The following is a 903,965-nucleotide window of genomic DNA, read 5'->3' as shown; positions in this document are numbered from 1 at the left end:
TCATCCCTCGACTTCTGGGTATGGCGAATGAACTGGTCCAGGCGGCTGATTTCCGCACCCAGTTCGTAGAATCGCCCCTGTTGGGCATCGAGTTTTTCCTGGGCGACGCCGCGCCGCCGCCCCAGCTCCTCCAGCTGAATCTGGCAGGCATGCTCCTCGCCACTGAGTCGCCGGAACCTTTCCTCCGACGCCTCCAGGTCACACCTGAGCCGATCGAGCTGCCGTTCCAAGGTGCGCCAGCGCAGCCCGAGCAGTTCGAGCTTGAGCCGGCGTTCCTCGTCGCGCAGGGCTATGAATTTCTCCGCTTTCCTGGCCTGACGCTGCAGATGCCCCAACTGCCGCCCGACTTCCTCGCGCAAATCGGCCAGGCGCTCGAGGTTCTCGCGGGTATGGCGCATCCGTTGCTCGGTTTCGTGCCTGCGCTCCTTGTATTTGGAAATGCCGGCCGCCTCTTCGATGATTTCGCGCATTTCCTCCGGCTTCGCCTCGATCAGCCGGGAAATCGTGCCTTGCTCGATGATGGCGTAGCTGCGTGCCCCCAGGCCGGTGCCCAGGAACAGATCGGTGATGTCCTTGCGCCGGCAGCGCGCGCCGTTCAGGAAATAACTCGACTGCCCATCGCGGGCCACTTGGCGCCGGATGGCGATCTGCTGATATTTGGCGAATTCGCCGCCGGCGCGCCCGGAAGAATTGTCGAAGACCAGTTCCACCGATGCCTGACTCGCCGGCTTCCGGGTACTGGAACCGTTGAAGATGACGTCCGTCATAGTTTCGCCGCGCAGATGACGCGCCGAACTTTCCCCCATGACCCAGCGCACCGCATCGATGACATTCGACTTGCCGCAGCCGTTCGGGCCCACCACCCCCACCAGGTTTCCCGGCAAGGGTATGGTCGTCGGATCCACGAAGGACTTGAAACCGGCGATCTTGAGCTTTTCCAGTCGCATGGGGATTCAGGACGCTCGCCTCCGGCAGCGGGGCGGCGAATTGTTCGTGGCAGGGCAAACCGGCTATTATACAGACCAACGCCGGCACCTGCCCGAGTGGGCGGCACCGGATGCACCACAGCAATGCACGAATACCGCCCGATGCCTTCCCGACCCAGCAAAACCCTGGAAACCTTCGACAACCCCCGTCCGGAACACGACTACACGATCCGCATCGAAGTTCCCGAGTTCACCTGCCTGTGCCCCAAGACCGGCCAGCCGGACTTCGCGACGATCCTGCTGGAATACGTGCCGGACCGGCAGTGTGTCGAACTCAAATCGCTCAAACTGTACATTTGGTCGTTCCGGAACGAAGGGGCTTTTCACGAAGCCGTGACCAATGCCATTCTGGACGACCTGGACCGCGCCTTGCGTCCTCGGTTCATGCGCGTCACTGCGAGATTCAACGTGCGCGGTGGAATTTACACCACCGTGGTCGCGGAACGGCGCGCGCCAGGCTGGGAACCGGCGGCCCCGGTTGCCCTGCCCTGAGCGTCATCCCAGTTTTTCGCGCAGGCTTTCGCGCCAGGACTCGGACAGCGCATCCAGTCTCAGCAGCCTCAAAATGACTTCCTGTTGCCTCGGCCCTTTTATCTGGGCCAGCATGGCCTCGCGCACGCTGACACCTCCAGGGGCCACTGCCGTACGCACCAGCCGGTCGCCGACCCGGAGTTCCCCTTCCTCCAGCACCCTCAGGTAGAAGCCCACCCGGCCGGAGACGAGGAAGCGTTTGGGAAAGGTATTATCGCCCACCTTGACGCCGAGCTTGAAACAGGGGACCCGTGGCTGCGTCACCTGGAACCGCACCGGTCCTACCCGGAACTCGTCGCCTATGTGCACTTCGTCATCGCCGCCGCCGGCGAGGGTCAGATTCTCCCCGAAATAACCGTAGGGCAGAGCCTCGATCCCGAGGTCCTTCTGCCAGTAGCCGTAGTTATCGGCGCTGTAGGCGTAAACTGCCTTGTCGGGTCCTCCATGGTTTTCCCGGTCGACCTGTATGTCGCCCTCGATGCCAGCCACTCCGACCCTGACGGGACGATCGACGGGCATCTTGTAAATGCCCGTCCCGACCCGGCGGCCGGCATGTTCGATCTGGCGCTCGCTGCCGATGCTGATCGCTACGATGTTCATGGAGCCGAACTCCGGTCGATGACTTCCCGCACCGGCCCAAAGCTGCGCCGGTGAGAGACACTCACGCCCAAACTGGACAAACGATCGACGTGCAGCCGGGTGGGATAACCCTTGTGCACCCCCAGCGCATAGCCCGGACACAGCCGATCCAGCACCTGCATTTCCCGATCTCTGAAGACCTTGGCGAGAATCGATGCGGCCGCGATCTCGGCCACCGACGCATCCCCACCGATCACGGCCTCGCCTGGACAATCCAAGGGGGGATAACGGTTACCGTCCACCTTGATCCAATCCGGCGAAACGGGCAGAGCGGCAACCGCTCGGCACATGGCCAAATGAGTGGCCCGGAGGATGTTGAGCCGGTCGATTTCGGACACTTCTGCGCGCCCCACTGCCCACGCCAAGGACTCGGAGCGGATGCGGCTAGCCAAAACCCGTCTGCGCTCGGCACTCAGCCGCTTCGAATCAGTGAAGCCGGCGGTGTCCTGGCCGGGAGCGAATATCACTGCCGCCGCGATCACCGGGCCCGCGATACAACCGCGCCCCACCTCGTCGATGCCCGCAATCCGACGCATGCTCCACCTTCATCCCGGCACTCAGCGGATGATACTGCGGCCCTTCGCCCTCAGAAAATCCACCATGCAGGCAACCTCAGGTCCATCCTCGCTCATTTCCTCCAGCAGGCGGATCGCCTCTTCGAGTTTGAAGCCGGTCTTGTAGACGATTTTGTAGGCTTTCTTGATCTGCCTGATCGCCACGGAATCGAAGCCGTTCCGCTCCAGCCCGACCGCATTGATGCCGTGCGGCTTGGTCGGCCGCCCGCCCACCATCACGTAGGGGGGGACGTCGCGGGAAATCACGCTGCCCATGGCTGAGAAGCTGTGCTGTCCTATCCGGCAGAACTGGTGAACCAGGGAGAAGCCGCCGAGGATGGCGTCGTCATCCACCCTCACATGGCCCGCCAGAGAAGCGGCGTTGGCCATGATGACCCGGTTTCCGATCACACAGTCATGGGCCACATGGGTATAGGCCATGAAGAGGTTGTCATCACCGATGCGAGTGACCCCCTTATCCTGCACCGTGCCGCGATGGAGAGTCGCGAACTCGCGTATGACGTTCCGGTCGCCGATTTCCAGCGCGGTCGGTTCACCGCGGTACTTTTTGTCCTGCGGATCCTCGCCGACCGAAGCGAACTGGAAAATACGATTGTCGTTGCCGATCCGGGTAGCGCCCTGAATGACCACATGCGGCCCTATGACCGTACCCGAGCCGATACTGACGCCGCTACCGACGATGGAATAGGCACCGATTTCGACGCCTTCCCCAATCTCCGCCGCCGGATCAACGATCGCCGTCGGGTGGATCAAGAGCCCTGCTCCGCCGCTGCACACATGATCTCGGCGCTGGCCACGAACTCGCCTTCGACATCGGCACGACAGGAGAATGCCCAGATGTTCCGCTTATGGCGCAGATACGTCGCCTCGAGCCGAAGCTGGTCGCCCGGCACGACGGGGCGCTTGAAACGCACTTTGTCGAGCCCGACCAGATAGTAAGTCGCCCCTTTTCCGAGCACATCGGGCGCCGTCTCCGAGGCGAGCAGGCCGGTCGTCTGCGCCAGCGCCTCGATGATCAGCACTCCCGGCATGATGGGCACATGCGGGAAATGCCCCTGAAAGAACGGCTCGTTATAGGTGACATTTTTTATGGCGAGCAGCCGGTTTCCAGGCTCGCACTCCAGCACTCGATCGACCAGAAGAAATGGGTAACGATGAGGCAAAAAGTCCTTGATCGCTTGAATATCCAATACTTTTTCCTTCTCGGGTTTCGTCGTCAGGCCAGCAACCCGAATCCGGACTATTTCTTGCCCGACGGACGGTAGCTTGCAACGAGCTTCTTTTCCACTTTATCCGTCACGTCGATGCTTTCCGCCGCGTACACCACGCCATCGGTCAGCAACAAATCGAACCCTTCTTCCTTGGCGAGCGACTGGATCGCCTCGAAGATTTCCTTCTGAAGCTGCGCCAGTTCCTCGTTCCTCCGCAAGTTGAAATCCTCCCGGAATTCGTCCTGCGCCCGCTTGGCTTCGCGCTTGCGGTTCATCAGATCGCGCTCCTGCTCCTTGGTGATCTCCCCGCCTTTCGTCAGGCGCTCTTCCAGAGCCTTGATCTCTTTCTGCTCCGCGACCAGTTTCTTATCCCTGGCGGAGAATTCCCGTTCCAGCTCCTTCTTGGCGGCTTCGGCCTGGGGCGCTTTCTCCAGCAACCGCCCCACATTGACGAAGCCGATCTTGACGTCCGCTGCGCTGGGTTCGGCAAAGGCCGCCGCCGACATGAGCAAAGGCAATAGAACTTTCCGTACCATATTCCTCTCCGATGATGAATGTTGACCGGGACTGAAATGCCGCCGATTCGGGAACCTGCCGCCACCAAGCCGCAAGGGGCTTTTGGCCAGGCTTGCGCAGACGCCGGGAAACCCAGCGCATTATACAAAAATAACCACCCCTGCCCGAGACACGGGCTCACATGCCCTGGAATCCGGAACCGAAATTGAATTGAAAATGCTGAATGCGGTCCCCGCTCTGGGAGTTGAGCGGCTGAGCGATCGAGAACATCAGTGCACCGAAGGGCGACAGCCACTTGGCAGAAATGCCCGTCGAAAAACGCAGATCGGAAAGCTGGGGCGAGTTCGCGAACACATTCCCGCCGTCGACAAAGGTCCCCAAACGGACGCTCTTCAGTTTCTCGCCGGCGAAGGGCACGGGGAACAACAACTCCACCGAACCGGTCAGTTTGCTGTTGCCGCCAAAAGCAAAGCCTCGGCTATCCCTGGGGCCCAGCGAGTTCGGCTGGTACCCGCGCACGGAATTCGGGCCGCCGGCGTAAAAATGCTCCCAGAACGGAAGAACGCTGTTGCCGCCACTGCCGTAGCCGCCCCCATAGCCAAAATCACCGTTCAGCCACAGCGTCAGATCCTGGGCCAGAGGGAAATACTGCTCCAGCCGCACGTTCGCCTTGTAATACTGCAGGGTACTGAACGGCAGCGCAAACAGCCCGCTCAGCCGCTGCGCACCACCGCTGGTTGCGAATATCGCGCGATTCAGGGTATCGTGAGTCCAACCCAGTGAAGACGAATAGGTCGAATATTCGCTACCGTGGTCGGTGATGAACGCTCTGATTTGATCGGATGACTGGGATGTCGTCTTGAGCTTGGTATTGCTGTAGTCGAGGTTGGTCCGAATGCTGTCGAACTCGCCGATGGGCAGGCCCCAGTTGCCGCCCACCTGGAACACGTTGGTGATATAGTTGGCGACATAATTCGAATAACCCGTATTGGTATCACGATAGCTGATATCGAACCCACTACTGATACCATCCAGCGTAGCGTAAGGGTTGAAATATCCCAGCGCATAGATCGTATTGATCTGGCTGTTGTTGAAATTGAAACTGACACGCTTACCGCTGCCGAAGATGTTGTCCTGGGTCACCGCTGCGTTGAAGATGATGCCCTGGAACTGGGAATATCCCACACCCGCCGTCAGATTGCCGGAGGACTTTTCGGTGACACTGTAGTTGACGTCGATCTGGTCCGTCGTCCCCGGCACCGCGGGCGTCTCAACGTTGACGTCCTGGAAATAGCCGAGACGCTCGAGCCTGGTCTTGGATCGCTCGATCTTCGTGGTCGACGCCCAGGCTGCCTCCATCTGCCGCATTTCCCTGCGCAGCACCTCGTCACGCGTTTTGGTATTACCCTGGAAATTGATCCGCCTCACGTAAACCTGTTTGCCCGGATCGACGAAGAAAGTGATGTTTACGGTTTTCTTCTCCTGATTGATGTCGGGCACCATGTTAACGTTGGCGAAGATATAGCCCTCCTCGCCGAGACGGTCGGAAATGCCCTTCTGGGTTTCCGTCGCCAATTTCCTGGAAAAAATGTCCTCCGGTCCGATACGCACCAGGGGGACCAGTTGTTCGGGCGGCACAATGGTCTTGCCGGTCAGCTTGACCTGCTCCACCTTGAAGACATCGCCCTCCTTGACGTTGATGGTGATATATATTTCTTTTTTGTTGGGCGTGATCGAGACCTGGGTGGACTCGATTTCGAAATTGATGTACCCCCGATCGAGATAATAGGAGCGCAGCCGCTCCAGATCGGCCGACAATTTCTGCTTGGAGTACTGATCGTCCTTGGTATAGAAAGACAGCAGATTGGAGGTACTCAGCTCGAAATCCTGGGTCAGTTCTTCATCACTGAAAGCGTTATTGCCGATGATATTGATTTGTTTTATACGAGCCACGCGGCCCTCGGCGATGTTGATATTCACCGCGACGCGGTTGCGGGGAAGCTCCGTCACCTGGGAATCGATTTTAAGGCTGTATTTGCCGCGACTGTAATACTGGCGCCGCAGCTCCTGTTCGACCTTGTCGAGAATCTGCCGGTCGAATACCTTTCCCTCCGCCAGCCCGATTCCCTTGAGCGCCTTCAACAGATCTTCGCTGCCGATGTCGTGGTTGCCATCGATCTTTACACTGGCAATGGAAGGACGCTCTTCGACGTAGATGATCAACCTGCCGTCATCCTCGTCCAATCGGACGTCCTTGAAAAACCCCGTCTTGAACAGTGCCCTGATCACCTCTGCCGACTGCTTCTCGTCAAGAGTGTCACCTTCCCGCACCGGCAGGTAGTTGAACACCGTACCCTCTGAAATCCGTTGCAGCCCTTCGATCCGGATATCCCGGATAACGAATGGCTCGAACGCAAACAGCACGGAAGGCCAAGCCAGGATCAGCAGCCACGCGCGCAGGCGGCGCACGGATTTCACCGCTCCTGAAAATGCAGCAAAACTATCGTTCAAGGGCCTGGCCGGAAGCTTTGATATGGGGCATGCAGAACTTTGGAACCCGTCGGTCATTCGCTTCGCAGATCTTCCTCGAGTTGTTCGAGGCTGATATGCCGGATTATCTTCCCTTTGGCGTAGTAGATGACGTATTCGCCGATGTTGCAGGCGCGATCGCCGACGCGCTCAAGGGCCCGCGCCGACCACATGATGTTGAGAGAAACGGGAATGGTGCGGGGATCTTCCATCATGTAAGTAATCTGCTGACGCAGAATGGTTTCGTACTCGCGATCCGCAAGACGGTCGTCCTGCACCACGCGGAGGGCGGCATCCACATCGATGCGCGCAAAGGAGTCCAGAGCGCTGCGCAGAAGGTTACGCACATGTCTGGCCAATTCCTCAATCTCGGAAAGCTGGTTCTTGCGGGGAAAATGTCCGACCATGTCCAGGGCGTGGCGCGCGATCCGTTTCGCCTCGTCGCCGATCCGCTCCAGATCGGTGATGGTCTTGATGACGACCACGACCAGCCTCAAGTCCCGAGCGGTCGGCTGGCGCCGGGCGAGGATCTGGGTGCATTCGTCGTCGATGGAGACTTCCATCGTATTGACTTTGTAGTCGTCCGCGATGACACGTTCGGCAAGTTCGGCGTTGCCTTCCAGCAGCGACCTGACCGCCAAAGCCACCTGCTCTTCCACCAGCCCGCCCAAGGTCAGAACCCGGCTGCGAATGTCCAGCAATTCGTGGTCGAACTGTTTGGATGTATGCTGATGCGAGTGCTCAGGGTCGACGAAGGACGGCATGGCTGGAGCCTGTCTCGGATGGCGGAACTGCGGACGAATGGGCAACGATTCTACCAACTCGGCTGGCGAGGTAAAAGACGACGAGACATGGAGCGTATCCCAATCTTCCGGAAATTCACGGCTATCCTATAGAATCGGGGCCTTCCGCTGAAACTCGGACTCCATTCTTGCCTTCCACCCGGCATGCCCCCTCTACAATACCTGCAAAATCCGGAGGCTTCTGAAAATATGACGTTTTCATTAACGCGGCACCGGCCATATCGCTGCGGGCGGAAGATATGAAAATACTGGTCACCGGCACCGCCGGTTTCATCGGATCGCACCTCGCACACGCGCTGCTGGACCGGGGCGATGAAGTCATCGGGATAGACAATGTCAACGATTACTACGACGTCAGCCTCAAAGAAGCGCGCCTCGACCGGCTTCGCGCCCGCCCCGGTTTCACCGAGGTGCGCATCGCTTTGGAGGAGCGCGAGGAGCTGTTCGCGACGTTCACCCAACACCGTCCCGAGCGTGTGGTTAACCTGGCGGCCCAGGCCGGTGTGCGATATTCCCTGCTAAATCCGCGCGCCTACGTCGACGCCAATATGGTCGGCTTCTGCAACGTCCTAGAAGCCTGCCGCCACCATGAAGTGGAGCATCTGGTCTACGCATCGTCCAGTTCGGTTTACGGTGCCAACACCGCCATGCCGTTTTCGGTACATCACAACGTCGACCATCCGGTCAGCCTCTACGCCGCAACCAAGAAAGCCAATGAACTGATGGCCCATACCTACAGCCATTTGTTCGGGCTTCCCACCACCGGCTTGCGATTCTTCACGGTCTACGGTCCGTGGGGGCGGCCTGACATGGCGCTGTTCAAGTTCACTCGCAGCATCCTGGCGGGGCAGCCGATCGACGTCTACAACTACGGCCATCACCGGCGGGATTTCACCTATATCGACGACATCGTGGAAGGCGTGGTGCAGACCCTGGACAAAGTCGCCACGCCCGATCCGGCATGGCGCGGCGATCACCCCGACCCCGGCACCAGCCGGGCCCCCTACCGGCTGTACAACATCGGCAACAACGAGCCGGTCGAGCTTTTGCGCTTCATCGAGGTGCTTGAGCGCTGTCTCGGACGCAAGGCCGAAATGAACCTGCTGCCCATGCAGGACGGCGACGTGCCCGACACCTATGCCGACGTGGACGATCTGATGCGCGATACCGGTTATCGGCCGGCAACCCCGATCGAAACCGGCATCGCGCGCTTCGTCGAGTGGTACCGGGATTATTACGGCGTCCGCTGAACTGATGGCTACACCAGTTCTGGGCTTCGCCGCCTTCAGCGGCACTGGAAAAACGACCTTGTTGAAGCAGCTTATCCCCCTCCTGAAACAAACAGGCCTGAAGGTCGGTGCCATCAAGCACAGCCACCACAGCTTCGACGTGGATCACCCCGGCAAGGACAGTTTCGAACTGCGCGCTGCCGGCGCTACGCCGGTGATGATCACTTCATCGAAACGCCGGGCCATCATCATGGAACGCGAGACTCCTCAGGAGCCCAGCCTCGCCGAGGAGCTCGCACACCTGGAAGACTCCGGCCTGGACCTCATCCTGGTGGAAGGGTTCAAGCACGAACACTACCCCAAGATCGAGCTGCACCGTCCTGCCCTGGGCAAACCCCTGCTGTTTCCGGACGACGACTCGATCATCGCCCTGGCGACGGAGGATCCAAAACCCGGTGATTGCCTCCCGATTCCGCGGCTCGATCTCAACGATCCGCGCCAGATCGCCGATTTCATCCTGGACTGGCTGCGGCTGCGCAGCGGTTCGAACCAACCCCTGAGACCCTGTATCCCATGAAACGCAAAGGCATACTCGTCACCGGTGGCGCCGGCTATATCGGCAGCCATGTCGTCAAAACCCTGGGCGAGGCGGGCGAACGCCTGGTCGTGCTGGATAACCTGTCGACCGGCTTCCGCGATGCCGTCCTGTACGGCGACTTCATCGAAGGCGACACCGGCGACGGCGCCCTGCTGGACAAGATCATGCGCGACTACGAGGTCGAGGCCGTCATGCATTTCGCCGCCCACACCATCGTGCCCGAATCGGTCGAAAACCCGCTGAAGTATTACGGCAACAACACCTGCAAAACTCGCACTCTGCTGGAATCCTGCCAGAAGGCCGGGGTCAGCCATTTCATCTTTTCCTCGACCGCGGCCGTCTACGGCATCCCGGAGGGCGAATTTGCGCTGGAAACTTCGCCGCTTGCGCCGATCAACCCTTACGGCAGCTCCAAACTGATGAGCGAAATCATGCTGCGCGACCTGTCCGCCGCCAGCCCCTTGCGCCATGTGGTGCTGCGCTATTTCAACGTGGCGGGTTGCGATCCGGAAGGGCGGATCGGCCAAAGTACCGCCAAGGCCACGTTGCTGATCAAGGTCGCCGCCGAGGTCGCCACCGGCAAACGCGATCGCCTGTGCATCTTCGGTACCGATTATCCGACACCGGACGGCACTGGCATCCGCGATTACATCCACGTATCGGACCTGGCCGATGCCCATGTCGCCGCCCTCGCCTATTTGCGCACTGGCGGCGAATCCAAGACGCTCAACTGCGGCTACGGCCACGGCTACAGCGTGAGGGAGATCATCGACACCATGAACCGCGTCAACGGTACTCCCATCAGGGTCGAAGAGCGACCGCGCCGGCCCGGAGACCCGCCACGCCTAGTTGCCGGCGTGGGACGCATCCGCGAAATCCTGGGATGGACGCCACGTTACGACGACATCGAACTGATCGTGCGGACTTCCCTCGAATGGGAGCGCAAGCTCGCCGCCCGGGACGGCGCCTGAGGTCCGTCAACGGGAAAATCCGGCCCGGTAACTGGCGACCACTGCCCGGAATGCGATGGTGTCGTAAAGCGAGTGGATCAGAATGGGAACGAGCAGATTGCGTTCGCCGCCGACATCCAGGGCGAAACCGAGGTAAATGCCGGTCAGGCCGGCCAGCAGGGCGTACAAAGGGGAAACCCAATGGACCAGGGCGAACACCAGGTTGCTGAAGACCAGGCCGCCCAGCCAGCCCCAGTTGGCTTCGAACCAGGGCTGGAGAAATCCCCGGAACAGGATTTCTTCGGTGACACCGGCGAGGAAGCCGAGGAACAGCAGGTCCGCCATGCCACAGGCCGCGAGAAAAGGCCCCAGGCGATCCACCAGCACCTGTTTGATTTCCCTCAGGCTGGCGACGTGGGTGCTATAGGACCACTGGAATATCAGGCATAGCGGCAAGGTTCCGGCCAGCCCGTAGACCAGTCCGTCCAGGTCGAAACGTAGCGTAGCGACCGGATCGATCCCCGCCAGTCCGCCGAAGCCGAACGCCAGCAGCAGCAAGCCGCCTTCGAACACGACCGCGAACTTGAGAAAACCGCCGTGAGGCGTGCTCACGTCTCCACCCCGCCGGCATCCGGGTCTTCCACCCGAAGACTCAGGTGTTCGGGCTTCGCCGGACTGTCCAGGTGCCGTGCCAGGGCGAGCAGGAATACGTCCATGACACCGTGATAGGACAAGACATAACGCACGAAAAACCGGAAGGCCGGATGGAAAATGCTGTCCCGCTCGGTGATCGTCAGAACCGTCCCTGCATCGCCGTCCGCTTCCAGTTCGTACACCCAAATCCCCCGCAATGGCAGATGTTCGCCCGCCAGACAGGTGACCAGGCGCGAGGGAGGCACGGCTTCCAACACCCGGAACCGTACCTTCGCCCCCATTGCACACACTTCATCCCAACTGGGAAAGCCATCGACGTCCGGTGCCCGATCCACGACGGCGAGGCCCGGCCTCCATCGCGGAAAACCCTCGAAATCGGTGATGATTTCCCAGACCCGCTCCGGGGTCGCCGGCAGCCGGATCCGGCTCGCCGCTCGATGGGTTTTAGGCAGGCGCGTGCCGGCCACGACGAGAACACCCAGCGCCAGCAGCACAAACCCCACGAGGAGCAGGAGCGTAGTCATTCTCGGGAAGCCGGGTACCGCTCCTCTTGAGACCAACGGCTGAAGGGCAGCGCAGAGAGACAGGTGTTGTAATAGCGCGCGTCGTGGGTGACCTCCTCGCCCGCCCATTCCGGCAGCTCGAAAGCTTCCTCGGGATGGTCGAGCTCGAGTTCGGCCACCACGAGTCCTGCGTTCTCTCCTTCGAACACATCGACCTCCCACACCCTGCCAGCCACCGGGACGAAATAGCGCACCTTTTCGATCAGCGGCTTGCAGCTCAGCTCCTCGAGCATGGATTCGCCGTCGGCGACTGGTATCTCGTATTCATATTCGTGCCGCTGGGCTCCGATCGTAGCGCTCTTGATGTTGAGCCAGGCCCTATCACCGCTGATCCGGACCCGCACCGAACAGCGTTGTTCGTCATTCAGATAGCCCTGGCAGATACGCATGGAATCGCTCACCGCCTTACGCCAGCCGTCGCCACGCACCAGAAACTTCCTTTCGATTTCAAACCCCATAGTTCACCGCCTTCCCTGCCTGCCACGCCACCAACGGCGCAGCTGCTTCTCGTTAAAGAACAACAGCGCCAGCCCTGAATATCCGCCCCCGGCGAGCCAATTTCCGTGGTAGACGGAACCTACCGCCGCCATGAGGGAAAACAGGACGATGATGTCTTTCAGGGCCGCCACCAGACGATCATGCTCGTCCATCACCACTCCTCGCCCACCGCTGGGCAAAAACCTCTCACTCTTTGCCGCCTTCAGGGTTCATTGGCCGCCGATTTCCCCGCTTGCAGGATGCATCCACTCTTCCCAGTAGGGCGTGGGATGAAACCGCTCGTGGAGGAAGTCCACGAAAGTGCGCACCTTGGCCGACAAATGCTTGCGGTGCGGGTAAACGGCATGAATGTCCGCCGCCGCCGGCACGTAATCGGTCAATACCGCCTGGAGCCGACCCTTGTAGATGTCCTGGCCGACCATATAAGTCGGCAGCAGGACCAAACCCAGACCGCTGATCGCCGCCATGCGCAGGGCATCCGCCGAGTTCGCCTCCAGCGTGCCGGAGACCTTGATGACCGTCGACTTGCCGTCCTGCGAGACGAATTGCCACTGGTCGCGCGGCGGCATGCTGGAATTGCTCAGGCAATTGTGCTTCTTGAGGTCCTCCGGGGTCTGGGGCACGCCGCGTTTCTCGAAATAGGTCGGCGCGCCGCAGACAATTCGCTGGGAAGTACCCAGTTTGCGGGCGATCAGGCTGGAGTCCCGCAGCTCGTCCAGGTGAATGGCGAGATCGAAACCTTCTTCGACCAGGTCGACATAACCCGCCTGTAGCACCAGCTCGACGTTGACGTCCGGATAGATCTCCAGGTAAGCCGCGATCGCCGGCGCCAGATGGTAGGCGCCGAAAAAGGGCGTCGCATTGAGCTTGAGCGTCCCTCGAGGCTCCGTCTGTAGACGTGTCACGGCCAGCTCGGTTTCTTCCAGGTCGTCCAGGATCTGCAAACAGCGATCCAGATAGACCATGCCGACTTCGGTCAGGCTCAAGTGACGCGTAGTCCGGTTCAGGAGCCGGACCCCGAGGCTGTTTTCGAGCTGCATCACATGCTTGGTCGCCATAGCCCGCGACAGCCCCAGTTCCTTGGCGGCAGCCGCGAAGCTTCCCGCTTTCGCGACCTTGGTGAATACGACCATGCTCGTGAGTTTGTCCATGTCCCGTCCCGACTAAAGTTCTATTTATTGAAACAATTCGTAAATTTTATTGGATATTGTAAACCATGACGTGGTTTCCTATAGTCAGTTCAAACCCTACTGACCATGGAGAAACCCCGTGCGTACTCAAATTTTCTCGCTGGTGGCCGTCTTCGGCCTTTTGACCACCCCGGGATGGGCACAGGAAGACATCCGGACCATCGCTGCCAACAACGCCGCCGAGTGGAACCAGGCGTTCGCTGACGGCAAGGTCGAAGAAATCGTTTCGCTGTACACAAGGGACGCCATTTTGGTGCAGCCGAACGGAAAAGTCTCCCGGGATCCGGTCGAAATCCGCAACTTCTGGCGGACCTTGATCAACCAGGGCGCTTTCAAAATTGATATCGTAGATGTTAAAGGCGAAAAAGACGACACCATCGTTACGACCACCACGCTGTCCGATTTGAAGACATTGCAGGATTCGCACCAGACGCTCCGCTACCACTACGACGGTGTGCTCTACAGCGTACTCAAACGCCAGAGCGATGGCAGTTGGAAAGCCCAGGTCCAACAATGGTCGGAACGATCCCGTGGCTGAAGCCGACAACGCCGGTTCCTTCTTGCGCAGAACGAGCTTCCCCTGAAGCTCGTTTTTTCTTTCCCCGGGCCAAGCGGCTCGTCTCATGGATTCCTATCCTTGACGACCGCTGCCAAGGCCCGTTTTTCCCAGTAAAATACCCGGGATTTATCCACCCGAAGGCACCCTGCCGTTCGGGCGGTGACTTTCCACCACCCACCCAATAAGGAGACTCGCCATGACCCATGAACTGCCTGCTCTGCCCTATGCCAAAAACGCCCTGGAGCCGCATATTTCGGCGGAAACGCTGGAGTACCACTACGGCAAACACCATCAGGCCTATGTCACCAATCTGAACAACCTGATTCCGGGCACCGAGTACGAAAACCTGTCTCTGGAAGAGATCATCCGCAAAGCGCCTGCCGGCGGCATCTTCAACAATGCGGCCCAGATCTGGAACCACACCTTCTATTGGAACAGCCTGTCACCGAACGGCGGCGGCGAGCCCACCGGCGCACTGGCCGAAGCCCTCATCAAGAGCTTTGGCTCGTTCGACAAATTCAAGGAAGCGTTCACCCAATGTGCGGTGACCACCTTCGGCTCCGGCTGGGCTTGGCTGGTCAAGAACGCCGACGGCAGCCTAGCGCTGGTCAGCACCAGCAACGCCGGCTGCCCGTTGACCTCGGGGCAGACGCCTCTGCTGACCTGCGACGTATGGGAGCACGCCTACTACATCGATTACCGGAACGCCCGCCCGAAATATGTGGAAGCCTTCTGGAACCTGGTGAACTGGGAATTCGCCGCGGCCAATTTCGGCGGCTGAGGACTCCCTCTGGGCATACGAGAGCCCTCGTCCGCACGGACGAGGGCTTTTTTGTGCCCGCCGATGTAATAGAATTCGCATCGACGACATCCATTTGCTTGAGGATTCAACCGTGCCTTCCGTCCTGGTGACCGGCGCCAACCGCGGACTCGGTCTCGAATTCACCCGCCAGTACCTCGACGCCGGTTGGCGAGTGATTGCCACCTGCCGCCAGCCCCATGATGCCGCCGAGCTGCGCGAACTGGCCAAGCGCTACGAACATCTGGCCATACATGCCCTCGACGTGCGGAACTTCGTTGCGATCGATCAGCTGGCCTCGGCCCTTGCCGGTCAACCGATTGACGTCCTCATCAACAATGCTGGCGTCTATGGTGACAAACCCGGCAACGGTTTTGGAAACATCGACTACGGAGTGTGGGAGGACGTCTTCAAGACCAACACCATGGCGCCCGTAAAAATGGCGGAAAGCTTCCTGCCGCATCTCGAACGGGGGAACCGCAAACTGATCGTGGGCATCACCAGCCTGATGGGTAGCATGGGCGATAACACCAGCGGCAACGCGATCTGTTACCGCTCCAGTAAGGCGGCGCTGAACGCCGCATTCAAGAGCCTCTCCCTCGACCTCAAACCGCTCGGCATAGGCGTGCTGATCCTCAACCCCGGCTGGGTATTGACCGACATGGGTGGGCCGAGGGCGACGACGACGGCGGAGACAAGCATCGGCGGCATGCGGCGGATCATCGACGAATACACGCCCGCATGGTCCGGACGCTTCTTGAATTTCGACGGCCGGGCCTTGCCATGGTAACCGGTCTTCGAACTCAAGGATGCCTTCATGCCGAACAAACCGCTTTCCGTCCCGACCCTGCTCCTGCTGGCGGGCATGGCCGCTGCCGTACCGTCGGCGCAAGCCGACGACTATGGCGCCACCACGACGCTCAAGCTGGGTAGTGGCCTGTCAAACCTGACCCTAGGTTGGCTGGAAATTCCCAAGAGCATGATCAATACCAGCAACCAGACCAATGTCCTGTTCGGCATCTCCGGAGGACTGTTCAAGGGGCTACTGCACACGGTCGGACGTACGCTCACCGGCGCCGTGGACTTCCTCACTTTCCCGGTACCGACCCAGCCAATCACCCATCCGGAATTCGTCTGGCAGAAATTTTCCGACGAAACCAGCTATGGCCCGGCGTTCACCTCCGGAATCCTCAGTGACCCGAAGCCGGCCCCAGCCCCAGCAGCCCCGCCTTATTCGAAGATGTAGGGAGGTCGGACATGGAACAATGCGAAGCGTTCCTTTGCCGCCTCGCCCGCGAACGGGTGAGGGAAACGATTATGGCGAACCGTTGCGATCACGCGATACCTCCTCGTATCGCACCCGGCGGGCGCAAAAAAGTGCAAATCAGCCTCCTCGCCGATTTGTCGTCATCCGGGGCGGCTGGGCGCCATGATCGTTAGCGGAACTGCCGCCGGCAGCGCCGGACATAGGCGGAGGCATGCGTCCTGACGAAATCGTCCAGGCTCCAGCCGCGGTAAACCAGCAGATGCTCACTGCACGGGGGGATCAGATAGACTTGGGCTACCTGACAACCCAGCTCGGCGGTTGAAACCGTAACCCTGGTCCTTGTATAGAAGCTGTCTTCGAAGCGGTCCAGGCGGGCCAGAGCCTGAGGATCGAGCCCGAGAAACAGAGTGCCGACGGTGACTGCCCCGGTTTCGCGCCGCAAACCCGGATAGATGCGGTGGCGCAGACGGTAGCGCGCGTGGTCAAACAGCCACGCCGGTACGGCAGCGAAAGTCCGGCCTGTCACGGCGGCCATCACTTCCGGCAATTGCAGAGTGCCATAAGCGAACAGCGAAGTTCCCATTGTTTCCCGAGTCCGACTAGATTCAGCCCCTTCCGGCAACAACCCAGCCCACCATGATCAAGCCGATAATCCGATTCTTACTCAAAAGCCTTTATCGGATCCAAGTCAAGGGCATCGAACATTTCCATAGCGCCGGAGAGCGGGTGCTCATCGTCTCGAACCACGCCTCGTTCCTGGACCCCATCCTGCTCTGGGCCTTTCTGCCGGACGAAATCACCTTCGCGATCAATACCCACATCGCCGAGACCTGGTGGGTCAAACCGGCTCTGCGGCGGGTCCGGACCTTCCCGATGGACCCCATCAATCCCATGTCGGTCAAAGCCCTGACCCATCACCTGCGCCGCGACCGGAAAGCGGTGGTGTTTCCCGAAGGCCGCATCACCGTGACCGGCTCGCTGATGAAGATCTACGACGGCTCGGGAATGGTGGCGGACAAAGCCAACGCTGCCGTGCTGCCGGTACGTATCGACGGCGCCCAGTACACACCCTTCTCCCGTCTCAAAGGCGTGGTCCGCCTGCGCTGGCTGCCCCGGATCACCATCAACATCCTGCCGCCGCGGAAGATTACGCCGCCGCCCGAGGCTCAGGGCGAGGAGCGCCGACGCCATGCCGGCCTGGCTCTGTCAGACATCATGAGTGAGATGATGTTCGCCACCGGCAATCACCGTGGCACCCTGTTCTCCGCCCTGCTCGATGCCCGCAACGTGCACGGCGGCAGGACCTGCGTGCTCGAAGACACCGAGCGCAAGCCCGTGAGCTACGACCATCTGATCGCCCGGGCATTGTTGGCCAGCGAAAAACTCGAACACCTGACCGAAGCCAGCGAAACCGTCGGCATCCTGCTGCCCACCGCCATCGGCACGGTGGCCACACTCCTGGGACTGCAGCATGCTGGCCGCATACCCGCCATGCTCAACTTCAGCACCGGCAGCTCCGTACTGTTAGCGGCCTGCGACACAGCCGCCATCCGGACGGTCCTGACCTCGCGGCGTTTCGTCGAGGCGGCCAAATTGGGAGACACCCTCGCCCAGCTCGAGACCCGGGTGAAGGTGATTTATCTGGACGACATCTTCGGCAGCATTCCGGCCCTGGACAAGCTGCGGGCGTTCGTGAAAGGGCGCCTGGCCGATTACCTCGGTCGCGACCGGGCGTCGGCAGACTCGCCGGCGGTGATCCTCTTCACCTCGGGATCGGAAGGGCCGCCCAAGGGAGTCGCGCTGTCGCACGCCAACCTGCTCGCCAACCGCGAGCAGTTCGCCGCCCGCGTAGACTTCGGTCCACAGGACGTGATCCTCAATGCCCTGCCCCTTTTTCACTCTTTCGGCCTCACCACCGGCACCCTGTTGCCGTTGCTGTCGGGTACGCGGGTGTTCCTCTACCCCTCTCCGTTGCATTACCGGATCATTCCCGAGGTGGCCTACGACATCAACGCCACCATCCTGTTCGGGACCAATACCATCTTGTACGGCTACGGCAAACACGCTCACCCCTATGACTTCTACAGCATCCGCTACGTATTCGCCGGCGCCGAAAAGGTACAACCCGAAACCCGCCGCCTCTGGGCCGACAAATTCGGCATCCGCATCATGGAAGGTTACGGCGTCACGGAAACCAGCCCGGTGCTGGCGGCCAACACCGCGATGCATTATCGGGAAGGCACGGTCGGCCGCCTCATGCCGGGCATCGAATATGCGTTGGAACCGGTGGAAGGCATCGCCGAAGGCGGACGGCTGCACGTGAAAGGGCCGAATGTCATGCTTGGCTATCTCCATGCCCAGGCGCCGGGCCGGATCGAACCACCGGCCTCGTGCTTCGGCCCCGGCTGGTACGATACCGGCGACATCGTCAGCGTCGACGCCCACGGCTATGTCACCATCAAGGGGCGAGCCAAACGCTTCGCCAAGATCGGCGGCGAAATGATCTCGCTGGCGGTCATCGAGGAACTGGCGGCCAGGGTGTGGCCGGATGCCCAGCACGCCGCCGTCAACCTCCCCGACCCGCGCAAAGGCGAACAGATCGTTCTGGCGACCAGCCAGCCGCGGGCCGACCGGACTCTGCTTTTCGAGCGGACACGTGCCGAAGGCCTAGGGGAACTGTATCTGCCCAAACGGATTCGGGTTCTGCCTGCCCTGCCGCTGCTCGGCTCAGGCAAGATCGACTACCCGACACTCACCGCCCTGCTGGCGGCGGAGACCGGGGAATGATCAAGGGACTCGCACCGCTGGTCGTTGCCCAGTTTCTCTCCGCTTTCGCCGACAACGCGATCCTGTTCACCGTCATCGCCATCGTACTGCAGGGTAACACACATGGAGACTGGTACATTCCGGCCCTGCAGAGCGTGTTTCTGATTGCCTACGTGACGCTCGCACCCTGGGTTGGCATCTGGGCCGACCGGCTGCCCAAACCCCAGGTTCTGATCATCGCCAATCTGATCAAAACGGCCGGGGGATTCCTGTTGCTGGCCGGGATCGAGCCACTGATCGCCTATTCGTTGGTCGGGGCCGGCGCGGCCCTGTACAGCCCCGCCAAATACGGCATCCTGCCAGAAATCGCCGACGAGGCTCATCTGGTCAAGGCCAACGGCTGGGTGGAGGGGGCCACCATCGCCGCCATCCTGCTCGGAACCGTCGGTGGCGCCAAGATCGCCGACCGGTCGATCCCGGCGGCCCTTATGGTCATTTGTGGCTGCTTTCTGCTGTCGGTCCTGGTCGGACTGCTGCTGCCCCGGCTGCCGGCGCGCTACCGTACCGAAGTCTCAGCCATCCGTCAATGGGTGGCACAGAGCAGGGCTTTGCTGAAATCCCAGCGGGCTCGGCTGGTCCTGCTTGGACTGGCCATGTTCTGGGCCGCCGCCGCGACTTTACGCGTCGTCCTCGTCGCCTGGGCACCCGCGGTGCTGCACACCCAAACCGCCAGCGACATCGCCGAACTGACCCTGTTCACTGCCATCGGCATCATCATCGGTGCCGCCCTTGCCCCACGCTGGATTCCACTGGCGGAAATCCGCCGCAGCCGCTATGCAGGCTATGCGATGGGGCTCATGCTCGGCCTTCTTGCAGCCTCGTCCGAACCCTGGCCGGCCCGCGGCGCCCTCCTCGGCATCGGCATCGCCGGGGGCTTCTTCGTGGTGCCACTCAACGCTGCCATCCAGGACATCGGCCACCGCAGCGTCGGCGCCGGCATCGCCGTCGCCATCCAGAATTTTTTCTTGAATGCCGCCATGCTCGTCGCCGTCGGTCTTTACACCGGCGCCGCCGCACAAGGCGCAGATCCCGTCATGGTGCTGCTGGCCATGAGCTCCATCGTGCTTTGCGGCGTCATCCAATTAGCCATCCGGCTCCCCCCCAAAGCCGCGGACGGCTGAGGACCGTGCGGCAAAGCGGCGGCAAGACCGAATCTATAATATGATTAAGGCTCTGAAGACTTCAGCCCTCGAAGCATCCATGCCATTCCCGACCCGCCGATTGCCCTTACTGCTCCTGCTGCTTGCGCCGCTTGCCTGGGGCATCGATTCGCCCGATGCGGGGAAGCTCCAGCCGGTACCCGATCCGCCCGACATCCCGGGGCCGGTCCAGAGCGGAGAGGAACTGGAGCCGGACGTCACCATCATGCGCAAGGGCGAAGATCTCTACGAGGAATACCGCATCAACGGTAGACTCTACATGATCAAGGTCAAACCCAAGATCGGTCCGCCCTATATCATGATGGACAAGGACGGCGACGGTAACATGGACGTCCGGACGACCGACATGGCTCGCAGTATGGACATCCCGCAGTGGGTCCTGTTCAGTTGGTAACCCCCTGGCGATCACGGCAACACGTCTTTTTTAGGATTCCCGCGCTTGAGAAACCTCATCGACTCGCGGCTCGAGCAGCTCGCCCGCGCCGGACAGGTGCATTTGCTGCGAAAAGGATTGAAAGGACTGGAAAAGGAGAGCCTGCGGATCACGGCCGCCGGCGAAATTGCACGCACGCCGCACCCGAAGGCTCTGGGCTCGGCACTGACCCATCCTGCCATCACCACCGACTATTCCGAGGCGCTGATCGAACTGATCACCCCGCCTTTCGAAGACAGCGCCGACACTCTGGCGGCAATGGAGGATCTCCATCGCTTCGTTCACGCCAACATCGGCGATGAACTGCTGCTGGCGACCTCGATGCCCTGCCGGATCGAAGGCGACGAAAGCATTCCGATCGCGGTCTACGGCAGTTCCAACATCGGTCGGATGAAGCACATCTACCGGCGCGGCCTGGGTTACCGCTATGGCCGGGCCATGCAGGCCATCGCCGGCGTCCACTTCAATTACTCGGTGAGCGAAGAACTCTGGCCGATCCTGCAGGCCATGGCCGGCGACCGCCGGTCCCTGGCCGAATTCGTCGCCGACCGCTATTTCGGCATGGTGCGCAACATCCAGCGTTTCGGCTGGCTGATCCTGTACCTTTTCGGTTCATCACCCGCCATGTCCAAGTCCTTCCTCGCGGGGCGGGAAACGCCGCTGGCAGCGAGTTTCACCGAATTCGATCCTGCTACCTGGCACCGTCCCTACGCCACTTCGCTGCGCATGAGCGATATCGGTTACCGCAACGACAATCAGGCCAGCCTCGACATCTCCTTCAACCGGCTGGACGATTACGTCCGCGATCTCAGCCATGCCATATCAACGCCCTATGCGCCCTACCAGACCATCGGCGTCGAAGTGGATGGCGAATATCGCCAGCTCAATGCCAACCTCCTGCAGATCGAGAATGAGTATTACAGTACCGTGCGCCCCAAACAGATCGCCCGTTCCGGCGAAATGCCCACCCTGGCGCTGAAAAAGCGTGGTGTCCGTTATCTCGAACTGCGCTCGGTGGACCTCAACTGCTATCATCCGGCCGGAATCAGTCTCGAGCAGTTGAGGTTTATGGAAACCTTCCTGCTGCTGTCCCTCCTCACCGACAGTCCGCCGATGAGCACGGAGGAAAAGAAAACCGCAGCCAACAACTTGCTGGCCACCGCTTGTTGTGGGCGCACGCCGGGCATGACACTGATCCGGGATGACACCGCAGTGGATCTTCGAGCCTGGGCCAAGGAGCTGTGCGAATCCATGGCGCCAATCGCGGCTGCGCTGGATGACGACTCGACCGGCCGAGTGTTTTCCGCCGCTCTGGAGCAGCAATATGTAGCGATCGCCGACCCCGAACAGTATCTGCCTTCGGCCCGCATGCTGCGGGAGATGCGGGACAATCACGAATCCTTCGATGAATTCGCGCAACGACTGTCGCTGCAGCACGCCGAGCGCTTGCGCAACCCTCCACTACCCCCCGAAAAAACCGAGGCCATGCGGCGCATGGCCGAAGCATCGCTGGTGGAACAAGAAGCCATCGAGGAGGGCGACACGCTGGCCTTTGCCGATTACCTGGAGCACTATTTCGCCCAAACCTGAAAGCTTGCAAGCGATTCGTGACCCCTATGACGCACATCGAAATCGACACACTCCAGGCCGAACTGGCTGGCCGTTCCCCCCGCGCCGTTCTGGAAGCGGCATTGAGCCGATTCGAGCGGATCGCGGTATCGTTCAGCGGGGCGGAAGACGTCGTGTTGGTCGAAATGGCCGCGCGGCTGCGCCCGGGCATTGAAGTCTTCACCCTGGACACAGGACGCCTGCACCCGGAGACCTACCGCTTCATCGAAGAAGTGCGCGGGCGTTTTCCCATCAGCCTCGAAGTACTATCGCCGGACGCCACGGAACTGGAAGCAATGGTGCGGGAAAAGGGGCTGTTCAGCTTCTACCGGGACGGCCATCGAGAATGCTGCGGCATCCGTAAGGTCGGCCCCCTGCGCCGCAAGCTGGCAACGCTCGACGCCTGGATCACCGGCCAACGTCGGGACCAGAACCCGACCCGGCAGGCGGTCCCTGAAGTGGAAACCGACCCCGCCTTCGCGAGCGAAAGTCACCCTCTCGTGAAATTCAATCCGCTGGCCGCCTGGACTTCCGCTCAGGTATGGGACTACATCGCCGCTTGCGAGCTCCCGTTCAACGCTTTGCACCTCAAAGGGTATGTCAGCATCGGCTGTGAACCCTGCACCCGCCCGATCCGCCCCGGCCAGCACGAACGCGAGGGCCGCTGGTGGTGGGAGGACGCGCTGAAGAAGGAATGTGGTCTGCACATCGGCGACGCTTCCAAGGTTTGACGACCCGAAACTACCGCACAGGCAGCGTCATCCCGGCAAACAGGGCTTCGATTTCCTTCGGTTCACGCAAGGCCAGCGCCCGCTCCACCACCTCGCGGGTCAGATGCGGCGCGAACAACGCGATGAAATCGTAGAGAAAACCGCGGACGAAGATGTCCCGCCGCAGGCCGATGTTGGTCACGCTGCTTTCGAACAGATGCGAAGCATCGAGCGCCACCAGATCCGCATCGGTTTCGGGGTTGTATGCCATCCTGGCGATGATACCGACGCCCAGCCCCAGCCGCACATAGGTCTTGATGACGTCGGCATCGACGGCGGTCAGGGCCAGTCTTGGTTTGATACCCGCCTTGTTGAATGCCTGATCCAGATGCGACCGGCCGGTGAACCCGAAAACATAAGTGACCAAGGGGTATTCGCCGAGATCCTGCAGCGTCAGGCTGGGCTTCTCAGCCAACGGATGGTCCTTTGGCACCAGAGCGATCCGGTTCCACCGGTAACACGGCAGCATAACCAGGTTGCCGAAGAGTTCGATCGCCTCGGTCGCAATGGCGAGATCCACCAGACCGCGCGACGCCTCCTCGGCGATCTGGACCGGCGTACCCTGATGCATGTTGAGCTTGATGCCCGGATAGCGCCGCATGAATTCGCGCACCACCGGCGGAAGGGCATAGCGGGCCTGGGTATGGGTGGTGGCGATGGACAGCGAACCGACCCGGTTGTCGCGGAATTCCTGGGCGACGCTGCGTATGTCCTGCACCTTGCTGAGAATCTGTCCGGCGAGTTCGACGACGTACTTACCGGCCGGCGTGATTTCGGTCAGGTGCTTGCCGTTGCGGGCGAAGATGGAGATTCCCAGCTCCTCCTCCAGCAGCTTGATCTGCTTGCTGATACCCGGCTGGGACGTAAACAAGGCATCCGCGGTCGAGGAAACGTTGAGATCGTGCTGGGAGACCTCCCACACATAACGCAGCTGCTGCAGCTTCACCGCTGAACCCCGGAAATCGAGCCCGCCCGCGTCTGGTACCGATTGGGCCAAGACGCGCGCGGGTACGGCAAAGTGCGGGCAGAAAGGTTAGCGCTCAAGATACTGCAGCTTGCCCGGCTTGCCATTCCACTCGTCGGCATCCGGCAGGGCCTCCTTCACCTCGGAAATGGTGGGCCAGATCTTGGAAAGCTCGGCGTTCAACTGGATGAACTGCTCCTGGCCTTCCGGCAGTTCATCTTCGGAATAGATCGCATGAGCAGGGCATTCGGGTTCGCACAGCGTGCAATCGATGCATTCGTCAGGATCGATGACGAGAAAATTGGGCCCCTCATGAAAACAATCCACCGGGCAGACATCAACGCAATCGGTGTATTTGCATCTGATGCAGTTTTCAGTCACAACAAAGGTCATCTGAGCAATCCTAAAGGTGAAGGTCGTTCGCTTGAGTAAAGCGTTGTCAATTCCGGAAGCGGCCATGTCCGGTCCCGCATCGTGGGCACGCATTTTACATGCGCGCCACTTTTTCCCCAAACCCGAGCTCACCCCTCCGATGGCGTTGCACCGAGCCACTCCACCCATTGAACGAACAGTTCGGGATCCAGAGCGGCCACCGCGGAACGCCCCCCCATGTCCGCCGCGAGGGGCAGCTCCCGGGCGAGACGGGTCGCTTGGCCGCCGGCCTCGGCCAGAATCAACATGCCAGCCGCATAGTCCCACAGCTTCTGGCCGCCGTGCAGATAAAGATGGTAACGCCCCGCCGCCAGCCAGCACCATTCGAGGGCCGTGGACCCGAAGTTGCGTTGCGAACTGAATGGCGGTTCATCCACCAGCCGGCGTCGCAAGGCACGATCCAGGCGCTTGAAATCGACCACGGCGATGCAGCGCGGGAGGGATAGACCGACACGCCGCGGCAGCAGACGCTCGCCGTTCACCCACGCTCCCTCGCCGGCCCTGGCGGAGAAGCATTCGCCACGCACCGGATCGTACACCAGGCCGAGCACCGAACGCCCTTCCCGGACCAAGGCCAGCGATATCGAAAAGAACGGAATCCCGGCGGCGAAATTGCTGGTCCCGTCCAGTGGGTCCAGACACCACAGGCCGGCCCCGGCACCTGCCATGAGCCTCTCCTGTTCGTCCCGGCTCATTTCTTCTCCGAGCACATCGAGGTCGGGCGTCAGCTTGCGAAGCTCTCCGACCAGCCGCTCCTGCACCGCCAAATCAGCCTCCGTGACGATGCTGCCGTCGGGCTTGACCGACCGCTGGGACCGGGCGAAACGGGGAAGCAGTTCCTCGCGAGCGGCCTCTCTCAGCAAGGACTCCAGGGCTGCGATTTCGGGAAGCATTTTCCGCTCAGTCCTCTCCTAACGTTCAGCAAGTTTACGCAAAAAATCGGGGGATACGACGATCCGTGGTGGATAACCACCCGTCATTACGGGTGATGGCAACCACCCGCGCCGGCAGACACAGCCAAACCCCCGTCATCATGCGGCTTTCAACTGGCCTAAACAGTAGCACGGTCTTCGCTTTTAGGGGAAACACCGAAGCCCGTATCTCAGACGAAACCACCATGAACACATCGACGATCGCCGATAGCATGCCGCCGGCCGGATTTGCTGGCTTGCGCGCCCATTGGAACAACGACCTGGTCTCCGGCTTTCTGGTCTTCCTGATCGCTCTGCCTCTTTGCCTCGGCATCGCCATGGCTTCCGGCTTCCCCCCGATGGCCGGGATCATTTCCGCCGTGATTGGAGGAGTCCTGGTCTCCCGGATCAACGGCTCCCATGTGACCATCAACGGCCCTGCTGCCGGGCTCATCGTGGTGATCCTTGCCGCGACGCAAACGCTGGGCCAGGGCGACGCGATGCAGGGCTACCGTTGTACCTTGGCCGCCATCGTGGTGGCTTCGGTGCTGCAGATCGCGCTGGGCTTGTTCAAGGCGGGGCGCCTCAACGCCTATTTCCCCGCCTCGGTGGTCCACGGCATGCTCGCCGCGATCGGCATCATCATCATGGCCAAGCAGATCCACGTCATGGTGGGCGTTAAACCGGGGGCTTCCAGCGATGACCTCCTGGCGACGATTGCAGAGATTCCCCACAGCCTCCTCAATCCCAACCCGGAAATCGCGCTGATCGGCGCCGTGGGCCTTTTGATCCTCATCACCTGGTCACTGATGCGAAGCCGCCACCTGAAAATGGTGCCGGCGCCGCTATTGGTCGTGATCGCCGGGATGGCCCTCGGCAAATACTTCGATCTGGATCATGAACATATTTATATGTTCCATCCCGACAACCCGATTCTGCCACACCACGAATACACCGTCGGCCCCAAGTTCCTGGTGACCATTCCGGAAGATTTCACCGCAGGATTCTATTTCCCGGATTTTTCCAAGGTATGGACGGCAGAATTCTGGAGCGCAGTGATCAGCATCTGCCTGGTCGGCAGTCTGGAATCACTTCTCAGCGCGGTAGCCGTGGACAAACTCGACCCTTACAAGCGCTATTCCGACCTGAACCGCGATCTCACCGCCGTCGGCGCCGGAAATCTGCTCTGCGGCATGATCGGCGGGCTACCGATGATCGCGGAAATCGTCCGCAGCTCGGCCAACATTACCAATGGAGCCAAAACCAGCTGGGCCAATTTCTTCCATGGCGCTTTCCTGCTCCTGTTCGTCGCTCTGTTTCCGCGCGTGATCCACGAGATTCCCCTGGCTTCGCTGGCGGCGCTGCTAGTGTACACCGGCTTTCGCTTGGCATCGCCCCGGGAATTCGTCAAGACCATGGACATCGGTTGGGAGCAGTTGACGCTGTTCGTGGTCACCATTTTCGGGGTGCTTGCCACGGATCTCCTGATTGGCGTCGGTATCGGCATCCTCGCCAAACTGGTCATCCACATGCTGCGGGGCGTTCACCCCAAGCATCTGCTCAAGATTTCCTACCACGTCGAAGAGCAACCGGCCGATACCTTCGTGATCCATGTCGACGGCTCCGCGATCTTCTCCAATTTCATCGCGCTGAAGAGCGAAGTCACGGATCTGCCCATCGGCAAAACGGTCATTTTCGACCTGTCGGAGGCCGAGTTCATCGACCACACTGTGATGGAATTCATCGACCATTTCCGGCACGACTATGCACAGCGGGGCGGCCGCTGCGAGATACGGGGCCTGGAATCCCACGTACCCTATTCGAACCATCCCCTGGCCGCGAGAAGGCGCAAAGCGCCGGCGAATGTCCCTGGCAAAGGGAAGTTGGGCAGGCAAACCGGCTGAAAGCATTGATTCTTTGCACCGCCGCCAGTCGCCATTGCTGGCACTGGAGCGGCAAAGGGTCTGGGCTATAATGCCCCCCACCCCCTTTCCCCATGTCTGTCGTGAAACCTCTGGTCTACCGTGCGGCCCAGCTTCGGGGCTGGGCACTCCTCGGCCTGCTCGTGCTGATCCTTGCTGTGCTGGTGGGCATGATCTGGCGCAACCTCGATCGCTTCGAAACCATCCGGGCCCACGTCAGTTACGCCCACCGCATCATGCAGACCGGCCTGGACCTCCAAAAGGCGCTGACCGACTCCCTGCAGGACGACGAAAAGCCGATCCGGCCCGGGCGCTTCGATGCCCTCGTCCGCGATCTCAACCAACTCCGCCAGTCCGACCAGCATTTCGATCCCGACACACCGCGCAAGCTCCAGATCGTCGAAACCTCTCTCGCCGATCCCCTGCTTAGCCAGCTGGGCCCACACCCCCGGCGGACCCGCCTGTTGCTCGCGCTGCAGATGATGAGTGAGATGCTGGATGCCGAAACCGCCCGCCGGGAGGAGTTGCTGGAAGACATCAGCGCGAAGACCCGCAAAGAGGTCACCCTCGCCAGTCTCACGCTCGCCGCCATCCTGCTGGTGACCGTATTATTCCTGATCCGGCGTATCCTGACCCCCTTGCGGAACTTGCGGGAGCTGCTGTCTCGAATCGCCCTGGAGGACTTCTCGCCAATCTCCACCCGCAACCTGGACCCGGTGCTGCTGCCGGTCTTCAACAGTTACAACGAAATGGTGAGCCAGCTCGCCGAACTTCAGGAAACCAAGCGGCGCTATGCCGAATCCTTGGAAGCGGACGTACGCTCCGCTACTCAAGCCCTGCTCGAACAGCAATACAGCCTCGCAAGGGCGGAACGCTTCGCCGCACTGGGCGAACTCGCCGCCGGCATCGCGCACGAACTGCGCAATCCCCTGGCGGGTATCCAGATGAGCTGCAGCAACCTCAAAAGCGAAGTGGGCAACCCGGAACATGTCGAGAGGCTGGAGCTCATCATCGACGAACTCAAGCGTATGGGCCGGCTGCTCAACGACCTGCTCGCTCGGGGCAAGCATACGCCGGCGCCGGCACGGGATTTCAACCTGGCCGCGATGCTTCGCGATCTGGTGGCGTTGACGCGCTATCAGGTGCCATCCCATATCACGTTGAACTATGAAGTGCCGGACGGTCTCACCTGCCATCTGCCGGACAGCAGCTTGCGGCAGGCTCTGCTGAATCTGATCCTGAACGCTGCCGCGGCAATCGGGCCGGCACCCGGCAAGATCGGCATCATAGTGCGTACCGAAGGCGAGCAATTGATCATCCGGGTCTGCGACAATGGCCCCGGATTTTCCGACGAAATCTTGAAACATGGCGTACGTCCATTCGGAACCGGCCGCCCTGGTGGCACGGGACTCGGACTCGTCATGGTACAGCGCTTCATCCGCGAAGTGAACGGACGGATGCATTTGGCCAACCGGGCCGAAGGAGGCGCCTGCTGCACACTCATCATCCCCCGCCACATCGTTTCTGCCGGAGAAAAAGCCACCCATGGCCTATAGCTTGTTGATTATCGAAGACGAGAAACTGCTCGGCTCGGAACTGGTCCGACACTACGAACGGGCCGGCTGGGACGTCGATTGGGCCAAGACGCTGGCCGAAGCGCGCAACCTGTTCACCAAGAAAGCGGTCGACCCGCTGCTGGTACTGTCCGACCGCAGCCTGCCGGACGGCAACGCGCTGGACCTGATGGAAGAGATGCGCGGCCAGGGCAACACATCGGAATGGCTGCTGCTGACCGGCTACGGCAGCGTGCCGGATTCGGTACGCGCCCTGCGTCTGGGAGCCTACGACTTCCTGGAAAAGCCCTGCGAACTCGAACGTCTCGACCTGGTGGTCGCCAGCGCGACGCGCTCCGCCCAGGCGCAGCGCCGTCTGCTCGAACAGGCGCAGGAACGGCACCGCCGCTATTCGCCGGAAGCCTACGTCGGCCGCAGCGAAGCCGCGCAGCGGGTACGCGACATGCTGGAGCGTCTCACCCGGGTACCGTTCAGCGCCCTGATCATCGGTGGCGAAAGCGGCACCGGCAAAGGACTTGTCGCCCACATCCTGCACTATTCGGGCAAACGCGCCCAGCAACCCCTGATCGAACTCAACTGCGCTGCCCTTCCCCACGACCTGCTCGAATCCGAGCTTTTCGGCCACGAGGCCGGTGCTTTCACCGGCGCCATCGGTCGCCACCGCGGCCTCATCGAGCAGGCCGACGGCGGCACCCTGTTCTTGGACGAGATCGGGGAAATGCACCTCGACCTGCAGGCCAAGCTGCTCAAGGCGATCGAAGACCGCAAGATCCGCCGGCTGGGCTCGGAAAAGGAAATCAGCGTCGACGTCCAGATCCTGGCGGCCAGCAACCGCGATCTGGAAGAGATGGTGCGCAACGGCAGCTTCCGCAGCGATCTTTTCCACCGCCTGAGCGTCTTCCGGCTGCAACTGCCGCCACTGCGTCAGGTCAAGCAGGATCTGGAAGAACTGGTGCCGCTGCTGATCGCTGAATTCAACGCCAAGGCCGGAAAGCAGGTAAAAATCGTTCCCGACGAAGCATGGACCCTGCTCCGGAACTACGACTGGCCCGGCAACGTCCGCGAACTGCGCAACGTCATCGAGCGCTGCGTGCTGTTCGCTGACGGCCCTGTGTTCCCGGCACAATGGCTGCAGCTGCCGGGACACAGCAACGCGCCGCATCCTGCGCCGGCGGCGTCGGGAACCGAGTGCATCGTGCTGCCTTTGGACGGCAGCATGGCGCTGGACGACATGGACTGCTACATCATCCGCACCACGCTCGAACGCTATGGCGGCAATGTCACCGCCGCGGCGCGGGCGCTGGGTGCCACCCGCGAGACCCTGCGCTACCGCATCCGCAAGTACGGCCTCAAGGAAACCGCCTGAACCGCCTGCAGTCTTGTCGGATTCCCGACAACCGGTTGCACGATTAGGGTGCACGGAACACAGAGGAACCCTCACAAAAGCTCGTCATCTTCGGATTCTCAAGGCTCGGGCCCAACGGCACGGGATATGCTGGATATCGGACAAGGACCACCGCGCCAGGGAACGGCCCCGCCTTCATCGACGACCGGAGGACATGCCGATGACCACGCTCACCGCAAGCCGCCTGCACAAGGCCAAGACCTTCCTGATACTATGGGGCAGCGGCTGGAAACGCCGCAAGCTGCCGTCCGCGACTTCCTACCGGATCGAATGGCAGGATCCCGCATCCGGCGCATGGTACAGCGACCGGGCCGCCCTACGCCTGGCAAAGGTCCAAGCCCTGGCCCTTTATGACCGGCCGGAGTCAACCCGCGGGGGTTACTGCCGGCGCTTCTGATGCCCCGGCGCGCAAGGAGCCGTACACAACCAGATCACGCCCCAGCGGCTGGCAGCCGCCATCGGCGAGCCGGACGGACGCAAGTCCAGTGCCGCCATTGCCGCGGCCGCCCTGGAACTGGGGGACCACGGTGATCACGCAGTAATCCGCCAGTGCCGGGTCGAGGAAACGGCCGGTCAAAGCGGCATCCCCCTCCACCAGGAGCGAACGGACCCCCAGGCCAAGGACGGCCGCCAGCACTGCGGCAAGGTCGGCTTCACCCCGAGCATCGGCGGGTACCACGACGGCATCGCCGGCAGCCGCGGGCGTACCCGCCACGGCGAAGCCGAGTGGTGGTTTCGAGCCGCCGCATAATGCCAGCCGAAGCTCCGGACCGGCCGCCGTCAGCACCCCCTCATGAACGGCCCGCAGGGCACCGGCCAGCTCGCACGCCTCGCCCCCGGTCGTCTCTGCCTCCCCGCCCTCCAGACTCTGGACCCGGCTCAATGTCACGAACGGCCGCCCTGCTGCAACCGGGCCTTGGGCCAGGCGGTCGCACAGGGCATCGAGGAACGCAAAGCGCGGCCGTATCCGCTCGAACGACAGCATGTGCGACATTTTTTCGACCTTGGCCCGGAGATAACGGACGTTCTCCGGATGGCTGGGGGCTTCGATCGGCACCCGTGCGGCGATGGGGATGCCATAGCGACGCAGTTCGTCGAGCTTCTTGGGATTGTTGGTCATCAGCCGCACGCTCTTGACGTCGAGGTCTTCCAGCATCCGGGCCGCGACATAATAGTCGCGCTCATCGGCCTGATGGCCCAGGCGCAGATTGGCCTCCACCGTATCCAGACCTTCGTCCTGCAGATTGTAGGCCCGCAGCTTCTGCACCAGGCCGATCCCGCGGCCTTCCTGGCGCAGATACAGCAACACCCCGCACTCCGCCGCGCCGATTGCTCGGAGCGCCAGCTCGAGCTGCTCGCCGCAGTCGCAACGGCGCGAACCGAACACGTCGCCGGTCAGGCATTCGGAATGGACACGGGCCAGCACGTTCTCCCGACCCCGTACCTCGCCTTTCACCAAAGCCAGATGCTGCTTGCCGTCCTGAGCGCCGCCGTAGCAATGGATGATGAAATCGCCGAATCGGTTGGGAAGGCGGGTGCTGACGAGTTCGTGAACGACGGAGGAAGTCCGGGTTTTCATGCAGGCGGTGGATTCCGAAAAGAGAGCGGCTGAACGGCACCGGAACCAAACTCCGGAAAGCGCGCTCAAGGTGAAAATCTACGCTTATACACAAGTTTGGCGGCGCATGCCAAGGCGGGAGCGCGGAATCAGCCTGCCGCGAGGATTTCAGTCAAGGTAGCGAGGGAATCCACCGGCGCTGCGCAGACCCGCCCACGGCAGACATAGGCCACCGGCCCCTGAGGCGCCGGCCCCCGTGCCGCCAGCGCCGGCGGCAACCCGGCCGCGTCGGGTGGAATGGCATAGACCAGGGCTTCGGGAGCGATTTCACGGGCCTTGGCACACCAAGGCCGCAGCGCTTCACCTTCGCCCCGCAGGATGACCAGCGGCGGCGGAACGAACCATTCCCGCGCCGCGTTCATCAAGGCCCCATGGGCGTGGGGGTATCTGGCCATGGCACCGCTCGCCGCCTGCAATCCCCGTTCGGCCGCCTCGGCATACCTCAGGTCTCCGGTCAAACCAGCGAGCCGGAGCAGCGCACGGATTGCGATGCCGTTGCCGGACGGCATGGACTCGTCCATCCAGGGCTTGGGGCGCTGAATGAGCGCTTCATGGTCGGTGGCGGTGAAGAAGAATCCGCCATACTCGGTATCCTGGAAGCGCTCCAGCAACCGGTCGGCCAGGCTGACCGCCCACGCCAGGTCGCCCGTACACCAACGCGTCTGCAACAGCTCCAGAGCGGCGTCCAGCAGGAAGGCGTAGTCGTCGAGATAGGCGTCGAACCGCGCGCGCCCGTCCTTGTAGACCGACATCAGCCGGCCCCCGACATCCATGGCCCGGCGCACGAACCCAAACGCCCGGTCCGCGGAGTCCTTGAATTCTTCTCGCTCCAGCAGGCGGCCGGCCACGGTCATACCTCGGATCATGAGGCCGTTCCACGCGGCGATGATCTTCTCGTCCCTGCCGGGCCGGACCCGCTGCTCTCTTGCCTGACGCAGGCAGGCCCTGGCCGATTCGAGCAGCCCCGCCACCTCGTCGCCGGTCTTCGCGCAATCCGCCGCGACGGCTTCCAGAGACCGGGCAATGCGCAAATGCCAATGGCCCTCGAAATTCGGCGGCCCATCCAGCCCATAACGACCGGAAAACACAAGGTACTCATCTGCGGACAGCAGCCCCTGGATCTCACGGCGATCCCAGACGTAAAACCTGCCCTCCCTGCCCTCCGAATCCGCATCGAGCGCCGCGTAATAGCCGCCTTCCGGCGACTGCATCTCGCGGATCACCCATTCGGCGGTGTCGGTCGCGACGGCGGCATAGAGCGGTTCTCCAGTGTAGACAGCCATTCGCGCATACAGCTCGAGCAACGGGCCGTTGTCATAGAGCATCTTCTCGAAATGCGGAATCTCCCAGCGCTCGTCCACCGAATAGCGGGCGAAGCCGCCGCCGAGATGATCGTAAATGCCGCCGCAGGCCATGCTGTCGAGCGTCTTGCGGACCATGTCGAACCCTTCGCCGTCCGAGCGCAGCAGGAATTCGAGGTTGGACGTATGCGGGAACTTGGGCGCACCGCCGAAGCCACCGTGGGCGGCATCGAAATTCGTTCGCAGCGCCTGGTGCGCGTGCGCCAGCAGTCCAACATCCAGCCGCACGGTACCGCTGTGTTCGCGGCCCATGGCCTCCAGGGCCTCGCGCAACACCTGACCGTTCCGGGCAAGGTCGCCCCGGTGTTCGGCATAGAAAGCAGCCAGTTGGTGCAGTACGGACACGAAGGCCGGCATGTTGTAGCGCGGCTCCTTGGGAAAATAAGTGCCCGTGAAGAAAGGCACCAGATCGTGAGGGTTCAGACATACCGTGAGCGGCCAGCCACCACCACGGCGCGACAACATCTGGTGGACGCTCTGATAGATGCGGTCGAGATCGGGTCGCTCCTCCCGATCCACCTTGATGTTGACGAACAACCGGTTCATGACTTCCGCCGTCGCCTCGTCTTCGAAAGACTCGTGCGCCATGACATGGCACCAGTGACAGGCGGAATAGCCAATGGACAGCAGGATCGGCCGGTCGGAGCGCCGGGCTTCTTCCAGTGCCTCCGGCCCCCAGGGATACCAGTCCACCGGATTGTGTGCATGCTGCAGCAGGTAAGGACTGGTTTCGCCTGCCAGGCGGTTGGAACGCTGTGAGTCGAGCATGCTAAGGCGGCCTCACGGAAATAGGGAGCCCCAGTGTACCAGTTCCGCATTATTCCCGAGTATCCCGCTGGGATTCAAAAGTCCGTGTCCCTCCCTTGGCGAAGTCTGGCGGACCAAACCGGACTCTCCCCCGCCAGAGGACCGGGCGGTCGGATGGCTTATTGCACCAGCGCCAGCAGCACACCCGCCGCCACGGCGGAGCCGATGACGCCGGCCACGTTCGGACCCATGGCGTGCATCAGGAGGAAGTTGTGAGGATTGCTCTCCTGGCCCACTTTGTTGGCCACCCGTGCCGACATCGGCACGGCGGAGACGCCGGCCGCGCCGATCAGGGGGTTGATCTTGTGCAGAGTGAAGCGGTTCATCAGCTTCGCCATCAGCACCCCGGCGGCCGTACCGAAGCTGAATGCGATGGCACCGAGCACCAGGATTCCCAGGGTCTCCGGGCGAAGGAAAGCATGGGCACTGAGCTTGGAACCGACCGAAAGCCCCAGAAAAATGGTAACGATGTTGATCAGCTCATTCTGGGAGGTCTTGCTCAGGCGTTCGACCACACCGCATTCACGCATCAGATTGCCGAGGCAGAACATGCCGATCAAAGGCGCGGCCGAGGGCAGCAGCAGAGCGGTCAGGATCAACAATACCACCGGGAAAATGATTTTCTCGGTCTTGCCCACCACGCGCAGTTGCGACATTTCGATCAGGCGCTCTTCCGGCGTGGTCAAGGCGCGCATGATGGGGGGCTGGATCAGCGGCACCAAAGCCATATATGAATAGGCCGCGACGGCGATGGCGCCGAGCAGGTCCGGCGCAAGCCTGGATGCCACGTAGATGGCGGTCGGGCCGTCGGCCCCGCCGATGATGGCGATGGCGGCCGCATCCCTGAAACCGAACTGCAGGCCAGGCACCAAGTTCAGTGCCAACGCGCCGAACAGGGTGCCAAAGATACCGAACTGTGCGGCCGCCCCCAACAGCAGGGTCTTGGGGTTGGCCAGCATGGGACCGAAATCGGTCATGGCCCCCACACCCATGAAGATCAGCAGCGGGAATATCCCGGACTTGATGCCGAAATACAGATACGAGAGCAGCCCGCCTTCTTCGGCGATGCCGGCCACCGGGATGTTGCTGAGCACCGCGCCGAAGCCGATGGGAAGCAGCAATAAAGGCTCAAAGCCTTTACGGATGGCGAGGTAGATGAGCAGGAACCCCACCGTCATCATGACCACCTGTCCCCACTGGAAATTGGACAGACCGGTGCTGCTCCACAATTCGACGAATCCGTTCATGGACCAGCCCGCCTCAGCCCAGCGTGACCAGCACGTCGCCGGTATTGACGGTATCGCCCGGCTTGACGGCGATACCCACCACGACGCCGCCGCTGCGCGCCCTCACTTCGGTCTCCATTTTCATGGCCTCCATGACGACGACCACCTGGCCTTCGGCGACCTTCTGTCCCTCGGTGACGTTGATGCGCAACACATGCCCCGCCATCGGCGCATTGACCGACTCGCTGACGGCCCGCGCGGCGAGGATCTGCGCTGCCGCGGACGGCGAAGCGGCACCGGTCGTCGGATGAATCGCCCCGATGCTGCCGCCCGGGGCCACCTCGACCTGATAACTGCGGCCGTTGACCGTGACGGTATAGAGCCTGGCGCCATCGGGCGCCGCGGTCGCGCCGGTGACCTCGGCCACCGGCGCGGCGGGCTCGGTGCCGGGCGGTGGCTCGAAGGCCGCCGGATTGCCCCGGTTCTGCAGGAACCGCCAGCCGACCTGGGGGAACAGCGCGTAGATCAGCACGTCTTCGACCTGCGGGGAGGACAGCTTGACTCCGTGCTCCCGGGCCAGGCGCTTCAATTCGTCGGTCAGCTTCTTCAGTTCCGGCTCGAGCAGATCGGCGGGACGGCAGGTGATGGGCTTGTCCCCCTTCAAGACCCGGGCCTGCAATTCGGCATTGACGGGTGCCGGGGTGGCACCATACTCGCCCCGCAGGACGCCTGCGGTCTCCTTGGTGATGGTCTTGTAGCGTTCACCGGCGAGCACGTTGAGGACGGCCTGGGTGCCGACGATCTGCGAGGTCGGCGTGACCAGCGGGATGAAGCCCAGATCCTCGCGGACCTTGGGTATCTCCTGCATCACTTCGTCGAAGCGATCCAGCGCCCCCTGCTCCTTGAGCTGACTTTCCATGTTGGTGAGCATACCACCGGGCACCTGGGCCACCAGAATGCGGCTGTCCACCCCTTTCAGGCTACCCTCGAACTTGGCGTACTTTTTCCGGACCTCGCGAAAATAGGCCGCGATTTCCTCCAACAGCCGGATGTCCAGGCCGGTATCACGCTCGTGTCCCTGGAAGATCGCCACGACCGCCTCCGTTGGACTGTGGCCGTAGGTCATGCTCATGGACGAAATCGCGGTGTCGACGTTATCGATACCGGCCTCGACCGCCTTCACGATGGCGGCCGTGCTCAAACCCGTGGTCGCATGGCACTGCATGTGGATCGGCACGCCGACTTCCTGCTTGAGACGGCCGACCAGCTCCTCGGCGACATAAGGCTTGAGCAAGCCCGCCATGTCCTTGATACAGATCGAATGGGCACCCATGTCCTCCAGACGCTTGGACAGATCGACCCACATGTCGATCGTGTGCACGGGGCTCACGGTATACGAAATGGTGCCCTGGGCGTGTTTGCCCATGGCTATGGTCGCGCGGATGGCCTTTTCGAAGTTGCGGAGGTCGTTGAGCGCATCGAAGATGCGGAACACATCGACCCCGTTTTCGGCCGAGCGTTCCACGAATTTCTCCACCACATCGTCCGCGTAGTGGCGATAGCCCAGTAGATTCTGGCCCCGCAGCAACATCTGCAGACGGGTGTTCGGCAAAGCCTTCTTCAGCGTCTTCAGGCGCACCCAGGGGTCTTCGCCCAGATAACGGATGCAGGCATCGAAGGTCGCACCGCCCCAAGCCTCCAGCGACCAGAAGCCGGCCTTGTCCAGCTTGGGACAGATCGGCAGCATATCCTCGAGACGAAGGCGGGTGGCCAGCAGAGACTGATGTGCATCACGCAGGACGACGTCAGTGATGCCCAAGGGGGTTGCCATGCAAAAACTCCTTAGATGTGCCTTACTTGTTCTGGTAACGGTGGATCGCCGCCGTGATCGCGGCGACGATCTCCGCTTCGTCCTCCCCTCCGGCACTCCTGACGGGTATGGCGCCCGCGGGCTTGAGGGCGACCGGCTCGTCCGGCGAATAACGGCCGATCAGCCGCGAAGTCACGTGGATGACTCCCACCAGCAGAGCCAGAAACAGGAACACGATGGTCATACCGATGAGCATGAGCCTGCTCCCGGCCAGCAAGAGCTCTGGGATCGACGATTCCATGGGGGAAGTTTCAGGTTAGCGACAAAACGCCGGAATGATAAAGCGCTCCGGCGGGAAAGTCGAACTGCACCGCCCGCCGGCCCTGCCCATGATGTGAATTCGGCAGCAGCGGAAGGCGTCTTCGGGCGCTATCGGTTGAGCTGGAGCATGTTCTGCTCGTCCCTCGAACCCCGCGCCTCTTCATGACGCTGCTGCGGCTCCTTCGGCTTGAGCGTCAGCTTGGCGATCCCGGTCCAACTTGCCATGAACAGCAGCATAGCGATCGTCGACACCGCCATCGCCGCCGTCAGCCGATCCGGATTTTTCGCCCAGAACAGCACCCACTTGGGCTTGATCAGACTGACGATCACGCCGATCAGGAGCAGGGCGGCGGCGAAAACCACCAGAATTCTCAAAATCATCACCTTGGTCGCCAGGTCCATACGTTCGTCCTCGAAACGAGAAAAGCGCGATTAAACCGGATTCGACGAATCCACGCCACTCGCGGCGGGCGCTCGGCTGTGAAACGCGACACGCCCGCCTGCCTCGCCGCAGCGGACTGGACACGGTCTTTTCGACCCCCGTAGGCGACGACAAGCGGGGATTGACACCCGAGTAAGGAACTAGGAAATTAGCTGTAAACGCGTCAACTGGTAGAATCATCCAGTTGACTCCCATCTCTATCAGGTAACGCATGATGAATCGCAAACAGACTGTCGGCGTGCGCGTCGGTTCGGTACAGATCGGGGGCGGCGCGCCCGTCGTGGTCCAGTCCATGACCAACACCGACACTGCCGACGTGGCGGGAACCGTCCGCCAGGTCATCGACCTGGCCCGGGCCGGTTCGGAACTGGTGCGCCTCACCGTCAACAACGAAGAAGCCGCGGACGCCGTGCCACGCATCCGGGAAGAACTGGACCGCCTGGACTGCAACGTGCCGCTGGTCGGCGACTTCCACTTCAACGGCCACAAACTGCTGGAAAAGTACCCCGCCTGCGCCGAGGCGCTGGGCAAGTTCCGTATCAATCCGGGCAACGTCGGCCGAGGCTCCAAGCGCGACCCCCAGTTCGCCCAGATGATCGAGTTCGCCTGCCGCTATGACAAACCGGTCCGCATCGGCGTCAATTGGGGCAGCCTGGACCAGTCGGTACTGGCCCGTCTGCTCGATGAGAACGCCCGGCTCGCCGAGCCACGGCCGTTGCCGGAAGTGATGCGCGAAGCCGTGATCACCTCGGCGCTCGAAAGCGCGGAAAAGGCTCAGAATCTGGGGCTGCTCAAGGACCGCATCGTGCTGTCGTGCAAGATGAGCGGTGTGCAGGAGCTGATCTCGGTCTACGAAGCCCTGTCCAGCCGCTGTGACTATGCCTTGCACCTGGGGCTGACCGAAGCCGGGATGGGTTCCAAGGGCATCGTCGCCTCCACGGCCGCGCTGTCCGTACTGCTGCAGCAGGGCATCGGCGACACCATCCGGATATCGCTCACCCCCGAGCCCGGCGCCGACCGCAGCCTAGAGGTCATCGTCGCCCAGGAAATCCTGCAGACCATGGGATTGCGATCGTTCACCCCCATGGTGATCTCCTGCCCCGGCTGCGGCCGCACCACCAGCGACTATTTCCAGAAACTGGCCCAGCAGATCCAGTCGCACCTGCGCCACAAGATGCCGGAATGGCGCAAGCGCTACCATGGGGTGGAAGACATGCACGTGGCCGTCATGGGTTGCGTGGTGAACGGCCCGGGCGAAAGCAAGAACGCCAACATCGGCATCAGCCTGCCGGGCACGGGCGAGCAGCCCGTCGCCCCGGTGTTCGAGGACGGCGTGAAGACGGTGACATTGAAGGGTGACCGCATCGCCGAGGAGTTCCAAGAACTGGTCGAGCGCTACATCGAGACCCACTACAGCAACCGGGCCGAAGCTTAGGCGCCGGAGTATCGGCGGGGGGCGCTGGAAGCCTCCAGGCGTTCGAGCTCCCTGTCGCTGAATCCCGCGCGCCTGCGCAGCTCGAGATTGAACGGTCCGCGCGCCTGGCCGCGCAGATGGCGTTCCACGAGAGTGAAATACTCAACTTCCGGATCGATCCCGCGCTGAGCGCAAATCCACTGAAACCAGCGCGAACCCAGGGCCACGTGCCCGACCTCGTCATGCAGGATGCGTTCGAGTACTGCGACGCTGCGTGCATCCCCCGCCTGCCGCAGCCGCTCGATCATGCCCGGCGTCACGTCCAGCCCCCGCGCCTCCATGAAGCGCGGCACCAGCGCCATGCGGGCGGCGACGTCGTAAGCCGTTTCTTCCGCGATGCTCCACAACCCGCCGTGTGCGGGCAGATCCCCGTAATCGGCTCCGAGTTCGCGCAGCCGCTCCCGCACCTGGGCGAAGTGTTCCGCCTCCTCCGCAGCCACCCGCAGCCAATCACGGTAATAATCCTGCGGCAGCCCGCGGAATCGGTAGAGATGATCCCACGCCAGCTGGATCGCGCTGAACTCGATATGGGCCACCGCGTGCAATAGCGCCACCCGGCCGTCCACGGTGTTGATGCCGCGGCGCGGCAGGTCGCGCGGATCGACCCGCGGCGGGCGGTCGGGAAAACGGGCGAAGCGGGTCGGCAGCGGCTCGTCTTCGATTCCGAAATCGAGTTCATCCGCGCGGCAGGCCCGCCAGGCCTCATGGGATACCGCCAATTTGGTTTCGACCTCGGGCGAGCCGAGGCAATGCTCGGCATAAGCCCAGATGTTCCCGGACCCGGCCCCCCTCATGCCATTTCCAGGTCTTTCACTTTCGCCGCTCGCTCGGCATAGGCCGGCGTCTGGTCGAAGTTCAGGTAGCGGTAAGTATCGGCCGCTTTCTCTCCGATCTTGCCGGCATAGGCCATGTACTCCTCCACGCTCGGAATCCGGCCCAGAATGGAGCAGACCGCCGCCAGTTCGGCCGAGGCCAGGAATACCTGGGCGCCGGCACCGAGGCGGTTGGGGAAATTGCGGGTGGAGGTGGACACCACCGTGGCGTTGTCGGCCACCCGCGCCTGATTGCCCATGCACAATGAACAGCCGGGCATTTCGGTGCGGGCGCCGGCCTTGCCATAGGTGGCGTAGTAGCCTTCCTCGGTGAGCTGAGCCTGATCCATGCGGGTGGGCGGGGCGATCCACAACCGGGTCGGCGTGGGCTTGCCGAAAGCTTCCAGCAACCTGCCGGCGGCGCGGAAATGCCCGATGTTGGTCATGCAGGAGCCGAGGAAGACTTCATCGATGTGAGTCCCGGCGACCTGCGACAGCGGCTTGACGTCGTCCGGATCGTTCGGACAGCACAACAGCGGTTCGGTGATCTGGTTCAGGTCGATCTCGATCACTTCGGCGTACTCGGCGTCCGGGTCCGCTTCCAGCAATTGCGGATCGGCCAGCCAGGCTTCCATCGCCGCGATGCGCCGTCTTAGGGTGCGCGCGTCACCGTAGCCCTCGGCAATCATCCAGCGCAGCAGGGTGATGTTGGAATGGAGGTATTCCTCGATCGGCGCGCGGTTAAGCTTGATGGTGCAGGCGGCGGCCGAACGTTCGGCGGAGGCATCCGCCAACTCGAAGGCCTGCTCGACCTTGAGATCCGGCAGTCCCTCGATCTCCAGGATGCGACCGGAGAATACATTCTTTTTACCCTGCTTCTCGATCGTCAACAGCCCCCGCTGCAGCGCGACGTAGGGAATCGCATGCACCAGATCGCGCAGGGTGATGGCGGGCTGCATCTCGCCCTTGAAGCGCACCAGCACCGATTCCGGCATGTCCAGCGGCATCACGCCGGTGGCGGCGGCGAAGGCCACCAAACCCGAACCGGCGGGAAAGGAAATACCGATCGGGAAGCGGGTGTGGGAATCGGCGCCGGTGCCCACCGTGTCCGGCAACAGCATGCGGTTGAGCCAGGAATGGATGATGCCATCACCCGGCCGCAGCGACACGCCGCCCCGATTCATGATGAAGTCCGGGAGGGTGTGGTGGGTCTCGACATCGACCGGCTTGGGATAGGCGGAGGTGTGGCAGAACGACTGCAGCACCAGGTCGGCCGAAAAGCCGAGGCAGGCCAGATCTTTCAGCTCGTCCCGGGTCATCGGGCCAGTCGTGTCCTGTGAACCCACCGTGGTCATCACCGGCTCGCAGTAGGTGCCGGGCCGGATTCCGGCCACCCCGCAGGCCTTGCCTACGATCTTCTGCGCCAGGGTATAGCCTTTTCCAGTCTCGGTCGGCGCCCTGGGACGGCGGAAGACTTCGGAAGGCGGCAGCCCCAGAGACTTGCGCGCCCGGTCGGTCAGACCGCGGCCGATGATCAGGTTGATGCGCCCGCCGGCCCGTACCTCATCCAGCAGGATGTCAGTCTTGAGCGTGAACCGGCACAGTTCGACCCCGCTCTCGCGGTTCCGCACCACCCCTTCATAGGGATAGATGTCGATCACATCGCCCATCCGCATGGCGGTGACGTCGCATTCGATCGGCAGGGCACCCGAATCTTCCAAGGTGTTGAAGAAGATCGGCGCGATCTTGCCGCCGATACAGACCCCGCCCTGACGTTTATTGGGAACGTGGGGAATGTCTTCGCCGATATACCAGAGTAAGGAATTGGTGGCGGACTTGCGCGACGAGCCGGTCCCGACCACGTCGCCCACATAGGCCACCGGGAAACCCTTGGTTTTGAGTTCGGCGATCTGCGCTTCGGCATCGTAAATCCCCTCGCGCGGCACCTTCAGCATGGATTTAGCGTGCAGCGGGATGTCCGGCCGTGACCAGGCGTCCTGAGCCGGCGAGAGGTCGTCGGTATTGGTCTCGCCCGCTACCTTGAACACGGTCACGGTCAACTTCCCTGGCACTTCCGGACGGGAAGTGAACCACTCGGCGTCCGCCCAGGCACGCAATACGGCCTGGGCATGAACATTGCCCGCTTCCGCTTTGACCTGTACGTCGTGGAAGGCGTCGAACATGAGCAGCGTACGGGACAGGCCGTGCGCCGCAACCGGGGCCAGTTCGGAATGATCCAGCAGCTCGATCAGCGGCGCGACATTGTAGCCGCCCAGCATGGTGGCGAGCAGTTCGGTGGCCTGTCGGGGCGATAGGATCGGGGAAACCGCCTCCCCCCGGGCGACGGCCGCAAGAAAACCCGCCTTCACGTAAGCCGCTTCATCCACTCCGGCCGGCACGCGGTTGCTCAGGAGATCGAGCAGAAACGCTTCTTCGCCGGCGGGCGGCGCCTTCAGCAATTCCACCAGGGCGGCGGTCTGTTCGGCAGTCAGCGGCTTGGGCACGAGGCCTTGGGCGGCACGTTCGGCCACGTGCTCTCGGTATTCGGTCAGCATGTTAAACCCCGGTCATGAAGTAAAAGGAATCGGCCCGCCCTTCTAGACAATCGGCTACGGCAAAGCAACGTCGCTCCGGCAGGAAATGCCGGAGCCCGGAAGTCATAGACGACACGGGCCTGACACATCCCTGTGGGCCGGATGCCGGCATCACGACTCCCGTAGCAGCCGTAGCCGGGCTCCACCGGGCCGTGAGTCCGCAGGGCATCTGGAAGTGGGCGGGAAATATTGAGGCTATTATATGGAATAACCCAGCCGAAACGGCAGGTAACCACCATGACGACGCTCTACATCAGCCATCCGCTCTTTCTCCGCCATGACACCGGCCCCGGCCATCCAGAGGGCTCGGTCCGCCTTGCCGCCATCGAAAGCGCGCTGGCCGCTCCGGAATTCCGGGGTCTGCGGCGTCTCGAGGCCCCCCGTGCCGAGCCCTCCCGGCTCGAACTGGTCCATTCCAGAGGGCACATCGAACGGGTGTTCGCCGCGATTCCGCGAACCGGCCATCACTTCGTCGATGCCGACACCGTGGTCTCCCCGGAATCGGGGGAAGCCGCCCTGCACGCAGTCGGTGCGGTGTGCCTGGCGGTGGACGAGGTGATAGGGAAACGGGCGCGCAACGCCTTCTGCGCGGTGCGTCCGCCGGGACATCACGCCGAACCGGACGCAGCCATGGGCTTCTGCCTCTTCAACAACATCGCCATCGCCGCCGCCCACGCCCTCGCCAACCACGGTTTGCAACGCGTTGCCATCGTGGATTTCGACGTGCACCACGGCAACGGCACCCAGGCCGCGTTCAGGCGCAATCCGGCGGTCCTGTATGTCTCGACCCACCAGTATCCGTGGTATCCGGGCACGGGCAGCGCAATGGAAACCGGCGTCGGCAACCTGGTCAACATCCCTCTCCCAGCGGGCACGGACTCCGCGGCCTACCGCGAGGCCGTCACGGCTACCGCTCTGCCCGCCATCGACCGCTTCTGCCCCGAGCTGATCCTGATTTCCGCCGGCTTCGACGCCCACCGCGACGACCCGCTGGCGGATCTGGCACTCACCGAGGACGACTACGGCTGGATCACGGCGGAACTCATGAAGCTGGCGGACCGCCATGCCGGTGGCCGTATTGTGTCCGCGCTCGAAGGCGGCTACGCCTTGCCGGCCCTGGGCCGCAGCGTCGCGGCCCATGTCCGGGCGCTGCTTCTCCCCCGCCCTGAGTTCGTGGCTGCAGCGGCAGGCTAGACCGAACCTCGCCCGATGGCGAAATAATCGAAGCCCTGCGCCTTCATGTACGCCGGATCGTAGATGTTGCGGCCGTCGAAGACGGCGGGGCGTGTGAGGGTCTGCCTGATTTCGTCGAAATCAGGGCTCCGGAACACGTTCCATTCGGTGACCACCGCCAGCGCATCGGCGCCTTGCAGGGCCGATTCCGGCGAATCGCACAGAATGAGGTCCGCCCGCTCGCCGTAGATGCGATGGGCTTCCTCCTGCGCCACGGGATCGAACGCCCGCACCTTCGCCCCCGACCGCCACAGCGCTTCCATCAGGGTGCGGCTGGGTGCTTCGCGCATGTCGTCGGTGTTCGGCTTGAAGGCCAGCCCCCAGACGGCGATGGTCTTGCCGGCCAGATCGCCCTGGAAATACGCACTGATCTTCTCGAACAGCTTTTCTTTCTGACGGTCGTTCACGGCTTCCACCGCCTGCAGCAACTCGGCGGGATAGCCGGCATCGCGGGCGGTGCGCTCCAGGGCCTTGACATCCTTGGGGAAACAAGAACCGCCATAGCCGCATCCGGGATAGATGAAGTGGTAGCCGATGCGGGGATCGGAACCGATCCCGACGCGGACCTTCTCGATGTCCGCGCCGAGCCGCTCGGCGAGGTTGGCCAACTCGTTCATGAAGCTGATCTTGGTGGCCAGCATGGCATTGGCGGCATACTTGGTCAGCTCGGCGGAGCGGATGTCCATGCACACCATGCGGTCGTGGCTACGGTTGAACGGGGCATAGAGGGCGCGCAGCAGCTCAGTGGTGCGCGGGTTGTCGGTGCCGACCACGATCCGGTCCGGCTTCATGAAGTCCTCGATGGCCGCACCCTCCTTGAGGAATTCCGGGTTGGAGACCACGTCGAACTCGATGACCATACCGCGCCGGGCCAATACTTCGCTCACGACCCTGTGCACTTTGTCCGCCGTCCCCACCGGTACGGTGGACTTGTTGACGACGATCCGGTATTCCCGCATCCGCTCGCCGATACTGCGCGCCACCGCCAGCACGTATTGCAGATCGGCCGAGCCATCCTCGTCCGGCGGTGTGCCGACGGCAATGAACTGGAACAGGCCATGGCTCACGCCGAGCTCGACATCGGTGGTGAACTGCAGGCGGCCGGCGGCCATGTTCCGTTTGGTGATGGCGTCGAGGCCGGGCTCATAGATCGGTACCTCTCCTCGGTTGAGGCGTTCGATCTTGCCGGCGTCGATGTCGACACAGACCACGTCATTGCCGACTTCGGCCAGACAGGCACCGGTGACCAGTCCGACATAGCCGGAACCAAAGATAGTGACTTTCATACCGTCTCCTTGGAAAGGTGAAAAAAGACTTTAGGCGAAGCGGGCCAGATCGGCCTGAATGTCGGCGAGGTTCTCCAGGCCTACCGCGATGCGTACCAGGCCGTCGCCGATGCCGGCCGCGATCCTGGCTTCCGGACTCAAACGGCCGTGGGTCGTGGTTGCTGGATGGGTGATGGTGGTCTTGGCATCCCCCAGATTGCCGGTGATCGACAGCAGCCGGGTGCTGTCGATCAGACGCCAGGCGGCTTCCTGTCCGCCCTTGACCTCGAAACTGACAATGCCGCCGAAGCCCGACTGCTGACGGGCGGCGAGTTCGTGCTGGGGATGGCTGGCAAGTCCAGGGTAATGCACCCGCTCGACCCAGGGCTGCGCCTCCAGCCAGCGGGCCAGACCGAGCGCATTCTCACAATGGGCTTTCATCCTGAGTCCCAGCGTCTCCAATCCTTTGAGGAACACCCAGGCATTGAAGGGGCTCATTGCGGGACCTCCGGTACGCAGAAAAGGATAGATCTCGGCGTCGAGCAGATCGCGCGCACCGACGATCGCCCCCCCCACGCAGCGGCCCTGGCCGTCCAGGTACTTGGTGGCCGAATGGATCACGATGTCCGCGCCCAAAGCCAGCGGCCTTTGCAGGGCCGGGGTACAGAAGCAGTTGTCCACCACCAGCAGGCAGCCGCCGGCGTGGGCGATCTCCGCAAGCCGGGGGATATCGGCGATTTCGGTCAACGGATTGGAGGGCGTTTCCAGGAACAGGAAGCGGGTCTCGGGGCGGATGGCCGCTTCCCAGCCTGCGTAATCGGTGAGACCAACGAAAGTGGTCGGCACCCCGAATTTGGCGAGAAAGTTCTGGAATAGCAGGGTGGTGTTGCCGAAAACGGCGCGCGAGCACACCACATGATCACCCGCTTTCAACAGCCCGAACGCGGTACTGGCGATGGCGGCCATGCCAGACCCGACCGCGACGCAGCGCTCTCCGCCTTCCAGCGCCGCCAACCGTTCCTCGAAGGTACGCACCGTCGGGTTGGTGAAACGCGAATAAATATTGCCCGGCGCCGCGCCGGCGAAGCGCGCGGCCGCTTCCGCCGCGCTACCGAAGACGTAGCTGGAAGTGGCGAAGATCGGTTCCGCATGTTCCTGCTCCATGGTCCGGCGCTGCCCGGCGCGCACGGCGCGGGTCTCCATGGCGAATTCGTTCCAGTTCAGATCGTCCACGGCTCCCTAGCTCCTTCAGACGGTGTTGTAAAGATCGATCGCGGTCGCGGCTGCTTCACGCCTGGCTTTGGCATGGTCCGACCGGTGCTCGCTCAGGCGATCCAGATAGTCCTGGTCGATGTCGCCGGTGACGTAGTCCTTGTCGAAGCAGGAGGTGTCGAACCGCGGGATCGACGGATTGCCTCGCTGCACCGACTCGACCAGGTCAGCCAGATCCTGATAGATCAGCCAGTCCGCGCCCAGCGCTTCCCGTACCTGTTCGTCGGTCCGGCCGTGAGCGATCAGTTCCTCGACTGCCGGCATGTCGATGCCATAGACGTTGGGGTAGCGCACCGGCGGCGAGGCCGAGGCAAAATACACCTTACGGGCGCCGGCATCACGGGCCATCTGGATGATCTGGGTCGAGGTGGTACCACGCACGATGGAATCATCCACCAGCAGCACATTCTTGCCCTTGAACTCCAGATCGATGGCGTTGAGCTTCTGCCGCACCGACTTCTTGCGCAGAGTCTGCCCTGGCATGATGAAGGTGCGGCCGATGTAACGGTTCTTGATGAAGCCCTCGCTGTATTTCACTCCCAGCCGGTTGGCAAGCTGCAACGCCGAGGTACGACTGGTGTCCGGGATGGGGATGACGACGTCGATGTCGTGCTCGGGACGCTCCCTGAGAATCTTGTCGGCCAGCTTGTCGCCCATGCGCAGCCGGGCTTTGTAGACGGAGATGTCGTCGATGATGGAGTCCGGCCGGGCGAAATAGACGAACTCGAAGATGCAGGGAGAATAGATGACGTGTTCGGCGCACTGGCGGGTATGCAGGGTGCCGTCCTTCTCGATCAGGACCGCCTCGCCGGGCGCCACATCCCGTACCAGCTCGAAGCCGAGCACGTCCAGGGCCACGCTCTCGGAAGCGATCATGTATTCCTTGCCGAGCCGCCCCTCGCGCTCGCCGAAAACCAGCGGGCGGATGCCATGGGGATCACGGAAGCCGACGACACCGAATCCGGTGACCATCGCCACCACGGCATAGGCACCGCGGCAGCGCCGATGCACCGCGGAAACGGCCCGGAACACATCGTCCGGCGATACCCGCAGCTTACCGATGCCCTGCATTTCATGGGCGAAGACGTTGAGCAGGACCTCCGAATCCGAATCGGTGTTGATATGGCGCTGATCCTGTCGGAACAGCTCGCGTTTGAGCAGGGCCGCATTGGTCAGATTGCCATTGTGGGCGAGCGAGATGCCGTAAGGGGAATTGACGTAGAACGGCTGCGCTTCGGCGGTGCTGGAACAGCCGGCGGTGGGATAACGCACGTGGCCGATGCCCATCGTGCCCTTCAGCTCCACCATATGGCGGGTGTGGAACACATCACGCACCAGACCGCTCTCCTTGCGCAGATGCAGCCGCTCCCTCTCGCAAGTCACGATACCGGCGGCATCCTGACCGCGATGCTGAAGCACAGTGAGCGCCTCGTACAGTTCCTGATTGACCTCATCGTTGGAAACGATACCGGCAATTCCGCACATAGCCTGAACCTGTAAAGCGATTGAACGAAGGGGTATTAAGGATAGGCCACCTGGCCTGCGATTTCAGCCGGCAGCAGCGTCTTGATCCACAGCGCCATGGACTGAAACGGTGGAATGAGGCGCGACTCCCGCCACCAGGGGTCCCGTGGCAGTGGAGTAAAACCGGCCAGGAGCACCATGACCGATACTAACAGCACGCCGCGTGCCAGCCCGAACACCAGCCCGGCCAGCCGGTCGGTGCCCCCCAGACCGGTGCCTGTCACCAGCCGGCCGAGCAGAAAACCGGTGAAACCGCCCACCATCAGGCTGACCAGGAAGATGGCCACGAAAGCCATACCGAGCCGCAGCGAGGGCACCGAAATCAGGGTTTCAAGATGGACCGCCAGATCCGGGCTGAGAAGCAACCCCAGCCAGATCGCCGCGGCCCAGACCGCCAGCGAGAACACTTCGCGCACCAGGCCGCGGACCAAGCCGACCAGTGCGGACAAGCCCATCACCGCGATGATGAGATAATCGGCCCAGGTCAAATCACCCGCGACCGCCGTGGCCGGCCCGACCTGCGGCAACATCGCCTAGCGGGCGCGGGATGGCACCAGATAGCCACGGATGCCGGCGACCGCCTCGAGCTGGCGCAGTGCCTGCTCGGCCTTGGCCTTGTCGGGTTCGGGCCCGATCCGGACGCGGTAGGTCACCTTGCCGGTGCTACCGTGAATGGTTTCGGCGTAGGCGGACAGCTTGTTCTGGCGCAGCTTCTCGACCAGCGCCTTGGCATTGGCCTCTTCGACGAAGCTTCCGGCCTGTACCAGCCAGGCCGTCGCGGCCGGTACCGCCAGCGGCGTGATTTCCGGCTTGCGGGCCGGCGGTTCGGCCGGTATCGCCTTCACCGGGGGCCTGCTTATCTTGTCAACCGGCGCAGCGGTTGCCACGGGGGGTTTCTTCGCTGCAGATGGCCTGGCCGTGGGTTTCACCGTCGGGGCCGCTTCCACGGGCGCCATATCCTCCTCGACGACCCCCTCGGCCGGCACCTCTTCCGGCTCGACCGGCTGGCCGGCTTTCTCCTGCTGCGCCACCACACCGCGCTTTGGCGAAGGCGGCGCCGCACTCTCCCCTCCGGCACCGTTTTCGCCACCCGTAACCGGAATGATGCGGTCCGCTCCTTCGGCCTCCACCGGCTCGACGGTTTCGACCTCGTCCACCGAGCGGGGCAGTTCGACCGGCTGCTCCTCCATATCCTTGGGCATCGGCGGAATTTCGGCCACTTCCGGGCGAGACGGCCCGTCCGGCTTCTCGTCGAACAGCATCGGCACGAAAATCACGGCGAACGCGACGATGACCGTTGCGCCGATCAGCCGTTGTTTCAACTGTTCATCCATAGGTTTCCTCAAACTTTGGAAGGGTTGGCTTGGCTTCGGGCCAGATACTCGGCGACCAGGAAAAAGGAGCCGAACACCAGAATGATCGATTCATTCTCGGCATTTCGGCGGACCCTTGCAAACGCCTCGGCGGCATCCGCGAAGCCCTGTTGCACACGACTCACGCCGAGCGCCGAGAACACCGGCAGCAGGATTTCCGGTGTCGCGGCGCGCGGCAGTTGCAACGGCGCGAGATACCAGTCATCCACCAGATCGCGGATGCACTCGACCACGCCACGGATGTCCTTGTCGCGCATCATGGCGAATACCGCGTGCACCGGGCGTCCTTGCTTGAACTGCCGCAGAAACTCCGTGAGCACATGCACCGCATGGGGATTGTGGGCGACGTCAAGCAGCACTGTGGGGCCGCCTTCCAGGATCTGGAACCGCCCCGGCAAATGGACGCTGGCCAGTCCCGCCCGAACGGCGGCTTCCGGTACCGGAAGCCGGGGCCGGATGGCCTCGATCACCTGCAGCACCGCAGACATGTTGAAATACTGATGATCGCCCCGCAGACAAGGCTCGGGCAGCGCCGTGTGGGTTTCGCCGCGTCCGTACCAGATCCAGCCGTCGTCTTCCCGCCGGAAGGAAAAATCGCGCCCCTGTATCAGTAAGTCCGCCCCGATCGCCTCCGCATGCCGCAACACCGTGGCCGGAGCATCGGGATCACCCAGAATACAGGGTCGCGCCGGCCGGAAGATACCGGCCTTTTCCAGGCCGATGGCCTCGCGGGTTCCCCCCAGCCATTCCTCGTGGTCGATGCCGATACTGGCGATCAGCGCGGCGTCGGCATCGACGATGTTCACGGCATCGAGCCGCCCGCCGAGACCGACCTCGAGGATCTGCGCATCGAGTCCGGCGCGGCGGAAGATGTCCAGCGCCGCCAGCGTGCCGAACTCGAAGAAACTCAGCGTCGTATCGCCGCGCACCGCTTCGATGCGATCGAAGGAAGCGCAGATGGCCGCGTCCTCGACTGGCATCCCGCCTATGCAGATGCGTTCGTTGTAGCGCAGGATGTGGGGCGAGGTATAGGCGCCGACACGATAACCGGCCCGGCGCAGGATGGTGTCCAGCGCTGCGACGCAAGAGCCCTTGCCGTTGGTACCGCCGACGGTGACGGTGAAAGGCCGGTCCTGAGCCGGATTGAGTGCGCGGTAAACCCTGCGAACCCGTTCCAGACCCAGATCAATGGCCTGGGGGTGCAGGGTCTCCTGCCAAGACAGCCACTCCCCGAGAGTCGAGAAGCGCATCAGCTATTCGGCTTCCGGGTCGTCCACCGGCAACGCGGAAAGATAGCGGGCCAGATCGCCCTCGCCGCCGCCCTCCCCGATCGCCGGCAGCGGCGCCTTCGGCGCGGCGGGAGCGACGCCAGCCCGGCCGTCCCGAGTCAAAAGCGCCAGCAGCGCGGCGATGCGCTCCCGCAGATCGCGGCGGTCAACAATCATGTCGATGGCGCCGTGTTCGAGCAGGAATTCGCTGCGCTGGAAGCCTTCCGGAAGTTTCTCCCGCACCGTCTGCTCGATCACGCGGGGACCGGCGAAACCGATCAGGGCGCCCGGTTCGGCGATGTTGATATCGCCCAGCATGGCAAAGCTGGCCGAAACCCCGCCCATGGTCGGATCGGTCAGGACGGAAATGAACGGAATCCTCGCCTTGGACAAGCGCGCCAGAGCGGCGCTGGTCTTGGCCATCTGGAATAGCGACAGCAGCGATTCCTGCATACGGGCGCCGCCGCTGGCGCTGAAAACGACGAATGGCGCACCATGCTCGAGGCTGTGGTTGACGCCGCGCACGAAACGTTCGCCGACCACCGAGCCCATGGAGCCGCCCATGAACTCGAAATTGAAGGCTCCCGCCACGACGGGCAGACCCAGCAGCTGACCGGCCACCACGATCAGCGCATCCTTTTCGCCGGTCGCTTTCTGCGCCTGCAGCAAACGGTCCTTGTACTTCTTACTATCCTTGAATTTGAGCGGGTCCTGGGGTGCCAGTCCTTCACCGATTTCCAGCCGGTTGCCCGGATCGAGAAACAGGTGAAGACGCTTGCGTGCGGAAATGCGCATGTGATGCGAACACTTCGGACAAACCTCGAGATTGCGCTCGACTTCCGACTTGTACAGGATCGCATTACAGCTCGGGCACTTGCACCACAATCCCTCGGGCACCGTACTCTTGGTTGATGCCTCGGTGCGGATCTTGGAAGGGACGAGTTTATGGAACCAGCTCAAAGTCATGATTTCTCTCGGATTCAGGCATCCATCGCGCGCCGCATGGTGGCGAGCAGGTCGATGATGTCCTTACGCGCCTGTTCGGGCCGGTCCTGAGCCGCCGCGATCTTTTCCACCAGGGCACTGCCCACCACCACGGCATCAGCGAACCGCCCGATGGCCGCCGCGGTGTCGGCATTTTTGACGCCGAAACCGACCCCGATGGGCAGATCGGTCAGCGACCTGATGTGGGCGATCCTGCTTTCGACTTGGCTGAGGTCGAGATGCGATGCACCCGTTACCCCCTTGAGTGATACATAGTACAGATAGCCGCGAGCGAGCGCTGCCATCCGCCGAACCCGCATGTCGGAACTGTTGGGCGCCAGCAGGAAAATCGGATCGATTCCGGCCCGGTGTAGCAGCGGCACGAACTCACCTGCCTCTTCCGGCGGCATATCGACGGTCAGTACGCCATCCACGCCAACCGCCCTGGCGCAGTCGGCGAACCTCTGGTAGCCCATGCACTCGACAGGGTTGAGATAGCCCATCAGCACGATGGGTGTCGCCTGATCGGTCCGGCGGAACTCGGCCACGAGATCCAACGTCTTGCGCAAGCTCATGTGATGGACGAGCGCGCGTTCACTGGCCTTCTGGATCACCGGTCCATCGGCCATGGGATCGGAAAACGGCACCCCGAGCTCGATGATGTCGGCCCCGGCTTCGACCATGGCATGCAGGGCCGGCACCGTGAAACCCGGCTCCGGATCGCCGGCAGTGATGAAAGGAATCAGGGCCTTGCGCTTGGCTTCACGCAACACTTGGAAAGTCGAGGTCAGACGGCTCACAGAACGATACCCTCCCGGGTGGCGATGGTGTGGATGTCCTTGTCGCCACGGCCGGAGAGGTTGACCAGGACGATCTTGTCGGAACCGAGGCTCGGCGCCAGCTTGAGGGCATAGGCCACGGCATGACTGGATTCCAACGCCGGAATGATGCCCTCCAACCGGGTCAGGGTGTGGAATGCCTCGAGCGCCTCGGCGTCGGTCGCACTGACATAGGTCGCACGGCCGGAATCCTTGAGCCAGGCATGCTCCGGCCCGACGCCGGGGTAATCCAGGCCGGCGGAGATGGAATGGGTCTCGATGATCTCACCGTCTTCGTCTTCCATCAGATAGGTTCGGTTGCCATGCAGCACGCCGGGACGGCCGGCGCTCAGCGGCGCCGAATGACGACCGGTCTCGATGCCATCACCGGCGGCCTCGACCCCGTACATGGCAACTTCCCGGTCGTCGACGAAGGGGTAGAACAGACCGATGGCATTGGAACCGCCCCCCACGCAGGCGACCAGCGCATCGGGCAGGCGCCCGGTCATCTCCAGCATCTGGCTGCGCGCCTCGCGGCCGATCACGGCCTGGAAATCGCGCACCATGGCGGGGTAGGGATGGGGACCTGCCACCGTACCGATGATGTAGAAGGTATCATCGACATTGGTCACCCAATCGCGCATGGCTTCGTTCAAAGCGTCTTTGAGCGTTCTGGAGCCCGATTCGACCGCCACCACGGTGGCACCGAGCAGTTTCATACGGAACACGTTGAGCGCCTGGCGCTGGACATCGACCGCACCCATGTAGACCACGCATTCCATTCCCAGTCGGGCGGCCACGGTAGCGGTGGCGACGCCGTGCTGGCCGGCACCGGTTTCGGCGATCACCCGTCGCTTACCCATACGCTTGGCCAAGAGGGCCTGACCGACGGTGTTGTTGACCTTGTGCGCACCGGTGTGATTGAGGTCTTCCCGCTTGAAGTAGATCTGTGCACCACCGAGCTCACGGCTCAGGCGTTCGGCATGGTAGATCGGCGAAGGACGGCCGACGTAATGGCTGAGATCGTGATCCAGCTCGGCGAGAAACTCCGGATCCTTCATGTAGCGATGGTAGGCGGCTTTCAGCTCCTCCAGCGGCTCCATCAGGGTTTCGGCGACGAAAATGCCGCCATAAGGTCCAAAGTGACCGCGGTCATCCGGCAGGTTATAGGGCTGAATCTCTTCTCGCATAGTCAAATTCGTACACCTCGCGTAAAAACGCCGCCATTTTGTCGTGGTCCTTGATTCCCTTCCGCTCCCTCTCCACCCCACTCGATACATCCACCGCGTAAGGCTTCGCCGTTCCCAGGGCTACTCTCACATTGGCCGGGGTGAGCCCGCCCGCCAGGATCAACGGCAGACCGCAATCGGTTTCAGCCCTGCGCCAGTCGAACGTCATCCCGGTTCCGCCCTGCTCTCCCGGCTGGTAGGCATCGAGCAGCAAACCGGCGGCACCGGCATACCGGCGTGCTTCGGTCCCGACATCGACACCTGGCTTCATCCGCAAAGCCTTGATGAACGGCCGGCCGAAGTCAGCGCAATACTCCGGGGTTTCTACGCCGTGAAACTGCAACAGATCGATCCGCACGCCAGCGCAAATCTCCCGAACCAGCGCCGGCTCGGCATCCACGAACAGACCCACCACGGTGACGAATGCCGGGACGGCCGCGGCGATGGCCTGCGCCTGACCGATGCTCACGTTGCGCGGACTGGGACCGTAGAACACCAGACCCAGAGCATCGGCACCCAGAGCCACTGCGCAAGCCGCATCCTCGACCTGCGTGAAACCACAAATTTTAACCCGAGTTCGCCCTGAGAGATATGCCGGTATCATGATTCAACGTCCGGGTCGTAGCGGCGGGCATCCGCCGGCAGATGCGCGAAAATGGGATCGCGCACCAGCCCGAATTGTTCCGGATAACACACACCGCCCAGGTACAGCCCGTCCGGCGGCGCCGTGACGCCGCCTCGAGCGCGGTCCCGCATGGCCAGCAGTTCGCCGACCCAGGCCGGATCGCGCTTGCCCGCCCCCACTGCCATCAGCACCCCGGCAATGTTGCGCACCATGTGATGCAGGAAGGCATTGGCTGCGATTTCCATGACCACCCTGTCACCTATCCGACGCACGTGCAGGAAATGCACGTGACGGAAAGGGCTGCGGGACTGGCACTGCTGGGCTCGAAAGGACGAGAAATCATGTTCGCCGATCAGATGGGCCGCTCCTTCCCGCATCCGCTCGACGTCCAACGGCGCATGGCACCAGGTGAGCTGGCGGGGCCGCAAAGCGGAACGCATGGGGCGATTCAGTATCTCATAGCGGTAGTAGCGGGCGATCGCACTCAACCGGGCATGGAAATGGGGCTCGGTCTCCCGCACCCATAGGATCCGCACGTCCTCCGGCAGCGCGGTATTGGCTCCCAGCAGCCAAGAGCGCTCACTACGCCGGCTTTCGGTGTCGAAATGCGCCACCTGCTCAATGGCATGGACACCCGCATCGGTACGTCCCGCACACACGACCCGGACCGAAGCATCAGCGACCCGGCTCAAAGCCCGCTCGACCACGGCCTGAACGGTGCGCTTACCGTTCTGCCATTGCCAACCGGCGAAGCCGCTGCCATCGTATTCTATGCCTAAGGCGATCCTCATGTTCCGGGCCCGATTCGAGGCGCGCTATCGTACCAGAAACGGTCCCTCCCGCTTTATCCACAGATTCTGTGGATAATTCTGTGAACCCCCTGCAGACGGCCTTCGCAACCCTTTGATTCAGCAAGACACGGCCGTCCCTGACAAAATCAAGACAGCGACGGCACAGGTTTTCTGGGGCCTGTATCGGCGAAGCAGGCACGGCTGTGCCGATACAGGTGGAATCGGGCTTCTTATTTGGCTTTGTTCAGACCCGTGTCCTGGATCGCCTGTTTGCAACGCGAACTGACCTTGGCTTCGTTCTTTTCCAGGCACGCCAACAGCCGCCCTTCGCCGGGATCGACATTGGCGCAGAATTTGTCCAGATCGTCGTCGCACTCCGCAGCCACATAGCTCAGAGCGTTGACTTCACGCTGAAGCTGGGCCGCGGCATCGTAGATGGAATATTCGCACCGTGTGGAGAGCTTGTCCTGGTACGCGTAAAGACAAGCCAGTTGGCGTCCGTCTCCGGGCATCACATCCTTGCAGAACTTGTCCAGTTCGGCCTTGCAGCCGGTCTTGAAAGTGGAAACCGGGTCGTCGACCCGAGCCTGCTCGGCGGGCGCGGGGCCTTTGGTTTCGGCCTTCTTCGCCGCACAAGCGGGCTGCGTCAGGAATGCCGCCAACAGCAGACCGGCGAACAGAGAGCGTGCACTGTGCATGAGATGTTCCTTTTTATGGGTGATGTGAGGAATCGCGCCCCCCTTGCCCGCAAGTTCCGGCCTGAACCGGCCCTTCCGCTGGCGGCGCACGTCCGGCATTGTAGCCAGACACCCTGGAAAAACCTATCCGGCTTGAAACAGGCTCCGTCCGAACGGCCGGGGACTGCCATTTTTGCAAAATGAAGGAAGGGGGTGGAAAATAACCCAGCGGCACACTCAGCCATGCCAGGTCCGCTTCCCTTCCGCCAAACGCACGAGGAGTCCACTCAAGGTTTGTCAGCCATCATGAAGCCCCCCTCCGAATCCACCATCCGGCTGCTCAACCGAGGACTGTTCGTCGCCGGGACAGTTCCTTTTCTCTCACTTGCACTGGGCAGTTTGACCCACGGCCTGGGTGCCAATCCCGTCGAGACCATTTCCCACAGCAGCGGCCTTTGGACATTGAGGCTCTTGCTGGGCACCCTCGCCATCACACCTTTGGCCAAATTCCCCGGCGGACACTGGCTCATTCGCCTGCGTCGTACAACCGCCCTTCTGGCCTTCTTCTATGCCTGCCTCCATGTTTCTAACTATGTGATTTTCGACCATTTTCTCGACGCGCGCGAAATCTGGCGGGACATTATCAGGCGCCCCTTTCTTGCTGCCGGTATGACGAGTTTCCTGATCATGGTTCCATTGGCCGCCACCTCCAGCCGGGCCCTGGCCCGACGTCTCGGCCACAGAAACTGGCGCCTCCTGCACCGATGGGCGTATGTCTCGGCCGCGGCCGGCATATTTCATTATTTCTGGCTGGTAAAACGGGACACGTCAGGACCAGCCTTCTACGTCGCGATTCTGGCGGTCCTGCTGTGCCTGCGACTGGACGATGCGAGCCGGCGGCGAGCCAGCCACCCCTCCACCGGTCCGCGACAGCCCACGATTGCGAACCCCTCGGCACCGCAACCGACGGATTAGCGGCGGAACCCGGTAAGCAGAACCCTCTCCCTCAGCTGGTCCTATAATATAATTTCCTTTGAATGCCATACAGTAAACATGCTCTGCTTTAACCGCATAACGAGCCGCTTACGTATCGGACAAACCTGAAAAACAAAACCGTGCCATGCTTCCTGTCATGATCGGCGGCGGTTCCCAAGACCCTATGAAATCCCAAGTTTCATGTCATGGAAACCACTTGACGGCGCCGGCACCCCTTTCAACCGCCGGCCCTCAATGCTCCCGAACGCCACTGGCGTCCTCATTCCAGATCGGGTTATCCCGGTCCTCGGGATCGAGTTTGACCACGTCCTCCGGAAAAATATGCCAGAACGAACGGTCGATCGCGCCCTCCTGATAATGGCCTTCTTTCCGTCCGTGAAAAAATGGGCACCACCAGTTCTCCACCAGCTTGACCAGATAAGCATGCCATTCGAACAATCCCACGCTGAAAGGACAATACCAAGTACAATTAAGTACCCAAAACAACCTGGACTGGGTGGGACTGAGCCTGTAGCCAGGCCGCATGACGATCTGGTTTGACAGCTTATATCGGAAACTGGCTCGATCAGGCAAAAAGTCTTTCAACGTCTTTACGTTTTCCGCCCCCATCAGCTTAAGATGGAAATAACTGATATAGGCGCTGATTATCACAAAAGGCAGAGTCAGGATAGGCAGATAAATCATGAATACCCCGAAGATGCGCGTTGCATACGGGATTTGACCATGGTTTTTACCGATCACGACGCGGTTCCCGCCAATCCCTGACGAGTCACAAGTTTCGCACTTTTTCATTTTGAGCCTCAGCCAAAGCGTTCTAGTTCTTATCCGTGCAGCCCAGTCAGGCCCGGGGCGGCACCACATATCCTCTGTTTCCGATCCCGACACAGATCGCCAGCCGGTCGCTGCAGAGAACCTATGAGATCGAAAGCTCTGCGTCAAGCCAAAATGGCCAGACCGCAGGACAATGATAGAACCGACCGGCGGCGAGCACCGGGGAGGGACAGCGCCAGGGCGGCGCCGGAGCCGACGAGCTGCGGACAGGTGTTTGCACCGAACGATGCAAAGCCGCTTTTCCCTTGGCCGCCTCCTGCATTTCTGGCTAGGATGGAGGTCACCCTGACGTTCAGGAGGATTACTGCATGCCCTTCTTCAAAGCATCGAGCAATTTGCTACCGGTGGCCGCATCGTCGCTACCCACCAGCACCATCACGGTCATGTGATCGCCCATTCGAATGCACTCGATCACTGCCAGGGTCTTGTCGGTCCAAGAACGGACGGAATCGGCGTCCTTACTGATCCTACCCGTCGTCTGCGCCGACATGAGCGACTCGCCCCGGCTCACGCAGTCGGCTTGGCTCAGGTTCGACTGCATGTGATCCCAGTACATGTTAGGGGTGGCCAAGACGGCTCCAGAAGCGCCCAGCAGGGCGGCCAACATCAGAAAAGATTTCGCAAACATGGTCGGTCCTCCTCGTCTTTACATTCAAAAAACAGGATCCGCTTCGGGAGCGTTTGCCGGTAGAAGCGAAGGCTCGCCTTGCAATCTGCATATCACGTCAACCTTGACGAAGCTGCCCAGCGGGAACGTGGGCGACGCCGGCATTGGCCCGTTACTCACGATCCCGCCCGACTTTAAATGTCAGGCTTCGAATGAATTATAGCCACGCAAAGTATCAGGCTTGTGGCTCGGCGAGTTGCCGTCGGCATGCCGCTCCTTGTAAAGGAGATAGATGAAAACCGCCATCAGCCCGATCAGAATCCAATATTTCAACCAAAACAAGAACTTCAGTTTGGCCAGAAATGCCGGATGGCCGAGGAGATAAGCGTTGAATTCAGCGAAGAAATTTTCGAACATAGTACCCGACCTCGCAGATCTGCCAGCCAGTTACCCGGCTTATTTTGCCGCCTTGCGCGCCGATTCGAGGGAATCGGCGGCAGGGACTCAGGGGGACGCGATGCCGGTACGTGCGCAACCTCCTTGCTTTGCTTCGCCGTGGACGCGCCTATCGACAAATTAGACCATAGCCAGTTGCTACCAGTTCCGACATCGCGTCGTCAGGCCGGTACGATACTCCCCAAAAGTCCCTGCCGCCGCCGTGTATAATCCAGTCCCGGCCAGCAGCATCGCATCCGGGCTTGGCCGACCCCGATTTTTGAGTGGAGTGGATCGCTATGAGCCAGTTCCTGAATGATTTGGAGGTACGCCTCTACGGCTGGGGTGAAGGCGCGGCCAATTGGATCACGCTGACACCTCTTCGCTATGAATCGGCTTTCCTGGGCGAGTCCGTGTACATTCCGGACGAGTTTGTCACCGATTTCGCGTCGGTGCCGCGACTTCCACTCGCCTATCTGCTGGCTGGAGGACGGGCGATCCGTCCCGCCGTCATCCATGACTATGCTTACCAAACCCACAGACTCCCTCTGGAGAAGGGTGGCACCCGCCCGCTGACCCGTGAGGAAGCGGACAACATCTTCAGGGAAGCCATGGAGGCCGACCCCTGGTCCGGCACAGGACCGTGGACACAAAGGCTCATGTGGCAAATGGTCCGCTGGTTTGGATGCCCGATCTGGGCCAGGCATGGCGATCGCCAAAACGCCCTCAACCCGCTATGGAGCCGGACTGGCTGGCCGGATCTGGCCCGATGATACGAAACAGCTGCGCAGAAATGAAAAAGGCTTGCGGGAGCGCGCAAGCCTTTGAATCTTGGTAGCGGGGGCAGGATTTGAACCTACGACCTTCGGGTTATGAGCCCGACGAGCTACCGGACTGCTCCACCCCGCGATTGAGAACAGCAATTATACCCGCGCTTCCGAGATTTGCAAGCCCTGTTAGTCACATCCTTGGGCAAGCCTCTTCAGTACCGGGGACTCACCTTCCGATCCCAAGCCCATGCGGGCTGCATCGGCCAGCGTGTGACGTTCGAGTGCGGCTAGGAAATCTTTCCGCGCTTCGTACAGGATGGCCTTGAGGAAACAGCCTCGGTCGATCCGGCAGTGACTGGCCTTCGGATCGAAACATTCGACCAGATTCATGTTCGGCTCGGTCAGACGTACCACCTCGGCGATGGTGATGGTGTCGGCCGGACGCGCCAGCCTCAGCCCACCGCCTTTGCCGCGCATCGTCACGAGCAGGCCGGCATTGGCCAGGGTGTTCACCACCTTCACCAGGTGATTCCGCGAAATCCGGTAGTACTCGGCGATTTCCGGGATGGTCGCCATGCCGGGTTCCGGCAGGCGGACCAGATAAATCAAGACCCGCAGCGAGAAATCCGTGAACTGGGTCAGTTGCATGGCTGATACCTGTTTGGACAGCTGACGATAGCATAACACGTGCTCGCAGGAGGGCTTGACACGAGCTCGTGTCGATCCTAAATTTGTATTTGCTATGCATCTTATAACAGTATTCGACCCCGGTGCATCGCATTCGCATAAATCGACTAGGAGAAGCTCATGACCGAAAAGAAACTCGCCGACTGGTGGAACGAATCCCATGCCTCGCTCTATGAAAAACTGGGAGGAGAAGCCGCGGTGAATGCCGCCGTGGACATCTTCTACCGTAAGGTACTGGCCGATCCCCGCATCAACCGGTTTTTCGAGGGGGTCGACATGGAAAAACAGGCCGCCAAGCAGAAGGCATTCCTGACCATGGCATTTGGCGGGCCCCACAATTACACCGGCATGGACATGCGGCGCGGACACGCGCACCTGGTCAAGCAGGGCTTGAACGACTCCCACTTCGACGCCGTCATGGAACACCTGGGCGCCACCATGAAAGAGCTGAACGTACCCGACGAGTTGATCGCCCAGGCGGCGGCAATCGCCGAGAGTACCCGCAACGACGTCCTCGGCCGCTAAAGCGCGGAATCGACAGGAGCGCCACCATGACGAGCATCACCTATGGCGGAAACACCTATCCCCTCGACAAGCACCAGTCCGTCCTGGATTGTCTCGTCGGGCACGGCGCGCCTGTCCCCTTTTCCTGTCGTAGCGGGGTCTGCCAGACCTGCCTGATGCGTGCCGTCCGCGGTGTCCCGCCCGAGGACTCGCAGCGGGGGCTGAAAGACTCGCTGAAGCTCCAGAACTATTTCCTTGCCTGCGTCTGCCACCCGACCGACGACCTCGAAGCGGCGCTTCCCCAAGAGGTCGTGTGCTCACTACCTGCGACCGTCACGGCCCTGGAACCGCTCAACGGCGAGATCATGCATGTGTCGCTTGAATGCCACGCCCCATTGGAATACCGGGCCGGGCAATTCATCAATCTGTTTCGCGACCCCACGCTCGGGCGAAGCTACTCCCTGGCCAGCGTGCCTGGGCATGACGAACATCTGCATTTGCACGTGCGGCGACTCCCGCAGGGAAGAGTCAGCGGCTGGATACACGAGGAGCTGCGCGCCGGCCAGACCGTGGAAATTCGGGGTCCAAGCGGTGACTGTTTCTATGTTCCCGGCCGGCCGGAGCAGGAGATGGTACTGATAGGCACAGGTTCCGGCCTGGCCCCGCTGTACGGCATCCTGCGCGATGCCCTGCGGCGAGGACACAGCGGGCCGATCCGCCTGTTCCACGGCAGCAGGAATCGGGCGGGTCTTTATCTGACCGGCGAGCTGAGGGAACTGGCGAGGAACCATTCGAATTTCGAATACGTGCCCTGCGTCTCCGGCGAAGAACCGGCACCGGGCCTGGAGGGAGGCCGCGCCCACGAGATCGCGTTCCGTGAGATCGGGGATTTCAAGGACAAACGGCTGTTCCTCTGCGGCCATCCGGAGATGGTGAGCGCTGCGAAAAAACGTGCATTCCTGGCAGGTGCCGCGATGAAAGACATCTACGCCGATCCGTTCAACGTGAACGCCGCGCCCTAGATCCACTCAGTTCCCACTCCAGCAGCGCTTCGTAGATCGGCAGATCGTGCAGACGGGCGGTGACCGCCTGCGCCGCGAAGCAGGCCGCCAAAAGCGGCAGGATGAGCGCATAGTTGCCGGTCATTTCGATCATCAGCACCACCCCGGTAAGCGGCGCCTGGACCACGCCGGTGAACAGAGCCGCCATCCCGGCCACCGCGAAAACCCTGGGCTCCACAGACAGCACCGGCGCCATCTGCTGGATGAGCATTCCGGAACCGAGCCCGAGCAGAGCGCCCAGCAGTAGTATCGGCGCGAAGATGCCGCCAGCCGCCCCGGTGGCGTAACTGCCGATGGTCAGAGCAAACCGAGCAGCGAAGTAGAGCGCAACCCGACTCAGCTCCAGGCTGGCTTCACCGTCCAATATCCGGCCGACCAGCCCCTGACCGCCGCCCAACAGATCCGGCGCCAGCCAGCCAACCAGCCCGACCGAGCCGCCCCAGCCCAACCAGAACACTTTGCGCGGTCCCGGACGGTCCGGGTGCAGCCGCTGTACCACTAGCAAAGCGCGATTGAAAGCGACACCAAGTAAACCGCACGATATACCCAGCCCGACGAACACCGGCAGCGTCGTCAGCGAGGGAGTGCCGGGAATCTCGACCCGGAACGCCGGCAACTCCCCCAAGGCCAGACGACAAACCGTGTCCGCGGCGACGCAAGCGACCGCCGCGGCGAAAAACACCGGCGACGAACATCGTTCACGCAACTCCTCGAGCACAAATATCAGCCCCGAAAGCGGCGCATTGAAAGCCGCCGCCAGACCGGCCCCGGCCCCGGCCGCGATCAACGCGCGACGTTCGTCGGGGGATGCCGAACATGTCGTAGCCATGCCCTCTGCAACCGCCCCACCCATCTGCACGGTCGGCCCTTCCCGCCCCAGAGCGAGTCCTCCCCCTATGCCGATCAGCCCGCTCAGAAACTTGACCACCAGCACTCGGGCCCAGCGGAACCCGCGCAAGCCCATCAGCACCGCCTTCACTTGCGGGATGCCGCTGCCGGCCGCTTCCGGCGCGAACCGCTCGACCAACCAGGCTGCCAGGAATACGCTCAGGGCCGATGCCGCTGCAGCGACGGCCAGCCCCGGTACACCGTAGCCGTGCGCGTAGTCCTGCAGTCGGGCGCGCCATGCTTCGCCGGCATCCATCCCGAGATGAAAGCCCACCGCGGCGGCGCCGGCCAGCAGACCCACCAGCAAGGCGCGCGGAAACATGTGCCGCCGCTCCCGATTCCGGCGGACGAACCGCTCTGCCTCAGTCATCCAGGAAGACATAGTGAAAATCGAACTGGATGTTGTGCGTCCAGACATCGGCGGTACCCGACGTACCCGCCATGTATTGGCCCAGATAGCCGAAATCCATGCCCAGATTCCGGCTCAAGCGATAGGAAATACCGGAGAGGATCCGGTTCTGGCATAATCCGGCCGGCCCGAATAGGCTGTAATTCGGACACACCATGAGTTCGTCCCCCATGTAAAACTCCACCCCCTCGGCCACGAAGCGTATGGGATGACTCCAGGTCACTGCCTCGCGGAAGCGGATGCCGACTTCACCACCCTGTTGCAGCACCCGCTCCTCGAGCCGGGTCCTGCTGACCAGCTTCCATCCCCCTGCTTCATCGGTGAGCACCGCCTCCACATACGGGCGATTTTCCTGATAAGCCGGCTGGCCCACCGGATGCAGCCAAGTGTGAGCGTAACCGATGCCGAGAAAGAATCGGGGGTCGACTTGATAGCCCACCCCCACCCAAAGCAAGTCCTCGTACATGCGCCAGGCATTCGGCGGATTGTCGTCGCGCAGGCGGACCTGATCCCGCACATACCACTTGAATTTGCGCCAGTCCGGAGACATGCTACCCAGACTGCCCAGTAGGCTCAGCGAAGTCCAGGCACCGGCCATGCCTTCGATTCCGCCGGCACCGGCCGCTTGACACGCTGCCATCAGCAGCGACGCTCCAAGCGAAAAACCGGCCGTCGAACGCATCCCACCCGCCTCTCTATTCGAACCGCTGAATCCCGTGCATGCTCGTTCTCCGGGCCGTGTTTGAAATGGAACGGCCTAAGGACTTTACTTTGGAGACTCACCCCGCCGCCTTCGAAAATACGCGCTAAAGGGTAACCCATATGCCCCGTTCCCCCTTCAGACACTGGCCCATCGCCTGCCTCACCAGCATCCTGCTGAGCTGTGGCGGCTGCAGTTCCGGAGCCCAACAGGCCAAACCGGCATCCGCCGCGGACGAGGCGCTGAACCGAATCGAGCACATCGTCGTGATCTACGCCGAGAACCGCAGCTTCGACAACCTTTATGGTCTCTTCCCCGGCGCCAACGGAATCGCCAATGCCAGCGAAGACTCCAAGCGGCAGATCGATCATGACGGCTCGCCCCTGCCCTATCTGCCGCCGGTCTGGCTGAGCGGCGATGCCAGACCCGACCCGGCCTTCCCGGCCCGACTGCCGAACGGCCCGTTCCGGCTGGACGCGCCGCCCGTCGGCATGGCACTGTCGCAGAAAACGCGCGACCTGGTCCACGCCTTCTACCAGAATCAGGAACAGATCAACGGCGGCCGCATGAACCGCTTCGCCGCCGTATCCGATGCCGGCGGCCTCGTCATGGGCTATTACGACGGATCGAAGCTCCCGCTGTGGGACATTGCCCGGGAATTCACCCTGGCCGACAATTTCTTCATGGGCGCTTTCGGCGGCTCGTTCCTCAACCATTTCTGGCTGGTCTGCGCTTGCACACCGGTGTTTCCGGACGCACCGCCGGAACGGGTCGCCCGGCTCGACGCTTCCGGCCGCCTGCTCCGGGCACCCGACTCTCCGCCCAGCGCTCTGCAGGGGCCCGCCAAATACACCGCCTCGCGCATCACGCCGGACGGCTACGCGGTGCTCAATGAACAGCCGCCTTACCAGCCCAGCGGCATCCCACCCGCGGCCGGCGGCGACCGCCGTCTGGCCGACCCGTCCAAACACCCCTTGCCACCGCAGTCGTTCAAAACCATCGGCGACACCCTGAGTGCGAAGGGCGTGACCTGGGCTTGGTATGCCGGCGCATGGAACGCCGCCGTCGAAGAAGGCATGCGGGATACGCAGCCGCGCCAAGTGATCTATGGCAAGGGGGAGGACTCGCCGAATTTCCAGGCCCACCACCAGCCTTTCAATTATTTCGCCCGCTATGCGCCGGGCACACCAGAGCGGGCCGAGCACTTGAAGGATGGCGCGGACTTCCTGGCCGCGATCGAAGCCGGCACCCTTCCCCAGGTCAGCTTCTACAAGCCGCAGGGCAGATTGAACGAACATCCGGGCTACGCCGATGTCCTCGCCGGGGATGCCCATATTGCCGGCTTGGTCCGCAAGATCCAGGCAAGTCCGCTCTGGCCGACCACGGCGATTATCGTGACCTATGACGAAAACGGCGGTTTCTGGGACCACGTTGCCCCGCCCAAGGGCGACCGTTGGGGCCCTGGTGTCCGCATCCCGGCAATCGTCGTGTCTCCCTTCGCCCGGCGGGGGTACGTGGACCATACGCCGTATGACACGACCTCGATCATCAAATTCATCACCCGCCGCTTCGGTCTGGAACCATTGCCAGGCGTGCGCCCGAATGCCGGGGATTTGACCCACGCCTTCGATTTCGGCTCATGATTCCGCGCGGAGCATCACAGCCTGCCAGGCAGATCAGCCCAAGACCGGCTCCACTGGGCAAAACCGACCGGAGGGCTTTGCCCAACACCCCGCCCGCGGCGCCCGTGACGCACCCCCATGGCTTTGGTTAAAATATTAAAATTGTCCGTGCCGTCCTGCCCATAGTTATGGGCGCTCCCCGAGCCCTCTCGGACATCTCCTCATCGCACAGATTCGAGCTTTCATGACGAAATACATCTTCATCACCGGCGGAGTCGTTTCGTCGCTGGGTAAAGGCATTGCTGCATCCTCCCTCGCCGCGATCCTCGAGGCGCGCGGGTTGAAAGTCACGCTGACGAAGCTCGATCCCTACATCAACGTCGATCCGGGCACCATGAGCCCGTTCCAGCACGGCGAGGTGTTCGTGACCGAGGACGGCGCCGAAACCGATCTCGACCTGGGCCATTACGAACGCTTCGTCCGCACCACCATGGGCAAGGCGAACAGTTTCACCACCGGCCAGATTTACGAGAACGTGATCCGCAAGGAACGCCGCGGCGAATATCTCGGCGCCACCGTGCAAGTCATTCCCCACATCACCGACGAGATCAAACGTGGCATCCGCCTCAGCGCGGAAGGCTATGACGTGGCGCTGATCGAGATCGGCGGCACTGTGGGCGACATCGAATCCCTGCCCTTCCTGGAGGCGATCCGCCAGATGCGGGTCGATCTGGGCGAAGAACGCTCACTGTTCATCCACCTGACCCTGGTGCCTTACATCTCCAGCGCCGGCGAGTTGAAGACCAAGCCGACCCAGCATTCCGTCAAAGAGCTGCGCACCATCGGCATCCAGCCGGACATCCTGATCTGCCGTTCGGACCGGCCGATCCCGAAGAGTGAGTGCCGCAAGATCGCGCTGTTCACCAACGTGCAGGAAGACGCGGTCATCGCTTCAGTGGACGCAGACACCATCTACCGGATTCCCGCCCTGCTGCACGAGCAGCAGCTCGACGAAATCGTTGTCCGCAAGCTGCGGCTCGATGCCGGCCCCGCCGACCTGAGCGAATGGCATCGCGTGGTGGATGCGCTCAAGCATCCGGAACGCTCGGTCACCGTCGCCATGGTCGGTAAGTACGTCAACCATTCCGATGCCTACAAATCGCTGAGCGAAGCGCTGGTCCACGCAGGCATCCACACCCGCACCGCGGTCGACATCCGCTTCATCGAGTCCGAGGAAATCGAGGACCACGGCACGGGCATGCTGGCAGGGGTCGATGCCATCCTGGTCCCCGGCGGCTTCGGCGAGCGCGGCATCGAAGGCAAGATCGCGGCGGTGAAATACGCCCGTGAGCACGGCGTCCCCTACCTCGGCATCTGCCTTGGGATGCAGGTGGCCGTGATCGAATTCGCCCGCAACGTGGCCGGCCTGGAGGGTGCGCACAGCACCGAGTTTCTGCCATCGTCGCCGCATCCGGTCATCGCCCTCATCACCGAGTGGAAGACCGAGACCGGCGGCATCGAATACCGCAGCGGCAATTCGGACCTGGGCGGCACCATGCGGCTGGGCGGACAGAAATGCCGGCTGGTACCCAATACGCTGGCCCATGCCACCTATGGCAAGGACGTGATCACCGAACGGCACCGCCATCGCTACGAATTCAACAATCACTACCTCAAGACGCTGGAAGCGGCGGGGTTGCGGGTTTCCGGCAAATCGCTGGACGGGCGCCTGGTGGAGATGGTGGAGATTCCCGGCCACCCCTGGTTCCTGGCCTGCCAGTTCCATCCCGAATTCACCTCCACGCCGCGTAATGGCCATCCGCTGTTCAGCGGCTTCGTCCGCGCGGCCTGCGCGCACAGCGAGGATACGGCACAGCCGCAGAGCGGCGGGGTCCAATCATGAGCAACATCGAAACATCGGTCCGGCCGTTCGAACTCTGCGGCTTTCCCGTCGGTCTGGAACACCCGCTGTTCCTGATCGCCGGCCCCTGCGTCATCGAAACCGAGCAGCTGGCATTGGACACCGCCGGCACCCTCAAGGAAATCACCGGCGCGCTGGGCATGCCGTTCATCTACAAGTCCTCCTTCGACAAGGCCAACCGCTCCTCCCATACGAGCTACCGGGGGCCTGGCATCGAAGAGGGATTGCGCATCCTGGCCGAGGTCAAAAGCCAGATCGGGGTGCCCGTGCTGACCGACGTGCATGAGGACACCCCTTTGCAGGAAGTGGCGTCGGTGGTGGACGTGCTGCAGACCCCGGCCTTCCTGTGTCGCCAGACCAATTTCATCCAGAACGTCGCCAATATGGGCAAGCCGGTCAATATCAAAAAGGGCCAGTTCCTGGCGCCCTGGGACATGAAGCACGTCTCCGCCAAGGCGCTGGCCACCGGTAACCGGCATATCATGGTGTGCGAACGCGGGGTCTCCTTCGGTTACAACAATCTGGTCTCGGACATGCGCTCGCTGACCATCATGCGCGAGACCGGCTGCCCGGTGGTCTACGACGCCACCCACTCGGTGCAATTGCCGGGCGGCCAGGGCACCGCTTCCGGCGGACAGCGCGAATTCGTGCCGGCACTGGCGCGGGCGGCGGTGGCAGTGGGCATCTCGGGCCTGTTTATGGAGACCCACCCCGAGCCCGACCGCGCCCTGAGCGACGGTCCCAATTCCTGGCCGCTGGACCGCATGAAGGCTTTGCTGGAGCTGCTGTCGACCCTCGACCGCACTGTCAAGGCGAGCCCTCTGCTGTAATCCGGGCCGCATAACATCGGCGAGCGGGATGCCTTCTCGTGCCGTCGTCCCGTCCCCCAACGCATACCCAATGGTGATCCCATGAGCAAGATTGTCGACATCCTGGCCCGGGAGATTCTGGATTCCCGCGGCAACCCGACCGTCCAGGCGGAAGTGATCCTGGATTCAGGCGCGGAAGGTAGCGCCATGGTGCCCTCCGGCGCATCCACCGGCGCCCGCGAAGCCATCGAACTGCGCGACGGCGACGCCTCACGCTATGGTGGCAAAGGTGTGCTCAAAGCCGTGGCGAACATCCGCGGTCCGATCAAGACCGCCCTGGCCGGCATGGACGCCGCCGACCAGGCGGCAATCGACCGGCGACTGATCGAACTGGACGGCAGCGACAACAAGGGCGTGCTCGGCGCCAACGCCATCCTGGCGGTATCGCTGGCGGCCGCCCACGCTGCCGCGGCCGACGCGAAACAGCCGTTGTACGCCTACCTCAACCGCAACGGTGAATTTCTGCTGCCGGTACCGCTGATGAACATCATCAACGGCGGCGCCCATGCCGATAACAGCATCGACATGCAGGAATTCATGATCCTGCCGGTGGGCGCACCCACTTTCCGCGAGGCGCTGCGTTACGGCGCAGAGGTGTTCCACACCCTGAAAAAAGTGCTGTCGGACCGGGGCCTGGCCACCGCCGTGGGTGATGAAGGAGGCTTCGCGCCGAACCTGCCTTCCAACGAGGCCGCCATCGGTATCATCCTGGAAGCCATCGAGAAAGCCGGCTACCGGCCCGGCGAGGACATCTGTCTGGGACTGGACGTCGCCAGCTCGGAGTTCTATTCGGACGGCATCTACACCCTGGCTTCGGAAGGCAGGCAGTTCACCTCGGAAGAGTTCTCGGACTATCTGGCCACCTGGGTCGATAAATATCCCATCATCAGCATCGAGGACGGCATGGCGGAAAACGACTGGCACGGCTGGGGCATCCACACTGACAGGCTCGGCCAGCGCATCCAGTTGGTGGGCGACGACCTGTTCGTGACCAATCCGGCCATCCTCAAACAGGGCATCGAAGCCCGGATCGCCAATTCGATCCTGATCAAGGTCAACCAGATCGGCACTTTGACCGAAACCCTGGAAGCCATCCATATCGCCAGGGAAGCCGGGTACACGTCGGTCGTGTCCCATCGCTCGGGCGAAACCGAGGACGCCACCATCGCCGACATCGCTGTCGCCACCTGCGCTGGCCAGATCAAGACCGGCTCGCTCAGCCGCTCCGATCGCATCGCCAAATACAACCGGCTGCTCAAGATCGAGGAAGAGCTGGGTGACAAAGCGCGCTACGGCGGCCGCAGCGTCGTCAAAAACCTTGCCTGAACCGTGGCTGGGCGCCCGGAGCCGGGGTGAACAAACTGACCGCATTCCTCCTCGTGCTGATCGCCCTGCTCCAGTACCGGCTGTGGTTTGGCGATGGCAACCTGCGGGAAATGCAAAGGCTGCAGGAACGCATTGCGGAACTCACCGAGGAAGGGGAGAAACGGCGGCAACGCAACGCGGCCCTGGAAGCCGAGATCATGGACCTCAGGAAAGGCACCGATGCCATCGAAGAATATGCGCGCCGCGACCTGGGCATGATCAAGGAAGGCGAAACCCTGATACAGATCATCGACGCGGCGCATCCCTCGCCCAGTCTCCAGCCGGCGCCGCCGGCCCGCAAGCCGGGCAAGTCCGCACCTCCGGCTCCGGCCGCGACTGAGCCGAAGCGGAAAGAAGCCAAAACCCCGGAACATGAACGCTGACCCGAAGAACGACGAAGCCGACCCACGCTTCTGGATTGTGGTTCCCGCCGCCGGCATAGGCAAACGGATGGGTGCGGATATCCCCAAGCAGTACCTGGAAGTGGCGGGTAAGCCGGTGCTGCAGCACACGCTCGAACGCCTGCTCTCGGTCCGCCGCATCACCGCGGTCATGGTCGCACTGGGCGCGGACGACGAGTTCTGGCCAGAGCTGCCATGCTCGCGCGAGCCGCGGGTGCTGACCACCCAAGGCGGCAGGGAACGCGCGGACTCTGTGCTGAACGCACTGACCGCCCTGGCCGACCGCGCCGCGGACGGCGACTGGGTGCTGGTCCACGACGCGGCCCGCCTCTGTATCACCCGTGCCGACGTCGAGCACCTGATGGAAACCCTGGAAAACCACCCCGTGGGCGGCATTCTGGCGGTGCCGGTCACCGACACCCTCAAAACCGTCGAGAACGGAGCGATCCAGGGCTCCCCCGACCGCAACCGCGTCTGGCGCGCCCTCACCCCGCAGATGTTCCGCTACCGCCTCCTCAAGGAGGCGCTGGCGGCAGCGGCCCAACGCGGGCTGACGGTGACGGACGAAGCCAACGCGCTGGAGCTGGCCGGCCTGGCGCCCGAGGTGGTCGAAGGGCGCCCCGACAACATCAAGATCACCCGGCCGGAGGATCTCCCCCTGGCCGCCTTTTATCTGGAGCGACAATGTTTCGAATAGGCCAAGGTTACGACGCCCACCGTTTCAAGGAAGGCGACCACGTGGTGTTGTGCGGCGTGAAGATCCCGTTCGACCGGGGATTCGCCGCGCATTCCGACGGCGACGTGGCACTGCACGCCCTGTGCGATGCCCTGCTGGGCGCGGCCGCCCTCGGCGACATCGGCCGCCATTTCCCGGACACCGATGCCCGCTACCAGGGCATCGACAGCCGCGTATTGCTGCGCGAGGTGCGACAGAAAGTCGCCGGTGCCGGCTACACCGTCGGCAACGTGGACGTGACCGTCGTGGCCCAGGCTCCGCGGCTGGCCGCCCATATTCAGGCGATGCGTGCAAACCTCGCTCAGGACCTGGAGATTCCCCTTGACTGCGTCAACGTCAAGGCGACGACCACCGAAGGCATGGGATTCGAAGGCCGCGGCGAAGGGATTTCGGCGCACGCCGTCGCCCTCCTCACCCGCCGATGACCGAGCACCCCGACCACGCCGGAGTCGGTGATCTGCCGCGGGCACACGGCGTACTGAACTGCCGAGGCCGTCTCCGGGTGTCCCCGGAAGACTTCCGGGTCGACGAGATCCTCGGCTTCGAACCCACCGGTCAGGGCGAACACGCCTTCCTGCACATCCGCAAGACGGGGGAGAACACCGACTATGTGGCACAGCGGATCGCCAGGCTGGCCGGGGTCAAACCGATGGACGTGGGCTATGCCGGTCTCAAGGACCGCCATGCCGTCGCCTCCCAGTGGTTCAGCGTGGCACTGGCAGGCAGGCCCGCCCCCGACTGGAGCGCCCTGGAATGCGAAAGCATCGCCGTCCTGCGCCATACGCGGCACGACCGCAAACTCAAACGCGGCGCCTTGGCAAGCAACCGCTTCCGCATCCTCGTACGGGGACTCGAAGGTGCGTGCGACGGCCTGGAAGCCCGTTGCGCGGCGATCCGCGCGGCCGGCGTGCCGAACTATTTCGGCCCGCAGCGCTTCGGCCACGGCGGCCGCAATCTGCAGGAAGCACTGCGGCTGTTCGCCGAGCCACGCCGCCGTATCGACCGCAACAAGCGCTCGCTGTACCTGTCGGCGGCGCGCTCCTACCTGTTCAACCGTATCCTCGCCCATCGGGTCGGGCACGGCAGCTGGAACCGGGCAGTGGAGGGCGACGCCTTCATGTTCACCGGCTCCAACGGCTTCTTCCTGGCCGACAACCGGGATGAAGACATCCAGCGGCGCATCGAAGCGCTGACGATCCATCCCAGCGGAACGCTGTGGGGAACGGGTGACCCGGTGATTTCCGGCACGGCCCTCGAAATGGAGCGGGCGGCCCTGGCACAATGCGCAGAATTCCGCGAAGGACTGGAACGCTGCGGGCTCGAAACTGCCCGGCGGGCCCTGCGGCTGCCGGTGCCGGATCTCGCATTCGCATGGATCGAGGATTCGGCCTGCGAACTGACGTTTTCCCTCCCTGCCGGCGCCTATGCCACCACGGTGTTGCGGGAACTCGTCGAATTCGACCCGCAAGGCTGGCCGGACACCTGATTTTTCGAAAACACCCTCTCGGAGGACTTGAGCCATGTCCGTCACCATTTACCACAATCCGCGCTGCAGCAAGTCGCGGGAAACCTTGAAACTGCTCGAGGAGCGGGGCATTGAACCCGTCATCGTCGAATATCTGAAAACCCCGCCCGACGCGGCGAAGCTGCGCGAGTTGGTGGGGCTCCTGGGAATCTCGCCACGCCAGTTGCTGCGCAAGGGCGAGTCCCCCTACAAGGAGCTGGGGCTGGCGAATCCGGAACTCGACGACGAAACACTGATCGAAGCCATGGTCAGCCATCCGGTGCTGATCGAGCGCCCGATCGTCGTGGCCAATGGCAAAGCCGCGCTGGGCCGCCCGCCGGAGAACGTACTGGCCATCCTCGACTGACCACCTTCCCAACTCCCGACCGACATGACCGAGTCCCAACGCAGCAGCGCCGAAATCCTGATCCTCTATTACAGCCGCCACGGATCCACCGCCGACATGGCGCGCATGATCGCCCGTGGCGTGGAAGAAGTGCCGGGCGCCATCGCCAAGTTGCGCACCGTGCCGGAGGTCTCACCCGTCACCGAAGCGATGGCGGCGGCCGTTCCGTCCGAGGGGCCGCCATATGCCACGCTGGACGACCTCAAGCATTGCGATGGCCTGGCCCTGGGCAGCCCGACCCATTTCGGCAACATGGCCGCGCCGCTCAAGCATTTCCTGGACAACACCAGTGCCCTGTGGTTTTCCGGCGCGCTGTCAGGCAAACCGGCCGGCGTGTTCACTTCGACCGCTTCCATGCACGGAGGCCAGGAAGCGACCCTACTGACCATGCTGCCACCACTCCTCCACCACGGCATGATCCTGGTTGGCATCCCCAGCAGCGAAGCCGCCCTGCACAAGACCCGCAGCGGCGGCACGCCCTACGGCCCCAGCCGCCACACCGGCGACGCCTCGCCGTTGAGCGACGAGGAACGGGCCCTGTGCCGTGCCTTCGGTGCCCGCTTGGCGCGGGTCGCCAAGGCGCTGAAAAATACCGGCGATTAAGTCCTTAAGGACATTCGCACCCACCGCCATGGCCCAGCAGATTCCGCTGCATTTCGCCGTCGATCCGCTGCAGACCTTCGAAGCATACTGGGCGGGACCGAATGCGGAAGCGGCGGAGGCCGCACGGCGCAGCGCCCGGGGCGAAGGCGAGACGCTGCTCTATCTTTGGGGCGAGACCGGTCTGGGCAAGACCCATCTCGTCAACGCCGCTTGCCGCGAGGCCTTCCACAGCGGTCGCAGCGCCGCCTGCCTGCCGCTGGCGCTGGTCGGCGAGTGCGGCCCGGCCGTGCTCGAGGGCATGGAAAACCAGAACCTGGTCTGCCTGGACGACATCGACACGATCGCCGGGTGCGACGACTGGGAACGGCGGTTGTTCGGCCTGTTCAACGCCTTGCGCGATGCCGGGAATACGCTGCTGGTCACTGCCGCAACACCGCCCGCCGAATTGCCCATCGCCCTGCCCGACCTCAAGACCCGTCTGGCCTGGGGGCTCGTCCTTCGGCTCCATCCGCTGACGGACGAACACAAGCTGGCCGCACTGGAACGGCGGGCCGGCATGCTGGGGCTCGAATTGAGCCCCCAGGTCGGCCGGTTCCTGCTGTCGCACTGCCGCCGCGACATGGCTTCGCTGCAGGCACTGCTGGAAGATCTGGACCATGCCAGCCTGGCCGCAAAGCGCCGGCTCACCATCCCTTTCATCAAAGGCTACCTGGAAGACATCGCATGAACCTACTCGTGATCGGCACCGGCGCCATCGGCAGCTTCTATGGCGCCCTGCTCGCCAAGACCGGCCACCGGGTGTCGGTGCTCGCCCGCTCCGACTATGAGACCGTGAAGGCCAAGGGCATCCACATCCGCAGCGCAACATTGGGGGACTATACCTTCCGGCCGGCGGCAGTCGTCCGCTCCGCCGCCGAACTCGAAACCAAGCCCGATTGTGCGCTGCTGTGCATCAAGGTGGTGGAAGGCGCCGACCGGGTCGGCTTACTGCGCGAGGCCATCGGCCCCGGCACGAGCATCGTCCTGATTTCCAACGGCATCGACGTCGAACGGGAAATCGCCGCCGCCTTCCCCGACAACGAAGTCATCAGCGGGCTGGCCTTCATTGGGGTCACCCGTACCGCGCCTGGTGAAATCCAGCACCAGGCTTACGGGCGGCTGATGTTGGGCAACTATCCCGGCGGCATCTCGGATCGCGTCAAGACCCTGGCCGCCGCTTTCGAAGAAGCCGGCATCGATGGCATCGCCACCGAAAACATCACCACCGCCCGCTGGCAGAAATGTGTCTGGAACGCCGCCTTCAATCCGCTGTCGGTGCTCTCCGGCGGCCTCGACACCCTGGACATCCTGTCAACCCAGGAGGACTTCGTCCGCGCGATCATGCAGGAAATCCGTGCAGTCGCCGCGGCCAACGGCCATCCTCTGCCGGAGGACATCGTCGAGAAGAACATCGCCAGCACCTACAAGATGCCGCCGTACAAGACCAGCATGCTGGTCGACTTCGAAGCCGGCCGGCCGATGGAAACGGAGGCCATCCTCGGCAACGCGGTACGCGCCGGGCGGTGCGTCGGCGTGGCGATTCCGCATCTGGAATCGGTTTATGCCCTGATGCAGCTCCGCGAGCTAGGCTCCGTGAAAAACCGGCAAGAAACCGCCCGACCACTGCCGCCGGCTGCATGGTCCGGCGGCCGGAAAAGCTAGCTCAGCTTTTCGTACAGACTCAGGACGATCTCCACGACGATCAGGATGACGATGTACCACTCGACCCGCAGTGCTTGGCGGTGGTTCACCAGATCGAGGTAAGTCTCGGCGGTGCGCGAGATGAGTTCGAGCTTGCGTGACAGAGCCCGGTCCCGGTCGCGCAGTTCGTATTCGGTCGCCAAGCGTTCGTAAAGCTGGTCGAGCTGGGGATCGTCCCAGACGATCTCCGGTTTCTCAGCGACCTCGACCCGCCCCACCATGCGCCCCATGATGGAGAGGGCCTTGCCGATCTCGTTGAGGATTTCCCGCTTGCCCCGCGGCGGTCCGGCGGCGTGGGTCAGACGCTGGGCGATCTGTTCGATGCGATCGAACTCTTCCGCCACGTTGCGTTCGTAGTAGGACAGGACACAGCTCTTGGCCAGCACGTGGGCGACGACCTGCAGGCGGGCGACCGATGCCTCCCGCAACACCAGCCGGCCTTCGTTGTCCAGCCGCTCCGGCAGTTCCGGATGGATCAGGAGATCGACCTCCTCCAGCTCCGGTTCCGCCAGCGGGTTGTGGACGGTCGGACGCAGCCCTTGGAGGATTTCCGTTTCCTGCTCGGCACTGAGCCCAACCAGAACGACGACGCCGAACCGGAAGGTGATCCGGTAGCCTTCCCGACCGACCACCAGGGTCAGGGGCCCCAAAGCAACCGCCCCGCCCCGTTCGATCTCGCGGTAGTCGATACGGCTGCCGAGAAACCAGGCACGGACGCGGATCACCCGTTCGTTGGCGGCGGCCATGACGGGGAACTCAGGGTGCCAACGGCCGTATGCCCACCGCCTCCCGGATCCGCTGCATGAACGGGACGGCATGGGCCCGGGCCCTGGCGGCGCCGGCCCGCAGTTCCTGCTCAATCCTTTCAGGCTCCTGGATCAGCGCTTCGTAGCGCTCGCGGGCTGTTGCAAGGTGATCGTTCAAGTACTCGTACAGCCTGTTCTTCATCTCGCCCCAGCCGATGCCTTCGGCATACCAGCGCCGGGCTTCCTCGACCTCGTGTTTGCTGGCGAAGGCCCGGTAGATCGAGAACAGGGTACAACCGGCGGGATCCTTGGGTTCGCCCGGCAGCTGGGAGTTGGTTTTGATTTTCATGATGAGCTTGCGCAACTGCTTTTCCGGCGCGAACAGGGGAATGGTGTTGTCGTAGCTCTTGCTCATCTTGCGGCCGTCCAGTCCCTGGAGCACCGCGGTTTCCTCGTTGACCACGGCCTCCGGCAGCACGAAATGCTCACCGAATATGTGGTTGAAACGCTGACCGATGTCGCGGGCCATCTCTATATGCTGGACCTGATCCCGGCCTACTGGCACCTTGTGGGCGTTGAACAAAAGGATGTCCGCTGCCATGAGCACAGGATAGTTGAAAAGCCCCATGGTGATGCCCTTGTCCGGGTCGGCCTCATCCGCCTCCTGGTTGGCCTGCACCGCCGCCTTGTAGGCATGGGCACGATTCATCAGCCCCTTCGCGGTCACGCAGGTCAGCATCCAGGTCAGTTCGACGATCTCCGGAATGTCCGACTGGCGGTAGAACACGGCATTCTGGGTATCCAACCCCAGAGCCAGCCAGCTTGCGGCGATCTCCAGCGTCGACCGCCGCACCCGCTCCGGATCGTGGCATTTGATCAGGGCATGATAATCGGCGAGGAAATAGTAGGGCTGTACGCTCCGGTCATGGCTCGCCTCGATCGCTGGGCGGATGGCACCCACGTAGTTGCCGAGATGGGGGGTTCCGGTGGTGGTGATGCCGGTCAGGACGACTGATTTGCTGCTCATGTGGACGAAAGGGTGGCAAAAACGGCGCGCCGGCCGGCGCGGGCGGCACTATGACACAAAACCCCAGGCGCCGCCACCGGCATCCGAGGCTCAAAACCACCATAGCACGCACCATTCGTTTAGAATACGCCCCGGGGACAATCATTAGGGGGCGAGCCTATGCCGTATTTCATCGAGAGACGCCGCTCTCGACGCATATCAGTCAGCTATCCGATCAAATACCGGATCGCAGGCGAGGACGAGGAACACGCCGGCGTCTGCGTCAACATCAGTGGCTCCGGCATTCTGTTCCGGACCGATGAAATCATCGAGCCGGGCCGCGCCCTGGAAATCCGCATCGAGCCAGACAACCGGCTCACCCCTCCCCTCACAGCCAACATCGAAGTGGTACGCTGCACCCCGGCGCCGGAGCCCGGCTTCCAGCACGTGGCCGGCGCCATCAAGGGGATCAAGAGCAAATAAAACCGCATGTACAGCGTTACCAAAGAGATATTTTTCTGTTACGGCCACCGCCTGATGCACCATACCGGCAAATGCCGGCATCTGCATGGTCACAGCGTCCGGGCAGCCATCACCGTATCCGCTGAGAGCCTGAACTCCCAGGGGATGGTTTGCGATTTCGCCGACATCTCGGCCGCCGCCCATGCTTTTATCGATACCCAGCTCGACCACAACCTGCTGCTGCACCGGGACGATCCGTTGCTGCCTTTGCTGCGGCAGGCGGGCGAGCGGGTCCTCGTGCTCGACCAGCATCCGACGGCGGAGGCGCTCGCTGAGATGATTTACTGGGATTTGCAACAGAAAGGCTTCGCGGTGCAAAGCGTCACACTGTGGGAAACCTCGAGCGCCTGCGCCACCTACCGCGAGGAGGACCAGCCGTGAGCCGCTTCCTGCCCCGCAACCGCTCCTACTGGCTGGCCAAGCTGTGCGAGGCGAATTACGAACGGTTGTTGGCGCTGGTACCGGATCTCGATCGGGTGCAATCGGCGCTGAAGGCATCGGTGCATGGCAAGCCCCCCTTGCATATCCGTGTGCTGGAGCGATCTCCCTACACCTTGACGCTGGAGCTGACGCATGCTTTCAACCGCGCCATGGAAGAACTGCGTGAGCCCGCCGTCCGGATCCGGGTCTATCTCGACGCCCGGTCCGTCGAAGTGCTCAGCGACCACTGCCGCCCCGAGGTGCGTGAGGCCCTGCGGGACGAAGCGACGCCGCAGCGGGTGCTGGACTACAAATGGTCGCTGAACTATTTCCTGGCGCGCTGGCTGGATTACTGCGTCGACGCCCGCTACCGGCTGTCATCCAGCCCGCCCGACCTGTACCCTTGGAGGGACAGCTCGGCGCCGGCCTGACTTCAGCGCCGCAGAGCACGCTTGAGAGCTTCCGCCTTCTCCAGGGCCACATCGACGGTTTCGGCCAGAACGTTGAAATGGCCCATCTTCCTCCCTGCCCTGGCACTGGCCTTACCATAGAGATGCAGGACCGCGGCGGGCTCGCTCAGGATCAGGTCCCAGGCCGGCTCGTCGTCACGCCAAATGTCCCCGAGGAGGTTCACCATGACCACGGGGCTGAGCAGGCGCGTGTCCGCGGGAGGAAGCTGGCACAGCGTGCGGACCTGCTGCCCGAACTGACTCACGGCGCAGGCATCGAGGGTGTAATGGCCGCTGTTGTGGGGCCGCGGCGCGATTTCGTTGATGACCAGACCGCCATCCTGCAGCACGAAAAACTCCACTGCCAGCACACCGACATAGTCCATAGCCTCCGCCAGGGCACAGGCCATCTCGCAGGCCCGCGCGGCGATGGCCGGGGTCACCCGCGCCGGTACGATACTAATGTCGAGGATGCCCGCCTCATGCCAGTTTTCGGCGACGGGAAAGGTTCTGACGAGATCCGTCGAGGTCCGTGCCACGATCACGGAAATTTCGGTCTCGAGGTCCAGCCGCTTCTCCAGCACGCAAGGGCGGCAACCGAACGCTTCGAAAGCGCCATGGACGTCTTCCGGGGTAGTGACTCGCGCCTGCCCTTTACCGTCGTAGCCGAAACGCGCCGTCTTGAGAATCCCCGGCAGCAGGGGCGCGAGGTCGCCGGCCAGATCCTGCGCGGTTTCCACCGCCCGGAACGGCGCCACGGCCAGACCGGCACCGGCGATGTAGCGTTTTTCGGCGATCCGGTCCTGAGCGATGGCCACACAGGCCGACGACGGCGAAACCCGTGTCCTGGATTCCAGGAAGCGCAGGCTGTCGGCGGGAACATTCTCGAACTCGATGGTCACCGCCGCGCAGTTCGAGGCCAGATCCTCGAGCGCGCCCTCGTCGTCATAGCCGGCGCGGATGTGGCGGTCCGCCACCATGCCGGCGGGGCTCTGAACATCGGGGTCCAGCACCGTCACCCGATAGCCCATGGACCGTGCTGCCATCGTAAACATACGTCCCAGCTGGCCGCCACCGAGAATCCCCAGCATCGCGGGAGGCAGGATGTGCGCCATCAGCGCGCCTCCGGCAATTGTGCCGCCAATACGGATTCGGCCTGCTGCCGGCGGAACGCATCGAGCCGAAGCTGCAGGGCCGGGTCGCCGTTCGCCAGCAGGGCCACCGCGAACAGTGCGGCGTTGACCGCTCCCGCTTCGCCGATGGCAAACGTCGCCACGGGTACGCCCTTGGGCATCTGCACGATCGAATACAGCGAATCCTGTCCGCCGAGATGCTTGCCGGGCACCGGCACACCCAGCACCGGCACGGTGGTCTTGGCCGCCATCATCCCGGGCAGGTGCGCCGCCCCGCCCGCACCGGCGATGATGCACTTGAGGCCGCGGGACCTGGCCTGCTCGGCATAGTCGAACAACAGGTCCGGCGTCCGATGGGCCGATACCACCTTGGCCTCGCAGGAGATGCCGAACTCCCCGAGCTTGCGGACAGCGTGCTGCATGACCTCCCAGTCGCTGGTACTCCCCATCACGATACCGACCTGAACCATTAGGGTACTCGTTGCCGTAAAAAAAGTTCTTATGATACCCCAGCGCATCCTGCATCCCAACTCCATATCCCACGCCCGTCAACGGTACCGTCCGGTTAATACGCCGGTAATCTGGTAAAATCTTGTTTTTTATTCCAAAACATTCTCCACAGCGATCTGTTATATGCCTGATTCCCTTCACACCGTGCGTTCCGGACAACGCTGGATCAGTGACACCGAGCCGGAATTGGGACTCGGCACCGTGATCGGCGTCGAGTACAACCGGGTGACCGTGTCGTTCATCGCCACTGGTGAACGGCGCATCTATGCAGTCGGTAATGCTCCGCTGACCCGGGTCCGGTTCGCCGCCGGCGATCGAGTGGAAAGCGTGGACGGCTGGTCGATGCGGATCGAGAAGGTCGAGGAGAAAGACGGTCTGCTGGTCTATCTCGGCAAGGATGCGGACGGAATGGCACGTACGCTGGAAGAGATCGAGCTCAGTCCGTTTCTACAGTTCAACAGGCCGCAGGACCGGCTGTTTTCCGGCCAGATCGATCCGGCCGAGATGTTCCGCCTGCGCATCGAGACCGGCGAAAAGCTCGCTCGTCTCGAGCAGTCCCCGGTGCTGGGTCTCGTCGGCGCCCGTACCGCGCCGATTCCCCATCAGCTGTACATCGCCCACGAAGTCGCTTCCCGGCATGCGCCGCGGGTGCTGCTGGCGGACGAAGTCGGCCTCGGCAAGACCATTGAAGCCGGGCTGATCATCCACCACCGGATCCTCACGGGACGGACCGAAAAAGTACTGGTCCTGGTACCGACCATGCTGCTTCACCAATGGCTGGTGGAGATGCTGCGGCGGTTCAACCTCCGTTTCAGCCTCATCGGCGACGACGCCTACGAGGACGCCATCGAAGAAGGCAGCCCGTTCACCGACGTGAACCTGGCCCTGAGCAGCCTCGATTTCATCCTCAAAGATCCCCGGCGCCACCGTTATGTACTGGACGTCGCCTGGGACATGGTGGTCATCGACGAGGCTCATCATCTGGAATGGACGCCGGACGGGCCGAGTCCAGCCTACGCCTTCGTCGAAATGCTGGCCCGGCGCACGCCCAGCCTGCTGCTGTTGACCGCGACGCCCGAGCAGCTCGGCAAGCTCGGCCACTTCGCGCGTCTGCGCTTGCTTGATCCCGACCGTTTCTTCGATTTCGAACAGTTCCGACGGGAAGAGCAGGAATACACGGCGCTGGCCGAAGTCATCAACAAGCTGCTCGACAGCCCCCTGCTCGATGCCGAGACTTTCGATCAACTGCAGCATTTCTTGCGCCACGATCGCGCCGAAACGCTGGTCGGAGACCTGGATGACCCGGAACACGCCGCCGCGGCCCGCGATGCACTGATCCAGCTCCTGCTGGACCGTCACGGAACCGGCCGCGTGCTGTTCCGCAATACCCGCAACACCATCCATGGCTTCCCCTCCCGCCTGCTGCACGGGCGCCCCCTCCCGCTGCCGGAGCATTACCGGATGCGTACCGCCTCGCTCGAAGCCCGGTTGTGGCCAGAAACCTCCAGTGCGGACCCGGAATGGTGGCGCCACGATCCGCGCGTGCCCTGGCTGCTCGACACCGCCCAGCGCCTCAAGCCTTCGCGCTCGAAGCTCCTGGTCATCTGCCACCGGCAGCAGACGGCAGTGGACCTGGAAAACGCGCTGAGAACACTGGGCGGCGTCCGCGCCGCCGTGTTCCATGAACGGATGTCGATCATCGCCCGGGATCGTGCCGCGGCCTGGTTCGCGGAAGACGAGGAAGGCGCCCAGGTGCTCATCTGCTCGGAGATCGGCAGCGAAGGGCGCAATTTCCAGTTCGCCCACCATCTCGTGCTGTTCGATCTGCCCCTGGATCCAAATCTGCTGGAGCAGCGGATTGGCCGCCTGGACCGTATCGGCCAACGCCACAGCATCGACATCCATGTACCCTACTTCGAGGATTCGGCCCAGGAAATCCTGTTCCGCTGGTACCACGAAGGACTGGACGCCTTCCACCGCCCTGCCGCGGCCGGGGCTGCGGTGTTCGCCCGGCTCGGCGAAGAACTTCGGCGAGTCCTGCTGACACCGGACACCCCCGCCGGCGAAGCCCTGATCCGAGACACCCGGAACCTGGCCGAAACCATAGAAGCCGAACTCCACGCCGGCCGTGACCGTCTGCTGGAGCTCAACTCCTGCCGGCCGGAGCCGGCCAACCGCCTGGTCGAGGCCGTCACCGCCTGGGACCGGGACGCTGCCTTGTGGCCATGGCTGGAAGCGGTGTGTGACGCTTACGGCGTCGTCGTCGAGGAGCATTCCACCGACTGTTACATCCTCCGGCCCGGCGAACACCTGCGGGTCCCCAAATTCCCGGAGCTGCCGGAGGACGGTGTGACCGTCACCCTCAGCCGGGACGTTGCCCTGGCGCGCGAAGACATGCTGTTCCTGAGCTGGGAACACCCCCTGGTGCGTGGAGCCATCGACCTGGTCCTGAACGGCGAGCACGGCAGCGCTTCGCTCGGCTTCGTGTCGCACCCCGCCCTCGCCCCCGGCCAGATGCTTTTGGAAACCTTCCACCGGATCGAATGTGCGGCTCCGCGCCGGCTGCAACTCTTCCGGTTCCTTCCGACGACAAGGATGCGCACGCTGCTCGACCACCGCGGACAGGACCTCGGCCGGCTGGCGGCAGCGGAATTCTACGAGCGCCCCCAGTCCTTCGAACCCGAAAAGGTGCGGGCGTTCGTGCGGAGCCAGAAACCGAATCTGGAAAAGCTGCTGGCCATGGCCGACACCCGGGCAGGGGCTCAGCTGCCTCGAATCGTGGCCGACAGCAGCCAGCGCATGCTCAATGAAATGGAGAGCGAACTCAAACGGCTGGCTGCGCTGCGAAGCGTCAACCCCAGCGTCCGCCAGGAAGAGCTGGACAGACTCAAGGACGATGCCGTCGAGATGCACGAATACCTGCAAGCCGCACAGCTGCGACTCGATGCCGTGCGGCTTTTGGTCACGGTATAGCGGGCATGAAAAAAGGGAGCAAAGCTCCCTTTTTTCACCCGGCGCCTGGTGTCAGTCGGCGCTGACGACGATTCGTCGCGGCTGAATCGCCGCTTTCTTGGGAATCACGATCTCCAGCACCCCGTTGTTGTAGCGCGCGGATATGCCATCGGCGTCGGCGGTATCCGGCAGCGAAAACCGGCGGTAGAAGCTGCCGTAGACCCGCTCGATACGCTTGTAGCCGGAACGCTCCGTACGGGCCTCGGTATTCCGTTCACCGCGCAGCGTCAAAACGCCCTGCTCCATCGAGACGTCGATGTTGTCCGGGCTGACGCCCGGGAGATCGGCGAGAAGGACGTAACGGTCGGCTTCCTCCTTGATGTCGACGGCCGGCGTCCATTCAGCCGTCGCTGCGGAATCCGGACCCTGGCGTCCTTCGAAGGAACGCTCCAGTTCCCGCTGCAGTTGATTCAACAAACTCCACGGCTCATTGCGGCTGATTGTCATGACGCATCTCCTATTTTGATTTGGCCTATCTGCGTTATGGCGCGCTAGCCGGCCGATTTCAACGGAAGCATCGCGCGCCTTTGTTGGGAAACGCCGTCGTGATCAGTTCTTGACGCCGTTCTTATGCACGATGTTGATGCCCTTGAGCAGGTTGAGCGCTTCGTTCAGCGGATAGTCCTGCAGGGCGAGCGCCTCGTCGACCTTCTCCGACTCCTTGTCCTTCGCATCCCCGCCTTTCTTGGCCTTGTCGTTGCTGAGATGACCGGTGAGATCGGCCTCCTTGATGGGGGCGAACTCCGACTTCGCCGCCATTTCCAGCTTGACCCGGGAGATCGGCACGTCCGGGGTGATGCCTTCGGCCTGGATCGAACGCCCCGACGGCGTGTAGTAGCGCGCCGTAGTCAGCTTGACGGCGCCGCCGTTGCTGGTCGGGAGGATGGTCTGGACCGAGCCCTTGCCGAAGGTCTTCTCACCCATGATGACCGCCCGTTTGTGGTCCTGCAGCGCGCCCGCCACGATCTCCGAGGCCGAGGCCGAACCGCCATTGATCAGTACCACGATGGGGGCACCGCCGATGACATCATTCGGGGTCGCGGAGAAGCGCATCTTGGCATCCTCTACCCGGCCATCGGTGTAGACGATCAGGCCGCTTTCGAGGAAGGCATCGCTGACTGCTACCGCGGCATTCAGCACCCCACCCGGATTGTTGCGCAGGTCGAGGACGAGTCCTTTCAGCGGGCCCTTCTTCTTCATCTCGTCGATAGCCTCGATCACGTTGTCCCCGGTCTTGGACTGGAAGCTGGTGATGCGCAGATAACCATAGCCATCTTCCAGTATCCTGCTTTTGACACTCTTGATCTTGATGATATCGCGGACGATGGTGATCTTGAGCGGCTGCTCCACACCTTCACGGACCACGGTCAGTACGATCGGGCTGCCCGGTTCACCCCGCATCATCTTGACCGCATCGTTGAGGGACATGCCTTTCACCGGCTTGTCGTCGAGGCGGATGATCAGGTCGCCCGCCTTGATGCCTGCATGGAACGCCGGCGTGTCGTCGATCGGTGCGATCACCTTGACGAAGCCGTTCTCCATCCCGACCTCGATGCCAAGCCCGCCGAACTGGCCGGTAGTCCCGACCTTCAATTCGTTGTACTGCTCCTGGTCCAGGTAGGTGGAGTGCGGATCGAGTCCCGACAGCATCCCCCGGATGGCGTCCTCCAGAAGCTTGTCGTCCGGTACCGGCTCGACGTAGTCCTGCTGGATGCGGCCGTAAACCTCGGAAAATGTCTTCAACCCCTCGAACGGGATATTGACCGCCCCCGCGGGCGTGGATTTTTCCTCCGCCCAACTCGCCGCCGACACCACACCGACCAACAAACCAATCTTGAGCGCACGCATGCCCGTCACTTTCACCCTATTCAAAAAGATACCGCAACAAATTCCGCTACAAACCCCGTTCCTGGCGTCATTCAATCCTTGCACCACTGCGACGGATCAATGGGCTGGCCATTCTCCCGAATGCCGAAATACAGGCCCGGCTCCGTTTGTCCGCCGCTGGAACCGACGCTGGCGATGACCTCTCCGGACTCCACCCAGTCGCCGACGTTCTTGTAGACACTCTGATTGAATGCGTACAAGCTCATATAGCCATCGCCATGATCGACGATGGTAAGCAAACCATACCCGCGAAGCCAATCGGAAAAGACCACCCGCCCTTCCGACACCGCCTTGACCGGCGCACCTTCCGGCGCCCTGATCACCACTCCATCCCAGCGCCCCGACATCCGCTGGCCGCCGAACTGCGCCACCCGCTCGCCCGTCGCCGGCCAGCTCAGCTGGCCCTTGCGCCGCGCGAACGACCTTGGCGCCGCGAGCGAAGCGGTGAACTCCGTGACGATTTCGCGCAGGGAGGATACCAGAGCTTCCAGCCGATGCTCGCTTTCCTTGAGCCGGATCAGTTCGGCATCCTTTCCCTGGTGCTCCTCGCGGAGCCGGGCCAGCACCTCCAGCCGCTGCCGGCGGGTTTCATCCAGTTCGACCTTTTCGTGTTCGATGCGTTCCCGCAGGGCCTCGAGACGGCCGGCGTCGGCCGATGCCTCATCCTGCAGCGCCCGGACCTGGGCGACGTCCTTTTGCAGCGCCTCGAGACGGGCGTAATGATCCCGGTTCAGGTAACCGTGGTACGCCATCATGCGGGCCAATCGCCCCGGCTCATCAATGTTCAGCACCAGCTTGAGCCATTGCCGGCCGCCCAGCGCATAGGCGGACCGCGCCAGCGAAGCCAGCGCCTTGTGCTGCTTGAGCACCGCCTGCTGCAGCTCGGCGAGACGACGGTTGGACTCCGCCGCACGCCTGGCCTGAACGGCCGTTTTGTCTTCCAGCAGCCGGAGTGTGTGCACCAGATCGCCATACCGCTCCTCGACCCGCCGCAACTCGGCGGACACGCTGCCCTGACGGGCTTCGATCGTTTCCAGGTCTTTCTCCGCGGACGCGATCCGGTCGCGGATCGCCTTCAGCCGCCCGGCGACGTCGCCATCATCCACGGGAATCGCCGGACCGGATGCCAAGGACATCAGGAGGCCAGCGAAGACCAGCACCTTCACCGGCGGCTGTGTCCTGGACAGACCCGGTCGGTTGCTCCCGAGCCCCCCGGCAACGGCGGAAGAGAGAAAGCGAGAGCATCGCAAGGCGGCTTTCACGTCGAAAGATCACAGACAGGCACACGGCGGCGCCGGTTCAACGTATAATTTTCCGATTCAACGACCGCCGCGGACGAAGTCGGGCCCGATAGCCTGATAGAATGCGGGATGCGCACGAAACTAAAAACATTAGTCTAACCAATTTTTGAGGTGGCGTCGTGCCTGCCCCTATGCAAGATGGCCGCGATACCATGCCACTCGGGTGCGAATAACATGCAAACTGACCTCATCACCGACGAATCGGAGATCCGCCTCGCCGCCCACAGCCTGAAGGCCATGGCGCATCCCTTGCGGCTCAAGATTCTCTGCACCTTGAGCACAGGGCGCATCAGCGTCCAGGACCTGGTGGAACAGGTCGGCACGACCCAGAGCAATGTCTCTCAACACCTCGCCATATTGCGAGACAAGGGCATCCTGAATTCCCACCGAGACGCCAACAAAGTCTATTACTTCGTGGAAGACGAAAGGATGCTGCAGCTCGTACGCATGATCAAGGAAGTATTCTGCAAACACTAAAAAACGCCAGAACAACCGGCAGCTGCCGGACCCAGATCCCAAAATCCCAATTTTCGGAAAAGTGAGGAAGAAATGACCCGGTTGCTCGAATTTCTCGGCAATCACTGGATGATGGCCGGCGCGCTGCTCGTCGTCACCGTCCTGCTGATACAAGACCTCCTGGAATCGCTGTTCCGCAAGCACAAGGTGCTGACACCGGCCGGTGCCGTCCAGCTCATGAATACGGAAGACGCGCTGGTGGTCGATGTCCGCGAGCCGGCGGAATTCACCGAAGGCCACATCGAAGGCGCCTACCACATCCCCTTGGGAAAGCTCGAAGAACGCGCCTCAGAACTCGCCCAATACAAGGACAAGCCGGTCATCGTCACCTGCCAGCAGGGCACCCGTTCGCCCTCCGCATGCAAAACCCTGACGAAGCAAGGCTTCAGCCGGATCTACGAGATGCGCGGCGGCATGCTGGCATGGGGAGACGCCCATTACCCCGTGACCAGGAAACGCAAGAAATCCTGACACCTGTTTCATTCACCACTCGGCCATTGGCAAAATCATGAGCGAAGAAAACCAGCAGCCCGAAAGACAGTTCGCCATCCAGAAACTCTACATCAAGGACGTCTCCTTCGAGACCCCCAACTCGCCAGCCGTCTTTACTCTGAAGTGGGAACCGAAAGTCGAATTCAATATCGGCTCCAAGGTCCAGCAGCTCCAGGAAGGACTGTTCGAAGTCAGCCTCTCGGTCACGATCACCGTGAAGCTGGAAGACAAGACCGCCTATCTGGTCGAAATCTGCCAGGCCGGCATTTTCACGATCAGCGGTTTTCCCGAACAGGAAATGGGACCGTTGCTCGGCAGCTATTGCCCCAACATCCTGTTCCCCTATGCCCGCGAGGCGGTCTCGGACCTCGTGAACAAAGGCGGCTTCCCGCCGATGCTGCTGGCGCCGATCAATTTCGACGCGCTGTACATGCAGCAGGTTCAGATGGCCCAGCAGCAGGCCCAGCAGGCCACGCCGCACTGAAGCCGGTGGTTGCGCCCATGACACCCCGCATCAGTGTTCTCGGCGCCGGCTCCTGGGGGACGGCGCTGGCCCTGCTCATCGCCAGGAACGGCGTGCCCACTCTGTTGTGGAGCCACCGCCGGGAACACGCCCAAACCATGGCGGCAGAACGCCGAAACGCGCGCTACCTGCCCCATGCCGCATTCCCCGAAACCCTGGCAGTGACAGCGGACCTGGCCGAAGCGGTCGCCGCGGCCGGCGATGCCGTGCTCGTCGCCGTTCCCAGCCATGCCTTCCGCGCTACACTCGAGCTCTGCACCCCGCATCTGCAACCGGAAGCCGGTCTCATGTGGGCCACCAAGGGGCTGGACCGCACCCGCGGCTGTCTGCTGCACGAAACCGCCCGCGAGATTCTCGGTCCGGAACGTGAGCTCGCGGTGCTGTCGGGACCGACCTTCGCCGCCGAAGTGGTCGCAGAACTGCCCAGCGCCATCACCGTCGGCGCCAGTAGCGAAGCCTTCGGCGCCAAGATCGTTTCCTGGCTGCACAACGCCTATTTCCGCGCCTACACCACCGACGACCTCATCGGCGCCCAGTTGGGAGGCGCCTGCAAGAACGTGCTGGCGATCGCCGCCGGCATCTCCGACGGCTTGGGGTTCGGCGCCAACGCCCGGGCTGCCCTCATCACCCGGGGACTGGCCGAGATGATGCGGCTGAGTCTCGCCCTGGGCGCCAGGACCGAAACGCTCATGGGCCTGGCCGGCGTCGGCGATCTGGTGCTCACCGCGACCGACAACCAGAGCCGCAACCGCCGCTTCGGCCTGGGGGTGGGCAAAGGCCGGCCACGGGAGGAAATCCATGCCGAAATCGGCCAGGAGATCGAAGGCATCCTGGCGGCCCGGCTGATCCACGAACTCGCCGGCAGGAAGGGCGTGGACATGCCGATCACCGCCCAGACCTACCGCGTGCTCTACGAAGGCTTGCCACCGGAGGAAGCGGTGCGCAATCTGTTGCTGCGGGAACCCAAGCCGGAATGGGGCTGCTAACGCTCCGAGGCGGACGCCGCGCCCGCGAAGCCGCATTGACGCCAGGCCTCGAAACACACCACCGCGACGGCATTGGACAGGTTCAGGCTACGCGAGCCCGGCCGCATCGGCAGCCGGATCCGCCGGCCCGCCTCGAACCGGGCGAGCATCGCCGCCGGCAACCCGCGCGACTCTGGACCGAATAGGAAAGCATCACCAGGCCGGTAAGTCACGTCGGCATGGCCGACCTCGCCCTGGGTCGTCAGTGCGAATATCCGCTCCGGTGCGACTGCCGCCACGAAACCCTCCCAGTCGCGATGCCGGGCCACCTCGGCCCATTCGCGGTAATCCAGACCCGCCCGGCGCAGACGCGCATCGTCCATTTCGAACCCCAGCGGCTCGATGAGGTGCAGGCGGGCGCCGGTGTTGGCACAGAGCCGGATGACATTGCCGGTGTTCGGCGGAATCTCCGGCTCGTACAGCACGATGTGGAACATCACCCCTTATTTCACCGGCAAAGCCGGTATCGGTGTCAGCTTCCAGATCTCACGGTTGTATTCGGCGATGGTGCGGTCGGTGGAGAACTTGCCGCTGGCGGCGGTGTTCAGGATGCTCATCCGCGCCCAGCGCTCCTTGTCACTGAACGCGGCCGCAGCCGCCTTCTGCGCCTCGACGTAGCCGGGGAAATCGGCCGCCGTCATCCAGGGATCGTGAGGACTGCGGATCGATTCGATGATGGGGTCGAAAATGCCGGGCTCGAAACGGCTGAAAAAGCCACTCTCCAAGAGTCCCATGACCCGTTTCAGCTCTTCGTTCGTCTCGATGATGGCGCCGGGGTCGTAGTTGCTGCGGCGGCGTTCGACCTCCTCGGCGGTCAAGCCGAACAGGAAGAAATTTTCCTCGCCTACTTCCTCCCGAATCTCGATGTTGGCGCCGTCCAGCGTTCCGATGGTCAGGGCGCCGTTCATCATGAACTTCATGTTGCCGGTGCCCGAAGCCTCCTTGCCCGCCGTGGAAATCTGCTCCGACAGATCGGTGCCCGGACAGATTACCTCCATGGCGGTGACCCGATAGTTCGGCAGGAACAACACACACAGGCGATCGTTCATTTCGGGATCGCCGTTGATCGTTCCGGCGACGTTGTTGATGAGCTTGATGATGCGCTTCGCCATCACGTAGCCCGGGGCCGCTTTGCCTCCGAACAGGACACAGCGGGGCGTCCAGTCCTGGAGATCGCCCCGCTTGATGCGGTCGAACAGATGGATCACGTGCAGCACGTTGAGCAACTGGCGCTTGTATTCGTGGATACGCTTGACCTGGACGTCGAACATCAGATCGGGATTCACCAGATTCAACCCCAGCTCGCGGTTCTTGAAGTCGAGCAGCCGCTCCTTGTTACGCCGCTTGATCGCCATCCACCGCTGCCGGAACGCCGCATCCTCGGCGAACGGACGCAGATCGGCCAGACGGGTCAGATCGGCGATCCACTTGTCGCCGATGGCCTCGCTGATGAGGCCGGCCAGTTCCGGATTGCAGGCGGCCAGCCAGCGCCGGGGGGTGATGCCGTTGGTCTTGTTGTTGAAACGCTCCGGCCACAGCTCGTGGAAATCCTTGAACAGACCATGCTTCAGCAGATCGGAATGCAGGGCCGCGACGCCGTTGATCGAAAAGCTCCCGACGATGGCGAGATAAGCCATCCGCACCTGCTGTTCGTGTCCCTCTTCGATCAGCGACATCCGCGCGAGCCGGTCGATATCGCCGGGCCAGCGCGCTGCGACCTCGCCCAGGAAGCGCGCATTGATCTCGAAAATGATCTCCAGCAAGCGGGGCAGCATCTGCCGGAAAAGCCGCACCGGCCATTTTTCCAGCGCCTCGGGCAGCAGCGTATGGTTGGTGTAAGCCATGGTGCGGTTGGTGATGGCCCAGGCCTCGTTCCAGTTCAGGCCGTGCTCGTCGATGAAGAGGCGCATCAGCTCGGCCACCGCGATGGTCGGATGGGTGTCGTTGAGCTGGAAGCAGTTTTTCGCGGCGAACGCCGAGAAATCCTCGCCGTGATCCGCCACCCACCGGCGCAGGACGTCCTGAAGGCTGGCCGAGGCCAGGAAATACTGCTGGCGCAGCCGCAGCTCCTTGCCGTTCTCGCTGGCGTCGTTCGGATACAGCACCATCGAGATGTTTTCCGCCAGGTTCTTGGCACGGACGGATTCGGCATAGTCGCCCGCGTTGAACTCGCCCAGCTTGAATTCGTCGGTGGCGGCGGATTTCCAAAGCCTCAGGGTATTGACCGTGCCGTTCCGATACCCCGGCACCGGAATGTCGAAGGGCACGGCCAGCACGTCGTCGGTGTCGAGCCAGACCACCTGCCCCGGCCGCGACGCATCGTTGGAAAATTCGGTGCGGCCGCCGAACTTGACCCGCACCGTCAGCTCCGGCCGCTCCTGCTCCCATACGTGACCGTTCCGCAGCCAGTGGTCCGGCTCCTCGACCTGGTAGCCGTTGACGATCATCTGCCGGAACATACCGTATTCGTAACGGATGCCGTAGCCCATCACCGGAAGCTGCAACGTGGCGCAACTGTCGATGAAGCAGGCCGCCAGCCGCCCCAGACCGCCATTGCCCAGACCGGCATCGAACTCCGAATCCGCCAGCTCTTCCAGGTCCAGCCCCAACTCGTTGAGGGCCTGATGGATCGGCTCCTCGAGCCCCAGGTTCAGCATCGCGTTGCTCAAGGCGCGACCGAGCAGGAATTCCAGCGACAGGTAATAGGTCCGACGGCAATCCGCCTGATGGTAGGCATATTCGGTGTTCCTCCAGCGCTCCATCAGGCGGTCGCGCACCGTCAGCGCCAATGCCGAGTAAGCGTAGTGAACCGAACGGCAGTCCCGTCCCCGTCCCAAAGTGCAGTTGAAATGCCGGCGGATGTCGGCGCAGAGGTGCTTGGCCTTCATTCCCAGACCGGGCATTTCGGTCAGGAGTTCGGTCGGGTTACTGGTCTTGAACTTGCGTGTGAGCATGAGCGGTCACCTCCCGTGTGAGAATGGGATGCGGATCTTCCCCGCCGCACGGGACGGAAAAGTCCGATGGATGTTGCCGACAGTTTGAGGGAAGCGGGTTACAGCCATTCAAACGTCGAGATTCAACTCGCTTATTTTACGGGTCAGGGTATTCCTCCCGTAACCCAGCAGCTTGGCTGCCTCCTGGCGGCGGCCCCGGGTGAACTGCAGGGCGGTGCTGATGAGAATGCCTTCGGCCGAATCGATGGCCTCCTTGGCCACGTTGCGGTCACCGCGCCGCAGACGGGCATCGATCCATTGGGTGAAGCTGTCCTGCCAGTCGCTCGAAACCGCGACCGGCTCCGGCCGGGCCTTGAGCAGCTCCGGCGGCAGGTCGTCCAGGTGTACGTCCTTGCCGGCCGCCATGACCGTGATCCAGCGGCAGGTGTTCTCCAACTGCCGGACATTGCCCGGCCAGTCCAGCCGGCACAGGTAGGTCTCGACTTCGGGCAACAGCGTCTTGGTCTCGACGTTGAGTTCCAGGCTGGCCTCCTTCAGGAAATGCCGGAGCAGCAGGGTGATGTCCTGGCGCCGCTCCCTGAGCGGGGGGATGTGGATGCGGATGACATTGAGCCGGTGGAACAAATCCTCTCGGAAGCGCCCCTCCGCCACCAGTTGCTCCAGGTTCTGGTGCGTCGCGGCGATGATCCGGACGTCCACCTTGACCGGGGCATGGGCGCCGACCGGAAAAAACTCGCCCTCGGCCAGCACGCGCAGCAGACGGGTCTGCAATTCCGCCGGCATGTCGCCGATCTCGTCCAGGAACAGCGTGCCGCCGTCGGCCTGCTCGAACCGCCCGGCCCGGCGGGCCTGCGCACCGGTAAAAGCGCCGCGTTCGTGGCCGAACAATTCGGACTCCAGCAGATCCCGCGGTATGGCGGCCATGTTGAGTGCGATGAACGGCTTGTCCGCGCGCGGACTGTGGCGATGCAGGGCACGGGCGACCAGCTCTTTGCCGGTCCCCGACTCACCGTTGATCAGCACCGTGATGTTCGAACGCGCAAGCCGGGCGATGGCGCGGAACACCTCCTGCATCGCCGGCGCCTCGCCGATGATCTCCGGAGTCTTCTCCGGCAGGCCCCCCTTGTCGTCCGCCTCCGCGGTCGCCGTCCGCTGACTGTGGCTGCAGGCCCGTGCGACCAGATCCACTGCCTCGTCCACGTCGAACGGTTTCGGCAGGTACTCGAATGCACCGCCGCTGAAGGCGGACACCGCGCTCTCCAGATCGGAATGCGCGGTCATGATCACGACCGGCAGATCGGGAAATCTGGTCTGCAACTGCTTCAGCAGCTCGATGCCATCCAGCCCCGGCATGCGGATATCGGTCAGCACCGCATCCGGCCGGTCCCGGTTCAGCGCTTCCATCATGCTGTTGGCGGTCGAGAAGGCGCGGGTCTGGATAGACGCCTTCTGCAGCGCTTTTTCCAAGACCCAGCGGATCGACCGGTCGTCATCGACTACCCAAACCTGGAACGTTCGCTTCATGGTCCTCCTCCAAAGGCAGAAATATGGAAAAAACGGTGTTGCCGGGCACACTGCTGCACTCGATCAGGCCGCCGTGCTGGTTGATCAGGCCCTGCGCGATCGATAGCCCCAGGCCGGTGCCCTCGGCCCGCCCGGTGACCATCGGGTAGAAAATATGGTTCAAGAGTTCCGGCTTGATGCCGGGACCGTCGTCGATGATGTCGATTTTCACCGCCATGCGATGGCGCCGCTCACCGATCGTCACCTGCCGGTCGATACGGCTGCGGATGATGATCCGGCCGTGCATGCCCAACGCCTGGGCGGCATTGCGCACGATGTTGAGAATGGCCTGGATCAGCTGATCGGCGTCCCCGAAGATTTCCGGGATGCTCGGATCGTAGTCACGCACGATCCGGACACCGGCGGGTACCTCCACCTGCACCAGCTGGGTTACCCGGTCCAGCACCCGGTGGATGTTGAGCCAGGCTTTCTGGGGCAGTTTGTTCGGCCCGAGCATCCGGTCCAGCAGGGACTGCAGGCGATCGGACTCCTCGATGATGATCTGGGTATATTCACGCAACTCGTCGTGCAGCTCCCGCTCCAGGAGCTGCGCCGCGCCGCGCAGCCCCCCGAGCGGATTCTTGATCTCATGTGCCAGCCCCTTGAGCAGCGACTTGGCCGCATTCTGCTGCGCCAGCAACTGCTCCTCCATGGAAATCCGCAAGTGCCTGTCCACCTGCTGAACCTGAACCAGCACCCCGCTGGCCTCGTCCTCGGTGATCGGCGAGATGTGCAGGTTCACCGTAATCACATGCAGAGGATGGACGAGGGTGACGTTGCGCTTGGTCAGGGAAATACCGGTGTCCAAGGCATGCCTCATATCCGGCTCCACCGGCTGTTCGCTGCACGGCAGCACCAGACGTGCGCGGACGCCCAGGACCTGACGGGCGCTGACGGCCAGCAGCATCTCGCCGGGCATGTTGATGTAAGTCAAGGTCAGCGTATTGTCGAACAACAGTACGCCATCTCCGAGGTTGTCGAGGATGCGCCGGAAGAAAGAAGGTGTGTCCGATGCCGTCATGTCAGGACCCGCAGCAAGTAATGCGCCATGCCTAAGCGTTCGCCGGGGCCGGCTTTTTCGCGAATTTCCGCGTCCGGCATAAGGTTGAGCCTCAGAACGTGCACGCAATGCGTAACCAAATGCACCGATATGGTGCACCATTCTTTCGGACTTGTCGCGCTCCACTGATGATTCGTTCTGTTTCCTGATCGCGGCCTGCCCGCATTGCCGCGCCGGAGCGGCCCGCTTACCATGCCAGCATATCCGCCGCCATCCGGAGTTTTTTCGTGGATCCGCAACCCATTTCCCTGGAAGTCTTGCGAGAGAAATACGCCAAACATGGCGAATGCTGCGCCGAAGAGATTTTTGCGCGGGTGGCACATGCCCTCGCCGCCCCGGAAAGAGTGCCAGACGAATGGCGCCCCAGGTTCCTGTCCGCGCTCCGCTCGGGCTTCATCCCCGCCGGCCGGATCATGTCCGCCGCCGGTACCGGCATGCAGGCCACCCTCATCAACTGCTTCGTCCAGCCGGTAGGCGACTCGGTGTCGGAACCAGTCGACGGCAAACCGGGCATCTACACCGCCCTGGCGGAAGCCGCCGAAACCATGCGGCGCGGCGGCGGCGTAGGCTACGACTTCTCGGCCATCCGGCCCAAAGGAGCGCGTGTCCACACCACCGAATCGCGGGCCTCCGGGCCGGTGTCCTACATGCGTGTTTTCGACCGCTCCTGCGAAACGGTGGAATCCGCCGGCTCCCGCCGCGGCGCGCAGATGGGAATACTGCGCTGCGAGCACCCGGACATCTTCGAGTTCGTCCGGGCCAAGGACCGGCCGGGTGAGCTGACCAACTTCAACCTCTCGGTCGCGCTGAGCGATGACTTCATGCAGGCCGTGGAAACCAATGGCTCGTGGGAGCTGACGCACCGCGCCGAGCCCTCCCCCGAACAGCAGTGCGAGGGCGCCCACCTGCGCCAAGACGGGCTGTGGGTCTACCGCAGCGTTCCGGCGCGGGAGCTGTGGGACCTCATCATGCGCTCCACCTACGACCATGCCGAACCCGGCGTGCTGTTCATCGACCGGATGAACCGGGAAAACAACCTGAGCTATTGCGAACGCATCGAAGCCACCAATCCTTGCGTCACGGCCGACACCTGGGTGATGACCGCCAACGGTGCGCGGCAGGTGCGCGACCTCATCGATCAGCCTTTCGAGGCTGTCGTCGACGGTCAATGCTATCCGACCGAATCGCGGGGCTTCTTCTGCACGGGCAAAAAACCGGTACTGCGCTTGAGTACTGCTGAAGGGCATAGCCTCCGCCTGACCGCCAACCACCCCGTGCTGCGAATCGCGAAGATGACTCGCTATGTGCGCGAAACGGAATGGGTGAAGGCCGGAGAACTCCGCCCCCATGACCAAATCGTGCTGCACGACCATCGCGCTCTATCCACTTGGGATGGCGCGCACACCGAAGCGGAAGGCTACCGGATCGGATTGCTGCTCGGCGGCGGCACGCTCACACAGGACAAAGCCGTTTTGAGCATCCGGGACGCGACCGCATCGAAGGTCGCCAATGGCGGCCGGAGCGTCCCCGCCGCCGCCGATGTCATGCGCGCAGCGGAACTAGCCGCATGCACACGGCCCCACCATGCCGACTTCAACGGCTGGCAATCGACCATAGAGGGACGCAGTGAATACCGCATGGCGACCGGCGCCCTGCGGACGCTGGCGCTGGAACTGGGGCTGACACCCGGCAACAAGCGCTGCACCGCCGCGATGGAAACCACATCGTCCGCCTTCTATCGCGGCATGCTGCGCGGCCTGTTCGATGCCGCCGGCTCGGTGCAGGGCTCGCAACAAAAAGGTATCAGCATCCGTTTGACACAGACCGATCTCGGCAACCTGCAGACCGTGCAACGCATGCTGCTGCGCCTCGGCATCGCTTCCACGATCCATCGGAATCGCCGTCCCGGCGGGATGAAGGCGCTGCCGGACGGCAAAGGCGCTGCGAACGAATATGCCAGCCAGGCGCGGCACGAACTCATCATCAGCGGCGAGAACATCGTGCGTTATTCCGAACTGATCGGATTCGCAGACAGTGACAAGATGGATCGGCTGACCGCCTTGATGCAGCGCTACCCACGCCAGCCGAATACGGAACATTTCATCGCCACCGTGCAGTCACTGCGAAACGATGGCATGGAAGCAGTCTACGACGTCACCGTGGCTGATGTGCATGCCTTATAATTGATACCCCATAGCTGTGCTCAATATAAGCATGCGACTCTTCTTTTATGTAGTCACAGTATCCATATCCGCCTGACCGATATTCATCCATTATTTTTTTCCACCTGTCCTCTCCTATATAGCGACATATTTCATAAGCATGCTCTACCCAGCGACCATGGATCGTCGCTACGATAATTCCACACGGCGACAAATATCGACTTAAATAAAGTAGCGAGCGCTTAATAGTCTCTCGTCGCATATGGGTAAATAACGATCCAACCCATATCACATCAAATGTACAAGGGAAAACCACGTTTTCAAGTTTCGGCAATGATGGAATAGGCATTGCTCCAAAAGTTTTTTCGCAAAACCTAACACCATCCACATCAAGGTCACAAGCATATATCGTGGCTTCAGGGAAAAATTTTGTGATGTGCCTCAAGACTCGACCGTGGCCGCAAGGTAAGTCGAGAACCCGTTCTACACATGAAAGCCGAGACGCCAGCGCAGCAAGTGCAATATTATCTATTGCACTCTCCCCCACACTAAAGTACCATTCATTAAACATAGCATCGTTGGGAGATATGTTGTCATCGATTCTTGATGAACGATAATTCCTGTAACATTGACTGATATATTCAAGACTAGTCATAATATCATATTCCGTACTGATATATTTATATGGATGATATTTCCAGACGCTGCCGAAAAGGGGATCGGGAAAGTAGTATCCCCCCCTAAAAAAATAGAGCTGTTTCCAAATTAAAGGCAACTGATCATAAAGGCTCGGCGGGCTCTAAACTAAAGCGCAATACCGAACGAATTGTGGAGAGATCCTCCCGTTCGCCCCGATCCCGTTCAGCTTGGCGCACCCACCTCCGCAATGTCTCTTCAGTGCAGCCGATCTTGCTGGCAATGGAGCTAATCGCCGCCCACTGCGGCTCCGAGTCCCCTGGGTAATCGTTTATTCCCCTGGGAATGCGGGCGTCCCACTTGCTGATAAAGCGGCCAAGATAGCCGCGATCCCAGCAAAAAAGTGGGGGTGTGAACGGTTACGAAACAACTCCATTGAGTTCTTGATGCAATTTACAGATAGAAGCTTGCCCAGGCGACCATTATTCCAACCAAAATCCCTGTAATGATCTCAAATGTCGTATGTCCCATCCGCTCTCGCAGCAAGTCGGTGTCTTTATCAAATCCCACGAGACGGTTAATTACCGTTGCATGTTTGCCGACTTGGCGACGCAAATTGTTGGCATCCATGATTACGACGAAAGCGATAGTGACTGCGGCCCCAAAGGCTGGATGGCTCATACCTTCTCGAAAAGCTATGAGCGCGGCCGTGCTGCTGACTATGGCGCTGTGATTGCTGGGCAGGCCGCCGTAACCGATCTGACTGAATGCCAGACGGCGGGCGCGGCAACTGTTGATGATGAATTTCAAGGTTCCGGCGGTGAGCCAAGCCAGAAAAGGGGTGATAGCGTAGGCGACGTCCATAGAATCATACAATTGTCGGCCAAAGCGCCCAGATACAAGCGCCGATCCAGAGCACCACCGTCAGAGCGAGCTGCCAGTCGCTGAGCAGGGCGTCCGTGGGGGACTCTCCTCCGTCCAGCACTTCGATCACATACCAGTAGCGGAACAACCCGAACAGCACGAAAGGTATGGTGACCACCATCCCGGGCTTGGCCGATATCACGAACAAACTGTAGAACACGAGTGCGCCGGTCGCCGCCATTTCGGCGTAACGGTCCACCAGCGCCACGCTATAGCGCTCAAGCACTCTGCGCCCTTCCGTGCCGCTGAAGGCGAGCTCCTGCCTCCGTTTGACGGCAGCGAGATAGAGGGCCAGACACAGGGTCGTGACGAACATCCAGGGGGAAACCGGAACGGCGAGGGCCTGGGCGCCGGCATAGACGCGCAGCACAAAGCCGATGGCAATCGTGAAAATGTCGATCACCGGCTGATGCTTGAGCACGAGCGTGTAAAGAAGATTCAGCGCGAGATACGCCGCGATGACCTGCACCACGCCTGGCGCCACGAAATACGCCCAGATCAGCGTACTGTAGAGACCGGCGAGCAGCAGCCCCGCCTGAGGCGGCGAAACGATGCCCGCGGCCAGGGGGCGGGTCCTGGATTTGGTGGGATGCCGGCGGTCACGCTCGATGTCGTGGAGGTCATTGACGATATAGGTGGCCGAAGCGGCGAGGCTGAACAGCAATGCAGCGAGCAGCGACTGACCGATGGCGGACGGGTTTAGAAACTCGCCGGAAAATATCAGGGGGGCCAGAACGAAGGCGTTCTTGACCCACTGGCGGGACCGCAGCAGCATGAGCAGCCCGACGAGACTGGATTTACCCGTGTTGCACACCGTGGCAGAATTGGAGGTCGTCACAGCCCTTCCCCTTGACGGACACCTGAAGAACCCTCCCTCACCCCAACCCTCTCCCAGAGGGAGAGGGGGTCAAAAGCTTTATGGTTTCGGTTGCATACTGCGCTTCGAGTAACTGGCATATACAGGAATAGGAAATTGGATGAAGGGTATGAAGACGGCGCTATGGTATTCACTTTTCGCGCTCATCGCCACCGCGGCCAATATCGGCAGCCAGGATGCCGCCGAACGGCTCTATCGGCTCTTCTGCGATCCGGGCCAGCTTCACTGCTTTGCGGGTCTGGGTATTCATAGTGTGACGGCCTCCGTATGGGTGGGTACGGCGGTCGGATTGGTGGTCAAATACGTGCTCGACAAGAAATACATCTTCCGTTTCAAGGTGAAGGGACTGGGGCACGACAGCCGCACCTTTGCCTTGTATACGCTGATGGGGCTGGTGACGACCGGGGTTTTCTGGGGATTCGAGTTTGGGTTCGATTACCTGTTCCAAACCAGGACGCTGCGCTACGCAGGCGGGGTCATCGGCCTCGCCCTGGGCTATTGGATGAAATACCACATGGACAAACGTTTCGTGTTCCGGCAGGGGGCTAAATGCGGCTGACGGGATGGGGACGGAAACCCGTCGTCGAGGCCGAAGTGTTCGCGCCTTACTCGATCCCGGACCTTCGGTCGCGGTTTCCGCGCGCTCGATTCCGCGGCATCCCGCGTGGCAACGGGCGCAGCTACGGGGACAGCGCCCTGGCGCCGCAGGTGTTGAGCAGCCGCCGGCTGGACCGGTTCCTGGCATTCGATGCGGAAGCCGGGGTGCTGCGGTGCGAAGCCGGCGTGCTGCTGGCGGACATCCTCGAGGTGTTCGTGCCGCGCGGCTGGTTTCCGCACGCAACGCCCGGTACCCGGCTGATCACCGTCGGCGGGGCCATCGCCAGTGACGTGCATGGCAAGAGCCATCACCTCGAAGGCTGTTTCAGCCGGCATGTGGAGCGCTTTTCGCTCATGCTGGCCGACGGCCGGGTGGTCGAGTGCTCGAGGACGCAGCATGCGGATCTGTTCCGGGCCACCTGCGGCGGCATGGGTCTGACCGGTTTCATCCTGGAAGCCTCGCTCCGGCTCAAGTCCATCGAGAGCGCCTATCTGCGGGAAACCACCTTCAAGGCCGAAAATCTCGATCACGCCTTATCCCTGTTTTCCGAGCATGCCGGCGCCCCCTACTCGGTCGCTTGGATCGACTGCCTCGCCACCGGTCCGAGGCTGGGCCGCTCGCTCCTCATGACCGGCGATTTCATCGACGACGGCCGCCTGCAGGGGACCGTAAAAAAGCCGCTTTCGGTTCCCGTCGATGTACCGGGCTTTGTTTTGAACCGCTACAGCGTGGCCGCGTTCAATGCGCTGTATTACCACCGGGTGAGAACGGCGCGGCGCGAGCGCATCGTGCATTTCGAGCCGTTCTTCTATCCGCTGGACGGCATAGGCCACTGGAACCGGATTTACGGCAAGTCGGGTTTCACCCAGTACCAGTTCGTGATCCCGAAGGCGTCGGGGGCGGCTGGCATCACGGCGGTCCTGCGGCGGATCGCGGCTTCCAGGAGAGGCTCGTTCCTGGCGGTGCTGAAGGCCTTCGGCCCGGCCAACGACAATCCTCTGTCCTTTCCCATGGAAGGCTACACCCTGGCCCTGGATTTCAAGTTGGAGCCGGGCCTGTTGCCGTTTCTCGAGGAACTGGACCGCGTCGTTCTGGAGCACGGCGGGCGCTTGTACCTGACCAAGGACGCGCGCATGAGCGGAGCCACCTTCCGCGCCGGTTATCCGGGTTGGGAGGAATTCCAGGACGTGCGCCGGAAATACGGAGCGGACGCAGTGTTCCGCTCGTTGCAATCGGAACGTTTGGGACTTTGAGCATGCAAAAAATATTGATCGTCGGCGCCACTTCCGCCATCGCCCAAGCCACCGCACGGCGCTTCGCCCGGCGCGGCGACCGGCTCTACCTGCTGGGCCGCGATCCGGACAGGCTGGATGCGCTGGCCCAGGACCTGCGCATCCGGGGCGCCGGGCCGGTGGGCTGGGCATGCTTTCAGGCGGAAGACTTCGCCACCCATCCCGCCTTGCTCGACCAGGCATACGAGACCCTCGGCGGCATCGACGTGGCCCTGATCGCCCACGGCACCCTGCCCGACCAGCGGGCTTGCGAGCAAAGTTTCGAGGCGGCGCTGCGGGAACTCAACGTCAATGCCATCGGCACGGTTTCCCTGCTGACCCATCTCGCCAACCGGATGGAGAACCAGGGGAGCGGAACACTGGCCGTCATCAGTTCGCCCGCGGGCGACCGCGGCAGGCAGAGCAATTACGTGTACGGCGCGGCCAAGGCCATGGTCACGGTGTTCTGCCAGGGGCTGCGCAACCGGCTGTTCCGCAGCGGCGTACACGTCCTCACCATCAAACCCGGTTTCGTCGACACGCCGATGACCGCGGCCTTCGACAAGGGCATGCTGTGGGCGCAGCCAGACCAGATCGCAGCAGGCATCGAAAGGGCCATCGACAAGGGCAGCGATTCGGTTTACCTGCCGGGGTTCTGGGCGTTCGTCATGCTGGCGATCAAACACATCCCGGAGGGAGTCTTCAAGCGCCTGAAACTTTGATCCCGACGGCGGAACATGCCGTTGGAGCGCTGCGCTTACCCGGAAAGGCAAGCACTGTAAGTCACGGTCCCGTTTTCCTCCACCACGGAGATATCGTCCTTGACCGACAGGCCGGTGACACCGTCGGAGTAATAGTCTCCGCTTTCAGACGCGGTAACCTTGGGTAGCGAAACCGATCTATCGCCCAGGTCCACGACCGCCGTGGCGCGGTCCTGCTGAAACCACACCCGGAACTTCCGGCCGCCGTCGCAGTAACAACGGACATAACGGTCGGACCGTATTTCGTACTGCTCCATGCCAACGCAACCGGAAACCAGAACGCCGATCGCCGCACCGACTACCCAGCGCATAATATCTCTGGAATTCACGAAAACGTTTCCTCCTTTCCTTATCAAGTCCTGGGGCCGTGAAACCCCACCCGCAAGCACTCATTTCTGCTCCGGTAAGTCGTCCTGCTCGATCGTCTCCCTGAAGCGGCACAGGCCGCGGTAGACCATGTAGCCGACCCAGGGCACACTGAGGCCGGTCATGAATTCCACGTTCACGAAATAGAGGCCGGCGGCTTTCAAGCCCTTGAACAGTTCGTTGGCCAGCGACACGCCGTAGTAGGTGATAGCGACCGCCGACAGCCCTTCGACGGTCTGCTGCAGGCGCAGTTGCAGCTTGGCGCGGCGGTTCATGGACTGCAGCAGGGATTGGTTCTGCTGGGCCAGCTTGACGTCGATGCGGGTGGTCAGCAACTGGTTGGCATTGGCGATGCGGCGGGAAAGCTGCTCCAGGCCGTGAGCGACCGCGTTGCAGGTCTGCATGGCGGGCGATAGACGCCGCGTCAGGTATTCGGTGAAGGTCGGGAAGCCGGGGATGCGTTCTTCGCGCAGTTGCTCGAGCCGGGTATTGACGATCGCGTGATAGGCACGGGAGGCGTCGAATCTCGAATAGCTCGCCGATAGCAGGTTCTCGACTTTCGCGGCCAGTTCGGTCAATTCGGCCTGGATTGCTTCGTCGGTCTCGCCGCCGCCCCGCGCCAGCCCCGCGGTGAGATGCAGGAGGTCACGGTCGGCGGTGCGCAGTTGCGGAATCAGCTTGCGCGCTTCCGGAAACGCCATGAGCGCGAGCATCCGATAGGTCTCGATCTCCAGCAGGCGCTGCACGGTCCGGCCCGCCTGCCCCGGCGAAAGCGACTCGTCGACGACCAGGAAGCGACTGTAGCCGTCCGCATGGATGCGGAAATCGGTATAGGCACGGCCGGCGCCCCCGGCGATTTTGGCCGCGATCACCCGGTTTCCCTCGAAAACGCGGCTCAAGTCCTCTTCGGTCCGGAAACGGCTTTCCTCTTCCTTGGGTATCAGTTCGACATGCGCCGCGACCAGCAAAGTGCCCGGCAATTGGTTGAGCCAGTCGTGCGGCAAGGCGTTGCACAGAGCGTTCTCGAACGCACCGATGCCTTCCGTCCGGCCACCCTCACCACAGACGACGCGCCGGCCGAACCAATAGCGGGTGAATTCCTGGTGACGTTCGATCTGGACCCGCACCTCGCCGTTGTCGAAATAGATCCGTCCCCCCGACTCCGGCGCGGCAATCCTCCAGGCGCGGCAGAGTCTTGCGATATGCGCATGCTCGTTGGCCCGGTCTTCGGGCGTCACCAGCATGATCAGCTGCGACACCTGTTCCGGAGCGAACAGATTTTCGTAAGCCCGCGCGTGAACTTCGTCGTTCAGCTCCCGGCGGTCCGCATGACTGTGAGTCGGTAGCATAAGCCTCAATTCTTGATTGTGTTGTTCGAATTCCGCGGTCGAGCCGGCATCAGGGAGTGACCCTGACCGCCAGCCCGCGTTCCCGGATTGCAGCGCCGAATGCTTCCAACGCCTCCGCCGGCAATCGCGCCAGCCGCACCGATTCCGGCTGCAAGGAGGGCCGCGCCAGGCCGTACAGCAAGACGCCATGCACAGGGATCTCATCGCAAACCAGAGCGGACAGGAAGGCCAGATAGGCCTCTTGTTCGGGACCGGAAGGCGGCGCACCGTCCATCGCAAACATGCAGGTCTGGAGCCAAGTCGGGCAAAGCTTCGCGCAGGCCTCGATACGGCGCCTGACGGTTTGCGGCTTGAGATGGGCATTGTTGATCCGGCGGATGCCCTCCGCGGTGGCGCTGTCCAGCTTGAACCAGACTTCGCCGCCCAGGGCCGCCCATTGCTTCAGGCCCTGCTGGACGGGCAAGCGCTCGATGCCACTGCCGTTGGTGATGAGAACGAACCCGGTCCGTCCGGGCAGACCGAACCGCCCTGCCACTCTTCCGATCGCTTCGATGACCTGCTCGAACTCCACCGCACCGGTCGGCTCGCCGTTGCCGGAAATGGCGATGTCACGAATCCGCCGTTGGTCGTCCGGTACGCCGTAACGCTCGAAAAAATCCCCTTCGAGCACATCGGCCAGAAAACCCTCCAGCTCTCCTGCGAGCAGAGCGACATCGACGGCCGGCGCACCGCCACGGCGCAGGCCGGGTACTTGGCAGTAGATGCAGCGCCAATTGCAGGCATTGTTCGGGTTGAGATTGATGCCGAGCGACAGACCACCGGATCGCCGGGACAAGACCGGATAGACATAGCGCAGGCCGGCGCTGTCGCGGCTGTGATCGGAGACGGAAAGTCGATGGGATGCGGACACGCTCGAAGATACCCGGCTGGTTCCGGTCAGAACCCTTGAAACAAAAATTCCACCGCCTGGGTAATTTCCATGCGGCAGGCGGATAGCGACGTCACCGTCACTTTCAGGATTCGCACGGGGACGGTGGCGGGCTTGGGCGTTTCCAGAATGCATTGGTCGCCCTCGACCGTCACTATCGGGATCAGATTGGCCGGAACGATGGATGCCGGAAAACGGCTGCGTCGGCGCAACGGAACCACGACGTGAGTGTCCGGCCCGCTCAACACCTCGGTTTGCACATCGAGCAAATGGGCACATCGGCGGGTTGCGAACCGCTGTTGCGATAAACGTCAAAACGCGCCATTTCAGAACATCCGCCACGGTTCCAGCGGCAATCCTTCCTGCTCCACCAAACGGTTATAGTCTGTAGGCTGCGACAAACCCGGCTTGCCCACTTTACCAGCGACGCTCCCGTTCGGCACGCACCAGATCACGCAAAAATCGCTAGAGGCCGCACGCTGCGGCGTTTCCACGACGGAAGTTCGGCCATCACCGGCACGATGTAGGCGATAGGATTGCCGTTACGCAAGACCTGTACCGATTCTCCCGCCTCAACGAGGTCGAAATACTGCTTGGCATGATTGCGAACCTCGGTTAACGTGGCTTGTTTCACGGCAACCTCCTCCAGAGGTACAAAATGGCATCATTATAAGTGTACATTCGCGGAAACCGCCAAGCACTCGCTTCTGCCGCAATATTTGAGATGGCTGCCACAGCCGCTGCTGCAGTCGCTGGCGCCGAAACCCGGCGCGACGACGATGCCTTCGGTCGTCTGGTTCACCACGCATTCGCCGTCCTCGAACAAACGAACGCCCACCACTTCGGCAGATTCGACCTCCAGCAGGTAGTCGATATGCCAGCGCAGTTTCTTGTCCCGGCTCAAGTGACGATCAATGCGCGCCGCCAGGTTGCGGCAGGCGCTGCCGGTATAGACGTAGCGGCCGGCCGGAAACAGGAATTCGCCCAGCCGGCCGACGATGATCCGCGCATCGGCCGTCAGCACGATGTCGAGCTGGTAGACCGTCGCCGCTTGCATGTCAATGGGCCTCATCCCAGTTGTCGCCGGTGCCGATGTCGACCACCAGCGGCACCGCGAGTTCGGCGGCGCGGCTCATGTGCTCACGCACGGTGGCGGTGGCTTCGGGCACGAAATCCTCGGCCACCTCGAACACCAGCTCGTCATGCACCTGCATGATCATCCGCAGCGGAGCCCGGCTGGCTTCGATCCAGGCGTCCACGGCGATCATCGCGCGCTTGATGATGTCGGCGGCCGTTCCCTGCATGGGCGCGTTGATCGCCGTACGCTCCGCATACTGGCGGCGCTGGCCGTTACGGGACTGGATGTCCGGCACGTGGAGGCGGCGGCCGAACAGGGTTTCGACATAGCCCAACTCGCGCGCGGATTCGCGGGTACGGTCCATGTAGGCGCGCACGCCGGGATAGCGGGCGAAGTATAGGTCGATGTAGCCTTGCGCCAGCTTCTGCTGGATGCCGAGCTGCTTGGCCAGTCCGAAGGCGGACATGCCATAGATCAGCCCGAAGTTGATGGCCTTGGCGGAACGACGCTGGTTGCTCGTCACCTCTTCCAGCGGCACGCCGAACACCTCGGCGGCGGTGGCACGGTGGACGTCGGCATCCTCGGCGAAGGCGGCGAGCAGGTTCGCATCGCCCGACAGATGCGCCATGATCCGCAGCTCGATCTGCGAGTAGTCCGCCGCCAGCAGCTTGTGGCCGGGTGGCGCGATGAAGGCCTGGCGGATGCGGCGGCCTTCCTCGGTCCGCACCGGGATGTTCTGCAGATTGGGATCGGACGAAGACAGCCGCCCGGTCGCCGCCACCGCCTGGTGATAGGAAGTGTGGACCCGGCCACTAACGGGGTTCACCTGCTGCGGCAGCTTGTCGGTGTAAGTGGACTTGAGCTTGGACAGCGAGCGGTATTCCAGGATCAACCGCGGCAGCTCGAAGGTCTCGGCCAGATCCTGCAGCACCGACTCGTCGGTGGAAGGCTGGCCGGTCGGCGTCTTCTTGATGACCGGCAGTCCCAGCTTGTCGTACAGGATGGTCTGGATCTGCTTGGGCGAGCCGAGATTGAAGGTCTCACCGGCCACGGCCCGGGCCTCGGCCTCGACCTCCGCCATGCGCAGTTCCAGCTCGCGGCTCTGTTCCGCCAGCTTGTACACGTCCACCAGCACGCCGGCGCGCTCGATGCGCGACAGCACCGGCACCAGCGGAATCTCGATGGTTTCGTACACCGCCCGCAACGAAGGTATGCTTTTGAGCTGGGGCCACAGCACCTGATGCAGGCATAGCGTGATGTCGGCATCCTCGGCGGCATAGCGGCAAGCATCCTCGACCGAAACTTGGGCGAACGGGATCTGCTTGGCACCCTTGCCGGCGACATCCTCGTAATGGAGGGTCTTGCGGTCCAGATAGCGCTCGGCCAGCGAGTCCATGTCGTGCCGGGTGGCTGTGCTGTTCAGCACGTAGGACTCGAGCATGGTGTCGTGGCGAATGCCGCGCAGCATGATGCCATGATTGAGCAACACGTTGGCATCGTACTTGAGGTGTTGACCCAGTTTGGCCTTGCCCGGGTCCTCCAACAGCGGCCGCAGGCGCTCCAGTACCGTGGCCCGGTCGAGCTGGGGGGGTGCGCCGGGGTAGTCGTGCGCCAGCGGCACGTAGGCCGCTTCGCCCGGCTCGACCGCAAAGGACAGACCGACGACCTCGGCGCGCATGTAGTCCAGGCTGCTGGTCTCGGTATCGAAGGCGAACAGCTCGGCCGCTTCGAGTTTCTCCAGCCAGCGGTCCAATGCGACCGAGTCCATGACCGCCTGGTAGCGTGTTTGGACTTTCGGCGCCGCGGCGACGGCAGGAGCGGCCTTCAGATCGTCCGCTTCGGCATCCAGTTGCCGGAGCAAGGTCTTGAATTCCAGCCGGGTATACAGCTCGCGCAAAGCGGCCTTGTCCGGCGGCCGCCGCTCCAGGGATTCCGGCGCCAGCGGCAGCGGGATATCGCAACGGATGGTGGCCAGTTCGCGCGAGAGCGGGATCAGCTCCAGGCTGGCGCGGAGGTTCTCGCCGATCTTGCCGCCGATTTCTCCGGCCCGCGCGATCAGTGCATCGAGCGAACCGTATTCGGCCAGCCATTTCGCGGCGGTCTTGGGCCCGACCTTGGGCACGCCGGGAATGTTGTCCGAAGTGTCTCCGACCAGGGCGAGATAATCGACTATGCGCTCGGGCGGGACGCCGAACTTGGCGATCACGCCCTTGACGTCGAGCCGGCTATCGAACATGGTGTTTTCCAGGGTCACCCGGTCACACACCAGTTGCGCCATGTCCTTGTCGCCGGTGGAAATCACCACCCGGAAGCCCCGCTCCACCGCCTGCCTCGCCAGGGTGCCGATGACATCGTCCGCCTCCACCCCCGGCTCGATCAGCATCGGCAGGCCCATCGCCCGCACCGCCTGGTGCAGCGGCTCGATTTGGCTCCTCAGGTCGTCGGGCATGGGCGGGCGGTGCGCCTTGTAATGCTCGAACAGTTCGTCGCGGAAATTGCGGCCGGGGGCGTCGAACACCACGGCAATGTGGGCGCCGTCGTAGGACTGCAGCAGTTTGCGCAGCATGTTGATGACGCCGTAGACGGCCCCGGTCGGCTCGCCGCGGGAGTTGGTCAAAGGCGGCAGGGCGAAGAAGGCGCGGTACAGAAAGGAGGAGCCGTCGACGAGGACGAGGAGCGGAGAGGTGTCGGACACGGGCATGCTCGAGGGAAGTCGCAGAGCCTCAAGATATACGATCTTAGCCGGCAGGCGAAGCCTCGAAGCCACATTGACACGTCATCCGCGATCGGCCGGTGCTACACTGGGCCGACGTCAATCAGCGCTCTAGCCAACCCCTGCCGCATTCCCCGACATCCATCTTCAGGAGTACCCATGTCCCGTATCGGCATCATCCTCGCTCTGGTCGTATGCGGCATCCTTCCGCCCGGTCATGCTTCCGAGGACAAAAAAATGCTCGTGCCGAACGGCACGGACGAAGACTATGCCCGGTCGCGGCGGCGCCTGATCGAAACCAATCTGCCACTGACACCCGAGGAGGCCGCCCGGTTTTGGCCCATCTATGACCAATACTGGAAAGAACTCTCGGCACTGACGGCACAGCGGGAGGCCTATTACGTCGAACTGGGCAGCAACTTCGACTCGATGACGGATGAACTTGCGAAAACAATCGTGTTGGGGCACATCAGCCTCGAAGAAGACCGTTACCGCCTGCTAAGAGCGTTTTTCCCGAAATTTGCAACAGCGATCTCGGACAAGAAGGCAGCCCGTTATTACCAGATTGAAGCCAAGATCCAGGCGGCGGTCAATGCCGAAATCGCCGAACGCATTCCCCTGATCAAGTAAACCTCGTGCGGAACCATCTGATGTCGTCCATCGGAGCCGCCGGACTCGCGTTGACCGCCACTCTGGCAGCGGGATGTGTCGCTTCCGGAAACCCGCCTCCCAAAGCGCAGACCGGCGCGGTGACCGTGGCCACGGCAGCCCCCGGGGCCAAGACAGTGACCGGGTCCGCTGCCGATCCGACCTTCGCGCCTTCGTGGCAGGCATTCCGTGCCTTCGCCAAGCAACGCGTGGCGGTGATGGAAGCCCACCTGCGAAACGCCGACCCGGGAACGAAAACACGGCAAGGGAATACCGCTCCTGCCGATGCCGAAGCGCCAGCGGCTTTTGCCCACCCTCCCTCTTACGAACCCTTCGAGACTTACGGCAGCCAACGCGCTGAAGTAGTAACCGAAGCGTTTTTCAAAGGCCGCTACAACCGCTCCCGCGCCCGGTTGCCCGAAAACGTCGAGAAATGGCGCTCGCAAGCCGACATTGGCAACCCCGGCCCGGACTTGGCCAACTTCCCCAACAGCGCATTCACCCTTCCGGCCGGGCGCGCCTATGTGGAATTCGTGCCGTTCACCTATTACGGCACTTCCCAGTCGAGCCCGGCGCAGTACAACACAGAATTCCTGCTGCGCTACGGCCTGACCGACGACATCGAGCTGCGTCTGTTCGGCAATGGCGTCGCCTGGCAGGGCGGCAGTAATGCCGCCTGGGGCTTTGCACCCATCGCTTTCGACACCAAGATCAATGTCTGGCTGGAAAAGCCGGAGTATTTCCTGCCGGCTCTGGGGGTCGAAGCCTACCTCCAGACCCAGTGGCTGGGCTCTGCACCTTTCGATTCGGGCACCCAGCCTTCGATCAGCTTCAATTTCGACCAGTCGCTGCCGTTCGACATCGACCTCGAATACAACCTGGGTGTGACGCGCACCCAACAAACACCGGGGCAGAACGAATGGGAATTCGTATTCCAGTGGGCCTTGCAGCGTGACCTCTTCGACAAGGATTTCGCCGCCTTCATCCATGGCTACTACAATGCCATGACCCTGCCGCGGCTCCCCGACGTCCAGGCTCCCGTGGCCGACGATCTGACCCAGGATGCCGTCGGTGCCGGCCTGATCTGGACGGTCAACAGCCGTTGTGCGATGTGGGCGCAGAGTGCCGCCGGCACCACGCGGAACTCCCCTTCCCTGATCAGCTCGATAGGACTCGCCCTCGCCTTCTGACGCCTAAAGCCGGGCCACGCCGCCGTTTCGACCCGCTCTCGCCCTGCTGTCAGTCTCCTGCATCGCGGCCTCTGTATTGGACAGAATGGCGGGGCAGCACGGCGTTCAATTCCGGCAGCCAGCCCTCCAGCGCGGCGAACTTCGACCGGACCCTGCCGGTCAAAAAATACAACATCGGCACTACTCGCTGGATTCCCGGCCTGCTCTGCACGGTCGGTGTCGACGTCGCATTGTGAAACCCGGCGCCGAGGCCGACCGGCGGGACCAACGCGCGCCTTGCCCCGACTCGGGTCGAAATGACAGAATAGCCGGTCAGATCGCAGCAAAGCGGTGAACCCTTCGTGCAGACCGGGGCGCCCCACGGCCTGCGCTTTTGTTGAGTCCCTAGGAAAACCATAACCATGAACGAATTCTGGATCGCCCCCTCGATTCTCTCCGCCGACTTCGCCCGCCTCGGCGAGGAAGTGGACAACGTCCTCAAGTCGGGCGCCGACATCGTCCATTTCGACGTGATGGACAACCACTACGTCCCGAACCTGACCATCGGACCGCTGGTGTGCGAGGCACTGCGCAAGCACGGTGTGACCGCGCCGATTGATGTCCACCTGATGGTCAAGCCGGTGGACCGCATCATTCCCGATTTCGCCAAAGCCGGGGCCAGCTACATCACTTTCCATCCGGAAGCCTCCGAGCACATCGACCGCAGCCTGCAGCTCGTCAAGGACTCAGGCTGCAAGACCGGACTCGTGTTCAACCCGGCGACGCCGCTCAATTATCTGGACCATGTCATGGATAAGCTGGATATGATCCTGCTGATGTCGGTCAACCCCGGGTTCGGCGGCCAATCCTTCATCCCCTACGTGCTGGATAAAGTCCGCGAATGCCGCCGCCGCATCGACGCCAGCGGCCGCAACATCCGCCTGGAGATCGACGGCGGCGTCAACGCCAAGAACATCCGCGAGATCGCCGCGGCGGGCTGCGACACCTTCGTGGCCGGTTCGGCGGTATTCGGTGCGGGTAAACCTGAAGACCCGAACCGTTACGACTCCATCATCCGCGCCCTGCGCGACGAACTGGCCCAGGCCCGCGCATGATCGGATTCCGACCCGAGCTGGTCGCCTTCGACCTCGACGGCACCCTGGTCGACAGCGCGCCCGACCTGGCCTGGGCGGTGGACGCCATGCTGGAGTCGCTGGGCCGTGCCCCGGTCGGACTGGAGCGGGCGCGGGGCTGGATCGGCAACGGTGCGGACATGCTGATCAAGCGGGCCATGACGGGAGAGATGTGGCCGGAATCGGAACCCGAGGATTTCCGGGAAGGCATGCGCCTGTTCCTGGAATTTCACGAGGCGCATCTGTGCGAACGGGGCGGCCTGTTTCCGGGCGTGCTGGAAGGCCTCCGCGACCTGAAGGCCGCAGACTATGCCACGGCGGTCATCACCAACAAGCTGGCCCGCTTCGCCGAACCGCTGCTGGAACGGCTCGGGGTGACCGAGTACCTCGACTTCATCGGTTCGGGGGACCTGTTCGAGCGTATCAAGCCGGACCCGCTGCCGCTGCTGAAAACGGCGGAGCGGTTCGGGGTCCGCCCCGAGCGCTGCCTGATGGTGGGTGATTCCAGTAACGACGTGCGGGCCGCCCGCGCCGCAGGTTATGCGATACTGTGCGTCCCTTACGGCTACCGGGGGGAAGTCGCCACGCCGGAACAACTGGGGGCGGACGGCATCCTGAACTCCATCGGCGAGCTTCCCGCCCTTTTGAACCGAGCGACATGACGGCCTTATTCGGATTCGATCACCAAGAACGATGGCGCGGCGCGGACTGAGCACAGACGTTTGATCGTCACTGCCGCCGTGCCGTACATCGTTTCGTATCGAACACCGGAGTTCTCATGACCCCCGAACAATTCCAGGCTTATGCTGCGCAAGGCTACAACCGCGTCCCGCTGGCGCGGCGTGTGCTTGCCGACCTCGACACCCCCTTGAGCGCTTATCTCAAGCTCGCTGACGGGCCCTATTCCTTTCTGTTCGAATCGGTCCACGGGGGCGAGCAGTGGGGCCGCTATTCCATCATCGGGCTGCCCTGCCGGACCTGCATCGAAGTACGCGGCCATGAGGTCACCGTATTGAAGGATGGCGCTCGCGCCGAAACCCTGACGGTCGAGAACCCGCTGGCATGGATCGAAGCTTACGGCTCCCGTTTCAAGGTTCCGGACATCGAAGACCTACCCCGCTTCACCGGCGGCCTGGTCGGCTATTTCGGGTACGAAACCATGGCCTATATCGAGCCGCGCCTGGCCAAAACCAAACCGGACCCTATCGGCTCGCCCGACATCCTGTTGATGGTGTCGGAAGAAGTGCTGGTGTTCGACAACCTCACCGGCAAGCTGCTGGTCATCGTCCACGCCGATCCGAACGAGGCCGGCGCCTACGGCAAGGCCCAGGCCCGGCTGGACGAACTGGTGGGTGAACTGCGCAGCCGCCGGATCCCACCCGCGCCGCCGCGCCCGCCGCGCACGGTGGACGAGGCCGATTTCGTCTCCGGCTTCACCCAGGAAGGCTTCGAGGACGCCGTGCGGCGGGTCAAGGAGTACATCGTCGAGGGCGACGTGATGCAGGTGGTGTTGTCGCAGCGGCTGAGCATTCCCTATGCCGCATCGCCCCTGGACCTCTACCGTGCCCTGCGCTGCCTCAACCCCTCGCCTTACATGTACCAGCTCAATCTGGGGGATTTCCACGTGGTCGGCTCCTCGCCGGAAATCCTGGTGCGACTGGAGGACGGCACGGTCACGGTGCGCCCCATCGCCGGCACCCGCCGCCGGGGCCGCAGCCCGGAAGAGGATCAGGCGCTGGAGCGGGAGCTCCTGGCCGATCCCAAGGAACTCGCCGAGCATCTGATGCTGATCGACCTGGGCCGCAATGACGCCGGCCGGATTTCCGAGACCGGCAGTGTGCGGCTCACCGAGAAGATGGTGGTCGAGCGCTATTCCCATGTCATGCACATTGTTTCCAATGTGACCGGTAAACTCCAGGCCGGCAAGGACGCCTACGACGTACTGGCGGCGACCTTCCCCGCCGGCACCGTCAGCGGCGCGCCGAAGATCCGGGCCATGGAGATCATCGCCGAGCTGGAGCCGGTCAAGCGGGGGGTCTATTCCGGCGCGGTGGGGTATATCGGCTGGTCCGGCAACATGGACACGGCGATTGCCATCCGCACCGCCGTCATCAAGGACGGCCAGCTCCACATCCAGGCCGGCGCCGGCATCGTCTACGACTCGGTACCGCGCAGTGAATGGGAGGAAACGATGAACAAGGGCCGGGCCATTTTCCGGGCAGTCGCCATGGCCGAAGCCGGCCTCGAAGGAGGCGAGAACCTATGAGCACCCGCGTCCTGATGATCGACAATTATGATTCGTTCACCTACAACCTGGTGCAGTATCTGGCCGAACTGGGCGCGGACGTCCAGGTGGTGCGGAACGACCAGATCACGGTGGAAGAAATCGAGCGCATACACCCGGACAAGATCGTGATTTCGCCTGGCCCCTGCACGCCGAAGGAAGCCGGCATCTCGGTGGAGACGATCCACCGCTATGCCGGACGCTATCCCATCCTCGGGGTCTGCCTCGGCCACCAGAGCATCGGCCATGCCTTCGGCGGCAACATCGTCCACGCCAAGCGCATCATGCACGGCAAGGTGTCGATGGTGCGCCACCGCGACGTCGGCGTATTCCGCGGTCTGAGCAACCCGTTTCAAGCCACCCGCTACCATTCGCTGGTGATCGAACAGAGCACCCTGCCCGACTGCCTGGAAGTTACCGCCTGGACGGAGGACGATGACGGCGGCATCGAGGAAATCATGGGTGTGCGCCACAAAACTCTGGATGTCGAAGGCGTCCAGTTCCATCCCGAATCGATCATGACCGAGCAGGGCCACGACCTGCTCCGCAACTTCCTGCACCGGTAACAGCCCATGGAAATCCCCGAAATCCTGGAAACCCTGCTGGCCGGCAAGGACTTGAGCCCCAGCGCCATGCGCGAGACCATGCGCAAGATCATGAGCGGCGGCGCCACGCCGGCCCAGATCGGCGCCTTCCTGATCGCCCTGCGCTGCAAGGGCGAAACCGTCGACGAAGTGGCCGCTGCGGCCCAGGTGCTGCGGGAAATGGCGACCAAAGTGCCGGTATCGGGCCCCCATCTGCTCGACACCTGTGGCACCGGCGGCGATGCCAGCAAGACCTTCAACATCTCCACCACCGCGGCCTTCGTAGTAGCGGCGGCTGGCGGACGGGTCGCCAAGCACGGCAGCCGTTCGGTGTCCGGGCGCTCGGGCAGCGCCGACGTGCTGGAAGCCGCCGGCATCAACATCGAACTCACCCCGGATCAGGTCAAGACCTGCATCGAAACGCTCGGGGTCGGCTTTTTGTTCGCCCAGCGCCACCACGGCGCGATGAAATACGCCATCGGGCCGCGCCGGGAACTCGGCGTCCGTACCCTGTTCAATCTCCTGGGCCCCCTGACCAACCCCGCCGGCGCGCCCAACCAGCTGGTCGGGGTCTACACCGACCAGTGGGTGGAAGGTCTGGCGCGGGTGCTGCAGCAATTGGGCAGCTCGCACGTCCTGGTCGTGCATGCCGAGGACGGCCTGGACGAGATCAGCATCGCTGCGCCCACCCATGTCGCCGAGCTGAAAAACGGCCTGATCACGAACTATTACGTCCAGCCGGAACAGTTCGGCTTCAAGCGCGCCGCCTTGAGCGAACTCGCCATCGACACCGTCGCCGCCAGCCTGAAGATGATGCGGAGCGTGCTGGACAACGTGCCCGGCCCCGCCCGCGATATCGTCGCCTTGAACGCCGGCGCGGCCATCTATGCCGCCGATCTGACCGACTCGCTGGAAGCCGGCGTCCGCCGCGCCGAAGCCGTCATCGCCGACGGCTCGGCCCGTGCCAAGCTCGAAGCGCTGGCCGCCCTTTCCCGCCGATTCGCCACTGTCTCGACACCATGAGCGACACCCCCGATATCCTGAAAAAGATCCTGGCCCGCAAGGCCGAGGAAATCGCCGACCGCACAAAAGCGCTGCCGCTGTCCGAGGTGCGCGAACGGGCAGAGCAGGCTGATCCGGCACGCGGCTTCGTCCGCTCGCTCCGGGCCAAGATCGAAGCCGGCCAGGCCGGGGTGATCGCCGAAATCAAGAAGGCTTCCCCCAGCAAAGGCGTGATGCGGGAAGATTTCCAGCCTCAAGCCATCGCCCGGAGCTACGCCGAGGGTGGCGCGGCCTGCCTGTCGGTACTGACCGACCGGGACTTCTTCCAGGGCAGTGAGGACTACCTGCAGCAGGCCCGCGCCGCCTGCGCGCTGCCGGTGCTGCGCAAAGACTTTACCATCGAGCCTTACCAAGTGTATGAGGGGCGGGCGATCGGCGCGGACTGCATCCTGCTCATCGCCGCCGCCCTGGACGATCCGCAGATGCGCGATCTGGCCCAGCTTGCCACCTCGCTCGGCATGGACGTGCTGGTGGAAGTGCACGACCGCGCCGAACTGGATCGATCATTGCCTTTGGAACTCCCGCTGGTCGGCATCAACAACCGTAACCTGCGCAACTTCGACGTCAGCCTCCGGACCACCCTGGACCTGCTGCCGCTGATCCCGAAAGACCGCACAGTGGTCACCGAAAGCGGCATCCTGGCGCCGCCAGACGTCGCCCTGATGCGTAGTCAAGGGGTCCACGCTTTCCTGGTCGGCGAAGCCTTCATGCGCGCGCCCGAGCCCGGCGTCGAGCTGCAGCGGCTGTTCGCTTAGACACCTCTCACTCCGATCTTTCCGGCCATCGAAGAGGGCTCACCATGCATGTCACCGTTTCGGAAATCCTCAAACGCTTCCAGCCGGAAGGGCTGATCACCAAGTGCATCGGCCCCGACGCCACCATTACCCAGGTCGCGCCGATTGAGGACTGCGGGCCCGGCGACCTGGTGTTCATCGACAAACCCAAATACATGGGCGACGTGCTCCAACGCAAACCGGCGGCCGTCCTCACCACACCGACCCTCGCCGCCGAATTCGGCGAATCGCCGGCATTGGCCGTGCTGGTCGCGCCCAACGTCCGCCTCGCCATCGCGCTGATCAAGCAGGTCTACGCCGACCGCGACGTGCGCGACACCGAATGGCCGCGCATCCACCCGTCTTGCGTGATCCACGACAGCGTGGAAGTGCCTGACGACGCCATCATCGGTCCGGGCGTGGTGATCGGCGCCGACGTAGTACTGGGCCGCGGCGTGGTGCTGATGGCCAACGTGGTGATCGAGCGCGGCGCCCGGATCGGCGCGGAAACCGTGCTGCATCCCGGCGTCACCGTCTGCATCGACTGCGAGATCGGCGCCTGCTGTATCCTCAAACCCGGCTGCGTCATCGGCTCGGAAGGCTTCGGCTTCGCCCAGGATGCCCGGCGCCGCAATTACCGCATTCCGCACACCGGCAAGGTCATCATTGAAGACCACGTGGTGATCGGCGCCAACACCACCATCGACCGCGCCACCTATGGCGCGACCCGCGTCCGCAGCGGCACCATCATCGACGCACTGGTGCACCTCGGCCACAACGTCGAGATCGGGGAGGACTGCATCCTCTGTGCCCACACCGGGCTGTCCGGCTCCACCCGCTTCGGCAAGCGCGTTATCGCCACCGGCCAGACCGGCACCATCGACCACATCACCGTCGCCGACGACAGCGTGCTGCTGCACCGTGCCGGCCTCAACACCAGCATCAAGCAGCCGGGCATGTACGCCGGCGGCCCCGCCCAGCCCTTGCAGCAATACCTCAAGAACATGGCGGTGATGCCGCGCCTGCACGAAATCTGGACCCGGCTGAAGAAGCTGGAAAAAGCCGTCGCCGAGCTCGGCTCAGCCAAATAAAGTCTCCCCGCCGCAAGGCGACGGGGATTCCCTACCGATCAGGGCATGAATCGGACCAGCACCAGCTAGGCTGCTTACAGCAGTACATGGCTCCCCACCTGGACCACGTCGACCGCGTTGCAGCTGACGCCGTTCCGATAGGGCTGGACAGCTTCACTGCCGTCGCGGCGGAGCCGTTCCCACACTTCAAAACACCGCTTGGGCGGCTGGAATAATGCAGCCTACGGGGCCAATCCCAAAAACGCAAAAGCCCCCGCAGCGGGCGCTGCGAGGGCTCATTTTCGCCGGGAACCGCGGCTTTATGGCTTGGAGATCGTGATGTTGACCCAGGCGCCCTTGGCCGGCACTTCCCAGACTTCGCCGGTGGTGGTGAGCTTGGGTTTACCGTCGACCTCGCCCATACTCCAGTCGTCCACTTCCAAGACGTTACCGACATACAGCATATAATAGCCGGTCTTGGGGAGGGTGATGGACTTGCTGATGGAACCAGCGGTGCCGTCGTTCAGTGCCAGCCCTTTGAAAGCCGTGGGATGCATGATGAGCTTCTTCGATGCCTCGTACTTGTCGGCATCGTAGCCGGAATCGACGTAGTACATGGTGTAGCTGTCCGGCTTCATGGGATAAAGCTCGGGGTCGACTCCCGCGGGCGCGGTGTGATCGGCTTTGGCCGGCAGGCCCTGCACGGTCCAGTCGGCATGCTGGACGATCACGTGACCGATAACGACGTCGGAGTCCGCGGGCAGCGCAGTCTGGCCTTCGTCGAGGTCCTGAGTGCCCGCCCAGAACAGAGGACCGCCCTCGGGCCGCCAGAACAGGATGAAACCCGGATGGGCGCCTCTCAGGCTGGCCTCCTGCGCATCGCGCTGGACGCTGAGGGTGATCTTGTCGCCGGCCTTGCCGTTGAAGAAGGACCATTTGCCGGTATGGGTCCAGCCGCGCCAGATGTCCTGGCCGTCGCTGACCGGCGTAATGGTGTCGTCGTTCCACTTGACACCCGTGGTCGGGTCATAAAACGAAGTCTTGCCGACCGCCAGCGCGAAGCTCTTGTTGTAACCGGAGAAGTCACGCGGCGGTCCGTAGACCGGCGTCCCCGGTCCCGGCGGCGAAGAAACCTTGAAGTTGATGACCGGACTGGAATAGGTGCCCGGATTCTTGAAGGTCTCGACGACCTCCGCCACGCCCGAGTCACGCCCGTCGCAGTTGGAGTCCACCCCGTCCAGCGTCGCTTCGGTGGCGCCCGGATGAACCTTGGGGTCGAAGTCATTGCAATCGACGTCGGCATGATAGCTGTCACCGTCCCGGTCCAGCATATCGAGACCCGCAGAGTTCGCATTCCCTTTCAAGGCGATCTTGGACAGCACGATGCCGTTCTTGGTCTTGGTCTTGGCCTGGCCAGTGACCGGGACGTTGAAGTAGCCGTGCAGGCTGCCGATCGCGACGTCGACCGGGAATTGCGGCAGATTGATGCTGGTGTTCTGGTCCTTGTAAAGCCGCGCCAGGGCCGGCTCGCCGGTCCATTTCAGCTTGAGCATGATGGCCTTGGCGTTCCAGGTAAATTTCAGGATGCCGCCGCCGGGCACGTTGATCACCGCCATGCCGCCCTTGGCGCCGAATTTTTTCTTGGTGGCATCGCCGAGCCTGCCCGTTGCCAGGGTCTGGCCCTGCACGACAGCCGACCAGGTCGTGTCCGGGGTGATGTCGGCCATGCCGACGTGTTCATTGAATTCGAAGTGTCCGTCCAGTACCAGCAACTCGGTGCTGACTTCCTGGCCTTTCTTGAGCTTTTCCGAATAAGCTTCCGAATAGCTCAGGTGGGCGACCGCGGTGACGTCGTGAGTGCCGCCATGGGCGGCGGCCAGTTGCGGCATGGCAGTGATGAGGCCGGCGGCCAATAAAGAGTAACGATGCTTTTCGTTCATGGTGTCTCTCGTAAGGTGTTGCAACGACCCTCCAGGTATCAAGGCGTACCCTCGGATCCCTCGATGCTTCCCTGCAGGGCCTGGATCGGCGCCAGTCCCTGAGCGGTACGGCCTTTCCTGCCCACCGCCGGTATTTCCAGAAATTCGTCGTCGGCCAGGCCGTCCCCGTCGGCATCGCTGACGGACTGATGATCGCCGACATGGCCGTTCGGCACGCTGAGCGCCGGGTGATCGAAAGGCGCCGCTTCGTCCCGCACCCGCTCGTCGGTGAGCGACTTGAGGAAGGCGACGAGGTCGTCCTTCGGGCCTTGCTCGTTACCGATGATGTCGCTCAAGGTGGGCATCTCGACCACCTTGTCGCGGCTGGCGTAGTTACCGACCCTGATGTAGAAGTCGATGACCTGATTCAGGGTGAGAGCGGAACCGTTGTGGAAATACGGCGCCGTCAGCTCCACGTTGCGCAGCGTAGGTATCTTGAAGGTGCCCTGCACGCCGGCCCGCAACAGACTGCTGCGCCCGGCTTCGGCCTTGGCGGCTTCCGCGGCTGCCACCGCCTGGGTCGGGATCATGGCCAGTTTGGGAAGAACACAGCCTGCGCTGCCCCGCGGATCGGGCTGCAACTGGTCGTCCGGGAAGCCGTAAGGATCGGACCTGGAGCTCTTCACGAACGGCGCGGTGAACAGACAGGGCCGGACTTTCAGTTCGTCGAAGACGCCGTCGCCGTTCCCCACCAGCTCAGCCAGATACTGCTTGGCAAATGACAGCGGCTGTGAGGGATTGCTCGCGCTGTCGTTCCCAAGCCCGGGATCGAACGAATGATGGGTGACGCCGGTGTTGACGAAACCCACGTCCATCAGCCGCGTATTGCCCAAAGGATCGTTGGTGCGGTCCACCAGGGTGTAGCTGTTCGGAGCGAGCTTGACAGCCTTACCCTTCACCAGCCTCACGATCTCCGGGCTGGCAGCCGTCGATGCCAGCGGTCCGGTATGGCAGAGAATGCAGTGGGCATTGATGAAATGCTGCAGCCCCCGGAGCTGCGCGGCGGTCATGGCCTCAGGAGCCTCGATCAGATAGTCGGGATTGGGACAGCCCGCCGCCGGATGCAGCTCCTGCCCGTCGAAGCAGATCTGAACCTTGGCGGAATCCACGGGTGCCTGGTCGGAAATCAGCGTGCGCAGGTAGGCCTGCACCGCCACACCGAAATAGAGGGCGAAATTGGCCTCCATCTGGGTATACGGCTCGGAGGCCCCGGCCGGCATGCCGAAGATCTCCTGGTTATTGCGGGGCGCCTTGCCCGACCAGTACGGGCTGCGGAAAGCCTTCTTGATCAGAGCCGCGTAGGTCTGGGTCAGCCCCCGGCCTTGCGCCGAGCGGTACCCGGCGAGTACGCTGTCTTCGGCATGGACTTCTTGCCGTTCCAGTGCGCGGCGCTGCAGCAGTTTGCGGCCGACGTCCGGGAAGGTGCGGCCGTTGCAGGACATTTCCTGGTTGTTGATCGGAGGACCCACGGCCTGGGAGGCGAGCGAAGAGTTCTCCAGCCGGAGGGGCTTTTTCTTCGGCTTACCGTTCACCACCACCCAGACGCCGGCCCCGGTATCGCGCAGCCCGTCGCCGTTGACACCATTGAACACGCTGTTGGCCCGGCCGTCCCAGAACTGGCGGTGAAACAACGCCGCGTTGACGACGGTCGGAGTATTGCGGGGCTCGACCTGGCGAGTGCGGATGCCGCCAACGTGGTAGACGCCGTCATGGCCAGCGCGAACGCAGTCGTCCAGTGTCTCGCCCGTCTTGCTTACCCCCCTGAACTCGCCCGCATAGGTGCCGGAAGACGACATGACATTGTCGGTTTCGGCCGTCATGCCGGAATCGCTGTCGCTGGGATCGGCGAAGCGGACGAAGGGAAAGTCGTCGGCGGTGAGCTGGTAGTTCGGCCCGCCCGCCCCACCGGAAGCCATGGGTTTGAAACCCGCGGACAGTTGGGGATACAGAAGATTGCCGGCGGCATCGGTCAAATGCCGCTTGCCACCCGGATTCAGCGCGTTTTTCGTCCGCACGTCCGCGCCGGCGTGGAAATGGCAGCTCGCACAGGCCATGCCATCGCTGCCGACGTTCATGTCCCAGAACAGCGCCTTGCCGAGCACCAGCAGCGCCTTTTCGTTCTTCACGACCTTGCCCAGACCCGGAATGGGCGGCGGCCGGACGTCCTTCAACGAAAAAGGAAAAACCAGCGCCCCGTGCGCGGATGCGGCCGGGGGATAGCTGGCTGCTGCCATCAGCAGGGTGAGTAGAGTTGCCGAGCCGATCGCCAGCAGGCTCGAAGAGCCGGGGCGCATGGAATCATGGCGGACATGTTTGAACATGCCTCAATCTAAGGCAAATTCGATACCATCATCAAAAAAGACTAATAAACAGCGTGCTACCCAACGCTGGCGAGAAATCCGGGCCATCGATTGCGTAATTTCCCGCAATCACCGCGTCATCTCGCTCAGCAGACACCGCACCTCCCGGTCCGCAAGGCGGACCGGGAACAGCGCATGATTTCCCCTCTCAAAGAGCGAGTGACTATCTGTCGTCCGGGTTCACCAGCCTGAACACCAGAGCAGTCGCGCCGCTCCCCGCCAGGTCGGACAACAAGTAGATCCAGAGGTTGGACCAAGCCGACAGCCCCATGGTAGAAATCCCTACGGCGACTGCTGGATTAAAGGCTCCGCCGGAAATGTTGCCGACGGCAAATGCCCCGGTCATTACCGTCATGCCTATCGCCAACCCATAAAACGAATTGCCCGCCGTACCCTTTGCCGTGGCGGCATTCAGTACGACGTAGACCAGTGCAAAGGTGAACAGGAACTCGGCTACCAAAGCAGGCCCCACGGCCGGCGCCATGGCGGTCACCTCCGCCCCTGCCTTGAGGAATTTGACGACGGCGGCCGCGAGGCCGCGCCGATGATCTGGCTGACCCAGTAAGGGGTGACGTCCTTACCGCGGCAGCGCCCGCTGATCCTACCCTCAGCGTGACGGCCGGATTGTAATGGCCGCCTGAGATGTGACCCCCGGCGAAAATCATGACCATCAGCGCGGAACCGATCGCAAGGGGCGGAATGACGCCACCCGCGCTGGCGATCACGGTGCACCCGCCGGTAAGTACCAGGAAAAATGTGCCAATCAATTCGACGATGTATTTGTTCGTTGCCCGCCTAGTGATCTTGGAATCATCAAGACATCCGGAACCAGCTCCGGATGTCTGAACCGGACTATAGCAACGGAAACGTTAGAGCCGTCCAAATGCGATCCAGTGGTGGTCGCTCACCACAGCAACCCGGCAGGAGCCAAGCCCCGCGGCATCCAGTTGCAGCCGCACTTCATCCGGGCGATAGGCGGCGTGCAGGGAGTTGCGGAAATCCCGCCGCAGGAGGGGCGGGGCATCGGCCGCATGGCGTTCGACCAGTTCGTCGAGGCGTGCCAGCGTGTCGGGCCGCAGCAGGTCCATCACGAACAAGGCCGCGCCCGGTCTCGCATGGCGTTTTGCGGTCTCCCACAATACCGAAGGGGCCGCCAGATGGTGCAGCAGCGAATTGGAGATGACGGCGTCGTAATCCCGGCCAGGCAGCTCGGCGCCGGGGAGGTACCCCCGAATCAGCCGGACACGATCTCGCAGGCGCGCCGCATCCACGGCCCGCTGCGCCAACGCCAGCATCGCCGCGGCTCCATCTATGCCGTCGAGCCGGCAGGCGGGATGGGCCCTGGCGAACCGCACCAGCACGTCGGCCGGCCCGCAGCCGAGATCGAGGCAGATGCCGAAACCCGGCTCACCGGGAAAGCATTCGGTGAACAGGGCGACGAAACGGTCGTGCGCCTCGGAAAAATCCGCTTGCGCATAGGCCAATGCCTGCGCTTCGTCCTCCATCAGTTCGGGTTCTGGTTTTCGTTCCATTAAGAGGCGGCTCGTCTGGCCGCGGCTTGGAGGATGCCTTATTCTTGCGCGCCCCGGGAAGATTTGCCATGTTGACCGAAACCTTCAAGCGCCTGTTGCCGGAAACCCCGGCCTTCGTCTACGACCAGACCGCCATCGACCAGATCCTGTTACGTTTCAAAGAGGCGACCGGAGAGTCCGGCCCGAAGCTGCTGTATTCGGTCAAGTCGTTTCCGTTCCTGCCGCTGTTGCGGCGAATCGCGCCTTACGTCGATGGCTTCTCGGCCAGTTCGCTATTCGAGGCGAAGCTCTGCGCCGAGGCGCTGGCAGGACGGGGCAGCCTGCACATCACTACGCCGGGATTTCGGCCCGGCGAGATCGAAGAAATCGGCAGGCTCTGCGATTTCATCAGCTTCAATTCACTGGGACAGTTCGACCGCTGGGCGGAACGGGTGGAAGGCACGGCCAGCGTGGGACTGCGAGTGAATCCGCAGCGGTCCTTCCTGCCCGACCCCCGTTACGACCCCTGCCGCCCCTATTCGAAACTCGGAGTTCCGCTCGACCACCTGGCCGGCGCCGGGCGTATGGAACGGCTGCAAGGACTCCATTTTCATACCGTCTTCGACTGCGCGGGTTTCGGTCCCCTCGTGGAAACACTGGCCGAGCTGGAGAACAAGCTGGGAGAAGATCTGAAACGGTTGCGGTGGATCAACCTGGGCGGCGGTTACCGTCTGGACCGGGAGCTGGAACACATGGCCGGCCTTTCCACCCGGCTGCAGCACGATTATGGCTTGGATGTCTATTTCGAGCCGGGCAAAGCGGTGACCGGCCCAGCCGGCTATCTGGTCGCCAGCGTCATCGACGTTTTCGGCAGCGGAGGAAAGACGGTCGCCATCCTCGACAGCAGCATCAACCATCATCCGGAAGTATTCGAATACCAGCGCAGCCCCCGCCTGGCCGAGTCCTGCGGGGAAGGGGAAGAAAGGGCGATCCTGGCCGGCGCCACCTGCCTGGCCGGGGACCTGTTCGGCGAGTATACCCTCCCGGTGCCCCCCCGCATCGGGGACCGCCTGGTCTTCAAGGATGTCGGAGCCTACACCCTGGTCAAGGCCAACCGCTTCAACGGCCACAACCTCCCCTCGATCTACCGCTGGGACGGAAAGGTGCTTTACCTCGAACAGAGCTATGGCTACCAGGACTACCGGCAACAGTGGGCCGGCGAGCCCGGCCGTCAGTGAAAGTCCACGGGATCGACGTCCAGCGACCACCGCACGCGTCGCTCCGGTGCCTCCTGCAGCCGGGCCAGGGCGTCCGTCAAAACGGTGTGCAATGCCTCCCGCCGGTCGCTCTTGAGCCAGAGCTGGGCCCGGTAGCGCCCGGCCTGCTTCGGCATCAGCGCGGGCGCCGGCCCCAGCCAATGCACCGCGCTGCTCTTGCCACCGGCCTCCTCCCTAAGGCGCGCGAGGAAATCCATCGACAGCGCGAGTTCCTTCGACTCCGCGCGCCACAAAGCCTGATGGCCGAAGGGCGGCAGGCCGGCCGCCTCGCGCTCGGCGAGCTCCGCGGCGGCGAAACCGGGGTAACCTTCGCGTAGCAGCCGCTGGAGCAACGGATGATCCGGATGGCGGGTCTGAAGCAACACCGTGCCAGGCTTTTCGCCCCGCCCGGCGCGGCCGGCCACCTGCACAATCAGCTGGGCGGTATGCTCGGCCGCCCGGAAATCGGTGCTGTAAAAACCCGCGTCCACATCGAGGATTCCGACCAGAGTCACGCCGGGGAAATGATGCCCCTTGGCCAGCATCTGGGTGCCCAGCAGTATCCGCACTTCGCCCTGCTGCACCCGCTCCAGCATCCGCTCCAGGCTGCGGCGACCGCGGGTGCTGTCCCGGTCGATCCGCACCACGCCGACGTCCGGAAACAGCCGCTGCAAAGCTTGGTCGACCCTTTCGGTACCGACCCCCAAGGGTCGCAGGTCCTCCTGGCCGCAGGCCGGACAACGCCCCGGCAGAGCGTGCTCGGCGGCGCAGTGATGACAGCGCAGCCGGCTTTCCCTGGCGTGCAGCACCAGGTTGGCATCGCAGCGCCTGCATTGCGCGACCCAGCCGCAGCCGTGACAGACCAATGCCGGTGCAAAACCGCGGCGGTTGAGGAACAGTAGTACCTGATCACCCGCGGCCAGAGTATCGTGCATCGCCGCGATCAACCCTTCCGATAGCCCGTCCTGCAAACGGCGCGAGCGGATGTCGAGCACGCGGTAGCGCGGAGCGACCGCGGCGCCGACCCGGCCCGGCAAAACCAGCCGGGCATAGCGCCCTCGCTGAACATTGCGGATCGACTCCAACGAAGGTGTAGCGGATCCGGCGACCCATGGAATGTCCGCCATGCGGGCGCGCATCACGGCCACGTCCCGCGCCGAAAAACGGAACCCCTCCTGCTGCTTGAACGAGCGATCGTGTTCCTCGTCCAGAATGATGATTCCCGGCCGCCGCATCGGAGCGAACACCGCAGACCGTGTCCCGAGCAACACTCCGACCGCCCCTCGCTGAAAACCCAGCCAGGCGGCGGCGCGCTCGGTTTCGTTCAAACCGGAATGGAACACGGCCAGCGGCGCTTCGATGCGCTCGCGCAGCCGCCGCTCCAACTGCGGTGTGAGGCTGATCTCGGGTACCAGGACCAGCGCCTGCCTGCCGCGGGCGATGACCCGCCGGATCACCTCGATATAGACTTCGGTCTTGCCGCTCCCGGTCACTCCTTCGAGCAGGAAGGCGCCGTATCGGCCGAGGTTCGCCGATATCGCTTCGACCGCGGCCAGCTGAGCGGGGTTGAGCTGCAGGGGTGGGCAGGCAGCGCAGGGAATCCCGCATTCCGGCAAATCCGCCCATTCCGCCCAGCCGCGCTCGACCAAACGCCGGGCGGCGTCGCGCACCGTCCGGGCCGAACCCGCCAGTTCCGCCAGACGCGATGCCGGCAGCGGCTGCCCCCGACCACGCAAGGCTTCGAACAGCCTGCGCTGAACCGGAGCGCGACTGAGCATCGCCGGATCGAGGGCAGCACCGGCCGGCGTGAGGACCAGCCCATTAGGGCGGGCGAGCTCAGCCGCCCCTCCTTTCCGTAGATGCACCGGAAAGGCCGACTGGATGACCTCCCCCAGCGGATGATGGTAGTAGTGCGCGGCCCATCGCAGCAGCTTCAGATCAGTCGCGGACAGCAGCGGCTCTTCGTCCAGCACCGCCCCGGCCTGGCGCAACCGCTCGACATCGCAACCAGGCGTTTCCGCAACCGCAATGAGATAACCCACGCGGATCCGGCTGCCAAAAGGGACGCTCAACCGGATGCCGGGGAGCAAATTTTCGAGGGGGACGCCCGCCGGCGCGAGGTAGTCGAAACAGCGGTAGGCCGGGATGGGAACGGCGACTCTGACGACTGTTTCCATACGGCCATTCGTCATAATCCGCCGTTAGGCTTGCAACCGGCTATGCTTCGCGGCCGACACAGACTTATCCACAAATCCTGTGGATAAGTCTGTGCAAGGGAACCGGGATAAGCCCGCGAGCCCGCAATTTTTCTGGGGTGAGGTCAAACTGTCGAGGTCTTGACCAGACGGGCATAGGCATCACAAAAACAAAGGGTTAGATAAATCCTGAGCGAACTTGCCGGCACGATCGGCAAAGCAATTTCAACTTAGCCTGGCATTTCTGTACACTGTGCATAAGTCGTTGCAGAAACACGTTGATTGGGGCCTGATCTGTCAAGATTCATGAACAATTTTTGAAAGCACTTGAGCCGCTGCAGGAGAAGCCATGCACCACCGCCACCTTCAGGTACTGCGCACGGATGCCTCGGGAATGCCGCTCGAATGGATAGGCTACCAGGAAGCCGCCAAGCTCTACTATCTGGAACAGGTCGCCTACGGCTGCGGCAGCATCCTGTTCCGGCTGCGCGGCGGCATCAACGCCAAGACGGGGCAACGCAGCCGGATCGAGGTGAATTCGATCGTGGCGACCTTCGGCCATGCCAACAGCGGCTACAAGGTCGACATGGGCTACGTGCCGCCGCTCAACAACGCCGCCCTGTTCCGGCGTGACGGCCACATCTGCCTCTATTGCGGCAATCTGTTCCGCCACAGCGAGCTGTCCCGCGACCACATCCAGCCCACCAGCCGGGGCGGTTCGGACACCTGGAACAATGTGGTGACCGCCTGCAAGCGCTGCAACAACCACAAGGCGGGCAGAACACCGGAGGAGGCGAAGATGCAGCTGCTCGCCATCCCCTTCACGCCCACTCATGCCGAATACATCTACCTGCAGGGCCGCCGGGTACTCGCCGACCAGATGGAGTTCCTCAAGGCGCATTTTCCCCGCAAGAGCCCGCTGCACCAACGGCTGAGCTGAGACCGCCCACGCCTCAAGGCGCGGCGGCGATCACATCGCTGATTCGTGAGATCTTCAAGGCGTTGGTGCCACCGGTGCGGCCGGTCAGATCACCTTTGGTCATGATGACCAGATCGTCCATCGTCACCAGATTGCGTTTGAGGAATTCTTCGGCGATTGCCCGGTTCAGCACGTGGTGATCCGAGATGTCCCGCTCATTGAAAAAGATCGGATAAACCCCCCGGAACAGCGTCACCCGCCGGCACACGGCCTCGTGTGGCGTGAGGGCGAAGATCGGGATGCCGGAACTGATGCGCGACATCCACAGGGGCGTCGACCCCGATTCCGTCAGGGCGCCGATGGCCCGAACCGGCAGGTGGTTGGCGATATACATCGCCGACATGGCAATGGCCTCGTCGATGCGGTGGAATTTCTGGTCCATGCGGTGGCTCGATTGGCGCGTCCGTGGATATTTTTCCGCTTCCTTGCAAACCCGCACCATCGCCGCCACGGTACGGTCCGGAAACTTGCCCGTGGCCGTTTCGGCGGATAGCATCACAGCATCGGTGCCGTCGATCACCGCGTTGGCTACATCCGAGACCTCGGCCCGCGTCGGCAAAGGATTCTCGATCATCGACTCCATCATCTGGGTGGCGGTGATGACGACCTTGTTCCGGCTGCGTGCCAAGTTGATCAGCCTCTTCTGCTCATGCGGCAGACGGGCGTCGCCGATCTCCACGCCCAGGTCACCGCGCGCCACCATGATGGCGTCGGAAGCGTCGATGATCCCCTCGATCACGCCGTCCTTGATGGCCTCCGCACGTTCGATCTTGGCCACCAGTCCCATGTTACCGCCGGCCCGACTCAACAGTTCGCGGGCTTCCAGTATGTCTTCCTTCGAGCGCGGAAAGGAAATCGCCAGATAGTCGGCCCCGATCTCCACGGCAGTCTTCAGATCCGCCTTGTCTTTTTCGGTCAGGGCCGGCGCCGAAAGACCGCCGCCGAGCTTATTGATGCCTTTGTGGTTGGACAGTACGCCGCCCACAGTGACGACGCATTTGACACGGGTTCCTTCGACCGATTTGACCTTGAGCTCGATCAGGCCGTCGTTGAGCAGTAGGGTATCGCCTGCTTCGACGTCCGTCGGTAGCGCCTCGTAAGCGCAGCCGACCTGGGTTTCATCGCCCTGGTCCGGCGGAAAGGCGGTGTCCAGGTCGAAAGACTGGCCTTCCTGCAGCACGACCTTGCGGTCGCCCTTGAAGCGGGCGATGCGGATCTTGGGCCCCTGCAAATCGGCCAGGATGGCGACATAGCGATCCATACGCCGGCTGATTTCCCGCACCCGCTCGGCGCGGGCGCGGTGTTCGTCCGCCGTGCCATGGGAGAAATTCAGCCGGACCACGTCGGCACCGGCATTCAGGATTCTCTCGAGCATCTCCGGAGACTCGGAAGCCGGCCCCAGCGTGACGATGATCTTGGTACGGCGAATACCCGTTGTCATCTGGCATTCATCAGAGCGACCGTGGTGTCCAGCATGCGGTTGCTGAAACCCCACTCGTTGTCGTACCAGCTCAGCACTTTCACCAGATTGCCGACCACCTTGGTCTGGGTCGAGTCGAAATTGGAGGAGGTCGTCGTATGGTTGAAATCGCTGGAGACCAGCGGCTGGTCGTTGTAGCCGAGGATACCCTTCAGCTCGTTCTCGGAAGCGGCCTTGAGGACGGCGTTGATCTCGTCCTTGTCGGTTTCCCGGGCGGCGATGAAGGTCAGGTCCACGACCGATACGTTGGCAGTCGGCACCCGGATGGCAAAACCGGAGAGCTTGCCATCCAGCTCCGGCAGCACCAGCCCTACGGCCTGCGCCGCGCCGGTCTTGGTCGGGATCATATTCAGCGCTGCCGCCCGTGCCCGGTACAGATCCTTGTGATAAACGTCGGTGAGTACCTGGTCGTTGGTGTAGGAATGCACGGTGGTCATCAGTCCGGACACGATTCCGATCTTTTCCAGCAGCGGCTTGACCAGCGGCGCCAGGCAGTTGGTGGTGCAGGAGGCATTCGAAATGACGGTATGGGCGGCTTTCAGGGTATGGTCATTGACCCCGTAGACGATGGTCGCGTCGCACTCGTTCTTGTCGGCCGGCGCGGAAATGATCACCTTCTTGGCGCCGGCTTCGAGGTGCACCAGGCATTTGGCCTTGGTGCGGAACGCTCCGGTGCATTCATGCACGACGTCCACGCCCAAGGCCGCCCACGGCAGCCTGGAAGGGTCCTTCTCGGAAAAAACCTTGATGTGGTCGCCGTTGACGATGATTTCGCCCTCGCCGACCTCCACGGCTCCCCGGAACGGCCCGTGCACGGTGTCATGGCGGGTGAGGTGGGCGTTGATCTGAGCATCGCCCAGGTCGTTGATGGCGACGATCTCCACATCCTTGCGCCCGGTTTCGTAAATCGCCCGCAGGATGTTGCGGCCGATGCGCCCGTATCCATTGATTGCAATCTTAATCGTCATTGCCCTGCTCCAGAAGTTACTGAAAAAGTGAGGAATGATTTAACGCGCGAGAGCCCTCGAACCCTTGACGACCGGCGGAGTGAGATGGGCGAGAGCGTTCGAGGCCTTCCCGGCCTGACGCCGGCGGGCCTTCGGCGAGGGAGAATCGAGCATTCTCCGGGGAATCTGCCAAAACAAAGCATCGCCAATATAGCAAAGCGCCGGGGCGAGCGTCCAGTTCTTGCCCTCCGCGCGCCAGGGCTGATAGCTTAAATCAAAAAACCAGTAAGCGGCGCCGATCCAGATGCAGGAAACCTTTTATCGTTCGCGCGAACTCAGACGCGAGACACGCCTGCTCGGCGGGGCGACCTACAACCTCAGCCGGGTGCTGCTCGGCCGCCGCAGGCCCGATCCTCTGTTCGTCCCCATTCGCAGCATGCTTTATCTGGCCGTGGTGGATGACCTCGAGATCGTGTTCGTGGACGGCGCCGGCCCCCGCCACATTCAAATGGCCTGGCAAATGTTCCGCCCCGGCCGGCGGAGCAGCCTGGATGCCCCGGTCCCTTTCGAAGTGGTGTATTACACGACCGAATCGCTCCTGCTCCTCCCCCGCATCCAGAGTGAGTTCCTGCGCGCGCTGGCGCAACTGAAAAACCGGGACGACCGGGGACGGGAAAGCGCGGACATCGTCCCCTTGGCCAAGCGCCGCTGAATCCTCCAGCCTGATTCTTTTGTCGACTTCCATGTCCCGACCACCGACCGCGTTGCCTGCCGCTGCCCTGAATACCATCATTTCGTCGGACGACCTCCCCTTCGTTTCTACCGCCGAACTGGAGCCGCTCGACCATATCCTGGGTCAGCAACGGGCGCAGGAAGCTATCGACGTCGGCCTGGCCATGCGCCGCCCCGGCTACAACCTCTATGTCATGGGCGATCCGGGCACCGGCCGCCTATCGCTGGTGAAACGGCTGCTCGAACGCCGCGCCACCAGAGAGCCCACCCCCTGCGACTGGCTGTACCTCAACCGTTTGGACAATCCGCGCGAGCCGGTCGCCGTATCCCTCCCCGCCGGCATGGGCCGCCGCTTCGCTGCCGACGTCGAGACCTTTGTCGACAGTCTGCTGGCCACCTTTCCGGCGGCATTCGACAACCCGGCCTACCAGCGCCGCCGCACAGCGATCGACCGGGAGTTTTCCCGGCGCTTCGACGAAGCCGTGGAAGCGGTGGGCAGGAAGGCCGAGCAACGAGGCATCCTGCTATTCCGTGACGGCGACGACATTTCCTTCGCACCGCGGGGGGATGGCGCACCACTCGATGAAGCGGCTTTCGCGGCGCTGCCGGAGGCGAAGAAGGCGGAATTCCACGCTCAGGTACGAGAACTCGAGGACGACCTGCACGAAGCGCTGCTGGAACTCCCCCAGTGGAAGCGGGAGGCCACCGAATCGCTGCGGGCGCTGAACCGGGAAACCATCGAGCAGGCGGCGGCGCCCTTGCTGGCGCGCCTGAGCGCGCCCTACGCCGGCTGCGCGGCACTCATCGCCCATATCAACGTCCTGGGCAAACATCTGGACAGGACCGTGGCGGAATACTTGCTTGACGATCGCGGCCAGGATCCGCGTGAGGAAGCGAACCGCCGCAATCGCCTGCTGGACCGCTATGCCCCTTGCGTCCTCGTCAGCCACGATCCGGAGGGCGGATCGCCGGTGCTGTTCGCACCCAATCCGAGCTATCCCAACCTGTTTGGCCGGATCGAACCGCCCGGAGAACAGGATGCCTCACATGCCCATGCGCGGCTGATCTTTCCCGGCCTCCTGCACCAGGCCAACGGCGGTTGCCTGATCGTGGAAGCCGAGCAGCTGGTGAGGGATGCGGAAGCCTGGCCGGCGCTCAAACGGGCACTCAAGACCGGTCAGCTCCGCATCGAGCCGTTCCCGGCCGATGCCACCGCCGGGGCCAGAGTGCAGACCCTGCTGCCAGCGCCGCTTCCGCTTGAAGTCAAAGTGGCCCTGGTGGGTACGCGGGATCTGTATTACCTGTTGGAAGCGGCCGACCCCGATTTCAAGGAGCTGTTCCGGCTTCCCGTGGACTTCGACGATCACTTCCCCCTCACCCCGGAGTCGATGCTGGACTTCGCACGTCTGATCAAGAGTCAAGCGGCACAAGGTGGGCACGCCGACGTTTCTGCCTGCGGCATCGCGGCGCTGCTGGAATACGGCGCCCGTCTGGCCGAACACCAGAGCCGGCTGTCGGCGCGGGTGGGCGACATCTGCGAAGTCCTGGCCGAAGCCGACCTGGAACGACGCAGGGATGCCGCCACCACCGTGCGGGCCGAGCATGTCCGCCGCGCCCTGGCGGCGCGCGAACGGCGTCTGGACCGGCTGAACCAGGAACTGTTGGATGACGTGATGGAAGGCGTCCTGCTCATCGCGACGGAGGGGGAGAAGGTCGGCTGCGTCAACGGGCTGACCGTACTGGAGGCGGGTGAAACCTGCTTCGCCACGCCGGCCCGCATTACGGCGACCGTCTCCCCAGGTGAACGCGGCGTGGTGGACATCGAACGCGAAGCCGAGTTGGGCCAAGCCATCCATTCCAAGGGCGTGCTGATCCTTTCCGGCTGTCTGGCTTTTCGCTATGCCCATGACTTTCCGCTTGCGGTCTCGGCCCATCTCGCCATCGAACAGTCCTACGGTTACATTGACGGCGACAGCGCATCGCTCGGGGAGTTCTGTGCTCTGGTGTCGGCTCTCACCGGCATCCCGATCCGGCAGACTCTGGCGGTCACCGGCTCGATGAACCAGCACGGCGAAGTGCAAGCCGTGGGCGGCGTCAACGAGAAGATCGAAGGCTTTTTCCGTCTCTGCCGGGCGCGTGGCTTCACCGGTGACCAGGGCGTCATCATCCCGGCCGCCAACGTCCGCAATCTGATGCTCAAGGCCGAGGTGAGCGATGCCGTAAGTGAGGAAAGGTTCACGGTGTATGCGGTTCACACCGTGGACGAAGCCCTCGAACTGATGACCGGGAAAGCGGCGCGCACCGTGAACCGACTGGCCGTTTCCCGCCTCAAGGCATTTGCCGACTATGCCGAAAAGAAGGACTGAAAGCGCCTCAGGCCGCCTGCCTCGCCTCGCGGATATGCGCCAACGCATCCGGAAGAACCACCTCCATCGACACCGGCAGATGGTCGGAACAGGCGAAGTCGATCACTTCCAGCCGGTTGACCTGCAGCGAGGGCGTCACCAGGATGTGGTCAAGCATCTTGTGCGGCCGCCAGCTCGGGAAGGTCTTCAAGCGGCAGACCGGGTCGCTCAGATGGGTCGCTTCCAGCAGCAGATCGAGTTCCGGCGTATTCGGCTCGCAATTGAGATCCCCCATTAGCACCACATAGGGCAAATGGCCGATGAGATCGCTGATGAAGCGTAACTGTTTGATGCGCGCGCGGCGGCTCAAGGCCAGATGCGCTACGCAGACAAAGAGTGCATTGCGGGGATCATGGCCGAAACGGGCCAGCAGGGCGCCGCGTCCCGGCATGCCCGGCAGCGGGTAGTCGTGGACGAAGTCGGGGCGGAACCGGCTGAGTAGGCCGTTGCTGTGCAATGCCAGCCTGCCGATCCGGCGGTTGACCTGATTGTGCCAATAAGCAAAGCCCGCGTGCTCGGCCAGATACTGGGTCTGGACGATGTTGTGACTGCGCATTCCACCCCCGTCCACTTCCTGCAGACCGGCGATGTCGAACGGCTTGAGAAGCTGGGCGATGCGGTTCAAATTCGGCAGGCGTTTGGTCGAAGGCCACACATGCCGCCAGCCCCCGGTGATGTAATCGCGGTAGCTGGAAGTGGAAATTCCGGTCTGGATATTGAAGCTGGCCAGACGGAGCACGACGGTTGCCGCATCCGCATTCGCCGGCGCGGGGAGCACATCCCCGACACGTTCCCGGACTGCCAGAGCTCCCCCCATGGACATCCCCTTATTTTATTTTGCCGGCTTGCCGCTTTCTTTGGCGATCAAGTAGTTGGTGATGGCGATCATGTTGGAATAGGACTTGGCGAGCGAACCGGACACGCGGTACTTGCCGTTCACCACCAGCGTCGGTGTACCGCTGATGCCGTAACGGGCTCCCATGCCCTCGGCCTGGCGCATCTTGGCATCCACTGCGAATGACTTGTAGGCCTTCTGGAAGGCATCCTTGGTGACGCCGTGTTCGGTAAAAAATTTGGCCTGCTCGTCTTCACTGGCCAGCGCTAGTTTCTTGACCTGGATGGCCTCATAGAACAATGGATGCAGCTTATCCAGGACGCCCAGAGCTTCAGCCGTGTAGAACATCTTGGCGTGTGCCGCCCAACGGTCGTTGAAAACCGCGGGCTGGCGGATGAAAACCACGTTGTCCGGCTTGGTCTTCAGCCAAGCGTTCAAGTCCGGCTCGAAGTGATAACAATGCGGACAGCCGTACCAGAAGAATTCGAGGACTTCGACCTTGGACGGATCCGAGGTCGGCTGGGGCGGATTGATCACCTCGTAGTCCTTGCCCGCGGTGTACTCTCGGGTTTCCGCGGGAGCCGCAGACAGCAACGAGGAAAACAGCGCCAGAAACGCCACTCCCAGACCGGTGCGCCACATGTGGATGCCTGTATTCACGAATTCTCCTCCGAATCAGGCCGCCCCGCGGCCCGAAGCTCATGCGATCGATTAAGCTTGAAAAGGCCCGGCGATGCCGGCCTTTGCGATCATTTCAAAACCGAAACGAAATCCGAAACCGCGCCGAGGTCCTCATCGCTCAGTTTCCCCGCGATGTCGCGCATCATCTGGTTCCGGTCGTTGCGCCGCTCATCGGCCTTGAACTCGCGCAAGGCCTTGGCAACATAGGCCGAATACTGACCGCGCAAGGCTGGGAAACCGGCTTCCCCATTGCCCTCGCCATGCGGACCATGGCAAGCCGAACAGGCGGGAATACCCTTCGCCAAATCTCCGCTGCGGTAAAGGCGTTCCCCGGCGGAATAATCGCCTTCTTCCTCTTCGATGTGCACGGTACCCTGGGCGAACCAGGCGCTGAGGTCGGCGATGTCCTCGTCGCTCAGCGGCTCGGCAATGGCCGCCATGGTGGATTCGCCCCGGTTCTGGGACCTGAACTCCCGCAGCTGCTTGGTCAGATAGGCGGCATGCTGGCCGGCAAGCTTAGGAAAGATCGGTGCGTTGCTGTTGCCGTCCTCACCGTGGCAGCCTGAGCAGGTCTCGGCCTTCTTTCTGCCCGCCGCGGGATTTCCCTCCGCGTGCGCCCCGGGCCCCGCCGCCAGCGTCACCAGACCGAAACCCAGCGCCAGCGCCTTGATCATCATTGTTTTCATCAGCGGATTATCTCAAAAAATAGCAGGCCATGGTCATCCGGCCGCACTCAGAAAAAACACGCGAATCAAATAGGGATCGTCCAGAAAAGTCAACACCACGCACCCATCCGGGGTACTGCAGTGTAGAATGGTTCGATCAACACCGCGTTTGTCCTCGTGAAAATCCCCCCCGTATCGATACGTTACCTGCGCAGCGTCCTCGAATTGAAGGACGCCCCCCCGGATCTGGGCTGCGAAGTCGCTTTCGCAGGCCGTTCCAACGCCGGCAAGTCCAGTGCGATCAACACCCTGGCCAACATCGGCCGGCTGGCCCGGGTCAGCAAGACGCCCGGAAGGACCCAGATGATCAACTTCTTCACCATCGACGATGGGCGGCGGCTGGTCGATCTGCCGGGTTACGGCTATGCCAAGGTACCCGGTGAAATTCATAGGCGTTGGGAGGCCGCGTTGGAGTGGTATCTGCGCTACCGGCAGTCGCTGCGCGGCGTGTTCCTGCTGATGGACATCCGCCACCCGTTCACCGAGATGGACGAAGTCATGATCGAATGGTGCGCCCACCGGGGCATCGCCCTGCATGTGGCACTGACCAAGAGTGACAAGCTGAGCCGTGGCGCGGCGCTGAATACCCGGCTCATGGCGAAAACCCGTCTGGGGGGCTACGGTTCGCCAGACTTCAGCGTCCAACTTTTTTCTTCTCTCAAGAAGACCGGCACCGAGGAGGCCTGGGAAGTGCTGGGCCGCTGGCTCGACCTGCCGCGGCAGGACCAAGAAAAAACCTCCGGAGTTTAAGGGGGACACTCCGGAGGGCGTGATGGCCCGGCTAGAGGGGGCCGGGGTTGCATAGGCTACTCACAAGGGAGACGATGAGTAGAATGCGCGTCGAATCCAGACGACTTATTCCTATTGATCACGGCGGAGCGAAAAAGTTCACTCCGTTTCGGTCACCATGATTCGACCCATACCGGCTGCGAGTTCGAATTCGAACGGCGCCGGAATGTAATCGAGCCGCCATTCCGGCGAGAGGTCCCGCAGCGGCGCCCTGCCCTGAACGTATTGGTAGATGTCATCGACCCGGAAATACTGACGGTTCCATGGATCCTTGTTGAACACCAGCAGCGCCTCCTCCCCCGGTTTCCGCCCCGCTTTCCACATCATCAGGATTGCCGGATTCGGGTGCGGCAGAAGCTGGGTGATGCTGTCTTCCTGGAACACCGGACAGCGAGCCTTGACCTCGTTGACCGTCCGGATGAACCCGGTGAGATCGCAGGCCGGCGGCTCCCAGTCTTCGGGCCGGGTTTCGACCACGTGCAGCGGTCGCCGGAATCCGAACTCGTAGCCGACCGGCATCATCACTCCGCCGGAGAACAGCGCGGCGAACAGGTAACGTTGCTTCAAAGCGTCCACGTTGCCGTGCGCCTCCTCCATGAGCCTGGGGGTATCGTGGCTCTCGGGGAAACCGATCGAAGGCGCGACCTCACGGGTGAGTTGGTACTGCTCCAGCAGCCAGGGGCTGGAAAAATCCCACCACTTGGAACTGTTGAAGATGGCATCGAAACCGGCCAGGGCGGTCCGCCGCGTCTGGGCCGGGGAACACCCCAGGGTCTCGGCAACGAACACGGTTTCCGGCCATTCCCGCTTGATCTCCCGAATCAGCCGCTCCCAGACTTCCGGCGGCAACTGATAAGCCGCATCGCAGCGGAACCCGCTGAAGCCCAGCCGGCACAGGAAGCGCACGATTTCGAGGCAATAGCGCACGAGTGACTCACGCTCCGCCCTCTGATGAAAATCAAACTGTGCCAGATCCTCCCACACCACCCGCTGGCCATCCTGATCACAGGAGGGATGGGCGATTTGTCCGTTCTCCCTGACAAACCACTCCGGGTGGGCACCGGGTAAAGGCGAGTCGTAGGCGCAGTGATTGATGACCAGGTCCACCATCACCCTCATGCCCAGCCGGTTCGCGGCGCGGATCATCGCCCTCACCTGCTCCTCCGCGGAAGGCCGGGCATCGAGAAAAACCGGATGGATGCCGAAATAATCCTTGATCGAATACAGGCTGCCGGAACGGCCGGTCTGCTGGATCGGATTGACGAATATCCAGTCGAAGCCCATGGCCGCGGCCCGTTCGAGATGAGGCGTCCATTGCCGGAAACGACCCGCCAGCCTGGGAAACAGATTGTAGATCCTCATGGCCAGCTATTTTTCCCGGATATAGTCGTAAATGTTGAGATAGTCCTGACCCGGATGGTTCCAGGAATAGTCGTAGCGCATGGCATTTTTCATCAGCTCGCGGAAGTGATCCGGGTACTGGTAGTAGCAGGCGATCGCCCGCCCCAGCGCCGACTCCAGTCCGCGCTCATCGTAATCGCGGAATACATAGCCGTTGCGCTCGTGCAACGGGCGGTGCGAGAAGTCCTTGTCGATCACAGTATCCGCCAGCCCGCCGATTTCGCGTACCACCGGAATGGTACCGTAGCGCATGGCGATGAGTTGGGTCAGGCCGCAGGGTTCGAAGCGGCTGGGCACCACGATCATGTCCGAACCGGCATAGACCAGATGCGCCAGCTCTTCGTTGTAGCCGATTTCCAAATGACAGTCCGGATTGTCGTTGAACTGCCGCTTCAGGCCCCAGAAATAGCCGTTGATCGCCCCGTCGGGACTGGAGCCGAGCAGGACAAACTGGCCACTCTGCCCCAGCGTATAGAACAAGGCGTGGCGGATCAGCTCGATGCCCTTCTGCGGATCGAGGCGGCCGACGAAGGACACGATGGGCTTCTCATTGTCGGCGAGCAGCAGCCGGTCGCGCAGCGCCTTCTTGTCGGCATATTTGCCTTCGATCGTATCCACGTTGAAATGCACGGGGATATGGGGGTCTGTCTCCGGATTCCAGACATCATAGTCGATCCCGTTCACCACCCCGCCGTACTTCATGTGGTGGATGTGCAGGGTCGGCTCGAGTCCGAACGCCTGACCCTGGTCCTTGGCTTCCATCGCATAGCGCGGCGACACCGTGGTCACGAAATTGGCATAGACAATGCCGCCCTTCATCAGATTGATGGCATGGGGATTATGGTTGTCGCGGAGGCGGTCGTAATGGAAATAGTATTCCGGGCGGTTGAGTCCGGAGGCGTGCAGCACCTGTGCGCCGGTGACGCCCTGGTGCTTGAAGTTGTGGATGGTGAAGCAGACCCGCGGGTGGCGCATCCCCATCGGCTGATAGATTTCGTACAGATAGACCGGCACCAGTGCCGTCTGCCAGTCATGACAGTGGATGACGTCGGGATGCTTGCCGGACTTCCACAGAAACTCCATCGCCGCCCGCGAAAAAAAGGCGAAACGGAGAATGTCGTCGTGGAAGCCGTACACCGCGCCGCGGTTGAAGAAGTTGTCCTGGGAGTGAGGTTCGATGAAAAAGCATTTGCGCCCGTGCACGAAGCCGAAGTAAACGGAGCAATGGATAGCCCCGCCGTACCACGGCACCCAGAGGTCGTCGAAGGTGCGCTGCAGACCCCAGATTTGGTCGTAGCGCATGCAGTCGTACTTGGGCAGGATGATCTCGACGTGGTTGCCGCGAATCTCCAGCTCCCGCCCCAGCCCGAACACCACGTCCGCCAGCCCGCCGACCTTCGCCACCGGCGCCAGTTCGGGCGTAATGTGGACCACGAACAGCGCGGGCCGGTGCTGGATGTGAGGCTGCTGCGCCGGCTGCGGCCCAACCTCGGGCCGGCTTTCCGGCATCTCGGCGGCAACCGGCGGCGACCATTCGGGGGCATGGGGGGATTCGGGTAGATTCTCTCCGGGCACCTCCGCCTGACTCGGGGGCGGCGGCATTTCCGCTTCCACCGCAGCGGTGCCGGATTCGACCCGGCTGTCCGCGGTCGTGCCGGCCGCTTCCGGCAAATCCACCGGTTCAGGAACCGTTTCCTCCACGGGCTCGACCGGAGCCGCCGGCGCCTCGGCTATCGGGTGGATCGGATCCCCGGCAGCCTCGGATGCCGCAGTCCGGGCTGCTGCCGGTGGCGGTGAGGGTATGGCGGCCGTGATGGCAGGATTTTCCGTCCCGCCGCGTTCGGGCGAAGCGCTGCCGCTGGCGGGATCAGCTTTGCCGGGCGCCGTGATGTTCGTGGTGCCGGCAGCCTGCGGCTTCGGCTTGGCTGGCATCTCCGGTACCGACGGCGCCGCCTGGACCGGCTTGCCTCCTTGGGCGGATGCTTTCGTCGACCCGGACTCTGGGGCTTTTGGCGCTTTGGGTTTGCGAGCCATGTATGTCCTCCGGATGGCCTTTATCGAATTCATTCGGGCAAGGCGTGCGTTCCAATGCCGCTGGCGCCTACCTTGACCGCTGGTTGACTGTGCATAATACGCTGCTTCGCCGCCGAACCTTCACCGGATTCCTGGAGAATCCAGGCGAATCGACAGTAACAAGGAAACCCACCATGCCCCCTAGCAAGTTCACAGCCATCCTGCTCTGGTCCGCTATCGCGCTGCTCGGCGCCTCCGCGCTGGGAGGAATCGCGATCAACCGCGGCGAATCGGTCAACAGCCTTTGGTTCGTGACCGCGGCGGTATGCGTCTACGCCCTCGGTTATAGATTCTACAGCGCCTTTGTTGCAAGCCGCGTGCTGATGCTGGATGCCAGCCGTGCCACGCCCGCGGAACGCTTCAACGATGGCCGTGATTTTGTGCCCACCCATCGCTGGGTCGTGTTCGGCCACCATTTCGCCGCCATCGCCGGCCCCGGACCGCTGATCGGCCCAACCCTGGCCGCCCAGTTCGGCTATTTGCCCGGCACCCTGTGGATATTGATCGGCGCGGTGTTCGGCGGCTGCGTGCAGGATTTCGTGGTATTGGTATGCTCGATCCGCCGCGACGGCCGCTCGCTGGGCCAGATGGCCCGCGACGAGCTGGGCCCCATCGGCGGCTCGGCGGCACTGGTCGGCGTCATGACGATCATGATCATCCTGATCGCGGTGCTCGGCCTGGTCGTGGTCAATGCCATGAAGCACAGCCCGTGGGCGACTTCGACGGTGGCGGCGACGATTCCCATCGCAGTGCTGATTGGTCTGTACATGCGCGAGATCCGCCCCGGCCGGGTGATCGAGGCCACACTGCTCGGGGTCGGCCTGTTGATCCTGTCAGTCGCCGGCGGCGGCTGGATCGACCACCATCCGATAATCCGGACCGGGTTCGACCACGACGCACCCACCCTGGCGCTGATGATCATCGCCTACGGCTTCGCCGCTGCGGTGCTGCCGGTATGGCTGCTGCTGGCCCCGCGCGACTACCTTTCCACCTTCATGAAGCTGGGCACCATCGCCGCCCTCGCCATCGCCATCCTGATCCTCCATCCTGACATCAAGATGCCGGCGCTCACGGCCTTCATCGACGGTACCGGCCCGATCTTCGGGGGCAAGCTGTTCCCGTTCGTGTTCATCACCATCGCCTGCGGCGCGGTGTCCGGTTTCCACGCCCTGATTTCCTCCGGCACCACTCCTAAGCTGCTGGCCAACGAGGCCGATGCGCGCTTCATCGGCTACGGCGCCATGATAATGGAATCTTTCGTAGCCATCATGGCGATGATCGCGGCGACCGTGCTCGATCCCGGCGTCTATTTCGCCATCAACAGCCCAGCCGGCGTGGCCGGAAAAGAAGCCGCCGACGCGGTGGCGACGATCTCTTCCTGGGGCTTCCCGGTCGATGTAGAGCAAATGGCGACATTGGCACGGGAAATGGGGGAGGCGAGTCTATTCGCCCGCACCGGCGGCGCGCCCTCCCTGGCGGTGGGTATGGCCAGCCTGTTTGCCAGCGCTTTCGGCGACGGCCTGCTGTCGCTGTGGTACCACTTCGCCATCATGTTCGAGGCTTTGTTCATCCTGACCACGCTGGACGCCGGCACCCGCGTCGCCCGCTTCATGCTGCAGGATCTGCTGGGCAACTGGCTGCCGTCCTTGGGACGGACCGGCTGGTACCCCGGTGTACTGCTCACCTCGGCGCTGGTCGTCGCCGGGTGGGGTTATTTCCTGTACATGGGCACCATCGACCCGCTGGGTGGCATCAACAGCCTGTGGCCGCTGTTCGGCATCGCCAACCAGATGCTGGCCGCCATCGCCCTGTGCGTCGCCACCACCAGACTGGTCAAGACCGGCAAGGCTACCCACGCATGGATCACCGCTCTGCCGCTGTCTTGGCTGATCGTGGTCACCAGCAGCGCCGCCTGGGAGAAGCTATTCAGCCCCGAACTGCGCGTGGGCTTTCTGGCTCACGCCCGCGACCTGACCGACAAGCTGGCAGCTGGCCTGCTTTCGGCGGACCAGGCGGCCAAAGCACCCCAGTTGATCTTCAACGATTATCTCGATGCTGCCCTGACCGCGGCTTTTCTGGGGCTGAGCTGGATTCTGGTGGCCGATACCGCGAGGGTCTGCTATTGCGTGTTCACGGGGCGCCCGCATCCGCCCAGCAGTGAGGCGCCCCACATTCCGAGCCGGCTGGCCGAAAACTGGGTCAGAGACTGATCGGGCGCACTAATTGCTCGAGTGTAACGACAAAGAATGTCAGACCGTCGTGCCGTAGGCTCCTGCGGCATCCAGTTACAAGGACGTGAAAGCCCCGCCATCCCCGGATACAAGACTCCGGTCCCGGCCGGAACGAAATGCAGGGACGTTGCTTTCCCTATGCGCAGCAACTTTATCGGGACAATCAAATCGAGTTCACGGTGACGATGATCCATACAGGCTTGAACAAGTTCCGCCTCCTGCTCTCTGTGTTTGTGGCAATGGCTGCGCTTTTCGCGCCCGTTTGCATCCACGCCCAGGAATCGGGCGGGGGGAAACCGCTCGCCGCCCAGGTCAAGGAGTGGCAGGCGCTGCTCGATCGCTACGAGAAAATCCTTGCCAAAGGCGATGCGGACGACGACCGACTGGTCGAGATTCGCGCCGAACTGGCCGCTCTGCGTCTGGAAGCGCGTTCGGCCGCCGATCTGGCTCGGCCGCTGGTGCAGTCTGCCAGGGACGAACTGGCGGCACTCGGCCCCCCCCCCGCCGAAGGGGAGCCACCGGAAGCGGCGGGACTTGCCGCCAAACGCAAGGCCATCGGCGAACGCTTGGCGAACATGGAAGGCAGCCTGAAAGAAGCCGATCTGATCATCACCCGTGCCGAAGGCATGAGCCAGCGACTCCAGTCCATGCGGCGCTCGCGTTTTACCGAGCGGGTGCTGAGCCGCGGCCCCTCGCCACTATCCCCCTCGGTATGGCGCAAAGGATTTCAGGAAATCGCCGAAGGCGCCGCAACCCTGCGCCGGGACTTCGCGGCCTGGCTGGCCAGCGACGTCGCCGCCGCCCAACTCGGCCAGATGCGCTGGCAATTGCCTCTGGCTGTGCTGATGGCGGTGCTCATTGCCTGGCCACTGCGGCTCTGGTTCGTCCGGCGCTTCGGTTACGTTGAGCTTACCGCCGAGCCAAGCTATGGTCAGCGGCTATGGACCGCGGTGGTCACGGGCGTCATCCGCACTCTGATTCCCTCGGTGGCGGTTATGGCGATCTATCTGGGATTCACCGCCGGCGATTTGATGTCGGAACGCGTTCAGAACATCGTGGAACCGTTGGCGGCCATGCTGGTGACATTTTTCTTCGTCGTGGCGTTCTGCCGCGCGGCGCTGGCGCCGGGGGAACCTCTGTGGCGGCTGGTCGCGCTCGGTGACCCCAGCGCCAGGGTTATCGCCCGCATCGTTACCGCCATGACGGCGGTGTTCGCCATCGACGCGGTCGTCAATACCTGGGGCAAACGGTTCGAGTGGTCCGTGGAACTCATGGCCTTGCACAACTTCGTGACCGGCCTGTCGATCGCGCTGCTGCTGCTGGTGCTCCTGCGGCGGCGGATTTGGGAATCCGAGCTCGGCACCGCACGGTGGCGTGGGCTGCGTTATGCGCTGACCTTGCTCGTCTATGCCATTCCCATCGCCGCATTGCCGGGCTACGTGGTATTGTCGCGGCTGCTCGCCATCCAGCTCGTGCTTTCGATCGGACTCTACGTGCTGATCACCGTGCTGGCCAAGATCGGCGATGAGTTCGTCAACCATACGCTGAGCGAACACGCCATCGTCGGCAGGCATCTGCGCCGCAATCTCGAAGTCTCCCCTGAGGGCATCGATGCCCTGAATTTCTGGATCACCGGGCTGGTCCGCCTGAGCATCGGCCTGGCCGGCATCCTGGCGCTGCTGGTCTTGTGGGGCGCGGGCGGCAGCGACCTCAGCGCCTGGTTGTACGAGGCGGTGTTCGGCTTCAAGGTTGGGAACATCACCGTGTCCCTGGCCGACCTGGCGTTCGGCCTGATCCTGTTCGGGGGAACGCTGGTTCTTACCCGCTTCGTCCAGCGGACTCTCGAACACCGCATCCTGCCACGCACCCGCATCGATCCGGGGCTGCAGCACAGCATCCGCACCGCCGTCGGCTACCTGGGATTCACCCTGGCCCTGATCACTCTGGTCTCGGCAGCCGGCTTCGATCTGTCGCAGCTTGCCATCATCGCCGGCGCGCTTTCAGTCGGCATCGGCCTCGGACTCCAGAACATAGTCAACAACTTCGTTTCCGGATTGATCCTGCTGGCCGAGCGGCCGATCAAGGTGGGGGACTGGATCGTGGTGGGGGAGATTCAGGGCTATGTGAGGAAGATCAGCGTGCGCGCCACCGAAGTGCTCACCTTCGACAGCGCCTCGGTGTTCATCCCCAATTCCGAACTCATCGCCCACCCGGTGACGAACCGGACCTACGCCGACAAGGTGGGGCGAATCGTGATCCCGGTGAGCTTCACCTACGGCACCGATGCGCGGAAGGTCTGCGAAACCTTGATGCGGGTTGCCACGGCCCATCCCAAAGTCCTGCGCCAGCCCGGTCCCTTCGTGTTCTTCAAGGAATTCGGGTCGAGTTCGATCAACTTCGAAGTCATCGCCTTTGTCGCCGACGTCGATACCATGAAGTCGGTGACCAGTGAACTCTGCATTGAGATCGACGCGGCCTGCCGCCGCGAGGGCCTGTCCATGCCCTACCCGCAGCGCGACGTGCACCTGGACTTCGACCCGGAGCAATTGTCCTGGCTGCTGGCAAAGCTGGGTGAATCGCCGCTCAGCCCTGCCGCCCCCGGAGTCCCTCGGTCAAATGGGGCCTGATGGCTTCCAGCATGCACTGATGCAGACGTGGGCTGGCAGTCAGCACATTGCCACTGTCCATGTAGCCGTCGCCACCGGCGAGATCAGTGACGATCCCGCCGGCTTCCTTGATCAGCAGGACACCGGCCGCGATATCCCATTTCTGCAGTCCCAGCTCCCAGAACCCGTCGAGACGGCCGGCTGCCACGTAGGCGAGATCCAGCGCCGCCGAACCGGCCCGGCGGATGCCGGCGGTGTCGCGGATCAGCGCCTTCAGCATGCCCAGATAGGCGTCGAGATGGGTCTGGTCCTTGAAAGGAATGCCCGTGCCAAGCAAGGCGCCGGTCAGGCCGTTCACCTTGGTCACCCGGATGCGCCGGTTGTTCAGGCTCGCCCCACTGCCCCGTTTGGCGGTGAAGAGATCCTGCCGCATGGGGTCATAAATCACCCCGGCCTCCGGAACGCCTCGGTGCAGCAAGGCGATGGAAACGGCGAACTGCGGAAATCCGTGCAGGAAGTTGGTGGTGCCATCGAGCGGATCGATGACCCAGACGTATTCGTTGCCGGTGCCGCCCTGCCAACCGCTTTCCTCGCCCAGAAAGACGTGGCCGGGATAGGCCTTGCGCAGAATCTGTATGATTTCCTGCTCGGCCTGACGGTCCACCTCGCTGACGAAATCGTTCCGGCTCTTGGGCGCGATCTTCAGCGTGTCGACCCTGTCGACATAGCGGACGATCAAATCGCCGGCGGCGCGTGCCGCACGAATGGCGATGTTCAGCATGGGATCCATAGCGACCTGCCCTAGTTCTGTCGAAAAGCCCGATAGCCTACCAAAATTCTGATAGTATTTTCCGTTCTCCAAAGCAGCCCGAGCGCAAAACTCGACCGTGCTCTCCGATATACGCATCGTACTGGTCGAAACCACCCATCCCGGTAACATCGGCGGCGTCGCCCGTGCCATGAAGAACATGGGCCTGAGCGACCTGGCCTTGGTCTCGCCAAAAATCTTCCCCTGCGAACAGGCCACCGCGCGCGCCTCCGGTGCCGACGACCTGCTGGCGGCCGCCCGCGTGGTCGGCTCACTGAAGGACGCCATCGCGGACTGCCAGTTCGTCATCGGTGCCAGCGCGCGTCTTAGAACCATCGCGTGGCCGGAGCTCGACCCTCGAACGGCCGCAGCGAAGATAGCCGGCCTCCCCGAGGGCACTCGCACCGCCATCATATTCGGGCGCGAGCATTCGGGGCTCACCAACGCGGAACTGGAGCAATGCCACTCCCTGTTGCACATCGCTTCGAACCCCGAATTCAGCTCGCTCAATCTCGCCTGCGCGGTCCAAATCGTCGCCTATGAGCTCTACCTCGCTGCCGGCCAGGGCGGTTCCTGCCGTTCCGGGTCCGCTCTGGCGGACGGCGAACAGATGGCCTCTTTCTTCGAGCATCTGGAGCGGACACTGTATGACATAAGGTTCCTGCACACGCGCAGGTCATCACCCTCGATCATGCGCAGACTGCGCCGCATCTTCAACAGCGCGCAGATCGAAGCCCAGGAAATCCATCTGCTGCGGGGCATTCTGACCGCGGCCCAGCACAGCGCCACCGGCGACGGAATTCCCGATGCTGAAAAAAATTAGAGAAGAATTCAATTGTATCTTCGCCCGGGACCCTGCGGCCCAGTCGTTTTTCGAGATACTGACCGTCTATCCCGGCGTCCACGCCGTGCTGATCCACCGCTTCAGCCACTGGCTCTGGAACCATGGCTTGCGCTGGCCCGCCCGGGCCCTGTCCTACCTCGCGCGCTGGGCGACCGGCATCGAGATTCATCCCGGAGCAACGCTGGGCCGACGGCTGTTCATCGACCATGGCATGGGAGTCGTCATCGGAGAAACCGCGGTGATCGGGGACGACTGCACGCTCTACCATGGCGTGACCCTGGGCGGCACCAGCTGGCAGAAAGGCAAACGCCATCCAACGTTGGGCAATGGGGTAGTGGTCGGCGCCGGTGCCAAGGTTCTCGGCCCCATTACGGTGGGCGACGGCGCACGCATCGGTTCCAATTCTGTCGTGCTGCGCACCGTCCCGGCCGGCGCCACGGTGGTCGGCATTCCGGGCCACATCATCAATCCGGACCGCAGGGCCCAGGAAGCCCAACGCATGGCCATCGCCAGCAAGCTTGGCTTCGACGCCTACGGCATGACGCCGGACATGCCGGATCCGGTCGCCCACGCCGTCAACCACATACTCGACCACATCCAGGCGCTGGATCAGCAGCTCGCAAAGCTCAAGGAAGTGCTACGGGAGCGCGGGATCGACCTGGAAGAAGCCCCACTGCCCGAACTGGACGACTGCCAGCTCGACCCCGGCGAGCCCGCTGACGTGACCGTCAACAGTCCCCGCAGGGGGTGAGCTTGTGCCCCTCCGCGATCCAGACCTGCAAGCCCTTCTCCAGATGGTAGACACGCTCGTAGCCCAGCTCCTGCGTGAGCATCTTCCCGACCATGGCGGTGCGATTACCTGAACGGCAGACCAGCACCACCGGCCGCCCGGCATCGGGAACTATCGTCCTGAACTGCCGCAGCCAGCCGGCAGTATCGTAAGCCCCTTTGGAATCGAAGAACGTCAGTGGCTTACTCCCCTCGATCACACCGGTCTTGCGCCATTCTTCGGGGGTCCGGACGTCCACCACCGGCACCCCCTGAACACTCAGCGCCTCCAGCTCATCGGGGGTGATACCGACGAGCTCGGCGGCGGGAACCGGGGCCGTCGGTAACGTCATCGCCAGGATGGCGGCTCGCAGCCATTTGCTCATGTTCGCCTCTTGGGTTTCAAAGGACCCTGGCCGGGTTGGTTTGACCGAAGTGAATCACGAATTTCTGATTTTTCCAAGCTGTGGACAAAATGCATTTTTGCGGGCCGGTAGCGGCGAATGACTGACGCCGGCGCGCGCCTCCGCACCCCGGGAAACGACGGCTGCGATTGCCTTGCTCTGCCCGCCACGAAAACGCATCACGCTGTTCTACAAAGATTTTCGGCTCAACCGATGCCACTCCATACCCGGTCATGGGCAGGAAATCAAGGTCTTGACGACTATGAAAGTCGATGCTGCTACCGCCCGTGATATCCACAGAATCTGTGGATAACTTTGTGCGCAGTTTGTCGGTGACCGACTGCACGCCGGGCTGTTCAACCCCTCCGGCGATTTGCGAAAATCCCGGTCATGCCTCTGTCACATAGCCTTGTCTGAAGCCATTCCATGTCCGACTCCCCTTTTGATTTCGACCGTAACGTCATCGAGGCCAGCTTCACCATCCCCGTGCTGGTGGATTTCTGGGCACCCTGGTGTGCGCCCTGCCGCGCCCTTACGCCCGCACTGGAAGCGGTCGCTAGGCGGCTGGCCGGCCGCTTTGAACTGGTCAAGGTGAACACCGAGGAACACCCTGAAATCGCCCGGCAATATGGCGTGCGAGGGATTCCCAATGTCAAGCTTTTCGTCGACGGCACCGTCGCCGACGAATTCACCGGCGCCCTGCCTGAATCAGCCCTGGAAGACTGGCTGCAGCGCGCCTTGCCCAGCCCTTATCGGGGCCAGTTGAAACAGGCCGAGGCGCTGATCGGCGCCGGCCGGGCGGCAGAAGCCGAAACGGTGCTGCGCCGGATCCTTGCGGCCGAGCCAACCAACGGCCCGGCCGCCGTGCTGCTGGCCCGGCTGCTCCTCAAGACCGACCCGGACCAGGCCCTGGAAACACTCAAACCCATCGGACCGGATTCCGACCAGAGCGACGCCGCTGAGTCCCTGCGCACCCTCGCCCGGCTGTTCGGCCTGCTGGAACATCCGGAGCGGCTGGCCGAGGCACCGCCCAAAACGGCCTACCTCGATGCGATTCAGAAGATTCGGGAAGAACGTTACGAGCCGGCGCTGGATCAACTGATCGAACTCGTGCGCAAGGCCCGCGACTACGACGAAGGCGGCGCCCGCAAAGCCTGTGTGGCCATTTTCCGGTTGCTGGGTGATGGTCATGAACTCACCCGCCGCTACCGGGGACTGCTTTCCAATGCCCTCTATGTCTAAGTTCGGAACCGGATTCATGACCACCGTGATGCTGATGAGTGCCGCTGTCACGGCAGCTCCGTTGCACCCCCCCGCGGAAACCGGCCCGTTCCGGCCACCCGAACTGGTCGAGGTCGCACAACTCGATCCCATGATCAAGTTGGACGTGCGCTATGCCACATCCAACAACTTCGTCCACAAGCCAGTCTATGCCGAGCCGCGGGTCTTCCTGCAACGGCCGGCGGCCGAAGCCGTGGTCAGAGTCAACGCCCGGTTGAAACCGCTCGGCTACGGCCTGATCCTGTTCGACGGCTACCGCCCCTGGTCTGTGACGCGGATGTTCTGGGAGTCGACCAGCGGCAGCCAGCGGATGTTCGTGGCCGATCCCCGCGAGGGCTCGCGCCACAATCGCGGCTGCGCCGTCGACTTAAGCCTCTACGATCTGAAAACCGGGCAGGCTGTGGCCATGCCGTCCGATTACGATGAGATGACCGAGCGCGCCTACCCCACCTATGAAGGCGGTATGGCGATGGCCCGTGAACACCGCGACCGGCTGCGGGCCGCGATGGAGGCCGAAGGCTTCAGTGTTCATCCAAGAGAATGGTGGCATTACGACTATGCCTTGTGGCGGGAATATGCCATCCTCGACGTACCGTTTTCCGCCCTCGGACACTGAACATTCCTGACGCCCTGCCGCCCGGGTCCTGCGGGGAACGGGACCGGACCCGATGAGGCCGCGGCCGGGCGCCGACCATCACTCGAACCGACCCAGGGGACAGCCATGTTTCCGCTGCGTGACATCAACCCGGCCTTGCGCCGCCCCATCGCCGTCATCCTGATCGTGCTGGTCAACGTCAGCGCCTGGGTACTGGTACAAGGATTCGGACAGGATCCGTCTCTGGCGCACTCACTTTGCGAGTACGCGCTCATACCGGGCGAACTGCTCAGACTGACGCCGGTCGGCACCCTCATTCCGGTCAGTCGGAATTTCGCCTGTCAGCTCGAAGGCGACGCTTCGGTCTGGACCCTGGTCACCCACATGTTCCTGCACGGTGGCTGGTTCCACATCATCGGCAACATGTGGTTTCTGTGGGTGTTCGGCGACAACGTGGAAGACGCGATGGGACCGCTGCGCTTCGTCGCCTTCTATGTGCTCTGCGGCCTGGCTGCGGCGGCGGCGCAGATCGCCTCCGACCCGGCTGCGGCCGTGCCGATGGTCGGCGCTTCCGGCGCCATCGGCGGCGTCATGGGGGCCTACGCCCGCCTCTACCCCCGCACTCAGGTCATTACCCTGATATTCCTGGGATTCTACTGGACCACCGTTGCCGTCCCGGCCTTCGCCATGCTAGGTTACTGGTTTTTCATCCAACTCATCAGCGGCCTGCCCGCTCTCGGCGGCACTAGCGGCGGAGTGGCGTTCTGGGCCCATGTCGGCGGTTTTCTGGCCGGCCTCCTTCTGGTTGGCCCGATGCACCGGCCGGATTATCTCGCCCGGCGAGCGCATCTGATGGAACGCAGATTTTTCGACTGAGAGCCGTCCCGCAATACCGACACAAAAGAGGTCATTTCGGACCCAATCCGCTGCTTGCTTCCTGCTTCACCGAGGCCGGTTTCGCCACGCTCTTGCGAGCGCGGCCAGAGCCTTCCTCTCCACAGGCTGACACGAGGGCAAGGTTTCTTGCCGCATTCAATATCCCGCTCATGGCGTGTACCACAGTCCGGGCAAATCCACTGCCGCACGGATAGCGGCATCTTTAATCTTGTATCGAGCCGCAGACCGAGCAGGTCTTGCTGGAGGAATACCAGTGGTCTGCGACCACCACCAAGCCGCCTCGGCGTTCGGCCTTGTACTCCAGTTGCCGCCGGAATTCGAAGAAGCTCATGTCGACGATGGAGCGGGCCAAGTGCCGGTTCGCCATCATGCCGCGCACGTTCAGGTCCTCGATGCCGATAGTGTGGAATCGACGTGCGAGGTTAGTCGTGAGCTTGTGCAAGGCATCTTGCCGGATGTTGGCGATCCGGGCATGCAACCGCGCCAGCTTTGTCCTGGCCTTCTGGCGATTACTGGAGCCTTTCTGCTTGCGCGACAGACTGCGGGAGAGCCGTGCGCTGAACACGGTAATGATTTCCAGCACGTCCTTGGCCAAGTCTTCCTCGAAGGTCGTGTCCTCGCCTTGATTAATGATCACCACTTCGACGTTCTTCGCCTCGCAAATGGTGAAGACCAGTTCCGCGCCGAAGCGCTTTGATGAAACGCCAAGGAGTCAACCGAAGCAATCCGCCTGTGAACGTGGCAGGGACGGCTCTTCAGATACCCATGTTGCTCAGTGTCACCATCAAGTCGTTGAGTATGCCGGTCAGCCGTGGATGCTCGACTTCGAAATGCGCAATCGCCTCTTTGAGCTCCGTCATCAGATGCCCATGATGCTCTTCGCTGCCCCCCTCCTGCAGCCGCTGCTCCAGCGTTCCGATCAAAGACTCCAGACGTGCCTTGGAAGCGCTATCGGCCTCCAGCGCCGCCACCTGCGCCCGCAACTGCTCTAGGGTTTCCAAGAGGTCTTTCTCGCTCATTTCCGTCTCCATCTCCATGATGAGGTGCACGATGACGGGCTAGTTTACGGGCGCCAGCCCCCTTCGACCAGAGGGAAAACCCGTCCCGGCATGGAGGGTTGTATTTACAACAGACGGAGGTGTTGGGTATTCTGAAGCGCGCTCTATGGCAGCAACCATCCGGGATTTTTTCCCTTGGCAGGACCTGCCGCGGACTGTCATCCTATCCGCCGCCGTTCCTGCCACGGCAGACGATGAAAATTCCCGGTCAACACCCGAAAACAGATAACAGAGAAACGCAATGGATCACAAGAAGACGTCTATCCGGACAACCGCTCTGGCCACCCTGGTGCTCGGCGCCGTGGCCGCCCCAGCCTTCTCGGCTCCCGTCGACCAGGCGACCTACAACGGCTTCAAGATCTACAAGCAGCAGCGTTGTGAAACCTGCCACGGCGCCACCGGCGAAGGCAGCGCGGCATTCCCTAACCTGCTGAACAGCCTCAAGAACCTGAGCAAGGATCAGTTCAAGGAAGTGGTTCTGAAAGGCCGCAATGCCATGCCTCCGTTCGAAGCCAACAAGAAGGTGGCAGAAGGCATCGATGACCTGTACACCTACATCAAAGGACGCTCGGACGGCACCGTGCCGGCAGGCGAACTCGAGAAACCGCAGTAAGCCTGCTTTTTCATCGCTTGCTCCATCCAGCTGCGCCCCGCATATCGGGGCGCAGCCCGCTCAGACATCGCGCCAAATCCTCGTCCCCCTCAACGCCTGACCTTGACCGAAGTCCGCGAAGACTTGACGCGCGCTGGAGACGATTTCGCCTTGACCGGCTTGCGTTTGGCATGCGTGGACGCCCCCTTCTGCTTTCCAGGGGAAGGGCGCGCAACCGACACTTTGGCACGATGTCCGTTTGTCTTACCTGCGGCCGCCCGCCCGGCTTTCTTCGGAGCGGCGTAAGCCCGGCTCTCACCAGGCCGCGTCAGCAAACGCGGCACGTATCCCTGGTCGAAACCGGCGAACCGCACGCTGGATTCCCGCCCTTCGATCTGGGCGAATCCGTCATCAAGAATGTCGCGCATGTGAGCATCCCGGCGGAATGACGAATTGCCGCCGAACACCACGCCTACCAGGCGGACACCGTTACGGCGGGCCGATGCCACCAGGTTGAAGCCCGAGGCATTGACGAAACCGGTCTTGATGCCGTCCGCGCCATGGTAGTTCTCGAGCAGATGATTATGGTTGTGGAAGCTCCGCCCCCGGTACTGAAAGCGCGAAGTGGAGAAATACGGATAGAACTGGGGAAAATGCTTCAGCAGGGCCTTGCCGAGCCGGTACATGTCGCGCGCCGTCGTGACCTGCGCCGGATCCGGCAACCCCGAGGCGTTGCGGAACACGGTCTGATTCATGCCCAGCTCGCGCGCTTTTCGCGTCATCATCGCGGCGAACGCCGGCTCCGAGCCGGCCAGTCCTTCACCCAGCGTCACGGCGGCATCGTTGGCGGAGCAGGTAACCAGGGCCAGAATGCCTTCTTCCACCGTCAGCGGATCACCCGGCCTGAGGCCGATGCGGGACGGAGAGCGGGAGGCGGCGTAGCTGGAGGCGTAGAAGGTATCATGCAAGGAAATTCTGCCCTGCACGAGCGCCTCGAACACCAGATAAAGGGTCATCATCTTGGTCAGGGAGGCGGGATGCCTGACCTCATCGGCATTGCGCTCGTACAGCACCCGATCCGATTCGACTTCCATGACCAGGGCCGAATAGGGACCGGCAACGGCTGCACCGGCGGCCCAACCCATTACAGCGACAACGATAATCCCTACGAAATGACAAAGACGGCGCGACATCACTCAAGATTTCCGATGAACTGACAAAATATTCCTTGATTTTCATAGTCTCCCCCGCCGCGAAAAGGGCAAGAGGCGAAAGGCAGGGTCAACCCCGGCGCATGACCCGCTGCTTCTCCCGCTCCCAGTCGCGTTCCTTCTCGGCAGCCCGCTTGTCATGCTGCTTCTTTCCGTGTGCCAGACCGATTTCGAGCTTCGCGCGGCCCTGTTTCCAATACAGCGACAACGGCACCAGAGTGTATCCTTTTCGCTCCACTTGTCCGATCAGTCGGCTCAACTCCTCGGCGTGCAGCAGGAGCTTGCGGGTACGGGTGGGATCAGGCTGCACATGGGTCGAGGCTGAAGGAAGGGGCGAGAAATGCGCGCCGAACAGCCAGGCCTCGCCATTCTTCAATACCACATAGCTTTCCTTGAGCTGCGCCTTGCCCGCCCGCAAACTCTTGACCTCCCAGCCTTCCAGCACCAGACCCGCTTCGAAGCGTTCCTCGATGAAATATTCATGGGTGGCCTGGCGATTCTGGGCGATGTTGGCGCTTCCTGCGGCGCTTTTCTTGCGGCTCATGACGGTGGAATTTTTTAGGTTCGGTCTGGTTTGCTATTCTTTGACAATTTTACCCTACCGGCGACCATGCTCCGAACCCTAACAGGCATGTTTCGACCCGCCGAAGCCCTACCCACGAGGATACCCATGACCGATCAACGATTCGTTCACGCGCAATGGTCGTCGCAACTGGCTTTCATTTTGGCTGCGAGCGGGTCGGCCATCGGCCTGGGCAATATCTGGAAATTCCCCTACCTCACCGGAGAAAACGGTGGCGGCGCCTTCGTGCTGGTGTACCTGCTGTGCGTCGCCGCCATCGGCGTCCCGATCATGATCGCCGAAACCCTGCTCGGGCGGCGCGGGCGGCAGAGCCCGATCAACGCCATGCGGAGCCTGGCCGAGACAGCCAAGGCCAGCCCTGCTTGGCAGTATGCGGGGTGGTTGGGCGTGATATCGGGCTTCCTGATCCTGTCGTATTACAGCGTCATCGCCGGCTGGGCCATGGCTTACATCTTCAAGATGAACAGTGCGCTGTTCAGCCATATCACCCCCGAAACCGCGGCACGCTACTTCAACGAATTCCGCACCGATCCCCAGATACAGGTGATCTGGCACACCCTGTTCATGGTGGCCACCATGGCGATCGTGAGCCGCGGCGTGAGCGGCGGGCTGGAGAAAGGCACGCGTTACTTGATGCCGATGCTGGCGATCATGCTGGTCGTCCTGGTCCTCTATGCTTTGGGCAGCGAAGGCTTCGGCCGAGCCGTCGCCTTTCTGTTCCTGCCCGATTTTTCCCGGCTGAGCGGGGAAAGCGTGCTGACCGCCATGGGCCAGGCATTCTTCTCGCTTGGACTGGGGATGGGCTCGATCATGGTCTATGGCTCCTACCTTCCCGGCCATGTTTCCATCGCCCGCTCGACGATCGTCGTGGCGGCCGCCGATACCGCGGTCGCCCTGTTTGCGGGCCTGGCGATCTTCCCCATCGTGTTCAGCAATCACCTGGAACCCGGCATGGGCCCGGGCCTGATTTTCCAGACCTTGCCGATCGCTTTCGGCGCCATGCCGGGAGGATCGTTCTTCGGCACTGTGTTCTTCGTCCTGGTGTTTTTCGCCGCGCTGACCTCGTCGATCGCCATGATCGAACCGGCGGTCGCCTGGCTGACCGAAAACCGGGGGCTCAGCCGGGAAGCCGCGAGCGCTTGGAGCGGCCTGGCCTGCTGGGGACTGGGCCTGGGCACCCTGCTGTCTTTCAGTTCCTGGTCGGACGTTCGGTTATTCGGCCGGAATGTGTTCGAACTGCTCGATTTCCTGACCGCCGACGTCATGCTTCCCTTCGGTGGACTCCTGGTCGCGGTGTTTGCCGGCTGGGTGCTGCGGCGCCAGGACACCGAGGAGGAACTGGAAATGGCCGATCCCCGGGCTTACCAGGCTTGGCGGTTCCTGGTCCGCTACGTCGCCCCCGCCGGCATGGGCATCGTTTTCCTGAAGGCGATGGAGCTGATCTGATGACCGACGCGCACCGGCCGATCCAAGTGGAAGTGGCTTATGCCCGACCCGACGTCCAGGTCATCATACCGGTCTGCGTCGCAGAGGGAGTCTCCGCTGCAGAGGCCATCCAGACCTCCGGAGTGCTGGAGAAATTCCCGGAAATCGATCTGGCGGTCAACAAGATCGGCATCTTCGGCAAGGTCTGCGGGCTCGACCAGCCCTTGCGGCAAGGCGACCGGGTGGAGATCTACCGGCCTTTGATCGCTGACCCCAAAGAATCACGCCGCCAGCGGGCAGCCAGGAAGGGCGAGGGGAAAGCCTAGCCGTTGCCGAACCAGCTCTTGATGTGTCCCCACAAGGTCTGGTCGCGCTCGATCTTGGGAATATCGACGTTGACATCCTTGCTGGTGTCCAGGGAAGGCAGTTCACCAGGCTTGAAATCACCCTGCAACCCCACCAGCTCGTCGTGATCGAACAGCAGCGAAATCCGGCGCTGCACGCGTTCTTCTCCGCCCGGCTGGTTGGAATAGACGTAGTCCCAGCGATCGTCATGGAACGGGCTCACCGTGAGCGGCGACCCCATGATGAAGGTCACTTGGCGCCGGTTCATACCCGGCTTCAGCTGGTCCACCATTTCCTGCGAAACGATGTTCCCCTGATGAATGTCCAGGTGGTAAAGAAAGGGGATTCGGTCGACGTAGGTGCAGGCGGCCAGCGGGAGAGTGGCGATCAGGGAGAGTATGGTACGATGTGGGGGCATGACGGAATGAAATCGCAGCCGGGTTCGAGCGGCACCGTGCCGCATCATACCCGATCGAGGATTTTGAAGACATAGCGCGCTCGAACCCCATGGAAACGCAAGACATACGCAACGCCGGCCTCAAGGTCACCCTGCCCCGGATCAAGATCCTGGAAATGCTCGAGGAGCAGTCAGACCAGGATCGGCATCTGAGCGCTGAGGACGTGTACAAACGGCTGATCCAGCAGGGCGAGGAAATCGGGCTGGCGACGGTGTACCGGGTGCTGACCCAGTTCGAGGCCGCCGGCCTCGTCAAGCGCCATCATTTCGAAGGCGGCAATTCGATCTTCGAGTTCAACCGCGGTGAGCACCACGATCACATCGTCTGCGTCAAATGCGGACGGGTCGAGGAGTTCAGCGACGAGGTGATCGAAAGCCGGCAAAAGGAAATCGCGAAAAATCTCGACTTTTCCCTGACCGACCATTCGCTCTGTCTCTACGGCATCTGCGCGCATTGCCGCACGGCTGCCACCCAGCCCTGACCTTTTCCCCAAGGTTTCCCACCCCTCCATGTTCAAGCCGCTCGTCCTGTTCATCGGTCTGCGCTATACGCGCGCGAAACGGCGCACCCGCTTCATTTCCTTCATCACGCTGACCTCGGTACTGGGCATCGCGCTGGGGGTCACGGCGCTGATCACCGTGCTTTCGGTCATGAACGGTTTCGAGGCGGAGCTGCGCGAACGCATCCTCGGCATGACCTCGCACGCGTCCATTTCCGGTCCGGGCGGCAATCTGGGCGACTGGCGGGTCCTGGAGCCGGCGCTTTCGGAAGACAAGCGGATCCTGGGATGGGCGCCCTACATTGAAGGCCAGGCCATGCTGAGTTCAGAACGGCGCGCCAGCGGCGCAATGCTGCGGGGCATCCTGCCGGAGTACGAGCCGCAAGTCTCGGACGTGGCGAAACACATGCAGCTCGGCAAACTCGCCGACCTGGCGCCCGGCCAGTTCGGCATCATCCTGGGCGCCGAGCTCGCGGCTTATCTCGGCGTATCCACAGGAGACAAAGTCACGGTCATCACGCCCCAGGTCACCGCGACGCCGGCGGGCATCCTCCCGCGGCTCAAGCGCTTCACGGTCATCGGCACGTTCCAGGTCGGTATGTTCGAGTACGACCGGAACCTCGCCCTGATCCAGCTCGAAGACGCGGCCCGCCTGCTGCACATGGAGGGTGAGATCAGCGGACTACGGCTCAAGCTCGACGACCTCTTCAACGCTCACCGCATCGCCCGCGATCTCGGGCCGAAGCTGCCCGGCGACTACTATGTCACCGACTGGACCCAGGCCCACACCAACTTCTTCCGCGCCATCAAGACCGAGAAGCGGGTGATGTTCATGATCCTCCTGCTGATCGTCGCCGTGGCGGCGTTCAACATCGTTTCGACCCTCGTCATGGTGGTAACGGACAAGCGTGCCGACATCGCCATTCTTCGCACCCAGGGCATGACACCCGCCAGCGTGATGGGCATCTTCATGGTGCTAGGCACCGTGATCGGCGCCGTGGGCACACTGATCGGCGGCATCGGCGGCGTGCTCCTGGCCTTGAACGTCTCCGAGATCGTGAGCTGGATCGAAAATCAGCTCAGCATGAAATTCCTGTCCGCAGATGTGTACTACATCAGCGACCTGCCCTCCAAGCTGAACTGGACGGACGTGTTCCAGATCACCAGTATGGCTTTTCTACTGTCCTTGCTGGCCACGATCTATCCGGCCTGGCAGGCCTCGCGGGTACGCCCGGCGGAGGAGCTGCGGTATGAATGAGCCCGTGCTGGAATGCCGCGCCCTGCACAAGCGTTTCGTCCAAGGCATCCTCGACGTGGAGGTTCTGCACGGGGTGGACCTGCGCATCCGGCAAGGCCAGCGCCTGGCCATCATGGGTGCCTCCGGCTCCGGCAAGAGCACTCTCCTGCATCTCTTGGGCGGGCTGGACAGCCCCACCAGCGGGAAGGTTCTGATGGATGGCATAGACCTGGCCGCTCTGAATGAACGCCGTCTGGCAGAGCTGCGCAACAAGACTTTGGGCTTTGTCTACCAGTTCCATCATCTGCTGGGTGAATTCACGGTGCTGGAGAATGTCGCCATGCCGCTTCTGATCCGCGGGACCGCCATCTCCAAAGCGAGGGAAAGCGCCACGGCGCTCTTGCAGCGGGTGGGTCTGGGAAAGCGCCTTGAACACAAGCCGGGGGAACTTTCAGGCGGCGAGCGGCAGCGGGCGGCGATTGCCCGGGCATTGGTGACGCGTCCGAAATGCGTCCTGGCGGACGAGCCCACCGGGAACCTGGACAGCAAGACGGCGGAGCAGGTCTATCAGCTCATGCTGGAGCTCAACCAGGAATTCGGCGTGAGCTTTCTCATCGTGACTCACGACGCGTCATTGGCTCACAAAATGGATGAGGTCCTCCACATGGAGGACGGGCGGCTGATCCAGCCGTGAGCGGGCTTAGAGCTTGTCGGCGTGGTGGAGGTGCAGCAGCTTCCAGTAGGCCCGGCAGCTCAGGTTCACTAAATAATGGCTGTTCAGCGGCTTGGACCGCAGTTTGCGAAACTCCCAATGCTGCCGCACCGAGCGCCGCCAAAGCCAGCGGATGGAGAAATAGCCCAGCACGGCCCCCAGGTTCATGAGCGTGAAACAGCCGACCAGGAGTGGGGCCCCCAGGCTCCATGCGGTTTCGATGCGGAAGAACGAGGAAAACTCGGTAAAAGTAAAAGAATCCAGCCCCAGGACCCAGGTCCCGACCAGGTAGGCGAAATAGTACATCGGCACCCAGGTCAGGGGATTGGTAATCCACACCAGCGCCACGGCGATCGGCACGTTGGCGTCGAAATAGATGGATAGGATCGCGGCAATGATCATCTGCCAAGGCAGGGGCGGGGTGTACATCGCCCACAACCCCACGGCGAATGCCCGCGACACCGAACGCCGGTTCAGATGCCAAAGATTCGGGGCATGCAGTCTTTCCCCGAGGAACTCGAGACTCTTGATCTCCCTGATCCGTTGCCGATCCGGCATGTAACGCTTGAGAATCTTCTTGGGCATGAGGCGTCTTGTACTGATGAGGTTGTCAGCCGGGGCGGCTATTGTACGTGCTCCGTTTGCAAAGATGAACGCGGGCGGCGGCGGCATGGCGGCGCTGCTGGGCTTCGTAAGCGGCGTGATCGCCGTGCAGACGCTGCCGGACCTGCCGTCGCCGGGACTGCTGGCCGGCTTCGCCATCGCAGCAGCAATCCTCTTCTTCTACCGCCGGTTTCTCGGCTGCGCGCTGCTGCTGGGCTTTGTCTGGGCCTCGGCCTTCGCCCTCCTCCGCCTGCATGACGACCTGCCCCGAGAGCTCGAAGGCCGGGACATCCGCGTCGAAGGCACCGTCGCCAGCCTGCCGGAGCCGAATGAACGGGGCATGCGTTTCGAATTCGACGTCGACCGGATCGTCGGTCCGGCGGAATACCGGGTTCCCGAGCATCTCCGGCTGACCTGGTACGACCCCGGACATACTGTCCGCGCCGGCGAGCACTGGCGTCTGACCATCCGCCTCAAACGCCCGCACGGCATGCTCAACCCCGGAGGGATGGACTACGAACTCTGGCTGTTCTCCCGAAACATCCGCGCCCTCGGCTATGTACGCGAGTCTGCCGGCAACGTGCTGTTGAAGCCGGCGAACCCCTGGCTGCCAGGCGCCTGGCGTCAGGCCTTGTCGGATCGCATCCATGCCGCCCTGGCCGGCAGCCCCTTCGACGGCGTGATCCGGGCGTTGGTCATGGGCGCAGAAGATGCCATCACCCCGCCCCAGTGGGAGGTGTTGAGGCGCACCGGCACCGCCCATCTGATCGCCATTTCCGGCTCCCACATCAGCCTGATTGCCCTCCTCGCTTACGGCGTCACGGCAAGAGCCACCGCCCTGCTGCACGTGATGCGCTGGCCGCCCCCCGCCCTGGCGGCCAGGGCGGCGATCACCGCGGCAGCCGCCTATTCCGCCCTCACCGGCTTCGCGATACCGACGCGGCGGGCGCTGCTCATGATCGCAATCACCATGGGCGGCGTCATCGCCCAGCGCCATCTCCGCCCGGCCCATACCCTGGCATTGGCGCTCGCCGCCGTCGTCCTGCTCGACCCCCTGTCCGTGACCTCGCCGGGGTTCTGGCTGTCCTTTCTGGCAGTCGGGTGCATCCTCTATTTGCTGACTGGCCGGCTGCACCGCGCCAATCTCGTGCAAGGACTGGCCTGGACCAACTGGGCCACCAGCCTCGGCCTCGCGCCGGTGCTGTTGTTCTTCTTCGGCCAGATCTCACTGGTATCACCCCTGGCGAATCTGTTCGCCGTTCCGGTGCTGGGCTTGGCGATCACGCCTCTGGCGCTGTTCAGCGCCCTGATGCTCCTGGTCTGGCCCGCTGCGGGGACGGTTTTGATGGAACTCACGGAAACGCTCGTCGCCTGGACCTGGAAAGTCCTGGAATGGCTCTCCGCCCCGTCCTGGGCGCAATGGCAGCACGCCGCCCCACCGTTTCCGATCGCTCTGCTCGCGGCCTTCGGCGCAACGGTACTGATGATTCCGCGCGGCATTCCGGGACGCTGGCTGGGCCTGTTCCTGCTGCTGCCGGCTGCAACCCAGGCCCCGCCTCCGCCGCCCGAAGGCAGCTACCGGCTCACCGTGCTGGATGTCGGCCAAGCGCTGGCCAGCGTTGTGGAAACCCACGCCCATACGCTGGTATTCGACACCGGCGCACGCCTGAGCGACAGCTTCGACATGGGCACGGCGGTGCTGGGGCCCTATCTCCGCAGCCGCGGCATCTCGGCCATCGACACCCTCGTGGTCAGCCATGGCGATAACGACCACATCGGAGGAGCCGCAGCACTGCTACAACACTTCCCGGTTGCTGCGGCACTGAGCAGCGTACCGGACAAACTTTCGCATCCCGACGCAAGACCCTGCCAAGCCGGGCAAAGCTGGCAATGGGACGGCGTGCGGTTCGAAATGCTGTGGCCGCCCGCCGCCGAGGGAGGTACCGGAAACGACGCCTCCTGCGTGCTGAAGATCACCGCCAATCAGGGCAGTGCACTGCTGACCGGCGACATCGAACGCGGCGCCGAAGCCGGGCTGGTTACGCGCATTGGGGCCGCGCTGGCGAGCGCGGTACTGGTTGCGCCACATCACGGCAGCAAAACCTCGTCCAGCCCGGAATTCTTGAGCGAAGTGCGGCCATCCGCCGTTCTGGTTTCGGCCGGCTATCGCAACCGCTGGGGATTCCCGAGTCCCCAGGTGATGGAACGCTACCGGCGCTTCGGCATCCGGGTATTCGACACCGCCAGTGGCGGCGCACTGACCGTCCTGCCCGCTGCCGACGGCTCCGGACCCGAGATCGTTCCCTACCGTCTGAGCCATCGCCGCTATTGGCACGACGCTGCGCCTAGCAGCCTGTCGGACTTAACCGTCTGGCATTCTGAAAGGCGATAATCGCGAGAATCTTTTTTGACAGCGAGCCTGCCATGAGTAACTTCCGTCCGATAGACCGTAGCACAGGATATTTGCTGCCGCCCGCGGTGGACGAATGGCTGCCCGAACGCCACCCGGCGCGCTTCGTGGTGGAAGTCACCGACAAACTCGACCTGTCTTCCATGACCCGCGCCTACCGCGGTTCGGGCTCGGCGTCCTATCACCCGGCCATTGCTTTGCCTCTTGATCTACGGCTACGCCACCGGCGTGTTCTCCAGCCGCAAGATCGAGCGTGCCACCCATGACTCGGTGGCCTTCCGCTTCATCGCCGCCAACAGCCACCCCGATCACGACACGCTGGCCACCTTCCGCCGCCGCTTTCTCGAGGACATCGAGCGCCTCTTCGTCGAAGTGCTGATGCTGGCGCGCGAGATGGGCCTGTCGAAACTCGGCACGGTGGCGCTCGATGGCACCAAGATTCACGCCAATGCCTCGCGCCACAGTGCGCTGTCCTACGAACACGCCAACAAGCTCGAAGCGAAGCTGCGGCAGGAAGTGGCCGAACTGCTGGCGCTGGCGGAAGCCGAAGATCGCTCGGACGTGCCCGACGGCCTGTCGATTCCGGAAGAGTTGGCAATTCGCGAAGCGTGCTGGCCGACAGCGGCTATTTCTCCGCGGCCAATGTGAATGGTTGCGCAGCCGCCGGGATCGCACCACTGATTGCACTGGGGCGCGAAAAGCATCACCCGGGTTGGAAGAAGCGCTTCGAGGAAGCCGGGCCCGCGCCCGGGAATCCCACGCCGATGCAGACAATGGCGCATCGACTGGCAACCCCAGAGGGCAAACGCTTGTATGCGCTGCGCAAGCAGACGGTGGAGCCGGTGTTCGGCATCATCAAATCGGTGATGGGATTCCGGCAATTCTCCTTGCGCGGGCTGCAAAAGGTCAAAGGCGAGTGGCATCTGGTGACGTTGGCCTGGAATGTGCGGCGGATGTTCGCCCTGATGCCCGCCTAAAGCAGGGGCGGGATCACTCGACCGCCATTTCAGCCATTTCATCGGCTCGATCATCTTGAAAATCCAACCCTCCGCTTCGCCTTAACATGCAATTCTCAACCTTCAGTCCGACAGGCTGCTAGGACAGAATCCCCTCTTGGCGCAACGCCTCAATGAGGTCGGCCACATCCCGCCCCTCCACCGACAGCACCAGCCGCCCCTCGCCCGTACCGAGATCGGTATGCGCCAGCGGACACAAACAAATCAGCCCGGCGTGGTTGACAAGTTGCGCCGCCCGGATCAGCTCGGCTCCGAGGCCTTCGTCTTCGAGCACCGTCGCCGGATGACCGATATCGAACAGCGCCCGCTCGAGCCGATAAGCCATGTCGTGCCGCTGAGGGCCGGTGAGCCAGACGGTGACGGCCTTCTGGCCGAAGCGGGCGGCGCGCTCCTCGGCGGTGACCTTGCGGAAGCCGGTCTCACCCTGCACCGGCCCTAAGATCATGCCGGCGCCGACGGTGGCGTTGGTCAGCCGGTCGATGAGAATGAAAGCGCCGGTGCCCTTGCAGCGGGCGTAAGCGTCGAACGCCAGCGGCGCGCTCAAGGCCAGCTCGCACAGACCGATCTCGTTGAGGTGGAGCTGGCCGGCGGGGTGCCGTTCCAGGGTGTTGACATCGATCCGGTGGCGGATGGCGGCCACCGAGCCGGTGAGGGTCCGGGTGGCGTGCTTGAGGAGGTATTGCTTCCCCGGAATCAGCGGGGCTTCGGTCATCCACACGAGGTGGGCCTGGAAGCGGCTGTCGAGGTGCGGCAGGCGGTCCGGATGCACCAGGAGATCGCCGCGGCTGAGGTCGATTTCATCTTCCAGGGTGAGGGTGACGGCCTGGGGCGGGAAGGCGGCCTCCAGCTCGCCGTCGTAGGTGACGATGGACTGGATCCGGCTGCGGGTCTTGGCCGGCAGCACCAAGACCGGATCGCCCGGCTGGAACACCCCGGCGGCGACGGTGCCGCTGTAGCCGCGGAAGTCGAGGTGGGGGCGGTTGACGTACTGCACCGGGAAGCGCGGGTCATCGAAGTTGCGGTCCTGGGCGATCTCGAGGGTGTTGAGCAGCTCGAGCAGAGGCGGCCCGCCGTACCAGGGCATGGCCGCGCTCTTGTGCACCACGTTGTCACCGTGCAGGGCGGAGATCGGGATGAAGCGCACGTCATGCAGCTCGAGCTTGTCGGCGAAGGCGAGGTAATCGGCGCGGATGCGGTCGAACACGGCTTCGCTGTGGTCCATCAGGTCCATCTTGTTGATGGCGACCAGGACGTGCCGGATCCCCAGGAGCGAGACGATGTAGCTGTGGCGGCGGGTCTGCACCTGCACGCCGCGGCGGGCGTCGATCAGGATGATGGCCAGGTCGCAGGTGGAAGCGCCGGTGGCCATGTTGCGGGTGTACTGCTCGTGGCCGGGGGTGTCGGCGATGATGAACTTGCGCTGGGCCGTGGAAAAATAGCGGTAGGCCACATCGATGGTGATGCCCTGCTCGCGCTCGGCCTGCAGGCCATCGACCAGCAGGGCCAGATCGAGTTCGCCGCCGGTGGTGCCGGATTTCACGCTGTCGCGCCGCACCGCGCTGAGCTGATCCTCGTAGATCATCTGGGAATCGTGCAGCAGCCGCCCGATCAGGGTGCTCTTGCCGTCGTCGACGCTGCCGCAGGTGAGGAGCCGCAAGAGCTCCTTCTGCTCGTGCTGGGCCAGATAAGCATGGATGTCGGTGCCGATGAGGTCGGATTGGTGTGACATAGGCGTGATCGATCAAACATCGCGAAATAAATTCATCATTCCCCTCCCTGCCCCCCGCCGCGAGCGGAGGGGGGCGAACGCGGTTCGTCCCCAGGGTTCCGGGCAGGACGGGCCGGAACCATCGGGGCGGGGTGAGGGAAGTCGTCATGGCCATCGGGGCAGCTGCGACAGCCTTGGGCCATAACGGTCAGAAATACCCTTCCTTCTTCTTTTCTTCCATGGACCCGGCCTGGTCGTGGTCGATGAGCCGGCCCTGGCGCTCGGAGGTCTTGGTCAGCAACATTTCCTGGATGATCTCGGGCAAGGTGGCGGCCTCGGATTCGATGGCGCCGGTCAAGGGATAACAGCCCAGGGTGCGGAACCGCACCTTCTTCCGCAGCGGCACTTCGCCCGGCAACAACGGCATGCGCTCGTCATCCACCATGATCAGCATGCCGTCGCGCTCGACCACCGGCCGCTCGGCGGCGAAGTACAGCGGGACAATGGGGATGTTTTCCAGGTAGATGTACTGCCACACGTCGAGTTCGGTCCAGTTGGACAGGGGGAACACGCGGATGCTCTCACCCGGGTTGATCTTGCCGTTGTACAGATTCCACAGCTCAGGGCGCTGGTTCTTGGGGTCCCAGCGGTGATGCCGGTCGCGGAACGAGTACACCCGTTCCTTGGCGCGGGATTTCTCCTCGTCCCGGCGCGCTCCGCCGAAGGCGGCGTCGAAGCGGTACCGGGCCAGCGCCTGCTTGAGCGCTTCGGTCTTCATGATGTCGGTGTGCTTCTTGCTGCCGTGCACGAAAGGGTTGATGCCCTCGCGCACCCCCTCTTCGTTGACGTGGATGATGAGGTCCAGCCCCAGCTCCCGCGCCCGCCGGTCGCGGAAGGCGATCATGTCGCGGAACTTCCAGGTGGTATCGACGTGCAGCAACGGAAACGGCGGCTTGCCCGGGTAAAACGCCTTCATCGCCAGATGTAGCATCACCGCCGAGTCCTTCCCGATCGAGTACAGCATCACCGGCCGCTCGAATTCGCTCACCACTTCCCGAAATATGTGGATGCTCTCGGATTCCAGGTGCTTCAGGTGGGTCAATCTGTGGGGATTCATGGGGGGGTACAGCCGAGGGAACATTAGGTTCGGTGAAATTCAATAAGAATACCACAACGCCCATCTCGGCTCATGCCGAACATTCCGCCAGTCAACCAGGCCATTGACTCCACCCCGCCGAAGCGTTATATGGCGACCTGAGGAGCCGAATTTCAACATCACGGCCCCGTGACAATCACCCTGACATTTTGGTGGGCCACAGCAAAAATCCGAAGCGACCTACAACACGGAGGATGACATGATGAGAAACTTCGAACAGGTCAAGGATGTTCTGGATCATGGCAAAGCGCTCCACGATCAGATTCGGGACTACTACAAAAACCTGAAAAAACAAACGGATGAGTCGGAAATCCGGTTGAAAATGGCTCTCGACTATCTAAGCTGGCACGAACACGAACAGAAGGAAATGCTGGAGCGTTTCGAGGAAAACGCCCGCAGCGCCGTTCTCAATACCTGGCTGCAGTTCGCCCCCAGCGACCATGTCGAAGAACTGCTGGTAAAGGCCACGCCCCGTCCCGGCATGACTGTCGACGAATTGGTGCAAGTGGCCTGCGCGTTCGACGACGCGCTCGTAACCCTCTACAAGGAAGCAGCGGCGGAAATGGATGATCCCAAAGCCCGGGACGTCTTCAACAATCTGGCCGAGGCAAGCGAAAAGGAAAAACAGCGCATCGTCCGCGACACGCAGCAGATGCTCCACGAAATCTGACGCACGCAGTGGAATGGGCCGTACACCTGTCGCCCAAGCCGACGGCTTTTCTGATATAATGCGCATTGGTCGGCCGCGCGGGAAACTTTCTCCAAACCGTGCGGTCTGACATGTTAACTCGGGGGCGACATGGCTTCGACGTGGATCGCGAAACCTGAGGGGCATGCCGAGGTGCAGATAACCTCGTAAATCAATCTGCAAACCAAATAAACGCCAACGACGACGTTTACGCACTGGCCGCTTAAGCCGGCCGGCCTCTGATCAGCAGCTCGCTTACAAGCGGCTGATTGGGGGTAACCCAATTGTAAGCTCGCGCTGAAGCCTGTCCGGAGCCGAAGCGCTAAAACCCAACGGAATCGCCGTTCGTCTTCCCTGCCACCCGGGTAGCGGCCGGTTAAATCAATAGAGTGGCTACGCATGTAGAACCGATGGCAGAGGATTTGCGGACGCGGGTTCAATTCCCGCCGCCTCCACCAAGATTCCAAAAACCAACCACTCTCGGTTGGTTTTTTTTCGCCCGTTTCCCCCTGTGTTGGCGCGGATTCCGGGCATGGCCTCGCGAGCGCCACCCCTCCAGCCCCTGCGTTTTTGTCCCTACGGGCGCCTCTCTGTTCTCCGTTTTCTCTGGTGGTCTCGCGAGCGTTCTTGAGGCCACTGGCTTTGGCGGCGCGGGTTTAGAGGCTGTCGGTTGTGGTTGGCAACTCCTGTAGCGGTGGCGACCGAGTGCCAAGCGGCCACAAAAAAACCGCCCGCAGGCGGTTGCTGGCGCTGGGTGCGACGCGCTTACCCTGGTGGCGCGAGCACGCGCATCTGGTCGCCCCAGGCGTTGGGCCAGGGGCGGCGCATCACCTTCTCCAGCACGGCGTCGGGCGAACCCACCAGCCGTTCCACGACATCCGGGGCCAGGAGCGTCAGCCGCATGACCCGGCGCACCTGCGTCACGTCCATGCCTTCGGCCTTGGCGATCTCGGCCACCGATGCCGCCCGCTGCTCATCCAGCAGGCGTTGCCAGTGGTGCGCCAGTCCGAGCGCCCGCATCAACGCGGTGTCTTGCGCGGCCGACCGGGCTTCCCGCTCCCGGGTGGCCTCGGAGAGAAATTCCTGCGGCGCGTCCAAGGGCGTGATGACCTGCTTCTTCAGCCCCCGCTTCACCAGCGTCCAGGGCACGAAGGTTTCCAGTTGCACGCCGCCTGCCGGGTTCGGCAGTTGATAGGTGACCGGATCACCCTTGAACCGGCCCCGGTGCTTCTTGCTCATGCGTCCTCCTCAAAGCGCTTCACGATCTGGCGTTGCGCCTCCCAATCCACCGGCAGCGGGTTGCGCTGGAACCAGATCAGGTTCATCCGGCGAGGCTGCCGCCCGGCCATCAGCAGTTCGAGGATGTCAGGCGCGAGCAGGGTCAGGCGCATCAGCTCGTTGGGCACCGAGGGGTGCAGTCCTTCGGCCCGGGCAATGTCTGATCCACTCTTCATCACACCGGTGTCCACGAGGTGCTGCCAGTAGAAACCGCGTGCCACCCCCTCCAGCAGCGTCACATCGTGAACTTGGCGGTCGTCGGCGGCCACCCGCCGCGCGCCCCGGCGGCGAAACGTCAGGGGCACGAAGGTTTCCAGTATGTCGTCCATCAGGCTTCGACCTCCACCAGTTCCGCGCCGATGCCCCTTGGGGCGAACTCACCGATCAGGGCGTCCCAGCCCAGTTCCCGCCACTTCACCTTGATGCCCTGCACCTCGCCGACGTGGACGAGGTCGATGCGCTCGATCATCAGGTTGGCGATGCGGTGGCGCTCCACCGGGAACAACTGATCCCACACGTCGTTGAGCCGCCCCATCGCCATCACCGTGGTGGCCTCGTCGATCTGACCACCGTTGCGCTGGATATGGCGCACCACCGACGCAACAGGAGGACGGATTGATCACCAGCACCGGCGTCGCCACGTGGGCGCGGCTGGTCAACGGCAACGAAGTCACGGCTTTGGATCTGGATTGCAGCGGTACCGACGGCGATGGCGATGTGAAGCTGGCCAGCACCAACCTCTATCTGGGCGGTGACGCCCGGATGGTGTCGGCCATCCTTGGGTAAGCCGTGCCTGCCGTGTCTAACGAGGTGACCCTGGTCGCCACGTTGCCCGCGCTCGCCGTCACCGTAGTCGTCGGTCCGCCCCTGGTCGATCTGCTCTTCGATCAACCTGCCGCCACCGACGCCAATTTGGTGTTCGGGGCCAACTACATCGCGCCGCGCGACGATGTGACGGTGCAGGCCACACTGCCGCTGCCGGTCGTCACGATCAAGTTCATCCCACCGGCACGGGCCGAGTTGTTAGCCCAGCTCCCGGGCCTGACGGTGCAGTCACTGGTCTTGCGCCCGAGCGTGCCCTTGAATGTGGGGGCTGGTGCTGGCGCAAGCCTGCCCGGCGTCGTGTTCACCGGAGAGGTCAGGTACGCGTCGCACACGCAGCGTCCCACGGTAGGTCGGACTTCGCACCTCTGGCAGGTGGCGAAGCAGACGGAGGACGGCGCGAAGCAGGGCCAGCAGGATACGGCTGCGACGCCCGCAGGCTGGAAGACGTTCTGGCGGCGCACGATTGCCGCGCCTCAAGGCGTCGATCATCGGTTACCTCCGGTCTTGGCCTCGCTGCCTGCGCAGCATCGAACGGGCCAGCAACAGGCTCGGCCCTTCCACGACTTGACGTGGTTCGCGCATCAGGATGGCACGTATCTCGAATTGGCTCGACTGAGCTTGTTTCAGAACGCGTCCCGCCTGCGCGATGCGACGGGGTTTCTTCATCAAGACGGCGACCGCACCAAGCGCGCGGGACGGGTGAGCCCTTGGCAAACCGCGCGGCAGCTCACCCAGCGCCAAGGGAGTGATTTTCAGAGCGCGAGTCCATCAGCGATGGGATGGCGCGGCCGGTATCAGGATGCCGTGCCACCACCGCCGGGGATCAGCATCTGGGTGATCCCAGAGCCGCCCGCGCCTCAACCTTGCTACACGCCGAGCGCCCACCTGCTGTTCGCGGCATTGGCCCCTGCGGACAGCCACTTGCTGTTCGTTTGTGAAAACCACATTGACTCGCCACCTCCCGATGGGGAGCCGGTGGTCGTTCCTGTTCGGAGGGTGTACTTCGTGATCAACAACGTGAGCCTGCACCGGGTACCGGATGGCGCCGAGGTGCCGGTGCTCAGCCTGTCGCTGTCGCTCGATGCGGCGTCCTGGGCCTGGGGCTTCGAGGCCCAACTGCCGGCGAAGGCGGAACCGTTGGTCGTGCCGGGAAGCGGCACCCGGCCGGTCGAGCTGATCGCCACCGTCAACGGTACCGACTTCCGCGTGCTCGCCGAGAACATCAGCCGGGAGCGCAGCTTCGGCGAGGCCGCTGTCCGCGTCTCGGGGCGCGGACACAACGCCGTGCTGGCCGCGCCTTACGCGCCGGTGATGACCTTCTCGAACACCGAAGGCCGCACCGCGCGGCAGCTGATGGACGACGTGCTCACGCTCAACGGCATCCCGCTCGGCTGGACTGTCGATTGGGGGCTCACCGACTGGAACGTGCCGGCGCGCGCCTTCGCCCGCCAGGGGACGTGGATCGAGGCGCTGGCCGGCATCGCCGCAGCAGCGGGCGGCTACCTGCTGCCGCACGCTTCCACCCACACGCTGCGGGTTCGGCACCGATATCCCGTGGCGCCCTGGGAATGGGGCACCGTTACGCCCGACTACGTGTTGCCGGTCGACGCCGTCGCCCGGGAGTCGCTGCGCTGGATCGAGAAGCCCGCCTACAACCGGGTGTTCGTCTCCGGGCAGGACGTGGGCGTGCTCGGGCAGGTGACCCGTGCTGGCACTGCTGGCGACGCGCTGGCGCCCATGGTCGTTGACGCCCTGATCACCGAGGCCGCGGCCGCGCGCCAGCGCGGCCTCGCCGTGCTGGCCGACACCGGGCAGCAGATCGAGGTGAGCCTGCGCCTGCCGGTGCTCGCGGAGACCGGAATCATCGAGCCGGGTGCCTTCGTCGAGTACGAGGACGGGAGCGTGACCCGCTTGGGCCTCGTGCGTTCGACGCAAGTCGAGGCCGGGATGCCGGAGGTCTGGCAGACGCTGGGAGTCCAGGGCCATGCATAACCTCTACGAGCAGTTCCGCCAGTTGATCCCCGACCCGCCGCTGCAGGCGGGGACTGTCATCGAGACTGGTTCCGGCGTGGTCACCGTGCAGTTGCCCGGTGGCGGCCGGATCAAGGCCCGCGGCACCGCCGCCATCGGCCAGAACGTGTTCGTCCGCGACGACATCGTGGAAGGCATCGCACCGACCCTGATGCTGGAGCTGATCGAGATCTGAAGCGGCGCTGATCCCGCATTCATCCCTGAGACCCGCCTTGATGCTCACGCGTCGGGCGGGTTTCGCATTTCTGGAGACCACCCATGACCGAACCTGACCACAAGCCGGCCCTCGTCGAGAACATGCTCCTCTTGCGCAAGGAGGACTTCGACGAGTTGCTCGACCTCGCCGCCCAGCGCGGGGCCGAGCGATACCTCGCCCACCTGGGCCTGGAGAACGGCAGCGCCGCGCGCGACATCCGCGAACTGCGCGACCTGCTCGACGCGTGGCGCGACGCCCGTCGCACCGCCTGGCAGACCATCGTCAAGGTGGTCACGACCGGCATCCTGGCCGCGCTGCTGGTCGGCGCCGCCATCAAGCTGAAGCTGGTGGGAGGCGGCCAATGATCGAGACCCTGCTCGGTGGTCTCCTGGGCGGGGCCTTCCGTCTCGCGCCGGAGATCCTTAAGTGGCTCGACCGCAAGGGCGAGCGTAGCCACGAGCTTGCCATGCAGGACAAGGCGCTGGAGTTCGAGAAACTGCGCGGCGCCCAGCGCATGGCCGAGATCGGCGCGGGTGCCGATGCGGCGTGGAACGTCGGCGCCATCGAGACGCTGCGCGAGGCGGTCGCCGCGCAAGGGCACCGATCCGGCGTGCGCTGGGCCGATGCCTTGTCCGCCAGCGTGAGGCCGGTGATCACCTACTGGTTCATGACGTTGTACTGCGCCGCCAAGACGGCGGCATTCGCGGCAGCTGTGACTGCCGGTGCTGGCTGGGGCGAGGCCATCCTGCGCGCCTGGACAGAGGCCGATCAGGCGCTGTGGGCCGGGGTGCTGAACTTCTGGTTCCTCGGCCGCGTGTTCGACCGGGTGCGCTCGTGATCGCTGTACCGCAAACAGCCATCGACCTGGCCAAGCTCTTCGAAGGTTTCCACCGGGTACCGAAGTCCGATCCAGGGCGCGCGCATCCGTACATCTGCCCGGCGGGGTATTGGACGATTGGCTACGGCCATCTCTGCGATGCCGCACATCCGCCGATCACCGAGGCTGAAGCCGAGGCCTATCTGGCCCGTGACGTGCAGACGGCGGCCACCGCCGCGCTGCGCTACTGCCCGGTACTGGCCACGGAGCCCGAGGAGCGGCTGGCGGCCATCGTTGACTTCACGTTCAACCTCGGGGGCGGTCGCTTGCAGACCTCGACCCTGCGGCGACGGGTGAACCAGCGGGATTGGCTGTCAGCAGCCACCGAACTGCAACGGTGGATCTATGGCCGCGGAAAACCGCTGCCGGGGCTGGCCTTGCGCAGAGAGGCAGAAGTGTGTCTCCTATGTGCCTGATGCACTTCGTGTTTGCCCGCTTCAGCGCCGTGCCTCGAAACGCAAGAAGTCCGTGAAACGCCTTGATTCATTGATCTCGTCATGGGGCACCAGCAGATACTTCCAGGGCTTTCCCTGGATGGTCGACGTGTACTCCGAGGCGTGCTTGCACCACTGCACGGCTGCAGCGGCTTTGGCTTGAACCTCCTGTGAGTCGATGTCGCCCCGTGCCTTGGTTTCCACCATGAAGATCGTGGAATTGGTTTCGGCAACGAAGTCGGGGACGTACTCCGGCTGCTCAGTGCCGAGCTTGTAGTAGATCTGGAACTGCCCCTTTGCGGGTTTGAACCACTTGTTGGCGTCGCGTTCCAGGATGACGGCAAAACGCCGCTCGGTGTCCGAGTCGAACTTCTGCAGGGGGTACAGGCACTTGGTGAATCCGCCGAACAGCATCTGCTTGATACGCCCCACGTCCTCCACCGTTTCGCGGAAATGGCGCGGGGCTTGTCCCGCCGTGGCCGTGTAGTTGCACGGCTTGAGTGCCGTGAAGCCGCGACTGACCTGCACCTCGAACTCGGTCGCCTCCTCGAAGAAGTGCGCCATCATCTGGGCGTGGATTTCCCGCGCAATCAAGCGGCGCTCACGGTCCAACACATGGATCACCTCATCCGGCGTGAGATAGCTTTGCAGATGCTGCACCATCTGCCCCGCCAGGTCGTAGAGCAAATCCGCCTGGGTGAAGTAGTCGATGTCGTCGAAGTCCACCAGCGCGTGGACGATGTAGTCCTCTGGGCGCTGCTCTTTCAGGCCGATTTCCGAAGCCAGCGTGAACTGCTCGTTGGTGCGCAGCATCTGGCCGACGATCTCCCGCTCACCCGGTTGCAAATGGAGCTGACTCACGTCGAGCCGGAACGGGCGAAAACCGGTCGTGACCTCACCCTTGGGCACCACGGAAATGCGCGGGATGTCGATGGTCTGCTGAACGACGATCTCCGTCGTCTTCGCCACAACGACCGAAAGGTCCAGGGCGGGAACGGCCCCGTCCACTCCTGCCAGCAGGTTGCCCTGCATCGGGCGCAAACGCTCCGCCACTTCCGCCTGAATGACCTTCTGCACCTCCGGTGTGAGCAGTGCGCCACTGGTCGGCACCAAGTCGCGCTGCGTCTCCAGCTTGCCGATAACCTCGATCACGACGCGGGCTGCTTGCTTCTCCGCCTCGGTGGCGAACACCGGCTTCGGCGCCGCTGTCACTGCGGCCTCATCGGTTGCGCCCGAGGGGGCTGTTTGCAGGACGGGCGTGTCGGTCAAGCCGAGGCGAGCTGCTGCGCCGGATACCACCTGCACGCTCACCTTCTTGTCGTCCGCGCTCGGTGCGTCAAGGATCACCTGCTTCAACCGGATCGGTGAATCGCCACGGTTGGCCTCGTCGATGATTTCCTGAAACTTGTCGTGGGCAACAATGTTCAGGCGATCCACTGCCGCCACGCCGGTACGTTTGCCATAGGGCAGCCGCAGGCCGCGCCCGATGCTTTGCTCGATGAGCGTGCGCGCGTTGGCAGCGCGCAGCGGCACGATGGTGTAGAGGTTGGTCACGTCCCAGCCCTCCTTGAGCATGTTGACGTGAATCACGATCTCGGTCGGCTCGTCCACGCTCTCCACGGCCAGCAGGCGCGTGATCATCTCCTCCTCTTCTGCGCCGGTACGGCTGGAATCCACCTGGATCACCTTGCCCGCGTAACGCCCTTCGTAGAACGCTTCTGACTCCAGAAGCGCCAAGAGACTCGCCGCGTGCGTGGTATCGCGCGCGATGACGAGCATGAAAGGCTTCACCGGCTTCACACCGTTTTCGCGGGCGTAGGTGACAAGCTCCACCTTCGTGGTTTCGTGCAGGCGCACGCCGTCTTCCAGCTTGGTCTTCTCGACTTCCTCCGGCGTATGGGCCTTGGCGTCGAAGTTGCGCTGGGTGACCACGGCAGGCTCCTTGACGAAACCGTCCTCCATCGCCTGTGCCAGTGGGTAGTCCATCACCACGTTCTTGAACGGCACCGGCCCGCGGCTTGACTCCAAGAAGGGCGTCGCCGTCACCTCCAGGCCAAACAGCGGCTTCAGTTCGTTGATGGCGCGCACGCCCGCGCTGGCGCGGTAGCGGTGCGATTCGTCCATGAGCAGCACAAGGTCAGGCAGATTCGCCAGATGGTTGAAGTAGCTGTCGCCCAACACCTCGCGCATCCTCTTGATACGGGGCTCCTTGCCGCCGCGCACTTCGGAGTTGATCTTGGAAATGTTGAAGATGTTGATGCGCACATCAAAGCCCAACCCCAAGGCGCCGTCGTCCACCGCCGCGCCGCTTTGGTCGTAGTTGTCGCCCGTGATGATCAGCGGCGGGCGCTGGGCGAATTCGGCAATGCCCTTGAACACGTACTTGGGCGTGTTGCGCGTGAAGTCCGTGATCAGTTTGTTGTAGATGGTGAGGTTGGGCGCGAGCACGAAGAAGTTGTTGATGCCATGCGCCAAGTGCAGATAGGCGATGAACGCGCCCATCAGTCGTGTCTTGCCCACACCCGTGGCCAGCGCGAAGCACAGCGAGGGGAATTCGCGCTCAAAGTCCTCCAGCGTGGGGAATTCGGCCTTCAGCGAGGAAAGAATCGACGTGACATCGCGCTCGTGGCGCAAAAGATCGGGCGAGGCTTCGAGCGCGCGAGCCAGCCGCTTGAGCGATTCCTCCTGCGGCGGACGAAGCGAAAGACGACCGGTGACGGCGTGCAGGACGCGGCTGTTCATTATTCGTTCTCCCCGTTGTGCTGATCGAAGAGACCGCCCTGATTCAAGCTCGCAGCGGTAACCTTCCTGTTCTGGGTTTTTCTGGCGGCCTCGACTGCCGCCGCAGGCTCAACCGGATCGGGCTTGGCCATCGGCAGGTTGGCCACGTTCAGGCTGTAATCGTCGTGACCCCATTCGCAGCGGGCCAGCACGGCCTTGGGGATTTTTTTGAGCGTCAGATTCGGCCAGCGCTCGGCCGCCTGCGCCGCCGTCACGCCACGAAAGGCGCTGCACATGACGAGCAGGCTGCGCTCCCCGCCCACCTCGTCGGACAGCGCCTGCAACTGCTCGGCGGAGAGGTTCTGCGTGGTGACGTAGATGAAGTCGCGCTCGCTGGAGTGCCCGTGCTGCCACCAATGCACCTCGGACGGCGCGTAGGTGAAGCCCTCCAGCTTGGCCAAGGCTTCCGCCAGCATCGCCGCGTTGTATTCGGGGTTGATGATCGGGTTGCCCCAGCGGTCGTTGACGATGAGCGTGGGCGCCAGCCGGTAGTAGCGAAAACCGCCGCCGCCTTTCCAGCCCACGGCCTGGGTGATGCCGCCCGGGTCCTCACCGTCGATCACTTTCTTCAGGCGCGGAATGATGTGCGTGTGGCAGTGCTCGCCCAGCTCCACCATGATCCAGCGCCGGCCCATTTTGTGCGCCACGGCGCCGGTCGTGCCGGAACCGGCGAAGGAGTCGAGGACGAGGTCGCCGGGGTTGGTGGCCAGATGAATTATTCTGCCTAATAACTTTTCTGGCTTTGGCGTATCAAAGGGATTTTCCTGGTTGAATGCTTTTACTTCGTCTCTAGCTTCGTGGTTATTCCCAGCGTCGGTATGGAGCCATACGGTAGGGCTCGGCGTGCCGCTTTCCACTATATCGCACAGAAATGTTTTCCGGGAAGGTGATGCCTTTCCATCTTTGCCAAACCAAATTTCATTATTCTCATCCATCCGACGGAGACTTTCTTCGGAAAAGCGCGGATAAGTTCCTGGCGGTGGACTCCACACAACCCCATTCTTAAACGTAAAAGTAAATTTTCTGTTTAGCTCTGATCCGCTCTTGGCGTGCAACGGAGTTGCTTTCCATGGGCCTTTCGGATGGTTGTCGGGGTTCTTATAGCGCGCATTCATTTCTTCTGTGCGCCGCATTTTATTTGGCTTCCATAACATTTTGTTTTTGGCATACACCAAGACATGATCGTGATTATCCGAAAGCCACTTTGCATCATTAGCTATTGTGTATTTCTTTTGCCAAACGACATTGCAAACAAAATTCACCCGTCCAAAAATCTCATCACACAAAACCTTGAGGTAATGACATTCATTGTCATCAATCGTGATCCACAACGAGCCATCCTCCGAGAGCAGCCGCTTGATGATTTCCAGCCGGTCGCGCATCAACCCCAGCCAGATAGAGTGCTCCAGCCCGTCGTCGTAATGGGTGAAGGCGCTGCCGGTGTTGTAGGGCGGGTCAATGAACACACATTTCACCTTCCCCGCAAACTCCGCCTCCAGCGCCTTCAAGGCCAGCAGGTTGTCGCCAAAGATCAAGCGGTTATCGAAAATGTCGTTTTCCGTCACGCGGTGCTTGGCGTGGTAGGACTTCTCCGGGTCTTCGAGCAGGATGCGCGGTTCCAGCTTGGGGCGCTTGTCCTTGCCGATCCAGGTGAGTTCAAGTTTTTGTTTGCTCATGCGGGGTTCAACTCAGTTGGGCGATGCGCCAGACGGCGGTAGCGAGTTTGGCGAGCGCGTTCTGGCGCGCCTCGATGCGTTCGGGCGTCCAGTCGCTGTTTTCTTCGGCTAGCGTGCGCGTCAGTGTCAGGCTGCTCGCGGCGAGCACGGGGCGCTTGTCGGCGTAGGGTTGGTTGGCGATGTCCTTGTTCTTGCCAGCCTCCAGCATGACCATGTTGCCGAGGCGATAAATGAAGGTGTCCAGGTCCCGGTCGGAAAACGCTTCCCAGCCCCCCTGCGGCGACTGCGGCAACACGTGCTCGATGGTGTAGGCGGCGGACTCGGGATCGAAATCGATACCGCCCGCCTGCCGTTCCAGCTTGCACAGGATGTAGCGCACGATTTTGGCGTTGCGGCTTTGCGTGGTCTTGATGCTCTTGTCGGCGAAGTCGGTGCAAAAGGCGTCATCGCCACGGTAGATCGGGCGCAGGGTTTCGAGCACGTCGGCAAGGATCTTCGCTTCGCCTTTGTGCAGCCTCAGGGCGGCGGCATGGTAGATGCGCTCCTGTTCACCCGTGTGCTGCGCGCCGATGACGTTGTAGCGAAAAGCGATGACCACGGTGGCGCGCAGCAGGGCCTCGAAGTCGGCATCCCCGAGCTTGCGCCGTGCGGCCATCAGCATGGGATAGGGCTGGCGCACCGAGAACATGCGCAGTTCCTTCGCGCTCTGCTTGCACGCGGGCGGCCATTGCGAGCCTTCGGGCTGGGTCAGCGCGAGGTAGGCATCGATGTCCTCGTCCATCTCGCGCAGCAGGTTGAACACCGCCTCGCGGTTCTGGATGCGGCTGCGTATGGTTTTGAACAGTTCGGACTGGCGGGCAAAGCTCTGCCGACTGTTCCAGTGCATCCGCAGAAAGTCGGGGAAGCTCTCCTGCCCCAAACGGCCAACCATTTTTTCCCACTGCCGTTCGAGTTCGTCCAGTTCGTGCGCGGATTCGTTGCCGCGCGCGAGCACGGAGAACAGGTAATTCTTGAGCAGATCGGTGGCTGATAGGCGCACGCCACGCGCGTTGAGTGTCTCGAATACCTTGTAGGCGTTGAGTTCGTCGGCCACGGTGATGACGGTGAAGAAGAGCTTGTCGCTCATGGTGTCGATGAACTGCGCCAGCGCCATGCCTTGATCCGGCGCGTTCTTGGCGTGGTCACGCAAGCGGCGCTCGAACCATTCAAACCCTTTGCGCATGGCGTGGGTGGAAGCGGGGAAGCCACGCTGTGGCAGGTGCTCGGCGAGTGTGACCAGATAGTCGCGGTAGTAGGCGTCGTTGTTGCGGTTGAGCGCGAGTTTGTTGCGCGTCACCAGGGTTACGGGGTCGAGATAGCCAATATAGGTGGCACGCAATTGATCCAGCCGTTTTCGATTGTCTGCGGCGTTCTTGCCTTCGCTCACGAGCTTGCCGAGTAGGCGCATGGCGGCGAGCACGACAAGGCTCAGGGTGGTCAGCCGCTGCTGGCCATCGATGACTTCAAATTCCCGGTTGTCGGCGGTCTGCAATACGAGATAGCCCATGTAATGCGCCGGCTCGCCATCGGGGGGGAGCGTGCCGAGTAGGTCGGTCCAAAGATCTTCCCAGTGCTCTTCATCCCAGGAGTAATCGCGCTGGAAGCGCGGGATGCGATAGGTTTGGCCATTGCCGAGCAGTTCGCGGTAGGTGCGGTTGGCGGTGCTGAAGTTGGTGGCGGCCATGTGTGTACTTTCCTATTTCAGTTCCCATTCAATGGTGAACAGCGTCCGCTCTTCGACCTGCTGTTGGAGCTGCGCCTCCAACTGGCTGATGAGGTCGTTGCGCTGTGCTTCGACTTCATCCTGCCGGGCAAACAGCTCCCGGCGCAGTTTGCTGCGCTTGCTTTCCAGCTCGCGCTGCTTCTTTTGCCAGGACAGCTTTTCTTCCAGCGTCGGCGCGGTGGCGGCGGTGCGGCGCACCTCCTTGATCTCGCGGTCGATCTCTTTGATCTCCTGCTCCAGCCCGAGCTTCAAGTCGTCCGCCCAGGCGTCCAGCTTCTGCACTTCCTGCTCGAAGTAGCCGAGGTTGCGTTGATTGATCTCCCGCAACAGTTTGCTTTTTCGGTTCTCGACGTCTGCCGACAACGAGGCGTTGCCCACTTGGTGGAACAGACCCGCCGCTCGTGTGCTGGCAGGCAGGCGCAGCAGCTTCTCCGGATCGTCTTCTGCCAATGTCACACCGTCAGTGGTGGTGGCTGCGACCAGAAGATGCTGTTCCTGATTGCCCAAGGCTTCGACGATGAGCAGCTTGCAGGTGAGCCACCCGGCTTTGCCGCGGTAGGGCTCCAGGGTGCTGACCTTGGTGCCATGCTCGTCATAGTCGAAGACGAGTTTTGCCTCATCGAGCTTTCGCGACTTGGCCTGCTGCAAGACCCACTGCGCCAGCGGATGGTGGATGCGGTACAGGTGAGCCTCGCCGGAACGGCGCGGCAGTTCGTAGCGGCCCAGCGCTATGCCCGAGAGTCCGCTGGCCTCAATGCCATCCGGCGCGCGTCTTAGATTGAATCCGTCGTCGTCGAAGTCGGCGCAGTCACCCAGTTCGGCGCGAGTCAGATTCATCAGCATGCGTTCGAAGCGATTACGTGCACTGCGGCTGTCTTCGGCGCGGATGCGGAGCTTGTCCTGCACTTCTTCGTCGAAGTTTTCCAGCAGCAGCTGCCGTGTCTTGACCATCGCCTCGTTGATTTCGCTCGACAGATCGAGCTGGAGCTGCTCGAAGCTGGCTTTGATCTCTTCGGGCTCGCGGCAGTTTTGATAAATCTCCGCAATCCGACGCTCGAAATCGACACCGGAGCCGATGGCGCCCAACACCTCGTCGCTGGCACCGAAGACGCCCTCGAAAAGCTGGAACTTCTGTGACAACAACTCATAGACGCGCTTGTCTGCTTCGTTGGACAAATCGACGAAATTCACCACCACCACGTCGTGCTTCTGGCCGTAGCGGTGGCAGCGCCCGATGCGCTGTTCGATGCGCTGCGGGTTCCAGGGCAGGTCGTAGTTGATGACCAGTGAGCAAAATTGCAGGTTGATGCCTTCTGCGCCCGCTTCGGTAGCGATCATCACCGTTGCGCGTTCCCTGAAATGTTCGACCAGTGCGGCGCGGGTGTCTGCGGTCTTGGAGCCCGTGATGCGGTCGGTTCCCTCGTGGCGTTGGAGCCAGTCCTTGTAAATGGCCTGCGCACGGGCGTCGCTGTTGGTGCCATTGAAGAGGACGATGCCGTCACCGTAGGGCGTGTCGGCCAGCAGGCTCATGAGGTAATCCTGCGTGCGTCTGGATTCGGTGAAGATGATGGCCTTCTTGGCTGCGCCCAACCGATCCAGCTCGGCGAAGGCCTTGTCCAGAGCCGTGAGCAGGGCCTTGCCCTTGGCGTTTTCTCGGATGCTCGTGGCCAGCGTCTTGAAGTGGCGCAGCTCGTCGATCTCGCTCGTGATGGCGGCGCGTTCTTCCTTGCTCGGCCCGGCGGCATCTGGCGGCGTGTCGTCATCGCCCTCGACGAACTCCTCGGCGGTTTCGTCCAGCGATTCGTAGTCCTCATCCAGTTCTTCGGTCAGATCGACCACGGGTGAGGCATCGAGCACACCTTGCAAGCGTTTGGCCATCGTTTCCAGCGCGCCCGCGATGGCGTGCGTGCTGGACGCCAGCAGTTTCCACAGGACGAGCGAAATCAGTTGCCGCTGGCTCTGCGGCAGCGCCTGGAGGTTGGGGCGGCGCAAGTACTCGGCGACGAGACGCGAGAGTTCCTGTTCCTCGGTCGACGGAGTGAACTCCTGCACGATGGCCTTGCGCGCCGTGTACGAGACATAGGGCTGCACCTGCTTGCGCAGCGTGCGTTTGCAGACGGCTGACAGCCGTTCGCGCAACGCGCTGAACGCTTGATCGCGGCCATTGGCGGTGAACTGCGCGCGGAAGCTGTCGAGGTCGCCGAAGACGCGGTCGTCGATGATGCTGACGAGGCCGTAGAGTTCCAGCAGCGAGTTCTGCAAGGGGGTGGCCGTGAGCAGCACCTTGGAATGGACGTGCCCCATCGCCTCCTTCAGCGTCTTGGCGATGACATTGCTGGTCTTGTAGACGTTGCGCAGGCGGTGCGCTTCGTCGAGGACGACCAAGTCCCACGCGATTTCTTTGATGTCCTTGGCTTTGGCCTTGGCGAACTGGTAGGAGCAGATGATCGGCCCGGAGGCCATCAGGAATGGGTTCTGACGCTCCTGTTTGCGGATGGCGTTGTAGTTCTTCGCTTCGAGGATCAACCCTTGCAGGCTGAACTTGTCCTGGAGTTCCTGATGCCACTGTTTGCGCAGGTTGGCCGGGACGATGATGAGAATCTTGCGCCGCCGCTCTGCCCAGCGTTGTGAAATGACCAAGCCTGCCTCGATGGTCTTGCCGAGCCCCACTTCGTCGGCGAGGATGACGCCGCGAGAAAGAGGGTTGCGGCAGGCGAAGAGGGCGGCATCGACCTGATGCGGGTTGAGATCGACTTGCGAATCGACAAGCGTCGAGGCCAGCGACTCGACGGTGTCGGCCGCCGCGCGGCGGGTGAGCAGCCATGCGACGTACTGGCTTTGGTGTGGCGTCAGGAGCGGTTGCGTCATTTCCTTCCCTTGGGTTTTGTCTCGTTGATACTGGCGGCGATCCACCGATCCAGCTCAGAGCGCCGGAACCGCCACGTCCCGCCGAGCTTGAACGCCGGGATTTCCCCGCTCGCGGCGAGCCGGTAGACCGTGCGCTTGCCCGCCTTCAGATAGGCCGCAACCTCGTCCAAGGTCAGGATGTCGCCATCAGGCTCTGCCATTGCCGTTCCTATGCAGACGTTGAATTCTGATTGCCAAGTTTTGCAAATTCTCCCACAAGCGGGCGACGCCGACCAGTCGGGAACTGCACCCGGCCTGCGAGCGGTTTTCAGGGTGGAACGTGCGACGGAGCGCCTGCGCACTGGCAGGCAGTCTCAGCATCGAAACGGCCAAATTCTCTAGGCGCTTACCCTCAAGAGCTTCGCGTTAATATTTGGTCATAAGGGTCGGGAGCGGTTCGGTTCCCGCTCCCGCCACCAATCCCCAGTTTCACCCAGTCCCACGAACCCGCAAGCATCCAGACTTCGCGGGTTTTTCCTCGGCGCCACCCGTTGCACCGTTTCCCAATTGAGCCGTTCGCAGCCTTGGAGGCAGAGGGTGTTGTGGTAAGGAGCGGAGGCAGCGTGAGCCTTTGGACAAGGCGATGATCCGGGACGGACGGCAGTTTCTTTCAAGGACGACAAGCGGAGCCCTCTTTGAAATGCACTGGTCCCTGAGTCTGCCGTCATTCTTCATCGTGCCAGCAGAATCCATCTCGTGACAACAGTTCCGCCGAGGCTGCCGGCCCCCAGGTACCGGCCGCATACAGCCTGAGTCCGGCCGGGTCAGCCGCCCAAACCTTCAGGATCGGTTCCACCCAGCGCCATGCCTGCTCCAGCTCGTCTTGCCGGACGAACAGTGATTGGTTGCCTCGGATAATATCCATCAGCAGGCGTTCGTACCCTTCCGCCCTTCGTGTTTTATCGTTGAAAGCACCGGCAAAATTCAGATCGAGATATACCTGCCGCAGCTCCATCGTGTCCCCCGGCTGCTTCCCATACAGATAAAGGCGGATGTATTCGTCCGGCTGCAGACGAATCACCAGCTTCGCCGGCACAGCCGCGGCACCCGGCGCCAAAGGGAAGATCTGGTGAGGAACATCGCGGAAATTGATCACGATTTCCGCAAGCCGCTTAGGCAGGCGTTTGCCGGTGAAAAGATAAAATGGCACCCCCGCCCACCGCCAATTGGCGATCTCAGCCTTGATCGCCACGAAGGTTTCGGTCTTGCTGTCTGGCGGTATGCCGGCTTCTTCGGTATACGCCACCACCGGGTCTCCCCGCACTTTGCCGGCACGGTATTGTCCGCGTACTGTTTTCTTGAGCACATCCTCGTCCTTGAAAGGTACCAGGGATTCCAGCACCTTGAGCTTCTCATCGCGGATTGCATTGGAATCGAGGCTGACCGGGGGCTCCATGGCAATAAAGCAAAGCAATTGCAGCAGGTGGTTTTGCACCATATCCCGTAACGCGCCCGTGCCTTCATAAAACCCGCCGCGACTGCCGATTCCGACCTCTTCGGCAATGGTGATCTGTACATTGCTGATCCATTCCCGCCGCCACAAAGGTTCGAACAGCGCGTTGCCAAACCGCAGCGCCATCAGATTCTGCACCGACTCTTTGCCCAGATAATGGTCTATCCGGTAGATCTGGTTTTCCCGAAAATGCTTGCCGACCGCGTCGGTGATCGCGTTGCTAGAGGCGAGATCGTGCCCCAGAGGCTTCTCCAGGACGACCCGGCAGTCCGGCCGGTTGAGACCCTGGCGGGCCAGATTGTCACATACGGTGGTAAATAACGACGGCGCGACCGATAGGAAGAACACATTCACCTCGGCCGGATTGCCCTCCAGGATCTCCTTCAGGACTACGTACTCGGCGGGCTCGCCGGCATCCACCCGGACATATTGCAAGCGGGAGCGAAAAGCCGACCACAGGCCGTCGTCCCAATCCGCCTTGGGGACGAACTCCCGGGCTTTTTCCTCGATCTTCGCCAGATACGCCGATTGGGTCAGGTCCTGCCGGCCAAGACAATAGATGCGCCCATCCCGAACCAGCAGATCGTTCCTGTCACATTGATACATTGCCGGCAGGAGCTTGCGGGTCACCAGATCGCCGGTACCGCCGAAAAACGCCAGATTGAATGATTTGGGAAGTTGGAGCTGACTCATGGCTTGATCCTCTATATTGAGAGATCGATCATCAGCCGGCCTGATCCAGGATGACATCCGATGCCCTTCCCGGAAGACCGGACTTCTTCCGACCTCCAATGCTATTCGCCGCACCCCCCAACGTCCAATCGAATCGATGCCATCGGTTTCGCCAATGGCATGTGCGAAACGTGCCCGGACGCTGGCTCAGATAGTCCGATTCCCCTCGTCGTTACTCTTCTGTCGTCCTCTATCCGTACAACATCCTCGCCGCCGACATGACCCGACGTATCACTTGGCGAGGCATCGTTTACGAGATGGTGTCTCCCAGCGAAATCAAGGTGGTCCGACCGTTAGACCCTGTGGAATAACCCCTCCGGTCATGATCGAGACCGGCCTTTTAAAACGGCACGTCGTCGTCGAATCCTTCGTCGAACTGGCTGCTTCCGGCGCCGCTCCCGGCGGTACTGCCTCCGCCATAACCGCCCCCCGAACTGCGCGGCCGGGAGCCGCCGCCCGCCGGCGGCGCATCCCAGTCGGGTTCGCCCGCCCCCGTTCCGCCGCCGCCCATCCCTCCACCGGCACGGTCGAGCATCTGCATTTCATTGCCGATGATTTCGGTGGTATAGCGGTCTTGGCCGGTGTTCTTGTCCTGCCATTTGCGGGTCCGAAGGCTGCCCTCGATGTAAACCTTGCTGCCTTTCTTGAGATATTCGCCGGCGATTTCCGCCAAGCGGCGGTACAACACCACGCTATGCCATTCGGTACGCTCCTGAGTCTGGCCGGTCTGCTGATCTTTCCAGGATTCGCTGGTGGCGATGCGCAGATTGGCGACCGCGCCGCCGCTCGGCATGTAGCGCACTTCCGGGTCTGCGCCCAGGTTGCCGATGAGTATGACTTTGTTGACGCCTCGACTGGCCATGCTTGATTCTCCGTTGTATACCTTGAGCTGGCGGCTAGGCGCTCGCCGTTTCGTTGAGCAGTGCTTCGAGCCGGCGCCGGTCCAGCCGCTCGCGCTCGATTTTGAGATAGGCTACCCCCTCATCGGGAACGACCACGGCGTCGGCAATGCCGGGGACGCCGCGCAGGCGGGCCGAGAGATCAGCCGCCGCCGCGGCGCTGATTTCGCCGAGATTGACCATGAGACTGCTCAGATGCCGCGGCTTCTGCATGCCGAAGGCCACCGCCAGCCACAGCAGAGCGATGCCGGCGCAGAACAGGAACACGGCCGGAATGCCATAGTGTCCCTGAATCCACCCCGCGCCGGCACCGCCCACGAAGGCTCCGAGGAACTGGGTGGTGGAATAAACCCCCATGGCCGTGCCCTTGAGGTCGGCCGGAGCCACTTTGGAAACCATCGAAGGCAGGGTGGCTTCCAGCAGGTTGAAGCCGGTGAAGAACAGGTAAAGCAGCGTTCCAAGACCCAGAAGCGTCGGCGTGAGACCCGCAAGACCCACGTCGACGGCGGCGGTAAGCAGAATGAAGGACAGGAAAACCGGCTTCATCTGCCGCTTCTTCTCCGCCACGATCACGAATGGCACCATGCTGACCATCGACAGCACGAACACCGGCAGATAGATTTTCCAGTGGTCCGGCGTATCCATACGCAGTTCATCGCGCAGGATCAGTGGCAGGACGACAAAGGTCGCGGTCAGAATGGCGTGCAAGGTGAAGATGCCGAAATCCAAACGCACCAGTTCGGGATTGGTCAACACACTGGAAAAACGCGCGGGCTGAGCCTCGGTGTCACGGTGAAAACGGACCCGCTGCGGTGTCGGAACGGCGGAATAAAGGACGACGATGCCCAGCAGTGCCAGCCCGGCCACGCTCCAGAAGATGCCCTTGACGCCGATCCATCCAGACAGCACCGGCCCCGCGACCATCGAAAAGGCAAACGAAATCCCGATGCTGATGCCGATCAGCGCCATCGCCTTGGTGCGGTGCTCCTCCTGGGTGAGGTCGGCGGCCAGCGCCATGATCACCCCGGCGACGGCACCCGCCCCCTGCAGCGCCCGGCCCGCAACGATGCCGTAGATCGAATCGGCCACCGCCGCCATGACGCTGCCGGCAGCGAACATCAGGAGGCCGATGACGATGAGCGGCTTGCGGCCGAAGCGGTCCGACCAGACACCGAAGGGAATCTGGAACACGGCCTGCGTCAGGCCGTAAGCGCTGATGGCCAGGCCGATCAAGGCCGGTGTCGCGTCGGGCAAATCGCGCGCATAGATCGAGAACACCGGCAGGATCATGAACAAACCCAGCATGCGGAACATATAGATTGCCGCGAGCGAAATGGCAGCCCGGATTTCGGTGCGGGTCATCGGGCTGTCGATGTCGATGGTGTGGCGCACGAGTTGCGTCTCCTTGAAGGGCGCTTCCAAGCGCTTAATGGTACCAGCTTCGCCGCGCCCTGGGGCGTACCCGTCGACGGACCAGGGCTACATCAGGACGCCTTTCACCGGCTCGGGTGGTGCCGGGACCCCGGATTCACCGAGCTGCTGTCTGAGGTCGATCTCGATGGTGCGACACAGAGCCGACATGGGCGTGTCGTTGACATGATTCTCGAATGGATCGCGCAATTCCGAGCCGAGCCGCTCGATGGTCACGAACACGAAAGCCAGCAGCGTCTCCATGACGATGGCCACCGCGTCGAAGCGCTGGTCGGTCTGGATCAGACTGAACGGAATCAGACTGGCGACCAGCCACACGAAAGCATGGGTGTGGAACCGGAAACGATCGGGGAAAGCGGTGCGTTTGATGCGTTCGCAGCCGCCCTGGATGTCGTAGCACAGATTGAGGGAGTCGTCGATCTGCAACAGGATCTGCTGCTCAGCCCAGTCGGTGCCGACGACTTCGGCGAGCCTTTGAGCCTGGCGTTGGATCAACTGCGTCGGCACATTGCGCGCATGCTGCAGGTGTTCGATTTCGTCGTCATCGAGCCAGTCCTTCAAGATTCGCCAGCCTTCCTCACCCACTCCGCCGGAGCGCAAGCCAATGCGCAATGCGTTGGCGTAGGCGATCTGCCGGTGTATCAACTCCCGCTGCAAGGCCACCGCCTGCGCTTCGTCGGTGATCGCCGCAATGCGCCTGGGCGTCAGCAAGGTCGTGACCTGGCGTCCGAACGATCGGCTCACGTTGACCAGTTGGCCCCACAGCCGTCGCGCCTCCCACCAGCGCTCGTAGCACTGGTTGACCTGGAATCCGAGGAAGATCGACATGGCTGTGATCAGAACACTCAGCGGCAGCAACGGGAGCGCCGTGTGTTCCATGTGGGTGTACTCGTAGATGAACTCCGCCAGCAGCGCCAGCGCCAGAAAATAGAGCAAGGCGGGCCAGTCGCTGCGCAAAGCCCGCCACAGGGTGGTGCCGCTTCGGACGATCATGACGCTATCCTCGCTCGGGAAAGGCGCCGGTAAGTGAGTTTCTCCAGACCGACCGCCCAGAAGATCACGACACCGCCCGCCAGGGTCAGCAGCCACTCGTCCAGTCCGATCGGCTCGGAATGAAACAGCCAGTGCATGACCGGGGCGTAGATGAAGCCGGTCTGCGCCAACATCATCGCCCCGATCCCACCCCAGATCCAAGGATTGGAAAACATGCCCAGCTTCAGCATCGAATGGCTGAGGGAGCGGCAGTTGAGCAGATAGAACGCTTGACCGACGCAAAAGAAGTTGACCGCTGCGGTACGTGCCTTGTCGACGCTCTCCTCGTGCGTCAGCTCCCATTCGAACAAGCCGAATGAGCCCGCGCACAGCAGCAGCCCCACCCAGAGGGTGCGGAACATAAGCCGGCGGGTGAGGATAGGCTGCTCGGGGTTGCGCGGCGGCCGCCGCATGATATCCGGCTCCTTGGCTTCGAAGGCCAAGGGCAGGCCGAGCAGCACAGCGGTGGTCATGTTGATCCAGAGGATCTGCCCAGGCAGGATGGGCAGGGCGATGCCCGCGGACACCGCGATCAGGATGACCAGGCCCTGGCCGATGTTGGTGGGGAGGGTCCAGGTGATGAATTTCACCAGGTTGTCGTAGACACCCCGTCCCTCCTCCACGGCAGCCGCGATCGAAGCGAAGTTGTCGTCGGTCAGGACCATGGCGGCAGCCTCCTTGGATACCTCGGTGCCGGTGATGCCCATGGCTACGCCGATATTGGCCTGGCGTAGTGCGGGCGCATCGTTCACCCCGTCCCCGGTCATTGCTACGATGTGACCACGGGTCTGCAGGGCTTGGACGAGGCGCAGCTTCTGCTCGGGCGCGACGCGGGCGAATACCGCCGTCCGCTCCGCGGCCTCGGGCAGCGCCGCGTCCGGAATCTTGGCCAAGGCTCTGCCGTCGATGGCGCTTACGTTCGCCCCTTCGCCGTTCAGGCCGATCTGCCCGGCGATCGCGACGGCAGTGCCGAGGTGGTCGCCGGTGATCATCTTCACGCCGATGCCCGCGGCGCGGCAGGAAGCGACGGCCCGGACAGCCTCCGGTCGGGGCGGATCGATCATACCTTGAAGGCCAAGGAAGCTCAGGCCGGCGCTCACGTGCCCGTGCTCCACCGTGGGGTCGTCGGACAACCGTTCGCCCCGGGCGAACGCCAGGACGCGCAACCCTTGGGCCGCCATGGCGTCCACTTCGCGATGGATGGCGTCCGGATCGAGCGGTTCCGGCGCCATACCCCTGCCAAAGGCCGAATCGCAACGGCTCACAATGCTTTCCACGGAACCCTTGAGGTATACATGGCGGGTATTTTCGGCCCTGTTGTGGTGAAGGGTAGCCATGAACTGATACGCCGATTCGAAGGGAATGGCATCCAACCGCGGGTGCGATTCGGCCATCGCACCCTGATGCAGCCCCGCCTTGTAGGCGCAGACCAGCAGCGCCCCTTCGGTGGGATCCCCTTCGATTCGCCAGATGGCGTCCTCGCGCACTAGCCGGGCGTCGTTGCACAGCAAGCCGGCTTTGAGGGTTTCCAGCAGGACAGGGTATCCGGCGGGATCGATCTCGCTGCCTTCACGCAGGAATTCGCCCTCCGGGGCGTACCCGGAGCCGCCCACCGTGAACCGGTCTCCGCCGGCATAGACGGCTTTGACGGTCATCTGGTTCTGGGTCAAGGTTCCCGTCTTGTCCGAACAGATGACGGTGGTGCCGCCCAGGGTCTCCACTGCCGGCAGCTTACGGATGATGGCATGGCGGCCGGCCATGCGCCGCACACCGATGGCCAGCGTGATGGTCACGGCCACCGGCAGTCCTTCCGGAATCGCGGCAACCGCCAGCGCCACCGAGGCGAGGAAAGTCCCGGCCACATCTTCCCCGCGCCAATACCCAGCCAGGAAGGTGAGCGCCGCGAGCGCGACGATGAACCACATCAGCACCCGGCTGAAATGACCTATCTTGCGGGTCAGAGGCGTTTCCAGTTCGCCGGCTTCCCGGATCATCCGGTTGATGCGCCCGATCTCGGTGGCATCGCCGGTGGCGACGACGATTCCGACGCCGGTCCCAAAGCTGACCAGGGTGGAGGAATAGGCCATGTTATGGCGGTCCGCCAGCAGGGTATCGACCGGCAAAGGGGCGCATCCCTTCTCGACCGGCACCGATTCACCGGTCAGGGTCGATTCATCGATCTGCAGTTCCTTGTGACGCAGCAGACGCAGGTCCGCCGGCACCTTGTCGCCGGACTGCAGAAACACGATGTCGCCCGGCACCAGATCCTCCGCCGGCACCACCCGCCGCCCCCCCTCCCGCAGGACCGCAGCACTTTGGCTGAGCGTCCGCGCCAGCGCATCGATGGAACGCAGCGCGTTGATCTCCTGGATGAAACCGATCACCGCATTGATGAAGACGACGCCGAAGATGACGGCGGAATCCACCCAGCTCTTGAGGAACCCGGTCACACCAGCGGAAACCAGGAGGATGTATACGAGCGGGTGGTGGAATTGGCACAGGAACAGGGCGATGGCGCTTTTGCCCCGCTTGGGCGTGAGACGGTTGGGACCGTGGCGCTCACGCCGCCGTTCGGCTTCGCTTTCACTGAGCCCTCGCCCGGCGTCGACGCCGAGCAGCTCCGGAACGGAGTCGGTCGGAACATGATGCCAAGGGTGCGGATTCGGTTCGTGCATGACATTCCTCCGGGATGGGGCGGAAAGCCGTGATGGTACACCAAGCGCCAGGCGGCCGTCCGGCAGGCCCGGCCGGCTTCGGACGCCGCTGCGCCGCTTTGCCAAAGCGCCACCAAAACCCTTATATTCGGGCGTTTAACCAAGCGGCTAGCGCATGGACGTCATCAGCATCCGGGGCGCCAGAACCCACAACCTCAAGAACATCGACCTCGATCTTCCCCGCGACAAGCTGATCGTGATCACGGGGCTGTCGGGCTCGGGCAAGTCCTCACTGGCCTTCGACACGATTTACGCAGAAGGCCAGCGACGCTATGTGGAATCGCTTTCGGCCTATGCTCGCCAGTTCCTGTCGATGATGGAAAAGCCGGACGTCGACCACATCGAAGGGCTGTCACCGGCGATCTCCATCGAGCAGAAATCGACCTCGCACAATCCACGCTCCACCGTCGGCACCATCACCGAAATCTACGACTATCTGCGCCTCTTGTTCGCGCGCGCCGGGATTCCACGCTGCCCGGAACACGGGGTATCGCTGGAGGCGCAGACCATCAGCCAGATGGTGGACCACATCCTGGCCCAACCCGAGGGATCGCGCTGGATGCTGCTGGCGCCGGTGGTGAGCGAGCGCAAAGGTGAGCATGTACAGGTGCTGGAAGATCTGCGCGGACGCGGCTTCATCCGGGCGCGGATCGACGGCGCGGTGTACGAACTGGACGAGCCACCCAAGCTCGACCTGCGCAAGAAGCACAGCATCGAGGTGATCGTCGACCGCTTCAAGGTGCGTGCCGACCTGGCGCAGCGGATAGCCGAATCGTTCGAGACTGCGCTCAAACTGGCCGATGGCCTTGCCATCGCCGCTTCCATGGATGACGAATCCGTGGAAATCATCTACTCGGACAAATACGCATGTCCCCACTGCGGCTATTCGCTGAGCGAGCTCGAACCGCGGATCTTCTCGTTCAACAACCCGCGCGGCGCCTGCCCCGAGTGCGATGGCCTGGGCATAAAGCAGTACTTCGATCCCGCCCTGATCGTCCACAATCCGGAACTGAGCCTCGCCGGCGGCGCGGTGCGCGGCTGGGACCGGCGCAATGCCTATTATTACGGCATGATCCAGTCACTGGCCGAGCACTACGGCTTCGACCCGGAAGAGCCGTTTTCCAGCCTGCCCCTGCATGTGCGGGAGGTGATTCTCCACGGCAGCGGCAGCGAGGTGATTCCGTTCAAAGTGCTATCGCCGAAGGGAACCGCGCTGGTGCAGCATTACACCTTCGAAGGCGTGATCCCGGTGATGGAACGGCGCTACCGCGAGACCGATTCCACCCTCGTGCGCGAGGAACTGGCCAAGTACCTGTCAAGCAAGCCCTGTCCTGCCTGCGAAGGCACCCGCCTCAACCGGGCCGCCCGCCACGTCTTCATCGGCGACACCAACTTGCCGGGCCTCGCCCAACTGCCGGTCCGACGCGTGCTGGACTTTTTCGACGGACTCGAACTGAGCGGACGGCGCGGCGAGGTGGCGGCCAAAATCGTCAAAGAGATCCGCGCCCGGCTCCAGTTCCTCATCAATGTCGGTCTGGACTACCTCAGCCTGGACCGCAGCGCCGATACGCTCTCGGGAGGCGAAGCCCAGCGCATCCGCCTGGCCAGTCAGGTCGGCGCCGGCCTGGTCGGTGTCATGTACGTGCTGGACGAGCCTTCCATCGGCCTGCACCAGCGCGACAACCAGAGGTTGCTGGACACGCTGATCCGGCTGCGCGACATCGGCAACACCGTGATCGTAGTCGAACACGACGAGGACGCGATCCGACTGGCCGACCACGTGGTCGACATCGGTCCCGGCGCCGGCGTGCATGGCGGCCGGATCATCGCCCAGGGCACGCCGGAAGAGGTGATGGCCGCGCCGGCATCGCTCACCGGGCAGTATCTCTCCGGTCAGCGCCGCATCGCCGTGCCGGCCCGGCGCAATCCGCCCAACCCCGAACGCCGGCTGACGGTGCGCGGCGCCAGCGCCAACAACCTAAAATCGCTCGACGTGTCGATCCCGGTCGGGCTGCTGGTCTGCGTGACCGGCGTCTCGGGATCGGGCAAATCCACTCTGATCAACGACACCCTCTACCCCGCCGCCGCCCGCGAACTCAACGGCGCCTCGCTGACACCCGCAGCCTGCGCCGGGATAGAAGGGCTGGAGCACTTCGACAAGGTGGTGGACATCGATCAGAGTCCGATCGGGCGGACGCCCCGCTCCAATCCGGCGACTTATACCGGATTGTTCACACCCATCCGAGAGCTGTTCGCGGCGACCCCGGAAGCGCGCTCGCGCGGCTATACGCCGGGCCGCTTCAGCTTCAACGTCAAGGGCGGACGGTGCGAAGCCTGCGCGGGCGACGGCGTCATCAAGGTGGAAATGCACTTCCTGCCCGACGTGTTCGTGCACTGCGACGTCTGCAAAGGCCAGCGCTACAACCGCGAAACCCTGGAAATCCGCTTCAAGGGCAAGACCATCCACGAAGTGCTGGCGATGACCGTGGAGGAGGCCGCGGCGTTCTTCTCGGCCATCCCCGCGGTGGCGCGCAAGCTCCAGATGCTGATGGAAGTGGGCCTCTCCTACGTCACCCTCGGCCAGAACGCCGTCACCCTCTCCGGCGGCGAAGCCCAGCGCGTCAAGCTCGCCCGCGAACTGTCCCGGCGCGACACCGGCAAAACGCTCTACATCCTCGACGAACCGACCACCGGCCTGCATTTCCACGACATCCAGCAGCTCCTCAACGTCCTGCACGAACTGCGTGACCGCGGCAACACCGTCATCGTCATCGAGCACAACCTGGACGTCATCAAGACCGCCGACTGGATCATCGACCTCGGCCCGGAAGGCGGCGAAGGCGGCGGACGTCTCGTGGCCGAAGGTACACCGGAACAAGTCGCGGCGAATCCAGATTCGCATACGGGGAGGTTTTTGGGGCCGTTGTTGGAGCGGGGGCGGTGAGTTAGCCAGCGTAGGTCCGATTAGCGCAGCATAATCGGACGAATGGCTGACATCCGGCGATAATGCTTACGTCAAGAACGGAAAACGGGCATGCCCAATTATCGACGCGCGTTCGTGCCCGGCGGTACTTGGTTCTTTACGGCCAATCTGCTGCAACGCTACGGCAACGATCTGCTGGTCCGCGAGATCGGCTTGTTACGCGAAACGGTGAAGCGGGTGTGCTCGCATCACCCGTTTCGAATCGATGCCTGGGTGGTATTACCGGATCACTTGCATTGCGTGTGGACCTTGCCGCCCGGCGATAGCGATTTCAGCCTGCGGTGGCGATTGATCAAGAACGGATTCTCGCGTGCATTGCCCAAAACCGAACGCCGGTCGGATATCCGCAAGGCCGCCGGGGAGCGAGGAATCTGGCAACGTCATTATTGGGAGCATTTGATCCGAGACGATGCCGATTATCAGCGGCATGTGGATTATGTGCATGTGAATCCGTTGAAACATGGCCACGTCATGCGTGTACAGGATTGGCCTTATTCCACCTTTCACCGGTACGTTGCGAAAGGGATTTATCCGGCGGATTGGTGCGGTGATATAGGTGTTTCGGTGGGTGGCGGTGAATGACTTTCGTCCGATTACGCTGCGCTAATCGGACCTACCTGAAGTTGGCGCATGGCGATGGGTGACGCAATTCTGGACGAGAGACACGATGTGATTTGCCGCTGCAGCGGCACGACGGCCTGGCAAATCAGGCGGCAGTTCGATAAGGGCTTAACCGATATCGATGGGATATCGAGGGCGACGGGCGCGTGCTCTGGTTGCGGGGCTTGCGATGCCGATATCATGGCGCTGCTGGCCGAATACCTTTTAACCGTTTCCCCAAGCCCCAACTGATGCCTGAACCGCCCTGCTTCCCTCTTGCCGGCCCAAACAGCGGATGGCTACAATCCTCCCTCCCGCCATTCTCCGTAAATTAGAAAATGAGCTACAAAGCCAGCCTCGTTAAATTCGCTATCAAGTTGACCCCGAAATTCCTGATTTTGTGGATCGCTAACATTATTCTCAAGGGCATTGCGGAGCTGACTTATTTTGCCTTTGACATCGATACACGAAAAGCTTACATCGCAGTAAACCTTGCCGGTGAATCGGAAACGATCGAAGTCTGGCTTGAAAACTTTTATATCATCGCCGACGGGACATCCCATCAATTCGTCATCCAGCAGGGCCGGTCCAACCGCCTCTGGCTGAACAATCTGCTGGCCCGTGTCGCGGGAAAGGCCTGGAAAATTCCTGAGCTGCCGCAGTATTCGGCGCAGCTCAAGCTTGCTGCGGAGCTGCTGGCGGCGAAAGGCTGAATCCCATCCTCATCCCCGCCCTTCCCCCGCCGGAAAGGGAGCCCCCCCTCCCGGCGGGAGTCGGAAGAACTTACCTCCATGGCATGACCCGAGCCGGAGACCGTTCACTCCTGACGCCGTCACGGGAATGCGCAGGGCGGTCATGCGGCGTTAGACTCGTAAACCAGACTTGCGGCCCGTCAATCACCCGCCACCGTCATGGTCTCGATCAGAATCGATCCGGTGCGAATATTGCCGCGGAGGTCGACGTCATTGCCGATGGCGACGACGTGACCGAACATGTCCCTGAGATTGCCGGCGATGGTGATTTCCTCCACTGGAAACCGGATTTCACCGTTCTCCACCCAGTAACCCGCGGCGCCACGCGAGTAGTCGCCGGTGACGATGTTGACGCCCTGCCCCAGCAATTCGGTGACGATCAGCCCGGTGCCCATGCGCCGGATCAGGTCCTCGAAGGCTTCACTGCCCGAGTCGACGATCAGATTGTGCACGCCGCCGGCGTTGCCGGTCGTCTGCATGCCCAGCTTGCGGGCCGAGTAGGTGCTCAGCACATAGGATTCGAGCACGCCGTTCCGGACCAGGTCGCGCGCCCGCGTCGCCACGCCCTCGGCATCGTAGGGGGCACTGCCCAAGCCGCGGAGAAGGTGCGGCTGTTCGTGGATGTGGACGAACTCGGGGAAGATGCGCTGGCCCAAGGCGTCCAGCAGGAACGAGGACTTGCGGTAGAGATTGCCGCCACGGACCGCTGCGATCAGATGGCCGATCAGGCTGGAAGCCACGTCAGCGGCAAACAGCACGGGGCATTGCCGGGTCGACAGGCCCCGCGCGCCCAGCCTGCGCACGGTGCGCTCGGCAGCCTTGCGTCCCACCGCCTCGGCGGATTCCAGTTCGGCCGGGTCGCGCGCCACGGTCCACCAGTCGTCCCGCTGCATGCTGCCCTCGCGCTCGCCGATCACCGAACAGGACAAACCATGACGACTGCTGGCATAGCCGTGCAGGAAGCCAAGGCTGTTGCCCAGTACCCGTACGCCTTCGAAGGCGTTGAGACTGGCGCCTTCCGAGTTGGTGATCGCGTCGGAATAACCACGCGCTGCATTTTCACAGGCCAGGGCCAGTTCGATGCCCTGCTCCGCGTCCAGTCTCCAGGGATGGTAGAGGTCCAGATCCGGGATGTCCTTGGCCAGGAGCTCCGCGTCGGGCAGGCCGGCGCAGGGGTCCTCGGCACCATAGCGTGCGATCCGGCAGGCCGCGCCTACGGTGTCCACCAGCGCCCGTTCGCTGAGATCCGTGGTACTGGCCGAGCCCTTGCGTTGTCCGTAATAAACCGTGATCCCGACGCCCTGGCTGCGGTGGTGCTCGATGGTTTCCACCGCGCCCAGCCGGACCGTGAGCGACAGGCCCTGGTCGACGCTGCAGGCGACTTCGGCGGCACTCACGCCCCGCCTGGCGGCTTCATCCAGGCAGAAGCGGGTCATCGATTCGAGCCGTTCGATTTCGGTTCTGGTATCAGACACGGGTGCCTCCTACGGTCAATCCGTCGATTTTCAGGGTCGGCTGGCCGACGCCCACAGGCACACTCTGCCCGTCCTTGCCGCAAGTGCCCACTCCGGGGTCGAGTTCCAGGTCGTTGCCGACCATGCTGACCCGCGTCAGCACATCCGGTCCGTTGCCGATCAGGGTGGCGCCCCGCACGGGCCGGGTGATGTGGCCGTCCTCGATCAGATAGGCCTCGCTGGCGGAGAACACGAACTTTCCGGACGTGATGTCGACCTGGCCGCCTCCGAAATTGCGTGCGTACAGACCTTTCGCCACGGAAGCGATGATCTCCTCCGGCGAATGCTCACCCGGCAGCATGTAGGTGTTGGTCATGCGCGGCATGGGCAGGCACTGGTAGGACTCGCGGCGGCCGTTACCGGTGGGCGCCACGCCCATCAAGCGGGCGTTGAGTTTGTCCTGCATATAGCCCTTGAGGATGCCGCTTTCGATCAGCACGGTCCGGCGGGTGGGCGTTCCTTCGTCATCGATGCTCAAGGAACCGCGGCGGTTGGGGAGGGTGCCGTCATCCACCACGGTGCATAGAGGCGAGGCGACCCGCTCGCCGACCCGGCCGCTGAAGGCGGACGTGCCTTTGCGGTTGAAATCGCCTTCCAGACCGTGGCCGATGGCCTCGTGCAGCAGGATGCCAGGCCAGCCGGGGCCGAGCACCACCGTCATGGTACCGGCCGGAGCGTCGCCGGCCTCCAGGTTCACCAGCGCCTGGCGCACCGCTTCGCGGGCATAACCCAGCGCCCGTTCCTGTTCGAAGAAAAAACCGTAGTCGGTACGTCCGCCGCCGCCGGCACTGCCCTGTTCGCGCCGGCCGCCGGCCTCGACGATGACGCTGACGTTGAGCCGCACCAAAGGCCGCACGTCGCCGTGCATCGCGCCGTCCAACCCGAAAATCAGCACCGCGGAATAGCCTCCGGAGAGGCTGACGAACACCTGTTCGACGCGGGGATCGGCGCGGCGGGCCTCGGCGTCGAGGCGGCGCAGCAGATCGATCTTCGCTTCCGCCGGCAGCGATGCCAGCGGATCGACCGGGGCGTACAGCCGCGGCACGGACTGGACGCCGGGGACGGCAATACGGCCGGCCTGCCCGCCACGGGCGATGCTGCGGGCGTTGCCCGCCGCCTCCAGCAATACCGACAACGCCAGCTCGTCGCTGTAGGCAAAACCGGTCTTCTCGCAGGAAACAGCGCGCAGCCCAGCCCCTTGCTCGATGCCGTAGGAGCCTTCCTTGACGATGCCGTCCTCCAGCGACCAGGACTCGAAATGGCTGGACTGGAGGTAGACGTCGGCATCGTCGATCTCGCTGCCCGCCAGCCGGGCCACGACCTTTTCGATGTCCTGCGGGGTCAGCCCGCAGGGTTCCAGGATCGCCCGTTCGGCGATCGCCACGATTTCAGTTGTCATGATGATTCAAGCCCTTGCTTAACGTGCCCATAACGCGAAGCCTTTCTTCGTCCCCCTCTCTCGCAAGCGGAAGAGGGCCGGGGTGAGGGGAGCGATCATGCGCAATGCAGACGCCGGTGTTCGAGCACAGGAAAGGATGCGCGCACCTGCGCCAGACACTCCCGGTCGATCTCGGCGCAGACGATGCCGGCGCCGGTGGGCAGCGACGCCAGCACCTTGCCCCAAGGATCGACCACCATGCTATGGCCGAAGGTCTCGCGCCCGTTCAAATGGAAACCGCCCTGGTTGGACGCCACGGTGTAGCAAAGATTCTCGACGGCGCGCGCCCGCACCAGGATTTCCCAGTGCGCCGCGCCGGTGCGGGCGGTAAAAGCCGCCGGCACGGCGAGGAGATCCAGCCCTTGCGCCGCCATGCGGCGGAACAGTTCAGGGAACCGGAGGTCGTAGCAGACGGCTATTCCCAGCGCGCCGAATGGCGAATCCAGCACCAGCGGCTCGGTGCCGGGTTCGATGGTCTGGGATTCGCGGTAGGTCTCCTCGGTCCCCGGCACCAAAACGTCGAACAGATGGATCTTGTCGTAGCGGCCGACCCGTCGCCCTTGGTCGTCGTAGACCAGGCACGATGCCCGCACCCGGCCGTCCCCGGCGCACATCGGGATGGTCCCGCCAACCAGCCAGACCTTGTGGCGCTCGGCCGCGCCGGCGAGAAACTCCTGGATCGGGCCGCCGCCCTCGGTTTCCGCCACACCGAGCTTGTCGGTTTCGGTCATGCCCATGATGGCGAAATTTTCCGGCAGCACCACCAGCTTGGCGCCGGCCTCGGCGGCCTGCTTGACGAGCCGGGCAGCCTCCAGCAGATTCGACCCGACTTGCGGTCCGGAAGCCATTTGAACCGCTGCACAAATCATTTTTTTCATTCCTTATCTCTCTACCCGTAATTCAATCGATTCTTGGCCGTCCCGCCGTCACTCCCGCGACGTGTCGCCCGAGGCCTTGGTGATGACCGGATTGTCCAGGCTGCCTCGGACCAGATAGCGTGTCTGGGTCAGACGCTCCACTTGTCCATTCATCATCTTGTCGGCGACGAACACGCCGGCCCCAACCGCCGCGCCCACCGCCGGTCCGAGGGGGCCGCCCATGAGAACGCCGGCAACGGGCAGGGCGATATTGGTGTTGGGAATCACCGTCACGACCTGGTCGACCTCCCGGGTCGCCAGCTTCACGCCGCCATCGATCACGATCTTGGCCGCTACGCCGTCGATCACGAACCCTTTGGTCTCCGCCCTTCCATGGGCGATGTCCAGTTTGCCGGCGATGCCGTCGTAAGCCATGCCGGCGCCGAACAGGTCAGAGAAATCCAGGCTGAGACGCCGCCACAAGGCATCGACGTTGAACAGTCCGAGAAACCGGCCTATCCCCACGTCCACCTTCAGCAGGGCCCCCTTGCCCAGTTTCATGTCGACCGTGCCCGCGAGATTGGCGGAGGATACCCCGAACGGCGTCTCTGCCCAGGTCAGGGTGTAGTCCACATCCGCCGGTGTATCCCGCACGAACTCCGGGTAGCCGAGCTCCGCCGCCAACATGCCCGAATCCTTCACTTTGAGCTTGCCGGCGATATGGGTCCGATCGGTACCGCCCTGGCGCGTCCATTCACCCCGCTCGACGACGAGTTCATGATTGTCGGAACGCAGACTGGCCGAACGCAGCACGATGCCGCGCGCCTGGCTGTCCACCTCGGCCTGCAGCCGCCCTACGTCGAAACCATGCCAGAGCACGTGGCGGCCGACCAGCCTCAAGGACGGAAAGTTGCCTGGATGGAGAGTGTCCAGCCAGGAGTCGGTCGAAGCGACCGCTTTTTCGTCGAGCCGGGACAGCTTGACGAAATCGAGGTCGGCCTTGATGTTGGACAACCGCCCGGCGACGATGTCGGCGTCGAATCCGCCCTTGACGTAAGCCGAGTCGATCATGCCCCGGAGGCCACCCGCACGCCCGACCGCCTGCACGACCACCGATCCTTTCGCCTTGCCATCCCACAGCAATTGTCCGACCTGCACGTCCAGCGCCTTGACGTCCATCCCGATACCCTCGCGCCCAGGGTCGCCGGCGACGAAGACGTCGGCCCAAGGCGCCAGATCCAGGCTCGGCGACCGGACCACGACACGTAAGCCGGGGCCGTCGGCACTCTTCGGCAACCCCGTTCCGACCGCGAGCTGCACACCCTTCAAGCGGTAGTCTCCCCCCCCCAGATCGAGCCGCGCCGCGACGTCGGCGCCATAGCTCAGGTCGATCCGCGTGGCGGCCTCCCCAAGACGAGTATCGAGGCGGAACATCCGTCGTTCGCCCTGCGCCTTGCCCAAAGGTGCCGGCAAGATCACCTTCGTGCCGACGAGATCCGAACTCAGACTCAGCGGCACACCATCGTCCGGCTCCTTGGCAACGGGCAGCCTGACGCTCACGGTCAGGGGAATGGCCCCCGCCAGATGGCGCCAGAGGGGGTTCGGAAACCTGTCCCTGAATGTCGCCACCGGGAACTGTCCGCTCACATCCACGTCCAGACCATCGCCGCTGCGCCGGGCCCGGCCGGCTACAGCCTTGTGCAACCATTGTCCCTGGAGCCGGCCGGACACCAGCCCATCCTCGGTGAATCCCAGTTCGCCGTCGATCTTCTCGACCGGCTCGGCGAGGCCGGTGAGCTCGACACGGGTCCGGCTCAGCCGCGCGGTGCCGTCCAGCTTGAACGGCGGCGCCTTGCTTTCCATCGGCACTTTCATGGCCAGATCGAGCAGCACGTCCCCCTCGACCGTCATCACCGCATCCACTTTATCGGCCACCGGACGAAGCGGGGTAGTCCGGAAAAACTCGAGGCACTGCGCCACGGTAGCCGATACCCGACCCTCGATGCCGATGACCGCGTCCTTCGCCAAGTCAGCAACCTTGGCTCTGGCGCCACGTATCTCGCCACCGGCCAAACGGCCACCGGCCGCCGCGATCTCCATTCCTGACCCGGAGAAACGAACCGTCCCTGCGGCATCCTCCAAGGCAGGCCACGCCGGATCGTAGCGCAGGCGCACACCGGAAAACCCGACCTCGGCTTGAAACATCCCCTCGCCATTGCGAAACGGAAACGCCGCCAGCGGTCCTTCGAAGCGGAGGCGGGCGCCATCCAGCCGACCGTGCTCCAGACTCTGGCCCAGCCAGCGGCCCAGCAGCGGAAACGCCTTGGCCGGGAAATAACGCTTGAGGCGGGGGATATCCGCCGCCCCGGTTTCTGCCCGCAGATCGACCCGGAGCCCCTGCCCCGCCTTCCGGCTCAGGCCGAACGCGGCGGACAGGGACCAGTCGCCGGTTTCCAGCCTTGCCCGGTCGGCGCGCACGGCCCAGCCTTCACCGGTCCGCTGCCACGCCACGGCCATACCGCCCCGCTGCACCCGGATCGGCTCGGCCAGCATACTGGCCAGATCCAGCACACCATTCTGCATGCGTATCACCGCCAATCCCCGCTCGTCGCTGCCGCAGATGCGGCCGTCGAGACCGGCGGCACCAGGCAGACCGTCGCGGGCCGGAAGCGCAACCCCGCCAAAGCGCGCGCAGAACCCGAACCGTGGGCTCCCTGCGCTTTCATAGCCGAACCGGAGGGCTTCGACCCTCCCCCCCGGCGCGGGACCGGGCAAGCCGAGCATAGGCCACAGCGGCTGGAGGTCGTCCAGGGCGACGGTGTCGGCGATGGCAAAAGCCGATGCGATGCGGGCATCCGAGCCGCGGGTCACCGCCAGGGCCAGTCGGGACAATGGCCATTCATGCCCCGCGGACACCACTTTCAACCCTTGGGCGTTCATCCGCCAGCCGCCCGCCTCACGGTGCCAGAACACATCGCCGGCAATGGCGGCCAGTGCCAAGCCCGGCGCGTTGCCGTACCCGCCCGCCAATCGCTCGATATGAACGTCGCGACCGCCGACGCGCGCCGCCAGCGACTCGATGCGGCCCGCCGCAAGCTCTGCCCAAGCCCGCACGTCCGCCAGTCCAGACCCCAGCCGCAGACCCGGCGGCAGTTCATCGTTCAAGGCGGTGAGCGCCAGATCCTTGGCATCGGCATAGAGACGGCCCGACAGTGTAATGGATTCGAACAAGTCGCCGCGCAGGTCGAAACCGACCCGCACGGTGTCCGCCAGCGCCGCCGGCGGCTTCAGCTTCATGCTCAGCCGGTGACGGTCACCCCGGGTGATCAACAGCAGATCGACCTCGCCCAGTTCCAGCCTGGCGCCGCCCCGCTGCAGGTCCTGCCAGTCGATCCGGCAGTCCCTGATCCGGAAAGAACCCAGCGTCCGCAGCCAGTCCGGAATCGTCTCGATCGCATGCAGACCGACGATGCCGAGGCTGCCGTCGGCGAGACGGCGCAGGGACAGCGGGGTCCCTCGCAGCTCCAGCCAGGCCACGCGCAGGTCGCGCGCCATCAGCGAGGCCATGGCCGCTATGCCGAACCGTATCTCGGCGAAACGCAGGGCTTCGGCACCCATGTCGTCGAGGACCGAAACATCCCGCAACACCAGTTCCAGCGTTCCGGTCCACAGCGCGGCCGAAATTTGGCCGATCCTGATGTTTTCGCCGCCGAGCCGCCCTATCCGCTGCTCCAACTGCCCCTTGAACGCGTCGATGCCGGGGACCAACCACAACCGGAACAGTGCTGAGCCGGCGGCGAGCCCGAGCAGTGCGGCAAGTGCTCCGTAACGGACGGCGCGGGCGGAAACGCGTAAAATTCTTTTCAAAAGACCGGTGGCCGCAAGGAAATATCGACAGGGATCATCGGTGGATTCTCCCATGCCGGCCGGCTGCCCGCAAAACAACGCCGGCACGGCGGGAAGCGCTCACCTAGAGGATCACGACATCGTACTGTTCCTGGTTGTACTGGGCCTCGGCGCGGAACTTGATCGGGACGCCGATGAAAGATTCGAGTTCAGACAAGGTGTCCGCCTCCTCGTCCAACAGCCGCTCCACCACTTCGTTGGACGCCAGTACCAACAGCTCCTGGACCTGGTATTGGCGCACCTCGCGGATGATTTCACGGAAGATGTCCAGACAGGTCGTTTCCGCGGTTTTCAGCACCCCGCGCCCGCCGCAGGCAGGGCAAGGCTCGCACAGCACCTGCTCCAGACTCTCGCGGGTGCGTTTGCGGGTCATCTCCACCAGGCCCAGGGGCGACACCTCGCTGATGGTGTTCTTGGCCGGGTCGCGCTCGAGATGCCGGCTCAGTGCCTGCAGGACCTGAGCCTTGTGATCCTCGTCCCGCATGTCGATGAAGTCGATGATGATGATGCCACCCAGATTCCTCAGCCGGAGCTGACGGGCAATGGCCTGGGCCGCCTCGAGATTGGTCTTGAAGATGGTTTCCTCGAGGTTGCGCCCTCCGACGAAGGCGCCGGTGTTGACATCGACCGTGGTCATCGCCTCGGTCTGGTCGAAGATCAGATAGCCGCCGGACTTGAGCGTCACCCGCCGCTCCAGCGCCTTCTGAATTTCTTCTTCCACGCCGTAGAGGTCGAACAGCGGCCGCTCGCCGGCATAATGCTCGATCATCGGAGCGATCTCCGGCACGAACTCCTTCGCGAACTTGGTAAGCCGCGCGTGGGTTTCCCGTGAATCCACCCGGATCTTGTCCACCCGCGTGCGGCGCAGATCGCGCAGCACGCGCATGCTCAGGGGCAGATCCTCGTGCAGCAGCATCCTGACCTTCGCGGTCTTGATCCGCTGGGCGATGGAGTTCCAGAGCTTGAGCAGGAACAGCATGTCCGCCCGCAGCAGGGACTCGTCCACGCCCTCCGCCGAAGTCCGGGCGATGAAGCCGCCGGTGCCGTGCTCCCGCTGGAAAGCCTCCACACAGGCGCGCAAGCGCGCCCTTTCCGCTTCGCATTCGATCCGCTGCGATACACCGGAAGTCTTGGCAAACGGCATGTAGACTTCATAAACCGACGGCACCGAAATCTCGGTGCTCAAACGGGCGCCCTTGGTGCCGATGGGGTCCTTGACGACCTGCACGGCGATCTCCTGGCCTTCCTTGAAGATGGCTTCGATCTTGTCGGTGCCGGCCTTTTCACGTTCCGCCGCGCTCAGGTCGGAGATGTGCAGGAAGGCCGCCCGTTCGAGGCCGATGTCGACGAACACCGCCTGCATGCCGGGCAGCACCCGGCAGATCTTGCCCTTGTAAATGTTGCCGACCAGACCGCGGCGGCGGGTCCGCTCGATCAAGACCTCCTGAACGACCCCGTTTTCGATAATGGCGACACGGGTTTCCGGCGGCGTAACGTTGATGAGTATCTCGTCGCTCATGGCGCGGCTCCGGCCAGGAGGTGCGCGGTCCCCAGTCCCAGCTGCTGTAGCAGACGGGCCGTTTCCAGCAGCGGCAGGCCCATGACGCCGGAAAAGCTGCCCTGAAGTTCGGCCACGAACAGCTCTCCGCGGCCCTGGATGGCATAGGCGCCCGCCTTATCCGCCGGCTCACCGCTGGCCCAGTAGGCGTCGATTTCCTCCAGGCCGATGTCGCGGAACCGTACCCGGCTGACGCTCAACGCCTGCCAGTGGCAGTTGCCGCGGCGCAGAGACACCGCACTGAGCACTTCGTGGGTCCGTCCCGACAGCCGGCCCAGCATCTCCCGTGCATGTTCCGGTCCCTGCGGCTTGCCGAAGATTTGCCCGTCGAGCACGACCTCAGTGTCGGCCGCCAACACTGCCGCGTCGGACGGCGCCATGCTCTGTCCCTGCGCGGACTTGTCGGATGCCACCCGGCGCACATAATCCTCGGCGGCTTCCCCGCGCCGGGGCACCTCTTCCACCTCGACTCCGAGCACCTCGAACGGCAGGCCGAAGCGGCCCAGCAGCTCACGGCGCCTGGGCGAGGTCGAGGCGAGGATCAGCTTGAGGTCTTTGGGCTGCATGGACTCAGCGATGGTAAGGGTGGTGATTGAGGAGGGTCCAGGCCCGGTACAACTGTTCGGCGACGATGACCCGCACCAGGGGATGCGGAAAGGTCATCCGCGATAGACTCCAGCTTTCCGCAGCGCGCTGCCGGCAGACTTCCGACAGCCCGTCCGGTCCGCCGACCAGGAGGGCGATATCCCGCCCGTCGCGCTGCCAGCGCGCCAGGGCGTCGGCCAGTTCGCGCGTACTCCAGGACTTGCCGGCGGCGTCCAGCGTGACGATGTGCGCATTGCCGCCCACCGCGGCCAGCATCCGCTGACCTTCGTCGGCGACGATGCGCTGGATGTCGCAATGACGGGTACGTTTACCCGGCGCGATCTCACGCAGCGCCAGAGCACATTCGCGCGGCAGGCGACGGGCGTACTCATCGTACCCCGCGGTGACCCAGGACGGCATGCGCTCGCCCACGCAGACCAAGTTGAGCTGCATCAGGCGGGGTCAGGCCACTTGCAACATGTTTTCCAGCGCCCCGCGGGCCTCGGCGGCGATGGCGGCGGAGACCTCGATCCGGTTGACCACATGGCCTTCGACCAGATTCTCCAGCACCCAGAGCAGATGCTGCGGGTCGGTCCGGAACATGGTCGAGCACATGCACACCGTGGGCGAGAGGAAATGCACCGATTTGCCCTGCGGCTGGACCTCGCGGGCCAGGCGGTTGACCAGGTTGAGCTCCGTACCCACCAGCCAGCGCGTGTTCGGCTCAGCGGCCCGGACGGTGTTGAGGATGTATTCGGTGGAGCCGATGTACTGCGCCTTCCGGCAGACCTCGAAGCTACACTCGGGGTGCACGATCACCCGGGTGTCGGGATACTGCTCAAGGAAACGGTCGATGTGTTCGGGGCGGAACATCTGGTGCACCGAGCAGAAACCGGCCCAGAGGATCATCCGCGCCCGTCGGATCTCGTCTTCCGTCAGGCCGCCCAGGGGTTTACCGAAATCCCAGGTGACCATCTCCTCCAGCGGGATCCCCATGCGGTGGCCGGTGTTGCGGCCCAGGTGCTGGTCGGGGAAAAACAGAATCTTCCCGCGCCGGGCGAAGCTCCACTCCAGGATCTTCTGCGCATTGCTGGAAGTGCAGACGATGCCGCCATGGCGCCCGCAGAACGCCTTGAGATCGGCCGCCGAATTGATGTAAGTGACCGGTGTCACCTCGCTTTCCGGATCGAGCACCGTCGCCAACTCGCGCCAGCAGCGCTCCACCGCGACCAAGTTCGCCATATCCGCCATCGAGCAGCCGGCGGCCAGGTCCGGCAGGATGGCGATCTGGTCAGGCCGCGACAGGATGTCGGCGACCTCCGCCATGAAATGCACGCCGCAGAAGACGATGTATTCCGCCTCCGACTGGGAGGCCAGACGGGACAGCTTCAGCGAATCGCCGGTGAAGTCGGCGTGCCGGAACACCTCGTCGCGCTGGTAATGATGGCCGAGGATCACACAGCGCTTGCCCAGCGCCGCCCGCGCTGCCCGGATGCGGGTTTCGCACTCGGCATCGTCGAGCATCGCGTAATCGTGTATGGATAAAGCGGTTTCACTCATGGACTTCGTCAGCCGGTCTGGCGGAAGGAATAACCAAGTGGACTAGTATGCTATGACAACTGGGAGCCGGCGCGGTTCATTTCGGCTTCGCCAGTTCGATGAGGATGATCTCCGCCTCGTTTTCGCCTACGTTCTCGATGCTCATCCATTGCCCGGACTCCCAGAACACCTGGCCCGGTTCGTAGGTGTTGGACTGGCCGCCTTCCTCGACCCGCACGCGCCCACGCACCACGTAGCGCGGCCCCGGCCCTTCGTGGGTATGCAGCGGCGTCTTGTAGCCCACGGGCAGCACCACCCGCGCCACCCGCACGTCGATGCGCGGCGGCGCCGGCTCGAAACCTTTCTCCAACAGCTCCTGGCGGGAAAAAGCAGCCTCGGCGGCAATGGCCTGGCCATCCAGGCCGGCGGCAGCGGCCAGCAACAGAAGCGGCCAGCTCGTGCGTGATTTCATACCCCTCCCCCCTCAGACACCCAGTTCCTCGACCTGCGGAACACGCGCGCGCCGCTGCAGCCACATCACACCAAACAGGTCCACGATCCCCACCCACAGCCGGTGCCAGGTGCCGTACTTGGAGACGCCCGAAAGGCGGGGGCGGTGATTGACCTCGACGGAGATGACCGGCGCACCCGCCCGCTGGGTCAAGGCTGGCAGGAAACGGTGCATGTGGTCGAAATAAGGAAGCTCCAGAAACAGGGCGCGGGAAAAAACCTTGAGGCCGCAGCCGGTATCCGGCGTGTTGTCGCGCAGCAAACCGCCGCGCACAGCATTGGCGATACGGGAGGAGAACCGGCGCCAGCCGGTGTCCTTGCGCTTCCGCCGATAGCCGGCCACCATGCCGCGGCCGGTTTCGCCGCCGAGCTGGTCCAGGGCTTCGAGCAGGCGGGGGATGTCCGCGGGGTCGTTCTGGCCGTCACCGTCGAGGGTGGCGACCCACGCCCCCCGCGCCGCCTGGATACCGGTGCGCAGCGCCGTACTCTGCCCGCAGCAGCGGACATGCCGGAGCACGCGCAGTCCAGGCACCGATGCCTTCAGCGCACGCAGCTTCTCCAGCGTCCCGTCGGTGCTGCCGTCGTCGACGTAGATGATTTCATAATCCCCCAGCGGCGACAGCGCCTGGGTGATTTCGCCGATGAGGGATTCGAGATTGTCTACTTCGTTGTGGACGGGAACGACGACCGAAAGGCGCATGGATATACCTTGGAATAGGGACGCTTAATGAGGGCTCAGACGTAATGGACGGCGGGCTCGCCGGGAATGACTTCGCCCACGGCAAAGGCGCGCTCGCCCAGCCTGCGCAGGACCTCCAGGGTACGCGCCTCGTCCTCCGCCGCCACGCCTACGATCATGCCGACGCCGCAATTGAACGTCCTGAACATCTCGGACGTCTCCACCCCACCCTGCCGTTGCAGCCAGCGGAAAATCTCAGGCATCGTCCAGCCAGCGGTGTCGATCCGGGCCGCGGTGCCGGCCGGCAGCACGCGCGGTAGGTTCTCGGTGATGCCGCCGCCGGTGATGTGAGCCAGGGCATGGACCTCCACGGTTTTCAGGAGTTCGAGCAGCGGCTTGACGTAGATCCGGGTCGGCTCGAGCAGCCAGTCGCCCAGGGCGCGGCCGGCCACCGGCGCATCCAGCCCCAGGCCGGAATGCTCGACGATCTTGCGGATGAGCGAATAGCCGTTGGAATGCGGCCCCGAGGACGCCAGGCCGACCAGCCGGTCGCCCGGCCTGACCCGGCTGCCGTCGATGATGGCATCCTTTTCCACCACACCGACACAGAAGCCGGCCAGATCGTAGTCGCCGCCGGCGTACATGCCCGGCATCTCCGCCGTTTCGCCGCCGACCAGGGCGCAGCCGGCCTGCTCGCAGCCCTGGGCGATGCCGGCGATCACGGCAGACGCGACGTCCACGTCCAGCTTGCCGGTCGCGTAGTAATCGAGGAAGAACAGCGGCTCGGCGCCCTGCACCACGATGTCGTTGGCACACATCGCCACCAGGTCAATGCCGACGCCGCCGTGGCGACCCGACTCGATAGCCAGGCGGAGCTTGGTGCCGACCCCATCGGTTCCCGCCACCAGCACCGGCTTGCGGTAACGCTCCACCGGCAACTCGAACAGCGAACCGAATCCCCCCAATCCCGCCAAGACGCCGGGCCGGGCCGTCTTCCGCGCCGCCGGTTTGATGCGCTCCACCAGGGCATTGCCGGCCGCAATGTCGACACCGGCGCTCTTGTAGTCGAAAGAAAGGGGATTTTCGGTTTTCAAGGAGACTCCTGCGTGAAGATCGGGCCGTGCGACCCGTCGGCCGTCTCGTGAGTCACGACGGCGACTTGTTCGGAATAAGGATGACTGAGTAGTTTATCACCATCCCCCCGCCTCCGTTACCATCGGCTCCAGGCTTGACGACCATCCGCCATCCGGAGATTATCGAAGCCCCGTAAGGAGCGCGACCATGCGGCCAGAACACATCCCCAACATCATCAGCACCCTCCGGATATTCCTGGTCTACCCGGTGGTCCACCTGATGCTGGCGGAGCGCTATACGGCCGCCTTGGCGCTGTTCGTGGTCGCCGGCCTGTCTGATGCGATCGACGGCTACCTCGCCAAACGTTATGGCTGGCAGTCCCGGCTCGGCTCCTACCTGGACCCGCTGGCAGACAAGCTGCTCCTGGTCTGCTGCTTCGTCGCCGGCGCCTGGCTCGGCCTCCTCCCCGTCTGGATGGCCGCCGCCGTACTCCTGCGCGATGCCGTGATCGTCGCCGGCGCCATCGCCTATTACCTGCTGCTGCACCCCTTCGACGGCCAGCCCATCCTCGCCAGTAAGCTGAACACCCTGCTGCAACTGGCGTACATCGTCGCTATCCTCTTCAACCGTGGCGTCTCCGAACTGCCCCCGCTCCTGCTCGACACCCTCCTCGCCGCCACCCTAACCACCACGATCGCCAGCGGAGCGATCTACGTCTACGTCTGGGGACGGAACTATCGGCTGGAACGGGCACAGGGACGAAGATGAGATTTTAGAGGGGTGCTGCCGGCGGATCTCCGGATAGGCAAGGCGGCTGCTCCGCGCGGGCTTCCCCGGATCGAAGCTGCGCGGGCTGCCACATCGATGATCGAGTTCGCCCCAAACCCTTACGCCGTCACCCCAAGCCGCGCAAGCCCAAAGGCGTCAAAACCGCCCCCGTGCAGTGATCTGGCGGTGGATACCACCGGGCGCGTAGGCTATGGCATCAAACAACCCCCCCCTTCAGGCTCACCGTCCGGTGGACAAGGCAGAGCCTGCCGCCGAATGTCGGAAATCGAATACCCTACCGGCGTGGCGCAACAACACCGTGGCTCGCTCCGCCTCACGTGCCGGCGCAGTTCTCGAGCCACTCCATTCCATCAGCGCCCGACAACACCCACGGGGCACGCCGTGTTTCTCTCGCCATGTTCGTCTCCGATTCGGTTTCCGGAATCAGAATGACGAACATACGCGAATTCGTCGGTTATTTGATGGAACGAACTACTAGCGGGGCGGGAAAGGCTGCTCGAAGAAAGACAAACCTTCGTGGCGCCGGCGACCCGGGTTAGATTGAAGCCACGATCTTGTCCGAAACCATCCGCGGGTTTCGGCTCGGACGCGAAAGACGGCGGTGGCTGGCCCACCGGCGTTGGTACGAATAACCCAGGATCCTCAGACGACGCCGGGCTCACCGCTGAATTTCACCAGCACATCCTCGTCGCGGACGATGTACTGGCAGGCCAGGCGATAGCGCGGGGGCTTGTCGTTGACCACCGCTTCTTCGATCTCCGCCTTGGAAAGCTTCCCCGCCGCCAGCAGGGTCGCACGTTCCTTCTCGGAGAGATCCTGCGCCATGAAGGGTTTGTCCGATAGCGACACCACTTCTATCACGCAGGAACCGCAGTTGCCGTCCTCGCATTCGAAGGGGAGGGGAATCTTGTTCTTCTGTGCGACTTTGAGAAGAGTGTGGGTATCGCCGGCCACCGCGTAGACGGTGACGTCCTTCGGCAAAAGCGGGGAGGAAAAAGTCACGTTAGCCATGTTGTTGTCCTTGATCGACCAGTTTGAAAGGAAACCGGGCCGGCGGGGTGAATCCGGCGCCCGCCAGACAGTGTATCGGAAAAAACCGCATAATTAGCAATGTTTTTTTCTTGCGCCCGCTGCCATGGCGCTGTCCTGCCGGACTCCGGACAGGGCCATGGCGCGCGGATCGACCTTTTCCAGCCTGCCGCGTGGGTGAAGGGGGCACCCGCGCGGACAGGAGGAAAAGACCTACATGCCGCGAATCAGCGAATGATGTCGAAGCTGTAGTCGGTTTTGGCGGGAATGTTGGTGTTGGCGTCGATCGCCTCGAACATGCGATCAAGGATCCAGACCAGTACATTCAGGCCGCCTTGATAGCCCCACACCGGATAACGGTGTTTATGGTGGCGATCGAAGATCGGGAAGCCGATGCGGATCAGCGGCGTTCCGGTATCACGCTCCAGGTACTTGCCGTAGGTGTTGCCGATCAGGAAGTCGACAGGCTCGGTGAACAGGAGCGAGCGCATGTGCCACAGATCCTTGCCCGGATAAACTTTGCAGTTCTTGCCGAACGGCGAGGAATCGAACAGTGCCTGCATTTTGGTTTCCCAGGCCTTGCTGCCGTTGGTAGCGAGGACATGGGTCGGCTCCGCACCCAGTTCCAGCAGGAATTCCGCCAGACCGTAGCACAGATCGGGATCGCCGTAGATGGCGAATTTCTGGCCGTGGATGTGAGCGGTGGAGTCGGCGATGGCATCCACTAGACGGCCCCGCTCCTTCTCCAGTTCCGCCGGAATCGGTTTGCCGGTCAGGCGCGAGATTTCCATCAGGAACCTATCGGTCCCCTTCACGCCGATCGGATGATTCAGGGCAACGACCTCCTGGCCATGCTCAGCGATGAACGGAAGGGTCTTCTCCGTGCAGAACTCTTGCATGGAGATGGTTGCCTTGGCGTGCAGCGCGTTGGCCGCCTGCTCCAGGGTGGTACCGCCATCGTACATGCGGAACTCGCCGTCAGTGGGGGTATCCCACACGTCGCTGTTATCGCCGATGATGGTGTAGTCGATGCCGAACAGATTGAAGATGCGCTTGATCTCGCGCAGGTTGCCCACGGTATAGCCGTCGAAACCGCCGAGGAAGTTAATCGACTCGTTGGGCTGGCGCACCAGCGGCTCGACGGTACCGGCCTTGCCGTCCCAGAAGTGCTGCAGGATACCTTTCATGACGTTGTCGTAGCCGGTGATGTGGCTGCCGACGAAGGCCGGGGTATGGGCGAACGGAACATCGAACTCGGCCGGAATGCTGCCTTTCTCCTTCGATGTCTTGATGAAGGCGTTCAAGTCGTCGCCGATCACTTCCGCCATGCAGGTGGTGGACACGGCGATCATCTTCGGCTTGTACATGTTGTAGGTGTTGGCCAGACCGTCGATCATGTTGTTCAGGCCGCCGAACACCGCCGCGTCTTCCGTCATCGACGAAGACACGCAGGAAGTCGGTTCCTTGAAGTGGCGGCTGAAGTGCGAGCGGTAGTAAGCCACACAACCCTGAGAGCCATGGACGAAGGGAATGGTGCCTTCGAAACCGACGGCCGCGAAGACGGCGCCTAGCGGCTGGCAGGCTTTGGCGGGATTGACGACCAGCGCTTCACGGGCAAAGTTCTTTTCCTTGTACTCCTCGGTCTTGGCCCATTCGCGAACCTCCTCGACCTGAGCGTCGGGGGGCATGAATTCGAACTCTTTCCTCTTGTTCTCGAACAGATTCGTATACTCCGGCTCGCGGAATAGGTTGAAATGATCGAGAACCTTCTCTGCATTCTGACTCATGGCTTAACTCCTAAAAACGTCGGTTGGTAGGGTGCGCCCGGCGGGCGCACCTTTGGAGCCTCGAACATGGTGCGCCAGGCGCACCCTACTGACCTTCTCTCCGGCTACGGCTTAAGCCGCGCTCTTCCACGGGGCCTTGGTCAAACCCCAGACCGGGTTATTGATGGCCATGTCCATATCCCTGGCGAAAATGGCGAAGCCGTCATAACCGTGGTAGGGGCCGGAATAGTCCCAGGAATGCATCTGCCGGAACGGTACGCCCATCTTCTGGAACACGTACTTTTCCTTGATGCCGGAACCGACCAGGTCGGGCTGGATGGCTTCGACGAACTTCTCGAACTCATAGCCCGTCACGTCGTCATAGATCAGCGTGCCGTCCTTGACGTAGTGCGTGGTACGCTGGTAGTCGTCGTTGTGGCCGAACTCGTAGCCGGTACCGACGATTTCCATCCCCAGGTCCTCGTAGGCACCGATCACGTGACGCGGACGCAAGCCCCCTACGAACAGCATGACCTTCTTGCCTTCCAGACGCGGACGGTACTTCGCGATCACCGCATCCATCAGCGGCTGGTACTTGGCGATGACACGCTCCGCACCTTCCTTGATCTTGTCGTCGAAGAAGCTGGCGATCTTGCGCAGCGACTCAGCGATCTTGGTGGGACCGAAGAAGTTGTACTCCACCCACGGCACACCGTACTTCTCTTCCAGGTGGCGGGAGATGTAGTTCATCGAACGGTAGCAGTGCAGCACGTTCAGCTTGGCCTTCGGCGTGTTTTCCAGCTCGGCCAGGGTGCCGTCACCGGACCACTGGGCGATTACGCGCAGCCCCATTTCTTCCAGCAGGATGCGGGAAGACCAGGCGTCGCCGCCGATGTTGTAGTCGCCGATGATGGCGACGTCATACGGCGTGGACTGGAACTCGGGATGCTTGTCGCCCGCCTTGTCGAACACCCAGTCACGCACCGCATCGTTGGCGATGTGATGGCCCAGCGATTGCGAGACGCCGCGGAAGCCTTCGCAGCGCACCGGCACGATGGTTTTGCCGTTGTATTCCTTGGACTTCTTCTTGGATACGGCCTCGATGTCGTCGCCGATGAGGCCGATCGGGCACTCGGACTGGACGGTGATGCCGTGGTTCAGCGGGAACAGCTCTTCGATTTCGTCGATGATCTTTTCCAGCTTCTTGTCACCACCGAAGACGATGTCCTTCTCCTGGAAATCGGAGGTGAACTGCATGGTGACGAAAGTGTCGATGCCGGTGGTGCCGATGTAGTAGTTGCGGCGCGACGCCCAGGAATACTGGCCGCAGCCGACGGGACCGTGGCTGATGTGGATCATGTCCTTGATGGGACCCCAGACCACCCCCTTGGAACCTGCGTAGGCGCAGCCGCGGATGGTCATGACGCCGGGGATCGACTTGATGTTGGATTTGACCCCGCAGTCGGGCTTGCCTTCTTCGAAGGTGCCAAGGTGCTTGGCGCGGCGCTTGGCCGTCTTGTCGGGATAAACCTCAAGCACCTCTTTGATGAGGTCCTTGTTTCTCTGTTTGACTTGCTCAACTGTGAGGCTCATTTTTTTAAGCTCCTGATTGAGTGGGTGAAAAACGACCAGATGGCCCAGGGGCGGCGCGCGGCCGGATGGCCCGCACGCCGCTGTGCCGCCGATCTCCTTATGCCGCCAGCTCGGCTGCGGTCTTGCCGACCTGCGATTCGTCGACCTGAGCCATGACGCCGTGCTCCATCAGCAGATCCTCCAGCTCGTCCATGGTGATCGGGGTCGGGATGATGCCGTTGCCGGAGTTGGCGTGGATCTTCTGCGCCAGATTGCGATAGTGACCGGCCTGCACCGAATCCGGGGCATACTCGATCACGGTCATGCGGCGGAGCTCTGCGTGCTGCACGATGTTGTCGCGCGGCACGAAGTAGATGAGCTGGGTACCGAGCTTCTTGGCCAGCGATTCGGCCAGCTCCAGCTCTTTGTCGGTCTTGCGCTCGTTGCAGATCAGCCCCCCGAGGCGCACACCGCCGGAGTTGGCGTACTTCAGAATACCCTTGGAGATGTTGTTGGCCGCGTACATGGCCATCATTTCGCCGGACATGACGATGTAGATTTCCTGTGCCTTGTTCTCACGAATCGGCATGGCGAAACCGCCGCAGACCACGTCGCCGAGCACGTCGTAGGAGACGTAGTCGATGCCGTCATATGCACCTTCTTCTTCCAGGAAGTTGATCGAGGTGATCACACCGCGGCCGGCGCAGCCGACCCCGGGCTCCGGACCACCGGATTCCACGCAGCGGATGTCGCGGAATCCAACCTTCATGACGTCTTCCAGCTCCAGGTCCTCGACGCTGCCGGCGTCAGCGGCCAGGGACAGGATGGTGTCCTGGGCCTTCGCGTGCAGGATCAGACGGGTGGAGTCGGCCTTCGGGTCGCAGCCGACGATGAGGATCTTCTGGCCCATTTCGGCCAGAGCAGCCAGGGTGTTCTGGGAGGTGGTGGACTTACCGATACCGCCTTTGCCGTAGAACGCGATTTGTCTCAGACTTGACATGGTGTTTCTCCAAATGAATCAGGATGATCGATGCTTCATGGCCAGCAGCATTCAGCCGATGTTGGAACTTCCGACCCGCCGTATGAGGAAGGCGCTTTCTTTTTCTTATTCTTGTCGCCGCCACTTTTACGGCAGTGAACACTGCACGCTTATCTCCGAAGCAACCGGTGTGCCACCCTTTCGTATGCCACACCTAACGGCTTGAAATTCCAGTAGACACGCCCCATGGCTGGACGCCAGTCGGGCGTTCGGGGGATGTTCACAACGCTACAAAACCTCACTGTTTGTAGGGAACGGCACAAGTTGCCTGGGCACTACGGATCTCCCGCTGCCAAGCTCAAACCTTTGAAAAAACCGGCCACCGGAAAACCGGGCAGAGAACGGCACATCGATTGCTAGATTTTGGAAGAAGGTCTCCATAATCCATCGGGGCATCGACGGCTTCGGTGGAGTTCCTAGGGACCTTGGAAGACGCAGCCGACTCAACCGGACTGGAAAACCTAAAAACCTTAGGAGAAGCCCATGCAAATAGGCGTCGATACTGAAAGAGCGGTGGACGACAGGCGGGTCTTCGTCGTCGACGACGATGAAATCACCCGTGCCGCCTTGCAGTTCATGCTGCACGACGAAATCGAGACCCATGAACTAAGCAGCCTCGAGGCCGCCTATGCCAAAGCGGCGGACTGGAAACCGGCGGTATTGCTGCTGGGTCTGGGCGTGGTCAGGAGCCGGGGCATCGGCGTACTGGAAGAAATCCGTGCGCAGATGGAAGACATCAAGATTATCGTGGTGGCCGATGCTGCCACCGATCCCTTGGCGCAGGAATGCCTCAAATTGGGGGCGAACTCCCTGCTGACGAAACCCCTTACGATCGAAAAAGCCCGCCAGAAGGTGGATATGCAACTGGGCCGCAAGGTCAAGCTCGCCGTCCCGGTCGTCGTCACCTGAGTGCTTCGGCCGAAAAACCGGGCGGTTCGGGCCGCCACGCGTAGTTTAATGCAATGAAGTCGATTTCACCGTAGACCAACATTAAGGAGCGTCATGACCACTATTAGCGAAACTCCCCTCGCGTCCCTGGAAAACGAAAACCGGTTGTTGAGCCCGGTCTTCAAAGGCGCCACCGCCCAGCCGGGTGTCTTCGGCTTCCGCGGAATGATCGCCCTGAAGTTCGCCCAGCAAGTGAGCGATGAGGCTCGCCCGCCCGAAATCAAATTCGATCAGGTGATGACGGTGGCAAAAGCCGGCGAATCCACCCTTCCCTTCCTGGCTGGCGTTGCGCTGTCGCTGGAACATCTCGACCTGCTCATGGACGTGCTGGGGGACAAGCTGTCGCCTGCCGGCAAGTATTTCTTCTTCGCCGGCAACCTGGACATTTCCAAGCGCTACCAGATCACCCATCGCGGCGCCAGTTTCTGGGTGCTGCCACTGGATGAGGCGACCGTATACAACGAACTGCTGGAGCTGTTCCGCATCGAAAAGAACGACCTGAAGAAGCTCGACACCGCCGGCAAGCTGGTCGCCATCGCGGATGCCGCAGCAAACTTCGACGAGAAGTTCGATGTGATCAGTTTCGAAGAGGGCCTGAAGATTATGGGCCCGATCCGGATCCCGGATAACCGTCCGGTGTGAACCTTAAAACGGGACGCCGCGCGGCGGCGTCTCCCTCCCCGGCAAAGGTCAGCCATGTTCACCAAAGCCTGTGATGAAAGCGAACTGAAAGAAGGCAAATACGAGGTTGTCGCGGTCAATCGCACCCTGATGCTGGTGGTATGGCCGACCGGGTCCCGGCCTCGCGCCTTCCAGGGGATGTGCCCCCATGCCCGGGAGCCGCTGGCGGATGCCCGCTTCGACGGCAGGACCCTAACCTGTGCGCACCATGATTGGGAGTTCGACAGCGACGGCGCCTGCATTAAGGGCAAGCGCTGCACCCTGGCCGAATATCCGTTGAAGATCGAAAACGGCGAAGTCCTGATCGAGACCGAAGGGGTTTTACCCAATTATTTGAGTTAGACGAAGGCAAGCACGATTTTCGCACATAGACCACAACCACAAGGGGGAACCATGACCTACCAAGTGATCAAATCGGCTCTTAAATTGTGTCAAGGCACGCGCAAAAGCAGCGGTGAACCCTGTAACGGTACCCTGTATACCTGCAAGGTCTGCGGCGCCACCGGCTGCAAGCAGTCGCGTGACGATCTCTGTTCGGACCAGGCTTTCAACGTGCTGGAACACTGCCTCAAATGCGGCGCGATCGGCCAGGCCGAGGCCGTCTCCCCTGGCGATTACCGTCCGTACCAAGTCTGGGCGAGCTGACACCACAGTGGCTCTCGTCCACTTCTACGAAAAACCCGGCTGCGCCAACAATGCACGCCAGAAGCAGATGCTGCGGAAGGCCGGGCATGAGCTGATCGTCCACGACCTCCTGGCGACGCCCTGGCGTGCCGGCGAATTGCGGCAGTTTTTCGGCGACCGCCCGGTGGCCGAGTGGTTCAACCGCGCAGCCCCTCGCATCAAATCGGGGGAAGTCGTCCCCGAATCCATGGACGCGGAGGAGGCGATCGCCTTGATGCTGTCAGACCCTCTGCTGATCCGCCGTCCGCTCATGCGGGTCGGGGAGCGGCGGGAGGCCGGCTTCGATCCGGAATCGGTCCGAGTCTGGATCGGGCTCGGCAGCAACCGGCAAACGGCCGATGCCGATCCGGAAAGCTGCCGCCGGCCTCATCCCTGCCCTCCACTCGAGGATTCCGCCGACGAATGAGAGACACCGATACTGGGCGCATACCGGCCTACCACGAACGCACCAAACACCGGCTGGAACGCTACGCGGCGGGACCCGAGACCCTGGACTGGAGCGCCCAGCCCGATCCATTCCGGACTTTCGAAGGCACCGACAGAATCCTGCTTCCCCTGCAGGCGGATCGTCTCGATACGTCGTATCCGGATCTGCACCGACCGGACGCCGTCCCGCCTCGCGCCTTGACGCTGGATTCAGTCGGCCTGCTGCTCGAACTGTCCCTGGCTCTATCCGCCTGGAAGGAATACGGGCCGGACCGCTGGTCGCTGCGCTGCAATCCATCCAGCGGCAACCTCCATCCCACCGAAGGGTATGTGGTATGCCAGAACCTCGAAGGACTGGATGACGGCATCTACCACTACCTTAGCCGCGACCATGCGCTCGAGCGCCGGGCACGGGCTACTGCCGCCCCCCCAGGCAGTCCGTCCAGGCTGCTGCTCGGCCTCAGTTCCATCCACTGGCGGGAGGCATGGAAATACGGCGAAAGGGGTTTCCGTTACTGTCAGCTTGACACCGGCCACGCCATCGGCGCCCTGCGCTATGCCGCTGCCGCCCTGGGGTGGGGCTTGCGGCAGGTGGACACGGCCGACGCTGACACCATCGCCCGGTTGCTGGGGCTCGACCGCGCGGGCGATTTTTTGGGCGCGGAAGCGGAAGAAGCGGAGCTCCTGCTCGAAGTGGTCATCGGGCAGGCCGCACCGCCGGCCCTGCCGGTGTTCGCCGACCTGGACTGGGCCGGCAAGGCGAACGTCCTCGACCCGCATCCCATGTACCACTGGCCCGTGATCGACGAAGTCGCCGATGCCAGTCGCGGCCCCCTTGAAACAACCCCGCCCCCGCCCGAAACGGATTATCCGCCTCGTGCTGATCTGCCGGCCGTTGCCGCCGCTGCGGTGATCCGTCAGCGCCGCAGCGCCCAGCGCTTCGACCGCCGCTTCGAACTGGCTAGGACGGATTTCTATGCCCTGCTGGACGCGCTGCTGGTCCGGCCCGGCGTTCCCTGGGACGTCTGGAACCATCCACCGGCGCTGCATCCGGTCCTGTTCGTCCATCGGGTCACGGGGCTGGCGCCGGGGCTATATGCCCTTCCGCGCAGCCGGGATGCCGAAACCAAGCTACGCGCTGTTTTGCGGCCGGATTTCGCCTGGACCAAACCCTCTGACTGTCCGCCACACCTGCCGCTGTTCCTGTTGGCTGAAGGCAGCTGCGTCCCGCTGGCGCGCACCATTGCCTGCCACCAGGCCATAGCCGCCGACAGCGCTTTCGCGCTGGGGATGCTGGCGGAATTCGAAGACATCCTGAGCATCGCTCCTTGGCGTTATCGCCAGCTTCACTGGCAAGCGGGACTCCTGGGCCAAGTACTCTATCTGGAAGCCGAAGCCCGGCGTCTGCGTGGTACCGGCATCGGCTGCTACTTCGACGACGCCTTCCACGAACTGCTGGGGCTGTCCGGGAAGGCGTTCCAGTCGCTGTACCACTTCACCGTGGGCCAACCGCTGGACGACCCGCGGATCACGACCGAGGCACCCTACCCCCGAAACCGGGCCTGATCGCCCTGGTGCGAGTTCCACCGCCCAGTCCGAAGTGACAGGGACCGCTACCTGCCGCCGAAAGTGAAGACCGGCTCCGGACGCAGGGTCTTGCTGAAGATCGACACACCGTCGAGGTCCTTGAGATCCACCGTGAGGCTCTGATCCACCCGGTTGATGTTGACCTCGCCGAAGAACTGCAGGCCGGCATAGGGAGACAGGTTGACCTGCCCTGCCGGAGGAGCCTTGGAGAACACTACTTGGGGACCGAAAGTGCCGTCGGTGCTGTTGGGGCCGAAGGTGCCGGCGTTGAGCGGACCGGCGACGAATTCCCAGAAAGGGGCGAAATCCTTGCTGGCGGCATGTGCCGGATCGTAATAGTGCGCCGCAGCGTAATGGACGTCGGCGGTCAGCCACACGATGTTCTTGATGCGCTGCTTTTTGATGAATCCGAGCAGACGTGCGATTTCCAACTCACGCCCGGCAGGGGGGCCGTCGTTGCCGTTGGCGATTGCCTCCCATCGGGCGCGGCCCTGGGCGTCGGTGCCGTCTGCAATGTTCAATCCGATCGGCATGTCGGCCGCGATGACTTTCCATGTCGCCTTCGAATTCTTCAACCCCTGCTCCAGCCATTGCAGCTGGGCATCTCCCAGGAATGCCGTCTCGGGCCCTTCCTGGTTCTGCAGGTTATAGGTATTGGGCCCCCGGTAATTGCGCATGTCGAGGACGAAGACATCGAGCAGGGGACCGTAGGAGAGCTGTCGATAAATCCGGTCGGACTCCTCCACTGAATACGGACGCATCGGCGCATACTCGTGGAACGCCTCCGAGGCCCGTGCCACCAGAAGCGGAACGTCTTTGACCATATAGCGGGGATCGGCGCTCAGATCCTTGGCGTCGGACCAGTTGTTGACGACCTCATGGTCGTCCCATTGCCAGATCTGCGGAACCTCGGCATTGAACCGGCGGAGGTTGTCATCGAGCAGATTGTATTTATAGCGGCCGCGGAATTCATCCAGCGTCTCTGCGACTTTCGCGACTTCCGGCGTGACGATGTTGGTCCATACCTGGCCGTTTTCTGCCGTGACCTCAGGCTTGATGATGCCGTCGGAATAGACGGTGTCCCCGCTGTGGATGAAGAACTGCGGCTTCACCTGGCGCATGGTCTCGTAGATCTTCATCCCGCCGAAAGCGGGGTTGATGCCCCAGCCCTGACCGGCGGTGTCGCCGCCCCACACGAAACGGATGTCGTCACGCCTGCCGATGGTGTGGAAATGCCCCGCCACAGGCTCGCTCCGGCTGCGGGCATTGGTCAAATCCTCGAACCAGACCTTCACGTAGACGTCCCGACCCGCCGGCAAGCCGGTCAGATCCTGGCGGGCGGTATAGTCGGAGCCTTCCAGGGCATAGGGACCGCGAACGGTTTTCGAATCGGCGAAATCGGCGCTGAAAGCGTATTCCACCATCATGCGCGCGGGACGGTCCGCCCGGCTCCAGATCACCGCCCTGCCGGGGGCAGGATCCCCGATCTGAATCCCCTGTTCCATCTGCGGAACCGAATTCTCGGCATTGACGGAAGCACAGGCGGCCAGGGCCAGAACCAGGCAGGAAACGATCGCTTGAATAGAATTTTTCCGGTACCCGAAGCTGTCAGCGGTGGGCGGGCGAAACGCGGAGACAGGGCTCATGGGACTCCTCACTGCAGTTGATCGAAGCAAGGGAACCTAAACCCAAATTGAGTCAAAACGATGACCTTGCCATGACGATTGAGTGATGGACTGCCGCCTGGCACAAAGCCCCGGACAGACCGGTCCGCCCGGGGCATTGGCCATCAATGGGCCTGAACGCCGCTGTGGACGTTGACGCTGGTCTTCGGCTGTGCCCAGGCGAATTCCGCATCCGGCTTGGTAGCCGAGATCGCCTGTTCCTTCATCAGCCTGTCTGCCAGCATTGCCAGGCAGTCTTCCAGGCTCTGGTTCGGATCGTTGTCTGGATCCTCGAAGCGGTCCAGAGAGATTTCCGGCCCCTCCTCGTCATCTTCCAGCATGTAGATCAGGAACAACTCTTCCTTCCCCGGACGCCCATGAATCGTGGCCCTGAATCTTTCCCCGCGATACCCAAATTCCCCAACCATGTTTTTCTCCTCGCTCCTCAGCGTATACCAGTTGCGCCGGACACCCGGACCGAATGCCCTCGATAAAATTATACTATAAATAGTATGGTTATTTGCCAGCGGCGCCGCTATCATGGGCATTCGTCGAAAACTTTTTGCGGAGCTGGCCAAGTCAATGGCGGACCAAGACAGCAACGGTTCCGGACCCTTGTCCTTCTTCAAAGCGCAGCACCGGGCCTTTGCCGAAACGCTGAAAACGCGGCAAGGCACCGGCGGGCTCATCGACGGCCTGCTACTCCAGGCCTGGGACAGCTTCGAGCACAACATCGCCATCCAGGCAGAAGGGCAACCTCCGCTGGCCTGCCACAAGGGTTGCGCCACCTGCTGCACGTTGCGGGTCACCGCCACGGCACCCGAGGTGCTGATGATCGGCCGCTACGTCCGCTGGAGTGACGGCAGATTCAAATCCATCGGCATCGACCTCCCCGCCCGCATAGCCGACGCCGATGCCAAGACCCACGGCCTGGACGAGGCGCAGCGGGTCGCGCTGCGGCTGCGCTGTCCCTACATCGAGAACGGGATCTGCCTGATCTACCAGGTCCGCCCCTTGGCCTGCCGCGGGCACGCCTCCTACGATGTACACGCCTGCGTCAAAGCCGCCGCCGGCCGCGCCGGCGAAATCCCCTATTCGGGACCCCACAGGGTGGTGCGCGGTCTGGTCCAGAACGCCATGCAGTCCTCGCTGCGCGACGCCGGACTGGCGTTCGGCCTCTATGAGCTCAATCACGCCGTGTGCATCGCCATTCAAAACGAGAACTGCTACGCCGAATGGCTATCCGGAGCAGATGTTTTCGCGCCGGCGGCCATCACCGACGTGGGCATCGACGAAATGGCTCGCATATATGACGCGATCCAGGCGAGTTGAACACACCGTTGCCGGTCCCGGACCGCTCGCCCGGCACGGTCATGCACTGCCTCAAGCCGCCTGTCGCGCGGCTTCGGCACCCAGCAACTGTCGCACGAAATCTTCAAGCGGCAGGTCGATCCGCCGGATGTTCTGCTCCTCCAGGAAACGCGCTTCATTGCGGGTCAGGTCATCCGGCAGCACGGCCCAGTGGAGGTCCGACGAGCGCTTCATGACCTGCCGGGCGTAGGTCCGCTCCAGCTGAGTGCGGAAGCGGCAACCCAGGAACAAAAAATGACGTCCGCTGCGTAGCTGTTTCACGGGCTCCGGAATCGGCGTCTGAATGTCGATTTCCGTCAACACTTCGACATAATCCGAATCGGACAGGATGAAGTTGGCGGCCGGCGCAATGCTGCCCAGCGGCTTGTAGAGCAGGAGCGTCCAGTTCGCAGCATCCGCCTCCGCGGCAGGACTGCCATCGGCGTGGAAATAATGCACCCACTCGCCGAAATGCTCGGCGCGGCTCACCCCCTGGACCTGTCCGAAATCGGACCGCCCGGCCAGTGCCGCTGCCATACTGGCGTCATACCAGGCATCGACGATCAACGGCAACGGCTGCCCCGCCAGATACCGGTGCAGACCGGTAGGTGCCGGCGCCGCGGCAAAAGCCTCCTTGAGCAGGCCGACCAGGGTCTTGCGATGCTTGAAGTTTTCTATGTATTGACCCGCCGCGGTGAGATTCCTGCGGATCTTGTGGGGCACGGTCACCTTGGCGGTGATCAGCTCCACCAGGGTTTCCGGAGCACTGGGTACGGCGCTGCCGCCGTCCAGATCCAGCACGCCGGGACCTAAGTACGGAATGACCTGGCCGCCGGCCAGTCCAGCCTGAATCTCCGTGGGTATCGTTGCCGTCATGAGAATTACCCCGCTGATGAAAGGGCGGCCTTGAGCGCATCGACTTGCGGACGCGGCAGGCGGAACATGCCCCGCCCGCCCGCCAAGGCCTGGTAACAGTTGGAAGTGTTCTGGCTCAGAAAGTTGAACCAGGTCTGTGCCTCGACACCCGGCGGGCGCTCGCCGATTTCCATTACCGTACCATTGGGTGCGAAGCGGACATGGATCAAGGACTCGATCTTTTCTGTAGTCGTCATGGGTGGTTATCCTCTGTTTTTAGGTTTCAGTTCGATGGTGATCTCACGGGAGCCCAGGACCGCCTGGCAGGACAGCCTGGACAGGGTTTCCGTACCTCGCATGTTTTCGAGCTTTTCCCGCTCGTCGGAGCGGATCTTGGACAAGCTGCGCCCGCCGTTTAGCACCAGCACGTGACATTCGCCGCAGCGGGCATGGCCACCGCAGCGGGGGACGATCGCATCGCCCGTCAGCAGCACCGCGTCCAGCAGACGGCTGCCGCTGCTGATTTCCACTGTCTTGCCGGAGGGCAGGACGGTCACGCAGGCCTTCCCGTTTCGCCGGATTCCGGTGCGCAAATAACCGGACATCGTTTTCCGCTCACAGATAAATCGCGGCCCCGGCGCCCACGTTGATGGATGAATCCTTGGCGGTCTGCACGATGAAGCCGATCTGGTCTTCGGTGAGGTGACAATGGAACGGCAGGGCGATGGCCCGGTCCGCCAGCTTTTCCGTCACGAAGAACTGGCCCTTGCGGTAACCCAGGTCGACGTAATAGCGCTGGGTATGCAGGGGCGAACAGAAAGCCACGGATTCCACCTCCGCCGTCGCCAGGTCCTGGATGATCACGTCGCGGCTGGAGCGGGTGAAGCGCGTGCCCAGATGCACCAGGTAAACCATCCAGTGCAGTTCATCGACCTCCGGCGCCTGGTAAGCCGGCTTGATGCCTTCGAAGGATTGCATGAAGGCGTCGTAATAGGCTTCGACGTCCTTGCGCCGCTCGAGTATCCTGTCCAGCCGCTCCAGTTGAGCCAGTCCGAGGGCCGCATTGATGTCACTCATTTCCGCCCGGTATGGCGGCAAATCGCCCAACACCACCGACTTGCGTTCGTCCAGGCGGCGGTTGCGGTAGCCGCGCAAGCGGAGCGCCAGATTCCGGTCGTCGGTCACCACCATCCCGCCCTCACCGCTGGTCAGTGCGCTGGGCTGGGTGAAGTCGAAGATCGAACAGTCACCGAAACTGCCGACCAGCTTGCCCTGGTAGCGCGAGCCGATGGCCTCGCTGGAATCCTCGATCAGAATCAGGCCGCATTCGTCGGCCAGCGCCCGGAGCTGCGCCCACAGTGCCGGGTGGCCATTGACGTTGCTGGCGAGGATGGCCTTGGTCTGCGGTGTGACGGCGGCGGCCGCCTTGTCCGGCACGAGGGTGCAGGTCCAGTAGTCAATGTCCACGAACACCGGCTTCGCACCGGCCAGCGCGATGGCGTGAGCGGTTTCGCGGAAGCCGAAAGGGGGAGCTATGACTTCGTCGCCCGGCCCGATTCCATAAGCCTTGAGCGCCAGCAGCAGCCCCATCGTGGCGCTGCTCACCGCCACGGCGTATTGCCGCCCCAGATAGTCCGCGAAAGCGGCTTCGAAATCCTCGACCACCGGCCCGCCCGAAAGGCCAGGCGATTTCAACACTTCCTCGACTGCCCCCAGTTCGGTGAGGCTCATGTCCGGATCGGAAAACAGGATGCTCGGCTGGACGCTCATGTCGCCGCTCCCTTGGATTTCTCGGCCAGAATCAGGCCGGTGGCACGGTTCAGGTCGGCAGTCACGTGGGCACAATGATCGGCGGCATCGAGTAGATACAGATTGAACCGGGTCGTTTCGAGCACCGGCGTCTCCGTATCGATGTCGGCGGCATCGCAACGGGTCACGGACAGACCGGGAAAAGCCCGGCGCAAGGCGGAGACCTGCTCCGCCGCCGTGGCCTCGGTGCCGAGCTGGTTCCGAATCCGCTCGAGCGTTTCCGTCGTGAGCGCCATGGTCAGTCGTCGCTCCCCGCGAGCTTCCTGGCATCGACCGTGATCGGCAACGTCGTGCCTTCGGCCATTTCCGGAAGGACGAGCTGCCAGCCGTTGGCCAGCGTCACCGTGCCCCCCCACATTTCCGGTTTCTCCTGGGACACGATCGGCTCCTCCAGGTCTTTCTTGGGGACATAGGCGGACAGTTCGCCAGCGGCGTTTCTACGAATCATTACCTTCATGAAGACTCCGGGTCAGAGGTTGAAAAAATCGATCGGTCGTTTCAATATCGGCCGGGGATCACGCCGCCTCAGCCAGCAGGCTGCGTACGATCTCCGGCAACAAGCTGCACACGGCATCCACCTCAGCCACTGTGGTGTAACGGCTCAATGAAAAACGGAGGGTGGCCAAAGCTCCCTCCGTCCCCAGCCCCATCGCCATTAACACGTGGGAAGGTTCCGTACCACCCGCGCTGCAGGCCGCTCCAGCAGATGCGCAGACCCCGGCACGGTCCAGCTTGACCAGCACCAGCTCGGCTTCGACATTCCCGAGATTCAGGCTGGACGTCCCGTCCACCCGAGGCGCACCGGCACCGTTCACCGAAGCCCCTGGCAACGCAGCGAGCAGGCGGCTTTCCAGGCGGTCACGCAGCCGGGCGATGTCGTCAACACCGTTCGCCAAATGTTCAGCCGCCAGTTCCGCCGCCACGCCCAGCCCCACAATGGCCGGTACATTCTCTGTGCTGCCACGGCGCCCTCGCTCCTGGTGGCCGAACAGCAGCGGCGGCAGTTTGCGGCCCTTCCGCACGAACAGCGCGCCAATGCCTTTGGGGCCATGCAGTTTGTGTCCGGACAGGGAGAGGAAATCCAGCGGCACCTTGCTCAAATCGATGGGCAGCTTGCCTACGGCCTGGACCGCATCGCAATGGAACAGCACCCCCCGGCTCGCCGCCAGCGCCGCCGCTTCCGCGATGGGAAACAGCACGCCGGTTTCGTTGTTGGCCCACATCAGGCTCAACAAGCCGGTATCGGCGGTGAGCGCGGTATCCAGCATGGCGAGGTCGAGCCGCCCCTGCTGATCGACCGGCAGACGGATCACTTCGAGCCCCTGCGCTTCCAGATGCTTTAGCAGAAGCAAGGTTGCCGGATGCTCTACTGCGCTGGTCACCACCCGGCGCTTGTCTGCCGCCAAGGCCAGTGCGCCGAGGATGGCCTGCTGGATGGATTCGGTACCACCGCTGGTGAACACGATCTCTGCCGGAGAGGCGCCCAGCAGCGCGGCGAGCTTGGCCCGCGCAGCGGTGACCTCCATTTTTGCGGCATCGCCCAGATGATGCTTGCTGGAGGGGTTGCCATAATGCATCTGGAGGCAGGCCGTCATCGCCGCCACGCATTCCGGAGCCGGCCGTGTCGTGGCGTTGTTGTCCAGGTAAATCGAAGTCTCGCTCATTGCCAGAACCGCCTGTTCGGGTCTTCGTTCAGCAGCGCCAGGATCTGCTGCAGCGAGCGGTACTCGCCGTGCATGATCCAATGTCCGATCGTGTGATCCTTGTGGTACAGCCACCAGCAACCACGGTTCGGCTTGAACTCCAGCAGGGCGATGTCGATGACGCCGCCGTTGGGATCGATGTTGCGAGAACAGCAGGAACTCTGGATCAAATAGCCGTCCTCGGTCGGATGCACCTCGGGAGTGACGTAGCGGTAGCGCTTGCGGGCCTGGATGGCACGCTCGATGCGTTTCAGATCCAGCTCGTTGGGTTGAGGATTCGCTATCGCCTGAATGCTGCCCATGACGCCGCCTCCGTACTGGCTGACCCGGCTCACCGCCGCCATCCGCTAGAGCAGTCCCGCCACCTGGACCGTTTTCTTTTCCGAGCGCAGTTCCTCCTCGAAACAGCCAACGACATAACCACCAGGAAATTCGACCAGATACACCGGGATGTTGGCTTCCTCGTGATGGCCGATCTGGACGATTTCGCCCTCGGTGCCGGCCGCGACCAACAGAGCCTCGGGCTCGTGATCGGGATAGCTGCCGTCGTTGAAGATATCGACTTCCGTAGAAACCTTCTGTCCCCACTGATAGATCGGAGCGCGTTGGTCGATCATGCGGCTTCCTCTTTGGGTTCGGCCGTCTGCTTCGGCGGCGGCGGATTGTCGACTGACTCCAGTTCCCTCCCCTTCATACCGACCGCGTAACCCCGTTCGGGGAAGTCGACCGCATAGATATAGAACTGCTGGAGAAAGGTATTGATGCTCTTGACGTAACCGACCTCGCCCTTCTTGACCAGCACTTCGCCGATTTCGGCACCGGTGAAAGTGCCGTCGTTGCGCACTACCTTCTTGGACTTGACCTTTTCGCCGAAATTGAATTTCGGCGGGTCGTTCAATTCCATACTATCGCTGTCTCGACTGATATCACCCATGGCTATCCCCTCGATTCATCTCTAGCAGGCCTCCGGCAAAACGCCGCCGGTCTGTGGTTCGTTAAGCCGCTGCGCCACCAGCTCCCGCACCGCCTGGTCGGGGTCGGCGCGCAGGGGCTCCAGGTCGGCGAGCTCAAGCCGGCTGGCGACCTCGTAACGCAGACGCCAGTCGGGGTCCTTGACGAGCTGCCTCAACTGCTTGTTGTCCATGCGTCTGACCGCCGCCAGCCGGACCGGCATCTCCGTATCCGCCGCCAGCGTTGGCAGCCATTCCGGCGCAATGCGCTGCGCCACCACTTTACGCACCTCCGGGTCGGGATCATGGACCATCTTCACCAGCAGACCGGGTGGCAGGCGCCGTGCCACGATCTGCCTGACGAAATAATCCTCGTCCGCGATCATCGTAGCCAAATCGCCCGGCTCCAACCGCTCGGCCACTCTGACCCGGACGTCCCGGTGCGGATCGCGCCGGAGGATTTCGAACTGCTTGGAGCGCACGGGCAGGCGTTGGGCCACGCTCTGCCGGACGGTCTCGTCCGGATCCCCGACCAGCCGCGGCAGGTAGAACAGCTCCACATGCTTGGCCGCCACCGCCCGGGTCTCGAAATACGGGTGATCCAGATAAACCTTGGCCAGATCCGGATTCCACCTGAAGAACCGGTCGATACGGCGGGCGTAGCGATCGTGCACACAGGCGTGACCGAGATGGCAGCGACCTTCGGTCAGCCCTTCCCGCTGCTCGCAGCGGCTACAATCCAGCAGATTGCCCTGCCAGTCGCGCGCCTCCTCGATCTCATTCCTCGTCGTCCCCATTGGCCTGCCTCTCCAGGACGCCCATCAATACTTTGCCGCCGAGCTTGTCCGTAGGATCCAGCTCCAGCAGTTTCTCGACCGCGGTCCGGCCTTCTTCCAGGTTGCCTAAGCGCATCTGCAAATAGGCATAGCCTTTGAGTGTGAACAGGAAAAACCGCGGCAGGATGGCCTCGAAGCTGGTGAAATTTGCATCCGTCGGCTTAGCCTCCCGCCAATCGGGGGACATGCCATTGTCGAGCGCCGCCTTCACCAGGCACTCTTTGGCGATTTCCAGAGCGTCGGCCAGCCGATTCTTGTAGAAGTAGAACCGGTACTTGCCGATGTAGACCGCCGCATGCCCCGGCGCAAGCTCCCAGGCCGCCTGCAGATGCCCCAGCGCCACCTCGTCCCGGTGGTAGTTCTGTCCGGCCAGATGCAGATGCCGCTCCGCTTCGGCAGGCAGACCCTCGCCCAGGCACTCGGCAGCCGCCTCGCCCAAGACCGGCTCTGCCTCCAGTACTGCGCTGTGGGCCATAACCATTGCCGCCGGGTCTCAGGCGCTCTTGATGGGAATGCTGGCGATTCCCACGGAACCCTCGCCCGGAACCGGTGCAGATGCGCTGCTGCCGCAGCTTCCGCAACCCGTCGCTTTCGGGTCGATGAATACCAGACCGCTCTGCAGCGGGGTGTCCTTGAAGTCCATGGTCACACCCTGCAGCAGCAAGCGACTCTCCGCGGGCAGGAACAGCTTCAGCCCCTGGACGGTGACGACGGCATCGCCCGGCAAGGGCGCGGCTTCGATGCTGAACTCCGAAGCCAGGCCGGAACAGCCCCCAGGACTGACAACCAGCCTGAAACCGGCGTCGGGGCCGGCGCCGCCGAAACGCACCATGCGCTGAATGAACTTTTCCGCACTCGGAGTGATGGTCAGATCCATGAATGTTCCCCTTAAGCCGCTTCGTATCGCGGGTAGTTATCGTCAATGATGCAGGTGAGGTCGATGGGACACACCGCCACACACTGCGGTTCGTCGTAATGACCGATGCATTCCGTGCACTTGGCCGGGTCGATCACGAACAGCCCGTTGCTCGTTTCCGAAATGGCCTGGTTCGGACACTCCGGCTCACATGCGCAACAACCCGTGCAGTTTTCTTCGACTATCTTGTAAGCCATGTTTCAAACTCCTGGGGGGCACCCTCATCCCCCCTTCTCCCACAGGGAGAAGGGAGCTTAGAGCCCCTCCTCTGTGGGAGAGGAATTGGGGTGAAGGAACCCGCCTTTCTCAACTGCCGTCTCAAGCCGCGATCAGAGCGCCCTGGCGGATCACCGCATCGCCCTTGGCCACGTGCTCGATTTCGCCGGACGCGACCTTGTCGAGATACTCCTTGAAGTAGGCGATCGCCGACTGCTCGATGAACTGACCGGCATATTGGTCCACCGGATCGATACCCGCCGCCTTGAGGTCACTCTTCGGACAGCCACCGATCTTGGCCACGAACACTGCATGGCAGTCGTTGATGGCGCGGATCACCGTGCCCAGCGCATCCTCCTCGCCGTAGCCGCCCTGGCAGTACAGGTCCACCCGGCGGTGCCCGACGAACTTGGCGCCTGCCGTAGACAGCTCGTAGATCTGGAACTCGCTGGCATGGCCGAAGTGCTCGTTGACTTTGCCGCCGCCCTTGGTCGCTACAGCGATCAGCATCTTAATGTCGGAATGCGCCCCGGCTAGGGTCTGCAGTTCTTCCCGCTTGGCTGCCACCACCGCTTGGCGTTCCTTTTCCACGGCTTCCTGATATGCTTTGCGGGCGTCAAGGTCATAGTTGACTTCCATCGCCATGATCTTGTCCGTGGTGAACTCCGCGCTACGGTCCTCGCCCAACAGGCCCACCGCATCGGCGCGGCACTGGCGGCAGTGGCGCATCATGTTCATTTCGCCTTCGCACTTGTCCTGCAAGGCCTTGAGCTCCTGCGCCGTCGGGCCACGCTGACCGGTCAAACCGAACACGGTGCCGTGCTCCGGCGCCGAGATCAGCGGCATGATGTTGTGCAGGAAGGCGCCACGCGACTTCACCGCCTTGTTGACCTCGACCAGATGCTCGTCATTGATGCCGGGGATCATCACCGAGTTGATCTTCGACAGAATCCCGCGTTCGGTCAGCATCTCCAGGCCCTGCAACTGGCGTTCGCTGAGAATCTTCGCCGCATCCACGCCGGTGTAGCGTTTCTTGTTGTAGTAGATCCAGGGATAAATCTTGGCGCCCACCTCCGGATCGACCATGTTGATGGTGATAGTGACATGATCGATGTTGTATTGAGACAGCCGGTCGACGTGATCGGGCAGGGCCAGACCGTTGGTGGACACGCACAGCTTGATGTCCGGGGCGGTCTTGGCGATCAACTCGAAGGTCTTGAAGGTCTTTTCCGGATTGGCCAGCGGATCGCCGGGGCCGGCGATGCCGAGCACCGTCATCTGCGGGATGGTGGAAGCCACCGCCAGTACCTTCTTCGCCGCCTGTTCCGGAGTCAGTTTTTCGCTCACCACGCCCGGCCGGCTCTCGTTGGCACAATCGTACTTGCGGTTGCAATAGTTGCACTGGATGTTGCAGGCCGGTGCCACCGCCACATGCATGCGCGCATAGTGGTGGTGCGCCTCTTCGCTGTAGCAGGGATGGTTCTTCACCTTCTCCCAGATTTCCGGCGGCAGATCATTCTCGCCCGCTCCCGAGCCGCAGCTCGCCTTGCCGGAACCGCCCGAAGTGCCGCAGCCCTTGTGCTCTGCGACCTTCTGCATGATCTCATCGACATTCACCGCGGCGTTGATGCCAGCGGACTCCGACCCCGTATGGTTCTGCACTGTTTGCATTGCTAGACTCCTTAAATTCGTTTGCCCGTCGCTGCTTCGTCCCGCCACGCCCCTTGAATTCGTTCGCTACCCACCGGCTTGAAGCGCCCGGTGCGGAACACTGGTAGACACTCACGACCAGACCCAAGCAATCGGCGTACCACAAATGGATATCTCGCAAAAACAATCCTTTGATTGCATAACCACACGATTTGAGTGTGTTTAGTGGAGCACAAATCCACTGCAGGCGGCCGGCCTTGTCCGGAATGCGACAAACGGGGCGCTGAGTTGGTTAGGAAAGTGGGCGTGGATCATGAACGCGCAGCTCTGAGGTATGGCGACACGGCGCCGGCTCATGTCGATAAAATCCTTGCCATCGACTTGAGCCACCGGCAATCTGCGGGGGAAACCGCTCCCCTTCCGCGGCCGTTGCACTGACGCAGGCACGCTAGCAGCGCATTCACGCCCGGCGATGGCCTTGAACGAAGCGCCGCCACCGGCACGCAACCCAAGCACTGACCACTTCGGGAGACACCATGAACAACCGCGTCGAAATCCGCTACTGCACCCAATGCCGCTGGTTACTACGTGCGGCCTGGATGGCGCAGGAGCTGTTGACGACCTTCGATCAAGAGATTGGCGAACTGACCTTAAAACCCGGGACGGGCGGCATCTTCGAGGTATGGGCTGACGACACGCTGATCTGGTCGCGCAAGGAGCAGGGACGCTTTCCGGAAATCACCGAACTGAAACGGCTCGTGCGGGACGAGATTGCCCCCGGCAGGAGCCTGGGGCATGCCGACCGAAAAGAAGGGCCGGCACAGGATACGGACGCATCAGCGGCACCCGCCAAACCGTCGGCAGGATAAGCGCCCCCGCCTTATCGCTGCGACGCCTGAAGCAGCCGCCGCGCCTCCTTGCGCATGGCGCTGCGCTGGAACAGAAGCTTCCAACGCGCGCCGCCACACTGGCGCCACAACACCACCGAACGGATGCCGGCCAGGAGCAGCGCACGGATACGGTTGGCGTTGGCGCTGTTGGTGAGATAGGACGGCTGGCCATTGACCATGACGCGAGGCCTCAGCTGGCTGACCGTGCGCTGATAGAGGTCGGCCAGGTTGGCGTAGACGGTGTCGTTGAGCTCGCCGAAATACTCGGCCTGCTCCTTGACCTGCTCGATCCCGGTGCGGAGGGTCTCGAGCATGCGGCGGTCGCTGACGAGCTTGCGCTCCAGCAGGATCAGGGTGGCGCCATAACGCGCCAGTTCCGCATCGGGGGGCTCGAAGCCCGCGAGCTGGCGATCCAGGAGCTGCAATCCCGTCTTGAGCCGTTCGATCCCGCCGTAAACGGCCGGCACGTCATCGGCATCGATCGCGAACACGCTGCGGACGACGGCGTCCAGGTCGCCGGCATCCGCGGTGCCCCGCTGGGCGATCTGTTTGACAAGGTAGGTGGCCTGGGCCAGTCCGGCCAGCGCGATCACCTGGTTGGCGAGCGTCTTGATCATAACCCGATTTCCTAATCCTCTTCCCGACAAGGCATTTTGCGCCGGTTGTATTTGACGGCGTTGCCTTTGGCCAGATGCACCGGATACTTCTCTGCATTGCGCTTCATCTTATCCCGAATGGCGGTTTCCAGATCGATCCCCAGCTGGTCGGCCAGGCGGATCAAATAGATCGCCACGTCCGCCACCTCTTCGGCCACAGCCTGCCGGAGGTCGGGATCATCGCCCACGACCAGCGACTGTTCTGGCGTCAGCCACTGAAAATGCTCCATGAGCTCCGCGCTCTCCACCGCCAGCGCCATAACCAGATTCTTCGGCGTATGGAACGGGTCCCAGTGCCGCTCGGCGGCGAATTCGCGCAACTGTTGCTGTATCTCGGGCAGGTCCATGACCGGCTTTCTCCTTCTTCGATGCCTTTGCTTGATTCCGCTCAACTCGTCAAAATAACTCCGACCCGCCACGTCCAGGACACTCCTCGTCATGGCATCATGTGGGCCAATTTAATGAATGAAGGCACGGGAGCTTACCGACTATGGACCGACTGATAGCCGACCTGCAGAAAACCATTCAGGCGCTCGAAACCATCAGCACCACCATGCCGGCGCTCGCGGAACAAAGCGACGAGCTGCTGGACCAGTTGTTCCAGCAGAAAATCGATCTGGTGGCCGCCTCGCTCAACTCCGAAGCCCCCTCCTACCAGCAGGCATTACAAGCCATTTCATCGGCGGCCGGCAAGGTGGAAAAGCTAACCAAGAACCCGGCGGATGCCGTGGACACCTTCAAGTCCGTAGAAAACGCCATCGCCAAGCTGGCGCGTCTGCTCGATCAGGTCGTACACATACCATGACAGGGTGCCACCACCCTGTATGTCCGCCTATCCAGGCCGATACGTACGCACGCCTGGAACGGCGGATCGGTCGCTGCCATCTGAACCAGCGACTGGGCATCGAGCAAGATTTCGAGGCCCGCATCTTCGGACAGGGTCGCAATTTTTTCCACATCGAGAACTGGAACCGCCTGCATACCCTGCTGCGGCGCATGCTCAAACTGAGCCTCCTTTATCAGCCCGGCCAGCGCGCCGCCCGCCGCATCGAGATCCGCCGCAACGAGTTCACACTGCCGCACCTGCCGGAAGCTTTCGAAGGTTATACCCTGCTGCACATCAGCGACCTGCACCTGGACATGGCCCTCGATCTGCCGGACGCCCTGATCCGCGCCATCGACCAGGCCGGGCATTACGACGCCTGCGTACTGACCGGCGATTTTCGCGCCCGCACCTTCGGGCCCTACGGGAGCGCCATCGCTGGCTTTGCGCGGGTGCGCCCACATATCGAGAAGCCGGTGTTCGCCATCTTGGGCAACCACGACACCATCCGCATGGCGCCGGAGATCGAAGACTTGGGTGTGAGCATGCTCCTCAACGAAGCACGCGAGATCAGCCGGGACGGCGCCTCCATCTTCCTCGCCGGCGTCGATGACCCGCATTATTACCGGGCGGACAACATTGAAAAAGCCGCCGATCCGATCCCGAAAGGCGCCGTCTCCATCCTGCTGTCCCACTCGCCCGAACTATACCGCCATGCCGCCTACGCCGATTTCGACATCATGCTCAGCGGCCACACCCATGGCGGCCAGATCTGCCTGCCCGGCGGCATTGCCCTGACATTGAACGCCCGCTGTCCCCGCGCGTTCGGCCGCGGCTACTGGCGCTATCACCGCATGCAAGGCTACACCTCGGCTGGCTCCGGAGTTTCCATCCTGGACGTCCGCCTGAACTGTCCCCCGGAAATCACGCTGCACCGGCTGTCGCGCCAGCCGGCTCAATAAGGGCGGTTGCGGATGCGAAAACGGTAAAGAACGGCCGACAAAGTCAGTTCAAGAACGATGAACACGATGACGAACCAGGCAATGTAGCTCCATTCCAGTCCGAAGCGCCCCTGCACGGCCAGCAGCGGCAACAGCGATTCCGGTATCTGGTCGAGGCCCAGCGCCATGCCGCTGGGAACGATTCCAAGCCGCCGCTTGAGAAAGCTGGATAACAGGTCTCCAGCCAGCGATGCCGCACCGACCAGCGCCCCGAGCTGCCATGGCTGCCCCAGCAGCGGCGCGGCTGCCGCCGCTGCGCCTATGCCGCAAACCAGCCCTCGCCAGGTCTTGCTCGGACCGAACCATGGCCGCCCGTCCGGAAATCGGCAGCCGCCATCCACCGGCCAGCCGAAGCGCTCACCCAACAGCTTACGCAGCAAGATAGGCATGCCGTTCGCCACCATCAGCAGGATGAGCAGGCGAGCGGTCAGTCCCGTGGTTTCAGCGCCCATGTCGTTGCTTCCATAAATTCGCTACGATGCCGATCATAATCCGAACCACCCGGGACGTATCCCAATGATCGACTCCGATTCCCCCCATTGGGAGCTTTTCGAGCACATGGCCGACATCGGCGTGCGGGGCTTCGGCGCCACGCCGGAAGAAGCCTTCGCACAGGCGGCACTGGCGCTGTCGGCGGTGATCTGTGACCCGACTTCGATCCGGGCATTGGAAAAAGTCGAAGTGGAATGCGAGGCCGCCGACCTGGAATTGGCGTTGGTGGACTGGCTCAACGCCCTCATCTACGAAATGGCGGTGCGACACATGGTGTTCGGGCGGTTCCGGGTCGACATCGCCGGTGGCCGACTCAAAGGTGTCGCCTGGGGCGAGCCGCTGGACCCGCAGCGCCATCGGCCCGCGGTGGAAATCAAGGGCGCCACCTACACCGAACTCAAGGTGGAACGCGAAGCGGACGGCGGGTGGCGCGCGCAGTGCGTGGTGGACGTGTAACCGGGAGGATTGCCATGAATATCGACCGTCTCGAACAGCTCGACGCCTGCAGCTGGCGCCTGAATCCGGAAGCCGGAATGCGCGTCCCCGTCATTTTGTATGGCGACGAGGCGCTGGTCCGCGCCATGGACGACAAGGTGCTGGAACAGGCCGCCAACGTCGCTAGACTGCCTGGCATCGTTCAGGCCAGCTATGCGATGCCCGATGCTCACTGGGGTTATGGCTTTCCCATCGGCGGCGTGGCGGCTTTCGATGCCGGCGCGGGCGGCGTGGTTTCGGCCGGCGGCGTCGGCTTCGACGTTTCCTGCGGTGTACGCACCCTGCTCACGGGCCTGAAGCGTTCCGCCGTCGAACCGGTTAAAACCAAGCTGGCCGACGCCCTCTATGCCGATATCCCGGTCGGGCTCGGCAGCCACGGCAAGATCCGGCTGGACCTCCAGAACCTCGATGCCATGCTGAAAGGCGGCGCGCAATGGGCGGTGGAACAGGGCTGGGGCGAGTCCCATGACCTGACCCGCATCGAGGAACACGGTCGCATGGAAGGCGCCCGGCCGGACAACGTCTCGGCCCGCGCGAAAGAACGCCAGCGCGCGGAAATGGGTACCCTCGGCTCAGGCAATCACTACTTGGAAGTTCAGGAAGTGGCCGAGATCTTCGACCCCGGGACTGCCCAGTCCTTCGGCATCGCGGCGGGCGATCTGGTCGTCAGCATCCATTGCGGCTCGCGCGGTCTGGGCCACCAGATCGGCACCGAATACCTGCGCCTGATGCAGGGTGCGGCCAAGCAATACGGCATCGCCCTGCCCGACCGCGAACTGGCCTGCGCGCCGATCGAGTCCGAAGTCGGGCAGGACTACCTCGGCGCCATGCGCGCCGCCATCAACTGTGCCCTTGCCAACCGGCAGATACTCACCCACCTCACCCGACAAGTGTTCGCCCGCGTGCTGCCCACAGCCCGGCTGGAGCTGCTGTACGACGTTTCCCACAACACCTGCAAATTTGAGGAGCACCTCGTGGCCGGCGAGCGTCGCCGCCTCTACGTCCACCGCAAGGGCGCGACCCGCGCCTTCGGGCCTGGCCATCCAGAGTTGCCAGCGGTATTCGCGGAAACCGGCCAGCCCGTGCTCATCGGCGGCTCCATGGGCACGGCTTCCTACATCCTGGCCGGCACGTCGCGGAGCGAGATGCTGTCCTTCGCCTCCGCCTGCCACGGCGCCGGCCGCAGCATGAGCCGCCACCAGGCCACCCGGACCTGGCAGGGGAGGCAGGTGATCGACCAGCTCGCCGAACGCGGCATCCTCATACGTAGCCCTTCGTACCGAGGCGTCGCCGAGGAAGCCCCAGGCGCCTACAAAGACGTTCACGCCGTAGTACGGGCCTCCGACCGGGCCGGGCTGGCGCGGCTGGTCGCCCGGCTGGAACCGATCGTGTGCATCAAAGGATGAGAGGGGCCGGCGATTTGAAGCCTCATCAAGACTCTCCCACGGCATCGCCAGAAAAAAAAAAAAGACCCTGGCGGCGACATTCGCCAGCCGGGTCCTAAGAGGGGCATTCCCTTCCCGGACACACGCCACAGAGAAACAAGGTTCCGGCAAGGAAATAACGCCGGAACCGCCGACCAGGGGCTGCCAACAATGGCCTCACCGGACAACTTCCGGACGAGCCCCGATACCTGGAACAGGCTATCACAATACGAGAATGATTATCAACAACACCCCTACTGTTCAATTTCAGGAAACATAGATTAGAATCTTTACATATTGTTCATTATCTGGGCGATGTATAGACTTCCAACCTGTCGTCCTCAAGCTGGTCCCGGGTAGATAGGTCCGTCGTATGAATACCGTTCAGGCAATTCCTCTGTTCTCACAAGCATTTCAGGACGTTTCGAGCTATATCGCCGGTATCCGAGCACCGTATACGCTCCAGGACATCCAAGGCTTCAATGCGGCGTACAAGCGGGCCTACCCTTCCCTTAGCCGGGAGGAAAAACGCAGGATCGAGGCGTTCGTGGATACGATGATCGAGCACTTGGCCCAAAAGGAACTTGCGAGCAAAATTTTCGGCGTCGTCTAAAAAGACGCCGCCTACGCTCAATCCGGCGCCGAGTCCCGAGCCGGGTCTTACTCCGTATTGGTATACTGCTTCGCCGTCCCGATGACCGAAGGGGTATCGGCCCATGTGGATCTCCATCTCAACCGCTATCACGGCTCCGCATGGCTCGCCCCCTGGGTCGGACCGTTCCGCTGGCGTACCGTCTCGCACACTTCCAGCGTTTCCTGGCGCCGATGTCTTTCCTCAGGCGTTCGTATTGCAGAACAGCCAGACGCAACAACGTCTTGGTGCCGCGGTACCGTTCTTGCAGCGCATGACCGAAACTGCCGAGTCCGCCTCACGAAAACCCTGCCGGAATCCCCCCTGGAATGCATACGGAAAAACGCCAGCCGATAAAAATAAGATCAAATGAGGAGACACTTATGACGATTTTTCACGCGCTTCCATCAGGCCCTATCCGGAAAGGATTGGGGAGCACTTTAGTGCTGCTGCTGAGTGCGGCCGCTCTTCTGACCGGCTGCGGCGATGAGTCGAATAGCGGCACTGCCGTCAACGAGCCAGTGCAAAAATACGAAAAAGATACGACGCTCGCCGGAACTGTAACCGGCCAGAACGGCGCCATCACCAATGGCAAAATCCTGGCCACTGACGAAAAAGGCAACGTCATTTCCATAAGTACCCTGGAAAATACCAGCCGGTATTCCATCGTGATCCCGGCCGGTACCCTTTTGCCCATCCTGCTGCAGGTCCATCCCGACGCCGGGGTCGAAAATGGAAAACCGCTCACTCTGGCCATTGCCGATGCATCGATGACCAACTACAACATTAACCCGCTGACTACGGCGATAGCCGAAAAAGCCAAATCCCTGGGCGGCTATACACGGAAAAACCTGATGGCCGCGGCCGTACTCAGCACCTCCATGCCGGACGAGGACAAAACATCTTCGGGCTTCCGCGGAGATCCGACCAAAAATTACGGCGGTTGGCACTGACCCGGCCGGGGCTCGATTTTCGGAAGATGAGGTACGTCCCTGCACCTCAAAAGACGGGATTGTGAATGTTACTGCTGTTTGGCCTTGGCAATCTGCTCGTCGATTTCCTTGGAGGTTTCCTGATAAGCCTTCTCCGGAATCGCTTCCTTATGCGTATTCTTGAAGACGAACACGAGAGCGATCACAAAAACTATCAAGCCGCCAATATATAACCAAAAGTTATCTTTTTCTTGTTCCATGTCGACCTCCTCAAGTTCATTTTCTAGGATGACTTTGGCACTCACTCATAACCAGAGCGCCAAAGTAATCCTAACCATGCGATGATGACACCATCATGACTGTCATGATAAGAACTCATGACGAACCGATGACGGGCAAGCGCATGTGTCACTTACTTATCAGGGCATCCAACGCAAAAAGGGGGCCCCTCACCTCGCTGAACATCCGACATTCCGTACTACAGGCGTAGGCGACTTGCCTATCCTTGGCAACGCACCCGCTCCAAATCGAGCAGGGTTAAGCGGCGGAATCTTGCGTGGGCCGCCAGAGTAAGGCTGCAAGGACACCCCCGCCACTTCGGCTCACATCTCCTAATGCGAGTGCATTGCATTTCTTGTCGGGAAGGCGTTAAATCAGCACGTGAGCCGGAGTGGTTCCCGGCTCATAGGAAATCCCAAGTTTAATGTCCCAAAAACCACGGGCGGCGGCTGGTGGCTTTCCCTTTTCTTGCCACCGATCGCAGCTCTCGTCGCTACAAAGCGATGGCGAATCTTTGAGAAGCGGCCGGCCGACCAGCGGAAGGCGACTGGTTGCCGGAAGAGGCCCCCCATAAATGGACTGGCGCGAGAAACTTCACCGATTCTTCAAACTCCGAGCGATCGAGCAGACCTCCCCGGAAATCGCAACGGCGGAGCATGAGCGGGAATGCCAGACCTATTTCACCGATGTCGTCACCCCGAGCTTGGAGGCGTTCTCCAGCGAACTGCGTGCATTGGGGCGGACCGCATCACTCAGTCTGCAGAAGCGCCGTGCGCACATCACCGTCAAAGATCTGACCCGCACGGAATTCGAATGGGCGGTCGAATCCAAGTGCGGTCCTCATGGATGGGCGGCCTACCCCGTGGAGACCGTTCACTCGGGCAGAGGTAAGCAGATCGTCGAAGGAAGATTCGATACCCCTCATTGCGAAGCCGCTCATCTGCTGGACCTCCTCACGACGAGCTATATCTGGAGAATCCGGCAACCCGACCACTGAAATCGGAATTCGGCTCACCACGGCTGCGGCCATGGTATTCTCTTGCACCCCATGGTTCCGTGTATTGAAACCACTCTCCGGCGAGCCTTATAGAAAAATAATTCGTCTACGACGGTTGAAAGTCAAGATTCAGCTCAGCAAGAATAAAGTGCGTATTACGCAAAGCCGGCGTGAACTGTTATAAATAATATATATAATTGTATAGGTAACATTGACCTACCCATAGCCCTTCAGGCTGACCTTCTAACGCTCAAGAATGGGGTGGAGGCAAACCTGATTGCGCAGCCCGTTCCACCGGTCGCGGTATGGTATCTGCTGGCCAATCTCGGGGAGTTCATCCTGCGGCGTCGCTATCGAACGGCTCGGGTCGCCGATCTCTTCGTACTCCACCCACCGAAACCTCCTCCTCATCGACGCCCATCGTCTCGACTGAAAACGAGGCAGCACCCGGGTTCCACGGTCACATTGCCGGAATTGTTGCAGTTTGTTTTGGCATGGTGTCCCGCCAGTGTCCCATGGACGAAATAGACCGGCTGGAAGTGGCGCCCCGGATACGATTCGAACGTACGACCTTCCCCTTAGGAGGGGGACGCTCTATCCTACTGAGCTACCGGGGCATATGAGTTGGCAGCAGACTTCCGCCTGGGCGAAAGCTTTCTGCGCATTTTAGCCTTTACAAACAGGGTTTTCCAATCGAGATGCCGGGAAAAGCCGCTGCGCTTTGCCGACCCGCTGTCCACGAACAAACAAATGATCCGGTCGATTCATCGGCGCAGCCCCTCTTGAATCCAGGGCAGAACGCCAGAAACGGTCGCCGCGAAGCTCACGGCATCCGTCCCCCGGCCAATGCCGAACCGGGGGATGGTGAAACGGTCCGCCGGGTCTTTCCATACGCCGGAACGGGTGAGCACGGCGCCTCGGAAACCCAGGCGCCGGCACAGCGGGATGTGTTCTGGCCTCCATCCTCCGTTGGGAAAGCAGAAATAGCCGCCATAGCCCGGTAAGGTTTGGAGGACTTCCAGCGACTGCACCAGCGTCCGCTCCGCTTCGGCCGGACTCAGGCCGGTGAGAATCTGGTGGCGATGAGTATGAGAGCCGAAGCGAACCAGACCGCCCGCGGCCATCTCACGGATTTCCTCCTCACTCAAGGGCCGATAGGCTTCGATCGCTTCTCCCGGAATCAGGCCAGCCCGGGGATGCTCTCGCAGCAGGGTGTCCATCGCATCATCGATGCCGTCCGGGTGCGTATTGACCTTGAAATCTTCCTTGATGCGCTTGAGTACAGCAGGCGCGACCCGGCCGCCCAATGCAAGCTGCAGACGATCGAACCAGAACAGACGACGGCTGCCAATCGCCCCGGTGACGAGAAAGATGGTGGCGGCGAATCCGAATTCCCGCAGGATGGGGAAAGCGACGCGGTAATTGTTGGCATAGCCGTCGTCGAAGGTCAGAGCGACCCTGGGCCGGCCGTCATCTTCCTCCTCCCAGGCACGCTCCAGAGGAACGACTCGGTAATACTGGGACAGGTGTTGCATCTGGCTTCTGAATTCGGAGGCCCGGACCTGCAGCCAGTCGCCTTCCGCCAGCACGACACTGTCCTCCATGACACCGTGATACATCAGCACGGTTACACCTTTGCGGTTGATCTGCCGTGCGATGGCATTGACACCGGCCAGGGTAAGCCCCGAGGCCAAAATACGCTTGAGCATGGTCTTCTCCCCCCGCGATGATTTCAGCCCCCATCGCTTCCGGCCCGCTTGAGCTCCAAAGCCAACCGGTAGAGGTCCTCCCGGCGCACGCCGGTGATTCGGGCAGCCAGTCCGGCGGCGCTCTTGACCGAGCATTCTTCCAGCAATAGCTTCAACACCCGCAAAGCCTCCGGCGACGGCCCGGTTTCGGCCGGTTCGGGCTTGGCTCCCTCGATCACCACCACGAATTCGCCCCTGCGGTTTTCCGTCGCCCGCTCCATGAGCGCCGGCATTTCCGCCGCTGCGCCGCACAGGAAACTCTCGTGCAGTTTGGTCAGCTCGCGCGCCACCACCACCCGCCGGTCCACGGGAAAAACCGTTGCGATGTCGGCGATGCAATCGCGGATGCGGTGACTGGCTTCGTAGAACACCAGGGTGCGCTCATCGGCGACCAGCGATTCGAACCACCGCCGCCTGGCGGCGCCGGTGCGTGGCGCAAATCCCTCGAATGCAAACCGCGCCGTGGCCAGCCCCGAGGCGGACAGGGCGGCCACGAGGGCGCAAGCACCGGGCACCGGTGTTACGATGATCCCGGCGGCACGGGCGCGGGTCACCAGCGGAAATCCCGGATCGTTGATCAGCGGCGTACCGGCGTCGCTGATCAAGGCGATGCGCTGGCCGCCTTTGAGTCTGTCGATCAGGCGATCGGATGCCTGCTGCTCGTTGTGCTCGTGCAGGGCGAACAGCGGCCGGTCGATGCCATAGCGATCCAGCAAAGGCCGGCTGTGGCGGGTATCCTCCGCGGCGATCAGATCGACCGACCTGAGGATTTCCACGGCCCGGAAGCTGATGTCGCCTAGATTGCCGATTGGCGTGGCAACTAGGTATAGTACTCCGTTTATCCGCTCAGACGCCTGCATTTTCTAAATGGAATCAAAGGGTTCGACATGCGCATAGTCAATCGAGTCGCCGCCCTGGCGATCACCGCCGCCCTGGCCGGCTGCGCCAGCTTGAAGCCCGCAGCGAATGATCCGGCCGCCAGACTGTCGGCGGAGGCGCAAACCCGGCTGAGGGCCGGAGATTTCTCCGGCGCTGGCCAGCTCTACGAGAAGGCGGGCGGCATTTCGAACGTACCGGACTATTTCCGTTTGCGCGCCGCCGACGCCTACCTGCGCGCGGGCGATTCGGCGGCCTCGCGGCGGCTGCTGGGATCGGTCGACCCGCGCCATCTGGACACGGATGATCATATTCTCTACGGGCTGCTCAACGCGCGCATCGACCTCAACGCCGGGCGCGCCCGGGAGGCGATGGCCAGGCTGGACGGCCTGGATTACTCGCAGATGACCCCGGCCCAGAAAGGGCATTATCACACGCTGCGCGCCTCGGCCTACAACCAGCTGGGGAACATGGTGGAAAGCGCCCGGGAGCGCATCGCCGCCGCCCCCCTGCTGAGTTCGCCGGACGCTGTGCAGAAGAACAACGAGGCGATCTTCGACACGCTCAGCCGGCTTCCCGATCCGGTTCTGGATCGTCAGTCCGAAGGCGCGATGGGAGTGTTCGAAGGCTGGGTGGCGCTGGCCCGGGTCGTTCGCCATACCGCCCCGGATCAGCGCGCCAAGGCCATCGCCGACTGGGCCGCACGCTATCCAAACCATCCGGCCCGCGGCGCTTTTGCCGACTCTCTGACACGGCGCAGTGACCTGACTGCGGCCGAGCCGGCGGGCGCGACCGCGGAAACCAAACCCGCCGTCCAGATCACTCCGCTGGCTGAACCCGGCGGCAGCCGCTCAGCCCCGGTAGTCGCGGTGCTGCTGCCGCTGTCCGGCCCCTATGCCGCGCCAGCTGAAGCGATCCGAACCGGCATCGATGCCGCCCATGATGCCGACACCGCCCAGAATAAACCCGCCTTACGCTTCTACGACACCCAGGCCGGGGACGTGCCGGACCTGTACCGGAAGGCGCTGGACGAAGGCGCAACCCAGGTCATTGGCCCCTTACTGAAGGAAGACGTCGCCGCTCTTGCCAACAGCGGAGAGCTGCCGACACCGGTACTGGCGCTGAACGAGAATCCGGGTGTCAGCGCATCCCGGTTGTTCCAGTTCGGCCTCACACCCGAGCAGGAAGTCGAACAGGTGGCGGCGAGCGCCCGCCTGGACAACCGCCACACGGCGCTCATGATCGCGCCGTCGTCGGCTTACGGCCAGCGGGTGGCTAACCATTTCAGCGATTACTGGCGCCGGGCCGGTGGACGCATCGCGGCAGTGAAAACCTATACGGCGGGCAGCAACGATTATTCGACGCTCCTGGAAGACGTCGCTGTGCTGGTGGGACAAGGCGGCCAGACCACGCCGATCCCTTACGAAAACGTGGCGGACTTCATTTTCCTGGCGGCCGACGAGCACGACGGGCGCATCATCAAGCCCTATCTCGAGTCGCTGGGCGTGAACCTGCCGGTGTACGCGATGTCCTCGCTCTATTCCGGAAAACCCGACCCTGGGCTGGGCCGGGAGCTGAACGGCGTGGTGTTCTGCGACATTCCCTGGCTGCTGGATGAAACCGCAGGCGACGCCTTGTCCGAGCGCGCACTGGAAGCCAAGGTCACACAGACCCCGCAGAACTACCGCCGGCTGATCGCCATGGGAATCGACGCCTACCGGCTCGCCGGCCGCCTCGACGAACTGCGCTCGGGCGAGCGCTTCGAAGGCGCGACCGGTATACTCAAGGCAGGCGAGGGTAACCGCATCCGCCGCCAGTTGAGCTGTGCCCAGTTCGAGGGCAACTCGCCGCGCCTCATCGGGCGTGCGCCCTCGCAGTAATGGCAGTCACGGGCGGACGCCAGCCGCTGACCGGCTCCCAGGCCGAAAGCTGGACCGCGGAATACCTCATGGCCCGCGGCCTGCGCCTGATCGAGCGGAATTACCGCTGCCGTCTGGGGGAAATCGACCTCGTCATGGCCGAAGGCAGCACTCTGGTGTTCGTAGAAGTACGCTACCGCAGCAGCAAGCGGTACGGCGGAGCGCTAGAAAGCGTGGACCGCCACAAATGCCGGCGGCTCCTGGCCGCAGTGCAGCACTACATGATCGAGCGCCGAGTGACGGGCGCCGTCCGGCTGGACGTGGTTGCGGTATCGCCGGGCGCCGCCGGCCCGGAAGCGGAGTGGATCAGGAACGCCATCGAAGCGCAATGAACGCACACGAACGCATCGAGCGCCATTTCAGCGCACACATCGAAGCCACTCAGGAAGCCCTGACCATGCTCGGGGACCTGATCGAAATCGCCGCAGCAAAGCTGGCCCACTGCCTGCTGTCCGACGGCAAGATCCTGTGCTGTGGGAACGGCGGCTCGGCTGCCCAGGCCCAGCATTTCTCCTCGGAAATGCTCAACCGTTTCGAGCGCGAGCGGCCGGGCCTGCCGGCCGTGGCGCTGACCACGGACACCTCCACCCTCACATCCATCGCCAACGACTACCACTTCGACGAGGTGTTCGCCAAACAGGTGCGGGCACTGGGCCATGCCGGCGACATCCTGGTCATCTACAGCACCAGCGGCATCTCGCCCAGCGTGCTGGCGGCCGCGGTAGCGGCCCACGACCGCGACATGAGCATCATCGCCCTGAACGGCCGCGACGGCGGCACCCTGGCACCGCTGCTGCGCGATACCGACGTGGAAATCCGCGTGACCGCGCCCAGTACTGCCCGCATCCAGGAGATCCACCTGCTGATCACTCATTGCCTGTGCGATCTGGTGGACCATCAGCTGTTCGGCGAATAGCGGTGGGGAGAATGACGATGACCGTCCCCGAAGAATTCTTGCGCGGGCTGGAAAAGCTGTTCCCGACCGGCAGCCGGCATACCGACCCGGCCGAGTGCTGGGCGTACGGGTACGACAACAGCAAGCGGCAGGCACTGCCCGATGCCGTAGTGTTCCCCCGCTCGCACCAGGACGTCGTGCAGCTGGTGAAGCTGTGCAACCGCTACCGCGTCCCGCTCACCGCCCGTGGCCGCGGCACCGGCACCACCGGCGCCACCGTACCCATCGCGGGCGGCGTGGTCGCTTCGCTGGAACGCATGACCCGGATCATCGAGATTTCGCCCGACAACCGCTTCGCCGTGGTCGAGCCCGGTGTCACCAACCAGGCGCTGCAGGACGCCGTCAAGCCGCATGGTTTCTTCTGGCCGCCCGATCCGACTTCCGCCGAATTCTGCAGCATTGGCGGCAATCTCGCCTACAACTCGGCCGGCCCCCGCGCGGTGAAATACGGCACGCCGCGGGAGAACACCCTGGGACTGCGGGCCGTGACCGGGGCCGGCGAGGAGCTGCGCTGCGGTGTCTACACCACCAAGGGCGTGGTGGGTTACGACCTCACCCGCCTGATCATCGGTTCCGAGGGCACCCTGGCCATCATCACCGAGGCGACCCTCAAACTCACTCCGCTGCCTTCCGCCAAACGCACCCTGCGGGCGATCTACATGGACGTCGCGTCCGCCGCCCGCGCCATCGCCCGGATCATGGCCCAGCCCGTGATTCCCTGCGTGCTGGAATTCATCGACGGCAATGCCATTGCCCTGGTGCGCCGCCATGCCGCCGTGGACCTGCCGGAAGACGCCGCCGCCCTGTTGATGATCGAAGTGGACGGTTCGCCCGAAAGCCTGGACGCCGCCGTCAAATCTCTGCGCGCGGCCGCCACCCTGGAGGGTCTCGTCGAATTCCGCGCGGCCCGCACCGCCGCCGAAGTCGACGCGCTGTGGAGCATCCGCAAAGCGCTGTCGCCCTCGCTGCGGAAGGTCGCGCCGAAGAAACTCAACGAGGATGTGGTGGTGCCGGTGACCGAACTGCCGGCCCTGATCGCCGGCCTCGACGACCTGTCGAAGAAGCACGCCATTCCCATCGTCAATTTCGGTCATGCCGGCAATGGCAATATCCACGTCAATCTGCTGTTCGACCCGGACCGGGCCGACGAGAACCAGCGCGCCCATGCCTGTCTCCACGAGATGTTCGCCCTGGTGCTGAAACTGCGCGGCACCCTTTCAGGCGAGCATGGGGTCGGGATCGAAAAGCGGGATTATGTCAGCAAGGAGCTGGACCGCACCTCGCTAGCCCTGATGCATGCCATCAAGCGCCAGTTCGATCCGAACGGCATCCTCAATCCCGGCAAGTCCATTCCGGCGGAAGAGCCGTCGCCACCGGCATGACGACGAAGCTGGCCGGCAAGTTCGGCGCCTTGTGGCGCACCCTCCGGACGGCCACCGGGGACGATGCCTACGAGCGTTATCTCGAACACTGGTGCCGCCACCACGACGGCGAAGGCCAGCCGCTGAGCCGCAAAGCCTTCTTCCGGGCCGAGCAGCAGCGCCGCTGGAGCGGCGTGCGGCGCTGTTGCTGAATACCGGGTCAAAGCTTGTTCTTGATCCGCTCGTAAGCGTTCTTGATCTCCTCGCCCAGTACCTGAACGCCGGCCCAGACGTCTTCCGAAGCGTCCTTGGCCTCGTCCACCGCGCTGGCCACCCTGGCCTTCAGCTCCTCGAGCTGTTGTTCGGCCTTTTCCCACTCATCGCGGACGTTCATGCGCGCCAGATCCAGTTGCACGACGATCTCGTCGCGCTGCTGCAGCAGTCCATCGCGGAACTTTTCCATCTCTTCTTTCAGATTCATCGTGCATACTCCTCGTCCATTCAGCCCTCCGGCATCGCCTCGAACGGCGCCGGACCGGTGACAACATAACAGCTTAGCACCGGACGCCGCCAGCCCCCTCCCAACAGCCCGCATCGGTCGGGAAAGGGCAACGGTGCATTTCATACCCTGCCGGCACCGGCCGGTTGCGCCGGCACCGGGTCCGCATATCTAATGGGCGCAGTTTTTTGTCTTCATTCAAGGACACCCCGATGATCCATCAACACACCACGCTCGAACGCCTGCCCGAGGCTTACAAGGTTCTTTTTACCGGCTTTCTGCTGGTCATCGGCATCGGTCTGCTGATGGCCGGGGGGCAAATCATGCTGACCCACGGTAAGGCGGACGGCAAACCGGGCCTTTCCATCAACGACATCATTTACAGCTATTACGGCAACCGCACGGGCTCCAAACTGGAAACCATGCTCAAAGGCCAGATGAAACCCATGGCGCCGGACGATGTGCGATTCGAGTTGATCGAATGGGCGGAAGACGGTGCACCAATGACCGAATGGTCGTCCAAGATCAAGCCGCGGCTGGATCAATACTGCGTGAGCTGCCACAACGCAGACTCCGGCCTGCCGGATTTCACCAAGCCGGAAAACGTGCAGAAGGCCGCCGAAATCGACCGCGGGGCCTCCATCACCTCGCTGACCCGGGTATCGCACATCCATTTGTTCGGCATCGCCTTCATCTTCATGTTCGTGGGCTGGATCTTCGGCTTGGCCGAATTCCCGCGGAAATGGAAGTTGATCCTCATCGCCACGCCCTTCGCCTTCCTCATCATCGACGTCCTTTCGTGGTGGCTGACCAAATTCTTCTCCATCTTCGCCTGGCTGACCATGATTGGTGGCATCGGCTACAGCCTAGCCTCGACGGTGATGATTCTCACCTCACTGGCGCAGATGTGGCTGCCCCGGCCCCAATGGCTGAAGTACTGGACGTCGGAACAGCCGGTATCCGCTGACCGGCCATGAGCGGGACTCTCCCCGTCTGGCGATCCGGCTGTGCACCATGAGCCATGCCGTGCGAGAAGGTGTCTTCCGCTCCGAAAGCCGATGACATCAAACCGCCTTGGCACCCCAGCGACCGTTGTGGCACGATACAGCGGTTTCGTGCTGCGGCTTTCGGCCTCTCCCTGGGCGCATCGGTCCCTCCGAAGCCAAACCGTTGAGTCGGGAAAAACTTGTCCACCGGGAGCGACGGCCAGGACCCAGAGGCCAGGGATGGCGAACTGCTTTTTGCCGTCCCCCTGCCCCGTGTACTGGCGATGCCCATCGCCGCGACGGCTCGAGTCAACGGCTTTGTCCAACGGGCCGGACACCGCGGCCTCCGGTACTTTTTTGAGCTGCAAGCATCATTCATGACCGTGAACTCCAACCGTTTGGCGTATACGGCGGCCACTGGCGGTCATCCCTCAACTCCCCAGCGGCAGACCGGCCATGATCATGCCGACGCCACCGGCTTCGGGCCGCCCTCCGTGCACGACGGAGAGTCAGTTCGATCAGCGGTGCCACGAGTGACCTGCGTCCCATGACCTGCCCCGATTCATAATCTTGAGGCCGAATGCCATGCTCTCAACCGGGGGACGGAATGACGCCCGCCGCGGATTGATGGACATGACGACAGTTTTGTTCATGAGGCTCGATCCGGAAGACATCCCATTCGAAACCTGCATTTAACAACTGAAAAAAAAACCGTTTTCGGCAGGCTTCCCGCATGAACCAGATCGTCCTCATTGCCCTGCGCAGACCGTACACCTTCGTGGTTCTTTCGATCCTGATCGTTTTGTTCGGGATCCTGTCGGTACTCAAAACGGCGACCGACGTCTTTCCGCCCATCAAGATACCCGTCGTTTCCGTGGTCTGGTCGTATGCCGGACTGCTGCCTCAGGATGTGTCAGGACGCATCACGTACTATTACGAACGTGCCTTGACTTCGACGGTGGAGGGCATTGCCCGCATCGAAAGCAACTCCTACTACGGCATCAGCATCATCAATATCTATCTTCAGCCCGATACCAATCTTGCCGGCGCCGAGGCTGAAATCACCGCGGTTTCACAGACAGTCGTGAAACAGTTGCCCCCCGACATTTCGCCGCCGCTGATCATGCGTCTGGAAGCGTCCTCGGTGCCGGTGGCCATGCTGCAGGTGACTTCCGACACGCTGTCGCCGTCGGAACTCTACAATCTCGCTTATGCGCGCATCCGGACGCTGCTGGTCACGATCCCCGGCGCGATCCTACCGCAGCCCTACGGCGGCAAGCCTCAGCAACTGCTGGTCTCGCTCGACAAGCAGAAACTGCTCGCCCACAACATCACCGCCACCGACGTCCATAATGCCTTCGGCGATCAGAGCATCGTGCTGCCCGCAGGCGACATGAAGATCAAACAGACCGACTGGATGGTGCAGACCAACGCCACTCCGATGCAGGTCGAGGATTTCAACAACATCCCGATCAAGCGAGTCGACGCGACCAACTCCACGATCTATCTGCGCGATGTCGCCGATGTGCAGATCGCCGGCCCCCCCCAGATCAACGCCGTGCTGGTGGACGGCAAGCAGGCCGTCATGATCGTGGTGATGAAAAGCGGCGATGCATCGACCCTGGACGTGGTCGATGGCATCAAAAAAATGATCCCGCGCATCGAGCAGATCGTTCCGGAGGGCGTGAAGATCAAACTGCTGAACGATGCCTCGATCTTCGTGAAGGATTCGATCAAGGACGTTCTGCACGAAATGGGAACCGCCGCCTTGCTCACCGGGCTGGTCGTGCTGCTGTTTCTCGGTTCCTGGCGCCCGACGGTCATCATCGCCACCTCCATCCCGCTGGCCATCCTGACCTCCCTCATCTGTCTGCACCTCTTGGGGGAGTCGATCAACATCATGACCCTGGGTGGACTGGCGCTGGCAGTCGGTATTCTGGTGGATGACGCAACGGTGATGATCGAGAACATCGATACCCACCTGGAACTGGGCAAACCGCTCGAAACCGCTATCATCGACGCCGCCAACCAGATCGTCGTCCCGACGCTGGTGGCCACCCTTTGCATCGTTACGGTATGGTTCCCGCTGTTTGAGCTGAGCGGCGTATCGGGGTATCTCTTCGCGCCGATGGCCGAGGCTGTGATCTTCGCCATGCTCGCCTCCTTCATCCTGTCGCGCACCCTGGTGCCGACCATGGCGAAATATGTGCTGGTGGATCACAACGCGCCGCATTCCGCTCATCATGCGGAGCGGCCACCAGGCTTCCTGGGCCGGTTGCAGAAGAGCTTCGAGCGCGGTTTCGACCGCTTCCGGGAAAACTACAAGGCGCTGCTCGAACAGGCGATAGCCCATCGCGGCGCTTTCATCAGAACCTTCCTGGCGTTCACGGTCGGCTCTCTCGTCCTCTATGACTTCAACGGACGCGATTTCTTCCCGGAGATCAAGTCGGGAACCATCCAGATGCACATGCGGGCGCCGCTCGGCACGCGTATCGAGGTAGCCGGACGCATCGCCTCGCTGGTCTCGAACGATATCGCGAAGCTCTTGCCCGGTCAGGTCGAAGGCGTGGTCAGCAATTGCGGTCTGCCGGTCGGACCGCACAATCTGGCCTTCATTCCGACCCCGACCATCGGCTCCCAGGATTGCGATCTGACCATCAGCCTGAAAAATGAAGCCTCGCCCGTCTGGGACTACCGGCGCATACTCCGCAAGGGCTTGAGAGAACGCTACCCGGGAACCGAATTCACTTTCCAACCGGCCGATCTGACCGCGAAAATCCTCAACTTTGGTTCGCCCTCGCCGATCGACGTCCGTGTCAACGGCACGGAGATGGAAGCCAATTACGAATACGCGCGCAAATTGGCGAGCGAGTTGCGCAAGATCAGCGGCGCCAGCGACGTGACGATACAGCAGACCATGCGTACGCCGACGCTGAACGTGAACGGCAATCGCAGCCTCGGGCTGGGCATCGACCTGACCCTGAAAGACATCACCGACAACCTCCTGATGTCGACCTCCGGCAGCCAGCAGGTCGACCAGGTGTTTTGGCTCGACCACAAGACTGGCCTGTCCTACCAGGTCAATATCTACCTGCCGCAGCCGCAACTCGCCAGCATCAACGATCTCCTGACCATCCCGGTCGACAAGGGCGATATGAACCCGACCGGAAATGACATGCAGCTGCTCGGCAATGTCGCCTCCCTTTCCGTGACCGGCACGCCGGGAGTCGTCACGCACATGGATATCATGCCGGTGTTCGATATCTATGTGTCAGCCGAGGGGCGTGACCTCGGCGGCGTACTGGCGGACGTCGAGAAAGCCGTAAAAAACATGGAAAAAGATCTGCCCCGCGGCACGCAAGTCGATATCAAGGGACAGGCCGAAACCATGGCCAGCGCTTATTTCGAACTGCTGGCCGGTCTCATCGCCGCGATCGTGTTGGTCTATCTGTTGCTCGTCATCAACTTCCAGTCCTGGCTCGACCCCTTCATCATCATTACCGCCTTGCCGGGCGCACTGGCAGGTATTGCCTGGTCGCTGTTCATCACCCACACCAATATTTCGGTACCGGCACTGACCGGCGCCATTATGTCGATGGGTACGGCGACCGCCAATTCGATCCTGGTCGTTTCCTACGCCCGCGAGCGGCTCGAAGTGCATGGCGATGCGCTGAAAGCAGCCGTCGAGGCAGGCTATGCGCGCATACGACCGGTGTTGATGACCGCTTCGGCCATGATCATCGGCATGCTGCCTATGTCGCTGAGCAACTCTCAGAATGCGCCACTGGGTCGCGCCGTCATGGGCGGACTGCTGCTCGCCACCTTCGCGACGCTGCTTTTCGTGCCCTGCGTCTATGCCTTGATTTACAGCAAACGATCCGCCCGCCGTAAGGAGAAAAGTTGATGCCCAAGATTCTGCACGAACCGCGCGTAGCACTGGCGATCCTGCTTAGCGTCGTTTATGTCGGCTATCAGTTTTATGAACGCAAACGAGACGCCGATGCCCTACGCGAAGAAACACTCCGGGAGGCCGTGCCGACCGTCGCCGTCACGCATGCCCGGCCGATCGCGCCGACTGCAACCATCTCGCTTCCCGGCAACATCGATGCCTGGTATGAGGCGCCGATCTACGCCCAGATCCCGGGCTATGTGAAGATGTGGTACAAGGATTATGGCGCGCGTGTAAAGCAAGGAGATGTACTTGCAGAAATCAGCCAGCCGACGCTCGATGCCGAGTTTTCACAGGCCAAGGCGGATCTGGAGTCGCAACGCGCCAAATACAATCTCGCCCTGGTTTCACTGAAACGCTGGCGGGCGCTGCGCGAATCGCATGCGGTGTCGGAGCAATCGATTTCGGTGCAAGAAGCCAATGAACGGTCCGAAGCCGCCCAGGTCAAGGCAGCGGAAAACAACGTCAATAATTTCCTGGCGAAGATGCGCTTTAAAACCATCGTCGCCCCTTATGACGGCGTGGTGACGCAACGTAACGTCAACGTCGGCGATTACATCAACAAAGACGGTTATATCAGCAGCACCAACGGCAATACGGTCAGCAATCTGTTTTCCGTGGCCGACATACACAAGATGCGCCTTTTCATTTCCGTGCCGAGCACTCTGGCGGAAATACTCAAACCCGGCCTCACCGCCGACGTCGTCGTACCGCAGTATACCAACCGCCACTTCACTGCCAATTTCCTGACCGCCGCCAATGGCATCGATCCGAACACCCGTACCATCGTCACCGAATTCACGATCAACAATGAAGACGGTGCCTTATGGCCTGGATCGTACGCCACGGTCACCCTAACGGTGCCGAACGATACCCATATTCTCAGCATTCCCGCCAGTGCTCTGGTATTTCAGGAAGCCAACACGCAAGTCGCCGTGGTGACAGATGACGACCGCATTCACTTCAAACCGATCCAGGTGAGCAAGATTCTCGACGGAACGGTGGAGTTGACCGAAGGTGTCTCTCCGGATGAACGCATCGTGAACAACCCCAGCGCCGCCCTCCTCGAGGGCGACAAGGTGCGCATCGTCACACCGGCGCCGGGCTACGATCTTTCCGGCGAGGAAGGGCTTCCGAGTACCCGGGAAGCCGCATCCCCGGCGCCGGCCAAATGACGGACATGCGCTTGCGGGTGAAACCGGCCATATCACATATTTTCCGTATGCGCCTGCGGCGCGGCGGTCTGATACCGCTGATGCTCCATTTGTCGGCGTGTGTCGACGGCCCTGCCGTGGATCTGGCCCCCCCTTACGAACCCGCCCGGTTCGTCGTCCCCGACTCGTGGCATGGGTCGAGCCCCTTCGTCGAAGCGAAGCCATCCGATGGCGAACTGCGCCCGGACTGGTGGAAGCTTTTCAACGACCCGGTCCTGAACCGGCTGGAAGAACAAGCCATGGCGGCCAACCCCGATCTGCAGGCCGCCGCGGAGCGCTTCGTCCAGGCCCGGGACATGATGATGAAGGTGCGCTCGCGCCTGATCCCGCAGTTCGGTCTCGAGTTCGGCGCCTCGGACAATCGGCAATCCATCAATACCCTGTTTCGCGCTCCCAATGCGCCGATCGAACAGTCGGATTTCTACAGCGGCGGACTCGCCTCCTGGGAACCCGACTTCTGGTCGGCGATCCGCAACCGAGTGCGGGCAGAGATATACCAGGCCGAACAGCGCGCTGCCGAGTATGGACTCGCGCGCCTCAGCCTGCAGGCGGAAATCGCGGCGAATTATTTCACCCTGCGCGGCTACGACGCACAGGATTCCGTCTATAAACAGTCGATCGCCTACTACAAAAAATCGCTGGAGATCGTCGATGCCCAATACAAAGGTGCCATCGTGCCGCAACTCGATGTCGCGCGCGCCGAATACCTGCTGCACAGCACCGAAGCGAAAGAACTCGATATCCAGAGCAGACGTCAGGTGACCGAACACGCGATCGCCATTCTCGTCAACAAGGCGCCGGCCGCTTTCAGTATCGCGCCGCTCGACGAGCTCCCCTCGCCAGACTTCAGGATTCCGCAGAGCATTCCGGCCACGCTGCTCGAACGCCGGCCAGACATCGCCCAGATCGAACGCCAGATGGCGCAGGCGAACCGCGCCATCGGCATCGCCCGCGCCGCGTTCTTCCCGAATGTAGTATTCAAGGCCGGCGGAGGATACGAAAACGACAGCATGAATCTGATCGCGCTCGCCAACAGTTACTGGTCTTATGGCGCTTCCATTGCAATCCCGCTGTTTCAGGGCGGTCTACGCCGCGCCCAACTGCAGCAGTCCTGGGCGGCCTATCGCGAAACCGAGGACAAATACCGTGCGACTGTGCTCAACGCCTTTCGCGAAGTCGAAAATGGCCTGAGCCTGACCAATCGGCTGAGCGTGGCGGCCGACCGGCAGGACGAAGCCGTCAAAGCCGCGCTAAAGACGCAAAATCTGACCATGGAGCTTTATCTGGGCGGTTTGATCAGCAGTCTCGACCTCATCTACGCCCAGATCAACACACTGACGGCGCGCATCGACGCCGTGGTGCTCAAGACCGAACGGCTGAAAAACACGGTCGCCCTCATCCGTGCGCTCGGTGGCGGCTGGAATCGCAAGCAATTGCCCGCCGACGATCAGATTCAGCCTTTCGGCGTTTTCGAAGAATACGGCAGCGCCGGGAAACCCAAGCCTGCCGGTGGCATCGATGTTCCGGCGGAGAACAACAACCTGCATAACGACTTGACCCGACCGTTCAGGCAATAGGATGCCGGGAAGCTTCTCCGGTGCTGCGACCGTACCCTGCCCACAGGGTAGAGACTGTCTCACTCGTCATAGACCCGCTTGACCAGCTCCCGGAACCATTGCGGACGGGCGATCACGACATAGATGCCGATGATGCTGGTGATGGGCATGGGTCCCACGCCCAGCAGGGTGAGGAGGAGCAACACGAAGATGCATTTCCAGCGGGAAGCGTTCATGATTCAAACCTCGGCTTGCCTGTTGAGTGATACGGTTCATGATCGTGCAAGATCGGCATCCGGAAAAGCGCCCCGGTCCATTTCGTCATGCGGATCGAAATACATGTTCTCTTCGAAAAGCTCAGCAGAAGATCCCTCCCCGCCCCCGCTCTCGCCACCCGAGTTCACGGTGGACGGCGGCACGGCCGTGGTCCGCGGTCACTGGAACCTGCGCGGGCTGATAGCGGCCCCGCCGGATCTGCGGGAGCGGCTGCGCAGCGCGGCGGGGCGACCGGACCTGGCATGGGATCTGCGTGAAGTGAGCCTGCTCGACAGTGCCGGAGCCTTCGTCCTGTGGCAGTCCTGGGGAGAGCGGCTGCCCGAACGGGTATTGCTGCGCCGCGAACAGCAATCCGCATTCCGCCGCTGGCAGGCGGGTGGAATTCCTTCAGTGCGGGACGGCCGGCGGCCGCCGGTGCCGATGCGCCGGCGAATCGTCGCCGCGATCGCGGGGCTGGGCGACCACCTGCTGGCGGTCCTGGCCCTGCTCGGCCAGCTGCTACTGGACCTGGCCCATCTAGCCCGCCATCCGGCAGCCATTCCTTGGCGGGAAATTTCCGCCACCATCCACGAAACCGGCGGCCGCGCCCTCGGCATCACGGCACTGGTGGGCTTTCTGATCGGCGTAGTGGTCAGCTACCTGTCCTCGCTGCAGCTCAAGACCTTTGGCGCACAGGTCTACATCGTCAACATCCTGGGACTGAGCATCATCCGCGAACTGGGGCCCCTGCTGGCGGCCATCCTGGTCGCGGGCCGCTCCGGTTCTTCGATGACGGCGCGGATCGGCGTGATGCGCGTAACCCAAGAGCTGGATGCCCTTGCCGCCATGGGCATTTCCCAGTCACTGCGGCTGATTCTGCCGAAGGTCGTCGCCCTGGTGGTGGCCTTGCCGCTGCTGGTGGTCTGGACCGACGTGGTCGCCCTGGCGGGCGGTGCCGTCTCGGCCCATCTGGAACTGGAAATCGGCTACCACCAGTTCTTCCAGAAACTGCCCGCAGCAGTCCCGGTCGCCAACTTTGCCATCGGCCTAGGCAAAGCTGCCGTGTTCGGGCTGTTCGTCGCACTGATCGCTTGCCATTACGGACTGCGCATCGAACCCAACACCGAAAGTCTCGGCAATGAAACGACCAATTCGGTGGTGGTTTCCATTACTCTGGTGATCCTGATCGACGCGGTGTTCGCCATCCTGTTCCGGGGTGTGGGGATACGATGACGGACGGCGAAGTCATACGGATGGCGCATGTGTGGACCCGTTTCGGCGAGAATCTCGTGCATCGCGACATCAGCTTGAGTCTTGCGCGCGGGCAGATCCTGGGTGTGGTCGGCGCCTCCGGCTGCGGCAAGACCGTCTTGATGCGCGAAATGATCGGTCTGCAGACGCCGAGCCAAGGGCAGGTCTGGCTGCTCGGCGAGTCACTGGCGGAAGCCGACGCACGCCGCAAGCAGCAGCTTCGCAACCGCTGCGGTGTGCTATTCCAGGGCGGCGCCCTGTTCAGCGCGCTGAGCGTGTTCGACAACATCGCGTTCCCCCTGCGCGAACTCAAGGCTTTGGACGAAGAGCTGATCGCCCGACTGGTCTGCATGAAGCTGGCCATGGTCGGTCTGGGGGCGACCGATGCCCTGCTGATGCCGGCGGAATTGTCCGGCGGGATGGTCAAGCGCGCCGCCCTGGCCCGGGCCCTGATCATGGAGCCCGAAGTGGTATTCCTGGACGAACCCACCTCCGGCCTCGACCCGGTGCTGGGTGAGGAGTTCGTCAACTTGCTGGGGCAGCTGCACCGTGAGCTGGGCTTCACCGTCGTCATGGTAACCCATGACCTGGATACTCTCAGCGACCTGTGCACTTGCGTGGCCGTGCTCGCCGAGCAGCAGTTGGTATCCTACGGCTCGCTGGACGATGCGATCGCCTGCACGCATCCTTTCGCCCGCGACTTCTTCCACGGCAAACGCGCCCAGAGAATCCTGGGAAGGTCCGACTGAAATGGTGAGGGAGACCTACGCCCTGCTGACCGGCCTGTTCGTGGTCATCCTCGGCAGCGCGCTGATTGGCATCGCCTTGTTTCTCGGCGACTACGGCAGCGAGCGCGATGTCTATGTCGTCTCCACCCAGGGCGCGGTATCCGGCCTCAACCCGGAATCCCTGGTCATCTTCCGCGGCGTACGGGCCGGCAAGGTGACCTCGATCAGCTTCGCGCCCCACGATCCCCGCACCATCCTGGTTCGGATCGAAGTCGACAAAGGACTTCCAATCACCCGCGGCACCTACGCCACCCTACGGGTACAGCCCCTCACCGGACTGGCCCAGATCGACCTCAGTGACGAAGGCAACGACCCGGAACCCCTGCGGACCGACCCTAAGAACCCGGCCAATATCCCGCTGCGCCCCTCCCTTCTGGACAAACTGACCGGCTCGGGGTCGGATATCCTCACCCAGGTCGCTCAGCTCATCAACCGGCTGAACACCTTTCTCGACGACGGCAACCGCCAGCGAATCGCCCATACCCTGGCAAACCTGGATACGGCGACGGCCGAACTGGCGGGCCTGGAACGGCGCATGGAAGAAGCAATGGAACGCATCCCCTCCCTGGACGACAGACTGAAGCAGGCGCTGGCGGACCATTCCGCCATGGCCCGCGATGTCCGCGAAACCTCCCGCCGGATCAGGGAACTGAGCGAAAGCGCCCAACGGGTCGTGGATATCGGAGCGGCCGCGGGCGACACCCTGGTCCGCAGCCGGCTGCCGGAACTGGACGCGCTGATCGACGACGCGGCGCGCACGGCGGCCAGTCTGCGCCGGCTGTCGAAAACACTGGAACAAGACCCGCAGACCCTGCTGCTGGGACCGGCGCCGGGTCTCCCGGGCCCGGGGGAGCCGGGATTTCAGGAGCCGAAATGATGCGATGCCTTTCCTGGACACTGATGCTCTCGCTCGCCGTATCCGCCTGCAGCCTGTTGCCGGAGCGCCCGCCCCAACCGGCGCTGCACGATTTCGGTGCCGCCGGCGCCGCCGCACCGGCACCCTGGTCTTCAGTCGACGTCGACGCCCCGGACTGGCTTCAGAACGACCGCTTGCAGTACCGCTTGCTCTATGCCAAGCCGACCGAACTGCGCTCCTATACCCTGGATCGCTGGATCGCTCCGCCGCCCGCGCTCCTGGAACAACGGCTGAAAGCCGGCCGCAGCGCCAATGGCTACCGTTTGCGCATCGAACTCCAGGCATTCGAACAGGTGTTCGATCGCCCCGGCAGATCTCATGTCATGATCCGCCTCCGCGCCGAAACGCCGGCGGCCGCCAAGACATTCCAATTCGAGCAACCCACGGCCAGCCCGGATGCCGCCGGAGCAGTCCAGGCGTTTGCGCAGACGATCAGCCGTGCCATCGACCAGCTCCGGGCGTGGCGGCCGAAGAACTGAGGCAGTGCCTGTTTCCCTCCTTTGAGGAACCTTTCCCGCCACAGCCAGTCTGATCAGATACGCCCCCGTCCTCCCCCGTTCGGCGCGAAGCGTCCGGTACGCCGCAGCAAAAGTACCTCCCATCCACCTCGCATTGCCGGCGCCCTGGGTCCGGAAGCGCGACCGATCCGCACAGGTCCAGTACTCTATGTCACATGGTTTGATGCATCTTTCCTTTTGGCCGCTGTTGTTCGCGACCTTGGCTTTGACACATGTCACCATCGTCAGCGTCACCATCTTCCTGCACCGTCACCAAGCCCACCGGGCACTGTCTCTGCATCCCCTGGCCAGCCATTTTTTCCGGTTCTGGCTCTGGCTGACCACGGCGACGGTGACCAAGGAATGGGTGTCCATCCATCGCAAGCATCACGCGCGCTGCGAGACCCCGGATGACCCGCATAGCCCCCAAGTCCTCGGCATATTTGCCGTCCTGCTGCGGGGTTGGATGCTGTATCGCAAGGAAGCGAGGAACACCGCGACCCTGGCCCAGTTCGGCAACGGCACGCCGGACGACTGGCTGGAACGCAAGCTGTACAGCCGCTTTCCCGACCTGGGAATAGCGCTGATGCTGGCCTTGGATCTGCTCCTGTTCGGCGTCACGGGCTTGGCGGTGTGGGCAGTGCAGATGCTATGGATCCCGTTCTGGGCGGCCGGCGTCGTCAACGGTCTCGGCCATTACTTGGGCTACCGCAATTTCGAAACCCCCGATGCGTCCACCAATCTGTGGCCCACTGGCCTCATCATCGGCGGCGAGGAGTTGCACAACAACCACCATGCCTACCCAGCGTCGGCAAAGTTTTCGACCCAGCGATGGGAAATCGATATCGGCTGGCTGTATATCCGGCTGATGACCCTCTTGAAGCTGGCCAAGATCAGAAATATGCCCCCCAAGACCATCATCCGTAAGGCAGAACCGTCCGTCGACATAGACACCGTCAAAGCCGTGTTGCGCAACCGCGCACACATCCTGAGCCTGTACGGCCGCTGCGTCATCGTCCCCGTATTGCGGTCGGAGCAGGCGAAATCGCCGAGAGCCGATCGACGCCTACTCCGGCGAACGCGTCCCTTGCTGCTGCGCGAATACATCAAGGTGGACCCGGCCGCCTGGCAGAATTTCAGCCGGATGCTGGAAAATAGCCAAACTTTGGCGACGATCTTCCAGTTCAAGCAGCAGCTCAAGGCCGTATGGACCGATTCGTTCGCGAGCCACGAGGAGCGCCTGGAACGCCTGCGCGCCTGGTGCCTCCAGGCGAAACAAAGCGACCTTCCCTGGTTGCAGCATTTCGCCGACACCTTGAGCGGTTACCGCCTGCAACCTGCCCATTGACTCCATCCACGAGAAAAGCCGGGGGGGCACCGCCACCTTAAATGTCATCTGAAAGTCGCCTCCCGCAGCACGTCGAACTCGTCGAAAGCGAAGCGCAGGCTGAGGGAGAGGTTGAGCACAGCGGCCAGGCTCATACTGGCAAAGATGCAGAGCATGATGGCGATCTGGTATTTCACCGCCACCCAGGGTTCACTGCCGCCGAGAATCTGGCCAGTCATCATGCCCGGCAGGGACACCAGTCCGAGGGTCGCCATGCTGGCTAAGGTCGGGTTGACGGATGCCTTGAGCGCCTCGCGGAAATACGGCCGCACCGCTTCGCGGCGGGTCGCACCCAGCAGCAGATAGGTGAGGTATTCGTTCTCATTTTTCCGGATCGCGGAATAGAACCGTTCCAGGCCGATCACATTGCCCTGCAGACAGTTGCCCAGGATCATGCCGGCCAGCGGCACCAGATAACGCGCGTCGTAGATCGGCTCCGGCTGGATCACCAAAAGCAGGAGATAAGCCACCGAGAACGCCGTTCCGGCCGCGATGGCCGCAAGCGTCGAAAGGAAAAAGTGCCCGATGCGGAGACCGGCCCGGCGGAGAATGGTGAAATCGGCCGCTACGAGCATGACCATGATCCACAGGACGTTGAGAGCTGGCGCATTGATCGCGAACAGGTATTTGAGATAGATGCCGACCAGTGCCAGTTGCACGCTCATCCGGACGATGCTCAGCCATAGTTCGCGCGAGAGGCGCAACCCCGCGGCCCGCAGCAGCAGCCAGGGCAATACGGCGATGCCATAGAGCAGCATCATTCTCGTTTGGGATATGTCGACGGTGTCCATCATCCCGCTGCGGCCAAACGGCCGTCCTCCAGTTCGAACACGGTATCGCAATGGGCGATCCAGTCCGGATCGTGCGCCACCGACAGTACGGTGAGGGCCGGATCGGTGAAAAAATCCTGTACCGCCCGCTTACTTTCCGGGTCCAGCGCGGAAGTCACCTCGTCCAGCAGATAGAGCCGCTTGCCGAGGAGCTGGGCGCGGGCCACGGCGATGCGCTGCTTCTCGCCGCCGGAAACCCGGCTGCAGTGCTGGTCCAAGATCGATGGCGCGAGACCGAGCCGGACCAGGGTCTCGGCCAGCCTGCCGTCGGAAGGCGCCTTGCCGCGATGGGCCTTGAACCCAAACGGCAGCAGCAGCGCCTCCCGCACCGTGTCCGCGCCCAACACAGGTTCCTGGCCGATATAGGCGGCGCAAGCGCGAATCGCGCCGATGGTGTCCCGGTCGAGAGTCCTACCTGCGAAGCGGACCTCACCCTGCGCCACTGGGTAGACCCCCAGCAGGGTCTTGAGCACCGAGCTCTTGCCCGAGCCCGATTTGCCCTTGAACACCGCCTTCTCGCCTTCGCGGATGTCGAAGCTCAGTGCGCGGAGAATCGTGCGCCCTTCCACAGCCACCGACACGCGGTCGAACCGGACCAGTCCGGTCATCGGCGCACCTCTGCCAGCCTTTGTTCAAAAACCATCGATACTCCCGTTATTTTCGGCTTCGCCGGACGGATGCCGGGGACCGCCCGAAGATCGCGGCCGCAGGCGGCAATCGCGGCGGGATTATAACGTTCGACCAGCGCAAGAACCCGAAAGCCCTCAACACTTCGGCAGGACGTCTCGCGGCAAAGGGGGACGGCTGGTATCCTCAGTCGCCACCGTCCTCAGGAGATCCGTTCATGAAACAGTCGGCACAGCGCATTCTGCATTACTTTCTGATCGGCGTGCTGGGCGTCCTGCCCATCGTCATCGTCCTGCAGGTCGTGATCTACGTGGAAAACCTGCTGAGAGACTTCGTGGTGAGTTTTTTTAGCAGTTACCGGAACCTGTTCATCCCCAGTGTCATGTTCACCGTAGCCGTGCTGTTCCTCACCTATTTCGGCTACCTGCTGCAGCACGGCAAGGCCCACCTGCTCTATTTCGTGGAAAAACTGGTCATCCGCATCCCGCTCCTAGGCACCCTTTACCGGGTGACTCAGAAACTGGTGAACATCTTCCGCGGCGATGGATCGACCAAGCTGCGGGAAGTCGTCTACATCGAATATCCGAAGGAGGGTCTGTGGGTCCCGGCCTTCGTGACCAACCGGATCGGGGACCAGTACGTGATCTACGTACCGACCTCTCCCAACCCCACCTCCGGCTTCACCGTGATTCTCCACGAATCGAAGATCAGGCGATCCCGCATGACGATCGAGGAAGCCTCGAGCTTCGTGATCAGCCTGGGGGTGGACATGCCCAGGCCGGACGAGGCGGCCGAACTCCGGTAGGCCGGGCATCTTTTTCCTCTCCTCCACGATTGACATTGTCGCTCAAACCTCGTAGAAAGCATTTCCCATGTTTCCAGTAAGGTTTAACCGTCATCGACAACAATAAGACCGGCGAGTGAGCCATAGCAGGGCTGGCGCGTCGGATCCAAAGGCTGACTCAGGCTTCGAGGAGGACGCATGGCTACGACCGCACGCCCGGACACGTTCTACGAAGTGATGCGCCGCCAAGGGGTGACCCGGCGCAGTTTTCTCAAGTTCTGCGGCTTGACCGCATCGGCCCTCGCACTGGGGCCGGAATTCATCGGCACAATCGCCCACGCCATGGAGACCAAGCCGCGCACGCCGGTGCTATGGCTGCATGGCCTGGAATGCACCTGCTGTTCCGAGTCCTTCATCCGCTCCGCCCACCCGCTGGCCAAGGACGTGGTGCTGTCCATGCTCTCGCTGGACTATGACGACACCCTCATGGCGGCCGCCGGCTTCCAGGCGGAAGCCATGCTGGAAGACACCATGCAGAAGTACAAGGGCCGCTACATCCTGGCCGTGGAGGGTAACCCTCCGCTGAACGAGGACGGCATGTTCTGCATCGTCGGCGGCAAACCCTTCGTCGAGCGGCTGCGCTATGCCGCCAAGGACGCTGCCGCCATTATTGCTTGGGGTTCCTGCGCATCCAACGGCTGCGTGCAAGCGGCCCGCCCCAATCCGACCCAGGCCACACCGATCCATAAGGTCATCACCGACAAGCCCATCATCAAGGTGCCCGGCTGCCCGCCCATCGCCGAGGTCATGACGGGCGTCGTGACCTATATGCTGGCCTTCGACAAGATTCCCGAACTCGATGCCCAGGGCCGGCCCAAGATGTTCTACGGCCAGCGCATCCATGACAAATGCTACCGCCGCTCCCACTTCGACGCCGGCCAGTTCGTCGAGCACTGGGACGACGAAGCCGCGCGCAAGGGCCACTGTTTGTACAAGGTCGGCTGCAAGGGACCCACAACCTACAACGCCTGCTCGACGGTGCGGTGGAACAACGGCGTCTCTTTCCCGATCCAGTCCGGCCACGGCTGCATCGGCTGCTCCGAGGAGAATTTCTGGGACAAGGGCTCGTTCTACGACCGCGTCACCGGGCTCAACGTGTTCGGCGTCGAAGCCAATGCCGACAAGGTCGGACTGGTCGCCGCCGGCGCTGTGGGCGCCGGCATCGCCGCGCATGCGGCCATCTCGATCGCCAAGAAGAAAGACCACGAGAAAGAAACTCAAGAATAAGCCTCGGGGAGCACCATGACCGCCATTCAAACACCCAACGGTTTCACCCTCAACGACGCCGGCAAGCGGATCGTGGTCGATCCGGTCACCCGCATCGAGGGCCATATGCGCTGCGAAGTGAATGTGGACGACGACAACATCATCCGCAACGCGGTCTCCAGCGGCACCATGTGGCGCGGCCTGGAGGTCATCCTGAAGGGCCGCGACCCGCGCGATGCCTGGGCCTTCACCGAAAGGATCTGCGGTGTCTGCACCGGCACCCACGCCCTGACTTCGGTGCGGGCGGTGGAGGACGCGCTGGGGATCGACATTCCGGAGAACGCCAACTCCATCCGCAACATCATGCAGCTCACCCTGCAGGCCCATGACCATCTCGTGCATTTCTACCATCTGCACGCGCTGGACTGGGTGGACGTGGTCAGCGCGCTCAATGCCAATCCGAAAGCCACCTCCGAACTGGCGCAGAGTATTTCGCCCTGGCCCAAGTCGTCACCGGGCTATTTCCACGACATCGCCAGCCGGCTGAAGAAGTTTGTCGAGAGCGGCCAGCTTGGCCCGTTCGGCAACGGCTATTGGGGCAACCCGGCCTACCGTTTGCCGCCGGAAGCCAATCTGATGGCAGTGGCGCATTACCTGGAGGCGCTGGATTTCCAGAAGGAAATTGTCAAGATCCACACGGTCTACGGCGGCAAGAACCCGCATCCGAACTGGCTGGTCGGCGGCGTGACCTGCGCCATCAACGTCGACGGCGTCGGCGCTGTGGGCGCGGTCAACATGGAACGCCTCAATCTGGTGTCCTCCATCATCGACCAGACCATCGAGTTCATCGAACAGGTCTACCTGCCCGACCTCCAGGCGATCGCCAGCTTCTACAAGGACTGGCTGTATGGCGGGGGTCTGTCGGCCACCAATGTGCTGTCCTATGGCGACATTCCGGAAAAAGCCAACGACCGCTCGGTGAACAACCTACTGCTGCCGCACGGCGCCATCATCAACGGCAACCTGAAGGAAATCCACGAGGTCGACCTGAAGGACCCGGAGCAAATCCAGGAGTTCGTCACCCATTCCTGGTACAAGTACGACGACGAGGACCGCGGACTGCATCCTTTCGACGGCGTCACCCAGCCGAACTTCGCGCTCGGACGCAACACCAAGGGGACCCGCACCCACATCGAGAACCTCGACGAAAGCGCCAAGTACTCGTGGATCAAGGCGCCGCGCTGGCGCGGACACGCCATGGAGGTCGGCCCGCTGGCCCGCTACGTCGTCGGCTACGCCAAGGGCATCCCGGAAATCAAAGAGCCGGTGGACAAGCTGCTCACCGATCTCGGCCTGCCGCTGACCGCGCTGTTCTCTACGCTGGGCCGCACCGCCGCCCGCGGCCTGGAAGCCCAGTATTGCGCGCATCTGATGCGGCATTTCCAGGACAAACTGATGAACAACATCAAGGCAGGCGATCTGGCCACTGCCAACACGGCTCGGTGGGAACCGGACAGGTGGCCCAAGGAAGCCATGGGCGCGGGCACAACGGAAGCGCCGCGCGGAGCGCTGGGGCACTGGATCAAGATCAAGGACGGCAAGATCGACAACTACCAGTGCATCGTGCCCACCACCTGGAACGGCTCGCCACGCGACCCCAAGGGCAACATCGGTGCGTTCGAGGCATCCCTGATAAACACCAAGGTGGAAAATCCGGACCAACCCCTGGAAATCCTGCGCACTCTGCACAGCTTCGATCCCTGCCTGGCCTGCTCGACCCATGTCATGGACAAGGACGGGCGGGAAGTCACGCGAGTCAAGGTGCGCTGATCGCGTTAGAAAACCCGAACAAATTCAAGGAGATAACCATGCGTCCTATTTATTGGTTCGGAACGGCGAGTCTGTTGGCGCTGAGCCCCGTCGCGCTCGCCCATACCGGCGCGCATCCCGTCGAGGGCTTCGTGTCCGGCTTCATCCATCCCTTTCTCGGCACCGACCATCTCCTGGCCATGATCGCCGTGGGGCTGTGGGCGGTCACCGTTGCGCCGCGGCGGGTGTGGCTGCTGCCCCTGGCGTTCATGGCGGTCATGGGGCTGGGCGGATGGCTGGGCGCAGCCGGCACTCCGCTGGCTCACACCGAGACCGGCGTCGCCGCCTCGGTCGTACTGCTCGGACTGCTAGTGGCGGGCAAGGTCCGCCTATCGCAGTTCACCGCCTTGAGCCTGGTCGGCCTGTTCGCACTGTTCCACGGCTATGCACACGGGGCCGAGATCGGCCTGGATGCCAAACGATGGACTTATGCCGTAGGCTTCATCACCGCCACCGGCCTGCTGCACCTGACCGGCGTCATCCTGGGCGTGTGGCTGCTGGCAAAGCCGGCTTGGTACCGCAGCTGCGGCGCGGCGATGGGCGCCATGGGGCTGGCGCTGCTGACGCAAACATTGTGAGGTCTGCGGCCATGGCGAGCGTCGATAGTTTTAGCGAACCGGTCTACGTCTACGAGAAGCCGGTACGGCTGTGGCACTGGGTTAACGCCCTCGCCATCGTCGTGCTGGTGGTCACGGGCTTCCTGATAGCCTGGCCGCCGGTGGTGACTTCCGGCGAGGCCAGCGACCACTACTTGATGGGTTACATCCGCTTCGCTCACTTCTCCGCCGGTTATGTGCTGGCCGTCGGCCTGATCGGCCGCGCCTACTGGGCGCTGGTGGGCAACCGGTATGCCCGCGAGCTGTTCGCGCCGCGCATCCACGACGTCCACTGGTGGCAGGCGCTGCTGCACGAGGTCCGCTGGTACCTGTTTCTGGTCGAAGAGCCCCGCAAGCACGCGGGCCACAACCCGCTTGCCGGGCTGGCCATGTTCCTGTTCTATGTGCTCGGGAGCCTCTTCATGATCGCGACCGGCTTCGCCCTATATGGCGAGGGGCTGGGCACGGGAAGTTGGGCCGCCAATGCCTTCGGCTGGGTGCTGCCCGCCCTGGGCGGTAGCCAGCAGGTCCACAGCCTGCATCATCTGGGCATGTGGTACCTGGTGATCTTCACGCTCGTCCACGTCTACGTGGCGGTGAGGGAACAGCACTTGTCGCGCCAGTCCGTCACCACCACCATGATCGACGGCTGGCGGGTATGGAAGGACGAGCGTCCGTGATCCGATGCTTCCCCGCGTCCTGATCTTAGGCATCGGCAATCTGCTATGGGCGGACGAGGGCTTTGGCGTGCGCGTCGCCCAGGCATTGCAGCGGGATTACGTTTTCCCTGAGAACGTCACCGTGATGGACGGCGGCACCCAAGGGCTGGCGCTGATCCCTTACGTCCAGGAAAGCGAGGTACTCATCGTCGCCGACGCGGTGGATTTCGGCCAGGCACCGGCATCGCTGCTAGAAGCCCGGGACGAGGACGTGCCCGCCTACCTGCATTCAGGCAAGACCAGCCTGCACCAGGTCAGCTTCCAAGAGGTGCTGGCCTTGTGCAAGCTGATGGGGCAAGGGCCTGAGCGACTTTACCTGGTGGGCGTGCAGCCGGTCGACATGGAGGACTTTGGCGGCAGCCTGACGCCGCCCGTCAAGGCGCAACTCGAACCCGCCATCGCCAGGATACTCGCCTTCTGCGCAGAACTCGGCCTGCCCGGCTGGCGCCGGCCCGCTGGGGACTGCACGGCCGATGCCCTGGAGATGACGCAGTACGAACGCCAGCGACCTTCGGCCGAAGCCGCTTGCCGCATCGGCGATGTCCGCTTTCTACCAGGCGATCCACGCAAGACGACCCACCCCGCCCGGGACTCCGACATCTCCAAGGATCTTCCATGCAAGACGATTTTGCTTTCATAGCGACCGGAAACACACCGCTCATCCGCCCGCCTGATGACCCCGAATGCGCCTATCCACCCATGCCGGAAGCCATGGCGACCTTCACGCCGCCACTTTTGCACGCGCTGAGCCGGGAGGAAACCGGCGGCGGACGCGCCGTGCTGCGGACAGTGATCGAGCGGCTCGGCGGCGCCCCGGGCCGCGTCAATCTCGCTGCCCGCGATCCTGCGAGCAGGCGCTTTGTCGACGAAGTGCTCGGCGAAGGCGAGGTGCTGATAAATATCGCCGGGCCGCGTGATCGGCTGGTGATCCGGGAATCGGTGTTCGCAGGAGTCTGGCGCATACAGCATTACGTCGACGGTCGGTTGCGGCGGGACGACGTCGAAACCGGGCCTGCGCCGGAGGCAGTGTACGAATGGGCCGAGCGTCTGACCGCCGATGAGCCGCCGCAGTGTCCTCAAGTCTTTCCGGAAGGTTTGATGAATGCCCCGGCGTTGCTGACGGAGATCTTCGACCATTCGGCAGACTGTTCGGCCGATCGTCCTCATGTCATCAACCTGTCGCTGCTGCCGCTGACACCGGAAGATTCAAAATTCCTGATCGACACGCTGGGAACCGCAGGCCTTTCCATTCTGTCCCGGGGCTACGGCGATTGCCGCGTGAGCCTGACCCGCTTGCCAAAGGTGTGGTGGGTGCAGTATTTCAACTCCCCCGGCCAACTGATCCTCAATACGCTGGAAATCACCGCGCTGCCTGCCATCGTGCCGGCCGCGCCGGAAGACCTCGAGAACTCGCGGGAACGGATCGCTGAAGCCCTAGCGCAGTTGACATGAGCCCAGGCTCGGCGGCTTGCATCCGTCGAAACCTTGACCCCCGTCAAAGAAGGAGCCAGAGAGTCTCTATATATTGTCAACGCTGGCTTAATACAGCGTCACCAAAACAATATGAGGAGTAACCATGAACGACGCCAAAGAAGAGAAAGATTATTTCTGGTTTTACATCGCGGGTCTGGTCATCGCAGTCGTCGTGACGCTCGCCATGGTCAAGAGCAGTGAACACGGCAAATACGTCACTGCCGCCAAAGCCATTGAGGAAGACGCAGCCAACTCCGCCTACAAACACGCTCCTTGATCCAAGTCCTCCGACGCGCATCTTCCGCGTCGGAATGTGTACCTTCGCGTGGAGCGCCTTGCGACAAGCACGAGCCGTAATCGACAGGGATGTCGCCTACTACCTACCACATCGGCTGCTCCACAGCCCCGAGCCGGCTATTCCGTCAAGGTGGGTTTCTGGTACCCCCCGTGCAGCGATGGCACGGCATATCGCTGTAAAGTCTCATCCAGTTTCAGCGCAGTAAGCTCGCCGCCCCACAGGCAGCCCGTGTCCAGACAGTAACAGTCCCTACCGGCGAAATAGCCGAGCGTGGACCAGTGCCCGAACACGATCGTAGCTCCCGGCGGCGTTCGGCCCGGAACTTCGAACCAGGGAACCAGGGAAGCCGGTTGCCGCCCCGGCGCCCCCTTTTGCCTGAAATCTAGCCGGCCACTCCGGTCGCAATAGCGCATGCGGGTCAAGGCATTGGTGATGAAACGGAGCCGGTCCCATCCGGCCAGATCCTCAGACCAGAGGTCGGGCTGGTCGCCGTACATCTGCCGGCAAAATCCGGCGATGTCCCCGCCCGCGAGGACCGTCTCGACCTCGCCGGCCCGGGCCAAAGCCGTTTCCGCACTCCAGCAAGGGGGGATACCGGCGTGGACCAGGCAATAGCCGCCCTCCCGGTGCACCAGCGGGCGGGTACGCAGCCACTCCAGCAACTCGTCCCGATCGTCGGCTTCCAACACATCGCCGAAGGTGTCCTTGTGCTTCACCCGGGAGACCTCACAGGCCACCGCCAAGAGGTGCAGGTCATGGTTGCCGAGCACCGTGACCGCCGCGGCTCCCAGCGAGCGGATAAACCGGAGGGTTTCCAGCGACTGGGGCCCGCGATTGACCAGATCACCCGTAAACAGCAGGCGGTCCGCGGCCGGATCGAAGCGGATCAGATCCAGCAGACGCATCAGCTCTACATAGCAGCCTTGGACGTCGCCGATGGCATAGACGGCCACCTCAGCCGGAACCTCGCCTACAGATCGAAGTGACACTTGCCTTACCGCTATGCGACGGCATCCGATGAACCCTCCAAGCATGAATCCTGGAAATACCCGATAACCAGGGCCGGCTATTCTAGTACGTCTGCGCTGCGTTGGCGTCATTAAGATGGCATCTTTGTGCCCTGGTCAAAAAGACGGATATATAATCGGTCACTTCTCAATACGAATCGCCGGATGCATGACGCCCACCCGCAGGCGATTTTCTCCCCACCAATCCGATGAACGAACCGAGGCATCGATAAGTGCGTATTCACATCCTAGGTATCTGCGGCACCTTCATGGGCGGACTCGCCATCATGGCCCGCCAACTCGGCCACACCGTCACGGGATCGGACCAGAACGTCTATCCGCCCATGAGCACTCTGCTGGAGCAGCAGGGCATCGACCTCTGCAACGGCTACAGCCCGGACAATCTCCATCCCCTCCCCGACCTCGTCATCATCGGCAATGCGCTCTCCCGCGGTAACCCGGAGGTCGAGGCCGTGCTGAACATGGGGCTGGCCTACACTTCAGGCGCACAGTGGCTCTACAACTATGTGCTCAAGGGGCGCTGGGTGCTGGCGGTCGCGGGCACCCATGGCAAGACAACCACTACCAGCATGCTGGCCTGGATACTCGAACACGACGGGCAAAAGCCGGGCTTCCTGATCGGCGGCGTGCCGCTCAATTTCGGCGTTTCCGCCCGCATCGGCGAAGGCCGGTTTGTCGTGGTGGAAGCAGACGAATACGATACCGCGTTCTTCGACAAGCGCTCCAAGTTCGTCCATTACCGCCCGCGCACCACGATCTTGAACAACCTCGAATACGACCACGCCGACATCTTCCCCGACCTCGCTGCGATCCAGCGGCAGTTCCATCACCTGGTACGCAGTGTGCCGGGCAATGGCCTACTGGTGGTTCCGGAGCGGGACGAAAACCTGGCCGAAGTGCTCAGGATGGGATGCTGGACACCGGTTGAGAAAACTGCCCTGGGACCCGACACCGCCGCCGACTGGCAGGCATACCCGCTGGCCGAAGACGGGAGCCGGTTCGACGTGGTGTTCCGCGAAAAACGGCTAGGCACAATCCATTGGCAGCTCTCCGGCCGCCACAACATGCTAAACGCGCTGTCCGCCATCGCCGCGGCCCACCATGCCGGCATCGAACCGGTGGCGGCCATTTCCGCCTTGAGCCGGTTCCAGAGCGTCAAACGCCGCCTCGAGGTGCGCGCCGAGATCCGCGGCATCACCCTTTACGACGATTTCGCCCATCATCCCACGGCGATTGCGACCACACTCGAAGGATTGCGCTCGCGGGTCGATGGCGCACGCGTCATTGCGGTCGTGGAACCGCGCTCCAACACCATGCGGATGGGCGTACATGCCGACACGCTCGCAGCATCCCTGGCGCCCGCCGACCTCGCCGTCCTTTACCAGTCTCCCGACCTTGGATGGGATGTCGCGAAAATTGCTGGTGCCTCCAACCGGATCATCACTTGCGACAGCATCGGCGCCATCGTGGAACGCTTGCGGCAAGAATGCCGGGCGGGCGATCACGTGGTCTTCATGAGCAATGGAAGTTTCGGCGGTATCCACGAGAAGACCGAGGCCGCGCTGCGGGAAGACTGACGCACGGTGCTCTTGCCCGACGCCTCTGCTACGCCTAAAGTCGGGGACAACATCGGCGAGGAGCGATCCAATGGTTCGATACATCGCATTCTGGGTCCTAGTGGCCTGCGTCGTCCCCGCATGGACCACCCTGCCCGAAACCCTGCGCCTTTCCGGCGAAACCGGCCTGGTCGGGTTCAGCGTCGGCGGTCGGGCGATAGCGTTTTCGTCCATCGGCGAACAGGCTCAAGTGTGGCTGCGCAAGCCCCCTGAAGGCTCCGCACCGGAAACCTCGCCGCTCAGGCTCAAGGTCGTCCACCTGCTGCGAGACGCCATTCCGATGGAAATCTCGACCCGGCTCCCGGCTCGAACTCGACGTCTGGCTGCCCGAATGGCGCCCCTAGCTGGGGGAGACGGTGACCCTGCAGATCAGCCGCCCACCGCCCCTCCCGGGCAACACGCTGACGATCGAAAGCAACACGCTTGAGACCCGGCCGGGCAACCGTGCAACCGACTCCGAACTAGCGCTGAGCATCCTGCTGTCAGCCATGCATCAAGGGCTGCTCGGCCTGTCCGACATGGGAATCACGGGCTATGACTCCAACGCGTATCGGCTCAACTGGTATACGGACCGGAGCGGCCCTCTGCTGCCCGAGCCTTGGGTCATCTCGGTTCCGCTGTTTGCCTACCGGCTGCTCATGCTGGCCTGGGCCCTATGACTGGCCTACGCGCTGATCGAATGGCTGCGCTGGGGGTGGGGATGCTTTGCCACCGGAGGACTCTGACGGCAGAGCCCCAAAAGAGAAACCGCCGCCGAACCACGGCGTACCGCTGATGCTACAGGCTCGAATGAGCCATGGCAGGTTTGAATGAGGCTATTGAAAAGGCTTTACGCCCTCGAAAATGAACTCGCGTAGAACCGTGACCATCCTCTCGCAGGCTTCCGAACCCAGGCTGTCCGGAAGCACGAGCGTACCGGCCTTGTCCAACAATTGCTGAAGTTCGTCCTCCCCGTGAACGACGCTGATGCCGGAACGGGTCATCAGCCACTTCGCCGTAAATTCCTGATGATCGTTGCGATGCTCCCCCAGATCGGCGCGCCGCGGCATGACGATCAGGGGCTTGCCGTGCTCGGCCGCACTGATGACGGTTCCCATGCCGGCATGCGCGACAATCACTCTCGCCCGCTTCAAGAGCTCCAAGTACTCGTCCGCACTCAGCACCTCGGCCCATTGCATCGCTGCCGGCCGCCAGGCGGTACGGCCAATCTGCCCGAAGACTTCCGTCTGAGGATTCCTTGCGGCCCAAGCGTCGACGGAGCGGGACAGCCGATCGAACGGTACCTGGGAACCCACCGTCAGAAAAATCAAAGGACCGCTCCGATGTAATGCGGCCCTTCGGGGCGCGCGAGGTGTGCCCATTGGGTCAGCCACAAATCCGCATAGCGGCGCACGAGGCGACCGGACAGCGACATTCTGCCCACGTTGGCGATACTGTCGACCCAGACGGTACGCGCACCCAGCAGCCTGCCGAAACGCAAAGCGAAATAGCCTGGCGCGGCACCGGTCGAGATCACGACATCGGGCCGCTCGCGGAGAATGATCCAGAACAATTCGCAGATCAGCAGCGTCCCCCGCAGCCAATCCTTCTTGTTGGCATCCGTTACCAGATAAAACCGCGCGCCCGGCGGGATACTTTTCCGATAATCCGAAAAATGGGTCGCTACGAACGCCATGTCGCCCCCGAGGAGGGCATCCCGGAGCCGCATCAACTGCATCCAGTGCCCGCCGCCGGACGCAACCGCAAGGATACGCGGCCGCTTGCTTCGGTTATCCATCGATTGGCTGTTGCTCCTTCGATAATCCATGAAAAGGAAAGATCAGTTCGGCACTATCATCCGCGCCCGCTTCCAATATCCGAAATAATCAAACTGCAGTGGTGCGGTATCGTTATAAAGGTACATCGCCATCGACCAATAGTGTGGAGACGAGGCATTTGGAACGAGGGTGGCACCAACCGCATTGGCGACTAGTGTCCCATTGATCCACGCCTTGAAATAACCTTGCCCACCTTTCGCAATGGGACGGTCATCAAGATAGGCATCGATAACTATATTGATATCCTGCTGCGGCAGCAATCCTGTTATTATCCCAAGCCGCTCGTGCTTGAGCTCCGGCCCTATACTGCCGTCGATATGTATCGCCAATCGCTGGCTGTTGGCCGGATCGGTGTCGACTACCATGCCAATCGATGGAGGGAAATCGTCCGGCTTTATCTGCCAAATAAGCCCTGGATGGCTGTCGCGAGGCATAAATGTCCAGGGCTTGGTCAAATCGGACCCTCCGAATCGTACACACAGGTCCCAGACGAACCTTTGCCTGGAGGGAACATAGTAGCTGTTCATCTGGGATCTAAGAGCTCCCTCTACCACACCATCACCGGCTTTATAGCCGACAGCCGTGTAGCCATCGATCTTGAACACCCGTCCCGGGATACCGGCATCGGTGACGGTCCAGCCATTGATGACCTTGGCTTGGCCCGCCGCGGCATCCCAATAATTGATCGTATCGAAGTCGGCGATACCTATGGTCGGATTGACGAAAGGGACCGATCCGCCAAAGTCGAAAGTGCGTGGCTTGCCGCTCAGGTCGATGCGCTGGGTCTGGCTGCCGACGATGATGTCGTACGGATCGGAAGCCACAAAAACCGAACCGGTGATGGTGGCACCCGCCTCCGGTGTGGGTGTCGGAGTCGGCGAAGAAACCGGGGTCGGCGTGGGAGTCGGTGTTGGCGTCGCCGTTGGAGTCGGAGTCGGTTTAGCCTTGGATCTCTGAGCTTTGACTTTCGCTGCCGTGGCAGCTTGCAGCGACGAAGCCAGCACGATGAATACGAAGACACCGGCGACGCGCCGAAAAACGTGGCGACGCGACGATGAGACACTGCCCGATAACAACAAGTCTGGATTCCCGCCCATGCTACCCCCCTTATTTAGGTCCTGATGACTTTCGCCCGTATATACGGGCCTCGGCGACCCGATCGGCGGACCAGTCGCCGTATTTTCCAAGTTAGATGCAATTAAACCGCCAAAAATCCGGCCGTCCCTAGCCGCCTGCCGCCGGCCGGTTGGCAAGGATACTCCGGTAAACGGCATCGAGCTGGCATAACACGCTCGGAATTGCATAGTAGTTCAGCACGCGGCGAAATGCACTTTCGCGCAGCCTCCGGCGTAGCGCGGCATCCTGCAGAACCAGGACCAGCGCCTCGGCCAACGCTTCCACGTCACCCGGAGGCACCAGCAGACCGCATTCTCCGTCGGCGAGGAGTTCGGGAATGCCTCCGACCGAAGTGGCCACGACTGGGACACCGCCCGCCATCGCTTCCAAAATGCAAACGGGCAGCCCTTCGAAGTAGGAGGGAAGGGCCAGCACCCGGGCCGCCGACAATTCGGCGTCCTTCTCGGCATCCTTGATCCAGCCCGGCAGCTTAATGGCATCGGAGACTCCCAGGTCCACCGCAAGCCGCCTGACGGCCTCCATTTCGCCGTCGCCGGCAAGCGTGAACACGGTGTCCGGGACACGTTTCAGCACGACGGGAATGGCCCGAACCAGATCGAAGACGCCTTTCTTCTCGCGCAAACGCCCCAGGAACAGCACCTCCGGCCGCCCCGACTCGCGTTCCTCCGGCAGGGCATCGTGAACGGCCACCGGATTGCCTATGACCCGAATGCTCGCCCGCGGCTCGATAACCAGCAGCACCTTGGACCAGGCTTCGGTGAGGGCGATCACGGAGGCGGCACGTCGCAGCGTCCTCCGTACCCACCATTTCGCCGCGGGGCCGCACTCGCTGTCATAGAACACGCCGAATTCGCCGCTGTGGACGTGGAAAACATAGGGGATGCCGAACAGGTCCGCCAACGCGCAAAGCACCGACTTTCGCCAAAAACTGCCGCGCGAAGCGCTATGGGCATGCACGATGACCAGACGGCGCGCCAAGAGCCAGCCCAGCAACCGCCCTCCCGCCACCGCCATGACACGAAGCTGGGTTAGAAGGCCGGGCCCCTCATACGAGCACAGACGCTCGATTTTCCAGCGGGAGACGAAATCCGGTTGGAGACAGTCCTCGATCACCGCAGCAATGCCGCCAGTCGTCCCCGGCCCGATCACCAAAACTTTGCGCATGGTTCGTCTTTCCTCGAGGACCCCTTCATGCGGCCAGAAAACGTGACAACAACCTTGCACCGCGCGGACTCCAGTTCGACATGAGTGCCGCTTCGTCGGCGCTCAAAGGCTTCGCCACGAGCGTCACCACCGCGCCGAGGAGCAGACAGACCGCAACGCTCGTCGGCATATCGAAGCGGACCAGCGGGCCTGACCAGACCAGTACGCCGGCCCCCACACCATACCAGGCAGCCAGACGAAGCATCCCACCCCAAGCCAATTTGAATGGGTATCCCCGCCGCCGCAGGGCAAGGATGATGCCGAAATTGAAAAAAGTTTCCGAGGCTATGACGAGCATGATCAGTTCGGTCAAGTTTCCGCCCGAGGTCAAGAGGAGCACCGCCATGACCGGCACTGCGAGCAGCCACACCCCCCAGCGGACATACAGGTCGGTGGCCAGCACCGCATTGCAGGACAACTCGACCACCCTGCGCAGTATCGTCAGAGCAGTGCCGACCAGCATCAGCGCAATGACGGGACCCGCCTCCCGGAAACGCTCTCCGCCCAGGAGCGCGGCTCCCATCCCGCCGAAGGCGATGAAATAAAGGATGACCGGCATGAGCAGGACCATGGACGATTTGAACCAGCCCCCTACCCGCACCATGAAACCGCCGAAGTCCCGGCGCCGGCTGAAAAAGGCGATCAAAGCGGGCTGAATGACGCTGCGCAGGAGATCGGTCGGCAGATAACGGCGCACCTGATCGGAAAAATTGGTGCTGAAACCGAAAACCGCGGCCGCTTCAGCCCCAAGGATGCGGGCGACGATGAGGGTCAGCATCTGCGAGCCGTAAGCGAAGGCGAGGAGGTAACTGATGTAGGTATTGACCGCCAGCTTGAGAAGCTGCTTCCGGCCCGGCGGCGTCCAATCCCCCGAAGACGCCACCCGGTAACGCAGTGACCACATCTCATACAGCAGGAGCAAGGCGCCCAATCCCGTACTCCCAGAGGACGCCATCAGTTCGTAGTGCACGGCATCCAAGGCGGTGATCTCACGCCCTGCAAACCAGTCGGATGCCAGCAGAGCGGCCAGCGTTCCCGAACGAACCACCTGAGCCGCCTGGGCGGCACCCTGGCGCATCAAGGTACCGAGCATCTGCTCGCGATAGAGGCGTCCGAATCCCTCCACGGCCAGGACGGCGCCGGCAAGGGACAATACCGGCGCCGCCGCCTCCATCCGCAGCAGTGCCGCGACTGATTCGGCATGGAAGAACAAAACGGCGCCCGCACAGAAATAGAAGGCCATTTGCAGCCCGGCGAGCCGACCGATGATGCCTACGATCGCCCTCCCCTCGGCATGCAGACGGTACTCGGGAAGTATCCTGGCAGCCACCCAATCCAACCCCGGCGTCGAGAGCGCAAGCCCCGTTTCCATGGTCGCCAGCGCGGCCATGTAGGTCCCGTAGGACTCTAGCGGCAGAACCCGGGCCGCCAGCGCGAACGCCGAAAATGTGAGCAGCGCGGAAACGGCCCGGCCCGAGAGGTAAGCAAATGCGCTACGCCGGAGCGCGGCGGCACCGTAAGGGTTGCCGGAATCGCTCATCGCGCTTCGCCTGCGGCCAACTGCCGGTATTTTCCGGCGAGGTTCCGCGCGATCACCTCGTAACTACGCAAAGCCGGTATCGCCCGCCGTCCGGCCTCGCCCATGCGACGCGCGGCCGCGGGGTCCCGCAGCAATTGCAATATGCCAGCAGCGAAGCCTTCAGGCGTCAGCGGCACGCAAATCCCCCCACCGGTTTCGCCGATCAGATAGGCCTGATCGGGAAGGTCGTTGGCAACCACGGGAACGCCCCAGGCCATGTATTCAATGACCTTGGTGGGCGAAGCCACTTCCAGAGAAGGCGTACGCGCGCAAGGCGACAGTCCGATCTCGGCATTCCGCAAATAACGGCGCGCCTTCTCTCCCGGCAACCAGCCCGTGAACAGGACGTGGTCCTGCAAGCCGAGTTGTCCCACCAAACCGTCGAACCAGAGCCTTTCGATCTCCTCCTCGGCATCCCCCACGCATACCAGCAAGGCTGTGGGGAACTCGTCGCGCACGGCGGCCATCGCTTCGAGCATGACCTCCGAACGCCGCGCCCGTTCCAACGCCCCTAAATAGACGATGACCCGCCGGCCCGCCAAGCGCGGGTCGTCCGCCGGAGGGATGTCCTCGATCCGGTCGGGAATCGTAGCCCCCATTGGCACCGGCGTCATGCGCGCAGCCGGCAGACCGTGGCTCGCCAGCAGCGTCCGCATCGCATCGCTCTGCACGAAAATATGATCCGCCGCTGGCAGGACTCGGCGATACAACAACCAGGCGGAAAGACGCCCGCGCAGCCGGAACAGCAGGCGCCGGCCGGCTCCGACCAGCCTGGAAGGATCGGGCGACCCGCGCTCCGACCAGTATTCCGGAAAAGGAAACGACATCCAATAATAGAACGGCTTTCGCCACAGCCGGGCAGCCCAAAGACCGATCAGTGCTCCGACGATCCGGTCCCGGACCTGAACCGCGGCATAATCGGCACGCGCCAGCCGGAACAAGTCCAGTGCAAGCATCAGCCGCGCCCAGATCCGGCCCCATCGGCTGCGGGCGGTCCGCGTGAACACCCCGCCCGCCTCCCAGGCATGTTCGCCGACCTCGCCTTCCTGTAAGGCGACGACGTCCGAGTACACACCGAATTTGGGCAGATAGCGGCCGAACAGGGTCGCCACGTCGACCCGGAAGGTGGGAAACGGCTCACGCGTGAGATAGAGCAGTCTGATGTTCATGGCGTGGCAAAGCGTTCTCGGGGGACGGTTTCGTCCGGTCCGCCCGAACCAGCCAGGCGAGATAACCCAAAGTGAAGGCGAACAACAGCTCGTGGCTCGGACTGTTCATGAGGCTGTTCGAATACCATAGCGAAAACGCGTTGGCGGCAAGGCAGACCCTCAACGCGATCAGCCGGCCGCGTTCAGCTCCGTCCCCGCAGCGGGAAAGCAGCCTGCCCGCGGCGAGCCAGGCGGTGGCGAGCACGCCCAGAAACAGAGCGGTACCGACAACGCCCGAGTCCCAAAGCAGAGTGGATGCCGTATTCAGGTTGATGGCCATGCCGGGGTATTTCCGGTTGAGGTGTCCTTCCACCAGCGCGCCGCTCCCCGCATAGGAGGCACCCATTCCATGCCCGAACAGGGTTTCGACCGGATTGTGCAGCCCATGTTCATGGAACCAGAAGGTGAGGACGGTGGTGCGGTTGAGGCTGGCCTTGTTGCCGTAGTAGCCCGCCGAACCGAAATTGTAGTCGATCGTGTTCTGTACCATCTGTTCCGGCGACTTCCCCTGGATGGTAAACACCGAGAAATACAGCCAGGCCAGAGCGACCGTCAAAAGCGCCCCGGCCGTCAAGGCCGCTGCGGCAACCGCGGGATTGCGGCGGATTTCCCGCGAAAACACCAGGAGGAACATCATAGGGAGCAGCACCAAGGCAATCTTGGTTTCTCCCAGGAACAACGGCACGCCGAGCTCGACCACCAATACCGATGTCCACAGGGCTGACAAAACCTGCTCCCGCCATGCGGTCAGCAGATAGGCCAGGCAGACGACCAGGAACATAACCATGGTTCCGTTTTCTCCTCCGCCTTCGAAATTCGGCTCGAAAGTCCCCGCCACGATGTCGATGGGAACGATGCCGCCCCCCAGCCCCACCCGAAGCGGCACCAGAACGATCCTTTCGTAAAGTGCGACCGGCAATTGCAGGATTGCGGCGAACAGAAGAAACCCACTCCAAGCGCGGAAATGGCGCCGCCACACCGGCGTTACCGGAGCCGTCGCCAGCACCACGGCGAGTCCCAGCATCTGGTAGGAGCGCTTGACGCCGGCCATAATTTCCAATATAGGTCCTTGGCCCAGCAGCGACGTGCCTGCCGATAATGCCACCAGCGCCAGGAACAGCACGAGGAAGCCGGGCAGCCGGACCCGTGCCCGCCAGCGCCCCAGCAACAGCGGGAACAGGCCGGCCGCCAGCAGAAAAAAGCCCAGCATGGACAAGGCCCAGGAAATCTTGGTCATGCGGGGAAACATCAAGAGCACAGCCCCGTTGACCACCAGCGTGCCGGCCAGCAACAGCCAGACCGCGACATCGATCCGGGACATAAGAAAGATGCTCAGCAGACCGCCCACGAAAACGGCGAGAACGATGGGCTGGCTGATCGAGGCAAGCCAGCCCGCAAGAACGGCAACGGCCGTCACGAGACCGATTTCCCAAGGCCGGTAACCGGGCATCGTCTCCCGCAAGCCCTGGGGTACGCCGGAACGCCAGCGCATGCCAGGCGGCGTCATGAGGTCAGGACCGCGCCCAGCACCTCGACGCCCGCGCCGGAAAGCTGGTCCGTGAGTGCCGCGGCATCGCCGAGGCGGGTCGCATCGCGCCGGACCACGATGATGCAGCCCGCGGCGCGCGTCGCCACGATTCGGGCATCGGCGCTCTCCAGCGCCGGCGGCGTATTCAGCAGCACGATGTCGTATTGCTCCGCGGCGGCATCCAGAAGTCGAATGAAAGACGCCCGGCTCAGCAATTCCTGGGGATTGGGTGGCGGCGCACCGGCCGGCAGCACGCTCAGATCGCCGAGGGCCGGAATGCCGCTGGTCGCCTTCTCCGGACTGTGGCGCCCGGCCAGGACACCCGACAAGCCAGGGTCGCCGCGCAACTTGAACAGACGGTGCAGCTCCGGCTCCCGCAGGTTCGTATCAATCAGCAAGGTCCGCTCCCCCAACTGGGAAAACGCCACGGCGAGATTCGCCGCCAACCGGCCGCACCCTTCACCCGGCCGCCCCGACGTCAGGGCGAGCAGCCGCCGGTGGCCATCGAACCAGCGCAGCATGAGGATGCTGCGAAGGTCCCGCAGCGCCTCGCCTTCCGGCCCCGGCGGACAGAAGGCCGCGATCAGTTCCGCATCGACGCTGGTATCCGAGTCGGGCAGGCAAGGATGCGCGAACTGGCGCGCCAGAGCCTGACGCAGATCGTCCTCGCTGATCAGTCCCAGACGCAGCGCCGCTTCGCCAAACCTCAGCCCATCCTCCCTCTGCTTTACTCCGATGGCCTCGATGTCCTTTTCCGAGAGCTTCCCGGCATGCAGCAGGAGCTGTCCCAACTGGACATCGCTGCGAGGCAACGCCGGGCCTTCGGATGAAGGGGGATTTTTCATGGCATTCGTCGCGGAAGGTCCTTGTCATCCCTGGAGGGCGGACGGAACGGCAAGCCGGAAGAAGCGCGGCCGCACCGTCCTTTCCGGAGGCATTTCGGCCAGGAGGGGGAGGCCCAGCTCGTCGATGACATCTTCCGCAGAACGGATACGCCTGTCCTTGAACTCGAACAGCAGGACGAACGCCAGCCCCAGCCCGCTGCCCAGGATGACTGACAGCGCCAGATTCAGTGCCACCTTCGGTTTGCTGGGCTTGAGCGGGGGCACGGCCGGCGACAGGACGACGATGTTGGTCCCCTCCAGCCGGCTCTCCAACTGCAACTGACTCGCCCGCTGCAACGCGGCATCATAGACCCGCTGGGCATTCTCCACCTCCCGTTGGAGCACGCTCAGTTTGTCCTGCTCGGCACCCCGTTCGAGTATGCGTTTCCGCTGTTCGGCCACGGCACGTTCAAGGTCGGCCACGCGCTGACGGGCGAGTTCGGCGGCGCGCTCGATGGCGCCCGTGGCGTTTGCCACCTCGGCGGCAAGCTTTTTCCGCAGACTGGCGGCCTCGGCCGCCACGGCGCGACGCTGCGGATGGTTCCAGTCATAGCGCGAACCGACTTCGGCGAGCCGGGCCTCGGCGCGCGTCAGCTCGGCCTTCAACGCCTGTAAGGCCGGGTTCTGCAACAGATCGGGAAGTGCGTCCACCCCGCCACGCGCCGTTGCCTCCCTCATCTGCCGGACCCGCGCCTCACCGTCGTACATCTGGCCCTTCGCCGCCGCAAGCTGGGCGGACAGATCGGACAAGTGAGCAGTTTCCACGTCCAGCTTGTCGCCGGCGGCGAGCACGCCATGCGCGACCTGGTAGCTGGACAGTTCGGCCTGCGCTTTTTCCAGCGCGCTCCGCAACGCCAGGACCTGCTCGTCGAACCAGGCCGCTTGGCGCTTCACCGGCTCCAGCTTGAGTTCGACATTGGCACGGATGCTGGTCTGGGCAAAGGCGTTCGCCACGTCGGTGGCGAACGAGGGATCGGACGCGGCGAAAGAAATCGTGATGACGTCGCTTTCCCGCGACGGCGAAACATCCAGGTCTTCCAGCAGCTTGTCCGCCGCCCAATCCCGGAATACCGCGCAAGCGCCCGTCTTCCTAGCGACTTGTTCGAAGCGGTCGCGGTAAGCGGGAACCTCCGAGAGCTTCAGCGCATCCGCGACGCGTGCCGCCACGGCGTGGCTGCCGATGATGTCCACCTGGGTCGCGAGGTAACCGGCCATGAGATCGGACGGAAACGCCGAGCCGGTCAGCGGATCGCCACCCTTGTAATCGATCACGACGGTGGTCGATGCGGTGTAGGTTTTTGACATCGCGACACTGGCCACCAGCGTGGTCAGTACGGTCACGGCCAGCGTCCAACCGAAAACCCGCCAGCGCGCGAGAAAAATCAGGATGAGCCGGTTGGCGCTCATGGATCAGAACCACCGCTCGCGCAAATACAGCACGTCATCCGGCTGCAGGACATAAGAACCGTCCACCGATGTTTCTTGCTCCACTCCGTTGGCGTCGCGCCGCTTGACGATCGGCGCGGGCCAGGTGTCGGTCCCCCGGGGCGTCAGTCCACCGGCCGCGGAAATCGCCTGACTGACCGTCATGCCGCGCTGGAGCCGATAGGCGCCAGGCCGCTGAACCTCCCCGTAGACATAAAACTGCGGCGCCTTTGGAACGAAGAGGGTATCGCCGGCCGCCACCTCGGGATTCTGGCTGGGATCACCGTCGAACAAAGCCTTGAGATCGATGACCCGCTTCTCGCCGCTGGCACGCAGCAAGGTGGCGGTATCGCCCGCATCGACGGTCGTCACACCCCCGGCAGCGGCCAGCATGTCCATCACCCGGCTCTGTTTCTCGATCGGGTACTTGCCGGGATTCTTGACCTGCCCCATCACCGCGACCTCCCTGGCCTTGAACTGGGAGACCACCACGGTGACATGCGGATCACTGAGGTACCCCCCCTCGCGCAACTTGCCGGCGATGCGCCCTTCCGCTTCGGCGGCGGTCAAATCGCCGATGGCAATGGGACCGGTGAGCGGAAACGTGATGTTCCCCGTCTGGCTGATCCGGGTTTCCATGGCCAGCTCGGGATAGTTGAACACACTGATCCTCACCACATCGCCCGGCCCGAGCCGGTAGTCCCCTGCCCCGGATAAAGGCGCATCGCCTGCCACGCCCCCCCAGCCGGCCATCAGTCCGAGGGCCAAGACAATGCAGGACAAAGCCGCGTTCACGGCGGAACGAATCTTCCGGGACATCCCGATTCTCCTGTCTGTCAGATTGCACGTCCGGCGAATCGATCGGCCTCTGCCTGTCAATAGGCATTCTTTTGCTTCAAGACCACACCCACCGTCTTCAACAAAATCCACAGGTCCAGCCATAGCGACCAGTTGCGCAGGTACTCCAGATCGTAGCGAATCCGCTCCGCCATCTTCTCGACCGTCTCGGTCTCGCCCCGCAGGCCGTTGACCTGCGCCCATCCGGTGATGCCTGGCTTCACTTTGTGGCGCACCATGTACCCCTTGATCAGCCCACGGTAAAGCTCGTTGTGCGCAACCGCATGGGGGCGCGGTCCCACCAGACTCATGGTGCCCTGCAGCACGTTCAGGAACTGGGGCAATTCGTCCAAAGAAGTCTTTCGCAGGAACGCTCCCAAGGGCGTCACCCGGGCATCCCCCTGTTTCGCCTGGATCACGGTGCCGCCATCCTCGCAAACCGTCATGCTGCGGAACTTGTAGACGAAAATCGGCTCGCCGTCCTCGCCGTAACGCCGCTGCTTGAACAACACCGGCCCCGGCGACGACAGCCGTATCGCCAGAGCGATCACCAGCATGACCGGCGCCAGCAACACCAGCGCCACCGTGGCTCCCACGATGTCCATCAGACGCTTGCTCAAACCCCGTATCCCGATGAAAGGCGATTCGCAGACCGCCATCACCGGAATGCCGGCCAGCGTGTCCCAGCGCGCCTGAAGCAGGTCCGTCATGAACAGATCGGGAACGAAATACACCGAGACCGTCGAATCCTTCAGGTTGTCCAGCAATTCGAGAATCCGCGGCTGGCGGGCGATGGGCAAGGTGATGTAGACCGCATGCACCTCATGTTGCCGGAGAAACGCGGGCAAATCGGCGGTACGCCCCAGCACCGGCAGGTCACCGGGGTCCGCGGTGCGGTCCGCCGGCCGGTCCTCGAAAAACCCGAGGACGTCCGTGCGCAGGAAAGTGTGGTTCCGGATCGCCTCGGCCAGTTTCACTCCCATCTCCGTCACCCCGACGATCACCGCTTTGCGATGAGCACCATACCGACGGAAATAGATCCTGACCATCGGCCCGACCGCAAGCTGCCCGAACAGCAGGATGAATGGCGTAGCGCCGGCCCATGCCAAAAAGCCGGGCTCGTCCAGGAAATCTTCGATACCTGCAATATAAGTCAGCAACGCGACCAAGGCCAGGGTAACAAGCCATCGGGCCAGGGTGTCGAACGCCGTCTCGAAAAAAGAGCGTGCGGTCAGCCTGTCGTTCAACCGCGTCACCTTGAAGGTGTAGGAGACGATGATGAACACCAGAAAAAACATTAGGATGTTCGCTCCCTCCAGCGGATACTCTTCGAATCTCAAGCTTGCCAGGAATACCCCGGAAGCGACCACTGGCGCGAACAGCGTCTTGAGCAGAAAAACCAGAGGGCTTTCAAATACCGAAGGAGCACCGGTCTGATTCATAAGTTATTACCCCCATATCGCATTTTACTACAACAGAAATAGCTTCGCCGGTGCTCATGCGGCACCCATAAAATCCATTTATGCTCCAGAGTGCAACCTATTGGAACCGCAAAACACGAACCTGACAAACCCTCTGGCCACCTGTCACCCGCCTTACTCCCTTGTAGATGTGATTTTATGGCCGTGGCGCCAGCGCCAAAGGAGCCCCAAGCAACCCTTGATTTTCCTGGCGGCGCGCTTTGCCTTGCCAACAATCAAACCGGGCAGGTTAAGGCCTATCTCGATCCATAAAAATGGGATTGGATCGGCCAACCAATACCTCAGCATGGCCACGTCCTGAGCATTCATCTGCCATGGAGTAAACACTTTCAGTAAAAAGGAATAAGGGGAGCTGAATGTTTTCATTGCCGCCACGGGGCATTCATTACCGGCTTGATCGATCCCGAGCCCAACAAAATTGACCCCTGCCACCATGGCAAAATCCATGTTGTACCAGAATCTTGGATTGCACTCAATCAGATAAACTCTTTTCCCATTCACCGCCAGCCTGGCATCGAAACAAATCACTCCGTCAAAATTGAGGTGACGCGCCACCGTTTGCGCCAGTTCGGAAAGGAAATCGTGCTCAATAAAACAGATACCACGCTTTCGCTTATACACAACCTGGTGTTTGCATACCCCTTCGACACAAAACAAACTGATACAAACGTCCTCTCCTTCCACAAACTCCTGGAGAAGAATGGGACTGTAGTCGATTTTACCCAGATCCATATCGGCCGACAGGCCTTCAAGCTTTACGACACCCTCACTGCCATAACCGTCGACAGGCTTCGCGATCAATGGAAAATGAAGCTGGCCGGAATCATACATCGATCTCAGCTCAGCAGGATCGGCAAGCAGCACACTGGACGGATGAGGCATACCCAAATCCAGACAAAGGTCAACGAACTTACCTTTGTCGTTCAGGGTATCAAAAACTGAAGGGGGTGGAACAGGGAAGCATTTAGAATGCAGACGATCTCTAATCTGCCCAAGCAGCCTGGTAGTATCACCACAACCTGGAATGACATAATCTATGTCCAAAATGGAACTCAGGCTATTGATTATATCAACCAACTCCGAAGAATTTTCCTCCCCGAAGTCGCGAGGATACAAGACGAAGTCTTTACAATATCGGGACCAGGCCAAGAATTTCGCCCGCCCACTTCCAAGGATGAAAACGGATGCGCCAGCCTGGGCGGCGCACCGCAGCACACGGTACTGAAATGGCGTGTTAGACGCCATCAGCAGTAACGAAGGTTTCTTGATGCTCGACGGACTTCCAACGACTCCGGACTCGATACACATAATCAGCGGCTCCTGTCAGGATTAAAACCTTAACGCGACACCCAGAGCGACACCGTCGTACTCGTAGTTGAAAAACACCCGGTTCACCTTTCTTTTTTCATACCGGTACGTCAGAAAAACATCAATATACTCCACCGGCCTGTAGGTGATACCGGCCTGAGCCGCAAAAAAATCGTCGACGCGGCGCGATACCAGAGCATCGGAAGAATTAGCACTGCTATCCCCGACGTAATCCCGGCTTTCCCAGGAAAATTCGCTTGCAACTTCGACTTTTCGGCTCGCCCCCCATTTCGACGACAACTTGACGCCGTTGCCGACGAAATAGCTCGACGCGACATCCTGGTAAGCTTCGAGATTTTGCCAGCCAGAAATCTTTACGCTCGTTTTGTCCGTCGGCAACCACTCCACGCCCATGCGCCAAATACAACCGGAGTAGTCAAACCAAGGCGCCTGAGCGAAGGTCTGGGCGAGATACCCTATATATCCATCGAAACGGGTCTTGGCGGAAAACACATAACCGCCAACAAACTTCACAGCGTTGAGATCATACTCGTCGAAGCTGAATTTAGCCGGGCTTCTCTGTGGATAAAACCCTGCTCCATGACGATACTCGATTCCTGCCGAATTCCCGGCGGCGTTCTGGTAGACGACCTCCACCGTCTCGCTCAGTTCCTGGACGTCGTTCTGCCTCCGGTTGCGCACGCTGTGGCTGATTTCGTCCCACCGCACCCCGACTCCGGCCCGCCAGTCCGGGGAAAACTGATATTTCGCCTTTCCGAAATAAGCCATGTTGGTCAACATGTCCTTGCGCGGGATGACGTAGTTTCCGAATGCGTTCAGATACTGCTGATATTCGGCGCCGACCTGGGTCGACCAAGCCATGGAAACATCCCATATCCAGGACACGTCATTGAGGGTGGATAGATTCTGCAGCGCCGTGTTCCGGACGAAAATATTGTCATCAACGCCAAGATTCATGTTCACTCGATGAGGCCCGGAATACCAGTTCACCTTGGCGCCTGCCGAAATGCGGTTGATGAAATCGGATTTGCTGCCGCCTTTGGCCACGTTATCGATCAACGTGTTCGCTTCGGCGGCGGTGAGACTCGAAGGAAGGCGGAACACGTTGGTGTCGTAGGCAAAGGTATTGGATACGAACGGTTGGAACCAATCGGTCTTGTCCGCCAATGCCCAGGCCGGCCCTGTCACGCAAGCGAGCAAGCATCGCAGGAGCAGCGGGAAGGCGCTAGCCGGGACGGGAACCATTTACGGAAATGTCCTTTGGAAAGAAGACCGTCCATTCGAGCGAAAAAGCGCACGGCCGAAATCGCGACGGGCGCCCTCATGGCCAGGCCCCGTCGATACGGAAAAAGGGGCCACCCCAGCGCTGGCGAGACACTTCACGTACGCCGGGGTATGATAATAAAGTTAAATTACCGGAACCATTGCCATCGACGGCCAAACTTGCGCCAAAGCCCTCGATGCGAAGAGACTAATGCCTTTGCTCCGCGCTGGAACGAACCTTAGCTGAGATCATGGCCAAGAGCACATCGCCATCGCGCCCACGCACCGTGGCCGAGGCGGTCGATAGACTCCTCGAAGAATTCGACGAGCAGCAGAAGGCCGAAGTGGCCTTGACCTTCAAGACCGCGCTTTACCTTCTGCACTTCAGCCTCGGCAGCCACATACGCAAAACCTTCGGTCTGTGGGCGCCGGACAGCGCCTTGCGACGCGACTGCGGGCGTGCCCTCGGACGCGACGACCTGCCGCCGGACGAAGCATCCGACGTCATCGTCGAAGCGTTTTGGGAACGACTGCAGCCATACCGGGACCGCCAAGCCTGACGAACCGGCATCAGACCGGCGGCCGAAACTGGTACAGCCAGGTTTCGGTGAGGGCGTCGCCATTGCCCTGGATATAGAGGCGCAGCTCGACTGGAGCGGTTCCGTCGGGGATCAGATCGAAAATCGCCCGCCAGCGGCGGGTATTGGGAATCGGCTCGATGAAAGCCCCCTGAATCGCCCCGCGGGAAGCCGTGACCACCGGAGATGCCTTCACGGTGTCGCCCCACAGCGGCTCCAGCGCCGCGCCGGCGAATTCCACCACGAACTTGTAGACTCCGCGAGGCCGGGGCTTGCCAGGCTGGCCGCCCCGACCGATGCGGGTCGCGACGCAGCGGGCAACGGCAGCCGGATAAGGTTCGTCGGCCAACCAGTGCAAGCGATACCGCAAACGGTAAGATGAACCGGCCTTGGGCGCCGCTGCAGGACGCCAGTAAACGCCGATGTTGTCGTGGATCTCGTCGTCCGTGGGCAGTTCGACCAGTTGCACCGCCCCTTCTCCCCAGCCGCCCAGCGGCTCGACCCACAGGCTGGGCCGGCGCTCGTAGTTCACGCCGTCGAGATAATTCTCGAACATCCGGTCACGCTGGAGCAGACCGAATCCCTTGGGGTCGTGATCGACGAAGCTCGATGTCACCGGGTATGGCTGATTGATCAGCGGCCGCCAGATGCGTTCGCCGGCCCCGGTCCAGATGGCCAGGCCGTCCGAATCATGGACTTCGGGCCGCCAGTCCTCCAGCCTCCGCTTCTCCGATTCGCTGAACCAATACATCGAGGTCAATGGGGCAAGGCCCAGTCGCTTGACACCCCGGCGCATGAACACCGCCGCCTCGACCTCTTGCACCACACCCTCTTTCCGCCAGGTGAGGAAGCGGTATGCCCCGGTGACGCTGGGGCCATCCAGCAACGCGCAGATGACGACCGGATCGGTTTCTGCCGTGGCGCCTTCGATGTAGAACTCGGTGAAATCGGGGAATTCTTCCGGCGTCGGCTCAGCCGCGTCGATGACGACACCGCGCGCCGACAGGCCATACTGGTTAAGCGCGCCGATGGCACGGAAATAGGATGCCCCCAGGTAGGCGATCCAGTCCTGCGTGCGCCAGTCGGAGCGGGTTCGTGCCTCTTGCAGACGGAAGCCGGCAAATCCCGATCGTTCCGGCATTTGCCGGGCAGGACTGTCACCCGGCATGTCGAAGTACTCGGCACTGTAGTAGATCTGGCGCGATTTCCCGTCCTCGACGGCGTGGATCTTGACGGGTTTTTGGAAAAACTGGCCGAGGTGGAAGAACGTGACCGGATAGACGGACGGTCCTTCGGCGAACAATGCGTCCTCGCTCCGGAAACGGATCTGGCCCCAGGCTTCGTAGTCCAGTTTGCGAACGACCTCGGAGACCACCGGCGGTGGAGAATAGGGGCGGAAAGCGAGCGCTTCCGCCCGCCTAACCAGCATTTCGTAACTGAAGGGCAGGGGTGGGCTGAACTTGAGCCCTTTCGGCTCTGCCCAGCTCCGCCCCATGCCCCCCACAAACGGAGCGGTCAGCCCGAGCGTCGCGCCCAGGCGCAGGAAATCGCGTCGACTCGTCTTTCCGATCATGCGTAACTCATCCCTACGGAAGAAAATAGAAGGCGATGGCGAGGATGACGTAAACCGCCAACAGGTTAACCCCCTCCATCCAATTCGACTCGCCATCCATCGCGATCAAGACCACCGCCGCGACCGCGATCGCGACGGCGACGACTTCGAAGGTGGAAAACACCAGATCCATCGGCTGCCCCATCACATAGCCCGCGAACACCAGCAGCGGAGCAACGAACAAAGCGATCTGAATGCTGGAGCCGATGGCGATGTTCATCGCCAGATCCATGTGGTTCTTGGCCGCCATCATGACCGCCGTGCTGTGCTCCGCCGCGTTGCCGACAATGGCGACGAGGATCACGCCGATGAAGACGTTGGTCATGCCCAGGTCGTGCGCCGCATGCTCCACCGCCCCCACCAGCAGCTCGCTCATCCAGGCGACGAGCGCGGTGGCGACCAGCAGGATCAGCAACGATTTGCGCATACTCCAGGCCCCTACGCCTAGCGCCTCGTCGGTTTCTTCCGGGGACTCACCGACGTACAGATGACGGTGGGTGCGCAGGGTGAACACCAAGCTGAGGATGTAGGTGACGAACAACACCAGGGCGATTTCCAGGCTCAGTTCCCGTTCATGAGGCTCCGGATGCCCCTGGACGACCAGATGGAAAATCGCGGGCACCACCAGAGCGATCGCGCTGAGCGCGGCCAGCGTGACGCCGAGGCCGGCGGCGGTACGGTTGAAATATTGGGTTTCATGCTTCAGCCCGCCGACCACCACGCTGGCACCGAGCACGAGCAGGATGTTGCCGATGATCGAGCCGGTGATCGATGCCTTGACCACATCAATCAGACCCGCCCGCAGCGCGACGAAGCCGATGATCAGTTCCGCCGCATTGCCGAACGAAGCATTGAGCAGCCCCCCCAGCCCCGAGCCGAGATGTTCGGCGAGATATTCGGTGGCCTTCCCCATCTGGCCCGCCAAGGGAACGATCGCGAGCGCGGACGCCGCGAAAATCCATACCGGGTCCGCATGGACCCACTCCAGTACGATGCTGACCGGCACAAAAACCAGCAGCAATGCCATGTAATCGACTTCGAATATCCCGACTCGCATACCTTCCAGCTTCGACCTTCTTGAACAATCCGCCCGTCATTGGACCTGGCGCTCGACGCCAAATGATCCCACAAAACGGAGGGCTTGCCGCAAGAACATCTCGGGCGGTAAGGAGCGGGGAACTGCAGCCGCAGGCGACGGCAATCAGCGGGAGCGCTGGTAAGTCCCGATCAGCGTGGCCTGGCCGAGCACGTGCCCAGCCATGGCCTGCTCGAGTTTCGCCTTGTCCGGCCGGTGCAGATCGGGCAAGACGGTATCCAGCGCATACAGTTTGTGGAAATAGCGGTGGCGGCCGATCGGCGGGCAGGGACCGCCGTAGCCGGTGCGCTTCCAGTCGTTCAGGCCCTGCAGCGTTCCGGCGGGCAGCGACTGGACGGCCTCGGGCAAGCCCGGCACTGCCGGGGGCAAGTTGTATAGCACCCAGTGGACCCATGTCATTCGGGGGGCTTTGGGATCGGGGGCATCGGGGTCATCGACAATGAGCACCAGACTGCGGGTTCCAGCTGGCAACCCCGACCAACTGAGAGGCGGCGAAATGTCGTCGCCGTCGCAGGTGTATTTTCGCGGTATCCTGCCGTCCGGCGGGAAAGCGTCCGAAGTGATGATCAAAGCCATGGCCGTGTCTCCCCCTGCCGCTTCGGCGGCCGCACTTCCGGTCCAGACCAGCGGGAGATGGATGAGCAGCGCGAGCATCCCACTGCGGAAAACACAACGCTTCATTTTCACTCCCCCGCTTGGAACGATTCCAAGAGCCGATCTTCCCATTACAAGGGCGACGGATTCAAGGCGGTTGCGCCCGAACTCACTCCACCCGTGAGATGCCCGACGCCCGTCCGCTCTGCTGCGGCGACCAGTAGCCCCAGTCCGCTCCGCGCCAGCGGGCAGGAATCAGGTCCCAATACAACAACGCGCAGCGGAACACGGAATGGCAGGTCTTGCGCCAAAGTCCGCTATCCAGTCGGCGATGGTCGCGGGCATAGACCGGCAGCGAAGGTTCGAACCGGATCCGGTAGCCCGCCCGCTTGATCCGCCAGATCAGTTCCGAGTCTTCGTTGCACACCAGCTCCGGATCGAAGCCGCCCACCGCGATCAGCGCATCCTTCCGGACCAGCATGTTGGACCCGGTGGCCGCGGGAATTCCCAGCCAGTGTGAACATTGCTGACCATAGCCGAACCAGCGGTAATACGCCGCGAAACGGTCGCGCGACAGTTTCGGCCCGTAGACCACGGCCGCGTCCATCACCCCCTCCAGGGCATCGAAATAACCTTCCGGAAACACGATATCCGCATCGGTGAACAGCAGCCACTCGGTAGAGGCCAGCTCTGCACCCAGTTGTCGCGCCTGGGTGATCGTGCTCCTGCGCCGCAACACCTGCGTCCGGACGGGACGCACCCGCGGGATGATATCCGGCGTCTCGTCATCACTGGCATCGACGACGATCAGATGCACCGCTTGGGGCAACGACGCCAGAAACGCTTCGATATTGCCGGCCTCGTTGCGGGTGGGTAGAACGATGGTGATGGATTCCAGATTCATGGCTCGCCCTCTTGGTATAATTAGTTTCCAAAATCACGAAAAGACCCAAACTCCATTGGATAACATACCGATGTTACGAAACGGCCGACTTCGACGGCGGGCTTTGTGTGCCCACTCCCCTGACCTATAATTCGCCTCCAGATTAACGTAAAACACCGCGAAGCGTCTCTTTGTCCCCTTGCGGGAGAGGGCGGGGGTAAGGGGAGCGCTCATTGCGAGCAGCCGCGCTCGTGCGATACGTCGCTGTGTCGCGCACCCTTCGGGCGCAAAGCATGCGCGACTGCCGGGAGCGAAGTTGAACCTGCGGAAGCATGGCTGGAGGGCTGGTCCCAAAGGCGGGATCCGTCAATCGGCGTTCCTGGCGCATCGTCATCATCCAGGGCGGCTGCTCGCCATGATCGTTAAACCGTGTCGTTCAACCGTAGGAAGCATTAAAGTGAGCAACTCTTTCATTTTTACTTCGGAATCCGTCTCCGAAGGTCACCCCGACAAGATCGCGGACCAGGTTTCCGATGCAGTGCTGGATGCGATCCTGGCGCAGGATCCCAAGGCGCGCGTCGCCGTGGAAACCCTCGTGAAGACCGGCATGGTCGTACTCGCCGGCGAAGTCACCACGTCCGCATGGGTGGACACCGAGGAACTGGTGCGCAAGGTCGTGCACGAAATCGGCTATGACAACCCCGAGATCGGCTTCGACTGGCAGAGCTGCGCCGTCCTGACCGCCATCGGCAAGCAATCGCCCGACATCGCCATGGGTGTCGACGAATTCGACAGCCACGAACAGGGAGCGGGTGACCAGGGCCTGATGTTCGGCTACGCCACCAACGAGACCGACGTGCTGATGCCAGCACCGATCACCTATGCCCACCGCCTGGTACAGCGCCAGTCCGAAGTCCGCAAACACAAGGTACTGCCCTGGCTGCGGCCGGACGCCAAGAGCCAGGTCACTTTCCGCTATGAGGACGGCAAGCCAGTGGCGGTCGATGCCGTGGTGCTCTCGACCCAGCATGCGCCAGACGTGGCGCAGAAGGACATCCGCGAAGCGGTCATGGAAGAAATCATCTACCATGTCCTGCCGAGGGAGTGGCTGCACAAGGACACCAAGTATTTCATCAACCCGACCGGCAGCTTCGTCATCGGCGGCCCCGTAGGCGACTGCGGCCTGACCGGACGCAAGATCATCGTCGACACCTATGGCGGCATGGCCCGCCACGGCGGCGGCGCCTTCAGCGGGAAGGATCCGTCCAAGGTCGACCGTTCCGCCGCCTACATGGGCCGCTACGTCGCCAAGAACATCGTGGCCGCCGGCCTGGCCGACCGCTGCGAGATCCAGGTGTCTTATGCCATCGGCGTGGCCGAACCGACCTCGATCAGCATCGAGACCTTCGGCACCGGCAGAATTGCCGAGGAGACGCTGGTCAAACTGGTGCGCGAACACTTCGACCTGCGTCCGAAGGGCCTGATCACCATGCTGGACCTGTTACGGCCGATCTACCGTCCGACCGCCGCCTACGGCCACTTCGGCCGCACCGAAGGCACTTTTACCTGGGAACGGACGGACAAAGCCGAACTGCTGCGCGAGGCGGCCGGCCTGCCGATCGCCTGATTCAGATCCAAAGATTTGAGCCGCCGGCTTTCGGCGGCATTGTCCGCGCCGAGGAGCGCTGCGACGGCCCAGCGAGAGGCCGCCAGGCTCGGCAGGGACAATCGGTTTCCCAACGGCGCTCTGTTTATCTCCACCGGCCGCGGCGGCCGACGGGTAATCAGAGCCGTAGCGCCGGTGGAGAACTGATGAAGAGGTATTTATTGATATGAACGCTGTAGCCAACGCCGCATTCGACGACTATAAGGTCGCCGATCTCTCCCTGGCCGGTTGGGGCCGCAAGGAAATCGCCATCGCTGAGACTGAAATGCCGGGCCTCATGGCGATCCGCGAGGAATACCGGGCCACCCAGCCGCTCAAGGGCGCCCGCATCGCCGGCTCCCTCCACATGACCATCCAGACCGCGGTGCTGATCGAGACCCTGGTCGCGCTGGGCGCGGAGGTCCGCTGGGCCTCCTGCAACATCTTCTCGACTCAGGACCATGCCGCCGCCGCGATCGCCGCCGAAGGCATCCCCGTGTTCGCTTACAAAGGCGAGAGCCTGGAAGAGTACTGGGAATACACCCACCGTATCCTGGAATGGCCGGGCGACGTGGGACCCAACATGATTCTGGACGACGGCGGCGACGCCACCCTGCTGGTGACCTTGGGCGCCCGCGCCGAGCAAGATGCCTCGCTCATCGCCAACCCGACCTGCGAGGAGGAACAGGTGCTGTTCGCCGCCATCAGGAAGAGGCTGGCAGCCAAGCCGGGCTGGTACTCCAAGATCCAGGTAGGCATCAAGGGGGTCACCGAAGAAACCACCACGGGCGTACATCGCCTGTATGAGATGCAGGCCAAGGGACGCCTGCCGTTCCCGGCTATCAACGTCAATGACTCGGTAACCAAGTCCAAGTTCGACAACCTGTACGGTTGCCGCGAATCTCTGGTGGATGGCATCAAGCGCGCCACCGACGTGATGATCGCCGGCAAGATCGCCGTGGTGCTGGGCTACGGCGACGTGGGCAAGGGTTGCGCCCAGTCCCTGCGCGGCCTCGGCGCCACCGTATGGATCACCGAGATCGATCCGATCTGCGCTCTGCAGGCGGCGATGGAAGGCTATCGGGTCGTGACCATGGACGATGCCTGCGACAAGGCCGACATCTTCGTCACCGCCACGGGCAACGTGGGCGTTATCACCCACGACCACATGGTGAAAATGAAGGACCAGGCCATCGTCTGTAACATCGGCCACTTCGACTCAGAAATCGAGGTCGCGAGCCTGAAGCAGTACACCTGGGAGAACATCAAGCCACAGGTGGATCACATCATCTTCCCCTCAGGCCGCCGCATCATCTTGCTGGCGGAGGGCCGGCTGGTGAACCTCGGCTGCGCTACAGGACATCCGTCCTTCGTGATGTCCAACTCCTTCACCAACCAGACGCTGGCCCAAATCGAACTGTTCTGTCATGGCGGGAAATACAGGAACGAAGTGTATGTATTACCCAAGCATCTGGACGAGAAGGTGGCACGGCTGCATCTGAAGAAGATCGGGGCGGCGCTGACGGTGCTGAGTCCGGAACAGGCCGCCTATATCGGCGTGCCGGTGGAAGGCCCCTACAAGCCGGACCATTATCGTTACTGACGAGGCAATGGCCTTGCCTCCGGAGCCTCCCCGGCTCCGGAGGCCGGCCTTTCGAGCCTGCCCCATCCGACGGCCTGCCTCGTGCAGGATTTCGTTTTTCTTCAACATGAAAGCCGCAGCAATCTTGCTCACTCTCTCCCCTGGGAGAGGGCCGGGGTGAGAGGGAGTGCAATGAAGACTCAACTGAAATATCCACGGGAACTCAGCTTCGAATTCTTTCCGCCAAAAACCCAAGATGCGGCGGAGAACCTGCGCCGCACGCTCAATATGCTCGCGCCGCTCAAGCCGCGGTTCTGCTCCGTGACCTTCGGCGCCGGCGGCTCGACACGTGAGAAGACTTTCGAAACGGCGCTGGAGATTCAGCACACCACTGGCATCGAGTGTGCGCCACACCTGTCCTGCATCGCCTCTACCCGCCAGAGCATCCGCGAAATCCTAGAAGCCTACCGCTCGCACGGAATCCGCCACATCGTGGCACTGCGGGGAGACACGCCCTCCGGCATGCTGTCGGCGGGCGAATTCCGGCACGCCAATGAACTGGTGGAATTCATCCGCGCCGAAACGGGGAATCATTTCCACATCGAAGTGGCCTGCTACCCGGAAGTCCACCCGCAGGCAGCCAGCGCCGAGAGCGACCTGAAGAATTTCAAGCGCAAGGTGGAAGCCGGCGCCGACAGCGCCATCACCCAGTATTTCTACAATCCGGAAGCCTATTTCCGGTTCGTCGACGACTGCGAACGGCTCGGCATCGGTATTCCGATCGTGCCAGGCATCATGCCGATCACCAATTATTCCCAATTGGCGCGGTTTTCCGACCTCTGCGGCGCAGATATTCCACGCTGGATCCGCAAACGGCTGGAAGCCTACGGCGACGATCGCAAAGCGATCCGGGCCTTCGGCTTGGAGGTGGTGACGGAACTGTGCCGGCGACTGCTGGAACAGGGGGCTCCTGGCCTGCATTTTTACACGCTGAATCGGGCCGAGGCCTGCCTCGAAATCTGGAAAGCGCTGGGCTTGGCCTGAGCAGACAGGCGACCCCGGTAGGCGCTCCCGGATCGAATCCAGGGCGGGCTGGCCCAGTCAGCCTTTTGAAAATCAAGCAGCGTCGGCGAGGGCGTTCCGCAGCTTCTTCATCGCGCTGCTCTCGAGTTGGCGGATACGCTCGGCGGAGACGTTGTAGCGCGCCGCCAGATCGTGCAGCGTCAGCTTGTCTTCACTGAGCCAGCGGCTGGCCACGATGTCGCGGCTACGGTCGTCGAGCTGGCCGATGGCTTCCTGCAGTTTTTCCTGCTGGCGATTTTCCCATTCGCTGTGCTCGATGAGCAGCGCCGGGTCGCCTCCTTCCTGCTGAAGATAATGGATGGGCGCATGGCTCTCGCGGTCGTCGCCGTCATCCTCACCGTGCGCTTCGAGCGCCATGTCCGGGTTGTTCAGCCGGTTTTCCATCTTGTAGACATCATCGACATCCACGCCCAACTCTGCCGCCACCGCCGAGGCTTCCTCGGGGGTAAGCCAGCCCAGCCGGTTCTTCATCTTGCGCAGATTGAAGAACAGCTTGCGCTGTGCTTTGGTGGTCGCAATCTTGACGATGCGCCAGTTTTGGATGATGAATTCATGAATCTCAGCGCGGATCCAGTGGACCGCGAACGAAACCAGCCGCACGCCCACGTCCGGGTCATAGCGCTTAACGGCCTTCATCAGGCCGACGTTACCCTCCTGGATCAGATCCGCCAGCGGCAGGCCGTAGCCGAGATAACCCCGCGCGATGTAGGCCACGAAACGCAGATTGGCCAGCACCAGGCGCCGGGCTGCCTCCAGGTCCTGCTCATCACGGAAGCGGATGGCCAGTTCCCGCTCCTCGTCGGCATCCAGCCGTGGCAGACGATTCACTGCAGCGAAATAATCGTCGATGGAGCCCAGCGGCAAATGGGTCGGGAGAGTCAATTCGTAAGTCATGGAATGCCCTGTTGTGATGGTGATGGGTTTTAGCACTCGCCCCATTTGAGTGCTAAAACTAGCGCAAGTTCCCGACTTCGGCAAGTACTCAGCCTGCCGCTCAGTCGGGCCGCACGTCCTGCAAATGGCGGATGAGCACGACGAATGCCCCGGCTATCCCTAAGAAACAGGCGATGCCGATCAACGCCGCGGTCTCCTGGAAACCGAGAAAGGCCAGGGCAAAATCACTGCCGTAAAGGACATTGAGCTGGTGGATGGGCGCCCGCACGATCAGCAGCATCACGCCGACGACGATCCAGGCGCCGATGCTGCCGAGAAATCCGTACCAGAAACCAGTGTAGAGAAACGGCCGGCGGATGAATCGGTCGGTCGCGCCGAGCAGCTTCTGCACGACGATTTCCTCGCGGCGGCCGTAAAGTTCCAGACGGATGGTGTTACCGATGATGAATACCACCGCCGCCGCCAGCAGCGCCCCGAGAACGCCGAAACTGCGCTCGGCGACCTGGAGCAGGGCATGGAGACGGTGCATCCACTGAATGTCACTCTGCACCAGGTCGACTTCGGGCAGGGCTTTGAGTTCGGCCACGAGGCGTTCGACCTGCCCGGGCTGGGTCAGCGAGTCCTTCGGACGTATGCCGATCACCACCGGCAGCGGGTTGAAGTTCAAAGCGGACAAGGCTTCGCCGAATCCACTGTAGGTTTTCAATTGTTCGATTCCGGCCTCCTTGGTGACGAGCCGCGTCTCAGCGATCTGGACATGGCTTTTCAAACGCTCCGCCAACCTGCGCCCGACATCGTTGGACAGATCCGGCTTGAGGAAAAGGGAAATCTCGTTGGTTGCCTCCAGGTCCCCGCCGAGCATGCGGAGGTTCTTCACCAGCACGTGGAAACTGGTGGGCAGCGCCAGCGTGGCGGCGATGACCAGGAGCGTGAGCGCCATGGCGAAAGGCGTACGCCGCATGCGCCGCAGCGCCTCTTTCGCGGTCTGCAGATGCGAAACCAGGTAGCTCTGCAGCCGGTCGACCGGGCTCGGACCGCCGCGCCGCCGGGCAGCAGACGCGCCGCCCTCCCGCTGAGCACGCCGGCGCTGCCGTTTCATGCGTTCACCTCCGCCAGACTTCCGCGCTGAAGGCGCAGGATCCGCCCCCCACACCGAGAGATCAACTGCTCGTCGTGGCTGGCGATGAGCAGGGTGACGCCGAGACCGTTGAAATCGCGGAAGATGTCCATGACCTCCCGCGCAGCCTCCGGATCGAGGTTCCCGGTGGGCTCGTCGGCGAGGATGAAGTCCGGCTTGTGGACGATCGCCCGGGCGATGCCGACGCGCTGCTGCTCTCCCCCGGAGAGGGTTTGCGGCAACCGCTTCTCTTTGGACAAAAGCCCTACCTTGCCAAGCGCCGCACGCACCCGACGGCTGACCTCGCCTGGATTGAACCCGGCGATGACCAGCGGCAGAGCCACGTTGTCGAACACGGAGCGATCGTACAGCAGCTTGTAATCCTGAAAGATCAGGCCGAGCTTGCGCCGAATATGAGGGATCTCCCGATTGGAGGCGCGGGTGATGTTCCGGCCGTCCAGCACGATCTGGCCGCGCGTGGCCCGCTCGATCACGGCGACCAGCTTGAACAAGGTGCTCTTGCCGGCCCCTGAAGGCCCGGTCAGGAACACCCACTCGCCGCGCCCGATGTGGAAGCTGACATTGTGCAGGGCTTCGCCGAACTCGGGATAGCGCTTGTAAACCTCTTTGAATTCCAGCACGGGCTCAATGCAGGCGGGCGGTCCCGCTCGTCCCATCCTCGGCGAACAGAGCATCGATGAACTGGACGGCGTCGAAGTCGCGCAGATCGTCAATGCCCTCCCCGATGCCGATGAAACGTATGGGAATGCCGAACTGGCGTGCCAATGCGAAGATCACCCCGCCCTTGGCGGTGCCATCCAGCTTAGTCAACGCCAAGCCCGTCAGGCCGACCGCCTCGTTGAACAATTTGGCCTGGGACAGTGCGTTCTGGCCGGTGCCGGCGTCCAGCACCAGCAACACTTCGTGCGGTGCGGTTTCGTCGAGACGTCCGATGATACGCTTGATCTTGCTCAGCTCTTCCATCAGATTCGACTTGGTGTGCAGCCGGCCTGCGGTATCGGCGATCAGAACATCCACCCCGCGCGCTTTGGCGGCCTCCACGGCGTCGTAGATCACCGAAGCCGAATCGGCTCCGCTGTGCTGGGCGATCACCGCGATCTTGTTGCGTTCTCCCCAGGTCTGGATCTGCTCAACCGCGGCGGCGCGGAAAGTGTCCCCGGCGGCCAGCATGACGCTGTGGCCCTCGTTCTGCAACCGTTTGGCGAGTTTGCCGATGGTCGTGGTCTTCCCCACGCCGTTGACCCCCACCACCAGGATGACGAAGGGCCGGACCTCCGGTGGAATGACCAGCGGTACGCTGCAAGGGCGAACGATGTCGAGCAGACGGCCACGCAGACGGTTGCGTAGGGTTTCGCCGTCGACCGGCTCCTGCTTCTCCAGTCCTTCGGCCAGATCGGCGACGATTTCCCGTGTCACGTTGACGCCGACGTCGGCCATCAGCAACTGCTCTTCGATCTCATCCAGCAACGCGCGGTCGATACGTCCCCGGCCCAGGGTAGCCAGCAAACCGGTCAGGCCGCTGCGGGTCTTGCTGAGCTGGCCGCGCAGGCGCTCGAACAGGGTCTCCGGCGCAGGCGGCGGTGGTACCGCCACGACCGGAGGACACGGCGGCACCGCTGCGGGAACAGCGGCGGCTTCCAGCCGGCTGCGGCGCAGGTAGACATTGATATGCACCAGGTTGAGCAGCAGCAGCGCCGCCACGGCCTGGTGGGCGACGGCGACCGCCACCGGCAGCCGCAGGAGGACGCTCAAGATACCGAGACCAATCTGGAGCAGCAGCAGGAAGCTCAGCAGTACCGCCGGTTTGCTGATCGGCGCCGCATTGCGGTTGGAACTGGCCCCCATGGCCAACACGCTCAGCACGAGGAACACCACCACGGCGCCGAGCCGGTGCGCGAAATGGATGGCCGCCCGTGCCTCGACAGGCAATATCCCGCCCGGATAGTCGGCGGCAATATTCGGCCAGAGCGTGAAGCCGCGCCGCCAATCCACCTCCGGCCAGGGCTGACCCAGACAGGTAGGGAAGTCGGGACAGGCGAGGCCGGCGCGCTGGGCCTCGGTCCAGCCGCCCAAGGCAATCTGGGCCAATAGCAGCACCAGACCCAGACGGGCCACGATGCGCAAACCGGCAACTCCCCGCACCGCCCTCTCGTCCACCCTCGGCTCGACGCACAGATACAGCCAGTAAGCGCAGCCAAGGGTCAGGAATCCGCTGAACAGGTGGGCGGCGGAAACCAGCGGCATCAGCGTGGCATAGTGTCCCCACAGCCCCAGTCCGGCCTGTACTCCCACCAGGAACAGCAGCACTGTCAACAAAGACGCCGCCCTGCCGCGGTGCGCCGGCAGCCGCCAGGCCATGGCGATCAGGATCAACACCAATAGGCCGAACGCCCCGCCGAGATACCGGTGAACCCGGCCCAGCCACAGCCATTTCAGCGCCTTACCCCCGACCGCCGCCATCATCGCGGTGGACTGCTCGTCCACGACGGGCGCACCGTAGCAGCCGGGCCAGGCCGGACAGCCGAGTCCGGCGTCGGCGATACGGAGGAAGGCGCCGATGAGCAGCGCACCCAAGAGGAGGATCAGACCGAGAAAAGTGAGCTTCCTGAACATGGCATGTTGTTGTCAGTTATGGGCCATCCGGCTTCAGCCGATCCGGGAGGCGCGGAGCAGATGCTTGAGATCCTTCAGCACGCCGTAAGGATCGAAATCCGCATCGTAATACATCATAAGGTTGCCGAGCGGATCGAGCAGGAGGATCTGCCCCGGCTGCAACGGCCCGCCTGCCGCTTTTTCCAGCTTTTCCCGCAGGGCAGGCGCGAGTCCGGCCACTGCCAGGAATTCGTCCTGCTGCAGCCAGTCGGCCAGCGCCCCAGCAGCCCCCGGATCGGTCAGTAGGAGAAGACGGCGCACACGCGGAATTTCCTTGTTCAGCATCAGCCGCATCTGCCGGGTCTTGTACAGGTTCTGGCGGCAGACTTCGGCGCACGGGCCAGCGGCGACACTCACAACGATCCAGCGGCCCTTGAGCTGCGCCATCGATTCGGAAGACGTAACCGGAGCCGCCAGCAGTTCGCTGTAGTTCAACGGGACGACGGGGGTGACGAGGTGCCCGACGTTGCCCAGATCACCCATCACCCACTGCGGATGGCGGGCCAGATACCAGGCCACGACGAACGGCACGATGCAGATCATGGCGATGATGATGATGGTGCGCTGATTGCGCCGCTGAGTCGAAGTGAGTGCCATGGTTGTGAGACGATTCATGAGATCATGGAGAAGCATTCGGACCCCGCACCGCACCTGCCTTGAATCCATGGCGTAGAAACAGTCCCAAGGCGATGGCGGCGAAGGAAAACCACTGGATAGCGTAGCCCGTGCTCTGGCCCGGATCGACGTTGGCCGGCTTCCAATCGCGCAGGTAACCTTCGGCCTCCCCTGCATCCAGCAGCAACTGGTAAGGCAGCAGGCGGTAACCGAGGCGCTGCTCCAGCGCTTCCCGCTCCAGAACCTGTACCATCGCCGGCCAGCCTGGCGCCGGGATTTCCGCACCCTTCAGCTTCAAACCCACGACGGGGAAACGCTCCACCAAGGCGGTCAGCTCGACGGTGGACATCCGGATCGGCAGATCGGGCAGCCGCCGGCGGTCGGCACCTGCGGGAATCCAACCGCGATTGACCAGCACCCCCACGTCCGAACCCGCGAGCCGGAGCGGAGTGAGGACATGATAACCGGCCTTGCCGCCGTGAATCTGGTTGTCCAGCAGGAACTGATGCCCGGCATCGTATTCCCCCTTCACCACCACCCGCCGATAGCGTGGCGGCTCGGCCTCGGATTGCTCCAGTCGCAGCAAAGGCTCGGCCGACTGGCTGGCCAACTGCACCTGCAGCGCCCGCTTCTCGGCGGCCCGGTTGAGCTGCCAGACCCCGAGGGCGCAGAACAGAGGCAGCGCCAGCGCGATCCCGATGACCGCAATCCCCGTGGGTTTGAAGCTATAATGGCTCATTTCCCAACCGTGGCCGGTGTTCCGCATCCGCCGCCCTGGAATCCGAACATGCTGCCTAAAATCCTCATCGTGCTGGTCCTGGTCGTGATCATCGCCAGCCTGGGTTCCGCCTTGTTCTATCTGGTCAAGGACGGCGACCGCCGTTCACCCAGAACCGTGCGCGCCCTGACCGTGCGCATCGGCCTGTCGATTGCGCTGTTCCTGGCACTGCTGCTGGGGTATGCGCTGGGCCTTCTGCGCCCGCACGGACTTCGGCCCAGCACGCCGGCCCAAACCGCAGCCAATCCGCACTGAACAAAGTCGCAACCCGCCAAAGGCCGCATATGATACCCGCTAGCCTGTCCTTTTCCCACGCAAGCGCACGGCTCGGCCGCTACGCTGCCGCAAAGAGATAACCTGATGCTTCCGATTCTGCGCCTTTGTGGCGGATTGGTACTCGGCGCCGCATTGACCGCCTGCCAGTCCGGAGAAAACGAAACCCTGCTCTCGGGCGATGTGCAGGGAACCACTTACCACATCAAGATGGTGCTCGACGGCCTGCCGCTGGATCAAGCGGCATTGAAGCAGGCCGTGGATGCCGTTTACAACGACATCGACCTCAAGCTGTCGAACTACCGGGAAGACTCCGAAATCTCCAGGCTCAATCGCGAAGCCACGACCGACTGGCTGACCGTCTCGCCGGAAATCGCCGAATTGGTCGACATCGCCCGACAGGTGCATGACAAGACCGACGGCTGTTACGACCTGACGATCAAACCCCTGTTCGACCTGTGGGGCTTCTCGCGCCATCAGAACCGCGTACCGACCGATGACGAAATCGCCGCGGTGCTGCCGCACATCGGCATGGATAAGTTGGAAGTGGACGCTCCCGGCCGGCGTTTGCGCAAGAAAGACCCGGCCCTGCGCATCGATCTTTCCTCCATCGCCCAAGGCTACACCGTCAGTCGCGTGGCCGGCCTGCTGGAAACGAAGGGAATTGAAAATTACCTGGTCGAAATCGGCGGCGAAATGAAAGTCAAGGGTCGCAAGGCCAACGGCAAACCCTGGCGCGTCGCCGTGGAAAAGCCGACCCCCTACACCCGCGAAGTCGAACGGATATTGGATATCCACCAGACGGAGGGAACCGCCATCATGACCTCAGGCACTTACCGCAATTTCTTCCAGGAAGGTGACAAGACCTACTCGCATATCCTCGACCCGAAAACCGGCCGCCCGGTGACCCACCACCTGCTGTCGGTCACCCTGTTGCATGCCGATCCCACCTGGGCCGACGCATGGTCCACCGCGTTGCTTTGCCTGGGCGAGCAAAAGGGCTACACCACCGCTGAACGGGAAGGGCTCAAGGCATTACTGATCTACGGCGAATACGGCGAGTTGAAAGAGCGGTTTACTCCGGCCTTCGGTGCTGAAATGCCGACGCCGCCGGCATCGCCTCTGCCCGCCCAATGAAAAGGCTCGCCTTTGGCCCGAGGTTGGAACCCTTCGGCAGTCCACACATTCATATCAGCCAGTCTTCCAATCTGAGGCCCGGTACCCGGCTGAATTCCCTCGTGTTGTGAGTGACGAGGATGAGGTCATTCGCGAGTACAATGGCGGCGATCAACAAGTCGTTGGCACCGATGGTCCGGCCCTCTTTCTGAAGCAAGGCCCTGATTCCCGCATGGCACTCGGCAGCCCGACGATCGAAGGGATAGCTGGCGAGATGCCTGAACTCCTCGATCCGGCTACGGGCCCGCCCGTAATCGCCCGAAAGCTCGGCAGCCAGCAACAACTCGGCCCACACGACTTCGCAGATGCACATCTGGCCAAGAGGACGCGCAGCAACCCTTTGCCTCAAGATGGCATGACGGCCGCGTTCGAGAGCGATGCAAACGTTTGTATCCAAAAGATAACATTGCGTCATAAGACTTCCACCTCATCGAGAGGCGGTTGCGCCGGCCGCTCGGGAAACTCGGGGCAGGTACCCCATACCCGCTCAAGCCAGTTTTCGGTATCGCTCGGAAGCGGAGCGTTACCGGACACACCGTAGCGAACCTCAAGAAACTCGACGAAATCGAGCACCTCGCGAGCGGCATGCTCCGGCAGATTCAACGTGCGCCGATAAATCGTCTCAGCCAAGGTCATGGCGTTTTCTCTTCAATGCGATAACAAAAAACTCGCGGGAACTCCCCTTCGGGAACCGGCGCTAATCGCTGATCGCCCCCCGCAATCTCTTGATCTCGCCGTGCCTGGATTTTTCGTCCAGGCGCTTCTTCTTCGCCGCCAGCGACGGCCGGGTCGGCTTCCTTGGCTTGCGCTGCGCCAGCGCTTGCAGGATCAGCCCGCGCAGCCGGGCGAGCGCGTCCTCCCGATTCTTCTCCTGGGTACGGAAGCGCTGAGCCTTGATGATTATGACCCCTTCGGCGGAAATCCGCCGGTCGCGATGATCCAGCAACCGCGTCTTGCAGGTTTCCGGCAGGGAGGAGGCGGCGATGTCGAAGCGCAGGTGCGCCGCGGTAGCCAGCTTGTTGACGTTCTGCCCGCCGGCGCCCCCAGAGCGGACGAAACCGATTTCGATCTCCGCCAGCGGGATCGAAACCTGGGCGTTGACGATCAGCCGCTCCACCGGACCCTGGCCTATTCCAGGCCCTGCGACTGCAGGTACTCGTCGTAGGTGCCGCTGTAATTGACCACACCCTGCGGCGTCAGCTCGATGATACGGGTTGCCAGGGAGGAGACGAACTCGCGGTCGTGGCTGACGAAGATCAGGGTGCCGGGGTAGTGTTCCAGCGCGGTGTTGAGCGACTCGATGGATTCCATGTCCAGATGATTGGTCGGCTCGTCCAGCACCATGACGTTGGGCTGGCGCAGTATCAGCTTCCCGAACAGCATGCGGCCCTGCTCGCCGCCCGACAGCACCTTGACCGATTTCTTGATTTCGTCCGCCGAGAACAGCAGCCGTCCGAGTGTGCCGCGTACCGTCTGCTCGTCATCGCCCTCCCGCTTCCACCGCGACATCCAGTCGAACAGATTCATGTCCTCGGCGAAATCGGCGGCATGATCCTGGGCGAAATAGCCGAGGTTGACGTTCTCCGACCATTTCACCGCCCCCTCCGTCGGAGTCATCTCACCCACCAGCGTGCGCAGTAGAGTGGTCTTGCCGATGCCGTTGGGGCCGATCACCGCCACCCTTTCGCCCACCTCGACCATCAGATCCAGACCGCTGAACAGCGGATCGCCGCCATAGCCCTGACTCAGACCTTTCGCCTCCAGTGCCAGCCGGTACAGCTTCTTGTCCTGGTTGAAACGGATGAACGGGTTGACCCGGCTCGAAGGCTTGATGTCCTCCAGCTTGATCTTCTCGATCTGCTTGGCACGGGAAGTGGCCTGCTTGGCCTTGGAGGCATTGGCCGAAAAGCGGCTGACGAAGGACTGGAGTTCTGCGATCTGGGCTTTCTTCTTGGCGTTGTCGGCCAGCAGGCGCTCCCTGGCCTGGGTCGAAGCAACCATGTAGTCGTCGTAATTGCCCGGATACACCCGCAGCTCGCCGTAATCCATGTCCGCCATGTGCGTACAGACGCTGTTGAGGAAATGGCGGTCGTGGGAAATGATGATCATCGTGCTGGTCCGCTCGTTCAGCACGTTTTCCAACCAGCGGATGGTGTTGATATCCAGATTGTTGGTCGGCTCGTCCAGCAGCAGGACGTCGGGATTGGAAAACAGCGCCTGGGCCAGCAGCACGCGCAGCTTCCAGCCCGGGGCCACGGCGCTCATCGGCCCGTTGTGCTGCGCCAGCGGAATGCCCACACCCAACAGCAGTTCGCCGGCACGGGCTTCCGCCGTATAGCCGTCATATTCGGCAAAGGCGGCTTCCAGCTCCGCCGCCCGCATGTAGTCGTCCTCGCTCGCGTCCGGATTGGCGTAAATCGCGTCGCGCTCGGACATCGCCGCCCACATCTCGGTATGCCCCATCATCACCACATCCAGCACCCGCCGGTCCTCGTAGGCGAACTGATCCTGGCGCAGCTTGCCCAAGCGCACGTTGGGTTCCACCGAAACATTGCCGGCGGTCGGCTCCAGATCGCCGCCGAGGATTTTCATGAAGGTCGACTTGCCGCAGCCGTTGGCCCCGATCAGGCCATAGCGGTTGCCCTCGCCGAACTTGACGGAGACGTTTTCGAACAGCGGCTTGACGCCGAACTGCATCGTGACATTGGCTGTAGAGATCAAAATGCTTACCGAGAGGAAGGAATGAGAATGTATGGCCCCGACCCCGGCACCGGCCGAAGCGAAGGAGGCAGCGCTTGGCTTGCAGCTCGGCTCACATGGCAGCCCTGGAACGGGATTTCAAGACGGCTGGGGCCTTTTTCAAGCACGTAAGGATATCTCAAGTTCGTACTTCCGGGATGGGTAACTCACTATTTGAGCCACTACGGCCCGTATCGTGTGACTCGGCGCAACCCGGTCTGGAGATGAGTCCGGTCGGCAACCGCGCTTTCACTTTCTTCGGACACACGGAAACCCACGACCATGAAACGAACCACCCTGCTCCTCACCGCCGCCCTGGCCAGCTTCGGCGCATCCGGCGCCGACAAGGCCATCGCCACATTCGCCCTGACCTACCGCCTGAACACCTCGACCTACACGGACGTGGTCGTCATCGACCAGAACGATGGCGACGGCGAATACAGCGGCTATGATGCCAAATCGGGAAAACGGCTCTGGGCGGTGAAGAACGGCCCGATGCTGTGCGCGTCGATCGTCGACAAGCCGATATACGGCCTGAGCTACTGCTTCCCCTACGACAAGAAGTTTTCTTCCAAGGCTTTCGTGATCCACACGATTTGCGACGATGGCGTCATTCTGGATTATTGCACCGGCATCCCAGTGACCGCTTCGGTGACACGGAGCAAGAACGCTACCAGCGCCGCACAGGCGCTGAGTGAGGAGGAGGTCGAGAGCGAAGAGCAGGGCGTTGGTGAATAAATCGGCTGGACGCGTCATTCTATGTGGTCCATCCAGACTGAAGAGAGAGTAGCGCGTGTCGAAGCCGGGGTTATCGAAGAGCCAAGCGGGCAAAGCCGAAGATAAATACCGGGTGACGAACTGGCCGGATGACGACCGTACGCTGGTGCGGCGAGGCGATATGACGGTGGGGTTCGAGGAAGACTTCTTGCGTCGTCACTGGCACGGGAAAGCGACCGGCAACCGGGGGAAGCCGTTGAAATACGCGGATACAGCGATTCAAACCTTGCTGATGCTCAAGGCGGTGTTTGGATTGCCTTACCGCGCGGTGGAAGGTCTGGCGGGTTCGCTGATGCGCCTGATGGGCGTGGCATTGCCGGTCCCGAATCATACCCCAATGTCGCGGCGCGCGAAGCGCCTGGAGGGGGCCATGCCGCGGCGGGAACGGCCGGGGCCGGTGCATCTGGTGGTGGATTCGACGGGGCTGAAAATCGACGGCGAAGGCGAGTGGAAAGTCCGCCAGCATGGTGCAGGCCAGCGCCGGACCTGGCGCAAGGTTCATTTGGCGGTGGATGGCAACGCCAAGGACGTGATCGGCGTGGAGGTCACCCCGGTCGAGTGGGCGGATGGCGAGGTGTTCGAAGGCTTGGTGGAGCAAGTCGAAGGCCCGATTGAACAGATCGACGGCGATGGCGCTTATGACACCTGCAGTGCCTAGGAGGTTGCCGTCTCGCGGGAGGCCCGGTTGGTTGTGCCGCCGTGCGATAATGCTGTTCCCTGGGAAGACGGTCATCCGCGGAACGACGCGCTGCGGCAAATCGCTGAGCAAGGCATGGCGGCGTGGAAGAAAGCGACGGGCCCTCACTGCCGCAGCCTCGCGGAAAATGCCATGGACCGCTTCAAGCAACTGTTCGATGGCAGCCTGGCCTCCCGCCTGTTCGAAACCCAAGTGACCGAGGTTCATGTGCGGATCGCCGCGATGAATGTCATGACCTACCTCGGCATGCCGATTTCAATGCGGGTTGGGCGCGTTCCCCCCTGACGAAAGCTGGGGTGAGGGAAATATGTTGCCTTTGGTTAATTTATGCACCAACGCCGTTCAACAAGTGAGGCAAGCTTGGATGGCCGGGAGGATGTGGAAAACCGCGGTAACCGGAACAAAAAACAGGGCGCATCGCGTCTACACCCCGAATACGCGCACCCATTGAAATCCAATTCGTCAGTGAGATGAACCGCACCGAACGTTTCTACAAGATCGACCAGATGCTGCATGAGCGGAAACTGGTTCCGATCGGCGCTTTTCTGGAAGCGCTGGGCGTGTCCCGAGGGATGAGATCGGCCGGCTCATCGGCGAATTCCTGGGAAGAGGGAGGCTGGATTGATAGCGTCAGGCACTACTCCACGGAGGAATCCCGAGACTCCTGCCTGCATGTCGCCCCGACGCTTTCTTGCTCGCTATCGTTATACACCCAGGCCATGAATAACTGATACCCCAACGCCAGCATGACGGACCCCAGAAACAGACCGATGATGCCGCCGGTCGCCATGCCGCCGAGGGCGCCCAGCAGAATCACCGGCATCGGGGCGTCCACGCCCCGCCCCAGCATGAAGGGCTTGAGTATGTTATCGACAGAACCGGCAACGATTGTATAGATGGCAAACATTATCGCCATGATTGTGGAGTCGTTGGTCATGAAGACATAAATGACCGTCGGCAGCGATATCAAAAGGGCGGGAACTTGCATGATACCCAGCAGCAAAACCAATAATGCCAGAATCCCCGCGGCTGGAACGCCGACCAGGATAAAGCCGGCACCCAGCAACAGCGCCTGAATGCAGGCGATGCCAATCACGCCTTGCGCCACGGCGCGAATGGTCGTCGTCGAAAGCCTGACCAGGGCATCCCCTTGCTCGGGACCCGCCATCCGGTTGGCGATGGCTCTAGCCGCCGCGTGGCCGGACGAGGCATAGGCCATCCAGACGCCCGCAAGCACCAGGGAAACCAGGAACTTCAATACCGCGGAGCCTGCACTGGCCGCGTAACCCAATATCTCTTTGGTGACGGTGCGAATCTTGGGCTCGAATTTCGCGGCCACGGCACCGACATCATCGTATGCGGCCGACCAAAGCGCGTACAGTTTGTCTCCCAGCAAAGGCCATTCCGCAACAAAAGCGCGGGGAGCCGGCACTTTGAGGCTGCCGTCCCGGACTTGCCGTACCAGGTCGGTCGCCGAATCCGCGAAGGATATGGCAAGAAGCGCAGTGGGAATCAGCACGCACAGGAGTATCACTAGTACCAGGACAGTCGCGGCACGGCCCTGCTTGTCCCCCATTCTGCGGGCCAACGAGACCTGCATGGGATGAAACGCCACCGCCAGTATGACGGACCACAGCATCAAGCCGATAAATGGCTTGAATATCTGATAGCAATAAATGACCAGAAAACCTATCAGCCCAACCCTGATGAACAGATCTATCAGCTTGTGCGAGATCATTTTTTCCAGCATTCCGTCGGACGCACGGGGTTCACTTGTGTTCATTTGCGAGGCTCCTTTAAGGTTTCGGTTCGAGGCCGCGTCATTCCAACCGTCCGTCCTGGCGGTTTGGCCATACGGCCGGAGCTCCCGCCGGCCACGGTCGGACGCCCCATCCCCGGTCGGCTCGAGTCCCATTTTCTCAAGTTCACTGCAGGTAAAACCATGGCCATCATGATCCGCCCCGCCGAGATGCGTGACGTCGAAGCAATGGTGGAACTCCTCGGCGTCCTGTTCTCCATCGAGGCGGATTTCACCTTCGATCCGGACCGCCAGCGCCGGGGACTCGCCCTGTTGATCAGGAACGACGCGGACCGGGTGCTGGTAGCGGAATGCGAGGGCCGGGTGATCGGCATGTGTTCGGTGCAGACGCTGATTTCCACGGCGGAAGGCGGCCGGGTGGGGCTGGTCGAAGATATGGTGGTGGCGCAGGAGGTCCGCGGGAAAGGCATCGGGCAGCGGCTGCTGGGCGAAATCGAGCGCTGGGCGGCCGACTCCGGCCTCACCCGTCTGCAACTCCTGGCGGACCGGACCAATGAACCGGCGCTGGCCTTCTACGACCGGCAGGGCTGGCAGCGGACGGCGCTGGTCGGTTTGCGGAAAACGCTGCGCCACGTGACTTGAGCTCAGGTCAGTTGCGTTTCCTCCGGCATCCGTGGAAACTGCCGCGCTTCTCGAACGACTGGAAACGCATGGATACCGCAGATTCGATTTTCGGAGGGCTCGTTTTCGTTTCCGCTGCGCTCTGGAGCCTCGTCCTGGCGCTGCCGTGGCTCCCCTGGCTCAACCGGGAAGTGCTGCGAACCGCATCCGGCGGGCATTGCTACGATTTGCACGACGTGACGGTGGTGATCCCGGCGCGGGACGAAGCCGAGGTGATCGGGCAGACGCTAGCGGCGATCAAGGATCAAGGCAGTGGTCTGCGCGTGGTGCTGGTCGACGACGGCTCGAGGGACGGCACGGGTGAGGCGGCGAAAGGCATTGCCGGCCTGGACCTGACCATCCTGCGGAACGAGTCGCTGCCGCCGGGCTGGAGCGGCAAGCTGTGGGCGCTGGAGCAGGGCGTGGCCCGGGTCGGCACCGCATACACCGTGCTGCTGGATGCCGACATCTTGTTACAACCGGGCGTCCTGGGTGCGCTGCGGGAGAAGATGCGCAGCGAAGGCATTCAGTTCGCATCCCTGATGGCCTCGCTGCGGATGGAGAACTTCTGGGAAAGGCTGCTGATGCCGGCCTTCGTTTATTTCTTCAAAATGCTGTACCCCTTCGCCCTGGCCAATTCAGCGGACCGCCGCTTCGCCGCGGCGGCGGGCGGCTGCATCATGCTGGAAACTCGGCTGCTGGAACGGATCGGCGGGTTTGCCGCGATCCACGGCGCGCTCATCGACGACTGCACCCTGGCGAAAAAGGTGAAGGCAACGGGCGCGAGAACCTGGCTCGGACTGTCGCGGGCGGTGCTGAGCCTGCGCCGCTACGACACGCTTGCCGACGTGTGGGACATGGTCGCCCGCACCGCCTTCACCCAATTGCGCTATTCGGCCTGGCTGCTGGCTGTGTGCACGCTGCTCATGCTGATCCTGTTCTGGCTGCCGCCGGCGGGCCTATTGGCATCGGGGTACGGATACGGGGTCACGTTCGCCGCCGGCTGGGCGGTGCTGCTGATGGCGGGCACTTATATACCCATCCTGCGCTTCTATGACAGAAGCCCGGTATGGGGACTGCTTATGCCGGTCATCGCCGGTGCTTATCTGGCCATGACCTGGAGTTCGGCACTGCGTTACTGGCGCGGCGAGCGCAGCCGCTGGAAGGGACGCGTCTATTTAAGCGATGACGCAACCGGCTGAGGCGACAAGCGCCTGCTCAGCCACAGCGCATAGCCCAGGTAACCGACCACCGCCAGATTGATGGCTAGGGTCGAGAGTTTGAGCCAGGACACGCCTTCGGCCAGTTCGTAGAGCTCGAAAGGAACGTAGATGCCGCCGCAGGCCACGCCGAACCATTCGGCCCAGCGCCGTTCGCGCCACAAGCCATAGGCCTCGATGAAGCGCAGCGCGGCGTAGCCGAACGCCAGGGCGGCCAACCCCCGCAGCCGCTGGTCCGACAGGTTTTCCAGCAGATCGAGAAAAATCCGCGGATAGCGACTGGCCAGGTTGAGGTGGGTATGCCGCACCAGTTCGTCGGCGACGGGCTCCAACCCGCGATGCACCAGCCCGATCACCCCGAAGCCGGCCAGGAGCACGACGAAGCCCTTGGCGGCTTCCAGGGCGGCGACAACGCGGACACCGTGCCTGCCCTGCGTCATGAAGTCTCAGCCACGTCGCTCGCCGGCGCGGCCTCCGCCTGTTCCTGTTCCCAGCGGCGGAAATCTTCGAGATCGGACTTCACTTGTCTAAATGTCCAGGCCAGCAGTACGGCATCGTCAGTGAAACCGAGGCTCAGAATGAAATCCGGGATCAAGTCCACCGGCATCACGAAATAGACCACGGCGGCGACGATCAGGCTGAGACTCTGCCAGGGCAGAGAGTACCGCTTCTGGGCACAGGCTCTGAGCAGCCGCAGACAGGCCATGAGCGAATCCCGCACCTCGCTCAACGGCCCCTGCTTGGCCTCGGCCTTCCGTGAGGCCCTGTCCAAGAGTGACGAGAGTTTGCCGGGATCGCTTACGTATTCGTTCGCCTTGGATCGCGCCTTGGCGAACGCCGCACTGTCGTGGACGGTCTTTTCCAGGAGTATCATCGCCATGCCCTCTTGCGCGGTGGTTGCGGCTTGACAAGGCCGGAGCCCGGGCGCATCGTTCCCCGCCACTTCGATTTATCCAGATTCTACCCCCGATGAACGACCAGAACACCGGTCTGCGCGTGGAATGGGATCCCGCGCTGATCCGCAAGTATGACCGCAGCGGCCCGCGCTACACCTCCTATCCGACCGCCGACCGCTTCGTACCGAGCTTCAACGCCGCCCGCTACGAGGAATGGCTGAACTGGCGCGCCGCCGCGGCAAATCCTTCGCCGCTGTCGCTGTACTTCCACATCCCCTTCTGCCAGACGGTTTGTTTCTACTGCGCCTGCAACAAGATCGTGACCGCCAACCGCGAGCACGCCGGCAAGTACATCGACTACCTGGAAAAGGAAATCGAACTGCAGGCGAGGCACCTGGGGCGGCATCGGGAAGTACGCCAACTGCACTGGGGCGGCGGCACGCCGACCTTCCTGAACCACGAACAGATGCGCCGGCTGATGCAGGCCACACGCGAGCATTTCGAGTTGGCCGAAGGCGAATACTCGATCGAAATCGACCCGCGCAAGGTGGACGAGGCCACTATCGCCCTGTTGCGCGAAATCGGCTTCAACCGGATGAGCTTAGGGGTGCAGGACTTCGACCCCGAGGTGCAAAAGGCCGTCAACCGCATCCAGAGCGAGGCGGAAACGCTGCGCGTCCTCGACGCCGCCCGCGCCGAAGGTTTCTGCTCGGTCAGCATCGACCTGATCTACGGCCTGCCCAAGCAGACGGTGAGCGGCTTCCGCCACACCCTCGACCGCATCCTGACCGCCGATCCGGACCGGATTTCACTCTACAATTATGCCCACCTGCCGCATCTGTTCAAGCCGCAGCGCCAGATCCGCGACGAAGACCTGCCCAGCGCCGACAGCAAGCTGGAAATCCTGCAAAATGCGATCGCCCACCTGACCGGCGCTGGCTATGTCTACATTGGCATGGATCATTTCGCCAAGACGGACAACGAGCTGAACCTGGCCCAGCGCGAAGGCCGGCTGCAGCGAAATTTCCAGGGCTACTCTACCCATGCCGATTGCGACATGGTCGCCCTGGGTGTCACCGCCATCGGCAAGATCGGGCCGACCTACAGTCAGAACTTCCGCACCTTGGAGGACTACTACGCCCGGCTCGACCAGGGCGTGCTGCCCATCATGCGCGGGCTGGAATGCGATGACGACGACCTGCTGCGGCGCGCCGTGATCCAGGCCCTGATGTGCCAGTTCGAACTGGACTTCGCCCACCTCGGCCGCCAGCATGGGGTGGACTTTGCCCGCTACTTCACCGCCGAACTCGGCGACCTCGAACCGATGGCCGAAGACGGACTGCTGGAGCTGGGACCGAACCGGCTCACGGTCACTCCCAAGGGGCGCCTCCTGATCCGCAACATCGCTATGGCGTTCGACCGCCACTTGCGCCAGGATCAGGAGCGACGGGCCTATTCCAAGGTCATCTGACCCCCGATCGTGTCACACTTGCCGGTGGTATCATCGGGCCTCATCCCGAAGCGCGAAGGTGTGAACGATGTATGACCATCTCGAGACCGCCGACCACCCCGAGAACCTGAAGCGCGTAGTCATCGACCCGGTGACCCGCGTCGAAGGTCACGGCAAGGTGACCCTCCTGTTGGACGACGACAACCACGTCCGCCAGGCCCGGCTCCACATCGTCGAATTCCGTGGCTTCGAACGCTTCATCCAGGGCCGCCCTTACTGGGAACTGCCGGTGCTGGTCCAGCGCTTGTGCGGTATCTGCCCGGTGAGCCACCACCTCGCCGCGGCGAAAGCCATCGACCAGGTCGTCGGCGTGGACCGGCTCACACCGGCCGCGGAGAAGCTTCGTAGGCTAATGCATTTCGGCCAGTTCCTGCAGTCGCATGCCCTGCATTTCTTCCACCTGGCGACGCCCGACCTCCTGTTCGGCTTCGACAGCTCGGCAGGCCGCCGCAACATCTTCGAGGTGCTGAAAGAATATCCGGACGTGGGCTTGGAAGGCGTCCGCATGCGCAAATACGGCCAGGAGGTGATCCGGCTGATTTCCGGCAAGCGTATCCATGGCAGCGCCGCCATCCCCGGCGGGATGAACAAGGCCCTGACGGCGGAAGAAAGGGATATCCTGCTGCAGGACATCGATCAGGTCCTCGGCTGGTGCCGCAACGCACTCGCGCTGATCCGCCGGATTTACCTTGCCAATCGCGAGCATCATGAACGCTTCGGCCTGATCCGTTCCAATTTCATGGGGCTGATCCGCGACGACGGCGCTTTCGAAATCTACCACGGCGGGCTGCGGGCCAAAGACGCCTCCGGCCGGACGATCTTCGACAATCTCGACTACCGGGGCTACACCTGCATCCTGCGCGAAGAGGTGCGCTCCTGGTCTTACATGAAATTCCCCTATATCGAGGCGCTGGGCAAGGACGACGGCTGGTACCGGGTCGGCCCCCTGGCCCGCATCAACAATTGCGACTTCATCCCCACCCCCCTGGCCGAAGAAGCGCGGCAGGACTTCCTGGCCCAGAGTGGCGGCGGACCCGTACACGGCTCGCTGGCCTTCCACTGGGCCCGGATGATCGAAACCCTGCACTGCGCCGAGAGCATCCGCGAACTGCTGCACGATCCGGAACTGCTGGGCACCGACCTCGTCGTCCACGGCGAGCGCCGGCCGGAAGGCATCGGCGTGATCGAAGCGCCGCGCGGCACCCTGTTCCACCATTACCAGGTCGACGAAAACGACCTGGTCACCGGCGCCAACCTGATCGTCTCGACCACCCACAACAACCAGGCGATGAACGAATCGATCCGCCAGGTGGCCGCCGAATACCTCGACGGCCGGACGATCACCGAAGGGCTGCTGAATCATATCGAAGTCGCGATCCGCGCCTACGACCCCTGCCTGTCCTGCGCCACCCACGCCCTGGGCAAGATGCCGCTGGTCATCGAGCTCATGGACGCCGGCGGCCGGATGCTTGACCGCCTGCACCGGCGGGCGGACGGCACGGTTTTGCACTGAGGTGGCGGGACTGCTGGTGTTCGGCTACGGCAACCCGAGCCGGGGTGACGACGCGCTCGGGCCGCTGTTCCTCGAGGCGCTGCAAGAACGCCTGGCCAGCTCGCGGAGGGCGGGTATCGAATTCCTGCAGGATTTCCAGCTCCAGATCGAGCACGCGCTCGACCTCGCCGGACGGGACCGGGTGCTGTTCGTGGACGCCCATTTCGGCTGCCCGCCGCCGTTCCGGTTCGAGCGGATAACGCCCCAGCGTGACGACAGCTACACCAGCCACGCCGTCAGCCCGCAAGCCCTGCTGGAAGTCTACCGGCACATCAACGGTGAAGAACCGCCGCCTACATATCTCCTGAGCATCCGCGGAGAACGGTTCGGCCTGGGGGAGAGCCTGAGCCGGGAGGCGGCATTGAATCTGGAATCTGCGCTGCGCTTCGCCGAAGCGCTGGTCGGCGATCCGCCTGGCGCTGCTTGGGAGATCCTTGGCCGTTGAGCGGGGTCAGAAATACGGCTTTTCCTTGGCCTGATTGTAACGCTCGATGCTGCTGGTGATTTCCAGCCGCGCCTCGTCGATGTCGCCCCAGCCATTGATCTTCACCCATTTACCCGGTTCGAGATCCTTGTAATGCTCGAAAAAATGGGCGATCTGAGCCAGTTGCGGCTCAGGAATGTCGCGGTAGGACTTGACCTTGGAATACAGCGAAGAAAGCTTGTCGACCGGCACGGCCAGCACTTTGGCATCGCCGCCGGCCTCGTCCTGCATCTTGAGCACGCCGATCGGCCGGCAACGCACTACCGAACCGCTGAGCAGACGGCAAGGCGCGATCACCAGCACGTCGACCGGATCGCCGTCCTCCGACAAGGAATGGGGGATGTAGCCGTAATTGCACGGATATTGCATAGCCGTGCCCATGAAACGGTCCACGAACAGCGCCCCTGTCTCCTTGTCGACCTCGTATTTCACCGGATCGCTGAACGCCGGAATCTCGATGATGACGTGGATGTCCTCGGGCACCTGCCGGCCGGAACTGACTTTCATCAAAGCCATGACTTCTCTCCAGAAATGAGCACATGGCCCATTATAACAGTCGGGAAAAAGGGACGCTGGCAGCAAAAACCATGGGTGGGTCGCTCTATTGCCATCAGCGAACGTCAACAGGGGCAGCGCAGTGTCGCTGGCTCACGACGGCATACGTGATCCCACGGCCACCTCTGCGGCAGTTGAGGCTTGCAGCAAATAGGAGCGATCGTCCCCCGAAGTTTGCAACTTGATGATTTTCCTTGATACGGCACGTATGGCAGTTTCCTCAGCTAACGGCTTCGGGGGCTGTTTCCATGACAGCGGCATAACCGATGCTTGCACAACCGGTGGAACTTAAAGATCCCCGTCGCAGGCTCAAACCTTCAAGCCCAATCCGGGTCAGCGACTTACCCGCGATGGTGGATCCATGCTCAGCACCGACCACACCGGCACTTCAAAAGGGGATTTCCCATGAAAAGTCTTAATAGCAAAAACCTTCTATTGCTTGTCCTGCTCCAAACTCCCGGCTGGAGCCATGCCTATTCCGTGGATAACGGGAACATCTACGACGGCAACGGTCAAGCCGTGCAGTTGCGCGGACTCAACTGGTTCGGCTTCGAAACCGCTGACCACATTGCTCACGGCCTGTGGGCGCGCAACTGGAAGGACATGATCGCCCAAATGAAATCCCTGGGATTCAACGCCGTGCGGTTGCCGGTCTGCCCGGCTACGCTCGACGGCGTCGCCGTCAACAACTTCAATGCGACGCTGAACGCCGATCTTTCCGGCAAGAATTCGCTGCAAGTCCTGGATGCCGTCATCGCCGAATTCGATCGCTTAGGGTTTTACATCCTGCTCGATCATCACCGACTGGACTGCAACGACGGCATAGCAGAACTTTGGTACAGCCCGGCCTACACCGAGCAGCAATGGATCGACGACTTGAGCTTCATGGCAAGCCGCTACAAATCCGTTCCCCATTTCCTGGGCATCGACCTGAAGAACGAACCGCACGGCGCCGCCACCTGGGGCACCGGCAACGTCGCCACCGACTGGAACAGGGCTGCGGAGAAGGCCGCCGCGGCGGTGCTCGGCGCCGCCCCGGACGTGCTGGTTTTCGTGGAGGGCGTCCAGGAAAACCCTATCTGCAGCGGCACGATCAACCATTGGTGGGGAGGCAATCTGGAACCCCAGGACTGCCATCCCCTGGCCATCCCGGCGAACCGGCTGGTACTGTCGCCTCATGTCTACGGGCCGGACGTCTATGCCCAGCCGTATTTCGGCGCCGCCGACTTCCCTGCCAACATGCCGGCCATCTGGAACGCCCATTTTGGCCATTTCAAGGACAAGGGTTACACCGTCGCCATCGGGGAAACCGGCGGCAAATACGGCCACGGCGGCGATCCTAAGGACAAGGCGTTCCAGAATGCCCTGGTCGATTACCTCGTCGGCAAAGACATCAGGCATTTGTTCTACTGGGCTTGGAATCCCAACAGCGGGGACACCGGCGGAATCCTCCAGGACGACTGGACCCATGTCTGGCAGGACAAGGTCGACCTGCTGAGCCGCTTGTGGGGAGCTGCGACGCCCTCGCCGACGCCGGTGCCGACTTCGACGCCCGCGCCGACTCCCGCCTGTGCGGACGGAATCGACAACGACGGCGATGGCGCCACCGACTATCCCGCCGATCCCGGCTGCTCCTCTGCCGCCGACACCGACGAATCCAACCCGGTCACTACGCCTGCGTCACAGAGTCTCCCGGCTAAGCTGACGGTCAGCTCCGACTGGGGCACAGGCTACTGCACCGACGTCGCGGTGACCAATGGCACCTCCACCACGGTGAAATGGAAGACGTCTTTCGCCGTGCAGGGAACGATCAACAACCTGTGGAACGCAGCTTACACTCAGACAGGAAGCCAAGTCGACGCCTCCGGCCTCAACTGGAACGAAACGCTCCAGGCCGGCGCCACCGCAACTTTTGGATTCTGTGCCGACCGGCCCGCCCCCAAGGCGGCATGTGCCGACGGCGTCGATAATGATGGCGATGGCCTTAGCGATTATCCGGCCGATCCGGGTTGCACCTCCACCGCCGACACCGACGAAACCAATCCACCCGCAGGCGGGCTGAAGACGACGCTGACCGTTCAATCGGATTGGGGCGCTGGCTATTGCGCGCAGGTCGACGTCCGCAACGCCGGTTCGGCACCGATCGTCTGGCAAGTCAGCCTCGCCATTGAAGGCACCATCGACAACCTCTGGAATGCCGTCTATACCCAATCCGGAAATCTGCTAACCGCGAGCGGCCTCGACTGGAACAAGACGGTACCCGCCAACGGTACGGTTCAGTTCGGATTCTGCGCCGTGCGTTGAAGCCGGAAGGGGGAGCCTCGGCCCGGTCAGTTCCCGCGGGGACTTGGAGTCCCCTCGGGTTTCGCAATACGCTGGGGCTTTTGGAAAGACGCTAAGCGCCGAACAGAACGATGCGGGCCATCGCGTAATACCCCTTGAGCCTGGCGAGCACGCCGGGCGCCGGATGCAAGGGATAAACGCCGGGCATCGCCTGGCCTTTCGCCAGCCTAGCGATCTTGCGCCGCACCGGCGCGTCGAGCTGGCCGTTGGCCGCCAGCTCCATGAACAATGCCTTGACATTGCCCAGGTCGAAGAAATCGCGCTGCCAGCTCCATTGGTAGTCGCCGCCGTAGCGGAACCACGAGCCGCCGAGTCCGGCGACCTCGTAGTGGCTGCCATCGGGCCGCCGAGCCGGCGATACCTGGCGCCAGAAGCCGATGACCTCGCCCTGGGCATCGTCGATCACCACGTGGTCGTACGGGTAGCGCCATTGTTCGAAACCCTCCATGTGGAAGCCCAGTGCCCAGTCCATGATCTGCTGCCGTCCGCGGGCTAGGAATTCCTGATCGGGCCCCATGTTCCAGCCGTATTCGGCGTCCTCGGTGTACATCGCACCGAGCGACTGGACCCAGTCGCCGGCGCGCTCCGCATCGCGGTTGGCGGCCAGCCAGCGCGCGACCATTTCTTCCAGCTCGGCTCGTGGGTAGGCGGGCATGCAAAATCCTCTTCTGTCGTGATTGATCGAAAGCTCCGCATGGCGCGGACCCGTTCGCGTAAAGCGAAATATTCGACGCAGGCCGGGGCGTCTTAGCGTCCGATGATGGCGGCCTGCTGGTCGGCATGATACGACGAGCGCACCAGGGGAGCGCTTGCGACGCTGGCGAAACCCAGTTCCCGCGCATACGCTGCGAGTTCGTCGAATTCCGCCGGTGGAACGTAGCGCACCACGGGCAGATGGTCCCGGCTGGGCTGCAGATACTGTCCCAGCGTGAGCATCTCGCAGCCATGGCCGCGGAGATCGCGCAGCACGTCGCGCACCTCGTCCAGGGTCTCGCCCAGGCCGAGCATCAGCCCCGACTTGGTCGGCACGGCCGGCACCTTGTCGCGGAACCGCGCCAGGAGCTCCAGCGATTGGCGGTAGTCGGCTCCGGGCCGCGCCTGGCGGTACAGGCGGGGGACGGTTTCGATGTTGTGGTTGAATACATCGGGTGGGTCGGCGGCAAGCAGGTCGAGGGCCACCGCCATCCGTCCACGGAAATCGGGGGTCAGAATCTCGACGGAAAGCGCCGGACACCCCGAGCGCAAAGCCCGGATGCAGGCGGCGAAATGCCCCGCGCCGCCGTCGCGCAGATCGTCCCGGTCGACCGAGGTGATCACCACGTAGCGCAGCCTCAACAGGGCGATGGTTTCCGCGAGACGCTCCGGTTCGGCGGGGTCGGGCGGTGCCGGGCGGCCGTGGGCGACGTCGCAGAAAGGGCAGCGGCGGGTGCAGATGTCGCCGAGGATCATGAAGGTGGCGGTGCCGTGGCCAAAACATTCCGCCAGATTGGGACAGGCCGCTTCTTCGCAGACGCTGTGCAGACCGCGCTCGCGCAGCAGCCGCTTCACGCGTCGGACTTCCTCGCCCGCGCCTGCCCGGACCCGGATCCAATCGGGCTTGCGTAGAGGGGCGACGGATTCGACCTTGACGGGGATGCGCGAAAGTTTTTCCGCGCCCCGCTGATGGGACTCCGGCGTCTGGCGCGAGGGCGCCTGATTGTTGTCCAAAGTTTTCATGCCGCGATTTCCTCGTCGCCAAGCTGGACCATCAATTCCCGCACCAGTGCCGCCGCCGGTTCGAACACCTGTGCAGCGACGCCCAGATCGGCCAGCCGCGTCACCGCCAAACCGGCATGACCGCAGGGATGGATCCGGCCGAAGGCCTCCAGTTCGGGACGGACGTTCAACGCGACGCCGTGATAACAGCAACCGCGGCGGACACGTAAACCGAGCGAGGCGATCTTGGCGCCATCCACATAAACCCCCGGGGCATCGCTGCGCGCCTGCGCTTCGAGGCCATACTGGCGCAACAGGCTGATGACGGCTTGTTCCAGCGCACTGACCATCCGCCGCACGCCGAGTTTCCGCCTTTGCAGGTCCACCAGCGTGTAAAGCACGAGCTGGCCGGGACCATGGTAGGTCACCTGGCCGCCGCGGTCGGTCTGGACCACCGGCACATCGCCGGCATCGAGGATATGGGCGGGATCGCCGTTCATACCGAGCGTGTAGACGGGCGAATGCTCCACCAGCCACAGTTCGTCGGCCGTGTCATCGGCACGCTGCCCGGTGAATTCCTGCATGGCTCGCCAGACCGGTTCGTAATCGGCGCGCCCCAGCATGCGGATACGGAAAGCCATCCGGGTTCAGTTCAGCAGAAACAGGGTGGCCAGCCCCAGGAAGATGAAGAAGCCCATGCCGTCGGTGATCGCTGTGAGCAACACGCTGGTGCCGATGGCGGGGTCTAGATCCAGCCGGGCCCGGATCAACGGGATGAACAACCCCGTCACCGCCGCCACCAGCAGATTCAGCGTCATGGCTGCCGCCATCACGGCCGCCAGCTTCGGCTCGCGGTAAAGCGCATAGGTCAGGACGCCGATGACGCTACCCCAGACGATCCCGTTGATCAGGCCGATAGCGATTTCCTTGAACACCAGCCGCCGCACGTTGGACGAATCGACCAGGCCGAGAGCGAGCGAGCGGACAATGAGGGTGCTGGTCTGAGTGCCGGTATTGCCGCCGATGCCGGCGACGATGGGCATGAGGGAGGCCAGCGCGACCACCCGGCTGATGGTCTCATCGAATAGATCGATGACGCGGGTACTGGCGAAAGCCGTCAACAGGTTGATTCCCAGCCAAACCCAACGGTTCTTGACGCTCTTCCAGATGCCGGCGAACAAGTCCTCCTCCTGGAGCAGACCGGCCTGGGCCAGTGCCTCCTCGTCGGACTCGTGGCGGATGTAATCGACGATGGCGTCGATACTGACGCGGCCAACGAGGCGCTGCTGATCGTCCACCACAGGCACCGAAAGCAGACCGTAGCGTTCGAAGGCACGGGCAGCGACGGACGCATCGTCATCCAGATGGAACATGACGACATCTCTGGACATGACGTCCGCCACCCGTGCTTCGGGGCTCCGCAGCAGGAGGCGCTTGAGCGAGAGCACGCCGCGCAGCACCCCCTGCTTGTCGACCACGAACAGCTTGTCGGTGTTCTCGGGCAGGTCGCCGCGCTGGCGCAGATAGCGCAGCACGACTCCCAGCGTCGTGTCCTCCCGGATAGCCACCATGCCGAAATCCATGATCGCGGCGACGGTGTCCTCTTCATAGGACAGGACCGATTCGAGCTGGGCACGGGTCTGGTCGTTGAGTGACTTCAGCAGCTCCTGCATGACCTCATCGGGAAGGTCGGGAGCCAGATCGGCGATTTCGTCCGTATCGAGCTGCTCGGTGGCATGCAGCAGTTCATCCCGGTCCATGTCCGAAATCAGTGATTCGCGCACCGCATCCGAGACATGCAGCAGGATTTCGCCGTCCATTTCAGGATCCACCTGCGCCCACACGGCCAGACGTTGCGCCTGCGGCAGCGACTCCAGCACGTAAGCGATGTCAGCGGCGTGGAGCGAATCGAGCTTCTGCCTGAGTGCGACCTGATGCTGCTTGTGCATCAGGTTTTCGATCAGCTCGTGCCGGGACATCGGCTGATGCTGCAGTATCGTCTCCTCCAGTTTCTGTTTTTCCAGCAGTTCCACCACTTCGCGCACGAGCCGGCGCAGTCTTTCGTCGCTGGTTTCGATGGTGGAATCGGACATGGCTGGCAACGGATGTCGGTGATCACTGCGCCGACGGATCTGCCGGCGGATGGAAGGGCGCCCGGGCTTATACCATACCCGGACGGAACTGTCGTTAAAGAACCATGAGCACGCCGGGCAACGTGCCGATGCGCTGGTAGATTGCCTCGATCTGGGCCTGACTCGATGCGACGATCGTCACCGTCACCGCCACGAACCGGCCACCGCCGCTGGCCCGGACGCTGACGCCGAGTTCTTCCAGCTCCGGCGCAGCCAGTCGCACCGCGGCTTCGACCGAAGCGGCGAAGTCGCCTTCCGCCGGACCGAACACCTTGATCGGAAACTCGCAGGGAAATTCGAGCAGGGTATCCAGGCTCATGCCGTGACACCGCGCTTGAACCTGCGCTTGAAATCCTGGTACAGCGCACTGACCCGCTCCCAGACGAGCCCGGGGCGGCCCCGGCCAACCGGCCGGCCGTCCAGCTCGACCACCGGCAGCACTTCCCGAGTCGAACTCGTGATCCAGATTTCCTCGGCCCCGGCAAACTCTTCCAGCGGGATCGCCTGCTCCCATGCCGGCAGGCCCTCCGCCCGAACCAGCTCCAGCACCAGGTCGCGGGTGATACCGGGAAGCAGTTCAGGCCCCTTGGGCGGGGTGACGATCACGCCGCCGATCACGGCGAACACATTGCTGGCCGTCCCTTCCGTGATGTGACCCTCACGAACCAGCACGGCCTCGGCACAACCCCGTTCGACCGCTTGCTGCCGCAACAGGACGTTGGGCAACAGGGTGATGGCCTTGATGTTACACCAGCGCCAACGAATGTCCTCCAGCGTGATTGCGCGCGCGCCGGCCGCCGGGACCGGCGTGATCGGCGAACCCATGGCGAAGACCGTGGGCCGAACCCCCACCGGGATCGAGTGGTCCCTGGCAGGACCCACGCCGCGCGTCACCTGCAGATAAACCGCCTGATCGCCCCCCCCGTCGATCAGGCGGCCGATGATTTCCGCCCACTCGGACCTCACCAGCGGCGATGTCATGCGGATACCTCGCAGGCTGTCATCCAGCCGGCGGAGATGCTCCTCCAGCCGGAGCGGCCGCCCGCCGTAGACCGGGATGACCTCGTACACCCCGTCGCCGAACAGGAATCCCCGGTCCAGGACAGACACGCGGGCCTGATCCAGCGGCAGAAACTCGCCGTTGAGATAAACCAGAGGGCCGCTCATGACGGAACCCCGCGATCTAGCCTTGCCGCTGTTTCAGCCACAGCAGGACATGGTCCAGCGCCCGACGGAAGATGCCGCCCTCCGGCACCTCCTGCAACGCCACCAAGTCCCGCTGGAGGATAGTCTCGTTGTTGAACGTGACCTGGATGTTACCCAGTTTATCGCCTTTCCTAACCGGTGCCATGGCATTGGTGTCCACTTCGATCGCCGTCTTCAGATTCTGGAACTGCCCGCGCGGAAAGGTCGCGTACAAATCCTCGTCCACGCCGACTGGCACTTCGGTCTGCTCGCCTTTCCAAATGCGGGCCTTGGCGAGTTCTTCGCCGCCCTTGTGAACCGGTTTGGTTTCGAAGAAGCGGAAGCCGTAGTTGAGCAGTGCCTGATTGGCGTTGGCGCGATCAGTGTCGCTCTTGGATCCCAGGACCACCGAAATCATCCGATCGCCGTCACGTAAGGCGGAGGTGATCAGGCAGTAGCCCGCCCCTTCGGTATGGCCGGTCTTGACGCCGTCCACCGTGGGATCGCGCCACAGCAGCCGGTTGCGGTTGACCTGCTTGATACCATTGAACACGAACTCCTTGATGGAGTGCCAGGGATAGTACTGCGGAAACTCCTTGATCATCGCCCGGGTCAGTGTCGCGAGGTCACGGGCGGTCGTATAGTGGTCGGGGTCGGGCAGCCCCATGCTGTTCTTGAAATGGGTATTGGTCATCCCCAGACGCTCCGCATTCTGATTCATCATCTGGGCGAAGACGGACTCGTCACCCGCCACATGCTCGGCCAAAGCGACGCTGGCGTCGTTGCCGGACTGGACGATCATGCCCTTGAGCAGATTTTCCACCGAAATCTGGGCACCGACCTGGGCGAACATCCGCGACCCCTCGGTCCGCCAAGCCTTTTCGCTGACGGTCACCATGTCCTCCAGCTTGATGTGTCCCTTGGCAAGCTCGCGGAACAGGATGTAGGCCGTCATCACCTTGGTCAGACTGGCGGGCTCCAGCCGCTCGTCGGCATTGCGCTCTGCCAGCACCCGGCCGCTGTAGAAATCCTGCAGCAAATAGGCCTTGGCTGGCAAATCAGGCGGGGCGGGAATCAGCGGCGGCTCCGCCTGGAGCGGCAGACACCATCCGGCGAGGAGGACAAGAGAGAGGAAAACATGCCATCGGGCGTGAATCAGGAGGGCTTTCACGTTCATCCGCCGTAGGGTTGGGTTGATTTGCAGTGCCGTTAGTTTAACACGCCCCCCCGCCACGGACAGACGAAAGCCAGGACGGGCGGTTTCGCCCCCACGGATACCCCCAGCACCGGGGCGGAGACACCGGACCAGTCCCGAAATACAGGGCAGGCCGCAGTTTCGTGGGCTCAGCCCGGCAGCAGCTTGCGATGCGTCTGCACGGACATGAGGATGCCGAAGCCGGCGAGCAGGGTCACCATGGAAGTCCCGCCGTAGCTCACCAGCGGCAGCGGCACACCCACCACCGGCAGGATGCCGACGACCATGCCGGTGTTGACGAAAACATATACGAAAAACGTGAGGGTCAGGGCGCCGCTGAGCAGGCGGGTATAGGCATCCTGCGCCTGGATCGAGATGTGGATACAGCGGCCGATGATGAACAGATAAATCGCCAGCAACCCCAGACAGCCGAGGAGGCCGAACTCTTCGGCCACCACCGCGAAGATGAAATCGGTCGACTTCTCCGGCAGAAACTCCAACTGGGCTTGGGAACCCTGCAACCAGCCCTTGCCATAAAACCCGCCGGAGCCGATGGCGATCTTGGACTGGATGATGTGATAACCGCGGCCCAAAGCATCCGCCTCGGGATTCAGGAACATCAATACCCGATCCCGCTGGTAATCGTGCAGGAAATGCCAGACCACCGGCAACAGTCCCGCCCCGGCACCGCCGAGCACCAGTAGGTAGAGCCAACGGATTCCAGCGAGAAACACCACCACCGCTCCGGCCGTACCGACCAGGATAGCCGTCCCCAGGTCGGGCTGCTTGGCGATCAGCCCCACCGGTATCGCGATGAACACGCCGGCCACCGCGATATGCCGGAATGCCGGCGGAACCGGACATTCGGCCAAATACCAGGCCACTGTCATCGGCACCGCCAGCTTAAGGATTTCCGAGGGCTGGAACCGCACCACCCCGAGGTCGAGCCAGCGCTGCGCACCCTTGCCGATCTCGCCCATGACCAGCACCGCGGCGAGCAGCAACACCCCCGCCCCGTACAGCAGCGGGCTGTAGAAACGGAAATGGCGCGGATGGATCTGAGCGATGGCGAGCATGACCGACATGGCCAGCAGCAGACGGATTCCCTGCCGCAGCAGCACATCGAAGCTCTGCGCCGAAGCGGAATACAGGATCACCAGAGCGACCCCGGACAAGGTGATCAGACCGGCGAACAGCGGGATGTCGATGTGGATCCGCTTCATGATGCGTTCGAAGCGGGTCTCTCCGGCAAGGAAACCGGCCAGTCCGGAATCGTATCTCATGGCACACTCCCGTTCAGATAGCGCTCCATCACCGCGCGGGCGACTGGCGCGGCGACCGAGCCGCCGTGCCCGCCGTGCTCGGCGAGCACGGCCACGGCGATGCGGGGCTGTTCGGCCGGCGCGAAGGCGATGAACAAGGCATGGTCCCGCATCTCTTTCTTGACCTCCGATTCCCGGTATTTCTGCCCCTGGCCGACGGAAAACACCTGCGCCGTCCCGGTCTTGCCGGCGACATGGTAGGAAAGGCCGCCGGCGATGCTCTTCGCGGTGCCACGGGCACTGTGCACGACGTCGATCATCGCCTGGATCACCGTGTCCCAGTGCTCCGGCGCAATGGCCAGGTCGTCCCCGCGGGGTTCCTCCGGCGCCGCGCCGGCCCCGCCCTGCACCCCATCCAGCAGCCGCGGGGTAACCACGTGGCCCCGGTTGGCCAAAATGGCGGTGGCCCTTGCCAATTGCACCGGCGTCACCCCCACATAGCCCTGACCGATGCCGGTGATGACCGTCTCTCCCGGAAACCAGGGATATTTGCTGCGCTTCTTCTTCCACTCCTTGGAGGGGTAGACGCCCGGCAACTCACCCGGAATGTCGATCCCGGTGCGCTTGCCGAAACCGAACCGCCCCATGAATTCACTCAGCTTGTCGATGCCCAGGCTCAGCGCCAATTTGTAGAAATACACGTCGCAGGACTGGGTGATTGCCGATTTCAGATCGACGGCACCATGGCCGCCCTTGCGCCAGTCGCGGTACTGATGTGAAGAGTTGGGCAACTGGAAATAGCCTGGGCAGGACACTTTGCGATCGGCGGAGAGATCCCCGACTTCGAGTCCCGCCAGGCCCTCGAACGGCTTCACCGTCGACCCCGGCGGGTAGACCCCGCGCAAGGCACGATTGTACAAAGGGCGGTCCGGCGAGGATTGCAGGCGGTCGTAGTCCGCTTTGGGAATGCCGTACACAAAGGGATTGGGATCGAAGCTCGGCTTACTGACGAAGGCCAGCACCCGGCCCGTCGCGGGCTCCATCGCCACCACCGCGCCGTTGTAGTCGCCCAGGGCGTCGATCGCCGCACGCTGCAGGCTGATGTCCAGCGACAGGCGCAGATCGGCCCCCGGCACGGGCGGTACCGTATCGAGAACGCCGATCGAACGCCCCTGGACGTTGGTTTCCAGCTCCTGGTGGCCGGTCCGGCCATGGAGCAGCGTCTCGTAGGTTTTTTCGATCCCACTCTTGCCGATGTGGTAGGTGCCGCTATAGAGCGAAGGATCGAGTGTCTTCAGGTCGGCCTCGCTGATGCGGCTGACATAGCCCACGGCATGTGCCGTGAGTTCGCCGTAAGGATAGGTCCGGATCATGCGCACGGCGATCTGGACACCGGGAAAGAACGGCTGCTTGACCGCGAAACGCGCGATCTGTTCTTCATCCAGCCGCATCTTGAGAGGAATACTCTCGAAGCTCTTGTGCTGGGATTGAAGCTTGCGGAACCGGCGCACGTCCTCGTCGCTCAGCCCGAGCAGGGTCTGGAGTTCCGCCAGCGTGGCGTCCAGGTCGTCGATGCGTTCCGGCACCAGTTCCAGACTGTACGAAGGCACGTTGTCGGCCAGCACCTCGCCGTTGCGGTCGTAGATGATACCCCGCGTAGGCGGCAACGGCGCAATCTTGACGCGGTTGTCCTGTGACAGGGTCGCGTAGTGTTCGTGACCGACGATTTGCAGATAAACCAGACGCGCCACCAGCGCCGCCACCGCCAGCAGCAGCAGGACCACACTGAAGGCAATGCGGGACTGGAATACCCGGACGTCGTTCTGGAGCCTTCGTTTAGCGCGGATGTTCATGGCTTGGGCAGGGCCGGGGCAGGCTTGAAGCTATGCCGCGCCGCAACGGCGCCGCAGCCCGTCGAGCACGGCCCGAACCAAAGGCCAGACCAGGCCGCCGGACAATGCCGCGAACCAGTAGCCTTCCGGCGCACTGGCCGGCCCTCGGATATGGCGGGTCCACAGGATGAGCAGGAGCCCCAGGCCGAGCAGCAGCACGACGGCCAAAACCTGCTGAACCATCGAATAGAGCTGGAAACGCCGGTGAAAACGCACGCCGACATAGATGACCAGACTGTATGCCAGAGCCTCTTGACCCAGCAGCCGCCCCGTCAGCGCATCCGCCAGGAGACCGGTCAGCCAGGCGGTACCGACGCCGACGCGGTCGGGAGCCGCCACGGCCCAATAGATCAGCAGCAACAGAATCCAGTCCGGATTCCACAGCGCCCAGCTTTGCGGCAAGGGTACGATTCGCATCGCCATCGCGGCGGCCAGGCTCGCGAAAATCACGATGCGGGGGGAAGTCCGCCTAGCGGGCCACATGCGGAACCGCTGCGCCAGGGGGGGCTTCCCCCGCCTTGTCCTGAGCCTGGACGTCGCTGCGGGTCCATACCAGCAGAACCTCGCGGATGCGATCCAGCGGGGCGACCGGCTCCGCCGAGACCTTGGCGAGCGAACTGCCGGTGTTGGAAATGTCCACCACCGTCGCCACCGGATAGCCGGCCGGGAACACGCCGCCCATGCCGGAAGTCACCAGCCGGTCGCCCTCCTGGATATCGGCGCTGCCGCTCAGATACGGCAGGATCAGCCGGTCGATCCGGCCGGTGCCCACCGCAATCGTCCGCAGGCCGTTGCGCTCGACCTGGACCGGGATGGCATGATTCGGATCGGTGATCAGCATCACTTCGGCACTGACGGGCGAGACGCGCAGCACCTGCCCCACCACGCCGCGGGCGTCGAACACCGGCTGACCGACATGGACGCCGATGTTCGAACCTTTGTTGGCCAGCACCAGGTGCTCGTAGGGCACCAGGTTGATGGACAGCAGTTCGGCGATCAGGAAATGCTCGCCGATTTTGATCGACGCCCCCAACAGCGCCCGCAGACGGATGTTTTCCTGCTCCAATGCGGAGAATTTCGCCAGCCTGGCCTCCAGGCGGAAGCGATCCTCCTTGAGCCTTTGGTTTTCTTCCAGAATGCTGGTGTAGCCGGACACGTTTTCCCGGATCCACTCGGCGAAACGCACGGGCGCACTGACGAATTGCTGCAAAGGATAGACCGCGGCATCCAGCCCGCTGCGCAAAGCGCCGATCGCTCCGCGACGGTCAGCCGCGAGCAGGACCAGGGAAGCGATGGCGAAAACCAGCAGCCGGAAATTCTGGGCCGGCTTCTTGGTGAATGCGAGTTTGATGGCGCGCCCCTCTCGTCGCAACGCTGATGGGGAACGAAATTATTCGAGGAAGAAGGGGGTACCGCCTTTCTGGTCCAGCAGCTCCAGCACTTTACCGCCGCCACGGGCGACACAGGTCAGCGGATCCTCGGCCACCACCACCGGCAGGCCGGTCTCCTCGGCGATGAGCCGGTCGATGTCCTTCAACAAAGCGCCTCCCCCGGTGAGGACGATGCCCCGCTCAGCCACGTCGGCACCCAGTTCCGGCGGGGTCTGCTCGAGCGCCTGCTTGACTGCCTCCACCACACCCGCGAGCGGCTCCTGCAAGGCTTCGAGGATCTCGTTGCTGTTCAGGGTGAAGCTGCGCGGTATGCCTTCGGCCAGATTCCGGCCCATGACGGCGATTTCCTTGACCTCGCTGCCTGGATACGCCGAACCGATCTCGTGCTTGATGCGCTCGGCGGTGGCCTCGCCGATCAGGGTTCCGAAATTGCGCCGGACGTAATTCATGATCGCCTCGTCCAGGCGGTCGCCGCCGATGCGGACCGAAGCCGCATACACCACGCCGTTGAGCGAGATGATGGCGACTTCCGAGGTACCCCCACCGATGTCGATCACCATCGAGCCGCGGGCCTCGCTCACGGGCAGGCCCGCGCCAACTGCGGCAGCGATCGGTTCTTCGATCAGATAGACCTCGCGTGCCCCGGCACCCTCGGCGGAATCCTTGATCGCCTTGCGCTCCACCTGGGTCGAGCCGCAGGGCACGCAGATCAGGACCCTGGGACTCGGCCGCAGCAGCCGGTTCGGGTGGACCTTATGGATGAAATACTGGAGCATCTTTTCCGTCAGGGTAAAGTCGGCGATGACGCCGTCCTTCATCGGACGGATGGCGGTGATGTTGCCCGGCGTGCGTCCGAGCATGGACTTGGCCGCGGCTCCCACGGCGGCGATGGACTTGGCCCCGCGGTTCTTGTCTTCCCGAATGGCCACCACCGAGGGCTCGTTCAGGACGATGCCCTGACCTCTGATGTAAATCAGGGTATTGGCCGTGCCCAGATCAATCGACAGATCGTTTGAAAAATAACCGCGCAGACGCTTAAACATCGGGAACCGGCCTGGCAAAAAGTATACTCTAGCAACGGGGTGGGGGGGCCAGCAAGAGATGCGGTATGATATGAATAATATCGCCCATCAACAGGATACGCTCATGTCGCTCAGCGCCGCAGAAGTCAACAAAATCGCATGGCTGGCACGTCTCGCCATCGACGACGACAAGGTCGAAGCCTACGCCCGCGATCTGTCGCAGATTCTCGGCTTCGTCGAACAGTTGGGCAGCGTCGACACCAGCCGGGTCGCGCCGATGGCGCATCCCTTGGACGAGGCCCAGCGCCTGCGCCCCGACACCGTCACCGAGACCGACCAGCGCGCCCTGTTCCAGGCCCATGCGCCCCTGGTCGAGGCCGGACTCTATCTGGTACCCAAGGTCATCGAATAAACCCGTGCCGCCTTCCCCTTCAAACATTCGCACATTTCGGAGCGCCACCGCATGCATCGCAAGACCATCGCCGAACTGGCCGCCGGTCTCGAACGGAAAGAATTCAGCAGCGTCGAACTGACGCAAACCCATCTCGCTCGCATCGAGCGGCTCGACCCCATCCTCAACAGCTTCATCACGACCACCCCGGAAATCGCCCTGGCCCAGGCCCGCGCTGCCGACGAGCGCATCGCGAAAGGCGAGGCCGGCCCCTTGACGGGCATCCCCATCGCCCAGAAGGACATCTTCTGCACGAAGGGTGTGCGCACCAGCTGCGGCTCCCGGATGCTGGACAACTTCATTTCGCCCTATGACGCCTGCGTGGTCGAGCGCTTCAGCGCCGCCGGCGCGGTCATGCTCGGCAAACTGAACATGGACGAATTCGCCATGGGCTCGTCCAATGAGACCAGCTACTACGGTCCGGTGAAGAATCCATGGAACACCGGCACGGTACCCGGCGGCTCCTCCGGCGGCTCGGCCGCGGCGGTCGCTGCACGGCTGGCGGCGGGCGCGACCGGCACCGACACCGGCGGCTCCATCCGGCAGCCCGCGGCGTTCTGCGGCATCACCGGCCTCAAGCCGACCTACGGCCGGATCTCGCGCTGGGGCATGATCGCCTTCGCGTCCAGCCTGGATCAGGCCGGCCCAATGGCGCGCACCGCCGAGGATTGCGCCATCATGCTGCAGACCATGGCCGGTTTCGACGAGCGCGACTCGACCTGCGTCGACCGTCCGGTGCCGGACTACTGCGCCGCCCTTGCCAATAATCTGGACGGCCTGCGCATCGGCCTGCCCAAAGAGTTTTTCGGCGAAGGACTCGATCCTGCCATCGCCAGCCTGATCCAGGAGGCCGTGGACGAGTACAGAAAGCTCGGCGCCACCGTCAAGGAAGTCTCGCTGCCCAACATGCATCTCTCGGTCCCGGCCTATTATGTGGTCGCCCCGGCGGAATGCTCCTCCAACCTGGCCCGCTTCGATGGTGTGCGCTTTGGCCACCGCTGCGAAAACCCCGCCGATCTGGCCGACCTGTACACCCGTTCACGTGGCGAAGGCTTCGGCGCCGAGGTCAAACGCCGCATTTTGATCGGCACCTACGCACTGTCAGCCGGTTATTACGATGCCTATTACCTCAAGGCCCAGAAGGTCCGCCGCCTGATCAGCGAGGACTTCCGCCGGGCTTTCGAGGAGGTCGACGTCATCATGGGACCGACCGCACCTTCGGTGGCGTTCGAGTTCGGCGCCAAGAGCGCGGACCCCATCGCCATGTACCTGTCGGACATCTACACCATCGCGGTGAACCTGGCCGGTCTGCCCGGCATGTCGATCCCGGTCGGCTTTGCCGACGGCCTGCCCGTCGGCATGCAGATCATCGGCGGCTATTTCAGCGAAGACCGCCTGCTGAACGTGGCCCACCGCTACCAGCAGGCCACCGACTGGCACACCCACGTCCCGACCGGCATCGCCGATTAACCCAAAGCTTCCAAGGTGTAACCGAACATGGAATGGGAAACTGTCATCGGGCTGGAAATCCACGCCCAGCTCGCCACCCGCTCGAAGATTTTCTCCGGCGCCCCCACCGCCTACGGCGCCGAGCCCAACACCCAGGCTTGCGCCGTCGATCTCGGCCTGCCCGGCGTGCTGCCGGTGCTCAATCGTGAAGCCGTGCGCATGGCGGTCAAATTCGGCCTGGCCATCGGCGCCGAGATCGCGCCGGTGTCGGTGTTCGCCCGCAAAAATTACTTCTACCCCGACCTGCCCAAGGGCTACCAGATCAGCCAGTACGATCTGCCGGTGGTCGCGCGCGGCAAGCTCAACATCAACGTCGACGGGAAAGAGCTGACCATAGGCATCACCCGCGCCCATCTGGAGGAAGATGCCGGCAAGTCGCTGCACGAGGACTTCCACGGCTATACGGGCATCGACCTCAACCGCGCCGGCACCCCGCTTCTGGAAATCGTGTCCGAGCCGGATCTGCGTTCCGCCAAGGAGGCAGTAGCCTACATGAAGAAGCTGCACGCCCTGGTGCGCTATCTGGAGATCTGCGACGGGAACATGCAGGAAGGCTCGTTCCGTTGCGATGCCAATGTGTCCGTCCGGCCCAAGGGCCAGGAAAAGTTCGGCACCCGCGCCGAAATCAAGAACCTCAACTCCTTCCGCTTCGTGGAAAAAGCGATCAACCACGAGATCGCTCGCCAGATCGAGATCCTGGAAGGTGGCGGCGAGGTGATCCAGGAAACCCGGCTGTACGACTCGGTCAGGGACGAAACCCGTTCCATGCGCAGCAAGGAAGAGGCCAACGATTACCGGTATTTTCCCGACCCGGACCTCTTGCCGCTGGAAATCAGCAGCGGCTTCATCGAGGAGGTCAAAGCCACCCTGCCCGAATTGCCGGACGCCAAGCGCGAGCGCTTCAAGGCACAGTACGGCTTGAGCGATTACGACGCGGAAGTGCTGACCGCCAGCCGGGAACTGGCCGACTTTTATGAAACCGTGGTCGGTGAAGCCGCCAGCGACCCCAAGCTGTGCGCCAACTGGCTGATGGTGGAACTGTCCGGCCTCCTCAACAAAGATGGGCTGGAGATCACCGAGTCGAAGATCGACGCCGCGGGGCTGGCCGGACTGATCCGCCGCATCGCCGACGCCACGATTTCCGGCAAGATCGCCAAGCAAGTGCTGGAAGCCATGTGGAACGAAGGTGGCAGCGCCGACGACATCATCGAGAAACAGGGACTCAAGCAGATCACCGACACCGGAGCGATCGAGGCGATCATCGACCAGATCATCGCAGCCAACCCCGATCAGCTCGCCCAGTACCGCGCCGGCAAGGACAAGCTGTTCGGCTTTTTCGTCGGCCAGGCCATGAAAGCCACCCAGGGCAAGGCCAATCCGGCCCAGCTCAACGAACTGCTCAAGAAGAAGCTGCAATAACACAAAAAAACAACCGGGGGGAAGCTTCGGACTCCCCCGCAAGACCCGAGGCGATGCCGCCAGACCTTCCGCCCAGCCAGCGGGGTGGCTACCCTAGGCGAATCATCCACTCTCTGCCGCGAAGGATGAGACACCGAGGACCTCCGCCATGAAACGCAAGCCCCCCGCGACCCGGCAATCCTATCCACAGGCGCACTGGCATCTGCTCGAACCGTGGCAGATCACTGCCTGGCTCAAGGTCGACCCGCAGACGGGGCTGTCGCAACGGGAGGCCGAGCAGCGGCTCGCCGAACTGGGGCCGAACCTCATCATCGAGCAACGGCCCCGCGGCCCGCTGGCCATGCTGCTGAGCCAGTTCGCCGATTTCATGATCGTGGTCCTGATCCTGGCCGGCATCGTTTCCGGCCTGGTCGGCGGGATCGCCGATACCGTAACCATCGTAGTGATCGTCGTCCTCAACGCAGCCATCGGCTTCATCCAGGAATACCGTGCCGAACGCGCTATTTCGGCCTTGCAGAGCATGGCCGCGCCCACCGCGCGGGTCGTGCGGGACGGGCAGCATCACGAGGTGCCGGCCCATGAGCTCGTTCCCGGCGACCTGGTGCTGCTGGAAGCCGGCAACATCGTACCGGCCGACATCCGCTTGCTGGAGACCGCCCAATTCCGGGTGGAAGAAGCCACCCTCACCGGCGAGTCCCAGCCGGTCGGCAAGTCCACCGAAGCGATCCGCAATCCGGACGCAGCGCTCGGCGAGCGCCGAAACATGGCCTACAAGGGCACGATCGTCACCTACGGGCGGGGCCTGGGCAGCGTGATCGCCACCGGCATGGAAACCGAACTCGGCCGGATCGCCCGGCTCCTGCACGAAGAAAAGGAAAGCCGCACGCCACTGCAGAATCGACTGGCCCAGCTCGGCAAGCGACTGGCGCTGCTGGTGCTGGCGATCTGCGCCATCATCTTCGTGGTCGGACTGCTGCGGGGCGAACAGCCGATACTGATGTTCCTCACCGCCGTCAGCCTCGCGGTCGCCGCCATTCCGGAAGCCCTCCCGGCCGTCGCGACCGTCTCCCTGGCGCTGGGCGCGCGGAAAATGATCCGGCAACACGTGCTGATCCGGCGCCTCCCGGCGGTCGAAACGCTGGGCTCGGTCACCTATATCTGCTCGGACAAGACCGGCACCCTCACCCAGAATCGGATGCGGGCCGAGGCTTTCTATGCCGACGGCCGGACGACCACCGCGCTGCCGGAGCCGATACTGCGGGCCATGGCCCTGAACAACGACGTCCGGCTCGACAAAGAAGGGCGTCTCCTGGGGGACCCCACTGAAACCGCACTGTACGAAGCGGCCGCCGCGGCAGGCTATCCCGGCACGCAGATTGCCGCCTCGTCCCCGCGCACCGCGGAGATTCCCTTCGATTCGGAGCGCAAGCTGATGACGACGCTCCATCGCGAAGGCGAAGGACTGATCGCCTATACCAAGGGCGCGCCGGAAAAGCTGTTGCCGCGCTGTCGGACGGCATGGAGCGCCCAAGGTCCCCGCCCCATCCAGATCGGGGAGTTACAGGAGATTGCCGAAGGCATGGCTGCGGACGGGCTGCGGGTGCTGGCTCTGGCTTACCGAGAATGGCCGGAGCCGCCGGCGGATCTGCACCCTGAAACCGTCGAAACCGGGCTGTGCTTCCTCGGTCTGGTCGGGCTCATGGACCCGCCTCGGCCCGAAGCCGCGGAAGCGGTGGCCTTGTGCAAAACGGCGGGGATCAAGCCGGTCATGATCACCGGCGACCATCCGGCGACCGCACGTGCCATCGCCCGCCGGCTGGGCATCGCCGACGAGGACGATGCAGTCCTGACCGGTGAGGAACTGGCCCGGCTGAGCCTGGCAGAATTCGAGAAACAGGTGGAGGAAATCCGCGTCTACGCCCGAGTCGCCCCGGAGCAGAAGATCAAGATCGTCCGGGCGCTGCAGGACAAAGGCGAATTCGTGGCGATGACCGGTGACGGCGTCAACGACGCCCCCGCCTTGAAATGCGCCAACATCGGCGTAGCCATGGGTAAGATCGGCACCGACGTGGCGCGGGAGGCCGCGCACATGATCCTCCTGGACGACAACTTCGCCTCCATCGTCGCCGCCGTCCGGGAGGGACGTCGGATCTTCGACAACATACGCAAGTTCATCAAATATACGATGACAAGCAATTCGGCGGAGATATGGACTCTATTCCTCGCACCATTCCTGATGCTGCCGATCCCACTGTTACCGATCCACATCCTTTGGATCAATCTGGTCACCGATGGCCTGCCGGGCCTGGCGCTGACGGCCGAGCCCCCGGAACGCGGCATCATGGAGCGCCCTCCGCGCCCACCGCAGGAAAGTATCTTCGCGCATGGCATGTGGCAACACATTCTCTGGATCGGACTGCTGATGGGAGGCATCTCCCTGCTGTCGCAGTCCTGGGCCTACCATACCGGTTCGGAACACTGGCAAAGCATGGTATTCACCGTCCTGACGCTGTCGCAGATGGGGCATGTCCTTGCCATCCGGTCGGAGCGGGAATCGTTCTTCGCCCAGGCTTTCTTCTCGAACAAGCCACTCCTCGGCGCCGTGCTGCTCACGTTCCTGCTGCAGATGGCGGTGCTCTATGTCCCGCTGCTGCAGCCCATCTTCAGGACACAGGCATTGGAACCCCACGAGCTGGCGGTCTGTCTGCTCCTCTCCACCGTGGTGTTTTGGGCGGTGGAACTGGAGAAATGGATGCGTCGGCGCGGATGGATCTACCGGGAAGATCGCCAAACCAACCCCTGACAGATCATTCCGGTGCCAACAGGAGTTCGACTTCGCCCGGCGCCGACGACGATCCGATACGGAAGCCCCGCATTTCCAGCACTCCCTTCGTGCTCAGGGAAACGATGAGATGCAGCGCATCGGGGTAAGCGGCGAATTCCAGGTCGACCGGGGAAGGAACGGCTGCGGCCGTGGGATGCGAATGGAAAATCGCGAACAGCTCCTCCCCTCGCTCCCGCATGGCGCGCAGCGCGTCGATCTGCCCCTTCGGATCGAGCAGAAAGCGGCATTCCGGGCGTTCGGCGACGTTGGGTACGGGATAACAGCGCATCCTCCGTCCTGCGGCGGCACCGATCAGCCCGCACACCTCGCGCTCCGGCGAAGCCTGGGCCAAATGCAGGATTTGGTTGACCAGATACCTGGGGATCACACACTGTTCCTTGATCACTGAGATTGTCTCCCGTAGCGGATGTTCAAAACGTCTTGCCCGACGGCGCCGTCCGGATATGCGCTTCGATGACGCCGAAGCCGCCGGGGCGGTCGCAGGCAGTCTGCAGCACCTGGATGCGCCGGACCGCCCCCTTGTACGCCAAGTTGCGTCCGCCCGCCCTCGCCGACACGGCAACATCGTAAATCCCGGCTCCCAGCCCGAGGAAAGGCAGTTCCACCCGAAAACGCCCCCGCCCCCTGGTCAGGCATGGCCGGCCGCCCGCCGCCAGCGTGCTGGCCACGAGCAGACCTGCCGTGTTCCAGAATTCGAGCCGCAGCTCCACGAACTCGAAATTCCGCTCGGCCCGGTATTCCAGCTCGAACGCCAGCGGCTGGCCGGGAACAGCCTGAAGGGACTCGGGGGCCGGCCCGGGAAAGTCCAGCCCGGCCGAAGCGTCGGGGGGCCTGGCCGGCAGGACACCGCAAGACTTCAGATCGCGATTGAAATAGCCCACTGCCTCATAGTATTTCCCCAATACGGCTTCCGGCCGTCCCTCGGCCATGGCCTGGCCGTCGAACAGCAGCAGGCAGCGGTCCGCCACCTGGCGCAGATTCATCTCGGAATGAGAGACGAACACCAGAGCGCTGCCCTCGCGCTTGAGGGTCTCGAGCCGCTCCAGACATCGCAACTGGAATGCGACGTCGCTCACCGCCAGCACTTCGTCGATGAGCAGGACATCAATCGGCATACAGGTGGCGATGGCGAATTCCAGACGGGCGTACATGCCGTCGGAATATTGCTTGACCGGGCGCTCCAGCGCCGCCTCCAGTTCAGCGAAGGCGACGATTTCGTCCAGTCTGGCGTCGGTGTCGCGCTTGGACAGCCCCAGTTCCGCGCACTTGAGATAGACGTTTTCGCGCCCGCTGTACATCGGCTGGAGCCCGTGCCCCAAGCGGATCAGCGATTTCACCGCCCCCCGCAGCTCGACCCGGCCGGCGTCCGGACGGTATTCGCGGCCAAGCATCCGCAGCAGCGTGCTTTTGCCTGCGCCGTTGGGTCCGATCAGGCCTAAGCATTCGCCCGCCGCGACGGTGAGGGATACGTCCCGCACTGCCCAGAATTCGCCGGCGCGCAACACCGGCGCCGGCCGTCGCCCGACCAGACGCCGCCCCAGATCCTGGGCGGAATGCCACAACGAATGACCCAGGGAGCGGGAAAACTTCTTGCCGATCCGGTCGGCCAGGATAGGGGGGGAACTCACGGTCGGAACGGAGAATGTCGGTTAGAATGCGCGGCTTTCGCCGTTTTGCAACTTAAACCAGGCCCGGCCACAGGTAAAGCCTTGACATCCCCCTCATCGATCCTGCTCTACTGCCGCCGCGGCTTCGAAAAGGAGTGCGCAAGCGAAATCCAGGCCCACACCCTGGCGGCAGGAGTTTCCGGCTACATCCGAGCAAAGGAGAACTCGGCCCATGTGGTCTTCGTGGCGCACGAGCCCAATGTCCTGGCGACCCAGGCCGCCAGCCTGCACTTCGATGCGCTGATATTCGCCCGCCAGCGGATTTTCGCCATCGGCCCCTTGTCCGACCTCCCGGTCGACGACCGGATCACCCCGCTCATCGGTGCGGCAGCCAGCCTGCAGCGACATTATTCGACGCTCTGGCTGGAAACCGCGGATACCAATGAGGCCAAGGAACTGGCCGTTTTCACCCGCAAATTCGAGCATCCGTTCGCAGCTGCCGCGGCCGACTTACTGAGCGGCGGGCCGCAGGCCCCGCGCCTGCACGTCTTCTTTCTGACTTCGACCGCCGCGTACCTCGGCTACACCTTGCCGGGCGATTCAGCTCCGTGGCCCTGCGGCATCCCCCGCCTCAAGTTCCCCCGTTCCGCCCCCAGTCGCTCCACCCTCAAACTCGAAGAAGCCTTCCTGGTGTTCGTCGACCGGCCCGAAACCATGCTCAGGCCAGGCATGAGCGCCGTCGATCTGGGCGCCGCCCCCGGTGGCTGGACCTGGCAACTGGTGCGGCGCCACATCCGTACCACTGCGGTCGATAACGGCAACCTGGCCCCGGTGCTGCTGGACTCCGGTTTGGTGACCCATTTGCGCACCGACGGTTTCCGCTTCCGGCCTTCCAGGCCGGTCGACTGGCTGGTCTGCGACATGGTGGAACAGCCCTCGCGGATCGCTCGGCTGGTGGCCGACTGGGCGGCCGACGGCGCCTTCCGCTATGCCGTGTTCAATCTAAAATTGCCGATGAACAAGCGCTACGAAGAAGTCGAACGCTGCCGCGACCTGATCGAGGAACGGCTAGCCGGGAAAGGGGTGTTCCACCGCCTGAGATTCCGCCAGCTCTACCACGACCGGGAAGAAGTGACGGGATTTCTCAATCTGGTGTCGTAGATCAAACGTTACCGACGGGAAGGGGCTTAAAACTCATGCGTTCACTACCCCTGAGGTCGCCGATGCGCAGAACCGCCGCTTTCACCCTGATCGAACTCATGATTGGGATCGCCCTCGCCGCCGTCCTGCTCACCGTGGGCATACCCGGTTTCCGCGATCTGATCCTGGATAACCGCATGGCAGCCCAGATCAATTCGCTGGTGGCCGACTTGAGCTATGCCCGCAGTGAAGCCGTGAAGCGCAACAGCACGGTCACAGTATGCAAGCGGAACACCGGCGGCACCGCCTGCGACGACTCGAAGAATTGGACGGACGGCTGGATCGTGGTGGCCGATGCAACCGTACTGAGAATCCATGACCCGGTTTCTTCGTCGCTGACCATGACCATCAAGTACACCGGCAGCAACCGGGTGGTTTACGGCGGCAACGGGTTCCTGAGCGGTGTGGACAACGGCACCTTCATCTTCTGCGACAGTCGCGGTTACACCAAGGCGCGAGGCCTGGTGCTGGCGATGACGGGACGCTTGCGGACCACCCGCGACGACGACGGCAACCAGATTCAGGAAAAGGGTAGCAATGGCGTCAATCTTTCCGAAAGCGACTGCCAATGAAGCGGTCTCACCCTAACGGCTTCACCCTGATCGAAGTGCTCATCAGCGTGTTCGTCTTCGCGGTGGCGCTGTTGGGACTCGCCGCCCTGCAGATCACTGCCCGCAAAACCGCGTTCGAATCCGCCCAGCGCAGCCTGGCAGCAGCCATCGCGCAGGACGTGCTGGAGCGGATGCGGCTGAATACCCAAGCCCTGGCCCATTACGCTGCGACCCTCGATGCGAACACCACGTTCAGCGACTCGCTCGACTGCACGACTCCGGCTAACCTCGCGGCCTGCGACCGCCGCGACTTCCAGCGCAGTCTGCTGGGCGCCACCGAAACCACCGGAACCGGCGCGAACACCTCCAAGGTGGGTGGGTTGGCCAACCCCACGCTGTGTGTGACCAGCAGCAATGCGGGCGGCTCCGGCCAGTACACCGTGACCATCGTCTGGCGCGGGCGTGAGCCGTTCTTGCCCGAAGCCGGCTCGGAAAACGCCTCCGACACCTGTGGCAACGGCCAATACGGGGCCCACAACGAATACCGCCGGATCTTCCGGCTCAGCACCTATATCTGCCGGGAAGGCATCAGCGGAGGATGCGTCTGAAATGAAGATTCCGACCCGTGACGACCCGCCGGGGTTTTCCACGGTGGAACTGCTGATATCGATGGCGCTGGGCCTTTTGGTGGTCGGCGCCATCGGCAGTCTGTTCGTGCAGCACAAGACCAATTATCGCCAGAACGAACAATTCGCGCTGATGCAGGAAAACGGGCGCTTCGCCCTCAACCTGCTGACCAGCGACCTGGCGCTGGCGGGATTCTGGGGTGGCGCCGATTGCAACGACCTGAGCCGCTGCCCTTCCGCCTCGGCCATCAGCGTCCAGAATGACTGCGGAACCAACTGGACGACCACGACGACGTCCTCGTCTCCGGCCACGCACTACCTCATGGCTCCGTCGGCGGACTCGATACCGGCCGATTGGCCTTGCTTCAACTCCAACGACTATCTCAAGCCTGGAACCAATCTGCTCGCCCTTAGGCATGCCGAAGGTAAGCCCGTCCATTGTCAGACCGAAGAGGACAAAAGAAACGACCGTTTCGCTGGATTGATCTATCTGCGAACCGGCGGCTCCAGCGGCAGCCTCATTCAGTCTCCGGTTCCGCCCGACTGTCCGGTCAGTTTCAGCTCCGCGGCCTATTGGCGGTATATCGTCCATATCTACTACATCGACACGAAACTCCGCCCTGCTATCTGCGCTAGTAAGCCAAACGATGGCCGCTGCATTCCCCGCTTGATGCGAAAAACCTTGACCCGTGAAACCAAAGACGGCAAAACAACGCCAAAAATCGAGGACGAACCGGGCGAACTCGTCGAAGGCATCGAATACTTCCACATCGAATTCGGCATCGACGACCCCGACCTCGACGTAACCAACGACTGCGACAATATGGACGGCGTTCCGGATTTCTACCTTTTGTCCAGGGAAGACTACGGTGCCATCACTCCCGCCCACCTCGACGAGCTCGACTGCGCCGTCAGCGCCAGGGTTCACGTGTTGGTGCGTAGCATGGAATCGGATTCAAACTACACTGATGACAAGACTTATACATTCGGCGCAGTGACCCTGGGGCCGTTCGGTGACCACTTCCGCCGAAAAGTGTTCACGACCACGGTGCAGTTGCGGAACCAGCAATATCACTGAATCCTTCGTGGCAAGGGAGAGACCCGGTGACCCGGCAAAGAAGCCCACAGAACGGCGCGGCCCTGGTCGTCGGCCTGCTGTTCACCATCGTGCTGACAATACTGGGCATCGCGGCGATCCATTCCAGCAGCACCAGCGTCCGCATGGCACGCAACGCCGAGGCTCGCATCAACGGCCTGCAGCAGGCTCAGGCGGCTTCCGACTACGTCGCGGCGGAAGCGATCGATCTCAACCTGGACCGGATGGGCAACAATGTACGTTGCACCGTAAGCTATCCCTACGGCACCTGCAACGGCCTGTCGCTGCCGGCTCTTCCGTCACCGCTGACCACACCGCCGGTACACGTCCGGGTCCGCGGCAGCGTCGCGTTCGGCTCTTCCAAGAGCGAGGAGGGCAACAAGGTCTTCGAGCGCGTCATCGACAGCGACTACGATGGCACGACCGCCGGATCGTCCACCGATGCCACCCGCGCCGGTGTGGTATCCGCCGTGCGCAGCACCATCGTCTCCAGCGGCTCGGTGCGCTACGACAGCGAAACTCCCGACCCGACGCCGACACCCGCTCCCGGCCCTTAGCCCTACCCGTCAAATCCCGAGAAGAACAATGAAAATCCGACCCGCCCTCGTCTTGCTCTTGATCGCCGCCCCCTTCTGCGTCAGCCGGGCGGACGATACCGACATCTATTTCGCTGGCGGCGGCACGCTGGGCGGGAAACCGCTGGTGATGTTCAGCCTGGACTACCGCTCGAACCTGGGCGCACCGGTATGCCAGGGAAGCGGTGAGGAAGATGATGATGAACACCATGACGAAAGCGGTGCCCAAAGCGGCGATGACCTGGGAGGCGTCGATGAACATGAAGACGACGATCACGAACACGGCGACGACTGCCGCTCGCTGAGGACGACGGTGTCCCCCAGTTCGGGAACGACCTATCTCCCCTCGAGCGGCGACGTCACTCATTTCGACCTGATCCGCGCCGCATTGCGCAAGACCATGGACGATCTCGGCACTGAACTCGCCGACGTCAAAGTGGGGCTCATGATCAACCACAACGACTCCACCACCGGCCAGTGCGGCGCCGGCCCCAGCGGCCAGTGCAGCAACGGCGCCTACGTGCTGAGAGGCTTCAGCACCGACAAGGCGCGCTTCCACGACGCCCTGGCCCGGATTCCCGTACCCCAGGGCAACCTGGCCCACGACTTCCAGGGGAAGGAGCTCTATTTCGAGCTGTTCCGCTACCTGACCGGCCAGGCTATCTTCAACGGCCACAAGGGCTGGCAGGACTACGGCGACAGCAACCGGAACGACAACCTCGACGTCGACAACCCCGGAACGAGTTTCGACGACCGGCTGCTCAAATGGGACAGCAGCATCGAAAACGGCACCAATTACGTGAGCCCACTGGTGGATAACTGCTCCAAAGTGTTCATGATCAACTTCATGTTCCAGGTCTCCAACAAGGACAACGACTCCGACAACTCGATCAGGCAGAGCAAAGGTTCGGGCGGCATGAACGGCCTCAATCCCGGCACCAGCAACAGCGCCTTTGCCAACGTCATCCGCTGGATGCGCGACGCCGACCTGGCGGACGGCACCTATGGCAGCGCCGGCAACCTGGAAGACGTGCAGAACGTCACCTCGTATTTCTTCGTCGCTCCTACGCACATCAACACCACGACCAACAGTTACGCGACCGCCGGCGGAACCAACCATGCGCTGCCGCTGAGCACCGATCCCACTGTGCTGATCGCCTCCCTCAAAGAGGTCTTCAAGGAAGTGCTGAGCGTGAGCACCACCTTTGTCTCGGCCGCCTCGCCGGTCAACGTGTTCAACCGCACGGAGTCGCTGAATCACGCTTTTTTCTCCATCTTCCAGCCGGAACAGGCGCCCCGCTGGAACGGCAATCTGAAACGGCTCAAGCTGGCATCCGATCCCACCACGCATCGACTCCAGGTCCTGGATGCCTCCAGTCCGCCGATCGAAGCGATCTCTCCCATCGACGGCAGGATCAAGCATGAAGCGCTCACCTACTGGACCAGCGCATCCGGCTTCGACGTGCAGACCTATGCCGATACCACCAAGGGCGAGGTGGTGGGGAAGGACGGTCGCAGCGTGGGCCGCGGCGGCGGCGGCCAAAGAATCCCTGGATTCCTGACGAATTCGCCCGGCGACAGCAACTCCACCAGCGGCGCCCGGAAGCTCTATACCGAACCCGACAGTCTGATCAACGGCACGGCGACGGCCCTGCGCGCACTGAACGCCGATTCGACCACTGCGGCCGCGCTATGGAACACGCTCCGTCTGAACGGGGCGAAAAGCGGCGAGGTGTGGAGCAATGCCGCGAGCTACAGCGCCGCCAGCAGCGACGATCAGGCCACGGCCGTGAAACTGCTCAAATTCGCGCGGGGACAGGATGCCAACGACGAGGACGGCGACGGCAACTACACCGAGGCCCACCCCTGGGCATCGCCCGCCAACCAGGCCAAGCGTAAATGGCTGATGGCCGATCCACTGCATTCGGCTGCCGTGCCGCTCAACTACGGCGCACGCAGCGGCTATTCGCGGGACGTTCAGGACGTCCGGATCCTGGTCTCCGGCAACGACGGCTTCCTGCACATGTTCCGCAATTCGGCTTCGGGAGGCACCACCACTGAAACGCCCAGCGGCGTCGAGGATTGGGCCTTCATCCCCCGCCGGCTGCTCGGCAATCTAAAACCGCTCTCGGACAACGGTGCGGCGACCTCCCATGTTTACGGGCTCGACGGCACCGCGGCGGTCTATGTCAACGACATGGACCGCGACGGCACCGTGAACGGCGCCGACCAGGTCATCGCCTTCATCGGCATGCGCCGCGGCGGCAAGGGCTATTACGCGCTCGACATCACCGATCCCGACACCCCCAGGATGCTCTGGACGATCGAGAAAAACGACGCCAGCGGAAACTTCAACGAACTCGGCTACACCTTCTCCGATCCCACCATCGCCCAGCTCGACTGGGGCGAAGGCCGCAAACCCGTGCTCATCTTCGGCGGTGGCTACAGCACCCACAAGGACGAAGCCAGCGCCGCGAACGCCCGGAACGCGGCGATCGGCACCGACGACACCGAGGGCAACGCGATCTACATCGTCAATGCCAAAACCGGCGCGCTGGTCTGGAAAGCAGTCAAAGGATCGGGGGGCACATCGGCGACAACGTTCCAGCATGCCGGACTGGCCGACAGCATTCCCTCCAAGGTCACGGCGATCGATACCGACGACAACGGTATGGTGGACCGCTTGTATGTCGGAGACACCGGCGGGGTGCTCTGGCGCGCCGACCTGGCCTATGTGAAACCGGACGGCACCACGTCCTACAACGAGCCCGCCCACTGGACCCTCACCCCCGTGCTCTCGGTTGGGCGCCATGCCGGACAGCCGGACCGGCGCTTCTTCCACCGCCCGGACTTCGTGCCTTCCCCTGCCGGCTCAAGCCGCTTCGATGCCGTGCTGATCGGCTCCGGCGACCGCGAGCACCCACTCGATACCAACGTCCAGAACCAGTTTTATATGTTCAAGGATACCTACCTCACCAGCGGCTCGCCGCCGACGGGACCGGTCAAGACCCTGGCAGATCTCGATAATCTGACGAGCTCGACCACCGTCCATGGCGACAAATCCGGCTGGTACATCGACATCGGCAGTTCAGCCAGTGGCGAAAAAGTGCTCTCCAGCTCCCTCACCTACAATGGCTCGGTCTATTTCAGCACCTATGCGCCTCAGGGCGGTAGCGTTTCTGGACAGTGCGGACCCAACGAAGGCGAGTCGCTGACGTATGTCATACGTCTTGCCGACGCGGCCGGCGTTTTCAACTTCAACGTGGCGACCACGGCCAACGAGCGCTTCACCGCCACCGGCCGGGGCTTGCCCAGCGACCCCGTCACTGTCGCCGTCAGCGGTAAACTCTACATCACCGCCGGCAACCTGCCGGCGAATCCAGACCTGTCTAGGCCGGTCGGCAATTCCGGCATCAACCGGCTCTATTGGTACGAAAAGGAGTGAACGGACATGACTGAATGGAGCGAAAACCGGAGCGCTTTCCTCCGGCCGGCAGGCGGCGGGGGATTCTCACTGATGGAACTGATGATCACGGTGGCCATCATCGGCATCCTCGCCGCCATCGCCTACCCGTCGTACCAGGAACACCTCGTCCGGACCCGCCGCGCCGACGGCAAAGCCGCCCTGCTGCGGGCCGCCGCACGCGAGGAACAGTATTTTTTGGACAACAAGACCTATACGAGCGACGTCACCAGACTCGGTTTCGCATCCAACGGGAAATCCGACGAAGGCCATTACGTCATTTCCGTGACTGCCGCAGACGCCAATGGCTTCACGCTGCAAGCGACGCCGCAGAGTCCGCACACTGACGCACGCTGCGGCAATCTCACTCTGAACTCCGTGGGTGTGAAAGGAAAGTCCGGCTCGGGTTCCGTTGCCGATTGCTGGAACTGGTAGAAACGGGAAGGACGGTCGGCGGCAGAAGTCCCGCAAGCCACGCCTTCCCAAAGGTGATCGAGCCAGGAGGGGACATATGCAATCCATCGTCGCGACTGCGGGGACAAGCGCTTCCAACGACCCGAAACGACGCCCTAGGCCCACGACGACCCGGGCTTACGTGGGTTTTGTCGCACGGAAAATGCAGTAGCGTACCATACCTTCGTTGAACACCTTCCATTGCGCCAGTGCCACCTTGTAGTTGGCGGTCTGGGCCTTTTTACGCAGACCTAGCCAATGCATGACCCATTGCATCGGGGCAGTCCAGCGCGCGGTGAGATACATGCGACGGGACGAGGGCAGGGTTTCCCGGGTCGCATCGGTGATGAGGACCCCACAGAAACCGCATTCCTCCATGCCGGCCTGGAACTCCTCGACGGTGGAGAGGTTGGGCACTGCCCAGCCGTTCAGGCAGTCCATCACCGCCCGCCATTCGGCTTCGTCGAATTCGCGCCGGGTGGCATAGCCGTCACAAGCGATCAGGGTGCCGCCCGGTTTGAGCACCCGGTAAGCCTCGCGGAAGAAATCGCGTTTGTCGGTGGCATAACAACTGCTTTCGACGGCCCAGACCACATCGAAGGAAGCGTCCGGGAACGGGGTCTGGCAGAAATCCGCCACCTGGAATTCGGTCTTGTCTGAGACACCATGCCGCCGCGCATTGCGCCTGGCGTGCTCGACCTGTTGCTCACTGACGGTGATACCGGTGGCGCGGGCGCCGATGTGCTTGGCCAGCCAGATGGAGCTGCCGCCGATGCCGCAGCCTGCGTCCAGTACGTGGTCGCCTGCCTTGATCTCGGCAATCGCAGCCATGATGCGGTTCTTGTTGATCAGGGCCTGACTGTGGGTCTTGATCCCCTCTTCCCAGTAACCATAGTGCAGCGCCAGGTTTTCATTGTCGAACCAGGCGGTGCGGTAGTCCCAGTAGCAGTCGTCGTAGTGCTTGGCGGTATCGATACGGATTTCGGCTTCGGAAAATTCGGCGCCCTTGCGCAGGGAGTCGTTGCGGTAGTCTTTGTTGGGTTCGAGGTAATACATGAGTCATTCCAGAGCTGCTCGCCTTGCGCCCGATACAGCAAAAGTGTGAAGTGTACCCCGGAATTCCCGACCAAGGCATGCCAGCATAGAGTTCCGGGTGCAGCAGCCGTTAAAATGAGGGGTCGTTCTTCCCAAACTTCAAACCCGCCGCATCGAGCGGCCAAATCTATCCCGACATGAAAACTCCCCGAATCGGCTTCGTCAGCCTTGGCTGTCCCAAGGCCCTGGTGGACAGCGAGCGCATCCTCACCCAATTGCGCGCCGAAGGCTATGGCATCGTGCCGACGTATCAGGACGCCGACCTGGTGGTGGTGAACACCTGCGGCTTCATCGACGCCGCGGTCGAGGAATCGCTGGAGGCGATCGGCGAGGCGCTGGCGGAAAACGGCAAGGTGATCGTCACCGGCTGTCTCGGTGAACGGCCAGAGGAAATCCAGGCACGCCACCCCGCGGTCTTGCAGGTGACCGGCGCCCATGCCTATGAAGAAGTCATGAACGTGGTGCACGAACACCTTCCGCCGCTGCACGATCCCTTCATGGACCTGGTACCGCCACAAGGCGTCCGGCTGACGCCGCGCCATTACGCCTATCTCAAGATCTCGGAAGGCTGCAATCACCGCTGCAGCTTCTGCATCATCCCCGCGCTGCGTGGAGATCTGGTGAGCCGGCCCATCGGCGAGGTCATGACCGAAGCCGAGCGGCTGGTCGCCGCCGGCGTGAAGGAAATCCTGGTGGTATCACAGGACACCAGCGCCTACGGAGCGGACCTGGGCTACCGCACCGGTTTCTGGGGCGGACGGCCGCTGCGCACACGCTTCCAGGAACTGGTACGGGCGCTGGGCGATTTGGGTGTCTGGGTCCGGCTGCACTACGTTTATCCATATCCGCACGTGGACGAAGTAATCCCACTGATGGCGGAAGGACGACTCCTGCCCTACCTGGACATCCCGTTTCAGCACGCCAGTGCGCGGGTCCTTAAAGCGATGAAACGGCCGGCGGCGGCGGAAAACACCCTCGCCGCCATCCGCCGTTGGCGTGAGGTCTGCCCGGAACTCACCTTGCGCAGCACCTTCATCGTCGGCTTCCCGGGCGAGACTGAAGACGAGTTCCGCGAACTGCTCGATTTCCTGGAGGAAGCCCAGCTCGACCGGGTTGGCTGCTTCGAATACTCGCCGGTGAAAGGCGCTGCGGCCAACGCCCTGCCCGATCCGGTGCCGGACGAGGTGAAAGCCGAGCGCCATGCCCGTTTCATGGAGGTACAGGAACGCATCAGTGCGGCGCGGCTACGGGCGAGAATCGGACGGACCGAGACGGTGCTGGTGGACGAAGTGGTGGACGAGGGCGCGGTCGCCCGCACCCGGTCCGATGCCCCGGACATCGACGGGCAGGTGTTCATCGATGGCGCCACCCGCATTGAGGTCGGCGAATTCGTGAACGCGACCTTCGAGGACGCGGACGAGCACGATCTGTGGGCCCGCCTGGCCGACTGAGAACCTCGCGCGGCCCCGCTCACTGCGGGGCCGCCAGCCTTGCCAAATCAGTGGTGATGACCGCCGGGGCCATGGACATGGCCGTGTTCGAGCTCTTCGGGCGTGGCGTCGCGGATGCCGGCGACTTCGACGTCGAAATGCAGGGTCATGCCGGCCATGGGATGGTTGCCGTCCAGCACCACCTCGTCTTCCAGCACTTCCAGCACGGTCACGATCTGCATGCCTTCGTTGGATTCGGCATGGAACTGCATGCCAGGCAGGATTTCGTCGACGCCCTCGAAGGCGTGCCGCGGCACCGCCTGAACCAGGTTGTCGTCGTGCAGGCCATAAGCCTCTTCCGGGGGAATGGTGACTTTGAAACTGTCGCCGACGACCCGGCCGGTCAGCGCCTCTTCGAGGCCGGAAATGATGTTGCCCAAACCGTGGATGTAAGCCAGCGGTTCGTCCGCGCTGGAACTATCGAGGACGTCTCCCTCGTCGTTGGTTAGGGTATAGTGGATGAGAACAACCTTGTGGGGGGAGATTTGCATGGGAACACCTGCTGAGATTGGAGTCGCCATAATAGTCTTTTTCCTCGGATCCAGACAGGTTTTCGTTGTCGCGGCCGATGGCGGCCGGTTCCCCCCGTCCTTCGCCACCGACCGTCTGCTGGTCCTTTTCGAGTAAACGTCCGCTCCTTCCCGATGCCACCTTCCCGCGTGACGCCGCCCTGCTCCCTGCGCGCGGCCGTCCTGCTCTGTTGTGTCTTTTCCGCGGCGGCGCGTGCAGGCGACGAGGCCGGGACTGCTTTCGACATGCCGGTGCAGCAAACCGGGGTCGTGCTCGAACCCGCACGGCAGCGACTCGCCGGCATCGAAACGTGCATCCTGGAGGCCGTCGAGTACCAGCCCGAAACAAGGTCACTGGGCCGGATCGTGGACATCCAGCCGCTGCTCGAGCTGCGCTCGCGCTACCGCGCTGCCCAGGCCGAGGCCAAGATCACCGATGCCGCGCTGCGGCTCGCCCGCAAGAACCGTGACCGGCTCGCCAGCCTGCACAGCGAAGCCATCGTCGCCACCCGCGAACTGATCCATGCGGAATCCCAACTCGCCGCCGACGAAGCGCGGGCCGTGACGGCGCGCCAGCATGTCCGGGAATTGCAGGAGGAAGGTCTACAGGCTTGGGGCGCCGAGCTGTTCAAGGCCGCCGTGGCCGGGGACTCCCGTTTGTTCGACGACCTGCTGCAACGGCGCCGGGTTTTGATCCTGGTCACCTTGCACTACGACCAGGCCCTGCCTGCGGGCGCCTCCCGCATCATGGTGGCGCGTGAGGGTGACCGGCAGGCGGCGCAGCCCGCCGAACTGGTCTCGGCGGCCCCGCGGACCGACGACATCGTGCAGGGGGAAACCTGGTTCTTCCACACCGATGCCCGCAAGCTGCGCACTGGCATGCGCATCGAGGCATGGATACCGACATCCGGCGAAAAGCTGAGCGGTGTCGTCATCCCCCGCTCGGCGCAGATCTGGCACGAGGGCCGGACCTGGGTGTACCTGCAGACCGGGGAAGACCGTTTCGTCCGGCGGCCGGTCGACGCTCATCGCGACTACGGCGACGCCTGGTTCGTCGAGTCGGGGATCGCGCCGGGCGAGTCGCTGGTGACGCGGGGAGCGCAGTTGCTGCTGTCGGAGGAACAGCGCCACGTGATCCCGGAAGAGGAAGACTGATGTTGGGACCGCTGGTTCGTTTCGCCGTGCACCGCAGCGGCGTCGTGATCGCGCTCGCCGTGCTGCTGGCAGCCTACGGCCTGTACCGTGCGGCGACAGCGAAATTGGACGTTTTTCCCGAATTCTCCGCCAAGCGGGTGGTGGTGCAGACCGAAGCTCCGGGCTTCACCACCCGCCAGGTCGAGATCCTCCTGACCCTGCCGATCGAGCGCAAGCTGGCCGGGATCGTCGGGTTGGAAACCCTGCGCTCGGAGTCGATCCAGGGTCTGTCGGTGGTGACGGCGGTGTTCGGTGAGGAAACCGATATCTACCGCGACCGGCAATTGGTGAGCGAGCGCCTGGCACTGTTGGCCGGGCAGCTTCCGGAAGGTGCCGGCACGCCGGTCCTGCTGCCGCTGTCCTCCTCCTCGGCGACGGTGCAGACGCTTGGTCTCACCTCCGAAGCCCTCCGCCCGATGGAACTGCGGACCGTGGCGGACTGGGTGGTGGCGCCACGCCTCCTCGCCGTGCCAGGGGTGGCCGACGTCAATGTCTTCGGCGGCGAAATACAGCAGTTGCAGGTGCAAGTCGACCCCGCCCGGCTCAAGCGCTTCGGCCTCGACCTCAATGCCGTGAGCCTGGCGGTGCGTCAGTCATTCCGGACCCAGGGCGCCGGCTTCGTGGAAAACGAGAATCAGCGGCTGGCCTTGCAGGTCACAGGACTGCCGCTGAGCCCGGAAAGCCTGGGCAACGTCATCCTTCATCGTTCGCCTGGTGCGGTACTCAAGCTGCGGGACGTTGGGACGGTCGCTTTCGGCCCCCGGCCGCCGATCGGTGCAGCCGCGGTCAATGGCGCCGCCGGGATCGTCATGATGGTGATCGGGCAGCATGGCGCCAACACCTTGGAGGTATCGCGCGAAGTGGAACGCGGGCTGGCAGAACTCACCCCGGTGCTCGCCAGCCAAGGCGTGACACTGCATCCCCGGCTGTTCCGCCCCGCCGACTACATCGAGCGGGCACTGGACAACCTCACCGGTCATCTGCTGGCGGGCGGCCTGCTGGTGATGGCGGTGCTCTACGCCTTCCTGTACAACGTCCGTACCGCCGTGATCTCCGCAGTCGCGATCCCGCTTTCGCTGCTGGGTGCCTTCGTGGTGCTCGAGGCCTTCGGCGTCAGCCTGAATATCATGGTGCTGGGGGGACTGGCGATCGCCCTGGGCGAAGTCGTCGACGACGCCATCATCGACACCGAGAATATCTTTCGCCGGCTCCGGGACAACTGCGCCGCCGCATCGCCCCGGCCGGCGCTCGCGGTTGTTTATGAAGCCTCCATGGAAGTCCGCGGCTCAGTGGTCTATGCCAGCTTCATCGTGGCCCTGGTGTTCGTGCCGCTGCTGGGGCTGGGCGGTGTCGCCGGCCGTCTGTTCGCACCGCTCGGCTATGCCTACATCGTCGCCATCCTGCTCTCGCTGGCGACGGCGCTGACGGTTACGCCGGCGCTTTGCGTCGCCCTGCTGGCGCGTTCGCAAGAGCTGACGGAAACGCCACCGCTGATCCGCTGGCTGCAGCCCCGTTACGGACGCTGGCTGCGGCGGACCGCGAAACGGCCAGGCCAGCTCGCAGCCGGCAGCCTCGCGGTCTGTGTCCTGGCCGTGATGCTGGCACCCGGCATGGGCGGCGACTTCCTGCCGCGCCTGCGCGAGGGGCACTATATCGTGCACACGGCCAGCCTCCCCGGCACCTCGCTCCAGGAATCGCTGCGCGTCGGCGGCCTGATCGTCCGCACCCTCCTGCAGATCCCCGGTGTCGCATCGGTCTCACAGTGGGCAGGGCGGGCCGAGCGCGGCGCCGATACCTATGGCAGCCATTACAGCGAATACGAGGTACGCCTCCACCCGCTGTCCGGCAGCGAACAACAGGCCGTGCTGGACCGGCTGCGCGACAGGTTGGGCGCCTTCCCCGGGATACGGGCCGAGGTGAACACCTTCCTCACCGAGCGGGTCAACGAAACCATCTCAGGCTACACCTCGCCGGTCGCCGTCAATCTGTACGGCGAAGACCTGGATCTGCTGGACCGGAAAGCACGCGAGCTCGCCGCCGAAATCGGCAAGATGATAGGAGCCGCGGACGTGCAGTTGCGCTCGCCGCCCGGCTCGCCACTGGCGGAAATCCGGCTGCGACCCGACCAGCTCCAACTCTGGGGCCTACGACCGGCCGACGTCATGGATGCCGTCGATACTGCTTTCGCCGGCCGGACCGTTGGCCACTTTCCGCTCGGCCAGCGCATCGTCGAAACGTCCGTCATCCTCCGGCCGGATTTCCGGCAATCGCTCGGCAGCCTGCGCGAACTGCCGCTCAAAAGCCAGGACGGTACGCTCGTGACCCTCGGCGAGGTGGCCGAAGTCTCCGAAACCGGGGAGCGCTACAACATCCTGCACCGCGGCGGCCGCCGCATCCAGACTGTAACCGCCGGCGTCGAGGGACGCGACCTGGCCTCGTTCCTGGAGGAATTGCGGACCCGGTTGGCTACGGTACTGGGGCATTCGGCCGGCGTGTATGCGGAAATAACCGGCGCCGCGATCGAACAGGGCGTCGCCCGGCGCGAACTGATCGCCCGCGCCTGCCTGGCCGGTGGCGGCGTACTGGTGCTCGCCTATCTCGCCATAGGCCGCTTACGCCATACCGCCATTGCCCTGGCCAACCTGCCGTTCTCATTGGCCGGCGGAGTGCTGGCGGCAGGGATTTCCGGCGCCAGCCTTTCGGTGGGCGCGCTGGTCGGTTTCGTGACTCTGTTCGGCATCACCGTCCGCAACACCATCATGCTGCTTTCGCATTACCGTCATCTGGTCGAGAGGGAAGGGCAAATATGGAATCTCGATACCGCTGTGCGGGGCGCCCAGGAGCGACTGCCTTCGATTCTGATGACGGCGCTGGTGACCGCGCTGGCGATGCTGCCCATCGCCCTCGGCAGCGACAACCCGGGACGGGAAATCATGGGGCCGATGGCGGCCATCATCATCGGCGGCCTCTTCTCTTCCACCTGCCTCAATCTCGCGTTGCTGCCGGCAATGCTGCTGCGCTGGGGAGGCTCTTTCGAAAACCGGTAGAATGTCGCCCGTGAGACCGAACCGTCCCCTTTTGCCTCGAGGATCGACCGCTCGATGATCAAAAAAATCCTGGCGGCGTTGCTCGTCCTGGCCACCGTATTCGCGTTCTCATGGCGCATGGGAGTGCGTCAGCGCCTGGCGAACGAAGCAAAGCTCGCTCAGACACGGACGTCGGTACCGGCGGCGACCGTCAGTCCGGCGCCCAGCCCCATACCACTCGCCGCACCGGAGCAGCAAACGGCGCCCGAGCCCCCTGCCGAAGCCCGGAATCCGGTGGATCTGCTGAAAGAGCCCGCCAAGATTCACACGAGTGGACAGAAAAAGGTTTGCAAAAAGATCTTCGGCCTTGAGACCTGCGCCGATACCGAATGGAACATCGACGTGGTCACCGAAGGCCAGCCGTCCGTCACCCGCAATGGTGAGCTTTTCCACGTCTCCCTCCCCCTCCGCTTCACCGGCGAAGCAGCGGCCTCCAGCGAGGACTTCCAGAGCCTGAAGGTGGACGGCCGGAAATTCACCGGGATGGTGGACGCCTGGGCCGACGTAGGCATCGATCCCGCCGACGGCTGCACGATCAATGCGGTATCGACCGGCATCGAATGGCGGGAAAAACCGGAAATCGAGCTGGTGGGCGGCCTGCGGGTGAAGGTAGGCGATCTTGTCGAAAGCCATTTCGAGAAGGCTCTGCAGGAAGCGGTCGAGTCACTGAAACTGCAGGCGACCTGCGAAATGGTGAAGCAACAGATCGAACGGCTGTACCCAGGGAGCGGAAACTGACGCCGTATCAGAACTTGAGCGGCGCCTTCCCTTCCTGCTCCCACAGCACGTCGCAGCCGTGCTTCAGCGAATCCTTGAGCAGCCCGATAAGCGGGAAGGCCCGCACCCGCAGGTTCGGCTTTTCTTGCCTTTCCTCTTCCTCGTCTTCGGACGAAGTGGAGACCGGAGCCGCTTCGGCCGCCAGCGCCTGTTCGAGCTTCTCGAGCGCTGCCGGGATATCCCTGGCCAGCAGGGCGCCCGGCACCGTACCGGTATTTCCCATCATCCTAAGCAGCTGCAGGGCGACGTCGCCGAACATCGTCACCCGCCCGACTTTGCTCTCGAAGGTTATCAACATGAACGTGCCGGTATGTTAAATGGTTATAGCCGTGGAGCTCATCGGCCAAGCTTCAGATACCTTGGATTAATCACTTTCAGATAAAAAAAGGCCACGATGGAAGCCAGACTGCCAACGACGGCGAGGGGGTAAACAAGGCCCCACACGTTTCCGGTACGCACCGTCCTAACGCCCTCGGCAATCCATTTCTGCCAATGCTGCACAGGACGCGGCAGCTTATTCCTGAGCATCCATCCCGCCAGTCCAACGACCAGGACGGCGGCCGTCCACCCAGGTGCACGCAATACTCCATCGATTTGATCGGCATAGACGTTCAATGTTTGATAGACGAAAGCCCATATACCCAGCAGGACGGCCAGCCCCAATCCCGCCCCCAGCAATTTCCCTTTCGTATCCGTCAAGCGGAACAGCTTGAAAAACATATCGCCGCCCACGGCAAGGCAATGGGTGAGTCTACGGCTATCCAGCACGGAACTCGCCATGACGGAATAAAAACGCCACGGGAAAGGCGGCGGCTTCTTCAAGCCTTCGGATTGGTTAAGAAATCTATCACACAAGCAATAGCCATCATACATCAGAGCGTTGGCTTCGATATCGGCGAAGGCATCCAGATCGGTACGTATCGCCGAGAGCAGATAGATTTGCCCGTGGTCTGCACCGGTCTGATTGTAGTCGCTGCCGTCGGGAGGCGGAGAGAAACTCCGAAAATACGGCGTGCCGCCAAAGCCATCCCTGAGATGCCAGAAACGCGTATCAACGGGGTTACCGCCCGTCTTCATGTCCAGTTCGTGGACGATCAGGTCTCTCACCCGCTTCATCAACACATCGTTTGAACGCATGAATACGGAAGCCATACCGCTTGCGGGGCTGCGGTCATGGTGCAGCTGCCCGCTTGCATCGCTGCATATGATGTGGGTACATTTTCCATCATAAAGCGCCGTCAAGCCCTGGTTGTCGAACACACCGCCATCCACCAATTCGATGACGTCTTTTTCTCCGTATAAATCGTGAATCGCAAACGGAGCAAATAACGCCGGCACGCAGGCGGATGCCGCAACCGCATCGGATAGGGTCAGCCTGTTCAGTATGGCCGCACGCTTGTTGTTTTGCTCAGGTGATAAGTTAATGTCATTGGGGTTGGCAAAACTTGTTTTCGGATAGCGCTCCGATGAAATCCCGCCGACGTAGGATGCCGTAAACACCCAGTTGTCGCCGGAGTTCAGCGTCGTGGCGTTGATATTCAATACAGGAATCTTGTGCTCGGCAGCCAGGTTATACAAGGCAATATCGAATCCGGGCTGTTCGCCCTTGGGGATGATTTTTAGGTCTTTGAGAAATATGTCTCTGCAATCTTTGATGCTCAGTGCATCTTGCAGCCAGTCCCGCAAGGTCTCTTTCCCCGGTCTTTGGATGGGGCGGTAAAATGTTTCGTTATATAACTCCGACATACGGTCGCTGCGCGAATAATCATCGCTAATGAACATCTTCGCATTCTTGATGGGATTCAGCAGGGCCCGCATGCGTAAATTGGTCTGGACCCCATTCAAGAATTCGGTTTCCAGCTCCTGGACCATCTTGACGTAGGCTCCGGGTGTCGACGGTATAACCCCATCCGTGCGCTTGTGTTCCAGCAATTGTTTCACCTTCAAATAATACATCGCGCCGATGATCGAACCGCCGGACACGGTAGAGAGTATCTGCACATGCCGCAATAAATCGAGCTCTGCCATTTTTGCCAGAACGCCGAGATGGAACAGCGCGGCTCGAAATCCTCCGCCGGACAGAGCCAAACCCAGTTTATCGGTGTTTCCGATCGTAAAGGGAGCATTATCGTTCATAGGAACGGCCTCCAGCGAAATAGGGTGTGATGGCTATCAGCCAGCGACGAGAGGGAAATCACTGACCAAGGCGGTGTAATTGCCTTTCCTGCCGGCGTCAACATCGGCCTTCGTCCCGGCGAGGTGGTGGTGCTCGGCCCAGTGGGCCGGATGCCGGAGTAGGCGTGTCAAGCGCCCCTGCAGTAGCGAGGCCTCCTGGCGGAGGCGCATGTCTACGTGGAACTTGCCGCCTTCAGGGTTGCCGTAGCACAAACGTCCGACGCCCACGTAGCCCAGGTCGTTGACGCTCAGTTCCAGGAACTCGTTTACCTTGACCGGAACACCAAAGCGCTTCAAAGGCAAATACCTCGGGATAGTCACGAGCATCTTTACCCACCTGCTCAGCAGTGTCGGCGGCACGTGGGGTACGATGTCGTCGCCGAATTCTATACGGTGGAACGGAAACGCGACCGGAACCGCATCGGCGAAGGTCTGGTCACCAGAGCGCGGTGCGGCGAACGTGTAAGTGGCCGCGACCTTGAATCCGGCGGCGAGCAATGCCGGTGTCGCTAGCGTGGCTTCAGCGCCGCCCTGACTGTGTCCCGTGAGATACAAGGGCTTGTCTTTGCCACCGTTTTTCAATAACACGTCAATGACTTCGGGCTGGACGGCTTTCAATTCGGACAGGAATCCCGCGTGGACTCTGCCGGGGAGCTCCACCTCATGGTCCAATCCGAGATGTTCTTTGCCGAGTTTGAACGGCACCGGTGCCGCCCGGAAATTCTTGAGCCAATCCTCGATCGAATCTTTGGCGTTCACGGCGTTGTTGAACTCGGTCTTGGTACCCATGTAGGAAACGATATTCTTGTCCGGATACCGGAATACGCACGCCACCGATGTGTCCCCTCCTCGTAGGGGCGCCAAGGAGGCCGGATCGGGTTTGTGCCCTTGCTGCTCGATCCACTGGAGCGCATCGCCTTCCTCGGAGGCGAGAGCGAACGCTTTGGCATAGGTATAGCGGCAAATTTCGAGCGACAGCCGCGCGTATCCTCGATCGAATGTCGACATATCCCCTCTGCATTGGCAAGCGCCGCGGAAACCTATTCCGGCCGGCGTGAATTATTGGATCAGCCCTTCGGCCTTCATCGCAGCCTGAACCGCCGCCCGCGCCTGGTTCCGCTCAAGGTAGGCGAGGATGCGCGGCCATTTCGAGAGGTCGATTTTGAGGTGTTCGCACCAGCCCAGCACGGTGAAGAGATATGCGTCGGCGATGCTGTAGGGCTCTCCCATCAGCCAGGGACCGCCCGCTTCCAGCCGGTCTTCCACGTAGTCCAACCGCCGCGACAGCAGAGCGAGCGCGATTTCCTTGCTGGCCTCGGGCGATTCCGGATTCCAGAACGGCCCGAAGGTCTTGTGGATCTCGGTAGAGATGAAGGCCAGCCATTCCAGCAGACGGTAACGCTCGAACATACCCGCCGGCGGCATAAGACCAGCCTCGGGCTTCAGGTCCGCGAGATATTGCAGGATGACCTGATCCTCGGTCAGTACCTGACCGTCGTCCAGCTGCAATGCCGGTACGTAGCCCTTGGGGTTGACCTGGAGGAAATCGGCGCCGGCCGAGGTTTTCTTGGTGCCGAGATCGACGTTCTCCAGTTCAAAATCCAGGCCCGCTTCGCGCAGCACGATGTGGGGCGCCAGGGAACAGGCGCCGGGGAAATAGTAGAGCTTCATGGGCGGATCCTCTTTCGGTTTGATTGAAGGGGGCGGCCGTCAGCCACGACCGGCCATGCTGACGGGCATGCGCTTCGCGCCCCAGTCGCCCGGCGCGGCCTCGAACACGCCGGCACAGCGCGTGCCGCAGCGGTTGCAGCGGCCTTCCGGCGTGAGGTTCCATTCCGACAGCTCGTACCAGTCGCGGCCGATCAGCATCTGTCCGCAGTGGTGGCAGTAAGTGCTGTCGCCTTCTTTGTGATGAATGTTGCCGACGTAGGCATAGCGCACACCGTTCTTCATGGCGATCCGCCGCGCCTCGAGCAGCGTCGCGGGCGGCGTGGCGCTCTTGTTCAGCATCTTCCAATCGGGATGGAAGGCCGAGAAATGCAGTGGCACGTCCGGCCCCAGCTTCTCCACCACCCACTGCGTCAGCGCCTCCAGCTCCTGTTCGGAATCGTTTTCATCCGGAATCAGCAGGGTGGTGATCTCCAACCAGACCTGCGTTTCATGCTTGATGTATTCCAAGGTTTCCAGCACCGGCTGCAGATGGCCGCCGCAAATCCTGTGGTAGAAGTCTTCGGTGAACGCTTTCAGGTCGATGTTGGCGGCATCCATGTAGCGGTAGAACTCGGCGCGCGGCTCGGCGCACTGGTAGCCGGCGGAAACGGCGACCGATTTGATGCCGAGCTCGCGGCAGGCACGCGCAGTGTCGATAGTGTATTCGTGGAAAATGACCGGATCGTTGTAGGTATAGGCCACGCTGCGACAGCCCAGTGCCTTGGCGGTCCTGGCGATCGCCTCGGGGCTGGCGCGGTCCAGCAGCGAATCCATTTCGCGCGATTTACTGATGTCCCAGTTCTGGCAGAACTTGCAGGCCAGGTTGCAGCCGGCGGTGCCGAAAGAAAACACCGGCGTTCCTGGCAGGAAATGGTTGAGCGGCTTCTTCTCGATGGGATCGACGCAGAACCCGCTGGAACGGCCGTAAGACAGCAGCACCACTTTGCCGCCGACGTTGCCCCGCACGAAGCACAGACCGCGCTGACCCTCGTGCAGCTTGCAGAAGCGGGGACAGACGTCGCACTGGACGCGGCCGTCCTCCAGGAGATGCCAGAACCGGGTGGGAAAGGCTTCGACAGCATCGGTATTGGTGTCCATGACGCACCCCCGGAACAACGGAAAGTTGACAAGCAGAGCTACAGTATGAATTCTGTAGCCGCCAGGCAAGTGTTTCTTCTTCATAATGCAGGAGGGCGCCATGCGATCCGTTCGAGCTCCCGCCGTCGCCGGTCTGTTTTATCCCGCGGACCGCCGCCAGCTCCATGCCATGCTGCAAGGCCTCCTCGGTGAAGCGAAGGCCGTTGGACGCCCGCCCAAGGCATTGATCGCCCCCCACGCCGGCTACGTTTATTCCGGCCCCGTCGCCGCCAACGCCTATGCCTTGCTTAAACCTTTGCGACACAGCATTCGCCGCGTCGTGCTGCTGGGCCCCTCGCACCGCGTCGCTTTCCGTGGGCTCGCTCTGAGCAGCGCCCAAAGCTTTTCGACCCCCTTGGGCGAAATCCCCCTGGACCTCAAGGCCCAGGCGGCGCTCACCGCCCTGCCTTTCGTACAGATCCTGGACCAGGCTCACATGCTGGAGCACAGTCTCGAAGTCCACCTGCCTTTCCTGCAGGAAGTGCTCGAAGATTTCAAGCTGGTACCGATCGTCGTGGGCGATGCGGAGCCGGGCCAGGTCGCCGAGGCGATCGACCTGGTGTGGGGCGGGGACGAAACCCTCATCGTCGCCAGCTCGGATTTGAGCCATTATCACGACTACGCGACGGCCCGGCGGATGGACCGGGCGACCTCCGACGCCATCGAGTCGCTGCAGCCCGAGGACATCGGCTTCGAAGACGCCTGCGGACGGCTACCGATCGCGGGCCTCCTCATCGCCGCACGCCGCCGGGGTCTTTCGGCGAAAACGGTCGATCTGCGCAATTCCGGCGATACTGCCGGTTCCAAGGACAGTGTCGTAGGATACGGAGCCTATGTCATCGAATCAGGGCACTTGCCCGCTTGAACCCGGACACCGGCGGTACCTACTGGACCTTGCCCGTGCGTCGATCCGGCACGGTCTCACAACCGGCTGCCCCCTCCCGGTCGAGCTTGCGGACCTGCCTCCGCAACTCATGGAGCGGCGCGCGACTTTCGTCACACTGAAGAAAGGCGATGCGCTGCGCGGCTGCATCGGCTGCCTGGAAGCGATCAAGCCGCTCGCCGTCGACGTAGCCGACAATGCCTTTTCCGCGGCTTTCCGCGACCCGCGCTTCCCGCCCGTCACAGCCGAGGAAGTCGACGCGCTGGCCCTCCATATCTCCCTCCTTACGCCGCCACAGCCCATGAGTTTCAGCTCCGAGCGCGACCTGATCCGACAACTCAAACCCGGCGTCGACGGTCTGATTCTTCAGGAAGGCCCCCTGCGCGGCACCTTCCTGCCTTCCGTGTGGGAGGCCCTGCCACGGCCGGCGGCGTTCTTGCGCCAGCTCAAGCTCAAGACGGGGCTGCCGGAGGATTACTGGTCCGACACCTTGAAAGTTTTCCGGTACGGCGCCGAAACGATCGAGTGACATGGATTTCAGCAACGACTTTTTTCCGGAAGGACCGGGCCGCCATGAAAACCACCGACAGGGTCCAAGCGCCTCACCGCCAGCGACTGGGGGCACTGTGAAGCCGCTCGAATGGGCCGGGCGGAGGCTTGCTGCATGGGCCAAGCGGGCCGCCTCCTGGAGCGGGACCGCGCTGGAGACCGTGCGGCAGACCGTCCGCTCGGCAGCAGGGAAAACGGCAAAAACGATCACACCGGCGATCGAAGCGACCAAACAGGCAGCCCGCGCGGCGGGTGAAAAGGTGGACCCCGCCGCAGTGGGCGGCGCCGTAGCGGGTCTTGCGGCGGGGGAAGCCATCGGCGGCGTGATCGGCGGCGTCCTCGGATCCGTGGCAGGACCGGGCGGAACCGTGGTGGGTGCCCAGATCGGCGCTTTCGCCGGCCAGACGGTGGGGGCGAAGATGGGTTACGACCTCACCCACGAGGCCTTACATCCGGAAGCCGCCGATCCGCAGATCGACGCGGGAAAGCACCTGGGGGACATCGCCAGGGCCGTCAGCCGAAAGGCGGGGGAAAAAGCCGGGGAAGCTGCAGGAATCGCTGCGGGCACCGCCATCGGCGCATCGCTGGCGGGACCTGCGGGCGGCCTGGTGGGCGCCGTGGTCGGTGAGGCGCTGGCCAGCGAGGCCGGGGCCAAAGCCGCCACGGAAGTCTGCCGCCAGATGCAAGGCGAGGCCGGGGACGAACCTGTTGCCGGGCAAAACGCGGCCAAGGCGGGGGTAGGCGATTGGTTGGGCCAGGTCGCCCGCGACTACACCGGGGAAACCGTCACGGCCGCCGTTTTGGGTGCAGTGGGTGGCAGCCTGGCAGGCCCGGCCGGCGCCGCCATCGGCACGCGGGCCGGGGTCATCGCTGCAGCGCGGATCGACTGGTCGTTCAAGCAGACGCCGGCGGCCGAAAATCAGGTCAAGCCCAAGCGGAAGAGAGGGAAGCGCGACGGCAAGAAAGAAAACGGCCCGGAGCCGCCTTGACGATCATTCCAAGCAGCCGGGTTCGCCCCCTCTCCGGTCTTTACAAAGCGGGAGAGGAGGAAGAAGAACCGCTTCACATTAAAGCACCGGCCACCGGTCGGGAAACCAGGGCGGGGAGCAGTTTGGCGAGGCGATGCAGCAGCCATATGCACAGCTCGAAGTCAGTATCCAGAATACCGGCTTCGATGCTCTGCTCTGTTTCCAGGGCAGCCAGCCCGTCCGCATACGCCTGCCGAAGCGCCGTGATCGGTTCGCCGTGGCGGCGGGTCTGGGCACGGAATTCGGCGATTCCTGCCAGATCCAGCGATGCGACCGCTGCCGCCGCCAGCGCCAGCAGGTGCTCCAACCGGATGCGCAGAGGATGGGCTACGGCGCCAACCGGTTCGGGCACCGTATCGAGGTGGAGGGAAAACTCGGCACACGCTTCGGCGATATGCCACACGATGGCGAGCGCCGTCCGGAACCGGTGCAGACGGACGGTTTCCGGCGGCCCGAGGCCGTCGCGCAAGGCCAGCTTCAGACAGAACGTCTCGATGGCGGCGGCGAGCCGGACGAATTCAGGCCCCAGCAGGTCGGTATCCGGGTCGGCGGACGGCTCTCCTCTGTCTAATCGGCGCGGCGCCACCCGCACCGAACCGAGCAGCCTCCCCAGTTCCTTGGCGAGGAGATCAAGCGCGGTGGAAGGATCCGCAAGTGCATGGCTGGACAGGAAAGCCGGTTCGCCCAGCATCTTTTCCGGAGCCGGTGGCCAGAAGCGGTCGAGCAGGCGGGCGCAGGTGGAGAGGAAGGGGGAAAGCACCAGTGCGGGCAGCAGGTTCGAAAACAGGAAGGCCACGGCGAGCTGGCCGGACGACGAAGCCGTCAGCGCCGCCGACAAAGCACCCACCAGCGGCACTCCGCAGCGCTCGCCGACGAACAACGCCATCATCAGCAGACCGCTGACGAGGCAGAACAGGTCCTCGGTACGGACCAGGCGGATGGCGTCGCCCTTCAGGCCGAGCGCCAGCATGGCCCGCAGCGGAATCGCTCCCAAATTGCTGCCGTAAATCATCGGCAGCGCGGCGGATACCGGCATCGCACCTGCTCCGCACAAGGTGATCACCAGCATTGTCGCTCCCGCATTGGACTGCAACAACGCCGCCGCACCAAAGCCACAGACGAAGGCAACCCAGGGTGAATCCCGGGCGGCATCCAAACCTTGCCGGAACCAGGGTTCGTTCTTCAGCGGAGCGGCCTCCGCCCCGATATTTTCCAGCGCCAACAGCAACAGACCGACGCCAAGCAGGGCAGCGGCGATGGTGCTCCACGGCTTCAGGCGCACCGAACCCAGGGCGATGCCGGCCCCCCCCACGAAATAGGCTACCAGCGGATGGATGTCGATGACGGCGAGAAAGGTCAGGGCGGTGAGGCCGACGTTGGACCAGACCACAGCGAGGCGGGCCGCCGGCGGCTTGATCAGGCCGCTGCCGAGCATGCTGGCCAGAATGAAGGTCACGGCGGTGGCGCTCTGGGTCAGCGCACCGATCATGACACCGAGCAGCGAAGCCCGCGGCGGGGTGTGGGTGGCCGCCCTGACCGAGTGGCGAAAACCGCCGCCGCCCAGTTCGGAAAGGCTCTGGCCGACCAGCCTGAGTCCGAGAAAGAACAGGCCGAGGTTCAGGATAAGCTGATCGAGGGATGCCATGTGGTCACCAGCCAGACTGCCCCGCTCCGCTCCGGTAACCGCACGCGGCGGCATCCGGCGCCTAATTCTTGCAACTGCTGCCGGTTGACGGCTTCACCCAGTCGCTGGCGGGCAGATCACCGCAGGGTGTGATGAACCCCCGCTTCAGCATCCGAAAACCGGTCGGGACGACCAAACCGGGGTTGCCGTAATCGACGGTCCGGAAATAGTCGCAGTTGGAACCCTCCCAGCTCTCCGGCATAGCGTGATTTTCCACCCCCGATAATGGTCTTCCAGGTCCTGGCTGACGATGGGCCTATGCTCCCAGAGCAGCACGACCGGCTTGCCCTGGCTTTCGCCGATGGCGATACGGTTTCCAGCGTGTACAGGTGATCACGAGCAAGGCCACCGGGCCTTCGGCTGGCGGAACCGAATCGCGGGCTTTCATCTCCGGATACTGGATATTCGGCGCGAGTGAGCGCTTCCTGCCGACATACGCACAACGCGTATTTGTTCTTCATTCTTTTCACCATGGCGCAGAATGACGATCTTGCCCGGACCGGCAAGCGCATGGAAGGAAGCCGTCAGCATACCGGCCAGCAAGCCTAGTGCCAAGCAGCGGAATCCGGGCCGAAGCTCACCCCTTTTTCTCACCCGCCATCGAAAACTCTCCCGTCGACTGGAGGGTAGGGAGGAATCTGCGAAAACCTCCAGAGTCGTCAATCTGCCTTAACAAACTTCCGGTACCGTTCTTGGTAAGTTTCATCGGTTCGGTTTGTTTTAGGGAATGGACCGCCCCCCCCACTGCCGGAATCTCTTCATGAACCCCGAGACCGCAAAACCCGCCACGGCCGCGGAGCATTTCTTCGACCGCGAACTGAGCTGGCTCGAATTCAACGATCGCGTCCTGCAGGAGGCGCTGGACGCACGCACGCCGCTGGTGGAGCGCCTGAAGTTCGTGGCGATCTTCAGCTCCAACCTGGACGAATTTTTCATGGTCCGCATATCCGGTCTGATCGAGCGGGAACGGGCCGGCGCCGCCGGTTCCGCACCGGCTGGCATGGCGCCCTCGCAGCAGCTCGACGCGATCCGGACCCATCTGGCCAGGCAAACCGCCCTGCAGCACCGGCTGTTCGACGGCGAACTGCGGGAGCTCATGAAGCAACACGGCATCCTTCTGCTCGACTACGCCGCGCTGGACGAGCCGCAGCGCGGCGCGCTCGAAGCGCATTTTTCCGGGCAGGTTTTTCCGGTGCTCACACCCTTGAGCGTCGATGCGGGCCATCCGTTTCCGCAAATGTCGAACCTCAGCCTGAACCTGGCCGTCATCGTCGAAGATCCGGTCAACGGGCTGCGGAAATTCGCCCGCATCAAGGTGCCGGACACCCTTCCAAGATTCGTCGCATTGCCGCAAGGCCCAGACCAGGCGGGCTGGACCGGGGTCCCGCTGGAACAGCTCATCGCCGGCAACCTGGCGCGGCTGTTCCCCGGCATGATCGTCCGCGGCCACCACATGTTCCGCATCACCCGGGACGCGGATTTCACCGTCCGCGAGGACGAAGCCGAAGACCTGATGCTTGCCATCGAGGAAGAAGTCGGCAAGCGTCATCTGGATGGCTTCGTCTGCCGCCTGGAAATCGAGCGTTCGATGCCGGCCGAGCTGCGCGAGTCGCTGATGGAAGAGCTGGAGGTGTCCAGCCGGGACGTCTATGAATTCGACGGGCTGCTGAACCTCAGGGATCTGTTCTATTTCCTGTCACTCCCGCTGCCGGAACTGAAAGACATGCCATGGACGCCCGTGGTGCCGGCCCCCTTCCAGGCGGCGCCCGATGAATCCGGAGAACCCCGCGCCACGCTGTTCGACGCGATCAAGAGGGGGGACGTCCTGGTTCACCATCCCTACCATTCCTTCGCCGCCACGGTGCAGGAATTCATCACTCAAGCCGCGCATGATCCCCAGGTGCTCGCGATCAAGCTGACCCTGTACCGGACCTCGGGCGATTCGCCCATCGTCCGCGCACTGATCGCCGCCGCGGCGGCCCGCAAACAGGTCGTCGCGCTGATCGAGCTGAAAGCGCGCTTCGACGAAGAGAACAACATCGCCTGGGCCAACCGGCTCGAAGACGCCGGGGCGCACGTGGTCTACGGCGTCGTCGGACTGAAAACCCATACCAAGATCGCCCTGGTGGTCCGCAAGGAAGAAGAAGCACTGCGCCGCTACGTGCACGTCGGCACGGGCAATTACAATCCGAAGACCGCCAACCTTTATACCGACCTCGGCCTGTTGAGTTGCCGCGACGATCTGGTCGCCGATGTCGGCGACCTCTTCAATTACCTCACCGGCTATTCCCGCCAGGACGCCTACCGCAAGCTGCTGGTCGCCCCGCTCACCCTGCGCCGCCGCATGTACGAGCTCATCACGCGGGAGATGGAGCATGCCCGCAGCGGCGCCGGCGGCCACATCGTCGCCAAGATGAACGCGCTGGTCGACCCGGAGATGATCCGGCATCTGTACGAGGCCTCCCGCGCCGGCGTGCGGATCGAATTGGTCGTGCGCGGCATTTGCTGCTTGCGCCCCGGCGTCCCCGGTCTCAGCGAAAACATCCGGGTAATCAGTGTCGTCGGACGCTATCTGGAGCATTCGCGCATCTTCCGCTTCAAAAACGGCGGTGCCGACGAGTACTACATCGGCAGCGCGGACTGGATGACGCGGAACCTTGACCATCGCGTCGAAGCGGTCACGCCGGTGGAGGACGCCGCCGCCGTCCACCACCTCGAACAGGTGCTGGCTTTCCTGCTGAACGACAACCGCCACGCCTGGGATCTGCAGTCCGATGGGCGCTATCTACAGCGCCAGCCCGCAGAAGGCGAACCCGAACGGGCTGCGCAAGCGCTGTTGATGGAAGGCGCCCGGCTGGGCGAATTTTAAGCCCGATCCTTGACAGGAACGGGCGTTTAGGCCCTTTATCGGGAAAGTTGCCGATACACCCTCCCCGACCCGGAGTTCCCCATGGCAAGCAAGACATCCGACCAGAAAAAGACCGCACCGGCGCCCGACATGCCATAGCACACCCGCACCGGCATGAGTCCGGAGATTCTAAAGGCCGCCTTCGCTGACAATCTCAACTTCGCGGTGGGGCGTCCGGCGGAAATAGCCACGCCGGAGGACTGGTATCAGGCCATCGCATTTTCGGTGCGCGACCGCATCATGCACCGCTGGGTCCGCCAGTTCGAAAAGCGAAACGCCCCCGACGTGCGCCAGGTCGCGTACCTGTCGGCGGAATTCCTGCCTGGTCCGCATCTGGGCAACAGCCTGCTCAATCTCGGCATCACCGACAACGCCCGCAAGGCGCTGGCGGGACAGGATCTCGACCTGTACATCGGGCTGGAGGAGGAACCGGGCCTTGGCAACGGCGGTCTGGGGCGACTCGCGGCCTGTTACCTGGACTCCCTGGCGACGCTGTGCTATCCGGCGACGGGCTATGGCATACGTTACGAATTCGGTATCTTCGACCAGTCCATCAAGGACGGATGGCAGGTGGAGGTCACCGACAAGTGGCTGCTGCCCGGCAACATCTGGGAAATCAAGCGGCCGAACTTCGCCCAGGTCGTGAAGATCGGCGGACATACCGAGACCTATACCGACGAGCACGGCGCCTTCCGGGTACGCTGGATACCGGACCGCGTGGTGGTCGGCGTGCCCTACGATACGCCGATCGTCGGCTATCTCTCCGACTCCTGCGTCCTGCTCCGGCTGTGGAGCGCGGAAGCGGCCCAGTCGTTCGACTTCGCCGACTTCAACCGGGGCGACTATTACGGCGCGGTGGAGGAGAAAGTCTTTTCCGAGAACATCTCCAAAGTCCTTTACCCCAACGATGAGCAGCTCGAAGGCAAGCGCCTGCGGCTGGAGCAGCAGTATTTCTTCGTCGCCTGCTCGATCAAGGATATGATCCGCCTGTGCCTGCGGCGGGGCTCGACGCTGGAGCGCTTCCACGAGATGTTCTGTGTCCAGCTCAACGACACCCACCCAGCCATCGCCGTGGCGGAGCTGATGCGGCAATTGGTGGACAAATATGCCATGCCGTGGGAGCGGGCCTGGGACATCACCCGCAGGACATTCTCCTACACCAATCACACGCTTATGCCGGAGGCCCTGGAAAAATGGCCGCTGCCACTGTTCGGCTCGGTGCTGCCCCGGCATCTGGAAATCATCTACGAGATCAACCGCCGCTTCCTCGACGAGGTCCGCACCCGTTTCCCAGGGGACGAGGGCAAGATCGCACGGCTGTCGATCATCGATGAAAGCGGCGAGAAATACGTGCGCATGGCCAACCTCGCGATGGTCGGGAGCCACACCGTCAACGGCGTCGCCGCATTGCACTCCGAACTGGTGAAGACCCAGCTGTTCCCGGACTTCCACGACCTCGACCCGAAGCGTTTCCAGAACGTGACCAACGGCGTCACGCCGCGGCGCTTCCTGGGACTGAGCAATCCCGGCCTGACCCGGCTGATCGACGGTCGTATCGGCGACAGTTGGCTGTCGAACCTGGACCGGCTCAGGGAGCTGGAGGCTTTCGCCGGCGATGTGGGGTTCCAGCAGGACTGGATGCGGGTCAAGCTGGAAAACAAGACCCGGCTGGCCAGAATCATCCGCGACCGCACGGGTGTCGTGGTCGACCCAAGCTCCCTGTTCGACATTCAGGTCAAGCGCATCCACGAATACAAACGCCAGCACCTGAACGTGCTGCACATCATCACTCTGTACCAGCGCATCAAACACGACCCCAGGCTGCAGATCACGCCACGGACCTTCCTGTTCGGCGGCAAAGCCGCACCCGGCTACTTCATGGCCAAGCTGATCATCAAGCTGATCAACTCCGTCGCCGAGACCGTGAACCAGGACCCGGCCGTGCGCGATCTCATCAAGGTCGTGTTCCTGCCGGACTACAACGTCAAGCATGCACAGAACATCTACCCGGCAGCCGACCTGTCCGAGCAGATCTCCACCGCCGGCAAGGAGGCCTCGGGCACCGGCAACATGAAGCTGTCGCTGAACGGCGCGCTGACCATCGGCACACTGGACGGCGCCAACGTCGAAATCCGCGAAGAGGTGGGGGCGGAGAATTTCTTCCTGTTCGGCCTGACCTGCGAGCAGGCAGCCCGTCTCAGGGCCGGCGGCTACAATCCCGGCGATTACTGCCACGGCGATCCGGAACTGCGTGGGGTCATCGAATTGATCGACAGCGGGTTGTTCTCACACGGCGACAGGGATCTGTTCCGGCCGATCACCGCACACCTGCTGGAACGGGACGATTACCTGCTGATGGCAGACTACCGGCCTTACGTCAACTGCCAGCAGGAAGTGGATCATGCCTACCGCGACCGCCACCACTGGACGCGCATGTCCATCCTCAACGTCGCCCGCATGGGCAAGTTCTCCTCGGACCGGGCGGTACGGGAGTACGCGGATAACATATGGAAACTGAAGCCGTTTGCACCCGAAGCCTGAAAAAAGCAGAGGAGGAGCAGCCGATTCAGCCGGGACCGGCGAACTTGCGCATCAGCGCCGCTCTGACATGCCCCGGGACGAAGGCCGAAACGTCGCCGCCGAACTTGGCGATCTCCCGGATGACCGAGGAGGAGAGGAAAGCGTAGCTTTCACCGGGGGTGAGGAAGATCGTTTCGATCTCCGGGCCCAGCGAACGGTTCATGCCCGCCATCTGGAATTCAAACTCGAAATCGGACACGGCGCGCAGACCGCGCAGGATGACGGTGGCCCCATGGGTCCGGGCACAGTCGACCAGCAGCGAATTGAAACCCACCACCTCGACGTTGGACATCCCGGCAACGGCTTCCCTGACCAGCTTCAGGCGCTCTGTGAAATCGAACAGAGGGGTCTTGGCCTTGCTCTCGGCCACCGCCAGGATGATGCGGTCGAAGATGCGGCTGGCGCGGCATACCAGGTCCACATGCCCCAGGGTGATGGGATCGAAAGTACCGGGGTAGATGGCCGTGACGTTCAAACGCGGGACTCCTCGAGACGCTGATACAGACGGTAGGCGACATCGCCGCTGGCTTTCTCCCGCAGCAGCGTCCAGTTGGCCGGGATTCCTTCGGGCGCGGCTCCCGCCTCGGATTCCACATAAATCCGGGCGCATGGCTTCAGCCAGCCGCCATCCTCCAGTCTCCGACAGCACGGACCGACCTGGCCGGTGCGAAAAGGCGGGTCGAGGAAGACCAGGTCGAATGTCTCCGGTTGGCCTGAGAGGAATTTCAAAGCTTGGGCGCACACCACGTTGATATGCCCTGCATCCAGCATCGCACAGGATTGTTTCAAAACCGCGCAGACCTTGGGATTGCGCTCGACCTGGACGACGCGGGCCGCGCCCCGCGAGGCCGCCTCGAAACCCAGCGCCCCGCTGCCGGCGTAAAGATCGAGGCAGACCGCGCCGGCCACGTGGTGTTGCAACCAGTTGAAGACGGTTTCCCGCACCCGGGCGGGAGTGGGGCGCAGGCCGGGCTCCGGCGCGAACCGGATCCGGCGGCTGCGCCACCGCCCGCCGATGATGCGCAGCTCATTGCGCACTTTTGGCGGAGGAGCTCGCGCCCACCAGTACCGTCTGCAGGCGGTCAGGATGGATGCGTGCCTGCCAGACCCGGCGGACCTCGTCCCGCGTCACGGCCTCGATTTTGGGAATGTAAGTCGCCAGGTAGTCGAGCGGCAGACCGTAGAACGCCATGGAGGCGATCTGCTCGACCAGCTTCTGGTTGCTGTCGAGCCGCAGCACGAAACCGCCGACGATGTTCTTTTTGGCCGCCTCCAGTTCCTTGTCGCTCGGCCCTTTGTCGATGAAGTCCGTGAGGGTCTGCAGGAGGACCTCCAACGCCTCGTCGGCCTTCTCGTTGCGGGTCTGCAACCCCATCAGAAACGGCCCTTCGACCCGTAACGGATAGAAGTGGCTGTGGGCACTGTAGGACAGCCCGCGCTTCTCCCGCACCTCCTCGCTGATCCGCGACACCAAGCCGCTGCCACCGAGGATGTGGTTACCCACGTACAACGGAAAATAGTCCGGATCGTTGATGCGCATGCCGGGCTGGCCCGAATACACGTGGGTCTGCTCGGAAGGGAAGACGCGCCTGAGGGTCCGCGCCGGCTGGTCCATGGGCACCGGCGGCAGAGGGGCGGCTGCCTCGCCCGGCGGCAGGCCCGACACCAGCTCGTCGGCGATCTTTTCCGCCTGCGCCCTCTCGATGTCCCCGACCAGCACCACCACTGCGTTCCGGGCCACGTAGAACTTGCGGTAGAAGGCTTCGAGGTCGTCCCGGGTGAGCTTCTCCACGGTGGCGATATGGCCGTCCTTGGGGTGGGCATACGGGTGATCGCCGTACATCGCCTCGAAGAAGGCGATACCAGCCAGGTCGGCGGGTGACTCCTCGCGCTGTTTCAGCGCCAGCAGCACACGGTTCTTTTCCCGTTCGAAGTCTTCCACGGCGAAGCGGGGTCGGGCGAGAATGACCTTGGCAGTCTCCAGCGCCGGCTCCAGCAGGTTCGGCTGGGTCAGGCTGCGCAGCGAGAGCGAGGCATTGTCCCGGGATATCCCGGTGCCCAGTACCGCACCGACGCCGTCCAGACGCTGGGCGATGACATCGGCATTCCAGTCGCCCGCCCCTGTGTCCAGCATCGCGGAGGTCAACGCGGCCAGGCCGAATTGCTCACCGTCGCGGGCACTGCCGGCGTCGAACACCACGCGGACGTCCAACAGCGGCAGGCCCTGAGTCCGGGCGAAATACACCCTGGCCCCGTTGGCCGTAGTCCAGGTCTGGATTTCCGGCAAGGCGAAAACGGCCCGCAGCGGCAGCAGGACGAACAAGAGAACGAGGGCGAAGCGCTTAACGGACATGGCCGCCTCCCATGCCTTCGGCACCTTCCTGGATCTTCACCCCTTCCGGGATCGGCTGTGGTTCGAGATGGGCGATGGTGAGCCCGTCGTCGATCAGGTATTTCCGGGCCACTTCACGTACCTGCTCGGCCGTCACGGCATTGATCTTATCCACGTATTCCTCCACTTTGCGCCACCCCAGACCCACCGTCTCGGCCATGCCAAGCTGCATCGCCTGATAGAACACCGAATCCCTCTGATACACGTTGCTCGCCAGCACCTGGGCCTTGACCCGGGCCAGCTCGTCTTCGGCGACCGGCTCCTCGCGCAGCCGGCGGATTTCTTCCCGCAAAGCCGCTTCCAGCTCCGTCACGGTCTTCCCCTGCGCCGGTGTCCCTTCAAGGGTGAACAGCGGCGACAGCCGGGCATAAAGATCGTAGCCGGCTCCGACGCCCGCCGCGATCTGCTGCCCGCGGACCAGGCGGCTGGTCAAGCGCGCGCTGTTGCCGCCGTCGAGAATGCCGGCTGCCACTTCCAGGGCGTAGGCTTCCCATTCCGCTCCAGCGGTCTTGAGCGATGGGACCTTATAGCCCAGTTCCAGGTGCGGCAGCTTCGCCGGCACCTTGACCACCATCCGCCGCAAGCCGAGCTGTGGCACCTCGCCCTGTGGCTTGAGTTCCGGGAGCTTGGCAGGCTTGAGCGGACCAAAGTACTTGTTCGCCTGCTCGAACACCCCTTTGGGATCGACGTCGCCTACCACCACCAGCGTGGCATTGTTGGGCGCATACCAGTGCTGGTACCAGGTGCTCAGATCGTCCAGCGAGAGGCCGGCCACGTCCTCGGGCCAGCCGATCACCGGATTGCGATAAGGGCTGTTGGTGAAAGCGACCGCTTGGAAATGCTCTTCCATCCGTGCCTGGGGCTGGTCTTCGGTGCGCAGGCGCCGTTCCTCGATCACCACCTGCTGCTCCTTGACGAATTCGTCCTGCAACAGCCTGAGATTGCGCATGCGATCCGCCTCTAGCTCCAGACTCACCGGCAAGCGGCTCCGCTCCAGGGTTTGGAAATAGGCCGTATAGTCCTGCCCGGTGAAGGCGTTTTCACTCCCCCCGTTTGCTGCGATAATGCGGGAAAACTCCCCCGGCGGATGCTTCTTCGTGCCCTTGAACATCATGTGTTCGAGCATGTGCGACACGCCGGTGATACCGCCGTATTCGTAGCTCGATCCGACCTTGTACCAGACCTGCGACACGGCGACCGGCGCGCGGTGGTCCTCCTGAACGAGCACCTTCAGGCCATTGGCCAGGGTGAATTCATGCACCTGGGGCGGTGCCGCCGGCACCGCCAGAGGCAGCGCCATGAGCAGAAATCCGAGTCTCGGGATCGACATTGAACTGAACTCCGTTGATGAAGCGGCCGGCGTGGCCGTCGTGAAGCCGGGGCATTTTAACCCAACCGATTGTTGAGCGATGACGACGAATTCCAGCGCCAAACCGGCTGGCGGCATCTCCTGGCGTACCTATCTGGCTCTGTGCAAGCTGAAAGTGGTGGGCCATATCGTGTTCACCGCCATCATCGGCATGTTCCTCGCCGTGCCGGGCGTGCCGCCACTGGACACCGCCTTCTGGGCCGCACTCGGCATCGGCTTCGCCGCAGCCTCGGCGGCGGCGCTCAACCATTTCCTCGACCGCCACGCCGACGCCGAGATGGCCCGGACCCAGAACCGTCCGTTGCCCGCCGGCGACATCCGCCCGGCCCAGGTCGTCGCTTTCGCACTGGTGCTGGGCATCCTCGCCATGGCGATACTGTTCGCCTTCGTGAACGCGCTGACCGCCTTCCTCACCTTCCTGTCCCTGATCGGCTATGCAGTCATTTACACCGTCTATCTGAAGCGGGCCACCCCACAGAACATCGTGATCGGCGGCGCCGCCGGGGCCGCGCCGCCGGTACTGGGCTGGTGCGCCATCACCGGATCGGTGCATCCCTACGCCCTGCTGCTGTTCTTGTTGATCTTCGTCTGGACACCGCCGCATTTCTGGGCCTACGCCATCGCCAAGCGCGACGACTACGCCAAGGCCGACATCCCGATGCTGCCGGTAACTCACGGTATCGCCTTCACCCAGCTCCACATTCTGCTTTACACCATCCTGCTGTTCCTGGCCGGCCTCATGCCTTATGTCACCGGCATGAGCGGGGAAGTCTACCTCGTCGCCGCCTTGATCCTTGGTGGCATCTTCGTCTACTACGCCCTCCGCTTAAAGCGCAGGGCCGATCCCCGCCTCGCGATGCAGACCTTCGCCTATTCGCTGGTCTATCTGGTCGGCATATTCACGGCACTGCTAGTGGATCATTACATCGCACTGTGAACGGTCGACTTGCCTGCCGGCCGTGGATGCGGCACTGCCGACGGCAGGCATCGGCGGTTCGCGGCGCCTTACCCCGAGCGCCCGTTTTTCGGGTTTCTGCCATGGTTGCCCATGTTCCCAGGATTCGGATTACCATTGCCGGATTCTCCCCGGTCGAGAAACGATGTACACCCAATTCTTCCGGCTCACCGACGCGCCGTTTTCGATCGCGCCGAACCCCCGGTTCCTCTACCCCAGCGCCAAACACCGCGAGGCCTTGGCCCATCTCATTTACGGGATCAAAGAGGAGGGCGGCGGCTTCGTCGCACTCACCGGCGAAGTCGGTACCGGCAAGACTACGCTGTGCCGTTGCCTGATCGAGCAGTTGCCGGAAAACGTCGACGTCGCCCTGATCCTGAACCCCCGCCTCGATGCCGTCGAACTGCTTGCCTCCGTCTGCGACGAGCTGCACATCGGCTATCCGCCGGCAGGCGCCAGTCTCAAAACCCTGATCGATGCCCTGAACGAGCATCTGCTCGCCGCCCATGCCAAGGGACGGCGGACGGTGCTGGTGATCGACGAGGCGCAGAATCTCAGCTTCGACGTGCTGGAGCAGATTCGTCTCCTGACCAATCTCGAAACCAGTGAGCACAAGCTCCTCCAAATCATCCTGATCGGCCAGCCGGAACTGACCCGGTTGCTGGAACAGAAGCAGCTGCGGCAGCTCGCTCAGCGTATCACTGCGCGCTACCATCTGACGCCGCTCACCCGCGCCGAAACCGTCGACTATATCCGACACCGGCTCACGGTCTGCGGCTGCCCGGCACCGCTGTTCACACCGGCGGCGCTGGCGGCGGTTCACCGGCTGTCCGGGGGAATTCCGCGTCTGATCAACATCATCTGCGACCGGGCATTGCTGGGCACCTACGCTCAGGGCAAGTTCCAGGCGGACCGTGCCACGGTCCGGCGCGCGGCCCGCGAAGTCCTGCCGGAGAATCCGCTTCCCCGCTTCTGGCGGCAGCTGCTCGTGGGCGTTGCGGTCATCGTCGCCCTGGGCGCTATGGGGGTCGTGCTCATCGGCCGCACGCCCGGCGGCAAGACCGTATCGTCCACCCCGGAAGCGCCGGCCATACCCGCCACCTCACCAATGGCAGCGCCGGACGCACTCGATGCCGCCGCGCAGAAACCGATGGCACCGGCCGCAGCAACCGGCCGCGCCCGGTTCGAAGACTTACTGAAATCGAAAGGCGTGGACGAAGCCGCGGCCTTTGGCCGGATGTTCGCACTCTGGAACATCGAAGCAGACGCCGGCCAGCCGTGCGCCAAGGCCGAGCGTCAGGGTCTGCGCTGTCTCAGGGAGGATTCCGGCTGGCCGGGCCTGCGCTCGCTGAACCACCCGGCGGTGCTGGAATTCACCCTGCCCGGAGGGGAAAAGCGCTATGGCACGCTGACCGGCATCGCCGGAGGTCTGGTGACCGTGGAATTCGGCGGTGAGCCCGCGACCCTGCCGCTGACGGAAAACCTGCCGTTCTGGGAAGGCAGGTTCACACTGCTGTGGCGTCCGCCGGTGGCGGATGTCACCCTAGTCAGGCCGGGACAGTCCTCACCCGCAGTCAAATGGCTGCGCCAGCATTTCCCCGCGACGAACAAACCCGCCGACCCGCAACGCTTCGACGAAGCACTGAAAGCCCAGGTGGCGGCCTTTCAGAAACAGCATGGCCTGATTGTCGATGGTACCGTCGGACCGCATACTTTCATCCGTCTGCTCAACGAAACCAAGCGTGCCGACGCGCCGCACCTGGAATGACCCCTTCGCCCGGTTAGATCGATGTCCTATATCCTCGATGCGCTCCGCAAATCGGAGCGGGAACGAAAACTCAGCCAACCCGCCTCGCTGGACAGCGTGATCTTCTCACCGGAACCGGCGGGAAGACACCCCTGGCTGCCGTGGGTCCTGGGCGTGGTAGCCGTGGCCAACGTGGCGGCGTTGGGCTATTTTCTGGGGCTGACCTCGGGCACCCCCACGCAGCCCCAGGCCACGACAGACCAGTCGCCGCCAGCTCCGGCCCAGGAAAATCCTCCACGAGCTGCGACCGCCCGGCAGCCGCCCGCGGCGACGGCGCCACCGTTCGCCCGGCGGTTCGGCGGTGCCGACGCGCCCCCCGGAGGACCCCATCCGCGCCTAGCCGCTCCGGCGGCCAGGCCGGCCATGCCACCGCCCGCCGCGGCCCCGGCCGCCGCAGGCAAGCGACCGGCAACCGAGGCCGCAGAGGCAGCGGACGAGGACTCCAAAGACGAAACAATGACGGGGGAAACCGACGACGATACGGCCGAAGTGGACGACGAGCCGGAAACCGATGAGCCTGTGCAGAAAGCACCAATGCCTGCCACGCCCACACCGCGGCGAAATGCGGTTCCCTTGCTCAGCGAAATGCCACCGTCATTTCAGAGCCGGCTTCCTCAGCTCAAGATCAACCTGTTCGCCTACGGTTCACACCCCGATGAGCGCTTCGCCGTCATCAACATGAAGCGGCGTTCGGCAGGCGATACCGTCGCCGAAGGGGTGCGTCTGGAAAGCGTGGACGAGGACAGCCTGACCCTGGTCTTCGAGGGTCAGCGCTTCCGCTTGGAACGCCCCTGATGCCGCTGCACGCACCGCAGCCGGAAACGATTCAGGCGACGAATGCGGCCACCAGCATCATGGCCGCAAGCCACCCCAAAGCCAGGCTGAAACCAGCGATCAGCCCTTCGAACACCGTGGCCAAAAGACGCATGCCAAACATGAGTGGACCCTCCGAATGGGTTGGCGGTTTGCGGGGCTTACAGAACCAATCCCCGGCTGGATGGTAGAAGAGGTTGTGGAGGACTGTCCAGAAGGATGACGCCTGCTGACCTGACCGAAAATGCCGGTTTTCATCCAAACGTCACCGACTCTTAGCCAATCTGTCAATTCCGCTCCGTATCTTCTGCCGAACGTCTTTATCAAGTTCGCGGGAGATCTACGTTGGGAGCACCGGAATCACGCACGAGTCGGCCGGGCCGGCTCACGGCATTCGTCGCGAGAGACGAGGCGACGATCGTTGCTGCACAGAAACTGCGCTACCGCGTCTTCGCCGAGGAAATGGGGGCGCGCCTGCACACGCCCGTCGACGGTCTCGACATCGACGAATTCGACGCCTATTGCGACCACCTGGTGGTCGTGGACAATCGCGAGCACCGCGTCATCGGCAGCACCCGTCTGCTGAGCGACAGCCAGGCCAAACGGCTGGGCCGCTTCTATTCGGAAGGCGAATTCAGCCTGTCCGGCGTTCTCGCCCTGAAAGGAAGATTCCTCGAGGTCGGCCGCACCTGCGTAGACCCGAACTACCGCGGCGGCGCCGTCATCGCCTGCCTGTGGGGCGCCCTGTCGGAATATGTCACACAAGGGGGCTTCGACCACCTGATGGGCTGCGCCAGCATCCCACCGGGGCCGAGCGGTTTTGCGGTGGACGCGGTCTACCGCAACATCGGCGAAGAGCGGCTCGGACCCACGGAGCTGGGTGTCCGGCCCCACCATCCGGTCCCCGCCTGGAAGCGCTGCCAACGCGACGAAAGCGGCGTCCCCCCCTTGCTGCAAGCTTATCTGCGACTGGGTGCCTGGATTTTCGGCGAACCCTGCTGGGACGAGGATTTCGACGTCATGGACGTCTTCGTCCTGCTGAAGATGGAACGCCTGCAAGGGCGCTATGAACGCCACTTCGTCGGAGGCGAGCGGAATGCCGCACTTCAGACAGGCTTATAGGGCCCTCCTGGTGGCGGCCGTCTGCGTGGCTGGCATGGCGGCCGTGGTGCTGCTGTTCCCCCCGCTGCGCATCCTGGGGGAAAGCCGCGCCCAGTGCCTGCGAGACAAGGTGCAGATGGCCTGGTTCCGCGGCTTCCTGCTCATCCTCGGCGTGCAGGTCGAACGGCGGGGCCGGTGGAACCCGAACGCACCGCTATGGGTCGCCAACCACATTTCCTGGCTGGACGTCGTCGTCATCGGCGCCCAGGCTCCGCTGACCTTCATTTCCAAGCAGGATGTCGCCGGCTGGCCGGTGTTCGGCTTCCTCGCCAGCCGCACCGGCACCCTGTTCCTGCGACGGGGCGACCGTGAAGATACCCAGCGGCTCGGTGAGCGGATGACCTGGCTGCTGCGCCAGAAACGCACCCTGCTGCTGTTCCCGGAAGGCACCAGCTCCAGCGGAGAGACCGTGCTGCGGTTCCATCCCCGCCTGTTCCAGCCGGCAAAGCGCGCCGGCGTGGCAGTGCAGCCGGTCGCACTGGCTTATCGGGGCGAGGCCGCCAAGATTGCCCCGTTCGTCGGCGATGCATCGTTTCTTCCACATCTGCTGCAGATGCTGCGGGTTCCACGAACCGTGGCCGAACTGAGTTTCGGCGCCGCCATCGAGAGCGACCACCTCAACCGCGACGAACTGGCCCACGCGGCCCGTCAAACCGTCGTCGGGTGTCTGGGGAAAGGCGAAGCGCGGCGGCAGGTCGCCTGAATCCACGTCCTGGCCGATTCCCGGCCCCCCGGCGTCTCGAAGAGGGCTTGCATCCATGACGTTTTGGCCCGAAAATGCCAGCCATCTACGCAATCACAGCCCGCTGCAGGCACGCCTTTAGTCCAGGGAGCGGGCCGGTGATCACCTACGAGGAGCCGCCCAAGTGAGCAGTGACAAAATCCTTCACGTGACCGACGCTGAATTCGAAGACAAAGTCCTCAAGGCACCCGGACCGGTGCTGGTGGACTACTGGGCCGAATGGTGCGGCCCGTGCAAGATGATCGCGCCCATCCTTGACGAAATCGCCGGCGAATACGAAGGCCGCCTGACCGTGGCCAAGCTCAACATCGACGACAACCCGGCGACCCCTCAGCGCTACGGTGTACGGGGCATTCCCACCTTGATGGTATTCAAGGGCGGTGAAGTGGTCGCCACCAAGGTGGGCGCATTGACCAAATCCCAGCTCGCGGCCTTCCTCGAAGGTAATCTGTAATCTCCCGGGCATTCGCCGTCATTCCTCGGAAGCGAGTGCCCTATTCGTCCGAAGCATCGAGCGCCCCGTTTTTCCCCTGAGCCGGCAGCTTTCTGCCGGATTAACCCTGACCCCAAGTCCAACGGCCTTCCTGGCCAATTCTCCCGGACTTTTTCCATATCCCGATAAATTCCTTAATGGAAACGCATGAACCTCACTGACCTCAAGCGCAAGCCCGTATCCGAACTGATCGAAATCGCCGAATCCCTGGACATCGAAGGCGTCGCCCGAACCCGCAAACAGGACCTGATCTTTTCCATCCTGAAGAAACTGGCAAAAAGCGGCGAAGACATCTATGGCGACGGGGTGCTGGAAATTTTGCAGGATGGCTTCGGATTCCTGCGCTCGCCGGACAGCTCCTTCCTCGCCGGACCCGATGACATCTATGTCTCGCCGAGCCAGATCCGGCGCTTCAGCCTGCGCACCGGCGACACCATTTCCGGCAAGATACGGCCGCCCAAGGACAGCGAACGTTATTTCGCCATGCTCAAGGTCGAGCAGATCAATTACGAACCGCCGGAAAACGCCAAGCACAAAATCCTGTTCTCGAACCTGACACCGCTGTTCCCGGTCCAGCGTTTCGTGCTGGAACTGGGCAACGGCACCACGGAAGACCTGACCGCCCGGGTGATCGACCTGGTCGCCCCCATCGGCAAGGGCCAGCGCGGACTGATCGTATCGCCGCCAAAGGCGGGCAAGACGATGATACTGCAGAACGTCGCCCATTCCATCGCAGAGAAGAATCCCGAGTGCTATCTGATCGTGCTGCTCATCGACGAACGGCCGGAGGAAGTCACTGAGATGCAGCGCAGCGTCAAGGGCGAGGTCGTCTCCAGCACCTTCGACGAGCCGCCCGCGCGCCATGTGCAGGTCGCCGAAATGGTCATCGAAAAGGCCAAACGCCTGGTCGAACACAAGCGGGACGTGGTCATCCTGCTGGATTCCATCACCCGACTGGCGCGCGCCTACAACACCGTGGTGCCATCCTCGGGCAAAGTGCTGACCGGCGGCGTCGACGCCAATGCCCTGGAACGCCCCAAGCGCTTCTTCGGCGCGGCCCGCAACATCGAAGAAGGTGGCAGCCTGACCATCATTGCCACCGCCCTGATCGATACCGGATCGCGTATGGATGAAGTGATCTACGAAGAATTCAAGGGCACCGGCAACATGGAACTGCACCTCGAACGCAAGATCGCGGAGCGGCGCATCTACCCCGCCATCAACATCAACCGTTCGGGCACACGTCGCGAAGAATACCTCGTCGATCCGGACGAACTGCAAAAAAGTTGGATTCTGCGTAAGATACTGCAGCCCATGGACGAAATGGCGGCCAACGAGTTCCTGCTGGGCAAGCTCAAGGATTCGAAGACCAACCGCGAATTCTTCGACATGATGAAACGCTAAGGCATTGGCTTTCAGCGATCCCGGATCAGAACCGCAGGGTATCCGGGATCCCGCACCACCGGGGTGGCGATGAGATCCAGGACGCGCTCCGGCGTCAGGATCGCGGCGGCATCGATGCGGTCCGAGTCTCCCACCTCCCGGAAATAGCCCAGAAAACCGAAGCGGTTGACCGCTTCGAGCAGATCGATCCTGCCGACCCAAAGCGGGATGTCGTTTTCCGCCAGTACGAACCGGCTCGGCCACAGCCGCAGCACCATCCAGCGCCCGCCGTTTTCGGGTCGTAACATACGCAAAGTGTCTTCGCTTTCCTCGTTGAAACGCGCCAGTACCGGCCAGTCCTCCGGTCTCGCTCGGGGATTGAACCATTGCAGTCCCGACCGCCAGGACAACGGCGTCGCCATGCGCCAGCCCAGCTTTCCGAGGTTCTCCCGAATGGCTTCCAGAGTGCTCGCCCACTGAATCGGCAGAGGCTGATGCGGCCGCCCCAACGGCTGCAGCCGGCAGGCCGGCAGTCGTCTCCAACCGTCCGCGAGCCACTCGGCGGTCGTCATCCGCTGCACGAGCGGGGCGTGCACGAATTCCGCCGGCCCGTGCCGCATGGCTTCGACGGCCAGCACCAACGTCAGGCAGGCCGTCACCAGCGATGCAGCAGCCGGCGACGACGCTTTCGCTTCGCAATGCCTGCGGCAGGCGATTCCCAGCGGAATCAACCAGGCCAGACCGATCGTCAGAGCGAACAGCACCGCAGGTAATTCGCCGCGGTCCAGGTAAATGCGGGCAAACCCCAAGGCCGCAACCAGCGCCGCCGCCACGGCGTACACCACCCGCCCCCCGACCTTCCGGAATGCTGGCGCCAAAAGAACCGCGACAAAGCCAAATGCCACGCATCCGCGCAACACATGGGGGTCGAACGGCGGGGAGGCAAAGACGTGGTCTCCCATCCAGCCCAGCGAGAGCGCAAAGATCGCTGCAATCACCCCATGGGCAAGGGCGACGAACGAACGCTGGTAACCCAGCCAAAGCCCCAGGACACCGAGCTCGAGCAGCAGGGCGTCGCGGCTCCCCAGCGACTCCAGCACCGTGAAGCCATAATCCGCCGCCGGCGTGCGCCAAGCGGCGAACGAAACGGGTAGCGGCGGAACCGTGAGCAACCGTGCCCCGGCGAAAACCACCGCGAAGATGAGGCCGCCGACCAGCGCCAGACCTCCGTAGTCCCGCCGCTCGGAATCGAGCAACGGCAGCGTGATGCGACCGAGCAGACGATGGTCCCTGGCGATGCGGAACATCAGCAGGATCAGGTCGCGAGTTCTGGGTTGAAGGATCGCATAAACCCGTACCGTCACCCACACTGCGAACCAGAGCAGTGCGATGAGTGCGAGCCCGAGGCCGACCAGCCGGGCCGTCGTTCCCGAGGCCAGTTCCAGCGATGCGCCGAACAGGACACCAGGAGCCAGGAACAGTGGAACCCACAGGGCCGCCGCCACGGCGCTGTAGCCGACGAAGCGGCCCGGCGGCATGCCGGCCATGCCGGCCACCAGCGGTACGATGCCGCGCACGGCGCCGAAGAACCGGCCGAACAGGACGCTATGACCGCCGTAGCGGCGGAAGAAACCGACACCACGCTCCAGCACGGCCGGGAACCGGCTGAATGGCCAAGTGGTCCGGATCCGCTGGCGATGGCGCCAACCCAGCCAGAAACTGACGCCATCCCCCAGGAGAGCACCACTCAATGCCCAGGCATAAGTGGAAACGAAATCCATCGTACCGCCACCCACCAGCGTGCCGAAAGCAAAGATCAGGATTGTGCCCGGCAGCAGCAGGCCGACGACCGCAAGCGATTCGGCCAGAACGATGGCGAACACCGCCAGCCCGGCAAGATGCGGGTGCTGGTCAACCCACAGGTGGACGGCTTCCAGGCTCAAAGCCCGGCGAATACCCGCTCGGCCGCGGTGAGGGTACGGTCCAGGACCTCGTAGTCGTGGGCCGCAGACACGAAACCTGCCTCGAAAGCAGATGGCGCGAGGTAGACACCCTCTTCCAGCATGCCATGGAAAAACCGCCGGAAACGCTCCTGGTCACAGGCCATGACCTGGTCGAACCGCCTCACGCCCTCCTGTTCGGTGAAGAACAGGCCGAACATGCCGCCGACCCAGTTGACACTCAGGGGAATCCCCGCCTGCTCCGCCCGGACCCGCAAGCCTTCGGCTAAGTGGCGGGTCTTTTCCGCCAGCTCGTCGAAAAACTTCGGCTGCGAGATCAGCTCCAGGGTCTTCGATCCGGCCGCCATGGCCACGGGGTTACCCGACAGCGTGCCGGCCTGGTACACCGGCCCCGTCGGCGCGAGCTGCGCCATGATGTCGAGCCGCCCGCCGAAAGCCCCGACCGGCATGCCGCCCCCGATGACTTTGCCCAGTGTGGTCAGATCCGGACATACGCCGTAATGCGCCTGCGCACCCCCCAACGCCACCCGGAAGCCGGTCATTACCTCGTCGAAAATCAATACTGCGCCGCTTGCATCACAAACGTCGCGCAGGGTCTCCAGGAATCCCGGAACCGGCGGCACACAGTTCATGTTGCCCGCCACGGGTTCGACGATGATGCAGGCGATCTCGGCCCCGTGACGCGCGAAGACCTCCCGCACTGCGACGGCATCGTTGTAAGGCAGGGTCAGGGTGTGCTCCGCCAGGCTGGGTGGTACACCGGGCGAGCTGGGCACGCCGAGGGTGAGAGCGCCGGAACCGGCTTTGACCAGGAGCGAATCGGAATGGCCGTGGTAACAGCCCTCGAATTTCACGATCTTGTCGCGACCGGTGCAGCCGCGAGCCAGCCGGATGGCGCTCATGGTCGCCTCAGTACCGGAACTGACCATCCGCACCCGGTCCAGCGACGGCACCAGTGCGCAGACCGTCTTGGCCATGGCGGTTTCGGCCACGGTGGGCGCGCCGTAGCTCAAGCCCCGATCGACCGCGGCATGCACTGCCTTCAGCACCTCCGGGTGGGCATGGCCGAGCACCATAGCCCCCCAGGACCCGACGTAGTCGATATAGGCCTTGCCATCCACGCCATAAAGATAAGGGCCTTCGGCGCGTTCGACGAACACTGGCGTCCCCCCCACGCCGCGGAAGGCGCGAACCGGGGAGTTCACGCCGCCGGGGATGAAGCGGCAGGCATCGGCGAAAAGAGTGGTGGAATCGAGCATGAACTGGGTTCTCCGAAAAGGTCGAAATCAAGCCTTGGGCAGAGTGACACCGGTCTGGCCCTGGTATTTGCCGCTGCGGTCCCGGTAGGAGGTTTCGCAGACATCGTCGGCGCCTAGGAACAATACCTGGGCAACGCCTTCATTGGCATAAATCTTCGCCGGCAGGGGTGTGGTATTGGAAAACTCCAGGGTCACGTGCCCCTCCCATTCCGGCTCCAGGGGCGTGACATTGACGATGATGCCGCAGCGGGCATAGGTCGACTTGCCCAGGCAGATGGTCAGCACGTCGCGGGGGATGCGGAAGTACTCCACCGTCCGGGCCAGCGCGAACGAATTGGGCGGAATGATGCACACGTCCGAAACCAGGTCGACGAAACTGTTCTGGTCGAAGTTCTTGGGATCGACGATGGCCGAGTTGATGTTGGTGAATATCTTGAATTCGTTGGAGCAGCGGACGTCGTAGCCATAACTCGAGGTGCCGTAGGAAATGACACCGGAGGATTCACCGTGCCGAACCTGATGCGGCTCGAACGGCTCGATCATGCCGTGCTCCCGCGCCATCTTCCGTATCCAGCGGTCTGATTTGATGCCCATGTCGATCCGGTCAGTTGTTCACTACAGTGATGGTCGGGAAGCGGCCGCTGTAGTCCTTGGCCTTGAGCGCCAGCCGTGCCGCGGCCTTGCGGGCGATGCTCCGGTATATCCGGGCTGGCTCGCTGTCCGGCGCCGCGATCACGGTCGGCCGGCCGCCGTCGGCGTCTTCGCGGATACTGCGGTTCAGCGGCAACTGACCGAGCAGTTCGGTACCATACTTATGCGCCATCTTCTCGCCGCCGCCCTCGCCGAAGATCGGTTCGGCGTGTCCGCAGCGGCTGCACACATGGATGCTCATGTTCTCGATGATGCCGAGGACGGGGATGCTGACCTTCTCGAACATTTTGAGGCCCTTCTGCGCGTCCAGCAAAGCGATGTCCTGCGGGGTGGTGACGATGACCGCGCCGGACACCGGGATCTGCTGCGCCAGCGAGAGCTGAATGTCGCCGGTACCGGGCGGTAGGTCAACGATCAGGTAATCGAGGTCCTCCCACAGGGTATCGTTCAACAGTTGCTGCAAGGCGCCGACGACCATCGGGCCGCGCCAGATCATCGGGGTATCCTCGTCGATCAGATAGCCGATGGACATGGATTGGAGACCGTGCGCAACGATAGGGCGGATTTTCCTGCCTTCGGTTTCGGGCCGCCCGGACACCCCCAGCATCAGCGGCTGACTGGGACCGTGGATGTCGGCGTCGAGAATACCGACCCGCGCGCCTTCAGCGGCCAGGGCCAAGGCCAGATTGACCGCCGTGGTCGACTTGCCCACCCCGCCCTTGCCCGAGGCGACGGCGATGATATTCCGCACCCCCGGCATCGGCTTCAAGCCCTTCTGTACCGCATGGGAAACGATTTCCGAGACGATGTCGATCTCGACCTCGGCGGCGCCGACCGCCGCCTGGATCGCGGCTTTCGCAGCCTGCGCCAGTTCATCGCGGCAGGAACCGGCGGGATAGCCCAGCGCGATGCTAAGGCTCACGCGGTCGCCGTCCACGCTCATCTTTTTCACCGACTTGGCGGCGAACCAATCGACGCCGAGATTGGGATCGACGAAGTTTTTCAGGGCGGCTTCGACATCCGCCTGGGTAACGCTCATTCTCGATGGCTCCTGACCAAAAATTTCCAGTATGGGTTCGCTGTAGTTTACCCGCAAACGGTGCCGAAGGACTGGGAAACACCGGTCGGTGACACTGCGTTGCTTAGCACACGCCTTTACCTGCCTGGCGATTTCACATAAGTTGTGAGAATGGCCGTTTGACCGACCCGAGGAAGAGGACACCGACTCATGAGCAACTTGCCGGCTGGGCTGAAATACGCCAAGACCCACGAATGGGCCCGCCTGGAAGCAGATGGAACCGTCAAGGTCGGAATTTCCGACCATGCCCAGGAAGCGCTGGGGGATCTGGTCTACCTGGAACTGCCGGCCGTCGGCCGCCGCGTGCGCGCCGGCGAGGCCTGTGCGGTGATCGAATCGGTGAAGACGGCAGCGGATGTCAACAGCCCCTTGAGCGGAGAGATCGTCGCTCGCAACGAGGCGCTGGCCGATGCGCCGGAGCGCGTCAACCAGTCGCCATACGAGGCCTGGCTGTTCGCCGTGAGACCTGAGGACATTTCCGAACTGGACCGGCTGTTCGACGCCGAACACTACCGGGCCATCGCCGAAGGGTAAAAAGGGGCCGTCCGGTCCCGGGGAACACTACTGCGAGAGTAGACCCTTCACCGCGTCGTATTTCGGCGCGCCGCCCTGATCGCGGTATTCCAGCAATCCCCACGCCCCCCATTTCGAATAGGGCTCGACGCTGTTCCACAGATTGTAGAGTCCGCCGCCCGCGGCGCCCCAGTCGTTCAGGTGCCGGGTATAGACCGGACCCATGCGGCCGTCGCGGTTGGCGGCGAGGAACAGATCGGTGACCGCATTGTCGTTGGCCACTTCGCCGACGCCCGCCAGATGCTGTCCGCCTTCGTAAGCGACCAGTTCCAGGCCGTATTCCGCGGCGGCGACCTTGTACTGCAGCATCTGCCGCCTTGCTTCCTCCAGCGCGCCGCCGGTCGGCCCGTTGGCGAAGGAGCCGCCCTGCAGGAGTTCGGCGAATAGGCTGGCCAGCCCGCCGTCCGCCTGACCGGTCCATGCGTCCATGACCGTCTGATTCTCCGGCAGACCGAGGTAATAGCCGAAATAGGGCGCGATGGCCAGCGCGCGGATGCCGTGCTGCACACATGGGGTTCCGCCGTTCTCCGCCGCCCATAAGGGGCAATCCAGCGCCTGTGTGGCGGTCCAAGTATTGGACGCCTGAGCGCCCAGGACGCACACCACCCGGTCGAACGCTGCGCCCCAGACTTCTTTCCAGATGTCGCAGATCTGGGCGGTGCGCATGCCATACCATTGCAGGCGCTTGCCGAAGGGTGTGTCGCTGGCGCCGGCCCAACGCGTGAGCGCCTGATTCTCCATCCAGCTCCCGGCGGAAAACGCGCCGTTCCAGGCCTCGTTGCTGTACTCCACGTACACCTTCCGGCTGGCCGCGAGTGTGTTCTTCACCAGAGCGGCGAAACTGCGCACATAGCCGTCGTCCGCATGGGTCGGCATGTTCACCCAGATATCGGCGTTCAGCTGATTGCCGAGCGCCACCGCCATCTCCACCGGACCGCCATCGCCGCGCTCGGACACCCAGGTGACGTCGTCGGGCAGGGTACGGTCGGCCCACAGTTCGACCTGCGAGTTGTTGGTGTTCTGGAACGCCATGAAGCGGACGGCTTTGAAACCCGCCAGGTTGCGCAGGAAGCGAGGGTCGAACGGTTGAGTAGGGTAAACCTGCTCGAACGACCGGCACGAGCCACCGCTTGCACAGCCGCTCTGCGCCGCCGAGGGGTCGCAGTACGCCGCCGGATCGTTGCTGCAGACTCCGCCGGCCTGCAGCACACGCAGGTTCCTGATGTGATTGCCGGTCTTGTTGGGATCGGTGACCTTGATGGAGACCTGGATCCAGGTCTGGATCCCATCGGTCGAGACGTCGATGACATCGCGGCCGGGTGAGGACAGCAAGGCATTTCGGCTCGCGCCGCGGCCATACGCCAAGGCGCCTTCGCCATCATAGAGGACGATGAACCGTCCGGCGGGGTTGGCGGAATTCAAGCCGGTGGGGACCAGGGTCGCGACCGATGTGTAGTTGGTGCCGGTAGCCGCACCCTGGGCGGGATCGGGCAGCGAGCGCGGGTAGCCGTTCGAATCCAGAATCAACTTAGCCTGCTCCCTCGTGTTCCAGGAACTGCCGCCGGGTTCGACGAAGGCGCTGCAGTTCGGATCCTGGTAGGCATCACACTGGGTCAGCCAGGGTTCGGACAGCTTGAACAGATTCAGGAACGGCACCTCGGTCCCATAATAGGACAGCCCGGTGATGTTGATGCCGATCGGGTTGGCTGTCGGCGTCGGCGTCGGCGTCGGCGTCGGCGTCGGAGTCGGAGTCGGAGTCGGAGTCGGAGTCGGAGTCGGAGTCGGAGTCGGAGTCGGAGTCGGAGTCGGAGTCGGAGTCGGAGTCGGAGTCGGAGTCGATGAGCATTGTGCTCCATTGAGCGTCATGCTCGCAGGAATTCCGTTGGTCCCGGTATGACTGGCATCGAATCCGAACTCGATGACACCTCCGCTCGCTACGTTGCGGTTGGACTCGAGGTTACGCACTTTAACCGTGGCTCGCTTTTGCGACCATCGGGCGTTCCACAGCCGGGTGATTCTTTGTCCGTCGGGCATGTTCCACGAAATGGTCCATTCGCTCAGTGCATCGCCCATGTTGGTCACCTTCACGCTGGCGCTGAAGGCGTCCGCCGACTGGCTGGTGACAGTGTATTGGAAACCGCACGTATAGGCCGCCCACGTCGGTGACACGGCACAGACACAGGAGCCCAGCGCCAGCAGCCAAAGTGGCCTCCTGAGAAAACCGTTTCGCTTCATATCCATGACTCTCTCCTCTGCGCAGGCCGTTTGCACGGCATTCCCCGACGGCTGTGCGGCCCCTGGTCCACAGAATGCCGTCCCCCAGTCATCGCTCTTCACTCGTTAAGCATAGTCCCCTTTTTGCGTTCAGACGGAGGGCCTGGCCACAACACGGTTGTAACCTCTGCGTGTGATAGTGGTTGATTGCAACTTTGGCTTTCGTTTTCGCAGGAAATCTATGGCTGGACAAAATCTCAAGGGCTTTGCCCGCCTTTACGCAGCATTCATCAATTCCCTCGCCGGATTCCGCGCCACCTGGCGCCATGAAGAGGCTTTCCGCCAGGAGTGCTGGCTGGCCCTGGCCGGTGTGCCGCTCGGTTTGTGGCTGGGCGAATCGGGGATAGAGCGGGCATTCCTGGTGGGGGTGTTGATCAATGTCCTGATCGTCGAACTGCTCAACACCGCCGTCGAGGTAACGATCGACCGCATCGGCATCGAGCGGAACAACCTGTCCGGCCGGGCCAAGGACATCGGTTCCGCGGCGGTGCTGAGCTCGCTGGTCCTGGCCGGCGGCGTCTGGCTCCTCATCTTGATTCGCTGAAACACTCCCGGCAGACTAAGCCATTTCACTCTGACGACAGCAGGACGATACCGGCATGAGCGCTCTCATCTGCGGCTCCATGGCCTATGACACCATCATGGTGTTTCAGGACCGTTTCAAACACCACATCCTGCCCGATCAGGTCCATATCCTGAACGTCTCGTTCCTGGTGCCGGAACTACGCCGCGAATACGGTGGCTGTGCCGGCAACATCGCCTACAACCTCAAACTGCTGGGCCACGACCCGTTGCCGATGGCCACCGTCGGCAGGGATTTCGGACCGTATGCCCAATGGCTGGCGTACTGTGGCATCCGGCGGGACTACATCCGGACGATCGAGGACAGCTACACCGCGCAGGCCTATATCACCACCGATATGGACGACAACCAGATCACCGCTTTCCATCCGGGGGCCATGTCCTTTTCCCATCTGAACGATGTGCCGACCGATGCCGGCATCCGCCTCGGCATCGTGGCACCCGACGGCAAGGAAGGCATGCTCCAGCATGCGCGCCAGTTCGCCGATGCCCGCATCCCCTTCATCTTCGATCCGGGTCAGGGGATGCCGATGTTCGATGGGGAGGAGCTGCTCAAGTTCGTCGAACTGGCGAATTGGGTCACACTGAACGACTACGAGGCGCGCCTGATGCAGGAGCGCACCGGCCTGAATCCGAGCCGGCTGGCCGAACGGGTCGATGCTGTCATCGTCACCCGTGGGGCCGGCGGCTCCCTTATCTACGCCGCCGGAGCCTGCCATGAAATCCCCGCCGCACGCCCCACCGCCGTGCTCGATCCCACCGGCTGCGGCGACGCCTACCGGGCCGGGCTGATCTACGGCCTGCTCGAAGACCTGGACTGGGTCACCACGGGCCGCATTGCCTCGCTCATGGGCGCGATCAAGGTGGAAACCGCCGGCACCCAGAATCACAGTTTCTCGCTCGAGTCGTTCCGGGAACGCTTCCGGGAAAACTTCGATTACGCCTTCTGACCGTGCAGCAGACCCGCCGCCTCCTCGAAATCATGGCCCGCTTGCGGGACCCGGACACAGGCTGCCCTTGGGACCGCCAGCAAGACTTCGCCAGCCTGGTCCCCTACACGCTGGAAGAAGCCTATGAGGTCGCCGATGCCATCGAAAGAGGCGATTTCACCGATCTGCGTAACGAACTGGGCGATCTGCTGCTGCAGGTTGCGTTCCATTCGCGGATGGCGGAGGAACAGGGGCTGTTCGATTTCGAAGCCGTCGCTGCCGCGATCGCCGACAAGCTGGAACGCCGCCATCCGCACGTCTTCGCCGGCGTTGACTTCGCCAGCGATACGGAAAGGCTGCGCTATTGGGAGACGTCCAAGCTCGAAGAACAATCGGAGCAAACCGGCCAGCCCCCCGGCAGTATTCTCGAGGGCGTCGCCACCGCCCTGCCGGCCTTGATGGAAGCGCAGAAACTGCAGAAACGCGCAGCCCGCCATGGCTTCGACTGGGATTCACCGGCCGAGGTATTGGGCAAGGTCCGCGAAGAACTGGATGAACTGGAACAAGCCGTCGCCTCGGGCGATACGGCGCATGTGCGAGAGGAAATGGGCGATTTGTTGTTCGTACTGGTCAACCTCGCCCGCCATCTGGACGTGGACGCCGAAACCGCGCTGCGGGAAGGCAACCGCAAGTTCCGCCGGCGTTTCCGGTTCATCGAAGCATGCGTGGAGCGGGCCGGCAAGCAACTGGCCGACTGCACCCTGGCCGAGCTCGATGCCTTCTGGGACGAGGCCAAGCGGGCCGGGCACTGACCTTGGGCCTGGCGCTCCGCCACGCGCACCGCTGGGATCTAAGCCCCCGGGAAGCGGCCGGCCTGCAGGCCCGGCTCCGCCCGCTGGTACTGGCCGAAGACGCGCTTCCTGCCGAAATCCGCGCCGTGGCCGGCGTGGACGTAGGATTCGAAGACCGGGGCAGGATCACCCGGGCCGCGGTCGCCGTGCTCGATTTTCCCAGCCTCCGCCTCATCGATCAGTCCATCGTTCGCCAGCCGACCTGTTTCCCCTATATTCCCGGTCTGCTGTCTTTTCGCGAACTGCCCGCGCTGCTCGAAGCGCTGGAGCGGCTGAATTTCCTACCCGAACTCATCCTGGTGGACGGGCACGGCTATGCGCATCCGCGGCGTTTCGGCATCGCCTGCCACCTCGGGGTGTTGACGGAAATTCCGACCATCGGCGTCGGCAAAACCCGCCTGGTCGGAACACATGGAGAATTGGCGGAGGAGCGGGGAAGTTGGATACCGCTGATCGACAGCGACGAAATCGTCGGTGCGGTGGTGCGGACCCGCCGGGGCGTCCAGCCGGTGTACGTCTCAGTGGGGCATCGGCTGAGCCTGTCGACCGCGGTGGACTGGGTATTGCGCTGCGCCCCCCGCTACCGCCTGCCGGAAACCACCCGGCAGGCGCACCGTCTGGCTTCCGACTGAAGCCGGAGGTTACTTCTTCAGCTCGCTGTCGCGGTAATGGGGATCGACCCAGCAGCGAGGCAGTTCCTCGCCGGAGGGGAACACCAGATCCGACTTATCGAACTTCTCAGGGTCCTGCAGCTCTTCCCCGTAATGCAGGCGGCCGGGCACCATTTTGTGCATCGGATTGAACAAATCGCCGAGGCCGAGAATCTCGACCAGATGTCCATTCTGTTTTTTCTTGAGAAACATAGGTTTTCTCCATCTATGGCTGAAACGGCAATCCGAAGGCGATGCGCATGTCGACGATCGATCCATCGGTCCCGCGCAAAGACTACTCCCACCGCGAAAACATTTTCAACACCGCGTTGTTTCGACATCGGCCGTGCAGTCTTGGCGGCATCGATTCGTCCCCCCCTGAAGAGACCGATGCCTGTCGGCCTCGCCGGTGTGCCCAGGCGGCAGGGGCTAGGCGTCGATCGCCACGATCCGTGGAATGTGGCGCCCCCCCTCGAATCCGGTCGCGAGGAAGGTTTCGACGATCTTCTTGGCCATGTCCAAAGTGACGATGCGCTGACCCATGGCGATACAGTTGGCGTCGTTGTGCCAGCGGGTGAGGTAGGCGGTTTCTTCGTTGAAGCAGTAGCCGCAGCGGCAGCCTTTGACCCGGTTGGCGACGATGGCCTCCCCGTTGCCGCTGCCGCCGAGCACGATGCCGCGCTCGACTTCGCCGCGAGCCACGGCCTGCGCGCAGGGGCGTATCCAGGTGGGATAATCGGTACGTTCGTCGCTGAAGCAGCCGTAGTCGACGACTTCATGGCCGAGCGAAGTCAGCCAGGCACGAAGCTGTTCTTTGTAATCGAAACCGGCGTGATCGGATGCGATACCTATTTTCATGTGCGGGTTCCTGTATAGGGTTGGGGTCTGACGGCCCGGTCACAGATGCGCCAGGACAGCCTCGGCATTCGAGACTTCAAACTTGCCGGAGGCTTCGACGCCGAGGTATTTGACCACGCCGTCGTCGACGATCATGGCGAAGCGGTGGCAGCGGATGCCCATACCATTGGCGGTCAGGTCGCGGTCCAAGCCAAGCTTTTTCGCATAGTCGGCGCTGCCGTCGGCCATCATGCGCACCTTGCCGTCGGCCTTTTGCTCGCGGCCCCAGGCTGCCATCACGAAGCCATCGTTCACGGCCATGCACCAGATTTCGTCCACGCCCTTGGCTCTGAGCTGATCGTAATTCGCAATGAAGCCGGGCAGGTGCTTGACCGAACAGGTAGGGGTGAAGGCGCCGGGCACGCCGAAGATCACGAGCTTCTTGCCTTTGGCCTGTTCGCCGACATCGAGTACCTTGGGGTTCATCGGACAGGCGGTGGCCGGATCGAACTCGGTGCATTCGGTGAGGCTGCCCGCGGGTAGACGGTCTCCAACTTTTATAGTCATGGGATTTCCTCCTGGTGTTTCGTCAGCGGTCTGGGACAGGCGGGAGGATGGCGCAAGCGGTGCCGGAAGTCAAAAGGGAGAAGATCTTAACCTTATGATTTTCATGGTATTGACTCATGCACCCGCAGTTCCGACGCTGTGATACAGTCACGGTCTGAAAAAATTTTCCAAAACGAGAACACTCGAGGAGGAAGCCATGGAAATTCCACCGAAACTGCGCTGGGGCATCCTCGGTGCGGCCCGCGTCAATGAGCGCCTGATGCCTGCCATCGTCGAAGCCTCGAATTCCGAACTGGTGGCCATCGCTAGCCGGCGTCCCGGCGCCGCAGCAGAAACCCTGGCCAAATACGCACCGCACCAGCAGGGCGTGCGCTGCTACGACCAACCCGAGGCACTGCTCGCCGATGACGAGGTCCAGGCAGTGTATCTGCCGATGGCCAATCACGAACACGCCGAATGGGCGGTGCGGGCGCTGCAGGCCGGCAAGCACGTGCTGTGCGAGAAGCCCATGGCGCTGACGACGGCGGACATCGAGACTATCGCCACAGCCGCCAGCGCACGCGGCCTGACGGTGATGGAAGGCTTCATGTACCGCTTCCACCCGCAACATGCACGGGTGCGGGAGCTCGTCCGCTCCGGGGCGATCGGCGAGGTCCGCTATACCCGCGCCAGTTATTCGTTCATGATGCGTCCGGCTCGCCGCTACCGCCTGGCGCACGACGTCCGGCACGGCGGCGGCGCGATGTGGGACATCGGGCCTTATGCGGTGCATTCCCTGCGCTGGTGCTTCGAGCAGGATCCGATCGCGGTCACGGCGATGGCGAAATATGTCGAAAGCGGCGCGGACATCGCCACCAGCGGCGTGATCGATTTCGGCGACGGCCGGCGCGGCCATTTCGACATCAGCTTCGAATGCGCGCGGCGCTCGGAGTACGAGATCACTGGCACCCTGGGCGGCGTGAAGTGCCACACCGTTTGGCAGAATCCCGGTGACATCCCGGTCATCTCCTGGTGGACCGAGGACGGCCGCCAGTGCGTCGAGCAGCTGCCGGTCGCCAACCATTTCCGGCTGGAGATCGAGCATTTCGCCGACTGTGTGCTGAATGGCAAGCCGCCGCTGCTGTCGCCGGACGATGCCAAAACGAATTGCCGGACCCTCGTGGCCGCACTGGAATCCGCGGCCACCGGCCGGACCGTGAGATTGGACGACTGAATCTTTGATCGCCTATCAAAGGAACTCCATGAAAAAATTCATCAACACGGTCGAGGACTTCCTGGACGAAAGCCTCCGCGGTTTCGCCAAGGCCCACGCCGACATCGTCGATTTCAGCCCCGAACCCCGCTTCGTCTCCCGCAAGGCGCCGGCCAAGGCAGGCAAGGTGGCCCTGGTCTCGGGCGGGGGCTCGGGGCATGAGCCGCTGCACACGGGATTCGTCGGCCTCGGCATGCTGGACGCCGCCTGCCCCGGGCAGGTGTTCACCTCACCGACCCCGGACCAGATGCTGGCGGCCGCCCAGGCGGTGGACCACGGCGGCGGCATACTGTTCATCGTCAAGAACTACGCCGGTGACGTGATGAACTTCGAAATCGCCGCCGAGATGCTGGACATCCCCCATGACTCGCTGCTCGTGCACGACGACGTTTCCCTCCCGGAAAACCGCGGCATGGGCAGGCGCGGTATTGCCGGAACCACCATGGTGGAAAAGATCGTCGGCGCGGCGGCGGAAGCGGGCTACGACCTGGCGGCCTGCAAGGCGCTGGGGGAACGCGTGGTCCATGCTACCGCATCCATGGGCGTCGCCCTGACCAGTTGCACCGTGCCGGCCCTGGGCAAGCCGATGTTCGAACTCGGCGAGGGGGAAATGGAAATGGGGGTCGGCATCCACGGCGAGCGCGGGCGGGAGCGCATGGCGCTGGGTAGCGCCAGTGAGATCGTGGACTACATCGCCGCCGTCATCGACGAGGAACTGAAGCCGCAAGCCGGCCAGCCGGTGCTGCTGCACGTCAACGGCTTCGGCGGAACGCCGTTGATCGAACTGCATCTGATCTACGAGCAGGCACACCGCCACTGGAGCGAACGTTCACTCGACATCGCCCGTTCTCTCGTGGGCAATTTCACCACCTCGCTGGACATGGCCGGCTGCTCGCTCACCCTGACCCTGCTGGATGAGGAAATGCTCAGACTGTGGGACGCGCCGGTGCATACGGCCGCCCTGCGCTGGGGCTGTTGAGGAATCGGCGGGTTACGAACTGCCTATTGGCAAGGCGGATGCCGACAGGCGATCCGCCGACACGGTCCCACCCTACCGCGATTTTCCGCTCAGAACCTCGGCGATGGCCGAAATCATCAACTGGCTGCTACGGGCGCCGGCGTCGACGTGGCCGATGACGCGCTCGCCCAGGAAGGAAGCTCGACCCTTGGTGGCCAGCATGTCGCGGGTGGATTCCATGCCCGCCTCGGCGGCGCGGCTCACCTCCTCCGCCAGTTGCCCCGGGGCAATGGCATGCTCCGCCGCCGATTTCAGCACGTCCGCCACCGGGATCAGCACGTCCAGCATGGTCTTCTCACCCCGCTCCGCTTTGCCGCGCGCCTTCATCGCTTCCACGCCCTGACTGAAGGCTTCGGCCAGGTTCGCCGGATTCATTTCCCTGCCCTTCATCGCCTTGCCCATGGCGATGAACAAGGTGCCGTACAGCGAGCCCGACGCCCCGCCCACCGACGCCATCAGGGTCATGCCGATTTGCTGCAGAGCCGCCGGCCACTCCAACGCGGCCAGACTTTCCGCCTGCTTTGACAAAGCCCCCAGCCCTCGCTGGAGGTTGACGACATGATCACCGTCGCCGATCGCCTGATCGAGAGCGGTCACCTCCTCGGCATGGCTCTGGATAGCCGAAGCGGCGCTTTCGATGAGGCTGGGGATGAGCTGGGGAGTGGTCGGCATCGGATCACCTTGACCTACAGAGGGTGGAAGCGGAAGCGTTTGGTGACTTCGATCAACATATCCAAGGCCGATGAATATCGGATCATCGGTCTTTTGCGTGGCAGTCTCGCGACAGCCGTCTACGGTCGCATTCCGGCATCACGCGCCGCATAAACCCGTCGAACAATGGCACAAGGATGCCACATTGCTCTAAGCGGAACCACGGGCCATTCCCCATGGATCGAGCTTGGCACAAAACCCGGTAAACCCTGCCGGAAGGCCCGCCGATGGGCCGTTCCTCACGCAGGACCTAAGGCTTGAGCGCGGCCGCCTCGCGCGCCAGGCGGGTGATTTCCGCCCAGTTGCCGGCAGCGACGAGGTCTTTGGGGGTCAGCCAGGAGCCGCCGACGCAGACCACGTTGGGGAGCTTGAAGAAATCCGGAGCGTTCCGGGCATTGATGCCGCCAGTCGGGCAGAACCGCACCTGCGGGAACGGCCCACGGAAGGATTCCAGCATCTTGACGCCGCCGGCGGCCACGGCGGGGAAGAATTTCATCACGGTCAGCCCGCCTTCCAGCACCTGCATCACTTCGCTGGTGGTAGCGACACCCGGAAAGAACGGCAGCCTGCTGTCGACGATGGCTTTGAGCAGGGTCGGCGTAGTGCCCGGTGAAACCCCGAACTGAGCACCCGCAGCGATCGAGGCTTCGAGCTGGGCGGGGGCAGCGATGGTGCCGACGCCGACGATGGCATCTGGCACTTCCTGGCGGATCGCCTTGACGGCGTCGAGACCGGCGGCGGTGCGCAGGGTGATTTCCAGCACGCGGATACCGCCCTCGACCAGGGCACGGGCCAGCGGCACGGCATCTTCGGGGCGGTCCACCACCATCACGGGCATGACGCTGGTGGCTTCGATGATCTGATCCAGATTCATGGTTTTTTCCTTGCGGTTGCAGGGACGGGCCTTAGCGGACGCCGTCGTCGAAATTGAAAGTGAAAGCGCCGCGCTCCGGTGTGTCGGCCAGATGGCGGAAGCCGCTGAACAGCTCCCTTCCGCAGCCGAACTGGTTGCCGGACAGATCGTCGGTCACCGGTTCACGCAGCGACCAGCGGTCGGCCGGCACTTCGGCTTCCAACTTGCCCCGCACGGCGTCGAGCAGAATGGTGTCGCCGGTGCGCAGTAGGGTCAGCGGGCCGCCCATGGCGGCCTCCGGGGAGATATGAATTGCCGCCGGTACCTTGCCGGAGGCGCCGGACATACGGCCATCGGTGATCAGAGCGACCTTGAAGCCGCGGTCCTGCAGCGAGGCCAGGGCCGGCGTGAGCTGATGCAGCTCGGGCATGCCGTTGGCGCGGGGCCCCTGGAAGCGCAGCACGGCGACGAAATCGCGCTCCAGCTCGCCGCGTTTGAAGGCGGCGATCAGCTCGTCCTGGCTTTCGAACACGATGGCGGGCGCCCGCACCACCCGGTTCTCCGGCGCCACCGCCGAGACCTTGATGACACCGCGGCCGATATTGCCAGTGACCAGACGCAAGCCGCCGTCCGGACTGAACGGCTCGCTCGCCGGGGCGAGCACCTCCGGATCGTGGCTCTTCTCAGGCGCATCGCGCCAGGCCAGCGTACCGTTGTCCAGCCAGGGCTCTTCCGCCCAGCGGCGCAGCCCAGGGCCGAGGATAGTCTGCACGTCCTCGTGCAGCAGGCCGGCATCGAGCAGCTCCCGCACCAGGAAACCCATGCCGCCGGCGGCGTGGAAATGATTCACGTCGGCCTTGCCATTGGGATATACGCGGGCCAGAAGCGGCACCACGGCCGAGAGGTCGTTGAAATCGTCCCAGTTGACCTCGATCCCCGCGGCGCGGGCGATGGCCACCAGGTGGATGGTGTGGTTGGTCGAGCCGCCGGTCGCCAACAGCCCGACGATGGCATTGACGATCACCCGTTCGTCCACGATATGGCAGAGAGCGGGCGCCGTGGCATCCTGGGCCAGATCCGCCGCCACGCGGGTTGCCGCACGGGTCAGAGCATCGCGCAAGGGCGTGCCGGGATTGACGAAGGACGAGCCCGGAAGTTGCAGCCCCATGATCTCCAGCAGCATTTGGTTGCTGTTGGCGGTGCCGTAGAAAGTGCAGGTGCCGGCACTGTGATAGGAAGCCATTTCCGACTCCAGCAGCGCATCGCGGCCGACCTTACCTTCGGCGAACTGCTGCCGCACCTTGGCTTTTTCGGAATTCGAGATGCCGGACACCATCGGGCCGGCCGGCACGAACACACCGGGCAGATGGCCGAAGCGCAGCGCGGCGATGAGCAGGCCCGGCACGATCTTGTCGCAGACGCCGAGATAGAGATTGGCATCGAACACATGATGCGACAGCGCCACCGCGGTGGACAGCGCGATCACATCGCGCGAGAACAGCGACAGCTCCATGCCGGTCTGACCCTGGGTCACGCCGTCGCACATCGCCGGCACGCCGCCGGCGACCTGGGCGGTGACCCCGGCTTTGCGCGCCTCCGCCTTGATGATCTCCGGATAGTGCTCATAGGGCTGATGCGCCGAGAGCATGTCGTTGTAGGCGGTCACGATGCCGAGATTCGGCACCGCCGCGGCCTTCAGCACCAGCTTGTCGTTGGCGGGGGTCGCCGCATAGGCATGGGCCACGTTGGTGCAAGCGATGTGTGAGCGCTCTACACCTTTCTGGCGTGCACGGTGCATGAGATCGAGGTAAGCGGCGCGGCGGTCGTGGCTGCGGGCGCGGATGCGGTCGGTCACGTCGACCAGTGTGTGGTGCAGGAACATGGGTTCGTCGATGCTCTTCTTCTGTGGGGTGCGGGGAAATCACCCATCGCCGGAGATAAAACTTCCGCATTTAATCCAAGGCCGAAACGAGTGTCAAGAAACGGCAACACACTGTCTTCTTCCATGGAATTTTCCGTTCGGGTAGTCCGTGGGAACCGATCAGCCGGCGCCGGATTCAGCGTCGAGCCCGCCCGCCAAAGCAAGGAAGGGATTGGGCGGGTCCGTAGTCGATGACGCGGCAACATGGGAGAGATGGCTGGATTTGGCCAACCAAACCCGACATCAAAATGGCAAAGGCGAGACGATGGCCGATCCAGAAGGGGAAATCCTGACGCTCGACGAAGTCGCTGCGTAACTCAAGGCGGGAAAGCGAACGGTTTATCGCTTGGTACAGGAGAGCAAGATTCCGGCGTTCGAGTCTGGGTGGAACATGGCGCTTTCGCCGCTCTGATCTCGATCGCTGGATTGCAGAAAACACCGTCAAGCAGAAGCCGGACGCATGAGTGAGCGTTTGCCATACCGGCCGCGGCATCAAGCCCGTGACAAGACGGATGGAGGGTAGCCATTGATGACACCGCAGCTTCTGACGCCACATCAGAGCCAGTACATCGCCTGGCTGCTGACACGCCGCGCGGCTGGCGATACGGTTGAGTCACTGGCATCGACGCTGGTGGATTCGCAGGTTGACCTCAATCCTCACCAAGTCGAGGCGGCACTGTTCGCCTGTCGGAACCCGCTCTCTCGCGGCGTGATCCTTGCCGATGAAGTGGGTCTTGGCAAGACCATCGAAGCGGGTCTTGTCATCTCGCAACGATGGGCTGAGCGCCGCCGTCGCATCCTGATCATTGTCCCGGCCAACCTGCGCAAGCAGTGGCACCAGGAGCTGCAAGACAAATTCGGCCTGCAAGGAGGCGGGGGTGAGGGCCCAGTGTTCACCACCGAAACGGAGAAGGAGGTGGCGCGGGTGGTAATGGACGTCATCGGTCAGTACGAGGTCAGGCGCGATCGGGTGCCCACCAGCAACGCGCTGTTGAAGCCGGAGGTGCAAAAGAGGATCCTTGCCGAAGTGGCGGAGCGATTAAAGCCGCGGCAAGGCGAGTGGCTGTCCGGCGTGGACGAATCGGCTCCCACGGTCGATCTTGCCGCTGTGGTGGCCAAGACCACCGAGATCCTGGTACAGCAAACCATCGATATTCCGCGCATCAGCGTAGTGCCCAAGGGCGAGGTCACGACGGGCTTCCACCCGTTCACGCTGGACGTGAGCCAGCTTCACCTCCAGCCGGGGACGCGTGAAATCGTGATCCACAACCTGCACACCAACGAGCAGGACACCCTGGCATCCGAAATCGGGCCCAAGGAACAACGACCGGAGGACTACATCGTCCACGCCCTGGTGGATTTTGACGACATCGACTATTTCACTCAGGCCGATCTGCTCTACGACCTCGCCAGCCAGATGGTGCGGCACCTGCAAAGCTACCTGACCCCGGATGAGGTGATCCGTGTGCCGGATCGGGAGCGGCGTTTGATTGCGCGCGAAATTCACGCGCAGATGATGGCGCACTTCTGGGAGGAGGCCACTGAGTACGAAGCGCAGGTCAGTCGCGGTTTCACGGAACTCAAGCCGTGCAATTACTCTACTACCGCGGAGCAGAGGGTACATCATTTCCGCGAGACCGTTCTTGATTCCAGCCGCATCAAGCAGATGCTTTTCGGCGGTTTTGCGCGCTGCCTGTATCCGCTTCAGAAGTTCGACTCGGACACCGAGCGGCGCTTTGCCATCATTCTGGAGCGCGACGCCAACAAGTGGTTCAAGCCTGCCAAGGGGCAGTTCCAGATCTTCTACAAGCTGGGTACCGAGCAGCCGGAGTACATCCCCGACTTCGTGGCCGAAACCGATTCCATGATCTTCATGGTGGAAACCAAGGCACGCGGCGACATCAACACCCAGGAGGTGCAAGCCAAGGCCGCTGCCGCCGTGCAGTGGTGCAAGCACGCCTCGGCTTACACGGCGAGCATCCAGGGCAAGCCCTGGAAGTATTTGCTGCTACCTCACGATGAGGTCAAGGAATCGCGGCGGCTCACCGACTTTCTCCGGTTTGGAATCACGGCCTGATCGACCATTCGCCATCCCATCTTCGCCGCTTACAAGCTGGGGGCCGTAGCGAATACCCCCGGACCCTTGGCGCATTCGAACGAACCCATCGCTCGACAGTCCGCATTACGGCGACTAACATTAAATAATTTTTGGCCGGGCTTTTTCGTTGTGAGTCCGGCGCGTCATCAGCCCCCGGCCGGATGTGCGACGGCGGGGCCATAACAAGAGGATGTCAGCGGTGAGTCAGCTCCCATTTCCCGAATCATTCAACATGGTGTTCTTCGGCGGCGCCGGCGACTTGGTCACGCGCAAGCTGTTGCCCGCAATGTATCAGTGCCACAAGAACGGCCTGCTGGTCGAAGCCGGCCGTATTCTCTGCGTCGACCGGCAGGATCTGAGCGAGGAGGCATTCCTTGAACTGGCCCACGAAAAGGCGCGCCAGTTCATCCCCGCGGCCGAATGGGATGCGGCGGTGTGGGCCGGATTCCGCCAGCGCCTGGCCTATCTGCGCATCGATGCCACCCAGCCCGAACAGTATACGCCGCTGAAGGAACGGCTGAAAAAAGCGCCCGCTGCCGTCACCGTGTTCTACCTGTCCACCGCGCCGTCTCTGTTCGCCACGATCTGCGCCCATCTGACCCGGCAGGGACTCAACGGCCCCAACAGCCGGGTCGTACTGGAAAAGCCACTGGGGCACGATCTGGCTTCTGCCAACGCGATCACCGCCGACGTGGACCGTTACTTCCACGAGAACCAGGTCTATCGGATCGACCATTACCTGGGCAAGGAATCGGTGCAGAATCTGATGGCCCTGCGCTTTGGCAATGCCTTGTTCGAGCCGCTGTGGCGGCGGATGTGGATCCGCGACGTCCAGATCACAATTGCCGAGGATGTCGGCATCGGCAGCCGCGCGGGTTTCTATGACAAGACTGGCGCGTTGCGTGACATGGTGCAGAACCATCTGCTGCAGCTGCTGTGCTTCGTGGCGATGGAACCGCCGGCCAGCCTGGATTCCAATGCCATCCGCAATGAAAAACTCAAGGTGCTGGAGTCGCTGGTGCCGTTCACCGAAGAGGACGTGCATCAAAAAACCGTGCGCGGCCAATACCGCGCCGGTGTTTGCGGCGGTAAAGCAGTGCCGGGCTATCTGGAAGAGGAGGGCATTGCGCCGGGTAGCCACACCGAGACCTTCGTCGCCATCAAGGCGGAGATCGCCAACTGGCGATGGGCGGGCGTACCGTTCTACCTCTTCACCGGCAAGCGGCTGCCGGAGCGGCTGGCGGAAATCGTCATCCACTTCCACGACGTCCCGCACCCCATCTTCCCGCTGCCGAAGAGCGGCGCCTGCGCCCCGGCCAAGCTGGTGATCCGCCTGCAGCCGGACGAGTTCATCCGCCTGTACCTGTACGCCAAGCAGCCGGGGGATTCGATGGAACTGCAGCCGGTGTCGCTGGACCTGAACTTCGCCGAGCAGTTCAAGGTACGCCGTGCCGAAGGCGGCTACGAACGCCTGCTGCTCGATGCCATCCGCGGCAATCAGGCGCTGTTCGTCAGGTATGACGAACAGGAGCAGGCTTGGCGTTGGGTCGAGCCCATACTCAACACCTGGGCTAACGATCCGAAAGGCCCGCTGCCTTACGCGGCGGGAACCTGGGGACCGGCGGCATCCCGGGATCTGTTGAAACGCGACGGCATTTGCTGGCACGAGGGGAAATGAAATGACCGAGATTCGATGGTTCGACGACAACGCAAGCCTGGCCCCGGCGCTGGCCGCGGCGGTCGCCGAGGATCTGCGCGCCGCCTTGGCGACCGCTCCAGCGGCCACCCTGGCCGTCTCGGGCGGCCGCTCGCCGGTGCCGGTTTTCGAAGCCTTGCGCGAAGCCGATCTGGACTGGGCACGGGTCGTCGTCACGCTGGTCGATGAACGCTGGGTACCGGAAACCGATCCCGCCAGCAACGCTGCCCTGGTGAAGACCCATTTGCTGCAGGGCAAGGCATCGGCGGCGCGCTTCCTGCCGCTATATACGGGGGATGCTTCCGCGGCAGCGGGCGAGGCGAGCCTGGCCGAAGCCTTCGCCGAACTGCCCCGGCCGTTCGCGGCGCTGATCCTCGGCATGGGCGACGACGGCCATACCGCCTCGCTGTTCCCGGCCAGCCCCAACCTGGAAGCCGGTCTGGCGCTGGGCGGCACGGTCGAGAATACCCCGCCCTGTCTGGCTCAGGTGGGCGCGGTCGCGCCGACCGAGCGCATCAGCCTCACCCTACCCTGGATCCTCGACGCCCGCCACATCTACCTGCAGTTCGGTGGACCGAGTAAGGTGGAGGTGTTCAACGCCGCCCAGGCCGGCCCCAACCGGCAATATCCCGTAAGCTTCGTGCTGGCCCAGACCCAGACGCCGGTCACCGTGTTCGCGGCCCGGAGTTGAAGCGGTTCAGGGGCCGAGAAAAGAGTTCAGGCGTTGCGCCGATGCGGCGGCGGTTTCGAGGCCCTCGTTCAGCACACCGAGCCAGGAGGGATCGGCGGATCTCGACAACATGCGGGCGCCAAGGAGGAACAGCACGGCGGCGAACAGCCGCTTGAGCCCCTGCATCGGCAGGCGGTGGGCCAGCGCCGCCCCATACGGCGCGGTCAGCACGCTGGCGGCGCCGATGCCGAGGAAGGCCGGCCAGTAGATGTAGCCCAGACTGTGGGCGGGCAGTGACGGATGGTTCCAACCCAGGATGACGTAGCTGAGGGTGCCGACGACAGCGATCGGAAAACCGCAGGCCGAGGCGATGGCGACGGCATGGCGGATATCCTGCCGGCAGCGGAGCAGGAAAGGCACGGTGATGCTGCCGCCGCCGATGCCGAACAGCGCCGACAAGAGACCGATCACCAGCCCGCCGCCGGTCAGCACGCTGAGCGCAATGGGCTTGTCGTTCGCCGTTTGTTTCCGCCTGCCCCGGTACACCTGCACCGCCACCAGCATCAGGAACACTGCAAACAACTGCTTGAACCGTCGGGTGGGCAGGTGGTCGGCGACAACCGAACCGGCGATCGTCCCCAAGGCGATCCCCGGTACCAGCCGCCACACCAGCGGCCAGACCACGGCGCCGCGGCTGTGGTGGGCGCGGACCGAAGAGACCGAAGTCACCACGATGGTGGCCAGCGAGGTGGCGACCGCCATGATCATCAGGATGCTTTCCGGCACGCCCTGGCCGGGGAACAGCCAGACCAGAAAGGGCACGATGATGGCGCCGCCGCCGATGCCGAACAGGCCGGAAGCGACGCCCGCAATGGCGCCGAAGGCGAGATAGAATGCAAGCGTGGTATACATATCACTCTTGTAGCCGTGCTGGAACGAACCTCGAGCATGGGAAAAGCGATTGAATCGGAGAGAGAGGCCGGATCCGTTCTTCCTCTGGGAGACGGGCCGGTGATGAGGGCCAGCCGCCTTTCCGAGCCATCCAACTGCGGATTTAGGTTGAATCCTTACGAGTCGAGCCGATGAAAGCCTTTCTGGTCGGCGGCGCCGTCCGCGACCGCCTGCTCGGCCTGCCGGTCCGCGAGCGCGACTGGGTGGTGGTAGGCGAGTCGCCCGAGGCCATGATCGCGCGCGGCTTCCGCCCCGTAGGTCGCGACTTCCCGGTGTTCCTGCACCCTCAAACCCATGAGGAGTATGCGCTCGCCCGTACCGAGCGCAAGACCGCGCCGGGTTACCGCGGCTTCGTGGTGCATGCCGAACCCGATGTCACACTGGAGCAGGACCTGGAACGGCGCGACCTCACCATCAACGCCATGGCGGAAACGGCCGACGGCCGGCTCGTCGATCCCTTCGGCGGCCGGCGCGACCTGGAAGCGCGGCTGCTACGGCACGTCTCTCCCGCTTTCGCCGAAGATCCGGTGCGCATCCTGCGCGTTGCCCGCTTCATGGCCCGGCTGGCGCCGCTCGGTTTCCGTGTGGCGCCGGAAACCCGGACGGAAATGCGGCGCATGACCGAGGCCGGCGAGGTTGACGCCCTGGTGCCGGAACGGGTCTGGGCCGAACTCGCCAAGGCACTGGCCGAGCCGGCACCCTCGGCCTTCTTCCGGACCCTGCGCGAGTGCGGGGCCCTGGAACGGCTGTTCCCGGAAATCGAGCGGCTGTTCGGGGTGCCCCAGCCGCCGCAGCATCATCCGGAGATCGACACCGGTGTACACACGCTGATGGTATTGGACCAGGCCGCGCGCCTCACCGCCGACCCTTCCGCACGTTTCGCCGCCCTGACCCACGACCTCGGCAAGGCGCTCACGCCGCCGGAACTCTGGCCCAGCCACCGCGGCCACGAGCGCCTCGGGCTCGACGCCCTGAACACGCTGTGCGACCGATTCCGTGCACCCAACGCCTACCGCCGCCTGGCGGAAAAGGTAATGCGCTACCACGGTCTCTGCCACCGGGGGTTGGAGCTGCGTACCTCGACCCTGGTCGATCTGCTGGACCGGCTGGGCGCGCTCAAGCGTCACGACGACACGCTGGAACCCTTCCTGCACGCCTGCGAGGCGGACGCCAGAGGCCGGGCCGGCTTCGAGGAGCGGCCCTATCCTCAGGCCGAGTGGCTGCGGCAGGCGCGTCGCGCAGCCGTCTCGGTGGACAGCCGTCCGCTGATCGAACAAAGGCTGCAGGGTCCGGCGTTCGGACGGGCCTTGCGGCAACTGCGCATCGCCGCGGTGCGGCGGCTCCGGGCCGCGCCGTCCGACGATCGCCTTCCTCTCCCGCCGGACAGCGGGAAGTGAGTTCGCTGCATGACTTCGTGTCATTCGCCGGTCAGGCGCCGCTCCGCCTCCCGGTATTTTTCCGCGGTGCGGGCCAGGATGTCCGGGGGCAAATGGGGCGCCGGCGGCTTCTTGTCCCAGTCCAGCGTCTCCAGGTAATCGCGCACGAACTGCTTATCGAAGCTCGGCGGGCTGATCCCAGGGTGGTAGCCGTCGGCCGGCCAGAACCGCGAGGAATCCGGGGTCAGGGCCTCGTCGATCCAGTGCAACACACCACCCTCGTCCACCCCGAATTCGAACTTGGTATCAGCGATGATGATGCCGCGTTCCAGCGCATAGGCCGCCGCTTCCCGGTACAGCCCCAGGGCCACCTCGCGCATCCGTTCGGCCAGTTCCCGCCCGATCAGGCCGACCACCTGGTCGAACCCGATGTTTTCGTCGTGTGAGCCCATTTCGGCCTTGGTGGACGGCGTGAACAACGCTTCCGGCAGCCGCTCGGCCAGCCGCAGCCCCGGCGGCAGCACGATGCCGCACACGGAGCCGCTGCGCTGATAGTCCTTCCAGCCCGAGCCGATGAGATAACCCCGCACCACGGCTTCCACCGGCAACGGCTTAAGGCGCTTGACCACCATGGCCCTGCCCTCGACCTGCCCACGCTCGGCCGCATCGGGCAGCACCGCCGCCAGCGGCGTCGCGGAAAGGTGGTTGGGCACCCGGTCCTTCAACCGGTCGAACCAGAATCGCGAGAGACGGGTCAAGACACGACCCTTGCCGGGAATGGGGTCGGGTAGAATGACGTCAAACGCCGACAGCCGGTCCGTCGTGACGATCAGCATCAGATCGTCGCCGGCCTCGTAGATATCGCGCACTTTTCCCCGCGCTTTCAGCCGCAGTGAAGACAGGCTGGATTCGAACAATGTCTCAGGGGCGGTCATCGAGCTGACTCTTCCAGACTTTAAGGACAAACATCAATCATGTAAGGTGTAAAGATTTATGGCAAGTATCGAGGGACGGTTTTTCAGGTGAGCTGGCTCGGTAAAATCTTGGGAGGCACCTTCGGCTTTCTGCTCGGCGGTCCGCTCGGCGGCTTGCTGGGCGCCGCCATCGGCCACAAGCTGGACGGCGGCAAGGACAAGTACGCCCAGATCGAATCCGACCTGTCGCCCGGCGCCCAGCACCGCATCCAGATGGCCTTCTTCACCGCCACGTTCTCGGTGATGGGCCATGTCGCCAGGGCCGACGGCCGGGTGTCCGAGGCCGAAATCACCGTGGCGCGGACGGTGATGAACCGCATGGACCTGTCCGAAGGCATGCGCCGCACCGCCATCGACCTCTTCACTCGTGGCAAGCAGCCGGATTTCCCGCTCCGGGAAGCGGTCGAGCAATTCCGCAAGGAATGCCATCGCCGCTACGCCCTGATCCGGATTTTTCTGGAAATCCAGCTCGAAGCCGCCTTCGCCGATGGCCCCGTCAACCTGGCCGAGGAACGCGTCCTGATCGGCATTTGCGACCAGCTCCGCATTTCGCGCTTCGAGTATCACGCCATGAAGGGACGCCTGGACGCGGCGATACGCTTCGCCCGCGCCTATCAAAATTCTTCCTACGGAGGCCACCGGAGCGTGCCGCCGCGCCGCCGCGAGGATACGCTGGAAGACGCCTACGCCATGCTCGGCATCGAGGCATCGGCCGGCACCGAGGAAATCAAACGCGCCTACCGCAAGCTCATCAGCCGGCATCACCCGGACAAGCTGCTCGCCAAGGGAATGCCCGAAGAAATGGTGCGCATCGCCAACGAGAAAACCCAGCAGATCCGCAAGGCTTACGAGGTCATCGCGGCGGCGAGAAACCTCTGAGCCTCAAATCGGCAAGACACTTCCGCCGCTCGCCACCACCACGGTGAGCAGTCCGAGGACCAGATTGATGCCGACCAGACGGCGGATCATGCCCAGGGCTTCCGCCCCCTTCGCCCAGTCCTCCGCAGCCACCGCGGCTTTCAATACCTTGTACGGCTTGGCATAGAGCACTCCGAAAATCACGGTCATGGTAAGAGCGATGAGCAACATCAGGGGTACCGGCCACCCCATCTGCCTGAGCCCACCATAGGCATGGATCAACCCGAAGCCGGTGAGGAACAGCAGGACGATGGCGTCCGCAGCAAGCCGGCGGTGACGGGGCGCAAAACCTGATGCGCGAAAAACATTCCGCCGACCCAGTGGACGGCGGAAAGGACGTGTAAGGAAGGACGTGTAAGGAGAGAGTCATTGATGTCATTGGATTTCTAAAAAGTTTAAGGTAAACCCACACACTGATTTCCTACCCCCTCTGGCCTTACTTCCAGGTTTGGGCTCTTTGACGCAAGGTACCCCAGTGGCTGGTCCAGCACAAAAGGATATAGCACAGCCAACGACGATAGTGTCGGAACGGATACCACTTTGCCCACGTAACGGAGCGCCGCTTCAATCAGCCAGCAGACTGCCTCTTCGTTGCTCACGATGACGGGCTGCAATCGCGCCAAGCGCTTTCCCTTTTCTACTCGCTCGATTGCGCCCCAGCTCGCCTGCGACTGCAGCACCATGTTGGTCATCCGGTAGGTGCCTTCACGCTCGCCATAGATTTCGCTCATTCGGCGATGGACTTCCGCCGAAGCACAATCACCCTGCAGCGCCGAGAGGCGCCCCACCAGCTCCGCCACCTTGCCGAAGAACGGATAGGTGGCAATGGCCATGCCCCAGGTCAGAGCAGCGATAGGGACGCTCGAGTCGGCCTTGAAGATTGCGACGCCACGCTCGGCGAAGTCAGCGAGTTCGTGGCGTGGCGCAAGCCACAACCGATTCAGTACGGTCCGTGTCTTCTTTCGTGCTGCGACACCCAAATCTGCAGCGTCCAGCAACGTGTTCAGCTCATCGAGCGTGCCGAGTCCTGCACGCACCCTGAGCGCCGCAGCCGCCCATTCGAGCGGTATGAAGCGGTCGAAACCAATTTGCGGCGCCCCTCCCTGGGCGCCACCGCTGAGCGGCCCGCCGTTCGGCGGTCCAAATCCGCTCCCGGCGGATTTGTGCGGTGCTGACGGCGTCATTCGATTCAATTGCGGACTCCATCCCTGGAGTCCGTCCCTCCGGGACCCGCCGCTCGGCGGTCCAAATCCGCTCCCGGCGGATTTGTGCGGTGCTGACGGCGTCATTCGATTCAATTGCGGACTCCATCCCTGGAGTCCGTCCCTCCGGGACCCGCCGCTCGGCGGTCCAAGTTCGCTCCCGGCGAACTGGTGCGGACTCCATCCCTGGAGGCCACCCCTTCGGGGCCAGCCTGGCGGCTGTCCAAATCTGTTCCAGGCAGATTTGTCACATAACTCACTTTGACGAAGGGCACGATCAGCTCCTCCACGGAGATGCCGCCGTGAACCACGACTTGGGTCTCCTTCGGCACAAACGCCCCCCGCCCTCCTGCGAATAGCGGCATGAAGTTCGCCGGTAGTCCAGCGACATTCAGACGGAAGGTCTCCGGATTGGCGGCCGCCGTCTCCGCAATCACAGCCTCGCTGCGATAGGTCCTGACGCGCTCCCCGCGCAGTTCCGACGCGACTCCCTGGCTCGGGCGGCCAATGCCCACCGCTTCAACGTTGCCGTGGTCGGAGGTACAGTAGACGTGGAATCCGTTGTCCAGCAGCATCGAGAACAGACGATCCACGAAGCCCGACTCGCACCAGCTAGCGATCTGGGCAGCAATGCCCCGCTTTCCGAGCACCGCCCCATGGATGATCTCGTCGACGGTGTCCACGACGAGGCCGGCCACCTTCACAGTCGGATTGCTCAGGGCTGCCTCAAGCGCGGGGAGGTCATCGGTGCGCTTGATTGACTTGCGGTACAGAACCTCGTTTGCGCGAAGACCATGGTCCTGCCAGAACCGATTCCATTGCGCAGGTTCCTGAGAAGTTGACTCGATGCTGTCGGCGAACTCGCGCGGGCGCAGGCCAGAGAACAGCGCCTGCCGGGACACCGATGTCAGGGTTGGCAGCCACGCAAAACAGGCGTTCTCGTCGAACATCAGCCGTTGCGACCGTTTGATCACGGTCTCCCGGATCTGAATCCACTGGTCTACGGCCAGCCCGTCGAATACCAGCAGCGCGATCTTCTCCTCACCGTTGCCTCGGCGCATCGCCAGATACCGTGGCACGTGGTGGACCATGATCGGCCGCGTGAAGGCCGGCAAGGACAATAGATCCGCGTAATGCTTCCCTACCCATTCACGCAAGCAATCGTCGGCAGAGCTAACCAGGTCTCGCATCGAGTCCTTGATGCTTTCCGCCCGGGCCGCATCCAATCCATGAAAACGCGAGATGACTTCGCCGAGCCGACGCGAGAAATGGGTCCAGTCGCGGTGTGGGGACTCGATGGTCGGCATTTCCGCCTTCAGGTTCTTGATGCCTTCGAGTACCAGGTTCCGCATCGCCGCCGGGTCCTGCACGACACCGGCCTTGGCCCATTCCGGCAGGGTGGCCGGCACGCCCTGCACCACCAGCGGGTGCAGCGTGCCGTCCAGGAACATCGAGTCGACGATCACGCGGACGTCATGGTGGTCGAAAGGCAGGTCGAGTTTTGCGACGTAATCGGGCGGTGTGGGTTCACCCGTGCGGGTTCCAGTGACTCCCAGCCTGGTGAGATAGCGAAACCAGGCTTCCTGCACGACACGGATGGTGATGCTCTTGTTTGCAAACAACTCGGCGATAGGTATGCCTTTGACCAATTCGCCGGGAGCGAATTGGGATGCCGGAACGGCGGCCCCGTCAGGGGCGGATGCCAGGGATGGTGTCCGCAACGCGTCATGCTCACCGACCACTTGCCCCACGTGCTGCGCGAGCACGGGTGGAAGGGCCGCCTCGCGGTAGTGCAGACGAAGGAGCTCACGCCAAAAGTCCTCCGGGCGCGTGATCAGGTGAGGGCTGATGCGAAAGATGTGCGTCAGCACGAACTCCTTGGTCGCGGCTTCGCCCAGCGCTTGATGGGCGTGCCGCGCCTGCGCTTCGAACAAGGAGGGCAGCATCTCGCTACCCAGTTGCCTCACCACGGCATAGCTCAGCTTGGGGAGCAACTCGGCGAGACTTAAAGAGAGCTTCCGTGCCTGACGCAGGTAGTCCCAAGGCAAGTCGCTGACGTTCGTGCCGGGCAGATGCAGGATCAAGGCGCGGGATGGCCCCGGCTCACCGCGATCCCACGCCGCCCGATAGCGCTCTTCGTACTCCGCCCGGAAAGTGATGCTGTCCTCGAAGGGCAATACCTCAAAGCCACGCTCGCGCAGTCCCGACAACACTTGGCTCTGCAGCAGCACATCGTCCGGGTCGGCGACGATCCAGAGCCGGGCCAGATCGACGGGAAACTCCTTGAGGATGCGGTCAACCCAGGCAGTCATGCTGGCGCACCTCCCGGGTGACCAATGCGAAGCATTAGCACCGCGTTGAGATCCGGCGTGCAGGCTGCAGCAATCGCCAGCGCTGCCATACGCGCATCAAACTCAGCTTCGAGCCGTTTGCGGCGGTGCTCCCTGACCGCGGGAAGGCCTATGCGGCCGATCGCCTGGTAACGCGCCTCGAAGGCGTAGCGCGCCCGTTCGCGCTCTTCGGCGAGCCAGGTGCGGTGCTCCTCCAGCAGATCCCTGAAGAGCCTCTCCCCTTGCACTTTGGCCGCAGCCAACGACGTTTCGAAGCAGGCCAAGGCGTTCTCCACCTCGACCTTTGGTGCGAGCGTCACGTTCTCGGTCAGCAGCAAATCCCATATCCGCTTGGCGGTCGGCACGAAGGCGCGGCCATCGTCGGTGACAAACACGGGCAGGAATCGCCGCTGGTTGAAGCTCTCGGAGAGATTGGACGCGCTGATGCTGATCTCCCACAGCGACCACACGCCATGCACCGTATCGGGCAGGCCGGTCACCGCTGCAATCGGCAGCGGCTGGCCCGCCACGCAGCGCGGCAGCTCGCTGATGACTGCGCGGGCGCGTGGATCTTCCAGCGTGATCCACTCCATCTCAGGGTTCTGTTCGGCGGTGCGCGCGTCGAAGCAGACACGGGGAGATTCACTCGCGACATCCATGCCGCTCGCCCCAAGGGGCGCCTTCGGCGCGCAAATCGGCAATCCTGCCGATTCGTCGCTCCCTACCCCATCCGGCCAACGAATTCGCCAACCATCCCCTTCTCTGACAGCCATGCCGCCACGCAGAGGCAACCCGGCGGTGATCGCGCGCTCCAACCAGTACTGCGCCGGATGATCCCGCCATTTGCGGGCATCATCGGCTTTCAGCGCGTGTTCTTCGTTCAGCAGATCGATGCCTTTGCGGCTGGCTGCCACCTTCTCCCGAATCTGGTCGATGACCGCATCGCATTCCTTGTCGATCGATGCTGGATCTTGCAGCCCGTGCAGGAACAGTTCGTCGAAGATCGGCTCCACCTCCACCGAGTCCATCACATCGGCCGCCTTGTCGACGCCGAACTCCTGGGCAATGACAGCGAGCTTTTCCTCCAGCACCTCGCGCACCCGGTGCTCCACCGTGCCTTCCAGCACGAAGTTGATGGCGCGCACGACATGAGGCTGACCGATGCGGTCCACGCGGCCGATGCGCTGCTCCAAACGCATCGGGTTCCACGGCATGTCGAAGTTGACGACGACATGACAGAACTGGAGGTTCAGTCCCTCACCGCCGGCGTCGGTGGAGACCAGTATTTGAGCACCGCGTGACAAATTCGCCGGGAGCGAATTTGGACAGCCGCCAGGCTGGTCCCGAAGGGACGGACTCCGGGGATGGAGTCCGCAAAAGGCCTGCTGCGCACGGGTGCGCGCATCCAGGTCCATGCCGCCGTTGAGCAGCGCCACCGAAAAGCCCCGTCTTTCCAGGAACTCCGCCAGCATGGCCTGGGTGGGCACGAATTCGGTGAAGACCAGCACCTTGAGCTGCGGGTCGTTCTCTTCCTGCTGGAGTTTGTAGATCAACTCCAACAGCGCTTCCGCCTTGGCATCCGTTCCTTGTCGCTCGGTTTCGCGAGCCAGCTCCAACAGCATCTCGACTTCCGACTTCTCCCGCTCCCAGCCGCTGGCCTGCACGGCGATGTCGAGCTGGGATTGGCCGTCGAGCTCTGCCCACTCATCCGGGTCAACCGCCTCGACAAAATCGCTTGGAGCGATTTTGGACAGCCGCCAGGCTGGCCCCGAAGGGGCCGGGTTCAGGGATGGATCCGGCAGCAGGTTCGCCTGCGCAGCAGGCGCATCCAGCAGGGCCAGGCGTTTTTCCAGGGTGGCGCGGATGGCGGCTGTACTGGACGTCACCAGCCGCTGCATCAGGATCATCAGGAAGCCGATGTGCCGCTGCTTGGCGGCCATCGCCTGGTTGTAACCGTGCCGCACGTAGTCCGTCACCGCCTCGTAGAGCCGCTGCTGGGCGGCATGCCTGTCCTGCCACGCCACGGCCTGGAGCCGGGTGGACCGGGGCTTGAATAACGGTTGGCCTTCCGCGTCAATGGCGGCCCGCTTCTCGGTGCGGATCACGAACGGGCGTACCCGGTCACGGTTGATGCTGCTTTCGTCCGGAAACGCCTCGCGATCCAGCAACTGCATCAGCCGCAGGAACTGGTCCGTCTTTCCCTGGTGCGGCGTAGCGGACAGCAGCAGCAGATAGGGCGCGGCCTCGGCCAGGGCGGCACCCAGCTTGTAGCGGGCAACCTGCTCGGTACTCCCGCCGAGACGGTGCGACTCATCGATGATCACCAGATCCCAACCGGCCGAGATCAGGTCCTCGAAGCGCTCGCGGTTGTAAGTGGCGAGTTGCTCCAGGCTCCAGCCGCGCCGGCCCTCGATGGGTTTCACCGAATCCAGCGAGCAGATCACCTGGTCGTGCATGCGCCAGAGGTTTTCGTCGTTCACCCTCACCCCCGGCCCCTCTCCCAGAGGGAGAGGGGAGGAAAAGGAACGGAAGGCGGTGAGTTCAGATGGCTCGATGAAGCGGAAGTGCTCGCCGAAGTGCAGCCGCATCTCCATCTGCCACTGGCGCACCAGGCCTTTCGGCGCCACCACCAACACCCGACGTACCATGCCGCGAAGCTTCAACTCGCGCAGGATCAAGCCCGCCTCGATGGTCTTGCCCAGTCCCACCTCATCCGCCAGCAGGTAGCGGATGCGGTTTTGGCTCATGGCTCGGTTTAGCGCGTAGAGCTGGTGCGGCAGCGGCTTGACGCTCGTCTGCATCGGCGCCAGCAGCAGGTTGTCTTCCATCGCTTCCAGCAGCTTGGCCGCCGCTGCTGTATGCAGAATCTGCTCCACGGTCGGGCGCACGCTGGTCAGCGCGCCAAGATCCTGCGCGCGGGCGCGCACCACGGCATCCTTGGCCGGTAGCCAGACGCGGAAGACGACCTCGCCCCACAGTGCCTCTCGGTCGATCACCCGGCAGGGTGACGCCTGTCGGGCGTGCCAGCACCAGTCACCGATGTCCCAAGCATTCATGTGCTGAGTCGGCTGACAGGATACTGGGGCAAGGCCTTGTTCCACGTCTTGATATTCATGACAGCACAACCAGCCACGAACGACCTTTCCCACGGCTTGTCGTCCGGGCCGGTTGTTGGAATCTGCCGTTTCAGTGCGTCGGTCCGGGCCAACAAATCGGCATCGGACAAAGTGCTCGCGCCGATCAGCACCAAGTAGTAAATGGGCTTCGTCGCTTGACCTGATGCCCATTCGTACAGGAAAGAGTCCCGGTACTTCGTTTTCAGATCGGCATCCAGCGCTCCACTAAGGAACTTTTGCAGGAACTTCTTCTGATCTTTGGGCTGCGCCGCAGGATGTTCCGGGTCCTTGAACTCGATGAACAGAACCCGGTCATCCAGTTCCACGATGAAATCCACCGCTTTCATGCAGTGGCTCAGGCCGTGGCTTGCCTCGTCATCGAACTTTCGCCCTACTGCATTAGCCGGCAAGGCGATCTGCAAATCCCCCTCGGCCAGAATCGTCATTCGACCAACCCTCCAAGGCTGCGCTTCAGTTCGCGGTCGTAGAGATCGCTGAATGTCCCGGCGATCGCATTGGGGTCGATACCGGTGTAGCTGTCGCTGGCGTTAGCCACGACCGCCTTCTGTGCGTCGCGATACAGGGAGATATAGCGGATGGCATCGCCCTTTTTCTGACGCAAGTCGAACTCCTTGAGCAGCACGTAATTGTGCGTGGTCAGGAAGACCTGAACCCCAAGACGATGCAGTTCCAGGATGATTTCGACGACATCGCCCATGAGGGATGGGTTCAGGTTGGCTTCCGGCTCATCCCAGAAGAGAACAGAGCCAGACAGCAGCGTGCCGTTCTGGATCAATAGCCAAACCAGCGCGAGCTTGCGCATACCTTCGGCGAGTAAGGTGAACTCCAACTCGCCTTGGCTGTTCTTTAGAAAAAAGTGCTCGCCCTTGGCTACCACCTTGCCTTCCATGGCCTTTTGAATCGTCGATAACAGCCGTTGGCGGTTCGCAGCGATAGGGCCCTTTAGCGTCGGAAGAAAGGCCTTCTTGATGATGTCGACATAGACTTCCTCGAAGGCAATTTCCCGTTTCGAGGCTGTAGCGAGAAAACCGGGAGCATGTGCGAGCATTTCCTTGACCGGAATGTAGGCGGATTCCAATCCGGCTCCCCGCCACTTCGTTTCACCCGTGACACGCACATCCTCCACGTCGGCTTTCTGGTTGTCGATGACCGCCTTGAGCTTGGCGCCATCATCTCGCGTGACTGTGATCTCGGCGGCGGGCAAGCCCCGCTGTCGTCGTATTAGACGTGTCATGCGCGCCTGGTAGGGATTGAAGACGCCAAGCAGCTTGCGGGCGAAACCCTTTTCCTGATCTTCACCCGTGGTAATCGCTGTCGCGGCATAGAGGATCTTGAGCAAATGGGTCTTGCCCGTGCCGTTGGCACCAATAATGACATTGACCCCTGGCGATAGCGCTTGGTCCAGTTTGGCAAAGGCCGTGAAATTTTCCAGCCTGACGTGGTTGATCTTGCTCATAGTCCGCTCTCCATTCTTGTCAGCGCCTGGTCATACCAGAGCAGCAGCTTCTCGTCTTCCTGCAGCGCCTCGTCCGGGATCTTCTGGGCCACCTTGATGATGGTCTGGTAGTCGCGCCTAGCCCAGGCCGCCTTGAAGCCGGCGCGCAGCACCTCCAGCCGGAACTCCTTGAGCCGGCGCCCGGTGGCGGCCAGGTAGGTATCGAACTCCTTGAGCACTTTCTCGCGTTTCTTCTCCAGGTCCTGCGCCTTGTTCGGATCGGGCACGTACCAGCGATCCTTGGCCTTGGCGACCAGACGCGGGTCGTTCTTCTCCAAACCGCGCAGCTCTTTGAAGTTCGACGAAAGGTAAGCGTGGATCTGGCTGGGCACGTCGCCGGTGCCGTCGTACTTGAGGAAGTTGTCCTCCAGCAGCGCGGCCAACTCGGGCTTGCTCTCGTGCTTCTTCCAGCCGGCGCCGAGCTGGGTGATGAACTCGGGGTGCAGTTCCTGGTAGGTCGAAGGACGTCGCTTGAGGAAGTCAGCCAGCCAATCGATGGCGCTGCGCTCGTCGGAGACGAACAGCTCCATCTGCGGCGCCTGCGCCATCTGGGCGCGCTTCTTGTCGTATTCGGCCACCTGCTCGGGTAGGAAGATCATGCCGTCGCGCTCGACAAAGCGTTGAGCAAGACCAGATTGGAACTCCTGAGATGACATGGGCACCGGTGTATTGTGCCGCACGAACCAGGCCACCATGCGGTCGAAAAGAATGCGCGGGTCGCGTTCGATGATGAATTCCAGCGCGCCATTCTTGACTTTGGTCACCGAAAGGTTCTTGAGATGCGTCTGCACGAAATCCCAGGCCGAAGCCTCGCACGCACCGCGCTCGGCAAAGCGCTGTTCCAGCCCGCCGTTGGGCTTGTAGGCCGAGATCACCAGGTCTTGCTTGACGGCCACCGCCGTTGTGACAGCCTTGAAGCTACCTTGCTGCTTATCGAGAGCTGACACATTGGCAACGACAAAGCCCGCCTCCTGCATGGCGGTTTGTAGGCTGTTCCACACGGCAGCCTGCGTGTTTGAGAACACCACGGTCATCCAGCGGCCGGGCTTGAGAACGCGGAAATATTCTTTGAAGCAATCAGCCATCAGCTTGCGGTAGTCGTCCACCGACTTCTGAGCGGCTCGATTTTCCTTTGCGCGATCTACGATGGCATCCAGCTTGGCTTGCGTTATCACGCCGTGCCACGCCTCGACCAGGAAATTCAACTCAGCATAGGACAGGTTCTCGCCGAAGGGCGGATCGGTGAAGATGTAATCCACCGCGTCGTCGGGCAGCGGCAGCCGGGCCGCGCTGCCGGTGGACACTGCCGTTTCGCCAGCGCCGGGTTTCAAGTTGCGGAAGGCCTTGACTAGCCGATCCAGCTTTCCTCCGAGGTTGTAATTCGGGGATGGCTCGGCACATTGTGCTGGCACATAGTACACGCCTGTTAGATATTGATTGACGTGTGAGTACGCTCGCAGACGATAACGATTTAGAACTGAGAAACCCCAAATCGCCTGCTCCACCATGAACAGCAGAAACGCCCGGAGGCGCGCATCGGGGTGGGAGCGCGCCTTCTCCCACAGCCTGCCCATGGCTTGCGCAGCGCGGGGCAGGAACATGTGGTGTGTATGGGTGATGCCCTTATCACGCATACGCGGCGCTTCCCACATGTCAGCATAGGGAAATTCAACGACGGGAACTTCGGGTGGCAATGACTGTGCGTCAATCTTCGCTAGCAAGGCCAGATCATTGGCGTCGGGCTTCTTCTCGTAGCGGGAGCTGCCAATTCGATAGGACATCAGCGTCGGCTCGCGCTTCGGGGTCGAAAGCGTCTTTCCGGTGGCGCGGTCGAGCTTCGAAACATAGAGCCGCTCAAGCTTCTTCTTCGTCAACTCCACGCCACAGTGTGGGCACGGAAAAGCATCGCGGACCCGCTTGCTTTCCTCGTCCAGTGCTTCATCCAGAAAATTCACCTCACCAGCGCACTCTGGACAGGTGAAGACTTCGCTCCACACCGTGTACTCGATCCGCCCTTGGTCTTGCCATCGGTGTGCATGGTTTCGTACATCCAGCCGATTTCCTGCTCGACCTCATCGAGCAGTTGTTTGCCTGCGCGGGCGAAGGCCTCCACGTCGAACGGCAGGTTGTAGTTGGCGGCAATGAAGGTGGCCGCCGGCGACAGGTCGTTGAGGATGACGCGACGCGCGCCCCACTTGGGCGCTGGCTTGCCTTGCTTCTTCCATTCGATCTCCAGTTCATGCCGGTAAGCATCCGGCGCGCAGCCGCACCAGGCTGCGGCCACGCCGGTCATGCCGGATCCCGCGAAGCCGTCGAGCACGAGATCTCCAGGTTCGGTGTAATGCAGGATCGACGGCACGATGGCCAGGTGCGGCACCTTGGTGTGGTAGGAATGCGCCTTGTAGATCGGATCGGTCTTGCCGACCGAGACGTCGATGGCCAGCGGCTCACGCGAATACTTCACCGCTGGGTCATAGGGCGTGCCGTAGTGCTTGATGAACTCTGCCAACCACGGATTCGGACATGCCGTGTAGTACGGCGGATCGGACATGGCCAGGATCGCCTCATCCGTCCCCTGCGGGAAGCCTTCCTGCTGGCGGAATTCTGGGTCCTTCAGCTTATCGGCCAGCAGTTTTAGGTAATGTTCGCGACGCGCCTTGTCGCTTGGAAAAACCTGCCCCAAACACTCGACGGGGCCCGAGGCGGTTCGAGGTTGTTCCTGGAAGATGTCGTTCACGGCTGGTTTTCCTTCCAAGGATTGATGACGCGAATCCCGGGCAGATCGAAATCGTCCAGATTGCGGGTCACCAGGGTCAAGCCATGTTCCAGGGCGGTAGCGGCGAGCAGGCTGTCGATGGCGGGTAGTGGACGCGCGGCCATGGCGCAGAGCCGCCCCCAACGGTCGGCGGTGCGCGCATCGATCGGCAAAATGCGTCCCGCGAAATACTGCGGCAGGTCGTTTTCGAGCCAGTCAAGAAAGGCCGTCTTACGCGTGCCTTCCGCGATCGCTTCGATCCCCTTGCGCAATTCTCCCAGCGTGAGTACGGAAAGGTAGAGCGATGGGGCCGGCCGTTCGGTGAACCAGCCCACCACCGCCGGGTGAGGTTGTCGTTTTTTCAGTTCGGAAAGCGCATTGGTGTCGATGAGATAGCTCAAAGCTCGACCTCGCGCGTCAGACTCTGGTCGCGTGAAAATTCGACGTCATCCGCGCCATAGAGCGGAGAACACCGCATGAACTCCACGAGTGACTCGCGCCGCTGGGTCAAACGGTCGTAGTCCTCCCGCGAAAGCACCACCACCGCCGGCTCACCGCGCAAGGTTATTTCTTGCGGTTCGTGCTCCATCGCCAGCCGCACGACTTCACTCAAACGCGCTTTGGCGTCTTGCAATGCCCATTCACGCATGGAAACCTCCACAAACAGACTAGTCAGTCTGGTCATTTTAATGCAGAAATATTCACTCCACCACGAACCGCAGTTTGCTCGCATCCCTTCCCTTGCAGCGCTCGTTCATGAACGACTCGAAGCGGCGGCGCAATTCGTCAGGCGTCGCCGGCGAGCCGCCAGTGAGCAGGGCCTTCTTAATGTCATCGCCGGTGACCACGATCTTCTCAAGGCCGGACAGCGCCTCCTGTACGGCGGCAACGAACTCCGGAGTTACCGGGTCGGGCAAGGCCTTCGAGGCCAGGAAGCCCTGGATCAGGTCGCGCTGCGTGGCCTTCAGCAGCTCGAAGTTGGCCTGGATGATCGGGTCTTCCAGGTTGTCGACCAGCGTCTGTTGCCAACCTTGGACCAAGCGGTCGAGCTCGTCGTCCAGCGCCTTGAGGACGTTGGCCGCCGGAAGCCAATCGCCCTGCTCGTTGGCGGGGCGATAGCCGCAGTGCGGACAGACCGGGCTGGCTTCCAGCTCCCTTTCCACCAGGGACGCGCAGCTCTTGAGCTTGTCCAGCTTGTCTTCGAAGGTGGTGAGCTGGCCGGTGGGCATGAGGGAGATGCCGGCCAGGGCGCGCAGGGTCACAATGCGCGGGTCACGGCGCAATGCGGACTTGGTCTTGTCTTCCGCCACGCCGAGCCGGGCCTTGCTGTGTTGCGCCACGTAGGCGGTGATGTAGTCCTTCTTGAGCGTGGCCAGGCGCTGGCGATACTCGGCGGCATGCTGCGCACTGCGGTCCTCGGCGAGCTTGTCGAGGATGTCCTTGCGGGCAGCCTGGGCCTGCTGCACCCAGGCATGGTCGCCGGGCAGCACCATTTCGGCTTGGGAGAGGTAGGCGGCAACATTGCCCAGCTCGGCAACCAGGTCACGCAGTCTCTCCACTGCGGCAAGCACATCGAGGTTCTTCTTCTGAGTCTCGATGTCGTCCTGGGTGATGCGCAAGTTCTTGAGCTTGCCGACAGTGTTGTAGGGCGACAGTCCTTCCAGGAAGCCCTTGAGCGCTTCCAGCCGTGTGCGCCAATCGCGCAGCTCTTCTTCGCGCAGCAGGGACTGGCCCCAGAAGCTGAGGCGGTTCTGCAGGTCGGTGCCGACCGTGAGCACACGCTGTACCAGCTTGGCCACGGCATCCAGCAGTTTCTTGACCGGTTCTTCCTTGCCTTGCGTCGCCATCTGGGCAAGGCCGGACGGCAGGCCCAGCAGCTCGAACAGCGCGCGCAGGACGGCGACATTGATCTCCTTGGGCGGCTCGATGTGCTTGAACTGGATCTGGTCGTCCAGGGATCGTTCGGCCAGGAGCGAGAGCTTGCCGGCGTCGATCTTGTCGCCGGTAATCGCCAGCACGATGTCGCCCGAGTAGACCAGCGCGCCCAGCACGATGATCAGAAGGTCTGGCTCCAGTCTGTACTTGGTTGGGTAGAAATATTCGATGTCTCCAGCAACCGGAACGAGCAGCTCGCTGCGGTTGAGCACCTGCCCGTGGCCTTTGGCCTTGAGCCGGTTGAGCACTTCCTGGGCGTACTTGGATCGCGTGGGCTCGATGCGGTCGCCGTCCAACATCTCCAGCGCGTCCAGGATGGCGATGGCGTCCTTGGTGCGCGTTCCACCCGCCAGCGCCTTCAGGGCGTTGGTGATGAGCTGCTTGCGGTTGGATTCGGTGACCAGGACAGAGAAGGTCGGATATTCCGGCGCAAGATCCGCGAAATGGGTGCCGAGAGCCAGACCTGAGGTGACGTTGACGATGTCGCGGAAGTTGGCGCGCTCGTCCGGGCCCAATCGGAGCTTGTCGCGCATCGACACGCCCTTGGCCCATTCCGAAAGGCGTCGGGTCTTGCCCTGGTAGGTGACCTCGAAGGCGGTCATCTGTTTGTCCTGCAGCCACTTGCTCATGTCGCTTAAGGCGCGACGGGCCTTGTCCAGGTAGACGGCCTTTGCCGCGCAGCTGGCCGTGGAAGCAAGTTCCTGGGCAGCGGCGTAGAACGCCAGATGGCGCTTGATGGCGTCGTCCAGCCCCTTCAGTCGGAAGAACACCTCGTCCGTCTTGTTGTCGTCGCGGAAACGGGGCGGCTCGAACGGCTGGATGAAGTAGATGTAGAAATCGCGCTCGGGCTGGGCGGTCGGCCGATCGTTGGGCGCCCCTAGGAAGAGGTAGCCGTTGCGCTCCACGCGGCGGTCCTGCCACTCGACCTGGTGCTGCCATATCTTGTAGCCGGTAACGTAGGCATGCTCATCGGTGCATTCCATGAGCTGCATCATGGCGCTGTAGTAGGCACGATCCAGGGCGTCGTCGGACAGCGCTTCGGCGCGCTTTTCGATCTGGGCGTCGTAGTCGACGTCCTTCTTGAGATCGAGGTAGTACTGCTCGGTATCTGGCGCTTTGGAGATGAACTGGCCGTTGACCGTCTTGACGATCTCGCGCAGCGTCGTCTGCACGGCGGTCAGCAGGTCGTCGGAAGGCTCGCCGCCCATGTCCTCGATGCCGGGCTGGTACAGACAAAGCGTGTCGCGCAGTTCCTCGGCCGTTGGGCCCACCGGCACGTAGATGTCGCCGCCGGTGGTCAGGCGGTGTACGGACAGCCCCTTGATCACCCGCATGGCCATCGCCTTGTAGGGCGGACGGGTGAAGGCCTTTTGCACGCGCTCGCCCAGCGCCTCCGCAACCTTCAACACCGGGCCGATATTCGGGTCTGAGCGCAGCACCGAGTTGGAGGTGACCGTGTCCCAGAACTTGTCGTAGCCGATCAAGCCGGGGCGATCGGTCGGCACCTCCTCATCCAGGAGAGCCTGGATCTGGTCGCGCAGGGTGACCAGCGCGCCACGCTTTTCGGTAAAGATCAGCCGCTCGAAGGTGCCGATGTAGTCCGGGTGAACGGGGAAAAGGCGGACATACTCATCCATCCGCTCGTTCATATTGCTGTAGAACTTGGCGAAGGGCGTGAGATAGGTGCGGATCTTGTGTTGCTGGTCGGCCGACTTCTTGAGCAGGCGTTCGGCCACCACAAAGCTCACGTCATGGCGGGCAAGCAGCACCTGGGTGAAGCGCTCGCTCACGCGATACAGGCTGTCGGCCACGTGCTGGAAGCGGCTGCTGTCGAAGATGGCCTCCTGCACGCCGGCCACGAAGCGGAAGCGCAGGTGCTTGGTGACCTCGCCGATCTCGCGCAGGAAGGACAGATCCAGCACCAGATCATGGTCCTTGCGGGAGCGCAGGTATTCAAGGAATTCATCAACGACGAGGAGGACGCCGTGGTTGGGGTGCACCTCGTCGAACGCGGCCATCATCTCTTCGAAGGCGGCCTTGTTGTTGACCACCTTGTCGGCCGGCGGGAAGGAATAGCTAACACCCTGGTTCTCCAGGAAAATCTCGAGCTCCTGCGTGATGATGTCGCGCAGGGACATCTGGCTGGAGATCTCGATCCGGTGCACCTTGAACTTGCCGGCGATCGCACCGGCAGCCTCGGCGACCTTGGGGTGGCGGATCATGGGGACGTAGGCGGCGTCCTCGGCGATCAGCGACAGCACCGACATCAAATGCGACTTACCGGTGCCATAGTTGCCGACCACGAGCACACCCTTGTGGTCGACCGATTCGTCGAACGAGAGCTGCGGGATCATCTGCTTGGTGATCCGCTCGGCCATGTCGTCGGAGATGACGTAGGTGGCGACGAGCTTCTTTGCCTCATCGGGCCGATTGGCGTCGAGCAGCTGAATGACCGACTCGATCGGCTCGAACTGAATGAGATCCCCGTAGCGCATGCGTTTTCCCCCTTTACTTCACCGTTTGCTCACCCCCTCCCTGGGGTTCGCCCTGCGGGCCGCACTCCGTGCGTCCAAATTCGCTCCCGGCGAATTTGTCAATTTCGAACGGGACCAGGCCATCGAGGCCGTAGTCCTGATATTCCGGATGCCCCATTTCCGCATAGATCAGGCGGCCATCACGTAGCTCTCCCGGCCACACCGCCACAACACGAAGGGCTTTGGCGTGGCGCTTGAGCAGATCCAGCGGATCGAGCTTGAGCATTTGGTCGAACAGCAGCTCGATGTTGTCGAGCAGGAGCAGATCGCCGCTCGCGTAACTCTGGGCCAGCTCCCGCATGACGACATTGGCCTGGAGTGCCCGCTGCCGCAGCGGCAACGCCGCGAGGCGCTTTCCCAGCGCGGCTCCGACATTCATGACCTTCGCACCGCGCCGATTGGCAAGCATTGCCAGCAGTCGGGTCTTGCCGCACCCAGGGCGCCCAACAAGCAGGATCAGCTTGCTTTGTAGTGCACCAGTTTCATCAACAAGAGAATCAAGCCGCGACAGCATTTCCTGGTTTCCGACGACTCACAGAATGCTTCAATATTCATCTAGAGCCACTAAACCGCCAAGTCGCCCCACAGCGTCTGGATTGCCGCCAAGGCAGCCAGGGCGGCGGTTTCGGTGCGCAGCACGCGCGGGCCGAGGCGGACCGGGGTGAACGCTGCCGCCATCGCCATATCACGCTCGGCATCGCTGAACCCGCCCTCCGGGCCCGACAGCAGGGTCACCGTACCGGTGGGCGGTACCAGATCGCGCAGGCCACGGGAGGCATGGGGATCGAGGAAGATCCGAAGACCCGCGGCCGTCGGCAGCCACGCACCCAGGGACAAAGGCTCCAGCACTTCCGGCACCCGGTTGCGCCCACTCTGCTCGCAGGCGGCCCAGACCACCCGGCGCCAGTGCTCCAGGCGCTGCGCCTTGCGTTCGCCATCGAGCTGCACCACGCAGCGTTCGGTGAACAAGGGAGTGATGGCGCCAACGCCCAGTTCCACCGCCTTCTGGATCGCCAGGTCCATACGCTCGCCGCGCGAGATGCCCAGCCCCAGCCGCACGTCGAGGAGGGATTCGCGGTCGTCCGGCCGGTGCTCGCCTACCGTCAGACTCACGGCCTCCCGGTGACAGGTTTCGATCCGCGCGGCGAACTCGCCGCCTTCTCCGTTGAACAAGGTGAGCTCGAAACCGCGCTTGAGCCGCAGGACCGTGCGGAGGTAATGGGCGCGCTCCTCGTCCAGCACGACATCGGCACCCGATGCCAGCGGCACCGGCAGATACAGACGGGAAATGCGCATGGCCCTCAGTCCTCCGTCGCCAGCAGCAATCCTTCCCAGGCCACCTCCGCCATGAGGCGAATCTGTTCGGGGGTGATGACGTAAGGCGGCATGAAATAGATCACATTGCCTAAGGGGCGCAGCAACACGCCACGCTCCAGCCCATGCCGGTAGACCCGAAGGCCGCGCCGCTCCTGCCAGGGATAGGGGTCGCGGGCCGCCTTGTCCTTCACCATTTCGATCGCCACGATCATCCCGCGCTGGCGGACTTCGGCGACATGGGGATGTTCCTGGAAACGCGCCGCGGAATCCGCCAGGCAGCGCGCCAGTTCGCGGTTCCGCCCCAGCACGTCAGTCTGCTCGAACAAATCCAGCGTCGCCAAAGCCGCCCGGCAGGCCAGGGGGTTGCCGGTGTAGCTGTGGGAATGCAGGAAGGCTCTCAGCGTACCGTAGTCGTCGTAGAAGGCGGCGTAGATCTCCGGGCGGGTCAGCACCGCTGCCAGCGGCAGATAGCCGCCGGTAAGGCCCTTGGACAGACACAGGAAATCCGGGCTGATGCCGGCCTGTTCACAGGCGAATAAGGTGCCGGTGCGGCCGAAACCGACCGCGATCTCGTCGGCGATGAGGTGAATGCCCAGGCGGTCGCAAGCCTCACGCAGCAGACGAAGGTAATGCGGATCGTACATGCGCATGCCGCCAGCACATTGCACCAGCGGTTCGACGATCACGGCGCAGATTTCATCGGCGCCGCGCTCCAGAATCGCCAGCATGTCACGGAAGCGCCGCTCGGCATAGCCGGCTTCGCTCTCCCCCGGCTCGCGTCCCCAGGCGTCGGGACTGGGCGCGGCTACGGCCTCCATCAGCAGCGGCCGGTAGGTCTCCTTGTACAGCGGAACGTCGCCCACCGCCAGCGCGCCCAGAGTCTCCCCGTGATAGCTGTTCTCCAGGGTGACGAAGCGGGTCTTGCCTGGGCGGCCCAGGTTGCGCCAATAGTGGAAGCTCATCTTCAGCGCCACCTCGACCGCCGCCGAGCCGTTGTCGGCGTAGAAGCAGCGCTCCAGCCCCGGCGGCATCAGCGCAACCAAGCGTTCCGCCAGCCTTATGCCCGGCTCGTGGCTGAAGCCGGCGAAGATCACCTGCTCCAGCCGCCCGAGCTGATCGGCCAGGGCGGCGTTGATCGCGGGATGGCAGTGCCCGAACAGGTTGACCCACCAGGAGCTGATCGCATCCAGATAACGTCTGCCGTCGAAATCCTCCAGCCAGACACCCTCGCCGCGCCGGATCGGGATCAGCGGCAGCGACTCGTGGTCCTTCATTTGGCTGCACGGATGCCAGAGCACCGCGAGATCGCGCTCCATCCATTCGCGGCTGGCGGATGTCATACCCGCTTCACTTGACTCGCATGCCGGGCCGGGCGCCTTCGTCCGGCGAAAGGAGGAAGATGTCGGCGCCTCCCGGCCCCGCTGCCAGCACCATGCCTTCGGACAGGCCGAACTTCATCTTGCGCGGTGCCAGGTTGGCGACCATTACGGTCAACCGGCCGATCAGGTTTTCGGGTGCATAGGCTGACTTGATACCAGCGAACACCGTGCGGGTCTCGCCGCCCAGGTCCAGTGTCAGCTTCAGCAGTTTGTCCGCGCCCTCGACGTGCTCGGCGTTGACGATGCGAGCGACGCGCAGATCGACCTTCGCGAAATCGTCGATGGAAATCGTCTCGGCGATCGGATGTATTTCGTGCTGCTGGTGCTCGGCGTGGCGCACCTGGGAATGCGGTTCCGGCAACCCGGCCGCCGCCTGCAGATTTTGGCGGTTGGCTTCGATCAGGGCATCGATCCGTTTCGGATCGATGCGGGTCATGAGGTGTCTGAAGGCATGAATACGCCTCGGCCGTTCGGACAAATCGCTCCAACGAAACGGCCGGTCCAAACCGAACAACTCTTTCGCGACCTGTCCGGTCAGATGGGGAAGAATCGGTGCCAACAGCACCGACAGCACATAGAACGAATCCAAAGCGTGGGAGCAGATTTCCTGCAGCTCCGCCAAACGACTCGAATCCCTGGCCACTTCCCAGGGCTTCCGGTCATTGATGGCTACATTTATCTCGTCGGCCAGCCGCATAATTTCACGGATGGCTTTGGAGTAATCCCTGTTTTCATAGTAAGTGGCGATTGCGATACCTTCGCTCACCGCGCGCTCTGTCAAGGCTTCTTCGAAACGCTTATCCGGATGCCGTAGTTGACCATCGAAATACTTTGTAATGAAACCCGCGCACCGGCTGGCGATATTAATGTACTTCCCCACCAGATCGCTGTTCACCCGGGCGACGAAGTCTTCCAGGCTGAGGTCGATGTCCTCCATCGTGCCGTTCAGCTTGCAGGCATAGTAATAGCGCAGCCATTCCGGATCGAGGCCATGGTCGAGATAACTCTGGGCGGTGATGAAAGTGCCCCGTGACTTGGACATTTTCTCGCCGTTCACGGTCAAAAAACCGTGGGCGAATATTTTGGTCGGGAGCCGGAAATCCGAATATTCCAGCATCGCCGGCCAGAACAGCGCATGAAAATAGAGGATGTCTTTGCCGATGAAATGGTACAGCTCGGTTTCGGTATGTTTGTTCCAGTACTCCGAGAAATCGAGCCGCAGGCGATCGCAAAGATTCTGAAAACTGCCCATGTAACCGATGGGGGCGTCCAGCCAGACGTAGAAATATTTGCCCGGCGCATCCGGAATCTCGAAACCGAAATAGGGAGCATCACGGGAAATATCCCAATCCGAAAGACCGGCCTCGAACCATTCGTTGAGTTTGTTGGCGGCCTCGGCCTGCAAATGACCGGAACGGGTCCAGAACTTCAGGAATTCAGTACAGGTCCCCAGTTTGAAGAAATAATGTACAGACTCCTTGCGCACCGGCGTGGCGCCGGATACCGCGGAGTAAGGGTTGATCAGGTCGGTGGGCGAATAGGTGCTGCCGCAGACTTCGCAGGAATCGCCGTACTGGTCCTTGGCGCGACACTTGGGACATTCGCCCTTGATGAAACGATCGGGCAGGAACATTTCCTTGACCGGGTCGAAATACTGCTCGATCGCCCGCGATTCGATCAGGCCGCGGGCCTTGAGCCTGCTGTAAATCTCGACCGCATGGGCGCGGGTTTCCTCCGAATGGGTCGAATAGTAGTTGTCGAACTCGATGTGGAAGCCGGTGAAGTCGCGCAGATGCTCAGCATGGACGCGGGTGATCAGCGCCTCCGGCGTGATCCCCTCCCGCTCCGCCCGCAGCATGATGGGGGTGCCGTGGGTGTCGTCGGCGCAGACGTAGCGGCAATCGTGGCCCCGCATCTTCTGGAAACGCACCCAGATGTCGGTCTGGATGTATTCCACCAGATGGCCCAGGTGGATCGGGCCGTTGGCATAGGGCAGGGCGCTGGTGACGAGGATTTTTCGCTGGCTGGTCATGGAAACGAAGAACTGGGAAAAGGATCGAATAGGTCATTATCCCATAATCGACCGCGGCGGCTCCGGCGAGCACTCGGGCCGCCCTGCTCACTCCACCGTCACCGACTTGGCCAGATTGCGCGGCTGATCGACGTCCGTGCCCTTGATCAGGGCGACGTGGTAAGCCAAGAGCTGCAGCGGCACGCTGTAGACGATGGGCGCAACGACATCATCCGTCTCCGCCACCCGGAGAATCCGGACGCCGGGCACGTTTTCGATCGGCGCCTGGGCATCGGCGAACACATAGAGCTCGCCGCCGCGTGCATGGACTTCCTGCAGGTTGGATTTGAGCTTTTCCAGCAGCTCGTTGTTGGGCGCCACGGCGACCACCGGCATCTCGTCGTCGATGAGCGCCAGCGGCCCGTGTTTGAGTTCACCCGCGGGGTAGGCTTCGGCGTGGATGTAGGAGATTTCCTTGAGCTTGAGCGCCCCTTCCATGGCGACCGGATACTGCACGCCGCGGCCGAGATAGAGCGCATGGTGCTTGTCGCCGAACAGCTCGGCCCAGGCCGCGATTTCGGTCTCGAGCTGCAGCACATGCCGGATCTGCGCGGGCAGGGTCTCCAGCTTGCGGACGATCTTCGCCTCCTGTTCGGCGGCCAAGGCATGGCGGCGGCCCAGCGCCAGCACCAGGAGCAGGAGGGCGGTCAGCTGAGTGGTGAAAGCCTTGGTCGAGGCCACACCGATCTCCGGACCGGCCCGTGTCATCAGGCTGGAGTCTGATTCGCGCACGATCGAGCTTTCCGGCACGTTGCAGATGGCCAGGGTATGCGTGTAACCGAGGTGCTTGGCGGCTTTCAGCGCGGCCAAGGTATCGGCGGTCTCGCCGGACTGGGAAATGGTGACGAACAACGTGCCGGGCCGCACGACCTGCTTGCGGTAGCGGAACTCGCTGGCCACTTCCACGCTGCAGGGCAGGCCGGCCAGCGCTTCGAACCAGTAACGCGCCACCTGGCCGGCATGGTAACTGGTTCCGCAGGCGACGATCTGCACCGCCTTGACGTGCTCGAACGCGGCCTCGGCCCGTTCGCCGAATGCCGAAGGCGACACCTTGCCCCGCTGGATGCGGCCGCTCAGGGTCTTTTCGACAGCGACCGGCTGTTCGTGGATCTCCTTCTGCATGTAATGGCGGTATTTGCCGCGTTCCACCGAATCCGGAGCCAGCCGGGTTTCGTGGACCGGGCGCTCCACCCGCGCGCCATCCATGCCGTAAATCCGGACCGATTCGGTGGTTAATTCGGCGATGTCGCCTTCTTCCAGGAAGACGAAGCGCTGGGTTTCGCCGACCAGGGCGAAGACGTCGGACGCGATGAAGTTTTCGCTTGCCCCCAGGCCGACCACCAGCGGACTGCCCTTGCGGGCGGCTATCAGCCGGCCCGGATCACCGGCACTGACGACGCCGATGGCATACGCGCCTTCCAGGACGCCGACCGTGGCCCGCACCGCCTCCAGCAAGGTGAACCCCTGTTCCAGGAAATCATGGACCTGGTGGACCACGACTTCGGTATCGGTCTCCGACAGAAACTCGTAACCCTTCTGCTGGAGCTGCCGCCGCAGTGCGTCATGGTTCTCGATGATGCCGTTGTGGACCACGGCGACCCGCTCGCGGCAGACATGCGGATGGGCGTTGCGCTCTGACGGCACGCCGTGGGTGGCCCAGCGGGTGTGAGCGATACCGGTTTCGCCTTCGACCAGAGCGGATTCGAGTGCGGCTTCCAGCTCACGCAGCTTGCCCGGACGGCGCAACCGCTCCAGCGAACCGTTCGCGGCGATCACCGCGATGCCGGCGGAATCGTAGCCGCGGTATTCGAGCCGCCGCAGACCTTCCAGCAGTATCGGGGTGACGTTGCGGTGCGCCACCGCGCCGACTATTCCGCACATGGTTCTTTCCTCGCTTTTTCCGGACGTTTCCAGCCTTCCACGCTGAGCTGTCTGGCACGGCTGAGCGTCAGGCAGTCTTCCGGGGCATCCCGGGTGATGGTGGAACCGGCGCCGATGGTGGCATTTCGCCCCACCCGGACCGGGGCGACGAGCTGGGTATCGGAGCCGATGAACGCGCCGTCCTCGATGATGGTCCGGTGCTTGTTGACCCCGTCATAGTTGCAGGTGATGGTGCCGGCACCGACGTTGACACCGCCGCCGATGCTCGCATCGCCGATGTAGCTCAAATGGTTGACCTTGGAGCCGGAGGCGATGTCGGATTTCTTCACTTCCACGAAATTGCCGATATGGACCTCCTCGGCGAGCACGGATTCCGGCCTCAGCCGGGCGAAAGGTCCGATCCTGGAACCCGCACCGATCACCGCGCCCTCGATCACGCTGTTGGCGAGGACCACCACGCCCGGTCCTATCACAGTGTCCTTCAGATAAACGTTGGGACCGATGCGCACCTCGTCGCCCAAGGCGATCCTTCCTTCGAGAATCACGTTGACGTCGATTTCCACGTCACGACCCAGTTCGACGATTTCACCTCTCAAGTCGAAACGCGCCGGGTCGTGCAGGGTCACGCCCCGCTCCATCAACGCATGCGCCTGGCGTCCCTGAAAGATTCGCTCCAATTCGGCCAGTTGCCGGCGATCGTTCACGCCGAGCACTTCGTCCGGGCTGGCCGGATGCGTCGCATCGACGAAATAACCTTCCGCTACCGCCATGCCAATGATATCGGTGAGATAGTACTCGCCCTGGGCGTTGTCGTTCCGCAAGGATTTCAGCCAACGCTTCAGCGCTGCACCTTCGACCGCCAGGATGCCGGTGTTGACCTCGCGGACGGCACGTTCTTCCGGCGTGGCGTCCTTCTCCTCGACGATGCGCAGCACCTTGCCGGTGGCGTCCCGAATGATGCGGCCGTAACCGGTCGGGTTGTCCAGCTCGACCGTCAAAAGCCCTAGGCTCCCTTCACCGGCATGGTGCAGCAGGGTTTCCACCGTTTCCCTTTTCAGAAGCGGGACATCGCCGTACAGAACGAGGACCTTCGAATCGTCACCGATCCGATCCACGGCCTGCATCACGGCGTGGCCGGTCCCTTTGCGCTCCTTTTGCTCGATCCAGGTCGCCGGCAAATGCCCCAGCGTGGCGAGCGCCTGCTCACCGCCGTGGCCGTAAACGATGACCGTTTCGCGGACTTCGAGCGCCGCCGCCAGCCGGTAGACATGCTCGAGCAGGCAAAGGCCGCCAATCCGGTGCAGAACCTTCGGCCTAGCGGAACGCATGCGCGTCCCCTGGCCCGCCGCCAGAATGAGAGCAATGACTTCCACTCAGGTCTCCTCACGAGGATCAACGAAAAAGCGGGTTTTTTCGCCAACAAAAAAACCCGGCAAAGATGAAGCATATCATCACCTTTACCGGGCCTTTGACCGCGGGAGGGCCGATTAAGCCCGGCCCTTGCGGTAATTCTCCAGTGTCCGCAGCTGCGCCACCGCCTCCGCCAACTGCGCCTGGGCCTTGGCGTATTCCAGGCGGCCGGAGCGGTCTGCCAGCGCTTCCTCGGCCGCCCGCTTGGCTTCCTGCGCCGCGGCTTCGTCGATGTCTTTTGCGCGCACCGCGGTTTCCGAAAGGATCGTCACCAGGTACGGCTGCACCTCCAGCATGCCGCCGGAGACGTAGAACGACAACGGCTCCTGCCCCTCGCTCTTGACCCGGACCTCGCCCGGCTTCAGCGGGGACAGGAAAGGCGCGTGCCTGGCGGCGATACCGACCTCGCCTTCCTGGGCCGGCGCCACGACCAGCTCGGCCTGCCCGGAAAAGATCTCGCCTTCCGCACTCACGATGTCCACATGCATCGTCATGGCCATCTCAGTTACCTCCTATGGCGACCGGTCAAGCGGCCAGGCGTTTGGCTTTCTCCAGCGCCTCGTCGATCGAACCAACCATGTAGAACGCCTGCTCCGGCACATCGTCGTAGTCCCCATCGACGATCCCCTTGAACCCGGAGATCGTATCCTTGAGCGGAACGTACTTGCCGGGCGAGCCCGTGAACACTTCGGCCACGAAGAACGGCTGCGACAGGAAACGCTGGATTTTGCGGGCGCGCGAGACGATCAGCTTGTCGTTTTCCGACAGCTCATCCATGCCGAGAATGGCGATGATGTCGCGCAGTTCCTTGTAGCGCTGCAGGGTGCTCTGCACCCGGCGGGTGGTCTCGTAATGCTCATGGCCGATCACCAGCGGATCGAGCTGACGGCTGGTGGAATCCAGCGGATCCACTGCCGGATAGATGCCCAGTTCGGCGATCTGGCGCGACAGTACGACGGTCGCGTCGAGATGCGCGAAGGTCGTCGCCGGCGATGGGTCGGTCAAGTCGTCGGCCGGAACGTACACGGCCTGGATGGATGTGATGGAGCCGGTCTTGGTGGAGGTGATGCGTTCCTGCAGAATACCCATTTCCTCCGCCAGGTTGGGCTGGTAACCCACGGCCGAAGGCATGCGTCCGAGCAGCGCCGACACTTCCGTACCCGCCAGGGTGTAGCGGTAGATGTTGTCGATGAACAACAGCACGTCACGGCCTTCGTCGCGGAACTTCTCGGCGATGGTGAGGCCGGTGAGGGCCACGCGCAGACGGTTGCCCGGCGGTTCGTTCATCTGGCCGTAGACCAACGACACCTTGTCGAGAACGTTCGACTCCTTCATTTCATGGTAGAAGTCGTTGCCCTCACGGGTACGTTCGCCCACGCCCGCGAACACCGAGTAACCGCTGTGCTCGATGGCGATGTTGCGGATCAGCTCCATCATGTTGACGGTCTTGCCCACGCCGGCGCCACCGAACAACCCGACCTTGCCGCCTTTGGCGAACGGGCAGATCAAGTCGATCACCTTGATGCCCGTTTCCAGCAGCTCGTTGGCGGCCGCCTGATCCTGATAGGACGGTGCCTTGCGATGGATGCCCCAGCGCTCCTTCTCGCCGATCGGTCCCTTCTCGTCAATGGGATCACCGAGCACGTTCATGATACGGCCCAAGGTTTCCGTACCCACCGGTACCGAGATCGGCGCACCGGTGTTGGTCACGGCGACGCCGCGCCTCACCCCGTCGGTGGAACCCATGGCGATGCAGCGGACCACGCCGTCGCCCAGCTGCTGCTGGACTTCAAGGACGAGGCCGCCCTCATCCACCCGCAGCGCGTTGTAAATCTTCGGTAAGGATTCGCGCGGAAATTCCACGTCGACCACCGCGCCGATGATCTGTACGATTTTCCCAGAACTCATTTCTGCCCTCTTCGGATATCTGTTGACTTGTTCCGCTAGACCGCAGCCGCGCCGCCGACGATTTCGGCGATTTCCTGCGTGATGGCCGCCTGCCGCGCCTTGTTGTAGATCAGCTGCAACTCTTTGATGAGTTTGCCGGCATTGTCGGAGGCGCTCTTCATGGCGACCATGCGGGCGGCCTGCTCGCAGGCGTTGTTCTCGACCAGCCCCTGGAACACCAGGGACTCGAGGTAGCGGGCGATGAGCGCGTCCAGTACGCTCTTGGCGTCCGGCTCGTAAAGGTAGTCCCAATGCCCCTTGAGCTCCTCGGAAAGCTCTTCCGCCTTGATCGGAGCCAGGCACTCCAGCTTCGGTTTCTGTGTCATGGTGTTGACGAACTCGTTGTGAGCCACGTAAAGCTCATCGATCTCGCCCTCGCCATATGCGTCCAGCATGACCTTCAGGACACCGATAATGCCTTCCAGGTGCGGCGTGTCGCCCAGTCGGACGACCTGGGCGGCTATGTCCGCTCCCACGCTGCCGAAGAACGATGCACCCTTCTGCCCGATCACGCCCAGGCGGACGTCGATGCCCGCTTCGCCCCAGGCCTTCATCCGCCGCAGCAGCAAGCGGAACAGGTTGGAGTTCAGGCCGCCGCACAGACCGCGGTCGGACGACACCAGCACCACACCCACCCGCTTGACGGGACGCTCGACCATGAACGGATTCTTATACTCCGGGTTGGCCTGGGCGAGGTGCTTGATGATCCGGGCGATCTTGCGCGCATACGGGCGGGTCGCCTGCAGCCGGTCCTGGGTGCGGCGCATCTTGCTCGCCGCGACCATTTCCATGGCGCGCGTGATCTTCTGGGTGTTGCGGACGCTCGCGATCTTTATACGGATTTCTTTGCCGACGGCCATGGCTGCACCTTTACCAGGCGTGAGTCGCTTTGAACTTCTTGATCGCTTCGTGCAAGCCGGCCTGGATCGCGTCGTTGTAATCGCCGGTGGCGTCGATCGACTTCAACAGTTCGGCACACTGCGACTTCATGTACTCCTGCAGGGCATCCTCGAAGTCGCGCACCTTGCTGACCTCGATGTCGTCCAGATAACCCTCATTGGCGGCGAACAGGGAAACGGCCATCTGGGCGATGCTCATCGGCGAATACTGGTTCTGCTTCATCAGCTCGGTGACCCGCTGGCCGCGTTCGATCTGCTTGCGGGTCGCCTCGTCCAGGTCGGATGCGAACTGAGCGAAAGCCGCGAGTTCGCGGTACTGGGCGAGATCGAGACGGATGCCGCCACCGAGTTTCTTGATGATCTTGGTCTGCGCCGCGCCGCCGACGCGCGACACCGACAAACCGGCGTTCACGGCCGGACGGATGCCTGCGTTGAACAGATTGGTTTCCAGGAAGATCTGGCCATCGGTGATCGAGATCACGTTGGTCGGCACGAAGGCGGAAACGTCGCCGGCCTGGGTTTCGATGATGGGCAGGGCGGTCAGTGAGCCGGTCTTGCCCTTCACCTCACCCTTGGTGAGGCGCTCGACCTCTTCCGCGTTGATCCGCGATGCGCGTTCCAACAGGCGCGAATGCAAATAGAACACGTCGCCCGGATACGCTTCACGGCCCGGGGGACGGCGCAGCAGCAGCGAAATCTGGCGGTAGGCCCAGGCCTGCTTGGTCAGGTCGTCATAGATGATGAGCGCATCGTCGCCGCGGTCGCGGAAATACTCGCCCATCGCACAACCGGAATAAGGGGCGATGAACTGCAGCGCTGCGGATTCGGAAGCCGAGGCCGATACGACGATGGTGTGCTCCATCGCGCCATGCTCCTGCAGCTTGCGCACCACGTTGGCGATCGAGGACTGCTTCTGGCCGACGGCGACGTAGATGCACTTAACGCCGGTGCCCTTCTGATTGATGATGGCGTCGATCGCTATGGCGGTCTTGCCGGTCTGACGGTCACCGATGATCAGCTCGCGCTGACCCCGGCCCACCGGGATCATCGAGTCGATGGCCTTGAGACCGGTCTGCAGCGGCTGGCTCACGGACTGGCGCGAGATGACGCCCGGCGCGATCTTCTCGATCGGCGAGAACGCCTTCGCATCGATCGGCCCGGCGCCGTCGATCGGGTTGCCCAGCGCGTCGACCACACGGCCGAGCAGCGCCTCACCCACCGGCACTTCCAGAATGCGCCCGGTGCATTTGGCCGTGTCGCCTTCGGAAAGATGCTCGTAGGAACCGAGCACCACGGCACCGACGGAGTCGCGCTCCAGATTCAGCGCCATACCGTAAGTGCTGCCCGGAAACTCCACCATTTCCCCTTGCATCACGTCTTGCAGACCGTGGATGCGGACGATGCCGTCAGTCAGGCTGACTATGGTTCCTTCGCTGCGTGACTCAACGCCGAGATCGAACTTCCCGATCCTCTGCTTGATGAGTTCACTGATTTCAGACGCGTTCAATTGCATGATACTGTCTCATTTTAATTGGAGAGTCGTTTCGCCAGTCGCTGGAGCTGGCCACGGATGGAAGCATCGACGACCCGGCCGCCGGCGCGCAGGATGACGCCGGCGATCAGGGATTCATCCACGGTGACGTGAAGGCGCCCCTTACGCGACATCCACTTTTCCACCAACGCATTGAGATTCGTTTTTTCGCTCTCTTCGAGCGGATAGGCGGTAATGACGTCGACATCGACGTAACCTTCCTCCTCCGCCCGGAATTCGGCGAACATGTCGGCGATCGCCCCGACCAGCCCCAGGCGGCCGTTGCTCGCCAGAAGACGAATGAAATTCTCGCCTTCCGGAGTGACATGGCCTTTGCAGAGGTCCAGGAAGTTGGCGATGAACTTGTCCTTGCCTACCTTCGGATCGCTGGCGGCCCGCTGCATGAGGGGATCGGCCATGACGTGCTTCAGGAATTCGAGCATATCGGCCCATTCCTGCGTGTTGCCGGCTTCCTTGGCCGCCTTGAATACGGCGACGGCATAGGGGCGGGCCAGGGTGGTCAGTTCGCTCATCGGTGTCTAGCCCAACTGCTTGCCGAGTCCGGCGAGGATTTCCTTGTGCTTATTCTGGTCGACCTCCCGCTGCAGGATTCTCTCGGCGGCACTGATCGCCAGCACGGAAACCTGTTTACGGAGCTCTTCCTTGGCATTTTCCAGCTCACGGTCGATCTCGGACCGGGCATTCGCGAGGATACGCTCACCCTCGATCTTGGCCGCCTCCTTGGATTCGTCCACCAGGGCGTTGGCGCGCTTTTGAGCCAGGTTCACGATCTCCGCAGCCTTGTCCTTGGCTTCCTTCAAAGCGGTGGTCGCCCGCTTTTCGGCGAGCTCCATCTCATGTTTGCCTTTTTCGGCCGCAGCCAGACCTTCGGCGATTTTTTTCTTGCGCTCTTCCAGAGCTTGCAATAGGGGCGGCCAGACGTACTTCATGGTGAACCACACCAGAAGCGCGAATGTGACCATTTGCCCGAATAGCGTGGCATTGATGTTCACGGCGCTGTCCTCACTTGCTTGAGTGCTTTCGCTAAGGTTTCAACCGTATGCGAAGGGTCAGCTCATTTCACGAACGGGTTCGCGAAGGTGAAGAACAGGGCGAGACCGACGCCGATCATGGTCACTGCGTCGAGCAGACCAGCCACGATGAACATCTTGACCTGCAGCATCGGGACCATTTCCGGCTGGCGGGCGGCGCCTTCCAGGAATTTGCCGCCGAGCAGGCCGAAGCCGATGGCGGTGCCCATGGCACCCAGGCCCAGGATGATGCCGACAGCGATCGCGGTCATACCGTATACAGTTTCCATTTTTCCTCCAAAAGGTCAGTTAAAGTGATTTAGAAAAAAGAACCGGGAGCATCCCTTAGTGGTTCTCGTGCGCCAGACTGAGATAAACGATGGTCAGCACCATGAATATGAACGCTTGCAGCGTGATGATCAGGATGTGGAACACCGCCCAAGGGAAGCTCAGTGCCGGCTGCACCCACCACGGCAGCAGCGCGATCAGGATGAAGATCAGTTCGCCCGCATACATGTTGCCGAACAGTCGCAAGCCGAGGGAGACCGGCTTGGCCAGGTACTCGACGGTGTTCAGCAGCAGATTGAAGGGGACCAGCGCCCAATGGCTGAACGGATGGAACAGGAATTCCATCGCGAAATGGCCCGGGCCCTTGACCTTCAGGCTGTAAAAAATGATCAGGAAAAACACCGAGATCGACATGCCGAAAGTGGCGTTGAGATCGGTGCTGGGGACTACGCGCAGATATTCGAGTCCGATTGCCTTGCCGACGTCGGGCAGCAGGTCTACCGGCAGGAGGTCCATGGCATTCATCAGGAAGACCCAGGCGAAAATGCTCAGGGCCAGCGGTGCGATCAGGGCATTGCGGCCATGGAAGCTGTCCTTGACCTGAGTATCGACGAACTCGACGATCATCTCGACGAAGTTCTGCAAGGGTCCGGGCACGCCGGCCGTAGCCTGTTGGGCGGCCTTGCGGAAGAAGAACAGGAACACCACACCGAGGAACACCGAAAAGAACAGCGTGTCCACATGCAGGGTCCAGAAACCCTCACCGGAAGAGAGAGGGGTCAGGTGATGGACGATGTAACCGGTGGCACCACCGCTATCGTGCGCTTCTGTCGCCATTGTCAGCCTTGCTCTAGTTGTTCAAATTCGTTGCAGCAGGGCGATCCAATACACCCCGAGTGCCCCTATAAATCCGGAGAAAAGCGGCAAAAATTCTAGTTCGCGGAATTGAAATGCCAGGAAGAACAGGACGCCGGTCAAGACGAGCTTCATGGACTCGCCGACATAGAAGGCCCGCACGATGTCGCGGGCGCTCCGGGTCGGGTCGAAGAAGCCGAAACGGAGTGCGAAGAACGCATTCGGTAAGAACGCGATCAGCCCCCCTGCAGATGCCGATATTGCTGTTTTCCATCCGCCTGCGACGTAGGCAATCGCTCCGCAGACAACCATCACGACGAGTTGCCAGCGGATGATCCGTCGTACCCCCCCGTACAAACGCCCGCCTAACATTTCAGGCATCCCCGCACAAACGCCGCGGCATCATAGCAGCGGGTTTTCCAAAGATCAAACCGGTTCAGCGTTCGAAGCGCGCCAGCAAACCCTCGAGTTGTTCCAGGCTGGCATAGGAGATGACGAGCCTGCCCGCCCCTTTCGCACCATGCTGAATCCGGACACCGGCGCCCAGCCGCTCGGCCATACGCCGCTCCAGCCGGGCGATGTCGGGATCGACGACCATGGCCGGTTTCGGACCGGCTTCGGCGGCTTTCAACAGGCCATTCACCAGAGACTCGGTTTCCCGCACGCTCAAACGCTTTTCGGCCACCCGCCGAGCGGCTTCCCCCTGTTCGCTGAAAGGGAGGGCGAGCAAGGCCCTGGCATGGCCCATGTCGATGTCCCCGGCGCGCAGCAACGCCTTGGCATCGGCATGTAACTCATTGAGTCGGTTGAGATTGGTAATGGTTACGCGGGACTTGCCGAGGGCATCGGCCACTTGCTGATGGGTCATCCGATACTCTTCCAGCAAGCGCTGGATCGCTTCGGCTTCTTCCAGCGGATTCAGGTCTTCGCGCTGTATGTTTTCGATCAGCGCAATGGCGAGGGCGGCCTGGTCCGGCACTTCGCGCACCACGACCGGCACTTCGCGGATGCCGGCGAGCTGGGCGGCGCGCCAGCGCCGTTCGCCGGCAACGATCTGGTAACGCCCCGCCCCCGAAGAACGCACCACGATCGGCTGGACGATACCCTGGGCGCTGATGGAATCGGCGAGTTCGCGCAGTTTGGCCGGGTCGAAATCCTTGCGCGGCTGGAACGGACTCGGTTCCAGGTGCTCGATGGGAAGTTTCCGCACGGACTCCTGCTTCGTATCCAGCCCGGTGTCTCCCAGTAGGGCTTCCAGGCCCCTGCCCAAGGCGGGTTTCTTCATGCTCGTCGGTTCGCTCGTTTTCTACGCGGCGGCGGTACTACGCTCATTGCGCCGGACGATTTCACCCGCCAGCGCCAGATAGGCCAGCGCCCCTTTGGAACTTTTGTCGTGGTACATGACCGGCACGCCGTGGCTCGGCGCTTCAGCCAGCCGGATGTTGCGCGGGATGACGGTGCGGAATACCCGGTCCGGGAAATGCTCTAAGAGTTGCTCGGACACCTCGTTGGCAAGCCGGCTACGGGTGTCGTACATGGTGCGCAGCAGACCTTCCACCGCCAAGCGGGGATTCACGGTCGCGCGGATCTTGCCCAGGGTATCCATCAGATCGGACAGTCCTTCCAGCGCGTAGTACTCACACTGCATAGGGATCAGCACGCTGTCGGCTGCCACCAGGGCGTTGATCGTCAGCATGTTCAGCGAGGGCGGACAGTCGATCAGGACGAACCGGTAACGACCGAGACAGGGTTCCAGGGCCTCGGCAAGGCACCGGTCGCGCCCTTCGATCTGGAGGAGGTCGACCTGTGCCGCTGCCAGATCCGAATTACTGGGAATGAGATCGAAACCCGGTCCGTCGAGTTCAATGATCGCATCCGCCGCCGGCACCTGCCGGATCAGCACCTGGTAGCTCGACCGGCGCAACGTTCGCTTGTCGACGCCGCATCCCATGGTTGCGTTGCCCTGGGGATCGAGATCGATCAGCAACACCCTGTTTTTCGTGACCGCGAGCGATGCCGCCAGGTTGACACCGGTCGTGGTCTTGCCGACCCCCCCTTTCTGATTCGCGATTGCGATGATCTTTGCCTTGCCCATTTACGAATCCTGCCCTGTCGGCCTCAGTTCTGCAAGATGCCGTTCCGCGTCAACGCCGGGCACTCGCAACCGATGGATGCCGACCGCGACGCCGGCCGGAAGATCACCGAGTTCGGTCTCGGGCCGGCGTCCTTTGAGGGCCAGCACAGAGCCGCCGGTCTTGAGCAGACGGCTCGCATCGGCCCAGATTTCCGCCAGCGAGGCATAGGCCCGCGCCAGCACGCAGTCGAAACCCGCCGGGTCGGTGAAAGATTCGACCCGCGCCTGCACCGGCACGACGTTGACCAGGCCCAGCTCAATCACCGCCTGCCGGACGAAACGGATCTTCTTCGCGTTGCAGTCGAGCAAGACGAACCGCCGATCCGGTTGCATGATCGCCAAGGGAATGCCGGGCAGTCCCGGGCCGGTCCCCACGTCGAGTACCCGCTCGCCATAAAGGAAGGATGCGATCGAAAGGCTGTCCAGAAGGTGCAGCCGCACGCCTTCGCGGGGGTCTTCAATGGCCGTGAGACTGTACACCCGGTTCCATCGGCGCAATAGTTCGAGAAATTGGAGCAGACGTTCGCGCTGACCGCACCCGGCCGTCGATCCCAGTTCGCTCAAACCCCGCTCGAGCATCGCGTTCAGGGGCATTGCGCTGCGCCGGTTCTGCGCAAATGCACCAGCAGCAGCGAGATCGCCGCCGGGGTGATGCCGGGAATACGCGCCGCCTGCCCGACCGTGGCGGGCTTGACCCGGCCGAGCTTTTCCCGCACTTCGTTGGAGAGCCCGACGACCTTGCCGTAATCCATGGAGTCCGGCAACTGCCAAGCCTCGTAGCGCCGGACGCGCTCGATTTCGGCCTGCTGGCGTTCGATGTAGCCGGTGTACTTGGCTGCGATTTCCACCTGTTCCCGCACCGCCCCATCCATACCTTCGAACAGCTCCGGAGCATAGCCGGCGAGAAGTTCCAGGCCGACATCCGGGCGCCTGAGCAGATCCAGTAGACTGGCTTCGCGCTGCAGCGGTATCGCGGCGAGCGCGTTCCGGCTTTCGGCTGGACTGCTGTCGGGGCGGATACGCCGCGCGGCAAGACGCCCGCCCAGCGTCTCGATGGCTTCGCGCTTGGCTTCGAATGCCGCCCAGCGCGCATCGTCCACCAATCCCAGGGCACGGCCGGTTTCAGTGAGGCGCAGATCGGCATTGTCTTCGCGCAGCACCAAGCGGTACTCGGCGCGGCTGGTGAACATACGGTACGGTTCGGACGTGCCGCGGGTGATGAGGTCGTCGACCAGCACACCGAGGTAGGCCTCGCCCCGGCTCGGCCACCAGGGTTCCAAGTCACGCGCTTTGCGCGCCGCGTTCAAACCAGCCAGCAACCCCTGCGCGGCGGCCTCCTCGTAGCCCGTGGTGCCATTGATCTGGCCGGCGAAAAACAGGTTCTCCATGTGGCGCGTTTCCAACGAGTAACGGAGATCCTGCGGGTCGAAGAAATCGTATTCGATCGCATAGCCGGGGCGGGTGATCCGGGCGTTCTCGAACCCCTGGATCGAGCGCACCACGGCAAGTTGGACGTCAAAGGGCAGGCTGGTGGAAATGCCGTTGGGATAGATTTCCAGGCTGTCGAGACCTTCCGGCTCGACGAAAATCTGGTGCGAATTGCGCTCGGCGAAGCGCACCACCTTGTCTTCGATGGAAGGGCAGTAGCGCGGGCCAATGCCTTCGATCACGCCGGTGAACATCGGCGACCGGTCGAGACCGGCTCGAATCAGCTCATGGGTACGTTCGTTGGTGCGGGTGATGTAACACGACACCTGAGGCGGGTGCTCCTCGCGCCTGCCGAGGAAGGAAAACACCGGCGTTGGATCATCGCCCGGCTGTTCCACCATCCGGCTGAAGTCGACGCTGCGGCGGTCGATGCGCGGGGGGGTGCCAGTCTTCAGCCGCGCGACCTTGAATCCCAGATCTCGCAGGCGCCGCGCGAGATCGGTCGCCGGCGGATCGCCCGCCCGGCCGCCCTCGTAGTTTTCCAGGCCGATGTGGATGCGTCCGGCCAGGAACGTCCCGACCGTGAGCACCACGCAGCGGGAACGGAACTTGAGTCCCATCTGGGTGACGACGCCAGCCGCTCTGCCACCTTCGACGATCAAGTCGACCACGGTTTGCTGGAACAGGCTGAGGTTTTCCTGGACGCTCAGTCCCTCGCGCACCGCCCTGCGGTAGAGGCTGCGATCCGCCTGCGCCCGGGTCGCCCGCACAGCGGGCCCCTTGCTCGCGTTGAGGATGCGGAACTGGATACCTGCCCGGTCCGCCGCCCGTGCCATGAGACCGCCCATGGCATCGATTTCCTTCACCAGATGCCCCTTGCCGATGCCGCCGATGGCCGGATTGCAGCTCATCTGGCCCAGGGTCTCGACATTCTGCGTCAACAACAGGGTGCGCACGCCCGTCCGCGCCGCGGCCAGAGCGGCCTCGGTGCCGGCGTGTCCGCCGCCGACTACGATCACGTCGAATTCGTCGTGGAAAAACATCGGGGACTCCGCCGGCTTCGGTCCGGCTGGGAATGCTATGAGGGGGGCGAAGTTTACCAGATTTTTCATGCCGTTAGGCAAGTCTAGTAGTTCAGCGCCCGCTGATACGCCTTACACAGGGTACGAAACACTTCGACGCGTGCATGGTATTTGTCATTGGCAGCGATGAGGTGCCAGGGCGCATAGGTGGTGCTGGTCTGAGTCACCATGTCGTTCACCGCCTGTTCATAGGCATCCCATTTCTCCCGGTTGCGCAAATCCTCCGCGGTGATCTTGTAACGCTTATAACGGGTCTGCTCGCGCTCGCGGAACCGCCTGGCCTGCTCGTCCTTGGAAATGTGCAGCCAGAACTTGAGCAGGATGATGCCATGGCCGGTCAGTTCCTCCTCGAAGTCATTGATTTCCGAATAGGCACGATGCCATTCCTCGTCGCTGGCGAAACCTTCCACCCGTTCTACCAGCACCCTGCCGTACCAGCTCCGGTCGTAGATAGTGACGTTGCCATCGCGCGGGAGATGCCGCCAGAACCGCCAGAGATAGTGATGCGCCCTTTCCTCGTCGCTCGGCGCCTGGATCGGAATGACCCGGTAGTTGCGCGCATCCATCGCCGGCGTGATACGGCGTATGACGCCCCCCTTGCCTGCCGCATCCCAGCCCTCGAACACCAGCATGGCCGAACGCTTCTGCTGGCGTGCCAATCGGGTGAGGCGGCTGATCTTGGACTGAAAGGCCGTTTTTTCGTCCCGATACGCTTTTTTCCCGAGTTTGACCTTTAGATCCACCGTACCGAGGATGCTGGGCCCGGGGCTCGAAACCGGAGGTTCAGGTTTGACACGTTGTTCCCGGACACCTTCGAGGCGGGCGGTGATGCGCTGGGCCAGATGACGGCCGACGGCGATCCGCCGGTAATGCGAGTCGTAGCCGTTGACCAGGAACCACGGGGCCTCCGGGGTATTGGTCGCCCGTAGCGCCTTCTCCGCGATCACGAGAAATTCGTCGTAAAGCTTGAGGTGCTCGTGCTCGGTTTCGGTGATCTTCCAACGGGTCTCGGGATCGTTCTCGGTCTTTTCGATGATTTTGCGCTGCTGTTTCTTGCTCAGATGCAGCCAGCATTTGACCACCACGGCGCCATCGTTGGTCCAGGCTTTTTCCAGGCGGTTGATGTGGGCCAGTTCGGCCAGAAAAACCGCCTCATCGATACGCGAATACAGCCGGTCCGCAAGCGGCGGTCCGTACCAGCCGACCGAGAAAATCCCGATCCGGCCCCGCCGCGGCTGGGCCATCCAGTAACGCCAGTGGTTCGGACGCTCCCGTTCGTCTTCCGAAGGCCTCCCGAAGGCATGGGTTTCCATGTAGCGCGGGTCCATCCATTCGTTCAGCGTGTGGATGATGTCTCCCTTTCCCGCGCAATCCAGACCCGCCACCAGAAACACGACCGGGATCCCCGCCGGTTCAATCATCTGCTGCAAATCCAGAAGTTGCATTCGGAGATCGGGAACCTGGGCGGCATAGGAGGTTTTATCGAGCCTTGATTTGAGCTCTGCGACTTCGAACATCGGCGCGGTTCCTGGAGGCGAAGTGGGGAGGGGAAAACCGGGTCGTTCCCTGTGCATAACGTGTGCTGTCCCTCACGATGCCCGGCTGAGATCAAGTTATCCACAATCCATCGACATGTCAGCCTTCTTTTGCCAACATCCTTGATACCCACCTAATCATATGATTTATATAAAAAAAATGCGTTACCCACAGTTTTGTTCCAGGTCAATCGTAAATCAAATCTCTTTCTTCCAAGAACTTTCTGCATTTGGCCATGTGGACCGATGAGCGATCAAGCTATCCTAATTGCGCCTGATTCCCCGGCTTCCAGGAGAGATGCACATGTCCGGCTTTGCACTGTTCGTTCTGTTTTTCTTTATCCTCTGCATCATACTGGTGGTGCTTAGCGTCAAATTCGTTCCCCAGGGAACCGAATACACGGTGGAACGCTTCGGCAAATACACGAGGACGCTGAGTCCCGGCATCAACTGGATTCGTCCAGTCATTGATCAGATCGGCGCCCGACTGAACATGATGGAGCAAGTCCTGGACGTTCCTTCACAGGAAGTGATCACCAGGGACAACGCCATGGTCCGGGTGGATGGGGTGGTGTTCTACCAGATCATTGACGCGGCGCGGGCCGCGTATGAAGTCAGCAACCTCCAGTTCGCTATCATGCAGCTCACCATGACCAATATCCGCACTGTCATGGGATCGATGGACCTGGATGAATTGCTCTCGAAGCGGGATGAAATCAACGCACGTCTCCTCACTGTCGTGGACGATGCCACTACCCCCTGGGGCGTCAAGGTCACGCGCATCGAAATCAAGGACATCGCTCCGCCGCAGGACCTGGTGGATTCGATGGCCAGGCAGATGAAGGCCGAGCGGGACAAGCGCGCCGCCATCCTGGAAGCGGAAGGTCATCGCCAGGCCGAAATCCTTAAGGCAGAGGGCGAAAAACAGGCGGCGATCCTCGAAGCCGAAGGACGGCGTGAAGCGGCTTTCCGCGATGCCGAAGCCCGAGAAAGGCTGGCGGAAGCCGAGGCGCGAGCGACGGCACTGGTTTCCCAGGCCATCGCCGAAGGCGACATCCAGGCCGTCAACTATTTCGTCGCCCAGAAATACGTCGAAGCTCTACGCGATGTGGCCGCGGCGCCGAACAACAAGCTCATCCTCATGCCACTGGAGTCCTCCAGTCTGCTCGGTTCCTTGGGAGGTATCGGCGAACTGGCCCGGGCGACCTTCGGCGAATCCCAGGTCCGCAAATGATCGGGTCTACCCTGGTTTTCTGGCACTGGTGGACATTGGGCGCCTTGCTGTTGATACTCGAGCTCCTTCTTCCAGGCATGTATTTCCTCTGGATGGCGGAAGCCGCGGTGGTGACGGGAGTGGTACTCTGGCTGCTTCCCTGGCTGGGCTGGGAAATCCAGCTGCTGGTGTTTTCCGTCTTTTCCCTGGCCAGCATCTTCGTATTCGAAAAGTTCATTGGCCGCAAACCCATCGCTTCCGATCGGCCATTGCTCAACCGCCGGGCGGCGCAATACATCGGGCGGACCCTTACGCTCGAGCAGCCCATCGTCAACGGCATGGGAAAAATCCGTATAGACGATTCGATTTGGCGGGTTCATGGGGAGGACTGTCCCGCCGGTACGAAAATCAGGGTGTGCGGCGTGGAGGGTGTCATCCTCAAGGTCGAGCGCGCCGACTGATATCCGCCATTCGAATCGAGTGTTTTCGGTCTTGGAAATGCGTTTCGAGTTCATTCGTAATAAGTATTCCCGCGTCTTGATTTATCCGACAGCGGCTATTTTTTTCCTCACCGTCTTGTATGCGGCTATCGGTTTCGTGGTCGTCCCCTATGTCTTGAAAACAGAGTTACCGGCGATAGCCGGTGCACGATTGCAAGGCTCCTTCCGGTTGGCGGATGTCAGGTTCAATCCGTTTTCCTGGAGGCTCGAGCTCGATCAGATGGCTCTGGATACCCCGGACGGCAAATCCGCTGTGACGGCGGAACATGCCGTTGTCGACATCGACATGGTGGCCAGCCTGAAAAGCAGATGCCTGATCGTGGAAGGTACGGCGGACCGTAGCAGTATACGAATCGAGCTGGATGCGAAAGGAATGTCCAATTGGACCAAGCTCATTGCCGAGACCGGGGAGACGCTTTCCCCGAAGGTTCCCATCATGGTCAGGGTATTCTCTATCAAAAACAGTACTTTGGACTTCATGGACGAAGGCGGCAAGGTCACGCTCAGCGCCTCGGAAGTGAATGCCGATCTTTACGATCTGGGTCCGGACCTGAGTCGGCCCGCACGCTTGGAACTGAAAAGTTCCGGTGGCGGACAAGCCAAACTGGATGGCACTGCAGTACTCACGCTTGTTCCGGTTCAGATACATGCCGATCTCCATGTGGAGAACCTCGATTTGATGGCGGTTTCGGCTTATCTCCAAGGTATCGGAATCGTGCTCCAGAAAGGCAGCATGAAAGGAAATCTGGCGTTTGAATACAAGTCAACCGGTGACGGACCGGTGTTTTTTCTCGGTAAATCGAATCTGACTTGGCATGATGTTAAATGGCGCGCGGAAAACGGTCCATCTGCCGATAATAAAGTCGATGAGATCCGCCTCGACGAATTGGAATACGACGGCGCAAAATCGATGGCGACACTGGCCAAAGCCCATATCAATTCTCTTTCCATCCCTGGTCCGCTAGGGCTCCATGTCCGCCTTGGCAATGTAGATATAGGAAAGCTATCAGTCGGTTTTTCCAAGTTTTCAGCGCAGGCCGGAAGCGTCGTCATCCATAACGTTACCCTGACCCAGGAACGCGGGGCGGGCAGAACGGAGGCTGTGGTTTCGAATATCCGACTGAATGGCCTGGGATGGAACGAAAACGTGTTGTCGGCGAAAGCATTCGGATTGGACGGCATTAAGCTCCAGGATTCTTCCGCCACTTCAGGCCTGCCACGGGATATTCGTTTCGGAAAAATATCGGCCGAGGAACTGCGCGCCGATTTCGGGGAAAGGTTTTTGTCTGTGGCGAAGTTCGATTCGGCCGACGCGGAAATCAGCGCTTGGCTTGCAGCGAATGAGGGATTGGAAATGCCCGGTTTCATCGGTGCCGGACCCGCCGGGATAGGGACCGGTTCTACGAACGAAAGCTGGGCATTCAGTCTGGAGGAAGGGCTGATCCGAAACTACCGGCTCAGCCTTGCCGATCATGGTGCCGATCCGCCTGCTGCTATAGTCCTCGACGGTTTGGAAATCCACCTCCAGGGGGTGGACAGCCGGCGGGGAAAGTTCACGCTCCGTCTGGAATCCTGCGTGGACCGGCGGGGCAGGATCACGGCGCAAGGTTCAGGGAGTTTCGATCCGCCGGAAGCCGATCTGCGCCTGCAAATGGAAGACGTCAGTCTGCGGCCGTTCAGATCCTATCTCGACGGTTTCGCCCGGATCGATCTGGCCAAGGGACGGCTCAATCTCAAGGGGGATTTGGCATACCGCCCCATGAGGAACGACGTTCGTTTCAGCGGAATGGCCGAAATCGCCGGCCTGGTTACCTTGGATAAAAAGGAAGGACGGGATTTCATCCACTGGCGGTCGTTGCGCGCGGAAGGGCTGACATTGGAAACGGCCGCAAATCGGCTGAGCATACGCGAACTGATCGCCGACAAGCCGTATGCCCGTATCGTCGTGAGTCGGGAGCGCACGCTCAATGTGATCGAGAACCTGTTTCAGCCGCGTTCGAAGGCCGCTACTCCGCCTGGTCAGGTGAGCCGGCCGCTTGCGGTCACAGTCGGTTCCCTGCTGGTTCGCGATGGTTCCGCGGATTTTTCCGATCTCAGTCTCCAACCGAGCGTTTCCGTCGATATTCACGATCTGACCGGTGTCATCCGGTCCTTGTCTTCCAGTCCGGACGCCAAGGCGGAAGTCTCGATCAAAGGCAGTATCAGCGATGCCTCGCCGGTGACCGTCAGCGGACGGATCAACCCCTTCCGGATCGGCACCTTCGCCGACCTCAGCATGCGTTTCACGAACGTCGATCTCACTGAGCTCTCGCCCTACTCCGCCAGATTCGCCGGTTATCGAATCGACAAGGGCAAGGCCGATCTGGACCTGCATTATCGGCTTTCCGACCGGAAACTGCTGGCGGAGAACAACATGGTCTTTGACCATCTGACCTTGGGCGAGCGTGTCGACAGCCCGGAGGCGACTTCCTTGCCGGTGAAACTCGCAATCTCCCTGATGCGTGGATTGGACGGCAAGATCCACATCGATCTGCCCATCAGCGGCAATCTGGACGATCCTAGATTCAGCATCACTGGGTTGTTGGCGAAAGCTGCGATGGGGGTGATCGCCCAGGTGGTCAGATCACCGTTTTCGGCGATCGGGGTGCTGTTCGACGGCGGCAGCGATGATGCCGGCGCGATCGGTTTCCGTCCTGGTTCGTTCGAACTGGACGGTGTGGAAAAGAGCAAGCTGGACCGACTGGCAACTGCACTTTCGGAGCGTCCCGGGCTTTCCCTGGAAATCCGTGGAACGGCCCGGAGCGGCAGGGATGCAAGCGCGCTGGCCGAACAGCAGTTGCGGCGACAACTGGAGAACGCCACAGCCATCGAATTGCGCCCAGTGTCGGCAGACGGCGGACCGGCCGGGTCTCCAGCCCTGTCCGATGGGGATTACCGCCGCTTGTTCAGCCACTTCTACCGTCTACGTTATCCCGACGCGGCGGAATGGGCCGAGTTGCCGAAGGGTGAGCGGGTGCTGGCGGGAACGCTTTTCGCAAGCGCTTGGGGGAAAGCATTGAAGGACAGCTCCGTCAGCGAATTCGAGTTACGCCGTCTGGCGCAGGCACGCGCCGCCGGGATACGCAGCTATCTGATGCAGAAAGGAATCGAGCCGAACAGGATTTATCTGCTCGACGTGGAGCTGAACCCCGGCGACGGCGACGCCGTTGCCCTGCTGAGCCTGAGTTGAGCCGCTGTCAGACGAAGCGGAGAATGCCACGTTCGTCGAGGTCTGCCAGTACCGGCTCGACCTGCCGGCTCAGCATCAGGGTATCGCCGCCGGTTTCTGCCGCCAGCCGTTCGATATGCTTCCTCAGCGGGGAGGTCCCGCTTTCGTCGAAATATTCGAACAGGCGGTAAAGCAATGGTGGGCTCTCCAGAAAGTGGACCCGTTCGTCCCGGCCGCGGTAGACCAGGAGGAAGCTTGGCATCTGAGGGGGGACATTCGGCATGAAATCCGGACCGATGCGGTGGACCGGGAAGCGGTAGGCCAGGTGCCAGGCCAGGGGGGAAATCTCGACGCGGCGGTCCAGCCAGTCCAGCGGCAAGCCGATCGGTCGCGAAAACGCCTCGCCCGGATGGACGGCCAGGGCAAGTTCGACCCATTCGTAGTGTGCGAGTTCGAACAGGAAAGGAGGGTCGTCCCTGCCCGCTTCCCGCTCTTGTTCGAGATAGGCGAGGAATTCTTCGCCGATTTCGGAGAAATACGGCGTGGTGCAAACGTGGCGGGCGAAGAAGTCTCGCACCAGCACATTCCAGCGCTCTTCGCCCAGAATCCGCTTGGTGACTGGAAAGCCGTTGCCGATGAAGCTTTCGATGTTGTTGTACAGCAATTCCCGATAGATCGCGATGCGCTCAGGGGGAACCCCGGCCGGCGCCGGAAAGCGGTCAGGGTCCCGCAGGTGGGAGGTGAATGCCCGTTGCAGACGTTGGAAGGCGAATCCGGTTTCAACCATGGCGCAGCCGTAGCTCAGCTTGGGCCGTTCGTTGTTGCAGAGTTCGAATCGTGCCGACTTCGTCCAGCAGCTCCGCCAGAGGGGGAATGTCGAAATCCCGCTCCAGCAGCGTCGGGAAAACGCCGAAGGCTTCATAGGCGGTACCGAGCAGATTCCAGACCGGATCGATCACCGGCGCGCCATGAGTGTCGATCAGGAGATCCGGGGCCTGTACGTAGTGACCTGCCATGTGGGCATAGACGATGCGCCGGGATGGCAGGGCCAGGAGGAAGGCCGTCGGGTCATAGCCGTGATTGACGCTGTTAACGTAGATGTTGTTGATGTCGAGCAGTAGGTCGCAATCGGCCTCCGCGAGCACGGCATTGAGGAATTCAATCTCGTCCATTTCCCGGCCTGGTGCGGCGTAATAGGAAATGTTTTCGATGGCGATGCGCCGCTCCAGGATTTCCTGGACCCGACGGATGCGCGCCGCGACATAGTGCACCGCTTCCGCAGTGAACGGGATCGGCAGTAGATCGTAGAGATGCCCTTCGTCGCCGCAGTAGCTCAGGTGCTCGCTGTAGAGGGAAATGGAATGGAGTTCCAGGAAGGTCTTGAGTTCGGTGAGAAACGCCCTATCCAGCGGTGCCGGTCCGCCGAGGGAGAGCGTCAGTCCGTGGCAGACGAAGGGGAAGCGTTCGGTCAGGGAACGGAACAGGCGGCCATTGCGGCCGCCCATTCGCATCCAGTTCTCGGGCGCAACTTCATAAAAGTTCACCGATCCCGGTGGATCGGCGGCAACGGATTCGATGAAGCTGCGCCTAAGGCCCAAGCCCGCGCCGCAAATGCCGGTGGGTTGGTTGCTCATCCCGCGCGGCGCAGTCCGTCGGAGATTCAGGGTTTCGGGGTTTCGGTCGGGGCGGGAGCCGGGGAGGCGCCATCTTTCTTCATGCCGGCGCACTTGCCTTCCATCGCCTTGGTGTCGGTGCCCTGCATCATCGAGGCGCCGCACTTCATCTCCGGGTTGTTTTTCATCACTTCGGCGCCGCACTTCATCTCCTTCTGCTCTTTGCCGGCTTCGGCGACCTGCATGTAGCCGCTCGTCAGTTCCTTGGTGGCGAAGGGGTTCTCGGCGGCGCCGACGGTACCGGCAGCCAGGGAAGTGGCGAGGGCGGTGCCTACGACGGTCGGCAGCGACGTTTTCTGGAATTTATTGCTCATGGCAGCTTGAATCCTCCAAGGTAAGTAATCACGCATGATCGAAGCATGCGTTGGTTAGACAACGCTGGGGCGAAAAGTCATCATGAATCGCCAAGCGATTGTCCGGGGTGTTTTCCCCTGTGGCTATTGTCACACATGGCTCAAACCTTGGGTACTCTGGGACTATGCTTGAAATGGGCGCACCCGCCCTCACAACCTCGGACAATTGAAAACGACCTTGAGGGGTTTGAACCGATGCGAATGGATAAACTGACCAGCAAGTTTCAAGCGGCCCTGGCCGATGCCCAGAGCCTGGCGCTCGGACGTGATCACCAGTTCATCGAAGCGGTGCACGTGATGACCGCGCTGCTCAATCAGGAAGGTGGTACGGTGCGGCCGCTGCTGGTTCAGGCGGGCGCCAACGTGCCGCAGTTGCAGCAGTCTTTGAGCACCGCGCTGGAGCGTCTGCCGGTGGTGGAAGGCGTGGGTGGGGACGTGCAGATTTCCGCCGACTTGTCGCGGGTGCTCAACTTGACCGACAAGCTCGCCCAGAAGCGCGGCGACCAGTTCATTACCAGCGAAATGTTCGTGCTGGCGGCGCTGGAATCGCGCGGCGAACTTGCCGAGCTCCTGCGCAAGGCGGGGTTGACCAAGGAAGCCCTGGAACATGCGATCCAGGCGATGCGTGGCGGCCAGGCGGCGGATGATCCAAACGTGGAGGAACAGCGCCAGGCTTTGCAGAAATACACGATCGATCTGACCGAGCGGGCCGAACGCGGCAAACTCGATCCAGTGATCGGCCGCGACGATGAGATCCGTCGAACCATCCAGGTGCTGCAACGGCGCACCAAAAACAACCCGGTACTGATCGGCGAACCCGGTGTGGGTAAGACGGCCATCGTCGAAGGACTGGCCCAGCGCATCGTCAACGGTGAAGTGCCGGAAGGCGTGAAGGGCAAGCGCCTGCTGGCGCTGGACATGGCGGGGCTGATCGCCGGGGCGAAGTTCCGCGGTGAGTTCGAGGAGCGGCTGAAGGGCGTGCTCAACGACATCGCCAAGCAGGAAGGCCGCGTCATCCTGTTCATCGACGAGTTGCATACGATGGTCGGTGCCGGCAAGGCGGAAGGGGCGATGGATGCCGGCAATATGCTCAAACCGGCGCTGGCGCGCGGTGAATTGCATTGCATCGGCGCCACCACGCTGGACGAATACCGCAAATACATAGAAAAGGATGCGGCGCTCGAACGGCGCTTCCAGAAAGTGCTGGTGGACGAGCCGACGGTGGAGGACACCATTGCCATCCTGCGAGGTCTGAAGGAGCGCTACGAGGTCCATCATGGCGTCACCATCACCGATCCGGCGATCGTGGCCGCCGCGACGTTGTCGCACCGTTACATCACCGACCGCCAGTTGCCGGACAAGGCCATCGACCTGGTGGACGAGGCCGCCAGCCGCATCCGCATGGAGATCGATTCCAAGCCGGAGGAGATGGACCGGCTCGACCGCCGTCTGATCCAGCTCAGGATCGAACGCGAAGCCTTGAAGAAGGAGACCGACGAGGCCTCGAAGAAACGGCTGGAAGCCTTGGAGGGCGAGATTGGCAAGCTGGAAAAGGAATACGCTGATCTGGAAGAGATTTGGAAGAGCGAAAAAGCACGGCTGTCCGGCGCAGCCAGCATCAAGGAGGAACTGGAAAAGGCCAGACTGGACTTGGAAAATGCCAAGCGCAGCGGCGACCTGACCCGCGCCGGCCAGATCCAGTACGAACTGATCCCGACGCTGGAAAAACGTCTTGCCGCGGCCGAAGCCGGCGAAGACGGCGAGTTCCGTCTGCTGCGCAACAAGGTCACCGACGAGGAGATCGCCGAGGTCGTTTCCAAATGGACAGGGATTCCGGTGGCCAAGATGCTCGAAGGTGAGCGCGAGAAACTTTTGCACATGGAGGAGAACCTGAGTCGGCGGGTGGTCGGCCAGCAGGAGGCAATCACCGCAGTGGCCAACGCCATACGTCGGTCCCGCGCGGGTCTGGCCGATCCCAACCGGCCGAACGGTTCGTTCCTCTTCCTGGGGCCGACCGGCGTGGGCAAGACCGAGCTGTGCAAAGCCCTGGCCGAGTTTCTGTTCGATACCGACGAGGCAATGGTGCGCATCGACATGTCGGAATTCATGGAAAAGCATTCCGTCGCTCGCTTGATCGGGGCACCGCCGGGCTATGTCGGCTATGAAGAGGGCGGCTATCTCACCGAGGCCGTGCGGCGCAAGCCCTATTCCGTGATCCTCCTGGATGAAGTCGAAAAGGCCCATCCGGACGTCTTCAACGTGCTGCTGCAGGTGCTGGATGACGGCCGCCTCACGGACGGTCATGGCCGCACCGTGGATTTCCGCAACGCCGTGGTGGTAATGACGTCCAACCTCGGTTCCAACCGCATCCAGGAGTTGGCGGGTGAAGCGCATTACGCCGAGATGAAGGCCGAGGTCATGGAGGTCGTGAGCCAGTATTTCCGGCCGGAGTTCATCAACCGCATCGATGAGGTGGTGGTGTTCCATCCCTTGGGGCGGGAACAGATCCGCGCCATCGCCCGGCTCCAGGTCCGCCATCTCCAGGAACGCCTGCAGGCACGTGACCTGTCCCTGGTGGTATCGGACGCAGCGCTGGATCTGCTCGGCGAGGCTGGATTCGACCCGGTCTATGGTGCAAGGCCGCTGAAGCGGACCATTCAGCAGGAGCTGGAAAATCCTCTGGCGCTGGACATACTCGCCGGCCGTTTCGCGCCCGGCGACGTGATCGGGGTGGATGTCGAGAACGGGGAGCTGAAGTTCTCCAGGATGGAGTGACCTCGCTGGCCGAACCCTCCGGCCTGACTCGGAGTTGTAACGTGACGGTAATCTTCGGTAATTAGATTAGACGCGGTTTTTTAACGCTGGAATCCGAAGAATGTCCGATATCAACGTGCTGGTAGTGGAAGATGAGGAAGCCATCCGGGAGATGCTGAGCCTGGTCCTCGAACAGGCGGATTTTGCAGTGTACACCGCGGGGGATGTCCAGCAGGCATTGACCCGGATGGACGAACAGGAACCCGATCTGATCCTGCTGGACTGGATGTTGCCCGGGGTCAGCGGCGTCGAATGGGCGCGTCGCCTGAAGAAGGACGAGAAGTACGGCGACATCCCGCTCATCCTGGTGACGGCCCGGGGCGAGGAGGAGGACAAGATCAGAGGACTCGACGTGGGTGCCGACGACTATGTGACCAAGCCCTTTTCGCCACGGGAACTGATCGCGCGCATCCGGGCGGTTCTGCGGCGAAGCAACCGGCAGGCCAAGCTGGATGGGCGGATCGAGATCGGCGGCATTCTGCTGGAAACCGATGAACACAGGGTCAGCATCGACGAGGAGTCGGTGAACCTCAGCCCGACGGAGTACCGGTTGATGGAGTTTTTCCTGACCCATCCGAGCAAGGTATACAGCCGGGCTCAGCTGCTTGATCAGGTGTGGGGTCGCAGTGCCTATATCGAAGAGCGCACTGTCGATGTCCATATTCGCAGGCTGCGCAAGATACTTTCCGAACACAACCGGGAAGACATGATCCAGACCGTCCGCGGATTCGGCTATCGGTTCTCCACGCGGCCGGACTGACGCATGCTTCGGGCCTGGGCTTCTGAATTATTCACGATATCCTGGGTGGTGCTGGTCGCGGTCGTTACGGGCCTTATCGTCGAAGACATCGGTCTCGCCCTGTGGCTCGGCACGGCATTATACCTGCTTCATCACCTGGTCCATGCCAACCGCCTGTATGTCTGGATGCGGGGCGGGCGAAGCGGGCGTATCCCCGCCGGTAGCGGAATCTGGGAAGAAATCTATTACCTGATCTACAAGCTGCGCCGCCGCAACAAACGGCGCAAGAAGCAGCTCATCCGCATGCTGGAACGATTCCGGACGGCCACTTCCGCCTTGCCGGATGCCACGGTAGTGCTAGGCGCGCGGGACGAAATCGACTGGTTCAATGAATCCGCCTGCCGGCTCCTCGGCCTGCGTAAGAGCGATCTCGGCCAGAACATCGGTAATCTGGTGCGCTATCCAAAGTTCGCCGAACACCTGAAGAATTCCAGGAATAACGCGACCGTCAGCATCCCATCGCCGATGGACGAAGCGATGCAGCTGGAAATCCGGATCGTCCCCTATGGCGATGACTCCAGGCTGCTAATCGCCCAGGATGTCACTCAGCTTCGTTTCATGGAGCGGGTGCGCAGCGATTTCGTGGCGAACGTTTCTCATGAGCTCCGCACGCCTTTGACGGTTTTGAAGGGGTACATGGAAACACTGAGCGAGGGCGGACAAGATCTCCCCGCGTCCGCCTACCGAAAGATGGTCCAGCGCATGGTGGAGCAAACCGGCCGGATGCAGAGCCTGGTCGACAATCTGTTGTCCCTCACACGGTTGGAATCGGGACCGCTCAAACCGGCGACCGTGGTTCGGGTTCCGGATCTGTTGGAGCGGCTGTGCAAGGAAGCCGACGTGGTCCAGGTGGGCGACCACACGCCCGTGCGGCTGATGCTCGAGTCCCAGGTGTCCTTACTGGGCAACGAAACCGATCTGCACAGTGCGTTCGCCAATCTCATTTCCAACGCGATCAAGTACAGCAGGCCGACCGATATCGTGACGGTGCGCTGGTCCCAGGATGAATCGGGGGCTGCCCGGCTGGATGTCGAGGATACCGGTCCGGGGATTCCGAAAGAGCATATTCCCCGTCTCACCGAACGTTTCTATCGGGTGGAAATCGAAGGCTGCCGGAACAAATCGGGCACCGGCCTGGGCCTGGCCATCGTCAAGCACGTCATGTCGCGGCATGATGCCGAATTGCTCATCGCGAGTGAGCTGGGCAGAGGCAGCCGTTTCACCTGTCTGTTCCCGCCGAACCGCGTCGTGCCCGGCACGGATGGGGGGAAACCGGAGTCGCCGGCGTAACCGGCAAACTCCATTCCGCCACCCCTTTTTGTCATTTTGCACTGAAACCGGCTGAATCGGGTTCAAATCCACCTGTCAAGAAAATTCTATAGAAGGGGTGGGATTGTGGTTGCACTCGCGTGTAAGGCTGTTTTACTATTGGGCCTGTTGTTTTATCACGCGTGATTTGTTGCATTTTTGCTAAGGAGACGGGGTATGGTTAAACGCACACTGTTAGCGCTGGGCATGGTGGCCGCGGCGACCGCTTCGGTACAGGCCGAAGAGACTTTCATGGATGACCGCTGGTATATCGCACCGGTCGCCGAGTACACCTATACGGGCCGTAGTCCAGGCATCCTTCAACAAGGCTGGGGTGCAGGTCTTGGCATCGGCAAGATCATCAATGAATATTTCAACGTCGAAGTACGGCCGTTGTGGAATCATTACGAAGGCAACACGGCCAATGTTGGAGGGCCGGACAACCGTAACGCGGACCTGTACGGCGGTGTGGTCGACGTCCAGTATTACTTCATGCGGGACGCGTTTCAGCCGTATGCGGTCATCGCTGCTGGTGGCGCGACCTGGGGTCCTAACGGGAATCAGCGTTCTACACGCTTCCTGGGCGAAGCCGGGTTCGGTGCAAACTACGAGTTGAACGACAACTTCCTGCTCCGCGGTGACCTTCGCTACCGTGCCAATGTGCTGGCGGACAATAATGGTCCCGGGGATCAGCACGGTCTGGTATTGAACGTCGGCTTCATGGTCCCGTTCGGCGAGAAGCCCCACGCAGCGGCTCCGGTTGCTCAGGTTGCCCAGGATACCTGTGAGTCGCGTGACTCCGACGGCGACGGTGTGAACGACTGCCTCGACAAATGCCCCGGCACGATGAAGGGCGCGAAGGTCGACAGCGATGGCTGCTTGATCCGTATCGAGCTGCATGGCGTCAACTTCAAGTACGATTCGGCCGAGCTGACCGACAGCGCCAAGCGCATCCTGGACGAGACGGCGGAAAACCTGATCGTGTTCCCGGAGAAGCGCGACATCGAGGTCGCCGGTCATACCAGCACCGAGGGTACCAACGAGTACAACATGCGCCTGTCGATTCGTCGTGCGCATTCGGTGGCTGACTATCTGAAGGCCAAAGGTGTGACCAACCAGCTTTACCCGAAGGGCTACGGCGAGGAATACCCGCTGGTTCCGGAGCATAGCGAGGCGGATCGCGAGAAGAACCGCCGTGTGGAACTGATCTGGATGGGCGACTGATGCGGGGCCGGCTTCGGCCGGCTTTCCCCACTGCCTAGCCTGACCCGCAGACCCGCCTTCCCGCGGGTTTGCTTTTTTCGGCGGGCACCGAAGAAGTACAATCGGCTTGCCGATTCCTGCTTTCCGGGAAACGCCATTGCTGTTTGTCCAACCAATTCACGAGGGATATTTGGTGCTAAGTAGATTTCCGGCATACGCCGCCGCTTCAGTCTTGTTTTTTAATGCCGCAACGGCGCAAGCGGAATTCGGACGCCCTTATCTCTTGATCGCGGGCTCGTCGACGATTTTCCCCTTGGCCAGCGCCGTGGCCGACCATGTGTCGGCTTCGGGTAAAGTACGCAAGCCGAAAGTCGAATCCACCGGCACCGGCGGTGGCATCAAGCTGTTCTGTGAAGGGACGGGTCGGAACTATCCCGACATCGTGCTTGCGTCCCGAATGATGAAAAAGGTCGAGCGGGATGAATGCGGGCTCAACGGTGTGAACGAAATCACCGAATTGAAGATCGGCTATGACGGCATCGTCATCGCGCAGTCGCGTAAAGACAAGCCTTTGAATCTGACCAACCGCGACCTCTACCTGGCCTTGGCCAAGACGGTCCCGGATCCCAGGTGCAGTGGGTCCTGCGATCGGCTGGTACCGAACCCATATAAGAAATGGAGCGAAGTCAATCCCGCCTTGCCAGATCTGCCCATCGTGGTCTGGGGACCGCCTTTGAGTTCTGGAAGCCGTGATACTTTTGCCGAGGACGTGCTCGAAGCGGGCTGCGCGAGTTTTCCGGCGATGAAGCAGATGATGCTGGCCAACGAGACCAGGTTCAAGAAACTCTGTCAGACCATCCGCGAAGATGGTGTTTATGAGAGTGAGCCGGAAAGCAGCATCATCGATCATGTGGAAGCAGGCCAGGGGCTGGGCATCGTCGATTTCGGCGTCCTGGCCAAGCACGGCTCCGAGCTGGTCGCGGCTTCCATCGAAGGCATCGAGCCGACCTATGAATCCGTCAAATCCCAGCGCTATCCAGTGGGGCGGCCCCTTTACATGTATATCAAACAGGCGCATTTAGGCCTTGCACCGGGCATGGAGGCCTATCTCAAGGAATTCACTAGCGATAAGGCCTGGGGAGACGAGGGTTATCTCATCGCCGACGGTTTGATCCCGATGCCATCCGCCGAGCGTAAGACCGAGCTGGAGAAGTTGAAAGGAATCGTGGCCTTGGCGGAACCTCCGGCAGTCAAGAACGGAAAGAAAGCCGGAAACAAGGAAAGCAAGCCGGCCGGCAAGGCCAAATCCGCCAAGAGCAAGGAGTCCAGGAAGACGCACGGGTAGGCGGTGAACCGGCGTCCCGTCGAGCTGAACCTCGACGACATCGAGCGTTATCTCTCGGAAGACCTCGGCTCTGGCGATCTGACGGCCGATATCGTTCCGGCGTCAGCTTCGGCCAGGGCCGAGGTCATTACCCGTGAGCCCATGGTCTTGTGCGGGCAAGCGTGGTTCGAGGCCGTGTTCCAGCGGCTCGACCCCGCTGTGAGGATTTTCTGGTCGGTGGAGGAAGGCGCGGAAGCTTCCGCCGGCGACCGCCTGTGTGACATCGAAGGGAACGCCAGGGCATTGCTCAGTGGTGAACGCACGGCGCTCAACCTGCTTCAGACCCTGTCTGGCACCGCGACCGTGGCCCGACTGTACGCCCGGGCCGTCGCCGGCACGCGGGTGAAGGTCCTCGATACCCGGAAAACCCTTCCCGGCCTGCGCCTGGCCCAGAAGTATGCCGTGCGGTGCGGCGGCTGTCACAATCACCGCGCCGGTCTCTACGACGCTATGCTCATCAAGGAAAACCACATCGCCGCCGCCGGCTCCATCGGTGAGGCGGTGGCGGTGGCGCGACGACTGCATCCTGACGTCATGATCGAGGTCGAGGTGGAAAACTTTCTGGAACTCGAACAGGCCTTGGCCGCCGGCGCCGACCGGATCATGCTGGACAACTTCGAATTGGATGCTTTGAGCAAAGCGGTCGCGGTCGCCGCTGGCCGTGCCGAACTGGAAGTGTCCGGCAACATCGATCTGGACAGTATTCGCGCCGTGGCGGAAACCGGCGTCGATTTCATTTCGGTGGGGGGATTGACCAAGCACCTCCGCGCCATCGATCTGTCCCTGCGTATCGCCGTTCCCGGGTGAGGTGTCTCGAGGCTCAGGTACCGGGGACATCCGTCGCGGGAGACGGTGTGAGATGCTTTTTGGGATAGTCGAAGAATTTCAGCCGTCCCGCCCCTTCCATGACATGCGACCAACGGTCGACCGGGAATTCGATCGCCACGATACCGCAGGTGGGCATCTCTCCCAAACTTTCGCCGCTCAGGCAGGAAGCGGCTTCTGACAGGTCGGGATTGTGGCCGATCATGTAAACCCGCCCGTTTTTGTCGTCCAGGGCCTGGACCAGCCTCACGATGGCCCGCCTCCCGCCGAGATAGAGTTCGTCCGCGATGACGATGGCATCTTTGTCGTAGCCGACTTCACTGGCGATCAGCCGGGCGGTTTTCCGCGCCCGTCGGGCGGGGCTGGACACCATGTAATCGGGTTCCACGCCTCTGAACCGCAGCAGGCTCCCCATGAAGGGAGCGTCGCGTTTTCCGCGCTCGTTGAGCGGGCGGTCGCGGTCACTGAGCGATGCGTCGTCCCAGGCGGATTTCGCATGGCGGATCAATAGCAGTTCTTTCAAAAGCTTTTTCCTCTCTCCTGATGGCTGGTTGGGGTTCAAGTTCAGGTAATTGAAGCCCCGTTGTATACTATGAACGGCAAAATATGCCAATGCGTGAGCATTTTTGTGTCTAATGCCGTCGGTGATGATGATGCGCCGGGCGCTCTGACGGGCGTCGCCATATCCGTAGCTCTCCCTCCGGCGGCCTGCCGGCACTCAGACTTTTTTTTGCAACTCTTTTTTGCAACTCTCTTGGCGAGAACGATTCCATTGAACAGACGCACTGGGATGCTCCTGTATCTGTGCCTGGCATGGGCCGGCGGTTTTGCACACGCCGGCCCGGCGAGACAGCCCGCCCCGGTGCCGCTTCCGAGTTCCATCCCCCAGCCGCCGCCCGCAGAGGAAGACGGACCTTTCGGTTTCGATTTGGTCGAACGGCGGGCCCGTGCCCTGGCGGCACGGCCTTATGTCCGTGATGACGGCGGCGTGCCGGAATTCCTCAGCAAACTGGATTACGATCAATACCGCGATATCCGCTTCAAAGCCGACAAGGCGCTGTGGCGTGAGGAGGGGCTGCCATTCCAGGTCCAGTTGTTCCATCGGGGATTCATGTTCAAGGACCGGGTCGTGATCAACGTGGTCAGCAACGGCGAAGCGACCCGCCTGGCGTATTCGCCGGAATTGTTCGACTTCGGCAAGAACCCGGTGCCGGCGCCCCTCGATGCCGACCTCGGGTTTGCCGGTGTTCGGTTCCATTATCCCTTGCGCCGCAACGACGTTTTCGACGAGGCCGCCGTCTTTCTGGGTGCCAGCTATTTCCGCGCGGTGGGTCTGGGCCAGACGTATGGTCTTTCGGCCCGGGGCCTCGCGGTCGACACCGGGCTCACCAAGGCGGAAGAGTTTCCGGTTTTCCGGGAGTTCTGGATCGAAAAACCGCCGCCGGGCGGATCCGAACTGGTCATCCACGCGCTCATGGACAGCCCCAGCGTCACCGGCGCCTATCGCTTCGTGTTGCGGCCGGGGCTGGATACCACCTTGGACGTGACCCATCATCTCTATTTCCGCCGCAAGATCGAGCGTCTGGGGATAGCGCCGCTGACCAGCATGTTCTTCCATGGCGAGAACACCGACCGTTTCGCGGACGATTTCCGCCCCGAAGTTCACGATTCGGACGGTCTGCTGATCTCGCGCAGCAACGGTGAGTGGATCTGGCGTCCACTGAACAACCCACGCCATCTGCGGATCAGCGTGTTCCGGGACGAGAAGCTCACCGGGTTCGGCCTGCTTCAGCGCGACCGCGGATTCGATCATTACCAGGATCTGGAGGCGAATTATCATCGCCGGCCCACTTCCTGGGTCGAAGCCGTGGGCGATTGGGGTCCCGGTGCGGTTTATCTCATCGAGATTCCAAGTGATGCGGAAAAATATGACAATATCGTTGCGTTCTGGGTGCCGGATCAGCCGGCCGATGTGGGAAAGGAAATGACCTTCTCGTACCGGCTTCATTTTACTTCCGACGAGCTGATGGCGCCGCGATCCGGGAAGGTCCAGGCGACCCGGATCGGCGCGGGCGGCACCAATGCCCAGGAAGCCGGCAGGCGCAAGTTCGTGGTCGATTTCGCCAGCGAGACCCTGAAACTGTACGGCGAAGACGCGAAGATCGAAGCGGATGTCGGCACTTCTTCAGGCTTGATCCGGGACACCGTGGTCCACAAGAACACCGAGACCGGAGCCTGGCGCCTGAGTTTCGAATTGGAGCCCGAGAAGGACAAGGACCCGGTCGAATTGCGCGCGGTGCTGCGCGCGGGTAAGGATGTGCTCACCGAGACCTGGCTATATCAGTGGAGTGCCCAATGAGCGCCGAGCCGGCGGCCGTTGCCGCGGCCATGGCGGCGGCAACGGCCGCGCATCGGGCTTCCGAAGTCGGGGAAACCGTCAAATCCTATCTCCGGCGCCTTCGGTTCCGGGACCCTGCTCTCATCGAGAGGCTGGCTTCGGAATGCGTGGAGCGGGCGCGTCGGCGGGTCGCCAAACTCGACTCTGCTGAGCTGTCGCGGCGCGCCATCGAGGAAGCCCAGTGGAGCTTGGATCAGGCGCTGGCGCGGGCGCTGGGCGTGAATGCCAGCCGCGAGCCGTCGCTGATCGCGGGTGCGCGCGCAGCCTTGCTGCTGGGAGACTTGGGGGTCGGTGCCGACGAGTTCTACCTGAATGCCTCTGCCAACTCGGTACTGGCATCGCTTCTGTACAAGCACCTCCCCCGGCCCCAGCCGCCCGAGGCGCCGGTGGCAATGCATCCGCAGAAGCTGCGCTTCTTTCTTTTCAAATCCGTCTGATTCATCAAGACCCGCATGGCCGTTCATTCGCCGATGCCCCGCCGGCCCAGGCTGTTCCGTCGAACCGTGTTCCTGACCCTGGTGGCACTGACTACCGTCGCCGCCATGTTCATGATCACCAGCGCCTTCCAGCAGAACGGCCTGACACCCCAGGAATTGGTGCTGCTGCTGCTCTATAGCCTGCTCATACTGTGGATCAGCACGTCATTCTGGACCGCGACGATCGGCTTTCTGGTTCTGCTGTTCGGCGGCGACAGCAAGTCGATCAGCCGTTTGCCGCCGATGGCATCGCTGGAACCGGCGGCGACGCCGCTGCGGACGGCCATCGTCATGCCGATCTACAATGAAGACCCGCACCGGGTGTTTTCCGGCCTGGCAGCGATCTGGCAATCGCTGTTGGAAACCGGGCGTTCCGAGGGATTCGAACTGTTCATCCTCAGCGATACCCGTGATCCGGAGATCTGGCTTCAGGAGGAAACCCGCTGGTACCGGCTGTGCGAGGAGTTCGAGGGTCACGGGCGCATCTTCTACCGCAATCGTGAAAAGAACATCGCCCGCAAGAGTGGCAACATCGAGGAGTTCTGCCATCGCTGGGGCAACCGCTATCGTTACATGATCGTGCTTGATGCCGACAGCCTCATGAGCGGCGAGACGCTGGTGCGGATGGTCGATCTGATGGAGGCGCATCCCAACGTCGCGTTGATCCAGTCCCCGCCGCTCCCGGTCAATCAGAAGTCGCTGTTCGCACGGATCCTGCAGTTCGCCAGCAGCCTGTATTCGGACATCTTCACCGCCGGGTCATCGTACTGGCAGCTCGCCGACAGCAATTACTGGGGCCATAATGCCATCATCCGCGTGCAGCCATTCGTGAAACATTGTGGTCTGCCCAAGCTGCCGGGACGTGAGCCCTTCGGTGGCGAAATCCTCAGCCACGATTTCGTCGAGGCTGCCCTGCTGCGGGAAGCAGGCTGGGAAGTGTGGCTGGCCTACGAGCTTTCCGGCAGCTACGAAGAGCTGCCGCCAACCCTGATCGACTATGCCAAACGGGACAGGCGCTGGTGTCAGGGCAATCTCCAGCATGTCCGGATGGTGTTCGCCCGTGGCCTCTCCGGCATCAGCCGGCTGCATTTGGTCATGGGCATCATGTCTTACCTATCGTCCCCGCTATGGCTGCTGTTTCTGCTCATCACCGGCTTCGAGGCCTATGTACAAAGCCAGACTCTGCCGGTGTACTTTTTCGGCGACAACATCTTCCCGGTCTGGCCGGAGTCCTACACCGTCGAAATGACGACAGTCCTCCTCGTCACCCTGGCCATGCTGTTTTTGCCCAAACTGTGGAGCCTCATCCTGCTTTTCACACGCAACCGCCGTAAACTCGAGGCGTTCGGCGGGGTTTTCCGGGTGACGCTCAGCGTGCTTTTCGAAAGCGTGTTCTCGATTTTCACCGCGCCGGTGCTGATGCTTTACCAGAGCAAATTCGTCATCTCCATTCTGGCAAGGAAGAGTGTGGGCTGGCCACCTCAACAACGCGATGCGCACGGCTTGAGCTTCAAAGAAGCGCTTCTGGCCCACGGTGGACAGACATTGGTCGGCATCATCGCCGGTGCCCTCAGCTATTACTATGTGCCCAGCTTTTTCTGGTGGTTCACGCCGGTCCTCGCTGGTCTAGTTTTCGCCATCCCGACTTCCATGATTTCCAGTAGCGCCGGGTTGGGTCTCCTCGCCCGCCGGCTCGGGCTGTTTTTGACGCCGGAGGAAGCCAGGGCTCCCCGCGTGATCGAACTCCTGCATCAGAATCTCGAGCGCGATTCCGGCGCGGAAGAAAGCGCCTACGGCAAGATCGTTGATCCTGCCGCCTGTGCGCTGCATGCGGCATTGCTTCCGCAGCGGCTGCCGAAAAAGCGCCTGCGCCACCAGCTGCATGCACTGATGTATCAATTGGTGGAGGAAGGCCCGGAAACACTTTCCAGCGCAGAGAAGCGCAGCCTGATTTCCGATCCGGATACCTTGATGCGGCTGCACACCCTCGCTTGGAGCCGGGGCGATAGCCATTGACGCACGTCACGCAAGCGATAGAGCGGCATCAATCCGAGTTGCGGCGGTGCAACCGTTGCCCGGACATGGTGCCGCCGGTGGTCGTGGGTCAGCCGGTCGTCTCTCCGGTGTACCTGGTGGGACAGGCGCCTGGCGCAAGAGAAGGGGTGCTGGGCAAGCCGTTCGCCTGGACGGCGGGCAAGACGATGTTCCGCTGGTTCGCGAGTATCGGTCTGGAGGAGGAAACCTTCCGGGAGCGGGTCTACATGGCTGCGGTATGTCGCTGTTTTCCCGGTAAGAACCCCAAGGGCGGAGACCGCGTCCCGGATCCGCAGGAGATCGAACGGTGTTCGGTCTGGCTGCACACCGAACTTGATCTGCTCAAACCGGCCTTGATCATTCCGGTGGGAAAGCTCGCGGCGAGCCGGTTTCTGGCGTTCGGGCAGCTCTGCGACATCGTCGGGAAGCGGCACCGCGTCGAACTCGGAGGGGTGGGAGCGGATCTGATTCCGCTGCCGCACCCATCCGGTGCATCTACGTGGCATCGGCGCGAGCCGGGCAAGAGTCTGCTCGCGCAGGCGCTGGCGCTCATTCACAGCCATCCTGCGTGGCATTCTCTGTGTGATTTGACCGCACCCTGATTGGGCATTCATTTGCGAGTTGTGCACAATCGCACGGCTAGCCCAGGTTTGTTGAAGGTCTGTGGCCTATGCCGAAGATTGTGCGCCAACTCTATGTATCAAAAGCAATTTTATAAGGATTTTGAGGCGGGGGACGCGGATGCTGCGGCAGTTGGCGAAGCGATCCAGCCATATCCCATATTTTTCCCACAAAGTTATCCACAGGTTATCCGCCCTGTGAGCCCATGTCAGCCATGAATGTCCAGGTCAGCCCGGAAGGCAGTCTCGAAGTTCTTTCCAAACTCGAAGTCGGGAAGCTGCTCGATAGCAGTGAGAGCACTCTCCACGAACTGTTCCGCAATTGTTCGCTCGCTGTGTTGAACTGTGGCGGCCAGGTCGATGACAGCAGGGAGGTGTTCGAGAAGTACCGCAATTTCGACATCCGCGTTCTTCCCACGGCGCGCGGCGTGCGCCTGCAACTCATCGATCCGCCGCAGAGTGCTTTCGTGGATGGTGAAATGATACGCGGGATACGCGAGCATCTGTTTTCGGTGCTGAGGGACATCGTGTATACCCGCTTCGAGATCGTCGGCGATCCGAAATTCGATCTGTCACAATCGCGGCACATCACCGATGCGGTGTTCCATATCCTCCGTAACGCCAACGGCCTGATCCCCGACGTGCCGCCGAACATGGTGGTGTGCTGGGGCGGTCATTCCATCGACCGCGGCGAGTACGAGTACACCAAGGAAGTCGGTCACGAACTGGGGCTTCGGGGATTGGACGTGTGCACCGGCTGTGGACCGGGTGCGATGAAAGGGCCGATGAAGGGTGCCACCATCGCCCACGCCAAGCAGCGTATCCGAAGGCCGCGCTATCTCGGCATCAGCGAACCCGGCATCATCGCCGCTGAGCCGCCCAATCCGATCGTCAACGAACTGGTCATCATGCCCGACATCGAAAAGCGCCTGGAGGCCTTTGTCCGGACGGGCCATGGCATCGTGGTGTTCCCGGGCGGCGTAGGTACGGCGGAGGAAATTTTGCACCTGCTCGGCATCCTGATGCATCCGGAAAACAAATATCTGCCGTTTCCCCTGGTCTTCACCGGTCCCCGCCAGAGCGCCGGCTATTTCGAACAGATCGATCGCTTCATCGGGGCGACCTTGGGGCAGGAAGCCCGGAAGCGTTATGAGATCGTGATCGGCGACCCGGCGCAGGTCGCCCGACAGATGAAGGAGGGCATCGAGCTGGTGCGGCAGTTCCGGCGCCATCATGATGACGCTTATTACTACAACTGGCTGCTCCACATTGAACCGGACTTTCAGACACCTTTCGTGCCGAGTCATGAAAACATGGCCGGCCTTGCCCTACACCGAAACCAGCCTCCTCATGCTCTGGCGGCGAATCTGCGGCGGGCTTTTTCCGGTATCGTCGCGGGGAACGTCAAGGCGGATGGCATCCGCCGGATCGAGCAAGAAGGTCTGTTCGAGATCCGCGGCGAGCGTTCGATTCTCGATCCACTGGACGAACTGCTCGCGACCTTCGTGGCGCAGAAACGGATGAAGCTGCCGGGGACGAAATACGAACCCTGTTACCGGCTGGTCGCCTGAAGCCGGTTCAACGTTTCGCGGCAGGAGGGGGGGAGTGGCGGGGCGTCATTTTCTGCACCACGCTGTCGATGCCGTTTTTCTTGAGGATCGAGCGCAGGCGATCGGCTTCGGCCAGGCTGCCATAGGGTCCGATCTTGACGCGGAACCATTCGACGTTTTCTATTTTTACCCTTTCCAGCCGGGCTTTGACGCCGAGCTTGACCAGCTCTGAGCGTATTTTTTCGGCATCGGACCGCGAGCGGTAGGATCCCGCCTGGACGATGTAGCCGCCGCCCGGTGGCGACTTGCCCTGTTCCTCCTCGCGCTTGATGGTCCGGATCTCAGCTTCCGGGATGATTTCTTCCTTTTCCGACAGAATCTTGTAAAAGGTGAAGCGTGGGTGGGTGACTTTGTTGCCGGCCGTGGGGAGGGGCGTCTCCAGGCTTCTGGCTTCGGTCTCGGTTCCCGTGGGTCCGGCTGGCGCCGGATTGGGTTTGGTTTGCAGCGGAGGGGTTGCCGTGGCCGTTTCGGCCTGTTGGGAAAGGATGACATAGGCTCCCCCTCCGGCTGCGAGGCATACCGCAGTGATGCCCAGCGCCAGCCAGCCCCGCTTGCGGCGATGCCGTGCCCGGCGATAGGCGGGAATCCTGTGTTTGTAATCCTTAGGCATTGCTACATGGTTTCGGGGGCGGACACGCCCAGCAAGCCGAGACCGTTGGCGATGACCTGCCGTACGGCATCGATCAGATTCAGACGGGCATCCCGCAGGTCGCCGTCCTCGACCAGGAACTGGCAACTATTATAGTAGCCGTGGAATTCCGCGGCGAGATCGCGCAGGTAGTGCACCAGGTGATGCGGGGCGTATTGCAGCGCCGCCTGCTCCACGACTTCCGGGTAGCGCGAGAGACTGGCCACCAGCGTGAGTTCATACGGTTCGCAGAGTCTTTCCAGATGACGCATCCCGCGCCCCAGATCCCGTGCCCAGCCTTTTTCGTCGAGTTGGCGGAACACGCTGCATACCCTGGCATGGGCATACTGCACGTAGTACACGGGATTTTCATTGGTTCGCGAGGTGGCTAGCTTGAGATCGAAGTCCATGTGCTGGTCGGATTTGCGCATCACATAGAAGAAGCGTGCCGCATCCTTGCCTACCTCGTTGCGGAGCTGGCGGAGGGTCACGAACTCGCCGGAGCGGGTAGACATCTGCACCCGCTCCGCACCCCGGTACAGCACGGCGAACTGTACCAGCAGCACTTCCAGTTTGCTGGCATCGCCCCCCAGGGCCTGGATGGCGGCCTTGACGCGGGGGATATAGCCGTGGTGATCGGCGCCCCACACGTTGACGATACGGTCGAAGCCGCGCTCCAGCTTGTTCAGGTGATAGGCGACGTCGGAGGCGAAATAAGTGGTCTGGCCGTTCTCTCGCACCAGTACCCGGTCTTTCTCGTCGCCCAGCCGGGTGGAGGCGAACCACTGCGCCCCGTCCTTCTCATAGACGTAGCCCGATGCTTTGAGCTTTTCCAAGGCCCGTTCCACGGCTCCGGTTTCGGTGAGGCTCAGTTCGGAGAACCATTCCTGATAATGGGTGCCGAATTCGCCCAGATCGTCGCGTATGTCGTCCAGGATGCTGTCGAGGCCGGCGGTGAACACTTCGCGGTAACGCTCGGGGCCGAGGATGTTTTTCGCCTTGCGCACCACGGCGTCGATGTATTCCTCCTTGTCGCCTCCCTGAAGCTCATCTGGCGGCAGTCCCGTGAGAACCGCGTCAGCGGAAGCTCGATAACGCTCGCCCTGGGTGCGGTGAAGATCGGACGCGATGTCGCGGACGTATTCGCCGCGGTAGCCATTGGCTGGAAACGGCAGCACCTCTCCGCAGTCTTCCAGGTAGCGCAGCCAGACACTGGCGGCCAGGATGTCCATCTGCCGGCCGGCGTCATTGACGTAGTATTCCCGGTGTACGTCGAAACCCGCCGCTTCGAGCAGGTCGGCAACGACGGCACCATAGGCGGCGCCGCGGCCATGGCCGACGTGGAGCGGACCGGTGGGATTGGCGGATACGAATTCGACCTGTACCCGTCGCCCCCCTCCGATGCTGCTGCGGCCGAAGCCGGGACCTTGGGCGTGGACCTCGGCGATGACCCGGTGCTGGGCGGTACGGTCCAGGAAGAAATTAATGAAGCCGGGGCCGGCGATTTCGGTGCGGACGACCGCCGGGTCCTCGGGCAGCGCGGCGCGGATTTTTTCTGCCAACTGACGCGGATTGCAGCGAGCGGTTTTGGCCAGCAGCAGGGCGGTGTTGGCCGCGAAATCGCCATGCGCCGGATCGCGGGTGCGTTCGATCTGAAGCGGTACTTCCTGGTCGGCCGGGAGGTCGCCGGCTGTTTTGAGTCGCTCCAGCGCGCTGCGGAGCAGGATTTCCAGACGCTTTTTCATGAACGGGGAGCCGGAAAAAGGGAAAATGGTGAAAAAAGGAATTATTATCCTATAAAGGCATGCCTGCTGCCCAATGCGACGGGCGCGCCTTTCGCCATTGGAGACAAATCAATCGTCATGACCACACGGGATATTTTTCATCGCCTCCGCGTGGGGCTGGCCCTGCTCGTCGGTTTCCTCGTCGGCAAATCGCTCGGGGAGCATTTCGGCCATCATGCTTCGGAGTTTTTCATCGGCGGGTTTATGCTGGGTTTCCTTCTGACCCATGCGATCTACTGGATCATCGACAGGACATTCAGTGGCCGCGCGCCGCTCTAGGACTTGGCCTGGGCCGGCGGATGCAGGGAGGCGATCGGGGCCACACCGCGGTTCTCCGCTCTGCCTTTGCCGAGATCGGTAGTGACGATCGCGTCCCACAAGGCGGCGCCTTTCCATTCCGTGCGGGGATGCCCGTAAAGCGCCCGGCTGAGCGCCTGGACGGCGTTCTTGAGCTCACCTTCGGCGCGTCCGGCGATCCCTTCCAGCGATGTTCCGCAGTCCGGCCAGCTCTGCTCGGCCCACTCGAGCAGGGCCTTGCGGGCCCGGTCCGGATCGTTGGCGGCACAGGCCTCCTTCAGTTCGCGCATGGGCTGTTTGACGGAAGGTTTCCGGGATTCGGGCGGATTTTTTGCGATCTGCTTCCGGCTCCGCCGGGCCGTTTGCCACCACAAGCCAGCCGTGATCAGCCATCCTCCCGCGCACGACAGGCTGAGCCAGAACCACAGCGGCGATTCCGCCATGCCGCTTTTTGCACCGCCGACGTGGGCGGATACGGAGGCGGTAATTTCCGCCTCCTTCGCGGTTGCGGGTGTGGCAGTCGGGACCGGTGGAACCGGCGCCACGGCACCGGCCGTGACTTCGATCTCGCGTTCGGGAAGACGTGCGACTTCCATTTTTTCGGTCCTGATGTTCCACCACGGCACCTCGATCGCGGGGAGGGTGTAATGGCCCGGTTTGTCGGGGATCAGGGCGGTCTTTTCCTGGCGGGTGCTGACGAGGCCGGTACCCTGCCGCTGCTCGTCTAGAGCTGGCTGATCGGGATAGCGCCTGATTTCCGCCGGTAGTCCTGCTAGACCCAGTTCGGGTAGCACTCCTACGGTTGTCCCTTGCGCCTTGAGCGTTAGGGTGCGGGTGAGCGGCTGACCGGTCTCGACCCGGCCGGCGTCGGGCGAAAAAGTTTCCTCCAGCGTCACGTTTTCCGCAGGCAGCCAGTGTCTGCTGGAAAATGCGGCGGGCGCGGGCCGTACCTGCAGCTCGATGGCCTCGGATAGCAGGCTGACGGTCTTCATCGGTCGGCCGAAGAATGGATTGAAGCCACTCCGTCCGCCGGCTTGCACTTCGGCGTCCAGGGTCAACGGTGGGATGAGCAAGGCGCCGCTCTTCTGCGGAAAGATCGCATAGCGGATTTCGGTCGCTGAGTAGGTATTGCCATTGCGTTCCGTCGAGTAATTACGTTTGTCTCCCAGCTGCTGGATCAGCGCATCGGGAATCTCCAGGGGACTCAAATGGGCCCGCCCTAGATTGGTCCGGTAAAGTACCCGCACCGTGTAGATCGCCTGGGCCTGGACGTAAGGGTTTCTCGGCGAGGCATCGACTTCGATCAGCAGCGCGTCGTCATCGCCTGAACTGCGTGGCTGTCCCGGCGCCGGCCGATCCGTGACCGTCACTGTCAAGGGCCTGGAGCGGTCGGCGCCGAAAGCGATGGGCGGCACGGTCAGCTTGCCGGCCTGTTTGGCGACGACCGAGACGGTCCATTCGAAGGTGCGGCTGAGCTTGCCGTTGACCAACGAGATCTGGCTGTTCTGGCTTTGGCTCAGCACTCGGAAATCCCGGTTCAGCGGCGTGAAGTCCGGCTCATCGTCAGGGGATTCTCCGGTGTTGAAAGTGAGGTTGAAGGATTCGCTGACCGGTACCGGATCGCGGTCGGCAGTGACGGTAATCTCCGCCGCCAGGATGACGCCGCTCAAGCCCAGCCACAGCATTAGCCCGAGGATGACCGGGCTCCCTGCCAGCAGGCATCGTTTCGCCATGCTCACTGCCCTCCCGTGCCCTGCTGGCGCTGCCGGTACTGGTAGAGGAATTTGCGTCTCAGCAGGCCGCCGGGGTCGTCCGGGATGCGCTTGAGCCATTGTTCGGTGGCCTGCTCCTTTTCGTGTTCGGACCAGGATTCGGCTTGCTGCATAGGCTCCTCCTGGGTTTCTTGGTCTTGTCCCGGTAGCTCGTTGGCCTGGGGGGCGGGCGAGGGGGATTGGCTCGGGTCCGGTCCCTCCGGCTCCTGAGTCTTCTGAGTCTTCTGTGCCCCGTTTTCCTGGCCGGGTCGTTGCCTGGGCGGCCTTTCGTCCGCGCCGGATTGTTGCCGAGACGGGTCCGGATCGGGTTTTTGTTCCTGGGAATCTTTGCCGCCGTCGTTGGGGTCCTGTTGCTGGCGATCGTTGGGTTCCTGCTCCTGGTCGCGGTAACCGGATTGCTGCTGTTTCTGCTGCTGCCGTTGCTTTAGCGCCTGTTCGATCACTTCACGGTTGTGGCGAATGTCTTCGTCGTCGGGGGCGAGCCGTTCGGCCTGTTTGTAGGCTTCCAATGCCTCCTCGAGTCTGCCCGATTTCGCCAGGGCATTGCCCCGGTTGTAAGCGGCGTCGGCACTGTCCAGGCCTTCCAGCGCATGTGCCGCTTCCTCGTAGTTGCCGGCGCGGTACTCGGCCGCGCTTTTCCAGGCCGGGTCGTGAAAGCCGGCGGCCGCCTGGTCGAAGCGCCCGGCTTCGAAGGCTTCCGCGGCCCGCTGGTCCGGTCTCTTCCAGAGATCTCGCCAGTCCAGCGCCTGGGCGGGGTGCGGCCAAGGCAAAGCGAACACCAGCACGGCCAGCCAGCCGCGGCGGAAGCCCATTGCCGCCAAAGGAAGGATCAGCAGCAGCAGCCAGGGACCGCGGTCTTCCCACCGTTCCAGCTTCATGGCGGCCTCCATGTCCTCGTTGCGGCGGGCGCTTTGCTCGAAGAAGGAGGTGAGGGCATTGGTGGCCGCGGCGCCGGCGTTCAATTCGAGGTAACGTCCGCCGCCCTGCCGGGCCAGTTCGCGCAACGCAGGTGCCTCCAGGCGCGACAGTTCGATTTCGCCGCTGGCCCCCTTGCGGAAGCCGCCGTTTCGCAGCGGTATGGGGGCGCCCGCTTCGGTACCGACCCCCAGTACCGAAATCCGGAAGCCTTCGCCGTGCAGTTTCGCTGCCAGGTCCACGGCCGCCGGGTCCGCCTGCACCGCGGCCAGCAGGATGTCCCCCTGGCCAAAGCCGCCGTCGCGCATGAGCTGCGCAGCCAGTGCCAGAGCCCGCCCGATGTCGTGGCCGGTGGCCGGCACCAGGTCGGAACTTAGGGCCGGGAGCTGGGCGTCGATGGTGTCGACGTCGTCGGTCAGTGGTGTGACCGTGAAAGCATCACCGCCGTACACGACCAGTGCCGTCTGGCCGTCCTTGCGGTGTTTCAGCAGGTCGGTGACCGCATAGCGTAGCCGGATGAGGCGCGAGGGCTGAAGGTCCGCCGCATCCACGGCCGGGGACAGCTCCAGCGTGATCACCAGTGCCGACTGGTTCCGGAAGACCGGCATCGGCTGGCGCTCCCAGGTGGGGCCCGCCGCGGCCAGGATTGCCAGGATGCCGACGATCGCGCCGAGCCACCATGACAGTTTGCCGTCTCGCCCCGGTGCGCCGGTCAACAGATGCGGCAGTAGACCTGCGTCGCAAATTTTGGCCCAGTCGCCCTCCCCCTGCCGGCGGCGGTGCCAATAGCCGAGCGCCAGCAGCAGGGGAATCCAGGCCGCCAGCCACAGAGGGCGGAGGAAATGAAACTCCATCATGCGGCGTCCTTCCTACGCAGCCACAGGGCGCCCCCGCCAGCCAACAGCGCCAGTCCCAGCGGCCAGGGATAGAGTTCGTCGCGGGGTCGGAAATACTGGGCATCACGCGAGGCGGGCTCGAGCCGGTCGAGCAGAGCGTAAATCTGATCCAGTTCTTCGGTGTTGCGGGCGCGGAAATAGCGTCCCCCCGTCTTTTCCGCGATGGCGGTCATCGTGGCCTCGTCCAGATCCTCGGACGGATTGACCCGGCGGGTGCCGAAAAAGTCGTGCACGGTCATTTCGTCTGCACCGACGCCGATGGTGTAGATCTTGAGCCCTTCCCGCGCCGCCAGTTCGGCAGCCTGCAGCGGCTGAACCTGGCCAGCAGTGTTGGCACCGTCGCTGAGCAGAATCAATACCCGCTGGCCGGCCGGATTGTCGCGCAGGCGCTTGATCGCCAGGCCGATGGCATCGCCGATCGCGGTCTTGTCGCCGGCCAGGCCGATCACCGCCTCGTTGAGCAGTTTCTCGACGGTCTTGCGGTCGAAGGTGAGCGGCACCTGGAGATAGGCCTGTTCGCCAAACAGGATCAGGCCGATCCGATCGCCGCTGCGGCGCTCGATGAAAGCGCTCGCGACCCGCTTGACCGCCTCGAGCCGGTTGGAGACCTCGCGGTCGACTACGAAGTCCTCGATGTCCATGCTGCCCGACAAGTCCACCGCCAGCATCAGGTCGCGTCCACTCACGGTTTGCTCGATCGGTTCGCCCAGCCACTGCGGCCGGGCGGCGGCGGCCACCAGCAGTAGCCAGCCCACCGCGGCCAGAATCAGCGGCGCGCGGCTACCCGGCACCGCGCTCCCCGCGGTTCCCAAATCGGCGAACTCGCCGGCGAAAGCAACCCGCAGCGCGGTCCCGCCGCCGCGTGGCGCGGGTTGCCAGAACCTCTGCACGATGAGCGGCAGAGGCAGGATGAGAAACAGCAGAGGCCAGGCGAATTCGAACATGGCGGCGAAGCTCAGAGCGAGTGGTGCCGAGGTCTGGGGAGTTTGCGCGCCCAGGTTCGGCAGAGGGCAAACAGATCATCCAGTTGTGCCGCGCCGCCGGGGCGATAGGGACCGTCGATCAGGCAACGGCCGGGGCCATCGCGGAAATGCCGGCCACCCAACACGGAGTCCAGCCGTTCGAGCCAGTTCTGGCCGGTCAGTCCCGCCACCTCCTGGCGCGGATAGAGCGTGAGGCAGGCGCGCCGCAGCAGGACCGACACCCGCCCGATCTTCTCGGCCGGTTCGAGTACCTCCGAAGACTCGATCGCGGCCAGTTCGCGCAGCAGTGCTTTGCGGAGCGGATTGCGGATGAGTCGTCGCCACACGATCCACAGGAGCAGAACCAGCACAATGACGAGCAGCGGCGCCAGGTACCAGCCGGGCGCGGGTGGCCACCAGCCGACCGGCGGCGGCAGATGGATGTCACGGAGATCGAGCTGCTGCTCCATGCCCTCAGCGTGTTTTCGAGGAGACGCGCAGAGCCCGCTGCAGGAAAGCCAGCGGATCGTCCGTGGTGGAACATTCGAGCCAGCGCATGCCGCGGCTGCGGGCGAAACGCTCCAGCGCGCCCCGCCGGGCTTCGAACTTTTCGTGCCAGCGCCGGGCGCTGTGGTGGCCGGCATCGAACGCCAGTTCCAGGACGGTGTTGCTGACCCGGAAACAGCCGGATTTCGGCAATCCCGCCTCCAGCGGATCGTACACGAACACCGGCACCACCGAGGAGTGCCGCGCCAGTGCGCCCAGGGCGGTCTGCGCGGTGGCGTCGAAACCACGGAAATCGCTGAGCACGAACACCAGGGTTCCCGGCTTCACGTGCTGCTGCAGGCGTTTCATGGCTGTGGCCGGCACGGCTTCGGACTCCGCCACCGGCAGCGCCGGGGCCTGGCCTTCCGCCAGTTGCCGGATGAGGCGCAGCACCCCCCGCTGGCCGTGCTCGGGCCTGAATTCGCTGCAGGCTTGCTCAGAAAAAATCTGGCCGCCCACCCGGTCGCCATGGTGACTGGCGCTCCAGGCCAGGAGCGCGGCGAGCTGGGCGACGCGCACGGATTTGAATGCCCCGCGGGTGGCGAACCACATCGCTGCACGGTAGTCCACCGACAGCATCACAGGCCGTTCGCGCTCTTCCCGGAACAGCTTGGTGTGGGTCCGGCCGGTGCGTGCTGTGACCCGCCAGTCCAGGTTGCGGACGTCGTCGCCCGGGACATAGGGCCGGGATTCCGCGAATTCCATGCCGCGGGCCTTGAAGCGTGACAGGTAGCCGCCGCTCTCTACCGCCTTTGCCGCAATCCGGTACAGGCCGATGCCGGAGGCCGGATGATTCAGGCGGATCAGTCCGGCCAGTGAAGGGCGGACCAGGTCGGCGACGGGGGCCGCCGGGGAGGGGACACGGTTCATCGGGTGCGGAACAGCAGAGGCGGAAGGCGGTGCGAAGGGGATTCGGCAGCGGCTCGATGCGTTTATGGAAGGGAATTAAAGCGCTCCCGAGCGGCAGGGTCAAATGGCTTTGCCGGTCACCGTGAAAGCCGCAGCATCTCTATTGATGTTCCCTGCTCTTTACGGCGTTTCGACCAGGGGTAGGGTGACCGTCCAATGGTACGCAGGGTAGGTGCGATCTGGACCATCATCGCATGCATGGGCGGCCCGGGTGTTGTCACACAGGATACGAATCATGTCAACAAGGCGGCAGCTGCCCACGACGGGCATTCATGGAATCGTTCAGCCAGTTCTTCCCTTGGGGTTATCGCATCCAGGCCAAGAGACCGGCGGTGCAAGGAAACAAACGAAAAGGCGGGGTGCGTGGCTGGGCTTGAAGGTCATCGTAGAAGGGAGGAAACTCCGCAACAGCCCGCTCTCTTCACCCCCATCGGCGGTGATGATTTCCAAGGGTATCTGTTTGCCGGGCCGCGGGCGGCGGATCCGTTGGAGCGCTTGTTGCGACCGGTCTCCTGCGAGGCCGCATGGACATAAACGACCCAACCCGACGGAGGTGGCCATGGTGTTATTTCTGGTGCATCTTTTCTTCACGGCGGCGCTGCTGCTGGTGGTGGCCCATCTGGTGCGGGGCGTGGAGGTGGAGGGTTGGGGGCCGGCGGTGCTGGGCGCGATCATGCTCGGCCTGGTCAACGCCTTCGTGCGGCCGGTCATGGTGCTCTTGACACTGCCGCTCACGATCCTGAGCTTCGGACTGTTCCTCCTGGTGATCAACGCCTTCATGCTATGGCTGGTGTCCGCGCTGGTGCCGGGCATACGGGTGCAGGGTTTCGCTCCGGCCTTGCTGGGAAGCCTCCTGCTCACGTTGCTCAACCTGGGCGTCGCTTCACTCCTGGGGCCGGTCTGAGCCCTTTCGTCCTGGGCTCAGGCCGATGGAAGAAAGCGCTGCAGGACGTCGTCCAAAAAATTCCAGCCGCGGTTGCTACAACGGATCACGTCGCCATGGCGTTCGAGAAGCCCTTCTTGCAGGCATTCCGACAGGGCAGGTTCCAGGGCGCAGGGGTTCAGTCCGGTGCTTTCAGTGAAGCTTGCGAGTTCGAAACCTTCCTTCAGCCGTAGCTGGTTCATCAAAAATTCGAAGGGCAGGCTCGCATCATCCACGACGTGCTCGCCGCCCGGCTTCTGGGTTTCCAGGTACCGCGCGGGATGGCGGGTCTTCCACAGGCGCGTGATCCGACCGGACGCCAGGTCGGTGATCTTGCCATGGGCGCCGGCGCCCAGCCCCAGATAGTCGCCGAAACGCCAGTAGTTGACGTTGTGGCGGCAGCAGAAGCCGTCGCGGGCATAGGCCGAGATTTCATAATGGTCGTAGCCGGCTTTGGCCAGCAGGGCCTGGCCGGCGCGCTGGATGTCCCAAACCGCGTCCGCTTCCGGCAATGCGGGCGGGAAGCGGTGGAACAATGTGTTGGGTTCGAGCGTGAGCTGGTAATAGGAGACATGGGTCGGTCGCTGGGCGATGGCCGTTTCCACGTCCCGTTTCGCCTCGGCGATGGTCTGTCCGGGCAGGCCGAACATCAGATCAATGTTGACGTTGATGAATCCGGCTTCGCGGGCCATCGCCGCTGCCTCGACGGCGGCGCGGCCGTCGTGGATGCGGCCCAGAGCGGTAAGTTTGGCATCGTCGAAGCTCTGCACGCCGAGCGACAGGCGGTTGACTCCGGCTTCGCGGAAGCCTTTGAATTTGGCGGTTTCCGCCGTGCCGGGGTTGGCTTCGAGCGTGATTTCGGCGTCGCGGGCCAGGGCGGTGCGCGACCTGACACCCTCCAACAGCAGGCCGACGGCTTCGGCGCTCAGCAGGCTAGGCGTGCCGCCACCGATGAAGACCGACTCGATGCGGCGGCCCCTGACCCTGGGCGCGTCCAGCGCCAGATCGTTCAACAAGGCCGCGATATAATCGCGCTCCGGCAGGATTCTTTCGAGGCGGTGGGAGTTGAAGTCGCAGTACGGACACTTGCGCACGCACCAGGGGACGTGGACGTAGAGTCCCAATGGCGGCGGTTTCAGCATGGGTGGGGCCGTGCGTCCCGGCAGACTTGCATTTCGTACAAACTTTCGTATCTTACGCGCAACATGACGAGCCTGATTCAAGTTCAAGAACTCTATAGGTATTACGGCGATCATTGCGCCGTGAACAACGTGAGCTTCACGTTGGAGAAAGGCGAGATTCTCGGGTTTCTCGGCCCCAATGGCGCCGGCAAGTCCTCGACCATGCAGATGATCTGCGGGAACCTCGCGCCGACCTCCGGCCAGATCCTGATCAACGGGATCGACATCCTCGACCAGCCGCGCGAAGCCAAACGCGAACTCGGCTACCTTCCGGAGATTCCGCCCGTCTATCGGGATCTGACCGTGGATGAATACCTGGAGTTCTGCGCCAGGCTCCACGGCATCCCCCGGGACCGGTTGCGGCGCGCGGTCGATACTGCGAAGGAGCGTTGCGGTCTGACCGAGGTGGGGCCGCGCCTCATCAACAACCTGTCGAAAGGTTACCAGCAGCGCGTCGGTATCGCCCAGGCCATCGTACACATGCCGGCGGTGATCGTGCTGGACGAGCCCACGGTGGGTCTGGACCCGATCCAGATCCGCGAGATCCGCGAGTTGATCCGGGAACTGGGCCGCGAGCACGGGGTGATCCTGTCGACCCACATTCTGCCGGAAGTGCAGGAGTCCTGCACCCACGTCCAGATCATCCACAAGGGCAAGCTGGTGCTCAACGGCACTATCGCCAGCCTGGAGCAGCGGATGCGCGCCTCCAGCCTTTTGGTGGCGACCTGTGAGCCGGCCGATTTGCGGCAGCTCTACAGCGTGGAGGGCGTGCAGTCCATCGAGGAGACGGGGCATAACCGCTATCGCGTTTTCCACGACAAGGACAAGGATCCGGCGGTTCGGATCGCCGAGATCGTGGTGGGCGCCGGCTGGGGCTTGGCCGAACTGGTACCGGAGCGGCGCAGCATGGAGCAGATCTTCATCGATATCACCCAAACCAGTCCACAGGGCGAGGAGCAGGCGGCATGATGGCGTTTACAATCGCAGCGCGCGAATTGCGCACCCTCTTTCTGTCGCCGTTGGCCTGGTCCGTGCTCGGCGTGATCCAGATCATTCTGGGCTACATGTTCCTGGCCCAGCTCGATTATTTCTTGATGGTCCAGCCGCGCATGGCCGGCATGGAGGACGTCCCGGGCGTGACGGACCTTATCGTGGCTCCGTTGTTCGGCAATGCCGGCGTCATTCTCCTTCTGGTGACCCCGCTGCTCACCATGCGCCTGATCAGCGAGGAGCGCCGCAACCGGACCCTCAGCCTCCTGTTCACCGCACCGGTGTCGATGACCGACATCATCCTGGGCAAATACCTGGGTGTGTTCTTCTTCCTGCTGATCATGGTCGGCATGCTGGCGCTGATGCCGCTGTCCCTGCTGATGGGCGGCGCGCTCGATCTCGGCAAGCTGGCTTCCTGTATCCTGGCCTTGGTGCTGCTGCTGGCCGGTTTCGCAGCGGTGGGCCTTTACATCTCGGCTTCGGCCAACCAGCCGACGGTGGCGGCGGTGGCGACCTTCGGCGCCTTGCTGCTGCTGTGGATCATCGACTGGACGGGCGGTGCGGAAGGAAACGCCAATGGCGTGCTGCAGTACCTCTCCCTGCTGCGGCACTACGAAGCCTTGCTGAAAGGTTTGGTTTCGACCACCGACTTGATCTATTTCCTCCTGTTCATCCTGACGTTCCTGGTTCTGAGCGTCCATCGTCTGGATAACGACCGGCTGCAAAAATGAAGATCAACCGCAAGACCCATATGGAGCTGCGGCTCCAGAACCTGACGTTCACCCTTTTGTTCCTTGGCGTGGTGGCGCTGGTCGCCTGGCTGAGCACCCGCTATTCCGCGCAGTTCGACTGGACCGCCGCGCACCGTCATACACTGTCGGAAGCCAGCGTCAAGGTGCTGGACATGCTGAAGGATCCAGTCCGGGTGACGGCCTACGCCCGTGAAACCAAGAGCCTGCGCGATCAGATCAGCGACCAGGTCGGCCGCTACAGCCGGCACAAGAAAGATCTGAGCCTGAGTTTCGTCAATCCCGACACCCAGCCGGACAAGGTTCGGGAACTCGGCATCTCGGTCGATGGTGAGCTGGTCATCGAATACCAGGGCCGCAGCGAAAACGTGCAGGAGGCGAACGAGACCACCATCACCAACGCGCTGCAGCGCCTGGTCCGAGCCAAGGACCAGCGCATCGTGTTTCTGGAAGGCCACGGCGAGCGCTCGCCCACCGAACGTGCCAACCATGATCTGGGCCAGTTCGGTGACGAGCTGGGGCGCAAGGGCCTCACCGTATCCACGGTGAACTTGGGGGTCACGCCAAAGATTCCCGACAACACCGACGTACTGGTCATCGCCGGCCCGAATGCCAACCTGCTGCCTGGCGAGGTGAGCCTGATCGGTGACTGGGTGAAGCAGGGTGGCAATCTCCTGTGGCTGATCGATTCCGACAACCTCAAGGGCCTCGGGCCACTCGCCCAGCAGCTCGGCGTGCAGGTACTGCGGGGCACGGTGGTGGATGCTTCCACCCAGTTGTTCGGCATCGACGACCCCACCTTCGCCCTGGTCGCCGAATATCCGCCGCATGCGATTACCTACGGTTTCCAGACCATGACCCTGTTTCCGTCGGCGCTGGCGCTGGACGTGCTGCAGGACAACCATGACTTCGAGCGCGAGGCGCTGCTGAACACTCTCCCCCGCTCCTGGACCGAGACCGGTCCCATCGAGGGCAAGATACAGTTCGACGCCGACAAAGGCGAACGCCAGGGTCCGCTGCACATCGGCTATGTCCTGACCCGCACGCTCAAGGCCGAGCCGAAGGAAGGGGAAAACAAGGACGGCGCCGATGCGGGCAAACCTCGGGAACAGCGCATTGTGGTGGTCGGCGACGGCGATTTCCTGTCCAACGCTTTTCTCGGCAATGGCGGCAATCTCAATCTCGGCCTCAACGTGATCAACTGGCTGAGCCAGAACGACCAGTTCATCAACATTCCCGCCAAGACCTCGCCCGATCGTGACCTGCAGCTCAGCCCGCTGGCTTCGGGCATCATCGGCTTCGGGTTCCTGATCGTGCTCCCGGTGGCTTTGATCGGCACCGGCGTGCTGATCTGGTGGCGGCGGCGCCAGCGTTGAGAGCCGAGGTCGGGGCGGCTCTGATTCGGACGTTCCGGGGGCCGTCGCCCGCCTCGGCTTCCGGTTATTTGGTGGAGGGACTATGAAATCTCGTATGCTGCTCAATCTTTCGCTGCTGGCCGTTCTGGCCGTGCTCGGCGCCATCGCTTATTTCGAGCCCGGCAAGAAGGAGCCTGCCGAAACACCGCTGACGCAGGTGGAGATCGACAAGGTCGATACCCTGAGCCTGCAGCAGGGCGACAAGACCATCGTTCTGGCCAAGAAGGGCGGGCATTGGTGGGTGTCGGCGCCGTTTTCCGCACCGGCCAACGACTTCCGGGTTCGCCAATTACTGGAGATCGCCAAAACCACCAGCGATGCCAGCTATTCGCTCAAGCCGGACGAACTGGCCAAATTCGAACTGGATCAGCCCATCGCCAGCCTGACGCTGGGCGATGTTGTGCTGATCTTCGGCGGGGCTGATCCCATCAACATGCGCCGCTACGTTCGCATTGGCGACACGCTGCACCTGGTGCGCGATGATTTTTCGCGGCATCTGACCGCCCAGGCGACGGATTACGTCGACAAGAAACTGCTGCCCGAGGATGCGCGGATCCAGGAGATCGCCTTGCCGGAATGGAAAGCGCGGCTGGGGCAAGACGGCAAATGGGTCTTCGAGCCGCCGCAGGACGGTGGGGAGACCCACATCGGCGAGTTGCTGACCCACTGGCAGTCGGCGCGCGCAATCGACATCAAGCACCTGGACAAAGTGGCCGAAGGACAGAAACTCCACATCGGGTTGGCGAACGGGGAATCGGTGGATTTCGTCATCGTCCAGCGCGAACCCGAGTTGCTGCTGGTTCGCCAGGACTATGGCATCCAATATGAAGTCGTGGGCGAGCCGGCAAGGCGCCTGCTCAGCCTGAATCCCAAACCTGCCGAGACCCGGACCGAGGAAACATCGCTGCCGGCCTCGCCGGCACCCGAAGCCCCGATGGACGATGGCGGGGCCGAGGAAATCGAGGCAGACTGAAACCGAGGCGTCCACCCTTCCGGCCCGTCACCACAGGCTGCGCTACGCCTTCCGTTCGGACCGGTCCCGGTCGCCCTCGCTTGAGCCGGTCCGATGCTGTTCAATTCCTACGAATTCCTATTCTTATATCTGCCGGCGGTGCTTGCCGGCTTCTACGGCCTCCTGCGGCGTAGCAGCGATCTTGCCGTCGCCTGGTTGGGACTGGCTTCGCTGTTTTTTTACGGCTGGTGGAATCCGGCTTACGTCCTGCTGCTGCTGGTCTCGATCGGTTTCAATTTTCTCGCCGGGCGGCGTATCAGCCTGATGTCGCAAAGGTCGAGGGTGCGACGGTGGCTGCTGGCCGGTTCCATCGCCGCCGACCTTGTTCTGCTGGGTTACTACAAATACGCCAATTTTTTTGTACGGGCTGTGAACGATCTGGCCGGCACGCAGTGGCGGCTGGAGGAGATCGTGCTGCCCCTGGGTATCTCTTTCTTCACCTTCACCCAGATCGCTTTCCTGGTCGATGCCTATCGGGGACGGGCGCGTGAATACCGTTTCCTGCCCTATCTTCTGTTTGTCACCTATTTTCCTCATCTGATCGCCGGTCCCATTCTGCATCACGGCGAGATGATGCCGCAGTTTTCCGGAGCGCAGCATCGCCGACGGATCGCCGACGATTTCGCCACGGGGTTAACGCTGTTCCTGTTCGGCCTTTTCAAGAAGACGGTGCTGGCGGACGGCATCGCGCCCCATGCCCAGCAGTTGTTCGCAGCCGCCCAATTCCAGTCACCGATGTTTCTGGAAAGCTGGATCGGTGCCCTCGCTTATACCTTTCAGCTCTACTTCGACTTTTCCGGCTATTCCGACATGGCGATCGGTTTGTCGCTGCTGTTTGGCATTCGTTTACCCCTCAACTTCGATTCGCCCTACAAGGCGGCGGACCTCGCCGATTTCTGGCGGCGCTGGCACATGACGCTGTCCCGGTTCCTGCGGGACTACCTCTACATTCCCCTGGGGGGCAACCGTTGTGCCCCCTGGCGGCACGGCCTGAACCTGTTTCTGACCATGGTGCTGGGCGGGCTCTGGCACGGCGCCAACTGGACCTACCTGGTCTGGGGCGCGCTCCATGGCGCTGGTCTCGTCATCCATCGTGGCTGGTGTTCACTGCGGCGGCGTGTCGGATGGGATGCCGATCCGGTTTCCCGTCCGGCGCGCTGGGCAGGGTGGCTGCTGACCTTCGTCACGGTGGTGTTCGGCTGGGTGCTGTTCCGGGCCGACAGCCTAGCGACCGCCGGGAACATCCTGCGCGGCATGTTGGGGTTGAACGGATTGGCATTGCCGGCCGGCCTGAAAGACAGTGCGTTAGGCGGGTATCTGGCGGCGGAAGGCTGGAAGTTCAGTGAGTCTCCATTGCTGCACGGCGCCGGGCCGGTGCTATGGATCGTGGCTTTGTTGCTGGTTTCCGTAGCCCTGCCCAATACCAACGAAATCTTCGCTCGCTTCAGGCCCAGCCTGAACAGGGCCAGAGGTGTCTCTGACGAAGTGCGCTTTTGGCAATGGCGACCGGATCGGGGCTGGGCGCTTTTGAGCATCGTCATCGGCGTGGCCGCAGTGTGCTCGATTTCCGAGCTGAGCGAATTCATCTACTTCCAGTTCTGACGATGGACAGCGGCGCCTACCTCAAGACCTTATTGGCCGGGATCTTCACCCTGCTGGCGGCGCTGGCGGCGTTCTGTTACGTAGTCGACCCCTTCTGGTACAACCGTAAGGTGAGCATTCCCGGTTTCAACGCCATCAAACCGGAGTTCAAGCGCTACGAGCGCCACGTCAAGCCGCAGATCGTCCGGCGCGAACGCCCCGCCGCCCTGGTGTTCGGCAATTCCTACGCGGAAATCGGCTTCGATCCACTGCATCCGGCGTTGACCCCACCGGACCGGCACGAGCGGGGCTACAACTTCGGCCTGGCGGGCGCGGACTGGGAGAGGATATATTGCTCCGCTCGCTTCACCCTCGACCACGCCGCGCCCAAGCGAGTGATCATAGGGTTCCAGCCCGGTCATCCGCTCCGGGCGGTCGACTGTGGGGTGCTTCTTGCGGAGATGGAACATCTGCCAGTCGCTGCGTTGCTGTTGTCCGGCAAGGCCATTAAGTCCTCGCTACGGACGGTGAAAGGCCAGCGCAAGACACCGACCCATACCGCCGAAGGGTTGTTTTATTACACCCGTTTCGAGGTCGAGGAAGTGGAACGCCGTTTCCGGGCGGACTTCGCCCGCTACCTGGGCAACCTGAAGCCGGATGCGCCTTGCCTCCTCAAGCCCCGGGCCGTCGTGGTCCCTCCGCCTTTCGATCCGGCCGAGGTGAACGGCGTTCCCGCAGATCTCGCCGGCCTCCACGACTTGGTGGTCCGTCTCGCCCGCGCCGGCGTCGAAACCCGACTGGTCGCTTATCCGGTGCATGCCTTGCGCGCTGAAGCCGATATCGCCTGCGGTTTTGCCAATCTACGCTGGGAGGCTCTGCTGGCGATCACGCGCACCGTCCGGCAGGCCGATCCGGAGGGTCGCCGGGTGGAGGTGTGGGACTTCCAGGGCTACGATCCCGATCTGCTCGAGCCCATCCGTGACAACCAGACCCGCTTGTGGCAGGACTCTGGCCATTTCAACCACGAATTCGGCAACCGGCTGCTGGACCGGATGTTCGGCCTCGGTGAGGAGGATTTCGGAAACCGAATCGAACCGGCGGCGGTTCCGGCACTGCGGGCGGCATTTTTCCGCGAACGTGCCGCATTCTTGGAGAGCCACCCCGGTTTCATGGACGAGTTCGCCGCCCTGATCGAGTCCTTCCGCAAGACCCCGTAATACGTCATGCCCGAACTGCCCGAGGTCGAGACCACGCGTCGCGGCATCGCTTCGCACATCACCGGACGGCGAATCGCCGACGTGAGGGTGAGGGAGGGACGGCTGCGCTGGCCGGTCCCCACCGATCTGGGGAAGACCCTGGCCGGCCGGCGGCTGGCGGCTGTGCGCCGCCGGGGTAAATACCTCTTGCTCGATTTCGAGGGCGGCACGCTGATCGCCCATCTCGGCATGTCGGGGAGTTGGCGGATCTGCGAGCCGAACCTTCCGCCGCGCCGGCATGATCACCTCGATCTGGTGTTCGAAGACAGCCTCTGTCTGCGCTACCACGACCCACGGCGCTTCGGCTGTGTGCTATGGACCGAACAACCGTCGGAGCGGCACCCGCTGTTGGCCGCGCTCGGTCCGGAGCCCTTGGAAGACGATTTCGATGGTGCGCATCTGCACCGCCTCGCTGCGGGACGGAACACGGCGGTCAAATCCTTCATCATGGACAGCCATGTCGTGGTCGGGGTTGGCAATATTTACGCCAACGAAGCCTTATTCCTTGCCGGCATCCACCCCGGGCGCCCGGCCGGGAAAATCAGTCTGGCCCGCTACCGGAACCTGGCAGGCCGCATCGCCGAGGTGCTGGCGGCGTCCATCGAACAGGGCGGCACGACCTTGCGGGATTTCGTCAACGAATCCGGTGCGCCGGGCTATTTCAAACAGGTTCTGCGGGTGTATGACCGTGCCGGTCAGCCCTGCCGGCTGTGCGGTGCGCCGATCCGCTGCATCCGCCTCGGCCAGCGTGCGACCTATTACTGCCCGCACTGCCAGCGTTGACTGGCGCCGGTCGAGCTACGCCTGGCGCACCCGTTCGATGATGGCTTCGGCCATCTGCGCGGTGCTGCAGGGGGAGTCCTTGGCCAAGTCGGGCGTGACCGAGCGGCCGTCCTTGATGACCTCGCGAACGGCGCGTTCGATTCTGCGCGCGGCTTCGGGTTCGCCGATGTGTTCCAGCATCATGGCGCCGGCCATGATCATGGCAGTGGGATTGGCGATGCCCTTATCGGCGATATCCGGCGCACTGCCATGCACGGCTTCGAACAGCGCGGCATCGGTACCGATGTTGGCACCCGCAGTGAGCCCGAGGCCGCCGATCAGTCCTGCCGCCAGATCCGACAGGATGTCGCCGAACAGATTGGTGGTGACCAGCACGTCGAAGCTCTGGGGCTGCATGACCATCTGCATGGAGCAGGCATCGACGATGCGGTCGTCGAACTCGATGTCGGGATAGTCCTTGGCGATTTCCCGGCCGATTTCCAGGAACAGGCCTGAGGTGCATTTGAGGATGTTGGCTTTGTGCACCAGCGTGACCTTTTTACGCCGGGCGCGGCGGGCATAGTCGAAGGCGTAGCGGATGATGCGCTCGGAGCCCTTGCGGGTGACGACCGCGATGCTTTCTGCCGCGATCTTTTCCTCGTCGACCTTGATGAAATGCTCGATGCCGGCGTAAAGCCCCTCGGTGTTCTCGCGGACGGTGACGAGGTTGACATCGCTGAAGGCGGTGTCGGTGCCCTCGAAGGAAATGGCCGGACGCACGTTGGCGTAGAGGTTGAAGGTTTGGCGCAGGGTGACGTTGACGCTGCGGTAGCCGCCGCCGACGGGGGTGGTGAGCGGTCCCTTGAAGCAGATGCGGTTGGCGCGGATGGAATCCAGCGTGGCGTCCGGCAGCGGGGTGCCGAATTTCTCGACCGCCGCCATGCCGGCGGATTGGCTATCCCACTGGACCTGGACGCCGGTGGCCTCGATGACCTTGACGGCGGCGTCGACGATGGAGGGGCCGATACCATCGCCGGGGATGAGGGTGATCTTGTGCATGGAGACTTTCCTTGGAGTTTGAAATAACCGGTCGATTATCCGACAGACACCGGCAAAAATTAAGCTGCGGCTGCTCCGGGTTTCAGAAACCCGCGAATTCGGCGACGACCGGCGCGTGGTCCGAGGGACGCTCGAGTCTGCGCGGTGCCTTGTCGATGGTGCAGGCAGTGCAGCGCTCGGCGAGGTGCGGGGAGGCGAGGATGTGGTCGATTCGGAGCCCCAGATTGCGGCGAAAGCCGGCGGCACGGTAGTCCCACCAGGAGAAGCTGCCCTCCGGTTGCTCGAAGCGGCGGAACAGGTCTGTGAGCCCCAGGTCGGCCAGTGCGCGGAAGGCGTCACGTTCTGGCGTGCTGCACAGAATCTTTTCGCGCCAGCTTTCCGGATCGTGCACATCGCGGTCTTCGGGAGCGATATTGAAGTCGCCCAGCACGACCGTATGGGGGTTTTGGGCCATTTCTTGCGCGATGAAATCGCGGATTTTCGCCAGCCAGTCGAGCTTGTAGGCGTATTTGTCCGAACCGACTTCACTGCCATTGGGGACGTACAGGTTGATGACGCGCAATGGTCCTGCGGTCACCGCCAGGATCCGGCGCTGCGGGTCTTTCAGATTTGGGGGATCGGTCTGGACATTTTCGATCGGTGTCTTGCTGAATACCGCGACGCCGTTGTAGGTCTTCTGGCCGCTGTAGACGGCGTGATAACCGAGGGCATGCAGGTCCCCGACCGGGAATGCGTCGTCGGTCAGCTTGGTTTCCTGCACGGCCAGAAGGTCCGGCTGTGCCGATTCCATCCAGTCCAGCACCTGCGGCAGTCTGACTCGCAGGGAATTCACGTTCCAGGTCGCAATTTTCATGGCATGACGGGCGGGATCGCCGCGCTTCGAAGGCCCGGAAAGCCTTGCCGGCATCGAGGCTCCCTGCTCCCCGTGGAGCAGGGAGGATTTCGAGATTATTCGGTGCTCAGCCGAAAAAACTCGTAACGACCGCGCTTTTCGGTGACGAGTTTGCCTTCGCGCGCCAGCCAGCCGATGGCGCGCTGCACCTCGTTCCTGTCCAGCCCCGTTTCATCGGCGAGCCGGCTGGCGCTGGCTTCGCCATTTTGGTCGAGGAAATGCCATATCTTGCCGGCGGCGTTCCCAACGGTGGTAGCGATGTCGTCGTGCATGGAGGATCTCCCGTAGTTTGGGCAGGTCGGAAATTGAGACGTTCAGCCGCGCTTGCGCGTCGGCCGGGGTTCGATGGCGTCCGGAAGGACGACATTGAGTTCAAGCACCTCCCGGTTGTCATCCTTTTCCATGGTGACCGTAATGGCATCCTGGCCGACGTTGACGTATTTGCGTATGACTTCGAGCAGTTCCTTCTGCAGCAGGGGCAGATAATCAGGCTTGTTCCGCTCGGCCCGTTCATGGGCCACGAGGATCTGCAATCGCTCCTTGGCGACCGCTGCGCTGTCAGTTCTAGAACCGCGAAAATAGTCCAGGAGTCCCATGGTCTTAACCTCTGAAAAGCCGGCTGATGAAGCCTTTCTTTTCCGCCGCGATGAACCGGTGCGGTACATCCTCGCCCAGATAACGGCGTACGGCGTCATCATACGCCTGTCCGGCATCGCTTTTTTCGTCCAGGATCACCGGCGAGCCTGCGTTGGAGGCGTTGAGCACGGCGCGGGAATCCGGGATCACACCCAGCAGGTGCAGGGAGAGAATCTCCTGGACGTCGTCCACGCTGAGCATTTCACCGATCTTGGCGCGCTGGGGCGAATAGCGGGTAAGCAGCAAGTATTCCTTGATCGGCTCCTCGCCGGTTTCGGCCCGCCTCGACTTGGAGGCCAGGATGCCCAGCATGCGGTCGGAATCGCGCACCGAGGAAACCTCGGGGTTGGTGACGACGATAGCATCGTCGGCGAAGTACATGGCCAGGGTAGCGCCGCGCTCGATGCCGGCGGGGGAGTCGCACACGATGTAGTCGAAAGTTTGTCCCAGCTCGCCAAGGACCCGTTCGACCCCCTCCTTGGTGAGGCTCTCCTTGTCTCGGGTCTGGGAGGCGGGGAGGATGAACAGATTCTCGCAGCGCTTGTCCCGGATGAGCGCCTGGTTGAGGGTCGCTTCCTGGTTGATGACGTTGACGAAATCGTAAACCACCCGGCGCTCGCAGCCCATGATGAGGTCCAGGTTGCGCAGTCCTACGTCGAAATCGATCACTGCGGTGCGAAAACCCTTGAGCGCAAGCCCGGTCGCGAAGGCTGCGCTGGTCGTGGTTTTTCCGACTCCGCCTTTCCCGGAAGTTACAACGATGATTCTGGCCAAATTTCGATCCTCCCAATATTCGTCGAAAACATCATAATTCCTGGATGATCAGCGCATTGTCGCGCAGCATGATCTGTACCGGTTTGCCGCGCACGCTGCCGTCGAGGTTCTCGCTGATCTTGTAATGGCCGCCGATGGCGATCAGCTCGGCCTGGAGATCCCTGCAGAAGATGCGGGCGTCGAGGTCGCCCTTGACGCCGGCCATGGCGCGCCCGCGGAGCGAGCCGTAGACATGGATGTTGCCGTCGGCCATCAGCTCCGCCCCCGGGCTTACCGGGGCGATCACGACCAGATCGGCGTCGTTCGCGTAGACCCGCTGGCCCGACCGTATCGGCTGGTCGATGATTTTGGTGCCCTGCCGGGGGGGGCGAACCGTTTCCGGAGCGGGCAGAGGGTGGTCGGCCGCAGGATGGTTGTCGTGATGCTTACCTTCGGACAACAGGGCCAGCCCCGCGGCGTCGGCCGCCGCGTTCTGTTCTGCATTGCCGCCGCGGACGCCCACTGGGGTCAGGCCGCTCTTGCGAAGGACTTCCAGCAGTGCCTCAAAATCGGGGACATGATCACGTCCGGCCAGTTCGTGCAGATCGAGAATGACCGGTGCATGCCGGAAGAAGTCCGGGGCCTGCTGTACCCGGGCCGCGAGCAGGCCGGCAATGGCTTCCGCACTGTCGCTGGTCAGTTTGAGCACAAGCAGGTTGAACGAGCCCGCACGGATTTCGAAAGGGATATCGTGGGCTTGCGATGAATTGAGCATATTTTAGGCGGCAGGGGAGACGGGCTGGGCCGGACATCTATATTATTTTGAAATTTTAACATTGCGCTCATCGGCCGCCCACGCTTGAGTCAAGGCTTCGCCGGATCGGCCGTGTCCGGAGAGGCTTTTTTGAGATGCAACAGGGTGAACAGCCCCATCGGTGGCAATGTCTGCCGCCGCACTTCATGCAGCGAGGTATGAGTGAGAATTTCGTCGATGGGCATGTCGGGACGCCAGCCGAGCTTGTGGGACAGCGGCGACAGCATGGCCTCGAAATGGCGGCGGGTGCCTTTTTTGTCGGCCGCAAAATGGTTGACGATGATGACATCGCCGCCGGGTTTGCAGACCCGCTCGATTTCGCGTAGCACCCGCTGTGGTTCGGGCACCACCGACATCACGTAGGCGGCCACCACGGCATCGAAGTAATCGTCGGGGAATGCCATCTCACGCGCGTCCATGATCTCCAGCCGGACCACGTGATTGAGGTTTTTTCGGTGCACTCGCCTGCGGGCGCGTTCCAGCATGTGGGGCGAGATGTCGATGCCGTGCACCTGATGCTCCTTGCGGTAGAACGGCAGACTGATACCTGTGCCTACGCCCACTTCCAGGATGCGGCCCGGTCGGCGGTTGGTGAGGTGCGCGGCGAGCGAGCGTCCGCGGAAGTTCAAGAGCCAGCCGAAGGTGTGGTCGTAAACCGGCGCGTAACGCGCATAGGACCTCAAGATGTGTTCCAGTTGCACGAGCTTCCTCTCAATTTGGACTGAACCGATGCGTGGGAATGCCGCCCTTGTTCCGGGCGGTTCTTATGGGGTACGGACTGAAATTATACCCGTGCCAGGCGATCGTTGCCGGTCCGCTGTCATCGCCAGCTCCAACCAATTCGGCTACCATACCGGCCGGTAATCCTCAGTGCCTCACCACAGGACCATGAGCAAAGTCATCGAGATCAAGATCGGTTCCGAACCCCGCTCGCTCGTCGCCAAGGCAGAAAAGGCGGCGCGCGAGAAAGGTATGGAGTTCTCCGGCGACGAAACCTCGGGCCGTTTCAGCGGCAATGGGGTAGACGGCATTTACGAATTCAGAGGCGACGTTCTGGCCATCACGATCACCAAGAAGCCTTTCGTATTACCCTGGGCGGTGATCGAAGCGAGCGTGAAGAGTTTTTTCGCCTGACCATACGGTTTTTCCGGCTGAGTGCAAATGACCCGAAATGGTGCCAAATACCGGGATCTGAGGGATTTCATCGGCCGGCTCGAGACGGAAGGGGAACTGCGGCGCATCGGTGCCCCGGTGGACCCCCATCTCGAAATCACCGAAATCTGCGACCGGACATTGAAGGCGGAAGGTCCGGCTCTCTTGTTCGAACATCCCAAAGGTTCCTCCGTTCCCTTGCTCGGCAATCTGTTCGGCACCCCGCGGCGGGTGGCCCTGGGGATGGGGGAGACCTCGGTGGGCGCGTTGCGGGAGGTGGGCGTGCTGCTCGCCTCCCTCAAGGCGCCCGAACCTCCCAAGGGCATGCGGGATGCTTTCGAGAAGGTGCCGTTGTATCGCCAGGTGCTGCACATGGCGCCGAAGGAGGTCCGCAACGCGGCCTGCCAGCAGGAGGTACTGCGCGGCAGCGACATCGACCTCGGACGCTATCCGATCCAGACCTGTTGGCCGGGTGATGCCGGTCCGCTGATCACCTGGCCGCTGGTCGTCACCCGTGGGCCGTACAAGGCAAGGCAGAACCTGGGAATCTACCGCCAGCAGGTCATCGGCCGCAACAAGACCATCATGCGCTGGCTGGCCCACCGGGGCGGTGCCCTGGATTTCCGTGACTGGCAGGAGGCAAAGCCCGGCGAGCCTTTTCCGGTGGCCGTGGCCCTGGGTGCCGATCCGGCGACGGTGCTGGGGGCGGTCACGCCGGTGCCGGATACGCTGTCCGAGTACGGCTTCGCGGGCCTTTTGCGGGGTGCCAGGACAGAGGTCACCCCTTGCATCTTGAGCGATCTGCAGGTGCCGGCCAGCGCCGAGATCGTGCTGGAAGGGTTTCTGTATCCCGGCGAAACGGCGCCGGAAGGCCCTTTCGGCGACCACACCGGGTATTACAACGAGGTGGAGTCGTTTCCGGTCTTCACCATCGAATGCATCACTCAGCGGCATGCGCCGATTTACCACAGCACCTACACCGGCAGACCGCCGGACGAGCCGGCGGTGCTGGGCGTGGCGCTCAACGAGGTTTTCGTGCCCATCCTGCAAAAGCAGTTTCCCGAAATCGTGGATTTCTACCTGCCACCGGAAGGCTGTTCCTATCGCCTGGCCGTGGTCAGCATGAAAAAGCAGTACCCCGGCCACGCCAAGCGGGTGATGTTCGGCGTGTGGTCGTTCCTGCGGCAGTTCATGTATACCAAGTTCGTGATCGTGGTCGATGACGACGTCGACGCCAGGGACTGGAAGGACGTGGTCTGGGCGATGACGACGCGGATGGACCCGGCCCGTGATCTCACGCTGATCGAGAACACGCCGATCGACTATCTGGATTTCGCCTCGCCGGTGTCGGGCCTGGGTTCCAAGGTCGGCTTCGATGCCACCAACAAATGGCCGGGCGAAACCAGCCGGGAATGGGGACGGCCCATCACCATGGATGCGGCGGTGCGGCGCCGGGTGGATGAGATCTGGGATTCGCTGGGGATATTCGTCGGCAGCCGTGGCTGAGGGCGCAATCAGTCCGCCGTTTCAGTGTCGAATCCGGTGGGTTCGGATCCGCCGCGGGGATTCTGGTCGATCTGGGCGATGACTTCGTTTGAGGCGAGCAGCAGCCCGCGACGGAAACAGGCACAGGCTGCCGCTGTCTCGTTCCGTTCCAGAAGCAGGTCTCCCATGAGCTGGCAGGCTTCCACGCTCGGTTCCAATGCCAGGCTCTGGTCGAGATAGCGCAGGGCGGGTTCGATCCGCCGCGCGCGTGCCGCGAGCTTGCCGAGCACCCGTAGCAGCACGGCGTCGTTGCCGTGGCGGACCAGCCACTGCTCTGCCCGGGCGAGCTGCTGGCCGGGGTCGGGCATCTGGATGCAGCCGTAAAGGACCACGACGGTCTGATTCCATTCGCGGTCCAGACTCGCGCGTACGGCGGGTTCGATTTCCGGCCCTGCTCCGGCATCAATCATGGCAGCGAAATACAGCGTTTCGATACCGGCAGCCTTGCGGATATGGGCGGGGATGTTTTCCCAAAGCGTTTTCAGGCGCGTGGCGTCGCGGGTTTCGGCGTGCTGCTTCAGCAGGGCGCTGTAGGTTTCGGTCTCCAGCAGTTTGATCTCCGCTTCCATCATCACCTTATTGGTGTGGAGGCTGGGGATGAGATTGCGCAAGCCCTCCCAGTCTTCCATCTGGGCGTAGACCTGATGGAGCAGTCTCAGAACGGCCGCGTGGGTGGGGGCGATCCGGTTGAGCTGCGACAGCGATTCCAGCGCCTGGTCGAACTGTTTGTCGGAAAGCTGCAATTCGGCGCGGGTGAGGCCGATGGCGATTTCCGCCTCAGGTACGGCTTCATGGGCCAGTTTCAGATATTCGTCGCGCTGCTCGGCGGCTCCGCGGGAGTGCGCTGCCCGGGCCGCAGTCAGGTAGTTGATCAGGGGAACGCCGCTGTCGGCCGCGTGGCGGATGAGGGTCTTTTCGGCTTTTTCCCAGTTGCCTTCGGCGGATTCGATCAGGCCCGTGATGAGCGCTTCCTGTGATTGCCGGCTGCGCCTCAGGCCCCCACGCTGCCGCAGTATCTTGGGTAGCCGCAGGGCATGGATAACCAGGCGGATGATGGCATAGAACAGGATGAAGGCCAGCGTGAGCGCGCCGGCGAGGATGACTAGCGAAGACTCCAGCGTCCAGGGGCCATAGCCGATGATGACATAGCCGGGATCGCCCTGGACCAAGAAATGGTGATAGGCGTAATACACCGCTCCGGCGACGAACGCCAGGATCGCGGCCGCAATGGCGAGTCTTTTCACGGTTGGCCTCCCGGCGCTTCACTGCCAGACGGCGTGGCAGGCGCGGCCGTGCTTGCCGGCGCGATGGCATCGGTTTCGAGCCGCAGTTTTTCGATGTTGCGGAGCAAAGCGAGCGACCCCCCGATGTCGGGGAAGGATGCGTTGAGCCGGACGCCGGTCATGGCCCGGAGGTCTGCCGAGATGTCCTTGAAGGCGGCGGATTCGTGGTCGAAGTTTTCGTTCAACCAGTCGCTTGCGGATTCCAGATTGCTGTGGAACAGCGCATCGTCGCCGCGTAACAGGGCGGTGCGGGTCATCTCCAGTTTGAGCAGTAGGATTTCCCGAAGGCCGGCGGCTTCCTGCGGAGTCAGGACGGCATGCACAGGGCGATCGCTGCGTCGCACGGTGACCAGTCCCTTGAGCTGCTCGAGGGTGGATCCGACGGCATTGCCGGTTTCGGGTTCCGGTGATTTCGGCTTGGGCGTTTCCCGCGGTTCTTTGGACATGTCGGGATGCGGCAGGAACAGCGGTAGCTCCCGCGTCTTGGCCTCGATCGCCAGCAGCCTGGCCGACAGCCCGACTACGTCGGGCGGCTGAAAGTCCTCGAGCCGGTTGATTTCTTCCGCCAGCACTTCCCGCACCTTGAATACACTCGGGTCGCCGCTGTCGTGGAGCCTTTGGTCCGCGGCCTGCATGGCCTCGAGCACGGATTTCACGTCGCCGCTCAGGTGCAGTTTCTGGTTGGCGATGCTCAAAAGATATTCGGCATCTGCGATCAGCACGTCGGCGTGGGTCCGGTTGAGCTGGCGCTGGATGGCCTGGATGGCCTGCGCCAGTTCTTTGCGCGTGTCCTCGAGTTTCTGACTGAAACTGGCGGATTGCTCGCCGAGCAGGCGCTCCAGCTTGCTGTCTTCCGTGCCGAGCTGGGACTGCAGGGTGGCGAACTGGGAATGCAGAGTGGCAAGCTGGGTCTGCAGGCTGCTCACCTGGCGGCTGAGCTCCAGCAAGTGCAGATCGCCTTTGTTGAGCTCGCCGCCCAGACCTTCCTGTTTGGAGCGCAATTCCTGGATCAGAAAAAATCCGGCGGTGGCCAGCAGCAGGATGGCCGCGAGCATCGAGTAACCCAGCCAGGCGACAACTCTCGATCGGCGCGGCGGATGCGCCGGAGCGGGGGCGGCGTTGCCGTGCGGGTCTCGTGGGGTTTCCCCGGATGCCTGTGGTTGCGGCGCTTCGGTCATTTGTTTTCGTTCCTCGGCCAATGGCTTATCCCCGTCGTTGGGCGCGGTTCGCAAGGATGCCCGATGGGCGGCGGCATCCTTCAGGGCTTCTAGCACAGCGGCGTCCGACGCGGTGTCGGCGACCATCACGTGCCGGAAACCCAGCGTTCCGGCTTGGTTCTTCAATCGTTCGCTGATGACAACCAGCGGCGTCTCGAGCAGGCGCGGCCGCTCCTCCGGAGGAATCAGGCGGTACAGATGCTCGATGGCTTCGCCGCTGGTAGCGGTGAGAATGTCGAGCCCGGCCGTCCGCAGGCTGTCGATCAGTGCTTCGGCGCCCGTGTGCACCGGCACCCGCCGATACAGCTCGGCATACTGGACCAGGGCTCCACGTTCGACAAGCCGCTCCTTGAGCGTTTCCCGCCCCCCTTCGCCGCGCACGATGAGGATCCGCCGGCCCGCAACATCCTGCATCGCGGGGGTCTCCAGCAGCCCTTCCGAATTGGCCTGTGATCCCGGAACGAGGTCCACAGTGATCCCACCCTCGACCAACGCATCGGCCGTGGCTTTGCCAATGGCGGCGATGCGCGGTCTGGCACCGTCCGGTCGAAGCACCCCCAGCGCCCTGGCCTGGTTCACTGCATTGGCGCTGACGAAGATCCACCAGTCCCAGTCCGACGCTTGGCGTAGGAGAGCCGCTCCCTCCTCCGCCCGCGCGCTTGGCTCGATCTCGAGCAGAGGGAAACGGATCACGCTGCCGCCAGCCGCTTCGACCAGCTTGCACAGCGGTTCGGCCTGATCCTTCGGACGCGTGATGAGGACGCGCATCCCCGACAGGGAGCGAGACATGCTCATCTTCGTCAGGGGGCGGCGTAAATGCGCCGGAGTATCTCATCGGCGCCCTGGCCGAGCAGCTGCTCCGCGACCTGCTCTCCCAGCGCTTCGAAGGCAGATGGGTGAGCACTGGCTTCGGCGCGGATGATGCCCGAGCCATCCGGGTTGCCGACCAGCCCTCGCAGGCGCAGGGTGTCGCCGTCGAGCTGGGCGAAGCCGGCGATCGGAACCTGGCAGCCGCCGTCGAGACGCCGGTTCATGGCGCGCTCGGCCAGGACGCACCACGCCGTGGGCGGGTGGTGTAGCGGCTCCAGCAGGGCGTTGGTCCGGGCATCGGTGCTCCGGCATTCCACGCCGATCGCACCTTGACCGATGGCCGGGAGGCTGTGTTCCGGTGTCAGCGTTTCGGCGATACGTTCCTGGAAGCCGAGCCGTTTCAGTCCGGCGGCGGCGAGCACGATGGCGTCGAACTCACCCGCGTCCAGTCTGGCGAGCCGGGTGTTGATGTTGCCGCGCAGATCGTACAGCGTGCAGCCGGGGAGGCGGGATTTGATCTGGCACTGGCGCCGCAGGCTGGATGTGCCGATGCGGGCGTTGTCCGGAAGTTCCGCAAAGTTCCGGTAACGGTGGGAGATCAGGGCATCGCGCGGGTCTTCGCGTTCCAGTATGGCGGCGAGATGCAGTCCTTCGGGGAATTCGACCGGCACATCCTTCATGGAGTGAACGGCGATGTCGGCCCTACCCTCGAGCATGCCCTGTTCCAGCTCTTTCACGAACAATCCCTTGCCGCCCACTTTCGCAAGAGGGGCATCGAGCAGTTTGTCGCCCCGGGTGGTCATCCCGACCAGTTCGACCTGAAGGCCGGGATGGGCAGCCCGAAGACGGGCTGCGACATGTTCCGCCTGCCACAAAGCCAGCGGGCTCTTGCGGGTCGCTATGCGTAGGAGGTGACTGGCCACGGTCGAAGGAAAACCCCCAAAAAAAGACTATCAAGACATTTTAACAGATCGCAATATGCAGGGCCGAAATCACGCCCCCCTGGGCGGTGGCCCGCTCAGCGTTGGGTGTTCCACCATTGCAGAAGGCTGAAGGCGCCAAGGCCCAGGAAGCAGAGCAGTACCCAGGCGGGCATGCTCAGCCCGAGAAAGGTCCAGTCCAGCTTGGCGCAATCGCCGGTACCGCTCAGCATCGCCTTGAGGGTGTCGCCGAGCGGGAAATTCCGGAACATGTAGCTCAGGCCGGGCCCGCATTCGGGGACCTCTTCCGGCGGCAGGTGCAGCAGCCAGACGTGGCGGCCGGAAATGGAAGCGCCCCCGAAAGCCGCGGCGGTACCCAGCAGGGCGTAAGCCCGGATGCCGGCTGGGCCGGGATGGTGGAGCACCGCGACCAGGAAAACCAGGGCCACCGCCAGCACCATGATGCGCTGCGAGATACACAAGGGGCAGGGCTCGAGCCCGCCGGAGAACTGGAAGTAAAGTGCCGCCGCCAACAAGGCGGCGCAGAACAGGAAACCGAGGAAGAAACAGGCGCGGGCGCTGGGCAAGGTCATGAGGCGTGAAGCAGCAGAAAAATTAAAAGAGTCTTTCAGTCTTCGATTCGAAAGCCGACCTTCAGTGTGACCTGAAAATGGGCGACCTCACCGTCGACGATGTGTCCGCGGGTTTCGACGACTTCGAACCAGTTCATGTGGCGGAGGGTTTTTCCGGCCTTGGCTATGGCGGTGCGGATCGCATCGTCCGTGCCGACGGTGGACGAACCGACGATTTCGATGACCTTGTAGACGTGATCGGGCATGGCTGTTCTCCAATGGAAAGTGGCTGAAAAGGCAGCGCCGCGGCGGCCCCCCGGTTTTTGCCGATATCCTTATATCACACCTCGGTGCGAGGGGCGTCGATCGGGCGGTCACTGTCGGAGTTCGCCACGAAGCAGAAGTTCGCGCACCCTCAGGCGGATGTTCGCTGCGATCTCGTCGGTAGGAAGATCGTTCGCGTCGTCGCCGAATGGATTTTCGATTTCCTCGGCGATCAGTTCGAGGCTGGCTAGCACATAGAAAACCAGGGTCGTGATCAGCGCGGTCCAATAGTGGAACTCCGGCACGAAGCAAAAAGGCATGGAGACGATGTAGAGAAAGATGAATTTCTTCAGGAACAGGCTGTAGGAATATGGGATGGGCGTCTTCTGGATCCGTTCGCAGCCGCCGCAGATTTCGGCGAACGCGCTCAGTTCGGGATTGAGGCAGAGCAGCTGATGGCCGGAGAGTTCGCCTTTGTCGTTCAGGCGGGCCGTCTCCATGAGCAGTTGGGCGGCGATGCGGTTGGGCCGGTGCTCGGTCGTGGTGGCCACCCGGAGATGTCATTTCAGGCTGTCCGCATAGGCGCCGATGAGTTCGGCGAGCCGTGGTCGGGAAGGATGGTCATCCGGCAGAAAGGCATCCAGCTTGAGCGCCAGATTGCGCGAAGCGTTGGTCAGGCTGCCCCACAGCCGTCGGCCTTCCCACCAGCGTTCGTAGGCGGTGTTGGTGCGGAATACCAGCAGCATCGAAATGACGAAGCCCAGCAGGGCATGCAGCGCGGTGGTGCCCTTTAGCTGATTCGGGAGGAGATGCCGGTCCGCATAAGCGATGCCGGCGGAAAACAGGGCCACGGAGAGCATGGCCGGCAGCAGGCGCCGGAACGTGTCGCTTTTGTGGAACTTGAAGATCAGTCCCCACCAGGATTTGGGGTTGTAGCTGATCATTTCATTCTGGCGCTGACGACTTCGATGGCTCGTACATCCCGGTGGACGGCGGAATTTCCTGTACCAGGACCCAAGGAGCAACGACCACGGCCCAGAACAGCGGTCGGCGCTCATTCCAGTCACGGGCTTCGGTATCGGTCGCCCGTCCTACCTCCCCGTCGCGAAGCCAGCGGGACAGGGTTCGCGTCTCGTCGGCGGCCATGACTGTGCCGACCTCGATGAGATCCAGGCCGGCGGCGACCCAGACGACGGCTCCCCGGGCGAAGTGGGGTTGCATTTCTTGCCAGGTGATTTTGCCGGCGTCCAGGTTCAATTTCGCGTAAATCGAAGTTTGGTCGTCTGCCATGAGGGGGAGCGGATCAGGGGCCAGGAGGTGGAGGGTACCCGTCGGTATTCGTTTGTACCCAGCGACCGCCTTGCTCCAGGCTCTCTTTTTTCCAGAACGGGGCCCGGTGCTTGAGCGCTTCCAGAATATGGCGGCAGGCGTCGAAGGCGGTTCCACGGTGGGACGACCAGACGGCAACCAGCACGATCGGGTCGGCGGGGAACAGTTCGCCGACGCGGTGAATCACGAGGGCATCGTCGAACGGCCAGAGACTGCGGGCCTCGTCGACGATGTACTGCAGCTGACGTTCGGTCATGCCGGGATAGTGCTCGAGCGTCATCTTTCGGACCGATGAGCCTTCGTTATAGTCGCGCATGGTGCCGACGAAGATCGCGAGCGCGCCGACATGCGTGGCGGGGACGTGCGTTTCCTGATAGCGGGAAAGTTCGGCGAGAGGATCGAAAGCGTTATGGCGGACTTCGATCAGCATGTCAGCCTCCGGTGACCGGCGGGAAAAAGGCTACTTCGTCGCCGTCTTTCACCGGTGTGTCGGCGCCGGCGTATTCCATGTTCACTGCGCACAGCACATTTTCGGGCAGGGGTTTGCCCTGGCAGATGGCCTTCCAGACATCGGCGACGCTGGCGAGATCTTCGAAGGCGAGTTGTTCTTCGGCGCGGCCCATCTGTTCCCTCAGGCCGGCAAAATATCGGACACGGATCGTCATGGTGGTGGACCGAAGCTAGCGTTTCGAAATATCAGGAAGTTGCAGAGGAATCACTCTGCCCCCTCGAGCATGCGAGGGTGTCGACAACCGCATCCATCGCGCGGTCCAGCAATGGCTCGTTCGCTCCCGCGATCAGCCGGATCGTATTGGCGGCGAGCCCGGCGGCCAGTTCGTTTACGCTGATTTCTCGAAGTTTCATACCGCGCCGGTTGACGAAAACATAACGGGAAGTGAACTGGCTCTTCAAAAGAAGCTTAGCGCGGAAGGGCAATGCTGAGCCATCGCAAAATTCGACCCAATCCCCTATACGGAGGTTCCTGGCCTGTTCGATGAAGCTTTCATCGATGGCGGGCGCGGACGGCTCGGCGGGTCGGCCGCCTTCTATGCTTTGGATGAGGATTTCTTCGATGTCACTGAGTTCCGGTACTGTGGCGTCGGCAAGCGGGGGAGATCCGGGCTGCCGGCGGCTGAGGCGCCAAAGTTCGAGGTCCTTGAGAAATGCATGCAATTGCACCGGATCGAACGCGATGTTCTCCAGCTTGTCACGCGCAGCTCGGATGACTTCCGGTTCCGCTGTTCCAGCGTCCTGGTCGCCCGCCCAAACGATGAGCCGATCCATGATGGCCAGTGCCTCCTCCCAGTCCGCGGGGTCTTTTTCCCTGCGCAGATGGGCGAGCACCAGGACGTCCTTCCAGGCATTGAGCAGCAGTGAAACCAGCGCCCCTGGAAGCGGCCGCCTCTCGATGCGGGCCGTGATTTCGATGGCGGCGGCGCGCTTGGCCAGGGCCAGGCGCTCCTGGCTGAGCGCAGCTTGGCGCGTGCGTTCTTCCATGGCCGTGACGCCTTTGCACTCGCGTGCGATGAAAGCGGAAAAATCTTCGAGCAGCGCTGCAAACATTCGGGTATCTTTGTCGAATTCGGTGAGTATCCGGTAGACGACCTCCTCGATTTTCTTCAGCACGATCTGATCTTTCCTGTCGTTCGAATCCAGGCCCATGCCGGCCTGAGCCAGAGCATTCAAGAGCAGCCGCAACGGATGCGTCTTCTTGGCCAGGAACGAACGCTCGATGATCGCCACCTTGACGACGGGGATCTGCAGACGGGCGATGAGCGCCTTGACCGGATCGGGCAAGTTACGATCCTCCAGGATGAAATCGAAGATCATCGATACCATGTCGATGATGTCTTCCTCCAACTGGCCGAGGCGGCGCCGTTCACCATCGGGAAGAAATCCGGCCAGTTGATCGACCAGGGAGTGCTTGAGTCGCGGGATCGGCGCACCGGGGCGGTATTCACCGGATGCCAGGGCACAGGCGCTTTGCTGCAGCAGACTCAATGCATTGACGACTTCACCCGCATCGAAGTGCTTGCCCTCGGTGCGGGTGTCGAGCAGGCTCGCCGCGTTTCCCCGTCGGCGCTTCCAGAGATCGAGCAGATGCAGCAGATCACTCAGCTGCTCTTCGGAGTCGTCGTCCCGAAGGTGGGCGGCGGATGATGACGCTTCCTGTTCCGGCATCGCAGAAGTCTTGGTTTTGGGGGCGAGGAAGGTATCCGGCGTTACACCGTATTCGGCCAGCAGCTGATTCATCTGCCGATAAGTCGTTCCCATCTTGCAGAGGACATGGCGGTCGAACAGTTTCAATATCAGCAGGGTGACCCGGATATCGACCGGCTGTCCGGTGAGCGATGCGGCGAATGCGCGGCACAGTGCCTCCGGTGCGAACGGATGAGGCGGCAGGGGCGTCCTTTGGACGCCTTTGAGCGCGGCGAGACGGAGCTCGAGCGGTCTCAACGTGTCCTGGAACAGGAGGTTTGTTTTCTGCGCGGCATGGCTCACCGCGAGCTCGATTTCCAGGGCGTCGTTTTCCATGAGCGTCAGACCGCGGTTGCCGGAGTCCTCGGGCTGCGTGGAGGGGCTGTCCGCCGGCGTCCAGAAGCGCTCATCGGCATTGAGTATTTCACGCAGGCAGCGGGCCCGCATGCCGGTCTGTTCCCGGCGAATCTGGCGCATGGCATCGAAATACAGTGCTTGTAAGGCACTGCTGTCGGCTTTGTCGGAGAGCTTGAACAGTTCATCGTCGATATGGGTGAACAAGTCCTGCAACAGTTGCCGGAAGCCGGCTTCGAAAACGGCGCGGAGTTGCGCTGCCAGGGGCGTGAGGTCGGGGGGATCGGACGTTGGGGGTACGGGATCAGGATAAAGGCCTGAGCGCATGGGCTGGACTCAAACTGGGGGATGGAATTCGGCTGTCGATAGTTTAGCCTACCCATCGGCGCCTTGGCCGCCGCGGGCGGCGCTGCATAGAGAAACTGTTAAAATTCATATTTTATAAGTGAGTGGCCGTCGATACCGCTACGGGGGCGATAGACATGAACGGAAATAAGGAGGCGGGTTGTGGAGAGGAAACCGTGTCCTCGCCCAATCAGGATGAGAGGCCTTGGGGGGAGACGATTTCCCTCATCGTGATCCACGGAATCAGCCTTCCACCGGGGCAGTTCGGCGGTCCGTGGATCCGGCACTTGTTCGCCAACACCCTCGACGGTGCCGTCCATCCGTTCTTCGAGTCTATTCGGCACTTGAGGGTGTCGGCGCATGCGCTGATCCGGCGGGGTGGTGAAGTCGAACATTATGTGCCGCCCGATCGCCGGGCCTGGCATGCCGGCATGTCCGAGTTCAGGGGGCGGAGTGCCTGCAACGACTTTTCGATTGGAATCGAACTCGAGGGAACCGACGATGTTCCTTATATGCCGGAACAATACAAGAGTCTTGCCGGCCTCGTGACGGAATGGATGGCCCGTTATCCAGCGATCACCGAGGACCGCATCGTAGGGCACTGCGCGATCGCCCCCCAGCGGAAAACGGACCCTGGACCGGCCTTCGACTGGGGATGTTTCTATCGGGAACTGGCGAAGCTGCGGGAGCCCCGGATGGCTGCCGATGGCGAAGCGAGTCGCGCAAGGGAGGTCACCCTTTCTCGCGATCCGCCATCATGCGCTCGAGGATCGGCCGGAAAATGATCTCCATGGCAAGTCCCATTTTGCCTCCCGGAATCACGATCGAATTGTGTCGTGACATGAAGGAGTTTTGCAGCATGGCCAGGAGATAAGGGAAATCCACGTTGAATTTGCCCGGTTCCTTGAAGCGGATGATGACGAAACTTTCATCCGGTGTAGGAATGTCCCGGGCAATGAACGGATTGGAAGTATCAACCGTCGGAACGCGCTGGAAATTGATGTCGGTCTGGGAAAATTGGGGGGTGATGACTTTGACGTAGTCATCCATGCGGCGCAGTATCGTTTCCGTGACGTCCTCGGGTTTATAGCCGCGTTCGGCGGTATCGCGATGGATTTTTTGAATCCATTCGAGATTGACGATGGGAACCACGCCGACGAGAAGATCGACGTATCGCCTCACATTGATGGTTTCGGTAACCACGCCTCCGTGCAAACCTTCGTAAAACAGCAAATCCGTTCCCGGAGGTACTTCTTCCCATGGGGTGAATGTCCCCGGCTTGTACCCTCCCAACCGCTGACTTTCTGCTTCATTATGGATGTAAAAGCGGCGGTGAGCCGTTCCCGTTTCCCCATAATGCCGAAAAACGTTTTCGAGCTCGTCCAGAATATTGGCCTCGAGCGAAAAATGGCTGAAATGACGCCCTTCGCGTCTGGCTTTGTCGATTTGCGCTCGCATCTCCACCCGGTCATAGCGATGAAAACTATCGCCCTCGATGACCAGTGGTTTGAGGCCGAGCCGGAAGAAAATATGCTCGAAAGCGCATTTGACGGTGGTCGTGCCCGCTCCGGAGGAACCGGTGATGGCGATGATGGGGTGTTTCTTGGACATTCTAGCCTCCCGTGCTTTTCAATTATACGCGAGATCGCTTCTCGAACATGGGCCTGGAGCCTGTGATGGTGGGGTGTCCAAGTAAGGGTGTTGACGCCGGGATGATCCGGCGCTCGGATAAAAAAACCGAGACCCCGGCAGCTTGGGTGAAAGGTGCCGGGGTGTCCGGGAACACACGCCGCACGAGCGGACCCGAAGGAATTCGCTCGGTCGGGGGTCTGGGGTTATTCCAGGTTAGCGTGTCGAGTTCTCATTTCTTCTTCGGGGATGCCTTTCTCGTGGATGATGTGCGAGATGGTGGCCTCGAGGAAGAGGAGGGTGGAGAGCTCGAAGACGGTGCCCATGGGCATGCCGACGACTTTTCCGAAGAGCTCGGGGGAGCCGATGCGGAAGATGGTGTCGGCGAGGTCGCCGAGTGAGGAGCTGTCGCGTGTGGAGATGAGGGCGATGGTGGCGCCCTGCTCCTTGGCTTTTTTGGTGAAGGCGAGCATGGTTTCGGTTTCACCGGAGCCGGAGATCACGATCAGCAAGTCGCCCTTGCGGATGCTGGGGGTGACGATTTCGCCGACGACGAAGACGTCATAGCCGCCGTGCATGAGGCGCATGGCGAAGAACTTGGCGACCAGCCCCGACCGGCCGGCCCCCGCGACGAAGATGCGGGAGGCCTGGTCGAGCATGGCAGTCAGTTTTGCATCATAGCCGGCATCGGTGGCGGCGAGGATGCCGGAGATTTTGTCTATGATCAGTTTCTGATGCATGCGCAAGTCCCGATTAGGCGGCAGCGGCGACGACCTGTTCGTAGATGGGCGCGCGCGCGGCATCGGCGGGGGAAGCGGCGCCGTAGATGGCGGCTCCGACGACGATGATGTTGGCGCCGGTTTTGACGACCTGCTGTGCGGTGGAGGCTTTGATGCCGCCGGCGACGGAGATGCGGACGGGGAGGCCGAGCTTGGCGATGGCCTGGAGGTCGGCGAAGGGGGTCTGGCCGGCGGCCTGGGCGTCGAGGCCGGTGTGGATGCCGACGATCTGGGCGCCGGCCTTGGCGGACTCACGGGCGCAGGCGGCCTTGTCGGGGACGTTGATCAGGTCGACCTGGACTTCGGCGTTGTGTTTGTTAGCGGCGTTGATGACGCCCTTGATGGTGGCCAGTCCGGCGACGCCGAGGACGGTGGTGATGTCGGCGCCGGCGGCGAAGAAGGGGGTGGCTTCGTATTCACCGGCGTCCATGGTCTTGAGGTCGACCAGGAGCAGTTTGTTGGGGAAGCGCTTTTTGAACTCCTTCACCAGGGCGATGCCATTGTATTTGATGCTGGGGGTACCGATCTCGAAGATATCGATATAGGGTGCGGTGAGGCTTGCGAGCTTCAACGTCTGCGGGATGTCCAGCGTGTCCAGTGCGAGCTGAATCAATGGTCTTGCCATGGGATCTCCTCCGATCAAAAAAGTAGAGAGAAAAAGTCGGGTGAAGCCTTAAGAGTTATGGGGTTTTGCTGAATGCACAATTTCCTCACTGTAAAGAGTGAGGGGGCTGCTGTCAATGCGCCCCCTCCCCTTTCAGGGGGTCAGCCGTTGAGGCTTTTCAGGTATTTGGTGACGCCGGTTTCGCCCGTAGCCACGACGGCGGGCTTGGGCAGGTTCTTGATGTACTTGGCGACCCCGGTTTCGGCCGCGGCGGCCACTTCGGGCAGCGGCAGGTTTTTGAGGTATTTGGCCACGCCGGTTTCGGTGGTGCGGACGGGTTCCGGCAGCGTCTTGAGGTATTTGGCGACCCCGGTTTCGGGGCCGGCCGCGAGCCCTTGGGCCTGCAGGTAGCGGGCGACGCCGGTGCCGCTGGCGGCCGGTGCCGGTGCCGCGGGCGCCGCGGCCGGACGGGCGGCGGCCGGACGGCGGCTGCTCCAGAGCACGAAGCCGATCAGGACCGCGACTACGCCGCCGAACAGGTAATAATCCGAGGCGGTGTCGGGGGCGGGTTTGGCGGGGGGCGGGCGCGGCCTGGGCTTCGGGGGCGGCCTCGGTCTTGGCCGGGGCGGCGGCCGGTGCCGGGGCGGTCGGTGCCGCCGGCGGTTGGGCGGCCGGCGCGGCTGCGGGGGCCGGGGGCTGGCCGGTGAGGCTGGGATCCCGATAGATCACCGACGGCTGGAAGTCGGGCGGATAATCGGCGGCGCCCGCGAGCGGGGCGGCCAGCAGCAGGGCTGCGAACACGGTGTGAGTCGAGAACGGTTTCTTCACGTGGTTTCCCCCATTAAGTCTTGTCAGTGGGTATAAAAGTTCGGCGGGGCGGGTTTCGAATCGCCCCTGTTTTCCAATTGCATCGCTCGCGTTTCCGTTGCCGGACGCTTCCGCGCCCGCCTCCCCGGTGTCCGTCCGACCCGCCGCGCTAGCGGACGATCGGATCGAGTTTGCCCTGGGCATACGCCAAGCTCATGTCTTCCAGGCGCAGGGGCTTGATCTTGGCGGCCTGGCCGGCGGCGCCGAACGCCTCGTAGCGGGCCCGGCAGATCGCGGTCATGGCGGTTTGCGCGGCCTTGTAGAGCTTGCGCGGGTCGAAGTTCTTCCTGTCCTCGACCATGAACTTGCGCATGGCGCCATAGGAGGCGATGCGCAGGTCGGTATCGATGTTGACCTTGCGGACGCCATGGCGGATACCCTCGACGATCTCCTCGACCGGCACACCGTAGGTCTGGCCGATGTCGCCGCCGTAGTCGTTGATCATCTGCGCCCAGTCCTCGGGGACCGAGGACGAGCCGTGCATCACCAGATGGATGGTGGGAATCCGCTGGTGGATCGCCTTGACCCGGTCGATCCGCAGCACCTGCCCGGTGGGTTTGCGGGTGAACTTGTAGGCGCCGTGGCTGGTGCCGATGGCGATCGCCAGGGCATCGACCTGGGTCTGACGGACGAAATCCGCCGCCTCGTCCGGATCGGTCAGCAGCAGCGAGGGGTCCAGCTCGCCTTCCGCGCCGTGACCGTCTTCCTTCCCTGCTCGGCCGGTTTCCAGCGAGCCCAGGCAGCCGAGCTCACCTTCCACCGACACCCCGCAGGCATGCGCCATCTCGACCACCTTGCGGGTGGTCTCGACATTGTACGCATAGCTGGCCGGGGTTTTCATGTCCTCCAGCAAAGAGCCGTCCATCATCACCGAACTGAAGCCGGACTGGATGGAGCGGATGCACACCGCCGGGGAGGCCCCGTGATCCTGGTGCATGCACACCGGGAGGTGCGGATACATCTCGATGGCGGCCAGCACCAGATGGCGCAGGAACGGCTCGCCGGCATAGGTTCTGGCGCCGGCCGAGCCCTGCAGGATCACCGGGGCGTCCACGGCGGCGGCGGCTTCCATGATGGCCTTGATTTGCTCCATGTTGTTGACGTTGAACGCCGGCAGGCCGTAGCCGTGCTCGGCGGCATGGTCCAACAGTTGACGCAGGGAGATCAATGCCATGGGATGCCCTCGGGCTGAGGTTAGAACAAGGCCTCGGCCTGCGCGACCACGTTGTCGACGGTGAAGCCGAAGGTCTTGAACAGCAGGCCGGCCGGTGCGGATTCGCCGAAGCGGTCCAGGCCGATAACTTTGCCATGGCTGCCGACGTATTTCCACCAGCCGTCGCTGACACCGGCCTCGATGGCGAGGCGGCGGGTCACGGCGGGCGGCAGCACGCTGTCACGATACGCCTGCTCCTGGGCATCGAACACGTTGGTGGAGGCCATCGACACCACCCGCACCTGTTTGCCCTTGGCGGTCAGGGCCTCGGCCGCCTTCACCGCCAGCTCGACCTCCGAGCCGGTGGCCAGCAGGATGAGGTCGGGGGTGCCGGCGCAGTCGACCAGGACATAGCCGCCCCGGGGGATCGCGGCGATCTGCTCCGGCGTGCGGGGCATGTGCGGCAGGTTCTGGCGCGAGAAGATCAGGCTGGAAGGGCCGTCCTTGCGCTCGATCGCGCACTTCCAGGCCACCGCCGACTCCACCGCGTCGCACGGCCGCCAGACCTGCATGCGGGGAATCAGGCGCAAGGTGGCGGTCTGCTCGACCGGCTGATGGGTGGGGCCGTCCTCGCCCAGACCGATGGAGTCGTGGGTGTAGACATAGATCACCGGGATCTGCATCAGGGCCGACATGCGCAGCGCATTGCGGGCGTATTCGGAGAACATCAGGAAGGTTCCGCCATAGGGACGGAAGCCGCCGTGCAGGGCGATGCCGTTCATGATCGCCGACATGCCGAATTCGCGCACGCCGTAATAGACATAATTGCCGTCGCAGGGGGGCGCATTGACGTTTTTGCAGCCGGACCACAGGGTCAGGTTGGAGCCGGCGAGGTCGGCCGAGCCGCCCATGAGCTCCGGCAAGAGCGGCCCGAAGCCGTTCAAGGCGTTCTGGGAGGCCTTACGGCTGGCGATGGTCTCGGCCTTCGCATTCACCTGGGCCACGAAGGCGGCGGATTTCTCCGCCCAGTCCCGCGGCAGCTCGCCCGCCATGCGGCGCTCGAACTCGGCGGCCAGCTCGGGGAATTCGCGGCGGTAGTTTTCGAAGCGGTCGTTCCACTGACTTTCCGCCTTGGCACCGGTCTCGCGCGCGTCCCAGGCCTCGTAGATGTCGGCCGGGATTTCGAAAGGCGGATACGGCCAGCCGATGTTCTCGCGGGTCAAGGCGACTTCATCGGTGCCGAGGGCGGCGCCGTGGCAGTCTTCCTTGCCCTGCTTGTTGGGCGAGCCCCAGCCGATGATGGTCTGGCAGCAGATCAAAGAGGGCTTGTCGGTGACCGCACGGGCTTCCTCGATGGCCGCCTTCACGGCGTCCGGATCATGCCCGTCGACCTTGGGGATCACGTGCCAGCCGTAAGCCTCGAAGCGCTTGGGCGTATCGTCCATGAACCAGCCGGGCACGCCGCCGTGACCGCGGACCTCGCCGTCGATGGAGATGTTGTTGTCATCGTAGAAGGCGATCAGCTTGCCCAGCTTCATGGAGCCGGCCAGCGAGCAGGCTTCGTGGGAGATGCCCTCCATCAGGCAGCCGTCCCCCAGGAAGACGTAGGTGTAATGGTCGACGATGGCATGGCCGGGCCGGTTGAACTGGCCGGCGAGCGTGCGCTCGGCCAGAGCCATGCCGACGGCGTTGGTGATGCCCTGGCCCAGCGGGCCCGTGGTGGTCTCCACCCCGGGGGTGTAGCCGTATTCGGGATGGCCGGGGGTCTTGGAGTGGAGCTGACGGAAGTTCTGCAGTTCCTCGATGGGCAGATCGTAGCCGGTCAGGTGCAGCAGGGAATAGATCAGCATCGAGCCGTGGCCGTTGGACAACACGAAGCGGTCACGGTCGGGCCACTTCGGGTTGGCCGGGTTGTGGCGCAGGTAGTCGTTCCACAGGACCTCGGCAATGTCCGCCATCCCCATCGGCGCCCCAGGATGGCCCGAATTGGCCTTCTGCACGGCATCCATGCTCAAGGCCCGTATGGCGTTGGCGAGTTCTCGTCGCGAAGGCATGATAGATCTCCTTATGTCATTGGGAAAAAAACGGAATCAGGGATGATGCCGATTGCGGAAAGCTTTGGCGGCGACTCAAGGGATGGGCAGTGGGTTTCGGGATGAGCAGGCCGTCGCGATGAGTGTTCCGACGCGACGGCCTGTCACCTCATGCCGCTTCCAGATGGACCAGCCGATCGGCCAGCAACTTCTCCAACTGTTCAAGTGCCTTGGTAAAGCCTTGGATGCCCTCTTCCAGCTTCTCGGTGGCCATGCGGTTTTCCGCATGCATCTTGTCGAAAGTATATTTGTTGACGTGGATCTTCTCGATCGGGTAGTCCTTCGCCTTGGCGGGATCGAGCTTGCGCGGTAGTTCGCCTTCGGTGGCCTGCAGTTCGGCCAGCAGTGAGGGTGCGATGGTCAGCAGGTCGCAGCCGGCCAGTTCGGTGATTTCGCCGATGTTGCGGAAGCTGGCGCCCATGACTTCGGTCTTGTAACCGAACTTCTTGTAGTAGTTGTAGATCTGGGTCACGGACAGGACGCCTGGATCTTCATGCGGAGCATAGGATTCGCGGCCGGTGTCTTTCTTATACCAGTCGAGAATGCGGCCGACGAAGGGCGAGATCAGGGTGATGCCGTTTTCGGCGCAGGCGATGGCCTGGTGCAGACCGAACAACAGGGTCAGGTTGCAGTGGATGCCTTCCTTTTCCAGCACGGCGGCGGCCTCGATGCCTTCCCAAGTCGCGGCGATCTTGATCAGGACGCGTTCTTTGGACACGCCGGCAGCTTCGTATTGCTTGATGATCTCGCGCGCCTTCTCGATGGTGCCCTCGGTGTCGTAGGAGAGGCGGGCATCCACTTCGGTAGAAACGCGGCCTTCGATGATCTGCAGGATCTTCAAGCCGAAAGAAACGGCCAGACGGTCGAAAGCGAGATTTGCCACCTGGGCGGCCGAAGCGCCAGGACCCAGGGTCTGCCGCGCACCTTTCAGGGTGTCGTCGACAATATCCTGGTATTGCGGCATTTGGGCTGCAGCGGTGATAAGCGAGGGATTGGTGGTCGCATCACGTGGCTTGAATTTCTCGATCGCTTCGATGTCTCCGGTATCGGCGACGACGATAGTGACTTCGCGGAGTTGGTCAAGCAGATTTTTTGACATGGTGGACTCCTAAAGATTTTTTTAAAGTATCGGGTGCTACCAGCGATCACGAAAATGTCTCCCGGTCGGGATCCTATTTTCCTATACGGGCTTCATACGGTGGCATCTTAATCGATGCTGTGCTCTGCTGGCCTTTACCCTGACATCGTTGCCCGCCTCTGGCCGCTCGGATTCGGTTCGAGTCCGTGGCGTCGAGCGCTGGGTCCATAGGAAGGGCAAGAGCCTGGGCAGAAGGGAGGGCTGCCACAGGCTTTGCCTTCTTCTTATTCCAGGTTAGCGTGTCGAGTTCTCATTTCTTCTTCGGGGATGCCTTTCTCGTGGATGATGTGCGAGATGGTGGCCTCGAGGAAGAGGAGGGTGGAGAGCTCGAAGACGGTGCCCATGGGCATGCCGACGACTTTTCCGAAGAGCTCGGGGGAGCCGATGCGGAAGATGGTGTCGGCGAGGTCGCCGAGTGAGGAGCTGTCGCGTGTGGAGATGAGGGCGATGGTGGCGCCCTGCTCCTTGGCTTTTTTGGTGAAGGCGAGCATGGTTTCGGTTTCACCGGAGCCGGAGATCACGATCAGCAAGTCGCCCTTGCGGATGCTGGGGGTGACGATTTCGCCGACGACGAAGACGTCATAGCCGCCGTGCATGAGGCGCATGGCGAAGAACTTGGCGACCAGCCCCGACCGGCCGGCCCCCGCGACGAAGATGCGGGAGGCCTGGTCGAGCATGGCAGTCAGTTTTGCATCATAGCCGGCATCGGTGGCGGCGAGGATGCCGGAGATTTTGTCTATGATCAGTTTCTGATGCATGCGCAAGTCCCGATTAGGCGGCAGCGGCGACGACCTGTTCGTAGATTTCGCGCGCGGCATCGGCGGGGGAAGCGGCGCCGTAGATGGCGGCTCCGACGACGATGATGTTGGCGCCGGTTTTGACGACCTGCTGTGCGGTGGAGGCTTTGATGCCGCCGGCGACGGAGATGCGGACGGGGAGGCCGAGCTTGGCGATGGCCTGGAGGTCGGCGAAGGGGGTCTGGCCGGCGGCCTGGGCGTCGAGGCCGGTGTGGATGCCGACGATCTGGGCGCCGGCCTTGGCGGACTCACGGGCGCAGGCGGCCTTGTCGGGGACGTTGATCAGGTCGACCTGGACTTCGGCGTTGTGTTTGTTGGCGGCGTTGATGACGCCCTTGATGGTGGCCAGTCCGGCGACGCCGAGGACGGTGGTGATGTCGGCGCCGGCGGCGAAGAAGGGGGTGGCTTCGTATTCACCGGCGTCCATGGTCTTGAGGTCGACCAGGAGCAGTTTGTTGGGGAAGCGCTTTTTGAACTCCTTCACCAGGGCGATGCCATTGTATTTGATGCTGGGGGTACCGATCTCGAAGATATCGATATAGGGTGCGGTGAGGCTTGCGAGCTTCAACGTCTGCGGGATGTCCAGCGTGTCCAGTGCGAGCTGAATCAATGGTCTTGCCATGGGATCTCCTCCGATCAAAAAGTAGAGAGAAAAAGTCGGGTGAAGCCTTAAGAGTTATGGGGTTTTGCTGAATGCACAATTTCCTCACTGTAAAGAGTGAGGGGGCTGCTGTCAATGCGCCCCCCCCTTTCAGGGGGTCAGCCGTTGAGGCTTTTCAGGTATTTGGTGACGCCGGTTTCGCCCGTAGCCACGACGGCGGGCTTGGGCAGGTTCTTGATGTACTTGGCGACGCCCGGTTTCGGCCGCGGCGGCCACTTCGGGCATGGCGGCAGGTTTTTGAGGTATTTGGCCACGCCGGTTTCGGTGGTGCGGACGGGTTCCGGCAGCGTCTTGGTATTTGGCGACCCCGGTTTCGGGGCCGGCCACGAGCCCTTGGGCCTGCAGGTAGCGGGCGACGCCGGTGCCGCTGGCGGCCGACTTTTGCACGGTCGCCGCGGGCGCCGCGGCCGGATGTGGCGGCGGCCGGACGGCGGCTGCTCCAGAGCACGAAGCCGATCAGGACCGCGACTACGCCGCCGAACAGGTAATAATCCGACGGCGGTGTCGGGGGCGGGTTTGGCGCGGCGGGCGCGGCCTGGGCTTCGGGGGCGGCCTCGGTCTTGGCCGGGGCGGCGGCCGGTGCCGGGGCGTCAGTCCGCCGGCGACTTGGGCGTGCCGGCGCGGCTGCGGGGGCCGGGGGCTGGCCGGCAGGCTGGGATCCCGATAGATCACCGACGGCTGGAAGTCGGGCGGATAATCGGCGGCGCCCGCGAGCGGGGCGGCCAGCAGCAGGGCTGCGAACACGGTGTGAGTCGAGAACGGTTTCTTCACGTGGTTTCCCCATTAAGTCCTTGTCAGTGGGTATAAAAGTTCGGCGGGGCGGGTTTCGAATCGCCCCTGTTTTCCAATTGCATCGCTCGCGTTTCCGTTGCCGGACGCTTCCGCGCCCGCCCTCCCCGGTGTCCGTCCGACCCGCCGCGCTAGCGGACGATCGGATCGAGTTTGCCCTGGGCATACGCCAAGCTCATGTCTTCCAGGCGCAGGGGCTTGATCTTGGCGGCCTGGCCGGCGGCGCCGATCCGCCTCGTAGCGGGCCCGGCAGATCGCGGTCATGGCGGTTTGCGCCCTTGTAGAGCTTGCGCGGGTCGAAGTTCTTCGATGTCCTCGACCATGAACTTGCGCATGGCGCCATAGGAGGCGATCCCGCAGGTCGGTATCGATGTTGACCTTGCGGACGCCATGGCGGATACCCTCGACGATCTCCTCGACCGGCACACCGTAGGTCTGGCCGATGTCGCCGCCGTAGTCGTTGATCATCTGCGCCCAGTCCTCGGGGACCGAGGACGAGCCGTGCATCACCAGATGGATGGTGGGAATCCGCTGGTGGATCGCCTTGACCCGGTCGATCCGCGCACCTGCCCGGTGGGTTTGCGGTGAACTTGTAGGCGCCGTGGCTGGTGCCGATGGCGATCGCCAGGGCATCGACCTGGGTCTGACGGACGAAATCCGCCGCCTCGTCCGGATCGGTCAGCAGGCAGGGGTCCAGCTCGCCTTCCGCGCCGTGACCGTCTTCTTCCCCTGCTCGGCCGGTTTCCAGCGAGCCCAGGCCAGCCGAGCTCACCTTCCACCGACACCCCGCAGGCATGCGCCATCTCGACCACCTTGCGGGTGGTCTCGACATTGTACGCATAGCTGGCCGGGGTTTTCATGTCCTCCAGCAAAGAGCCGTCCATCATCACCGAACTGAAGCCGGACTGGATGGAGCGGATGCACACCGCCGGGGAGGCCCCGTGATCCTGGTGCATGCACACCGGGAGGTGCGGATACATCTCGATGGCGGCCAGCACCAGATGGCGCAGGAACGGCTCGCCGGCATAGGTTCTGGCGCCGGCCGAGCCCTGCAGGATCACCGGGGCGTCCACGGCGGCGGCGGCTTCCATGATGGCCTTGATTTGCTCCATGTTGTTGACGTTGAACGCCGGCAGGCTTAAGCCGTGCTCGGCGGCATGGTCCAACAGTTGACGCAGGGAGATCAATGCCATGGGATGCCCTCGGGCTGAGGTTAAACAAGGCTCGGCCTGCGCGACCACGTTGTCGACGGTGAAGCCGAAGGTCTTGAACAGCAGGCCGGCCGGTGCGGATTCGCCGAAGCGGTCCAGGCCGATAACTTTGCCATGGCTGCCGACGTATTTCCACCAGCCGTCGCTGACACCGGCCTCGATGGCGAGGCGGCGGGTCACGGCGGGCGGCAGCACGCTGTCACGATACGCCTGCTCCTGGGCATCGAACACGTTGGTGGAGGCCATCGACACCACCCGCACCTGTTTGCCCTTGGCGGTCAGGGCCTCGGCCGCCTTCACCGCCAGCTCGACCTCCGAGCCGGTGGCCAGCAGGATGAGGTCGGGGGTGCCGGCGCAGTCGACCAGGACATAGCCGCCCCGGGGGATCGCGGCGATCTGCTCCGGCGTGCGGGGCATGTGCGGCAGGTTCTGGCGCGAGAAGATCAGGCTGGAAGGGCCGTCCTTGCGCTCGATCGCGCACTTCCAGGCCACCGCCGACTCCACCGCGTCGCACGGCCGCCAGACCTGCATGCGGGGAATCAGGCGCAAGGTGGCGGTCTGCTCGACCGGCTGATGGGTGGGGCCGTCCTCGCCCAGACCGATGGAGTCGTGGGTGTAGACATAGATCACCGGGATCTGCATCAGGGCCGACATGCGCAGCGCATTGCGGGCGTATTCGGAGAACATCAGGAAGGTTCCGCCATAGGGACGGAAGCCGCCGTGCAGGGCGATGCCGTTCATGATCGCCGACATGCCGAATTCGCGCACGCCGTAATAGACATAATTGCCGTCGCAGGGGGGCGCATTGACGTTTTTGCAGCCGGACCACAGGGTCAGGTTGGAGCCGGCGAGGTCGGCCGAGCCGCCCATGAGCTCCGGCAAGAGCGGCCCGAAGCCGTTCAAGGCGTTCTGGGAGGCCTTACGGCTGGCGATGGTCTCGGCCTTCGCATTCACCTGGGCCACGAAGGCGGCGGATTTCTCCGCCCAGTCCCGCGGCAGCTCGCCCGCCATGCGGCGCTCGAACTCGGCGGCCAGCTCGGGGAATTCGCGGCGGTAGTTTTCGAAGCGGTCGTTCCACTGACTTTCCGCCTTGGCACCGGTCTCGCGCGCGTCCCAGGCCTCGTAGATGTCGGCCGGGATTTCGAAAGGCGGATACGGCCAGCCGATGTTCTCGCGGGTCAAGGCGACTTCATCGGTGCCGAGGGCGGCGCCGTGGCAGTCTTCCTTGCCCTGCTTGTTGGGCGAGCCCCAGCCGATGATGGTCTGGCAGCAGATCAAAGAGGGCTTGTCGGTGACCGCACGGGCTTCCTCGATGGCCGCCTTCACGGCGTCCGGATCATGCCCGTCGACCTTGGGGATCACGTGCCAGCGCGTAAGCCTCAAGCGCTTGGGCGTATCGTCCATGAACCAGCCGGGCACGCCGCCGTGACCGCGGACCTCGCCGTCGATGGAGATGTTGTTGTCATCGTAGAAGGCGATCAGCTTGCCCAGCTTCATGGAGCCGGCCAGCGAGCAGGCTTCGTGGGAGATGCCCTCCATCAGGCAGCCGTCCCCCAGGAAGACGTAGGTGTAATGGTCGACGATGGCATGGCCGGGCCGGTTGAACTGGCCGGCGAGCGTGCGCTCGGCCAGAGCCATGCCGACGGCGTTGGTGATGCCCTGGCCCAGCGGGCCCGTGGTGGTCTCCACCCCGGGGGTGTAGCCGTATTCGGGATGGCCGGGGGTCTTGGAGTGGAGCTGACGGAAGTTCTGCAGTTCCTCGATGGGCAGATCGTAGCCGGTCAGGTGCAGCAGGGAATAGATCAGCATCGAGCCGTGGCCGTTGGACAACACGAAGCGGTCACGGTCGGGCCACTTCGGGTTGGCCGGGTTGTGGCGCAGGTAGTCGTTCCACAGGACCTCGGCAATGTCCGCCATCCCCATCGGCGCCCCAGGATGGCCCGAATTGGCCTTCTGCACGGCATCCATGCTCAAGGCCCGTATGGCGTTGGCGAGTTCTCGTCGCGTCCTCATGTCGGTCTCCTCCTCCAATATTGTCTGCTCGCTGGGATGAGTGGAAAATTCTGAAACAATGTATTATCCCTCAGTAAATTCCATCTTGTCACGCCTTAATGAACCGGTGCGGCAGCCTATGGCATGCCGCACTGAAACGGCCGGCGCGATGCAGGGCCGCTTAATTTATGGGCAATTCAGGATAAGGGAAAATCAATCAATTTTAACAAGATAATAAATAAACGTTATCCATGAACATCACTCTCCGGCAGTTGAAGGTCTTCGAGAGGGTTGCGCGGCGACTGAGTTTCACGCGCGCAGCGGAAGAGCTTTATCTGACGCAGCCCGCCGTTTCGATGCAGATCAAGCAGTTCGAGGAAAGCATAGGGCTGCCGCTGTTCGAGCGGTTGGGAAAAAAGATCTTCCTCACCCGTGCCGGTGAGGAGCTGTATCGGTTGAGTCGGCAGATTTCGCTGCAGCTCGACGAAGCCGAGCAGCTCATCGAGGAGTTGAAGGGGATGGAGGGAGGGCGGCTGGTCGTCGCGGTGGCGAGCACGGTGCATTATTTCGCCATCCGCCTATTGGCAGACTTCTGCAAGCGCTATCCGAAGGTGCGGGTGAACTTCAAGGTGACCAACCGTAAGGGGTTGCTACGGATGCTTGAAGACAATGAAGTGGATACGGTGCTGATGGGGCGTCCACCGGACGACATGGACCTCGTGGCCGAAGCTTTCATGGACAACCCCTTGGTCATCATTGCGCCGGCAGATCATCCGCGCGTCGGCGAAAAAGGCATACGTCTGGAGGATTTGCGTAACGAGACGTTTCTGATGCGCGAACAGGGATCGGGCACCCGGAATGCGGTCGAGCGGTTCTTGGCCGAACGAGGGGTGCGGGTTGTCGCCAGTATGGAAATGAACACCAACGGTGCCATCAAGCAGGGAGTGGAAGTCGGCCTGGGGCTGGGACTGGTTTCGATACATACCGTCGAGCGCGAACTCGCCGATCGCCGGGTGGTGGTGCTGGATGTGGAGGCATTTCCGATCATGCGGCAGTGGTACATCGTGCACCGGGCGGGCAAGCGCTTGTCGGCGACGGCCACGGCGTTCGAAGAGTTCGTGCGGAGCGAGGCTCAGCGGTTCGTCGCGCCGTTCAATGCAATCCTTGGCACAGGGAAGGCGGTGGCGATCGATGCGATGGAATATTGATGCGGGCGGCTCGATGCAGAAGCTTGTGGAATGGCGCAAAGCCGCGCCGTTGCGTTGATTTGTGAAACAGAAGTCTCTTTGACCTGGCTAGACTATCCCGGACACACAACCTGAAATGAGATCATAGAGAGATCGAGGTTGTGTGTTGAGATGAGTGAGAGAAAGCAAGCGAAGAGTTACACCGCGGAGTTCAAGGAATCGGCGGTGAAGTTGGCGGTGGAGTCGAAGCGCCCGCTGGCGCAGACCGCCCGGGAGTTGGGGGTCAGCAAGGATACCTTGTACGGCTGGGTTCGGCAGTATCACGGGAAGCCTCAGCCGAATCAGGAGACGGTGAATTCGGAGCATCTTTACGAGGAATTGAAGCGGCTGCGTCGGGAGGTGTCGATTTGGAAGGAGGAGCGCGACATCCTAAAAAACTTTCCACGAGGGCGCGTCGGCTCCCCCTTTTGTAGGGCCAGAAACTCTGCTCCGGCGTACACTGTGGGCATCGCCGGGAGCAGCGGCCGTCCGCTTTTTGGTGGTTTCGGCCCCGTTAAAAAAACATGGCCCAGGGACTGTGGCGGATTTGCGTGTGGTGACGCCCTCGGGAGATCCCGGTTAGGAAGGTGATAGTTCCGCCGTCCCCGCCCCGGCCCATCTTTCCGAGGGCAAGGTCATGGACAAATCAAAACCGAAAGCGCGGCGTTTTCCCGAACGACTGATGACGATCAACCCGGATGCCGCCGGCATCGACGTGGGTTCCCAATTCCACGTGGCAGCGGTGTCCCCACAGCGCGACTCCGAGCCGGTGCGCAGCTTCCAGAGCTTCACCGGCGACCTCCACCGGTTGGCTGACTGGCTGGTGGCCTGCGGCATCGAGACCGTGGCCATGGAATCCACCGGCGTGTACTGGATCCCGCTGTTTGAGGTGTTGGAGTCGCGAGGCCTGGAGGTGTTCGTGGTCAACGCGCGGGATGTCAAGCACGTGCACGGCCGCAAGACGGATGTAAACGATGCCCCGTGGCTCCAGCAGTTGCATGCCTACGGGCTGCTGCGGGCCAGCTTCCATCCCCCGGCCAATATCGCGGCCTTACGGGCCTACCTGCGCCAGCGGGAGCGGCTTCTGGACTACGCGGCGGCCCACATTCAGCACATGCAGAAGGCGTTGACGCAGATGAACCTGCAATTGCAGCACGTGGTGTCGGATATCACCGGCGTGACCGGAATGCGGATCATCCGGGCGATCCTGGCAGGGACCCGGGATCCTGCCGTGCTGGCGAGCTACCGCGACCTCCGCTGTAAGGCTTCCGCCGAGACCATCGAGCAGGCCCTACGCGGGCACTACCGCCCTGAGCACCTGTTCGCCCTCGGGCAAGCGGTAGCACTGTACGATGCCTACCAGGGACATGTCGTTGCGTGTGACCGCGAGATCGAGGCACTGCTCTCCCGCCTTCGGGCCGATCCACCGCCGGACGGGACGCCAGCTCCTGCGCGGCACCGGACCCGCCAGGTCAACGAGCCCGCCTTCGATGTGCGAAAGGCCCTGTAGGCTGTGATCGGCACCGACCTGACCCGGATTCACGGCTTCGGTCCGTATCTGGCCTTGAAGATGGTCAGCGAGTGCGGCACCGATCTATCACGATGGCCGACCGCCCAGCACTTCGCCTCCTGGCTGTGCCTCGCGCCAGGCAACAAGGTCTCCGGCGGCAAACTGCTCTCCGCCCATACCCGGCGCTCGAAGAACCGCGCCAGCGCCCTGCTTCGGCTGGCCGCCGTGAACGTGGGCAAGACCCAGACCGCCCTGGGTGCCTTCTACCGCCGCCTGGCGGCGCGGATCGGCAAGGCCAAGGCGGTTACAGCCACCGCCCGCAAGCTGGCGGTGCTGTTCTACAACGCATTGCGCCACGGCATGGACTACCAGGATCCAGGCGCGGACCACTACGAGGAACGCTATCGGGAACGGGTCCTGAAAAGTCTCACCCGGCGGGCCAAGGAGCTCGGCTACCACCTCGAACCCGGTGCCGCCCCTGAGCCCGCCGCCGGAGTTTCTTAGGAAGGCGGCGGCGTACTTCGCGAAAAATGCCACGTGAAGTACGCCTTTATCCAAGAGCACCAAGACGTCTTTTCGGTGAATTGCATGTGTCGGGTATTCGGGGTCTCCCGGAGCGGTTTCTACGAATGGCTCAGCCGGCCCGAGAGTGCCCGTAAGCACGCCGATCGCCAGCTTTCGGGCAAGATCAAGCAGGCCTTCGAGGACAGTCGCCAAACCTACGGAACGCGGCGGATCCAGGACGCGTTGGACCCGCAGGGGCAGCGGGTCAGTCGTGCCCGGATCGGCCGCCTGATGCGCCAGCAGGGGCTGCGCTGCAAGACCCGCCGGCGGTTTCGGGCGACCACGAACGCGAACCCCAGCCTGCCGGTGGCGCCCAACCATCTGAATCGGCAGTTTCAGGTGGCCGAGCCGGATCGGGCCGATGTGGGCGACATCACCTATGGGGCCACCGGCGAAGGCTGGCTCTACCTGGCGGTGTTTCTGGACCGGTTCTCGCGCCAGGTGGTGGGCTGGGCCCTGTCGGCCTGGATGACGGCGGATTTAGGTCTAGATGCCCTGCAGATGGCCCGCTGGCGCCGCCGGCCCGGCAAGGGCCTGCTGGTGCATTCGGATCGCGGCAGCCAGTACGCCTCAGGCCGCTTCCATGCGCTGCTGAAGGACCAGGGCTACGTCTGCAGCATGAGCCGCAAGGGCAACTGCTGGGACAACGCACCGGCCGAGAGCTTCTTCCCTACCCTCCAAACGGAGCTGATCCATCAGCGCCGTTTCGAGACCCGGGAGCAAGCCAAGCAAGAGATCTTCGAGTACATCGAAGTGTTTTATAACCGGCAGCGCAAGCATTCGACACTCGGTTATCGAACTCCTGCCGAGTTCGACACACTGCACCGAAAAGCTGCCTGACCTTGTGTCCGGAAAACTCTTGCCAGATCACTCCAGCCCTGCCACAGCGCGAAAGGATTGCTCAAGACACGCTCGGCGGGCTGGCGCACACGCCGCTACGGCCGCTGCCAAAGCCTCGCAAAGCCCCTTCGCAGGCCATTGAAACGAGGGTCATAGGCGCCAAAAACCACCACGGAAAGCGTAAGACAGCGCCCCCGGCGACCATGACCGAGACGACGAAGAAGGCAGCGATGAAGGAGGCCGGCAGCACGGCCCACAACGGCTCGTGGGCGTAGAGATCGGCATAGTAGCCAGTGAGTCCCGACGGCGAGGCACAGCCAGCCTTGCGCATGGGCGCGGAAGCGGTGGCGAAGAAAGGGGCGCCAGGGAATGCGCGAAGTGTTCATGATGGCCTTGTCTTCACTTGAGATGACACAAATCCAACAGCTCTCCATCGCCGCCATACGATCACATAGCGCGCCGGGTTGCGAAAGCGCGCGCCGTGGCGGCGGATGATTTCGGGAATTTCCGGGTCGTCGATGGCGTTCACCACTTCGCCCACCCAGTCTTTGTTGAGCAGCGCAAAGCGGCCGTCGGCAGTGCGTGTCTCCGGCTCGGGGGATTTTTCAGCGGGCGGCGGGGAAATGCGCAAGTGCCACCAGAACAACAATGCCAAGGGCACGACGATCGCGAGCACCCAGGGCTTGATGGCGATCAAGGCCAGCACGAGAAGAAAGGCGATCCAGTCTAGCATGGACGCATTGTCTGCCGGTTGCGGGCTCATGGGGTGAGCCAGCGACTGGTCTGTCACGTCCCCGACCGGTAAGCTTTGCCGAAAGGCCCGATGATGACCTTGCCGCGCCCTTCCTCGATTTGGGCATCTACGAAGTCGGCCCACCATTGCAACATCTGGCGCCGCTGGGCGAGATACTCCGCACGGTTGTAGACGCCCCGCACCCCCTTTTGCTCGTGGGCGAGCGCCTTTTCGATCCAGTCCGAATGGAAGCCTTGCTCGTGGAGGTGCGTGGATGCCGTGCGCCGGAAGTCGTGGATGACGAAGTCGCGCACGTCGATTTCCCAGGCCCGCACCGCGACGTTCAGCGTGCTCTTCGCAATCGGCCGTTTCAAATCGCCGCGGCTGGGGAAGACCCATTCCGAACCGCTTGCCAGATCGCGCAATTCTTCGAACATCGCCAGCGCCTGGCGAGAGAGAGGCACCAGGTGCGGCTTGTCCTTCTTCATGCGGCTTCCAGGGATGGCCCACTCGGCGCGCGTAAAGTCGATTTCATCCCAGCGGGCTTCGATCAGTTCGGATTTCCGCACCATGCAGAGAATCAGCAGATGCAGCGCCAACTTGTGCGCCCGCCTCATGCTGGATCGGTAGATGGCCCGCATCAGTTTGCGATTTCATCCGCGCTCAAGGCCACATCCCGGCTCCTCGCCTGGGCGATGAGCTTCGCTTCGATGGCGGCGGCCGGATTGAACTGGGTCTTTTGCCGGGCGATGGCGGAGGCGAACAGGCGTTTGAGCACGTTGCGGGTTTGCAGCGCCATCTGGTCGGCTCCGCGATGCTTGATCCGGTCGGTGACCATGAGAATGTCGTCGGGCGTCACCTCGGCCAGCAATTTCGCTCCGATGGCCGGAATCACGTCTTTCTCCAGGATGCGCTGGATGTTGCGGGGGTTGCGGTTCGCAGGTTCCGCAATCTCGGCATACCAGCGCCGGGCGAAAGACCCCACGGTATCGGCTTCCCGCGCCGCTTCATCCCTTGCTTTGGCGATTTCCCGCGTTTTCAGGCATCATCTGCCGATGAAGGTTTCCGTCATTTCCTTGACGAGGGGCGGAACATCCGGCGGAATCGGATCGCCGCGCTTGATCGCCATGGGGGAAAGACCGCGCTCGACCAGCGCCTTGCCATCGTCCCGCCACACCCGCGCCTCGGCCAAGGTATAAGCTGGGTAGTCGCCGAGCCGAACGGTCTCCTGCTTCCTGCTTTGTGCACGATACTTGAGGCCCCATCGCCTTTTGCCGGTCGGCAGGACTTCGATATACAGCCCACCCCCGTCCGATTCGCAGTATGGCTTCTCGCCCGGCTTGAAGTTGCGCAGCCGGGTATCCGTCAAGGCCATGATTCTAAACTCCTTTATTCCATATGCTCCCCCGCCATCCATTCATTTGGAATTTATGGCAGCATGTGTGGGAACAAATATCCCCAAGAGTGGGAACATATTGGCCGATAATGGGAACAAATATGGGAACAATTTGAGCGGATTCCGATGGAAAATGCAAGACTTCTTCGGAACACGCGATCAATGAAGTTCAATTATTTCAATTAGCTATTGGCGTTCTTCGGACGCCTGCGGAATAGTTGCTACTTGCCGATACAGAAACTCGAAAATATCCGGCTCAGCAAGTCCTCATTGGTGAATTCACCGGTGATTTCGCCCAGCGCTTTTTGGGCGGTGTGGAGTTCTTCGGCCAGGAGTTCGGCAGTTTTGGTGTGCAGGTACAGGTGGGCGTTGGCCAAAGCGGCGCGGGCTCTTTGGATAGCGTCCAGATGCCGTCGGCGGGCGCTGAATACCCCTTCGGTGCCTTTCTCATAACCCGCGCGACGGATGATCTCCTGCCTCAGCAGGTCGATACCTTCGCCGGTGCGGGCGGAAAGATGGACCACGGTGGTCTCCCGGTCTATCGTCAGGGATGCCGGCACTCCCGTCAGGTCGATCTTGTTGAAGATCCGGATGAGCGGGATGGTTTCCGGCAGGTCCGCCAGCAGTGCGTCGCTGGCTTCGGCGTGGCGGGCGTCGCTGACCAGCAGGATGCAGTCGGCGTTGGCGAGTGCATCCCGGGCGCGCCGGATACCTTCGCGTTCGATCGGGTCCTCGCTGTCGCGGAGCCCGGCGGTGTCGACGACATGCAGGGGGAGGCCGCCAAGCTGTAGCGACTCGCGGAGGAGGTCGCGGGTGGTACCGGGAATCTCGGTCACGATCGCCAGGTCGCGGCCGGACAGTGCATTGAGCAAACTGGATTTGCCGGCATTGGGACGTCCTGCGATTACTGCAGTGAACCCCTCGCGCAGCAGTGCACCTTGGTGCGCCTTGGTGTCGATGGTGTCGAGTTCATCCAGCAGTCCGCCGATCTCATGGCCGAGCGCGGCGTTTTCCAGCAGGTCGATGTCTTCGCCGCTGAAGTCAATGGTCGCTTCGACGTGGGTGCGGAGGCGGACGAGGCGTTCCTGCAGGTGATGGATGTGAGCGGAAAATTCGCCCTGGAGCGAGCGCTGGGCAGAGCGGGCGGCTTCCTCCGTGCTGCTGTCGATCAGGTCGGCGATGGCCTCGGCCTGCGCGAGGTCCAGCTTTCCGTTCAGGTAGGCGCGTTCAGAAAACTCCCCTGGGCGGGCGAGCCGGCATCCCAGCTCTAGCGCGCGCCGCAGCAGAATGTCCAGGACCACTGGGCCGCCGTGGCCGTGCAGTTCGAGGACGTTTTCGCCGGTGAACGAGCTGGGCGCGGGAAAATACAATACGATGCCCCTGTCGATGGTGCGGCCGGCGGCATCCCGGAAACGGCGGAATTCGGCGTGGCGGGGACGCGGCGGGCGGCCGAGCAGGGCGCCGAGGATAGGTCCCAGATCGCTACCGGAGATGCGGACGATGCCGACGCCGCCCTTGCCGGGCGGCGTGGCGATCGCGGCAATGGTGTCACGCTCGGGAGCCGTCATCGCCGGCCGTGGCTCAGGTCCTGGCGGCAGCGGTCTTCTCGATCTGGCGGGTGATGTACCACTGCTGGACGATCGACAGAATGTTGTTGACTACCCAGTACAGGACCAGCCCCGAGGGGAAAAACAGGAAGAACACTGTGAAGATCAGCGGAAAGAACTGCATCACCCGCGCCTGGATCGGGTCAGTCGGTGGCGGGTTCAGCCGTTGCTGAATGAACATGGAGACGCCCATGATCAGCGGCAGGACGAAGTAAGGGTCTTTGGACGAAAGGTCGTCCAGCCAGAGCATGAATGGCGCCTGGCGCAGATCCACGCTTTCGACCAGTACCCAGTATAGCGAAATGAATACCGGGATCTGAACCAGGATCGGGAGGCAGCCGCCGAGCGGGTTGACCTTCTCTTTGCGGTATAGCTCCATCATTGCCTGGTTGTAGCGTTGGCGGTCCTCGCCGTAGCGTTCCTTCAGCTCCGCCAGTTTGGGTTGCAGCTTCCGCATGTTGGCCATGGACCGGTAGCTGGCTTCGGAAAGTTTGAAGAACAACGCCTTGATGACCAGGGTTACGAAGATGATGGCCCAGCCCCAGTTGTTGAAATAGCCGTGGAATGTCTCTAGCAACCAATAGATGGGCTTGGCGATGACGGTCAGGATGCCGAAGTCCGCGGTCAGTTCGAGGCCGGGCGCGATGCTTTCCAGCACGTGCTGCAGCTTGGGACCGGCGAACAGCCGGGCTCTGAGCGTCTGGCTGCTTCCTGCCGGGACCTCGGCCTGGGGCGAGTAGGCGCCGATCACGAACACGCGGTCGGCGAGGGCCTTGGTGTAGAAGGTCGATTCGTCTTCGCCGGGTGGAACCCAGGCGGCGAGGAAATAATGCTGGATCATCGCGATCCAGCCTTGGCGGGATTTCACGTCCAGGTTGCTGGTCGCCATGTCCTTGAAGGCGATCTTCTCGTAGCTTTTGTCCGCCGTATGCAGGACGCCACCGGTATAGGTGCGGATGAATTGAGAGTCTTCCTGCGTGCTGGTCGGCTCCTTGCGCTGGAGCTGTATGTATTGGCGGCCCGTCCAGTTCGAGTCTGAGCGGTTGTCGATCGTTTGCTCCATGTCGATCAGATAGCTGCCGCGCCGGAGGATGTAAGTCTTGGTCACCGTCACGCCCTGGCCATTGGTCCAGGTGAGGGGTACGCGCAGCACGTCCTGGCCCTCTTGCAGGCGGTATTCGGTGGCTTCCGCGCGCCACATGCTGTGATGGGTGGGCGCCTGTTGGGCGGCGCCGATGAAGCCGCTCTGGGCGATGAAGATATCGCCCTGGTCGGTAAACAGCCGCACGGGGTGGTTCGGCTGGTCCTTGCTGACGGGGTAGTTCAGCAGATCGAGCTGGCGCAGGTCGCCGCCGCGGGTGTCGATTTCGAGGCTGAGGACGTCGGTGAGGACCCGAATACGCTGGCTGGCTTCCTGTGTCGGCGCGTCGCTGCGCACCGAAGCGACGGTCTCCTCGTCATTCGGCCGTTGCGGCAGATCCCCCGCCGGGCGGGGGGTAGCGCTGTCGCTCTGGGCCATGGCCGGGGGCTTCGGGCCATAGTCGATCTGCCACTGTTCCCATAGCAGGAAGCTCAGGAATACGAAAAAGACAAAGAGCACAAACCGTAGGTTATCCATTATTGTTTTCCAAGTTTTTCCGGGACCGGATCGATGCCGCCATGATGCCAGGGGTGGCACCTCATGAGCCGCCTTATTGTAAGGTATGCCCCGCGTATCGCGCCAAAGCGCTCGATGGCGTCTATGGCATAATTCGAGCAGGTGGGGAAGAACCGGCAATGGTGGCCGAGCCAGGGGCTGAGCAGGTATTGGTAAAGCCTGATCAGGGCGATGAGGATGCGCTGCATCGTCGGGTCAGTCTGAGCCAGTGTTTTTCCAGGGCGCGTAGCAGGATGGCGGAGCTCGCGGCGGTTGCCGGGGAGCGGGCCATGACGACATAATCAACGGCACCGAGCTCTGCCTGGCGAAGACGGAACGATTCGCGAACCAGCCGCTTGATCCGGTTACGATCGACCGCTTTTCGAATCTGCTTGCGGGAGAGGGCGAGGCCTAAACGTGCATGGGCCCGGTTGTTGGGGCGAGCCAGCACCGTGAGCCATGGATCCGAGGAGCGGCAGGCATCTTCGAATACGAAACGGAACTCTACGGCGCTGGTCAAGCGGCGGGATTTGGGAAACCCGTACCCATGGCCGGGAACGGGCCGTTCCATCAGACCGAAAGCTTTTTGCGCCCTTTTGCGCGCCGGGCACTGAGGACGGCGCGGCCGCCGCGGGTCTTCATGCGGGCGCGGAAGCCGTGGGTGCGCACACGCTTGATCTTGCTCGGTTGATAAGTTCTTTTCATGATCTGTCCTGCTCGAGGTCGGGGCGGCAAAAATAAAAAGAGGGCAACTATAAGGCGTGGTCCATGCTCCGTCAAGAATCTGGGCGCGGGTTCGTTTTCCGGTAGAATAGACTCCCCTTCCGGGTCAGCCCGCCCCTACCAGTTTCCAAGGACATCCCCGATGAGCGTGCTCTGGAGTCATTGTATCAGCAAGCTTGAAGGCGAACTTCCTCCTCAACAGTTCAACACCTGGATCAGGCCCTTACAAGCTGTGGAGGACGGAGGGGAGTTGCGCCTTTTGGCGCCGAACCGGTTCGTTCTCGACTGGGTGAAGCAGCACTTCATCGGGAAGATCGAGGAGGTCGTGTCGGAACAGAACCGCGACTCCGTTCCCAGTGTGGTATTGGAGATCGGTTCACGCACCGCCGAGGCGGCCCAGGCGAGGCCGGCGGCCCCTCCCCGCAAGGCGGGGCCGGCGCGCAAACAAGTGCCGAACAACCTGAACAGTGCCTTTATCTTCGGCAATTTCGTCGAAGGCAAGTCGAATCAGCTGGCGAAAGCGGCGTCGCTGCAGGTCGCTCAGAACGTGGGGCGTGCCTACAATCCGCTGTTCATTTATGGCGGCGTCGGTCTGGGAAAGACTCATCTGATGCACGCCATCGGCAATGAAATTCTTCGCGGAAATCCGGCGGCCAACATTGTCTACCTGCATTCCGAGCGGTTTGTTTCCGATATGGTCAAGGCGCTGCAGCATAACGCCATCAACGCCTTCAAGGAGTTTTACCGCACCGTCGATGCCCTGCTGATCGACGATATCCAGTTTTTCGCTGGTAAGGAGCGCTCGCAGGAAGAGTTTTTCCATACCTTCAACACGCTGCTGGAGAACAAGCATCAGGTGGTCCTCACCTGTGATCGCTATCCCAAAGAGATCAAGGGATTGGAAGAGCGCCTCAAATCGCGGTTCGGTTGGGGATTGCCGGTGGCCATCGAGCCGCCCGATCTGGAAACGCGGGTCGCTATCCTCATGAGCAAGGCTCAGCAGTCCGGCATCGAACTTTCACCGGAGGTGGCGTTTTTCATCGGCAAGCGCATCCGCTCCAACATCCGCGAATTGGAGGGCGCGCTGCGGCGGGTCATCGCCAACGCGCAGTTCACCGGCCGACCGATCACCTTGGAATTCGCCAAGGAGGCTTTGCGCGATCTGATCGCGCTGCAGGACCGTATGATCAATGTGGAAAACATCCAGAAGACCGTAGCGGAGTATTTCAAGATTCGTCAGGCCGATCTGTTGTCGAACAAGCGCACGCGATCCCTCACCCGGCCACGCCAGATAGCCATGGCGTTGTCTAAGGAGCTGACCAGTCATAGCCTGCCGGAAATAGGCCAGATGTTCGGGGGGCGGGATCATACCACCGTACTGCACGCCTGCCGGAAAGTGCAGGAGCTCAAGGAGAGCGACGCCCGATTCATGGAAGACTTTTCCAATCTTCTGCGCATCCTTTCCAACTGACACGCCGTTTTCTTTCGCCAAGGGCTCGAGCCATGAAGTTCCGTATCTTGCGGGAAGATTTATTGTTGCCGCTGCAGCAGGTCATCGGTGTCATCGAGCGGCGCCAGACGCTGCCGATTCTGTTGAACGTCCTGATCGAAGTGAATGACGGGGGGGTTGAGCTCACTGGAACCGACCTGGAGGTTCAGCTCATTGCAAATACCCGCATCGAAGGCGCAGAGTCCGGACGTTTCACCGTGCCGGCGCGCAAGCTGATGGACATCTGCAGGCTCCTGCCGGAAGGCGGTGAACTGGCATTCGAGGTGAAGCCGGAGCGGGTATCGCTGCAATGCGGCAAGAGCCGATTCGTTTTGGGGGCGCTGCCGGCGGAGAACTATCCCAGCTTCGAACACGGCGATTTGGAGGTGGCGTTCGATTGCGAAGCGCCGTTGCTGCGGCGCGCCATCGAGAAGACCGCTTTTGCTATGGCGCAACAGGACGTGCGCTATTATCTGAACGGTCTGCTTTTGGAAATCCGGCAGGGGCGGATTCGAACGGTGGCGTCCGATGGCCATCGGCTGGCGCTGTTCGAGGAAAGCGTGGAGGGGATGCCGGATGTCGCCAGACAGATTATCCTGCCCCGCAAGGGCGTTCTCGAGCTGGGGCGCCTGCTGGCTCACGTCGAGGAGCCGGCAGGCGTGCGGATATCGGCGAATAACGTCAGGGTTGTCTTCGGCTCCTTCAGCTTCGCCGCGAAGCTGGTCGAAGGACGTTATCCGGATTATGAGCGCGTGATTCCGAAGGCGGCTTCCCGGGTCGCCGTGATCGGCCGCTACGATCTGCGTAACGCATTGACGCGGGTCGCCGTGCTTTCCAATGAGAAATTCAAAGGGGTCAGTCTGGAAATCGGCAATGGGCTCATCCGGCTCAGGGCGCAGAATCCAGAGCATGAAGAGGCGGAAGATGAGGTGCCGGCCGAGGTCTCGGGTGAGACATTCTCGGTGGGTTTCAATGCCTCCTATCTGCTCGATGCGATCAACGCGGTGGATTCGGATTCGGTTCGCATGTCCTTTACCGACGCCAATGGCAGTTGCCTGATAGAAGATTTGGCAGATGCCCGGCATCGCTTCATCGTGATGCCGATGCGCCTTTGATGCCGGCATATCCGGACTCTCAGAGCAACGGAGGCGAAAGCGCCGGGACAGCATGGCACTGTTGAAGCTCGACATTGCCGATGTCCGCAATATCGAATCCGCCAGCCTGAGTCCCGGCGACGGGCTCAATCTGCTGTTCGGAGCCAATGGCAGCGGCAAGACTTCGTTGCTAGAAGCGATTTATCTTGTCAGCAGGGGTAAATCGTTTCGTTCCCCGCAGGCCGCCCGCGTCATCCGATTCGGCCAGCCATGTCTTACTGTTTCCGGCCGGATCGGACAACCCGGGGCGGGGGTCGTCGTGGGCATTCGCCTCGGGCGGAGCGAGAAGGAAATCCGTGTGGGGGGGCGGAGCTGTGATTCCAGTGCGCAGTTGATCCGCCTTTTTCCTGCAGTCTTGATTCAGCCCGCCAGCGTCGCGCTGCTCGAAGGTCCGCCTCGATGGCGGAGGCAGATGCTCGATTGGGGCGTGTTCCACGTGGAACAGGACTATCTCGACCTGCTGCGGCGCTTTTCGCGGGCACTCGACCAACGCAATGCGGTGCTTAGGGGCGATGTATCTTGTTCGAGTCTGGAGGCATGGTCGGGCGAGCTGGCGCGATGGGGTACAATGATCGCAGAAATGCGGTTGGCCTACGTCGAGCGGATTCGGACGCAGGTCGAGGAGATGGTGTCCGCATTGCTCGGACGGACAGATGCCGAATTGGTCGTTCGACCGGGCTGGCGGACTGGATGGTCTTATGCCGATGCGCTCGCGGCGTCCTTGGCTGCCGACCGGCGCCAGGGTTACACAGAATGCGGTCCGCACAAAGGTGATTTCACGGTACTGGTCGGCGGCCGCCCCGCGAAGGATTATTTGTCGCGTGGGCAGCTGAAGCTCCTGACCTACGCGCTTTTGCTGGCGCAGGCTGGCCGGCTGGAAGCGGATCAGCCGGGGCGGGTCTGTCTTCTGGTCGATGACATCGCTTCGGAGCTGGATGGCCGCAACCAGGAGCGGCTGCTGAGTCTGGTGAAATCGATCGGCATACAATCCTTTATTACTTTTTCCGCTGACGCTCAAAGAGCGGCGGCCGCGGCCGGCCCGGCCAGCAGAGTGTTCCACGTGGAACAAGGCCGTATCCGCGCTGACGCATGAGAAACCAAACGACCACGGTCGCCTGCTTTCATCTCTTAAAAAGAATGCGACTGCTCGCCATGATCGTTTCCCTCTCACCCTGCTCTCCCCGAAAGGGTGAGCAAGGTTGAGCGACTTTCACGTTAAATGACTCGATCGAATGACTACCAAGCCTAACGAATACGACAGTTCTCATATCAAGATTCTCAAAGGGCTCGATGCGGTGCGTAAGCGCCCGGGTATGTACATCGGCGACACCGACGACGGCACGGGGCTGCATCACATGGTCTTCGAGGTCGTGGACAACTCGATCGACGAAGCCATGGCCGGCTATTGCAAACGTATCTGCGTGACGATCCACGAGGACGAGTCAGTCACGGTTTCCGATGATGGGCGCGGCATTCCCGTCGATATCCATCCCGAAGAGGGGCGTTCTGCAGCCGAAGTGATCATGACGGTGCTCCATGCCGGGGGCAAGTTCGACGACAATGCGTACAAGGTGTCGGGCGGGTTGCACGGCGTGGGTGTTTCCGTGGTCAACGCCTTGTCCGAAAGGCTCTGGCTGGAGATTTGCCGGGGTGGTAAACGTTACCGCCAGGAGTATCGGGACGGGGAGCCTCTGGCTCCCCTGGCCGAGGTGGGCCAGGCCGATACGACGGGTACGACGGTGCGGTTCAAACCCAGCCCCAAGATCTTTTCCAACATCGAATTCCACTACGAGACTCTTGCCAAGCGCTTGCGAGAGCTGTCCTTTCTCAATTCCGGGGTGCGGATCGAACTGGAGGACAAGCGTAGTGGAAAGAGCGAGGTGTTCGAGTTCGAGGGCGGGATCCGGGCCTTCGTCGAGCACCTGAACAAGAACAAGACGCCGCTGTTCGACAAGGTATTCCATCTTCAGGCCGAAAGAGATGGCATCGGCGTCGAGATCGCCATGCAGTGGAACGATTCTTATCAGGAAAACGTCTTCTGTTATACCAACAATATCCCCCAACGCGACGGCGGGACTCATCTGGCCGGTTTCCGCGCCGCCCTCACCCGCACCGTGAACCAGTACATCGAAGAACAGGGGCTGCTGAAGAAGCAGAAAGTCGCCACGGTGGGCGACGATGCCCGGGAAGGACTGACCGCGGTCTTGTCGGTAAAGGTGCCCGACCCCAAGTTCTCCTCCCAGACCAAGGAAAAGCTGGTTTCATCGGAAGTGAAATCCGTGGTCGAATCGGTCTTGGCAGAGAAACTGAACGATTTTCTGCTGGAGAACCCATCGATTGCCCGCACCATTGCCAACAAGGTTGTCGACGCGGCCCGCGCCCGGGAAGCCGCCCGGAAGGCTAGGGAAATGACGCGCCGCAAGTCGGCGCTGGATATCGCGGGACTGCCCGGCAAGCTGGCGGACTGCCAGGAGAAGGATCCGGCACTTTCCGAGCTGTTCATCGTCGAGGGCGATTCTGCCGGAGGTTCAGCCAAACAGGGACGGGATCGGCGCAGTCAGGCCATCCTTCCGCTCAAAGGCAAAATCCTGAACGTCGAACGGGCGCGGTTCGACAAGATGCTGTCGTCGGAAGAGGTCGGAACCCTCATCACGGCCTTGGGGTGCGGCATCGGCCGGGACGAATACAACCCAGACAAACTGCGCTATCACCGCATCATCATCATGACGGATGCCGACGTCGATGGTTCGCACATACGCACCCTTCTCCTGACTTTTTTCTACCGCCAAATGCCGGAGCTGGTCGACCGCGGCCACGTGTACATTGCACAGCCGCCGCTTTACAAAGTCAAAAAGGGCCGCCAGGAACACTATGTCAAAGACGATACTGAACTCAACGAATACCTGCTGCAGCTCGCCATAGACAAGGCACGACTGGTCGTGGACGATCAAGCCCCGCCCATCCAGGGGCAAGGACTGGAGAAGCTGGCGCATGAGTACCTGCACGTCAGAAAGCTGATAGGCCGGCTTGCCCACCGCTACGACGAAGCCTTCCTCGAGGCTCTGACGGTGGTTCCTCCTTTGTCCGCTGCGGAGCTCGGTGACATGGCCCGCTGCCGTGACTGGTTCGCGGAAGTCGAACGGGTCCTGAATGCAGAAGGACCGGCGCGCTACGTCATCGCGGTGCGGGCCGGGGATGCTCCCGGAGACTTCAGCGTGCAGGTGGCCCGCCGCCTGCACGGGGTCGAGCGGAGCTTCGAGGTCGGAGCGGGGTTCTTCAGCGGCAACGACTATGCGGTCTTGAGCGCTTTCGGCCGGAGTGTCGCGGGCTTGTTCGGCGATACCAGTGCAATTTGCTTCGACAACGAACGCCGGCCGGTGCGCTCATTCAAGGAGTCGTTCGACTGGATGCTGACCGAGGCCAAGAAAGGGCAGCACATCCAGCGCTACAAGGGATTGGGGGAGATGAATCCGGAACAGCTTTGGGAAACGACGCTGGATGCCAACACCCGCCGCCTGCTGCAAGTCCGCATCGAGGACGCCATTGCGGCGGACGAGGTGTTCACCACTTTAATGGGGGATCAGGTGGAGCCGCGGCGCGATTTCATCGAGCGCAACGCGCTGCAAGTGGCGAATTTGGACGTGTGAGGCGGGGGCGCTTCGCCCCGCTCACTTGAGCCGGGCGGAAGCGGGGCCGGCGTAGGGGCTGAAATTGATGCCGTAGTCCAGCTTGGCGAGAGAGTTCAGCAAGTCCTCTGGCTGGGTCAGCCACAGAGGCTTTTTTGTCGTGCTGGCGCTCTTGCGTTCCATGTGTCCGAGCAGGGCATTGATATGGGTTTCCGGAACGCCGGCCAGTCTCAGGTGGTGCTGAAATGTCGAACGGAAAGCCTCGGTCCGCCGGCCGCTCCGCTTCAGGCCGTGTCTTTCGAGATGTCTACTCAGCCACATCCCCACATTCTGTCCTTTGCTGCCCAGTCGCGGGATGATCAAACCGGGCCACAGGGTGGCGAGGCCGACGAGCCCGGCGACGTAAGCCAAAAAACCCAGCTCGATCAGTTTGGGGTGCACCGGCACACGGCGTTCGGACTTTCCTCGGGCGGTCGACGCCACGAACCGGAAAGCTGGAATCCGGTCGCCGATAAGTACGATGTCCGGCGGTTGGAGCTGGCAGATTTCCCCGATGCGTGCGCCGGTGTGCAGCTGAATCAGAGGAACCCAGTATTTATGGGGCGTATCGAAACCGGCGGCGGTTTCTTCGCCTTCGAAAAAAGCCCGCAATTGTTCGAGGGTGAGCGGTTTGTCCGCCGGCTGTTGGCGCTGCTCCGCCACCACGGTGCCCGTCGGCAGCTTGCAGCCACTGCAAGGATTCTCCGTAAGCGCATGGTGTTCCTGGTCTATCGCCCAGTTGAACAGGGCGGAGAGGGAACTCAGGTGGCCATTGACGGTGGAAGCGGAGAGACGCCGTCTTTCTGACAATTCCTTCGCGAATGCGGAGACGTCGGCACTACGGTATTCCGAAAGCGGCCTATCGCCGGCGATCTCGATGAATCGCAGCAGATGGTTTTCCGCCTGCCGCAGCCGTTCGAACCGGACTTTGCCGTGTTGGTCGCGGATGTATTCCCGGATGATGGGGAACATCGTAGGGGTGCCGCGCCGCCGGCGCTGATGTCCGTACCGCTGGACGGCCTTGCGTTCTACCTTATCGACCGCTGGCAGGTCATGCTTTTCGATGTTCATCGTTGCGGGCGATTTTTTGCTGGGCATGGACGGTGGCATCAAGGGTGCCTGTCGCAGATGGCAGGAGGCGCGGCGACAGAAACCTTGCCCTTGACATCCTTTTTCCACACCGTAGCAAATCATCCGTTTTCATTCTTGGACAATAACGTATTCCGAATAGGACAATTCTTTACTTTGAGGCTGGGATATGCCCGAAATTCGGCCATTCTTGCGAAAAGCAGGCATCTTCCGGCCGAGTCCGTCGTGATTTTCAGCCCGCTTTGACGCTCGACGGTGCTGAAAGGGAGCTGCAGGCGTCGTCCACTTACGGAGGTTTCAGCCATGACCAATGAGCTGACGTTCGATTCCGATACCATCGCCGAACGCGATCGTTTCGAAGTTTGGCGGGAAATGTTCTGTTCCAAGCTGTGGGGACTGGACATCGTGCATTCGGATTCCCGCCCCTTTTTCGCCCGCTGCCGGTTCGTGAGTCTCGGTACGGTAGGGGTTATCCGCAGCGAGCTGAACGGGCTTGAGTGCCGCCGCACCCTCCGTCGGGTCCGTCAGGAGGAATCGGACGACTTCGGATTTCACGTCAGTCTGTCGGGTGGCGTCCGGGCGGCTCAGGGCAAATGCCGTGCCGAAATGCCTTGTGCGGCTGGAATGCTTTTGGCCAGCGGCCAGCCCTATGCGCTTTCCACCCCGCAGAAGCCGAGGAACGCCCATTACCAGTGCTATTCCCTGCATTTGCCGAGGAAGGGTCTGCTGCGGCGTGTTCCGAGGGCTGAACGCCATCTGGCCGAAATCTGCCCCGGCGGTGAGCCAATGCATCTCCTGATGCAGTATCTGAACCTCGTGGCAGGAAACGATATGGACTTGCAGTCACCCGATCTGCGCAGACTCGCCGGCGAGCACGTGCTGGACCTCATCGCTCTGGCGCTGGAGCCCGGGCGTGAGCTGGATCACCGGGTGGAGATGGGGGGATTGCGCGCCGCACGGCGCATGGCATTGCTGAGATATCTGGAGCAGCACTACCGCGATGAGGGTCTTTCCGTGAAATCGGTCGCGGCCGCGCTGGGGATTTCCGAAAGCTATCTGCACCGCCTGATGGCGGAGAGCGGAGAAAGTTTCACCGAAATGGTCAACCGCCTGCGGCTGGAGCGGGCGAAACGCATGCTCGAAGACCCGGAATGTGACGGTCTGCGCATCGGCGAGATCGCATTCGCCACGGGGTTCAGCGATTTCACCTATTTCAACCGGCTGTTCCGGCGGCGCTTCGGCGATACTCCCCGGGCATTCCGTGCGGACCGGCCGGAGCGGGGCGGCACGAGGCGGTGATTGTCTCCGGCCTGCCCTCGGGAGAGCGGCGGAGGGCGGTCACTCCACGTTCTGGACCTGTTCGCGCATCTGCTCGATCAGCACCTTGATGTCTACGGCGGCGCGGGTGGTCTCCAGGTCGGCCGACTTCGACGCCAGGGTATTGGCTTCGCGGTTCATTTCCTGGATCAGGAAATCCAGCCTGCGCCCTGCGGGCTCCCATTGGGTAAGAATGTGCCGCACTTCCGTGGTGTGGGCAGTCAGCCGGTCCAACTCCTCGGTGACATCCATCTTCTGCGCGAAGTAGACCAGTTCCTGTTCGAGGCGGGAGACATCGGGTTCGGTGGTCACTTCAGCCAGGCGCGCCCTCAGCTTGTCCCTGAGTCCCGCGAGAACCGCCGGCAGGCGTTCCCTTACTGTGCCGACCGCACTCAGGATGTCGGTACAGCGCAGGTCCAGCAATGCCGCGATCTGGGCACCCTCGCGCTCACGGAACGCCAGCGCCTCGGCCAGTGCCCGGTCGAGCACGGCGAGAATCCCGGGTTCGAGCGTGGCGAGGTCCGGTTCGGTTTCCTGCATGACGCCCGGCCAGCGCAGCAGTTCGATGGCGCTGAAGCCGGCCCAGCTGCGGTCCTCCAGTGCTTCGATATGGTGCAGCGCATCGAGCAGGTCGCGTACCAGCGCCATGTCGATACGTGTCGGGCCGGTTTCTGGCGCCAAGGGTTTCCACGTCAGGGTGCAGTCCACGCGCCCCCGTTTGAACGACTCGCCTATCCTGTTGCGCACCGCCAGCTCCAGACCGCGCAAGGGGTCCGGCAGGCGCAGGCCGAGATCGAGATAGCGATGATTGACGGCACGCAGGTCCCAGCTCACCCGCCAGTTGCCCACCGTCCCTTGCGCGGTCCCGAAAGCCGTCATGCTGCGGATCATGATGTTCTCCCTAAACCCCTGTCCCAGGCTCCGCATACTATGCCCTGCGGAGGATCGCGTAAAACCCCCGCCGACGAGGCGTCAGGGCGCCGGCCGCAGCCGCAGTGTCTCCACGGCCGGGCCCGGTTCGAACGGCAAGGGCCGGCCGCTGGCCCAGGCATCCTGCTGATCGCGGTAGTGCGGTGAAAGCGGATGGCCGGACTGCCCGGCCGGCATGTGCAGTACGCCGTCGTCATGATGACCGGGCGATACCACTAGCCGTTCGCTGGCCCCCTGATGGGGCGTCAGCACCCGGATGCAATGGCCGCCGCAGCCGGCGCCGTCTACCGCTGGCATGTCCAGCAGTGCCGATGCGAGCGGCAGGTTCTTGCTGAACGGATGCCGGACCGCCACCCGGTTGACACGGCCCCAGGCCAGGTCTTGAAGTGCGGCGGCACCGAATTCGTTTTTCAGTTCGTCCACGCTTTGTTCCAGGACACCGCGCAGAAAAGCGTCCCAAGAGCCACTGCGGTCCGGAACCGTGCCCGGCAGGCGGGAAGAAATCAGCGCGCGCAGTGGTGTCTCCGCTTCGCGCCAGGCATAGACGAATCCGGGGTCGGCCTGATTGCAACGGGCCAGCAGGCGGGAGAATATCGTGCGGGCGAGATTGCGCCGGTAGCGTACCAGCAGCGCGATGCCACGGCTGTCGGCCTCCATCCGTCCATCCCACGCCTTCGCCGCCCGGTGGGCTTCGATGAGGGCCGGGTCGTCGGCATTCGCCGTCAACGCCAGGACCAGGTCGCGGTAGAACTCGAAGAACTCACTGCGGGTATCGAGCTGTAAGCCGAACAACTCGGTTTCGGTCAGTGCCTGTGCCTGCTTCAGTCTTTCGCCGATACGATAGGCGCGGTAACTGTTGGAATAGTTGTGGCCGATGACATAGGGATAATCGCGGCCGAGCGTGCGGTTGTTGGCCGTGGCGAGGTATCCCTGTGCGGGATCGACCACCCGCGGCAGCCGTTCGGGCGGAACGAATCCATCCCAGGCGGCGCCGTCGCTCCAGCGCCGGCTCACCGAACCGTCGAAGCCGCGCCGCAGCGGAAACCGTCCGGTGAGAGTCCAGGCGATGTGACCTGCCCGGTCGGCCAGCACCACGTTCTGCGGCGGGCTGCCGGCACGGTTCATGACTGCCATGGCCGAATCCAGATCGCCGGCACCGTCCATGTCCAGCAAGCCGAGATCGACCCCCTGGACCTCGAGGGCGGTCCAGCGCAGCGCCACCGGCACGCCCAGCAGTGGTTCGGCCATGACCGGTCCCCAGCGGCTGGATTTAAGTACCAGGGTCTCGTCCGCGCCGTCTTTCACACGCAAGGTTTCGGTGCGCGTGTCCAGTGTCGCCCAGCCTTCGGGCGTGCGGTAGCGGTCCGGTTCAAAGGCATGCATTTCCAGCTTCACCAGATCGAGCACATCCGCGTCGACGTTGGTGAAGCCCCAGGCGATCCGGCCGTTGCTACCGGCCACCAGCAGCGGCAGGCCGGGCAAGGTCACGCCGCTCATCACGGCTTCGCCGTAGCGCAGTTCGGCCCGGTACCAGATGTTGGGTACACCCAGGTTCAGATGCATATCGTTGGCGACGATCGCCCTCCCGTCCCGGGTCCGGGTGCCGGCGACCGCCCAGTTGTTGGAGCCGGCGGGGAGGGGGTCGGCATCGACCGCGGCGCCCAGGGTGAGATGCCGGGTTTCGCTGAGGAGTTCCGCCAGCGCAGCCGCGGGTACCGGCCGTTCGGGGCGCCGCGAGCCGTTCCCGCCGGCGAGGACCGTGGTGTAGGCATCGACGTCCGGCGTCAGGAAAGCGAGGACTTCCGGCGGCAAGGTTTCGGCCATTACACTGAGCATGCGCTCTTCGTCGGGATGACCGTTGAGGGTCTGGAACATGTTGAGCCCGACCAGCAGACTGTCATCCGCCCCCCACGGTTCCGGGGTATAGCCGAGGACCAGCATCTCCGGCGGCAGCACGGTCTGCTCGGCCATGCGGGCATTGACGCCCGCGACATAGGCGTCGAGCGCCCGCCGCTGAGATTCCGGAAGAGCGGCGACGATGGCCGCGGCGGCGCGTCCGAAGGCGTAGATCCGCTGCGCGCGGTCGTGCGCCCGGGCCTGTTCTCCGAAGATTTCGGCCAGCCGGCCCGCACCTTTGCGCCGCATCAGGTCCATCTGGAACAACCGGTCGCGCGCGTGGAGGTAACCGAGCACGCGCATGGCATCTTCCCGGTTCGCCGCCGTCACCCGGGGGATGCCGAGCCGATCGAATTCGACGGTGGCGGGCCGGGTGAGCCCGGGCAGTACGCTCTCACCGCCGGCGGCCGGGAGCGAGGCCGCGGCTTTTTCCAGGCGGGTGCCGGCATAGGTCGCGAGGGCCAGGATCCCGAAGCCCGCGAGGTACAGGATATGCTTGAATTTCATGGCGAAAGTGCTTCGGCGCCGCTGTGGTAATTCGAGTATACTGACGCGCTTTTCATCGGATAAGCAAGCCCATATGAGACCCAGCGGACGCCGTCCCGATCAACTCCGTCACATCGCCTTCACCTGCCACTACACCAAGCATGCCGAAGGCTCGGTGCTCGTCGAATTCGGCGATACCCGCGTCATCTGCACCGCCAGCGTGGAGGAACGGGTTCCGCCTTTCCTCAAGGGCAAGGGCAGCGGCTGGATCACTGCCGAATACGGTATGCTGCCCCGTGCCACCCACGAACGTACCGGCCGCGAGGCCGCCCGTGGCAGACAGGGCGGGCGGACCATGGAGATCCAGCGCTTGATCGGCCGTTCCCTGCGCGCCGCGCTGAACCTGGAGGCCCTGGGCGAGCGTACCGTCACCCTCGACTGCGACGTCATCCAGGCCGACGGCGGCACCCGTACCGCATCGATCACCGGCGGCTACGTCGCTCTGGTACTGGCCGTGCAGCGGCTGCTGAAGAACCGCAAGATCAAGACCAATCCAGTGCACGGCCAGATCGCGTCGGTCTCGGTCGGCATCTGCCAGGGGGTCCCCGTCCTCGACCTGGACTACGCCGAGGACTGCGACGCCGAAACCGACATGAACGTGGTCATGAACGATGCCGGCGCTTTCATCGAAATCCAGGGTACGGCCGAGGGCCACGCGTTCCGCCGCGACGAACTGGACGCCATGCTGCGTCTCGCCGAGGCCGGTATCGCCGATCTTCTGCTGCACCAGCAGGAGGCGTTGGAAAGCTGTGGCATTAAAAGCTAGGCCGCTCATGCGGCGCAAACTGGTCCTCGCCAGTAATAACGCGGGCAAGATGCGGGAACTCCAGGCGCTGATTTCGATGCTGGGCTTCGAGATCGTCCCCCAGGGGGCATTGGGGATTCCGGAGGTCGAGGAAACCGGCGCCAGCTTCGTCGAAAATGCGCTGATCAAGGCGTACCACGCGGCCAGACACAGCGGATTGCCCGCCATCGCCGACGATTCGGGGCTTGAGGTAAATGCGTTGGGCGGCGCCCCCGGTGTCTATTCGGCGCGCTACGCAGGGCCGTCGGCCTCCGACGACGAAAACATCGACAAACTATTGGCGGCCTTGGACGGCATCGAGCCCGGACGCCGCGGTGCGCGCTTCCGCTGTGTCATGGCCCTGGTCCGCGATGCGGACGACGCCGATCCCATTATCGCCGAGGGATGCTGGGAAGGCCGGATCGGCCAGACCCGCCGGGGTGGCGGTGGCTTCGGTTACGACCCCGTGTTCATCGTGCCGGAAACCGGCCTTTCGGCCGCAGAACTTTCGCCGGCGGACAAAAACCGCCTGAGTCATCGGGGCCAGGCTGCATCCATCCTCGCCGACCGGCTGCGGGACCTGCTAAGCAACTGATCCGGCGAGTTGTTACGGCCTGTCATCCAACTGTGCATCGACAGTTTGGGGAAAAGTCAGCACAATTCGAACCATGAGCCGGGCGTTCCGGAGCCCCGGTTCCCGCGAAGGCAGAAGGTGCATATGACCAGTTCCGATACGCTCAAATTTCTCGAATCGATTCTGGCCAAGGATTTCAAGGCCGAACACCACCGGCGCCAGCCCCGCAAGCGCGCCGAGCCTCTGGTCATCACCCTGTCCCGTGATTTCGGCGCCGGCGGCGAAGCGCTGGCCGCGGAGCTGGCCCGCTTTCTCGACCTGCCGATCTACGACAAAGAGATTCTCGACCGGGTGGCGCAGAAGACCCGGATCGACAAAATCCACCTCGAGCATCATGATGAGGACAGCGCCGAGCGCATCAGCGACCTGCTCTATAACCTCGCGTTCGGCACGGCGGCCACCCGTCACGACTACCGCCGTGCTTTGATCGACGTGGTGACCGAGCTGGCGAAGAGCGACTGCATCATCGTCGGGCGCGGTGCCCACCTGATCCTGGCGGGTCGCAAGGTATTCCGTCTGCGCGTGGTCGGGTCGCGCCCGGTTTGCGGAGAACGCATTGCGGCCGAGCTGGGCATCGCTCAGGCCGAAGCCGAGCGCCTGGTGTTCGAGACCAACAACAAGCGGCACAAATCGGTGCAGACGCTGTTCAGTGACCTCTACGACGACTGCTCCCTGGAACGTGCCATCAATTTCGATCTCGTGCTCAACACCGACCATTTGCCGCCCGCCCACGCCATGCCGGTCATACTCCTCGCGGTGCAGCAGTTCGGCTTCGAAATCTTCGACCTCCAGCAGCGGGCAGCTCCATGAACCCTGCGGAGGGACAGGCCGCCCCCCGTCTGCTTCAGGTCGAGATCGTCGATGTCTGCCGGGAGATATTTTCCGGGCGCTGCAGCCGGGTGATCGCTCCGGCGGCGGACGGCGAGGTCGGCGTCCTGCCCCGCCATACGCCGTTCCTGACCCGGCTCCGGCCCGGCGAGATAAGGCTCAGGACCGAGGCGGGCGAAGACCAGTACTTCTATCTCTCGGGGGGCTACATGGAGGTGCAGCACTGGGAGGTCAGCATCCTGGCCGACCAGGTGCTCCGTTCCCATGAGATCGACCGGGACGCGGCCCTGGCGGCCAAGCGCAGCGCCGAGCGCATGCTCCGCGAGAACCGGATTCCCAGCGAGCGCGACCGCGCCTATGTGGAATTGCTCAAGGCCCTGGCGCAGTTGCGCCTGCTGGAGAGGCTGAGCGCACAAAAGTCAGGCCGGTCCAGGCTCTGATCCTGCGGTGACAAGCCGCGAACGCGATAGTTCGAGGAGAACCATCATGACGATGAAAAAGCGTGTCTACGCCTTCTCCGAAGGCGACGGCAAGAACAAGCGCCTGCTCGGCGGCAAGGGCGCCAACCTCTGCGAGATGACGCAGATCGGGCTCAACGTGCCGCCGGGTTTCGTCATTACCACGGAAGCCTGCCTCGAATACCTGGCAGACAAGAAGCTGCCGGTCGGTTTGATGGACGAAGTTAGGGAGCACATGGCCCGGTTGGAACAGGCAACCGGCAAGCGCTTCGGCGATCCCGGCAATCCCCTTCTGGTTTCGGTGCGTTCCGGTTCGGCCCTGTCGATGCCGGGCATGATGGATACCATCCTCAACCTCGGCCTCAACCACGATACACTCCAGGGGTTGATCCGGCAGACCGGCAACGAGCGCTTCGGTTACGATGCCTACCGGCGGTTCATCCAGTTGTTCGGCAAAGTCGCCCTCGGCGTTCCCGACGAGCTGTTCGACGCCGAATTCGAAGCCGTCAAGCATCAGGCCGGGGTTGCCGCCGACATCGGACTCAGTGCCGCCCATCTCGCCGACATCGGTGAACGTTTCCTCGCCGTCGTGCGCCGCCATACCGGCAAGCCTTTCCCCGAAGACGTCTACGAGCAGCTGGAAATCGCGATCCGGGCGGTATTCGACTCCTGGATGGGAAAGCGCGCGGTGGATTACCGCCGCGAATTCCACATCACGCCCGACCAGGCCAACGGCACGGCGGTGAACGTGGTGACCATGGTGTTCGGCAACATGGGCGATGACTCCGCCACCGGTGTCGGCTTCACCCGCAATCCCGGTACCGGTGAGAATGAAATGTTCGGCGAGTACCTGGTCAACGCCCAGGGTGAGGATGTGGTGGCCGGAATCCGTACGCCCAAGCCCGTGCACGAGATGGCGACCGAAATGCCGGAGCTTTACGCCCAACTGGTGGAGCTGCGCGACAAGCTCGAAGCCCATTACCACGAGGTGCAGGACTTCGAGTACACCATCGAGAAAGGAGTCTTGTACTGCCTGCAGACGCGCAACGGCAAGATGAATGCCCAAGCGATGGTGCGTACTTCAGTCGAGATGTGCCAGGAAGGTTTGATCACACGGGAACGCGCCCTCCTGCGGGTCAACCCCGCCCATCTGGAACAGTTGCTCCATCCCTGCCTCGATACCTCGCACAATCCCGTACCGCTGGCACAGGGACTGCCCGCCTCGCCCGGCGCAGCCAGCGGCCGTTGCGTGTTCGATGCCGATCAGGCCGAACTGCTGGGGCGGGCTGGTGAAAAGGTCATCCTGGTGCGGGAAGAGACCAAGCCGGAAGACATTCACGGCTTCTTCGCGGCCCAGGGCATCCTCACCAGTCGCGGCGGCAAGACCTCGCATGCCGCCGTGGTTGCCCGGGGCATGGGTAAGGCCTGCGTGGCTGGTGCCGAAGGCATCAGGGTGGACAGCCGGGCGCGGCTGGCAACGGTGGGGGACGTCACCTTGCACGAAGGTGACATCATCACCATCGACGGCAGCACCGGCAATGTCTACCTCGGCGCGATCCCGACGATCGCGCCGACCTTCTCCGAACACCTCAGGACGCTGCTGTCCTGGGCCGACGAGGCCGCGCATCTCAAGGTCAAGGCCAATGCCGACACCCCTGAGGCGGCGAAAGAGGCGCGCGAATTCGGAGCCGTGGGCATTGGGCTGTGCCGCACCGAACGTATGTTCAACGCCAGCGACCGGCTCCCGGTGGTGGTGGAGATGATCCTGGCGCCCGATGTGGAGGAACGCAAGGCTGCGCTGGACAAGCTGTTGCCGATGCAGCGCGGCGACTTCCAGGCGATTTTCGCCCTGATGGCTCCCTACCCGGTCACCGTCCGGCTGCTGGACCCGCCCATCCACGAATTCCTTCCAGACGAGCATTTCCTGGCGGACGAGATCGATGCGCTGCGGCAATTCCGGCGGGTTGCGAAAGGGCGGGCGGCGGCGTTGAGCGCGCTGGGTCAGGCCGCCGAGGCGGACGGCGTCGGCGAGGATGCCGTGGCTGCCGTCATCGCCCGCAAGGAACGGCTGCTGGCCAAGGTCCGGGAACTGCACGAGATCAACCCGATGCTGGGGCACCGTGGGGTTCGGCTCGGGATCACCTTCCCCGAAATCTATGAGATGCAGATCCGCGCCGTGCTTGAGGCCGCGGCGGAGTGCGCCAAGGCCGGCGTGGCCACCGCACCGGAGATCATGGTGCCCCAGGTCGTCGACGGCGCGGAGCTGGAATGCGTCCGGGCGATGGTCGATCGCCTGCGGCAGGAAATCGAAGCCAGCCACGGCGTCCACCTCGATTTCAAGTTCGGCAGCATGGTGGAAACCGTGCGCGCCTGCGTGACAGCCGATGGATTGGCGCGGACCGCGGAATTCTTCTCCTTCGGGACCAACGACTTGACCCAGGCTACTTGGTCGTTTTCGCGGGAGGATGCGGAAAACAAGTTCCTCCCCCAGTACATCGGCAGCGGCATCCTCAAGGACAACCCGTTCGAAGTGCTCGATGTCGCCGGTGTCGGTGCCATGATGCGGATGGCGGTGGAAAAGGGACGCAGCGTCCGGCCGGACCTTGAAATCGGCATCTGTGGCGAGCACGGCGGGCATCCCGGCTCCATCCGTTTCTGCGACGGCATTGGTCTCAGCTATGTCTCCTGTTCGGCGCCGCGGGTGCCTGTCGCCCGGCTGGCAGCGGCACACGCGGCCTTGATGAACGGGGATTGAGACACGCTCGAAAGGGAGGGGGAGCCCCGCGCGAAGCACTCAGGCTGCGGTTTGCCATCGTTCCACCGCGTCCGTATACTTCGCCGACCCTGTAAATTGGCCGAAACGAGGAGTGCGCCGTGGAAAAGCCTTATATCCTGCACATGTTCACGCCGGAAAAGAATCTGAGCCCGTTCGATGCGAACATGGCGCTCGATGCAGGCTGGTTGTCCCTGGTGCCCTATACGAACCTGGAACTGGGGGAAATCACCGCCCTGGTGCAGGATGCGATCTTCTCGCGCAGCCTCGCCGGTGTGAAGCGCACCGCCATCTTCATCGGCGGACGCGATGTTGGGACCGCCATGGCCATGCTGCGTACCGCCCAGAAATCGATGGTGCCGCCGTTCGAGATTTCTGCTTTCGCCGATCCGAGCGGCGCCTTCACGACCGCTGCGGCGATGGTCGCGATGGCCGAGGGGGAGCTGCGGAAGCATCACCAGACCGGCCTCGAAGGTAAGTCGGTACTGGCTCTGGGCGGTACCGGCCCGGTCGGCCAGATTGCCGCCGTGCTGGCGGCCCGTGCCGGTGCCAAGGTCAAGATCATCGGGCGCCAGCTCGAAAAGGCCCAGAAAGTCGCCGAGCTGTGCAATGCCGAATTTGGCGAAGGCCAGACCGCCATCGAGGGCGACGCCGACGCCAACAAGGGCGAACTGCTCAAGACTGCCGACGTCGTCTTCGCGACCGCCGCCGCCGGCATCCAGGTGCTGAGCGCCGAACTGCTGGCGGCATCGCCCCAGCTCAAGGTGGCCGCCGACGTCAACGCCGTGCCGCCTTCCGGCATCGCCGGCTTGGGACCCCACCACAAAGGCGCGCCGATCGAAGGTTCGCCGAGCGGGGCCATCGGCATCGGCGCACTGGCCATCGGCAATGTCAAATATCAGGCCCAGCACCGCCTACTGCTGCGGATGCGCAACACCGACAAACCGGTCTATCTGGCATTCAATGAGGCTTTCGAGATCGCCCGCGAAGTCGTCCGCGGCGGTTGAGCCGGGCCTGATGCCTTTTTTGTTACCGATATTCTTCCCGAGACAGACCCAGAATGGAAAAACGCGCCATCCTCCACATGTTCGACCCCATGCCGCATGTGAGCCCCTTCGACATCAACATGGCGGTCGACGCCGGTTTCGATGTCATCGTGCCCTATGGCAACGTCAAGGCGGAAGAGGTGCATGGCCTGGTGCAGGATGCGATTTTCTCGCGCGGGCCGGCGGGCGTGAAACGCACCGGTATCTTCATCGGCGGGCGCGATCTGGCGGTCGCCCTCACCATGCTGGAAACCGCCAAAGCCGCGATGGTGCCCCCGTTCGAAGTATCGGTGCTGGCCGATCCCAGCGGCGGATTCACGACCGCGGCGGCGTTGGTGGCGCTGGTCGAAAAGCAGCTCAAGCTGAAGCACGGTACGGAGTTGGCGGGGCAGCGTGCGGTGGTGTTCGGCGGCACGGGCCCGGTGGGCATCGCCACCGGCGTCATTGCGTCGCTGGCCGGGGCGGACGTGACTCTGGTCGATCCGTTCAACGTCGAAACCGCGCTGGCCAAGGCCGATGAATACAACCACCGCTGCGGCGCCCGCCTGCACGGCACTTTCGCCGGTTCGGAAGCCGACAAGGCGCGCCTCTTGTCGAATGCCGACGTGGTGTTCTGCACCGCCAAGGCCGGTGTCGAAGTGCTCAACGCATCGGTACTGGCCGATGCCAAACGCCTCAAAGTTGCTGGCGACGTCAACGCGGTGCCGCCGCTCGGCATCGAAGGGATCAAGCTGAAGCACAACGGCGAACCACTGGTGCATGCAGTCAACAGTCCCGGTGCCGTCGGGGTAGGAGCCCTTGCCGTCGGCAACGTGAAATACCAGTTGCAAAATCACCTGCTGGCGCTGCTGTTGCAGTCGGAAAGTCCGGTCTTCTTCGATTTCCGGGCCGCATTCGAGCGGGCACGCGAAATCGTCTGAGGATGGATTTCTTTTGGGGGGGCCTACAAACTCAGCTTTTATGGATTTGGCAAAGAATAATTTCCGGAATTGACCGCCGTCGTTCCGGCATGGACTCATGGCAGGCCATCCTGCCTGCCGCCCTTTGGGGAAATGCACAAATCGGCAGGAAAGCGGATTGGCTCGCGCAATGCCCGAAAGGGGCGGCCAGGGAACTGCCGCCTGATATCCGCGCCCGGTCGATTTGTGGCGGAACCCAGGCTCCAGAGCCTGCCCAGCACTCGGCCGGGGGATGACATGGCGGGGGAACATCCCGACCAGGCTGCCGGCGGTCCTTGCCGGCACGACGGTGCTCTGAACGACAATCGCGATCGCTCAGCCAGGGAGGTTATTTTCGGCCATCTCCCTATGGGCAGCTTTTTATTGCCGAAATATCCTGCAGGGATCAGGTGTCGTCGGCCGAGCCGGGAACCCGGATGGCTTCGATGGCGGCGGATTCGATCGCTCCAGGCTGGATGGCCCGTCTGGCGCTGACCCAGCGTCCCGCCGCCATTCCCCCCAACATGCAGGCCAGGAAAACCCATACTCCAGCGTCGGCCGTGACGAGGGAAACCACGGCAGGTCCGGGACAATAACCCGATAGGCCCCAGCCAACCCCGAAAACCGCAGCGCCGCCCACGAGGCGGCGGTCCACGTGTTTCCGGACCGGAAGATCGAAGCGATCTCCCAGCACAGGGCGCCCCAGTCGCAGAATCCGCGGAAACAAGGTAAACGTCAGGCCCACCGCTCCCCCCATCACCAGCATCAGCGACGGGTCCCAGTTTCCACCGACGTTCAAGAATGCCAGGATTTTTCCGGGCCGGGTCATGCCCGCCAGCCCCAGTCCTGTTGCGAAGATCACACCCCAAAGAAAAGCACTGAAAGCGGGCATACCGGTTCAACCTCCGCTCAGGCGGTTGAAAAGGAACACGGTTGCCATGCCGGTGCTCATGAAGATCAGTGTGGCAACCACGGAGCGCAGAGACCGCCGACCCAGCCCACAGACCCCGTGGCCGCTGGTGCAGCCGTTGCTGAGTTGTGCCCCCAGGCCGACCAGAAAGCCGCCGATGGCCAGCACCCACAGCGGCCTCGGCGCCGTGTCGAAAGCCTCCGGGTAGACACCGAGCCACAGCACGCCCGCAGCCAGCAGCCCCAGCACGAAGGCGCATCGCCATGCCCGGTCTTCCGAGGCGGGCCAAAGCGTCCCCGCCAGCACAGTGCTGACGCCGGCCAGCCGACCGTTGAAATAGAGAAGGCCGCAGGCGGCTGTGCCGATCAAGGCACCGCCGCCCACGGCCGATAGTAGGGTTTGAGTGTTCATGAGGATCCCGTCCGCTTCGCATACCGATGCGTAGCACTATAAGATGCGCCGTGTCCATTCGGCAAAGAGCTTTTTCTGATTTCCTTATATTTAAATGTTACTCTTCCTGCCGATCTCTCCGTAAGTTTCCCGCCGTCTTCAAGTGCGCTATCTTGAAGTTCGAAAACCGCCGGTCGACGGAGGACCTGAAGTCATGAACAAGGCTTTCTGGTATGTCGTTTTGCCTGCATTGCTGTTTGCCTTTCTGGTGCAGCGCTTTGGCCCTCTTGCGGTCAACCTCCCGCTAAAATCCGTGTTCGGCGTGGCGGCGGCGCCCGCCGAAGAGGCTTTGCGGCAAAGGATAGTGCTACCGCCAGGCTTCAGCGTCACGGTTTACGCGGCGGATTTGCCCGGCGTCAGGATGCTGCGCTTCACCGGGACCGGCGATCTGCTGGTCAGCCAGCCGAACGCCGGTGCCATCGTTCTGCTGGAAAAGGATGCCGACGGTGATGGGCATCCCGACGGCCGGCGGCAACTGCTGACAGACCTCAGCCGACCGCACGGTCTCGACCTCCGCAACGGCTGGCTCTACGTCGCGGAAACCTATGGTGTCGTTCGCGTCCGTTACGACGCGACCCAGCGGCAGACTTCCGGGGCGCCCGAAACGGTGGTCAGCGGGATTCCGGGTGGGGGTAATCACTGGAGTCGTACCCTCAAGTTCGGCCCCGATGGCGGAATGTACGTTTCCGTGGGTTCGAGCTGCAACGTTTGTATTGAAGATGACCCGCTTCGCGCGACGCTGCTGCGCTTCGAGCCGGATGGCACGAAGCGGCAAATCTATGCCACCGGACTGCGTAATACCGTCGGTTTCGACTGGCACCCTGGCACCCGCGAGCTTTATGGCACCGACAATGGCCGTGATCTGCTGGGCGATGATTTCCCACCGTGTGAACTCAACCGCATCGAAAAAGGCGGCTTTTACGGCTGGCCTTACGCCAACGGCAACCGCGTCCCGGATCCCGATTATGGCCGGGGACACGAGGCCGACATTCAACGCAGCTTGCCGCCCGTCTATGAATTCCGTGCGCACGTCGCCCCGCTCGGCATGGTTTTTCTCAAAGGCGCGGGATTGCCGCAGGACTACCGTGGCGCCGCCCTGGTCGCCCTGCACGGCTCCTGGAACCGGTCGAAAAAACAGGGCTACGAAGTCGTGTCACTGCATTTCGGCGCTGACGGCAGGATAGCCGAGCGTCCCTTCATGAGCGGATTCAATATCGACGAAGATGTCATCGGCCGGCCGGTGGATGTCGCCGAAGGGCCCGACGGCGCCATCTACGTGTCCGACGACTATGCGGGCGCCATTTACCGTGTCCGCTACGAAGTGCCGGCCGCCGCCTCACACAATTGACTTGACTCAAGGGACTGTTCCCTGGTTTAATTCGCGCCTCTTGTTCAGGCCAGGTAGCTCAGTTGGTAGAGCAGGGGACTGAAAATCCCCGTGTCGGCGGTTCGATTCCGTCCCTGGCCACCAATATATAAAGGTCAACCGTTCTCGGTTGGCCTTTTTTCTTGCGCGCTCCCGCGTGTTCGCGGGGACTCTCGCGGATTCCTGTGGACTTCCTTTCCCAGCCGTCTCGCCCGCCTTTGGCCCCATTTCGCTCTCTCCGCGCCGTTTTTCTCTCCGGCTTCCTCCCCTTCAATGCGCCGAAGTCCACAAAGGCCGCGAGGACGACACCTGCAAATCAACGGGTTACGCACGGACGAATCAAGCAGTTGGATTGCGGCATCGGCAGGCAAAGGCAACCATGTTCGTTGTGTTTTGTCGGCTATTCCTGGCAACTACCGACATTTCGCAACATGATGACGACATGGAAAGTTCGCGCCATCGCATTCTGGATTTTGCCGCCCAGCGCAGTCTGTCGATAGCCGAGCACGAAGCGCCGAGGAAACGCGATGGCTTCGTGCAGGTCGATGACACCTGTCTCAACGGCGTGAGATGAAGGATGCGCGCAGCGTCAACCACTTGCCGCGCAACGTGAAGCGGGCGATTGACGGCGGCTGCCGCGCCGTGCACCAGGCCAAGCACGCTCGGCGCCATTTGGTGAGTGGAAGCGGCGTACTGCTTCGGCCGCGGGTTCCGACGACGCGACTTGTTGCCGCGACGGACCGCCAGATGCGCTGCAAGCCTTGTCAGGAGCCAGTTCGGCGGGCAGCGAGAACTTTCATGGCCGAGGATCAGGGCCAATCAGGAAAAAACTCGACTGGGCTACTGACCCTTTTCTTACGTCTTCAGCGCCAAGAGGTTGGCGTCACGTGCAATTCGCCAGCAGCCATCTCCCTCTTTACGGAACAAGGTCAGCGTGTAGCCCGCACGCCGCACCGGCTCGCCGGCGGGAGGCGTGATGCTCAAGTCGATCCGGTTACGCGTAAATGCCCAATCTCCCCAGACCTGCAGTTCGACGATGTCGTACGTTGCGTCGATTCGCAGTCCCGCAGCAGCGATCTGGTTGGCGCTCGCTTCGAAAGTCTCTCGACCGAACGGTTCTTGGCTGGGAACCATGAAGACCGCATCCTCGGTCATGAGCGAGAGTACCGTAGGGGTATCCCCGGCCTGACTGGCTCGCATCCATGTCGCAACGACTTCTCGGATTGCCTGTTCGTCTTCCGTCATTTCATCCTCCCTCCGACCCACGGATCCGGATCGAACACAAACTTCGTGGCAAATCGACGGCTGTGATGCCCGGTCAGCCCTTGCCGATGCCGAGCTGCGCCATGAGGCGCATTGCCTCCGAGACCACCCAGTACTCGGCGAACCGGTCCCCGCTGCTGCGCAGCATGTCGATACCGGCGAACTGGACCTTCGTTCCCGGCTTGGCCGTGGCGCCCGGCATCCCGCCCACGTACGTGCCGTGGAACCGCCAGTGCGCGGCGACCAGATCTCCTTCGACGATCGGGCCGACCTCGATGACGCTGGACACTTCCCGAAACAGGAGGCGGCTCTCCCGGATCAGTCGAGTCAGCGCCGCCGGACCGCGGATCCGCTCGGACGGTGCACCGTCGGTACGGGTCTGGTGGATGACGAAATCCGCGGTGACCAGTTCGGCGACGAGCGCGTCGAGACGATCGCCGTCAGCCGTCCACGCCTGCTCCAGGTACCGCCGATAGCGGGCCTTCACGTCGTCGGTCATCTTGTCGCACGCTCCTTTCGGTTCGTAGCATCCGAAGTGCCGTCACGGCGCGAGCCGTCCGGTACGCAGCCTTTGCATGCACTGACGGGGCGCCGCTCGATTGCTCGCCTTCGCGCTGCACACCTCGTAAAGCGCGCCGGATGGGTGCCAGCACAGCCATATCATTCCATTCGTCAACGTCGCCGCTTCGCCCGCATCTCCTGCACCAGACGCCAACTCTTGCCCTGGTCGACAGATTGTTCGTTACACCAGCGAAAGCTGTTCGGCGTGATGTCCCGGTAAACCCACCGGGTGAGTGACCCGGAGGCATCGACGTCAGCCACCTGGATGATCTCGTCACCGACCTTGCGAGCGAGCTGCCGGGTAATGTATCCGCCCGGAGGGTTGATCCAGAGGATGTGCCAGGCGTCGATCTTCGGATCGTAGATCCGTAGGGTCGTCGAATAGCGGTTGCCGGGCTCGGACCAACCGACCTCGTTGCCGTTCCTCACCGGTGTGATCCAAAGATCCTGGATCGCCCGCCCTTCAAGCACCCAGTCGAATCGAATATCCCATTGCGAACGCGTTACCGTGCCGTCCGCCGCGAATTCATCGGCCTCAGCCAACCAGTCGCCGACGAACTGTCCGTAAAGCATGAGTCGGTCGGCATATTCGGGGGCTGGTCCGCTGGCTGCGAGTCCTTCGAAAAAGCTGCGGGGATTCGAGTCGATCGATGTTTTCATTGGCTCACCATGTTCATGTGCAACCGGTTTCCCGTGAGCTTCCGCATCCGCCGAAAGGTGCGGCTACTTTCGGGCCGACAATGATCCGGTCAACCCAATGCCTTGCCGAGACATTCCACGATGGCCTTGGCATGGCGCCGATCCCGATCCTTTGCGGGATCGTAGATCGTGACGTCGATTCCGATGACCGGAACATGCTTTCTCAAGAGGGACACGAGTCGGGCCAATTGTTCGAAATCCAGCCCCGGCTCCCCTGGCGAATCCACCGCGGGCATCACGGATTCCGCCAAGATGTCGAGATCGAGGTGAAGCCAGAATCGCGAAATTACCCTGCCCAATGCCCACGTCTTCACCTTTTCCGCAGTTGTGGGCATTCCATCCCGGAGCATGTCCTGAATGATGATCCGGTTGATCGCCGTTTCACGAATATCTCCGTAATATCGAGCGTACTCCGGACGTAAGGCATCGCGCTCTCCCAGTTGCGTCACGTCCGCATCCTGAACGAGAGGTCCGTGGATACCAGGCCATTCGGTGAGTAGCCTCTCTCCACGCCCCGTTGCGAGGGCGAGGTCCATTCCGGCGACCGATCCAAGACGGCTTTGCGTGTCATAGTTTCCGGGGTGAAAGAAATCGCTGTGTCCATCGAGATGGAGCAGACCCACGCGGCCGGCTCCTCGTGCGCCGAGAAGGCAACCCAGCAGGATGCTGCAGTCGCCGCCGATGACAATCGGGAATCCGCCATCAGAGAGGCGCGTCTGGATGCGATGCGCCAGATCGAGGCTGTAGTCACGGATCGCATGGCCGTTCCGGATTCGCGTACCCTCCTCCGCATCGAACCGATATGCAGGGCGCGGCAGCCATTCGACGTCCATGGCGCCGATCGCGGCCTGCAGTCCCTCCGATAGCAGGGCAAGCGGCGCCTCCCAGGCTCCCGGCTCCTTGCCGTCGGCTTCAGGGCGCAGACCAAGATTGCTCGGAGCGCAGATGACGAATCCGTCCCTGATCACTTTCGTCCATCCTCTCGCCATCAACCAATAAAAGCATCATAATTGGTTGACAGCGCAAGTCAACCCATAAAATCCTTTTTACTGGTTGTACAAGCCGACTGTAGGCAGGCGGCAACGTTGACTTGGGTGCCAGACGCGGGAGTGATGATGGGTGGGACGTTGCAGATCGAAAGCCACGAATTCCGTGAGGCCGACCTCATCGGAGGCCACCCCGCCATTGACTTCGTCAATACGGTGACCGGATGGGACGTTCGGCCGAGGGACTGGATCCTCGACTATGCTGCACTCGTCGATTGGGCGCTATTCAGCGGCCTTCTCGGCCGGATGGAGGCCGATCGCCTACGCGACCTTGCAGCGTCATCACCCCGTCGCGCCGCTGTCGCCCTAAAGGAAGCCAAGACCCTGCGCGCAGCCCTCCATGGGCTCCTGACGGCGCGCATCGACGGCACGCCCCCCCGTGCGAATGACCTTGAGGTGATCAGACGGATGTGGCAAAAACTTTGCCGCCATAGCGAGTTGGTGATCGACTCGGCATCCGGCATAGGTACGCGCGAGGTCGAGGCCGGGCTTGCCCTGGTCTCGATGAGAGTGTTGGACGCCTTCGTCCGGCTTGGGGAAGATTTTGCTTCGCCTCGCCTGAAACGCTGTGCCGGCGTCAATTGTGGCTGGTTCTTCCTCGACCGGTCGAAACCAGGACGCCGACGCTGGTGTGACATGGCAACTTGCGGCAACGCAGACAAGAATGCCCGACATCACGGCAAACGCTCATCTCGAAAGTAATCCCGTGTACTTACTGACGCCCTATGACATTCAAACGGAATCCCGTGGGGCGGGCGGTGCGGGGGATGCGATGCTCGTCAAGGAGCCATGGCCAGCCCATGATCATTCAATCTTTGTGAGACGGTGATCGTCCTCACTCGCTCGAATCAATTTCCGCTGCTCATCCCACAACAACGGCGTCCCCGACGCCAAGTCGAACAGGGTCACCTCCGGCGGCAACGTTTCGTCGAGGATGGCGGCGACGATGTCCGGCGCCAGGGTGGTGAGGTTCACCATTCGGCTCACATAGGCCCGATCCATCCCCTCGCGCTCGGCCACCTCGGATAGCGTGCGCGCCTCGCCGGACTCCACCATCGCCAGCCAGCGGTGGCCGCGGGCGAGCGCGAGCTGGATCGGCGTCGGCGTGTCGTCCCACGGGCGTGGTTGCACGGCGCCGCCGTCCGGCAGGGTCACGGCCTTGCGGCTGCCGCGGCGCTTGATCCGGATCGGCATGGTGACAGTGAGGCTGCCGTCGCTGGCGGTGATCACCTCGGCCTGGCCGGTCTTGTAGATCAAGATTTCATTCATGCCACGGCCTCCTCAAGGGTTTCCGGGGTGGGCTCGGGGCGCAGCTCCAGGGCGAGCACCTCGATGCCGTTGGGCCGGAACCGCACCTCGATGTCGTTCGGCGAGACGATCACCTTGTCGATGAGGAGTCGCACAATGCGCTGCTGCTCGGCCGGGAAGAGCTGATCCCAAATCGCATCCAACCGGGTCATGGCCACCGTGACCTGGGCCTCGTCCAGGGAGGGGTCGAGCCGGGCGGCATGCTCGGCTACCCCGGCGATCATGTCCGGTGCGCGCAGCACCCGGCGCATCTGCTCCAGCACGGCGGCCTCCAGCTCACCGGCCGGCAAGCGCGGCAGCCCGGAGGCGCCGGCGTGCTCCTTGTTCTCCCGCGTCGGCAGGTAGTAGCGGTAGATACGTCCGTTCTTCTTGCGCGTGGACCAGGGCGTGAGCGCCCGGCCATCGATCCCCACGACGATCCCCTTGAGCAGGAACGGCACCCGGGCGCGGGTGTTGTTGCCTCGCACACGCGAGTTCTGCGCGAGGATCGCCTGGGCGGCATCCCACAGCCTGCGCTCGACGACGGGCGGGTGTTCGCCCGGATACCACTGATCGCGATGGCGGATCTCGCCCAGGTAGACGCGGTTGTTGAGGATCTTGTAGACGAGGCTCTTGTCGATGGGCTTGCCATCGCGCACCCGCCCGTCTTGGGTAGTCCAGGCCTTGGAGGTCACGCCGTCGAGGCGCAGCTCCTTCACGAGCAGGGTCGAGGACCCGAGCTCGACGAAGCGCTGGAAGATGTGGCGGACGATCTTGGCCTCGCGCTCGTTGGGCACCAACCGCCGGTTGTCGACGTCGTAGCCGAGCGGCGGCACGCCACCCATCCACATGCCCTTGCGCTTGCTGGCGGCGATCTTGTCGCGGATGCGCTCGCCGGTCACCTCGCGCTCGAACTGGGCAAAGGAGAGCAGGATGTTGAGCATCAACCGCCCCATCGAGGTGGTGGTGTTGAACTGCTGGGTGACCGAGACGAACGACACATCGTGGCGCTCGAAGACGTCGATCATTCGCGAGAAGTCAGTCAGCGATCGCGTCAGGCGATCGATCTTGTAGACCACCACGATGTCGATCCTGCCGGCCTCGATGTCGGCCAGCAGCCGCTTGAGCGCCGGCCGGTCCATGTTGCCACCGGAGAAGGCGGGATCGTCGTAGTCGTCGGCCACCGGAATCCAGCCCTCCGCGCGCTGGCTGGCGATGTAGGCGTGGCCGGCGTCACGCTGGGCGTCGATGGAGTTGTACTCCTGGTCGAGCCCCTCGTCGGTGGACTTCCGAGTGTAGACGGCGCAGCGCAGGCGGCGCTTCAGGGCTTCGCTCATCGCCGACCTCCCTGCTTCTTCGGATTCTTCGCCTTGGCCGGTGCCTTCACGCCGAAGAAGAGCGGCCCGGACCAGCGGGTGCCGGTGATCTCGCGGGCGATCATGGACAGGCTCGGGTAGCGCCTGCCCTCGAACTCGTACTGCCCGTCCTGGGCGACCGTCACCCGGTGCTCGATCCCCTGGTACTCCCGGGTGAGCACGGTGCCGGGCATCAGCCGGATGTCGCGATCGAGCTTGCGCGCCTTGCCGGTCTCCACCAGGGCCTTGATGCGCCGCTTGTTGCGCTCCAGCAGGTTGGGATCGACCTTGCGGAACTCGATCTCCTGCAGCTTGTAGGCGATCCGCCTCTCCATGAACTGGCGATTGGGCGTTGGGTTGTCGCTGCCGAAGAGTTCTCGCCAAAGCGCCCTCATTTCCTCTATCGAGAGATCCGGGAGCCCGGCGATCCGGGCGACGACGCTCGGCGGGGTGGGTGGGACGGTGCTTGCCTTCATGGAGCCTCCTCCAAAGTGTTGTTGACGGGGTGGCTATGAAGGCGCTGGTGGCCGGAGAAGCCAAGCTCAAACTCGCTCTCTGCGGCTATGTTTGCGGACTGCGCAGCACCGGCGTTGCGCAAGCGCACCAGCCCGTTTGCCAGCAGGGACGCAATTTCGCGCCGGCGCTGCTCCGGCGTCATCCGGTCGGGTGGTAGGTGGTTGAATCGATGCATCGGTAGCGGTCCTGTCTGTCCAACTCGCGTGACGCGAAATTGTCCGGATGGACCGCCGCCGACACCATCAGGGAGTTTCGGAGGCGTGCGGACTGATGCGGGCTGTGGCGAAAAGTAGGTTCCTGTCAGTTCGATAAATGACGGGCGAGGATCGTCTTCACCAGCGAATCTCCGGGCTGAGCGCTGGCGATCATTTCCCGGATCTGCTCGTTGACGCGCTGGGCAGGGACGCCTGCGCCTGCCGCCGCCTGCGTGACTGCCGAATACGCATCGAGCACATCAGCCCCGGTGATGTCGTAGCCATATCCGAGGGAGATCCAGTGCAACGCGGCCAGGCCGGCGGCGAGCGCGAAGTCAGGCTGCTTCACGGCACAATCGCGGGCGGCGCGGGTCAAGGTGCGCGGATCGGTCGGGCTGCGTGTCGCCAGTTCAGCAGCCACGGTGAAGAGACCCGCGTCCTTGGCAGCGGCAAACCATTTGCCTTCGGCGCCGGGCGTGCTGGCAATCAGGTCGCGCAGGATCTCTTCCGGCAGCTTGTCGGGATACTTCTTGGCAATGGCACGAAACGTCGCCAGGTTCGTTGTGCCCTGATTCGCCTCCAAGGCATAGCGCCGGTAGGCTTCGTCGATCAACCCGGAGGACAACAGGAGGGCCTCGCAGGCTTGCGCGATCTGCCAACCCGGGTCATTGAGACCACGTGATTCCTCGGCGTAGCGGATCGCTTCCGCCTTCTTGCCCATCGCCGACAGTGCCTTCACACCCCAGCGCCGGTCGTGCCACCACTTGAAAGGCGCCTTGTCGAGCAACGCCAGCAGTTCCTGATGGCGGCCTGCCGCACACAGGGATGCCAGGCAGGCGCTCGTGCCCTTGAAGAATCCGTGGCCAGACGCCTTCGGGCTCCATACGCTTTCGACGACCGGCATGAACTCGTCGGCCCAGTGTGACGCCAGCTCCGGGGTCACGCACAGCTCGCCCCAGTAGTCGCCCAGTAGTTCGATGTAGGGCATTTCGTCGTCTTGCAGCGCCTGCCACAAACGCTCCAGCCAGCGTCGCCGCATCTGTGGCTCGACATCCGCTTTGACGATGATGGGCACCAGGGTGTCGATGGCCTTGTTGACGGCCGAACCCAGGGCGCCCGATGAGCTGTCCACTTGCTCCAGGGCTGGCGAGAGCTTTTCCAGCAGGGTGATGGCGCCCTCAGCTGCGAGAACAGGCTCCTTGCGTGCGACCTGCTTGATCTCCGCGATGGCTTCCTTGATCCGCTGCACCGGCGTGTCGGATCGCCAGCCGAACGCATGACGGCGAAAACGGGAGGTGAATTGCCACTTGTGGGCGCTCACGATCGATCCGCCATGGGCTACCGCACCGGATACTGGCCGTTGCGAATGAAACGATCGTAGGTGTCTTCCTCCGGCTCCTCGTCGTCCTGGCGCGCGCCCTGCCATTCGGCCTCGGGCAGCACCAGCAGGGTCAATGTGTAGTCGTATTGGGCAGCGACGCGGGTCATTTCGGTGATCGGCATGGTGGCAGGTTCACGGGCAAACCAGGACTGGGCACGCCCCGTCCGGCTGTCGGCCATGTCAAAGGCGTTGTAGCTGTGCGCCAGAGCATCGTGCGGCAGCTCGATGGTGTTCCTGCGGGTCGCGAAGTAGGCGCCAGACCTGAGCGCCGCCTTGTTCGACTTGGCCCACAGCATGTGGTCGTCGCGGCTGGCGACCAGCACTGCCCGCTTGGGCGCGATCTCGGTCCAGCGCAGAGCTGCCGCGGTCAACGAGACGCCGTAGCGGTCGGCGCAGTGACCCAGCAGATCGAAGCTGATCGGCTGCCCGTCGACCTGACGCCGAAAGTCGTCCAGCGGCATCAGCAGGGTCGACGCGAAAAGATCTGCCTCGGCCTCGATGTCCCGCTCGTCGTTGTCACCGGTCTCGATGTCGTCGTCACCGCACTCGAAACGATCCTGCTGATGGCGATGGAGGATGTAGTGACCGAACTCGTGCGCGATCGTGAAGCGCTTGCGTCCCTCCGATGGAGTGGCGCTGTTGTAGAGGATCAGCCACTTCGACCGCGTCTTGTTGGCCGCCAGGAGGCCGTCGAAGCCGTCCAGATCCTCCCCCCGGATCTTGTCGATCGGCGAGTCGGCGAAACACTGGCGCGAGTACTCCAGGGCGAGCTCATCGACCTTGACGGGAAACCGATCCGCCCCGAGAACCGTGTTGAGCATGGCCGAGATGCGGTTGGCCTCGGCCATGGGCTTCTTGGCCTCTGTCATTCATCTTCCCACGCGTCGAGAATCTTGCGGATCTTCTTCTTGTCCGGCTCGGACATGCTTTTGTACTTACGGAAGAAGGCCTCATCGAGCACTTCTTCGTCCGGCGTGGTCGCCGACTCGGTGAGCAGGAATTCTGTAGTCACCTCGAGTACGGCAGCGATCTTGCCGATCTTCTCAGCCGAGGGCTTCGGTTCGTCCTTGTTCTCCAGCTCCCAGATGTAGCTCTTGCTGGAGTCGGTCAGTTCGGCCAACTGCTCAAGGCTGAGCTTCTTCTGTTTCCGCAATGCGCGGATCTTGTCCCCCAAGGGCGATGGCACCGGTATCTCCTAATCGTTCTGCGTCAGGCCGAAGATGTTACCACTACGCCGAACGATTTCGTACCTGCTTGACAAACCCAGCATCAGTCCGAGACAATCCGAAACGTTCGGCACACCGAACGTTCGCGTCCTTGGTGGGATGTGGCGGCGCCGGGCATCGTCCGTTTGAAGAAGGAGAAGAAAGGCATGACCGCGTTCAACCCTCGTCACCTCGCCCGTCAGGTTCCGGCCACCACTTGGCAGGCGTATCTGTCCTCCCGTTCCATCGCCATCCCCGAATCTTTTGACTGGAACGCCGAGGAAAAGGCATTTTCCGATGCCCTGATCGCCCTCCTGGAGGAACTCGAACCGGATCAACAGGCACTGCTGCACGCGGAACTGCGCCATGCCCACGCCCTCGCGACCCAGAAAGGCATCGATGCGATCCTCAACGCCAGCGACAACGACGCGGCCATTCGGGAGGACTTCGGAAAACTGCGCAACCACGCCGAACGGGCCTTGTGGGTGCTGGTGAACTGGCCGAACACCTTCATGACGGCGGAGGCGCTGCTCCAATTCGATCTCGGCGTCGGCAAGCGGTCGTGGAAACGGCAAGCCATCAAGGTGACCGAGCCGGTGTCCCGAGAGGCTGCCGACATCGAGGGATTGCAGGCCGCCTTGTCCGAGGTGCTCTCGAAACGCAAGGGACCACGGCGCGCCTGCCATGTGGACGTCTGCGACCGTCACCTGGACGGCGGTGTGCAGATCAGCGTCTACGTGGAGGACGATCCCAACGATCTGGTGGAGTTCGTCGAGGAGGGCATGCGCCGCCGAACGACCCGCCCGGCGACCAATCTCGCGCTGGTCTACTTTCCCGCATCCGGCATCGTCGACACCGTCGGCCGGGGCGGCGCCAAGGTCCACCAGCCGCTGGTGACGCTCTTCGCACGCCATCTGCTGAAACAGGAGGTCAAGCCCGAGGCAGTGAAGCAGCCGATGTTCTATCTCAACCGGCTGCGGCACGGCTTGGACCTTCCGGAGGACAGCGACATCGACCTCGCCGCCCACGGCATTGATCGCATTCGCCTCCGCCGCGCCCGGCTCAGGAGCACGAGGGCGCCGATCTGCGACTTCTGGGTAGGCGTACCGGCGGATCAGGCCGAACACTGCGTGCTCGCTGCATCGAGCGCCCACCTGAAGGACCACGACCTGTTCCGCGGTCCGTTCAATATCGTCGAGGCCCTCATCAGCATCTACTTCGCCCCTGCCGAGGTGGGCAAGCGCGGTCGCGTACTGAATATCGACCTCAAGCAATCGGGGATCTCCAACCTCCAGGACATGGCAGAGGAGGACGCCAAGCTCGCTGAGCGCCTCCTGCGTGCCTGGCGCGTCTCCGAACCGACCGAAGTCGAACTGGCCCTGGTCGCGTAGAAGCCGCCGTGCAAGCACGCAACGACATCGCCTTCGGCCTGCTCTGCGGGCTCGTCGAGGAATCCGAGGAAAGCCTCCATCCGGATGCCGCCCGGTATTCCGGACAAATGGATGCCTATCGGCATCTCCTCGACCTCGGCGCCCTCGGGGCGGGCGACGGTGTCGGATCGAGCATTCTCTGTCCCTGGTGCGGAATGGGCGATCTGGAGGGGATTCGCTTCGAGCAAGGAGGCCGCCAGGGGTACTGCACGGACTGCGGCTGGGTGGATCTGGCCAGTGATCAAGTGACACGGCTCAGGGTAGACATCACGCGCATCGTCCGCTGGCTCGCCTCGGCCCTGGGCCTTGCGGGACGGTATCAACATGAAGAGCTGGTTCCGACAGCGCTGTGGCGCCTGGGCGAGATCGAACATCGGCGAAAGCGGCGCATTATCTTCTTCGGTCGAAGGCTGAACGACCCGGCCTTGACGCCCATCATCGAACATCGACTTCGCACTGCCTGCGCACCGGGTTGCGGCGTCCTCATCACCACTACACCCGACGTCGCCCAAGCGATCCAGGCCGCCGGCCATCTCGTCGTTCCGCTGCGTGCCGTGGCGCATCTCCGCAAGGCCGGCTTCGTCATCGAGAATCTCGACGCATACCTCGACGGCTCCGCCGGGATCGGCGAACGGGATTCGGAAACCTCCCTGCGGCTCATGCACTCCGGCCGCATCGCACTGATCGACGGAGAGCGGCACGCACTGTCGCCCCAGGTCTACCGCTTTCTTTCGGTACTCGCGCAGGGCGGCGGCGATCCCGTCCATAAACGCACCATCGCCGACGCCTTGGAAATCGATGTCGACAAGTGCAAGGGCGCGGACATCTGCAAGCGGCACAAGGCCGTCTACCGCACCTTCGTCGCCCACGACAACGACGGTCACTATTGGCTGAAACCCGAATTCGTCAACGACCAAAGGAGGTGATGCACCCAACGAAGCGCAATCCTTTCATCCGGCAGTTCAACTTCGATCTGGATGAGGTAAATGACATGAGTGGTAAGAACCAGTGGGTCGTCCGCAACGGCGACAAGTGGGGTGTCCGGGGGGAAGGCAACGACCGCCTGACCTCCGTACACGATACACAACAGGAAGCCTTCGAGCGCGCACGCGACATCGCGCGCAACCAGGGCAGCGAGGTGCTCATCCAGGGCGAGGACGGGAAGATCCGCGAGCGCAACAGCTACGGCAAAGATCCGTTCCCGCCTCCCGGCTGACCACCCCGCATTTCCACCCCCGATAAGGGCCCGGAGCCAACCACTCCGGGCCTTTTTCTTTTCCGGCTCTGCGCAGGGCCGATTTGCACGATTTGCCCGCCCATCCTGCCCGCTTTGCCCGCCGGTTTGTCCACCCCCTGAAACCCAGAATGACCTCACGTTTCCGCAACAACCCGTAAGGAGCGAATCGTGAGTATCAAACACCTCAACCAACGCCAACTGGCCGACCGTTGGGGCGTCAGCGAAGCCACCCTGGAACGTTGGCGCTCCGAAGGGATCGGGCCGGTCTTTCTGAAGATCCAAGGCCGCGTGCTCTACCGCGTCGAGGACGTCGAGTCCTACGAGGCGGAGTGCCTGCGCAAGAGCACCTCCGAGCGCGTCGGCGCGGGAGGTGTCGCATGAGCCGCCTCACCCCCGACCAGGTTCTCGCCACGCCGGCCGGCGAGCTGGCCGCGCTGCAAAGCGAGGCGCTGTTCCAGCTGAAGAACGATGCCGCCGATCTGCTCTCGGTGGCCCGCGCCATCGTCGAGCACATCGACCGGGCACTCGAACTGAAATACGCCGACCGCGCCCATGCCCTGCGCCTGGCCGCCCGCAAGGATACCGGTGTCGTGCATTTCGACGACGGCCACGTGCGCGTCACTGCCGACCTACCCAAGCGGGTCGAGTGGGATCAGCGGCGCCTTGCCGAGGTCGTTCGCCGCATCGCCAACGGCGGCGAGGACCCGGCCGAGTACGTCGAGATCAGCTATCGCGTCTCGGAAACCAAGTTCAACGCCTGGCCGGAGTCGCTGAAGAGCGCCTTCGCGCCCGCCCGCACGCTCAAGACCGGCAAGCCCGGCTTCCGCCTCGCCCTGATGAAGGAGTGACCGCCATGTTCAAGAACCGCACTTTGCTCGAGAAGCTGAAGAACAAGCATCCCTACCTGCTGGACGAGTTGCCGGCCACGGTCCGCGTGGATGGTATCGAGATGCCGCTCGAAAGCGCCACCCTGGACCAGATCACCTTCGCCGTCATCGCCCTCGAAAACGAGGTCCGGCCCATCAGCCGCCGCATGAACGCTCTGCGGGAGCTCTACGACCTCGCCCGCAAACACGGCGCACTCGGCGCGCACCGGATCGGAGACGCCTTCGCCGACAAAGGAGGCCGCTCATGACCCTTCCCATCATCTCCGCCGACCAGCGCCTGGCCGAGAAGCGCGGCGTCAAGGGCGTGCTGGTCGGCAAGAGCGGCATCGGCAAGACCTCGCAGCTCTGGACGCTGGCGCCCGAGGCCACCCTGTTCTTCGACCTCGAGGCGGGCGATCTCGCCGTCGAAGGATGGGCCGGCGACACGATCCGGCCGCGCACCTGGCAGGAATGCCGCGACTTCGCGGTGTACATCGGCGGGCCGAACCCGGCGCTGCGCGACGACCAGCCGTTCAGCCAGGCCCACTTCGACGCCGTCTGCGCCCGCTTCGGCGACCCCAGCGTGCTCGACAAGTACGAGACCGTGTTCGTCGACTCGATCACCGTCGCCGGGCGTCTGTGTCTGCAGTGGTGCAAGGGCCAGCCGCAGGCCTACTCCGAGAAGACCGGCAAGCCCGACCTTCGCGGGGCCTACGGCCTGATGGGCCAGGAGATGATCGCCTGGCTCACCCACCTGCAGCACACGCGCGGCAAGAACGTGTGGTTCGTCGGCATCCTCGACGAGCGACTCGACGACTTCAATCGCCGCGTCTTCCAACTGCAGATCGACGGTTCCAAGACCGGGCTCGAGCTGCCGGGCATCGTCGACGAGGTGGTGACGCTGGCCGAGCTCAAGGCCGACGACGGCAGCGCCTACCGCGCCTTCGTCTGCCACACGCTCAATCCCTGGGGCTACCCCGCCAAGGACCGCTCCGGCCGCCTGGACCAGATCGAGGAGCCGCATCTTGGCCGGCTGATGGCCAAGATCGCCGGCCCCGCGCGCCCCGCCCTCGAACGCCTCGACTTCGCGCGCCCCGCGCCTTCCGAACCCGTACAGCAATAAGGAGCCACGACCATGAGTTATTTCGATTTCAACGATGCCAACGAGCAGTCTTCGTTCGACCTGATCCCCAAGGGCACGCTGGTGCGCGTGCGCATGACCATCCGCCCCGGCGGCTTCGACGATGCGAGCCGGGGCTGGACCGGCGGCTACGCCACCCGCAACGACAACACCGGTTCGGTGTACCTCAACTGCGAGTTCGTCGTGATGGAGGGCGAGTACGCCCGCCGCAAGATGTGGTCGCTGATCGGCCTCCATAGCCCCAAGGGCCCCGAGTGGGCCAATATGGGCCGCGCCTTCGTCAAGGCGATCCTGAACTCCGCGCGCGGCGTCCATCCGGGCGACGCCAGTCCCCAGGCCCAGAACGCCCGGCGCATTGCCGGCTTCGCCGACCTCGACGGCATCGAGTTCCTCGGCAAAGTCGACTGGGAGAAGGATCAGCACGGTCAGGACAAGGCCGTCATCAAGCAGGCGATCCAGCCCGATCACAAGGACTACGCCGCATTGATGGGCAACGCGCGTCCGTCCGCCCCGGCGCCCACCACGCCCAACGCATATGCCCAAGCCACGGGTCGCGCTCCGATCACGGGCCGTCCGAGCTGGGCGCAGTAAGGGGGGCTGCGGGCATGATGCTTCGTCCCCGTCAGGCCCTGCTGGTGGAGCGCTCGCTCGCCGCGCTCTACCTGCACGGCAACACCCTGGCCATCGGCCCGACCGGCTCCGGCAAGACCATCATGCTGTCGGCGGTCGCCGGCGGCGTGTTGGAGGAGCCCGACGCGAAGGCCTGCATCCTCGCGCACCGCGATGAGCTCACCGCCCAGAACCGGGAGAAGTTCGGCCGGGTCAATCCGGGCGTCGCGACCTCGGTGTTCGATGCCAAGGAGAAGTCCTGGGCCGGGCGCGCCACCTTCGCGATGGTGCAGACGCTCTCACGCGACGCGCATCTCGACGCGATGCCCACGCTCGATCTGCTGGTGGTCGACGAGGCGCACCATGCCGCATCAAAGTCCTATCGGCGCGTGATCGATCGCGTGCTGTCGCGCAACCCCAGGGCGCTGATCTTCGGCGCCACGGCCACGCCCGCACGCAGCGACGGCAAGGGGCTGCGGGAGGTCTTCAGCAACGTGGCCGACCAGATCACCCTGGGCGAGCTCATCGCCTCTGGCCATCTGGTGCCGCCGCGCACCTTCGTCATCGATGTCGGCGCGCAATCGGCCCTCGCCCAGGTGCGTCGCACAGCCACCGACTTCGACATGACCGAGGTGGAGGCGATCCTCAACAAGACGCCGATCACCGACGCGGTGATCCGCCACTGGCGCGAGAAGGCAGGTGAGCGCAAGACCATCGTGTTCTGCTCGACCGTGGCGCACGCGCAGTGCGTGGCCGACGCCTTCGTCGCCGCCGGCATCCGCGCCGTGCTGATCCACGGCGAGTTGTCGGACGCCGAACGCAAGGTGCGCCTGGCCGAGTACGAGACCGGCGAGGCGCAAGTCGTCGTCAACGTGGCGGTGCTGACCGAGGGCTACGACTACACGCCCACGTCCTGCGTGGTGCTGCTGCGACCGAGCTCGCACAAGTCGACACTGACCCAGATGATCGGTCGTGGGCTGCGCACCGTCGACCCGGCCGAGCATCCCGGCGTGGTCAAGACCGATTGCATCGTGCTCGACTTCGGCACCGCGACGCTCATGCACGGCTCGCTGGAGCAGGAGGCCAACCTGGACGGCCACCAGCACCAGGGCGAGGCGCCCACCAAGGAGTGTCCCTCCTGCGAGGCGACCGTGCCGCTCGGCTGCCGCGAGTGCCCACTGTGCGGCTTCGAATGGACCATTGATCCGGCCGAGCAGGCGGAAGCCATGGACGACTTCGTCATGACGGAGATCGACCTGCTCAAGCGCTCCAACTTCCGCTGGTGCGATCTCTTTGGCTGCGACGATGCATTGATGGCCACCGGCTTCGGCGCCTGGGGTGGCGTCTTCTTCCTGAACGGCCGCTGGCACGCGGTCGGCGGTGGCAAGGACCTGCTGCCCCGTCTGCTGGCGGTGGGCGATCGCACGGTCTGCATGGCCAAGGCGGACGACTGGTTGAACGAGAACGAGTCCCTCGACACCGCCCACAAGACGCGCCGCTGGCTCAACGAGCCGCCCACCGAGAAGCAGCTGCGCTACCTGCCGCAGGCCATACGTTCCGACTTCGGGCTCACCCGCTACCAGGCCTCGGCGCTGCTCGCCTTCCAGTTCAACAAGTCGTCCATCCAGCGCCTCGTGCTGGCAGCCAACGACGAACACCGGAGGGCGGCGTGATATGCGCGATCTGCGGACGAGAGGGACGCGGCTTCTGCTGGCTGTCGCCGAGGAATGGCCCGCGTGCGCCGGACGGAAAACCCCTGTTCAAGCGCTTCTGCTCGATGCGCTGCCAGGACATCCATCTGCACAGCCTGAAGGCGGGAGGTGGCGTCGTGATTGATCCCACCCACAACGAGAAGGCCGCGATGGAGGCCGTGCTGCCCCACCTCGGCGAATACGTCGCCGCCATCGGGATGGACCGGCCGCTGTCGGCCTACAGCCGCAAGGAGGTCCTGCAACTGGTCGACGTGGTGCTCACCGCCTACTTCGACAACCTGCGGGAGCGCACGCCCGACGATGTGCCGTTTTGAGGAGGCGGTGATGCTCGATTACAACCACCGCCCCAAGTTCCACGAGCGCCTCGGCGCCGTCATCGACGAGGCGCTGGCGCGTGAACGTGCCTCACAAACGCCGCGCCGTTATCTCGGCGCGTCACGGCTCGGCGTGGCCTGCGAGCGCGCCCTGCAGTACGAGTACGCCCAGGCGCCGGTCGATCCCGGCCGCGAGCTGCCCGGGCGGGTGCTGCGGGTGTTCGAGGTCGGGCATGCCCTGGAGGATCTGGCGATCCGCTGGCTGCGCCTGGCCGGCTTCGAGCTCTACACGCGCAGGGCCGACGGCGGGCAGTTCGGTTTTTCCGTCGCCGGCGGCCGCATCCAAGGACACGTCGACGGCATTCTCGCCGCCGGCCCCGCCGACATCGATCTCGACTTCTCCATGCGTTGGCCCGCGCTGTGGGAGTGCAAGACGATGAACGACAAGTCCTGGCGCGAGACCGTCAAGCAGGGCGTGGCCCGCGCCAAGCCGATCTATGCCGCCCAGCTCGCCGTCTACCAGGCCTACATGGAAGGCGCCGTGCCGGGCATCGCGAGCAATCCCGCGCTGTTCACCGCCATCAACAAGGACAGCGAGGAGATCTGGTTCGAGCTCGTGCCGTTCGACGGCGGGCTCGCGCAGCGCATGTCGGACCGGGCCGTGCGGGTCATCACCGCCACCGAGGCCGGCGAGCTGCTGCCCCGGCACTCCACCACGCCGACCCACTTCGAGTGCAAGTCGTGTCCCTGGCAGGACCGCTGCTGGAGACCGGCTTGATGGCGGAAAACATCGTCTGGCTCGATTTCAATGATGCACCGGATCAGCAGACGCATGCGTCATCCGATACCGAGGCGCTGCGCAGGGGTCTTCTCGATCGCCTGGAGGCGGTGCTGCTCTACCTGTTCCCACAGGGCCGCATCCGCGGCGGCAGGTTCTATGTCGGTGACGTCGACGGCAACCGTGGCAAGAGCCTGGTGGTCGAGCTCGAGGGCGAGCGGCGCGGTCTGTGGAAGGACTTCGCCTCCGACGAAGGCGGGGATGTCATCGATCTATGGGCGCGCTCGCGGGGGCATTCCGCCCGGCACGACTTTCCCCGGCTCGCGGACGAGATCCGCCGATGGCTCGGGCTCGCACCGCCCATCGGCCGAGCGAAGCCATCGGATGTCCGCAGCGCACCGATCGACGAGCTCGGCCCCTACACCGCGAAGTGGGATTACCTCGCGGAGGACGGTCGGCTCATCGCCTGCGTCTACCGCTACGACCCGCCCACCGGCAAGGAGTACCGCCCCTGGGACGTGCGCGCCCGCATGTGGCGCGCCCCCGACCCGCGTCCGCTCTACAACCTGCCAGCCGTGGCCGAGGCGCGCGAGGTGGTGCTGGTCGAGGGCGAGAAGGCGGCTTGCGCCCTGATCGGGGCGGGCATCACGGCGACCACGGCCATGAACGGCGCGCGGGCGCCGATCGACAAGACCGACTGGACGCCGCTCGCGGGCAAGCACGTGCTGATCTGGCCGGATCGCGATGCGCCGGGCTGGGACTACGCGGAGAACGCCGCGCGCGCCTGCGTAGCCGCCGGTGCGGCGTCGGTCGCCATCCTCGTGCCGCCCATGGACAAACCGGACAAGTGGGACGCGGCCGATGCTGTGGCCGAGGGCTTCGATTGCGCCGAGTTCATTCGTGAGGGCGAGCGCAGGGTCGTGAAGACCGCCGCCCCCGGGCTCCCGACCTTCACCCTGGGCATGCTGTTGGACGACGACTCGCCGCTGCCGACCGACCTCGTCGCGCCGCGCGTGCTCACCCCGGGCGGGATGCTCGTCTTCGGCGGCGCGCCCAAGGTCGGCAAGAGCGATTTTCTGCTGGCCTGGCTCACGCACATGGCGGCGGGCGCGACCTTTCTCGCCATGACGCCGCCGCGCCCGCTGCGGGTGTTCTACCTGCAGGCGGAGGTGCAGTACCACTACCTGCGCGAGCGCGTGAAGGAGATCCGCCTCCCGCCCAGTCGCCTGAGTGCGGCACGCGCCAACTTCGTCGCCACCCCGCAGCTGCGGCTGGTGCTGGACGACGCAGGCCTCGCCCAGGTGATCCCCGCCATCGCACAGGCCTTCGGCGGCGAGCCGCCCGACATCATCGCCATCGATCCCATCCGCAACGTCTTCGACGGCGGGGAGTCCGGCGGCGAGAACGACAACGCGGCGATGCTCTACTTCCTGTCGCAGCGGGTCGAACGCCTGCGCGATGCGGTGAACCCGGACGCCGGCATCGTGCTGGCCCACCACACCAAAAAACTCGGCAAGAAGCAGTTCGAGGAGGACCCGTTCCAGGCACTGGCCGGGGCCGGGAGTCTGCGCGGCTACTACACCACCGGCATGTTGCTGTTCCGCCCGGACGAGACGCGCACCACGCGCCAGCTGATCTTCGAGCTGCGCAACGGCGCGGCCATCCCGTCGATGCACGTGGACAAGATCCGCGGCGAGTGGCGGGAGGTGGATGCCAACGAGCGGCTGGTGATGAAGGACTACGGCGAGCGCCTCGATGCCGAGCGCCGGCGCAAGCGCGACGCCATCCTGCAGATCTTGTTCGACGAGGCGGCCCAGGGGCGCTGCTACACCGCCAACCAGTTCGCGGAAAGCTTCGAGGGCAAGGCGGGGCTCGGTGGCGAGCGCACCATCCGCGAGCGCCTCTCTGCGCTTTCGACCCAGGGTTACATCAAGTACTTCCGCAACGCACAGGACTATGGCCTGCCACGCATCGGCCGCACCAAGTACGGCTACCTGTGCGTGGAAGGCATGGTCTTGCGCATGCCGGCGGGCGAGCCCGACCCCGACACCGGCGAACTGCCGCTGCGCCAAATGCCGGTACTGCCCACTCACTTCAAATGCCCGCAATCGGGGGCCGCATTGCCGGTCGAGAACCCCGAGGTGTGGGTTTACCAAGACGACTTCATCAAGCCGCAGGAGGACGCATGAACACGCGCAGGCAAGTTGGCAAAAATTCTGCCAACTGGAACCCGAATTTTGCCAACTGGATTCAGTTGGCAAACGTCTGCCAACTGGAAAATCAAAAAAATCAATGCATTACAGATCAGTTGGCAAGTTGGCAGTTGGCAACGCCTGCCAATTTGCCAACTGAGCTAACACCATGTTTTTACTTACCTTTCGGGGATTTCCCAGTTGGCGAAAACTCCCTCCCCCCTTCGGGGGGAGAGGACCACGTCGTGTCCTCTCCCCCGACCCGAAGGGGTCTGCCCGGCATCGACGGTCGGGATCGTGAACCGGGCACGGCCATCCTGAGCCTCGACCTCGGCACCCGGACCGGCTGGGCGGTGCTCGGCCGTGACGGCTCCATCACCAGCGGCTCGGAGTCCTTCAAGCCCCAGCGCTTCGAGGGCGGCGGCATGCGCTACCTGCGCTTCAAGCGCTGGCTTGCCGAGATCAAGCAATCGGCGGACGGGTTGGATGCGGTGTACTTCGAGGAGGTCCGCCGCCACGCCGGAGTGGATGCCGCCCACGCCTACGGCGGTTTCATGGCGCAGCTCACCGCCTGGTGCGAGCACCACGGCATTCCCTACCAGGGCGTGCCGGTGGGCACGATCAAGAAGCACGCCACCGGCAAGGGCAATGCGAGCAAGGACGAGATGATGGCGGCCGTGCGTGCGCGGGGCCACGCCCCGGCGGACGACGACGAGGCCGACGCCCTGGCGCTGTTGCACTGGGCAATCCAGCATCACGACGCGGCGCAGGAGGACTGAGATGATTGTTCCGACCCCTCGCTACCGCTGCCCGCTGGGGCGCCTGCAGCCCGAGCCGATGGACGTGGAGGCCGTCAAGCGCCGCGGCTGGCGCGAGCGACGCCTGCTCGTCGTCTGCCTCGACGATGACCGGCTCGATTGGACGGAGCGCGAGCTGATCCGCCGAATCGGCGAGCGGCTCTACGGTGCATGGGAGGCGCGCCATGGCTGAGTGGACCGTCGAGCGTGTGGCCGAACGCTTCCGGGAGGCGGCCATCACCGCCCACCGCCTGCCGCCCGTGCGCGTGCAGGGCTACTTCAACACCTGGCCCGCGATCCGGCGCATGCCCTGGGAGACGCTGGGGGCCGAACCCTCGATCCGGCGCTTCCCACCCAGCCCTGAGGCTATCGAGCGCATGCTCGAGACCATGCGCTGGGTCTTGTGGCTGGAGGAAGAGGAACGCCACCTGGTATGGATGCGCGCCGAGCGCCACCGCTGGCGCGACATCTGCGCCCGCTTCGGCTGCGACCGGACCACGGCGTGGCGGCGGTGGCAGAAGGCGCTCGACATCGTCGCCTGCCGTCTGAACGAGCAGACCCGCCGGACGGTGGCCAGCCTTTCATGAGTGAAGTTGCGGGTCGTTTCCAAAGCGATCCAAGCCATGCGTGCGGATGCGGAAAGATGCCGGTTTCGAGCCATTTTGGACGTGCAACACTTCACCCGTTTTTGCGCTAGGATTTCGCTAACCTCGCGAGAGAAGCATGTGCGAAGGCCACGGAGCGATCCGTGGCCTTCGTCGTTTCTGCCTTCGCGATCCGACCCGCCGAGCGCGATGGGTCCTTCCTGGCCGAAAAGCCATGCGGGGGGCGCGAGCGCAGCATTGGCCTAGCGTCCGACCGCAAACCGAGGTTTGCAGGGTTTGCGGTTTGCAGCCCTCCAGCCCGAGACCTTCTCCCCGACACCCCCAGCCCGCCCACGGTCCGCCGTCGGCGGGCTTCTTCGTTTCCGAGGCACCGATTCTGGACACGCTCGCCGTCACGTACCGCAAGGTCGAGACGCTGATCCCCTACGCCCGCAATCCGCGCACGCACAGCGACGAGCAGGTCGCGCGCATCGCCGCCAGCATCGCCGAGTTCGGCTGGACCAACCCGATCCTGGTCGATGGCGACCACGGTGTGATCGCCGGCCATGGCCGGCTGCTGGCCGCACGCAAGCTGGGGCTCGCCGAGGTGCCGGTGATCGAGCTTGCGCACCTGACGCCTGCGCAGAAGCGCGCCTACGTGATCGCCGACAACCGGCTCGCACTCGACGCCGGCTGGGACCAGGCGATGTTGGCGCTGGAGTTCGCCGAACTGGCCGACGCCGGCTTCGATCTGGACCTGACCGGCTTCTCGGCCTCCGAGGTCGAAGGCCTGCTCGATGCCATCGAGGAGACCGAACCGTCCGCCGAAGAGGACACGAGTGCTTTGGTCCGCGACCCGGACGAGGACGACGTCACACCGCCCACGGTGGCGGTCACGCGCCCCGGCGATCTGTGGCTGATCGGTGAACACCGACTGCTCTGCGCCGACAGCCGCGACGCGGCCGCCGTCGCGCGCCTCATCAATGGCGAGCGCGCTCACCTGCTCTTTACCAGCCCGCCGTATGCCAATCAGCGCGACTACACCACCGGCGGAATCGTTGACTGGAACGCGCTCATGCAGGGCGTGTTCGGCGCCGCCCGCAGCGCGCTGCACGAGGACGCGCAAATCCTGGTCAACCTCGGCCTGGTCCATCGCGACGGCGAGTGGCAGCCGTACTGGGACGGCTGGATCGAATGGATGCGCACTCAGGGCTGGCGCCGCTTCGGCTGGTACGTCTGGGATCAGTCGGTGACCGTGCCCGGCGACTGGGCCGGGCGCCTCGCGCCGCGCCACGAGTTCGTGTTCCACTTCAACCGCCAGGCGCGCAAGCCGAACAAGATCGTGCCCTGCAAGTGGGCCGGTCACGAGACGCATCTGCGCGCCGATGGGTCATCCACCGCGATGCGCGCCAAGGATGGCAAGGTCGGCGAATGGAACCACGCCGGACAGCCCACGCAGGAGTTCCGCATCCCGGATTCCGTCGTCGAGGTGACGCGCCAGCGCGGCCGCATCGGTGAAGGCATCGATCATCCGGCGGTGTTCCCGCTGGGCCTGCCGAAGTTCTTCATCGAGGCCTACACCGACGCGGGCGAGATCGTCTTCGAGCCGTTCGCGGGCTCCGGCACCACGCTGCTGGCCGGGCAACACACCGACCGCAAAGTGCGCGCCATCGAACTCGCCCCCGAGTACGTGGACGTCGCGCTGCGCCGCTGGCTGCAGCACCACCCGGGCACGGTGCCGGTGCTGGAGGGCAGCGGCCGGACCTTCGCCGAAGTCGCCGCCGAGCGGCTGGGCGAGACGGCGGAGGTCACTGCATGAGCTGGCTGGCCGATCGCATCGAGCACTGGCCGATCGACAAGCTGCTGCCCTACGTGCGCAACGCCCGCCAGCACTCGGACGAGCAGATCGCCCAGATCGCGGCCTCCATCGCGGAGTTCGGCTTCGTCAATCCCATTCTCACCGGCGCCGACGGTGTGCTGGTCGCGGGCCATGGGCGGCTTGCCGCCGCGCGCAAGCTGGGCCTGCCCACCGTGCCGGTGGTGGTGCTCGATCACCTGACGCCCACCCAACGACGGGCACTGGTGCTCGCGGACAACCGGCTCGCGGAACTCGCGACCTGGGACGATGCCCTGCTGCGCATCGAACTGGAGGCGCTGCAGGACGATGGCTTCGATCTCGATCTCACCGGGTTCGACGCCGATGCACTGGCAGAACTGCTGGCCGATGAGGAACCACAGATCGATGGCCGGACGGAGGACGATGCCATCCCGGAGATGCCGGAAGAGCCGGTGTCTCGGCCGGGCGACGTCTGGCGGCTCGGGCCGCACCGCCTGGTCTGCGGGGACGCGACCACCGCCGAGGCCTACGCGCGCCTGTTTCCGGACGGCGAGCGGGCGGACATGGTGTTCACCGATCCGCCCTACAACGTCAACTACGCCAACTCGGCCCGCGACAAGCTGCGCGGCAAACACCGCCCCATCCTCAACGATGCGCTGGGCGAAGGCTTCTACGATTTCCTCTACGACGCGCTGGCGCTGATCATGGCGCACACCCGAGGCGCGATCTACGTCGCCATGTCCTCCAGCGAACTGGACACGCTGCAAGCGGCCTTCCGCGCCGCCGGCGGGCACTGGTCGACCTTCATCATCTGGGCCAAGAACACCTTCACGCTGGGCCGCTCGGACTACCAGCGCCAGTACGAGCCGATCCTCTACGGCTGGCCCGAAGGCGCGACGCGCCACTGGTGCGGCGACCGCGACCAGGGCGACGTCTGGCAGATCAAGAAGCCAGCGAAGAACGATCTGCACCCGACCATGAAGCCGGTGGATCTGGTCGAGCGTGCCATCCGCAACTCCAGCCGCCCGGGCGACGTGGTGCTGGACCCCTTCGGCGGCTCGGGCACGACCTTGATCGCCGCCGAGAAGGCCGGGCGCGTGGCGCGGCTGATCGAGCTCGACCCGAAGTATGCGGACGTGATCGTGCGGCGCTGGCAGGACTGGACGGGCCAGCAAGCCACCCGCGAGGCGGATGGCCTGGCCTTCGATCAGGCGGCGAGCGACTCGTCGGCGATCGCGCAGTGAATCACGAACCCGGTCAGATTGGGCAGCCCGCGCGGGATGTGCTGCCCCATCGCGACTCAGGCAAGCCGGTAGACGCGCTCGCCGCCCGGGGATCTCTCGGAGACGATCGTCAGGCCCAGTTTCTTCTTCAGCGCCCCGGCCAAGGTGCCGCGCACCGTGTGCGCCTGCCAGCCGGTGCTGTCCATGATCTGGCGGAGGGTGGCGCCTTCGGGACGCTGCAGCATCGCGATCACCTGCGCCTGCTTGCTGTCGGCGCGGGGGCGGCGCGGCTCGGCGCTGCGATGCGCATCCTGCGCCCAGGCCGCTTCGGCGGCGTTCACCGCCGCCTCCAGGTCGGCCTCGTCGCGCGCCGTCTGCACCTGCTCGGCCCGGGCGATCACCGCATCGAGCTGGGCGACGAAGGACTGGCGCGGGGCGGTGCGGGCACCCGGGCGCGGCACGCCCAAGGCCTCGTAGCCTGCGTCGGCAACGACCCAGACCTCGCCCTGGCGGGCGATCAGGGCGCGGTTGGCCAGGCCGTCGAGCACCTTGCGGCGGGCACCGCCTTGGATGTGCTCGGGGAACCAGTCGATTCGGCCGTCGCTGTGCTCGAGCGCATGGGCCAGGATCGCGTGCTGGGCGGGGGTCAGGGTGATGGTGCTCATGGTCTGCTCCTTGATAGGGGTGGATCGGCTCGAGTCAGTCTTCCCAGAGGTGCTCGCCATCGAGGCTGATCCACAGGCGCGCATCGCGCGCGGTGGCCATCTCGCGCACCGCCAAGCCGGTTTTGCGGTGGGTGCCGGTCTTGCCGGTGAAGTCGTAACGCTGGCCGTCGTGCATCACGGTCGCTGGGCCTTGCTCGTCGAACTCGATTCGGATCAGGCGGGTGCCGAGGGCGTTGCCGTTGGTGTCGGTGACCTGGGGTTGGCGGATGCGCAGGGTCATGGTCTGCTCCTTGGTGCGTGGTGATCGGGTGAGGTGATGAACGCGCTGTTCGCGTGAGAAGCCAAGCGTTCTTGCTTGGCTTCGCATTGCTCGTCAGACCTTGCGCAACACCGCGATGCCGGCCTGCGCCAGTTCGAGCGCGGCGGCGTGGAAGGCGGCTTCAGCCACCCAGGGTGCCGCCCGTGCGTCGTCGAGCAACTGGTCGATGACCGGGCGTGCCTGGGTGCGCATGGCGACGCAGGCGGCTTCGAGCTCGTCGCGGCTGGCGGCGGCCACCTCCTTGCGGCAAGTGCGCACCAGCACGGTCAGGGCGGCCTCGGCGAGCTTGGTGGCGAGGAGGTCGGGGGTGTGGGGGTTCATCGGGCGTCCTTTCGATCGGGTGGTTCGGGGTGACGTGATGAACGCGCTGTTCACCCGTGAAGCCAAGCGTTTTCTGCGGGTGTTGGCCAAGAACTGACGATGACTTGATCGAAAAGGGCCATGGGCATCTCGATTCGCGCCTACGCCCGCCACCGTGGGGTATCGGACACCGCCGTGCACAAGGCCATCCGCACCGGGCGCATCACGCCCGAGGCGGACGGCACCATCGACCCAGACCGGGCCGACCGCGACTGGACCCGGAACTCCGAGCCGCCGAAGGCGGGAACGGGCTCCCGGACCGTGAAGGTGCGGGTGGCGGAGGATCCGGCCCCCAACCTCGCCACCGGCCTGCCCGCAGGCGGCACCACGCTCGTGCAGGCGCGCACGGTCAACGAGGTGGTCAAGGCGCAGACCAACAAGGTGCGGCTGGCCCGCCTCAAGGGCGAACTGGTCGATCGCCACCAGGCCATCGCGCATGTGTTCAAGCTCGCCCGCACCGAACGCGACGCTTGGCTCAACTGGCCGGCGCGGATCTCGGCGCAGATGGCGGCCCGGCTCGGCGTGGAGGCTCACACCCTGCACGTGGCCCTGGATGCCGCCGTGCGCGAGCACCTCGCCGAGCTCGGGGAACTCAAGGTTCGGGTCGATTGATGGACGAGTTCGCCTATGAGGGCTGGGACGCCATCGAGCGCGCTTGGCGCGAGGGCCTCACGCCGGACCCGCTGCTCACCGTCTCCGAATGGGCCGACCGTCACCGGGTGCTGTCGAGCAAGGCCTCGAGCGAGCCGGGGCGCTGGCGCACCAGCCGCACGCCGTATCTGAAGGCGATCATGGACTGCCTGTCGCCGACCTCGCCCATCGAGCGCGTGGTGTTCATGAAGGGCGCGCAGGTGGGCGCAACCGAGACCGGCTCGAACTGGATCGGCTACGTGATCCACCACGCCCCCGGGCCGATGATGGCGGTGTGGCCCACCGTGGAGATGGCCAAGCGCAACTCCAAGCAGCGCATCGACCCGCTGATCGAGGAGTCGCCGGTGCTCTGCGAACTCATCGCCCCGGCACGCTCGCGCGACTCGGGCAACACCATCCTCGCCAAGGAGTTCCGCGGCGGCGTGCTGGTGATGACCGGCGCGAACAGCGCGGTGGGCCTGCGCTCGATGCCGGTGCGCTATCTCTTTCTCGACGAGGTGGACGCCTACCCGCTCGATGTCGAGGGGGAGGGCGATGCGATCTCGCTCGCTGAGGCGCGCACGCGCACCTTTGCGCGGCGCAAGATCTTCATCGTCTCGACGCCGACGATCGCGGGCGCCTCGGCCATCGAGCGTGAGTACGAGGCCAGCGATCAGCGCCGCTACTTCGTGCCCTGCCCGCATTGCTCGCACCGGCAGTGGCTGCGCTTCGAGCAACTGCGTTGGGAGAAGGGCCGGCCCGAGACGGCGGCGTATGTGTGCGAATCATGCGAGACGGCGATCGCCGAGCACCACAAGACCTGGATGCTGGAGCACGGCGAGTGGCGCGCGACGGCGGAAGGCTCGGGCAAGACGGCGGGGTTTCATCTGTCGTCGCTGTACAGCCCGCTGGGCTGGCGCGCCTGGTGCGAGATCGCCGCTGCGTGGGAAGCCGCCGTCAGTAAAGAGTCGGGATCGGCCGCTGCCATCAAGACTTTCAAGAACACCGAGCTCGGCGAGACCTGGGTCGAGGAGGGCGAAGCGCCCGACTGGCAACGCCTGCTGGAGCGCCGCGAGGACTATGCCATCGGCACCATTCCCGCAGGCGGCCTGCTGCTCACCGCCGGCGCCGACGTGCAGAAGGACCGCATCGAGGTCTCGGTCTGGGCCTTCGGGCGCGGCAAGGAGGCCTGGCTCATCGAGCACCGGGTGCTGATGGGCGACACCGCACGGGATGCGGTGTGGAAGGCGCTGGGCGGGATGCTCGCCGAGACCTGGACCCATGCCTCGGGCGCGGCCATGCCGCTGGCCCGCTTGGCGCTGGACACCGGCTTTGCGACACAGGAGGCCTACGCCTTCGTGCGCGCCTGCCGCGACGCGCGGGTGATGGCGGTCAAGGGCGTGCGGACGGGTTCGATGGGGGGCGCAGCCCTGATCGGCACACCGACGGCGGTCGATGTCTCGCAGGCGGGCAAGAAGCTGCGCCGGGGCATCAAGGTGTATGCGGTCGCGGTGGGGCTCGCCAAACTCGAGTTCTACAACCACCTGCGCCAGAGCGCGGAGGTGGCCGACGACGGCGTGACGGTGACCTACCCGGCCGGTTTCGTCCACCTGCCCAAGATCGACGCCGAGTTCATCCAGCAGCTCTGCGCCGAGCAACTGATCACCCGCCGCGACAGGAATGGCTTTCCGGTGCGGGAGTGGCAGAAGGTGCGCGAGCGCAACGAAGCGCTGGACTGCTACGTGTATGCCCGTGCTGCTGCTGCGGCCGCAGGGCTCGACCGCTTCGAGGAACGCCACTGGCGCGAACTGGAGCGGCAACTGGGGCTGGCCAGTCCGCCAGCCCTTGAAACACCTACTGAATCGATCACCGAGGCCACCCATCGAGGTGGCCTGGGTGTTTCTGGCAACCGCAACACCGGCCGGCGCGTGATCAAGAGCCGCTGGCTGTCCTGACGAGGAGACGCTATGTCCCTGGCCACCCGCATCGAAAGCCTCGTCCTGCGCGTCGCGCAGGAGTTCAACGACGTCCGCGCGAAGGCCGGCAATCTCGCCCACCTCACCACCACCGACAAGTCGAGCCTGGTGGCGGCCATCAACGAGCTGAAGGCCGCGGTGGTGGCCTCGGGCGCGATCGACGACACCCAGGTCGCCACCACCAGCACCTACTCGTCGAGCAAGATCGTCACGCTGCTGGAGGTGCTCAAGGCCGAGATCCTGGGCGGGGCCGATGCCGCCTACGACACGCTGCTGGAGATCCAGCAGCTGCTGCAAGACGGCACCAGCGGCCTGGACGCCTTGCTCACTGCGGTGAACCGCCGCGTGCGCTTCGACGCCGCGCAGACCCTGACGGCTGCCGAGCAGGCCCAGGCGCGCAGCAACATCGGTGCCGTGGCCGCGGCCGATGTGGGCGACACCGACACCGACTTCGTCGCGATCTTCGAAGGGGCGCTGCTCTGATGAGTCTGGCTGCGCGCATCGCCGCCTTGGCCAGCCGCATCGGTCTGGAGGTCAAGACCAAGATCGATGCCGGCCACCCCGGGCTGGCGCGGGCCTGGGTGTGTTTCGGCTATGTCGGCAACCAGGTCGTCGTGCGCGCTGCGCACAACGTCGCCTCGGTCACGCGGCTGGCCGCAGGGCGCTACCGCGTGCACTTCGCCAGCCCGCTGCCGGACGCGAACTACTGCTGGGTGGGCGTCGCACGCAGCAACACCAACACGGGCACGCAGCGGCTGCTGATCGTGCGCGCGACCGCCGACGAGAAGACGCCGACGCACGTCGATGTGGGCTGCGCGACCACCGCCGCGTCCTTCGCCGACTCCGCCGAGATCGACCTCGTGGTCTACCGCTGATGGCCTACACCCAAGCCGACCTCGAGGCCCTGCAAGCCGCGCTCGCCAAGGGCGAGAAGCGCGTGAGCTTCGGCGACAAGACGGTCGAGTACCGCAGCGTGGAGGAACTGCAGGCCGCTATTCGCCAGGTGAAACGCGACCTCTTCGAGCAGGCCGTAGCCACGGGCCTATGGCCCGGCGCGCCGCGACAGATCCGCCTTCACACGACCAAGGGGACGTGATGGGCTGGTGGCATACCCTCAAGCGCCGGCTGCTCGGCACCAGCCCCACCTACGACGGCGTGGGCGGCGGCCGCAGGGCCGTGGCCTGGCAGGTCGGCAACCCCGGGGCGGTCGCGGCGCTGGCTTTCACGCAGAACGAACTGCGCGCCAAGAGCCGCGATCTCGCCCGGCGCAACGCCTGGGCGGCCGCGGGCATCGAGGCGTTCGTCGCCAACGCCATCGGCACCGGCATCAAGCCGCAGAGCATGGTCGAGGACGCCGCGGTACGCGAGGCCATCCACGCCCTGTGGTGGGACTGGGTGGAGGAGGCCGATGCGGCGGGCTTGACCGACTTCTACGGCCTGCAGGCACTCGCCACTCGCGCGATGCTCGAAGGCGGCGAGGCGCTGGTGCGCCTGCGCTGGCGCCGTCCGGAGGACGGTCTGCCGGTGGGCCTGCAGCTGCAGGTGCTCGAGCCCGAACACCTGCCGACGACGCTCAACCGCGACCTGCCCTCGGGCCACGTCATCCGCGCCGGCATCGAGTTCGACCGGCTCGGGCGGCGCGTGGCCTATCACCTGACCCGCTCGCACCCTGGGGATGGAAGCCTGGCGCCGATGTCGGGCACGGGTACCTCCGCGGGAGGTCTCGACACCGTGCGCGTGGGTGCCTCCGAGGTCATCCACCTGTTCCGCCCGCTGCGCCCGGGGCAGATCCGCGGCGAGCCGTGGCTCGCCCGCGCCCTGGTGAAGCTGCACGAACTCGACCAGTACGACGACGCGGAACTGGTGCGCAAGAAGACCGCGGCGATGTTCGCCGGCTTCATCACGCGGCTCGCGCCCGAGGACAGCCTGATGGGCGAAGGGCTGCCGGACGCCCAGGGTGCGGCACTGGCCGGGCTGGAACCCGGCACCTTGCAGATCCTGGAGCCGGGCGAGGACATCAAGTTCTCGGCGCCGGCCGACGTGGGCGCGAGCTACGGCGAGTTCATGCGCCAGCAGTTCCGGGCCGTGGCCGCCGCCATGGGCATCACCTACGAGATGCTCACCGGTGATCTCACCCAGGTGAACTACTCCAGCATCCGCGCGGGGCTGCTGGAGTTCCGCCGCCGTTGCGAGGCCATCCAGCACGGGGTGATCGTGCACCAGCTGTGCCGCCCGGTGTGGCGGGCCTGGATGGAGCAGGCCGTGCTCGAAGGGGCGCTGAGCCTGCCCGGCTACGCCCGCCGCCGGCGCGCGTACCAGGCCGCCAAGTGGATCCCGCAGGGCTGGCAGTGGGTCGATCCGCTCAAGGAGTTCAACGCGCTCAAGCTCGCGATCCGCGCCGGGCTGATGAGCCGCTCGGAGGCGATCTCGGCCTACGGCTACGACGCCGAAGACATCGACCGCGAGATCGCCGCCGACAACCGGCGCGCCGATGAACTGGGGCTGGTCTTCGACTCGGATCCGCGGCACGACCAAGCATCGAGGCTGGTGCCGACACCTGCGCCCGACACCGAACTTCAGGACTGACACCGATGCTGCCCCATCTCGCCTCCCGCCTGTTCGGGACGCCCTTGCTCGTCCAGCGCGCCAAGCTCGACGTGATCCTCGCGGTGCTCTCCGAGCGCCTCCATCTCACCGCGCCGGACGTCGCACTCGCGCCGCCGCTGCCGAGGGCCCCGAACCCTCCGGCGTTTCCGTCAAGCTCGATCGCGGTCCTGCCGATCCACGGCACGCTGGTCAAGCGCACGCTGGGGTTGGAGGCGGCCTCGGGGTTGACCAGCTACGCCGAGATCGGCACGCGGCTGGAGGCGGCACTCGGCGACCCGAGGGTCGCCGGCATCGTGCTCGACATCGACTCGCCCGGCGGCGAGACCGGCGGCTGCTTCGAACTCGCCCGCCGCGTGCGCGAGGCGGCCGGCCTCAAGCCGGTCTGGGCGGTGGCCAACGACGCCGCCTTCTCCGCGGCCTACGCCATCGGCTGCGCCGCCGAGCGGCTCTTCGTCACCGAGACCGGCGGCGTGGGCTCGATCGGCGTGATCGCGTTGCACGTCGACCAGTCGGTCAAGGACGCCCGGGACGGCTACCGCTACACCGCGATCACCGCGGGCGCCCGCAAGAACGACTACTCGCCGCACGAGCCGCTACACGATGCCGCCCGCGCGGCGCTGCAGGCCGAGGTGGACCGGCTCCACACGCTCTTCGTCGCGCACGTGGCGGCGATGCGCGGCCTCGACGAGGACGTGGTGCGCGCGACCGAGGCCGCGCTCTTCTTCGGCCCGCAGGCTGCTCGAGCCGGGCTGGCCGACGGGGTGGCCACGCTCCCCGCGGTGCTCGCCGAGTTCGACCGACATCTTTCTGCCGCGCGGCGTCCGTCTTCCCCGCCGCGCCCAGCCCCGACCGGGAAGGCGACCTTACTGCGAGGAACCCCCACCATGACCGACACCCCGCCCGAGACCCTCGGCGTGGATGAGGCCACCGCCCGGGTGGCCGAGGCCCGCCGCGAAGTGGCGCAGTCCGCGCAAGCGATCGCGGAACTGTGCCTGATCGCCGGCTGCCCCGAGCGCGCCGCCGAGTTCATCGCCGCCGGCCGCACCGAAGCCGAGGTGCGCCGCGCCCTGATCGAGGCGCGCGCCGCCCACAGCATGGAGTCCGCCGTGCGCTCGACCCACGTGCCCCAGGACTGGGCCACCCCCGGCGCCGATCCGGCCGCCTCGCCCGTGGTCGCCGCCGTGAAGAAACTCGTCCGTCGAGAACCCCTTGCCGCGGAGTAAGCCATGCCCACGCTCACCCAAGCCCCCAACCTCGGCGACCTGCTGAAGTACGAGGCACCCAACCTGTATTCGCGCGAGCCGGCGACCGTGGCCGCCGGGCAGAACCTGCCGCTCGGCGCCGTGGTCGGCCGCGAGACGGCCACGGCCAAGCTCAAGGCCCTCGACCCCGCGGCCGGCGACGGCAGCGAAGTCGCCGTGGGCGTGCTCGCGCTGGCCGTCGATGCGACGCTGATCGACCGGGAGGACGCGATCCTGATCGCCCGCCACGCCATCGTCGCGCGAAACGCACTGGTCTGGCCCGCGGGGATCACCACCGCGCAGCAGCTCGCTGCGATCGCCCAGCTCGAAGCGCGCGGCATCGTGGTGCGCGACAGCGCCTGATTCCGCCCCTCCCCACACCTCGGACGACCCGCCATTCGGCGGGTTCGTCGTTTCTGGAGTCTCCCGATGCTCAACCCCTTCGATTCCCCCGGCTTCTCGATGGCGAGCCTCACGGCAGCCATCAACCTCATCCCCAACCGCTACGGGCGGCTGGAAGCCTTGAACCTGTTTCCGGCCAAGCCCGTGCGCACGCGCCAGGTCGTCATCGAGGAGTACGCCGGGCGCCTGAACCTGCTGCCCACCCGGCCGCCCGGCTCGCCGGGCACCGTGGGCGAACGCGGCCAGCGCCGGCTGCGTTCCTTCGTCGTCCCGCACATCCCGCACGACGACGTGGTGCTGCCCGAGGAGGTCCAGGGCATCCGGGCCTTCGGCTCGGAGACGGAAGTTGAGGCCGTCGCTGGCGTGCTGGCACGGCACCTGGAGACCATGCGCAACAAGCATGCGATCACCCTCGAACACCTGCGCATGGGGGCACTCAAGGGCCAGATCCTGGACGCCGACGGCAGCACGATCTACGACCTGTTCGACGAGTTCGATCTCCGGCAGACCACCATCGCCTTCGATCTGGCCAATGCCGCGAGCGACGTCAAGGGCCACTGCTACGAGGTGCTGGCCCACATCGAGGAGAACCTGAAGGGCGAGTTCATGACCGGCGTGCACGTCCTCTGTTCGCCCGAGTTTTTCCGGGCGCTCACCGGCCACAAGTCGGTCAAGGAGGCCTATACCCAGTGGCAACAGGGCGCGATCCTGATCAACGACGTGCGCGCCGGCTTCGTCTTCGCCGGCATCACCTTCGAGGAGTACCGGGGCCAGGCCACCGACGCCAACGGCAACGCGCGCCGCTTCATCGCCGCCGGCGAGGCCCACTGCTTCCCGCTCGGCACCGTCGACACCTTCGCCACCTACGTCGCGCCCGCCGACTTCAACGAGACGGTCAACACCCTGGGCCTGCCGCTCTACGCCAAGCAGGAGCCGCGCAAGTTCGACCGCGGCACCGACCTGCACACCCAGAGCAACCCGCTGCCCATGTGCCACCGGCCCGGTGTGCTGGTGAAGCTGACGGCAGCGTGATGACGCAGGTGACGGATCTATACGAGGCCGCCGGCCGCGCCGGGCTGCTCACCGACGTCATGGTGGGTTCGCTCACGGTGCAGTGCGTCTTCAGCGCCCCGGACGAGCTGGCGCTCGACGGGCTCGCACTGAACCGCGACTACCACCTCGAGTACCCGAGCGCCTGGCTCACCCTCGCCGCCGGCGACACGGTGGAGATCGCGGGAAGCCCGTATCGGGTGCGCGAGGTCCGCCAGCTGCGCGACGGCTCCGAGATGCAGGCCAAGCTGACCCGGCTATGACGTCCTCCGTCCGCGAGCGTCTGGTCCGGACGGTCGTGGCGCGTATCGGTCCCGCGATCGCACCGACGCCGCTGCATCGCCAGCCCACCGTGCCGCTCCCGCGCGAGGCGAGCCCCGCGCTCCTGCTGTTCATCGAAGGCGATCAGGTCCTCACGCAGGCGAACGACCGGCTCGACCGCGCCCTGACGCTGAGGCTGGTCGCGCTCGCGCGCGAAGACGACGCCTTCGACGTGGCCGACGCGCTCATCGTCGCGGCGCACGGCGCGCTGATGGCCGAGCCGAGCCTCGGCGGGCTGGCCCTGGGCGTGCGCGAGATCGACTGCGAGTGGGACACGGAGGACGCCGACAGCCAAGCCCTGGCCGTGCCCGCGCGCTACGAGATCCGCTACCGCACCCTGGCCTCCGACCTCACCCAAAAAGGATAGTCACCATGCACATCGAACTCATCGAACCGCACACCCACGCCGGCCGACTCCACGCCCCCGGCGAGATCCTCGATCTCGACGAGGCAGCGGCGCAATGGTTGATCGAGCGCGGGACCGCGCGGGGGCTGATCGAGCGCGGAGCCGCGCGGCCGGCCGACCCCCAACCCCAGACCCCGATCAAGACCCGTAAAGGAGACTGACCATGCCTTACTTTTCCGGACAGGGGCGCGTCTACATCGGCGCCCGCGACGCACTCGGCAACCCGCAGGGCCTGGCCTACGTGGGCAACGTGCCCGAGCTCAAGGTGTCCCTCTCGGTGGAGACCCTGGAGCACCAGGAGTCGGTGAGCGGCCAGCGCCTCACCGATCTGCAGCTCATCAAGACCAAGAAGGGCGAGTTCGCCTGCACCCTGGAGGAGCTCATCGCGACCAACCTGGCGCTCGCCCTCTACGGCGCCACCACCGCCCAGACCCCGGGCACGGTCACCGCCGAGGCGCTGCCGAACCCGGTCACTCCCGGCAGCCTCTACCTGCTCGCCAAGCAGGACGTCTCGTCGGTGGTGGTGAAGGACTCCAGCGCCACCCCGAAGACCCTGCCGGTCGCGCAGTACTCGGTGAACGCCAAGCACGGCTCGCTGGTGATCCTCGACGCCACCACCGGCGGCCCCTACGTCGAGCCCTTCAAGGTCGACTACGCCTACGGCACGGCCTCGGTCACCGCGATGTTCACCCAGCCGCTGCCCGAGCGCTGGGTGCGCTTCGAGGGGCTCAACACCGCCGACGGCAACCGCGAGGTGGTGATCGATCTCTACCGCGTGGCCATCAACCCGGCCAAGGAGCTCTCGGTCATCACCGACGAGCTGCTGAAGTTCGAGCTTTCAGGCCAGGTGCTGGCCGACACGCTCAAGCCCGCCGCCGGTGACCTCGGCCAGTTCGGCCGCATCGTGCTGCTGTGAGGGGGATGACGATGAGTGGCTCCGATCTGGATGTTCTCGTGCCGCAGCCGCAAGTTGTGGATCTGGCCGGCCAACGCCTCGCGATCAGCCCGCTGGTGCTCGGCGAGCTGCCGGCGATGCTCAAGGCCGTGCAGCCTTTCGCGCAACGACTGGCGGGCGAACCGGACTGGCTCGCCTTGCTCTCGGACCACGGCGATGCGTTGCTCACCGCGTTGGCGATCGCCAGTCGCCAACCGCGCGAGTGGGTAGACGCGCTGGCTCTCGACGATGCGATCACCCTGGCGGCGACCGTGTTCGAGGTGAACGCGGATTTTTTCGTGCGCCGGATCGCGCCGAAAGTGGGCGATCTGGCGCGGCGTCTGAACGGCCGTTTGGCTGGGCTGACGCCATCGCCCGCCTGATTCGGGGCGGTCACCGCTACCCGGACATCCTCGGCTACACGTTGGGCCAGCTGAACGCCTTCCTCGCCGCCGATCGCCGCCTCGAACACGAACGGCTCGCCACCCGGCTTGCCGTCATGACCGCTGCCGCCCAGGGCAGTCGCGACGGCATCCGTGAGCTCCAGGCCGAACTCCATCGAGGCATGCGTGATGAAGATCGATCTGGTCGCTGACGGTTTGCTGGATCGGCGGCGCTTCAGCGCCTGGCAGGGCGACACCCGCAAGGCGATCCACACCGCCGTGGCCCGCGCGATGCGCGACACCGGCAAGGCGATGGCCGAGCGGGCGCGGGGCGAAATGCGCGCCGGTTTCAAGGTCGTGAAGCCGAAGTTCCTCCGCTCGATGCACGCCAAGGTGTTCGACCGCAAGGCCAAGGAATTCCCGGCCCTCTACATCGGCTCGAAAGTGCCCTGGCTGGGTATCCACGAACGGGGCGGAACGATCCGGGGGCGGATGCTCGTCCCGCTGCTGCCGCAGCACCGGCGCATCGGGCGCAAGGCGTTCGCTCGGGTGATCGATGCCCTGATGCGCTCCGGAAACGCCTTCTTCATCGAAAAGAACGGCCAGCAGATCCTGATGGCCGAGAACATCGCCGAGAACGCCCAGCCGCTCGCGCGCTTTCGTCGTGCCGAGCGGGAGCGCACCGGCGCCAGGCGCGTGCGGCGCGGCCAGGAGATTCCCATCGCCGTGCTCGTGCGACGTGTGAGCTTGAGAAAACGGTTCGACCTCGCCCGCTCGGTGCGAGGCGATCTTCCCCGCCTGACGGCGGCCATCCGTAAAGCAATGTCGAAGGTTTGAACGTGGCCGGTAACCGTGCCCAGATCCTCATCACCGCCGTCGATGAGACGCGACGGGCCTTCCAGTCCGTACAGGGAAATCTCGCCCGCCTGCGCGGCGAAGCCGCCCAGGTCGGCCAGGTGCTCTCCCGCATCGGCGGTGCGATCGGCATCGGGCTGGGGGTGCGCGAACTGGTCGAGGTCGCCGACCAGTACAAGAATCTGCAGGCGCGCCTCAAGCTCGCGGTCACCTCGCAAGAGGAGTTCAACCGCGCCGACGCGGCCCTCTTCGAGATCGCCCAGAAAAACCGCGCGCCCCTGGCAGAGACCATCACCCTCTATGCGCGGCTCGCACCCTCGGTGCAGGCGTTGGGGCGTTCGCAGGCGGACGTGCTGGCGGCTACCGACGCCATCGGGCAGGCCGTGTCGCTCTCCGGCGCATCCAGCGACGCGGCGGCCGGTGCCCTGCTGCAGCTGGGGCAGGCCTTCGCCTCGGGCCAGCTGCGCGGTGAGGAGTTCAATTCCGTCATCGAGCAGACGCCGCGCCTGGCGCAAGCCATCGCCGACGGCATGGGCGTGCCGCTCGGCTCACTGCGAGCCCTGGCCCAGGAAGGCAAGATCACCTCGAAGGCCGTGCTCGACGCCTTGCTCAAGGAGCGGACGCGCCTCGCCGAGGAGTACGCGAGCCTCCCCGATACGGTGTCGGGTGCGCTCACCCGCCTCAAGAACGCCTTCCAGCGAGCCTTCGGCGAACGCGACGCGAGCTCGGGTCTGACGGCGGGACTGGCGCAGGCCATCCAGCTCGTCGCCGGGCATCTCGAGCTGCTGATCGACTTGGCCGGTGTCGTGCTGGTTGCCGCGTTCGGGCGGATGGCCGGCGCCTTCGCGACCAGTGTTGCTGCCGCCCGGGCGGAAGCGGCCGCGCGCCTGGCCAACCTGCGCACGCTGGAAGCCGAGGCGCTCGCCCGGGTGCGGCTCGCCGATGCCGCCTTGGCTCAGGCACGTGCGCAAGGGCTTGCCACCGGCGCGCTGGTCGCGGATGCGGCCAAGGCCCGGCTGCAAGCCACCGCTGCTTCCGGTGCCGTGGCTCAGGCAGTAGCGTCCACGTCCCTGCTCGGTCGCGCCGCGGGTCTGTTGCGCGGGGTGCTCGCGCTCCTGGGCGGGCCCATCGGCGTCATCGTGACCGCCGCGGGGCTGCTCGCGGGCGCACTCTATTCGGCGCGCGACGCCGTGGTCGAGTTCGGCGGCAGGACCGCCTCGATCAAGCAGATCGTCGCCGCCGCCTGGGACCTGGTCGTCGAGAAGGTCGGCGAAGTCGTCAGCGCCTTAGGAAGGCTGGTCGGCACCAACGATCTCTCCTGGGTCCGCGTGCGCGCGGCGATGGTCGGCGCGCTGAACGCCATCGGCACGGCCGTCCGCGCGATGGTGAACGTCGTCATCGGCGCGTTCAACGCCATCGGCAGCGTCGTGGGCATCACGGCCGCCTTCCTGGTCGAGCGCTTTCGTAGCGCCTTTTCCGACATCGGAGAGCTGGCGAAGGCCTTGGGCCAGGACGTGGCAGCGGCCTTCAGCGGCGACTTTTCGATGCAGGCGCTGCGCGCAGCACTCGGCCGCCAGCTCGGCGAGGTGCGGGATTTCGGGAAGGAGCTGGCTGGAGCCGTGCGCGACGCCGTCACGCGCGACTACGTCGGGGACGCCGCGCAAGCCATCGCCCGGCGCATCCGCCCCGAATCAACCCAGGCAGGCGTCTTCGGCCGTCCGCAGCCGCAGTCCTTGTCCGCCCCCGACAAGGGAGGCGAAGCAGCGAAGCTCGCCCTCGTGCAGGCCCAGGCCGAGGCCGAATTCAAGCTCCTCAAGGACGGGTTGGACCGTCAGGCGCGGGCACTGGACGCATCCCTAGAAGACCGGCTGATCTCGCTCAAGGACTACTACACCGCCAAGACCCGGATCGAGCAGCAGGAGATCGATGCGGAGATCCGGCGCGTGCAGGTCTCGCTCGCGGAGCAGCAGCGCCTGCAAAAGACCGGCAAGGACGAACCGGCACGCCTCAAGGCGAAAGCCGAGGTCGCCAAGCTCGAAGCGGAGCTCACCGTCCTCAACGACAAGCGCGCGGACGTCGAGGTCGCCAATGCCCGCAAGGCCGCCCAGGCCGAGCGCGAGCTGCGCGAGGAGCTTGCCAAGGTGCGCGACGAACTGCTCGACCTCACCGGGGCGGCGACCAGCCAGGATCGACGCGCGGCGATCGAGCGGCAGTACCAGACGCTGATCGAGCGGCTGCGTGCCGAGGGCGACACCGAAGGCGTGGCCACGGTCGGGCGCCTCATCGACGTCAAGTCGGCGGCCGCCGATCTCGCCGACTACGAGCGCCAGTTCAACGACGCGCTCGCCCGGATGCGTGCATCCGAGGAGTCGATCAACCTGCAGCGCCAGTCGGGCCTGCTCTCGGAATCCCAGGCCCGAAGCCAGATCCTCGCGCTGCATCGGCAGACTGGCGAATCGCTCGATGCGCTCCTGCCGCAGTTGGAGGCCGCCGCCGCGGCCATTGGCCCGGAGGCCGTCGCCCGGGTACAGACCTGGAAAAACGAGATCGCGCAGGTGAAGCTCGTGGTGGACGACGTGGCGGTCGCCATCGACGGGGCGGTGCAGGACGGCTTCGCGCAGATGTTCGAGGCCATCGGCAGCGGCGCCAAATCGGCCAAGGACGCCTTCGCCGACTTCGCCCGCTCGGTGCTGGCCGCCATCAACCGCATCGCCTCGCAGAAGCTCGCCGAGGCGCTGTTCGGCAACCTGTTCGGAGGCGGCGGTGCGGGCGGATTCAGCCTGGGATCGCTGATCTCGTCGTTGTTCCAGGGCTTCGCCGGCGGCGGCTACGTCACCGGTCCGGGCACATCCACCAGCGACTCGATCCCGGCGCGGCTCTCCGCCGGCGAATACGTGCTCAACGCCGCCGCCGTGAAGCGCGTGGGCGTGGCGTTCCTGGAGGCGATCAACGGTCTCTCCGGCGGACCGCGCATCCAGGGGCCCCGGCTCGCTTTCGCCGCCGGCGGGTTGGTGCCCGAGACGCCGCCCCCGCAACCGCAGGGCCAGGCGGTGCGCATCGTCAACGTGATCGACCCGGCGATGGCCGCCGACTACCTCAACTCGTCCGCGGGCGAGAAGACCATCCTCAACATCCTGCAACGCAACGCCGGCGCGGTGCGACAGGTCCTGCGCTGAAGGCGACGATATGGCATTCGAAATCGGCACCGCCGCCAACCATGTGGATCTCTTCGAACGACTCGTCACGTTCCTGAGCACCGGGCTCGGGGCCGCGGAGAACTGGCAGGTGCTCCGGCACACCGGGGTCTCCGAGATCGACGCCAGCTCCTTCGTGGTCAACTGGGAACCCTGGACCGCCTTCAAGGGCCCGTACCACGCGCACGCGAACGGCTGGGCGACGGCCGTCGGGCAGTACGCCAACAGCTGGCTGCGCTGGAAGATGGTCCAGCCGTTCGACATCGCCCGGCTGACCCTGGTCGGCAGCGCCACCGCGAACCAGTCCCCCAGGGACTTCACGCTGCAATGGTCGGATGACGGGATCAATTGGACCGACCGGAAGGTCTTCACCGGCGTCACCTGGGCCAACAACGAAGCGAAGGAGTTCACGATCGATGGCACCTCGCCGGGGGCGAAGTCCCACTGGCGAATCTTCGTCTCGGCCAACGGCGGCAACACCACCAGCACCGTCATCAGGCAGGTGCTGCTGCCCGAATGGCAGATCTACCAGGACTTCAACCACGCGCGCCGGCCGGCGGTTTGGTTCAAGGCGCCGGGCATGACCGGCTTCGATCCGTGCTACATCAACTTCCAGCTGTACGATCGCCCGACCAACGATTACTACAACATCGCCGTCACCGGCTGCACGGGCTTCGTGGGCGCCGCCCAGTTCGACGATCAGCCGGGTGCGCTCACTGCCCTGGCGATCCCGTTGTGGAATCAGCCCATCCCGTATTGGTTCAGCGGCAACGGTCAGCGAGTCATCATCTCGGCCAAGGTCGACACGGCCTACATCTCGAGCTACGCGGGGAAGATGCTGCCCTTCGGCACTCCCCAGCAGTATCCCTACCCGCTGCTGATCGGCGCGCCGCTGCCGTCCGCCTCAGGGACGCGCTACTCCGACAGCGCCGTGAACCTGCCCTACAAGGGCAATCGGACGACGCTGAAACTGCGCAAGAACGACGGATCGTGGATTCAGCCCCAGGCCTGGCCGTACTCGAAGACCACGACGTTCCGCGACACCAACGGCGCTTACCCCTTGCTGCCGATCACCCTGTACGACACGTCGAACACCTACGGCGTGCTTGACGGCATCCATTTCGTCACCGGCTTCGGCAATGCGGTCGAGAACACGGTGACCGTGGGGACGGAGACCCACGTCGTCCTGCAGGACGTGACCCGCAACGGGCTCAGCGACTTCTTCGCCTTGAGGATCGGGTGATGGCCTATCAGACCGGCGTCATCACCTCGGCCGCAGACCTGGTCGTCGCCATCACGGATTTCGCGGTGGCCAACGGCTGGACGGCCAACGGCAACGTGTTGAGCAAGGGCGGTACCTACATCCGTCTGACGGCGCCGAGCGCTTCCGAGGTCCGCATCGAGGGCGCGAGAAACGGCAACTTCGTCGCGCCCGACCTGTGCGGGCGTCATTCCCGGATCTACAACACCGCGTGGCCGGCCTCGGCCACCTATCACCTCGCGGCGTTCGACAACCCGGATACCGTCTGGTGCACGATCAACTTCGCCGTAACCACTCACCAGCACATCGGCTTCGGCACGGTCGAGAAGTACGGCAACTGGGCTGGCGGCGGATGGTTCCATGCTCAGCACACGCCGGCCTCCGCGGACGGCGGCGTGTGCTCGCTCATTGACGGCTCGCAGCAACCCTACTACCCGAGCAGCCCGAGAGAGTGTGCGCTCTTCTGGAGCCCCTCCATGCGCGACTCCTGGAACGGCTATTACCAGGAGAACGCCGCCAGCAATCTCCACTGCGAACTGCGAGGCTACGTCTGGGAGCCGCCCATCGGGAGCACGGCGATCGGCGTGCATTGCCCGACCATCGTCTCCCCGATCCACAAGTACAACCCGAACGTGTTCAACGGCCAGACGGTGCTGACGCCGTTCCAGTTGTTCCTGCAGAACACGGACGGCCACTACATGAGCATCGGCCACGTCGGCCATCTGCGGTTCGTGCGCCTGACCAACTACAACCCGGGCGACGTGATCGAGCTGGGCACCGACCGCTGGAAGCTCTTTCCCTGGCACATCAAGAACGCGGCCTATCCGGACGGCAAGCAGGTGGCCTACAGCGACGGCAACTACAGCACGGGGCTCCTGGGGGTCGCCGTGCACTACGACGGGCCCTGATCGTGCCGGCCCTGACCGGGTTCTATCCCACCGCGTTCCTGCAATGGACGCGGGACCACTTGAACGTGGTGCCGCTGGACCAGCTTGGCGACGCCCTCTACGAGGATCGCCGGGCCTCGGCGATCCCCGTCGGTCGATTCGGCCCGCTCACGAACAACGCGCCGGTCGACAGCAGTCCCCGGGCACTTGCCGGCGTGCATGCGCGCAGCTTCGTTGAGGACTACTACTACCGCGTGCACGTGCGGCCGAATCGCATCGACCTCGGCAACACGATGTCGGTGCAGACGCGCGAGGTCGAGGTGTGGAACGCGTGGTTCGAAGCCAACGCGCTGGCCGACATCGTTGCCACCAACGCCGAGGGGATGACCCTGTCCGGTCCCTCGGTGCCGCCGACAAGCTTCGGACCGCTCGAATCCCGGATCTATGTGCTGTCGGTCACGCCGAACGGGCCGCCCGTCGTCAATGCCGCGTTCCGCTTCGACTTCGCGCTCGACGCGCCCGTCCTGCGGGCGCTCGGTCGCCGGATCGTGGGCTGGGTCTTCGCGCCGGATTGGAGCGAGCCCGTCATCGAGCGGCTGGAGTGGATGACCGACGTGATGGAGTCCCATGTCGGCGTCGAACAGCGGGTACGCCTGCGCGCCGAGCCGCGCCGAAGCTTCGAGTACCGCGTACTGCTGGGCTCCGATCAGGCGCGCGTTCAGATGGAGAACCGGCTGATCTCCTGGCAGGCGCGCGTGTATGGACTGCCGGTCTGGACCGATGCCTCGATCACCGCCATCGCCATCCCGGCCGGAGCGACGAGCCTCGCCGTTTCGACGGCGAACAAGGATTTCGTGGTCGGCGGCATCGTGGGGCTGGTGAATGGATTGCGCTCCGAGTTCGCGGAAATCACCGCCGTGACCGCGAACTCGGTGACGCTCAATGATCCGATCGCCGACGACTGGCCGGCCGGGACCAAGATCGTGCCGGTGCGATCGGCCCGGGTGCAGAACGACCTGGGCGTGGCTTACCTGACCGACGCGATCGCGGCCTCCCGGCCTCAGTTTCAACTGGAAGAGGAATGGCCGATCACGCCCGCCTCCGAGTCGCAGGACTACCTCGGCTACCCGGTGATGCTGACGCCGCCCAACTGGACGGAGGATCTCGAAGGCCGGTTCGGGCGGAAATGGCACGACCTCGACTACCTGACCGGCCGCCGCGTGATCGATGACCTGACCGGTGTGGCAGGTGTGAACCGGACGCACCGGTGGCTACTCGTGGGTCGTGCCGCCGTCGCAGCCTTTCGCGCGTGGCTCGCGGCACGGGCGGGCAAGCTGAAGCCGTTCTGGTTGCCGAGCTTCCAGTCGGACCTCGCGGTCGTCGCGCCGGTCGGCGGCACCGACGCCTTTCTGACCGTGGAGAACCGCGGCTACGCCGAGGGGCCGGTGGCGGCGGTCGGCCGGCGCGATCTCCTGATCACCACCGTTTCGGGGGCGAGGTTCTACCGCCGCATCACCGCCGCCTCCGAGATCGATGCCGCGAGTGAGATGGTCGCGATCGACGGCACGCTCGGCACCACGCTGCAGCCCCACCAGTTCCAGCGGATCTCCTTTATGCACCTGGTTCGGCTGGACACCGACAACGTGGAGATCGCGCACGTCACCGACGAGGTGGCCGAGGTCGTGCTGCCCTTGCGAAGCCTCCGGGACGACCTATGACCTACGCAGACCGGGAGGTTTCGACCGATGCCGCCAGCCCCGTCGAACTCTACGAGTTTCGGCGCGGTTCGAACGCGTGGCGCTATACCAGCGCATCGCAGGACGTCGTCTATAACGCCTTCAACTACACCGCCGTGCTCCTCAAGCGGGGAAGCATCGAGCAGACCAATGAGATCGGGCGCGCGGGGCTGCGGATCACCCTGGCCCGGGACGTTGAAGTCGTCGGTGAGTTCATCGCGACCCCGCCGTCCGAGGTGACGTTGCTGACGGTGTATCGGCAGCACCGTGGTGAGCCAGAGACGGCGGTGGTCTGGATGGGGCGCGTGCTCAACGCCGAATGGCGGGGCTCCGAGGTCGAGCTCAACTGCGAGCCGGTCTACACGAGCCTGCAGCGCACCGGGCTGCGGCGGCTGTACCAGCGCAACTGCCCGCACGTGCTCTACGGCGGCCTCTGCCAGGCGAGCCCCATCGTCCATCGGGTGCAGGGAACGGTCGGGTCCATCGCCGGCACGGTCGTCAGCGTGCCGGCCGCCGCCGGCTTCGCGCCCGGCCATTTCGCCGGCGGTTTCGCCACCTGGTCGGCCAGCGGCATCACCGAGAAGCGGATGATCGTGGCCCATTCGGCCGACAGCATCACCCTCGCGGCGGCGCCGCCGGGACTCTCGGTCGGCGCAACGGTCGTGCTCTATCCAGGGTGCGATCACACCCTGAGCACCTGCGAGAGCAAGTTCGGCAACAGCGCCAACTTCGGCGGCTTTCCGTTCATTCCCACCAAAAACCCCTTCGGGGGAAGTCCGATTTACTGAGCGTGTCCCATGCCCTGGATGCAAATCGTCGTCTGGATCGTCACGGCGTTGATCCAGTACGCCCTCGCCCCCAAGCCGCCCCAACCGCAGGCCTCCGAGCTCAAGGACTTCGATGCACCGACTGCCGACGAGGGGCGTCCCGTGCCGGTGGTGTTCGGAACCGTGCTGGTGAAGAGCGCCAACGTCGTGTGGTACGGCGACCTGCGCACGACGCCGATCAAGTCCAAGGGCGGCAAGAAATGAACGAGCTGATCGTGACCCATGCCGACATGCGTTCCCTCGGGTACTGCAACCGCGGCGCGCGGGAATGGTTCGCCCGTCACGGGCTCGACTGGTCGCTTTTCATCGACGAGGGGCTGCCCGCGGACGTGTTGCTCGCCACCGGCGACAGCATGGCCCAGGACGTGGTGCAAGTGGCCCGCCGACGGATGAATGCCGGAGGAGAGGATGGGCGGTAGCAGCAAGAGCGTCACGGTCGGCTACCGTTACTACCTCGGCATGCATCTGGCGATCTGCCATGGGCCGGTCGACGCCGTCACCGAGATCCAGGTCGGCGAGCGGCAGGCTTGGAGCGGCAACCTCACGGCCAGCGGGCGCATCACGGTCAATGCGCCCGAGCTCTTCGGCGGTGAAAAGCGCGAGGGTGGGATCTCGGGCGCGGTGGATGCGGCCTTCGGGGAATCGACGCAGGGCGCGAACGACTACCTGGCCTCGACGATCGGAACCCCGCAGCCGGCGTATCGCGGCCTCCTGAGCCTGATCCTGCGCCAGGTCTATATCGCCGCCAACAACCCCTACATCAAGCCTTGGGCGGTGCGCGTGAAGCGCTGCTTTCGGGCCTGGTACTCGACCAAGGCGGAAATCTCGGGCGCGGCCAATCCGGCGCACATCCTCTACGAGTGCCTGACGAACTCCGCCTGGGGCATGGGGTATCCGTCGGTGAGCATCGACGACGCGAGCTTCAAGGCGGCCGCCGATACGCTCTCGTCCGAGGGGTTCGGGCTGAACCTGATCTGGCTGCAGCAGAGCACGATCGAGCAGTTCGTGCGCGAGGTGCTGGATCACATCGGAGGGGTGCTGACCACCTCGCCCTCGACCGGACGCTTCGTGCTCAAGCTGGTACGGGCGAACTACGCGGTAGCGAGCCTGCCGGTGCTCGATCCCACCAACGTGATCGAGCTGGAGAGCTTTCAGCGCGCGGCGTGGGGCGAGACGACCAACGAGCTGGTGCTCATCTACACCAAGTCGGACACGTTCAAGGAAACCAGCATCACGGTGCAGGACCTGGCCAACATCCAGGCCCAGGGCGCGGTGGTGTCGCAGACGCGGCGCTATCCCGGCATCACCTCCGATGCCCTGGCAGCCCGCGTGGCGATGCGCGACCTGGCGGCAGTATCCACGCCGCTCGCCAAGGTGCGGCTGAAGGTCAATCGACGGGCCTGGAGTCTGACGCCCGGGGACGTGTTCAAGCTCTCCTGGCCGACGCTCGGCATCGAGAACCTGGTGATGCGTATCGCCGCCATCGACGGCGGCACGCTCACGCAGGGGGCGATCGGCATCGACGCGGTCGAGGATGTCTTCGGTCTGCCGCAGGGGAGCTACACAGCACCGCAACCGCCGGGGTGGACCGATCCGGTGCCGGCGCCCTCGGCGACGACGCCGCGACGCCTCGTCGAGGCGCCGTACTGGGACATCGCGCGCGCCATGACCGCGTCGGAACTCGCCTACCTGGATGCCACCGACTGCTATTTGCAGACCCTGGGCGGGCGCCCGGCATCCGGGGCGCTCAACTACGACCTGTACAGCAAGACCAGCTCGGCCTCGACCTACAACCTGAGAGGCCAGGGGGAGTTCTGCCCCCATGCCGTGCTCGCGGCAGATGTCGGCCAGGCAGTGACCAGCACGATCACTTACAACGCCGAGACCGACATCGACCTGATCACCGTCGGCGGGTACGCCTACCTCGATGACGAGGTGGTGGCCGTCACCGCGATCAACACGACGACCAAGAGCCTGACAGTGAATCGCGGCGTGCTCGATACCGTGCCGGTGGCCCATGCGAGCGGCAGCCGGATCTGGTTCGCGGACGGTTTCCAAGGGGTCGACCCGACCGAGTACGCCGCCGGCGAAACGGTGAACGCGCGACTGCTCACCGTGACCGGTAAGGGCACGCTGGCGCTGGCATCGGCTCCAACCGATTCCCTGGCGATGAACCGCCGGCAAAACCGGCCGTACCCGCCCGGCAACGTCAAGATCAACAACGTGGCCTACCCGGCGGTCGCCAAGGGCGATCTGGTTATCTCCTGGGCGCACCGGGACCGGCTGAGCCAGACCGTGAGCCTGGTGCCTCAGACCAACGGCAACATCGGCCCGGAGGCAGGCGTGACCTACACGCTGCGCATCTACGGGGAAGCAGGCAGCCTGCGCCGCACCTACAGCGGCCTGACCGGTACCAGCCAGACCTACACCCTGGCCGACGATACCGCCGACTCCGGTCTCGGCCGCCCCAACGCCGCGCTGCGCATCGAGCTCGAGTCCAACCGCTCGGGCGTGATTAGCCTGCAGAAACACTCGGTCGCGTTCGAGCGCGCCGGCTACGGACTTTCCTACGACAAATACTACGGAGGTATCTGATGCCCGCAGTCACCGATCCGAACCTCGGACTCAATTATGGCTGGACGCTCGGCGAAAGCGGCTGGGCCGCCGGCATGGACGCCAACCTGAAACGGCTGGGTGCCGTCGTCAGCCTGTCGGTCATAGACCGCGACCTGGGGACACCGCCGGCCAGCCCCTTGAATGGCGATCGCTACATCGTCGCGGCAGCGGCCACCGGCGCCTGGGCGGGTCGCACCGACCAGATCGCCGTGCGCATCGCGGGCGCGTGGGAGTACCACGTCCCCAAGATCGGCTGGACCTGCTTCGTCGAGGACGAGGGCGTGCTCTCCGTCTACAAGGCGGCCGGGTGGAGCCCGGGCATCGCCGTCTGATCGCTTCCCTTTCCATCATCCACCGAACCCGCCGCCCGGCGGGTTCTTCGTTTTCGGAGACCACGAATGAGCCCACCCACTTTGCAAGACGGCATGGTCGTCATGCCGCGCGACGAATTCGAGGATCTGCTCGCGCGCGCCGCCGAGCGCGGCGCGAGGCGCGCCCTGGCCGACGTCGGCCTTGATGGTCCCGAGGCGGCGAACGACATCCGCGAGTTGCGCGGTCTGCTCGAAGCCTTCAACACCGCCAAGCACACTGCGTGGCAGACCGTGGTCCGGCTCGTGACCACCGGCTTCCTCCTGGCCCTGGTCGCCGGCGCCGCCATCAAGCTCAAGGTGTTCGGAGGTGGCCAATGATCGAGACCCTGCTCGGCGGCCTCCTCGGCGGGGCCTTCCGCCTCGCGCCCGAGATCCTCAAGTGGCTGGACCGCAAGGGCGAGCGCGGTCACGAGCTGGCGATGCAGGACAAGGCGCTGGAGTTCGAGAAGCTGCGCGGTGCCCAGCGCATGGCCGAGATCGCCGCCGCCAGCGAGGCCGCCTGGAACAGCGGTGCGGTCGAGGCCTTGCGCGAGGCCGTCGCCGCCCAGGGCCAGCGATCCGGTGTGCGGTGGGCCGACGCGCTCTCCAGCAGCGTGCGGCCGGTCATCACCTACTGGTTCATGACGCTGTACTGCGCGGCCAAGACCGCCGCCTTCGTCGGCGCGGTCGATGCGGGTGTGGAGTGGATTCCGGCCATCCAGGCCGCCTGGACCGAGGCGGACCAGGCGCTGTGGGCCGGCGTGCTGAACTTCTGGTTCCTCGGCCGCGTGTTCGACCGGGTACGGACGTGATCGAAGTACCATCGGCCGCGGTCGACCTGGCCAAGCGCTTCGAGGGCTTCCATCGTGTTCCCAAGCACGATCCGCAGCGCCGCGCCTACCCCTATACTTGCCCGGCAGGGTATTGGACCATCGGCTACGGTCACCTTTGCAAGCCGGACCATCCGCCGATTACCGAGGACGATGGCGAGGCCTATCTGACCCGCGATCTGAGATCCGCGCTCAACGCCACACTGCGGTACTGTCCGGTACTGGCAACCGAATCCGAGGCGCGGCTCGCCGCCATCGTGGATTTCACGTTCAACCTTGGCGCAGGGCGGCTGCAGACCTCGACCCTGCGGCACCGGGTCAACCAGCGGGACTGGCCGAGCGCTGCCAAGGAGCTGCGGCGGTGGGTGTATGGCGCCGGGAAGGTGCTACCGGGACTGGTGGCCCGCCGCGAAGCAGAAGTCCTTCTGCTGGTATCCGGCTGACATCAGACGGTCGACGTCTGGTGGGCCATGCCAGGCGACAGCAGGCCAGCGATTTCCTCAAGTAGAGGCCGCAGTTTCTCATGATCAGATCGATCGATCGCCATATCGATCCGAGACGACCAGTGTCCCTGCCTGTACAAACTTTCCGCACGCTCAAAGATTTCTCTTGCCGCGCGATCTCGGATTTCCTGTGCTGGTGCCGACTCGCGCGACAGATGAGCTGCAAGCGCCGTTCTGAACACCGAAACCTGTTCGTCCCCACCAAGTAGAGCAAATGTAGCGAGCCCGCAAAGACCTCTTTCCAGAATGCCCCATCCTGTTTGATATCTCCCGCCCTTGAACGTCCAGGACAGGAGGCTCTCCCCGATTTCTCTCGCAATTTCATCGCAGCCGCGATTACGCGCGTCTATTGCGGCTTCGAACAACGTCTCCGTCATCTGGAAGTTCTCAACGAACGTGACCGATGCCTTGTCATCGGGAATCCAGGTCAATGTCGCGATCAACCAGCGCGCATGCTTCTGCAGTTCCTCTTGGCTGTGATGGTCGCACGCGGGCGCATTTGACACTGCCAACAGGATTTCCGTCACGCCCGTTATCCAGTGAATCATGTCAAAAGCGAAGTGCGACTTTTCCTGTACGGTGAAGCCGCGCGCGATAAACGAACACGAAATTGTGAGATAAATCGTCCATGACGATTTTGCGCGTGGGGAAACATAATAACCTCATGAGCAACGCATGTGCCGCGTAGATCACGTCCAGCTCCGAATGATCAGTTCACCGCTCGATCCGCGGGATCGCTTACCGCCACCGACTGAGTAACAGAGCTCGGCGTGTTTCGTCGGCAGCCCTTCGAATGCCGCCCGCATCTCTGGGATATCGTTCACCGAGATAACCATCCGTCCCTCGATCGTCCGAGCCAGCTCCGCCATACGGACGTAATTCTCCACCCCGTAACCTTCCGTGCCCCAATAGGGCGGGTCGAGATAGAACAGTGTGTGCGGCCGGTCGTAGCGGCAGATGCATTCCTCCCACGGCAGATGTTCGATGGTGGTTCGTGACAGCCGCAAGTGTGCCGCCAACAGCTCCTCCTCGAGGCGCATGAAGTTAAGCCGGGGACCGGATGTGGTCGACGTGCCGAAGGTCCTGGACTCCACCTTGCCGCCGAACGCCAGCTTCTGCAGATAGAAGAACCGGGCCGCCCGCTGGATGTCGGTTAGTGTTTCCTCGGGCGTGGCGTTCATCCATTCATAGATCTGCCGGGAAGTCAGCGCCCACTTGAACTGGCGGACGAACTCTTCGAGGTGATGCTGCACCACCCGGTACAGGTTGACCAGTTCGCCGTTGATGTCGTTGATGACCTCGCACTTGGCCGGTTCTTTTAGGAAGAACAGCGCCGCCGCGCCACAGAACGGTTCGACGTAGCAGTCGTGCGCAGGGAACAAAGGAAGGATATGCCGCGCGAGCCGGCGCTTACCGCCGATCCAGGGGAAGATAGGTTTCGCATATTGCATAGGACGCAATACTATTTCAGAAACGTTAGAAATCCACTAGGCTTGCCACACCGAGTGGCCATTCGGTGGCAGCCTTGGGTTGGCTTGCAGGTATACGCTGCGGGTCAGCTGGCTGGCCGGGTGCTCCAACACTCGGCCGGCCGCTGTCTTTCATATCTTCAAATCCACATCGATCGACGCCGGTGTTCCGCTGGTTTCAATCTCATCCTTCTTGCTCCAGGACTGGGTATAGATCCGGTTCACCTGGCCGATCAATCCGCCGGCGAACCGTTTGAATGTCTCCACATCCATCGGCACATTGACGTTGGCGTAGTCACGCCAGGCGAATCCTTCCGGCAGCGGCACGCCGGCGCCGATGGCGGCCAGCACTGCGGTCATGTTGGCGATCGACTGCGGATCGGTGGCGAAGGTCGCGCCCTCAAATTCATAACCTTCGGCCAGCAGCTCAGCGCGTCTCGCGTTGACCTGATCCTGCTTTAGCCGCCGCAGCTCCGGCATCGGGAGGGTGGCCCTATAGCGCATGGATCGCCACCGCGTGGTCCAGGCAGGGAAACGCCAGGACGACCAACTCATACCGCCCCGGCACGTCGGCGACGAACTCTAGCGTGCCGCCCTCGACGGCAAACGTATCCCGCACCGGCCCGTACAGCTCGATCGTGCATGGATCGGGCAGTTGGCTTAGCGTGGCGACGTCCTCGCCATTGGCCAGGATGGTCGCCACATCGAGCAGCGTTGCCTGCGGCGGCCGCTCCAATCCGCCCACCGGCCCGATGTAATGGCGGTCCGGATACCAGGCACCCTCGATAACGTGCCGGTCCGGTCCGAGGTAGAGCTGGGCATAGGCATCCGGGATCGATTTCGGCAGCTCCAGGATCCGGCCGGTCGAAGGCTGGTACACAGTCCAATAGATCGCGCTCATGACCGCTTCAGCTCCACGATCGCCAAGCTAGAATTGATGTTCGGTGGGCTGCCGTTGTAGTTCTGGAAGACATGCACCGTGTAATTGAAGGCGGCGGTGGCTGGGGGCGACGAGTCGATCCAGGCGATGGTCTGGGACTTGCCGATTGAACTGACGTTGGTGATGATCCGGTCGGACACATCCACGATGGTCGAGCCGTCCCGTTTGATGGCACTGGCGCCGGTATAGTCGGTGCCCAGATCCATCCACTGTTGCCACGCCAGCAGCAAGAACTTCCCGCGCAGCGAGGCATTGGCCACGGCAGGGATGTTCCAGCTGCTGGTCTGCACCCAGGTGTTGTACGCCGTGGATACCAGGCCCGACGCCCCCTGCAGCACCGATAGCGCATTTAGCGCCAGCTTCAGCGTGCCCAGGGTCGAGTCCGACATAAAACTGTCGACGTTGCCCGAGGTCAGAAGATCCAGCGTCGCATAGGCACCCTGGCCGACGATGGCAGCGGCCGTCTTGTAAGCCGTCACGTCCGACACCACCTGCCACAGCGTGCCGGTCCAGGTCGCCCAGGTCTTATTCGCGGTGTCGAACCAGAGATCCCCCGCCGTGGGCGAAGCCGGCGTCCCCGACTGGATGAATATCTTGTTGCGGGTTGCATCCGCCGGTGGTTTGGTCCCGGTGACATTGTCGTAGGGGACGGTCGGCGCGGCGCTTTCCGGCCCCGGTGCGCTTTGAGACGGGTGCCAGGCGCTGGACTGGCCATAGGTGTCCAGATCGCGGTACCAGCTCGCGCGAGCCGCGATGCTGCCGGTCGGCATGGCGGCGATGGCGGTATAGCCCGCGCCGGGCGTATCGCGTCGCACCAGGAACCCGGTTGCATTTTCCCGGTAGAGTGCGAGCGCCATCTACAGCAGCTCCGAAAATTCCAGGCCGACGGTATGGGCGTTGAGGTACGGATCTTCGATCTCACTGAGTTCGCGCATCCTGCAGAACATGTTGCGCTGGGCCTGATAGGTCGTGTCGTCCGGATCGGCGATCAGGAGATACTCACGGTGGTCGCCCTGCGACCGCATCATCGGCAGCAGCACACCCCAGGCATCGGCATCGGGCAGAAAGTCGAAGCGGGCCCGGAACACCCGCCGCAGCGGCTTGACGTTGAAATCCTCGTAGCCGCTCAGGGACTCGGCCACCTCCGTTTTGCTCTCGATCCGGAGTGAGGCGCCCCATTCGATGTTGTTCTCCGGGCTCGGTTGCCAGCCGGCGCCGATGAATATGCGGCCCATCTCCGGATTCGAAGCCCCCGTCAGCGTCAGCCGCCAATAGCGGGCGACCACGGCCGCGGGCAGCGCTCGCAGATAGCTGGTATCGGCATAGGTCGGCAGCGTGGTCGTGTCGTAGGCGATGCTCGAAAAGTTGCTGACCGCCGAGCCCTCCAGCCGCACCGTGGACGCATTGTGGTCCTTGATGCCGAATGCCCGGATGGCGGCATCCGGCACACCGAGATCGATGTAAATCTGCCCGGTCAGACCGGTCGCGCGCGCCTTGCTGCCGGCGTAACGGTTCTGGAGGTTCGTCAGCGGATAGCTCGCATTCCAGCCGGTCCCGCCCAGGGTAGCGATGTCGATCAGGTTGGCGTAGCCGATCACGATAGGCTGCATGTCATCCCCACAGGATCAGGTCGAGGCGGTTGCGTTGGAAATCCGGCTGGGTCATCACCACTACCTTGGCGCGCCCCGCCGGATAGCCGCATTGATCGGATACCAGGACGACCTCCGAGCCGAGGTCGATCAGGTCCATCCACGCGTCAGGCGCTCCCAGCGTCACCGCAATCGGATCATGGCAGTCGTCGAACCGGGCTCGCCGGCGCGTACCTTCGGCCAGACACTGGCTGATGCCGTTCTGGTAGCTGGTGAGGGTGGTCTTCTCGGCCAAGGGACGGTTCGCTTTGACGGACGGTACCGAGATCACCTGGTCCCGGCTGGCCTTGTCCCACCACTGCGCCCGGGCGGGTTGCTCCTGGGCCTGTCCGGTCAGATTGGCGTTGGGCTGCACCGCGTAGTTCCAGTCGCCCTGCACCGTGACCTCCCACAGCGGCCGCTGGACCGGCCCGACCGGTCCGAATTCCTGGATGTGCTCGTCGGTGATGGTCGCCACCGGATTCCCTGCCGGGCCGTCGAAGCGGCGGACCCGGAACCGGTTCAGGTTGTCGAATCCCCACCAGGCGCCGACCGAAATGCAGATCCGGTCCAGCACGCCGGCGATGGTTTCGCCGTCCCCCACCAGGATGCCGAGTGAGCCGGCATTCGCCGCATCGAGGTCGAGGAAATCCTGCTCGACCCAGTCGGCGGCGGTGTAGCCCAGTGACTGCAGTATCCGCTTGAGGATCCCGGCCGCGGAGATCTGGGTGTAATCCCACTTCTCCGCCGCGCAGACCGCCAGGGTCCGGAACGGCTCGCGCTCCAGCTTGATGTAAGTCGGTCCCGCCTTATAGATGTTGTAGCCCCCGGCACCGACCGTGGATGATTTGAAGGCCGACAGGCTGGTGTATTCCGTGCCGCGGGTGAGGAAAGTCCCACCGTCGAAGACGTTGACGATGTCGTCGAAGGCAGAGGTGCTGATTTCGTAGATCTGCAGCGACGTGTTCACGCACGGCGGCGTGATCGCCGCCAGCCGGCCGAAGCCGAGCGGACGCTGCTTGCCCTTTTGATCGTCCGGGGTGCCGTCCAGTCCGTCGGGCAGGACGTTGGTGCCGCCGTAGGAGAGGGTCTGCAGCGGCGTCTTCAGGGTTTCCTCACGGCCGCGCAGGCGGATCGCCACCCGGTTGGGTTCGAAGCTGGCGGTTTCGACGGTGGCCTTGAGCCGGGTCGTGAAGCTGGCGTAGGGCGCCCCGGCTTCTCCGACCTTTAGCGTCAATTCGTAACCGCCGAAGTAGTAATCGCGCAAGGCCTTGAGCTGCCCGCTGGCATTGACCAGGGTCAACGCCCCGTAGCTGGCCGACACATGGCCGCCCACCACGTCGGTGGGGATCTCCCGGCGCAGCGTGGCCGGTTGCTGGATCAGGGGCTCGTACAAGATTCCGCCGTTGTCGTAGCCATCCGCCCCCGAGCTGTAGCGCAAGGTGCGGATACCCGGCAATGTTGGGTCGTAGCAGGTGATCTCGGCGAGGTAGATGCGCTGGGACGCGGGCGGGATGAAGACTCGGCCGACACTGAGGTCGGCCGATGCGGCGGCGCTGGCGGCCAGGCTGCCAGCCAGCCGGATCGACGTCGTGAGGCTCGCCGAGGCCGAGGCCACCGAGGACATCGCACCGGCCGGCGCGATCTGCGTGGACAGGCCAGCAGCAGCCGTTGCCACGCTGGCGGAATCTCCCGCCAGCGGGATCTGCGTGGTCAGGTTGCCGGACAATGTGGCGATCCCGGCCGCATTGCCAGAGAGGGCAATCCCCGTGCTTAAATCCGCCGATGCACTGGCCTGGGCCTGGATCGCCCCGTCCAGCACGACGGAGAAATAGGCTGCGGCTGCGGCCGCGGCGGTGGCGGCGCCCTGCAATGCGATGCCCGTGGTCAGGTCGCCCGCCAGTGTGGCGCTGGCCGCCAAATCGCCACTGAGAGCAATCGTAGTGGTCAGATCGGCAGCGGCCGTCGCGACCGCGGCGGCATCGGACGCTAAATTGATCTGTGGTGTGTAGTAGACCGTGATCCGTACAGCATCAACCGACGCGGTCCGGACAAATGTGCTATTCGTCGCGATGGCAGCGCCGAAACTGGCTGCATTGATGTCGGCTGCCGTCCAGGTCTCGCCCCACAGATCGGACGAACCGCCGTAACTGGCGAACGCGTCCGTCGTCGGCCAATCCGTCGTAACGGATTTGTCCGTCGCGCCGACGGTGCCCGCTTTGACGATGCGGACCGCTTTGTCTTTGACGGTTGACCCGGAGGCTTTCCTCTCCCACTCAACAACGATGCCTTCGATGACTGCCCCGGTGGGGATCGAAAATCCGAACCCCGTGGCTTTTAGATACTGGGTCCCGTTCGAATAGGCTGTTGAGTACGAGTCGTCGCCCGCGCCGGCGTTGCCCGGATTGCTCCAGACATTACCCGCCAGCGCGCTATCGCTGACCGCGGTGGACGCGTAATTAGGGCCTGCCGTTGCCACTGCGGTTCCTATCCCTGATGCGGCCGGCGCTTAGTTGTCGATCTGGACCGTCAGAGCGCCCGCCGCAAACGTCGGGGCGGGATCGCCGTTGTTGACGGTCTTGGCCGCGCTGAGCGCACCCCAGACCAGTAGATTGCCGGCAGCGGCCGCATCGAAAATACCGAAGTGGGTGATCGAACCCCAGTTTGCGGTCGGCGCGGGAAACGCGATCGTAGCCGCGTTGCTGATCGTGCCGCCGGTGCCGGAGCTGGCGCCGGTGGTATTGCCGTGGGTGCCGTTCCAGGCCGTCAGCCCGGAGGTGACGGCAACCCGAGCATACGAACCGCCGGCCACCTCTGTGCCTCCACCGGTATCGCTGGGCGCGGCGGTTAACAGTGCGATGTAGAGCGTTGCCGGCGGGGCATACGCTGTGGCCCGGAACAGGTCGTCGAGCAATTTGTTTTCGAGGTAGTTGGATAAAGCGGTCATGGTTGTCTCCTAGCTAGGATTACGAGGCATAACGGGACCGGCGCTCCATCTCGTCCAGGTGCGCCAGCATTTGGTTCATCACTATGAGCAACTGCGAGAATCCCGCGCTCTGCACGTTGACCCCAGCTTTCGATTCGCGCCGGATCGATTCCAGTGCTTCTTTCAATCCCTTGAGTTCGGTGCCGGATTGGTTGGCTTCGATGCGGCTGAGGCGCTCTTCGATCTGGGCGGTTTGGCGGGATGGGGTGGACCTGGTCGGCGGCTGGTGGCCGACGAAGGGCATGTCGATCGCGGGCGAACTGGCCGCCGGCTTGAGCATCAGGCTCTGGACGGCCGAGGCGGCGTTCGACCAGGTCGGCGGTAGGTCGAGGATGTTGGCGTAGGCGCCGTGGGCGTCGTTCGCCGCCGAGAACATCGACAGCAGCTGACGTGGATCGAACGGCAGGCCGCCGAGCAGCTGCTGGATCTGGTCGATGGTCTTCGCGGCAGAGCCGCTCCCACGGATTGCAGAGTCGCCCCCGCTGACGGCGGCGAGGATGCGCGCGGTTTCGTCTGCGGTGTGGACGTAGCCGGGGCGGTTGAAATTGATGAGCTCAGGGCCGAGTTCGCCGACGAGAGCGAGCCCGCCGCGATAATGGCCGCCGGCGGCATGATGCGGGAGGGGATCGCCCGAGCCGCCCGCAGTCGGGGCCGTCGGCTCGTACACGCCGGGGTCAGGATCAGGGGGCGCGGTGACGTTGACGCCCTGGCTGCGCAGCCATTCGACCAGTGACCCGATGGCGGCCGTGTTGGCGCCGACGACACCCGCGAGCGAGTCGAGGAACGTCTGGTATTGCCGCTGAGCCGTCTCATAGGCTTTCGCCAGATTCTGATCAAGCGTTTGTAGCTCTTTGACGGTTTCGGCCTTAAGTGCTTGCACGTCCGGCCTTGAATCCAGATCCTGCGCGGCTTTGATCTGTTCGTCGGCTTTCGTGCGGATTGCTTGTATCTGGGATTCGGCGGTCGCCCTGAGTCCAGATACGATGTCCTCGGAGGCCGTGCGCTGACTGGCGAGATAGTCTTGGGATGCCTGCTGAGCCGCCTTGATCTGCTCTTGAACCAGTCGCTGAGCTTCTTTGTTTTCTTGGGCTTGCTGCTTGCGCAGCTCTTTGAGCTGGGACTCGACGCTGTCTGGGCTGGTGACGTTCGTATTGCCAATCCGAGTCGCGTCGGACTGGATTCGGTTATAGGCCTCAGCGTAGCCGGGGCCGGAGCCATAGTAGTCCTTGGCTGCCTGGCGGTAAGCCTCGGCATCTTGCTGATACCGGGCCGCCGCTTCGGCATCCGTTGGCGCTTTCGCCGCCGTCGCTTCGTACTGCGCCTTGGCCGCTTCCAGCCGGGCCTTCGGGGACAGCGGTGAATCCGCCGACGTCATCAAGCTCTTGGCGTAGTCGGCGATTCCCTTGATCGCGCTCTTGAGCTGGTTCGCTACCTGGAGCTGCTCGTTCAATGCATCCAGCGCGGCCTGTTGGGCCTCCTGTCGGATCTCAGCAGCAACGTCCGCGGCCTCTTGGATCGCGGACGTCTGGGCTTCGAGCCTTTTGCTTTCCGCCTCGGTGATCGCCGCCAGTCGATCGTTTTCGGCTTGGATGGCCGCGTTGAGCGTGGTGTTGACCGCGTCGATCTCGGCTTGCATGCGGGTCTGGATCGCCTGCACCTCCGCCTGGACCGCTTGTTGGATCAGTGCCAGCTCGGCCTGGTACCGGGCCATCACGGCAGCCTGCACGCCTTGAATCAGCGCGATTTCCCTGCTGATGTCGGTACCGCCGCCGGCACGGTAATCGGCGAGCTTCTGCTTGGCCTTGTCGACGTTCTGCCCCGCCAGGTCGGCGACGGCCTGGGGCCCGCGGAGCTCGGCGATCTGCTGGGCGATAGACTGACGAGCCTGCTCGATGCCGGACGTCATCTGCTCCCAGAGGTTTTTCATCGACTGGGCGAGCGCGGCGCCGACCTGGTCCATGCCGACGCCGAGGGTCTTGGCGTCCTCGTACAGACCCTTGAACTGATCGCGCAGCCCATTGAACGCGATCGTGTTGGTATCGAGCACGCCGGCCATTTGCTCCAGGCCGTGGACGAAGTCGTCCTTGAGTTTCTTTTTCGCCGACTCCGTGGCCTTGTCCACATCTTCGACGGATTTGCCCAGGGCAATGGCGTCCTCGCGTAAGGTCTTGGCCTGGTCATCGATGGCCTTGAGCGCTGCGGCAGCGCCGGACACGCTCTCGCCCGCGAACTGTTTCAGCGTGTCGTCGAACTGGTCCTTGAGTTTCTGCTTTGCCTTCTCCGTCGCCCGGTCGACGTCCTCCACCGACTTACCCAGGGCAATCGCGTCCTCGCGAAACGCTTTGGCTTGGTCGTCGATCGCCTTGAGCGCTGCGGCAGCGCCGGACACACTCTCGCCCGCGAACTGTTTCAGCGCATCGTCGAACTGGCCATTGAGGGCATCGGTGGCAGCCTTCTGGTATTGGTTCAGCTCGTCGACGCTGATGCCCAACTCGTTCGCGCCGTCGCGCGCCCAGCTGAAATAGTCGGTGATCTCTTTCAGCTTCGCCGCGAATTGGGACGCGCCCTGCCCAGCATAGGCCTGGGCTTGATCGAGCACCTCCTGTTTCTGCTGCTCCTTGCGCTGCTGCTTTGCCGCATCGATATCCACCTGACCGATACCCAAGGCGTCGAGCGAATCGCGCCCGTTCTCCAGTCGCTTGATTTCCTTGGCCAGCTTCTTGGGATTCTTGATTGATGCCTTGGCTTCGTCGATCTGCTTCTGCCAATAGGCGTCCCAACCCGTCTGCCACTGCTTCAACATCTCCGGATTGCCGGCAAGATCAGGGTTGTCTAGTTGCTTGAGCAGCCCTTTGGCTTCTTTCTTGTCGGCGCCGGTGAGCGACACGAAATCGCCGTAATTCAGCAGGTTTTTGCCCCGCTGAGCCTCTGCTTTGTTCTGCTTTGCGAGTTCGGCGACGTTGTTGCGCTGGTCCTGGGCGATCTGGTCGAAGCTCTGCATGTCGTTGAAGACTTTCGAGCCGATCGATTGCGGCTTGCCGAGCAGCTGATTGACGCGGTCCTGCGTGTTGTATTCCGCCGCCTTCAGGAATTGGTCGACCTTCTTGTGCACGTCGTCGACCGACACCCCGAATTTCTTGGCGATGTCCTCCATCTGCTGGAACGACTGCACCAGCTTGGCGAACGCATCCGTGTTTGGCGTCAGCTCGCCGAGGAAGGTGCGCAGCGCGCCGGCCTCCTTCATATTGCCGAAGAAGGTCTCGGCGCTGCCGCCGGACAGGTCCAGGGATTTGCCGATCACTTTGAAGGAGGAAGCGCCGGCCGCATATTTGCGCACCTCCTCCGCGGCCTTGATGTTGTCGCCGAACGCTTGGAGGTCGCCGGACAGCATCACCACCGCTTTCGTCAGCGGGTCGGCCATCTGGCTCGTGACGGCCGGTTGCTGAAACAGTCGCATGACGCCGATGCTGACCGCCTGGGCCATGTATTTGTTGGCCTCGGAATCTGCCTTCATCCGGGCGGAATAGAGCCCAGGAATCTGCATGCCGAAATAGCCTTCATGCTGGCGCATGTTGAGATTGAAGGCGGGCAGCTGGACGGCCAGCGTCTTTTCGAGATCCGTCAAAGGCTGGAACAGCTTGGTGGCGAAATTCCCCAGAAAGGCCAGATTGCCGCCATTGCGCTCGGCCTGTTTGTTCAAGGTCCAGCTATCGTTCTGCCAGGAATACTGGGCCGTGGCGTCTGGCTGCCCCTTTTTGATTGAGGACATGACTGCGGCGACGACGGCGGCGACGACGACCCCGATGCCGGTGGACGACAAGGCCGTCAGCAGCGTGCTTTCGGCGACCGTGGCGCCGAGCATCCCGCCGGTGGCGGCGGCATAGCCTGCCACCCCGCCCACGGCGCCACCCACCATGCCGCCCTCGCGGCCGTAGGTATATTTCCCGCCAATCGCGTTGCCGATCATGTATCCGGTGCCGAGACCGCCTATGCCCGCACCGGCATAGCCGAGCGCGGTGCTGGCCCAGCCGGGGCCGCCCAGCCAACTGCCCGCCGTACCTGCCGCCCGTGTCCCGGCGCCGGCGGCATCCACGATGGCCACCGGCATGGCCTTGCCGCCACCGGTCGAAACGAACATATCGCCGACGTTGGCCCAGTTCGCAACGGCCGCCCCGGTATTGACGATCCCACCCACCGAGGGCGCGGCTGTGGCTCCCGAGCCACCGAACCAGCTGCCGACGGAGCCTATCAGCCCGCCAATGGAGCCGGCCCCCGACGAGCCTCCGGTGAAAAACTGCGTCACGGCGCTCTGCATCAGCTGCGACGCCATCTGCTGCAGCATCCGGCTGAACTGCTGCCCCATATTCGCCGTGGCGGACCCGAACGGGTCGAAAAACATCGAGGTGAAGATGCCCATCATGTTCTGAGCGATGCCGCCCAAATCGGACAGCATGGACTGACCGGTCTGGGTCATCTCGCCCATCATGTGATTGGCGGCTTCGGTGTGGGCCATGGCGGCCGCCGTGGCTGCGGCCTCTTCCTCGCCCATGCCCTGGGTCACGTCATAGACCGCGCTCAGGTAGGACCTCATCCGGGCCAGCGCTTCCGGCCCGTAACCGGCTTCGTGTGCAGCTTGGAGCTGGGCCAGGATCGCGAGCTGTTTCTGTTCTTCGTCCTGGGCACTTTGCAGGGCCTGGGCGTTCGTCTCTGCTTTCCGCCGGATCGCCTCGGCGATGTCGTTCTGGGTTTTGATCTCGAGCTGCTTGATCCGCTCGGCGCCTTCGTAGGCCTGGCGTTCTTCGACCAGCTGCTTGGCCAGCTTGGCGCGCTCGTCGGACTCTTTGCCGATCAAGCCGATCGAGGCCTTGCGCGCGGCTTGTTCGGCTTCGCTTGCGCCGGTGGTGTCCTGTATGTTCTGGAGCTGGTCTTTCAGTGATTGGATGAACTTGTCGCTGGCTTCGATCGCGTTCTGGTGCTCAGTCGCCGCCTTCTTGACCGCGCTGGCTTCCTCGGAGATGGCCTTTGTATGGGCCTTCTTGGTCTCCTCGGCCGATTTCTCCACAGCGATCGTTTCGAGGACTTTTTTCTTATACGCCTCGGTTTCCTGGGCATTGAACCCGAGCTGCTTGGCCCGCGATTCCGCCCACTTCCCCCAATCCTGTTTGGCTTTCGCCTGGCGCTGGTCAAGGTCGTCCATGGAGCCGGCAAACTTTTTGGTTTGCTGGCTGGACTGATCCATCGCTGCGCCAGCCTTGGTGACAGTGACCGAGAGGTCACCTATCGCCTGCTTGGCTTGGTCGGCCTTGGCCTTGAGATCGACGCCGATGATTTTGGTGGGGTCGGTGGTATTCAGCGCGCCGGCATTGCCCTGACTGCGGATCCGCAGCGCCTCGTCGTTGGCCGCGATCATGTTGGCGCGCCAAGCCGACAGGGCTTCCGCGCCGGCGAGGACAGCAAAGGTGGCGGCGCCGATCGGCCCGCCGAGCGCACCGACCGCCCGGCTGAACAGCAGCGTGCCATTGGCGGCCGCCGCGGCCTCCGCCACATAGGCGGTCATCGCGGTCACTGCCTTGACACCGATGGCGACCGCCACCACTTCACCGGCCCGGACTGCGCCGTCGGCGATCTGGTCGAAGTGGGTGGCCACTCCACTGATGGCATTGGCCACGTCCCGGCTGGCGCCGGCCGCCTGGTCGGCTTTGCCGATGTAGCGCTCCCAGGCGTTTTCGATCTGCTGCACCGCACCGCCGATGGTGTTGGGCATCGTCGCGGCTTCGGCCTTGAGCCGTTCGGAGGCAGCGATGATGGCGTCGAACAGCTGCGTGTTGCTGATCAGCCCGTCCGACATCTTTTGCTTGAGGTCGCCCATGCTGCCGCCCAATTGCTTGGCGACGGCATCGACCAGACGCATATTGGTGTCGGCGAGCTGGCCGAAGTCCTCCCACTGCACCGTGGATGAGGCTAGGGACTGGGAGAGCTGGGTAATGGTGGAGGATTGTTCGGCCGCGGTGGCGCCGGAGGTCTTCAGGCTGGCGCTGACCGCTTCGACGACCTTGACGAGGTCGGACTGGCTCTTGCCTGCATCGCGCGCCGCGGGGGCGATGCGGGAGTACAGCCTGGCGTTGTCGTCGAGGGCGGTGCTGTGGCGCTGCGAGATGGCAAACACCTGCGCCTGCGCCTTGGCATACTCCAGTTCGCTTTGGGTGGCGAGCCGGAGCCGGGCGGATAGGTTGGCGTAGCGGTCGGCCACATCGGCCAGTTCCCGACCAGCGCCGAACGCCGCCTGGGCGGTGACGAATTCGAGAAACTGGCGCTTGGCCGTCGCCAGCTGCGTGCTGATGGAATCCAGGCCCTGGCGGGTCTTGCCGTAAGCCGCGTCGATCCGGCCAGCGGATTCGCTGGCGGCAGAGCCAACGCGCTTGAAGCCGTTCTCGACTTCGGCGATGCCGGTTTCGACTTTCTTGTATGATGCATCGATACGGCTGGCGGATTCGCTGGCGGCGGCGCCGATGCGCTTGAATCCGCTTTCGACCTTCTCAACCCCGACCAGCGCTCCTTTCTCGTCGAGATTGAGTTTGATGCCAACTACGATAGGGCCGGCCATATGTCCTTAATCAGTCTGATGGTGCTGGGCTTTCTAGTGTTCGCGCTGGGATTCCTCAAATACGGCGCCGCCATGGTGTGGGCCGGTATCGCCGTTTTCGTCCTGGCTTGCCTGACCTCCGCCGGGCGGTTATTCCTCAGCCGCTGACTCCGCCACCGGCGGATGGAACACGGCCAAGGCCGCCGCTTCCATGACCTGGATGCCGGCGAAGATTTCATCCGCCCTTGCGCCTCGATGGCCACGGCAGCGGATCACGACGTTTACCTCCGAGGGGAATAGCCCTTCCCAGATCACTGGGCCTCCCATCGGTGGATAGTGCCGGCGCCATAATGTCCTGCAGGCAAGGAACGCCATGACCGTGTCCCAGTTGTCCTCCATGACATAGAAGTCGGCATCCGCCGGCGTTGTATCGTCATCCGCTTGTGTCAGACCGAACGCCTCCAGGTCGGCCTGGAGCGCGTGATCGGGTTGTTCGCCGCTCCGCGCCCAGTACTCGGCGGCCTCGATCAGTTTCCCAGCGCGGCCCCGCCCCGGTTGGCCTTCTGGAATTCCTCCGTGATCTTGTCGTAGGCTTTCGGCACGGCATTCAGCAGGGCGCGGACGTTATCGAAGGTGAATGCCGCGTCGGTACCGTCGTCCGCCTGAACCTCCTTCCACCCGGCCGCCAGGCGCAGGACGTGGTTGGCGTGCATGTCCAGCACCGCGGCGGTCAGCGCCGGCCCGCTGAGTTCTTCCAGCAGCTTGGCGTCTTCCCCCAGGGCAGCGTAGGCGGCGCCGATCTCCTCCACGGTCATGCGGTGGTACAGCATGGTGATCTGGTGATTGATGGGCGTGCCGGCCTCGTTGCAGACCGGCAGCATCACTTTGCGTTGGATGGGTTTGCTTAACGCTTCCTGGGTACCGAGCTTGAATGCCATCTGATTGCCTTTGGTATGGGTTTTCGTTCGTAGCCGGATGGCGGATGCGCTGGCGCTTATCCGCCCTACCGGCAGGTGATATAGATTTCGTCGTTGCCGAGCACGCGCTGGCAATCGAACGAAAGCGTGTTGGTGGATATGCCCTGGTCTTCGCCGTAGTCGATTTCGGTCGGGGCGGCTTTGGGGATGTCGATGCGGACGGAACCGCCATTGCTGTCCGGCTGCTCGATGCCGATGGCGCCGGAGCCGTTGTTGGCAAGCAGCGTCCAGGGATCGAACTGTGCGACGAGCGCGGCATCCAGGGTGAGGGAGCCGGAGGCGGCGCGGTCGGTGATGTTGATGCCCTGGTAGCCGACCACGGAGCGGTAAGCGGGTTTCTGGCCAAGGTCGAAGGAGAACTTGCCCATCTGCAACCCACTGGCCCCGCCCGTGAACTGTTTGCCGAACGCCTGGCCGTAGGTGCGGCCAAACCCCACTTCGAACGGATCGACCCAGTTGGACACGATCACGCCGGTTTCCGAGGCATCGGCCACGCCGGCGTACAAGCCGATCATCTCGAAATCGTACATGCCGGTGTCTTTGGCCGAGGCATCGCCCTTGACGTTGCCGCGGCAGCCCACCAGCTTGTGACGCACCTGGTTGCCTTCGTTGTAATAGAAGGTTGCGGCATCCATGGTCAGGATGTCCGACACCGGGTTATAGCGGGCGAACGGATCGATCGAGTAGAGCGAGGTAGCGTCCGGCGTGACGGTCCACGGCCGGTCGACCGTCGCCACTTTGGTGCTGCCGACGTAATCGATGATCGTGGCGGACTGACCGTTACCGATGCCGCCCGTGATTCGTACCTTGGCGCCGAGATAGACGTCGTCGACGCTGGAGGCCGCCGCGGCCAGCTTGAGCGTAGTGGTAGTGGAACCCGCTTGCGCGGTACCGGTGACCGCTGCGGCCGAGAGGAGCTCTGCCATACCGCAGGCGCGCAGCGCGAATCCGTAAGGGGGCGGCGTGCCGGGGGTGAGCGCCGAGACCAGATCGCACTTGAACGTGATCGACCGGTACAACTCCGTGCGGATTTTCTTGCCGGTGCCCAGGGAGTTGGTGATGTACTTCAACTCTTTGGTATTGCCCTGGATCGGCTTGATGCTCAGGTCCGTCACCCGCAAAGCGTTCAGTGCGCCGGTGGGGGCGGCGTCGGTGCCGTAGGTCGACTCCAGCTTGCCGAGCAGGACTCGGTTGTTGCGCAATAGCAGTCCGCTCATGCCTGTTCTCCGTCAGTCTTCTTGCTGCGTCGGGCCGGCCTGTCCAGTGCGGCGTCGGCCGCCTCAACTGCCCCGGCCGGTTCGATCGCCGTCTCGAGCTCAACCTGCCCTTCGGCTGCGTTCACGGCCGGCGCCGGAGTTCCGGCGCCGGAGTGACTGCCAGATTCCTCATCGGGACCCGGCTCGCTCTCGACGTGTGTCTGGGTGCGTTCGGTCAGCTCGATCTGATCCGTCTCCGGATTCAGCACGTAGCTACCGCCTTTGCCGAAATGTTCGTTCGTGTGCATCGCGTCCTCACTTGGTGATGTAGTGGTTCGATTGCCAGAGGTGCAGCCACAGCACCCAGCCGTCGGTGCCGCCGACCATCTGGCCGGATCGGTAGGTGAGCTCCGTGTAGCCCGGCGCCGGGATGAAGCCCAAGAGCTTCGGCTCCACGGCCTCGCCCAGCGCTTCCACCTTGAGCAGAGCGGCTTCGCCGCGACGGTCGCTGACGTCGTAGCAGCCGAGGACGACGCCGTAGCGGTCGGTCACCCGTTGCCGGATACCGCCGGCCGACAGGGTGTTTTTCTCGGCGTCGTCACCCGGCGAAATCACCCAGGCCCATCGCGGGCCTTTCCCGCTGTTCAGCTCGGTCAGGATCTGACGGACGCTGCCGGCGATCTCGACCCGGCCGGTCAGTTCCGGCACGGTCTGGAGCTGGGCGACGACGGGTGAGATTTGCATCGACGCGCTCTAGTACCCGGCCAGCGTGTCGTCGCTGAACACCCGGTCCGGCGCGTCGGCCTGCGGGACATCGACGCTGACGGTCGCGCCCGGTGCGAGCTGGTCCGATCCCAGGTGGCTCGTTCCGTCCGACAGGTCGCGCAGGAACTTCACCGCGTCGTCGCGGTTCTTCCGGGCCGCTTCCGTCGGATTGGTTTCCTGCAGGGTGAACCAGACCAGTTTCACCGCGCAGTCCCGGATGGCCGGATCGGGCGCCAGCGGCACGGCGTAGCGGTGCCGCACGTAGCTGTCGATGATCCCGTCCACCTTGGCGATGGCCTCGGCGACGACGTCCGCATCCGCCACGCTGTCGCGGTCGCGATCGGCGAGCTGCAGGAACTCGACGGCCGAGACCTTTTCCAGGTCGGCTTGGGTGCAATAGCTCACGCCACGCCCTCCGGCGGATCGCCCGCGGCATCCGCCCTAGATCGCGGCGGAGCCGCTCCTACGGAGGCCGATCCCGCGGTGGGAGCGGCTTTGCCGCGATGCGCCTTGAGCGGCGCCGGGTCGGCGGCCGCGGAGCCCGATGCCCCATCGTCCAGTACTTCGACGATGAGCATGTTTTCGGCCTGGAGCGTCTTCAGCTCGCTTTCGCTGAACCGATCGAAGGGATAATCGGTGGGTTCCGCCGGGTGGGCGATGCCACAGCGGCGGAATCCGGCGCGTCGTGCAGTGATTCGGATGATCATGTGCTTACCCCAGCTGCGGCACGACCACGAGCTGCGCGGTCTTGTACCAGATGTTGGTTTCACCGCCGGAGACCAGCTCCTTGTTGAGCAGCGCGAGCGCGGCGGCTTCGTTGGTCGGACCGACGATGAGGTGAGTTGGATGGATCGGCAACACCGTGCCGTCCGGGCGCCGCTGGGTACCCAGCGCCAGCCGGGCCGCCTGGTAGTTGGTGGCATCGAGCGCGGCCTTGGAGGCGTAGGCGAGCTGATAGAAACCGAAGCCGCCGTTGTAGCGGCCGTCCACACCGAACCGGAACTGCCGGTTCATGAAGACGTTGTCGTCGGTCTCGTTGGACTGGTTGACGAACTTCACCGCCGAGCGGTTCTGGAACACCAGCGGCTTCATGAAGCTGCGCGAGAGGTCCATCAGGAACCAGGGCGAACTGGCGCCGGCCTGGTAGTTGCTCCAGGAGGTCTCGTTGCCGGCGGCGTCGAACCCTAAATGGTCGGTGTCGAAGAAATACTGGCCGTCCATCGCGAGCGAATTGAATCCGCTCAACAGTACCTGCCACATCAGCTCGTCCGGGTGGCGCTTGGCGACCTCGCCCTGCATCGAGAAGCGGGTGGAGTACAACCCCAGCTTGTCGTCCTCTATGTCGTTGCGGTCGACGCCGACCGTGTGCTCCCAGTGTTTGTTGATGATCTGGTAGCCGATCATCTCGAGGTTGTGGATGACGCGCTGGCCGATCCATTCCCGCATGCCGGGCAGTTCCTTCATCCAGCCGTAGTTTTCCAGGGCCGACTGGGAGGAAACCTCCATCGCGATCAGAGGCCACTGGGCCTCGGCGGAGTTGAAGCCCTTGAGGAAGGCGGCATTGAAACCGTTCTGCAGGGCTTTCAGGGTTTGGGGCGTGATCTGCATGCTTTTCTCCGATTACCAGCCCAGACCGATCTGGACCCAGACGCCGTCGCTGTCGACGGCTACGATTTGGCCCGCGCGGGAGCGGGTGTTGGTGCCGTTGGTCTTGGCGACGGTCTGGTCGTCGACGATGTAGCAGTCGGCGCCGACGTCGGCCTGCGCGATCAGATCGCCCGCGGCGCTGTTGGCGAACTTGTAGATGCCGCGCTTGACTCGCGCTTTCTTGTCGCCGGCCGCACCGCCGGTGTTGTCGGCGCTCTCTTCGAACCGGCCGGCCGCGACCAGGGTGGTTGCGGTACGTCCGGGCGCCGCGTAGCCGGCGTCGATGACTGCCAGGCCACCGAGAAAACACTTGGTATTGGCTTTGACCGGAAGGTCGAAGACGTCGCCGATCCGTTCTTTGGTGTTGCGCTCTGCTGCCAATGCGGTCATGTCACGCCCCCTTCTTTGTCGCCAGGTATTCCTCCGCCGTGAGGTTCAGCGCCTCACAGGTCTTCCGCTCAGCTTCCGACAGGCTGATCTCATCGCCCGTGCCGGCACCGCCACTGAGCTCGCTGAATTCGACGATTTTCGGCAGTCGGCGGCTCAGGAACGACTTGAGCCAGGCGCTGGATGGCGTCGTGACCGTTTCATCGCCCTCGCTGAATTCCAGCGTCGCCTCGCCGTCCAGGCTGGCCATGAACTCGACCAGGCCCGCCTTGTCCGCCGGCGGCAACTTGCCGGCCTGCACCAGGCTTTCGGCGAAATCGGCATGCATCTGCCGCGTCGCCGCCGCCTCGCGGCGTTGCAGTTCGGCCTCGCGGCGGGCGATCTCCGCCTCGCGTTGGGCCAGATCGGTGGTTTGAGCAGTCATCGTGGGCGTTACCTCGGGTTGAGATTCTGAAAAGGCGGGCTGGGCGCCGGCATCCTCGGCGGCGGCTTCGGCCACTTCCTGTTGAGCGGCTTGCTCCAGGGACTGCACGTCGTAACCGGGGATCACCCGATCGGCGGTGTCCTGGCCAAACTGGCCGATCAGCCATTCACGCAGACGGCGCCATAAGCCGGCATGGGTCACGTCGTCCCATTCGCTCAGCTCTATGACGCCTTCTTCGGAATCGGACAGGGAGGCTTCTCGCAGGCCCTTCACCGCCGGCGGCATGGCGCCCAGGAAACCGAGATGGCGCGGATAGAACACGCCCGGTTTCGGATTGACGGGAGAGTCGGGGAGATAGACGGACAGGCTGACAGAGCGGAATTTTTTCCCGCGCACCAGTTCGGCGAACGCCGGATCGACGTCGCCCGGCACGGACAGCAGGCGCTGGGTTTCCGGCGAATAGCGCAGGGCATCGACCCAGCCGTAGGCCGGATCGTCATGTTTCGGGTGCCCGGCGACGATCGGCGCGCGGTAAACGGCTGGATCGTAGGCCGCCGCCATCGCGGCCAGATCGGTCTCGGAAAACTCAACGACCTGGCCGCCCATGGCCGTAAACCGGCCGGGCTTGAGGGATTCGATGGGTTGGGGTGTGGTTTGGCTCATGGTCCGTAGGTTACGGACCGGGGCCGGGAGATATCAGGCGGAAACGTTTCCGCCCGAGTTATCTTGCGGGAGTGTTCTGCGGCGCGATGGTTAACGTCTTGGCGGCATAGGTGATGGAGATGTTTTGGTCCCCATTGATGCTGGTGCAGATGGGCCGGGCGTCTCTAGGAGAAGATGCGGCGGCCCAACCGATTCCGTAAGCAACGCTGAAAAGCAGAAGACCTTTGAGCAGGCTCATGACATGTTACTCCCCTCCCAAGTGCAGCGGCGGTTAACCCCAGGCGGCCTTGATGTGCTCTTCGATCGTCTCGACGATGTAATTCTTATCGTCATCGGACAGGCCGATGAAGGGACGGGCCGGGATGTCACCCCAGGGGATCGGCGAATTTCGCTTGTTCCGCGCCGAACTGGTGAACGGCGCCATAGATCACATTCGTTCCGAACAGCAGCGCGTCGTCGTGACCATCCAACGCGTGAGTCAGTGAATCCATAAGATGGCCGGTATCGATCAGCGGCTTCTTGCCGCCAGCCGGCCAACCCCTTCCTTATTGAGCTTGCCCCGTTTGGTGAGCAAGCCGCCGCTGGCAAGTTGATCAAACGTCACCGCGCTGTTGGGCGCCCACTTGCTGCCATCTGGTGCCTCGCTCCGCTCGAAGCGCTGGCGATGGGACCGCTCCAGATGCGTACCGATATCGTGCAACACCGGCTCCAGGTCACCCATCAGCCGCCGGAGGTCCTCCAGCCTCTCCCGGACCTCCCGGTCGTCGACTTCGATCTTGATGAACGCGCCCGCCATGTTTATATCCTCAAACGCTGGTTTCGAACGCCCAGAGTATACGGCGGGGCGAGAGCCATCCCAAACACCGCGCTCCAAATCCTCTAAAGCCTTTAGGGGCCGAGAGGAGCGGTTCGGTAGGCATAGGGCGCGGTCTCGGCTTAATGAGGCGCTGAACGCGCCTGTAAGCAAGCGCTCAGATCGACGCCCACATCCGCGCCCAAGGGTGAACCCGGTGCTCCGCCTCATGCCCGTGCGCCATGAGCAGCTCGTTGTCGCAAACGTCCACAGCGGTCTGATTGACCGGCGGCTCGTCGGCCTCGATGGCCGTGATCCGCGCCAGCGCTTCCGCTGGCGTCGCCTCGTTTTTCAACAGCCACTGCTCCAGCTCCATATAGCGTCGGTACAAAGCCAGGTGCTCGAAGGCCTGAGCGGTAAAGCCGAACAGCGTATCCGCCAGAGTCGCCAACGCGACCAGAAAAGGCAGTGCAAGCTGAATGAACTTCGGACCGTCCTGAATCAGCGAGGCCACCATCCCCATACTCATCGCCACGCCCAGATAACCCGCGATCCGGGACCGCCGCATCAACACGCGCCGCCGCTGCTGGTGATAGCGTGACGAGAGCCGGCAGCGCAGCATGATCTGGTACGGGGTGAGTTCGTCGTTCATTTCTTGTTCCTGTTCCGGTCATTGCCCGGCGGCTCAGCCGGATGCGGTTTGCTCGGTGAGACAGTGCGGTCCCACGAGCGGCCGGGCTTGCCCTCACTAAAATCCGCCGTGTCTTCATCCAGCCGGCGACGGATATCGCGCTCAACAGGTGGCTCGGGCTTCTTGTCTTTGCTCATTCAATGTACTCCTTGTGGCTCGGCGGCTCAAAACCCAATGCGAAAACGTTTTCGTATTTGCCCGGTCATAGAGCGGGAGGACTACGCAAAATTGCGCAGTCCTCCCGCTTCGTGCCATTGAATCCATTTTTGGATTCAATCAAATGGTGCGTCGACGCGCCATTCCCCAAATGCGGCGACGTCACCACATTTAAAGGCCATCACTGATTCCCCTTTCTATGATACTCGGCGCAATGCACCGCCAAGCGCCGCAACATCTCCTGGCCCTCCGGGCTGCTGGCCCGGTAGTTCTGGATTAGCACGACCTCCAGATGTGAAAACTCGCCTTCGAGCCGCTGCGGCGCATCCAGCAACAAGGCCATCGGATCGATTTCCGGCCGCCGCTCAATGATCAACTTAATCAGGCCGGATGTAGCCGGTCGCGCACCTGTTTCATAGGCCGTCCAGTCCTCCGGGGCCATCCCCAAGGATGCGGCAAATTCCCCTAAGTCCTGTTCTCCCCGTGCCTCCCGCAGGCGGCGATGCAAGGTCTGCCGCCTTTCCTGAAAGTCGCGCTCTGTCCATCGTCCCGTCAGCACATAAGCCACGTCGATCCCCAGCTCGGGGCGCTGCTGCGCCAGTGCGCGGAGCTTGTCTTCGGGGAAGGCATTGCGGCGTTTCCTGGCGCTGAGCGCCTTATCCGTCAGGCCAAGCAACTCGGCGACATCCTTATCGTCCGATGCTCCAAGCTGCTCTTTAAGTCTGAGCAATATTTTTTCGAAATCAGACATAAAAGCCTCTTGCAACTCTACAAAAGTAGATTTAATCTACACACCAACCAACGCGCTTTTAATTTCTCTAACGCGCGATGGTCATTAACGACTTCCACAGGAGCAAACCCATGGCCCTTTACACCCCCGAACAACTCCGCAAGGAGCTGGACTCCAAAGGCATGACGATCAGCGCCTACGCCAAAGCCAGATCCCTCGATCCCAAGCTGGTGCGCGACCTGCTCGTCGGCCGCATTCGCGGCACGCGAGGCAGAGCCCACGACCACGCCGTCATCATGGGACTGAAGGACGGCGAAGTTAGCCAGCCCGCCGCCTGAGCCACCCCTCAACCCTACCGGAGCGAACCATGAATTCCTTAACCCCCGTTTCCTTCTACGACGACACCCTGTTCCTGACCGACCACGATGGGCTGCCGTATACGCCGGTCAAGCCCATTACCGACGCGCTTGGGCTCGATTGGTCCGCCCAATTTCGCAAGCTCAATCGCAACTTTCAACGCTGGGGTATTGCCGTGATGGCAATACCTTCGCCCGGCGGCATCCAAGAAACCCTCTGCATGCCACTGCGTAAATTGCCTGCGCTGCTCTTCAGCTTCGAACCCTCCCGCGTCCGCCCCGATCTCCGCGACAAGCTGATCCGCTACCAGAACGAATGCGACGAAGTGCTGTGGCGGCACTGGAGCGGGCTCCACTCGGCCGAACCGGCTGCGGCCACGCCGGAACTGCTGGAAATGCTGCGCGCCATGCAGGCCCAGCTCGCCACGCTGGCCACCAGCACTCAGGCGTCCATGGCCGCCCTGGCGCAGGCCCTGGATGTGACCCAGCGCTACACCGCCCTGCTGGAAACCCATCAGAGGAGGCCGCGGCGCGCGATCCGGCCCGTTACGGCAGACGACGTCGACGCCATTGCCGAATTGACCGCGATGGGACTGCCCGGCGCCGATATCGCCCGCCAGCTCGGCGTCTCCACGGCAACGGTGTCGCTCATCAAGAACGGCAAGTTCAAATTCAGCAAGGCACTCAGGCTCGGTCTGAAGTCATCCGGCCAGCACGCCGCCTGATTTTCCAATTCACCGGAGCCCACCATGACCACCAATTTCTGGGGATTTGCCCCCGACGCCGCCGAGCCGATCAATGTCCGTCTGGCTCGGGCCCGGATTCATAGGGCATTGGATTCCCGGCTAGCCGAGCTACGCAGGCATGGATGTGAACGATTAGTTCGCGAAATGACACCTGCTCTGGAGAGCCTTTTTCCGCCGCGGCCGCCTGCTTGTCCAAATCAGCCAGCAGCCCTTCCAGCGGAAGCAATCCCGCCTGATTCAGGCGAGCAACGATCAGAGACAGTGTGATGGCCTGCGAGGCCCAAAGGTTAAGCATGTCATGTTGACCCTTGTAATAGGCCGCATCGATCAGATCGGCAATCGGCTTGACCGGAATATTTTTTGAATTCGGCTGCTGTTCACTCATTGCTATTCGCCCATTTTTGAAAATCGGAGCCCGTCATGACCCACCTGTCTCGTCTCGAAAAAGCCCGCGTGGCCATGGCCGAAAAGCGTGCGGCCGGCGAACTCGAACGTCTCAACCCCATCGAGAAGGCGCGCCGTAACCCGACCTCCCTGCGCCTGGCCATCAATGGCAAGTGCTGGGACTGCGTCGGCTGCGGCGCAGACCCCAACCCCCAAAGAGCCATCGGCCAATGCCGCATCCCGGCCTGCACGCTCTGGCCGGTACGGCCCTATCAACACATGGCCGAGCCGGACAACGATTCTGTGACCGAGGAAGGCGACGACGATGCGCCTGTAAATCCTGATAAACGCATTTACGCACAGACGGCTGAAACAAACAGTCAGGCGCCTAGCACTGATGGCACTCAAGCTGACTAAACGCTGATTTCCTTGCTTAACGACACTTGGAGCAATCATGACCATCAACCCCTGGGGTTTCATCCCTGACGCCGCAATTATCGGCCGCGAATACGACGCTCGCGCATCGCATCCAGCTCGGTCGCAAGTTCGCGCACCGTCCGTTTCGTCTCCTCCAGGTGGGGCTGCTCGAAACACAATTCCCCCGCGATCCGATGCAGGCCCGAAGTGAAGCGGGAACCGTCCATGACTCTGCGATTTTCCAGCTCCGCAACCAGGCAAAGGAAAGCAGCACCCAGTCCTTCAATACGGCCGGCCAGTTCTGTGAATTCGGCGGTGTTCATGATCGAGCCCCTGTCTGCGTTGAAGTGGCGGCAATTTTCAGCAGGCGCAACCGGTTTGCATAGTAGCAAACGGGTTTTTTGTTTGGAAACGGCGATCTGACGGACTGCCAATGCCGAAACGGAATTGGAAGCGCATCCAACCCACCGGGCTCAACCACGCCATGGAGCTGTGCTTGGAGTACGCCAGGGAACGCCACAACCGCTCGGTCGACCGGGTAGCCGAGGGGATGGGCATGGCGAACAAGTGGACGCTCTATAAATGGATGGAAAGCGGCAGCCTGCCGGCGCGGATGATCCGGCCGTTCGAAGACCAGTGCGGTATCGACTTCGTGTCGCGCTACCTGGCTACCAGCGCCGGCAAGCTGGTAATCGATGTGCCAACTGGCAAGAAGGCACGGGTCGGCGACATCGCTGAATTACAGGAACTGCTGAACGCCGCGACCGGGCAGCTCATCAAGTTCTGGCGCGGCAACGGCGATGCCGGCGAAACCTTGACGGCCATCCAGTCCGGCATGGAGGCCCTGGCCCTGCACCGGGGACAGGTCGAGAAATCCCAACAACCCGAATTCGATTTCGGAGGCAACGATGAGCATTAACGAGGAGAAGGAATTGATACGCCTGAACGCGCGCAAGTACGCGGCCCTGGATGATCTGGACGAGGCACGGCGGAAGCTGAGCGAGGCTCAGCGGGAGTATGCCTGCAAGCGCAAGGCGCATCAGAAGGCGGTCATGGAATACCTCGATTACGCGGAGCGGCGAGTATGAGCATTAACGGCATGAACAAATTGATGCGCCTCAAGGCGCGCAAGCAGGCCGCCAAGGCCGCGGCCCAGCAAGCCTGGAAAAGGCTGGCTGCAGCGCAGCGTGAATACGAGCGGCTGGACAGCGCGCGTATCAGGGCAGCCATTGAATACAGCGACTACGCGGAGCGGCAGGTATGAGCGAAAAGATCAAGGGCTCGCGTCGCATGCTGCGTCTCATCGCGCTGCTGGGCGGGCATGAGGTCGATGGGCTGCGCAACAAGCAAATCGGCACCGCGCTGGGCATCGATCCGCCGATGGTGACGCGTGACATGGCCGATATGGAGTCCGAAGGATTTGCCGAGCGGGTACCCGGCAGGGAGGAAGCCTGGCGGCTCGGCCCCAAGGCGATCCAGATATTCCGCGCCCACACCCTGGAGCTGGAGCGCAAGCGCGCCCGGCTGGAAGAGACCGAACAGCGTTATTCACGCATCCCGTAAGGAGCACGCATGTCACGTAAAGAACTGATTCAGCCGGTGGAACCGGCCGGCCCGGACTACGGCACCGAAACCCCGCGCGAACTGGTCGAGCAAGAGGCCACCGCGCGCAAGATAGAGGGTGCGCTCGCGTACTACGAGGACGTCTTCAAGGCGCTGGGACGCATTGAGGCCGCGGAATTTATGGCGACCGTCGCCGAAAAATTGATTGCAGAAACCGCTATAAAAATGAAGGAAGGCAAGAAATACAAAGGCTTGCCGTACAGCGACGAAAACGGAAACGCGCGACGCGTCGCCACTTTTGAGGAATTCTGCGAGTACAAACTGGGCAAGTCTCGGCGCCGGGTCGCCGAGCTGATGAGCAACCATCACCTACTCGGCCCCGAACTCTACGAGCGCGCCGAAAAGCTGGGCTTCGGCCAGCGCGACTACAACGCCATCAAGGCCCTGCCCGAAGAGGAGCAGGCCATCATCAAGCAGGCGATCGAGGCTGAGGATAAAGACCGGGTCATCGATCTGCTACAGGACATGGCCGCCAAGCACGTCAAGGAGAAGGAAAGTCTCGCCAAAAAATCGGCCGACCTGCAAGCCTCGCTCGAATCCTCTGGCCAGCGTAATGCCAACCTGAACAAGCGGGTCGGCGACCTCGAAGAGGAGCTGGCGACCTTAAAGGGGAAGCGGGCGAAAGCGCCGCACCTGGCCGAACAAGGCTTGATCATCGACCTGCAGATGGAGACGGATCGAGCGGTTTCGATGGTCGCCGCATCCCTGCGCAGTCTAGTGGTGAAACTGTTCAATCACTACGGCGACGGCTCAGTACCCGATCTGGCGCGGGTCGCCGCCGCTCAGGCATTCGGGCTGGTCATCGTCGCCGCTCGCACGGCATGCGATGAGCTGGGGCTGACTCCCGCTGAAACGCTGCATCAATCCGTCGATGACCCGGAGAAGGCGATCTGGGACGAGATCAACGCCCAGGACGAGGCGGTGAACGGCACCGAGATCGAGGCCTGATCCATGTCAGCCCAGCGCCTGATCGCCGTTTCCCAGTTTGCCGAGCAGCTCGCCGCCGCGCGCAAGGGCGAGAAGGGGCGCATCGTGGAGACGGCCTGCGCCACCCTCGGCATGCACCGGGCCACGTTCTACCGTGCGCTCGAGGAGGTGACCGTGAGCAATCGCAAACGGCGCGCCGACGCCGGAGAGGTCGAGCTGCCGCGTGCCGAAGCTGCCGCGATTTCAGCCTACATCATGGAGGGGTACCGGAAGAACGCCAAGAAGACCGTGACCATTGCCCAGGCGGTCGATGTGCTACGTGCGAACGGCAAGATCGTCGCCGGGCGCGGCGACGAGACCACGGGAGAAATCATCCCCCTCTCGATATCGGCCATCTCCCGCGCACTCCGGGCCTATACCCTGCACCCGGAACAGCTCAAGCAGCCGTCACCGCACGTCAAGCTCAAGTCGGCACATCCCAACCATGTATGGCAAGTCGACGGCTCGGTGTGCGTGCTGTTCTATCTGCCGGGCGGTGGGGCGGAACTGGTCGAGACGGACCAGGCGGCCCACTACAAGAACAAGCCGGAAAACCTGAAGGCCATCGAGCGGTTCCGGGTGATCCGCTATGTGCTCACCGACCATTGCACTGGGCTCACCCGGTTCCGCTACTACCCGCATGCGGAAACCGGCGAACACACGGTGCGATTTCTGGCCTGGGCCATGGCCGGCAAGCCGGACCCGCGCAAAGACCCGTTCGAAGGCCGGCCGCGCATCCTCATGGTCGATCCCGGCGCCACCTCCGGCGGCTTGGTTAAGCGGTTTTGCCGGCGGATGGGGATCGAGTTGATCGTCAACGAGCGCCGCCGCCCGCGAGCCAAGGGCAGCGTCGAAAAAGGCAATGACATCGTCGAGTTGGCATTCGAGAGCGGGCTCCGGTTTGCCCGAAGACAGGTCGCCGATTTCGCCGACCTGAACACCCTGGCCGAGATGTATCAGATCCACTGGAACAATCATGCCGTTCTCGGCCGCCACGGCATGACGCGCATGGCCGCCTGGATGCACATCCGGGCCGAACACCTGGTCAGGGTCGGTGCCGAAAGTACCCTGCTGGCCCTGGCCACGGACGAACCGCTGGCACGCAAAGTCACTGGCAACCTCACGGTGAGTTTCCAACGGCGCACCTGGTACGTGGGTGACGTGCCCGGTGTACTGGTCGGTGGGACGGTGCATGTGCATTGGCATCCGTTCGTCGCCAACACCGCGATGGCGGTGGTCGAGGATGAACAGGGCCGGGAGGTGCATTACCAATTGCCGGACGTGACCGGCAACGTCGACCCCTACAACAACGAATGGGGATTCCAGGCCGATGCGGCCCTGATCGGCGAAGAGCGCAAGAGCCGCCCCGACACGCTGGCGGATACCCATCGCAAGGAGATTGCCCGAATCGCCTCGGGACGAGACCGTCAGGCCGACGCCGACAAGGCGCGCGAGCGTCGGGACTACGTGCCGTTCGGCAACGAGGTCGATCCCTACCTCCGGGCGAAAACCGAGCCTACACCCGATTACCTACCCAAGCGCGGTACCGAGCATGAAACGGCGGTGCCGAAGTTCGAATTCACCCCCCTGTCGATTCCGCAGCTCGTCAAGCGGCTCAAGCCGGAGCTGGAAGCGCGGGGGATTGCGTGGACGTCGCAATCCTATGCCTGGCTGGAACGCCGTTTTCCGGACGGCGCCCAGGAGGATGCGATCGAGGGGATTCTGGCGCAGCTCACAGCGGCGGCGGAATCGGTCAAGCCCGGTTTGCGGGCGGTTTGAGAGGAGACACAACGATGGCTTTTAAGGAAGGCGAAATCAAAGACGAGATGAAGGCGGCGCTGTTTACGCTCGCCCGTTACATGCCGGAACGGTGCGCCGTTTCGGTATGGCGGGTCGGCGGAACGACCTATATGGAAATCGTCAGCGATGGCGATGTGAAGCTGGTGCAGTACATGGGTGAGCGCGGTGCTGAAGCTCAAGCGCGTACTCATTGAAGCGGGATTCAGCCAGGCCGCACTGGCTCGAGCGTGCGGGGTCAGCCCTGCCACGATCGCCCAGATCGTGAACCATAACCAGTGGCCCAAAGCCGGGCTCGTGCTGCGGGAGGCCATCCTGCTGGTCTGCCAGGGGCACGGTTTGAGCGTGGGGGAGGATATTTTCAAGGTGGCTGATGAGTGCGCCAACACCCACCAGCCGGGTAGCAATGGGCTGGAGCCCACACAGGAGACTGAGATGTTACTACGTAAACAGGGGCTGTCACCAGCGGCCCGCCGGCATTTCGGGTTGTTCCGCGATCCGTTCAGCGAGGACGTGAGCGACCAGGACGACGTGTTCGTATCGAACGACATCCGCTACGTCCGAGAGGCGATGTTCGCAACCGCCAAGCACGGCGGATTCCTCGCCGTGGTCGGCGAATCCGGAGCGGGCAAGACCACGCTGCGGCGGGATCTGATCGACCGGATCAACCGGGAGGATCAGCCCGTCGTCGTGATCGAACCCTACGTGCTGGGCATGGAGGACAACGACGCCAAGGGCAAGACCATGAAGGCCGCCAGCATTGCCGACGCCATCATTTCAGCGGTGGCGCCGCTGGAAAACCCGCGGCGTTCGATGGAGGCGAAGAGCCGGCAATTGCACCGCCTGCTGAAGGAAAGCCGCAAGGCAGGGTATTCGCACTGTCTGATTATCGAGGAGGCGCATGGATTGCCGGTACCGACCATCAAGCACCTCAAGCGGTTTTTCGAACTGGAGGACGGCTTCAAGAAGCTGCTCTCCATCATCCTCATCGGCCAACCCGAATTGCGTGCCAAGCTCTCCGAGCGCAATCCGGAGGTGCGGGAGGTCGTCCAGCGCTGCGAGGTCGTAGAGCTGCCGCCACTGGACTCGCGCCTCGAAGAATACCTGGCCTTCAAGTTCAAGCGTGTAGGCGCAGATATGAGCGCCATGCTCGATCCGGCCGGGCTGGATGCGATCCGCGCGAAGCTGACCTACAGCCGGTCTGCCTCGGCACCCGGACGCGGGCAACCGCGGGACACCGTTTCCCTGCTGTATCCCCTGGCGGTCGGGAATCTCGTCAACGGGTGTCTGAACTTGGCCGCCGAACTGGGCGCGCCGAAGGTCGGCGCCGAACTGGTGAAGGAGGTATGACCATGATCCGCATCTATCACTATCCACGCCTGGGCCAGTATGGCTGGAAGTCCGTCATCAAGGTCGGCGACCAGGTTAGGGAAATCCTCATCGTAGGCACCTGGTTCCGTGCCGAGCAGCTCGCGGAAACCGCGGAGAAGGAAATGCGCGAGGCAAAGCGGCCGGTCAATACCGTGGCCGCTGCCCAAGCCAAGCAACGCCAGGCGCGCCGGCTGGCCTGGGGGCGCGCTTGACCCATCGCAAGAGAGTAGGAGCGGCTCCGCCGCGATCTTCGTTTCGCGGCGCAGCCGCTCCCACGGGAGGTGCGGCATGAAGTTGGCCTGCCCCAGCTGTGGCGCATTGATGAGCCTGGATGTGATCGTGGCGCACGACGGCGCGCGGGAGGCGGTGCAGATCGCGCTGCAGCTCCCGGCGCCGATGGGAAAGCTGCTGATCCAGTACATCACCCTGTTCCGTCCGGAAAAGCGCCAGCTCACGCTGGATCGGCTGGCCAGCCTGCTCGGCGAGCTGCTGCCGCTGATCCAGTCCGGGCAGATTACCCGGGACGGACGGGTCTGGGCGGTACCGGCGGAGGTCTGGCCGGCCGCGCTGCAGGAAATCCTCGACCGGGACCGCGCCAAGCCGTTTACCCGCCCGCTGAAATCGCACGGCTATCTGCTGGAAATCCTGGTCGGCAAGGCGAGTAAAGCGGAAGCCCGATCGGAAGCACTGACGGAAGAGCGGCGGCGCAACGGTGGGAGCGGCTCCGCCGCGAAACGCCAGGGCATGGCGGACGTGGCCGGGCACTTGAGCAATCTGAAAGGAGCATTGAAATGAAAACCATCGTTCTCGCCGGCATGGCGATGATCTTCCTGTTTGGACTCGGTACCGGGCTGTTTCTCGGTGCGGTGCTGGACATCAACCTGGTTGGCCGGGCCGAGCGCAAAGCACAGGCGAGGCACCCGGCCACCGATGACATCAACCTGGGTATTTAGGAGCAGGAGGTTAACCATGGCACACACACAAGCGGCGCCGGCGTCGTCGTTTCAGGACATCAACGGCGTCGTGCACTGGCGCGACGCCGAGGGCCGGCTGGTACCGGAAACGCTGGTAAAGCCGATCGACAAAGCGCGTGACCAATTGGTGCGGGAGATCGTCGGCAAGGCGATGGGTCTCAGCGGACTGCTGCGCGATTTCAAGGCGGATGCGTTCGGCGACATCGCCGCATTCGTCGATTTGTCGGCGGAGCAATACGGCGTCACGTTCCGCGGCACACGGGAGGGCGGCAAGGGCAACCTGACGCTCTACAGCTACGACGGGCGCTACAAGGTGCAGCGCAAATACGCGGACCTGCTGCGCTTCGACGAGCGGCTGCAGGCCGCGAAGGCGCTGATCGACGAGTGTCTGCACGATTGGTGCGATGGTGCTCGCGATGAGCTGCGGGCGCTGGTGAACGACGCGTTCCAGGTCGACAAGACCGGACGCATAAACACAGGCCGGGTGCTGTCCCTGCGTCGGCTCGACATTAAGGACCCGCGCTGGATGGAGGCGATGCGGGCGATCGGCGATGCCACCGTGTCGGTCGGCACGGCCAGCTACATCATGGTCTACGAGCGCCTCGGCGAGGCCGACGAGTGGCGGCTGATTTCGATGGATTTGGCGGGGGTTTGATCGCCATGTTGACAAGGCGCGTGCGTTGCGGTTTCCTGTTGCCGTCCCGGCCTCATGCCGGGATCGGGCTTGGTCGCCCGGAAACCAAAGGCGCACAGCCGCGCCCTAAGCGGCTTTTTTGTGCGCAGCGCCTTGGCGCGTCCCTCTATGGGCGGGCCGGGCGGGGACCCCTTCGGGGGTGCCGGTTTCCTTTGGGCCGGTCGACCAACCCTGTCCGGTCCGTCCACCCTCTTGGTCGGGGGTGTGGCGGATTTCAACCGCTACCAAAGGAGGCCCTCATGGCCAAGAAACCCCCTGCGCGTCCGCGCGCGCCCGTTATTTCCCTCGCCGCTTACCGCGCCGCCAAGGCCGCACGTCAAGCTCCGCCTGCCGACCTCGCAGAGGAGGAGCGCGACGCCTACGCCGACATGGAAAACATGCTGCGGCACTGCTTCAAAATCCTCTCGCTGCAGTTCGAGCACGTCCTAGACGAGCGGGACCGGCTTTTATCTTCGCTTCCCCACTCTCCGGAGAATCGTCATGTCTGAGACTGTTTTTTCTTTAAGCGCCACATTCAAGCTCTTTTGTTTCGCGGCCTATGACGAGGAGGCCGACGACGAGCTGAAAGAGCGTGCTCTCAATATCGTCGTCGGTCTGTTCGGTATGGCGACTGCACGCGGCTTCAGCCACGCGGAAACTCTGCTTGGCCTTTTCAAAAAGCATCGCTTCAAGCGTGCCAAGCACCAAGGACTGCTGGATGAATTCCATAGGTATGTTTCGGTCCAGGAACTGATCCATGCCATGAAACTCGACCGTGTCACGCACTAGGAGGCCGCATGTCTTTGCTCACCTTACGCTATCGCGATTACTGCCCGCTGTACCTCGACTTTCACGGCCAGAGCCTGAAGGTGATCGACCGGAACGGGAAGCCTTGGTTTACCGCCAAAACGGTGGGCGAGGCGCTCGAATTTGCCGACCCAGGCGATGCTGTTCTCACCCTGTATGGTCGAAACGATGACGAATTCACGCAGAAAGAAACCGCCGTGATCGAGATGGATATCGAGGCCGGGGCCGATGACTACCACCCTCAATCTGAGGGTGGTAGTCGGGCAAAACTGAAGCGCCACACCCGAAAAATTAAGGTGCGCGTATTCAGTCTGCGCGGCTGTTATCTGCTGGGCATGCTGGCCAAGACGGAGGTTGGCCGACGGTTCCGCGCATGGGCGCTGGACCTGATCGAGCACCGCCACGAAGAAACCGGCTGGTACGCCGCCTACCGGGATGTGGTCAAAGCGCTGTGCTAGAAGCACCCGGCCTGGGAGCGTATCCACTTCAAGTTCATGACGGGCACGACGATTACGAAAATCGCCGCCGAGCTGGGGCTACATCCCAGCACGGTCTCTCGCGCCCTGCGGCAGATGCGGCAATACAAGCTGCTGACGGACGCTGAATACAAGAAGGGCCGGGCGGAAGGCCGGGCCATGCAAGCCTGCCTGCGGCGGATCAGGAAGGAATCCCAGACGGACATGTTTGCGAGGGCATTCTAATGGACCCGCGCCAGAAACTGATCAAGTTGATCCACGTCGCCAAGCGCGATCTGCGGCTCGGCGACGACGTTTACCGTCTATTGCTGAAGTCGGCCACCGGCAAAACCTCGACGACGGATATGACCGTGCCGGAGCTGGAAAAAGCCCTGGAGGCGCTTAAGGCCAAAGGGTTCAAAGTTCGGCATAAGACGCGCCCTCACCCCAACCCCTCTCCCAAAGGGAGAGGGGCAACAAGCCGGACGGTCGACCAAGAGGCTCAGTCGCGCAAAATCCGGGCGCTGTGGCTGGGGCTGCACCAGGCCGGGATCGTGCGCGACCCGAACGAATCCGCCCTGGCCGCCTACGTGAAGCGCATGACCGGCGTGGAGGCGCTGCAATGGCTGGACGAGCACCAAGCCTCGCGGGTGATCGAGCAGCTCAAAAAATGGGGATTCCGGGCCGCCCGGCAGGCGGAGGATCGGGCGGACTCGGAAGGTCCACGCGCTCAATGACTCTACCCATCGACCTCCCCGGCGTCCTCTCCGACATCGCCAGAATCGCTGGTTTCCCGGCGGCGTTGGCGATTGCGAAGCGCTGGGGCGGGACGCGGCTGTATGTGCCGGTGGCCGATAAGCTGGAGCCCGATCACCCGCTGGTGGAGGTGGTCGGCATTGACGCGGCGCGCGCCATCGCCGAGTATTTGGGCGGCGACCGGCCCGAAATCGCGAAGGCCGACCGGTACATGACGCTTTGCCGTAACGTGCTGATCCGCACCGAACGCGCACAGGGTTACAGCCAGGCCGCCCTGGCGCTGCGGCATCATCTCAGCGAGCGCCAAATCCGCAACATCCTCGGTGAGGCCGAGGAATTCTCCCCCAACATCGATCTGTTCGAATCCTGCGGCGGAAACGTTTCCGCCTGATCCGATTGCCTGCGTCCCTTTACTCTGCGGTTGAAGTCGACAACCCGGAGTACTCCAACCAATGTGGACGTGGATTCTCAATCTGGCCGCCAAAGCGTGGCCGATTCTGTGGCGCTATTTCGCGCCGATGCTGGCCGATGGCGTTCGCCAGCAATGGGAAATTCTGCTGCCGATCACGGAGCGGATGGTCAAGGCCGTCGAAGATTCGCTGAGCTGGGCGCCGAAGTCCGGTGAAGCCAAAAAGCAGGCGGCCATTGCGCTGATTGTCAGCGAGCTGAAGGCGCGGGAAATCGCCTGGGCGGAGCAGATTCCGGCCCGGATGATGAACCGCGCCATCGAAATGGCGGTCGGGGTGCTGCCCGAGAAGCCGGCTGTGGAGACTGCGCCGTGACCGGCTGGAAGACCAAAACCGCCGCGATCGTCTCGGTCATCTATGGCCTGCTGGGCTGGCTGCTCGGCCTGCACGGCGCGGACATTGCCATGCAGTTCATCGTGCAAGGCATCGGCATCGCGGGCGTCGGCCACAAGATCGAAAAAGCCGGCATCGCCCCGGCTTCCTTTCCCCAAGGGCGAGGGGATGACATGACCGACGAGGAATTCGCGGCGTTCGTGCGGAGGCAGCAGCATGGTTAAGCCGCGGGGCCTGCGCAACAACAATCCCGGCAATCTCGTCTACAACCCGCGCAATGCTTGGGAGGGCCAGATCGGCCACGACGAACGGTTTGTCCGGTTCGAGCAAATGGAGAACGGGGTGCGGGCGCTGGGGGTGACGCTGCTCAACTACCAGAGGAAGCACAAGCTCCACACCGTCAGCCAGATCATCACCCGTTGGGCGCCGCCCAATGAGAACGACACCGCCACCTATGTCCGACGGGTCGCGCAAGCGCTCGACGTGGACGCGGATCACACGATCAACCTGTTCGACCGGAAGACGCTCACCCTGCTGATCTGGGCCGTCTGTACCCACGAGAACGGCGCGATGGCGTGCGAGCGCTGGCTCAAGCATGAGGATGTGGAAGCGGGGGTGGACCGTGTGCCTGGGGTGCGTTAACGGATTCCCGCCCGCGGCGATTCTGGCGCTGTCGCTAACGCTGGCGGGATGTGTACAGGTCGGGCCGAAGGCACTGTTTCCGGAGCGCGGCGGAGCCGCTCCCACAGAACCGGTAGCTCTTTCCCCGGCGGGAGCGGCTGCGCCGCGAAATACCTGTGCTCTGCCAGAGCTGCCGCCGCTGGCCTCGACCGTCTTCATCGCCATCGCCCCCGGCCGGCCGCCCCAGGCCGATGCGGGCGGCAAGGTGCTGCTATTCGGCTATGCCCGCGCCCGCGAGGCGATCCGGGTGTGTCGGGAGGGCCGGTAGGTGCGATTAGCGCAGCGTAATCGCACGCAGCGGATTTCCTCCGATTACGCTGCGCTAATCGGAGCTACCTTGCTGGCGGAACTCGCATTGCCCGGATGCGGCTGCTTGGCTTGTTCGCCGACCGGCTACATGACGTTCCCTGGCGCATCGGGATTTGTTCCTGGCGAACAGCCGACGGAATTCGGGGCCGGCCTGTCGTGTGAAATCGGAGATCAGGATGGACGCCGCTGACATTGCGGAAGATCGTATCGAGCAAGAGCTCGAGCTGAACCGGCGCGCTGCGCTGGACATGATGAAGCCGGACATGCCGCAGGTCGTGGTTGCCGGCGAAGACGGTGCGCCGACGATCATTTGCTATGACTGCGAGGCGCCGATTCCACAGGGTCGGCTCGATGCCTATCCGACGGCGATTCGCTGTATGGACTGCCAGGTTGAGCACGAGCGCTATTTGGCAGCGGAGGCGCGGCGATGACAGTTTCGTTCGACTTCAACTTCTGGACCGTCTTGATGTTCATGATGAACTTCGGCGTCGTGGCCTGGGTTCAGGTCAGCAATCGCAGCAAGGCGGCTACCGACGAGCTCAAGGCGGTGCAAAAGAGTGCGTCCAGCGAAACCAAAACGCTGGAGGAAAAAGCCATGCACCGGTTGGGGCAGCACTCCGAGCGCATTTCTGCGCTGGAAATGGCGGCCGAGAACGCTATCAAACATGACGACCTGGCAGCAGTACACCGGCGCGTGGATGGCCTGATGACGCAGCTCAGTCGCATGGAGGGTCAGGTTGGGCAAATGGCTGGCCAGGTCACTCAAGTGCTGACCAATTTGGACCGGCTCACAGGATTGATGATGCACCAAGGGAGCAAGTTATGAATCGCGAGGACGTGCGTTTCCATATCCTGAAGATTCTACGGGAGCAGCCCAACTACACCACCAATCAAGAGGTGCTACTCGCCGCCTTGCGTAACGCTGGCCATGCCATGAACCGCGACCAGCTCAAGATCGAGCTGGCCTGGCTGAGTGCCAATGCCGATGCTGTACTCGATACCGCGTGCCAGGGCGTACATATCGCCACGTTGACGATGGAGGGCCTGGAAGCGCTGGAAGGTACACGGGCGATTCCCGGCATTCGGCGGCCGTTGCCGGGCGAGACGGGCTGATGCCGCGCGTCAAAGCGGTCAATAAGCTGCCACGTGAAATCCGTGAGGAGCTCAACGCACGACTGGTGGAGTCCGGTTTCGGTGGCTACGCCGGGCTGTCAGAGTGGTTGGCGTCGCAAGGCTACAGCATCGGTACATCCGCACTGCACCGGCACGGCGCCGATTTCAAGGAGGAATACGAGAACGAGATGGCCGAGCGACGAGTCATCCTGGATACGATCAAAGCCGCAAAATCCGTGGCGGCCGACGACGACGGGTCGATTCAAGACGCCACGAACGATGCTGTCGCCGCAGAAAATCTCCGGTTCCTTTATCGATTGCGAAAGCTGAGAGATGACATGGCGCCGGAGGACTACGGCAAGCTCTTGTCGCTGATAAATAGGGCCAATGCGGATCAGGCACGCTCAACCATTGCCATGAAGAAGTGGCGGTCGTCTCTAAGAAAGGAGCTGGAGTCGAAAATCGCTGGACTTGAAGCGGAGGCGGCCGGCACTGTGCCGGGCGCTCGAAAGCTCGATGCCGAGACCCTGCGGATCATCCGGCAGGAGGTCTACGGGCTGGTATGACATCAGTCACCCTCTACCCCTACCAGCAGCGCTGGCTGAAAGATCGTTCCCGGTTCAAGCTGGGCCGCTTCGCCAGGCAAACCGGCAAGACCTTCACTACCACGTTAGAAGTGGTCGATGATGTGTTAGAGGCGACCGCAGCCGGCAAACGTTCGCCGTGGGTCATATTGTCCCGCGGCGAACGCCAAGCGCGCGAGGCGATGGAGGAAGGCGTATTCCGTCACCTCGAATCCTACATGACGTCTGCCAATGCTCTCCTTAATCCGAAGAGCGTCGGCAAAGAAGAAGTCGAGTGGTACGACGCCGACTCGGGCATCAAACGCAAAGCGCTGCAAGTCGTGTTCACCGATCGCGGGAAGATCGTCAACAAGATCACCGCGCTGCCAGCCAACCCGGACACCGCACGCGGCTTCTCGGCCAACGTCTTTCTCGACGAGTTCGCCTTTCACCAGGATTCCCGCAAGATATGGACGGCGCTGTTTCCGGTTATCTCCGCCGGATTCAAGCTGCGCGTGACCAGCACGCCGAACGGCAAAGGCAACAAGTTCTACGACCTGTCGACCGCCGAGGACTCGGCCTGGTCGCGCCACGTGGTCGACATCTACCAGGCCGTCGCGGATGGCCTGCCCCGCGACATTGAGGAGATGCGGGCGGCGCTGAACGACGAGGACGCCTGGGCGCAGGAATTCGAGCTGCAATGGCTGGACGAAGCGTCCGCCTGGCTGTCATTCGAACTGATCAATTCGGTCGAGCACGACCACGCCGGCATCCCCGAGCACTATGCCGGCGGCCCTTGTTTTCTCGGCGTCGACATCGCGGCGCGCAACGACCTGTTCGTGATTTGGGTATTGGAGGCCGTAGGCGATGTGTATTGGACACGTGAGATTCTAGCCAGGCGACGTATTTCATTTGCTGAGCAGGACGCGCTGCTGGCTGATGCGTTCAATCGCTACCGGGTCATACGCTGCTGCATGGACCAGACGGGGATGGGCGAGAAGCCTGTCGAAGATGCACAGCGCCGCTTCGGCACCAGCCGCGTTGAGGGCGTTCTATTCACCGGCCCCAACAAACTGGCGCTGGCAACCACGGGGAAGGAGGCATTCGAAGACCGCCGGGTCCGGATCCCGGAAGGGAACCAGGAGCTCCGCAACGATCTGCACAAGCTGAAGAAGGAGACCTCCGCCACCGGCGCCCCGCGATTCGTCGCCGACTCGGACAGCGCCGGCCACGCCGATCGCGCCTGGGCTTGTTTCCTGGCACTCAATGCCGCCAGTTCGCCCGTCGCACCGATCGACTTCCAATCCATCGGCGGCCGTCGTGCCGTGATCGACGCCGGTGAAAACGAGCTGGCCCTCACCGACCGCGGCTTCGGCACCGTGTCCGGGCTGAACGACTTCGAGGGGTATTGAGATGGGATTCTGGGATTACATCGCTCGAGCTGCCGCACCATTCGACTCCGCTCACGGCAGGCCCTTGCCACCCTTCGCCGAGCTGGCGGAGACCGCCGGCCCGGAATTCGACGAGATAGCGACCACCCACGACGGTCGCGACGTCACCCGCGGCTACATCCACCCGGACATGATCCTGCCGTCCTCGGACGAAATCCTGCAGGCCAAGGGCGGGGACCTGAAGGTCTACGCAGAGGTGCTGCGCGACGACCAGGTGCAAACCTCGTTCGGCCAGCGCCGCAGCGCCGTGACCTCCGCCGAATGGGACGTGGAACCCGGCGGCACCAAGCGGATCGACAAGCAGGCTGCGGATTTCATCAAGGCCCAGCTCGAGCACATCGGCTGGGACCAGCGCACCGACAAGATGCTGTACGGGGTGTTCTACGGCTGGGCGGTGGCCGAGTGCCTGTGGGCGCGCGACGGCGCCCAGATCGTGCTGGATGCGGTGAAGGTGCGCGACCGGCGCCGGTTTGCCTTCGACGGGGATTTTCGCCTGCGGTTGCTGACCGGCAGCAACGCCCAGGGCGAGCTGATGCCCGAGCGCAAGTTCTGGGTGTTCGCCACCGGCGCCGACCACGACGACGAACCCTACGGCCTGGGACTGGGACACTGGCTGTATTGGCCAACCTTCTTCAAAAAGAACGACATCAAGTTCTGGCTGATCTTCCTGGAGAAGTTCGGTATGCCCACCGGCAAGGGAACCTATCAGCCCGGCGCCACCGATGCGGAAAAACGCAGGCTGCTGTCCGCGGTACGGGCGATCCAGCGCGACTCCGGGGTCATCATTCCCGAGGGCATGCAGATCGAGCTGATCGAAGCCGCCCGCTCCGGCACCGCCGATTACACCGCGCTGTACGACCGCATGAACGCCGCGATCAGCAAGGTGGTGCTGGGCCACACCGGCAGCACCGACGCCACGCCCGGCCGGCTGGGCGGTGAGAGCAATGCCGCCGACGTCCGCCGCGACCTGGTCAAAGCCGATGCGGATCTGATCTGCGAGTCGGCCAACCGGTCCTTCATTCGCTGGCTGGTCGACTGGAACTACCCCGGCGCGGCCTACCCGAAGGTCTGGCGCGACGTCGAAGAACCGGAAGACCTGAAGGCTCGCTCCGAACGCGACAAGAACGTGTTCGACATCGGCTACAAGCCGACCCTGAAAGAGGTCAAGGAGACCTACGGCGGGGAGTGGGAGGAAGTGAAGCCTGCGCCGCCGCCGGACAACGGCAGCTTGCCAATCCTTGATCGCGGCGGAGCCGCTCCCACAACACCCCCCCCTGATAAGGGGGGGCTGGGAGGGTTGGCAGCCTCTGTGGGAGCGGCTCCGCCGCGAAATAACAGCGCTGATCTGGCCGAAGCCGACCCGGCACCCGACGTGGTCGACCAATACGTCGAGCGCCTCGGACGAGAGGCCGAGCCGCTGATCGAAAAAGGGCTGCTCGATCCGATCCGCACGGCGCTCTACCAGGCGATTGCCGACGGCCAGACGCTGGCGGAATTCGGCGAGTCGCTACCGTCTCTATTCGCCGCGATGGACGCCCGCGACTTCGCGGAATTCATGGCGCAGGGGATGTTCGCGGCCCGAATGGCGGGGCAATTCGAAGTCCGCCAGGGGGAATGAAATCGCCGTCGACCTTAATTGCAATTTTGAATGGAGTACCCCATGCCTATCCTAGCAACCTCACCGTCAACGGTCGTACATCCGGAGATTCCCTACGACAAGTACTTGGTTGAGCTTACCCTCGCCCCTGTCGTCATCGCCAACAACATCGAGGGGGCGATGTCGCTCCGCTTGACTCCGTACCGCTACCTCCCGGATGGCACGCTAGACACCAACCCTGCCGGCATTCGGCAGGAGGGCGTTGGTGCCTGCTACGCACAGGCCGAGACCGATCCTGTGCTGGCTGCTGCTATGGCAGCGATCCTCCCAGCCATCCAAGCGTTTATCACCGCCCGAGGGTATTAAGCCGTGGCCATCATCCTCGCGGCACAGAACGGTAATGCCAGCGCCCCCGCAACGTGGGCTGGTGGGGTCGTGCCTGGGCCGGGGGACGTCGCGGTTGCGAACGGCAAATCCATCGTTATCGACGTCGATTGGACGCTGGCGGAGGTCCGGAACGATGCGACAGGCGGAGCGGTACAGGGCGGGCGATTCCAGCTACCCGGCAACCGGACACTAACGGCGAACATTTACGCTGGATCGGAATTCCTGATCGAATACGGGTGCGTGCAATATACCGGCGTTGCCGGAGAGACTTCCTATATCGTCGGAGACTCGCACGGAGGGACGGGGACAAACATCATGGGCATTACCCATCGCGTAGCGGGTGACCTGCACATCATCGGCGACGTTTACGGAGGTTCTGGTCAGTCATCCGTGGGGCTCTATGTTTACGGCACGGGGAAGGCATGGGTGAAACGCGCCATTTCCGGAGCTGGGTTTGCAGCGACTGGGATCGGCGCTGTCGCTATTACAACTATCGCCTACTACGAAGAGGCCCTATCGGGGCCAGCGCCGTACTACTCTGTGGGTGTAAACACAAGCGGTGGGTGTCGAATGCTTAATGTGCCCCACCGAAAATTTGAAGTGGTGCTTGAGGACGGCACGATAGAGGTATGCCGCCCAACAGCCTTAGTTGTCCCAGCGCAGGCCAACGTCCGTTCCGGCACAGTTTACGGCGACGCCGCCTACACCGGTTCACTGGCTGTCCCGCCTCCGGCCCGAGTATCTGTTGGAGTTCCAACTGACGACACCGTCGGAACCGGGTATATCACAGCGGCAGACCTCGCATCCGACCCTACGATCTCAGGGATCGCCTCCGAGGTACAGGCGATCAACGATCGAATTGTGTACAACGTACCGTCTGGCCCAGTGATATCCATCCCGGCTCCCTCCGGTCCCACCAAAACAGTCGCCTTGGCGTATTGCTACGATGTTCATGGTGCAGCGGTGGCGGGGGTCGAAGTCGTGATTCGGATGCGCGATGCCGTTGGATCAAAAGGTGCGTATTCCGCGCAAGTCATGAAAGCATTGAGCGATGCCAACGGTATTGCAACGCTGGAGATCCCGCGCAATCCGAAGGCGCGTTTCGACGTGCGACGCGGTGCCGGCCCCTGGGTTGAGTTCTCCGGGGTGGACGCCGATTCGATCGAGCTGCCGGCTGTTATCGGCTGATGTCCGGGCAATACGGTTCTCTCCCATTCGACGAGGCGATCCGGTTCTTCCGCGGGAAAGACCTGGTCCCGACCGACCGCTGGGCGGATGTCTGGAAGGAAGAGCACGACGTCGGCTTCATGGTGGCCGGCGCCGCCAAGGCCGATCTGCTGGCCGACCTGCATGGAGCTGTGCTCAAGGGGGTGTCCAAGGGTACGACGCTGGCGGAATTCCGGAAGGATTTCGATGCGATCGTGGCCCGCCATGGCTGGACGGGCTGGAAGGGTGAAGCGACAGCGGCCGGACGCGCGTGGCGCACCCGGCTGATCTACGACACCAACCTGCGCACCGCCTACCAGGCCGGACGCTGGGCGCAGGTGCAGGCGGGCAAGCAATGGCGGCCGTACCTCGAGTACAAGCACTCCGATCTATCCGCCCATCCGCGTCCGCTGCATGTGAGCTGGGACGGACTGGTCATGGCCGTCGACGACCCCTGGGTGCAAACCCATTGGCCGCCGAACGGCTGGGGCTGCAAGTGCCGGATGTTCGCGTTGGCCGAGCGGGATCTGCGACGGATGGGCAAGACCGGCCCGGATACGCCGCCGGACGATGGCAGCTACGACTGGACGGACAAGGTGACCGGCGAGGTGCACCGGGTGCCGAACGGCATCGATCCCGGCTGGGATTACGCGCCGGGCGCCTCGCGCACGGATCTGATGCGCAAGGAGATCGAGCGGAAGGTGGCGAAGCTGCCGGCGGGGATTGGGCGACAGTTGAAGGAAGAGGTGCTATCGCCCAGGATCACATCGAAGGATCTGGACGAATTGATCCGCCTCGGAAACCTGAAGACCGATGCGTTGATAGGCAAGGCGGGTACGGCATCCGAGGATTTCCGCGCCGCGCTCCGAGAAGTGCTGCAGACGGAGGTCGGAACCCAGACAGCTGCGGCCGTGACACCCTATGGGTCGAACGGGAGCAAAGCGAAACGCCTGCTGGAAGAGGCATCGCGCCAGTTTCCGGATAGTTGGACGCGTAAGGCCGATGCGTTCGGTAAGCTGTATGGGCGCTATTCCGAGGCCCGTGCCCTCCACATGACGCTGATAGGGGATTACCGAGGCCAGATGCTCGACCTGAAAAGACAGGGGTTCGGTGTGATGCCGGGAGACGTCAACGCTGGATATATCCGATGTCATGACCCATTCAGCGCGGTTCATGAACTGGCCCACCGTCTACAGTCGGCCATGCCGGAACTGGACGGTCTGTTTCAAGCGCTCCATCGTCGGCGCACCAACGGCGACCCGCTCCGACGGCTGAAGGACCTCAAACCCGATCTTGCCTACGGAAGAGACGAACGTGCCCGAGAGGATCACTATATTGATCCCTATTTCGGGAAGGAATACGATGGCCGTGGCGCTCTAGAAGTTTTGACCATGGCGTTTGAAACCGTGCTGGCGCCGCGCGACGCGGTTAGCTTTACTAGATTATTGGTTCGTGATCGAGAGTTGTTCAACTTGGTGATAGGGGTGCTCTTCCATTATGTTCCGTGATTTTCGTCTTGAACCGATGACTCCAAGAGCTTTCGACCCTATCGAATTTTCTTGGGATGAAGAGACGGGCGAAGTTCGCGGACCTGATGCAGCCATCGTGCAAGAGATGGCGGATTATGTAATGAAGCAGGGCTACATCGGCTGCCACCCCATCCCGAGCTCGATTAGAGCGACCGATCCGCTACGGAACCGTACCGAGTTCGCTGCGCTTTTGGGTTACACATGGAAGCTGCCGCCTGATTTGGCTGCAGCGTACCCGGTGATCGAGGATTCTGAACCCCATGGTCTCGATGGTTTTCCTGATGTCACTGTGACCTACTGAGTCGCGATGGCCGGCACGTTCATTCGGGTCGATGACGAAAACGCGAGGACGGCCCTGGCGGAATTGGCGCGCCTGATCGGCAATCCGGAAGCCGCGCTCCGTGACATCGGCGCTTATCTTGAGCGGTCCCACGATGAACGCTTCGCCGCGGGGGAAGCGCCGGATGGCTCGAAGTGGGCGCCGCTGTCAGAGTCCTACCGCGCTATCAAGCCACAACACCAGGACAAGGTGCTGGTGCTCGAAGGGCATCTGCGCAATTCCCTTCACTACCAGATCGAGGACGATGGCCTGCTGTTCGGCACCGACAGGATCTACGGGGCTGTTCATCAGTTCGGTGCGGCGATGGGCGAGTTCGGAAGGTACTACCAGCTGTCGCGTTTGAAGTACGACAAGAACGACTTCAGGCGCCATGCCGGCTCAAAGAAAGGACATCCGATTCCCTGGGGCGATATCCCAGCGAGGCCGTTTGTCGGCTTGTCCGATGCCGACCGGGAAGAGATCGCCGCGATTCTTGAGGAGCACATTCAGGCCGCGATCGGCTGATTTGTGTTGTTGCGTCGTGTGAAACGTTTTTTCGTTTTGACGTTCCGTTTCTTCCTTCTTCATCCCTGTTCTTCCCGTTTATCTCACACATTCCCGTTCATTTATCTCACTCCCCTTCAGTACGGCTGCGAGAAGTAACTCCTTCTCCGTTTGGTAGAGGCCGTCAGCCCAACGCTCAATGTTCCGTATGATCGATTGGACGTCCGCATTGTCCGGTTGCGCTTCAGAGATCGCGTTTGCCAAGGCCGTAAGCCGCGCCCTCAAGCTCTGCATGCTCGTCGACGAGTAGTACGGCCCCAGGAATGTGCTATGGCTGCTCGATAGAGGTGCATCTGGCACCTTAAGAAACAACTTCGCAACCAAGGCCACGTCTCGGCGGATTTCTCCAACCGCGAAATGGATGTCGTGGTTCCTGGATCGAAGGAGGTCGAAAGTCAGATTCGCAAGCTGCGTCATGCCTTCCATCGTAACTGGGCGGTAATCCTCTTTCGCGCAGCCAGTGCACGCGACCAAAGCAATCTTTTCGCTGAGTACCGCTATGTCGTTAGGATCTCCATGGGCGAGGATATATCGCGCAGACTGCCCCATCAGCCGTTGTCCCTCCAGCAGAACATCGGCCATATCGTGAGGAACCACGGTCTGTACCGCGCTCGCAAGGTATCCTGCGGCGAGTTGTGCGTGGCTTTTTGCAGCATATGGGCTCGAGTAATCGATGCCCAGATACACCTGAACAAGCGCAGCCATAGCTTGCAATGTCTGTTCGATTTGCTGCTCATCCCGGCGCGTAATCCCACTCTGGGCGTTTTGCCGCAGGTGCTCCAGTGTGTCGTTGAAGAAGCTGTCGCTAGAAAGAGGGTTGTCGACAAATGGGTTATTGGCGTAGAAAGTTTTCCCCTTGGACTCGATGTATGCAGCATTGATGCCGACGACAGCGTTCAGCGCCGCGCCGGAAACTTCATAATCCCCTTGCTCTGCATAGCGCCGAGCAAACGACATTGCATGTCGGATCGCTCGTTTCGCGCCATCGGTCCATCGATTGTTGATCTGGAAGAAGACCCTACGGGCCAAGTCATGCGTGGAGTCCGTGGGTGACGACGTGGCACTTGCAGGTTCTTCGCGCTCAAGGAGTGGCATTGCCCGCTGAGCCCGCCGAGCCCAGGTCCGCAATTCCTTCCGGGTGTCTTGAATGAGTATGCCGAGTTGCTGCAAGGGATTGATGAGGACCAAGGCGCGCCGATAGGCGTACATGAACGAGATCAGTATGAATACGATCGCCCATGAGGCCGCGAGCACGACGTACGCCAGCCGGGTCTGATCCACGAACGTGGAGAGCGATGCGACGCCGATTGCCAGGAGGAATGCCAACGCAAACGCGCCGAGCAGCTTCGGATCTGCACTCAGGCGGCGAAATAACCCGTGAGGCATGCGCTCGATGTTTACCTGCATGGCGAACAGTACGAGCGATGTCACAATGGCGGCCGCACCTATCAGCGCGGTTCCCGTGTTTAGAATCAGGCCGCGCAGCCCCTCGATCGCCTGTTCTGTCGCGTAGTGCTCCCCAAGCACAGTTTGGAGAGCCGGCGACAGATAAGCGCTGGCGGATACGAGAAGGAGTAGAACCGCAGCAAGTACAATGCTGCCATATCGAAGCCCCCATTGTGCAAGCCGGTATTTGGCTCTATACCCGTACTGCCACGATGCCGCGATTCGTCGCCGAATCGTCTTCCTCGTGCGTGCGACGGTGGACTCTATGGCATTTAGCAAGGGCATGAACGATCGTCACCGTGCGGGATGCAGGCACACGAACTGGATTCCGGCTCCCTCCGACCTCACTTCCAGGTTCGGGCTCTTTGATGCAAGGTAGCCCAGCGGCTGATCCAGCACGAATGGATAAAGCACCGCCAAGGACGACAGCGTCGGAACCGATACGGCTTTGCCGAAGTAACGCAGCGCCGCCTCGACAAGCCAGGCCACAGCCTGTTCGTTGCTGACCACGATCGGCTTCATGCGCACGAGGCGCTTGCCTTTCTCGATGCGCTCGATTGCGCCCCAGCTCGCCTGCGACTGCAGCACCATGTTGGTCATCCGGTACGTGCCTTCGCGTTCGCCATAGGTTTCGCTCATTCGGCGATGGACTTCCGCCGAAGCACAGTCACCTTGCAACGCCGAGAGGCGCCCCACCAGCTCCGCCACCTTGCCGAAGAACGGATAGGTGGCAATGGCCATGCCCCAGGTCAGGGCGGCGATAGGGACGCTCGGGTCGGCCTTGAAGATCGCGACGGCACGCTCGGCGAAGTCGGCGAGTTCGGGGCGTGGCTCAAGCCACAAACGATTCAGTACAGTCCGTGTCTTCTTTCGTGCTGCCACACCCAGTTCGGCTGCGTCCAACAGGGCATTCAGATCATCGAGCGTCCCCAGATCAGCACGCACCCGCAGCGCAGCCGCCGCCCACTCCAGCGGTATGAAGCGGTCGAAGCCAATTTGCGGTGCTGATGACTTCATTCGATTCAATTTACGTAACTCACTCTCACGAAGGGCACGATCAGTTCTTCCAGGGACATGCCACCGTGGACCACGACCTGGTCACCCTTCGGCACGAATGCCCCACGCCCTCCTGCAAATAGCGGCATGAAGTTCGCCGGAAGTCCAGCGACATCAAGACGGAAGGTGTCCGGATTTGCCGCTGCTGTCTCCGCAACCAAAGTCCCACTGCGATACGTCCGGACACGCTCTCCGCGCAGTTCCGAGGCGACACCCTGGTTCGGACGGCCAATCCCTACCGCTTCGGCATTGCCGTGATCAGCGGTCAGGTAGACGTGGAATCCGTTCTCCAGCAGCATCGCAAACAGGCGATCCACAAAGCCCGATTCGCACCAATTTCCAATCTGGGTTGCAACGCCGCGCTTGCCGAGCACGGCGCCGTGGATGATCTCGTCGACCGTATCCACGACCAGACCTGCAATCTTCACGGATGGGCTCGAGAGCAGAGATTCCAGCTCAGGAAGGTCATCCATGCGCTTGAGCGATTTGCGGTACAAGACCTCATTGGCGCGAAGTCCGTGGTCTTGCCAGAACCGCGTCCAGTGCTGGGGCTCTTTCGAGGTGGTCTCGATGCTGTCGGCGAACTCGCGTGGGCGCAGGCCGGAGAACAGCGCCTGCCTGGAAACCGACGTCAGGGTTGGCAGCCACGCAAAACAAGCGTTCTCGTCGAACATCAGTCGCGGCGCTCGATGAACGATGCACTCGCGAATCTGGGTCCACTGATCTACCGCCAGCCCGTCAAAGACCACGAGCGCGATCTTCTCCTCGCCACGCGCTCGGCGCATCGCAAGGTATCGCGGCACGTGATGGACCATGACAGGCGCCTTGGCCGCTGGCAGGGACGGCAAATCGGCGTAGTGCGTTTCAACCCACTCTTGCAGCCGGCTGTCTGCATCGCTCACCAAGCCCCGCATTTCGTCCTTCAGGCTTTCTGCCCGGGCCGCGTCCAGACCGTGGAAACGCGAGATCACCTCGCCGATCCGACGCGAGAAATGGGTCCAGTCGCGGTAGGGAGAAGCAGAGGTCGGGATCTCATCCTCGAGGTTCTTGATGCCCTCAAGCACCAGATTCCGCATCGACAACGGATCCTGCACAACACCCGCTTTCGCCCATTCCGGCAGGTTGACCGGCACACCCTGGATCGCCAGCGGGTGTAGCGTGCCGTCCAGAAACATCGAATCGACAATCACACGGACATCGTGGTGATCGAACGGGATGTCGAGCTTGGGCACATAGTCCGGCGGCTCCGGCTCCCCCGTTCGCGTTCCGGTGAGCCCCAGCTTGGTCAGATAGCGATACCAAGCGTCCTGCACCACGCGCAGCGCGAAGCTCTTCTGCGAAAACAGATCGGCGACAGGAATGCCCGTGAAGATCGTTCGCTCACCGAGCACATGCTCCACGTGCTCCGCCAACACGGGCGGCAGCAGTGCCTCGCGGTAGTGCAGACGGAGCAGCTCACGCCAAAGGTCCTCTGGCCGGGTGATCAGATGCGGGCTGATCCGGAAGATGTGCGTCAGCACAAACTCCTTCGTCGCCGCCTCACCCAGCGACTGATGAACGTGCCGCGCCTGCGCCTCGAACAGCGCGGGTAGCATCTCGCTGCCCAGCTGCCTGACCACCGCATAGCTCAGTTTCGGAAACAGCTCTACAAGCCCCAGACTGACCTTGCGCGCCTGGCGCAAGTAGTCCCAAGGCAGTTCGCCCAGGGCCGTGCCACGCAACTGGAGGACCAAGGCGCGGGACGGGCCAGGCTCCCCGCGTTCCCACGCCGCCCGATAGCGCTCCTCGTACTCTGCCCGGAAGGCGATGCTGTCCTCGAAAGGCAATACGTCGAAACCGCGCTCGCGCAGGCCAGACAACACCTGCTCATCCAGTAACACGTCGTCCGGGTCGGTGACAATCCACAGCCGGGCGAGATCGGAGGGGAACTCCTTCAGGATGCGATCAGCCCATGCGGTCATGCCTGTGCACCTCCCGATTGGCCGACTCTCAACATCAGCACGGCGTTGAGATCCGGCGTGCAGGCTTCCGCATCCGCCAGCGCTGCCAGACGCGTCTCGTGCTCGGCTTCGAGCCGTTTGCGCCGGTGCTCCCTGACCGCGGGAAGGCCTATGCGGCCTATCGCCTGGTAGCGCGCTTCAAAGGCGTAGCGCGCCCGTTCACGCTCCTCGGCGAGCCAGGCACGGTGCTCCTCCAGCAGCTCGGTAAAAAGCCGCTCCCCCTGTGCCTTGGCCGCAGCCAGCGACGTTTCGAAGCAGGCCAAGGCATGCTCTACCTCGACCTTCGGGGCGAGCGTCACGTTCTCGGTCAGCAGCAAATCCCAGATCCGCTTGGCGGTCGGCACGAAGGTGCGGCCATCGTCGGTAACAAACACGGGCAAGAATCGCCGCCGGTTGAAGTTCTCAGAGAGATTGGACGCGCTAATGCTGATCTCCCACAGCGACCACACGCCGTGCACCGTATCGGGCAAGCCGCTGACTGCCGCAATCGGCAGGGGCTGGCCCGCCACGCAGCGCGGCAGTTCGCTGATGACTGCACGGGCGCGTGGATCTTCCAGCGTGATCCACTCCATCTCAGGGTTCTGTTCGGCGGTGCGCGCGTCGAAGCAGACACGGGGTGACTCGCTCCCGTCCGCCCACCTCACGCGCCAAGCGTCGCCTGCCTTCTCAGCCGCTCCACCTCGCGCAGGCAACCCGGCGGTGATCGCACGCTCCAACCAATACTGCGCTGGATGATCCCGCCACTTGCGGGCATCGTCTGCTTCCAGCGTGTGGTCTTCCGTCAACAGATCGGTGTCTTTGCGACTGGCGGCGACCTTGTCGCGCACCTGGCTGATGAGCGCATCACATTCCTTGTCGATCGATGCTGGGTTTTGCAGTCCATGCACGAACAGCTCGTCGAACAGCGGCTCCACCTCCACCGAATCCATCACGTCGGCTGCCTTGTCGACACCGAACTCTTGGGCGATGACGGCAAGCTTCTCCTCAAGCACCTCGCGCACCCGGTGCTCCACCGTGTCTTCCAGCACGAAGTTGATGGCCCGCACCACATGGGGCTGGCCGATACGGTCCACCCGGCCGATGCGCTGCTCCAGCCGCATCGGGTTCCATGGCATGTCGAAGTTGACGATGACATGGCAGAACTGGAGGTTCAGGCCCTCGCCGCCGGCATCGGTGGAGATCAGTATCCGGACATCTCGTGAGAAGGCCTGCTGGGCGCGGGTTCTCGCGTCCAGGTCCATCCCGCCGTTGAGCAACGCCACCGAAAAGCCCCGGCTCTCCAGGAACTCCGCCAGCATGGCCTGGGTGGGAACGAACTCGGTGAAGACCAGCACCTTGAGCTGCGGGTCGTTCTCCTCCTGCTGGAGCTTGTAGATCAATTCCAACAGCGCTTCTGCCTTGGCATCCGTCCCCTGTCGCTCGGTTTCGCGGGCGAGATCCAGCAGCATCTCGACCTCCGACTTCTCCCGCTCCCAGCCGCTGGCCTGCACGGCAATGTCGAGCTGGGACTGGCCGTCGAGCTCTGCCCACTCATCCGGGGCAACTGCCTCGAACAGGCTCGCCTGCGCCTGAGGCGCCTCCAGCACGGCCTGGCGCTTCTCCAGGGTGGCGCGGATGGCGGCCGTACTGGACGTCACCAGCCGCTGCATCAGGATCATCAGGAAGCTGATGTGCCGCTGTTTGGCAGCCATCGCCTGGTTGTACCCGTGCCGGACGTAGTCCGTCACGGCCTCATAGAGCCTTCGCTGAGCGGCATGCCGCTCTTGCCAAGCTACCGGGTGAAGTCGTGTGGACCGGGGCTTGAATAGCGGTTGGCCTTCCGCGTCGATGGCGGCCCGCTTCTCGGTGCGGATCACGAACGGGCGCACCCGATCGCGGTCGATGCTGCCTTCGTCCGGAAAGGCCTCACGGTCCAACAACTGCATCAACCGCATGAACTGGTCGGTCTTGCCCTGATGCGGCGTCGCGGATAGCAACAGCAAGTAGGGAGCGGCCTCGGCCAAAGCGGCACCGAGCTTGTAGCGGGCAACCTGCTCAGTACTGCCGCCGAGGCGGTGTGCCTCGTCGATGATCACCAAATCCCAGCCTGCCGAGATCAGATCCTCGAAGCGCTCGCGGTTGTAGGTGGCGAGTTGCTCCAAGCTCCAACCACGGCGGCCTTCGATGGGTTTGACCGAGTCGAGCGAGACGATCACCTGGTCATGCATGCGCCAGAGGTTCTCGTCGTTCTGGGTGCCGTTGTCGCGCCATTGACGGAAGGCCGCGAGTTCAGATGGCTCAACGAAGCGGAAGTGCTCGCCGAAGTGCAGCCGCATTTCGGCCTGCCACTGGCGCACCAGGCTTTTCGGCGCCACCACCAGCACCCGCCGCACCATGCCGCGCAGCTTCAACTCGCGCAGGATCAGCCCCGCTTCGATGGTCTTGCCCAGCCCCACCTCGTCCGCCAGCAAGTAGCGGATGCGATCTCGGCTCATGGCCCGATTCAGCGCGTAGAGCTGGTGCGGCAGCGGCACCACGCTGGACTGGATCGGCGCCAGCAGCAGGTTGTCTTCCAGCGCGTCGAGCAGCTTGGCCGCGGCCACCGTGTGCAGGATCTGCTCCACCGTCGGACGCACGTTGGTCAGTTCGCCCAGATCCTGGGCGCGGGCGCGCACCACGGCATCCTTGGCCGGCAGCCAGACGCGGTAGGCGACCTCGCCCCACACGTCCTGGCGGTCGATCACCCGGCAGGGGGACGCCTGCCGGGCATGCCAGCACCAGTCGCCGACGTTCCAAGCAGTCATGCGCTGAGTCTGTTGACGGGAAACTGTGGCAAGGCCTTGTTCCACGTCTCAATATTCATGACGCCACAACCGGCGACAAATGGCTTCTTCCAGGGTCTGTCACCAGGTCCATGGGCGGGGAGCTGCCGCCGCAGGGCATCTGTTCTGGCTAGCAATTCCGCCTCGGACAAGCTGCTCGCGCCAATCAACACGAGGTAGTAGATCGGCTTGGTCACTCGGCCGGCTCCCCATTCGTAGAGGAAGGAGTCCCGATATTTCGTCTTCAGGTCTGAATCCAAGCCGCCACTCAGAATCTTTGTCAGAAACGTGTTCCGATCTTTGGGTTGCGCGGCCGGGTGATCCGGGTCCTTGAACTCGATGAAAAGAATCCTCTCATCCAGCTCCACGATGAAATCCACGGCCTTCATGCAGTGGGAAAGCCCGTGAGTCGCCCCATCATCGAACTTTCGCCCAGCGGCCCCGGCCGGCAAGGCGATCTGCAAGTCCCCCTCGGCCAAAGACGTCATTCGACCAACCCTCCCAGGCTGCGCTTCAGCTCGCGGTCGTATAGGTCGCTGAAGGTTCCGGTGATGGCATTGGGGTCGATGCCCGTGTAGCTGTCGCTGGCGTTGGCCACGACCGCCTTCTGCTCATCGCGATACAGCGAGATATAGCGGATGGCATCACCCTTTTTCTGCCGCAGGTCGAACTCCTTGAGCAGAACATAGTTGTGGGTGGTCAGGAAGACCTGAACCCCAAGCCGATGCAGTTCCAGAATGATTTCGACGACCTCGCCCATGAGAGAGGGGTTCAGGTTGGCCTCGGGTTCGTCCCAGAAGAGCAGCGAGCCGGACAAGAGCGTGCCGTTCTGGATTAGCAACCAGATCAGCGCAAGCTTGCGCATGCCCTCGGCCAGCAAAGTGAACTCCAATTCACCCTGGCTATTCTTAAGAAAGAAATGTTCGCCCTTGGCAATTACCTTTCCTTCGATCGCTTTTTGCAAAGCATTCAAAAGCCGTTTACGGTTATCATGGGGTTGGCCTCTGAGTTTTGGCAGAAAGGACTTCTTGATGATGTCGACATAGACATCCTCGAAGGCGATCTCCCGCTTCGATGCCGTCGCCAGAAAACCGGGTGCGTGGGCCAGCATTTCCTTGACCGGAATGTACGCGGACTCCATGCTGATGCTCAGCCACTTGGTTTCCCCAGAGACGCGCACATCGTTGACGTCCGCCTTCCGGTTGTCGATGACCGTCTTGAGCTTGGCGCCATCCTCTCGCGCGATGCTGATCTCGGCAGCGGGCAAGCCCTGCTGTCGTCGTATCAGACGTGTCATGCGCGCCTGGTAGGGATTGAAGACGCCGAGCAGCTTGCGGGCAAAGCCTCTTTCCCGGTCTTCGCCCAAGGTGATCGCCGCGGCGGCATAGAGCACCTTGAGCAGGTGGGTCTTACCCGTGCCGTTGGCGCCGATGATCACGTTGACGCCTGGGGAGAACGCCTGGTCCAGGCTGGCAAAGGCGGTGAAATTCTCCAGCTTGATGTGGCTGAGCTTGCTCATAGGCCCCCCTCCATTCTCGTCAGTGCCTGGTCATACCAGAGCAGCAGCTTCTCGTCTTCCTGCAGCGCCTCGTCCGGGATCTTCTGGGCCACCTTGATGATGGTCTGGTAATCCTTCTTGCTCCAGGCGTCCTTGAAGCCGGCGCGCAGCGCTTCCAGCCGGAACTCTTTGAGCCGGCGACCGGTGAAGCTCAGGTAGGTCTGGAATTCTTTCAGCAGTGCCTTCTCGCGTTTCTTCTCCAGGTCCTGCGCTTTGTTCGGATCGGGCACGTACCAGCGATCCTTGGCCTTGGCGATCAGGCGCGGATCGTTCTTGTCCAGGCCGCGCAGATCCTTGAAGTTGGTCGAAAGGTAGGCGTGGATCTGGCTCGGCACCTCGCCGGTACCGTCATACCGGAGGAAGTTATCCTCCAGCAGCGCTGCGAGCTCGGGCTTGCTCTCGTGCTTCTTCCAGCCGGCGCCGAGCTGCACCGTGAACTCAGGGTGAATCTCCTGGTAGGTCGAGGGGCGCTTTTTGAGGAAGTCAGTCAGCCAGTCGATGGCACTGCGCTCGTCCGAAACGAACAGCTCCATCTGCGGCGCTTGCGCCATCAGTGCGCGCTTCTTGTCGTATTCGGCCACCTGCTCGGGCAGGAACACCATGCCGTCCCGCTCGGGAAAGCGGACGTGCAGGCCGTGCTGAAACTCCTGGCTGGAAAGCGGCACAGCCGCGCCGTGGCGCACGAACCAGGCTACCATCCGGTCGAACAGGATGCGCGGGTCGCGCTCGACGATGAACTCCAGCGCGCCGTTTTTCGTCTTGGCCACCGGCAGATAGCGCAGGTGCGTCTGCACGAAATCCCAGGCCGAGGACTCCGTGGCGCCGCGCTCGCGGAAGCGCTGCTCCAGCCCGCCGTTGGGCTTGTACGCGGAGATCACCAGGTCCTGCTTGACGGCAACTGCTGTAGTGACAGCCTTAAAACTACCTTGCTGCTTGTCGAGCGCGGACACATTGGAGATGACGAAACCCGCTTCCTGCATAGCGGTTTGCAGCCCATTCCACACGGCGGCCTGCGTGTTGGAAAACACTACCGTCATCCAGCGACCGGGCTTGAGAACACGGAAGTATTCCTCGAAGCAATCGGTCATCAGCCTTCGATAATCATCTACTGACTTCTGAGCCGCACGGTTTTCCTTGGTACGATCAACGATGGCGTCCAGTTTGGCTTGCGTCATCACCCCGTGCCACGCCTCGACCAAAAAATTCAGTTCGGCATAGGGCAAGTTTTCGCCAAACGGCGGGTCGGTGAAGATGTAGTCCACCGAGTCATCCGGCAGCGGCAGACGGGCGGCGGTGCCGGTGGAGATTGCCGTCCTGCCAGCGCCGATTTTGTAATCACGGAACGCTTTGATCAGACGGTCGAGTTTGCCGCCCAGGTTGTACCAAGGGCTGCATTCAGCGTGCTGTGAAGCGACGTAATAGACGCCGGTGAGCATGCGGTTCACTTGTGAAAAGTGCGTTGGGCCGTATCGATTTAGCACCGACAAGCCCCATATCGCCTGCTCCACCATGAATAACAAAAACGCCCGGATGCGCGCATCGGGATGGGCGCGCGCCTTTGCCCACAGCCGGCCCATCGCCTGGGCGGCGCGGGGGAGGAAGAGGTGATGAGTGTGCGTGATTCCCTTGTCGCGCATCCGCGGCGCTTCCCACATGTCAGCATAGGGATACTCAACGACAGGAACATACCGTGGTAATGCCAGTGTCTCGATTTGGGCCAGTAGTGCCAAATCATCAGCATCTGGCGTTTTTTCGTAGCGATTCTTGCCAACGCGATAAGAAATCAACGTCGGCTCGCGCATGGGAGTCTGGAGCGTCTTTCCGGTGATGGGGTCCAGCTTTGAGACGTACAGCCGTTCCAGTTTTTTCTTCGTCAGCTCCGCCCCACAATGCGGGCACGGGAAAGTTTCTCGTACTCGCTTACTGTCCTCGTCCAGCGCCTCGTCGAGAAAATTCACCTCCCCCGCGCACTCCGGGCAGGTGAAGACCTCGCTCCAAACGGTGTATTCAATTCTCCCCTTGGTCTTGCCGTCCGAATGCAGGGTCTCGTACATCCAGCCGATTTCGGCTTCCAGCTCATCGAGCAGTTGCTTGCCTGCCCTGGCGAAGGCGTCCACATCGAACGGCAGGTTGTAGTTGGCCGCGATGAAGGTGGCCGCCGGCGACAGATCGTTGAGGATGACGCGACGTGCTCCCCACTTCGGCGCTGGCTTGCCTTGCTTCTTCCACTCCATCTCCAGCTCATGCCGGTAGGCCGCAGGCGCGGAAGCGCACCACTGCGCGGCAACGCCTGTCATGCCTGATCCCGCGAAGCCGTCGAGGACGATGTCACCCGGCTGTGTGTAGTGCAGGATCGATGGCACGATAGCCAGGTGCGGCACCTTGGTGTGGTAGGAATGCGCCTTGTAGATCGGGTCGGTCTTGCCCACCGAGACGTCGATGGCCAGCGGCTCGCGCCGGTACGGTTCGTTCGGGTCGTAGGGCTTGCCGTAGTACTTGGCGAAATCCGCGAGCCAGGGGTTCGGACAAGCGGTGTAGTACGGCGGGTCGGACATGGCCAGGATCGCCTCATCCGTCCCCTGCGGGAAACCTTCCTGCTTGCGGAATTCCGGGTCCTTCAGCTTTTCGGCGAGCAGCTTAAGAAAGTGTTCGCGGCGGGCCTGGTCGTTGGGGAAGCTGAGTCCGAGACATTCCACAGGGCCGGAGTCTTGCTCTCGGTGTTTGAGTAGATCGTTCATGCGCCCATCTTCTGTTTGAGGGTGTCGACAAAGCGCTTCGCCCAGGGCGAGGCGGCGACGACCTTGGCAGGGTCGAGTTGCGCCAGCAATTTGAAGGAGTGATCGCCTTTGCCGTACTGCCCTTTGAGCTGGCAGTGACGCGTGGCATTCTTCAGGCTGTCGAGCACCGCCGTTTTGGCGATCGTTTCGACCGGGTTTGCGGCGGATGGCAGGGCGTTGTCCCGAAAGCCCTGGCCGAAAAAGTCCTTGAGCTTTTCTCGGTCGGCTAGGAACCAGGATTCCATGCACTGCACCATCAGGTGGCAGTCGGCTTCACGGGCGCCTTGGGGCCTGTCCCAGCCATCACCCTGTCGGGCTTTCAGGTGCTGCCAAGGCAGCCACTCATCTGGCTTTCCCTTCTGGTGTGCGGCCGCGATAGGCGCTTCGCTGTCGACCAGCAGCATCGCCGCTTCGCCGTTGGCGATCGCCGTGCAGTAATCCTCATAGGCGAAGCGCCTGCCACCACAGGCGGCGATGGCGGGCATCTTGCCTTTCAAGCCGGCTTTCTCGAGAAACTCCCGGAATCCGCGGCGACACTCGATCTGCAGGGCTTTGCCGTCACCGCCACCCTCGACGTAGAGCTTCACCACCGTGTCCCTCCGATCTCGCCGCGGGTCCAAAGCTGCCCCAAGCGATATTTCTCCAGCCAGGGCTTGAGCTTTTCGGCGCTCAGTCGTTCCAGGCGCGTACCCGCTTCATCCCTGCTGGCGACCAGTACCGCTTCGGGCTGGTCGGTCAGCGCATCGACCAGGATATCGGAATGGGTGGTGACGACGAGTTGCGTGCGCGCGGAGGCTTCCTTGAGCAGCTCAGCCAGGGTGGGCAGCACATCCGGGTGGAGGCCCAGCTCCGGCTCTTCGATGACGACGAGCGGCCCCGGGTTGGGGTGGCAAAGGATCGCGAGCAGGCACAGATAACGCAGCGTGCCGTCCGAAAAGCGGGTGGCAGGCACGGTGTAGCGCCCTTCGTGGAAGAACACCTGCACAGTGCCGCCTTCAATCTGCACATCGAAGTCGTCGATGCCATCGTAGAGCGCCCTCAAGGCATCCAGCAGCCGCTTCTTGACGGTTGGCTCACGACGCAAACGGTTGAGCACCAGGCCCAAGTTGCTCGCGTCGGGCTCCAGATGCTCGTTGGGCAGGTCGGCCTTCTGGGGAAGGCGAGGAATGGTGTAACGGCCGAAGCTCCACTCCCGGTACAGACGCATCTTCGAGAAAGCGTTGCCCAGGTAGGTCAGCTCTGGGTATTGGTCGGGATCTTTGCGCTGGGCTAGGATCGATGCGGTGGGGTCGATGTCTTCGTGCTGCAAGCGACGCTGTTTGCCCTTGACGTTGAGCACGCCATGCCCACTCTCGAACTTGTAGTACAGGTAGGGCTGGGCGTGTCCCACATCGGGCACTTCGTTTTCCACCCTTTCGTCCACGATCTCAAAGCGCTGGCCCACCTCGGTGAAACTCAGCACATAGCGCAGCGGCACAGGGCCTTTGGGGTTGTCGATGACCGCGTCGATCATGGCGATGGGCGGCTTTGTGGCGCCTTTCCACAGCCAATCGCGGACGCCGCCGCCGTCGCGGATGGGGATCAGCAAGTCTTTCGGAGTTGCACACAGCAGCTCCAGTGCCTCGATGAGGTTGGACTTTCCAGATCCGTTCGGGCCGATGATCACATTGAGCGCGCGCAGCTCGACCGGCTCGGGCGCGGGTCCGTAACTCAGGAAATTGGTGAGCGTGATGGTCTTGATCATGTCGGGCTCCTTTACTCCACCACGAACCGCAGCTTGCTCGCGTCCTTGCCCTTGCAGCGCTCGCTCAGGAACGACTCGAAACGCTTGCGCAGATCCTCGGGCGTCGCGGGGGATCCACCAGCGAGCAGCGCCCTCTTGACGTCGTCGCCGGTGACCACGATCTTTTCGAGGCCGGACAGCGCTTCCTGAACCGCTGCGACGAACTCGGGCGTGACCGGATCCGGCAAGGCTTTCGACGCAAGGAAGCCCTTGATCAGGTCACGCTGCTTAGGTCTAAGCAGTTCGAAGTTCGCTTGAATGATCGGGTCGTCCAGGTTGTCCAGTAGGGTTCGCTGCCACCCTTCCAGGAGACGATCGAGTTCGTCGTCCAGGGCCTTGAGCACGTTGGCGGCCGGCAGCAGATCGCCCTGCTCGTTGGCAGGGCGAAAACCGCAGTGCGGGCATACCGGGCTTGTTTCCAGCTCCCTTTCCACCAGGGATGCGCAGCTCTTGAGCTTGTCCAGTCTGTCTTCGAAGGTGGTGAGCTGGCCGGTGGGCATGAGGGAGATGCCAGCCAAGGCGCGCAGGGTCACCATGCGCAGATCCTTGCGCAGAGCGGACTTGGTCTTGTCCTCCGCCACGCCGAGCCGGGCCTTACTGTGTTGCGCCACGTAGGCGGTGATGTAGTCCTTCTTCAACGTGGCCAGGCGCTGGCGGTATTCAGCGGCATGCTGCGCACTGCGGTCCTCGGCGAGCTTGTCGAGAATGTCCTTGCGGGCAGCCTGTGCCTGCTGCACCCAGGGATGATCGCCGGGCAGCACCATTTCGGCTTGGGAGAGGTAGGCGGCAACATTGCCCAGCTCGGCAACCAGGTCACGCAGTCTCTCCACTGCGGCAAGCACATCGAGGTTCTTCTTTTGGGTATCGATGTCGTCCTGGGTGATGCGCAGGTTTTTCAGCTTGCCGACGGTGTTGTAGGGCGACAGTCCTTCCAGGAAGCCCTTGAGCGCTTCCAGCCGTGTGCGCCAATCGCGCAGCTCTTCTTCGCGCAGCAGGGACTGGCCCCAGAAGCTGAGGCGGTTCTGCAGGTCGGTGCCGACCGTGAGCACACGCTGTACCAGCTTGGCCACGGCATCCAGCAGTTTCTTGACCGGTTCTTCCTTGCCTTGCGTCGCCATCTGGGCAAGGCCGGACGGCAGGCCCAGCAGCTCGAACAGCGAGCGCAAGACGGCGACATTGATTTCCTTGGGCGGTTCGATGTGCTTGAACTGGATCAGGTCGTCCAAGGGTCGTTCGGCCAGGAGCGACAGCTTGCCGGCGTCGATCTTGTCGCCGGTAATCGCCAGCACGATGTCGCCCGAGTAGACCAGCGCGCCCAGCACGATGATCAGAAGGTCTGGCTCCAGTCTGTACTTGGTTGGGTAGAAATATTCGATGTCTCCAGCAACCGGAACGAGCAGCTCGCTGCGGTTGAGCACCTGCCCGTGGCCTTTGGCCTTGAGCCGGTTGAGCACTTCCTGGGCGTACTTGGATCGCGTGGGCTCGATGCGGTCGCCGTCCAACATCTCCAGCGCGTCCAGGATGGCGATGGCGTCCTTGGTGCGCGTTCCACCCGCCAGCGCCTTCAGGGCGTTGGTGATGAGCTGCTTGCGGTTGGATTCGGTGACCAGGACAGAGAAGGTCGGATATTCCGGCGCAAGATCCGCGAAATGGGTGCCGAGAGCCAGACCTGAGGTGACGTTGACGATGTCGCGGAAGTTGGCGCGCTCGTCCGGGCCCAATCGGAGCTTGTCGCGCATCGACACGCCCTTGGCCCATTCCGAAAGGCGTCGGGTCTTGCCCTGGTAGGTGACCTCGAAGGCGGTCATCTGTTTGTCCTGCAGCCACTTGCTCATGTCGCTTAAGGCGCGACGGGCCTTGTCCAGGTAGACGGCCTTTGCCGCGCAGCTGGCCGTGGAAGCAAGTTCCTGGGCAGCGGCGTAGAACGCCAGATGGCGCTTGATGGCGTCGTCCAGCCCCTTCAGTCGGAAGAACACCTCGTCCGTCTTGTTGTCGTCGCGGAAACGGGGCGGCTCGAACGGCTGGATGAAGTAGATGTAGAAATCGCGCTCGGGCTGGGCGGTCGGCCGATCGTTGGGCGCCCCTAGGAAGAGGTAGCCGTTGCGCTCCACGCGGCGGTCCTGCCACTCGACCTGGTGCTGCCATATCTTGTAGCCGGTAACGTAGGCATGCTCATCGGTGCATTCCATGAGCTGCATCATGGCGCTGTAGTAGGCACGATCCAGGGCGTCGTCGGACAGCGCTTCGGCGCGCTTTTCGATCTGGGCGTCGTAGTCGACGTCCTTCTTGAGATCGAGGTAGTACTGCTCGGTATCTGGCGCTTTGGAGATGAACTGGCCGTTGACCGTCTTGACGATCTCGCGCAGCGTCGTCTGCACGGCGGTCAGCAGGTCGTCGGAAGGCTCGCCGCCCATGTCCTCGATGCCGGGCTGGTACAGACAAAGCGTGTCGCGCAGTTCCTCGGCCGTTGGGCCCACCGGCACGTAGATGTCGCCGCCGGTGGTCAGGCGGTGTACGGACAGCCCCTTGATCACCCGCATGGCCATCGCCTTGTAGGGCGGACGGGTGAAGGCCTTTTGCACGCGCTCGCCCAGCGCCTCCGCAACCTTCAACACCGGGCCGATATTCGGGTCTGAGCGCAGCACCGAGTTGGAGGTGACCGTGTCCCAGAACTTGTCGTAGCCGATCAAGCCGGGGCGATCGGTCGGCACCTCCTCATCCAGGAGAGCCTGGATCTGGTCGCGCAGGGTGACCAGCGCGCCACGCTTTTCGGTAAAGATCAGCCGCTCGAAGGTGCCGATGTAGTCCGGGTGAACGGGGAAAAGGCGGACATACTCATCCATCCGCTCGTTCATATTGCTGTAGAACTTGGCGAAGGGCGTGAGATAGGTGCGGATCTTGTGTTGCTGGTCGGCCGACTTCTTGAGCAGGCGTTCGGCCACCACAAAGCTCACGTCATGGCGGGCAAGCAGCACCTGGGTGAAGCGCTCGCTCACGCGATACAGGCTGTCGGCCACGTGCTGGAAGCGGCTGCTGTCGAAGATGGCCTCCTGCACGCCGGCCACGAAGCGGAAGCGCAGGTGCTTGGTGACCTCGCCGATCTCGCGCAGGAAGGACAGATCCAGCACCAGATCATGGTCCTTGCGGGAGCGCAGGTATTCAAGGAATTCATCAACGACGAGGAGGACGCCGTGGTTGGGGTGCACCTCGTCGAACGCGGCCATCATCTCTTCGAAGGCGGCCTTGTTGTTGACCACCTTGTCGGCCGGCGGGAAGGAATAGCTAACACCCTGGTTCTCCAGGAAAATCTCGAGCTCCTGCGTGATGATGTCGCGCAGGGACATCTGGCTGGAGATCTCGATCCGGTGCACCTTGAACTTGCCGGCGATCGCACCGGCAGCCTCGGCGACCTTGGGGTGGCGGATCATGGGGACGTAGGCGGCGTCCTCGGCGATCAGCGACAGCACCGACATCAAATGCGACTTACCGGTGCCATAGTTGCCGACCACGAGCACACCCTTGTGGTCGACCGATTCGTCGAACGAGAGCTGCGGGATCATCTGCTTGGTGATCCGCTCGGCCATGTCGTCGGAGATGACGTAGGTGGCGACGAGCTTCTTTGCCTCATCGGGCCGATTGGCGTCGAGCAGCTGAATGACCGACTCGATCGGCTCGAACTGAATGAGATCCCCGTAGCGCATGCGTTTTCCCTTTACCCAATCGATTCAATTTCGAACGGAACCACGCCCTCCAGGCCGTAGTCCTGATATTCCGGATGCCCCATCTCGGCATAGCTCAACCGACCGTCGCGCAGCTCTCCTGGCCACACTGCTACAACACGCCGAGCGTGGGCGTGGCGCTTGAGCAGATCCAACGGATCGAGCTTGAGCGACTGATCGAACAGCAGCTCGATGTTGTCGAGCAGGACCAGATCGCCACTCGCGTACTCATCGGCCAGCTCCCGCATCGCGACATTGGCCTGAAGTGCTCGCTGCCGCTGGGCGAGCGCCGCGAGACGCTTTCCCAACACCGCTCCGACATTCATTACCTTCATACCGCGCTGATTGGCCAGCTCGGCCAGCAGCGCGCTCTTGCCGCATCCAGGGCGCCCAACAAGCAGGATCAGCTTGCTGTGCAGGGCCGCGATCTCGTCTACCAGACGGTCCAGTCGTGTGAGCATGGGGCGGCCCTTTACCCATTCCTGCCATGAGGTCCGCCAGGACCATCATCGCTCTGGGCTTCCGCCGTCTGCCTCTTGATCCACTGGTCGATTTCCTGGCGCCGGAATCGCCAAGTGCCACCAACTTTGAATGCGGGGATCTTCTTAGCCGCCGCCAAGCGATAGACCGTGCGCTTGCCCACCTTGAGGTAGGCAGCTACTTCGTCGAGCGTGAATATCTCTCCAGTGTCGTCTTTCATCGCTTCCTCACCCGGTATCGGGACAGCGGCCGGTGATGATGGTAATCTTGGCAAGCATACGGCAAACTTGTCTATGTTTGAACAGCCAGTCGGCAGGAGGGGGAATGATCGACCCGGCGAGCCAGGCCCAACTGAAGGAGGCCATCGCGGACTGCATCGGCACCGACCAGGGGGTGCTGGACGCGCTTCGGGAAGAGATCCGCCCTCTGAAGAGCGCCACGCGCCGCATCCAACCACGTGCCACGACGTCGATCTCGCTGGTCGGCACCGATGGCGGCAACAACCAGCTCCAGTTCGACCCCTTCCTGATCCAGCTGGTCCGGGTGGTGGATAGCAGCAACAACGAGTACTGCCTGGAGGCGGTCTCGCCCACAACCCCCGTCCAGAAGCTCAACGAGCGTCAGTTCGCTGCGGACGGGTCGGCGCGGACGGCACTGGGCGAGATGATGGCCTTTCTGGGTGTGGACAGCCTGCCGGCGCTCTCCCACATGATTCGGCCAACCGATAAGGGGAAGCCGGTTTCGCCCAGCTGGGTGCAGGTCTACAGGGAACTGGTCGAGTGGGCGATCTTGTTCGCCATCCTGAAGAAGGACTTTGGTACCGACACCTTGATCATTTGCGACGGGCTACTGCGCAGCAAGGTCTTCGCCAAGGAGCTGTTCCAGCGACTGCTCCAGGGCATGAAGGACCGCATCGAGGCGCAGTGGAGCAAGAGCCGCCGTCGGGTGTACCTGGCTGGCGTGGCCAAACACAGCAAGGTGCTTTCACGGTATCGCCTCGCCATGGCGCTGGAAGGCGTCCTTCAGACCGACTATCCGGCCTACGTGGAGGTGCCGCGCGAGGTTGAGGAACAGGCCTACGTCTGGTCGGAATTCGCGCGAGGCGATGACCGCGCCGGTGAGGGTGGAGAGATCAACAAGTTCGTCGGCGGCAAGATGTTCCTGGTGAAGTTCGGTTCACACCGCCGCGACCCAGTGTGGCCGGTGGACATCTTTGTGCCCCAAGTCGGAGAGTCGCAGACCATCCTCGGCTCGATGCTCGCTGACGCGATCAACGGCTTCCCGGTGCCGCACTACCCCCGTTGCCTGCAAAAGGCGCATGAAAACGCGGCCCTGGTCGATTTCGATTTCGACATCCTGCAGGACTTCATTTACGAAGGTGTGCGATCGAGTCTCGGTGGTGACGCGGGGACCTTGGACGCGTTTCAGCTACAGGACGCCGACCCAGCGCAACGCCGGTACGGATGAGGGGGAACAACATGGCAGAAATCCAACTTTTTCCCAGGGAACAGGTCGTCGGCATCTTCCGGGGCTTCCAGCAAGGAGGCATGGAGTTCCACGCCGACCTGGTGTTGCCGTACCGGAACGAGTTCCAAAACATCCCGATGCATGGGCAGTTCCTCCTCGTCCAATTGGAGACGCCCGATGAGGCCGTGCTGGGACGCATCGCCTCCTTCTCCTCGGAGGGCAAGCTGTCCTTCGGCTCCGGCGAGGAATTCAATATCCGCGCGGTCCGCGAGGATAGGCCGATTCCCGAAGATCTGCGTGAGCAGTACCTGAAATACCGGGTGAACATCCGTGTTCTCGGTGTGCTGCGGCGAAATGGCAAAGGGCTGACCTTCGTTCCCTCGCATCGCCGGCTCCCCCATGTTGGCAGCAAGGTGGCTTTTCCGAACGACGACGTGCTGCGCGAGATCGCCGGTCACAACATCGATGGGGCGCCCATCGGCCATCTGGCCTTCGGCGAGTACATCTACGCCGCGGGCAGCAAATCACTCCAGGCGCAAGAATGGATGCAGGTGGTCGATCCCGAGGTATTGGTCCGCTTCCCGATCGAATCACTGGTGTCTCGCCGCAGCTTCATCTTTGCCAGAGCGGGCTTCGGTAAATCCAATCTCAACAAGCTGCTCTTCTCGAAGCTCTACGAGACGACGCCCTTCGTCACCAAGCGCGCCGGCAAGCAGGTCCCCGTGGGCACGGTGATCTTCGATCCAGATGGCGAATATTTCTGGCCTGATGACAAGGGCCGTCCGGGGCTGTGCGATGTCCCCGCTCTGGAGGACAAGGTTGTCGTCTTCACCGACAGGAAAAATCCGAGTCCTTTCTACCAGTCGTTCGTGGCTGGGGGCATCAAGCTGGATATTCGCCGCCTACGCCCAGGAGACGTGATTTCGATCGCGCTCGGGCCAGAACGTCAGGAACAGCAGAACGTCCGGAAACTTCGAGGCCTGCCCCAGGAGCGCTGGGAGAAGCTCGTAAATCTCATTGATGAAACCGGCAACTCAACGCCATTGGAGGATGTTGCCAAGCTGCTAGACCTTGAATACCCAAAGCAGGACGCCGAGGCTCTGGCCGCCCGGGCCAATATGACATCGATTGTCCGGATGCTGCACGACAAGAGCAGCCAACTCATGGACATGCTGGTTCACGCGCTCTCCGAGGGAAAGTTGTGTGTCATTGACGTTTCCCAGATGCGCGGCGGCCAGTCACTGGTGCTCTCGGGTCTGATCCTTCGCCGCATTTTCGATCGAAACCAGCAGGAATTCACCGCGGCCGATCCAAAGACGATCCCAACGATCGCAGTCGTCGAAGAGGCCCAATCGGTGCTGAACGAAAGCGCACCGGCTGCCGAGCCGTACATCGCCTGGGTGAAGGAAGGTCGGAAGTACGATCTGGGCGCGCTGCTGATCACCCAGCAGCCGGGCAGCATTCCTGTCGAGATCCTCAGCCAGGGCGACAACTGGTTCATCTTCCACCTGTTGTCCGCGGCGGATCTCACGTCCCTGAAAAGAGCCAACGCCCATTTCAGTGACGATTTGTTGAGCTCGCTACTCAACGAGCCCATTCCAGGCCAGGGTGTGTTTTGGAGCTCGGTGGGAGGCAAGCCCTATCCAGTCAGCCTCCGCGCCCTGTCGTTCGAGAAGATGTTCTCGATGCGGGACCATGACTACAACCAGCCAGCCGGTCACACCTACGCCCAAACGCTGCGCAGCACCTTCTCCGGGATGAGGCAGATCGCGACGACAGCGCGCGTTCCCGAAGCCGAGGGCGCAGGCACTTTGTTTCCTGCAGAGGCCGAACACGAAGAAGCCGAGCCGGTGGACGTCATGGCAAACATCGAGCAGCGGGCAATCGACGCCCTGCGGGCCGATGCCAAGCTGATCGCAAAAATCGAATCCACCGATGGAGCCGCATGGGGCTCCATCAAGGCATTCTTCCTCGATCAACTGCCCGAGCACTTGGATGACAGGGATACCCTGGCCTTCCGGCTGGTGAAGAAGGCGCTTGACCATTTCTATGGCCCACAAGACCAGGGGTGGGAGCAATACCGCCATCCGACCCGCAACACTGCCTACGTCAGAAAGAGGAGCTAGGCAGTGTCCACCGCACAAACGGCTCTGAACGGAATTTGCCCCTACTTCACAATGTTCCCGCTCGACTTTCCGCTCAACATCCTGAAGCGGAGAGCACAGGCAGGTGATGTAGTGCTTGATCCTTTCTGCGGCCGGGGCACCACCAATTTCGCTGCACGACTTGTCGGCCTCCGTTCCCTTGGGGTGGACTCCAGTCCGGTTGCTGCAGCCATCACGGCCTCCAAGCTCGCAACGACCACCGTTGATGACATCCTTGCCGAGGCACGCAGGATTCTGACCGAACGTGAAGCGCGCCACATCCCGACCAGCGAGTTCTGGCAATGGGCGTTTCACCCGACCGTGCTGGACGCGCTGTGTCGATTCCGGGAGGCATTCCTGGAGGACTGCACTACGGATGCCCGCATCGCGCTCCGCGGCATCGTCCTGGGTGCGCTGCATGGCCCGAAGCAGAAGACCTTCCCGAGCTACTTCTCCAACCAATGCCCCCGCACCTACGCCCCCAAGCCTGCCTATGCGACACGCTTCTGGCAGGGGCGAGGGCTTGTGCCTGATCCTATTGATGTCTTGGCCGTGATCGAACGGCGGGCGAAACGCTACTACGGAACGTTTTCCGACATCACGGGAGCCGTGCGATTGGCGGACAGCCGAGAGGCCGATGCGCTCCAGCCCGAAACCCCGGACACTCGGTTCGACTGGGTGATCACCTCACCCCCGTACTACGGCATGCGGACCTACATCCCCGACCAGTGGCTCCGCAACTGGTTCGTGGGTGGCCCCGACGCTGTCGACTACACCAACCGCGATCAGGTCGTTCATTCGAGCCCTGAGGACTTTGCAGCCGATCTGCGTCAGGTATGGCGCAACGCGGAGAACGTGTGCGCGGAAGATGCCAAGATGGTCATCCGGTTCGGCGGCATCACAGACAGGCGCGCCGACCCGCTCGACCTCATCAAGAGCTCCCTCAGTAACAGCGGCTGGCGTATCACCACCATCAGGGAGGCTGGGTCTGCCACAGAGGGCAAGCGCCAGGCGGATGCCTTCCTGCGCACCAAGTCCAAGCCGATGGTCGAGTACGACGTTTGGGCGACCAGGCAATAGCCCGGGTGCGTCGAGTAGATTGTGGGTGTCAGGTACCCGAAGCGGACGCTGGTTCAATTCCGGACTCGGGAATCGAACTGGCAGCCGATCCGATGGACGTGGTTGATGCCGACGCTGGCAGGAACTGTTAGGATTGTTGGCAACAAGGGCTGGGATTCCGCTCCTTTCCGCAGGAGTTTGCGGCGGTTCTAAGGCGCTGAGTTATATAGGTTTGGCGCAGGCTGCCGCCCCACCGAGACCCCGCAGGAGTTCGAATCTTTCCGCACGAACCCGCAGGAACCCTCACCAGCCCGCACGGCCTGATGCTAGGCCATTGATTTTCAACAAACTACTTGATCGGACCGTGATTGCGGACTGCGGACTTTCATCGCGCTGGAAATCTGGCTCGTCCAAACGGCTGCCGGTGCTGTCACGTTGCAAATCGTCGGTACTTGTCGATATCTACCGACGAAAAGGAACATCCCAGCCAGCACTGACCTGCGTCGTGACCGTCTTGGTCGAGGTCGCCAAGCATGACTCCTCGTAGGCCTCGATGTCGGCCTGCCGGTAGAGCACCCGCCCGCAGAGCTTCAGAAATTTGGGGCCGATCCCCGCGCTGCGCCAGCGCTCTAGGGAAGGTCTGAACAACACATCCAACCTGCGCGACAATGGCGCGACCCGATTGGGATGTCGATCATGCAGCTGACGTTCGGTGATGCGGAGGATCTGGGCCAGCGCAAGCGTACGCGGCGCGAGCTGTTCTTGGCCGAGATGGAGCAGGTGGTGCCGTGGAAAGCGCTGCTGGGGCTGATCGAGCCGCACTACCCGAAGCCTGGCCGGCCGGGCCGGCAGCCCTATCCGCTGGCGACGATGCTGCGGATCCACTTCCTGCAGCAGTGGTACGCGCTGAGCGATCCGGCGATGGAAGAGGCGCTGTACGACACCCCGGTGATGCGCCGTTTCGCACGGCTGGGCGGGTTGGATACGGTGCCGGACGAGACCACGATCCTCAACTTCCGCCGATTGTTGGAGCAGCACGGACTGGCGGCGAAGATGCTGACCAAGGTCAACGCGAAGCTGGCAGACAAGGGCATGAGCCTGCGCGGTGGCACGATCGTCGATGCCACCATCATCGCCGCGCCCAGTTCGACCAAGAACAGCAGCGGGACGCGGGATCCGGAGATGCACCAGACGAAGAAGGGCAATCAGTGGTACTTCGGGATGAAGGCGCACATCGGCGTGGATGACGACTCCGGCCTGGTGCACCACGTCGAATGCACGGCCGCGAATGTGGCCGACGTGACCCAGGTGCACAAGCTGCTGCACGGCAAGGAAGACACGATCTGCGGCGACAGCGGCTACACCGGCGCGGACAAGCGCGAGGAGCTGGACGGGGTGAGTGCCGGCTTCTGGATCGCGGCCAGGCCTTCGACGATCAAGGCGATCAAGACCAAGCGCGCGCGTGGCCATGCCGAGCGCTGGGAGCACTTCAAGGCCAGCCTGCGGGCCAAGGTCGAGCATCCGTTTCGGGTGCTGAAGCGCCAGTTCGGCTACACCAAGGTGCGCTACCGCGGGCTGGCGAAGAACACCTCGCAGGTGTTGACGCTGTTTGCGCTGTCCAACCTGTGGATGGCGCGGCGGCAGTTGTTGTGCCCCGTGGGATAATTGTGCCCGCTCGACGGGGAAACCCGTCCCAATGCGCCGGAAGTGGTGCCCAAACACCTGTAACGAGGCTGATTCCATGGTCCGAGCAGGAAATCAGGGCATCAGAGCGGATTGTTCAGACCTTCCCTAGGGTGGCCTCACTGATACTCCAGCGGGCAGCGAGTTGTTTTTGATTGAGGTGAGCGACTTCCATCTTGGTCTCCGTCCGAACGAGTTGGCAGGAGTCCATGAAGGCGCTGTTCCGCCCGCGAGCCAAGGCAATTTCAAGATGCGCCGCTACTCCGGCAGATCGTTCAGCTCGTAGCTAGTGCTACGCCCGCCCGCATCCGATTTGCGCAGCACGCCCCGCGTCAGCAGATCGTTGATGTCGCGCAGTGCCGTGTCCGGCGAGCACTTGGCGATAGACGCCCACTTGCTGCTGGTGAGCTTGCCCTCGAACCCGTCGAGCAGCTTGTTCAGCAACTTCACCTGTCGCTCGTTCAAGGGCGTGGTCGCCCAGCGCTGCCAGAATCGCGCTTTCGTCAGAACGGCGTCCAGCGTGTGCTGGGCCTGGTCGACGGCACGATGAAGCGTGTCGAGGAACCACGCGAGCCACTCGGTGACATCCATCGACCGCTTCTGGGTCCGCTTCAGGATGTCGTAGTAAGCCTTGCGTTCGCGCTGGATCTGCGCCGACAAACTGTAGAAGCGTTGCGGGCTGCCATCGGCACGCGCCAGCAGCAGATCGCCAATGGCTCGGGCGATACGGCCATTGCCGTCGTCGAACGGGTGCAAGGTGACGAACCACAGGTGGCCAAGCCCGGCCTTGAGCAGCGGCGGTTCGTTCGATGTGCTATTCAACCAGTCGAGGAAGCGGCTGGTTTCGTCTTCGAGGCGATCAGCCGGCGGCGCTTCGAAATGCACACGCTGCCGGCCAATGGGGCCGGACACCACCTGCATCGGGCCGGTGGCATCGTCGCGCCAGCCGCCGACGTTGATCTTGGAGAGCCCAGAATAGCCGGTAGGAAACAGTGCGGCATGCCAGCCGAACAGACGCTCACGCGACACCAGTGCCTGGCAGTTGGCGGTGGCATCGAGCACCATCTCGACCACGCCTTCGACGTGGCGATCGACCGGAGCGAGTGCGCCGATGTCCACACCCAGCCTGCGGGCGATGGACGAGCGCACGGACTCGACGTTGAGCTGCTCACCTTCGATCTCGCTGGTCTTGACCACGTCCTCGGTGAGCGCAGCGAGGCTCGCCTGGTCACGCAAGGCCATGCCGACGTCGGCCAGGCGCCCCATCAATAATCCCTGGGCACGACTGACTTCGGCCATGGGGCCAGCCAACGCCGCCAGGTCGAAGCGCCAGTTCGGCCAGTCACTGGCCTGCCAGATGTATTTGTATTCGCCGCTATTCATGCGGAGATTATGGACCGCAATCTCCGCACGCGCAAGTCAATCGCCGCGCATTGTGCGGTGAATGTGGTCACCATTCGCCGCATGACGGATCGCCTTGCCTCAGGAATGGGTGTAAATGGGTGTGTTATTGGCTGTGGCAACGGACGCGGGTTCAGTTCCCGTTTCGGGAATTGAACTGGCCACGGAAAGCAGACGAGGTTGAGGCCGTATTCCGACTACCAATCAGTCCGAAAAACCTGCTTGATCGTCCACTGCCGACGGGCGTACCGGCAGGCTTTTCGCTCCGGTTCGCACTGGTTCGCAGCAACCCGCAGCGCTTCGATTCCGTACTTTCAATAGTCGTTTGATGCGGGGTACCACCCCACCACCAATTTCAAAAGCCCGAACTCGTTTCGGGCTTTTTCACATCTGCCCGTAGCGCCAGTCCTGGCGGGACTTCGCGGATTTGCCTCGCGAGTGACACCCCTCCCATTTCCACGTATTTTGCCCTCCCGGGCCTCTCTGTTCTCCGTTTTTATCTGTATGCCTCGCGAGCGTGCGCGAGGTCACTTCCTGTATTGGTGAGGGTTTCTGGGCGGTCGGTTGTGGTTGGAAATTGCTCTCCTACGCGGACCTGAAATATGAAGCGCCAATACGAGGCACCAATCTAAGCGCAAATCCGCAATGCATTAAGCGACAGTCGACATAGACAGTAACGGTGTATTTAATACTGTCATGAACAACGACTCCCGTTACTCCATCGACGAACTGGCCGCGCTGGCCGAACTACCCCGGCGGACGGTGCGTTACTACGTGCAGCAAGGATTGCTCGACCGCCCCGTCGGCGAAAAGCGCGCGGCCTATTACACGAACCGTCACTTGGAGCAGCTGCTGACGATCAGGAAGTGGCAGCACGCCGGACTATCCCTAGAACGGATCCGCGAGATTCTGGCCGGATCTGGGGAAGCCGGTCTGCCGCCACCACGTCCTCGTGGGCCGGGCACGGTCGAGGTCTGGAGCCACCTGGTGGTAGCCGACGGGCTTGAAGTGACGCTGGAGCCTTCGCGGGCGGGACTGAGCCCGGAGCAGGTGAGGGCTTTCTTCCGGGGCGTGAATGCCCTTTACGAACAGACCAGACAGGAAGGACAAGATGATGCCGAAGAATGAAGAACAACTGGCCATCCTCAAGGACAGGCAGGGACGCAAAGTTGCCCTGAAGGGGGTCAATGCCTATGCCCGGCTCCAGAGCCTGCTGGCCGAAGTCGAGGTCGAACAGTCGTACCGGAATCCCTGGGACACCAACATCGAGGCGGTCTACACTTTCCCACTGCCCTTCGGTGCGGTGCTGCTTGGCCTTGAGGTCGAGATCGCCGGCAAGAAACTAAGGGGCCAAGTGGTCGAGAAGAAAGAGGCCGAACGGCGCTACGAGAATGCCGTCACCGACGGCGACAGCGCCGTGATGCTCGAGGAAGCCGGTCCCGGCCTCTACACCGCCAGCCTGGGCAACCTGATGGCCGGGGAATCGGCGGTGATCCGCTACCGCTACGGTTTGCTGCTCCACTGGCAGGGTGACCGACTGCGCTTCCTGATGCCGACCACCATGCGCCACGCTACGGTGATGCCGGGGCAGCCGGGCTGCAAGCCCACCAGGTTCCCGAGTCGGCCCTCGATGTCGAGTATCCCCTCGAACTGATCGTGGATGTCGAGGGCGACCTCGCCACGGCAGCCATTGCAAGCCCGAGCCATCATATCGCCATGGAGCGCACCGATAGCGGACTGCGCGTCCGTCTCGACAAGCGAGCTTTCCTTGATCGCGATTTCATCCTGACGCTTGCATCGAACAAGGTCCAGTCCTCCTGCATCGTCATTCCGGATGGCGATGGTCACGTCGCCCTGGCCTCTCTGCGGATTCCGCAAATTCCGGAATTGGAGCGCCAGCCCCTGGCACTGAAACTGGTCATCGATTGCTCCGGTTCTATGGCGGGCACCAGCATCGCCCAGGCCCGCAAGGCGGCTTTGGCCATCCTCGATCAGTTGCGTTCCGGCGACAGCTTCAACATCACCCTGTTCGGGTCGGACTACAAGCACTTCTTCCGGACCATGGTGCCGGCCTCGGCGCATTACATCACCGAGGCCTGGAACCTGATCGACGGGATGGATGCGGACATGGGCGGTACGGAGATGGAGGAGGCGCTCAATGGCGTCTTCGCGCTGAAAGGTGACGACGCCACGGGTATCCCCAATGAGCAACCCACGGCGCAATTTGCTATCGATACCCCGGCTGGTTTCGTGGCCGCTCTGGAATTGGAGCTTGTCGGCTTGGTTCGCCAACCGAAACTGCCGAACCGCATCGACGAACTGGCGAAGTGCGGGTTGCCGGAAGTGATCGTTGCCAACCTGCGTCAACTGGTCGCGAAGGGTCGCGATGAAGCGGAGGTGGTCGCGGCTTTCGTCTATGCCCTTAGCCAGTCGGGCATTGGCGATTCGTTCGGCCGCGCGTTCAAGCGTGCCATCCTCAAGGACTGGAAGCAGGTCGTGCCGGGGCGGGAGATTGATCGAGTCATGAGCTATGCGCTTCAGGAAGTTGCCAGGGACAACTGGAACTGGCAGGCCGAACCCTTCGATCAGCTTGCTGCCAACTTGGCTGAGACAACTTAGATTGCTGTGAGGCGACTGGACTGCGTTTCACCGACTGCAGGGCGGAGATCTTTTCCGGCAGCGTTCCTACGCTGATAACTGACTATTTGCGCTGCTCAATCCTGTGGACTAGCCAATCCAGCGTTGCTCGAACAACGGCGGTAAGCCGTGCGCTTCGCTGGAGGAGCGGGACAACCCGTGGCGACAATTCGTAGTAGCACTTAACAAAAACGCGCCCCAACAACGAGGGCGTCAGCGCTCTGTCACGCCAAGCGCGTAGCGCATTGGTTTCGGGTGCGTCCTGGCCATAAACAGCCGTTGCGATAAAGCAATTGTCCTTTGCTGTCCCTGATTTTCCGGATGCACTCGAATGAGTATATGCAGGCGAACGCCCATGGGTCCGTGGTGCTGGCGCTGGTTGGCTACCCTTCATCGCCTGTAGCACCGCCTGATTGGCAGTTGTTGGCGCTCGGCCGGGCACTGTGGCTCTAGACGGGGTTCTGGTGGTCCCGCGTATTTCGTCCAAGATCTCCTTGTTGCTACTGCGAGATGTGGAGCCAACTGATCGCGTAGATGTACCAGACAGTCGGAACCTGGCCTCCGATTCGGTGATTAGATGAAGCTGATTTGCTTGCGTAATGCTGATCGCCAGGTGGGAGTATTTGTACTTTCTGCTTCGATATGGAGGCTCCATTAGCCCAACCACACTAACCCATTTCCCAATCCAGCCTTGGTCCGGGCGTTGTGTAAGCGCTCTCAAGCCCTCGGACCAGATGCTGATCTTGACGATTTCGCCTTGCCACGGTCCGAAATTGATGAAGACATACGGCTTGCCATGACGAGTCTTATCCTGTTTGACTTCGACGATTCGGCCTATCAGTTCTACGCGATCACCCACATGTCGGAGACAGAGTGCATAGTTCGTGGCATTCAGCACAGGGAAGGCCGACATGTACTGCGCCGGGGCGACCGGAGCGGTCGGTGATACCGAAATGACTACTTGAGGGATGTTTTTCCGTCCGAGAAAGTCCTCAAGCGTTGGAATTTTGTCGAAAGATGCTTGGCAGATGGCTGCAAAGTTCTTTGCGTCCTCGGCAAATTGGGGACGTCCAAACAGATCGCTGAAAATGGCCGACCGACTTGGGTCAGCAAAATCATTCGCCTTGAACAGGATGGCATCGCCATCGGATTGGGTCTTGGTCCACAAGTCCGGATGGGCATCCAGTACTCGGAGCGCGAGATTAAGTGCAATGAAGGAGAAGCGGTCGAGCCGCGGGCCCCATGAACTACCAGTTCGTCTTGGGTGCTGAAAATTTCGGTGCCCGAGTTCGGCGCTCCCAAGACTCCGCAGGTCATCGACGAACATTCCGTCGTAGTCGATGAGCTGAATGGATCGACCTCCGTTTGACACCATTACGTTTCCAGGCTGAATATCGCCATGTGCGATGTTCTGGCCCTCGAGGTACGTGGCTAGGGCGCGAAGTGATGAAATTAGCTGCTGGAGGTCGCTCTTGCTTCGATAGCGCGCCTCCAAAAACTCGCCCAAGGTATCACCCGATGCCCATGCCATCTTGACGACGGGGAAAGTCTTACCATTGACGCGAACCCCCTGCGGCTGGAACTCAAAGTCCAGAAAGTACGGGGAACGCAGGGACTTGAGGCGGTTAGAGATTGCGCTGTAGCGCTTCTCAAGAGCATTCGATTGCTTGTGGAAGCAGCGAACCGCATATTTCGCACCTCCGGTCGTGACTGTGTAAGTGAGTGCGAAGCCCCCGCACAGGGCAAGCGGCAAACCGAGACCGGTCGTCGCAATAGCCCCCTTCTTGAGATCAGGGTCAGCAAGCGCCAGTTGCGGATGCTGGAACGCTTCGTTGTACTGTTCAAGAGTTGGGTAAGTCATTCCCGTCAGCCGTAGCGAACGACAACCTAACTAGCGTCGTGTCGTCAATGCGCATACTTTTCGTCAGTCGTTCCTGGAGCACCAAGGCCTCGAGGCTGGGTACGTCCTCGATCCCGGCGAGCATCTGCCAGACAGGTCGCCCTTCCTGCGCATGACGAAGCGCCCACTCTCCGAGTGCATCAGTCATGCACAGGACAATTGGGGCTGTACTGTCCTTGATGCACCACGTCTTGTGATGCCGGGAAAAGAAATCTGGCGAGGAGAAAAAAGTGTTTAGCGTGGAGTTAGTGGAGAACAGTTCCGGGCGCTGTTGAAATTCCTCGGCGCGCAAATAAGGAAATGAGTCGACGAAGTCGACGCCATCCAACAGCACAGCAAGACTATCGCCCACGCCTAACACGTCCACCGTGCCGTGGTCGCGGAACTCCTCTATCCCCAAAAGGGTTGCGAAGCTTCCTCGGTCAAACGCAGCTTGCTTCGACCACGACATCTGTGCAAGATCAAATTGGACGAGATAATCAGCAACAGCGTCAGTAAGCCAACTTGCGCTCAGTTCCGGGTGGCGAACGAAGCGTGCGGTCAGTAGGTGTGCCCAAGTCTTTGAGTCGAAGGATTCGGATGCCCCATCGCTGACAGCGACTCTGCCAATATCGGTCGCCAACACAAAAGCATCCTCGTTCGCGTCTGGAAACGACGAGTCCTTGGGCACCTGGCCCGCAAAAAGTACCTTCATGCGCAACGGCAAGGCTATCGCAATTGCGAGGCACGCGTGCCAATGTCAAAGAAGTCCACAATCTGTACGGCGTCAGCGTTGAACATGAAACCTCGCGACTCCATGCTCACTTTGAATCCCTTTTCTTGGGCGAACCGAATCAGGTGATCTGGCAGGGGACTCGACATACGAAAGAGAAGTTTCGCGTATGCATCCGGCAGTCCCGTCTCAGCAGCAGGAAATTCAACGGGGTTCGCGCCAGAGGTACTGACGTGCAGATTAAACATGAGCACGGGCCCGTCGCCAGTCTGGATCTGGCGGATCTGTGTTGCAAGTTCCTCCGGGTCGCCATCGGTTGACTCGCCGTCTGTGATATGAAGAACGGTGGGCGGATAGCTGTTCGGATGGGAATCGCACCAAGCGACAAGTTCCTCTGCAGCCTTTGTAATCGCTTGGCACATCGGCGTACCGCCACTCGCATGGGGTTCAAACCAAACCGGGAATTTGATAGATTGTTCGACGACGCCGCCCGCGCCATCATCCATCTTCTTCTGACGTTCTTCGATCCGCAGCGGAGATGCTTCGATGGCAGAGATAGGATGAAGAACGGACGATCCTAGTGCGCCCTGGAACCCGTTATACGCCCCGTTCGCACCATAGCCGATCACACCGATGTCGAAGTAATTCCGGGTTCCTTCCGACTTGGTGCAGCGGGTGATGAGAGTGGCCAGGGTTCGGTTCAACACGTCCGCAACTTGTTGTGCCTTCGATCGGCCCGACGACATTTTGTCGTCCATCGATCCAGACTGGTCGACCAGAAACAGAAACGCTGTTGGATTGCTGCGGCTGATTTCTGCAATGTACGGCATGTCATTCTCCCTTCCAAAATATCCACCAAAACTGAGCGATCTGCAGACAACGGGCAATTTCGCCCTAACGATTTCCAGCTACCGCTTCTGCGATACCGACGCGCGTTTCTGGTCGTCTATCCAGACGTCAATGTCCGCACGCTGAAACCTCCAAGCCCCTGCAACCTTGAACCCAGGAATCTCTCCGCGTTGTACGAGCCGGTAGATAGTCTTCTCGGTTACGTTGAGATACTCAGCGAGATTCCGCACTGTCATCGCTTGCTCAAGGTTACGAGGCATACGCTCCACATTTCTACGCCAATAGGATACTACCCGAGGAAAGCAGGATAAACTAGTCCATCCTAATGTTTGGATGACAGGAACCGTCAACCAAGCTACCAGCGAGCGCCCATGAGAAACACGCGACAACCTCCACATGACTTTGGAATGAGTTGGGGAGTTCCCGGCTTTCGAGTCGGGCGTAGTCAGTATGGAACGTGGTGGGTTTCCGTCGGCCTTCCGTTCGGCATTCGCATTACCAGACGCATCGGGAAGGAAAGGTGCCCACTAGAAGCGACACCACAGGGGCAAGAGTCAGAGATTCCTAGCATAGATCATTCTCGGGAACCGCAGGGCATAGGACAGGCACAGCCAACAGCAACTCATTCACTTAGTAAGAATCAGGAGATTTTGGAAAGGATGCGCAGCAAGAAGGATTAGGTTGACCCGTTTCCATCGCTGTGCGTGTCACGAGCGGTTGCGGCCATCATTGTGCTTGCTGGTGTTGGTCGAAAGGCAGACGTTACGGTAGCGCGCATGAATCTAAACTGCTCAGACCAGCTGCCGGGCCAGGGACGGCGCATCACCTGCTCCAGCACGATGTCGGGCGCACCCACCAACCGTTCGATGACCTCCGGGGCCAACAGGGTTAGCCGCATGACACGGCGCACCTGCGTCACGTTCATGCCTTCGGCCTTGGCGATTTCGGCAACGGACGCCGCCCGTTCCTCATCCAGCAGCCGCTGCCAATGGTGCGCCAGTCCGAGCGCACGAATCAGCGCGCTGTCCTGTGCTGTTGCCAGTGTTTCCCGCTCCCGGATGGCCTCAACCAGAAATTCCTGCGGCGCGTCCAATGGCGTGATGACCCGCTTCTTCAACCCTCGCCTTACCAGCGTCCAGGGTACGAAGGTCTCCAGTCGCACACCACCGGCGGGGGTTGTGAGTTCATGGGTAATCGGGCGACCTGTCTGCCTGCCATAGTGTTTTTTGCTGCTCATTTCGCCTCCTACCGGAATCGTTCAAGCATCTGGCGCTGATCTGCCCAGAGCGCGGGGATGTCGTTACGCATCAGCCACAGCAGTGTGAGCCGCCGCGGCTGGCAGCCCATCATCAACTGCTCGACGATGTCGGGAGCCAGCCGCGCCAACCTCAGCAGCCGGCCGACCGTTGTCGGCATCAACCCTTCGGCCTTGGCGATTTCGACCACACTCTTGAACGCGCCCGTGTCCAGCAGGGCGTGCCAGTGCATCGCCCGGGCCACAGCCTCGATGATGCGGACGTCGTGCGCCCCCTCCCTCCCGTCGACCATCAGTTTTCCCTTCTTTCGCTTGAAGTGCAGGGGCACGAAAGTTTCCAGCGGGCTGTTCATCAGGCCTCGACCTCCATCAGTTCCGCGCCGATCTCCCTTGGCGCGAATTCACCGATCAGCTTGTCCCAGCCCAACTCCCGCCACTTCACCTTGATGCCTTGCACCTCGCCGATGTGGACGAGGTCGATGCGTTCGATCATCAGGTTGGCGATGCGGTGGCGCTCGACCGGGAACAGGTGATCCCACACGTCGTTGAGCCGACCCATCGCCATCACCGTGCTGGCCTCATCGATCTGGGCCCCGTTGCGCTGGATGTGGCGCACCACCGATGCGATGGACTCGGGGCTGGTCAGTACCGTGCGGATCTGGGCCACGACCGCCGCCTCGATCTCCGGCGCGGGCAGGCGTTCGTAGCTCTTGCCCGGTGCGCCGAAGCGGCTCTCCGACTTGGAGACGTAGTAGCGGTACTTGCGCCCGTTCTTGCGCGAGTAGGTCGGGTACATCCGTTCACCTGAGGGGGCGTACAGCAGACCCCGCAACAAGGCGTCGGTGCGCGACCGAATCTTGGTTTCCACCGGCCGGGCGTGGCCGTCCTTAGCCAGCACCGCGTGAACCTTGTCCCACAGCGCCCGGTCGATGATCGGCGGGTGCGCGCCGGGATACCAGTTTCCCTTGTGCGACAACTCCCCCAGGTAGATGCGGTTGCGCAGCAGCTTGTGCAGGTACTTCTTGTCGATGCGCGTGCCGCTGCGGGTCTGGCCCTCCTGCGTCGTCCAGGCCTTGGTGGTGATGCCCTCAGCGGTCAGGTTGGCGGCGATCTGTGTCGGCGAGCCGATGGTTAGCATCTCCTCGAAGATACGGCGCACCACCGCCGCCTCGGCCTTGTTGATGACCAACTGGCGGTTGACGACGTCGTAGCCCAGCGGCGGGACGCCGCCCATCCACAGCCCCTTCTTCTTGGCGGCGGCGATCTTGTCGCGGATGCGCTCGCCGGTGACCTCACGCTCGAACTGGGCGAAGGACAGCAGGACGTTGAGCATCAACCTGCCCATCGAGGTGGCCGAGTTGATCTGTTGCGTGACGGCGCTGAAGCTCACACCGCGCTGATCGAACAACTCCACCATCTTGGCGAAGTCGGCAAGACTGCGCGTCAGGCGGTCGATCTTGTAGACAACGACGATGTCGATCAGGCCGCGCTCGATGTCCGCCAGCAGGCGTTTCAATGCGGGCCGGTCCATGTTGCCGCCGGAAAAGCCAGGGTCGTCGTAGTCGTCGGCCACTGGAATCCAGCCCTCGGCGCGTTGGCTTGCAATGAAGGCGTGGCCAGCCTCCTTCTGGGCGTCGATGGAATTGAATTCCTGGTCGAGGCGTTCATCTGAGGACACCCGGCAGTAGACGGCGCAGCGCTTGCGGGCGCGGCTAGCGGCGATTTCGTTCATCGCGCACCTCCCTTGCCGAGGCCAAAGAACAGCGGCCCGCTCCAGTGCTGGCCGGTGATGTGCCGGGCCACCGCCGTCAAGCTTTTGAAGGTGTGGCCCTCGTACTCGAAACGGCCCTCGGCGTTGACCGTCACCCGGTGCTCGCGCTCGCCCCATTCGCGCAACAGCACCGTGCCGGGTGGAAAGTGAAACTCCCGAGGCTTGGCCCGCAGCTTGATCTTGGAATGCCTCGCGCCGATGGCTTCCAGCCGCTGCTTCGTCTCGGGCGCGAGACCGCCGAAGGCTTCCTCTTGCAGTTTGTAGGCGATGCGCGACTCGACGTGCGTGCGATTCGGATAATCCGGGCGGCGCGGAAAGTACCGATCCCACAGCGCCCAGAGTTCGGACATCGGCAGGCAGGCCAGATCGGCAATGCGCGCCGCGACGGATGCTTGTTTCTCGTTCATCACAACTTCTCCTGTTGATAGGGGGTTGTATGAACGCGCTGGTCGGGCAGGAAGCCAAGGCCAACTTCTTCTCTCTGTTTTGGCTCGTCGGCGATGAGTGTGCGGACAATGGCGGCCGCAAGGATGGCGGTGATTTCGCCAGCACGGGCGCTGGATGACATCTCCGCGGGTGATGCGAATTCGAGGTTCTTCATGACGGCTCCAAGGAATTGCAACCGTCACAAATAGTGGGCCTGATCCTCCGAAGCGGATGGCAACGCAGGGTAATGGCCGCCGGGTGTCAGCCTGCCATTGCCGCTTCTTCCGTCTCGACCTCGGTGTCGTCATCGACCGGGGCGTCGAGCGTCGGCAGATTCAGTTGCCACGCATGCGCGCCTTTGACTTTCACCAGATAGGCGCGCCAGGGCGAGTTTTTGGAGAACAGGTTGGCGGGCGAAGCGCAGCCGGTGTCCTCCATCAGCTTCTTGGTGTTCACGTGGGGTGTGCCCGCCGTGTAGGCGTCAACCAGCCGCTGCAGCACGGCGATCTTGGCCTTGTTCGTCACCTTCCAAGGCGCCTTGCCCGGCAGGTACAGCGTGGCCGAGTAACCGTCAGCGGACACCTTCAGGCTGACCGTAGTGCCGCCCATCGCCGCGAGTTGCCCGTGCCGGTAGGCCACCTTCAGCCGCGTCGTGTCGATGGCCGAGCCGTCACCGCCATCGGACAGGACATCCTCGATGGGGATCACCACGTTGGTTCCCGCGAACGGAAACGGGATCGAGGCGGTGGTGAGCACGATGCCTGGCACGGCGCGCGGGCGCAGACGCAGTGCGGCGTCGACCCTGGCGTACTGCCGTTCACTGGACATCTTCGCAGCGAAGTACAGCGCGACCGCGTGTCCATCGATGTCCATCTCCCCGAGGAACACGGGTTCGTCGTCGAGGTGCCTGCCACGTACGCCCTTTAAGGCCGACCCGAGCGCGGTGATGATCTCCTCGCGCAGCCAGTTCAGTTGCACCTTCCAGCGACGTGCCAGCTTGGCGGGCAGGACGACGTCCGTCCCCGTCAGCGGGTCACGGTAGCGCACCTGATTCTGGTCGGCGCAACGCTCCAGCTTCACCGTGAAGGGCGCACCATCGTCCAACTGGACGACCGTTTCCGTGATCCGTTCCCCCTCGGTGAGGATGCCCTCGTCTTCGAGGTGGTCGATGTCGATGCCCAGCTTGGCCAGTGCGAAGCCGTCCAGCGGACTGGTCGCGCATTCGAGCAGCCTGGCCACCTGGGCGATCAGGTTCGGATCGTCCACACCCGAGCCGGGGTGCAAGGGCTTGCGCACACCCAGTGCCTCGAGCAGTTGCATCCCGACACGGCGCACGCGCTGATCCTTCTCACCGGACAGGCTGCACCGCCCCGGCTCGGCAAGCACGATGGACAGGGGCGTGACACTCGTCTCGCCCTCGAACACGAGGTCGGCGACCAGCGTCACGCCGAGCAAGGCGCCGGGCTGCGCGAAGGGATGGTTGCCCCAGCGCTCGTCGATCAGCTCATGCAGCTCTGCACCGCTGTCGATGTGCAGCGTGACGGCGTCCGTGGCGTGACCGAGCAGGGCCTTGGCCTCGATCAGATAAAGACGCTCGACCTTCGCGCCGTCGATGCGAGGCTTCTCGTCCTTGAGCGGTCGCGCGAAGCGAGACAGGTCATAGCGGGAGCGGTCCAGCGGCCGGTTCGACAACGGCATCTTGAAACCGTGCTTGGACAGCACGTTCGCCAACGGCGCCCGGGTGGAGAGTGTGTGCGCGTAGACCTCGACCATCTTGCGATGGGGCGCGTAAATGAGCGTGGCGTCACGCGCCGGGAAGTAGCAGAAGCTGCGGCGATTGCGGTTGATCACCTGCACCGCCGTGACTTGCTCGCCGGCAAAGCGGACGACGAGGTAATGCGTCTTGCGGTTCTCTCCCTTGGTGTCATCGTCGGCCATCTCGATATGGATGACCTCGCAGGGCTCGACCAATCGCATCTCGCTGGTCAGCTGGGTTTCCGGTTGCTTCTTGACGGAGTCGTTCCAGATAAATGGCGGCGCTTCGTCGCAAGGCACGTCGAAGGCATCGTGCAGCCGCTTGTTGCCGCGAAGATCGCCGGTATTCAGGATCGACTCGGCGACGTCGAACAGCCGTGCCGCCTCGTCGGAATGGGTTCGCATCCAGACCGCGCGACCGATCTCACCGCCGTCCTGGGACATAAAAGCTTCGATCAGGTCGTTGTCGTTGAGCTGATCGGCGACGGTCGTGAGGATTTGCGCGCCACGCGGGGATGCCAGACGCAGTACGCGCAGTGCCTCGCGCTCGGCAGGGTCTCGCTGATCTTTGCGCAGATGTCTGACGTGTTCGATCAGGGCGGCGGGTAGCGCAGCGGCATCCTGTGACCAGTCGAAGCCACGAGTCAGCGCCTGGCATTCGGGGAGCCCGGAAAAAGCCTTGAGAGTCTGAGCTGGAGCCTTCTCGATCAGTTCCAGCAGGCAGTGCGAGTTGGTCAGGGTCTTCTTGCCCATGCTTTCTCCCTTGGCCGTTCACATGGCCACGCTCCATTGGCGCATCACCGCCACCGATTGCGTCAGCCCCTGCGCCAGCAGGGTGTCCAGATATTCGTCCGCCGTCTTGGGCGGGTTCTTCAGTGATCGCCGGTGGCTGGCTGCAGCCTCCAGCACTCCTGCCGGATGCAGGTCCAGCAGATCGACGATGAAGTCGTCCGGATGCTGGGCGGCGAGGTTGTAGGGCCTGAGCGCCTCGGGCGGGAAGTCCTTGAGATTGAAGGTCACGATCAGGCTGGCCCCGGAGTGGATGGCGGCCGCCACCACATGGCGGTCGTCCGGATCGGACAGATCGATCGAGGGAATCAGGTACTCGAAGCCGGTGACCAGGCAATCCCGGACGTGGGCGTTCATCAGCTGGCGCGTCCGGTTCAGCTGGTCTTGAGTGAGATCGGGACGGCTGGCCAGTACGTTGCGCGTCCACTCATCGTGAATCATGTCGCTCCAGCGCGCCCGGTACAGATCCGACAGCGCCAGATGCATCAACAGGTCGCGCAGGGGTGCCGGATAGAGCACGCAGGCGTCATAGACGACGGTGAAGTGCGAACTCATCCAGTCAATACCCCATGCCGAGTTCCTGGGCCTGGGCCGCCAGTTCATCGAGCGCCTTGCGGCGCTCGGCGTCGATCCGGCTCTTGTAGGCGATCACGTCCTGGTAGCGCACGCGGCGATGCGTGCCGATCTTGTGGAACGGGATATCGCCTTTCTCCAGCAACTGGACGAGGAAGGGGCGCGAGACGTTGAGCACGTCGGCAGCCTCCTGCGTCGTCAGCTCGGCATGGATGGGGATGATCGACACGGCGTTGCCCTGGCCGATCTCGGTCAGGACGTCGAGCAGCAGGCGCAACGCCGAAGTCGGGATCGATACGGTGCGCACCGCGCCCTTTTCGTCATGGAAGTCGATCTGCTGGGTTTCGGCACGGGTCTGGAGCACGGTCGAGAGCACGCGCCCGGATTCCCGGGCAAGCGCGATGTCCTCGGCCGAAGGCAACGTTTTCGGGATGGCGGGAGTGTTCATGAGGCTCTCCTCGTCGGGTCAAAGTTTGGTCTGAAGCCATTATAAACGAAATATCCGAAATCGCAATAACCGAAACGGCGCGGCGAAAGCATTGCAAGTCAAAGACTTAGCTGTTCAGGGGTTGCACTTGCCCCGACGAGCCCGGCTTATCGGCGCCCAGAACGCGCTCGCGCAAGCCCAAAGCGTGGAGCAATTCAATAGGGACTCCCAAACAAGAGGAGTCCCGCAATGCAAAACCAAGTCCCTTCTGTTCAATCCGGCCGAAAACCCAGCCGGCCCCGCCCGGACGGTGCCACGCGCATCGCTCTTGACGAGCACGAGCTCGCCGCCCGCTGGGGGCTCTCCGTCAAAACCCTGCGCCGCTGGCGGCAGGAACAGCTCGGTCCCGTCTTCTGCAAGCTCGGGGCGCGCGTCACCTACCTGATCTCCGAAGTCGAAGCGTTCGAGCGGCGCGTCTCGCGCTACTCGACCTTCGCCCGGGCGTACCAGTGAGGGGGCGGCCATGACGAATCTCACCATCCTCCCGGCTGACCTCGCCGCCACGTCGGCGCCGGGCGGCATCTGCCAGCTGGGCGTCGATCTCGGCGAGGCGGTGGCGCACCACCTCGAGAACCAGCGCGTCGGGCAGCGGCCGCGCTGGGTCAAAGCGCAGCACGCCGTCGGTGACCTCGAAGCCCGCGAAGCGGTGCCCATGGAGGCGCAGAGCATTGCCGACCATCACATAGAGCGCTACATGGCGCCGTGCCGCGCCAAAGCCCGCGACTGTCTTGCCCCGGTATTGCAGCGCCGGCACGCGGGTTCGGATAGTTTCCACCGCGTCCGGGATGGCCTCACCAAGGAACGCCCGCAGCCGTACGAGCGCCCCGCACTGCGCATCCGGCAGGGCGGCAAGGTAGGCATCGACCAAAGGCGACGTTCGGGCGGTCATCGGGCGCCTGCCGATCGGTAGCGGCGTATCGGGTCGCTATCGCGGATCGGTTCGTGGGCTAAAAGCCACAGCGGCGGTAGGCTGTAAGCGATGTGATGCAGCCCCTGTCTCATCACGGCCAGATACGAACAGATCCGGTATTCGTCGATCAGGCCCACCCGGCCAAGACTCGCCCGTCTGGCGCCAGAAGCGCCATTCGCTAGGCATGACGCCACCGACCGATCGGCGCTCGGCCTTCTTGAGCCCGGTCTTGAAGGAATAGGTGAGCGTCTCACCATCCCGCCGGAAACGGGCCGGCCATTGGCGTAATGCGTCTTGTCCTGCATGGCGGTCAGCCTGCGGTGGCGGCGAAAGCCGCGTAGCGATCGAAAATCGCCTGCCAGCCCAGGCGCTGGAGGTCGATGGGATGCGTGCCCTCGGGGTCGAAGGTGGTGGTCACGCGGGTGCCCGCGCCCTTGGAGATGAAGGTCGTGTGTACGCGGCGCCCGTCGTCGAGCCGCAAGGTCAGGGCGCTCGGCGCGTCCATCGCTTCATAGGTGCCTTCGTACTCAAAGCCCATCGACCCGTCGCGCGCCTCCATACGGGCGACATGGCGGCCGCCGACCCTCAGATCGACACGCACCCAGGGGCAATGCCAGTCGGGCGAGGCCTGGTTCCATTGCGTGATCGCCTCAGGCGCGGTGTAGGCCGCCCAGGCCCCCGCGGGCGACACCGGCACGAAGGCGTCGATGGTGATGGGTGTGGCGTTCTCAGGCATCGACGATCACCTCGAAGCCGCCGAAGATCATGCGCTGGGCGTTGAAGGGCATGTCCGCCATGTTGCCCCTGGCCCGCAGGTCGGCGGCCACCTTGGCCATGCCGGCATCGCGCGTGGCTTTGTCGGGCCAGGTGATCCAGGCGAACACCACCGTTTCATCGGGTTTGAGCAGCACCGCCGAGCGCCTCGAATTGAGCTTGCCTTCGGGCACGTCGTCGCCCCAGGTCTCGACCAGGCTCAGCGCCCCGTGTTCGCGGAACACTGGCGCCACGGCCTCGGCATGCTGGCGATAGGCCTCGCGGTTGGCGATGGGTACCGCAAGCAGGAATCCGTCCACGTACATGGCTGCTCTCCTTCATCCGCGCCGGGCCGCGTCGATGGCAGCGTGGTCGATTTTCTTCATCGTCATCATCGCGGCGAAGGCGCGCTCGGCCTCGGCACCACCCGCGGCCAACGCCTCGGTCAGCGTGCGCGGGGTGATCTGCCAGTTCACGCCCCAGCGGTCCTTGCACCAGCCGCATTCGCTCTCCGCGCCGCCGTTGCCGACCAGGGCGTTCCAGTAGCGGTCGGTTTCCTCCTGCGTGTCGGTGGCGATCTGGAACGAGAAGGCTTCGGTGTGCGGGAAGATCGGCCCGCCGTTGAGGCCGATGCAGGGGATGCCGCAGACGGTGAAGCCCACCACCAGCACATCGCCCGCCTTGCCCGAGGGGTAATCGGCCGGAGCCCGGCTGATCGAAGTCACCGCGCTGTCGGGAAAGACCGATGCATAGAAACGCGCGGCTTCTTCGGCCTCGCAGTCGTACCAGATGCACACGGTGTTCTTCGGGGTCGGCTGGCGGTCTCCTGAATGGCAAGGATCTGGGGGCGAACGCGGGGCGTGTGAACTGTGGACAATCTGAGTTGATATCAACATAATTGCAAGTGTGCGCGATACCTTTCCCCATGTCAAGACCGTCGAAGTGGCCCAAGCGTGTCTGTGCCTGCACGTGCAGCGGGCGGCGCGCGTGCTCGCCCGTCACTTCGACGAGGTGTTTCGTCCGCTGGACCTGACCAACGGGCAGTTCTCCCTGCTGATGGCGCTGAATCGCCCGCAGGCGCCCACCGTGGGCGAACTCGCCTCCTTCCTGGCCATGGATCGAACCACGTTGACGGCGCTGATCAAGCCGCTGGAACGACGAGGGCTGCTGGCGGTGATCGTCGATGAGCAGGATCGCCGCAAGCGCCGCGTCCGCTTGACGACTGCTGGCCATGCCCTGCTGAAGCAGGCTTATCCGTTATGGTGTGACGCCCATGCGGCGCTCGAACGGCAATTCGGCGATGCGCCAGCACTGCGGGCCTTGCTCGGCCGGGTGACTTCGCCGATTCGGCCGAACCGCGAAACACCGAAGGGTCCGTCTGCCCCTTGAGCGGCAATGGACTGATGCGGAGGGTGAGTCGCTCGGGGAGGCTGGTTGGTTTAAGCCTGATTATCCAGTAGCCATGCGTTGCCAATCCGGGAATGACGGGTGGCACGGAAGCATTGGCCCAGATGCCGGCGAACCAGAGGGGTTTGCCACGGGGCACGGACAGCATCAGGCGGTTCTGGGTGGCTAAAGCTGACCGCAAACCCTTCCCCTTTGTAGCACCGAGCCCGCCGTGACCGTGGTCTATCCAACTGATCCGCAATGGCTTTCTCTGTCACGGTATCCATTGGGACCGGAAAGGGATACTCCGTCATGGGCTATAATATATATATATAATGTAAGTATCCGAGCCCATTGGTGTCCAGGTTAACAACCGCATGTCCGGCAGCGGAGAGCAGAGTTGACGACGGCTGTGGGGCGGGTCATCCGCGCGCGACCGGGATCACGGTGTCACGCGCCCTTTCCGTCAATACTCGAACTCGTAAATCACCCCGACGCTGTTGGTGCTGGATTGGGAGCCGGACGCCGAACCCGAGCCGACCGCGCCTTCCACCTTTAACCCCCGGCCGATATCGATCCGCACTGTGGATTGCGGAGTGCCAGCGGCGCTCTGGCGGGCGCCGATGTAAACGCCGGGAGCGATGTTGCGCCCGGCTTCCAGGGCCGCCTTGCCGCCCTTGCCGGACACCACGGCGAGGCGGTCGAGACCTAACCCCTTACGCACGCGATCCAGCGGGTCGCCGCCGGAAGGGGCCGCCCCCGTCAGCGAGGCCAGGGCCATCGCGATCTGGGCCATTTCCACCGGCCCCATGGAAGCGGTATCGGCACCGAACAGCAAATGGGCGAGCACCTGATCTTGCGGCAGCGAGGGTGAACTGGAGAAGCTGATCTTGGGTGTCTTGGCCGTGCCCGCCACGTTCAGGGTGGCGGTAACGTTGCCGCCGGTGCTCGATGCGCTGAAATCCAGGGCCGGATTGGTCAAGGTGCCACCGTCGAACGTCACTCGGCCTGTGGAAAAGGTGATCGTCCGCCCCGCTACCGCGAGCTGCCCTCGCTTCATCCGGAAACTGCCGTCGGCGTCCGGCGCCGCCAGGTTGCCTCGGACGCGGACCGAACCTTCCAGTTCGGTATCGAGTCCACGGCCGCGCACGAAAATTTCGCCGGCTGCCTCGACGCCGAGATCGAGCTCGACGTTGGGGCCTGCGGCGGGAGACGGCAAGGGCGTAGCGCCGGGCCTACGGACGTCCAGCACGGCAACGTGCGGGGGCAAATGTTCGGGAACCCGAATTTCGGCGCGGTGAAGCCGGAGGGTACCGGCCAGCTTCATCGTGCTTGCGGCGAGTCCGCGCAGACTCACGTCCGCGTCCAAGTCGACAGTCAACTGGTCGCTGGCCAAGGGACTGGCACGCCGCGCCGTCAGTTTAAGATCGACCGGTAGCCCTGGCGCTTTGAAACCTAGACTGCCGCCAAGCTGGATTTTACCTGCGCCGGCGCGGCCTTCGGCGCGAACGATCCGGATGGTTTCGTCGTCGATTTCTACCCGGGCGATAATATCGGAAATCCGCGCTCCAGCGCCGAAATCCTGCACTTCGCCGCCGTCGAGCCTGAGGGCGCCTGTTATCTTCGGGTCCGGTAAGACGCCCGTGGCGGTAGCGTCGAGCGCAAGCTTGCCGCGGACGCGACGGCCTCCAGCACCGAGCATAGCGTCTAGGATGCTCAAATCCAAAGCGCCCGACGCATGCAAGTCTAAGGGGCCGCCGGCGCTCAGCGCGGTATCGCCGCGAAGCTGCAAAGCCGCGCCCCAGCCGCCATCGAGCCGGACGTCGACTGTCGCCGCACCGCCGCCGAGCCGGGCATGGGCGGCAATGTCGACCGCCGGCATGGCGGCCCCCGCCCGCAGCCCCTTGAGCGTCAAGTCGATATCGCCGTCGGGGCGCGCAGGAGGGCCTTTCAGCTTGGCGTCCATCCGCAGGCTGCCCGCCAGCGCCAGGTCCGGTACCGCGACGGCTACCAAGTTCGCCGGCAGGTCGCGGATCGCCACTTGCAGATCCAGGTTCGGCGCGGCGCGCCCCGAAGCCTCGATTACGCCCTGGCGCAGGCTGAGCTTGAGCCGGTCCAGCGTAACGCCTTCGCCGAAACCGACCTGCAGCGGCGCCCTTAGCTTGAGGGTTTCTTTGTTCCAATCCACTTCAAAGGCGGACAGCGCCAGCCGTTTCTCCTGCACGTCCAGTTCACCCGCAGTGGACAGGTGCAGCGGTGCGCCCCCCAGGTCCGGCAGCTCGGCGGCGAATTGGAGCTTCGGGGCGTCGGCGCGACCGGCCAGATCGAGCTTGGCCGAACCGGCGACTCGTCCGACGGTGATGCCGTTCAGCGAGAGCCGCGCACCCAGCAAGCGGCGAACAAACGGGTCCGCGACTGTCGCGTTGAGAACGGCGTGGCCTATGGACGCGGCTCCGCCCAGACGCATCGCCGACGCTTCGGCTGTCAATGCCGCATGGTCGTGCCCGCTTCGGTACGCGGTTTCCAGCCGCGCCGTCAGCGAACCCGCCAGGGCTTGCCCCGCCAGCGGCGCAAGGTCGTCGAGCCGGGCGATGCTGAGGTCCGCCGCTCCGCTCGGCCATCGCTCGCCTTTCGGCAGGGCAAACCGGCCTGCCAGACGGAGGCTTCTCCAGCCGGTTTGCTGGATCGTGAGTACGAGTCCGCCGTTTCCCGCCGAAGCGATCGCCGCGCCGATGCGGAGCGGCGCGCCGTCGATCCGGCTCTCGGCAGACACCTCGCCGGACGGGTTCGCGGGCAGGCCCTTGAAATGAGCCTCGGCACGGAAAGGCGTGCGCGCCATGCCCATGGCGGCAGCCTCGCCGGCCAGTTTCGCTTCCAAGCTCAGTTCCCCGATGGAACCCGCGGCGTGTCCCCACAGCTCAGTGCTGCCGCGCCAAGCGGGCGCCAGCACCGCGAGATCGGACAGGCCGAGGGTCCAATTGAAATCCAGCGTATCGCCGGCCAGCTTGCCATCGGCCGACACCTTCAATGCCTTGCCGTGCAATGCCAACTGCTGGAGTTCGGTGCGGTCCGCACCCACGAGAACGCAAGCGCGCACTTTTCCGTCGGCGCCCACGAGTTCGGGCAGAGGCGACATGCCGCCGGTCAGCGCAAGCGTGCCCGCCAGGTCGAACCGGGTTTGTGGCCCCGATCCCCGGAAATCCAGTTTCAGCTTGGCCAAACCGCGGACGTCGACGCCAGCCGAAACCGCCAGCGGCCCGAAGTCGGGCAGCCTCAAATTGACGGTCCCGCGCAGTCCCGCGTCCGCCGTTTCGACCGAACCGTCCGCGGCCAGCAGAGGATGTGCCAGCCGGAAACCGATCGGCCGGGAAGCCGCGTCGAGCCGGGCATCGACCCGCAGCGTCAGCGGAGTACCGCGCAGCAAGTCGCCGGACAGGCCGGCAACCTGCAAGCCCCGGACCGTAGCGTCCAGCCCCAGCTTGCCGGTATCGCCTGCCAGGGTCGCTTCCACGCCGTCGACCGCGGCGCCGTGGGCGTCCAGACGCTCGACCTTGAGCGTGGCGGTGGCGCTCGGACGGCTGAATGGCCCGCTCAGTTCAGCCTCCAGCGCCAGCTTTTGCCAGGATAGATTCGGGGCGGGACGCATGGCCGGCGCCGTCACGCGGAATTTCAGATCCGCCGCGTTGCCGGCCAGATCGAGCGCGCCCGAGGTCTCGGTACGAAGCGGGCCGGCGTTCAGGGTCATCTGCATGGCCACCGACGTGCGGGGGCCTTCCAGGCTGGCCTCGGCGGCGAGCGGCCCCAAGTCCGGAAGCCCGATCAGCACGGCGATCAAACCGTGGCCGAGTTCCCGCAACTGCACGTGGGCGCCGAGGCCGTCGCCGCCGATCCGGCCTGCAACGGCGTAATCGCCTTCGGCGTCGAGGCGCCGCGCACTCAGGCTGAATTCCCCCCGGTCCAGACTGGCCAAGTGCACCATGCCATTCAGCGTCAACCGCGCTGCCACCCCGGCGACGGCCTCGGCCAAATCGAGGCTGCCGATACGAACCGTTCGCAGATCCACCGTGACGGGCAGTGTCACCGGCCCGGCATCCGCGTTTTCGGGCTTGGATTCGGACGCTGGAAGCCGGGCGATCGCGACTCGGCCGGCCTCCAAACGCTCGACCCGCAGCGCGCCGCGCAGCAGTGCCGATGGCGACCATGCCAGCTCCAAACCCTCGATGCGCAGCCACGGCCCTTTGGCATCGCCGACATCCAGCCGAGCCAAACCGAAAGCGTCCGGAATACGCCCGTGCAGCCCTTGGATCGCCACGGCGCCGCCGGTCAGGCGCGGGACGAGCCGCTCCAGATTCTCGCGTCCGCGCTGCGCATTGACGAACTGCACCAATAGCAATACGGCGCATAACAACACCAGTACGAAGCCGCCGGCGATCCACGCCATTTTTTTCAGCCAAACGTGCATCAAAAGGCCTGCCCGATGCCGACGTACATTTCGAACGAGCCGCTGCCGGAATGCCGGCTCAAAGGAAGCGCCACATCGACACGGATCGGCCCGATCGAAGTGTAATAGCGCCCGCCGATCCCCGCGCCCACGGACCAGTCTCCGGTAAACGGCCCGCCATGCGGGCTGACCTGGCCGATGTCGACGAAGGCGACGGCGCCGTAATCGTCCAGAATGCGCTGCCGAAATTCAAAGGTTCCGGCGGAGACCGCAGTGCCACCGACGGGACGGTCGTTGGGAAAGCGCGGCCCGATCGACTGGAACTTGTAGCCTCTGACAGTCGCGCTGCCACCGGCATAAAAGCGCTTGTCGGGTGGCAGGGCCATCACGCCCACGCCCACGGCGCCGCCGACCAGACCGCGCAGTGCCAGCACGCTGCGGCCCGAGCCGGTGAAATCCAGATAAGTCGAACCGGCCAGTTGCAACAGGACGAAAGGGGTGGTCCCCGAACTTTCGGCAAGCTGGGCGGACGTCCCGCTCGTCGAGCCGCTGAACGGTTGAATCGGGGTGACTACCACGCTGGCCCGGATACCTTGCACGGGATCCAGCGGGCTCTTTGTGCTGTCGTAATTCAAGGTCAAGGGAAGGCCGAGCAGGGTGTAGTCGCGTGCCAAGCCGTTCTGGACGATGTTCTCCTGCTCGCCGCTCAGGCCGACCGCGCCGCTCCAGGCTGCGGAAAATTTGCGCTTCAACAGGACGGAGGCCAGCACGGCTTTCTGGTCGTAAGCGTTCAAACTCGCTTTCACCGCACCGAGGTCGGCCTGCAGCGACTGATCACGCTGGAAAAAATCCGGCTTCAGGAACGAGGCCCCGGCGTTGTAGCCGATACCGGTGGTGCTGTTGCCGCCGAGCTGGGCCACGCCGCCGGTCAGGTTCAGCGTTTCCGCTGCGCCGAATAGATTGCGATGCTGCCAGGATACGGAAAGACTGCCGCCGACATCGGTCGACCAGGCGCCGTTGAAACCGACGGCGCGCAGCGGACGTTCCACCATCTCGAAATTCAGCGGCAGCCGTCCGTCCTCGTCGGGGCGCTCTCCCGTCCGCGCTCTGACCGAGGAAAACACACCGGTGTTGATGAAGTCCTGCCTTGCCTTTTCGATGGCTTCCGGATCGAAACGGTCTCCCGAGTGCACCAGCAGGCGGCGACGCAGAAAATCTTCCTCCGTCCGCTCCATGCCCTTGAAGTCTATTCGCCCGAGTTCGAGGCTGGGGCCGGCGTCCACCTTGATTTCGACCGCCAGGGTTTTCGCCGTGGTATCCAGTGTGGCGATGGGCTTGTCAACCCGCGCCAGCGCATAGCCTTGCCCCCTGAGCGCCTCCGCCAACTGCTCCTGCGCCGCCAGCACCTCCGACGCCAACGCCGCGGCTCCAGGTTTTATGCCAAGCTGGACCGGCACATCGGCCGGGATGGTCCCTTGTATGTCGATCTTGCTCAAGTGATATAGAGCCCCGTGGACCACCGAGACGGTCACCGGAACCACCACGCCGGAGGGCGCCCGTTCCAATTGATCAAGCAGATACGGATCCTCCAGCTGGCGGCCGCCGACCGTGACCACGGCCGTACCGTCGTAATAGCCGAAGCTGTTGAGCACGGTTTCCAGCCGGGCGGCATCGTCCCGCGCCCGAGCCACCAGGGCGAATGGCCCCACGGGCGCGGTTTCACGGAGTGCCACCAGCTGGGAGGAGTCGTTCAAAGCCCTGTCCAGCGCCTCGTCCCCGGCGCTCACGAACATCACGCTGTAGGCGAGCGGATCCGCGGCGTGTACGGCCGGTTCCGTCAACAGCAGAGCAGCCAAGGCGAACGAGGCCAGGGGGCTCCAAAAGAGTAGGAGTCGTATCCGGGTGATGGGCATCGGATTAAGTGTAACCCGGCGGGGCGAAGGCAGGCTCCACGGAAGTGGGGTAAATCGCGAAGCGACGCAGATGCCATCGTCGAATCCCGGTCAGGGGGGGTGAAGACATACCCTAAATGGTGAAGACGACGATGGCTGAACGCGGTATGAACTTGTTGGAGGTGGTGCGCCAATGCGGCGATGACGATTTACCGCGGCAACAGGGGGAAACGACGTTGGCGAAGCGGATGGAGTTCGAAGTGGTGCAACGTATCGCAACGGCTAGCGGTGGAGGGATTTTTCCTCCATTCTGGAACCGGGGCGCCTGTCCGAGCGGGCCTTGGTGGCGTTGATCCAGCAGGCGTGGGTGCCCAGGGACTGCGCGGGCATGGTGGTGGCCTTGGCGGGCGGTGTTCGGCCAGCCCGGCTGGGTGAGCGTCAAGACCCGCTGGCGGCGGGTGGCGGATCATTTTCGGAGCAAGTTTCTCAAGGCGGGTGCCCGCATGGACGAGGCGGCGAGGTTTCCGTGTAGCGGCTTCTCGTGTAACTTCCAGCCCGAAACTTTGGATCCCTGCGGAGCTGTAAAATCAATGCGTTGGATGCTCTTTTCGCTCGATTTTTGCTTGTGTCGCGGGTTCTGAAAACCAAAGAAAAGGGCAAGAGGTTACACTATCGGTGAGGCCGTGAGTGGCCCCAATGAGCGTGGGCATCAGGGCCGATAGGCCTGATCCGAACCTTTCAATTCACCGTATTCGCTAGGCGGCGCCATGACCACTCAACGGCTTCAGCTTTTCATCCGAGGCATGCATTGCACCGGTTGTGAGAAGATCATCGAGGCCGCCGTAAACTCTCTACCGGGCGTCAAATGCGTCCAGGCGAGTTACGTCAAGGCGCAGGTGGAGATCGAATTCGACGATACGCTCATCCGCGAAAAGCGCCTGCGCCAGGCCATCGAGGACAAGGGTTATGGCATCGTCGAATCGGCCCAGGCATCTTCGCGGCGTAGGGCGTTGAGCGGATTGACGTTCATCATTCTGCTGCTGGCCGTAGGCGGCCTGACACTCTGGGGCAAGAGCCTGATGCCGGCTCTGATGATGCAGATGAGCGCCCCGCTCGGTTACACGATGCTGTTCACCATCGGCTTTTTCACCGGCTTTCACTGCGTAGGCATGTGCGGCGGCTTCGTGGTGGGTTATGCGACCGAGGTGTCGCCGCGCACCCCTTGGACCGTCACCGCCGCGCATCTGCAATATGCCCTGGGCAAGACCACGTCGTACACCGTGATCGGTGCCGGTTTCGGCCTCTTGGGATCGCTCATCACCGTTACGCCTCATCTGCGGGGTGTCTTGGCCCTGGCGTCGAGCATCTTCCTGCTGGTTTATGGGCTGAAGATGCTCAACGTCTTCGCCTTCCTGCGTCATTTCACCCTGCGCCTGCCGCGTGCCGTGGAACGGGGCGTGGCCAATGAAGCACGCCGGCGGCGCCATCCTTGGGCGATAGGACTGTTGAACGGCCTCCTGCTGGGTTGCGGGCCCTTGCAGGCCATGTACATCATGGCTGCCGGCACCGGCAGCCCCAAGGAAGGTGCGGCGATTTTGCTATTCTTCGGTCTGGGAACGCTGTTGCCCCTGTTGGGCTTTGGCGTGTTTGCCAGCCTGCTGTCTCGCCGTGTCATGCATACTCTGGCGCACGTATCCGGTGTGCTGGTGATCGTCATGGGACTGATGATGGCCGAGCGGGGATTGAAAATGACCGGCTCGGGCTACGACTTCGGATCCCTGCTCGACTACTGGCGGCGTTATCCGCCCACCGCGGCGAGCCATGACCAAGGGCCGCACGGTGTCCCCACTGAATCCAACCCAGGACATCAAAGCCCATGAATCCAGCTCAAAAACGCATCCTCATCGTCGGCGGCGTGGCCGGGGGCGCCACCTGCGCGGCGCGGGCACGCCGGCTTTGCGAAACCTGCGAGATCGTCGTGTTCGAACGGGGACCGCATGTCTCGTTCGCCAATTGCGGATTGCCTTATTTCGTCGGCGACGTCATCCAGTCGGAGACCAATCTGCTGGTGGCCAGTCCCGCTCTGTTCGCGCATCGCTTCAACATCGAGGTCCATACCGAAACCGAGGTCATCCGCATTGATCGGCAAACCCGGACGATTGCAGTGCGTGACCTCAGAACGGACGCGATACGACAGGAGTCCTATGACGCGCTCGTCCTTGCGACCGGTGCCCAGCCGGTGCGTCCGCCCCTGCCGGGGATCGATCTGCCTGGCATCCATGTGCTGCGCACCATCCCGGACAGCCGCAAGATCAAGGCGGCGGTGGCCCATGCGCAGCGGGTGGTGCTGGTGGGCGGAGGGTTCATCGGCCTGGAAATGGCCGAAAACCTGGTCGGCCTGGGACTTCACGTCACCCTCCTGGAACTGGCCGACCAGGTATTGCCGCCGCTCGATCCGGAAATGGCCGCCTATGCCGCCGAAAGACTGAAAGCCCATGGGGTCAACCTCAGGCTGGGCGAGGGGGTCGAGTCCTTCGAGAAGTCTCCGGAGCATGGTTTGAACGTGCGCACCTCGAAGGGGGAAGCCCTCGCCACCGACCTGGTCATCCTGGGGATCGGCGTGCGCCCGGAATCGGGACTGGCCGCTGCCGCCGGTCTGGAATTGGGCGCCCTCGGCGGCATTCGCGTCGATGAATGGATGCGCACCAGCGATCCAGCCATCTGGGCCGTGGGCGACGTGGTCGAAGTGAAAAATCGGGTGACGGGGGAATGGCAGCTCGTCCCCCTGGCAGGCCCCGCCAACCGCCAGGGGCGGGTCGCGGCCACCGCCATTCTTCACCATTTCGCATGCAGCGACGGTACCCGATCTCCCCTGAAGTTCGATGGCGTGCTCGGAACCGCGGCGTGCGAAGTGTTCGGCCTCACCATCGCCTGCACCGGCGCGAGCGAGAAAGTGCTGCGGCGGGCCGGCATGGATTACGAAAAGGTCTACCTGCATCCCGGTCACCATGCGAGTTATTTTCCGGGTGCCAAGCCGATTCACATCAAACTGTTGTTCTCCAAAACGGATGGTCGGATCCTGGGCGCCCAAGCCGTCGGCGAGATCGATGTAGCCCGGCGCATCGACGTCATCGCCACGGCCATGATGCAGGAAGCCACCGTATTCGATCTGGAAAATTTGGAGCTTTGCTACGCGCCGCAGTTCGGCGCGGCCAAGGATCCGGTCAATTTGGCGGGCATGATCGCTGCCAATCATCTGCGGGGGGATCTGCCGCTCGCCGATTGGGAAGAATTGACGACCACCACGGCCCTCTTGCTGGATGTCCGTAGCGAGGCAGAGTTTGCCGGCGACCATATCCCCCATGCCCAGAACCTGCCGCTCGAAACCTTGCGCGAGCGGCTTCACGAACTGCCGCGGGATCGCGAAATCTGGCTGGTCTGCGGCGTCGGACAACGCGCCTATTACGCCTATCGCTTGCTGCAGCAGAAGGGTCTCAGAGTGAAGGTGTTGTCCGGCGGCATGCAAACCTACCGGGCCCGGCGTCGGGCGCGTGATTGATCTTGTTTGGTGATGGCTTCTTCCGCGGCGCGCATCTTCGCTGTGGCCGACGTGGTCGAAGCGAAGGCCTCACCCCGTACCTACCGACGCGGCGGTGGTCGAAGCCTGCCTGCGGCTGTTCTGGTTCCTGCAGGTCCGGCTCGCGGGTTTCGCCGTCACCGCCGGCGCGGCATACAGCACCTCGGCCTGGGCGAAAGCGGGATGTTCCATTGCCCACCGTTGGCCGGAACGATCATCCGCCACCCAGGGCAAGATCACGCCATCGTTCCCCATCGCCACGCGGGGCAAGCGGAATACAAGCATGCGACCTCCTTGCGATGCAGCTACAGGCCACGGGTTCTCGTGCCGCGCAGCCGCCGAGGCTTTCCGCCGTATCCCAGGCGACCTATTGCTTTTTCAGCGTTTACGGATGTAGAGATCGGTGATCGTGCCTTCGATCATTTCCGCCGCGAAGGCGAATGTTTCCGACAAGGTCGGATGGGGGTGGATGGTGAGGCCGATGTCTTCTGCGTCGGCGCCCATTTCCAAGGCCAGCACGGCTTCGGCGATGAGTTCGCCGGCATGGGGGCCGACGATGCCGGCGCCTATCACCCGTTTGGTGGTCTTGTCGCACAGCAGCTTGGTGGCACCTTCCTTGCGGCCGATGCCCAAGGCGCGACCGCTCGCGGCCCACGGGAACACGGCTTTTTCATATTCGATGCCCTGGGCTTTGGCCTGAGCTTCGGTGACACCCATCCAGGCCACTTCGGGATCGGTATAGGCCACCGATGGGATGGTCAGTGCCTGGAAGGCGGATGGTTTGCCGGCGATGACTTCGGCGGCCACCTTGGCTTCGTGGGTGGCCTTGTGGGCCAGCATGGGGTTGCCGACGATGTCGCCGATGGCATAGATATGCGGGACGTTGGTGCGCTGGTGCTCGTCGACCGGAATGAAGCCTTTGGCATCGACGTGGACACCGGCATTTTCCGCCCCGATCAGGTCGCTGTTAGGGGCGCGGCCCACCGCGACCAGCACGCGGTCGAACAAATCGGACTCGGGCGCACCTTCCCCTTCGAAGAACACCCTCAGGCCGTCGGTTTCGGGTTCGATCCGGCTGACGCGGGTCTTGAGATGGATGTTCTCGTACTGCTTCTTGATGTGTTGAAGCAGCGGACGTACCAGGTCGGCATCGCAGCCCGGGATCAGTTGGTCCATCAACTCCACCACGGTGATTCCGGCTCCCAGGGCGTGATAGACCGTGGCCATTTCCAGGCCGATGATCCCGCCGCCGACGATCAACAGGCGCTTGGGGATTTCGTGCAGCGCCAGGGCGTCGGTCGAATCCATCAGGCGCGGATCGTCGTTGGGAAAACCTGGAATCTTCACCGCCCGGGAGCCCACGGCGATGATGGCATGGTCGAAGCTGACTGTGACCGGGCCATCGGCCATTTCCACCTGCAGGCTATGGTCGCCGGCGAAGCGGCCGGTGCCCTGGACCACCGTCACCTTGCGCTGTTTGGCGAGTGCATCGAGCCCGCCGGTCAGAGTCTTGACGACCTTGTCTTTGAAGCTGCGGATCCGGTCCAGATCGAGGTCCGGGGCGCCGAAGCGGACGCCGAACTCGTTGGCTTCTTTGGCCTCGTGGATGATTTGAGCGATATGCAGCAAAGCCTTGGAGGGGATGCAGCCCACATTGAGACAGACGCCACCCAGGGTCGGATAGCGTTCGACCAGAACCACCTGCCTGCCCAGATCCGCCGCGCGGAAAGCCGCGGTGTAACCGCCAGGCCCACCGCCCAGCACCAGGACATCGGCGTGAATCGTCTTGGGTTCAGCCATCGAGAATATTCCTTCTTCAGTTAGAGCAGGACCCGCCGCATGTCGGCGAGCAGGCTGCTGACATGGGTGATGAAGCGGACGCCGTCGGCGCCGTCGATCACACGGTGATCGTAGGACAGCGACAAGGGCAGCATCAGCCGCGGGACGAACTGGCCGTCTTGGAACACCGGTCGCAACTGCGCCTTGGAGACACCCAGGATGGCGACCTCGGGGGCGTTGATGATCGGGGTGAAGGCGGTACCGCCGATGCCCCCCAGGCTGGAGACGGTGAAGGTGCCGCCCTGCAGATCGGCGGTGCGCAGCTTCTTGCTGCGGGCTTTGTCGCCGATGGCGGCGAGTTCGGCGGCGATGTCCCAGATGCCTTTGGTATCGGCGTCTCGGATTACCGGCACTACCAGGCCGTCCGGCGTGTCCACCGCAAAGCCCACATGGTAGTAGCTTTTCAGGATCAGCTCCTCGCCGTTGGGAGCGAGTGAGGCGTTGAAGCGCGGGAAGTCCTTCAGCGCGGCGACCGCGGCCTTGATGATGAATGGCAGCAGGGTCAGTTTGACATCGCGTTTGACCGATTCGGCCTTGAGAGCGGTACGGAAGGACTCCAACTCGGTGATGTCGGCCTCGTCATGCTGGGTGACGTGCGGGATAGTGAGCCAAGTGCGGTGGAGGTTGGCGGAAGAGAGCTTCTGGATTCGCGACAGCGGCTGGCGTTCGATTGGGCCGAACTGGGCGAAATCGATTTCCGGCATCTCCGGCACGGCAAAACCGCTGCCGCCCACCCGTTCTGCTTTCGCGACAGCTTGTTTCACGAAGGACTGGACGTCCGTTTTCAGGATGCGGCCTTTCGGGCCGGTGCCGCGGACTTTTGCTACGTCCACGCCGAGTTCGCGGGCGAAGCGACGCACGGCGGGGCTGGCGTGGGCCGGGCCCGCGCCTTCCTCGGCGACCGGCATCGGAGCCGGAGGAGCGGGCACCGACGCAGGGATTGCCTGGGTGTTGTTGCCCGCAGAGGGGGCGGCAGGGAGCGGTGCTGCGGCCGCAAGTGCCGCGGCAGGTTCGAGTGGAGCCGGTTCGGCAGGTGCGACCGCCGCGGACGCCGCCGCCTCCTCATCGGCCCGGAGCTGCAGAATGGGCGTCCCCATACTGACTTTGCTGCCGACGCTCACGTGCACTTCGGTGACGGTCCCGGAATAGGGCGAAGGAATCTCCATCGCCGCCTTGTCGCTCTCCAGGGTGATCAGCGAGTCGTTCGCCGCGACTTTGTCACCCGGCTTGACCAGTACTTCGATGATCTCGACGTCCTTGAAGTCGCCGATATCGGGGACGACGACGGTCTGTTCTTGGGCCATGTTGTTCTTATCCTCCTCAGCACCCAATGGGGTTGGCTTTGTCCGGATCGATGCCCCAGCGGGTCATCGCCTCGGACACCTTGGTTTTCTCGATGCCCCCTTCATCGGCCAGTGACTTCAAGGCCGTGAATGCGATGTAGTGGCTGTCCACCTCGAAGAACCGGCGCAACGCTGATCGACGATCGCTGCGGCCGAAGCCGTCCGTCCCCAGCACGGTGTAACGCCGGGGCACGAACTCCCGGATCAGGTCCGGATAGGCTTTGACGTAGTCTGTGGCGGCGACGATGGGGCCGCCGGTTGCGGCCAGGCACTGTTCGACATAGCTGGTCTTCTGCGGCTGTTCCGGATGCAGTAGGTTCCAGCGCGAGACTTCCATGCCATCGCGGCGCAACTGGTTGAAGCTGGTGGCGCTCCAAATGCCGGCCTTGATGCCGTAATCGGCTTCCAGCAATTCCGCGGCCTTGATGACTTCGCGCAGAATGGTGCCGCTCCCGAGGAGCTGCACCTTTTCATCCGCGCCGGCATCGCGGAACTTGTACAAGCCTTTGATGATCCCGTTCTCGACCCCTTCCGGCAGGGCGGGATGGGTGTAGTTCTCGTTCATCACCGTGATGTAGTAGAAGACGTTTTCGCCTTCCTGATACATCCGGCGCAGACCATCGTGGACGATGATCGCCAGCTCGTAGGCGAAGGTCGGATCATAGGTGATGCAGTTGGGGATGGCGCCCATGATCAGGTGGCTGTGGCCGTCCTGGTGTTGCAGACCTTCGCCGGCCAGCGTAGTGCGGCCGGCGGTGCCGCCCATGAGGAAGCCGCGGGCCTGCATGTCGCCCGCCGCCCACATCAGGTCACCGACGCGCTGGAAGCCGAACATCGAGTAGTAGATGTAGAACGGGATCATTTGCACATTGTGGTTGCTGAACGCCGTACCGGCGGCGATCCAGTCGCACATTGCACCGGCTTCGCAGATACCTTCCTCCAGGATCTGCCCGGATTTGTCTTCCCGGTAGAACATCACGGTATCGGCATCCTGCGGCTCGTAGAGCTGACCGACGGAGGAATAGATGCCGTATTGCCGGAACAGGCCCTCCATGCCGAAAGTGCGGGCCTCGTCGGGGACGATCGGCACCACGTAGCGGCCCAGCGCCTTGTCGCGCAGCAGGGACGACAGCAGGCGGACGAACACCATGGTGGTGGACATTTCGCGGTCCTCCGAGCTTTTCAGCATCGTCTCGAAGATGCTCAGCTCGGGCACTTGGAGATGGGGGGCCTCCTTCCGCCGTTGCGGCAGGTAACCGCCGAGGGCTTTGCGGCGCTCGTGCAGATAGATCATCTCGGGGCTGTCTTCCGCCGGTTTGTAATAGGGCGCTTCGTGCACCTTGTCGTCCGGAATCGGAATGTTGAAACGGTCGCGGAAGGCCCTGAGCGCGTCGGCGTCCAGCTTCTTCTGCTGATGTGCGATCATCTGGCCTTCACCGGCGCGCCCCATGCCATAGCCCTTGATGGTCTTGGCCAGGATCACCGTCGGCTGCCCCTTGTGCGCCACTGCGGCAGCGTAGGCGGCATAGACCTTGTGCGGGTCGTGACCGCCCCGGTTCAGATGCCAGATGTCCTCGTCGGACATGTTGGCGACCATTTCCAGCAGTTCGGGATACTTGCCGAAGAAATGCTTGCGGACATAGGCACCGTCTTTGGCCTTATACGTCTGGTACTCGCCATCCACCACCTCTTCCATCCGCTGCTGCAGGAGACCCTTGGTATCGCGCGCCAGCAGCGCATCCCAGTGGGAGCCCCAGATCACTTTGATGACGTTCCAGCCGGCGCCGCGGAATTCGGCCTCCAGGTCCTGGATGATCTTGCCGTCGCCGCGCACCGGTCCGTCCAGGCGCTGCAGATTGCAGTTGACCACGAAGATCAGGTTGTCCAGTTTTTCCCGGCCAGCTAGGCCGATGGCGCCCATCGATTCCGGCTCGTCCATCTCGCCGTCGCCGCAGAAGCACCAGACCTTGCGGCCTTCGGTATTCAGGAGGATCTTGCGATCGGCCAGGTATTTCATGAACCGCGCCTGGTAAATCGCCATGAGCGGGCCGAGGCCCATGGAGACGGTCGGGAACTGCCAGAAATCTGGCATCAGCCAGGGATGCGGATAGGATGACAGCCCGCCGCCGCCCACTTCGGCGCGGAACCGGTCCAGATGCTCCTCGGTCAGCCGTCCTTCCAGAAATGCCCTGGCGTAGATGCCGGGCGCGGAATGGCCCTGGAAAAACACCAGGTCGCCACCATGGTCGCGGTCAGGGGCATGGAAAAAGTGGTTGAAACCGACGTCGTAGAGCGTGGCCGAAGAAGCGAAGCTGGAGATGTGCCCGCCATACTCGGTGGATTTCCGGTTAGCCCGCACCACCATCGCCATGGCGTTCCAGCGCAGATAGCAGCGGATACGGTGTTCGATGCCGGCGTCACCCGGGCTGCGCGCCTCGGCGTGCGGTGGAATGGTGTTGATATAGGCCGTATTGGCCTTGTAAGGCAGGTTCGCGCCGGAGCGGCGTGCTTTATCGACGAGCTTTTCTATCAGGAAATGTGCCCGCTCGACACCTTCTGTTTCGATGACGGCTGCAAGCGCGTCCAGCCACTCCCTGGTTTCCTCCGGATCGGTATCCATGTTGGCCGCGGACTGGGAGTGGAGGGATGGATTGCTTGCGATCATGGCGATTCTCGGCCCTTCGGTTGATTAAAGCGTTAACCCGATATCATGCCGCCGTTCTATCCTGAGGACAATGGGATCGTGTAAAACGGTCATTCAGTGCTCGCCGCGACTCGGTCGCCGTTTCGCCGGCGCGTGAAAAAGGCCGCGGAGCTCGGCAGCCGCACGCGCAATGTCCGCGGCCCCGAATACGGCCTCGATGACCGCCACCAGGTCGGCGCCGGCCCTAATGACTTGGCTGGCGTTGGCGGCGTCGATGCCGCCGATGGCGACGATGGGGATGTGCAAACGGCTTTCCCCCTCCCGCAGCGTGTCCAGTCGTGCGCGGGGGGCGGAAGGTTTGGTGGCGGACTGGAAAAATGTGCCGAAGGCTACGTAACTCGCACCTTCGGCTTCCGCCCGGAGCGCCCGCTCCAGCGAGTCATAACAGGAAACGCCGACGATCGCCCGCTCGCCGAGGACACGACGTGCAGCAGTCACCGCCCCGTCGTCCCTGCCCAGATGTACCCCATCCGCGCCGATCTCCGCTGCCAGCCAGGGGCTGTCGTTGATGATCAAAGGAATGCCCGCGGCGCGACAGGCGCTGAGTAACCGGCCCCCGTCGGCCAAGTGATCTTTCGCCGATCCCGACTTGGGCCGGTATTGCAGCACGGCAGCGCCTCCGAAAATGGCGGATTCCGCGGCGGCAAGCAGCGCATCGCCCTGCAGCCGGGCGGGCGTGATCGCATAAAGTCCCTTCGAGGGAAATGGCGTGTGCATTGGACCTTCCGGCCGAGAGTTCGTCAGAAGCGTCAGCGTATTCACGATCGATGAAATTCCAAACGACATCTGCCCCTTACCATGGTATGCATGGTAGGCTTCCTGGCATTACCAAACTTCATGCCGAAGATGATCGTGGAAAAGCCTTCAATGCTAGCGGTTTCGGCGCTGACGTCCTTTCTGGCAGGCTGCGGCATGGAGCCGGTGACGCCGGACCGGCCGGCCCAGCCCTTGGCGTTTCACAATACCCGACTGACTTATGCCGTGATGGCCGACGATGAGGAGGCCCTGCAGAGGGACTTCCAGATGAAGACTCGCCCGACTTGGGTGGAGCGTGCCTTCGCCGGCATTGGCTTGCTGACCGCGAGCGGCATGGAGACGGTCACTTGGCCTGTGTTCGCCGGTTTCCGTGCCTGGCTGGAAGCCCATCCAGAACCCAGTGCGCCAGAATACCTGTCCGGTGTGCGACACGAGCCGTAAACGTCGGGGCAGGCTGTGAACGGAATTAAAAAGGCGGAACGCTTTCGCTCCGCCTTCCCTTTCCGGCGGGCATGGCCGCCGAGGAAATGCAACGAGATTACTTCGTCTCGTTGTTGATGGCCGTCATGCGGTTCACGACGTCGGTCAGCTTCTCGATGGCGGCGGCATTGTTGCCAGCTTCGAGCTCCGTCGCGGCTTCCTTGGCAGCTCCCATGGCCTTCTGCAGAGACATGCCTGCACCGGCGCCGGTGATTTCCTTCGCCTTCTGACGGTAGAGCTTTGCGCTGGCTATGGCTGCATCCTTCTGGCCACTCTTGGCCTGTTCCAGCGCCTCCTGGGACGCCTTGAGTGCTTCTTCGGTGGCTTTCTTCACGCCAGCGGCATCTTCCGCGGCGAAAGCGCCGAAGCTCAACGAGCCGGCGACCACTAAAGCGGCGAACTTGGACAGGACATTCTGAATTTTCATATCGACTGAGTCTCCTCGGGTATCGTAGTTATCGTTGTGTGGAGTCTGGAGCCGAGTGACTGCTGTCGTATCCCTCTGCCCGTCGACCCACCGGTACCAGCCCGGCTACAACGCGGCGCTAACGGAAGGCGGCACCTGACGGCCTCGCCTTCCGTAATCGGGTCGTAATACTAACCAAATTCCGCGGCCAAGACCACGTTTAGTTCTCATATCGTCGCAAAATTTCCAGCCCTCTGTCCCTTGCTTCGTGGGGCGCAGACGGGCGCCGCGGGCTCATTTGCTCCCGCGCTGCAAGCCATGATGTTGTATAGTCAAAAGCTTGCGAACACTGGCGGGCCGACGGCTTTGTCTTTCGACCGGGCCGTAGGCGGACTTGCCTCGAATTGTTTCAAAACCATCCAGCCGAACTGGCTCGAGCAACCACACCGGATTTTCATGACACATCGACTTTCCCGCCGAATCGAACGCCTCACCAGTTCCCTCATCCGGGATATTCTGCAAATCACTCAGCGGCCTGGAGTCATCTCATTCGCCGGCGGCTTGCCGGCGGAAGAGCTGATGCCGGAACTGGATTTCGGCGCCTGTGCCGCAGATTCCCGCCAATACGGTCCCAGTGAAGGCGAGCCTTTGTTGCGGGAGTTGATAGCCCGAGGGCTCTCGGGCCTCGGGCTTCGGTGTCAGACCGAACAGGTGCTGGTGACGACGGGCTCCCAGCAGGGTATTGACCTGGTCGGCAAGCTTTTCATCGACGAAGGAACGCCGGTGTTGCTGGAATCGCCGACGTACCTCGCGGCGCTCCAATGCTTCCGGGTCTATGGCGCGGAGTTTCACGGCATGCCCGTGCAGGCTGAAGGTATCGATCCTGACGCGCTGAAAGCGGCCATCGTCCGCCACCACCCCGCTTTCGTTTATCTCATCCCCAGCTTTCAGAACCCCTCAGGATGCTGCTACAGCGATGCCGCACGTCGCGCCGTCGCGGCGGTGCTCGATGAGACCGGTACCCCCTTGGTGGAAGACGACCCCTACCGGGATCTGGTCTATACCTCATGCGACCGGACGCCGGTCTGCGCGTATCTCGAAAGGGCCCCCTGGGTCTATCTGGGCAGCTTTTCCAAGATCACGGCGCCGGGACTGCGCGTCGGCTACCTCGCGTCATCGCCTGCTTTGTTCCCCTGGCTCGTCCGCCTCAAGCAATCGAGTGATCTTCACACCGGCCGCACCGGTCAGGCTTGGCTGGCGCACTTCCTGACATCCAGCGACTTCGGGAAGCATCTGGCGCACATGAACGGTGTCTATGCCGAACGCCGAGATACGATGCAGACTGCCCTGGAGCGACATTTCAGCGGCCTGGCGGACTGGTCGGTGCCGGCCGGCGGACTGTTCTTCTGGCTGCGACTGGTCGAGAACACGGATACCCTGGCTGCGCTCAAGGTGGCATTGGACCATGACGTGGCATTTATGCCGGGCGAGCCGTTTTTCCCGGTCACGGAGCAGCGCTATCCGGCTTTGCGGCTGAATTTCAGCCATGCGACGGCGGAAAAGATCGAGCGGGGCATCGCCCTGTTGTCGAAAGTGTTGGGTGAATGCGCTGTCACTGCAGCCGGTTGATACGCTGGCGACGACTCGTACAGTCCTGGCAACAGAACGCCCGCATGAGCGATCGCCTTGACACCCAAGCCATGACTATCTAGCATGGGTGGGTTTTTTTGTTGGCGGGCACGCTATAACAACTCAATGAATAATCAAGCCGTCTCCGATCCAGGGTCCGCCGATCTTCGCAATTCCCGCGAGGTTTTTGCCGGTATCCGTCGCCTCGTCGACGGCGAGGCGGCCGCGGTCGATCGCTTGATCCTGCGGGAGCTGCATTCCGATGTGGTACTCATCAATCAGATCGGGCAGTACATCGTCGGCAGCGGGGGCAAGCGCCTGCGCCCCATGCTCCATCTGCTCTCGGCCAAGGCATTGGATTATCCGGGTGACCACCATATCACCCTGGCAGCGGTCATCGAGTTCATCCATACTGCAACCTTGCTGCACGATGATGTCGTCGACGAGTCAGCGCTGCGCAGGGGGCAGGATTCGGCCAACGCCCTCTGGGGCAATTCCGCCAGTGTTCTGGTAGGGGATTATCTGTACTCGCGTTCATTCGAGCTGATGGTGCGGGTCCAGAACCTGCGCGTGATGGACATTCTGTCGCGCACCACCACCGCCATCGCCGAAGGTGAGGTGTTGCAACTGCTCAATTGCAACAATCCGGCGACCGATGAAGCACGATACCTGGACGTCATCTCCCGCAAGACGGCTATATTGTTCAGCGCGGCTGCCCAGCTTGCTGCGGTGCTCGCCGGCTCATCGCACGAAGTCGAAGAATCCCTGAAAAATTATGGGACATATCTCGGAATCGCCTTCCAGCTCAAGGACGACGTGTTGGACTATAAGGCTGATCCCGAAGAGTGGGGCAAGAACCTTGGTGACGACCTTGCCGAAGGTAAGCCGACACTGCCTTTGATCTATGCGCTGTCTCAGTCCGCCGGCGCGGATGCCGACCTCTTGCGGCAAGCGATAGAACAGGGCGAGCGGGAACACTTCAAAAAAGTGTATGCAGTGATTGAGTCGACCGATGCAATTTCGTATACTGAGCGGCGTGCCAGGGATGCTGCGAACAAAGCCATCGAGCATGTTACCCATCTTCCTGAGGGCGATTACAAGGACGCCTTGATCGCTCTTGCACGGTTCGCGGTCGATCGCGGTTATTGACCTGTTCAGCCAGATTTCGGGGTGTAGCTCAGCCTGGTAGAGCACTGCTTTCGGGAGGCAGTGGCCGGAGGTTCGAATCCTCTCACCCCGACCAGAATCCCCAGCCGAATCATTGCGCAACAGCTTGATTTCGATTGCCGTTTTGGCAACGTGAAGCCCAGATCTGAACCCAGGGCGTCCATCCAGTGCCCCTTGGAACACCCAGGAGCGTCAGCAATGGGCGTGCCTGAATTCGTCCGGTATCCCGCCGTTTTGGTTTTTTGATTCGCCGCCGTAACTCTGGCCTGCTGTCCGTCGTCCTTCTCTGTCGGACAAGGGCGAGGGGGATGCGTCCGTCGAAGAGTGCATCAGTGCAGGATCGCACCGATCGAGAACCGCGGCCTTTGTGATGGTCGTCGTCGCGAAAGCGGGTCGTAGGTGCGCGATTTTCGGGCATCGTGGCTCACGTCGCTGCGCCCGGTTGATGGACCACCGGGCGGGTTGCGACACGAAGCCTTGAAAATACCTTTATCTATCAATGCGCTATGAAAAATATGGTGGGCCCTGTAGCTACTGAACAATCCGGCACAGCCAAGGATTCATAGGCCAATGGCTCGTCGCGTTTCCTCAAATACCATCAGAAATACCATAATTCCTTCGGCGCTTAGGTGAAACTCCGCGATCCTTGATGATACAAAAAAGCCCGCTCGATGGCGGGCCTTCCGGGTGGGGGTAGACGTCTATCACTCCGTCTGCTCGATCATCCGCCGGACCTCCTCCGGGTCGAGCCCCAGCAGCCTTGCCCCATGCTCCCAGTCCGCCAGCCGATACCGGGCCAGGGTCTCCAAGGCCGTGCGCCGGAATCTGGCGGCCTCCTGCTCCATCTCGGCGGCCTTGACCAGCATCTCAAGCGATGCCCTCGGCTCCAGCGCCGCCAGCCGATCCTCCCGAGTCATGGTGTGGCCTCGATCACGGGCATGCCGTCCTTTGCCGGCACGAAATTGATGACCAGGTTCGGCGGCGGACCCAACGGTGCGCCGTTCGGGCCGGATAGTTGGACCTTCTCCAGGAACAGCCCCAGCGACTTTGCCAGCAGCTCGGCCGCCTTGATGCGGTCCCGCGTCTCCTCGGCTGGATTGCGCATGATCCCGGTCCAGAACTCCCGCAGCTCCACCACATCGGCGATGCGTTTCGATCGCAACTTTTCCGCCAGCTCCTCGACGTAGGCCGCGATACCAACATCTGACAACAATTTCGGTCCGATCCGGTTTGCCGACCGCTCCGAATACCCTGCCGCCCGCGCTGCCTCCGTGGCGTTACCAGACTTCGCGTAGTGCTCCGCAAAGGCAGTCTGCCGCCGGTTCAATTTCAGATCACTGGTCATCATTAACCTCTAGGTTTGTTATACCAAAATGGTATCATATGAATGCTTTTTATAACCTTTGTAAAGGAAAATATCATGATCGAACAGGTTTCCGCACTCAAGCGCAAAATCGAAGCCGGCCAGGCCGAAGTCGAACGTCTCCAGGCCATCCATGCCGACTTGAGCGAACAGGCCGCAGCCAGATCGGCCGAACGCGGGGCGCTCGAGGCCGAGCTGGCTCAGGTCAACGAACAGCTTCAGACAGTCGAGCTGGACCGGCTTGTCGGCCGCGCGGTGAACGAGAAAGTGGCGGGCAAGGCTTCTGCCCTGGCCGAAGAACTGAAAGGCCGCATCGCCGCCGTGGACATGGCTCCGGCGAAGAACTCGACCGCGGTGGCGGGCCTTATCGACCAGGAGAAGGCCGCTTTGAAGGAACTCGGGAAAGAGCTGGCGGCCGCCACGAAGACGCACTATCTCGAACTTGCCCGCGCCGAAGCCGAGAACTACGAAAGCCTGCTCAAGCAGGTCGAGGAATCCGCAATGAAGCTCTACGCCCTGTGCCGGCTCTCGGACAAGGCATTCATTTTCAGGGACACGGATCCGCTGATGGCTCCGCGTCTGGTGATAGACAGCAAAATGTTCCCGCAAGACGTGCTGGCATGTTCTGAAAAACTGCACCAGTACGGATCACCCGTCCACATGTACGTCCAGTACCGCGACAAGGCGAAAGCCGCCGAAGCGGTCTTCAAGGCAGAGGTGGAATCGGCGTGATGCCGGCGGTACGATAACCGCGCATACGGGATCAGCCCCGGCAGGCTTCGGCCTCCGGGGCTTTTTCGTGCGCCGCGGTCAGCGTGGGACGTGAATCACGACCGGTTCACCCGGCAGCGGCGTGACGCCCAGCTTGGCGCGGTGCATGGCCTTCTCGTGCTCGCTCATCGGCCTGCCCTGGAACTCTCGAAGCTCGCACCGCAGTTCGTGCAATCCTCGCAGCAGGGCTTGTAGATCGACCGGCTTCTGTACCGGCTGTGGGACCGCTGGCGGGGCTTTCACCGGCTTGACTGGGGCAAGGCTGGTGCTGCCCTGTTTCGCTGCCAGGTGGGCCATGACGGCGGGCGTCGAGCCGACGCTCACGGTGGCGGACGGGTGGGTTGGACGCAGGGGTTTCATGGTGTACTCCTATGGTGGGCGGGGTGGAAGGATCATGCCGCCTTGGGCGGCGGATCGTCGTCCGGATCGGGCACGGCACGGATACTGCGCCGGCGGGCCGCTGTGTCGTGTTCTCGGGCGATCCGGTCCCGCTCCTGCCTAAGCCATCGCCTGAACAGGTAGCAGGCGGCGGCATCGCTCAGTTCGGTGATAGGCGTGCCCTTGAAGTACGGGCCTCCTACCGCCGGGACGAAATCAAGCTCGAGCACGGCATGGTCAAGGCGGTCCCGATCTCCTTGATGCAGGCTATGGGCGGATGTTTTCAGCTCGATGCGCCAGCAGTTCGGGCACTGCACGTGCCACGGACGGACGGGTTTGAAATAGATTTCGCAGTCCCGGCAGAGTTTACAGGCCGGGTTGTTGGGGTCGTCAAATTCTCGATTCATGGTATCCTCAAGGTCCGCCCATCAGATTCGAGACTGATTGGCGAGTGTCGCGATTCATGGGAATGACGGGAAGGCCGGCTTGAGCAATCAGGTCGGCCTTTTTGCTGCCTGGCGCTCAGCATGGCCGGCCTCCTGCCCTTGGGTGGGTGGATGCTCGGCCCGCCAGCATCGCCGGCGGCCGGCCGTCACGTCGAAGTCATGGAGCTGGCAACGCCCCATCCAGCGCCGTCCCGGCTTCAAGGCGAACCATCGGCAGTCCTTGCACTTCTTCGGTTCAGGCGGTCTCTGGATCACATGGAACACAGGGGGTGCCCAGACCGGCAAGGCTGCCAGCTCGTCCAGCCGCCGTCCGAATGCGCCCCAGTCCGCGTACCGTGGCGGTCTGGCCGCGATAGCGCCGCCGGGCAGCATTCGTACCTGCCATTCCGGGAACTCGCCCTGTAGCCGCCGCAAGCGGTCTGGTGTCAGCATACCCGGCCTCCTGTGCGCCGGATCGGCGCGGTGTTTCGCTCGGGTGGTCATCGGGCTGCCTCCTTGCTCCAGGGGTAAATTTTGGCCGTCTCCGGTGACTCATCATTGCAGAAGGTGTCCATGCCTTGAGCATCTTGGTCACCTTCCACAAGGTGCTCATCACTCCCAGAAGTTGCCCACGTTTTTTGACGGGCATCTTCTGGGTTTTTTGAGCACCTTCTGTCCGGCAGCGCCCATGTCCATTGTTGCTTGCCGCCGCCAAAACGTCCGCCTCCCTTCGAGACGATAACGCCGAGTTGTTTCTGGGCACGGCGCACCGTTGACCATGCGTGCCCCGCTCCTTCGCACTCACTTCTAACCGCCCTTGACGATACCGGCCCATCAGCAAGCAATGCCTGAAGAAAGCCGCAAGCCTCGCCCACGGCTGTCCGCTCGTCGGGGTCGGTGACCGCTTCAGCCCTCGCCAGCAGGTCCCGCGCCGATCCGTCCACGGCTTCGCCCCACAGCACGGACGACGCCTCGACGCCGGGGAACCCCGGCAGCTCGTCGGTGCGAAGGTCATAGCGGAAGCCGCCAACATCCGGACCGATGTTTGACTTGGTACGGCAGAACACCCGGCCCCCGCCATCATCCTCGGACTCCTTGAACGCCGCGAACACGATCCGGGCCAGCGCCCCGAACGCTAACGAGCCGGTCACCCGCTCCAACGGATCACGGCCGGCCGTTCCCTTGCTGAAGTGCGAGACGCCCAGCAAGGCGCAATCGAGCTTGCCGGCCAGCTCCACCAGTGGAGCCAGCCCGCGGCGAACTTCGGCGTTTTTGTGGGAGTCGCCGGATACTGCCGATACGATAGGGTCAACGATCATCAGCCGGATGTCGCCGATACGCCTGGCTACCTGGGCCAGCGCCGCCATGTCTTTCGCCGGGTCGAATACCCGCCGCTCCCCCATGTCCGCCACGTCGCCGACAAAATAGCAGCGTGACCGATCCGCCCCGGCAGCCAGTAGGCGGGGAACGAGTGTGTCGTGCGGGTCGTCCTCGCCGCTCCAGATCAGCACGTTTCCCGGCTCGGCCGCCGATCCATCCGGCCAGCGTCCGGCCGTGGTGATGGTCGCGGCCAGCGCCAGGGCTATTGAAGTTTTCCCGGTGCCGGGTGCGCCCGCGATCACGTGCAGCTTGCCCCGCGCCAGCCAGCCGCGCCAAAGCCATCGGATCGGCTTCGGCTGGATCGATTCGGCGTGGATGATTTCGACCATCTTGAGCGCTTGGGCTTTGCCGGTTCCGGGCAGGGCGGTAGACCCGCCGCCCTGGTCGCCGTCTTCGCCGAAGTCGAACGGATCAGATACCACCCCTGTGTTCCAGGCATACGCCTCGCTGGTTCTGGACAGCGCCGCCTCGATGGTCCGCCCGAGATAGTCCGGGCGGTTGGCCTTGCCTCGCTGGCCCAGCGCCGATGCCTGGAATAGCCGCGCCATTTGGTCGGTATTCCGTCCGGTCCAAAACGCCAGATAACACATCAGCCGGTAGTCCGCTTTTGAGTGGTCGCCGCCGAACTGGTCAAGGTTCCCCTCATCGAACAGCGCCACGAACTCCGACTTGCTTCGGGCCTTGCTCAAGACGTCCTCATCGCTCGGGCCGGCCTGGTTGGCTGCATCCTCTGGCGCACAGGTGGGGGCAATCGGTCTGGCTGGGTCGGCGGTGTTCTGGCGGTCGGTCGGGAAGTACGTGGACAGGAACCAATCAAGGGCCTCCTGAGCGTCGTCTATGCCGGTGCCAGGCGGGCACATGGCCTGCCCGGTGATCGTGACGTATCGGCCTTTCTGGTAAGCCTCGAAACCATGCTCCGCCGACTTGTGGCCGTCCCTTGCCAGCCTGCCACGGCACAGGGCACGGATACCGCGGCCGGACGGTGAACGCTCGGTGTAGGTGCCGTCGAACTCGGCCAGCACCGCACCGGCATCCTCCGTCAGTTCGCCGGTAGCCGGATCCATGCACTTGTCCAGGTCCAAGGCGGTGATGCCGTCGCCGTCCAGCAGGATGCCAACGCCGCTCCATCCGCCCCGCTCGTACGCCTGGCGGGCCATCTCAAACGATCCCCAGGGCCCCGGATCGTTCACGCTGATAGCCTGGTTGGGCGGGATCACGGACCTTGGTGGTTTGATCCATCGGTTCTTGCCGGCGTCCCATTCGTAGCGCCAGACGCACCAGCGGGGGCGTTCCTTCAGTTCTGGCGGGATCGCGTCGAAATCGACGGGCAGCGCCTCGGGCCGGGTGTCTGCTCTCTCAACCTGTGCGCTACGCATGGCCGTGCCCGCCACTTGAGCCCTCGCCGAACTCGGCCGCCAGCCGGTCAAGCCTCCGCTCGGTGTCGGTCGCGCCGATGTCTCCGAAAAGCAGCCAACGCGGCTTTTTCTCGTTCGCCTGGACGGCACGCACGTAGATCGCCCCGGACCTGCCAATGCGGAAGTTCCCATCGCCGAACCGGGCCCTCAGCAGGGCTCGGATTGCTTGTGTCGAGTGCGCGGTACCGTTGAAGAATTCGCGGCTCATGCTGCACCCCCTTCGACGACCAGGTTGCGCAGCTCTGCGGAAACGTCCGCCAGCGTATCGGCGATGACGCGAAGGCGCTCGGGATCGCGGGCGCCGGGCTGCTCGGGGTGGCGGTCGGCGATCTCGAGAAGCTCGACGGCCGCGAGGGTCCAGGCCGTGACCCGATTGATTACCTGGTTGGTGGTTTCGTGAAAGGTATCGGCGCTCATTACCGGCCCTCCGTGGCGGCGGTTTCCGTGCTCAGATTCCAAAGCCCTCGGGTCGGAGATTTCGCTTTCTCCAGCGCCGCATGGGCGGATTTGACGTTGCGCTCGACGGCCTTCAAGTCGCGGACGCTCGGGTAATACTCGGTCAGTTGCCGGCAGAGAATGGCGAGGTTTTCCAGACGGTCGGCGAGTTGGAAAACCTCGCTGTCGAGCTGGTCGGCATCGCAGCGGGCGAGGGTTTTCGGGCGGATTTCGCCAAGGGTGGGGTGGTTCATGATGTGCTTCCTTCGGTTCGGATTACGAACCGCCCGCCAGCCGCCAAGCTGGTGGACGGTACCGGACAGGTTGGCGGACCGGGGAAGCACCGGCAGAGCCTTGCGGCTCTCCCATCCGGCCCGCCCATAGAGGGAGACGCCAGACGCAAAAAAGCCGCATTGCGAATGCTGTGCGGCTGATTGCCGCTTCCGCTCAGGCCGCCAAGCCTGCCCCCATGTGCGCATGGGGAACGGGAAACAGCTTACAGCGGATCGTGCGGGCCTATTATCAGACTTCTTGATGGAAGCCTTGCCGAAAGCGGGAGCCGGGCTTATGCTTTCCGGTGAGCCCTTCCCCAAGCTCGCCGTCCGAAGATGAAGCCCGCCTGCCCGCGGGCTTCGTCGTTTTCGCCACCCTCGCTTTGGCTTTCGATCGCGCCGGCTGGGCTTCATGGGCGTGTCGTAGTAGGCGAAGGCGATCATGCGGCCTCCTTGCCCTGAGATTCCATCCAGTTCCGGACGTCCTCGACGCGGAAGGCGCTCACGCCGGGCGAGAGTTTGACCGGCCTTGGAAACCGGCCGTCTCGGATCATGCGCCACAATGTCGGAGCGCTCACGGGAAGAATGCCCTTGGTCGCCGGCCGGGCCTTCTTGGTCCGTGTCGCCGGCCGGGCGCGGGTGCCGACAAGATCGGCCTGGCGGACAAAGCCGGTTTGAGGAAGTAGGTTGTCTTTCATCGCTTAGGCTCCTTTTGCCTGTTGGTGTGCGATGAAAGGATGACTTGGCGGGCTATAACCTCGCTACGATGCGCGACGTGAAACGTATACGCGACGCGTCGCGCACTACCCTGGCTTGCGAACCCAATCGTAGATAGTTTGAAACGCCCGATCCGGCGATAGCACTCGGGGAAGCTCGCCTGTTTCGATCAGCCGTTCAACCTCCACATGAATTTTCTTTGCGGCCTGGCGCTTGCTCTTCCAGGGCTTGCCAGACTCATATCTGGTGGCCACGAAATCTTTTACGGGTTCGGCCAGCTTGTTGCGGCTGTGCTTCGCCCTGGCTGAAATGTGGGCGCTTGGATTCAGCGCCGCATAGAGCTGCCCGGCATAGGCGCTAAATGCCTCCAGGGCTTCTGGCGAGACGTTACCGGCCTCAAATTCACGGCAGATAACTTCAGCGGCAAGGCTCATCCTCCGGACGTGGGTCATTCCACGGTGGTACACATCGCACTTCAGGCCGGCATGCAACGGAAGATATTTGAGCTGGCGCAGATGGTCTTCTGGCTGGTCGTCCATTCGCCCTCCTTCAAAGGCAGTCCTTCAAGATAGGAACCACGCCAACGGGTGAAGGTGTCCCGCTTGTCGCCTGGCCGGGCTAGGCGTGGTGAACTCAGTGTATCAGGCCATGAATTGCCGGATCGGGATAATCTCGGCCCCGGTGCGCAGCCCTTCAAGGTATCTGCTCCAGGTCTCCATCATCGCCTTGCGCTCATCAAGGAACGTGGTCCGGTTGTAGGCGCGGCCGAGCGGATCGCGGACCACATGCCCAAGCTGTTGCTCCACGATGTCCACCCGGAAGCTCAGCTTTTCCACCAGCAGCGTACGCGCCGTCGCCCGCCAGCCGTGACCGACAAGTTCATCCTTGGTGATCCCGAGTGCGCGGTACGCCCCCAGCACGGCGCCTTCCGACATAGGCCTGATACCGGACGGTGACCGCGCCGAAGGCATGACGTAGACGCCTCGGCCGGTCAGCGGTCGAAGCTCCTCGATGATCTCCAGCGCCAGGCCAGACAGCGGCACGATATGCGGCGTTTGGGTCTTGCTCAGGGTGAACCGCCACTCGCCGGCTTCCACATCCAGGTCTTCCCATTTCATGGTACGCAGCTCACCCGGCCGGACGAATACCAGCGGGCCCAGTCGCAAGGCTGCGCGTACTTCCGGTGTGCCGCTGTAGCCGTGCAGGATGCGCAGCACCTTGCCGATTTCGATGGGGTCCAGCAGCGCCGGGTGATGCACCTTAGAGACTGGCGCCAGGGCCCCGCGTAGGGATTGCGTCGGATCTGATTCAGCGCGTCCGCTGGCGACCGCGTACCTCATAACCTGCCCGACGATACCCTTGATCCGGTGGGCGCTCTCAGCCTTGCCGGCATCCTCCAGGCGCCGCAGCACGGCCAGGATGATAGGCGCGGTCAGCCCCGAAACTGGCTTGCTCCCCAGATAGGGAAAGATGTGGTTCTCCAGCCGCTCCAACACGCGCTTGGCGTGGGTCTGTGCCCATGACGGTGAAAACTTCGCATGCCATTCGCGGGCGATGGCCTCGAATGTCTCCCGTTCGGCGGTCTTGGTCGCCTTGCGCTCGGCGCCGGGGTCGATGCCTTGTGCCAGCAGCCGGCGGGCGTCGTCGCGGCGGGTGCGGGCATCGGCTAGGGTGACGTCCGGGTACTGCCCGAAGGATAGGGTCTTTTGCTTCCCCTCGATGCGGTAATTCATCCGCCAAAGCTTTCCCCCTTGTGGGGTGACGAACAGGTACAAGCCCTTTTCGTCGGCCAGCTTATAGGGCTTGTCCTTCGGCTTGGCCTTGCGGGCCTCGATGTCTTGCAGCATGGGCGATTGCTCCGGATTGATGGCATCGAACCTCGGGAAATGGTCGATACCAGCAGGACTACCAGCGGGAATGATGGTACTGGATGTTATCCGGTGATATGCCGTGAGACAACAAAAAACCCGCAAAGCCTTGTAGCTTGCGGGTTCTGAGGTGTCTTGAGACGGGGTGAAACTCTGAAATGGTGGGCCCTGTAGGACTTGAACCTACGACCTGGCGATTATGAGTCGCTCGCTCTGACCGACTGAGCTAAGGGCCCGAACTTGATGTCCGTTATTCGATGTCCAAAAAGCTGCGCAACTGCTCGGACCGCGACGGATGACGCAGTTTGCGCAGGGCTTTGGCTTCGATCTGGCGGATACGTTCACGCGTCACGTCAAACTGCTTTCCGACCTCTTCCAGCGTGTGGTCGGTGTTCATATCGATGCCGAAACGCATCCGGAGCACCTTCGCTTCCCGCGCGGTCAGTCCGGCGAGTACCTGCTGGGTGGTTTCGCGCAGGCTGGCCACGGTTGCATGCTCGACCGGCGATAGGACGCGGGAGTCCTCGATGAAGTCCCCCAGATGCGAATCGTCGTCGTCGCCGATCGGGGTCTCCATGGAAATGGGTTCCTTGGCGATTTTCATCACCTTGCGCACCTTGTCTTCCGGCATGTCCATGCGTGCTGCGAGTTCGTCTGGTGTCGGCTCGCGCCCCATTTCCTGCAGCATTTGCCGCGAAATGCGGTTGAGCTTGTTGATCGTTTCGATCATGTGCACCGGAATACGGATAGTGCGCGCCTGGTCGGCGATGGACCGCGTGATCGCCTGGCGGATCCACCAGGTTGCATAAGTCGAAAACTTGTAGCCCCGTCGATACTCGAACTTGTCCACCGCTTTCATCAGACCAATGTTGCCTTCCTGGATCAGGTCCAGGAACTGCAGCCCGCGGTTGGTGTATTTCTTGGCGATGGAGATGACGAGGCGAAGGTTTGCTTCGATCATTTCGCGTTTGGCCAGGCGTGCCTGGTTCTCCCCCGCGGACACTCTGCGATGGATATCTTTGATGAGTGCGATGTCGAGCCTGTTTTCCTTCTCGATTTGAGCGAGTTTGGCCTGAATCCGGCGAATTTCCTCCGCATGGGCCTTGATCGCAGCCGCATAGGGTTTTGTAGGATCGCACACCCGGTCGAGCCATCCCATATCGGTTTCGCTGCCGCTGAACGACGCGATGAACTCCGCCTTGGGCATCTTCCCCTTGGTCACGCAGATGTCCATGAGTGCGCGCTCCTGCTCGCGGATTTTCGCTACCGTGTCGCGCAGCGTATCGGTCAGTTCCTTGAAGAACTGCGGGGTCTTCTTGAATTCCATGAAGGCCACGGCCAGTGCATCGAAAGACTTCTGCGTTTTCTCGTGGCTGTAGCCGTGCTTGTGGTGGGCGGTGACGGCTGCCTTGTGCAGCTTGCGGAAAGCCGTCAACTTTTCTTTCACCAGTTCGGGGTCGGGGCCGGTATCGACTTCATCGATGATTTCGGCTTCGGCGTCGGCTTCGGTTGCCACCGTATCCGCCGCGGCGGGATCGAAGAAATCGGAGATCAGATCGGAGAGCCTGAGCTCGCCGTTGTCGACGGTCTCGAAAGCCTTGAGGAAGCGTTCCATGGCCGCTGGGAACCGCACCAGTTCGTTGGCAGCGATGTTGATTCCCTCCTCGATGCGCTTGGCGATGCTCAGCTCACCTTCGCGGGTCAGCAGCTCCACGGTTCCCATTTCGCGCATGTACATCCGCACGGGATCGGTGGTGCGTCCAAGTTCGGTATCGACGGACGAGGCAAGCGCCGCGGCGACTTCCGCGGCTTCATCCTCGTCGGATTCGGCCACCACCGCGGTGTCCTGAATCAGGTCTTCGTTGTCGGGGACGTCCTCGTGGACTTCGATTCCCATGTCGTTGATCATGCAGATGATGTCTTCCATCTGCTCGGGATCGACGATGTCGCTGGGGAGATGATCGTTGACCTCGGAAAAGGTGAGGTAGCCCTGCATCTTGCCCTTAGCAATAAGTTCCTTAAGCTGGTGCTGCTGCTGTTCTGGCGTCATTAACGAACTCGCGCTGGAGGGGTGGGTGAAACTGAAGAACTTTCCATTTTAGAAGATGGGGCGGCGTTAGTCGAGTTTCAAGATTTTCCTCCTGTCAATTTCCGCAGTTCTTCCCGTTCACTATCAGTGAGTTGAGCGACCTTCGACTTGTCGATCAATTGGCTCAGCCGCTCGTCGCGAAGCAGTGCGCCTACCCGGTCGAGGGCATCGACGAATTCCCTTTCCATCCCTTCTTCCGGTGTGAGCAGTCCCCGTTTCAAGAGGTTTCGGGCCAGCTCGCCTTCTGGTGTTTCCCGCAGATATTCGAACAGCATGCCCGGCGTCGGAGTTTTTCGCAGATCGGTGTATTCCAGGATGCGTGCGATGAGCGGGCCGGCACGTGGGTTTTTGGTGAGCTGCGCTCGGATTTCTGGTGAGATGAGTCCCGCGAGCCGAGGTTGATGCAACAGAAGGGTGACCAGATTTCGCCATGCGGAAGGGGAGCGCACCTGCCCGGAAGAATGGCGCGGGCGGTTTTCGACGGGTTTAGAGGCGGGCGCTGGGTTCACCACTCCTGTGAGTTCGCTCAGCCGCTGCTCCATCAACGTCTTGAATACTCCGACCGGGAGGCGGTCCAGAAGTTCACGGGCCTGTTTCTGCAGCGTTGCGCGTCCTTCGACACTGCGCAGATCCAGGTCCCTTTGTAGGGTTCGAAACAGGTAATCCGAGCATGGCGAGGACTGGCCGATGCGGCGCTCGAAAGCCTCGCGCCCTTCTTGGCGGATCAGCGAATCCGGGTCCTCGCCTGTCGGCAGGTGCATGAAGCGTATTTCACGACCTTCCTGCAAGAGCGGAAGGCTGGCTTCGAGTGCGCGCCAGGCTGCCTTACGGCCGGCGGTATCGCCGTCGAAACAGAAAACGATTTCCCTGGTGAAACGAAACAACAAGCGCACATGCTCGGTGGACGTGGAGGTGCCGAGCGTCGCGACGGCGTCGTGGACTCCGTGCTGAGCCAGGGCGATGACATCCAGGTAGCCTTCGACCACCAGGATGCGCCGCGGCCGGGGGGCCGATTCCAACAGCTCGTGCAGGCCGTATAGCTCCTTGCCTTTTTTGAACACCTCCGTTTCCGGCGAGTTCAGGTACTTAGGCGTCTCCTCGCCCAGGGTGCGGCCGCCGAAGCCGATGACGCGGCCGCGCCGGTCCCGGATGGGAAACATGATGCGGTGGCGGAACCGGTCATAGCAGGAGCGATCCTTCTCGATGATCAGGCCGCTCTGAATCAGGGGCGCTCTGGGCCAGTCCGCCGGCAGGTTGTTCCAGCCCGGTGGGGCATAGCCGAGCCCGTAGTGGCGAGCGATCTCACCGGTCAGGCCGCGTTTGAGCAGGTAGACTTTGGCCTGTTCGGCGTCGGGATGGTCACGAAGTTGCTGGACATAGAAGCCTGCCGCCCGCTCCAGGATGTCGTAGACCGGTTGGAGTTGGAGCGAAGCCGAGGGATTCGCTCCAGGGGTAGCCGTGGCTTTGGGCAGATCGATTCCCGCCAGCGCGGCCAGAGTTTCCACGGCTTCCGGGAAGCTCTGGCGTTCGTAATCCATCAGAAAGCTGATGGCATTACCATGGGCGCCGCAGCCGAAGCAATGGTAGAACTGCTTTTCCCGGCTGACGGAAAAACTGGGCGTCTTTTCCGAATGGAATGGGCATCGGGCCATGAAGTTGGAACCCGACTTCTTCAAGGGGACGCGCGCGTCGATGAGATCGACGATATCGATGCGCGCTATGAGGTCGTCGATGAATTCGCGAGGGAGTCGGCCGGCCATTGGGGGAGGGGTTCCCACCGGCTTGTCCTTGCCCGATCGGTGGGAAACGCGAGCTCAGCTCAACAGTGATTTGACCCGCGCGCTGGCTGCGGCCATGTCGGTCCGTCCCTGCAGCTTCGGCTTGGCCAGGGCCATGACCTTTCCCATGTCGCCGATGCCTTTTGCGCCGGATTCCTCGATGGCAGCCTGCAGTATGGCCGAGACCTCTGCTTCGCTCAGGGCCTGAGGAAGGTATGCCTGGATGATCGCAAGTTCTGCCTGCTCGATGGCCGCAAGATCATTGCGACCTGCGGCTTCGTACTGGGCGATGGATTCGCGCCGCTGCTTCGCCATCTTGTCGAGCACCATTACGATTTGCGCATCGTCGAGCAGGATGCGCTCGTCGACCTCCTTTTGCTTGACGGCGGAGAGGATCAGGCGGATCGTACCCAGGCGTTCTTTTTCACCTGACTTGAGTGCCGCTTTCATGTCACTCTGCAGGCGTTCTTTCAGACTCGCGTCTTGCTCAGCCATGTGTGCGTTGCGGATTGACCCGTTTATTGCTGAGGGCGGCCCTTGCGCAGGTTTTGCAGGGCAAAGCGTTCGCGCGAGAGCTTTTTCAGATGCCGTTTGATGGCTGCTGCCGCTTTGCGTTTGCGTTCCTCGGTGGGCTTTTCGTAATATTCGCGGCGGCGCACTTCCGACAGGACGCCGGCCTTTTCGCAGGCGCGCTTGAAGCGGCGGATGGCAATTTCAAAAGGTTCGTTCTCGCGGATCTTAATCGACGGCATGTAGCATCCTAAACAGTTCAAATGGATTCTTGGAAAAATGGCCGGAGTCCGGCCGCCTCTTGAATAAATGGCGCATTATACCCGGACCACAGGGTAACGCAAAAAGAGCCGTGTTGGTCTTAGGCATCGAAACTTCCTGTGACGAAACCGCCGTTGCGCTTTATGACTCGAGCAAGGGGTTGCTGGCGCACCAGCTTTACAGCCAGGTCGACGAGCATGCGGCATACGGGGGCGTGGTGCCGGAAATCGCATCGCGGGACCATTTGCGCAAACTCCTGCCGCTGGTCCGCGAAGTGCTGGCGACTGCGGGAGTCCAGCGTGCCGCAATCGGCGGGATCGCCTACACGGCCGGACCGGGCCTCATCGGGGCGCTCCTCGTCGGTGCCGCCGTGGCCCGCAGCCTCGCCTGGGCCTGGGGCGTCCCAGCCGTCGCGGTCCATCACATGGAGGGCCACCTGCTTGCGCCGCTGCTGGAACCGGAGCCTCCCGAATTCCCTTTCGTCGCTCTCCTCGTGTCCGGCGGACACACCCTGCTGGTCGAGGTGCGTGGCATCGGGTCCTACCATGTGCTGGGTGAGTCGCTGGACGATGCGGCCGGGGAGGCTTTCGACAAAACCGCAAAGCTTCTTGGGCTGGGCTATCCCGGTGGGCCGGCTTTGGCCCGCCTCGCGGAGAAAGGACGCGCCGAACGGTTCCATTTCCCCCGTCCGATGACGGACAGGCCGGGTCTCGATTTCAGTTTCAGTGGACTCAAAACTCACGCGTTGAACGTGCTTGCCGCACTGCCGGGGACGCCGCAGGACAAGGCGGACATCGCCTGCGCGTTCCAGGCGGCCGTCGTCGATACGCTGGTGCTGAAATGCCGTCGGGCGCTGCGGGAAACCGGGTTGGGGCGGCTGGTCGTCGCGGGGGGGGTGAGTGCCAATCAGGCCATGAGAAAGGAACTCCATGCGATGGCCGAAAGCGAGCGCTGCCGGGTTTATTTTCCGCGGCCGGAATTCTGTACCGACAATGGGGCGATGATCGCCTTCGCCGGTTGCCGGCGCCTTCTGGCGGGGCAGTTCGAACCGTCCGTGATTGAAGCGAAGGCGCGTTGGGCGATGGAAACGCTTACGGCTGTTTAGCGCCGCCGAGCCGAGCTTCTTCGCCCTTGAGCAGACGTTCGATGTTGCCCTTGTGGCGGTAGACGAGCAGGGTGGACATGAACATCGTCGCGACCACCAGTTCGGCGGAGCCCAACCAGAACCACACGTAGACCGGGGCGAGCACCGCTGCCGCCAGCGCGGCGAGGGACGAGAACCGGAACAGTGCAGCCACGCCGATCCAGGTGAGGAGCGCCATGATACCCACCGGCCAGGCGAATCCCAGCAGCACGCCCAGGGCGGTTGCCACGCCTTTCCCGCCTTTGAACTGGAAAAACACCGGGTAGAGATGCCCGACGAACGCTGCGAAACCGATCGCGGCCAGCAACGGCGGGGAAACCGCCATGCTTTTGGCGACGAGCAAGGGAATCAGCCCCTTGGCAGCATCACCCAGCAAGGTCAGGATCGCGGCCCGTCTGCCTCCCAGGCGCAGCACGTTGGTGGCGCCTGGATTTTTCGAGCCCTCCTGGCGCGGATCGGGCAATCCCAGGGTCCGGCTGATGATGACCGCGCTCGAAACCGAGCCGAGCAGATAGGCCAAGGGAATCAGCAGCCATTCGACCAACATGAGTGCTCCGCAGTTGTCATGAATTTGAATTCTATGTTACGAATGGCCGTCTTGAACGCGCGACCGACAGAGGCCGGAAATGGACATTATATTTCTGCGAGGCCTGCAGATCGAGACGATCATAGGCATCTACGACTGGGAGCGGGAGATCCGGCAGACCGTGGTGTTAGATCTCGAAATGGCGACCGACATACGCCGGGCGGCGGAGACCGATGACATTGCCCATGCGCTCGACTACAAGGCGGTGTCGAAGCGCCTCATCGAATTCGTCGAGAACAGCCAGTTTTTTCTGGTAGAAACCTTGGCCGAGAAGGTCGCGGCCATTCTGCTGAACGAATTCTCGATTCCCTGGGTGCGCGTCACTCTGAACAAGCGCGGCGCCATTCGCGGCGCCAGCGATGTCGGCGTCCTGATCGAGCGTGGAGAAAAGCCGGCCGATGCCTGAGGTTTTCGTCAGCATCGGCAGCAATATCGACCGGGATAGGCATATTCCTTCGGCGCTCGCGGCACTGCGGGATGCTTTCGGGACACTGCGCGTGTCCAGCGTCTACGAAACGGCCGCCGTCGGGTTCGAGGGCGATCCCTTCTACAATCTGGTGGTGGGATTCACAACGGAGCTGCCGCTCGCCGACGTCGCAAGGGCTCTGGCGCGGATCGAGGCGGATCACGGCCGCACCCGCGAGTCCAGGAAGTTTAGCGCAAGGACGCTGGATCTCGACCTTCTACTCTACGGCGACGCGGTCGTCAGTGAGGGCAAGCTCAAGCTTCCGCGCAAAGAGCTGACCGAATACGCCTTCATGCTTGAGCCGCTTGCGGAAATTGCACCGGATTTGAAGCATCCGGTCCTGGGGGTGAGTTTTCGGGAGCTTTGGGATCATTATGACAAGACCGGCTTGCGACAGGCGCGCATCCGCCCGCCGTGGCATTCCTAACCGGCCAGGCTGCGGCCACCATCCACGGCGAGTACCTGTCCCGTGACATAGGGGGCCTGGTCGAGGAACCAGGCGACGGTCTTGGCGATGTCCAACGGAGTGCCGGGCCGTCCCAAGGGGATGCGACGCAGGATTTCGGCCTGCATTGCCGCATCGGTGCCGCGCTCGGGCCACAGGATCGCACCCGGCGCCACCGCATTCACGCGAATGGCCGGTGCCAGTTCCCTCGCAAGTGACTTCGTCAGCGCCACCAGTCCCGCCTTGGCGATGGTGTAGGCCGGATGGTTTTTTAGCGGTCTGTCGGCGTGGATATCGACGAGGTTCACCACACAGCCGCAGTTGGCCGACAGCCAGGGCATGGCGTGCTGGACCAGGAAAAACGGGGCACGGAGATTGCTGCCGAGTAGCTCGTCCCATTGTTGGTGGGTTACCGATCCCATTGGTGTGGGGTAAAACGTCGAGGCATTGTTGACCAGGGCGTCGAGTCGGCCCCAGTGTCCGGCTGCCGTTTCCACCAGCGGAGCCAGGGCTTCGAGGTCCAGCAGATCGGCTCCGACGGCGGTGGCGGAATCGTTTCGGCGGCGATTGAGGCTTTCGCAAAGCATCAAGGCATCCGTTTCCGAGCGGTGGTAGTGCACGATGACGCGGTAGCCCCGCTCATGGAGGTGGGCGGCAATGGCCGCCCCGACTCTTCGGGCCGCTCCGGTGATCAGCGCCACCTTCTTCCCCGTCGATCCGGGCTGTGTGTTCATCGAATTGTCACCGTAGCGACCGCTAGCTGTCATGCTCATTCCTTATCCTGGCTGGAGCGTTCGTTTCCCGGAGCGTTGTCATGAAGCTGATCCAGGCGATTCACCGTTGCGACGTATTCATGTTCATCTGGTTCATGAACCGCAAGCATCTGGAGCTCTGCGCTCGGTGCAGCCGTTGGATTTCGCGCACCGGCGACGGTTATCTCTATGCTTTGCTCGGCTTTTACTGGTTCGCCAGCGGCGACGATCTGAACCTGGCTTTGCTGAAAGCCGCTCTGCTGGCGTTCGCGATCGAGCGGCCGCTGTATTTTATGGTCAAGAACGGCCTGCGCCGCGACCGGCCTGCCGCGGCGATCCGGGATTACCACAGCTTTATCATTCCATCCGACCGGTTCAGCTTCCCTTCCGGCCACGCCTCCGGCGCGTTCCTGATGGCGACGGTGGTCGCCAGTGCTCATCCGGCCTGGTTGCCGGCATTATACGGCTGGGCCGCTGCGGTGGGGCTGTCGCGTATTTTCCTGGGTGTCCACTTTCCCACCGATGTGCTCGTGGGGCTGGCCATGGGTACGAGCGTCGCTTTCCTCAGTGTGGGAGTCTTTCTGACGTGAGAATCTTTTACGGCGTCCAGGCCACGGGTAACGGCCATATCACGCGGGCGCGGGTGATGGCGCCCGTGCTCCAGGCGGCCGGCTTCGATGTGACCTATCTGTTTACCGGCCGCCCTTGGGATCACCTGTTCGAAATGGCGGTTTTTGGCGACTATCTGTGGCGCAAAGGACTGACGTTTTCGACCAAGGCCGGACGGGTCTCCTATCTGAAGACCTCGGTTCAGAATGACGTCATCCGCTTCATCCGCGACGTCCGGACGCTGGATCTCTCTCATTACGATCTGGTCATCACCGATTTCGAGCCGGTCACCGCTTGGGCGGCCAGGTTGCAGAAGCGCGAAATCATCGGCATCGGCCATCAGTACGCATTCAACTATCCCATCCCCAAGACCGGGGACGACATTTTCGCGCGTACCGTGCTCAAGTATTTTGCCCCGGCCAGCGTCGGCTTGGGCTTGCACTGGCATCATTTCGACCAGCCGATCCTGCCACCGATCATCGAAACGCCGCCGGAACCGGAGGCAGTGCTAGAGCACAAGGTTCTGGTCTACCTCCCGTTCGAGGATATCCGCGAGATTGTGGCACTATTGGCGCCCCTGCGCGAATACGAATTCCACGTCTACAGCCCAGCGGTCAGCAGGGACCGGCCCGAGCATATCCATATCAAGCAGTTGTCCCGGACCGGCTTTCAACAGGACCTGCGCGACTGCAGCTCGGTGATCTGTAATGCCGGATTCGAGTTGGCGAGCGAGGCTTTACAGATGGGCAAAAAGCTGCTAGTGAAGCCGCTGAGAGCGCAAATGGAACAGCTTTCCAACGCCTTGGCGCTGGAACAGACGCAGCTCGGTGCGGTGATGCCGGAATTGGAGCGGGCATCGGTGATACATTGGCTCAGGAACGGGCATGCAGTTAGGGTCATCTACCCCAATGTGGCATCCCACATTGTCCGTTGGCTGAAAAGCGGCGACCGTCACATCGACCATGCCTGGGTCCGCAGCGTGTGGGACGAGGTTCGCTACGATTACGGCGCCAACCCCCAGCGCCGGGCGAACGCCGCCTAGCCTTCGATTCCTTGCGCGTAGTCGAGCCAGGGACGGCTCTTGTCGCCGAACACTAGGAAGTAAGGATTCAGCAGACCGTCTCTTGCGTTGTACACGAGTGGTGCGCCTTTGAGGTCGGTCACCGCGCCGCCAGCCTCGGTGACGATGCAATGTGCCGCTGCCGTATCCCATTCGGAAGTCGGACCGATCCGGGGATACAGATCGGCGGTTCCTTCCGCAACCAGACAGAGCTTGAGCGAACTGCCCATCGGCCGCAATTCACATTCTCCCAGCCGGTTCAGATAAGTCTCCATCGCAGCATTCACGTGCGACCGGCTGCCGACGACGACGGGGTGCGCCGGTGCCCGGGCGCGCGCACGGATGCTCTGCGGTATTTGGTCGCCGCGCTGGCGAAAAGCACCGCAACCTTCGGCGGCGAAATAAGTCAGTCCCAGCGCCGGGGCGTGAACGACGCCCAGCACGGGCGCGTGTTCATGGATCAGGGCGATGTTAACCGTAAACTCACCGTTTCTTTTCACGAACTCCTTGGTGCCGTCCAGCGGGTCGACCAGCCAGAGCGAAGGCCAGTTCTTCCTGTCCTTGAAAGCGGAAGCCGTAGACTCTTCCGAAAGCACCGGGAATTGGGGTCTCAGGCGAGCCAGTCCAGCCACAATCAGCTCGTGCGATGCCAGATCCGCCATCGTCAGGGGCGACTGGTCGGATTTCTGTGCGACGCTGAACTCCGAGTCGTAGATCGCAAGGATGGTCCGGCCGGCTTCCTTGGCCAGCGCGACTACCGATTCGAGCAGGCGGGAAGGCTCCTTCATGATGGGCATGGACTGATTTCCTTGGCTACTCACTGGGTTGGGCTTTCGATGAATCAAGCTGGACATGGTAACCGATGATTCCATGGAAACGCATGCGCAGCGTGTTTCTCGACATGGACGGCACGCTGCTGGATCTCAATTTCGATAATCACTTTTGGCTCGAATTCGTGCCCCGGCGCTATGCCGAGCGCCACGGTCTGAGTTTGGCGGACGCCAAGGCGGAACTGATGCCGCGGTTTCGGGCGATGGAGGGCCGGCTGGAGTGGTATTGCCTGGATTACTGGAGTCAGGTGCTGGGACTGGACATCGCGGCGATGAAAACCGAAATCGCCGGATTGATCGCGGTTCTGCCCCATGTGACCGAGTTTCTCGATGCGGTGCGGTCGCTGGGGCTGCGGCTGGTTTTGGTGACCAATGCCCATCCCAAAAGCCTGGGACTCAAGCTTGAGAAAACCGCCCTCAACGTGTTTTTCGACGCCATCATCAGTTCGCATGCCATCGGCCTGCCGAAAGAGGACCCTCTGTTCTGGCGGCGTCTGCACGAGGTCGAACCGTACGATCCGGAAACCACCCTGTTGGTCGACGACAGCGTGCCGGTGCTGCGTTCGGCTCGGCAAACCGGGCCCAAGCATCTCGTGGCCGTGCGCAAGGCAGACAGCAAGCGGGCGGCGGCGGTTATCGTCGGGTTTCCAGCCATAGACGACTTGCGCGCGATCACGCCGGTGAGGACGACTGCCGGAAACCCTCCGTGAGCGGAATTAAAGATGGTTCAGTTTTGGCCATCCAATGGGGCCGGGCTATGGCGGGCTGCCTCCTTTCATCATCCTGGTTCCGCATGCCATTTCCATTTCCTGTCGGTTTGCCGAAGAACTGTCCTCTCCGAATTCCCTGGGCTGGAACCGGTTTTCGGTAACATCGGCATCCAGGATTGCGCGCTTTTGCCCTTTCCAGACCATCGGCCCTTGCGGTCCCAGCACCATGAGCGCCGACAGGAGGCCGATCGTGAGCAGACTGAAGGCGCAGAGTTGCGTCAAGGTCAACGGTCCACGCAGTTGGCATTTGCCCGCCGCCACACCCTCCTTGTAAAAGAGGTAAGTGAACCAGATCAGAATGAACCGATTGACCGTCGTGAACACGGGCATGAATATCAGGACATGGTCGGGAATCATCATGACGACCACCATGGCACCCATGGTGCCCCCCATCACGCCCGCCATGAGACCATGGATGACGGCCATCGGACCGCAGCACCACGCTGTCAGCGCGCCGTAAAGGGTGCCGAGCGACATGCCGACCATCGCGCCGACAAAGAAGCCGTTGGTTGCTCCCAATACGCCGCCGATCATGGTGCCGACCTGCGTGCCGATGGTCATGCCTATCACCAAGCCCATCATGCGCGAGGCATGGGCGTAGATGTAGCTGCGCAGATAGCCTAATGCCGCAATCAGCGGCACGACGCTGAGGTCGAGGTATACCATCCAGCATCCGTAGCGGTCGAGAAACTGGGGATCGTCGGCAAAACAGCTCCAGTAGACCAGTGTTGGCAGGGCCAGGACGGCGCCTATGACCATGACCGCGTTCAGGCCGAGCCTCAAGATTGGTCCCGGTGAAAGCCGCGTGACCGCTGTTTTGGAAGGGGAACTGGGATGGTCCGGAACGGTCGTGCCGGCGACTGACGTTTCGTCGTAATCCTCGCGGCATGAATCTTCCGCCGGTGGAGCCAAGGGGACAGGGACATCGTCGACTTTGATGGACACCACACGGTTGGCGCTGTCGAACCTCCAACTGCAGATCGAAATATCCAGAGGTCTTGGTGTTTTCTTCTGTCATGGCGTTTCCTGGGGTTTTCCGTAACGCTGTTGCTGGCCACGGTCTGGACATCGATGACACGTTCTGCGGAATGGCTGTTCCGCAAAAGCGGTGTCAATGCCTTTGATCAGTCGTTCAATGTGCAGTTGGTATCGATGCCGATGACCGGCCACGGGAAGGAATAGCCGGCTGGCGTGGATTTGCGCCCGATGTTTGCGCCGGTGGCATGGGGTGTCTCAACGGGCAGGGATGTCTCAAACGGTTTGCTTGGCGTAAGGCCCCCTTCTGAAGAATAGGCCCCTTACAACCATGACAGTATCGGCGCGTCTTCCCCGAATCGGGCGGCGCTGCGACCTTATGCCGCACCGGCATGGGCTGGCTCCTTCCCGCCGCTGCTGCAGACGCCTTCCGACGCAGGGTGATTGATACGTCTCGTGCTGGAGTGAACTGACTCGCTAGTCAGAGGGTATGGGTCAATGCCGGGTCGAGGAAGGGGTGCTTTTGATTTCTTCCGAGAACAGTGCGCCGATGTCGACGCGGTCGAACTGGTAGCGCTTGTTGCAGAAGTCGCAATCGACTTCCACGAGGCCTTTTTCCGCAATTATGGCCTCTACGTCGGCTTTGCCCAACGCCAGCAGCATGTCTTCGATGCGTTGCCGGGAACAGGAGCAACGGAATACGACGGGCTCGGCTTCGAACAAGCGTACTTTTTCTTCGTGATAGAGCCGGTAAAGCAGGTCTTCGAATGGCAGGTGGAGCATTTCATGTTCCGTGACCGTATCGGCCAGGGTCACCAGCCGCGTCCAGTCATCGTCGGCGTGCGCCTGGGCCGGAAGGACCTGCAGGAACAGTCCGGCGGCACGTTGTCCATCCGCGAACAGCCATAGCCGGGTCGCCAATTGTTCGGAGTTGGCGAAATAATTTTCCAGTGCCGCGGAGAGGCATTGTCCTTCCAGCGCGACGACCCCTTGGTAGGGTTCCGCACCTTCGTTCTGAATCGTGAGAACCAGTCTGCCCTCGCCGAAAACCTCGCTCAAAGCCCCTGCCGGCACTGGATCGTGCCAATGGGCAAGGCCGCGTATCGTCTGGCGATGGGTGGCCTGGACCACCAACGTGTGCAGCGGCCCCCGGCTCTGGACCTGGATGATCAATGCCCCTTTGAACTTGATGGTCCCGGACAGCAGTGTCACTGCGACGAGCGCCTGACCCAATTGACGGCTCACGTTGGGAGGGTAGGTGTGCCGCTGAAGCACTGCCTGCCAGCTGGCATCGAGGCGGACCAGTTCGCCGCGGATACCCATGTCTTCGAACAGGAAGCGCTGAAAGGTGTCGGAATTTTTCATCATGGCCGCATTCTTCCGATTGAAAAGAAGGCATTATAGGGTTTTCATTTCCAGTGTTATTCGACGCGGGAGTACGCCATGGCGTTCAAGTCAGTCAAGTCGGCTTTGCCCAATGCTCGCGACGCCCTGCCGGGACGCGCTGTGCCTCTGCAGGTGGCCGATACCCATTTGGTCCATGGCCGGCGGATCCAGCCACCTTTCCCGGCGGGCACGGCCCGGGTGTTCTTCGGGATGGGGTGCTTTTGGGGCGCAGAGCGGCGGTTCTGGACCTTGTCCGGGGTCTACTCGACGGCCGTAGGGTATGCCGGAGGATCGACGCCCAATCCGACCTACGAGGAGGTGTGTACCGGCAGAACCGGGCATGCCGAGGTCGTCCTCGTCGTATTTGCGCCGGACAAAGTCGGGTTCGACACCCTGTTGCAGATCTTCTGGACTTCCCACGACCCGACGCAAGGCATGCGCCAGGGCAATGATCGGGGGACGCAGTATCGCTCCGCGATTTTCGCCACTACGCAGGAACAGCTCCAGTGGGCCCTGGCGTCACGCGATGCTTACCAGATGGCTCTCGAACGGGCCGGCCGCGGCGGCATCACTACGGAAATCCGAATGGCCCCTGAATTTTATTATGCCGAAAGCTATCACCAGCAGTACCTGGCCCGGAATCCGGACGGCTACTGCGGGCTGCGTGGTACCGGGGTCGAATTCGAATGTCCGCCCTTTCGGATTGAAGAGCCGCGGGGCGATCCGATATGATCCCAGCCCTTTGTTTCGCCTCGATCCTTGAGCCATGAAGAATGCTGTCGTACTGCTCCTCGGCCTCGCCGCGAGTGCCTGTGCCACTTCTCCCTTGGGGCGCAGCCAGCTGATGCTGTTGCCGGACAGCCAAATGACGATGCTGGGCGATCAGTCATTCGCCGCCTTGAAGCGTGAGGTGCCGGTCGAGCCGGACCGACAAGTCAACGATTATGTGCGCTGTGTCGCCGACGCGGTGACGCTGGACGTCGGCGGAAGCTGGGACGTCGCGCTGTTCAGGCAGGACAGTCCCAATGCCTTCGCCCTGCCCGGTGGCAAGATCGGCGTCCATACCGGAATGCTCCGTATCGCCCGCAACCAGGATCAGTTGGCGACGGTACTGGCCCATGAGGTCGCCCACGTGCTTTCCCGTCATGCCAACGAGCGTTTGTCTCAACAGGTTGCCGTCCAGCAGGGACTGAACATCATGCAGGCGCTGGCCGATCCCGCTTCCGCCTCCGGCAAGACGCTGATGGGGCTGCTGGGACTCGGGGCGCAGTACGGCATCCTGATGCCCTATAGCCGTACCCAGGAAAGCGAAGCGGATCTGCTCGGACTGGATCTCATGGCGCGCGCCGGTTTCGATCCGCGCCAGAGCATCGAGTTGTGGAACAACATGGAAAGTGCAGGAGGCGGCCAGCCGATCGAATTTCTGTCCACCCATCCTTCTCATGCCACCCGCATCCAGGATCTGGCAAAGCGGATGCCCCATGCGCTCGATTTACAGCGCCAGGCGGCTGCAAAAGGGCGTCGGCCGCAGTGTGACGGGGTCAGGCTGGGTTAAGGGAGTAAACAAAACGCAGGGGGATCAGCCCTGCGTCGAAAGAGGAGGAGTCGCTCGCACTACCGTGCGGCACGTCAACTCGAGGGAGGTAGTCTCGATGACAGCTTTAGGTTATCAAACCACAGCTGTGACGTGAATGTGACAAATTGTCGCGTGGCAGGATGTCGCACCGTTTGTCAAGTCATGCTTCGGGGCAGTCTGAAATCCTTTGGTCGGGCCGCACGTTCATCCGCCCATGATCGAAACGCCAGTTGCCAGCCCGCTTCATCCGCTGTGGCAAATTGCCGCAGATATCCTGCTCGTCTCTCCTAAAAGTAAGATAGGCGTATGAGCGATTCCATGAACATCCCTATCCCGTCGGATTCGGACAATACCAACCGCAAGAATCTCCAATGGTTGTTCGTTCTCCGTAATCTGATGATCGGCGCTCAGGCCTTCATGATCCTGTTCAGTGTCTATGGTCTCGAAATTCCTTTGCGCCAGGCGCCGCTATGGGGGATCGTGACGATCCAGTCGATATTCAACTGGTGGACCTGGCTCAAGCTGTCGGATACGGAACCGACCACGCAGATCGACCTGTTCATACAGCTCACGGAAGACGTCTTCGCCATCGCTCTGATCCTTTATTTCACCGGCGGGGCCAACAATCCCATCGCCTGGTTTTTCCTGCTTCCTCTCATCATCGCCGCGACAGTGCTGTCACGCGCATTCACCTGGCATCTTGTCATCCTCGCCTCCGGCTGCTATACGATCCTGATCGGTTATTACCAGCCGCTCCCGGCGCTCAATCCTGAAACGTTGACGCCTCCCCTTCCGGCTCATGCGTTCATGATCGATCCCCAGCATGCCCATCTGCATGCGGTCATCGAGGAGCACCATGTGCAGCTCCACGCGTTCGGCATGTGGTTCGGGTTCGTCTTCAGCGCGGCTTTGGTGGCTTATTTCGTCGCGGAAATGGCGGAAAATCTGCGGGAACGGGAGCGCAAGCTCGCCGAGGTCCGGGAACAGAGCTTGAGAAATGAGCGCGTCATCGCACTAGGAACACTCGCTGCCGGCGCCGCCCACGAGATGGGGACGCCGTTGGGTACCATGGCCATCCTGATCAGCGAGCTGGAGCAGGAGTTCGAGGCTGAGCAGCGCGACGATCTCCAGGGGAAGATGCAGATACTCCGCGAGCAGGTCAAGCGCTGTAAGAACGCTCTTGCCGTGATGTCTGCTTCCGCGGGCGAAGGGCGGGCAGAGAGCGGTCACGTCATGCCGTTGCCCGACTATCTCGATGCCGTCATCGACGACTGGAAGCAGCAAAGCCTCCCGACGCCACTCGACTATTACCGCAACGGCACCCGGCCGATCCCATCGATCATTGCCGAGCGCAGTCTGACCCATGCGTTGGTCAACATCATCAACAACGCTGCGGACGTGTCTCCTGAAGGCATCCAAGTCGAGGCGCGCTGGACCGCGGAACGCGTGACACTGGACGTCATAGACCATGGGCCCGGAGTGGCGCCCGAACTCAGTCAGCAGCTCGGCAAGTCACCTGTCACGACCAAGGATCACGGCCTGGGTGTCGGCCTGTTCTTGGCCTTCTCTACCATCGAACGCCTGGGGGGCGTCATCAGCATGTCTGCCCGGATGCAAGGCGGCACCCGAACCCGCATTGTTCTACCCCTGATGCCATCATCGACATGAGCACGCACGAAGAGAAGAACGAGAGCCCCCATCTGCTCCTGGTGGACGACGATCCCACCTATTGCGAGGTGCTGCGACAGGCCTTGGAGCGGCGCAATTACACCGTGCATGTCGCCAACGACGTGGAAACGGGCCTCGATCTGGCCGCGCGAATCGAGCCGGAATACGCCGTCATCGATCTACGGATCGGTCATGAGTCGGGGCTGACCCTGGTCAAGCGTCTACACGAATTGGATTCCAATACCCGTATCGTCGTCCTGACGGGATTTGCCAGCATCGCGACGGCCGTCGAAGCCATCAAGCTGGGGGCTACCCACTATCTCACCAAGCCGGCTGACACGGACGAGATCCTGGCAGCCCTGCACAAGGACGAGGGCGATGCCTCGGTCGAAATCAAGGAAAAACCGCTTTCGGTCAAACGGCTCGAATGGGAGCATTTGCAGAAGATCCTGGTCGAGCACGATGGCAATATTTCGGCAGCAGCACGTGCCCTGGGGATGCACCGCCGCACGTTACAGCGCAAGCTGGAAAAGCGACCCGTCAAAGAGTGATCAGCCCAACAGGCTGGCGATCAGGCGTTCCAGCCGCGGCGCCTGGCGTTGGACGGTGAGACGCTGAGTCTGGACGATGGCGCGGAGTTGGTTCAGGGCGAGGTTGAAGTCGTCGTTGACGATCAAATAATCGTATTCCGCGTAATGCGCCATTTCGGAAATGGCGGCCTCCATGCGGCGGGCGATGACCGCGTCTGAGTCCTGCTGGCGGCAGCGCAGGCGCTGTTCCAGCGTTTCGCGGGAGGGCGGGAGGATGAAGATGGATACGCATGCAGGCATCAGCTGGCGGACTTGGCGGGCTCCTTGCCAGTCGATTTCGAGGACGGCATCCAACCCGGCCGCCAGCATCTTCTCGACCGTCGCTCTCGCCGTCCCGTAATAATTATCGAAGACGCGGGCATATTCCAGAAACGCCTTGTTCGCAATCATTTGTTCGAACTCGGTCTTTTCCACGAACCAATAATCCTGGCCGGGCACTTCCCCCGGCCGCCGGGGCCGGGTCGTGTGCGACACCGACACGGCGAGGTCGGGCGCGCCGGCACACAGCGCATTCACCAGACTGGTTTTTCCTGCGCCCGAGGGGGCGGAGATGACGTAAAGGAGTCCCTGTGTCATGGGTCGAGTCCGGAAGGTGTTGGCCTGAAATTCGCGAGCGGGGGTAGCCGTGGGGCACCGATCAGGTGCGGCTGTATTCTATCAGGCGAGGGAACTTTCTTGGTGGGCAGGGACGCAATGGGAAGCACCGTGAAGGCGATGCGCTCCGAGCCCGGCTTTTCATTCGCACTGACCCTTTCTTTTCCCGCAAGCAGGATGGGCGCAGTGGGGTTGATTGAGGGCCGATATGGTGTACTTTAAGTAATATTGCCTGTGGACTTGTAGGCTTCGACGGTTGCAGGAGCGGGCACAGGGCACTGATGAGTAGGGGCAAAATGCGGTCCCACATATCCAATGGCAGTGCTGATTTTTGGCAACGGGTGAGGACATGAATCCATTCAACGATAAGCTCCATTTGAAATCATTGGTCATATCGATTCTCGGCGCTTATGGCGCTGTTTCTTCGTCAGGTACGACGGCGGCCGTCTACAGCGTCACTCCTATCACGTCACTCGCCGGAAATGTCGACGTCACGGACGTCAACGATTCCGGCCAAGTCGTCGGCTATTTCGATTCCGGGGACGACAAGCATTCGCCCCATGCGTTCATCTTCGCCGATGGTGGCATGATCGATCTCGGGGTGTTGGCCGGCGGCAGGAGCAAATCCTGGAGCATCAACAATAAAGCTGCCGTGGTAGGGCAATCGGGTAACGATCAGAATCCTGTCGCGTTTTATTACAGTTATTACGGTAACAAAAAGATGGTCGATCTCGGCATGCCTGAAGGGGCGACAGCCGTCGTTGCATCGGCCATCAACAACAACGGCCAGATTGTGGGATGGGCCAAAATCGAAGGCGCCAGACATGCTTTTCTGTATAGCAATGGCGCCTTTTCCGACCTCGGCACCCTCGGGGGGGATTCCAGCTTTGGCGCAGGTATCAACGATGCCGGCCAGGTCGTAGGGTATGCGGAAACGAGCGCCAAGGCTCCTCACGCCTTTTTGTACGACAACGGCAACAAGATCGATCTTGGGACGCTGGGGGCCGACAGGAGCTATGCGACCGCAATCAACAACATCGGCCAGGTGGTCGGATATTCAGACATTTCCGCTGGCGTGACCCACGCATTCGTGTATAGCAACGGCACCATGATGGATATTGGCACTTTAGGCGGGGGAAGTAGTCAAGCGCTGGGGATCAACGATGCCGGCAAGATCGTCGGCGTATCCACGACGACTGGTGGTCAGCAGCACGGTTTTCTTCACAGCGACGGCAAGATGTACGACCTGCATGATCTCATGCCGGCAGAGGCAAACATTTCCCCGGGTACAGAGATTCAGGGCATTGCCATCAACAACGCCGGCCAGATCGCACTCACGGCAAGAACCGGTGCGAGCCGGCGTGGTCTGCTACTCACGCCGAATCTACCGTCGGCAGTGGTCGAAGGACCTATCGGCAGCGTTGCCGAGAACGTAAAAGTGACGCTGGATGGGTCCCACAGCACCGCGCCGGCCTGTTCGCGGCAGGGGGCTCCGAAGCCTTGCCCGGTTTTTTCCTGGTCGCAGGTCGCAGGCCCTGGCGTCAGCCTGAAGGGGGCCGATACCGCTACTATGAGCTTTATCACCCCGGTGTTGGGCGCAGGCCAGAAAAGCAGTGTGCTGACCTTCAAATTGAAGGTCAGCGACGGCTTGTTCAGTGACGAGGAGCTTATCGATGTCGCCGTGGTGTCCAGCGATGCCACCAATCAACCGCCTATTGCCGATGCCGGAGAGGCGCAGACAGTGAGGGAAGGGGCGAGCGTACATCTCGACGGTTCTGGGAGTTATGATCCGGAAGGTAGTGCGCTGACCTATGCTTGGAGCAACGTTTCCGCGAACGAGCCGTGCAACACGGTAGTGTTGGACAATAGCGCCAGCTCCTCGCCGGGCTTCACGGCGCCGCTGGTCGGCCAGACGCCGCAAACCTGCACGTTTTCTCTCACGGTGACCGATGACAAGGGGTTGGCTTCGGCCCCTTCGAGCGTCAATGTGACGGTGGAAAACATCAATCATCCTCCAGTGGCGGACGCCGGTACGAATCTTACAGTACATACGGGCGATACCGTGAACCTGAACGGCAATGGCAGCAGCGACCCGGACGGCGATCCGTTGACTTATGCCTGGGTTCAAACCGGCGGACCGGCAGTAGCCCTGACCGGAGCCGACACGGCAGCGCCGAGTTTCGTCGCTCCGGCAGTGACGGCCGAGAATGATGTTCTGGTATTTCAGTTGACCGTGAGCGATGGGTTCTTGACGGCGAGCGCGTCAATGAACGTGAAGGTCTTGAGCGCCGGTTCCTCTCCGACCCCGGCACCGACCTCGTCTCCAAACCCGACACCCGGGCCGACGTCCAGTCCGAGCCCCTCGCCTACACCTGCACCGACGCCATTCCCGACGCCGAATCCCGTCTGTGATCGCGCCGTGGTCGACCCCGCTCGACTCTGGGCGCCGGATCACAAGATGCGGCGGATAATTCTCAGGGAGCTCGGGGAAAACACTCAGCCTCCGGCGTCGAACGACATGACGGTCAAGATTCTTTCGGTCATGCAGGACGAGCCGGTCCGCCGGATCAACAGTTCTGACAACAGTCCCGATGCCATCATCTTGCACAAGGCGACCGGCGACAAGCTGAGACTGCGCGCCGAGCGAGCAGGCAAGAAGAAAAACGGAAATGGGCGGGTCTATACCATCGGCTTCAGTGCGACCGATGCGCAGCAAAACGTCTGCGAAGGTACTGTCAAGGTGTGTGTACCTTTGAAGAAGAAGGAAAGCTGTGTGGATGACGGTCCGCTTTACAACTCGCTGTTGAAGCGATAACGCTTGCTGCGGAGTGATGCGTGCGGGTGGGGCTGGGGTGTCCGCCCGCACATGCTGCCGCCGATCGGCGATGCCTCCCCGTTAACAGCCGTCTCCTCCCCTCAAAAATCCCTTTTCGGCCTTTAACTCTCACCACCAACGCCGGTGATGTCTTTGGACGACGGTGCAGCTGTTCGCCTTATCGCGTGTAAAAACAGTCGATTCAGCGCTATGGCTTTCCAGTCATTTGGGATCGCTGTCGTCCTGGGACGACGACGGGATTCCCGGCTTTTCCTCGAATACTGGGGAGGATCAGTGTAATAGAATGGGATCATCCGGTCACGATTCTTGCTTGGGATATCGGGAGTCGGTACCGAAACGCCGATTCCGTTCTTGTCAATCCTGGGTTTCGAATCGATAGCGATGACCGTCAATGGAAACTTCCGCGCTCTAAGGTATCCGCTCGGAAGGGCGTTGCTGTGCAGCGTTCGTTTCGCTCTGGGTGCTGTGTTCCTGTTGTCGGGTTGTGCAACCCATATCGATCACAGCAAATCAGTGGCGCGCTCCGAAGCGACACCCCATTTCACGCCCCGCCATGGTGCTGCTTACAATCGGGCTTATCGTGTCAAGGGCCGGGTTTATCACCCCCTGGCCAGCGCCAAGGGATATCGAGAGCGGGGCATTGCCTCCTGGTATGGAGAGGAGTCCGGCCGTCGTACTGCGATGGGGACCCGTTTCAACCCCCACGGCTTGAGCGCAGCGCACAGAACCCTTCCTCTGCCTACACGGGTCAGGGTCACCAACCTCGGCAACCGTCGTTCGATCGTTGTCGTGGTGAACGATCGCGGTCCTTTCGTCGATGGGCGCTTGATCGACCTCTCCCATGGCGCGGCAAAGGCGCTGCGGCTGAGCGGTGTGGGGCGCGTCGAAGTCGAGGCGTTGGACTGATCTTGTTCGTCCCATCTTCGGTTGAGTCCCGCAGCGCTTTCATGGTTCCATAACTGATCGGTTCCGGCGGCGTTTTCCCATTTTGACTGTCGAGGCAGGTCGTGCCAGCTTGCCAGCGGTGGCCGGCTGAAGGCCGGTTTCCAGACGGCAGACCCGAAGTCGGCAGACCAGTGTCGGTGGATGGTCATTGTGCGACTTCCGGGCCGTTTCCCATCCTCTGTACTTCAAGGAAAGGAGGTTCCATGACTCTGCCGCAGCCCCCTCAGGCGCTTCCGTGCCATTTCGTCATTTTCGGAGCCACTGGCGATCTGTCCGCCCTCAAGCTGCTTCCCGCGCTCTATCACCTGGAGGCCGGAGGGCACCTACCGGCTGGGATGTCGATCATCGCCCTAGGCCGGCGGCCCTGGAGCGAGGCCGATTGGCTTCGGCATCTGGAAGGTAGTATTCGGCAGCGCATGGGCGAACAGTTCAGCGCACGCGTCTACCGGCGTTTCGCGGCGCGTTTCACCTATGTTGCCGGTGACCTGCACGATCCGGCCCTTTATCAAACCTTGAGCGACCGGCTCTGCGCCGACCAGCATTGCGCTGACACCGTGTTCTATCTGTCCATCAAACCTTCCGATTTCGGCGCGGTCATCCAGCGGCTCGACCAGGCCGGATTGAACCGGCCGCGCGGTCTGCACCGGATCGTGGTGGAAAAACCCTTCGGTGAGGATGTCGATAGTGCCCGGCAGTTGAACCGGTTGTTACACGATTCCTTCGACGAGGAACAGATCTACCGGATCGATCATTATCTGGGCAAGGAGACGGTCCAGAATCTGCTGGTGTTCCGGTTCGCCAATACGCTCATCGAGCCGCTGTGGAACCGCAATTATATCGACCACGTGCAGATTTCCGTGGCCGAGCAGGCGGGCATTTCCACCCGCGCCGACTACTACGACAAAGCCGGTGCGCTCCGTGACATGCTGCAGAATCATCTACTCCAGTTGCTCACGCTAGTGGCAATGGAGCCGCCGCCGGCGCTGGAGGCCGATGCGCTGCGCGACGAGAAGGTCAAAGTGCTGCGATCGATCCGCCCCATCCCCGAACAGGCGATCCACGCCCACGCTTTCCGGGCGCAGTACGGCCCCGGCTCGATCGACGGTGCCCCTGTTCCCGGCTATCAGGATGAGCCGGGGGTGGCGCCTCACTCCGTCGCCGAGACCTTCGTCGCCGCCAAGTTCTATGTGGATAACTGGCGCTGGCGCGGCGTGCCCTTCTATCTGCGGACGGGCAAGCGCCTTGCGCGGCAACTCTCTCTCATCGCCATCCGCTTCCGTCATCCGCCCCAGCAACTGTTCCGGGAAACCCCGCTGGAATTCATCGAGCCCAACTGGGTATTGCTTTCCCTGCAACCGTCGGAGAGCATGCATATCGAGCTGCATTCCAAGCAGCCGGGTCTTGGCATGGACACCCGGATCATCCGTCTCGACGCCTCCTATCGACGGGGCCGGGAAAAAACGCTGGAAGCTTACGAGACGCTGCTGTTGGATATCATGGAAGGCGACCGTTCGCTGTTTCTCCGCTTCGACGAAGTGGAATGGGCCTGGCGGGTGGTCGATCCCATACTCCGGCATTGGACGCGGCAGCGCGATTTCATCCGCGCCTATCCGGCGGGTTCGTGGGGACCACCGGAAGCCGACCGCCTGTTCGACAAACCCGAGCAGTCCTGGCGCAACCAGTTATGAGGGCAAGTCCGATGTACCCGAGACAGCAGAAGCGCTGGCATATCTATCCCACGGCGACAGACTTCGAGAATAGGGTGGTGAGGGGAATTCTGCGGATGGCCTGGGAAGCCATTGCGATCCGCGGGGTCTTCCACATCGTTCTCGCCGGCGGGAAGACCCCGGAGCCCATCTATCGAAGATTGGCGGCGGCGAGGGAGGAAGCCGAGTGGCGTCAATGGCATGTCTATTGGGGCGATGAATTCTGTTTGCCGACGGACGATCCGGGACGGAACTCCGCCATTGCCCGACGCGTATGGCTCGACCATGGGCCGATTCCCGCCACTCAGATCCACCCCATTCCCGCGGAACGGGGGCCGCAAACAGGCGCAGAGGCGTATGCGGAAGTGATCGCCGGCGTCGAAGAATTCGATCTCGTTCTGCTCGGCCTGGGTACGGACGGGCATACCGCGGCGCTGTTTCCGGGCCGCGATTGGGGGGCCGGTCCGGCCAGTCCCGATGTGCTGGCGGTGACGGATGCGCCGGGCCCCTGCGCCGAGCGCGTCAGTCTCAGCGCTGCCCGCTTGAGCCGGAGCCGTGAGGTGATCTTTCTGGCGACCGGTTTTGGCAAATTCAGCGCAGTCCAACGCTGGCGTTGCGGAGAACCGTTGCCGGCGGCGGCGATCACACCGGCATGCGGAGTGGATATCTGCGTGACGCTGGACGCGTTCGACTTTGCCTGAGCCTTAGCGGTCGATCAGCGAAAATTGCCCACGCGTGGCATTCCGTAGTTCCGTCCGGAAGCGTTCGCCCAGGCTTTCCAGCAGGCTCACTGTGACCTTCAAGCCATGTTCGGTGTATGTCTCCCTCCGTTCGACCAAGCCGAGTGAATCCAGCAATCGGTAAAGTGCGCCCATGTGCTCGAACGCCACCTCCACCGTGATTTCGGTCCGCGGCAGTTCCTCCTGCCGCTCGGCGGTGCGTAACGCCTCCGCCGCCGTTCCTCCGTAGGCCCGCGCCAATCCGCCTGCTCCGAGCTTGGTGCCACCGAAATAGCGGACCACTCCGACCACCACGTGATCGAGCCCCTGGCCTTCGATGGCCCGGAGGATGGGCTGGCCGGCGGTGCCGCCCGGTTCGCCGGCGTCGCTGAAGCGGTACTGGTCGTCGATCCGGTAGGCCCAACACAGGTGGGACGCGGCCGGATGTCTGGCCGCGACGGTCCGGAGAAAGGCGAGCCCTTGTTCCGGCGTGTCGGCCCGCGTGCCGTAGGCCAGAAACAGCGAACCTTTCACCTCGGCCTGATGCTCGGCCGTCGTTTTCAGGGTGACGAAACCCCTTCCGCTCATCTGTTTATCCTCAGGGTCCGGATCAATAACCGCGCAGGGGATCGACCCGGTGCGGCATCGGCTCGCCGCGGGCGGCGGCATTGAGCATGGCCGCAAGTTCGGCAATCCGCGCAGGCTCTTTTTCGTCCGACCAGCCGGCCCGATGGGGGCTCATCACCACATTGTCCAGGTCGTGGAAAGGAAACGACGACGGTGGATGCGGTAACCCTTGTCTACGGTCGGCTGCGGAAGGATAGCGGTACCAAACGTCGATGCCGGCCGCGTAGATCCGACGGGCCTGCAATGTCTGATATAGGGCATCCTCTTCTATGATTTCTCCTCGCGCCACGTTGACCAGGACGGCGTTCGCCGGCAGCATCTCCAGTTCGCGCCGTCCAATCAAATGATCGGTCTCATGGGTATGCGGGAGACAGATGATGAGCGCCGCCGCTTGTGGCAGAAGCTCCAAGAGGTCGCCCATGGCGTGCTCCTCCGCGGTCGTGCCGGGATTGCGCCGCACGCCGGCGACGCGCATGCCCAAGCCCCGGCAGGCCGCACCGATGCGCCTGCCGATGCGGCCATAGCCGAGGATCAGGGCCAGTCCACCGTCCAACATCACCGAACCGGGGATTTTCGAAGATGGATCTTCCGACCAATACCCTTGGCGGAACCTCCGGTCGGAAGGCACGATCCGCTTAGCGGCTGCCAGGAGCAGAGCCACCCCCATCTCCGCCGTCGGCCCGATATTGTAGGGCAGGTTGTGCAGGGCGATGTGCGGGAATTCCTGCATGAGATCCAGCGTTGCCAGCGGGACGCCCACCCACGGTACGATCACCGCGCGCAGACGCGGGTTGCTCTCCAGTTCGCGGGCCGTCGGTGCACCGCTTACCAGGATGTCGAAACCGGCCTTCGGCCGCCATTCGCCCATGCTCAGGCGAACGCCGGGAGCAAGCCGGTTTTGCAGGTCCGCCCGGTGTTCCGGTCCGGTTTCGTAGTTCAAATGGACTTCCAGCATCGATCGTCGGTAATTACGCCTCCTGTTGTGCCGCTCGTCGATCGGCCCACTGGTGCAGCAACAAAGCCGCCAGGATCAGAGCAGTGCCGCCTACGATCCTGAACGAGAGCGGTTCGTCGTTCAGGACATGGCCCAGGTACAAGGCCAGCACCGGTGAAATCAGGCTGATCATCGCCACTCGTGTCGCCGAAAGACGGCTCAGCACATAATAGTAGAGCGCGAACCCGACCGTCGTGGCGATCGCACCCAGATAGGCGATGGCGGCGATGCTGCTGACGGGCAGCATCGCCGGCCAATCGCCGTCGACCGCCACCCAGGTCGCGAGATAGGCCGGCAGGGCGATCGTCAGTCCGCCGGCCACTGTCGTCAGGGCGGGCAGCCGGGCGTCCAGCCGCTTGATGCCGACTGCGCTGAGACACTGCAAGAAGGCGGACAACAGTACGCCGACGACGCCATGGACGCCCTGCGGTCCCAGCTCCAAGGCCGAACCGAAGATGGCCGCAAGTCCAGCCAGTCCCAGCATATAGCCGGTCAGCTTGGCCAACGTGAGGCTGCGTTCACCCAGCAGGGTTGCCGCCATCAGCGCCGTGAAGAGGGGTGACAGTCCGAACACGACCGAAATCCAGCCCGAAGGAATGAACTGAGAAGCCCAGTACACCGCCAGCATAGCGCCATAAACCTGGATCGATGCAAGCAGGTAGGTACGCAGCGCTTTCCGGTGCCAGGGCATGCGGCGCCGCAGGACGAGCATGATCATCAGCACGCACAAGGTACCAATCGCCATGCGGCTGGTGACGCCAAACAGATAGCCTGGTCCTTCCCCGCTCCATTTGATGGCCAGCGGCGTGGTGGCCCAGAGCAGGATGACGCTCAGGTAAGCGAGGGAAACGCTCATTTCACCCCTCCCGACGGAAAAAGAAAAAGGCCGCAGATTCGGGGGAACCTGCGGCCTCTTTGGCGAAAACGCCCGTGATCGGACGACTCTCTAGGAAACCCCGCAGGCAGACGCCACCCCTCGCATCGGCTTGCGCCAACGATGCGTAAGGCTCACGAAGTCGAAGGGTTTCGGTGAGAGTTTCATGAGCACGATTCTCGCCGTCGCTTGCCGGTCAAGTCAAGCATCCTGGCCAGAGGGCTCAGGTGAGAACCTCCAGAATGAGGAACAGGACCACGGCGAGCCCGAATCCGCATCCGATAACGCCGGCTATGCTGGCCATCGGGCCGAGGATGCCGGCGGGGGGCAGCTTGAACCTGTTGCATTGCGGGCAGCGGACCAATGCTTTGTAGATAGCATTGTATTCCAGCACCATGACTACGGCGAAAACCGTCAGGAACGCGATCAGCCCGAAACCACCGTGCGGATAATGGCCGGAGGCGCCCATGAAAAACAACATCGGCACTGAGAACATCACGTTGCTGCGCGATGCCACACCCGCCGCAGCGAGCGCCTCGGCCGCATCCGGCAGCGGCTCGGCGCCCCCCGCCACCCCCTCTGCGGAGGCGATGACGACCTTCTGGTTAGGCCAGATCACCAGCCAGACGTTCAGGAACATCAAGGTGCCGAGCAGGGCGCCGACATAGATGTCGATCGACATGCCGCCGCCCCGGACTCCCATGATGGCAATACCGGTCAGGAAGGTCACCATCGCTCCCCAGCGGAACCACCACAGCGCCCGGGGCGCGAGCTTGCGCAGGACGTCCGATTTTGCGCCGGCGTCTGCTTCCTTCATGTATTCGGTCTGGACGAAATTGAAATAATAGAGCAGCCCGATCCAGGTGATGCCGCCCAGAAAATGCCCCCAACGCAACAGCATTTCAATGCCGGCTTTGGTCGTGATGATTTCCATAGATTTCCTCCTCAAGATTGTTGTTGGCGTTGTAGTATGTCAATAGCGGACGGTGACAGGAGGGATGGGCGGAAGAGCGGACTACGGATTCGTCGAGTGCCATATCCCTCTCCCCGTCAAGGTACTGCAGGCGCTGCAAGCTGTGAAGTATTTCTTGGAAGGTGGCCTCGATCCCGGTCCTGCGGGAGAGCCTCGTGAAAATGACATTTCTTTTCGCGCCAGATTCCGGCACGAAAACTGTAATGACCGCCCGAGGCCATGTGCCGGTCGGCTCTGCCGACGTGGGCTGGACGCACCGCCGATCGATAGCCGGAATGTGCCGGGACCGAACTCTCCCGTATACGGTCTCGTCGCCGGCGCCAAAATTTGCGGAATCTTCTTTCGTTGGATTGCGCTATTGTCCAAGAATCACCCCTGCCTTACCCTTAAACTTCCGACAGCCCGCTGTCGAAGCAGGCGCCGTTCAATGGGTATCAACCCCGACCGGCAAACCAAAAAATTTCAAGGCAACCACGGAGATCCCATGTTCAACGTCAAACAAATCTGCGGGGCCGTAACCGGCCTCTTTCTTTCATCGAGTGCCGTCTGGTCGGCGACTTGCGCCGACCTGGAAAAGCAGGGGTTGACCTACGACAACATGAAGTCGACACTCAGCAGCGTGGTATCGCTGGACAACGGCGGCTTGGGTTTTCCCATGTGGTTGACCCTGGTAGACGGCAGCGGCACCATCTGCAACGTGACCAACTCCTTGAGCCCATCGCAGGATGTGACGGCGGACATCTGGCTGGGCAGCCGTAACATTTCCGCCCAAAAAGCCAATGCAGCCAATGCTTTCAGCACCGGTGACCTCGCGCTATCCACCGCCAATCTCTATACCGCCACTCAGCCCAGCGGCAGCCTCTACGGTCTGCAGGCCAGCAATCCGATCGATCCGACCTTGTCCTATGGCGGCAGCGCCATCAAGTTCGGCGCCAAGAACGACCCGTTGAAGGGCAAGCGCATAGGCGGTATCAACGTGTTCGGCGGGGGGCTCGCACTCTACAATTCCGCCAAGCAGAAGGTCGGCGCGATCGGCGTATCGGGAGACACTTCCTGCACCGACCACGTCGTGGCATGGAAAGTACGCGAATTGCTGGCTGGTGGCGCCTTTGCCGTCAAGAATGTCCCGGCCGGCGTTTCTCCGGGTAACAACGACGCGATGATCCAGGACATCGTCAAGGACAACGGAATCGGCAATCAGGCCAGCTTGAGCGGATTCGGGCATCCGACCTGCCTCAACAATCCGGGGCCGGGAGTGAACGCCGGTTCGATCTATGGTGCAGTTCAACAATAAATCGGCTTTGCAAGCCGGTTACACTGCCTAGAAAACGCCGACGAACATCGGCGTTTTTCTTTGCCGTGGCTTCCCCGCAAATGTTCGGGTCTGAAGCGAGATGGTTTGCGGTGGTCAGTCGTGCCCGATGTCCAGAGCACCGGGAGGATCCCGCCGGTCGGGCGGGCCGCAGTCCTCCGGGGTCCGGTGTGCGCCCGTCTTGAAAGTGCCCGGGGTTTCGCCGAACCGACGCCGGAACAGACGGTTGAAATAAGACAAATCGTTGAAGCCCGAAGCGAAAGCGATCTCGCCGATGCGAAGGTGCCGCTGCCTGGGGTCGCACAGCAGCCGGCACGCCCGCTCCAGCCGTAGGCGGTTGACCATTTCAGTGAAGCTTTCGCCGGTTTCTGCGATCAGATCGTGCAGATACCGTTCAGAAATGTTCAAGGCCCGCGCCGCCGTGGCCACCGACAATCGAGGGTGGTGATGATGGTCATGCAGGTATCGTTTCAATGCCGCCAACCGCACCGCACGTAAGCCGTGGAGCTTCGCCTTATGTTCGGCATCCCGGGTCGGCCCCAACAGCAAGGCGAGCAGGTCAAGGACGTGGTTGCCGGCCAGATGGTTGAGCCGGGAATCCTCGGCCGGCGTGTTGCTCAGAAGCATCAGATACCGCGACAGCAATCGCAGCGGCGCCTGATTTGCATGGAGTGCGCCCATGAACCGCTCCGCCTGGGGCGCCTTCTGCAGCATATCCTCACGGGGGATGACCAGATTCAGACTTTCGCAGTACCGGCCCGCCGGTGGAATGAGTGCGGCTTCGAACGGTTGGCCGTACGAATAGCCGGTTGCGCTGAAACCGTCCAGCACCGTTCTGTCCTTGCGGCGCGAGGTTTCGCTGCGTCCGCTCAGATTGATGTGGAAGCTGAATCCATCGAAGCCATCGCGGTCGATCCAGCGGCGGGAGCGGGTAAAAGTCACCGCGCTGAACGAAACCCTGTAGGCGTCGATATTCCCCAAAGGAAGCCATTCAACCCGCCCGAAAAAAGGGCTTCGATCGACGTGGGCGACGTCGACCGCTCCCGGCCCGCTGGACGCCGTCTCTCGCCAGAGGTCGAAGCGATCACACTCCGGCAGTTGGTTGCTGGAAAAAACGAGTAGGCTGCCCACGTAAGAACCCTGGTTTACTGGCCTCACACCCGAAAGGGCGATTGTGCTTGCCGGATCAACCGATTGTCCATCAAAAAAAGATGCCACTGCGTTAGTGGCTTTTGTCTCATGCCGGTGAAGAGCCTGCCTCCGCGTCTGTTCCTCACCACAGTTCAGGGTGGGGCATTCACGCGACGATCCTTTCGGAGGAGGGGGACCCGTTGAGCCTTCCTGAGCTCACCGGATGGCGCTGGTGACAGGATTCGAACCTGCGACCAGCTGATATTACAACTACGGTTAACAGAAAACGCAGCAATACATAGGGCGAGTTATAACTGAATCTAGTGTATGGGCGGATTGAAGGCGGGCGGCGTACCCTGCTGAAATGAGATTGACGAGATCAGCATTCAGCGGTTGTGTCCGTCAAGCTGTGCAAAAAGGTGATCATGGCTGAGGTTGATCGATGTCTGGATCAAGCCGCCAGTCGCAGCATCTCCTTTTTCTGCTCCATCAGGAACGTCATGTTCAGGTAGCGGCTGTCTTCAGCCTCGCTGCATGGGTCTCGACGCATAGCGCCCAGCTCAATCGCAGGCAGGCTGCAGCATTCGGGAAGATGCTCGCCACGCGGGTGCGTCGTCGCAATTCCCGGCGGATAGCGCTCCAGGCCATGGGTGGTGCGCAGCCGGATGCGGTGCACCGCCGGGAAGTCGAACACCGTGAGGCTCTCGGGAATGGACTCCTCGGCCCAGTGGGCGAGCTTGGGGCGTTCCTTGCGCCAGGCTTCCAAGGCGGCCTTGAGCAGCCGCCCGGCTTCCATCTTGTCCGGGGCATTGAAGAGGGCGCGCATCTGGGCGGCCACCGTTTTCTTCGCCTCCTGGGGGTGACGAACTGGCCGGCATTCTGCTGCGGATGGAACTGGCAGCGCTGCCAGGGCGCCGCGGGCAATACCGCCCGGCGGGCAGCCTTGAGCCGGCGTGATCGTCGGCGACGATGAGCCTGACCCCTTTCAGGCCACGAGCCAGGAGGCTTTCCAGAAAGCGCCGCTTTTTTGTCTCGGCCTCCGCGGTGGCAATGTCACAGCCCAGCACCCGGCGCTTGTTTGATGCCTTGATCCCCACCGCGATGAGCACGGCGCAATCGACGATCCTGCCCTTGAGCCTCACCTTCTCGTAGCGGGCATCCAAGAAGAGGTAGGGCGTCTCGCCCAAGGGCCGCTCACGCCAAGCTTTGAGTCCCTCGTCGAGCTTTTGGGCGGCACGGCTGACCTGGGCGCTGGAGAGGGCAATCTCGGGGCCGAGCAGGCGTTGCAGGAGGTCGATGACGTGGCGGGTGGAGATGCCCTGGACATACACTCGGCCAGAGCGAGATGGACCGCCTGATCGGTGCGCGTCCCCTTCTCCAGGGCAGCGGGGTAAAAGTCGCCGGAACGCACTTGCGGCACCTCAAAGGTCACTTCACCCAGGCGGGTGAGCAGGGTCTTGGGCTTGAAACCATTGGCATAATCACGCCGGGTTGCCGTGCGCTCGTAGGGTGCGGCGCCCAGGAACTCGGCCCGCTCGATCTTGGCCGCTTCATTGACAAGGATGCGCAAGGCCTCGCCCGCGCCATCCAGCCCGTGCTCGAGCAATACCGCATAGGCTGCCTCCAGAGGGTTCGTTTCGACTCGCATCGCCATGAGGGATACACTCCTTTCTCGAAGTCATGGCGTCAGACTCGCCATCGCGCCGCCTACTGGGCGGGAACCGCCGGCGCTATGCGCCTGCGCTTCCCGCCCAGCAAACAACGGGCAAACTGGAATTTACAGAAAGAACGATACACAACTGCGCACACCCTTTCCGGGGATCACCTCGCCGAGTACGCCCAGAGGATGACCGGGACGCCAGGGCTGGTGGCTACGGATCGGCTACAGTCTGCGACCGAAAGGGAAGGTTGCGAATGCCTAACCGATTGATTAAATGGAGCTGGTGACAGGATTCGAACCCGCGACCGGCTGATTACAAATCAGCTGCTCTACCGACTGAGCTACACCAGCATGAAGAGGAGGGCAACGTCTTGCAGAGGTCGCCGATGACCTGCATGGGATGGAAATTATAACTTCCGGTTGCGCGGCGGGGAACCGCGCGGCGATTTTCACTCGGTGGCGGCAGTCTTTTCCGGATATTCGCACAGGTCGGCGATGGGGCACTGCGGGCATTTGGGCTTGCGGGCGGTGCAGGTGTAGCGGCCGTGCAGGATGAGAAGGTGGTGGGCATCCTTCCGAAATGCGCGCGGCGTGTGTTTTTCCAGCGCTTTTTCCACAGCAAGCACAGTCTTGCCCGGCGCCAGACGGGTGCGGTTGGCGACGCGGAAAATGTGGGTGTCCACAGCGATGGTGGGCTGGCCGAAGGCGGTGTTGAGAATGACGTTGGCGGTTTTGCGGCCGACGCCGGGCAGGGCCTCCAAGGCTGCGCGGTCGTGGGGTACTTCGCCGCCGTGGCGTTCGAGCAGCCGTTCGCACAGGGCGATGATGTTTTTGGCCTTGCTGTTGAAAAGCCCGATGGTCTTGATGTATTCGCGCAGTCCTTCTTCCCCCAAGGCCAGAATGGCTTGGGGGGTGTTGGCGGCCGCGAAGAGCTTTGCCGTGGCCTTGTTGACGCCTTTGTCGGTGGCCTGGGCGGAGAGGACGACGGCGATCAGCAGTTCGAAAGGCGTGTCGTAGTGTAGCTCGGTGGTCGGTTCGGGAATGGCGGCGGCGAGGCGTTCGAAGATCTGCCGCCGCTTACTCGCGTTCATGCTTTCCTTGCGGCGGGATCGAACGATGCGGTTTGCGGGGCCGTGGCGTGGGACCGGACGTTGGCGCGGGCGTCGATCACGTTCTTCAGGGCGATGATGAGCCCCAATCCGATGAAAGCGCCGGGCGGCAGAACGGCCAGTAGAAAGCCGTCGTAGTTCTCGATGATCCGCATGCTCCAGTTGCGGGCGCCTTCGCCGAACATCAGTTCGGCCCGGTTCAGCAGGGCGCCGGTGCCGATGATTTCGCGGAAGGCGCCGAGCGCCATCAGTGCGGCAGTGAACCCCAATCCCATGAACAAGCCGTCGAGAACGGCGCGGTCCACCGTGTTTTTCGAGGCGAAGGCTTCGGCGCGGCCGATGATGGCGCAGTTGGTGACGATCAGCGGGATAAAGATGCCGAGGATCTTGTACAGGTCGTGGAAGAATGCGCTCATCAGCAGCTCGATGACGGTGACGTTGGCGGCGATGACCAGCACGAACACCGGCAGGCGCACTTCCGGGGTTATGTGGTTGCGGACCAGTGAAACCACTCCATTGGAGAATACCAGCGCGACGGTGGTGGCCAGCCCCAGCCCGAGGCTGTTGACCACGGTGCTGCTGACGGCGAGCAGTGGGCACAGGCCGAGCAGGGCGACCAGCGCCTGATTGTTGTGCCAGAGGCCATCCAGGGCGATCTTGCGGTAGGGGCCGAGGTTCATGGTGTCTCCTCTTGTTGCGGCGGGGCGAAAACGATGTCCCGGTTGTCCCGGAAGAATTGCAACGTCTTGCGCACGGCTTGGACGACGGCGCGGGGTGTGATGGTGGCGCCGGTGAACTGGTCGAAGTCACCGCCGTCCTTCTTCACGCCCCAGCGTGGTTCGGGCGGGTCCTGCAGCGACAGGCCGGCGAACTGCAGGATCCAATCCGATTTGTGTTCGTCGATGGGGTCGCCGAGGCCAGGGGTTTCTTTGTGGCTTAGCACACGCACGCCGGCCAGGCTGCCGTCGTAGCGGACGGCGACCAGCAGACGGATCGCACCATTGTAGCCATCCGGCGCGATGGGCGAGAGCACGGCGGTGACGGGTTTTCCGGCTTTGCGCGCGCGGTAGATCGGCACTGGCTGCCGTACGCCGAGCAGGGGGTCGGCAAGCTCGATGGTGTCCGTCAGTGGATCATTGTCGAAGGAATCCGGTGGCACCAGTGCCTCGATGGAACGGAGGAGGGTGGCCCGCTCGTTGGCCTCGATGAGCGGTTCGGTGTGGCGGAAGACCATGGACACCAGCCCGGTGCCGACGACCGAAAACACACCGAGGATGAAGGCGGCGACGATGACGGGATGCTGTTTCCGGTTCATCGGGGATGCCCGTAAACTCTGGGGCGGGTGTAATGGTCGATGGTGGGGGCGGCGAGGTTGAGCAACAGCACCGCGAAGGCCACCCCATCCGGGTAACCGCCCCAGGAGCGGATCACGAAGACCAGGCTGCCGATCAGTGCACCGTAGATCAGGCGGCCTCTCGGGGTGGTGGAGGCGGTTACGGGGTCTGTCGCGATGAAGAAGGCGCCGAGCATGGTGGCACCGCCGAGCAGGTGGAACAGCGGGCTGGGGTAGCTTTGCGGCTCCAGCAGAAAGAACGCTAGGCTCCATGTGCCCAGCGCGGCCAGGAAGCCTGCCGGTATCTGCCAGGCGATCAGCCCGCGGTGCAGCAGCCAGAGGCCGCCGGCAAGGTAGCCCAGGTTCACCCATTGCCAGCCTCTGCCGGCCAGTGCGCCGAACAGCGGTCCGGATTGGATCTCGTCGATTGTCCGGCCCAGGCCGAGTTGGGTCTTGAGGGTGTCCAGCGGCGTCGCCATCGCCAGGGCGTCGAAGCTCGATCCGTCCGGCCCCGCATGATGGACGATAGCGTTCCAGACCTCGTTCAGGCCCAAACGAGTGTCGGTGAGATCCGAAGGGGGCAGCCAAGCCGTCATGGCCTTGGGGAAGGAGATGAGCAGGACGGCATAGCCGACCATGGCCGGATTGAACGGGTTGTAACCCAGGCCGCCGTAGAGCTGCTTGCCGACGACGATGGCGAACAGGGTGCCGAAAACGGTGATCCACCAGGGGGCGATCGGCGGCAAGGAGACCGCCAGGAGGGCTCCGGTGAGCGCCGCGCTCCAGTCGGACAGCCCAGCGCGGCTGTGCCGGGCACGCAGCCGCAGCATGGCGGATTCGGCGGTCAGGGCGGTGGTGACCGCCAGTACGAGGTTGACCAGCACGCCCGGCCCGAATTGCCAGAGCTGAGCGGCGACGCCGGGTGCCAGGGCCAGGAGTACCCATTGCATGATGCGGCGGGTACTGGCGCTGGGCGCGAGATGGGGCGCGGGAGCGGTAGGGAAGCGCATGGTCTAGTTGTGGAGCGGTTCCTGGGGCGGGGTCGATTCGCTGGCTGCCACGTCCGCCACCGGCGTGGACCCGGGCGGGCGTTTGCGGGCCTTGGCGCGGGCGATGGCGTCCTGGATCTCGGATGCGTCCGGTTTGGCCAGAGCCGCTTTCTTGCGTTGCGCAGCCTCGGCGCGCTCCTGCTTCTCGCGTTCCTTGCGGGCTTGCCGGGCCTCGAAGCGTTCCCGGGCACGATCGGCCTTGGCGCGCTCGCGCTGCTTGGCGACGAGTTCGCTCTTGGCGGCGCGGAAGTACTGCACCAGCGGAATGTGACTGGGGCAAACGTAATCGCAGCAGCCGCATTCGATGCAATCGGCCAGCTGATATTCTTCGGCCCGCCGCAGATTATCCGCGCGGCTGTACCAGTAGAGCTGCTGAGGGAGCAGGTTGATCGGGCAGACCTCGGCGCAGGCGCCGCAGCGGATGCAGGGCAGTGCCTGTTTGGGGCCGGTGGTCTCGCCGCGGCCGGTCACCAGCACGCAGTTGGCGGCTTTGACCAGGGGCAGCGCGTCGGAGGGGAGGGAGATTCCCATCATCGGGCCCCCCAGGATCAAGCGTTCGGCCGCGCCGGAATAGCCGCCGCTGTAGCGAACCAGATCGGCGATGGGGGTGCCGATACGGGCCAGCCAGTTACCTGGATTCCTGATGCCTTTACCGGTGACGGTGACGATACGTTCGATCAGCGGTTCGCCCCGCACCACCGCCCGGAATACCGCCGCCGCCGTGCCCACGTTCTGGCACACGACGCCGGCATCGGCCGGGATGCCGCGGGCCGGTACTTCGCGCCCGGTGAGGAGATGGATGAGCTGCTTCTCTCCGCCGCTGGGATAGAGGGCCGGCACGACGACGATGTCGATGCTCGAATAATCGCCGGTTTGCCGGATTTCCCGCAGTGCCCGGATCGCCTCCGGCATATCGTCCTCGATGCCGAGCAGGCAGCGCTCGACCCCCAATACCTGCATCAGGATACGTGCACCTTCCAGCACTTCGCGCGGGAAATGCCGTAGCAGGCTGTCGTCGCAGGTGATGTAGGGTTCGCATTCGGCGCCGTTGAGGATCAGAGTGTCGATCGCGCGGTGGCCGGGATCGGTCTTCACCGCAGTCGGGAACGCCGCGCCGCCCAGTCCCACGATACCGGCTTCGAAGATGATCCGGCGCAGTTCGTCCGGTGCGAGTCGGTGGTAGTCGGGATGCGCCTCGGCTTCGAGCGCCAGATCCTCGCCATCGGTATCGATCACGATGGCCAGGTCGGCTAGGCCGGAAGGATGCGGGAGCGGGTGTGGCTCGATGGCACTGACTATGCCTGAGCTAGAGGCATGGATCGGCGGATTCATCGGTCCGTCGCCGCGGGCGATGACCTGCCCTTTACGGACGTGGTCGCCGATCCTCACCACGCTTTGCGCATTCTGCCCGCCGCGCTGCTGCAGCGGGAAGATTAGGCGCGGCGGAACCGGGGCCGTCGCCAGTGGAGCGAGGCTCGAATCCTCTTTGTGGGCGTCCAGGTGCAGGCCGCCGTGGAAGCGGTGTAGCGTGAGCATCAAGGGGCCTCTTCGGGTTTGGGCCAGCGCCAGCTGCCGAGATTGCCACGGGCCGGCTCCAGCGCGATGCAATCGACCGGGCAGGGCGCTATGCAAAGTTCGCAGCCGGTGCATTCGCTGGCGATGACGGTATGCATCAGCTTGGCCGCGCCGAGGATGGCGTCCACCGGGCAGGCCTGGATGCACAGGGTGCAGCCGATGCACTTGGTTTCGTCGATGACGGCGACGCTGGCGGATTTTTCGGTGCCGTGCTCACTGTTCAGCGGCTTGGGTTCCACCCCGAGCAGATCGGCCAGGGCCTGGACGCCGTCCTCGCCGCCGGGCGGGCATTGGTTGATGTCCGCATCCCCTCGTGCGATGGCTTCGGCATAAGGGCGGCAGCCGGGGAAACCGCATTGACCGCATTGGGTCTGCGGCAGCAGGGCATCGATCTTGTCGGCCAGCGGATCGCCCTCCACCTTGAAGCGTCGTGAAGAATAGCCAAGCAACGCACCGAACAAGGTGAACAGTACGCAGACAGCCAGAAATGCCAGCATCCTTGTTCTGCCCTCTTTTTAACCTTTGACCAGGCCGGAGAAGCCCATGAAGGCGACGGAAATGAGGCCGGCGGTGACCAGCGCGATGGCGTTGCCGCGGAACGGTACCGGCACGTCGGCGGCGTCGACCCGCTCCCGCAAACCGGCGAACAGCACCAGCACCAGGGTGAAGCCGGCGGCGGCGCCGAAACCGTAGAGGAAGGATTCGATGAAGTCGTGGTCCGCTTGGACGTTGAGCAGGGCCACGCCGAGCACCGCGCAGTTGGTCGTGATCAGCGGCAGGAAAATTCCCAGTACCTGATGCAGCAGCGGGCTGGTTTTCTTCACGACCATCTCGGTGAACTGGACCACCACCGCGATCACCACGATGAAAGCTAGGGTGCGCAGGTAGGGCAGCCCCATAGGCTCCAGCAGGAAACGGTCGACCAGATAACTGCTGACCGAGGACAGGGTCAGCACGAAGGTCGTCGCCAGTCCCATGCCGATCGCCGTCTCCGATTTGCGGGACACGCCCATGAAGGGGCAGAGCCCTAGGAACTTCACCAGGACGAAGTTGTTCACCAGGGTCGTGCTGACGAGGATCAACAGATAGTCTTTCATCAGGAGGGATGACGATGCGCCGGTGAGGAAACGGCGAATTATAGGGTTGACGGTATGGCTCGGGAAATGCTCGTCAGCGTTTCTTCACGTGGCGGATCATACGCCGGCGCTTCCTGATCTGGCGTTCGGTCAGTTCGTTGCGGCGGCCTTGGAACGGGTTCTCGGCGCTCTTGAACACCAGCTTCAGCGGTACGCCCTGCAGCTTGAAGGCTTTGCGGAACTCGTTGCCGAGATAACGCTTGTAAGCGGCCGGCAGGTCCTCGGTCTGGTTGCCGTGGATCACGATGACCGGTGGGTTGTGGCCGCCCTGGTGAGCGTACTTGAGTTTGATGCGGCGACCCCGGACCAGCGGGGGTGGGTGGGCGTTCAAACAATCCTGCAGCACCTGGGTCAGGCGCGAGGCCGACAGATCCGCCGTGGCGGACTGATAGATCGGTTTGACCGCATCCATCAGGACACCCACGCCGGTGCCGTGTAGAGCCGAGATGAAATATTTCTTGGCGAACTCGAGGAATGGCAGCTTGATATCGATCTGGCGTTTGACCTTGTCACGCTGGTCCGGGGCCAGACCGTCCCATTTATTGAAACCGATCAACAGGCCCCGGCCGATCTCCAGGACCATGCCGAGCAGGTTGGCGTCCTGGTCGGTGAGACCCTCGCTGGCATCCACCAGGTAAATCACCACATGGGCCTTTTCAATGGCCTGGAAGCTCTTGATGACGCTGAATTTTTCCACGCCCTCGTTGACCCGGGCCCGGCGCCGGATGCCGGCAGTGTCGATCAGGGTGTAACGCTCACCGCGGCTTTCGAACGGGATGTAAATGCTATCCCGCGTGGTGCCGGGCTGGTCGTAAACGACTACCCGATCCTCGCCCAGGATGCGGTTGATCAGGGTGGATTTGCCGACATTGGGGCGACCGACCACCGCGATGCGGATACCCTCTTCACCTCCCGTCGCGTCGATTCCTTCGGCTTCCGGCAGCAGCGCTTCGACCCGTTCCAGCACTGCCGGCACGCCGGTGCCGTGCGCGGCTGAAATGAGCAGCGGCTCACCCAGACCGAGCGCATGGAATTCGGCGCCGGCGATCAGTGCTTGGGTACCGTCGATCTTGTTGACGACCAGCAGCACCGGCTTGCTGATACGGCGCAGCCGGTCGGCGATGAGCTCGTCGCCGGCGGTCAAGCCGGCGTGGACGTCAACCAGAAACAGAATGATGTCGGCCTCATCGAGAACGTGGTCCACCTGTTTCATCGCCCGGTCGTCGATACCCTCGGCCGCCTCAATGATGCCGCCGGTATCGACCACGAAATAATCGCGCTCGCCGCGCTGTACCCGGCCGTATTGGCGGTCCCGGGTCAGGCCGGGATAGTCGGCCACCAGTGCGTCACGGGTCCGGGTTAGATAGTTGAACAAGGTGGATTTGCCGACATTGGTGCGGCCTATCAGGGCGACGACGGGCAGCATGCTCAATCCACCGTGATCGCGGCCAGGGTGCCGTCAGTGGCATAGACGTAGACGATGTCGCCATACACCAGCGGAGGGTATTCAATGGGTGCCTCGGTGACTCGGACGCGTCCGACGATGCGTCCGTCCTCCTTGTTCAGCACGTGCAGATAGCCTTCGAAATCGCCGACCACCAGATAGTCCTTCACCAGGGCGGGGGCGGTCAGGCGGCGCTGGTGCAGCTCAGTCTGTTTCCACTGGTCTTCGCCGTTGCGGATGGCGAGTTGCCAGAGATCGGCATTGGCATCGGTGACGTACAGCTCCCTGCGGTCGGCCGTCATGCCGGCGGGAGAGGAAATGCTCTCGCGTTTCCACTGCACTTCGCCCGTATTGAGTCCCAGCGAGGCGGTACCGCCCTGGTAGCCGGAAACGAATACTGAGTCGTTCCGCACTACCGGCGTGGCGCTGAGATCGACCAGCCGTTCGATTTCGGAGCGGCCGCGCGGCAGGGACACGTTGGCCTCCCAGGCCAGCCGGCCTTCCTTGAGCTGGATGGCACTCACCTTGCCACCCCCGAAACCGTCGATCACCAGGTCGCCGGCGATGATCGGAGCCCCCCGGCTGCGTATGGCCAGCGGTGGGGCGTGGCGCTCGAAATACCAGCGCATGGCGCCGGATTTTCGGTCCAGGCCAGTCAGATGGCCGTTCGTGCCGCGGACCACCACCACGTCGTCCGCGACGGCGGGAACGGAAAGGATCTCACTGGCAAGAGAGGCTTTCCAGATCAGCGCGCCGTCGGCCGCGTTCAGCACGATGATCGCTCCTTCCGCGGTCGCCAGGAACAACTCGCCATCGTCGAACACGGGGCCGGCAGACAACTCCATTTCATGGTCGACCGACCACAGTTTCTCGCCGGTAAGGCGGTTGAATGCCTCGACCGTGCCATGCCGTTCCGCGGCGAACACGCGGCTGTCTTCCACGGCGGGGCCGAGATTGATGCTTTGGTCGTCGTAGCCATCACCGATTTCCGCTACCCAGAGTTTGTCCGCCTTTACCTGGGGCGTGATTTCGGCCAGCGGCGCGGGAGGTTCGGCATTGTCCTTGCCGGTGAAGTAGTCCTGAATGCCCTGGTAGGCATTCTGGATGGCATCCAGGCCGGCGCAGCCGGGAAGGACGGCGAGCGAGGCGATGAGTAGGGCGCGGCGGATCATCGGGTGGCGGGGGTGCCGAGGTCGGTCAGCTTGAGTTCCAGCAGGGGTGAAGGCTGGCCTTCCCGACGCGCCTTCAGATAGGCGGCGCGGGCTTCTTCCGGGCGATTCAGGGCGAGGTAAATGTCGCCTTTCAATTCCTCACGAAGTGCGGCGAATTCCGGGGTGCCGCCCGTTAGGCTTTCCACCCGTCTCAGCGCCTCCTCGGTTTCGCCGAGTCCGAGCTGGATTTCGGCGAGCCGCAGTCGTGCGATCTGCAGGATTTTCTCATCCTTGGCGGACGCGATCAGCTGTTGCAGCAGGGTTTTGGCGCCGGCCAGATCGTCCGCCTCCACTTTGAGCCGTACCAGGAACAGCTTGCCATAAGTGGCATAAGCGGAGCCTGGGAACTGCTGGTCGATCCGTTCGCCCAGTTGGATGGCGGCCTCGGTCTGCTTGTTCGCCACGGCATCGAGGAGCTGTTGGTACAGCGTTCCCCCGAGCAATGCCTTTTCCTCCTGGGAACGTTTCCACGCGCCCCAGCCGACGATCACAGCGATGCCCAGCGCCACGCCCCAGACGATGGAATTGGCGTTGGCTTTCCACCAGCGTTTGAGCGCTTCGAGGCGCTCTTCTTCGGTCAGATAAACTTCCATGGCAACCTCTCGTTCAGATTGGGACACAGGATTGGATGAGCCGGACCAGGTCCGCCTGGGCGACTGTCTGCTGGGCACCGTCCGAACGTAAGGGTTTCAGACTGATGCTGTCGTCGCGCATTTCGTCCTCGCCCAGGATCAGGGCGAAAGCCGCTTCGCTCTTGTCGGCGCGTTTGAACTGGTTCTTGAAGCTGCCGCCTCCGCAATTGACCACGAGCCGCAGGCCGGGAAAAGCGTCCCTGAGCATTTCCGCCAGCACTGCACCGCGTCGCTCTGCGGCCGTACCCGCCATGATGAAATAGATATGCGGGGCAGCGTCGGCGAAAGCCTCACCGGTCAACTCGATCAGGCGTTCCATCCCCAAGGCGAAGCCGATGGCACTGGAGTCGCGGCCGCCGAGCTGGGCCACTAGGCCATCGTAGCGGCCGCCGGCGCAGACGGTGCCCTGAGTGCCCAGTTCGTCCGTCACCCATTCGAATACGGTGTTGCAGTAATAATCGAGGCCCCGCACCAGGCGCGGGTTGATCACATAAGGGACGTCGGTGGCATCCAGTAGCGCGGTCAGTCCCTCGAAGTGGGCACGCGATGCCCCGCCCAGATAGTCGGCCAGCACCGGCGCGCCGGCCAGCAGTTCTTTCATTGCCGGATTCTTGCTGTCCAGGATGCGCAGCGGATTGGTTTCCAGGCGCCGCACGCTGTCCGCATCCAGCCCGTCGTAATTCTCGCGCAGATAATCCACCAGAATCTGGCGGTAGGCCAGCCGTTCGTCGGGCGTGCCCAGGGAGTTCAGTTCCAGCCGCAGTTTGTGGGCCACCCCTAAGCGCTGCCAGAGCCGGCGGCTCAGGAAGATCAGTTCCGCATCGATGTCCGGTCCGGGCATGCCGAACACCTCGACACCGACCTGGTGGAACTGCCGGTAACGCCCTTTCTGGGGTCGCTCGTGGCGGAACATAGGGCCTGCATACCACAGCCGATGGGTCTGGTTGTGCAGCAGGCCATGCTCGAGGCAGGCACGCAGGCACCCGGCAGTGCCTTCGGGGCGCAGGGTCAGCGAGTCGCCGTTGCGGTCCTCGAAGACATACATCTCTTTCTCGACGATGTCGGTGACTTCGCCGATGGAGCGTTTGAACAGTTCGGTCTTTTCGACGATGGGCAGGCGGATCTCGCGGTAGCCATAGCTAGCCATGACGCTGCGGATCTGGTGTTCGACCTGCTGCCAGCGCGGCGTCATGTCCGGCAGGATGTCGTGCATGCCACGGACGGCTTGGATTTTTTCGCTCATGGGGTCGATCTGTCTAGCGATGGGCAAGCGCGGTCACGGTTTCCCGAACAGGCGCCGCGCCTGCACGGCTTCGCCCGAATCCGGAAACTCCGCCCAGATCCGGTCGGCTAGTCGCCGGGCCTCGGTGGCATCGCCCAGGGCCAGTTCGGTCTGGACGCCGAGCCAGAGGGTCTCCGGCGTGTCTGCGGCGACGGTCTGGTAACGTTGCAGGAAGGCGCGGGTGGACAGGTATTGCCGTGCTTCCAGACTGACATGGGCCATTTCCAGCAGCGCCGGTGGGTAGCCGGGGTTCTTCTCCAGCGCCCGGCGCAGATACGGCTCGGCTTCCGCGGTCCGGCCTGCACGGCGCAGGCAGGTCCCGGCATTGGAGAAGGGAATCCAGGGTTGCGGGTAGAGGGGGGTCGAATAGGCGGCTTCGAACTTGGCCAAGGCTTCCTGGGTGTGTCCGGTATGGCAGAGGAAACGTCCGTAATTGTTGAAGGCGCTGTAATTTTCCGGGTTCAATGCCAGGGCTTCGCGGAAATGCTGGTCGGCTTGCGCGGTCTGGCCCAGCTTTTCGTAAAGAATGGCCAGTGCGTCGTGCGCATCGCTGTTGGCCGGGTTCAGCTCCACCGCATGCTTCAAGTCGGCCAGAGCCGCTTCCAGGGCTCCCAGCGCCATGTAGCGGACGCCTTTCTGGACATAGACGTCCGCAGTGCTGAGCTCGCCGTAGGGGTCGTTGGCCGCGTGCGGCTTTTGCTCTGGCGTAGTGCAGGCGGCAATGGTTCCCAGCAGTGCAGTCAAAGGCAGCCATCCTCTCATCATCAATGCGCGGCGTGCAGACGGAACTGGCGCCGGCTGCGGTCGTTGACCTTGCCTACCAGTTGGCCACAGGCGGCGTCGATGTCACGGCCCCGGGTCTTGCGGGTGGTGGTGATGAGTCCGGCATCCTGGAGAATCTGGGCGAAGCGGGCGATGGTCTCGGGGCGCGAGCAGCGGTAAGCCGAGTTCGGGAAGGGGTTGAACGGGATCAGGTTGACCTTGGACGGCACATGGCTCAGCAGCCGGATCAGGGCGCGGGCATGTTCGGGCTGGTCGTTCACCCCCTCCAGCATCACGTATTCGAAAGTGATTTTGCGGCGGTTTTCCGTGCCGACATAGCGTTTACAGGCGGCCAACAAATCCCTGATGGGGTACTTGCGGTTGATCGGGACCAGTTCGTTGCGCAGGGTGTCGTCGGGAGCGTGCAGCGACACCGCCAGGCTGATGTCGCTGACCTCGGCCAGCCGGTCCAGCGCCGGTACGATGCCGGAGGTGCTGAGCGTGACCCGCCGTTTCGACAGGCCGTAAGCGAAGTCGTCCATCATCAACCGGGTTGCGGCGACCACGTTGCCGAAGTTGAGCAGCGGCTCGCCCATGCCCATCAGCACCACGTTGCTGATGCGTTGTTCTTCGCCGAGTCGGTGCTGCGCCACCCAGAGTTGGCCGATGATCTCGGATGTCGTCAGGTTGCGGTTGAATCCCTGACGGGCGGTGGAACAGAACGAGCATTCGAGCGAGCAGCCCACCTGTGAGGAGACGCACAGGGTGTTGCGTCCCTCATCGGGGATAAGCACGGTCTCGACCCGGTTGACGGCGTCCACCTGCAGCACCCATTTGCGGGTGCCGTCAGCCGAGCGCTGCTCGAGCACGAGTTCGGGCGGCCGGATCTCGCTCACGGCTTCCAACCGGCTGCGCAGCGCTTTGCTCAGATTGGTCATCAGGCCGAAGTCGGTGACGCCGCGCTGATGGATCCATTGCAGCAGCTGCGAGGCGCGGAACGGCTTTTCGCCGATGCGGACGAAGAAGGCTTCCATGCCTTCCCGGTCCAGATCGAGCAGATTGACGCGGGTTTCCGCGTCAGCGGGTACGGGGGCGGATTTCATCGCTCTTGAAGAAATAGGCGATCTCCTGGGCCGCCGTTTCCGGACCATCGGAGCCGTGCACCGCATTCTCGTCGATACTGACGGCGAAGTCGGCGCGGATGGTGCCGGGGGCGGCATCCCTGGGATTGGTGGCACCCATCAGTTCGCGGTTCTTGGCGATGGCGTTCTCGCCTTCCAGCACCTGGATCATGACTGGGCCACTGATCATGAACGATACCAAGTCATTGAAGAACGGGCGTTCCCGGTGTACAGCATAGAAGCCTTCGGCCTGTTCACGGGAGAGCTGGGTCATCTTCGCGGCCACGATCCTGAGGCCGGCCTTTTCGAAGCGGGAATAAATCTCGCCGATGACGTTCTTGGCGACCGCGTCCGGCTTGATGATGGAAAGGGTGCGTTCTACCGCCATGGAATCTCCTTGCGTTTTAGAGTGGATTGAAATCGCACGGGGGCTGGCCCCATCCATTCGGGGCGATACCGCCCGGATGGAAAAAATCCATTGATTCTACCGGATTTTTGTAATGTTTTGGAGTATCGCGCCTCGGCCGGAGCGGCTTTAGACCGCGAAGCTTTCACCGCAGCCGCAACTCGCGGTGGCCTTGGGATTGTGGAAGCGGAAGGCTTCGTTCAGTCCTTCCCGGGCGTAGTCGATTTCGACGCCATCGAGGTAAGTCAGGTCAGCGGTTTTGACCACGACCTTGACGCCGTGCTGTTCGAATACCGCGTCGTCTGCGGCGATTTCGTCGGCGTAATCCACGACGTAGGCGTAGCCCGAGCATCCTGCCTGCCGGATGCCCAGGCGCAGTCCCAGCCCGCGTCCGCGGCGCCGGAGTTGCCTGGCTATCTGTGCGGCGGCATTTTCGGTCACTGTCACAGCCATGATGATGTCCTCAAGATGTAAGCGTGAAATGTCAACATTGCGTTCCTGTTTCGAGGATTCGACCGAGCGCGGCCAGCAGTTGTTCCACCTCGGTTTCGGTGTTGTCCTTGCCGAGACTGATCCGCACCGCTCCCGTGGCCAGGGCCGGATCGACACCCATGGCGAGCAGCACCGGGCTGGGTTCACGCGCTCCGCTGGCGCAGGCTGAACCGCTGGAAACCGCGATGCCGTGCCGGTCCAGCAGCATGACGAGGGTCTCGCCGTCATAGCCGGCCACGGCGAACTGTAATGTATTGGGGAGCCGCTCCGCGGTGCGGGCGAAGACCGTCGTGCGGGGGAGTTCTTCGATGCCCTGTTCCAGGCGGTTGCGCAGCCGGCGCAGCCGCTGGCTGCGCTCTTCCAGTTCGGTGGCGGCAAGCTCGGCGGCTTTGCCGAAACCGACGATCGCGGCGACGTTCTCGGTGCCGCCGCGCAGGCCCTTTTCCTGTTCACCGCCATGGATGAGCGGTGTCAGCGGGACTGAAGCGTCGGCAATCAATGCGCCCGCTCCCTTGGGGCCGCCGATCTTGTGTCCCGACAAGGACATCAGGTGAGCGCCGGTCCCGGCGAAGCTCAAAGGAATTTTTCCCGCTGCCTGGACCGCATCGCAATGGAGCCAGGTACCCGTGGCCAAAGTGGCGATGCGGCGGACGTCCTGGATCACTCCGGTCTCGTTGTTGGCCAGCATCACCGAGACGATGTCTGGCGGGTTTTCCGCAATGGCGTCGAGGGTGGCATCCTCGATCAGCCCCTGCGCGTCCACCGCCAGGGTGCGACAGTCCCAGCCGTACCTGGCGAGGAACCGTGTGGGTTCGGCGACGGAGGGGTGTTCGGTGGCGCCAATACGGATGCGGCCGGGTTTCAGGCTCCAGGCCAGTCCTTTGATGGCGAGGTTGTTGGCTTCGCTGCCGCCGCTGGTGAACAAGACCTGGCTGGGCGCTGCGCCGGCCAGCGCGGCAACCTGGGCGCGGGCGGTTTCCACGGCGTCGCGGGCGATACGGCCGGGGCGGTGCAGACTGGAGGGATTGCCGTGGCAGGATTTCAGGTAGGGCAGCATGGCCTCCAGCACCCGCTCGTCCAGCGGGGTGGTGGCGTTGTGATCGAAGTAGATCATCCGGTCTTGGCCGGCTCCTGTCCCATGAGCAGTTCGGCGCGCCGCAGGCTCTGGCGGTCCTGCCGTTCGGCGACCTGCCGAACCGGCTGGCGGTTCAGTACTTCACCGAGGCTGATGGATGCGAGGTACTCACGAATCTGTTCACTCAGACCCATCCAAAGATCGTGAGTGAGACAGGGTTGGTTGTTCTGACAGTTGGCCTTGCCGCCACAACGGGTGGAATCGATCGGCTCGTCCACGGCGGCGATGATTTCGGCGATATTGATCTCGTTCGCGCCGCGGCTCAGCTGGTAGCCGCCACCGGGGCCGCGGACGCCTTCCACCATGCCGGCCCGGCGCAGGCGGGCGAACAGTTGTTCGAGATAGGATAAGGATATATTCTGCCGCTTGGCGATATCGGTCAGTGTGACCGGATTCGTTTCGCTGTGATACGCGAGATCCAGCATGGCGGTGACCGCATAGCGGCCCTTCGTCGTCAGTCGCACGACATTTTTCCTCCCCAGTTGACGAAATTTCAGGATTCAGCCGATCAAGCGACGGTGGCCAGATATGCCCGAGCGATTTAGTAAATTATTCTGTGGCTTTTCCGTGTTCAATTCAACCGATCCGGGTGTCGGCTCGAAAGTTTTTTCTGCTGGACGGCTCGGTGGCTCCGGAACGCTTCGATCCTGCGGCGGGGCATGTCGGCATAGACAGTCCCAGCCGTTAATCGGACAATCAGACGCGGGGATTACAAAGTGAGGGACGCGGAGTAAACGCAAATGGCCGATCATCACCACGCATCCGAGCTGGAGCACGGCACCGCCGGCAGGAAGGCGGCCGCGGTTGTGTTCATCGTCGGTATCACGGCGCTGATCGTTGCGCTGGATCGGTTTGGCGTGTTTGGTCCCGGCCACGAGGGTGGTGAGGAGCAGGCTGAACCGACGCCGCGGACGGCGGAGCAGCTGGGTCGCCCTTTGCTGGAGCCTTCGGTTCCACAGAACGAACAAGCGCCGGCGGCTGGCGAAGGGAATGAAGCCCCGGGTCCTCTTTCCGTCACTGGCAACTATTCCGGCAGTGAAATCCGTACCGCCGGTTACAGCGAAGGCATGAGTTTTTCGCTGGAGATGTCCCTGGACCAGCGCGGCTACGCGGTCTACGGGAACTATTCCAACAGCGCCGGTGACGCGGGGAATCTGAAGGGTTCGGTGGAGGGAGAGGCTTTTTCCGGCCGCACGGAATCGCTGATGCTGCCCGGCAATTTCTGCGATTTCGAGGCCGAAGCCCGGCAGGGGGGCGTGATCATCCAGGGCGAGTTTCAGTGCTCCACAGGGGACCGGTCCAGGTTTACCCTCAGGCGCCGTTAGCGGATGCCCGAGTTCCGTCGCGGTGGGAACAGGTGCGGGTTGCGCGCCACGAAGCGCCGGACCAGCCGGTCGGCAATGAGCGAGTCGCCGTTTTTGACGTAGTGATAGCCCATCCATGCGGCCAGAAAGGCGCCGGCGGCATCGACGATGAGGTCGGTCATGGTATCGTGCGCCGATTTCTGCATGTTGAAGCCGAAGCTCTGGTCCATCAGGAATTCGAAAATCTCCCACAAGGCGCCTACCGACATTGAGTAACAGAACGCCGTGATGGCAACGTAGAACGGCGCCATTTTTACCCGATGGGTGCTGTGGAAGGCATAGATCAGCAGGAAGCCCAGGAGTCCCATGACCAGCGCCGAAACACTGTGCAGCAACAGGTCCCACCACCAGAACCGTTCGTAGAACATCGCCACTTCGCCCAGGCCGAATGCGGCGTACAGGAACAGGCAGGTGACGAACGTGAACTCCACTGGCAACTGGACCTGGAACTGGCGGGCGATTATGGCGGGCAGGAAGGTCATAGCGAGCACGGCGAGTGACGTGAAGGCGACCAGCCATTGAGCCTCGTGCAGGGCGCCGATGAAGACGCCCAGGATCAGTGTCTGCAGGAGCAGTGACAGCCAGATTTGCAGCCGCTCGGCCCAATCTTCCGGAGCGAGCGCCGCGTGCAGGCGCGACGGTTGACGACGGCTCCGGCGTAGCGCTCCCATGATGGGCTCAGACAGAGAGGATGTCCAGTCCGGCGCCGCACTCCGGTGCGCTCTCCGCGGTGTTGCGGAGTGACTCCAGAGCCGCGAAGTCGAACAGCCGGGTGTCGGCAAGCTGCGAGGGAGCGACGTTCTGGAGTGCCGTGAACACGGTTTCGACCCGGCCCGGATGACGTTTTTTCCACTCCTTGAGCATGGTTTTCATGGCCTGACGCTGGAGATTTTCCTGGGAGCCGCACAGATTGCAGGGAATGATGGGGAAGCCGCGGATCCTGGCGTATTCGGCAATGTCTTCCTCTTTGCAATAAGCCAGGGGCCGGATCACGATGTGACGGCGGTCATCGCTGAGCAGCTTGGGCGGCATGGCTTTCAAAGTACCGCCGTAGAACAGGTTGAGGAAGAACGTTTCCAGGATGTCGTCGCGATGGTGTCCCAGCGCGATCTTGGTGATGCCTCGCTCGGCCGCGTAGCGGTACAACAGGCCGCGCCGCAGGCGGGAACACAGGCCGCAAGTGGTTTTGCCTTCCGGGATGATGCTCTTGACGATGCTGTAGGTGTCCTGCTCAATGATATGGAAGGGAATGCCCTGCTCCGATAGGTAGTTCGGCAGGACGTCGGCCGGAAAACCCGGCTGTTTCTGATCCAGGTTGACTGCGATGAGGTCGAAGCTCACCGGTGCGTTGATCCGCAGTTTCAGCAGGATGTCCAGCAGAGTGAAGGAGTCCTTGCCGCCAGACAGGCAGACCATCACGCGGTCCCCTTCCTGGATCATTCCGTAGTCGGCGATGGCCTGCCCCGTGAGCCTTCGCAGCCGCTTCTGCAGCTTGTTGAACTCGTAGCGTTCCTTGGCGTAAAGAGGGGCTGCTGTGTTAGCCGGCATAGCGTTGGAAGATCAGGGTCGCGTTGGTGCCCCCGAAACCGAAGCTGTTGGACATCACCGTGTCGAGGCGCACTCCGTCGATCCGCTCGCGAACGATGGGGATGCCCTCCGCGCCGGGATCGAGGGTTTGTATATTGGCCGAAGCGCAGATGAAACCGTGTTCGAGCATCAAGAGGGAGTAGATCGCCTCGTGCACCCCGGCGGCGCCGAGGGCATGGCCGGTCAAGGACTTGGTGGAACTGACCGGCGGCACATCGTCGCCGAATACGGCCCTCATGGCCTCCAGTTCGCGGATGTCGCCAACCGGCGTGCTGGTGCCGTGGGCGTTGATGTAGTCGACTTGCGCCGCGGACATCGTGGCCATCGCCTGCCGCATGCAGCGCACTGCCCCCTCGCCGGAGGGCTGGACCATATCGTAGCCGTCGGAGGTGGCGCCGTAACCGGTGAGTTCCGCATAGATCCGGGCCCCGCGCGCCTTGGCATGCTCCAGTTCCTCCAAGACGAGGACGCCGCCGCCGCCGGAGATGACGAAGCCGTCACGATCGGCGTCGTAGGGCCGGGAGGCGCATTCGGGTGCGTCGTTGTACTTGGTCGACAGCGCGCCCATCGCATCGAACAATACACTCATGGTCCAATGGATTTCTTCGCCCCCCCCGGCAAATACGATGTCCTGTTTGCCTAATTGGATCTGTTCCGCGGCATTGCCGATGCAGTGGGCGCTGGTGGCGCAGGCCGAGCTGATCGAATAGTTGACGCCTTTGATCTGGAACGGCGTAGCCAGGCAGGCGGAGTTGGTGTTGGACATTGAGCGCGGCACCATGTACGGCCCGACTTTCTTCACGCCTTTTTCGCGGAAAGTACTCCAGGCGGCCAGCATATTGGAAGTCGACGGGCCACCGGATCCCATGATCAGGCCGGTACGGGGGTCGGAAACCTCGCCGGGTTCGAGCCCGGCGTCGGCGATGGCTTCCTGCATGGCGAGATAATTGAACGCGGCACCGTCGCCCATGAAGCGGCGGATCTTGCGGTCGATGCGTTCGTCGGGATTCAGCCGGATCGGGGCGTAGACTTGGCTGCGGAAGCCGAGTTCGCCGTATTCCTCGGAACGGCAGACGCCGGAGCGCCCGAGCCGCAGGGACTCCACGACCTCGGCTTTGTTGTTGCCGATGCTGGAAACGATGCCGATGCCGGTAACGACTACACGTCTCATATCTGTGCTCCTTAGAAGTCGTCCGTGCTCGTGAAAAGACCGACTCGAAGGTCGTTGGCTTCATAGATGACCTTGCCGTCGCATTCCATCTCCGCGTCGGCGATGCCCATGACCAGTTTGCGGAGGATCACCCGTTTGAGGTTGATGCGGTAGGTCACGAGCCTGTTGTGCGGGAGGACCTGGCCGCGAAACTTGACTTCACCGACGCCAAGGGCGCGCCCCCGCCCCTTGCCGCCGATCCAGCCCAGGTAGAATCCAACCATCTGCCACATGGCGTCCAGTCCCAGGCATCCCGGCATTACGGGGTCGGAGATGAAATGGCAATCGAAAAACCACAGTTCGGGTTTGACGTCCAGCTCAGCGACGATCATTCCCTTGTCGAAGGAGCCGCCCACCGAGTCGATGTGAGTGATGCGATCGAACATCAGCATGGGTGGGGCGGGCAGTTGGGCGTTACCTGGCCCGAACATCTCGCCTCGGGCGCACTGCAGTAACTCGTCCCACGTATAGCTGTTGCGTCTTGACATCGACTTATTCTTTATTATGGTTATGGTTATCTGGGAGCAGAGAAATTTTTATAGTATATCAAGAAAATGCCGGTTTCAGGAATGCCGGCATCGCTCGGGCGTCCGGGTCAGCGGTACAGCAGCACCGTTTCCCGTTCCTCGCTCCATGAGGTTTCGTCGGTGTGCGCAAGCGCGTCGAGATCGACTGGCATCGCGGCAGGATCGTCCACCCATAGACGCAACAGTTCCGAGCCGTTGATCAGGTCGATGGCGAGGCGGTCGAATTCGTATTCATAAGGGAAGTCCCGCCAGATCGGATAATCCGGTTGCAGCTCGCGCAAGGCCTTGAGCGCCAGCGCCACGATTCGCCAGGGGCGGAAGCCTTCGTGACGGTAGGCCGCGGTTTCGGCGTGGATCTGGACGCCCGAGCACAGCTGGCCGGCATGCTTGTGAAAGGTCGGCTCGAACCAGCAGTCCCGCAGAATGCAGCCGTCGAGCCAATGGGGCGCCAGTGAGCGCATGGCGGTTAGGAGCTTCCGCGCGTCGATGTCCGGTGCTCCGAACAGTTCTAGAGGGCGGGTGGTTCCCCGCCCTTCGGAGAGGGTGGTGCCTTCCAAGAGGACGGTCCCGGCATAGCAGCGCGCCATCGAAAGGTTGGGCGCGTTCGGACTGGGGTTCACCCAGGCATAGTCACCCATCGGCCAGCCATAGCCGGGGGCTTCGGCGGGGTTCCATCCTTCCATGGCGACCACTTCCAGGTCCAGGTCCAGGTGTAGCGTGCTTACGAACCAGCGGGCGAGTTCGCCCATCGTCAGGCCGTGGCGCATGGGAAGCGTGCCGGCGCCGACGAAGCTCTCCCAGCCCGGCCGTAACCGCAGTCCCTCGACCGGCCGGCCGGCCGGATTGGGGCGGTCGAGTATCCACACCGCCTTGCCATGGTCGGCAGCTGCCTCCAGGACGTAGCGCAGGGTGGTGATGAAGGTGTAGATGCGGCAGCCGAGGTCTTGCAGGTCGACCAGCAGCACGTCGAAACTGTCCAGCATGACTCGGGTCGGCCGGCGGGTTTCCCCGTAGAGGCTGAACACCGGGATGCCATGGCAGGGGTCGAAGAAGTCCGGGGATTCGACCATGTTGTCCTGTTTGTCGCCGCGCAGGCCGTGTTGAGGGCCGAACGCCGCCGTCAGCTCGATTTCACCGACCGCGGCGAGTGCATCCAGCGTGTGGGTCAGGTCGCGGGTGACGGATGCGGGATGTGCCAGCAGGGCGATCCGGCGGCCTTTCAAAGGGGCGCGCAGCCCCCGGTCTTGCAGCAGGCGTTCGATGCCGAGCTTCATGCGATGTCCTGATTTTTCCGTGGTTGTGTTGTGACCGGGTGGTGCGCCAGCGTGAGTGCGAAGCCGTCCGGATGGTGGAAGTCGGGCGCTTCCGCCGGATGGCGGAGTGCCCAGTAGGAGAGATTGCCCCCCGCGTCTTCGACAACGGTGCACAGCGCGATCCGCAGGCCGGTATAGACGCCGATGCCGGCGAGAAGTTCGGGACCCAAGGTTGCGTCCAATTCGAGCCGGTTTTCGGTTTGGCGGCGGGCCAGTGCGGGCTGGAGCTTTTCCCCGAATGCTTTGCCGACGCGATAGCCGGAAAAAACGAATGCGGCCCATTCGCCCGATGGCGAAAAATTGAATTCGAGATACTGTGCGCCGTCGTCCGGTTTGAGGAATGCCTCGAAGCAAGTATGTTCCCACAGGCCACGGGTCCAGCGGACGGGCGCGGGCGGAGGAAGGGAGAGTGCCGCCAGCTCGCCCTCGAGCACGAAGCGCAGTTGGAGTATTCCTTTGCGGGGCAGGTCCACGCTCGCTTCGATGCGGTGGACCGGCAGACAGGATCGGGAACGGTGGCAGACCAGTTCCGCAGCGCCGCGGTAAGGCCCTTTCATCGGGCCGATGGCGTCAGTTTTCACCTACAGCTCCTGTTTCGGCGTCATCGGGAACGAAGCCCGGCGGGATGGCCGGCTGACCGCCGTTTTCCCGGCGTCCCCGCATCAACAGCGTACGGATGCGTTCGGACAGCTCGTGCCGTGCTTTGGCCTTTTCGTCCTCGATTTTTTCCGCCGCGGCCCGGGTCGCTCGCTCCTGCTTGAGGCGCCAGACTTCGACGATGGACTGGGAGGCCAACGTACCCAGAAATACGCCGATCGCGATTTGCAATATTGGTTTCATTGCACTCGTTGGGAAGGTAATTTCGTAGGAATCGTTACTATGCCGTTAATCCTACCGCGGGGAAGCGCGTCGTGAATATTTTTCGCATGCTCTGCGATGCTGGACAGTGTGGCGGTTTTCCCACAAAATAGTCGCAGATGACGCATTTCACAGTCCGCCAGGTCCTGATGATCGATTTGCTGCCGCTGTGCCCGCTTTCGTATGGAGGCGAGGGGTGGCGGACTCGGCATGAGTTTTCATCCGGGCCGGTTTCGCCCCGCCTCCCAAAATTTCCCGAGTTCGGCAAGCCGCGAATTTGAACGCTCAATACGAGGAAAGCATCGAAAAGGTGTCAGGTGGAGCGGCGCAGCGGGCCGATGCGGCCATCAAGCATCTGCTTTCGCTGCAGCGACCTGCCGGTGACTGGGAAGGGGAGATGGTGTGGTGCACGATGATCCTCGCCCAGGCGGTCATCGTGCGCACGGTGGTCGGGCGTCCCTATTCGGATCGGGAGCGTACAGCCATCATCAAGCATTTCGAAGTTTCCCAGCTTGCCGACGGCGCCTGGGGCATGCATCCGGAAAGCCCGGGCTATGTGTTTTTCACCGCTTTGGCCTATGTCGCCTTGCGTCTTTTGGGGCTGGGGCCGGATACGCCTCTGCTCGTCAGGGCCAGAGCGTGGCTCCACGCTCAGCCGGACGGTGTCAAGGCGGTTCCCACCTGGGGTAAGTTCTGGCTGATGCTGCTCGGACTGTACGGACGGGAAGGCGTCAATGCCGTGCCGCCAGAGCTGTTCCTGCTGCCGCGCTGGCTGCCTTTTCATCCGAGCCGGTTCTACTGCCATACCCGCCTCATTTATCTGGGTATCGCTTATCTTTCCGGAGTCCGGTTCGGCGCGCCCCTGCCGGAGCCGCTGCGGGATGCGCTGAGGTCAGAGCTCTATGTCGAACCCTACGAATCCGTGGATTTCGGCGCTTTCCGCCATACCGTCGCCCGGACCGATCTCTATGTGCCGATCAGCCGCGTCCTGAGGCTGGTTTACGATCTTCTGGCTCGTTACGAGCGTCGGCCCTGGAAGGCGCTGCGGCAGAGGGCGCTGGCCCTCTGCTTCGAGCAGATATTGCGGGAACAGCGCTCCACGCGCTACCAGGGTATCTCCCCGGTCAGCGGTTTGTTGAACTGCATGGCGATCTTCGCGCACGATCCGCGCCATCCCGATCTCGCGCCCAGCCTCGAAGGCGTGGAAGCTTGGCGATGGGAGGACGAAGCCGAAGGACTGCGCTATGTGGGCGCGCGTTCCAACTCCTGGGATACGGCTTTCGCGGTGCAGGCCCTGGCCGAACTGCCAGAGTTGGACGAGGAGGCGAAGCGTGCGCTGAACCGGGCTCACGCCTTTCTCGACCAGGCTCAGATGACCGCGGAACTGGCCGATTACCGCAAAGCCTGGCGCGACCCCGCGCTGGGGGGCTGGTGCTTTTCCGATGGCCAGCATCGCTGGCCGGTGAGCGATTGTGCCGCGGAGGCGATGAGCGCCCTGTTTGCGCTGTACGAGCACGGGGATGTCCGGATCGCCGCGCCCCTGAGCGCCGATCGCTTGCGCCTGGGTATGGAGTTCATCCTGTCCCGCCAGAACGCGGATGGCGGTTTCGGCACCTACGAGCGGCGGCGGGGCGGGCGGTTGCTGGAGCTGGTCAACCCTTCCGAGATGTTCGGTCAGTGCATGACCGAGCTGTCCTATATCGAGTGTACGGCTTCCTCCCTAGGCGCGTTGGCGCATTATTTGCGGCATTATCCGGATCTTCCGGGAGGAACGATCGCTACGGCGATCAAGAAAGCGGAACGGTTTCTGAGGAGTCGGCAGCTCGAGGACGGCTCCTTCCCGGGCTTCTGGGGGATCAACTACACCTATGCGGTGTTCCATGTGGTCAAGGGTTTGCGGATGGCCGGTGTCGGACCGGCGGACCCGGTTCTGCAATCCGCCGCGGCCTGGCTGCTCGCAAAGCAGCGGTCCGATGGCGGCTGGGGCGAACACTATTCGAGTTGTCTCCAGGGGCGCTACGTCGAAAGCCGGTACAGCCAAACCGTGATGACAGCCTGGGCGCTGCTCGCACTGATGGAGGTTTATCCGGCCGTGCACGAGGCGGTCGAGCGAGGCATTGCCTGGCTATCCTCTCAACAGCGGGACGACGGCGGCTGGCCCCGGCAAGGGGTCAATGGTGTGTTTTTCGGGGCGGCCATGCTGGATTACCGGCTCTACCCGGTTTATTTCCCGGCCTGGGCGCTGGCGCGCTATGCCCGGCTGACTCGAGGAGCTCCGCAGGAGACACGCGCGGAAGCTTGGCCGAATGCTGGTTTGAACAACATCGGTCCGGCCGTGCCGGAGCCGAAGGACATCATGACACGGGTTATCGCAGATGAGTTCGATTGAATTGTCGGAGTGGGATGTTCTGATCGCCGGCGGCAGCGTTGCCGGTTCTGCTGCCGCGGCAGCATTGTCGGGGTTGGGTTTGCGGGTCCTGATCGTCGAGCCCGATCCCGATCCCGGCCGCAGGCTGGCGGGTGAGCTGATCCACCCGCCCGGAATCGACGGGCTGCTCGAACTCGGATTGATCCGTGATGATGCCCCGCGGGGAAGCGTCGTCAACGGCTTTGCCATCTTTCCCTTCAATGACGGCGCGGGCGCTCCGGCGACACTGCTGCCATATGGCGAGATCCATGGGCGCCGGCGCTGTGGCCGCGTGATCGAGCACAGTCTGCTAAAGAGCCATCTGCTCAGGACGGTGCACGGTTTTGATCGGGTCACCGTCTGGCTCGGTGCCAGGGTAACGGGGATGGCGCAGGTGGACGGCAAGCGCTACGTCGCCACCGTGACGCACGCAGGTACCGATGTCCGGGTGGAGTCCCGGCTGATCATCGGGGCCGACGGGCCGATGTCGCAGTTGCGAAAAATGGTCGGCATTTCCCACGAAACCCAGCGCTATTCCGGCATGATCGGCATCGAGGTGGACGATGCCCATCTGCCGAATCCCGGTTATGGCAACATATTTCTGAATCCGGCGGGCGTCTCCTATGCCTATGGCATCGGCGGCGGGCGAGCGAGGGTGATGTTCGAGGTGCTCAAGGGCGCGGACTCGAAGGAGTCCATCCGTGACCATCTGCGCCTGTTTCCCGAGCCCTTCCGGAGCGACATCGAGGCCGTGCTGGCTCAGGGCAAACCCTTGGCGGCGGCGAACTACTGCATCGTTCCGGAGTCGAGCGTCAAGGCGAACGTCGCTCTCATCGGCGATGCACGGGGCTGTTGCCATCCGCTGACCGCTTCGGGCATCACGGCTGCGGTCAAGGATGCCTTCGTCATGCGGGATGCGCTCCAGGCGACGGGGCTGAACTTCGAGGCGGCGCTCAAGCGCTATGCGGTCCAGTGCTGCCGTTTGCAGCTCACCCGCCGCACGCTGGCGGAAGAGCTGCGCGAGGCATTTCTGGCGCAGACGCCGGAAGCTGAACTGCTCAGCCAGTGCATTTTTTCCTATTGGCGCAACAGCCCCAAGGGGCGGCAGGCATCCATGGCCCTGTTGTCGACGCTCGACAGCAGTATTTTCTCGCTGGCTTCGCAGTATGCCCTGGTGGGACTCCAGGCCTTTCGTTTGCTGCCACAGTGGCTGAGTGCCAAGATGGCGGGCGACTGGCTCCGTGGCGTGGCCCAGCTGGTTTCCAAGAGCCTCAAATTCCAGCAGGATGCGCTGAATCAGGCGCTGCGGGCGAAATGAGACAGCGCGCGGGCCTACGCGGCGATCCGCGTAAACAGGTTTGCCGGTGTCCGGAGTGCGGCCGCGAACTCTTCGTGGCGGTCGCGATGGCAGAGCCAGGCACGGGCCTTCGCGGTCCGCAAAAAGTATCCGAAGGATTCGTCGACCAGCCCTGAACTCTGGGCGGTGCCGATGCTTGCTTCGACGGGCGGAAGCGGCGCCGATTTGATCAGCACGAGGTCGCTGGCGCCAATTCTTCCGGCGAGCCACACGGCCAGGCTGTCCGAGGTTATTTCCCAGCCCGGCTTCACGGCGATGCCGTCGGGGTGGGGGAGCCATATCGCGGATTTCCCTTCCTCGAGCACCGTTCGCAGCGCTGGCGGATCCCAAGCGGTTTCCAGGGCCGGCTCCAGTCCTTTCAGCATCAGGCCGTACTGAGCCATCGCCAGAATGGCCATGGCGTGGGCGGCCTCATCGCCGAAACCCAGGTGACCCTGGGCCCGGCGTACCGTGTCGGCGAATTCCCCGCCGCCGGGGACGATCACTACCCTGGAATTTTTCAGGGTTCGCAGCCAGGGGGTCAGCGTCGGAGAACGACCCAGGCTGCCGCCGAGCTTAACGACCCACATGGTCGCCGGTGCGGGCGATGCGGAAACGCTCCAGCAGGTTCAGCAGTGCGGCGGCTTTGTCGAAACATTCCTGGTATTCCGCGGCGGCTGAGGAGTCCGCCACGATGCCGCCACCGGCCCAGAACCTGATGGTACCGTCCGATTGCACCAGGGTACGGATGGCGATGTTGGTATCCATGTTGCCGTCGAAGCCGAGATAGCCGATGGCGCCGCAATAGACGCCGCGCCGGTGGGGTTCGAGTTCCTCAATGATTTCCATGGCGCGGATTTTTGGAGCCCCCGTGATCGAGCCGCCTGGAAAACTGTCACGCAGCAGGCCGACCGCATCATGGCCGGACGCCAGCGTGCCGGTGATGGTGCTCACCAGATGGTGGACGGTGGTGTAGCTCTCGACGTCGAACAGTTTGGGTACCCGTACCGAGCCGGGCTGGCAGTGTTTGCCGAGGTCATTGCGAAGCAGATCCACGATCATCAGATTCTCCGCCTGGTCCTTTTCACTGTGCCGCAAGGATTCCTCAAGGCGGCGATCCTCCAGCGGATCGCCGGAGCGTGGCCGGGTGCCCTTGATGGGCTTGGTTTCCACCCTGCCGTCGAGCACACGCAGGAAGCGCTCCGGCGACGAACTGAGTATGCGTGCCTGGGGAATGTTGAGGAACGCACTGAAAGGCGCGGGGTTGGTTTGACGCAGGGTTTGGTACAGTGTCCAGGCGCTGCCGCGGCAGGGCGCGACGAAGCGCTGCGCCAGGTTCACCTGATAACAGTCGCCTTCGCGGATGTAATGCTGGATGCGCTCGAAGGCGGCGACGTATTCCCGCCGGTTCATGTTCGCCCGAACCGGTGCCAGCACATCGAAGCCGGTGCGTTGCCAGCCCAGCGTCTGTATCTGGCTGAACGACCGCAGCAGATGCGGCCAGCGGGCAGCGGTGGCGGGCGAGCGGCCCTGGCTCACCAGCCAGCTGCGGCCTTGCAGGTGATCCACGACGACCGCCCAGTCATAGATGCCGATGGCCATGTCCGCGATGTTCTCGGCGTCCGTCGTATGCTCCGGCAGGTTCTCCAGGCGCCGGCCCAGGTCGTAGCCGAAATAGCCTAGGGCGCCCCCGGCGAACGGCAGTTCGCCGAAAGGATCGGTGCGGGTGCCCAGTTCCCGCCGCAGGAGGGCAAACGGATCTTCCGGCGACAGGGCGACCTCGCCTCCTTGCCGGCGGATCTCGCTGATGTGGCCACGAGTCACCAGCGTCGCGAGCGGATCGGCGGCGATGATGTCGTAGCGGCCATGCCTGCAGTGCGGAAAGCCGCTGTCGAGGAATACCGCCCAACGCCGATCCGCCCATGGTCCGAACAGGGCGGCGCTGTCTTGGAAATAGGGGAGCTCGGTGATTCGGGGGGTCATGCCTTTTCGAGAAACGGGCGCGCCAGGCAGGCCACGGCCGCCGCCGGCAGACAGTCGGAAACCGGGAGCGCCGTGGCGGTGGCCGGCCGGGGAAGGAGTTCGAGCGCATCCACATAAGGACGGCCCGAGCGGGCAGCGAGGACGCGGGCCAGGAACCGCCCAGCGCCGGCTCCCACCAGGGGGCTTGCCGCCGGCAGCAGGTTTCGGGAGAACTGGCGCTCGATCGCCCGGGTGATGCGTGAAAGCTGGCGCTCTCTCAAGCAGAGGGCCAGCTGCCGCCACTGCTCGGCGGTGCCGTCTTCGCGGTCTCGTCCAACGAGCCGCGCCAAGCGCCGTTCGCTGCCAGCGATGCTTTTTTCGCCGCCGTCCGCCGCAGGCAGCTGGTCGGTGTGTTCTGCGAGTTCGCCGGTGAGGCGATAAACGTCGGCGGTGGTCGCGAAGTGTTCCGCCATGAGGTTGACCCATTCTCCTTCGAAGGGAAGCTCGTTGGCCAGCGCCATGGCGGAGGTGCGCCCGACGCCGGTATAGATGAGTTCATCGTATCGCAATCTGTCATAATCGGTATAGCCTCGCGCGCGGACCTCGCCGTCGCTCAGGGCGACCAGGTCGGTCGTCGTGCTGCCGATGTCGACGAGCAACGCGGGCTGCCGCAGGTGATGAGCGATGAGCGATGCGCTTGCCAGCCAGTTGGCGGAGGCGATGTCGAGCGCATGCGAAGGCTCTACGGCGTCGCCGCGGAGGAAGCCAGTGCGCCCGGCGAAGACCAGCATTCCTTCGGCGCCGAAACGCCGGAGCATCGTCGCAACCAGGGTCTGCACGCCGGTCATGCGGTCTTCGAAATGGTCGGCCAGTTCGCCGGTCATCGTGATGGCGTGGCGGCAGGATGAGCCGATGCCGAGATCCCTGACCGCTTCGGAAAGTGCGCTTTCCAGTCTATCCAAGCCCAGCCAGAGCGGGCAGGGGTATTGCCGGACGTCGGCAATGGTTCCAGCGTCCGTGAGGGCGACGGCTTTGAGGTGGGCTCCGCCAATGTCCCAGCCGATCAGTTCAATGCGCATCGGGATGCTCCAGATTCAAAGTGACCGGCGTTCCCCATTGAGTCCGGGGCGCAGGCAGGCGGCCGGTCCGGTAAAGGTCGAGCGTCAGGCCGGCTGGATTTTCTCCGGTGGCGGCTTTCAGGCCAGCGTAAGACGTCGTCAGCCGTGGGTTGACTTCGAGGATGACGGGGCCTTTGGCCGTTCGGATCAAGTCTATCCCCGCGTAGCCCCAGAGTTCCGGCAGTGCCTTTGCCACGTCGCCGGCGAGCGCCTGCCAGAAGCCGTCCGGATCGGCCAGGGCATTGACGGTACAGCCGCGAAGGGCGAAGCCATCCCCGGCTTGTTCCACGTGCTGGCGGTTGCAGCTCAGCAATCGGGCGCGGCCATGGGAAAACAGTGCGCTGAGACTCAAAGAATCGCCTTCGAGCAGGGGCTGGATGACCCAGCGTCCCGCTCCCGGGGTGAGTTCGCAGCCGGCCCGGACCACCCGGGCTCCTTCGCAGCCGGCGCCACCATCGGGTTTGATGACCACAGGGGCCGGGGCGGCGTCCAGTCGTGCCTCACAGGGCTGGGTCGGTACGACCGGCAGACGGTGGCGTTCCAGAGCCTGGGCCGTGGCGATTTTGCTTGCGGCGACCGTGACGGCGCTCGCAGGACTGGTCAGCAACGCCGTGGCCGTGCGTTCCACTTGCCGGCACAGCCGTTCGAGCACGCCACCGGTTTCCGGAGCGATGGGCCAGACGGCGTCGCAGCGCGCAATGGCGTCCCGCCAGATCCGGTCGAAATCGTCAGCGGCCGCGACGGGTGTGATCATGACGCCGCACGGCAGGTGTTCCCAATCGAGGCGGTCATCCCGGAGAATGAGCGGCCGTATCCCCGGTACTTCGAGCAGGTCCTCGAGCAGGGCGCGCAGCATGAGTTCGCCTTCGGCGGCCAGCTCCGGAGGTAGAGATTCGTGCCGCAGGCCGCCGCCAGTGATGAATTCGAAAACCAGTATGTCCATCCGCCCGATTTCTAGGGAAATGCGGACAAGGCCATTGAATCAGTGAAGATCATTCCCGTACTCGATCTCATGGGGGGGCTCGTCGTTCATGCCGTCAAAGGGCGGCGCGAGAATTACCGCCCGCTCAGCAGTCCCCTCTGCCCCGATGCCGATCCCTTCGCGGCGGTTGAAGCCTTCCGGAATCTGCACCCATTCGATACCTTTTATGTCGCCGATCTGGATGCGCTCATGGGTTTGGGTTACCAGAACGGACTCGTCGCGGCGCTGCGGACCAGGTTTCCGGATATCGTCTTTTGGCTGGATCAGGGGCTGCCCGACGCGGGTGAGGCGGCACCGGCCGGCGTAGTCCCGGTCATCGGCAGTGAATCGATCCCGGCGGTGGCACGGCTGCAGCGAATGGCGACACGCGATTGGATATTGTCGCTGGACTTCTTCGACGGGAGGATGAAAGGTTGCTCCGAAATCCTGGCGCAGCCGCAATATTGGCCGGAGAGAGTGATCGTCATGACCCTGAACCGGGTCGGCAGTTTCGACGGTCCCGATCTGGTTCTCCTCGACCGTGTCCATCGACTGGCGCCGGACAGAGTGCTGATAGCAGCGGGAGGCGTGCGCAACGGCGCAGACCTGGAGTCCCTGGAGAGCCGGGGTGTTCATGCCGTCCTGGTGGCCAGTGCCTTGCATTCCGGATCGCTCGAATTGAGTCGGCTCGGCAGCGTAAGGTCCTGAAAAAGGAAAAAGCGCTCGAAACAGCGCTTTTCCCTTCACCGTTGCGGTGAGCGCCGCTGAGGCGGCGTTCCCGGCAGCGCGCAATCAGTTGTGAGCCGCGAACGGATGAGCTTCGCTGCCCTTGCGGGCGACCACGTCGGCAGCCTTGGGCTCGCCGGCAATGGCGCGCTTGATGGCCAGCTTGGTTGCTTCGTAATTGTAATCCTGGATCTTCGCGTCGTCTTCGGCCAGCCAGTGGATGAATACGCCCACGCAGATGAACAGGTCGTCGGCTTCGTCCGCCGGAATGGTGCCGTCTTCCACGCAGTCGGCAACGGCCATGGCGACGCCGCGCTGGGCGGGGCCGAACATCTGGGTGGCCTGCTTGCCGTTCTTGATGGTGACCTTGTTGAACATCACGGTGTTCGGCTTGCACAGCAGGTTGGGGGCAACCACAGCCAGCAGGGAGGTGAAGCCGTCTTTGTTGTTGGTCAGAGTATTGGCGAAAGCCGTCTCCGCTGCGCTGCCACGGGGGCCCATGATCAGGTCGATGTGAGCGATTTCGTTGCCGCCGCCGCACAGTGCTTCGCCGACCAACAACTTGTTTACTTTACCCATCTGAATTTCCTCTTGTGAAAAAAACGAAAAAAACTTTTTTAATAAGGACATGGTTATTCCCCCGGGAAAGGTTTTTGAGACCGAAGTTTCTAGCGGAGTGCCCGCATCGGTCCCACGTGTCCGAAGGTTTAACCCCGGCCTGTCCCGGTATAAATCGCCTCCAGGCGCACGGCAAGCAGACCGGCGACCGTCAGGTCGGCAGTCGTTCCAGGGTTAATTCCGCGCGTCTTGAATTCGGCATCCACGTCCCGTAGAAGCCCCAAAACCGATTCAGGTCGCACGGTATAGGACAGCGTTTTCTCGATGAGCACCATCTTCGCCGATACCCACGGGGAGTAGCGGGGCCCGAATTTGCGTTCGATGTGGCTATCCGGTATGCGCGCAAGCATGCCGGAAAACGCAGCCACCGCCGCCCAGCCTTCATTGTCCCATCGGGAAAGCGCACTATGATAACGTGGAATCATGAAATCAAAAACATCCGTATAGTCACAGGTGTATTGACGGGCAATGCTGTCCCGCTCGGCGGCAAGCCGCATCGCGTCGCGCAGCGGGATGCCCGGCGGGGTGCGCACGTCATGCTCGGGAGCTTCGCCCAGGCCGCCGGGTTGGGCCAGGCAGATGGCCCGGTAGACCCATTCGGCGTCTTCGACGGTACTGGCATGCAGGATTCGGCTCAGGCTCTGCTTCAGTGTTTCTCCGATCCGCCGCCTTTGAGCCGCTGCGATCAGCGGTGCGGCTAGCAGGACGATACCCAGGTTGGTGTTGCACGCCACGGCGTGGCGGGTGGCCGCGACCGCCCGGTAAATGCGTTCGCCCAGGCAAAGTTCTGGCCGGCACAGCTCCGGCGCGCTGGCCGAAGCGCTCTGCCGGAAATGCGCCACGGTCATGTCGTGGCCTTCGGAGTGCACGCTGACGTTGCCGGGCTTGAATGCTTGCAGTTCGGTTTCGCAGGCCCAGCGGTAGGCGGCTTCGAGTGCTGCGGCGGACACGCTCATGTGGCGGTGCAGCGCGCGGATTCGAGGCGTTGGCAGCGGGCGAGGAAATCGTCCGCCAGCAGTTCGGCGATGACGACCTCGCTGACGCTCTGCAGGCCTTTCCATGCCGGCACGCTGTTGACTTCCAGGACGGTGTAACGTCCGTGCTGGTCGCGGATGATGTCGACGCCGGCATAGGCTATGTCCAGCGTTCTAGCAGCATCTTCGGCCAGTCGGCACAGGAGGATGTCGTCGAGCCGGGCGGGTTCGCAGCGTGCGCCTTGCGCCACGTTGTTCAGCCAGGTCACGCCGCAGCGGCGCATGGCCGCCACCGTACGCCCGCGGATGACGAAGACGCGCCAGTCGTGAGGGGCATCGTCGTCACTGCAGACGTAACGCTGGAGGTAATAAATGCCGTTGGTCGGGGTCAGGTTGACCAGGTCTTCCGGGCAGTCATGACGTTGCAGGCCGGTGCCTTGGGAGCCGAACAGCGGCTTGGAGACGAGGCGGTGGCCGGCCGCCAGTTCGCGCCGGGCGATCTCCATGGCGGCTTCGGGATCGCCGAGCACCCAGGTCGGTGGCGTGGGAATCCCGGCCCGCTGTAGCAGAAAGCTGGTCATGCCTTTGTCCACGGTGCGCTCGATGGCCCGGGCATCGTTGTAGACGGGGACGCCGAGGAGGGTGAGGCCATGCAGGATGTCGAGATAGAAGGTCACCTGTTCCAGCGAGCCTCCGGGGATGCCCCGCACGAACACGCCCTCGGGCAGCCGTCCGGAAAACCCCGGCAGGTGGAGCGGCAGCGCCGGATCTTCGAGATTGAGCCGGCAGCGACTCAGCGACACGTAGGTGCAGCCGAAACCGCGCGCGGCGAATGCCTGTTGCAGCCGCGCTCCGTGCCAGCCGGGGTCGTCCGTGACGATGGCGATGCGGCCCGGTTCAGCCACCGAACGAGCGCTCCAGGAGTTCCACGTCCACTTCTCCGGCATGGAAGCTGCGGCCGGAATCGACGGTCGTGACGATCACGCTGGCCGGGCTGAACAGCATGGCGTCGACCTTGAAGAAGTCGTATTTGTACTCCTTGAATACTTCAGCAAAAGGCTTGCCGTAATCGCGCGAGACCGAACTCGGCAGCTCGTTGGCCAGGGTCTCGGCGGCTTCGTCGCTGCCCTTGACGAACAGATGGACGCGACCACCGAACAGGATGGCATCGTTGGTCCGGCCCATGGCTTTGATGAAATTCGGGTGCGGCGGTGGAACCGGGGCACAGCCGGTGCCGTCGATGATGTTCTCCAACGGGAAGTGCAGGGCATGTGCCTTGTGCAGAGCGACTTCGAGCACCCGCGCCACCACCTGCATGCCGCCCGCCAGACTGCTGGTGGGTGTCAGGATCACGGTCAGGTGGGAGGGGTCCAGCTTGCAAGAGCGAGCGATCTTGTCGGTCAATTCGACCGGTGGAATCTTGTCGACTTCCATGACGATCGTCGTTTCCGTGTGTTTGTCGCGATAATTCAGTTCCTTGTACAGTTCTTCCACCGGCTCTTCGTTGCCGTCCTTGATCTTGGTGGCCATGGCGCGCGCCGGTCCCGAGCCGAGCGCGTAGAAGCCGTCCTTGCCTTCACCGTGCGAAAGGCTCCAGCCGGCATACTGGCTGCCTAGACAGGCGATCACCGGGTTGGAGGTGTGGACGTTGACCGTCAGTGGCCATTTGGTAAAGGTGTCGGTATGGCTGAGGGTGACGCGCCCGAGTCCCCCCATGCAGATTTCGCCGATGAGGCGGCCGGCTTCCAGGCTGCCCGGCACCTTGATGCCGGCGTCAATGATGGTACAGCCGTTGGGCAGCCGGTCGATCTGGAGGCGCAGCTTGTCGGCATAAGTGATCAGATATTTGACGATAGGCTGGCTGTGAGCGTTGACGCTGACGCGATTCTGCATGATGGTCCTCTTGAAAACAGGGGGGTTATGGGTCTCTTGCTGGTCAGGTGTCGGCCATGCGGTCGGCGGCGATCATCGTCTGGATGAGGGCGGTGTGCCGGGCGGCCAGGTTGGAAAGCACTTCGCTTTCGTCTGTTCCGTCGGCCGTGATCGTGCACAGCGGCGCGCCTTTGGCGATGCGGCATCCCGGGCCGGGCCGGTTCTGGCACCACGCAGGCCATTCTAGTGTCCCCGGCATCTCCACGTCATGAGGGGCATAGACGATTTGGATCGCGCGGGCCGGGAATGCAGCAAGGGTAAAGTCCGGCAGTGTGCCGAGACAGGCGCGGATATGAAGTCCGGCCAGGCCGGACGGAAGCTCGTCGTCGTAAAGTGACAGGGTGGCGCTGGGGCGCGGATTGAGTTCGAGCACGCGGATCCCGCCGGTTTCGTCCGTCATGAAATCGAGGCTGTTTAAGCCGCGCAGGCGCAAGGCCGAGACGAGCTGGGCCACGATTCCGCGCAAGGTCTCGCGCTGGGGCTCGCTCAGCGATGTCCGGTTGATCGCGCCGGCGAACCGGAACGGCAGAAGTGGATCGGCTGCCGTGGTCCAAAGGGTGTTGAAGCCGATGATTCTCGATTCCGTGCCGTCGGCCAGGAACAGGGCGGACATCGGGAGCGTTTCGAGCTGTCGCTGGAAGTACCGGTACGGTTTCGAGATGTCCGTATTGCTGGCGAAATTCACGGCAACCCCGCCCTCGCTGCCGCCATGCTTGACCAGCCAGCCGCAAACGTTGCAAGGGGGGTCAAAGCGCGTTTCCGGAAAAGGTATGCCCAGGTTGGCAAGCAGCGCAAAGAACATGGCGGGGGTTTTGGCGAGACGGACGGTTTCTGCGGTATTGCCGACCAGGAGGCGTCCGCGGGCGAGATGTTCGATCACGCCGGGCAGTGAATCCAGACCGCCGCCGTAAAGTGCGACATCGGTGGGTTTCATCCCATCGATGGCCGATCGCAGGGCGGATGCGTCGAACCCGCTCTTGCCGAGCGGTACGATCTGGCATTCACGGCAGTACTCCCGGGTGTCCAGGTCGCCGAAACCGTCGATCGCAAACGGGGTCCATCCGGCTCGCTTCAGTGAGCGGCTGAGCGCGGAGGCGGATGCCGCGACCACCAGAGCGGAGCCGGCTTCCTGCATGATGCGCTAGGCTTGGACGGGAGCCGCCTCGGCGGCCGGCATTGCAAGCGTCACATCGGCCCCCCGGTTGCGCGGCCGGGCGATCTTGAAATCCAGGTGCGCAGCGATCTTCAATGCGGCAGCCGCCGCTGCCAGCCGGCGGGCCTCCCGTTCGGAAGCGACGAGACAGAATCCCGTGGGTCCCCATGAGCTCTGGCCGATGCCCACCGCACCTTGCGCCGCCAGCCAGTCGAGGGCGCCGGCGACGTCGGGGCTGGTGAAGCACCCTCCTTGCGCGGGGGCGAAATAATCACCCACGGATCGCTGGATCTCGGCAATGCCGGCGCCGAAGGTTTCGAGTCGCTGTTCTGCCAGGGCGGGCAGTGTCTGCATCAGGATCAGATGGCTCAGGCGGGCGGCTTCTTGTTCCGGAAACGGCGGCAAGGTCTGGAAGGCATCGATTTCCTGCTTGCCGTGGAGCCCTTGCCCTCGCGAGTCGAATACCAGGATGAAGCGCCAGTCTTCCGGCACCGGCAAGCGGGCGATCACCGGTGGACTGATGGTCTCCGGGCCACGCCCGCCGTCGACGATGAGTCCGCCTTGTTCGAACGAAGCCAGGCCGATGCCCGATCTCGCGCCCCTTTCGATGCGAGGAGCAAGATTGCGGGGCGTGAGCGGCAACCCATAGGCCAGGAGGAGGGCGCTGCCCAGGGCGAGAGCCATCTGTGTGCCCGATCCCAGTCCCACATGCTCCGGAATCGCGGATTCGATTTCGACCGTGGCCGAGCCCGGCAGGTTCAAAGCGGCTTCGAGCTTTTCCAGGATGGCCAGCGCCTTTTCCGCCGACGGGCCGACAGCGCGTGGTTCTCGACTCGGCCAGAGGCTCAGGCGCGTCGCTATGTCGTCGATCGCGACACCGATGCTGCCGAATCGGCGCCCGAACGTGCCGGAGATGTCGATGAACCCGAGATGCAGACGGGCGGGAGCATGGACACGGACGCGCGGAAACGGTTTCGGCATGGTGTTCGGGTGGTGCAGGGGCGATGTCGGCGCCACTCCGCGGGTTGGCCCGATCGGTCATGCGGCGCACCAAAAAGATGTTAGCGTAGAGGAACAGGGCCTTTTTGTCGATCATTCGCCCCATGGGGCGTCAAGTTGAAAAACGAGTCTGGATTCCCTATGCTTGCCTGCCACGCGGATGGCTGCCTGTCCCCTGCCCCCGCTGGCGGTGGGCTTGGAACCACTACAGACTCTTCATCAGAGACTATAAAGGAAAGGGCATGACCGACAACACCTCGGCCAAGGTCTGGGAGAGCGTTCCCAGTCCGTTCTGCGGTATCGCCTCCGACGACCTGAAAATCGAGGTTTGCGGTTCGAGCGTGCGGGTGCTGGCCAATGGCGATGCCGTCACGGTTCCCGGTTTCGAACTGGCCGTGACCGATACCGCTCCCCGTATTGCCGGCGAGCCGGCCGCTCTGGAGGATGCGGTTCGGCAGGCAGCGGCGATTCTAAAAGATGCCAGGCTGCCGGTATTCAGCGGTTTCGGCACCGACGTCAATGACACCCGCGCCGCACTCGCGCTGATCGACAAGGCCCGTGGCGTCTTCGATCAAGCCCGCGCCGGCGGCGGCGTCCGCAACCTGCTGGTATTGGCTGATTCGGGCTGGATCGCGACGACGCTGGCCGAAGTGAAGAATCGCCTCGAAGTGTTGCTGGTTTTCGGCAGTGACGTCGAGGCCGCGTTCCCCCGCTTTTTCGAGCGTTTCGTCTGGAACCAGGAAACCTTGTTCGGGCAGGACCCCGCCAAGCGGGAAGTGATCTATCTCGGCCGGGCTCCAAGCGGCGATGCAGCGGTGTCTCCGGACGGGCGACGTCCGCAGGTCATCGAATGCGCTCCCGAGTATCTGCCGGAACTCGCCGCGGTGCTGTCCGCGCTTGCGCGTGGCGCATCGCTCCAGGCCAAAGCGGTCGGGGGGGTGCCGGTCGGGGTGTTGCAGGGGGTCGTGGACCGGCTCAGGCGGTCGAGCTACAGTGTCGTGACCTGGGTGGCGGGTCAACTCGATTTCCCTCATGCCGATTTGACGGTGCAGCAGGTTTGCCAGACGGTGACCGTCCTCAACAAGGAAACCCGCGCAGCGGTTCTGCCTCTGGGGGGACAGGACGGTGACAGGACCGCCAGCCAGGTCTGCGCCTGGCTGACCGGCTATCCGACACGGGTGAGTTTCGCCCGTGGCTTCCCCGAATATGATCCGTACCTCAATGACGCCGCGCGCATGCTCAGCGAGGGCGAAGCTGACGCGCTGATCTGGGTGTCCAGCCTCTCGGCGGCGCCGCCGCCGGCAGCCGCGGTGCCGACGGTGGTGATCGGCCGCTCCGGCATGCGGTTCGACAAGGAGCCGGACGTGTTCATTCCGGTGGGTGTTCCGGGTATCGACCATGCTGGCCACATGTACCGCTGCGACAATGTCGTGGCCATGCCGCTCTATCCGCTGCGCGATTGCGGGCTGACGAGTGCGGCCGCCGTGCTGACCGCGATCGAGCAGTCGCTCTAGCGGCCTGCTTTTTAGGGAGAACCCAAATCATGCTGATCAAGCTCACGGGCGGCACCGTCTACGACCCGGCGAACGGCATCAACGGCCAGGTGCGCAACCTTTTCATCCGCGACGGCAGGATCGTCCATTCGCTGAACGGCGCAACGCCGGATCAGGAATACGACCTGCGCGGCAAGGTGGTGATGGCCGGTGCCATCGATATGCATACCCACATCGGCGGTGGCAAGGTGACCATCGCCCGCAACCTGCTGCCGGAAGACCATCGCGCCGATCCCCAGCCGCGCCGGGGCCTGATGCGGGCGGGCTGCGGCCACGCCGCGCCTTCGACCCTGACCACCGGCTATCGTTACGCCGAGATGGGCTACACGGCGGGGTTCGAGCCTGCCGTGCTGCCCATCAACGCGCGCCAGGCCCACATGGAAATGGCGGACGTGCCGCTGTTGGACGTCGGTGGCTATGTCATGCTGGGAAGCGACGATTTCTTCCTGCGGCTCTTGTCCTCGGGCAGCGACCAGCAACTCATCAACGACTATGTCGCCTGGACGATCCATTCCGCCAAGGCGATCGGGATCAAGGTAGTCAATCCTGGAGGGATCAGTGCCTTCAAGTTCAACCAGCGTATGCTGGATTTGGACGAAAAGCACGCCTACTACGGCGTCACGCCCAGACAGATTTTGAAATCGCTGGCGCGCGCCGTACACGAACTGGGGGTGCCGCATCCGCTGCACGTCCACGGCTGCAACCTGGGAGTGCCGGGCAACGTCGAGACCACACTGAACACCATCAGTGGCATCGAAGGTCTACCGATGCATCTGACCCACATCCAGTTCCACAGTTACGGCGTCGAGGGGGACCGCAAGTTCTCCTCCGGCGCAGCCCGCATCGCCGAAGCCATCAATGCCAACAAGAACATCACGATCGACGTCGGCCAGATTCTGTTCGGCCAGACCGTGACGGCTTCGGGCGATTCGATGCGTCAGCACGCGAATGCAGGCCATGCGCATCCCGACAAATGGGTGTGTATGGACATCGAATGCGATGCCGGCTGCGGTGTGGTGCCGTTCAAGTATCGCGACAAGAATTTCGTCAACGCGCTGCAATGGTGTATCGGCCTGGAAACTTTCCTCCTGGTCGACGATCCCTGGCGCGTGTTTTTGACCACCGACCATCCCAACGGCGCGCCGTTCACGACCTATCCGCATCTGATCCGGCTGCTGATGGACAAGAGCTTCCGCAATGACATGCTGGCTGCGATCAATCCAGATGCGGCGGCGCTGAGTACGCTGGGCTCGATCGACCGTGAATACTCCTTATATGAGATCGCCATCCTGACCAGGGCCGGTGCGGCCAGGCTGCTGGGGCTGACCGACCGCGGTCATCTCGGGGCGGGGGCGGCGGCGGACATCACCGTCTACACGGAGCAGGCCGACAAGGAAAAGATGTTCACACGGCCGGACTACGTCTTCAAAGACGGCGAACTGGTGGTGCGCAACGGTGAGGTTGTCAAGGTCGTATGGGGCAATCTGCATACCGTCCAGCCCGACTTCGACAGAGGCATCGAAACGCGGCTGCGCGATTACTTCGACCGCTACCACACCATGAAGCTGGATAATTTCATCATCAACGATTGGGAAATCGAAGGCGATGGGCGCAGCAAAATCCTCGTCCATCCCTGCCATCAGGGGGCGCGGTCATGATCATCAACGGCGTGCACATCGACGAGACTTTCGCAGAGGCCTTCCCGATGCGCGCCACGCGCGTGATCATCACGGCCCAGAATCACAAATGGGCTCATCATGCGGCCCAGGCCATGACGGGTTTCGCGACCTCGGTCATCGCCTGCGGCTGCGAAGCCGGCATCGAACGGGAGCTCGATCCCGCCGAAACACCGGACGGACGTCCCGGCGTTGCGGTGCTGCTGTTCGCCATGGGCGGCAAGGGGCTGGCGAAGCAACTGGAAACCCGGGCCGGTCAATGCGTGTTGACCTCGCCCACCTCGGCGCTGTTCGCCGGTTTGGATGAAGGCGAACAGATTCCTTTGGGGAAAAATCTGCGTTATTTCGGCGACGGCTTCCAGATTTCCAAACGGATCGCCGGCAAGCGCTATTGGCGCGTGCCGGTCATGGACGGCGAGTTCCTCTGTGAGGAAACCACCGGCATGATCAAGGCGGTCGGGGGTGGCAATTTCCTCATCCTGGCCGAATCGCAGCCGCAGGCGCTGGCCGCCTGCGAGGCGGCGATCGAGGCGATGCGTCGAATACCCAACGTCATCATGCCGTTCCCTGGCGGTGTCGTCCGTTCGGGTTCCAAGGTCGGCTCCAAGTACAAGACCCTGCCGGCATCGACCAACGACGCCTTTTGCCCGACCTTGAAAGGGCAAACGAGGACGGAGCTTTCGCCGGAAATCGAATCGGTGATGGAGATCGTGATCGACGGTTTGAGCGATGCCGACATCGCCCGGGCGATGCGCGCAGGCATCGAAGCGGCTTGCGGGCTGGGGGCAGCCAATGGCATCCGGCGTATCAGCGCCGGCAACTACGGCGGCAAGCTCGGGCCGTTCCTGTTCCATCTCCGCGAAATCATGGGCTGAACACCGTCCGGCCCCGGCCAACAAGGAATCGACTATGACTGCATTGAGCTTTACGCTGAAGTCGCCGTTGCGGCAGCGGCTGGATGTCTCGCCGCTCGTGCCGGATCTGCTGTTGGGCAAAGCGCCCAAGGAGATTGCCGCGCTGGACCTGCAGTACGGCAACCGCCGAATCGCCGCGGCAGAGCTGTTCGACATCGAAGGGGACGATGCGGAGTCGGTCCGTATTTCCGGCTCGCCGAAACTCGACTTCGCCGGCAGGGGGATGGCGCGGGGCTCTCTCATCATAGAGGGTGATGCCGGGGCTTACGCCGGTATGCACATGAAAGGAGGGTATTTGTGCGTGTCCGGTTCGACCGGTCTGTATGCGGCGTGCGAACTCAAGGGCGGTATCGTCGAGATTTGCGGCAATGCCGGTGATCTGCTCGGGAGCGCTCTCCCCGGCAACAAAAAAGGCATGTCGGAAGGGATCGTGATCGTTCGTGGCGATGCCGGAGACCGGGTCGGCGATCACATGCGCCGCGGATCGATTCTCATCGAAGGCAACGCCGGGATGTACCTGGGCGCCCGGATGACGGCCGGCACCATCGCCGTACGGGGACGCGTCGGCGCCTGCGCCGGTTACGCCATGAGGCGCGGAACCCTGTTGCTCTACGGTTCCCCGGTGGCCATCGGCGCCACTTTCAACGACTGCGGTTTGCATACCCTGGGTTTTCTGCCTTTGCTCCTCAAAGGCTACCAGGGTTTGAATACCTGCTTCTCCGACCCTCAGGCGCGCCGGTTGCGCGTGCGCCGTTTGGCTGGAGACCTGTCGGTCCAGGGCAAGGGCGAAATCCTTCTGGTCGCCTGAGCCTTGCGGTCTCCTCCGGCGCGCCGGACTTCTCGGCGTCCCGAGGCAAGCCGCCAGGAGGCCATGGTTCCCGCCGTTGTCGGATGGCGGGGGGCGTTTCGTCCCGCGCCGTCCGTTACCTTAATTCCGTCCATGGGCGCAGATTCATGACGTTGGCTCACCCGGCGAACCTGCGTCAAATTGCCGCAGATTTTTCTTGACAGCTTCGGGGCGGGTGATAGACTGCGACGCACCAAGAGGGCCGGCCAGCCTGAGGGCTGCGGTTCTAAGGGGTGGCAAGGATGCATAAACCAAGCAGGGAAGTGAGAGAAGATTCACCGGGCGATGCACCGGTGTTTATGTCCGATATAACAGTTGGAGGTAAAAATGGCAGCAACAACTTTGGGTGGTGCAGCCGCGGCCGAAGCGCCGCTGCTGGACAAAAAGTGGCTCACGTTCGCGCTGGCGATCTACACCGTGTTCTACATGTGGGTACGCTGGTACGAAGGTGTTTACGGCTGGTCCGCCGGTCTGGACTCGTTCGCGCCGGAGTTTGAAACCTACTGGATGAACTTCCTGTACACCGAGATCGTCCTGGAGATCGTGACGGCTTCGATCCTGTGGGGTTATCTCTGGAAGACTCGCGACCGCAACCTGGCCGCGCTGACCCCGCGTGAAGAGCTGCGCCGCAACTTCACCCACCTGACCTGGCTGGTGGCCTACGCCTGGGCCCTCTACTGGGGCGCTTCCTACTTCACCGAGCAGGACGGCACCTGGCATCAGACGATCGTGCGCGACACCGACTTCACGCCGTCGCACATCATCGAGTTCTATCTGAGCTACCCGATCTACATCATCACCGGTTTTGCGGCGTTCATCTACGCCAAGACGCGTCTGCCGTTCTTTGCGAAGGGCATTTCGCTGCCGTACCTGGTGCTGGTGGTGGGTCCGTTCATGATTCTGCCGAACGTGGGTCTAAACGAGTGGGGCCACACCTTCTGGTTCATGGAAGAGCTGTTCGTGGCGCCGCTGCACTACGGCTTCGTGATCTTCGGCTGGCTGGCGCTGGCCGTCATGGGCACCCTGACCCAGACCTTCTACAGCTTTGCCCAGGGCGGACTGGGACAATCCCTGTGTGAAGCCGTGGACGAAGGCTTGATCGCGAAATAAGGAACTTCGCAGGCCGGCGGGCCGGTGGGGGTGCTGGCGCACAGACCCCGGGCCGGACCGGCGGCCGGAAAGGACTCGCGGCGACGGGGGGCGGGTGGTCCCGGCTCCCGTCGAAAATAAGAAAACGACAAATTTGGAGGTAACTTTAATGAGTGCTGCGCAATCTGCGGTTCGTTCGCACGCCGAAGCGGTCCAGGTATCCCGGACCATCGACTGGATGGCGTTGTTCGTGGTGTTCTTCGTGATCGTGGGCTCGTACCACATTCACGCCATGCTCACCATGGGCGACTGGGACTTCTGGTCGGACTGGAAAGACCGGCGTCTGTGGGTCACCGTGACTCCGATCGTGCTGGTCACCTTCCCGGCGGCCGTCCAATCCTACCTGTGGGAGCGGTTTCGTCTGCCCTGGGGAGCGACTGTCTGCGTACTCGGCCTGCTGCTGGGTGAGTGGATCAACCGCTACTTCAACTTCTGGGGCTGGACCTACTTCCCGATCAACTTCGTGTTCCCCGCCTCGCTGGTGCCGGGCGCCATCATCCTGGACACCGTACTGATGCTGTCGGGCAGCTACCTGTTCACCGCCATCGTCGGTGCGATGGGTTGGGGTCTGATCTTCTACCCGGGCAACTGGCCGATCATCGCGCCGCTGCACGTGCCGGTGGAATACAACGGCATGCTGATGTCGGTTGCCGACATCCAGGGTTACAACTATGTGCGTACCGGCACGCCCGAGTACATCCGCATGGTAGAGAAGGGCACCCTGCGTACCTTCGGTAAGGACGTCGCCCCGGTATCGGCATTCTTCTCCGCGTTCATGTCGATCCTGATCTACTTCATGTGGCACTTCATCGGTCGCTGGTTCTCCAACGAACGGTTCCTGCAGAGCACCTGATCGGGCTGCGGCAAGACCTGTGAGTGAAAGACCGTCGTCCGGCTTGGCGACAGGCCGGCGAGTGACCCAACAGCAAGAACTCGAAAGAGGAGAGATCATGAAAACAATAAAGGACCGGATTGCAAAATGGTCTGCAATCGGACTGCTGTCCGCCGTGGCAGCCACCAGCTTCTATGCGCCGAGCGCCAGCGCCCACGGTGAAAAATCGCAGGCGGCGTTCATGCGCATGCGTACCATCCACTGGTACGACCTGAGCTGGTCGAAAGAGAAAGTCAAAATCAACGAAACCGTGGAAATCAAAGGCAAGTTCCACGTGTTCGAAGGCTGGCCGGAAACGGTCGACGAACCGGATGTGGCGTTCCTCAACGTCGGCATGCCGGGTCCGGTGTTCATCCGTAAGGAATCGTACATCGGTGGCCAGCTGGTGCCGCGCTCGGTGCGTCTGGAAATCGGCAAGACCTACGACTTCCGGGTGGTTCTCAAAGCCCGTCGTCCGGGTGACTGGCACGTTCACACCATGATGAACGTCCAGGGTGGCGGACCGATCATCGGCCCCGGCAAATGGATCACCGTGGAAGGCTCCATGAGTGAATTCCGCAACCCCATCACCACCCTGACCGGTCAGACGATCGACCTGGAGACCTACAACGAAGGCAACACCTACTTCTGGCACGCGTTCTGGTATGCCATCGGTGTCGCCTGGATCGCCTACTGGTCGCGTCGTCCGATCTTCATCCCCCGTCTGCTGATGGTGGATGCCGGTCGTGGGGACGAACTGGTCTCGGGCACCGACCGCAAGGTTGCGATGGGCTTCTTGGCCGCCACCATTCTGATCGTGGTCATGGCCATGTCCAGCACCAACAGCAAGTACCCGATCACCATCCCGCTGCAGGCCGGAACCATGCGTGGCATGAAGCCGCTGGAACTGCCGGCGCCGACGGTGTCGGTGAAAGTGGAAGACGCCACCTACCGCGTGCCGGGCCGCGCCATGCGGATGAAGCTGACCATCACCAACCATGGCAACAGCCCGATCCGGCTGGGTGAGTTCTACACCGCCTCGGTGCGTTTCCTGGATTCCGACGTGTACAAAGACACCACCGGTTATCCGGAAGACCTGCTGGCTGAAGACGGCCTGAGCGTCAGCGACAACAGCCCGATCGCGCCGGGTGAGACCCGCACGGTCGACGTGACGGCGTCGGATGCGGCATGGGAAGTGTATCGTCTGTCCGACATCATCTACGATCCGGACAGCCGCTTCGCCGGTCTGCTGTTCTTCTTCGACGCCACGGGCAACCGTCAGATCGTACAGATCGACGCCCCGCTGATCCCGTCGTTCATGTAATCGCCTGAGGGGGAGTCCTTCGGGACTCCCCTTGCGGTGGTGAAAGCCAAAACCCCCGACCGGCAACGGTCGGGGGTTTTTTTATGCCTGGCTTTGGATTTTCAGGTGCGAGCTTTCAAATAAAAGGCCCCGCCTTGGCGGGGCCTTTTGTCTAGTGCCGTGGGGGGACCGCTGTCAGGCCTCGGCGCTTCGGGAAGCCTTCTTTCGCTCGTGTTCCTGCAAGAGTTTCTTGCGGATACGAATGGTCTGGGGGGTCACTTCCACGAGTTCATCGTCATCGATGAATTCTATCGCCTGCTCGAGACTGAATTTGATCGCAGGTGTCAGCAGTATGTTTTCGTCGCTGCCGGCCGCCCGGATGTTGGTGAGCTGTTTGGCTTTCGTAGGGTTGACCACCAAATCGTTGCCCCGATTATGCACGCCTACGACCATGCCCTCGTATACTTCATCGCCATGTTCGACGAACAGGCGTCCCCGTTCCTGTAGATTGAACAATGAGAATGCCAGCGCCTTGCCCGACGTGTTGGAAATAAGCGCCCCATTGGTTCTTTGTCCAATCGCGCCTTTCTTGACCGGTCCGTAGTGATCGAATATGTGATACAGCAGGCCGGTTCCGGAAGTCGTGGTGAGAAATTCGGTTTGAAATCCGATGAGGCCGCGGGAAGGAATAAGGTATTCGAGACGCACGCGTCCCTGGCCGTCCGGCACCATGTTCTGGAGGTCGCCTTTACGCTCACCGAGCTTTTCCATGACGGCACCCTGATGTGCTTCCTCCACTTCGATCGTCACGAATTCATACGGTTCGCAAGGTTCGCCGTCGATTTCCCGAATGATAACTTCGGGTCTGGAAACGGCCAGCTCGTAACCTTCCCTTCGCATGTTTTCGATTAAAATGGAAAGATGCAGTTCACCACGGCCGGAAACCGTGAATTTGTCCGGGTCGGCCGTATCCTCCACCCGCAGTGCAACGTTGTGGATCAGTTCCCTATTCAGTCTGTCGCGAATCTGCCTTGACGTCAGAAACTTGCCTTCCCTTCCTGCGAAAGGCGAATTGTTTACCTGAAAGGTCATGCTCACCGTGGGTTCGTCCACGGTGAGCGGGGGGAGCTGTTCTGCAAACCCCACTGCGCAAAGCGTATCCGAAATCTCGAGCCCCTCGATACCGGTGAAGGCAATGATATCGCCGGCGCTTGCCTCTTCCCTTTCGATGCGTTCGAGGCCGTGGAACGCCAGAACCTGAAGAATGCGTGCCGCGCCCTGCCTGCCATCGCGTTTGATCAGTGTGACGGGGGTATTCCTTTTGATGGTTCCTCGGGTGATTCTGCCGATGCCAATGACTCCCACATAGGAATTGTAATCGAGACTGCTGACCTGCATCTGAAACGGCCCGTCGATATCCACGTCGGGCGGCGATACATGATTCACGATGGCTTCGAACAGCGGCTCGAGCGTTCCTTCCGTGATATCGGGATTCAATCCCGCATAGCCATTCAGCGCCGAGCAGTAGATGACCGGAAAATCGAGCTGGGCTTCGGTAGCGCCGAGGCGGTCAAACAAATCGAAAGTCTGGTCGAGCACCCAGTCCGGACGGGCGCCGGGACGATCGATTTTGTTGATCACTACGATGGGGTGCAGCCCCATGGCGAAGGCTTTCTGAGTGACGAAGCGAGTCTGTGGCATGGGGCCGTCCACGGCATCGACCAACAGCAACACCGAATCGACCATGGAAAGGACGCGCTCGACCTCGCCGCCGAAGTCAGCGTGGCCGGGTGTGTCTACGATGTTGATACGGTAATCCCGCCACTTGATGGCCGTATTTTTTGCGAGGATGGTGATGCCTCGCTCTTTCTCCAGGTCGTTGGAGTCCATGACGCGCTCCCCCACCCGCTCATGAGCAGCGAAGGTGCCGCTTTGCTGGAGCAGTTTGTCGACTAAGGTGGTTTTGCCGTGGTCGACGTGGGCGATGATCGCTATGTTGCGTAATTTTTCTACCATGTTTCTCAAAGGGTGTCGGGTGGGAAAAAAGAAAGCACCCAGCTTCAAGCCGAAGCCGGGTGCTTATGGAAAATTTGACCGCGATTTCAGTTTTGCGGTTTCGCGGAGAACGACGGCTCGCTCCGATGTGAAAGCCGACTTACCCTGCTCACCCTTTCTCTTTGAAAGGAGCGGGAAGCCGCTTTCCGCATCCGGGGCGGCCGGTCGTCATGACGGTCAGTTTTGTTCCCAAGGCAGACCTCGAAAACGCCAACCTCCTCTCGAGCTGCGATGGCGGTCGTCGTCCAGAGGGCCTTCGAAACCTTCGCATATATTGTACAGTTTCAAATAGCCGGCCGCTGCCAACTGTTCCGCGGCTTCCTGGGACCGCTGCCCGCTTCTGCACAGGAGCAGGACCGGCGTCGCAACATCGGGTACGAGCTGCTTGACCCCTTCGAGGAAATCGGGATTGATTCGCCAACCGGGTGCAAATTTCCAGGGAACATTTTTCGCCTCCGGCGGGTGCCCGATCATCGCGAATTCGATGGGGTCACGCACGTCGAGAAGAACGTGCTCGGGATGGTTCAGCATGAACTGCCAGGCGGCAGCGGGGTCGATCTGCTCGATCATGATTCGGGTCTCTGGCCTACAAGAAAAGCTTCGTCGCGTTGGCCGGCATCCGGTCGGCCTGCCCGTGCTTCATCCCGGTAATAACGGATCAGCAACCCATCAAAGAGCCGGATGAGTTCGTTGTCGTGCAGCAGGAAGCGCGGGTTGCTGGGACCGTAATCACTGCTCTTGCTCTTCACGAAAGTCTGATAGAACAACAAGCCGCCCGGTCTGAGTGCGTCCACGATCGCCCGCACCAGCGTTCGCTCGAGGAACCGGGTTACGACGACCACATCATAATGTTCGGTGGCCCATTGGCATTCCATGACATCGCCGACGCGGGCGTGGATGGGCAGACCTTCCATGCGCGCGGTATGGGCCAGCGCTTCGATTCCCGCCTCGGAAATATCGATGGCGTCCACCTCGAACCCCCGCCGAGCCAGAAACAGGGCATTGCTTCCGAGTCCGCAGGCAAGGTCCAGCGCCCTGCCGCCAGCTGGCAGGAGGTGCTCGTTCTGGGACAGTACCGTGGCGACATCGGGGAAGGGAGCCTTCCATTCCCGATAGATCCGGTCCCACTTTCGCCGGGTCGTCTCGGTGTCCATCGTCAACCCCGGTGAGATTCTCCCTGAAACATCTGTTCGATGATCGGAATCACCTTCTTGTCGAGCAAGAACATGATGACATGATCCCCTTCTTCTATGACCGTGTCATGATGGACTTGTATCACCTCTTTGTCTCTGACCAGGGCACCCATGACCACGCCCGGCGGAATAGCGATGCGGTCTATCGGTATGCCGATCACCTTCGATTTGCCGGGCGTTCCGTGTGCGACCGCTTCGAGCGCTTCGGCGGCGCCGTGGCGCAGCGAATGGACCTGGACTACATCGCCCTTGCGGATATGACGGAGGAGGGCGCCTATGGTGGATTGCTGTGGTGAAATGACCAGATCGATCTGGTTGGGGTCGACGATATCCGCATAAGCGGCTTTGTTGACCAGACTGATGACGCGCCGTGCACCCAGCCGTTTGGCCAGCATCGCGGACAGGATGTTGACTTCATCGTCATTGGTGATGGCACAGAAAATGTCCGTGGTTTCGATGTTTTCGCTCAGCAGCAGTTCCTTGTCGGAAGCATCTCCCAGCAACACTACGGTATTGGTCAGGTCGCCCGCGATCTTCTTGGCGCGATCGGCGTTTTTCTCGATGACCTTGACTTGATAGCGTTGTTCCAATGCCTGCGCCACCCGCTTGCCGATATGTCCGCCTCCGGCGAACATGAGCCGTCTGTAAGGCTTGTCGAGTTCACGCAGCTCACTCATTACATCACTGATTTCTTCGGACGAGGCCATGAAGAACACTTCGTCGCCGTGCTCTATCGTCTGTCGTCCATTCGGGACGATGGGACGGCCATTGCGGAAAATTGCGGTGATCCGGGCATGGACATTGGGCATGTGCTGGTGAAGCTCGCGAATTTCCCGGCCGACCAAAGGTCCTCCGCTCAGCGCCCGGACCGATACCAGGCGGATCCGTCCTCCGGCGAAATCCAGAACCTGGGATGCGCCTGGACATTGCAGCAGCCGTTCGATCATCTGGGTGACGATCTGTTCGGGACTGATGACTACGTCGATGGGCACGCCTTCCTTGCAGAATATCTCCGGGTAGCTCAGGTATTCGATGGCACGCACCCGCGCGATCTTCTTCGGAATGTTGAACAGGGTGTGCGAGATCTGGCAGGCCAGCATGTTGGTTTCATCATCGCTGGTCACGGCGATGAGCATGTCGGCGTCGTCGGCGCCCGCGCGCTTTAGCACCGTGGGATGCGCCGCATTACCCTGTACGGTGCCGATGTCGAAGCGGTCGTGCAGTTCCCGCAGGACACTGGTCTGTTTATCGACGACGACGATGTCGTTGTCCTCGCTGCAAAGGCTGGCCAGAACACTCGTGCCGACCTGACCGGCTCCCAGGATAATGATCTTCATCAGCGCTTGTCTTTGAACTTGATACCCAACGCATTGAGCTTTCGGTACAAATGCGTACGCTCCAGGCCGATGGCCTGGGACAGCCGTGCGACGCTGCCGCCGTACTTGTCCAGATGGTATTCGAGATAGGTCTTTTCGAAGCGTTCGCGGGCTTCTTTCAGCGGAAGCTCGAAAAAGTCGGATTTGCCTTCCGCTTTCAGGGCATCGGTGGTGCCGCCGAGGATGGATTTGACCTCATCCAGTGAGACATCTTCGCCGCTGCCCAGAATCAACAGCCGCTGGACCAGGTTTTTCAACTCCCGGACATTGCCGTGCCATGCGTAGTGACGTAAAAAGTTTTGCACCGAGACCGGAAAACGCCGAAAGGGGAGCTTCTCCCGGCTGACGAAATAGTCCACATAAAACCGGAGCAATTCAGGGACATCCTCACTGTGTTCCCGAAGCGGCGGAATCTTGAGCGTGACGGTGTTCAGCAGATAAAACAGTTCCCGGCGGAAAAGTCCGGCGCGGACCGCATCGTCCAGGGGCACATGCGTCGATGCGACGAGCCGGAAATCCGCATGGATGGGTTCGGTGCCGCCGACGCGGTAAAACACGCCGGTTTCCAGCGCCCCAAGGAGACGGACCTGGGTTTCCGGCTCGAGGTCGGAGACATCCTCGAGAAACAGCGTGCCTCCGTGGGCCTGTTCCAGCAATCCCCTGCGGATTTTTCCATTGTTTTCACTGCCGAAGAATTCGATGGCGGATGCAGCGGGCGAAATGGTGCCGGCGGCCACTTCCAGGAACGGCCCGGAACGGCGTGAGCTGTGGGCATGCAGGTAACGCGCGGCGGTTTCTTTGCCGCTGCCGGCCTCTCCGACCAAAAGAACCCGTGCGTCGTGCTGGGCGATGCGTTTGATCTGCTCCCGCAGCAGCTCCATCGACGCGCTCTTGCCGACCAGTTCCACCGGCACCATTTCGGCCGCACGCTTCACTCCCACGGTTTCGCGCTTCAAGCGGACCGACTCCAGTGCCCGCTCCACGGTGATCAAGAGTTTCGCCATCGAGATGGGCTTTTCCAGCACGTCGTGGGCACCCAGGCGGGTGGCTTCTATGGCGGTTTCCACCGTGGCGTGGCCGGACATCATGATGACGGGGCAGTCGATCGCTCCGCTTTCCAGCCATTCCCGGAGCAGCGAAATGCCGTCCTCGTCCGGCATCCAGATATCCAGCAGGACCAAGTCCGGCCGATGTTCCCGGACGGCCTGGCGGGCGGCAGCCCCGTTGTTGGCGGCGACTACCGCATAGCCTTCGTCGGTGAGGATGTCCTGCACCAGTCCCCGGATGTCGGGCTCGTCATCGACGACCAATATGCAGCCTTGATTCATGATTTCGCTCCAGAGCTCCCGCCACTTGCTTCGGCTCTAATGTCTGTTTCTGGAACCGGGAACCGGATGATGAAGCCGGCACCCTGCTGGTACCCGTTTTCCACGCGGATGGTCCCACCATGCTCCTCGATGATCTTTTTGACGATCGCAAGCCCCAGGCCGGTGCCCTTGGTCTTGGTGGTGACGTAGGGTTCGAAAATCCGATCTGCCTGGTCCTTCGGAATGCCGGGGCCGTCGTCACGGACGGTCAGTTGCACGAAGGATTCTCCCTGGTCGATTGTCTTGCGAAGAATAAAGCACATCTTACCTTGAGTGGACGGCGACAGGGCTTCCTGTGAGTTCTTGATGAGATTGTGCAAGACCTGTCGCAGTTGCAGCGGATCGGCGGAAATTCTGGGCAGATCCGGTGTTTCATCGATTTCGAAGGTGAGGCCGGATTGTGGCGGGTACAAGGCCAGCACTTCCTCCACGATTTCGGCCAGCGCAACCCGCCGGAGCTGGATGGTCGAAGATCTCGCATACTCGGCGAAGGCGTTGACCATGGCTTTCAGCGCCTCGACCTGATGCACGATGGTGCGGGTCGAACGGTCCAGGATTTCCGCATCGCGGGCGTCGAGCCGGTTGGCCAGCTTGTGATGCAGCCGTTCGGCGGAGAGCTGGATCGGTGTGAGCGGATTCTTGATCTCGTGGGCCAGGCGCCGGGCGATTTCGCTCCACGCCGCCTGGCGCTGGGCCAGGATCAGTGCCGTCACATCTTCGAATACCACCACGGCGCCGAGTTTTTCGCCGTTGCCGTTGAACAAGGGGGTGCCATGGCAATACAGCTCACGGCGGCCGGAGGGGCCGACGAAAGCCATTTCGCCCTGCCAGGTGCCTGCGCCCTTTTCCAGCCAGCGTTCGATACGGTCCAGCGGTTCGGCGAGATAGGGATGTTTGGCTTTGAGCCGGCCGAGTGGGAGGCCCAGGTAATCGTGGGCGGGAACATCCAGAATGTCGTCCACGGCCCGGTTGGCGGTGAGAAGCCGGGAGGCGTTGTCGAAGCTGAGCACACCCGAGGACAGATTGGACAGTACGGTTTCGAGATAGGTGCGCTGGCGCTCGACTTCGAGCCGTGACAGCCGGGCTTCTTCGCTGGCCAGAGCGAGTTTTTCTGTCATCGTATTGAACGATTCGACCAGAAAGCCGAGTTCGTCTTTCGCCCGCACTGCGAGGCGCTGGCCGTAGCGGCCTTCGGCGACCGCGCGCGTGCCCTGGGCCAGCCGCCGCACCGGCGCGACGATGCGGCGGATGCTCACGAAGGCCACCCAGATGGCTGCCAGGAGGCTGAGCAGCAATACCAATGACAGTGTGAGGATGAACGTGTGCTTGAGGGAACTGCGGAGGAAGCCGAGTTCCTTGTAGTGCACGTAGGCCGCTTCGACCGTGCTGGCAAGCTGGGAGATTCGCAGCGGTACGGGAAACACGGCCTGCAGGAACAGAGGATCATCGGAAGGGATGGCCACGACGGCACGGATCTGTAGATTACCATCCGGGTTGGGTTCCAGGCGGACAGAGGATTTGCCTTGCTTGACCCGGAGCAGAACCCCGGCGTCCGGCAGATCGGGGAGGATGAAGCCGAGCTGAGAGCCGCCGGCGGCGATGATCCGCCCTTGCCTGGAAAACACTGTGAATTCGCCTTCCCCCAGCTCGTCCCGGAGTTCGGTCAGGCGCAAGGGATATTCCATGATCGGGGCGAGCTGCAGTTCGGCCGCCGCTTGTTCGGTTTGGTGCAGCATGGCGCGCATCCGCTCATCGAGCGCGGCCTGCCCCAATTCCAGCGCGTCCTCCATGGCCTGGTCGATGCGCACGTCGAACCAGCTGTCGATGCTTTGTTTGAGGAACTGCATGGAGTAGTAGAAAACGATGGAGGCCGGTGCCAGGCTGAGCAGGACGAACAGAAACGCCATGCGGGCCGTCAGATGGGAGCCGGCTGTCCGCTTGGCGAGCTGGCGGAGGAGTCCATAGACATTGACGACGACCAGTGTGAGCAGCAGGATCGAACCGACCGAATTGATGAGGACCAGCAGCGAGTACATGCTGCCGAGCTGCGGCGAACTCTGCGTGGCGGAGCTCATCAGATGCAGTGACGCGACGATGGCCGTGAACAGCGCGATCACGACCAGGCTGAGGGGCAGGCGGATTCTCAGTTTGCGAATGACCATCGGAACCAGGGGCTGTTGAGATGCCACTGGGGGGAGAGATAGGCCGTGGGGCGCAATGGCAGGGGGAGTGATTCGATGTCCAGCGTCACCGAGAGGGCGGCGCGGTATTCGCCGCTGCCGAACGTTTGGGGGGCCTCGATCGGCAGGTTTCTTATCCGCCCCAATGCATCCAGGAGGGCGCGCAGACTGGCGAAGTTCTCGGTCACACCGGATTCGGCCGTCGTCAGCTGATAGGCGCGTGCCAGCGGGTGAAAGCGTATGGTCCGCCGATGGTTTTCCGAGATCATGGTTTCATCCCACCACCAGGGTCTGACCCGCTTGACCCGAAGACGTAAGACCAGGGTCAAGGGGACGCCGTTGTGCATGGCTTCGACGGCGGTTTCGCTGAAATGGTAGTCGATGTCGGCATCGAGCCCCCAGGAGCGGTCCTCGTGCCGGAACAGGTCGGCGCGGCGCACGGCGAACCCCGCTTCGGCGCTCCAGCCCGCGATGGGGGCGAGGAGGCAGAAGAGGACCAGCCAGCCGGCAAACCTGTTCATCCCGTCTTGCGCAAACGGGCATAGAAGAAGCCGTCCATGCCGGATTCGCCGGTGAGAATCTGGCGGCCATGGCGCAAGGGGATGCCCCAGTCCGCGGTCGGCGGCAGTTCCGCCGCATCGGCGTGGGTTTCCAGAAAGCGTTTCATCTGCAAGTCGTTCTCGGCACGGATGACCGAACAGGTGGCATAGACGAGGGTGCCGCCGGGTTTGAGCAGAGGCCAGGCGGCAGCAAGGATGGCTGCCTGAAGTTCGTTGAGTGTGTCGAGATCGCGTGCTTGCCGCAGCAGCTTGATGTCCGGGTGGCGCCGGATGACTCCGGTCGCCGAACAGGGCGCATCGAGCAGGATGCGGTCGAAGGGGCAGCCGTCCCACCACGATTCCGGTGCGCGGGCGTCGCCGGCGATGACCTTTGCGGAGAGTCCTTCCCGCTCCAGATTTTCACGAATACGCACGCACCGATCGGCATCGATGTCCACCGCGACGGCTTGGATGTCTCCCCGGCAGAGTTCGATCATGTGCAGTGTCTTTCCACCGGGAGCGGCGCACAGATCCAGGATCCGTTCGCCCGGTTCGGCGCCCACCAGCGGCGCCGCCAGTTGGGCGGCTTCGTCCTGGACCGATACCCATCCTTCGGCGAAACCCGGTAAGGCTTCGACCGGGACCGGCGATTCGAGGGTCAGTCCCCAAGGTGAATGGTGGCAGGGGCGGGCGGCGATGCCGGCGTCGGCCAGTCGTGCGAGGTAGGCTGCGCGATCGTCCTTGAGCGGGTTGATCCGGAGCGTCATCGGCGGCGGCAGATTGTTCTGCTGCACCAGAGATTCCCATCGCTCGGGCCAGTCGGCGGCGAGCCGATTGCGCAGCCAGGCAGGGTGAGCATCCCGGCTGGCGGGGTCCTGCAGTGCCCGGCATTCCAGTTCCTCCTTGCGGCGTAGATAGTTCCTCAGAATGGCGTTGAGCAAGGGTTTCGCCCAGCTTTTCCGGCCGGCCGCCTCGACTGTTTCCGACACCGCGGCATGAGGTTTGACGTTCATGCTGCGCAACTGGTGGAGACCGATCAGCGCGAGCAGCCGGATTTCCGGGTCGCGGATCGGTTTGGTCGCCAGGCTGCCGAGCAGGAAATCCAGCGGCTCGAAGGCGCGAATTACGCCGTAGCATAGCGATTGCACGAACGCCCGGTCACGGGCATCTGGCAAAGACGGAAGGCGTTTTCCCAGCGCCCAGGTCAGCGAATGCCGGTCGACGACGACATCATGAAGCGCTGCGGCGGCCAGCATGCGGGTTTTGGTCGTCATGTCCCCAGCCGTTTTCCGGCCAGCGCGTGGGCGTTGAGGAAGTCTGCGGCACTCATCCGCCGTTTTCCCGGGGTCTGGATTTCAAGGATACGCAAAGTGCCCCGCCCGCAGGCTACGTCGAGGTTTTTCGCTGCTGCAAGGACAGTGCCGGGGGCGGTGTCCTGCGGGGTGTCTAGTGCCCGGGCCGACCAGATTCGCAACACCGTTCCATCCAGCGTCGTTTCCGCCACCGGCCAGGGATTGAACGCGCGCACCCGGCGGGAGAGGGTGGTTGCATCCTGCTGCCAGTCGATGCGTGCCTCGGATTTTTCGATCTTCTCGGCGTAGGTCACCCGACTCTCGTCTTGCGCTTCACCGGCCAGGCAGCCCTCTGCCAGCGCGGGCAGCAACTCGGCCAGCAATTCGGCCCCGAGGCCGGCGAGGCGGTCATGCAAGGTGGCGGCGGAATCGTCGTCACCGATCAGGCAGCTCCGCTTGCCCAGCATCGGCCCAGCATCCAGACGCGGCTCGATGCGCATGAGAGTGACGCCCGTTTCCCGATCGCCGGCGAGAATGGCACGCTGGATCGGCGCTGCGCCTCGCCAGCGGGGCAGCAGGGAGGCATGGATGTTGACGCAGCCAAGCCGTGGAACGGTCAGGACGGGGGGGGGCAGGATCAGGCCGTAGGCCACCACCACCATCAGGTCCGGCGCCAACTCGCGCAGCCGTTCGAGTTCCTCCGGCCCTTTCAGGGATTCCGGCTGGAACACGGGAAGGCCGTGATCGGACGCGAGTTGCTTGACCGGGCTGGACGCGATTCTACGGCCACGGCCGGCGGGGCGGTCGGGTTGAGTATAGACGGCGCATGGCGGGTTGCCCGATGCGATCAGGGCGCGCAGGGCAGGGACGGCGAACTCTGGGGTGCCGGCGAATACGATTCTCATGAAGCCGTTTTACGGTTGGGCGGAAGCGGCGGCCTGCCGCAAAAGGGGCGATCGTCGCTTTCTGCTCCCACGCGAGGCGGTCAGACGGCTGCCGCGGCACGCGGAGTCTTGTTGATCGCCTTCATGCGCCGCTCTTTCTGGAGTTTCTTGCGCGCCATCTGGCGCTTCAGAGCGGAAAGATGGTCCAGGAACAGCTTGCCTTCGAGATGGTCCATCTCGTGCTGGATGCAGACGGCCAACAATCCCTCCGCCGACATTTCAAAGAATTCGCCGTTACGGTCCTGGGCGCGGATGCGGACCGATTCGGCTCGACACACTTTTTCGAAAATCCCCGGCACCGAAAGGCAGCCTTCCTCCATCTCCCCGTTCCCTTGCTTTTCGAGCAGTTCCGGATTGATCAGGCAAAGCGGCGCATTTTTTTCTTCGGAAACGTCGATGACGAGAATGCGCTTGTGCAGGTTGACCTGGGTGGCCGCCAAGCCGACACCGGGGGCTGCGTACATGGTCTCGAACATGTCGTCGACGGTCCTGCGCAGGTCGTCGTCGAACACTTCGACGGGCGCGGCCTTCTTGCGCAAACGTTCGTCAGGAAATTCGAGAATGGATAGAATGGTCACGGTAGCCTCTTCCGCCGGGCGGGCGGGAAACATAGCTGCTCAAGCAAGGAGAATTCTAACGAATTCCGCCGGGAGAATGAATCTAATGATCATGGCGGCCAGCCACTCTGGATGGACGAGAGCCGCTCCTTGCCAGGATCGGTCCCTTCCCTCCAGAGTTCTCCCGCACGCGGGAGAGGGAGAACAAAAAAAGCGCTTCGCGTTGTTTCACGTTAAAGCCTGATGCAGCTGGAAATACAAGGTCTGTGAATAATAAGACAAGAAAACTTCACTCCGGTTTCCTCGTGATCTCCCGAGGATGCCCATGATCGCCAGGCTTGCCGCCGGCCTGGCTCTGCTCCTCATCTACGCAGGCGCCTTCGCGGACGGGATCGCCCTCAATCCGGATTCTCCAGATCGCTACCTGGTGCAGGTGAACGATACGCTCTGGGACATCGCCTCCCGCTTTCTGCAGAATCCGGCGCAGTGGTCGCAGGTATGGTACCGGAACCCGGCATTGGCCAACCCGGACCAAATCTATCCGGGCGACGTGCTTGTACTGCGCCGGCGGGGGCGTGAGCCCAGGATCGAGATCGAGACCGCCCCCACCGTCCCCTTGAGTCCCGTCATTCGGGTGACACCGCTGGTGCGGGAGATCCCGGTCATTCCGGAGCATGCCATCCGGGCATTCCTGACCCGGCCCAGAGTCCTGGACGGCGCCAATGTCGACACGCTCCCTTACATCGTCGGGTTCCCGGACGAGCACATCGCCGGCGGCGCCGGTTACAGATTCTATGCGCGAGGGGTCAAAGCAGCGGATGGCTGCGTTCTGGCGGTCGTGCGGCCGGGCCCCGTCTATCGCGATGGCGTCACCGAGGAAGTGCTTGGCCATGAAGCCTTGTATATCGGGGATGCGCAGCTGCGCCGTGCCGGCGAGCTGGCGGAGTTTCTCTTGGTCCGGGCCGAGCGGGAGGCCGTGATCGGTGATCGTCTGCTGGCCGTCGAGCCGCGAGAGCTTATGACTTCGTACACGCTGCACGCTCCGGCGAAGCCGGTCTCCGGCAGGATCATCGGTGTGCGTGACGGCGTGACCCAGCTTGGGCAATACCAAGTGATCGTCCTGGACCGAGGCAGCCGGGACGGACTGGAGGTCGGGCATGTGCTCGACATCTACCATGAAGTCGATACGATCAAAGACTATGTCGCCGGCGGTTTCGGCAACGTGGTCGAGATGCCGCCAGACTGGTCGGGTTCGCTGGTGGTATTCCGGCCGTTCGAGCGGGTCAGTTATGCGCTGGTCATGAAGGCCATCAGGGCGATGCACGTCGGCGACATTGTGAAATCCCGGTGACGTCTGGCCGATGACGGGGGTCCCTTTGCACTGCTGGCTGGCCCTGGTGCGGTTGCCCGGTGTCGGGCCGCGCCGCGCGGCGTCCCTGCTGGATCGGTTCGGCTCGGCCGGCGCGGTATTCGCACGGCCGCGTGCGGACTACGATGGGCTGCGCTTGAGCGAGGATGCACTGGATCATCTGATGCGCCCCCGCTGGGAGGAGGTCGAGGCGGATCTCGCTTGGCTGGCGCAGCCGGGACATGGCTGCCTCACGCTGCACGATCGCGAATATCCTGCTTTGTTGCGCCATATCGCCGATCCGCCGGTGGCGCTTTTCACGCGGGGTGATGCCGCCGTGCTCAGGTGCAAGCAGATCGCCATTGTCGGCAGCCGCAACCCTACGGCGACGGGGCAGCGGACGGCAAGGCGCTTCGCTGCCGCCTTGGCTCGAGCCGGGCTGGTGGTCACCAGCGGTTTGGCCGCGGGCATAGACGCCGCCGGACACGAGGGGGCCCTGGAGGCTGGGGGGCCGACCGTTGCCGTGTTCGGATGCGGCCCGGATCGCATCTATCCGCCCCGGCACAGGGCGTTGGCCGATGCGATCATCGCTAGCGGCGGGGTACTCGTCTCCGAGTTTCCCCCTGGTACCCCGCCGAGCCGGGAGGGGTTTCCGCGTCGCAACCGCATCATCAGTGGTCTCAGTCTGGGGGTGCTGGTGGTGGAGGCGGCTCTGAAATCGGGCTCGCTCATCACCGCGCGCCAGGCGATGGAGCAGGGGCGCGAGGTCTTCGCCATACCCGGGTCGATCCTCGATCCCCTGGCTCGGGGCTGCCACGCCCTGATCCGCGAGGGTGGCAAACTGGTGGAATCGGTGCCGGACATCCTCGAGGATCTCGGGGCGTTGGCGGGTTTCGTGGATCATCAGGAGGAGTCGGCCGTGGTTCCGCCGGCGGACGCGGAGGCCGCGCGGATTCTGGCGCATATTGCCTATGCGCCGACGTCGGTGGATACTCTAGTCGCGGCAACAGGTTATACAGCGAACCTCATCGCCTCGAAACTCGTCCTGCTCGAGATGGAGGGCCATGTGGCGGCTGCGCCAGGCGGCGGATATTGCCGTGTAAAGTAGGGAGCGTCCCGACGCTCTCCCACTCGAGAGGGCCAATGAAAGAAAACGTGTTTGATGTGTTGATCTACCTGTTCGAAAACTATCTGGACCGTGATCCGGAACAGGCGCCGGATCCCGATGAGATGCGGACCGAACTGCTGGAAGCGGGTTTTCCTCAGCAGGAGGTCAATCGGGCGTTCGACTGGCTGGAGACGTTGGGGACCCAGCAGCCGATGCGGGCTGCCTCCCTTCCGGCTTTCCGTATCTTTTCATCGGAAGAGCGGGCCAAGTTGGACGTGGAATGCCGCGGTTTCCTGATGTTCCTGGAGCAGAGCGGTATTCTGACCGCTGCGAGCAGGGAAATGGTCATCGATCGCCTCATGGCTTTGAACGAGAAAACCATCTCGCTCGAAAACCTGAAATGGGTCGTCTTGATGGTGCTGTTCAGCCAGCCCAGCGAGGAGGTCGCATTCGCGCGCATGGAAAATCTCGTTTATGAAAGTTTTCCCGGCTATATCCACTAACGCCCGGGTGGCAGCTCCGGCCGCGATGCCGCGGCCCGTTCCGGGAGCCGCCGTCTGAGGCAGGTTTCATTCATTCATGGCTCAACACCTCGTCATCGTCGAATCGCCGGCCAAAGCCCGGACGATCGAAAAATATCTCGGTAAGTCTTTCCAGGTCTATGCCTCCTACGGGCATGTGAGGGACTTGATCCCCAAGGAAGGCGCAGTCGATCCCGATCACGACTTTTCGATGAAGTACGCAATCATCGAGAAAAACAAGAAACACGTGCAGGCGATTTCCAAAGCCATGGAAAAAGCCGATGCGCTGTACCTCGCGACCGACCCCGACCGCGAGGGCGAAGCGATTTCCTGGCATCTGTATGAATTGCTGAAGGAACAGCAGGTTCTCGACAGCAAGCCGGTCCATCGCGTGGTGTTTCACGAAATCACCAAGCGCGCCATCACAGAAGCCGTCGAAAACCCCAAAACACTCTCGACCGATCTGATCCACGCCCAGCAGGCCCGGCGGGCACTCGATTACTTGGTTGGTTTCAAACTTTCTCCGCTGTTGTGGAAGAAGATCCGCCGCGGATTGTCTGCGGGGCGTGTGCAAAGCCCGGCCTTGCGGATGATCGTGGAGCGCGAACTTGAAATCGAGCGCTTCCAGGTTCAGGAGTACTGGACCATCGAGGCGGCGATCCAATCCGAAGACCAGGCACTTTCGGCCCGCCTGACCCATCTTGCCGGCGAGAAGCTGGAGCAGTTCAGCATCGTCAACGAAGCGCAGGCGCAGGCCACGCGGCAGAGCCTGCTGGATCAGGCCCATGGCAAATTGCGGGTGGTCCGGGTCGAAGAGAAGGAACGCAAGCGCAATCCGGCCGCGCCTTTCACGACCTCGACCCTGCAGCAGGAAGCAGCCAGGAAGCTCGGCTTCACTACCCGCCGGACCATGACCGTGGCCCAGCAGCTTTATGAAGGGATCGACCTGGGCGGCGAGGCCGTGGGGCTCATCACCTACATGCGTACCGATTCGGTCAATCTCGCCCAGGAGGCCGTCCAGGAGTTGCGCGAGCTGATCGAGTCGCGTTATGGCAAGGACAATTTGCCCGCGCAGCCGCGACTTTACAAAACCAAGAGCAAGAATGCCCAGGAAGCCCATGAGGCGATCCGTCCGACCTCGGCGTTCCGGACGCCGGAGTCGGTCAAGGCGCATCTGACGCCGGATCAGTTCAAGCTCTACAGCCTGATCTGGAAGCGCAGCGTGGCCTGTCAGATGGTCCATGCCACCTTGAACACCGTCACCGTGGACTTCGCCTGCGGCAGCACTGACAACCTGTTCCGCGCCACCGGTTCGACGGTGATCCATCCGGGCTTCATGTCGGTGTACCGGGAAGGACAGGATGACGTGCCGGAGGAAAGCGACGAAATCTATCTGCCCAAGTTGGCGGAAGGGCAGGAGGTCGACCTGAAGGACGTGATTCCTTCCCAACATTTCACCGAGCCCCCGCCCCGCTACACCGAGGCCAGTCTGGTCAAGGCACTGGAAGAATACGGCATCGGCCGGCCGTCGACCTATGCGACCATCATTTCGACGCTGCAGCAGCGGCATTATGTCGAGCTGGAAAACAAGCGCTTCCGTCCCACCGATCTGGGACGGGTGGTGAACAAGTTCCTGACGGAGCATTTCAACCGCTATGTCGATTACAACTTCACCGCCAATCTCGAAGACGACCTGGATGCGGTGTCGCGGGGTGAGAAGGACTGGATTCCGCTTATGCGGGAATTCTGGGGACCCTTCCATGCACTCATCGGTGAGAAGGATGAAAGCCTGAAACGGGCCGACGTCACCCACGAGGCGATCGACGAGAAATGCCCGGAATGCGGAAGTCCGCTTTCGATCCGGCTGGGGCGCAACGGCCGCTTCGTCGGCTGCACCAACTATCCGCAATGCAAATACACGCGGAATCTGGCTGGCAAAGAGTCGGAGCAAGCCGATCCCGAGGTTGTGGAGGGGCGGCAGTGCCCCAAGTGCAACTCGCCGCTGGTCATCAAGACCGGGCGCTATGGCCGGTTCATCGGCTGCAGCGGCTACCCCGCCTGCCGCCACATTGAGCCGCTGGAGAAACCCACCGACACCGGCGTGCCGTGCCCGGAGTGTGGCCAGGGCACCCTGACCAAGCGCAAGTCCCGCTTTGGCAAGCTGTTTTACTCCTGTTCGACTTATCCCAAATGCAGCTATGCGGTGTGGAATCCTCCCATCGCCGAGGCCTGCCCCGCCTGTCAGTGGCCCGTGCTCACACTGAAAACCACCAAGCGCCGCGGCACCGAGAAAGTCTGCCCACGCAAGGAGTGCGGTTATGCAGCGCCCTACGAGGGTGAGCCGCTGACCGATTCCGCTGCCTGAGCATCGGCTCCGCGCGTGAGCTGGATTTCCGAGTTCCGGCTGAGGCTTGCCACGGATGCCTTGCGCCGAGGCCGGACCGTAGCCTATCCCACTGAGGCCGTTTACGGTCTGGGATGTGATCCGTTCAATGAAGAAGCCGTCCGCAAGCTGCTGGCGCTCAAGCGCCGCAGCCAGACCAAGGGCCTGATCCTGATCGCGGCGGATGTGGAAGCCGTCGAGGCTCTGGTCGATCTGGCCCGCGTGCCGCTCAGCGCCGAGGTGCGCGCGGGTTGGCCCGGTCCCACGACTTGGCTGATCCCACCCCGCCCGGGCATTCCCGAGTGGCTGCGCGGTACCCATGATGCCCTGGCGGTCCGCGTTACCGCCCATCCCGTGGCGGCAGCGTTGTGCCGCGCTTTTGGCGGGCCGATCGTGTCGACCAGCGCCAATCTGTCCGGACACCGGCCCGCCCATACCCCGGTACGGCTGTGGTGCCAGTTTTCCCGACAGGCGGTCCATTTCCTGCCCGGCCGCCTCGGCGGCGCCACTCGTCCCACCGCCATCTTCGACGCCATGAGCGGACGGCGCATCCGCTGAAGCGGCGCCTGTCGCAAATCCGACAAAGGTGCGTCCAGGCACTGCCCGAGTGTCGCAATCAGCCGGCATAGATGCCTCCGGCAGGACCGTACCGGAGCCGGCAAACCCAAGCAGACTTACGGCCTTCGGAACTCTTCGCGCACTCGCCTGGGCGATGGAACGCTGTTTGCTGGGAATCGTCAAACGATCCCAGAATGTGAGGAGCCACCATGCTCGAAATTGCCATCGTCGGCGGCGGACTGTGCGGCTTGGCGCTTGCGCAGAGCCTAGAGGCCAGGCGGTGCGACTTTGTCCTGTTCGAGGCTCGCGGCCGTCTGGGCGGACGCATCCTGTCGGTGCATAGCGAAAAGGCTGGGATGGCGCTGGACCTTGGGCCCACCTGGTTCTGGCCGGAAATCCAGCCGCGCATGTTCAAGCTGGTGAACGATCTCGGCTTGCGTAGCTTTCCCCAGCACGATACGGGGGAGGTCCTCTACCTCACCGATCACGACAAGGCGCCGGATACACTGAGCCGGCCCGGTCTGCACGACGGCGCCCATCGTGTCGAAGGCGGCATGGCGAGCTTGGTGGAGGCATTGATCCAGCGTCTTCCTCCCGAAGCACTGAGGCTCGGTCATGAGCTGACCGCCGTGACCGACCGCGGCGATCACGTGGAACTGTGCTTCGTCCATGGTGGGGAAACCATCGTCGTTGCCGCGCGCCGCACGGTGCTCGCGATGCCGCCGCGCCTAGTCGAGGAGCGCATCCGTTTCGAGCCGGCCCTGGACGGCAAGGTACTCGAAGCATTGCATGACACCTATTCCTGGATGGCCGACCAGGCCAAAGCACTGGTGGCTTACGACAAACCGTTCTGGCGCACGGCAGGCCAGTCGGGAAATGCTTTCGTCCGGCATGAGCATGTGGTTCTCGGCGAAATCTTCGATGCCTGTGACGCCACTGCCGAGCGGGCCGCCCTGGGCGGCTTCTTGGCACTGCCCCCGGCGGCGAGGGTCGCGTTGCTGCCGGGCATGCCGATGTTGGTTTCGAGCCAGATGGTACAAGTCTTCGGCAGCGCGGCGGAGCATGGCGAGCTGCACTTCCAGGACTGGGCGGCGGAGCCCTATACCTGCAGCCGGCGGGATCACGTGCCGCCGGATAATCAGCCGGAATATGGCCACCCCCTGCTGCGGCGGCCGCAATGGGGCGGGCGGTTGTATTTCGGCGGTTCGGAGACCGCGAGCTATGGCGGCGGCTACCTTGAAGGCGCTCTGGAGGCGGGTGCCCGGCTCCAGAGGGCCCTCATCGTGGAACGGACTTCGCTCGCACCGTCTGGCGGGCGGAACGAGCAGGCCGTTGCCGGTTTCGGCGAGTGGGTGGCTGCTCAGCGCGGGGTCGTGCTCGAACGCTACAAACGTCTGCTCCATCAGAATCTCGCGAGCCAGCGCACCGAGCAGCTTACCCAGCGGGCCGTGCTCGGTGTGATGGAGCAGGTTTACAGCGAAGCCTTGGCAAGACTCGGCGAGCTTTCCTTCGAGCCTCCTGCCGGAAGTATCGAAACCGGTCTTGCGACACTGGCGCAAGACCTGCTGGCGCCCTTCGTCGGCTTCAACAAGGTCCTGCTCGATGAAGCCATTGCATTCAATGGCAGTTCCTGTGCACTGTCCAATTTTCCGTCCGAACACCGGCCTTCATCCGATTATCTGGAAACTACGGCCCGCGATCTGGCTGCCGCCTGGCGCGAGTTCGCCTACGACGTAAACACCCTCCTGGCGGGCCGCTTCGTCGTGCGGACGGCGGCGTGACGGAGGATCGCCCGATGCTTGAACTGGACGTGAGACTGAGCCGGGACCATTTCGATTTGTCCGCCCGGCTCGCCATCGACAGCCCGATGACCGCATGCTTCGGACCGCCTGGCGCCGGCAAAAGCACCTTGCTGAGCATAATCGCCGGAGTCGTCATGCCGCAGCGCGGCTGGATCCGGCTGGGCGGCGAGACGGTTTTCGACAGTCGTCAAGGCGTGCGCGTGCCGCCGCCCCGCCGCCGGATCGGTCTCGTGCGTTTCGATCCGGCCAGCCATCCTAGGCAGACGGTCGGCGAACTGCTTCGGGATACCCACCGGAATTCGGTTCGAAGTGGCACCTTCGGATTCGCCGGGGTGGTCGATCTCCTGGAACTGCAACCTCTGCTCGACGTTGGCATTCAGGCTTTGCCTGCCGGCGAGAGACAGCGGGTGGCACTGGCACACGCGCTCATCCCGGCGCCGCGCCTGCTGCTGCTCGACGATCAGCTCGAAGTCTCGGGTGTTTCCAACTCTGCCCTGTTGCCCTATCTCACGCGGGTCCGAGATGAGCTGAACGTTTCGGTCATCTATGTCAGCCATTCCCTGGGAGAGGTATTGCAGCTCACCAACCGCATGGTGCTGATGGTCAACGGGCGCGTGCTGGGATTCGGGGACCCGCATGAAATCATCACCGACAAAATCCTTTCCGCCGGGTCCGTCCTGCAGGGCATCGAAAGCGTGCTTCCCGTGACGGTGCTTGGGCATGAAGCCGAAAATGGCTGCACGATCGCCTACTATCACGGCAGCGCGCTGGTGCTGCCGATGGCCGCGCATCTGGCGCCCGGGGATTCCGTCAACGTGTCCATCCGCTCCAGCGACATCGCGCTGTCGAAGCAGTATCTGCGGGGAACGTCGATCCAGAACCAGATCAAGGGTCGGGTATGCGCTGTCATCCGCACGCCGGGGCACGCGGTCGTACAGATCGACTGCGGTATCACCCTGCTGGCGGGCATCTCGCTGAAAGCGCTCCATGCAATGGCGTTGCAGGAAGGAGATATCGTGTATTGCCTGATCAAGGTGCATGCGTTCTCCTACCTGGGCAACCCGTCAAGGGACGGACAACCTCCGGACTCCAGGGAAGTATCAGTCATTCACTGAAGCATCGGGCTCATTCCCAAGGCAAACATCGATGAGTACGTTTATCAAGAGCACACAGGACGGCCGTAAGGTCGAAGTCATCGGACTGGCCGTTTGCCTCGACGGCCACAAGGAAGCCACCCGTCTGGTTCCCGTCAGTGAGCACCCCAACCGGGATGCCATCCTGGCGGCGATGCCGGCAGCCACCCACATGGCGGGCCGGCTGCCGCTCACGGCGGACGAAGCCGCCGCCGCGCAGGCCGCTTTGGATGCGGCGTGGGAGGCTTATGCGCGCAGCCCCAAAGGGCTTTCGGAACGCATCCGCGCGGTCCAGAACCGGGCTCTGGCCAACCGCGACGGCTGACCGGCCCGCTGTCGGGGATGACGAATCCTTACGAAATCTACGATCTGTTGCAGGATTATGCTGGCGGGCCGGTGCCCAGCGGGAGGCTGGTCATCGGTCTGGTCTGGACGCTTTGCGAAGCCGATGCCGTGGGGCTCTCGATGAGCCCGGGCGTTCAGACCCGGACGCTTCCCTGGGCCGGTACGCTGCGCGGCAAGACCCTGGCCGAACTGGTCGCCTGGGTGCGGGAGTTCGACCCGTACCGGGCTACGGTGGGCATGGCGGCCGTCAATGCCGGCATCAACCGGCTCGGCATCCTTCCGGACGGCGTGACGCTGGCGCCCAAAGACGGCGCGGATAACAACCTTGCCGTCTTCGAGCATTTTCTCGCAGAGATGCGCGGCAAACGGGTCGTGGTGATCGGCCGTTATCCCGGCCTGGACCGCTTCGCCCAAGCGCACGCCCTGAAACTGACGGTCCTCGAGCGTCAGCCCGGTCCGGAAGACCTGCCGGATTCGGCCTGCGAGTACCTGCTTCCGGAAGCGGACTGGGTATTCCTCACCGCCACCTCGATTCCGAACAAGACCTTTCCACGTCTTGCGGCGCTGGCGCGCGATGCCAACACGGTCCTGATGGGGCCTACCGTCCCCTGGTTGCCGGAACTACGGCACTTTGGGATCGACTATCTGGCCGGTGTGGAGATCGCCGATACCGAAGTTCTGAAGGACACCGTGTGTGAAGGCGGGGGCGTGCGGATTTTCGATGCCGGAGTGCGCTACCGGATCGCGGCCATCGGCCCGGAATCCACCAAGGACTGGGCGCGGCGCATGATCGTCCAGGCGACGGCGGAGCGGGAACGCCTCAAAGAGGACATGGAAGCATGGTATGCCCGGGGCAATACCGTGCGTTTTCCGGAGTATGCGCAACTGGAAACGGTCGACCGCCGCTTGTCGCGTCTCGATACTTGTTTCAAGCGGCTCTGGGACGCCTTTCCCGACCCGGCACCGGCACGGTTCTCCGGCGTTTCTCCCTGACCCGCCACCACCGGCATCATCGGATGCGCCAATAACCATGCAATTTGACCGGTTTTGCCGGGGCAGTACAATGCGGTCGGAATCAAGTTTTTTGTGGAGACGGTTTTGATGGTTGCTGAAGTCAGAGTTTCGCCCGAGCACGATATGGACGCCCCGGTCCGGTTCGACGGCCACCTGCTGGACCGGCTCTGCAAGGACACGTTGGCCTCTTGCGGCGACGCGGGCCTGCTGGACCGTCTGCGCCAGGCCTATCCAGAGTATCCGCTGCACCTCGCCCGCCTGGGGCACGAGTGGTACCGCTTGGGCGGCATCGTCAAGCCGAACGGCGCGAAGATCGCGGCGGACATCGGCGAATGGGCGGAGCGCACCTACATCGAATGCGGGCAAAATTTCAGCACGCTGCTCGCCCACTGTGAGGAAGGCGGCTACTTGGCTACCCACCACACCGGCGTGACACTTTATCTCGTGGCCCAGACCGGAGGCCGGGCGGAGGATTTCGTCCAGATCGAAGTGGACCGGACCCAGGAAACCGCGGACCGCTATCTGATCGACCCGGAAAATCCGCCAGAGGATCTGGAAGGGCTGATCGATCCCATCGAGCCAGTCGAGATCCAGCCGTTCGCAGTGGGTGCCGCCCGCTATACCTACCGCCGCAAAACCGATGTGGCCTTATTCATGCGCGAGCTGGGGCGGCATCGCGCGGACCGCCACCCCGCCCAGCGTTTCATGGACGACTGGAACGCCAGTAGCGCGGGCCAGCACCAGATCTTCTGCGAGGAATGGAGCCTACGCCTGTTCCAGCACATCGGCCGCCATGGCGAGCAGATCATGAACGTCGAGACCGTCCACAACCGCACCCGCGAAGTGCCCCGCCTGGAAGGGCCGGACGGCAAGAAGGGCAAGGCCCTGGCAGCGCTCCTCAACCGCTTCGATGCGCAGGCGGGCTATCCCTTTGCCTGGTACTTCTACATGCTCAAGGGGCTGGTTTCGCCGCATGTAGGGGAAGCGGTGCAGCGCGACCTGGCCAAGGACTATGCCTATCTGCCCGACCGGGATGCTGCCGTGCTGAAGCGGTGGGCTGCGGAGCCTTATTGTCTGTGAACCGTCCTTCCCGGGGGAAGCGCGCCGGGTTTTGCGTCCGTTTGGGCCGCGGTCTCGATCTGTGGTAGAAAGTCCGGGAGGAAAGCGGCGTACAGGCAGACGAGAATGACATTCCTCCCGCAGTGGCTGCGCACGCCGTGGTCCAAAGCATTCGCGGCGGTGTTGGCGCTGATTGGACTGTACGCGGTGCTGGGGTTTTTGCTGCTGCCCAAGCTGGCCGAACAGTTTGCTCCGGAGCTGGCTGCCAGGTACCTCAAACGGCAGCTATCGATCGCCGAAGTCAGCTTCAATCCGTTCCGCTTCAGCCTCGAGCTGCGGGGGGGCGCGCTCGCTGAGGTTTCGGGTGAGCCCTTGCTGAGTTTCGCGCGCCTTTTCCTCGATCTCGATCCGGTCGGCTTGCTGGACAACACGTGGACGTTTTCCGAAGCTTTGGTCGAACGGCCTTCGGTCGATCTGGTGGTCGATGCGGAAGGGCGGCTGAATCTCGCAAAGCTCGGCAACGAGTTGCCCGAATCGGCGGAACCGGGGAAGCGGGAGGGCCAGCCCCTGGCGGTGACCTTCAAACATCTGTCGATGGTCGGTGGCAAAGTCAGGTTCGCTGACCGGTCGAGGACGGCGCCTTTCGACGAGACATTCGATTCCATCGATATCGAAGTCGCCGATCTTTCCACCTTGCCCGAAGCCCAGGGAACCCAGCATGTGACCGCGAAATTCCGTGAGCGCGGCATCCTCGACTGGCGGGGCAGGGTTTCGATCAATCCGCCCTATGCCGAGGGCGAATTGCGAGTCGGAAATGTCCCGCTCGCGGCCCTCTGGCCATTCGTGAAGGAACGGCTCGCTCTGGCCGAGCCGGTCGGTGAACTGGGGTGCGTCGCGCACTATAGGCTGGCCGAAGGGCCGGCCGGACTCGCTCTGAGCGTGAGCGGCCTGAACGCGCAAATCGAGGGACTGAAGCTGACCCCGGAGGGAGGTTCGGAACCGATCCTGGACCTGGCCCGCATCGAAGCGAAGGAGGTCGGATTCGATCAGGGAAACCGCCTGGTCCGCGTGCCGAAGTTCGAAATCCGGGAAGGCCGCTTGCGCGCGGCTGTCGACGAAGCGGGCGAAATCGACTGGCTGAAACTGTCGAGGTCAGATGCACTGGCCGCCGCCCCTCCCGTTTCGAAGGATCAGCCGGAGCCGCCGTGGCGGGTCGGGGTCGGTGCTTTCAGCATGGCCGAGATCGCCGTCGATTATGCCGATGCCACCCGGCGTGCGCCGGTCCGCCTCGGCGTCGGCGCGCTCGAGCTTTCGTTTGCCGCCGACATGGAGGTCGGGGCGGAGGATTGGAAGGCGGCGATAAACCGCCTGACAATCCGGATGGACAACATCGGGCTGACCGCGGCCGGTGTCTCGGGGCAGCGGGAAGACCTGGCGACCCTGGAATCGCTCACGGTCGAGGACGCAAATCTGGATCTGGCCAAACGCGAAGCCGCGATCGGCCGGATTACGCTGAAAGGCGGCGGCACCCGCATCGTGCGCGAGACGGCGGGCGGCATCATGCCGGCGGAGGCGCTGGCGCCCAAGGCCAGCGCGAGTCGTCCTCCGGAGCCGCCGGAGGCGGGGGCATGGCGCTACGCAGTGCAGCAGGTCGTTCTGCAGGATTTCGCTTTGGCCATGGCCGACCGAACCTTCACCCCGGCGATCGCCTACGACCTGGAAAATCTGCAGCTGAGCTTGGGGCCGGTCGCCAGCGGCGTGGATACGCCCATGACGTTCGACGCGGCATTCGCGGTCAGGCAGGGCGGGGAGTTCAAGGCGTCGGGTTCGCTGTCCCAAAGGCTGGACCAGGCCGATGGGGAGGTCCGGCTGGGGCGGATCGATCTCAAATCGCTCCATCCCCTGCTGGCCCGCTTCTCGGGCCTCAAGCTCGAAAGCGGGGATTTGTCGGCGCAACTCGAATTCGGTTACCGGCAGGATACCGGCACGGCCTTGAAGGCCAAGGGCGATTTGAGCGTGGGCGGGCTGCTCGTGAAAGAGACCGCCACCGGCAAGCGTTTCCTGTCGTGGAAGAATTTGTCCGCTGAAATGCTCGACTTCGGACTGGCGGAAAGGCGGCTGGCAGTCAAACATGTGCGCATCGCCGAGCCGGGCTGGAACATGGAGATCTTCGAGGATCGCTCGACCAACATCCAGAGGATTTTCGCCGGCGACCGGCCGCCCGGCGCGGCACCGAAAGCCGTCGAAGGCCGGCGCCGGACGGAACAGTCCAAGCCGTGGCTCGTCACGGTGGAAGCCGTTCGTGTCGAGAAGGGCGACATCGATTTCAGCGATAGGTCGCTCGTCCTCCCCTTCGCCACCCGGATCCATGATTTTTTCGGTACCGCGGCGGGCCTTTCGACCCGGCCCGAGGCGCGGACGATGCTCCAGTTCCACGGGCAGGTCGACCGCTACGGCGCGGTCAACGTCTATGGTCAGCTGAGCCCCCTGGCGCCGAAACATTTCGGCGACGTCAGCGTGGCGTTCCGCAATGTGGACATGCCGTCTCTGTCGCCCTACAGCGCGACCTTTGCCGGCCGGGAAATCACTTCGGGCAAGCTCAACCTGGACATCCGTTACCAGATCGAAGACGGCCGGCTGAAGAACGACAACCGGATCGTATTGGAACGGTTCGCCCTGGGCGAGCGGATCGAGAGCCCCAAGGCGGTTTCGCTGCCGCTCGACCTGGCGGTCGCGCTGCTGACCGACGGCGACGGCAAGATCGACGTATCGGTTCCCGTCGAGGGCGATCTCGGCAATCCCAGGTTCGATTATGGAAAAGTGATCTGGGAGGCTTTCGTCAACGTGATCACCAGGACGGTGACCGCGCCGTTCAGAGCCTTGGGCCGCCTGTTTGTTGGCGACGGCGAAGACATGGGGGGCGTGCTGTTCGAGCCCGGCAGCGCCGACATCGCGCCACCTGAACTGGAGAAGCTCAACAATATCATGATCGTTTTGGTCCAGCGTCCGCAACTCGATCTGGAAGTGCAGGGCGGGTTCGATCCGGAGTTGGACGGACGTGCGCTGAAGTCCTTACAGGTGAGGCGGGCCGTGGCCGGGAAGCTGGGTTTCCGGTGGTCGCCGGAGGAGGAGCCGGGGCCGGTCCCCTTCGATAGTACCGCGACCCAGTCGGTGCTCGAGGAACTGGCCGGCGAGCGCGGTGGTCCGAACGCAGTGGAAAAGTTTCAGACCGCTTTTGAAAAGAAGGAAGGCAGAAAGGCCGAGCGTATCGGTCGCGTTTCCGCCCTGATGGGTCGCCCCAGTCCGGATTCGGCGTTCTATCGGGCCTTGTTCGACTATCTGGTCGAAACCGCGCCGCTGTCGGCTCAGGATTTGGCGACTTTGGCCGGCCGCCGTGCCCAGGCGGTGGCCAGCGTGTTGACGCAGCGGGGCGCACTTGACTCTGGCCGCATCCAGATCGGCGAGACCGCATCCGGTGATGTCAGGGACGGGCGGATCGTCATCCGGCTGGCGGTGAAGCCGGCAGGGGGCTGACCCCGCGCGACATCGGTATGAGAATGAACGGAGCGTTGGGCGCTTGGCCGATGGAATCAGCCGCGACAGTGAGGTACTCTCCGACGGGCATATTGCTCCGCATCCTTGAGTTCGGCAAAGGTGTCGGGCTTGAGTAACATCGAGGTGATACCGCATGACGATACTACCGATCCACGCTCGTCCACCGCTTAACGCCGGGGGGAGGTGTGGCAGCCGGCCACTCGCCGTCGTACGCTTGCTCGGCTGCCTGTTGGCTCTCGCGTCGGTTCCCCTCGGCTGCGTTCTTGCCCAGCCGGGCGACTACGCTGCGGCCCGCAGCCGCATGGTCGAGTTGCAGCTCAAGGGCGCCGGGCGCGACATCCGCGATCCGCGGGTGCTCCAGGCGATGGCCGAGGTGCCTCGGCACGAATTCGTGCCCCCGCCGCTGCGGGATTACGCCTACAGTGACAGCCCGCTGCCCATCGGCTTCGGACAGACGATTTCCCAGCCTTACATCGTCGCCTTCATGACCGAGCGGCTCGAGCCCAAGCCCTCCGACAAGGTGCTGGAAATCGGGACCGGTTCGGGTTACCAGGCGGCGGTGCTCTCGAAGTTGGTGGCGGAGGTTTACACCATCGAGATCGTCGAGCCGCTGGGGCAAAGGGCCAAGGCCGATCTTCAGCGTCTGGGCTTCGGCAACGTGCAGGTCCGGATCGGAGACGGTTACCGGGGCTGGCCGGAAGCCGCGCCTTTCGATGCGATCATCCTGACCAGTGCGGCGAGCGAGGTGCCGCCGCCCCTCATCGGACAGCTCAAAGACGGTGGCCGTCTGATCGCTCCCCTTGGCCAGTCGTCTTACCAGGAGCTGTACCTGCTGAAAAAGCAGGGCGGAAAACTGGAACGGCGGGCGATCCTGCCCGTCCGATTCGTCCCCATGACCGGCGAGGTTTTGAAGGGGACGCCGCCATGATGCGGCATTGAGCGCTGACAATGCACGAAGTACGCCGGTACGGCTTGCCTTCCGCCAGCTTGCTGGTGGTGGCCAGTATGGTCGGTTCCGGCGTTTTCACCACCGGCGGCTTCCTATTGGAGACGTTACGGTCGCCTTGGCTGGTCTTGCTGGCTTGGCTGGTCGGCGGAGCGATCGCCGCCTGCGGCGCCCTGAGCTACGGTGCACTGGCGCAGCGTTTCCCGGAATCGGGGGGAGAATACCTGTTCCTGTCCCGTACCCTGCATCCCGCCGCCGGCAATGTGGCCGGATGGGTGTCCGTGGTGGTGGGTTTTTCCGCGCCCATGGCTGCCGCCGCCTATGGTTTCGGTGAGTACCTGGCGCCCTGGATGCCCTGGGATGCGCCTCAGCTCACCGGAACATTGCTGCTGGCCGCGTTCGCCTTGCTCCACGGCGCACACGGTCCAGCGGGTGCTTGGGTGCAGAACTTCGCCGTCGTGTTCAAGCTCGTGCTCATCACGGGCTTCGTTGTGCTGGCCTGGCCGCGGTTGGCCATCGCGCCGCTTGCTCTTGCGACCGGATCGAGTGGCGGCGCCGGCTTCGGCGCCTTCTTTTCCTCGCTCATCTGGGTGTCGTTCAGCTATTCCGGCTGGAACGCTGCCGTCTACCTCGGCGGCGAAGTGCGCGACCCCCAACGCAGCCTGCCGCGGGCTCTGCTGCTGGGCACCGGCCTGGTCACTGTGCTCTATCTGGCGCTGAACACTGCTTTCATGTTTTCCGCTGCTCCCGAGGATTTGGCGGGCAAGGCGGACATCGGCCGTGCCGCGGCGCTCGCCCTGGGCGGCCCCGTCTGGGGGGATTTTCTGACCCTGCTGGTGGCTTTTGCCCTGTCCCTCTCGGTTTCGGCCATGATGATGGCCGGTCCCCGCGTCAGTGCGTGCATGGCGCGGGACGGGTATCTTCCGCCCTGGTTGTCGCTGCACGAAGATGGTACGCCCAGACGGGCGACTTTCCTCCAATGCGCCCTGTCATTGGTGCTGCTATGGAGCGCGGGCTTCAAGGATTTGCTGACCTACACCGGCTTTACCCTCGGGTTGAGCACCGCGGCGACGGTCTTCGGCCTGATCCGGCTGCGGCTCAAGGAAGGCGATGCCTGTCCCGTCATCGGCTGGCCCTGGGCGCCGCTGGTCTACCTGCTGGCGGTCCTCGCCATGACTGCCGCCGCCTTGGTCCGCCAGCCCCAGGCCGCCCTCTGGGGTCTGGCCACGTTGCCGGCGGTGTGGGCGCTTTGGCGCATGGGCGCCATCTGGTCCGGAAACGCCCGCACCGGCTCCAGTTGACGGACTTCCCGGGTAAAATGGCGGTACCGAAACCAAAAATCGCGCAGCCGTCGCCGAAAGACATGCCAAGAAAGACCAGCCCCGATTCCAACAAACTCGACCGTATCGTCGCCGAAGCCCGGCGCAGCCAGGAGGAGCGGGAGCGCGGCTACCGCGAGCAGGCGCTCAAGATGTACCCCTGGGTCTGCGGACGCTGCGCCCGCGAATTCAACCACAAGAATCTGCGGGAACTCACGGTGCATCATCGCGACCACAACCACGACAACAATCCGGCCGATGGCAGCAACTGGGAGTTGCTGTGCCTGTACTGTCACGACAACGAGCATCAGCGCTATCTCAGCGCCGAGCTGACCGGCAAGGTCGAGCCCGGGGCACGGCAGGCTACCACGCTCACCCACAATGCCTTCGCCGGCCTGGCCGATCTGCTGAAGGCGAAAAAGTAAACCATGACGGTGGAAAACGAGGCGCGGCGGGTCGACATCGAAACCAAGCTCGCTTACCTGGAGGACACCGTTCTCACCTTGAACGAAGTGCTCGCACGGCAGCAAAAACAGATCGATCAGCTCGAATCCAAAATCCGGCAGGTGGTCGAGCGCGTGCAGCAGATGTCGGCGCTGGCCGAGGCGGCTGCTCCGGCGGCGGACGAAAAGCCGCCGCATTACTGAGCCAGTCCTCTGACGGAACGGGAGCACCGTGGCGCCGGGACCGGCAGAAGCGAAGCCGCACTCCACGAATGCACCGCGTGCCGGAAAGGCGAGCCATGAAGAATCAGGAAGATCGCCCATGCCCTTGACCCTTCCTCAACTCGAACGCCACCTCTTCAAAGCCGCCGACATCCTGCGCGGCAAGATGGACGCATCAGAGTTCAAGGAATACATCTTCGGGATGCTGTTCTTGACGCGCTGCTCCGACGTGTTCGACCAGCGCCGCGAGGAGGTGATCCGCCTCGAGATGGAAGGCGGCAAGACCGAGGCCGCGGCGCGGCTCGCCGCCGAAAGCGCAACGACCTGCTTGCCAGCTTCAGCGAATCACTTGAAGCCATCGGCCTGTTAGACCCCTTCCAGGTGTGCGGCATCGTCGCCGCGTTCTAGAGCTGGTGGGACGAGTACCGCGTGACGGTGACCGAGATCGAGGCCAAGCGCGACATGGCGGTGTAGGCGCTGCATGGGTTCTTGAAGGGGTTGGGGTATATGTAAACGCCATGACTCCCGCGCAAGCCATCATGCCCGCAAAAGCGGGGGGAATCCAAGGTCACCCCATGAAACAGCCGTCCGTCTATATCCTCGCCAGCAAACGCAAAGGTACACCGTGCATCGGCGTGACCAGCGACCTCGTCAAACGGGTATTGGGAACACAAAAACGATGTTGCCGAAGGGCTTTGCCAAGAAATACCAGGTTCATACCCTCGTTTACTACGAACAACACGCGGACATGCGTGCAGCCATCACCCGCGAAAAGCAACTCAAGAAATGGAATCGGGCTTGGAAAATCGAGCTGATCGAGCAGCACAATCCGCCCGCGGCGGTGCGATCTGTGGCCGGAGATCGTCAGGCCGTAAGCCGGCATACCCACACTGGTCATCGTTGAATACGGTGCTGCCGCGCCCCCGCAGGGCTGCCGTACTTGGGCGACGCCAATCGGCTGGTCTACATCTACGCCAGATCGCGCAACCACTACAAGGACACGCCGGTTCTCGGCAAGGACGTCGGCACCAAGGTGCGCAAGCTGGGCAAGCAGTGGAACGAGGTCTTTGCGCAGCGACAGAAGATCATCGATGAACTGCGCTCGGGCAAGGCCGGGGCCGGCGATCGTTCGGTCCAGCCGTTAGATCCATTGCTGCTCGGCTTCGGCGCGCAGCCGGCCCCACAACGCGCCCAGCGGCAGGTCTAACAGAGAGTAGGCGCGGGCCTTGAGCCCCGGCAGGGCACGTGCGGCGGCGGCCATGTACTGCGCGCTGAGCGCCAGTTCCGAAACTCGGGCCTCGAACAGCAGCATTTGGTGGGCTGTGCGTGCCGCCGTGCCGTAACGTTTGAGCAGGATGCCCTGTCCCTCGTCCTCCAGGGCGTAAACGTCTTCCACTTGGAATACCAGCGTTTCCTCCCCCAGGAACAGCGGATCGCTGCGGAGCGCCGCTTCCACCCGGTCGAACTCGGCACCCACGTCCAGCTCCCCGTACAGATAGCGCTGCCGTTTGCCGCCGGGGACGTGCAGCTCGGTTCACAGTGCATCCTTCACGCCCGGCACGGCGCGGGCCATCGTGGAATGGTGGAGGCTGGTTCCGGCCGGTCGGTGGGTCATCTCGGTTTCCCCTTTCGGGGTGAGGAAGGCGAAGATGCTGCGGAACAGCGACAGCGCGCCGGGCTCCCACCCGGCGCCGACGATGGCCGGAGTTTCCTAAAGGGCAGCCATGCGTCCCATCTCTTCCTTGTGCTCGATGAAGTCCCTGCCCTCGAATCGCGCGCATTCCACCACCGGGATGCCTCGCTGCAGCAGTTCGCGCGACACCTCCCGCACTTGGGCGATCGGCACGCAGACCAGTGCGGCGCGAATGGGCCATGCGGGAACGTGGCTGGACCAAAGCCCGCACTTGGGCGATCGGCACGCAGACCAGTGCGGCGTGGACCGTTCCGAGTTCGCTGATGTGGGTTACCGCCGGCCAGGCCGAGAAACGCGGGGGCAGCGGTACCGCCATCATCTGCTGACGCCGGACGAAACCGGCCGGGACGAAATGATCGTCCAGCGCCAGGACCTCGACGCAGGCCCGCCCCAGCCGGCCGAACCCGACCACGGCCGCCCGCATCGTCGGTGGCGCGGCGTCGCGGGTCACCAACGGACCGCGTAGTTCATGATGTCAATGTTCTTCTTGAAAATCTCGAGGGCGAAAGGCTGGGCGAGTTGATAAAGATCCAGGATGGAATAATCGATGCCCGGCCGTGCGCCGCCCTTCTTCAGGCTTTCTTCCACATTCCTGGCGATGACCAGCAGCAGGTCGTCCAGATTTTCCGGGGCTACGGTTTCGATGTCTCGCAGCAGCTGATCACTCATGGTGGTTCCCCTCAAAAAAGCGTTGTCGGGATTCGCAGACCGGTGTTCATCCGATCAGGTGGTGTTTCCCTTCGACCCGTACCGAGCTGGCCTGGGGTCCTTCCTCGCCCATTTCTTCGGCGAAGCGCACTGCAGTGCCGACGGTCAGCCGGTCGAAGTCCGAATTCACCACGCTGTGCCGGTGAAAATAGATTTCCCGGCCATCCGGTGTCTCGATGATGCCGTAGTCTTCCGCCGGGATCAGCCGGGAAATCCGGCCGTGCGCCTGTACCTCGTGCATCTTGACCTGGGAGCGCTGGCGCCGTTCCAGGTCTTCCAACTGCCTGCGCGCCGCGTCGAAGGCGTCCCGGATCGCGACATAGACGTCCTCGTGGGCATGATCAAGCCCCGGGTCCCGGCTGACTGCCAGTTCATGGCCTGGCACGGTGAGATCGATTCGCACGTGGTAGACGTTGCCCTGATGGTGGTGCTTGTGGGATGCCTCGACCATGACCCGGCAGCTCATGATCCCGTCGTAGAACGAATCCAGCTTCTCGACCCGCTCCCGGATGTTCCGTTCCATCGCCTCGGAGGGCGACATGTTTCGAAACGTGATCTGCGGCGAAAGTTTCATTGCTTCCCCCTCACTCATTTCGGCTCGATGTTCAACGATAGACCTTTTCGGTCCGCGTCGATAGGGTCGGTTTTCTCGAGTCCAGGGCGCTGTTGTATCAAGGCCAGCACGTAGGCCACGGAAGGCCGCGGCGCCTTGATTCCATGCCGGCGATACAGTTGCTGGATGGCCTCTTCCGTTGTCGTCGGGTCGGGTTCCATGGCGCCGATGAAACCGCTCAGGTCTTCGGTGAGTGCCCTGGGGTAACTCAGCCAACGCCAGGAGCGGACTTGCCGCCCATAGCAGTCCGGCACGATCGGTGTAACCTTTTTGTGATGCAGTACCGCAATTTTGACGTCCCGCGTGCGGCAGGTTCGAAGCTGCTCCAAGCCCAGGCGGAGGGTATCGCCGGTATCGCTGCAATCGTCGACCAGCAGCACCCTGAGTCCGCAAACGCTTGCGGGAGGCGGCGAATAACAGCGCGCCGTTTCGGTTTTTCGTGCCCCTGCCTGGTAATGGCCGATACGGATGCTTTGCAGGTCGTACAGCCCTAAGGATCGCACAGGAGCCGCGTCGGCACGTAACCGCCCCTGGCGATGGCTACCACGGCTTCGGGCCGGTAGCCGGAGGCGCGGATGCTTTCGGCCACACGCCGGCATAGCCGGCACACCTGATTCCAGGTCACCAACTCGCAGGGAAGGAAGGGATCGATCATAGTCGGTGAAGCCTGCTCACCCTTTTCCGGCAGCTTCACCGCGTGCCTGGACTGGCGGCGGCCGCGGCCAGGCTCGCTCCTTTGTCAGCGGCTCCAGGATACCCGCAGGAGCGCATCCTCATCGGTGTAGTGCGAATCCATCTCACCCTGGTAGGCATGCCGCAGCGCCTCCCCGACGCCATGGGCGAGATGCTTGTCGGTAAAGGTGATGACGGTGCGGTCTTCGCTTTCCTCGATGGCCATGATCCGCTCGAGCGGATGCTCCGTCCGGGTGGCAGTTTCGGTGTTGCGGACGAGGTTCAGAATTTCCGGACGGTGAGCGACGAAGAAAGCCCCGCTCAGCGTCAACTCACCCGCCGGTACTTGGTCGCGCATCCGCTGGCATGCGGGACAAAGATGCCGTTCGGCATCCCGCGCCGCCTCTCCCCACTGCCAGCGTCCCTGATGGAAGACGGCACCGCATTCGGGGCATACCGTTGGCTCCGGCCATTTGCCCCGGGCGCGGTAGGGATCGTGCACATGCTCTTCGAACATGCTGTCCCGGCGCGGCTGGTGGGCGGGGTCGAATCGTTTGCGGGGTCCGGTCATAGGTCGCCTCGTAGGGTTCAATGAGCAAGGTTCACAACCCATCATCGACCCGCCTCACCTGCCCGTCAAGCCATGCCGGAAAGTGCTGCCGCACTTTCCGGCGGTTCCGGACCGCTGTCTGTTAGCTGACCTCATCGATCCATGCCATCTGGATCGCTTCCAGAATTTTCTCGTTGCATCGGTCGGCGCTGTCGGCGAAGCCGTCCAGCGCCGTGATCCATGCCAGCAGATCAGTGAAGCGCACATACCGCGGGTCGACGTCCGAGTGCTGATCGGCGAGGGCGGCGGCAATATCGTAGGTGTCGTTCCATTTCATGGGCGGGTACCAAGGTGTCGGAAAAGGTCATCTCATGGACCGAGCAAATTTGCGGCCAGGCGGCTCCATCCCCCGGCCATCCCCTATGGCGACCGGCCAGGTTTGTCGCAAAGGTGACAAAGCCCTATGAATTGGAGGGTCATGTGCAATTCCTGACAAGCCGCGATTCGGCGGCCGATGCTGCCCGGTGCTGCAATTGCACACACTTGTTGGGGTAAGGGCCGCGGCTCACCATTGGCATGCGTTATGCGTTAGCCAAGCTAAAACCTCCGAGGAGGCTTTGAGTGTGAACGACTACCTGATGTTGCTGCTCGGCACGGCCCTGGTCAACAACGTGGTGCTGGTCAAGTTCTTGGGACTATGCCCTTTCATGGGGGTGTCAAGGAAGCTCGATTCAGCCATCGGCATGGGCTTTGCCACGACTTTCGTGCTGACCCTGACCGCGGTGGCGAGCTGGCTCATCGAGCATTTCGTCCTGATGCCTCTGGGCATCGGCTTCCTGCGCATCCTCTCGTTCATCCTGGTGATCGCGGCCGTGGTCCAGTTCACCGAGATGGTGGTGAAGAAGACCAGCCCGGTGCTGTACCAGGTGCTGGGTATCTTTCTGCCGCTGATCACCACCAACTGCGCGGTGTTGGGGGTGGCACTGCTGAACATCCAGCAGGAATACGATTTCATTCACAGCGCGCTGTTTGGCTTTGGCTCGGCGCTGGGGTTTACCCTGGTCATGGTGATTTTCGCTGGCATCCGGGAGCGGCTGGCTTTGATGAGCGTGCCCGAGTCCTTCACCGGCCCGCCCATTGCCTTCATCACGGCAGGCATCCTGTCCCTGGCGTTCATGGGGTTTGCAGGATTGGCCACGCATTGAACCGACACCCGAAGGAGAGTCCTATGTACATATTGTTTGCCATCATCAGCCTGACCGGCATGGGGCTCGCGCTCGGGTTTCTGCTCGGTGCCGCGGCGCGCTATCTGAAAGTGGAAGAAAATCCGCTGATCGATGAGATCGAGGCCATGATGCCGGGATCGCAATGCGGCCAGTGCGGTTATCCCGGCTGCCGCCCGGCGGCCGAGGCGCTGGTGGCGGGCGAGGCGCCGGCAACCCTGTGTCCCCCCGGCGGGCGGGCGCTTGCCGAGCAGCTGGCCAACAAGTTGTCGATCGATCTGGACTTGTCTGAGGTGGAGGATCAGGTTCCGATGGTGGCGCGGGTGGACGAATCCACCTGCATCGGCTGCGCCCGCTGTTACAAGGTGTGTCCGACCGATGCCTTGGTGGGTGCGCCCAAGCAGATCCATGCCGTGATTGCCGATGCCTGCACCGCCTGCGGCAAGTGCGTGGACGTCTGTCCGACCGAATGTCTGCGGCTCCATCCCGTCAAAGTGACGCTGCGCAACTGGCGCTGGCCCAGTCCGGACACGGTCACGGCGAAGGCGGCTTGACCATGGCGGCGCTCAGCTTCTTCCCGTTCGGGACGTCCGGCAGGATTCGCGGCGGCGTCCATCCGGAGCCGCGTAAAGAGTCCACCGCCGACCGGCCCATCGAAACCGCGTTCCCGCTGCCGGAGCGGCTCTATCTGTCGCTACAGCAACATGCCGGCCAGCCCGCCGAACCCGTGGTCCGGGTGGGTGAGAAAGTGCTCAGGGGCCAACTGCTGGCGGCGGGTCAGGGCGCGATTTCGGCACCGGTGCACGCGCCGACATCGGGCGTGGTGACGGACATCCTGGAGTATCCCGCGGCCCATCCGTCCGCCTTGCCGACACCGACGCTGCTGCTCGAACCCGACGGGGAGAATCGCTGGATCGAGACATGCGAGCTCGCCGATCCGTTCAGTCTGCCGCCGGAGGAAATCAGTACCCGGGTCGGTGCGGCCGGGGTGGTGGGCATGGGTGGGGCGGCTTTCCCTTCCGCCGTGAAACTGAACCTGGGGCGCAAGACTCGGATTCAGACCCTGCTGATCAATGGAGGCGAGTGCGAACCCTATCTCACTTGTGACGATCGGCTGATGCGCGAGCGGGCGGCGGACGTCGTTGATGGCATCCTCATCATGCTGCACGGCCTGGAATGCAACCAGGCGATTGTCGGCATTGAGGACAACAAGCCCGAGGCTTTTGCCGCGATGTCGGCCGCAGCGGCGCCGTATGGCGGCAAGGTGCAGGTGCAGCAGGTGCCCTCGCTTTATCCGATGGGCTGGGACAAGCAGCTCATCCGCTATTTCACTGGCAAGGAGGTGCCGGCCGGCGGGCGTTCCGCCGACATCGGTGTCCTGATGCACAACGTCGCCACGGCCTATGCGGTGCAACAGGCAGTGCGGTTCGGCCGACCGCTGGTCAGCCGTATCGTCACGGTCAGCGGTTCGGCGGTAAGTGCGCCGCGTAACGTCGAAGCGCCGATCGGGACGTTGCTGGCGGATCTGCTGGCGTTCTGCGGCCATCGTCCAGAGGATACCGCGAGCTACGTCATGGGTGGTCCCATGATGGGCGATTTTCTGCCGCATCCCAGGGTGCCACTGGTCAAGGGCGCCTGCGGCATCCTGGCGCTGTCGCGGCAGGAGGTGGCCGCGTCCGATGCCAAGGCCTGTATCCGCTGCGCACGCTGCGTGAGCGCGTGTCCTGCGGGACTCCTGCCGCTGGAAATGATGGCCCGGATCCGGGCCGGACAACTGGAGTCCGCGCTTGGCTACGGCCTGAAGGACTGCATCAGTTGCGGGTCCTGCTCCTATGTCTGCCCTTCGGAAATCCCGCTCGTACACTATTTCAAGTACGCCAGCGGCGAGCTCGTGGCGCGGGAACAGACGAAGCACAGGACCGAGCAGACCAAGCGCCTGGCGGAGGAGCGGCAGGCACGGTTCGAGCGCCAAAAGCGCGAGCAAGCGGCCCTGGCTGCCCAGCGCAAGGCTCAGGCGCAGCGCAAGACGGAGGAGGCCGCATGAATCTGTCGCTGTTGAGCGCCCCCTTTACCCGCTCGGACAGCCAGGTCCAGGGGATCATGGCGGCGGTGATGCTGGCGCTGGTGCCGGCCACTGTGTTCGGTGTGGTGATCTTCGGTTGGCCCGCGTTTTTCCTGTGGACGGTGACCGTCCTCTCGGCTCTGGTGTTCGAGGCGGCTTGTCTCGCCCTGGCTGGCAAACCGGTCAATGCGATTCTGCGGGATGGCTCAGCCATGTTGAGCGGCTGGCTGGTGGCCATGACGCTGCCGCCCTGGGCGCCGTGGTGGATCGGCGTGGTAGGTGCAGGTATCGCCATCGTGGTCGGCAAACAGGTGTTCGGCGGCCTCGGTCAGAACCCGTTCAATCCGGCGATGCTGGCGCGTGTGGCCCTTCTGGTGGCGTTTCCGCTGGAAATGACCACCTGGACGCTGCCTTCGCTGCCATTTTCCTCGTCCGCGCCGGGATTGTTCGACAGTCTGGCCATCACTTTCGCCGGCGCGCCTGCGGTGGATGGCATGACCGGACCGACGCTGATTGGCAACTGGAAGACTGAGCTTTCGCAGGGGCGGGGATTGAGCGAATCGCTGATTTCCGGCCATTACAACGTACTAGCGGCGATCCTCGGCTGGAAAGCAGGCAGCCTGGGCGAGACTTCCTCCCTGCTGGTGGTTGTGGGCGGACTCTGGCTGTTGAAGAAAAAGATCATCAGCTGGCATATCCCCCTATCCCTGCTGACGACGGTGGCGCTCTCCGCCTCGGTCTTCGCCTTGATCGACGGCGAACGCTATGCCGGACCGGTCTTTCATCTCACTTCCGGCGCCGTGATGCTGGCGGCGTTCTTCATCGCCACCGACTACGTCACGTCACCCAGCAGTCCGGCCGGGCAACTCATATTCGGCGCGGGTTGCGGCTTGTTCATCTTCGTCATCCGCACCTGGGGGGCTTACCCGGAAGGCGCCGGGTTCTCGGTATTACTGATGAACGCCCTGACGCCGGTCATCGACCATTACGTACGGCCGCGCATCTACGGACGCGACCTCAAGGGTCGGCCTTTGGACCTGCCGGGAGGGCGGCGATGAGCAGTATGATGCCTGAGAATCTGCGGGCGGAAGCCATCAGCCGGTGGGAGCGGCTGCGGCAGCGGTTCGACGACATAGAGACTCTGCGCCAGCGGCTGGACTACCAGACCGGACTGCTGGCTGCCGCGGGTCTGCTGGCCAGCCTGCTCCTGGGAGTGGGAGACCTGGCCACTCAGGGGGCCATCGAGCAGCGCCAGGCCGAGGACCTGCTGGCGACGCTGGAGCAGGTGCTGCCGCCCGATTTGCACGACAACGATCTGCTGCACGAGGTGAAAACAGTGTCCGACACCGGGTTGGGCGAGACTCAGGTGTATCTGGCTCGCAAGGACGGCGAGGTCACCGCCGTTGCCTTCAGTCTGTCCGCTGCCGGCGGCTATTCCGGCCCGATCGCCCTGGTCATGGGGGTGAAGGCCGACGGTACGGTGCTGGGGGTGCGGGTGGTGGCCCATGCCGAAACCCCCGGGCTGGGCGACAAGATCGAAATTGCCAAGTCGGACTGGATTCTGTCCTTTTCCGGCCGTTCGCTGGACAACACCTCGGACGAGCGCTGGCGGGTCAAGAAGGACGGCGGTGATTTCGACCAGTTCGCCGGCGCCACCATCACCCCGCGTGCGGTGGTGGGGGGGGTGTTCAAGGGCCTTGAGTTCTTCCGGCGGCACCGCACCGAGCTGGTATTGCCCGCAACAGGAGGTCAACGATGAATCCGGAATTTCGCAAAATCAGCCGCGACGGCTTGTGGGACAACAACATCGTCTTCAGCCAGAGCATCGGCCTGTGTCCGCTGCTGGCCGTCACCGGCACCGCGACCAACGGGCTCGGCATGGGGCTGGCCACCCTGGCGGTCATGGTCGTATGCAATGTTCTGGTTTCCTGGGTACGGGTATTGATCCCCTCGGAGATCCGCATCCCGGTGTTCGTGGTGCTCATCGCCATGGTGGTGACGCTGGTGGACATGATGATGAATGCCTGGTTGCACGAGATGCATAAGGTGCTGGGCCTGTTCATCCCCCTGATCGTGACCAACTGTGCCATCCTGGGCCGGGTCGAGGCCTATGCTTCGCGCCATCCCGTGGCGTATGGGGCGATGGACGGGCTGATGATGGGGCTGGGTTTCACCTTGGCCCTGGTGGTGTTGGGGGCGGCCCGGGAAGTGCTTGGCGCAGGTACCTTGTTCGCCAGTGCACGCCTTTTGATGGGCGATTCGTTCGCTTGGCTGGAAACGACGTTCATTCACGGCTACCGCGGGTTCCTGCTGATGGCGCTGCCGCCGGGCGGGTTCCTCATGCTCGGTTTCCTGCTGGCGGGGAAAAAGCTGATCGACAAGCGGCTGGCCGTCCGCCAGCGCCGGTCGATCACGGTGGGCGAAACGGTGGTGGAGACTTGAAGGAGACGGGATGAACGTGGGCGTTTGCTATGCGGATGCCGACCGCCAATTGTGGCTCCGGATGGAAATGCCGGATGATAGCACGGTCGAACAGGCCATCCGCTATTCGGGCATTCTGGAACGGTTTCCGGAGATCGATCTGAGCGTCCAGAAAGTCGGTATCTTCGGCAAACTGGTGAAACTGGACGCCCCGGTGAAGGAAGGTGACCGCATTGAGATATACCGGCCCATCACGGCCGATCCCAAGACGGTGCGGCGTCGCAAGATCGCTTCTGATGACGACGATGACGACGACGATTGATGCCGAGATTCGACGCTGCGGCGAGGCCGTCTGCGCAAGGCTCCTGGACGAAATCGAGAAGTTGGGTATCGCCCCGGGCCGGCTTGCGCGGTTGCCCTTCTATGACCAGGCGGAGTTCGAATCCAGCAGGGACCCCTACAGCGGCGAAGAGACCCTCTGCGGCCATTGGCGTGACGCCCGCGGTCATAGCGTCGGGCAGATTAAATTCCATGGAGACGGTTCGTTTTATGCCGAGTTCGACATCGTCCTGCCGCACCCTACCGATCCGCGCTGGTTCGTGGAGGGCGTAACGGCCTGGGGACGAGGCGAGGTGATCAAGGGCGAGGCGAAGCTGCTGGAGGCTTTGGGGGAATGAGCCACCTGCATCGCCGAAGTCGGGGTTCCTGTCAGTCCGTTTTAACGGCAACCGGTTCATCCAGCCAGCCTCCGCCGAACGCCCGGTATAAGGAGACCAGCGCAACCAGCGCGGTGGTTCGGGCTTTGACGTTTTCGCCAAGGACGGACAGTTTCGAAGCTTTCGAGTCCAGCACCGCAAGGTAATTCGCCGCTCCCCGTCGATACAGTGCTTCGGTCGAATGCCGGGCATGTTCTGCAGCGGTTTCTGCGTCTGCCAGTCGGTTGCAGCGCTCATTCGCCGTGCGGTGCGCGAGGAAGGCGTTTTCCACGTCTTCGAGCGCCGCCAGAAAGGTCTTTTCGTAACTCGCGGCCACTTGGTCGAGCCTTGCGTCGGCGGCGGCGATCTGCGCGCGGATGCGTCCTGCGTTGAAAATCGGTGCGGTGAGGCCCGAGCCGAGGGCGTAGACGCTTTCGGCCAGGCTGGGGAAACCGCCGACCGCTAGGGCCCCGAAGCCACCGCTGGCCGAGAGCACCAGTTTCGGCAGCAGGTCGGCGCGGGCAGCCCCCAGGCTGGCCGCCGCGGCGATGACTTCGGCCTGGGCCTGGCGAAGGTCGGGGCGCTGCGCGAGCAGGCTCGACGGCAACAAATTGGGGACGGCAGGGGTCGAGGCCGGCAACGGAAGGGGTTTGGTCAGCCTGGCCTGCAGCGCCTGCGGCGGCTGACCGGTCAGCACGCTCAGGCGATGGATCAGGCGGATGGCGGTTTCGTTCAGTGCCGGCAGGGCCGCCTCCGCGCTTTGCAACAGTGCTTCCTGTCCGGCGACGCTGGCTTCCTCGGCGAGGCCGGCGCGGTAAAAGGCTTTCAGCGTTTTCAGCCGCTCACGCTGCACATTGAGATTGTCTTCGAACAGGGCCGTCTGCTGCTGCACGCCGCGCAGTTCCAGGTAGTTCGTAGCCACTTGCGCCAGCAGGCCGACCTGGGCGGCGTGCAGCGTTTCTTCCACGCCCAGCGCCTGCGCCGCCGCTGCTTCGGCTTCCAGGTGGCGCTGGCCGAAGATGTCCAGCTCCCAGCGTGCGGCGATGCCACCGGTCACCATGTCGGCGGTGGGGGTGATCAGCTGATAGCCCTTGGCACCTGGCACGGCAATGATGCGGTCGATCCGTTTTTCGCGTCCGCCGGAAGTGAAGAAGTCGATGCCGGGATAAAGCGAGGATTCGGTAACGACCACCATGGCCGCAGCTTCCCTCACCCGGGACTGGGCGCTCCGAAGATCCGAGTTGGCAGCCAGTGCGAGGTCGATCAGTCCATCGAGAACCGGGTCGTCGAATTTCTTCCACCAGTGCTTCAAGGCCGCAGGCTCGGATGTTGGCACCGCGGGTGCCTGAGCCCAGTTTGCGGGTGCGGACGGGGCTGGCGGGAGAGCGACCCGAGTCGGCGTACATCCGCATAGGAGGCTTACGGCCAGAGCGCCGGTCAAGGTCTGACGGAACGGCTTCATGCGCGTCCTCCGTAGCGCGCCTCCTTCGGGCAGCCGCCGGCTGTCCAAATTCGTTCCCCACGAATTTCTCATGCAGCCCCCTCGCGCCGTTCGACCTTGAACCAGGCCGCGTAGAGCGCCGGCAGGAAGAATACCGTCAGCACGGTGGCGACGCTGAGGCCGCCCATGATCGCGATCGCCTGCGGAGCGAAAAAGTCGTTGGTGGACAGTGGGATCATGGCAAGTATGGCGGCCGCCGCTGTGAGCATGATCGGCCGGAAACGGCGGACCGTGGATTCGATGATGGCGCGGCGAGTATCGAGACCGGCTTTTTCATCCTGTTCGATCTGGTCCACCAGGATGACCGAATTGCGCATGATCATGCCTGCCAGAGCGATGATCCCGAGCAGAGCCACGAATCCGAACGGCGCCTGGAACAGGAGGAGGGCGAAGGCGGCGCCGATCACGCCCAGGGGCGCCGTGACGAAGACCAGAAAGGTCCGGGACAGATTCTGCAACTGCAGCATCAACAGCAAGAGCGTGGCCACCAGCACTAAGGGAATCCAGACCAGGATCGATTTCTGGGCGGTCCACGCGTCCTCCCGGGCGGCGCCGGTTTCGACGAAATAGCCGGGCGGCAGTTCATCGAGGATGGGCTTGAGCGCCGGTTCTATTTCCGCTGCGACGTCGGGCGCCAGCACGCCGTCCGTCACGTCGGCGCGCACCGAAATAGCGGGGAAACGGTTGCGTCGCCAGCGCACGCCGTCCTCGAACACCGTTTCGAACCGCACCAATTGGGACAGCGGTACCGGTTGGCCGCTGCCGGTGGGTACGGCGAGGTCGGGCAGACCTGCAGTGTCCGTGCGCAACCGGGTCTGGGCGCGCCAGACGATATCGATGAGCTGGTCGTTTTCGCGGAGCTGTCCTACCGTCACGCCGCTGTAATGAGCCTGTAGGACGCGGGCGAGAGAAGCCGTGCTGACCCCCAGGGCCCGCGCCTTGTCCTGGTCCAGCACCAGCCGCAGCGCGGGAATCCGCTCGTGCCAGTCGTCGTTTACGTCCACCGTATGCGGGTTGGCCCGCACGACCGCCGCCACCTGGTCGGCGATGCCGCGGACGACGGCGGGGTCTTTGCCGAACACCCGGAACACCACGGGATAATCCATCGGCGGACCGACGTTGAGCCGCATGGCGCGCCCACGTACTTCCGGAAAATCCGCGGCGAGTGCCTGGCGGATCCGTCGCATGACCCGTTCGCGGGCGCCATTGTCGCCCGTCATCACCACGAATTCGGCCAGGTTGGCATTGGCGAGCTGTTGCACGATGAGCAGGAAAAAACGCGGGCTGCCGCCACCGATGTAGGTCGCGTAACTCAACACGTCCGGGTCATGGGCCAGAACCGATTCCATACGCTTGGCGGCGGCCTCGGTTTGCGCGAAGCTGCTTCCTTCGGGCAGCCACAGGTCGATCACGACCTCCGGCCGGTTCGACAGCGGAAAAAACTGCTCCGGTACCCGGGTCAAGGTCGCGATGCCGAGGGCGAACAGCGCGGCCGTTGCCAGGATTACTTTGCCGCGATGCTCCACACAGGCCGCCACCCCTCTGCGCAGACGGTTGTAGAAGGGGGTGTCGTAGAGCTCATGGGCCGATCCGGCACCTTTCGGCCTGAGCGCCATGAATCCCAGGTAAGGCGTGAAGATCACCGCCCCGAACCAGGACAACATGAGCGAGAGCCCCACCACCTGGAAGATCGCTTGCGTGTATTCGCCCGCCTGGGAGCGGGCTAGACCCACCGGCAGGAAGCCGGCGATGGTGATCAGGGTACCGGTGAGCATCGGAAAGGCGGTGGCAGTGTAGGCGAAAGTCGCGGCTCGCATCCGGTCCCAGCCTTCCTCGAGCTTACGGGCCATCATCTCGATGGCGATCATGGCATCGTCCACCAGCAGGCCCAGCGCCAGGATCAGCGCTCCTAGGGAGATGCGGTGCAGGGCGATGCCGGCCAGCAGCATGCCGAGCAGGGTGGCGGCCAGCACCAAGGGCACCGTGAGCGCAACGACCGCGCCCGCCCGAATCCCCAGGCTCAGGAAGCTGACCAGGAGCACCGCCGCCAGCGCTTCGAAGAATGTGCGTTTGAATTCGCCGATGGAGCGGCGGACGACCTGCGCCTGGTCGGCGACCTTTTCCACCGCGATGCCGATCGGCAGTTCGCCTTCGACGCGCTTTAGCGTGGCGTCCAGGGCCTTTCCCAGAGCCAGCACATCGCCCTTCCGGTTCATGGCGATGCCCAGCCCGATCACATCCTTGCCGTTGAAACGCATCCGGAATTCCGGCGGGTCGACATAGCCGCGCCTGACCTCGGCGAAGTCGCTGACCCTGAAGGTCCGGCCGCCGATGCGCACCGCGAGATTCGCCACGTTCTCCACCGAGTCGAAAGTTCCGGTGATCCGCACCGGCAAATCGCCCGCCCCGGTGTTCACCGTTCCCGCCGGCGCCATGGCGTTCTGCGTCTGCAGGGCGGCGGCGACCTCGGTGGCGTCCAGTCCCAGGCGGGCCATCTTCTTGTCGGAAAACTCGAGGTAGATTTTTTCTTCCTGGGCGCCGATGAGATCGGCCTTTTCCACGTCCTTGACTCGCAGAATCTGCTGCCGGACCGCTTCCACCCGCTCCTTGAGCCGGGCGTAATCGAAGCCTTCGCCGGAAAAAGCGTAAATCAGGCTGTAGGTGTCGCCGAATTCGTCATTGAAGAAGGGACCGATGACCCCCTGTGGCAGTGTCATCCGGACATCGCCGACTTTCTTGCGGACCTGGTACCAGATGTCGGCGACTTCTTCCGGTGAGGTGTCCTCACGCGGTACCACGAAGATCAGCGATTCTCCCGGCTTGGAGTAGCTGCGCAGGTAGTCGAGGTCTGGCAGCTCCTGGAGTTTTTTTTCGAGGCGGTCGGTGAGCTGTTCCTCCACCTCCCGCGCCGTCGCCCCTGGATACAGCGTCTTCACCACCATCAGGCGGAAGGTGAATTCGGGATCCTCCCGCTGCTCCAGCCGGAAATAGGCGAAAAGCCCGCCCAGCAGGACGAGTGTCATGAGGAAGCCGGTGAAGGCGCGGTGTTCCAGCGCCCATTGGCTGAGGTTGAAACCTTTCATGGCCGGCCGGTCGGGTCGGGGATGATGCGCACTTTCTGGCCTTCGGTCAGGCGCTGCACGCCGGCACTCACCAGCAACTGGCCTGGCACCACGCCTTCGACCCAAACGCGTCCCGCGCCCGTGACTCCATTCAGGCGGACGGGCACCGATTTGACCGTAAGCTGTGCTTCGTCCACCAGCCAGACGCGAGGCGGAGCGGGCTGCTGCTGGGGACTGAACACGGCCGAAAGGGGGATCGCCAGCCGTTCCGTTCCGACGGCGTCGATCCAGAGGGTCGCGGTCATGCCGAAACGGACAGTCTCCTGGCCTTCGAGCAGCGTGGCCCTTACCCGGTAGGTTCGGCTCGCAGGGTCCGCCGCCGCGGCAATCTCGCGGATGCGGGCCTTGAGCCGCCGCCCGTCGGCCCAAAGCGTCACGGCCGCCTCCTGGCCGGAGTGGATCCGGCCGACGCGGTGCTCGGGGACATCGACGCTGACCTCCGGTTCGTCGAGCCGGGCCAGCGTGAGCACCGGCTGGCCGGCGGCCAGCACCTGGCCGGTTTCCGCCGAGACCGCAGTGACCACGCCGCCCCGGTCGGCGCGCAGCTCGGTGTAGTCCACCTGGTTGGACGCCTGGGCCGCCTGGGCTTCGAGCGCAGTCACGCGCTCCTTCGCGGCGGTGAAGGCGGTGCGGCGGCGATCGAATTCGGGAGGGCTGACGACGCGCTGCTCCAGGAGTTCGCGGTATCGTTGAAGATCTTCGCGGGTGAACTCCAGTTCTGCCCGGGCGGCGGCCAGTTGGGCTTTGGCCGTCTGCATGGCCAGTTCGTAATCGGCAGGGTCCAAAGCGGCCAGCAACTGGCCTTTCCGGACTCGGTCGCCCAGCTCGACCGGGCGGGAGGCCAGTTTTCCGGCGACCCGGAAAGACAGGGTGGTTTCATGGCGGGCTCTGATTTCGCCGGCGAAACTCATGCCGGCGGAACCGGCTTCTTCGGTGACCCGAAAGGTGACGACCGGTCGGGTCAGCTCCGCTCCGCCGCGGCTGTCGGAGCAGGCCGCGAGCGCCGAGAAAATCGCGAGGAGAGCGATGGGGATGAAGCTTCCCGGTTTCGACGGAAGGGTGGCAGTCATGGAGGATTCCCTGGCCCTGGCGGAGGCGACCACGCGAGCACCTCGGCGGGCGTAAAGTCCTGAACTTTGGACGGCGTGGCCCGCAAGGCGGGCAAGGCATTTCATAACGTTTTTTCCCTGTTCATGGCAAGGGGGAATCACGCGGGACATCACCGGCAGGCCGTAGGCGGCTTTATAGTCCGCCCCGAACGAGAAGGCCTTGCCACAGGGATGCCGCTTCGGTGATCTATTTTCCGCTAGCCCGATGCGCCGGCGGCGATCGTATCGGCCCAGTCGACGGCGCCTTCCATGAACTCCCGGAAGTGATGGGTATGACAGGCAGAAAAATCGAAATGGCCGTCCTTCCCGATCCCTCCCGCTGATTAGGCACCGACGCAAGGCTCACATTCCAGACAGGGATTGTAGTCGATGGGGCCGGAGTCATGATCGGCCATGGCATCCAGGACCGCCGTACCGTTCCAGTGTCTGGACGATCCGCCGGGCGATGTCGTTGCCGCATCCGCCAACGGGTGGAGTTCGAGATTGGCGATGGAACGACTGAGGGTGCGGATGGTTTCGCGGTTGCCGTGGCAGATGAAACCCAAGCAGGGTTTTCGCGCAAGGAAATGCCCGCAGGATATCGAATGCGCGCCGCGCTATCTCGGCCCGTTCCATTCTGGCGTAGCCGACATCCTCGGCCCCGCCCCCAAGGCAATCTTGCGCAGCCAGGCCGTTTCGATCGCCGGTGTTTCCTTTGGCCGCACCGGATATCCGTCCCAAAGGCGCCTTGTCGCGGGGGGCGGATTTTTTTGCGGCGTCATGGTTTGTTGAAATCGACCTCCACCGCAGGGTGGACCAAAAGAGTGTATCTGCACTGAAACGAGAAAAAATTTCACCGTACCAGGGCAGCGTCGACCCGTGTCGCCATGTTTCCCCGCAGAGATTGCAGGCGGTCTGGCCCGAGTTTCGCCAGCAGCCTGGCCTGGGTTTACTGCCAGAGCGGGTAAGCCTGCCGAAGGACGGCGAGGCCTTGTGCCATGATCGCGGCCCATCGGATCCGGCGGTCCGGGCCCGGTGCCACGGTGACGAGTCCTTGCTTTTCCAGCAGGTTCAGATCGTGGGTCAGTGTGGTCCGATCACCACAGCCATTTCGGCCAGCCGGGTCACCGCCACCGGCCCGGCCATCTTCGCCGCAACCGGGAGGGAAAACTGAGGGCCCCGAATACCGGCGGGATGCAAGGTGTCGTCATGGTGCGGGCCGACCGCGCGCATGGCCTTACGCAAGTTGAATCCCGTGCAGTCCACGCATGGACTGGTAGTCCGGTTCGTGTTCGGCAGACATTTCGGCGGGAAGTGAAGTCGCATTTTTTCCTCGCCGATGCTAACGAGCATATCGACCTGTTTAATCGTGTCAATGCCGATGCAGAGCGAGGATAGTGACGGGGCGCCGGCTGAAATTAAGTACCGGACGGATACTCCGCCCTGTTCAAAACGACGGGGATTGAGGAAGTCTGTTGGTTGATCGGGGGAGGGCGGTCTCCCCCGGCTCTGGCATGGCGGAAGGTTTATCTGCCGCAGTCGTAGGCTTTGGCGGTCGCGATGCCATTGAATGCTCCGAACGACTTGAAGTCGCCCCAGACGATGTGGCTTGCGCCGATTTGGGTGGCCTCTCTTTCGGCGGATGCCTTGGCCTGGGGCTGCCAGCTCCCGATTTTCTTGCCGTAGCCCGACGATCCCACGACCGTTTTCAGAAACCGGCAGCTTTTGACGTCGGTTTCGGTGACGATGTTTGGTTTGGCATGGGCCTGCCCGGCCAGGAGGCCAATGGTCAGCGCTATGCCCAAGGTAGTTGTCGTCATGGTTTTGGTAAGCATGGAGCATTCCTCTTGGACGGGGTCTTGGCGTCACTGTAGTTTGCATCAAATAGGTGCACAAAATCACTATGCACCAATGATGTGCGCAAGATCATATTACGTATCGTCTCAAAACGAAACCTCGGGCTTATTCTTTTTTCAATTCGCCATAGATTTCTTTATGCGTTAGGCATGGCAAGCCTTCTGTTCCTGGATGGCCGTATGGGGCTGATTAGACGGGCGTTTGGGTGGTAGGCGCTCAATAATGGGGCGTCGCCTCGGTTTGGGGCGCGCGCCCGGGCGGCTGGTGCTGGGCGGGAGCGATTGAAAGTGTCAGCCTTGGGCGGCGGCGAGTTCCGCGTCCAGTGCCGGCACCGGGCCGAATCTGACCGTAATGCGCCGTTCGCGGCGGCGCAGCGTTCTTTCAGCAGCCTGAGCGTGCCGGTGGAGCGGCCGTCGGGCGCATGGAGCAGCGTGACGCGGCGGTCAGCGTTTATGCGAACGTTCAGTGCTTGGAGAAGAAGACTTCGGCGCGCTGCTTGAGTTCCGCGGCCGGTACGTCCTCAATGTGGGTGGCGATCCACCAGATGTTGCCCGATGCATCGCGTACGCCACCGTGGCGGTCGCCGTAGAACTGGTTGGCGGGCGGTGAGATAGAGGATGCCCCCGCCTCGAGTGCGCGCTGGTAGGCGGCGTCGGCATCGGGGACGTAGAGATAGATCGCGCCGGGCATGGGTTGCCACTCGCCTCTGGCTTCGCTCAGCATGATCACAGAGTCGCCGACTCGCATTTCGGCATGGCCGACGGTGCCGTCCGGACGCATGATCCGTTCCCATTCCTTCGCGTCGAATGCGGTTTTCATGAATTCGATCAATTCGGCGGCGCCCCGTACCACCAGATAAGGGATGACGGTGTGATAACCGTCGGGAATTGCTTTAGCCATATCTTGCCTCCTGTGCTCGCGACCTGGGACGGCCATTCAGCCGAACGCTGCCTGACGGACAGTCATGCGGATTCTAAGCGTAATCGCGGCGTTGCATATAGGCCAACGGCCCAGGTCACGGTCGGACTTCAGTCCTGCGTTCCCGCCCGTACCAATGCGCCGCGCGGCCATCCTCATCCGGCGCAGCGCCTCCAAGTGGTCGGGGAAGGCGTACAGGGCCGTGAACAGATAAACCAGGTCGAATCCATGGAATTGCTCCGGCTCCATGCGGCAGGCATCCTGCTGCAAGAACCGGACGCCGGGATAGCGCTGTCTGGCGTATTCGAGCGACACGGCGTCGATGTCCACCCCGGTCACCTCGCCCCAGCCATGGCGCCGGAACCAGTTGGCGGTACCGCCGCAACCGCAGCCGACATCCAGCAGATGGTGGATCGATCATACGGGCCGGGTGAGGTTTCGGTTCAGATGCCGCAACCGCAGCCGACATCCAGCAGATGGTGGATCCCCTCGCGCGGGAGCCTGTCGACCGCCGCGACAACGGCATCCTCTTCGCCGGGGTGGGCATAGTCTCCGTTTCTGGCGTACGCTAGGGTGGCCTTGCCGGTGGGAGAGTTCATCCGGAAATCCATGCGTGTGCCTCGGCAGGGTCAGCGTTGCGGGAATTATATCGCCGGTCCCGGAGCTGGATCTTGGCGGGCGCTTGGTTTAGTTTGCTGCGATCGAGTGCTCCCGAACGGGGGCAGGGCAATGAGGACGGATCGGCGTGAACACCTATCATCGTCATTACAGCGAGATCCTGGAGGCCCTGAAGACCTGTTTTCCGTCACCGGTGTCCAATCCGGTCATGGACGGCTACTTCGTGCATACGCTGTCATGTTTCCTGGATCGGGTGGACGACCTCAAGTCCGCCGCACCCGTCCTGGGGGCGACGTTGGACGGCGATTATGCCGCCCAGCGCGCTTTGCCGATGCCGGAGCGGATGAGCTCGATCGAGCGGATTACCGCCATGCTGGCGGACTATTGCCGCGGCATGGTGGTATGGGCGCATCCGAACGCCCAGGCCAATGTGATACCGCCGCCCACCATTGCCAGCATCACCGCTTTCATCGCCAGCGCCATCTACAATCCGAACATCATCTGGGATGAATATTCCGCCCGCTTCGCCGAAGCCGAAATCGAGGCGGTGGCCATGTTGGCGGATCTGGTCGGCTACGAGCGGGAGCGTGCCGGCGGGGTGTTTACCTTCGGCGGTACCGGCACGATACTCTACGGCCTGAAGCTGGCCCTGGAGAAGATTTCCGGCGGCCGCGCGATGCGTGAAGGCATCCGCAAGCCGTACAAAATACTGGCTTCGGGAGTGTCGCACTATTCCAGGGTGAACGTCGCCGGCTGGTTGGGGCTTGGTAGCGAAAACCTGGTCACCGTGCCCACCACTCTTCAGAACGAGATGTCGCTGACCCATCTGGAAAGTGAGCTGCGGCGGCGGTTCGAGGCCGGTGAGGAAGTGGCGGCGATCATCGCCACCCTCGGCACCACCGACGCCTTCGGCATCGACGACCTCGCCGCCATCGCCGATATCCGGGATGCGCTGGCGGAGGAATACCGCCTGCCGTACCGGCCGCACCTCCATGCCGATGCGGTGATCGGCTGGCCGTGGTCGGTGTTCAAGGATTACGACTTCGAGTTGAATCCCTTGGGATTCCATGCCCGCACCCTGCGCTCGCTGCAGGATTCGGTCGAGCGCATCGGCTTTCTGCACCGCGCCGACAGCATCGGGTTGGATTTCCACAAGACCGGCTATGCGCCTTATGTGTCCAGCGCGGTGCTGGTGAAGGACCGCGAGAATCTGGCGCTGTTGAGTCGCGATCCGGCCCAGATGCCTTATCTCTATCAGTTCGGCCATTACCATCCGGGGTTGTTCACTTTGGAATGCTCCCGCTCCGGTGCCGGCGCGCTGGCGGCACTGGCCAATCTCCGGCTGCTCGGCAAGGAGGGCTATCGCGTCATCCTCGGCCACAGCGTGGAAATGTCGGAGCGTCTGCGCGAATTGCTGGAGGAGCTGGATTTCGTCCATATTCTCAACGGTGGCAACTTCGGGCCGGTGACCCTGTTCCGGCTCTACCCGCCCGGCACCGAAGCGGCGGCGGCCTATCAGCGGGAACTGACCGACCCGGCGTACGCGGACATTCTGGAGCGCCACAACCGTTTCAACCGCGAAATCTTCGACCGCATGCATGCCAAGGCGGTAAAAGGCGAGGGCGTGCTGTTGTCCTGGACCGACGCCTATCGCGACGCAGGCCGTGGCAACGGCCGCATCGCCGCCATCAAATCCTTCATCATGAGCCCCTGGACCGATCGAAGGGCGATCGACCGGGTGGTCGATCAGGTATGGCGGGCCTGGGAGTCCTGTGGGCCCGGTTTTTCTGCCTGAATGGCCGGACGGCCGGCAGGGACTTATGCTCGTTCCGTGCGCGGTATATGATAGACACTTCAACGGCCAGAACATGATTCATTCTTCCTTCCTCCATGAACAGGCGAACCGCTGAGGTCGAGCGCTATACCCTGGAAACTCAGATACGGGTCCAGATCGACCTGGACGGTACCGGCAAGGGCAAATTCCGTAGCGGTGTGCCTTTTCTCGACCACATGCTCGACCAGGTGGCACGGCACGGCTGCATGGACCTGGAGGTCGAAGCGAAGGGCGACTTGCACATCGACGCCCACCACACTGTCGAAGACGTCGGCATCGCGCTCGGCCAGGCCTTCGCCGAGGCGCTGGGCGACAAACGCGGCATCCACCGCTATGGCCATGCCTACGTCCCCCTGGATGAGGCGCTGTCGCGGGTGGTGATTGATTTTTCCGGGCGACCCGGCCTGTTCTACGAGGTCGATTTTCCCCGCGACCGTATCGGCGACTTCGAGGTGGATCTCTTCGTCGAGTTCTTCCGCGGATTCGTGAACCACGCCCAGGCGACGCTGCACGTCGACAACCTCAAAGGGCAGAACGCTCACCATGTCGCCGAGACGATCTTCAAGGCGTTCGGGCGCGCGGTGCGTGCGGCCGTCGAACGCGACGCGAGAATCGCCGGTATCCTCCCCTCAACCAAAGGCCTGCTCTGAGCCCGCTCTTCGATCCCTCTTTCTTTGCTGACAGAACCTGAGTTTATGTCTTCGGTGGCGGTCATCGATTACGGCATGGGGAATCTCCACTCCATCGCCAAGGCCCTCCAGCATGCAGACGCGAACGCTGCTGTCACGCTCACGTCCGATCCAGCCGTGATCCTCGGCAGCGATCGTGTGGTGTTCCCCGGGGTGGGCGCCATGCGCGACTGCATGGAGCACCTCGCCGAACGCGGCCTGGAGCCGGTGATCCGGAGGGTGGCGGCCGAGAAACCCTTCCTGGGGATATGTCTGGGCATGCAGGCACTGTTGGACGAAAGCGAGGAGAACGGCGGCACCCGCAGCCTAGGCCTCATTCCCGGCCGGGTGCTGCGGTTCCCGGCTGGACTCACCGATGCCGGCGGTGCCCCACTCAAGATTCCGCATATGGGCTGGAACCGTGTCCAATTCAGCGATCCGTCCCATCCGCTCTGGGCCGGTATTCCAGCGCAGAGTTGGTTCTATTTCGTGCACAGTTATTACGCGGCGCCCGCCGATCCGGCCGACGTCGCCGCGACCAGCGACTATCCCACCCCGTTCGCGGCGGCCGTGGCGCGGGGCAAGGTGTTCGCGGTGCAGTTCCATCCCGAAAAAAGCCAGGCTGCCGGTTTGCGTCTGTTGGCCAATTTTCTCCGGTGGGAACCTTAGGAGATCCCGTTGAAAAATCCATTACTGAGGCGTTGAGGGCCTTACGTTTATGCTGCTGATACCGGCTATCGACTTGAAAGACGGCAAATGTGTCCGCCTGCGGCAGGGCCGCATGGAAGACGATACGGTGTTTTCCGATGATCCGGTGGCGGTGGCCGGCCGCTGGGTCGCTGCCGGCGCCAGGCGCCTGCATCTGGTGGACCTGGACGGGGCCTTCGCCGGCAAGCCGCGCAATGCCGGGGCCATCCATGCCATCCGCGAGGCCTGTCCCGATGTCGAGATCCAGGTCGGCGGCGGTATCCGCGACGAGGAGACCATCCAAGGCTACCTCAACGCCGGGGTCGATTTCGTCATCATAGGTACCAAGGCCGTCAGTGCGCCCCATTTCGTGAGCGATGTCACGGCCGAATTTCCCAACCACATCATCATCGGACTGGATGCCCGCGATGGCAAAGTCGCCATCGACGGGTGGTCCAAGCTCTCACACCACGACGTGATCGACCTGGCGCAGAAATTCGAGGCGGATGGCGTCGAGGCGATCATCTATACCGACATCAGCCGCGACGGCATGATGGGCGGCGTGAACATCGAATCCACTTCCCGGCTGGCGCGGGCGATCCACATCCCTGTGATCGCATCCGGCGGCATCACGTCGATCGACGACATCAGGGCGCTGGGTGAGCTCGTCGGCGACGGCGTCATCGGCGCCATCACAGGCCGGGCGATCTACGAGGGCACACTGGACTTCGCCGAAGGTCTCAAGCTGGCGGAAACTTTCTAGCATGCTGGCCAAGCGCATCATTCCCTGCCTCGACGTCGACAACGGGCGCGTGGTCAAAGGCGTCCGCTTTGTCGCTATCCGCGATGCCGGTGATCCGGTCGAGATCGCCCGCCGCTACGACCGGGAAGGCGCCGATGAGTTGGCCTTTCTCGACATCACCGCCAGTTCCGACAACCGCGAAACCATGGTGCACGTGGTCGAGCAGGTAGCCGGCGAGGTGTTTATTCCACTCACGGTGGGGGGCGGTATCCGCACTCTGGACGACATCCGCCGCATGCTCAATGCCGGCGCTGACAAGGTCAGCATCAACACCGCCGCCGTATTCAATCCCGAGTTCGTGCGCGAGGCCGCCGAGCGTTTCGGCGCGCAGTGCATCGTGGTAGCCATCGACGCCAAGCAGGTGAGCGAGGATCCGCCGCGCTGGGGAATTTTCACCCACGGCGGCCGCAAGCCGACGGGATTGGATGCCGTGGAATGGGCGCGGCGCATGGTCGAACTGGGCGCGGGTGAAATCCTCCTCACCAGCATGGACCGCGACGGTACCCGCTCCGGCTTCGACCTGGGACTGACCCGGGCGATCAGCGACGCGGTCAGCGTGCCGGTCATCGCCTCCGGCGGCGTGGGCAACCTCCAGCATCTCGCCGACGGCATCCTGCAGGGCCGGGCCGATGCCGTGCTCGCTGCCAGCATTTTCCATTTCGCCGAATACAGTATCGGCCAGGCCAAGGATTTTCTGGCCGCCCAGGGCATCGAGGTACGCCGGTGAGCGCCTGGCTCGACGAGATACGCTGGACCGCTGACGGTCTGGTGCCGGTGGTGGCGCAGGAGGCCGGGACCAGCCAAGTGCTGATGGTGGCGTGGATGAACCGCGAGGCCCTGGCGCTGACTGCCGAGGAAGGCTATGCGGTGTACTGGTCGCGCTCGCGCGGCCGGCTGTGGCGCAAGGGCGAGGAGTCCGGCCACCGCCAGAAGGTACTGGAAATTCGCATCGACTGCGACGAGGACGTGGTGTTGCTCAAGGTTGAACAGGCCGGCGGCATTGCCTGCCACACCGGCCGCCACCACTGCTTCTACCGCGTGCTGAAGGACGGCCGCTGGGCGACGGTCGAGCCCGTCCTGAAGTCGCCCGATTCGATCTACGGAGCCTGAGTGATGGACATCCTGCAGCGGTTGGCGGAAATCCTGGAACAGCGCAAGACCGAAGCGCCGGACAAGAGCTATGCGGCGAGCTTGTATGCCAAGGGGCTCGACACCATCCTCAAGAAGATCGGTGAAGAAGCCACCGAGACCGTGATCGCCGCCAAGGACGGAGAACCCGAAAAGATCGTCTACGAAATGGCCGACCTGTGGTTTCACTGCTGCGTGCTGCTCGCCCAACAGGGGCTCGGGCCAGACGACGTGCTGCGGGAGCTGGCCCGGCGCTTCAGTATGTCGGGTCTGGAAGAGAAGGCTTTGCGCAAACCCAGCTAACCGGCCCACAGCCTGGCCGACACCGCGCCGCCCAGGCTCACGGCGACCAGGAAACCCGTCAGCCAGGCGAGCCCCAGCCACAAATGACGCCGGGCCAGGTGACCCTGGGACAGCGCCGAGATCAGGAACCTCGATCCATCGCGCGGCTTCCGCAGCACGTTGAGCTCAATCGGATGCGCCGCGGTGCCGCGACGCTGCAAAACCTCCCGGCGGGCTGCTTCCCTCGCCGTTTCCCATTCCTCCAGATCGATGTCGCCATCCTTGTTCGCGTCGAAGCGCCGCAGCAACGTGGCTTTGTCCCGTTTCCAGGCCGCCAACAGGTCTCGCGTCTCCTCCTCCGGAGAACAATCGCCGCCGCCGATGCCGGCGAACTGGCCAGAAACGAAAAGCCACTCGCCTTCGGGGATGCGGGACTCGGTATAGCGGTAGGGACCGGCCGGGAGCAGGACGTCCCAGAGACTTCGGCGCCCGCGCGGCAGGCCACCGGGCTGCAGATAGGGACCCCGCCAGCTCAGGCGGAGTGACGGCAGCACCTCGGCGTCCTCGGGATCGACGACACAGCGACCGGTTTCATCCTCGATTTCGAAGATGGCGGTGCTGGTGCCCGCGTCGATCGTTTGCCAGCCTGAGTCTCCGCTACCCCGGTCTTTGCGTTCCAGCGTGTAGCGGTACCACACGCAGCGTTTCCCGCTCAAAGGCGCAACGATAGGGGCGCCCGCCATCATCCGGGCACGCCCTTCCAGTTCGACGTATCCCTGGGCCGCCGAGCGTATGCGCGAAGTCGGCCGGTCGGTGATCGCCCGGCCATGGCCCAGATGGCGGAAACCCTGCCACAGGCACAGCGCCGCTGCGGCGGCGCTCAGCCAGGTCAGCCGCCAGATTTCGCGATCTTCCGCCGCCGCGAGCCAGTCGGACATCCCCGTCAGCCGAACAGGGCGCGCAGGTCCGGGTTGCTGATGTCGGTATCCGAAAATTCCAGCAGGTCGAACGGTTTGAAGCCGAACAGGCGGGCGATGATGAGGTCGGGAAACTGGTCGAGCCGGACGTTGTTGGCGTTGACGTGGTCGTTGTAGAACTCGCGGCGGTCGGCGATCGAGTTTTCCAATTCCGTGATGCGCCGCTCCAGTATCCGGAACGACTGGTCGGCTTTCAGTTCGGGGTAGTTCTCGGCCACGGCGAAAAGGCTCATCAAGCCTTGGCGCAGCTCGCCCTCGGCGGCGCCTAGAGCGCGGACGTCGTGATGTTCGCGTGCCGCGGAAACGCCGCTGCGGGCCTCGATCACCCGTGCCAGTGTCTCCTTCTCGTGCTTCATGTACTGCTTGCAGGTTTCCACCAGCTTAGGCAGTTCGTCGTGGCGTTGGGCCAGGAGCACGTCGATGTTGGACCAGGCCTTTACGGTATCATGCTTGAGCTGAACGAGACGGTTGTAGATCAGGACCGCATACAGGGCGATCAGGATCAACACCCCGAAAAGTACGAAACCGGCGATGGGCATGGTGGCTCTCCTCCTGCATGGAGGGTAGTATAACGGCCGGCGGCCATCGCCAGAACGCAGACTGGCAGAGAGGAAAGATGGCGATTCATGTCTACAATGGCATCCACCCCACACTGGGCCGCAACGTGTTCGTGGCGGAAAGCGCCTTCGTGGCGGGCGACGTGAGTCTGGGGGACGATGTTTCGATCTGGCCGATGGTGGTTGCCCGGGGTGACGTCCACCGTATCGAAATCGGCCCCACCACCAATATCCAGGACGGCAGCGTGCTGCACGTCACCCAGCCGAGTGCTTTCAACGAGGCCGGCTTCCCCCTGATCGTCGGCGCCGGCGTCACCGTGGGCCATCGCGCTGTCCTCCATGGCTGCACCATCGGCGATTTGTGCCTGATCGGCATCGGCGCCATCGTCATGGACGGCGCGGTCATCGAAGACCATGTCATGGTCGGCGCCGGCACCCTGGTCCCGCCGGGCAAGCGCCTGGAGAGCGGCTACCTCTACGTCGGCTCGCCCGCCAAACAGGCGCGGCCCCTGAAGGACTCCGAACTCGAGTTCCTCGTCCACTCCCGTGACGGCTACGTCAGGTTGAAAGACCGGTATTTGTGCGACAGCGTTATGGTATGACCCAACGCGCGTCAGACTCGCGATCATGATGGTGCAAGCCCGCTTCCGATAACGCGCGGGGCGGGGTACGGTTTGCTCCGCTTGACGCGTCGGAAATATCCGACATATTATTTAACCATGTCAGTGATGGATATTTTTGGCGTCCTCGCCAATCCAGTGCGGCGGCGAATCCTCGAACTCCTGCGTGAAGGCCCGCGTCCTGCAGGCGACATCGCTTCGCAATTCGAACTGAATCGGCCTGCCGTTTCCGAGCACCTCCAGGTTTTGAGAAAGGTGGGGCTTGTCGCGGAAGAGATTCGGGGCCGCCAGCGCTTCTACCACTTGAATATTGGTCCCTTGTCCGAGCTCGAGGACTGGCTGCATCCCTTCGAACTTTATTGGCAGCAGCGCCTGCGTGCCCTCAACGAGCCCCTTGCCAAGGAGAAATGCCCCATGATCGAGCCTGGTTTGATTCAACTCACACAATCCATACCGTACCCGCCGGCGAAGGTCTGGGCGGCGCTGACCGATCCCGCGCTTCTGGCCCGATGGTGGGGCGCCGGGGATGTGCGTCCGGTCGTCGGTCATCGCTTTACCCTGGATATGGGGCAATGGGGTCAGCAACTCTGTGAGGTCCTTGCAGTAGAATACGAGAAGCTTCTCTCCTATTCATTCGCGCCGGGAACTTTGAACACCACCCTAACCTGGCGGCTGCAGGCCGAAGGTGAAGGCACCCGTTTGTCCTTGGAACACCAGGGGTTCGACCTTGCCTCGCCGCTAGGCAAGGCCGCATTCGAGGGAATGCGCGACGGATGGCCGAGAGTGCTTGCCCGGATTGAGCTTGCTATCACGGAGTCTGTGCCGGAATGATGAGTATTGTTGGTCGGCCTCCGTAAACATTTTGCGTGACTTCGCGATCAATCGGATTGCCCGCAGTTGGTGCTTTCCGGTTTTCTCCGCGCTCACCCGACCGGTTACGTCAAACGTTGAGCGTATGTGTCGAGTCCCGGACGATCATAAATACGCCGATGAAATAGATTGGGATGAGTTTTATACCAGGGCGGTCTCCAGAATGAAGTGCAACACCGAAGCTGAGATGAGGTGTTGCCATGAAAATCCGCTACCAACAGCTGAGTGCGTCCGAGCGCGACGCGAGCCACCGGGGGCGCTGGCTGGGCCAAAGCCCGGCCGCCATTGCCGACAACCTGGGCTGTTCGCGGTCTACCGTCTCTCGCGAGCTGGCGCGCAACGGCGGCGTGGCGAGCTACGCCGCCCCTGCCGCCCAACGGCGCTACCAGCCAGGACGGCGGCGCGGGCGCGGCGCTGGAGGGCTTCACGCGCAAGCTTCGGGCCGTCCCGGCCTGCGTCAGGAAGACCTACGACCAGCGCAAGGAGATGGCCCGGCCCCTTGAACTGACTGGACGCACCGGGGTCTAGGTCTACTTCGCCGATCCGTACAGCCCCTGGCAAAGGCCCAGCCACGAGAACGCCAACGGCCTGATTCGCCCGTACCTGCCCCAGGGCATGGATTGGTCGGGGGGCTCGCAGGCCGAGCTGAACGCCATCCCCCGGCTGCTGATCAACCGGCCACGGAATGTGCCGGGCCTCAAGACACCGGCTGAAGTGTACCAAGAGGAAATCCTCAAACTAACCGAAACTGTTGCACTTCAAACTTGAGACTGCCCAATCTATTTCATCGGCGTATTTATGATCGTCCGGGACTTGACATCTAGGATCACCGCCACAGGAATAAAAAACATGAGAAATTTCATAACCTGGGGCGTTGGGCTTGGAGTCCATATCGAGCGAATCGTGCTGATCAGCGGCCAATAGCAGGCGTTGCATTTAATTTCGCGCGCCCGGCGTCAAGCCGGGCGGATTAGATCGCGGTTCGCCGCTCGGCTTCCAGCGCTTCGATCACCGGTCGCGTTGCCGGGCGCACGCCGCGCCAGAGTAGGAAGGCTTCGGCAGCCTGTTCCACCAGCATGCCTATGCCGTCGGCGTTGACGACCGCATGCTTTTCCCGCCCCCACCGCACGAAGGGCGTGGGTTCGGACGCATAGGCCAGGTCGTAACAACTGCCGCCGGGGGCGAGTATGTCGGCGGGGAGTGGCGGGAGTTCGCCGCTCAAACTGGCGGCGGTGGCGTTGAGGATCAGGTCGAAGCGGTGTCCGGCCAATGTCGCGAAGCCGCAGCCTTCGACGGGGCCCAGGTCGCCGAATTCCACAGCCAGGGTTTCCGCCGTGGCGACGGTGCGGTTGGCGATGACCAGCCGGGCCGGCTGCTCGGCCAGCAAGGGCGCCAGGATTCCCCGCGTCGCCCCACCGGCGCCGAGTATGAGGATTTTTGCGTTCACGAGGTGCAGCCCGAGGTTGTCCCGCAGGTCGCGGAGCAGGCCGATGCCGTCGGTGTTGTCGCCGAACACCGAGCCGTCGTCCCGCAATGCCAGCGTGTTGACCGCGCGCGCCCGCTCTGCCCGCTCGCTGCGGCTGTCGGCGATCCGCCAGGCGAGTTCCTTGAGTGGCACGGTGCAGTTGATGCCACGCCCGCCGCTGCCGAAGAACTCGCGGACTTGGGATTCGAACCGTTCAGGTGCCACGTCCCATGCGGTGTAGACCAGGTCCTGGCCGGTCTGGGCGGCGAAGAGTGCGTGGATGCGGGGCGACTGACTGTGCTTGATCGGGTGCCCAAACACCGCGTATCGGTCGGGGTGGGTCATTTCAGCCAAGTCGCCACGTCCTTGGCGAAATAGGTGAGGATGCCGTCGGCGCCGGCCCGCTTGAAGGCCAGCAGGGACTCCAGCACGACCGCGCGCTCGTCCAGCCAGCCGTTCTGCGCCGCGGCCTTCAGCATGGCGTACTCGCCGCTGACCTGGTAGGCATAGGTGGGCACGCCGAAGCGATCCTTCACCCGCCGCACGATGTCCAGGTAGGGCATGCCGGGCTTGACCATGACCATGTCCGCGCCTTCCTGCAGGTCCAGTTCGACCTCCCTAAGCGCTTCGTCGCCGTTGGCGGGGTCCATCTGGTAGCTGTATTTGTTGCCGCCGCCGAGGTTCGCGGCCGAGCCTACCGCGTCGCGGAACGGGCCGTAGAAGCTGGAGGCGTATTTCGCCGAGTAGGCGAGGATGCGCGTGTTGACGAAACCTTCGGCCTCGAGTGCCTGCCGGATGGCGCCGATGCGGCCGTCCATCATGTCGGAAGGGGCAATCACGTCGGCGCCCGCCGCAGCGTGGGACAGAGCCTGTTTCACCAGGACGTCCACCGTCTTGTCGTTGACTACGTAACCGGCATCGTCGATCAGCCCGTCCTGGCCGTGCGAGGTGAAAGGGTCCAGCGCGACGTCGGTGATGACGCCCAGTTCGGGGAGCCGGGCTTTCAGTATCCTGACGGCGCGCTGGGCCAGTCCTTCCGGGTTCCAGGCTTCGCTGGCCTGTAGATCCTTCTTATCCGGCGCGATCACCGGAAACAGGGCGACCGCCGGGACGCCCAGCTCGAAAGCGGCGGTTGCCTCGTCCAGCAGGAGGTCCGGGCTGAGGCGCTCGACCCCGGGCATTGATGCGACCGGTTCGCGAACCTTGCTGCCTTCGGTGACGAACAGGGGATAAATCAGGTCGTCCACCATCAGCCGGTTTTCCCGCATCAGGCGGCGGCTGAAATCATCCTTGCGCATGCGGCGGAGGCGGACGGACGGGAAGCATCCGGCGGGGGTTTGGAGCATGTCCTTGAACTGGGTGGTTTCCGAATCGAATGGTATAGTGTACTCAAGGCCCGCACGCTATGATACCGCGTGCTTGACGCCCCTGTATTCCCCTCATTTCCCTTCAGGAGTCTTTCATGAATGCCCAGGCCGTATTGCGTTACGCGAGTTGTTTGCGATTCGTGCTATTGCTATGCGGGGTGTCTGCGGCGTCGGCCTATGCCGAGCAACTCTCGCCCCCCCAGCAAGTGATCCAGCAGACCTCGAATCAGCTTCAGAGTTCGCTGCAGAAGCCCGAATACAAGGAGGATTTCCGCAAGGCCACCGAACTGGTCGAGCGCATCATCGACCCGCATGTGGATTTCGAGCGAGTCTCCATGCTGGTGCTCGGGAAGTACTGGAAGACGGCCACGCCGGATCAGAGAGAGCGGTTCAAAAAGGAATTCAGGACGCTCCTGGTCCGGACCTATACGACGGCGTTTACCGAGTATTCCAACTGGAACATCCGCTATCTGCCGATGCAGGAAAGCACCGAGTCCGGTAAGGTGATGGTCCGGACCGAGGTTCTGCAGGAAGGCGCGCAGCCGATCGCGGTCAACTACCGCATGGTTCAGACCGGTGGCGAGTGGAAGGTCTACGACGTGCTGATCGAAGGCATCAGTTTGTTGCAAAATTATCGCACCAGCTTCACCAATCAGGTCGCGCAGACGGGCCTGGAACCGTTGATCAAGGACTTGGTACAGCGCAATGCCAACGCGTTCAAGGAGCCGTTGGCCCACAAGGAATCATGATTCCAGCCATTCCCGTGGTTTCAGATAGTTGAGATAGAGGTTTTCCTCGGCACTGCCTTGCTCCGGTCGCCAGTTGTAGCGCCAGTGGGCGACGGGGGGCAGTGACATGAGGATGGATTCCGTTCTCCCCCCCGACTGGAGCCCGAACAGGGTTCCGCGATCGTAAACCAGGTTGAATTCGACGTAGCGGCCGCGCCGATAAAGCTGGAACTCCCGTTCCCGTTCCCCGTGAGGTATCGTTTTCCGCCGTTGGACGATCGGGAGGTAAGCCTTCAGATAATGATCACCCACGCTGCGCAGGAACGCGAAGCAGCGTTCGAATCCCCATTCGTTCAGGTCATCGAAGAACAGGCCGCCCACGCCGCGGGTCTCGTTGCGATGCTTCAGGAAGAAATACTCGTCACACCAGCGCTTGAATCGGGGATAGACGTCTTCCCCGAACGGAAGGCAGGCGTCCCGGGCCGTCCGGTGCCATTGGATCACGTCCTCCTCGAACGGATAGTAAGGCGTCAGGTCGAAACCGCCGCCAAACCACCAGATCGGCGCTTCGCCTTCTTTCTCGGCCAGGAAGAACCGCACATTGGCATGCGAGGTGGGCACATAAGGATTCAATGGATGGATGACCAGCGATACGCCGGTGGCCTGGAAGCTGCGGCCGGCCAGTTCCGGCCGGTGTGCCGTCGCCGAGACCGGCAGGCTGGCGCCCAGGACATGCGAGAAATTGACGCCGCCCTGCTCGAAGGTTTCTCCACCGCTCAGGACGCGGGTCCGGCCGCCGCCCCCGGCTGCGTGCTCCCAGCGGTCCTCGAGGAAGCGGACGCGCGGTTCTTCAGCCTCCAGGGTGTTGCAGATGCGATCCTGAAGATCGAGCAGATAGGTCTTGACGGCTTCGATGTCGGGTCCGGCCATGCCTTGATTCCTCCATGGGGCGGTTGCGCTCGGTGCGGTGTCGAGGATTCGACGGATTCTAGCATGGCGGGCAGGATGCTCGGGGTGGGTTGTCCGTGAGCGAGCGGAATCTGTTTGCCGGCCTGCTGGCCCCCCGGTTTTTTGCCAATTGGGCCAAGCTTCTGCTGCCCCGCATCCAGGTCCGCCTGCAGGAAGGGCGCCACGGCAACTGGCCGGCCTGGACCAAATGCCTGCGGGAATTACCGAAACTCGCCCCCACGACGCTGGACTTCGCCCGGGACATCGTGAGGATAGGGGATGAGACGGATTGCGACGACGTTACGCGCCAGTCCATCGAAACCGCTCTGCGCCGGTTCCACCCCTGGCGCAAAGGGCCTTATGCGATTCACGGCATCCTCATCGATACCGAATGGCGCTCCGACCTGAAATGGCGGCGGCTGGAGGGAGCCATCGCGCCGCTCACGGGGCGGCGGGTGCTCGATGTCGGCTGCGGAAATGGCTATCACGCCTGGCGCATGTTGGGAGCCGGCGCGAAGTCGGTGATCGGCATCGATCCCACTCTGCTCAGCGTGGCGCAATTTCTGGCGGTGCGGCATTTCGCCGGGGACTGGCCCGTCGCCGTACTGCCCCTGGGTATCGAGGATTTTCCAGCCGGCACCTGCGCTTTCGACACTGTGTTCTCGATGGGGGTGTTGTATCACCGCCGCTCGCCGTTCGACCATCTGGCGGAGTTGAAAGGCTGCCTGCGGTCGGGTGGTGAACTGGTGCTGGAAACCCTGGTCGTCGAAGGCGAGGCGGGACGGGTACTGGTGCCTGAAGGACGCTATGCGCAGATGCGCAACGTCTGGTTCATCCCTTCGCCGCCGACGCTGCTGTCCTGGCTGGCGCGTGCCGGCTTCCGCCGTGCCCGTGTGGTCGACATTTCCCTCACTACGAGTCGGGAACAGCGCTCGACCGGCTGGATGCGGTTCCAGTCGCTGGCGGACTTCCTCGATCCGGACGATTCCTCCCGCACAGTCGAAGGCCATCCGGCACCGCGACGAGCGATCTTTCTGGCCGAGGCGCCATGAGTCCAGCCGGGCAGCGCACTTCCTCCCGCAATGGAATCTTCGGATAATGGCCGCCCGTGACTTCAAACGCTTCGACTGCCGATGGCCGTGGTTTCGCTACTGCGTTTCGTCCTGCTGCCGCTCCTGGCGCTGCTGTCCGGTTGCGCCAGCACGCCCGAGGTGAAGCCCCGCGTACCGGTTGCCGCCAACGGTCATGTCATTTCTTATGCGCTGAGCCTGCAGGGGGTGCCGTATGTGTGGGGCGGCGCCTCACCGGCGCAAGGATTCGACTGCAGCGGCTTCGTCCAGCACGTCTATCGGCGGCATGGCATCGACCTGCCGCGTACCGCCAGCGAGATGGCGAGCAAGCTGCCGGAGGTGCCCAAGCATTGCCGTCTGCCCGGCGACCTCCTGTTTTTCCGCACCGACGGACGCTCGTATTCCCACGTCGGCATCTACCTCGGCAACGATTCTTTCGTCCATGCCTCCAGCAGCCATGCCAGCGTCAAGGTTTCCAGCCTGAACAGGCCGTACTGGCTGAGCCGTTTCCTCGGCGTGCGGCGGCCGCATTCCCGACTCCGGTTGCCGGAGAACGCCGTGGTTGCCGCCAATCACGGCCAACGAACCCAACGGAGAAGACATCCATGAAAGCCATTGTCATGACCCGGCCCGGCCCGGCCGCCGAGGTTCTGGAATTGCGCGATCTGCCCGAGCCCGCACTGACGGCGCCGACCCAGATCAAGGTGCGGCTCGGGGCCGCCGGGGTCAACCCCATCGATACCAAGGTGCGGCGCCGTGGCTTGTTCTACGCCGACGCTCTGCCGGCGGTGCTCGGTTGCGACGGTGCCGGCGAAGTCGTCGAAGCCGGGGCGGAGGTGGACCGCTTTCGGGTCGGCGATCGGGTGTGGTTCTGCAATGGCGGGCTCGGCGCCGAGCAGGGCAATTATGCCGAATACACCGTGCTGGATCAGCGCTGGGCGGCGCCCATGCCGGCAACGCTCGATTTCGTCGGTGCGGCGGCCGGTCCGCTGGTACTGATCACGGCCTGGGGGGCTTTGTACGACCGGGGACGGCTGCAGCCCGGCCAGACTGTGCTGGTCCATGCCGCCGCCGGCGGCGTCGGCCACGTCGCCGTGCAATTGGCCAAACGGCGCGGGGCGCGGGTGATCGCCACTGTGGGATCTCCCGAGAAGGCTGCATTGGTCAAGCGTTGGGGCGCCGATGAAACCATCGATTACCGCACTCAGGATTTCGTCGCTGAGGTCAATGCCCTGACCGGAGGACGGGGCGCCGATCTGGTGCTGGACACGGTCGGCCCCGAGGCGTTCCGCCGCAGCATCGACTGTACCGCTCACTTCGGCGATCTGGTGACCCTGCTCGACATCGGCGATACGTCCCTCGCCGAGGCGCGGATGCGCAACTTGAGGATCGGTTTCGAACTGATGCTGGTGCCGATGCTGCGCAAGCTGGATGAGGCACGGGACCACCACCTGGAAATCCTCCGCACCTGCGGCGAGTGGATCGATGCCGGCAAGCTCGAGCTGTATGTCAGTGGCGTCCATCCTCTGGAGGAGGCCGCCCGGGTGCATGAGTTCATCGAGGCCGGACACACCACGGGCAAGCGGGTGCTGCGCATCGTTTGAGCGCCGCATGGGACTCCGGTACGGATGGCATCACTGGCTGGCGGCGTTCGCGCTGGCCGTGGGACTGGCTCTGGCCAGTGAAGCGCGGGTACAAGCGCCTGCCGGGGGCGGCGCGACCACGATGGCTCCAGCCGATGTCGAGGCCTTTGTGCGGCCGGGGTGCCCGCATTGCGAGGAGGCGGAATCCTTTCTGGAACACCTTGGCCGCGAGCGTCCCAGCCTGCGTATCCTGATCCACGACGTGATGCAGGACCGGAGTGCCTTGCTCCGGCTGCAGGCACTGGCAGCCGAGCACCGCGAATCTCCCCGGGTTCCTTCGTTTCTGGTGCGGGGGCACTGGCTGGTCGGTTATTCCGGCGAAGCCGGCGATGGGCAGCGGATCATCGCTCTGCTGGCTGGTGAAGAGTCGGCCGGTCCATCGGCGGCCAGGAGCTGCCAGGCCGAAACGGATCTCTCCTGCAGTCCGGAAATCGCGACTGGCACCTCGCCCGAAGCCTTCGCGGTCGAGCTGTTCGGACGGCGCGTTACGCTTGAACAGACCGGACTGCCTGCCTTCACCCTCGTTTTGGGCCTGCTGGACGGCTTCAACCCCTGTTCTTTGTGGGTGCTGGTCCTCATGCTCTCGCTGTTGGCGCCGATGCGAAACCGTCCGCGGATGTTGGCGGTCGCGGGTACCTTCGTGGCGGTGGAAGGCGTGGCCTATTTTGCGTTCATGGCGGCCTGGCTTCATCTGTTCATATGGGTCGGAGCATCGCGGGTTTCCGAACTGGCCGTGGCTGCAATCGCTCTCCTGGCCGGATCGATCCACCTCAAGGATTTCTGGGCTTACGGGCGTGGCGTTTCGCTGTCCATACCGGCGGCCGCCAAGCCGGGTATCTACGCCCGCATACGGCGCATCCTGCAGGCGGAAAGCCTCCGGGGTGCCCTTATCGGCGCCGTCGTGCTCGCCATTCTGGTCCAGTTGGTCGAACTTTTTTGCACCTCCGGCTTTCCGGCTCTGTACACCCGGATACTGACCCTGCGGCCTTTGAGTGGCACCGAATACTATGCCTATCTCCTGCTGTACAACCTTGCTTATATGCTGGACGACATCATCGTGCTCGGCATCGGTATCGCCACCCTGAGCCAGCACCGGCTGCAGCAAGACGAGGGCCGTTGGCTCAAGCTGGTCAGCGGGGGCGTGATGGTAGGGTTGGGGCTGTATCTGATCGGCATGCCGCGTTGACGTCGGGGACGCCTGGTCGCAAGAGTATGGCGGGAGGCTTGGCGTGCGCCGCCACGTTCGGAAATGTGGCAGGCGGAAGAATCCAGCTCCACGAGGCAAACGGAAAACCCGTGGCGGGGTACAAAGTGTATCGTTATCTCGGTCGTTTTGCTCCGCGCACTCGACTTTAATTCCGGCGACTGCCTCATCGACGTGCAGGCCAGGAGACGTTGATGCTGGCATGGCGCGAAGCACCGGAGCAGCGCCTGACACCCGTTTCGCCGCCATCCTTCGCGAGGAAGATCTGGCGGCTGAATCGCGTTCCGCTCATGGGCTCAGAGCAATCCCCGCTCGGCAAAGGAATAAGGCTGACCGTCGCCGATGATGAAATGGTCGAGCACGCGGATGTCGACCAGTCCCAGCGCTTGTTTCAGCCGTTGCGTGAGCAGGCGGTCGGCCTCGCTGGGTTCGCAGATTCCGGAGGGATGGTTGTGGGCAAAAATCATGGCCGCGGCGTTATGGGCGAGCGCCTGCTTGACGACTTCCCGGGGGTAGACTGAAGCCCCGTCGATGGTGCCGCGGAACAGCTCCTCCGCGTGGATTACCCGGTGCTGGTTGTCCAGGAACAGTCCGACGAACACCTCATAAGGCCTACCCTTCAGCCAGTTGGACAGGTAGTGCCGGGTCAGCTCGGGGCTGGTCAGTGCATTTTCCCGCTTCAGGCACTCTTCGAAATGGCGTCGCGCCAGTTCGAGCACGGCTTGAAGCTGCGTGTATTTCGCGGTACCCAGCCCGGCCGATTTCACGAAGCGCGGGTGGTCCGCCTTGAGCAGGGCGGACAGCGAGCCGAACTCCTGCAGCAGGTCGCGCGCAAGATCGACCGCGCTCTTGCCGGCGATGCCGGTTCGCAGAAAAATGGCCAGCAATTCGGCATCGGACAATGCGGCCGGGCCGAGTTTCAGCAACCGTTCGCGCGGGCGTTCGTCGGCGGGCCAGTCGGTGATGGGCATGATGGTAACCTCCTTCCGTGTCGGGTCGTGTCAAGCATAGAAGGGCTGGACTAAACTTGCCATAATGTCGCCCCGAATCGACCCTTCCTCGAAATTTCCGTCCTTGGCTGATCTCCATCACAAGCGCATTCTCCTCGGCGTGACCGGTGGCATCGCGGCTTATAAGGCCGCAGAGATCACCCGCCGCCTGCGTCAGGCCGGCGCAGAGGTGCGGGTGGTGATGACGCCGGCGGCCTGCCGGTTCGTCCAGCCTTTGACTTTCGAAGCCCTCTCCGGGCATCCGGTCGCCCATGACATGTTCGTGCCCGGCGCCGAGTCGGCGATGGGGCACATCCAGCTGTCCCGCTGGGCGGACGCCATCCTCGTGGCGCCGGCATCGGCGGATTTCATGGCCCGGATCAGCCTAGGGCTGGCCGACGACTTGCTGGCCACCCTGTGCCTGGCCGCGGAAGTACCGCTGTTTCTGGCGCCAGCGATGAACCGTGCGATGTGGCTGCATCCGGCCACCCACTCCCATGCCGCCACCTTGGCCGGGCGGGGAGTCGTCCTGTGGGGGCCGGACGAAGGCGATCAAGCTTGCGGCGAGACGGGGCCGGGCCGGCTGCGGGAGCCGGCCCGGCTCGTCCTCGACCTTGCCGATGCGCTGGCGGCGAAGGGACTGCTTTCGGGCCTCAGGGTGTTGATCAGCGCCGGTCCGACTCGCGAGCCCATCGATCCCGTGCGTTTCATCGGCAACCGCAGTTCCGGAAAAATGGGCTATGCCTTGGCCGCCGCGGCGCGGAATGCCGGCGCGGACGTCACCCTGGTCAGCGGACCGGTCGCACTCGATGCGCCGGCCGGGGTGGAAACCGTGAGGGTGGAGACCGCCGCGGAGATGCACGCGGCGGTCATGGCCCGGACCGGCGGGGTGGACATCTACATCGGCACCGCCGCCGTGGCGGATTACACGCCGGCGCGGGTGGCGGATGCCAAGATCAAGAAACACGGCGAGCAGTTGGAGCTGACCCTGCACCGGACTCCGGACATTCTTCAGGCCGTCGCGGCCTTGCCGGACAAACCCTTCATCGTGGGGTTCGCCGCCGAAACCGGTGAGGTCGAAACCTACGCCCGCGCCAAGCTGGAAGCCAAGGGCGCCGATCTGGTGGCCGCCAATGAGGTCGGCAGCGGGGCGCCGGGCGGTTTCGAGCGGGACGAAAATGCGTTGTTCGTGTGCTGGCGGGGCGGCGAGTGCCATTTGCCCCTGGCCGATAAGACCGAGATCGCCCGCCGACTGATTCGATTGATAGCAGAACGCTACTATGCCGACAATACAGATCAGGATCCTTGATCCCCGTCTTGGCAACGAGATCCCGTTGCCACACTATGCCACGCCGGGTGCCGCCGGCCTCGACCTCCGGGCCTGCCTCGATGCGCCGCTGATACTGCGGCCGGGCGAGACTCAGCTGATCCCAACCGGCTTCGCCATCCACATCGGCGACCCGGCCTGGGCGGCGGTGCTGTTGCCGCGATCGGGGCTCGGCCATAAGCACGGGATCGTGCTGGGCAACCTGGTGGGCCTGATCGACTCCGATTACCAGGGTCAGGTGCTGGTATCCTGCTGGAACCGTGGCTCGGAAGCCTTCGAAATCGCCGTGGGCGAGCGGATCGCCCAGATGGTGTTCGTGCCGGTGGCCCAAGTGGTATTCGAGCAGGTCGAAGCGTTCGCCGAAAGCCGGCGGGCCGAGGGCGGGTTCGGTCACACCGGCCGGCATTAGCCGTGCCATCACTGAGTCTCCGCCGGCTGCTCGGGGCCGTCGGCCTGATGTCGATGCTGGCGGTCGTCGTGACCGTGGCCGGGCTCGTCTGGGCCGAGCGGCATCGCATCGAAATTTCCGGCCAGCAGGCGATGGCTGCAGCAGCGGATGCTGCGGCCTTCAACGTGCGCGATCGTTTGGGCTGGTCCTTCCGCGCCCTGAGCGGCATGGCGGGCGACGCGCGGCTGGCCGAGGCGCTGGCCGCCGGTGATCCTGCCGGGATCGCGGCGGAGGAGGGCAGGCTTACCGGTTCTCTGCCCGGCTCGCTCCTCGTTCGTCTGATACCGAATCACAGTGAGGTGCTGGATACCGCCCGCCTGCCGGCCATGGGATACGCCGATCTCGAAGCGGTCCGCGATGCCCGGCGTGGCCAGTCCCTGCCGGCTATGCACGCCGCCAACAGCCCGAATGTCCACATTGCGCTCGCCGTTCCGCTTGCCGAAGGGCAGGGGGTGTTGCTGGCCAGTCTGTCGCCAGACCTCCTGCTCGATGCCATGCGTTCGGTTCCCATGCCCTTCGGCGCCGCACTGGAACTCAGGCAGGGCGAGCTTCCGCTGGTTTTTACCGGCGATCAGGCCCGGCGGAGGGAGCCGCCGGACGGAGAGGCGTCGGTGCTCGGCAGCCACAGCTGGCGGATCGCCTACTGGCGGCCGCCGCCGGACCAGTCTCCTCTGTGGTGGATTTTTGCGGCCGGTGGACCGGCGCTGTTGCTGATCCTGGCAGTGCTGCGCTGGGCGGATTTCGCGCTGGCGCAGGCGATGAAGCACGACACGGCGCTGGTGCTGGCTCAGGTTTCAGCGGGGAAGTCGGGAATATCCCGCGTGGCCGGTCGCGCGCGGCTGCTGGAAATGCAGTGCCTGCTCGAAGGACTGAGGGCATCAGGCACACCGGCGTCGGAGGAAATCGAGGCGCGGCCGCGCGCGTCAGAAGCCGTCCTTTTGCGCCGGTCGGCGCTCACCGATGATCAGAACGAGGAGAAGACTCACATGAAAATCCAGCCAATTCCGGCCGTTGCTTCCACCCTGTTCCGGGCCTACGACATCCGCGGGATTGTCGGCGACACGCTGACACCGGACGCGGCCCAGGCGATAGGCCGGGCCATCGGCAGCGAGGCGATCCACCGTGGCGAACGGCAGGTCGTCGTCGCCCGCGACGGGCGATTGAGCAGTCCCGCGCTGTGCGCCGCTCTGGCGGAGGGGCTGCGCGGCGCCGGCTGCCAGGTCACCGACCTGGGGCTGGCGCCCACGCCTGTGCTGTACTTCGGCACCCAGGTGCTGGCGGGCCGGTCCGGCGTCATGGTGACCGGCAGCCACAACCCCGCGAATTACAACGGCTTCAAGATCGTGCTGGGGGGGCAGACCCTGGCCGGTGAAGATATCCAGGTGCTCCGGCGTCGCATCGAATCAAGGGATTTTCATAGCGGGGAAGGACGGATCGAGCGCCGCGATCTGTTGCCCGATTACCACCGGCGCATCGTGGAAGACGTCCAGGTCGGCAGGCCGTTCAAGGTCGTGGTCGATTGCGGCAACGGCGTGGCGGCCGTGGTGGCGCCGCAGATCCTCCGGGCCTTGGATTGCGAGGTGGTCGAATTGTTCTGCACGGTCGACGGCAATTTCCCCAATCATCACCCCGATCCGAGCAAGCCGGAAAATCTGGCGGTGCTGATCGAAACGGTGCAGCGGGAAGGCGCGGATCTTGGTGTGGCTTTCGATGGGGACGGCGACCGCCTGGGGGTGGTCGACTCGGCCGGCAACATCATCTGGCCGGACCGGCAGATGATGTTGTTCGCCTCCGACGTGCTGTCCCGCGAGCCGGGCGCTGACATCATCTACGACGTCAAATGCACCCGTCATCTGGGCGGTCATATCCTGCGTCACGGTGGCCGCCCGCTGATGTGGAAGACCGGCCATTCCCTGATCAAGGCCAAGATGAAGGAAACCGGCGCCATGCTGGCGGGGGAGATGAGCGGTCACTTCTTCTTCAAGGAGCGTTGGTACGGTTTCGACGACGGCATCTATGCCTGCGCCCGGATGGTGGAGATTCTGTCTGCCGATCCCCGCCCAACCGCCGACGTGTTCGCGGAGCTGCCGGACAGTGTGAACACGCCCGAACTCGGCGTGCGGTTGCAGGAGGGAGAGAACCTTGCCTTTGTGGAAAAAATGCGCGAACTGGCCGATTTCGACGATGGCCGCATCACCGACATCGACGGCCTGCGGGTCGATTTCGCCGACGGTTGGGGGCTAGTGCGTGCCTCCAATACCACGCCTTCCCTGGTGATCCGCTTCGAAGCCGACACCGCCGAAGGGCTGGCCCGAATCCAACAGCGCTTCCGATCGCTGCTGCTGAAGGTGCGGCCCGGGCTCGAACTGCCTTTCTAGACACGTTGACGCCTTGATTTGCCCATGAAACAACAAGAACCCCTAGAAACCTCCTTCGCCAATCGGATCGCCCATGTCCTGACCGAAGCCTTGCCGTATATCCGGCGCTTCAAGGGCAAGACCATCGTCGTCAAATACGGCGGCAATGCCATGATCGACGAGCGCCTGAAGAACAGCTTCGCCCGCGATGTCGTGCTGCTGAAGCTGGTCGGCATCAACCCGGTAGTGGTGCACGGCGGGGGGCCGCAGATCGGCAATCTGTTGCAGCGTCTGGGGAAAACCAGTGAATTCGTGCAAGGTATGCGGGTCACCGACGCCGAAACCATGGACGTGGTGGAAATGGTGCTGGGTGGCCTGGTCAATAAGGAAATCGTCAACCTCATCAACCGCCAGGGCGGTGCCGCCGTGGGCTTGAGCGGCAAAGACGGCGACCTGATCCGGGCGCGCAAGATCAGCATGTCCCAGCTGCAGTCCACCGCCCCGGAAATCATCGATCTCGGCCATGTCGGTGAAGTCGCCAGCATCGATCCGGCGGTGGTGGATATGCTGGTCCACAGCGACTTCATCCCGGTGATCGCTCCCATCGGCGTCGGCGAAGACGGTTGTTCCTACAACATTAATGCCGATTTGGTCGCCGGCAAGATGGCCGAAGTGCTCAAGGCGGAGAAGCTGATCCTCCTGACCAACACCCAGGGTATCCTGGCCAAGGACGGGACTCTTCTGACCGGCCTGTCGCTCAGGGAGGTCGATGCCCTGATCGAGGACGGTACCATCAGCGGTGGCATGATTCCCAAGGTCCGCTGTGCAATGGATGCGCTTCGCGGCGGCGTCAATAGCGCCCATATCATCGACGGCCGCGTCGACCACGCCGTGCTGCTGGAGCTGTTCACCGACCAGGGCATCGGCACCTTGCTGGTGCGGCGTTGAGCGGCGGCCTTCGACGTCGGTGCAGACCAGCCCGCCGGCGCCGCAGCGCCGCATCCGGGCAGGCCATGCGCCGCGGCCTACGTAGAACTACTTAGGTAGCGGCTCGTATTGGCGCCGGGATGGTGTCGGGGTTAAAAGCGATAAAGAGGACTGACGGCTGATGCCGCGGCTCGTCGGGCCCAAGGTCAGTCCCCCCGGCAGACATACAGGAGAAACCGAAGATGAACGGTGTGAAGATTGATCGGGTCCTGGTGGGTGAGGCTCTGGTCGGCGAGGGCAACGAACTGGCGCATATCGATCTCATTATGGGACCACGCGGCAGTGCCGCGGAAGTTGCATTCTGCACCGCCCTCACCAATCAGAAGCGCGGTGACAACGCCCTGCTCGCTCTGGTTGCGCCCAATCTGATGGCGAAGCCCGCCACCGTCATGTTCAACAAGGTGGAAATCAAGAACGAAAAGCAAGCGACTCAAATGTTCGGGCCGGCGGAGCGCGGTGTTGCCAAGGCAGTGGTGGATTCGGTCAAGGAAGGTGTCATCCCGAAGGCCGAGGCCGACCAGGTATTCATTTGCGTGGGCGTGTTCATCCATTGGGACGCCAAGGACAACGCCAAAATCCAGGACTGGAACTACCAGGCGACCAAGCTGGCGATCGCCCGGGCGGTGGAAGGCAAGCCGGGCATCGACGAGGTCATCGCGCAGGAGGACGTCGTTCACCATCCCCTTGCGGCCCATGACTGACGAAGGGTCGCCATGAAGCGCATCTATTTCCTGGTCCCGTCCGTGGAGTTGGCGCGCAAGATCGTCGATGAACTGCTTCTTGCTCGGATCGAAGAGCGGCACATTCACATTCTGGCCAGGGCTGGAACGCCCTTGGGCAATCTTCCCGAAGCCTCCTTGTTTCAAAAGAGCGACTTCATCCCCGCGACGGAGCGCGGCTTGGCCATCGGGGGTATCACCGGTACCCTGGCAGGACTGATCGCAGTCGCCCTGCCGACCGGTATGGTACTCGGCGGTGGAGCGGTGCTTGCCATCGCTTTGGCCGGTGCCGGCATCGGCTCCTGGCTGTCCGGCATGATAGGACTGGACGTCGAGAATTCCCGGCTCAAGAATTATCAAAGCGCGGTAGAAAAAGGTGAGCTTCTGCTCATGGTGGACGTGCCGCGCGAGCAGGTGGAAGAGATTCATCAACGGGTTCAGAAACATCATCCGGAAGCCGAATTCGAGGGCACCGAGCCGACGATTCCGGCATTCCCCTGAAACGGCTGGCCGGCATTCCGGCGGCAAGGAGGACATATGAAGAAAGTGACATCGGTCATGCCTGTCGGGCTGGTAGTGTGCGTGGGGGCGTTGGTGGGCTCCATGGCTCAGGCGGCATCCCGTTCCGGCGACTGCTGGGTGGACATTTACAGGGGGCCGGACTATACAGGGGCCAAGGTCAGAGTGTTCGGGCCGGTGGAGATGGCAAGCCTGAAGGATCTCGAGGGTGCCGACTGGAACGACGTGATCGAAAGTCTGGAGGTTGGTCCGGCGGCGGAGGTGAGTGTCTACGGGAACGAAAACTTCGCTCTTCCCTCCGGACCGGTTTACCATGAACAGGAAATCCGGAGCTGGGGCGGCAAGGACGAGAATTATCGCAGCCAGGTTGCGACTTTTACCGCCGGGCACAAGGTGCATCACCTCGGTGAGTACGGTCTCCATGACCAGGTCAGCGCCCTGAAGGTCCGCTGCACGAATTAGCCTCTCCAGTCTGTCGAAGACATGAACACCAGACCTATCGCTCCTGCCGATTGGGTCGGGTTCTGCGAGGCGTTCAGCCGGCAGCACCGCGGGTGGTTGGTGACAACCAGTATCAGGGACAAACCGGCGGCAGCGGAGCGTGATGTGGCCGAGGTCGCGGAGGAGCGTTGCATCGTGCGCGACGTGCGATTCCGGAGCTTGTGCTTCGAGCCGAAGGACGGCAGCCTGTCGCTGTTACTGGGGGAAGGAGCGTTGCAGATCACTCAATCGATCGCGGAAGTGGCGGCGATCGGTGTGCTGGAGGCCGGGGAAGGCATCCATGCGGGCCTGCGTATCGACAGCGCCGGCCATGGCGCGATGATACTGAGGTTCCGCGCGCCGGCTTCGCCGGATAGCCTCGATGGACTTTTTGCACCTTGGTTCTGACTTTTTTCGGCTGCGGAGGAAGGAGACCGGCCATGCACAGCTACAAATACCTGGTCGTCGGCGGCGGAATGACGGCGGATGCGGCGATCCGGGGCATCCGCGAGCTCGATCCGCAGGGCTCGATCGGTCTCATTGGCGCGGAACCGCATTTTCCCTATAAGCGTCCCCTGCTGTCCAAGGGGCTCTGGCTCGGCAAGTCCTTCGACCAACTGTGGTATGGCACCGAAACCTGTGGGGTCAGTGCATTTCTGGGTCGGACTGTGACCCAAGTCGACCTGGCCGGAAAATCTGTGGCCGACGACGAAGGCACGGTTTACCGGTTCGAGAAGCTGCTGCTGGCGACCGGCGGCCGGCCGCGTCGATTCTCGTTCGGAAGCGAGGATATCCTGTATTTCCGTACCATCGACGATTATCTCCGGCTGCGAACACTGACCGAGAAGCGGCGGAAGTTCGCCATCATCGGTGGCGGCTTCATCGGTTCGGAGATTGCGGCCGCCCTGGCGTCGATCGGCAAGGATGTCGTGATGATCTTCCCGGAAGCATGCATTGGCGGCCGAGTGTTTCCGGCTGACCTTTGCCAGTTTCTCAATGACTATTACCGGGACCAGGGTGTCGAGCTACTGAGCGGCCGGGCGGTCACCGGTCTGGTTCGGGAGGGCGATGAGATCCGGCTTGCGCTCGGGGAGACCGGTGAAGAAGTCCTCGTGGTGGACGGCGTCGTCGCCGGCATCGGGATCGAGCCCGAGACTCGGCTAGCCGAAGCGGCCGGGCTCCCAGTGGAGCATGGCATCATCGTGAACGAATTTCTGCAGACGGGCCACGCCGACGTCTATGCCGCCGGCGATGTTGCGTCTTTTTACAGCCCGGTGCTGGGGCGCCGGATGCACGTGGAGCACGAGGACAACGCCCGCACCATGGGACGGCTGGCCGGGCGCAACATGGCCGGTGAGGCGACACCCTACCGGCATCTTCCCTATTTTTATTCCGATCTGTTCGACCTCGGCTACGAAGCAGTAGGGGAGCTGGATTCGAGGCTGGAGACCGTGGAAGACTGGTCCGAGCCTTATCACAAAGGGGTGGTCTACTACCTGGATCAGGGGCGGGTGCGTGGCGTACTGCTATGGAACGTCTGGGATCGGGTGGAGGCCGCTCGTGCCCTGATTGAGGAGCCCGGCCCTTGGGGGCCGGGAGAACTGGCCGGAAGGCTGTGACAAGGAGGAAGCGAGGAGGAAATTTTTTCTGACCCTGAAGAGGTGAGCTATCATGGCAGCAACCGTATTATCGCGACCCATCAAACCCGTTTCCTGCGAGGAGCCGGAGACCGTGCCGCCGCCGCCCGATCCCGACATGATGCATGCGCTGATCGCGGAGGCAGCGTATTTGCGGGCCGAAAAGCGCGGTTTCGTAGGAGGCAGCGAGCTGGAAGACTGGCTGGAGGCCGAGAAGGAAGTGCTGGCGATGCAGGAGAAGCTTTCGATTCCGACACCCGACTGAGGGCTTAATCGGTTTCGAGCAGGAGAGCTATCCGCACCAGGTCAGCCAGAGTTTCGGCGTGCATTTTCCTCATCACGTTGGCACGGTAGATTTCGACGGTACGATGGCTGATGCCGAGGGATTTGGCTGTGTCTTTGGCCGAATAGCCCTTGACGGTGCAATGCAGCACCTCCTTCTCCCGCTTGCTGAGGCGGGCATACTGCGATGCGGCTTCCGCCTGTCGACGCCTGTGTTCGCAGGTCCTCAAGTCCAGCGCAATGGCTTGCTTGAGGCGGCTCAAGAGGCACGTATTTTCCAACGGCTTTTCGATGAAATCGAAAGCCCCGCTCCGGAAGGCCTCCGCCACAGCCGGTACGTCGCTGTTCCCGCTGATGAAAATAAACGGTAGACGTATACCTTTTTCTCTCAATGCAGTTTGCAGTTCCAGGCCCGAGATGCCGGAAAGCTGCGGGTCCAGGACGATGCAGCCCCGGGTGTCGGACGTGCAGTAATCCAGAAAGTCCTGCCCGGTGGCGAAGCAACGCGCCGGCAGACCTTCGGATTCGACCAGGATTTTCAGTGCATCGCGCACCGTCGCATGGTCATCGACGATATGGACCAGGACTTCCATCCTGCCGTCGTGCAAAGAGCTGTTGCGGATGTTCGGGCGGGTAGACATAGACAGCGCTCCATGAGGGTCGGCAATGATCGATCGGCCTGCCGCATAGGAAAAATACTCCGCCTTCCGGCAATTTTCCAGCATGGCTCAAAGGGAAGTGGGCGGATGCCCAGGGAAGCGGTAGATGCCCGCTTCGGTGACTGCGGCATCGAGCGGGACGTCCCAGGGTTGGGCCTCCAGCCGCTCGACCTTCTGGCCTTCGAAAGCGAGGCCGATCAGGCGTGGGGCGGCGGGGGTGGGTTTATCGAGGCGGAATGCGAAGGTGCGGTCGTAGTATCCGCCGCCCATGCCAAGGCGGTGACCTCGCGGATCGAACGCCACCAGGGGCACGAACACGAGATCGAGCTCCTTGGCGTCAGTGACCGTCTCGCCGTCGATAGGGGGTTCGGGAATGCCGTAGCGGTTGGGATGCAATGCCGCCGGGCCGGCACAGGGGCCGAACCAGAGCATGCCTTGCCGCAGAATCGGGAGGAAAGCGGTGCGGCCGCGCTCGCGGAGATACTTGAACAGCGCCGTCGTATCGACTTCGCCATCATTGGGCAAATAGGCTGCTATCCGGGCAGCGCTGTCGAGCCAGCCCGAGCCGATGCAATGGCCGGCTATCAATAGGCTGTTACGGTGGACATCGGCAGGAGACTGGGCACGTCGCCACTCACGGATGCGGGTCCGGATATCGGCAGGCGTGGTCATGGAAGTCGGGCAGTCAAGAGTATTCCCCGTTTGCGCCGTAGCATGCTTTCGCCCTTGAACCAAACGGTTCAGGTGGGACCAGAGGATGCCGAATCAGGCTTTCCGCCCGGAGCGGACTTGCGCACATCGAACACCCGGAAGTCCCGGGGTTTTAGATTAGGCTCAAAGAGTAACCCAGCATGCTTCGAGCGTTACAGGGAATACTGGCGGCTATCTTACCCGAATAAATGGCGCAGGTGAGAGACTTGACGCGCCAGAAAAAGCTCGTTCTCACTCGTGCCAGCCGCCGCCCGGGCCGAGTGAACTCAATGCCTGCTGACTGGCGAGGCTCTGGTTCAACAGACGGATTTCATGCTGGGCCTGGATCAGTTCGTGGGCGATGTTCAGGGCCGCCATGATCGCGATGCGCTCGCTGCCGATCACCCGGCCGGTTTCGCGGATCTTGCGCATTCTCTCATCGAGGAAACGGGCGGCGATCAGCAGATCGTGCTGCTCATCTTCGGCGCAGCCGATGGGATATTCCTTGCCGAGAAGCTGCACTTTGATGGGGCGATGTTCGCTCATGGCGGGTATTTCCTGGAGCTGGGGAGAAATTTGAAGGTTGCGGGAAAACCGGCCGGCCTTGGGTACCGGCCTTGGCCCAAGGGATGGTAGCATAATGAAACATTCACAAGTTCGACAAGTCACCTCCATGCACGAGAGCCCCTCCTACGACGAGATGCAGGCGATATTCGTCAATCATCACGTTCCTGCCAGCGCCGCCGAAGCCCACGGCACGTTGGCAGGACTGTTGTGCGTCGATGGACGGCTCGATTGCGGGCAGTGGCTGAGTACCCTGTTCGGCGAGAACCAGGAGGGGCTGGATGCGGATGAGCGGGCGTTCTGCGAAACCTTGTGCAAACGGACGCGCGAGCAGCTGGACGCTTTCGACTTCAGCTTCGAACTGTGCCTGCCGGACGATGACCATCCGATGCCCGACCGCGCCCGTGCCCTCGGTGAATGGTGCCAGGGATTCCTCTACGGTCTGGGCTACAAGCTCGGCGGCAGCGACTGGCCCGGTGAATGCACCGAGGTGCTCGACGATATCCTCCAGTTATCCCGTCTCGACGCGGAGCATGCGGATGAAACCGACGAAGAGGCCTATGCCGAGCTGACCGAATTCGTGCGGGCCGGGGTCCAACTCGTCCGCAGCGAGTTCGAACAGAATGCCTCGCCCCAGCTTCACTGAAGCGCCCGATGTTGCCTTTGTCCGAATTCCAACAGCGCCGCAGCCGTCTGCTCAAGCGCATGAAAAAACGGAGTGTTGCCCTGATCGCTGGCGCGCCCGCTGCGGTGCGCAACCGGGACGTGGAGTTCCCGTACCGCCAGGACAGCGATTTCGCCTATCTCACCGGCTTTGCCGAGCCCGAGTCGCTTGCGGTATTCGTTCCGGGCCGAAAAGAGGGCGAATTCGTGCTGTTCTGCCGTGAATTCGACGCCAAGATGGCGGTCTGGGTGGGGCGCAGCGCTGGGCTGGAGGGCGCCCGCGAGGTGTTCGGAGCGGACGAAGCCTATCCGATCGCCGAGCTCGACGCAGTACTGCCGGGCCTTTTGGAAAACCACGAAACGGTATATTACCCGATCGGGCATCAGTCCGAATTCGACGCCCAGGTGATGCGGGCGATCAACCACATCCGCAGCCGGGCGCGCAGCGGCGTCGGCGTGCCGGAGCAGTTCGTCTCCCTCGACAAGCTCCTGCACGAGCTGCGGCTGTTCAAGTCGGAGCACGAGATTGGCCTGATGCGGCGGGCCGCCGCGGTGTCCGCCGAGGCACACAAGCGGGCCATGCGGGTTTGCCGCCCCGGCATGTACGAATACGAGATCGAGGCGGAAATCCTGCACGAATTCACCCGTCACGGCATGCGCTCACCCGCCTATCCGAGCATCGTTGCAGGCGGCAACAATGCCTGCACGCTGCACTACACCGCCAACGATGCGGTGCTGCGTGACGGCGATCTGTTGCTGATTGACGCCGGTGCCGAGCACGACCATTACGCCGCCGATATCACCCGGACCTTCCCGGTCAACGGCCGCTTCAACGAAGCCCAGTGCGTCCTGTACGAACTGGTGCTGGAGGCGCAGTTGGCGGCGATAGCCCAGGTCGGGCCGGGCAAGCGCTGGAATGATCCGCACGATGCTGCCGTGCGAGTGCTGACCCGGGGTCTCGTCGACCTCGGGTTGCTGAAAGGCAGGCCGGCCAAGCTCATCAAGAGTGAAGCCTACAAGAAGTTCTACATGCACCGGACCGGCCACTGGCTCGGCATGGACGTCCACGATGTGGGCGACTACAAGACCGGCGGCAACTGGCGCAGGTTGGAGCCGGGTATGGTGCTCACCGTCGAGCCGGGGCTCTACGTGCCGGCGGACTGCGAGGATGCCGATCCGCGGTTCCGGGGCATCGGCATCCGCATCGAAGACGATGTCCTGGTGACCGAAACCGGATGCGAAATCCTGACTTCCGGCGTGCCCAAGACGGTCGCCGAGATCGAGGCACTGATGCGGCCATGATGACTTCCGATTACGACGTCCTCATCATCGGCGGCGGCCTGGCCGGCGGCAGCCTCGCTTTGGCCTTGGCCGGTTCGCCACTCAAGGTGGCCGTGGTGGAGAGCAGTACGGAATCCGAACGTCAGGCGGCGCCAGCCGGCGCGCGTGCCCTGGCGCTGGCCCGGGGCACTGTCCGCATTCTGGAGGCATTGGGCGTTTGGGCCGCGGTCGAGCCGAAAGCCACACCGATTCGCGACATCCATGTCTCGGACCGTGGTCATTTCGGCAAGACCCGACTCAGCGCCGAACGGGAAGGCGTCGCCGCCTTGGGGTATGTGGTCACGGCGCGCGATGTCGAGGATGCGGTGGCTGGGGCCCTGCAGGCGGGGACGGTCGAGTTGATTCAGCCCTCCCGCCTGATCGGATTGCGGGCCGGGCCGGACTCGGTTCACGTCAGTTTGAGGCGCGGCGAAGAAACCCTGATGCTGTCCGCTCGTCTCGTCGCCGGCGCCGACGGAAGTGATTCCACCGTCCGCCGGCTGCTGGAAATTCCCCAGATCGTCCGCGAATACAGACAGACGGCCCTGGTGTTCGAAGTCACCACCGAACTCGACCACCGAAATGTCGCCTACGAGCGCTTCACTTCGTCGGGTCCGTTGGCCGTGCTCCCGCTCGGGCGGCGGCGCTGCTCCGTGGTATGGACGCTGACACCGTCCGATGCCGAGGAACTGCGTGCGGTGCCCGAAGCAGAATTCTTGGCCCGCTTGCAGGATGCCTTCGGCTACTGGCTGGGGAAACTGGGTCCGGTCGGTCCGCGCCAAAGTTTTCCGCTCAAGCTGATCCGCGCCGATCGCATGGCCGACGAGCGGGTGGTGCTGATCGGCAATGCCATGCACCAACTCCATCCGGTGGCGGGGCAGGGTTTCAACCTGGGGTTGCGCGATGCCGCCCAGCTCGCCGAGCGCCTGATCGTGAAACAGGGGTTTGGTGAGGACATTGGCGAGCCGGCCTTCCTCCACAGCTATGCCGAGGCACGTCAGCGCGACCTCAGTAGCACTGTCGCCTTCACCGACAGCCTGATCCGGCTGTTTTCCACCGATTTCCCACCGCTCGCGCTGGTCCGCAGTATCGGTCTGTTCGCGCTCGATTGCCTGCCTCCGGCCAAGCACCTGCTGGCCCGCCACGCCATGGGGTTGGCCGAGCGTCTGCCCCGCTTCTGCTGATTCCTCCCGTTTTTCCCTGTTTGGAAAAAGGGTTGACCCGGCTCCGCTTTGCCGGTATTAAAGAAGAGGGCGCTCGGCGCCCGATTTGCTTTTGTCAATCCAGACACATGAGATGGGTTGTTTCCTCGGGGTGACGGCTCGCCGCTTGCGAACGGCTTCCATGCGAGGCCCATCTTCCAACCAGAACAGGGATAAGGAGTGGCTGCATGCGAATTGGAATACCGAAGGAAACCTTTCCCGGGGAGCGCCGGGTAGCGACCACACCGGAGGTGGCCGAGAAAATAATGAAACTTGGATTCGAGGTCGCGGTCGAATCGGGCGCCGGGGACGCGGCGAATTTCTCCGATGACGCCTTCAGGGAGGCCAGCGTTGCCGTGGTCGAAAACGCCGCCGATCTTTGGGCGGGTTCCGACATCGTCCTCAAAGTGCGCGCGCCTTCATTGGCCGAAGTCGAACTGATGAAGGAAGGCGGCTGCCTGATCAGTTTCATCTGGCCGGCCCAGAATCCGGAGCTGATGGACAGGCTCGCCGCCACGGGTGGAACCGTGCTGGCCATGGACAGTGTGCCGCGGATATCCCGGGCGCAGAAACTCGACGCCTTGAGCTCCATGGCGAACATCGCCGGCTACCGTGCGGTGATCGAAGCGGCCCATCATTTCGGCCGCTTTTTTTGTGGCCAAGTGACGGCGGCCGGCAAGGTGCCACCGGCCAAGGTCTTCGTCATCGGCGCCGGCGTGGCGGGTTTGGCCGCGATCGGGGCCGCCAGCGGGCTGGGCGCCATCGTCCGGGCGACCGATACCCGGCCGGAAGTGAAAGACCAGGTCAAATCCATGGGTGCCGAGTTCGTCGAGGTGGACTACCAGGAAGAGGGCACCGGCGTCGGCGGTTACGCCAAGGTGATGAGTGAAGGTTATCAGAAGGCCCAGGCCGAGATGATCGCCCGCCAGGCCATGGACGTCGATGTCATCATCACCACCGCCCTGATTCCCGGCAAACCCGCGCCCAAGCTGATCACCGCCGGTATGGTCAAGTCCATGAAACCCGGCAGCGTGATCGTCGACATGGCGGCCGAGCAGGGCGGCAACTGCGAGCTGACCGTCCCCGGCGAGGTCGTCGTGCGCCACGACGTCACCATCATCGGCTACACCGACCTACCCAGCCGGCTGGCCCGCCAGTCCAGCACGCTTTATGCCACCAACCTGCTGCATCTGCTCGAAGAGCTGTGCCCGCAGAAGGACGGTACCATCGTGGTGGACATGGAGGACGAAGTGATCCGCGGTACCACCGTGATCAAAGACGGGACCATCACCTGGCCGCCCCCGCCGCCCAAGATCAGCGCGGTGGCACCGCAGATGGCCACGGCCGCGCCGCCGGTCGTGGTCGAAAAAAAGCCGCTGCTGCCGGCTTGGGCCCGAACCGGCCTGGGTATCGGTATCGGTGCATTGATCTTCTATCTGATCGGGGCCAATGCCCCGGCCACCTTCATGGAACATTTCACCGTCTTCGTACTCGCCTGCTTCGTCGGCTACATGGTGATCTGGAATGTAACACCGGCGTTGCATACCCCCCTGATGAGTGTCACCAATGCCATCTCCAGCATCATCGCGATTGGCGCCCTGATCCAGATTTCCTCGCCCGGTACGCTGATCCTGACGCTGGCGGGGCTGGCCATCGTCCTGACGACGGTCAACATGGCGGGTGGCTTCTGGGTGACCCAGCGCATGCTGCGCATGTTCAGAAAATAATACGGACGGGAGAAGATCATGTCTGAAGGTTTGGTTACGGTCGCCTACCTCGGCGCGACCATCCTGTTCATCCTCAGCCTGGGCGGCCTGAGCCATCCGGAAACCGCGCGGCGGGGCAATTTCTACGGCATCGCCGGTATGGCCATCGCCATTCTGGCGACGCTGCTGGGCCCCAAGGTCACGAGCTATGTGCCAATCCTGATCGCCATGCTGGTCGGCGGCAGTATCGGCGTGTTCGCGGCGATCAAGGTCAAGATGACCGAGATGCCTGAGCTGGTGGCTCTGATGCACAGCCTGGTCGGGCTGGCTGCGGTGCTGGTCGGTTTTGCCAACTACTTCGACCCGAGCGCGCACTTCAGCGGCGTCGAGAAGACCATCCACGAATCGGAAATCTACATCGGGATCCTGATCGGCGCCGTCACTTTTTCCGGATCGGTCATCGCCTTCGGCAAGCTGTCGGGCAAGATCACCGGCAAACCGGTGCTGATACCGGGACGCCACTGGTTCAATCTCGGACTGTTGATCGCCGTCATCTTGGTCGGCAAACAGTTTCTCGACGCCGATTCGAGTGCCGCCGGCATCGTGCCCTTGAGTATCATGACCGGGATCGCACTGCTGTTCGGCATCCACATGGTCATGGCGATCGGCGGCGCCGACATGCCCGTGGTGGTGTCCATGCTCAACAGCTATTCCGGCTGGGCCGCATCGGCCACGGGTTTCATGCTGTCGAACGATCTCCTGATCGTCACCGGGGCGCTGGTGGGCTCATCCGGTGCGATCCTGTCTTACATCATGTGCCGCGCCATGAATCGCCACTTCCTGTCGGTCATCGCCGGCGGCTTCGGCACCGAGGGCGGCACCGCCGCTGCGGGTATGAAGCCGGAGGGCGAGGTGCAGCCGATCAGTGCCGAGGAAACTGCGGAGCTGTTGCGCAGCGCCCGCAGCGTGATCCTGGTGCCCGGCTACGGTATGGCGGTGGCGCAGGCCCAGCATACCGTGTATGAAATCACCAAGTATCTGCGGGACAAAGGCGTCAACGTGCGTTTCGCCATCCATCCGGTGGCGGGCCGGATGCCCGGACACATGAACGTGTTGCTGGCCGAAGCCAAGGTGCCTTACGACATCGTGCTGGAAATGGATGAGATCAACGATGACTTCCCGAAAACCGATGTGGCCATGGTCATCGGCGCCAACGACATCGTCAATCCCGCTGCCCAGGAAGACCCCAACAGCCCCATCGCCGGCATGCCGGTGCTGGAGGTCTGGAAGGCGGGCACTTCCATCGTCATGAAGCGTTCTATGGCATCCGGCTATGCCGGCGTCGACAACCCGTTGTTCTACAAGGAGAACAACCGGATGCTGTTCGGCGACGCCAAAAAAATGCTGGACGAAGTCCTGAAGCACCTGAAAGGATGAGCGGAAATCCGCGGGGCGGGAATTCCCGTCCGGCGCTGCTGACGAAGAGGGTCATCGTGTGAACGCCAGTCTCTACGAACGTGATTTTTTCGGCTGGACTCTGCAACAGTCCGAACTGCTCAAAGCCGGCCGGTTCTCTGAACTGGATACCGAGCATCTGTGCGAGGAGATCGAGGCCATGGGTCGGAGTGCGCGGCTGCAACTGACCCGGCGCCTGGAGGTGCTGCTGACGCATCTACTGAAATGGGTGCACCAGCCCGAATTTCACGGGCCGCGCTGGCAGGCAGCCATCCTCGACCAGCGCAGGCGGCTCGCCAAGCTGATCGATGCCAACCCGAGCCTGAAGCCCGCCCTCCACGTCTGTTTTCTCGAGACCTACGACAACGCCCGTTTCAGCGCCATGATGGAAACGGGACTGACATTGGAAGCCTTCCCGGCACAGCCGCCTTTCGACCTCGGGGAGGTGCTGGATCCGGATTATCTGCCTGAATGAGTTTGCTGGCAGGGGGCTGCGATCGTGGTTGCTATGTGATGGGTACGGCATTCAGGAGCTATGGTCGGCGGCGTTGGGTTTTCCTCGGACCGTTCGATATCATGTCAGCGATCGTAAGCGCCAAGAGTGCCGGAAGGCTGATTCTCAAAAAATATCCGGAAATCGCCATGTTCAAGAAAGTCCTGCAGGTTGTTGCGCTGCTCTGCCTTTCAGTTTCACTGTCGCTACTGCCCGGGGTGGCCCGCGCGGCGGAGCCGGATGGGGTTTATTCGCCGAGCGGCCCTATGGTGCTGAAATTAAAAGTGCCCGGCATCATCCATATGTCCGTCAGCAGCCCGAATGTGGGCGTTCTGGGAGGGCTGCTCGGGTTGGCCTTCGAATTCGACTCGCCGGCGGGTAGCCAAAACAACTTCGTGATGACGATCAACAATCCGCTTGACAGCAGCACTCCCATTCGACTGCATGGGACCTGGTCCATGCTTAATTCGTCCAAATTTGCGGTCGATATGAATTTCCAGGAACTGATCGCTTTGGTCGAGCAGCTTGGAGGCACGGTGACGATTACCGGCAATTCTTTCAATGGCAAGGTGCTGGCCAGTGGCAATATCAAAGGTGCTTACGGTTTGGGGGTACGGATTGCTGTCAAGGGCGTGACCATAAAACTCGAAATGTCCGGATCCTATATCGGAAAACCCGTTGTGATGACCGGTTATCAAATGGGTGATGCGGCTGGGTTTGCGGGACGCGCGGTGGGATCTTCCAAGGCCATTACCCTGGAGCAATTCATGATCGATCTGGTGGAGAAAGTTCGCCAGCAGTCGAGCCATTAGTAATAATCAAAGAGCACCGGTGGCAATGGCGGTCTGATCCGCACCTGCGGTTGCGGATCAGTCTACCCCTGTTTCCTTGTCTTTATATCCCGTCAATCGTGATAAAAAACGGCATCATTCCACGGTCTTGCCAGCGATCCGTTGCTTGTCGTTTTCGATGCGGTACGGGGTTGTGTTCCTTGGTCGATCAGTTCAGCAAACTCAACGAATCCTGCCAGATTCGGCGGACCGGAAGACCCGAGACCGCCCGGAGGGTAGGTCGGCTGAATATCGGCATCACCAGCAACAAGCATCCGCCGCCTTCGGGCGATGGCAGGAAAATGCTCGAATGCCTCAGTTTTTTGAAATCTCCAGGAAACGCACATGAAACGCCGGACTTCGCTTTTGTTCCTGGTCTGTTTAGGTGTAGCGGTCGGTGGTTGCGGAGCGGATCGCTCCCGGAATCTCCTCGGTGGCGTGGAGGTTCGCAACGAAAAGCTTGGCCCAGTCAAACCCGGCGAAGGGCCGAGGATGGTGTATGTCGCCGATTTCGCGCTGGATGCCGAAAACATCCAGGGTGATCCCGGCGTCAGGGGATTGCTGCCGGGCCCGTCGCAATCCTCGCGCCAGGGGTTACTGGGCGGGCTCGGTCAGCGCATGGTGAATCCCTTCGGTGCTAAAACTCCCGACGAGCGGGCCCGGGAAATCGTCGACACCATGGCGGCCGCGTTGGTGAATGGCCTGTCGGACAAGGGGTTCCCGGCGCGGCGCATCGCTTCCACCGGCGGAGCATTACCGCGCGAGGGCTGGCTGGTGCAAGGCATGTTCACCGAAGTCGACGAAGGCAGCCGGCTCAAGCGCGCCGTGATCGGTTTCGGCGCCGGGGCGACCTCCATGGACGTGCAGGTCGGCGTGAGCGATCTCGCCGCCAAGGATCCGCGTCAGCACTTCATCGTGTTCGGCGCGGTGAAGGATCCTTCCAAGATGCCGGGCGCGGTCGTGACCATGAACCCCTACGTCGCCGCCGCCAAGTTCGTGATGGAGAAAAATGCGACCAGCAAGGACATCGAAAAGACCGCGGAACAGATCGTAGACGAAATCCTGAAATACCGGCAGAAGTTCGAATACGAGGCGGGGAGCAAGCAGGGCGCGCGCTGAAAACGCCGGCGCTGCCCGTCAGTTGAATCCGCAGGTGCCAGCGCCGCAGCAGGGGGCGCCGCTCTGACAGGGGGGCGCTTCCGGATTCTTGAGGGCGCCGGCGCGCACGACGCCGCCACCGGTGATCAGCTTCTTGACCGGCGTGTCGGGTGGGGTATTGCCCGCCGACAGCCCGGCGCGCTCACACACTTCGCCCCAGGTTGTCAGGCGTTCGTTCATCGGATGGCTCACTTCCACGACCCGGTCGTTCGCTTCACAAAAATAGTCGTATTTCGGCACGGCGTTTTCCTTCCTGCATTCCACGAATGCGGCATTTATAGGGGCAGACACCGGAAAACTCAATCCGTCCGCGCCCGCTCCGGCGTATCATCTGTTCATCGTGATGGAGTGGCTGAAATGAACACCAAGACTGACGGATTCCGCCTTTCGCCGGGCGATGCTTTGATCGTGGTCCACGTACAGAACGACTTTCTGCCGGGCGGTAGCCTCGCCGTCCCAGGTGGGGACGAGGTGATTCCGGTCCTGAATCAATACATCGCACGCTTCGTCCAGGAAGGATTGCCCGTCATCGCCACGCGCGACTGGCATCCGCCGGACCATTGCTCGTTCCACGCCCAGGGCGGGCCCTGGCCTCCGCATTGCGTGGCCGGTAGCCGGGGGGCGGAATTCGCGTCCGGGCTCGCCCTGCCCGAGGACGTTCCCATCGTATCCCAGGCGACATGGCCGGATAAGGAGGCCTATTCCAGTTTTGAAGGCACGGATCTGGCGTACCTTCTGCAGGAAATCGGCGTTCGCCGTTTGTTCATCGGCGGTCTGGCGACCGACTACTGCGTGTTGCACACCGTGCTTGACGCCCGGCGCTTGGGCTTCGAAGTCGTCGTTCTCGAAGATGCCGTGCGTGCCGTGGACGTGGAGCCGGAAGACGGCCGCCGCGCGTTGGCTCGGATGAGGGAGGAAGGTGCAGTATTTGCCGGATGCAAGGATTTCGCATGAGTCTGCCGATCGACAGCGTCCTGCTCACCGACTTCTATCAGTTGACCATGCTGCAGGGCTATCATGCCCAACGCATGAACGGGACTGCGGTGTTCGAATTCTTCGTGCGCAAATTTCCCGGCGGAGCCGAGCCCAAGCGCAACTTCCTGGTCGCGGCCGGGCTGGAACAGGCACTGGATTTCCTGGAAGGCATGCGGTTTCGGCCCGAAGAGATCGAGTGGCTGCGCACCACCGGACGGTTCGCACCGGATTTCCTCGACGCCCTGGCCGAGCTGCGCTTCACGGGCGACGTCGATGCCATGGCGGAAGGCACGGTGTGCTTTCCCGGCGAACCGATATTGCGGGTGACGGCGCCACTTCCCCAGGCGCAGCTGGCCGAAACCCGGCTGATCAACCTGCTGCATTTCCAGACCCTCATCGCATCTAAAGCGGCGCGAATGACCTTGGCCGCGCCGCGCAAACTGCTCATCGATTTCGGCCTGCGCCGCGCCCACGGCGCCGAGGCAGGACTCCTGGCAGCCCGCGCCGCCTGTCTCGCCGGCTTCGCCGGCACCTCTGACGTGCTCGCCGGCCGGCTTTGGGGCATCCCGTTGTATGGCACCATGGCCCATTCCTTCGTTCAGGCCCATGACGACGAGCTCACCGCCTTCGAGCATTTCGCCCTGGCACAGCCGGACAATCTGGTGCTGCTGATCGACACCTACGACACCGAAGCCGGGGCGGAAAAGCTCATCCCCCTGGCCGAACGCTTGGCGGCCAAAGGAATCCGCATCCAAGGCGTGCGCCTGGACAGCGGCGACTTGGCCGAGCACGCCCGCCGGGTCCGGAATATCCTCGATCGGGGCGGCCTCGGCCATGTCAGCATCTTCGCCAGCGGCAGCCTCGACGAATACCTGCTGGCCAGGCACACCGAGGAAGCCGTGCCGATCGATGGCTACGGCATCGGCACCCGCATGGATACCTCGTCCGATGCACCTTATCTCGACTGCGCCTACAAACTCCAGGAATACGCCGGCATTCCCCGGCGCAAGCGCTCGGAAGGCAAGGCGACCTGGCCCGGCCGGAAACAGGTTTACCGTTATTACGACGGAGAGGGGAAATTGCAGAGGGACAGCCTGACGTTAGTGGACGACGCGCAGCCGGGGGAGCCCCTGCTGCGTCCGGTGATGCGCAATGGCCGCCGGCTCGCAGCGAGCCCATCGCTGCAAACGCTCAGAACCCGTGCGCTCGAGCAGCTCGGTCGCCTGCCGGAAGCGTTACGCCGGCTGGCACCGGCGCCGGCTTATCCAGTCGAAATCGCCGGGCGATTGAAGAGCTTGGTGCAGGTGATGGATGGCCATAACTGACGGGGCCGCTGGAAACCTGATCATGTCGAACAGGCAGGGGCCCGAAGTGAAATGATCGCACCCGGTCAGGGCAGACTTGCCCGTATCCCTCCATACATCGCGGCGCCGGGGACGCCGAGGATGTAGGTGTCGGAGGTCTGGTTGTTGGTGATGTTTTCGCCGCGGACGTAGAGGGTGAGGCGGGGATCGACGATGTAGTTCAGCGTCATGTTGATGAGCAGGGCGTCGCCTATGCGGATGTTGCGGCCGTCGGAGTAGCTCGCGCCGCGGTAGATGGCTTCGGTCCAGAGGCGCAGGGGCCAGGTGTGGCCGCGCCATTCGGTCCAGAAGCGGCCGATGTTGTCGGGGCGGTGCGGCAGCGGGGCGCCGGTGTCCAGGTTTTCGTTCGAGCTCAAGGTGTAGTCGATGCCGCTGCTGAATTGCGCGTTCCAGGCCGTGTCGCCTTGCATCTCCAGGCCCATGATGCGGGTGTGGGGAATGTTTTCCGAGCGGTAGAGGCCGATGGGCAGCCGGGCCAGGATGATCAGGTCGTCGAAGCGGTTGTAGAAGCCGGTCAGGGAAAGCTGGGTGGAGCCGGTGACGTCCCAGTTGAATCCCGCCTGGCCGCTGGCGCCCTGCTCGGGACGCAGGGTGGGGTTGCCGATGAAAGGCGTGAGCAGTTCGGGGAAACTGGGCAGGCGGTAACCGATGCCGCCGTCCGCGAAGACCGCGAATTCGGGCAGTAGCCGGTACTGGCTGCCGGCGTGGAACGTGGTGTGGACGCCGTACTGCTCGTAGCTGTCGGTACGGAAGCCGACCACGCCCGAGTAGCGGTCGGACTTCACTTCCAGGCGCCCGACGGCTACACCGGTGGCGCGCTGGCCGCCGTACCGGCCATCCGGTGTGGAGCCGTCCTCGTACCAGCCTTCGCCGCCCCAGGTCAGGCGCCAGGTGCCGGTATCCGGCGTGATCCACTGGTGCAGGTTCTCCCAGCGCACCAGATAGGTATGGGCGAGCATGCCGGTCTCGACGGTGCCGGAGCGCACCGTCTTTTGTTGCTGGGTGAAACCGAACTGAAGCCCGCTCTGCCAATGGTCGTGGAGCGCGACGCGGCTGCGGTTCTGCGCCAGCCAGGTTTCCTGGTCGATGAAGGCGTTGGGGTCGTCCACGAAATCAAGGACGTGCTCCGGCGTAAGGACGTACTTGCCATAGCCGCTGTGGGAGTCGGAATACACCAGGCTGCTCTCGGTTTCCCCCACATCGCCCAGTTTGGCGCTGCCGCGCAGGGTGGCGAGGCTGGCGTTGGCCGGTTTGCGGTAGCCGTCCCCGAATTGCGGATTGACATAGGGCGTGCCGTCGAAGAAATCGTCCCGGCTGTAGGTGCCGCTGATCCGGCCGTGGTCGCCGGCCCAGCTTCCGGCCACGGTGTCGCGCAGAGCGCCGAAACTGCCGCCTTCGATGTGGGCCGAACCGGTGGTGGCGAGCAGGTCGCGGGTCGACAGCCGGATCAGTCCGCCCAGGGCATGGCTGCCGTAGAGCACGGCGCCGGAACCGCGGATCATCTCTGAATTCTCGAAGGCTTCCGCCGGCATCCCAGCAAGGTTGAACTGGCCGGTGTTGCTGATCGGCAGGGGGATGCCGTCGATCTGGATCAGGCCGTAGCCGCTGGCGCCGCGCAAGGTGAGGGATGCCACCCCGCCGGCAGGCACCGTGAGCATGTTGAGGCTGGGAAAGCCCTGCAGTGTTTCTTCCAGCCCCCGTTTGCCGGAGCGGATCAGCGCCTGGTTGTCGAGGGCGGTGACGGCGTGGTCGTCCGTCTGGTGGCCGAAGGGATAGCTCAGGGTGCCGGACACCACCAGCGGGCTCAGGTGGACGATGGATTTCTGCTCGTCTTCCTGCGTTTGCTCATTGGCCGTGGCTGACAGGCTTGCCATGGCCGTCAGCAAGCCGATGACTTCAGCCCGCAAGCTCATAGAGCGATTCTCCTTTCTTATAGTTGTAAGTGGAATGCCTCGCCGCTCGGATCGCGCCGGCACATGGGGCCGAAGTCTATCCCGACCTGTTGAGAACCTCAATCTGTTGCGGGCGGGATGGCGCCGATCCGCGGCACCGTGGGGCGGACCTTTCGGCTCCCGCTTCGGCTTCGCTCAGCGCAAGGCTAAGGACTGATGCCTGTACCCCTTATCACAAATCACCGAAGAAATCATCATCCATTTGGATGATGTGCGGGAGGAAACCGCGGTGGTAGCTTGGCTGCCGTATGGGCCGGCGCTTCGCGAGCGCCGCACCGGCCCGGCCAGGAACGACAAAGATCGGGTGGAACCCGGCAATGAACGAGAAAACACCATGAACGGAGAGATGAACATGCCTTCTTTCAAGCCTTCGTGCTTCGCGGCCTCGGTCGTATCCCCGCTGCTGAGGGCGCGGCCAGCCATTTCCGAAGCGAGCAATCCGCAAACTTCCCGGGCCTTACTATGAACGCCGCTCATTTTCTTGACACGTCGCCGGGTGCTCCGGCCCCACACGGCCACTGTACCGAAGACGGTACTTCCGGTGGAGAGCAACACGCGGGTATGGGTCGTGTCGCAGCCCCTAGCGCCGTCGCGGGCGTGTGCTGCGACTTCGACATGGCGCGTGGCGCGCATCCCTACGCCGCGGTAAGCTTCGGCCCGGACGGCGCGCTTTACGGGACGACCTGGCGCGGCGGCAGCGCCGACCGCGGCACGGTGTTCCGGCTCGGCCTGGATGGCGCCTTCCGCGTGCTGCACGACTTCGACGGGGCGCACGGTTCGAATCCTTACGCTGCTCCGGCCTTCGGCCCCGACGGGACGCTCTACGGTACCACCGTGAACGGCGGCGAATCGGACCAGGGTACGGTCTACCGGATCGATTCCGCCGGACGCTTCGGCATCCTGCACGACTTCGAGCGCTTGCACGGGGCGAACCACTACGCGCCCGTCAAGCTGGGGCCGGACGGCGCATTGTACGGCGCGGCCTGGACCGGCGCCCATGCGGGTCACGGCACCGTGTACCGTATCCATCCCGACGGCGGCTTCGGCGTCCTGCATCATTTCGACGGAACCGCCGGCGCCAACCCTTACGGCGCTCCGGCATTCGCGCCGGACGGGACCCTTTACGGCACCGCCTGGAGCGGCGGCGGGCTGGGGGCCGGTCTGGTGTACCGGATCGACCCGGGCGGCCGTTTCCGCGTAGTGCACACTTTCGACCTCAAGCGCGGCGCCAGTCCGTATGCCGGACTGGTTGCCGGTCCGGACGGCGCGTTCTACGGCGCCACCGTCGGCGGCGGGCGTTCGAACGCCGGCACGATCTACCGTCTCCTCCCCGATGGCCGTTTCGGCGTTTTACACCACTTCGATGGGAAGGAGGGAGCCCAGCCTTTCGCCGCCGTAGCGTTCGGAAAAGGGGGACTTTACGGCACCACGCGCGGAGGCGGCCGCGCGGGCGCCGGGACCGTATACTGCATCGGCCCTGACGGGCGTTTTGGCATCCTGCACGAATTCGATGGGGCTCAAGGGGCGTACCCCTACGCCGGCATCACCCTCGGTCCGGATGGCGCGATCTACGGCACCACGGCTAACGGTGGCAGTTCCAACATCGGCACGGTGTACCGGATCGACCCGGCCAACGGTTATAGCGTGCTCCACGACTTCAAGCGCAGCCCTGGCATCTATCCGGGCCTCGCCGCGATTTTCGGGCTGTAGGGCGATGCCGAAGGCAATCCGCCAATGGCGTCCGGATGAGCCGCACGTTTTTTCGGATTGAAGGAGTAGCAAGAAAAATAGTGTAATAGGTTCCGGTTCGGATCAGGGGCTGGCCGGTCAGGCGCTTTCGAGCCATTCGGGTAAATCGGGCGTCTCATGCGGAAGGCCTTATGAGCGGGAAAGATTCAAAGCCGGAAACCGCGCCTGCCGAGGGGCGGGCCGGCCCGGATTACGATGAACTGGTCCAGGCCATCTACGAGTCAGCCCTGAATCCGGAAAGCTGGCAGGAAACGCTCGATCATCTGCGCATCCACCTCGATGCGAGCGCGTTCAATCTGATCGGTTTCAAGCTGACCGACTACGCCAACCCGTTTCTGCTCAGCCACAATATTTCCGCCGACTACGGCAAGAACTACCAGGCTTACTGGGGCGAGCGCGACGTCTGGGTTCAGGCGGCGCGCGACAAGAACCTGGCCGAAGGCGGCCACACGCTCGCCGGCGGCATGCTGGTGGAGCGGCGGGAGCTGGTCCGGAGCGCGTTCTACAACGACTGGCTGGTCGGGCAGGACATCGGCGATGTGCTTTGCAGCAACTTATGGGACGCGGAGTCCGATACGCCGCATGTCGTGCTCTGCTTTTTCCGCGGCGTCGGCTCGGAAGGTTTCGAGGAGGTAGACCGCCTGAGGCTGCAAAGCATCTCAAGGCACCTCAACCGGGCATTCCGGATCGCTTTCCGGTTGGGTGTGCTGGATCGCGGCGGCGTTCTCAAGGAGTCGGTGATCGCCGGGCTCAGCCATGCCGTTTTCGTGCTCGATGCTGGATGCAGGATTCTGCATTGCAATCCGGCGGCTCAGCGGCTGCTGGATTTCAGCCCGGCGCCGGTCAAGATCCGCCATGGCCGGGTCATCGCGCTCGGCGCACGGGCCTATCCGGATCTCGATGCAGCTTTAGCCCTGGCGGATCAGGGCCGGCACGCACGAGTCGCCTTTACCCTTGCCAAGCCGGGCGAGGCGGGCGAAACGCTCAGCGCCCTGGTCGCTCCGCTGGGCGAAGTCTCCGTGCTGGGGCTGCCATCGCTGCAGGCGCGCTATCTGCTGGTGATCGAGAATTGCCGCGGGATCAACGAGGACGCGCTGCGATCGTTCTGCGGGCTGTTCCAACTGACTGCGGCGGAGCAGTCCGTGCTGCTCGGGCTGATGGATGAAGCGACGCCCGAGGCTATCGCGGCGACCCTGCGCGTGAGCGTCGCCACGGTCCGCTCCCACATCCAGCATATCCGCCAGAAAACCGGCGTCCGCCGCCTTACCGAACTGGTCCGGATGGCGCTGGCCGCCAGCCGTTCGCCCTGATCCCGGCTTCCGGGGCCGATTCCCGCTCGTCTTCAGAATCGCTTGGGCAGGCCGGCCTGTTTGAGCACGGCGTTTGCCGTATGGTGCGACTCGATCTTTTGGTCAACGGTGAGGGATGCCGGTATGGGGAGAAAACCAGATGTCATGATCGCCTTTTCCTCCCCGGACGAAGTGACAGCCTGCTTCGAGCAATATCCGTTTGATTTCAGGTGTGAAACGGTTGCCCATCAGTGCATGGCTCGGTGCGCCACCGAAAATTTCCGGACCAGCAGTCCGAATGGCACTTCAGGGCCTTCTGGATAGTGGTTCGCATCGAGCAGTTCGGGCACCAGGTTTTCCAACTTCGATGACAGGGCTTCCAGTGTTTCGGCTTCCGTGGCGAGCCCCGCTACGTCGTCGGACGTGGCTACCCAGACTTCCGCCTCATCGTCCCGTTCGGCCCGAATAAAAAGGATCTTGCGCATGTTGTGCCCCTGTTCAGCAAATTGGCCATTGGTTCATTTTAAGCCGGGAGTCTTCTCACGCGTTCGATCACAAGGAAATCGTTTCAATCGCCCCAGATGCTCCGTCTGCGCCAGCAGCGCCGGCAGCACGATCATGCTGCACAAGAGCGTGGCGAGGATGCCAATGCTCAGCATGATCCCCATGCTGGCCATGCCGAGATGGGGCGACACTGCGAGGTTGCCGAAGCCGCTGATGTTGGTGAGTGCGCTCAGCACGACAGCCAGGGCGGTGCTGGTGTGCAGGAGGATGCCGTCCTTCGGCGGCGCGGTGCGGAAGCGGTGGACCATGTGGATGCAGTTATCCACTCCCATGCCGAAGACCAGCGGCAGAGCGATGATGTTGGCGAAGTTGAAGGGGACCCTCGCCAGCGCCATTGCCGCTCCCGTCAGCAGGGAGGCCAGCAGCAGCGGTATCAGGACCAGCAGCACGTCGATTTTTTTCTCCATGGTCAGGAACAGGATCACGATGATCGCTACGATGGCGTAGGCGAAGGCCTGCAGGAAGGCCGTCACCACCGCGTCGCTGGATTCGAGGAACAGCACCGGCACCCCGGTGGCGTGCGGCACCACCCGCCGGACCTGGTCCACGAACCGGCGCATGGCTTGCGGGTCGTGGAGGTCCTCTTTCGGCCGGATTTCGACCCGCTGGATGCCATCCTTGGTAATCCAGCGGGAGCGGAAGTCGTCCGGCAGGTCGCCAATATCGACCCGGCGGGCCTTCAGAGCATCCGCCAGCCGGTCCAACTGGCTGCCGAGCCCGCCCACCAGGGCCTGCGACAGCCGCGCCACGGTTTCGGTGCGGGCCTCGCCTTGCGTGGACTGGATGCGTTCGGCCAGCCGGGCCTGTTCCACGGCGAGGCGGAAGCCGGCCGGCGCGCCGGCGACGTCGGGGTGGGCCGAGAGGTGAGCCGCAAGGGTCGCCAGGAACCGGCGCACGGCTGCGGCCTCCTCGTCGGGCGCGGGCCGCGGCTTGGTTTCGCCCGATGCCGGCAGCGGCCCCAGGGTCAGCGCCATCTGGTCGACCAGGTCCAGTTTTTCGTCCTGGTCTTCCGGCACGAAACTCTCGAGTGTCAGGACCTTATCCACCACCGGCAGTCTTTCCAGTCGCCGCTTCATGGCCGCAGCTTCTCCGCCATCCCTGGCCAGCGCCGCCAGGAACCACGGTGAATCGAAGCCGTCGGCCAGCAGTTCGCGGAAGGTCCGGACCGATTCGGCGGTGGGGTCCTGGAGGTTGAGCGGATTCTGGTCGAAGCGCGCCGACTTCAGTGGCACGAAGGCAAGAGCGGCGGCGACGGCCGCGGTGAGCAGAACACTCCGCGAATGGCGCAGCGGAAACGTCAGGAGATTCCGCTGCCACAGCGGCAGCTCGCCATGGCCTGCATGGGGGCCGAGGTAAGGACAGGGGCGTCGCAGGCCAAGGAAAGCCGGCAGGATGGCGAGCGTGACCAGCAGACTGATGAACATGCCGGCGCCGGAAATGATCCCCAGCTCGGCGACGCCACGATAGCTGGTCGGCACGAAACAGAAAAAGCCCACGGCGGTGGTGAGTGTGCCGATTTCCAGCGAACCGCCGACGTGGCGGACGGCGCGTTTCAAGGCGCTACGGTGGCTGTGCGAACGGCAGGCCAGCTCGCGGTAACGCAGGCTCAGATAAATGGCGTAATCGGCGCCGATGCCGATGTACATCACCGCGAAGGCGACCGAAATCAGATTGAGCTGACCGATCGCCACGGCGGCGAAGGCGGCGGTGAAGATCAGCCCGAGCACCAGACCGATCTGCACGGCCAGCACCAGCCACAGCGACCGCAACCCGATCAGCATGACCAGGCTGACCCCCAGGAATGAGCCGAGGCTTGCCATCTGGGCGCCGATGCTGGCGCTCTTGAGTTCGGCCACGGACAAGGCGGCGGCACCGGTGAGCCGCATGGTCACGCCGCTTTCGTCCAAGTCCAGTTCCTTGCCGGTCCGACGGATCGCCGCCATCAGGTTTTCGCCGGGCGCCAGCGAGTTGTATTCGATCCGCGGCATGACCTCCAGCAGCGCGCGCCTGTCGGCGGGCTTGGCGTCCTCGCCGGCCATCAGGTCGCTCCAGGACAGCGGCGTCCCGGAGCCATCCAGTTGGCCACGGAGCGCCGAGGCAATCCGGTCGAACACGGTGGCGAAATCGATGTCCTTGTCTTCCCCTGTGCTCAGGGCTCGCTCCAGAAGCGAAAACACGCCGCGCAGGCTCCGGTCTGCGGATACCTCCGCGATGAACGGCTGCACCTTGGCCAGGTGATCGGACAGTTTTTCCAGGTCCGCGACGTCTTTGAACAGCAGGCCGTTGTCGCGGAAAAACCGGCTTTCCGGCGGATAGAACACCCATTCGAATTGTGCGGAATCTTCGCGCAGCCGGTAATAAAGCTTGGCCGCCGCATCCTGCGCCTGGTCCGGCGTCGGGGCGTCGAGGACGATGACGATGGAATCACGGAACTGAGGGAAGGCCCTTTCGTAGGCCAGTTTGTCCTGGCGCCACGGCAGTTCGTCCGACAGGACGTTGCCGGGGTAGGTGTTGATGCGGAGGTGGTGGAGCGTGTAGTTTACGGCGGCCGCGGCGGCGAGGATCGAAATAAGGATCACCGCCATAGCATGGCGCATCGAAAAATAGAACCAGACGGACAATAGGCGGTCAATGCGGGTCCGCAGGCGTATTTTTCGCGTGATCAAAACGTGCCTCCTTTTGTATTTCGGGACGATGGCGCTATGAGAATCTGATAATGAAACGCTGCGCGAGGCGTTTTGAATGTGGGTATCCGAACCCACGGTCGGGTTACTTTCTTTTGTACGTACAAAAGAAAAATAACCAAAGAAAAACCGCCCGGAGACTGCAAAATCCCTTGCGCTTCTCGCTTGCGGCGAGGGTCCATCGAAGGGGCTCCTGCCCCGCCATGGACGAGCCGCCTCCCTGCGCTCCCCTTGGGGCTATTCTCGCCGAAAGCTGCGATGCTCAGCGCGGTCTGACGGGAAGAAAATCAAGAGCCGAGTCGGCCACGTTTCGCGTAGCCTTTGAACAGATTCTCCATAATCTGTATAGCGCAAGCGCTCCGCGGTCGATTTGGCGGGCGGTTGAACTCGTATTTCACATCGGCTTACTCTTGCTGCCGGGAAAGGCGGCTTCCCGATCTTGCTTCTTGTCGTCTTCCGTGCCCCACACTCTTCCAATACAGCCTGAGCTGCTGATCCGCGGCCTCACCCTGGTCTCCCTGGGAGGACTGCTGCTGGCGACTGGCCTGCGGCTCGAAGTCGCAGCGGTCGTGGCGGCCATCCGGAGCTGCCGGTGGTCCGTCGTTCTGCCGCTCAATTTCATCGCGGTTCCGCTGCTGGCATGCGCGCTGGCACGGGCTTTCGCCCTTCCTCCGGAATATGCGGCCGGGATGCTCTTGCTGGCGGCCGCACCCTTCGCCCCGGTGGTGCCGGTCTTCGTGAAAATGGCGCGGGGCGACCTGGCGCTCGCGGCCGGGCTGACTGCGATTTTCCCCCTCTTTGCCATTTTCCTCACGCCGCTGGCTTTCGATGCCGGTTTCGCGGCTCTGGGTGGCGCTGCCACGCTCCGGTTCAGCTATCTGAATCTTCTCACTGTGCTGTCCTGCTCCGTCAGCATGCCGCTCCTAGCAGGCATGGTACTCAGATTCGGACTGCCCGGACTGGCCAGCCGCCTCCTCCGGCCTCTGGATGTCCTCGCGGAAACGGCAGGCGCCGTGTCTCTGGCGTTCGTGACATGGGTCGAATCCGGGACTCTCCTCGCGACCGGCTGGAAACCCCTCATGGCATTCATTCTGGCGGGGGAGTTGTCATTTTGCCTGGGCTATGTCGCCGGCGGGCCAGGTTCACAGGGCAGGCGAGTGATCGCATTCGGCACAGCAAATCGCAACATCGCACTGGCTATCCTCATCGCCGTGGAGAGCTTCGCCGGTACCCAGGTGGCGGCAGTGGTGGTTGCCAACGGTCTTGCGCTGATCCTACTCGGCCTCCTGCACGCCGTGTATTACCGCCGGCTGGCCGAGCGGGGGAGGCTGCCGGTAGCGGTCGGGCGCAAGCGTCTGCCGTAGTCCTCCCCCTTGTGGCTGCTGGACGGCAGCCGCCTTGCCGTCCAGGCCGTAGCTTTCGATCACTGGACCCAGTTCCTCGCGTATCCACTGTTTCGACAGGCCGAATTCTTCCAGCGAATAACAATGGGCGCTCTGGAACGCGTGCTGCTGTTCGGTGAACTCCCGCAGTCTCGCCCGGTAGGATTCGCTCACGTCCCAGCCGAAATGCCGGTAGAGGGTGGCGATCGTATGAGCCGGATCGGCCCGGAGATCGCGATAGTCGATGGAGTAAAAATTGGCGGGGTCCACTCGCGCGCGGAACCGGTGCAAATGCCGGTACCACTCGGCCGCCAGGGCAGCATAGGCTTTCGATTCGTCCCCGTCTTTTTCGATTTCCGGAGAATGGGCCTGCCAGACCGGAACGAACAGGCTGACGTGGGAGGGGATGGCTTCATCCGGATGGCGCACGATGGTGATGAAGCGGGCATCCGGAAACGTCTCGAGAATCGATTCGATGGCGCCGGAAGCATGGGTCGACTTGACCAGCAGTGTGCGCCCGCGGCCGTTGGCGTAGACATGGCGCTGCAGGCAGGAGCGGTAATAGGCCATCAGGGCGCGGCGGGATGGCGGTGGAAGGGCATCGGGAAAACCCACCTCCCAAAGCGGCACGACGAACGGAAACAGCATGAAGATCGCTTCGGAAGCGAAGGCGTAGAGGAACAGCGCCTGGTCTTCCTCCGGCTGATCCAGCCGCATCCGGTGCATCTCGTCCCAACCGCCGAACCATTTCCGCTCGCACCATTGCATCAGGCGCCAGATCACGCCGCCGCACTTGACGTCGATCCACGCCAGACCGTTGAAGACGGCCTGAAAGCAGATGCTCGGAAAGATAGTCTGGTACATCTTCCAGTGCACGAAACGTTGCTCGTCCGCGCAAAGCAGGCGCTGCAGAAAGGAGGTCCCGCTCCGGGGCGGGGCGATCACGAAGACCGGTCGTTCGATGCGGGTTCTTTTGAAGCCGGGAAAAAACAGGTGGTCCAGCAGGCGACCGACTGCCACGAAAGCCACGAACGCCAGATAGAGTACCGAAAAGAACAGCACGTAGAACCAGCGTCTGAGGCGGAACGGCCGTTGGAATAACGAAAGGTACAGGGCCTTCAGGAAGCCTTGGTAATTGAAGAACATGGAGGGCTGCCAGTGGGAGAAATTCCGCCGACGCGTACAGGACCCGTTCGATTACATCTAGGGCCGGCGTGCAAGTCCGGCGTCATCGCCAGAGTCTTGCAACGACCTTGCGGGCGGATCGGATCGGCGGGCGCCGCACTCAGCCATTGGCGTACAGAGCCACCGGGCCGGGCGGAACGGAGGGGAAGGGATGCGGGATGGCGGGTGTTCGAATGGTTTCATTGTTTTTTTCGCCAGGGTTTTTGGCTGCGGGCAGCCTTTGGAAGGCAGCCTCCACTGCGCCCTGCCGTAATTTACTAGAGTTTCGAAGATTTTTCGCTTTCGTACGATCTGGCACTGACAGCCGATCCGCTCGGCTGCGCTTTACGGTGTCCTGTTCAGGCCGTCAGGGTGGCGAACAGCATGGGCAGCCGTTCGGGCAGGCGTTGGACGCGGTCCACCACCGTATAGCGGTTCGGTCCGAAAATTCGGGAGACGTAGTCGTCGGCGTCCGGGTCGAGCGTCAGGCAGTAGGTCATGATGCCTGTGGATGCCAATTCTTCGACCGCCTTCCGGGTGTCGAATCGCAGGTATTGCGGGTCGCGCTCGTCGATGTCGGCGGGTTCGCCGTCGCTGACCAGGAGCAGCAGTTTCTTCTGTTGCGGCTGGTGTCTCAGATGGTGCGCGGCATGCCGCATGGCGGCGCCCATGCGGGTGGACAGCCCGCCCTTCATCCCGGCGAGGCGGGACTTGGCTTGGTCGTCGAAGGGCTGGTCGAAGTCCTTGAAGCGGTAGTACTGTACGTCGTGGCGGCCGTCGGAGGCGAAGCCATGGATGGCGAAGGGGTCGCCGATGCCGTCGATGGCCCAGGCCAGGAGCGTGCAGGCCTCGCGTGCCAGCTGAATGATTGGCCGGTCGCTGCCGGGCGGGGTTTCGTTGGTGGATTCCGACAAATCGAGCAGCAGCAGTACCGCGAGGTCGCGGGTCTTGCGGATCGTGCGGATGTTGATGCGGGGATCGGGCATCTCGCCCATGCGGATGTCGATCATGGCCCGGATTGCGGCGTTCAGGTCGATCTCGTCGCCGTCTTCCCGCCGCCGTTGGCGGATCACGCCCTGCGGCTGCAGGGCGTCGATGATGTGCTTGAGGCGGCTGGCAATGGGCTTGTATTCGAGCAAGATCCGCTCGATCAGTGCTGGATCGTCCTTGGCCTGGCGGCGCTCCAGCACGGTGGTCCAGTGGGGGCGATGCAACTGGACCTGATAGTCCCATTCGGGGTAGTGGTAGGGGTCGCTGATCGGCTCTTTCCCTTCCAGTTCGTTGATGGTACAGCCTTCTTGATCGAGATAGAACGGCGTTTCCAGAGTCCAGACTTCCTGGGCGTCGTCGCCGGCCAGTTCGCAGTCGATCTCGTTGATCATCTCCATCACGGATACCTTTCTGCGCACTTGGTGCTTGCCGGCGGTGAGATGATCGGCGTCGGCCCATTCGGTTTCGCCGAAGGCCCAGAGGAAGCGGTTGTCGTCCCGATACGGTATGCCGAAGCTCTCCAGGACGCGCAGGGAAGGCATGCCCCAGCGATCCTTGATGCGGTGGGAGAGGGTGACACCCAGATCCCAGCTCAGCCGGTTGTCGGTCGGGTCCTTGGCCAGCGCGGCGTGGAAGGACTCGCGCATCTCGGCCGCGATCGGATCGTCGGTCCCTCTCCGTTCATCGAGTAGGGCGTGAGCCAGCCGTTCCAGCCAGAGCACCATCGGGTCGGCGTTGCGTTCGCGATCGAGAGCGGCTTCAAACAAAGGTGCCCAGAGCTGTTTGAGTCCCGGGAATTCACGGATCGCCAGCGCCTCGACGCGGGCATCCTCGAACAGCCCGATCAGGAACATCTGCACCGGCGTCAGCTGCTCCGCGGACAGCGGGCGGGTGGTGTAAGTCAGGTGGGCGGCGGCATGGGCGGCGGTGGCCCGGTACAGTTCCTTGCCCGGCACCGGGCCGAAGTCGTCATACGCATCGGGTACGAAGATCACACCGTGTTCGATGTACGGTTTGTAGCCTTCGCGCGTCTCGAAATCGCCGGAGGTCGGCCGCAGGTAGAAGTCACGGCCCCACAGTGCGCGCAGATAGAAGTTCAGCTTGCGCTGGGTGTCGACGAACAGGGTGCCGCGCCGCTCCTGTTGCAGCACCGCCAGGCTGTCGGCGGTCTCCAGCGCGAAATACCTGGCCAGGGTTTCGAAATCGCGGGCATGGGCCTGGGCGCCCCACAATGCCCAGCGCCGTAAGCCCCCGAGGGTCAGTTTGTCGAACAGCGGCTCGAGGTGGTCCAGCATGGGGCGTAGGCCCCGCGGTGCCTTGGCCGAAAGCTGGTGGATCAGGCCGAGGTACTGCCGCAAAAGTTCGCCATCGCCCAGCCGTCTGGCTGCGGTCGGCAGACTGTCGAACAGGCGTTCGATCACCGCCCCGCTGACCATGGATGCCAGTTTCATCACGCCGCTGACGACGTCCGGGATCACCTCGTCGCCGACTTCCTTGCACACCAGCGGCATCTGCTGGACATAGCCGAGCACCAATCCGGCACCGCGCCCGAGTTCGGAAAGCGCCCGCGCCCCTTCGATGTAGTTTTTCAGCGCGCCCGGCGACATGACCCGCGCGGCTTCGTGAAAACTCGCTTCGAGAGTGTCCTTGACGTGAGGATCGAGCCGTTCGAGATATTCCTGGTAATCGCTCAAGTTCAAGCTCATGGGGTTTGTCTCGTTGGTCCGGAAAATCGTGGTTGGCTACGGAAAATCATACGTGCCTCGACATCTTGGTAAACCCTGGCAGACGCATGGCGTTGCATCCACAAATGGCATACGATCAACCGGATTCACCGAATCCAGCGCGTCCGGGTTGTACTCGACTTGGAGTTTGCGCAGGTGGCAGGCATCGAGAATGCTGCAGTCCACGCGATGGCATGCGATGCTTGGGCTTTGGTCGCCATGGCTGGAGTCGCACGCTCCCATGGCCAGAGCAGGTCCTGCCGGGTACCGCGCAGTCGCCCGGCTCGGTATGCCGCTTGCCGAGCAGCTTGTAAACGGTCAGGCCCGTGTCCAGCCTGCCGCCCCGAAGGGGGGCGATAACGCCGTTGGCGTGCCTCCATTGCACCAGAGTGTCGGTGTCCTGCAGCAAGAACAGTTTGTCGCTGACGTCGTTCAGGTGGATCATCGCTGGGAGCGCGATACGCCCGTAAGGAATGCCTTGCCCTTCCCGGGCCTTCCAAATTCTATGACGGCGGCGCTGAAACTATGAAAAACAAATAGTTCCGTCGATGCGCATAGGGATCGGGTATCAACTGTGCCGGTATACCCTGGTTCGAGCGCAACCGTTACTGCCTCCGGCTGCGCCCTCCCATACGATGGCTCAGAAAAACGTCGCTACGGCTGCGTCCAGTGTATCGCGCATATCCGGGTCGTCGGTGAGCGGGCGGACCAGGGTCATCATGCAGGCCGCCCGGGGATCGATGCCCCTGGCTATCAGATGGCCGGCATAGACCAGCAACCGAGTCGAGATGCCTTCGTCCAAACCATGACCCTTGAGGTTACGGGCGCGATGGGCGATCTGCACCAGCTTTTCGGCGATCTTGGGGTCGACGCCGCTTTCGTGCGATACCACGTCTACCTCGACTGCCGTTTCGGGATAGCCGAAATCCAGCGCGCCGAAGCGCTGCTTGGTCGACTGCTTGAGGTCCTTCAGCAGGTTCTGGTAGCCGGGATTGTAGGAAATCACCAGTTGGAAATCCGGGTGGGCGTGCACCAGCTCACCCTTCTTGTCCAGCGGCAGGGTGCGGCGGTGGTCGGTCAGCGGGTGGATGACCACGGTGGTGTCCTGGCGGGCCTCCACGACTTCATCGAGATAGCAGATGGCGCCGATCCGAGCGGCCAGGGTCAGCGGACCGTCCTGCCAGCGGGTGCCGGTGGCGTCGAGCAGGAAGCGGCCGACCAGGTCCGAGGCCGTCATGTCCTCGTTGCAGGCCACCGTGATCAGCGGGCGCTTCAACTTCCAGGCCATGTATTCCACGAAGCGGGTCTTGCCGCAGCCGGTCGGCCCTTTCAGCATCACCGGCATGCGCGCGGCATAGGCGGCTTCGAACAGTGCCACTTCATCGCCGGTAGGGCGGTAATAGGGTTGTTCCTCGATCAGGTACTGGTCTGCGGATTGTGCGGTCATCGATGCAGGCTCCTTCTGGGATTGATGTTCAGAGCTTTGGCTTCGCGCAACAGCCCGGCGTTGGCCGAGACATTGACGGCTTTCCTGGTGTCGGAGGGGAAAGGCATGGCGTGTCTCTTGCGCGTGGTTTATGCGCAGAAATTGTGCCCACGAATGCTCCGGCGGCGTCATTGCCTGAACATAACCCCCCCGGTTTCCCGGGGAGGGGCGTTTCAGTGTGGGCTTGCGTGCCGGGGCGGAATCAGACCGCCGGTCCGCGGTAGATCACCATGGCCGCGCCCTGGGTCTGTTTGAAGTTGTCGTAGCCCACCAGACGGACGTGGTGGTTGGGGTGCGCCTTGTGGCAAGCCTCGGCCTCGGCCAGAATCGCATCGACGTCAGTCTCGCCGAACATCGGCAGTTTCCACATGTACCAGTAATGGTCGAACGCGTTCTCCGGTTCGGTATGCTCAATGGCCGGATTCCAGCCGCGGCTGACGATGTATTCCACCTGCCGGCGGATCTTCGCCGGGTCCATCGGCGGCAAGTAGGAGAATGTCTCGAATTTGCGCGAGCCGCTGTCGGAAAGGCTGGATTTGTAGTCTTGCATATCACTCATGGTATTTCCCGAATCCTCTTGAAGCTTACCGGTGGGCTACGTCGAGCTTGTCGACGGTGTCGAACTCGAACTTGATTTCCTTCCAGGTCTCCATCGCGGCCTGGAGTTCCGGGCTGCTCTTGGCGGCTTCGGTCAGGATTTCCTTGCCTTCCTTCTCGAGCTGGCGGCCTTCGTTGCGGGCCGCCACGCAGGCTTCCAGGGCCACCCGGTTGGCTGCGGCGCCGGCTGCATTGCCCCAGGGATGGCCCAGGGTGCCGCCACCGAACTGGAACACCGCATCGTCACCGAAGATCGATAGCAGCGCCGGCATGTGCCAGACGTGAATGCCGCCGGAGGCGACCGCGAATACGCCGGGCATCGAGCCCCAGTCCTGGTCGAAGAAGATGCCGCGGCTGCGGTCTTCCTTGATGAACTTATCACGCAGCAGGTCGATCCAGCCCAGCGTAGCCTGGCGGTCGCCTTCCAGCTTGCCGACCACAGTACCGGTGTGCAGGTGGTCGCCGCCGGAAAGCCGCAGCATCTTGGTGAACACGCGGAAGTGGATGCCATGGTTGGGGTTGCGGTCCATCACCGCGTGCATGGCACGGTGGATGTGCAGCAACATGCCGTTGTCGCGGCACCAGTTGGCCAGGCCGGTGTTGGCGCAGAAGCCGCCGGTGATGAAGTCGTGCATGATGATCGGGGCGCCGATCTCCTTGGCATATTCCGCGCGCTTGTACATCTCCTCCGGGGTCGGCGCGGTCACGTTCAGGTAATGGCCCTTGCGCTCGCCGGTTTCGGCCTCGGCCTTTTCGATCGCCTCCATCACGAAGTCGAAACGCTGACGCCAGCGCATGAACGGCTGGCTGTTGACGTTCTCATCGTCCTTGGTGAAGTCCAGGCCGCCTCTGAGGCACTCGTAGACGGCACGGCCGTAATTCTTGGCCGACAGGCCCAGCTTGGGCTTGATGGTGCAGCCCAGAAGCGGACGGCCGTACTTGTTCATGATGTCGCGTTCGACCTGGATGCCATGGGGCGGGCCGCCACAGGTCTTCACGTAGGCGATAGGGAAGCGCACGTCTTCCAGGCGCAGGCCGCGCACGGCCTTGAAGCCGAACACGTTGCCCACCAGCGAGGTGAATACGTTGACGACGGAACCTTCCTCGAACAGGTCGATCGGATAGGCGATGAAGGCATAGAACTGTTCGTCGTGGCCGGGTACGTCCTCGATCCGGTAGGCGCGGCCTTTGTAGTAATCGAGGTCGGTCAGCAGGTCGGTCCAGACGGTGGTCCAGGTGCCCGTCGAGGATTCGGCGGCCACGGCGGCGGCGGCTTCTTCGCGCGGCACGCCGGGCTGCGGGGTGATCTTGAAAACCGCCAGCAGATCGGTGTCGGCAGGTGTGTAATTTGGGTCCCAATAGGTTTCGCGGTATTCCTTGACGCCCGCGTTGTATGTTTTGACAGCCATGGGTTTCTCCTACTCGTTTAGCAACAGCGCTGTGGCAATGAACCGCCGTTCCCTAGCCGGCATCGAGCCGATCCCTTTTCGTGAGGCACTATAAGCGTTGGCATCCATAAAAGGAACTAAATTGTCATAATCACGACAATAAGTGTGCGTTATACTGAAAAGCCTTCCGTCCCGCCGCGGGATGAGGGCCGTCAGCATAATCCATGGGTGCCCCTTGCTCCAAAACGGCGTTCACGGTCCGCGCTGCGGGCGGAAATCCATGCCCGGCGGATCACTCGTCCGCGCTGTCGTTCCGGTTGCGGTCACCGATATGCTTCCATCGGTAGATCGCCAGCCCCGAACCGATGACGAACAGTCCTCCGACCAGCAGGGATTCGTACTGGCGCAGATCCTCGATCATGCCGGCGACGGCCTTTCCGAACACCAGTCCCAACCCCGTCGTCATCACCGCCCAGACTGCAACCGCCATGACGTTGACCGTGAGATAGCGGATCGGCGAGAAGCGGCTCATGCCGATCAGGATCGGCGTCACCACTCGCAGCCCGTAGAAGAAACGGAAGCCGAAGATGAAATAAGAGTGATAACGATGGAACAGGGTCGAGGCCCTTTCCACCGCCGGTGTCAGTGACGGGAAGCGGCGCAGCAGCGCGTCTCCATGTTTGTAGCCTAGCCAGAAATATCCCTGGTCCGCCGCGAGTGTCACGGCGAAGGCCAGCATCACGATATGGAGGAAAGAAAAATAACCGCGGCCTACCAGGAAACCTGCGATCAGCAGGACGGTCTCGCCCTCCAGGAGCAGCCCGACGACGAGGGCCGGGAAGCCGTATTCGGTGATCAGCGATTCCAAAGACATGCAGGCGTATCCGCCGATGTGGCCGAAACAACCGGAGTCTAGCCGGCCAAGGTTAAGGCTGCGTGTCATGGGTCGCGGTGAAGGCGGGGCGGCGGACACGATTTATAATGTCAGCCTCCGATCCAACAGCCAGCCTAGACCAAACGCATGAATGCCTATCCTCGAACCCAGGTGGCGGCGGTTTCCGCTGCGCAGCGGGATGTCCAACGGCTCCGGACTTATCTCAACGCCCAGATCATCGGCCAGAACGATCTGGTCGACGCCATGCTCATTGCATTGCTGGCCGACGGCCACATGCTGGTCGAAGGTGCGCCGGGGTTGGCGAAGACCCGAGCGATCCACGTCTTGAGTCAGGGCGTGGAAGCCGATTTCCAGCGTATCCAATTTACCCCCGACCTGCTGCCGGCGGATCTGACCGGCACCGAAATCTACCGCCCCCAGGACGGCTCGTTCCATTTCCAGCCGGGTCCGCTGTTCCACAACCTAGTTCTTGCCGACGAGATCAATCGTTCCCCGGCCAAGGTGCAATCCGCGCTGCTCGAAGCCATGGCGGAACGGCAGATCACCGTGGGGCGCAAGACCTATCCGCTGCCAGCCTTGTTCCTGGTGATGGCTACCCAGAACCCGATCGAGCAGGAGGGCACTTATCCTTTACCGGAGGCGCAGCTCGATCGGTTCCTGATGTACGTGCGCATCGGCTACCCCAGTGCCGAGCAAGAAAAGGCCATCCTCCACCTGGTACGTGGGGAGTCCCGTCCGCCGGAGCGTAAGCCCGCCGCTGGAATGGCGCCGGTGAGTCAGCAGGCGCTGTTCGCCGCGCGGGAGGAAGTGCTCGGCATCTACATGGCCGAGGCGCTGGAGGATTATCTGCTGCAGATCGTTCTGGCCACGCGCGAGCCGGCCCGCTACGGTGATTCGCTGGCGCGTTGGATACTCTATGGCGGCAGTCCGCGCGCCACGCTGGCTTTGGACCGCTGTGCCCGCGCCCGTGCCTGGCTCGACGGCCGCGACTTCGTGACTCCCGACGACATCCAGGCCCTGGCGCCATCCATCCTGCGCCATCGGCTGATTCTGAGCTATGAGGCGGAAGCGGAAGGGGTCTCCACCGACCAGGTCGTGAAGGACCTGCTGCGTCGGGTCGCCGTGCCTTAACCTTGATTTTCCATATTCCCGTATTCCGTTTCATGCAGACCTATCAGAAAGCCTTTATCGATTTCGTCCTCGGTTGCGAGGTGCTCCGCTTCGGCGATTTCACTCTCAAATCCGGCCGCCAGAGCCCTTACTTTTTCAACGCCGGCCTGTTCAACACTGGTGGCCGGCTCGGCAGGCTGGGCGAGTTTTACGCCCAGACCCTGACCGCGGGTGGTATCCGGGCCGACGTGCTGTATGGCCCGGCCTACAAAGGCATTCCACTGGTCACTGCCACTGCCATTGCCCTGGCCAGGGCCAGCGGCGAAGAAATTCCCTACGCCTTCAACCGAAAGGAAGCCAAGGACCACGGCGAAGGCGGCATCCTGGTCGGCGCACCGTTGCGGGGTGACGTGCTGATCGTCGACGATGTGATCACCGCCGGTACGTCAGTGCGGGAGTCGATCGAAATCATCCGGGGGGCCGGCGCCAAGCCTTGCGGGGTGCTGATCGCGTTGGACCGGGAAGAAGTCGGTCAGTCCGGAAAATCCGCCGTGGAGGAGGTTCGGGACAGCCTGGGGATTCCGGTCCACGCCATCATCGGTTTCCGCCATCTGATCGATTACCTGCGCGGATCGGGCCGGATCAGGGAGTTGGCAGCACTCGAGGACTACCGTAGTCGTTACGGCACCGCCTGACACCATGGCGGCTTCGGTGCCTTCCTTCGCCTGCATCGGAGCAGCGTTTCCCGCGTGGGCGAGGGCTCTGGGCATTATTTTGCTCGCCCTGCCGCGGGCGGTACCGGCGGCCACCTACAAATGGCTGGATGAAGAGGGGCGTGTCCACTATTCGGACAGCATTCCTCCCGAACACAGTCAGCAGAAGCATGCCCGGCTCGACGGCCAGGGACGCCTGGTGGAGATCATCGAGGGTGCCAAGAGCCCGGCGACGATCGAGCGGGAACGGGCGCTCAGGCATCTTCGGGCGGAAACGGCGCGTCTGGTCGAAGAGCAGCGCAAGCTGGACGATGCGCTGCTGCGAACCTACGCCAGCGAAGAGGACATGCGGCTGGCCCTGAACGACCATCTCACCCAGAGCGACGCATCGATCAATCTCCTGGAAAAATACCGGGCTCGGCACGCGGACGTCCTCCGGACCCAGGAAAAGCATGCCGCCGACATGGAGCGCCAGGGCCTGGCCGTCACTGCGCAAGTCCTGAAGGCTATGGAGGACGAGCGTCGCCGGATCGCGGATTACAAAGACAAAATCCGCGTCCTGGAAGACAAGAAACGCGTCATCGCCGCCCGTTTCGGCCGCGACATCGAGCGTCTGCGTTCGCTCAAAGCTGAACAGGCGCGTAGCGGCCGTGGCGCTCTCGGCGAGGTGTTCGCGAGTGATGACGGCAACGGCGTGCTCAGTGCCGTGGCCTGCTCGTCCGATGCGATCTGTGCCAAAGTCTGGGCACTGGGGCGCGGCTATGTACTCAGCAAGGCCGATACGCCGCTGGCGATCGACACTGAACGCCTGGTGTACACTTCGGTGCCGCTGGCGGACCGGGAAATCGCCCTGACCCTGGCGCGCATCGCCGGACCAGAGGAAGAAACGGTATTCCTCGACATCCGCTGCCGCCAGTCGAGCCTCGGCCGTGAGCTGTGCGCAAGTTCCCGGGTGCAGGACATCCGTGCCGGTTTCCGCGCCCGTGTCGAGGTAGAAATGGGTGCCGTTCCTTGAAGGAGGAAGCTCGGGGTTCTGGACCGGGCTTCGCCCGCTTGGCAAACTTGCCATCCGGAAGCGGACGGTCCGAGTGCGGCGCTCGTTGGGATCGCCGCAGTTCCTAAAAATAAAATCTATTGGAGGATTGCTCATGGCAAGACCACTCATTCAGCTGGCCCTGGATTCCCTGGATCGCAACCAGACGCTTGAACTCGCCCGCCTCACGGCGCCTTATGTCGACATCTTCGAGATCGGCACGCCCTGTATCAAATACAACGGCATCGAAATCGTCCGCGAGCTCAAGCGCCGCCACCCGGACCGGCTCATCCTGGTCGACCTCAAGACCATGGACGCCGGCGAATACGAGGCTACGCCGTTCTATGCCGCCGGTGCCGACATCTGCACCGTCCTCGGGGTGTCGGGACCTGCGACCATCGCCGGGGTCGTCAAGGCGGCCCAGGCGCACAATGCCGAAGTCCAGGTCGATCTCATCAACGTGCCGGACAAAGCCGCCTGCGCGCGCGAGGCTGCCAGGCTCGGCGCCCAGATCATTGGCGTGCATACCGGCCTCGACGCCCAGGCCCAGGGTCAGACGCCGTTCGCCGATCTCGAGAGCATCGCCCGCCTGAAGCTGCCGGTTCGAATCTCGGTGGCCGGTGGTATCAACCAGAACACCGCCACGCGGGTCGCCAAGGCGGGGGCAGACATCGTCGTGGTCGGTGCGGCGATTTACGGAGCGCCCTGTCCGGTAACCGCCGCCCGTACCATCCGCGAATTGCTGGAAGGGGCCCACCACAAGTTCATCGTGTCGAAGATCGGTGGCGTGCTCGCTGCCACCGACAAGAGCTACGAGGCGCGTCTGACCGGTCTGCTCGAGCGTGCTCGCCGTATTTTCGTCGCCGGCGCCGGGCGTTCCGGTCTGGTCGGCCGCTTTTTCGCCATGCGGCTGATGCACGGGGGGTATCAGGCTTACATCGTCGGCGAGGTCGTGACACCCAGCATCCGCAAAGGCGATCTCCTGATCGTGATTTCCGGTTCGGGGGAAACTGAAACCATGATCGCCTACACCAAGAAAGCCAAGGAGCAGGGGGCCAGCATCGCGCTGATCACCACCCGCGACAAGTCCACGATCGGCGATATGGCGGACGTAGTGTTCCGAATCGGCACCCCCGAGCAGTATGGCAAGGTGGTCGGCATGCCGATGGGCACCACCTTCGAGTTGTCCACCCTGGTGTTGCTCGAAGCCACGATTTCGCACATCATCCATGCCAAGAAGATTCCCGAGGAGCAGATGCGGACGCGTCACGCCAATCTGGAATAGGTTTTCTCGCCCCTTCCGCCTGCGATTCGAAAAGGCTGGCTTGCATGCCGGCCTTTTTTCTTGGCTGCGAATGTCGTCATCGGCAGCGGAGGATGTTAACGTGTAGCCGGCCTTTTCGTGTTTCCCCGGCGTGTTGATGAGGAGGTGCGCCATGAATTCCGAAGCTGATCCGATCGTCGGCAACTGGTACCGGCATCTGGACAAAGGGCAGTCGTTCACGGTGGTCGCCATCGATGACGATGCCCGCACCGTCGAAATTCAACATTTCGACGGTGATCTGGAAGAAATCGACCTCGACACGTGGTACCTGCTGCCGATCGAACTCATCGAAGAGCCGGAAAACTGGAGCGGTCCCCTGGACGTCGCCGAGCTGGATGATCTCGGCGGCACCGAGATTACCGACACGTGTCCCGAAGACTGGTCGGAACCTCTGGAAGAAATCGTCAAACAGGAGGATCGGCCGGTTGAAGAAGTTCCCGAAGAAGAATCCATCTTTGAAGAGGAGGGATCCGAGATGATCCCGCTGGAGCTGGAGCCGGAACTCGCCTTGGGTGGAGCGGAAGAGGCGCAAGCGCTCGAAGAAACCAAGGAAGAGTCGGGGGGGGAAGGAAGCGGAACCACTGCCTATTCCGAGGACGAATAGGCGGCGCACTTACTGGCCGTCCCGCGCAGAGACGGGATGCCCGACTGCAGAAGCACCACCGTGAAGCCGGTCTTCCATCCCGCCCTGGTCAATGGCCCCTGCGGCGACCCTGCGGTGTACGTGGACTTCCTGTTCGAGAAGCGCGCGGTATTGTTCGATCTCGGCGACATCCGCACGCTTCCGGTACGCAAGATTCTGCGCCTGAGCGATGTGTTCGTCTCCCATGCCCACATGGATCACTTCTTTGGCTTCGACTGGCTGCTGCGGCTATGTCTGGGGCGCGACCTGGGCATCCGTCTGTTCGGGCCGGCAGGTTTTCTGGACCAGGTGGAGCACAAGCTCTCGGCCTATACCTGGAATCTGGTGGGAGGCTACAGCACCGATTTCTCGTTCGAAGTCTCCGAGGTATTGACCGAAACCTTAGGTCGCAGGGCCTCGTTCCGTTGCCACACTGCCTTTCGCCGCGAGGGCGAAACCGAATTTCCGATCGAAAATCGCCGGCTGCTGGACGAACTGAATCTTGCGGTCGAATTCGTGATTCTGGATCACGCGACACCCTGCCTGGCATTCGCCCTGCGGGAAAAGCGCCACCTCAATGTCTGGAAAAACCGGCTGGTGGAACTCGGCCTGGCGCCAGGCTCCTGGGTGCGTGACCTCAAGCACGCCTTGCTGACCGGGCAGCACGAAGACACACCGGTCCGGGCACTGATGCGTGACGGAGCTCGTCTGCGGGAAGCGGTGTATCGATTGGGCGAGTTGGCCCCCTCTCTCGTGCATGTCTCGGAAGGGCAGAAAGTCGCCTACGTCACCGACGCCGTCTATCACGAAGCGAACGCCGCGCGCATGGTGGCGCTGGCCGCAGGCGCCGACCAGTTTTTCATCGAGGCGGTCTTCGGCGATGAACTCAATGAGCGCGCGGCCCGGAAATACCATCTCACCGCCCGCCAGGCCGGTACCATCGCGCGCCGGGCCGGTGTCAAATTTCCCACGCCTTTTCATTTCTCACCGGTCTACCAGGGGCAGGAGGAGGCGCTGGAGCGGGAGTTTCGGCACGCTTTCCTCACGGGAGGGCGGAAGTAAAGCACGACGGAATCGACCGAGATGCACTCAGCGCTCCGGGCGCAGGTTCGGCCTTGCCGTTGGGCGCCCCGCACCTGAACGTCGCCATGACTCAGAATCTGCAGTAAGGAGAGTTTGATGACCATTACGAACAAGCAGTCCGGGACGAATGTGCATGAGGTTGCCGAGGGGATCTACCGCACCAACACGCCGGTGGTAAGCGTGGGCACAGCCGGGTTTTCGTTCAACCAATACCTCATCGTGGATGATGAATCTTTACTTTTCCACACCGGCCCGCGAAAGATGTTTCCATTGGTGCACGAAGCTGTGGCGTACGTGTTGCCGGTCGAGAGGCTGCGCTACATTGCGTTTTCCCATGTGGAGGCCGACGAGCGCGGCTCGCTTAATGAATGGCTTGGTGCCGCCCCGCACTCTCTACCCTTGTGCGGTACTATGGCTGCCGGCGTATCGGTTCACGACCTTGCGGATAGGGCGCCCCATGCCGTGGCCGATGGAGGGCTGGTTCCTTTGGGCAAGCACACCGTGCGTTGGCTCGACGCGCCGCAACTGCCGCACGCGTGGGACTGCGGCTTTCTGATGGAAGACAAGACAAGACAAGGACACTGCTCTGTGGCGACCTGTTCACGCAGGAAGGCGTTGATCTTCCGCCCGTCACGGAATCGGACATTCTCGGGCCGAGCGAGGCGTTTTGCCATGAAATGGATTACTCCTCGCACACCAAAAACGCCTGCGCGATGCTTGAGAGACTGGCATCGACGAACCCGACGACGCTCGCGTGCATGCATGGCAGCGCATGGCGTGGTGATGGCGGAACCTGCTACGTGCTCTCGCCGATGCGCATTCTTCATGATCCCTCCTTGCTTTGCGCTTCGACCGGGACGCGTGGTGCAACGCCGCCACGTGCCGAGGCACTCCGGCCGAACGCTCAACCGCTGGGCGGGTTCGCGTCGGCTGGGTTTGGATATCGGGACTAACGGTCATGGCGTGTACCACCGCCAGTGAGAAAAGATATTTGGAGGAAAGGGCGCCTAGAAGTACGACCGGTTGATCAGGAAATGCGTACCGATGCTGGCGAAATAGCCCAGCAGGATCACCGGTACCCATTTCAGGTGGGCGCCAAAGGAATAGTAACCCTTGGCCTGGCCGAGCAGGCCGACGCCGGCAGCCGAGCCGATGGCGAGGAGGCTGCCCCCGACGCCGGCCGTGAGGGTCACCAGTAGCCATTGGCCCTGCGAGATCTGCGGGTCCATGGTCAGAACCGCAAGCATGATGGTGCCATTGTCGATGAAAGCCGAAGCGATGCCGACGAGGATGTTGGCAAAGGTGGTCCGCTCCGGATCGGCGTAGAGAAACTGGGAGATGCGTTCCAGATAGCCGATGAAACTCAGCCCCCCTATGCTCAACATGATGCCGTAGAAAAATAGCAGCGTATCCCATTCCAAGCGCGAGACTTTCTTGAAGATGTCGAACTCCTCGGTATCCCCGATCGGTTCGTCCGGCGGGATGACCTCGTCGGCGGAGGGAGAGCGGGTGGCGGTTCGCTTCTGCAGGTAGAAACTGTAGAACTTGAGGTAGGTCAGCCCGGCCATCATGCCGGCCGCGGGCGGCAGGTTCAGGAAGTTCTCGAAGCATACCGCGGTGACGATGGTCATGAGGAATAATACGATGATGGGGCGTCCGCCGGTTTTGATCGGAATCCGTTTGTCCACAGCCGCCGGGTGATGGCGGGGCAGAAACAGGAACATGCAGGCCGCAGGGAGAGCAAAATTGACAATCGAGGGGATCAGGAGGTGGAAGAAATCCACGAAAGGGACTTTGCCTTTCTGCCAGATCAGCAGGGTGGTGATGTCGCCGAAAGGGCTGAACGACCCGCCGGCATTGGCGGCGACCACGATGTTGATGCAAGACAGCGTGACGAAGCGCGGACAGTCTTTGCCCAGGGCGATGACGACCGCGCCCATTAGGAGGGCGGTGGTCAGATTGTTGCACACCGAGGAAATCATGAAGGCCAAGATGCCGGTCAGCCAGAACAGTTGCCGGTAACTGTATCCCCTGCCCAGCAGCCAGCAGCGCAGAGCCTCGAACACGTCGAGATCTTCCATGGCATTGAGGTAGGTCATCGACACCAGGATGAACAGCAACAGTTCCGCATAGGTCAGGAGCGATGCGCGGAATGCCTCGCCGGCTTGTTCCGGCATGCCACCGCCGACGTAGACCGCCGCGATCAAGCCCCAGATCACACTGGCGGCGAACACCATCGGCTTGGACTTACGAAGTTCCGTCACCTCCTCGGCCATGGCAAGAAAATAGGCGAGGAAGAAAATAACCACGGCCAGGTAGCCGGCCCAGTGCCGGGTCAGGTCCAAGGGGCCGACCGGGCCGTGAGCGGCCGCAAGACAAGGCTGCGGTGCGCAGACGAACGAGACGCCGGCAGCCGGAACCCAAAACGGCATGCGCGTCCGCGTCGCGGCAAGTTTACCCATATGAATCGGTGGGGACATGAAGAGTGATGGCATTCGGATTCCTGTCTGAAAGTGCCTGGACGCGCCGCTGGCAGAAGATATCGAAGAACGCATGCGACGGGGAGCCGGAAATGGCCGCCGACGGCTGGCGTTTGTTTGAGTCAGAAGTGCTTTTCGTAAGGGGTACCGCCCTGCTTCACCATGATCTTCGCGCGGAACAGCGTGGCGAGCAGGATCCCGACCAGCACCGAGGAGAGGTCAATCCCCAGGCCCAATAAGAAGGTATGGTTGCGGAAGGACTCTCCCAGAAGGGGTCTTAGGACCCCATAGAGCCAGACGGCGAAGCCGGCGTAATAGACGATGACGCCGCCGGCGGCCCAGGCGAGGGGGGGCAGCTTCAGCCGCAGGGCGGTGCGGTAGAACCAATAGGCAACGAAAAGGACGGCTATGGCGCCGATCATGGCGATGGTTTCCCGCTCGCGATCAGAGACCTCGCATCTTACCTCAGACGGATGGGCCGGAGGCAAGCCTCGTCCGTCGGTGCTTCCTCGTTCCACAGCGGCGGTACTTCGTGCAGGCTGGCGACATGCCGCCGGGCAAAACCGCGTTCCCGCTGGCTCGCTTGTCGTCGCCCGTTGACCAGGATGGCGAAGGTCCCGGCAGTGGCGGCGGATTCAATGCCGGCTTCGGAGTCTTCCAGGGCAAGGCATTGGCTGGGCGCTACGCCCAGGCGGCGGGCCGCTTCGAGATACAGGTCCGGCGCGGGCTTGCCCTGGGCGACCTGGTCACGAGTGACGATGAGCGGAAACCGGTGTGCCAGGCCGGAGCGGTCCAGGCAGATAGCGGCGAATCGGGCCTCGCTGTTGGTCGCCAGCGCATAAGGCAGATTCCGTTCGCGGAAAAACCTCAACAGATTCTCCAGGCCGGGCATCGGGGCGATGCCATGGATCTCGATGTGCCGGTGCCAGATCTGCGCGGCGAGCGCGTCGAAGCGCTGGGCATCGAAGCCGGGGCCGGCATAGTTGCCGATCCGCCGGTTGACCGCTTCGGCATGACAGCCGAATAGCGACTGGCAGAAGGCTTCATCGAGATCGACCCCCAGCTTGGCAGCGGCGCCACGCCAGGCGGCGACATAGGTCGCTTCGGTATCGATGGCGAGGCCATCCATGTCCAGGATAGCCGCCTTGATGCCGGTGAGGGGATAGTCAGTCTGTCTCATCGTGCAGAACCCGGATGTATTCGCCGGGCGCTTCCCGGCTGCTGCCGACGATCAGGCGCTCGCTGCCGTCGGGGAGTGCTTCGACCTGCCCCGAAGCCTCGATGCTCTCCCCGATCCGCGCCTGTCCGACATAGGTATGGGTGAAGCTCAGGACTTGGCCGATGCGCGGATGATCGATAAGGTAGCGGGCCGGGAATTCGAACGCCCTGCGGTCGTCCGTCACCGTGGCGCGCAGAGTCAAGGAACCGCGTTTCTCGGCGGGTTGGAGGGAGCCCGAAGAGCCTGGCAGCACCAGCGTCAGGTCGAATTTGGTGCCCTCGAAGAAGCCGGTGTTGAATTTCCTCCGCTCGTGCCAAAGATAGTCCTGGAAGGCGAGCGTGCAGCCGCGGCGCTCGTAAGCTATCCGCCAGTCTGCCTCGGCCGGTGCGTCCAGCCGGCCGTCCGCCGTGGCTTCGGCGACCACGGTGCGTGCCGCATCGAAGGTGGCCGGGGCGTAGACGACCAGGTCGATGTCGGAAGCCAGGGTCTGAGCGCCGACCAGCAGCGAGCCGGTTATGCCGAATTCCTGCAAGTCCAGTCCTTCCCCGGCGAAGATTCCGAGCAGTCGGCGGGCTTTGGCTTCAATGGCGTCGCAGTTCGTGTCTGCCAACAGGGTTCGAACCCGGTCACGGGGGCGCAAATGCCCCGCTATGCATTCGAGGGGCACTGCCGGCAATACCGCATCCAGTCGCCGGGAACGGCGCAGATAAGCGGGACCGTGCTCCTGCAGGAAATCCACGGCTTCCGCTGTGCTCAGCTTGCGCAGTCCGCCGCTGGCCATGGGGACGTAGCGCAAGGTGCAGAGCAGCCGGCCGTCTTCGGGACAGCCGTCGACGACGGCGAAACGCAGTCCTTCCGTCGTTTGGATGAAGTCCTTCGGCAAAAATCCAGACTCAGAATCCATCGGGATACAGGGCAGAGGAGCCATCCAGGTCGCCGGTGTCGCGGTAGCCCAGCGGCTCGCCGTCGGGGGAGTTGAGCCTGCCGGCGCAGACGCGGCCGCTGGCCAGCACATGATCGCCGCTGGCCAGCGTTCCGGCAAGCCGGCACTGGAACCAGGCGATCGCGCCGCTCAGCAAAGGAACCCCGCCTTCACCGGCCGTCCAGTCGATGCCGGCGAGTTTGTCGCTGCCGGCCGGGCGGGCAAAATGCACCACCCAATCGACCCGGTCTCTGGGTACCACGTTGATGCTGAAAAGACCACTGGCCATCAGTTTCCGGTAAGACAGACCGTTGGGGTTGATGCTGAGCGCCAGCATGGGCGGATCGAACGAGGTCTGCATCACCCAGGCCGCGGTGAAGGCATTGGGGCCTTCGGCATCGGCAACGCCGACGACATAGACGCCATGAGTGATGGTCCGGAACAGTCGGGTCATTTCGAGGTTCATTGCATTCGCCCCGCCCGTGGCTGAGGCATTAGAATACGTCCTTCATTTTCCGCACGGAGCCGAACGTGCCTGAGCTGACCCACTTCAATACCGCCGGCGATGCCCACATGGTGGATGTCGGCGGTAAGCCCAGCACTGCCCGGATGGCGGTGGCCGAGGGGTACATCGCCATGTTGCCCGAGACCTTGCGGCTGATCATGGCCGGCGGGCATAAGAAAGGCGACGTGCTGGGCATCGCCCGCATCGCGGGGATCATGGGTGCCAAGCGGACCGCGGACCTGATCCCGCTCTGTCACCCCATCCCCATCACCCATGTCGATCTCGCGCTGGAGCCTCAGCCGGAGGCCAACCGCATCCGCTGTCGGACCACGGTCCAGACCGTCGGCCAGACCGGCGTGGAGATGGAGGCGCTGACCGCCACCCACGTCGCACTGCTGACCATCTACGACATGTGCAAGGCGGTCGACCGCGGTATGAGCATCGAATCGGTGCGCCTGTTGGAGAAGATCGGCGGCAAATCCGGTCATTGGCAGCGCGCCTCCGGCGAGGGGCGCTCCAGCACCAGATAGCTGTAGGGCCAGGGGAAGTCGGGATCGTTCCGGACGTCTTCGCGGCTGATTTCGCGCCAATCCGCGGCCGCGAACTCCGGGAAGTAGGTGTCACCGGGGTAGTCGTGATCGATCAGGGTCAGATAGAGCCGCCTGGCCCGCGGCAGCAGGGCTTCATACAAAGCGCTGCCGCCGATGACCATGAGTTCCGGGGTCCCGGCGCAGACGGTCGCCAGTTCGCCGAGATCATGCACAATGGTGCAGCCCGGGGCGGAAAAATCCGGCGAGCGGGTCAGGATGATGTTCTGGCGCCCGGGCAAGATACGGCCGATCGATTCGTGGGTCTTGCGGCCCATGAGGACCGGTTTCCCTAGGGTCAGGGTGCGGAACCGTTTGAGGTCGGCGGACAGATGCCAGGGCATGGCATTGTCCGCGCCGATCACTCGGTTCCGTGCCATCGCTACGATGATGGAAATGTCCGGCAAGCCGTTCATACCGCCACCGCTGCTTTGATGTGCGGGTGCGCCTGGTAGTCCTCGACCACGAAGTCCTCGTAGCGGTAATCGAACAGGCTCTGGGGCTTGCGGGCGAGTTTCAGCGTAGGCGGTGAATAGGGTTCGCGCGTGAGCTGAAGGCGCGCCTGATCCAAGTGATTCCGGTACAGGTGCACGTCACCGCCACACCATATCAACTCCCCCGGTTCGTATCCGGTCTGCTGTGCCAGCATGTGGGTGAGCAGGGCATAGCTGGCGATGTTGAACGGCAGCCCCAGAAACACGTCCACTGAGCGCATCTGGAACAGCAGCGACAGCTTCCCATCCGTCACATGGCACTGAAAGGCGTAGTGGCAGGGTGGTAGCGCCATGGCCTGCAGGTCGGAGGGGTTCCATGCGCTCACCAGCAGGCGGCGGGAGTCCGGGTTCCGGCGCAGTTGCTCGACCAGTCCGGCAAGCTGATCGATGGCGCCTCCCCAGCTCCGCCATTGGCGGCCGTACACGGGGCCGAGATCGCCGTTTTCATCCGCCCACTCGTCCCAGATCGTGACGCCGTGCCGTTGCAGGTCACGCACGTTGACGCTGCCCGAGACGAACCACAGCAGCTCATGAATGATCGAAGGCAGGTGCAGTCTCTTGGTGGTGACGAGGGGGAGCCCGCGCGAAAGATCGAACCGCATCATGCGACCGAACACGCTCAGGGTTCCCGTGCCCGTCCGGTCTTCTTTGGCGCAGCCGTGCTCGAGGATATCGCGCAGTAGGTCGAGATACGGGCGCATTCAGGCGGATCGGCGGGTGTAGGCGGCGGCTAGCAGGACGATTCCGAACAGGATCATCGGCAGACATAGGATCTGACCCATGGTCAGCCAACCGAAGGCGAGATAGCCGAGTTGCACGTCCGGCAGCCGGACGAACTCCACCGCGAAGCGGAACACCCCGTAACCCAGGAGGAACATGCCGCTTACCGCCATCCGCGGCGGCGAACGCAGGCTGAACCATTGGAGAATGATCAAGAGGACCAACCCTTCCAGAAACGCCTCGTAAAGCTGGGAAGGATGGCGCGGTACGTCACCGGCATGAGGAAAGACCATCGCCCAAGGCAGATCGCTAGGTTTGCCCCAGAGTTCGCCGTTGATGAAATTGCCGATACGTCCGGCCAGGAGGCCGATGGGCACATAAGGTGCGAGGAAGTCGGCGACGTCGAAAAACCGGATGCCCTGCGATCGGCCGTAGGCATACATGGCGATCAGCACGCCGATGAGCCCGCCGTGGAAAGACATGCCGCCCTCCCAGATGCGGAACAGCATCGCCGGATCGTGCAGAAAGCCGGAGAAATTGTAGAACAATGCATAGCCGAGCCGTCCGCCGGCCACGACTCCGATGGCGGCATAGAAAACCAGATCCTCGACCTGGGCCGGGGTGAACAGAGGATTCGCGCTGTGCCGTACCCTCCGCCGCGCCAGTATCCAGGTGGCGGCGATGCCGATGACGTACATCAATCCGTACCAGTGGACTTTGAGCGGCCCGATGGAGACGGCAACGGGATCAATGGAAGGATAGGTCAGCATGGCGCGTGCGGAGCTGTCGGTGTTGATTGGCCCACGGCAGAACTCGTCATTATGCCACCTTCTCAGTCATAGTGAATGAGCTCGCGGGGAAGCGAAGGTTCCCGTCCCGCGGCGAGATCGCTGAGGAATGTCCATATCACATCGGCCGAAGGTGGGCAGCCGGGCAGGAAATAATCGACCCTCACGACCTCATGGATCGGATGCACCTTGTCCAGGAGTAGCGGCAACTCGACGTCGTTGGGTATTTGCGGGTTTTCGATCCCGATGCCGTCCAGATAGGATGCTTGCAGACATTCTTCCAGCGCTATGGGGTTGCGGAGTGCGGGCAGCCCGCCGTTGATCGCGCAGGCTCCCATGGCGACCAGGATCCGGCAGTGCTGACGGAACTCCCGCAAGGTATGGACGTTTTCCGCGTTGCACACGCCGCCTTCGACCAGTCCCAGATCGACCCTGTCCCCGCAATGCTTGACGTCGGTCAGCGGCGAGCGGTCGAAACGGGCGACCTCCGCCAGTGCCAGGATGCGCTCGTCGATGTCGAGGAACGACATATGGCAGCCGAAGCAGCCGGCCAGGGAAGTCGTGGCGACAGTGAGTTTGTCAGCCATGGCGCGCCTCCACGATCGGTTCCTCGCGTTCCAGACTTTCTTCGGCGATGGTGTGCCGGTCGTAGACGCGATCCCCAATGGGTACCTCGAAGCCATGCCGTTTTATCAGGATGGCTCCGACCGGACAGACCCGGGTCGCTTTGTCCGTCGTGGCGATCGGGGTATCCGCAAGCTTGCCCGAGGGCGAATTCACGATCAGCCGCGAGTCGATGCCGCGTCCCGCGATGGCGAAGACGTTTTTGCCGTCCACGTCCCGGCTGGCCCGCACGCACAATGCGCAGAAAATGCAGCGGTCGCGGTCGAGCAGGATGTCGGGGTGGGAGGCGTCCAGTTCCCTTCGGGGGTAGAAGAAGGGGAAATGGGCATCGGTCATGCCGAGGAAGTAGGCCGTTGCCTGCAACTGGCAATTGCCGCTCTTTTCGCAGGACGGGCACAGATGGTTCCCTTCCACGAACAGCAGTTGGGTGATGGTGCGCCGCAGCGCGTTCAACTCGGCAGTATCGTTGAGCACTTCCTGGCCGTCTGCCGCCGGGAAGGTGCAGGCCGAGCAGTTACGGCCATTCACCTTGACCGTGCACAGTTTGCAGCTGCCGTGCGGCTCGAATTCCGGGTTGTGGCACAGATGAGGGATGTAGAACCCTGCCGCGGTGGCCGCTTCCATGATGGTCTGCCCCTCTGTGAAGGTGACCGGCTTGCCGTCGATCTGAATGGTGGGTTTGGTCATGCTGTTTTCCTGGACATTACGACTGTGACAGATGGGCATTGGCATCGTCCCGGCCGGTCAGGCGCCGGGCGGTGGCGAGCGCGCCATCCAGATCGAAGCCGGGTTCGAA

At 62.8% G+C, this 903,965-nt stretch carries 919 protein-coding genes, 6 tRNA genes, 2 other RNA genes, 9 pseudogenes and 1 riboswitch (2 of these 937 only partly in view); of the genes and pseudogenes, 427 read left to right on the top strand and 509 right to left on the bottom strand.

Annotated features, from left to right (window positions below; genetic code table 11):
• Positions 1-947: the start of a chromosome segregation protein SMC gene (smc, locus tag N4J17_RS07705; protein WP_198322738.1), read on the bottom strand. 2,563 nt of this gene lie to the left of the window's left edge; 947 of the gene's 3,510 nt are visible here — the first part of the coding sequence; its start codon is at positions 945-947; the stop codon falls past the left edge of the window.
• A 141-nt stretch (positions 948-1,088) separates the two neighbouring features.
• Between smc and queF the strand changes: the two genes are divergently transcribed.
• Positions 1,089-1,478, top strand: coding sequence for a preQ(1) synthase (queF, locus tag N4J17_RS07700; RefSeq protein WP_198322796.1), 390 nt, complete (start codon positions 1,089-1,091; stop codon positions 1,476-1,478).
• A gap of 3 nt (positions 1,479-1,481) precedes the next feature.
• Here queF and N4J17_RS07695 read toward each other — a convergent pair whose 3' ends face one another.
• From N4J17_RS07695 to phoU, 7 genes are all read right to left on the bottom strand, one after another.
• On the bottom strand, positions 1,482-2,117 hold the full coding sequence (locus N4J17_RS07695) for an MOSC domain-containing protein (protein ID WP_198322737.1): 636 nt from the start codon (positions 2,115-2,117) through the stop codon (positions 1,482-1,484).
• On the bottom strand, positions 2,114-2,692 hold the full coding sequence (locus tag N4J17_RS07690; RefSeq protein ID WP_198322736.1) for a ribonuclease HII: 579 nt from the start codon (positions 2,690-2,692) through the stop codon (positions 2,114-2,116). Before N4J17_RS07690 ends, N4J17_RS07695 begins: the two co-directional genes overlap by 4 nt.
• Before the next feature lie 21 nt (positions 2,693-2,713).
• Entirely contained in the window at positions 2,714-3,484 is a 771-nt protein-coding gene (gene lpxA / locus N4J17_RS07685; RefSeq protein WP_232470420.1) for an acyl-ACP--UDP-N-acetylglucosamine O-acyltransferase, read from the bottom strand.
• Entirely contained in the window at positions 3,481-3,921 is a 441-nt protein-coding gene (gene fabZ, locus N4J17_RS07680) for a 3-hydroxyacyl-ACP dehydratase FabZ (RefSeq protein WP_198322734.1), read from the bottom strand. The genes lpxA and fabZ overlap by 4 nt, the downstream gene beginning before the upstream one ends.
• A 50-nt stretch (positions 3,922-3,971) precedes the next feature.
• A complete protein-coding gene (locus N4J17_RS07675) occupies positions 3,972-4,478 on the bottom strand; it encodes an OmpH family outer membrane protein (protein WP_198322733.1) in 507 nt (168 codons plus the stop codon).
• Between the two features lie 157 nt (positions 4,479-4,635).
• Positions 4,636-6,936, bottom strand: a complete 2,301-nt coding sequence (gene bamA / locus N4J17_RS07670) for an outer membrane protein assembly factor BamA (protein ID WP_370525860.1) — start codon at positions 6,934-6,936, stop codon at positions 4,636-4,638.
• Positions 6,937-7,022: 86 nt separating this feature from the next.
• Complete coding sequence (gene phoU, locus N4J17_RS07665; RefSeq protein WP_198322731.1) at positions 7,023-7,751, bottom strand: phosphate signaling complex protein PhoU; 729 nt, start codon at positions 7,749-7,751, stop codon at positions 7,023-7,025.
• A gap of 278 nt (positions 7,752-8,029) precedes the next feature.
• Between phoU and N4J17_RS07660 the strand changes: the two genes are divergently transcribed.
• Genes N4J17_RS07660 through galE form a run of 3 tightly spaced genes read left to right on the top strand, consistent with a single transcriptional unit; the run spans position 8,030 to position 10,588 of the window.
• Positions 8,030-9,040, top strand: a complete 1,011-nt coding sequence (locus N4J17_RS07660; RefSeq protein WP_198322730.1) for an NAD-dependent epimerase — start codon at positions 8,030-8,032, stop codon at positions 9,038-9,040.
• Between the two features lie 4 nt (positions 9,041-9,044).
• Positions 9,045-9,596, top strand: a complete 552-nt coding sequence (gene mobB, locus N4J17_RS07655; protein WP_198322729.1) for a molybdopterin-guanine dinucleotide biosynthesis protein B — start codon at positions 9,045-9,047, stop codon at positions 9,594-9,596.
• A complete protein-coding gene (gene galE / locus N4J17_RS07650; RefSeq protein WP_232470419.1) occupies positions 9,593-10,588 on the top strand; it encodes a UDP-glucose 4-epimerase GalE in 996 nt (331 codons plus the stop codon). Before mobB ends, galE begins: the two co-directional genes overlap by 4 nt.
• Before the next feature lie 6 nt (positions 10,589-10,594).
• Here the strand turns inward: galE and N4J17_RS07645 are convergent, their stop codons facing one another.
• From N4J17_RS07645 to N4J17_RS07625, 5 genes are read right to left on the bottom strand one after another with little or no spacing between them, the layout of a single operon-like run.
• The gene (locus N4J17_RS07645; protein ID WP_198322728.1) at positions 10,595-11,179 is read right to left on the bottom strand and encodes a CPBP family intramembrane glutamic endopeptidase; all 585 of its coding nucleotides are present in this window, start codon (positions 11,177-11,179) and stop codon (positions 10,595-10,597) included.
• A complete protein-coding gene (locus N4J17_RS07640; protein WP_198322727.1) occupies positions 11,176-11,745 on the bottom strand; it encodes an SRPBCC family protein in 570 nt (189 codons plus the stop codon). The genes N4J17_RS07645 and N4J17_RS07640 overlap by 4 nt, the downstream gene beginning before the upstream one ends.
• The gene (locus N4J17_RS07635; protein WP_198322726.1) at positions 11,742-12,242 is read right to left on the bottom strand and encodes a CYTH domain-containing protein; all 501 of its coding nucleotides are present in this window, start codon (positions 12,240-12,242) and stop codon (positions 11,742-11,744) included. The genes N4J17_RS07640 and N4J17_RS07635 overlap by 4 nt, the downstream gene beginning before the upstream one ends.
• Positions 12,243-12,245: 3 nt before the next feature.
• Entirely contained in the window at positions 12,246-12,434 is a 189-nt protein-coding gene (locus N4J17_RS07630; RefSeq protein WP_198322725.1) for a hypothetical protein, read from the bottom strand.
• 57 nt (positions 12,435-12,491) lie between these two features.
• Entirely contained in the window at positions 12,492-13,433 is a 942-nt protein-coding gene (locus tag N4J17_RS07625) for a LysR family transcriptional regulator (protein ID WP_198322724.1), read from the bottom strand.
• 118 nt (positions 13,434-13,551) lie between these two features.
• On the opposite strand from N4J17_RS07625, the gene N4J17_RS07620 reads away from it, so the two are divergent.
• The 4 genes from N4J17_RS07620 (at position 13,552) to N4J17_RS07605 (ending at position 16,076) form a co-directional block, all read left to right on the top strand.
• Positions 13,552-14,010, top strand: a complete 459-nt coding sequence (locus N4J17_RS07620) for a YybH family protein (protein WP_198322723.1) — start codon at positions 13,552-13,554, stop codon at positions 14,008-14,010.
• A 217-nt stretch (positions 14,011-14,227) separates the two neighbouring features.
• Positions 14,228-14,812, top strand: coding sequence for a superoxide dismutase [Fe] (sodB, locus tag N4J17_RS07615; RefSeq protein ID WP_198322722.1), 585 nt, complete (start codon positions 14,228-14,230; stop codon positions 14,810-14,812).
• Positions 14,813-14,924: 112 nt separating this feature from the next.
• Positions 14,925-15,620, top strand: a complete 696-nt coding sequence (locus tag N4J17_RS07610; RefSeq protein ID WP_198322721.1) for an SDR family oxidoreductase — start codon at positions 14,925-14,927, stop codon at positions 15,618-15,620.
• Positions 15,621-15,647: 27 nt separating this feature from the next.
• Complete coding sequence (locus N4J17_RS07605; protein ID WP_198322720.1) at positions 15,648-16,076, top strand: exosortase system-associated protein, TIGR04073 family; 429 nt, start codon at positions 15,648-15,650, stop codon at positions 16,074-16,076.
• Positions 16,077-16,266: 190 nt separating this feature from the next.
• On the opposite strand, the gene N4J17_RS07600 is transcribed toward N4J17_RS07605, so the two are convergent.
• Entirely contained in the window at positions 16,267-16,680 is a 414-nt protein-coding gene (locus tag N4J17_RS07600) for a gamma-glutamylcyclotransferase family protein (RefSeq protein ID WP_198322719.1), read from the bottom strand.
• A 53-nt stretch (positions 16,681-16,733) separates the two neighbouring features.
• Here N4J17_RS07600 and N4J17_RS07595 point away from each other — a divergent pair, with 53 nt between their 5' ends.
• From N4J17_RS07595 to N4J17_RS07575, 5 genes are all read left to right on the top strand, one after another.
• On the top strand, positions 16,734-18,884 hold the full coding sequence (locus N4J17_RS07595; protein ID WP_198322718.1) for an AMP-binding protein: 2,151 nt from the start codon (positions 16,734-16,736) through the stop codon (positions 18,882-18,884).
• Entirely contained in the window at positions 18,881-20,044 is a 1,164-nt protein-coding gene (gene lplT / locus N4J17_RS07590) for a lysophospholipid transporter LplT (protein ID WP_198322717.1), read from the top strand. The genes N4J17_RS07595 and lplT overlap by 4 nt, the downstream gene beginning before the upstream one ends.
• A 79-nt stretch (positions 20,045-20,123) precedes the next feature.
• The gene (locus tag N4J17_RS07585; RefSeq protein ID WP_198322716.1) at positions 20,124-20,477 is read left to right on the top strand and encodes a DUF2782 domain-containing protein; all 354 of its coding nucleotides are present in this window, start codon (positions 20,124-20,126) and stop codon (positions 20,475-20,477) included.
• 45 nt (positions 20,478-20,522) lie between these two features.
• Entirely contained in the window at positions 20,523-22,106 is a 1,584-nt protein-coding gene (gene gshA / locus N4J17_RS07580; RefSeq protein WP_198322715.1) for a glutamate--cysteine ligase, read from the top strand.
• Between the two features lie 26 nt (positions 22,107-22,132).
• Positions 22,133-22,855, top strand: a complete 723-nt coding sequence (locus tag N4J17_RS07575) for a phosphoadenylyl-sulfate reductase (protein WP_198322714.1) — start codon at positions 22,133-22,135, stop codon at positions 22,853-22,855.
• Between the two features lie 10 nt (positions 22,856-22,865).
• Here the strand turns inward: N4J17_RS07575 and cysB are convergent, their stop codons facing one another.
• From cysB to N4J17_RS07560, 3 genes are all read right to left on the bottom strand, one after another.
• The gene (cysB, locus tag N4J17_RS07570) at positions 22,866-23,840 is read right to left on the bottom strand and encodes an HTH-type transcriptional regulator CysB (RefSeq protein WP_198322713.1); all 975 of its coding nucleotides are present in this window, start codon (positions 23,838-23,840) and stop codon (positions 22,866-22,868) included.
• An 87-nt stretch (positions 23,841-23,927) separates the two neighbouring features.
• On the bottom strand, positions 23,928-24,251 hold the full coding sequence (gene fdxA / locus N4J17_RS07565; protein ID WP_198322795.1) for a ferredoxin FdxA: 324 nt from the start codon (positions 24,249-24,251) through the stop codon (positions 23,928-23,930).
• Between the two features lie 128 nt (positions 24,252-24,379).
• On the bottom strand, positions 24,380-25,183 hold the full coding sequence (locus tag N4J17_RS07560; RefSeq protein ID WP_198322712.1) for an inositol monophosphatase family protein: 804 nt from the start codon (positions 25,181-25,183) through the stop codon (positions 24,380-24,382).
• Between the two features lie 224 nt (positions 25,184-25,407).
• On the opposite strand from N4J17_RS07560, the gene N4J17_RS07555 reads away from it, so the two are divergent.
• From N4J17_RS07555 to N4J17_RS07540, 4 genes are all read left to right on the top strand, one after another.
• Complete coding sequence (locus N4J17_RS07555; protein WP_198322711.1) at positions 25,408-27,105, top strand: SulP family inorganic anion transporter; 1,698 nt, start codon at positions 25,408-25,410, stop codon at positions 27,103-27,105.
• Positions 27,106-27,197: 92 nt separating this feature from the next.
• Positions 27,198-28,679 (top strand): sensor histidine kinase, encoded by a 1,482-nt coding sequence (locus tag N4J17_RS07550; RefSeq protein WP_198322710.1) that lies wholly within the window; start codon positions 27,198-27,200, stop codon positions 28,677-28,679.
• Complete coding sequence (locus N4J17_RS07545; protein WP_198322709.1) at positions 28,669-30,063, top strand: sigma-54-dependent transcriptional regulator; 1,395 nt, start codon at positions 28,669-28,671, stop codon at positions 30,061-30,063. Before N4J17_RS07550 ends, N4J17_RS07545 begins: the two co-directional genes overlap by 11 nt.
• A gap of 199 nt (positions 30,064-30,262) precedes the next feature.
• Complete coding sequence (locus N4J17_RS07540; RefSeq protein WP_198322708.1) at positions 30,263-30,499, top strand: hypothetical protein; 237 nt, start codon at positions 30,263-30,265, stop codon at positions 30,497-30,499.
• On the opposite strand, the gene ribA is transcribed toward N4J17_RS07540, so the two are convergent.
• The 6 genes from ribA to N4J17_RS07510 all read right to left on the bottom strand — a co-directional run bounded on the left by ribA (position 30,467) and on the right by N4J17_RS07510 (position 37,647).
• A complete protein-coding gene (ribA, locus tag N4J17_RS07535) occupies positions 30,467-31,681 on the bottom strand; it encodes a GTP cyclohydrolase II (protein ID WP_198322707.1) in 1,215 nt (404 codons plus the stop codon). The two genes, N4J17_RS07540 and ribA, sit on opposite strands and share 33 nt — an antisense overlap.
• 128 nt (positions 31,682-31,809) lie before the next feature.
• On the bottom strand, positions 31,810-33,849 hold the full coding sequence (locus N4J17_RS07530) for a thioredoxin domain-containing protein (protein ID WP_198322706.1): 2,040 nt from the start codon (positions 33,847-33,849) through the stop codon (positions 31,810-31,812).
• 158 nt (positions 33,850-34,007) lie between these two features.
• Entirely contained in the window at positions 34,008-35,135 is a 1,128-nt protein-coding gene (locus N4J17_RS07525) for a sodium ion-translocating decarboxylase subunit beta (protein WP_198322705.1), read from the bottom strand.
• Between the two features lie 13 nt (positions 35,136-35,148).
• Positions 35,149-36,945, bottom strand: a complete 1,797-nt coding sequence (oadA, locus tag N4J17_RS07520) for a sodium-extruding oxaloacetate decarboxylase subunit alpha (protein WP_198322704.1) — start codon at positions 36,943-36,945, stop codon at positions 35,149-35,151.
• A 22-nt stretch (positions 36,946-36,967) separates the two neighbouring features.
• Positions 36,968-37,225 (bottom strand): OadG family protein, encoded by a 258-nt coding sequence (locus N4J17_RS07515; RefSeq protein WP_198322703.1) that lies wholly within the window; start codon positions 37,223-37,225, stop codon positions 36,968-36,970.
• 128 nt (positions 37,226-37,353) lie between these two features.
• Positions 37,354-37,647, bottom strand: a complete 294-nt coding sequence (locus N4J17_RS07510) for a hypothetical protein (RefSeq protein ID WP_198322702.1) — start codon at positions 37,645-37,647, stop codon at positions 37,354-37,356.
• Between the two features lie 251 nt (positions 37,648-37,898).
• Between N4J17_RS07510 and ispG the strand changes: the two genes are divergently transcribed.
• Positions 37,899-39,122 carry a flavodoxin-dependent (E)-4-hydroxy-3-methylbut-2-enyl-diphosphate synthase gene (gene ispG / locus N4J17_RS07505; RefSeq protein WP_198322701.1) on the top strand — a complete coding sequence of 408 codons (1,224 nt, stop codon included), beginning with the start codon at positions 37,899-37,901 and terminating at the stop codon, positions 39,120-39,122.
• Here the strand turns inward: ispG and N4J17_RS07500 are convergent.
• Positions 39,119-39,955 (bottom strand): ferritin-like domain-containing protein, encoded by an 837-nt coding sequence (locus N4J17_RS07500; RefSeq protein WP_198322700.1) that lies wholly within the window; start codon positions 39,953-39,955, stop codon positions 39,119-39,121. The genes ispG and N4J17_RS07500 overlap by 4 nt on opposite strands.
• A complete protein-coding gene (gene acnB / locus N4J17_RS07495; protein WP_198322699.1) occupies positions 39,952-42,528 on the bottom strand; it encodes a bifunctional aconitate hydratase 2/2-methylisocitrate dehydratase in 2,577 nt (858 codons plus the stop codon). The genes N4J17_RS07500 and acnB overlap by 4 nt, the downstream gene beginning before the upstream one ends.
• Positions 42,529-42,804: 276 nt before the next feature.
• On the opposite strand from acnB, the gene N4J17_RS07490 reads away from it, so the two are divergent.
• Positions 42,805-43,761, top strand: a complete 957-nt coding sequence (locus N4J17_RS07490) for a histone deacetylase family protein (protein WP_198322698.1) — start codon at positions 42,805-42,807, stop codon at positions 43,759-43,761.
• On the opposite strand, the gene N4J17_RS07485 is transcribed toward N4J17_RS07490, so the two are convergent.
• From N4J17_RS07485 to N4J17_RS07430, 12 genes are all read right to left on the bottom strand, one after another.
• Entirely contained in the window at positions 43,758-45,086 is a 1,329-nt protein-coding gene (locus N4J17_RS07485; protein WP_198322697.1) for a UDP-glucose dehydrogenase family protein, read from the bottom strand. The genes N4J17_RS07490 and N4J17_RS07485 overlap by 4 nt on opposite strands.
• 30 nt (positions 45,087-45,116) lie before the next feature.
• Positions 45,117-46,268, bottom strand: a complete 1,152-nt coding sequence (locus N4J17_RS07480) for an O-succinylhomoserine sulfhydrylase (RefSeq protein ID WP_232470425.1) — start codon at positions 46,266-46,268, stop codon at positions 45,117-45,119.
• A gap of 45 nt (positions 46,269-46,313) precedes the next feature.
• Complete coding sequence (gene purF, locus N4J17_RS07475; protein WP_198322695.1) at positions 46,314-47,822, bottom strand: amidophosphoribosyltransferase; 1,509 nt, start codon at positions 47,820-47,822, stop codon at positions 46,314-46,316.
• Positions 47,823-47,857: 35 nt separating this feature from the next.
• Positions 47,858-48,391 (bottom strand): CvpA family protein, encoded by a 534-nt coding sequence (locus N4J17_RS07470; RefSeq protein WP_198322694.1) that lies wholly within the window; start codon positions 48,389-48,391, stop codon positions 47,858-47,860.
• Positions 48,392-48,394: 3 nt separating this feature from the next.
• Positions 48,395-49,195, bottom strand: coding sequence for an SPOR domain-containing protein (locus tag N4J17_RS07465; RefSeq protein WP_198322693.1), 801 nt, complete (start codon positions 49,193-49,195; stop codon positions 48,395-48,397).
• Between the two features lie 8 nt (positions 49,196-49,203).
• Positions 49,204-50,484: a bifunctional tetrahydrofolate synthase/dihydrofolate synthase gene (folC, locus tag N4J17_RS07460; protein WP_338457676.1), complete on the bottom strand. Its 1,281-nt coding sequence runs from the start codon at positions 50,482-50,484 to the stop codon at positions 49,204-49,206.
• Positions 50,485-50,487: 3 nt separating this feature from the next.
• A complete protein-coding gene (accD, locus tag N4J17_RS07455) occupies positions 50,488-51,468 on the bottom strand; it encodes an acetyl-CoA carboxylase, carboxyltransferase subunit beta (RefSeq protein ID WP_198322692.1) in 981 nt (326 codons plus the stop codon).
• A 14-nt stretch (positions 51,469-51,482) separates the two neighbouring features.
• Positions 51,483-52,286 carry a tryptophan synthase subunit alpha gene (gene trpA, locus N4J17_RS07450; RefSeq protein ID WP_198322691.1) on the bottom strand — a complete coding sequence of 268 codons (804 nt, stop codon included), beginning with the start codon at positions 52,284-52,286 and terminating at the stop codon, positions 51,483-51,485.
• Positions 52,283-53,494: a tryptophan synthase subunit beta gene (trpB, locus tag N4J17_RS07445; RefSeq protein ID WP_198322690.1), complete on the bottom strand. Its 1,212-nt coding sequence runs from the start codon at positions 53,492-53,494 to the stop codon at positions 52,283-52,285. Before trpB ends, trpA begins: the two co-directional genes overlap by 4 nt.
• Complete coding sequence (locus N4J17_RS07440) at positions 53,469-54,137, bottom strand: phosphoribosylanthranilate isomerase (protein ID WP_198322689.1); 669 nt, start codon at positions 54,135-54,137, stop codon at positions 53,469-53,471. Before N4J17_RS07440 ends, trpB begins: the two co-directional genes overlap by 26 nt.
• Entirely contained in the window at positions 54,134-54,949 is an 816-nt protein-coding gene (gene truA, locus N4J17_RS07435) for a tRNA pseudouridine(38-40) synthase TruA (protein ID WP_198322688.1), read from the bottom strand. The genes N4J17_RS07440 and truA overlap by 4 nt, the downstream gene beginning before the upstream one ends.
• A 230-nt stretch (positions 54,950-55,179) precedes the next feature.
• Positions 55,180-55,647 carry a cysteine rich repeat-containing protein gene (locus N4J17_RS07430; RefSeq protein ID WP_198322687.1) on the bottom strand — a complete coding sequence of 156 codons (468 nt, stop codon included), beginning with the start codon at positions 55,645-55,647 and terminating at the stop codon, positions 55,180-55,182.
• A gap of 192 nt (positions 55,648-55,839) precedes the next feature.
• Between N4J17_RS07430 and N4J17_RS07425 the strand changes: the two genes are divergently transcribed.
• Positions 55,840-56,601, top strand: coding sequence for a protein-methionine-sulfoxide reductase heme-binding subunit MsrQ (locus N4J17_RS07425; protein ID WP_277458167.1), 762 nt, complete (start codon positions 55,840-55,842; stop codon positions 56,599-56,601).
• Between the two features lie 252 nt (positions 56,602-56,853).
• On the opposite strand, the gene N4J17_RS07420 is transcribed toward N4J17_RS07425, so the two are convergent.
• The 3 genes from N4J17_RS07420 to N4J17_RS07410 all read right to left on the bottom strand — a co-directional run bounded on the left by N4J17_RS07420 (position 56,854) and on the right by N4J17_RS07410 (position 58,477).
• On the bottom strand, positions 56,854-57,483 hold the full coding sequence (locus tag N4J17_RS07420; protein ID WP_198322685.1) for a hypothetical protein: 630 nt from the start codon (positions 57,481-57,483) through the stop codon (positions 56,854-56,856).
• A gap of 271 nt (positions 57,484-57,754) precedes the next feature.
• Entirely contained in the window at positions 57,755-58,081 is a 327-nt protein-coding gene (locus N4J17_RS07415) for a hypothetical protein (protein WP_232470417.1), read from the bottom strand.
• Positions 58,082-58,261: 180 nt separating this feature from the next.
• Positions 58,262-58,477 (bottom strand): hypothetical protein, encoded by a 216-nt coding sequence (locus tag N4J17_RS07410; protein ID WP_198322684.1) that lies wholly within the window; start codon positions 58,475-58,477, stop codon positions 58,262-58,264.
• Between the two features lie 317 nt (positions 58,478-58,794).
• On the opposite strand from N4J17_RS07410, the gene N4J17_RS07405 reads away from it, so the two are divergent.
• The gene (locus N4J17_RS07405) at positions 58,795-59,268 is read left to right on the top strand and encodes a DUF1353 domain-containing protein (RefSeq protein ID WP_198322683.1); all 474 of its coding nucleotides are present in this window, start codon (positions 58,795-58,797) and stop codon (positions 59,266-59,268) included.
• 59 nt (positions 59,269-59,327) lie between these two features.
• On the opposite strand, the gene N4J17_RS07400 is transcribed toward N4J17_RS07405, so the two are convergent.
• Together N4J17_RS07400 and N4J17_RS07395 are read right to left on the bottom strand one after the other, a co-directional pair.
• Positions 59,328-59,404, bottom strand: a tRNA-Met gene (locus N4J17_RS07400).
• A 47-nt stretch (positions 59,405-59,451) separates the two neighbouring features.
• Entirely contained in the window at positions 59,452-59,913 is a 462-nt protein-coding gene (locus tag N4J17_RS07395; protein WP_198322682.1) for an Rrf2 family transcriptional regulator, read from the bottom strand.
• A gap of 159 nt (positions 59,914-60,072) precedes the next feature.
• Here N4J17_RS07395 and N4J17_RS07390 point away from each other — a divergent pair, with 159 nt between their 5' ends.
• Both N4J17_RS07390 and N4J17_RS07385 read left to right on the top strand, forming a co-directional pair.
• Positions 60,073-60,477, top strand: a complete 405-nt coding sequence (locus N4J17_RS07390; protein WP_198322681.1) for a group I truncated hemoglobin — start codon at positions 60,073-60,075, stop codon at positions 60,475-60,477.
• Between the two features lie 26 nt (positions 60,478-60,503).
• A complete protein-coding gene (locus N4J17_RS07385; protein WP_198322680.1) occupies positions 60,504-61,478 on the top strand; it encodes a 2Fe-2S iron-sulfur cluster-binding protein in 975 nt (324 codons plus the stop codon).
• On the opposite strand, the gene clcA is transcribed toward N4J17_RS07385, so the two are convergent.
• Positions 61,456-62,775 carry a H(+)/Cl(-) exchange transporter ClcA gene (gene clcA, locus N4J17_RS07380; protein WP_277458166.1) on the bottom strand — a complete coding sequence of 440 codons (1,320 nt, stop codon included), beginning with the start codon at positions 62,773-62,775 and terminating at the stop codon, positions 61,456-61,458. The genes N4J17_RS07385 and clcA overlap by 23 nt on opposite strands.
• Positions 62,768-63,454, bottom strand: coding sequence for a DUF2490 domain-containing protein (locus N4J17_RS07375; RefSeq protein ID WP_232470566.1), 687 nt, complete (start codon positions 63,452-63,454; stop codon positions 62,768-62,770). The genes clcA and N4J17_RS07375 overlap by 8 nt, the downstream gene beginning before the upstream one ends.
• A gap of 182 nt (positions 63,455-63,636) precedes the next feature.
• Between N4J17_RS07375 and acpA the strand changes: the two genes are divergently transcribed.
• The 12 genes from acpA to N4J17_RS07315 all read left to right on the top strand — a co-directional run bounded on the left by acpA (position 63,637) and on the right by N4J17_RS07315 (position 74,642).
• Entirely contained in the window at positions 63,637-65,157 is a 1,521-nt protein-coding gene (acpA, locus tag N4J17_RS07370; RefSeq protein ID WP_198323418.1) for an acid phosphatase, read from the top strand.
• Positions 65,158-65,380: 223 nt separating this feature from the next.
• Entirely contained in the window at positions 65,381-67,039 is a 1,659-nt protein-coding gene (locus N4J17_RS07365; RefSeq protein WP_198323419.1) for a CTP synthase, read from the top strand.
• Entirely contained in the window at positions 67,036-67,887 is an 852-nt protein-coding gene (kdsA, locus tag N4J17_RS07360) for a 3-deoxy-8-phosphooctulonate synthase (RefSeq protein ID WP_198323420.1), read from the top strand. The genes N4J17_RS07365 and kdsA overlap by 4 nt, the downstream gene beginning before the upstream one ends.
• Positions 67,888-67,968: 81 nt before the next feature.
• On the top strand, positions 67,969-69,252 hold the full coding sequence (eno, locus tag N4J17_RS07355; RefSeq protein WP_198323421.1) for a phosphopyruvate hydratase: 1,284 nt from the start codon (positions 67,969-67,971) through the stop codon (positions 69,250-69,252).
• 26 nt (positions 69,253-69,278) lie between these two features.
• Positions 69,279-69,674, top strand: a complete 396-nt coding sequence (ftsB, locus tag N4J17_RS07350; RefSeq protein WP_198323422.1) for a cell division protein FtsB — start codon at positions 69,279-69,281, stop codon at positions 69,672-69,674.
• Positions 69,664-70,389, top strand: a complete 726-nt coding sequence (gene ispD / locus N4J17_RS07345) for a 2-C-methyl-D-erythritol 4-phosphate cytidylyltransferase (RefSeq protein WP_198323423.1) — start codon at positions 69,664-69,666, stop codon at positions 70,387-70,389. Before ftsB ends, ispD begins: the two co-directional genes overlap by 11 nt.
• The gene (gene ispF, locus N4J17_RS07340) at positions 70,377-70,853 is read left to right on the top strand and encodes a 2-C-methyl-D-erythritol 2,4-cyclodiphosphate synthase (protein WP_198323424.1); all 477 of its coding nucleotides are present in this window, start codon (positions 70,377-70,379) and stop codon (positions 70,851-70,853) included. The genes ispD and ispF overlap by 13 nt, the downstream gene beginning before the upstream one ends.
• Positions 70,850-71,914, top strand: coding sequence for a tRNA pseudouridine(13) synthase TruD (truD, locus tag N4J17_RS07335; protein ID WP_198323425.1), 1,065 nt, complete (start codon positions 70,850-70,852; stop codon positions 71,912-71,914). Before ispF ends, truD begins: the two co-directional genes overlap by 4 nt.
• Positions 71,915-71,948: 34 nt before the next feature.
• Positions 71,949-72,299 carry an arsenate reductase (glutaredoxin) gene (gene arsC / locus N4J17_RS07330; protein ID WP_198323426.1) on the top strand — a complete coding sequence of 117 codons (351 nt, stop codon included), beginning with the start codon at positions 71,949-71,951 and terminating at the stop codon, positions 72,297-72,299.
• A 24-nt stretch (positions 72,300-72,323) separates the two neighbouring features.
• The gene (gene wrbA / locus N4J17_RS07325) at positions 72,324-72,941 is read left to right on the top strand and encodes an NAD(P)H:quinone oxidoreductase (protein WP_198323427.1); all 618 of its coding nucleotides are present in this window, start codon (positions 72,324-72,326) and stop codon (positions 72,939-72,941) included.
• A 28-nt stretch (positions 72,942-72,969) separates the two neighbouring features.
• The gene (hda, locus tag N4J17_RS07320) at positions 72,970-73,668 is read left to right on the top strand and encodes a DnaA regulatory inactivator Hda (protein ID WP_198323428.1); all 699 of its coding nucleotides are present in this window, start codon (positions 72,970-72,972) and stop codon (positions 73,666-73,668) included.
• Positions 73,665-74,642: a ketopantoate reductase family protein gene (locus N4J17_RS07315; protein ID WP_198323429.1), complete on the top strand. Its 978-nt coding sequence runs from the start codon at positions 73,665-73,667 to the stop codon at positions 74,640-74,642. The genes hda and N4J17_RS07315 overlap by 4 nt, the downstream gene beginning before the upstream one ends.
• On the opposite strand, the gene N4J17_RS07310 is transcribed toward N4J17_RS07315, so the two are convergent.
• Together N4J17_RS07310 and N4J17_RS07305 are read right to left on the bottom strand one after the other, a co-directional pair.
• The gene (locus tag N4J17_RS07310; protein ID WP_198323430.1) at positions 74,639-75,427 is read right to left on the bottom strand and encodes an RMD1 family protein; all 789 of its coding nucleotides are present in this window, start codon (positions 75,425-75,427) and stop codon (positions 74,639-74,641) included. The two genes, N4J17_RS07315 and N4J17_RS07310, sit on opposite strands and share 4 nt — an antisense overlap.
• Before the next feature lie 10 nt (positions 75,428-75,437).
• The gene (locus N4J17_RS07305; protein WP_198323431.1) at positions 75,438-76,454 is read right to left on the bottom strand and encodes a tryptophan--tRNA ligase; all 1,017 of its coding nucleotides are present in this window, start codon (positions 76,452-76,454) and stop codon (positions 75,438-75,440) included.
• 159 nt (positions 76,455-76,613) lie between these two features.
• Between N4J17_RS07305 and N4J17_RS07300 the strand changes: the two genes are divergently transcribed.
• From N4J17_RS07300 to N4J17_RS07290, 3 genes are read left to right on the top strand one after another with little or no spacing between them, the layout of a single operon-like run.
• On the top strand, positions 76,614-76,916 hold the full coding sequence (locus tag N4J17_RS07300; RefSeq protein ID WP_198323432.1) for a PilZ domain-containing protein: 303 nt from the start codon (positions 76,614-76,616) through the stop codon (positions 76,914-76,916).
• A 6-nt stretch (positions 76,917-76,922) separates the two neighbouring features.
• Positions 76,923-77,336 carry a 6-pyruvoyl trahydropterin synthase family protein gene (locus N4J17_RS07295; RefSeq protein ID WP_198323433.1) on the top strand — a complete coding sequence of 138 codons (414 nt, stop codon included), beginning with the start codon at positions 76,923-76,925 and terminating at the stop codon, positions 77,334-77,336.
• A complete protein-coding gene (locus tag N4J17_RS07290) occupies positions 77,333-77,806 on the top strand; it encodes a DUF1249 domain-containing protein (protein WP_198323434.1) in 474 nt (157 codons plus the stop codon). Before N4J17_RS07295 ends, N4J17_RS07290 begins: the two co-directional genes overlap by 4 nt.
• A gap of 2 nt (positions 77,807-77,808) precedes the next feature.
• On the opposite strand, the gene N4J17_RS07285 is transcribed toward N4J17_RS07290, so the two are convergent.
• Together N4J17_RS07285 and purE are read right to left on the bottom strand one after the other, a co-directional pair.
• Entirely contained in the window at positions 77,809-78,939 is a 1,131-nt protein-coding gene (locus tag N4J17_RS07285; protein WP_198323435.1) for a 5-(carboxyamino)imidazole ribonucleotide synthase, read from the bottom strand.
• Positions 78,939-79,427 (bottom strand): 5-(carboxyamino)imidazole ribonucleotide mutase, encoded by a 489-nt coding sequence (purE, locus tag N4J17_RS07280; protein ID WP_198323436.1) that lies wholly within the window; start codon positions 79,425-79,427, stop codon positions 78,939-78,941. The genes N4J17_RS07285 and purE overlap by 1 nt, the downstream gene beginning before the upstream one ends.
• Positions 79,428-79,590: 163 nt before the next feature.
• Here purE and rapA point away from each other — a divergent pair, with 163 nt between their 5' ends.
• On the top strand, positions 79,591-82,440 hold the full coding sequence (rapA, locus tag N4J17_RS07275) for an RNA polymerase-associated protein RapA (RefSeq protein ID WP_198323437.1): 2,850 nt from the start codon (positions 79,591-79,593) through the stop codon (positions 82,438-82,440).
• A gap of 51 nt (positions 82,441-82,491) precedes the next feature.
• Here rapA and N4J17_RS07270 read toward each other — a convergent pair whose 3' ends face one another.
• The 3 genes from N4J17_RS07270 to N4J17_RS07260 all read right to left on the bottom strand — a co-directional run bounded on the left by N4J17_RS07270 (position 82,492) and on the right by N4J17_RS07260 (position 85,532).
• Positions 82,492-82,926: an Hsp20/alpha crystallin family protein gene (locus N4J17_RS07270; protein WP_198323438.1), complete on the bottom strand. Its 435-nt coding sequence runs from the start codon at positions 82,924-82,926 to the stop codon at positions 82,492-82,494.
• Between the two features lie 102 nt (positions 82,927-83,028).
• On the bottom strand, positions 83,029-84,327 hold the full coding sequence (locus N4J17_RS07265) for a S41 family peptidase (protein WP_198323499.1): 1,299 nt from the start codon (positions 84,325-84,327) through the stop codon (positions 83,029-83,031).
• Between the two features lie 71 nt (positions 84,328-84,398).
• Positions 84,399-85,532, bottom strand: coding sequence for a murein hydrolase activator EnvC family protein (locus N4J17_RS07260; RefSeq protein WP_198323439.1), 1,134 nt, complete (start codon positions 85,530-85,532; stop codon positions 84,399-84,401).
• Between the two features lie 309 nt (positions 85,533-85,841).
• Here N4J17_RS07260 and N4J17_RS07255 point away from each other — a divergent pair, with 309 nt between their 5' ends.
• From N4J17_RS07255 to N4J17_RS07240, 4 genes are all read left to right on the top strand, one after another.
• Positions 85,842-86,144, top strand: a complete 303-nt coding sequence (locus N4J17_RS07255; protein ID WP_198323440.1) for an ArsR/SmtB family transcription factor — start codon at positions 85,842-85,844, stop codon at positions 86,142-86,144.
• A gap of 72 nt (positions 86,145-86,216) precedes the next feature.
• On the top strand, positions 86,217-86,654 hold the full coding sequence (locus N4J17_RS07250; protein WP_198323441.1) for a rhodanese-like domain-containing protein: 438 nt from the start codon (positions 86,217-86,219) through the stop codon (positions 86,652-86,654).
• Between the two features lie 37 nt (positions 86,655-86,691).
• Positions 86,692-87,159 carry a protein-export chaperone SecB gene (secB, locus tag N4J17_RS07245; protein WP_198323442.1) on the top strand — a complete coding sequence of 156 codons (468 nt, stop codon included), beginning with the start codon at positions 86,692-86,694 and terminating at the stop codon, positions 87,157-87,159.
• A gap of 17 nt (positions 87,160-87,176) precedes the next feature.
• Complete coding sequence (locus N4J17_RS07240; RefSeq protein WP_198323443.1) at positions 87,177-88,184, top strand: NAD(P)H-dependent glycerol-3-phosphate dehydrogenase; 1,008 nt, start codon at positions 87,177-87,179, stop codon at positions 88,182-88,184.
• On the opposite strand, the gene trmL is transcribed toward N4J17_RS07240, so the two are convergent.
• The 4 genes from trmL to glnL all read right to left on the bottom strand — a co-directional run bounded on the left by trmL (position 88,181) and on the right by glnL (position 93,761).
• The gene (trmL, locus tag N4J17_RS07235) at positions 88,181-88,660 is read right to left on the bottom strand and encodes a tRNA (uridine(34)/cytosine(34)/5-carboxymethylaminomethyluridine(34)-2'-O)-methyltransferase TrmL (RefSeq protein ID WP_198323500.1); all 480 of its coding nucleotides are present in this window, start codon (positions 88,658-88,660) and stop codon (positions 88,181-88,183) included. The genes N4J17_RS07240 and trmL overlap by 4 nt on opposite strands.
• Before the next feature lie 6 nt (positions 88,661-88,666).
• Positions 88,667-91,177: a glycogen/starch/alpha-glucan phosphorylase gene (locus N4J17_RS07230; RefSeq protein WP_198323444.1), complete on the bottom strand. Its 2,511-nt coding sequence runs from the start codon at positions 91,175-91,177 to the stop codon at positions 88,667-88,669.
• A 108-nt stretch (positions 91,178-91,285) separates the two neighbouring features.
• Positions 91,286-92,701, bottom strand: coding sequence for a nitrogen regulation protein NR(I) (gene ntrC / locus N4J17_RS07225; RefSeq protein WP_198323445.1), 1,416 nt, complete (start codon positions 92,699-92,701; stop codon positions 91,286-91,288).
• On the bottom strand, positions 92,667-93,761 hold the full coding sequence (gene glnL / locus N4J17_RS07220; protein ID WP_198323446.1) for a nitrogen regulation protein NR(II): 1,095 nt from the start codon (positions 93,759-93,761) through the stop codon (positions 92,667-92,669). The genes ntrC and glnL overlap by 35 nt, the downstream gene beginning before the upstream one ends.
• 266 nt (positions 93,762-94,027) lie before the next feature.
• Here glnL and N4J17_RS07215 point away from each other — a divergent pair, with 266 nt between their 5' ends.
• A complete protein-coding gene (locus N4J17_RS07215; protein WP_277458163.1) occupies positions 94,028-95,983 on the top strand; it encodes an LAGLIDADG family homing endonuclease in 1,956 nt (651 codons plus the stop codon).
• Here the strand turns inward: N4J17_RS07215 and N4J17_RS07210 are convergent.
• The 3 genes from N4J17_RS07210 to N4J17_RS07195 all read right to left on the bottom strand — a co-directional run bounded on the left by N4J17_RS07210 (position 95,955) and on the right by N4J17_RS07195 (position 98,360).
• On the bottom strand, positions 95,955-96,617 hold the full coding sequence (locus N4J17_RS07210; RefSeq protein ID WP_198323447.1) for a class I SAM-dependent methyltransferase: 663 nt from the start codon (positions 96,615-96,617) through the stop codon (positions 95,955-95,957). The genes N4J17_RS07215 and N4J17_RS07210 overlap by 29 nt on opposite strands.
• Before the next feature lie 434 nt (positions 96,618-97,051).
• Positions 97,052-97,462 (bottom strand): divergent PAP2 family protein, encoded by a 411-nt coding sequence (locus N4J17_RS07200; RefSeq protein WP_198323448.1) that lies wholly within the window; start codon positions 97,460-97,462, stop codon positions 97,052-97,054.
• Between the two features lie 4 nt (positions 97,463-97,466).
• Entirely contained in the window at positions 97,467-98,360 is an 894-nt protein-coding gene (locus N4J17_RS07195) for a decaprenyl-phosphate phosphoribosyltransferase (protein ID WP_277458162.1), read from the bottom strand.
• A 148-nt stretch (positions 98,361-98,508) separates the two neighbouring features.
• Here N4J17_RS07195 and N4J17_RS07190 point away from each other — a divergent pair, with 148 nt between their 5' ends.
• The 3 genes from N4J17_RS07190 to N4J17_RS07180 are packed head-to-tail and all read left to right on the top strand — an operon-like array spanning position 98,509 to position 100,990.
• Positions 98,509-98,958 (top strand): GtrA family protein, encoded by a 450-nt coding sequence (locus tag N4J17_RS07190; RefSeq protein ID WP_198323502.1) that lies wholly within the window; start codon positions 98,509-98,511, stop codon positions 98,956-98,958.
• Positions 98,949-100,250, top strand: coding sequence for an FAD-binding protein (locus N4J17_RS07185; protein ID WP_198323449.1), 1,302 nt, complete (start codon positions 98,949-98,951; stop codon positions 100,248-100,250). Before N4J17_RS07190 ends, N4J17_RS07185 begins: the two co-directional genes overlap by 10 nt.
• A gap of 2 nt (positions 100,251-100,252) precedes the next feature.
• A complete protein-coding gene (locus tag N4J17_RS07180) occupies positions 100,253-100,990 on the top strand; it encodes an SDR family oxidoreductase (protein WP_198323450.1) in 738 nt (245 codons plus the stop codon).
• A 35-nt stretch (positions 100,991-101,025) separates the two neighbouring features.
• Here the strand turns inward: N4J17_RS07180 and N4J17_RS07175 are convergent, their stop codons facing one another.
• The 7 genes from N4J17_RS07175 to polA all read right to left on the bottom strand — a co-directional run bounded on the left by N4J17_RS07175 (position 101,026) and on the right by polA (position 107,451).
• The gene (locus N4J17_RS07175) at positions 101,026-101,358 is read right to left on the bottom strand and encodes an MliC family protein (RefSeq protein ID WP_277458161.1); all 333 of its coding nucleotides are present in this window, start codon (positions 101,356-101,358) and stop codon (positions 101,026-101,028) included.
• A 60-nt stretch (positions 101,359-101,418) separates the two neighbouring features.
• Positions 101,419-102,744: a DUF3422 family protein gene (locus N4J17_RS07170; RefSeq protein ID WP_198323451.1), complete on the bottom strand. Its 1,326-nt coding sequence runs from the start codon at positions 102,742-102,744 to the stop codon at positions 101,419-101,421.
• A gap of 49 nt (positions 102,745-102,793) precedes the next feature.
• On the bottom strand, positions 102,794-103,654 hold the full coding sequence (locus tag N4J17_RS07165) for a radical SAM protein (protein ID WP_198323452.1): 861 nt from the start codon (positions 103,652-103,654) through the stop codon (positions 102,794-102,796).
• Positions 103,655-103,680: 26 nt separating this feature from the next.
• Positions 103,681-103,932, bottom strand: a complete 252-nt coding sequence (locus tag N4J17_RS07160) for a CcdB family protein (protein WP_277458172.1) — start codon at positions 103,930-103,932, stop codon at positions 103,681-103,683.
• Positions 103,933-104,123: 191 nt separating this feature from the next.
• Positions 104,124-104,306 carry a type II toxin-antitoxin system Phd/YefM family antitoxin gene (locus N4J17_RS07155; RefSeq protein WP_198323453.1) on the bottom strand — a complete coding sequence of 61 codons (183 nt, stop codon included), beginning with the start codon at positions 104,304-104,306 and terminating at the stop codon, positions 104,124-104,126.
• 33 nt (positions 104,307-104,339) lie between these two features.
• Complete coding sequence (locus N4J17_RS07150) at positions 104,340-104,729, bottom strand: GIY-YIG nuclease family protein (RefSeq protein WP_338457675.1); 390 nt, start codon at positions 104,727-104,729, stop codon at positions 104,340-104,342.
• 1 nt (position 104,730) lies between these two features.
• Complete coding sequence (polA, locus tag N4J17_RS07145; protein ID WP_198323455.1) at positions 104,731-107,451, bottom strand: DNA polymerase I; 2,721 nt, start codon at positions 107,449-107,451, stop codon at positions 104,731-104,733.
• 171 nt (positions 107,452-107,622) lie between these two features.
• Between polA and N4J17_RS07140 the strand changes: the two genes are divergently transcribed.
• The 9 genes from N4J17_RS07140 (at position 107,623) to lpxD (ending at position 116,207) form a co-directional block, all read left to right on the top strand.
• Positions 107,623-108,093: a hypothetical protein gene (locus N4J17_RS07140; protein WP_198323456.1), complete on the top strand. Its 471-nt coding sequence runs from the start codon at positions 107,623-107,625 to the stop codon at positions 108,091-108,093.
• A gap of 20 nt (positions 108,094-108,113) precedes the next feature.
• Positions 108,114-109,301 carry a transporter gene (locus tag N4J17_RS07135; RefSeq protein WP_232470570.1) on the top strand — a complete coding sequence of 396 codons (1,188 nt, stop codon included), beginning with the start codon at positions 108,114-108,116 and terminating at the stop codon, positions 109,299-109,301.
• Between the two features lie 401 nt (positions 109,302-109,702).
• On the top strand, positions 109,703-110,395 hold the full coding sequence (gene rpe, locus N4J17_RS07130) for a ribulose-phosphate 3-epimerase (RefSeq protein ID WP_198323457.1): 693 nt from the start codon (positions 109,703-109,705) through the stop codon (positions 110,393-110,395).
• On the top strand, positions 110,392-111,075 hold the full coding sequence (locus N4J17_RS07125) for a phosphoglycolate phosphatase (protein WP_198323458.1): 684 nt from the start codon (positions 110,392-110,394) through the stop codon (positions 111,073-111,075). Before rpe ends, N4J17_RS07125 begins: the two co-directional genes overlap by 4 nt.
• A 116-nt stretch (positions 111,076-111,191) precedes the next feature.
• On the top strand, positions 111,192-112,679 hold the full coding sequence (gene trpE / locus N4J17_RS07120) for an anthranilate synthase component I (protein ID WP_198323459.1): 1,488 nt from the start codon (positions 111,192-111,194) through the stop codon (positions 112,677-112,679).
• Complete coding sequence (locus N4J17_RS07115) at positions 112,676-113,263, top strand: anthranilate synthase component II (protein WP_198323460.1); 588 nt, start codon at positions 112,676-112,678, stop codon at positions 113,261-113,263. The genes trpE and N4J17_RS07115 overlap by 4 nt, the downstream gene beginning before the upstream one ends.
• A gap of 6 nt (positions 113,264-113,269) precedes the next feature.
• Entirely contained in the window at positions 113,270-114,304 is a 1,035-nt protein-coding gene (trpD, locus tag N4J17_RS07110) for an anthranilate phosphoribosyltransferase (protein ID WP_198323461.1), read from the top strand.
• Entirely contained in the window at positions 114,301-115,098 is a 798-nt protein-coding gene (gene trpC, locus N4J17_RS07105; RefSeq protein ID WP_198323462.1) for an indole-3-glycerol phosphate synthase TrpC, read from the top strand. The genes trpD and trpC overlap by 4 nt, the downstream gene beginning before the upstream one ends.
• A 44-nt stretch (positions 115,099-115,142) precedes the next feature.
• Entirely contained in the window at positions 115,143-116,207 is a 1,065-nt protein-coding gene (lpxD, locus tag N4J17_RS07100) for a UDP-3-O-(3-hydroxymyristoyl)glucosamine N-acyltransferase (RefSeq protein ID WP_198323463.1), read from the top strand.
• Positions 116,208-116,506: 299 nt separating this feature from the next.
• Here the strand turns inward: lpxD and mopE are convergent, their stop codons facing one another.
• The 5 genes and pseudogenes from mopE to N4J17_RS07080 all read right to left on the bottom strand — a co-directional run bounded on the left by mopE (position 116,507) and on the right by N4J17_RS07080 (position 122,057).
• Positions 116,507-118,126, bottom strand: a complete 1,620-nt coding sequence (gene mopE / locus N4J17_RS07095) for a copper-binding surface/secreted protein MopE (protein ID WP_198323464.1) — start codon at positions 118,124-118,126, stop codon at positions 116,507-116,509.
• Positions 118,127-118,164: 38 nt separating this feature from the next.
• Positions 118,165-120,486, bottom strand: a complete 2,322-nt coding sequence (locus tag N4J17_RS07090) for a cytochrome-c peroxidase (protein ID WP_198323465.1) — start codon at positions 120,484-120,486, stop codon at positions 118,165-118,167.
• 202 nt (positions 120,487-120,688) lie between these two features.
• Entirely contained in the window at positions 120,689-121,009 is a 321-nt protein-coding gene (locus tag N4J17_RS07085; RefSeq protein ID WP_198323466.1) for an aquaporin, read from the bottom strand.
• Between the two features lie 178 nt (positions 121,010-121,187).
• A pseudogene (locus tag N4J17_RS16590) lies at positions 121,188-121,292 on the bottom strand (hypothetical protein); the annotation flags it as partial.
• 102 nt (positions 121,293-121,394) lie between these two features.
• Positions 121,395-122,057 (bottom strand): class I SAM-dependent methyltransferase, encoded by a 663-nt coding sequence (locus N4J17_RS07080; RefSeq protein ID WP_198323467.1) that lies wholly within the window; start codon positions 122,055-122,057, stop codon positions 121,395-121,397.
• 68 nt (positions 122,058-122,125) lie between these two features.
• On the opposite strand from N4J17_RS07080, the gene N4J17_RS07075 reads away from it, so the two are divergent.
• The gene (locus N4J17_RS07075) at positions 122,126-123,274 is read left to right on the top strand and encodes a carboxynorspermidine decarboxylase (RefSeq protein ID WP_198323468.1); all 1,149 of its coding nucleotides are present in this window, start codon (positions 122,126-122,128) and stop codon (positions 123,272-123,274) included.
• Here N4J17_RS07075 and N4J17_RS07070 read toward each other — a convergent pair.
• Positions 123,268-125,469: a primosomal protein N' gene (locus N4J17_RS07070; RefSeq protein ID WP_198323469.1), complete on the bottom strand. Its 2,202-nt coding sequence runs from the start codon at positions 125,467-125,469 to the stop codon at positions 123,268-123,270. The genes N4J17_RS07075 and N4J17_RS07070 overlap by 7 nt on opposite strands.
• 367 nt (positions 125,470-125,836) lie before the next feature.
• Here N4J17_RS07070 and N4J17_RS07065 point away from each other — a divergent pair, with 367 nt between their 5' ends.
• The gene (locus N4J17_RS07065; protein ID WP_010961810.1) at positions 125,837-126,427 is read left to right on the top strand and encodes an HNH endonuclease; all 591 of its coding nucleotides are present in this window, start codon (positions 125,837-125,839) and stop codon (positions 126,425-126,427) included.
• Between the two features lie 13 nt (positions 126,428-126,440).
• On the opposite strand, the gene pyk is transcribed toward N4J17_RS07065, so the two are convergent.
• Positions 126,441-127,907 (bottom strand): pyruvate kinase, encoded by a 1,467-nt coding sequence (gene pyk, locus N4J17_RS07060; protein WP_198323470.1) that lies wholly within the window; start codon positions 127,905-127,907, stop codon positions 126,441-126,443.
• Positions 127,904-128,914 (bottom strand): type I glyceraldehyde-3-phosphate dehydrogenase, encoded by a 1,011-nt coding sequence (gene gap, locus N4J17_RS07055; protein WP_198323471.1) that lies wholly within the window; start codon positions 128,912-128,914, stop codon positions 127,904-127,906. Before gap ends, pyk begins: the two co-directional genes overlap by 4 nt.
• Positions 128,915-129,197: 283 nt before the next feature.
• On the opposite strand from gap, the gene N4J17_RS07050 reads away from it, so the two are divergent.
• Entirely contained in the window at positions 129,198-129,605 is a 408-nt protein-coding gene (locus N4J17_RS07050) for a hypothetical protein (RefSeq protein WP_198323472.1), read from the top strand.
• A 31-nt stretch (positions 129,606-129,636) separates the two neighbouring features.
• Positions 129,637-131,991 (top strand): Lon protease family protein, encoded by a 2,355-nt coding sequence (locus tag N4J17_RS07045; protein WP_198323473.1) that lies wholly within the window; start codon positions 129,637-129,639, stop codon positions 131,989-131,991.
• Positions 131,992-131,998: 7 nt separating this feature from the next.
• On the opposite strand, the gene N4J17_RS07040 is transcribed toward N4J17_RS07045, so the two are convergent.
• The 3 genes from N4J17_RS07040 to N4J17_RS07030 form a co-directional block, all read right to left on the bottom strand.
• A complete protein-coding gene (locus N4J17_RS07040) occupies positions 131,999-132,847 on the bottom strand; it encodes an endonuclease/exonuclease/phosphatase family protein (RefSeq protein ID WP_232470571.1) in 849 nt (282 codons plus the stop codon).
• Positions 132,848-132,862: 15 nt separating this feature from the next.
• Complete coding sequence (locus N4J17_RS07035; protein ID WP_338457674.1) at positions 132,863-133,525, bottom strand: thiol:disulfide interchange protein DsbA/DsbL; 663 nt, start codon at positions 133,523-133,525, stop codon at positions 132,863-132,865.
• 89 nt (positions 133,526-133,614) lie between these two features.
• Positions 133,615-134,232 carry a c-type cytochrome gene (locus tag N4J17_RS07030; protein WP_232470572.1) on the bottom strand — a complete coding sequence of 206 codons (618 nt, stop codon included), beginning with the start codon at positions 134,230-134,232 and terminating at the stop codon, positions 133,615-133,617.
• A 156-nt stretch (positions 134,233-134,388) separates the two neighbouring features.
• Between N4J17_RS07030 and yihA the strand changes: the two genes are divergently transcribed.
• Complete coding sequence (yihA, locus tag N4J17_RS07025) at positions 134,389-135,021, top strand: ribosome biogenesis GTP-binding protein YihA/YsxC (protein WP_198323475.1); 633 nt, start codon at positions 134,389-134,391, stop codon at positions 135,019-135,021.
• A 138-nt stretch (positions 135,022-135,159) separates the two neighbouring features.
• Here yihA and N4J17_RS07020 read toward each other — a convergent pair whose 3' ends face one another.
• Both N4J17_RS07020 and glgA read right to left on the bottom strand, forming a co-directional pair.
• Positions 135,160-136,422: an alpha-amylase family glycosyl hydrolase gene (locus tag N4J17_RS07020; RefSeq protein ID WP_198323476.1), complete on the bottom strand. Its 1,263-nt coding sequence runs from the start codon at positions 136,420-136,422 to the stop codon at positions 135,160-135,162.
• Between the two features lie 6 nt (positions 136,423-136,428).
• Positions 136,429-138,393, bottom strand: a complete 1,965-nt coding sequence (glgA, locus tag N4J17_RS07015; RefSeq protein ID WP_232470573.1) for a glycogen synthase GlgA — start codon at positions 138,391-138,393, stop codon at positions 136,429-136,431.
• Between the two features lie 275 nt (positions 138,394-138,668).
• On the opposite strand from glgA, the gene N4J17_RS07010 reads away from it, so the two are divergent.
• Together N4J17_RS07010 and N4J17_RS07005 are read left to right on the top strand one after the other, a co-directional pair.
• The gene (locus tag N4J17_RS07010; protein ID WP_198323477.1) at positions 138,669-140,744 is read left to right on the top strand and encodes a carbon starvation CstA family protein; all 2,076 of its coding nucleotides are present in this window, start codon (positions 138,669-138,671) and stop codon (positions 140,742-140,744) included.
• 137 nt (positions 140,745-140,881) lie between these two features.
• Positions 140,882-143,392: a DUF3772 domain-containing protein gene (locus N4J17_RS07005; protein ID WP_277458158.1), complete on the top strand. Its 2,511-nt coding sequence runs from the start codon at positions 140,882-140,884 to the stop codon at positions 143,390-143,392.
• Here the strand turns inward: N4J17_RS07005 and N4J17_RS07000 are convergent.
• A complete protein-coding gene (locus N4J17_RS07000) occupies positions 143,349-144,161 on the bottom strand; it encodes an inositol monophosphatase family protein (protein WP_198323478.1) in 813 nt (270 codons plus the stop codon). The genes N4J17_RS07005 and N4J17_RS07000 overlap by 44 nt on opposite strands.
• A 97-nt stretch (positions 144,162-144,258) precedes the next feature.
• Between N4J17_RS07000 and N4J17_RS06995 the strand changes: the two genes are divergently transcribed.
• The gene (locus N4J17_RS06995; protein ID WP_198323479.1) at positions 144,259-145,002 is read left to right on the top strand and encodes an RNA methyltransferase; all 744 of its coding nucleotides are present in this window, start codon (positions 144,259-144,261) and stop codon (positions 145,000-145,002) included.
• Positions 144,986-145,774, top strand: a complete 789-nt coding sequence (cysE, locus tag N4J17_RS06990) for a serine O-acetyltransferase (RefSeq protein WP_198323480.1) — start codon at positions 144,986-144,988, stop codon at positions 145,772-145,774. Before N4J17_RS06995 ends, cysE begins: the two co-directional genes overlap by 17 nt.
• Here the strand turns inward: cysE and N4J17_RS06985 are convergent.
• A complete protein-coding gene (locus tag N4J17_RS06985; protein WP_198323481.1) occupies positions 145,752-146,177 on the bottom strand; it encodes a rhodanese-like domain-containing protein in 426 nt (141 codons plus the stop codon). The genes cysE and N4J17_RS06985 overlap by 23 nt on opposite strands.
• Positions 146,178-146,193: 16 nt before the next feature.
• Positions 146,194-146,541, bottom strand: coding sequence for a hypothetical protein (locus tag N4J17_RS06980; RefSeq protein WP_198323482.1), 348 nt, complete (start codon positions 146,539-146,541; stop codon positions 146,194-146,196).
• 80 nt (positions 146,542-146,621) lie between these two features.
• Between N4J17_RS06980 and N4J17_RS06975 the strand changes: the two genes are divergently transcribed.
• The 3 genes from N4J17_RS06975 to N4J17_RS06965 all read left to right on the top strand — a co-directional run bounded on the left by N4J17_RS06975 (position 146,622) and on the right by N4J17_RS06965 (position 148,947).
• Complete coding sequence (locus N4J17_RS06975; protein ID WP_198323483.1) at positions 146,622-147,437, top strand: tetratricopeptide repeat protein; 816 nt, start codon at positions 146,622-146,624, stop codon at positions 147,435-147,437.
• A 16-nt stretch (positions 147,438-147,453) separates the two neighbouring features.
• Positions 147,454-148,092: a M15 family metallopeptidase gene (locus N4J17_RS06970; RefSeq protein WP_198323484.1), complete on the top strand. Its 639-nt coding sequence runs from the start codon at positions 147,454-147,456 to the stop codon at positions 148,090-148,092.
• Between the two features lie 105 nt (positions 148,093-148,197).
• Positions 148,198-148,947, top strand: coding sequence for a rhomboid family intramembrane serine protease (locus tag N4J17_RS06965; protein ID WP_198323485.1), 750 nt, complete (start codon positions 148,198-148,200; stop codon positions 148,945-148,947).
• A 223-nt stretch (positions 148,948-149,170) separates the two neighbouring features.
• On the opposite strand, the gene N4J17_RS06960 is transcribed toward N4J17_RS06965, so the two are convergent.
• The 3 genes and pseudogenes from N4J17_RS06960 to N4J17_RS06950 form a co-directional block, all read right to left on the bottom strand.
• On the bottom strand, positions 149,171-149,506 hold the full coding sequence (locus tag N4J17_RS06960) for an RNA-guided endonuclease InsQ/TnpB family protein (protein ID WP_232470587.1): 336 nt from the start codon (positions 149,504-149,506) through the stop codon (positions 149,171-149,173).
• Positions 149,489-149,659 (bottom strand): annotated as a pseudogene (locus N4J17_RS06955) (IS607 family transposase); the annotation flags it as partial. The gene N4J17_RS06960 and the pseudogene N4J17_RS06955, both read right to left, overlap by 18 nt.
• Before the next feature lie 64 nt (positions 149,660-149,723).
• Positions 149,724-149,987, bottom strand: a complete 264-nt coding sequence (locus N4J17_RS06950; protein WP_232470575.1) for a DUF4404 family protein — start codon at positions 149,985-149,987, stop codon at positions 149,724-149,726.
• Positions 149,988-150,267: 280 nt separating this feature from the next.
• Here N4J17_RS06950 and N4J17_RS06945 point away from each other — a divergent pair, with 280 nt between their 5' ends.
• Entirely contained in the window at positions 150,268-150,639 is a 372-nt protein-coding gene (locus N4J17_RS06945) for a c-type cytochrome (RefSeq protein ID WP_198323488.1), read from the top strand.
• 89 nt (positions 150,640-150,728) lie between these two features.
• Here the strand turns inward: N4J17_RS06945 and N4J17_RS06940 are convergent, their stop codons facing one another.
• Together N4J17_RS06940 and smpB are read right to left on the bottom strand one after the other, a co-directional pair.
• Positions 150,729-151,763, bottom strand: coding sequence for a D-alanyl-D-alanine carboxypeptidase family protein (locus tag N4J17_RS06940; RefSeq protein ID WP_198323489.1), 1,035 nt, complete (start codon positions 151,761-151,763; stop codon positions 150,729-150,731).
• A gap of 136 nt (positions 151,764-151,899) precedes the next feature.
• Positions 151,900-152,373: an SsrA-binding protein SmpB gene (gene smpB, locus N4J17_RS06935; RefSeq protein WP_198323490.1), complete on the bottom strand. Its 474-nt coding sequence runs from the start codon at positions 152,371-152,373 to the stop codon at positions 151,900-151,902.
• A 126-nt stretch (positions 152,374-152,499) separates the two neighbouring features.
• Between smpB and N4J17_RS06930 the strand changes: the two genes are divergently transcribed.
• Positions 152,500-153,858: a sodium-dependent transporter gene (locus N4J17_RS06930; protein WP_198323491.1), complete on the top strand. Its 1,359-nt coding sequence runs from the start codon at positions 152,500-152,502 to the stop codon at positions 153,856-153,858.
• Positions 153,859-153,878: 20 nt separating this feature from the next.
• Positions 153,879-154,163: an RnfH family protein gene (locus N4J17_RS06925; RefSeq protein ID WP_277458171.1), complete on the top strand. Its 285-nt coding sequence runs from the start codon at positions 153,879-153,881 to the stop codon at positions 154,161-154,163.
• On the opposite strand, the gene N4J17_RS06920 is transcribed toward N4J17_RS06925, so the two are convergent.
• Positions 154,160-154,600: an outer membrane protein assembly factor BamE gene (locus N4J17_RS06920; RefSeq protein WP_232470576.1), complete on the bottom strand. Its 441-nt coding sequence runs from the start codon at positions 154,598-154,600 to the stop codon at positions 154,160-154,162. The two genes, N4J17_RS06925 and N4J17_RS06920, sit on opposite strands and share 4 nt — an antisense overlap.
• Before the next feature lie 89 nt (positions 154,601-154,689).
• On the opposite strand from N4J17_RS06920, the gene fur reads away from it, so the two are divergent.
• From fur to lolD, 3 genes are read left to right on the top strand one after another with little or no spacing between them, the layout of a single operon-like run.
• Positions 154,690-155,121 carry a ferric iron uptake transcriptional regulator gene (gene fur, locus N4J17_RS06915; RefSeq protein WP_198323494.1) on the top strand — a complete coding sequence of 144 codons (432 nt, stop codon included), beginning with the start codon at positions 154,690-154,692 and terminating at the stop codon, positions 155,119-155,121.
• A 28-nt stretch (positions 155,122-155,149) separates the two neighbouring features.
• Positions 155,150-156,397, top strand: coding sequence for a lipoprotein-releasing ABC transporter permease subunit (locus N4J17_RS06910; RefSeq protein WP_198323495.1), 1,248 nt, complete (start codon positions 155,150-155,152; stop codon positions 156,395-156,397).
• Positions 156,390-157,070, top strand: coding sequence for a lipoprotein-releasing ABC transporter ATP-binding protein LolD (gene lolD / locus N4J17_RS06905; protein WP_198323496.1), 681 nt, complete (start codon positions 156,390-156,392; stop codon positions 157,068-157,070). The genes N4J17_RS06910 and lolD overlap by 8 nt, the downstream gene beginning before the upstream one ends.
• A 6-nt stretch (positions 157,071-157,076) precedes the next feature.
• Here lolD and N4J17_RS06900 read toward each other — a convergent pair whose 3' ends face one another.
• Positions 157,077-157,673 (bottom strand): DUF2062 domain-containing protein, encoded by a 597-nt coding sequence (locus N4J17_RS06900; RefSeq protein WP_198323497.1) that lies wholly within the window; start codon positions 157,671-157,673, stop codon positions 157,077-157,079.
• A 64-nt stretch (positions 157,674-157,737) separates the two neighbouring features.
• On the opposite strand from N4J17_RS06900, the gene N4J17_RS06895 reads away from it, so the two are divergent.
• Both N4J17_RS06895 and N4J17_RS06890 read left to right on the top strand, forming a co-directional pair.
• Positions 157,738-160,083, top strand: a complete 2,346-nt coding sequence (locus tag N4J17_RS06895) for a DNA internalization-related competence protein ComEC/Rec2 (protein ID WP_232470577.1) — start codon at positions 157,738-157,740, stop codon at positions 160,081-160,083.
• Between the two features lie 32 nt (positions 160,084-160,115).
• Positions 160,116-161,078: pseudogene (locus N4J17_RS06890) on the top strand (transposase).
• Between the two features lie 118 nt (positions 161,079-161,196).
• Here the strand turns inward: N4J17_RS06890 and cysN are convergent.
• Both cysN and cysD read right to left on the bottom strand, forming a co-directional pair.
• Positions 161,197-162,846, bottom strand: coding sequence for a sulfate adenylyltransferase subunit CysN (gene cysN / locus N4J17_RS06885; protein ID WP_338457673.1), 1,650 nt, complete (start codon positions 162,844-162,846; stop codon positions 161,197-161,199).
• A 187-nt stretch (positions 162,847-163,033) separates the two neighbouring features.
• Positions 163,034-163,942: a sulfate adenylyltransferase subunit CysD gene (gene cysD / locus N4J17_RS06880; RefSeq protein WP_338457672.1), complete on the bottom strand. Its 909-nt coding sequence runs from the start codon at positions 163,940-163,942 to the stop codon at positions 163,034-163,036.
• 238 nt (positions 163,943-164,180) lie between these two features.
• On the opposite strand from cysD, the gene N4J17_RS06875 reads away from it, so the two are divergent.
• A complete protein-coding gene (locus tag N4J17_RS06875; protein ID WP_198324263.1) occupies positions 164,181-164,651 on the top strand; it encodes a hypothetical protein in 471 nt (156 codons plus the stop codon).
• A gap of 120 nt (positions 164,652-164,771) precedes the next feature.
• Positions 164,772-165,127: a transfer-messenger RNA gene (ssrA, locus tag N4J17_RS06870) on the top strand.
• 307 nt (positions 165,128-165,434) lie between these two features.
• Here the strand turns inward: ssrA and N4J17_RS06865 are convergent.
• The 3 genes from N4J17_RS06865 to N4J17_RS06855 are packed head-to-tail and all read right to left on the bottom strand — an operon-like array spanning position 165,435 to position 166,539.
• Positions 165,435-165,908 (bottom strand): hypothetical protein, encoded by a 474-nt coding sequence (locus N4J17_RS06865; RefSeq protein WP_198324264.1) that lies wholly within the window; start codon positions 165,906-165,908, stop codon positions 165,435-165,437.
• Positions 165,905-166,276, bottom strand: a complete 372-nt coding sequence (locus tag N4J17_RS06860) for a site-specific recombinase resolvase (protein WP_198324265.1) — start codon at positions 166,274-166,276, stop codon at positions 165,905-165,907. The genes N4J17_RS06865 and N4J17_RS06860 overlap by 4 nt, the downstream gene beginning before the upstream one ends.
• Positions 166,276-166,539, bottom strand: a complete 264-nt coding sequence (locus N4J17_RS06855) for a hypothetical protein (RefSeq protein ID WP_277458572.1) — start codon at positions 166,537-166,539, stop codon at positions 166,276-166,278. The genes N4J17_RS06860 and N4J17_RS06855 overlap by 1 nt, the downstream gene beginning before the upstream one ends.
• Before the next feature lie 23 nt (positions 166,540-166,562).
• Here N4J17_RS06855 and N4J17_RS06850 point away from each other — a divergent pair, with 23 nt between their 5' ends.
• The 6 genes from N4J17_RS06850 to N4J17_RS06825 all read left to right on the top strand — a co-directional run bounded on the left by N4J17_RS06850 (position 166,563) and on the right by N4J17_RS06825 (position 170,292).
• The gene (locus tag N4J17_RS06850) at positions 166,563-166,733 is read left to right on the top strand and encodes a hypothetical protein (RefSeq protein WP_232470760.1); all 171 of its coding nucleotides are present in this window, start codon (positions 166,563-166,565) and stop codon (positions 166,731-166,733) included.
• Between the two features lie 24 nt (positions 166,734-166,757).
• A complete protein-coding gene (locus N4J17_RS06845) occupies positions 166,758-168,764 on the top strand; it encodes a hypothetical protein (RefSeq protein WP_277458570.1) in 2,007 nt (668 codons plus the stop codon).
• Positions 168,757-168,978: a hypothetical protein gene (locus N4J17_RS06840; RefSeq protein WP_198324266.1), complete on the top strand. Its 222-nt coding sequence runs from the start codon at positions 168,757-168,759 to the stop codon at positions 168,976-168,978. The genes N4J17_RS06845 and N4J17_RS06840 overlap by 8 nt, the downstream gene beginning before the upstream one ends.
• 83 nt (positions 168,979-169,061) lie before the next feature.
• Positions 169,062-169,364 (top strand): DUF6127 family protein, encoded by a 303-nt coding sequence (locus N4J17_RS06835; RefSeq protein WP_198324267.1) that lies wholly within the window; start codon positions 169,062-169,064, stop codon positions 169,362-169,364.
• Positions 169,361-169,837, top strand: a complete 477-nt coding sequence (locus N4J17_RS06830) for a hypothetical protein (protein ID WP_198324268.1) — start codon at positions 169,361-169,363, stop codon at positions 169,835-169,837. The genes N4J17_RS06835 and N4J17_RS06830 overlap by 4 nt, the downstream gene beginning before the upstream one ends.
• The gene (locus N4J17_RS06825) at positions 169,834-170,292 is read left to right on the top strand and encodes a lysozyme (protein ID WP_198324269.1); all 459 of its coding nucleotides are present in this window, start codon (positions 169,834-169,836) and stop codon (positions 170,290-170,292) included. The genes N4J17_RS06830 and N4J17_RS06825 overlap by 4 nt, the downstream gene beginning before the upstream one ends.
• A gap of 21 nt (positions 170,293-170,313) precedes the next feature.
• On the opposite strand, the gene N4J17_RS06820 is transcribed toward N4J17_RS06825, so the two are convergent.
• The 10 genes from N4J17_RS06820 to N4J17_RS06775 form a co-directional block, all read right to left on the bottom strand.
• Complete coding sequence (locus N4J17_RS06820) at positions 170,314-173,052, bottom strand: DEAD/DEAH box helicase family protein (RefSeq protein ID WP_198324270.1); 2,739 nt, start codon at positions 173,050-173,052, stop codon at positions 170,314-170,316.
• The gene (locus N4J17_RS06815) at positions 173,052-174,767 is read right to left on the bottom strand and encodes a site-specific DNA-methyltransferase (protein ID WP_198324271.1); all 1,716 of its coding nucleotides are present in this window, start codon (positions 174,765-174,767) and stop codon (positions 173,052-173,054) included. Before N4J17_RS06815 ends, N4J17_RS06820 begins: the two co-directional genes overlap by 1 nt.
• A gap of 7 nt (positions 174,768-174,774) precedes the next feature.
• Positions 174,775-176,490, bottom strand: coding sequence for a DUF262 domain-containing protein (locus N4J17_RS06810; protein WP_198324272.1), 1,716 nt, complete (start codon positions 176,488-176,490; stop codon positions 174,775-174,777).
• Between the two features lie 12 nt (positions 176,491-176,502).
• Positions 176,503-179,397, bottom strand: a complete 2,895-nt coding sequence (locus N4J17_RS06805; protein ID WP_198324273.1) for an SNF2-related protein — start codon at positions 179,395-179,397, stop codon at positions 176,503-176,505.
• A complete protein-coding gene (locus tag N4J17_RS06800; protein ID WP_198324274.1) occupies positions 179,394-179,597 on the bottom strand; it encodes a helix-turn-helix domain-containing protein in 204 nt (67 codons plus the stop codon). The genes N4J17_RS06805 and N4J17_RS06800 overlap by 4 nt, the downstream gene beginning before the upstream one ends.
• A gap of 503 nt (positions 179,598-180,100) precedes the next feature.
• The gene (gene zwf / locus N4J17_RS06795; protein WP_198324275.1) at positions 180,101-181,582 is read right to left on the bottom strand and encodes a glucose-6-phosphate dehydrogenase; all 1,482 of its coding nucleotides are present in this window, start codon (positions 181,580-181,582) and stop codon (positions 180,101-180,103) included.
• A 379-nt stretch (positions 181,583-181,961) separates the two neighbouring features.
• Positions 181,962-182,483 (bottom strand): single-stranded DNA-binding protein, encoded by a 522-nt coding sequence (gene ssb, locus N4J17_RS06790; RefSeq protein ID WP_198324276.1) that lies wholly within the window; start codon positions 182,481-182,483, stop codon positions 181,962-181,964.
• A 34-nt stretch (positions 182,484-182,517) separates the two neighbouring features.
• Positions 182,518-183,882, bottom strand: coding sequence for an MFS transporter (locus tag N4J17_RS06785; protein WP_198324283.1), 1,365 nt, complete (start codon positions 183,880-183,882; stop codon positions 182,518-182,520).
• A 117-nt stretch (positions 183,883-183,999) separates the two neighbouring features.
• Positions 184,000-184,944 carry a bestrophin family protein gene (locus tag N4J17_RS06780; protein ID WP_198324277.1) on the bottom strand — a complete coding sequence of 315 codons (945 nt, stop codon included), beginning with the start codon at positions 184,942-184,944 and terminating at the stop codon, positions 184,000-184,002.
• Positions 184,941-187,658, bottom strand: a complete 2,718-nt coding sequence (locus N4J17_RS06775) for a cation-transporting P-type ATPase (RefSeq protein WP_198324278.1) — start codon at positions 187,656-187,658, stop codon at positions 184,941-184,943. Before N4J17_RS06775 ends, N4J17_RS06780 begins: the two co-directional genes overlap by 4 nt.
• Before the next feature lie 154 nt (positions 187,659-187,812).
• On the opposite strand from N4J17_RS06775, the gene uvrA reads away from it, so the two are divergent.
• From uvrA to N4J17_RS06755, 4 genes are all read left to right on the top strand, one after another.
• Complete coding sequence (gene uvrA / locus N4J17_RS06770) at positions 187,813-190,641, top strand: excinuclease ABC subunit UvrA (RefSeq protein ID WP_198324279.1); 2,829 nt, start codon at positions 187,813-187,815, stop codon at positions 190,639-190,641.
• 90 nt (positions 190,642-190,731) lie between these two features.
• A complete protein-coding gene (locus N4J17_RS06765) occupies positions 190,732-191,262 on the top strand; it encodes an REP-associated tyrosine transposase (protein WP_198324280.1) in 531 nt (176 codons plus the stop codon).
• Between the two features lie 48 nt (positions 191,263-191,310).
• Positions 191,311-191,532, top strand: a complete 222-nt coding sequence (locus tag N4J17_RS06760; RefSeq protein ID WP_338457671.1) for a (2Fe-2S)-binding protein — start codon at positions 191,311-191,313, stop codon at positions 191,530-191,532.
• 86 nt (positions 191,533-191,618) lie between these two features.
• Positions 191,619-191,993 (top strand): hypothetical protein, encoded by a 375-nt coding sequence (locus N4J17_RS06755; RefSeq protein WP_198324281.1) that lies wholly within the window; start codon positions 191,619-191,621, stop codon positions 191,991-191,993.
• Positions 191,994-192,172: 179 nt separating this feature from the next.
• On the opposite strand, the gene pmbA is transcribed toward N4J17_RS06755, so the two are convergent.
• From pmbA to purM, 11 genes are all read right to left on the bottom strand, one after another.
• Positions 192,173-193,507: a metalloprotease PmbA gene (gene pmbA, locus N4J17_RS06750; RefSeq protein WP_198323139.1), complete on the bottom strand. Its 1,335-nt coding sequence runs from the start codon at positions 193,505-193,507 to the stop codon at positions 192,173-192,175.
• Complete coding sequence (gene tldD / locus N4J17_RS06745) at positions 193,500-194,945, bottom strand: metalloprotease TldD (RefSeq protein WP_198323140.1); 1,446 nt, start codon at positions 194,943-194,945, stop codon at positions 193,500-193,502. The genes pmbA and tldD overlap by 8 nt, the downstream gene beginning before the upstream one ends.
• 95 nt (positions 194,946-195,040) lie before the next feature.
• The gene (locus N4J17_RS06740) at positions 195,041-195,862 is read right to left on the bottom strand and encodes a carbon-nitrogen hydrolase family protein (protein ID WP_198323141.1); all 822 of its coding nucleotides are present in this window, start codon (positions 195,860-195,862) and stop codon (positions 195,041-195,043) included.
• Positions 195,863-195,910: 48 nt separating this feature from the next.
• The gene (locus N4J17_RS06735) at positions 195,911-199,762 is read right to left on the bottom strand and encodes a YhdP family protein (RefSeq protein WP_338457670.1); all 3,852 of its coding nucleotides are present in this window, start codon (positions 199,760-199,762) and stop codon (positions 195,911-195,913) included.
• A 49-nt stretch (positions 199,763-199,811) separates the two neighbouring features.
• Positions 199,812-201,266 carry a ribonuclease G gene (gene rng, locus N4J17_RS06730; RefSeq protein WP_198323143.1) on the bottom strand — a complete coding sequence of 485 codons (1,455 nt, stop codon included), beginning with the start codon at positions 201,264-201,266 and terminating at the stop codon, positions 199,812-199,814.
• Positions 201,263-201,871, bottom strand: coding sequence for a Maf family protein (locus tag N4J17_RS06725; protein ID WP_198323144.1), 609 nt, complete (start codon positions 201,869-201,871; stop codon positions 201,263-201,265). The genes rng and N4J17_RS06725 overlap by 4 nt, the downstream gene beginning before the upstream one ends.
• A gap of 4 nt (positions 201,872-201,875) precedes the next feature.
• Positions 201,876-202,343, bottom strand: coding sequence for a 23S rRNA (pseudouridine(1915)-N(3))-methyltransferase RlmH (gene rlmH, locus N4J17_RS06720; protein WP_198323145.1), 468 nt, complete (start codon positions 202,341-202,343; stop codon positions 201,876-201,878).
• A 9-nt stretch (positions 202,344-202,352) separates the two neighbouring features.
• Entirely contained in the window at positions 202,353-203,450 is a 1,098-nt protein-coding gene (gene nadA, locus N4J17_RS06715; RefSeq protein ID WP_198323146.1) for a quinolinate synthase NadA, read from the bottom strand.
• 76 nt (positions 203,451-203,526) lie between these two features.
• Entirely contained in the window at positions 203,527-203,901 is a 375-nt protein-coding gene (locus N4J17_RS06710; protein ID WP_198323147.1) for a cupin domain-containing protein, read from the bottom strand.
• 12 nt (positions 203,902-203,913) lie between these two features.
• Positions 203,914-204,645, bottom strand: a complete 732-nt coding sequence (locus tag N4J17_RS06705) for a glycosyltransferase family 2 protein (RefSeq protein WP_425326317.1) — start codon at positions 204,643-204,645, stop codon at positions 203,914-203,916.
• A 29-nt stretch (positions 204,646-204,674) separates the two neighbouring features.
• Positions 204,675-205,712 carry a phosphoribosylformylglycinamidine cyclo-ligase gene (purM, locus tag N4J17_RS06700; protein ID WP_198323149.1) on the bottom strand — a complete coding sequence of 346 codons (1,038 nt, stop codon included), beginning with the start codon at positions 205,710-205,712 and terminating at the stop codon, positions 204,675-204,677.
• A 187-nt stretch (positions 205,713-205,899) separates the two neighbouring features.
• Here purM and N4J17_RS06695 point away from each other — a divergent pair, with 187 nt between their 5' ends.
• Positions 205,900-206,460 carry a CDP-alcohol phosphatidyltransferase family protein gene (locus N4J17_RS06695; protein ID WP_198323150.1) on the top strand — a complete coding sequence of 187 codons (561 nt, stop codon included), beginning with the start codon at positions 205,900-205,902 and terminating at the stop codon, positions 206,458-206,460.
• Between the two features lie 663 nt (positions 206,461-207,123).
• Here N4J17_RS06695 and N4J17_RS06690 read toward each other — a convergent pair.
• The 4 genes from N4J17_RS06690 to nifH all read right to left on the bottom strand — a co-directional run bounded on the left by N4J17_RS06690 (position 207,124) and on the right by nifH (position 211,848).
• On the bottom strand, positions 207,124-207,492 hold the full coding sequence (locus N4J17_RS06690) for a 2Fe-2S iron-sulfur cluster-binding protein (RefSeq protein WP_198323151.1): 369 nt from the start codon (positions 207,490-207,492) through the stop codon (positions 207,124-207,126).
• A 245-nt stretch (positions 207,493-207,737) separates the two neighbouring features.
• Positions 207,738-209,297, bottom strand: coding sequence for a nitrogenase molybdenum-iron protein subunit beta (gene nifK / locus N4J17_RS06685; RefSeq protein ID WP_198323152.1), 1,560 nt, complete (start codon positions 209,295-209,297; stop codon positions 207,738-207,740).
• 111 nt (positions 209,298-209,408) lie between these two features.
• Positions 209,409-210,869, bottom strand: a complete 1,461-nt coding sequence (gene nifD / locus N4J17_RS06680; RefSeq protein ID WP_198323153.1) for a nitrogenase molybdenum-iron protein alpha chain — start codon at positions 210,867-210,869, stop codon at positions 209,409-209,411.
• Between the two features lie 97 nt (positions 210,870-210,966).
• Positions 210,967-211,848 (bottom strand): nitrogenase iron protein, encoded by an 882-nt coding sequence (gene nifH / locus N4J17_RS06675; RefSeq protein WP_010959594.1) that lies wholly within the window; start codon positions 211,846-211,848, stop codon positions 210,967-210,969.
• A 522-nt stretch (positions 211,849-212,370) separates the two neighbouring features.
• On the opposite strand from nifH, the gene N4J17_RS06670 reads away from it, so the two are divergent.
• From N4J17_RS06670 to N4J17_RS06645, 6 genes are all read left to right on the top strand, one after another.
• Complete coding sequence (locus tag N4J17_RS06670) at positions 212,371-212,796, top strand: response regulator (RefSeq protein WP_198323154.1); 426 nt, start codon at positions 212,371-212,373, stop codon at positions 212,794-212,796.
• A gap of 93 nt (positions 212,797-212,889) precedes the next feature.
• Positions 212,890-213,477: a hypothetical protein gene (locus tag N4J17_RS06665; RefSeq protein WP_198323155.1), complete on the top strand. Its 588-nt coding sequence runs from the start codon at positions 212,890-212,892 to the stop codon at positions 213,475-213,477.
• Between the two features lie 54 nt (positions 213,478-213,531).
• The gene (locus N4J17_RS06660; protein ID WP_198323156.1) at positions 213,532-213,858 is read left to right on the top strand and encodes a Rieske 2Fe-2S domain-containing protein; all 327 of its coding nucleotides are present in this window, start codon (positions 213,532-213,534) and stop codon (positions 213,856-213,858) included.
• 51 nt (positions 213,859-213,909) lie between these two features.
• Positions 213,910-214,161: a hypothetical protein gene (locus tag N4J17_RS06655; RefSeq protein WP_198323157.1), complete on the top strand. Its 252-nt coding sequence runs from the start codon at positions 213,910-213,912 to the stop codon at positions 214,159-214,161.
• 7 nt (positions 214,162-214,168) lie between these two features.
• A complete protein-coding gene (locus N4J17_RS06650; protein WP_198323158.1) occupies positions 214,169-214,606 on the top strand; it encodes an ArsC/Spx/MgsR family protein in 438 nt (145 codons plus the stop codon).
• Positions 214,603-216,192 (top strand): SagB/ThcOx family dehydrogenase, encoded by a 1,590-nt coding sequence (locus N4J17_RS06645; RefSeq protein ID WP_198323159.1) that lies wholly within the window; start codon positions 214,603-214,605, stop codon positions 216,190-216,192. Before N4J17_RS06650 ends, N4J17_RS06645 begins: the two co-directional genes overlap by 4 nt.
• A gap of 47 nt (positions 216,193-216,239) precedes the next feature.
• Here N4J17_RS06645 and N4J17_RS06640 read toward each other — a convergent pair whose 3' ends face one another.
• A complete protein-coding gene (locus N4J17_RS06640; RefSeq protein WP_198323160.1) occupies positions 216,240-217,859 on the bottom strand; it encodes an alkaline phosphatase D family protein in 1,620 nt (539 codons plus the stop codon).
• A gap of 143 nt (positions 217,860-218,002) precedes the next feature.
• The gene (locus N4J17_RS06635; RefSeq protein ID WP_198323161.1) at positions 218,003-218,305 is read right to left on the bottom strand and encodes a hypothetical protein; all 303 of its coding nucleotides are present in this window, start codon (positions 218,303-218,305) and stop codon (positions 218,003-218,005) included.
• 154 nt (positions 218,306-218,459) lie between these two features.
• Here N4J17_RS06635 and N4J17_RS06630 point away from each other — a divergent pair, with 154 nt between their 5' ends.
• Entirely contained in the window at positions 218,460-219,209 is a 750-nt protein-coding gene (locus N4J17_RS06630; RefSeq protein WP_198323162.1) for a YkgJ family cysteine cluster protein, read from the top strand.
• Between the two features lie 51 nt (positions 219,210-219,260).
• Here the strand turns inward: N4J17_RS06630 and N4J17_RS06625 are convergent, their stop codons facing one another.
• From N4J17_RS06625 to nifB, 15 genes are all read right to left on the bottom strand, one after another.
• Complete coding sequence (locus N4J17_RS06625) at positions 219,261-220,103, bottom strand: SIR2 family NAD-dependent protein deacylase (RefSeq protein ID WP_198323163.1); 843 nt, start codon at positions 220,101-220,103, stop codon at positions 219,261-219,263.
• 5 nt (positions 220,104-220,108) lie between these two features.
• Positions 220,109-220,339, bottom strand: a complete 231-nt coding sequence (locus N4J17_RS06620; RefSeq protein ID WP_198323164.1) for a hypothetical protein — start codon at positions 220,337-220,339, stop codon at positions 220,109-220,111.
• 6 nt (positions 220,340-220,345) lie between these two features.
• A complete protein-coding gene (locus N4J17_RS06615) occupies positions 220,346-220,639 on the bottom strand; it encodes a 2Fe-2S iron-sulfur cluster-binding protein (RefSeq protein ID WP_338457669.1) in 294 nt (97 codons plus the stop codon).
• 58 nt (positions 220,640-220,697) lie between these two features.
• Positions 220,698-221,852, bottom strand: a complete 1,155-nt coding sequence (locus tag N4J17_RS06610) for a DegT/DnrJ/EryC1/StrS family aminotransferase (RefSeq protein WP_198323166.1) — start codon at positions 221,850-221,852, stop codon at positions 220,698-220,700.
• A complete protein-coding gene (locus N4J17_RS06605; RefSeq protein ID WP_198323167.1) occupies positions 221,849-222,127 on the bottom strand; it encodes a hypothetical protein in 279 nt (92 codons plus the stop codon). The genes N4J17_RS06610 and N4J17_RS06605 overlap by 4 nt, the downstream gene beginning before the upstream one ends.
• 2 nt (positions 222,128-222,129) lie before the next feature.
• On the bottom strand, positions 222,130-222,348 hold the full coding sequence (nifT, locus tag N4J17_RS06600; RefSeq protein WP_010959580.1) for a putative nitrogen fixation protein NifT: 219 nt from the start codon (positions 222,346-222,348) through the stop codon (positions 222,130-222,132).
• A 58-nt stretch (positions 222,349-222,406) separates the two neighbouring features.
• On the bottom strand, positions 222,407-223,555 hold the full coding sequence (locus tag N4J17_RS06595; RefSeq protein ID WP_198323168.1) for a cysteine desulfurase family protein: 1,149 nt from the start codon (positions 223,553-223,555) through the stop codon (positions 222,407-222,409).
• Complete coding sequence (locus tag N4J17_RS06590; protein WP_425326315.1) at positions 223,552-223,938, bottom strand: DUF3024 domain-containing protein; 387 nt, start codon at positions 223,936-223,938, stop codon at positions 223,552-223,554. Before N4J17_RS06590 ends, N4J17_RS06595 begins: the two co-directional genes overlap by 4 nt.
• Positions 223,939-223,941: 3 nt before the next feature.
• Positions 223,942-224,211, bottom strand: coding sequence for a nitrogen fixation protein NifZ (locus tag N4J17_RS06585; RefSeq protein WP_198323170.1), 270 nt, complete (start codon positions 224,209-224,211; stop codon positions 223,942-223,944).
• Entirely contained in the window at positions 224,208-224,528 is a 321-nt protein-coding gene (locus N4J17_RS06580) for a nitrogen fixation protein NifZ (protein ID WP_198323171.1), read from the bottom strand. The genes N4J17_RS06585 and N4J17_RS06580 overlap by 4 nt, the downstream gene beginning before the upstream one ends.
• A 21-nt stretch (positions 224,529-224,549) precedes the next feature.
• Positions 224,550-225,341, bottom strand: coding sequence for a 4Fe4S-binding leucine-rich repeat protein (locus N4J17_RS06575; protein ID WP_198323172.1), 792 nt, complete (start codon positions 225,339-225,341; stop codon positions 224,550-224,552).
• A complete protein-coding gene (locus N4J17_RS06570) occupies positions 225,322-225,855 on the bottom strand; it encodes a hypothetical protein (RefSeq protein ID WP_232470502.1) in 534 nt (177 codons plus the stop codon). The genes N4J17_RS06575 and N4J17_RS06570 overlap by 20 nt, the downstream gene beginning before the upstream one ends.
• Before the next feature lie 18 nt (positions 225,856-225,873).
• Positions 225,874-226,257: a HesB/IscA family protein gene (locus N4J17_RS06565; RefSeq protein WP_198323174.1), complete on the bottom strand. Its 384-nt coding sequence runs from the start codon at positions 226,255-226,257 to the stop codon at positions 225,874-225,876.
• 11 nt (positions 226,258-226,268) lie between these two features.
• Positions 226,269-226,493 (bottom strand): 4Fe-4S binding protein, encoded by a 225-nt coding sequence (locus N4J17_RS06560; protein ID WP_198323175.1) that lies wholly within the window; start codon positions 226,491-226,493, stop codon positions 226,269-226,271.
• A 121-nt stretch (positions 226,494-226,614) separates the two neighbouring features.
• A complete protein-coding gene (nifB, locus tag N4J17_RS06555) occupies positions 226,615-228,183 on the bottom strand; it encodes a nitrogenase cofactor biosynthesis protein NifB (protein ID WP_198323176.1) in 1,569 nt (522 codons plus the stop codon).
• Between the two features lie 515 nt (positions 228,184-228,698).
• Here nifB and N4J17_RS06550 point away from each other — a divergent pair.
• The gene (locus N4J17_RS06550; protein WP_198323177.1) at positions 228,699-229,031 is read left to right on the top strand and encodes a SelT/SelW/SelH family protein; all 333 of its coding nucleotides are present in this window, start codon (positions 228,699-228,701) and stop codon (positions 229,029-229,031) included.
• Between the two features lie 11 nt (positions 229,032-229,042).
• On the opposite strand, the gene hflD is transcribed toward N4J17_RS06550, so the two are convergent.
• Positions 229,043-229,669 carry a high frequency lysogenization protein HflD gene (gene hflD / locus N4J17_RS06545; RefSeq protein WP_198323178.1) on the bottom strand — a complete coding sequence of 209 codons (627 nt, stop codon included), beginning with the start codon at positions 229,667-229,669 and terminating at the stop codon, positions 229,043-229,045.
• Positions 229,670-229,680: 11 nt separating this feature from the next.
• Complete coding sequence (locus tag N4J17_RS06540) at positions 229,681-230,055, bottom strand: nucleotide pyrophosphohydrolase (RefSeq protein ID WP_198323179.1); 375 nt, start codon at positions 230,053-230,055, stop codon at positions 229,681-229,683.
• Positions 230,056-230,198: 143 nt separating this feature from the next.
• On the opposite strand from N4J17_RS06540, the gene N4J17_RS06535 reads away from it, so the two are divergent.
• Together N4J17_RS06535 and N4J17_RS06530 are read left to right on the top strand one after the other, a co-directional pair.
• Complete coding sequence (locus tag N4J17_RS06535) at positions 230,199-230,513, top strand: hypothetical protein (protein WP_277458399.1); 315 nt, start codon at positions 230,199-230,201, stop codon at positions 230,511-230,513.
• A complete protein-coding gene (locus tag N4J17_RS06530; protein WP_198323181.1) occupies positions 230,510-231,493 on the top strand; it encodes a metallophosphoesterase in 984 nt (327 codons plus the stop codon). Before N4J17_RS06535 ends, N4J17_RS06530 begins: the two co-directional genes overlap by 4 nt.
• Here N4J17_RS06530 and N4J17_RS06525 read toward each other — a convergent pair.
• Positions 231,487-231,984: a CDP-archaeol synthase gene (locus N4J17_RS06525; protein WP_198323182.1), complete on the bottom strand. Its 498-nt coding sequence runs from the start codon at positions 231,982-231,984 to the stop codon at positions 231,487-231,489. The genes N4J17_RS06530 and N4J17_RS06525 overlap by 7 nt on opposite strands.
• A gap of 64 nt (positions 231,985-232,048) precedes the next feature.
• Here N4J17_RS06525 and N4J17_RS06520 point away from each other — a divergent pair, with 64 nt between their 5' ends.
• The 4 genes from N4J17_RS06520 (at position 232,049) to N4J17_RS06505 (ending at position 235,527) form a co-directional block, all read left to right on the top strand.
• Positions 232,049-232,480, top strand: coding sequence for an archease (locus N4J17_RS06520; protein WP_198323183.1), 432 nt, complete (start codon positions 232,049-232,051; stop codon positions 232,478-232,480).
• Positions 232,481-232,494: 14 nt separating this feature from the next.
• Positions 232,495-233,925 carry an RtcB family protein gene (locus tag N4J17_RS06515; RefSeq protein WP_198323184.1) on the top strand — a complete coding sequence of 477 codons (1,431 nt, stop codon included), beginning with the start codon at positions 232,495-232,497 and terminating at the stop codon, positions 233,923-233,925.
• A gap of 391 nt (positions 233,926-234,316) precedes the next feature.
• A complete protein-coding gene (locus N4J17_RS06510; RefSeq protein ID WP_198323185.1) occupies positions 234,317-234,556 on the top strand; it encodes a hypothetical protein in 240 nt (79 codons plus the stop codon).
• A gap of 401 nt (positions 234,557-234,957) precedes the next feature.
• Positions 234,958-235,527 carry a hypothetical protein gene (locus N4J17_RS06505; protein WP_198323186.1) on the top strand — a complete coding sequence of 190 codons (570 nt, stop codon included), beginning with the start codon at positions 234,958-234,960 and terminating at the stop codon, positions 235,525-235,527.
• 68 nt (positions 235,528-235,595) lie between these two features.
• On the opposite strand, the gene N4J17_RS06500 is transcribed toward N4J17_RS06505, so the two are convergent.
• On the bottom strand, positions 235,596-235,766 hold the full coding sequence (locus N4J17_RS06500) for a hypothetical protein (protein WP_232470503.1): 171 nt from the start codon (positions 235,764-235,766) through the stop codon (positions 235,596-235,598).
• A 593-nt stretch (positions 235,767-236,359) separates the two neighbouring features.
• On the opposite strand from N4J17_RS06500, the gene N4J17_RS06495 reads away from it, so the two are divergent.
• On the top strand, positions 236,360-236,782 hold the full coding sequence (locus N4J17_RS06495) for a hypothetical protein (protein WP_198323187.1): 423 nt from the start codon (positions 236,360-236,362) through the stop codon (positions 236,780-236,782).
• Between the two features lie 540 nt (positions 236,783-237,322).
• On the opposite strand, the gene N4J17_RS06490 is transcribed toward N4J17_RS06495, so the two are convergent.
• The 3 genes from N4J17_RS06490 to rsmI form a co-directional block, all read right to left on the bottom strand.
• Positions 237,323-237,399 (bottom strand) — tRNA-Arg (locus N4J17_RS06490).
• 147 nt (positions 237,400-237,546) lie between these two features.
• On the bottom strand, positions 237,547-238,491 hold the full coding sequence (locus N4J17_RS06485; protein WP_198323188.1) for a polysaccharide deacetylase family protein: 945 nt from the start codon (positions 238,489-238,491) through the stop codon (positions 237,547-237,549).
• A gap of 23 nt (positions 238,492-238,514) precedes the next feature.
• On the bottom strand, positions 238,515-239,390 hold the full coding sequence (gene rsmI, locus N4J17_RS06480; protein WP_198323189.1) for a 16S rRNA (cytidine(1402)-2'-O)-methyltransferase: 876 nt from the start codon (positions 239,388-239,390) through the stop codon (positions 238,515-238,517).
• A 27-nt stretch (positions 239,391-239,417) separates the two neighbouring features.
• On the opposite strand from rsmI, the gene N4J17_RS06475 reads away from it, so the two are divergent.
• The 5 genes from N4J17_RS06475 to N4J17_RS06455 are packed head-to-tail and all read left to right on the top strand — an operon-like array spanning position 239,418 to position 243,853.
• Positions 239,418-241,286: a penicillin-binding protein activator gene (locus N4J17_RS06475; protein ID WP_198323190.1), complete on the top strand. Its 1,869-nt coding sequence runs from the start codon at positions 239,418-239,420 to the stop codon at positions 241,284-241,286.
• Positions 241,286-241,657 carry a YraN family protein gene (locus N4J17_RS06470; RefSeq protein ID WP_198323191.1) on the top strand — a complete coding sequence of 124 codons (372 nt, stop codon included), beginning with the start codon at positions 241,286-241,288 and terminating at the stop codon, positions 241,655-241,657. Before N4J17_RS06475 ends, N4J17_RS06470 begins: the two co-directional genes overlap by 1 nt.
• Entirely contained in the window at positions 241,654-242,241 is a 588-nt protein-coding gene (locus N4J17_RS06465) for a phosphoheptose isomerase (protein WP_198323192.1), read from the top strand. The genes N4J17_RS06470 and N4J17_RS06465 overlap by 4 nt, the downstream gene beginning before the upstream one ends.
• Positions 242,242-242,252: 11 nt before the next feature.
• Positions 242,253-243,662: an FAD-binding oxidoreductase gene (locus tag N4J17_RS06460; RefSeq protein ID WP_338457668.1), complete on the top strand. Its 1,410-nt coding sequence runs from the start codon at positions 242,253-242,255 to the stop codon at positions 243,660-243,662.
• Positions 243,659-243,853, top strand: coding sequence for a YbdD/YjiX family protein (locus tag N4J17_RS06455; RefSeq protein WP_198323194.1), 195 nt, complete (start codon positions 243,659-243,661; stop codon positions 243,851-243,853). Before N4J17_RS06460 ends, N4J17_RS06455 begins: the two co-directional genes overlap by 4 nt.
• A gap of 8 nt (positions 243,854-243,861) precedes the next feature.
• On the opposite strand, the gene N4J17_RS06450 is transcribed toward N4J17_RS06455, so the two are convergent.
• Positions 243,862-244,122, bottom strand: a complete 261-nt coding sequence (locus N4J17_RS06450) for a hypothetical protein (RefSeq protein WP_198323195.1) — start codon at positions 244,120-244,122, stop codon at positions 243,862-243,864.
• Positions 244,123-244,352: 230 nt separating this feature from the next.
• On the opposite strand from N4J17_RS06450, the gene N4J17_RS06445 reads away from it, so the two are divergent.
• The 4 genes from N4J17_RS06445 to N4J17_RS06430 all read left to right on the top strand — a co-directional run bounded on the left by N4J17_RS06445 (position 244,353) and on the right by N4J17_RS06430 (position 251,866).
• Positions 244,353-245,117, top strand: coding sequence for an elongation factor-1 alpha (locus tag N4J17_RS06445; protein WP_198323196.1), 765 nt, complete (start codon positions 244,353-244,355; stop codon positions 245,115-245,117).
• Positions 245,118-245,859: 742 nt separating this feature from the next.
• Positions 245,860-249,030 carry an efflux RND transporter permease subunit gene (locus N4J17_RS06440; RefSeq protein WP_198323197.1) on the top strand — a complete coding sequence of 1,057 codons (3,171 nt, stop codon included), beginning with the start codon at positions 245,860-245,862 and terminating at the stop codon, positions 249,028-249,030.
• Between the two features lie 128 nt (positions 249,031-249,158).
• A complete protein-coding gene (locus N4J17_RS06435; protein ID WP_277458402.1) occupies positions 249,159-250,250 on the top strand; it encodes an efflux RND transporter periplasmic adaptor subunit in 1,092 nt (363 codons plus the stop codon).
• Complete coding sequence (locus tag N4J17_RS06430) at positions 250,247-251,866, top strand: efflux transporter outer membrane subunit (protein ID WP_232470504.1); 1,620 nt, start codon at positions 250,247-250,249, stop codon at positions 251,864-251,866. Before N4J17_RS06435 ends, N4J17_RS06430 begins: the two co-directional genes overlap by 4 nt.
• A 59-nt stretch (positions 251,867-251,925) precedes the next feature.
• Here N4J17_RS06430 and N4J17_RS06425 read toward each other — a convergent pair whose 3' ends face one another.
• On the bottom strand, positions 251,926-252,081 hold the full coding sequence (locus N4J17_RS06425) for a hypothetical protein (RefSeq protein WP_198323199.1): 156 nt from the start codon (positions 252,079-252,081) through the stop codon (positions 251,926-251,928).
• 103 nt (positions 252,082-252,184) lie between these two features.
• On the opposite strand from N4J17_RS06425, the gene N4J17_RS06420 reads away from it, so the two are divergent.
• From N4J17_RS06420 to N4J17_RS06400, 5 genes are all read left to right on the top strand, one after another.
• Positions 252,185-253,333: an MlaE family ABC transporter permease gene (locus N4J17_RS06420; protein WP_232470505.1), complete on the top strand. Its 1,149-nt coding sequence runs from the start codon at positions 252,185-252,187 to the stop codon at positions 253,331-253,333.
• Positions 253,330-254,100 carry an ABC transporter ATP-binding protein gene (locus N4J17_RS06415; protein ID WP_198323200.1) on the top strand — a complete coding sequence of 257 codons (771 nt, stop codon included), beginning with the start codon at positions 253,330-253,332 and terminating at the stop codon, positions 254,098-254,100. Before N4J17_RS06420 ends, N4J17_RS06415 begins: the two co-directional genes overlap by 4 nt.
• 1 nt (position 254,101) lies before the next feature.
• Positions 254,102-255,016 carry an MlaD family protein gene (locus N4J17_RS06410; protein ID WP_198323201.1) on the top strand — a complete coding sequence of 305 codons (915 nt, stop codon included), beginning with the start codon at positions 254,102-254,104 and terminating at the stop codon, positions 255,014-255,016.
• A complete protein-coding gene (locus tag N4J17_RS06405; protein ID WP_232470506.1) occupies positions 255,013-255,534 on the top strand; it encodes an ABC-type transport auxiliary lipoprotein family protein in 522 nt (173 codons plus the stop codon). The genes N4J17_RS06410 and N4J17_RS06405 overlap by 4 nt, the downstream gene beginning before the upstream one ends.
• Before the next feature lie 202 nt (positions 255,535-255,736).
• Entirely contained in the window at positions 255,737-256,900 is a 1,164-nt protein-coding gene (locus N4J17_RS06400) for a DesA family fatty acid desaturase (protein WP_277458404.1), read from the top strand.
• 44 nt (positions 256,901-256,944) lie between these two features.
• Here N4J17_RS06400 and N4J17_RS06395 read toward each other — a convergent pair whose 3' ends face one another.
• Both N4J17_RS06395 and N4J17_RS06390 read right to left on the bottom strand, forming a co-directional pair.
• A complete protein-coding gene (locus tag N4J17_RS06395) occupies positions 256,945-257,730 on the bottom strand; it encodes an ABC transporter permease (protein WP_198323203.1) in 786 nt (261 codons plus the stop codon).
• Entirely contained in the window at positions 257,730-258,377 is a 648-nt protein-coding gene (locus N4J17_RS06390) for an ABC transporter ATP-binding protein (protein WP_198323204.1), read from the bottom strand. Before N4J17_RS06390 ends, N4J17_RS06395 begins: the two co-directional genes overlap by 1 nt.
• A 236-nt stretch (positions 258,378-258,613) precedes the next feature.
• On the opposite strand from N4J17_RS06390, the gene N4J17_RS06385 reads away from it, so the two are divergent.
• The 8 genes from N4J17_RS06385 (at position 258,614) to N4J17_RS06350 (ending at position 265,380) form a co-directional block, all read left to right on the top strand.
• Positions 258,614-259,201, top strand: a complete 588-nt coding sequence (locus tag N4J17_RS06385) for a DUF502 domain-containing protein (RefSeq protein WP_198323205.1) — start codon at positions 258,614-258,616, stop codon at positions 259,199-259,201.
• A 177-nt stretch (positions 259,202-259,378) separates the two neighbouring features.
• A complete protein-coding gene (locus N4J17_RS06380) occupies positions 259,379-260,467 on the top strand; it encodes a hydrogenase small subunit (RefSeq protein WP_198323206.1) in 1,089 nt (362 codons plus the stop codon).
• A gap of 15 nt (positions 260,468-260,482) precedes the next feature.
• Positions 260,483-262,276 carry a nickel-dependent hydrogenase large subunit gene (locus tag N4J17_RS06375; protein ID WP_198323207.1) on the top strand — a complete coding sequence of 598 codons (1,794 nt, stop codon included), beginning with the start codon at positions 260,483-260,485 and terminating at the stop codon, positions 262,274-262,276.
• A gap of 38 nt (positions 262,277-262,314) precedes the next feature.
• On the top strand, positions 262,315-262,893 hold the full coding sequence (locus N4J17_RS06370) for a HupE/UreJ family protein (protein ID WP_198323208.1): 579 nt from the start codon (positions 262,315-262,317) through the stop codon (positions 262,891-262,893).
• Between the two features lie 11 nt (positions 262,894-262,904).
• Complete coding sequence (gene cybH / locus N4J17_RS06365; protein ID WP_198323209.1) at positions 262,905-263,591, top strand: Ni/Fe-hydrogenase, b-type cytochrome subunit; 687 nt, start codon at positions 262,905-262,907, stop codon at positions 263,589-263,591.
• A 4-nt stretch (positions 263,592-263,595) separates the two neighbouring features.
• Positions 263,596-264,270: a HyaD/HybD family hydrogenase maturation endopeptidase gene (locus N4J17_RS06360; protein ID WP_232470508.1), complete on the top strand. Its 675-nt coding sequence runs from the start codon at positions 263,596-263,598 to the stop codon at positions 264,268-264,270.
• Entirely contained in the window at positions 264,246-265,082 is an 837-nt protein-coding gene (locus N4J17_RS06355; protein WP_198323210.1) for a hydrogenase expression/formation protein, read from the top strand. The genes N4J17_RS06360 and N4J17_RS06355 overlap by 25 nt, the downstream gene beginning before the upstream one ends.
• A gap of 124 nt (positions 265,083-265,206) precedes the next feature.
• A complete protein-coding gene (locus tag N4J17_RS06350) occupies positions 265,207-265,380 on the top strand; it encodes a hypothetical protein (RefSeq protein ID WP_198323211.1) in 174 nt (57 codons plus the stop codon).
• Positions 265,381-265,517: 137 nt separating this feature from the next.
• Here the strand turns inward: N4J17_RS06350 and N4J17_RS06345 are convergent, their stop codons facing one another.
• Entirely contained in the window at positions 265,518-266,354 is an 837-nt protein-coding gene (locus N4J17_RS06345; protein ID WP_198323243.1) for a symmetrical bis(5'-nucleosyl)-tetraphosphatase, read from the bottom strand.
• 287 nt (positions 266,355-266,641) lie between these two features.
• Here N4J17_RS06345 and mpl point away from each other — a divergent pair, with 287 nt between their 5' ends.
• Both mpl and N4J17_RS06335 read left to right on the top strand, forming a co-directional pair.
• Positions 266,642-268,006, top strand: coding sequence for a UDP-N-acetylmuramate:L-alanyl-gamma-D-glutamyl-meso-diaminopimelate ligase (gene mpl / locus N4J17_RS06340; protein ID WP_198323212.1), 1,365 nt, complete (start codon positions 266,642-266,644; stop codon positions 268,004-268,006).
• A gap of 395 nt (positions 268,007-268,401) precedes the next feature.
• Entirely contained in the window at positions 268,402-268,704 is a 303-nt protein-coding gene (locus N4J17_RS06335) for a hypothetical protein (RefSeq protein WP_277458405.1), read from the top strand.
• Between the two features lie 156 nt (positions 268,705-268,860).
• On the opposite strand, the gene N4J17_RS06330 is transcribed toward N4J17_RS06335, so the two are convergent.
• From N4J17_RS06330 to N4J17_RS06270, 13 genes are all read right to left on the bottom strand, one after another.
• Positions 268,861-269,355 (bottom strand): glycosyltransferase, encoded by a 495-nt coding sequence (locus N4J17_RS06330; RefSeq protein ID WP_198323213.1) that lies wholly within the window; start codon positions 269,353-269,355, stop codon positions 268,861-268,863.
• Complete coding sequence (locus tag N4J17_RS06325; protein WP_198323214.1) at positions 269,352-269,822, bottom strand: UDP-N-acetylglucosamine--LPS N-acetylglucosamine transferase; 471 nt, start codon at positions 269,820-269,822, stop codon at positions 269,352-269,354. The genes N4J17_RS06330 and N4J17_RS06325 overlap by 4 nt, the downstream gene beginning before the upstream one ends.
• A 42-nt stretch (positions 269,823-269,864) precedes the next feature.
• Complete coding sequence (locus tag N4J17_RS06320) at positions 269,865-270,959, bottom strand: hypothetical protein (protein ID WP_198323215.1); 1,095 nt, start codon at positions 270,957-270,959, stop codon at positions 269,865-269,867.
• Between the two features lie 127 nt (positions 270,960-271,086).
• Positions 271,087-272,163, bottom strand: a complete 1,077-nt coding sequence (locus tag N4J17_RS06315; RefSeq protein ID WP_198323216.1) for a glycosyltransferase family 4 protein — start codon at positions 272,161-272,163, stop codon at positions 271,087-271,089.
• 25 nt (positions 272,164-272,188) lie between these two features.
• Complete coding sequence (locus N4J17_RS06310; protein ID WP_198323217.1) at positions 272,189-273,742, bottom strand: lipopolysaccharide biosynthesis protein; 1,554 nt, start codon at positions 273,740-273,742, stop codon at positions 272,189-272,191.
• Positions 273,739-274,950 (bottom strand): glycosyltransferase, encoded by a 1,212-nt coding sequence (locus N4J17_RS06305; protein ID WP_198323218.1) that lies wholly within the window; start codon positions 274,948-274,950, stop codon positions 273,739-273,741. The genes N4J17_RS06310 and N4J17_RS06305 overlap by 4 nt, the downstream gene beginning before the upstream one ends.
• On the bottom strand, positions 274,919-276,496 hold the full coding sequence (locus N4J17_RS06300; RefSeq protein ID WP_232470510.1) for a hypothetical protein: 1,578 nt from the start codon (positions 276,494-276,496) through the stop codon (positions 274,919-274,921). The genes N4J17_RS06305 and N4J17_RS06300 overlap by 32 nt, the downstream gene beginning before the upstream one ends.
• Complete coding sequence (gene epsG / locus N4J17_RS06295; protein WP_198323219.1) at positions 276,493-277,362, bottom strand: chain length determinant protein tyrosine kinase EpsG; 870 nt, start codon at positions 277,360-277,362, stop codon at positions 276,493-276,495. The genes N4J17_RS06300 and epsG overlap by 4 nt, the downstream gene beginning before the upstream one ends.
• Before the next feature lie 24 nt (positions 277,363-277,386).
• Positions 277,387-278,808: a chain length determinant protein EpsF gene (epsF, locus tag N4J17_RS06290; protein WP_198323220.1), complete on the bottom strand. Its 1,422-nt coding sequence runs from the start codon at positions 278,806-278,808 to the stop codon at positions 277,387-277,389.
• Positions 278,809-278,811: 3 nt separating this feature from the next.
• Positions 278,812-279,645, bottom strand: a complete 834-nt coding sequence (gene epsE / locus N4J17_RS06285) for a polysaccharide export protein EpsE (RefSeq protein ID WP_198323221.1) — start codon at positions 279,643-279,645, stop codon at positions 278,812-278,814.
• A gap of 56 nt (positions 279,646-279,701) precedes the next feature.
• Positions 279,702-281,105 (bottom strand): undecaprenyl-phosphate glucose phosphotransferase, encoded by a 1,404-nt coding sequence (locus N4J17_RS06280; protein WP_232470511.1) that lies wholly within the window; start codon positions 281,103-281,105, stop codon positions 279,702-279,704.
• A gap of 153 nt (positions 281,106-281,258) precedes the next feature.
• Positions 281,259-282,452, bottom strand: coding sequence for an ATP-grasp domain-containing protein (locus N4J17_RS06275; RefSeq protein ID WP_198323222.1), 1,194 nt, complete (start codon positions 282,450-282,452; stop codon positions 281,259-281,261).
• Positions 282,453-282,473: 21 nt separating this feature from the next.
• Complete coding sequence (locus N4J17_RS06270; RefSeq protein ID WP_198323223.1) at positions 282,474-283,718, bottom strand: outer membrane beta-barrel protein; 1,245 nt, start codon at positions 283,716-283,718, stop codon at positions 282,474-282,476.
• Between the two features lie 269 nt (positions 283,719-283,987).
• Here N4J17_RS06270 and N4J17_RS06265 point away from each other — a divergent pair, with 269 nt between their 5' ends.
• Positions 283,988-284,296, top strand: a complete 309-nt coding sequence (locus N4J17_RS06265) for a DUF6794 domain-containing protein (RefSeq protein ID WP_198323224.1) — start codon at positions 283,988-283,990, stop codon at positions 284,294-284,296.
• Between the two features lie 10 nt (positions 284,297-284,306).
• Here N4J17_RS06265 and N4J17_RS06260 read toward each other — a convergent pair whose 3' ends face one another.
• The 4 genes from N4J17_RS06260 to N4J17_RS06245 all read right to left on the bottom strand — a co-directional run bounded on the left by N4J17_RS06260 (position 284,307) and on the right by N4J17_RS06245 (position 288,520).
• Complete coding sequence (locus tag N4J17_RS06260; protein WP_232470513.1) at positions 284,307-285,887, bottom strand: glucan biosynthesis protein; 1,581 nt, start codon at positions 285,885-285,887, stop codon at positions 284,307-284,309.
• Positions 285,888-285,900: 13 nt separating this feature from the next.
• The gene (cax, locus tag N4J17_RS06255) at positions 285,901-286,983 is read right to left on the bottom strand and encodes a calcium/proton exchanger (RefSeq protein WP_198323225.1); all 1,083 of its coding nucleotides are present in this window, start codon (positions 286,981-286,983) and stop codon (positions 285,901-285,903) included.
• Positions 286,984-287,127: 144 nt separating this feature from the next.
• Entirely contained in the window at positions 287,128-287,598 is a 471-nt protein-coding gene (locus tag N4J17_RS06250) for a YbhB/YbcL family Raf kinase inhibitor-like protein (protein WP_232470522.1), read from the bottom strand.
• Between the two features lie 187 nt (positions 287,599-287,785).
• Positions 287,786-288,520 (bottom strand): glycosyltransferase, encoded by a 735-nt coding sequence (locus tag N4J17_RS06245; protein ID WP_198323227.1) that lies wholly within the window; start codon positions 288,518-288,520, stop codon positions 287,786-287,788.
• Positions 288,521-288,956: 436 nt separating this feature from the next.
• Between N4J17_RS06245 and metK the strand changes: the two genes are divergently transcribed.
• From metK to metF, 3 genes are all read left to right on the top strand, one after another.
• Positions 288,957-290,126: a methionine adenosyltransferase gene (gene metK / locus N4J17_RS06240; RefSeq protein ID WP_277458406.1), complete on the top strand. Its 1,170-nt coding sequence runs from the start codon at positions 288,957-288,959 to the stop codon at positions 290,124-290,126.
• A 44-nt stretch (positions 290,127-290,170) separates the two neighbouring features.
• Positions 290,171-290,254: riboswitch (S-adenosyl-L-homocysteine riboswitch) on the top strand.
• A gap of 77 nt (positions 290,255-290,331) precedes the next feature.
• Positions 290,332-291,747: an adenosylhomocysteinase gene (gene ahcY / locus N4J17_RS06235; RefSeq protein WP_198323229.1), complete on the top strand. Its 1,416-nt coding sequence runs from the start codon at positions 290,332-290,334 to the stop codon at positions 291,745-291,747.
• A 171-nt stretch (positions 291,748-291,918) separates the two neighbouring features.
• The gene (gene metF, locus N4J17_RS06230; protein WP_198323230.1) at positions 291,919-292,770 is read left to right on the top strand and encodes a methylenetetrahydrofolate reductase [NAD(P)H]; all 852 of its coding nucleotides are present in this window, start codon (positions 291,919-291,921) and stop codon (positions 292,768-292,770) included.
• Between the two features lie 72 nt (positions 292,771-292,842).
• On the opposite strand, the gene rpoH is transcribed toward metF, so the two are convergent.
• The 6 genes from rpoH to N4J17_RS06200 all read right to left on the bottom strand — a co-directional run bounded on the left by rpoH (position 292,843) and on the right by N4J17_RS06200 (position 298,847).
• Positions 292,843-293,703: an RNA polymerase sigma factor RpoH gene (rpoH, locus tag N4J17_RS06225; RefSeq protein WP_198323231.1), complete on the bottom strand. Its 861-nt coding sequence runs from the start codon at positions 293,701-293,703 to the stop codon at positions 292,843-292,845.
• Between the two features lie 100 nt (positions 293,704-293,803).
• Positions 293,804-294,802, bottom strand: a complete 999-nt coding sequence (ftsX, locus tag N4J17_RS06220) for a permease-like cell division protein FtsX (RefSeq protein WP_232470514.1) — start codon at positions 294,800-294,802, stop codon at positions 293,804-293,806.
• Positions 294,799-295,461 (bottom strand): cell division ATP-binding protein FtsE, encoded by a 663-nt coding sequence (ftsE, locus tag N4J17_RS06215; RefSeq protein WP_198323232.1) that lies wholly within the window; start codon positions 295,459-295,461, stop codon positions 294,799-294,801. Before ftsE ends, ftsX begins: the two co-directional genes overlap by 4 nt.
• Positions 295,462-295,465: 4 nt before the next feature.
• The gene (gene ftsY, locus N4J17_RS06210; protein ID WP_198323233.1) at positions 295,466-297,454 is read right to left on the bottom strand and encodes a signal recognition particle-docking protein FtsY; all 1,989 of its coding nucleotides are present in this window, start codon (positions 297,452-297,454) and stop codon (positions 295,466-295,468) included.
• 33 nt (positions 297,455-297,487) lie between these two features.
• On the bottom strand, positions 297,488-298,108 hold the full coding sequence (locus N4J17_RS06205) for an SCO family protein (protein ID WP_198323234.1): 621 nt from the start codon (positions 298,106-298,108) through the stop codon (positions 297,488-297,490).
• A gap of 4 nt (positions 298,109-298,112) precedes the next feature.
• Positions 298,113-298,847 (bottom strand): SURF1 family protein, encoded by a 735-nt coding sequence (locus tag N4J17_RS06200; protein WP_232470516.1) that lies wholly within the window; start codon positions 298,845-298,847, stop codon positions 298,113-298,115.
• A gap of 48 nt (positions 298,848-298,895) precedes the next feature.
• On the opposite strand from N4J17_RS06200, the gene N4J17_RS06195 reads away from it, so the two are divergent.
• Entirely contained in the window at positions 298,896-299,141 is a 246-nt protein-coding gene (locus tag N4J17_RS06195; RefSeq protein ID WP_198323236.1) for a twin transmembrane helix small protein, read from the top strand.
• Between the two features lie 105 nt (positions 299,142-299,246).
• Complete coding sequence (locus N4J17_RS06190; protein ID WP_232470517.1) at positions 299,247-300,296, top strand: FAD:protein FMN transferase; 1,050 nt, start codon at positions 299,247-299,249, stop codon at positions 300,294-300,296.
• 49 nt (positions 300,297-300,345) lie between these two features.
• Here N4J17_RS06190 and N4J17_RS06185 read toward each other — a convergent pair whose 3' ends face one another.
• The 4 genes from N4J17_RS06185 to N4J17_RS06170 all read right to left on the bottom strand — a co-directional run bounded on the left by N4J17_RS06185 (position 300,346) and on the right by N4J17_RS06170 (position 303,056).
• Positions 300,346-300,750, bottom strand: coding sequence for a type II toxin-antitoxin system VapC family toxin (locus N4J17_RS06185; RefSeq protein WP_198323237.1), 405 nt, complete (start codon positions 300,748-300,750; stop codon positions 300,346-300,348).
• Positions 300,747-300,971: a DUF2281 domain-containing protein gene (locus tag N4J17_RS06180; RefSeq protein WP_198323238.1), complete on the bottom strand. Its 225-nt coding sequence runs from the start codon at positions 300,969-300,971 to the stop codon at positions 300,747-300,749. Before N4J17_RS06180 ends, N4J17_RS06185 begins: the two co-directional genes overlap by 4 nt.
• A gap of 61 nt (positions 300,972-301,032) precedes the next feature.
• Positions 301,033-301,452 (bottom strand): alternative ribosome rescue aminoacyl-tRNA hydrolase ArfB, encoded by a 420-nt coding sequence (gene arfB, locus N4J17_RS06175; protein ID WP_277458407.1) that lies wholly within the window; start codon positions 301,450-301,452, stop codon positions 301,033-301,035.
• A gap of 11 nt (positions 301,453-301,463) precedes the next feature.
• Positions 301,464-303,056 (bottom strand): ABC-F family ATPase, encoded by a 1,593-nt coding sequence (locus N4J17_RS06170; RefSeq protein WP_198323239.1) that lies wholly within the window; start codon positions 303,054-303,056, stop codon positions 301,464-301,466.
• Between the two features lie 300 nt (positions 303,057-303,356).
• Here N4J17_RS06170 and N4J17_RS06165 point away from each other — a divergent pair, with 300 nt between their 5' ends.
• On the top strand, positions 303,357-303,812 hold the full coding sequence (locus N4J17_RS06165) for a hypothetical protein (RefSeq protein ID WP_198323240.1): 456 nt from the start codon (positions 303,357-303,359) through the stop codon (positions 303,810-303,812).
• A 55-nt stretch (positions 303,813-303,867) separates the two neighbouring features.
• Positions 303,868-304,833: pseudogene (locus N4J17_RS06160) on the top strand (IS5 family transposase).
• Positions 304,834-305,185: 352 nt separating this feature from the next.
• On the opposite strand, the gene N4J17_RS06155 reads toward N4J17_RS06160, so the two are convergent.
• A complete protein-coding gene (locus N4J17_RS06155; protein WP_198322217.1) occupies positions 305,186-306,298 on the bottom strand; it encodes an AI-2E family transporter in 1,113 nt (370 codons plus the stop codon).
• A 192-nt stretch (positions 306,299-306,490) separates the two neighbouring features.
• Between N4J17_RS06155 and N4J17_RS06150 the strand changes: the two genes are divergently transcribed.
• Both N4J17_RS06150 and N4J17_RS06145 read left to right on the top strand, forming a co-directional pair.
• Positions 306,491-306,949 carry a GNAT family N-acetyltransferase gene (locus N4J17_RS06150; RefSeq protein WP_198322060.1) on the top strand — a complete coding sequence of 153 codons (459 nt, stop codon included), beginning with the start codon at positions 306,491-306,493 and terminating at the stop codon, positions 306,947-306,949.
• Positions 306,950-307,017: 68 nt separating this feature from the next.
• The gene (locus N4J17_RS06145) at positions 307,018-308,169 is read left to right on the top strand and encodes a glycosyltransferase (protein ID WP_198322061.1); all 1,152 of its coding nucleotides are present in this window, start codon (positions 307,018-307,020) and stop codon (positions 308,167-308,169) included.
• On the opposite strand, the gene N4J17_RS06140 is transcribed toward N4J17_RS06145, so the two are convergent.
• Positions 308,142-308,627 (bottom strand): DUF2127 domain-containing protein, encoded by a 486-nt coding sequence (locus N4J17_RS06140; protein WP_198322062.1) that lies wholly within the window; start codon positions 308,625-308,627, stop codon positions 308,142-308,144. The two genes, N4J17_RS06145 and N4J17_RS06140, sit on opposite strands and share 28 nt — an antisense overlap.
• Entirely contained in the window at positions 308,624-309,067 is a 444-nt protein-coding gene (locus N4J17_RS06135) for a YkvA family protein (RefSeq protein WP_232470286.1), read from the bottom strand. The genes N4J17_RS06140 and N4J17_RS06135 overlap by 4 nt, the downstream gene beginning before the upstream one ends.
• Before the next feature lie 89 nt (positions 309,068-309,156).
• Between N4J17_RS06135 and hemN the strand changes: the two genes are divergently transcribed.
• The 3 genes from hemN to N4J17_RS06120 all read left to right on the top strand — a co-directional run bounded on the left by hemN (position 309,157) and on the right by N4J17_RS06120 (position 312,590).
• Positions 309,157-310,554, top strand: a complete 1,398-nt coding sequence (gene hemN, locus N4J17_RS06130; protein ID WP_198322063.1) for an oxygen-independent coproporphyrinogen III oxidase — start codon at positions 309,157-309,159, stop codon at positions 310,552-310,554.
• A 67-nt stretch (positions 310,555-310,621) separates the two neighbouring features.
• Positions 310,622-312,106 carry a Ni/Fe hydrogenase subunit alpha gene (locus N4J17_RS06125; protein ID WP_198322064.1) on the top strand — a complete coding sequence of 495 codons (1,485 nt, stop codon included), beginning with the start codon at positions 310,622-310,624 and terminating at the stop codon, positions 312,104-312,106.
• Positions 312,063-312,590, top strand: a complete 528-nt coding sequence (locus N4J17_RS06120; protein WP_232470287.1) for a hydrogenase maturation protease — start codon at positions 312,063-312,065, stop codon at positions 312,588-312,590. Before N4J17_RS06125 ends, N4J17_RS06120 begins: the two co-directional genes overlap by 44 nt.
• 6 nt (positions 312,591-312,596) lie before the next feature.
• Here the strand turns inward: N4J17_RS06120 and ppa are convergent, their stop codons facing one another.
• A complete protein-coding gene (gene ppa, locus N4J17_RS06115) occupies positions 312,597-313,145 on the bottom strand; it encodes an inorganic diphosphatase (protein WP_198322066.1) in 549 nt (182 codons plus the stop codon).
• Between the two features lie 444 nt (positions 313,146-313,589).
• Here ppa and N4J17_RS06110 point away from each other — a divergent pair, with 444 nt between their 5' ends.
• Positions 313,590-315,488 carry a glycoside hydrolase family 5 protein gene (locus tag N4J17_RS06110; protein ID WP_198322067.1) on the top strand — a complete coding sequence of 633 codons (1,899 nt, stop codon included), beginning with the start codon at positions 313,590-313,592 and terminating at the stop codon, positions 315,486-315,488.
• 91 nt (positions 315,489-315,579) lie between these two features.
• Here the strand turns inward: N4J17_RS06110 and N4J17_RS06105 are convergent, their stop codons facing one another.
• From N4J17_RS06105 to N4J17_RS06050, 12 genes are all read right to left on the bottom strand, one after another.
• Positions 315,580-316,182 (bottom strand): nuclear transport factor 2 family protein, encoded by a 603-nt coding sequence (locus N4J17_RS06105; protein WP_198322068.1) that lies wholly within the window; start codon positions 316,180-316,182, stop codon positions 315,580-315,582.
• A gap of 92 nt (positions 316,183-316,274) precedes the next feature.
• Entirely contained in the window at positions 316,275-317,243 is a 969-nt protein-coding gene (gene lipA, locus N4J17_RS06100; RefSeq protein WP_198322069.1) for a lipoyl synthase, read from the bottom strand.
• Positions 317,240-317,863 carry a lipoyl(octanoyl) transferase LipB gene (lipB, locus tag N4J17_RS06095; RefSeq protein ID WP_198322070.1) on the bottom strand — a complete coding sequence of 208 codons (624 nt, stop codon included), beginning with the start codon at positions 317,861-317,863 and terminating at the stop codon, positions 317,240-317,242. Before lipB ends, lipA begins: the two co-directional genes overlap by 4 nt.
• A 6-nt stretch (positions 317,864-317,869) precedes the next feature.
• Complete coding sequence (mgtE, locus tag N4J17_RS06090; protein ID WP_198322071.1) at positions 317,870-319,315, bottom strand: magnesium transporter; 1,446 nt, start codon at positions 319,313-319,315, stop codon at positions 317,870-317,872.
• Positions 319,316-319,409: 94 nt separating this feature from the next.
• The gene (locus N4J17_RS06085; RefSeq protein ID WP_198322072.1) at positions 319,410-319,673 is read right to left on the bottom strand and encodes a YbeD family protein; all 264 of its coding nucleotides are present in this window, start codon (positions 319,671-319,673) and stop codon (positions 319,410-319,412) included.
• On the bottom strand, positions 319,670-320,521 hold the full coding sequence (locus N4J17_RS06080; RefSeq protein ID WP_198322073.1) for a D-amino acid aminotransferase: 852 nt from the start codon (positions 320,519-320,521) through the stop codon (positions 319,670-319,672). The genes N4J17_RS06085 and N4J17_RS06080 overlap by 4 nt, the downstream gene beginning before the upstream one ends.
• 16 nt (positions 320,522-320,537) lie before the next feature.
• Positions 320,538-321,716, bottom strand: a complete 1,179-nt coding sequence (locus tag N4J17_RS06075) for a D-alanyl-D-alanine carboxypeptidase family protein (protein WP_198322074.1) — start codon at positions 321,714-321,716, stop codon at positions 320,538-320,540.
• A 167-nt stretch (positions 321,717-321,883) separates the two neighbouring features.
• On the bottom strand, positions 321,884-323,017 hold the full coding sequence (rodA, locus tag N4J17_RS06070) for a rod shape-determining protein RodA (RefSeq protein ID WP_198322075.1): 1,134 nt from the start codon (positions 323,015-323,017) through the stop codon (positions 321,884-321,886).
• Positions 323,014-324,849, bottom strand: coding sequence for a penicillin-binding protein 2 (mrdA, locus tag N4J17_RS06065; protein ID WP_198322076.1), 1,836 nt, complete (start codon positions 324,847-324,849; stop codon positions 323,014-323,016). The genes rodA and mrdA overlap by 4 nt, the downstream gene beginning before the upstream one ends.
• Before the next feature lie 30 nt (positions 324,850-324,879).
• Positions 324,880-325,338, bottom strand: coding sequence for a rod shape-determining protein MreD (gene mreD, locus N4J17_RS06060; RefSeq protein WP_277458392.1), 459 nt, complete (start codon positions 325,336-325,338; stop codon positions 324,880-324,882).
• Between the two features lie 19 nt (positions 325,339-325,357).
• On the bottom strand, positions 325,358-326,260 hold the full coding sequence (gene mreC, locus N4J17_RS06055; RefSeq protein WP_198322078.1) for a rod shape-determining protein MreC: 903 nt from the start codon (positions 326,258-326,260) through the stop codon (positions 325,358-325,360).
• Between the two features lie 18 nt (positions 326,261-326,278).
• Positions 326,279-327,322, bottom strand: coding sequence for a rod shape-determining protein (locus N4J17_RS06050; protein ID WP_198322079.1), 1,044 nt, complete (start codon positions 327,320-327,322; stop codon positions 326,279-326,281).
• Positions 327,323-327,425: 103 nt separating this feature from the next.
• On the opposite strand from N4J17_RS06050, the gene gatC reads away from it, so the two are divergent.
• The 4 genes from gatC to N4J17_RS06030 all read left to right on the top strand — a co-directional run bounded on the left by gatC (position 327,426) and on the right by N4J17_RS06030 (position 333,483).
• Entirely contained in the window at positions 327,426-327,713 is a 288-nt protein-coding gene (gene gatC / locus N4J17_RS06045) for an Asp-tRNA(Asn)/Glu-tRNA(Gln) amidotransferase subunit GatC (protein ID WP_198322219.1), read from the top strand.
• A 51-nt stretch (positions 327,714-327,764) separates the two neighbouring features.
• Positions 327,765-329,222 carry an Asp-tRNA(Asn)/Glu-tRNA(Gln) amidotransferase subunit GatA gene (gene gatA, locus N4J17_RS06040; protein ID WP_198322080.1) on the top strand — a complete coding sequence of 486 codons (1,458 nt, stop codon included), beginning with the start codon at positions 327,765-327,767 and terminating at the stop codon, positions 329,220-329,222.
• A gap of 27 nt (positions 329,223-329,249) precedes the next feature.
• Positions 329,250-330,680, top strand: a complete 1,431-nt coding sequence (gene gatB, locus N4J17_RS06035; RefSeq protein WP_198322081.1) for an Asp-tRNA(Asn)/Glu-tRNA(Gln) amidotransferase subunit GatB — start codon at positions 329,250-329,252, stop codon at positions 330,678-330,680.
• Between the two features lie 148 nt (positions 330,681-330,828).
• The gene (locus N4J17_RS06030; RefSeq protein ID WP_198322082.1) at positions 330,829-333,483 is read left to right on the top strand and encodes a cation-translocating P-type ATPase; all 2,655 of its coding nucleotides are present in this window, start codon (positions 330,829-330,831) and stop codon (positions 333,481-333,483) included.
• Positions 333,484-333,487: 4 nt separating this feature from the next.
• Here N4J17_RS06030 and N4J17_RS06025 read toward each other — a convergent pair whose 3' ends face one another.
• Positions 333,488-333,910 (bottom strand): M67 family metallopeptidase, encoded by a 423-nt coding sequence (locus N4J17_RS06025; protein ID WP_198322083.1) that lies wholly within the window; start codon positions 333,908-333,910, stop codon positions 333,488-333,490.
• Between the two features lie 25 nt (positions 333,911-333,935).
• Positions 333,936-334,991 (bottom strand): annotated as a pseudogene (locus N4J17_RS06020) (polysaccharide ABC transporter ATP-binding protein); the annotation flags it as partial.
• Positions 334,992-335,234: 243 nt separating this feature from the next.
• Between N4J17_RS06020 and rlmM the strand changes: the two are divergent.
• From rlmM to N4J17_RS05985, 7 genes are all read left to right on the top strand, one after another.
• Positions 335,235-336,293: a 23S rRNA (cytidine(2498)-2'-O)-methyltransferase RlmM gene (gene rlmM, locus N4J17_RS06015; RefSeq protein WP_198322085.1), complete on the top strand. Its 1,059-nt coding sequence runs from the start codon at positions 335,235-335,237 to the stop codon at positions 336,291-336,293.
• Between the two features lie 62 nt (positions 336,294-336,355).
• A complete protein-coding gene (locus tag N4J17_RS06010) occupies positions 336,356-336,904 on the top strand; it encodes a GspH/FimT family pseudopilin (protein WP_198322086.1) in 549 nt (182 codons plus the stop codon).
• Positions 336,901-337,491 (top strand): type IV pilus modification protein PilV, encoded by a 591-nt coding sequence (gene pilV, locus N4J17_RS06005; protein ID WP_198322087.1) that lies wholly within the window; start codon positions 336,901-336,903, stop codon positions 337,489-337,491. Before N4J17_RS06010 ends, pilV begins: the two co-directional genes overlap by 4 nt.
• A gap of 1 nt (position 337,492) precedes the next feature.
• Complete coding sequence (locus N4J17_RS06000) at positions 337,493-338,587, top strand: PilW family protein (protein ID WP_198322088.1); 1,095 nt, start codon at positions 337,493-337,495, stop codon at positions 338,585-338,587.
• Positions 338,588-338,613: 26 nt separating this feature from the next.
• The gene (locus tag N4J17_RS05995) at positions 338,614-339,162 is read left to right on the top strand and encodes a pilus assembly PilX family protein (RefSeq protein ID WP_198322089.1); all 549 of its coding nucleotides are present in this window, start codon (positions 338,614-338,616) and stop codon (positions 339,160-339,162) included.
• 28 nt (positions 339,163-339,190) lie between these two features.
• Positions 339,191-342,625, top strand: a complete 3,435-nt coding sequence (locus N4J17_RS05990; protein WP_198322090.1) for a pilus assembly protein — start codon at positions 339,191-339,193, stop codon at positions 342,623-342,625.
• 6 nt (positions 342,626-342,631) lie between these two features.
• Positions 342,632-343,078, top strand: a complete 447-nt coding sequence (locus N4J17_RS05985) for a type IV pilin protein (protein ID WP_198322091.1) — start codon at positions 342,632-342,634, stop codon at positions 343,076-343,078.
• Positions 343,079-343,234: 156 nt separating this feature from the next.
• Here N4J17_RS05985 and N4J17_RS05980 read toward each other — a convergent pair whose 3' ends face one another.
• Positions 343,235-344,152, bottom strand: coding sequence for an SAM-dependent methyltransferase (locus N4J17_RS05980; RefSeq protein ID WP_198322092.1), 918 nt, complete (start codon positions 344,150-344,152; stop codon positions 343,235-343,237).
• Between the two features lie 176 nt (positions 344,153-344,328).
• Between N4J17_RS05980 and rimO the strand changes: the two genes are divergently transcribed.
• On the top strand, positions 344,329-345,642 hold the full coding sequence (gene rimO, locus N4J17_RS05975) for a 30S ribosomal protein S12 methylthiotransferase RimO (protein WP_198322093.1): 1,314 nt from the start codon (positions 344,329-344,331) through the stop codon (positions 345,640-345,642).
• Between the two features lie 47 nt (positions 345,643-345,689).
• Here the strand turns inward: rimO and N4J17_RS05970 are convergent, their stop codons facing one another.
• Positions 345,690-346,172, bottom strand: a complete 483-nt coding sequence (locus tag N4J17_RS05970; RefSeq protein ID WP_198322094.1) for an FKBP-type peptidyl-prolyl cis-trans isomerase — start codon at positions 346,170-346,172, stop codon at positions 345,690-345,692.
• A gap of 168 nt (positions 346,173-346,340) precedes the next feature.
• Between N4J17_RS05970 and N4J17_RS05965 the strand changes: the two genes are divergently transcribed.
• From N4J17_RS05965 to N4J17_RS05955, 3 genes are read left to right on the top strand one after another with little or no spacing between them, the layout of a single operon-like run.
• Positions 346,341-347,345 (top strand): efflux RND transporter periplasmic adaptor subunit, encoded by a 1,005-nt coding sequence (locus tag N4J17_RS05965; RefSeq protein WP_277458390.1) that lies wholly within the window; start codon positions 346,341-346,343, stop codon positions 347,343-347,345.
• Positions 347,345-350,431, top strand: a complete 3,087-nt coding sequence (locus N4J17_RS05960) for an efflux RND transporter permease subunit (protein ID WP_198322095.1) — start codon at positions 347,345-347,347, stop codon at positions 350,429-350,431. The genes N4J17_RS05965 and N4J17_RS05960 overlap by 1 nt, the downstream gene beginning before the upstream one ends.
• A 54-nt stretch (positions 350,432-350,485) precedes the next feature.
• A complete protein-coding gene (locus tag N4J17_RS05955; protein ID WP_198322096.1) occupies positions 350,486-351,208 on the top strand; it encodes a DUF4403 family protein in 723 nt (240 codons plus the stop codon).
• 7 nt (positions 351,209-351,215) lie between these two features.
• On the opposite strand, the gene N4J17_RS05950 is transcribed toward N4J17_RS05955, so the two are convergent.
• From N4J17_RS05950 to amrS, 5 genes are read right to left on the bottom strand one after another with little or no spacing between them, the layout of a single operon-like run.
• Positions 351,216-351,545: a DUF1840 domain-containing protein gene (locus tag N4J17_RS05950; RefSeq protein WP_198322097.1), complete on the bottom strand. Its 330-nt coding sequence runs from the start codon at positions 351,543-351,545 to the stop codon at positions 351,216-351,218.
• A gap of 38 nt (positions 351,546-351,583) precedes the next feature.
• Positions 351,584-353,383 carry a patatin-like phospholipase family protein gene (locus N4J17_RS05945; protein WP_232470289.1) on the bottom strand — a complete coding sequence of 600 codons (1,800 nt, stop codon included), beginning with the start codon at positions 353,381-353,383 and terminating at the stop codon, positions 351,584-351,586.
• Between the two features lie 36 nt (positions 353,384-353,419).
• On the bottom strand, positions 353,420-354,430 hold the full coding sequence (locus tag N4J17_RS05940; RefSeq protein WP_198322098.1) for a lipase family protein: 1,011 nt from the start codon (positions 354,428-354,430) through the stop codon (positions 353,420-353,422).
• Positions 354,431-354,481: 51 nt separating this feature from the next.
• Positions 354,482-355,093, bottom strand: coding sequence for a glutathione transferase GstA (gene gstA / locus N4J17_RS05935; RefSeq protein WP_198322099.1), 612 nt, complete (start codon positions 355,091-355,093; stop codon positions 354,482-354,484).
• Positions 355,094-355,132: 39 nt separating this feature from the next.
• The gene (gene amrS / locus N4J17_RS05930; RefSeq protein WP_198322100.1) at positions 355,133-356,230 is read right to left on the bottom strand and encodes an AmmeMemoRadiSam system radical SAM enzyme; all 1,098 of its coding nucleotides are present in this window, start codon (positions 356,228-356,230) and stop codon (positions 355,133-355,135) included.
• Between the two features lie 100 nt (positions 356,231-356,330).
• Between amrS and amrB the strand changes: the two genes are divergently transcribed.
• The 3 genes from amrB (at position 356,331) to N4J17_RS05915 (ending at position 358,690) form a co-directional block, all read left to right on the top strand.
• Complete coding sequence (gene amrB, locus N4J17_RS05925) at positions 356,331-357,134, top strand: AmmeMemoRadiSam system protein B (protein ID WP_198322101.1); 804 nt, start codon at positions 356,331-356,333, stop codon at positions 357,132-357,134.
• Positions 357,103-357,681, top strand: coding sequence for an AmmeMemoRadiSam system protein A (amrA, locus tag N4J17_RS05920; RefSeq protein ID WP_198322102.1), 579 nt, complete (start codon positions 357,103-357,105; stop codon positions 357,679-357,681). Before amrB ends, amrA begins: the two co-directional genes overlap by 32 nt.
• A 97-nt stretch (positions 357,682-357,778) precedes the next feature.
• On the top strand, positions 357,779-358,690 hold the full coding sequence (locus N4J17_RS05915) for a hypothetical protein (RefSeq protein WP_198322103.1): 912 nt from the start codon (positions 357,779-357,781) through the stop codon (positions 358,688-358,690).
• 73 nt (positions 358,691-358,763) lie between these two features.
• On the opposite strand, the gene N4J17_RS05910 is transcribed toward N4J17_RS05915, so the two are convergent.
• Both N4J17_RS05910 and N4J17_RS05905 read right to left on the bottom strand, forming a co-directional pair.
• Positions 358,764-360,374, bottom strand: a complete 1,611-nt coding sequence (locus N4J17_RS05910; protein ID WP_198322104.1) for a Na/Pi symporter — start codon at positions 360,372-360,374, stop codon at positions 358,764-358,766.
• A 61-nt stretch (positions 360,375-360,435) separates the two neighbouring features.
• A complete protein-coding gene (locus N4J17_RS05905) occupies positions 360,436-360,615 on the bottom strand; it encodes a hypothetical protein (RefSeq protein ID WP_198322105.1) in 180 nt (59 codons plus the stop codon).
• A 558-nt stretch (positions 360,616-361,173) separates the two neighbouring features.
• On the opposite strand from N4J17_RS05905, the gene ppk1 reads away from it, so the two are divergent.
• Entirely contained in the window at positions 361,174-363,282 is a 2,109-nt protein-coding gene (gene ppk1, locus N4J17_RS05900; protein ID WP_198322106.1) for a polyphosphate kinase 1, read from the top strand.
• Between the two features lie 153 nt (positions 363,283-363,435).
• A complete protein-coding gene (locus N4J17_RS05895) occupies positions 363,436-365,862 on the top strand; it encodes a glycogen/starch/alpha-glucan phosphorylase (RefSeq protein WP_232470290.1) in 2,427 nt (808 codons plus the stop codon).
• A 25-nt stretch (positions 365,863-365,887) separates the two neighbouring features.
• Here the strand turns inward: N4J17_RS05895 and coaD are convergent, their stop codons facing one another.
• The 4 genes from coaD to N4J17_RS05875 are packed head-to-tail and all read right to left on the bottom strand — an operon-like array spanning position 365,888 to position 369,623.
• Positions 365,888-366,376 (bottom strand): pantetheine-phosphate adenylyltransferase, encoded by a 489-nt coding sequence (gene coaD, locus N4J17_RS05890; protein ID WP_198322107.1) that lies wholly within the window; start codon positions 366,374-366,376, stop codon positions 365,888-365,890.
• Positions 366,373-366,939, bottom strand: a complete 567-nt coding sequence (gene rsmD / locus N4J17_RS05885) for a 16S rRNA (guanine(966)-N(2))-methyltransferase RsmD (protein ID WP_198322108.1) — start codon at positions 366,937-366,939, stop codon at positions 366,373-366,375. The genes coaD and rsmD overlap by 4 nt, the downstream gene beginning before the upstream one ends.
• Positions 366,929-368,254, bottom strand: coding sequence for a M16 family metallopeptidase (locus tag N4J17_RS05880; protein ID WP_198322109.1), 1,326 nt, complete (start codon positions 368,252-368,254; stop codon positions 366,929-366,931). The genes rsmD and N4J17_RS05880 overlap by 11 nt, the downstream gene beginning before the upstream one ends.
• A complete protein-coding gene (locus N4J17_RS05875) occupies positions 368,244-369,623 on the bottom strand; it encodes a M16 family metallopeptidase (protein ID WP_198322110.1) in 1,380 nt (459 codons plus the stop codon). Before N4J17_RS05875 ends, N4J17_RS05880 begins: the two co-directional genes overlap by 11 nt.
• A gap of 79 nt (positions 369,624-369,702) precedes the next feature.
• Here N4J17_RS05875 and cyoE point away from each other — a divergent pair, with 79 nt between their 5' ends.
• The 7 genes from cyoE (at position 369,703) to rho (ending at position 377,037) form a co-directional block, all read left to right on the top strand.
• On the top strand, positions 369,703-370,599 hold the full coding sequence (gene cyoE / locus N4J17_RS05870; RefSeq protein WP_198322111.1) for a heme o synthase: 897 nt from the start codon (positions 369,703-369,705) through the stop codon (positions 370,597-370,599).
• A gap of 163 nt (positions 370,600-370,762) precedes the next feature.
• Positions 370,763-372,385: an ExeA family protein gene (locus N4J17_RS05865; RefSeq protein WP_198322112.1), complete on the top strand. Its 1,623-nt coding sequence runs from the start codon at positions 370,763-370,765 to the stop codon at positions 372,383-372,385.
• A 21-nt stretch (positions 372,386-372,406) separates the two neighbouring features.
• Complete coding sequence (locus N4J17_RS05860) at positions 372,407-373,219, top strand: general secretion pathway protein GspB (RefSeq protein WP_198322113.1); 813 nt, start codon at positions 372,407-372,409, stop codon at positions 373,217-373,219.
• A gap of 363 nt (positions 373,220-373,582) precedes the next feature.
• A complete protein-coding gene (locus N4J17_RS05855) occupies positions 373,583-374,359 on the top strand; it encodes a GNAT family N-acetyltransferase (protein WP_198322114.1) in 777 nt (258 codons plus the stop codon).
• Entirely contained in the window at positions 374,334-375,101 is a 768-nt protein-coding gene (locus N4J17_RS05850) for a lysophospholipid acyltransferase family protein (protein WP_198322115.1), read from the top strand. Before N4J17_RS05855 ends, N4J17_RS05850 begins: the two co-directional genes overlap by 26 nt.
• Before the next feature lie 163 nt (positions 375,102-375,264).
• Entirely contained in the window at positions 375,265-375,594 is a 330-nt protein-coding gene (gene trxA / locus N4J17_RS05845; RefSeq protein WP_198322116.1) for a thioredoxin TrxA, read from the top strand.
• Positions 375,595-375,780: 186 nt separating this feature from the next.
• A complete protein-coding gene (rho, locus tag N4J17_RS05840; RefSeq protein WP_198322117.1) occupies positions 375,781-377,037 on the top strand; it encodes a transcription termination factor Rho in 1,257 nt (418 codons plus the stop codon).
• Positions 377,038-377,048: 11 nt separating this feature from the next.
• On the opposite strand, the gene N4J17_RS05835 is transcribed toward rho, so the two are convergent.
• Genes N4J17_RS05835 through apbC form a run of 4 tightly spaced genes read right to left on the bottom strand, consistent with a single transcriptional unit; the run spans position 377,049 to position 381,926 of the window.
• On the bottom strand, positions 377,049-378,959 hold the full coding sequence (locus tag N4J17_RS05835) for a VTT domain-containing protein (protein WP_198322118.1): 1,911 nt from the start codon (positions 378,957-378,959) through the stop codon (positions 377,049-377,051).
• Entirely contained in the window at positions 378,956-380,236 is a 1,281-nt protein-coding gene (gene hemL, locus N4J17_RS05830) for a glutamate-1-semialdehyde 2,1-aminomutase (RefSeq protein ID WP_198322119.1), read from the bottom strand. The genes N4J17_RS05835 and hemL overlap by 4 nt, the downstream gene beginning before the upstream one ends.
• 27 nt (positions 380,237-380,263) lie before the next feature.
• Positions 380,264-380,830: a dCTP deaminase gene (dcd, locus tag N4J17_RS05825; protein ID WP_198322120.1), complete on the bottom strand. Its 567-nt coding sequence runs from the start codon at positions 380,828-380,830 to the stop codon at positions 380,264-380,266.
• Positions 380,831-380,840: 10 nt separating this feature from the next.
• On the bottom strand, positions 380,841-381,926 hold the full coding sequence (apbC, locus tag N4J17_RS05820; RefSeq protein WP_198322121.1) for an iron-sulfur cluster carrier protein ApbC: 1,086 nt from the start codon (positions 381,924-381,926) through the stop codon (positions 380,841-380,843).
• Between the two features lie 189 nt (positions 381,927-382,115).
• On the opposite strand from apbC, the gene gcvH reads away from it, so the two are divergent.
• Positions 382,116-382,499 (top strand): glycine cleavage system protein GcvH, encoded by a 384-nt coding sequence (gene gcvH / locus N4J17_RS05815; RefSeq protein WP_198322122.1) that lies wholly within the window; start codon positions 382,116-382,118, stop codon positions 382,497-382,499.
• A 27-nt stretch (positions 382,500-382,526) separates the two neighbouring features.
• On the opposite strand, the gene N4J17_RS05810 is transcribed toward gcvH, so the two are convergent.
• Positions 382,527-384,779, bottom strand: a complete 2,253-nt coding sequence (locus tag N4J17_RS05810; protein WP_277458383.1) for a cellulose-binding domain-containing protein — start codon at positions 384,777-384,779, stop codon at positions 382,527-382,529.
• A 214-nt stretch (positions 384,780-384,993) separates the two neighbouring features.
• On the opposite strand from N4J17_RS05810, the gene N4J17_RS05805 reads away from it, so the two are divergent.
• The 4 genes from N4J17_RS05805 to nfi are packed head-to-tail and all read left to right on the top strand — an operon-like array spanning position 384,994 to position 387,806.
• Positions 384,994-385,356 carry a diacylglycerol kinase gene (locus N4J17_RS05805; protein WP_198322124.1) on the top strand — a complete coding sequence of 121 codons (363 nt, stop codon included), beginning with the start codon at positions 384,994-384,996 and terminating at the stop codon, positions 385,354-385,356.
• 55 nt (positions 385,357-385,411) lie between these two features.
• The gene (locus N4J17_RS05800) at positions 385,412-386,344 is read left to right on the top strand and encodes a carbohydrate kinase family protein (protein ID WP_198322125.1); all 933 of its coding nucleotides are present in this window, start codon (positions 385,412-385,414) and stop codon (positions 386,342-386,344) included.
• 2 nt (positions 386,345-386,346) lie between these two features.
• Positions 386,347-387,135 (top strand): nucleoside triphosphate pyrophosphohydrolase, encoded by a 789-nt coding sequence (gene mazG, locus N4J17_RS05795; protein WP_198322126.1) that lies wholly within the window; start codon positions 386,347-386,349, stop codon positions 387,133-387,135.
• 2 nt (positions 387,136-387,137) lie between these two features.
• Positions 387,138-387,806: a deoxyribonuclease V gene (nfi, locus tag N4J17_RS05790; RefSeq protein WP_198322127.1), complete on the top strand. Its 669-nt coding sequence runs from the start codon at positions 387,138-387,140 to the stop codon at positions 387,804-387,806.
• Positions 387,807-387,815: 9 nt separating this feature from the next.
• Here nfi and N4J17_RS05785 read toward each other — a convergent pair whose 3' ends face one another.
• From N4J17_RS05785 to N4J17_RS05775, 3 genes are all read right to left on the bottom strand, one after another.
• Positions 387,816-388,037 (bottom strand): acetyltransferase, encoded by a 222-nt coding sequence (locus tag N4J17_RS05785; RefSeq protein WP_198322128.1) that lies wholly within the window; start codon positions 388,035-388,037, stop codon positions 387,816-387,818.
• A gap of 216 nt (positions 388,038-388,253) precedes the next feature.
• Positions 388,254-388,682, bottom strand: coding sequence for a ribose 5-phosphate isomerase B (gene rpiB / locus N4J17_RS05780; RefSeq protein WP_198322129.1), 429 nt, complete (start codon positions 388,680-388,682; stop codon positions 388,254-388,256).
• A gap of 39 nt (positions 388,683-388,721) precedes the next feature.
• Positions 388,722-389,228: a peroxiredoxin gene (locus tag N4J17_RS05775; protein WP_198322130.1), complete on the bottom strand. Its 507-nt coding sequence runs from the start codon at positions 389,226-389,228 to the stop codon at positions 388,722-388,724.
• A gap of 196 nt (positions 389,229-389,424) precedes the next feature.
• Between N4J17_RS05775 and N4J17_RS05770 the strand changes: the two genes are divergently transcribed.
• Positions 389,425-390,441 (top strand): Gfo/Idh/MocA family protein, encoded by a 1,017-nt coding sequence (locus N4J17_RS05770; protein WP_198322131.1) that lies wholly within the window; start codon positions 389,425-389,427, stop codon positions 390,439-390,441.
• Positions 390,442-390,469: 28 nt separating this feature from the next.
• Positions 390,470-391,459 (top strand): dihydroxyacetone kinase subunit DhaK, encoded by a 990-nt coding sequence (gene dhaK, locus N4J17_RS05765; protein WP_198322132.1) that lies wholly within the window; start codon positions 390,470-390,472, stop codon positions 391,457-391,459.
• Positions 391,460-391,531: 72 nt separating this feature from the next.
• Here dhaK and dhaL read toward each other — a convergent pair whose 3' ends face one another.
• The 3 genes from dhaL to edd form a co-directional block, all read right to left on the bottom strand.
• Positions 391,532-392,170 (bottom strand): dihydroxyacetone kinase subunit DhaL, encoded by a 639-nt coding sequence (gene dhaL, locus N4J17_RS05760; RefSeq protein WP_198322133.1) that lies wholly within the window; start codon positions 392,168-392,170, stop codon positions 391,532-391,534.
• Between the two features lie 289 nt (positions 392,171-392,459).
• Positions 392,460-393,083, bottom strand: a complete 624-nt coding sequence (locus tag N4J17_RS05755) for a bifunctional 4-hydroxy-2-oxoglutarate aldolase/2-dehydro-3-deoxy-phosphogluconate aldolase (RefSeq protein ID WP_198322134.1) — start codon at positions 393,081-393,083, stop codon at positions 392,460-392,462.
• 31 nt (positions 393,084-393,114) lie between these two features.
• Entirely contained in the window at positions 393,115-394,944 is a 1,830-nt protein-coding gene (gene edd, locus N4J17_RS05750) for a phosphogluconate dehydratase (protein WP_198322135.1), read from the bottom strand.
• A gap of 568 nt (positions 394,945-395,512) precedes the next feature.
• Between edd and N4J17_RS05740 the strand changes: the two genes are divergently transcribed.
• The 3 genes from N4J17_RS05740 (at position 395,513) to pgl (N4J17_RS05730) (ending at position 399,468) form a co-directional block, all read left to right on the top strand.
• Positions 395,513-397,060: an SNF2-related protein gene (locus tag N4J17_RS05740; RefSeq protein WP_338457667.1), complete on the top strand. Its 1,548-nt coding sequence runs from the start codon at positions 395,513-395,515 to the stop codon at positions 397,058-397,060.
• A 211-nt stretch (positions 397,061-397,271) separates the two neighbouring features.
• Positions 397,272-398,759 (top strand): glucose-6-phosphate dehydrogenase, encoded by a 1,488-nt coding sequence (zwf, locus tag N4J17_RS05735; RefSeq protein WP_198322136.1) that lies wholly within the window; start codon positions 397,272-397,274, stop codon positions 398,757-398,759.
• Between the two features lies 1 nt (position 398,760).
• The gene (gene pgl / locus N4J17_RS05730) at positions 398,761-399,468 is read left to right on the top strand and encodes a 6-phosphogluconolactonase (RefSeq protein ID WP_198322137.1); all 708 of its coding nucleotides are present in this window, start codon (positions 398,761-398,763) and stop codon (positions 399,466-399,468) included.
• 6 nt (positions 399,469-399,474) lie between these two features.
• On the opposite strand, the gene N4J17_RS05725 is transcribed toward pgl (N4J17_RS05730), so the two are convergent.
• Positions 399,475-400,359, bottom strand: coding sequence for a sulfite exporter TauE/SafE family protein (locus N4J17_RS05725; RefSeq protein ID WP_198322138.1), 885 nt, complete (start codon positions 400,357-400,359; stop codon positions 399,475-399,477).
• A gap of 170 nt (positions 400,360-400,529) precedes the next feature.
• Here N4J17_RS05725 and N4J17_RS05720 point away from each other — a divergent pair, with 170 nt between their 5' ends.
• Entirely contained in the window at positions 400,530-401,795 is a 1,266-nt protein-coding gene (locus N4J17_RS05720) for a multifunctional CCA addition/repair protein (protein ID WP_198322139.1), read from the top strand.
• 20 nt (positions 401,796-401,815) lie between these two features.
• On the opposite strand, the gene N4J17_RS05715 is transcribed toward N4J17_RS05720, so the two are convergent.
• A complete protein-coding gene (locus N4J17_RS05715; protein ID WP_198322140.1) occupies positions 401,816-402,709 on the bottom strand; it encodes a phosphoribosylaminoimidazolesuccinocarboxamide synthase in 894 nt (297 codons plus the stop codon).
• Positions 402,710-402,796: 87 nt separating this feature from the next.
• Between N4J17_RS05715 and djlA the strand changes: the two genes are divergently transcribed.
• The gene (djlA, locus tag N4J17_RS05710; protein ID WP_198322141.1) at positions 402,797-403,627 is read left to right on the top strand and encodes a co-chaperone DjlA; all 831 of its coding nucleotides are present in this window, start codon (positions 402,797-402,799) and stop codon (positions 403,625-403,627) included.
• Positions 403,628-403,630: 3 nt separating this feature from the next.
• Here the strand turns inward: djlA and N4J17_RS05705 are convergent, their stop codons facing one another.
• The 31 genes from N4J17_RS05705 to pap all read right to left on the bottom strand — a co-directional run bounded on the left by N4J17_RS05705 (position 403,631) and on the right by pap (position 439,824).
• Positions 403,631-403,837, bottom strand: coding sequence for a hypothetical protein (locus tag N4J17_RS05705; protein ID WP_232470291.1), 207 nt, complete (start codon positions 403,835-403,837; stop codon positions 403,631-403,633).
• A 224-nt stretch (positions 403,838-404,061) separates the two neighbouring features.
• The gene (locus N4J17_RS05700) at positions 404,062-404,850 is read right to left on the bottom strand and encodes a hypothetical protein (RefSeq protein WP_232470307.1); all 789 of its coding nucleotides are present in this window, start codon (positions 404,848-404,850) and stop codon (positions 404,062-404,064) included.
• A 110-nt stretch (positions 404,851-404,960) separates the two neighbouring features.
• On the bottom strand, positions 404,961-407,180 hold the full coding sequence (gene pglZ, locus N4J17_RS05695) for a BREX-3 system phosphatase PglZ (protein WP_232470292.1): 2,220 nt from the start codon (positions 407,178-407,180) through the stop codon (positions 404,961-404,963).
• Positions 407,177-410,254, bottom strand: a complete 3,078-nt coding sequence (locus N4J17_RS05690) for a helicase-related protein (RefSeq protein ID WP_198322142.1) — start codon at positions 410,252-410,254, stop codon at positions 407,177-407,179. The genes pglZ (N4J17_RS05695) and N4J17_RS05690 overlap by 4 nt, the downstream gene beginning before the upstream one ends.
• Positions 410,251-410,760 carry a hypothetical protein gene (locus tag N4J17_RS05685; protein WP_198322143.1) on the bottom strand — a complete coding sequence of 170 codons (510 nt, stop codon included), beginning with the start codon at positions 410,758-410,760 and terminating at the stop codon, positions 410,251-410,253. Before N4J17_RS05685 ends, N4J17_RS05690 begins: the two co-directional genes overlap by 4 nt.
• Positions 410,757-411,791, bottom strand: a complete 1,035-nt coding sequence (locus N4J17_RS05680) for an AAA family ATPase (RefSeq protein ID WP_198322144.1) — start codon at positions 411,789-411,791, stop codon at positions 410,757-410,759. Before N4J17_RS05680 ends, N4J17_RS05685 begins: the two co-directional genes overlap by 4 nt.
• Positions 411,788-413,827, bottom strand: coding sequence for a DNA methyltransferase (locus N4J17_RS05675; protein ID WP_277458380.1), 2,040 nt, complete (start codon positions 413,825-413,827; stop codon positions 411,788-411,790). Before N4J17_RS05675 ends, N4J17_RS05680 begins: the two co-directional genes overlap by 4 nt.
• Positions 413,782-414,567, bottom strand: coding sequence for a DNA methyltransferase (locus tag N4J17_RS05670; protein ID WP_198322146.1), 786 nt, complete (start codon positions 414,565-414,567; stop codon positions 413,782-413,784). Before N4J17_RS05670 ends, N4J17_RS05675 begins: the two co-directional genes overlap by 46 nt.
• Positions 414,564-414,986 carry a type II toxin-antitoxin system VapC family toxin gene (locus tag N4J17_RS05665; RefSeq protein WP_198322147.1) on the bottom strand — a complete coding sequence of 141 codons (423 nt, stop codon included), beginning with the start codon at positions 414,984-414,986 and terminating at the stop codon, positions 414,564-414,566. The genes N4J17_RS05670 and N4J17_RS05665 overlap by 4 nt, the downstream gene beginning before the upstream one ends.
• The gene (locus tag N4J17_RS05660; protein ID WP_198322223.1) at positions 414,983-415,234 is read right to left on the bottom strand and encodes a type II toxin-antitoxin system prevent-host-death family antitoxin; all 252 of its coding nucleotides are present in this window, start codon (positions 415,232-415,234) and stop codon (positions 414,983-414,985) included. Before N4J17_RS05660 ends, N4J17_RS05665 begins: the two co-directional genes overlap by 4 nt.
• Before the next feature lie 52 nt (positions 415,235-415,286).
• The gene (locus N4J17_RS05655) at positions 415,287-419,015 is read right to left on the bottom strand and encodes a DUF6079 family protein (RefSeq protein ID WP_198322148.1); all 3,729 of its coding nucleotides are present in this window, start codon (positions 419,013-419,015) and stop codon (positions 415,287-415,289) included.
• Between the two features lie 13 nt (positions 419,016-419,028).
• Positions 419,029-419,568 (bottom strand): BREX-3 system P-loop-containing protein BrxF, encoded by a 540-nt coding sequence (gene brxF, locus N4J17_RS05650; protein ID WP_198322149.1) that lies wholly within the window; start codon positions 419,566-419,568, stop codon positions 419,029-419,031.
• 50 nt (positions 419,569-419,618) lie between these two features.
• Positions 419,619-420,350 carry a 16S rRNA (uracil(1498)-N(3))-methyltransferase gene (locus tag N4J17_RS05645; RefSeq protein WP_198322150.1) on the bottom strand — a complete coding sequence of 244 codons (732 nt, stop codon included), beginning with the start codon at positions 420,348-420,350 and terminating at the stop codon, positions 419,619-419,621.
• Between the two features lie 5 nt (positions 420,351-420,355).
• Positions 420,356-421,711 carry an adenosylmethionine--8-amino-7-oxononanoate transaminase gene (locus N4J17_RS05640; RefSeq protein WP_198322151.1) on the bottom strand — a complete coding sequence of 452 codons (1,356 nt, stop codon included), beginning with the start codon at positions 421,709-421,711 and terminating at the stop codon, positions 420,356-420,358.
• Between the two features lie 7 nt (positions 421,712-421,718).
• A complete protein-coding gene (gene metG / locus N4J17_RS05635) occupies positions 421,719-423,782 on the bottom strand; it encodes a methionine--tRNA ligase (protein ID WP_198322152.1) in 2,064 nt (687 codons plus the stop codon).
• A gap of 87 nt (positions 423,783-423,869) precedes the next feature.
• Complete coding sequence (gene glmS, locus N4J17_RS05630) at positions 423,870-425,702, bottom strand: glutamine--fructose-6-phosphate transaminase (isomerizing) (protein ID WP_198322153.1); 1,833 nt, start codon at positions 425,700-425,702, stop codon at positions 423,870-423,872.
• Positions 425,690-427,075: a bifunctional UDP-N-acetylglucosamine diphosphorylase/glucosamine-1-phosphate N-acetyltransferase GlmU gene (gene glmU, locus N4J17_RS05625; RefSeq protein ID WP_198322154.1), complete on the bottom strand. Its 1,386-nt coding sequence runs from the start codon at positions 427,073-427,075 to the stop codon at positions 425,690-425,692. The genes glmS and glmU overlap by 13 nt, the downstream gene beginning before the upstream one ends.
• 114 nt (positions 427,076-427,189) lie before the next feature.
• Positions 427,190-427,612, bottom strand: coding sequence for a F0F1 ATP synthase subunit epsilon (locus tag N4J17_RS05620; protein ID WP_198322155.1), 423 nt, complete (start codon positions 427,610-427,612; stop codon positions 427,190-427,192).
• A 25-nt stretch (positions 427,613-427,637) separates the two neighbouring features.
• Complete coding sequence (atpD, locus tag N4J17_RS05615; protein ID WP_198322156.1) at positions 427,638-429,020, bottom strand: F0F1 ATP synthase subunit beta; 1,383 nt, start codon at positions 429,018-429,020, stop codon at positions 427,638-427,640.
• 35 nt (positions 429,021-429,055) lie between these two features.
• The gene (gene atpG, locus N4J17_RS05610) at positions 429,056-429,919 is read right to left on the bottom strand and encodes a F0F1 ATP synthase subunit gamma (protein ID WP_198322157.1); all 864 of its coding nucleotides are present in this window, start codon (positions 429,917-429,919) and stop codon (positions 429,056-429,058) included.
• A gap of 10 nt (positions 429,920-429,929) precedes the next feature.
• Positions 429,930-431,471, bottom strand: a complete 1,542-nt coding sequence (gene atpA, locus N4J17_RS05605; protein ID WP_198322158.1) for a F0F1 ATP synthase subunit alpha — start codon at positions 431,469-431,471, stop codon at positions 429,930-429,932.
• Between the two features lie 14 nt (positions 431,472-431,485).
• The gene (locus N4J17_RS05600; protein ID WP_198322159.1) at positions 431,486-432,022 is read right to left on the bottom strand and encodes a F0F1 ATP synthase subunit delta; all 537 of its coding nucleotides are present in this window, start codon (positions 432,020-432,022) and stop codon (positions 431,486-431,488) included.
• Positions 432,023-432,028: 6 nt separating this feature from the next.
• Entirely contained in the window at positions 432,029-432,502 is a 474-nt protein-coding gene (locus N4J17_RS05595; protein WP_198322160.1) for a F0F1 ATP synthase subunit B, read from the bottom strand.
• Between the two features lie 62 nt (positions 432,503-432,564).
• Positions 432,565-432,810 carry a F0F1 ATP synthase subunit C gene (atpE, locus tag N4J17_RS05590; RefSeq protein ID WP_010959380.1) on the bottom strand — a complete coding sequence of 82 codons (246 nt, stop codon included), beginning with the start codon at positions 432,808-432,810 and terminating at the stop codon, positions 432,565-432,567.
• A 55-nt stretch (positions 432,811-432,865) separates the two neighbouring features.
• On the bottom strand, positions 432,866-433,645 hold the full coding sequence (gene atpB, locus N4J17_RS05585; RefSeq protein WP_198322161.1) for a F0F1 ATP synthase subunit A: 780 nt from the start codon (positions 433,643-433,645) through the stop codon (positions 432,866-432,868).
• 21 nt (positions 433,646-433,666) lie between these two features.
• Positions 433,667-434,044, bottom strand: a complete 378-nt coding sequence (locus N4J17_RS05580; RefSeq protein WP_198322162.1) for an ATP synthase subunit I — start codon at positions 434,042-434,044, stop codon at positions 433,667-433,669.
• 55 nt (positions 434,045-434,099) lie between these two features.
• Complete coding sequence (locus tag N4J17_RS05575; RefSeq protein WP_198322163.1) at positions 434,100-434,948, bottom strand: ParB/RepB/Spo0J family partition protein; 849 nt, start codon at positions 434,946-434,948, stop codon at positions 434,100-434,102.
• A 21-nt stretch (positions 434,949-434,969) separates the two neighbouring features.
• Positions 434,970-435,758 (bottom strand): ParA family protein, encoded by a 789-nt coding sequence (locus N4J17_RS05570; protein ID WP_198322164.1) that lies wholly within the window; start codon positions 435,756-435,758, stop codon positions 434,970-434,972.
• Positions 435,759-436,391 carry a 16S rRNA (guanine(527)-N(7))-methyltransferase RsmG gene (gene rsmG, locus N4J17_RS05565; protein WP_232470294.1) on the bottom strand — a complete coding sequence of 211 codons (633 nt, stop codon included), beginning with the start codon at positions 436,389-436,391 and terminating at the stop codon, positions 435,759-435,761.
• Positions 436,382-438,268, bottom strand: coding sequence for a tRNA uridine-5-carboxymethylaminomethyl(34) synthesis enzyme MnmG (gene mnmG / locus N4J17_RS05560; RefSeq protein ID WP_198322165.1), 1,887 nt, complete (start codon positions 438,266-438,268; stop codon positions 436,382-436,384). Before mnmG ends, rsmG begins: the two co-directional genes overlap by 10 nt.
• An 83-nt stretch (positions 438,269-438,351) precedes the next feature.
• Positions 438,352-439,824, bottom strand: a complete 1,473-nt coding sequence (gene pap / locus N4J17_RS05555) for a polyphosphate:AMP phosphotransferase (protein WP_198322166.1) — start codon at positions 439,822-439,824, stop codon at positions 438,352-438,354.
• 322 nt (positions 439,825-440,146) lie between these two features.
• On the opposite strand from pap, the gene N4J17_RS05550 reads away from it, so the two are divergent.
• From N4J17_RS05550 to N4J17_RS05540, 3 genes are all read left to right on the top strand, one after another.
• Positions 440,147-441,076 carry an SPFH domain-containing protein gene (locus tag N4J17_RS05550; RefSeq protein ID WP_198322167.1) on the top strand — a complete coding sequence of 310 codons (930 nt, stop codon included), beginning with the start codon at positions 440,147-440,149 and terminating at the stop codon, positions 441,074-441,076.
• The gene (locus N4J17_RS05545) at positions 441,073-441,516 is read left to right on the top strand and encodes an NfeD family protein (protein ID WP_198322168.1); all 444 of its coding nucleotides are present in this window, start codon (positions 441,073-441,075) and stop codon (positions 441,514-441,516) included. The genes N4J17_RS05550 and N4J17_RS05545 overlap by 4 nt, the downstream gene beginning before the upstream one ends.
• 259 nt (positions 441,517-441,775) lie before the next feature.
• A complete protein-coding gene (locus N4J17_RS05540; RefSeq protein WP_232470295.1) occupies positions 441,776-444,784 on the top strand; it encodes a DUF748 domain-containing protein in 3,009 nt (1,002 codons plus the stop codon).
• A 7-nt stretch (positions 444,785-444,791) separates the two neighbouring features.
• On the opposite strand, the gene N4J17_RS05535 is transcribed toward N4J17_RS05540, so the two are convergent.
• The 3 genes from N4J17_RS05535 to N4J17_RS05525 are packed head-to-tail and all read right to left on the bottom strand — an operon-like array spanning position 444,792 to position 446,750.
• On the bottom strand, positions 444,792-445,550 hold the full coding sequence (locus tag N4J17_RS05535; RefSeq protein ID WP_198322169.1) for a DNA-binding domain-containing protein: 759 nt from the start codon (positions 445,548-445,550) through the stop codon (positions 444,792-444,794).
• A complete protein-coding gene (locus N4J17_RS05530) occupies positions 445,543-446,397 on the bottom strand; it encodes a DUF692 domain-containing protein (RefSeq protein WP_198322170.1) in 855 nt (284 codons plus the stop codon). Before N4J17_RS05530 ends, N4J17_RS05535 begins: the two co-directional genes overlap by 8 nt.
• 26 nt (positions 446,398-446,423) lie before the next feature.
• Entirely contained in the window at positions 446,424-446,750 is a 327-nt protein-coding gene (locus N4J17_RS05525) for a hypothetical protein (RefSeq protein WP_198322171.1), read from the bottom strand.
• 234 nt (positions 446,751-446,984) lie between these two features.
• Between N4J17_RS05525 and clpB the strand changes: the two genes are divergently transcribed.
• From clpB to nadC, 6 genes are all read left to right on the top strand, one after another.
• Positions 446,985-449,564, top strand: a complete 2,580-nt coding sequence (gene clpB / locus N4J17_RS05520; protein WP_198322172.1) for an ATP-dependent chaperone ClpB — start codon at positions 446,985-446,987, stop codon at positions 449,562-449,564.
• A gap of 100 nt (positions 449,565-449,664) precedes the next feature.
• Positions 449,665-450,363, top strand: coding sequence for a phosphate regulon transcriptional regulator PhoB (gene phoB, locus N4J17_RS05515; protein ID WP_198322173.1), 699 nt, complete (start codon positions 449,665-449,667; stop codon positions 450,361-450,363).
• A 3-nt stretch (positions 450,364-450,366) separates the two neighbouring features.
• Positions 450,367-451,692, top strand: coding sequence for a phosphate regulon sensor histidine kinase PhoR (gene phoR, locus N4J17_RS05510; RefSeq protein WP_198322174.1), 1,326 nt, complete (start codon positions 450,367-450,369; stop codon positions 451,690-451,692).
• A 195-nt stretch (positions 451,693-451,887) separates the two neighbouring features.
• Positions 451,888-452,934, top strand: a complete 1,047-nt coding sequence (locus N4J17_RS05505; protein ID WP_198322175.1) for an OmpA family protein — start codon at positions 451,888-451,890, stop codon at positions 452,932-452,934.
• A 172-nt stretch (positions 452,935-453,106) separates the two neighbouring features.
• Positions 453,107-454,258 (top strand): substrate-binding domain-containing protein, encoded by a 1,152-nt coding sequence (locus N4J17_RS05500; protein WP_198322176.1) that lies wholly within the window; start codon positions 453,107-453,109, stop codon positions 454,256-454,258.
• Between the two features lie 3 nt (positions 454,259-454,261).
• Positions 454,262-455,104, top strand: coding sequence for a carboxylating nicotinate-nucleotide diphosphorylase (gene nadC / locus N4J17_RS05495; protein ID WP_198322177.1), 843 nt, complete (start codon positions 454,262-454,264; stop codon positions 455,102-455,104).
• A 13-nt stretch (positions 455,105-455,117) separates the two neighbouring features.
• Here nadC and N4J17_RS05490 read toward each other — a convergent pair whose 3' ends face one another.
• Positions 455,118-455,645: a SixA phosphatase family protein gene (locus N4J17_RS05490; protein ID WP_198322178.1), complete on the bottom strand. Its 528-nt coding sequence runs from the start codon at positions 455,643-455,645 to the stop codon at positions 455,118-455,120.
• 249 nt (positions 455,646-455,894) lie between these two features.
• Between N4J17_RS05490 and N4J17_RS05485 the strand changes: the two genes are divergently transcribed.
• The 5 genes from N4J17_RS05485 to ppnN all read left to right on the top strand — a co-directional run bounded on the left by N4J17_RS05485 (position 455,895) and on the right by ppnN (position 462,221).
• Positions 455,895-457,481: a glucan biosynthesis protein gene (locus tag N4J17_RS05485; RefSeq protein ID WP_232470297.1), complete on the top strand. Its 1,587-nt coding sequence runs from the start codon at positions 455,895-455,897 to the stop codon at positions 457,479-457,481.
• Entirely contained in the window at positions 457,478-457,957 is a 480-nt protein-coding gene (locus N4J17_RS05480) for a hypothetical protein (protein WP_198322179.1), read from the top strand. The genes N4J17_RS05485 and N4J17_RS05480 overlap by 4 nt, the downstream gene beginning before the upstream one ends.
• A gap of 15 nt (positions 457,958-457,972) precedes the next feature.
• The gene (gene mdoH, locus N4J17_RS05475; protein ID WP_198322180.1) at positions 457,973-460,012 is read left to right on the top strand and encodes a glucans biosynthesis glucosyltransferase MdoH; all 2,040 of its coding nucleotides are present in this window, start codon (positions 457,973-457,975) and stop codon (positions 460,010-460,012) included.
• Between the two features lie 65 nt (positions 460,013-460,077).
• Positions 460,078-460,632, top strand: coding sequence for a uracil-DNA glycosylase family protein (locus N4J17_RS05470; RefSeq protein WP_198322227.1), 555 nt, complete (start codon positions 460,078-460,080; stop codon positions 460,630-460,632).
• A gap of 224 nt (positions 460,633-460,856) precedes the next feature.
• Complete coding sequence (ppnN, locus tag N4J17_RS05465; protein WP_277458492.1) at positions 460,857-462,221, top strand: nucleotide 5'-monophosphate nucleosidase PpnN; 1,365 nt, start codon at positions 460,857-460,859, stop codon at positions 462,219-462,221.
• A 7-nt stretch (positions 462,222-462,228) separates the two neighbouring features.
• Here ppnN and N4J17_RS05460 read toward each other — a convergent pair whose 3' ends face one another.
• Both N4J17_RS05460 and argS read right to left on the bottom strand, forming a co-directional pair.
• Entirely contained in the window at positions 462,229-462,870 is a 642-nt protein-coding gene (locus tag N4J17_RS05460; RefSeq protein WP_198322181.1) for an SPOR domain-containing protein, read from the bottom strand.
• Positions 462,871-462,872: 2 nt separating this feature from the next.
• Entirely contained in the window at positions 462,873-464,633 is a 1,761-nt protein-coding gene (gene argS, locus N4J17_RS05455) for an arginine--tRNA ligase (protein ID WP_198322182.1), read from the bottom strand.
• A gap of 117 nt (positions 464,634-464,750) precedes the next feature.
• On the opposite strand from argS, the gene N4J17_RS05450 reads away from it, so the two are divergent.
• A complete protein-coding gene (locus tag N4J17_RS05450; RefSeq protein WP_198322183.1) occupies positions 464,751-464,951 on the top strand; it encodes a hypothetical protein in 201 nt (66 codons plus the stop codon).
• On the opposite strand, the gene N4J17_RS05445 is transcribed toward N4J17_RS05450, so the two are convergent.
• From N4J17_RS05445 to N4J17_RS05425, 5 genes are read right to left on the bottom strand one after another with little or no spacing between them, the layout of a single operon-like run.
• The gene (locus N4J17_RS05445; RefSeq protein ID WP_198322184.1) at positions 464,948-466,702 is read right to left on the bottom strand and encodes a BatD family protein; all 1,755 of its coding nucleotides are present in this window, start codon (positions 466,700-466,702) and stop codon (positions 464,948-464,950) included. The genes N4J17_RS05450 and N4J17_RS05445 overlap by 4 nt on opposite strands.
• A 2-nt stretch (positions 466,703-466,704) precedes the next feature.
• A complete protein-coding gene (locus N4J17_RS05440) occupies positions 466,705-468,513 on the bottom strand; it encodes a VWA domain-containing protein (protein ID WP_198322185.1) in 1,809 nt (602 codons plus the stop codon).
• The gene (locus tag N4J17_RS05435) at positions 468,510-469,496 is read right to left on the bottom strand and encodes a vWA domain-containing protein (protein WP_198322186.1); all 987 of its coding nucleotides are present in this window, start codon (positions 469,494-469,496) and stop codon (positions 468,510-468,512) included. The genes N4J17_RS05440 and N4J17_RS05435 overlap by 4 nt, the downstream gene beginning before the upstream one ends.
• A gap of 11 nt (positions 469,497-469,507) precedes the next feature.
• The gene (locus tag N4J17_RS05430; protein WP_198322187.1) at positions 469,508-469,984 is read right to left on the bottom strand and encodes a DUF4381 domain-containing protein; all 477 of its coding nucleotides are present in this window, start codon (positions 469,982-469,984) and stop codon (positions 469,508-469,510) included.
• Positions 469,985-469,988: 4 nt separating this feature from the next.
• Positions 469,989-470,930: a DUF58 domain-containing protein gene (locus N4J17_RS05425; RefSeq protein WP_198322188.1), complete on the bottom strand. Its 942-nt coding sequence runs from the start codon at positions 470,928-470,930 to the stop codon at positions 469,989-469,991.
• Between the two features lie 598 nt (positions 470,931-471,528).
• On the opposite strand from N4J17_RS05425, the gene N4J17_RS05420 reads away from it, so the two are divergent.
• Positions 471,529-471,873 carry a phage holin family protein gene (locus N4J17_RS05420; RefSeq protein ID WP_198322189.1) on the top strand — a complete coding sequence of 115 codons (345 nt, stop codon included), beginning with the start codon at positions 471,529-471,531 and terminating at the stop codon, positions 471,871-471,873.
• 17 nt (positions 471,874-471,890) lie between these two features.
• On the opposite strand, the gene hemW is transcribed toward N4J17_RS05420, so the two are convergent.
• Positions 471,891-473,033 carry a radical SAM family heme chaperone HemW gene (gene hemW / locus N4J17_RS05415; RefSeq protein ID WP_198322190.1) on the bottom strand — a complete coding sequence of 381 codons (1,143 nt, stop codon included), beginning with the start codon at positions 473,031-473,033 and terminating at the stop codon, positions 471,891-471,893.
• Positions 473,034-473,096: 63 nt separating this feature from the next.
• Between hemW and N4J17_RS05410 the strand changes: the two genes are divergently transcribed.
• From N4J17_RS05410 to mutM, 7 genes are all read left to right on the top strand, one after another.
• Positions 473,097-474,041 (top strand): ABC transporter ATP-binding protein, encoded by a 945-nt coding sequence (locus tag N4J17_RS05410; protein ID WP_198322191.1) that lies wholly within the window; start codon positions 473,097-473,099, stop codon positions 474,039-474,041.
• Positions 474,038-474,793, top strand: coding sequence for an ABC transporter permease subunit (locus N4J17_RS05405; protein WP_198322192.1), 756 nt, complete (start codon positions 474,038-474,040; stop codon positions 474,791-474,793). The genes N4J17_RS05410 and N4J17_RS05405 overlap by 4 nt, the downstream gene beginning before the upstream one ends.
• Entirely contained in the window at positions 474,790-476,187 is a 1,398-nt protein-coding gene (locus N4J17_RS05400; protein WP_198322193.1) for a GldG family protein, read from the top strand. The genes N4J17_RS05405 and N4J17_RS05400 overlap by 4 nt, the downstream gene beginning before the upstream one ends.
• An 82-nt stretch (positions 476,188-476,269) precedes the next feature.
• Positions 476,270-477,199 (top strand): DUF4340 domain-containing protein, encoded by a 930-nt coding sequence (locus N4J17_RS05395; protein WP_198322194.1) that lies wholly within the window; start codon positions 476,270-476,272, stop codon positions 477,197-477,199.
• 93 nt (positions 477,200-477,292) lie between these two features.
• The gene (locus N4J17_RS05390; RefSeq protein ID WP_198322195.1) at positions 477,293-478,840 is read left to right on the top strand and encodes an MBOAT family O-acyltransferase; all 1,548 of its coding nucleotides are present in this window, start codon (positions 477,293-477,295) and stop codon (positions 478,838-478,840) included.
• A 2-nt stretch (positions 478,841-478,842) separates the two neighbouring features.
• A complete protein-coding gene (locus tag N4J17_RS05385; RefSeq protein WP_198322196.1) occupies positions 478,843-480,036 on the top strand; it encodes a hypothetical protein in 1,194 nt (397 codons plus the stop codon).
• A gap of 6 nt (positions 480,037-480,042) precedes the next feature.
• Positions 480,043-480,858 carry a bifunctional DNA-formamidopyrimidine glycosylase/DNA-(apurinic or apyrimidinic site) lyase gene (gene mutM, locus N4J17_RS05380; protein WP_198322197.1) on the top strand — a complete coding sequence of 272 codons (816 nt, stop codon included), beginning with the start codon at positions 480,043-480,045 and terminating at the stop codon, positions 480,856-480,858.
• Between the two features lie 15 nt (positions 480,859-480,873).
• On the opposite strand, the gene N4J17_RS05375 is transcribed toward mutM, so the two are convergent.
• The 7 genes from N4J17_RS05375 to N4J17_RS05345 form a co-directional block, all read right to left on the bottom strand.
• Positions 480,874-481,896, bottom strand: a complete 1,023-nt coding sequence (locus tag N4J17_RS05375; RefSeq protein WP_198322198.1) for an isocitrate/isopropylmalate dehydrogenase family protein — start codon at positions 481,894-481,896, stop codon at positions 480,874-480,876.
• 82 nt (positions 481,897-481,978) lie between these two features.
• A complete protein-coding gene (gene xth, locus N4J17_RS05370; RefSeq protein WP_198322199.1) occupies positions 481,979-482,749 on the bottom strand; it encodes an exodeoxyribonuclease III in 771 nt (256 codons plus the stop codon).
• A gap of 95 nt (positions 482,750-482,844) precedes the next feature.
• Complete coding sequence (locus N4J17_RS05365; protein ID WP_198322200.1) at positions 482,845-483,060, bottom strand: winged helix-turn-helix domain-containing protein; 216 nt, start codon at positions 483,058-483,060, stop codon at positions 482,845-482,847.
• A 42-nt stretch (positions 483,061-483,102) separates the two neighbouring features.
• Complete coding sequence (gene minE / locus N4J17_RS05360) at positions 483,103-483,384, bottom strand: cell division topological specificity factor MinE (RefSeq protein WP_198322201.1); 282 nt, start codon at positions 483,382-483,384, stop codon at positions 483,103-483,105.
• 4 nt (positions 483,385-483,388) lie between these two features.
• Positions 483,389-484,198, bottom strand: coding sequence for a septum site-determining protein MinD (gene minD / locus N4J17_RS05355; RefSeq protein WP_198322202.1), 810 nt, complete (start codon positions 484,196-484,198; stop codon positions 483,389-483,391).
• 31 nt (positions 484,199-484,229) lie between these two features.
• Entirely contained in the window at positions 484,230-484,952 is a 723-nt protein-coding gene (gene minC, locus N4J17_RS05350; protein WP_198322203.1) for a septum site-determining protein MinC, read from the bottom strand.
• A gap of 89 nt (positions 484,953-485,041) precedes the next feature.
• Positions 485,042-485,692, bottom strand: a complete 651-nt coding sequence (locus N4J17_RS05345) for a class I SAM-dependent methyltransferase (protein WP_198322204.1) — start codon at positions 485,690-485,692, stop codon at positions 485,042-485,044.
• A gap of 187 nt (positions 485,693-485,879) precedes the next feature.
• Here N4J17_RS05345 and N4J17_RS05340 point away from each other — a divergent pair, with 187 nt between their 5' ends.
• Positions 485,880-486,125, top strand: a complete 246-nt coding sequence (locus tag N4J17_RS05340) for a hypothetical protein (protein WP_232470298.1) — start codon at positions 485,880-485,882, stop codon at positions 486,123-486,125.
• Between the two features lie 27 nt (positions 486,126-486,152).
• Positions 486,153-487,649 (top strand): 4-hydroxy-3-polyprenylbenzoate decarboxylase, encoded by a 1,497-nt coding sequence (ubiD, locus tag N4J17_RS05335; RefSeq protein ID WP_198322205.1) that lies wholly within the window; start codon positions 486,153-486,155, stop codon positions 487,647-487,649.
• An 8-nt stretch (positions 487,650-487,657) separates the two neighbouring features.
• On the opposite strand, the gene N4J17_RS05330 is transcribed toward ubiD, so the two are convergent.
• The 11 genes from N4J17_RS05330 to N4J17_RS05285 form a co-directional block, all read right to left on the bottom strand.
• The gene (locus N4J17_RS05330; RefSeq protein ID WP_198322206.1) at positions 487,658-488,932 is read right to left on the bottom strand and encodes a heme biosynthesis HemY N-terminal domain-containing protein; all 1,275 of its coding nucleotides are present in this window, start codon (positions 488,930-488,932) and stop codon (positions 487,658-487,660) included.
• Complete coding sequence (hemDX, locus tag N4J17_RS05325) at positions 488,929-490,977, bottom strand: fused uroporphyrinogen-III synthase HemD/membrane protein HemX (RefSeq protein WP_232470299.1); 2,049 nt, start codon at positions 490,975-490,977, stop codon at positions 488,929-488,931. Before hemDX ends, N4J17_RS05330 begins: the two co-directional genes overlap by 4 nt.
• An 11-nt stretch (positions 490,978-490,988) precedes the next feature.
• Complete coding sequence (gene hemC / locus N4J17_RS05320; RefSeq protein ID WP_198322207.1) at positions 490,989-491,921, bottom strand: hydroxymethylbilane synthase; 933 nt, start codon at positions 491,919-491,921, stop codon at positions 490,989-490,991.
• Between the two features lie 95 nt (positions 491,922-492,016).
• Entirely contained in the window at positions 492,017-492,511 is a 495-nt protein-coding gene (locus N4J17_RS05315; protein ID WP_198322208.1) for a disulfide bond formation protein B, read from the bottom strand.
• 35 nt (positions 492,512-492,546) lie between these two features.
• On the bottom strand, positions 492,547-492,756 hold the full coding sequence (locus tag N4J17_RS05310) for a dodecin (RefSeq protein ID WP_198322209.1): 210 nt from the start codon (positions 492,754-492,756) through the stop codon (positions 492,547-492,549).
• Positions 492,757-492,864: 108 nt separating this feature from the next.
• On the bottom strand, positions 492,865-493,305 hold the full coding sequence (locus N4J17_RS16585) for a bestrophin family ion channel (RefSeq protein WP_277458493.1): 441 nt from the start codon (positions 493,303-493,305) through the stop codon (positions 492,865-492,867).
• 9 nt (positions 493,306-493,314) lie between these two features.
• A complete protein-coding gene (locus N4J17_RS16580; RefSeq protein ID WP_232470300.1) occupies positions 493,315-493,698 on the bottom strand; it encodes a bestrophin family ion channel in 384 nt (127 codons plus the stop codon).
• Position 493,699: 1 nt separating this feature from the next.
• Entirely contained in the window at positions 493,700-494,044 is a 345-nt protein-coding gene (locus tag N4J17_RS05300; RefSeq protein WP_198322210.1) for a DUF2288 domain-containing protein, read from the bottom strand.
• 13 nt (positions 494,045-494,057) lie between these two features.
• Positions 494,058-494,513, bottom strand: a complete 456-nt coding sequence (locus N4J17_RS05295) for a molybdenum cofactor biosynthesis protein MoaE (RefSeq protein WP_198322211.1) — start codon at positions 494,511-494,513, stop codon at positions 494,058-494,060.
• A gap of 1 nt (position 494,514) precedes the next feature.
• The gene (gene moaD / locus N4J17_RS05290; RefSeq protein WP_198322213.1) at positions 494,515-494,748 is read right to left on the bottom strand and encodes a molybdopterin converting factor subunit 1; all 234 of its coding nucleotides are present in this window, start codon (positions 494,746-494,748) and stop codon (positions 494,515-494,517) included.
• Between the two features lie 31 nt (positions 494,749-494,779).
• Positions 494,780-496,963: a DUF1631 domain-containing protein gene (locus tag N4J17_RS05285; RefSeq protein WP_198322214.1), complete on the bottom strand. Its 2,184-nt coding sequence runs from the start codon at positions 496,961-496,963 to the stop codon at positions 494,780-494,782.
• 155 nt (positions 496,964-497,118) lie between these two features.
• Between N4J17_RS05285 and ampD the strand changes: the two genes are divergently transcribed.
• Entirely contained in the window at positions 497,119-497,766 is a 648-nt protein-coding gene (ampD, locus tag N4J17_RS05280) for a 1,6-anhydro-N-acetylmuramyl-L-alanine amidase AmpD (protein ID WP_198322215.1), read from the top strand.
• On the opposite strand, the gene N4J17_RS05275 is transcribed toward ampD, so the two are convergent.
• The 14 genes and pseudogenes from N4J17_RS05275 to tkt (N4J17_RS05210) form a co-directional block, all read right to left on the bottom strand.
• Positions 497,714-498,592 carry a phosphoribulokinase gene (locus tag N4J17_RS05275; RefSeq protein WP_198322216.1) on the bottom strand — a complete coding sequence of 293 codons (879 nt, stop codon included), beginning with the start codon at positions 498,590-498,592 and terminating at the stop codon, positions 497,714-497,716. The two genes, ampD and N4J17_RS05275, sit on opposite strands and share 53 nt — an antisense overlap.
• A gap of 224 nt (positions 498,593-498,816) precedes the next feature.
• Complete coding sequence (gene hxlB / locus N4J17_RS05270) at positions 498,817-499,350, bottom strand: 6-phospho-3-hexuloisomerase (RefSeq protein ID WP_198324348.1); 534 nt, start codon at positions 499,348-499,350, stop codon at positions 498,817-498,819.
• Positions 499,351-499,363: 13 nt separating this feature from the next.
• Entirely contained in the window at positions 499,364-500,014 is a 651-nt protein-coding gene (hxlA, locus tag N4J17_RS05265; protein WP_338457665.1) for a 3-hexulose-6-phosphate synthase, read from the bottom strand.
• A gap of 140 nt (positions 500,015-500,154) precedes the next feature.
• Entirely contained in the window at positions 500,155-500,496 is a 342-nt protein-coding gene (locus N4J17_RS05260; RefSeq protein ID WP_338457664.1) for a hypothetical protein, read from the bottom strand.
• Positions 500,497-500,969: 473 nt separating this feature from the next.
• Positions 500,970-502,034 (bottom strand): class II fructose-bisphosphate aldolase, encoded by a 1,065-nt coding sequence (gene fba, locus N4J17_RS05255; RefSeq protein WP_198323131.1) that lies wholly within the window; start codon positions 502,032-502,034, stop codon positions 500,970-500,972.
• Between the two features lie 20 nt (positions 502,035-502,054).
• Positions 502,055-504,067, bottom strand: coding sequence for a transketolase (tkt, locus tag N4J17_RS05250; RefSeq protein ID WP_338457663.1), 2,013 nt, complete (start codon positions 504,065-504,067; stop codon positions 502,055-502,057).
• A 148-nt stretch (positions 504,068-504,215) separates the two neighbouring features.
• On the bottom strand, positions 504,216-505,205 hold the full coding sequence (locus tag N4J17_RS05245) for a transaldolase (protein ID WP_198324342.1): 990 nt from the start codon (positions 505,203-505,205) through the stop codon (positions 504,216-504,218).
• Positions 505,206-505,468: 263 nt separating this feature from the next.
• Positions 505,469-506,002: a 6-phospho-3-hexuloisomerase gene (hxlB, locus tag N4J17_RS05240; RefSeq protein ID WP_198324348.1), complete on the bottom strand. Its 534-nt coding sequence runs from the start codon at positions 506,000-506,002 to the stop codon at positions 505,469-505,471.
• A 13-nt stretch (positions 506,003-506,015) separates the two neighbouring features.
• Positions 506,016-506,663 carry a 3-hexulose-6-phosphate synthase gene (gene hxlA / locus N4J17_RS05235; protein ID WP_338457662.1) on the bottom strand — a complete coding sequence of 216 codons (648 nt, stop codon included), beginning with the start codon at positions 506,661-506,663 and terminating at the stop codon, positions 506,016-506,018.
• 137 nt (positions 506,664-506,800) lie between these two features.
• Positions 506,801-506,956, bottom strand: coding sequence for a hypothetical protein (locus N4J17_RS05230; protein ID WP_338457661.1), 156 nt, complete (start codon positions 506,954-506,956; stop codon positions 506,801-506,803).
• Between the two features lie 529 nt (positions 506,957-507,485).
• Entirely contained in the window at positions 507,486-507,998 is a 513-nt protein-coding gene (locus N4J17_RS05225; protein WP_338457660.1) for a class II fructose-bisphosphate aldolase, read from the bottom strand.
• A gap of 136 nt (positions 507,999-508,134) precedes the next feature.
• A pseudogene (locus N4J17_RS05220) lies at positions 508,135-508,287 on the bottom strand (hypothetical protein); the annotation flags it as partial.
• Positions 508,288-508,321: 34 nt separating this feature from the next.
• A pseudogene (locus N4J17_RS05215) lies at positions 508,322-508,684 on the bottom strand (class II fructose-bisphosphate aldolase); the annotation flags it as partial.
• 21 nt (positions 508,685-508,705) lie between these two features.
• Positions 508,706-510,715, bottom strand: a pseudogene (gene tkt / locus N4J17_RS05210) (transketolase); the annotation flags it as partial.
• A 230-nt stretch (positions 510,716-510,945) separates the two neighbouring features.
• On the opposite strand from tkt (N4J17_RS05210), the gene N4J17_RS05205 reads away from it, so the two are divergent.
• The 5 genes from N4J17_RS05205 (at position 510,946) to N4J17_RS05190 (ending at position 514,834) form a co-directional block, all read left to right on the top strand.
• Entirely contained in the window at positions 510,946-511,902 is a 957-nt protein-coding gene (locus N4J17_RS05205) for a LysR family transcriptional regulator (protein ID WP_198323129.1), read from the top strand.
• A 150-nt stretch (positions 511,903-512,052) separates the two neighbouring features.
• Positions 512,053-512,511: a transposase gene (locus tag N4J17_RS16575; RefSeq protein ID WP_198323128.1), complete on the top strand. Its 459-nt coding sequence runs from the start codon at positions 512,053-512,055 to the stop codon at positions 512,509-512,511.
• A 46-nt stretch (positions 512,512-512,557) separates the two neighbouring features.
• A complete protein-coding gene (locus tag N4J17_RS05200) occupies positions 512,558-513,430 on the top strand; it encodes an IS110 family transposase (RefSeq protein WP_232470493.1) in 873 nt (290 codons plus the stop codon).
• A 3-nt stretch (positions 513,431-513,433) separates the two neighbouring features.
• The gene (locus N4J17_RS05195) at positions 513,434-513,934 is read left to right on the top strand and encodes a transposase (protein ID WP_277458415.1); all 501 of its coding nucleotides are present in this window, start codon (positions 513,434-513,436) and stop codon (positions 513,932-513,934) included.
• A gap of 33 nt (positions 513,935-513,967) precedes the next feature.
• Complete coding sequence (locus N4J17_RS05190) at positions 513,968-514,834, top strand: IS3 family transposase (protein WP_198323127.1); 867 nt, start codon at positions 513,968-513,970, stop codon at positions 514,832-514,834.
• A 382-nt stretch (positions 514,835-515,216) separates the two neighbouring features.
• On the opposite strand, the gene N4J17_RS05185 is transcribed toward N4J17_RS05190, so the two are convergent.
• From N4J17_RS05185 to rpmH, 9 genes are all read right to left on the bottom strand, one after another.
• Positions 515,217-515,567 carry a hypothetical protein gene (locus N4J17_RS05185; protein WP_232470491.1) on the bottom strand — a complete coding sequence of 117 codons (351 nt, stop codon included), beginning with the start codon at positions 515,565-515,567 and terminating at the stop codon, positions 515,217-515,219.
• A gap of 53 nt (positions 515,568-515,620) precedes the next feature.
• Complete coding sequence (locus N4J17_RS05180) at positions 515,621-516,184, bottom strand: tyrosine-type recombinase/integrase (RefSeq protein ID WP_277458416.1); 564 nt, start codon at positions 516,182-516,184, stop codon at positions 515,621-515,623.
• 23 nt (positions 516,185-516,207) lie between these two features.
• On the bottom strand, positions 516,208-516,552 hold the full coding sequence (locus tag N4J17_RS05175; RefSeq protein WP_198323123.1) for a phage integrase central domain-containing protein: 345 nt from the start codon (positions 516,550-516,552) through the stop codon (positions 516,208-516,210).
• 60 nt (positions 516,553-516,612) lie between these two features.
• Complete coding sequence (locus N4J17_RS05170; protein ID WP_198323122.1) at positions 516,613-516,942, bottom strand: Arm DNA-binding domain-containing protein; 330 nt, start codon at positions 516,940-516,942, stop codon at positions 516,613-516,615.
• A 242-nt stretch (positions 516,943-517,184) separates the two neighbouring features.
• Positions 517,185-518,531: a tRNA uridine-5-carboxymethylaminomethyl(34) synthesis GTPase MnmE gene (gene mnmE / locus N4J17_RS05165; RefSeq protein WP_198323121.1), complete on the bottom strand. Its 1,347-nt coding sequence runs from the start codon at positions 518,529-518,531 to the stop codon at positions 517,185-517,187.
• A gap of 13 nt (positions 518,532-518,544) precedes the next feature.
• Complete coding sequence (yidC, locus tag N4J17_RS05160) at positions 518,545-520,188, bottom strand: membrane protein insertase YidC (RefSeq protein ID WP_198323120.1); 1,644 nt, start codon at positions 520,186-520,188, stop codon at positions 518,545-518,547.
• Positions 520,188-520,415, bottom strand: coding sequence for a membrane protein insertion efficiency factor YidD (gene yidD / locus N4J17_RS05155; protein ID WP_198323119.1), 228 nt, complete (start codon positions 520,413-520,415; stop codon positions 520,188-520,190). The genes yidC and yidD overlap by 1 nt, the downstream gene beginning before the upstream one ends.
• Complete coding sequence (gene rnpA, locus N4J17_RS05150) at positions 520,391-520,777, bottom strand: ribonuclease P protein component (protein ID WP_198323118.1); 387 nt, start codon at positions 520,775-520,777, stop codon at positions 520,391-520,393. Before rnpA ends, yidD begins: the two co-directional genes overlap by 25 nt.
• A complete protein-coding gene (gene rpmH / locus N4J17_RS05145) occupies positions 520,777-520,911 on the bottom strand; it encodes a 50S ribosomal protein L34 (RefSeq protein WP_169601783.1) in 135 nt (44 codons plus the stop codon). The genes rnpA and rpmH overlap by 1 nt, the downstream gene beginning before the upstream one ends.
• 160 nt (positions 520,912-521,071) lie before the next feature.
• On the opposite strand from rpmH, the gene dnaA reads away from it, so the two are divergent.
• From dnaA to gyrB, 4 genes are all read left to right on the top strand, one after another.
• The gene (dnaA, locus tag N4J17_RS05140; RefSeq protein ID WP_198323117.1) at positions 521,072-522,400 is read left to right on the top strand and encodes a chromosomal replication initiator protein DnaA; all 1,329 of its coding nucleotides are present in this window, start codon (positions 521,072-521,074) and stop codon (positions 522,398-522,400) included.
• Positions 522,401-522,432: 32 nt separating this feature from the next.
• On the top strand, positions 522,433-523,533 hold the full coding sequence (dnaN, locus tag N4J17_RS05135; RefSeq protein ID WP_198323116.1) for a DNA polymerase III subunit beta: 1,101 nt from the start codon (positions 522,433-522,435) through the stop codon (positions 523,531-523,533).
• Between the two features lie 52 nt (positions 523,534-523,585).
• Positions 523,586-524,665, top strand: a complete 1,080-nt coding sequence (recF, locus tag N4J17_RS05130) for a DNA replication/repair protein RecF (protein ID WP_198323115.1) — start codon at positions 523,586-523,588, stop codon at positions 524,663-524,665.
• Positions 524,666-524,804: 139 nt separating this feature from the next.
• Positions 524,805-527,219, top strand: a complete 2,415-nt coding sequence (gene gyrB / locus N4J17_RS05125; RefSeq protein ID WP_198323114.1) for a DNA topoisomerase (ATP-hydrolyzing) subunit B — start codon at positions 524,805-524,807, stop codon at positions 527,217-527,219.
• A gap of 21 nt (positions 527,220-527,240) precedes the next feature.
• Here gyrB and N4J17_RS05120 read toward each other — a convergent pair whose 3' ends face one another.
• Positions 527,241-528,335 carry a site-specific integrase gene (locus N4J17_RS05120; RefSeq protein ID WP_232470490.1) on the bottom strand — a complete coding sequence of 365 codons (1,095 nt, stop codon included), beginning with the start codon at positions 528,333-528,335 and terminating at the stop codon, positions 527,241-527,243.
• A gap of 294 nt (positions 528,336-528,629) precedes the next feature.
• Between N4J17_RS05120 and N4J17_RS05115 the strand changes: the two genes are divergently transcribed.
• Positions 528,630-529,625, top strand: coding sequence for a helix-turn-helix domain-containing protein (locus tag N4J17_RS05115; RefSeq protein WP_198323113.1), 996 nt, complete (start codon positions 528,630-528,632; stop codon positions 529,623-529,625).
• A 39-nt stretch (positions 529,626-529,664) separates the two neighbouring features.
• Here N4J17_RS05115 and N4J17_RS05110 read toward each other — a convergent pair whose 3' ends face one another.
• Both N4J17_RS05110 and N4J17_RS05105 read right to left on the bottom strand, forming a co-directional pair.
• Complete coding sequence (locus tag N4J17_RS05110) at positions 529,665-530,534, bottom strand: YicC/YloC family endoribonuclease (RefSeq protein ID WP_198323112.1); 870 nt, start codon at positions 530,532-530,534, stop codon at positions 529,665-529,667.
• A gap of 81 nt (positions 530,535-530,615) precedes the next feature.
• Positions 530,616-532,976 carry a penicillin acylase family protein gene (locus tag N4J17_RS05105; RefSeq protein ID WP_198323111.1) on the bottom strand — a complete coding sequence of 787 codons (2,361 nt, stop codon included), beginning with the start codon at positions 532,974-532,976 and terminating at the stop codon, positions 530,616-530,618.
• 73 nt (positions 532,977-533,049) lie between these two features.
• On the opposite strand from N4J17_RS05105, the gene rph reads away from it, so the two are divergent.
• The 7 genes from rph to N4J17_RS05070 all read left to right on the top strand — a co-directional run bounded on the left by rph (position 533,050) and on the right by N4J17_RS05070 (position 540,458).
• The gene (rph, locus tag N4J17_RS05100) at positions 533,050-533,781 is read left to right on the top strand and encodes a ribonuclease PH (RefSeq protein WP_198323110.1); all 732 of its coding nucleotides are present in this window, start codon (positions 533,050-533,052) and stop codon (positions 533,779-533,781) included.
• Between the two features lie 7 nt (positions 533,782-533,788).
• On the top strand, positions 533,789-534,394 hold the full coding sequence (gene rdgB, locus N4J17_RS05095; protein WP_198323109.1) for an RdgB/HAM1 family non-canonical purine NTP pyrophosphatase: 606 nt from the start codon (positions 533,789-533,791) through the stop codon (positions 534,392-534,394).
• 123 nt (positions 534,395-534,517) lie between these two features.
• Positions 534,518-535,243, top strand: a complete 726-nt coding sequence (locus N4J17_RS05090; RefSeq protein WP_198323108.1) for a cytidylate kinase-like family protein — start codon at positions 534,518-534,520, stop codon at positions 535,241-535,243.
• The gene (locus N4J17_RS05085; RefSeq protein WP_198323107.1) at positions 535,240-535,701 is read left to right on the top strand and encodes a F0F1 ATP synthase subunit epsilon; all 462 of its coding nucleotides are present in this window, start codon (positions 535,240-535,242) and stop codon (positions 535,699-535,701) included. Before N4J17_RS05090 ends, N4J17_RS05085 begins: the two co-directional genes overlap by 4 nt.
• Before the next feature lie 46 nt (positions 535,702-535,747).
• Positions 535,748-538,474: a pyruvate, phosphate dikinase gene (ppdK, locus tag N4J17_RS05080; protein ID WP_198323106.1), complete on the top strand. Its 2,727-nt coding sequence runs from the start codon at positions 535,748-535,750 to the stop codon at positions 538,472-538,474.
• Between the two features lie 119 nt (positions 538,475-538,593).
• Positions 538,594-539,499: an NAD(P)-dependent methylenetetrahydromethanopterin dehydrogenase gene (locus N4J17_RS05075; protein ID WP_198323105.1), complete on the top strand. Its 906-nt coding sequence runs from the start codon at positions 538,594-538,596 to the stop codon at positions 539,497-539,499.
• A gap of 53 nt (positions 539,500-539,552) precedes the next feature.
• Positions 539,553-540,458: an NAD(P)-dependent methylenetetrahydromethanopterin dehydrogenase gene (locus N4J17_RS05070; RefSeq protein WP_198323104.1), complete on the top strand. Its 906-nt coding sequence runs from the start codon at positions 539,553-539,555 to the stop codon at positions 540,456-540,458.
• Positions 540,459-540,882: 424 nt separating this feature from the next.
• Here N4J17_RS05070 and N4J17_RS05065 read toward each other — a convergent pair whose 3' ends face one another.
• Positions 540,883-541,368, bottom strand: coding sequence for a DUF6691 family protein (locus N4J17_RS05065; RefSeq protein WP_198323103.1), 486 nt, complete (start codon positions 541,366-541,368; stop codon positions 540,883-540,885).
• 6 nt (positions 541,369-541,374) lie between these two features.
• On the bottom strand, positions 541,375-541,797 hold the full coding sequence (locus tag N4J17_RS05060) for a YeeE/YedE family protein (RefSeq protein WP_198323102.1): 423 nt from the start codon (positions 541,795-541,797) through the stop codon (positions 541,375-541,377).
• Positions 541,798-541,990: 193 nt separating this feature from the next.
• Between N4J17_RS05060 and N4J17_RS05055 the strand changes: the two genes are divergently transcribed.
• The 3 genes from N4J17_RS05055 to N4J17_RS05045 all read left to right on the top strand — a co-directional run bounded on the left by N4J17_RS05055 (position 541,991) and on the right by N4J17_RS05045 (position 543,776).
• Positions 541,991-543,184 carry a PQQ-dependent sugar dehydrogenase gene (locus tag N4J17_RS05055; protein ID WP_198323101.1) on the top strand — a complete coding sequence of 398 codons (1,194 nt, stop codon included), beginning with the start codon at positions 541,991-541,993 and terminating at the stop codon, positions 543,182-543,184.
• Between the two features lie 47 nt (positions 543,185-543,231).
• Positions 543,232-543,307, top strand: a tRNA-Phe gene (locus N4J17_RS05050).
• Positions 543,308-543,644: 337 nt separating this feature from the next.
• Complete coding sequence (locus N4J17_RS05045; protein WP_277458417.1) at positions 543,645-543,776, top strand: hypothetical protein; 132 nt, start codon at positions 543,645-543,647, stop codon at positions 543,774-543,776.
• Between the two features lie 281 nt (positions 543,777-544,057).
• On the opposite strand, the gene N4J17_RS05040 is transcribed toward N4J17_RS05045, so the two are convergent.
• The 4 genes from N4J17_RS05040 to N4J17_RS05025 form a co-directional block, all read right to left on the bottom strand.
• Positions 544,058-544,447 carry a YybH family protein gene (locus tag N4J17_RS05040; protein ID WP_277458418.1) on the bottom strand — a complete coding sequence of 130 codons (390 nt, stop codon included), beginning with the start codon at positions 544,445-544,447 and terminating at the stop codon, positions 544,058-544,060.
• Between the two features lie 73 nt (positions 544,448-544,520).
• The gene (locus N4J17_RS05035) at positions 544,521-544,964 is read right to left on the bottom strand and encodes an ester cyclase (protein WP_277458419.1); all 444 of its coding nucleotides are present in this window, start codon (positions 544,962-544,964) and stop codon (positions 544,521-544,523) included.
• A gap of 173 nt (positions 544,965-545,137) precedes the next feature.
• Positions 545,138-545,686: a hypothetical protein gene (locus N4J17_RS05030; RefSeq protein ID WP_277458420.1), complete on the bottom strand. Its 549-nt coding sequence runs from the start codon at positions 545,684-545,686 to the stop codon at positions 545,138-545,140.
• 89 nt (positions 545,687-545,775) lie between these two features.
• Positions 545,776-546,693 carry an arginase family protein gene (locus tag N4J17_RS05025; protein WP_277458421.1) on the bottom strand — a complete coding sequence of 306 codons (918 nt, stop codon included), beginning with the start codon at positions 546,691-546,693 and terminating at the stop codon, positions 545,776-545,778.
• Positions 546,694-546,852: 159 nt separating this feature from the next.
• Between N4J17_RS05025 and N4J17_RS05020 the strand changes: the two genes are divergently transcribed.
• A complete protein-coding gene (locus N4J17_RS05020) occupies positions 546,853-547,473 on the top strand; it encodes a CGNR zinc finger domain-containing protein (RefSeq protein ID WP_277458422.1) in 621 nt (206 codons plus the stop codon).
• Between the two features lie 102 nt (positions 547,474-547,575).
• Here the strand turns inward: N4J17_RS05020 and N4J17_RS05015 are convergent, their stop codons facing one another.
• Genes N4J17_RS05015 through N4J17_RS05005 form a run of 3 tightly spaced genes read right to left on the bottom strand, consistent with a single transcriptional unit; the run spans position 547,576 to position 549,889 of the window.
• Entirely contained in the window at positions 547,576-548,040 is a 465-nt protein-coding gene (locus tag N4J17_RS05015) for a hypothetical protein (protein WP_277458423.1), read from the bottom strand.
• Entirely contained in the window at positions 548,037-549,395 is a 1,359-nt protein-coding gene (locus tag N4J17_RS05010; protein ID WP_277458424.1) for a recombinase family protein, read from the bottom strand. The genes N4J17_RS05015 and N4J17_RS05010 overlap by 4 nt, the downstream gene beginning before the upstream one ends.
• The gene (locus tag N4J17_RS05005; protein ID WP_277458425.1) at positions 549,392-549,889 is read right to left on the bottom strand and encodes a DUF2924 domain-containing protein; all 498 of its coding nucleotides are present in this window, start codon (positions 549,887-549,889) and stop codon (positions 549,392-549,394) included. Before N4J17_RS05005 ends, N4J17_RS05010 begins: the two co-directional genes overlap by 4 nt.
• 35 nt (positions 549,890-549,924) lie before the next feature.
• Here N4J17_RS05005 and N4J17_RS05000 point away from each other — a divergent pair, with 35 nt between their 5' ends.
• Positions 549,925-550,086, top strand: coding sequence for a hypothetical protein (locus N4J17_RS05000; protein WP_338457659.1), 162 nt, complete (start codon positions 549,925-549,927; stop codon positions 550,084-550,086).
• Between the two features lie 143 nt (positions 550,087-550,229).
• Here N4J17_RS05000 and N4J17_RS04995 read toward each other — a convergent pair whose 3' ends face one another.
• From N4J17_RS04995 to N4J17_RS04985, 3 genes are read right to left on the bottom strand one after another with little or no spacing between them, the layout of a single operon-like run.
• Positions 550,230-551,444 carry a hypothetical protein gene (locus tag N4J17_RS04995; protein WP_077729900.1) on the bottom strand — a complete coding sequence of 405 codons (1,215 nt, stop codon included), beginning with the start codon at positions 551,442-551,444 and terminating at the stop codon, positions 550,230-550,232.
• Between the two features lie 17 nt (positions 551,445-551,461).
• A complete protein-coding gene (locus N4J17_RS04990; RefSeq protein ID WP_077729901.1) occupies positions 551,462-552,373 on the bottom strand; it encodes an ImmA/IrrE family metallo-endopeptidase in 912 nt (303 codons plus the stop codon).
• Positions 552,370-552,690: a helix-turn-helix domain-containing protein gene (locus tag N4J17_RS04985; RefSeq protein WP_077729902.1), complete on the bottom strand. Its 321-nt coding sequence runs from the start codon at positions 552,688-552,690 to the stop codon at positions 552,370-552,372. Before N4J17_RS04985 ends, N4J17_RS04990 begins: the two co-directional genes overlap by 4 nt.
• A 186-nt stretch (positions 552,691-552,876) precedes the next feature.
• Between N4J17_RS04985 and N4J17_RS04980 the strand changes: the two genes are divergently transcribed.
• From N4J17_RS04980 to N4J17_RS04900, 17 genes are all read left to right on the top strand, one after another.
• A complete protein-coding gene (locus N4J17_RS04980; RefSeq protein WP_143735139.1) occupies positions 552,877-554,100 on the top strand; it encodes a hypothetical protein in 1,224 nt (407 codons plus the stop codon).
• An 8-nt stretch (positions 554,101-554,108) separates the two neighbouring features.
• Complete coding sequence (locus tag N4J17_RS04975) at positions 554,109-555,065, top strand: hypothetical protein (RefSeq protein WP_077729904.1); 957 nt, start codon at positions 554,109-554,111, stop codon at positions 555,063-555,065.
• Complete coding sequence (locus N4J17_RS04970; protein ID WP_017364503.1) at positions 555,065-555,355, top strand: DUF2188 domain-containing protein; 291 nt, start codon at positions 555,065-555,067, stop codon at positions 555,353-555,355. Before N4J17_RS04975 ends, N4J17_RS04970 begins: the two co-directional genes overlap by 1 nt.
• A 189-nt stretch (positions 555,356-555,544) precedes the next feature.
• Positions 555,545-555,757: a helix-turn-helix transcriptional regulator gene (locus N4J17_RS04965; protein ID WP_024892258.1), complete on the top strand. Its 213-nt coding sequence runs from the start codon at positions 555,545-555,547 to the stop codon at positions 555,755-555,757.
• Positions 555,754-556,224 (top strand): hypothetical protein, encoded by a 471-nt coding sequence (locus N4J17_RS04960; protein ID WP_277458427.1) that lies wholly within the window; start codon positions 555,754-555,756, stop codon positions 556,222-556,224. Before N4J17_RS04965 ends, N4J17_RS04960 begins: the two co-directional genes overlap by 4 nt.
• A 5-nt stretch (positions 556,225-556,229) precedes the next feature.
• On the top strand, positions 556,230-556,511 hold the full coding sequence (locus N4J17_RS04955) for a hypothetical protein (RefSeq protein ID WP_277458428.1): 282 nt from the start codon (positions 556,230-556,232) through the stop codon (positions 556,509-556,511).
• A complete protein-coding gene (locus N4J17_RS04950) occupies positions 556,508-557,365 on the top strand; it encodes an ATP-binding protein (protein ID WP_277458429.1) in 858 nt (285 codons plus the stop codon). The genes N4J17_RS04955 and N4J17_RS04950 overlap by 4 nt, the downstream gene beginning before the upstream one ends.
• 12 nt (positions 557,366-557,377) lie before the next feature.
• Positions 557,378-557,974 carry a hypothetical protein gene (locus tag N4J17_RS04945; RefSeq protein ID WP_277458430.1) on the top strand — a complete coding sequence of 199 codons (597 nt, stop codon included), beginning with the start codon at positions 557,378-557,380 and terminating at the stop codon, positions 557,972-557,974.
• 14 nt (positions 557,975-557,988) lie between these two features.
• Complete coding sequence (locus N4J17_RS04940) at positions 557,989-559,665, top strand: DEAD/DEAH box helicase (RefSeq protein ID WP_277458431.1); 1,677 nt, start codon at positions 557,989-557,991, stop codon at positions 559,663-559,665.
• Positions 559,662-560,018 (top strand): DUF6511 domain-containing protein, encoded by a 357-nt coding sequence (locus tag N4J17_RS04935; protein ID WP_277458432.1) that lies wholly within the window; start codon positions 559,662-559,664, stop codon positions 560,016-560,018. Before N4J17_RS04940 ends, N4J17_RS04935 begins: the two co-directional genes overlap by 4 nt.
• A gap of 10 nt (positions 560,019-560,028) precedes the next feature.
• Positions 560,029-560,796, top strand: a complete 768-nt coding sequence (locus N4J17_RS04930) for a PD-(D/E)XK nuclease family protein (protein ID WP_077729910.1) — start codon at positions 560,029-560,031, stop codon at positions 560,794-560,796.
• Complete coding sequence (locus tag N4J17_RS04925) at positions 560,796-562,985, top strand: AAA family ATPase (protein WP_277458433.1); 2,190 nt, start codon at positions 560,796-560,798, stop codon at positions 562,983-562,985. The genes N4J17_RS04930 and N4J17_RS04925 overlap by 1 nt, the downstream gene beginning before the upstream one ends.
• A 248-nt stretch (positions 562,986-563,233) precedes the next feature.
• On the top strand, positions 563,234-563,767 hold the full coding sequence (locus tag N4J17_RS04920; protein ID WP_277458434.1) for a crossover junction endodeoxyribonuclease RuvC: 534 nt from the start codon (positions 563,234-563,236) through the stop codon (positions 563,765-563,767).
• A 1-nt stretch (position 563,768) separates the two neighbouring features.
• Entirely contained in the window at positions 563,769-563,978 is a 210-nt protein-coding gene (locus N4J17_RS04915) for a hypothetical protein (protein ID WP_277458435.1), read from the top strand.
• Positions 563,971-564,372, top strand: coding sequence for a DUF6362 family protein (locus N4J17_RS04910; protein WP_277458436.1), 402 nt, complete (start codon positions 563,971-563,973; stop codon positions 564,370-564,372). The genes N4J17_RS04915 and N4J17_RS04910 overlap by 8 nt, the downstream gene beginning before the upstream one ends.
• Positions 564,373-564,673: 301 nt before the next feature.
• Positions 564,674-566,188, top strand: a complete 1,515-nt coding sequence (locus N4J17_RS04905; RefSeq protein ID WP_277458437.1) for a site-specific DNA-methyltransferase — start codon at positions 564,674-564,676, stop codon at positions 566,186-566,188.
• On the top strand, positions 566,185-567,450 hold the full coding sequence (locus N4J17_RS04900; protein ID WP_277458438.1) for a site-specific DNA-methyltransferase: 1,266 nt from the start codon (positions 566,185-566,187) through the stop codon (positions 567,448-567,450). Before N4J17_RS04905 ends, N4J17_RS04900 begins: the two co-directional genes overlap by 4 nt.
• Positions 567,451-567,506: 56 nt before the next feature.
• On the opposite strand, the gene N4J17_RS04895 is transcribed toward N4J17_RS04900, so the two are convergent.
• From N4J17_RS04895 to N4J17_RS04885, 3 genes are all read right to left on the bottom strand, one after another.
• Entirely contained in the window at positions 567,507-568,094 is a 588-nt protein-coding gene (locus tag N4J17_RS04895; RefSeq protein ID WP_277458439.1) for a DUF3489 domain-containing protein, read from the bottom strand.
• A gap of 34 nt (positions 568,095-568,128) precedes the next feature.
• On the bottom strand, positions 568,129-568,374 hold the full coding sequence (locus N4J17_RS04890; protein ID WP_338457658.1) for a hypothetical protein: 246 nt from the start codon (positions 568,372-568,374) through the stop codon (positions 568,129-568,131).
• Positions 568,375-568,467: 93 nt separating this feature from the next.
• Positions 568,468-568,734, bottom strand: a complete 267-nt coding sequence (locus N4J17_RS04885; RefSeq protein ID WP_277458441.1) for a hypothetical protein — start codon at positions 568,732-568,734, stop codon at positions 568,468-568,470.
• Positions 568,735-568,854: 120 nt separating this feature from the next.
• Here N4J17_RS04885 and N4J17_RS04880 point away from each other — a divergent pair, with 120 nt between their 5' ends.
• From N4J17_RS04880 to N4J17_RS04745, 28 genes are all read left to right on the top strand, one after another.
• Positions 568,855-569,385, top strand: coding sequence for a hypothetical protein (locus N4J17_RS04880; protein ID WP_019562352.1), 531 nt, complete (start codon positions 568,855-568,857; stop codon positions 569,383-569,385).
• Complete coding sequence (locus tag N4J17_RS04875; RefSeq protein WP_277458442.1) at positions 569,385-571,358, top strand: phage terminase large subunit family protein; 1,974 nt, start codon at positions 569,385-569,387, stop codon at positions 571,356-571,358. Before N4J17_RS04880 ends, N4J17_RS04875 begins: the two co-directional genes overlap by 1 nt.
• Before the next feature lie 12 nt (positions 571,359-571,370).
• The gene (locus tag N4J17_RS04870) at positions 571,371-571,862 is read left to right on the top strand and encodes a hypothetical protein (protein WP_277458443.1); all 492 of its coding nucleotides are present in this window, start codon (positions 571,371-571,373) and stop codon (positions 571,860-571,862) included.
• On the top strand, positions 571,862-572,254 hold the full coding sequence (locus N4J17_RS04865; RefSeq protein ID WP_277458444.1) for a hypothetical protein: 393 nt from the start codon (positions 571,862-571,864) through the stop codon (positions 572,252-572,254). Before N4J17_RS04870 ends, N4J17_RS04865 begins: the two co-directional genes overlap by 1 nt.
• Positions 572,254-572,475, top strand: coding sequence for a phage head-tail joining protein (locus N4J17_RS04860; protein WP_126624742.1), 222 nt, complete (start codon positions 572,254-572,256; stop codon positions 572,473-572,475). The genes N4J17_RS04865 and N4J17_RS04860 overlap by 1 nt, the downstream gene beginning before the upstream one ends.
• The gene (locus tag N4J17_RS04855) at positions 572,475-573,965 is read left to right on the top strand and encodes a phage portal protein (protein WP_277458445.1); all 1,491 of its coding nucleotides are present in this window, start codon (positions 572,475-572,477) and stop codon (positions 573,963-573,965) included. Before N4J17_RS04860 ends, N4J17_RS04855 begins: the two co-directional genes overlap by 1 nt.
• Positions 573,966-573,970: 5 nt before the next feature.
• On the top strand, positions 573,971-575,209 hold the full coding sequence (locus tag N4J17_RS04850) for a S49 family peptidase (RefSeq protein ID WP_277458446.1): 1,239 nt from the start codon (positions 573,971-573,973) through the stop codon (positions 575,207-575,209).
• A 3-nt stretch (positions 575,210-575,212) separates the two neighbouring features.
• Complete coding sequence (locus tag N4J17_RS04845; protein ID WP_277458447.1) at positions 575,213-575,590, top strand: head decoration protein; 378 nt, start codon at positions 575,213-575,215, stop codon at positions 575,588-575,590.
• Positions 575,591-575,656: 66 nt separating this feature from the next.
• Entirely contained in the window at positions 575,657-576,661 is a 1,005-nt protein-coding gene (locus N4J17_RS04840; protein WP_277458448.1) for a major capsid protein, read from the top strand.
• The gene (locus N4J17_RS04835; RefSeq protein ID WP_037411660.1) at positions 576,661-576,942 is read left to right on the top strand and encodes a head-tail joining protein; all 282 of its coding nucleotides are present in this window, start codon (positions 576,661-576,663) and stop codon (positions 576,940-576,942) included. The genes N4J17_RS04840 and N4J17_RS04835 overlap by 1 nt, the downstream gene beginning before the upstream one ends.
• Positions 576,939-577,367 carry a hypothetical protein gene (locus tag N4J17_RS04830; RefSeq protein ID WP_077729924.1) on the top strand — a complete coding sequence of 143 codons (429 nt, stop codon included), beginning with the start codon at positions 576,939-576,941 and terminating at the stop codon, positions 577,365-577,367. Before N4J17_RS04835 ends, N4J17_RS04830 begins: the two co-directional genes overlap by 4 nt.
• A gap of 5 nt (positions 577,368-577,372) precedes the next feature.
• The gene (locus N4J17_RS04825) at positions 577,373-577,567 is read left to right on the top strand and encodes a DUF7210 family protein (RefSeq protein ID WP_127478516.1); all 195 of its coding nucleotides are present in this window, start codon (positions 577,373-577,375) and stop codon (positions 577,565-577,567) included.
• A 2-nt stretch (positions 577,568-577,569) separates the two neighbouring features.
• The gene (locus tag N4J17_RS04820) at positions 577,570-578,322 is read left to right on the top strand and encodes a hypothetical protein (protein ID WP_077729925.1); all 753 of its coding nucleotides are present in this window, start codon (positions 577,570-577,572) and stop codon (positions 578,320-578,322) included.
• Positions 578,323-578,333: 11 nt separating this feature from the next.
• Positions 578,334-578,723, top strand: coding sequence for a DUF6631 family protein (locus N4J17_RS04815; RefSeq protein WP_277458449.1), 390 nt, complete (start codon positions 578,334-578,336; stop codon positions 578,721-578,723).
• A gap of 41 nt (positions 578,724-578,764) precedes the next feature.
• Positions 578,765-578,935: a hypothetical protein gene (locus N4J17_RS04810; protein WP_201769617.1), complete on the top strand. Its 171-nt coding sequence runs from the start codon at positions 578,765-578,767 to the stop codon at positions 578,933-578,935.
• Positions 578,913-579,560 (top strand): DUF6441 family protein, encoded by a 648-nt coding sequence (locus tag N4J17_RS04805; protein ID WP_102042200.1) that lies wholly within the window; start codon positions 578,913-578,915, stop codon positions 579,558-579,560. The genes N4J17_RS04810 and N4J17_RS04805 overlap by 23 nt, the downstream gene beginning before the upstream one ends.
• 2 nt (positions 579,561-579,562) lie before the next feature.
• Positions 579,563-582,754 carry a tape measure protein gene (locus tag N4J17_RS04800; RefSeq protein WP_277458465.1) on the top strand — a complete coding sequence of 1,064 codons (3,192 nt, stop codon included), beginning with the start codon at positions 579,563-579,565 and terminating at the stop codon, positions 582,752-582,754.
• Positions 582,755-582,764: 10 nt separating this feature from the next.
• Complete coding sequence (locus N4J17_RS04795) at positions 582,765-584,015, top strand: hypothetical protein (protein ID WP_277458450.1); 1,251 nt, start codon at positions 582,765-582,767, stop codon at positions 584,013-584,015.
• The gene (locus tag N4J17_RS04790; RefSeq protein ID WP_277458451.1) at positions 584,015-584,941 is read left to right on the top strand and encodes a hypothetical protein; all 927 of its coding nucleotides are present in this window, start codon (positions 584,015-584,017) and stop codon (positions 584,939-584,941) included. The genes N4J17_RS04795 and N4J17_RS04790 overlap by 1 nt, the downstream gene beginning before the upstream one ends.
• A gap of 2 nt (positions 584,942-584,943) precedes the next feature.
• A complete protein-coding gene (locus tag N4J17_RS04785) occupies positions 584,944-586,638 on the top strand; it encodes a hypothetical protein (RefSeq protein ID WP_277458452.1) in 1,695 nt (564 codons plus the stop codon).
• Complete coding sequence (locus N4J17_RS04780) at positions 586,635-587,444, top strand: DUF2163 domain-containing protein (protein ID WP_277458453.1); 810 nt, start codon at positions 586,635-586,637, stop codon at positions 587,442-587,444. Before N4J17_RS04785 ends, N4J17_RS04780 begins: the two co-directional genes overlap by 4 nt.
• 9 nt (positions 587,445-587,453) lie before the next feature.
• Entirely contained in the window at positions 587,454-587,687 is a 234-nt protein-coding gene (locus N4J17_RS04775; RefSeq protein WP_277458454.1) for a hypothetical protein, read from the top strand.
• Positions 587,684-587,902 (top strand): hypothetical protein, encoded by a 219-nt coding sequence (locus N4J17_RS04770; protein ID WP_277458455.1) that lies wholly within the window; start codon positions 587,684-587,686, stop codon positions 587,900-587,902. Before N4J17_RS04775 ends, N4J17_RS04770 begins: the two co-directional genes overlap by 4 nt.
• Positions 587,892-590,078 carry a phage tail protein gene (locus tag N4J17_RS04765; protein ID WP_277458456.1) on the top strand — a complete coding sequence of 729 codons (2,187 nt, stop codon included), beginning with the start codon at positions 587,892-587,894 and terminating at the stop codon, positions 590,076-590,078. Before N4J17_RS04770 ends, N4J17_RS04765 begins: the two co-directional genes overlap by 11 nt.
• On the top strand, positions 590,078-590,431 hold the full coding sequence (locus N4J17_RS04760) for a DUF2793 domain-containing protein (protein ID WP_277458458.1): 354 nt from the start codon (positions 590,078-590,080) through the stop codon (positions 590,429-590,431). The genes N4J17_RS04765 and N4J17_RS04760 overlap by 1 nt, the downstream gene beginning before the upstream one ends.
• Positions 590,432-590,497: 66 nt before the next feature.
• Entirely contained in the window at positions 590,498-590,788 is a 291-nt protein-coding gene (locus tag N4J17_RS04755) for a DUF6127 family protein (protein ID WP_277458460.1), read from the top strand.
• On the top strand, positions 590,785-591,261 hold the full coding sequence (locus tag N4J17_RS04750; protein ID WP_277458462.1) for a hypothetical protein: 477 nt from the start codon (positions 590,785-590,787) through the stop codon (positions 591,259-591,261). The genes N4J17_RS04755 and N4J17_RS04750 overlap by 4 nt, the downstream gene beginning before the upstream one ends.
• Positions 591,258-591,722, top strand: coding sequence for a lysozyme (locus N4J17_RS04745; protein WP_277458463.1), 465 nt, complete (start codon positions 591,258-591,260; stop codon positions 591,720-591,722). The genes N4J17_RS04750 and N4J17_RS04745 overlap by 4 nt, the downstream gene beginning before the upstream one ends.
• Positions 591,723-591,724: 2 nt before the next feature.
• Here the strand turns inward: N4J17_RS04745 and N4J17_RS04740 are convergent, their stop codons facing one another.
• From N4J17_RS04740 to N4J17_RS04700, 9 genes are all read right to left on the bottom strand, one after another.
• Positions 591,725-592,309, bottom strand: a complete 585-nt coding sequence (locus tag N4J17_RS04740) for a hypothetical protein (RefSeq protein ID WP_277458464.1) — start codon at positions 592,307-592,309, stop codon at positions 591,725-591,727.
• 162 nt (positions 592,310-592,471) lie between these two features.
• Entirely contained in the window at positions 592,472-593,233 is a 762-nt protein-coding gene (locus tag N4J17_RS04735) for a DNA adenine methylase (RefSeq protein WP_198321723.1), read from the bottom strand.
• A gap of 150 nt (positions 593,234-593,383) precedes the next feature.
• Positions 593,384-593,755 (bottom strand): DUF4376 domain-containing protein, encoded by a 372-nt coding sequence (locus tag N4J17_RS04730; protein WP_198321722.1) that lies wholly within the window; start codon positions 593,753-593,755, stop codon positions 593,384-593,386.
• On the bottom strand, positions 593,745-594,152 hold the full coding sequence (locus N4J17_RS04725) for a hypothetical protein (RefSeq protein WP_198321721.1): 408 nt from the start codon (positions 594,150-594,152) through the stop codon (positions 593,745-593,747). The genes N4J17_RS04730 and N4J17_RS04725 overlap by 11 nt, the downstream gene beginning before the upstream one ends.
• Complete coding sequence (locus tag N4J17_RS04720) at positions 594,149-595,048, bottom strand: hypothetical protein (RefSeq protein ID WP_338457591.1); 900 nt, start codon at positions 595,046-595,048, stop codon at positions 594,149-594,151. Before N4J17_RS04720 ends, N4J17_RS04725 begins: the two co-directional genes overlap by 4 nt.
• Positions 595,049-595,801, bottom strand: a complete 753-nt coding sequence (locus N4J17_RS04715) for a hypothetical protein (protein WP_198321719.1) — start codon at positions 595,799-595,801, stop codon at positions 595,049-595,051.
• A 1-nt stretch (position 595,802) separates the two neighbouring features.
• A complete protein-coding gene (locus N4J17_RS04710) occupies positions 595,803-598,298 on the bottom strand; it encodes a hypothetical protein (protein WP_198321718.1) in 2,496 nt (831 codons plus the stop codon).
• A 30-nt stretch (positions 598,299-598,328) separates the two neighbouring features.
• Entirely contained in the window at positions 598,329-598,766 is a 438-nt protein-coding gene (locus tag N4J17_RS04705) for a phage tail fiber protein (RefSeq protein WP_198321717.1), read from the bottom strand.
• Positions 598,767-598,785: 19 nt separating this feature from the next.
• Entirely contained in the window at positions 598,786-605,409 is a 6,624-nt protein-coding gene (locus tag N4J17_RS04700; protein ID WP_232470214.1) for a tape measure protein, read from the bottom strand.
• On the opposite strand from N4J17_RS04700, the gene N4J17_RS04695 reads away from it, so the two are divergent.
• The gene (locus tag N4J17_RS04695; RefSeq protein WP_198321715.1) at positions 605,410-605,556 is read left to right on the top strand and encodes a hypothetical protein; all 147 of its coding nucleotides are present in this window, start codon (positions 605,410-605,412) and stop codon (positions 605,554-605,556) included.
• Here N4J17_RS04695 and N4J17_RS04690 read toward each other — a convergent pair.
• From N4J17_RS04690 to N4J17_RS04615, 17 genes are all read right to left on the bottom strand, one after another.
• Entirely contained in the window at positions 605,539-605,787 is a 249-nt protein-coding gene (locus N4J17_RS04690) for a DUF1799 domain-containing protein (protein ID WP_198321714.1), read from the bottom strand. The two genes, N4J17_RS04695 and N4J17_RS04690, sit on opposite strands and share 18 nt — an antisense overlap.
• Positions 605,788-605,915: 128 nt before the next feature.
• Positions 605,916-606,326: a phage tail assembly chaperone gene (locus N4J17_RS04685; protein WP_198321713.1), complete on the bottom strand. Its 411-nt coding sequence runs from the start codon at positions 606,324-606,326 to the stop codon at positions 605,916-605,918.
• 65 nt (positions 606,327-606,391) lie between these two features.
• A complete protein-coding gene (locus N4J17_RS04680; protein ID WP_198321712.1) occupies positions 606,392-607,582 on the bottom strand; it encodes a hypothetical protein in 1,191 nt (396 codons plus the stop codon).
• Entirely contained in the window at positions 607,579-607,869 is a 291-nt protein-coding gene (locus N4J17_RS04675; protein ID WP_198321711.1) for a hypothetical protein, read from the bottom strand. The genes N4J17_RS04680 and N4J17_RS04675 overlap by 4 nt, the downstream gene beginning before the upstream one ends.
• A gap of 7 nt (positions 607,870-607,876) precedes the next feature.
• Positions 607,877-608,305, bottom strand: coding sequence for a phage tail terminator protein (locus N4J17_RS04670; protein WP_198321710.1), 429 nt, complete (start codon positions 608,303-608,305; stop codon positions 607,877-607,879).
• Between the two features lie 9 nt (positions 608,306-608,314).
• Positions 608,315-608,731, bottom strand: a complete 417-nt coding sequence (locus N4J17_RS04665; protein ID WP_198321709.1) for a phage protein Gp36 family protein — start codon at positions 608,729-608,731, stop codon at positions 608,315-608,317.
• Positions 608,728-609,033 (bottom strand): HI1506-related protein, encoded by a 306-nt coding sequence (locus tag N4J17_RS04660; protein WP_198321708.1) that lies wholly within the window; start codon positions 609,031-609,033, stop codon positions 608,728-608,730. The genes N4J17_RS04665 and N4J17_RS04660 overlap by 4 nt, the downstream gene beginning before the upstream one ends.
• A 4-nt stretch (positions 609,034-609,037) precedes the next feature.
• Positions 609,038-609,934 (bottom strand): Mu-like prophage major head subunit gpT family protein, encoded by an 897-nt coding sequence (locus N4J17_RS04655; RefSeq protein WP_198321707.1) that lies wholly within the window; start codon positions 609,932-609,934, stop codon positions 609,038-609,040.
• 12 nt (positions 609,935-609,946) lie between these two features.
• On the bottom strand, positions 609,947-610,363 hold the full coding sequence (locus N4J17_RS04650; RefSeq protein WP_198321706.1) for a hypothetical protein: 417 nt from the start codon (positions 610,361-610,363) through the stop codon (positions 609,947-609,949).
• A gap of 1 nt (position 610,364) precedes the next feature.
• Positions 610,365-611,447, bottom strand: a complete 1,083-nt coding sequence (locus N4J17_RS04645; protein WP_198321705.1) for a hypothetical protein — start codon at positions 611,445-611,447, stop codon at positions 610,365-610,367.
• A 58-nt stretch (positions 611,448-611,505) separates the two neighbouring features.
• Positions 611,506-611,685, bottom strand: coding sequence for a hypothetical protein (locus N4J17_RS04640; protein ID WP_198321704.1), 180 nt, complete (start codon positions 611,683-611,685; stop codon positions 611,506-611,508).
• A 33-nt stretch (positions 611,686-611,718) separates the two neighbouring features.
• On the bottom strand, positions 611,719-611,871 hold the full coding sequence (locus N4J17_RS04635; RefSeq protein ID WP_198321874.1) for a hypothetical protein: 153 nt from the start codon (positions 611,869-611,871) through the stop codon (positions 611,719-611,721).
• Complete coding sequence (locus tag N4J17_RS16570) at positions 611,813-611,938, bottom strand: hypothetical protein (protein WP_198321703.1); 126 nt, start codon at positions 611,936-611,938, stop codon at positions 611,813-611,815. Before N4J17_RS16570 ends, N4J17_RS04635 begins: the two co-directional genes overlap by 59 nt.
• A 17-nt stretch (positions 611,939-611,955) precedes the next feature.
• Positions 611,956-612,243: a phage virion morphogenesis protein gene (locus tag N4J17_RS04630; protein ID WP_198321702.1), complete on the bottom strand. Its 288-nt coding sequence runs from the start codon at positions 612,241-612,243 to the stop codon at positions 611,956-611,958.
• Positions 612,244-612,418: 175 nt separating this feature from the next.
• Positions 612,419-612,892, bottom strand: coding sequence for a hypothetical protein (locus N4J17_RS04625; protein ID WP_198321701.1), 474 nt, complete (start codon positions 612,890-612,892; stop codon positions 612,419-612,421).
• Positions 612,889-613,068, bottom strand: a complete 180-nt coding sequence (locus N4J17_RS04620; RefSeq protein ID WP_198321700.1) for a hypothetical protein — start codon at positions 613,066-613,068, stop codon at positions 612,889-612,891. Before N4J17_RS04620 ends, N4J17_RS04625 begins: the two co-directional genes overlap by 4 nt.
• Before the next feature lie 200 nt (positions 613,069-613,268).
• Positions 613,269-613,853, bottom strand: coding sequence for a helix-turn-helix domain-containing protein (locus tag N4J17_RS04615; protein WP_338457592.1), 585 nt, complete (start codon positions 613,851-613,853; stop codon positions 613,269-613,271).
• Between the two features lie 95 nt (positions 613,854-613,948).
• On the opposite strand from N4J17_RS04615, the gene N4J17_RS04610 reads away from it, so the two are divergent.
• Positions 613,949-614,155, top strand: a complete 207-nt coding sequence (locus N4J17_RS04610; protein WP_198321698.1) for a hypothetical protein — start codon at positions 613,949-613,951, stop codon at positions 614,153-614,155.
• A gap of 29 nt (positions 614,156-614,184) precedes the next feature.
• Complete coding sequence (locus N4J17_RS04605; protein ID WP_198321697.1) at positions 614,185-614,898, top strand: phage antirepressor N-terminal domain-containing protein; 714 nt, start codon at positions 614,185-614,187, stop codon at positions 614,896-614,898.
• Positions 614,899-614,968: 70 nt separating this feature from the next.
• On the opposite strand, the gene N4J17_RS04600 is transcribed toward N4J17_RS04605, so the two are convergent.
• The gene (locus N4J17_RS04600; RefSeq protein WP_198321696.1) at positions 614,969-615,304 is read right to left on the bottom strand and encodes a hypothetical protein; all 336 of its coding nucleotides are present in this window, start codon (positions 615,302-615,304) and stop codon (positions 614,969-614,971) included.
• A 35-nt stretch (positions 615,305-615,339) separates the two neighbouring features.
• Here N4J17_RS04600 and N4J17_RS04595 point away from each other — a divergent pair, with 35 nt between their 5' ends.
• On the top strand, positions 615,340-615,720 hold the full coding sequence (locus tag N4J17_RS04595; RefSeq protein WP_198321695.1) for a hypothetical protein: 381 nt from the start codon (positions 615,340-615,342) through the stop codon (positions 615,718-615,720).
• 77 nt (positions 615,721-615,797) lie between these two features.
• On the opposite strand, the gene N4J17_RS04590 is transcribed toward N4J17_RS04595, so the two are convergent.
• Positions 615,798-616,043, bottom strand: a complete 246-nt coding sequence (locus tag N4J17_RS04590; RefSeq protein WP_198321694.1) for a hypothetical protein — start codon at positions 616,041-616,043, stop codon at positions 615,798-615,800.
• Positions 616,044-616,153: 110 nt separating this feature from the next.
• On the opposite strand from N4J17_RS04590, the gene N4J17_RS04585 reads away from it, so the two are divergent.
• The 33 genes from N4J17_RS04585 to N4J17_RS04425 all read left to right on the top strand — a co-directional run bounded on the left by N4J17_RS04585 (position 616,154) and on the right by N4J17_RS04425 (position 635,622).
• Entirely contained in the window at positions 616,154-616,639 is a 486-nt protein-coding gene (locus tag N4J17_RS04585; protein WP_338457657.1) for a hypothetical protein, read from the top strand.
• Positions 616,629-616,808, top strand: a complete 180-nt coding sequence (locus tag N4J17_RS04580) for a hypothetical protein (protein ID WP_338457656.1) — start codon at positions 616,629-616,631, stop codon at positions 616,806-616,808. Before N4J17_RS04585 ends, N4J17_RS04580 begins: the two co-directional genes overlap by 11 nt.
• Positions 616,805-616,984, top strand: a complete 180-nt coding sequence (locus N4J17_RS04575) for a hypothetical protein (RefSeq protein WP_338457655.1) — start codon at positions 616,805-616,807, stop codon at positions 616,982-616,984. Before N4J17_RS04580 ends, N4J17_RS04575 begins: the two co-directional genes overlap by 4 nt.
• Positions 616,981-617,283, top strand: a complete 303-nt coding sequence (locus N4J17_RS04570; RefSeq protein WP_338457654.1) for a hypothetical protein — start codon at positions 616,981-616,983, stop codon at positions 617,281-617,283. Before N4J17_RS04575 ends, N4J17_RS04570 begins: the two co-directional genes overlap by 4 nt.
• A 36-nt stretch (positions 617,284-617,319) precedes the next feature.
• Complete coding sequence (locus tag N4J17_RS04565) at positions 617,320-618,291, top strand: hypothetical protein (RefSeq protein WP_338457653.1); 972 nt, start codon at positions 617,320-617,322, stop codon at positions 618,289-618,291.
• Between the two features lie 3 nt (positions 618,292-618,294).
• Positions 618,295-620,088, top strand: a complete 1,794-nt coding sequence (locus N4J17_RS04560; RefSeq protein WP_338457652.1) for a hypothetical protein — start codon at positions 618,295-618,297, stop codon at positions 620,086-620,088.
• A gap of 14 nt (positions 620,089-620,102) precedes the next feature.
• Complete coding sequence (locus N4J17_RS04555) at positions 620,103-620,303, top strand: hypothetical protein (RefSeq protein WP_338457651.1); 201 nt, start codon at positions 620,103-620,105, stop codon at positions 620,301-620,303.
• Positions 620,266-621,456: an AAA family ATPase gene (locus tag N4J17_RS04550; protein ID WP_338457650.1), complete on the top strand. Its 1,191-nt coding sequence runs from the start codon at positions 620,266-620,268 to the stop codon at positions 621,454-621,456. Before N4J17_RS04555 ends, N4J17_RS04550 begins: the two co-directional genes overlap by 38 nt.
• Before the next feature lie 2 nt (positions 621,457-621,458).
• A complete protein-coding gene (locus tag N4J17_RS04545) occupies positions 621,459-621,689 on the top strand; it encodes a hypothetical protein (protein WP_198321686.1) in 231 nt (76 codons plus the stop codon).
• 76 nt (positions 621,690-621,765) lie between these two features.
• The gene (locus tag N4J17_RS04540) at positions 621,766-622,272 is read left to right on the top strand and encodes a hypothetical protein (protein WP_198321685.1); all 507 of its coding nucleotides are present in this window, start codon (positions 621,766-621,768) and stop codon (positions 622,270-622,272) included.
• A complete protein-coding gene (locus N4J17_RS04535; RefSeq protein WP_198321684.1) occupies positions 622,269-622,430 on the top strand; it encodes a hypothetical protein in 162 nt (53 codons plus the stop codon). Before N4J17_RS04540 ends, N4J17_RS04535 begins: the two co-directional genes overlap by 4 nt.
• Positions 622,431-622,446: 16 nt before the next feature.
• Positions 622,447-623,106 (top strand): DUF3164 family protein, encoded by a 660-nt coding sequence (locus N4J17_RS04530; RefSeq protein ID WP_198321683.1) that lies wholly within the window; start codon positions 622,447-622,449, stop codon positions 623,104-623,106.
• A gap of 278 nt (positions 623,107-623,384) precedes the next feature.
• Positions 623,385-623,633, top strand: a complete 249-nt coding sequence (locus tag N4J17_RS04525; RefSeq protein WP_198321682.1) for a hypothetical protein — start codon at positions 623,385-623,387, stop codon at positions 623,631-623,633.
• Positions 623,626-623,913, top strand: coding sequence for a hypothetical protein (locus N4J17_RS04520; protein WP_198321681.1), 288 nt, complete (start codon positions 623,626-623,628; stop codon positions 623,911-623,913). The genes N4J17_RS04525 and N4J17_RS04520 overlap by 8 nt, the downstream gene beginning before the upstream one ends.
• Before the next feature lie 8 nt (positions 623,914-623,921).
• Positions 623,922-624,389 (top strand): BRO-N domain-containing protein, encoded by a 468-nt coding sequence (locus tag N4J17_RS04515; RefSeq protein WP_198321680.1) that lies wholly within the window; start codon positions 623,922-623,924, stop codon positions 624,387-624,389.
• A gap of 36 nt (positions 624,390-624,425) precedes the next feature.
• Entirely contained in the window at positions 624,426-624,632 is a 207-nt protein-coding gene (locus N4J17_RS04510; RefSeq protein ID WP_198321679.1) for a helix-turn-helix domain-containing protein, read from the top strand.
• Positions 624,632-625,123, top strand: coding sequence for a gp16 family protein (locus tag N4J17_RS04505; RefSeq protein WP_198321678.1), 492 nt, complete (start codon positions 624,632-624,634; stop codon positions 625,121-625,123). The genes N4J17_RS04510 and N4J17_RS04505 overlap by 1 nt, the downstream gene beginning before the upstream one ends.
• Positions 625,120-625,533, top strand: a complete 414-nt coding sequence (locus N4J17_RS04500; RefSeq protein ID WP_198321677.1) for a Mor transcription activator family protein — start codon at positions 625,120-625,122, stop codon at positions 625,531-625,533. The genes N4J17_RS04505 and N4J17_RS04500 overlap by 4 nt, the downstream gene beginning before the upstream one ends.
• Positions 625,534-625,594: 61 nt before the next feature.
• Positions 625,595-625,924, top strand: a complete 330-nt coding sequence (locus N4J17_RS04495; protein WP_198321676.1) for a hypothetical protein — start codon at positions 625,595-625,597, stop codon at positions 625,922-625,924.
• The gene (locus tag N4J17_RS04490) at positions 625,921-626,166 is read left to right on the top strand and encodes a hypothetical protein (RefSeq protein ID WP_198321675.1); all 246 of its coding nucleotides are present in this window, start codon (positions 625,921-625,923) and stop codon (positions 626,164-626,166) included. Before N4J17_RS04495 ends, N4J17_RS04490 begins: the two co-directional genes overlap by 4 nt.
• Positions 626,159-626,584, top strand: a complete 426-nt coding sequence (locus N4J17_RS04485) for a hypothetical protein (RefSeq protein ID WP_198321674.1) — start codon at positions 626,159-626,161, stop codon at positions 626,582-626,584. Before N4J17_RS04490 ends, N4J17_RS04485 begins: the two co-directional genes overlap by 8 nt.
• Complete coding sequence (locus N4J17_RS04480; protein ID WP_198321673.1) at positions 626,565-626,891, top strand: hypothetical protein; 327 nt, start codon at positions 626,565-626,567, stop codon at positions 626,889-626,891. Before N4J17_RS04485 ends, N4J17_RS04480 begins: the two co-directional genes overlap by 20 nt.
• Before the next feature lie 217 nt (positions 626,892-627,108).
• Positions 627,109-627,363: a TraR/DksA family transcriptional regulator gene (locus N4J17_RS04475; protein ID WP_198321672.1), complete on the top strand. Its 255-nt coding sequence runs from the start codon at positions 627,109-627,111 to the stop codon at positions 627,361-627,363.
• On the top strand, positions 627,360-627,758 hold the full coding sequence (locus tag N4J17_RS04470) for a hypothetical protein (protein WP_198321671.1): 399 nt from the start codon (positions 627,360-627,362) through the stop codon (positions 627,756-627,758). The genes N4J17_RS04475 and N4J17_RS04470 overlap by 4 nt, the downstream gene beginning before the upstream one ends.
• Positions 627,755-628,045: a hypothetical protein gene (locus N4J17_RS04465; RefSeq protein WP_198321670.1), complete on the top strand. Its 291-nt coding sequence runs from the start codon at positions 627,755-627,757 to the stop codon at positions 628,043-628,045. Before N4J17_RS04470 ends, N4J17_RS04465 begins: the two co-directional genes overlap by 4 nt.
• A complete protein-coding gene (locus tag N4J17_RS04460) occupies positions 628,045-628,611 on the top strand; it encodes a phage protein Gp27 family protein (protein ID WP_198321669.1) in 567 nt (188 codons plus the stop codon). Before N4J17_RS04465 ends, N4J17_RS04460 begins: the two co-directional genes overlap by 1 nt.
• Positions 628,608-630,020: a terminase large subunit domain-containing protein gene (locus N4J17_RS04455; RefSeq protein WP_198321668.1), complete on the top strand. Its 1,413-nt coding sequence runs from the start codon at positions 628,608-628,610 to the stop codon at positions 630,018-630,020. The genes N4J17_RS04460 and N4J17_RS04455 overlap by 4 nt, the downstream gene beginning before the upstream one ends.
• A gap of 1 nt (position 630,021) precedes the next feature.
• On the top strand, positions 630,022-631,677 hold the full coding sequence (locus N4J17_RS04450; RefSeq protein ID WP_198321667.1) for a DUF935 domain-containing protein: 1,656 nt from the start codon (positions 630,022-630,024) through the stop codon (positions 631,675-631,677).
• A 42-nt stretch (positions 631,678-631,719) separates the two neighbouring features.
• Positions 631,720-632,022, top strand: coding sequence for a hypothetical protein (locus N4J17_RS04445; protein ID WP_198321666.1), 303 nt, complete (start codon positions 631,720-631,722; stop codon positions 632,020-632,022).
• A 3-nt stretch (positions 632,023-632,025) separates the two neighbouring features.
• Positions 632,026-633,231 (top strand): hypothetical protein, encoded by a 1,206-nt coding sequence (locus N4J17_RS04440; protein WP_198321665.1) that lies wholly within the window; start codon positions 632,026-632,028, stop codon positions 633,229-633,231.
• Positions 633,231-634,757: a phage minor head protein gene (locus tag N4J17_RS04435; RefSeq protein ID WP_198321664.1), complete on the top strand. Its 1,527-nt coding sequence runs from the start codon at positions 633,231-633,233 to the stop codon at positions 634,755-634,757. The genes N4J17_RS04440 and N4J17_RS04435 overlap by 1 nt, the downstream gene beginning before the upstream one ends.
• Positions 634,747-635,079 carry a hypothetical protein gene (locus N4J17_RS04430; RefSeq protein ID WP_198321663.1) on the top strand — a complete coding sequence of 111 codons (333 nt, stop codon included), beginning with the start codon at positions 634,747-634,749 and terminating at the stop codon, positions 635,077-635,079. The genes N4J17_RS04435 and N4J17_RS04430 overlap by 11 nt, the downstream gene beginning before the upstream one ends.
• Before the next feature lie 6 nt (positions 635,080-635,085).
• A complete protein-coding gene (locus N4J17_RS04425) occupies positions 635,086-635,622 on the top strand; it encodes a phage virion morphogenesis protein (RefSeq protein WP_198321662.1) in 537 nt (178 codons plus the stop codon).
• 78 nt (positions 635,623-635,700) lie between these two features.
• Here the strand turns inward: N4J17_RS04425 and N4J17_RS04420 are convergent, their stop codons facing one another.
• The 12 genes from N4J17_RS04420 to mads1 are packed head-to-tail and all read right to left on the bottom strand — an operon-like array spanning position 635,701 to position 653,501.
• Positions 635,701-637,392, bottom strand: coding sequence for a hypothetical protein (locus N4J17_RS04420; protein WP_338457649.1), 1,692 nt, complete (start codon positions 637,390-637,392; stop codon positions 635,701-635,703).
• Between the two features lie 9 nt (positions 637,393-637,401).
• Positions 637,402-638,124 carry a hypothetical protein gene (locus N4J17_RS04415; protein ID WP_338457648.1) on the bottom strand — a complete coding sequence of 241 codons (723 nt, stop codon included), beginning with the start codon at positions 638,122-638,124 and terminating at the stop codon, positions 637,402-637,404.
• 5 nt (positions 638,125-638,129) lie between these two features.
• Complete coding sequence (gene pglZ / locus N4J17_RS04410; RefSeq protein ID WP_338457647.1) at positions 638,130-640,124, bottom strand: BREX-3 system phosphatase PglZ; 1,995 nt, start codon at positions 640,122-640,124, stop codon at positions 638,130-638,132.
• Complete coding sequence (locus N4J17_RS04405; RefSeq protein ID WP_338457646.1) at positions 640,121-642,946, bottom strand: helicase-related protein; 2,826 nt, start codon at positions 642,944-642,946, stop codon at positions 640,121-640,123. The genes pglZ (N4J17_RS04410) and N4J17_RS04405 overlap by 4 nt, the downstream gene beginning before the upstream one ends.
• A complete protein-coding gene (locus N4J17_RS04400) occupies positions 642,943-643,452 on the bottom strand; it encodes a hypothetical protein (RefSeq protein WP_338457645.1) in 510 nt (169 codons plus the stop codon). The genes N4J17_RS04405 and N4J17_RS04400 overlap by 4 nt, the downstream gene beginning before the upstream one ends.
• Entirely contained in the window at positions 643,449-644,483 is a 1,035-nt protein-coding gene (locus tag N4J17_RS04395; RefSeq protein WP_338457644.1) for an AAA family ATPase, read from the bottom strand. The genes N4J17_RS04400 and N4J17_RS04395 overlap by 4 nt, the downstream gene beginning before the upstream one ends.
• Positions 644,480-647,260: a DNA methyltransferase gene (locus N4J17_RS04390; RefSeq protein WP_338457643.1), complete on the bottom strand. Its 2,781-nt coding sequence runs from the start codon at positions 647,258-647,260 to the stop codon at positions 644,480-644,482. Before N4J17_RS04390 ends, N4J17_RS04395 begins: the two co-directional genes overlap by 4 nt.
• Complete coding sequence (locus tag N4J17_RS04385) at positions 647,257-647,886, bottom strand: DUF4276 family protein (protein WP_338457642.1); 630 nt, start codon at positions 647,884-647,886, stop codon at positions 647,257-647,259. The genes N4J17_RS04390 and N4J17_RS04385 overlap by 4 nt, the downstream gene beginning before the upstream one ends.
• The gene (locus N4J17_RS04380; protein WP_338457641.1) at positions 647,883-649,043 is read right to left on the bottom strand and encodes an AAA family ATPase; all 1,161 of its coding nucleotides are present in this window, start codon (positions 649,041-649,043) and stop codon (positions 647,883-647,885) included. The genes N4J17_RS04385 and N4J17_RS04380 overlap by 4 nt, the downstream gene beginning before the upstream one ends.
• Positions 649,044-649,054: 11 nt before the next feature.
• Positions 649,055-652,783, bottom strand: a complete 3,729-nt coding sequence (locus N4J17_RS04375; protein ID WP_338457640.1) for a DUF6079 family protein — start codon at positions 652,781-652,783, stop codon at positions 649,055-649,057.
• An 11-nt stretch (positions 652,784-652,794) separates the two neighbouring features.
• Positions 652,795-653,262: a BREX-3 system P-loop-containing protein BrxF gene (brxF, locus tag N4J17_RS04370; RefSeq protein ID WP_277458466.1), complete on the bottom strand. Its 468-nt coding sequence runs from the start codon at positions 653,260-653,262 to the stop codon at positions 652,795-652,797.
• Positions 653,263-653,273: 11 nt separating this feature from the next.
• On the bottom strand, positions 653,274-653,501 hold the full coding sequence (gene mads1 / locus N4J17_RS04365; RefSeq protein ID WP_277458467.1) for a methylation-associated defense system helix-turn-helix domain-containing protein MAD1: 228 nt from the start codon (positions 653,499-653,501) through the stop codon (positions 653,274-653,276).
• Positions 653,502-653,605: 104 nt separating this feature from the next.
• Here mads1 and N4J17_RS04360 point away from each other — a divergent pair, with 104 nt between their 5' ends.
• Genes N4J17_RS04360 through N4J17_RS04350 form a run of 3 tightly spaced genes read left to right on the top strand, consistent with a single transcriptional unit; the run spans position 653,606 to position 657,972 of the window.
• Positions 653,606-654,748, top strand: coding sequence for a hypothetical protein (locus N4J17_RS04360; RefSeq protein ID WP_277458468.1), 1,143 nt, complete (start codon positions 653,606-653,608; stop codon positions 654,746-654,748).
• An 11-nt stretch (positions 654,749-654,759) separates the two neighbouring features.
• Complete coding sequence (locus tag N4J17_RS04355; RefSeq protein WP_277458469.1) at positions 654,760-656,874, top strand: ATP-binding protein; 2,115 nt, start codon at positions 654,760-654,762, stop codon at positions 656,872-656,874.
• A 3-nt stretch (positions 656,875-656,877) separates the two neighbouring features.
• Complete coding sequence (locus tag N4J17_RS04350) at positions 656,878-657,972, top strand: DNA methyltransferase (RefSeq protein ID WP_277458470.1); 1,095 nt, start codon at positions 656,878-656,880, stop codon at positions 657,970-657,972.
• Between the two features lie 441 nt (positions 657,973-658,413).
• Here N4J17_RS04350 and N4J17_RS04345 read toward each other — a convergent pair whose 3' ends face one another.
• Entirely contained in the window at positions 658,414-658,599 is a 186-nt protein-coding gene (locus N4J17_RS04345; protein ID WP_277458471.1) for a helix-turn-helix transcriptional regulator, read from the bottom strand.
• Between the two features lie 48 nt (positions 658,600-658,647).
• On the opposite strand from N4J17_RS04345, the gene N4J17_RS04340 reads away from it, so the two are divergent.
• A complete protein-coding gene (locus N4J17_RS04340; RefSeq protein ID WP_277458472.1) occupies positions 658,648-659,616 on the top strand; it encodes an IS5 family transposase in 969 nt (322 codons plus the stop codon).
• Positions 659,617-659,892: 276 nt separating this feature from the next.
• Here the strand turns inward: N4J17_RS04340 and N4J17_RS04335 are convergent, their stop codons facing one another.
• On the bottom strand, positions 659,893-661,017 hold the full coding sequence (locus tag N4J17_RS04335; RefSeq protein WP_277458473.1) for a Fic family protein: 1,125 nt from the start codon (positions 661,015-661,017) through the stop codon (positions 659,893-659,895).
• A 714-nt stretch (positions 661,018-661,731) separates the two neighbouring features.
• Between N4J17_RS04335 and N4J17_RS04330 the strand changes: the two genes are divergently transcribed.
• The 3 genes from N4J17_RS04330 to N4J17_RS04320 are packed head-to-tail and all read left to right on the top strand — an operon-like array spanning position 661,732 to position 663,654.
• The gene (locus tag N4J17_RS04330; protein WP_198323100.1) at positions 661,732-662,163 is read left to right on the top strand and encodes a helix-turn-helix domain-containing protein; all 432 of its coding nucleotides are present in this window, start codon (positions 661,732-661,734) and stop codon (positions 662,161-662,163) included.
• The gene (locus N4J17_RS04325; protein WP_198323099.1) at positions 662,147-662,689 is read left to right on the top strand and encodes a VIT domain-containing protein; all 543 of its coding nucleotides are present in this window, start codon (positions 662,147-662,149) and stop codon (positions 662,687-662,689) included. Before N4J17_RS04330 ends, N4J17_RS04325 begins: the two co-directional genes overlap by 17 nt.
• 2 nt (positions 662,690-662,691) lie before the next feature.
• Positions 662,692-663,654, top strand: coding sequence for a VWA domain-containing protein (locus N4J17_RS04320; RefSeq protein ID WP_198323098.1), 963 nt, complete (start codon positions 662,692-662,694; stop codon positions 663,652-663,654).
• Positions 663,655-663,736: 82 nt separating this feature from the next.
• Here N4J17_RS04320 and N4J17_RS04315 read toward each other — a convergent pair whose 3' ends face one another.
• The 12 genes from N4J17_RS04315 to N4J17_RS04260 all read right to left on the bottom strand — a co-directional run bounded on the left by N4J17_RS04315 (position 663,737) and on the right by N4J17_RS04260 (position 674,150).
• Complete coding sequence (locus N4J17_RS04315; protein ID WP_198323097.1) at positions 663,737-665,533, bottom strand: protein kinase family protein; 1,797 nt, start codon at positions 665,531-665,533, stop codon at positions 663,737-663,739.
• The gene (locus N4J17_RS04310) at positions 665,514-666,266 is read right to left on the bottom strand and encodes a hypothetical protein (protein ID WP_198323096.1); all 753 of its coding nucleotides are present in this window, start codon (positions 666,264-666,266) and stop codon (positions 665,514-665,516) included. Before N4J17_RS04310 ends, N4J17_RS04315 begins: the two co-directional genes overlap by 20 nt.
• A 14-nt stretch (positions 666,267-666,280) precedes the next feature.
• Positions 666,281-667,114 carry a vWA domain-containing protein gene (locus tag N4J17_RS04305; protein ID WP_198323095.1) on the bottom strand — a complete coding sequence of 278 codons (834 nt, stop codon included), beginning with the start codon at positions 667,112-667,114 and terminating at the stop codon, positions 666,281-666,283.
• 78 nt (positions 667,115-667,192) lie between these two features.
• Entirely contained in the window at positions 667,193-667,369 is a 177-nt protein-coding gene (locus tag N4J17_RS04300; protein ID WP_198323094.1) for a helix-turn-helix domain-containing protein, read from the bottom strand.
• 440 nt (positions 667,370-667,809) lie between these two features.
• The gene (locus tag N4J17_RS04295; protein ID WP_198323093.1) at positions 667,810-668,370 is read right to left on the bottom strand and encodes a hypothetical protein; all 561 of its coding nucleotides are present in this window, start codon (positions 668,368-668,370) and stop codon (positions 667,810-667,812) included.
• An 8-nt stretch (positions 668,371-668,378) separates the two neighbouring features.
• Entirely contained in the window at positions 668,379-668,741 is a 363-nt protein-coding gene (locus N4J17_RS04290) for a site-specific recombinase resolvase (RefSeq protein ID WP_198323092.1), read from the bottom strand.
• Positions 668,741-670,120 carry a recombinase family protein gene (locus N4J17_RS04285; RefSeq protein WP_198323091.1) on the bottom strand — a complete coding sequence of 460 codons (1,380 nt, stop codon included), beginning with the start codon at positions 670,118-670,120 and terminating at the stop codon, positions 668,741-668,743. The genes N4J17_RS04290 and N4J17_RS04285 overlap by 1 nt, the downstream gene beginning before the upstream one ends.
• Positions 670,117-670,566 carry a DUF2924 domain-containing protein gene (locus N4J17_RS04280; protein WP_198323090.1) on the bottom strand — a complete coding sequence of 150 codons (450 nt, stop codon included), beginning with the start codon at positions 670,564-670,566 and terminating at the stop codon, positions 670,117-670,119. The genes N4J17_RS04285 and N4J17_RS04280 overlap by 4 nt, the downstream gene beginning before the upstream one ends.
• Complete coding sequence (locus N4J17_RS04275) at positions 670,566-670,760, bottom strand: hypothetical protein (protein WP_198323089.1); 195 nt, start codon at positions 670,758-670,760, stop codon at positions 670,566-670,568. Before N4J17_RS04275 ends, N4J17_RS04280 begins: the two co-directional genes overlap by 1 nt.
• An 86-nt stretch (positions 670,761-670,846) precedes the next feature.
• Complete coding sequence (locus N4J17_RS04270; RefSeq protein WP_198323088.1) at positions 670,847-673,093, bottom strand: hypothetical protein; 2,247 nt, start codon at positions 673,091-673,093, stop codon at positions 670,847-670,849.
• Between the two features lie 18 nt (positions 673,094-673,111).
• Complete coding sequence (locus N4J17_RS04265; protein WP_198323087.1) at positions 673,112-673,684, bottom strand: PIN domain-containing protein; 573 nt, start codon at positions 673,682-673,684, stop codon at positions 673,112-673,114.
• A 4-nt stretch (positions 673,685-673,688) separates the two neighbouring features.
• Positions 673,689-674,150 carry a helix-turn-helix domain-containing protein gene (locus N4J17_RS04260; protein WP_198323086.1) on the bottom strand — a complete coding sequence of 154 codons (462 nt, stop codon included), beginning with the start codon at positions 674,148-674,150 and terminating at the stop codon, positions 673,689-673,691.
• A gap of 228 nt (positions 674,151-674,378) precedes the next feature.
• Between N4J17_RS04260 and N4J17_RS04255 the strand changes: the two genes are divergently transcribed.
• Positions 674,379-674,642 (top strand): helix-turn-helix transcriptional regulator, encoded by a 264-nt coding sequence (locus N4J17_RS04255; protein ID WP_198323085.1) that lies wholly within the window; start codon positions 674,379-674,381, stop codon positions 674,640-674,642.
• Positions 674,643-674,652: 10 nt separating this feature from the next.
• Entirely contained in the window at positions 674,653-675,099 is a 447-nt protein-coding gene (locus N4J17_RS04250) for a hypothetical protein (protein ID WP_198323084.1), read from the top strand.
• Between the two features lie 310 nt (positions 675,100-675,409).
• On the opposite strand, the gene N4J17_RS04245 is transcribed toward N4J17_RS04250, so the two are convergent.
• The 3 genes from N4J17_RS04245 to N4J17_RS04235 are packed head-to-tail and all read right to left on the bottom strand — an operon-like array spanning position 675,410 to position 676,649.
• Positions 675,410-675,835: an SRPBCC domain-containing protein gene (locus N4J17_RS04245; RefSeq protein WP_198323083.1), complete on the bottom strand. Its 426-nt coding sequence runs from the start codon at positions 675,833-675,835 to the stop codon at positions 675,410-675,412.
• A complete protein-coding gene (locus tag N4J17_RS04240) occupies positions 675,828-676,178 on the bottom strand; it encodes a DUF1428 domain-containing protein (protein ID WP_198323082.1) in 351 nt (116 codons plus the stop codon). Before N4J17_RS04240 ends, N4J17_RS04245 begins: the two co-directional genes overlap by 8 nt.
• A gap of 12 nt (positions 676,179-676,190) precedes the next feature.
• Positions 676,191-676,649, bottom strand: coding sequence for a VOC family protein (locus tag N4J17_RS04235; RefSeq protein WP_277458474.1), 459 nt, complete (start codon positions 676,647-676,649; stop codon positions 676,191-676,193).
• Positions 676,650-676,758: 109 nt separating this feature from the next.
• Here N4J17_RS04235 and N4J17_RS04230 point away from each other — a divergent pair, with 109 nt between their 5' ends.
• Positions 676,759-677,241, top strand: a complete 483-nt coding sequence (locus tag N4J17_RS04230) for a MarR family winged helix-turn-helix transcriptional regulator (RefSeq protein WP_198323080.1) — start codon at positions 676,759-676,761, stop codon at positions 677,239-677,241.
• A 463-nt stretch (positions 677,242-677,704) separates the two neighbouring features.
• On the opposite strand, the gene N4J17_RS04225 is transcribed toward N4J17_RS04230, so the two are convergent.
• Positions 677,705-681,700 carry a translocation/assembly module TamB domain-containing protein gene (locus N4J17_RS04225; protein WP_198323079.1) on the bottom strand — a complete coding sequence of 1,332 codons (3,996 nt, stop codon included), beginning with the start codon at positions 681,698-681,700 and terminating at the stop codon, positions 677,705-677,707.
• Entirely contained in the window at positions 681,700-683,592 is a 1,893-nt protein-coding gene (locus N4J17_RS04220; RefSeq protein ID WP_198323078.1) for an autotransporter assembly complex protein TamA, read from the bottom strand. The genes N4J17_RS04225 and N4J17_RS04220 overlap by 1 nt, the downstream gene beginning before the upstream one ends.
• Before the next feature lie 746 nt (positions 683,593-684,338).
• Between N4J17_RS04220 and N4J17_RS04215 the strand changes: the two genes are divergently transcribed.
• Complete coding sequence (locus N4J17_RS04215; RefSeq protein WP_232470487.1) at positions 684,339-685,451, top strand: sulfite exporter TauE/SafE family protein; 1,113 nt, start codon at positions 684,339-684,341, stop codon at positions 685,449-685,451.
• Complete coding sequence (locus N4J17_RS04210) at positions 685,448-687,130, top strand: FAD-dependent oxidoreductase (protein WP_198323077.1); 1,683 nt, start codon at positions 685,448-685,450, stop codon at positions 687,128-687,130. Before N4J17_RS04215 ends, N4J17_RS04210 begins: the two co-directional genes overlap by 4 nt.
• A gap of 69 nt (positions 687,131-687,199) precedes the next feature.
• Here N4J17_RS04210 and N4J17_RS04205 read toward each other — a convergent pair whose 3' ends face one another.
• The 5 genes from N4J17_RS04205 to thiE all read right to left on the bottom strand — a co-directional run bounded on the left by N4J17_RS04205 (position 687,200) and on the right by thiE (position 693,751).
• Positions 687,200-687,433, bottom strand: coding sequence for a hypothetical protein (locus N4J17_RS04205; protein ID WP_198323076.1), 234 nt, complete (start codon positions 687,431-687,433; stop codon positions 687,200-687,202).
• 93 nt (positions 687,434-687,526) lie between these two features.
• Positions 687,527-688,948: a dihydrolipoyl dehydrogenase gene (gene lpdA, locus N4J17_RS04200; protein ID WP_198323075.1), complete on the bottom strand. Its 1,422-nt coding sequence runs from the start codon at positions 688,946-688,948 to the stop codon at positions 687,527-687,529.
• A 20-nt stretch (positions 688,949-688,968) separates the two neighbouring features.
• Positions 688,969-690,291, bottom strand: a complete 1,323-nt coding sequence (gene aceF / locus N4J17_RS04195) for a dihydrolipoyllysine-residue acetyltransferase (RefSeq protein ID WP_198323074.1) — start codon at positions 690,289-690,291, stop codon at positions 688,969-688,971.
• 16 nt (positions 690,292-690,307) lie between these two features.
• Complete coding sequence (aceE, locus tag N4J17_RS04190; protein ID WP_198323073.1) at positions 690,308-692,995, bottom strand: pyruvate dehydrogenase (acetyl-transferring), homodimeric type; 2,688 nt, start codon at positions 692,993-692,995, stop codon at positions 690,308-690,310.
• Positions 692,996-693,088: 93 nt separating this feature from the next.
• Positions 693,089-693,751: a thiamine phosphate synthase gene (thiE, locus tag N4J17_RS04185; protein ID WP_198323072.1), complete on the bottom strand. Its 663-nt coding sequence runs from the start codon at positions 693,749-693,751 to the stop codon at positions 693,089-693,091.
• 150 nt (positions 693,752-693,901) lie between these two features.
• Between thiE and N4J17_RS04180 the strand changes: the two genes are divergently transcribed.
• The gene (locus tag N4J17_RS04180; RefSeq protein WP_277458477.1) at positions 693,902-694,231 is read left to right on the top strand and encodes a hypothetical protein; all 330 of its coding nucleotides are present in this window, start codon (positions 693,902-693,904) and stop codon (positions 694,229-694,231) included.
• A gap of 97 nt (positions 694,232-694,328) precedes the next feature.
• Here N4J17_RS04180 and N4J17_RS04175 read toward each other — a convergent pair whose 3' ends face one another.
• The gene (locus N4J17_RS04175) at positions 694,329-694,697 is read right to left on the bottom strand and encodes a hypothetical protein (RefSeq protein WP_198323070.1); all 369 of its coding nucleotides are present in this window, start codon (positions 694,695-694,697) and stop codon (positions 694,329-694,331) included.
• A gap of 435 nt (positions 694,698-695,132) precedes the next feature.
• Between N4J17_RS04175 and N4J17_RS04170 the strand changes: the two genes are divergently transcribed.
• The 3 genes from N4J17_RS04170 to N4J17_RS04160 all read left to right on the top strand — a co-directional run bounded on the left by N4J17_RS04170 (position 695,133) and on the right by N4J17_RS04160 (position 697,548).
• Positions 695,133-696,305: a PLP-dependent aminotransferase family protein gene (locus tag N4J17_RS04170; protein WP_232470486.1), complete on the top strand. Its 1,173-nt coding sequence runs from the start codon at positions 695,133-695,135 to the stop codon at positions 696,303-696,305.
• Between the two features lie 126 nt (positions 696,306-696,431).
• Positions 696,432-697,454 carry a polyprenyl synthetase family protein gene (locus N4J17_RS04165; protein WP_198323069.1) on the top strand — a complete coding sequence of 341 codons (1,023 nt, stop codon included), beginning with the start codon at positions 696,432-696,434 and terminating at the stop codon, positions 697,452-697,454.
• Positions 697,455-697,471: 17 nt separating this feature from the next.
• Positions 697,472-697,548, top strand: a tRNA-Pro gene (locus N4J17_RS04160).
• A gap of 628 nt (positions 697,549-698,176) precedes the next feature.
• On the opposite strand, the gene N4J17_RS04155 is transcribed toward N4J17_RS04160, so the two are convergent.
• Both N4J17_RS04155 and N4J17_RS04150 read right to left on the bottom strand, forming a co-directional pair.
• On the bottom strand, positions 698,177-698,389 hold the full coding sequence (locus N4J17_RS04155) for a hypothetical protein (RefSeq protein ID WP_198323068.1): 213 nt from the start codon (positions 698,387-698,389) through the stop codon (positions 698,177-698,179).
• Positions 698,386-698,799 carry a terminase small subunit gene (locus N4J17_RS04150; protein ID WP_338457639.1) on the bottom strand — a complete coding sequence of 138 codons (414 nt, stop codon included), beginning with the start codon at positions 698,797-698,799 and terminating at the stop codon, positions 698,386-698,388. Before N4J17_RS04150 ends, N4J17_RS04155 begins: the two co-directional genes overlap by 4 nt.
• A gap of 93 nt (positions 698,800-698,892) precedes the next feature.
• On the opposite strand from N4J17_RS04150, the gene N4J17_RS04145 reads away from it, so the two are divergent.
• A complete protein-coding gene (locus tag N4J17_RS04145) occupies positions 698,893-699,567 on the top strand; it encodes a hypothetical protein (protein ID WP_198323066.1) in 675 nt (224 codons plus the stop codon).
• A 78-nt stretch (positions 699,568-699,645) separates the two neighbouring features.
• Here the strand turns inward: N4J17_RS04145 and N4J17_RS04140 are convergent, their stop codons facing one another.
• The 15 genes from N4J17_RS04140 to rpsU all read right to left on the bottom strand — a co-directional run bounded on the left by N4J17_RS04140 (position 699,646) and on the right by rpsU (position 711,115).
• Positions 699,646-699,966 (bottom strand): hypothetical protein, encoded by a 321-nt coding sequence (locus tag N4J17_RS04140; protein ID WP_198323065.1) that lies wholly within the window; start codon positions 699,964-699,966, stop codon positions 699,646-699,648.
• 32 nt (positions 699,967-699,998) lie between these two features.
• Entirely contained in the window at positions 699,999-700,391 is a 393-nt protein-coding gene (locus N4J17_RS04135; RefSeq protein WP_198323064.1) for a hypothetical protein, read from the bottom strand.
• A gap of 87 nt (positions 700,392-700,478) precedes the next feature.
• Positions 700,479-700,862 carry a hypothetical protein gene (locus tag N4J17_RS04130; RefSeq protein ID WP_198323063.1) on the bottom strand — a complete coding sequence of 128 codons (384 nt, stop codon included), beginning with the start codon at positions 700,860-700,862 and terminating at the stop codon, positions 700,479-700,481.
• Positions 700,863-700,909: 47 nt separating this feature from the next.
• On the bottom strand, positions 700,910-703,180 hold the full coding sequence (locus tag N4J17_RS04125) for an AAA family ATPase (protein WP_338457638.1): 2,271 nt from the start codon (positions 703,178-703,180) through the stop codon (positions 700,910-700,912).
• Positions 703,158-703,412 carry a hypothetical protein gene (locus N4J17_RS04120; protein WP_198323061.1) on the bottom strand — a complete coding sequence of 85 codons (255 nt, stop codon included), beginning with the start codon at positions 703,410-703,412 and terminating at the stop codon, positions 703,158-703,160. The genes N4J17_RS04125 and N4J17_RS04120 overlap by 23 nt, the downstream gene beginning before the upstream one ends.
• Positions 703,409-703,621, bottom strand: a complete 213-nt coding sequence (locus N4J17_RS04115; RefSeq protein ID WP_198323060.1) for a hypothetical protein — start codon at positions 703,619-703,621, stop codon at positions 703,409-703,411. Before N4J17_RS04115 ends, N4J17_RS04120 begins: the two co-directional genes overlap by 4 nt.
• Entirely contained in the window at positions 703,621-703,893 is a 273-nt protein-coding gene (locus N4J17_RS04110; RefSeq protein WP_198323059.1) for a hypothetical protein, read from the bottom strand. The genes N4J17_RS04115 and N4J17_RS04110 overlap by 1 nt, the downstream gene beginning before the upstream one ends.
• A gap of 458 nt (positions 703,894-704,351) precedes the next feature.
• On the bottom strand, positions 704,352-704,609 hold the full coding sequence (locus tag N4J17_RS04105) for a helix-turn-helix transcriptional regulator (protein ID WP_198323058.1): 258 nt from the start codon (positions 704,607-704,609) through the stop codon (positions 704,352-704,354).
• A gap of 105 nt (positions 704,610-704,714) precedes the next feature.
• On the bottom strand, positions 704,715-705,167 hold the full coding sequence (locus N4J17_RS04100; protein WP_198323057.1) for a hypothetical protein: 453 nt from the start codon (positions 705,165-705,167) through the stop codon (positions 704,715-704,717).
• Positions 705,168-705,269: 102 nt separating this feature from the next.
• Positions 705,270-706,475, bottom strand: a complete 1,206-nt coding sequence (locus N4J17_RS04095) for a tyrosine-type recombinase/integrase (protein WP_198323056.1) — start codon at positions 706,473-706,475, stop codon at positions 705,270-705,272.
• Positions 706,476-706,655: 180 nt separating this feature from the next.
• Positions 706,656-706,732 (bottom strand) — tRNA-Ile (locus N4J17_RS04090).
• Between the two features lie 14 nt (positions 706,733-706,746).
• On the bottom strand, positions 706,747-708,546 hold the full coding sequence (gene rpoD / locus N4J17_RS04085) for an RNA polymerase sigma factor RpoD (protein ID WP_198323055.1): 1,800 nt from the start codon (positions 708,544-708,546) through the stop codon (positions 706,747-706,749).
• A gap of 77 nt (positions 708,547-708,623) precedes the next feature.
• A complete protein-coding gene (gene dnaG / locus N4J17_RS04080; protein WP_198323054.1) occupies positions 708,624-710,345 on the bottom strand; it encodes a DNA primase in 1,722 nt (573 codons plus the stop codon).
• Between the two features lie 54 nt (positions 710,346-710,399).
• Positions 710,400-710,858, bottom strand: a complete 459-nt coding sequence (locus tag N4J17_RS04075) for a GatB/YqeY domain-containing protein (protein ID WP_198323053.1) — start codon at positions 710,856-710,858, stop codon at positions 710,400-710,402.
• Positions 710,859-710,881: 23 nt separating this feature from the next.
• On the bottom strand, positions 710,882-711,115 hold the full coding sequence (gene rpsU / locus N4J17_RS04070) for a 30S ribosomal protein S21 (protein ID WP_010962181.1): 234 nt from the start codon (positions 711,113-711,115) through the stop codon (positions 710,882-710,884).
• 110 nt (positions 711,116-711,225) lie between these two features.
• Here rpsU and tsaD point away from each other — a divergent pair, with 110 nt between their 5' ends.
• Positions 711,226-712,239, top strand: a complete 1,014-nt coding sequence (gene tsaD / locus N4J17_RS04065) for a tRNA (adenosine(37)-N6)-threonylcarbamoyltransferase complex transferase subunit TsaD (RefSeq protein ID WP_198323052.1) — start codon at positions 711,226-711,228, stop codon at positions 712,237-712,239.
• Here the strand turns inward: tsaD and plsY are convergent.
• Entirely contained in the window at positions 712,226-712,825 is a 600-nt protein-coding gene (plsY, locus tag N4J17_RS04060) for a glycerol-3-phosphate 1-O-acyltransferase PlsY (protein ID WP_198323051.1), read from the bottom strand. The genes tsaD and plsY overlap by 14 nt on opposite strands.
• Positions 712,826-712,904: 79 nt before the next feature.
• Here plsY and folB point away from each other — a divergent pair, with 79 nt between their 5' ends.
• Together folB and folK are read left to right on the top strand one after the other, a co-directional pair.
• A complete protein-coding gene (folB, locus tag N4J17_RS04055; RefSeq protein ID WP_017365754.1) occupies positions 712,905-713,270 on the top strand; it encodes a dihydroneopterin aldolase in 366 nt (121 codons plus the stop codon).
• Entirely contained in the window at positions 713,263-713,757 is a 495-nt protein-coding gene (gene folK / locus N4J17_RS04050; protein ID WP_198323050.1) for a 2-amino-4-hydroxy-6-hydroxymethyldihydropteridine diphosphokinase, read from the top strand. The genes folB and folK overlap by 8 nt, the downstream gene beginning before the upstream one ends.
• Here the strand turns inward: folK and N4J17_RS04045 are convergent.
• Positions 713,754-714,542 (bottom strand): pteridine reductase, encoded by a 789-nt coding sequence (locus tag N4J17_RS04045; RefSeq protein ID WP_370525907.1) that lies wholly within the window; start codon positions 714,540-714,542, stop codon positions 713,754-713,756. The genes folK and N4J17_RS04045 overlap by 4 nt on opposite strands.
• 47 nt (positions 714,543-714,589) lie before the next feature.
• Here N4J17_RS04045 and N4J17_RS04040 point away from each other — a divergent pair, with 47 nt between their 5' ends.
• Complete coding sequence (locus N4J17_RS04040) at positions 714,590-715,117, top strand: phosphatase PAP2 family protein (protein ID WP_198323049.1); 528 nt, start codon at positions 714,590-714,592, stop codon at positions 715,115-715,117.
• Positions 715,114-716,178 (top strand): MJ1255/VC2487 family glycosyltransferase, encoded by a 1,065-nt coding sequence (locus N4J17_RS04035; protein WP_198323048.1) that lies wholly within the window; start codon positions 715,114-715,116, stop codon positions 716,176-716,178. Before N4J17_RS04040 ends, N4J17_RS04035 begins: the two co-directional genes overlap by 4 nt.
• Here the strand turns inward: N4J17_RS04035 and cysQ are convergent.
• Positions 716,175-716,993, bottom strand: a complete 819-nt coding sequence (gene cysQ / locus N4J17_RS04030; protein WP_198323047.1) for a 3'(2'),5'-bisphosphate nucleotidase CysQ — start codon at positions 716,991-716,993, stop codon at positions 716,175-716,177. The genes N4J17_RS04035 and cysQ overlap by 4 nt on opposite strands.
• A gap of 65 nt (positions 716,994-717,058) precedes the next feature.
• On the opposite strand from cysQ, the gene yrfG reads away from it, so the two are divergent.
• The gene (yrfG, locus tag N4J17_RS04025) at positions 717,059-717,736 is read left to right on the top strand and encodes a GMP/IMP nucleotidase (RefSeq protein WP_198323046.1); all 678 of its coding nucleotides are present in this window, start codon (positions 717,059-717,061) and stop codon (positions 717,734-717,736) included.
• A gap of 45 nt (positions 717,737-717,781) precedes the next feature.
• Here yrfG and N4J17_RS04020 read toward each other — a convergent pair whose 3' ends face one another.
• Complete coding sequence (locus N4J17_RS04020; protein WP_277458480.1) at positions 717,782-718,555, bottom strand: hypothetical protein; 774 nt, start codon at positions 718,553-718,555, stop codon at positions 717,782-717,784.
• A gap of 711 nt (positions 718,556-719,266) precedes the next feature.
• Positions 719,267-720,136 carry an Hsp33 family molecular chaperone HslO gene (hslO, locus tag N4J17_RS04015; protein ID WP_198323134.1) on the bottom strand — a complete coding sequence of 290 codons (870 nt, stop codon included), beginning with the start codon at positions 720,134-720,136 and terminating at the stop codon, positions 719,267-719,269.
• Positions 720,137-720,214: 78 nt separating this feature from the next.
• On the opposite strand from hslO, the gene msrA reads away from it, so the two are divergent.
• The 4 genes from msrA to N4J17_RS03995 all read left to right on the top strand — a co-directional run bounded on the left by msrA (position 720,215) and on the right by N4J17_RS03995 (position 723,952).
• Positions 720,215-720,889 carry a peptide-methionine (S)-S-oxide reductase MsrA gene (gene msrA / locus N4J17_RS04010; RefSeq protein ID WP_198323045.1) on the top strand — a complete coding sequence of 225 codons (675 nt, stop codon included), beginning with the start codon at positions 720,215-720,217 and terminating at the stop codon, positions 720,887-720,889.
• Positions 720,890-720,923: 34 nt separating this feature from the next.
• Entirely contained in the window at positions 720,924-721,712 is a 789-nt protein-coding gene (locus tag N4J17_RS04005; RefSeq protein ID WP_198323044.1) for a M48 family metallopeptidase, read from the top strand.
• 339 nt (positions 721,713-722,051) lie between these two features.
• A complete protein-coding gene (locus N4J17_RS04000; protein WP_198323043.1) occupies positions 722,052-723,401 on the top strand; it encodes an ATP-binding protein in 1,350 nt (449 codons plus the stop codon).
• Positions 723,398-723,952 (top strand): response regulator transcription factor, encoded by a 555-nt coding sequence (locus N4J17_RS03995; protein WP_198323042.1) that lies wholly within the window; start codon positions 723,398-723,400, stop codon positions 723,950-723,952. Before N4J17_RS04000 ends, N4J17_RS03995 begins: the two co-directional genes overlap by 4 nt.
• Here N4J17_RS03995 and gmk read toward each other — a convergent pair whose 3' ends face one another.
• On the bottom strand, positions 723,953-724,567 hold the full coding sequence (gene gmk / locus N4J17_RS03990) for a guanylate kinase (protein ID WP_198323041.1): 615 nt from the start codon (positions 724,565-724,567) through the stop codon (positions 723,953-723,955). It lies immediately after the preceding gene.
• 367 nt (positions 724,568-724,934) lie between these two features.
• Here gmk and N4J17_RS03985 point away from each other — a divergent pair, with 367 nt between their 5' ends.
• The 4 genes from N4J17_RS03985 to pgl (N4J17_RS03970) all read left to right on the top strand — a co-directional run bounded on the left by N4J17_RS03985 (position 724,935) and on the right by pgl (N4J17_RS03970) (position 730,773).
• The gene (locus tag N4J17_RS03985; protein WP_198323040.1) at positions 724,935-727,400 is read left to right on the top strand and encodes a PKD domain-containing protein; all 2,466 of its coding nucleotides are present in this window, start codon (positions 724,935-724,937) and stop codon (positions 727,398-727,400) included.
• Positions 727,401-727,772: 372 nt separating this feature from the next.
• A complete protein-coding gene (locus tag N4J17_RS03980; RefSeq protein WP_425326314.1) occupies positions 727,773-728,327 on the top strand; it encodes a septal ring lytic transglycosylase RlpA family protein in 555 nt (184 codons plus the stop codon).
• A 242-nt stretch (positions 728,328-728,569) separates the two neighbouring features.
• Complete coding sequence (gene zwf, locus N4J17_RS03975; RefSeq protein WP_198323039.1) at positions 728,570-730,054, top strand: glucose-6-phosphate dehydrogenase; 1,485 nt, start codon at positions 728,570-728,572, stop codon at positions 730,052-730,054.
• Positions 730,055-730,065: 11 nt separating this feature from the next.
• On the top strand, positions 730,066-730,773 hold the full coding sequence (gene pgl, locus N4J17_RS03970) for a 6-phosphogluconolactonase (RefSeq protein WP_198323038.1): 708 nt from the start codon (positions 730,066-730,068) through the stop codon (positions 730,771-730,773).
• A gap of 3 nt (positions 730,774-730,776) precedes the next feature.
• Here the strand turns inward: pgl (N4J17_RS03970) and N4J17_RS03965 are convergent, their stop codons facing one another.
• The 4 genes from N4J17_RS03965 to N4J17_RS03950 form a co-directional block, all read right to left on the bottom strand.
• A complete protein-coding gene (locus tag N4J17_RS03965) occupies positions 730,777-731,379 on the bottom strand; it encodes an IMPACT family protein (protein WP_198323037.1) in 603 nt (200 codons plus the stop codon).
• A gap of 22 nt (positions 731,380-731,401) precedes the next feature.
• Positions 731,402-732,358, bottom strand: a complete 957-nt coding sequence (locus N4J17_RS03960; RefSeq protein ID WP_232470484.1) for a 2-hydroxyacid dehydrogenase — start codon at positions 732,356-732,358, stop codon at positions 731,402-731,404.
• A gap of 28 nt (positions 732,359-732,386) precedes the next feature.
• Positions 732,387-733,268 carry a DMT family transporter gene (locus N4J17_RS03955; protein WP_198323035.1) on the bottom strand — a complete coding sequence of 294 codons (882 nt, stop codon included), beginning with the start codon at positions 733,266-733,268 and terminating at the stop codon, positions 732,387-732,389.
• Positions 733,269-733,509: 241 nt separating this feature from the next.
• The gene (locus tag N4J17_RS03950) at positions 733,510-734,220 is read right to left on the bottom strand and encodes a urate hydroxylase PuuD (RefSeq protein WP_198323034.1); all 711 of its coding nucleotides are present in this window, start codon (positions 734,218-734,220) and stop codon (positions 733,510-733,512) included.
• Between the two features lie 523 nt (positions 734,221-734,743).
• Here N4J17_RS03950 and N4J17_RS03945 point away from each other — a divergent pair.
• Entirely contained in the window at positions 734,744-735,553 is an 810-nt protein-coding gene (locus tag N4J17_RS03945; protein WP_232470483.1) for a GlcG/HbpS family heme-binding protein, read from the top strand.
• A gap of 114 nt (positions 735,554-735,667) precedes the next feature.
• Here N4J17_RS03945 and N4J17_RS03940 read toward each other — a convergent pair whose 3' ends face one another.
• The 20 genes and pseudogenes from N4J17_RS03940 to iscR all read right to left on the bottom strand — a co-directional run bounded on the left by N4J17_RS03940 (position 735,668) and on the right by iscR (position 753,513).
• Positions 735,668-736,702, bottom strand: a complete 1,035-nt coding sequence (locus N4J17_RS03940; protein WP_198323033.1) for an AraC family transcriptional regulator — start codon at positions 736,700-736,702, stop codon at positions 735,668-735,670.
• A gap of 504 nt (positions 736,703-737,206) precedes the next feature.
• Positions 737,207-738,356: pseudogene (locus N4J17_RS03935) on the bottom strand (IS256 family transposase).
• Between the two features lie 281 nt (positions 738,357-738,637).
• Positions 738,638-738,713 (bottom strand) — tRNA-Thr (locus tag N4J17_RS03930).
• A gap of 98 nt (positions 738,714-738,811) precedes the next feature.
• Positions 738,812-739,453, bottom strand: coding sequence for an endonuclease III (gene nth, locus N4J17_RS03925; RefSeq protein WP_198324128.1), 642 nt, complete (start codon positions 739,451-739,453; stop codon positions 738,812-738,814).
• Complete coding sequence (locus N4J17_RS03920) at positions 739,450-740,151, bottom strand: electron transport complex subunit E (protein WP_198324129.1); 702 nt, start codon at positions 740,149-740,151, stop codon at positions 739,450-739,452. The genes nth and N4J17_RS03920 overlap by 4 nt, the downstream gene beginning before the upstream one ends.
• On the bottom strand, positions 740,148-740,786 hold the full coding sequence (rsxG, locus tag N4J17_RS03915; protein ID WP_198324130.1) for an electron transport complex subunit RsxG: 639 nt from the start codon (positions 740,784-740,786) through the stop codon (positions 740,148-740,150). The genes N4J17_RS03920 and rsxG (N4J17_RS03915) overlap by 4 nt, the downstream gene beginning before the upstream one ends.
• Positions 740,783-741,814, bottom strand: coding sequence for an electron transport complex subunit RsxD (gene rsxD / locus N4J17_RS03910; protein WP_198324131.1), 1,032 nt, complete (start codon positions 741,812-741,814; stop codon positions 740,783-740,785). The genes rsxG (N4J17_RS03915) and rsxD overlap by 4 nt, the downstream gene beginning before the upstream one ends.
• 3 nt (positions 741,815-741,817) lie before the next feature.
• Positions 741,818-743,389: an electron transport complex subunit RsxC gene (gene rsxC / locus N4J17_RS03905; protein ID WP_198324132.1), complete on the bottom strand. Its 1,572-nt coding sequence runs from the start codon at positions 743,387-743,389 to the stop codon at positions 741,818-741,820.
• Positions 743,389-743,925, bottom strand: a complete 537-nt coding sequence (gene rsxB / locus N4J17_RS03900) for an electron transport complex subunit RsxB (protein WP_198324133.1) — start codon at positions 743,923-743,925, stop codon at positions 743,389-743,391. The genes rsxC (N4J17_RS03905) and rsxB overlap by 1 nt, the downstream gene beginning before the upstream one ends.
• A gap of 18 nt (positions 743,926-743,943) precedes the next feature.
• Entirely contained in the window at positions 743,944-744,525 is a 582-nt protein-coding gene (gene rsxA, locus N4J17_RS03895; protein ID WP_198324134.1) for an electron transport complex subunit RsxA, read from the bottom strand.
• A 73-nt stretch (positions 744,526-744,598) separates the two neighbouring features.
• Entirely contained in the window at positions 744,599-745,990 is a 1,392-nt protein-coding gene (der, locus tag N4J17_RS03890) for a ribosome biogenesis GTPase Der (protein WP_198324135.1), read from the bottom strand.
• Between the two features lie 2 nt (positions 745,991-745,992).
• Positions 745,993-747,180 (bottom strand): outer membrane protein assembly factor BamB, encoded by a 1,188-nt coding sequence (gene bamB / locus N4J17_RS03885; RefSeq protein WP_198324136.1) that lies wholly within the window; start codon positions 747,178-747,180, stop codon positions 745,993-745,995.
• On the bottom strand, positions 747,177-747,812 hold the full coding sequence (locus tag N4J17_RS03880) for a YfgM family protein (protein WP_198324137.1): 636 nt from the start codon (positions 747,810-747,812) through the stop codon (positions 747,177-747,179). The genes bamB and N4J17_RS03880 overlap by 4 nt, the downstream gene beginning before the upstream one ends.
• Positions 747,813-747,825: 13 nt before the next feature.
• Positions 747,826-749,094 (bottom strand): histidine--tRNA ligase, encoded by a 1,269-nt coding sequence (hisS, locus tag N4J17_RS03875; protein WP_198324138.1) that lies wholly within the window; start codon positions 749,092-749,094, stop codon positions 747,826-747,828.
• Positions 749,095-749,127: 33 nt separating this feature from the next.
• Complete coding sequence (gene pilW / locus N4J17_RS03870) at positions 749,128-749,877, bottom strand: type IV pilus biogenesis/stability protein PilW (protein WP_232470730.1); 750 nt, start codon at positions 749,875-749,877, stop codon at positions 749,128-749,130.
• A gap of 20 nt (positions 749,878-749,897) precedes the next feature.
• Complete coding sequence (gene rlmN / locus N4J17_RS03865) at positions 749,898-750,998, bottom strand: 23S rRNA (adenine(2503)-C(2))-methyltransferase RlmN (protein ID WP_198324139.1); 1,101 nt, start codon at positions 750,996-750,998, stop codon at positions 749,898-749,900.
• Positions 750,973-751,404 (bottom strand): nucleoside-diphosphate kinase, encoded by a 432-nt coding sequence (gene ndk / locus N4J17_RS03860; RefSeq protein WP_198324140.1) that lies wholly within the window; start codon positions 751,402-751,404, stop codon positions 750,973-750,975. The genes rlmN and ndk overlap by 26 nt, the downstream gene beginning before the upstream one ends.
• Before the next feature lie 147 nt (positions 751,405-751,551).
• The gene (locus N4J17_RS03855) at positions 751,552-751,875 is read right to left on the bottom strand and encodes a HesB/IscA family protein (RefSeq protein ID WP_198324141.1); all 324 of its coding nucleotides are present in this window, start codon (positions 751,873-751,875) and stop codon (positions 751,552-751,554) included.
• Positions 751,876-751,906: 31 nt separating this feature from the next.
• Positions 751,907-753,028 (bottom strand): cysteine desulfurase family protein, encoded by a 1,122-nt coding sequence (locus tag N4J17_RS03850; RefSeq protein WP_198324142.1) that lies wholly within the window; start codon positions 753,026-753,028, stop codon positions 751,907-751,909.
• Positions 753,025-753,513 (bottom strand): Fe-S cluster assembly transcriptional regulator IscR, encoded by a 489-nt coding sequence (iscR, locus tag N4J17_RS03845; RefSeq protein WP_198324143.1) that lies wholly within the window; start codon positions 753,511-753,513, stop codon positions 753,025-753,027. Before iscR ends, N4J17_RS03850 begins: the two co-directional genes overlap by 4 nt.
• Before the next feature lie 276 nt (positions 753,514-753,789).
• Here iscR and N4J17_RS03840 point away from each other — a divergent pair, with 276 nt between their 5' ends.
• Positions 753,790-754,374, top strand: a complete 585-nt coding sequence (locus tag N4J17_RS03840) for a hypothetical protein (protein WP_198324144.1) — start codon at positions 753,790-753,792, stop codon at positions 754,372-754,374.
• Here the strand turns inward: N4J17_RS03840 and N4J17_RS03835 are convergent.
• The 7 genes from N4J17_RS03835 to N4J17_RS03805 form a co-directional block, all read right to left on the bottom strand.
• Positions 754,371-755,084, bottom strand: a complete 714-nt coding sequence (locus tag N4J17_RS03835) for a hypothetical protein (RefSeq protein WP_198324145.1) — start codon at positions 755,082-755,084, stop codon at positions 754,371-754,373. The two genes, N4J17_RS03840 and N4J17_RS03835, sit on opposite strands and share 4 nt — an antisense overlap.
• Before the next feature lie 7 nt (positions 755,085-755,091).
• Positions 755,092-755,961 (bottom strand): tRNA 2-thiocytidine(32) synthetase TtcA, encoded by an 870-nt coding sequence (ttcA, locus tag N4J17_RS03830; protein WP_198324146.1) that lies wholly within the window; start codon positions 755,959-755,961, stop codon positions 755,092-755,094.
• Entirely contained in the window at positions 755,951-757,171 is a 1,221-nt protein-coding gene (gene fabB, locus N4J17_RS03825) for a beta-ketoacyl-ACP synthase I (protein ID WP_198324147.1), read from the bottom strand. Before fabB ends, ttcA begins: the two co-directional genes overlap by 11 nt.
• 11 nt (positions 757,172-757,182) lie before the next feature.
• Positions 757,183-757,698, bottom strand: a complete 516-nt coding sequence (fabA, locus tag N4J17_RS03820; protein ID WP_198324148.1) for a 3-hydroxyacyl-[acyl-carrier-protein] dehydratase FabA — start codon at positions 757,696-757,698, stop codon at positions 757,183-757,185.
• 107 nt (positions 757,699-757,805) lie between these two features.
• Complete coding sequence (locus N4J17_RS03815) at positions 757,806-759,011, bottom strand: exo-beta-N-acetylmuramidase NamZ family protein (protein ID WP_198324149.1); 1,206 nt, start codon at positions 759,009-759,011, stop codon at positions 757,806-757,808.
• Complete coding sequence (locus tag N4J17_RS03810) at positions 759,008-759,631, bottom strand: DOMON-like domain-containing protein (protein ID WP_277458531.1); 624 nt, start codon at positions 759,629-759,631, stop codon at positions 759,008-759,010. The genes N4J17_RS03815 and N4J17_RS03810 overlap by 4 nt, the downstream gene beginning before the upstream one ends.
• Positions 759,621-759,890, bottom strand: a complete 270-nt coding sequence (locus tag N4J17_RS03805) for a hypothetical protein (protein WP_198324150.1) — start codon at positions 759,888-759,890, stop codon at positions 759,621-759,623. The genes N4J17_RS03810 and N4J17_RS03805 overlap by 11 nt, the downstream gene beginning before the upstream one ends.
• A 295-nt stretch (positions 759,891-760,185) precedes the next feature.
• Between N4J17_RS03805 and N4J17_RS03800 the strand changes: the two genes are divergently transcribed.
• Positions 760,186-762,297, top strand: a complete 2,112-nt coding sequence (locus tag N4J17_RS03800; protein ID WP_232470731.1) for a 2,3-oxidosqualene cyclase — start codon at positions 760,186-760,188, stop codon at positions 762,295-762,297.
• Positions 762,284-763,633: a squalene monooxygenase gene (locus N4J17_RS03795; protein WP_198324151.1), complete on the top strand. Its 1,350-nt coding sequence runs from the start codon at positions 762,284-762,286 to the stop codon at positions 763,631-763,633. Before N4J17_RS03800 ends, N4J17_RS03795 begins: the two co-directional genes overlap by 14 nt.
• Before the next feature lie 14 nt (positions 763,634-763,647).
• Here N4J17_RS03795 and N4J17_RS03790 read toward each other — a convergent pair whose 3' ends face one another.
• The 4 genes from N4J17_RS03790 to N4J17_RS03775 are packed head-to-tail and all read right to left on the bottom strand — an operon-like array spanning position 763,648 to position 767,674.
• Positions 763,648-764,241 (bottom strand): amino acid kinase, encoded by a 594-nt coding sequence (locus N4J17_RS03790; protein WP_198324152.1) that lies wholly within the window; start codon positions 764,239-764,241, stop codon positions 763,648-763,650.
• Complete coding sequence (gene pabB, locus N4J17_RS03785; protein ID WP_198324153.1) at positions 764,228-765,634, bottom strand: aminodeoxychorismate synthase component I; 1,407 nt, start codon at positions 765,632-765,634, stop codon at positions 764,228-764,230. The genes N4J17_RS03790 and pabB overlap by 14 nt, the downstream gene beginning before the upstream one ends.
• The gene (locus N4J17_RS03780) at positions 765,631-766,692 is read right to left on the bottom strand and encodes a hydantoinase/oxoprolinase family protein (RefSeq protein WP_198324154.1); all 1,062 of its coding nucleotides are present in this window, start codon (positions 766,690-766,692) and stop codon (positions 765,631-765,633) included. The genes pabB and N4J17_RS03780 overlap by 4 nt, the downstream gene beginning before the upstream one ends.
• Entirely contained in the window at positions 766,682-767,674 is a 993-nt protein-coding gene (locus N4J17_RS03775; RefSeq protein WP_198324155.1) for an ATP-grasp domain-containing protein, read from the bottom strand. The genes N4J17_RS03780 and N4J17_RS03775 overlap by 11 nt, the downstream gene beginning before the upstream one ends.
• 42 nt (positions 767,675-767,716) lie before the next feature.
• On the opposite strand from N4J17_RS03775, the gene N4J17_RS03770 reads away from it, so the two are divergent.
• Positions 767,717-768,400 carry a HisA/HisF-related TIM barrel protein gene (locus tag N4J17_RS03770; RefSeq protein ID WP_198324156.1) on the top strand — a complete coding sequence of 228 codons (684 nt, stop codon included), beginning with the start codon at positions 767,717-767,719 and terminating at the stop codon, positions 768,398-768,400.
• A gap of 84 nt (positions 768,401-768,484) precedes the next feature.
• On the opposite strand, the gene fae (N4J17_RS03765) is transcribed toward N4J17_RS03770, so the two are convergent.
• The 6 genes from fae (N4J17_RS03765) to N4J17_RS03740 form a co-directional block, all read right to left on the bottom strand.
• On the bottom strand, positions 768,485-768,997 hold the full coding sequence (fae, locus tag N4J17_RS03765) for a formaldehyde-activating enzyme (protein WP_198324157.1): 513 nt from the start codon (positions 768,995-768,997) through the stop codon (positions 768,485-768,487).
• A gap of 128 nt (positions 768,998-769,125) precedes the next feature.
• Entirely contained in the window at positions 769,126-769,992 is an 867-nt protein-coding gene (locus N4J17_RS03760; RefSeq protein ID WP_198324158.1) for a triphosphoribosyl-dephospho-CoA synthase, read from the bottom strand.
• A complete protein-coding gene (locus N4J17_RS03755) occupies positions 769,989-770,915 on the bottom strand; it encodes an ATP-grasp domain-containing protein (protein ID WP_198324159.1) in 927 nt (308 codons plus the stop codon). Before N4J17_RS03755 ends, N4J17_RS03760 begins: the two co-directional genes overlap by 4 nt.
• Complete coding sequence (mch, locus tag N4J17_RS03750; protein WP_198324160.1) at positions 770,908-771,903, bottom strand: methenyltetrahydromethanopterin cyclohydrolase; 996 nt, start codon at positions 771,901-771,903, stop codon at positions 770,908-770,910. Before mch ends, N4J17_RS03755 begins: the two co-directional genes overlap by 8 nt.
• A 43-nt stretch (positions 771,904-771,946) precedes the next feature.
• Positions 771,947-773,077, bottom strand: coding sequence for an ATP-grasp domain-containing protein (locus N4J17_RS03745; RefSeq protein ID WP_198324161.1), 1,131 nt, complete (start codon positions 773,075-773,077; stop codon positions 771,947-771,949).
• A 6-nt stretch (positions 773,078-773,083) separates the two neighbouring features.
• Positions 773,084-774,076, bottom strand: a complete 993-nt coding sequence (locus N4J17_RS03740; RefSeq protein WP_198324162.1) for a beta-ribofuranosylaminobenzene 5'-phosphate synthase family protein — start codon at positions 774,074-774,076, stop codon at positions 773,084-773,086.
• A 260-nt stretch (positions 774,077-774,336) separates the two neighbouring features.
• Here N4J17_RS03740 and N4J17_RS03735 point away from each other — a divergent pair, with 260 nt between their 5' ends.
• From N4J17_RS03735 to amoB, 7 genes are all read left to right on the top strand, one after another.
• Positions 774,337-775,608 carry a formylmethanofuran dehydrogenase subunit B gene (locus tag N4J17_RS03735; protein ID WP_198324163.1) on the top strand — a complete coding sequence of 424 codons (1,272 nt, stop codon included), beginning with the start codon at positions 774,337-774,339 and terminating at the stop codon, positions 775,606-775,608.
• 29 nt (positions 775,609-775,637) lie between these two features.
• The gene (locus tag N4J17_RS03730) at positions 775,638-777,305 is read left to right on the top strand and encodes a formylmethanofuran dehydrogenase subunit A (RefSeq protein WP_198324164.1); all 1,668 of its coding nucleotides are present in this window, start codon (positions 775,638-775,640) and stop codon (positions 777,303-777,305) included.
• Positions 777,302-778,198 carry a formylmethanofuran--tetrahydromethanopterin N-formyltransferase gene (gene fhcD, locus N4J17_RS03725; RefSeq protein ID WP_198324165.1) on the top strand — a complete coding sequence of 299 codons (897 nt, stop codon included), beginning with the start codon at positions 777,302-777,304 and terminating at the stop codon, positions 778,196-778,198. The genes N4J17_RS03730 and fhcD overlap by 4 nt, the downstream gene beginning before the upstream one ends.
• A gap of 34 nt (positions 778,199-778,232) precedes the next feature.
• Positions 778,233-779,045, top strand: a complete 813-nt coding sequence (locus tag N4J17_RS03720; RefSeq protein WP_198324166.1) for a formylmethanofuran dehydrogenase subunit C — start codon at positions 778,233-778,235, stop codon at positions 779,043-779,045.
• Between the two features lie 366 nt (positions 779,046-779,411).
• Positions 779,412-780,194, top strand: a complete 783-nt coding sequence (amoC, locus tag N4J17_RS03715) for a bacterial ammonia monooxygenase, subunit AmoC (protein WP_338457636.1) — start codon at positions 779,412-779,414, stop codon at positions 780,192-780,194.
• 148 nt (positions 780,195-780,342) lie between these two features.
• Positions 780,343-781,086 carry a bacterial ammonia monooxygenase, subunit AmoA gene (gene amoA, locus N4J17_RS03710; protein WP_198324339.1) on the top strand — a complete coding sequence of 248 codons (744 nt, stop codon included), beginning with the start codon at positions 780,343-780,345 and terminating at the stop codon, positions 781,084-781,086.
• Positions 781,087-781,183: 97 nt separating this feature from the next.
• Entirely contained in the window at positions 781,184-782,428 is a 1,245-nt protein-coding gene (amoB, locus tag N4J17_RS03705; RefSeq protein WP_338457635.1) for a bacterial ammonia monooxygenase, subunit AmoB, read from the top strand.
• Positions 782,429-782,602: 174 nt separating this feature from the next.
• Here the strand turns inward: amoB and typA are convergent, their stop codons facing one another.
• The 10 genes from typA to def all read right to left on the bottom strand — a co-directional run bounded on the left by typA (position 782,603) and on the right by def (position 793,931).
• On the bottom strand, positions 782,603-784,423 hold the full coding sequence (gene typA / locus N4J17_RS03700) for a translational GTPase TypA (RefSeq protein ID WP_198322910.1): 1,821 nt from the start codon (positions 784,421-784,423) through the stop codon (positions 782,603-782,605).
• A gap of 216 nt (positions 784,424-784,639) precedes the next feature.
• A complete protein-coding gene (locus N4J17_RS03695) occupies positions 784,640-785,032 on the bottom strand; it encodes a rhodanese-like domain-containing protein (protein WP_198322911.1) in 393 nt (130 codons plus the stop codon).
• Positions 785,029-785,616: a class I SAM-dependent methyltransferase gene (locus N4J17_RS03690; RefSeq protein ID WP_198322912.1), complete on the bottom strand. Its 588-nt coding sequence runs from the start codon at positions 785,614-785,616 to the stop codon at positions 785,029-785,031. The genes N4J17_RS03695 and N4J17_RS03690 overlap by 4 nt, the downstream gene beginning before the upstream one ends.
• 2 nt (positions 785,617-785,618) lie before the next feature.
• Positions 785,619-786,992 carry a Trk system potassium transporter TrkA gene (gene trkA, locus N4J17_RS03685; protein WP_198322913.1) on the bottom strand — a complete coding sequence of 458 codons (1,374 nt, stop codon included), beginning with the start codon at positions 786,990-786,992 and terminating at the stop codon, positions 785,619-785,621.
• On the bottom strand, positions 786,992-788,359 hold the full coding sequence (locus N4J17_RS03680; protein WP_198322914.1) for a sigma-54-dependent transcriptional regulator: 1,368 nt from the start codon (positions 788,357-788,359) through the stop codon (positions 786,992-786,994). The genes trkA and N4J17_RS03680 overlap by 1 nt, the downstream gene beginning before the upstream one ends.
• Positions 788,356-790,560, bottom strand: a complete 2,205-nt coding sequence (locus tag N4J17_RS03675; protein WP_198322915.1) for a sensor histidine kinase — start codon at positions 790,558-790,560, stop codon at positions 788,356-788,358. The genes N4J17_RS03680 and N4J17_RS03675 overlap by 4 nt, the downstream gene beginning before the upstream one ends.
• Positions 790,542-791,099 (bottom strand): DUF4390 domain-containing protein, encoded by a 558-nt coding sequence (locus N4J17_RS03670; protein ID WP_198322916.1) that lies wholly within the window; start codon positions 791,097-791,099, stop codon positions 790,542-790,544. The genes N4J17_RS03675 and N4J17_RS03670 overlap by 19 nt, the downstream gene beginning before the upstream one ends.
• The gene (gene rsmB, locus N4J17_RS03665; RefSeq protein ID WP_198322917.1) at positions 791,096-792,391 is read right to left on the bottom strand and encodes a 16S rRNA (cytosine(967)-C(5))-methyltransferase RsmB; all 1,296 of its coding nucleotides are present in this window, start codon (positions 792,389-792,391) and stop codon (positions 791,096-791,098) included. Before rsmB ends, N4J17_RS03670 begins: the two co-directional genes overlap by 4 nt.
• Positions 792,388-793,314, bottom strand: a complete 927-nt coding sequence (fmt, locus tag N4J17_RS03660) for a methionyl-tRNA formyltransferase (protein WP_198322918.1) — start codon at positions 793,312-793,314, stop codon at positions 792,388-792,390. The genes rsmB and fmt overlap by 4 nt, the downstream gene beginning before the upstream one ends.
• An 80-nt stretch (positions 793,315-793,394) precedes the next feature.
• The gene (gene def, locus N4J17_RS03655) at positions 793,395-793,931 is read right to left on the bottom strand and encodes a peptide deformylase (protein ID WP_198322919.1); all 537 of its coding nucleotides are present in this window, start codon (positions 793,929-793,931) and stop codon (positions 793,395-793,397) included.
• A gap of 304 nt (positions 793,932-794,235) precedes the next feature.
• Between def and N4J17_RS03650 the strand changes: the two genes are divergently transcribed.
• The 18 genes from N4J17_RS03650 (at position 794,236) to N4J17_RS03565 (ending at position 812,873) form a co-directional block, all read left to right on the top strand.
• Positions 794,236-795,261, top strand: a complete 1,026-nt coding sequence (locus N4J17_RS03650; RefSeq protein WP_198322920.1) for a LysM peptidoglycan-binding domain-containing protein — start codon at positions 794,236-794,238, stop codon at positions 795,259-795,261.
• A gap of 10 nt (positions 795,262-795,271) precedes the next feature.
• Complete coding sequence (dprA, locus tag N4J17_RS03645; protein ID WP_198322921.1) at positions 795,272-796,366, top strand: DNA-processing protein DprA; 1,095 nt, start codon at positions 795,272-795,274, stop codon at positions 796,364-796,366.
• Between the two features lie 35 nt (positions 796,367-796,401).
• Positions 796,402-796,869, top strand: a complete 468-nt coding sequence (locus N4J17_RS03640; protein WP_198322922.1) for a DUF494 family protein — start codon at positions 796,402-796,404, stop codon at positions 796,867-796,869.
• 76 nt (positions 796,870-796,945) lie between these two features.
• Positions 796,946-799,252 (top strand): type I DNA topoisomerase, encoded by a 2,307-nt coding sequence (gene topA / locus N4J17_RS03635; protein ID WP_198322923.1) that lies wholly within the window; start codon positions 796,946-796,948, stop codon positions 799,250-799,252.
• A gap of 15 nt (positions 799,253-799,267) precedes the next feature.
• Positions 799,268-799,828, top strand: a complete 561-nt coding sequence (locus N4J17_RS03630; RefSeq protein ID WP_198322924.1) for an L-threonylcarbamoyladenylate synthase — start codon at positions 799,268-799,270, stop codon at positions 799,826-799,828.
• A 209-nt stretch (positions 799,829-800,037) separates the two neighbouring features.
• On the top strand, positions 800,038-801,609 hold the full coding sequence (locus N4J17_RS03625) for a flavin monoamine oxidase family protein (RefSeq protein ID WP_198322925.1): 1,572 nt from the start codon (positions 800,038-800,040) through the stop codon (positions 801,607-801,609).
• Between the two features lie 14 nt (positions 801,610-801,623).
• Positions 801,624-802,745 carry a molybdenum ABC transporter ATP-binding protein gene (locus N4J17_RS03620; protein ID WP_198322926.1) on the top strand — a complete coding sequence of 374 codons (1,122 nt, stop codon included), beginning with the start codon at positions 801,624-801,626 and terminating at the stop codon, positions 802,743-802,745.
• A 31-nt stretch (positions 802,746-802,776) separates the two neighbouring features.
• A complete protein-coding gene (locus N4J17_RS03615) occupies positions 802,777-803,088 on the top strand; it encodes a hypothetical protein (protein ID WP_198322927.1) in 312 nt (103 codons plus the stop codon).
• A 17-nt stretch (positions 803,089-803,105) separates the two neighbouring features.
• The gene (locus tag N4J17_RS03610; protein WP_198322928.1) at positions 803,106-804,101 is read left to right on the top strand and encodes a DUF364 domain-containing protein; all 996 of its coding nucleotides are present in this window, start codon (positions 803,106-803,108) and stop codon (positions 804,099-804,101) included.
• A 108-nt stretch (positions 804,102-804,209) separates the two neighbouring features.
• Positions 804,210-805,202, top strand: coding sequence for a hypothetical protein (locus tag N4J17_RS03605; protein ID WP_198322929.1), 993 nt, complete (start codon positions 804,210-804,212; stop codon positions 805,200-805,202).
• A 105-nt stretch (positions 805,203-805,307) separates the two neighbouring features.
• Entirely contained in the window at positions 805,308-808,715 is a 3,408-nt protein-coding gene (locus N4J17_RS03600) for a DUF748 domain-containing protein (protein WP_198322930.1), read from the top strand.
• A gap of 154 nt (positions 808,716-808,869) precedes the next feature.
• A complete protein-coding gene (locus tag N4J17_RS03595) occupies positions 808,870-809,664 on the top strand; it encodes a protein-L-isoaspartate(D-aspartate) O-methyltransferase (protein WP_232470460.1) in 795 nt (264 codons plus the stop codon).
• Between the two features lie 20 nt (positions 809,665-809,684).
• Positions 809,685-810,983, top strand: coding sequence for an APC family permease (locus N4J17_RS03590; RefSeq protein ID WP_198322931.1), 1,299 nt, complete (start codon positions 809,685-809,687; stop codon positions 810,981-810,983).
• A gap of 62 nt (positions 810,984-811,045) precedes the next feature.
• Positions 811,046-811,426: a YajD family HNH nuclease gene (locus tag N4J17_RS03585; RefSeq protein ID WP_198322932.1), complete on the top strand. Its 381-nt coding sequence runs from the start codon at positions 811,046-811,048 to the stop codon at positions 811,424-811,426.
• A gap of 3 nt (positions 811,427-811,429) precedes the next feature.
• The gene (locus N4J17_RS03580; protein WP_198322933.1) at positions 811,430-811,648 is read left to right on the top strand and encodes a SlyX family protein; all 219 of its coding nucleotides are present in this window, start codon (positions 811,430-811,432) and stop codon (positions 811,646-811,648) included.
• Positions 811,649-811,766: 118 nt separating this feature from the next.
• Positions 811,767-812,036, top strand: coding sequence for a type I restriction-modification system subunit M N-terminal domain-containing protein (locus N4J17_RS03575; RefSeq protein ID WP_198322934.1), 270 nt, complete (start codon positions 811,767-811,769; stop codon positions 812,034-812,036).
• 309 nt (positions 812,037-812,345) lie between these two features.
• Complete coding sequence (locus N4J17_RS03570; RefSeq protein WP_277458353.1) at positions 812,346-812,570, top strand: hypothetical protein; 225 nt, start codon at positions 812,346-812,348, stop codon at positions 812,568-812,570.
• 36 nt (positions 812,571-812,606) lie between these two features.
• Positions 812,607-812,873: a hypothetical protein gene (locus tag N4J17_RS03565; protein ID WP_198322936.1), complete on the top strand. Its 267-nt coding sequence runs from the start codon at positions 812,607-812,609 to the stop codon at positions 812,871-812,873.
• Here the strand turns inward: N4J17_RS03565 and N4J17_RS03560 are convergent.
• The 8 genes from N4J17_RS03560 to iscX form a co-directional block, all read right to left on the bottom strand.
• Complete coding sequence (locus tag N4J17_RS03560; RefSeq protein ID WP_198322937.1) at positions 812,808-813,143, bottom strand: hypothetical protein; 336 nt, start codon at positions 813,141-813,143, stop codon at positions 812,808-812,810. The two genes, N4J17_RS03565 and N4J17_RS03560, sit on opposite strands and share 66 nt — an antisense overlap.
• 234 nt (positions 813,144-813,377) lie before the next feature.
• The gene (locus N4J17_RS03555) at positions 813,378-813,512 is read right to left on the bottom strand and encodes a hypothetical protein (protein WP_255527241.1); all 135 of its coding nucleotides are present in this window, start codon (positions 813,510-813,512) and stop codon (positions 813,378-813,380) included.
• Positions 813,513-813,806: 294 nt separating this feature from the next.
• A complete protein-coding gene (locus N4J17_RS03550; RefSeq protein ID WP_198322939.1) occupies positions 813,807-814,028 on the bottom strand; it encodes a hypothetical protein in 222 nt (73 codons plus the stop codon).
• A 46-nt stretch (positions 814,029-814,074) separates the two neighbouring features.
• Positions 814,075-814,608, bottom strand: a complete 534-nt coding sequence (locus N4J17_RS03545; RefSeq protein WP_338457634.1) for an HPF/RaiA family ribosome-associated protein — start codon at positions 814,606-814,608, stop codon at positions 814,075-814,077.
• Between the two features lie 47 nt (positions 814,609-814,655).
• A complete protein-coding gene (locus N4J17_RS03540; protein ID WP_277458352.1) occupies positions 814,656-815,183 on the bottom strand; it encodes a phosphoribosyltransferase in 528 nt (175 codons plus the stop codon).
• Positions 815,171-815,335 (bottom strand): phosphoribosyltransferase, encoded by a 165-nt coding sequence (locus tag N4J17_RS03535; protein WP_232470461.1) that lies wholly within the window; start codon positions 815,333-815,335, stop codon positions 815,171-815,173. Before N4J17_RS03535 ends, N4J17_RS03540 begins: the two co-directional genes overlap by 13 nt.
• Positions 815,336-815,419: 84 nt before the next feature.
• A complete protein-coding gene (locus N4J17_RS03530) occupies positions 815,420-815,923 on the bottom strand; it encodes a BCAM0308 family protein (protein ID WP_198322941.1) in 504 nt (167 codons plus the stop codon).
• A 121-nt stretch (positions 815,924-816,044) separates the two neighbouring features.
• Positions 816,045-816,239, bottom strand: a complete 195-nt coding sequence (gene iscX / locus N4J17_RS03525; protein WP_198322942.1) for a Fe-S cluster assembly protein IscX — start codon at positions 816,237-816,239, stop codon at positions 816,045-816,047.
• 286 nt (positions 816,240-816,525) lie between these two features.
• Between iscX and rsxA (N4J17_RS03520) the strand changes: the two genes are divergently transcribed.
• The 8 genes from rsxA (N4J17_RS03520) to N4J17_RS03485 are packed head-to-tail and all read left to right on the top strand — an operon-like array spanning position 816,526 to position 822,285.
• A complete protein-coding gene (rsxA, locus tag N4J17_RS03520; RefSeq protein WP_198322943.1) occupies positions 816,526-817,107 on the top strand; it encodes an electron transport complex subunit RsxA in 582 nt (193 codons plus the stop codon).
• A 23-nt stretch (positions 817,108-817,130) separates the two neighbouring features.
• Positions 817,131-817,679, top strand: a complete 549-nt coding sequence (locus N4J17_RS03515; RefSeq protein ID WP_198322944.1) for an RnfABCDGE type electron transport complex subunit B — start codon at positions 817,131-817,133, stop codon at positions 817,677-817,679.
• A 2-nt stretch (positions 817,680-817,681) separates the two neighbouring features.
• Positions 817,682-819,169 (top strand): electron transport complex subunit RsxC, encoded by a 1,488-nt coding sequence (gene rsxC, locus N4J17_RS03510; RefSeq protein WP_198322945.1) that lies wholly within the window; start codon positions 817,682-817,684, stop codon positions 819,167-819,169.
• Complete coding sequence (locus N4J17_RS03505; protein WP_198322946.1) at positions 819,166-820,245, top strand: RnfABCDGE type electron transport complex subunit D; 1,080 nt, start codon at positions 819,166-819,168, stop codon at positions 820,243-820,245. The genes rsxC (N4J17_RS03510) and N4J17_RS03505 overlap by 4 nt, the downstream gene beginning before the upstream one ends.
• Entirely contained in the window at positions 820,242-820,946 is a 705-nt protein-coding gene (rsxG, locus tag N4J17_RS03500) for an electron transport complex subunit RsxG (protein ID WP_198322947.1), read from the top strand. Before N4J17_RS03505 ends, rsxG (N4J17_RS03500) begins: the two co-directional genes overlap by 4 nt.
• The gene (locus tag N4J17_RS03495; protein WP_198322948.1) at positions 820,943-821,629 is read left to right on the top strand and encodes an electron transport complex subunit E; all 687 of its coding nucleotides are present in this window, start codon (positions 820,943-820,945) and stop codon (positions 821,627-821,629) included. Before rsxG (N4J17_RS03500) ends, N4J17_RS03495 begins: the two co-directional genes overlap by 4 nt.
• A gap of 10 nt (positions 821,630-821,639) precedes the next feature.
• Positions 821,640-821,930: an RnfH family protein gene (locus N4J17_RS03490; protein ID WP_198322949.1), complete on the top strand. Its 291-nt coding sequence runs from the start codon at positions 821,640-821,642 to the stop codon at positions 821,928-821,930.
• A complete protein-coding gene (locus tag N4J17_RS03485; protein ID WP_198322950.1) occupies positions 821,914-822,285 on the top strand; it encodes a hypothetical protein in 372 nt (123 codons plus the stop codon). Before N4J17_RS03490 ends, N4J17_RS03485 begins: the two co-directional genes overlap by 17 nt.
• 31 nt (positions 822,286-822,316) lie before the next feature.
• Here the strand turns inward: N4J17_RS03485 and N4J17_RS03480 are convergent, their stop codons facing one another.
• The 4 genes from N4J17_RS03480 to N4J17_RS03465 all read right to left on the bottom strand — a co-directional run bounded on the left by N4J17_RS03480 (position 822,317) and on the right by N4J17_RS03465 (position 828,580).
• Positions 822,317-823,765, bottom strand: coding sequence for an efflux transporter outer membrane subunit (locus N4J17_RS03480; RefSeq protein WP_198322951.1), 1,449 nt, complete (start codon positions 823,763-823,765; stop codon positions 822,317-822,319).
• Positions 823,766-823,833: 68 nt separating this feature from the next.
• Positions 823,834-826,887 carry an efflux RND transporter permease subunit gene (locus N4J17_RS03475; protein ID WP_198322952.1) on the bottom strand — a complete coding sequence of 1,018 codons (3,054 nt, stop codon included), beginning with the start codon at positions 826,885-826,887 and terminating at the stop codon, positions 823,834-823,836.
• Positions 826,884-827,996, bottom strand: coding sequence for an efflux RND transporter periplasmic adaptor subunit (locus N4J17_RS03470; protein WP_198322953.1), 1,113 nt, complete (start codon positions 827,994-827,996; stop codon positions 826,884-826,886). The genes N4J17_RS03475 and N4J17_RS03470 overlap by 4 nt, the downstream gene beginning before the upstream one ends.
• A gap of 362 nt (positions 827,997-828,358) precedes the next feature.
• Positions 828,359-828,580 (bottom strand): hypothetical protein, encoded by a 222-nt coding sequence (locus tag N4J17_RS03465; RefSeq protein WP_198322954.1) that lies wholly within the window; start codon positions 828,578-828,580, stop codon positions 828,359-828,361.
• A gap of 149 nt (positions 828,581-828,729) precedes the next feature.
• Here N4J17_RS03465 and N4J17_RS03460 point away from each other — a divergent pair, with 149 nt between their 5' ends.
• Entirely contained in the window at positions 828,730-829,188 is a 459-nt protein-coding gene (locus N4J17_RS03460; protein WP_198322955.1) for a hypothetical protein, read from the top strand.
• A 352-nt stretch (positions 829,189-829,540) separates the two neighbouring features.
• On the opposite strand, the gene N4J17_RS03455 is transcribed toward N4J17_RS03460, so the two are convergent.
• The 4 genes from N4J17_RS03455 to N4J17_RS03440 all read right to left on the bottom strand — a co-directional run bounded on the left by N4J17_RS03455 (position 829,541) and on the right by N4J17_RS03440 (position 831,388).
• Positions 829,541-829,849: a hypothetical protein gene (locus N4J17_RS03455; RefSeq protein ID WP_232470463.1), complete on the bottom strand. Its 309-nt coding sequence runs from the start codon at positions 829,847-829,849 to the stop codon at positions 829,541-829,543.
• Between the two features lie 484 nt (positions 829,850-830,333).
• Positions 830,334-830,771, bottom strand: coding sequence for a VOC family protein (locus tag N4J17_RS03450; RefSeq protein WP_198322956.1), 438 nt, complete (start codon positions 830,769-830,771; stop codon positions 830,334-830,336).
• A 36-nt stretch (positions 830,772-830,807) separates the two neighbouring features.
• On the bottom strand, positions 830,808-831,191 hold the full coding sequence (locus N4J17_RS03445; protein ID WP_232470477.1) for a class I SAM-dependent methyltransferase: 384 nt from the start codon (positions 831,189-831,191) through the stop codon (positions 830,808-830,810).
• A 41-nt stretch (positions 831,192-831,232) separates the two neighbouring features.
• Positions 831,233-831,388: a hypothetical protein gene (locus tag N4J17_RS03440; RefSeq protein WP_232470464.1), complete on the bottom strand. Its 156-nt coding sequence runs from the start codon at positions 831,386-831,388 to the stop codon at positions 831,233-831,235.
• Between the two features lie 146 nt (positions 831,389-831,534).
• Here N4J17_RS03440 and N4J17_RS03435 point away from each other — a divergent pair, with 146 nt between their 5' ends.
• The 7 genes from N4J17_RS03435 (at position 831,535) to N4J17_RS03405 (ending at position 836,829) form a co-directional block, all read left to right on the top strand.
• On the top strand, positions 831,535-833,202 hold the full coding sequence (locus N4J17_RS03435) for a pyridoxal phosphate-dependent decarboxylase family protein (RefSeq protein ID WP_277458351.1): 1,668 nt from the start codon (positions 831,535-831,537) through the stop codon (positions 833,200-833,202).
• Between the two features lie 95 nt (positions 833,203-833,297).
• Positions 833,298-833,891, top strand: a complete 594-nt coding sequence (gene hisB, locus N4J17_RS03430) for an imidazoleglycerol-phosphate dehydratase HisB (protein ID WP_198322957.1) — start codon at positions 833,298-833,300, stop codon at positions 833,889-833,891.
• 45 nt (positions 833,892-833,936) lie between these two features.
• Positions 833,937-834,578, top strand: coding sequence for an imidazole glycerol phosphate synthase subunit HisH (gene hisH / locus N4J17_RS03425; RefSeq protein WP_198322958.1), 642 nt, complete (start codon positions 833,937-833,939; stop codon positions 834,576-834,578).
• Between the two features lie 49 nt (positions 834,579-834,627).
• Complete coding sequence (gene hisA / locus N4J17_RS03420; RefSeq protein WP_198322959.1) at positions 834,628-835,359, top strand: 1-(5-phosphoribosyl)-5-[(5-phosphoribosylamino)methylideneamino]imidazole-4-carboxamide isomerase; 732 nt, start codon at positions 834,628-834,630, stop codon at positions 835,357-835,359.
• Position 835,360: 1 nt separating this feature from the next.
• The gene (gene hisF, locus N4J17_RS03415) at positions 835,361-836,125 is read left to right on the top strand and encodes an imidazole glycerol phosphate synthase subunit HisF (RefSeq protein WP_198322960.1); all 765 of its coding nucleotides are present in this window, start codon (positions 835,361-835,363) and stop codon (positions 836,123-836,125) included.
• Positions 836,122-836,508 carry a phosphoribosyl-AMP cyclohydrolase gene (gene hisI / locus N4J17_RS03410; protein ID WP_198322961.1) on the top strand — a complete coding sequence of 129 codons (387 nt, stop codon included), beginning with the start codon at positions 836,122-836,124 and terminating at the stop codon, positions 836,506-836,508. Before hisF ends, hisI begins: the two co-directional genes overlap by 4 nt.
• A 3-nt stretch (positions 836,509-836,511) precedes the next feature.
• Positions 836,512-836,829 (top strand): phosphoribosyl-ATP diphosphatase, encoded by a 318-nt coding sequence (locus N4J17_RS03405; protein WP_198322962.1) that lies wholly within the window; start codon positions 836,512-836,514, stop codon positions 836,827-836,829.
• Here N4J17_RS03405 and N4J17_RS03400 read toward each other — a convergent pair.
• Together N4J17_RS03400 and N4J17_RS03395 are read right to left on the bottom strand one after the other, a co-directional pair.
• Complete coding sequence (locus N4J17_RS03400) at positions 836,826-837,746, bottom strand: GIDE domain-containing protein (protein WP_198322963.1); 921 nt, start codon at positions 837,744-837,746, stop codon at positions 836,826-836,828. The two genes, N4J17_RS03405 and N4J17_RS03400, sit on opposite strands and share 4 nt — an antisense overlap.
• A 5-nt stretch (positions 837,747-837,751) precedes the next feature.
• Positions 837,752-838,324: a LemA family protein gene (locus N4J17_RS03395; RefSeq protein ID WP_198322964.1), complete on the bottom strand. Its 573-nt coding sequence runs from the start codon at positions 838,322-838,324 to the stop codon at positions 837,752-837,754.
• Positions 838,325-838,401: 77 nt separating this feature from the next.
• Between N4J17_RS03395 and N4J17_RS03390 the strand changes: the two genes are divergently transcribed.
• The 3 genes from N4J17_RS03390 (at position 838,402) to N4J17_RS16565 (ending at position 840,335) form a co-directional block, all read left to right on the top strand.
• Positions 838,402-838,944 (top strand): gamma carbonic anhydrase family protein, encoded by a 543-nt coding sequence (locus N4J17_RS03390; RefSeq protein WP_198322965.1) that lies wholly within the window; start codon positions 838,402-838,404, stop codon positions 838,942-838,944.
• Between the two features lie 126 nt (positions 838,945-839,070).
• The gene (locus N4J17_RS03385; RefSeq protein WP_338457633.1) at positions 839,071-839,793 is read left to right on the top strand and encodes a metalloregulator ArsR/SmtB family transcription factor; all 723 of its coding nucleotides are present in this window, start codon (positions 839,071-839,073) and stop codon (positions 839,791-839,793) included.
• A gap of 239 nt (positions 839,794-840,032) precedes the next feature.
• On the top strand, positions 840,033-840,335 hold the full coding sequence (locus N4J17_RS16565) for a helix-turn-helix domain-containing protein (protein WP_198322967.1): 303 nt from the start codon (positions 840,033-840,035) through the stop codon (positions 840,333-840,335).
• Between the two features lie 467 nt (positions 840,336-840,802).
• Here N4J17_RS16565 and aroE read toward each other — a convergent pair whose 3' ends face one another.
• Both aroE and hemB read right to left on the bottom strand, forming a co-directional pair.
• The gene (aroE, locus tag N4J17_RS03375; RefSeq protein WP_198323028.1) at positions 840,803-841,642 is read right to left on the bottom strand and encodes a shikimate dehydrogenase; all 840 of its coding nucleotides are present in this window, start codon (positions 841,640-841,642) and stop codon (positions 840,803-840,805) included.
• Positions 841,639-842,643, bottom strand: a complete 1,005-nt coding sequence (gene hemB, locus N4J17_RS03370) for a porphobilinogen synthase (RefSeq protein WP_198322968.1) — start codon at positions 842,641-842,643, stop codon at positions 841,639-841,641. The genes aroE and hemB overlap by 4 nt, the downstream gene beginning before the upstream one ends.
• 116 nt (positions 842,644-842,759) lie before the next feature.
• Here hemB and N4J17_RS03365 point away from each other — a divergent pair, with 116 nt between their 5' ends.
• Complete coding sequence (locus N4J17_RS03365; RefSeq protein ID WP_198322969.1) at positions 842,760-843,413, top strand: MlaC/ttg2D family ABC transporter substrate-binding protein; 654 nt, start codon at positions 842,760-842,762, stop codon at positions 843,411-843,413.
• Here N4J17_RS03365 and hemF read toward each other — a convergent pair.
• Positions 843,408-844,322 carry an oxygen-dependent coproporphyrinogen oxidase gene (hemF, locus tag N4J17_RS03360; protein WP_198322970.1) on the bottom strand — a complete coding sequence of 305 codons (915 nt, stop codon included), beginning with the start codon at positions 844,320-844,322 and terminating at the stop codon, positions 843,408-843,410. The two genes, N4J17_RS03365 and hemF, sit on opposite strands and share 6 nt — an antisense overlap.
• 95 nt (positions 844,323-844,417) lie before the next feature.
• Here hemF and cmoB point away from each other — a divergent pair, with 95 nt between their 5' ends.
• The 4 genes from cmoB (at position 844,418) to N4J17_RS03340 (ending at position 848,239) form a co-directional block, all read left to right on the top strand.
• Positions 844,418-845,392, top strand: coding sequence for a tRNA 5-methoxyuridine(34)/uridine 5-oxyacetic acid(34) synthase CmoB (gene cmoB, locus N4J17_RS03355; protein ID WP_198322971.1), 975 nt, complete (start codon positions 844,418-844,420; stop codon positions 845,390-845,392).
• Between the two features lie 81 nt (positions 845,393-845,473).
• Positions 845,474-846,019 carry a C40 family peptidase gene (locus N4J17_RS03350; RefSeq protein WP_198322972.1) on the top strand — a complete coding sequence of 182 codons (546 nt, stop codon included), beginning with the start codon at positions 845,474-845,476 and terminating at the stop codon, positions 846,017-846,019.
• Positions 846,016-847,014: a zinc-dependent alcohol dehydrogenase family protein gene (locus tag N4J17_RS03345; RefSeq protein WP_198322973.1), complete on the top strand. Its 999-nt coding sequence runs from the start codon at positions 846,016-846,018 to the stop codon at positions 847,012-847,014. Before N4J17_RS03350 ends, N4J17_RS03345 begins: the two co-directional genes overlap by 4 nt.
• A gap of 7 nt (positions 847,015-847,021) precedes the next feature.
• Positions 847,022-848,239: a glutaredoxin family protein gene (locus N4J17_RS03340; protein WP_198322974.1), complete on the top strand. Its 1,218-nt coding sequence runs from the start codon at positions 847,022-847,024 to the stop codon at positions 848,237-848,239.
• Positions 848,240-848,553: 314 nt separating this feature from the next.
• On the opposite strand, the gene radC is transcribed toward N4J17_RS03340, so the two are convergent.
• On the bottom strand, positions 848,554-849,228 hold the full coding sequence (gene radC / locus N4J17_RS03335; RefSeq protein ID WP_198322975.1) for a RadC family protein: 675 nt from the start codon (positions 849,226-849,228) through the stop codon (positions 848,554-848,556).
• A gap of 64 nt (positions 849,229-849,292) precedes the next feature.
• Between radC and coaBC the strand changes: the two genes are divergently transcribed.
• The 10 genes from coaBC (at position 849,293) to N4J17_RS03285 (ending at position 857,985) form a co-directional block, all read left to right on the top strand.
• Positions 849,293-850,555, top strand: a complete 1,263-nt coding sequence (gene coaBC / locus N4J17_RS03330) for a bifunctional phosphopantothenoylcysteine decarboxylase/phosphopantothenate--cysteine ligase CoaBC (RefSeq protein WP_198322976.1) — start codon at positions 849,293-849,295, stop codon at positions 850,553-850,555.
• The gene (gene dut, locus N4J17_RS03325) at positions 850,527-850,982 is read left to right on the top strand and encodes a dUTP diphosphatase (protein WP_198322977.1); all 456 of its coding nucleotides are present in this window, start codon (positions 850,527-850,529) and stop codon (positions 850,980-850,982) included. The genes coaBC and dut overlap by 29 nt, the downstream gene beginning before the upstream one ends.
• Positions 850,983-850,984: 2 nt before the next feature.
• The gene (locus N4J17_RS03320; RefSeq protein ID WP_277458349.1) at positions 850,985-853,399 is read left to right on the top strand and encodes a phosphomannomutase/phosphoglucomutase; all 2,415 of its coding nucleotides are present in this window, start codon (positions 850,985-850,987) and stop codon (positions 853,397-853,399) included.
• A gap of 24 nt (positions 853,400-853,423) precedes the next feature.
• Positions 853,424-854,326, top strand: coding sequence for an acetylglutamate kinase (gene argB / locus N4J17_RS03315; RefSeq protein WP_198322978.1), 903 nt, complete (start codon positions 853,424-853,426; stop codon positions 854,324-854,326).
• Positions 854,327-854,547: 221 nt separating this feature from the next.
• The gene (gene fae, locus N4J17_RS03310) at positions 854,548-855,066 is read left to right on the top strand and encodes a formaldehyde-activating enzyme (protein ID WP_198322979.1); all 519 of its coding nucleotides are present in this window, start codon (positions 854,548-854,550) and stop codon (positions 855,064-855,066) included.
• Positions 855,067-855,078: 12 nt separating this feature from the next.
• Positions 855,079-855,585 carry a DUF1269 domain-containing protein gene (locus N4J17_RS03305; RefSeq protein WP_198322980.1) on the top strand — a complete coding sequence of 169 codons (507 nt, stop codon included), beginning with the start codon at positions 855,079-855,081 and terminating at the stop codon, positions 855,583-855,585.
• Positions 855,586-855,621: 36 nt separating this feature from the next.
• Complete coding sequence (locus N4J17_RS03300) at positions 855,622-856,065, top strand: hypothetical protein (RefSeq protein WP_198322981.1); 444 nt, start codon at positions 855,622-855,624, stop codon at positions 856,063-856,065.
• A 21-nt stretch (positions 856,066-856,086) separates the two neighbouring features.
• On the top strand, positions 856,087-856,491 hold the full coding sequence (locus N4J17_RS03295) for a hypothetical protein (RefSeq protein ID WP_198322982.1): 405 nt from the start codon (positions 856,087-856,089) through the stop codon (positions 856,489-856,491).
• Positions 856,492-856,523: 32 nt separating this feature from the next.
• A complete protein-coding gene (locus N4J17_RS03290) occupies positions 856,524-857,702 on the top strand; it encodes an NAD(P)/FAD-dependent oxidoreductase (protein WP_198322983.1) in 1,179 nt (392 codons plus the stop codon).
• A 52-nt stretch (positions 857,703-857,754) separates the two neighbouring features.
• Positions 857,755-857,985, top strand: a complete 231-nt coding sequence (locus N4J17_RS03285) for a DUF2934 domain-containing protein (protein WP_198322984.1) — start codon at positions 857,755-857,757, stop codon at positions 857,983-857,985.
• 4 nt (positions 857,986-857,989) lie between these two features.
• Here the strand turns inward: N4J17_RS03285 and N4J17_RS03280 are convergent, their stop codons facing one another.
• From N4J17_RS03280 to N4J17_RS03265, 4 genes are all read right to left on the bottom strand, one after another.
• A complete protein-coding gene (locus tag N4J17_RS03280; RefSeq protein WP_198322985.1) occupies positions 857,990-858,643 on the bottom strand; it encodes a response regulator transcription factor in 654 nt (217 codons plus the stop codon).
• An 87-nt stretch (positions 858,644-858,730) separates the two neighbouring features.
• Entirely contained in the window at positions 858,731-859,333 is a 603-nt protein-coding gene (locus tag N4J17_RS03275; RefSeq protein ID WP_198322986.1) for a 5-formyltetrahydrofolate cyclo-ligase, read from the bottom strand.
• A gap of 19 nt (positions 859,334-859,352) precedes the next feature.
• Positions 859,353-859,536, bottom strand: a non-coding RNA gene (gene ssrS, locus N4J17_RS03270) — 6S RNA.
• Between the two features lie 67 nt (positions 859,537-859,603).
• Positions 859,604-859,897, bottom strand: coding sequence for a cell division protein ZapA (locus N4J17_RS03265; protein WP_198322987.1), 294 nt, complete (start codon positions 859,895-859,897; stop codon positions 859,604-859,606).
• 94 nt (positions 859,898-859,991) lie between these two features.
• Between N4J17_RS03265 and N4J17_RS03260 the strand changes: the two genes are divergently transcribed.
• The 7 genes from N4J17_RS03260 (at position 859,992) to N4J17_RS03230 (ending at position 867,566) form a co-directional block, all read left to right on the top strand.
• Positions 859,992-860,561, top strand: coding sequence for a UPF0149 family protein (locus tag N4J17_RS03260; protein WP_338457632.1), 570 nt, complete (start codon positions 859,992-859,994; stop codon positions 860,559-860,561).
• Between the two features lie 8 nt (positions 860,562-860,569).
• Positions 860,570-861,880: a Xaa-Pro aminopeptidase gene (gene pepP, locus N4J17_RS03255; protein ID WP_198322989.1), complete on the top strand. Its 1,311-nt coding sequence runs from the start codon at positions 860,570-860,572 to the stop codon at positions 861,878-861,880.
• Positions 861,877-863,082, top strand: a complete 1,206-nt coding sequence (gene ubiH, locus N4J17_RS03250; protein WP_198322990.1) for a 2-octaprenyl-6-methoxyphenyl hydroxylase — start codon at positions 861,877-861,879, stop codon at positions 863,080-863,082. The genes pepP and ubiH overlap by 4 nt, the downstream gene beginning before the upstream one ends.
• A 206-nt stretch (positions 863,083-863,288) precedes the next feature.
• Positions 863,289-864,827, top strand: a complete 1,539-nt coding sequence (locus N4J17_RS03245) for a Re/Si-specific NAD(P)(+) transhydrogenase subunit alpha (protein ID WP_198322991.1) — start codon at positions 863,289-863,291, stop codon at positions 864,825-864,827.
• A gap of 18 nt (positions 864,828-864,845) precedes the next feature.
• Positions 864,846-866,243 (top strand): Re/Si-specific NAD(P)(+) transhydrogenase subunit beta, encoded by a 1,398-nt coding sequence (gene pntB, locus N4J17_RS03240; protein WP_198322992.1) that lies wholly within the window; start codon positions 864,846-864,848, stop codon positions 866,241-866,243.
• Positions 866,244-866,301: 58 nt separating this feature from the next.
• Positions 866,302-866,736, top strand: coding sequence for a DUF29 domain-containing protein (locus N4J17_RS03235; protein ID WP_198322993.1), 435 nt, complete (start codon positions 866,302-866,304; stop codon positions 866,734-866,736).
• Complete coding sequence (locus N4J17_RS03230) at positions 866,733-867,566, top strand: hypothetical protein (protein ID WP_198322994.1); 834 nt, start codon at positions 866,733-866,735, stop codon at positions 867,564-867,566. The genes N4J17_RS03235 and N4J17_RS03230 overlap by 4 nt, the downstream gene beginning before the upstream one ends.
• A 92-nt stretch (positions 867,567-867,658) precedes the next feature.
• On the opposite strand, the gene N4J17_RS03225 is transcribed toward N4J17_RS03230, so the two are convergent.
• Positions 867,659-867,931, bottom strand: a complete 273-nt coding sequence (locus N4J17_RS03225; protein ID WP_198322995.1) for a hypothetical protein — start codon at positions 867,929-867,931, stop codon at positions 867,659-867,661.
• Here N4J17_RS03225 and N4J17_RS03220 point away from each other — a divergent pair.
• On the top strand, positions 867,930-868,703 hold the full coding sequence (locus N4J17_RS03220) for a DUF4410 domain-containing protein (protein ID WP_198322996.1): 774 nt from the start codon (positions 867,930-867,932) through the stop codon (positions 868,701-868,703). The two genes, N4J17_RS03225 and N4J17_RS03220, sit on opposite strands and share 2 nt — an antisense overlap.
• A gap of 18 nt (positions 868,704-868,721) precedes the next feature.
• Here the strand turns inward: N4J17_RS03220 and N4J17_RS03215 are convergent, their stop codons facing one another.
• The gene (locus N4J17_RS03215; RefSeq protein WP_232470466.1) at positions 868,722-869,033 is read right to left on the bottom strand and encodes a zinc ribbon domain-containing protein; all 312 of its coding nucleotides are present in this window, start codon (positions 869,031-869,033) and stop codon (positions 868,722-868,724) included.
• Positions 869,034-869,099: 66 nt separating this feature from the next.
• On the opposite strand from N4J17_RS03215, the gene N4J17_RS03210 reads away from it, so the two are divergent.
• The gene (locus N4J17_RS03210) at positions 869,100-869,696 is read left to right on the top strand and encodes a nicotinamidase (protein ID WP_198322997.1); all 597 of its coding nucleotides are present in this window, start codon (positions 869,100-869,102) and stop codon (positions 869,694-869,696) included.
• Positions 869,693-871,042, top strand: a complete 1,350-nt coding sequence (locus N4J17_RS03205; RefSeq protein WP_198322998.1) for a nicotinate phosphoribosyltransferase — start codon at positions 869,693-869,695, stop codon at positions 871,040-871,042. The genes N4J17_RS03210 and N4J17_RS03205 overlap by 4 nt, the downstream gene beginning before the upstream one ends.
• A gap of 65 nt (positions 871,043-871,107) precedes the next feature.
• Here the strand turns inward: N4J17_RS03205 and N4J17_RS03200 are convergent, their stop codons facing one another.
• On the bottom strand, positions 871,108-872,994 hold the full coding sequence (locus N4J17_RS03200) for a TonB-dependent receptor plug domain-containing protein (RefSeq protein WP_198322999.1): 1,887 nt from the start codon (positions 872,992-872,994) through the stop codon (positions 871,108-871,110).
• A 174-nt stretch (positions 872,995-873,168) separates the two neighbouring features.
• Entirely contained in the window at positions 873,169-873,510 is a 342-nt protein-coding gene (locus N4J17_RS03195; RefSeq protein WP_198323000.1) for a hypothetical protein, read from the bottom strand.
• An 84-nt stretch (positions 873,511-873,594) separates the two neighbouring features.
• Here N4J17_RS03195 and N4J17_RS03190 point away from each other — a divergent pair, with 84 nt between their 5' ends.
• Together N4J17_RS03190 and N4J17_RS03185 are read left to right on the top strand one after the other, a co-directional pair.
• Entirely contained in the window at positions 873,595-874,743 is a 1,149-nt protein-coding gene (locus tag N4J17_RS03190) for a choice-of-anchor tandem repeat GloVer-containing protein (protein ID WP_198323001.1), read from the top strand.
• 170 nt (positions 874,744-874,913) lie between these two features.
• Positions 874,914-876,092, top strand: coding sequence for a helix-turn-helix transcriptional regulator (locus N4J17_RS03185; protein ID WP_198323002.1), 1,179 nt, complete (start codon positions 874,914-874,916; stop codon positions 876,090-876,092).
• 227 nt (positions 876,093-876,319) lie between these two features.
• Here the strand turns inward: N4J17_RS03185 and N4J17_RS03180 are convergent, their stop codons facing one another.
• Both N4J17_RS03180 and N4J17_RS03175 read right to left on the bottom strand, forming a co-directional pair.
• A complete protein-coding gene (locus N4J17_RS03180; protein ID WP_198323003.1) occupies positions 876,320-876,556 on the bottom strand; it encodes a DUF1902 domain-containing protein in 237 nt (78 codons plus the stop codon).
• 33 nt (positions 876,557-876,589) lie between these two features.
• Entirely contained in the window at positions 876,590-879,301 is a 2,712-nt protein-coding gene (locus N4J17_RS03175; protein WP_198323004.1) for an MMPL family transporter, read from the bottom strand.
• 476 nt (positions 879,302-879,777) lie between these two features.
• Between N4J17_RS03175 and N4J17_RS03170 the strand changes: the two genes are divergently transcribed.
• Positions 879,778-880,683, top strand: a complete 906-nt coding sequence (locus tag N4J17_RS03170) for a bile acid:sodium symporter family protein (protein WP_338457631.1) — start codon at positions 879,778-879,780, stop codon at positions 880,681-880,683.
• On the opposite strand, the gene N4J17_RS03165 is transcribed toward N4J17_RS03170, so the two are convergent.
• The 7 genes from N4J17_RS03165 to N4J17_RS03135 form a co-directional block, all read right to left on the bottom strand.
• Positions 880,594-881,847 (bottom strand): sulfotransferase family protein, encoded by a 1,254-nt coding sequence (locus N4J17_RS03165; RefSeq protein ID WP_232470468.1) that lies wholly within the window; start codon positions 881,845-881,847, stop codon positions 880,594-880,596. The genes N4J17_RS03170 and N4J17_RS03165 overlap by 90 nt on opposite strands.
• 377 nt (positions 881,848-882,224) lie before the next feature.
• A complete protein-coding gene (locus N4J17_RS03160) occupies positions 882,225-884,561 on the bottom strand; it encodes a nitric oxide reductase activation protein NorD (protein WP_198323005.1) in 2,337 nt (778 codons plus the stop codon).
• Between the two features lie 658 nt (positions 884,562-885,219).
• Positions 885,220-886,026 carry a CbbQ/NirQ/NorQ/GpvN family protein gene (locus tag N4J17_RS03155; protein ID WP_198323006.1) on the bottom strand — a complete coding sequence of 269 codons (807 nt, stop codon included), beginning with the start codon at positions 886,024-886,026 and terminating at the stop codon, positions 885,220-885,222.
• Positions 886,023-886,133: a type II toxin-antitoxin system CcdA family antitoxin gene (locus N4J17_RS03150; RefSeq protein WP_232470469.1), complete on the bottom strand. Its 111-nt coding sequence runs from the start codon at positions 886,131-886,133 to the stop codon at positions 886,023-886,025. Before N4J17_RS03150 ends, N4J17_RS03155 begins: the two co-directional genes overlap by 4 nt.
• A gap of 134 nt (positions 886,134-886,267) precedes the next feature.
• Positions 886,268-886,624, bottom strand: coding sequence for a ribulose bisphosphate carboxylase small subunit (locus N4J17_RS03145; protein ID WP_198323007.1), 357 nt, complete (start codon positions 886,622-886,624; stop codon positions 886,268-886,270).
• Between the two features lie 25 nt (positions 886,625-886,649).
• Entirely contained in the window at positions 886,650-888,071 is a 1,422-nt protein-coding gene (locus N4J17_RS03140) for a form I ribulose bisphosphate carboxylase large subunit (RefSeq protein ID WP_198323008.1), read from the bottom strand.
• Between the two features lie 271 nt (positions 888,072-888,342).
• Positions 888,343-888,924, bottom strand: a complete 582-nt coding sequence (locus tag N4J17_RS03135) for a DedA family protein (protein WP_198323009.1) — start codon at positions 888,922-888,924, stop codon at positions 888,343-888,345.
• Positions 888,925-889,071: 147 nt separating this feature from the next.
• Here N4J17_RS03135 and N4J17_RS03130 point away from each other — a divergent pair, with 147 nt between their 5' ends.
• From N4J17_RS03130 to N4J17_RS03100, 7 genes are all read left to right on the top strand, one after another.
• A complete protein-coding gene (locus N4J17_RS03130) occupies positions 889,072-890,076 on the top strand; it encodes an AAA family ATPase (protein ID WP_198323010.1) in 1,005 nt (334 codons plus the stop codon).
• A gap of 32 nt (positions 890,077-890,108) precedes the next feature.
• Entirely contained in the window at positions 890,109-890,750 is a 642-nt protein-coding gene (pyrE, locus tag N4J17_RS03125; protein WP_198323011.1) for an orotate phosphoribosyltransferase, read from the top strand.
• A gap of 16 nt (positions 890,751-890,766) precedes the next feature.
• Positions 890,767-891,783: a DUF4124 domain-containing protein gene (locus tag N4J17_RS03120; protein WP_338457630.1), complete on the top strand. Its 1,017-nt coding sequence runs from the start codon at positions 890,767-890,769 to the stop codon at positions 891,781-891,783.
• A 133-nt stretch (positions 891,784-891,916) separates the two neighbouring features.
• Positions 891,917-893,086 (top strand): bifunctional 3-hexulose-6-phosphate synthase/6-phospho-3-hexuloisomerase, encoded by a 1,170-nt coding sequence (hxlAB, locus tag N4J17_RS03115; protein WP_198323013.1) that lies wholly within the window; start codon positions 891,917-891,919, stop codon positions 893,084-893,086.
• A gap of 151 nt (positions 893,087-893,237) precedes the next feature.
• On the top strand, positions 893,238-893,729 hold the full coding sequence (locus tag N4J17_RS03110; RefSeq protein ID WP_198323014.1) for a DUF6763 family protein: 492 nt from the start codon (positions 893,238-893,240) through the stop codon (positions 893,727-893,729).
• A gap of 36 nt (positions 893,730-893,765) precedes the next feature.
• A complete protein-coding gene (locus N4J17_RS03105) occupies positions 893,766-894,809 on the top strand; it encodes a ribonuclease Z (protein WP_232470470.1) in 1,044 nt (347 codons plus the stop codon).
• Between the two features lie 117 nt (positions 894,810-894,926).
• Positions 894,927-895,811, top strand: a complete 885-nt coding sequence (locus N4J17_RS03100; RefSeq protein WP_198323015.1) for a hypothetical protein — start codon at positions 894,927-894,929, stop codon at positions 895,809-895,811.
• Between the two features lie 26 nt (positions 895,812-895,837).
• Here the strand turns inward: N4J17_RS03100 and nhaD are convergent, their stop codons facing one another.
• The 5 genes from nhaD to N4J17_RS03075 form a co-directional block, all read right to left on the bottom strand.
• Positions 895,838-897,262 carry a sodium:proton antiporter NhaD gene (gene nhaD, locus N4J17_RS03095; RefSeq protein WP_232470471.1) on the bottom strand — a complete coding sequence of 475 codons (1,425 nt, stop codon included), beginning with the start codon at positions 897,260-897,262 and terminating at the stop codon, positions 895,838-895,840.
• A 170-nt stretch (positions 897,263-897,432) separates the two neighbouring features.
• Positions 897,433-897,732, bottom strand: a complete 300-nt coding sequence (locus N4J17_RS03090) for a hypothetical protein (protein ID WP_198323016.1) — start codon at positions 897,730-897,732, stop codon at positions 897,433-897,435.
• A 38-nt stretch (positions 897,733-897,770) separates the two neighbouring features.
• Positions 897,771-898,490, bottom strand: coding sequence for an HAD family hydrolase (locus tag N4J17_RS03085; protein WP_198323017.1), 720 nt, complete (start codon positions 898,488-898,490; stop codon positions 897,771-897,773).
• Positions 898,477-899,433, bottom strand: coding sequence for a hypothetical protein (locus N4J17_RS03080; RefSeq protein WP_198323018.1), 957 nt, complete (start codon positions 899,431-899,433; stop codon positions 898,477-898,479). Before N4J17_RS03080 ends, N4J17_RS03085 begins: the two co-directional genes overlap by 14 nt.
• Positions 899,423-899,905 (bottom strand): flavin reductase family protein, encoded by a 483-nt coding sequence (locus N4J17_RS03075; protein WP_232470473.1) that lies wholly within the window; start codon positions 899,903-899,905, stop codon positions 899,423-899,425. Before N4J17_RS03075 ends, N4J17_RS03080 begins: the two co-directional genes overlap by 11 nt.
• Positions 899,906-899,982: 77 nt before the next feature.
• On the opposite strand from N4J17_RS03075, the gene moaC reads away from it, so the two are divergent.
• Positions 899,983-900,486, top strand: a complete 504-nt coding sequence (gene moaC / locus N4J17_RS03070) for a cyclic pyranopterin monophosphate synthase MoaC (RefSeq protein ID WP_198323020.1) — start codon at positions 899,983-899,985, stop codon at positions 900,484-900,486.
• Here the strand turns inward: moaC and N4J17_RS03065 are convergent.
• The 6 genes from N4J17_RS03065 to N4J17_RS03040 all read right to left on the bottom strand — a co-directional run.
• Positions 900,441-900,959: a dihydrofolate reductase gene (locus tag N4J17_RS03065; protein WP_198323021.1), complete on the bottom strand. Its 519-nt coding sequence runs from the start codon at positions 900,957-900,959 to the stop codon at positions 900,441-900,443. The two genes, moaC and N4J17_RS03065, sit on opposite strands and share 46 nt — an antisense overlap.
• The gene (locus N4J17_RS03060) at positions 900,956-901,738 is read right to left on the bottom strand and encodes a thymidylate synthase (RefSeq protein WP_198323022.1); all 783 of its coding nucleotides are present in this window, start codon (positions 901,736-901,738) and stop codon (positions 900,956-900,958) included. The genes N4J17_RS03065 and N4J17_RS03060 overlap by 4 nt, the downstream gene beginning before the upstream one ends.
• Positions 901,739-902,527: a prolipoprotein diacylglyceryl transferase gene (gene lgt / locus N4J17_RS03055; protein ID WP_198323023.1), complete on the bottom strand. Its 789-nt coding sequence runs from the start codon at positions 902,525-902,527 to the stop codon at positions 901,739-901,741.
• Positions 902,528-902,589: 62 nt separating this feature from the next.
• The gene (locus tag N4J17_RS03050) at positions 902,590-903,132 is read right to left on the bottom strand and encodes an NADP oxidoreductase (protein WP_198323024.1); all 543 of its coding nucleotides are present in this window, start codon (positions 903,130-903,132) and stop codon (positions 902,590-902,592) included.
• Complete coding sequence (locus N4J17_RS03045; protein WP_198323025.1) at positions 903,125-903,856, bottom strand: 2Fe-2S iron-sulfur cluster-binding protein; 732 nt, start codon at positions 903,854-903,856, stop codon at positions 903,125-903,127. Before N4J17_RS03045 ends, N4J17_RS03050 begins: the two co-directional genes overlap by 8 nt.
• Positions 903,857-903,872: 16 nt before the next feature.
• Positions 903,873-903,965: the end of an NAD(P)H-dependent oxidoreductase subunit E gene (locus N4J17_RS03040; protein ID WP_198323032.1), read on the bottom strand. The gene runs 1,737 nt beyond the window's last position; 93 of the gene's 1,830 nt are visible here — the last part of the coding sequence; its start codon lies beyond the right edge, outside the window; the stop codon is at positions 903,873-903,875.

The organism is Methylococcus capsulatus, assembly GCF_036864975.1.
Classification (GTDB): Bacteria; Pseudomonadota; Gammaproteobacteria; order Methylococcales; family Methylococcaceae; genus Methylococcus.
The sequence above is the reverse complement of the archived record's forward strand: the minus strand, read 5'-3'. Positions and strand labels throughout refer to the sequence as shown.

Coding starts and splice junctions, on each gene's coding strand:
- queF (WP_198322796.1), top strand. CDS start 1,089: ATGCCTTCCCGACCCAGCAAAACCCTGGAAACCTTCGACAACCCCCGT.
- N4J17_RS07695 (WP_198322737.1), bottom strand. CDS start 2,117: ATGAACATCGTAGCGATCAGCATCGGCAGCGAGCGCCAGATCGAACAT.
- N4J17_RS07690 (WP_198322736.1), bottom strand. CDS start 2,692: ATGCGTCGGATTGCGGGCATCGACGAGGTGGGGCGCGGTTGTATCGCG.
- N4J17_RS07675 (WP_198322733.1), bottom strand. CDS start 4,478: ATGGTACGGAAAGTTCTATTGCCTTTGCTCATGTCGGCGGCGGCCTTT.
- phoU (WP_198322731.1), bottom strand. CDS start 7,751: ATGCCGTCCTTCGTCGACCCTGAGCACTCGCATCAGCATACATCCAAA.
- N4J17_RS07660 (WP_198322730.1), top strand. CDS start 8,030: ATGAAAATACTGGTCACCGGCACCGCCGGTTTCATCGGATCGCACCTC.
- mobB (WP_198322729.1), top strand. CDS start 9,045: ATGGCTACACCAGTTCTGGGCTTCGCCGCCTTCAGCGGCACTGGAAAA.
- galE (WP_232470419.1), top strand. CDS start 9,593: ATGAAACGCAAAGGCATACTCGTCACCGGTGGCGCCGGCTATATCGGC.
- N4J17_RS07640 (WP_198322727.1), bottom strand. CDS start 11,745: ATGACTACGCTCCTGCTCCTCGTGGGGTTTGTGCTGCTGGCGCTGGGT.
- N4J17_RS07635 (WP_198322726.1), bottom strand. CDS start 12,242: ATGGGGTTTGAAATCGAAAGGAAGTTTCTGGTGCGTGGCGACGGCTGG.
- N4J17_RS07630 (WP_198322725.1), bottom strand. CDS start 12,434: ATGGACGAGCATGATCGTCTGGTGGCGGCCCTGAAAGACATCATCGTC.
- N4J17_RS07625 (WP_198322724.1), bottom strand. CDS start 13,433: ATGGACAAACTCACGAGCATGGTCGTATTCACCAAGGTCGCGAAAGCG.
- sodB (WP_198322722.1), top strand. CDS start 14,228: ATGACCCATGAACTGCCTGCTCTGCCCTATGCCAAAAACGCCCTGGAG.
- N4J17_RS07605 (WP_198322720.1), top strand. CDS start 15,648: ATGCCGAACAAACCGCTTTCCGTCCCGACCCTGCTCCTGCTGGCGGGC.
- N4J17_RS07600 (WP_198322719.1), bottom strand. CDS start 16,680: ATGGGAACTTCGCTGTTCGCTTATGGCACTCTGCAATTGCCGGAAGTG.
- N4J17_RS07595 (WP_198322718.1), top strand. CDS start 16,734: ATGATCAAGCCGATAATCCGATTCTTACTCAAAAGCCTTTATCGGATC.
- lplT (WP_198322717.1), top strand. CDS start 18,881: ATGATCAAGGGACTCGCACCGCTGGTCGTTGCCCAGTTTCTCTCCGCT.
- N4J17_RS07585 (WP_198322716.1), top strand. CDS start 20,124: ATGCCATTCCCGACCCGCCGATTGCCCTTACTGCTCCTGCTGCTTGCG.
- N4J17_RS07575 (WP_198322714.1), top strand. CDS start 22,133: ATGACGCACATCGAAATCGACACACTCCAGGCCGAACTGGCTGGCCGT.
- fdxA (WP_198322795.1), bottom strand. CDS start 24,251: ATGACCTTTGTTGTGACTGAAAACTGCATCAGATGCAAATACACCGAT.
- N4J17_RS07560 (WP_198322712.1), bottom strand. CDS start 25,183: ATGCTTCCCGAAATCGCAGCCCTGGAGTCCTTGCTGAGAGAGGCCGCT.
- N4J17_RS07555 (WP_198322711.1), top strand. CDS start 25,408: ATGAACACATCGACGATCGCCGATAGCATGCCGCCGGCCGGATTTGCT.
- N4J17_RS07550 (WP_198322710.1), top strand. CDS start 27,198: ATGTCTGTCGTGAAACCTCTGGTCTACCGTGCGGCCCAGCTTCGGGGC.
- N4J17_RS07545 (WP_198322709.1), top strand. CDS start 28,669: ATGGCCTATAGCTTGTTGATTATCGAAGACGAGAAACTGCTCGGCTCG.
- N4J17_RS07540 (WP_198322708.1), top strand. CDS start 30,263: ATGACCACGCTCACCGCAAGCCGCCTGCACAAGGCCAAGACCTTCCTG.
- ribA (WP_198322707.1), bottom strand. CDS start 31,681: ATGAAAACCCGGACTTCCTCCGTCGTTCACGAACTCGTCAGCACCCGC.
- N4J17_RS07530 (WP_198322706.1), bottom strand. CDS start 33,849: ATGCTCGACTCACAGCGTTCCAACCGCCTGGCAGGCGAAACCAGTCCT.
- N4J17_RS07525 (WP_198322705.1), bottom strand. CDS start 35,135: ATGAACGGATTCGTCGAATTGTGGAGCAGCACCGGTCTGTCCAATTTC.
- oadA (WP_198322704.1), bottom strand. CDS start 36,945: ATGGCAACCCCCTTGGGCATCACTGACGTCGTCCTGCGTGATGCACAT.
- N4J17_RS07515 (WP_198322703.1), bottom strand. CDS start 37,225: ATGGAATCGTCGATCCCAGAGCTCTTGCTGGCCGGGAGCAGGCTCATG.
- N4J17_RS07510 (WP_198322702.1), bottom strand. CDS start 37,647: ATGGACCTGGCGACCAAGGTGATGATTTTGAGAATTCTGGTGGTTTTC.
- ispG (WP_198322701.1), top strand. CDS start 37,899: ATGATGAATCGCAAACAGACTGTCGGCGTGCGCGTCGGTTCGGTACAG.
- N4J17_RS07500 (WP_198322700.1), bottom strand. CDS start 39,955: ATGAGGGGGGCCGGGTCCGGGAACATCTGGGCTTATGCCGAGCATTGC.
- acnB (WP_198322699.1), bottom strand. CDS start 42,528: ATGCTGACCGAATACCGAGAGCACGTGGCCGAACGTGCCGCCCAAGGC.
- N4J17_RS07490 (WP_198322698.1), top strand. CDS start 42,805: ATGACGACGCTCTACATCAGCCATCCGCTCTTTCTCCGCCATGACACC.
- N4J17_RS07485 (WP_198322697.1), bottom strand. CDS start 45,086: ATGAAAGTCACTATCTTTGGTTCCGGCTATGTCGGACTGGTCACCGGT.
- N4J17_RS07480 (WP_232470425.1), bottom strand. CDS start 46,268: ATGGAGACCCGCGCCGTGCGCGCCGGGCAGCGCCGGACCATGGAGCAG.
- purF (WP_198322695.1), bottom strand. CDS start 47,822: ATGTGCGGAATTGCCGGTATCGTTTCCAACGATGAGGTCAATCAGGAA.
- N4J17_RS07470 (WP_198322694.1), bottom strand. CDS start 48,391: ATGTTGCCGCAGGTCGGGCCGGCCACGGCGGTCGCGGGTGATTTGACC.
- N4J17_RS07465 (WP_198322693.1), bottom strand. CDS start 49,195: ATGGATGAACAGTTGAAACAACGGCTGATCGGCGCAACGGTCATCGTC.
- folC (WP_338457676.1), bottom strand. CDS start 50,484: ATGCGCTTCTCGACTCTCGGGGAGTGGCTGTCTTGGCAGGAGACCCTG.
- accD (WP_198322692.1), bottom strand. CDS start 51,468: ATGACTTTGAGCTGGTTCCATAAACTCGTCCCTTCCAAGATCCGCACC.
- trpB (WP_198322690.1), bottom strand. CDS start 53,494: ATGCGAGAAGAGATTCAGCCCTATAACCTGCCGGATGACCGCGGTCAC.
- N4J17_RS07440 (WP_198322689.1), bottom strand. CDS start 54,137: ATGATACCGGCATATCTCTCAGGGCGAACTCGGGTTAAAATTTGTGGT.
- truA (WP_198322688.1), bottom strand. CDS start 54,949: ATGAGGATCGCCTTAGGCATAGAATACGATGGCAGCGGCTTCGCCGGT.
- N4J17_RS07430 (WP_198322687.1), bottom strand. CDS start 55,647: ATGCACAGTGCACGCTCTCTGTTCGCCGGTCTGCTGTTGGCGGCATTC.
- N4J17_RS07420 (WP_198322685.1), bottom strand. CDS start 57,483: ATGTGGTGCCGCCCCGGGCCTGACTGGGCTGCACGGATAAGAACTAGA.
- N4J17_RS07415 (WP_232470417.1), bottom strand. CDS start 58,081: ATGTTTGCGAAATCTTTTCTGATGTTGGCCGCCCTGCTGGGCGCTTCT.
- N4J17_RS07410 (WP_198322684.1), bottom strand. CDS start 58,477: ATGTTCGAAAATTTCTTCGCTGAATTCAACGCTTATCTCCTCGGCCAT.
- N4J17_RS07405 (WP_198322683.1), top strand. CDS start 58,795: ATGAGCCAGTTCCTGAATGATTTGGAGGTACGCCTCTACGGCTGGGGT.
- N4J17_RS07395 (WP_198322682.1), bottom strand. CDS start 59,913: ATGCAACTGACCCAGTTCACGGATTTCTCGCTGCGGGTCTTGATTTAT.
- N4J17_RS07390 (WP_198322681.1), top strand. CDS start 60,073: ATGACCGAAAAGAAACTCGCCGACTGGTGGAACGAATCCCATGCCTCG.
- N4J17_RS07385 (WP_198322680.1), top strand. CDS start 60,504: ATGACGAGCATCACCTATGGCGGAAACACCTATCCCCTCGACAAGCAC.
- clcA (WP_277458166.1), bottom strand. CDS start 62,775: ATGACTGAGGCAGAGCGGTTCGTCCGCCGGAATCGGGAGCGGCGGCAC.
- N4J17_RS07375 (WP_232470566.1), bottom strand. CDS start 63,454: ATGGCAGCGTGTCAAGCGGCCGGTGCCGGCGGAATCGAAGGCATGGCC.
- acpA (WP_198323418.1), top strand. CDS start 63,637: ATGCCCCGTTCCCCCTTCAGACACTGGCCCATCGCCTGCCTCACCAGC.
- N4J17_RS07365 (WP_198323419.1), top strand. CDS start 65,381: ATGACGAAATACATCTTCATCACCGGCGGAGTCGTTTCGTCGCTGGGT.
- kdsA (WP_198323420.1), top strand. CDS start 67,036: ATGAGCAACATCGAAACATCGGTCCGGCCGTTCGAACTCTGCGGCTTT.
- eno (WP_198323421.1), top strand. CDS start 67,969: ATGAGCAAGATTGTCGACATCCTGGCCCGGGAGATTCTGGATTCCCGC.
- ispD (WP_198323423.1), top strand. CDS start 69,664: ATGAACGCTGACCCGAAGAACGACGAAGCCGACCCACGCTTCTGGATT.
- ispF (WP_198323424.1), top strand. CDS start 70,377: ATGTTTCGAATAGGCCAAGGTTACGACGCCCACCGTTTCAAGGAAGGC.
- truD (WP_198323425.1), top strand. CDS start 70,850: ATGACCGAGCACCCCGACCACGCCGGAGTCGGTGATCTGCCGCGGGCA.
- arsC (WP_198323426.1), top strand. CDS start 71,949: ATGTCCGTCACCATTTACCACAATCCGCGCTGCAGCAAGTCGCGGGAA.
- wrbA (WP_198323427.1), top strand. CDS start 72,324: ATGACCGAGTCCCAACGCAGCAGCGCCGAAATCCTGATCCTCTATTAC.
- hda (WP_198323428.1), top strand. CDS start 72,970: ATGGCCCAGCAGATTCCGCTGCATTTCGCCGTCGATCCGCTGCAGACC.
- N4J17_RS07315 (WP_198323429.1), top strand. CDS start 73,665: ATGAACCTACTCGTGATCGGCACCGGCGCCATCGGCAGCTTCTATGGC.
- N4J17_RS07310 (WP_198323430.1), bottom strand. CDS start 75,427: ATGGCCGCCGCCAACGAACGGGTGATCCGCGTCCGTGCCTGGTTTCTC.
- N4J17_RS07305 (WP_198323431.1), bottom strand. CDS start 76,454: ATGAGCAGCAAATCAGTCGTCCTGACCGGCATCACCACCACCGGAACC.
- N4J17_RS07300 (WP_198323432.1), top strand. CDS start 76,614: ATGCCGTATTTCATCGAGAGACGCCGCTCTCGACGCATATCAGTCAGC.
- N4J17_RS07295 (WP_198323433.1), top strand. CDS start 76,923: ATGTACAGCGTTACCAAAGAGATATTTTTCTGTTACGGCCACCGCCTG.
- N4J17_RS07285 (WP_198323435.1), bottom strand. CDS start 78,939: ATGGCGCACATCCTGCCTCCCGCGATGCTGGGGATTCTCGGTGGCGGC.
- purE (WP_198323436.1), bottom strand. CDS start 79,427: ATGGTTCAGGTCGGTATCGTGATGGGGAGTACCAGCGACTGGGAGGTC.
- rapA (WP_198323437.1), top strand. CDS start 79,591: ATGCCTGATTCCCTTCACACCGTGCGTTCCGGACAACGCTGGATCAGT.
- N4J17_RS07270 (WP_198323438.1), bottom strand. CDS start 82,926: ATGACAATCAGCCGCAATGAGCCGTGGAGTTTGTTGAATCAACTGCAG.
- N4J17_RS07265 (WP_198323499.1), bottom strand. CDS start 84,327: ATGCGTGCGCTCAAGATTGGTTTGTTGGTCGGTGTGGTGTCGGCGGCG.
- N4J17_RS07255 (WP_198323440.1), top strand. CDS start 85,842: ATGCAAACTGACCTCATCACCGACGAATCGGAGATCCGCCTCGCCGCC.
- N4J17_RS07250 (WP_198323441.1), top strand. CDS start 86,217: ATGACCCGGTTGCTCGAATTTCTCGGCAATCACTGGATGATGGCCGGC.
- secB (WP_198323442.1), top strand. CDS start 86,692: ATGAGCGAAGAAAACCAGCAGCCCGAAAGACAGTTCGCCATCCAGAAA.
- N4J17_RS07240 (WP_198323443.1), top strand. CDS start 87,177: ATGACACCCCGCATCAGTGTTCTCGGCGCCGGCTCCTGGGGGACGGCG.
- trmL (WP_198323500.1), bottom strand. CDS start 88,660: ATGTTCCACATCGTGCTGTACGAGCCGGAGATTCCGCCGAACACCGGC.
- N4J17_RS07230 (WP_198323444.1), bottom strand. CDS start 91,177: ATGCTCACACGCAAGTTCAAGACCAGTAACCCGACCGAACTCCTGACC.
- ntrC (WP_198323445.1), bottom strand. CDS start 92,701: ATGAAGCGAACGTTCCAGGTTTGGGTAGTCGATGACGACCGGTCGATC.
- glnL (WP_198323446.1), bottom strand. CDS start 93,761: ATGACGGCATCGGACACACCTTCTTTCTTCCGGCGCATCCTCGACAAC.
- N4J17_RS07210 (WP_198323447.1), bottom strand. CDS start 96,617: ATGACTAGTCTTGAATATATCAGTCAATGTTACAGGAATTATCGTTCA.
- N4J17_RS07200 (WP_198323448.1), bottom strand. CDS start 97,462: ATGGACGTCGCCTACGCTATCACCCCTTTTCTGGCTTGGCTCACCGCC.
- N4J17_RS07190 (WP_198323502.1), top strand. CDS start 98,509: ATGAAGACGGCGCTATGGTATTCACTTTTCGCGCTCATCGCCACCGCG.
- N4J17_RS07185 (WP_198323449.1), top strand. CDS start 98,949: ATGCGGCTGACGGGATGGGGACGGAAACCCGTCGTCGAGGCCGAAGTG.
- N4J17_RS07180 (WP_198323450.1), top strand. CDS start 100,253: ATGCAAAAAATATTGATCGTCGGCGCCACTTCCGCCATCGCCCAAGCC.
- N4J17_RS07170 (WP_198323451.1), bottom strand. CDS start 102,744: ATGCTACCGACTCACAGTCATGCGGACCGCCGGGAGCTGAACGACGAA.
- N4J17_RS07150 (WP_338457675.1), bottom strand. CDS start 104,729: ATGCAAGCGGCGACGGTCTACCAGCTCGACATCGTGCTGACGGCCGAT.
- polA (WP_198323455.1), bottom strand. CDS start 107,451: ATGCCCGTGTCCGACACCTCTCCGCTCCTCGTCCTCGTCGACGGCTCC.
- N4J17_RS07140 (WP_198323456.1), top strand. CDS start 107,623: ATGTCCCGTATCGGCATCATCCTCGCTCTGGTCGTATGCGGCATCCTT.
- N4J17_RS07135 (WP_232470570.1), top strand. CDS start 108,114: ATGTCGTCCATCGGAGCCGCCGGACTCGCGTTGACCGCCACTCTGGCA.
- rpe (WP_198323457.1), top strand. CDS start 109,703: ATGAACGAATTCTGGATCGCCCCCTCGATTCTCTCCGCCGACTTCGCC.
- N4J17_RS07125 (WP_198323458.1), top strand. CDS start 110,392: ATGATCGGATTCCGACCCGAGCTGGTCGCCTTCGACCTCGACGGCACC.
- trpE (WP_198323459.1), top strand. CDS start 111,192: ATGACCCCCGAACAATTCCAGGCTTATGCTGCGCAAGGCTACAACCGC.
- N4J17_RS07115 (WP_198323460.1), top strand. CDS start 112,676: ATGAGCACCCGCGTCCTGATGATCGACAATTATGATTCGTTCACCTAC.
- trpD (WP_198323461.1), top strand. CDS start 113,270: ATGGAAATCCCCGAAATCCTGGAAACCCTGCTGGCCGGCAAGGACTTG.
- trpC (WP_198323462.1), top strand. CDS start 114,301: ATGAGCGACACCCCCGATATCCTGAAAAAGATCCTGGCCCGCAAGGCC.
- lpxD (WP_198323463.1), top strand. CDS start 115,143: ATGCATGTCACCGTTTCGGAAATCCTCAAACGCTTCCAGCCGGAAGGG.
- mopE (WP_198323464.1), bottom strand. CDS start 118,126: ATGAACGAAAAGCATCGTTACTCTTTATTGGCCGCCGGCCTCATCACT.
- N4J17_RS07090 (WP_198323465.1), bottom strand. CDS start 120,486: ATGTTCAAACATGTCCGCCATGATTCCATGCGCCCCGGCTCTTCGAGC.
- N4J17_RS07085 (WP_198323466.1), bottom strand. CDS start 121,009: ATGGCGCCGGCCGTGGGGCCTGCTTTGGTAGCCGAGTTCCTGTTCACC.
- N4J17_RS07080 (WP_198323467.1), bottom strand. CDS start 122,057: ATGGAACGAAAACCAGAACCCGAACTGATGGAGGACGAAGCGCAGGCA.
- N4J17_RS07075 (WP_198323468.1), top strand. CDS start 122,126: ATGTTGACCGAAACCTTCAAGCGCCTGTTGCCGGAAACCCCGGCCTTC.
- N4J17_RS07070 (WP_198323469.1), bottom strand. CDS start 125,469: ATGGAAACAGTCGTCAGAGTCGCCGTTCCCATCCCGGCCTACCGCTGT.
- N4J17_RS07065 (WP_010961810.1), top strand. CDS start 125,837: ATGCACCACCGCCACCTTCAGGTACTGCGCACGGATGCCTCGGGAATG.
- pyk (WP_198323470.1), bottom strand. CDS start 127,907: ATGACAACGGGTATTCGCCGTACCAAGATCATCGTCACGCTGGGGCCG.
- gap (WP_198323471.1), bottom strand. CDS start 128,914: ATGACGATTAAGATTGCAATCAATGGATACGGGCGCATCGGCCGCAAC.
- N4J17_RS07050 (WP_198323472.1), top strand. CDS start 129,198: ATGCAGGAAACCTTTTATCGTTCGCGCGAACTCAGACGCGAGACACGC.
- N4J17_RS07045 (WP_198323473.1), top strand. CDS start 129,637: ATGTCCCGACCACCGACCGCGTTGCCTGCCGCTGCCCTGAATACCATC.
- N4J17_RS07040 (WP_232470571.1), bottom strand. CDS start 132,847: ATGGGGGGAGCTCTGGCAGTCCGGGAACGTGTCGGGGATGTGCTCCCC.
- N4J17_RS07030 (WP_232470572.1), bottom strand. CDS start 134,232: ATGAAAACAATGATGATCAAGGCGCTGGCGCTGGGTTTCGGTCTGGTG.
- N4J17_RS07020 (WP_198323476.1), bottom strand. CDS start 136,422: ATGAGGATCTACAATCTGTTTCCCAGGCTGGCGGGTCGTTTCCGGCAA.
- glgA (WP_232470573.1), bottom strand. CDS start 138,393: ATGCCAGCCAAGCCGAAGCCGCAGGCTGCCGGCACCACGAACATCACG.
- N4J17_RS07010 (WP_198323477.1), top strand. CDS start 138,669: ATGCCCCCTAGCAAGTTCACAGCCATCCTGCTCTGGTCCGCTATCGCG.
- N4J17_RS07005 (WP_277458158.1), top strand. CDS start 140,882: ATGCAGGGACGTTGCTTTCCCTATGCGCAGCAACTTTATCGGGACAAT.
- N4J17_RS07000 (WP_198323478.1), bottom strand. CDS start 144,161: ATGGATCCCATGCTGAACATCGCCATTCGTGCGGCACGCGCCGCCGGC.
- cysE (WP_198323480.1), top strand. CDS start 144,986: ATGCTGAAAAAAATTAGAGAAGAATTCAATTGTATCTTCGCCCGGGAC.
- N4J17_RS06985 (WP_198323481.1), bottom strand. CDS start 146,177: ATGAGCAAATGGCTGCGAGCCGCCATCCTGGCGATGACGTTACCGACG.
- N4J17_RS06975 (WP_198323483.1), top strand. CDS start 146,622: ATGTCCGACTCCCCTTTTGATTTCGACCGTAACGTCATCGAGGCCAGC.
- N4J17_RS06970 (WP_198323484.1), top strand. CDS start 147,454: ATGACCACCGTGATGCTGATGAGTGCCGCTGTCACGGCAGCTCCGTTG.
- N4J17_RS06965 (WP_198323485.1), top strand. CDS start 148,198: ATGTTTCCGCTGCGTGACATCAACCCGGCCTTGCGCCGCCCCATCGCC.
- N4J17_RS06950 (WP_232470575.1), bottom strand. CDS start 149,987: ATGAGCGAGAAAGACCTCTTGGAAACCCTAGAGCAGTTGCGGGCGCAG.
- N4J17_RS06945 (WP_198323488.1), top strand. CDS start 150,268: ATGGATCACAAGAAGACGTCTATCCGGACAACCGCTCTGGCCACCCTG.
- N4J17_RS06940 (WP_198323489.1), bottom strand. CDS start 151,763: ATGGGTTGGGCCGCCGGTGCAGCCGTTGCCGGTCCCTATTCGGCCCTG.
- smpB (WP_198323490.1), bottom strand. CDS start 152,373: ATGAGCCGCAAGAAAAGCGCCGCAGGAAGCGCCAACATCGCCCAGAAT.
- N4J17_RS06930 (WP_198323491.1), top strand. CDS start 152,500: ATGACCGATCAACGATTCGTTCACGCGCAATGGTCGTCGCAACTGGCT.
- N4J17_RS06920 (WP_232470576.1), bottom strand. CDS start 154,600: ATGCCCCCACATCGTACCATACTCTCCCTGATCGCCACTCTCCCGCTG.
- fur (WP_198323494.1), top strand. CDS start 154,690: ATGGAAACGCAAGACATACGCAACGCCGGCCTCAAGGTCACCCTGCCC.
- N4J17_RS06910 (WP_198323495.1), top strand. CDS start 155,150: ATGTTCAAGCCGCTCGTCCTGTTCATCGGTCTGCGCTATACGCGCGCG.
- lolD (WP_198323496.1), top strand. CDS start 156,390: ATGAATGAGCCCGTGCTGGAATGCCGCGCCCTGCACAAGCGTTTCGTC.
- N4J17_RS06900 (WP_198323497.1), bottom strand. CDS start 157,673: ATGCCCAAGAAGATTCTCAAGCGTTACATGCCGGATCGGCAACGGATC.
- N4J17_RS06895 (WP_232470577.1), top strand. CDS start 157,738: ATGAACGCGGGCGGCGGCGGCATGGCGGCGCTGCTGGGCTTCGTAAGC.
- cysN (WP_338457673.1), bottom strand. CDS start 162,846: ATGTCACACCAATCCGACCTCATCGGCACCGACATCCATGCTTATCTG.
- cysD (WP_338457672.1), bottom strand. CDS start 163,942: ATGAATCCCCACAGATTGACCCACCTGAAGCACCTGGAATCCGAGAGC.
- N4J17_RS06875 (WP_198324263.1), top strand. CDS start 164,181: ATGATGAGAAACTTCGAACAGGTCAAGGATGTTCTGGATCATGGCAAA.
- N4J17_RS06865 (WP_198324264.1), bottom strand. CDS start 165,908: ATGAGCAAGAAGCACCGGGGCCGGTTCAAGGGTGATCCGGTCACCTAT.
- N4J17_RS06860 (WP_198324265.1), bottom strand. CDS start 166,276: ATGGACGACATACTGGAAACCTTCGTGCCCCTGACGTTTCGCCGCCGG.
- N4J17_RS06840 (WP_198324266.1), top strand. CDS start 168,757: ATGCATAACCTCTACGAGCAGTTCCGCCAGTTGATCCCCGACCCGCCG.
- N4J17_RS06835 (WP_198324267.1), top strand. CDS start 169,062: ATGACCGAACCTGACCACAAGCCGGCCCTCGTCGAGAACATGCTCCTC.
- N4J17_RS06830 (WP_198324268.1), top strand. CDS start 169,361: ATGATCGAGACCCTGCTCGGTGGTCTCCTGGGCGGGGCCTTCCGTCTC.
- N4J17_RS06820 (WP_198324270.1), bottom strand. CDS start 173,052: ATGAACAGCCGCGTCCTGCACGCCGTCACCGGTCGTCTTTCGCTTCGT.
- N4J17_RS06815 (WP_198324271.1), bottom strand. CDS start 174,767: ATGAGCAAACAAAAACTTGAACTCACCTGGATCGGCAAGGACAAGCGC.
- N4J17_RS06810 (WP_198324272.1), bottom strand. CDS start 176,490: ATGGCCGCCACCAACTTCAGCACCGCCAACCGCACCTACCGCGAACTG.
- N4J17_RS06805 (WP_198324273.1), bottom strand. CDS start 179,397: ATGACGCAACCGCTCCTGACGCCACACCAAAGCCAGTACGTCGCATGG.
- N4J17_RS06800 (WP_198324274.1), bottom strand. CDS start 179,597: ATGGCAGAGCCTGATGGCGACATCCTGACCTTGGACGAGGTTGCGGCC.
- zwf (WP_198324275.1), bottom strand. CDS start 181,582: ATGAGTCAGCTCCAACTTCCCAAATCATTCAATCTGGCGTTTTTCGGC.
- ssb (WP_198324276.1), bottom strand. CDS start 182,483: ATGGCCAGTCGAGGCGTCAACAAAGTCATACTCATCGGCAACCTGGGC.
- N4J17_RS06785 (WP_198324283.1), bottom strand. CDS start 183,882: ATGACCCGCACCGAAATCCGGGCTGCCATTTCGCTCGCGGCAATCTAT.
- N4J17_RS06780 (WP_198324277.1), bottom strand. CDS start 184,944: ATGATCGTCCGAAGCGGCACCACCCTGTGGCGGGCTTTGCGCAGCGAC.
- N4J17_RS06775 (WP_198324278.1), bottom strand. CDS start 187,658: ATGCACGAACCGAATCCGCACCCTTGGCATCATGTTCCGACCGACTCC.
- uvrA (WP_198324279.1), top strand. CDS start 187,813: ATGGACGTCATCAGCATCCGGGGCGCCAGAACCCACAACCTCAAGAAC.
- N4J17_RS06765 (WP_198324280.1), top strand. CDS start 190,732: ATGCCCAATTATCGACGCGCGTTCGTGCCCGGCGGTACTTGGTTCTTT.
- N4J17_RS06760 (WP_338457671.1), top strand. CDS start 191,311: ATGGCGATGGGTGACGCAATTCTGGACGAGAGACACGATGTGATTTGC.
- N4J17_RS06755 (WP_198324281.1), top strand. CDS start 191,619: ATGAGCTACAAAGCCAGCCTCGTTAAATTCGCTATCAAGTTGACCCCG.
- tldD (WP_198323140.1), bottom strand. CDS start 194,945: ATGACAACTGAAATCGTGGCGATCGCCGAACGGGCGATCCTGGAACCC.
- N4J17_RS06740 (WP_198323141.1), bottom strand. CDS start 195,862: ATGAAAAAAATGATTTGTGCAGCGGTTCAAATGGCTTCCGGACCGCAA.
- N4J17_RS06735 (WP_338457670.1), bottom strand. CDS start 199,762: ATGGGAGAATCCACCGATGATCCCTGTCGATATTTCCTTGCGGCCACC.
- rng (WP_198323143.1), bottom strand. CDS start 201,266: ATGAGCGACGAGATACTCATCAACGTTACGCCGCCGGAAACCCGTGTC.
- N4J17_RS06725 (WP_198323144.1), bottom strand. CDS start 201,871: ATGCAGCCCAAAGACCTCAAGCTGATCCTCGCCTCGACCTCGCCCAGG.
- rlmH (WP_198323145.1), bottom strand. CDS start 202,343: ATGCAGCTCAACTTGGTCTGCGTGGGCGAGCGCATGCCGTCCTGGGTC.
- nadA (WP_198323146.1), bottom strand. CDS start 203,450: ATGAGTGAAACCGCTTTATCCATACACGATTACGCGATGCTCGACGAT.
- N4J17_RS06710 (WP_198323147.1), bottom strand. CDS start 203,901: ATGAAATCACGCACGAGCTGGCCGCTTCTGTTGCTGGCCGCTGCCGCC.
- N4J17_RS06695 (WP_198323150.1), top strand. CDS start 205,900: ATGCGGCCAGAACACATCCCCAACATCATCAGCACCCTCCGGATATTC.
- N4J17_RS06690 (WP_198323151.1), bottom strand. CDS start 207,492: ATGGCTAACGTGACTTTTTCCTCCCCGCTTTTGCCGAAGGACGTCACC.
- nifK (WP_198323152.1), bottom strand. CDS start 209,297: ATGAGTCAGAATGCAGAGAAGGTTCTCGATCATTTCAACCTATTCCGC.
- nifD (WP_198323153.1), bottom strand. CDS start 210,869: ATGAGCCTCACAGTTGAGCAAGTCAAACAGAGAAACAAGGACCTCATC.
- nifH (WP_010959594.1), bottom strand. CDS start 211,848: ATGTCAAGTCTGAGACAAATCGCGTTCTACGGCAAAGGCGGTATCGGT.
- N4J17_RS06670 (WP_198323154.1), top strand. CDS start 212,371: ATGCAAATAGGCGTCGATACTGAAAGAGCGGTGGACGACAGGCGGGTC.
- N4J17_RS06665 (WP_198323155.1), top strand. CDS start 212,890: ATGACCACTATTAGCGAAACTCCCCTCGCGTCCCTGGAAAACGAAAAC.
- N4J17_RS06660 (WP_198323156.1), top strand. CDS start 213,532: ATGTTCACCAAAGCCTGTGATGAAAGCGAACTGAAAGAAGGCAAATAC.
- N4J17_RS06655 (WP_198323157.1), top strand. CDS start 213,910: ATGACCTACCAAGTGATCAAATCGGCTCTTAAATTGTGTCAAGGCACG.
- N4J17_RS06645 (WP_198323159.1), top strand. CDS start 214,603: ATGAGAGACACCGATACTGGGCGCATACCGGCCTACCACGAACGCACC.
- N4J17_RS06640 (WP_198323160.1), bottom strand. CDS start 217,859: ATGAGCCCTGTCTCCGCGTTTCGCCCGCCCACCGCTGACAGCTTCGGG.
- N4J17_RS06635 (WP_198323161.1), bottom strand. CDS start 218,305: ATGGTTGGGGAATTTGGGTATCGCGGGGAAAGATTCAGGGCCACGATT.
- N4J17_RS06630 (WP_198323162.1), top strand. CDS start 218,460: ATGGCGGACCAAGACAGCAACGGTTCCGGACCCTTGTCCTTCTTCAAA.
- N4J17_RS06625 (WP_198323163.1), bottom strand. CDS start 220,103: ATGACGGCAACGATACCCACGGAGATTCAGGCTGGACTGGCCGGCGGC.
- N4J17_RS06620 (WP_198323164.1), bottom strand. CDS start 220,339: ATGACGACTACAGAAAAGATCGAGTCCTTGATCCATGTCCGCTTCGCA.
- N4J17_RS06610 (WP_198323166.1), bottom strand. CDS start 221,852: ATGAGCGTCCAGCCGAGCATCCTGTTTTCCGATCCGGACATGAGCCTC.
- N4J17_RS06605 (WP_198323167.1), bottom strand. CDS start 222,127: ATGGCGCTCACGACGGAAACGCTCGAGCGGATTCGGAACCAGCTCGGC.
- nifT (WP_010959580.1), bottom strand. CDS start 222,348: ATGAAGGTAATGATTCGTAGAAACGCCGCTGGCGAACTGTCCGCCTAT.
- N4J17_RS06595 (WP_198323168.1), bottom strand. CDS start 223,555: ATGAGCGAGACTTCGATTTACCTGGACAACAACGCCACGACACGGCCG.
- N4J17_RS06590 (WP_425326315.1), bottom strand. CDS start 223,938: ATGGCGGCGGTGAGCCGGGTCAGCCAGTACGGAGGCGGCGTCATGGGC.
- N4J17_RS06585 (WP_198323170.1), bottom strand. CDS start 224,211: ATGATCGACCAACGCGCTCCGATCTATCAGTGGGGACAGAAGGTTTCT.
- N4J17_RS06580 (WP_198323171.1), bottom strand. CDS start 224,528: ATGGGTGATATCAGTCGAGACAGCGATAGTATGGAATTGAACGACCCG.
- N4J17_RS06575 (WP_198323172.1), bottom strand. CDS start 225,341: ATGGGGACGACGAGGAATGAGATCGAGGAGGCGCGCGACTGGCAGGGC.
- N4J17_RS06570 (WP_232470502.1), bottom strand. CDS start 225,855: ATGGCCCACAGCGCAGTACTGGAGGCAGAGCCGGTCTTGGGCGAGGCG.
- N4J17_RS06565 (WP_198323174.1), bottom strand. CDS start 226,257: ATGGATCTGACCATCACTCCGAGTGCGGAAAAGTTCATTCAGCGCATG.
- N4J17_RS06560 (WP_198323175.1), bottom strand. CDS start 226,493: ATGGCTTACAAGATAGTCGAAGAAAACTGCACGGGTTGTTGCGCATGT.
- nifB (WP_198323176.1), bottom strand. CDS start 228,183: ATGCAAACAGTGCAGAACCATACGGGGTCGGAGTCCGCTGGCATCAAC.
- N4J17_RS06550 (WP_198323177.1), top strand. CDS start 228,699: ATGAACAACCGCGTCGAAATCCGCTACTGCACCCAATGCCGCTGGTTA.
- hflD (WP_198323178.1), bottom strand. CDS start 229,669: ATGATCAAGACGCTCGCCAACCAGGTGATCGCGCTGGCCGGACTGGCC.
- N4J17_RS06540 (WP_198323179.1), bottom strand. CDS start 230,055: ATGGACCTGCCCGAGATACAGCAACAGTTGCGCGAATTCGCCGCCGAG.
- N4J17_RS06535 (WP_277458399.1), top strand. CDS start 230,199: ATGGACCGACTGATAGCCGACCTGCAGAAAACCATTCAGGCGCTCGAA.
- N4J17_RS06530 (WP_198323181.1), top strand. CDS start 230,510: ATGACAGGGTGCCACCACCCTGTATGTCCGCCTATCCAGGCCGATACG.
- N4J17_RS06525 (WP_198323182.1), bottom strand. CDS start 231,984: ATGGGCGCTGAAACCACGGGACTGACCGCTCGCCTGCTCATCCTGCTG.
- N4J17_RS06520 (WP_198323183.1), top strand. CDS start 232,049: ATGATCGACTCCGATTCCCCCCATTGGGAGCTTTTCGAGCACATGGCC.
- N4J17_RS06515 (WP_198323184.1), top strand. CDS start 232,495: ATGAATATCGACCGTCTCGAACAGCTCGACGCCTGCAGCTGGCGCCTG.
- N4J17_RS06510 (WP_198323185.1), top strand. CDS start 234,317: ATGAATACCGTTCAGGCAATTCCTCTGTTCTCACAAGCATTTCAGGAC.
- N4J17_RS06505 (WP_198323186.1), top strand. CDS start 234,958: ATGACGATTTTTCACGCGCTTCCATCAGGCCCTATCCGGAAAGGATTG.
- N4J17_RS06500 (WP_232470503.1), bottom strand. CDS start 235,766: ATGGAACAAGAAAAAGATAACTTTTGGTTATATATTGGCGGCTTGATA.
- N4J17_RS06495 (WP_198323187.1), top strand. CDS start 236,360: ATGGACTGGCGCGAGAAACTTCACCGATTCTTCAAACTCCGAGCGATC.
- N4J17_RS06485 (WP_198323188.1), bottom strand. CDS start 238,491: ATGCTCAAGCGTATTTTGGCCTCGGGGCTTACCCTGGCCGGTGTCAAT.
- rsmI (WP_198323189.1), bottom strand. CDS start 239,390: ATGCAGGCGTCTGAGCGGATAAACGGAGTACTATACCTAGTTGCCACG.
- N4J17_RS06475 (WP_198323190.1), top strand. CDS start 239,418: ATGCGCATAGTCAATCGAGTCGCCGCCCTGGCGATCACCGCCGCCCTG.
- N4J17_RS06470 (WP_198323191.1), top strand. CDS start 241,286: ATGGCAGTCACGGGCGGACGCCAGCCGCTGACCGGCTCCCAGGCCGAA.
- N4J17_RS06465 (WP_198323192.1), top strand. CDS start 241,654: ATGAACGCACACGAACGCATCGAGCGCCATTTCAGCGCACACATCGAA.
- N4J17_RS06460 (WP_338457668.1), top strand. CDS start 242,253: ATGACGATGACCGTCCCCGAAGAATTCTTGCGCGGGCTGGAAAAGCTG.
- N4J17_RS06455 (WP_198323194.1), top strand. CDS start 243,659: ATGACGACGAAGCTGGCCGGCAAGTTCGGCGCCTTGTGGCGCACCCTC.
- N4J17_RS06450 (WP_198323195.1), bottom strand. CDS start 244,122: ATGAATCTGAAAGAAGAGATGGAAAAGTTCCGCGATGGACTGCTGCAG.
- N4J17_RS06445 (WP_198323196.1), top strand. CDS start 244,353: ATGATCCATCAACACACCACGCTCGAACGCCTGCCCGAGGCTTACAAG.
- N4J17_RS06440 (WP_198323197.1), top strand. CDS start 245,860: ATGAACCAGATCGTCCTCATTGCCCTGCGCAGACCGTACACCTTCGTG.
- N4J17_RS06430 (WP_232470504.1), top strand. CDS start 250,247: ATGACGGACATGCGCTTGCGGGTGAAACCGGCCATATCACATATTTTC.
- N4J17_RS06425 (WP_198323199.1), bottom strand. CDS start 252,081: ATGAACGCTTCCCGCTGGAAATGCATCTTCGTGTTGCTCCTCCTCACC.
- N4J17_RS06420 (WP_232470505.1), top strand. CDS start 252,185: ATGTTCTCTTCGAAAAGCTCAGCAGAAGATCCCTCCCCGCCCCCGCTC.
- N4J17_RS06415 (WP_198323200.1), top strand. CDS start 253,330: ATGACGGACGGCGAAGTCATACGGATGGCGCATGTGTGGACCCGTTTC.
- N4J17_RS06410 (WP_198323201.1), top strand. CDS start 254,102: ATGGTGAGGGAGACCTACGCCCTGCTGACCGGCCTGTTCGTGGTCATC.
- N4J17_RS06405 (WP_232470506.1), top strand. CDS start 255,013: ATGATGCGATGCCTTTCCTGGACACTGATGCTCTCGCTCGCCGTATCC.
- N4J17_RS06400 (WP_277458404.1), top strand. CDS start 255,737: ATGCATCTTTCCTTTTGGCCGCTGTTGTTCGCGACCTTGGCTTTGACA.
- N4J17_RS06395 (WP_198323203.1), bottom strand. CDS start 257,730: ATGGACACCGTCGACATATCCCAAACGAGAATGATGCTGCTCTATGGC.
- N4J17_RS06390 (WP_198323204.1), bottom strand. CDS start 258,377: ATGACCGGACTGGTCCGGTTCGACCGCGTGTCGGTGGCTGTGGAAGGG.
- N4J17_RS06385 (WP_198323205.1), top strand. CDS start 258,614: ATGAAACAGTCGGCACAGCGCATTCTGCATTACTTTCTGATCGGCGTG.
- N4J17_RS06380 (WP_198323206.1), top strand. CDS start 259,379: ATGGCTACGACCGCACGCCCGGACACGTTCTACGAAGTGATGCGCCGC.
- N4J17_RS06375 (WP_198323207.1), top strand. CDS start 260,483: ATGACCGCCATTCAAACACCCAACGGTTTCACCCTCAACGACGCCGGC.
- N4J17_RS06370 (WP_198323208.1), top strand. CDS start 262,315: ATGCGTCCTATTTATTGGTTCGGAACGGCGAGTCTGTTGGCGCTGAGC.
- cybH (WP_198323209.1), top strand. CDS start 262,905: ATGGCGAGCGTCGATAGTTTTAGCGAACCGGTCTACGTCTACGAGAAG.
- N4J17_RS06360 (WP_232470508.1), top strand. CDS start 263,596: ATGCTTCCCCGCGTCCTGATCTTAGGCATCGGCAATCTGCTATGGGCG.
- N4J17_RS06355 (WP_198323210.1), top strand. CDS start 264,246: ATGCAAGACGATTTTGCTTTCATAGCGACCGGAAACACACCGCTCATC.
- N4J17_RS06350 (WP_198323211.1), top strand. CDS start 265,207: ATGAACGACGCCAAAGAAGAGAAAGATTATTTCTGGTTTTACATCGCG.
- N4J17_RS06325 (WP_198323214.1), bottom strand. CDS start 269,822: ATGGATAACCGAAGCAAGCGGCCGCGTATCCTTGCGGTTGCGTCCGGC.
- N4J17_RS06320 (WP_198323215.1), bottom strand. CDS start 270,959: ATGGGCGGGAATCCAGACTTGTTGTTATCGGGCAGTGTCTCATCGTCG.
- N4J17_RS06315 (WP_198323216.1), bottom strand. CDS start 272,163: ATGCGCAAAGTTTTGGTGATCGGGCCGGGGACGACTGGCGGCATTGCT.
- N4J17_RS06310 (WP_198323217.1), bottom strand. CDS start 273,742: ATGAGCGATTCCGGCAACCCTTACGGTGCCGCCGCGCTCCGGCGTAGC.
- N4J17_RS06305 (WP_198323218.1), bottom strand. CDS start 274,950: ATGAACATCAGACTGCTCTATCTCACGCGTGAGCCGTTTCCCACCTTC.
- N4J17_RS06300 (WP_232470510.1), bottom strand. CDS start 276,496: ATGACGCCGCCTGGCATGCGCTGGCGTTCCGGCGTACCCCAGGGCTTG.
- epsG (WP_198323219.1), bottom strand. CDS start 277,362: ATGAAAAATCCCCCTTCATCCGAAGGCCCGGCGTTGCCTCGCAGCGAT.
- epsF (WP_198323220.1), bottom strand. CDS start 278,808: ATGAGCGCCAACCGGCTCATCCTGATTTTTCTCGCGCGCTGGCGGGTT.
- epsE (WP_198323221.1), bottom strand. CDS start 279,645: ATGTCCCGGAAGATTCGTTCCGCCGTGAACGCGGCTTTGTCCTGCATT.
- N4J17_RS06280 (WP_232470511.1), bottom strand. CDS start 281,105: ATGAATCAGACCGGTGCTCCTTCGGTATTTGAAAGCCCTCTGGTTTTT.
- N4J17_RS06275 (WP_198323222.1), bottom strand. CDS start 282,452: ATGTGTATCGAGTCCGGAGTCGTTGGAAGTCCGTCGAGCATCAAGAAA.
- N4J17_RS06270 (WP_198323223.1), bottom strand. CDS start 283,718: ATGGTTCCCGTCCCGGCTAGCGCCTTCCCGCTGCTCCTGCGATGCTTG.
- N4J17_RS06265 (WP_198323224.1), top strand. CDS start 283,988: ATGGCCAAGAGCACATCGCCATCGCGCCCACGCACCGTGGCCGAGGCG.
- N4J17_RS06260 (WP_232470513.1), bottom strand. CDS start 285,887: ATGATCGGAAAGACGAGTCGACGCGATTTCCTGCGCCTGGGCGCGACG.
- cax (WP_198323225.1), bottom strand. CDS start 286,983: ATGCGAGTCGGGATATTCGAAGTCGATTACATGGCATTGCTGCTGGTT.
- N4J17_RS06250 (WP_232470522.1), bottom strand. CDS start 287,598: ATGGCTTTGATCATCACTTCGGACGCTTTCCCGCCGGACGGCAGGATA.
- N4J17_RS06245 (WP_198323227.1), bottom strand. CDS start 288,520: ATGAATCTGGAATCCATCACCATCGTTCTACCCACCCGCAACGAGGCC.
- ahcY (WP_198323229.1), top strand. CDS start 290,332: ATGAACGCTGTAGCCAACGCCGCATTCGACGACTATAAGGTCGCCGAT.
- metF (WP_198323230.1), top strand. CDS start 291,919: ATGAAGACTCAACTGAAATATCCACGGGAACTCAGCTTCGAATTCTTT.
- rpoH (WP_198323231.1), bottom strand. CDS start 293,703: ATGACTTACGAATTGACTCTCCCGACCCATTTGCCGCTGGGCTCCATC.
- ftsX (WP_232470514.1), bottom strand. CDS start 294,802: ATGAAACGGCAGCGCCGGCGTGCTCAGCGGGAGGGCGGCGCGTCTGCT.
- ftsY (WP_198323233.1), bottom strand. CDS start 297,454: ATGTTCAGGAAGCTCACTTTTCTCGGTCTGATCCTCCTCTTGGGTGCG.
- N4J17_RS06205 (WP_198323234.1), bottom strand. CDS start 298,108: ATGAATCGTCTCACAACCATGGCACTCACTTCGACTCAGCGGCGCAAT.
- N4J17_RS06200 (WP_232470516.1), bottom strand. CDS start 298,847: ATGAGCCATTATAGCTTCAAACCCACGGGGATTGCGGTCATCGGGATC.
- N4J17_RS06195 (WP_198323236.1), top strand. CDS start 298,896: ATGCTGCCTAAAATCCTCATCGTGCTGGTCCTGGTCGTGATCATCGCC.
- N4J17_RS06190 (WP_232470517.1), top strand. CDS start 299,247: ATGCTTCCGATTCTGCGCCTTTGTGGCGGATTGGTACTCGGCGCCGCA.
- N4J17_RS06185 (WP_198323237.1), bottom strand. CDS start 300,750: ATGACGCAATGTTATCTTTTGGATACAAACGTTTGCATCGCTCTCGAA.
- N4J17_RS06180 (WP_198323238.1), bottom strand. CDS start 300,971: ATGACCTTGGCTGAGACGATTTATCGGCGCACGTTGAATCTGCCGGAG.
- N4J17_RS06165 (WP_198323240.1), top strand. CDS start 303,357: ATGAAACGAACCACCCTGCTCCTCACCGCCGCCCTGGCCAGCTTCGGC.
- N4J17_RS06155 (WP_198322217.1), bottom strand. CDS start 306,298: ATGCTGGAAAAAATGATCTCGCACAAGCTGATAGATCTGTTCATCAGG.
- N4J17_RS06150 (WP_198322060.1), top strand. CDS start 306,491: ATGGCCATCATGATCCGCCCCGCCGAGATGCGTGACGTCGAAGCAATG.
- N4J17_RS06145 (WP_198322061.1), top strand. CDS start 307,018: ATGGATACCGCAGATTCGATTTTCGGAGGGCTCGTTTTCGTTTCCGCT.
- N4J17_RS06140 (WP_198322062.1), bottom strand. CDS start 308,627: ATGACGCAGGGCAGGCACGGTGTCCGCGTTGTCGCCGCCCTGGAAGCC.
- N4J17_RS06135 (WP_232470286.1), bottom strand. CDS start 309,067: ATGGCGATGATACTCCTGGAAAAGACCGTCCACGACAGTGCGGCGTTC.
- hemN (WP_198322063.1), top strand. CDS start 309,157: ATGAACGACCAGAACACCGGTCTGCGCGTGGAATGGGATCCCGCGCTG.
- N4J17_RS06125 (WP_198322064.1), top strand. CDS start 310,622: ATGTATGACCATCTCGAGACCGCCGACCACCCCGAGAACCTGAAGCGC.
- ppa (WP_198322066.1), bottom strand. CDS start 313,145: ATGGCTTTGATGAAAGTCAGTTCCGGCCGGCAGGTGCCCGAGGACATC.
- N4J17_RS06110 (WP_198322067.1), top strand. CDS start 313,590: ATGAAAAGTCTTAATAGCAAAAACCTTCTATTGCTTGTCCTGCTCCAA.
- N4J17_RS06105 (WP_198322068.1), bottom strand. CDS start 316,182: ATGCCCGCCTACCCACGAGCCGAGCTGGAAGAAATGGTCGCGCGCTGG.
- lipA (WP_198322069.1), bottom strand. CDS start 317,243: ATGAAAACTTTGGACAACAATCAGGCGCCCTCGCGCCAGACGCCGGAG.
- lipB (WP_198322070.1), bottom strand. CDS start 317,863: ATGGCTTTCCGTATCCGCATGCTGGGGCGCGCCGATTACGAACCGGTC.
- mgtE (WP_198322071.1), bottom strand. CDS start 319,315: ATGTCCGATTCCACCATCGAAACCAGCGACGAAAGACTGCGCCGGCTC.
- N4J17_RS06085 (WP_198322072.1), bottom strand. CDS start 319,673: ATGAGCCTGGATACCCTGCTCGAATTTCCCTGCGAGTTTCCGATCAAG.
- N4J17_RS06080 (WP_198322073.1), bottom strand. CDS start 320,521: ATGAGCGGCCCTCTGGTTTATCTCAACGGCGAGTTTCTGCCGCTGGAT.
- N4J17_RS06075 (WP_198322074.1), bottom strand. CDS start 321,716: ATGAACGTGAAAGCCCTCCTGATTCACGCCCGATGGCATGTTTTCCTC.
- rodA (WP_198322075.1), bottom strand. CDS start 323,017: ATGAGATACGATTCCGGACTGGCCGGTTTCCTTGCCGGAGAGACCCGC.
- mrdA (WP_198322076.1), bottom strand. CDS start 324,849: ATGAACATCCGCGCTAAACGAAGGCTCCAGAACGACGTCCGGGTATTC.
- N4J17_RS06050 (WP_198322079.1), bottom strand. CDS start 327,322: ATGTTTAAGCGTCTGCGCGGTTATTTTTCAAACGATCTGTCGATTGAT.
- gatC (WP_198322219.1), top strand. CDS start 327,426: ATGTCGCTCAGCGCCGCAGAAGTCAACAAAATCGCATGGCTGGCACGT.
- gatA (WP_198322080.1), top strand. CDS start 327,765: ATGCATCGCAAGACCATCGCCGAACTGGCCGCCGGTCTCGAACGGAAA.
- gatB (WP_198322081.1), top strand. CDS start 329,250: ATGGAATGGGAAACTGTCATCGGGCTGGAAATCCACGCCCAGCTCGCC.
- N4J17_RS06030 (WP_198322082.1), top strand. CDS start 330,829: ATGAAACGCAAGCCCCCCGCGACCCGGCAATCCTATCCACAGGCGCAC.
- N4J17_RS06010 (WP_198322086.1), top strand. CDS start 336,356: ATGCGCAGAACCGCCGCTTTCACCCTGATCGAACTCATGATTGGGATC.
- pilV (WP_198322087.1), top strand. CDS start 336,901: ATGAAGCGGTCTCACCCTAACGGCTTCACCCTGATCGAAGTGCTCATC.
- N4J17_RS06000 (WP_198322088.1), top strand. CDS start 337,493: ATGAAGATTCCGACCCGTGACGACCCGCCGGGGTTTTCCACGGTGGAA.
- N4J17_RS05990 (WP_198322090.1), top strand. CDS start 339,191: ATGAAAATCCGACCCGCCCTCGTCTTGCTCTTGATCGCCGCCCCCTTC.
- N4J17_RS05985 (WP_198322091.1), top strand. CDS start 342,632: ATGACTGAATGGAGCGAAAACCGGAGCGCTTTCCTCCGGCCGGCAGGC.
- N4J17_RS05980 (WP_198322092.1), bottom strand. CDS start 344,152: ATGTATTACCTCGAACCCAACAAAGACTACCGCAACGACTCCCTGCGC.
- rimO (WP_198322093.1), top strand. CDS start 344,329: ATGAAAACTCCCCGAATCGGCTTCGTCAGCCTTGGCTGTCCCAAGGCC.
- N4J17_RS05970 (WP_198322094.1), bottom strand. CDS start 346,172: ATGCAAATCTCCCCCCACAAGGTTGTTCTCATCCACTATACCCTAACC.
- N4J17_RS05960 (WP_198322095.1), top strand. CDS start 347,345: ATGTTGGGACCGCTGGTTCGTTTCGCCGTGCACCGCAGCGGCGTCGTG.
- N4J17_RS05955 (WP_198322096.1), top strand. CDS start 350,486: ATGATCAAAAAAATCCTGGCGGCGTTGCTCGTCCTGGCCACCGTATTC.
- N4J17_RS05950 (WP_198322097.1), bottom strand. CDS start 351,545: ATGTTGATAACCTTCGAGAGCAAAGTCGGGCGGGTGACGATGTTCGGC.
- N4J17_RS05945 (WP_232470289.1), bottom strand. CDS start 353,383: ATGAACGATAATGCTCCCTTTACGATCGGAAACACCGATAAACTGGGT.
- N4J17_RS05940 (WP_198322098.1), bottom strand. CDS start 354,430: ATGTCGACATTCGATCGAGGATACGCGCGGCTGTCGCTCGAAATTTGC.
- gstA (WP_198322099.1), bottom strand. CDS start 355,093: ATGAAGCTCTACTATTTCCCCGGCGCCTGTTCCCTGGCGCCCCACATC.
- amrS (WP_198322100.1), bottom strand. CDS start 356,230: ATGGACACCAATACCGATGCTGTCGAAGCCTTTCCCACCCGGTTCTGG.
- amrB (WP_198322101.1), top strand. CDS start 356,331: ATGCGATCCGTTCGAGCTCCCGCCGTCGCCGGTCTGTTTTATCCCGCG.
- amrA (WP_198322102.1), top strand. CDS start 357,103: ATGTCATCGAATCAGGGCACTTGCCCGCTTGAACCCGGACACCGGCGG.
- N4J17_RS05910 (WP_198322104.1), bottom strand. CDS start 360,374: ATGGCATCCCTCGATCAGCTTATCCTGAACCTCGGCCTGTTCTTTCTC.
- N4J17_RS05905 (WP_198322105.1), bottom strand. CDS start 360,615: ATGCCGGAGAGCTGGGAGGGTTCCAACTGCGACTATTTCCGGACCGTC.
- ppk1 (WP_198322106.1), top strand. CDS start 361,174: ATGAACCCCGAGACCGCAAAACCCGCCACGGCCGCGGAGCATTTCTTC.
- N4J17_RS05895 (WP_232470290.1), top strand. CDS start 363,436: ATGAGTCCGGAGATTCTAAAGGCCGCCTTCGCTGACAATCTCAACTTC.
- N4J17_RS05880 (WP_198322109.1), bottom strand. CDS start 368,254: ATGTCCGTTAAGCGCTTCGCCCTCGTTCTCTTGTTCGTCCTGCTGCCG.
- N4J17_RS05875 (WP_198322110.1), bottom strand. CDS start 369,623: ATGTCGATCCCGAGACTCGGATTTCTGCTCATGGCGCTGCCTCTGGCG.
- cyoE (WP_198322111.1), top strand. CDS start 369,703: ATGACGACGAATTCCAGCGCCAAACCGGCTGGCGGCATCTCCTGGCGT.
- N4J17_RS05865 (WP_198322112.1), top strand. CDS start 370,763: ATGTACACCCAATTCTTCCGGCTCACCGACGCGCCGTTTTCGATCGCG.
- N4J17_RS05860 (WP_198322113.1), top strand. CDS start 372,407: ATGTCCTATATCCTCGATGCGCTCCGCAAATCGGAGCGGGAACGAAAA.
- N4J17_RS05850 (WP_198322115.1), top strand. CDS start 374,334: ATGCCGCACTTCAGACAGGCTTATAGGGCCCTCCTGGTGGCGGCCGTC.
- rho (WP_198322117.1), top strand. CDS start 375,781: ATGAACCTCACTGACCTCAAGCGCAAGCCCGTATCCGAACTGATCGAA.
- hemL (WP_198322119.1), bottom strand. CDS start 380,236: ATGCTCGATTCCACCACTCTTTTCGCCGATGCCTGCCGCTTCATCCCC.
- dcd (WP_198322120.1), bottom strand. CDS start 380,830: ATGGGCATCAAATCAGACCGCTGGATACGGAAGATGGCGCGGGAGCAC.
- apbC (WP_198322121.1), bottom strand. CDS start 381,926: ATGAGCGTTACCCAGGCGGATGTCGAAGCCGCCCTGAAAAACTTCGTC.
- gcvH (WP_198322122.1), top strand. CDS start 382,116: ATGAGCAACTTGCCGGCTGGGCTGAAATACGCCAAGACCCACGAATGG.
- N4J17_RS05810 (WP_277458383.1), bottom strand. CDS start 384,779: ATGGATATGAAGCGAAACGGTTTTCTCAGGAGGCCACTTTGGCTGCTG.
- N4J17_RS05805 (WP_198322124.1), top strand. CDS start 384,994: ATGGCTGGACAAAATCTCAAGGGCTTTGCCCGCCTTTACGCAGCATTC.
- N4J17_RS05800 (WP_198322125.1), top strand. CDS start 385,412: ATGAGCGCTCTCATCTGCGGCTCCATGGCCTATGACACCATCATGGTG.
- N4J17_RS05785 (WP_198322128.1), bottom strand. CDS start 388,037: ATGTTTCTCAAGAAAAAACAGAATGGACATCTGGTCGAGATTCTCGGC.
- rpiB (WP_198322129.1), bottom strand. CDS start 388,682: ATGAAAATAGGTATCGCATCCGATCACGCCGGTTTCGATTACAAAGAA.
- N4J17_RS05775 (WP_198322130.1), bottom strand. CDS start 389,228: ATGACTATAAAAGTTGGAGACCGTCTACCCGCGGGCAGCCTCACCGAA.
- N4J17_RS05770 (WP_198322131.1), top strand. CDS start 389,425: ATGGAAATTCCACCGAAACTGCGCTGGGGCATCCTCGGTGCGGCCCGC.
- dhaK (WP_198322132.1), top strand. CDS start 390,470: ATGAAAAAATTCATCAACACGGTCGAGGACTTCCTGGACGAAAGCCTC.
- dhaL (WP_198322133.1), bottom strand. CDS start 392,170: ATGCCGACCACTCCCCAGCTCATCCCCAGCCTCATCGAAAGCGCCGCT.
- N4J17_RS05755 (WP_198322134.1), bottom strand. CDS start 393,083: ATGAATCTGGATCAGATCATCGAAGCCACCAGCGTCATGCCCGTGATG.
- edd (WP_198322135.1), bottom strand. CDS start 394,944: ATGTTCCTGCACCACACACTGGTCGACGTGACCGACCGCATCCGCGCC.
- N4J17_RS05740 (WP_338457667.1), top strand. CDS start 395,513: ATGACACCGCAGCTTCTGACGCCACATCAGAGCCAGTACATCGCCTGG.
- zwf (WP_198322136.1), top strand. CDS start 397,272: ATGTCAGCGGTGAGTCAGCTCCCATTTCCCGAATCATTCAACATGGTG.
- pgl (WP_198322137.1), top strand. CDS start 398,761: ATGACCGAGATTCGATGGTTCGACGACAACGCAAGCCTGGCCCCGGCG.
- N4J17_RS05725 (WP_198322138.1), bottom strand. CDS start 400,359: ATGTATACCACGCTTGCATTCTATCTCGCCTTCGGCGCCATTGCGGGC.
- N4J17_RS05720 (WP_198322139.1), top strand. CDS start 400,530: ATGAAAGCCTTTCTGGTCGGCGGCGCCGTCCGCGACCGCCTGCTCGGC.
- N4J17_RS05715 (WP_198322140.1), bottom strand. CDS start 402,709: ATGACCGCCCCTGAGACATTGTTCGAATCCAGCCTGTCTTCACTGCGG.
- N4J17_RS05705 (WP_232470291.1), bottom strand. CDS start 403,837: ATGTTGCTCATCGCTCTTACCATGACCGTGATTTTCGGAGTGCTCTAT.
- N4J17_RS05700 (WP_232470307.1), bottom strand. CDS start 404,850: ATGACGCCGTCAGCACCGCACAAATCCGCCGGGAGCGGATTTGGACCG.
- pglZ (WP_232470292.1), bottom strand. CDS start 407,180: ATGACTGCCTGGGTTGACCGCATCCTCAAGGAGTTTCCCGTCGATCTG.
- N4J17_RS05690 (WP_198322142.1), bottom strand. CDS start 410,254: ATGAATGCTTGGGACATCGGTGACTGGTGCTGGCACGCCCGACAGGCG.
- N4J17_RS05685 (WP_198322143.1), bottom strand. CDS start 410,760: ATGACGATTCTGGCCGAGGGGGATTTGCAGATCGCCTTGCCGGCTAAT.
- N4J17_RS05680 (WP_198322144.1), bottom strand. CDS start 411,791: ATGAGCAAGATCAACCACGTCAGGCTGGAAAATTTCACGGCCTTTGCC.
- N4J17_RS05660 (WP_198322223.1), bottom strand. CDS start 415,234: ATGCGTGAATGGGCATTGCAAGACGCCAAAGCGCGTTTGAGTGAAGTC.
- N4J17_RS05655 (WP_198322148.1), bottom strand. CDS start 419,015: ATGCGCTACGGGGATCTCATTCAGTTCGAGCCGATCGAGTCGGTCATT.
- brxF (WP_198322149.1), bottom strand. CDS start 419,568: ATGCTGTCGCGGCTTGATTCTCTTGTTGATGAAACTGGTGCACTACAA.
- N4J17_RS05645 (WP_198322150.1), bottom strand. CDS start 420,350: ATGCGCATTTCCCGTCTGTATCTGCCGGTGCCGCTGGCATCGGGTGCC.
- N4J17_RS05640 (WP_198322151.1), bottom strand. CDS start 421,711: ATGACATCCGCCAGCCGCGAATGGATGGAGCGCGATCTCGCGGTGCTC.
- metG (WP_198322152.1), bottom strand. CDS start 423,782: ATGACCAGCCAGCGAAAAATCCTCGTCACCAGCGCCCTGCCCTATGCC.
- glmS (WP_198322153.1), bottom strand. CDS start 425,702: ATGTGCGGAATAGTCGGCGCGGTGGCGCACCGCAACGTCACCCCGATA.
- N4J17_RS05620 (WP_198322155.1), bottom strand. CDS start 427,612: ATGGCCATGACGATGCATGTGGACATCGTGAGTGCGGAAGGCGAGATC.
- atpD (WP_198322156.1), bottom strand. CDS start 429,020: ATGAGTTCTGGGAAAATCGTACAGATCATCGGCGCGGTGGTCGACGTG.
- atpG (WP_198322157.1), bottom strand. CDS start 429,919: ATGGCCGTCGGCAAAGAAATCCGTATAAAGATCGCGAGCGTCCGCAAC.
- atpA (WP_198322158.1), bottom strand. CDS start 431,471: ATGCAATTGAACGCGTCTGAAATCAGTGAACTCATCAAGCAGAGGATC.
- N4J17_RS05600 (WP_198322159.1), bottom strand. CDS start 432,022: ATGAGCGAACTGACCACCCTGGCCCGCCCCTATGCCGTCGCCGTATTC.
- atpE (WP_010959380.1), bottom strand. CDS start 432,810: ATGGAAACTGTATACGGTATGACCGCGATCGCTGTCGGCATCATCCTG.
- atpB (WP_198322161.1), bottom strand. CDS start 433,645: ATGGCGACAGAAGCGCACGATAGCGGTGGTGCCACCGGTTACATCGTC.
- N4J17_RS05580 (WP_198322162.1), bottom strand. CDS start 434,044: ATGCCTGAAATGTTAGGCGGGCGTTTGTACGGGGGGGTACGACGGATC.
- N4J17_RS05575 (WP_198322163.1), bottom strand. CDS start 434,948: ATGAAGAAACCCGCCTTGGGCAGGGGCCTGGAAGCCCTACTGGGAGAC.
- N4J17_RS05570 (WP_198322164.1), bottom strand. CDS start 435,758: ATGGGCAAGGCAAAGATCATCGCAATCGCGAATCAGAAAGGGGGGGTC.
- rsmG (WP_232470294.1), bottom strand. CDS start 436,391: ATGCCCCTGAACGCGATGCTCGAGCGGGGTTTGAGCGAACTGGGATCG.
- mnmG (WP_198322165.1), bottom strand. CDS start 438,268: ATGTTTTTCCACGACGAATTCGACGTGATCGTAGTCGGCGGCGGACAC.
- pap (WP_198322166.1), bottom strand. CDS start 439,824: ATGTTCGAAGTCGCAGAGCTCAAATCAAGGCTCGATAAAACCTCCTAT.
- N4J17_RS05550 (WP_198322167.1), top strand. CDS start 440,147: ATGTCCGGCTTTGCACTGTTCGTTCTGTTTTTCTTTATCCTCTGCATC.
- N4J17_RS05545 (WP_198322168.1), top strand. CDS start 441,073: ATGATCGGGTCTACCCTGGTTTTCTGGCACTGGTGGACATTGGGCGCC.
- N4J17_RS05540 (WP_232470295.1), top strand. CDS start 441,776: ATGGCTCTGGATACCCCGGACGGCAAATCCGCTGTGACGGCGGAACAT.
- N4J17_RS05535 (WP_198322169.1), bottom strand. CDS start 445,550: ATGGTTGAAACCGGATTCGCCTTCCAACGTCTGCAACGGGCATTCACC.
- N4J17_RS05530 (WP_198322170.1), bottom strand. CDS start 446,397: ATGAGCAACCAACCCACCGGCATTTGCGGCGCGGGCTTGGGCCTTAGG.
- N4J17_RS05525 (WP_198322171.1), bottom strand. CDS start 446,750: ATGAGCAATAAATTCCAGAAAACGTCGCTGCCGACCGTCGTAGGCACC.
- clpB (WP_198322172.1), top strand. CDS start 446,985: ATGCGAATGGATAAACTGACCAGCAAGTTTCAAGCGGCCCTGGCCGAT.
- phoB (WP_198322173.1), top strand. CDS start 449,665: ATGTCCGATATCAACGTGCTGGTAGTGGAAGATGAGGAAGCCATCCGG.
- phoR (WP_198322174.1), top strand. CDS start 450,367: ATGCTTCGGGCCTGGGCTTCTGAATTATTCACGATATCCTGGGTGGTG.
- N4J17_RS05505 (WP_198322175.1), top strand. CDS start 451,888: ATGGTTAAACGCACACTGTTAGCGCTGGGCATGGTGGCCGCGGCGACC.
- N4J17_RS05480 (WP_198322179.1), top strand. CDS start 457,478: ATGAGCGCCGAGCCGGCGGCCGTTGCCGCGGCCATGGCGGCGGCAACG.
- mdoH (WP_198322180.1), top strand. CDS start 457,973: ATGGCCGTTCATTCGCCGATGCCCCGCCGGCCCAGGCTGTTCCGTCGA.
- N4J17_RS05470 (WP_198322227.1), top strand. CDS start 460,078: ATGGTGCCGCCGGTGGTCGTGGGTCAGCCGGTCGTCTCTCCGGTGTAC.
- ppnN (WP_277458492.1), top strand. CDS start 460,857: ATGTCAGCCATGAATGTCCAGGTCAGCCCGGAAGGCAGTCTCGAAGTT.
- N4J17_RS05460 (WP_198322181.1), bottom strand. CDS start 462,870: ATGCCTAAGGATTACAAACACAGGATTCCCGCCTATCGCCGGGCACGG.
- argS (WP_198322182.1), bottom strand. CDS start 464,633: ATGAAAAAGCGTCTGGAAATCCTGCTCCGCAGCGCGCTGGAGCGACTC.
- N4J17_RS05450 (WP_198322183.1), top strand. CDS start 464,751: ATGACCACACGGGATATTTTTCATCGCCTCCGCGTGGGGCTGGCCCTG.
- N4J17_RS05445 (WP_198322184.1), bottom strand. CDS start 466,702: ATGGCGAAACGATGCCTGCTGGCAGGGAGCCCGGTCATCCTCGGGCTA.
- N4J17_RS05440 (WP_198322185.1), bottom strand. CDS start 468,513: ATGATGGAGTTTCATTTCCTCCGCCCTCTGTGGCTGGCGGCCTGGATT.
- N4J17_RS05435 (WP_198322186.1), bottom strand. CDS start 469,496: ATGTTCGAATTCGCCTGGCCTCTGCTGTTTCTCATCCTGCCTCTGCCG.
- N4J17_RS05430 (WP_198322187.1), bottom strand. CDS start 469,984: ATGGAGCAGCAGCTCGATCTCCGTGACATCCATCTGCCGCCGCCGGTC.
- N4J17_RS05425 (WP_198322188.1), bottom strand. CDS start 470,930: ATGAACCGTGTCCCCTCCCCGGCGGCCCCCGTCGCCGACCTGGTCCGC.
- N4J17_RS05420 (WP_198322189.1), top strand. CDS start 471,529: ATGGTGTTATTTCTGGTGCATCTTTTCTTCACGGCGGCGCTGCTGCTG.
- hemW (WP_198322190.1), bottom strand. CDS start 473,033: ATGCTGAAACCGCCGCCATTGGGACTCTACGTCCACGTCCCCTGGTGC.
- N4J17_RS05410 (WP_198322191.1), top strand. CDS start 473,097: ATGACGAGCCTGATTCAAGTTCAAGAACTCTATAGGTATTACGGCGAT.
- N4J17_RS05405 (WP_198322192.1), top strand. CDS start 474,038: ATGATGGCGTTTACAATCGCAGCGCGCGAATTGCGCACCCTCTTTCTG.
- N4J17_RS05400 (WP_198322193.1), top strand. CDS start 474,790: ATGAAGATCAACCGCAAGACCCATATGGAGCTGCGGCTCCAGAACCTG.
- N4J17_RS05395 (WP_198322194.1), top strand. CDS start 476,270: ATGAAATCTCGTATGCTGCTCAATCTTTCGCTGCTGGCCGTTCTGGCC.
- N4J17_RS05390 (WP_198322195.1), top strand. CDS start 477,293: ATGCTGTTCAATTCCTACGAATTCCTATTCTTATATCTGCCGGCGGTG.
- N4J17_RS05385 (WP_198322196.1), top strand. CDS start 478,843: ATGGACAGCGGCGCCTACCTCAAGACCTTATTGGCCGGGATCTTCACC.
- mutM (WP_198322197.1), top strand. CDS start 480,043: ATGCCCGAACTGCCCGAGGTCGAGACCACGCGTCGCGGCATCGCTTCG.
- N4J17_RS05375 (WP_198322198.1), bottom strand. CDS start 481,896: ATGCACAAGATCACCCTCATCCCCGGCGATGGTATCGGCCCCTCCATC.
- xth (WP_198322199.1), bottom strand. CDS start 482,749: ATGAAAATTGCGACCTGGAACGTGAATTCCCTGCGAGTCAGACTGCCG.
- N4J17_RS05365 (WP_198322200.1), bottom strand. CDS start 483,060: ATGCACGACGACATCGCTACCACCGTTGGGAACGCCGCCGGCAAGATA.
- minE (WP_198322201.1), bottom strand. CDS start 483,384: ATGGGACTCCTGGACTATTTTCGCGGTTCTAGAACTGACAGCGCAGCG.
- minC (WP_198322203.1), bottom strand. CDS start 484,952: ATGCTCAATTCATCGCAAGCCCACGATATCCCTTTCGAAATCCGTGCG.
- N4J17_RS05340 (WP_232470298.1), top strand. CDS start 485,880: ATGAGCAAAGTCATCGAGATCAAGATCGGTTCCGAACCCCGCTCGCTC.
- ubiD (WP_198322205.1), top strand. CDS start 486,153: ATGACCCGAAATGGTGCCAAATACCGGGATCTGAGGGATTTCATCGGC.
- hemDX (WP_232470299.1), bottom strand. CDS start 490,977: ATGTCTCGCTCCCTGTCGGGGATGCGCGTCCTCATCACGCGTCCGAAG.
- N4J17_RS05315 (WP_198322208.1), bottom strand. CDS start 492,511: ATGACCTTGCCCAGCGCCCGCGCCTGTTTCTTCCTCGGTTTCCTGTTC.
- N4J17_RS05310 (WP_198322209.1), bottom strand. CDS start 492,756: ATGCCCGATCACGTCTACAAGGTCATCGAAATCGTCGGTTCGTCCACC.
- N4J17_RS16580 (WP_232470300.1), bottom strand. CDS start 493,698: ATGATCAGCTACAACCCCAAATCCTGGTGGGGACTGATCTTCAAGTTC.
- N4J17_RS05300 (WP_198322210.1), bottom strand. CDS start 494,044: ATGGCAGACGACCAAACTTCGATTTACGCGAAATTGAACCTGGACGCC.
- N4J17_RS05295 (WP_198322211.1), bottom strand. CDS start 494,513: ATGCTGATCGAAGTCCGCCATAACGCTTTCGATCCTCTCGCCGAACTT.
- moaD (WP_198322213.1), bottom strand. CDS start 494,748: ATGACGATCCGTGTCCGATATTTTGCCGGCCTGAGGGAACAGATGGGC.
- N4J17_RS05285 (WP_198322214.1), bottom strand. CDS start 496,963: ATGCGCTCAGGCCTTTATCCTGATCCCGTACCCCCAACGTCCGATCCC.
- ampD (WP_198322215.1), top strand. CDS start 497,119: ATGAACGGAAATAAGGAGGCGGGTTGTGGAGAGGAAACCGTGTCCTCG.
- N4J17_RS05275 (WP_198322216.1), bottom strand. CDS start 498,592: ATGTCCAAGAAACACCCCATCATCGCCATCACCGGTTCCTCCGGAGCG.
- hxlB (WP_198324348.1), bottom strand. CDS start 499,350: ATGCATCAGAAACTGATCATAGACAAAATCTCCGGCATCCTCGCCGCC.
- hxlA (WP_338457665.1), bottom strand. CDS start 500,014: ATGGCAAGACCATTGATTCAGCTCGCACTGGACACGCTGGACATCCCG.
- fba (WP_198323131.1), bottom strand. CDS start 502,034: ATGGCATTGATCTCCCTGCGTCAACTGTTGGACCATGCCGCCGAGCAC.
- tkt (WP_338457663.1), bottom strand. CDS start 504,067: ATGCCTTCGCGACGAGAACTCGCCAACGCCATACGGGCCTTGAGCATG.
- N4J17_RS05245 (WP_198324342.1), bottom strand. CDS start 505,205: ATGTCAAAAAATCTGCTTGACCAACTCCGCGAAGTCACTATCGTCGTC.
- hxlB (WP_198324348.1), bottom strand. CDS start 506,002: ATGCATCAGAAACTGATCATAGACAAAATCTCCGGCATCCTCGCCGCC.
- hxlA (WP_338457662.1), bottom strand. CDS start 506,663: ATGGCAAGACCATTGATTCAGCTCGCACTGGACACGCTGGACATCCCG.
- N4J17_RS05225 (WP_338457660.1), bottom strand. CDS start 507,998: ATGCACGGCTCGTCCTCGGTCCCCGAGGACTGGGCGCAGATGATCAAC.
- N4J17_RS05205 (WP_198323129.1), top strand. CDS start 510,946: ATGAACATCACTCTCCGGCAGTTGAAGGTCTTCGAGAGGGTTGCGCGG.
- N4J17_RS16575 (WP_198323128.1), top strand. CDS start 512,053: ATGAGTGAGAGAAAGCAAGCGAAGAGTTACACCGCGGAGTTCAAGGAA.
- N4J17_RS05200 (WP_232470493.1), top strand. CDS start 512,558: ATGGACAAATCAAAACCGAAAGCGCGGCGTTTTCCCGAACGACTGATG.
- N4J17_RS05185 (WP_232470491.1), bottom strand. CDS start 515,567: ATGCTAGACTGGATCGCCTTTCTTCTCGTGCTGGCCTTGATCGCCATC.
- N4J17_RS05180 (WP_277458416.1), bottom strand. CDS start 516,184: ATGAGGCGGGCGCACAAGTTGGCGCTGCATCTGCTGATTCTCTGCATG.
- N4J17_RS05170 (WP_198323122.1), bottom strand. CDS start 516,942: ATGGCCTTGACGGATACCCGGCTGCGCAACTTCAAGCCGGGCGAGAAG.
- mnmE (WP_198323121.1), bottom strand. CDS start 518,531: ATGACGGCTCCCGAGCGTGACACCATTGCCGCGATCGCCACGCCGCCC.
- yidC (WP_198323120.1), bottom strand. CDS start 520,188: ATGGATAACCTACGGTTTGTGCTCTTTGTCTTTTTCGTATTCCTGAGC.
- yidD (WP_198323119.1), bottom strand. CDS start 520,415: ATGCAGCGCATCCTCATCGCCCTGATCAGGCTTTACCAATACCTGCTC.
- rnpA (WP_198323118.1), bottom strand. CDS start 520,777: ATGGAACGGCCCGTTCCCGGCCATGGGTACGGGTTTCCCAAATCCCGC.
- rpmH (WP_169601783.1), bottom strand. CDS start 520,911: ATGAAAAGAACTTATCAACCGAGCAAGATCAAGCGTGTGCGCACCCAC.
- dnaA (WP_198323117.1), top strand. CDS start 521,072: ATGAGCGTGCTCTGGAGTCATTGTATCAGCAAGCTTGAAGGCGAACTT.
- dnaN (WP_198323116.1), top strand. CDS start 522,433: ATGAAGTTCCGTATCTTGCGGGAAGATTTATTGTTGCCGCTGCAGCAG.
- recF (WP_198323115.1), top strand. CDS start 523,586: ATGGCACTGTTGAAGCTCGACATTGCCGATGTCCGCAATATCGAATCC.
- gyrB (WP_198323114.1), top strand. CDS start 524,805: ATGACTACCAAGCCTAACGAATACGACAGTTCTCATATCAAGATTCTC.
- N4J17_RS05120 (WP_232470490.1), bottom strand. CDS start 528,335: ATGCCCAGCAAAAAATCGCCCGCAACGATGAACATCGAAAAGCATGAC.
- N4J17_RS05115 (WP_198323113.1), top strand. CDS start 528,630: ATGACCAATGAGCTGACGTTCGATTCCGATACCATCGCCGAACGCGAT.
- N4J17_RS05110 (WP_198323112.1), bottom strand. CDS start 530,534: ATGATCCGCAGCATGACGGCTTTCGGGACCGCGCAAGGGACGGTGGGC.
- N4J17_RS05105 (WP_198323111.1), bottom strand. CDS start 532,976: ATGAAATTCAAGCATATCCTGTACCTCGCGGGCTTCGGGATCCTGGCC.
- rph (WP_198323110.1), top strand. CDS start 533,050: ATGAGACCCAGCGGACGCCGTCCCGATCAACTCCGTCACATCGCCTTC.
- rdgB (WP_198323109.1), top strand. CDS start 533,789: ATGCGGCGCAAACTGGTCCTCGCCAGTAATAACGCGGGCAAGATGCGG.
- N4J17_RS05090 (WP_198323108.1), top strand. CDS start 534,518: ATGACCAGTTCCGATACGCTCAAATTTCTCGAATCGATTCTGGCCAAG.
- N4J17_RS05085 (WP_198323107.1), top strand. CDS start 535,240: ATGAACCCTGCGGAGGGACAGGCCGCCCCCCGTCTGCTTCAGGTCGAG.
- ppdK (WP_198323106.1), top strand. CDS start 535,748: ATGACGATGAAAAAGCGTGTCTACGCCTTCTCCGAAGGCGACGGCAAG.
- N4J17_RS05070 (WP_198323104.1), top strand. CDS start 539,553: ATGGAAAAACGCGCCATCCTCCACATGTTCGACCCCATGCCGCATGTG.
- N4J17_RS05065 (WP_198323103.1), bottom strand. CDS start 541,368: ATGCCCGCTTTCAGTGCTTTTCTTTGGGGTGTGATCTTCGCAACAGGA.
- N4J17_RS05060 (WP_198323102.1), bottom strand. CDS start 541,797: ATGAACACTCAAACCCTACTATCGGCCGTGGGCGGCGGTGCCTTGATC.
- N4J17_RS05055 (WP_198323101.1), top strand. CDS start 541,991: ATGAACAAGGCTTTCTGGTATGTCGTTTTGCCTGCATTGCTGTTTGCC.
- N4J17_RS05045 (WP_277458417.1), top strand. CDS start 543,645: ATGGAAAGTTCGCGCCATCGCATTCTGGATTTTGCCGCCCAGCGCAGT.
- N4J17_RS05040 (WP_277458418.1), bottom strand. CDS start 544,447: ATGACGGAAGACGAACAGGCAATCCGAGAAGTCGTTGCGACATGGATG.
- N4J17_RS05035 (WP_277458419.1), bottom strand. CDS start 544,964: ATGACCGACGACGTGAAGGCCCGCTATCGGCGGTACCTGGAGCAGGCG.
- N4J17_RS05030 (WP_277458420.1), bottom strand. CDS start 545,686: ATGAAAACATCGATCGACTCGAATCCCCGCAGCTTTTTCGAAGGACTC.
- N4J17_RS05015 (WP_277458423.1), bottom strand. CDS start 548,040: ATGAATGAAATCTTGATCTACAAGACCGGCCAGGCCGAGGTGATCACC.
- N4J17_RS05010 (WP_277458424.1), bottom strand. CDS start 549,395: ATGAGCGAAGCCCTGAAGCGCCGCCTGCGCTGCGCCGTCTACACTCGG.
- N4J17_RS05005 (WP_277458425.1), bottom strand. CDS start 549,889: ATGAAGGCAAGCACCGTCCCACCCACCCCGCCGAGCGTCGTCGCCCGG.
- N4J17_RS05000 (WP_338457659.1), top strand. CDS start 549,925: ATGAAGGCGCTGGTGGCCGGAGAAGCCAAGCTCAAACTCGCTCTCTGC.
- N4J17_RS04990 (WP_077729901.1), bottom strand. CDS start 552,373: ATGACAGAGGCCAAGAAGCCCATGGCCGAGGCCAACCGCATCTCGGCC.
- N4J17_RS04980 (WP_143735139.1), top strand. CDS start 552,877: ATGACCGCGTTCAACCCTCGTCACCTCGCCCGTCAGGTTCCGGCCACC.
- N4J17_RS04970 (WP_017364503.1), top strand. CDS start 555,065: ATGCACCCAACGAAGCGCAATCCTTTCATCCGGCAGTTCAACTTCGAT.
- N4J17_RS04960 (WP_277458427.1), top strand. CDS start 555,754: ATGAGCCGCCTCACCCCCGACCAGGTTCTCGCCACGCCGGCCGGCGAG.
- N4J17_RS04955 (WP_277458428.1), top strand. CDS start 556,230: ATGTTCAAGAACCGCACTTTGCTCGAGAAGCTGAAGAACAAGCATCCC.
- N4J17_RS04950 (WP_277458429.1), top strand. CDS start 556,508: ATGACCCTTCCCATCATCTCCGCCGACCAGCGCCTGGCCGAGAAGCGC.
- N4J17_RS04945 (WP_277458430.1), top strand. CDS start 557,378: ATGAGTTATTTCGATTTCAACGATGCCAACGAGCAGTCTTCGTTCGAC.
- N4J17_RS04940 (WP_277458431.1), top strand. CDS start 557,989: ATGATGCTTCGTCCCCGTCAGGCCCTGCTGGTGGAGCGCTCGCTCGCC.
- N4J17_RS04930 (WP_077729910.1), top strand. CDS start 560,029: ATGCTCGATTACAACCACCGCCCCAAGTTCCACGAGCGCCTCGGCGCC.
- N4J17_RS04925 (WP_277458433.1), top strand. CDS start 560,796: ATGGCGGAAAACATCGTCTGGCTCGATTTCAATGATGCACCGGATCAG.
- N4J17_RS04915 (WP_277458435.1), top strand. CDS start 563,769: ATGATTGTTCCGACCCCTCGCTACCGCTGCCCGCTGGGGCGCCTGCAG.
- N4J17_RS04910 (WP_277458436.1), top strand. CDS start 563,971: ATGGCTGAGTGGACCGTCGAGCGTGTGGCCGAACGCTTCCGGGAGGCG.
- N4J17_RS04900 (WP_277458438.1), top strand. CDS start 566,185: ATGAGCTGGCTGGCCGATCGCATCGAGCACTGGCCGATCGACAAGCTG.
- N4J17_RS04895 (WP_277458439.1), bottom strand. CDS start 568,094: ATGAGCACCATCACCCTGACCCCCGCCCAGCACGCGATCCTGGCCCAT.
- N4J17_RS04890 (WP_338457658.1), bottom strand. CDS start 568,374: ATGACCCTGCGCATCCGCCAACCCCAGGTCACCGACACCAACGGCAAC.
- N4J17_RS04885 (WP_277458441.1), bottom strand. CDS start 568,734: ATGAACCCCCACACCCCCGACCTCCTCGCCACCAAGCTCGCCGAGGCC.
- N4J17_RS04880 (WP_019562352.1), top strand. CDS start 568,855: ATGGGCATCTCGATTCGCGCCTACGCCCGCCACCGTGGGGTATCGGAC.
- N4J17_RS04875 (WP_277458442.1), top strand. CDS start 569,385: ATGGACGAGTTCGCCTATGAGGGCTGGGACGCCATCGAGCGCGCTTGG.
- N4J17_RS04870 (WP_277458443.1), top strand. CDS start 571,371: ATGTCCCTGGCCACCCGCATCGAAAGCCTCGTCCTGCGCGTCGCGCAG.
- N4J17_RS04865 (WP_277458444.1), top strand. CDS start 571,862: ATGAGTCTGGCTGCGCGCATCGCCGCCTTGGCCAGCCGCATCGGTCTG.
- N4J17_RS04860 (WP_126624742.1), top strand. CDS start 572,254: ATGGCCTACACCCAAGCCGACCTCGAGGCCCTGCAAGCCGCGCTCGCC.
- N4J17_RS04855 (WP_277458445.1), top strand. CDS start 572,475: ATGGGCTGGTGGCATACCCTCAAGCGCCGGCTGCTCGGCACCAGCCCC.
- N4J17_RS04850 (WP_277458446.1), top strand. CDS start 573,971: ATGCTGCCCCATCTCGCCTCCCGCCTGTTCGGGACGCCCTTGCTCGTC.
- N4J17_RS04845 (WP_277458447.1), top strand. CDS start 575,213: ATGCCCACGCTCACCCAAGCCCCCAACCTCGGCGACCTGCTGAAGTAC.
- N4J17_RS04840 (WP_277458448.1), top strand. CDS start 575,657: ATGCTCAACCCCTTCGATTCCCCCGGCTTCTCGATGGCGAGCCTCACG.
- N4J17_RS04835 (WP_037411660.1), top strand. CDS start 576,661: ATGACGCAGGTGACGGATCTATACGAGGCCGCCGGCCGCGCCGGGCTG.
- N4J17_RS04830 (WP_077729924.1), top strand. CDS start 576,939: ATGACGTCCTCCGTCCGCGAGCGTCTGGTCCGGACGGTCGTGGCGCGT.
- N4J17_RS04825 (WP_127478516.1), top strand. CDS start 577,373: ATGCACATCGAACTCATCGAACCGCACACCCACGCCGGCCGACTCCAC.
- N4J17_RS04820 (WP_077729925.1), top strand. CDS start 577,570: ATGCCTTACTTTTCCGGACAGGGGCGCGTCTACATCGGCGCCCGCGAC.
- N4J17_RS04815 (WP_277458449.1), top strand. CDS start 578,334: ATGAGTGGCTCCGATCTGGATGTTCTCGTGCCGCAGCCGCAAGTTGTG.
- N4J17_RS04805 (WP_102042200.1), top strand. CDS start 578,913: ATGAAGATCGATCTGGTCGCTGACGGTTTGCTGGATCGGCGGCGCTTC.
- N4J17_RS04795 (WP_277458450.1), top strand. CDS start 582,765: ATGGCATTCGAAATCGGCACCGCCGCCAACCATGTGGATCTCTTCGAA.
- N4J17_RS04790 (WP_277458451.1), top strand. CDS start 584,015: ATGGCCTATCAGACCGGCGTCATCACCTCGGCCGCAGACCTGGTCGTC.
- N4J17_RS04780 (WP_277458453.1), top strand. CDS start 586,635: ATGACCTACGCAGACCGGGAGGTTTCGACCGATGCCGCCAGCCCCGTC.
- N4J17_RS04775 (WP_277458454.1), top strand. CDS start 587,454: ATGCCCTGGATGCAAATCGTCGTCTGGATCGTCACGGCGTTGATCCAG.
- N4J17_RS04770 (WP_277458455.1), top strand. CDS start 587,684: ATGAACGAGCTGATCGTGACCCATGCCGACATGCGTTCCCTCGGGTAC.
- N4J17_RS04765 (WP_277458456.1), top strand. CDS start 587,892: ATGGGCGGTAGCAGCAAGAGCGTCACGGTCGGCTACCGTTACTACCTC.
- N4J17_RS04760 (WP_277458458.1), top strand. CDS start 590,078: ATGCCCGCAGTCACCGATCCGAACCTCGGACTCAATTATGGCTGGACG.
- N4J17_RS04755 (WP_277458460.1), top strand. CDS start 590,498: ATGAGCCCACCCACTTTGCAAGACGGCATGGTCGTCATGCCGCGCGAC.
- N4J17_RS04750 (WP_277458462.1), top strand. CDS start 590,785: ATGATCGAGACCCTGCTCGGCGGCCTCCTCGGCGGGGCCTTCCGCCTC.
- N4J17_RS04735 (WP_198321723.1), bottom strand. CDS start 593,233: ATGCAATATGCGAAACCTATCTTCCCCTGGATCGGCGGTAAGCGCCGG.
- N4J17_RS04730 (WP_198321722.1), bottom strand. CDS start 593,755: ATGCGCTATAGGGCCACCCTCCCGATGCCGGAGCTGCGGCGGCTAAAG.
- N4J17_RS04725 (WP_198321721.1), bottom strand. CDS start 594,152: ATGAGCGCGATCTATTGGACTGTGTACCAGCCTTCGACCGGCCGGATC.
- N4J17_RS04720 (WP_338457591.1), bottom strand. CDS start 595,048: ATGGCGCTCGCACTCTACCGGGAAAATGCAACCGGGTTCCTGGTGCGA.
- N4J17_RS04715 (WP_198321719.1), bottom strand. CDS start 595,801: ATGCAGCCTATCGTGATCGGCTACGCCAACCTGATCGACATCGCTACC.
- N4J17_RS04705 (WP_198321717.1), bottom strand. CDS start 598,766: ATGACCGCTTTATCCAACTACCTCGAAAACAAATTGCTCGACGACCTG.
- N4J17_RS04700 (WP_232470214.1), bottom strand. CDS start 605,409: ATGGCCGGCCCTATCGTAGTTGGCATCAAACTCAATCTCGACGAGAAA.
- N4J17_RS04695 (WP_198321715.1), top strand. CDS start 605,410: ATGTCCTTAATCAGTCTGATGGTGCTGGGCTTTCTAGTGTTCGCGCTG.
- N4J17_RS04690 (WP_198321714.1), bottom strand. CDS start 605,787: ATGGAGGACAACTGGGACACGGTCATGGCGTTCCTTGCCTGCAGGACA.
- N4J17_RS04685 (WP_198321713.1), bottom strand. CDS start 606,326: ATGGCATTCAAGCTCGGTACCCAGGAAGCGTTAAGCAAACCCATCCAA.
- N4J17_RS04680 (WP_198321712.1), bottom strand. CDS start 607,582: ATGAGCGGACTGCTATTGCGCAACAACCGAGTCCTGCTCGGCAAGCTG.
- N4J17_RS04675 (WP_198321711.1), bottom strand. CDS start 607,869: ATGCACACGAACGAACATTTCGGCAAAGGCGGTAGCTACGTGCTGAAT.
- N4J17_RS04670 (WP_198321710.1), bottom strand. CDS start 608,305: ATGCAAATCTCACCCGTCGTCGCCCAGCTCCAGACCGTGCCGGAACTG.
- N4J17_RS04660 (WP_198321708.1), bottom strand. CDS start 609,033: ATGATCATCCGAATCACTGCACGACGCGCCGGATTCCGCCGCTGTGGC.
- N4J17_RS04655 (WP_198321707.1), bottom strand. CDS start 609,934: ATGCAGATCACGCCCCAAACCCTGAAAGCCCTGCAGAACGGTTTCAAT.
- N4J17_RS04650 (WP_198321706.1), bottom strand. CDS start 610,363: ATGACCGCATTGGCAGCAGAGCGCAACACCAAAGAACGGATCGGCGAC.
- N4J17_RS04645 (WP_198321705.1), bottom strand. CDS start 611,447: ATGAGCCAAACCACACCCCAACCCATCGAATCCCTCAAGCCCGGCCGG.
- N4J17_RS04640 (WP_198321704.1), bottom strand. CDS start 611,685: ATGAGCCTGCTCAAAGGTCTTCTGCTTTTCAGCGTTGCTTACGGAATC.
- N4J17_RS04635 (WP_198321874.1), bottom strand. CDS start 611,871: ATGGCGCCGTTCACCAGTTCGGCGCGGAACAAGCGAAATTCGCCGATC.
- N4J17_RS16570 (WP_198321703.1), bottom strand. CDS start 611,938: ATGGATTCACTGACTCACGCGTTGGATGGTCACGACGACGCGCTGCTG.
- N4J17_RS04630 (WP_198321702.1), bottom strand. CDS start 612,243: ATGGCGGGCGCGTTCATCAAGATCGAAGTCGACGACCGGGAGGTCCGG.
- N4J17_RS04625 (WP_198321701.1), bottom strand. CDS start 612,892: ATGAACGACGAACTCACCCCGTACCAGATCATGCTGCGCTGCCGGCTC.
- N4J17_RS04620 (WP_198321700.1), bottom strand. CDS start 613,068: ATGAGCAAAGACAAGAAGCCCGAGCCACCTGTTGAGCGCGATATCCGT.
- N4J17_RS04610 (WP_198321698.1), top strand. CDS start 613,949: ATGGCCCTTTACACCCCCGAACAACTCCGCAAGGAGCTGGACTCCAAA.
- N4J17_RS04605 (WP_198321697.1), top strand. CDS start 614,185: ATGAATTCCTTAACCCCCGTTTCCTTCTACGACGACACCCTGTTCCTG.
- N4J17_RS04600 (WP_198321696.1), bottom strand. CDS start 615,304: ATGAGTGAACAGCAGCCGAATTCAAAAAATATTCCGGTCAAGCCGATT.
- N4J17_RS04595 (WP_198321695.1), top strand. CDS start 615,340: ATGACCCACCTGTCTCGTCTCGAAAAAGCCCGCGTGGCCATGGCCGAA.
- N4J17_RS04590 (WP_198321694.1), bottom strand. CDS start 616,043: ATGAACACCGCCGAATTCACAGAACTGGCCGGCCGTATTGAAGGACTG.
- N4J17_RS04585 (WP_338457657.1), top strand. CDS start 616,154: ATGCCGAAACGGAATTGGAAGCGCATCCAACCCACCGGGCTCAACCAC.
- N4J17_RS04580 (WP_338457656.1), top strand. CDS start 616,629: ATGAGCATTAACGAGGAGAAGGAATTGATACGCCTGAACGCGCGCAAG.
- N4J17_RS04575 (WP_338457655.1), top strand. CDS start 616,805: ATGAGCATTAACGGCATGAACAAATTGATGCGCCTCAAGGCGCGCAAG.
- N4J17_RS04570 (WP_338457654.1), top strand. CDS start 616,981: ATGAGCGAAAAGATCAAGGGCTCGCGTCGCATGCTGCGTCTCATCGCG.
- N4J17_RS04560 (WP_338457652.1), top strand. CDS start 618,295: ATGTCAGCCCAGCGCCTGATCGCCGTTTCCCAGTTTGCCGAGCAGCTC.
- N4J17_RS04555 (WP_338457651.1), top strand. CDS start 620,103: ATGGCTTTTAAGGAAGGCGAAATCAAAGACGAGATGAAGGCGGCGCTG.
- N4J17_RS04545 (WP_198321686.1), top strand. CDS start 621,459: ATGATCCGCATCTATCACTATCCACGCCTGGGCCAGTATGGCTGGAAG.
- N4J17_RS04540 (WP_198321685.1), top strand. CDS start 621,766: ATGAAGTTGGCCTGCCCCAGCTGTGGCGCATTGATGAGCCTGGATGTG.
- N4J17_RS04535 (WP_198321684.1), top strand. CDS start 622,269: ATGAAAACCATCGTTCTCGCCGGCATGGCGATGATCTTCCTGTTTGGA.
- N4J17_RS04530 (WP_198321683.1), top strand. CDS start 622,447: ATGGCACACACACAAGCGGCGCCGGCGTCGTCGTTTCAGGACATCAAC.
- N4J17_RS04525 (WP_198321682.1), top strand. CDS start 623,385: ATGGCCAAGAAACCCCCTGCGCGTCCGCGCGCGCCCGTTATTTCCCTC.
- N4J17_RS04520 (WP_198321681.1), top strand. CDS start 623,626: ATGTCTGAGACTGTTTTTTCTTTAAGCGCCACATTCAAGCTCTTTTGT.
- N4J17_RS04515 (WP_198321680.1), top strand. CDS start 623,922: ATGTCTTTGCTCACCTTACGCTATCGCGATTACTGCCCGCTGTACCTC.
- N4J17_RS04510 (WP_198321679.1), top strand. CDS start 624,426: ATGACGGGCACGACGATTACGAAAATCGCCGCCGAGCTGGGGCTACAT.
- N4J17_RS04505 (WP_198321678.1), top strand. CDS start 624,632: ATGGACCCGCGCCAGAAACTGATCAAGTTGATCCACGTCGCCAAGCGC.
- N4J17_RS04500 (WP_198321677.1), top strand. CDS start 625,120: ATGACTCTACCCATCGACCTCCCCGGCGTCCTCTCCGACATCGCCAGA.
- N4J17_RS04495 (WP_198321676.1), top strand. CDS start 625,595: ATGTGGACGTGGATTCTCAATCTGGCCGCCAAAGCGTGGCCGATTCTG.
- N4J17_RS04485 (WP_198321674.1), top strand. CDS start 626,159: ATGGTTAAGCCGCGGGGCCTGCGCAACAACAATCCCGGCAATCTCGTC.
- N4J17_RS04475 (WP_198321672.1), top strand. CDS start 627,109: ATGGACGCCGCTGACATTGCGGAAGATCGTATCGAGCAAGAGCTCGAG.
- N4J17_RS04470 (WP_198321671.1), top strand. CDS start 627,360: ATGACAGTTTCGTTCGACTTCAACTTCTGGACCGTCTTGATGTTCATG.
- N4J17_RS04465 (WP_198321670.1), top strand. CDS start 627,755: ATGAATCGCGAGGACGTGCGTTTCCATATCCTGAAGATTCTACGGGAG.
- N4J17_RS04460 (WP_198321669.1), top strand. CDS start 628,045: ATGCCGCGCGTCAAAGCGGTCAATAAGCTGCCACGTGAAATCCGTGAG.
- N4J17_RS04455 (WP_198321668.1), top strand. CDS start 628,608: ATGACATCAGTCACCCTCTACCCCTACCAGCAGCGCTGGCTGAAAGAT.
- N4J17_RS04450 (WP_198321667.1), top strand. CDS start 630,022: ATGGGATTCTGGGATTACATCGCTCGAGCTGCCGCACCATTCGACTCC.
- N4J17_RS04445 (WP_198321666.1), top strand. CDS start 631,720: ATGCCTATCCTAGCAACCTCACCGTCAACGGTCGTACATCCGGAGATT.
- N4J17_RS04435 (WP_198321664.1), top strand. CDS start 633,231: ATGTCCGGGCAATACGGTTCTCTCCCATTCGACGAGGCGATCCGGTTC.
- N4J17_RS04430 (WP_198321663.1), top strand. CDS start 634,747: ATGTTCCGTGATTTTCGTCTTGAACCGATGACTCCAAGAGCTTTCGAC.
- N4J17_RS04425 (WP_198321662.1), top strand. CDS start 635,086: ATGGCCGGCACGTTCATTCGGGTCGATGACGAAAACGCGAGGACGGCC.
- N4J17_RS04420 (WP_338457649.1), bottom strand. CDS start 637,392: ATGCCCTTGCTAAATGCCATAGAGTCCACCGTCGCACGCACGAGGAAG.
- N4J17_RS04415 (WP_338457648.1), bottom strand. CDS start 638,124: ATGAAGTCATCAGCACCGCAAATTGGCTTCGACCGCTTCATACCGCTG.
- pglZ (WP_338457647.1), bottom strand. CDS start 640,124: ATGACCGCATGGGCTGATCGCATCCTGAAGGAGTTCCCCTCCGATCTC.
- N4J17_RS04405 (WP_338457646.1), bottom strand. CDS start 642,946: ATGACTGCTTGGAACGTCGGCGACTGGTGCTGGCATGCCCGGCAGGCG.
- N4J17_RS04400 (WP_338457645.1), bottom strand. CDS start 643,452: ATGACGTCTTTGGCCGAGGGGGACTTGCAGATCGCCTTGCCGGCCGGG.
- N4J17_RS04395 (WP_338457644.1), bottom strand. CDS start 644,483: ATGAGCAAGCTCAGCCACATCAAGCTGGAGAATTTCACCGCCTTTGCC.
- N4J17_RS04390 (WP_338457643.1), bottom strand. CDS start 647,260: ATGAACGATCTACTCAAACACCGAGAGCAAGACTCCGGCCCTGTGGAA.
- N4J17_RS04380 (WP_338457641.1), bottom strand. CDS start 649,043: ATGATCAAGACCATCACGCTCACCAATTTCCTGAGTTACGGACCCGCG.
- N4J17_RS04375 (WP_338457640.1), bottom strand. CDS start 652,783: ATGCGCTACGGGGATCTCATTCAGTTCGAGCCGATCGAGTCGGTCATT.
- brxF (WP_277458466.1), bottom strand. CDS start 653,262: ATGCTCACACGACTGGACCGTCTGGTAGACGAGATCGCGGCCCTGCAC.
- mads1 (WP_277458467.1), bottom strand. CDS start 653,501: ATGAAAGACGACACTGGAGAGATATTCACGCTCGACGAAGTAGCTGCC.
- N4J17_RS04360 (WP_277458468.1), top strand. CDS start 653,606: ATGATCGACCCGGCGAGCCAGGCCCAACTGAAGGAGGCCATCGCGGAC.
- N4J17_RS04355 (WP_277458469.1), top strand. CDS start 654,760: ATGGCAGAAATCCAACTTTTTCCCAGGGAACAGGTCGTCGGCATCTTC.
- N4J17_RS04340 (WP_277458472.1), top strand. CDS start 658,648: ATGCAGCTGACGTTCGGTGATGCGGAGGATCTGGGCCAGCGCAAGCGT.
- N4J17_RS04335 (WP_277458473.1), bottom strand. CDS start 661,017: ATGAATAGCGGCGAATACAAATACATCTGGCAGGCCAGTGACTGGCCG.
- N4J17_RS04330 (WP_198323100.1), top strand. CDS start 661,732: ATGAACAACGACTCCCGTTACTCCATCGACGAACTGGCCGCGCTGGCC.
- N4J17_RS04325 (WP_198323099.1), top strand. CDS start 662,147: ATGATGCCGAAGAATGAAGAACAACTGGCCATCCTCAAGGACAGGCAG.
- N4J17_RS04315 (WP_198323097.1), bottom strand. CDS start 665,533: ATGACTTACCCAACTCTTGAACAGTACAACGAAGCGTTCCAGCATCCG.
- N4J17_RS04310 (WP_198323096.1), bottom strand. CDS start 666,266: ATGAAGGTACTTTTTGCGGGCCAGGTGCCCAAGGACTCGTCGTTTCCA.
- N4J17_RS04305 (WP_198323095.1), bottom strand. CDS start 667,114: ATGCCGTACATTGCAGAAATCAGCCGCAGCAATCCAACAGCGTTTCTG.
- N4J17_RS04300 (WP_198323094.1), bottom strand. CDS start 667,369: ATGACAGTGCGGAATCTCGCTGAGTATCTCAACGTAACCGAGAAGACT.
- N4J17_RS04295 (WP_198323093.1), bottom strand. CDS start 668,370: ATGAGCAGCAAAAAACACTATGGCAGGCAGACAGGTCGCCCGATTACC.
- N4J17_RS04290 (WP_198323092.1), bottom strand. CDS start 668,741: ATGAACAGCCCGCTGGAAACTTTCGTGCCCCTGCACTTCAAGCGAAAG.
- N4J17_RS04285 (WP_198323091.1), bottom strand. CDS start 670,120: ATGAACGAAATCGCCGCTAGCCGCGCCCGCAAGCGCTGCGCCGTCTAC.
- N4J17_RS04280 (WP_198323090.1), bottom strand. CDS start 670,566: ATGAACGAGAAACAAGCATCCGTCGCGGCGCGCATTGCCGATCTGGCC.
- N4J17_RS04275 (WP_198323089.1), bottom strand. CDS start 670,760: ATGAAGAACCTCGAATTCGCATCACCCGCGGAGATGTCATCCAGCGCC.
- N4J17_RS04270 (WP_198323088.1), bottom strand. CDS start 673,093: ATGGGCAAGAAGACCCTGACCAACTCGCACTGCCTGCTGGAACTGATC.
- N4J17_RS04265 (WP_198323087.1), bottom strand. CDS start 673,684: ATGAGTTCGCACTTCACCGTCGTCTATGACGCCTGCGTGCTCTATCCG.
- N4J17_RS04260 (WP_198323086.1), bottom strand. CDS start 674,150: ATGAACACTCCCGCCATCCCGAAAACGTTGCCTTCGGCCGAGGACATC.
- N4J17_RS04255 (WP_198323085.1), top strand. CDS start 674,379: ATGCAAAACCAAGTCCCTTCTGTTCAATCCGGCCGAAAACCCAGCCGG.
- N4J17_RS04250 (WP_198323084.1), top strand. CDS start 674,653: ATGACGAATCTCACCATCCTCCCGGCTGACCTCGCCGCCACGTCGGCG.
- N4J17_RS04245 (WP_198323083.1), bottom strand. CDS start 675,835: ATGCCTGAGAACGCCACACCCATCACCATCGACGCCTTCGTGCCGGTG.
- N4J17_RS04240 (WP_198323082.1), bottom strand. CDS start 676,178: ATGTACGTGGACGGATTCCTGCTTGCGGTACCCATCGCCAACCGCGAG.
- N4J17_RS04225 (WP_198323079.1), bottom strand. CDS start 681,700: ATGCACGTTTGGCTGAAAAAAATGGCGTGGATCGCCGGCGGCTTCGTA.
- N4J17_RS04220 (WP_198323078.1), bottom strand. CDS start 683,592: ATGCCCATCACCCGGATACGACTCCTACTCTTTTGGAGCCCCCTGGCC.
- N4J17_RS04215 (WP_232470487.1), top strand. CDS start 684,339: ATGACCACTCAACGGCTTCAGCTTTTCATCCGAGGCATGCATTGCACC.
- N4J17_RS04210 (WP_198323077.1), top strand. CDS start 685,448: ATGAATCCAGCTCAAAAACGCATCCTCATCGTCGGCGGCGTGGCCGGG.
- N4J17_RS04205 (WP_198323076.1), bottom strand. CDS start 687,433: ATGCTTGTATTCCGCTTGCCCCGCGTGGCGATGGGGAACGATGGCGTG.
- lpdA (WP_198323075.1), bottom strand. CDS start 688,948: ATGGCTGAACCCAAGACGATTCACGCCGATGTCCTGGTGCTGGGCGGT.
- aceF (WP_198323074.1), bottom strand. CDS start 690,291: ATGGCCCAAGAACAGACCGTCGTCGTCCCCGATATCGGCGACTTCAAG.
- aceE (WP_198323073.1), bottom strand. CDS start 692,995: ATGATCGCAAGCAATCCATCCCTCCACTCCCAGTCCGCGGCCAACATG.
- thiE (WP_198323072.1), bottom strand. CDS start 693,751: ATGCACACGCCATTTCCCTCGAAGGGACTTTATGCGATCACGCCCGCC.
- N4J17_RS04180 (WP_277458477.1), top strand. CDS start 693,902: ATGCTAGCGGTTTCGGCGCTGACGTCCTTTCTGGCAGGCTGCGGCATG.
- N4J17_RS04175 (WP_198323070.1), bottom strand. CDS start 694,697: ATGAAAATTCAGAATGTCCTGTCCAAGTTCGCCGCTTTAGTGGTCGCC.
- N4J17_RS04170 (WP_232470486.1), top strand. CDS start 695,133: ATGACACATCGACTTTCCCGCCGAATCGAACGCCTCACCAGTTCCCTC.
- N4J17_RS04165 (WP_198323069.1), top strand. CDS start 696,432: ATGAATAATCAAGCCGTCTCCGATCCAGGGTCCGCCGATCTTCGCAAT.
- N4J17_RS04155 (WP_198323068.1), bottom strand. CDS start 698,389: ATGACTCGGGAGGATCGGCTGGCGGCGCTGGAGCCGAGGGCATCGCTT.
- N4J17_RS04145 (WP_198323066.1), top strand. CDS start 698,893: ATGATCGAACAGGTTTCCGCACTCAAGCGCAAAATCGAAGCCGGCCAG.
- N4J17_RS04140 (WP_198323065.1), bottom strand. CDS start 699,966: ATGAAACCCCTGCGTCCAACCCACCCGTCCGCCACCGTGAGCGTCGGC.
- N4J17_RS04135 (WP_198323064.1), bottom strand. CDS start 700,391: ATGAATCGAGAATTTGACGACCCCAACAACCCGGCCTGTAAACTCTGC.
- N4J17_RS04130 (WP_198323063.1), bottom strand. CDS start 700,862: ATGCTGACACCAGACCGCTTGCGGCGGCTACAGGGCGAGTTCCCGGAA.
- N4J17_RS04120 (WP_198323061.1), bottom strand. CDS start 703,412: ATGAGCCGCGAATTCTTCAACGGTACCGCGCACTCGACACAAGCAATC.
- N4J17_RS04115 (WP_198323060.1), bottom strand. CDS start 703,621: ATGAGCGCCGATACCTTTCACGAAACCACCAACCAGGTAATCAATCGG.
- N4J17_RS04110 (WP_198323059.1), bottom strand. CDS start 703,893: ATGAACCACCCCACCCTTGGCGAAATCCGCCCGAAAACCCTCGCCCGC.
- N4J17_RS04105 (WP_198323058.1), bottom strand. CDS start 704,609: ATGAAAGACAACCTACTTCCTCAAACCGGCTTTGTCCGCCAGGCCGAT.
- N4J17_RS04100 (WP_198323057.1), bottom strand. CDS start 705,167: ATGGACGACCAGCCAGAAGACCATCTGCGCCAGCTCAAATATCTTCCG.
- N4J17_RS04095 (WP_198323056.1), bottom strand. CDS start 706,475: ATGCTGCAAGACATCGAGGCCCGCAAGGCCAAGCCGAAGGACAAGCCC.
- rpoD (WP_198323055.1), bottom strand. CDS start 708,546: ATGACGCCAGAACAGCAGCAGCACCAGCTTAAGGAACTTATTGCTAAG.
- dnaG (WP_198323054.1), bottom strand. CDS start 710,345: ATGGCCGGCCGACTCCCTCGCGAATTCATCGACGACCTCATAGCGCGC.
- N4J17_RS04075 (WP_198323053.1), bottom strand. CDS start 710,858: ATGGCTGAGCAAGACGCGAGTCTGAAAGAACGCCTGCAGAGTGACATG.
- rpsU (WP_010962181.1), bottom strand. CDS start 711,115: ATGCCGTCGATTAAGATCCGCGAGAACGAACCTTTTGAAATTGCCATC.
- plsY (WP_198323051.1), bottom strand. CDS start 712,825: ATGTTGGTCGAATGGCTGCTGATTCCCTTGGCCTATCTGCTCGGCTCG.
- folB (WP_017365754.1), top strand. CDS start 712,905: ATGGACATTATATTTCTGCGAGGCCTGCAGATCGAGACGATCATAGGC.
- folK (WP_198323050.1), top strand. CDS start 713,263: ATGCCTGAGGTTTTCGTCAGCATCGGCAGCAATATCGACCGGGATAGG.
- N4J17_RS04045 (WP_370525907.1), bottom strand. CDS start 714,542: ATGACAGCTAGCGGTCGCTACGGTGACAATTCGATGAACACACAGCCC.
- N4J17_RS04040 (WP_198323049.1), top strand. CDS start 714,590: ATGAAGCTGATCCAGGCGATTCACCGTTGCGACGTATTCATGTTCATC.
- cysQ (WP_198323047.1), bottom strand. CDS start 716,993: ATGCCCATCATGAAGGAGCCTTCCCGCCTGCTCGAATCGGTAGTCGCG.
- yrfG (WP_198323046.1), top strand. CDS start 717,059: ATGATTCCATGGAAACGCATGCGCAGCGTGTTTCTCGACATGGACGGC.
- N4J17_RS04020 (WP_277458480.1), bottom strand. CDS start 718,555: ATGGTCATAGGCGCCGTCCTGGCCCTGCCAACACTGGTCTACTGGAGC.
- hslO (WP_198323134.1), bottom strand. CDS start 720,136: ATGAAAAATTCCGACACCTTTCAGCGCTTCCTGTTCGAAGACATGGGT.
- msrA (WP_198323045.1), top strand. CDS start 720,215: ATGGCGTTCAAGTCAGTCAAGTCGGCTTTGCCCAATGCTCGCGACGCC.
- N4J17_RS04005 (WP_198323044.1), top strand. CDS start 720,924: ATGAAGAATGCTGTCGTACTGCTCCTCGGCCTCGCCGCGAGTGCCTGT.
- N4J17_RS04000 (WP_198323043.1), top strand. CDS start 722,052: ATGAACATCCCTATCCCGTCGGATTCGGACAATACCAACCGCAAGAAT.
- N4J17_RS03995 (WP_198323042.1), top strand. CDS start 723,398: ATGAGCACGCACGAAGAGAAGAACGAGAGCCCCCATCTGCTCCTGGTG.
- gmk (WP_198323041.1), bottom strand. CDS start 724,567: ATGACACAGGGACTCCTTTACGTCATCTCCGCCCCCTCGGGCGCAGGA.
- N4J17_RS03985 (WP_198323040.1), top strand. CDS start 724,935: ATGAATCCATTCAACGATAAGCTCCATTTGAAATCATTGGTCATATCG.
- zwf (WP_198323039.1), top strand. CDS start 728,570: ATGACTCTGCCGCAGCCCCCTCAGGCGCTTCCGTGCCATTTCGTCATT.
- pgl (WP_198323038.1), top strand. CDS start 730,066: ATGTACCCGAGACAGCAGAAGCGCTGGCATATCTATCCCACGGCGACA.
- N4J17_RS03965 (WP_198323037.1), bottom strand. CDS start 731,379: ATGAGCGGAAGGGGTTTCGTCACCCTGAAAACGACGGCCGAGCATCAG.
- N4J17_RS03955 (WP_198323035.1), bottom strand. CDS start 733,268: ATGAGCGTTTCCCTCGCTTACCTGAGCGTCATCCTGCTCTGGGCCACC.
- N4J17_RS03950 (WP_198323034.1), bottom strand. CDS start 734,220: ATGGAAATCATCACGACCAAAGCCGGCATTGAAATGCTGTTGCGTTGG.
- N4J17_RS03945 (WP_232470483.1), top strand. CDS start 734,744: ATGTTCAACGTCAAACAAATCTGCGGGGCCGTAACCGGCCTCTTTCTT.
- nth (WP_198324128.1), bottom strand. CDS start 739,453: ATGAACGCGAGTAAGCGGCGGCAGATCTTCGAACGCCTCGCCGCCGCC.
- N4J17_RS03920 (WP_198324129.1), bottom strand. CDS start 740,151: ATGAACCTCGGCCCCTACCGCAAGATCGCCCTGGATGGCCTCTGGCAC.
- rsxG (WP_198324130.1), bottom strand. CDS start 740,786: ATGAACCGGAAACAGCATCCCGTCATCGTCGCCGCCTTCATCCTCGGT.
- rsxD (WP_198324131.1), bottom strand. CDS start 741,814: ATGCGCTTCCCTACCGCTCCCGCGCCCCATCTCGCGCCCAGCGCCAGT.
- rsxC (WP_198324132.1), bottom strand. CDS start 743,389: ATGCTCACGCTACACCGCTTCCACGGCGGCCTGCACCTGGACGCCCAC.
- rsxB (WP_198324133.1), bottom strand. CDS start 743,925: ATGCTGGCATTTCTGGCTGTCTGCGTACTGTTCACCTTGTTCGGTGCG.
- rsxA (WP_198324134.1), bottom strand. CDS start 744,525: ATGAAAGACTATCTGTTGATCCTCGTCAGCACGACCCTGGTGAACAAC.
- der (WP_198324135.1), bottom strand. CDS start 745,990: ATGCTGCCCGTCGTCGCCCTGATAGGCCGCACCAATGTCGGCAAATCC.
- bamB (WP_198324136.1), bottom strand. CDS start 747,180: ATGATCCGCCGCGCCCTACTCATCGCCTCGCTCGCCGTCCTTCCCGGC.
- N4J17_RS03880 (WP_198324137.1), bottom strand. CDS start 747,812: ATGGAAGTTTATCTGACCGAAGAAGAGCGCCTCGAAGCGCTCAAACGC.
- hisS (WP_198324138.1), bottom strand. CDS start 749,094: ATGAGCGAAAAAATCCAAGCCGTCCGTGGCATGCACGACATCCTGCCG.
- rlmN (WP_198324139.1), bottom strand. CDS start 750,998: ATGAAATCCGCCCCCGTACCCGCTGACGCGGAAACCCGCGTCAATCTG.
- ndk (WP_198324140.1), bottom strand. CDS start 751,404: ATGGCGGTAGAACGCACCCTTTCCATCATCAAGCCGGACGCGGTCGCC.
- N4J17_RS03855 (WP_198324141.1), bottom strand. CDS start 751,875: ATGGCTGTGACAGTGACCGAAAATGCCGCCGCACAGATAGCCAGGCAA.
- N4J17_RS03850 (WP_198324142.1), bottom strand. CDS start 753,028: ATGATCTACTTCGATCACAACGCCACCACCCCGCTGGACGAGCGGGTG.
- N4J17_RS03840 (WP_198324144.1), top strand. CDS start 753,790: ATGGCCGATCATCACCACGCATCCGAGCTGGAGCACGGCACCGCCGGC.
- N4J17_RS03835 (WP_198324145.1), bottom strand. CDS start 755,084: ATGGGAGCGCTACGCCGGAGCCGTCGTCAACCGTCGCGCCTGCACGCG.
- ttcA (WP_198324146.1), bottom strand. CDS start 755,961: ATGCCGGCTAACACAGCAGCCCCTCTTTACGCCAAGGAACGCTACGAG.
- fabB (WP_198324147.1), bottom strand. CDS start 757,171: ATGAGACGTGTAGTCGTTACCGGCATCGGCATCGTTTCCAGCATCGGC.
- fabA (WP_198324148.1), bottom strand. CDS start 757,698: ATGTCAAGACGCAACAGCTATACGTGGGACGAGTTACTGCAGTGCGCC.
- N4J17_RS03815 (WP_198324149.1), bottom strand. CDS start 759,011: ATGAAGCTCGGCATCGAACGCCTGCTGCAAGACCGGGGGCTGCGCGCC.
- N4J17_RS03805 (WP_198324150.1), bottom strand. CDS start 759,890: ATGAAACCAATATTGCAAATCGCGATCGGCGTATTTCTGGGTACGTTG.
- N4J17_RS03795 (WP_198324151.1), top strand. CDS start 762,284: ATGAGTTCGATTGAATTGTCGGAGTGGGATGTTCTGATCGCCGGCGGC.
- N4J17_RS03790 (WP_198324152.1), bottom strand. CDS start 764,241: ATGTGGGTCGTTAAGCTCGGCGGCAGCCTGGGTCGTTCTCCGACGCTG.
- pabB (WP_198324153.1), bottom strand. CDS start 765,634: ATGACCCCCCGAATCACCGAGCTCCCCTATTTCCAAGACAGCGCCGCC.
- N4J17_RS03780 (WP_198324154.1), bottom strand. CDS start 766,692: ATGCGCATTGAACTGATCGGCTGGGACATTGGCGGAGCCCACCTCAAA.
- N4J17_RS03775 (WP_198324155.1), bottom strand. CDS start 767,674: ATGGACATACTGGTTTTCGAATTCATCACTGGCGGCGGCCTGCGGCAC.
- fae (WP_198324157.1), bottom strand. CDS start 768,997: ATGGGTAAAGTAAACAAGTTGTTGGTCGGCGAAGCACTGTGCGGCGGC.
- N4J17_RS03760 (WP_198324158.1), bottom strand. CDS start 769,992: ATGAGCGTGTCCGCCGCAGCACTCGAAGCCGCCTACCGCTGGGCCTGC.
- mch (WP_198324160.1), bottom strand. CDS start 771,903: ATGCAGAATCGCGTCAGCGTCAACGCTCACAGCCAGCCTATCGTCAAA.
- N4J17_RS03745 (WP_198324161.1), bottom strand. CDS start 773,077: ATGCAGGAAGCCGGCTCCGCTCTGGTGGTCGCGGCATCCGCCTCCGCG.
- N4J17_RS03740 (WP_198324162.1), bottom strand. CDS start 774,076: ATGCCGAAACCGTTTCCGCGCGTCCGTGTCCATGCTCCCGCCCGTCTG.
- N4J17_RS03735 (WP_198324163.1), top strand. CDS start 774,337: ATGACCGACAACACCTCGGCCAAGGTCTGGGAGAGCGTTCCCAGTCCG.
- N4J17_RS03730 (WP_198324164.1), top strand. CDS start 775,638: ATGCTGATCAAGCTCACGGGCGGCACCGTCTACGACCCGGCGAACGGC.
- fhcD (WP_198324165.1), top strand. CDS start 777,302: ATGATCATCAACGGCGTGCACATCGACGAGACTTTCGCAGAGGCCTTC.
- N4J17_RS03720 (WP_198324166.1), top strand. CDS start 778,233: ATGACTGCATTGAGCTTTACGCTGAAGTCGCCGTTGCGGCAGCGGCTG.
- amoC (WP_338457636.1), top strand. CDS start 779,412: ATGGCAGCAACAACTTTGGGTGGTGCAGCCGCGGCCGAAGCGCCGCTG.
- amoA (WP_198324339.1), top strand. CDS start 780,343: ATGAGTGCTGCGCAATCTGCGGTTCGTTCGCACGCCGAAGCGGTCCAG.
- amoB (WP_338457635.1), top strand. CDS start 781,184: ATGAAAACAATAAAGGACCGGATTGCAAAATGGTCTGCAATCGGACTG.
- typA (WP_198322910.1), bottom strand. CDS start 784,423: ATGGTAGAAAAATTACGCAACATAGCGATCATCGCCCACGTCGACCAC.
- N4J17_RS03695 (WP_198322911.1), bottom strand. CDS start 785,032: ATGATCGAGCAGATCGACCCCGCTGCCGCCTGGCAGTTCATGCTGAAC.
- N4J17_RS03690 (WP_198322912.1), bottom strand. CDS start 785,616: ATGGACACCGAGACGACCCGGCGAAAGTGGGACCGGATCTATCGGGAA.
- trkA (WP_198322913.1), bottom strand. CDS start 786,992: ATGAAGATCATTATCCTGGGAGCCGGTCAGGTCGGCACGAGTGTTCTG.
- N4J17_RS03680 (WP_198322914.1), bottom strand. CDS start 788,359: ATGAATCAAGGCTGCATATTGGTCGTCGATGACGAGCCCGACATCCGG.
- N4J17_RS03675 (WP_198322915.1), bottom strand. CDS start 790,560: ATGGTCATTCGCAAACTGAGAATCCGCCTGCCCCTCAGCCTGGTCGTG.
- N4J17_RS03670 (WP_198322916.1), bottom strand. CDS start 791,099: ATGAACAGGTTTGCCGGCTGGCTGGTCCTCTTCTGCCTCCTCGCCCCC.
- rsmB (WP_198322917.1), bottom strand. CDS start 792,391: ATGACGACCAAAACCCGCATGCTGGCCGCCGCAGCGCTTCATGATGTC.
- fmt (WP_198322918.1), bottom strand. CDS start 793,314: ATGAGAATCGTATTCGCCGGCACCCCAGAGTTCGCCGTCCCTGCCCTG.
- N4J17_RS03650 (WP_198322920.1), top strand. CDS start 794,236: ATGATCGCCAGGCTTGCCGCCGGCCTGGCTCTGCTCCTCATCTACGCA.
- dprA (WP_198322921.1), top strand. CDS start 795,272: ATGACGGGGGTCCCTTTGCACTGCTGGCTGGCCCTGGTGCGGTTGCCC.
- N4J17_RS03640 (WP_198322922.1), top strand. CDS start 796,402: ATGAAAGAAAACGTGTTTGATGTGTTGATCTACCTGTTCGAAAACTAT.
- topA (WP_198322923.1), top strand. CDS start 796,946: ATGGCTCAACACCTCGTCATCGTCGAATCGCCGGCCAAAGCCCGGACG.
- N4J17_RS03625 (WP_198322925.1), top strand. CDS start 800,038: ATGCTCGAAATTGCCATCGTCGGCGGCGGACTGTGCGGCTTGGCGCTT.
- N4J17_RS03620 (WP_198322926.1), top strand. CDS start 801,624: ATGCTTGAACTGGACGTGAGACTGAGCCGGGACCATTTCGATTTGTCC.
- N4J17_RS03615 (WP_198322927.1), top strand. CDS start 802,777: ATGAGTACGTTTATCAAGAGCACACAGGACGGCCGTAAGGTCGAAGTC.
- N4J17_RS03610 (WP_198322928.1), top strand. CDS start 803,106: ATGACGAATCCTTACGAAATCTACGATCTGTTGCAGGATTATGCTGGC.
- N4J17_RS03605 (WP_198322929.1), top strand. CDS start 804,210: ATGGTTGCTGAAGTCAGAGTTTCGCCCGAGCACGATATGGACGCCCCG.
- N4J17_RS03600 (WP_198322930.1), top strand. CDS start 805,308: ATGACATTCCTCCCGCAGTGGCTGCGCACGCCGTGGTCCAAAGCATTC.
- N4J17_RS03595 (WP_232470460.1), top strand. CDS start 808,870: ATGACGATACTACCGATCCACGCTCGTCCACCGCTTAACGCCGGGGGG.
- N4J17_RS03590 (WP_198322931.1), top strand. CDS start 809,685: ATGCACGAAGTACGCCGGTACGGCTTGCCTTCCGCCAGCTTGCTGGTG.
- N4J17_RS03585 (WP_198322932.1), top strand. CDS start 811,046: ATGCCAAGAAAGACCAGCCCCGATTCCAACAAACTCGACCGTATCGTC.
- N4J17_RS03580 (WP_198322933.1), top strand. CDS start 811,430: ATGACGGTGGAAAACGAGGCGCGGCGGGTCGACATCGAAACCAAGCTC.
- N4J17_RS03575 (WP_198322934.1), top strand. CDS start 811,767: ATGCCCTTGACCCTTCCTCAACTCGAACGCCACCTCTTCAAAGCCGCC.
- N4J17_RS03570 (WP_277458353.1), top strand. CDS start 812,346: ATGTTGCCGAAGGGCTTTGCCAAGAAATACCAGGTTCATACCCTCGTT.
- N4J17_RS03550 (WP_198322939.1), bottom strand. CDS start 814,028: ATGAGTGATCAGCTGCTGCGAGACATCGAAACCGTAGCCCCGGAAAAT.
- N4J17_RS03545 (WP_338457634.1), bottom strand. CDS start 814,608: ATGTCGCCCTCCGAGGCGATGGAACGGAACATCCGGGAGCGGGTCGAG.
- N4J17_RS03535 (WP_232470461.1), bottom strand. CDS start 815,335: ATGATCGATCCCTTCCTTCCCTGCGAGTTGGTGACCTGGAATCAGGTG.
- N4J17_RS03530 (WP_198322941.1), bottom strand. CDS start 815,923: ATGACCGGACCCCGCAAACGATTCGACCCCGCCCACCAGCCGCGCCGG.
- iscX (WP_198322942.1), bottom strand. CDS start 816,239: ATGAAATGGAACGACACCTACGATATTGCCGCCGCCCTCGCCGATCAG.
- N4J17_RS03515 (WP_198322944.1), top strand. CDS start 817,131: ATGTACATATTGTTTGCCATCATCAGCCTGACCGGCATGGGGCTCGCG.
- rsxC (WP_198322945.1), top strand. CDS start 817,682: ATGGCGGCGCTCAGCTTCTTCCCGTTCGGGACGTCCGGCAGGATTCGC.
- N4J17_RS03505 (WP_198322946.1), top strand. CDS start 819,166: ATGAATCTGTCGCTGTTGAGCGCCCCCTTTACCCGCTCGGACAGCCAG.
- rsxG (WP_198322947.1), top strand. CDS start 820,242: ATGAGCAGTATGATGCCTGAGAATCTGCGGGCGGAAGCCATCAGCCGG.
- N4J17_RS03495 (WP_198322948.1), top strand. CDS start 820,943: ATGAATCCGGAATTTCGCAAAATCAGCCGCGACGGCTTGTGGGACAAC.
- N4J17_RS03490 (WP_198322949.1), top strand. CDS start 821,640: ATGAACGTGGGCGTTTGCTATGCGGATGCCGACCGCCAATTGTGGCTC.
- N4J17_RS03485 (WP_198322950.1), top strand. CDS start 821,914: ATGACGACGACGATTGATGCCGAGATTCGACGCTGCGGCGAGGCCGTC.
- N4J17_RS03480 (WP_198322951.1), bottom strand. CDS start 823,765: ATGAAGCCGTTCCGTCAGACCTTGACCGGCGCTCTGGCCGTAAGCCTC.
- N4J17_RS03475 (WP_198322952.1), bottom strand. CDS start 826,887: ATGAAAGGTTTCAACCTCAGCCAATGGGCGCTGGAACACCGCGCCTTC.
- N4J17_RS03470 (WP_198322953.1), bottom strand. CDS start 827,996: ATGACTGCCACCCTTCCGTCGAAACCGGGAAGCTTCATCCCCATCGCT.
- N4J17_RS03455 (WP_232470463.1), bottom strand. CDS start 829,849: ATGCTTACCAAAACCATGACGACAACTACCTTGGGCATAGCGCTGACC.
- N4J17_RS03450 (WP_198322956.1), bottom strand. CDS start 830,771: ATGGCTAAAGCAATTCCCGACGGTTATCACACCGTCATCCCTTATCTG.
- N4J17_RS03440 (WP_232470464.1), bottom strand. CDS start 831,388: ATGAACTCTCCCACCGGCAAGGCCACCCTAGCGTACGCCAGAAACGGA.
- hisB (WP_198322957.1), top strand. CDS start 833,298: ATGAACAGGCGAACCGCTGAGGTCGAGCGCTATACCCTGGAAACTCAG.
- hisH (WP_198322958.1), top strand. CDS start 833,937: ATGTCTTCGGTGGCGGTCATCGATTACGGCATGGGGAATCTCCACTCC.
- hisA (WP_198322959.1), top strand. CDS start 834,628: ATGCTGCTGATACCGGCTATCGACTTGAAAGACGGCAAATGTGTCCGC.
- hisF (WP_198322960.1), top strand. CDS start 835,361: ATGCTGGCCAAGCGCATCATTCCCTGCCTCGACGTCGACAACGGGCGC.
- N4J17_RS03405 (WP_198322962.1), top strand. CDS start 836,512: ATGGACATCCTGCAGCGGTTGGCGGAAATCCTGGAACAGCGCAAGACC.
- N4J17_RS03400 (WP_198322963.1), bottom strand. CDS start 837,746: ATGTCCGACTGGCTCGCGGCGGCGGAAGATCGCGAAATCTGGCGGCTG.
- N4J17_RS03395 (WP_198322964.1), bottom strand. CDS start 838,324: ATGCCCATCGCCGGTTTCGTACTTTTCGGGGTGTTGATCCTGATCGCC.
- N4J17_RS03390 (WP_198322965.1), top strand. CDS start 838,402: ATGGCGATTCATGTCTACAATGGCATCCACCCCACACTGGGCCGCAAC.
- N4J17_RS03385 (WP_338457633.1), top strand. CDS start 839,071: ATGGATATTTTTGGCGTCCTCGCCAATCCAGTGCGGCGGCGAATCCTC.
- N4J17_RS16565 (WP_198322967.1), top strand. CDS start 840,033: ATGAAAATCCGCTACCAACAGCTGAGTGCGTCCGAGCGCGACGCGAGC.
- aroE (WP_198323028.1), bottom strand. CDS start 841,642: ATGACCCACCCCGACCGATACGCGGTGTTTGGGCACCCGATCAAGCAC.
- hemB (WP_198322968.1), bottom strand. CDS start 842,643: ATGCTCCAAACCCCCGCCGGATGCTTCCCGTCCGTCCGCCTCCGCCGC.
- N4J17_RS03365 (WP_198322969.1), top strand. CDS start 842,760: ATGAATGCCCAGGCCGTATTGCGTTACGCGAGTTGTTTGCGATTCGTG.
- hemF (WP_198322970.1), bottom strand. CDS start 844,322: ATGGCCGGACCCGACATCGAAGCCGTCAAGACCTATCTGCTCGATCTT.
- N4J17_RS03350 (WP_198322972.1), top strand. CDS start 845,474: ATGGCCGTGGTTTCGCTACTGCGTTTCGTCCTGCTGCCGCTCCTGGCG.
- N4J17_RS03345 (WP_198322973.1), top strand. CDS start 846,016: ATGAAAGCCATTGTCATGACCCGGCCCGGCCCGGCCGCCGAGGTTCTG.
- N4J17_RS03340 (WP_198322974.1), top strand. CDS start 847,022: ATGGGACTCCGGTACGGATGGCATCACTGGCTGGCGGCGTTCGCGCTG.
- radC (WP_198322975.1), bottom strand. CDS start 849,228: ATGCCCATCACCGACTGGCCCGCCGACGAACGCCCGCGCGAACGGTTG.
- coaBC (WP_198322976.1), top strand. CDS start 849,293: ATGTCGCCCCGAATCGACCCTTCCTCGAAATTTCCGTCCTTGGCTGAT.
- dut (WP_198322977.1), top strand. CDS start 850,527: ATGCCGACAATACAGATCAGGATCCTTGATCCCCGTCTTGGCAACGAG.
- argB (WP_198322978.1), top strand. CDS start 853,424: ATGAAACAACAAGAACCCCTAGAAACCTCCTTCGCCAATCGGATCGCC.
- fae (WP_198322979.1), top strand. CDS start 854,548: ATGAACGGTGTGAAGATTGATCGGGTCCTGGTGGGTGAGGCTCTGGTC.
- N4J17_RS03305 (WP_198322980.1), top strand. CDS start 855,079: ATGAAGCGCATCTATTTCCTGGTCCCGTCCGTGGAGTTGGCGCGCAAG.
- N4J17_RS03300 (WP_198322981.1), top strand. CDS start 855,622: ATGAAGAAAGTGACATCGGTCATGCCTGTCGGGCTGGTAGTGTGCGTG.
- N4J17_RS03295 (WP_198322982.1), top strand. CDS start 856,087: ATGAACACCAGACCTATCGCTCCTGCCGATTGGGTCGGGTTCTGCGAG.
- N4J17_RS03290 (WP_198322983.1), top strand. CDS start 856,524: ATGCACAGCTACAAATACCTGGTCGTCGGCGGCGGAATGACGGCGGAT.
- N4J17_RS03285 (WP_198322984.1), top strand. CDS start 857,755: ATGGCAGCAACCGTATTATCGCGACCCATCAAACCCGTTTCCTGCGAG.
- N4J17_RS03280 (WP_198322985.1), bottom strand. CDS start 858,643: ATGTCTACCCGCCCGAACATCCGCAACAGCTCTTTGCACGACGGCAGG.
- N4J17_RS03275 (WP_198322986.1), bottom strand. CDS start 859,333: ATGACCACGCCTGCCGATATCCGGACCCGCATCCGTGAGTGGCGACGT.
- N4J17_RS03265 (WP_198322987.1), bottom strand. CDS start 859,897: ATGAGCGAACATCGCCCCATCAAAGTGCAGCTTCTCGGCAAGGAATAT.
- N4J17_RS03260 (WP_338457632.1), top strand. CDS start 859,992: ATGAAACATTCACAAGTTCGACAAGTCACCTCCATGCACGAGAGCCCC.
- pepP (WP_198322989.1), top strand. CDS start 860,570: ATGTTGCCTTTGTCCGAATTCCAACAGCGCCGCAGCCGTCTGCTCAAG.
- ubiH (WP_198322990.1), top strand. CDS start 861,877: ATGATGACTTCCGATTACGACGTCCTCATCATCGGCGGCGGCCTGGCC.
- N4J17_RS03245 (WP_198322991.1), top strand. CDS start 863,289: ATGCGAATTGGAATACCGAAGGAAACCTTTCCCGGGGAGCGCCGGGTA.
- pntB (WP_198322992.1), top strand. CDS start 864,846: ATGTCTGAAGGTTTGGTTACGGTCGCCTACCTCGGCGCGACCATCCTG.
- N4J17_RS03230 (WP_198322994.1), top strand. CDS start 866,733: ATGAGTTTGCTGGCAGGGGGCTGCGATCGTGGTTGCTATGTGATGGGT.
- N4J17_RS03220 (WP_198322996.1), top strand. CDS start 867,930: ATGAAACGCCGGACTTCGCTTTTGTTCCTGGTCTGTTTAGGTGTAGCG.
- N4J17_RS03225 (WP_198322995.1), bottom strand. CDS start 867,931: ATGTGCGTTTCCTGGAGATTTCAAAAAACTGAGGCATTCGAGCATTTT.
- N4J17_RS03210 (WP_198322997.1), top strand. CDS start 869,100: ATGAACACCAAGACTGACGGATTCCGCCTTTCGCCGGGCGATGCTTTG.
- N4J17_RS03205 (WP_198322998.1), top strand. CDS start 869,693: ATGAGTCTGCCGATCGACAGCGTCCTGCTCACCGACTTCTATCAGTTG.
- N4J17_RS03200 (WP_198322999.1), bottom strand. CDS start 872,994: ATGAGCTTGCGGGCTGAAGTCATCGGCTTGCTGACGGCCATGGCAAGC.
- N4J17_RS03195 (WP_198323000.1), bottom strand. CDS start 873,510: ATGAGCGGCGTTCATAGTAAGGCCCGGGAAGTTTGCGGATTGCTCGCT.
- N4J17_RS03190 (WP_198323001.1), top strand. CDS start 873,595: ATGGGTCGTGTCGCAGCCCCTAGCGCCGTCGCGGGCGTGTGCTGCGAC.
- N4J17_RS03185 (WP_198323002.1), top strand. CDS start 874,914: ATGAGCGGGAAAGATTCAAAGCCGGAAACCGCGCCTGCCGAGGGGCGG.
- N4J17_RS03180 (WP_198323003.1), bottom strand. CDS start 876,556: ATGCGCAAGATCCTTTTTATTCGGGCCGAACGGGACGATGAGGCGGAA.
- N4J17_RS03165 (WP_232470468.1), bottom strand. CDS start 881,847: ATGTTCTTCAATTACCAAGGCTTCCTGAAGGCCCTGTACCTTTCGTTA.
- N4J17_RS03160 (WP_198323005.1), bottom strand. CDS start 884,561: ATGAGCTTGAACTTGAGCGATTACCAGGAATATCTCGAACGGCTCGAT.
- N4J17_RS03155 (WP_198323006.1), bottom strand. CDS start 886,026: ATGACCGCACAATCCGCAGACCAGTACCTGATCGAGGAACAACCCTAT.
- N4J17_RS03150 (WP_232470469.1), bottom strand. CDS start 886,133: ATGCCTTTCCCCTCCGACACCAGGAAAGCCGTCAATGTCTCGGCCAAC.
- N4J17_RS03145 (WP_198323007.1), bottom strand. CDS start 886,624: ATGAGTGATATGCAAGACTACAAATCCAGCCTTTCCGACAGCGGCTCG.
- N4J17_RS03140 (WP_198323008.1), bottom strand. CDS start 888,071: ATGGCTGTCAAAACATACAACGCGGGCGTCAAGGAATACCGCGAAACC.
- N4J17_RS03135 (WP_198323009.1), bottom strand. CDS start 888,924: ATGTCTTTGGAATCGCTGATCACCGAATACGGCTTCCCGGCCCTCGTC.
- N4J17_RS03130 (WP_198323010.1), top strand. CDS start 889,072: ATGAATGCCTATCCTCGAACCCAGGTGGCGGCGGTTTCCGCTGCGCAG.
- pyrE (WP_198323011.1), top strand. CDS start 890,109: ATGCAGACCTATCAGAAAGCCTTTATCGATTTCGTCCTCGGTTGCGAG.
- hxlAB (WP_198323013.1), top strand. CDS start 891,917: ATGGCAAGACCACTCATTCAGCTGGCCCTGGATTCCCTGGATCGCAAC.
- N4J17_RS03110 (WP_198323014.1), top strand. CDS start 893,238: ATGAATTCCGAAGCTGATCCGATCGTCGGCAACTGGTACCGGCATCTG.
- N4J17_RS03105 (WP_232470470.1), top strand. CDS start 893,766: ATGCCCGACTGCAGAAGCACCACCGTGAAGCCGGTCTTCCATCCCGCC.
- N4J17_RS03100 (WP_198323015.1), top strand. CDS start 894,927: ATGACCATTACGAACAAGCAGTCCGGGACGAATGTGCATGAGGTTGCC.
- nhaD (WP_232470471.1), bottom strand. CDS start 897,262: ATGCCGTTTTGGGTTCCGGCTGCCGGCGTCTCGTTCGTCTGCGCACCG.
- N4J17_RS03090 (WP_198323016.1), bottom strand. CDS start 897,732: ATGATCGGCGCCATAGCCGTCCTTTTCGTTGCCTATTGGTTCTACCGC.
- N4J17_RS03085 (WP_198323017.1), bottom strand. CDS start 898,490: ATGAGACAGACTGACTATCCCCTCACCGGCATCAAGGCGGCTATCCTG.
- N4J17_RS03080 (WP_198323018.1), bottom strand. CDS start 899,433: ATGGATTCTGAGTCTGGATTTTTGCCGAAGGACTTCATCCAAACGACG.
- N4J17_RS03075 (WP_232470473.1), bottom strand. CDS start 899,905: ATGACCCGACTGTTCCGGACCATCACTCATGGCGTCTATGTCGTCGGC.
- N4J17_RS03065 (WP_198323021.1), bottom strand. CDS start 900,959: ATGAACGGCTTGCCGGACATTTCCATCATCGTAGCGATGGCACGGAAC.
- N4J17_RS03060 (WP_198323022.1), bottom strand. CDS start 901,738: ATGCGCCCGTATCTCGACCTACTGCGCGATATCCTCGAGCACGGCTGC.
- lgt (WP_198323023.1), bottom strand. CDS start 902,527: ATGCTGACCTATCCTTCCATTGATCCCGTTGCCGTCTCCATCGGGCCG.
- N4J17_RS03050 (WP_198323024.1), bottom strand. CDS start 903,132: ATGGCTGACAAACTCACTGTCGCCACGACTTCCCTGGCCGGCTGCTTC.
- N4J17_RS03045 (WP_198323025.1), bottom strand. CDS start 903,856: ATGACCAAACCCACCATTCAGATCGACGGCAAGCCGGTCACCTTCACA.